Origin of the sequence: Thioflexithrix psekupsensis (assembly GCF_002149925.1) — a bacterium.
Classification (GTDB): Bacteria; Pseudomonadota; Gammaproteobacteria; order Beggiatoales; family Beggiatoaceae; genus Thioflexithrix; species Thioflexithrix psekupsensis.
The window spans coordinates 1-897,816 of sequence record NZ_MSLT01000023.1; the positions used below are offsets into that span (position 1 = coordinate 1).

General features: G+C 41.9%; 746 protein-coding genes, 14 tRNA genes, 3 rRNA genes, 1 other RNA gene, 12 pseudogenes and 1 CRISPR repeat array. Of the genes and pseudogenes, 415 read left to right on the forward strand and 361 right to left on the reverse strand.

Translation table 11 applies throughout. The features are described 5' to 3' along the window. The 5 genes from TPSD3_RS12655 to rrf all read left to right on the forward strand — a co-directional run. Window positions 1-430: ribosomal RNA gene (locus TPSD3_RS12655) — 16S ribosomal RNA — on the forward strand; the annotation flags it as partial. Window positions 431-496: 66 nt separating this feature from the next. Then, a tRNA-Ile gene (locus tag TPSD3_RS12660) sits at window positions 497-573 on the forward strand. A 7-nt stretch (window positions 574-580) separates the two neighbouring features. After that, window positions 581-656: transfer RNA gene (locus TPSD3_RS12665), tRNA-Ala, on the forward strand. A 144-nt stretch (window positions 657-800) separates the two neighbouring features. Continuing rightward, window positions 801-3,685: ribosomal RNA gene (locus TPSD3_RS12670) — 23S ribosomal RNA — on the forward strand. 127 nt (window positions 3,686-3,812) lie between these two features. Next, window positions 3,813-3,928 (forward strand): 5S ribosomal RNA (gene rrf, locus TPSD3_RS12675). Between the two features lie 472 nt (window positions 3,929-4,400). Here rrf and TPSD3_RS12680 read toward each other — a convergent pair. After that, window positions 4,401-5,291, reverse strand: coding sequence for a M23 family metallopeptidase (locus TPSD3_RS12680; protein WP_086488895.1), 891 nt, complete (start codon window positions 5,289-5,291; stop codon window positions 4,401-4,403). A gap of 278 nt (window positions 5,292-5,569) precedes the next feature. On the opposite strand from TPSD3_RS12680, the gene TPSD3_RS12685 reads away from it, so the two are divergent. Beyond that, window positions 5,570-6,736 (forward strand): hypothetical protein, encoded by a 1,167-nt coding sequence (locus tag TPSD3_RS12685; protein WP_086488896.1) that lies wholly within the window; start codon window positions 5,570-5,572, stop codon window positions 6,734-6,736. Window positions 6,737-6,958: 222 nt separating this feature from the next. On the opposite strand, the gene TPSD3_RS12690 is transcribed toward TPSD3_RS12685, so the two are convergent. Next, entirely contained in the window at window positions 6,959-7,360 is a 402-nt protein-coding gene (locus TPSD3_RS12690; protein WP_086488897.1) for a helix-turn-helix domain-containing protein, read from the reverse strand. Window positions 7,361-7,666: 306 nt separating this feature from the next. Between TPSD3_RS12690 and TPSD3_RS12695 the strand changes: the two genes are divergently transcribed. The 5 genes from TPSD3_RS12695 to TPSD3_RS12715 all read left to right on the forward strand — a co-directional run bounded on the left by TPSD3_RS12695 (window position 7,667) and on the right by TPSD3_RS12715 (window position 12,231). Next, complete coding sequence (locus TPSD3_RS12695) at window positions 7,667-8,422, forward strand: type III pantothenate kinase (RefSeq protein ID WP_140048559.1); 756 nt, start codon at window positions 7,667-7,669, stop codon at window positions 8,420-8,422. Then, entirely contained in the window at window positions 8,419-9,621 is a 1,203-nt protein-coding gene (locus TPSD3_RS12700; protein ID WP_086488899.1) for a hypothetical protein, read from the forward strand. Before TPSD3_RS12695 ends, TPSD3_RS12700 begins: the two co-directional genes overlap by 4 nt. 75 nt (window positions 9,622-9,696) lie before the next feature. After that, window positions 9,697-10,110: a response regulator gene (locus tag TPSD3_RS12705; RefSeq protein ID WP_086488900.1), complete on the forward strand. Its 414-nt coding sequence runs from the start codon at window positions 9,697-9,699 to the stop codon at window positions 10,108-10,110. After that, window positions 10,107-11,039: an MBL fold metallo-hydrolase gene (locus TPSD3_RS12710; RefSeq protein WP_086488901.1), complete on the forward strand. Its 933-nt coding sequence runs from the start codon at window positions 10,107-10,109 to the stop codon at window positions 11,037-11,039. Before TPSD3_RS12705 ends, TPSD3_RS12710 begins: the two co-directional genes overlap by 4 nt. Next, the gene (locus tag TPSD3_RS12715) at window positions 11,029-12,231 is read left to right on the forward strand and encodes a type II secretion system F family protein (protein ID WP_086488902.1); all 1,203 of its coding nucleotides are present in this window, start codon (window positions 11,029-11,031) and stop codon (window positions 12,229-12,231) included. Before TPSD3_RS12710 ends, TPSD3_RS12715 begins: the two co-directional genes overlap by 11 nt. A gap of 18 nt (window positions 12,232-12,249) precedes the next feature. On the opposite strand, the gene TPSD3_RS12720 is transcribed toward TPSD3_RS12715, so the two are convergent. Then, window positions 12,250-13,674, reverse strand: a complete 1,425-nt coding sequence (locus TPSD3_RS12720; RefSeq protein ID WP_176329868.1) for a sensor histidine kinase — start codon at window positions 13,672-13,674, stop codon at window positions 12,250-12,252. Window positions 13,675-13,798: 124 nt separating this feature from the next. Here TPSD3_RS12720 and TPSD3_RS12725 point away from each other — a divergent pair, with 124 nt between their 5' ends. After that, window positions 13,799-15,160, forward strand: coding sequence for a DegQ family serine endoprotease (locus tag TPSD3_RS12725; RefSeq protein ID WP_086488904.1), 1,362 nt, complete (start codon window positions 13,799-13,801; stop codon window positions 15,158-15,160). A 25-nt stretch (window positions 15,161-15,185) separates the two neighbouring features. Here TPSD3_RS12725 and TPSD3_RS12730 read toward each other — a convergent pair whose 3' ends face one another. Beyond that, on the reverse strand, window positions 15,186-15,695 hold the full coding sequence (locus tag TPSD3_RS12730; protein ID WP_176329869.1) for an ATP-binding protein: 510 nt from the start codon (window positions 15,693-15,695) through the stop codon (window positions 15,186-15,188). A 269-nt stretch (window positions 15,696-15,964) separates the two neighbouring features. Here TPSD3_RS12730 and TPSD3_RS17305 point away from each other — a divergent pair, with 269 nt between their 5' ends. Continuing rightward, complete coding sequence (locus TPSD3_RS17305; RefSeq protein WP_140048560.1) at window positions 15,965-16,129, forward strand: IS1 family transposase; 165 nt, start codon at window positions 15,965-15,967, stop codon at window positions 16,127-16,129. A gap of 203 nt (window positions 16,130-16,332) precedes the next feature. On the opposite strand, the gene TPSD3_RS12735 is transcribed toward TPSD3_RS17305, so the two are convergent. The 30 genes from TPSD3_RS12735 to TPSD3_RS12885 form a co-directional block, all read right to left on the reverse strand. Next, the gene (locus TPSD3_RS12735; protein WP_086488906.1) at window positions 16,333-19,008 is read right to left on the reverse strand and encodes a calcium-translocating P-type ATPase, PMCA-type; all 2,676 of its coding nucleotides are present in this window, start codon (window positions 19,006-19,008) and stop codon (window positions 16,333-16,335) included. A gap of 244 nt (window positions 19,009-19,252) precedes the next feature. After that, window positions 19,253-19,325: transfer RNA gene (locus TPSD3_RS12740), tRNA-Arg, on the reverse strand. Between the two features lie 27 nt (window positions 19,326-19,352). Continuing rightward, window positions 19,353-21,110, reverse strand: coding sequence for a thiosulfohydrolase SoxB (gene soxB / locus TPSD3_RS12745; protein WP_086488907.1), 1,758 nt, complete (start codon window positions 21,108-21,110; stop codon window positions 19,353-19,355). Window positions 21,111-21,288: 178 nt separating this feature from the next. Next, a complete protein-coding gene (gene rplA / locus TPSD3_RS12750) occupies window positions 21,289-21,978 on the reverse strand; it encodes a 50S ribosomal protein L1 (protein ID WP_086488908.1) in 690 nt (229 codons plus the stop codon). Window positions 21,979-21,980: 2 nt separating this feature from the next. Beyond that, a complete protein-coding gene (gene rplK / locus TPSD3_RS12755) occupies window positions 21,981-22,412 on the reverse strand; it encodes a 50S ribosomal protein L11 (protein WP_086488909.1) in 432 nt (143 codons plus the stop codon). A 218-nt stretch (window positions 22,413-22,630) separates the two neighbouring features. After that, window positions 22,631-23,158: a transcription termination/antitermination protein NusG gene (gene nusG / locus TPSD3_RS12760; RefSeq protein ID WP_086488910.1), complete on the reverse strand. Its 528-nt coding sequence runs from the start codon at window positions 23,156-23,158 to the stop codon at window positions 22,631-22,633. Between the two features lie 18 nt (window positions 23,159-23,176). After that, a complete protein-coding gene (secE, locus tag TPSD3_RS12765; RefSeq protein WP_086488911.1) occupies window positions 23,177-23,554 on the reverse strand; it encodes a preprotein translocase subunit SecE in 378 nt (125 codons plus the stop codon). 34 nt (window positions 23,555-23,588) lie between these two features. Next, window positions 23,589-23,664 (reverse strand) — tRNA-Trp (locus TPSD3_RS12770). Window positions 23,665-23,740: 76 nt separating this feature from the next. Continuing rightward, window positions 23,741-24,880 (reverse strand): elongation factor Tu, encoded by a 1,140-nt coding sequence (gene tuf, locus TPSD3_RS12775; protein ID WP_245391630.1) that lies wholly within the window; start codon window positions 24,878-24,880, stop codon window positions 23,741-23,743. 117 nt (window positions 24,881-24,997) lie between these two features. Further along, window positions 24,998-25,073: transfer RNA gene (locus TPSD3_RS12780), tRNA-Thr, on the reverse strand. Between the two features lie 12 nt (window positions 25,074-25,085). Then, window positions 25,086-25,159: transfer RNA gene (locus TPSD3_RS12785), tRNA-Gly, on the reverse strand. A 50-nt stretch (window positions 25,160-25,209) separates the two neighbouring features. Beyond that, a tRNA-Tyr gene (locus TPSD3_RS12790) sits at window positions 25,210-25,294 on the reverse strand. A 166-nt stretch (window positions 25,295-25,460) separates the two neighbouring features. Beyond that, entirely contained in the window at window positions 25,461-26,195 is a 735-nt protein-coding gene (locus TPSD3_RS12795; protein WP_086488913.1) for an arginyltransferase, read from the reverse strand. Then, entirely contained in the window at window positions 26,192-26,920 is a 729-nt protein-coding gene (aat, locus tag TPSD3_RS12800) for a leucyl/phenylalanyl-tRNA--protein transferase (protein WP_086488914.1), read from the reverse strand. The genes TPSD3_RS12795 and aat overlap by 4 nt, the downstream gene beginning before the upstream one ends. Window positions 26,921-27,022: 102 nt before the next feature. Further along, window positions 27,023-27,820, reverse strand: a complete 798-nt coding sequence (rsmA, locus tag TPSD3_RS12805; RefSeq protein ID WP_086488915.1) for a 16S rRNA (adenine(1518)-N(6)/adenine(1519)-N(6))-dimethyltransferase RsmA — start codon at window positions 27,818-27,820, stop codon at window positions 27,023-27,025. 4 nt (window positions 27,821-27,824) lie between these two features. Beyond that, window positions 27,825-31,487, reverse strand: coding sequence for an ADP-ribosylation factor-like protein (locus TPSD3_RS12810; protein WP_086488916.1), 3,663 nt, complete (start codon window positions 31,485-31,487; stop codon window positions 27,825-27,827). Between the two features lie 151 nt (window positions 31,488-31,638). Next, window positions 31,639-32,559 carry a 16S rRNA (cytosine(1402)-N(4))-methyltransferase RsmH gene (rsmH, locus tag TPSD3_RS12815; RefSeq protein WP_086488917.1) on the reverse strand — a complete coding sequence of 307 codons (921 nt, stop codon included), beginning with the start codon at window positions 32,557-32,559 and terminating at the stop codon, window positions 31,639-31,641. A gap of 25 nt (window positions 32,560-32,584) precedes the next feature. Further along, the gene (panC, locus tag TPSD3_RS12820) at window positions 32,585-33,436 is read right to left on the reverse strand and encodes a pantoate--beta-alanine ligase (protein WP_086489608.1); all 852 of its coding nucleotides are present in this window, start codon (window positions 33,434-33,436) and stop codon (window positions 32,585-32,587) included. A gap of 28 nt (window positions 33,437-33,464) precedes the next feature. Then, on the reverse strand, window positions 33,465-33,860 hold the full coding sequence (locus TPSD3_RS12825) for a PilZ domain-containing protein (protein WP_086488918.1): 396 nt from the start codon (window positions 33,858-33,860) through the stop codon (window positions 33,465-33,467). A 3-nt stretch (window positions 33,861-33,863) separates the two neighbouring features. Further along, a complete protein-coding gene (locus TPSD3_RS12830) occupies window positions 33,864-34,514 on the reverse strand; it encodes a slr1658 family protein (RefSeq protein ID WP_245391603.1) in 651 nt (216 codons plus the stop codon). A gap of 90 nt (window positions 34,515-34,604) precedes the next feature. Continuing rightward, on the reverse strand, window positions 34,605-34,901 hold the full coding sequence (locus TPSD3_RS12835) for a hypothetical protein (protein WP_086488919.1): 297 nt from the start codon (window positions 34,899-34,901) through the stop codon (window positions 34,605-34,607). An 80-nt stretch (window positions 34,902-34,981) separates the two neighbouring features. Then, entirely contained in the window at window positions 34,982-35,308 is a 327-nt protein-coding gene (locus TPSD3_RS12840) for a cupin domain-containing protein (protein WP_086489610.1), read from the reverse strand. A gap of 182 nt (window positions 35,309-35,490) precedes the next feature. Beyond that, entirely contained in the window at window positions 35,491-36,561 is a 1,071-nt protein-coding gene (locus tag TPSD3_RS12845; RefSeq protein WP_086488920.1) for a class III poly(R)-hydroxyalkanoic acid synthase subunit PhaC, read from the reverse strand. A gap of 75 nt (window positions 36,562-36,636) precedes the next feature. Beyond that, a complete protein-coding gene (phaE, locus tag TPSD3_RS12850; RefSeq protein WP_176329870.1) occupies window positions 36,637-37,764 on the reverse strand; it encodes a class III poly(R)-hydroxyalkanoic acid synthase subunit PhaE in 1,128 nt (375 codons plus the stop codon). A 166-nt stretch (window positions 37,765-37,930) separates the two neighbouring features. Then, on the reverse strand, window positions 37,931-38,476 hold the full coding sequence (locus TPSD3_RS12855; RefSeq protein WP_086488922.1) for a hemerythrin domain-containing protein: 546 nt from the start codon (window positions 38,474-38,476) through the stop codon (window positions 37,931-37,933). 261 nt (window positions 38,477-38,737) lie between these two features. Further along, window positions 38,738-40,156, reverse strand: coding sequence for a 3-isopropylmalate dehydratase large subunit (leuC, locus tag TPSD3_RS12860; protein ID WP_086488923.1), 1,419 nt, complete (start codon window positions 40,154-40,156; stop codon window positions 38,738-38,740). Window positions 40,157-40,817: 661 nt separating this feature from the next. Then, on the reverse strand, window positions 40,818-41,480 hold the full coding sequence (locus tag TPSD3_RS12870; protein WP_086488925.1) for a restriction endonuclease subunit S: 663 nt from the start codon (window positions 41,478-41,480) through the stop codon (window positions 40,818-40,820). A gap of 85 nt (window positions 41,481-41,565) precedes the next feature. Next, on the reverse strand, window positions 41,566-42,141 hold the full coding sequence (locus TPSD3_RS12875; protein WP_217884463.1) for a restriction endonuclease subunit S: 576 nt from the start codon (window positions 42,139-42,141) through the stop codon (window positions 41,566-41,568). A gap of 20 nt (window positions 42,142-42,161) precedes the next feature. Continuing rightward, window positions 42,162-44,186 carry an HsdM family class I SAM-dependent methyltransferase gene (locus tag TPSD3_RS12880; RefSeq protein ID WP_086488927.1) on the reverse strand — a complete coding sequence of 675 codons (2,025 nt, stop codon included), beginning with the start codon at window positions 44,184-44,186 and terminating at the stop codon, window positions 42,162-42,164. A 70-nt stretch (window positions 44,187-44,256) separates the two neighbouring features. Further along, window positions 44,257-45,864 (reverse strand): tetratricopeptide repeat protein, encoded by a 1,608-nt coding sequence (locus tag TPSD3_RS12885; protein WP_086488928.1) that lies wholly within the window; start codon window positions 45,862-45,864, stop codon window positions 44,257-44,259. A 403-nt stretch (window positions 45,865-46,267) separates the two neighbouring features. Between TPSD3_RS12885 and TPSD3_RS12890 the strand changes: the two genes are divergently transcribed. From TPSD3_RS12890 to ssrS, 4 genes are all read left to right on the forward strand, one after another. Beyond that, window positions 46,268-47,035, forward strand: coding sequence for an MlaA family lipoprotein (locus TPSD3_RS12890; RefSeq protein WP_086488929.1), 768 nt, complete (start codon window positions 46,268-46,270; stop codon window positions 47,033-47,035). A 53-nt stretch (window positions 47,036-47,088) separates the two neighbouring features. After that, window positions 47,089-47,295, forward strand: a complete 207-nt coding sequence (locus tag TPSD3_RS12895; RefSeq protein ID WP_086488930.1) for a TIGR02449 family protein — start codon at window positions 47,089-47,091, stop codon at window positions 47,293-47,295. Continuing rightward, window positions 47,292-47,615: a cell division protein ZapA gene (locus tag TPSD3_RS12900; protein ID WP_086488931.1), complete on the forward strand. Its 324-nt coding sequence runs from the start codon at window positions 47,292-47,294 to the stop codon at window positions 47,613-47,615. Before TPSD3_RS12895 ends, TPSD3_RS12900 begins: the two co-directional genes overlap by 4 nt. A gap of 29 nt (window positions 47,616-47,644) precedes the next feature. Further along, a non-coding RNA gene (gene ssrS / locus TPSD3_RS12905) (6S RNA) lies at window positions 47,645-47,826 on the forward strand. Window positions 47,827-47,951: 125 nt separating this feature from the next. Here ssrS and TPSD3_RS12910 read toward each other — a convergent pair. The 5 genes from TPSD3_RS12910 to TPSD3_RS12930 all read right to left on the reverse strand — a co-directional run bounded on the left by TPSD3_RS12910 (window position 47,952) and on the right by TPSD3_RS12930 (window position 52,503). Further along, on the reverse strand, window positions 47,952-49,472 hold the full coding sequence (locus TPSD3_RS12910) for a FimV/HubP family polar landmark protein (protein ID WP_086488932.1): 1,521 nt from the start codon (window positions 49,470-49,472) through the stop codon (window positions 47,952-47,954). A gap of 312 nt (window positions 49,473-49,784) precedes the next feature. After that, the gene (locus tag TPSD3_RS12915) at window positions 49,785-50,093 is read right to left on the reverse strand and encodes a non-heme iron oxygenase ferredoxin subunit (RefSeq protein ID WP_086488933.1); all 309 of its coding nucleotides are present in this window, start codon (window positions 50,091-50,093) and stop codon (window positions 49,785-49,787) included. After that, window positions 50,090-51,217 (reverse strand): anthranilate phosphoribosyltransferase, encoded by a 1,128-nt coding sequence (locus tag TPSD3_RS12920; RefSeq protein WP_086488934.1) that lies wholly within the window; start codon window positions 51,215-51,217, stop codon window positions 50,090-50,092. Before TPSD3_RS12920 ends, TPSD3_RS12915 begins: the two co-directional genes overlap by 4 nt. 19 nt (window positions 51,218-51,236) lie before the next feature. Beyond that, on the reverse strand, window positions 51,237-51,572 hold the full coding sequence (locus TPSD3_RS12925; RefSeq protein WP_086488935.1) for a rhodanese-like domain-containing protein: 336 nt from the start codon (window positions 51,570-51,572) through the stop codon (window positions 51,237-51,239). A gap of 103 nt (window positions 51,573-51,675) precedes the next feature. Next, window positions 51,676-52,503, reverse strand: coding sequence for a 3'-5' exonuclease (locus tag TPSD3_RS12930; protein ID WP_245391604.1), 828 nt, complete (start codon window positions 52,501-52,503; stop codon window positions 51,676-51,678). Between the two features lie 136 nt (window positions 52,504-52,639). Here TPSD3_RS12930 and TPSD3_RS12935 point away from each other — a divergent pair, with 136 nt between their 5' ends. Next, complete coding sequence (locus TPSD3_RS12935) at window positions 52,640-53,800, forward strand: 4-phosphoerythronate dehydrogenase (RefSeq protein ID WP_176329871.1); 1,161 nt, start codon at window positions 52,640-52,642, stop codon at window positions 53,798-53,800. A 240-nt stretch (window positions 53,801-54,040) separates the two neighbouring features. Here TPSD3_RS12935 and ruvB read toward each other — a convergent pair whose 3' ends face one another. Continuing rightward, complete coding sequence (gene ruvB, locus TPSD3_RS12940) at window positions 54,041-55,057, reverse strand: Holliday junction branch migration DNA helicase RuvB (RefSeq protein ID WP_245391631.1); 1,017 nt, start codon at window positions 55,055-55,057, stop codon at window positions 54,041-54,043. A 109-nt stretch (window positions 55,058-55,166) separates the two neighbouring features. Between ruvB and TPSD3_RS12945 the strand changes: the two genes are divergently transcribed. The 9 genes from TPSD3_RS12945 to lpxC all read left to right on the forward strand — a co-directional run bounded on the left by TPSD3_RS12945 (window position 55,167) and on the right by lpxC (window position 66,745). Beyond that, window positions 55,167-55,946, forward strand: a complete 780-nt coding sequence (locus TPSD3_RS12945) for a general secretion pathway protein GspB (RefSeq protein ID WP_086488938.1) — start codon at window positions 55,167-55,169, stop codon at window positions 55,944-55,946. A gap of 162 nt (window positions 55,947-56,108) precedes the next feature. Beyond that, window positions 56,109-57,899: an ATP-binding response regulator gene (locus TPSD3_RS12950; protein ID WP_086488939.1), complete on the forward strand. Its 1,791-nt coding sequence runs from the start codon at window positions 56,109-56,111 to the stop codon at window positions 57,897-57,899. Between the two features lie 57 nt (window positions 57,900-57,956). Continuing rightward, window positions 57,957-58,985: a hypothetical protein gene (locus TPSD3_RS12955; protein ID WP_086488940.1), complete on the forward strand. Its 1,029-nt coding sequence runs from the start codon at window positions 57,957-57,959 to the stop codon at window positions 58,983-58,985. 153 nt (window positions 58,986-59,138) lie between these two features. Next, complete coding sequence (locus tag TPSD3_RS12960) at window positions 59,139-61,244, forward strand: hypothetical protein (protein WP_086488941.1); 2,106 nt, start codon at window positions 59,139-59,141, stop codon at window positions 61,242-61,244. A gap of 158 nt (window positions 61,245-61,402) precedes the next feature. Then, window positions 61,403-61,669 carry a glutaredoxin 3 gene (grxC, locus tag TPSD3_RS12965; RefSeq protein WP_086488942.1) on the forward strand — a complete coding sequence of 89 codons (267 nt, stop codon included), beginning with the start codon at window positions 61,403-61,405 and terminating at the stop codon, window positions 61,667-61,669. 451 nt (window positions 61,670-62,120) lie between these two features. Continuing rightward, window positions 62,121-62,942 carry an OmpA family protein gene (locus TPSD3_RS12970; protein ID WP_280938423.1) on the forward strand — a complete coding sequence of 274 codons (822 nt, stop codon included), beginning with the start codon at window positions 62,121-62,123 and terminating at the stop codon, window positions 62,940-62,942. Between the two features lie 98 nt (window positions 62,943-63,040). Continuing rightward, window positions 63,041-63,874: an urease accessory protein UreD gene (locus tag TPSD3_RS12975; RefSeq protein ID WP_086488944.1), complete on the forward strand. Its 834-nt coding sequence runs from the start codon at window positions 63,041-63,043 to the stop codon at window positions 63,872-63,874. 445 nt (window positions 63,875-64,319) lie between these two features. Next, window positions 64,320-65,531 carry a cell division protein FtsZ gene (ftsZ, locus tag TPSD3_RS12980; RefSeq protein ID WP_086488945.1) on the forward strand — a complete coding sequence of 404 codons (1,212 nt, stop codon included), beginning with the start codon at window positions 64,320-64,322 and terminating at the stop codon, window positions 65,529-65,531. 299 nt (window positions 65,532-65,830) lie between these two features. Then, window positions 65,831-66,745 carry a UDP-3-O-acyl-N-acetylglucosamine deacetylase gene (gene lpxC, locus TPSD3_RS12985; RefSeq protein WP_086488946.1) on the forward strand — a complete coding sequence of 305 codons (915 nt, stop codon included), beginning with the start codon at window positions 65,831-65,833 and terminating at the stop codon, window positions 66,743-66,745. Here the strand turns inward: lpxC and TPSD3_RS12990 are convergent. Beyond that, complete coding sequence (locus tag TPSD3_RS12990) at window positions 66,718-67,203, reverse strand: DUF721 domain-containing protein (RefSeq protein WP_086488947.1); 486 nt, start codon at window positions 67,201-67,203, stop codon at window positions 66,718-66,720. The genes lpxC and TPSD3_RS12990 overlap by 28 nt on opposite strands. Before the next feature lie 567 nt (window positions 67,204-67,770). Between TPSD3_RS12990 and TPSD3_RS12995 the strand changes: the two genes are divergently transcribed. The 3 genes from TPSD3_RS12995 (at window position 67,771) to TPSD3_RS13005 (ending at window position 69,730) form a co-directional block, all read left to right on the forward strand. Further along, complete coding sequence (locus TPSD3_RS12995; RefSeq protein WP_086486662.1) at window positions 67,771-68,802, forward strand: IS630 family transposase; 1,032 nt, start codon at window positions 67,771-67,773, stop codon at window positions 68,800-68,802. A 280-nt stretch (window positions 68,803-69,082) separates the two neighbouring features. After that, entirely contained in the window at window positions 69,083-69,454 is a 372-nt protein-coding gene (locus tag TPSD3_RS17615; RefSeq protein ID WP_086488948.1) for a hypothetical protein, read from the forward strand. 69 nt (window positions 69,455-69,523) lie between these two features. Next, the gene (locus TPSD3_RS13005) at window positions 69,524-69,730 is read left to right on the forward strand and encodes a hypothetical protein (RefSeq protein ID WP_086488949.1); all 207 of its coding nucleotides are present in this window, start codon (window positions 69,524-69,526) and stop codon (window positions 69,728-69,730) included. Between the two features lie 243 nt (window positions 69,731-69,973). Here the strand turns inward: TPSD3_RS13005 and TPSD3_RS13010 are convergent, their stop codons facing one another. From TPSD3_RS13010 to TPSD3_RS13015, 3 genes are all read right to left on the reverse strand, one after another. Then, window positions 69,974-71,062 carry a phage tail tape measure protein gene (locus TPSD3_RS13010; RefSeq protein WP_086488950.1) on the reverse strand — a complete coding sequence of 363 codons (1,089 nt, stop codon included), beginning with the start codon at window positions 71,060-71,062 and terminating at the stop codon, window positions 69,974-69,976. A gap of 118 nt (window positions 71,063-71,180) precedes the next feature. Next, on the reverse strand, window positions 71,181-71,303 hold the full coding sequence (locus TPSD3_RS18155) for a hypothetical protein (protein WP_280938424.1): 123 nt from the start codon (window positions 71,301-71,303) through the stop codon (window positions 71,181-71,183). Between the two features lie 8 nt (window positions 71,304-71,311). Beyond that, entirely contained in the window at window positions 71,312-74,392 is a 3,081-nt protein-coding gene (locus TPSD3_RS13015) for a beta-propeller domain-containing protein (RefSeq protein WP_176329872.1), read from the reverse strand. Window positions 74,393-74,557: 165 nt separating this feature from the next. Between TPSD3_RS13015 and TPSD3_RS13020 the strand changes: the two genes are divergently transcribed. The 15 genes from TPSD3_RS13020 (at window position 74,558) to TPSD3_RS13090 (ending at window position 93,399) form a co-directional block, all read left to right on the forward strand. Further along, window positions 74,558-77,347, forward strand: coding sequence for a bifunctional acetate--CoA ligase family protein/GNAT family N-acetyltransferase (locus tag TPSD3_RS13020; protein WP_086488952.1), 2,790 nt, complete (start codon window positions 74,558-74,560; stop codon window positions 77,345-77,347). Between the two features lie 30 nt (window positions 77,348-77,377). Continuing rightward, on the forward strand, window positions 77,378-78,322 hold the full coding sequence (locus tag TPSD3_RS13025; RefSeq protein ID WP_086488953.1) for a substrate-binding domain-containing protein: 945 nt from the start codon (window positions 77,378-77,380) through the stop codon (window positions 78,320-78,322). A gap of 10 nt (window positions 78,323-78,332) precedes the next feature. Then, window positions 78,333-79,757: a leucine-rich repeat domain-containing protein gene (locus TPSD3_RS13030; protein WP_086488954.1), complete on the forward strand. Its 1,425-nt coding sequence runs from the start codon at window positions 78,333-78,335 to the stop codon at window positions 79,755-79,757. Window positions 79,758-79,891: 134 nt separating this feature from the next. Next, window positions 79,892-80,551 carry a dienelactone hydrolase family protein gene (locus TPSD3_RS13035; protein WP_086488955.1) on the forward strand — a complete coding sequence of 220 codons (660 nt, stop codon included), beginning with the start codon at window positions 79,892-79,894 and terminating at the stop codon, window positions 80,549-80,551. A 44-nt stretch (window positions 80,552-80,595) separates the two neighbouring features. Continuing rightward, the gene (gene ffh, locus TPSD3_RS13040; RefSeq protein WP_086488956.1) at window positions 80,596-81,960 is read left to right on the forward strand and encodes a signal recognition particle protein; all 1,365 of its coding nucleotides are present in this window, start codon (window positions 80,596-80,598) and stop codon (window positions 81,958-81,960) included. Window positions 81,961-82,037: 77 nt separating this feature from the next. Beyond that, complete coding sequence (locus TPSD3_RS13045) at window positions 82,038-83,093, forward strand: agmatine deiminase family protein (protein ID WP_245391605.1); 1,056 nt, start codon at window positions 82,038-82,040, stop codon at window positions 83,091-83,093. Window position 83,094: 1 nt separating this feature from the next. Further along, complete coding sequence (gene aguB, locus TPSD3_RS13050) at window positions 83,095-83,964, forward strand: N-carbamoylputrescine amidase (protein ID WP_086488958.1); 870 nt, start codon at window positions 83,095-83,097, stop codon at window positions 83,962-83,964. An 83-nt stretch (window positions 83,965-84,047) separates the two neighbouring features. Beyond that, window positions 84,048-84,755, forward strand: a complete 708-nt coding sequence (locus TPSD3_RS13055) for a Crp/Fnr family transcriptional regulator (protein WP_086488959.1) — start codon at window positions 84,048-84,050, stop codon at window positions 84,753-84,755. A gap of 106 nt (window positions 84,756-84,861) precedes the next feature. Then, on the forward strand, window positions 84,862-86,544 hold the full coding sequence (gene ilvD, locus TPSD3_RS13060; RefSeq protein ID WP_086488960.1) for a dihydroxy-acid dehydratase: 1,683 nt from the start codon (window positions 84,862-84,864) through the stop codon (window positions 86,542-86,544). An 88-nt stretch (window positions 86,545-86,632) separates the two neighbouring features. Further along, window positions 86,633-87,805 carry an FAD-dependent oxidoreductase gene (locus TPSD3_RS13065; protein WP_086488961.1) on the forward strand — a complete coding sequence of 391 codons (1,173 nt, stop codon included), beginning with the start codon at window positions 86,633-86,635 and terminating at the stop codon, window positions 87,803-87,805. 4 nt (window positions 87,806-87,809) lie between these two features. After that, window positions 87,810-88,730, forward strand: a complete 921-nt coding sequence (gene nikB / locus TPSD3_RS13070) for a nickel ABC transporter permease (RefSeq protein ID WP_086488962.1) — start codon at window positions 87,810-87,812, stop codon at window positions 88,728-88,730. Beyond that, entirely contained in the window at window positions 88,723-89,535 is an 813-nt protein-coding gene (locus TPSD3_RS13075) for an ABC transporter permease (protein WP_086488963.1), read from the forward strand. The genes nikB and TPSD3_RS13075 overlap by 8 nt, the downstream gene beginning before the upstream one ends. Window positions 89,536-89,600: 65 nt before the next feature. Continuing rightward, entirely contained in the window at window positions 89,601-90,500 is a 900-nt protein-coding gene (locus TPSD3_RS13080) for a fructosamine kinase family protein (protein WP_176329873.1), read from the forward strand. 68 nt (window positions 90,501-90,568) lie between these two features. Then, window positions 90,569-91,369, forward strand: coding sequence for a guanitoxin biosynthesis pre-guanitoxin forming N-methyltransferase GntF (gene gntF, locus TPSD3_RS13085; RefSeq protein WP_086488965.1), 801 nt, complete (start codon window positions 90,569-90,571; stop codon window positions 91,367-91,369). Between the two features lie 26 nt (window positions 91,370-91,395). Beyond that, on the forward strand, window positions 91,396-93,399 hold the full coding sequence (locus tag TPSD3_RS13090) for a heavy metal translocating P-type ATPase (RefSeq protein ID WP_086488966.1): 2,004 nt from the start codon (window positions 91,396-91,398) through the stop codon (window positions 93,397-93,399). Between the two features lie 73 nt (window positions 93,400-93,472). On the opposite strand, the gene TPSD3_RS13095 is transcribed toward TPSD3_RS13090, so the two are convergent. Further along, on the reverse strand, window positions 93,473-94,402 hold the full coding sequence (locus tag TPSD3_RS13095; protein WP_086488967.1) for a radical SAM/SPASM domain-containing protein: 930 nt from the start codon (window positions 94,400-94,402) through the stop codon (window positions 93,473-93,475). 575 nt (window positions 94,403-94,977) lie between these two features. Here TPSD3_RS13095 and TPSD3_RS13100 point away from each other — a divergent pair. The 6 genes from TPSD3_RS13100 to TPSD3_RS13125 all read left to right on the forward strand — a co-directional run bounded on the left by TPSD3_RS13100 (window position 94,978) and on the right by TPSD3_RS13125 (window position 102,625). After that, a complete protein-coding gene (locus TPSD3_RS13100) occupies window positions 94,978-97,950 on the forward strand; it encodes a molybdopterin oxidoreductase family protein (protein ID WP_086488968.1) in 2,973 nt (990 codons plus the stop codon). A gap of 65 nt (window positions 97,951-98,015) precedes the next feature. After that, window positions 98,016-98,711 carry a 4Fe-4S dicluster domain-containing protein gene (locus TPSD3_RS13105; protein ID WP_086488969.1) on the forward strand — a complete coding sequence of 232 codons (696 nt, stop codon included), beginning with the start codon at window positions 98,016-98,018 and terminating at the stop codon, window positions 98,709-98,711. Between the two features lie 12 nt (window positions 98,712-98,723). After that, window positions 98,724-99,650, forward strand: coding sequence for a dimethyl sulfoxide reductase anchor subunit family protein (locus tag TPSD3_RS13110; protein ID WP_086488970.1), 927 nt, complete (start codon window positions 98,724-98,726; stop codon window positions 99,648-99,650). Window positions 99,651-100,135: 485 nt separating this feature from the next. Beyond that, on the forward strand, window positions 100,136-101,239 hold the full coding sequence (locus TPSD3_RS13115) for an AAA family ATPase (RefSeq protein WP_280938425.1): 1,104 nt from the start codon (window positions 100,136-100,138) through the stop codon (window positions 101,237-101,239). After that, on the forward strand, window positions 101,236-101,745 hold the full coding sequence (locus TPSD3_RS13120; protein ID WP_086488972.1) for a hypothetical protein: 510 nt from the start codon (window positions 101,236-101,238) through the stop codon (window positions 101,743-101,745). Before TPSD3_RS13115 ends, TPSD3_RS13120 begins: the two co-directional genes overlap by 4 nt. A gap of 52 nt (window positions 101,746-101,797) precedes the next feature. Further along, window positions 101,798-102,625 carry a CheR family methyltransferase gene (locus TPSD3_RS13125; RefSeq protein ID WP_086488973.1) on the forward strand — a complete coding sequence of 276 codons (828 nt, stop codon included), beginning with the start codon at window positions 101,798-101,800 and terminating at the stop codon, window positions 102,623-102,625. Between the two features lie 8 nt (window positions 102,626-102,633). On the opposite strand, the gene TPSD3_RS13130 is transcribed toward TPSD3_RS13125, so the two are convergent. From TPSD3_RS13130 to TPSD3_RS13155, 6 genes are all read right to left on the reverse strand, one after another. After that, on the reverse strand, window positions 102,634-103,389 hold the full coding sequence (locus tag TPSD3_RS13130) for a transglycosylase SLT domain-containing protein (RefSeq protein ID WP_086488974.1): 756 nt from the start codon (window positions 103,387-103,389) through the stop codon (window positions 102,634-102,636). 61 nt (window positions 103,390-103,450) lie between these two features. Next, window positions 103,451-104,341, reverse strand: coding sequence for a 50S ribosomal protein L11 methyltransferase (gene prmA / locus TPSD3_RS13135; protein ID WP_086488975.1), 891 nt, complete (start codon window positions 104,339-104,341; stop codon window positions 103,451-103,453). After that, a complete protein-coding gene (hisS, locus tag TPSD3_RS13140) occupies window positions 104,304-105,602 on the reverse strand; it encodes a histidine--tRNA ligase (protein WP_086488976.1) in 1,299 nt (432 codons plus the stop codon). The genes prmA and hisS overlap by 38 nt, the downstream gene beginning before the upstream one ends. A 45-nt stretch (window positions 105,603-105,647) precedes the next feature. Then, window positions 105,648-106,040 (reverse strand): hypothetical protein, encoded by a 393-nt coding sequence (locus tag TPSD3_RS13145; RefSeq protein WP_086488977.1) that lies wholly within the window; start codon window positions 106,038-106,040, stop codon window positions 105,648-105,650. A 17-nt stretch (window positions 106,041-106,057) separates the two neighbouring features. Beyond that, the gene (locus TPSD3_RS13150) at window positions 106,058-107,188 is read right to left on the reverse strand and encodes an anhydro-N-acetylmuramic acid kinase (RefSeq protein WP_086488978.1); all 1,131 of its coding nucleotides are present in this window, start codon (window positions 107,186-107,188) and stop codon (window positions 106,058-106,060) included. A gap of 6 nt (window positions 107,189-107,194) precedes the next feature. Next, window positions 107,195-108,295, reverse strand: coding sequence for an AI-2E family transporter (locus tag TPSD3_RS13155; RefSeq protein ID WP_086488979.1), 1,101 nt, complete (start codon window positions 108,293-108,295; stop codon window positions 107,195-107,197). A gap of 261 nt (window positions 108,296-108,556) precedes the next feature. Here TPSD3_RS13155 and TPSD3_RS13160 point away from each other — a divergent pair, with 261 nt between their 5' ends. Next, window positions 108,557-108,901, forward strand: coding sequence for an H-NS histone family protein (locus TPSD3_RS13160; protein ID WP_086488980.1), 345 nt, complete (start codon window positions 108,557-108,559; stop codon window positions 108,899-108,901). Window positions 108,902-108,909: 8 nt separating this feature from the next. Here the strand turns inward: TPSD3_RS13160 and TPSD3_RS17320 are convergent, their stop codons facing one another. Then, a complete protein-coding gene (locus tag TPSD3_RS17320; protein WP_140048562.1) occupies window positions 108,910-109,149 on the reverse strand; it encodes a hypothetical protein in 240 nt (79 codons plus the stop codon). Between the two features lie 229 nt (window positions 109,150-109,378). Between TPSD3_RS17320 and pckA the strand changes: the two genes are divergently transcribed. The 7 genes from pckA (at window position 109,379) to TPSD3_RS18160 (ending at window position 120,256) form a co-directional block, all read left to right on the forward strand. Next, complete coding sequence (gene pckA / locus TPSD3_RS13165) at window positions 109,379-110,932, forward strand: phosphoenolpyruvate carboxykinase (ATP) (protein WP_086488981.1); 1,554 nt, start codon at window positions 109,379-109,381, stop codon at window positions 110,930-110,932. A 196-nt stretch (window positions 110,933-111,128) separates the two neighbouring features. Further along, entirely contained in the window at window positions 111,129-115,427 is a 4,299-nt protein-coding gene (locus TPSD3_RS13170; RefSeq protein WP_086488982.1) for an AAA and adenylate/guanylate cyclase domain-containing protein, read from the forward strand. Between the two features lie 96 nt (window positions 115,428-115,523). Continuing rightward, on the forward strand, window positions 115,524-118,601 hold the full coding sequence (locus TPSD3_RS13175) for an nSTAND1 domain-containing NTPase (protein WP_086488983.1): 3,078 nt from the start codon (window positions 115,524-115,526) through the stop codon (window positions 118,599-118,601). Further along, window positions 118,541-119,449, forward strand: coding sequence for a WD40 repeat domain-containing protein (locus TPSD3_RS17325; RefSeq protein ID WP_140048563.1), 909 nt, complete (start codon window positions 118,541-118,543; stop codon window positions 119,447-119,449). Before TPSD3_RS13175 ends, TPSD3_RS17325 begins: the two co-directional genes overlap by 61 nt. A 37-nt stretch (window positions 119,450-119,486) precedes the next feature. Beyond that, entirely contained in the window at window positions 119,487-119,963 is a 477-nt protein-coding gene (locus tag TPSD3_RS13195; protein WP_086488984.1) for a type II toxin-antitoxin system VapC family toxin, read from the forward strand. Further along, window positions 119,960-120,121 carry a hypothetical protein gene (locus TPSD3_RS17620; RefSeq protein ID WP_176329874.1) on the forward strand — a complete coding sequence of 54 codons (162 nt, stop codon included), beginning with the start codon at window positions 119,960-119,962 and terminating at the stop codon, window positions 120,119-120,121. Before TPSD3_RS13195 ends, TPSD3_RS17620 begins: the two co-directional genes overlap by 4 nt. Then, window positions 120,122-120,256, forward strand: a complete 135-nt coding sequence (locus tag TPSD3_RS18160) for a hypothetical protein (protein WP_280938426.1) — start codon at window positions 120,122-120,124, stop codon at window positions 120,254-120,256. 165 nt (window positions 120,257-120,421) lie between these two features. On the opposite strand, the gene TPSD3_RS13200 is transcribed toward TPSD3_RS18160, so the two are convergent. From TPSD3_RS13200 to TPSD3_RS13210, 3 genes are read right to left on the reverse strand one after another with little or no spacing between them, the layout of a single operon-like run. Then, window positions 120,422-121,231, reverse strand: a complete 810-nt coding sequence (locus TPSD3_RS13200; protein WP_086488985.1) for an ABC transporter ATP-binding protein — start codon at window positions 121,229-121,231, stop codon at window positions 120,422-120,424. Continuing rightward, complete coding sequence (gene livM / locus TPSD3_RS13205; RefSeq protein ID WP_245391606.1) at window positions 121,228-122,559, reverse strand: high-affinity branched-chain amino acid ABC transporter permease LivM; 1,332 nt, start codon at window positions 122,557-122,559, stop codon at window positions 121,228-121,230. The genes TPSD3_RS13200 and livM overlap by 4 nt, the downstream gene beginning before the upstream one ends. Continuing rightward, entirely contained in the window at window positions 122,559-123,479 is a 921-nt protein-coding gene (locus TPSD3_RS13210) for an ABC transporter permease subunit (protein ID WP_280938427.1), read from the reverse strand. The genes livM and TPSD3_RS13210 overlap by 1 nt, the downstream gene beginning before the upstream one ends. A gap of 199 nt (window positions 123,480-123,678) precedes the next feature. On the opposite strand from TPSD3_RS13210, the gene TPSD3_RS13215 reads away from it, so the two are divergent. After that, window positions 123,679-124,173, forward strand: a complete 495-nt coding sequence (locus tag TPSD3_RS13215) for a GNAT family N-acetyltransferase (RefSeq protein WP_086488987.1) — start codon at window positions 123,679-123,681, stop codon at window positions 124,171-124,173. A 25-nt stretch (window positions 124,174-124,198) separates the two neighbouring features. Here the strand turns inward: TPSD3_RS13215 and rnhA are convergent, their stop codons facing one another. The 4 genes from rnhA to TPSD3_RS13235 are packed head-to-tail and all read right to left on the reverse strand — an operon-like array spanning window position 124,199 to window position 127,081. Continuing rightward, window positions 124,199-124,666: a ribonuclease HI gene (gene rnhA / locus TPSD3_RS13220; RefSeq protein ID WP_086488988.1), complete on the reverse strand. Its 468-nt coding sequence runs from the start codon at window positions 124,664-124,666 to the stop codon at window positions 124,199-124,201. Further along, complete coding sequence (locus TPSD3_RS13225) at window positions 124,667-125,395, reverse strand: class I SAM-dependent methyltransferase (protein WP_086488989.1); 729 nt, start codon at window positions 125,393-125,395, stop codon at window positions 124,667-124,669. 17 nt (window positions 125,396-125,412) lie between these two features. After that, a complete protein-coding gene (locus TPSD3_RS13230; protein ID WP_086488990.1) occupies window positions 125,413-125,736 on the reverse strand; it encodes a YbaB/EbfC family nucleoid-associated protein in 324 nt (107 codons plus the stop codon). Between the two features lie 46 nt (window positions 125,737-125,782). Continuing rightward, window positions 125,783-127,081 (reverse strand): coiled-coil domain-containing protein, encoded by a 1,299-nt coding sequence (locus tag TPSD3_RS13235; RefSeq protein WP_086488991.1) that lies wholly within the window; start codon window positions 127,079-127,081, stop codon window positions 125,783-125,785. 134 nt (window positions 127,082-127,215) lie between these two features. Between TPSD3_RS13235 and TPSD3_RS13240 the strand changes: the two genes are divergently transcribed. The 5 genes from TPSD3_RS13240 (at window position 127,216) to TPSD3_RS13260 (ending at window position 131,250) form a co-directional block, all read left to right on the forward strand. Further along, on the forward strand, window positions 127,216-128,259 hold the full coding sequence (locus tag TPSD3_RS13240) for an ABC transporter ATP-binding protein (RefSeq protein ID WP_086488992.1): 1,044 nt from the start codon (window positions 127,216-127,218) through the stop codon (window positions 128,257-128,259). Window positions 128,260-128,268: 9 nt separating this feature from the next. Beyond that, complete coding sequence (gene surE, locus TPSD3_RS13245) at window positions 128,269-129,021, forward strand: 5'/3'-nucleotidase SurE (RefSeq protein ID WP_086489614.1); 753 nt, start codon at window positions 128,269-128,271, stop codon at window positions 129,019-129,021. 239 nt (window positions 129,022-129,260) lie between these two features. After that, a complete protein-coding gene (locus tag TPSD3_RS13250; protein WP_086488993.1) occupies window positions 129,261-130,022 on the forward strand; it encodes a quinoprotein dehydrogenase-associated SoxYZ-like carrier in 762 nt (253 codons plus the stop codon). Then, window positions 130,019-130,966, forward strand: coding sequence for a quinoprotein relay system zinc metallohydrolase 1 (locus tag TPSD3_RS13255; RefSeq protein ID WP_086488994.1), 948 nt, complete (start codon window positions 130,019-130,021; stop codon window positions 130,964-130,966). Before TPSD3_RS13250 ends, TPSD3_RS13255 begins: the two co-directional genes overlap by 4 nt. A gap of 56 nt (window positions 130,967-131,022) precedes the next feature. Next, the gene (locus tag TPSD3_RS13260) at window positions 131,023-131,250 is read left to right on the forward strand and encodes a hypothetical protein (protein ID WP_086488995.1); all 228 of its coding nucleotides are present in this window, start codon (window positions 131,023-131,025) and stop codon (window positions 131,248-131,250) included. Between the two features lie 53 nt (window positions 131,251-131,303). On the opposite strand, the gene TPSD3_RS13265 is transcribed toward TPSD3_RS13260, so the two are convergent. The 5 genes from TPSD3_RS13265 to TPSD3_RS13285 all read right to left on the reverse strand — a co-directional run bounded on the left by TPSD3_RS13265 (window position 131,304) and on the right by TPSD3_RS13285 (window position 135,703). Further along, window positions 131,304-132,110 (reverse strand): CbbQ/NirQ/NorQ/GpvN family protein, encoded by an 807-nt coding sequence (locus TPSD3_RS13265; RefSeq protein ID WP_086488996.1) that lies wholly within the window; start codon window positions 132,108-132,110, stop codon window positions 131,304-131,306. Window positions 132,111-132,187: 77 nt separating this feature from the next. After that, window positions 132,188-132,544, reverse strand: coding sequence for a ribulose bisphosphate carboxylase small subunit (locus TPSD3_RS13270; RefSeq protein WP_086488997.1), 357 nt, complete (start codon window positions 132,542-132,544; stop codon window positions 132,188-132,190). A 32-nt stretch (window positions 132,545-132,576) separates the two neighbouring features. Further along, window positions 132,577-133,998 carry a form I ribulose bisphosphate carboxylase large subunit gene (locus TPSD3_RS13275; protein WP_086488998.1) on the reverse strand — a complete coding sequence of 474 codons (1,422 nt, stop codon included), beginning with the start codon at window positions 133,996-133,998 and terminating at the stop codon, window positions 132,577-132,579. Between the two features lie 453 nt (window positions 133,999-134,451). Beyond that, complete coding sequence (locus TPSD3_RS13280) at window positions 134,452-135,483, reverse strand: IS630 family transposase (RefSeq protein ID WP_086486662.1); 1,032 nt, start codon at window positions 135,481-135,483, stop codon at window positions 134,452-134,454. Window positions 135,484-135,496: 13 nt separating this feature from the next. Then, the gene (locus TPSD3_RS13285) at window positions 135,497-135,703 is read right to left on the reverse strand and encodes a helix-turn-helix domain-containing protein (RefSeq protein ID WP_086488999.1); all 207 of its coding nucleotides are present in this window, start codon (window positions 135,701-135,703) and stop codon (window positions 135,497-135,499) included. An 844-nt stretch (window positions 135,704-136,547) separates the two neighbouring features. On the opposite strand from TPSD3_RS13285, the gene TPSD3_RS13290 reads away from it, so the two are divergent. The 6 genes from TPSD3_RS13290 (at window position 136,548) to TPSD3_RS17805 (ending at window position 140,068) form a co-directional block, all read left to right on the forward strand. Then, window positions 136,548-138,533, forward strand: a complete 1,986-nt coding sequence (locus TPSD3_RS13290) for a TonB-dependent receptor plug domain-containing protein (RefSeq protein WP_086489000.1) — start codon at window positions 136,548-136,550, stop codon at window positions 138,531-138,533. A 98-nt stretch (window positions 138,534-138,631) separates the two neighbouring features. Further along, on the forward strand, window positions 138,632-138,895 hold the full coding sequence (locus TPSD3_RS13295) for a DUF2281 domain-containing protein (protein WP_086489001.1): 264 nt from the start codon (window positions 138,632-138,634) through the stop codon (window positions 138,893-138,895). Beyond that, on the forward strand, window positions 138,882-139,283 hold the full coding sequence (locus TPSD3_RS13300; protein ID WP_086489002.1) for a type II toxin-antitoxin system VapC family toxin: 402 nt from the start codon (window positions 138,882-138,884) through the stop codon (window positions 139,281-139,283). The genes TPSD3_RS13295 and TPSD3_RS13300 overlap by 14 nt, the downstream gene beginning before the upstream one ends. A 130-nt stretch (window positions 139,284-139,413) precedes the next feature. Beyond that, window positions 139,414-139,659 (forward strand): hypothetical protein, encoded by a 246-nt coding sequence (locus tag TPSD3_RS13305; RefSeq protein WP_086489003.1) that lies wholly within the window; start codon window positions 139,414-139,416, stop codon window positions 139,657-139,659. After that, window positions 139,656-139,802, forward strand: a complete 147-nt coding sequence (locus TPSD3_RS17800) for a PIN domain-containing protein (protein WP_217884465.1) — start codon at window positions 139,656-139,658, stop codon at window positions 139,800-139,802. The genes TPSD3_RS13305 and TPSD3_RS17800 overlap by 4 nt, the downstream gene beginning before the upstream one ends. A 20-nt stretch (window positions 139,803-139,822) precedes the next feature. Next, a complete protein-coding gene (locus TPSD3_RS17805) occupies window positions 139,823-140,068 on the forward strand; it encodes a PIN domain-containing protein (RefSeq protein ID WP_217884466.1) in 246 nt (81 codons plus the stop codon). Between the two features lie 80 nt (window positions 140,069-140,148). On the opposite strand, the gene lolD is transcribed toward TPSD3_RS17805, so the two are convergent. The 11 genes from lolD to TPSD3_RS13365 all read right to left on the reverse strand — a co-directional run bounded on the left by lolD (window position 140,149) and on the right by TPSD3_RS13365 (window position 149,756). Continuing rightward, the gene (gene lolD, locus TPSD3_RS13315) at window positions 140,149-140,838 is read right to left on the reverse strand and encodes a lipoprotein-releasing ABC transporter ATP-binding protein LolD (RefSeq protein ID WP_086489004.1); all 690 of its coding nucleotides are present in this window, start codon (window positions 140,836-140,838) and stop codon (window positions 140,149-140,151) included. Continuing rightward, window positions 140,831-142,084, reverse strand: coding sequence for a lipoprotein-releasing ABC transporter permease subunit (locus TPSD3_RS13320; RefSeq protein WP_086489005.1), 1,254 nt, complete (start codon window positions 142,082-142,084; stop codon window positions 140,831-140,833). The genes lolD and TPSD3_RS13320 overlap by 8 nt, the downstream gene beginning before the upstream one ends. Before the next feature lie 124 nt (window positions 142,085-142,208). Beyond that, window positions 142,209-142,907: an acetyltransferase domain-containing protein gene (locus TPSD3_RS13325; RefSeq protein WP_086489006.1), complete on the reverse strand. Its 699-nt coding sequence runs from the start codon at window positions 142,905-142,907 to the stop codon at window positions 142,209-142,211. A 30-nt stretch (window positions 142,908-142,937) separates the two neighbouring features. Further along, window positions 142,938-144,206: a glucose-1-phosphate adenylyltransferase gene (glgC, locus tag TPSD3_RS13330; protein WP_086489007.1), complete on the reverse strand. Its 1,269-nt coding sequence runs from the start codon at window positions 144,204-144,206 to the stop codon at window positions 142,938-142,940. Between the two features lie 365 nt (window positions 144,207-144,571). Further along, window positions 144,572-145,006, reverse strand: coding sequence for a hypothetical protein (locus TPSD3_RS13335; protein ID WP_086489008.1), 435 nt, complete (start codon window positions 145,004-145,006; stop codon window positions 144,572-144,574). A 369-nt stretch (window positions 145,007-145,375) separates the two neighbouring features. Then, window positions 145,376-146,914, reverse strand: a complete 1,539-nt coding sequence (locus TPSD3_RS13340; protein WP_245391608.1) for a type I restriction-modification system subunit M — start codon at window positions 146,912-146,914, stop codon at window positions 145,376-145,378. Window positions 146,915-146,965: 51 nt separating this feature from the next. Then, window positions 146,966-147,238 (reverse strand): virulence RhuM family protein, encoded by a 273-nt coding sequence (locus TPSD3_RS18005; protein ID WP_245391609.1) that lies wholly within the window; start codon window positions 147,236-147,238, stop codon window positions 146,966-146,968. A gap of 298 nt (window positions 147,239-147,536) precedes the next feature. Beyond that, window positions 147,537-147,740, reverse strand: coding sequence for a hypothetical protein (locus tag TPSD3_RS13350; RefSeq protein WP_086489009.1), 204 nt, complete (start codon window positions 147,738-147,740; stop codon window positions 147,537-147,539). Then, window positions 147,737-148,171: a PIN domain-containing protein gene (locus TPSD3_RS13355; protein ID WP_086489010.1), complete on the reverse strand. Its 435-nt coding sequence runs from the start codon at window positions 148,169-148,171 to the stop codon at window positions 147,737-147,739. The genes TPSD3_RS13350 and TPSD3_RS13355 overlap by 4 nt, the downstream gene beginning before the upstream one ends. A gap of 3 nt (window positions 148,172-148,174) precedes the next feature. Continuing rightward, entirely contained in the window at window positions 148,175-149,461 is a 1,287-nt protein-coding gene (locus TPSD3_RS13360) for a restriction endonuclease subunit S (protein ID WP_086489011.1), read from the reverse strand. Further along, on the reverse strand, window positions 149,451-149,756 hold the full coding sequence (locus TPSD3_RS13365; RefSeq protein ID WP_086489012.1) for a hypothetical protein: 306 nt from the start codon (window positions 149,754-149,756) through the stop codon (window positions 149,451-149,453). Before TPSD3_RS13365 ends, TPSD3_RS13360 begins: the two co-directional genes overlap by 11 nt. Window positions 149,757-150,105: 349 nt before the next feature. On the opposite strand from TPSD3_RS13365, the gene TPSD3_RS13370 reads away from it, so the two are divergent. From TPSD3_RS13370 to TPSD3_RS17625, 5 genes are all read left to right on the forward strand, one after another. Further along, entirely contained in the window at window positions 150,106-153,078 is a 2,973-nt protein-coding gene (locus TPSD3_RS13370; protein ID WP_086489013.1) for a type I restriction endonuclease subunit R, read from the forward strand. 345 nt (window positions 153,079-153,423) lie between these two features. After that, window positions 153,424-154,020 carry a hypothetical protein gene (locus tag TPSD3_RS13375; protein WP_086489014.1) on the forward strand — a complete coding sequence of 199 codons (597 nt, stop codon included), beginning with the start codon at window positions 153,424-153,426 and terminating at the stop codon, window positions 154,018-154,020. Window positions 154,021-154,053: 33 nt separating this feature from the next. Continuing rightward, window positions 154,054-155,040, forward strand: coding sequence for a caspase family protein (locus TPSD3_RS13380; protein WP_086489015.1), 987 nt, complete (start codon window positions 154,054-154,056; stop codon window positions 155,038-155,040). Between the two features lie 21 nt (window positions 155,041-155,061). Further along, window positions 155,062-156,291, forward strand: a complete 1,230-nt coding sequence (locus tag TPSD3_RS13385) for a caspase family protein (RefSeq protein ID WP_086489016.1) — start codon at window positions 155,062-155,064, stop codon at window positions 156,289-156,291. A gap of 43 nt (window positions 156,292-156,334) precedes the next feature. After that, entirely contained in the window at window positions 156,335-157,465 is a 1,131-nt protein-coding gene (locus TPSD3_RS17625; RefSeq protein ID WP_176329875.1) for a hypothetical protein, read from the forward strand. 227 nt (window positions 157,466-157,692) lie between these two features. Here TPSD3_RS17625 and TPSD3_RS13395 read toward each other — a convergent pair whose 3' ends face one another. Further along, window positions 157,693-158,724, reverse strand: coding sequence for an IS630 family transposase (locus tag TPSD3_RS13395; RefSeq protein WP_086486662.1), 1,032 nt, complete (start codon window positions 158,722-158,724; stop codon window positions 157,693-157,695). Between the two features lie 68 nt (window positions 158,725-158,792). Here TPSD3_RS13395 and TPSD3_RS13400 point away from each other — a divergent pair, with 68 nt between their 5' ends. Continuing rightward, window positions 158,793-159,572 (forward strand): WD40 repeat domain-containing protein, encoded by a 780-nt coding sequence (locus TPSD3_RS13400; RefSeq protein WP_140048564.1) that lies wholly within the window; start codon window positions 158,793-158,795, stop codon window positions 159,570-159,572. Between the two features lie 194 nt (window positions 159,573-159,766). Here TPSD3_RS13400 and TPSD3_RS13405 read toward each other — a convergent pair whose 3' ends face one another. From TPSD3_RS13405 to TPSD3_RS13415, 3 genes are all read right to left on the reverse strand, one after another. After that, window positions 159,767-160,903, reverse strand: a complete 1,137-nt coding sequence (locus TPSD3_RS13405) for an MFS transporter (RefSeq protein WP_086489018.1) — start codon at window positions 160,901-160,903, stop codon at window positions 159,767-159,769. A gap of 7 nt (window positions 160,904-160,910) precedes the next feature. Then, window positions 160,911-162,029, reverse strand: a complete 1,119-nt coding sequence (aroC, locus tag TPSD3_RS13410) for a chorismate synthase (RefSeq protein WP_086489019.1) — start codon at window positions 162,027-162,029, stop codon at window positions 160,911-160,913. Window positions 162,030-162,098: 69 nt separating this feature from the next. Then, window positions 162,099-164,585 carry a serine/threonine-protein kinase gene (locus TPSD3_RS13415; RefSeq protein ID WP_086489020.1) on the reverse strand — a complete coding sequence of 829 codons (2,487 nt, stop codon included), beginning with the start codon at window positions 164,583-164,585 and terminating at the stop codon, window positions 162,099-162,101. Between the two features lie 145 nt (window positions 164,586-164,730). On the opposite strand from TPSD3_RS13415, the gene aroQ reads away from it, so the two are divergent. The 4 genes from aroQ (at window position 164,731) to bioC (ending at window position 168,043) form a co-directional block, all read left to right on the forward strand. Then, window positions 164,731-165,180: a type II 3-dehydroquinate dehydratase gene (gene aroQ, locus TPSD3_RS13420; protein WP_086489021.1), complete on the forward strand. Its 450-nt coding sequence runs from the start codon at window positions 164,731-164,733 to the stop codon at window positions 165,178-165,180. A gap of 6 nt (window positions 165,181-165,186) precedes the next feature. Then, window positions 165,187-165,657, forward strand: a complete 471-nt coding sequence (gene accB / locus TPSD3_RS13425; RefSeq protein ID WP_086489022.1) for an acetyl-CoA carboxylase biotin carboxyl carrier protein — start codon at window positions 165,187-165,189, stop codon at window positions 165,655-165,657. A gap of 18 nt (window positions 165,658-165,675) precedes the next feature. Next, window positions 165,676-167,025, forward strand: a complete 1,350-nt coding sequence (gene accC / locus TPSD3_RS13430; RefSeq protein WP_086489023.1) for an acetyl-CoA carboxylase biotin carboxylase subunit — start codon at window positions 165,676-165,678, stop codon at window positions 167,023-167,025. Between the two features lie 100 nt (window positions 167,026-167,125). Then, window positions 167,126-168,043 (forward strand): malonyl-ACP O-methyltransferase BioC, encoded by a 918-nt coding sequence (bioC, locus tag TPSD3_RS13435; protein WP_217884467.1) that lies wholly within the window; start codon window positions 167,126-167,128, stop codon window positions 168,041-168,043. A gap of 11 nt (window positions 168,044-168,054) precedes the next feature. Here bioC and TPSD3_RS13440 read toward each other — a convergent pair whose 3' ends face one another. Beyond that, on the reverse strand, window positions 168,055-172,227 hold the full coding sequence (locus tag TPSD3_RS13440) for a diguanylate cyclase domain-containing protein (protein WP_086489024.1): 4,173 nt from the start codon (window positions 172,225-172,227) through the stop codon (window positions 168,055-168,057). 363 nt (window positions 172,228-172,590) lie between these two features. On the opposite strand from TPSD3_RS13440, the pseudogene TPSD3_RS18390 reads away from it, so the two are divergent. The 3 genes and pseudogenes from TPSD3_RS18390 to TPSD3_RS18400 form a co-directional block, all read left to right on the forward strand. Beyond that, window positions 172,591-173,511: pseudogene (locus TPSD3_RS18390) on the forward strand (DUF3683 domain-containing protein); the annotation flags it as partial. A 384-nt stretch (window positions 173,512-173,895) separates the two neighbouring features. After that, a pseudogene (locus TPSD3_RS18395) lies at window positions 173,896-174,231 on the forward strand (FAD-linked oxidase C-terminal domain-containing protein); the annotation flags it as partial. A gap of 189 nt (window positions 174,232-174,420) precedes the next feature. After that, a complete protein-coding gene (locus tag TPSD3_RS18400; protein WP_425353096.1) occupies window positions 174,421-176,445 on the forward strand; it encodes a DUF3400 domain-containing protein in 2,025 nt (674 codons plus the stop codon). Between the two features lie 73 nt (window positions 176,446-176,518). Here the strand turns inward: TPSD3_RS18400 and TPSD3_RS13450 are convergent, their stop codons facing one another. Then, on the reverse strand, window positions 176,519-178,669 hold the full coding sequence (locus TPSD3_RS13450; RefSeq protein WP_086489026.1) for a response regulator: 2,151 nt from the start codon (window positions 178,667-178,669) through the stop codon (window positions 176,519-176,521). A 354-nt stretch (window positions 178,670-179,023) separates the two neighbouring features. Here TPSD3_RS13450 and fmt point away from each other — a divergent pair, with 354 nt between their 5' ends. The 8 genes from fmt to TPSD3_RS13490 all read left to right on the forward strand — a co-directional run bounded on the left by fmt (window position 179,024) and on the right by TPSD3_RS13490 (window position 189,370). After that, window positions 179,024-179,962, forward strand: a complete 939-nt coding sequence (fmt, locus tag TPSD3_RS13455; protein ID WP_086489027.1) for a methionyl-tRNA formyltransferase — start codon at window positions 179,024-179,026, stop codon at window positions 179,960-179,962. 71 nt (window positions 179,963-180,033) lie between these two features. Then, window positions 180,034-180,849 carry a hypothetical protein gene (locus TPSD3_RS13460; protein WP_176329876.1) on the forward strand — a complete coding sequence of 272 codons (816 nt, stop codon included), beginning with the start codon at window positions 180,034-180,036 and terminating at the stop codon, window positions 180,847-180,849. A gap of 32 nt (window positions 180,850-180,881) precedes the next feature. Then, complete coding sequence (gene rsmB / locus TPSD3_RS13465; RefSeq protein ID WP_086489028.1) at window positions 180,882-182,195, forward strand: 16S rRNA (cytosine(967)-C(5))-methyltransferase RsmB; 1,314 nt, start codon at window positions 180,882-180,884, stop codon at window positions 182,193-182,195. Beyond that, window positions 182,170-182,778: a DUF4390 domain-containing protein gene (locus TPSD3_RS13470; protein WP_176329877.1), complete on the forward strand. Its 609-nt coding sequence runs from the start codon at window positions 182,170-182,172 to the stop codon at window positions 182,776-182,778. The genes rsmB and TPSD3_RS13470 overlap by 26 nt, the downstream gene beginning before the upstream one ends. Beyond that, window positions 182,721-185,063 (forward strand): ATP-binding protein, encoded by a 2,343-nt coding sequence (locus TPSD3_RS13475; RefSeq protein ID WP_086489030.1) that lies wholly within the window; start codon window positions 182,721-182,723, stop codon window positions 185,061-185,063. The genes TPSD3_RS13470 and TPSD3_RS13475 overlap by 58 nt, the downstream gene beginning before the upstream one ends. Then, entirely contained in the window at window positions 185,060-186,415 is a 1,356-nt protein-coding gene (locus TPSD3_RS13480; RefSeq protein ID WP_086489031.1) for a sigma-54-dependent transcriptional regulator, read from the forward strand. The genes TPSD3_RS13475 and TPSD3_RS13480 overlap by 4 nt, the downstream gene beginning before the upstream one ends. 187 nt (window positions 186,416-186,602) lie before the next feature. After that, a complete protein-coding gene (gene hcp / locus TPSD3_RS13485; RefSeq protein WP_086489032.1) occupies window positions 186,603-188,267 on the forward strand; it encodes a hydroxylamine reductase in 1,665 nt (554 codons plus the stop codon). An 83-nt stretch (window positions 188,268-188,350) separates the two neighbouring features. Beyond that, window positions 188,351-189,370: a 2Fe-2S iron-sulfur cluster-binding protein gene (locus TPSD3_RS13490; protein ID WP_086489033.1), complete on the forward strand. Its 1,020-nt coding sequence runs from the start codon at window positions 188,351-188,353 to the stop codon at window positions 189,368-189,370. Between the two features lie 3 nt (window positions 189,371-189,373). On the opposite strand, the gene TPSD3_RS13495 is transcribed toward TPSD3_RS13490, so the two are convergent. Further along, entirely contained in the window at window positions 189,374-191,368 is a 1,995-nt protein-coding gene (locus TPSD3_RS13495; RefSeq protein WP_086489034.1) for a TonB-dependent receptor plug domain-containing protein, read from the reverse strand. A gap of 431 nt (window positions 191,369-191,799) precedes the next feature. On the opposite strand from TPSD3_RS13495, the gene TPSD3_RS13500 reads away from it, so the two are divergent. Then, complete coding sequence (locus tag TPSD3_RS13500) at window positions 191,800-195,153, forward strand: ATP-binding protein (protein ID WP_086489035.1); 3,354 nt, start codon at window positions 191,800-191,802, stop codon at window positions 195,151-195,153. 153 nt (window positions 195,154-195,306) lie between these two features. Continuing rightward, window positions 195,307-195,888 (forward strand): superoxide dismutase, encoded by a 582-nt coding sequence (locus TPSD3_RS13505; protein ID WP_086489036.1) that lies wholly within the window; start codon window positions 195,307-195,309, stop codon window positions 195,886-195,888. 105 nt (window positions 195,889-195,993) lie between these two features. Here the strand turns inward: TPSD3_RS13505 and TPSD3_RS13510 are convergent, their stop codons facing one another. The 4 genes from TPSD3_RS13510 to TPSD3_RS13525 form a co-directional block, all read right to left on the reverse strand. After that, window positions 195,994-196,557, reverse strand: coding sequence for a TetR/AcrR family transcriptional regulator (locus tag TPSD3_RS13510; RefSeq protein WP_086489037.1), 564 nt, complete (start codon window positions 196,555-196,557; stop codon window positions 195,994-195,996). A 245-nt stretch (window positions 196,558-196,802) separates the two neighbouring features. Next, window positions 196,803-197,486, reverse strand: a complete 684-nt coding sequence (locus TPSD3_RS13515; RefSeq protein WP_086489038.1) for a hypothetical protein — start codon at window positions 197,484-197,486, stop codon at window positions 196,803-196,805. 1 nt (window position 197,487) lies between these two features. Further along, entirely contained in the window at window positions 197,488-200,703 is a 3,216-nt protein-coding gene (locus TPSD3_RS13520) for an AAA family ATPase (protein ID WP_086489039.1), read from the reverse strand. A 157-nt stretch (window positions 200,704-200,860) separates the two neighbouring features. Next, the gene (locus TPSD3_RS13525; protein ID WP_086489040.1) at window positions 200,861-203,542 is read right to left on the reverse strand and encodes a bifunctional acetate--CoA ligase family protein/GNAT family N-acetyltransferase; all 2,682 of its coding nucleotides are present in this window, start codon (window positions 203,540-203,542) and stop codon (window positions 200,861-200,863) included. A gap of 177 nt (window positions 203,543-203,719) precedes the next feature. On the opposite strand from TPSD3_RS13525, the gene mlaD reads away from it, so the two are divergent. From mlaD to erpA, 4 genes are all read left to right on the forward strand, one after another. Next, a complete protein-coding gene (gene mlaD / locus TPSD3_RS13530) occupies window positions 203,720-204,196 on the forward strand; it encodes an outer membrane lipid asymmetry maintenance protein MlaD (RefSeq protein WP_086489041.1) in 477 nt (158 codons plus the stop codon). 91 nt (window positions 204,197-204,287) lie between these two features. Then, entirely contained in the window at window positions 204,288-204,941 is a 654-nt protein-coding gene (locus tag TPSD3_RS13535) for an MlaC/ttg2D family ABC transporter substrate-binding protein (RefSeq protein ID WP_086489042.1), read from the forward strand. Window positions 204,942-205,026: 85 nt separating this feature from the next. Beyond that, entirely contained in the window at window positions 205,027-205,320 is a 294-nt protein-coding gene (locus TPSD3_RS13540) for an STAS domain-containing protein (protein WP_086489043.1), read from the forward strand. A gap of 191 nt (window positions 205,321-205,511) precedes the next feature. After that, window positions 205,512-205,877, forward strand: coding sequence for an iron-sulfur cluster insertion protein ErpA (gene erpA / locus TPSD3_RS13545; protein ID WP_086489044.1), 366 nt, complete (start codon window positions 205,512-205,514; stop codon window positions 205,875-205,877). A gap of 68 nt (window positions 205,878-205,945) precedes the next feature. On the opposite strand, the gene TPSD3_RS13550 is transcribed toward erpA, so the two are convergent. The 14 genes from TPSD3_RS13550 to TPSD3_RS13620 all read right to left on the reverse strand — a co-directional run bounded on the left by TPSD3_RS13550 (window position 205,946) and on the right by TPSD3_RS13620 (window position 220,571). Then, a complete protein-coding gene (locus TPSD3_RS13550) occupies window positions 205,946-206,404 on the reverse strand; it encodes a c-type cytochrome (RefSeq protein ID WP_140048565.1) in 459 nt (152 codons plus the stop codon). A gap of 235 nt (window positions 206,405-206,639) precedes the next feature. Continuing rightward, window positions 206,640-207,476, reverse strand: coding sequence for a substrate-binding periplasmic protein (locus tag TPSD3_RS13555; RefSeq protein WP_086489046.1), 837 nt, complete (start codon window positions 207,474-207,476; stop codon window positions 206,640-206,642). Window positions 207,477-207,499: 23 nt separating this feature from the next. Next, entirely contained in the window at window positions 207,500-208,063 is a 564-nt protein-coding gene (gene pedF / locus TPSD3_RS13560) for a cytochrome c-550 PedF (protein ID WP_086489047.1), read from the reverse strand. 71 nt (window positions 208,064-208,134) lie between these two features. Continuing rightward, a complete protein-coding gene (locus tag TPSD3_RS13565; protein WP_280938429.1) occupies window positions 208,135-209,934 on the reverse strand; it encodes a methanol/ethanol family PQQ-dependent dehydrogenase in 1,800 nt (599 codons plus the stop codon). 360 nt (window positions 209,935-210,294) lie between these two features. After that, complete coding sequence (gene pqqA, locus TPSD3_RS18165; RefSeq protein ID WP_086489618.1) at window positions 210,295-210,366, reverse strand: pyrroloquinoline quinone precursor peptide PqqA; 72 nt, start codon at window positions 210,364-210,366, stop codon at window positions 210,295-210,297. Between the two features lie 304 nt (window positions 210,367-210,670). Beyond that, window positions 210,671-211,582: a hypothetical protein gene (locus tag TPSD3_RS13580; RefSeq protein ID WP_086489049.1), complete on the reverse strand. Its 912-nt coding sequence runs from the start codon at window positions 211,580-211,582 to the stop codon at window positions 210,671-210,673. Between the two features lie 175 nt (window positions 211,583-211,757). Beyond that, window positions 211,758-212,366: a Holliday junction branch migration protein RuvA gene (ruvA, locus tag TPSD3_RS13585; protein ID WP_086489050.1), complete on the reverse strand. Its 609-nt coding sequence runs from the start codon at window positions 212,364-212,366 to the stop codon at window positions 211,758-211,760. A gap of 7 nt (window positions 212,367-212,373) precedes the next feature. After that, window positions 212,374-213,372 (reverse strand): diguanylate cyclase domain-containing protein, encoded by a 999-nt coding sequence (locus TPSD3_RS13590; protein ID WP_086489051.1) that lies wholly within the window; start codon window positions 213,370-213,372, stop codon window positions 212,374-212,376. Window positions 213,373-213,594: 222 nt separating this feature from the next. Further along, complete coding sequence (locus tag TPSD3_RS18170) at window positions 213,595-213,996, reverse strand: pilin (RefSeq protein WP_086489052.1); 402 nt, start codon at window positions 213,994-213,996, stop codon at window positions 213,595-213,597. Between the two features lie 1,213 nt (window positions 213,997-215,209). After that, window positions 215,210-217,561, reverse strand: coding sequence for a type IV pilus secretin PilQ (locus TPSD3_RS13600; RefSeq protein WP_086489053.1), 2,352 nt, complete (start codon window positions 217,559-217,561; stop codon window positions 215,210-215,212). A gap of 96 nt (window positions 217,562-217,657) precedes the next feature. Continuing rightward, entirely contained in the window at window positions 217,658-218,143 is a 486-nt protein-coding gene (locus TPSD3_RS13605; protein WP_176329878.1) for a pilus assembly protein PilP, read from the reverse strand. A 113-nt stretch (window positions 218,144-218,256) separates the two neighbouring features. Further along, window positions 218,257-218,871, reverse strand: a complete 615-nt coding sequence (locus tag TPSD3_RS13610) for a type IV pilus inner membrane component PilO (RefSeq protein ID WP_086489055.1) — start codon at window positions 218,869-218,871, stop codon at window positions 218,257-218,259. A gap of 8 nt (window positions 218,872-218,879) precedes the next feature. Beyond that, window positions 218,880-219,467, reverse strand: a complete 588-nt coding sequence (locus TPSD3_RS13615) for a PilN domain-containing protein (protein ID WP_086489056.1) — start codon at window positions 219,465-219,467, stop codon at window positions 218,880-218,882. An 18-nt stretch (window positions 219,468-219,485) separates the two neighbouring features. After that, entirely contained in the window at window positions 219,486-220,571 is a 1,086-nt protein-coding gene (locus TPSD3_RS13620) for a pilus assembly protein PilM (protein WP_280938430.1), read from the reverse strand. Between the two features lie 303 nt (window positions 220,572-220,874). Between TPSD3_RS13620 and TPSD3_RS13625 the strand changes: the two genes are divergently transcribed. From TPSD3_RS13625 to gspE, 3 genes are read left to right on the forward strand one after another with little or no spacing between them, the layout of a single operon-like run. Beyond that, window positions 220,875-222,773: a response regulator gene (locus tag TPSD3_RS13625; RefSeq protein ID WP_140048566.1), complete on the forward strand. Its 1,899-nt coding sequence runs from the start codon at window positions 220,875-220,877 to the stop codon at window positions 222,771-222,773. Beyond that, complete coding sequence (locus TPSD3_RS13630) at window positions 222,766-224,889, forward strand: GGDEF domain-containing response regulator (protein WP_086489059.1); 2,124 nt, start codon at window positions 222,766-222,768, stop codon at window positions 224,887-224,889. Before TPSD3_RS13625 ends, TPSD3_RS13630 begins: the two co-directional genes overlap by 8 nt. A gap of 15 nt (window positions 224,890-224,904) precedes the next feature. Beyond that, on the forward strand, window positions 224,905-226,374 hold the full coding sequence (gene gspE / locus TPSD3_RS13635) for a type II secretion system ATPase GspE (protein WP_086489060.1): 1,470 nt from the start codon (window positions 224,905-224,907) through the stop codon (window positions 226,372-226,374). Between the two features lie 22 nt (window positions 226,375-226,396). Here gspE and TPSD3_RS13640 read toward each other — a convergent pair whose 3' ends face one another. Next, window positions 226,397-227,293, reverse strand: a complete 897-nt coding sequence (locus TPSD3_RS13640; protein WP_086489061.1) for a class I SAM-dependent methyltransferase — start codon at window positions 227,291-227,293, stop codon at window positions 226,397-226,399. Between the two features lie 175 nt (window positions 227,294-227,468). Here TPSD3_RS13640 and TPSD3_RS13645 point away from each other — a divergent pair, with 175 nt between their 5' ends. Beyond that, the gene (locus tag TPSD3_RS13645; RefSeq protein WP_086489062.1) at window positions 227,469-228,743 is read left to right on the forward strand and encodes a sulfotransferase domain-containing protein; all 1,275 of its coding nucleotides are present in this window, start codon (window positions 227,469-227,471) and stop codon (window positions 228,741-228,743) included. An 83-nt stretch (window positions 228,744-228,826) separates the two neighbouring features. On the opposite strand, the gene TPSD3_RS13650 is transcribed toward TPSD3_RS13645, so the two are convergent. The 7 genes from TPSD3_RS13650 to TPSD3_RS13680 form a co-directional block, all read right to left on the reverse strand. Then, window positions 228,827-229,612 (reverse strand): enoyl-ACP reductase FabI, encoded by a 786-nt coding sequence (locus tag TPSD3_RS13650; protein ID WP_086489063.1) that lies wholly within the window; start codon window positions 229,610-229,612, stop codon window positions 228,827-228,829. 57 nt (window positions 229,613-229,669) lie between these two features. After that, window positions 229,670-230,029: a carboxymuconolactone decarboxylase family protein gene (locus tag TPSD3_RS13655; RefSeq protein ID WP_086489064.1), complete on the reverse strand. Its 360-nt coding sequence runs from the start codon at window positions 230,027-230,029 to the stop codon at window positions 229,670-229,672. Window positions 230,030-230,074: 45 nt separating this feature from the next. After that, window positions 230,075-230,839 (reverse strand): NUDIX hydrolase, encoded by a 765-nt coding sequence (locus TPSD3_RS13660; RefSeq protein WP_176329879.1) that lies wholly within the window; start codon window positions 230,837-230,839, stop codon window positions 230,075-230,077. A gap of 59 nt (window positions 230,840-230,898) precedes the next feature. After that, window positions 230,899-231,933, reverse strand: coding sequence for a DNA polymerase III subunit delta (gene holA, locus TPSD3_RS13665; RefSeq protein WP_086489065.1), 1,035 nt, complete (start codon window positions 231,931-231,933; stop codon window positions 230,899-230,901). Between the two features lie 28 nt (window positions 231,934-231,961). Beyond that, on the reverse strand, window positions 231,962-233,113 hold the full coding sequence (locus tag TPSD3_RS13670; RefSeq protein ID WP_086489066.1) for an RNA-binding domain-containing protein: 1,152 nt from the start codon (window positions 233,111-233,113) through the stop codon (window positions 231,962-231,964). Then, window positions 233,101-234,144: an AAA family ATPase gene (locus TPSD3_RS13675; RefSeq protein WP_086489067.1), complete on the reverse strand. Its 1,044-nt coding sequence runs from the start codon at window positions 234,142-234,144 to the stop codon at window positions 233,101-233,103. Before TPSD3_RS13675 ends, TPSD3_RS13670 begins: the two co-directional genes overlap by 13 nt. A gap of 148 nt (window positions 234,145-234,292) precedes the next feature. Continuing rightward, window positions 234,293-235,903: a hypothetical protein gene (locus TPSD3_RS13680; RefSeq protein ID WP_086489068.1), complete on the reverse strand. Its 1,611-nt coding sequence runs from the start codon at window positions 235,901-235,903 to the stop codon at window positions 234,293-234,295. Between the two features lie 266 nt (window positions 235,904-236,169). On the opposite strand from TPSD3_RS13680, the gene dxs reads away from it, so the two are divergent. Next, entirely contained in the window at window positions 236,170-238,062 is a 1,893-nt protein-coding gene (gene dxs, locus TPSD3_RS13685) for a 1-deoxy-D-xylulose-5-phosphate synthase (protein ID WP_086489069.1), read from the forward strand. A 132-nt stretch (window positions 238,063-238,194) separates the two neighbouring features. On the opposite strand, the gene TPSD3_RS13690 is transcribed toward dxs, so the two are convergent. From TPSD3_RS13690 to nudC, 6 genes are all read right to left on the reverse strand, one after another. Then, window positions 238,195-239,601 (reverse strand): glycosyltransferase family 2 protein, encoded by a 1,407-nt coding sequence (locus TPSD3_RS13690; RefSeq protein ID WP_086489070.1) that lies wholly within the window; start codon window positions 239,599-239,601, stop codon window positions 238,195-238,197. Further along, window positions 239,598-240,524 carry a glycosyltransferase family 2 protein gene (locus tag TPSD3_RS13695; protein WP_245391610.1) on the reverse strand — a complete coding sequence of 309 codons (927 nt, stop codon included), beginning with the start codon at window positions 240,522-240,524 and terminating at the stop codon, window positions 239,598-239,600. The genes TPSD3_RS13690 and TPSD3_RS13695 overlap by 4 nt, the downstream gene beginning before the upstream one ends. Next, window positions 240,511-241,737: a glycolate oxidase subunit GlcF gene (glcF, locus tag TPSD3_RS13700; protein WP_086489071.1), complete on the reverse strand. Its 1,227-nt coding sequence runs from the start codon at window positions 241,735-241,737 to the stop codon at window positions 240,511-240,513. Before glcF ends, TPSD3_RS13695 begins: the two co-directional genes overlap by 14 nt. Before the next feature lie 164 nt (window positions 241,738-241,901). Beyond that, the gene (gene hemF / locus TPSD3_RS13705) at window positions 241,902-242,798 is read right to left on the reverse strand and encodes an oxygen-dependent coproporphyrinogen oxidase (protein WP_086489072.1); all 897 of its coding nucleotides are present in this window, start codon (window positions 242,796-242,798) and stop codon (window positions 241,902-241,904) included. Between the two features lie 72 nt (window positions 242,799-242,870). Further along, window positions 242,871-243,626 (reverse strand): hypothetical protein, encoded by a 756-nt coding sequence (locus tag TPSD3_RS13710; RefSeq protein ID WP_086489073.1) that lies wholly within the window; start codon window positions 243,624-243,626, stop codon window positions 242,871-242,873. Between the two features lie 17 nt (window positions 243,627-243,643). Next, window positions 243,644-244,468, reverse strand: coding sequence for an NAD(+) diphosphatase (nudC, locus tag TPSD3_RS13715; RefSeq protein ID WP_086489074.1), 825 nt, complete (start codon window positions 244,466-244,468; stop codon window positions 243,644-243,646). A 254-nt stretch (window positions 244,469-244,722) separates the two neighbouring features. Between nudC and folE the strand changes: the two genes are divergently transcribed. Then, the gene (gene folE, locus TPSD3_RS13720) at window positions 244,723-245,391 is read left to right on the forward strand and encodes a GTP cyclohydrolase I FolE (RefSeq protein ID WP_086489075.1); all 669 of its coding nucleotides are present in this window, start codon (window positions 244,723-244,725) and stop codon (window positions 245,389-245,391) included. A gap of 204 nt (window positions 245,392-245,595) precedes the next feature. Here folE and TPSD3_RS13725 read toward each other — a convergent pair whose 3' ends face one another. From TPSD3_RS13725 to TPSD3_RS13740, 4 genes are all read right to left on the reverse strand, one after another. Then, complete coding sequence (locus TPSD3_RS13725; protein WP_086489076.1) at window positions 245,596-245,943, reverse strand: HVO_A0114 family putative DNA-binding protein; 348 nt, start codon at window positions 245,941-245,943, stop codon at window positions 245,596-245,598. Window positions 245,944-246,074: 131 nt separating this feature from the next. After that, the gene (locus TPSD3_RS13730) at window positions 246,075-246,764 is read right to left on the reverse strand and encodes a DUF3800 domain-containing protein (RefSeq protein ID WP_086489621.1); all 690 of its coding nucleotides are present in this window, start codon (window positions 246,762-246,764) and stop codon (window positions 246,075-246,077) included. Between the two features lie 260 nt (window positions 246,765-247,024). Continuing rightward, window positions 247,025-247,246 carry a hypothetical protein gene (locus TPSD3_RS13735; RefSeq protein WP_086489077.1) on the reverse strand — a complete coding sequence of 74 codons (222 nt, stop codon included), beginning with the start codon at window positions 247,244-247,246 and terminating at the stop codon, window positions 247,025-247,027. Beyond that, window positions 247,230-248,543, reverse strand: a complete 1,314-nt coding sequence (locus TPSD3_RS13740; RefSeq protein WP_176329880.1) for a DNA-methyltransferase — start codon at window positions 248,541-248,543, stop codon at window positions 247,230-247,232. The genes TPSD3_RS13735 and TPSD3_RS13740 overlap by 17 nt, the downstream gene beginning before the upstream one ends. Window positions 248,544-248,639: 96 nt before the next feature. Between TPSD3_RS13740 and TPSD3_RS13745 the strand changes: the two genes are divergently transcribed. After that, a complete protein-coding gene (locus TPSD3_RS13745) occupies window positions 248,640-249,131 on the forward strand; it encodes a hypothetical protein (protein ID WP_086489079.1) in 492 nt (163 codons plus the stop codon). Between the two features lie 2 nt (window positions 249,132-249,133). Then, entirely contained in the window at window positions 249,134-249,544 is a 411-nt protein-coding gene (locus tag TPSD3_RS13750) for a transposase family protein (protein WP_086489080.1), read from the forward strand. A gap of 88 nt (window positions 249,545-249,632) precedes the next feature. On the opposite strand, the gene TPSD3_RS13755 is transcribed toward TPSD3_RS13750, so the two are convergent. The 11 genes and pseudogenes from TPSD3_RS13755 to ndk form a co-directional block, all read right to left on the reverse strand. Continuing rightward, entirely contained in the window at window positions 249,633-249,875 is a 243-nt protein-coding gene (locus TPSD3_RS13755) for a hypothetical protein (protein ID WP_086489081.1), read from the reverse strand. A 206-nt stretch (window positions 249,876-250,081) separates the two neighbouring features. Further along, window positions 250,082-250,339 carry a UPF0175 family protein gene (locus TPSD3_RS13760; RefSeq protein WP_176329881.1) on the reverse strand — a complete coding sequence of 86 codons (258 nt, stop codon included), beginning with the start codon at window positions 250,337-250,339 and terminating at the stop codon, window positions 250,082-250,084. A 117-nt stretch (window positions 250,340-250,456) separates the two neighbouring features. Continuing rightward, a pseudogene (locus TPSD3_RS18020) lies at window positions 250,457-250,852 on the reverse strand (PIN domain-containing protein). Window positions 250,853-250,854: 2 nt separating this feature from the next. Continuing rightward, a complete protein-coding gene (locus tag TPSD3_RS13775) occupies window positions 250,855-251,097 on the reverse strand; it encodes a hypothetical protein (RefSeq protein WP_086489085.1) in 243 nt (80 codons plus the stop codon). Then, window positions 251,091-251,216 (reverse strand): hypothetical protein, encoded by a 126-nt coding sequence (locus TPSD3_RS18175; RefSeq protein ID WP_280938431.1) that lies wholly within the window; start codon window positions 251,214-251,216, stop codon window positions 251,091-251,093. Before TPSD3_RS18175 ends, TPSD3_RS13775 begins: the two co-directional genes overlap by 7 nt. An 84-nt stretch (window positions 251,217-251,300) precedes the next feature. Beyond that, a complete protein-coding gene (gene glyS, locus TPSD3_RS13780) occupies window positions 251,301-253,385 on the reverse strand; it encodes a glycine--tRNA ligase subunit beta (RefSeq protein WP_086489086.1) in 2,085 nt (694 codons plus the stop codon). Window positions 253,386-253,388: 3 nt separating this feature from the next. Further along, a complete protein-coding gene (glyQ, locus tag TPSD3_RS13785; protein WP_086489087.1) occupies window positions 253,389-254,300 on the reverse strand; it encodes a glycine--tRNA ligase subunit alpha in 912 nt (303 codons plus the stop codon). A 132-nt stretch (window positions 254,301-254,432) separates the two neighbouring features. Beyond that, window positions 254,433-255,704, reverse strand: a complete 1,272-nt coding sequence (locus TPSD3_RS13790; protein WP_086489088.1) for a RodZ domain-containing protein — start codon at window positions 255,702-255,704, stop codon at window positions 254,433-254,435. Further along, entirely contained in the window at window positions 255,701-256,471 is a 771-nt protein-coding gene (gene pilW, locus TPSD3_RS13795) for a type IV pilus biogenesis/stability protein PilW (RefSeq protein ID WP_086489089.1), read from the reverse strand. The genes TPSD3_RS13790 and pilW overlap by 4 nt, the downstream gene beginning before the upstream one ends. Before the next feature lie 5 nt (window positions 256,472-256,476). Then, the gene (gene rlmN / locus TPSD3_RS13800) at window positions 256,477-257,580 is read right to left on the reverse strand and encodes a dual-specificity RNA methyltransferase RlmN (protein WP_086489090.1); all 1,104 of its coding nucleotides are present in this window, start codon (window positions 257,578-257,580) and stop codon (window positions 256,477-256,479) included. Between the two features lie 104 nt (window positions 257,581-257,684). Beyond that, complete coding sequence (ndk, locus tag TPSD3_RS13805) at window positions 257,685-258,116, reverse strand: nucleoside-diphosphate kinase (protein WP_086489091.1); 432 nt, start codon at window positions 258,114-258,116, stop codon at window positions 257,685-257,687. Between the two features lie 573 nt (window positions 258,117-258,689). Between ndk and alr the strand changes: the two genes are divergently transcribed. From alr to TPSD3_RS13845, 8 genes are all read left to right on the forward strand, one after another. Then, on the forward strand, window positions 258,690-259,775 hold the full coding sequence (alr, locus tag TPSD3_RS13810) for an alanine racemase (protein WP_086489092.1): 1,086 nt from the start codon (window positions 258,690-258,692) through the stop codon (window positions 259,773-259,775). Between the two features lie 88 nt (window positions 259,776-259,863). Then, window positions 259,864-260,559: a BamJ family beta-barrel-assembly machinery protein gene (bamJ, locus tag TPSD3_RS13815; protein WP_086489093.1), complete on the forward strand. Its 696-nt coding sequence runs from the start codon at window positions 259,864-259,866 to the stop codon at window positions 260,557-260,559. Between the two features lie 108 nt (window positions 260,560-260,667). Then, on the forward strand, window positions 260,668-261,504 hold the full coding sequence (locus TPSD3_RS13820) for a 23S rRNA (adenine(2030)-N(6))-methyltransferase RlmJ (protein WP_086489094.1): 837 nt from the start codon (window positions 260,668-260,670) through the stop codon (window positions 261,502-261,504). Further along, window positions 261,497-262,339, forward strand: a complete 843-nt coding sequence (locus tag TPSD3_RS13825) for a uracil-DNA glycosylase (RefSeq protein WP_086489095.1) — start codon at window positions 261,497-261,499, stop codon at window positions 262,337-262,339. Before TPSD3_RS13820 ends, TPSD3_RS13825 begins: the two co-directional genes overlap by 8 nt. Then, complete coding sequence (gene rimI, locus TPSD3_RS13830) at window positions 262,336-262,815, forward strand: ribosomal protein S18-alanine N-acetyltransferase (protein ID WP_217884468.1); 480 nt, start codon at window positions 262,336-262,338, stop codon at window positions 262,813-262,815. Before TPSD3_RS13825 ends, rimI begins: the two co-directional genes overlap by 4 nt. A gap of 104 nt (window positions 262,816-262,919) precedes the next feature. Then, window positions 262,920-263,420 carry a Rab family GTPase gene (locus TPSD3_RS13835; RefSeq protein WP_086489098.1) on the forward strand — a complete coding sequence of 167 codons (501 nt, stop codon included), beginning with the start codon at window positions 262,920-262,922 and terminating at the stop codon, window positions 263,418-263,420. Between the two features lie 24 nt (window positions 263,421-263,444). Beyond that, on the forward strand, window positions 263,445-265,034 hold the full coding sequence (locus TPSD3_RS13840; protein WP_086489099.1) for a hybrid sensor histidine kinase/response regulator: 1,590 nt from the start codon (window positions 263,445-263,447) through the stop codon (window positions 265,032-265,034). Between the two features lie 12 nt (window positions 265,035-265,046). Then, entirely contained in the window at window positions 265,047-266,978 is a 1,932-nt protein-coding gene (locus TPSD3_RS13845; protein ID WP_086489100.1) for a hypothetical protein, read from the forward strand. Window positions 266,979-266,988: 10 nt separating this feature from the next. Here TPSD3_RS13845 and TPSD3_RS13850 read toward each other — a convergent pair whose 3' ends face one another. Beyond that, window positions 266,989-269,619, reverse strand: coding sequence for an AAA family ATPase (locus TPSD3_RS13850; RefSeq protein WP_086489101.1), 2,631 nt, complete (start codon window positions 269,617-269,619; stop codon window positions 266,989-266,991). Between the two features lie 14 nt (window positions 269,620-269,633). On the opposite strand from TPSD3_RS13850, the gene TPSD3_RS13855 reads away from it, so the two are divergent. The 11 genes from TPSD3_RS13855 to TPSD3_RS13905 all read left to right on the forward strand — a co-directional run bounded on the left by TPSD3_RS13855 (window position 269,634) and on the right by TPSD3_RS13905 (window position 278,844). Further along, on the forward strand, window positions 269,634-270,248 hold the full coding sequence (locus tag TPSD3_RS13855; protein ID WP_140048568.1) for a hypothetical protein: 615 nt from the start codon (window positions 269,634-269,636) through the stop codon (window positions 270,246-270,248). Further along, complete coding sequence (locus tag TPSD3_RS13860; protein WP_086489103.1) at window positions 270,241-271,353, forward strand: BLUF domain-containing protein; 1,113 nt, start codon at window positions 270,241-270,243, stop codon at window positions 271,351-271,353. The genes TPSD3_RS13855 and TPSD3_RS13860 overlap by 8 nt, the downstream gene beginning before the upstream one ends. Window positions 271,354-271,433: 80 nt before the next feature. Further along, window positions 271,434-271,928, forward strand: a complete 495-nt coding sequence (locus TPSD3_RS13865) for a tetratricopeptide repeat protein (protein ID WP_140048569.1) — start codon at window positions 271,434-271,436, stop codon at window positions 271,926-271,928. 12 nt (window positions 271,929-271,940) lie between these two features. Next, window positions 271,941-272,804, forward strand: coding sequence for a prephenate dehydrogenase (locus TPSD3_RS13870; protein WP_086489105.1), 864 nt, complete (start codon window positions 271,941-271,943; stop codon window positions 272,802-272,804). 67 nt (window positions 272,805-272,871) lie between these two features. Next, window positions 272,872-274,185, forward strand: a complete 1,314-nt coding sequence (aroA, locus tag TPSD3_RS13875; RefSeq protein WP_086489106.1) for a 3-phosphoshikimate 1-carboxyvinyltransferase — start codon at window positions 272,872-272,874, stop codon at window positions 274,183-274,185. 109 nt (window positions 274,186-274,294) lie between these two features. Continuing rightward, entirely contained in the window at window positions 274,295-274,753 is a 459-nt protein-coding gene (locus tag TPSD3_RS13880) for a protein tyrosine phosphatase family protein (protein WP_086489108.1), read from the forward strand. A gap of 70 nt (window positions 274,754-274,823) precedes the next feature. Beyond that, window positions 274,824-277,259, forward strand: coding sequence for a leucine--tRNA ligase (leuS, locus tag TPSD3_RS13885; protein WP_086489109.1), 2,436 nt, complete (start codon window positions 274,824-274,826; stop codon window positions 277,257-277,259). Beyond that, window positions 277,256-277,759: an LPS-assembly lipoprotein LptE gene (locus tag TPSD3_RS13890; protein ID WP_086489111.1), complete on the forward strand. Its 504-nt coding sequence runs from the start codon at window positions 277,256-277,258 to the stop codon at window positions 277,757-277,759. Before leuS ends, TPSD3_RS13890 begins: the two co-directional genes overlap by 4 nt. 43 nt (window positions 277,760-277,802) lie before the next feature. Then, window positions 277,803-278,009 (forward strand): hypothetical protein, encoded by a 207-nt coding sequence (locus TPSD3_RS13895; RefSeq protein WP_086489112.1) that lies wholly within the window; start codon window positions 277,803-277,805, stop codon window positions 278,007-278,009. Then, window positions 278,006-278,272 carry a type II toxin-antitoxin system RelE family toxin gene (locus TPSD3_RS13900; protein ID WP_086489114.1) on the forward strand — a complete coding sequence of 89 codons (267 nt, stop codon included), beginning with the start codon at window positions 278,006-278,008 and terminating at the stop codon, window positions 278,270-278,272. The genes TPSD3_RS13895 and TPSD3_RS13900 overlap by 4 nt, the downstream gene beginning before the upstream one ends. A gap of 41 nt (window positions 278,273-278,313) precedes the next feature. Then, window positions 278,314-278,844 (forward strand): hypothetical protein, encoded by a 531-nt coding sequence (locus tag TPSD3_RS13905; protein ID WP_140048570.1) that lies wholly within the window; start codon window positions 278,314-278,316, stop codon window positions 278,842-278,844. 313 nt (window positions 278,845-279,157) lie between these two features. On the opposite strand, the gene TPSD3_RS17635 is transcribed toward TPSD3_RS13905, so the two are convergent. Next, window positions 279,158-279,310 carry a hypothetical protein gene (locus tag TPSD3_RS17635; protein WP_176329882.1) on the reverse strand — a complete coding sequence of 51 codons (153 nt, stop codon included), beginning with the start codon at window positions 279,308-279,310 and terminating at the stop codon, window positions 279,158-279,160. A 298-nt stretch (window positions 279,311-279,608) separates the two neighbouring features. On the opposite strand from TPSD3_RS17635, the gene apbC reads away from it, so the two are divergent. Then, window positions 279,609-280,703 (forward strand): iron-sulfur cluster carrier protein ApbC, encoded by a 1,095-nt coding sequence (apbC, locus tag TPSD3_RS13915; protein WP_086489117.1) that lies wholly within the window; start codon window positions 279,609-279,611, stop codon window positions 280,701-280,703. 125 nt (window positions 280,704-280,828) lie between these two features. Here apbC and TPSD3_RS13920 read toward each other — a convergent pair whose 3' ends face one another. The 5 genes from TPSD3_RS13920 to TPSD3_RS13940 form a co-directional block, all read right to left on the reverse strand. Next, complete coding sequence (locus TPSD3_RS13920) at window positions 280,829-281,272, reverse strand: hypothetical protein (protein WP_086489119.1); 444 nt, start codon at window positions 281,270-281,272, stop codon at window positions 280,829-280,831. A 224-nt stretch (window positions 281,273-281,496) separates the two neighbouring features. Beyond that, window positions 281,497-282,276 carry a ParA family protein gene (locus TPSD3_RS13925; RefSeq protein ID WP_086489120.1) on the reverse strand — a complete coding sequence of 260 codons (780 nt, stop codon included), beginning with the start codon at window positions 282,274-282,276 and terminating at the stop codon, window positions 281,497-281,499. A gap of 31 nt (window positions 282,277-282,307) precedes the next feature. After that, the gene (locus TPSD3_RS13930; RefSeq protein ID WP_086489122.1) at window positions 282,308-282,760 is read right to left on the reverse strand and encodes a molybdenum cofactor biosynthesis protein MoaE; all 453 of its coding nucleotides are present in this window, start codon (window positions 282,758-282,760) and stop codon (window positions 282,308-282,310) included. A gap of 1 nt (window position 282,761) precedes the next feature. Next, on the reverse strand, window positions 282,762-282,995 hold the full coding sequence (moaD, locus tag TPSD3_RS13935; protein ID WP_086489124.1) for a molybdopterin converting factor subunit 1: 234 nt from the start codon (window positions 282,993-282,995) through the stop codon (window positions 282,762-282,764). A 152-nt stretch (window positions 282,996-283,147) separates the two neighbouring features. Continuing rightward, on the reverse strand, window positions 283,148-284,728 hold the full coding sequence (locus tag TPSD3_RS13940; protein WP_176329883.1) for a DUF945 family protein: 1,581 nt from the start codon (window positions 284,726-284,728) through the stop codon (window positions 283,148-283,150). A gap of 320 nt (window positions 284,729-285,048) precedes the next feature. Between TPSD3_RS13940 and TPSD3_RS13945 the strand changes: the two genes are divergently transcribed. From TPSD3_RS13945 to TPSD3_RS13955, 3 genes are all read left to right on the forward strand, one after another. Further along, on the forward strand, window positions 285,049-287,385 hold the full coding sequence (locus TPSD3_RS13945) for a phytase (RefSeq protein ID WP_176329884.1): 2,337 nt from the start codon (window positions 285,049-285,051) through the stop codon (window positions 287,383-287,385). Window positions 287,386-287,426: 41 nt separating this feature from the next. After that, window positions 287,427-288,522 (forward strand): peptide chain release factor 2 gene (gene prfB, locus TPSD3_RS13950; protein WP_140048571.1). Its coding sequence is split into 2 segments (ribosomal slippage): window positions 287,427-287,498 and window positions 287,500-288,522, totalling 1,095 coding nucleotides; the frame shifts between segments, so codons are not numbered across the junction. 33 nt (window positions 288,523-288,555) lie between these two features. After that, a complete protein-coding gene (locus tag TPSD3_RS13955) occupies window positions 288,556-289,974 on the forward strand; it encodes a mannose-1-phosphate guanylyltransferase/mannose-6-phosphate isomerase (protein WP_086489128.1) in 1,419 nt (472 codons plus the stop codon). A 3-nt stretch (window positions 289,975-289,977) separates the two neighbouring features. On the opposite strand, the gene TPSD3_RS13960 is transcribed toward TPSD3_RS13955, so the two are convergent. From TPSD3_RS13960 to TPSD3_RS13970, 3 genes are read right to left on the reverse strand one after another with little or no spacing between them, the layout of a single operon-like run. Further along, window positions 289,978-291,681 carry a potassium channel family protein gene (locus TPSD3_RS13960; protein ID WP_086489130.1) on the reverse strand — a complete coding sequence of 568 codons (1,704 nt, stop codon included), beginning with the start codon at window positions 291,679-291,681 and terminating at the stop codon, window positions 289,978-289,980. A 2-nt stretch (window positions 291,682-291,683) separates the two neighbouring features. Then, window positions 291,684-292,067 (reverse strand): DUF6394 family protein, encoded by a 384-nt coding sequence (locus TPSD3_RS13965; RefSeq protein ID WP_086489131.1) that lies wholly within the window; start codon window positions 292,065-292,067, stop codon window positions 291,684-291,686. Between the two features lie 21 nt (window positions 292,068-292,088). Beyond that, a complete protein-coding gene (locus tag TPSD3_RS13970) occupies window positions 292,089-293,564 on the reverse strand; it encodes an ABC transporter substrate-binding protein (RefSeq protein WP_086489132.1) in 1,476 nt (491 codons plus the stop codon). 93 nt (window positions 293,565-293,657) lie between these two features. On the opposite strand from TPSD3_RS13970, the gene rsmD reads away from it, so the two are divergent. The 9 genes from rsmD (at window position 293,658) to TPSD3_RS14015 (ending at window position 304,390) form a co-directional block, all read left to right on the forward strand. Next, complete coding sequence (gene rsmD / locus TPSD3_RS13975) at window positions 293,658-294,212, forward strand: 16S rRNA (guanine(966)-N(2))-methyltransferase RsmD (protein WP_086489133.1); 555 nt, start codon at window positions 293,658-293,660, stop codon at window positions 294,210-294,212. Window positions 294,213-294,368: 156 nt separating this feature from the next. Then, on the forward strand, window positions 294,369-296,477 hold the full coding sequence (locus TPSD3_RS13980; protein ID WP_086489135.1) for a tetratricopeptide repeat protein: 2,109 nt from the start codon (window positions 294,369-294,371) through the stop codon (window positions 296,475-296,477). 15 nt (window positions 296,478-296,492) lie between these two features. Next, entirely contained in the window at window positions 296,493-297,818 is a 1,326-nt protein-coding gene (locus TPSD3_RS13985; RefSeq protein WP_140048572.1) for a hypothetical protein, read from the forward strand. Between the two features lie 759 nt (window positions 297,819-298,577). Continuing rightward, complete coding sequence (locus tag TPSD3_RS13990) at window positions 298,578-300,638, forward strand: Rne/Rng family ribonuclease (protein WP_086489139.1); 2,061 nt, start codon at window positions 298,578-298,580, stop codon at window positions 300,636-300,638. 79 nt (window positions 300,639-300,717) lie between these two features. Continuing rightward, a complete protein-coding gene (locus tag TPSD3_RS13995) occupies window positions 300,718-301,404 on the forward strand; it encodes a cytochrome b/b6 domain-containing protein (protein WP_086489141.1) in 687 nt (228 codons plus the stop codon). A 20-nt stretch (window positions 301,405-301,424) separates the two neighbouring features. Next, complete coding sequence (locus tag TPSD3_RS14000; RefSeq protein ID WP_086489143.1) at window positions 301,425-302,027, forward strand: OmpA family protein; 603 nt, start codon at window positions 301,425-301,427, stop codon at window positions 302,025-302,027. Window positions 302,028-302,071: 44 nt separating this feature from the next. Next, window positions 302,072-303,010: a 4-hydroxy-3-methylbut-2-enyl diphosphate reductase gene (gene ispH, locus TPSD3_RS14005; RefSeq protein ID WP_086489144.1), complete on the forward strand. Its 939-nt coding sequence runs from the start codon at window positions 302,072-302,074 to the stop codon at window positions 303,008-303,010. 108 nt (window positions 303,011-303,118) lie between these two features. Continuing rightward, entirely contained in the window at window positions 303,119-304,156 is a 1,038-nt protein-coding gene (locus TPSD3_RS14010; RefSeq protein WP_086489145.1) for a ComEC/Rec2 family competence protein, read from the forward strand. A 6-nt stretch (window positions 304,157-304,162) separates the two neighbouring features. Continuing rightward, entirely contained in the window at window positions 304,163-304,390 is a 228-nt protein-coding gene (locus tag TPSD3_RS14015) for a hypothetical protein (RefSeq protein ID WP_086489147.1), read from the forward strand. On the opposite strand, the gene TPSD3_RS14020 is transcribed toward TPSD3_RS14015, so the two are convergent. Both TPSD3_RS14020 and TPSD3_RS17640 read right to left on the reverse strand, forming a co-directional pair. Further along, window positions 304,391-305,260, reverse strand: coding sequence for an IS630 family transposase (locus TPSD3_RS14020; RefSeq protein WP_140048573.1), 870 nt, complete (start codon window positions 305,258-305,260; stop codon window positions 304,391-304,393). A 6-nt stretch (window positions 305,261-305,266) separates the two neighbouring features. Then, window positions 305,267-305,422 carry a hypothetical protein gene (locus tag TPSD3_RS17640; RefSeq protein WP_176329685.1) on the reverse strand — a complete coding sequence of 52 codons (156 nt, stop codon included), beginning with the start codon at window positions 305,420-305,422 and terminating at the stop codon, window positions 305,267-305,269. 148 nt (window positions 305,423-305,570) lie between these two features. Here TPSD3_RS17640 and TPSD3_RS14025 point away from each other — a divergent pair, with 148 nt between their 5' ends. Next, window positions 305,571-306,395 carry a tetratricopeptide repeat protein gene (locus TPSD3_RS14025; protein ID WP_140048574.1) on the forward strand — a complete coding sequence of 275 codons (825 nt, stop codon included), beginning with the start codon at window positions 305,571-305,573 and terminating at the stop codon, window positions 306,393-306,395. Window positions 306,396-306,495: 100 nt separating this feature from the next. Here TPSD3_RS14025 and TPSD3_RS14030 read toward each other — a convergent pair whose 3' ends face one another. From TPSD3_RS14030 to TPSD3_RS14040, 3 genes are read right to left on the reverse strand one after another with little or no spacing between them, the layout of a single operon-like run. Continuing rightward, window positions 306,496-308,022, reverse strand: a complete 1,527-nt coding sequence (locus TPSD3_RS14030; protein WP_086489151.1) for a fumarate hydratase — start codon at window positions 308,020-308,022, stop codon at window positions 306,496-306,498. A 50-nt stretch (window positions 308,023-308,072) separates the two neighbouring features. Continuing rightward, window positions 308,073-308,945, reverse strand: a complete 873-nt coding sequence (gene ubiA, locus TPSD3_RS14035) for a 4-hydroxybenzoate octaprenyltransferase (RefSeq protein ID WP_086489152.1) — start codon at window positions 308,943-308,945, stop codon at window positions 308,073-308,075. Continuing rightward, entirely contained in the window at window positions 308,939-309,505 is a 567-nt protein-coding gene (locus tag TPSD3_RS14040; RefSeq protein WP_086489153.1) for a chorismate--pyruvate lyase family protein, read from the reverse strand. Before TPSD3_RS14040 ends, ubiA begins: the two co-directional genes overlap by 7 nt. Before the next feature lie 168 nt (window positions 309,506-309,673). On the opposite strand from TPSD3_RS14040, the gene TPSD3_RS14045 reads away from it, so the two are divergent. From TPSD3_RS14045 to nth, 3 genes are read left to right on the forward strand one after another with little or no spacing between them, the layout of a single operon-like run. Next, window positions 309,674-311,896 (forward strand): methyl-accepting chemotaxis protein, encoded by a 2,223-nt coding sequence (locus TPSD3_RS14045; RefSeq protein WP_086489155.1) that lies wholly within the window; start codon window positions 309,674-309,676, stop codon window positions 311,894-311,896. 4 nt (window positions 311,897-311,900) lie between these two features. Further along, window positions 311,901-312,605 carry an electron transport complex subunit E gene (locus TPSD3_RS14050; RefSeq protein ID WP_086489156.1) on the forward strand — a complete coding sequence of 235 codons (705 nt, stop codon included), beginning with the start codon at window positions 311,901-311,903 and terminating at the stop codon, window positions 312,603-312,605. A gap of 26 nt (window positions 312,606-312,631) precedes the next feature. After that, entirely contained in the window at window positions 312,632-313,264 is a 633-nt protein-coding gene (gene nth, locus TPSD3_RS14055) for an endonuclease III (RefSeq protein ID WP_086489158.1), read from the forward strand. A 13-nt stretch (window positions 313,265-313,277) separates the two neighbouring features. On the opposite strand, the gene TPSD3_RS14060 is transcribed toward nth, so the two are convergent. Continuing rightward, window positions 313,278-314,036, reverse strand: coding sequence for an SGNH/GDSL hydrolase family protein (locus tag TPSD3_RS14060; RefSeq protein WP_086489159.1), 759 nt, complete (start codon window positions 314,034-314,036; stop codon window positions 313,278-313,280). A 57-nt stretch (window positions 314,037-314,093) separates the two neighbouring features. Here TPSD3_RS14060 and TPSD3_RS14065 point away from each other — a divergent pair, with 57 nt between their 5' ends. The 14 genes from TPSD3_RS14065 (at window position 314,094) to gatB (ending at window position 328,698) form a co-directional block, all read left to right on the forward strand. After that, window positions 314,094-315,857: a BatD family protein gene (locus TPSD3_RS14065; RefSeq protein WP_176329885.1), complete on the forward strand. Its 1,764-nt coding sequence runs from the start codon at window positions 314,094-314,096 to the stop codon at window positions 315,855-315,857. A gap of 361 nt (window positions 315,858-316,218) precedes the next feature. Continuing rightward, a complete protein-coding gene (locus TPSD3_RS14070) occupies window positions 316,219-316,608 on the forward strand; it encodes an ATP synthase subunit I (RefSeq protein WP_086489162.1) in 390 nt (129 codons plus the stop codon). A 90-nt stretch (window positions 316,609-316,698) separates the two neighbouring features. Further along, entirely contained in the window at window positions 316,699-317,505 is an 807-nt protein-coding gene (gene atpB, locus TPSD3_RS14075; RefSeq protein WP_086489164.1) for a F0F1 ATP synthase subunit A, read from the forward strand. 56 nt (window positions 317,506-317,561) lie between these two features. After that, on the forward strand, window positions 317,562-317,855 hold the full coding sequence (atpE, locus tag TPSD3_RS14080; protein ID WP_086489165.1) for a F0F1 ATP synthase subunit C: 294 nt from the start codon (window positions 317,562-317,564) through the stop codon (window positions 317,853-317,855). Between the two features lie 33 nt (window positions 317,856-317,888). Next, window positions 317,889-318,359: a F0F1 ATP synthase subunit B gene (locus TPSD3_RS14085; RefSeq protein ID WP_086489167.1), complete on the forward strand. Its 471-nt coding sequence runs from the start codon at window positions 317,889-317,891 to the stop codon at window positions 318,357-318,359. A gap of 9 nt (window positions 318,360-318,368) precedes the next feature. Continuing rightward, the gene (locus TPSD3_RS14090) at window positions 318,369-318,905 is read left to right on the forward strand and encodes a F0F1 ATP synthase subunit delta (protein ID WP_086489169.1); all 537 of its coding nucleotides are present in this window, start codon (window positions 318,369-318,371) and stop codon (window positions 318,903-318,905) included. Between the two features lie 16 nt (window positions 318,906-318,921). Beyond that, entirely contained in the window at window positions 318,922-320,463 is a 1,542-nt protein-coding gene (gene atpA / locus TPSD3_RS14095; RefSeq protein WP_086489171.1) for a F0F1 ATP synthase subunit alpha, read from the forward strand. 84 nt (window positions 320,464-320,547) lie between these two features. After that, a complete protein-coding gene (gene atpG, locus TPSD3_RS14100; RefSeq protein ID WP_086489173.1) occupies window positions 320,548-321,420 on the forward strand; it encodes a F0F1 ATP synthase subunit gamma in 873 nt (290 codons plus the stop codon). Window positions 321,421-321,472: 52 nt separating this feature from the next. After that, window positions 321,473-322,849, forward strand: coding sequence for a F0F1 ATP synthase subunit beta (atpD, locus tag TPSD3_RS14105; RefSeq protein WP_086489175.1), 1,377 nt, complete (start codon window positions 321,473-321,475; stop codon window positions 322,847-322,849). A 176-nt stretch (window positions 322,850-323,025) separates the two neighbouring features. Continuing rightward, window positions 323,026-323,454: a F0F1 ATP synthase subunit epsilon gene (locus tag TPSD3_RS14110; protein ID WP_086489177.1), complete on the forward strand. Its 429-nt coding sequence runs from the start codon at window positions 323,026-323,028 to the stop codon at window positions 323,452-323,454. A 138-nt stretch (window positions 323,455-323,592) separates the two neighbouring features. Next, window positions 323,593-324,966 (forward strand): bifunctional UDP-N-acetylglucosamine diphosphorylase/glucosamine-1-phosphate N-acetyltransferase GlmU, encoded by a 1,374-nt coding sequence (gene glmU, locus TPSD3_RS14115; protein WP_176329886.1) that lies wholly within the window; start codon window positions 323,593-323,595, stop codon window positions 324,964-324,966. 142 nt (window positions 324,967-325,108) lie between these two features. Next, window positions 325,109-326,728 carry an ABC transporter ATP-binding protein gene (locus TPSD3_RS14120; RefSeq protein ID WP_245391611.1) on the forward strand — a complete coding sequence of 540 codons (1,620 nt, stop codon included), beginning with the start codon at window positions 325,109-325,111 and terminating at the stop codon, window positions 326,726-326,728. A gap of 19 nt (window positions 326,729-326,747) precedes the next feature. Beyond that, window positions 326,748-327,227: an SsrA-binding protein SmpB gene (gene smpB / locus TPSD3_RS14125; protein WP_086489181.1), complete on the forward strand. Its 480-nt coding sequence runs from the start codon at window positions 326,748-326,750 to the stop codon at window positions 327,225-327,227. A gap of 25 nt (window positions 327,228-327,252) precedes the next feature. Then, a complete protein-coding gene (gatB, locus tag TPSD3_RS14130; protein ID WP_086489183.1) occupies window positions 327,253-328,698 on the forward strand; it encodes an Asp-tRNA(Asn)/Glu-tRNA(Gln) amidotransferase subunit GatB in 1,446 nt (481 codons plus the stop codon). Between the two features lie 80 nt (window positions 328,699-328,778). Here the strand turns inward: gatB and TPSD3_RS14135 are convergent, their stop codons facing one another. The 5 genes from TPSD3_RS14135 to rpsP form a co-directional block, all read right to left on the reverse strand. Continuing rightward, entirely contained in the window at window positions 328,779-332,324 is a 3,546-nt protein-coding gene (locus TPSD3_RS14135; RefSeq protein WP_086489185.1) for an ATP-binding protein, read from the reverse strand. A gap of 217 nt (window positions 332,325-332,541) precedes the next feature. Beyond that, complete coding sequence (gene rplS, locus TPSD3_RS14140; protein ID WP_425353097.1) at window positions 332,542-332,907, reverse strand: 50S ribosomal protein L19; 366 nt, start codon at window positions 332,905-332,907, stop codon at window positions 332,542-332,544. Continuing rightward, window positions 332,907-333,659 carry a tRNA (guanosine(37)-N1)-methyltransferase TrmD gene (gene trmD, locus TPSD3_RS14145; protein WP_086489189.1) on the reverse strand — a complete coding sequence of 251 codons (753 nt, stop codon included), beginning with the start codon at window positions 333,657-333,659 and terminating at the stop codon, window positions 332,907-332,909. The genes rplS and trmD overlap by 1 nt, the downstream gene beginning before the upstream one ends. 4 nt (window positions 333,660-333,663) lie before the next feature. Next, window positions 333,664-334,176: a ribosome maturation factor RimM gene (rimM, locus tag TPSD3_RS14150; RefSeq protein ID WP_086489190.1), complete on the reverse strand. Its 513-nt coding sequence runs from the start codon at window positions 334,174-334,176 to the stop codon at window positions 333,664-333,666. A gap of 6 nt (window positions 334,177-334,182) precedes the next feature. Next, the gene (gene rpsP / locus TPSD3_RS14155; protein ID WP_086489192.1) at window positions 334,183-334,452 is read right to left on the reverse strand and encodes a 30S ribosomal protein S16; all 270 of its coding nucleotides are present in this window, start codon (window positions 334,450-334,452) and stop codon (window positions 334,183-334,185) included. Window positions 334,453-334,709: 257 nt separating this feature from the next. Between rpsP and TPSD3_RS14160 the strand changes: the two genes are divergently transcribed. From TPSD3_RS14160 to TPSD3_RS14185, 6 genes are all read left to right on the forward strand, one after another. After that, on the forward strand, window positions 334,710-335,045 hold the full coding sequence (locus tag TPSD3_RS14160) for a (2Fe-2S) ferredoxin domain-containing protein (RefSeq protein ID WP_245391612.1): 336 nt from the start codon (window positions 334,710-334,712) through the stop codon (window positions 335,043-335,045). Window positions 335,046-335,344: 299 nt separating this feature from the next. Continuing rightward, entirely contained in the window at window positions 335,345-335,938 is a 594-nt protein-coding gene (gene petA, locus TPSD3_RS14165) for a ubiquinol-cytochrome c reductase iron-sulfur subunit (protein WP_086489196.1), read from the forward strand. Further along, window positions 335,938-337,152 (forward strand): cytochrome b, encoded by a 1,215-nt coding sequence (locus TPSD3_RS14170; protein ID WP_086489197.1) that lies wholly within the window; start codon window positions 335,938-335,940, stop codon window positions 337,150-337,152. The genes petA and TPSD3_RS14170 overlap by 1 nt, the downstream gene beginning before the upstream one ends. Beyond that, window positions 337,149-337,889 carry a cytochrome c1 gene (locus tag TPSD3_RS14175; protein ID WP_086489198.1) on the forward strand — a complete coding sequence of 247 codons (741 nt, stop codon included), beginning with the start codon at window positions 337,149-337,151 and terminating at the stop codon, window positions 337,887-337,889. The genes TPSD3_RS14170 and TPSD3_RS14175 overlap by 4 nt, the downstream gene beginning before the upstream one ends. 218 nt (window positions 337,890-338,107) lie before the next feature. Beyond that, a complete protein-coding gene (locus TPSD3_RS14180) occupies window positions 338,108-338,536 on the forward strand; it encodes a ClpXP protease specificity-enhancing factor (RefSeq protein WP_086489199.1) in 429 nt (142 codons plus the stop codon). Window positions 338,537-338,719: 183 nt separating this feature from the next. After that, complete coding sequence (locus TPSD3_RS14185) at window positions 338,720-339,718, forward strand: SPFH domain-containing protein (protein WP_086489200.1); 999 nt, start codon at window positions 338,720-338,722, stop codon at window positions 339,716-339,718. A 130-nt stretch (window positions 339,719-339,848) separates the two neighbouring features. Here the strand turns inward: TPSD3_RS14185 and TPSD3_RS14190 are convergent, their stop codons facing one another. Further along, on the reverse strand, window positions 339,849-345,569 hold the full coding sequence (locus TPSD3_RS14190; RefSeq protein ID WP_086489201.1) for a PilC/PilY family type IV pilus protein: 5,721 nt from the start codon (window positions 345,567-345,569) through the stop codon (window positions 339,849-339,851). A gap of 65 nt (window positions 345,570-345,634) precedes the next feature. Continuing rightward, window positions 345,635-346,279: a PilX N-terminal domain-containing pilus assembly protein gene (locus TPSD3_RS14195; RefSeq protein WP_086489202.1), complete on the reverse strand. Its 645-nt coding sequence runs from the start codon at window positions 346,277-346,279 to the stop codon at window positions 345,635-345,637. A 336-nt stretch (window positions 346,280-346,615) separates the two neighbouring features. On the opposite strand from TPSD3_RS14195, the gene TPSD3_RS14200 reads away from it, so the two are divergent. Then, a complete protein-coding gene (locus TPSD3_RS14200) occupies window positions 346,616-347,908 on the forward strand; it encodes an OmpP1/FadL family transporter (RefSeq protein WP_245391613.1) in 1,293 nt (430 codons plus the stop codon). A gap of 156 nt (window positions 347,909-348,064) precedes the next feature. Here the strand turns inward: TPSD3_RS14200 and TPSD3_RS14205 are convergent, their stop codons facing one another. Beyond that, the gene (locus TPSD3_RS14205; protein ID WP_086489203.1) at window positions 348,065-348,355 is read right to left on the reverse strand and encodes a hypothetical protein; all 291 of its coding nucleotides are present in this window, start codon (window positions 348,353-348,355) and stop codon (window positions 348,065-348,067) included. A gap of 478 nt (window positions 348,356-348,833) precedes the next feature. Here TPSD3_RS14205 and TPSD3_RS14210 point away from each other — a divergent pair, with 478 nt between their 5' ends. The 3 genes and pseudogenes from TPSD3_RS14210 to TPSD3_RS18185 all read left to right on the forward strand — a co-directional run bounded on the left by TPSD3_RS14210 (window position 348,834) and on the right by TPSD3_RS18185 (window position 354,134). Beyond that, the gene (locus TPSD3_RS14210) at window positions 348,834-353,360 is read left to right on the forward strand and encodes an ATP-binding protein (RefSeq protein WP_086489204.1); all 4,527 of its coding nucleotides are present in this window, start codon (window positions 348,834-348,836) and stop codon (window positions 353,358-353,360) included. 51 nt (window positions 353,361-353,411) lie between these two features. Next, window positions 353,412-353,591, forward strand: a pseudogene (locus TPSD3_RS18180) (sensor histidine kinase); the annotation flags it as partial. Window positions 353,592-353,609: 18 nt separating this feature from the next. Beyond that, window positions 353,610-354,134, forward strand: a complete 525-nt coding sequence (locus TPSD3_RS18185; RefSeq protein WP_342587082.1) for an ATP-binding protein — start codon at window positions 353,610-353,612, stop codon at window positions 354,132-354,134. A 2-nt stretch (window positions 354,135-354,136) separates the two neighbouring features. On the opposite strand, the gene TPSD3_RS14220 is transcribed toward TPSD3_RS18185, so the two are convergent. Then, window positions 354,137-354,592 carry a YiiD C-terminal domain-containing protein gene (locus TPSD3_RS14220; RefSeq protein ID WP_176329887.1) on the reverse strand — a complete coding sequence of 152 codons (456 nt, stop codon included), beginning with the start codon at window positions 354,590-354,592 and terminating at the stop codon, window positions 354,137-354,139. A 27-nt stretch (window positions 354,593-354,619) separates the two neighbouring features. Between TPSD3_RS14220 and queA the strand changes: the two genes are divergently transcribed. The 3 genes from queA to TPSD3_RS14235 all read left to right on the forward strand — a co-directional run bounded on the left by queA (window position 354,620) and on the right by TPSD3_RS14235 (window position 358,874). Next, on the forward strand, window positions 354,620-355,660 hold the full coding sequence (gene queA, locus TPSD3_RS14225) for a tRNA preQ1(34) S-adenosylmethionine ribosyltransferase-isomerase QueA (protein ID WP_342587079.1): 1,041 nt from the start codon (window positions 354,620-354,622) through the stop codon (window positions 355,658-355,660). A gap of 17 nt (window positions 355,661-355,677) precedes the next feature. Then, window positions 355,678-358,692, forward strand: coding sequence for an NACHT domain-containing protein (locus TPSD3_RS14230; protein ID WP_086489207.1), 3,015 nt, complete (start codon window positions 355,678-355,680; stop codon window positions 358,690-358,692). A gap of 105 nt (window positions 358,693-358,797) precedes the next feature. Beyond that, window positions 358,798-358,874: transfer RNA gene (locus TPSD3_RS14235), tRNA-Ile, on the forward strand. Window positions 358,875-358,903: 29 nt separating this feature from the next. On the opposite strand, the gene TPSD3_RS14240 is transcribed toward TPSD3_RS14235, so the two are convergent. Beyond that, window positions 358,904-359,686: a tyrosine-type recombinase/integrase gene (locus TPSD3_RS14240; protein ID WP_217884469.1), complete on the reverse strand. Its 783-nt coding sequence runs from the start codon at window positions 359,684-359,686 to the stop codon at window positions 358,904-358,906. Window positions 359,687-359,855: 169 nt separating this feature from the next. On the opposite strand from TPSD3_RS14240, the pseudogene TPSD3_RS18405 reads away from it, so the two are divergent. Next, window positions 359,856-360,035, forward strand: a pseudogene (locus TPSD3_RS18405) (transposase); the annotation flags it as partial. After that, window positions 359,999-360,376: a hypothetical protein gene (locus TPSD3_RS14250; RefSeq protein WP_342587083.1), complete on the forward strand. Its 378-nt coding sequence runs from the start codon at window positions 359,999-360,001 to the stop codon at window positions 360,374-360,376. The pseudogene TPSD3_RS18405 and the gene TPSD3_RS14250, both read left to right, overlap by 37 nt. Before the next feature lie 159 nt (window positions 360,377-360,535). Here the strand turns inward: TPSD3_RS14250 and TPSD3_RS14255 are convergent, their stop codons facing one another. Then, window positions 360,536-361,039 carry an OmpA family protein gene (locus TPSD3_RS14255; RefSeq protein WP_086489211.1) on the reverse strand — a complete coding sequence of 168 codons (504 nt, stop codon included), beginning with the start codon at window positions 361,037-361,039 and terminating at the stop codon, window positions 360,536-360,538. Window positions 361,040-361,130: 91 nt separating this feature from the next. Beyond that, a complete protein-coding gene (locus TPSD3_RS14260) occupies window positions 361,131-362,432 on the reverse strand; it encodes a PQQ-dependent sugar dehydrogenase (protein ID WP_086489212.1) in 1,302 nt (433 codons plus the stop codon). A 290-nt stretch (window positions 362,433-362,722) separates the two neighbouring features. Here TPSD3_RS14260 and TPSD3_RS14265 point away from each other — a divergent pair, with 290 nt between their 5' ends. Both TPSD3_RS14265 and TPSD3_RS14270 read left to right on the forward strand, forming a co-directional pair. Further along, window positions 362,723-363,022 (forward strand): hypothetical protein, encoded by a 300-nt coding sequence (locus tag TPSD3_RS14265; protein ID WP_086489213.1) that lies wholly within the window; start codon window positions 362,723-362,725, stop codon window positions 363,020-363,022. A gap of 170 nt (window positions 363,023-363,192) precedes the next feature. After that, window positions 363,193-363,615 (forward strand): rhodanese-like domain-containing protein, encoded by a 423-nt coding sequence (locus tag TPSD3_RS14270; RefSeq protein ID WP_086489214.1) that lies wholly within the window; start codon window positions 363,193-363,195, stop codon window positions 363,613-363,615. Between the two features lie 68 nt (window positions 363,616-363,683). Here TPSD3_RS14270 and TPSD3_RS14275 read toward each other — a convergent pair whose 3' ends face one another. The 9 genes from TPSD3_RS14275 to trxB form a co-directional block, all read right to left on the reverse strand. Beyond that, entirely contained in the window at window positions 363,684-367,247 is a 3,564-nt protein-coding gene (locus tag TPSD3_RS14275; RefSeq protein WP_086489215.1) for a CHAT domain-containing tetratricopeptide repeat protein, read from the reverse strand. Window positions 367,248-367,430: 183 nt separating this feature from the next. Further along, window positions 367,431-368,345, reverse strand: coding sequence for a pyrroloquinoline quinone biosynthesis protein PqqB (gene pqqB / locus TPSD3_RS14280; protein ID WP_086489216.1), 915 nt, complete (start codon window positions 368,343-368,345; stop codon window positions 367,431-367,433). Between the two features lie 6 nt (window positions 368,346-368,351). After that, on the reverse strand, window positions 368,352-368,582 hold the full coding sequence (locus TPSD3_RS14285) for a hypothetical protein (protein ID WP_086489217.1): 231 nt from the start codon (window positions 368,580-368,582) through the stop codon (window positions 368,352-368,354). A 119-nt stretch (window positions 368,583-368,701) separates the two neighbouring features. Continuing rightward, a complete protein-coding gene (locus TPSD3_RS14290; RefSeq protein WP_086489218.1) occupies window positions 368,702-369,274 on the reverse strand; it encodes a DUF3226 domain-containing protein in 573 nt (190 codons plus the stop codon). Beyond that, window positions 369,271-370,248: an AAA family ATPase gene (locus tag TPSD3_RS14295; protein ID WP_086489219.1), complete on the reverse strand. Its 978-nt coding sequence runs from the start codon at window positions 370,246-370,248 to the stop codon at window positions 369,271-369,273. Before TPSD3_RS14295 ends, TPSD3_RS14290 begins: the two co-directional genes overlap by 4 nt. Before the next feature lie 106 nt (window positions 370,249-370,354). After that, window positions 370,355-373,774: a transglutaminase family protein gene (locus TPSD3_RS14300; protein ID WP_086489220.1), complete on the reverse strand. Its 3,420-nt coding sequence runs from the start codon at window positions 373,772-373,774 to the stop codon at window positions 370,355-370,357. A 58-nt stretch (window positions 373,775-373,832) separates the two neighbouring features. Then, the gene (gene ubiB, locus TPSD3_RS14305; protein ID WP_086489221.1) at window positions 373,833-375,485 is read right to left on the reverse strand and encodes a ubiquinone biosynthesis regulatory protein kinase UbiB; all 1,653 of its coding nucleotides are present in this window, start codon (window positions 375,483-375,485) and stop codon (window positions 373,833-373,835) included. Window positions 375,486-375,490: 5 nt separating this feature from the next. Continuing rightward, window positions 375,491-376,111, reverse strand: a complete 621-nt coding sequence (locus TPSD3_RS14310; protein ID WP_176329888.1) for a ubiquinone biosynthesis accessory factor UbiJ — start codon at window positions 376,109-376,111, stop codon at window positions 375,491-375,493. A 106-nt stretch (window positions 376,112-376,217) separates the two neighbouring features. Continuing rightward, the gene (gene trxB / locus TPSD3_RS14315) at window positions 376,218-377,177 is read right to left on the reverse strand and encodes a thioredoxin-disulfide reductase (protein WP_086489223.1); all 960 of its coding nucleotides are present in this window, start codon (window positions 377,175-377,177) and stop codon (window positions 376,218-376,220) included. Between the two features lie 255 nt (window positions 377,178-377,432). On the opposite strand from trxB, the gene TPSD3_RS14320 reads away from it, so the two are divergent. After that, on the forward strand, window positions 377,433-378,221 hold the full coding sequence (locus tag TPSD3_RS14320; RefSeq protein WP_086489224.1) for an alpha/beta hydrolase: 789 nt from the start codon (window positions 377,433-377,435) through the stop codon (window positions 378,219-378,221). A 66-nt stretch (window positions 378,222-378,287) separates the two neighbouring features. Here TPSD3_RS14320 and icd read toward each other — a convergent pair whose 3' ends face one another. Continuing rightward, the gene (gene icd / locus TPSD3_RS14325; protein WP_086489225.1) at window positions 378,288-380,054 is read right to left on the reverse strand and encodes an isocitrate dehydrogenase (NADP(+)); all 1,767 of its coding nucleotides are present in this window, start codon (window positions 380,052-380,054) and stop codon (window positions 378,288-378,290) included. A gap of 429 nt (window positions 380,055-380,483) precedes the next feature. Between icd and glmS the strand changes: the two genes are divergently transcribed. From glmS to TPSD3_RS14365, 8 genes are all read left to right on the forward strand, one after another. After that, entirely contained in the window at window positions 380,484-382,328 is a 1,845-nt protein-coding gene (gene glmS, locus TPSD3_RS14330; protein ID WP_086489226.1) for a glutamine--fructose-6-phosphate transaminase (isomerizing), read from the forward strand. Between the two features lie 335 nt (window positions 382,329-382,663). Then, window positions 382,664-383,161, forward strand: coding sequence for a hypothetical protein (locus tag TPSD3_RS14335; protein WP_086489227.1), 498 nt, complete (start codon window positions 382,664-382,666; stop codon window positions 383,159-383,161). Between the two features lie 13 nt (window positions 383,162-383,174). After that, a complete protein-coding gene (locus TPSD3_RS14340; RefSeq protein WP_086486662.1) occupies window positions 383,175-384,206 on the forward strand; it encodes an IS630 family transposase in 1,032 nt (343 codons plus the stop codon). Between the two features lie 103 nt (window positions 384,207-384,309). After that, window positions 384,310-384,552 (forward strand): hypothetical protein, encoded by a 243-nt coding sequence (locus tag TPSD3_RS14345; protein WP_176329889.1) that lies wholly within the window; start codon window positions 384,310-384,312, stop codon window positions 384,550-384,552. Between the two features lie 122 nt (window positions 384,553-384,674). Then, window positions 384,675-385,853: an FAD-dependent oxidoreductase gene (locus TPSD3_RS14350; protein WP_086489229.1), complete on the forward strand. Its 1,179-nt coding sequence runs from the start codon at window positions 384,675-384,677 to the stop codon at window positions 385,851-385,853. After that, complete coding sequence (locus tag TPSD3_RS14355) at window positions 385,844-387,319, forward strand: class I adenylate-forming enzyme family protein (protein WP_086489230.1); 1,476 nt, start codon at window positions 385,844-385,846, stop codon at window positions 387,317-387,319. Before TPSD3_RS14350 ends, TPSD3_RS14355 begins: the two co-directional genes overlap by 10 nt. Window positions 387,320-387,321: 2 nt before the next feature. After that, window positions 387,322-387,561: an acyl carrier protein gene (locus TPSD3_RS14360; RefSeq protein ID WP_086489231.1), complete on the forward strand. Its 240-nt coding sequence runs from the start codon at window positions 387,322-387,324 to the stop codon at window positions 387,559-387,561. Between the two features lie 31 nt (window positions 387,562-387,592). Continuing rightward, a complete protein-coding gene (locus TPSD3_RS14365; RefSeq protein WP_086489232.1) occupies window positions 387,593-388,234 on the forward strand; it encodes a hypothetical protein in 642 nt (213 codons plus the stop codon). A gap of 25 nt (window positions 388,235-388,259) precedes the next feature. On the opposite strand, the gene TPSD3_RS14370 is transcribed toward TPSD3_RS14365, so the two are convergent. Then, complete coding sequence (locus TPSD3_RS14370) at window positions 388,260-389,291, reverse strand: IS630 family transposase (protein ID WP_086488002.1); 1,032 nt, start codon at window positions 389,289-389,291, stop codon at window positions 388,260-388,262. Window positions 389,292-389,409: 118 nt separating this feature from the next. On the opposite strand from TPSD3_RS14370, the gene TPSD3_RS14375 reads away from it, so the two are divergent. The 6 genes from TPSD3_RS14375 to TPSD3_RS14400 all read left to right on the forward strand — a co-directional run bounded on the left by TPSD3_RS14375 (window position 389,410) and on the right by TPSD3_RS14400 (window position 395,811). Next, entirely contained in the window at window positions 389,410-389,661 is a 252-nt protein-coding gene (locus TPSD3_RS14375) for a cupin domain-containing protein (RefSeq protein ID WP_140048576.1), read from the forward strand. Window positions 389,662-389,790: 129 nt separating this feature from the next. Further along, on the forward strand, window positions 389,791-390,525 hold the full coding sequence (locus TPSD3_RS14380) for an alanine--tRNA ligase-related protein (RefSeq protein ID WP_086489234.1): 735 nt from the start codon (window positions 389,791-389,793) through the stop codon (window positions 390,523-390,525). A 113-nt stretch (window positions 390,526-390,638) separates the two neighbouring features. Next, window positions 390,639-391,394 carry a sulfotransferase-like domain-containing protein gene (locus TPSD3_RS14385; RefSeq protein ID WP_086489235.1) on the forward strand — a complete coding sequence of 252 codons (756 nt, stop codon included), beginning with the start codon at window positions 390,639-390,641 and terminating at the stop codon, window positions 391,392-391,394. A gap of 20 nt (window positions 391,395-391,414) precedes the next feature. Further along, on the forward strand, window positions 391,415-392,497 hold the full coding sequence (locus TPSD3_RS14390) for a PLP-dependent cysteine synthase family protein (RefSeq protein ID WP_086489236.1): 1,083 nt from the start codon (window positions 391,415-391,417) through the stop codon (window positions 392,495-392,497). A 2-nt stretch (window positions 392,498-392,499) separates the two neighbouring features. Continuing rightward, window positions 392,500-393,330 (forward strand): GNAT family N-acetyltransferase, encoded by an 831-nt coding sequence (locus tag TPSD3_RS14395; RefSeq protein ID WP_086489237.1) that lies wholly within the window; start codon window positions 392,500-392,502, stop codon window positions 393,328-393,330. A 399-nt stretch (window positions 393,331-393,729) separates the two neighbouring features. Next, a complete protein-coding gene (locus TPSD3_RS14400) occupies window positions 393,730-395,811 on the forward strand; it encodes a heavy metal translocating P-type ATPase (protein WP_086489238.1) in 2,082 nt (693 codons plus the stop codon). Between the two features lie 12 nt (window positions 395,812-395,823). Here the strand turns inward: TPSD3_RS14400 and TPSD3_RS14405 are convergent, their stop codons facing one another. From TPSD3_RS14405 to TPSD3_RS14425, 5 genes are all read right to left on the reverse strand, one after another. After that, a complete protein-coding gene (locus TPSD3_RS14405; protein WP_086489239.1) occupies window positions 395,824-396,537 on the reverse strand; it encodes an ABC transporter ATP-binding protein in 714 nt (237 codons plus the stop codon). Between the two features lie 74 nt (window positions 396,538-396,611). Next, window positions 396,612-396,944 carry a type 1 pili tip component gene (locus TPSD3_RS14410; RefSeq protein ID WP_086489240.1) on the reverse strand — a complete coding sequence of 111 codons (333 nt, stop codon included), beginning with the start codon at window positions 396,942-396,944 and terminating at the stop codon, window positions 396,612-396,614. A gap of 60 nt (window positions 396,945-397,004) precedes the next feature. Further along, the gene (locus TPSD3_RS14415) at window positions 397,005-397,946 is read right to left on the reverse strand and encodes a carbohydrate kinase family protein (RefSeq protein WP_086489241.1); all 942 of its coding nucleotides are present in this window, start codon (window positions 397,944-397,946) and stop codon (window positions 397,005-397,007) included. Between the two features lie 50 nt (window positions 397,947-397,996). Next, window positions 397,997-398,662 (reverse strand): N-acetylmuramate alpha-1-phosphate uridylyltransferase MurU, encoded by a 666-nt coding sequence (murU, locus tag TPSD3_RS14420; RefSeq protein WP_217884491.1) that lies wholly within the window; start codon window positions 398,660-398,662, stop codon window positions 397,997-397,999. Next, window positions 398,659-399,678 carry an aminoglycoside phosphotransferase family protein gene (locus TPSD3_RS14425; RefSeq protein ID WP_086489243.1) on the reverse strand — a complete coding sequence of 340 codons (1,020 nt, stop codon included), beginning with the start codon at window positions 399,676-399,678 and terminating at the stop codon, window positions 398,659-398,661. Before TPSD3_RS14425 ends, murU begins: the two co-directional genes overlap by 4 nt. Before the next feature lie 139 nt (window positions 399,679-399,817). Here TPSD3_RS14425 and TPSD3_RS14430 point away from each other — a divergent pair, with 139 nt between their 5' ends. The 14 genes from TPSD3_RS14430 (at window position 399,818) to TPSD3_RS14495 (ending at window position 422,045) form a co-directional block, all read left to right on the forward strand. After that, window positions 399,818-401,593: an AAA family ATPase gene (locus tag TPSD3_RS14430; protein WP_086489244.1), complete on the forward strand. Its 1,776-nt coding sequence runs from the start codon at window positions 399,818-399,820 to the stop codon at window positions 401,591-401,593. A gap of 396 nt (window positions 401,594-401,989) precedes the next feature. Then, a complete protein-coding gene (locus TPSD3_RS14435; protein WP_086489245.1) occupies window positions 401,990-409,150 on the forward strand; it encodes an MBG domain-containing protein in 7,161 nt (2,386 codons plus the stop codon). Between the two features lie 153 nt (window positions 409,151-409,303). Further along, a complete protein-coding gene (locus TPSD3_RS14440; RefSeq protein WP_086489246.1) occupies window positions 409,304-411,079 on the forward strand; it encodes an AAA family ATPase in 1,776 nt (591 codons plus the stop codon). A 54-nt stretch (window positions 411,080-411,133) separates the two neighbouring features. Next, window positions 411,134-411,766 (forward strand): response regulator transcription factor, encoded by a 633-nt coding sequence (locus tag TPSD3_RS14445; protein WP_086489247.1) that lies wholly within the window; start codon window positions 411,134-411,136, stop codon window positions 411,764-411,766. A 176-nt stretch (window positions 411,767-411,942) separates the two neighbouring features. Further along, complete coding sequence (locus tag TPSD3_RS14450; protein WP_086489248.1) at window positions 411,943-413,517, forward strand: hybrid sensor histidine kinase/response regulator; 1,575 nt, start codon at window positions 411,943-411,945, stop codon at window positions 413,515-413,517. 54 nt (window positions 413,518-413,571) lie between these two features. Continuing rightward, on the forward strand, window positions 413,572-415,353 hold the full coding sequence (locus TPSD3_RS14455) for an AAA family ATPase (protein WP_086489249.1): 1,782 nt from the start codon (window positions 413,572-413,574) through the stop codon (window positions 415,351-415,353). Window positions 415,354-415,581: 228 nt separating this feature from the next. Next, on the forward strand, window positions 415,582-416,436 hold the full coding sequence (locus TPSD3_RS14460) for an Rpn family recombination-promoting nuclease/putative transposase (RefSeq protein WP_086489250.1): 855 nt from the start codon (window positions 415,582-415,584) through the stop codon (window positions 416,434-416,436). A gap of 25 nt (window positions 416,437-416,461) precedes the next feature. Next, window positions 416,462-417,352 carry an Rpn family recombination-promoting nuclease/putative transposase gene (locus tag TPSD3_RS14465; RefSeq protein WP_086489251.1) on the forward strand — a complete coding sequence of 297 codons (891 nt, stop codon included), beginning with the start codon at window positions 416,462-416,464 and terminating at the stop codon, window positions 417,350-417,352. A 25-nt stretch (window positions 417,353-417,377) separates the two neighbouring features. Further along, window positions 417,378-418,244, forward strand: coding sequence for an Rpn family recombination-promoting nuclease/putative transposase (locus tag TPSD3_RS14470; RefSeq protein WP_086489252.1), 867 nt, complete (start codon window positions 417,378-417,380; stop codon window positions 418,242-418,244). 128 nt (window positions 418,245-418,372) lie between these two features. Further along, complete coding sequence (locus TPSD3_RS14475; protein ID WP_086489253.1) at window positions 418,373-418,627, forward strand: type II toxin-antitoxin system Phd/YefM family antitoxin; 255 nt, start codon at window positions 418,373-418,375, stop codon at window positions 418,625-418,627. After that, on the forward strand, window positions 418,620-418,883 hold the full coding sequence (locus TPSD3_RS14480; RefSeq protein ID WP_086489254.1) for a Txe/YoeB family addiction module toxin: 264 nt from the start codon (window positions 418,620-418,622) through the stop codon (window positions 418,881-418,883). Before TPSD3_RS14475 ends, TPSD3_RS14480 begins: the two co-directional genes overlap by 8 nt. 218 nt (window positions 418,884-419,101) lie before the next feature. After that, a complete protein-coding gene (locus TPSD3_RS14485) occupies window positions 419,102-420,244 on the forward strand; it encodes a Re/Si-specific NAD(P)(+) transhydrogenase subunit alpha (protein WP_086489255.1) in 1,143 nt (380 codons plus the stop codon). After that, on the forward strand, window positions 420,241-420,534 hold the full coding sequence (locus TPSD3_RS14490; RefSeq protein WP_086489256.1) for an NAD(P) transhydrogenase subunit alpha part 2: 294 nt from the start codon (window positions 420,241-420,243) through the stop codon (window positions 420,532-420,534). The genes TPSD3_RS14485 and TPSD3_RS14490 overlap by 4 nt, the downstream gene beginning before the upstream one ends. Then, window positions 420,531-422,045 (forward strand): NAD(P)(+) transhydrogenase (Re/Si-specific) subunit beta, encoded by a 1,515-nt coding sequence (locus tag TPSD3_RS14495; RefSeq protein ID WP_245391614.1) that lies wholly within the window; start codon window positions 420,531-420,533, stop codon window positions 422,043-422,045. Before TPSD3_RS14490 ends, TPSD3_RS14495 begins: the two co-directional genes overlap by 4 nt. A gap of 99 nt (window positions 422,046-422,144) precedes the next feature. Here TPSD3_RS14495 and TPSD3_RS14500 read toward each other — a convergent pair whose 3' ends face one another. The 6 genes from TPSD3_RS14500 to TPSD3_RS14525 all read right to left on the reverse strand — a co-directional run bounded on the left by TPSD3_RS14500 (window position 422,145) and on the right by TPSD3_RS14525 (window position 429,877). Further along, window positions 422,145-423,005, reverse strand: coding sequence for an Rpn family recombination-promoting nuclease/putative transposase (locus TPSD3_RS14500; protein WP_086489626.1), 861 nt, complete (start codon window positions 423,003-423,005; stop codon window positions 422,145-422,147). A 31-nt stretch (window positions 423,006-423,036) separates the two neighbouring features. Beyond that, the gene (locus TPSD3_RS14505) at window positions 423,037-423,885 is read right to left on the reverse strand and encodes an Rpn family recombination-promoting nuclease/putative transposase (RefSeq protein ID WP_086489257.1); all 849 of its coding nucleotides are present in this window, start codon (window positions 423,883-423,885) and stop codon (window positions 423,037-423,039) included. 198 nt (window positions 423,886-424,083) lie between these two features. Next, window positions 424,084-424,458 (reverse strand): endonuclease domain-containing protein, encoded by a 375-nt coding sequence (locus TPSD3_RS14510; RefSeq protein ID WP_086489258.1) that lies wholly within the window; start codon window positions 424,456-424,458, stop codon window positions 424,084-424,086. 233 nt (window positions 424,459-424,691) lie between these two features. Beyond that, complete coding sequence (locus TPSD3_RS14515; protein ID WP_086489259.1) at window positions 424,692-427,082, reverse strand: AAA-like domain-containing protein; 2,391 nt, start codon at window positions 427,080-427,082, stop codon at window positions 424,692-424,694. A gap of 202 nt (window positions 427,083-427,284) precedes the next feature. Next, complete coding sequence (locus tag TPSD3_RS14520) at window positions 427,285-428,757, reverse strand: AAA-like domain-containing protein (RefSeq protein ID WP_086489260.1); 1,473 nt, start codon at window positions 428,755-428,757, stop codon at window positions 427,285-427,287. Between the two features lie 88 nt (window positions 428,758-428,845). Beyond that, complete coding sequence (locus tag TPSD3_RS14525; protein WP_086486662.1) at window positions 428,846-429,877, reverse strand: IS630 family transposase; 1,032 nt, start codon at window positions 429,875-429,877, stop codon at window positions 428,846-428,848. Window positions 429,878-430,230: 353 nt separating this feature from the next. Here TPSD3_RS14525 and nifJ point away from each other — a divergent pair, with 353 nt between their 5' ends. Both nifJ and TPSD3_RS14535 read left to right on the forward strand, forming a co-directional pair. Next, window positions 430,231-433,833 (forward strand): pyruvate:ferredoxin (flavodoxin) oxidoreductase, encoded by a 3,603-nt coding sequence (gene nifJ, locus TPSD3_RS14530; protein WP_086489261.1) that lies wholly within the window; start codon window positions 430,231-430,233, stop codon window positions 433,831-433,833. A 16-nt stretch (window positions 433,834-433,849) separates the two neighbouring features. Beyond that, window positions 433,850-434,842: a dihydroorotate dehydrogenase-like protein gene (locus TPSD3_RS14535; RefSeq protein ID WP_086489262.1), complete on the forward strand. Its 993-nt coding sequence runs from the start codon at window positions 433,850-433,852 to the stop codon at window positions 434,840-434,842. 59 nt (window positions 434,843-434,901) lie between these two features. On the opposite strand, the gene TPSD3_RS14540 is transcribed toward TPSD3_RS14535, so the two are convergent. The 9 genes from TPSD3_RS14540 to TPSD3_RS14580 form a co-directional block, all read right to left on the reverse strand. Next, window positions 434,902-435,846: an Rpn family recombination-promoting nuclease/putative transposase gene (locus tag TPSD3_RS14540; protein ID WP_086489263.1), complete on the reverse strand. Its 945-nt coding sequence runs from the start codon at window positions 435,844-435,846 to the stop codon at window positions 434,902-434,904. 48 nt (window positions 435,847-435,894) lie between these two features. Further along, window positions 435,895-436,767 carry an Rpn family recombination-promoting nuclease/putative transposase gene (locus TPSD3_RS14545; protein ID WP_086489264.1) on the reverse strand — a complete coding sequence of 291 codons (873 nt, stop codon included), beginning with the start codon at window positions 436,765-436,767 and terminating at the stop codon, window positions 435,895-435,897. Between the two features lie 48 nt (window positions 436,768-436,815). After that, entirely contained in the window at window positions 436,816-437,748 is a 933-nt protein-coding gene (locus TPSD3_RS14550) for an Rpn family recombination-promoting nuclease/putative transposase (protein ID WP_086489265.1), read from the reverse strand. A 49-nt stretch (window positions 437,749-437,797) separates the two neighbouring features. Next, window positions 437,798-438,742 (reverse strand): Rpn family recombination-promoting nuclease/putative transposase, encoded by a 945-nt coding sequence (locus TPSD3_RS14555; protein ID WP_086489266.1) that lies wholly within the window; start codon window positions 438,740-438,742, stop codon window positions 437,798-437,800. A 227-nt stretch (window positions 438,743-438,969) separates the two neighbouring features. Next, window positions 438,970-439,047, reverse strand: a tRNA-Arg gene (locus TPSD3_RS14560). A 40-nt stretch (window positions 439,048-439,087) separates the two neighbouring features. Continuing rightward, a tRNA-Arg gene (locus TPSD3_RS14565) sits at window positions 439,088-439,165 on the reverse strand. Window positions 439,166-439,240: 75 nt separating this feature from the next. Beyond that, a tRNA-Ser gene (locus tag TPSD3_RS14570) sits at window positions 439,241-439,332 on the reverse strand. An 87-nt stretch (window positions 439,333-439,419) separates the two neighbouring features. Then, the gene (trxA, locus tag TPSD3_RS14575) at window positions 439,420-439,746 is read right to left on the reverse strand and encodes a thioredoxin TrxA (RefSeq protein ID WP_086489267.1); all 327 of its coding nucleotides are present in this window, start codon (window positions 439,744-439,746) and stop codon (window positions 439,420-439,422) included. Between the two features lie 297 nt (window positions 439,747-440,043). Then, a complete protein-coding gene (locus TPSD3_RS14580) occupies window positions 440,044-441,513 on the reverse strand; it encodes a M48 family metalloprotease (protein ID WP_086489268.1) in 1,470 nt (489 codons plus the stop codon). 75 nt (window positions 441,514-441,588) lie between these two features. On the opposite strand from TPSD3_RS14580, the gene TPSD3_RS14585 reads away from it, so the two are divergent. From TPSD3_RS14585 to TPSD3_RS14630, 10 genes are all read left to right on the forward strand, one after another. Continuing rightward, window positions 441,589-442,017, forward strand: coding sequence for a MaoC family dehydratase (locus tag TPSD3_RS14585; protein WP_086489269.1), 429 nt, complete (start codon window positions 441,589-441,591; stop codon window positions 442,015-442,017). 188 nt (window positions 442,018-442,205) lie between these two features. Further along, window positions 442,206-443,522 carry a histidinol dehydrogenase gene (gene hisD / locus TPSD3_RS14590; protein ID WP_086489270.1) on the forward strand — a complete coding sequence of 439 codons (1,317 nt, stop codon included), beginning with the start codon at window positions 442,206-442,208 and terminating at the stop codon, window positions 443,520-443,522. Window positions 443,523-443,743: 221 nt separating this feature from the next. Further along, window positions 443,744-444,559, forward strand: coding sequence for a hypothetical protein (locus tag TPSD3_RS14595; protein WP_086489271.1), 816 nt, complete (start codon window positions 443,744-443,746; stop codon window positions 444,557-444,559). Between the two features lie 280 nt (window positions 444,560-444,839). Next, a complete protein-coding gene (locus TPSD3_RS14600; RefSeq protein WP_086489272.1) occupies window positions 444,840-446,720 on the forward strand; it encodes an ATP-binding cassette domain-containing protein in 1,881 nt (626 codons plus the stop codon). Between the two features lie 100 nt (window positions 446,721-446,820). Beyond that, window positions 446,821-447,288, forward strand: coding sequence for a DUF2939 domain-containing protein (locus TPSD3_RS14605; protein WP_086489273.1), 468 nt, complete (start codon window positions 446,821-446,823; stop codon window positions 447,286-447,288). A 106-nt stretch (window positions 447,289-447,394) separates the two neighbouring features. Beyond that, on the forward strand, window positions 447,395-448,795 hold the full coding sequence (gltX, locus tag TPSD3_RS14610; protein ID WP_086489274.1) for a glutamate--tRNA ligase: 1,401 nt from the start codon (window positions 447,395-447,397) through the stop codon (window positions 448,793-448,795). A 51-nt stretch (window positions 448,796-448,846) separates the two neighbouring features. Then, the gene (locus TPSD3_RS14615) at window positions 448,847-449,119 is read left to right on the forward strand and encodes a DUF6812 domain-containing protein (RefSeq protein ID WP_086489275.1); all 273 of its coding nucleotides are present in this window, start codon (window positions 448,847-448,849) and stop codon (window positions 449,117-449,119) included. A 220-nt stretch (window positions 449,120-449,339) separates the two neighbouring features. Continuing rightward, entirely contained in the window at window positions 449,340-449,915 is a 576-nt protein-coding gene (locus TPSD3_RS14620; protein ID WP_086489276.1) for a hypothetical protein, read from the forward strand. Then, the gene (locus TPSD3_RS14625; protein WP_086489277.1) at window positions 449,912-450,478 is read left to right on the forward strand and encodes a FlgO family outer membrane protein; all 567 of its coding nucleotides are present in this window, start codon (window positions 449,912-449,914) and stop codon (window positions 450,476-450,478) included. The genes TPSD3_RS14620 and TPSD3_RS14625 overlap by 4 nt, the downstream gene beginning before the upstream one ends. Window positions 450,479-450,743: 265 nt before the next feature. Beyond that, window positions 450,744-451,442, forward strand: a complete 699-nt coding sequence (locus TPSD3_RS14630) for a phospholipase D family protein (RefSeq protein ID WP_086489278.1) — start codon at window positions 450,744-450,746, stop codon at window positions 451,440-451,442. 138 nt (window positions 451,443-451,580) lie between these two features. On the opposite strand, the gene TPSD3_RS14635 is transcribed toward TPSD3_RS14630, so the two are convergent. From TPSD3_RS14635 to urtC, 14 genes are all read right to left on the reverse strand, one after another. Then, on the reverse strand, window positions 451,581-451,925 hold the full coding sequence (locus TPSD3_RS14635) for a hypothetical protein (protein ID WP_086489279.1): 345 nt from the start codon (window positions 451,923-451,925) through the stop codon (window positions 451,581-451,583). A gap of 51 nt (window positions 451,926-451,976) precedes the next feature. After that, entirely contained in the window at window positions 451,977-452,552 is a 576-nt protein-coding gene (locus TPSD3_RS14640; protein ID WP_086489280.1) for a GTP-binding protein, read from the reverse strand. A 5-nt stretch (window positions 452,553-452,557) separates the two neighbouring features. Further along, entirely contained in the window at window positions 452,558-453,676 is a 1,119-nt protein-coding gene (locus TPSD3_RS14645) for a hypothetical protein (protein ID WP_086489281.1), read from the reverse strand. A 133-nt stretch (window positions 453,677-453,809) separates the two neighbouring features. After that, window positions 453,810-454,169 (reverse strand): CZB domain-containing protein, encoded by a 360-nt coding sequence (locus tag TPSD3_RS14650; protein WP_086489282.1) that lies wholly within the window; start codon window positions 454,167-454,169, stop codon window positions 453,810-453,812. 58 nt (window positions 454,170-454,227) lie between these two features. Further along, window positions 454,228-454,590 carry a roadblock/LC7 domain-containing protein gene (locus TPSD3_RS14655; RefSeq protein ID WP_086489283.1) on the reverse strand — a complete coding sequence of 121 codons (363 nt, stop codon included), beginning with the start codon at window positions 454,588-454,590 and terminating at the stop codon, window positions 454,228-454,230. 482 nt (window positions 454,591-455,072) lie between these two features. After that, window positions 455,073-459,737 (reverse strand): DUF4011 domain-containing protein, encoded by a 4,665-nt coding sequence (locus TPSD3_RS14660; RefSeq protein ID WP_086489284.1) that lies wholly within the window; start codon window positions 459,735-459,737, stop codon window positions 455,073-455,075. 26 nt (window positions 459,738-459,763) lie between these two features. Next, the gene (gene smc / locus TPSD3_RS14665; protein ID WP_086489285.1) at window positions 459,764-463,396 is read right to left on the reverse strand and encodes a chromosome segregation protein SMC; all 3,633 of its coding nucleotides are present in this window, start codon (window positions 463,394-463,396) and stop codon (window positions 459,764-459,766) included. 69 nt (window positions 463,397-463,465) lie between these two features. Further along, the gene (locus tag TPSD3_RS14670) at window positions 463,466-463,966 is read right to left on the reverse strand and encodes a hypothetical protein (RefSeq protein WP_086489286.1); all 501 of its coding nucleotides are present in this window, start codon (window positions 463,964-463,966) and stop codon (window positions 463,466-463,468) included. A 64-nt stretch (window positions 463,967-464,030) separates the two neighbouring features. Then, on the reverse strand, window positions 464,031-464,558 hold the full coding sequence (locus TPSD3_RS14675) for a transposase (RefSeq protein WP_176329890.1): 528 nt from the start codon (window positions 464,556-464,558) through the stop codon (window positions 464,031-464,033). A 55-nt stretch (window positions 464,559-464,613) separates the two neighbouring features. Next, complete coding sequence (locus TPSD3_RS14680; RefSeq protein ID WP_086489288.1) at window positions 464,614-465,063, reverse strand: helix-turn-helix domain-containing protein; 450 nt, start codon at window positions 465,061-465,063, stop codon at window positions 464,614-464,616. Continuing rightward, complete coding sequence (locus TPSD3_RS14685) at window positions 465,047-465,757, reverse strand: hypothetical protein (protein WP_086489289.1); 711 nt, start codon at window positions 465,755-465,757, stop codon at window positions 465,047-465,049. Before TPSD3_RS14685 ends, TPSD3_RS14680 begins: the two co-directional genes overlap by 17 nt. Next, complete coding sequence (locus TPSD3_RS14690; RefSeq protein WP_086489290.1) at window positions 465,754-466,764, reverse strand: DNA-methyltransferase; 1,011 nt, start codon at window positions 466,762-466,764, stop codon at window positions 465,754-465,756. The genes TPSD3_RS14685 and TPSD3_RS14690 overlap by 4 nt, the downstream gene beginning before the upstream one ends. Before the next feature lie 48 nt (window positions 466,765-466,812). Then, window positions 466,813-467,418, reverse strand: a complete 606-nt coding sequence (locus TPSD3_RS14695; protein WP_086489291.1) for a Uma2 family endonuclease — start codon at window positions 467,416-467,418, stop codon at window positions 466,813-466,815. Between the two features lie 22 nt (window positions 467,419-467,440). After that, window positions 467,441-468,547 (reverse strand): urea ABC transporter permease subunit UrtC, encoded by a 1,107-nt coding sequence (urtC, locus tag TPSD3_RS14700; protein ID WP_086489292.1) that lies wholly within the window; start codon window positions 468,545-468,547, stop codon window positions 467,441-467,443. Window positions 468,548-468,753: 206 nt separating this feature from the next. Between urtC and TPSD3_RS14705 the strand changes: the two genes are divergently transcribed. The 3 genes from TPSD3_RS14705 to TPSD3_RS14715 are packed head-to-tail and all read left to right on the forward strand — an operon-like array spanning window position 468,754 to window position 474,654. Continuing rightward, window positions 468,754-472,743 carry a PAS domain S-box protein gene (locus TPSD3_RS14705; RefSeq protein ID WP_086489293.1) on the forward strand — a complete coding sequence of 1,330 codons (3,990 nt, stop codon included), beginning with the start codon at window positions 468,754-468,756 and terminating at the stop codon, window positions 472,741-472,743. Further along, on the forward strand, window positions 472,743-473,855 hold the full coding sequence (locus TPSD3_RS14710) for an ATP-binding response regulator (protein WP_086489294.1): 1,113 nt from the start codon (window positions 472,743-472,745) through the stop codon (window positions 473,853-473,855). Before TPSD3_RS14705 ends, TPSD3_RS14710 begins: the two co-directional genes overlap by 1 nt. 58 nt (window positions 473,856-473,913) lie before the next feature. Continuing rightward, on the forward strand, window positions 473,914-474,654 hold the full coding sequence (locus tag TPSD3_RS14715) for a hypothetical protein (protein ID WP_086489295.1): 741 nt from the start codon (window positions 473,914-473,916) through the stop codon (window positions 474,652-474,654). On the opposite strand, the gene TPSD3_RS14720 is transcribed toward TPSD3_RS14715, so the two are convergent. The 5 genes from TPSD3_RS14720 to TPSD3_RS14740 form a co-directional block, all read right to left on the reverse strand. Next, a complete protein-coding gene (locus tag TPSD3_RS14720; protein ID WP_086489296.1) occupies window positions 474,651-475,343 on the reverse strand; it encodes a TIGR04283 family arsenosugar biosynthesis glycosyltransferase in 693 nt (230 codons plus the stop codon). The genes TPSD3_RS14715 and TPSD3_RS14720 overlap by 4 nt on opposite strands. A gap of 53 nt (window positions 475,344-475,396) precedes the next feature. After that, a complete protein-coding gene (gene hypF, locus TPSD3_RS14725; protein ID WP_086489297.1) occupies window positions 475,397-477,670 on the reverse strand; it encodes a carbamoyltransferase HypF in 2,274 nt (757 codons plus the stop codon). Between the two features lie 27 nt (window positions 477,671-477,697). Further along, window positions 477,698-479,863 carry a TonB-dependent receptor plug domain-containing protein gene (locus TPSD3_RS14730; RefSeq protein ID WP_086489298.1) on the reverse strand — a complete coding sequence of 722 codons (2,166 nt, stop codon included), beginning with the start codon at window positions 479,861-479,863 and terminating at the stop codon, window positions 477,698-477,700. Between the two features lie 18 nt (window positions 479,864-479,881). Continuing rightward, entirely contained in the window at window positions 479,882-480,442 is a 561-nt protein-coding gene (locus TPSD3_RS14735; RefSeq protein ID WP_086489299.1) for a TOL_0243 family YfiR-like periplasmic protein, read from the reverse strand. Between the two features lie 94 nt (window positions 480,443-480,536). Next, window positions 480,537-482,633, reverse strand: coding sequence for an ATP-binding protein (locus TPSD3_RS14740; RefSeq protein ID WP_086489300.1), 2,097 nt, complete (start codon window positions 482,631-482,633; stop codon window positions 480,537-480,539). A gap of 343 nt (window positions 482,634-482,976) precedes the next feature. Here TPSD3_RS14740 and TPSD3_RS14745 point away from each other — a divergent pair, with 343 nt between their 5' ends. The 5 genes from TPSD3_RS14745 (at window position 482,977) to TPSD3_RS14765 (ending at window position 489,562) form a co-directional block, all read left to right on the forward strand. After that, complete coding sequence (locus tag TPSD3_RS14745; protein ID WP_086489301.1) at window positions 482,977-484,449, forward strand: ATP-binding response regulator; 1,473 nt, start codon at window positions 482,977-482,979, stop codon at window positions 484,447-484,449. A gap of 142 nt (window positions 484,450-484,591) precedes the next feature. Continuing rightward, the gene (locus tag TPSD3_RS14750) at window positions 484,592-485,095 is read left to right on the forward strand and encodes a tellurite resistance TerB family protein (protein WP_086489302.1); all 504 of its coding nucleotides are present in this window, start codon (window positions 484,592-484,594) and stop codon (window positions 485,093-485,095) included. Between the two features lie 75 nt (window positions 485,096-485,170). After that, complete coding sequence (locus tag TPSD3_RS14755) at window positions 485,171-485,710, forward strand: TIGR00645 family protein (RefSeq protein ID WP_086489303.1); 540 nt, start codon at window positions 485,171-485,173, stop codon at window positions 485,708-485,710. Between the two features lie 79 nt (window positions 485,711-485,789). Beyond that, entirely contained in the window at window positions 485,790-488,759 is a 2,970-nt protein-coding gene (locus TPSD3_RS14760; RefSeq protein ID WP_086489304.1) for a tetratricopeptide repeat protein, read from the forward strand. After that, complete coding sequence (locus TPSD3_RS14765; RefSeq protein ID WP_086489305.1) at window positions 488,756-489,562, forward strand: HNH endonuclease family protein; 807 nt, start codon at window positions 488,756-488,758, stop codon at window positions 489,560-489,562. The genes TPSD3_RS14760 and TPSD3_RS14765 overlap by 4 nt, the downstream gene beginning before the upstream one ends. Before the next feature lie 104 nt (window positions 489,563-489,666). On the opposite strand, the gene uvrA is transcribed toward TPSD3_RS14765, so the two are convergent. Further along, a complete protein-coding gene (gene uvrA / locus TPSD3_RS14770; RefSeq protein ID WP_086489306.1) occupies window positions 489,667-492,504 on the reverse strand; it encodes an excinuclease ABC subunit UvrA in 2,838 nt (945 codons plus the stop codon). A 194-nt stretch (window positions 492,505-492,698) separates the two neighbouring features. Between uvrA and TPSD3_RS14775 the strand changes: the two genes are divergently transcribed. Next, window positions 492,699-493,487 carry an S-methyl-5'-thioinosine phosphorylase gene (locus tag TPSD3_RS14775; protein WP_086489307.1) on the forward strand — a complete coding sequence of 263 codons (789 nt, stop codon included), beginning with the start codon at window positions 492,699-492,701 and terminating at the stop codon, window positions 493,485-493,487. Window positions 493,488-493,512: 25 nt separating this feature from the next. Here TPSD3_RS14775 and TPSD3_RS14780 read toward each other — a convergent pair whose 3' ends face one another. Beyond that, window positions 493,513-494,898, reverse strand: a complete 1,386-nt coding sequence (locus tag TPSD3_RS14780) for a M23 family metallopeptidase (RefSeq protein WP_086489308.1) — start codon at window positions 494,896-494,898, stop codon at window positions 493,513-493,515. A 151-nt stretch (window positions 494,899-495,049) separates the two neighbouring features. Further along, entirely contained in the window at window positions 495,050-496,438 is a 1,389-nt protein-coding gene (gene purB / locus TPSD3_RS14785; protein ID WP_086489309.1) for an adenylosuccinate lyase, read from the reverse strand. A 172-nt stretch (window positions 496,439-496,610) separates the two neighbouring features. Here purB and TPSD3_RS14790 point away from each other — a divergent pair, with 172 nt between their 5' ends. After that, entirely contained in the window at window positions 496,611-497,060 is a 450-nt protein-coding gene (locus TPSD3_RS14790) for an arsenate reductase ArsC (RefSeq protein WP_086489310.1), read from the forward strand. Between the two features lie 65 nt (window positions 497,061-497,125). Here the strand turns inward: TPSD3_RS14790 and TPSD3_RS14795 are convergent, their stop codons facing one another. Both TPSD3_RS14795 and TPSD3_RS14800 read right to left on the reverse strand, forming a co-directional pair. Continuing rightward, a complete protein-coding gene (locus TPSD3_RS14795) occupies window positions 497,126-499,969 on the reverse strand; it encodes a ribonucleoside-diphosphate reductase subunit alpha (protein ID WP_086489311.1) in 2,844 nt (947 codons plus the stop codon). Window positions 499,970-500,076: 107 nt separating this feature from the next. Further along, window positions 500,077-503,523: a PAS domain-containing hybrid sensor histidine kinase/response regulator gene (locus tag TPSD3_RS14800; RefSeq protein ID WP_086489312.1), complete on the reverse strand. Its 3,447-nt coding sequence runs from the start codon at window positions 503,521-503,523 to the stop codon at window positions 500,077-500,079. Window positions 503,524-503,699: 176 nt separating this feature from the next. On the opposite strand from TPSD3_RS14800, the gene TPSD3_RS14805 reads away from it, so the two are divergent. The 3 genes from TPSD3_RS14805 to TPSD3_RS14815 all read left to right on the forward strand — a co-directional run bounded on the left by TPSD3_RS14805 (window position 503,700) and on the right by TPSD3_RS14815 (window position 505,499). Next, window positions 503,700-504,374, forward strand: a complete 675-nt coding sequence (locus TPSD3_RS14805) for a DoxX family protein (protein WP_086489313.1) — start codon at window positions 503,700-503,702, stop codon at window positions 504,372-504,374. A 76-nt stretch (window positions 504,375-504,450) separates the two neighbouring features. Beyond that, window positions 504,451-505,077, forward strand: coding sequence for a MotA/TolQ/ExbB proton channel family protein (locus TPSD3_RS14810; protein WP_086489314.1), 627 nt, complete (start codon window positions 504,451-504,453; stop codon window positions 505,075-505,077). Beyond that, window positions 505,074-505,499 carry an ExbD/TolR family protein gene (locus TPSD3_RS14815; protein ID WP_086489315.1) on the forward strand — a complete coding sequence of 142 codons (426 nt, stop codon included), beginning with the start codon at window positions 505,074-505,076 and terminating at the stop codon, window positions 505,497-505,499. Before TPSD3_RS14810 ends, TPSD3_RS14815 begins: the two co-directional genes overlap by 4 nt. Window positions 505,500-505,614: 115 nt before the next feature. Here the strand turns inward: TPSD3_RS14815 and TPSD3_RS14820 are convergent, their stop codons facing one another. Continuing rightward, the gene (locus tag TPSD3_RS14820) at window positions 505,615-506,226 is read right to left on the reverse strand and encodes a 3'-5' exonuclease family protein (protein ID WP_217884470.1); all 612 of its coding nucleotides are present in this window, start codon (window positions 506,224-506,226) and stop codon (window positions 505,615-505,617) included. Window positions 506,227-506,643: 417 nt separating this feature from the next. Between TPSD3_RS14820 and TPSD3_RS14825 the strand changes: the two genes are divergently transcribed. Beyond that, complete coding sequence (locus TPSD3_RS14825) at window positions 506,644-507,642, forward strand: VWA domain-containing protein (RefSeq protein ID WP_086489316.1); 999 nt, start codon at window positions 506,644-506,646, stop codon at window positions 507,640-507,642. A 9-nt stretch (window positions 507,643-507,651) separates the two neighbouring features. On the opposite strand, the gene hemH is transcribed toward TPSD3_RS14825, so the two are convergent. Continuing rightward, window positions 507,652-508,752, reverse strand: a complete 1,101-nt coding sequence (gene hemH, locus TPSD3_RS14830) for a ferrochelatase (RefSeq protein ID WP_086489317.1) — start codon at window positions 508,750-508,752, stop codon at window positions 507,652-507,654. Window positions 508,753-508,801: 49 nt separating this feature from the next. Further along, on the reverse strand, window positions 508,802-510,145 hold the full coding sequence (rimO, locus tag TPSD3_RS14835; RefSeq protein ID WP_086489318.1) for a 30S ribosomal protein S12 methylthiotransferase RimO: 1,344 nt from the start codon (window positions 510,143-510,145) through the stop codon (window positions 508,802-508,804). Window positions 510,146-510,330: 185 nt separating this feature from the next. Here rimO and TPSD3_RS14840 point away from each other — a divergent pair, with 185 nt between their 5' ends. The 3 genes from TPSD3_RS14840 (at window position 510,331) to TPSD3_RS14850 (ending at window position 512,305) form a co-directional block, all read left to right on the forward strand. Further along, window positions 510,331-510,861: a phasin family protein gene (locus tag TPSD3_RS14840; RefSeq protein WP_086489319.1), complete on the forward strand. Its 531-nt coding sequence runs from the start codon at window positions 510,331-510,333 to the stop codon at window positions 510,859-510,861. 84 nt (window positions 510,862-510,945) lie between these two features. Beyond that, complete coding sequence (locus tag TPSD3_RS14845) at window positions 510,946-511,605, forward strand: 4'-phosphopantetheinyl transferase family protein (protein WP_086489320.1); 660 nt, start codon at window positions 510,946-510,948, stop codon at window positions 511,603-511,605. A 277-nt stretch (window positions 511,606-511,882) separates the two neighbouring features. Next, the gene (locus TPSD3_RS14850) at window positions 511,883-512,305 is read left to right on the forward strand and encodes a pilin (RefSeq protein WP_086489321.1); all 423 of its coding nucleotides are present in this window, start codon (window positions 511,883-511,885) and stop codon (window positions 512,303-512,305) included. 87 nt (window positions 512,306-512,392) lie between these two features. Here TPSD3_RS14850 and TPSD3_RS14855 read toward each other — a convergent pair whose 3' ends face one another. From TPSD3_RS14855 to ppsR, 13 genes are all read right to left on the reverse strand, one after another. Beyond that, window positions 512,393-513,145 carry a class I SAM-dependent methyltransferase gene (locus TPSD3_RS14855; RefSeq protein ID WP_086489322.1) on the reverse strand — a complete coding sequence of 251 codons (753 nt, stop codon included), beginning with the start codon at window positions 513,143-513,145 and terminating at the stop codon, window positions 512,393-512,395. After that, window positions 513,142-514,221, reverse strand: a complete 1,080-nt coding sequence (locus TPSD3_RS14860) for a glycosyltransferase (protein WP_086489323.1) — start codon at window positions 514,219-514,221, stop codon at window positions 513,142-513,144. The genes TPSD3_RS14855 and TPSD3_RS14860 overlap by 4 nt, the downstream gene beginning before the upstream one ends. A 90-nt stretch (window positions 514,222-514,311) precedes the next feature. After that, complete coding sequence (locus TPSD3_RS14865; RefSeq protein WP_086489324.1) at window positions 514,312-514,917, reverse strand: peroxiredoxin; 606 nt, start codon at window positions 514,915-514,917, stop codon at window positions 514,312-514,314. A 158-nt stretch (window positions 514,918-515,075) separates the two neighbouring features. After that, the gene (locus TPSD3_RS14870) at window positions 515,076-516,221 is read right to left on the reverse strand and encodes an SPFH domain-containing protein (RefSeq protein WP_086489325.1); all 1,146 of its coding nucleotides are present in this window, start codon (window positions 516,219-516,221) and stop codon (window positions 515,076-515,078) included. 94 nt (window positions 516,222-516,315) lie between these two features. Continuing rightward, window positions 516,316-517,113 carry an enoyl-CoA hydratase gene (locus TPSD3_RS14875; RefSeq protein WP_086489326.1) on the reverse strand — a complete coding sequence of 266 codons (798 nt, stop codon included), beginning with the start codon at window positions 517,111-517,113 and terminating at the stop codon, window positions 516,316-516,318. A gap of 12 nt (window positions 517,114-517,125) precedes the next feature. After that, a complete protein-coding gene (locus TPSD3_RS14880; protein ID WP_086489327.1) occupies window positions 517,126-518,754 on the reverse strand; it encodes an acyl-CoA synthetase in 1,629 nt (542 codons plus the stop codon). 73 nt (window positions 518,755-518,827) lie between these two features. After that, window positions 518,828-519,517: a 7-cyano-7-deazaguanine synthase QueC gene (queC, locus tag TPSD3_RS14885; protein WP_217884471.1), complete on the reverse strand. Its 690-nt coding sequence runs from the start codon at window positions 519,515-519,517 to the stop codon at window positions 518,828-518,830. Then, the gene (locus TPSD3_RS14890) at window positions 519,510-520,301 is read right to left on the reverse strand and encodes a PP-loop family protein (RefSeq protein ID WP_086489328.1); all 792 of its coding nucleotides are present in this window, start codon (window positions 520,299-520,301) and stop codon (window positions 519,510-519,512) included. The genes queC and TPSD3_RS14890 overlap by 8 nt, the downstream gene beginning before the upstream one ends. A 4-nt stretch (window positions 520,302-520,305) precedes the next feature. Next, window positions 520,306-520,644 (reverse strand): tetratricopeptide repeat protein, encoded by a 339-nt coding sequence (locus TPSD3_RS14895; protein WP_086489329.1) that lies wholly within the window; start codon window positions 520,642-520,644, stop codon window positions 520,306-520,308. Then, on the reverse strand, window positions 520,641-521,120 hold the full coding sequence (locus TPSD3_RS14900; protein WP_086489330.1) for a L,D-transpeptidase: 480 nt from the start codon (window positions 521,118-521,120) through the stop codon (window positions 520,641-520,643). Before TPSD3_RS14900 ends, TPSD3_RS14895 begins: the two co-directional genes overlap by 4 nt. Before the next feature lie 6 nt (window positions 521,121-521,126). After that, entirely contained in the window at window positions 521,127-521,558 is a 432-nt protein-coding gene (locus TPSD3_RS14905) for a globin domain-containing protein (protein WP_086489331.1), read from the reverse strand. Between the two features lie 64 nt (window positions 521,559-521,622). Continuing rightward, the gene (locus TPSD3_RS14910) at window positions 521,623-522,654 is read right to left on the reverse strand and encodes an IS630 family transposase (RefSeq protein WP_086486662.1); all 1,032 of its coding nucleotides are present in this window, start codon (window positions 522,652-522,654) and stop codon (window positions 521,623-521,625) included. 63 nt (window positions 522,655-522,717) lie between these two features. Then, entirely contained in the window at window positions 522,718-523,545 is an 828-nt protein-coding gene (gene ppsR / locus TPSD3_RS14915; RefSeq protein WP_086489332.1) for a posphoenolpyruvate synthetase regulatory kinase/phosphorylase PpsR, read from the reverse strand. Between the two features lie 131 nt (window positions 523,546-523,676). On the opposite strand from ppsR, the gene TPSD3_RS14920 reads away from it, so the two are divergent. After that, window positions 523,677-525,740 carry a CHAT domain-containing protein gene (locus TPSD3_RS14920; RefSeq protein ID WP_176329891.1) on the forward strand — a complete coding sequence of 688 codons (2,064 nt, stop codon included), beginning with the start codon at window positions 523,677-523,679 and terminating at the stop codon, window positions 525,738-525,740. 43 nt (window positions 525,741-525,783) lie between these two features. Then, a complete protein-coding gene (locus tag TPSD3_RS14925; protein WP_176329892.1) occupies window positions 525,784-526,590 on the forward strand; it encodes a cytochrome C assembly family protein in 807 nt (268 codons plus the stop codon). 1 nt (window position 526,591) lies between these two features. Here TPSD3_RS14925 and TPSD3_RS14930 read toward each other — a convergent pair whose 3' ends face one another. From TPSD3_RS14930 to TPSD3_RS14970, 9 genes are all read right to left on the reverse strand, one after another. After that, on the reverse strand, window positions 526,592-527,467 hold the full coding sequence (locus TPSD3_RS14930) for a PIG-L deacetylase family protein (RefSeq protein WP_086489335.1): 876 nt from the start codon (window positions 527,465-527,467) through the stop codon (window positions 526,592-526,594). A gap of 42 nt (window positions 527,468-527,509) precedes the next feature. Beyond that, window positions 527,510-528,655 carry a UDP-galactopyranose mutase gene (gene glf / locus TPSD3_RS14935; RefSeq protein ID WP_086489336.1) on the reverse strand — a complete coding sequence of 382 codons (1,146 nt, stop codon included), beginning with the start codon at window positions 528,653-528,655 and terminating at the stop codon, window positions 527,510-527,512. A gap of 50 nt (window positions 528,656-528,705) precedes the next feature. Continuing rightward, on the reverse strand, window positions 528,706-529,197 hold the full coding sequence (locus tag TPSD3_RS14940) for a hypothetical protein (protein ID WP_086489337.1): 492 nt from the start codon (window positions 529,195-529,197) through the stop codon (window positions 528,706-528,708). A gap of 39 nt (window positions 529,198-529,236) precedes the next feature. Further along, complete coding sequence (locus tag TPSD3_RS14945) at window positions 529,237-530,748, reverse strand: DegT/DnrJ/EryC1/StrS family aminotransferase (protein ID WP_086489338.1); 1,512 nt, start codon at window positions 530,746-530,748, stop codon at window positions 529,237-529,239. 27 nt (window positions 530,749-530,775) lie between these two features. Then, window positions 530,776-532,851, reverse strand: coding sequence for a thioredoxin domain-containing protein (locus TPSD3_RS14950; RefSeq protein ID WP_086489339.1), 2,076 nt, complete (start codon window positions 532,849-532,851; stop codon window positions 530,776-530,778). A 37-nt stretch (window positions 532,852-532,888) separates the two neighbouring features. Further along, window positions 532,889-534,091 carry a succinyldiaminopimelate transaminase gene (gene dapC, locus TPSD3_RS14955; protein WP_086489340.1) on the reverse strand — a complete coding sequence of 401 codons (1,203 nt, stop codon included), beginning with the start codon at window positions 534,089-534,091 and terminating at the stop codon, window positions 532,889-532,891. Between the two features lie 41 nt (window positions 534,092-534,132). After that, window positions 534,133-535,236 carry an ATP-binding response regulator gene (locus TPSD3_RS14960; RefSeq protein WP_086489341.1) on the reverse strand — a complete coding sequence of 368 codons (1,104 nt, stop codon included), beginning with the start codon at window positions 535,234-535,236 and terminating at the stop codon, window positions 534,133-534,135. Then, entirely contained in the window at window positions 535,233-540,116 is a 4,884-nt protein-coding gene (locus tag TPSD3_RS14965) for a PAS domain S-box protein (protein ID WP_086489342.1), read from the reverse strand. The genes TPSD3_RS14960 and TPSD3_RS14965 overlap by 4 nt, the downstream gene beginning before the upstream one ends. 81 nt (window positions 540,117-540,197) lie before the next feature. Beyond that, window positions 540,198-540,899 carry a M48 family metallopeptidase gene (locus TPSD3_RS14970; protein WP_086489343.1) on the reverse strand — a complete coding sequence of 234 codons (702 nt, stop codon included), beginning with the start codon at window positions 540,897-540,899 and terminating at the stop codon, window positions 540,198-540,200. Window positions 540,900-541,102: 203 nt separating this feature from the next. Between TPSD3_RS14970 and trpD the strand changes: the two genes are divergently transcribed. Next, window positions 541,103-542,119 carry an anthranilate phosphoribosyltransferase gene (trpD, locus tag TPSD3_RS14975; RefSeq protein ID WP_086489344.1) on the forward strand — a complete coding sequence of 339 codons (1,017 nt, stop codon included), beginning with the start codon at window positions 541,103-541,105 and terminating at the stop codon, window positions 542,117-542,119. Between the two features lie 115 nt (window positions 542,120-542,234). Then, window positions 542,235-545,708: a DNA polymerase III subunit alpha gene (gene dnaE / locus TPSD3_RS14980; RefSeq protein WP_217884472.1), complete on the forward strand. Its 3,474-nt coding sequence runs from the start codon at window positions 542,235-542,237 to the stop codon at window positions 545,706-545,708. Between the two features lie 8 nt (window positions 545,709-545,716). Here the strand turns inward: dnaE and TPSD3_RS14985 are convergent, their stop codons facing one another. Then, entirely contained in the window at window positions 545,717-546,649 is a 933-nt protein-coding gene (locus TPSD3_RS14985) for a response regulator (RefSeq protein WP_086489346.1), read from the reverse strand. Between the two features lie 21 nt (window positions 546,650-546,670). Beyond that, the gene (locus TPSD3_RS14990) at window positions 546,671-548,851 is read right to left on the reverse strand and encodes an ATP-binding protein (RefSeq protein WP_086489347.1); all 2,181 of its coding nucleotides are present in this window, start codon (window positions 548,849-548,851) and stop codon (window positions 546,671-546,673) included. A 184-nt stretch (window positions 548,852-549,035) separates the two neighbouring features. Here TPSD3_RS14990 and TPSD3_RS14995 point away from each other — a divergent pair, with 184 nt between their 5' ends. After that, entirely contained in the window at window positions 549,036-549,449 is a 414-nt protein-coding gene (locus tag TPSD3_RS14995) for a hypothetical protein (protein ID WP_086489348.1), read from the forward strand. 141 nt (window positions 549,450-549,590) lie between these two features. Here TPSD3_RS14995 and TPSD3_RS15000 read toward each other — a convergent pair whose 3' ends face one another. The 3 genes and pseudogenes from TPSD3_RS15000 to TPSD3_RS15010 all read right to left on the reverse strand — a co-directional run. Continuing rightward, window positions 549,591-549,983: a hypothetical protein gene (locus TPSD3_RS15000; RefSeq protein WP_086489349.1), complete on the reverse strand. Its 393-nt coding sequence runs from the start codon at window positions 549,981-549,983 to the stop codon at window positions 549,591-549,593. A gap of 33 nt (window positions 549,984-550,016) precedes the next feature. Continuing rightward, window positions 550,017-550,682 carry a hypothetical protein gene (locus TPSD3_RS15005; RefSeq protein ID WP_086489350.1) on the reverse strand — a complete coding sequence of 222 codons (666 nt, stop codon included), beginning with the start codon at window positions 550,680-550,682 and terminating at the stop codon, window positions 550,017-550,019. A 169-nt stretch (window positions 550,683-550,851) separates the two neighbouring features. Then, window positions 550,852-551,028: pseudogene (locus TPSD3_RS15010) on the reverse strand (IS5/IS1182 family transposase); the annotation flags it as partial. On the opposite strand from TPSD3_RS15010, the gene TPSD3_RS18410 reads away from it, so the two are divergent. Continuing rightward, window positions 550,972-551,271 (forward strand): IS630 transposase-related protein, encoded by a 300-nt coding sequence (locus tag TPSD3_RS18410; protein WP_425353098.1) that lies wholly within the window; start codon window positions 550,972-550,974, stop codon window positions 551,269-551,271. The pseudogene TPSD3_RS15010 and the gene TPSD3_RS18410 sit on opposite strands and share 57 nt — an antisense overlap. A gap of 197 nt (window positions 551,272-551,468) precedes the next feature. Here TPSD3_RS18410 and TPSD3_RS15020 read toward each other — a convergent pair whose 3' ends face one another. After that, the gene (locus TPSD3_RS15020) at window positions 551,469-552,500 is read right to left on the reverse strand and encodes an IS630 family transposase (protein WP_086486662.1); all 1,032 of its coding nucleotides are present in this window, start codon (window positions 552,498-552,500) and stop codon (window positions 551,469-551,471) included. A gap of 112 nt (window positions 552,501-552,612) precedes the next feature. On the opposite strand from TPSD3_RS15020, the gene TPSD3_RS15025 reads away from it, so the two are divergent. The 16 genes from TPSD3_RS15025 to TPSD3_RS15100 all read left to right on the forward strand — a co-directional run bounded on the left by TPSD3_RS15025 (window position 552,613) and on the right by TPSD3_RS15100 (window position 570,510). Then, window positions 552,613-553,608: an extracellular solute-binding protein gene (locus tag TPSD3_RS15025; RefSeq protein ID WP_245391615.1), complete on the forward strand. Its 996-nt coding sequence runs from the start codon at window positions 552,613-552,615 to the stop codon at window positions 553,606-553,608. 90 nt (window positions 553,609-553,698) lie between these two features. After that, the gene (locus TPSD3_RS15030; RefSeq protein WP_086489352.1) at window positions 553,699-554,280 is read left to right on the forward strand and encodes a hypothetical protein; all 582 of its coding nucleotides are present in this window, start codon (window positions 553,699-553,701) and stop codon (window positions 554,278-554,280) included. A gap of 47 nt (window positions 554,281-554,327) precedes the next feature. Continuing rightward, on the forward strand, window positions 554,328-555,320 hold the full coding sequence (locus TPSD3_RS15035) for a KpsF/GutQ family sugar-phosphate isomerase (RefSeq protein WP_086489353.1): 993 nt from the start codon (window positions 554,328-554,330) through the stop codon (window positions 555,318-555,320). Between the two features lies 1 nt (window position 555,321). Next, window positions 555,322-555,858, forward strand: a complete 537-nt coding sequence (locus tag TPSD3_RS15040; protein ID WP_086489354.1) for a KdsC family phosphatase — start codon at window positions 555,322-555,324, stop codon at window positions 555,856-555,858. A 37-nt stretch (window positions 555,859-555,895) separates the two neighbouring features. Next, window positions 555,896-556,438 (forward strand): LPS export ABC transporter periplasmic protein LptC, encoded by a 543-nt coding sequence (lptC, locus tag TPSD3_RS15045; RefSeq protein WP_086489355.1) that lies wholly within the window; start codon window positions 555,896-555,898, stop codon window positions 556,436-556,438. Next, a complete protein-coding gene (lptA, locus tag TPSD3_RS15050; protein WP_086489356.1) occupies window positions 556,425-556,940 on the forward strand; it encodes a lipopolysaccharide transport periplasmic protein LptA in 516 nt (171 codons plus the stop codon). The genes lptC and lptA overlap by 14 nt, the downstream gene beginning before the upstream one ends. 279 nt (window positions 556,941-557,219) lie before the next feature. After that, window positions 557,220-557,930, forward strand: a complete 711-nt coding sequence (locus tag TPSD3_RS15055) for a DUF8196 domain-containing protein (protein ID WP_086489357.1) — start codon at window positions 557,220-557,222, stop codon at window positions 557,928-557,930. 56 nt (window positions 557,931-557,986) lie between these two features. Continuing rightward, entirely contained in the window at window positions 557,987-558,712 is a 726-nt protein-coding gene (gene lptB / locus TPSD3_RS15060) for an LPS export ABC transporter ATP-binding protein (protein WP_086489358.1), read from the forward strand. An 88-nt stretch (window positions 558,713-558,800) separates the two neighbouring features. Continuing rightward, a complete protein-coding gene (locus TPSD3_RS15065) occupies window positions 558,801-560,390 on the forward strand; it encodes an RNA polymerase factor sigma-54 (RefSeq protein WP_086489359.1) in 1,590 nt (529 codons plus the stop codon). A 42-nt stretch (window positions 560,391-560,432) separates the two neighbouring features. Then, complete coding sequence (hpf, locus tag TPSD3_RS15070) at window positions 560,433-560,762, forward strand: ribosome hibernation-promoting factor, HPF/YfiA family (protein WP_086489360.1); 330 nt, start codon at window positions 560,433-560,435, stop codon at window positions 560,760-560,762. Between the two features lie 151 nt (window positions 560,763-560,913). After that, window positions 560,914-561,405 carry a PTS IIA-like nitrogen regulatory protein PtsN gene (ptsN, locus tag TPSD3_RS15075; protein WP_086489361.1) on the forward strand — a complete coding sequence of 164 codons (492 nt, stop codon included), beginning with the start codon at window positions 560,914-560,916 and terminating at the stop codon, window positions 561,403-561,405. A gap of 6 nt (window positions 561,406-561,411) precedes the next feature. Then, complete coding sequence (gene hprK, locus TPSD3_RS15080; RefSeq protein ID WP_086489362.1) at window positions 561,412-562,368, forward strand: HPr(Ser) kinase/phosphatase; 957 nt, start codon at window positions 561,412-561,414, stop codon at window positions 562,366-562,368. A 107-nt stretch (window positions 562,369-562,475) separates the two neighbouring features. Then, complete coding sequence (gene prfA / locus TPSD3_RS15085; RefSeq protein WP_086489363.1) at window positions 562,476-563,558, forward strand: peptide chain release factor 1; 1,083 nt, start codon at window positions 562,476-562,478, stop codon at window positions 563,556-563,558. A gap of 68 nt (window positions 563,559-563,626) precedes the next feature. Beyond that, the gene (gene purL / locus TPSD3_RS15090) at window positions 563,627-567,487 is read left to right on the forward strand and encodes a phosphoribosylformylglycinamidine synthase (RefSeq protein ID WP_086489364.1); all 3,861 of its coding nucleotides are present in this window, start codon (window positions 563,627-563,629) and stop codon (window positions 567,485-567,487) included. Window positions 567,488-567,768: 281 nt separating this feature from the next. Continuing rightward, on the forward strand, window positions 567,769-569,889 hold the full coding sequence (locus TPSD3_RS15095) for a helicase HerA domain-containing protein (RefSeq protein WP_086489365.1): 2,121 nt from the start codon (window positions 567,769-567,771) through the stop codon (window positions 569,887-569,889). Window positions 569,890-569,892: 3 nt separating this feature from the next. After that, window positions 569,893-570,510: a DNA double-strand break repair nuclease NurA gene (locus TPSD3_RS15100; protein ID WP_086489366.1), complete on the forward strand. Its 618-nt coding sequence runs from the start codon at window positions 569,893-569,895 to the stop codon at window positions 570,508-570,510. On the opposite strand, the gene TPSD3_RS15105 is transcribed toward TPSD3_RS15100, so the two are convergent. Then, window positions 570,454-571,485, reverse strand: a complete 1,032-nt coding sequence (locus TPSD3_RS15105; protein WP_086486662.1) for an IS630 family transposase — start codon at window positions 571,483-571,485, stop codon at window positions 570,454-570,456. The two genes, TPSD3_RS15100 and TPSD3_RS15105, sit on opposite strands and share 57 nt — an antisense overlap. 68 nt (window positions 571,486-571,553) lie before the next feature. Between TPSD3_RS15105 and TPSD3_RS15110 the strand changes: the two genes are divergently transcribed. The 10 genes from TPSD3_RS15110 (at window position 571,554) to TPSD3_RS15155 (ending at window position 582,130) form a co-directional block, all read left to right on the forward strand. Further along, on the forward strand, window positions 571,554-572,432 hold the full coding sequence (locus tag TPSD3_RS15110) for a DNA double-strand break repair nuclease NurA (protein ID WP_217884473.1): 879 nt from the start codon (window positions 571,554-571,556) through the stop codon (window positions 572,430-572,432). 4 nt (window positions 572,433-572,436) lie between these two features. Further along, entirely contained in the window at window positions 572,437-573,564 is a 1,128-nt protein-coding gene (locus TPSD3_RS15115) for a DNA methyltransferase (RefSeq protein WP_086489629.1), read from the forward strand. 148 nt (window positions 573,565-573,712) lie between these two features. Next, window positions 573,713-573,934 (forward strand): ribbon-helix-helix domain-containing protein, encoded by a 222-nt coding sequence (locus tag TPSD3_RS15120; RefSeq protein ID WP_086489368.1) that lies wholly within the window; start codon window positions 573,713-573,715, stop codon window positions 573,932-573,934. 272 nt (window positions 573,935-574,206) lie between these two features. After that, on the forward strand, window positions 574,207-576,966 hold the full coding sequence (locus TPSD3_RS15125; protein WP_086489369.1) for a leucine-rich repeat domain-containing protein: 2,760 nt from the start codon (window positions 574,207-574,209) through the stop codon (window positions 576,964-576,966). Between the two features lie 63 nt (window positions 576,967-577,029). Further along, window positions 577,030-577,974 carry a tRNA (adenosine(37)-N6)-dimethylallyltransferase MiaA gene (miaA, locus tag TPSD3_RS15130; RefSeq protein WP_086489370.1) on the forward strand — a complete coding sequence of 315 codons (945 nt, stop codon included), beginning with the start codon at window positions 577,030-577,032 and terminating at the stop codon, window positions 577,972-577,974. A gap of 109 nt (window positions 577,975-578,083) precedes the next feature. Then, the gene (gene hfq, locus TPSD3_RS15135) at window positions 578,084-578,323 is read left to right on the forward strand and encodes an RNA chaperone Hfq (RefSeq protein WP_086489371.1); all 240 of its coding nucleotides are present in this window, start codon (window positions 578,084-578,086) and stop codon (window positions 578,321-578,323) included. 411 nt (window positions 578,324-578,734) lie between these two features. Continuing rightward, window positions 578,735-579,133 (forward strand): succinate dehydrogenase, cytochrome b556 subunit, encoded by a 399-nt coding sequence (gene sdhC, locus TPSD3_RS15140; protein WP_086489372.1) that lies wholly within the window; start codon window positions 578,735-578,737, stop codon window positions 579,131-579,133. Next, window positions 579,133-579,525: a succinate dehydrogenase, hydrophobic membrane anchor protein gene (gene sdhD, locus TPSD3_RS15145; RefSeq protein ID WP_086489373.1), complete on the forward strand. Its 393-nt coding sequence runs from the start codon at window positions 579,133-579,135 to the stop codon at window positions 579,523-579,525. The genes sdhC and sdhD overlap by 1 nt, the downstream gene beginning before the upstream one ends. 3 nt (window positions 579,526-579,528) lie before the next feature. Next, entirely contained in the window at window positions 579,529-581,316 is a 1,788-nt protein-coding gene (gene sdhA, locus TPSD3_RS15150) for a succinate dehydrogenase flavoprotein subunit (RefSeq protein ID WP_086489374.1), read from the forward strand. Between the two features lie 34 nt (window positions 581,317-581,350). Next, window positions 581,351-582,130, forward strand: coding sequence for a succinate dehydrogenase iron-sulfur subunit (locus TPSD3_RS15155; RefSeq protein ID WP_086489375.1), 780 nt, complete (start codon window positions 581,351-581,353; stop codon window positions 582,128-582,130). A 213-nt stretch (window positions 582,131-582,343) separates the two neighbouring features. On the opposite strand, the gene TPSD3_RS15160 is transcribed toward TPSD3_RS15155, so the two are convergent. Continuing rightward, entirely contained in the window at window positions 582,344-583,357 is a 1,014-nt protein-coding gene (locus TPSD3_RS15160; RefSeq protein WP_086489376.1) for a ComEA family DNA-binding protein, read from the reverse strand. A 295-nt stretch (window positions 583,358-583,652) separates the two neighbouring features. Between TPSD3_RS15160 and TPSD3_RS15165 the strand changes: the two genes are divergently transcribed. Further along, the gene (locus TPSD3_RS15165; protein ID WP_086489377.1) at window positions 583,653-584,423 is read left to right on the forward strand and encodes an SIR2 family NAD-dependent protein deacylase; all 771 of its coding nucleotides are present in this window, start codon (window positions 583,653-583,655) and stop codon (window positions 584,421-584,423) included. A 15-nt stretch (window positions 584,424-584,438) separates the two neighbouring features. Here TPSD3_RS15165 and TPSD3_RS15170 read toward each other — a convergent pair whose 3' ends face one another. From TPSD3_RS15170 to TPSD3_RS15200, 7 genes are all read right to left on the reverse strand, one after another. Then, window positions 584,439-585,350, reverse strand: a complete 912-nt coding sequence (locus TPSD3_RS15170) for a glycosyltransferase family 2 protein (protein ID WP_086489378.1) — start codon at window positions 585,348-585,350, stop codon at window positions 584,439-584,441. A gap of 15 nt (window positions 585,351-585,365) precedes the next feature. Then, entirely contained in the window at window positions 585,366-586,622 is a 1,257-nt protein-coding gene (rho, locus tag TPSD3_RS15175) for a transcription termination factor Rho (protein ID WP_086489379.1), read from the reverse strand. Between the two features lie 618 nt (window positions 586,623-587,240). Then, a complete protein-coding gene (gene ilvC / locus TPSD3_RS15180) occupies window positions 587,241-588,260 on the reverse strand; it encodes a ketol-acid reductoisomerase (protein ID WP_086489380.1) in 1,020 nt (339 codons plus the stop codon). A gap of 79 nt (window positions 588,261-588,339) precedes the next feature. Next, on the reverse strand, window positions 588,340-588,840 hold the full coding sequence (gene ilvN, locus TPSD3_RS15185) for an acetolactate synthase small subunit (protein WP_086489381.1): 501 nt from the start codon (window positions 588,838-588,840) through the stop codon (window positions 588,340-588,342). Continuing rightward, window positions 588,840-590,579 carry an acetolactate synthase 3 large subunit gene (locus TPSD3_RS15190; protein WP_086489382.1) on the reverse strand — a complete coding sequence of 580 codons (1,740 nt, stop codon included), beginning with the start codon at window positions 590,577-590,579 and terminating at the stop codon, window positions 588,840-588,842. The genes ilvN and TPSD3_RS15190 overlap by 1 nt, the downstream gene beginning before the upstream one ends. A 158-nt stretch (window positions 590,580-590,737) precedes the next feature. Beyond that, a complete protein-coding gene (locus tag TPSD3_RS15195; protein ID WP_086489383.1) occupies window positions 590,738-593,911 on the reverse strand; it encodes a type ISP restriction/modification enzyme in 3,174 nt (1,057 codons plus the stop codon). Window positions 593,912-593,930: 19 nt separating this feature from the next. Continuing rightward, on the reverse strand, window positions 593,931-597,107 hold the full coding sequence (locus tag TPSD3_RS15200; protein WP_086489384.1) for a type ISP restriction/modification enzyme: 3,177 nt from the start codon (window positions 597,105-597,107) through the stop codon (window positions 593,931-593,933). A gap of 254 nt (window positions 597,108-597,361) precedes the next feature. Here TPSD3_RS15200 and purD point away from each other — a divergent pair, with 254 nt between their 5' ends. Both purD and TPSD3_RS15215 read left to right on the forward strand, forming a co-directional pair. Then, window positions 597,362-598,657 carry a phosphoribosylamine--glycine ligase gene (gene purD / locus TPSD3_RS15210; protein ID WP_086489386.1) on the forward strand — a complete coding sequence of 432 codons (1,296 nt, stop codon included), beginning with the start codon at window positions 597,362-597,364 and terminating at the stop codon, window positions 598,655-598,657. A 229-nt stretch (window positions 598,658-598,886) separates the two neighbouring features. Then, window positions 598,887-599,279, forward strand: coding sequence for a diacylglycerol kinase (locus TPSD3_RS15215; protein WP_086489387.1), 393 nt, complete (start codon window positions 598,887-598,889; stop codon window positions 599,277-599,279). A 93-nt stretch (window positions 599,280-599,372) separates the two neighbouring features. Here the strand turns inward: TPSD3_RS15215 and TPSD3_RS15220 are convergent, their stop codons facing one another. The 8 genes from TPSD3_RS15220 to TPSD3_RS15255 all read right to left on the reverse strand — a co-directional run bounded on the left by TPSD3_RS15220 (window position 599,373) and on the right by TPSD3_RS15255 (window position 611,620). After that, entirely contained in the window at window positions 599,373-600,704 is a 1,332-nt protein-coding gene (locus tag TPSD3_RS15220; RefSeq protein ID WP_086489388.1) for a M16 family metallopeptidase, read from the reverse strand. A gap of 3 nt (window positions 600,705-600,707) precedes the next feature. Continuing rightward, on the reverse strand, window positions 600,708-602,075 hold the full coding sequence (locus TPSD3_RS15225; RefSeq protein WP_217884474.1) for a M16 family metallopeptidase: 1,368 nt from the start codon (window positions 602,073-602,075) through the stop codon (window positions 600,708-600,710). Window positions 602,076-602,104: 29 nt separating this feature from the next. Next, window positions 602,105-602,713, reverse strand: coding sequence for a class I SAM-dependent methyltransferase (locus tag TPSD3_RS15230; RefSeq protein ID WP_086489389.1), 609 nt, complete (start codon window positions 602,711-602,713; stop codon window positions 602,105-602,107). 107 nt (window positions 602,714-602,820) lie between these two features. Beyond that, window positions 602,821-604,590 (reverse strand): exodeoxyribonuclease V subunit alpha, encoded by a 1,770-nt coding sequence (gene recD, locus TPSD3_RS15235; RefSeq protein WP_176329893.1) that lies wholly within the window; start codon window positions 604,588-604,590, stop codon window positions 602,821-602,823. A 121-nt stretch (window positions 604,591-604,711) separates the two neighbouring features. Further along, on the reverse strand, window positions 604,712-606,085 hold the full coding sequence (locus tag TPSD3_RS15240) for a TolC family outer membrane protein (RefSeq protein WP_176329894.1): 1,374 nt from the start codon (window positions 606,083-606,085) through the stop codon (window positions 604,712-604,714). A 46-nt stretch (window positions 606,086-606,131) separates the two neighbouring features. Then, on the reverse strand, window positions 606,132-606,449 hold the full coding sequence (locus tag TPSD3_RS15245; RefSeq protein ID WP_086489392.1) for a rhodanese-like domain-containing protein: 318 nt from the start codon (window positions 606,447-606,449) through the stop codon (window positions 606,132-606,134). A gap of 9 nt (window positions 606,450-606,458) precedes the next feature. Beyond that, complete coding sequence (locus TPSD3_RS15250) at window positions 606,459-607,121, reverse strand: protein-L-isoaspartate O-methyltransferase family protein (protein ID WP_086489393.1); 663 nt, start codon at window positions 607,119-607,121, stop codon at window positions 606,459-606,461. A 140-nt stretch (window positions 607,122-607,261) separates the two neighbouring features. Next, complete coding sequence (locus TPSD3_RS15255) at window positions 607,262-611,620, reverse strand: response regulator (protein ID WP_086489394.1); 4,359 nt, start codon at window positions 611,618-611,620, stop codon at window positions 607,262-607,264. 300 nt (window positions 611,621-611,920) lie between these two features. Between TPSD3_RS15255 and TPSD3_RS15260 the strand changes: the two genes are divergently transcribed. The 7 genes from TPSD3_RS15260 to acpS all read left to right on the forward strand — a co-directional run bounded on the left by TPSD3_RS15260 (window position 611,921) and on the right by acpS (window position 622,346). Beyond that, the gene (locus TPSD3_RS15260; protein WP_086489395.1) at window positions 611,921-614,308 is read left to right on the forward strand and encodes a Tex family protein; all 2,388 of its coding nucleotides are present in this window, start codon (window positions 611,921-611,923) and stop codon (window positions 614,306-614,308) included. Window positions 614,309-614,384: 76 nt separating this feature from the next. Next, window positions 614,385-615,911 carry an FAD-linked oxidase C-terminal domain-containing protein gene (locus tag TPSD3_RS15265; protein ID WP_086489396.1) on the forward strand — a complete coding sequence of 509 codons (1,527 nt, stop codon included), beginning with the start codon at window positions 614,385-614,387 and terminating at the stop codon, window positions 615,909-615,911. A gap of 3 nt (window positions 615,912-615,914) precedes the next feature. Further along, the gene (gene glcE, locus TPSD3_RS15270) at window positions 615,915-616,970 is read left to right on the forward strand and encodes a glycolate oxidase subunit GlcE (protein ID WP_086489397.1); all 1,056 of its coding nucleotides are present in this window, start codon (window positions 615,915-615,917) and stop codon (window positions 616,968-616,970) included. A 55-nt stretch (window positions 616,971-617,025) separates the two neighbouring features. Beyond that, entirely contained in the window at window positions 617,026-620,301 is a 3,276-nt protein-coding gene (gene recC, locus TPSD3_RS15275; RefSeq protein ID WP_086489398.1) for an exodeoxyribonuclease V subunit gamma, read from the forward strand. Window positions 620,302-620,562: 261 nt separating this feature from the next. Beyond that, window positions 620,563-621,237 carry a ribulose-phosphate 3-epimerase gene (gene rpe, locus TPSD3_RS15280; protein ID WP_086489399.1) on the forward strand — a complete coding sequence of 225 codons (675 nt, stop codon included), beginning with the start codon at window positions 620,563-620,565 and terminating at the stop codon, window positions 621,235-621,237. Window positions 621,238-621,303: 66 nt separating this feature from the next. Then, complete coding sequence (locus TPSD3_RS15285) at window positions 621,304-621,972, forward strand: phosphoglycolate phosphatase (RefSeq protein ID WP_086489400.1); 669 nt, start codon at window positions 621,304-621,306, stop codon at window positions 621,970-621,972. After that, entirely contained in the window at window positions 621,969-622,346 is a 378-nt protein-coding gene (gene acpS, locus TPSD3_RS15290; protein ID WP_086489401.1) for a holo-ACP synthase, read from the forward strand. Before TPSD3_RS15285 ends, acpS begins: the two co-directional genes overlap by 4 nt. 21 nt (window positions 622,347-622,367) lie before the next feature. Here acpS and TPSD3_RS15295 read toward each other — a convergent pair whose 3' ends face one another. After that, entirely contained in the window at window positions 622,368-626,834 is a 4,467-nt protein-coding gene (locus TPSD3_RS15295; protein WP_086489402.1) for an OmpA family protein, read from the reverse strand. A gap of 161 nt (window positions 626,835-626,995) precedes the next feature. On the opposite strand from TPSD3_RS15295, the gene TPSD3_RS17645 reads away from it, so the two are divergent. Together TPSD3_RS17645 and TPSD3_RS15300 are read left to right on the forward strand one after the other, a co-directional pair. Continuing rightward, window positions 626,996-627,166, forward strand: a complete 171-nt coding sequence (locus tag TPSD3_RS17645) for a hypothetical protein (protein ID WP_176329895.1) — start codon at window positions 626,996-626,998, stop codon at window positions 627,164-627,166. A 125-nt stretch (window positions 627,167-627,291) separates the two neighbouring features. After that, window positions 627,292-627,930 (forward strand): peptidylprolyl isomerase, encoded by a 639-nt coding sequence (locus TPSD3_RS15300; RefSeq protein WP_425353093.1) that lies wholly within the window; start codon window positions 627,292-627,294, stop codon window positions 627,928-627,930. 233 nt (window positions 627,931-628,163) lie between these two features. Here the strand turns inward: TPSD3_RS15300 and TPSD3_RS15305 are convergent, their stop codons facing one another. Further along, a complete protein-coding gene (locus TPSD3_RS15305) occupies window positions 628,164-629,858 on the reverse strand; it encodes an XDD3 family exosortase-dependent surface protein (protein ID WP_086489404.1) in 1,695 nt (564 codons plus the stop codon). Between the two features lie 777 nt (window positions 629,859-630,635). Between TPSD3_RS15305 and TPSD3_RS15310 the strand changes: the two genes are divergently transcribed. After that, the gene (locus TPSD3_RS15310) at window positions 630,636-632,405 is read left to right on the forward strand and encodes an N-acetylglutaminylglutamine amidotransferase (protein WP_086489405.1); all 1,770 of its coding nucleotides are present in this window, start codon (window positions 630,636-630,638) and stop codon (window positions 632,403-632,405) included. Window positions 632,406-632,414: 9 nt separating this feature from the next. Continuing rightward, window positions 632,415-633,266: an archaetidylserine decarboxylase gene (gene asd, locus TPSD3_RS15315; RefSeq protein ID WP_086489406.1), complete on the forward strand. Its 852-nt coding sequence runs from the start codon at window positions 632,415-632,417 to the stop codon at window positions 633,264-633,266. 4 nt (window positions 633,267-633,270) lie between these two features. Here asd and TPSD3_RS15320 read toward each other — a convergent pair whose 3' ends face one another. Beyond that, on the reverse strand, window positions 633,271-634,176 hold the full coding sequence (locus TPSD3_RS15320; RefSeq protein ID WP_086489407.1) for a sulfotransferase family protein: 906 nt from the start codon (window positions 634,174-634,176) through the stop codon (window positions 633,271-633,273). A gap of 39 nt (window positions 634,177-634,215) precedes the next feature. Here TPSD3_RS15320 and TPSD3_RS15325 point away from each other — a divergent pair, with 39 nt between their 5' ends. The 7 genes from TPSD3_RS15325 (at window position 634,216) to TPSD3_RS15355 (ending at window position 644,131) form a co-directional block, all read left to right on the forward strand. Further along, the gene (locus TPSD3_RS15325; protein WP_217884475.1) at window positions 634,216-637,734 is read left to right on the forward strand and encodes a pyridine nucleotide-disulfide oxidoreductase; all 3,519 of its coding nucleotides are present in this window, start codon (window positions 634,216-634,218) and stop codon (window positions 637,732-637,734) included. Window positions 637,735-637,847: 113 nt separating this feature from the next. Next, window positions 637,848-640,316: a serine/threonine-protein kinase gene (locus tag TPSD3_RS15330; protein ID WP_086489408.1), complete on the forward strand. Its 2,469-nt coding sequence runs from the start codon at window positions 637,848-637,850 to the stop codon at window positions 640,314-640,316. Further along, entirely contained in the window at window positions 640,307-641,167 is an 861-nt protein-coding gene (locus TPSD3_RS15335) for a Stp1/IreP family PP2C-type Ser/Thr phosphatase (protein WP_086489409.1), read from the forward strand. The genes TPSD3_RS15330 and TPSD3_RS15335 overlap by 10 nt, the downstream gene beginning before the upstream one ends. A 25-nt stretch (window positions 641,168-641,192) precedes the next feature. Next, complete coding sequence (gene def / locus TPSD3_RS15340; protein WP_086489410.1) at window positions 641,193-641,690, forward strand: peptide deformylase; 498 nt, start codon at window positions 641,193-641,195, stop codon at window positions 641,688-641,690. 317 nt (window positions 641,691-642,007) lie between these two features. Further along, entirely contained in the window at window positions 642,008-642,340 is a 333-nt protein-coding gene (locus TPSD3_RS15345; protein ID WP_140048579.1) for a hypothetical protein, read from the forward strand. Beyond that, window positions 642,289-642,978 (forward strand): flagellar biosynthesis protein FlhF, encoded by a 690-nt coding sequence (locus TPSD3_RS15350; protein ID WP_176329896.1) that lies wholly within the window; start codon window positions 642,289-642,291, stop codon window positions 642,976-642,978. The genes TPSD3_RS15345 and TPSD3_RS15350 overlap by 52 nt, the downstream gene beginning before the upstream one ends. Before the next feature lie 451 nt (window positions 642,979-643,429). Further along, complete coding sequence (locus TPSD3_RS15355) at window positions 643,430-644,131, forward strand: hypothetical protein (protein ID WP_086489413.1); 702 nt, start codon at window positions 643,430-643,432, stop codon at window positions 644,129-644,131. 126 nt (window positions 644,132-644,257) lie between these two features. Here the strand turns inward: TPSD3_RS15355 and mnmA are convergent, their stop codons facing one another. Further along, window positions 644,258-645,364, reverse strand: a complete 1,107-nt coding sequence (gene mnmA / locus TPSD3_RS15360; protein ID WP_280938432.1) for a tRNA 2-thiouridine(34) synthase MnmA — start codon at window positions 645,362-645,364, stop codon at window positions 644,258-644,260. Between the two features lie 15 nt (window positions 645,365-645,379). After that, complete coding sequence (locus tag TPSD3_RS15365; RefSeq protein ID WP_086489633.1) at window positions 645,380-645,832, reverse strand: NUDIX hydrolase; 453 nt, start codon at window positions 645,830-645,832, stop codon at window positions 645,380-645,382. A gap of 258 nt (window positions 645,833-646,090) precedes the next feature. Between TPSD3_RS15365 and TPSD3_RS15370 the strand changes: the two genes are divergently transcribed. After that, window positions 646,091-646,492 carry a hypothetical protein gene (locus TPSD3_RS15370; RefSeq protein WP_086489414.1) on the forward strand — a complete coding sequence of 134 codons (402 nt, stop codon included), beginning with the start codon at window positions 646,091-646,093 and terminating at the stop codon, window positions 646,490-646,492. Between the two features lie 123 nt (window positions 646,493-646,615). Then, the gene (gene galE, locus TPSD3_RS15375) at window positions 646,616-647,587 is read left to right on the forward strand and encodes a UDP-glucose 4-epimerase GalE (RefSeq protein ID WP_086489415.1); all 972 of its coding nucleotides are present in this window, start codon (window positions 646,616-646,618) and stop codon (window positions 647,585-647,587) included. Window positions 647,588-647,925: 338 nt separating this feature from the next. On the opposite strand, the gene TPSD3_RS15380 is transcribed toward galE, so the two are convergent. Both TPSD3_RS15380 and pilB read right to left on the reverse strand, forming a co-directional pair. Next, window positions 647,926-649,203, reverse strand: a complete 1,278-nt coding sequence (locus TPSD3_RS15380) for a type II secretion system F family protein (RefSeq protein WP_176329897.1) — start codon at window positions 649,201-649,203, stop codon at window positions 647,926-647,928. Between the two features lie 115 nt (window positions 649,204-649,318). Next, window positions 649,319-651,019, reverse strand: a complete 1,701-nt coding sequence (gene pilB, locus TPSD3_RS15385; protein ID WP_425353094.1) for a type IV-A pilus assembly ATPase PilB — start codon at window positions 651,017-651,019, stop codon at window positions 649,319-649,321. A 478-nt stretch (window positions 651,020-651,497) separates the two neighbouring features. Between pilB and aroK the strand changes: the two genes are divergently transcribed. The 3 genes from aroK to TPSD3_RS15400 are packed head-to-tail and all read left to right on the forward strand — an operon-like array spanning window position 651,498 to window position 654,321. Beyond that, the gene (gene aroK / locus TPSD3_RS15390; RefSeq protein WP_245391616.1) at window positions 651,498-652,046 is read left to right on the forward strand and encodes a shikimate kinase AroK; all 549 of its coding nucleotides are present in this window, start codon (window positions 651,498-651,500) and stop codon (window positions 652,044-652,046) included. Window positions 652,047-652,063: 17 nt separating this feature from the next. Then, a complete protein-coding gene (aroB, locus tag TPSD3_RS15395; protein WP_086489417.1) occupies window positions 652,064-653,158 on the forward strand; it encodes a 3-dehydroquinate synthase in 1,095 nt (364 codons plus the stop codon). Next, window positions 653,155-654,321 (forward strand): deoxyguanosinetriphosphate triphosphohydrolase, encoded by a 1,167-nt coding sequence (locus TPSD3_RS15400; RefSeq protein ID WP_086489418.1) that lies wholly within the window; start codon window positions 653,155-653,157, stop codon window positions 654,319-654,321. The genes aroB and TPSD3_RS15400 overlap by 4 nt, the downstream gene beginning before the upstream one ends. Window positions 654,322-654,425: 104 nt before the next feature. Here TPSD3_RS15400 and TPSD3_RS15405 read toward each other — a convergent pair whose 3' ends face one another. Continuing rightward, complete coding sequence (locus TPSD3_RS15405; RefSeq protein WP_086489419.1) at window positions 654,426-656,489, reverse strand: TonB-dependent receptor plug domain-containing protein; 2,064 nt, start codon at window positions 656,487-656,489, stop codon at window positions 654,426-654,428. Then, window positions 656,489-657,109: a Maf family protein gene (locus TPSD3_RS15410; RefSeq protein ID WP_245391617.1), complete on the reverse strand. Its 621-nt coding sequence runs from the start codon at window positions 657,107-657,109 to the stop codon at window positions 656,489-656,491. The genes TPSD3_RS15405 and TPSD3_RS15410 overlap by 1 nt, the downstream gene beginning before the upstream one ends. Window positions 657,110-657,164: 55 nt before the next feature. On the opposite strand from TPSD3_RS15410, the gene TPSD3_RS15415 reads away from it, so the two are divergent. From TPSD3_RS15415 to mltG, 10 genes are all read left to right on the forward strand, one after another. Beyond that, on the forward strand, window positions 657,165-657,692 hold the full coding sequence (locus TPSD3_RS15415; protein ID WP_086489421.1) for a YceD family protein: 528 nt from the start codon (window positions 657,165-657,167) through the stop codon (window positions 657,690-657,692). Window positions 657,693-657,720: 28 nt separating this feature from the next. Continuing rightward, window positions 657,721-657,900 carry a 50S ribosomal protein L32 gene (rpmF, locus tag TPSD3_RS15420; protein WP_086489422.1) on the forward strand — a complete coding sequence of 60 codons (180 nt, stop codon included), beginning with the start codon at window positions 657,721-657,723 and terminating at the stop codon, window positions 657,898-657,900. After that, window positions 657,901-658,932, forward strand: a complete 1,032-nt coding sequence (gene plsX / locus TPSD3_RS15425) for a phosphate acyltransferase PlsX (protein WP_217884476.1) — start codon at window positions 657,901-657,903, stop codon at window positions 658,930-658,932. Continuing rightward, window positions 658,929-659,891: a beta-ketoacyl-ACP synthase III gene (locus TPSD3_RS15430; protein ID WP_086489423.1), complete on the forward strand. Its 963-nt coding sequence runs from the start codon at window positions 658,929-658,931 to the stop codon at window positions 659,889-659,891. Before plsX ends, TPSD3_RS15430 begins: the two co-directional genes overlap by 4 nt. A 20-nt stretch (window positions 659,892-659,911) precedes the next feature. Beyond that, window positions 659,912-660,859, forward strand: a complete 948-nt coding sequence (gene fabD / locus TPSD3_RS15435) for an ACP S-malonyltransferase (RefSeq protein WP_086489424.1) — start codon at window positions 659,912-659,914, stop codon at window positions 660,857-660,859. Between the two features lie 66 nt (window positions 660,860-660,925). Then, complete coding sequence (gene fabG, locus TPSD3_RS15440) at window positions 660,926-661,669, forward strand: 3-oxoacyl-ACP reductase FabG (RefSeq protein ID WP_086489425.1); 744 nt, start codon at window positions 660,926-660,928, stop codon at window positions 661,667-661,669. Window positions 661,670-661,762: 93 nt separating this feature from the next. Continuing rightward, window positions 661,763-662,002: an acyl carrier protein gene (gene acpP / locus TPSD3_RS15445; RefSeq protein ID WP_086489426.1), complete on the forward strand. Its 240-nt coding sequence runs from the start codon at window positions 661,763-661,765 to the stop codon at window positions 662,000-662,002. A 196-nt stretch (window positions 662,003-662,198) separates the two neighbouring features. Beyond that, entirely contained in the window at window positions 662,199-663,443 is a 1,245-nt protein-coding gene (fabF, locus tag TPSD3_RS15450) for a beta-ketoacyl-ACP synthase II (RefSeq protein ID WP_086489427.1), read from the forward strand. Window positions 663,444-663,449: 6 nt separating this feature from the next. After that, window positions 663,450-664,289 carry an aminodeoxychorismate lyase gene (pabC, locus tag TPSD3_RS15455; protein ID WP_086489428.1) on the forward strand — a complete coding sequence of 280 codons (840 nt, stop codon included), beginning with the start codon at window positions 663,450-663,452 and terminating at the stop codon, window positions 664,287-664,289. Further along, window positions 664,282-665,370: an endolytic transglycosylase MltG gene (mltG, locus tag TPSD3_RS15460; protein WP_086489429.1), complete on the forward strand. Its 1,089-nt coding sequence runs from the start codon at window positions 664,282-664,284 to the stop codon at window positions 665,368-665,370. Before pabC ends, mltG begins: the two co-directional genes overlap by 8 nt. Before the next feature lie 242 nt (window positions 665,371-665,612). On the opposite strand, the gene TPSD3_RS15465 is transcribed toward mltG, so the two are convergent. The 3 genes from TPSD3_RS15465 to TPSD3_RS15475 all read right to left on the reverse strand — a co-directional run bounded on the left by TPSD3_RS15465 (window position 665,613) and on the right by TPSD3_RS15475 (window position 667,096). Then, window positions 665,613-666,050, reverse strand: a complete 438-nt coding sequence (locus TPSD3_RS15465) for a type II toxin-antitoxin system VapC family toxin (RefSeq protein WP_086489430.1) — start codon at window positions 666,048-666,050, stop codon at window positions 665,613-665,615. Then, on the reverse strand, window positions 666,022-666,255 hold the full coding sequence (locus TPSD3_RS15470) for a FitA-like ribbon-helix-helix domain-containing protein (protein ID WP_086489431.1): 234 nt from the start codon (window positions 666,253-666,255) through the stop codon (window positions 666,022-666,024). Before TPSD3_RS15470 ends, TPSD3_RS15465 begins: the two co-directional genes overlap by 29 nt. Before the next feature lie 442 nt (window positions 666,256-666,697). Next, entirely contained in the window at window positions 666,698-667,096 is a 399-nt protein-coding gene (locus tag TPSD3_RS15475; RefSeq protein ID WP_086489432.1) for a helix-turn-helix domain-containing protein, read from the reverse strand. Between the two features lie 410 nt (window positions 667,097-667,506). Between TPSD3_RS15475 and TPSD3_RS15480 the strand changes: the two genes are divergently transcribed. Continuing rightward, a complete protein-coding gene (locus TPSD3_RS15480) occupies window positions 667,507-667,812 on the forward strand; it encodes a hypothetical protein (protein ID WP_086489433.1) in 306 nt (101 codons plus the stop codon). A gap of 172 nt (window positions 667,813-667,984) precedes the next feature. On the opposite strand, the gene TPSD3_RS15485 is transcribed toward TPSD3_RS15480, so the two are convergent. Both TPSD3_RS15485 and TPSD3_RS15490 read right to left on the reverse strand, forming a co-directional pair. Then, complete coding sequence (locus TPSD3_RS15485) at window positions 667,985-669,193, reverse strand: hypothetical protein (protein WP_086489434.1); 1,209 nt, start codon at window positions 669,191-669,193, stop codon at window positions 667,985-667,987. Window positions 669,194-669,545: 352 nt separating this feature from the next. After that, a CRISPR array of direct repeats spans window positions 669,546-670,676; the repeat unit is 29 nt; unit sequence CTTTCTACCCCGAACGGGAAATTGAAAAC. Window positions 670,677-671,181: 505 nt separating this feature from the next. Then, window positions 671,182-671,258: transfer RNA gene (locus TPSD3_RS15490), tRNA-Pro, on the reverse strand. 238 nt (window positions 671,259-671,496) lie between these two features. Between TPSD3_RS15490 and TPSD3_RS15495 the strand changes: the two genes are divergently transcribed. Continuing rightward, window positions 671,497-672,252 (forward strand): V4R domain-containing protein, encoded by a 756-nt coding sequence (locus TPSD3_RS15495; protein ID WP_086489435.1) that lies wholly within the window; start codon window positions 671,497-671,499, stop codon window positions 672,250-672,252. Between the two features lie 18 nt (window positions 672,253-672,270). Here the strand turns inward: TPSD3_RS15495 and TPSD3_RS15500 are convergent, their stop codons facing one another. Both TPSD3_RS15500 and TPSD3_RS18415 read right to left on the reverse strand, forming a co-directional pair. Beyond that, window positions 672,271-672,855, reverse strand: coding sequence for a hypothetical protein (locus TPSD3_RS15500; RefSeq protein WP_086489436.1), 585 nt, complete (start codon window positions 672,853-672,855; stop codon window positions 672,271-672,273). A 138-nt stretch (window positions 672,856-672,993) separates the two neighbouring features. Then, a pseudogene (locus TPSD3_RS18415) lies at window positions 672,994-673,122 on the reverse strand (zinc ribbon domain-containing protein); the annotation flags it as partial. Window positions 673,123-673,441: 319 nt separating this feature from the next. Between TPSD3_RS18415 and TPSD3_RS15510 the strand changes: the two are divergent. Beyond that, a tRNA-Thr gene (locus TPSD3_RS15510) sits at window positions 673,442-673,517 on the forward strand. 7 nt (window positions 673,518-673,524) lie between these two features. Here the strand turns inward: TPSD3_RS15510 and cas6 are convergent. From cas6 to TPSD3_RS15530, 4 genes are read right to left on the reverse strand one after another with little or no spacing between them, the layout of a single operon-like run. Then, window positions 673,525-674,217, reverse strand: a complete 693-nt coding sequence (cas6, locus tag TPSD3_RS15515) for a type I-MYXAN CRISPR-associated protein Cas6/Cmx6 (RefSeq protein WP_086489437.1) — start codon at window positions 674,215-674,217, stop codon at window positions 673,525-673,527. Window positions 674,218-674,231: 14 nt separating this feature from the next. Next, complete coding sequence (locus TPSD3_RS15520; RefSeq protein WP_086489438.1) at window positions 674,232-674,414, reverse strand: sulfur relay protein DsrC; 183 nt, start codon at window positions 674,412-674,414, stop codon at window positions 674,232-674,234. Window positions 674,415-674,467: 53 nt separating this feature from the next. Beyond that, window positions 674,468-675,307: a DNA-methyltransferase gene (locus tag TPSD3_RS15525; RefSeq protein ID WP_217884477.1), complete on the reverse strand. Its 840-nt coding sequence runs from the start codon at window positions 675,305-675,307 to the stop codon at window positions 674,468-674,470. Between the two features lie 36 nt (window positions 675,308-675,343). After that, a complete protein-coding gene (locus TPSD3_RS15530) occupies window positions 675,344-675,778 on the reverse strand; it encodes a hypothetical protein (RefSeq protein ID WP_086489439.1) in 435 nt (144 codons plus the stop codon). A 318-nt stretch (window positions 675,779-676,096) separates the two neighbouring features. Between TPSD3_RS15530 and TPSD3_RS15535 the strand changes: the two genes are divergently transcribed. Beyond that, entirely contained in the window at window positions 676,097-676,726 is a 630-nt protein-coding gene (locus TPSD3_RS15535; RefSeq protein ID WP_086489440.1) for a hypothetical protein, read from the forward strand. Between the two features lie 166 nt (window positions 676,727-676,892). Then, on the forward strand, window positions 676,893-678,227 hold the full coding sequence (locus TPSD3_RS15540) for a UDP-glucose dehydrogenase family protein (protein ID WP_086489441.1): 1,335 nt from the start codon (window positions 676,893-676,895) through the stop codon (window positions 678,225-678,227). Between the two features lie 32 nt (window positions 678,228-678,259). Here the strand turns inward: TPSD3_RS15540 and TPSD3_RS15545 are convergent, their stop codons facing one another. Continuing rightward, complete coding sequence (locus TPSD3_RS15545; protein WP_176329898.1) at window positions 678,260-678,610, reverse strand: PilZ domain-containing protein; 351 nt, start codon at window positions 678,608-678,610, stop codon at window positions 678,260-678,262. Between the two features lie 23 nt (window positions 678,611-678,633). Further along, on the reverse strand, window positions 678,634-679,731 hold the full coding sequence (locus TPSD3_RS15550) for a PilT/PilU family type 4a pilus ATPase (protein ID WP_086489443.1): 1,098 nt from the start codon (window positions 679,729-679,731) through the stop codon (window positions 678,634-678,636). A gap of 114 nt (window positions 679,732-679,845) precedes the next feature. Here TPSD3_RS15550 and TPSD3_RS15555 point away from each other — a divergent pair, with 114 nt between their 5' ends. The 4 genes from TPSD3_RS15555 to TPSD3_RS15570 all read left to right on the forward strand — a co-directional run bounded on the left by TPSD3_RS15555 (window position 679,846) and on the right by TPSD3_RS15570 (window position 686,172). Beyond that, window positions 679,846-681,510, forward strand: coding sequence for an ABC transporter permease (locus TPSD3_RS15555; protein WP_245391618.1), 1,665 nt, complete (start codon window positions 679,846-679,848; stop codon window positions 681,508-681,510). A gap of 238 nt (window positions 681,511-681,748) precedes the next feature. Beyond that, window positions 681,749-684,100, forward strand: coding sequence for a response regulator (locus TPSD3_RS15560; RefSeq protein ID WP_176329899.1), 2,352 nt, complete (start codon window positions 681,749-681,751; stop codon window positions 684,098-684,100). Window positions 684,101-684,103: 3 nt separating this feature from the next. After that, window positions 684,104-685,207: a sensor histidine kinase gene (locus tag TPSD3_RS15565; RefSeq protein ID WP_086489446.1), complete on the forward strand. Its 1,104-nt coding sequence runs from the start codon at window positions 684,104-684,106 to the stop codon at window positions 685,205-685,207. Window positions 685,208-685,236: 29 nt separating this feature from the next. Further along, the gene (locus TPSD3_RS15570) at window positions 685,237-686,172 is read left to right on the forward strand and encodes an Rpn family recombination-promoting nuclease/putative transposase (protein ID WP_086489447.1); all 936 of its coding nucleotides are present in this window, start codon (window positions 685,237-685,239) and stop codon (window positions 686,170-686,172) included. A 75-nt stretch (window positions 686,173-686,247) separates the two neighbouring features. On the opposite strand, the gene TPSD3_RS15575 is transcribed toward TPSD3_RS15570, so the two are convergent. Then, a complete protein-coding gene (locus TPSD3_RS15575) occupies window positions 686,248-686,616 on the reverse strand; it encodes an HdeA/HdeB family chaperone (RefSeq protein ID WP_086489448.1) in 369 nt (122 codons plus the stop codon). Window positions 686,617-686,963: 347 nt separating this feature from the next. Between TPSD3_RS15575 and TPSD3_RS15585 the strand changes: the two genes are divergently transcribed. Continuing rightward, a complete protein-coding gene (locus TPSD3_RS15585; RefSeq protein WP_086489450.1) occupies window positions 686,964-688,775 on the forward strand; it encodes a DUF4440 domain-containing protein in 1,812 nt (603 codons plus the stop codon). 52 nt (window positions 688,776-688,827) lie between these two features. On the opposite strand, the gene TPSD3_RS15590 is transcribed toward TPSD3_RS15585, so the two are convergent. The 5 genes from TPSD3_RS15590 to TPSD3_RS15610 all read right to left on the reverse strand — a co-directional run bounded on the left by TPSD3_RS15590 (window position 688,828) and on the right by TPSD3_RS15610 (window position 693,029). Continuing rightward, window positions 688,828-690,135, reverse strand: a complete 1,308-nt coding sequence (locus tag TPSD3_RS15590) for a vWA domain-containing protein (RefSeq protein WP_086489451.1) — start codon at window positions 690,133-690,135, stop codon at window positions 688,828-688,830. A gap of 24 nt (window positions 690,136-690,159) precedes the next feature. Beyond that, on the reverse strand, window positions 690,160-690,753 hold the full coding sequence (gene wrbA / locus TPSD3_RS15595) for an NAD(P)H:quinone oxidoreductase (protein ID WP_086489452.1): 594 nt from the start codon (window positions 690,751-690,753) through the stop codon (window positions 690,160-690,162). Window positions 690,754-690,799: 46 nt separating this feature from the next. Further along, window positions 690,800-691,525, reverse strand: a complete 726-nt coding sequence (locus TPSD3_RS15600) for a lysophospholipid acyltransferase family protein (protein ID WP_086489453.1) — start codon at window positions 691,523-691,525, stop codon at window positions 690,800-690,802. Between the two features lie 3 nt (window positions 691,526-691,528). After that, entirely contained in the window at window positions 691,529-692,077 is a 549-nt protein-coding gene (gmhB, locus tag TPSD3_RS15605; protein WP_245391619.1) for a D-glycero-beta-D-manno-heptose 1,7-bisphosphate 7-phosphatase, read from the reverse strand. Window positions 692,078-692,210: 133 nt separating this feature from the next. Beyond that, on the reverse strand, window positions 692,211-693,029 hold the full coding sequence (locus TPSD3_RS15610; protein ID WP_086489455.1) for an endonuclease: 819 nt from the start codon (window positions 693,027-693,029) through the stop codon (window positions 692,211-692,213). Between the two features lie 333 nt (window positions 693,030-693,362). On the opposite strand from TPSD3_RS15610, the gene TPSD3_RS15615 reads away from it, so the two are divergent. Together TPSD3_RS15615 and mtnA are read left to right on the forward strand one after the other, a co-directional pair. After that, a complete protein-coding gene (locus tag TPSD3_RS15615) occupies window positions 693,363-694,049 on the forward strand; it encodes a PilZ domain-containing protein (RefSeq protein WP_176329900.1) in 687 nt (228 codons plus the stop codon). A 61-nt stretch (window positions 694,050-694,110) separates the two neighbouring features. Then, a complete protein-coding gene (mtnA, locus tag TPSD3_RS15620; protein WP_086489639.1) occupies window positions 694,111-695,166 on the forward strand; it encodes an S-methyl-5-thioribose-1-phosphate isomerase in 1,056 nt (351 codons plus the stop codon). A gap of 142 nt (window positions 695,167-695,308) precedes the next feature. On the opposite strand, the gene TPSD3_RS15625 is transcribed toward mtnA, so the two are convergent. Together TPSD3_RS15625 and TPSD3_RS18040 are read right to left on the reverse strand one after the other, a co-directional pair. Further along, window positions 695,309-696,907, reverse strand: coding sequence for a response regulator (locus tag TPSD3_RS15625; protein ID WP_086489457.1), 1,599 nt, complete (start codon window positions 696,905-696,907; stop codon window positions 695,309-695,311). Between the two features lie 383 nt (window positions 696,908-697,290). Next, the gene (locus TPSD3_RS18040) at window positions 697,291-697,503 is read right to left on the reverse strand and encodes a DUF2788 domain-containing protein (RefSeq protein WP_245391620.1); all 213 of its coding nucleotides are present in this window, start codon (window positions 697,501-697,503) and stop codon (window positions 697,291-697,293) included. A gap of 282 nt (window positions 697,504-697,785) precedes the next feature. Here TPSD3_RS18040 and TPSD3_RS15635 point away from each other — a divergent pair, with 282 nt between their 5' ends. The 9 genes from TPSD3_RS15635 (at window position 697,786) to cbiQ (ending at window position 707,503) form a co-directional block, all read left to right on the forward strand. Continuing rightward, complete coding sequence (locus TPSD3_RS15635) at window positions 697,786-699,891, forward strand: putative bifunctional diguanylate cyclase/phosphodiesterase (protein WP_086489458.1); 2,106 nt, start codon at window positions 697,786-697,788, stop codon at window positions 699,889-699,891. Between the two features lie 297 nt (window positions 699,892-700,188). Then, window positions 700,189-700,545 (forward strand): type II toxin-antitoxin system RelE/ParE family toxin, encoded by a 357-nt coding sequence (locus TPSD3_RS15640; RefSeq protein WP_086489459.1) that lies wholly within the window; start codon window positions 700,189-700,191, stop codon window positions 700,543-700,545. A gap of 57 nt (window positions 700,546-700,602) precedes the next feature. Then, the gene (locus tag TPSD3_RS15645; RefSeq protein ID WP_086489460.1) at window positions 700,603-700,908 is read left to right on the forward strand and encodes a helix-turn-helix domain-containing protein; all 306 of its coding nucleotides are present in this window, start codon (window positions 700,603-700,605) and stop codon (window positions 700,906-700,908) included. 122 nt (window positions 700,909-701,030) lie between these two features. After that, on the forward strand, window positions 701,031-701,246 hold the full coding sequence (locus tag TPSD3_RS15650) for a YgaP family membrane protein (protein ID WP_086489461.1): 216 nt from the start codon (window positions 701,031-701,033) through the stop codon (window positions 701,244-701,246). A 169-nt stretch (window positions 701,247-701,415) separates the two neighbouring features. Continuing rightward, window positions 701,416-702,312, forward strand: a complete 897-nt coding sequence (locus TPSD3_RS15655; RefSeq protein ID WP_140048582.1) for a hypothetical protein — start codon at window positions 701,416-701,418, stop codon at window positions 702,310-702,312. 50 nt (window positions 702,313-702,362) lie between these two features. Next, window positions 702,363-705,425 (forward strand): ATP-binding protein, encoded by a 3,063-nt coding sequence (locus TPSD3_RS15660; protein ID WP_086489463.1) that lies wholly within the window; start codon window positions 702,363-702,365, stop codon window positions 705,423-705,425. 34 nt (window positions 705,426-705,459) lie between these two features. Next, complete coding sequence (locus tag TPSD3_RS15665) at window positions 705,460-706,314, forward strand: hypothetical protein (RefSeq protein WP_086489464.1); 855 nt, start codon at window positions 705,460-705,462, stop codon at window positions 706,312-706,314. Window positions 706,315-706,331: 17 nt separating this feature from the next. Continuing rightward, window positions 706,332-706,700 carry a hypothetical protein gene (locus TPSD3_RS15670; protein ID WP_086489465.1) on the forward strand — a complete coding sequence of 123 codons (369 nt, stop codon included), beginning with the start codon at window positions 706,332-706,334 and terminating at the stop codon, window positions 706,698-706,700. A gap of 44 nt (window positions 706,701-706,744) precedes the next feature. Then, entirely contained in the window at window positions 706,745-707,503 is a 759-nt protein-coding gene (cbiQ, locus tag TPSD3_RS15675; protein ID WP_086489466.1) for a cobalt ECF transporter T component CbiQ, read from the forward strand. A gap of 40 nt (window positions 707,504-707,543) precedes the next feature. On the opposite strand, the gene yihA is transcribed toward cbiQ, so the two are convergent. The 4 genes from yihA to TPSD3_RS15695 all read right to left on the reverse strand — a co-directional run bounded on the left by yihA (window position 707,544) and on the right by TPSD3_RS15695 (window position 711,498). Continuing rightward, window positions 707,544-708,197 carry a ribosome biogenesis GTP-binding protein YihA/YsxC gene (gene yihA, locus TPSD3_RS15680; protein ID WP_086489467.1) on the reverse strand — a complete coding sequence of 218 codons (654 nt, stop codon included), beginning with the start codon at window positions 708,195-708,197 and terminating at the stop codon, window positions 707,544-707,546. 109 nt (window positions 708,198-708,306) lie between these two features. Then, entirely contained in the window at window positions 708,307-710,580 is a 2,274-nt protein-coding gene (gene clpA, locus TPSD3_RS15685) for an ATP-dependent Clp protease ATP-binding subunit ClpA (protein WP_086489468.1), read from the reverse strand. Window positions 710,581-710,624: 44 nt separating this feature from the next. Beyond that, window positions 710,625-710,945 (reverse strand): ATP-dependent Clp protease adapter ClpS, encoded by a 321-nt coding sequence (gene clpS, locus TPSD3_RS15690; RefSeq protein ID WP_086489469.1) that lies wholly within the window; start codon window positions 710,943-710,945, stop codon window positions 710,625-710,627. 136 nt (window positions 710,946-711,081) lie between these two features. Beyond that, window positions 711,082-711,498 (reverse strand): hypothetical protein, encoded by a 417-nt coding sequence (locus tag TPSD3_RS15695; protein ID WP_086489470.1) that lies wholly within the window; start codon window positions 711,496-711,498, stop codon window positions 711,082-711,084. 280 nt (window positions 711,499-711,778) lie between these two features. On the opposite strand from TPSD3_RS15695, the pseudogene TPSD3_RS18045 reads away from it, so the two are divergent. Beyond that, window positions 711,779-713,395: pseudogene (locus TPSD3_RS18045) on the forward strand (ABC transporter substrate-binding protein). Window positions 713,396-713,408: 13 nt separating this feature from the next. Further along, on the forward strand, window positions 713,409-715,754 hold the full coding sequence (locus TPSD3_RS15710) for a methyl-accepting chemotaxis protein (protein ID WP_086489473.1): 2,346 nt from the start codon (window positions 713,409-713,411) through the stop codon (window positions 715,752-715,754). 607 nt (window positions 715,755-716,361) lie between these two features. Here the strand turns inward: TPSD3_RS15710 and TPSD3_RS15715 are convergent. Next, complete coding sequence (locus TPSD3_RS15715) at window positions 716,362-717,417, reverse strand: diguanylate cyclase domain-containing protein (protein WP_086489641.1); 1,056 nt, start codon at window positions 717,415-717,417, stop codon at window positions 716,362-716,364. Window positions 717,418-717,532: 115 nt separating this feature from the next. On the opposite strand from TPSD3_RS15715, the gene nagZ reads away from it, so the two are divergent. Beyond that, window positions 717,533-718,570 carry a beta-N-acetylhexosaminidase gene (nagZ, locus tag TPSD3_RS15720; RefSeq protein ID WP_086489474.1) on the forward strand — a complete coding sequence of 346 codons (1,038 nt, stop codon included), beginning with the start codon at window positions 717,533-717,535 and terminating at the stop codon, window positions 718,568-718,570. A 12-nt stretch (window positions 718,571-718,582) separates the two neighbouring features. Here nagZ and TPSD3_RS15725 read toward each other — a convergent pair whose 3' ends face one another. The 4 genes and pseudogenes from TPSD3_RS15725 to TPSD3_RS15735 all read right to left on the reverse strand — a co-directional run bounded on the left by TPSD3_RS15725 (window position 718,583) and on the right by TPSD3_RS15735 (window position 721,600). Then, window positions 718,583-719,755 (reverse strand): CAP domain-containing protein, encoded by a 1,173-nt coding sequence (locus tag TPSD3_RS15725; protein WP_086489475.1) that lies wholly within the window; start codon window positions 719,753-719,755, stop codon window positions 718,583-718,585. A gap of 97 nt (window positions 719,756-719,852) precedes the next feature. Continuing rightward, window positions 719,853-720,101 (reverse strand): annotated as a pseudogene (locus TPSD3_RS15730) (CAP domain-containing protein); the annotation flags it as partial. A gap of 12 nt (window positions 720,102-720,113) precedes the next feature. Further along, window positions 720,114-720,287, reverse strand: a complete 174-nt coding sequence (locus TPSD3_RS17650) for a CAP domain-containing protein (RefSeq protein WP_176329901.1) — start codon at window positions 720,285-720,287, stop codon at window positions 720,114-720,116. 134 nt (window positions 720,288-720,421) lie between these two features. Beyond that, window positions 720,422-721,600 (reverse strand): cation diffusion facilitator family transporter, encoded by a 1,179-nt coding sequence (locus TPSD3_RS15735; protein ID WP_086489477.1) that lies wholly within the window; start codon window positions 721,598-721,600, stop codon window positions 720,422-720,424. A gap of 211 nt (window positions 721,601-721,811) precedes the next feature. Here TPSD3_RS15735 and TPSD3_RS15740 point away from each other — a divergent pair, with 211 nt between their 5' ends. The 4 genes from TPSD3_RS15740 to TPSD3_RS15755 all read left to right on the forward strand — a co-directional run bounded on the left by TPSD3_RS15740 (window position 721,812) and on the right by TPSD3_RS15755 (window position 729,547). Then, window positions 721,812-722,489, forward strand: coding sequence for a lytic transglycosylase domain-containing protein (locus TPSD3_RS15740; protein ID WP_086489478.1), 678 nt, complete (start codon window positions 721,812-721,814; stop codon window positions 722,487-722,489). Between the two features lie 196 nt (window positions 722,490-722,685). Further along, complete coding sequence (locus TPSD3_RS15745) at window positions 722,686-724,194, forward strand: YifB family Mg chelatase-like AAA ATPase (protein ID WP_086489479.1); 1,509 nt, start codon at window positions 722,686-722,688, stop codon at window positions 724,192-724,194. Between the two features lie 70 nt (window positions 724,195-724,264). After that, the gene (locus tag TPSD3_RS15750; RefSeq protein WP_086489480.1) at window positions 724,265-727,525 is read left to right on the forward strand and encodes a bifunctional diguanylate cyclase/phosphodiesterase; all 3,261 of its coding nucleotides are present in this window, start codon (window positions 724,265-724,267) and stop codon (window positions 727,523-727,525) included. Window positions 727,526-727,546: 21 nt separating this feature from the next. Then, window positions 727,547-729,547 (forward strand): DUF4231 domain-containing protein, encoded by a 2,001-nt coding sequence (locus tag TPSD3_RS15755; protein WP_086489481.1) that lies wholly within the window; start codon window positions 727,547-727,549, stop codon window positions 729,545-729,547. A gap of 8 nt (window positions 729,548-729,555) precedes the next feature. Here the strand turns inward: TPSD3_RS15755 and TPSD3_RS15760 are convergent, their stop codons facing one another. Both TPSD3_RS15760 and rluD read right to left on the reverse strand, forming a co-directional pair. Continuing rightward, on the reverse strand, window positions 729,556-729,999 hold the full coding sequence (locus TPSD3_RS15760) for a GtrA family protein (protein WP_086489482.1): 444 nt from the start codon (window positions 729,997-729,999) through the stop codon (window positions 729,556-729,558). 17 nt (window positions 730,000-730,016) lie between these two features. Beyond that, on the reverse strand, window positions 730,017-730,979 hold the full coding sequence (gene rluD, locus TPSD3_RS15765) for a 23S rRNA pseudouridine(1911/1915/1917) synthase RluD (protein WP_086489642.1): 963 nt from the start codon (window positions 730,977-730,979) through the stop codon (window positions 730,017-730,019). A gap of 181 nt (window positions 730,980-731,160) precedes the next feature. Here rluD and TPSD3_RS15770 point away from each other — a divergent pair, with 181 nt between their 5' ends. The 4 genes from TPSD3_RS15770 to TPSD3_RS15785 are packed head-to-tail and all read left to right on the forward strand — an operon-like array spanning window position 731,161 to window position 737,004. Then, the gene (locus tag TPSD3_RS15770; RefSeq protein WP_086489483.1) at window positions 731,161-731,934 is read left to right on the forward strand and encodes an outer membrane protein assembly factor BamD; all 774 of its coding nucleotides are present in this window, start codon (window positions 731,161-731,163) and stop codon (window positions 731,932-731,934) included. A 40-nt stretch (window positions 731,935-731,974) separates the two neighbouring features. Beyond that, window positions 731,975-733,336 (forward strand): phosphomannomutase/phosphoglucomutase, encoded by a 1,362-nt coding sequence (locus TPSD3_RS15775; RefSeq protein ID WP_086489484.1) that lies wholly within the window; start codon window positions 731,975-731,977, stop codon window positions 733,334-733,336. Window positions 733,337-733,359: 23 nt separating this feature from the next. After that, window positions 733,360-735,168, forward strand: a complete 1,809-nt coding sequence (locus TPSD3_RS15780; protein WP_086489485.1) for an extracellular solute-binding protein — start codon at window positions 733,360-733,362, stop codon at window positions 735,166-735,168. Between the two features lie 21 nt (window positions 735,169-735,189). Beyond that, window positions 735,190-737,004 (forward strand): hypothetical protein, encoded by a 1,815-nt coding sequence (locus TPSD3_RS15785; RefSeq protein WP_086489486.1) that lies wholly within the window; start codon window positions 735,190-735,192, stop codon window positions 737,002-737,004. Window positions 737,005-737,056: 52 nt separating this feature from the next. Here the strand turns inward: TPSD3_RS15785 and TPSD3_RS15790 are convergent, their stop codons facing one another. Next, window positions 737,057-738,151: an acyltransferase family protein gene (locus TPSD3_RS15790; RefSeq protein WP_086489487.1), complete on the reverse strand. Its 1,095-nt coding sequence runs from the start codon at window positions 738,149-738,151 to the stop codon at window positions 737,057-737,059. Window positions 738,152-738,396: 245 nt separating this feature from the next. On the opposite strand from TPSD3_RS15790, the gene TPSD3_RS15795 reads away from it, so the two are divergent. From TPSD3_RS15795 to bfr, 4 genes are all read left to right on the forward strand, one after another. Further along, the gene (locus TPSD3_RS15795; protein ID WP_176329902.1) at window positions 738,397-739,422 is read left to right on the forward strand and encodes an efflux RND transporter periplasmic adaptor subunit; all 1,026 of its coding nucleotides are present in this window, start codon (window positions 738,397-738,399) and stop codon (window positions 739,420-739,422) included. Window positions 739,423-739,427: 5 nt separating this feature from the next. After that, a complete protein-coding gene (locus tag TPSD3_RS15800; protein WP_086489489.1) occupies window positions 739,428-742,469 on the forward strand; it encodes an efflux RND transporter permease subunit in 3,042 nt (1,013 codons plus the stop codon). 153 nt (window positions 742,470-742,622) lie between these two features. Next, entirely contained in the window at window positions 742,623-742,934 is a 312-nt protein-coding gene (locus tag TPSD3_RS15805) for a hypothetical protein (RefSeq protein ID WP_086489490.1), read from the forward strand. 210 nt (window positions 742,935-743,144) lie between these two features. Further along, window positions 743,145-743,627, forward strand: coding sequence for a bacterioferritin (gene bfr, locus TPSD3_RS15810; protein WP_086489491.1), 483 nt, complete (start codon window positions 743,145-743,147; stop codon window positions 743,625-743,627). On the opposite strand, the gene TPSD3_RS15815 is transcribed toward bfr, so the two are convergent. Then, the gene (locus tag TPSD3_RS15815; RefSeq protein WP_176329903.1) at window positions 743,600-744,946 is read right to left on the reverse strand and encodes a virulence factor BrkB family protein; all 1,347 of its coding nucleotides are present in this window, start codon (window positions 744,944-744,946) and stop codon (window positions 743,600-743,602) included. The genes bfr and TPSD3_RS15815 overlap by 28 nt on opposite strands. A gap of 41 nt (window positions 744,947-744,987) precedes the next feature. On the opposite strand from TPSD3_RS15815, the gene TPSD3_RS15820 reads away from it, so the two are divergent. The 8 genes from TPSD3_RS15820 (at window position 744,988) to TPSD3_RS15855 (ending at window position 755,738) form a co-directional block, all read left to right on the forward strand. Beyond that, entirely contained in the window at window positions 744,988-745,656 is a 669-nt protein-coding gene (locus tag TPSD3_RS15820; protein ID WP_086489493.1) for a DUF4178 domain-containing protein, read from the forward strand. Continuing rightward, window positions 745,649-746,458 carry a DUF4178 domain-containing protein gene (locus tag TPSD3_RS15825; RefSeq protein ID WP_086489494.1) on the forward strand — a complete coding sequence of 270 codons (810 nt, stop codon included), beginning with the start codon at window positions 745,649-745,651 and terminating at the stop codon, window positions 746,456-746,458. The genes TPSD3_RS15820 and TPSD3_RS15825 overlap by 8 nt, the downstream gene beginning before the upstream one ends. Window positions 746,459-746,476: 18 nt before the next feature. Then, window positions 746,477-746,704, forward strand: a complete 228-nt coding sequence (locus TPSD3_RS15830) for a DUF350 domain-containing protein (RefSeq protein ID WP_086489495.1) — start codon at window positions 746,477-746,479, stop codon at window positions 746,702-746,704. Next, window positions 746,704-748,266, forward strand: coding sequence for a polyamine aminopropyltransferase (locus TPSD3_RS15835; RefSeq protein WP_086489496.1), 1,563 nt, complete (start codon window positions 746,704-746,706; stop codon window positions 748,264-748,266). The genes TPSD3_RS15830 and TPSD3_RS15835 overlap by 1 nt, the downstream gene beginning before the upstream one ends. Window positions 748,267-748,376: 110 nt before the next feature. Then, complete coding sequence (locus TPSD3_RS15840; RefSeq protein WP_086489497.1) at window positions 748,377-752,705, forward strand: hypothetical protein; 4,329 nt, start codon at window positions 748,377-748,379, stop codon at window positions 752,703-752,705. Next, window positions 752,702-753,172: a 2Fe-2S iron-sulfur cluster-binding protein gene (locus tag TPSD3_RS15845; RefSeq protein ID WP_086489498.1), complete on the forward strand. Its 471-nt coding sequence runs from the start codon at window positions 752,702-752,704 to the stop codon at window positions 753,170-753,172. The genes TPSD3_RS15840 and TPSD3_RS15845 overlap by 4 nt, the downstream gene beginning before the upstream one ends. A 38-nt stretch (window positions 753,173-753,210) precedes the next feature. Beyond that, window positions 753,211-754,560, forward strand: coding sequence for a DUF4139 domain-containing protein (locus TPSD3_RS15850; RefSeq protein ID WP_086489499.1), 1,350 nt, complete (start codon window positions 753,211-753,213; stop codon window positions 754,558-754,560). A 50-nt stretch (window positions 754,561-754,610) separates the two neighbouring features. After that, a complete protein-coding gene (locus tag TPSD3_RS15855; protein ID WP_086489500.1) occupies window positions 754,611-755,738 on the forward strand; it encodes a hypothetical protein in 1,128 nt (375 codons plus the stop codon). Window positions 755,739-755,783: 45 nt separating this feature from the next. Here TPSD3_RS15855 and TPSD3_RS15860 read toward each other — a convergent pair whose 3' ends face one another. Further along, complete coding sequence (locus TPSD3_RS15860) at window positions 755,784-756,473, reverse strand: hypothetical protein (RefSeq protein ID WP_086489501.1); 690 nt, start codon at window positions 756,471-756,473, stop codon at window positions 755,784-755,786. A 65-nt stretch (window positions 756,474-756,538) separates the two neighbouring features. Next, window positions 756,539-757,981 (reverse strand): magnesium transporter, encoded by a 1,443-nt coding sequence (mgtE, locus tag TPSD3_RS15865; protein WP_086489502.1) that lies wholly within the window; start codon window positions 757,979-757,981, stop codon window positions 756,539-756,541. Window positions 757,982-758,258: 277 nt separating this feature from the next. Between mgtE and TPSD3_RS17655 the strand changes: the two genes are divergently transcribed. Continuing rightward, window positions 758,259-758,405, forward strand: a complete 147-nt coding sequence (locus TPSD3_RS17655; RefSeq protein WP_176329904.1) for a hypothetical protein — start codon at window positions 758,259-758,261, stop codon at window positions 758,403-758,405. 16 nt (window positions 758,406-758,421) lie between these two features. Here the strand turns inward: TPSD3_RS17655 and TPSD3_RS15870 are convergent, their stop codons facing one another. Both TPSD3_RS15870 and TPSD3_RS15875 read right to left on the reverse strand, forming a co-directional pair. Then, the gene (locus tag TPSD3_RS15870) at window positions 758,422-760,560 is read right to left on the reverse strand and encodes an EAL domain-containing protein (protein WP_140048584.1); all 2,139 of its coding nucleotides are present in this window, start codon (window positions 760,558-760,560) and stop codon (window positions 758,422-758,424) included. A 58-nt stretch (window positions 760,561-760,618) separates the two neighbouring features. Beyond that, window positions 760,619-761,095: a YfiR family protein gene (locus TPSD3_RS15875; protein ID WP_176329905.1), complete on the reverse strand. Its 477-nt coding sequence runs from the start codon at window positions 761,093-761,095 to the stop codon at window positions 760,619-760,621. Window positions 761,096-761,727: 632 nt separating this feature from the next. On the opposite strand from TPSD3_RS15875, the gene moaA reads away from it, so the two are divergent. From moaA to TPSD3_RS15890, 3 genes are read left to right on the forward strand one after another with little or no spacing between them, the layout of a single operon-like run. Then, entirely contained in the window at window positions 761,728-762,723 is a 996-nt protein-coding gene (gene moaA / locus TPSD3_RS15880; RefSeq protein WP_086489505.1) for a GTP 3',8-cyclase MoaA, read from the forward strand. Window positions 762,724-762,725: 2 nt separating this feature from the next. After that, complete coding sequence (locus tag TPSD3_RS15885; RefSeq protein ID WP_245391621.1) at window positions 762,726-763,574, forward strand: formate dehydrogenase accessory sulfurtransferase FdhD; 849 nt, start codon at window positions 762,726-762,728, stop codon at window positions 763,572-763,574. 42 nt (window positions 763,575-763,616) lie between these two features. Then, window positions 763,617-764,528: a helix-turn-helix transcriptional regulator gene (locus tag TPSD3_RS15890; RefSeq protein WP_245391622.1), complete on the forward strand. Its 912-nt coding sequence runs from the start codon at window positions 763,617-763,619 to the stop codon at window positions 764,526-764,528. Window positions 764,529-764,535: 7 nt separating this feature from the next. On the opposite strand, the gene TPSD3_RS15895 is transcribed toward TPSD3_RS15890, so the two are convergent. Next, window positions 764,536-766,434 carry a hypothetical protein gene (locus TPSD3_RS15895; protein WP_140048585.1) on the reverse strand — a complete coding sequence of 633 codons (1,899 nt, stop codon included), beginning with the start codon at window positions 766,432-766,434 and terminating at the stop codon, window positions 764,536-764,538. A 339-nt stretch (window positions 766,435-766,773) separates the two neighbouring features. Here TPSD3_RS15895 and TPSD3_RS15900 point away from each other — a divergent pair, with 339 nt between their 5' ends. After that, window positions 766,774-767,046, forward strand: a complete 273-nt coding sequence (locus tag TPSD3_RS15900) for a (2Fe-2S)-binding protein (protein ID WP_086489507.1) — start codon at window positions 766,774-766,776, stop codon at window positions 767,044-767,046. Window positions 767,047-767,121: 75 nt separating this feature from the next. Here TPSD3_RS15900 and TPSD3_RS15905 read toward each other — a convergent pair whose 3' ends face one another. Then, window positions 767,122-767,550, reverse strand: a complete 429-nt coding sequence (locus TPSD3_RS15905) for a helix-turn-helix domain-containing protein (protein ID WP_176329906.1) — start codon at window positions 767,548-767,550, stop codon at window positions 767,122-767,124. Window positions 767,551-767,655: 105 nt separating this feature from the next. Then, window positions 767,656-768,666: a class 1 fructose-bisphosphatase gene (locus TPSD3_RS15910; RefSeq protein ID WP_086489509.1), complete on the reverse strand. Its 1,011-nt coding sequence runs from the start codon at window positions 768,664-768,666 to the stop codon at window positions 767,656-767,658. 168 nt (window positions 768,667-768,834) lie between these two features. Between TPSD3_RS15910 and TPSD3_RS15915 the strand changes: the two genes are divergently transcribed. From TPSD3_RS15915 to moeA, 7 genes are all read left to right on the forward strand, one after another. Then, a complete protein-coding gene (locus tag TPSD3_RS15915) occupies window positions 768,835-770,838 on the forward strand; it encodes an adenylate/guanylate cyclase domain-containing protein (RefSeq protein WP_176329907.1) in 2,004 nt (667 codons plus the stop codon). 119 nt (window positions 770,839-770,957) lie between these two features. After that, on the forward strand, window positions 770,958-771,203 hold the full coding sequence (locus TPSD3_RS15920) for an HP1242/YdcH family protein (protein WP_086489511.1): 246 nt from the start codon (window positions 770,958-770,960) through the stop codon (window positions 771,201-771,203). Between the two features lie 158 nt (window positions 771,204-771,361). Next, entirely contained in the window at window positions 771,362-771,811 is a 450-nt protein-coding gene (locus TPSD3_RS15925; RefSeq protein ID WP_086489512.1) for an Hsp20/alpha crystallin family protein, read from the forward strand. A 91-nt stretch (window positions 771,812-771,902) separates the two neighbouring features. Continuing rightward, window positions 771,903-773,018, forward strand: coding sequence for a DUF262 domain-containing protein (locus TPSD3_RS15930; RefSeq protein WP_086489513.1), 1,116 nt, complete (start codon window positions 771,903-771,905; stop codon window positions 773,016-773,018). Further along, window positions 773,018-774,136 carry an AAA family ATPase gene (locus tag TPSD3_RS15935; RefSeq protein WP_086489514.1) on the forward strand — a complete coding sequence of 373 codons (1,119 nt, stop codon included), beginning with the start codon at window positions 773,018-773,020 and terminating at the stop codon, window positions 774,134-774,136. The genes TPSD3_RS15930 and TPSD3_RS15935 overlap by 1 nt, the downstream gene beginning before the upstream one ends. Before the next feature lie 4 nt (window positions 774,137-774,140). After that, a complete protein-coding gene (locus TPSD3_RS15940) occupies window positions 774,141-775,082 on the forward strand; it encodes a hypothetical protein (protein WP_086489515.1) in 942 nt (313 codons plus the stop codon). Between the two features lie 54 nt (window positions 775,083-775,136). Continuing rightward, entirely contained in the window at window positions 775,137-776,360 is a 1,224-nt protein-coding gene (gene moeA / locus TPSD3_RS15945; protein ID WP_086489516.1) for a molybdopterin molybdotransferase MoeA, read from the forward strand. 50 nt (window positions 776,361-776,410) lie between these two features. On the opposite strand, the gene TPSD3_RS15950 is transcribed toward moeA, so the two are convergent. The 6 genes from TPSD3_RS15950 to TPSD3_RS15970 form a co-directional block, all read right to left on the reverse strand. Further along, window positions 776,411-777,280: an IS630 family transposase gene (locus tag TPSD3_RS15950; RefSeq protein WP_140048587.1), complete on the reverse strand. Its 870-nt coding sequence runs from the start codon at window positions 777,278-777,280 to the stop codon at window positions 776,411-776,413. A 6-nt stretch (window positions 777,281-777,286) separates the two neighbouring features. Continuing rightward, window positions 777,287-777,442: a hypothetical protein gene (locus tag TPSD3_RS17660; RefSeq protein ID WP_176329685.1), complete on the reverse strand. Its 156-nt coding sequence runs from the start codon at window positions 777,440-777,442 to the stop codon at window positions 777,287-777,289. Window positions 777,443-777,567: 125 nt separating this feature from the next. Further along, window positions 777,568-778,989, reverse strand: a complete 1,422-nt coding sequence (hemA, locus tag TPSD3_RS15955; protein ID WP_342587080.1) for a glutamyl-tRNA reductase — start codon at window positions 778,987-778,989, stop codon at window positions 777,568-777,570. A gap of 102 nt (window positions 778,990-779,091) precedes the next feature. Continuing rightward, the gene (locus TPSD3_RS15960; protein WP_086489518.1) at window positions 779,092-779,964 is read right to left on the reverse strand and encodes an RpnC/YadD family protein; all 873 of its coding nucleotides are present in this window, start codon (window positions 779,962-779,964) and stop codon (window positions 779,092-779,094) included. Between the two features lies 1 nt (window position 779,965). After that, window positions 779,966-780,814: an RpnC/YadD family protein gene (locus TPSD3_RS15965; protein WP_086489519.1), complete on the reverse strand. Its 849-nt coding sequence runs from the start codon at window positions 780,812-780,814 to the stop codon at window positions 779,966-779,968. Between the two features lie 78 nt (window positions 780,815-780,892). Further along, entirely contained in the window at window positions 780,893-783,121 is a 2,229-nt protein-coding gene (locus TPSD3_RS15970; protein WP_086489520.1) for a TonB-dependent receptor plug domain-containing protein, read from the reverse strand. Window positions 783,122-783,424: 303 nt separating this feature from the next. Here TPSD3_RS15970 and TPSD3_RS17820 point away from each other — a divergent pair, with 303 nt between their 5' ends. The 7 genes from TPSD3_RS17820 to TPSD3_RS16005 all read left to right on the forward strand — a co-directional run bounded on the left by TPSD3_RS17820 (window position 783,425) and on the right by TPSD3_RS16005 (window position 791,677). After that, window positions 783,425-786,811, forward strand: coding sequence for a response regulator (locus TPSD3_RS17820; RefSeq protein WP_086489521.1), 3,387 nt, complete (start codon window positions 783,425-783,427; stop codon window positions 786,809-786,811). Window positions 786,812-786,837: 26 nt separating this feature from the next. Further along, window positions 786,838-788,484, forward strand: coding sequence for a ShlB/FhaC/HecB family hemolysin secretion/activation protein (locus TPSD3_RS15980; RefSeq protein WP_176329908.1), 1,647 nt, complete (start codon window positions 786,838-786,840; stop codon window positions 788,482-788,484). A 13-nt stretch (window positions 788,485-788,497) separates the two neighbouring features. Beyond that, entirely contained in the window at window positions 788,498-789,184 is a 687-nt protein-coding gene (locus tag TPSD3_RS15985) for a DUF484 family protein (protein ID WP_086489523.1), read from the forward strand. A 51-nt stretch (window positions 789,185-789,235) separates the two neighbouring features. Next, entirely contained in the window at window positions 789,236-789,982 is a 747-nt protein-coding gene (locus tag TPSD3_RS15990) for a ParA family protein (RefSeq protein WP_086489524.1), read from the forward strand. Continuing rightward, on the forward strand, window positions 789,983-790,480 hold the full coding sequence (locus TPSD3_RS15995; RefSeq protein WP_086489525.1) for an STAS domain-containing protein: 498 nt from the start codon (window positions 789,983-789,985) through the stop codon (window positions 790,478-790,480). A 9-nt stretch (window positions 790,481-790,489) separates the two neighbouring features. Further along, the gene (locus TPSD3_RS16000; RefSeq protein WP_086489526.1) at window positions 790,490-791,020 is read left to right on the forward strand and encodes a hypothetical protein; all 531 of its coding nucleotides are present in this window, start codon (window positions 790,490-790,492) and stop codon (window positions 791,018-791,020) included. A 387-nt stretch (window positions 791,021-791,407) separates the two neighbouring features. Further along, on the forward strand, window positions 791,408-791,677 hold the full coding sequence (locus TPSD3_RS16005; protein WP_140048588.1) for a hypothetical protein: 270 nt from the start codon (window positions 791,408-791,410) through the stop codon (window positions 791,675-791,677). Between the two features lie 128 nt (window positions 791,678-791,805). On the opposite strand, the gene TPSD3_RS16010 is transcribed toward TPSD3_RS16005, so the two are convergent. Continuing rightward, on the reverse strand, window positions 791,806-793,515 hold the full coding sequence (locus tag TPSD3_RS16010; protein WP_086489528.1) for a M61 family metallopeptidase: 1,710 nt from the start codon (window positions 793,513-793,515) through the stop codon (window positions 791,806-791,808). Between the two features lie 50 nt (window positions 793,516-793,565). After that, entirely contained in the window at window positions 793,566-795,200 is a 1,635-nt protein-coding gene (locus TPSD3_RS16015; protein ID WP_086489529.1) for a 4Fe-4S binding protein, read from the reverse strand. A 188-nt stretch (window positions 795,201-795,388) separates the two neighbouring features. On the opposite strand from TPSD3_RS16015, the gene TPSD3_RS16020 reads away from it, so the two are divergent. Together TPSD3_RS16020 and TPSD3_RS16025 are read left to right on the forward strand one after the other, a co-directional pair. Further along, window positions 795,389-797,668 carry a response regulator gene (locus TPSD3_RS16020; protein WP_086489530.1) on the forward strand — a complete coding sequence of 760 codons (2,280 nt, stop codon included), beginning with the start codon at window positions 795,389-795,391 and terminating at the stop codon, window positions 797,666-797,668. Window positions 797,669-797,709: 41 nt separating this feature from the next. Next, window positions 797,710-800,742: a response regulator gene (locus TPSD3_RS16025; protein ID WP_086489531.1), complete on the forward strand. Its 3,033-nt coding sequence runs from the start codon at window positions 797,710-797,712 to the stop codon at window positions 800,740-800,742. A 73-nt stretch (window positions 800,743-800,815) separates the two neighbouring features. Here TPSD3_RS16025 and argB read toward each other — a convergent pair whose 3' ends face one another. Continuing rightward, complete coding sequence (gene argB, locus TPSD3_RS16030) at window positions 800,816-801,706, reverse strand: acetylglutamate kinase (protein WP_086489532.1); 891 nt, start codon at window positions 801,704-801,706, stop codon at window positions 800,816-800,818. Window positions 801,707-801,806: 100 nt separating this feature from the next. After that, a complete protein-coding gene (locus TPSD3_RS16035) occupies window positions 801,807-802,286 on the reverse strand; it encodes a DsrE family protein (protein WP_217884478.1) in 480 nt (159 codons plus the stop codon). 52 nt (window positions 802,287-802,338) lie between these two features. Between TPSD3_RS16035 and mltB the strand changes: the two genes are divergently transcribed. The 7 genes from mltB (at window position 802,339) to bamC (ending at window position 807,657) form a co-directional block, all read left to right on the forward strand. Continuing rightward, window positions 802,339-803,328, forward strand: coding sequence for a lytic murein transglycosylase B (gene mltB, locus TPSD3_RS16040; protein ID WP_086489533.1), 990 nt, complete (start codon window positions 802,339-802,341; stop codon window positions 803,326-803,328). 2 nt (window positions 803,329-803,330) lie between these two features. Next, entirely contained in the window at window positions 803,331-803,897 is a 567-nt protein-coding gene (locus TPSD3_RS16045; protein WP_086489534.1) for a hypothetical protein, read from the forward strand. 36 nt (window positions 803,898-803,933) lie between these two features. Beyond that, window positions 803,934-805,082 carry a D-alanyl-D-alanine carboxypeptidase family protein gene (locus TPSD3_RS16050; RefSeq protein ID WP_086489535.1) on the forward strand — a complete coding sequence of 383 codons (1,149 nt, stop codon included), beginning with the start codon at window positions 803,934-803,936 and terminating at the stop codon, window positions 805,080-805,082. Between the two features lie 61 nt (window positions 805,083-805,143). Then, entirely contained in the window at window positions 805,144-805,932 is a 789-nt protein-coding gene (locus TPSD3_RS16055; RefSeq protein WP_086489536.1) for a response regulator, read from the forward strand. Between the two features lie 6 nt (window positions 805,933-805,938). After that, the gene (locus tag TPSD3_RS17680; protein ID WP_176329909.1) at window positions 805,939-806,094 is read left to right on the forward strand and encodes a hypothetical protein; all 156 of its coding nucleotides are present in this window, start codon (window positions 805,939-805,941) and stop codon (window positions 806,092-806,094) included. A 143-nt stretch (window positions 806,095-806,237) separates the two neighbouring features. Next, window positions 806,238-806,441 carry a hypothetical protein gene (locus tag TPSD3_RS17330; RefSeq protein WP_140048589.1) on the forward strand — a complete coding sequence of 68 codons (204 nt, stop codon included), beginning with the start codon at window positions 806,238-806,240 and terminating at the stop codon, window positions 806,439-806,441. A gap of 55 nt (window positions 806,442-806,496) precedes the next feature. After that, window positions 806,497-807,657, forward strand: coding sequence for an outer membrane protein assembly factor BamC (gene bamC, locus TPSD3_RS16060; RefSeq protein ID WP_086489537.1), 1,161 nt, complete (start codon window positions 806,497-806,499; stop codon window positions 807,655-807,657). Window positions 807,658-807,664: 7 nt separating this feature from the next. Here bamC and TPSD3_RS16065 read toward each other — a convergent pair whose 3' ends face one another. Then, entirely contained in the window at window positions 807,665-808,558 is an 894-nt protein-coding gene (locus tag TPSD3_RS16065; RefSeq protein ID WP_086489538.1) for an SDR family oxidoreductase, read from the reverse strand. A 163-nt stretch (window positions 808,559-808,721) separates the two neighbouring features. On the opposite strand from TPSD3_RS16065, the gene TPSD3_RS16070 reads away from it, so the two are divergent. The 4 genes from TPSD3_RS16070 (at window position 808,722) to TPSD3_RS16085 (ending at window position 813,892) form a co-directional block, all read left to right on the forward strand. Next, complete coding sequence (locus tag TPSD3_RS16070; RefSeq protein ID WP_086489539.1) at window positions 808,722-810,761, forward strand: hypothetical protein; 2,040 nt, start codon at window positions 808,722-808,724, stop codon at window positions 810,759-810,761. 119 nt (window positions 810,762-810,880) lie between these two features. After that, on the forward strand, window positions 810,881-811,096 hold the full coding sequence (locus TPSD3_RS16075) for a hypothetical protein (RefSeq protein WP_086489540.1): 216 nt from the start codon (window positions 810,881-810,883) through the stop codon (window positions 811,094-811,096). A 390-nt stretch (window positions 811,097-811,486) separates the two neighbouring features. Further along, complete coding sequence (gene rpmE, locus TPSD3_RS16080; protein ID WP_086489541.1) at window positions 811,487-811,687, forward strand: 50S ribosomal protein L31; 201 nt, start codon at window positions 811,487-811,489, stop codon at window positions 811,685-811,687. 24 nt (window positions 811,688-811,711) lie between these two features. After that, window positions 811,712-813,892, forward strand: coding sequence for a type I secretion system permease/ATPase (locus TPSD3_RS16085; protein ID WP_245391623.1), 2,181 nt, complete (start codon window positions 811,712-811,714; stop codon window positions 813,890-813,892). Window positions 813,893-813,980: 88 nt separating this feature from the next. Here the strand turns inward: TPSD3_RS16085 and ureC are convergent, their stop codons facing one another. The 8 genes from ureC to TPSD3_RS16125 all read right to left on the reverse strand — a co-directional run bounded on the left by ureC (window position 813,981) and on the right by TPSD3_RS16125 (window position 823,319). Then, window positions 813,981-815,684 carry an urease subunit alpha gene (gene ureC / locus TPSD3_RS16090; protein WP_086489542.1) on the reverse strand — a complete coding sequence of 568 codons (1,704 nt, stop codon included), beginning with the start codon at window positions 815,682-815,684 and terminating at the stop codon, window positions 813,981-813,983. After that, window positions 815,677-815,991, reverse strand: a complete 315-nt coding sequence (locus TPSD3_RS16095) for an urease subunit beta (protein WP_086489543.1) — start codon at window positions 815,989-815,991, stop codon at window positions 815,677-815,679. The genes ureC and TPSD3_RS16095 overlap by 8 nt, the downstream gene beginning before the upstream one ends. Before the next feature lie 48 nt (window positions 815,992-816,039). Next, the gene (locus tag TPSD3_RS16100) at window positions 816,040-817,278 is read right to left on the reverse strand and encodes a glycosyltransferase family 4 protein (protein WP_086489544.1); all 1,239 of its coding nucleotides are present in this window, start codon (window positions 817,276-817,278) and stop codon (window positions 816,040-816,042) included. Between the two features lie 2 nt (window positions 817,279-817,280). After that, the gene (gene uvrD / locus TPSD3_RS16105; protein WP_086489545.1) at window positions 817,281-819,419 is read right to left on the reverse strand and encodes a DNA helicase II; all 2,139 of its coding nucleotides are present in this window, start codon (window positions 819,417-819,419) and stop codon (window positions 817,281-817,283) included. 4 nt (window positions 819,420-819,423) lie between these two features. After that, window positions 819,424-819,849: a DUF1841 family protein gene (locus TPSD3_RS16110; protein WP_086489546.1), complete on the reverse strand. Its 426-nt coding sequence runs from the start codon at window positions 819,847-819,849 to the stop codon at window positions 819,424-819,426. 55 nt (window positions 819,850-819,904) lie between these two features. Beyond that, the gene (gene msrB, locus TPSD3_RS16115) at window positions 819,905-820,306 is read right to left on the reverse strand and encodes a peptide-methionine (R)-S-oxide reductase MsrB (RefSeq protein WP_086489547.1); all 402 of its coding nucleotides are present in this window, start codon (window positions 820,304-820,306) and stop codon (window positions 819,905-819,907) included. Between the two features lie 148 nt (window positions 820,307-820,454). Next, on the reverse strand, window positions 820,455-821,846 hold the full coding sequence (hemN, locus tag TPSD3_RS16120) for an oxygen-independent coproporphyrinogen III oxidase (protein ID WP_086489548.1): 1,392 nt from the start codon (window positions 821,844-821,846) through the stop codon (window positions 820,455-820,457). Between the two features lie 78 nt (window positions 821,847-821,924). After that, window positions 821,925-823,319, reverse strand: a complete 1,395-nt coding sequence (locus TPSD3_RS16125; RefSeq protein WP_086489549.1) for a hypothetical protein — start codon at window positions 823,317-823,319, stop codon at window positions 821,925-821,927. Between the two features lie 357 nt (window positions 823,320-823,676). Here TPSD3_RS16125 and recJ point away from each other — a divergent pair, with 357 nt between their 5' ends. From recJ to TPSD3_RS16155, 6 genes are all read left to right on the forward strand, one after another. Beyond that, window positions 823,677-825,425 (forward strand): single-stranded-DNA-specific exonuclease RecJ, encoded by a 1,749-nt coding sequence (gene recJ / locus TPSD3_RS16130; protein ID WP_086489550.1) that lies wholly within the window; start codon window positions 823,677-823,679, stop codon window positions 825,423-825,425. 2 nt (window positions 825,426-825,427) lie between these two features. After that, the gene (waaA, locus tag TPSD3_RS16135; protein ID WP_245391624.1) at window positions 825,428-826,753 is read left to right on the forward strand and encodes a lipid IV(A) 3-deoxy-D-manno-octulosonic acid transferase; all 1,326 of its coding nucleotides are present in this window, start codon (window positions 825,428-825,430) and stop codon (window positions 826,751-826,753) included. Window positions 826,754-826,905: 152 nt separating this feature from the next. After that, a complete protein-coding gene (locus tag TPSD3_RS16140; protein WP_086489551.1) occupies window positions 826,906-828,084 on the forward strand; it encodes an acetyl-CoA C-acetyltransferase in 1,179 nt (392 codons plus the stop codon). Window positions 828,085-828,183: 99 nt separating this feature from the next. Then, window positions 828,184-828,687 carry a polyhydroxyalkanoate synthesis repressor PhaR gene (phaR, locus tag TPSD3_RS16145; protein WP_086489552.1) on the forward strand — a complete coding sequence of 168 codons (504 nt, stop codon included), beginning with the start codon at window positions 828,184-828,186 and terminating at the stop codon, window positions 828,685-828,687. Between the two features lie 189 nt (window positions 828,688-828,876). Further along, window positions 828,877-829,620, forward strand: coding sequence for an acetoacetyl-CoA reductase (gene phbB, locus TPSD3_RS16150; RefSeq protein ID WP_086489553.1), 744 nt, complete (start codon window positions 828,877-828,879; stop codon window positions 829,618-829,620). Between the two features lie 183 nt (window positions 829,621-829,803). Next, window positions 829,804-830,133: a phasin family protein gene (locus TPSD3_RS16155; RefSeq protein WP_245391625.1), complete on the forward strand. Its 330-nt coding sequence runs from the start codon at window positions 829,804-829,806 to the stop codon at window positions 830,131-830,133. A 105-nt stretch (window positions 830,134-830,238) separates the two neighbouring features. Here the strand turns inward: TPSD3_RS16155 and eno are convergent, their stop codons facing one another. From eno to TPSD3_RS16210, 11 genes are all read right to left on the reverse strand, one after another. Beyond that, window positions 830,239-831,525 carry a phosphopyruvate hydratase gene (gene eno, locus TPSD3_RS16160; RefSeq protein ID WP_086489555.1) on the reverse strand — a complete coding sequence of 429 codons (1,287 nt, stop codon included), beginning with the start codon at window positions 831,523-831,525 and terminating at the stop codon, window positions 830,239-830,241. Between the two features lie 170 nt (window positions 831,526-831,695). Further along, window positions 831,696-832,238, reverse strand: coding sequence for a DUF302 domain-containing protein (locus TPSD3_RS16165; protein ID WP_245391626.1), 543 nt, complete (start codon window positions 832,236-832,238; stop codon window positions 831,696-831,698). A 114-nt stretch (window positions 832,239-832,352) separates the two neighbouring features. Continuing rightward, window positions 832,353-832,970: an urease accessory protein UreG gene (gene ureG, locus TPSD3_RS16170; protein WP_425353095.1), complete on the reverse strand. Its 618-nt coding sequence runs from the start codon at window positions 832,968-832,970 to the stop codon at window positions 832,353-832,355. 147 nt (window positions 832,971-833,117) lie between these two features. Next, a complete protein-coding gene (locus TPSD3_RS16175) occupies window positions 833,118-833,471 on the reverse strand; it encodes a MerR family transcriptional regulator (RefSeq protein WP_086489557.1) in 354 nt (117 codons plus the stop codon). A gap of 75 nt (window positions 833,472-833,546) precedes the next feature. Next, window positions 833,547-833,873, reverse strand: a complete 327-nt coding sequence (gene ihfA, locus TPSD3_RS16180; RefSeq protein WP_086489558.1) for an integration host factor subunit alpha — start codon at window positions 833,871-833,873, stop codon at window positions 833,547-833,549. A 6-nt stretch (window positions 833,874-833,879) separates the two neighbouring features. Then, window positions 833,880-836,249 carry a phenylalanine--tRNA ligase subunit beta gene (pheT, locus tag TPSD3_RS16185; RefSeq protein ID WP_086489559.1) on the reverse strand — a complete coding sequence of 790 codons (2,370 nt, stop codon included), beginning with the start codon at window positions 836,247-836,249 and terminating at the stop codon, window positions 833,880-833,882. 88 nt (window positions 836,250-836,337) lie between these two features. Beyond that, window positions 836,338-836,544, reverse strand: a complete 207-nt coding sequence (locus TPSD3_RS16190) for a DUF465 domain-containing protein (protein WP_086489560.1) — start codon at window positions 836,542-836,544, stop codon at window positions 836,338-836,340. Between the two features lie 25 nt (window positions 836,545-836,569). After that, window positions 836,570-837,649: an ATP-binding response regulator gene (locus TPSD3_RS16195; protein ID WP_086489561.1), complete on the reverse strand. Its 1,080-nt coding sequence runs from the start codon at window positions 837,647-837,649 to the stop codon at window positions 836,570-836,572. A 53-nt stretch (window positions 837,650-837,702) separates the two neighbouring features. After that, window positions 837,703-840,594: a phosphoenolpyruvate carboxylase gene (gene ppc, locus TPSD3_RS16200; protein WP_342587081.1), complete on the reverse strand. Its 2,892-nt coding sequence runs from the start codon at window positions 840,592-840,594 to the stop codon at window positions 837,703-837,705. 205 nt (window positions 840,595-840,799) lie between these two features. Then, window positions 840,800-841,588 (reverse strand): sulfite exporter TauE/SafE family protein, encoded by a 789-nt coding sequence (locus TPSD3_RS16205; RefSeq protein WP_086489563.1) that lies wholly within the window; start codon window positions 841,586-841,588, stop codon window positions 840,800-840,802. Between the two features lie 8 nt (window positions 841,589-841,596). After that, window positions 841,597-842,541, reverse strand: coding sequence for a lysylphosphatidylglycerol synthase domain-containing protein (locus TPSD3_RS16210; protein ID WP_086489564.1), 945 nt, complete (start codon window positions 842,539-842,541; stop codon window positions 841,597-841,599). A gap of 286 nt (window positions 842,542-842,827) precedes the next feature. Between TPSD3_RS16210 and TPSD3_RS16215 the strand changes: the two genes are divergently transcribed. The 7 genes from TPSD3_RS16215 (at window position 842,828) to TPSD3_RS16245 (ending at window position 850,575) form a co-directional block, all read left to right on the forward strand. Next, window positions 842,828-843,655: a carbon-nitrogen hydrolase family protein gene (locus tag TPSD3_RS16215; RefSeq protein WP_086489565.1), complete on the forward strand. Its 828-nt coding sequence runs from the start codon at window positions 842,828-842,830 to the stop codon at window positions 843,653-843,655. Beyond that, window positions 843,640-845,094 (forward strand): metalloprotease TldD, encoded by a 1,455-nt coding sequence (gene tldD, locus TPSD3_RS16220; RefSeq protein ID WP_086489566.1) that lies wholly within the window; start codon window positions 843,640-843,642, stop codon window positions 845,092-845,094. The genes TPSD3_RS16215 and tldD overlap by 16 nt, the downstream gene beginning before the upstream one ends. A gap of 142 nt (window positions 845,095-845,236) precedes the next feature. After that, window positions 845,237-846,841 carry a formylglycine-generating enzyme family protein gene (locus tag TPSD3_RS16225; protein ID WP_086489567.1) on the forward strand — a complete coding sequence of 535 codons (1,605 nt, stop codon included), beginning with the start codon at window positions 845,237-845,239 and terminating at the stop codon, window positions 846,839-846,841. A gap of 125 nt (window positions 846,842-846,966) precedes the next feature. Next, window positions 846,967-847,905: a carbohydrate kinase family protein gene (locus TPSD3_RS16230; RefSeq protein ID WP_086489568.1), complete on the forward strand. Its 939-nt coding sequence runs from the start codon at window positions 846,967-846,969 to the stop codon at window positions 847,903-847,905. Window positions 847,906-847,911: 6 nt separating this feature from the next. Then, window positions 847,912-848,820: a hypothetical protein gene (locus tag TPSD3_RS16235; protein WP_140048590.1), complete on the forward strand. Its 909-nt coding sequence runs from the start codon at window positions 847,912-847,914 to the stop codon at window positions 848,818-848,820. 36 nt (window positions 848,821-848,856) lie between these two features. Beyond that, window positions 848,857-849,684 carry a hypothetical protein gene (locus TPSD3_RS16240; RefSeq protein WP_086489570.1) on the forward strand — a complete coding sequence of 276 codons (828 nt, stop codon included), beginning with the start codon at window positions 848,857-848,859 and terminating at the stop codon, window positions 849,682-849,684. A gap of 36 nt (window positions 849,685-849,720) precedes the next feature. Then, the gene (locus TPSD3_RS16245) at window positions 849,721-850,575 is read left to right on the forward strand and encodes a hypothetical protein (protein ID WP_086489571.1); all 855 of its coding nucleotides are present in this window, start codon (window positions 849,721-849,723) and stop codon (window positions 850,573-850,575) included. Window positions 850,576-850,649: 74 nt separating this feature from the next. Here the strand turns inward: TPSD3_RS16245 and TPSD3_RS16250 are convergent. The 3 genes and pseudogenes from TPSD3_RS16250 to TPSD3_RS16260 form a co-directional block, all read right to left on the reverse strand. Continuing rightward, window positions 850,650-851,365, reverse strand: a pseudogene (locus tag TPSD3_RS16250) (IS1 family transposase). Window positions 851,366-851,681: 316 nt separating this feature from the next. Beyond that, a complete protein-coding gene (locus TPSD3_RS16255) occupies window positions 851,682-852,866 on the reverse strand; it encodes an ATP-binding response regulator (RefSeq protein WP_086489572.1) in 1,185 nt (394 codons plus the stop codon). Continuing rightward, the gene (locus TPSD3_RS16260) at window positions 852,863-856,210 is read right to left on the reverse strand and encodes a PAS domain S-box protein (RefSeq protein WP_086489573.1); all 3,348 of its coding nucleotides are present in this window, start codon (window positions 856,208-856,210) and stop codon (window positions 852,863-852,865) included. The genes TPSD3_RS16255 and TPSD3_RS16260 overlap by 4 nt, the downstream gene beginning before the upstream one ends. 200 nt (window positions 856,211-856,410) lie before the next feature. Between TPSD3_RS16260 and TPSD3_RS16265 the strand changes: the two genes are divergently transcribed. The 3 genes from TPSD3_RS16265 to TPSD3_RS16275 are packed head-to-tail and all read left to right on the forward strand — an operon-like array spanning window position 856,411 to window position 859,377. Then, window positions 856,411-857,172, forward strand: a complete 762-nt coding sequence (locus TPSD3_RS16265) for a hypothetical protein (protein WP_140048591.1) — start codon at window positions 856,411-856,413, stop codon at window positions 857,170-857,172. Window positions 857,173-857,210: 38 nt separating this feature from the next. After that, window positions 857,211-859,016: a two-partner secretion domain-containing protein gene (locus TPSD3_RS16270; protein WP_176329910.1), complete on the forward strand. Its 1,806-nt coding sequence runs from the start codon at window positions 857,211-857,213 to the stop codon at window positions 859,014-859,016. A 46-nt stretch (window positions 859,017-859,062) separates the two neighbouring features. After that, window positions 859,063-859,377: an STIV orfB116 family protein gene (locus tag TPSD3_RS16275; RefSeq protein ID WP_086489576.1), complete on the forward strand. Its 315-nt coding sequence runs from the start codon at window positions 859,063-859,065 to the stop codon at window positions 859,375-859,377. On the opposite strand, the gene TPSD3_RS18050 is transcribed toward TPSD3_RS16275, so the two are convergent. The 6 genes from TPSD3_RS18050 to modA form a co-directional block, all read right to left on the reverse strand. Further along, on the reverse strand, window positions 859,374-859,484 hold the full coding sequence (locus TPSD3_RS18050) for a hypothetical protein (protein ID WP_342587087.1): 111 nt from the start codon (window positions 859,482-859,484) through the stop codon (window positions 859,374-859,376). The genes TPSD3_RS16275 and TPSD3_RS18050 overlap by 4 nt on opposite strands. A gap of 95 nt (window positions 859,485-859,579) precedes the next feature. Then, window positions 859,580-860,689 (reverse strand): restriction endonuclease, encoded by a 1,110-nt coding sequence (locus TPSD3_RS16280; protein ID WP_086489577.1) that lies wholly within the window; start codon window positions 860,687-860,689, stop codon window positions 859,580-859,582. Continuing rightward, window positions 860,679-861,554, reverse strand: coding sequence for an adenine-specific DNA-methyltransferase (gene yhdJ, locus TPSD3_RS16285; protein WP_086489650.1), 876 nt, complete (start codon window positions 861,552-861,554; stop codon window positions 860,679-860,681). The genes TPSD3_RS16280 and yhdJ overlap by 11 nt, the downstream gene beginning before the upstream one ends. Before the next feature lie 81 nt (window positions 861,555-861,635). Continuing rightward, a complete protein-coding gene (modC, locus tag TPSD3_RS16290) occupies window positions 861,636-862,703 on the reverse strand; it encodes a molybdenum ABC transporter ATP-binding protein (RefSeq protein ID WP_086489578.1) in 1,068 nt (355 codons plus the stop codon). Between the two features lie 4 nt (window positions 862,704-862,707). After that, a complete protein-coding gene (gene modB, locus TPSD3_RS16295; protein WP_086489579.1) occupies window positions 862,708-863,403 on the reverse strand; it encodes a molybdate ABC transporter permease subunit in 696 nt (231 codons plus the stop codon). 3 nt (window positions 863,404-863,406) lie between these two features. Next, window positions 863,407-864,186 (reverse strand): molybdate ABC transporter substrate-binding protein, encoded by a 780-nt coding sequence (modA, locus tag TPSD3_RS16300; protein ID WP_086489580.1) that lies wholly within the window; start codon window positions 864,184-864,186, stop codon window positions 863,407-863,409. Between the two features lie 309 nt (window positions 864,187-864,495). Here modA and nifN point away from each other — a divergent pair, with 309 nt between their 5' ends. From nifN to TPSD3_RS16330, 6 genes are all read left to right on the forward strand, one after another. Next, window positions 864,496-865,938 carry a nitrogenase iron-molybdenum cofactor biosynthesis protein NifN gene (nifN, locus tag TPSD3_RS16305; protein ID WP_086489581.1) on the forward strand — a complete coding sequence of 481 codons (1,443 nt, stop codon included), beginning with the start codon at window positions 864,496-864,498 and terminating at the stop codon, window positions 865,936-865,938. Beyond that, entirely contained in the window at window positions 865,892-866,380 is a 489-nt protein-coding gene (gene nifX / locus TPSD3_RS16310; RefSeq protein ID WP_217884479.1) for a nitrogen fixation protein NifX, read from the forward strand. Before nifN ends, nifX begins: the two co-directional genes overlap by 47 nt. A 61-nt stretch (window positions 866,381-866,441) precedes the next feature. Beyond that, a complete protein-coding gene (locus TPSD3_RS16315; protein ID WP_086489583.1) occupies window positions 866,442-866,915 on the forward strand; it encodes a NifX-associated nitrogen fixation protein in 474 nt (157 codons plus the stop codon). Window positions 866,916-866,981: 66 nt separating this feature from the next. Beyond that, window positions 866,982-867,197 (forward strand): CCE_0567 family metalloprotein, encoded by a 216-nt coding sequence (locus TPSD3_RS16320; RefSeq protein ID WP_086489584.1) that lies wholly within the window; start codon window positions 866,982-866,984, stop codon window positions 867,195-867,197. A gap of 115 nt (window positions 867,198-867,312) precedes the next feature. Continuing rightward, window positions 867,313-867,615, forward strand: coding sequence for a ferredoxin III, nif-specific (fdxB, locus tag TPSD3_RS16325; protein ID WP_086489585.1), 303 nt, complete (start codon window positions 867,313-867,315; stop codon window positions 867,613-867,615). A 152-nt stretch (window positions 867,616-867,767) separates the two neighbouring features. Beyond that, window positions 867,768-868,157: a hypothetical protein gene (locus TPSD3_RS16330; protein ID WP_086489586.1), complete on the forward strand. Its 390-nt coding sequence runs from the start codon at window positions 867,768-867,770 to the stop codon at window positions 868,155-868,157. Between the two features lie 183 nt (window positions 868,158-868,340). Here the strand turns inward: TPSD3_RS16330 and TPSD3_RS17685 are convergent. Continuing rightward, a pseudogene (locus TPSD3_RS17685) lies at window positions 868,341-868,464 on the reverse strand (IS5/IS1182 family transposase); the annotation flags it as partial. Between the two features lie 188 nt (window positions 868,465-868,652). On the opposite strand from TPSD3_RS17685, the gene TPSD3_RS16340 reads away from it, so the two are divergent. After that, window positions 868,653-871,124 (forward strand): sensor domain-containing protein, encoded by a 2,472-nt coding sequence (locus tag TPSD3_RS16340; protein WP_176329912.1) that lies wholly within the window; start codon window positions 868,653-868,655, stop codon window positions 871,122-871,124. Here the strand turns inward: TPSD3_RS16340 and TPSD3_RS16345 are convergent, their stop codons facing one another. After that, a complete protein-coding gene (locus TPSD3_RS16345; RefSeq protein ID WP_086489589.1) occupies window positions 871,125-873,575 on the reverse strand; it encodes a heavy metal translocating P-type ATPase in 2,451 nt (816 codons plus the stop codon). A 162-nt stretch (window positions 873,576-873,737) separates the two neighbouring features. Between TPSD3_RS16345 and TPSD3_RS16350 the strand changes: the two genes are divergently transcribed. After that, window positions 873,738-874,430 (forward strand): sugar transferase, encoded by a 693-nt coding sequence (locus tag TPSD3_RS16350; protein ID WP_086489590.1) that lies wholly within the window; start codon window positions 873,738-873,740, stop codon window positions 874,428-874,430. A 3-nt stretch (window positions 874,431-874,433) separates the two neighbouring features. Here the strand turns inward: TPSD3_RS16350 and TPSD3_RS16355 are convergent, their stop codons facing one another. Continuing rightward, complete coding sequence (locus TPSD3_RS16355) at window positions 874,434-874,745, reverse strand: S24 family peptidase (protein WP_086489591.1); 312 nt, start codon at window positions 874,743-874,745, stop codon at window positions 874,434-874,436. Between the two features lie 151 nt (window positions 874,746-874,896). Here TPSD3_RS16355 and TPSD3_RS16360 point away from each other — a divergent pair, with 151 nt between their 5' ends. Then, on the forward strand, window positions 874,897-875,175 hold the full coding sequence (locus tag TPSD3_RS16360) for a 4Fe-4S dicluster domain-containing protein (protein ID WP_086489592.1): 279 nt from the start codon (window positions 874,897-874,899) through the stop codon (window positions 875,173-875,175). A gap of 72 nt (window positions 875,176-875,247) precedes the next feature. Here TPSD3_RS16360 and TPSD3_RS16365 read toward each other — a convergent pair whose 3' ends face one another. Further along, window positions 875,248-877,131: an nSTAND1 domain-containing NTPase gene (locus TPSD3_RS16365; protein ID WP_086489593.1), complete on the reverse strand. Its 1,884-nt coding sequence runs from the start codon at window positions 877,129-877,131 to the stop codon at window positions 875,248-875,250. Between the two features lie 139 nt (window positions 877,132-877,270). On the opposite strand from TPSD3_RS16365, the gene TPSD3_RS16370 reads away from it, so the two are divergent. Together TPSD3_RS16370 and TPSD3_RS16375 are read left to right on the forward strand one after the other, a co-directional pair. Continuing rightward, the gene (locus tag TPSD3_RS16370) at window positions 877,271-878,071 is read left to right on the forward strand and encodes a glycosyltransferase family 2 protein (RefSeq protein ID WP_086489594.1); all 801 of its coding nucleotides are present in this window, start codon (window positions 877,271-877,273) and stop codon (window positions 878,069-878,071) included. Further along, window positions 878,061-878,903 carry a glycosyltransferase gene (locus TPSD3_RS16375; protein WP_217884480.1) on the forward strand — a complete coding sequence of 281 codons (843 nt, stop codon included), beginning with the start codon at window positions 878,061-878,063 and terminating at the stop codon, window positions 878,901-878,903. The genes TPSD3_RS16370 and TPSD3_RS16375 overlap by 11 nt, the downstream gene beginning before the upstream one ends. Before the next feature lie 9 nt (window positions 878,904-878,912). Here TPSD3_RS16375 and TPSD3_RS16380 read toward each other — a convergent pair whose 3' ends face one another. Next, window positions 878,913-879,605, reverse strand: a complete 693-nt coding sequence (locus tag TPSD3_RS16380; protein ID WP_086489595.1) for a hypothetical protein — start codon at window positions 879,603-879,605, stop codon at window positions 878,913-878,915. Next, window positions 879,592-880,491 (reverse strand): ABC transporter substrate-binding protein, encoded by a 900-nt coding sequence (locus TPSD3_RS16385; protein WP_176329913.1) that lies wholly within the window; start codon window positions 880,489-880,491, stop codon window positions 879,592-879,594. The genes TPSD3_RS16380 and TPSD3_RS16385 overlap by 14 nt, the downstream gene beginning before the upstream one ends. A 103-nt stretch (window positions 880,492-880,594) precedes the next feature. Between TPSD3_RS16385 and TPSD3_RS16390 the strand changes: the two genes are divergently transcribed. From TPSD3_RS16390 to TPSD3_RS16400, 3 genes are read left to right on the forward strand one after another with little or no spacing between them, the layout of a single operon-like run. After that, window positions 880,595-881,932, forward strand: coding sequence for a DUF58 domain-containing protein (locus TPSD3_RS16390; protein ID WP_176329914.1), 1,338 nt, complete (start codon window positions 880,595-880,597; stop codon window positions 881,930-881,932). Next, window positions 881,929-883,986, forward strand: a complete 2,058-nt coding sequence (locus TPSD3_RS16395; protein ID WP_086489598.1) for a transglutaminase-like domain-containing protein — start codon at window positions 881,929-881,931, stop codon at window positions 883,984-883,986. The genes TPSD3_RS16390 and TPSD3_RS16395 overlap by 4 nt, the downstream gene beginning before the upstream one ends. A gap of 24 nt (window positions 883,987-884,010) precedes the next feature. Continuing rightward, the gene (locus tag TPSD3_RS16400) at window positions 884,011-885,306 is read left to right on the forward strand and encodes a DUF3422 family protein (RefSeq protein ID WP_217884481.1); all 1,296 of its coding nucleotides are present in this window, start codon (window positions 884,011-884,013) and stop codon (window positions 885,304-885,306) included. Between the two features lie 44 nt (window positions 885,307-885,350). On the opposite strand, the gene TPSD3_RS16405 is transcribed toward TPSD3_RS16400, so the two are convergent. Together TPSD3_RS16405 and TPSD3_RS16410 are read right to left on the reverse strand one after the other, a co-directional pair. Continuing rightward, window positions 885,351-885,441, reverse strand: a tRNA-Ser gene (locus tag TPSD3_RS16405). Window positions 885,442-885,539: 98 nt separating this feature from the next. Then, entirely contained in the window at window positions 885,540-885,986 is a 447-nt protein-coding gene (locus TPSD3_RS16410) for a CBS domain-containing protein (protein ID WP_086489600.1), read from the reverse strand. A 209-nt stretch (window positions 885,987-886,195) separates the two neighbouring features. Here TPSD3_RS16410 and rpiA point away from each other — a divergent pair, with 209 nt between their 5' ends. After that, window positions 886,196-886,870, forward strand: a complete 675-nt coding sequence (rpiA, locus tag TPSD3_RS16415) for a ribose-5-phosphate isomerase RpiA (RefSeq protein WP_086489601.1) — start codon at window positions 886,196-886,198, stop codon at window positions 886,868-886,870. Window positions 886,871-887,047: 177 nt separating this feature from the next. Here rpiA and TPSD3_RS16420 read toward each other — a convergent pair whose 3' ends face one another. Next, entirely contained in the window at window positions 887,048-888,196 is a 1,149-nt protein-coding gene (locus TPSD3_RS16420; RefSeq protein ID WP_217884482.1) for an ABC transporter permease, read from the reverse strand. Between the two features lie 1,567 nt (window positions 888,197-889,763). Further along, window positions 889,764-891,641: a ribonuclease catalytic domain-containing protein gene (locus TPSD3_RS16425; RefSeq protein WP_086489602.1), complete on the reverse strand. Its 1,878-nt coding sequence runs from the start codon at window positions 891,639-891,641 to the stop codon at window positions 889,764-889,766. A gap of 645 nt (window positions 891,642-892,286) precedes the next feature. Here TPSD3_RS16425 and TPSD3_RS18420 point away from each other — a divergent pair. Continuing rightward, window positions 892,287-892,726, forward strand: a pseudogene (locus TPSD3_RS18420) (PIN domain-containing protein). 300 nt (window positions 892,727-893,026) lie between these two features. Here the strand turns inward: TPSD3_RS18420 and TPSD3_RS16435 are convergent. Together TPSD3_RS16435 and TPSD3_RS16440 are read right to left on the reverse strand one after the other, a co-directional pair. Next, window positions 893,027-893,323 carry a transposase gene (locus tag TPSD3_RS16435; protein ID WP_176329915.1) on the reverse strand — a complete coding sequence of 99 codons (297 nt, stop codon included), beginning with the start codon at window positions 893,321-893,323 and terminating at the stop codon, window positions 893,027-893,029. Between the two features lie 223 nt (window positions 893,324-893,546). Continuing rightward, window positions 893,547-893,792, reverse strand: coding sequence for a helix-turn-helix domain-containing protein (locus TPSD3_RS16440; RefSeq protein WP_140048593.1), 246 nt, complete (start codon window positions 893,790-893,792; stop codon window positions 893,547-893,549). 244 nt (window positions 893,793-894,036) lie between these two features. Here TPSD3_RS16440 and TPSD3_RS18190 point away from each other — a divergent pair, with 244 nt between their 5' ends. From TPSD3_RS18190 to TPSD3_RS16465, 8 genes are all read left to right on the forward strand, one after another. After that, window positions 894,037-894,375 (forward strand): DNA cytosine methyltransferase, encoded by a 339-nt coding sequence (locus TPSD3_RS18190; RefSeq protein ID WP_217884483.1) that lies wholly within the window; start codon window positions 894,037-894,039, stop codon window positions 894,373-894,375. Further along, the gene (locus tag TPSD3_RS17835) at window positions 894,372-894,863 is read left to right on the forward strand and encodes a DNA cytosine methyltransferase (protein WP_217884484.1); all 492 of its coding nucleotides are present in this window, start codon (window positions 894,372-894,374) and stop codon (window positions 894,861-894,863) included. Before TPSD3_RS18190 ends, TPSD3_RS17835 begins: the two co-directional genes overlap by 4 nt. A 47-nt stretch (window positions 894,864-894,910) precedes the next feature. After that, window positions 894,911-895,186, forward strand: a complete 276-nt coding sequence (locus TPSD3_RS17840) for a DNA cytosine methyltransferase (protein WP_280938435.1) — start codon at window positions 894,911-894,913, stop codon at window positions 895,184-895,186. A 102-nt stretch (window positions 895,187-895,288) separates the two neighbouring features. Beyond that, window positions 895,289-895,537 (forward strand): hypothetical protein, encoded by a 249-nt coding sequence (locus TPSD3_RS16450; RefSeq protein WP_140048438.1) that lies wholly within the window; start codon window positions 895,289-895,291, stop codon window positions 895,535-895,537. A 23-nt stretch (window positions 895,538-895,560) separates the two neighbouring features. After that, window positions 895,561-895,833 (forward strand): hypothetical protein, encoded by a 273-nt coding sequence (locus TPSD3_RS16455; protein ID WP_140048439.1) that lies wholly within the window; start codon window positions 895,561-895,563, stop codon window positions 895,831-895,833. Between the two features lie 222 nt (window positions 895,834-896,055). Then, on the forward strand, window positions 896,056-896,217 hold the full coding sequence (locus TPSD3_RS17355; RefSeq protein ID WP_140048440.1) for a heme exporter protein CcmD: 162 nt from the start codon (window positions 896,056-896,058) through the stop codon (window positions 896,215-896,217). A gap of 443 nt (window positions 896,218-896,660) precedes the next feature. Next, entirely contained in the window at window positions 896,661-897,194 is a 534-nt protein-coding gene (locus TPSD3_RS16460) for a rod shape-determining protein (protein WP_086489606.1), read from the forward strand. After that, complete coding sequence (locus TPSD3_RS16465; protein ID WP_086489607.1) at window positions 897,152-897,493, forward strand: hypothetical protein; 342 nt, start codon at window positions 897,152-897,154, stop codon at window positions 897,491-897,493. The genes TPSD3_RS16460 and TPSD3_RS16465 overlap by 43 nt, the downstream gene beginning before the upstream one ends. The last annotated feature ends 323 nt before the right edge of the window (window positions 897,494-897,816 follow it).

An 897,816-nucleotide genomic window follows, 5' to 3' on the forward strand; every position in this document is an offset into this window, starting at 1 on the left:
CCCTATCCTTAGTTGCCAGCGAGTCAAGTCGGGAACTCTAGGGAGACTGCCGGTGACAAACCGGAGGAAGGTGGGGATGACGTCAAGTCATCATGGCCCTTATGGCTAGGGCTACACACGTGCTACAATGGCAAGTACAAAGGGCAGCAAGACCGCGAGGTGGAGCAAATCTCAGAAAACTTGTCGTAGTCCGGATTGCAGTCTGCAACTCGACTGCATGAAGTCGGAATCGCTAGTAATCGCAAATCAGCATGTTGCGGTGAATACGTTCCCGGGCCTTGTACACACCGCCCGTCACACCATGGGAGTGGGTTGCAAAAGAAGTCAATAGCTTAACCGCAAGGAGGGCGTTGACCACTTTGTGATTCATGACTGGGTGAAGTCGTAACAAGGTAGCCGTAGGGGAACCTGCGGCTGGATCACCTCCTTTAAAGAGAAAAGTCGGTCAGACTAAACTTCCACACACATGACTTGAATCGGAATGCAGACACAACACGGGTCTGTAGCTCAGTTGGTTAGAGCGCACCCCTGATAAGGGTGAGGTCGGTGGTTCAACTCCACCCAGACCCACCAAGAGAATGGGGCCATAGCTCAGCTGGGAGAGCGCCTGCCTTGCACGCAGGAGGTCGGCGGTTCGATCCCGCCTGGCTCCACCAGTCAAGCCGTATAAAACCAACGTGTTGTGTATCAATTATCACCTTTGGGATTTACACAAATTCCAAAGCTGATAACGCTCTTTAACAATCAAATCAATCCTCAAAGAAAGCGAAACTCAAACCAACAAACCCTTGGGGTTATATGGTCAAGTAGAAAAGCGCACACGGTGGATGCCTTGGCGATAACAGGCGATGAAGGACGTGATAGCCTGCGAAAAGCTGCGGCGAGTTGGCAAATAAACATTGACCCGCAGATGTCCGAATGGGGAAACCCACTCCTTTGGAGTATTCTTATCTGAATCTATAGGGTAAGAAAGCAAACCTAGGGAACTGAAACATCTAAGTACCTAGAGGAAAAGAAATCAACCGAGATTCCGTCAGTAGTGGCGAGCGAAAGCGGAACAGCCCGTATGATATAGTCGTATTATGAGCAGAATGGTCTGGAAAGTCCAGCGACACAGGGTGATAGCCCCGTAGGCAAACATAAAACGATAGAACTAAGCATACATAGAGTAAGGCGGGACACGAGAAATCCTGTCTGAACATGGGGGGCCCATCCTCCAAGGCTAAATACTCGTTATCGACCGATAGTGAACCAGTACCGTGAGGGAAAGGTGAAAAGAACCCCAGCGAGGGGAGTGAAATAGACCCTGAAACCGTGTGCGTACAAGCAGTGGGAGCATTTGAAGAAATGTGACTGCGTACCTTTTGTATAATGGGTCAGCGACTTACTGGCAGTGGCAAGCTTAACCATCAGGTAGGCCTAGCGAAAGCGAGTCTGAATAGGGCGTTAAGTCGCTGTCAGTAGACCCGAAACCGGGCGATCTAGCCATGAGCAGGATGAAAGTCGGGTAACACCAACTGGAGGTCCGAACCCACGTCTGTTGAAAAAGACGGGGATGACTTGTGGCTAGGAGTGAAAGGCTAATCAAGCTCGGAGATAGCTGGTTCTCCTCGAAAGCTATTTAGGTAGCGCCTTGCGTTTTACTCTCGGGGGTAGAGCACTGTTTGGGCTAGGGGGGCATCTCGCTTTACCAACCCCATGCAAACTTCGAATACCGAGAAGTACCATCGCAGGAGACACACGGCGGGTGCTAACGTCCGTCGTGAAAAGGGAAACAACCCAGACCGCCAGCTAAGGTCCCCAAATGAACGCTCAGTGGGAAACGATGTGGAAAGTCACAGACAGCCAGGAGGTTGGCTTAGAAGCAGCCACCCTTTAAAGAAAGCGTAATAGCTCACTGGTCGAGTCGGTCTGCGCGAAAGATATAACGGGGCTCAAGCGTTCTACCGAAGCTGCGGATGCCGTAAGGCATGGTAGGGGAGCGTTCTGTAAGCCTGTGAAGGTCTGCTGTGAGGCAGACTGGAGGTATCAGAAGTGCGAATGCTGACATAAGTAGCGATCATGCGGGTGAAAAACCCGCACGCCGAAAGTCCAAGGTTTCCTGCGCCACGTTAATCGACGCAGGGTGAGTCGGTCCCTAAGGCGAGGCAGATATGCGTAGCCGATGGAAAACGGGTTAATATTCCCGTACTTTACTGCACTGCGATGAGGGGACGAAGAAGGCTAAGTCAGCACGCGATTGGTTGTGCGTGTTTAAGGTGGTAGGCAGAATCAGTAGGCAAATCCGCTGATTTAATGCCGAGAACTGACGACGAGTCTCGTTTCAGAGACGAAGTGACTGATGCCCTGCTTCCAAGAAAAGCCTCTAAGCTTCAGGTGTAGTAGAACCGTACCCCAAACCGACACAGGTGGACAGGGTGAGAATCCCAAGGTGTTTGAGAGAACTCGGGTGAAGGAACTAGGCAAAATAGCACCGTAACTTCGGGAGAAGGTGTACCTTCTGGATGAACCCTGCACAGGGGAAGTCTAAGAAGGTCGCAGTGACCAGGTGGCTGCGACTGTTTATTAAAAACACAGCACTCTGCTAACACGAAAGTGGACGTATAGGGTGTGACGCCTGCCCGGTGCTGGAAGGTTAATTGATGGGGTTAGCGAAAGCGAAGCTCTTGATCGAAGCCCCAGTAAACGGCGGCCGTAACTATAACGGTCCTAAGGTAGCGAAATTCCTTGTCGGGTAAGTTCCGACCTGCACGAATGGCGTAACGATGGCCACACTGTCTCCACCCGAGACTCAGCGAAATTGAATTTGCGGTGAAGATGCCGTATACCCGCGACTAGACGGAAAGACCCCATGAACCTTTACTATAGCTTTACACTGGACTTTGAACCGACTTGTGTAGGATAGGTGGGAGGCTGTGAAACACTCACGCCAGTGCGTGCGGAGCCAACCTTGAAATACCACCCTGGTCTGTTCGGGGTTCTAACTTGATACTGTTACCCAGTATAAGGACCGTGTATGGTGGGTAGTTTGACTGGGGCGGTCTCCTCCCAAAGAGTAACGGAGGAGTGCGAAGGTACCCTCAGCGCGGTCGGAAATCGCGCATTGAGTGCAAAGGCATAAGGGTGCTTGACTGCGAGACTGACAAGTCGAGCAGGTACGAAAGTAGGTCTTAGTGATCCGGTGGTACTTCATGGAAGGGCCATCGCTCAACGGATAAAAGGTACTCTGGGGATAACAGGCTGATTCCTCCCAAGAGTTCACATCGACGGGGGAGTTTGGCACCTCGATGTCGGCTCATCACATCCTGGGGCTGTAGTCGGTCCCAAGGGTATGGCTGTTCGCCATTTAAAGTGGTACGCGAGCTGGGTTTAGAACGTCGTGAGACAGTTCGGTCCCTATCTGTCGTGGGCGTAGGAAATTTGAGAGGAGTTGCTCCTAGTACGAGAGGACCGGAGTGAACGTACCGCTGGTGTACCAGTTGTCATGCCAATGGCACTGCTGGGTAGCTATGTACGGACGGGATAACCGCTGAAAGCATCTAAGCGGGAAGCCTCCCTCAAGATGAGATTTCCCAGACGAAAGTCTCTAAAGGTTCGTTGAAGACGACGACGTAGATAGGCAGGGTGTGGACATGCAGTAATGTATGAAGCTAACCTGTACTAATCAACCGTGCGGCTTGACCATATAACACCCAAGGGTTTGTAGGGTGAGTTTCGCCTAAGTAGTAGGATTGATTTGATAAACCGATTTGCCGTTGCTCAACGAAAACGAAAATAAAAATAAAAAAGCAAGTCGTGTAAAAACCAGTTTTCTTGGCAGTCATAGCCTGTGTGAACCACCCGACCCCATCCCGAACTCGGAAGTGAAACCACAACGCGCCGATGATAGTGTGAGGCCTCCTCATGCGAAAGTAGGTTACCGCCAAGAATTTAAATATATAAGCCCTAGCTAATTAGCTAGGGCTTTTTCTTTGTCTATTATTTTCTTTTATTGTTTTGTATCATTTAAGGCTGTAAAAACTATAGTTGAGGCACTATAAAAAGATAATCTGAACCTGTCAAATTTGTAGGAAACTTCACAGGTTTGAATATTCTTTTTACGTTGCGGTAGCTATATGTGAGAGATAGTTTTCTATCTAGGTGTTTTGAAAGTCACCACGCTACTCCACGGGCTTGCTGGTGCTTTATCACTTCCCGCCCGCACTCTTACGTAGTAAGTCCAATTAGCAAGATTTCCTGTATGACTATAGCTTCTGGTAGAAGTAGTTGTCGTATAGCAAGTTGCACCACAGGTACTATTACCTGCGTTGTCTTTGAAATCTCTAAAGTCTGAGTATTGGCTAACAACAACACGGTAAGTCGTTGCTCCTGATACAGCAGGCCAAGTTGCCACTGCCGTTTTACTTCATACGGATGGAAACAATCGGTGCTGCAAGCGCATTCAGAATCTTGACCGTTGCAGAACCCTGCATTGTCTTACCATTCTCGCTATAGCTTCCAGTGATCGTCGCATTCGTATCAGCATTCACATTTGTGGTAGAAAGAGTACCGTTAGTGCTGACAGATAACGCGGTGCTATTATCACTCCATGAAGATGGCGTGACTGTTTTGCTGCTGTTATCTGTGTAGTATGCTGTAGCTTTACAAACTCCACCGTTGCTGCTGTTCTCGTTGACTGAGAGGGGACAATTAACAACAACTCTACTCAACTGTGAGTTTCGGTAATTTTTGGACAAATATGATTTCCCAGATTTGGGCTTCCCTATGTCATCAAAAACCACATCTACAGAGGAGTCTCGTTTCATGTTCGGTTGCTTGGACAACTGGAAATGCAGATGCGCGGCCGTAGAGCAACCAGTATTTCCGGAAACTCCTATTTTTTGCCCACGCTCAACTCTCTGATTTACAGTTACATCAGTCTTGCTTAGGTGAAAATAGTAGCTGTATAGACCGTCAGGATGTTTAATGCGTATGTATGTTGCTGGACCATTCCAATATCTGGGATTATCCAGACAGAACTTTGGTTTAGTGCTATCTTGCCCTACCATTTCAACAACTCCTTCTTTCGGAGCATGGACATCAAATACACCGGCAAAATCTATGGCGTATGCCCATCCAGCCCCATAATGGGAGGCTGTTCCATTACCGTCTTGAGAAACTCTTTGCTCTGTCCCTCCTGCATAAGGAGCATAATATCCAGATATAGATTGAGCTTGTACTGTATACCAACTCATCATTACCCCCACCACCGCAAGCTGCGCCGCCTTTCTCAATCCCATTCGGATATTCATAACCGTTACCCTCAATAATAAACCAAAACACACTGTAACAAACTTCAAATTAACCCTATAACAAGCTAATCTGGTGTAAATAATAGATTATCTCCCACAAGAAAAGAATGGATTTTCCTGTTCTTGACACAATAAATATCTTACAAAAAAATGAAATTTAACCGTTTGAATATTAAATATATTTCAAATGAAACACTAATTTATTTACAAAGAACCACAATTTCTTTATACTCTGATTACTAACTTTCTAGTAAACACTTTACAAAAAGGTACTCCACATGAATGCGTTAGACCATATTGTTTCTGATAACCTATTGAAATATCTGGATAAATGGAAAGAAAAATCAAAAACCAATACCCAGAGAAAATTTGCTGAGATACTCAAAATATACCAAACTTCGTTGTCTCAGTGGATCAGCAAAACTGATCCAAGACCCATCCCCAGTGATAAGTACGAACTCATTGCCCAAACATTGGGAATCACTGTAGATACGCTGTGTCAACCGCTGGAAAGCCCCGTTTTAGAAACTGCTTATGTGCTGATTTCTTATCGAGGACGGGAGGCGGGGCGTTCAATAGACTTACTCAAATATGCCTATGATTTAGATACAGAAAAAATTGTCAAAGAGGCAGCCACAGTTTATGGCAGTAAAGGGGGGTTACTGAAATTACAGGCACCGACACAGCATGAAATTGGTGAGTTTCTGCGTAAAATTGGGCCTTATTGTGACACTACAACCACAATGTTTGTCATGTCTGGTTATCAGTGGCAACGCAAGCAAGACGAAAATGTGCAGATATTAGAGAAACTTACCCATGAGCGGCATCCATTGGGCGATTTTATAGAAAAAATAGAAGAAGTTCGACGCTGGATAATGGACTCTTCCAAAGAAGATGCTTTGGTAGATTACTTCTACGATTTTTTTACCTCTCCCGAGCTAAAAAGTGCCTTAGATGGCAAATTGCTTATCCAAGACCCAGAAAAATTGTTGAATTATCCCATCTTACTGGCACGCGGAGTTAAAAGCAGCCTGCGTGGGCTGGTGGTTTGGGATAATCGCACGATACGAGAAAAGGAGAGATACGAAAAATATTTCGACGAACAGGTAAAGCTGTTGAAAGCCAACCCGGATATTCAGATACAGCGGGTATTTGTAACCAATGTGCTTCCGCTATCAGATGATTTACTCCGAGAAATGTACCGTCAACAACGTGCAGGAATCGAGGTTAAATATCTGCTCCCTGAGAAATGGCAAAAAACCCGTGCAAATATCAAAAAACCATTGGACTTTGGTTTATTTGATGAAACTCACTTATGGATTCATGATGACTTGGTAGATACAAATGAGTTACGTACTGCCACCCTATACACACTGCGCAAAAGTGATGAAACCATCACAAGATACAAACGATTGAGGCAAACCATGCCCAAAGTACAGCACTAGGGGAAACTGAAATTAAACGAGCAGAATGGCTTGGTGCAAAATAACCTATACCAAAATTTAAGCCATTCATAAAAATTTTTAGTAGTCCTAACCAAGTTGTGTAGGGAGCAAGCAATAGCGTCATGCCACAAAAACTTGATGGGAGAGAGGTTGGACGGAATGGTGGCAGGTTTCAGTTTATTGGTGATTTGTATTGACCTTAAAAAAAACCGCATTCAAAACTCAAATAAACGCATCTACTGGCAGGCCAAATCGTTCACTTAATGCTTTGATTTGTCTCAGATTTAGTTGACGTTTTCCGTTTAAAATTTCAGACACGACACCTTGACTGCCAATTTCTGGTAAATCGCTTTGTTTTATATCGTGTGCCGACATTAGAAAATTTAATAGTTCTGCTGGCGTTGCATCGGGAACGGGATGATGTTTATTTTCATAAGACTCAATTAACGTAGCCAATGTATCCACCAATTTAGATAATGGATGTTGTTCATCATCGCCTACGATCATCAATAGCTCTTCTAGCCACACTATTTTCTGTTGATATTCGTCTTCTGTGTGTGGTGGTGAAAATACAGGATTCAGATTTTCCCATTGTTCAATGGTTAAAATTAATGCGTGATTCATTGTGATAACCGCCTTATTTCTTTGTTTTTAAAACAATCACATCAAGGTAAAGTTTGATGTGATTGCGTTTATTGCTCTGTCTGTTGAATTACAACTATATCTCATAATGAGATAAAATCAAGTTTTTTCTCGTTCGTTGCTAATCGCCAAAAAATAACAGGATATATCTGTAGTGCTAACCAATGAGTAATATTAAATATTCCCCCATCGCTCCCCGCCCCAAAATTCCACCTCCCACTTGATTTTTCCACAATAACTGCCTGATAATCGCGTTAATTGATTCAATTAGAACAAATTAACGGTGACATGAAACTTCTTATTGACATTGGCAATACTTGTCTAAAATGGGCGAGCGCACAGCAGGGACAATTAAGTCCACAACAACGTATCACTCATCACGGACGCGATGTGATGCCGAGTCTGGCCGAACACTGGCACGCGCTGCCAATACCCGAACAAGGCGTATTTATTAGCAGTGTCGCCCATCCGCTTTATGTGCAGCAAATTCGTGATTTTTGCCAACAACAATGGCAGTGTGAACCCGTCTTAATTCGCAGTACGGCACAATTCGGACAAATTCGTAGCGCGTATCCACAGCCAGAGCGTCTAGGCGTAGATCGTTGGTTGGCGTTAATTGGGGCGTGGTTTGTGTTGGAAGGGCGCAGTTGTTGTGTGGTGGATTGTGGTACGGCGATTACTTTGGATGTGTTGACTTCGGATGGACAACATCAAGGCGGTTTAATTCTACCGGGCATCGGCAAAATGCACCAGATTTTGGCACAAGATACCCATGCTTTAGGGCAATATCACCGCGATCCGCCCCCTTTATCGCCCGACAGTCCTTTGCTGGCAAATCACAGCCAACACGCGATACAATTGGGCATCTATTATGCCGTGATCGGTCTGATTGAACATGTGACTGCCGCTTATTCTGCCGATCCGCTACAATTAATCCTTACCGGTGGCGCGGCGACTTTGCTACGCTCTGCCCTGCCGACCCATTGTCATTATTGGCCTGATTTGGTGTTACAAGGGCTGTTAAAAGCGAGTGAATTGCAATGAAAATTTTAGCGTTGTTACTGTTATTGGCGAATATTATTTTTTTCGCGTGGCAACAACACCATTTACCGTGGATTCCGATTCAACCCGAAGATTTTATCGAAAAACAACAAATTGTTACGGCTGAACCCGCAGACCCACGTTTACTGCCGTTACTGTTATTATCAGAATATAAACCGACTCCAGAAGAACTGGCTGCCATTGAGACTGCGCCGCGTCGTTTACGTGAAGCGCATCCGCCTGCACCCACTGCGGTTGCTGTCGCAGAAACAGAAAGTTCTGGGCTTGATCTGGGGTTGGGGAAAATTTTTGATCGCATCGCCGAACGCGCCACAGAAACTCAAGCCATTATTATTCCTACAGAAGAAACGCAAAATGATGCTGAAGTGTCTACTGTAACCACCGATGATTTAATTGCCAGTGAGGAAGATTTTACGCCCGTAGAGCCTGTAGTTTCTGCGGAAGCAGAAAAGGTGACTGTGCATTCTGAAGATGAAGTGGCAGCAGAAGATACTGCCACAAATGTGGATGTGGAATCGGATTCAGTTCCTTTACGAGTCGCCAGCGCGGATAACGCCGGGCAAGCTTTGGCGTTGCCTGAATCGGCTGCCGCACCTGAGCCTGAATTACCAGAAACCACCGCTGTCACGCCAACACCTGTCGCCACAACCGCACCCAAAAAAGCAGAATCCCCCCCAAACCCAGCACCAACGCCCGCAAAAACCACCAATCCCCCCAGTTCCACTGGCGGATCAATTTGTTATAAAATTGGCCCTTACGTACAATCTGCCTCAGTCAATACCGCCGCACAATGGTTTAATCAGCGTCAAACCGGCAGTGCTAAGGTGAATCGGCGTGACACGCCTATTTTGGAAAAAACACGGGTTTATTTACCTCCCTTTGCCCATCGTCAAGAGGCGGTTCAAGCCCAACAACGTTTAGAACAACAAGGCATTCAAGATTATTACATTAACAAGGATCACTCGATTTCTTTAGGTGTTTTTCGTGATCTCGTGAATGTACAAAACCGCTTGGCTGAATTAAACCGTAAAGGTTTTAATAACGTAAAAACGCAAGCCAGTCACCGCTCAGAAACACGTTACTGGCTTGATGTCAAATTGCCGCGCAGCCAGCAAAATCTGATCACGCAATTTGATCGCACCATGAATAACCCAGAGGTACAAACCACCTCATGTCCTTAATTCAAGCAATTGCCTTACGCATAGAAATTGCCTACAATGCCCAGTCACTTCCCCGCACGATAACGAGCCTAGTTCATGAGCGAAACGGATAACCTGCCAACGATCATCGTCGTGGACGACAGTGCCACGTCAATTTCCCTCTACCAGTTCAGTGTAGAGCCTTTGCCCGTGCGTTTTATTGGCTTTAAATCGCCCGCCGAGGCATTGCCTTTTTTACAAGAACATACGCCTGCGCTAATTTTTCTCGACATTATTATGCCGGGAATGGATGGCTTGACTTTCCTGCGTCACTTGCGCACGTTGCCGCATCAAAAAGAAACGCCCGTGATCATGGTGACTTCAAAAGATTACGCGCAAGATCGCTATATTGCCAGACAATTAGGGGCTTTAGATTTTGTCATTAAGCCGCTGCGTTTTAAAGAGATACGAGATTTAGTCTGTCATTACACGGATATTCCTTCCATTGATGAACCCAGTAAACCACAATGAGTCAAAGCACTTCTGATTTAAATTATCTTCGCTTTTGGGGCGTGCGCGGTTCTTATCCTGCGCCGTTTGGCAGTCATTTGCGGGTGGGTGGCAATACCTCTTGTGTGGAGTTGTGTGCGGATGGACACGTGCTGATTTGTGATGCGGGATCGGGCATTATTCCTTTGGGGAATCAGCTCATGGGACAAAGTCAAATCCGTGAAGTATTAGTGGTTCTCACGCATTATCATTGGGATCATATTTCGGGTTTACCTTTTTTTGTCCCTGCTTTTGTGCCGGGGTGGCGCGTTAATTTGTTCGGCCCTGGTAACAGTGCGGAGGAAATTGAAAAACGCATTTCTGGGCAAATGTTAGACCCTTATTTTCCCGTAGAAGTAGAAACCTGGATGGCGGATATTCGCTATTTAGAAATGGAAAATAATCAATTGCGTTATGGCCCATTTACGATTGAAAGTTTTAACGTGCATCATCCGGGCAGCACTTTTGGTTATCGCATTCAAGTGCGCGGAAAGACCATTATTTATGCGTCGGACAACGAGTTGTCATTTATTGATAAAAATATCGAAAATCGACGCGCTGAATTAGATAATTATGAATTGCAATTGATCAACGCCATGCAGGAAGAAGAGCGTATTAAGGCGTTGGAAGTGATTCAAGATGCGCATGTTTTTATTCACGATGCGCAATATACGCCCGAAGATTATAATAAAAAACGCGGTTGGGGTCATTCTTGTTATATTGAAACGGTCAATTTTGCGGCCGATGCCAATATTAAGCAATTATATTTATTCCATGTCGATCCGAATTATAATGATTCTAAAATTGAATTATTACATCGAGATTCTATAAAAATTTTGCATGATCGCCAATCGTCTATGCAATGCCACATTGCACGCGAAGGGCTAACCTTAGATTTAGATGCGCTATAAGTACCAAGCCACCGACGAACAAAGTCAAACCATTACCGGTATTTTAACCGCTGACAGTGAACGCGCTGCGATGCGGCAATTGCAAAAACGCGGTTTAACCGTGGTGACTATCGCGCCGCTGACGGCCGACACGCTCGATCAACGTCGCGCCCAACAACGCCCGCCTTCGCGTGATATTCTTGTTGTTTTACATGAATTAACCACGTTGCTAGAATCCGATGTGTCTTTGATCGAAGCCATTGAATCACTGGCACATTCTTCTCACCATCCTTTTTTGACCCAAGCCTTTGCTCAGATGGCGCAGCGATTGCGTCAAGGCGCGGCTTTTTCCGTGATTCTCAAGGAAAGCCCGCTGAATCTACCGTGGTACATGCACCAGTTGATCGAAGCGGGAGAATTAACCGGTAAGGTTGCCAATGCCTTACGCGATGGTGTGGCGCAAATGGAATATGAGGAAAAAGTGCGAAATGAATTGCGTAATGCCATGATTTATCCTGTGATTTTGATTCTTTCTGGAATAACGGCGGTGATTCTAATTTTCACCTTAGTGGTGCCTCGTTTTGCCAATATTCTACAAAATCGCGGTGATGAGATTCCACTGCTGGCACAATGGGTTTTGGGGACGGGGATGTTTTTAAATCACCACGCTGACAGTCTCATGATAGGCTTGGTGGTGGTGGCGATTGTGGGCGCGTATTTGCTCAATCAAGCGCAGGTAAGGGTGCGTTTACACAATGGGTTAGCCAATTTACCCGTATTAGGCAGTTGGTTGTTGGAATCGGAAACGGCACGTTGGGCGGCGATGATGGGGACTTTATTGGAAAATAAAGTGTCTTTATTGCGGGCTTTAGAATTGGCATCGCACGGGGTAAAATTACCCAGTTTATTGGCGCGCTTGCAACAGGTGACGCGGGCAGTGCGCGCGGGAACCAGTTTGTCCCAAGCCTTGCAGGATAATGACGCGCTCACGCCAACCGGTCATAATTTAATTCGCGCCGGAGAAAAAGCTGGCGAATTGCCGCGTATGTTGCGTTCATTGGCGCGTTTATTAGAAGAAAGCGGCCGCGTGCGAATGAAACGTTTTTTATTATTAATTGAACCGATTGCAATTTTACTGATTGGTGGTGTAATTGGGGTAATTATTACGGGAGTTATTTTGGCGATTACTAGCGTGAATGACATTGCGTTTTAAGATGATAAAAGAATCGCATTAACTCAATGGCAAACTAATTTGAAACGTCGTGCCATGTTCCGTATCTAAAATTTCAATCGTGCCTTGATGGGCATGAACATAATACTGCACAATCGCCAATCCTAAACCACTGCCTTTAATCGCACCTTGTGCGGGCAAATTGACCTGATAAAACGGATCAAAAATATGTGATCGATGGGCTTTAGGAATGCCCACGCCATCATCATGAATCGTAAGAAAAAATTGTTTATCATCCTGCCAAGAACGCATACTGATCACGCTGTGCGACGGGGCATATTTTAAAGCATTCGATAACAAATTATCGATAATCGTATAAAACTTTTCTTTATCAACCGATAAGGTGATCGCCATTAAATCTAATTTTAAATCTAATTGCCGTGATCGTAAAGTTAAACAATGTTGTCCACACACCTGCTCAATTAAAAAATCAATACGCTGCAACGTTAATTCCAAACGAATCGCTTGCGTATAAGCATTTTGAAAATTTAATAAATCTTCAATCAGTTTTTGCAGTTTCAAACTATTACGCTCTGCAATTTCAACCAATTCCTGCTGATCTGGATTCAATAATTGAAAACCAGAAGCACGTATTAAGTTAATACTTTCTTTAACGGCTGTTAATGGTGTTTTTAAATCATGAGACACATGCTGAATAAAGCGAATTTTACTGGCTTCTAAATCATTTAACCGCTGTCTTAACCACTCCAATTGCTGCCCTAATCGCGCCACGTCGCTGCTGCCTTTAATTTGGATAGGATTATCTAATTGGCCTGCGCCTAAATTATTAATTGCCTGTTCCATTTTTTTAAATGCTTGATTAATGATATAAATTAACCAAGAACTGACCAGCACCGTAAAAAAGAATAATAAAAGCACTTTATAAGTTAGAGAATAAATAATATGAGTACCTTTATGTGCAATTTCTTGATTCGTTTTATTCATCATGGCATCACTAATCAGCATTTTTGACGTAATGGCTTCTAACACTTCCATTTTTTCTGCTAATTTTTCTCTGTCGTGTTTTACTGTTTTATCAGTGAGATATTGATAAATATTTTCTTCTTCTTCCAAATACTGCAAAATTAACCCTTCAAATTCATTATATTGTTTGGTCGTCTGTAATAATTCATGAGCGATATTTCTCACAATTTTACTGCGCAATCGATAAATTTCTAAATAAATTTCTGGCACAACAATAGATTGTTGTGCTTTACGATTTAACTCATTTGTTTCTGCGTGAATAGCAGCGATTGACAAGGTAATTTCACTATAATTTTGAACTGCTTTTTGGGAAAAATAAACCAATTCTTTAATTTGATCAGATGCAATAGATAACGCATAAATTAATGGTAAAAAAACCCATCCTATCCCAATAATAATTCGTACCCGTAATGTATTAAAACTGCGAATAAATTTTTTCATGATAACGTAAGCTCCCATGCGTGAACAGATGAAACTCGACTAGAAATTGAGGCTTAAAATCCCCATAACGCCTGCTTTATTGACACGGTTTATTTTTTTTGTAAAACAAAAAGAGGGTATCACTATGCTGATTCGTGAGCAACTGATGCGTTTTTCATTAATACTGGCATTAAGTTTTGGATTATTGCTGGCGTTTGCGTTTAAAAACAATAGCATGGCGCAATTGCCTGTGAGTGTAGATGAGCAGCCGTTGCCTAGCCTTGCGCCGATGCTGGAGCGAATTACGCCTGCGGTGGTGAATATTGCCACGCGCACTCAGGTTCGGTTGCAAGAAAATCCGTTACTTAACGATCCGTTTTTTCGCTATTTTTTTAATTTACCCTCGCGCCCTCGCGCCCGTGAAGAGCAAAGTCTGGGGTCTGGAGTCATTATTGACGCAAAAGAGGGCTATGTTATCACAAATCATCATGTGATTAATAAAGCCGATGAAATCATTGTCACCTTGCGCGATGGACGGCAATTAAAAGCAAAATTAATTGGTTCTGATCCAGATACTGATGTGGCTTTAATTCAAGTTCCTGCGGAAGATTTAGTATCAATTCCTTTGGCTGATTCGGATAAATTGCGTGTGGGTGATTTTGTGGTGGCCATTGGCAATCCTTTTGGCTTGGGACAAACGGTAACTTCGGGTATTATTAGCGCATTGGGACGCACGGGATTAAGCATTCATGGTTATGAAGATTTTATTCAAACCGATGCTTCTATTAACCCTGGCAATTCGGGCGGAGCATTAGTCAATTTACGCGGAGAATTAATTGGTATTAATACTGCTATTTTAGCACCAAGCGGTGGAAATGTAGGAATTGGTTTTGCGATTCCTGCTCATATGGTGCAACAAGTGGTGCGCCAATTGCGAGAATTTGGCGAAGTGCAACGCGGACAATTAGGGGTGGTGATTCAAGATATTGATCCCAATTTAGCCCAAGCCTTTGGTTTGCAACAAAAACAAGGCGCAGTTATCATTGAAATTCAAGCCAATTCCGCCGCAGCCAACGCAGGTTTACAAATTGGCGATGTCGTCATATCCATCAATCAACGCCCAATTCATAATGCCTCTGATTTACGCAATCAAATTGGATTATTACGCATTGGAGAAAAGGCTACATTAACCATTATTCGAGATGGAAAACAACAGACAATAGATGTCGTGGTCAGTGGACAACCTTATGTCTCAGGTAAAGACATTCATTCGCTGTTAGAGGGCGCAACATTAAGCGATGAGAAAGAAGGTGTAATGATTGTTGAATTAGTCCATAATAGCACCGCAGAACGCGCTGGTTTTCGCAAAGGCGATATTATTATGGGGTTAAATCGTCGAGCCGTTCGCAATACTGATGAATTAGGGCGTTGGCTTAATTCGCAATGGGGTGCGTTTTCTGTGCAAGTGAATCGAAATGATGTCATTGTTACTTTAGCATTCCGCTAAAAAAACGGGCATTTTATTTTCCTATTTATACCGCCAACCCTTCTTGTTGGCGGTTAGACTTTCCCAAATGAATCTCGCTATTGTCTTTGGAATTTAATATTTTAAAATTTTTTTCCAAATGCAAAATATGACGTTGATTTTCATTACGGTAGCTAATTCTATCCATCGTCATTTTTAACAGGAAAAAACGAAACGCTTGATCAGGTAATGTTTGATCCATATATAATGGGTCTAAAATAGTGGAACTTTGCAAAATAACTTGCAATAAATTTTCATTAAATCCTCGCCCTTGATCTTCAATATCAACCACCAATTTATCGCTTTCCAACATCAAAGTAACGCTAATGGATTGCGTATGGGGTGCATATTGATTGTCGTTAATGATTTGCTGCACAATTTCTAATATGCACAATTGAATATCTTCAATTAATCCTTGTTCAAAAGGCGTATGTTGACGACATAATGTCTCTAAACATTGCCCCAATAAAGTGGCTTGATGTGCGTCACTATGAATACTAAAACGGATGCTGTGCATGATGCCCCCCTGTGACCTATCGTAAAACATAAAAATAACCTTGTTACACAGCGGAGCGCAATTACAATGCCATTTGTGCTAAACAGGAAAATGAGCCTAAAAACGCATTAAAATTCATTTTTTAGTGTTATTTTTTTGACATTTTCGCTATTTCTGACAACCCTCAGCAAAAGCAAGCAGACCAGCATCATCAAACGTATTGGTAGTCCCCTCTAGGTGGTGATAAATGGTATAATACCCATTTTTATAGAGATAAAGAGGAAAAGCGAATGAAATGTCCCCGTTACCAATCTCAAGCGATTGTAAAGAATGGAAGTATTAATAGTGGAAAGCAAAAATATGCCTGTAAAGATCGCGGTCGTCAGTTTGTGGAAAATCCGCAGAACACCAATCAGCCTATTCCTCAAATGATGGTAGAACTGATTGATAATTAGATATAGAAACCCGTGAAATTGTAGGAGCTTATTGGGTATCTCCTTAATAAACCCGCGATCTCAATTTAAAATCAAACAGTAAAATTGCCACATCACAGATTCGGGATAATTTTATTCATCTCACTACTGAGACAGAACCACAAAAAAATAACGCCCCAAACATGGAGCGTTATTAATTTCCGACTTAAAGCGTACGTTCTTAGTTATTGCTGCACGGGATTACCAAATAGCATATTGCGAATCAGTTTGCGTGCCAAATCGACAGGAACTAGCACCAAAGCCATCGCCAACACATATAACCACTCTTCAACACTTAATCCCACTGTGCGTAAAATCTCGCCGCCATAGGTAATGAAAATAACCTGTATCAACATAATCGAAGGCATAATGATAGAAAACAGGCGATTCTCAAAGAAATGCGCAAAAAGATTTAACCCTTCTGTGCGCGCATTAAAAGTATTAAAGATATGAACAAACACAAAAAACGCAAAAAACGCTGTTAAGAATTTCGCCTGTGCTTCAGGACTGCCCACCTCATATCCACCAGAGAACCAGTGTTGCGTAAAATCGCTGGTCAAAAACAAAATACTCACCGCCGCCACCACAAAGCCATTGAGCAAAATCGATGACCACATGTCCTTACTGATCAAAGGCTCGTCACGAGGAATGGGGTTTTCTTTCAAATAACGTTGTAACGCAGCTTCTCCCGCAAACGCAAGACCCGCAAACGTATCCATAATAATATTTAACCACAATAATTGCGTCATGGTTAATGGTAAATCGAAACCAAAAAATGGCCCCAAAAACGCCACGGTAATGGCAGAAATATTCACGGTTAATTGGAAAATTAAGAATTTCCGAATCGATTTAAACAAGGTTCTACCGTACAACACCGATTTGATCAACGATGAGAAATTATCATCTAAAATCACAATGTCACTGGCTTCTTTGGTCATTTCCGTGCCGCTGCCCATCGCAAAACCCACGTCCGCATTTTTCACCGCAGGCGCGTCATTCACCCCGTCGCCCGTCATTCCAACCACCAATCCCAAGGACTTGGCTAAACGCACCAAACGGCTTTTATCGGTAGGAAATGCCCGCGCCACCACGTATAAATGCGGTAAAATCGCCTTCACTTGCTCATCACTGAGTTCAGCCAATTCAGACGAAGTCAAAATAGTGGCTTTACTGTCATCCTCCAACAAGCCCACATCTCGCGCAATCGCTTGTGCGGTGGCTTTGGCATCGCCTGTGATCATAATCACGTGAATGCCTGCTTCCTTGGCGGATTTAACAGATTGATAAGACGTTGTGCGTAATTCATCACGCATCGCAAAAATACCCAACAAGGTCAAACGCTCAGGCAAATGTTGATCTTCATTGATGGGCGTTTCTGTCACCGCAATCGCCAATAAACGCATGGCGCGATTAGACAAGCCTTCCATAGCGGTTTGCAAGTGGGCTTGATCGGTTAAGGCTTGAGTGTTGCCTTCGGCATCCAAATAATGCGTACAATTTTTCAATACCACTTCAGGCGCGCCTTTCACCAAAGTCAAAGCCGATGCTCCCGTGACTTGCGTGGCCGAGAATTTACGCGCACTGCTAAATTGGATCATATCCACCACTTTAATGCCATCATCTTGCGCCAAATAAGGCGTGACAAAACGCAATAAAGCCTGTTCTGTCCGATCTGCGCCGACGAATTTGGGGTGCTTGGGATCGCTGGTATCAATCACGGCACTGGTGTTATTGCGCAGGGCAAATGCCACCATACTTCTAACTTTTTCAGGAATATCATTAAGTTGTTCAAAAGGCTGGCCAGAACCTGCCACAAATTGGCTGACTGACAAACTGCCTTGCGTTAAAGTTCCCGTTTTATCGGTGAATAAAATATTTAAACTGCCTGCGGTTTCAATCCCTAATAATTTTCGCACTAACACTTTTTCGCGTAACAATTTTTTCATATTCAAGGCCAACACCATTGCAATCATCATGGGCAGGCCTTCTGGCACAGCCACCACAATCACAATAATCGCCAAAATCGCTGCGGTGACAAAATCAGAGATGATGACACCCACACTTTGCGCAAAATAAACATTCATGTCACTTTGCAACGCAATTTTATTGAAAATAAACGCTAAAAAGATGAAAGTTGCGCCAAAATAGCCAAATTTTGCAATTTGCTGTCCCAATACAGATAACTTAACTTGTAATGGAGACAAACGATCTTCAGCCGAAACAATGGCTTTCATGGTTTGGCCGTATTGGGTTTTTTCCCCTACGGCGGTGGTGTGCATGACAATTTCACCATCAGTCACCAAACTGGCGCGGTAGACTTTATGGTGTTCATCGGCTTGTTCTGGGGGGGTATTTTCGGGGAGGGCTTTACGTTTTACGGGTTCAGATTCGCCGGTTAAAGCGGCTTCGTCAAATTCAGCATGACCTGCTACGACAATACCATCGACAGGCACGGTGTCACCGGGTTGCAGTAAAATATAATCACCAACAACCAATTCATCAATTAAAATCTCAACTAACTGTCCTTCACGAAACACTTTAACGCGAATTTGCGAGGCTTCGGCCAGTAAACGTTGAAAAGACTGTTCATTACTGTATTCAGACCATGCTGCCACCCAAGTCGCCAGCACAACCGCCAAACCAATTCCCACACTTTCGTACCATTCCGCATAACCAAAAACCCACAACACCACGGTAATAAGCAAAGCCACCAACAAAATAATAATGATGGGGTCTTTCAAATTTTCCATGAGCTTATCCATAAAGCTCTCGGTATCATGAGCGGCAATACCATTACTGCCGTGGATTTCTCGACTGCTTTGCACCTGCGAAGGAGTTAGCCCTTCAAAGCTAAATTTCATAAAAGAACCTCTTGAATAAAAATGGAAAACACAATATAGCAGAAACTACCTCGCACACAGTGATGGCTAAAAAAAATTTTTCAATAAGGATTTTGTAGCTGATCATTTATCTGAATCAATTCGAGTAAAGAAATGTTTAGATTAAGAAAATAAAATGAGGAAGCACCTTACGCTCTGGATACAAAGCAGTTTAGTGAACGATTGGTAGGATTAACATTTGTGGTATTTTTAGTTTCAACCGATATGCCCTGAATAGGATTTGAACCTATGGCCTTTCCCTTAGGAGGGGAACGCTCTCTCCACTGAGCTATCAGGGCGAAGATCATTAAAACAAGGCGTTGGTTTTAATAATCAGCAATACCGGGATTATTATCGACATTGATCAATTTGGGCGCGTTGTAGCGGTCAATTTTGACACTTTTCACATCACGCAAATGATTGGCGACCACCTCCCAAATTGGCGCACCGGGTGCCTGACTGCCCACGGTTGCCCAGCCTGCGACCTTGTACATTTTCTTTAAATCTAAGGCTTTCCCATCGTCTAAAGCCAATTCTAAAATACGCTGTCCCATACGCGCTGTGGGATCACAGACATAATTCAAACCACCAACCCGAACCATATCGCCTCCTTGTTGCAAATAGGGATCGGTATTAAATAAATTATCGCACACGTCTTCTAAAATAGTCTTAATCTCCTCACCACTCATTTCCCGCACATAGGTTTCAGGATAAGTGATACATGTTTGATCTAACACATTTTCCATCGTAATGGTTTGACCCGGTAAAATCGACGTTCCCCAACGAAAACCCGGTGATAAGGCAATTTGCGCATCTAATTGAATGCGTAACGCATCGCAGATCACTTGATCAAAGGTGCCGTTAAAATTACCGCGCCGATACAATAATTGTTCAGCCACGGCCAATTCTTCGGTTAATTGCGTTAAATAAGGCGTACGCACTTGTTCAATATAGGCCTGCATTTCTGGATCGGCCGCTAACAAATTAGAAAAAACAGGCAATAAATGATAGCGATATTCCACCACTTTACCCTCTTTAACCGCAAAATCTAACACACCCACGAATTTTCCATTAGAGCCTGCATTACACACCAAAGTATTGCCTTGGGCATTTTTCACCACACTGGGTTGTGGTACGCCGTCATGGGTGTGTCCACCTAAAATCACATCAATGCCGGTGACATCGGCGGCCATTTTCAAATCAACGTCCATGCCGTTGTGAGAAATGACCACGACAACATCGGGTTGTTCTTTGGCGCGGACTTCGTTGACCAACTCCTGCATCTCCGCTACGCGAATACCAAAAGTCCAATCCGGAATAAAACGCGACGGATTGGCAATAGGCGTATAAGGGAACGCTTGGCCGATAATGGCCACATTCACACCACCTAAGGCTTTCACCGTATAAGGTTTAAACGCATGGCCGCTGTGTTCATCGTAGGCGGGTGCGCCTTCAAATAAGGCTTCTTCTTTAACCCGTACATTTTGCGCCACAAAATCACCTTTAAAAGCGGCAATATTCGCCAAAACCTCTTCAGCCAAATACGTAAATTCCCAATGGCCGGTCATCACATCCACACCCAGCAGATTACAGGCTTCAACCATATCTTGGCCACGTGTCCAATAGGCCGTGCCTGAGCCTTGCCATGTATCACCACCGTCCAATAATAAAGTTTTTTCAGTGCCGTATTGACCACGTAATTGTTTGATTAACGTGGCTAAATGAGCAAATCCACCGACTTTACCATATTCTTCGGCACGCTTGGCAAAATCCAAGTAAGTCAAAGCATGACGAGCGTGGACATTATCAGAGGGGATATTAAAATGTTTCAGTAAGGCTTCCCCTACCAAATGCGGCGGGTGTCCCAACATACTGCCAATGCCTAAATTCACGTGCGGTTCGCGGAAATAAACGGGCAGCAATTGGGCGTGAGTATCAGTAATATGCAATAAGCGAATATCACCAAAATTAGGAATGTCATAAAGACGTTCAAAAACAGATTCAGCACGACCACGCTGAGGCAGTAACCCGGCCATGCTGGCAATAGCCATCAGTTGAAGGAATTGACGACGATTTAAAGACATTAAAAATACTCCCTTGGCTTGCTGTTAATACACCCAAGTATTTTACACGTCAGGCACTATTTTTAAAATCTCAATGAAGTGGAAATGAACCAAAAGAAAAAAGACAACCGCTTATGTAAAGAATAAACGGTCGTCTTTATCAAATAATTGACGCGACTAATAGCAAAATTAAATCGGGTTATAACGAGCTTTGATCAATAGCCAAGCCTGGTCCCATCGTGGTAGAAATGGTCACGCGGCGCATATAAACCCCTTTTGACGTGCTGGGTTTGGCCTTATTCAGGTCAGCCAATAAGGCTTGTAAATTGCCTTTTAACGCTTCGCCGTCAAAATTCAACTTACCGATGGTGCAGTGAATAATCCCTGCTTTATCCGTCCGATAACGTACTTGACCGGCTTTGGCGTTGCGTACGGCACCGGCCACATCAGCGGCGACTGTGCCTACTTTAGGGTTAGGCATTAAACCGCGGGGGCCTAAAATTTGCCCTAATTGTCCCACAACACGCATGGCATCGGGAGACGCAATCACCACGTCAAAATCCATCATGCCGCCTTTAATTTGCGCCGCTAAATCTTCAAAACCCACAATGTCCGCACCCGCAGCCAATGCCGCATCCGCATTTGAACCTTGCGCAAATACGGCCACCCGTACACTTTTACCCGTACCATTGGGTAAAACGGTCGAGCCGCGCACCACTTGATCGGATTTACGGGGATCAACGCCTAAATTGACACTGACATCAACGGATTCTAAAAATTTAGCAGGCGGCAATGATTTTAACAATTCCACCGCTTCATCAAAGCCGTAAGCACGGCCGGGTTGCAATTTTTCGCGGATAGCTTTAGCGCGTTTAGATAATTTAGCCATGATTACAAGCCCTCCACTTCGATGCCCATACTACGCGCACTGCCGGCAATGGTACGCACAGCAGCGTCCATACTGGCTGCGGTCAAATCGGGCATTTTAGTTTTAGCGATTTCTTCGAGTTGTGTGCGGGTCACTTTGCCGACTTTATCGGTATGGGGACGCTTGCTGCCACTCTTGATACCCGCTGCTTTTTTCAATAAGAAAGAGGCCGGCGGTGTTTTTAACACAAAAGTGAAACTACGGTCGCTATAAGCGGTAATAATCACAGGAATCGGCATTCCCAATTCAAAACCTTGCGTTTGGGCGTTGAATTGTTTGCAAAATTCCATAATGTTTAACCCTTGTTGACCCAAAGCAGGGCCAATAGGTGGGCTGGGATTGGCTTGACCTGCTTTCACTTGCAGTTTGACATAGGCTTGGACTTTTTTAGCCACGAAATAACTCCATAATGGGTACGAGTGCCGCGAGGCTCCCCAGTGTAGATGGTGTGAAGTGAGGAGTCACTTATTCTAATATTCTAAGAAACAACCACTTTCACGCTAATGCGTTTTTTTAAAGAACGCTAAAAACAATAAAGGCACAAAAAATATCTTTCTTGGTCAATCTAAGAAAGCCTACTTTTGCACCTGTCATCAATCGCAACCGTTAAAAACTACTCTTTTTCGACTTGGCCGAATTCCAATTCTACGGGAGTAGAACGCCCAAAAATGGACACAGCAACCCGCAAGCGATTTTTTTCGTAATTAACGTCTTCAACACTGCCTTTAAAATCGTTGAAAGGGCCATCAGTGACTCTGACCACTTCGCCGACTTCAAATAAAACTTTAGGACGGGGTTTTTCCGTGCCTTCCTGCATTCGCTGCAAAATGGCATCGGCTTCTTTTTCGGAGATTGGGGCGGGTTTTTCTTGTGTGCCGCCGATGAAACCAATGACTTTGGGCGTGTCTTTAATCAAATGCCACGAGTCACCGTTCATTTCCATTTGCACCAGCACATAGCCGGGGTACAATTTGCGTTCACTTTTGCGCTTTTGTCCGTCGCGCATTTCGACCACTTCTTCTGTGGGAACGAGAATTTCGCCAAACAAATGCTCCAAACCGCTGCGCTTAACCCGATCCAATAATGAGCGCATGACTGATTTTTCAAATCCAGAGTACGCATGTACCACATACCAACGCATTGCCCTTACTCCAGAGTGTTAGCCTGTGATCAGCCGAACCAGCCACAACAACAGACTGTCAAGCAACCAAACAAATATCGCCACCACAAACACCATTAACAAAACAATACCCGTGGTTTGCAACGTTTCTTGACGACTCGGCCACACCACCTTGCGCACTTCCAGATGGGTTTCGTGTAAAAAATCTCGTACATTGCGACCTTTTTCAGTTTTCAGCGCAATAAACACTGAAACACCGATCACGCTCAACAAAAATACGACACGCAACAACAGGGAATGTTCGGCAAAGTAGTAAAAACTCACCACGCCCACCGCTATCAAAGCAGCGACAGCGATCCATTTTGGTATATCTTGCTGTTGCCGTTCGGAGCTTGGCGCGTCCATCTTGGTATTCATTAACTGTTTTACTCGCACTGAGCCGCAAAAAAAATGGCAGGCTAGGAGGGAATCGAACCCCCAACCTGCGGTTTTGGAGACCGCCGCTCTGCCAATTGAGCTACTAGCCTAGAAATCGGTAGGGTGCAGCAAAAATGCTGCACACCAGATACTTTAGAAAAATACTGAGAAGTCGATTATTCGAGATTACTCTTTAATCTTAGCCACAACACCCGCGCCGACAGTACGACCGCCTTCACGAATCGCAAAGCGCAAGCCTTCTTCCATCGCAATGGGGTTAATCAGTTTTACAGTGACTTTAACGTTGTCACCGGGCATGACCATCTCAATGCCTTCTGGTAAATCAACCGCACCGGTGACATCAGTGGTACGGAAGTAGAACTGTGGACGGTAGCCATTGAAGAATGGAGTATGACGACCACCTTCTTCTTTGCTTAATACGTACACTTCGGCTTCAAACATTGTGTGTGGTTTGATAGAACCGGGTTTAGCCAATACTTGACCACGCTCTACGTCATCACGCTTTGTACCACGTAATAAAATACCAACGTTGTCCCCTGCTACCCCTTCGTCTAACAGTTTACGGAACATTTCCACCCCAGTACAGGTGGTTTTAACCGTGTTTTTGATGCCCACGATTTCAATTTCTTCGCCGACTTTAATACGTCCGCGTTCTACGCGTCCAGTTACTACTGTTCCGCGACCTGAAATAGAAAATACGTCTTCAATCGGCATCAAGAAAGCTTGATCCACGTGACGCACGGGGTCTGGGATATAGCTGTCTAAGGCATCAACCAATTTATAGATAGCAGGCACGCCGATGTCACTTTGGTCGCCTTCTAAGGCTTTCAGTGCAGACCCCACGATAACGGGAGTGTCATCGCCGGGGAATTGATAGCTGTCTAACAATTCGCGCACTTCCATTTCCACCAATTCTAACAATTCGGCATCGTCCACCATGTCAGCTTTGTTCATGAACACCACGATGAATGGCACACCGACTTGGCGCGCCAACAGGATATGCTCACGAGTTTGCGGCATTGGACCATCGGCAGCGGACACCACGAGAATCGCACCGTCCATCTGCGCCGCACCGGTAATCATGTTCTTCACATAGTCAGCGTGACCGGGGCAGTCAACGTGCGCGTAGTGGCGATTTTCAGATTCGTATTCGACGTGCGCGGTGGCGATAGTGATACCACGTGCGCGCTCTTCGGGGGCGTTATCGATTTGATCGTACGCCTTAAATTCACCACCATACTTTTCTGCCATACACTTGGTCAGTGCAGCAGTTAAAGTGGTTTTGCCGTGGTCAACGTGGCCGATGGTGCCGACGTTGACATGCGGTTTGTTGCGTTCAAATTTTGCCTTGGACATGTTAGAGATTATTCCTTAATTGCGCATGACACGGAGATGACGGGGCTACCTGCCAGCTATCGATTTTGGAGCCCATAACCGGACTTGAACCGGTGACCTCTTCCTTACCAAGGAAGTGCTCTACCGACTGAGCTATATGGGCGTAAAACATTAATGGAGCGGGTGATGGGAATCGAACCCACGCTATCAGCTTGGAAGGCTGAAGTTCTACCATTGAACTACACCCGCTAAAAAGCGGTCAGATTATGGTTCTTGATTAAAAACAAAGAGTAAAACGTTGGTGGAGGGGGTAGGATTCGAACCTACGAAGGCTGAGCCGTCAGATTTACAGTCTGATCCCGTTGACCGCTTGGGTACCCCTCCGAGAGTAGCCGCCCATTATAGACGAGCTTTCTTACGGATGTCAATAAATATGGTCTTTGTTTTATCAGTGATGAGCGCGCCGAGCGAACTCGTATGGACTTTTCAATGAATGACCGTTTTGAAGCGACGCATTCTAGCGAAAATAATCAGGGAGAGCAAGTGTTTTTTAGATTTTATTTATATTTTCTAACTGTCCTTCATCGCGTTGCCAGCGGCCGAGTCGATAATATTCTAGGGGTTGATATTGAATTTTATAGCTCATTTTTCGACAGCCCTCAATCCAATAGCCCAAATAGAGCCAGTCTAAATGGGAAGATGTGGCGTGTGCGATTTCCCACAAAACCACGTAAACGCCTAAACTGCGCTTGCTGTGTTGCGGGTCGAAAAAAGTATACACCGCGGAAAGTCCGTCATTCAGCACATCAACCACTCCCACCGCCAGCAACTGCTCATGTAAACGAAATTCGTAAAAAACCGTATTTGCCCAATCACTCATTAGGAATTGCCGACAACTGGCCACACTGGGATTATCCATACCGCCGCCTTTGTGGCGCGCATCGAGATAGTGACAATATAAATCGAAATGTTCTTGTTTTAATTCGCCCGTGTGTGCCGTAATATTTAAATCTTGGTTGGCACGCCAAACTCGTTTTTGGGTGCGATTAGGGGAAAATCGGCGCACGGGAACACGCACAGGAATACATAATTCGCACGTCTGACAATGCGGACGATACAAATGCTCGCCACTGCGTCGAAAACCATGCCGCGACAGAGTGGTATACAACGTTTTATCCCGCGGAAAATCCGGATCAACAAAGATAGTCGTCGCTTCGCGTTCAGGAAAATAACTACAATGATGCGGTGGTGTAGCATAAAGGGTAAATTGAGTGTGTTGGTTCATGGTGCGCCATGCTCCAATAGGTCGGGATCAAATTGCCAAACGCCCGTGTAACTTTTTATGTCACACAAATAATCCAGTAAACGACAATAATCAGCCCGAGGAACCAAAGACGCGCCCAGACTTTCCAAATGTTTCGTATGCACTTGACAATCAATCAGTTCATAACCCCAACGCCACAATTGCCACACCAAATGCACATAAGCCACTTTGGACGCATCCGTCACTCGACTAAACATCGATTCGCCAAAAAACACCTTTCCAAGTGCCACGCCATACAAGCCGCCCACCAGTCGCCCATCTTGCCACGCTTCAACGGAGTGGGCAAAATCGTATTCGTTTAAGCGACAATAGGCCTCTAACATTTCAGGCGTAATCCATGTTCCAGAATGATCCTCACCCCGCGGAGCCGCACATTCGCTCATTACTTGACGGAAATTCTGATCAATGGTCAGTTGAAACGCTTGCTTGCGGATAGTTTTACGTAAACTACGCGACACCTGCAATTCTTCGGGAAACATGACCATACGCTGACTGGGAGCCCACCACAAAATGGGTTGATCATCGCTGTACCAAGGGAAAATTCCCCGTCGATAAGCGACCATTAAGCGACTTATTGACAGATCACCCCCCACGGCCAACAGACCATCTGGATAATCAAGAGCCGTTTCTACTTTCGGGAAATCATAAGGCCCCGCATTGTGCGGTATCCAATAAGGGCGGCGCATGTTCAGCTTCCAAATAATAAATATTTTATTTAAAAAAAGTTGAGAGAAAAGCTAGAAAATAATATTAATATTCTACATCTGTTATAACTATAGGCAATATAATTATGCTTGACCAGTCAGTGTTAATTGGTTGGCTAATTGAACAAATTGAGAAAGGCTCAAGGTTTCGGCGCGACTTTGCGGGTCAATGCCTAATGCTTCGATGTGTTCGCTGGATAATAATGTTTTTAAAGTATTGCGCAACGTTTTGCGCCGTTGAGAAAAACTAGCGGCGACTATTTTATGTAACGCATTCATATCTTGAACGTGAATAGGAAATTCTTGATAAGGATAGAGTTGCACAATGCTGGACTCCACTTTGGGCGGAGGATGAAACGCGCCCGCACCGACATCAAAACGTTTTTCTACCCGACAATAATATTGGGTCATAACGGATAATCTTCCATAATCAGATTCACCAGAAGATGCGGCCATGCGATCCACGACTTCTTTTTGCAACATGAATGTCATCGATTCAATTTGTGGGACAAAACGAAGTAAATGAAACAATAAAGGAGTAGAAATATTATACGGTAAATTTCCAATAATGTGCAGCGGTTTTTCTACAGGAAAAATACTAAAATCAAATTGTAAAGCATCCGCAGCATGAAGTGTCAATTGTGTAGGTATAAAAGAGTTAAGCAATTGGCTAAGATAATCTATTAAATCTCTATCTAATTCAATGGCATGCAGACATACTCCGCGTTGAAGTAAGGGCAAAGTCAAGGCACCACGTCCGGGGCCAATTTCGATAAGAGTCGAATGGGAATCGACATTCAATAATTGAATAATACGTTGAATAACCGTGGGATCGTGTAGAAAATGTTGCCCAAAACGTTTGCGAGGGAAATGCGTTTTCATTAAATTAAGCCGCCGAAATTAATATATCAGCTAAAGTTTCTTGCACCAACAATTCATCATCAAAAGCGTGCATATTTTCCAATGTATCTAGTAATTGTTGGATATTAAAACTATTTTTATTTAAAGTCGTTATTAACGGATCAGTTAATGCGGCTTGTAAAGCATGGCGTAAAGCCGAAGAAGGCAGCGAGGTGGAATGGTTTCTATTTTGGCGACAATCTTGGCTGTCTAATGCACCTAAATAAACCACTCGATACGTATATTCATCCACAGCCAATTCACTTAAACTGGGCAGAGCCTGATCTAAATATTGATTGCAACGTTGACAGCCATCAAGATAATGCACTGCGCAGCGAAATAATTCTTGAATTAAATATTCTGGATTGGATAAAGAAAGAGCTTGTTTTAAATCATCAGCTAAAGTATGTTTAGTTTGAATAATTTGCCAGAGGCGATATTGTCCATCACGTTGTTCAGCAATGGCCAGATAATGTTTGTCCGATAATAAGTCAATAAATTGTAAATGAATGGCACTTTGCATTCGCAAAATATGGCGCGCTTGTTCTAAATCATTAAATAGCCAATGGCTGCGAGAAAAACACTGCCATTCTGGGCTATTTAAGTGCCATGTATCATTATCGATTAATTGGGGTCTTAGGGAGTGTTGATTAAGTTGTTGCAACACTTCTCGTCCAGAAATTGGCGGCCAAATCCACTGATAACCGGTTGTTTCATCGGGAAAAGCAGGCAGGCGTTTGTAGGTTTTTTCTGGTATTTTTTCAGGAATAGCGGCAATTTGTTCTAGCTGTTGCAATTCGCTAGAAATTTCAGATAATTCTTGAGTTAAGCTAGACAATTCTTTAACTAAAGGTTCTTCCGTAAACTCAGGTTCTTCTAATAAATCCGATTCTAAATCAATTGATTCAGGATAGTCTTCATCATTCAAATCATCATTTTCATCGCCAATCAATTCTTCTGACAATTGCGATAATTCTTCAACCAATTCAACAGGTAAATCTTCACCAATTTCCTCATCTAATTCAGACGGTAATTCTGCTAATTCTTCTGGTAAGTCTTCAGTAATGTCATCATCTAAATCAACAGGTAAAGTTTCATCATCAGACGGCAATTCTGCTAATTCATCTGGTAAATCTTCAGTAATGTTATCATCTAAATCAACAGGTAAAGTTTCATCATCAGACGGTAATTCTGCTAATTCTTCTGGTAAATCTTCAATAATGTCATCATCTAAATCAACAGGTAAAGTTTCATCATCAGACGGCAATTCTGCTAATTCTTCTTCTAATTCTGCGGGTAAATCCTCAGTAATGTCATCATCTAAATCAACAGGTAAAAGTTCATCATTAGACGGTAATTCTGCTAATTCTTCTGGTAAATCTTCAATAATGTCATCATCTAAATCGACAGGTAAAGTTTCATCATCATCAGACGGCAATTCTGCTAATTCATCTGGTAAATCTTCAGTAATGTCATCATCTAAATCGACAGGTAAAGTTTCATCGTCAGACGGTAATTCTGCTAATTCTTCTGGTAAATCTTCGTTAATGTCATCACCTAAATCAACAGGTAAAGTTTCATCATCATCAGATGGTAATTCTGCTAATTCTTCTGGTAAATCTTCAATAATGTCATCTTCTAAATCAACAGGTAAAAGTTCATTATCAGACGGTAATTCTGCTAATTCTTCTGGTAAATCTTCAATAATGTCATCATCTAAATCGACAGGTAAAAGTTCATCATCAGACGGTAATTCTGCTAATTCTTCTGGTAAATCTTCAGTAATGTCATCTTCTAAATCGACAGGTAAAAGTTCATCATCAGACGGTAATTCTGCTAATTCTTCTGGTAAATCTTCAGTAATGTCATCATCTAAATCGACAGGTAAAGTTTCATCATCAGATGGCAATTCTGCTAATTCTTCTGGTAAATCTTCAGTAATGTCATCATCTAAATCAACAGGTAAAGTTTCATCATCAGACGGTAATTCTGCTAATTCTTCTGGTAAATCTTCAATAATGTCATCATCTAAATCGACAGGTAAAAGTTCATCATCAGATGGCAATTCTGCTAATTCTTCTGGTAAATCTTCGTTAATGTCATCATCTAAATGAACAGGTAAAGTTTCATCATCAGATGGTAATTCTGCTAATTCTTCTGGTAAATCTTCAATAATGTCATCATCTAAATCGACAGGTAAAAGTTCATCATCAGACGGCAATTCTGCTAATTCTTCTGGTAAATCTTCGTTAATGTCATCATCTAAATCGACAGGTAAAGTTTCATCGTCAGACGACAATTCTGCTAATTCTTCTGGTAAATCTTCAATAATGTCATCTTCTAAATCAACAGGTAAAGTTTCATCATCAGACGGCAATTCTGCTAATTCTTCTGGTAAATCTTCAGTAATGTCATTATCTAAATCGACAGGTAAAGTTTCATCATCAGATGGCAATTCTGCTAATTCTTCTGGTAAATCTTCGTTAATGTCATCATCTAAATGAACAGGTAAAGTTTCATCATCAGATGGTAATTCTGCTAATTCTTCTGGTAAATCTTCGTTAATGTCATCATCTAAATCGACAGGTAAAGTTTCATCGTCATCAGATGGTAATTCTGCTAATTCATCTGGTGAATCTTCAGTAATGTCATCATCTAAATCAACGGGTAAAGTTTCATCATCAGACGGTAATTCTGCTAATTCTTCTGGTAAATCTTCAGTAATGTCATCATCTAAATCGACAGGTAAAGTTTCATCGTCAGACGGTAATTCTACTAATTCATCTTCTAAATCAGCAGGCAAATCTTCACTCATTTCCTCATCTAAATCAGACGGCAATTCTGCCAATTCATCTTCCAATTCAGGTAAATCTACTAACTCCTCAGAACCATCTAATAATAAAGGAGATTCAGCTTGTTGTAATAAATGAATTTCGCCAAAAACTCCAGAGACTCGTAAAGCTTCTATTTCCGCCTGAGATAATTTTTCAGTTTCTCCATCCGCATCTAATGAACGCAATAAAGCCTCTCCTGAATCAATTTCAGGCTTACCATATTGCATTTTTCCCGATTCCATTAACTTTCCTGCTCGCTCCACCGCTAGACGCACAGCGACCACAAAAGATTCCCGCACACCTTTACCCAAAGTTGCACTTGATTCCACAATCATTAACGAAGGAAACGACTCAGTAAATAACTCTGACAATTCCGATGCAGATAACGCGCCTTCAACATCTTGTTTATTCGCTTGAATCATGAACGGAATATTTTTTTCAGAATTTTGTAATAACGTCGCCATTTCTTGAAAACGCAACATCGCCTCGTCTAATTCAGGATTGCTCGCATCCAAGACGAATACCACCACATCCGCGCTGTCTAACAACAAATGCCGACGTTCCCGCAATGGCAATTGCGCAGGTACACTGACCAATTGACATGAAATACCGTAACCACGAAAAAAACCACCAACGTATTCCATCCAATCAAAATATAAAGTGCGTCCCATCGTTTCTTTAGGTGAAAAAACCTGCGTGGCTTTACCCAAAATATTGCCTAGTGCTTGAATTGTCGTGGTTTTTCCAGAAAAAGGCAGACCATCATACACAATACGCAACACCACAACATTTTTATCGGTATCAATAATAGCCATGCCTTGTCACTCTCTTTTTACTGATTATTTACTGATTTGCATTACCATAAATCGGTAACAATAAGGACGTAAAACTATAGCAGAATGGTACAAAATATAATAGAAGCAAAGAAAACAATACTGTCTTCACTTAAACCATCATTTGTCCCAATCACTTTCGCTCTGCCACTCGCAAAATAGCACTGCGCGAGCGAGGATTTTGAGCAATTTCTTCTGCACTGGGACGAATAGATTTACCAATTGGAATTAATGCAGGATTTAATTGCGCAATAGTCACCGGCACAGATGCAGGATAATCGTCTCCTTTCGCCGCCGAACGAATAAAACGTTTCACCAAACGATCTTCTAAAGAATGAAAACTAATAATGGCTAAACGCCCATTCGGAGCTAATGCAGAAATTAATTGAGATAAAACAGCCGCTAATTGTTCTAATTCTTGATTAATAAAAATGCGTAAGGCTTGAAAAGTTTGGGTGGCGGGATGTTTATCTTTTGGCCAAGCGGGATGTGCGGCGGCGACCACTTCGGCCAATTGTCGAGTGTGAGTGATGGGCGCGGTATCGCGGGCGGCGACAATGGCTTTAGCGATGCGTTTAGCGTGTTTTTCTTCGCCATATTCGGCTAAAACATGAGCAATATCACTTAATTTTGCCCGTGCCAACCAAGCAGCGACTCCCTCGCCATGTTGCGTATCCATGCGCATATCAAGTAATCCATCACGCAAAAAACTAAAACCCCGTTCAGGATCATCAAGTTGCGGTGAAGAAACACCTAAATCCAATAAAATTCCATCCACCTGTCCCACGCGATTTAAAGCCTGCAATCGCTCGCATAATTCAGCAAAACAGGCATGTTCGATGGAAAAACGCCCATCTTCAGCCGCCAATTGCTGTCCTGCGCTAATTGCGCTCCAATCGCGGTCAAAAGCCTGTAAACGCCCTGAGGCATTCAATTGGCTTAAAATAGCGCGGCTGTGTCCGCCGCGGCCGAAAGTACCATCAATGTAATAGCCATCGGGTTTAATACGTAAAGCGGCCAATACTTCATGGAGTAAAACAGGTTGGTGCTGCATAAAATTTCTTTAAAAAAACAAGCAATTATCGCGTCAATGCCACATTATCAATTAATCGAGTTCGACCCAATTTCGCAGCGGCCAATATTCTCACGGAAGTATCTATTTGCAAATTTGCCTCCACCAAAGTCATAGGATGACAAATACGCACATAATCGGGTTCAAAATTCGCTTGTTTTAACCGTTCTTTAGCCATTTGTTCTAACAACAAATTATTATTTTCCCCCTGTTCAATTCGCGCCACCGTTTCTAACAAAGTTTGGTACAAAACAGGGGCATATTGTCGTTGTTCGGGAGTTAAATATTGATTGCGAGAACTTAATGCTAAACCATCCGATTCGCGCACAATAGGCGCGGAAATAATCGAAACAGGTAAATAAAGATCAGTCACCATTTGTTTAATAATGGTTAATTGCTGATAATCTTTTTCACCAAAAATCGCATAATCTGGCCGAATTAAATTAAATAATTTACACACAATAGTGGTTACGCCCTGAAAATGCTGTGGCCGACTCATGCCACACAATAATTCTCCTAAATGCGGCACCATCACTCGCGTGCTATTATTTTCACCTTGGGGATATAAATCAGTTACACTGGGCGCGAAAACAAAAGACACGCCCAATGCAGCTAATTTTTCACAATCTGCGGCTAATGTACGGGGGTATTGTTGATAATCTTCGCCCACTCCAAATTGCAAGGGATTGACGAAAATACTGACCATCACTTCTTGCGCGGTGGCTTGTGCTAAACGAACCAGTTGCAAATGGCCTTCATGTAAATTACCCATTGTCGGCACTAATGCCAATGGCGCGTCATTCTTACGCCATGACATGAATTGATCAGTTAATTCATTGACCGAATGGATTATTTTCATGATGACAATGGCAACCTCAATTAAAAAGTTAATGATCCGAAGAAGCAGTAAAAATTTCAAACTGAACTTCTGCTAATTGTTGATATAATTCTTCGATTAATGCCGTCATATCGACCGCCTCACTGTCAGGACGTATAAATTCCACCCCGACTTCGTACAGTGTGCCTTCTTGCGTTTCTCGGTGCGGACGACACCACACCACTTTCCCTTGTAACTCCTGAATATCTAAGGAAAAATCCAAAGGAATCGGCCACAAAATGCGCAATTTTGTACCCAGCGGCCACGCCGCCTCCGATTCAAATGCAAGCCCTCCTTCTCCGATATTGAGCAAACATTGCAAACGCTGAGGCTCATTACCCGCATGTATCCGCACAGGAATACTGCTGGAATGACGCAGAAAACGACGTTTTTCCAGATCAACCATTCACTAAACACTCCTTAAAAAAAATACGGTTTCATTTTGTTTCGCCTGGATTTCCCACAAAAAAAGTGCCACTCTGGTCGTCACCCAGTGCATTTGTGGACAGTCGCTTTCAAATTTCCAGCCTAAACGTGCTGGATAATCGCATAAAATACTCAAAAAACCCAACCCAGAATGATGTCCTGCATGGGCTGCATTGATTTCCATTTGTTGAAAATAAAGATCATGTGGATTGGCATTTAGCAATTTGGTGATATATTCCTTAAATACCGCCACTCGATTTTCATCAATATTATTTCTCACATAAAAGACCACTTGATCTTCCAATAAATGAAAGCGAATTGTCACAGAACTGTTTTTACATTCGCTGTGAAATTTCATGGCATTTTCTAACAGTTCATTAGCAATATATTTCACAGCAACAAAACGATTTTTACTGATCGCTTTAGGCTCATTATCGACCACAAAAAAATTAAGCATGTAACCTGCAATAAAATCAGCCGATAATCCGTTATTACGCCAACGTTGTTGAATAGGAATATTGGTGGGCGAAAAACTAATCATTAAATATTCAGTTTCTTTTGGGTCAATATCCACGTAATGACCAAAATACTGCACATTCTCATCGCCTATCATAAAACATGTTTGTATTGTCATTACCAAATACCTTTATGAACAAAACAACCGCCTCACCTTGCTGTGTGTAAGCGGCATATTGACAAACGGAATAACGACATTATTTTATTTTTAATGTTGTTCTTGCACTTCTTTAATCCAATCAGAGGGAGACAGCTCATCAAGTACAATTGCATAGGTATTGTAATTGTACGGATTACGAGATAAATCATTCAAAGTCACTTGCGACTCGTCCAATTCGGGGACGGGAATAAAAGGCAACATCGGGCGCACGCCACACAAGTGCATCTGCACCCGATCCGCAAAATATTTGCAAATCGACCAGCGAGAAAGGCGATATAAATTCAGCCATAATTCTCTTTTTAAACATAATTCTTCATATTTCTCAGGCGACATTAAGGTGTGCATGATCTGAGTTCCTCCTTCTTATTTTGATTTTTATTGGCCGTTTTCTTTAAAACAGAATCATAACTAATTAATGCTACGAATTAATCACACGGGGATGATTCTGCGAAATGCACGGCAAGCCAGAGGGTATTTTCTGCTGTCCACGCGATGCGGTGCCGTTGTCGCGGGGCGATGCGGCAATAGTCGCCCGAATTGAGCAGGATGGTTTCCGTGTTTGTGTTATCTGTGAATTCTAAGGCCGCTTGCCCCCGGAGTAACACCACCCATTCGCTTTGAGGAGAATCGTACCAAAAATCAGGCGGAGACGCATAATGATGCGAAATAATCCGTTCGATCTGGCCACCCGATTCCTGAAGCAAAACTTCAAAATGTTCACTGGCCGATGGGATAGACGGTGTGTCAAACAAGTTGCCTTTAACTAACAACATAGTGCAATTTAGTGATTTGAGCAAATGTAACGAAATTTAAAAAGCATTTTAATGGAGTTACCGCACCACCGCAATGCAAAAATGGGAAAGCGGTCATGTGGAAATTTTCTTTTCTTTTTAGCCACCATTTTGAAGAATCATTAACGACGATGGGTCATGGTTCAATTTTTACTACGCGCATCCAACCACTCCCCAATCTGGGCTGGCAATTCTTTTTGCGCCCGTTGGCTGACGTAAATACCAATATGACCGCCTTTAAAGGCAATTTCCTTATAATCATCCGTACCAATGTGGTGGCGCAAGGCAACAGAAGCCGACGGAGGAACTAAATGATCTTCTGTCGCGTAAATATTTAAAATGGGCATGGTTAAATTTTTTAAATGCACGCGGCTCTCTCCAATAAAAACCTGCCCTTTAATCAAACGATTTTTTTGAAAAAAATGACGAATAAATTGCCGAAAAGCCTCACCGGCTTGATCAGGACTGTCAAAAATCCATTTTTCCATTCTTAAAAAATTCTTAGCCGATTCTTCGTCCGCTAAACTATCGACCATATCCAGATATTTTTGCCCTGTTAAACGGAATGGTTTCATGGATAAAAAAGTCCAGTTTAATAATTCACCGGGAATATTGCCTAAAGTATCCACCAATAAATCCACATCTAACTCTTGCACCCATTGGCTGAGTAAATTATCACTGGTTTTAAAATCAACGGGGGTCACCATGGTGATTAAATTGCAAATTTTATAAGGATAAAGCGCAGCATAACAAAGGCTAAATGTGCCGCCTTGACAGACACCTAATACATTAATTTTCTCCACCCCATGCCGTTTGCACACGGTACTCACGCAACGGTGCAAATAACCGCTAATATAATCTTCTAAAGTCAGATAACGATCCGCGCCATCAGGATAACCCCAGTCGATTAAATACACATCTTGTCCCGCTTCTAATAAGCCGCGAATGGTGGAACGATTGGCTTGTAAATCCAGCATATAAGGGCGATTCACCAGCGCGTACACAATCAGCAACGGCACCGGATTGGGATGTGCGACAATTGGAGTGTAACGGTATAACACTAATTTATCTTCTTGATAAACCGCTTCCCGCGCCAAACTGCCTACGGTGACTTCTTTGATCGTGGTCAACGTTTTCAGACCATCGCCCAATTTCTTGTTGAATTCCAACATGTCTTGTACGGCTTGATCAGGACGAATTTGAAACGGATTCATGGAGTCATGTCTCCTTTGTTGTCGGGCGATTCGGTGGAAGTGGGAGGGACGGCAGGATCGCGGGTGCGAGGGGTTTTACTGGCGGGGCGGCTGGGTTTTTTTTTCGGTTTCAGTTTCAGTTTTTGCTTTTTTGCGTTCACTGAGCAGATGGTTGCGCAATTCGCCCACTTCGGCACGTAAACTATTGACTTCCTGAATTAAACTGACCACATGCGCGCAATTGGGATCGTTTTGTAACAATTTATTTTCACGGCGCAATTGATGAATACGCATATTCATGGTATCTAATTCTTTACGGGTTGGCATGTGGAAACTATTTAATGCCATATCAATCATTTTTTGTTGATGTCGTTTCCACGCCATTAAGCTGTTAATTAAGCGGGCGTGAATCGTAATAAATTGCGGCGTAGTAACCTGTTCGGCATAAGCCGCTTCTCCACAATCAATCCAAATATTATATAAAGTCCGCAAATCGCCAATACTCTGCTGCGATTTCTGCATAGACAAAATGCGTTCGCGTAATAAATCTAAAGTCCGTAAACCGATTTTTTGAAATTGTCCGCTATAATCTTGTTGTGCGCTTTGGTAAGCTAAACTTAAACGCATTCCCTGTTGCAATTGTTCTTGCCATTCACGGGTATAACCTAAACCCGGTACGGATAGAATCTGTTGCCATTTCTGATTCAAGCGTTGACGTTCATTACTGATAATATCATCTTTTAATAAACTAAATAAATCATTTGGCAATATGGATAAAGAAGCCAAAGTACGTTGCCAACTGTCAAAAGGCATTTCCCAAAAACCAACCGTTTCTGATTGCTCATTTCTCGCCGCAATAAAACTGGCTTTTAACTCTTCAAATCCCTGATCCCATAAACTCTGCCATTCGGGAGAATCGGGATTGGCTTGTTGTAATTGATCAAATGTTTTTAAAAATTCGCTGTTTAAACGAAAATAACTTTTTCCCTGATCAATAAAACGACGAAATACCGCATAATTGTCCGGAGTCAAGGACGTAGCAACCGCCTGCCACCATAATTCTAAAGATTCAGACCAATGTGCAGAAGCGTTGCTTGAGGTGGTGTGTTCTTTCGCGCCCTGTTGGAGCAGAGCCAAACACGCCGCCCAATAATCTTGGGGAGAGATGTTTTCTTGCGTCTCTGCATTGGGATCGGTGTCGGTATCGGAAGATCGAGTGGTCATGCTTGCCTCTGTTGATTGGCATCCATTCATTGCGTCGTTGTTTTGTCGTAACTGTCTGATTTCATAGTAGCATGGTCAATGCTGCATCGCAACAGAATATGGACTATGCCATCACCATTACGAATACTGTCGTGACACTGATCCGTAATGGCATGGGTTTAAGGGCTTATTGTGCGGTTAAATAATGGTATAAAGCGGCGTAATCTTCTTTAACCGTACTGCCAAACAAAGGATCATCCAATTCTTTAATCCCTTGATGTACTTGTTGCCAATCGGCTTCGCTAAAGGTTTGGGCGGCGCGTGGCATCACTTTGCCTTCTTCTTTGTCGATATGACCGCGCAATAAAGCAATATATTCATTGGCTTGGGTTTCCAAAGTGGCGCGGGAAAACATGGCCGTGTCGTCCATTGCCAATTGCAGGGTGTTAAAAAAAGCGCGTCCTTTTTCAATTAACAATTCATGTTGTTGCAATAACTCTTCAATTTCCCCTTGTAAGCTGGGATCGCGTTGTTTTAAATGGGAAAATAACACATCTTCGCTGGGATGATGATACATGTCTGGGTAATGCACCATGTAGTGCATAATGTCAGACATGATTTGGTAATCGGGTGTGTCGCCCGCGTGGAAAGTAGCCATTTGGGTATCCAACAAGTCCAATAATTTGGCGATGCCAATATGTTCTTGATGGAGTTTATTGATAATAGCTGACATAGGTTATCCCCTTGTTTTGATTGACAAATAAGACAAGCAAACGGAACGGGGAAGTTCTGAATTTTGCGCATAGATAGGGTTCAACGCAAAAAATCGGCACTTCATCCATGATTCAATAAATAAGGCTTCATGATTCATAAAACACTTATCCGTTTTTTTTGATTTAAGATTTATACGGGTATTGATTAAACCTGAATTTAAGCACGGACGCAATCGTTTCTCGACAAGAATCGTGATGATCCGTGCATCACCGTGATGCGATTAAAGCAAATCGCGCACGTCAACAAAATGTCCTGCAATCGCCGCTGCCGCGGCCATGCTTGGCCCTACTAAATGGGTGCGGCCGTCTTTGCCTTGTCGTCCTTCAAAATTACGGTTAGACGTAGAAGCACAGCGTTCGCCCGGTGACAATTGATCCGCATTCATGCCCAAGCACATCGAACAGCCCGGCTCGCGCCATTCAAAGCCTGCATCACGGAATACCTGATCTAAGCCTTCGGCTTCTGCTTGTTGTTTAATTAAACCAGACCCCGGCACAACCAAAGCCAGTTTAATCGTATCAGCCACCCGCCGTCCACGCACCACATCGGCAGCAGCGCGTAAATCTTCTAAACGGGAATTCGTACAAGAGCCAATAAAAACTTTATCCACCATAATATCAGTTATCGCCATATCGGGCGTTAATCCCATGTACGTCAAGGCACGTTGAATGGATGCGGCGGCGATGGGATCGGCAATGGTGGCGGGATTGGGTACGCGCCCATTGATTCCTGTGACCATTTCTGGCGACGTTCCCCACGTCACTTGTGGTACAAGAGATTGGGCATCGAAACGCACCACTTGATCGAAATGCGCGCCCGGATCGCTGTGTAATTCTTTCCATGCGCTAAGGGCTTGTTGCCATTGTTGTCCTTTGGGGGCGTAAGGGCGATCTTTGACATACGCCAATGTGACATCATCAACCGCAACCATACCCGCCCGTGCGCCTGCTTCAATGGCCATATTGCAGAGTGTCATGCGCCCTTCCATACTCAAGCCACTAATGGCTTTTCCTGCAAATTCAAGCGCATATCCTGTTCCACCTGCGGTACCAATTTGGCCGATAATGGCTAAAATTAAGTCTTTGGCGGTGACTCCTGCGGATAATTCTCCGTCCACTTGAATACACATATTGCCTGATTTTTTTTGTACAAGGCATTGGGTGGCCAGCACATGTTCTACTTCTGATGTGCCGATGCCGAAGGCTAACGCGCCGAATGCGCCATGGGTCGAGGTGTGCGAATCGCCACATACCACGGTCATGCCGGGCAAAGTCGCGCCTTGTTCGGGTCCAATGACATGTACAATGCCTTGACGAATGTCATTCATGGCAAACAAGGGGATATTGTACGAGGTGCAGTTATTCACCAACGTTTGTACTTGTAAACGCGAAACAGGATCGACAATGGCATCGATTCCCGCCGTGCGGTCGGGTGTGGTGGGGACATTGTGATCTGGCACGGCTAAATTAGCCGATAATCGCCATGGTTGACGTTGTGCCAGTCTAAGCCCATCAAAAGCCTGCGGAGAGGTGACTTCGTGCAGTAAATGGCGATCAATATAAAGTAAAGCCGCGCCATTTTCATCGGTGCGCACCACGTGGGCATCCCATAATTTATCGTATAAAGTTCTGGCAGACATCGTTTGATTCCCTAATTTTTCTGGATTTTGCTGGGTCTGAAAACGCCCATTTTAACCTGAATGGGAGGGAGACAGGGTTTTTTTTGGAGGGGATGAGGGGGGATTTTTTGGTCAATGTCTTTTTACCGTTGACAAGTGATAGGCAGAGTGATAGCGTTTCGTTTTACGAAACAGGACGAGTTTAAACTGTAAAAAAGATGAATTACCGAGGTATTCGATGGCAAGACGGAGACGACAACCTATTTTTGAATTGACGCGATTGGTTATGGTGTTTGTTGTAGGGACTTTTTTTATTTGGTTGTTATTGACCATCAATAAAACATCCATACGGGAAGCAGAAAAAATACGAAGAACGTACTCTAACCCCAGCATCTCGTCTGGAAAACCTCATGCAGCTAAAAATACAGATTCTGCAAACGTAGCGCAGGTGTATAAGTGCATAAATCTTGATGGAAGTGTAATATTCAGTGACAGAGTTTGTAGAGCCAATGAAATCCAAGAACAGTTTCAATATGCTAACCCCAAACTTTTAAGTATTCCACAACATTCTCGCTTACTGGATAATACGGAAAAATAACCGCAGGCAATAAAAAAAGCGGTTATACCCCCTATTAGGTGTCTTTGCGGTGTAGAATACCCTGCAATATGCCTATCTATGAAACTATGCTTTTTTTACGATGGTTTTTGTCGCTGCTATTTTTCTGTCAGCATATAAAACGACCTCTTTTATAACTAACTTTTGAATAGCAGAAATAAAAGTTTCCATTATTGCGTAATTGGGTTGTGCGTTTTGTGTTGGGAGTGAAACCTTGTCCGTTTGAATTTTTCTATTGCTAATACTATCGCCCCAAGAATATTTATGCCCCAAACTTTTATTAATACATGTTGCTAAATATAATTGGTTTAATTTGCTTTTGTATTTTTCATCTTTTAAATACAAAACCAAATTATGGCTATCGTTTGAATAAAAGTCTTTTTCTTGATAGGTGACAACAAAAGTTTTACCTCCAATAAAAACACAATTCCCTTTGTCTAACTGTTTTTGATCATAAGAAATATAAGAACTCACCGCATTATTTTCTGCACTTGCGCACAAATAAGGAGTTGTTCCGCTGTTTTCAACAATATCTTTTGATAAAATGTTTCTAGTATTTTTTACATCAAAAACATCAATGACATTAAACTTTTCAAATTTCAAATTTTCAAAATCCTCTAAAGCCTGTTGTTCTTCGGCTGTTAAGGTGTAATCTTTTAATCCAGTCGCTAATAAATACGCTTCCAGCTCCGCTAGTCGCTCCGCTTCCAGTTCCGCTATACGTTCCATTTCCAGCTCTGCTATACCAAAATTAAGTCATTCATAAAATTTTTCTGTCAGAATCAGAATTTACAGAATTTTAGGATTTTCAGAATTAAAAAATAAAAAATCTGTTTAAAATAAACGATTTGCAAGAATAAATTTTGAAAATTCTTGTGTCTGTAAATTCTGATTCTGACAAAATAAGGATTCTACGAACCCTATCTTTTTGGTATATAAAACTTTCCATAAAATCAAAATCTATTTTGTTGTTTTTTGTGGGGAGGTGGATTTTTTGGCTTTCAATTATTTTTACATCAAAACTTGAAGTTCCCCAAGAAAAAGAACTAAATGCTTTTGACATTGCTAAAACAAAAAATTGAGCATTTTTTTTGTTAAACCTTTTGTCTTTTGATTTCAAGATTTTTATTTTATCACCCGTGAAATAGGGCTTTTCTTGATAGAACATTGTAGCCGTATCTTGCCCAAATGAAATCGTATTTCCTTCGTTCAGAAAATTCTCATCTTCGTTTATAAAACCTTTTTGACCATTATTTGACCCTATTCTAACAACATAGGGAAATTTTCCGTTATCTAAAATTTCAACTTTGTTCGCATCAAATCTTTTTTTGTAAGAATGGACCTCAAACAAATCACCAATTTTAAACTCCCCCCACTCAACATTTTTCAATTTCTCGTTAAGTGGGGAATCTATTTTCCCAAACTATCATTTCCTTTTAATAAATTAGAAACTTCCCACGCTAAATAATCACTGACCGTTTTCTTAAAATCTTGCAAAGTCGGTTTTGTGTCAATTGGGGCGGTTTGATTCCAATCTGCGCCATTTTTTGGATCAATTGTGTTTTCATAATATTCTTTTTCAGTAAAAATACTCAGTTTGTTTTTACCAAAACGCACTAAATTAACTAATTCTTCATAACGTTCTTTAGCTTGGTCAGTGTCTTTTAAGTTATTGCTGGCTTTTTTACGATTCGTGCGCGTATAACCATCATTTGAGAAATCAATAAACCTCACGATTTCGTCTTTTTCATGTTTTTCACCCACTTTAAATACATAAATATTGGTTTGTACGCTCGATTTACCAATAAAAATATCGATTGGCATTTTAATACTGGCTAACAGTGTATGTTTTTCTAAAATCCGCTTATTATAATCTTTGGCTCTTCCTGAACCTGCCGAATTTTGAATAATAATCGCCGCATAGCCTTTATTCATCATGTTTAAGGCGGTTTCCACAAAATTCATGCCGTTACCACTCGCAGAATAAGGCGGATTTAACACAAAGGCAGTCGCGGGGAATTGGTTATCTGTTTTTCCAAAACCATACTTTCCGTCAAAATCTTTGATTGAATCTTTATTTAAAATATTAGAGCTACCATCACCCATCAAAATCATATTGAGAATTGCCAACATATACACACTGGACAGCAACTCCAAACCCAGTAATTGTTCTGCTTTTATTTTTAATTCTTTTTGTCGCAATTCATCAGGTGAATGAATGCTGTTTTTCGCATCAATTAACATTTCATTCATTGCGGCAACTAATAAGCCCGCTGAACCTGCGGCAAAATCCCAAACATAAGAATCTTTATTCACTCGCGCCAATTTGACTAACAGTGTCGCAATATAAGACGGGGTAAGCACCACATCATTTAATTTGTCTTGTGAAAAACCCAGCCAGCTATACATTTCATTAAACAGCTTGCCAGTAAAATCCGTTGTTAAGCCAATCTTATAATAAATGCCCAAATCATCGACAATTTTTGTAAAAACTCGTTTAAGCTGGCTTTCACCGTTTTCAACTTTGTTGATATTTCCAGTTAATAAGGTGTTAGATAAGGTTCTAATAATTAAATCTTTCTTTTCTTGCGGCAAATCTTTTTCGGCTAAAAAAGCACTTATTTTTCTGACAATGATTTCCCCATCAGTATTGCCTTTTTCAGTCGAAGACTTTAAATCTGACTTTTCAAGCGGTGATACTTTGCCAGGAATCCCAATGGTGGCAATAATTGCAGCGGCAACCAGATAAACGCGATCATTTTCACCTAAACCTTTTTCGTTTTGGTAAATATCGTTATTGAGTTTAACTAAACTCGCATCAATTTCTTTTTCGCGTTGTTCTTTGAGTTTATCAATTTCTTCTTGTGATAAATTCAAATCTTCTACTTGCTTAACAAACGCATCAAAATTTTCTTTTTTTAGAAAAGAAAAATCGGAAAATTCCCCAACTTTTTGCCCAACGCCAAAATTGCTTTTTGAAACATAATACACACCAATTTCATGCTGAATTTTTCCCGATTCATCTTTATAACCCGTCATTCCAATCGCAATAATATCGGTGTAGCTGGTATGATGAAGCAAGGCATTTGCATAATGCACCGCACCGTTGACTGCAAAAGAATTAATGTTTTTAAAATGAGGTTCGTTTTTCGCCGTTTTATTTTCAACCTGACCGTTATTATCAAGTTTTACCAGTTTGTCTTTATACCCTTTGTATTCAATCAGAATCGGGTAATAGTTTAAATGCTTATCTTGCAACAACAGTTTTGCATCAGGACGATTGCCACCAACACCACCACTTTTAGAGAAATAATCATCAAGTGCTTTATCAATTTCAGCATTTAACGGTTCTTGCTCTAATTTATAATTGAGCTTGTAAGATTTAAGCCAGCCATTTGCTAATTCTGTAATGTTTGGTTCTATTGATTGTGCCATATTTATTCCTATTTTTAACAAAGTCTAAGGCAGACCCCAAAGCCTGCCCCGACTAACACGACAAACTCCCTCACTCCGACGGCACAGAGTACGCTAACATTCTAGCCAAAGCCTGTTGAGCCTTCTCCCGAAACGAAGCATCAGATAACACTTCTTCAATCACTTTTTTAGATGAAGCAATCGCCTCTTTTAAATCGGCTACTTCTCCTAAATGCAAATAACGCTGTTCTAAAGCCGCACTCAAATTATTATGGCAAAATCCTAAGTTATTCTCATAATGAAGAGAATCAGGTGATATTCTTTCAATCACATCTCTTTGTAAATGAATGGCTTCTTCCAAATGAGCCAAATTTTTCGACAGCAAATAACTCGCTTTTAATCCATAAGAAAGATGGCTAATAAACATATCTAGTCCTGGAAAATCCTCTGGACACTCATAAATGGCTTGTTTAAGAGTGCCTATTGCCTTTTCTAAATCCGCCGCATCGGAGAAATTCTCATAACGGGTAATATAACCTAAACCCAGTTTCTCAAGAAAATGATAGCGCGCATCATCGTCCGTACTTTGTTCAACGGCCTGTTGACAATAAGAAATACACTGTTCCAGATCATCTGGATTTTTTGAATGCAAAAACCGTATTCTCAATAACTCGCCTAGCAAATATAACGCTTCGGGTAATTTATCAGGACCAGCTTTTTCTAGCACTGTGTCATAAAGTGAAATAGCCTTATTTAAATCCGCTATTTTCTTCGTGTGAACATAAGAATCTCCCCATGACAACGCTAAGTTCTCCATCACTTCTCTTATTGCAGACGAATTGGGCGCGATTCTTTCGAATATCTCAATTGACCGCTCATAAGCCTTAATAGCCGCTTTCAAATCAGAAATTTTTCGGAGATTAACAAAACGAACCTTATATATATCGCCCAAATAATCGAAATAGACCGCCAAATCAGGATCATCAGGTTCAGATTTCTGAATCACTTTTTGATAGCACTTAATTATCTCGTCTAAATCAGACAATTCTCCCGAATAGTGAAAATGCTCAAACAGAATTTTAGCCAAACTGGCGTATAAACCGGGAATCTGGTCAGGATAACGACGAGTTGCCTTTTTAATCGCTTGTCGGCACAACGCAATTGCTTTCTCTAAATCACTCTCATCATCTGAATGATGAAAGCGTTCTAAATATCCAAACGCCAAATGCCCTAAACCCGCAGGCAATTCTGGAGAATTATCAGGGATTCTTTGGAAAAAAGCAGAAGCGGTTTTTAAAGAAAATTCTAAGTCTTCAATCTCGTTGGTTAATTCGTAAAGTTCAATGGAAAGTCCCATTGTTCTGCCGAAAGAGTTTAATTGGAATAACTCACTTTGCTTGGGAAAATCACGATGTTCCAGAATTGTCCGCCATAATTCAACGGCTTGAGTCAGCGTGGCTTCACTCTCATCATCCGCATAGGCATTAGAAGTACTTTCTGCTTTTAAGGCGAGAAAAAAGAGAAAATTCTCATCATTTTCATCGATATTGCCGTAATTTTCCAACGTTACATTTTGCATAGCAGCCAATAACTTTGGAGAGCTTTCAAAAATAGCCTGTACTTGGTCATAATCATCGTCTTTTATCGCCTGCATCAGTGATTCTACTGTCGCTTCAGCGCGTTTTTTTCTACCTGCCATTGCTTATTCCTTGTGAAAAATAAAAAAGTGCTGTTACAGCAAAAAACCTTCTGAAAAAATTAGCACAACCCACACTCCTTACAACCAATTGCGAGTTAAGCCTACTAATCACATACGCTTACTCTTTTCAATGTGTTTCAAAAATAACGGATCGCCGCGCAAGAGGTTTTTAAAAAAATTGACCTCATTTTACAAGGTACAACTCCGAAATCAAGATTGGTGAATGATAAAGCCACTTGCTGTTTAAAAGCAACTGGTTGATTTCAATCGAGGCTACCCCTCTGTTTTTTAAATTGCACTCACCACTGCACATATCGCAAATGATTCTGTTATTATTACGCTTAGGTGCATAGCGACTCTGTGAGGTCTGTCTATGCGATTGTAAAAATACGCTCTAATGCTCATGTCAAAAATGTTTATTCTCGCTCGTATTAAAATTATTTTTCCCTTATTAATCCTGTTACCCTTACAAGGTTCATTGTCGGGTTGTGCGTCCTTGTCCACCAGTCCAGACCCTTTAGAACCCTTGAATCGCCGAATTTTTGGCTTCAATCAAGCTGTTGATGAAGTCATTTTGAAACCTTTGGCTGTGACTTATCAAGAATTAACTCCTGAACCCGTTAATCAGGGAATTACCAATTTCTTTAGCAATTTAAGTGAATTATCAGTGATTGCTAATGATTTGTTACAATTTAAGCTTAAACAAGCGGCTTCTGATTCGGGGCGTTTTGTGATTAATACCACTTTGGGTTTACTTGGTTTTTTAGATTTAGCCACGCACTTTGGTTATCCTAAAAATTATGAAGATTTTGGACAAACTTTAGGTTATTGGGGAGTGGGCAGTGGGCCTTATTTGGTATTGCCTCTTTTAGGACCTAGTTCGATACGCGATACGGCTGGACGTGGGGTGGATGGTTTTTTTGATCCGCGCAGTTATGTTGCTGGTAACGATGATGTTGTGTTGCGTTGGCATGTGATTACCAATGGAATCTACGCGGTGGATCAGCGAGCAAGTTTGTTAGAAATTGAAAAAGTCATGAAAACCGCCGCATTAGACCCTTATACGTATATGCGCGATGCGTATTTGCAGCGTCGTGAATATTTGGTCAAAGACGGCAATGTCCCCACGCAAGAAGATGAATTTGATGAATTATTCAGTGATTTGGAATAATATCTGTCTTGTTTTTTTAAGAAACTTTCGCTCAAGTGATTGATATTATCAATATGGTCGATTTTCAAAGACTTGAACACCGCATTGAAGAATTGGTGAATCTTTGCACCCAATTGGCCGATGAAAATCAAGCGTTGCGGGTGCAACAAGCGCAGTGGTTATCGGAGCGGGCATCGCTTTTGGAGAAAAATGCGCTGGCGCGCAGCCGTATTGAAGCGATGATCACGCGCTTAAAAACGATGGAAGACAATGGGGTATGAGCAGCAGTCGCATGGATAAAAGTACAATAAAACCCGTTAATTTGCGTATTTTGGATAAAGATTATGTGATTGCCTGCCCAGAAAACGAATGTGAGACGTTATCGGCTTCGGCGCGCTATTTGACGCAGAAAATTCAAGAAGTCAAAGAAGGCGGTAAAATTGTCAGCATCGAGCGTTTGGTGGTGGTGAGTGCTTTAAATATTATTCATGAATATATGCAATATAAACAACAACGTGAACAAGATATTCACGCTTTAGAACAGCATATCGCGCAGTTGGAAGCAAAAATAGAACTTGCATTAACGCGCATAAAGCAGTAAGGTTATAGGTAACGAAGCCGATTTCTGGCATCCCCCTTGGTGTCGTGCGACGCAGAATCGCTTGAACCTATAAGTAACAATACGGGGACGGGGTTAGGGTGTTGTTGTGCAAGCCTGTTTTGAGCAGGAAGCCTGATATGCTCTTAGACGTTCCCACCTGAACCTTCGGTTCAGCAAACTGGTTGTACGATGCTGTTGTTCTGGGGGGTGCTTTTTCTGTTTAAACGGGGCGATAACCCGTGTTTTGTAGTAAATCAAAGTTGATGATGATATGCCGAGAAGGCAAAAAGAAAGGACAAGGTAAAAAATACCTTGTCCTTTTTTCGTGCTTGTCTGTTAATGTTCTGGGATTGGATGGGGTTCTTTTTTACGGCGCATCCGACGTTGGGAAATAAAATTCACCAATAAGCGATAAAGCAACAACACAGTAAAAACAATCCCCAATCCCATTAAGAATTCTAGTATGGGTTCTTGTGGTTTTTCATTGGCTGTGCTGGGTTCGGTTGTTTGGTTTGTTTCCTCTGTTTTGACCGTTGCAGGCGTTTCTTGCGTTTCAATTACCGCAGGCGTTTCAATAGTCGTTTCCGTCGTTTCTTCAACCACAACGGGCGTTTCTTCTGTCTCAATTACCGCAGGCGTTTCAACAGTCGTTTCCGTCGTTTCTTCAACCACAACGGGCGTTTCTTCTGTCTCAATTACCGCAGGCGTTTCAACAGTCGTTTCGGTCGTTTTTTCAACCACAACAGGCGTTTCTTCTGTCTCAATTACCGCGGGCGTTTCAACAGTTGTTTCCGTCGTTTCTTCAAACACAACAGGCGTTTCTTCTGTCTCAATTACCGCAGGCGTTTCAACAGTCGTTTCACTCGCTTCTTCAACCACAACAGGCGTTTCTTCTGTCTCAATTACCGCAGGCGTTTCAACAATCGCTTCAGTTTTTTCTTCAACCACAACAGGCGTTTCTTCTGTCTCAATTACCGCAGGCGTTTCAACAATCGCTTCAGTTTTTTCTTCAACCACAACAGGTTTTTCTTCTGTCTCAATTACCGCGGGCGTTTCAACGGTCGTTTCACTCGTTGCTTCAACCACAACAGGCGTTTCTTGCGTTTCAATTACCGCAGGCGTTTCAACAGTCGTTTCAGGCGTTTCTTCAACCACAACAGGCGTTTCTTCTGTCTCAACTACAGCAGGCGTTTCAACAGTCGTTTCACTCGTTTCTTCAACCACAACAGGCGTTTCTTGCGTTTCAATTACCGCAGGCGTTTCAACAGTCGCTTCCGTAGTTGTTTCCGTCGTTTCTTCAACCACAACAGGCGTTTCTTCTGTCTCAATTACCGCGGGAGTTTCAACGGTCGTTTCAGTCGTTTCTTCAACCACAGCAACGCGCTTATCTGCTTCGCTAGACAACTGCTCAACAACCGCAGGGGCAATAGCAACATCAGGAGATTCTGGTGAAGATTCCATTTCTGTTTCGGTGGGAGTTTCAACGGGATTTTCTTCGGGGCAAGTGATCAATTTTTGACCTGATTGATGTTGCTTCCACTCCTCTGTTTGCAAGGCAAATTGACGTTCAGCCTCTCTCACGGTAATTAAATCAGATACCGTCTCTTTATTAGGAATCTGTAAAATAGAGCCTCTTTTTAAAGGCGAATTGGCATTACAAGAAATATTAAAGGCTTGGGAATTGGTGTGAAAAATTGCCATCATCATTTGAATTCGAGAAATCGAACGATCTGGCCGCGTTTTTGATGCAATCGTCCACAACACATCTCCATCCTTAATAGGCCCATATGTTTCTTGGGCGTGTGTCAGTGGCGTGAGCAAAAGAGAAAATAGTAAAAATATCAAAAAGTTTCGCATAATCTTTACCCGTTACTAAAAAAAGTGGCTAGAAAAGAACACAAATACGGTTAAAACAGGTAGGCAGGTGGTTTAAACATCCACTGGTAAGGACGATTTTGGTGTAAGTCGCTGTCGATTATACCTGAAAATCAATTTTACGGGGCAGATTTGGATAGATCGCCAATTCAAAAGATCATTTTTACTTTTTCTCGCATCTCAATTTTATTGCGCTTTGTCTGAATCAGAATTGACCAAAATTAAAGAAAAAATAGCAAAAAAAATTCAGTCGTAGAGACACTCACGTGTCTCTACTAAAACCTTAAAAACCTATTACAATAAAACCTGAATCTCCTCTCCCACCACGCGCACGGTATAAGTTTTTAAAGCCACGGTAGCGGGTTCTTCTAAGGCTGCGCCAGTGACCACATCAAAACGGCCACCGTGTAATGAACATTTGACCACATGACCGTGTAAACAGCCTTTGCTCAATGGCGCGTCTTCATGGCTGCATCTTTCATCAACCGCGTAAATCACGCCGTCCACATTTGCCAGTAAAACACGGGCTTTTCCGATTTTAACGCCTAACAACTCACCGGGACGGCAGTTTGCCAATGCAGCCACCGTGACGAATTCGCTCATAACCGCGCTCCTGCGGCCACTAAACGCGCCAAAGCCGCCCCACTGTCTAACACTTGGCGCACTTGCGTCGCAGCCGCATTCAGCGAATCACAACGGCGCAAATGCCACAAACACACCGCACCCGAATAAACTAAAGCGTCATAAGTCGCGCCCGGTTGCCCTTTTAACGCGGCAACCCCGTGTTCTGCGGCTAAACGAGCGATTGCCGCGCTATCTAGCACCGTATTAGAATCTTCTGGGCTTAATTCTTCGGGAACGGGAACAGCGCGTAATTCTTGTTGAATGCCCAAATCCACGGGATCAATATCAATGGATTCCTCCGCGCCACCATTATGATAATAAAAGAATTTACCTGCTTGACGTAAAGAAGGAATCACCCCGCCTTCAATGCCACGCACAATCAATGCAGAATCAAACCCCGAATGACGCGCCAATAAGGCATAAATACGGGGGTAAGGTTTATGGACATAACCTGTAACCAAATGGGTTTTTTCGCGTCCGCGTAAAGGCGCAGTCAACACTTCCACCGTGGTAATGGCCGAACGTTTCACCATTTTGCTGCGTAATTCGGTGAGATCATGCAGCGCAGGACAAAATTGAGATTGATCCACATAAGTCCAACCCAATTCAGGCTCTGCCAAACGTTTGGCGGCTTCGGCCACTGAAAGTTCTACGGGAATGTCTAAACTACGCAAAATCTGCTTATGGGTGACACCGAATTTAGGGCTAACCGTTTCCATGCCATGACACACTGCCGGCACCCCACAAGCCGCTAATACGGCAGGTAAAAATGGAGTCGGCGGCAAAGTGCGATTGTAACCATCATAAGGATCAGCCAAATCAATCACTTCTGGTACATCGGCCGTAACCGTTTCTGTCACATCTCGAATACCTGATAAAATACCGCAATTCTCATCGTCCGTTTCTCGCTTCATGCGCAGCGCAATCAGGAAAATACCGATTTGAATAGGTTCAATGTGTCCTTGCAAAATCGCCCGCATGCCTAAACGCGCTTCTTCTTGCGAAATATTTTTGCTTAACTCAGGCCCCGTAGCGATTCGTTGAATAATAGAACGCATCACTTGTCTGGAATGCGCGATCTCTGAAGCATCACTTATGGTCATTAAAAATCTCCTAATCTCATTAAGACGCTCTGGCAACCAAAGGCACAACTGGATAACCATGTTGTACCCAACTGATAATCCCACCCCGTAAGTTATACAAACGTTTATAACCATGTTGACGCATGAACATACACGCCTGTCCCGAACGCGCCCCACTACGGCAATAAAACACCACATCTCGATCTTTCGGCACGTCTTGAGTGCGCAAAGGTAACACAGTTAAAGGCATCGGCACAGCCCCATCAATCGAAGCTTGTGCCATTTCCTCCGGAGTGCGCACATCAATCAAATACGGCGGATTTTCCCCAGAAAGCCAATTAAACAACTGCTTTGCATCAATATCTTCGTACAACATTTAAACACTAATCTCCATCAACTAAAGAAAAACAAAAACACCATAATCTGCTAAAATGCACAAAATTTTACATCATCCGCATCCACACGCCCAACAGTAAAACTTAACTGGGTTTAATCGTGTGTTGCCGTTGTGTCCAGAGTTGTAAAAATTCATTCAGATGGGGTTTATTTTCTGCCTGTAAAGCAGTTTTAACCCGTTGACATTCTTGGGCATAAGTCTCTGGCGTTAAATGCCCGCGAATTAACTCAAAACGCAAATAAATTAAATAAGTATTTAACACATCTGTTTCACAATAATGTCGAATTTCTTCAATCCCTTGCAGGCCTTTTTCTAAATACGTGTCCCAGACTTTATGTCCGCTCATGCCCATTTTTCCGGGCAAACCCAATAAAATCGCCATTTGTTCCAAAGACACATACGCTCGCGCCTGATAATTCGCCAACATATCCATTAAATCAATATGTCGCTCATGATAACGATTCAAATAATTATTCCAACGAAAATGGCCATCACTGGTATTTTCCGTCGTCCAATACAAAGGTGCAGACACACCATGCAACAATGATCGATAGTGTAACACTGGAAGATCAAACGCCGTCCCGTTCCATGAGACTAAGGTGGGTTTATATTTTTGCAGACCTTCAAAAAAACGGTGAATTAACTCTGGCTCGCTCGATTCGGCCTCGCCCAACGACCACACCTTAAACTGATCGCCACTGCGCAGTACGATAGAAATAGCCACCACCCGTTGTAAATGTAACCGTAAAAATTCACTTTGTCCTTCAGTTTCTTGATAACGGTAATGTGACATGACGCGTGCCACGTCTTCGTCGCTTAATTGTGCCATTTCTAAGGGATCACCGTAGAGTTGTCGGCCGCTGGCCACATCAGGAACGGTTTCTATGTCAAATACAAGTACATTCATCATGTCGTTATTCACCTGAATTTAAGTTAATTTTGCGATGGATGCTGCTATTGTGCAGACTTAATGGAAAAGGCGCAATTCATTAAAACCATTAAAAATCTTTTTTTTACTTCTACTTTAACTTATGACAAATCTTGCCATGCAAATTGTTGCTGATGAAAACATTCCTTATGTGCGCGAAGCCTTTGCGGATTTGGGAGACGTGCGCACGGTGTCGGGGCGGGAACTACACGCCGAACAAGTGATAGATGCGGATGTTTTACTGGTGCGTTCGGTGACGGCGGTGAATCGGGAATTGCTGTCGGGGAGTCGGGTGCGTTTTGTGGGGACAGCCACGATTGGTACGGATCATATTGATGTGGACTGGTTGCGTGCTAATCAGATTGCGTTTGCCAGTGCGCCGGGGTGCAATGCGGTGTCGGCCGCGGAATATGTGATCAGTAGTTTATTGGTCTTGGCACAACAGGATAATTTTCGTTTGACGGATAAAACTGTGGGCATTATCGGTTGTGGTAACGTGGGATCGCGGGTGTATCAACGTTTACAGACATTAGGTGTGACCTGTTTGTGTCACGATCCGCCTCTGGCCGCGCAAAATCCCAAAGATACTCACCGCGTTTGGGTGGATCGCGCCACTGTTTTACAAGCCGATATTCTCACCGTACACGTACCACTGACTTTGAGCGGAGAATATGCCACGGCGCAATTGATTAATACCGATTTTTTAAAAAAAGTTTCTGATCGGGTGATTTTATTCAACACGTCTCGCGGGCGTGTGTTGGACGAAGTCGCTTTGCAACAAGCATGGTTACAGCAAAAACAGCGCGTTGCCGTTTTAGACGTATGGCGCGGTGAACCGCATTTAAATCCGCAAACGGTAGCCTTAGCCCGTTTAGCCACACCACACATTGCGGGTTATAGTTTTGATGGTAAAGTGCGGGGAACGCGCTTATTGGCGGAGGCGATTTATGGGTATTTTGGGCAGTCGTTGCGTTGGCAGGTGAGTTTGCCTGAACCAGCGATTACAGAATTACATTTCTCCGATCACATCAGTGATGAGCAGGCACTCTATTACGCGGCCACGGCTTGTTACGACCCGCGTCGTGATGATGCGGCCTTGCGTCACAGTATAACGCGAGAGGATGCGGGATTGGCTTTTGATCAATTGCGAAAATATTACCCATTGCGCCGCGAGTTTGCCAGTTTACATCTCACCATTCCCACCCATCGACACGCCTTAATTGAACAATTGCGGGGTTTAGGTTTTCGGGTGAATGGGTGGGGGGAAGTGTTGGTATAAAGGGTTTCTTCAAATTTTTCTGTCAGAATCAGAATTTACAGAATTTTAGGATTTTCAGAATTAAAGAATAAAAAACCGATTGAAAATAAACGACTTGCAAGAGTCAATTTTGAAAATTCTTGTGTCTGTAAATTCTGATTCTGACAAATTAAGGATTCTATGAACCCTATCTTTTGGGTATAGCAGGAGGGGAATAACAGGCGGATAGTCCAGATTATTTTCGTTTAGATACTTATTTCACTACTTACCATCAGACAAAACAACCCCAGAACCCACAGGAGGCGTAAGACCAAAATGATTCCAAGCCAAACGGGTGCTGACTCGTCCGCGTGGAGTGCGCATCAAAAAACCCTGTTGCAACAAATAAGGTTCAATCACATCCTCAATCGTTCCCCGCTCATCACCAATCGCCGCAGCCAAACTTTCAATGCCCACAGGGCCACCGTCGAATTTCTGCATCACCGCCAACAACAACTTACGATCCATCAAATCCAAACCATAAGCATCCACATTAAGCAAATCCAACGCCGCTTGTGCAACATTTGCCGTAATTACACCTTGAGCCTTGATTTGGGCATAATCCCGCACCCGTCGCAACAAACGATTAGCAATACGCGGTGTCCCACGAGAGCGTTTAGCCAATTCCATCGCTCCACATTCGTCCATTTCCACATTTAAAATACGTGCCGAACGTGTGACAATACGCGCCAAATCTTCGCTAGAATAAAACTCTAATCGTTGCGTAATGCCAAACCGATCCCGTAAAGGAGAAGTCAATAAACCCGCTCGCGTCGTCGCTCCCACCAAAGTAAAAGGCGGCAAATCTAACTTAATTGACCGCGCTGCCGGGCCTTCTCCGATCAGAATATCCAGTTGATAATCTTCCATAGCTGGATACAAAATTTCCTCAATGACAGGACTTAATCGATGAATTTCGTCAATAAACAGCACATCTCCGCGTTCCAAATTGGTCAACAACGCCGCTAAATCGCCAGCCTTTTCCAACACAGGCCCCGATGTTTGATGTAAATTGGCACCCATTTCTTGTGCGATAATGTGCGCCAACGTGGTTTTACCCAACCCCGGCGGGCCAAAAATCAACACATGGTCTAAGGCCTCATGACGTTGTCGCGCCGCAGGAATAAAAATTTCCATCTGTTCGCGCACTCGCGGCTGCCCTTCATACTCGACAAGAGACTTAGGACGGATTGCCCGATCAAATAGCGGATCGTCACGTTGTGCCTCTGCACTAATCATTCGCTCAGTTTCTACCCCCACAGCCATTTGACTCCTTGCCTATTTTTCACTCAACTCAGGTTATAATAACACCAAATCCCAACCAGTGACGCGATGTCTTACTTGCCTTATGTCCTATATTTTAGAAGCCCTCAAAAAAGCCGAACAAGAACGCAATCTGGGACAAGTTCCCCCTTTAACCCAGTCACAGACTCCTTTGTTCAGTGCGGCTGCCGACACGTTGCCTTTACAACGGGCGACGGCGTGGTTACTTGGCAGTGCGTTACTGATTGCGGTGGGTGCGGGTGCGTTGGGACACTGGTTTGCGCAACAACAACCCACCTCGTCTAAATCCACTCACGCCAATAAAACAGCAACCCAACAAGAACGCCCCGCACCCAATGAAGAAAAAACCACCGCATTAACCCCAACAAAAGCCCTTCCGTCCATTATTATTCCCAGCGAATCGCCCCCAACAAACACCAACCCCTTGGCAAATGTGGCCAGTGTGCGCGACCCCCAAACACCAAAAGAAAAACCAAATATTCCACAAGCCCCCCCCACCGCTCCCCCCGTTGCCAAACCTGCGCCTCCGCCGCAGCCTGTGGCACGAGTGGTGAAACCGACGGAAACGGAAAATGTGCCTGTTGTGGCGACTGCTGCGCTGCCTGAGATACAAAATATACCGTTGTTTCAAGAATTGCCCGCACAAACACAACAACGCTTATCTCCCTTAGTGATCAATATTCACGTTTACGCCGAACAGGCACAACAACGTTTTGTCTTGATTAACGGGCGACGTTTTCGGGAAGGAATGACTTTACAAGCGAATTTAACGCTGTTGCACATTCGCCCCACAGATATTATATTGCGTTATCAAGACCAGCTATTCCGTTTAAATCCTTTGTAAATTCAGAGTGCAGGCATTAAACTGTAATGGCTTATTTGCTTATTTTCCTTAATAGGAATGCAAAGTAACACTTTTTAAAAGCAGAAGTCTCTCCAACCCACAACGGAGTTATCCTGCTTTTTTAAGACCATAATACCCCACATTTCACCTTATCAGGAAAAAATGCCTATGCATTCTTTACTGGAACGCCAATTGCGCCGTGCAGGCTTTAGTGACGATAAACTTCCCAGCGACCTTGTCGCATGGCAGGCGTTTCTTTCAAGAATTGAACGCTCTTATTTAAATGCCGATCAAGAACGCTCATCTTCAGACAATCGCATTGAGAACGACACCCGCGACAGCCCAGAAAATAATCTATTACCGACCACCCAATGGGAGATTATTTTAAATTCATTAAGTGATGGTTTATGCGCTTTTGACGGGCAGGGCAGAACCTTGTTTGTCAACCTAGCGGCTAAGAAAATGTTACCGTCTTACAATGACTTAACGGCTGTGGTGAGCCATCTACAATTGCACGAAACCCAAAATCCAGATGTATTGCTTTCGGCCAAACATCTGTCCCAACGTTTGCAACAAGGACAAGCCTTTCACGACAACCGTGCTTGCTTACAATTGGGTGCGGATTTGCGCTTACCGATGTCTTGTTCTTTTAATCCGATTTTAGCAAAAGGGGTTTATCACGGTTCTGTGTTATTATTCTCCGATATAGGCGAATTAAAACGCATTGAAACGCAATTGTTAGACGCAAAAGAAAAAGCCGAACGCGCCAGCCAAGCCAAATCCCAATTTTTATCCAGCATGAGTCACGAATTGCGTACACCCATGAATGCTATACTGGGTTATGGGGAATTGTTAAAAGAAGATTTATCTACGCCAACGGAAGAATTTGATATTGATTTTGTTGGAGATATGCAACAATATGTCGCTAATATTCTCAGCGCGGGTTGGCATTTGCTAGAATTGATCAATAAAGTACTGGATTTAACCCGAATTGAAGCGGGTAAATTAGAAGTTAATATTGAAAAAGTTGAATTGATCGAACTGATTAAAGAATGTGAAAGTTTGGTGTCGCCATTAGCCGAAAAACGCGCCATCACCATCCACAATGAAACCATCTCTTCTAAACCAGAATATGCCCTCATTGATCGCGGTCGATTAAAACAGGTATTAATTAACCTATTATCCAATGCGGTTAAATATAATCATGAAAAAGGTGAAATTATTATTCGTTTAGAAAGACCGAATCGATCCAGTGTTCATTTATCGGTGATTGATACGGGAATTGGCTTAACCGCAGAACAAAAAGCTCTTGTTTTTGAACCTTTTACCCGTTTAAGCGGTCTGAATTTGGTCGAAGGAACAGGGATTGGTTTGACCATTACCAAACGCTTATTAGAAATGATGGAAGCGCGCATTGATGTGGAGAGTGTTCCCGGAGAAGGCAGCCGATTTTGGGTGGAACTGCCCACGGGCGAAATGGATGAATCAGATCAGCCCATTTTGTCTGACGAAATGCGCAAATATATCTTACTATATGTAGAAGATAGTCGTACAAATGTCAGCTTAGTGGCGCAAATTTTAAAAGCACGTCCGGATATTGCACTGATGTCGGCACAAACGGGCGAAATGGGACTAGAACTTGCGCAGATGCACTGCCCTGATGTCATCTTGTTAGACATCAATTTACCGGGCATGGACGGTTTTGAAGTGTTAGAACAACTGCGCACCCACGAAAAAACCAAGCCAATTCCAGTCTTGGCATTGAGTGCGGTGGATACTGCGCAAAATTTACAACGCGGAAAAGAAGTTGGGTTTTTAAGCTATATTGTCAAGCCGCTGGATATTAAGAAATTCTTACAAGCAATTGATAATGCCATCACCCAATCTCCCAAATATCTGCAAATGGGTCAAACCACTTCTTTAGCGCATCACTCAAAAAAAAATGACTCTTAATTATTCGTAATGACTCGCTTGAACAAAGTGAGGCTACTGTCAGGAATGTAAGCTAAAATGTCCGCGCAAATGTTCACGATTGCTCATGTCGAATTAACTCCGACAGATTTATCTGTCCTCAAAGTGGCTGTAGGTCTTGTCAACGGACGCAGTGACGTAAAAGCGCAGGTATTAGAACCTGCTGCCCCTGCTTTTGCTTCGGCGAATGTTTTTCTTGTCGATATGGATTTTGAAGCGGGACGGGCATTTTATCAACAATTTCAATATGGGCGACAACGGGTCATGTTATTATTATCCACTGAAACGGTTAATGATCAACGCAATCCCACGTTAAAAAAAACCATTCGTGTACAAACATTAAAAGATGTTTTAGTGGATTTGTACGAAGAAATGTTTGTGAAGAATCAAGTGGGTGCATTCAAGAAATCAGATGCCAATGATTCGGCCTCCGTTCCTACCAATCCGCCTCCAGTACGCAAAACCTCGGAGATGTTATTTTTTCTGTTGTGGGAATTGAAACAAAAGCGGCAAGTGGCACAGATTTTCTGTCCACCGCATTCGCCTTTGTTCGTCAACGCCCAACAGGAAATTATTGCTTCTTCGGCTTCTCGTGACACCTTGCGTAAAATGACTCACGGCGAATCAGGAGCTGTTCGCAGTACGGCGATTTCTGATTCTGATTTTAATGTATTGGCGCGAGGACAATTGATTATTCCCTTATCGCAGGTGTTGTGGAGTGCTGCTTTATATGGCTCGGCAGGGATTTTGTTGCCGGGACATCAGTTAGACACGCCCGTGCAAATGACGGCGTGGCCGAATTTGTCGCGTTTAGAATTCAATGCCGAACACATGTGCTTGGCTTCACTCATGACCAGTCAAGCCTTAACGCTGCGCCAAGTACAAGCCAAATCAGGTTTTAGTTTAGAAACCGTGATTGGTTTTTACAATGCTTGTGCGGCCAGCGGACTTATTGCCGTAAAACCCACCCATTTACCCGTTCCCGCCTTACAAGTTAAAGCCCCTATCAAACAAAATTTACTCAGTAAGATTGCGCAACGCTTAAAGTTAAGCGTGCCATCGAATTAAAGAAATATTTACATCAGATTTCTTTGTGCTAAACTTAGCGACATGCGACGTGAATGCGAAAATTATTATCTGTCTTTTCGTCTGTAAGAGGGAAAGTGATTTTCGTCATAACGCAGTACATTGTTCTAACGTTTACATTTAGGAAATCGAGTCATGACACGATCTAGCCTTATTTTGGCGGCTTTATTGCTGACCACGCCTGTGGTGTGGGCGCAATCGGAGTTGCCTCCTCCCTGTCCACCTGACGATCCTCGTTGTCAGCCAGGTGAACTTCCACCGCCTCCACCTCCTGAAGACGGTGAAAAATTACCGCCTCCACCTCCTGAAGATGGCGGGGAATTACCGCCTCCACCTCCTGAAGACGGTGAGGAATTACCTCCTCCACCCCCTGAAGACGGCGGGGAATTGCCTCCTCCACCCCCTGAAGATGGCGGGGAATTGCCTCCTCCACCCCCTGAAGATGGTGAAAAATTACCGCCTCCACCCCCTGAAGACGGTGAAAAATTACCGCCTCCACCCCCTGAAGACGGCGGAGAATTGCCTCCTCCTCCACCTGAAGATGGTGAAAAATTACCGCCTCCACCCCCTGAAGACGGTGAAAAATTACCGCCTCCACCCCCTGAAGATGGTGAAAAATTACCGCCTCCACCCCCTGAAGACGGTGAAAAATTACCGCCTCCACCCCCTGAAGATGGTGAAAAATTACCGCCTCCACCCCCTGAAGATGGTGGGGAATTGCCTCCTGTACCCATAAATGGCGAATTAGAATGTCCACCTGAACTCGGCGACTGCATGGGCTTGGATGGTTTACCTGAATTGGATGAGGAACTTTCGGAGCTGTTAGACGAATATTGGGAAGAGGGTGATTGGGAATGGATGGAGTCCAACTGGTTTGATGAAAACTTCAACTTCGATACAATCGATGAATCACAAATTGCTCAATTGGGTTGCGATTTAATTCAAGAATTGCGGCCTGAACAATTCGAGTTATTTACGTCCGCTGTTTTCGATGCGTTTCAGGAAGAACAAATCAGTTGTATGCCCGCTGAAGTCTTTACGGAGTTGGAAGATGATCGCGTTTCAATGATGGCTGCGCCGATGTTTGGGCAAATGAAGGCCGATCAGTTAAAACATATTCCACCCACTGCCATTCAGAAAATGCAGGCTGATCAGTTAAAACAAATCCCCATGGATGAGTTTTGTGACATGGAGTTGGAAGATGCCTTAGAATTCCTGCTCAATGCCAATGATGATGTGGGAGAAGATGTGTTAGCGGAATTTGTGGCACGTTGTGAGGGGTTGGCTATGGATGGACAAGGGCAGTTGCAAATTCCTCCCGAAACCCGCATTCCCGCACGACAACTGGACGGACAAAAAGACTTGCGCGCTCAAAATGTCATCATGGAAGACCCTATTGACATGACCAGCGGCTTAATGCTGGGTGGCAAAGCCGGGCAAGAAGATAGCCTGTTGGCAAGTGTGCAACAACTGATTGATGAATATGGCATTTCTGTCACACAAAATCAGTATGGCGTATTAGAACTGGAGTTGGAAGGACGTTTGTTCACCGTGCGTCCTGATCCAAACTCATTACGCAAAGCTCCCACCGGCGCAAAGCCGGGAGTCGAAGCAACAGAAGACGGTTCTTTTATTCTGACAACAGAAGATTTAGTAGAGATTCGTTTGGTGTCTTCTCTGCGCAATCCAATGCTGGTGAAGCAAGCCTTTGCAGCCAGTCAGAAGGCTGAAGACGTTGAAGTTCGAGTGTCAGCGACGGGACAAGGTTTATTACGTGACTTGTCTAGCCGCAGTACACGGGCAGGGCGTTCTTTGGTTATTGATTGGAGTCCGGAGGTTTTTCCTTCACCGGGACGTTCGGGGCGTGATGTGCGTTCTGATGACAACTTATTGCAAAAGACCTTATTCAACTATGCTGATGGGACTTCGCAATGGGTCAATGCCAGTGTTTTACAACCTGATACGTTGATCAAGTTGTTGCTTGAACTGCCTGGGGTGAAAACGGCAACGCGACAAAGCAACGGCACTTTCAAAGTGTTGTTTACAGACCTTCAACGGCAAGAGTATGACGTGACGTTATACCCGCAATTGGATGTCCATGTGTTGGAACTGCGCCCCAATCAGAAACTAGAACCGAAACTTAAACCCGGTTTGCGCGGCGAAATCGTTTATCAAGTCCAACTGGATCAATTAGCCATTAGCTCCCGTTTGGTGATATACGCTACATTGATGACCCCGTAGTAAGCTATTTCTGCGTCCTGCGCAGAACCATACAAAGAGATAACGTGGCTTTGGCTGCGTTGTCTCTTTTTTTCTGATGAAATCTAAAAAAATGTTAAACTTACTGCGATGATGTGAAAATCACCTTTTTAATCATAATAACCATGGAGTTATTCTTAATGACCACCGTACTGATGTACAGTACCCGTATTTGTCCTTATTGCACCCGTGCGGAGTTTTTTTTACACAAAAAAGGAGTTCGTGTGGAAAAAATTCTCGTTGACCAAAATCCCGAACAATTACGCCTCATGATAAAACGCAGCGGTCGCCGCACTGTCCCACAAATTTTTATCGGAGAACGTCACATTGGTGGCTACGATGACTTGGTGGAATTGGATTTAGAAGGCGAGTTAGACCCGCTTTTACAAAACCTTCCCAAGGAATAATCACAACAATCGATCACCTGTCGCATTTTTTTGATACCATTGTGGTGTTTAAACCTATCGTTGCGCAAAATACCCGCTTAAAAACTAGACGCAATCAAAACTTGTTGTTAGAATTCCACACGTTGTATTATACAAAAATCGCGCTCATCTCGCAGGTTAGCGCATTGATGAACCAACAAGGGTAAAAAAATAACGTTTTTTGTCGTTTAAAGTACCCAAGTTGTGGTTAATTTGCTACACTGTAGCGATTGCGGTATAGTATGTCTCCGACGTACAGCGGTGTGGCTTGCTGACGATTTGGTTGATGGATTAAAATCCAGTGGTATTTCGGCGGTCTCGTTAAATTTTTTAAAGGCTTTTTTCATCAATTTTGTCATTGACTCATAGCATAAGGAAACTCTCCATGTTTGAACAATCTGGTCGTAATATACTCCTTGGTGTCTTAGGTGGTGTGTTACTTTCTTCCGTTTCACTGGCGGCGGTCGCCCAAGACGAAAGAAAAACCTATCACTTATTAGATTCTAAAGGTGAGCCGGTATTAGACGGTAAAAAAGAGTGTGTGGATACCCCAACACCTAATACACCCGCTAAACTTTTTGAAAAATGCGGTGATATTTTAGACAGCGACGGGGACGGCGTACCCGACGATAGAGACAAATGTCCCGGTACACCCAAAGGGGTTAAAGTCGATGCAGACGGCTGTCCGATTGATACCGACGGGGACGGCGTGCCAGATTACCGTGATAAATGCCCCAATAACAGCCCATTAGAAATTTCTAAAGGGGTAGATGCAGATGGTTGTCCGTTGGACAGCGACGGTGACGGCGTGCCAGATTACCGCGATAAATGCCCCGGTACTCCTAAGGGCGTGAAAGTTGACGCGGATGGCTGCGGTGTGGTTGATCGCGTGGTACAAGAAATTCTGGGCAGTGACATTACTTTCGGTTTCAATCGTGCTGACTTGACCCCGCAAGGTAACGCCACCTTAGATCGCATTGCCTCTGAGATTTTAGGGCAGATCGATTTTGTTAAAGACGTTAAGGTCGTCGGTCATACTGACAGCGTTGGTTCTGACAAGTACAACCAAACCCTGTCAGAGCGTCGTGCAGCCTCTGTTGCTAACTACTTGATTAGCAAAGGCGTACCCGCCGACAAGATTCTCCGTGAAGGCCGAGGCGAACGCGAGCCAATCGCCACCAATGCGACAGCGGCTGGTCGTGCGCAAAACCGTCGTGTTGAAATTAACATCAGCATGTACGGCGCGGCCAATTAATCTAACCAGTTAAAAACCACTGGCTTTTAGCGGTGTGTTAGTGCGTACTAACACACCGCATTTTTTTTGGGCGTTTTTAATTTTTTAGGAAAAAGACCATGGCCGCTTGGCGCGCACAATTAAATTTGCTCTTCGCACAACAACACTCCCGTACCGTTTTACGCCATCGACAGCACTGTGGCCCTTTGCAAATACAGCGGCCTTTTTATCCTGAAGCGGATGGGACGGTGCATTTATATTTATTACATCCACCGGGGGGAGTGGCGGGTGGCGACGAATTACATATTAATCTGATTTTACAAGAAAACAGCCGTGTGCTGCTAACCACCCCCGCCGCCACCAAATTGTATCGCCATCCCCACCTGTCCTCACAACAACGTTTACAAGCCAATCTCAGTGACCACGCCATCTTAGAATGGTTGCCGCAAGAAACCATTGCCTTTAACCATTGTCGCACGCTCAATCAATTACAATTTAACTTGGGAAAAAATAGTGTATTAATTGCTTGGGATAATTTATGTTTAGCGCGTCCTGCGATTAACGAGCGTTTTACCGAAGGTCGCATTGAACAACGTCTTTGTGTCAATCACTTGGGACAACCGTTGTGGTTGGAACGCGGTTATTTACAGGGACAAAACCAAGATGCCGTCTTGCAATCTCATTGGGGCTGGCAAGGACAACCGGTACTGAGCAGTTTTTTTTGCGGAATCGTAGAACAATCACTGCTGCCCGCCGCACGAGAACAGATCGCCACCTTACCGAAACACGACCAAGAACAAATCGCAGTGACTTGGTTTGATGGTTTATTGGTTGCCCGTTACTTGGGGGCAGACCCACGACGAGCGCAAACCTATTGGCTGCGGATTTGGTCATTGGTTCGTGAGCGTTTATGGGGAAAAACAGCCTGTTTGCCGCGTATTTGGGCGACTTAATGTGTTATACTTCGTTTAAACGAAATAAAAACCCTTAGGGAGAGAATGATGGTAACTCGTATTGAGCGAGGAAAATCGTTAAAGAATCACAGCGGATATTTTCCCTATTTTTTTGTAGATATGATCAAATATCCATATCTGCGTTTTTCCCGATAGAGCCACGTGTAAAAAGATGCAAAATGGGCTATTTTCCATTATCCTAATGTGATTGAAGATAATGTGTGCTTAACCGGTTTATTAGGCTCTTTTTTTTCATTCAATCTCCCTTATCCAGCCTATACGGTGACGTTTAGCGTGGTAAAGCATACGCATAAGATTATTAAAACAAGTCAAGCCAATGGCTGGCATAGCCTGTGCTGACATGATGATGGTGTTTTATTATTTATTCTTTTTTCTAGCATAAAATTCCCAGCAATGGCCTATTTCGCATTAGGAGGTTTTAATCGTGTTTGAACTCATGGAAACTTACAGCCAAAACGCTGTTATTAAAGTCATTGGCGTGGGAGGGGGCGGTGGTAATGCCGTCGAACACATGTTGACAGGTACTATTGAAGGCGTTGAATTTATCTGTGCCAATACCGACGCGCAAGCCTTACGCAACTCTTCCGCACGTACCATTTTACAACTGGGAACAGATGTCACCAAAGGTTTGGGCGCAGGCGCAAACCCCGAAGTCGGACAACAAGCCGCATTGGAAGATCGAGAACGTATTATGGCTGTGTTAGAAGGTACAGATATGGTCTTTATCACCGCCGGTATGGGCGGGGGAACAGGAACTGGAGCTGCTCCGGTGGTGGCGCAAGTGGCCAAAGAATTGGGTGTGTTGACTGTAGCGGTGGTCACTCGTCCTTTTCCCTTTGAAGGGCGTAAGCGGGCTTTAATCGCTGAACAGGGTGTTAAAGAGTTGTCGCAATATGTGGATTCGCTGATTGTTATTCCCAATGAAAAATTATTAAGTGTATTAGGGCGAGATGTGTCGTTGTTAGACGCATTCAAAGCCGCTAATAATGTGTTGTATAGCGCAGTACAAGGCATTTCTGAATTGATCACGCGCCCTGGTTTAATTAACGTCGATTTTGCCGATGTCACCACGGTGATGCAGGAAATGGGTATGGCCATGATGGGAGCTGGCCGCGCCAAAGGAGAAGGCCGCGCCCGTAAAGCGGCTATGGATGCGATTTCCAGCCCGTTGTTAGAAGATGTGGATTTGTCTGGAGCGCGTGGCATTCTGGTCAATATGACCGCGGGCTTAGACTTAACTATTGGTGAGTTTGAAGAGATGGGCGATGTGATCGAAGAATTCGCCTCAGAAAATGCGACCGTCGTTGTCGGCACAGTGCTTGATCCCGAAATGAAAGACGAATTGCGTGTCACGGTGATCGCCACCGGCGTAGGCACGGCTTCCCCCCGCCAAGTCGAACGAGAACGCCCCCCCATCAAAGCCGTCCCTAAACCCGAAAAAATGACCACCGCCCCCGAAGCCACTAAACGCTTACACGGCAACGCGGCTGATTATAAAGAGTATGAAAAACCCGCCGTGACTCGTTTACCCCATGCCAATAGTAACACTGGACACTTGGCCAATGGAGAAAGTAGCGACACACACGCCGATAATTACTTAGATATTCCTGCTTTTTTGCGTCGTCAAGCGGATTAACAGGACTCCAAACGTGGGTAATTGTAAAACAGCTAAATCGACATTTGCCGGCTTTTGGGTTTGGCATTATTCTTGTTGTAAAAAAACAATAGCTGTCGATACTTGACAACAGTCTGCAATCTAATTACAACAGTTGTTTGAACTTGACAACAGGTGAGCAACTGTTTTATTGTGCAATGCAATATAATTGATCAAACAGTCGTTTTGTCCTGCTGTCAGACTTATCGACACTATCGACAGGTTGGTGTGCTGTGCGCCCTGCCGATTTAGCTGCCTACAATTTGGAGAGATAGACAATAATGGTAAAACAACGTACTTTAAAAAATGTCATTCGTGCGACAGGCGTAGGTTTGCACACGGGCGAGAAGGTTTTATTGACTTTACGTCCTGCGCCCCCCGAAACGGGTGTGGTGTTTCGGCGGGTTGATTTGTCCCCGCCGGTAGAAATTTTAGCCCGTGCCGAGCAGGTGGGTGATACTCGTTTGTCCACTACGCTGGTTAAAGGGGATGTCAAGATTTCAACGGTGGAACATTTGCTGTCTGCTTTGGCAGGTTTGGGCATTGACAATGTTTATGTGGATGTCAGTGCGGCTGAAGTGCCGATTATGGATGGCAGTGCGGGGCCTTTCGTGTTTCTTATTCAGTCGGCCGGTATTGAAGAACAGAGTGTGCCTAAACGTTATCTTCGTATTAAACAAAGTATTACCGTACAACAAGATGATAAGTGGGCGCGTTTTGATCCGTTTGAAGGGTTTAAGGTGAGTTTTCGTATTGATTTCGATCATTCCGTATTTCGTCGGGGTCGGCAATCGGTGGAAATTGATTTTGCTAAGACTTCCTTTATTAAGGAGGTGAGTCGAGCGCGGACGTTTGGTTTTATGCACGAGATTGAGTGGTTACGCGAGAAGCGATTGGCTTTGGGTGGCAGTTTGGACAATGCGATTGTGGTGGATGATTATCGCGTATTGAATGAAGATGGTTTGCGTTACGAAGATGAGTTTGTTAAGCATAAAGTGTTAGACGCGATTGGTGATTTGTATTTGCTGGGTTATCCGTTAATTGGCGCGTTTAGTGGTTACAAATCGGGACATGAGTTGAATAATTTGTTGTTGCGCGCTTTATTGGCACAACCGCAGGCTTGGGAGTTGGTGAGTTTTGAAGAACCTGTTGCCGCTTCTTTATTGAATTATTTACAACCAGTTTCTGTCTCTTGACTGGGATCAGCAGCCAGTCGGTGTAACGCAGATCGCAGCGATGTATCGGCCATGGAATCGGCCACGCTGCGCAATAGTACACTGGTTTCCGCCGATAACGCCCGCTGAGGCATGGAAGATGGGTCTGTTGGATGGGCTGGATTGTGCTGGAATTGCGACGGACGCACCCGAATATCCAAGCGTGTGATGGTTTGGCCAGTGATTTGTCGCGTGTGATTAAGCAGGGTGTCGTGCCAATAACGCAGTTGGGTTGCCCAAACCGCGGAGTCAGTGAGAAGAATCAAACATTCCCCCGTCACGTTCGCCACACAGCAATGCGCTCGCAGTGTTTCGGGTAAATGCACCTTGAGCCGTTGATCAAGCTGTTGCAGGGCTTGTCCGCGTTGTATCAGTGTGTGCAGCGAGGTGGTGCGGGTCAATAGTTCATTGACAGGGGTCATGGTGTTGTCTTTAGGCATGTTCTGGCTCTCTTGTGTTCAATGACACATGGTGGATACGCCATTGTTTTTTTCAAGTCTGGTTTTCTCTCCTCTTTAAACTCTTCAGCGTTTCTTCCAATTGGAAGCTGAGAAGATTTTTATAAAAATTCCCTTCACCTCAATTTAATCTTTTTATAGTGCGGATGATATAATACAGCAAAGCAATATGAATGATTTAATTTTTTTCGCTCGTAAGCCTGAGTAAAGTGGATAAGACAGGGTTTTTTTCGCCTTAATCCACAGAGATAACGGAATTTTTAAATGTCGCATGGTGCTATTGTATTTTTTATTTTTAAACACAACTACCATTTGACTAAGAGTGTATTTTAATTATATTATGTATCTTGTAGTATATGCTATATTTCAGAATGATGGATGACGGTGCAAAACGACGCGCTTTATCTGTCATAACTGGTTTGGATTTTTAAAGCAGAGATGACATTGTCGATTTTTTTCAGTTCATTATTAGTGAGGAATACTCAATGAAACATTATATACCAATTTTTTCAGAGTCGTATAATAATACTTTTCAAATAGGAGAGAATAATGAACAAGAGATATGAAGATTTAGAAGAGTTAATGTCAACAGGTGAAGCGAGAGAAGTGAAGCGAGCGATGGCAGTAAGAATGTCTTTGCTTGGTTTTGTGCGTGCGGAAGCGGCTTTAGCGTGTTGTGTCAGTGTGCAATTTGTGGATAAATGGAAAGCCATTTATTTAGCGTCAGGGGTGGAAGGATTGAAGTTAGCGTATAAAGGCTCGCCAGGGTATTTAAAGCCGCGTGAACGAGAAGATGTGATTAATTGGATACAAGAAAAGAAGACAATAACAATAGAGGAACTAAAGAGATACTTAAAAGAGGAGTATGATGTTTTCTATTCTTCAAATACTTCTTATACTAAATTATTAGAAGAAGCGAATTTAAGTTATAAGAAGACACACAAAGAGAATTCGGCAAAAGATGAGGTAAAAGTAGAAGCTAAAAAAAAAGAGATTAAGGATTTAATAGATAAGGAGCGTGAACAGATAGAAAGTGGAGAGGTAATGTACTGGATGCAAGACGAAAGCCATCAGTTGTGGGGAGATATTTGTGGTTATGTTTGGTCGAAAAAAGGAGAAAGAACGTCAATAAAGATGAGTAATTATCGCACTTCTCAAACGTGGTATGGAGCGGTGAATATTTATACGGGAGAATTTATTTTAGATAGGGCAAAGAAAGCTGATACAAAATATACGATAGACTTTATTAACTGGCTCATTTACAGATATAAAGAAGCCCGTCATGTGATTATTTGGGATGGTGCAAGTTATCATCGTTCTGAAGGTTTAAGAACTTATTTAGAGAAATTAAATGGGGGACTTCCAGAATCAGAATGGAAAGTTCGTTTATTAAGATTTGCGCCCAATGCCCCAGAGCAAAATCCAGTCGAGGATATTTGGCTTCAAGGTAAGAATTGGGTCAGAAAGAATTTTCATCGTCTATCAAGCTTTAAAGAAGTCACTAGTATGTTTGAGACCTTTTTGTCAGGTAAAGTGTTTAAGTTTAATAAAATTAAACAGTATCTTATACCTAATATCTAGCTAGATATTAAAACTTAATTTGTTTTTATATCTCACATAATTTTGGTATATTTTGCTTGGTTTATTATTAGGACTATCATCCAACATACACGCGCACGCCGGCAGAACTGACTCAAGCGGTTGTCACAATAGCTCTTCTGGATACCATTGTCACAACTCCGGTTCCACAACAACGCCTACAACAACACCTACAACACAGCCCACAACAACACCCACTGTAAATACATCTTACAGTCAAGCAGATGTAGATGCTGCTTATCAACAGGGTGTTCAAAAATGCGTGAATAATCCAAGTGATTGTGGCATTTCGGTTCCAGACAAAACTTTAACTTTTACTCAAGCTGACTTGGATTCGTCACATCAACAGGGTGTTCAAAAATGCGTGGATAATCCAAGTGATTGTGGCATTCCAGTTCCAGACAAAACTTTAACTTTTACTCAAGCTGACTTGGATTCATCTTATCAACGAGGTGAGCAATCCTGTAAGATAGCAGGAGCTGTTAAAATCGGGACGGATTTAGGTTTTACCGTGCCAAACATGCTATTGCCTATGGCGGACGGTAGCATAATGGATATATGGGCTAAGTTTACGTTTATGGATAATGGTTCAGAAAATATTCTGTTTATGTTGACGGATATTGGCTCGAACTAAACAACGCTGGTTTTAGTTTAGCCCGTGTTTTGAGTTTTTATGCGACATTCAGTGTATTAGGAAATTGACATGAACAATCAGACTACCGAAGAATACTCAGCGTATGCGCTAGATAAGGCAGATAAGCTGCTAAAAGAAATTATCCAATCTGGGAATTTTGCAATAAATAAAACGACTGCAAACCGCATTTCTGGGGAGGATCAGGCGGCTTATTTTAACGCGCTACATAAAGGGCTTTTGGAATATTACTCTAATTTAGGGTCAAAAGTGAAATAACCGTTCCTTTTATCTTACAAACAAGATGGGCTGACACGAGAAAGCCCATCTTAATTTTTACTACTAAATACATTAAGCCCGTGTAGAATGGATAAAACGAATCTTTTTGCGCCTTAATCCACAGAATAGCTGTAGCTTTTACCAATTGCACGCCTTCTGTAGTGGTTCTATTACTTGTTCAAGACCACTAACATCAAACGTAACCTCCGCTGGGTTTTTCCCGTATGGCGTTACTCGTATCAATCATTTATTAGCACCAAATAGTGACTTTATAAACGGAATAGATTGCCCACCTGAAAAATAACCTAACGCCTTATGATCTGTGCTTATAGAAAAAGATTTTTTATTCTGTTTCTGCGAATCTACTCTGTAAATCATTGGAGTTTCTCGAATATTTATATATACGTCCCAGTCTATAAAAATAGACGTGGTATTTTCAGAGCATCGTATCCATAATTTAGGGCGAACAGGTTGATTTAATGTTCCCTGAATAGTATTGCTAGCGGCTACGTGCATATAAACATTTACAGAATCATCTAAACTTGATTTATCAGTGGCAAAATTCCATTTGTTTTTCAATGCCCGCAAAGCTCTGGCTTTTTGCTCTTCAGCCTCATATTTTTGACGTTCAGCTTCGATAACTTTTTGAAAATGATCTAATTTTTGTTGGTAACTTGTGTTATCAGGTGACAACTGAAGAAGTTGTTTATAGCGGGTAAGATGCCCTTGTGTATCAGTCTTAGGCAAAGCATCAAGCTCTGACAGGAGTTTTTGACTTTGTGCCTCTTTCTCTGCTGCCTCGCGCTCCAGTCGCTCTGATTCCGCACGTTCTGCCAAAATTCCTTGTGCTTTATTAACCAACAAAGCAACTTCCTCGTCAAGATCACTGTATATAGAGCCTTTGTCTATGATTGCCTGATAGTTTTCAATCTCAAGAAGGCTATTTAATTCACTCACAATGACATCACGTTGTTCTATAAACTGCGCTCTTTTTAGTTCAAGTTCAGCTTTTGCTTGCAATTCTGCTTGACGAACTTTTTCCGCACGTTCCGCAGTTTCTTGGGCTAATTGAGCTTCATCGCGTTTAGCAGGGCCTTCATGCGTCGTTGATACAGCCACGACGAAACCACTAACCAGTAAGACTGGAAATAACCACTTACGTTTAGGTAGTTTTACTAATTTTTCAGCTACAGGCGGCATTAAAGCAGCGGACGATAGCAATATTAAAAATCCGCCCATTGAAGAACTAATAAGTAATAATAACCCAAATAATGCAACAATAATTGACACAACCCATTGAAATATTGCAAGTAATTTCTTTCCAATATCCATATTTTTAAGCCTATTTTTTGAAGTGATTGTCTGATTTTTTGTCTAACAAACAAGTAAACTATTTGTGCATAATACCCCAACAAATCCCCTCAATCAATATCAAAAAGCCAAAAACAGGCTACACTCCATCATATTTCATCTCGCCCCCACAACCCCCATAGAAACGCCGTCGCAACGTGCCACGTCGAGTTTCAGCAAGAATCATCGTGTGAATTCTCAACGCGGCGCATCTGGACGGCATTCCCTCCCCTACCACTTCACCGCTTCAATCCCTGCAAAACCTTGTGCGGTTAATAAACCGTCTGAAGTCACCACACTGGCATTCGGATCGGGACAGTAATCTAGGGTTTTCACCAAATGTTTACTGTTTTCCCCTACGACCTGCCACACCTCACAACCGCCCCACATGGGTGGGAAACCCCGCACCGCTGCGTCTTCCATCAACATCGCCGGTTTTGCCATCGGATAATACCCATAACCCCCGCGATGTAAAAAAACCATGTCTCCAGACACTTGGCTTAACTGACTCGCGGTAAATGTCCATTCCCCTGAAGCCGTTAAACGCCCTTGTTGTAAGGTGAAACGAGACAAACGGGCTGATTCTTCATTTTCACTTGGGGGTTGAATGTAATAACGTGGCTCACCACTGCAATGCACCCATAAAGCCTCATTATTCCATTGCACCTGAGTTTGGTAAAAATCACAATTTATCGCCAAAGAATCGCGTAAACTCGCCGCAGAAGCCGTTAATTGCAACACATTCACCTGCATTTGACCCTGAGCCGTCATCTCTTGGGTTAATAAAGCCCCCGAAGCCGTAAAAGCCACAGGCTCGCCCGGTATTGAGCGGGTCACTTGCGAATCGCCTGATAATGTCCAGCTATGCAACACCCATTGTTCAGGGAGCATCGTTTGCGGTTCAGCCACCACGTCTAACACGGGTAAAATACAAATTTCAGCCCCTTTACACGGCACACCGCCGCGATCCACTTCTCCCGTCATTTGTGCGACGTGAAACGCCCCGCCCGCCACAAATCCCGCACTCCGTTGCCACCAATAGGGATAGGCATAAATTTCTTTTTCGGTTTCTAATACACGCGGCGCAGACACCGCGCCCGTTGCCATATTCACCGTTTGAATCGCCAAAGGATGGCGATTGTAAAATACCGCTTGTCCCTCAGCTAACAATAAAGATTCGTAGCCTTTCCCGACCGTAAAAGACTGCACGGGACGATTTAAATCACTTTCCGCATAACGCGACACCCGATACAAACCCTGATCACCATAGGCCGCTGCCCATAATTCGCCGTTGTGACGTTTTAACCACGTCAATTGCGCGGCTAACTCCAATTCAGCCAGCGTTTTCGCCTGTCCTTGTCCCCATTGCACGGTTAATAAGGCCTGATTGCCCAAACCGACCAACGTAGAATCATTCAACGCCAAACTGCGTTGTAAATTAATCGGAGTACTGACTTGTCCTGCATCGCGTAACTGTCCGTCGTTGAACGACACCACTTGTAAATAATGACTGCCTGTTTCCCACGACTGAATCGGCAATGCGGCATATTCCTGCGTCCAATCCAGTAATAAAGCGCGTTCATCTTCTAATGCGGGAGAATAATTCCACTTCATTTGCCCTTCCAACGGCACCACGCGATTAATCAAGGTGGGATTCGTGGGATTTGACACGTCGAACAAACTCATGGCCACACGTCGTACTGAAATATCGCCTTCTTCGGGCAATGGCACATCATGAATCCCGACGGCAAACAGACGATCTTGATGAAAAAACAATTTTTCTGACCAGCCTGGCACATGCAATTCCCCGACGATTTTCGGCGCGCTCGGCACACTTAAATCAATCACCCACAAGGGATCAGTGCGTTCATAAGTCACGACATACGCCTTATCATCGACAAATCTTGTCGCAAACAAATCTTCACCGGGGGCGATTTTATCGACTTGGCCGAGTAGGGTAATATTTTGATTGGTGATTTTAAACACAGCCAAACTGCTGCCGTCGTTGCGATCTGAGGGGCCGTAAACCACGCGCAATAAATCCTCTTTCACACTGACATGAAATTCCGATGGCACGCGTCCTGGCACCTGAATCAGCGGCAAACGCACTAAGGGTTCTGCTTGACGCAAGTCAAATAATTGAATTTGTTGGGTACGCCAATCGTTGGGATTATCGGTGATTAACACCAAATAATCGGTAAAAATCGCCAATTTTGCGCCATAACCGTTTAATGTGACTTGGGCTTGTTGTGTTAAGCGGCCATCTTGTCCCACCGCCAAGGCAGTCACAACTAAATTTTGCGCCACACCACATCCCAGACAGGGCATGATGGCGGGTTCTACCGTTTCTCCCTCGGTGGTCACGACATCAGTAGCGGGTTCAGGATTTTCAGTAAAGGAATTCATCACCACATAAAGCATGTGATCGCGTCGGCGAGATTCTACAAAATGGCCGGGCAGGGTCATTTCCTGTAAAGTTTGCATCGTGCCGTTGGCGTTCGGTTGTAAAACAACTAAGCGCGTGCCGTTGCGATTATCACGGTAATCATTTTGTAATAGAATGACGCGGTCTGCCAAAACGTATAACTCTTGTGGCATTCCTTGTAAACGGGTTTCGCTGTGTAAACGTGGCGCACGGGGATCACTGACATCAATAATTTGGAATTTTTGCGCCTGACTGTTGGCATAGTACAAACGTTGGCCGACTAAGCGAAAAATATCAGGTTTTTCGGTTTCTGCTTGACTGCCTTCGCTGCTGTCGGCGGAAGGGGGCGCGGCTTCAGCGGTAGGCACAGCGGTAGGCTCACTCAAACCTGCTTTTTCTTCCTCCCGATACAGAAAATCGGCCGAGTTTGCGCCTGCGGACAAGAAAAATTGTTGACTGGGCAAGCGGGCTTGACTGGCGCGTTGTGTCAAGGGGAAAACCGTACTCGCTTGCCAATGTTCCGTATTCAACACATCGCCTTCTGGTGAAATGGCGACCAAAGCCAAAAAGCATTGTGCTTGCGTTTGACAGGTTTCAGGCACTTGCGCCACTGCCTCTGCCACAAACGGTTGAACATCGGTAAATGTTTGATTTGCAATAGGAATTAAATCTTTTTGCCAACCTTTATCCATCGTCCATGATTGGACACTTTCCGTATCCAGATTAAACCAGACCAGATAAACTTTAACATTTTGTAAAGTTTCTTGATTCAGCACACTGATTTGTGCGGGGGCATTGGTTTGGGGTTCTACGGTCAACTGCCACGCGGCCGAATACTGACTCAACGACCACAACAGTCCCGCACCCACTATTAAAGAAATACGCATGATAACTTCCTCTTTAAACGCCATGACAAAAAAACTAGGTGATGCCCAACACAGACGAGGGGAGGTGGATAATTTGTCGGTGTGAAAAAAATAGGTAAAGCCACAATAAACGCTATAATCACTCCCACTTCACATCCGATTAAAGCACAAAAAGCATAAGACATTATGAGTACACGTTATCTGCATTACTTTTTCCAACCCAACTCCATTGCCGTCTTTGGCGCGTCCGAACGTCAGATGAGCATGGGCGGAATGGTCATTAAAAATTTATTGGCTTCTGGATTTGAAGGGCAATTAATGGCGGTGAATTTAAAACCTTATCATAGCGTTTATGGGGTGCGTTGTTATCGCCATTTAAAAACGTTACCCAAACGCCCTGAATTAGCCATTTTATGCACGCCGCCTCATACGATTCCGCATTTGGTTAAAGAATTGGGTATTTATGGGATTAAAGCGGTATTGGTATTGACGGGAGGAATGTCGCGGGCGCAAAGTAAAAGTAATAAAATCTTTGAAGAATTCCAAAATTTTTTTAATGATTTATTAGGTTTTGAATTAAGTAAAAAACCGCCGCGCTTATTAAAAAATTTAATTCAAGAAGTGGCAAATCGTTATGATATACGCTTAATGGGACCCAATTGTATTGGTGTATTGGCGGCGAAATCGCGTTTAAATGCCAGTTACGCGCACAGTGCGATTCAGGAGGGGGCGATTGCTTTTATTGGTCAATCCGGTATTTTGAGTATGGCCATGTTAGATTGGGCGAATGGGCGGGATATTGGATTTTCTTATTTTACTTCATTGGGTGACAGTGTCGATGTGGAATTTTCGGATTTAATTGATTATTTAGTAGACGATGAAAATACTAAAGTAATTTTATTGCATATTGAAACCTTATGTCATGCGCGTCGTTTTATTTCTTCGGTGCGGGCGGCGGCGAGAAAAAAATTAGTGGTGGTATTAAAAAGCGGACGTTTCTCAGCCTCCCAAGAAACGCCTGAACCGGTGCCGTTGGGTTTGCGTCATGGGGATTGTGTGTATCGGGCGATGTTGCGTCGTGCGGGGGTGTTGCGTTTAGAAAGCAGTGATGAGTTATTAGATACGCTAAGTGTTTTAACGCGAATGAAACCGTTAAATGGCGAACGTTTGGCCATTATGAGTAATGGCATGGGGCCTAATTTATTAGCGGTGGATGCGTTATTAAGACAGGGGGGAGAATTAGCCCGTTTAAGTGATGCCACATTGACCGCATTAGTTCCGATATTGCCTGCCTTTTGGTCGCGGCAACATCCCATTGATGTCAATGCCGATGCCCAAGCAGAACGTTATGCCACCACATTACGTTTAATGGCGCAAGATGCCAATGTGGATGCGGTATTAGTAATTTACGGTCCCAGTGTGCAAAGTGATGCGTTAATAGTGGCTGAAAAGATTATTCAAACCAGTCAAGAATTGCCTTGTAATGTTTTAACCTGTTGGATGGGAATGGGCAAGGTAGAATCTGCACGCCAAGCCTTTGATAAAGCAAAAATTCCCAGTTTCGTCACGCCCGAAGAAGCGATTGATGCGTTTATGCAAATGGTGAAACATCGTCGCAATCAAGTCTCTGCTGTGCAAACGCCGCCGTTATTTTTAAATGAAAATGTGAGAAATCGCCAACAGGCTTGGTATTGGATTAATCACGCTTTAGATCATCAACGAGATTGGTTGACCACAGAAGAAGCGAAAGAAGTATTAGCAGCTTATCATATTTTCTTAAAACCACAGATAGAAAGTGAACAAATCAGTAGCTTAATGGCTCAGATTTTGGAATGGAATCCGCCTTATCGTTTACAATTATTACACACGGCATTGTTTAAACCTTTTCATAGTGCCAGTGATGTTCCCAATCAGGATTTAAGCCTTGAAATTCTGCATAAAGGAGAATTAGAAAATGCGGCGAATCAGTTGCGTAATGAACTCAATCGACATTTTCCCCAAAGTTTATTTTTAGGGTATCAATTACAACGAATGCAACGGGATGAGTCAATGATGCGTTTACGAGTGGGCGTGACGCGGCATATTGTGGGGGGGCCTGTAATTTTTATTGACACGGGATTGCATTCGCTGCTTAATATTCTCACGCAAGAAGTGGAATTATTGCCGATTAACCTTAAATTGGCACGGGATTTAATCGGCTATAATAAAATTAATCAGTGGTTAGAACTTTATACGCTTGAACCCGATAAACAAATTCAAAAATTAAGCGAAATATTGGTACAATTGTCGCAAATTGTTGTCGATGTGCCGATCATTAAAACGGTGGAGTTAATCTTATTACTTTCGCATCGAGAAGGTTTAATCGAGCATCAAGTGGCGATGGCTTTAGGCGAAAATGCGGAATTGGCGATTCAACCTTATCCCGAAGAGTTACAAAGTGAAACCGTATTAAGTACGGGAGAAACGGTGTTATTGCGCCCGATTCGCGGGGAAGATGAACCTGCGCATTTACATTTTTTAGAACAGTTAAGTCCGCGTGCTATTCGCTATCGTTTTTTTAACCATCGGTATAAAATTAGCCATTCCGAATTGGCACGTTTAACCCAAATTGATTATGCCAGAGAAATGGCATTTATTGCCGTGTCGCAACAAGGCAATAATCCGGTGACGATTGGCGCGGTAAGAGCTTATACGGATGCAGATAATATTCAGGCTGAATTTGCGATTGTGATTAGCGATAAATACAGTCGTTGTGGCTTGGGAACGGCGTTGATTTGTAAATTAATTGATTATTGCCAAAAACGCGGCACTTTACAAATGATCGGCACGGTTTTGCCTGACAATGAAGCCATGTTAAAATTGGTAAAAAAATTAGGCTTTCATGTGTTTTATGATAAAACCGAAGAAATTATGAAAGTGAGCCTGCATTTAAATCCTGCTAATTTTGAGTGGCAACGAACGCGGTTATGGCCGTGATAGATTAAAATCTAAACGAGGGTTATTTTTATGCAAAAATGGCTGTGTTTTTCTTTGCTGATTGGTTGTGGTTTTGTGGTCAATGTCAGTGCGCAAAATGCGCCCTATCGTATCGGCTTTTCTCAAGCCACCACGACAGAACCTTGGCGGTTATTGTTTAATCAACAATTACGCGATGAAGCCGCTAAATATCCTGAAATTCACTTGCTGGTGACAGATGGTTTGGATCGAGCAGAGAAACAAATTAGTGATGTCGAGAATTTATTGCAAAATAAAATCGATGCGTTATTGATTTCTCCTAAAGTGGCCGATGCCTTAACGCCCATTGTAAATCAGGTGTATCAACAAGGCATTCCTGTGTTTGTTTTGGATCGCAATATTAGTAATGATGATTACACCCAATTTATTGGCGGTGATAATTTATTAATTGGTCGCACTGCAGGCGAATATGTGGTGCAATTGTTAGGTGGTAAAGGTCAGGCGAAAGGGCGCATTGTAGAAATTTGGGGCATTCCCGAATCCACGCCCGCACAAGAGCGACACCGCGGCTTTCAAGAGGTGATCGCGCAAGAAACAGGAATTGTGAATTTAACCCATGCCGAAAACGCCAATGGACAATATAAGCAAGATATGGCTTATGAATTAATGGCTCATTTTTTAGATCAATACTCTGATATTGATCTGGTTTATGCGCATAATGATCCGATGGCTTATGGGGCTTATTTAGCGGCTAAAGATTTGGGACGAGAAAAAAATATTTATTTTCTCGGTATTGATGGCATTCCCAGCGAAGGAATGCGTTGGGTGAATGAAGGGATTTTAACCGCTACGTTTGTTTATCAAACACCGGGGGCGGTTGCGATTCAACAAGCTTTAAAAGTTTTGCAAGGAGAATCGGTTGAGAAACGAATTATTTTACCCACTCAAGTGGTCGATAAAAACAACGTGGCTGAAATGCTGACACAACCTCAATAGGATATGAGTTATGAATGAGTTAATGCGCGTGATTAAAACGGGAACGCTATTTTTATTTGGTGCGGGAATGGTTTTAGCGGCTGTTGCTGAAGAAACAGCCCCTCCAGTGGAAATGAAAGCTGTTTCTAATGTGGAACAGATCACTGAATCGGCTGCTATTTTATCCACTGCAAAAACGGTATTTACTGTGGGTGAACCCATTACCATTACTTATCAAGGTTTACCGGGCAATGCGCAAGATTGGATTAGTGTGGTACAAGTGGGTTCAGCCGATGATGTGTATTCAAGAAATTGGACATATACCCAAAGTGCCACTGAAGGTGAATACACTGTTAAAGAACCCTTAGTCCCCGGCGAATATGAAGCCCGCTTGTATTTTGACTACCCCAAAGGTGGGATGGTCGTACAAAAGCGTCATGTTTTCCGCGTTGCAGAAGCCGCACCCAGTGAACCCGTTGTAGACGCTCAAGCCGAAGCCCTCGCAACACAGCGGGCGCAACGTATGTTAGAGATACGGGCGCAATTTATTTGCAATACTATTGGGGAAATTTCCAAAGCAGAATGTCTTAATTTATTCAGTTTTTACAACGCCACGCAAGGCGACCAATGGCGACACAATGAGGGCTGGAATCGCACCAATCGCCCTTGTCAGTGGTATGGGGTACAATGCGAGGCGGGACATGTTGTTGCCTTAAATTTGCCAAATAACGGTTTAACAGGCACTTTGCCCGATTTAAGCGCGTTTACACAATTAAAGGTATTGTGGTTGTCGAATAATAAACTAAGCGGCGAATTACCCGCCGTAGAAAAATTGACAAACCTACAAAAATTGTACTTAAATGGCAACGAATTTTCAGGCACTGTGCCTGCTTTAAACGCATTACAACAACTGCGGGCTTTGCATCTTTATGAAAACAATTTTTCTGGGGCAATTCCTGAATTATCTGCTTTAAGCCAACTGGAGACTTTTTATGGTTATAATAACCAATTTAGTGGGTTAATGCCTTCGTTAATGAATTTAACGGCTTTGCAGGAATTGGATTTGTCAATTAATCAATTAACAGGGGAATTGCCTGATTTGAGTGTTGCGCCTAATTTGCAATATCTGGGGGTAGAATTTAATCAATTATCAGGTCATTTTCCTGATTTAACCCAATCATTGGGGTTAGAATTTTTATATTTGGGAAATAATCAATTTTGTGGCGAAATTCCTAAGACACTCCCTGCCACGCATCCTTTTCTTCTTCTTAATTTAAATGCCAATGGGTTTTATAGCGATGATCCAGCGGTGATTGATTTTCTTAATGAAATAGACCCCGAATGGACAGCCACACAAGTGGCTTGTGGAGAGGAGGAAAAGGTTGAGGAGATTGTGGAAGAAGAAGCTGATGTTGAACCCAATGATGACGAGGATTCAGCAGAAACACAGGAATAATTTTTTCTTTAAGGAAATGACGTAATAATGAGGATTTAAAAGCGGTCACTTCCTATTCTTCTCATTTTTTATTTTCTGCCTTAATCGATAATTAGAAAAACTAACGATGTCAGGCTTATTGTAAGGAGTTGTGAATGGAGTTAAGCACCGAGAGAGCTGAGGTGTTTAGCACCCATCTATTTGGACAATCACATCAAGAAAAAGGTCTTTTATTGATCCATGATGGATGGGGCGTGTTGGAATATAATATGGCTTGGGCAGAGCGATTTGCACAAGCCAATTATCGGGTTGTTTTAGTGGATTTATATGATGGGCAACATCCCAATGATGTGCGAACGGTTAATTTATTAACCCGTGAATTAACGGCACAGCAAGAAACGGTGCAAAAAAAATTAGCAACTCATCTAATGGCACTAAAAAAAGAAGTGCGTAAAGTGGCTGTATTGGGTTGGGCATTTGGTGGTGTGCAGGCACAACGATTGGCGTTAAATTATCCTACCCTAATAGATGCTTTAGCGGTGTTTTATTGTCGTTTATTAATCACCAAACAACGAGTACAAGAATTGCAAGCTCCTATGTTGGCCGTTTTTGCTGAAAATGAACCCACTTGGCCAGATAAACAAGCCGATTTAGAACAGATTATGTATGAAGCGGATAAAACTTTAGTGTGTCACAGTTATCCTGCGGATGCGGGTTTTATTAATTCCAGTAGCGAAGCCTATGATAATCAAGCCTGTGAACGCGCTTGGCAGGATACACGGGCGTTTTTAGATCGTTATTTGAACCGCTTATGATTCTCTTATTTTTTCTCTTTTAAATCTGTTAAGGAATCAATCTCATGTTTGAGAATTTAACCGAACGTTTGACTAAAACATTTCGTGATTTGCGCGGATTAGGCCGCTTAACGGAAGATAATATTAAAGACGCATTGCGGGAAGTGCGCATGGCGTTATTAGAAGCGGATGTGGCCTTGCCTGTGGTGAAAGTTTTTGTCGAGCAAGTGCGGCAACGCGCCATTGGTCAAGAAGTGATTGGTACATTGACTCCGGGACAGGCATTGATTCGGGTTTTGCGCGACGAATTGACGGCTTTAATGGGAGAGCAAAATGATGGGCTTAATTTGAATGCACGGCCGCCGGTGGTCGTGTTAATGGCGGGCTTGCAAGGTTCGGGAAAAACAACCACCGTCGGTAAATTAGCCCGCTTTTTAATTGAACGGCAAAAGAAAAGCGTTTTAGTGGTGAGTTGTGACGTGTATCGGCCAGCCGCCATTCAGCAATTAGAAACGTTGGCTAACGAAGTATCGGCCACCTTTTTTCCCAGCGAGGTGCAACAACGCCCTGTCGATATTGCCACTGCGGCCATCGATCATGCACGTAAACGCTTTATTGATGTGGTTTTAGTTGATACGGCGGGTCGTTTACATATTGACGAAGAAATGATGCAAGAAATCAAGCAGTTGCATCAGGCTATTGATCCAACAGAGACTTTGTTTGTCGTCGATAGTATGACGGGACAAGATGCCGCGAATACTGCAAAAGCCTTTAATGACGCTTTGCCTTTAACGGGCGTTGTACTGACAAAAACGGATGGGGATGCGCGGGGCGGTGCAGCTTTATCCGTACGTTATATTACGGGAAAACCCATTAAATTTCTTGGGGTTGGCGAGAAAACCACCGCGTTAGAACCCTTTTATCCCGACCGTTTGGCTTCGCGGATTATCGGGCAGGGCGATGTGTTGAGCTTGATCGAGGAAGTAGAACAAAAAATTGACCGCGAAAAAGCCGATAAATTAGTCCAAAAATTAAAAAAAGGGAAAGGCTTTGATTTAGAAGATTTCCGCGAGCAATTGGTGCAAATGCGCAGTATGGGGGGATTGACCAGTTTAATGGACAAATTACCCGGTATGAATGAGATTCCGCAAGCGGTGCGTTCTCAAGTTAATGATAAAGAAATGGTGCGCATGGAAGCTATTATTAATTCTATGACTCCTCATGAACGGCAATTTCCTGATGTCATTAACGGCTCGCGTAAACGACGAATTGCCACGGGATCGGGAACGAAAATTCAGGACATTAATCGTTTGTTAAAACAATTTTCGCAAATGCAGAAAATGATGAAGCAAATGAATAAGAAAAAAGGTGGCTTAATGGGAATGATGCAAGGCATGAAAGGCCGTTTGCCGCCGGGGATGAAATTTTAATGGCAATGCGATAATTTGTCACATCAGGGTGTTATAAACGCCTCTTTTTTACCTTATTTTTTCCACATTTTAGAGACATGATGACAACACCTAAACAACGTGGTTTTTTCATGCCCGCCGAGTGGCATCCGCACAGCCATTGCCGAATGGCATGGCCGACACGAATGGCGGTTTGGTATTCAGAAGCAGGATTAAAAGCGGCTTGTCGCGCTTATGCCACCGTGGCTAAGGCTATTGCGCGTTTTGAACCCGTCACGATGCTGGTCAACGCTGATCAACAGTTGGATGCCACCGCTTTATGTGGGCCGACGGTGAAAATTTTGCTCGCCCCCCACGACGATTCTTGGCATCGAGACAGTGGCCCTACTTTTGTGATTTCTAAACAAGGCGAATTGGCCGGAGTGAATTGGCAGTTTAATAATTATGGCAATAAACCACAATTATTAGAAGAAGAATATGCCCGTGATAAAGCCTTAGCTAAATATTTATTAGAGACTTTAAATATTCCCTGTTTTGATGCGCCTTTTGTGTTAGAAGGGGGGTCTTTTCATGTCGATGGTCAAGGCACGGCTTTAGTCACAGAACAATGTTTGTTAAATCCCAATCGCAATCCTCAATTAAGCCGCGCTGAAATAGAAGCAGGATTAATGGCTTATTTAGGGGTAGAGAAAGTGATTTGGTTGGGCGAAGGCTTATTGAATGATGACACGGATGGTCATGTGGATACGATTGCTTGTTTTGTGGCACCGGGGAAGGTATTGGCCGCGATCACCGATGATCCCAATGATGTGAATTATGCCCCCTTACAAGATAATTTAGCCCGCTTAAAAGCCGCTACCGATGCGCGAGGCCGCGCTTTTGAAATTCATACGGTGTCTATTCCTCCCGCCCATTATTTGGGAGAGATGAGAATGGCGTTATCTTACGTTAATTTTTATATCGCCAATGGGGGAATTGTGATGTGCAGTTTTAATGATCCCGATTATGATCAAGCGGCTAAAAATACGATTTCCGCGTTATTTCCCGACCGCGAAGTGGTGCAAATTCCTGCCTTAGATATTTACACGGGGGGCGGTGGCGTTCACTGCATTACTCAACAACAACCTTTACCCATCGCTGATGAGGATGATTAATATGCGTGTTGTCACTGTGGCGGCTACCCAAATGGCTTGCACTTGGGATCGAGAAGAGAATATTGCTAAAGCAGAAATGTTAATTCGTTCTGCGGCTCAACAAGGCGCAAATATTATTTTAATTCAAGAGTTATTTGAAACGCCTTATTTTTGTAAAGATGTGAAAGCGGATTATTTTGATTTAGCGACTTCATTTGAAGAAAATCCTGCGGTATTGCGTTTAGGAAAATTAGCGGCGGAATTAGGTGTGGTATTGCCTGTGAGTTTTTTTGAACGTTGTCATCAGGCTTTTTATAACTCAGTGGCGATGTTCGATGCCACGGGCGAATGTTTAGGCCTTTATCGTAAAACACATATCCCAGATGGTTTGGGTTATCAAGAAAAATATTATTTTTCGCCAGGCGATACGGGCTTTAAAGTGTGGCCAACCCGTTTTGGTACGGTGGGGGTGGGGATTTGTTGGGATCAATGGTTTCCCGAAACAGCGCGGGCAATGGCGTTAATGGGCGCGGAATTGTTATTGTATCCTACGGCCATTGGTTCTGAGCCGCACGATGCCACGATTGATTCTTGTGGGCATTGGCAACGCGCCATGCAGGGACATTCGGCTTCTAATTGCATTCCAGTTATTGCTTCCAATCGCATCGGCACGGAACAAGGGGAAACCTGTGAATTGACGTTTTATGGTTCTTCTTTTATCACCGATGGCAGCGGCGCATTAGTGCAAGTGGCTGATCGAATTAATGAAACGATTTTAATGCAACAATTCGATTTAGATTTGTTACAGAAAAATCGCGCCGCATGGGGATTATTTAGAGATCGCCGCCCTGAACATTATCAGGCTATTTTGACCTTAGATGGGAAAATATAGCCCTATCCTATTCACTTTTCTCTTGTCTCCTATTTTCCCCGTCTATTCGGCGGGGAAAAACGATCTAGCCCTTGCATTTTCTCATGAAAGCATCCCATGACGTTGAAGAATTATTACACGCTTTACATCAAACGGCTTTATTTGATAGTTTGTCGCCTGATGAATTAATGCCTTTTGTTCAAACGTCGTTTAAAAAAGATTATACGGCAAAACAAATGATTTTTTATGAAGGCGATAAAGCGAATTATTTTTTTATTATTTTGTCGGGCATGGTGCGTTTATATCGCTTGACAGAAGAGGGGAAAGAAAAAGTGATTGAGTTTATTCGACCTCACGATTCTTTTGCAGAAGCCGTGGTTTTCTTAAAAGGCACTTATCCCGTGTGTGCTGAAGCCGTTGAAAACAGTGAATTATTGGCCATTTCCGCAGATACTATTTTACAAGAATTAACCCAATCTCCCACATTAGCGTTAAAATTATTGGCTAATTTAAGTCGTCGTTTGCATGTTTTTATTAAAGATATACACACCTTGAGTTTAGAAAATGCCCAGCAGCGCGTGGCAGGTTTCTTACTGGCGATGGCCGATGAAAAAACGTGTCATTTGCCTTTTAGTAAAGCCATGATTGCTTCGCGTTTGGGTTTATCGCCTGAATCTTTTTCACGGGTTTTAACGCGCTTGAAAAATGAACAGATTGTGCTGGAAAAAGCCCAGAGTTTAGAAATTATTGATTTGGAACGGCTGCGCTGTTTACAAAAAAAGGCTTTAAAAATTCCCCTTGATTCCCATTGACAAGCGGCCGGTGCAGTGCAAACTTAGACCACTCGCAGCGTGTCAGTGCGCTGTTGTATCGATTGACTTTACTGTTTTGACTTTTTTTGACTCTCAAGGAGGGGACATGTCTAAAATTATTAATCGCATCAGTTCTAATATTACTCAACCAAAATCACAAGGCGCGTCTCAAGCCATGTTGTACGCTACGGGATTGACCGAAACCGATATGAGTAAAGCCCAAGTCGGTATTTCTAGCGTGTGGTATGATGGCAATAGTTGTAATATGCACTTGATGGATTTGGCCAATCACGTTAAGGAAGGTGTGCTTGCCGCAGGAATGGTCGGAATGCGTTTTAACACCATCGGCGTAAGCGACGGCATGTCAATGGGAACATCAGGCATGAGTTATTCTCTGCAATCTCGTGATTTAATTGCAGATTCTATTGAAACGGTGATGTCGGCACAATGGTATGATGCCAATATTTCTTTACCCGGTTGCGATAAGAATATGCCCGGTTGTTTGATCGCCATGGGACGCTTAAACCGCCCTTCATTGATGATCTACGGGGGAACAATTAAGCCCGGTTATGATAAATCGAAAAAGCCTTTAGATATTGTGTCGGCTTTTCAGTCTTACGGTCAATATTTGACGGGTACGATCTCGGAAGAAGAGCGTCAAGATATTGTTCGTCATGCCTGTCCGGGTGCGGGCGCGTGTGGTGGCATGTACACGGCTAATACGATGGCTTCGATTATCGAAGCTATGGGCATGAGTTTGCCTTACAGTTCATCGATTCCCGCCACCGATCCAGAAAAAATTGCAGAATGTCATCGCGCTGGTGCCGCCATTCGTTACTTGTTAGAACATGATATTAAGCCCCGCGATATTATGACGCGCCAAGCCTTTGAAAATGCAATGGTGGTGTTAATGGCAACGGGCGGATCAACCAACGCAGTATTGCATTTGATTGCGATGGCGCGATCCGTCGGAATTCAATTGACGCTGGACGATTTTCAACAGGTCAGTGATCGCGTGCCATTTTTAGCCGATTTAAAACCCAGTGGCCGCTATGTGATGGAAGATTTGCATCGCGTGGGAGGTACGCCCGCAGTCATTCGTTACTTGTTAGAAAACGATTTGATGCACGGAGATTGTTTAACCGTGACCGGCAAAACCTTGGCTGAAAATGTGGCCGATTTGCCCGGATTCGCCCCCGGACAAGAAGTGTTTATGCCCTTATCTAAACCCATTAAATCCAGCGGACATATTCAGATTTTAAAGGGCAATCTCGCGCCCGGCGGTTCTGTGGCTAAAATTACCGGTAAAGAAGGTTTACGTTTTTCAGGCCCCGCTAAAGTTTATGATTGTGAAGAAGATATGTTACACGCCTTAGAACGACAAGACATTAAAAAAGGTGATGTAGTCGTTATCCGTTACGAAGGGCCAAAAGGCGGCCCCGGTATGCCAGAAATGTTGACTCCTACCTCAGCGATTATGGGCGCGGGTTTGGGTAATGATGTGGCGTTATTAACGGATGGTCGTTTTTCTGGGGGATCGCATGGTTTTATCGTGGGTCACATTGTGCCAGAAGCCCAAGAAGGGGGACCTATTGCGTTGATTCGTAACGGAGATGTGATCACAATTGATGTGGAAACGCACAGTTTAAGCGTGGCCTTGAGTGATGAAGAATTCGCAGCCCGCCGCGCCGCATGGCAAATGCCCCCTTATAAAGCCACACAAGGAACATTGTACCGTTATATTAAAACGGTAAAAGATGCCTCTGTCGGCTGTGTCACTGATGAATAAGTCTCTTTTTTAAATTCAAATAGTGGGGGAGGAAATATCAACTTCCTCCCCACTCCTTAACGCTTCTAAATAGAATCAGGTTGTTGTCATGACAGATGCGCCAATAACGATCATCGGTACGGGATTAGCGGGTTACACTTTAGCGCGTGAATGGCGTAAATTGAATGCCGACGCGCCGTTGCGTTTATTCACGACAGATGCGGGACATTTTTATTCCAAGCCCGTGTTATCCAATGCCTTTGCCCAGAATAAAATCCCCGAACAATTAGTGATTTCCGATGTGGCCGTCATGGCAAAACAATTGAACGCAGAAATTATTCCCCACACCGAAATCACGCGCATTGATCCAGAATCGCACCATTGTTATGCGGGGGAAGTGGCTTATGCCTACTCTCAACTGGTTTTTGCCTGCGGTGCGACGCAACGTGTTATTCCCATTGCAGGCGATGCGTCGGCCGTCATGCGCGTAAATGACTTAGACAGTTATCAGGCGTTTCGAGCGCGTTTAACGTCTTGTTCCGCGAAACGGGTGACGATTTTGGGCGCGGGTTTAATCGGTTGTGAATTTGCCAATGATTTGGCTTTAGCGGGTTATGCGGTGAGTGTGTTGGATGTGGCTCCGTATCCTCTGAGTCGGTTAATGCCCGTCGAAGCCGGTCAATTGATGCAACGCGCTTTGCAAACGCTCCCGATGACATGGCACTTGCAAACCCACGCACAACAGATTACTGCATTAGAACACGGCGCGTATTGTGTCACATTGGCCAATGGGGAAGTATTAGACACGGATGTGATTTTGTCTGCTGTCGGTTTGCAAGCCAATACCCAAGTGGCTGCTGCGGCGGGTTTAACTGTGAATCAAGGCATTATGACAGATGCTTATTTGCGTACGTCAGCGGCTGATATTTATGCGTTAGGTGATTGTGCGGCGGTGCAAGGGGTGGTTTTGCCTTATGTCATGCCGTTGATGCAAGGGGCTAGAGCGTTGGCGAAAACCTTACACGGTCAAGCCACCGCAGTACATTATCCCGCTATGCCTATCGCGGTAAAAACGCCTGCGTGTCCTACCGTAATCGCGCCTGTTCCCCCGTCACAAGCCCAATCAGGTACGTGGCAGATCACACACGATGCGCCTGAATCTACGACGCTCAAGGCCTTATTTCATCATCAAGATGGGTCTTTGTTGGGTTTTGTTCTCATGGGCAAAGCGGTGACGGAAAAACAAGCCTTAGTCGCTCAATTGTCTAGCGGATTGTCATAAGTTTATGATTTCATTGTGGTCACGGTTTTTTAGTACCTTACTGGTGTTATTCGGTGTGTCTACGCTGGTGTTTTTTCTGATTCACTTGGTGCCGGGAGACCCGGTACAAGCGATGTTAGGCGAGAATGCCGCGGCCGCGGATCAACAAGCCTTATTTATTGCGTTGGGTTTGGATCAGCCGTTGTGGACGCAATGGTGGCGTTTTTTTTCTAATACTTTGCAAGGTGATCTCGGCACTTCTTTATATTCAAAAGAACCCGTGACGCAGTTAATTTTAGCGCGTTTGCCAACTACTGCGCTGTTAGCGGTGGCGGGTTTAACGGTGGCGATTGTATTGGCTGTGCCGTTGGGCAGTTTAGCCGCATTACATCAAAATCGCGCATGGGACGATGTGGCCATGACGTTTGCAATGTTAGGCGTGTCGATTCCTAATTTTCTCATGGGGCCGTTGTTAATTTTAATTTTTGCGTTATGGTTGGCGTGGTTGCCGGTGAGTGGTTATGAGTCGTTGTGGTCGTTGGTTTTACCGGCTTTAACGTTGGGGACGGCATTAGCGGCGATTCTGTCGCGGATGATTCGGGCAACATTGTTAGAAGTGTTACATGAGGATTATATTCGCACCGCTTATGCCAAAGGATTAAATGCCAGACAGGTGATTTTGCGCCATGCTTTGCCGAATGCGGCCTTGCCTGTGATTACAATTTTAGGTTTGCAATTGGGGACGTTATTGGCTGGCGCGGTGATTACGGAAATGGTTTTTTCTTGGCCGGGATTGGGACAGTTGACCATTGAGGCCATTCAACGACGGGACTATCCTGTTGTACAAGGGTGTGTGTTGTTGATCAGTGCCGTTTATGTGGTGGTTAATAGTATGACAGATATGCTGTACCATTGGTTAGACCCTAGGGTGCGTTATCATGACTAATGGGCGTGGTGTTCAGTGGCGGGTGGTGTTGCCTAGTTTTATATTATTGCTCTGGGCTTTTGCGGCGATTAGCGCGCCGTGGTGGCCGCTACAGGCCACACAAATCGAGTTATCTGCGATTTTACAACCTCCGTCATGGCAGGCTTGGTTAGGGTATGATGATTTAGGTCGTCCTTTGTTGGATCGTTTGCTGATCGGTTCTCGTACTTCGTTGTTTGTTGCGCTTACCGTGATGAGTATTTCGGCCGTGATCGGTACGGCTATTGGTTTAATCAGTGCGTGGTTTGGGGGTTGGGTGGATGGGGTGGTGGTGCGTTGTATTGATATATTTTTGGCTTTTCCCGGTTTGCTGTTAGCGATTGCTTTGGCGGGGTTGCTTGGGCCGGGGATTGAAAATGTGGTGATTGCGTTATCGGTTGTGGGTTGGGTGGGTTTTGCGCGTTTGGCGCGGGCGCAAACCTTATCGTTAAAACAGCGGGATCATGTGTTGGCAGCACGGGCTTTGGGGGCGAGTTCATGGCGTATTTTACGCTGGCATATTTTGCCGTTATTGGTCAGTCCGTTGTTGGTCGAAGTGACTTTTGGTATTGCGGGTGTGGTGATTGCTGAGGCGGGTTTATCTTTTCTGGGTTTGGGGGTGCAGCCGCCTGCTGCGTCGTGGGGCAGTATGATCCGGGATGGGACGGGTTATTTATTGGTTGCGCCGCATACGGTTTTAGTTCCCGGTGTGAGTTTATTATTGGTGGTATTATCAGTGAATATGTTAGGGGATCGATTACGGGATTATTTGGACGTGCGGCAATGATAAATTATGGTTAAATTTCGATTCATTTCATTTCAATTCGCTCTCACCTTTGGGAACTCCTCATTATGCACAGAAGTGTCAATTGGCAACCGATTGAACAACATCTTAGTCGAGTGATCGGCTATTCTTTTCAACTTCAAGCCTGTTATCCAGTGGCGGGTGGTTGTATTAATAGTGCTTATCGTATTGAAAGCAATGGTCATATTTTTTTTATTAAATTAAATGAAGGGCGTTTTTTTGAGATGTTTGCCGCGGAGGCGGCGGGTTTAGCCGAATTGGCACAGCCCGGTGTGATTAAAGTGCCTATGCCGTTGTGTTGGGGAACGACTCCACAACATGCGTATTTGATTATGGATGCGTTGACCTTGCGCAGTGATAATGTGCAATCTAGCGTGCAATTAGGCCATCAATTGGCGGTTTTGCATCAAGTCACGCAAACCCAATTCGGTTGGTATCGAGATAATTATATTGGCTCTACGTTACAGATTAATACCTTAGAAAAGGATTGGATCACTTTTTGGCAAAAGCATCGTTTAGGTTATCAATTACGGTTAGCGGCAACAAATGGTTATCAAGGTTCAATTTTGCAGGGAAATGGAGAGGAATTGTTAGCGAATTTGGCGCAATTTTTTACAACTTATTCTCCGGTGCCATCGTTATTACATGGGGATTTGTGGTCGGGTAACAGTGCCACCGATACGCAGGGTTTACCGGTGATTTTTGATCCTGCGGTTTATTATGGAGACCGAGAAACTGATTTGGCCATGACGGAATTATTTAGTGGTTATTCGCCTGATTTTTATGCGGCTTATCAAGCGCGTTATCCTTTGGATGCGGGTTATTCGGTGCGTAAGCATTTATATAATCTGTATCATGTCTTAAATCATTTGAATATTTTTGGCGGAGCGTATTTGGCACAAGCGGAGCGAATGTTGTCTTTATTACTGAGTGAATTGCGTGGTTAAATTTTCTTTTATTTTTTAAAATTTTTTCTACTGATTTTATAAATAACCCATTAAGGAGCAGTGATTTTATGTCCACAACAGCGACTCAATACGAGACGGATTATAAGGCTAAATTTGGTCCGAGAGCTTATTTAAATGAGTATTTTCAGGAAGTGGATCAAACCAATCATAATGTGATGCAATTTATTGTTGAAACCACAGAAATGTATCCCGCAAAATTAGCGAATGCAACATTGTTAAATTTTGGCTGTGGCCCTGCGATTGATACCATGATCAGTTTTGCGCCGCAGTGTGCAGAAATTCACATGAGCGATTATTTAGCGGGTAATTTGGCTGAGGTGCAGCAGTGGGTTCGTCACGCGCCAGATGCGTTTCATTGGGAGATTTTTTTACGGCGAGCCTTGTCTTTGGAGAGTCATGGCACGATTCCTGACGCTGAAGTGACTCAAGCTGATCTGGAGGCGCGGGAGGCGTTAATTCGGCAGAAAATGACGCAGTTTTTAGTGGGCGATGCCGCACAAATGCACCCATTGGGAGATGCGGCTACGGCGAGTTATGATGTGGTGAGTTTATTTTTCTGTTTGGAGGCGGCGGCAACGACCATTGAGCAGTGGCGAGAAATGGTTAAAAATGTGTTTAGTTTATTAAAACCCAATGGGTTATTGGTTTGGGTGATGACGGCAAAGCAATCTAAAGCCTATTATGTGGGTGATGAATTGTTTAATATTGTTCCGCTTAAACAAAGTGATATTGAAGCCGCTTTGGAAGGGATTATTGCAGCGGATAGTTTAAAAATTCAATACTTTGATGTGGTGGAACATGAACACGTCGAAGGGGCTTATATGGTGACGGCTTTAAAAGCGGGTTAATTTTACTCTTTATAGGATGCTCAATTATGTTACATTTGGTTGTTTTAGGTGGTGGAATGTTGGGTGCCACGTTATTACATGCGGGGAGAAAACTCTATACGCAGCATCGTGAGAAAAAATCCGCCATGAAAACGGTCGATGCACCGCTTCCCTTCTCGAAAACAACCATTGAAACAGCACCGATCAGTCCTGAGAAAAAAGAAGCGGATCATTATTTTAAGATTTCGGCATTAGGGACGGGATTGGCGTTTATTGGTGAGTTTATTTACGCGCCTTTATTGATTCCTGCGGTTTCTATTGTGATGTACAGTTGTGTTCCTGTTTTTCGCAATGCTTATGAGTCGATTAAAAATAAGAAATTAAAAGCCAGTGTGGTTGATTCTATTGCGATTATTGGCACATTGTCTACTCGTTATTATTTTGCCAGTGCGTTAGCGGGATTTGTTTATTTTTCGGCGCAAAAATTATTGCTGGAAACGGAAGATCAATCTAAAAAGCAATTGTCTAATATTTTTGGAGAACAACCGCGTTTTGTCTGGTTAGTTAAAAATGGGGTAGAAATTGAAACGCCTTTTGTGGAATTAAAAGTGGGTGATGTGATTGCGATTCATGCGGGTGAACTGATTCCGATTGATGGGGTGATTATTCGAGGAAATGCTTCAGTTGATCAGCATGTTATGACGGGAGAAGCCCAGCCTGTAGAGAAAAAAGTTGGAGATTCGGTGTTGGCAGGGACTTTAGCGGTGGCTGGAGAAGTCTTTATTCAAGTGGAAAAATGTGGGGAAGAAACGGTTGCTGCTAAGATTGGTGAAATTTTGCAAAATACTGCTGATTTTCGCTTTTCTGTTGAGGCAAAAAGTGTGCAATTATCCGATAAAATGGTTATGCCAACGTTAGCCATTAGTGGCGTGGGATTATTGGCTTTAGGGCCGATTAGCAGTGTGGCTTTGGTTTCTTGTAATTTTTCTGAGGTGATTCGCGTGGTCGCGCCTATTGGCGTATTGAATTTTATTAAATTAGCCACTGAACAAGGCATGTTAATTAAAGACGGGCGTTCTTTAGAATTATTAAATGATGTGGATACGGTTGTTTTTGATAAAACAGGGACGCTCACTATTGAGCAACCCCATGTTGAAACTTTACATGTGTGGGGAATGTTCAGCGAATCAGAATTGCTATTATTCGCCGCCGCCGCAGAGTATAAACAAACCCATCCTATCGCTAAAGCGATTTTAAAAGCCGCACAAGAACGGGAGTTAATTTTACCCCGAATTGAAAACGCTAAATATGAAGTGGGTTATGGTATTAAAGTCGAGTTAGAAGATAAAACCATTCATGTGGGCAGTTATCGCTTTATGACGATGGAAATGATTGATTGTCCGATTGAAGCTGAAAATCTGCAAAGTTACAGTCATGAAAATGGTTTTTCGGTGATTTATGTGGCGGTCAATCAAGTGTTAATCGGCGCGATAGAATTGCATGCTACCGTACGTCCCGAAGCCAAAGCTGTGATTGAACAATTACAACAACGCGGTTTGGAATTGTACATTATTTCAGGTGATCACGAAAAACCCACACGATACTTGGCGCATTCGCTTGGCATTACGCATTATTTTGCAGAAACATTACCCGAAAATAAAGCCGCATTAATCGAACAATTACAAGCCAAAGGTAAATCCATTTGTTTTATTGGAGATGGCATTAATGACGCGATTGCTTTGAAAAAAGCCAATGTGTCCATTTCGTTGCAGGGGGCTTCAACCGCAGCGACGGATACGGCGGGAATTATTTTAATGGATAAAAATTTGACGCAATTGCCTTATTTATTTGAATTGGCGCATGGTTTAAATAAGAACGTTAAAAATAGTTTTGCCTCTGCGCTGGTTCCGGGGGCAATTGGTGTGGGGGGAGTGTTTTTATTACACTTTGGTATTTATAGCAGTTTAGTGCTGTATATAGCCAGTCTGGCCGCTGGAACAACCAATGCCATGTTGCCTTTGGTAACGTATCGGCAGAAAAAAGAGAAGTAAAAGCAGAAAGCAGTCACACCCTGACAAGGGATTTGTCAGGGTGTGACTTTTCGGTGGGAATGGGACAAGTTTGCTAGTTATATGCAATACATTTTTCGCACACAGAACCCACGACATTTTGATCTAAATTTGCCTGACGTAACACTTGAAATGGCTGGGATTGCCATGCGTCAAGAAATGAAACGCGATGCAAATCGCCCATGTTAAAACGGCCATCATGATCAAAACAGCATGCCGCTAAATGCCCATCGTAAGTAATATGACCTTCCGTAAATAAAGCCCAACACGGTAACGGTGGACGTAATGCGCCAACGCGGCCTTGATTCCCTGCGGTGGGGCGTGTGCCTTTTGCCCCTGAAGTCAAACCCGCTTGACCGTACAACGGCAACCAGTAATGTTCGTCCACATAAGGCAAAATCTGTGCGACAGTTTCTTGCATTCTTTCTTGCTGTTCACCGTCGTATTGAATGGACGATGCGTACACCCCACAGGAATAACCGCCGTTTTCTCTCACTTGATAGGCCGCTTTGAGATTATCAATGACTGTATAGAATTCACGGGCTTTTACGCCAGTTACTTCTTGAAATTGCTCTGGAGTGGCGTTGTTGATGGAAAATTTTAGCGAGTCTAAACCTGCCTTCATACAAGCTTCTACCCGATCAGGCGTGGCCATACGTCCGTTTGTGGTAAGAAAAACATAAGGATAGCCGATGTCCTTAGCGTATTGGATGGCTTCTGGCAGCCGTTCGTAGAGAAAAGATTCGCCTAAGTAAAACATACCCAATTCTTCCACCCCTGCCTCGCGCATTTCTTTAGCGATTCTGGTATAAAAATCCCAGTCAATGTCTTTCTTTTCGCGCAATCTAAAACTACTGGCACAGAAAAAACACTGAAAATCACAGCGCGCTGTGAGTTCAATCTTGACTGATTTAGGGACAGGTGGCACCACTTTGCGGTAGTCTTCAGGAATGAAGGTGATGCGATCAATTCTGCTGGTAATCATGACAATAAACTCTCAAATAAATAACAGATACCCTATAGAGTATACCAAAAAGATATGATTCATAGAATCCTTAATTTGTCAGAATCAGAATTTACAGACACAAAAATTTTCAAAATTTATTCTTGTAAGTCGTTTATTTTAAACAGATTTTTTATTCTTTAATTCTGAAAATCTTAAAATTCTGTAAATTCTGATTCTGACAGAAAAATTTTATGAATGACTTAATTTTGGTATAGCATCATTTTTCATCATCACCATGACATTAAGGAGGTATTGACATTCATTAAAACCGATAAACAGCAGCACTCGCCAAAATTTACCGGGTTTATGACGACAATAAAAACGACTCCCCCATCTCTCCTCCCAAGCCTCCTGATTATCTTTATCAATGCCTCCCCTAATTTTTGTTATTTGTTTCTATCAGAATCTCATAATATGCTGTTTTGCCAAAATTTCCCTATCGCAAGCCGCTAGTCCCCATCACGTTGACCACCACCAGATGAGAAAACGGCATCTTTTTTTTACAAATAAAACAGCCACTTAAAAAACGCTGCTTTCAGTGAGGCATTGATAATATGGCAACTATTTCAGCACATCCCTTGTGTGATGAGCATCATCCCGATTGGCAGGCGGGCGATGAAAGTATCCCGCTGCCCAGCTCGCCCCTTCCTCAGTTTGAAAATCACGATCAACAACGGATTGAATTCACGACTTGTTACATGTGTGCGTGTCGTTGCGGGATTAAGGTGACGCTTGAACAGGATAAAGTGAGATTTATTCAAGGAAATCCTGATCATCCGGTGAATAAAGGCGTGTTGTGCGCGAAAGGCAACGCGGGCATTATGAAACAAAATTCGCCCGCAAAATTGCAAACACCTCTGTTACGCAAACGACACGCCGAACGCGGAGAAGCTGAATTTGAAGCGATTTCTTGGGATGCCGCTTTGGATATTCTCACCACGCGCTTGCAAAAAATTCGTGACACCGATCCCAATAAACTCGCTTATTTCACCGGCCGCGATCAAATGCAAGCCTTAACCGGCTTTTGGGCTTCGCAATTCGGCACGCTCAATTGGGCAGCACATGGTGGCTTTTGCTCGGTCAATATGGCTGCGGGCGGATTATATACAATGGGTCATGCCTTTTGGGAATTTGGCGATCCCGATTGGGACAATACAAAATATTTCATGATGTGGGGCGTGGCCGAAGATCATGCGTCCAATCCCATTAAAATTGGTTTGGAAAAATTAAAACGACGCGGCGCGAAATTCGTCGGAGTCAATCCCGTGCGCACCGGTTATCAAGCGATTGCCGATGAATGGATAGCCATTCGTCCCGGTACGGATACGCTGCTGGCTTTGTCGATGATTCATGTTTTATTGAAAAATCAACAGTTTGATTGGGAATTTTTATTGCGTTATACAAATGCGGCCTATTGCGTAGTGAATACACCTAATCAAGTCGGTGATGGTTTAATTTTGCGCAATGAAGCGGGCGATCCGTTGGTATTCGATCAAACCCAGCAAACCTTTGTTAGTGGTAAACAAGTGGGCTTACAACCCGCCTTATTTGGCGAATTTACCGCACCCGACGGCCGCCCCGTGCGCACCGTAATGACGATTCTGGCCGAGAAATATTTAGATGAACAATACGCGCCAGAAAATGCCGCAAAAGGCTGTGGTGTGGCAGCGAGTACGATTGAACGCCTCGCTTTAGAAATGGCACACGTGGCATTTAAAGAAAGTATCGAATTAGAGATTGAATGGACAGATTGGGCAGGACGTAAACACGATAAATTTATCGGCCGTCCCGTTTCCATGCACGCCATGCGCGGAATTTCAGCGCATTCTAATGGGTTTCAAGCCTGTCGTGCGATTCACTTTTTACAAATTCTGTTGGGTTCTATCGACTGTCCCGGCGGTCATTTGGCAAAACCGCCTTATCCTAAGCATATTCCGCCCGCGATTAAGCCGGCCAAATCCAGTAAACCGAATACACCATTATCTGCGCCGCCGCTGGGTTTTCCCACGTCGCCTGAAGATTTAGTCATTGATGCGCAAGGCAATCCGTTGCGGATTGATAAAGCGTATTCATGGGATGCGCCGATGTCCAGCCATGGACTGATGCACATGGTGATTACCAATGCGGTCAATGGCGATCCGTATCCGATTGACACTTTAATGATGTTTATGGCGAATATGGCATGGAATTCGTCTATGAATACGGCAAATGTCATGGACATGTTACGCGCCAAACACGACAACGGAGAGTATAAAATTCCGTTTATTGTCGTTTCAGATGCGTTTCATTCGGAAATGGTGAATTATGCGGATTTGGTCTTGCCTGATACCACGTATTTAGAGCGATTTGATACGATTTCGATGTTAGATCGCCCGATTTCTGAGCCACATTCTGCGTGTGATTCGATTCGTCAGAAAATTATTGAGCCGAATCGTGAAGTCCGCTCTTGGCAAGAAGTGATGTTGGAAGTGGGGAAACGTTTAAAATTCCCCGCGCTGACTAAAGAAGACGGCACGCCTAAGTATCAGGATTATAAAGATTTTATTATTAATTATCAAAAATCGCCGGGGATTGGTTTTTTAGCGGGCTGGCGCGGTGCGAATGGCGATCAAGCCTTGTGGGGCGATCCGAATCCCAAACAATGGGAAAAATACGTCGAAAACAAGTGTTTTTTTGAATATCACTTGCCGCCTGCGATGCGTTATTACCGTTTTGCCAATCGAGATTATTTGGAATTGGCGAAAAAAGCGGCGTGGGTGGGTTCAACAGAACCAATTGTGATTGAATTGTATTCGGAGATTTTGCAAAAATTCCGTTTAGCGGGTTTAGGCTTATACGATGGCCCCATGCCGACTCGTCCCGAACACAAAGAACGTTTGGTGCGTTATTTCGATCCGCTGCCTTTCTTCTACATTCCCATTGAACAGCAACGGCAAAGTGCGGAAGAGTTCCCATTTTTTGCGATTAATCAACGCCCTATGTTTATGTATCACTCTTGGGATTCACAAAATGCGTGGCTGCGGCAAATTATGGCGCAGAACTTTTTGTATTTGAATCGGCAGCAAGGGGAAAAATTGGGAATTGCTGATTTATCATGGGTTTGGGTAGAATCGCGCACGGGTAAAATTCGCGTTCAAGTGAAATTAATGGAAGGCGTGCAAATGGATACGGTGTGGACGTGGAACGCGATTGGTAAACAAGCGGGCGCGTGGGGATTATCCAATGATGCCAATGAAGCACAAAATGGCTTTTTAATGAATCATTTAATTTCTGAATTACTGCCCACGCCCGCGGGAGAATTAGAAATTACCAATTCCGATCCAATCACGGGACAAGCCGCTTGGTATGATTTACGGGTAAAAATTTATCCTGCTTCTCCCGAAGAATCAGGTAGTTATCCGCAGTTTTCTCCGTTAAAACCATTACCAAATATGGCGACTGCGCCTGCTGTTGGCCGTTATCAAGCGCATCCTGCGGTGCATTTAAATCGTTCGTTGGGTGATATTTTGTCACGTGGCGAAAAATGATTGGTTATGACGCGATGTCAATGGACATCGTGTTGTCCTTATTTTTTGGATAGGCGTTTATCATTATGAAACTCGGTTTAGTCATTGATTTAGATGTTTGCGTGGGCTGCCATGGGTGTGCGGTGGCGTGCAAACAATGGAATACATCAGGCATGATTGGCCCCTTAACTGATTACAACCCGTATGGGCGTGATCCCAGTGGCGTGTGGTTTAATCGCATTCGACATTATGAAGTGGGCGATTTTCCCCATAATAAAACGATTAATTTCCCCATGTCGTGTATGCACTGTGAGGATGCGGATTGTGTGACAGTTTGTCCCACAGGCGCATCGTACAAGCGCAAAGAAGACGGCATTGTGTTGGTGGATCAAGATAAGTGTATGGGCTGTAATTATTGTTCATGGGCGTGTCCTTATGGCGCACGCGAGTTGGATCGGGTCGATGGCACAATGAAAAAATGTACCTTGTGTATTGATCGCATTTACGATGCGCGTTTACCCGAATCAGAGCGTAAACCTGCGTGTGTGATGACATGTCCTGCTCATGCGCGTTATTTCGGAGATTTCGACAATCCGAATTCGGAAGTGAGTCGTTTAGTGCGTGAGCGCGGCGGCCAAGGGTTAATGCCTGATTTGGGTTATCAACCCACTAATAAATATTTGCCGCCGCGTCCCACTCGGCCGATTGCGACGGATGATGTCAGAAAACCCAGTTTAGCCGCGAAGGTGAAAGATTGGGTGAATAAGATGATTACGACTTAGGAGTAAACGATTGTGCATCCTGCTTTTTCTGTGATTGTATTTACGGTGTCTGCTGGTGCGGGCTACGGTTTAATGATGTTTTTGGTGTTAGCGCATTTGTCGGGTTTCGCGGGTGCGCTGGACATTAATCGTATTTTATTATTGGGTGGTTTGGCGTTGGTGCTAATTACCATTGGTTTGATTTCTTCTACATTTCATTTGGCGAACCCTAAAAATGCGTGGCGGGCGTTTAGTCGTTTTCGCACGTCGTGGCTGTCGCGTGAAGGGGTGTTTGCAGTGTTGACGTATCCATCGATTTTGGCGTATTTGTTTTGTGTTTGGTATCACGATGGCGCGTTGACGGGTTTGGTGATAGCGACTGGTGTGGCGGCTGCCGTATTCAGTTTGATCACCGTTTTTACCACGGGCATGATTTACGCTTGTTTAAAAACGATTCGGCAATGGAATACTGCTTTAACACCAGCGAATTACATTTTATTGGGTTTAATGTTAGGTACGCTGATTTTTACGGCGATTCAAGGCGAAACGGTGTTGATGGGAGTGGCTTTGGGTGTGATTGGGATTGCGGCGTTAATGAAGGCGATTTACTTTTTTTGGATCGGCAAACCCACAGGGCCAAGTATCAACACGGCGACGGGTTTTACTCGCGGTAAAGTGCGTTTGTTGGATGTCGGCCATACAGCAGGGACATTTTTAACGGATGAATTCGGTTATCGGGTGCAATCGGCGCGTTTGGTGCAGTTGCGTTATCTGGTGTTTTTATTGGGTTTTATCGTGCCTGCGGCCTTGTTAGGATTTATTTTATGGGGACAAGGTTCTGTGTTGTTGGCTTACGTGGCGATGCTGGTATCTTTCAGCGGCGTTGTAGTAGAACGCTGGCTGTTCTTCGCCGAAGCCCGACATGTGGTTAATCTGTATTATGGGATGCAGCGGACTTAGTTAAGGATGGTTTTTTGATTTTTTTTTGGGGACACGTCTCTTTGGGGGGCGTGTCTCTAAATTTTTGGTGAGAAATGTAGTGAAAATACAGATAGGCATCTACTACATTATTTGACCACTACACAGTCTCCAAAAATGAGGTTGCCGTCGAGTATCATGCCGCTTTTACAAAAATTGATAATTGTGCAATCAAATTTATCTGAAGTGTTCACCAAGAGATTCTCATGTTCCACGAAATTTTCTACCCACATCTCGAAAAAATTCTATATTTGCCGAAAATAAAAGAATTGCAAGAATAAATTTTGAAAATTAAAAAACTCTGTCAATTCTAATTCAAACAAAAAATTTTATGAATAACTTAACGTTACTACATGCTAAGAAATGGCGAAAGGAGATTAACTTTAAAATAATAATATGGATTGATGTTTATCAGTCAAAATGATAGCATACCCGTGTAGCTTTATTGGTAATATGTAAAAAGAGGAATGAGCATTGTGATTCAGGAATTGTATGTGCATCATTTTAAATGTTTGCAGAATTTTCGCTTGGTATTAAAAGAAAAGTCGTTTTCTCTGTTACTGGGTAAAAATGGCGTAGGTAAAACAACAGTTGCCAGTGCTTTGGAAATTTTCCAAAAAATTGGCAGAGGAGTTAATCGCATAAGTCAGCTTATTTATCCAAGTGATTTTACCCATCATAATACTACTCTTCCAATGCGTTTCACATTAGAGATTTTATTAGGAGAAAAATATTATAAATATAATATTGCTTTTGAGCTTCCCGATGGATTTTCAGAGGCACGCATTTTAGAAGAAGAATTATGGTTAAATGAGAACGTTCTTTATCTTCGCAAAAATGCTGAAGTTACTCTTTATCGTGGCAATAAAGAAGCCAATTTTTTAGTCGATTGGCATTTGGTGGCTTTGCCGATTATTCAAAGTGAATTTTCACAGCAATTTCAATCATGGCTCGCTTCTATTTTAATTTTGTCACCGATTCCACCTTTAATGACAGGCAATGTAAGTAAGTCCACATTGTATCCAAATCGCCACGTGGATAATTTTGGTGAATGGCTGACAGGATTATTAATACATTATCCTGCTTCTTACACCTTAATTGATCGCTACATTAAACAAGTTATTCCTGATTTTTATGATTTACAAAATGAGCAAATCGGTAAAAATGCCAGAAATATTAATATCCAGTTTGGTCATGATAAAAGCGATTTTTCTATCGATTTTGATCAGTTATCTGATGGTGAAAAATGCTTTTTTCTCTGTGCAGCCGTCCTAGCCATGAATAAAAATATGGAATCTTTATTTTGTTTTTGGGATGAGCCAGATAATTATTTATCTATTTCAGAAATTCAACATTTCATTATAGAATTGCAGCGCAATTTTAAAGCAAAAGGACAGTTATTAATTGCTTCTCATCATACACAAACGATTGAAACTTTTCCACAAGAACATATTATTTTATTAGATAGAAAAAGTCATTTAGAACCGACATTATGGAAATGGCTTAATGAGGTTTCTGATAAACCAAAAGATTTAATTTCAGCGTTAATTCTGAATGAACTTGAATTATGAGTGTCAATAACTATCAACCTCATATTATTGTTGTTGCTGAAGATGATGCAAATCGAGACATTGCTTATGGTTTTATTGGCTCTTCTTCTATTCCTTCTTTTAATCATAGAAAAATTGCTGTTTTATCATTGAGTGATGTAGGAAAGCAAGGTTGGAAAAAGATTATTGATTGGTTTTTTGAGAAAAAATTAGAAGAAATGAGAAAGTTTCAAAAACGGATTATCATATTTTTAATTGACTTTGATAAAAAAACACAAGGAACTGAAAACCGTCTTACTTATTTTAAAAAACAAATACCAAAAGATTTACAGGAAAGAATGTTTTTACTTGGTTCTTTAAAAGAAGCTGAGGATTTAAAAAGAGAACTGGGTACAGATATTGGAGAAAATTTAGCAAAAGATTGCAAAGAAAAAACCAAAATTTATTGGGAACATTATTTATTAAAACATAATTTATCCGAACTAGAACGAATGCAACCTTTTGTTTACCCTATTCTTTTTGAATAATTTCCTAGAAATTTAAATTAATTATCCACTCCTCTCATCATGGAATCCCACCGTGTCACAACGTGAATTTCACTATACCCGTGAAGATTTTGAATTGCTTAGAAAATTGGTGAATGAACACACGGGAATTAGCCTTTCTGACCATAAGCAAGAAATGCTTTACAGTCGGTTATCGCGTCGTTTACGGGCGTTGAAACTGGACAGTTTCGCCAGTTATTATCGTTTATTACAAGGCGATTGTGGCGATGAATTAATGCAATTCATTAATGCCATGACCACCAATTTAACCGCGTTTTTCCGCGAGCCGCACCATTTTGACTATTTAAAAAATGAATTATTGCCGCGTTTAAAAACACAACACGCCATTACCCGCAAATTGCGCATTTGGTCAGCGGGCTGTGCGTCGGGAGAAGAGCCGTATTCGATTGCAATGGTGATCAAAGAAGTGATTCCGCCAGATTGGGATGTGAAAATTTTGGCGACGGATTTAGATTCTGCGGTGCTGGAAAAAGCCAAAATGGGCATTTATCTCGAAGAAAAAATAAACAATGTTCCTAAAACTTATTTAAGCCAATTTTTTAAACGCGGTACCGGCGCACAAAAAGGCAAAGTCCATATTGATCCAGAATTACAAAAAATGGTCACATTTAGACCCCTTAATTTAATCCATACGTGGCCAATGCGCGGACAATTCGACATTATTTTTTGTCGTAATGTTATTATTTATTTCGATAAAGATACCCAGACTCATTTATTTGAACGTTTCGCTAACATTCTCGTTCCCAATGGCTATTTATTCGTGGGACATTCGGAGAATTTATTTAAGCTCACAACCCGCTTTCGTTTGCTTAAACAAACCATCTATATTAAATCAGAATAAATCTAGTTTTAATATACTGAACGATACACGTCATAAAGCGACAATACCCGATTCACATAATGTCGCGTTTCTCGATAAGGTGGGATGGCATAACCGTGGCGAATCACTGCATTTTCCCCTGCATTATACCCCGCTAAAGCCAGACGTTTATCGTTTTGAAACAGCACCAATAAATCCCGTAAATAACGCGCTCCACCTTCAATATTATCTTTGGGATCGGTGCGATCTTTAACGCCATAACGCTGTGCAGTGCCTGCCATTAATTGCATTAAACCGGTCGCGCCTTTAGGTGAAACCGCATAAGGATTATAAGCCGATTCGGTGTGAATCACCGCGTGCAATAACGCCGCATCTAATTGAAAACGATTCGCCGCCTCTTGAATTAAATCCCGATATTCCGCATGACGACGGTGCAAACCTAAGCCCCGTGTCCGCGCCGTTTCTCCATCAAATAAACTGCCTTCATAAACCAAACGAAACCGATTATCATGAGGCGAATCAGAAAAGTGAATCACCCCACTATTATCCACAAATTTATAAATCCGAACCGCACTTAAATTTGACTGGCGAGAAGCGGTTAATGGCCGACTCGATTTAGTGGGAGGAATATCCGTAAAATGCACTTGTCCTTGCGCATCCACATAACGGTAAATTTCCGCGGCCATTAGAGGCAGTCCAGATAAAAATAACAGTGCGATCAATAAAATTGATATTAGATTTAATTTTAAATAATCATTACCTGTACTTTGCCAACACGAAATCATGGAAAATCCTCCTTGCCGTTATAAAAATGCCGATGTTCATATTGGATTAGTGTAAATTAATTTACGCCAATTTGCGAATGCCATCAATTCGCACCCAATCGCCCTGCACGATTGGCGGGTGCATTGTAAAATAAGGCGAATAAGCAGAAATCACTGCATCTGCTTGATCAATAAGGATTCCTGACAACACAATAAAACCACCTGCATTAATTTTACTTGCAAATGAAGCCGCTAATGCAATTAATGGCGTGGCTAAAATATTTGCCACAATGCCATCCACTTGAAGCGCAGGCAATTGCTCAGGAAAAACCGTTTCAATCGCATCGCTCACTTGGTTTTTTTCGGCATTATCCCGCGTAGCGAGAAGGGCTTGGGGATCATTATCCACTGCCCACACCTTGGCCGCGCCCAATTTAACCGCGCCAATCGCCAAAATTCCTGACCCTGAACCGTAATCAATCAGCGTTTTCCCTGCCAATTCCGGCCACGTCGCCAACCATGTCAGACAAAGAGCCGTCGTGGGATGCGTTCCCGTCCCAAAAGCAAGGCCGGGATCAAGCAACAAATAAATCGTTTCAGAATCAGTCACTTCCTGCCAACTGGGATATATCCACAACCGCTCACCAAAACACATCGGCTTAAAATCCGCCATCCAAACCCGCGTCCATTCCTGATCTTCCAACACACTAAACTCATAACGCGGCAATGGCAACGGAGCTAATTGCGCCGCTAATTGCGTCGGTAATTCATCTTGATCCACATCATCCTGCACAAATAAACCTGTCACACGAGTTTCGCGCCATAAAGGGGTAGTATTCAACGCAGGTTCATACACAGGATCATCGCCATCATCCGCACAAGTTACTGATAATGCACCAATTTCTGTTAATGCGTCAGAAATGGACTCCACCTGATCAGGATGGCTGTGTAAAGTCATTTGTAGCCAAGTCATCTTGTTTTAACACCTGAATTAAATCATGTTGCGGTAAAGTGAGTTGTGGTTTTTCTTCACGTAAAAATTTAAGCGTCACCGTGTTTTCTTGCACTTCTTGTTCACCGAGAATTAACGCCCATTTTGCGCCGCTTTTATCGGCTTTTTTAAATTGGCTTTTAAAATTCCCGCCGCCACAATGCAATAATAAACGCAATTCTGGCAGTTGTCGGCGCAATTCTTCGGCCAATAAAAAACCCGGTAATTGCGCTGAATCGCCTGCGCGAATCAAATAAATATGAGGACGAGTATCCGCGACCGTATTTTGTGAAACACGAAGTAATTCAACTAAGCGTTCTATACCCATCGCAAAACCCACCCCAGGCGTATTTTGTCCACCCAAATGAGCCACTAAACCATCATAACGCCCACCCGCACACACCGTGCCTTGCGCGCCTAACTGGTCTGTCACCCATTCAAACACCGTGCGATTGTAATAATCCAAACCGCGGACTAAACGCGGATTAACCGTAAAAACAAGGCCTGCGGCCGTTAAATAATCCTGTAATTGTGCAAAATGATCCCGTGATTCTGCGTCTAAATGATCAGCCAATTGTGGAGCCTGTGCGATTAAGGATTGCAAGGCGGGATTTTTACTGTCTAAAATCCGTAATGGATTGCTATTTAAACGGCGTTGACTGTCTTCATCTAATTGATCGTAATGATCCGATAAATAATTGACTAATTGCTCCCGATATTGCGCCCGCGCTGCATTAGAACCGAGAGAATTTAATTGTAAATGCACCTGTTCCAATCCCAACGCCTGCCAAAAACGCGCCGTCATCACAATCATTTCCGCATCAATATCAGGGCCAGCCAATCCGAAAACTTCGGCACCGATTTGATGAAATTGGCGATAACGCCCTTTTTGCGGACGTTCATGACGAAACATCGCGCCTTGATACCATAATCGCTGCGTTTGATTGTACAGCAAACCGTTTTCAATCCCCGCTCGCACACAACCGGCCGTACCTTCAGGACGCAAAGTCAAACTTTCGCCGTTACGGTCAGTAAAAGTGTACATTTCTTTTTCTACAATATCCGTCACTTCGCCAATAGAACGGGCAAATAATTCCGTTTTTTCCACAATCGGCAAACGAATTTCTTCATAACCATAACGGGTTAAAATCGTGCGCACTTCCCGTTCTAAAAACTGCCAAAAATGAATCTGTTCGGGTAATAAATCGTTCATTCCGCGAACGGCTTGAATGGTCTTAGCCAAAGATAACTCCTTATTATTCTTAAATATTCTGATTTCAGAAAAATATCAAATTAATTTACGCCATTTTGCGGCTAAAAAGGGTGCAATAGAAACAGCAACTAATGCAAGAATCATCAGATTCCCTTGCATCACATTAAAAATGCCTAACCATTCTTCAAAAGGAATCCCCATAATGATCACACCCAATAAAAATTCAAACCCCAATGTTAAAACAAACCATAACTCTCCCATTAAAAAATAATCTAACGCCCGTTTAGAACGCATAAATGGCACAACTAAAATGGCGTAAATAATAATCAAAAATGTCAAAATAAGGCCACTGATGGGCAAAGATATATCTCCCAACCAAGGCAATAACATTTTTTCCCGCAATCCCGCATTTAAAATAGCCAAACCCAATAAACCAAACCAAAACACAAAGGCTTTTACAAAAAACATAATAATATTCCTTTTAATTACGGTTTAAAAACACCACCTAAAATAGCGGAGCGTTTCGCGCCTGTGAATGGCGTTAAATCAATGGGCAAATCAGCCCAACGTTGCCACGCGAACCACGCAAAACACATCGCCTCCACCCATTGTGACGGCAAACCGTATTCAGTTGTGGATTCCAAAACAATCCCTTCAGGTAATGCGTTTTGCAATTGTCGCCACAAATTTGTATTTAAAACGCCGCCGCCACAACCCAATACCCGCGCACAATCAGGAATTTTTGAAATTTCCTGCGCAATCGATACCGCCGTTAATTCGCTCAAAGTTGCTTGTATATCAAAAGGTTGGAACGCAGACAAGGGTTTAGACAACATCATGGCGCGTTGTGCCAGCCAGTTTAAATTAAAGTAATCGCGTCCGGTGGTTTTTGGCGGCGGGTCTTGAAAATAAGGATCAGCCAACAAAATCGCCAATAAATCAGTTTGCACCGTGCCTTGAGCCGCCCACGCGCCATTTTCATCATAAGGCATACGTCGCTGCTGCCATGACCACGCATCCAACAACGCATTGGCTGGCCCCGTATCAAATCCTGACAGCGGCTGTTTACGATCTGCGGGCAAAACAGTAATATTCGCAATGCCGCCCAAATTTAACACCACTCGATTTTCCTGCGTACTTCGCAAATACGCCGCGTGCAAAGCGGGCGCAAGCGGCGCACCTTGCCCACCTGTCGCCATATCACTTTGGCGAAATTGCGCCACCACGGGAATTCCTGTGGCGTGGGCTAAACGCGCCGGGTTGCCAATTTGGCACGTATACGGCGGACGGGCTAAAGGTTGATGACAGACCGTTTGGCCGGGGTGTCCAATCGCCACCACTTGATCCGCCGCACAACAAGCATGTTGTAATAATTGTAAAACCGCATCCGCAAAACCATCCGCCGCCAATCCATCCAAGCGCGCAATTTCTGCCACATTAAGCTGATTGGGCGCGTATTGACTGACCGTTAATATCTCTTCTCGAATATTTTCCGGCCACGGACAACCTTTAGCCGCAATTAAACGCAATTGCCCCGCTTGAACCTCCACCAATACCGCATCAATACCATCGACACTTGTCCCCGACATTAGACCAATATATAAACCTGAATTCATGCCACATTAACCTTTTGCTGAAAAATCAATAGGAACAGACCATTGCTCCCGTTCACATTGACGATGGGCTAACCAATGTTGATAAAAATAACGCACAAAAACACTCACCACCGCCATCACAGGTAAAGCCAATAAAATTCCCACAATACCCCCCAATGCCCCTCCCAGATAAATCGCAAAATAAACAAAAATTTCATGTACTTTTACACTGCGGCCAATAATGCGGGGCGTTAATAATTTATGATCTACCGTTGTTCCCAAAGTAATAACCGCAATAATCGCAGGATAAATCCACAAAACATCCAATTGATGCGTCATTAAACCCAACACACAGACCAAAATCCCACCCAACGGCACGCCAATATAAGGCAATAAATTTAAATACCCCGTGACAATTCCTAATAATAACCACGGACTCCATAATGACCCCGTTTGCGCGGCTAATTGGCCAATCAAATGAAAACTTAAACCATAATAAATCGCCAATAACGTACTGACTTCAATTTGTCCACGAATTAAGCGCGAAATTGCATCACCCATTTGATTTAATAACAAATCAATTTCTTTATTCCAACTGTCTGGCGTAACATCATGTAATAATTGCCGAATCGCCATCACCGTCTGTTGCCAATCACGCAACAGAATAAACACAATCACCACAAACAGCAAGGCATATAAAATTAACTCAAACAAATTACTAAACCATTGCAAACCAAAAGAACCCAAAGAATAATGACTCAATTGCGCCGATAACCACGCCCAATCTAACGATAAATCCGTATAATCTTTTAATAATGGCGCAATTTTCTGATCATATTGCGCAGGAAAATGTTGAATTAATGTATCCAGTTGATCCGAGACTTGAGGTAATATGGTAATCAACCATTCTAACAGAATAAACGGAATCACAAAGATAAGAATAAATGACGACAAAGAACGCCCACAATGCCAACGCTCCCCCCACGCCACAATCGGACTTAGAATATAAGCCAACAAAATCGCACCCAATAATAACACCATAAACGTAGGCATTATCCACAAAGTGAATAATAACGGAATTAAAATGGCTAAAGAAAACACTACACCATATTTCAACAAAGGAGTCATTTTTTTTACTCAAAAATAAGTGATGAAAAACAGCCTGCTCAGAATCAATCCAACGAATTACAAATTTACAAAAGTACCGGTTTGTATCCATTGTTCAGATTTAAATTAGAGCTTTTTTATTAAAAACTTAAAATAAATATTTTCTTTTTTTTGCGTTTGATCTATAATTCGCATTAGGTTGCAACAAGCAACCTTTGCAGTAAAACTATATTAGCTCTAGTTATCCGTCGCCTCTCCACATCGCATAAAGGATATTAAACAATGCAAAACCAAATCGAAGCCAAACTCTCTACCCTGTCATTAACCGAATTATTAGAGGTGCAACAACGCATTAAAGGCTTAATTCATTTACGCCGCCGCTCACAACAAAAAGTCCTAGAATCGCAAATGCGAGAAATGGCACGCGCACAAGGTCTGGAATTAGAAGATGTTGTTTTACGCGACAAAGAAGGCGCACGCCGCAGCCGCAAAACCGCCAGCGCACAATATCGCAATCCCAACAATCCCTTAGAAACATGGACAGGCTTAGGCAAACGCCCCAATTGGTTAAAAGCCTACCTTGCCAACGGCGGCAGTTTGGAAACTTTGAAAATTGTGAACGCCTAATTCCTCTTTTATCCCACAAAGTTACAGGTCTCAAAATCTCTCGTCCCCAAGTGCCATTGGGGACAAGACCGCACTCCCCACAGCAGAAACCGCTCCTGCCATTGCGCTATTAAAAACAAACTCCGCTCCGTTTGCAAATCCTTCGCCTCTTCCCTCGCCTGATAAAACTCCAACGTATCTTGTTCATGGCTAATCGCTTGCAAACGCCTTTTGCTGCGATTTCCCGTGTTATGGCAAAAAAAATTCACTTTACCCCAAAAATCTCACTGAGGTACTCGCATATTTTATTAGAAAAAATTATAATTAGGTTTTACTCTTGTTAATACTTAACTGGCTTGCCCACAGGTCGTTTGCCATTGCGTGTGTCTTAATAAAAACCATGAGTGACATGACCTTACCTCCTTATTTTCACATACTGAGGTGACAGAAAGGTCAGGCTGACATGTCCATATTGATGTACCTAAGAGGGAAAACCCAATGATTCATAAAAATCTTACTGCCACTCAATTAATCGAAAAGTCATTGAGACACCATGAAACCCATTTGTCTGCCGATGGGGCGTTAATCGCCATCTCTGGCAAATTCACCGGCCGAGCCGCTAAAGACAAATATATCGTGCGTGACCCCAGCACTGAACAATTGGTCGATTGGGGTGCTGTCAATCAACCCATCACCGAAAAACAATTTCAACAACTTAAAAGCAAAGTATTGAATGTATTAGACAGCGACGAAAGTTTTTACTTAGATTTGTCTGTCGGTGCAGACCCGCGCTATGCCATGCCCCTGAGTGTGCGCACTGAACATGCTTATCAGGCGTTATTCGCATGGATCATGTTCCGCGAGCCGCTGTCCGATTATGGTCATCATGAATTACTTAAACCGTTTACCGTCTACGCAGCCCCATCGGCTCATGCGGATCCGGATGAAGATGGCACGCGCTCCGAGACCTTTATCGCCATCAATTTTGCGGCGCGAGAAGTGGTCATTGGTGGAACAAAATATTGTGGTGAAATCAAAAAATCGATTTTTACCGTGATGAATTACTACTTGCCACAAATGGGCATTATGACCATGCACGCCTCTGCCAACAGCGGCGACAATGAAGAGTCGGCAGTATTTTTCGGCTTATCCGGCACGGGTAAAACCACTTTATCTGCTGATGCCAGCCGTCATTTAATTGGGGATGATGAACACGGTTGGAGCGACAATGGCGTATTCAACTTTGAAGGCGGTTGTTATGCCAAAGCGATCAAATTATCGCCCACCGCAGAGCCTGAAATTTGGCAAGCCTGTCACACATTTGGTACATTATTGGAAAACGTAGTCACCGATGAAAACAGCCGCGTAGTCGATTTTGACTCGGATAAAATCACCGAAAACACCCGCGCCGCATACAAAATCAACAAAATCCCTAACCACCATCCCGATGGCACCGGCGGCCATCCGAAAGCGATTGTCATGTTAGCGTGCGATGCGTTTGGTGTGTTACCTCCTGTGGCCAAACTGACTCCAGAACAAGCCATGTTTTACTTTTTAAGCGGTTATACAGCCAAAGTCGCTGGCACAGAAGCCGGTGTCACTGAACCACAAACCACGTTTAGTGCCTGTTTTGGCGCGCCATTTATGGCCTTGCATCCCACTCGTTATGCGGAATTATTGGCAGAACGTATTAAAAAATACAATGCGTCCTGCTACTTAGTGAATACAGGTTGGTGGCGCGGTCCCTACGGAGTCGGTGAGCGGATGCCGATTTCGGTATCACGTCGCATTGTCAATGCCGCGATTTCAGGCGAATTGGCACAAGTTGAATTTGAAATCGATCCCATTTTCGGCTTCCAAATTCCTAAAGCCTTACCGGGTATTGACAGCAGCGTGTTAAAAATGCGCAATACTTGGCAAGATAAAGCCGCTTACGATGCCCAAGAACGTAAATTAGCTGGTATGTTCCTAGAGAACTTTAAAAAATATGCCGACAAAGTCAGCGAAGCCGTGCGCTCCGCAGGGCCTAATGTGCAGGATAAAGTGGCTTAATTTATTCTTCTGAAGATTAAGCGATTAGAGAAAATCTGACCCTTCTCATTTGGTGAGAGGGTCAGATTTTTTTTGGGATTTGTTTTCCGCACAACCCTCGCCATCAAACCCCGCAATGATCATGACTCACTGCGCAAATTCTTGCTATGATTAGCCATCAGAAACGCGATTACGCTGTACTTCTCTTGGTGAAACCATGACAACCTCTCTTGAAACCCTCATCAGCTACACGCCAACTTTGGTGCGCCGACATCTTGCGGATCAACCCGACAGCCAACCCATGCCCTCAGTAGAGCGACATTATGCGGCTCTCTTGTACACGGAAATTGCGGGGTTTGCGCGACTCACGCAAGCCATTCCCCACACCCAACCGCATCAACTCCATGAATTAGGTCAAACCCTAGATGATTATTTTGGACAATTGATCGATCACATTCACGCCCATGGCGGCGAAATTATCAAAGTCTCTGGACAGACCTTATTGGTACTGTGGCCAGTGGGAATCACGGGGCCGGATTTAAATACCGTCACTCGTCGTGCGGCGGCGTGTGCGCTGGCGTTGCACGAATGGCATGAACAACATGTTCCTGTTTTTTCGCCTTATCCGACGGAAACGCCGTTGGTTTTGCGCAGTGTGGTTGATGCGGGCAGTGTGTGGGCGGCGACGGTGGGGGGGGTACAAGGTCATTGGGAGTTTCTTGTGGCTGGCACGGCGTTGACGCATCTCCGCGCCATTCAAACCCAAGCCCGTCCCCATCAAGTCCTAATTGCACCTCATGCGTGGGAATTGATTCGTGCGTATTGTCGTGGGGAAGTGTTGGGGCATTACGTACGCTTGCAACACATTTTGCACCCGCTCACACCGCGTAGTATTCCACCCATTGAATTGTGTCCGGAAACGGAACATGCTTTACGCGGTTACATTTCTCCTATTGTATTGGCACAATTGGACACAGGTTATACGCAATGGACGGCCGAATTGCGCACGGTTAGCGTATTATTTTTAAATATCCCTGCTTTGTTTGAAACATCCACCCGCCCGCATTTGTCACAACATGCCCATGATTTGGCGATGCGAGAATGGTTGACGCAAACGCAAGATGTGTTATATGAATTACAACAGACGTTATTCCATTTTGCGGGCAATATTGTCCAATTCATGGTCAATGACAAAGGATTAGTATTAATTGCGGCGTGGGGCGTGCCGTTACACACCCATGATGACGATGCGTTACGTGCGATACGAGCTGCATTACATTTGCAAAATATTCTGCATGATCATGAATTAGAAAGCAATATTGGTGTTGCCAGCGGTCAGGTATTGTGTGGACATCGCGGTAATGCGCATCGTCGTCATTTTGACATGATGGGCGATGTGATTGATTTAGCGGCTTATTTGATGCAATTGGCTGATGATGACGTAATTTGTGATGCGGCGACTTACACCCAAACGCAGGCCTACGTGGAATTTGATACCTTGCCGCCGTTGGAATGGCGCGATCACAGTTTTGGTAGCACGCTATATCGGCCTTTGCCCAGTATTATTCCCGGTGATTTTTCGCCCGGTGATTTGATCGGACGACGACAAGCCCGCGGGCAATTAATGAGCTATCTCAAGCCGTTATTAGAAGAAAATAAAGGCAGTACGATTATTCTTGAAGGAGAAATGGGCATTGGTAAATCTCGCTTTTTGCACGATTTTGCGTTACAAGCGAGTGGTGAGGATGCTTTTTGTTTTACTGCTTACGCCCAACCGGTGAATCGTCGCACGCCTTATCATGTGTGGCGGTCGTTATTTCGGCAAATGATCCGTTTTGTTTGGCACAGCGTTGATCCCGGTGATATTGCCTTTCGTTTATTGGAATGTTTTAAATCTTCCTCATCGGCCGTGTTGCATTTTCCTTTATTAAATTCACTGTTGGCTTTTCCATTTCCTGAAAATGATTTAAGCAAACAATTACAAGGCCAATTGCGGGCTGATAATTTAAATCAATTGGTTGTGACGATTATGAGAAAAATGTTGTCACAAACCAAGCATCGTTGTGTGTTTATTATCGACGATGCGCAAGATTTAGATTCCGCATCTTGGGGATTATTTCATTCGTTACATCAAGAAAAGTTACCGTGTTTATTTATTCTCAGTTTCCGCACGCAACACACCGTTAATTTAGCATTAAGTGAAGGACAACCTTCTTATCCGGGGTTAAAAAGTTTATTCGCCCAATCGCACACCCATTATTTACATTTAAGTGCCTTATCGCAGGGAGAAATGATTGCGTTAATCTGTCAACGCTTGCATGTGCCGCATATTCCGCCGGTATTGGCGCATTTGTTTCAGGAAAAAGCCAAAGGCAATCCTTTAATCGCTGAACAATTAAGCGATATGTTGTGTGAACAAGGTGTTATTCGGGTGTTAGATGGACAGTGTTTAATGGCTTCGGGTATGGCGTATATAGACCCTGATGATTTCCCTCATGATGTCGCGTCAATTATTGCGCAACGATTAAGATCATTAACGCCTTATCATCGTTTAATTCTGCACTTGACCAGTGCGATGAATGTGCCGTTTCATGCGGAGTTATTATATATTATTTTTGTGACTTTTTTACCCGATTCAGATCGAGAAAAAGCACTGGTTCAGATGAACGAATGTTTAGTGACTTTGGAACGTTGGCATTTTTTTCAAACGGTAGAAACAGAAAGCCAAGTGTTATATCGTTTTAAACATCCTCTGATTAAAGAAATGGTGTATCAACAATTAAACGAAGTCAAAACAGAAGCCCTGCATTTGGCTTTAGCCACGTGGTACGACCGTTTGCCGGATAATGCTTTGAATGCGTTAGACGATACTTTTGCATTACGTGCATGGCATTGGGAGCAGGCGCGGTCGGTATCGCGGGCAGTTCCCTTGTTGGCGCGCTTGGCACATTACGCATTACAATGGGCGGCTTATCAAGAAACGCTGCATTTTTACCATCGTATCAATGAGTTACTCAACGATGATCCGTTGATGATTTTTCCCGCCAAACAACGCGCCCAATGGGCAAGTCAGCAAAGTGAAGCCCATGCGTTTTTGGGACAGTTAGGACAAAGTCGAGCCGCATTAGAACAGGCTTTAACGCTGCTTAAACAGCCGTTGCCGCGCACTCGTTTGGGCTTGTGGAGCAAAATGATACAACTCTCGGTTAAACAATGGTGGCGAGCGCGTCAAGGTTCTCGTTTGCCGGTGCCGGTGATGTCGGCGGAAATGCGCGATATTCATTTTCAATTGGCTGCGATTTATGAACAATTAGGGCGTTTATTATTGCAACCGAGATTGACTCATTTTAGTCTTTATTTCGATTATGATTGGCTGACGGGATGTTATGCGCGATTGCAAGTTTTACCTCACGCCGAAGCAGTTTCTGATCATGCGCATATTGCGGCTTTATTAGCGCGTAATTATGCGGGATTATGTTTGACTGCTGATACTTTGGCTTTACCTAAAATGGCGCATTTTTATCAGCAGCAAGCTTTGCGCGTGATTGATCAAAATGTACCGTTGGCGAGTATGAGTTGGGTATTTTGGTGGATTGGGGTGCATGAATTGGGACAGGGACAGTGGCGTATTAGTCAACAACGTTTTGCGCGTGCCATTGAATTATCGACGCAAATTGGTGATTTTCGTCGCCAATTAGAAAATTTAAATTTGCTCAGTTGTGCTAATTATCATCAGGGTTTATTTAAACAAAATATTCAACAATCTCAAGCGGTTTATGCGTTAGCGCGTCAGCAGGGAGATTTGCAAGCGCAAGTGTGGGGATTATGTGGGCAGGCTTTGGGTTTTTTACGCTTGGGCGAATTAGACACGGCGGTGCAATGTTTAAAAACAGTACAAGAATTACCCAGTGAAGATATTCAATTATTAGAAGCGATTCGGATTTGCGGTTTATTAACGTTAGTTTATGCCCATCAAGGGTTGCCAAAACAAGCGATTCAAATGGCCACAAAAACGGCACATTTATTAGAAAAAACGCCGCCAATGGCGATTGATTTATTAGAGAGTTATGCGAGTGTGGCGCAAATTTATTTAATGCGTTGGGAGGCGCACGATCAGCCTTATGCGGACGAGCGGGCGGCTGCGCCGTTATCGGCAAAAGAGCGTTATGCGTTTGCGCGGTTATCGCGTCGGGCGTGTGGGGTGTTGTTGCGTTATGCGCGGGTATTTCCTATTGCCAAGCCGCGGGCGTTATTGTGGCAGGGTTTACATTATTGGTTGCTGGGTCGTCATCAGCGGGCGCATACGTTGTGGAAATCTTGCATTACTCAAGCCGCACAATTGGGAATGGTCTATGAAGAAGGTTTAGCCCATTACGAATTGGCACGCCACGGGGTGGCAGGCGATTTGACCACCCGCTTACACCTTCGCCAAGCCCAACGTATTTTTACCCACCTAAACGCCCGCGATGATCTGGCACGGGTTGAACGCTTGTTGCGGTTGCAGCCGATGATTTGAGCGATTCATTAAAAGCGTTCAGAATTTTTACTTTTCTACCGCCCCCTACCCCTCGGGGGAAAGAGAGATGAGATTATTTTGGTTTAGGTACTTATCATGAATCTTGAGCAACATGTTTTTTTTATTAAACAGCATTTACTGGATCGCGGTGGTTATACGGTTGCGGCTAAAGAGTGTATTGAAATTATTGAACACGCTTTTCGTCAATTGTTGCTGCGTCATTTTGGGAGTTTAGACGAAAATACGCAGAAAAAAATCCGTGATTTGGAAAAGCAAACCGCAAAAGGCGGCCGCGGTAAAAGTATCCAGGATTTTACGCTAGGGCAATTGCTGGGCATTATTCGGGACAGTGATTTTATTAATGCGTGGGGTAAGGCGAAAAATAAGGATTTTCTCAGCATTCGTTTGTTAAATTTTGATGAATTGACCAAGTTACGCAATCCGCTTATTCATGAGGGAAAACAAGCCACACCCGAACAAGCACAGTTTTTATATTATAGCTTGCAATTGTTAATTGAAAGTTTTGGCATTAAAAATTTAGAAAAAGGCAGTGAATTAAATATAGAAACTTTGCCTCATTTGGTAAAATTAGATAATCCTTACAGAGGGTTAGAATCTTTTCGTCAAGCCCATGCTCAACAATTTTTCGGGCGAGATAAAGAAATTGAAGCCTTAAAAGCATGGGTAATGCAGCGTTCATTTGTGGCGGTGATTGGCAATAGTGGCAGTGGTAAATCTTCTTTGGTTTTTGCGGGATTGATTCCCAAATTAAACGATTGGCTTATTGTGGAATGTCGTCCCCAAGATCGGGCTGTTTATCAATTGGCTGCGGCGTTAATAGACGGCTTGTATCAAACAGAAATAAATCAAGTGGCGCGTTTCAGTGAAATTAGAACGCTGACGACAGAATTGGCTAAGGATGCCACGCTAATACAAGATGTGCTTGTTCGTATTCGCACACAACACGCGCAAAGCAAGCGTTTTTTGGTGGCGATAGACCAATTTGAAGAATTGTACACGCTCAATTCTCCCACTGAACAACATCAGTTTATCGCGTTGTTGTTGCAAATGGTGCAGTCTTCACAGCCGCTTTGTGTGTTGATTACGTTGCGGGCAGATTTTTTGACTGCGGTGCTGAATCACAATGAATTTGCCAAGTTATTTGATACAGACCGTCATAAGTTATTGGGGAATTTGGGCAATGATGAATTGTTAGCAGCCATCACGCAACCTCTGACGGCACAAGGTTTACGTTTTGAAGAGGAGTTGCCACAACGGATTATGCGCGAATTGGGGGGTACGTCGGGACAATTGCCGCTGTTGCAATTCACATTGCAGCAATTGTGGGAACAGCGCACGGGTGAGCTGTTGTCTCATTTGAGTTATGAAAACCTTGGCGGGGTAAGTCTCGCATTAGCGCGTCATGCCGATGCGATTTATCAAGGCTTTAGTGAGGAAGGGCAGTTAGAAATACGTTGTTTGTTTATCCAATTGGTGCAACCGGGGGAAGGCACGGAAGACACGCGCAAAGTGGCCGAGTTAAGCCAGTTTGATAAAGCGGCTCAACAAGCGGTTATTCGCCGTTTAGCGGATGCGCGGCTGTTGGTCACCAGTGAACACAATGTGGAAGTGACGCATGAGGCGTTGATTCGTTACTGGAAACCCGTGCGCGATTGGATGCAGGAAGATCGCCCGTTTCGTGTCTGGCAGGAAGGTTTACAACGCTATTTGCAGGACAATACGCTGTTATCAGGCGCAGCCTTAGCCACCGCACAAGAGTGGTTAGAAAAACGCCCCGAAGAAATCCGCAGCGATGAGCGGGCGTTGATTGAGCGTAGTGTGGAGAAGATTGCGCAGGATCAAGCGGAGAAAGAACGTCAAACACGCTTGCTCAAAGAGCATTTGGATAAGGCTTTAATTACCCAATCGCTGTTTTTAGCTGATTTAGCGCGGCAGGCGATGGAAAACGATAAACCTGCTACTGCGATGCGTTTAGCTTTAGAAGCCTTGTCTGAATATTCAGAGACTTATCCAAATCGTCCCTTTGTTGCACATGCGTATAATTGGCTGTCACGCGGCATCAATCGGCAATTTCAAGGGACTTTTGAGCATGAAACTAGTGTAAGTCATGCTGTTTTCAGTCCTGATGGGACGCGACTTTTGACCACATCAGGTATGCAGGCTTTCGTATGGGATATGAAAACGGGTCAGCTATTACTCACCTTGCAAGGGCATTCAGATAGTGTGAACTCAGCCGCCTACAGTCCCGATGGCACGCGGATTGTCACTGCTTCTCGGGATGCTACTGCCCGCGTGTGGGATGCACTGACGGGGAGGGAAATATGCACTTTGCAAGGGCATGAAAGTTATGTGAAATCAGCCATCTACAGCCCCGATGGCACGCGGATTGTCACCACTGCAAGCTATGATAAAACCGCCCACGTATGGGATGCGCTAACAGGGCAGGAAATACTGACTTTGCAAGGGCATGAAGGTTGGGTTGATTCAGCCGTCTATAGTCCCAATGGCACGCGGATTGTTACCGTCTCTTTAGATTACACTGCCCACGTGTGGGATGCGCTAACAGGACAGGAAATACTGACTTTGCGAGGGCATGAAAGAGCAGTGACCTCAGCTGCCTACAGTCCTGATGGCACGCGGATTGTCACCGCCTCTATGGATAAAACCGCCCGCGTGTGGGATGCGCTAACAGGGCAGGAAATACTGATTTTGCGAGGGCATGAAGGTTGGGTTAATTCAGCCACCTACAGTCCCGATGGCAGGCAGATTGTCACTGCTTCAGGTGGCTGGAAGGATGGTGAAGACGGTGGCTGGGAGGATAGTAAAGACAATACTAGCCGCGTGTGGGATGCACAAACGGGGCAGGAAATACTGACTTTGCAAGGGCATGAAGGTTATGTATACTCAGCCGTCTACAGTCCGGATGGCACGCGGATTGTCACCGCGTCTCAGGATGCTACTGCCCGCGTGTGGGATGCGCAAACGGGGCAGGAGATACGCACCTTGCGAGGGCATGAAGGTTGTGTATACTCTGCCGTCTATAGTCCCGATGGCACGCGGATTGTCACTGCGTCAAGTGATAAACCGCCCGCGTGTGGGATGTGCAGACGGGACAGGCGATTCTCACCTTGCAAGGGCATTCAGATGATGTGAACTCAGCCGCTTACAGTCCCGATGGCACGCGGATTGTCACCGCTTCGGATGATAAAACCGCCCGCGTGTGGGATGCGCAGACGGGGCAGGCGATTCGCACCTTGCAAGGGCATTCAGAAAGTGTGAACTCAGCCGCCTACAGTCCCGATGGCACACGGATTGTCACCGCTTCTTGGGATAACACCGCCCGCGTGTGGGATGCGCAGACGGGGCAGGCGATTCGCACCTTGCAAGGGCATACAGATGGTGTGAACTCAGCCGACTACAGTCCCGATGGCACACGGATTGTCACCGCTTCTTGGGATAAAACCGCCCGCGTGTGGGATGCGCTGACAGGGCAGGAGATGCGCACCTTGCAAGGGCATTCAGATGGTGTGAACTCAGCCGCCTACAGTCCCGATGGCACGCGGATTGTCACCGCTTCTTGGGATAAAACCGCCCGCGTGTGGGATGCGCTGACAGGGCAGGAGATGCGCACCTTGCAAGGGCATTCAGATGGTGTGAACTCAGCCGCCTACAGTCCCGATGGCACGCGGATTGTCACCGCCCGCGTGTGGGATGCGCAGACGGGGGAGCAGTTAGCGATTTTGCCGCATGAAGATGAGCTACGTTCAGCCCGCTTCAGCCCTGATGGCTTGCAGATTGTCACCGCGTCAGATGATAAAACCGCCCGCATTTGGCTTTCTTTCCCTTCTGCGTCTGCAATGGCCGAACATGCGAAAAAAATCCTCCCGCCACGCATTTCAGATGACCCCCGCGACGCAAACATCCCCAATTGGCGACTAACCTGTGCGGAACGGGAGCGGTATTTTTTGGAGGAGGTGGAGAGATGCAAGAAGCAGGATTGATAGAATTTAAGAATTTTCAGCATGAAGTGAACACAGCATGAAACCCATTGTTTATCTTGAATCCTCCGTTATCAGCTACCTGACCGCTAGACCGAGTCGTGATGTGGTGATTGCCGGGCGGCAAGCGATTACGTTGGATTGGTGGGAAAACCAGCGGCAGCGTTTCGAGTTGCGAGTTTCCGTGCTGGTGGAAGAAGAAATCAGTCAGGGCAATGCTGAAGCCGCGCAACGCCGTTTAGAGTTAATTCAGGACATCCCCAATCTGATGATTTCCGACGCAGCGACAGAACTGGCTGAATTGCTGATACAACAAGGCGCGGTTCCCGAAGGCAGCGAAGAAGATGCTTTGCACATTGCCATTGCTGCCGCGCAAGGCGTGGATTATTTGCTCACTTGGAATTTCAAGCACATTAACAACGCGACAACCCGCACCCTCATCGCCAAAACCGTTGAATCTTATGGCTTCGCCTGCCCGTTGCTGTGTTCCCCCGAAGAATTAGGAGCTTTGACATGATAACCGACCCCATCGTAGAAGAAATAAGGCATTTCCGCACACTACATACGGAAAAATACCGTCACGACCTCAAACGCATTGTCAGTGCCTTGCGTGAAAAGGAACGATCATCAAAACGCCCTTTGCTCAATCCAGGGCCGAAGGCGATTACAAATTAAATGACTTTCCGCTATGTAGGCTATTTTGTTGAATGGGAGTGTGGTGCGGATTTGTCAGCAGATACCATTGAAGCACACTGGCAGTTATTAACACATACAAACGATTTTTGTGAACATACCCAATTGACTAACTGACTTGTGCGGAACGGGCGCGGTATTTTTTGGAGGAGGTGGCGCGGTGTAAAGAATAGCGGGGTATGATTGATAAAATTCTAAATACCTTTACTCCCTTTTAAAGCAGAGAAATAAGCACACAAATGAATTGTTAAATGCCATCTCTGCCGTAATGGTTTTCTTTACCTATATTTCCTCTCCCAAATAAGCCGCAATAACCGCAGGATTTTCTCGGATAGATTGCGGGTTTCCTTCCGCGATTTTACGCCCATAATCTAACACCACAATATGATCCGAAATATCCATCACAACCCGCATATCATGTTCAATTAATAAAATGCCCACTTCATGTTCTTTTTTAATAAACAATAACAACTGACTTAATGCCGCTGATTCGGCAGGATTTAACCCCGCGGCAGGTTCATCTAAACACAATAACGCAGGTTGAGTACACATGGCGCGAGCAATTTCCAATTTACGCTGTGCGCCATAAGGCAAATTACCCGCCGCCACATCGGCATAAGACAATAAATCAATTTGCGTCAACCAATAACGCGCCAATTCCACCGCATTATGCTCGGCTTGACGAAAGGCTTTTAAACCCAATAAGCCAAAAAGACTATAACCCGAAGCGCGCATTAAACGATGATGTTGCGCCACCATTAAATTTTCTAACACAGACATACCGGGAAATAAACGAATATTTTGAAATGTCCGCGCCACCGCTGCTTTTTGCGCAATTTGAAAGCCGCGCATTCGTTCTAATAAAAATGTTTTTTCCGAATGCAATAAAGACAAACGCCCAGAAGTCGGCACATAAAAACCCGTTAAACAATTAAACACCGTTGTTTTTCCCGCGCCATTGGGGCCAATAATGGCCGTAATGGCTTTTTTACGCGCCACAAAAGACACATCATCTACGGCAATTAAACCGCTAAAAGCCATTGTCAAATGCTCTACTTTTAATAAAACATGCTCTTGAATTTCGCTCATCATTTCGTCTCCGATAACGGCGTGATTTGATGATGATGTGGATAAAGTCGAATGGTTGGTTCTCGATGTGCCAATAAGCCGCGAGGTCGCCAAACCATAATAGCCACCATTCCCGCGCCAAAAGCCACCATTCGATATTCAGCTAAACCGCGGAATAACTCCGTTGCACCAATTAACAATACCGCTGCAATCACCACTCCCATTTGCCGCCCCATTCCACCTAAAACCACAATGGCTAAAATAATGGCCGATTCAATAAAAGTAAAACTTTCTGGACTCACAAAACCTTGTCGCGTGGCAAAAAAAGCCCCAGCAAAGCCCCCAAACATCGCCCCAATACCAAACGCCGTTAATTTAGTATTGACAGGATTAATGCCCAAAGATCGACACGCAATTTCATCTTCTCGCAACGCCTCCCAAGCGCGACCAATCGGTAATTTACGAATGCGCAAGGTAAAAAAATTGGTCATTAAAGCAAGAATTAAAATCACATAATAAAGAAAAATAAGACGGTGCATCACGTCAAAATCTAAACCAAAAAAACTATGAAAAGTATGCCCACCATCAGAAGCAGTACGGCTAAATTCTAAACCAAAAAAAGTAGGGCGTGGAATATTAGAAATGCCATTTGGCCCTCCGGTGAAAGTGTACCAATTGAGCAAAATAATGCGAATAATTTCCCCTAATCCTAACGTCACAATCGCCAAATAATCCCCCCGCAAGCGCAACACCGGATAACCCAATAAAACCCCCAAACTCGCCCCCAATAAACCCGCAATTGGTAAGGCCATCCAAAACGTCCAATCAAAGTGCATCGCTAATAACGCAAAAGAATAAGCCCCCATCGCATAAAAAGCCACATAACCTAAATCCAATAATCCCGCTAAACCCACCACAATATTTAAACCCCAACCCAACATAATATACGTTAAAACTAAAACTGCAATATCTAAGTAATAGCGGCTGGCCAAAGGCGATAATGGAAAGAGTAACGCCACAATAATTAACACCAGACCTAATATAAAATGGGTACGATGCCAAAATTGCGGCGTAAGGGACAAGCGAGGAAAATAAGAATGTTCAGGGGAAGAAAGGGGATGTTGCAAACGTTGCCACTGCCAATAGGTGGCGAGTAAAAAGCGACCTAAAAACACAATTACCATCGCGGTAATAACCCATTGCCAGCGCAATTCAAAACTTAATCCACCCATTTGTTGTGCGGTGCGCACACCAAAAATTAAAAAGGTTAAACCTAGCGTTAATAAAGCCGCTAAAAAGGCTTGTTTTAATGATTCAAAATAATCAATTTGTTTTAATACCATCCCGATCATTAGACTTTCTCCACTTCGGGCTTGCCCAATAAACCTGTTGGACGGAAAATTAAGACTAATACCAGAATAGAAAATGCCGCCACATCTTTATATTCTACCGTAAAATAAGCCGACCAAAATACTTCTATTAATCCAATCAATAATCCCCCTAACATCGCCCCCGGTAAAGAACCAATCCCACCCAATACCGCCGCCGTAAATGCCTTAATTCCCGCTAAGAAACCAATAAAGAAATCAATCACACCATAGTAAAGTAAAAACATCATTCCCGCCACCGAAGCCAACGCCGCCCCCATAACAAAAGTGAGTGAGATAGTTTTATCGACATTAATGCCTAATAACGCGGCCATTTTTCTATCTTGCTCACAAGCACGCTGTTCTCGTCCCAATTTAGTTTTACTGATTAATAAAGAAAACGCGGTCATTAATACAATAGTTAAAACCACAATTAAAATTTGTAAATAACTTAATACCACAGTATAATCTTGCTTCTGCATTAAGATAAATCCACCTTCAATCACAGGCGGTAAAGGTTTCACTTGTGCGCCTTGTAATAACTGCACATAATTTTGTAAAAAAATAGACATGCCAATCGCTGAAATTAAAGGCGCAAGCCGAAATGAACCCCGTAACGGTCGATAAGCCAAACGCTCCACCGTCCAACCATAAGTCGCCGTTAATAACATGCCAACAATTAACACAATGAATAACGCCAAAGGAATCCAAGTCATTCCCAATGCACCTAAAATTAAAAAAACAATCAGCGCGTGAAATGCACCCATCATAAAAATTTCACCATGCGCAAAATTAATCATACCAATAATGCCATAAACCATTGAATAACCAATGGCAATTAATCCATAAATCGCCCCTAGCGTAATGCCATTAATCAATTGTTGAATAAAGTATTCCATAGTCATTTATCACCGATGGTTTATGCAGCCAGCAAAATTAAAACAAGATTAAAGACACTGGCTGGGTTAATAAATTGTTATCTCGCAGATTCAAATCGCTGTTAAGCATAAAAAATAACGAGACAAAAGGCAAATAAAAATCATCACCCGATGACCGCTTATTGTTTTACACTGATTATTCTCAAGCGAAAATAGGAAAAATAAAATGGAAATTAGACATTATCAAGAATCCGATTGGCCGCAAATGTGGGCAATGATGCAACCTGTGTTTGCCGCGGGAGAAACTTATGCTTATCCGCAAAATATCACCGAGCAGGAATTGCGGCATTTATGGCTGGAATTGGCACAAGCCACTTATGTCGCGTGTAATGAGCAAGGAGAGGTGATTGGCACTTATTATTTAAAAGCCAATCAAATTGGTTTGGGCGCGCACGTGGCAAATTCTGGCTATGTCGTGGCAGAAAAAGCGCGAGGACAAGGCGTAGCAAACGCATTGTGTCAGCATTCGCAACAAATGGCTCTGGCCGCCGGATTTAAAGCCATGCAATATAATTTTGTGGTATCTACCAATAAAATTGCCGTGGGGATTTGGCAAAAGAATGGTTTTAAAATTGCGGGTGTTTTGGATAGGGCATTTAAATTGAGAAACGAGACTTATGTGGATATTTATGTGATGTATAAATGGCTGGCGAATGATTGACCTTAATGACAAGGTTCATTGGTGTTTAATGCTGAGTGGATGACTGTAAAAATTCATCCATCGCTTGATTGGCGAGTGCGTCGGCGATGTCATTTTCTCGATGTCCCTGATGTCCGCGCACCCAGCACCATTCGACGTGATGCCGTTGCGCAGCCGCATGTAAACGTTGCCACAAATCGACATTCATGATCGGCCGACTTTTACGCAGCCAATTGACTCGAATCCAATCGTGTATCCATTCGGTGATGCCTTGTTGTACATATTTGGAGTCTGTGGTGAGGCGCACGGTGCAAGGTCGTGTTAATTTTTCTAAGGCCATAATGGCAGCCATTAATTCCATACGATTATTGGTGGTGTGCGCTTCTGCACCGTAAAACCGTTTTTCCACCGCGCCATAACGAAGTAGCACACCCCAACCGCCCACACCGGGATTACCACGGCAACCGCCATCGGTAAAGGCTTCGACGATTTTTGGTTGATTTTCTTGGCTCATCTACGATTCTCGATTCATGCCGACCATGCCCGAAGTCACCAACACGGGTTGCTGTTGCCAACGGGGACGAATCAGGGTTAAAGGTAACACTCTTTTGCACGCCACTAACACGTAAATTGCGCCCATTGTGGGCAGCCAACGCTCTCCCCATTGATCCAGTTGCTGCGCCGTACGAATAAAATGTTGTCGTTGCAACGGCAAAGAGAAAAAAAAGGTACGCTGCGTCACCACATCCAGTCCTAATAAAGCTAACCAGTCCTTAATACGCAAAATCGGCAAAAAACGCCCACACCACGGGGCAACTTCTCTTTTTAACAAAAACCAATGCCACAATCCCCATAAACTCAATGGGTTAAAACCTAAAATAATCACGTGTCCTTCAGGAATCAATACCCGCTGCACTTCGCGTAACACTTCATGCGGATGATCTTCAAAATCCAAAATATGCGGCAATACCACCACATCCACGCTGTCATTGGCAAACGGCAAAGCCGTCGCATGCGCGTAAACACAAGGCGACGGCGTGTCTAAAGATCGGCTCAATATCCACTTGTGGCGAATACGGCTACTTTCTAATAATTGCCCCTGTCCAATGCTGCCAATTTGTACTAAATGAAAACCAAATAATTGCGGTAATAACGTGGATAAATTCTGCGTTTCCACCCGCAATATTCGTTGTCCTAATGGGGTTTCAAACCACGCATCAAGTTGGGCGGTACGGGTTGCCACAAGTGGTTAAGTCCTTGTTAAAAAGGCATTTTAAAGCCGCTGGGTAAATCAAGTCCTCCCGTCAAACCGGACAGCTTCTCTTGATTGGCTTTTTCAATTTTACGCACGGCATCATTGACCGCAGCGGCCATCAAATCTTCTAACATTTCTTTGTCATCGCCCATCAGAGACGCATCTATCGCAACACGTCGCACATCATGCCGCCCCGTCATCACGACTTGCACCAAACCGCCACCCGCTTCGCCAGTGACTTCCATGTTGGCTAATTCTTCCTGCATTTTCTGCATATTTTCTTGCATTTTTTGCGCTTGTTTCATCAAGCCAGATAAGCCACCTTTCATCTGTAGATTTTCCTTAAAGTTGAGATGTTGAGAATTAAAAATTAAATTAACGGGTTAGTTTTTCGGTCAACAAGGCAAATTCTTGTTTCATTTGCGTGTTATCAAATACCAGTAATTCAGGCACTTCAATGGTCAATAGCAAGCCAAACGCATCTTGACTGGTGCGCAACAAATTCACCAATTCACCGCTGAGGGTGACTGTTTGTAGTGTGTTTTGTGCCACAGCGAGATCAGCTTGTGTTTTGGCATAAGCGTGCTGCATTTTAGCATGTTGTTCTTGTAAATGTTGACGATACAAACCAGAGGCTTTTAACGTCAACTCTTGCGCATTGAGATTTGCGCTTAAATGCGGATGTCGTTGCGGGTCAGCGGTGCGTAGTAGTTGTTCGGTTTCTTTGCGCACGGCTTGCACGTCGCTGGCAATTCGCTCAATGGCGGGTAAATAATCTTGTTCTACTTTGGTCATGAATTGCTGCTGCATGTGCAGTAGCACTTTGAGTAAAACAGTGTACATGGCGTAGTAACGACGGGTAATGTCTAAATTTTCACCGCTTTCTTCGGTCAAAATCATGAGTTGTTCACTCATTTGTCGCACATTAGCATAGACGATACTGCTTTGAATAATATCATCTCCCACCACGCTGGACATGAGTAAATCCAATTGTTCTTGGGTTAAACGCACGCCAATGCGTTCTAAGCTCTGGATAAATAAGGTTTTTAGTTGATCAATCTCCTGTTGATAACGGCGAATATCGGCTTCTAAGGCTTGGATTTTCTGATCAAAACCTTCTACCGTCGTTTTCCACTTGGATTGCGTGGGCGCGCTGATTTTTTCTTGGCGATACTGTGCAATTTGGCTGTTGGCTTTGGCGATGGCTTCGTTGAGCGCGTGGATTTTGGTGCGAATCTGGTTGGTTTCAGAAATGCCTAAAATCTCCACCGCCTCGTCTAACAACGCATTAATTGATTGTTGTTGCTGGGCTTGATCGCGGCTAAACCATGATTTTTCTGGTAAAAGGGTTTGTTCTGCTTGTAATTTGTCAATTTCGCTGAGGGTGGGTGTGATTTTTTTCCATACTTCGGCAAATTCAGGGTTATCTTGTTGTTCGCTAAGTGTACCAAGCAGTTGGCGTGAGCTGTCCCACCATTGGCCGGTGACTTCTTTGGATTGTTGCCACCATTGTCCGACTTGTTGTAGGGTTGTGGTATCGTTGTTGGCTGCGGGGGCGGGGTCTTGTGGGTTTTGTGTTTCTTGTGCCATTACGCCAGAGGCCGGCCAGCCCAATACAACACATAAGGCGTAGCGCAGTAATCGGGTAGAATGTGCTTGAAATTTCTGTGTCATGTCAATTCTCCAGTTCATCAAGAGGCTAACGAGGTGAAAAGGGCTTGGTTCGTATTTAGGGCTAAATTTAGGGCTGACAACGGTTTTTATTGCGATTATGATGAGAATTTTACTGTGCCTATTATGAATACACAATGACTTTACTCAGCCTCGCCCATGTCACGTGCCAATACGCACAACATGTTGTTTTTGAAAACCTTAGCTTTGACATTGCTGCCGGTGAATTAATTTGTCTGCTTGGCCCCAGCGGTTGTGGCAAAACCACGGCATTACGGGCTATTGCGGGTTTTGAACCGATTACGCAAGGCATTATCCGTTTACAAGATCGCATTCTTTCTAAACCCCAGCAGATGTTAGCTCCAGAACAGCGTCAGATTGGGATGGTGTTTCAAGATTATGCCTTATTTCCTCATTTAACGGTATTGGATAATGTGCGTTTTGGATTACGCACGCTTCCGCGAGCGGAGCGGTTAGCGCGAGCGCGGCATTTTCTAGCTGTGGTGGGTTTATCCGATTATGCCCAACGTTATCCCCATGAATTATCAGGCGGCCAGCAGCAACGGGTGGCTTTGGCGCGGGCTTTAGCTCCACAGCCGGCGATGTTATTGTTAGATGAGCCTTTTTCTAATTTGGATGTTGATCTGCGGGAGCGTTTAAGTGTAGAAGTGCGCGATATTTTGAAAAATCAAGGCATTACTGCATTATTAGTCACCCATGATCAACACGAAGCCTTTGCGTTAAGCGATAAAATTGGCGTGATGTCGGCCGGGCAAATTGTGCAATGGGATACGGCATTTACCATTTATCATCATCCAGCTAATCGTTTTGTGGCTAATTTTATTGGGCAAAGTGCTTTGATTCGCGGGCAACGTTTACCCAATGGTCGGGTCATGACGGAATTGGGTGAAATTACGGTGGCCGCCGTAGAAAATACGTGTAACGGTCAATGGTTGGATGTGTTAATTCGCCCGGATGATGTGGTGATTGATCCGCACGGTTCGCTGCACGCTTCCATTGAACAACGGGCTTTTAAAGGTGCAGATACGCTTTATACGCTGCGTTTGCCCAGTGGAGATCGGGTTTATTGTTTATTACCGAGCCAGCCGCATTATGCGTTAAATGAGGTGCTAACGCTTCGTTTGGTTGATCGTGAATGGGTGGCTTTTGCTGTGGATTAAATGGATATGATGAAAATATTAGTGAGTAATGATGATGGTTATTTGTCACCGGGGCTGCATTGTTTAGTCACCATGCTGAAAAAACGCGCTGAGGTGACGGTAGTCGCGCCTGACCGCAATCGCAGTGGTGCCAGTAATTCTTTAACTTTGGAATCTCCGTTGCGGGCTTCTACGGCGGACAATGGTTTTATTTACGTGGATGGCACGCCGACGGATTGTGTGCATTTGGCGTTGACGGGATTGTTACGCGAATTACCAGACATGGTGATTTCGGGTATCAATATGGGTGCGAATATGGGCGATGATGTGTTGTATTCGGGAACGGTGGCCGCGGCAATGGAAGGGCGATCTTTGGGGTTGCCGGCGATTGCGGTTTCTTTAGCGGGTTATCCGGGGGAACATTTTGATACGGCTGCACAAGCGATTGATATGATTTTGGATCGGTTGACGATGCGGCAGTTGGTGTTGCCTGTTAATACGATTTTAAATGTCAATGTTCCCGATTGTCCTTGGGATAAGGTGGCGGGGTTTCAGGTGACTCGTTTGGGGTCTCGCCATCGTGCCGAAGCGGTGATCAAAGCCAAAGACCCTCGTGGCCGCGATATTTATTGGGTCGGCGCACCCGGCGGAGAACAAGACGCAGGAACAGGCACTGATTTTTATGCGTTGCGTCATGGTTATATTTCAATGACTCCGTTGCACGTGGATTTAACCAGTTATCAGGCGATGGAATTGGTTAATACGTGGTTAAACGCGGAGTAGTTCTGTCTATTTTCTCCGATTCAAGGCGTAAATCTCTTTACTTTACCCCTTATTTTTCTTATAGTTCTATAAAACCAAAGTTCACTGTCCTATTACCTTTGTTTTGTTATTCAATGCAATGGTAATAGGAGTCGTTGCTTAATATTCCATATTTATCTTTCTATTTAAGTCATTCATTACGCTGAGTAGTGCGGTGTGGGTTTGTTTTTAATTTTTGTTTGTTATTGGTCGGGGGGGTTATGGAGTCTATAAAAAAATACGTTTTGTTGCTGCTGTTGTGGGGATATGGTACGGGGACGTGGGCTATTGTGGCTGATCCGCTTGATTCTGTGCAATGGCCAACCATGTATCGGGCATTTTTAAGCGGTCATCCCGTGCAGTTTGATGATCGCATTCAGGTTTTTTCCCCAGAAAGTGCGGAAAATTCTCTGCGTGTACCCATTGCCATACGCATGACGGGCATAGAAAAAATTGAAAAAATATTGGTTTTAGCGGATTTTAACCCTTTACCCAAGGTTTTAGAATTTTTCCCACAGCAGGCCTTACCGTTTCTGGCTTTTGATATTAAATTGCAACAAGCCAGTCCCATACGTGTTGCGGTGTTGAGTGAAGGCACTTGGTATGTTGGCGGACGTTGGATTGACGCGGCTGGCGGTGGTTGTACTTTACCCAGTGCGGGACGAGTACAAGGCAATTGGGAAGAGCATTTGGGTCAAGTTTATGCTCGATTTTGGGAAAAAACACCAGAATTACAGCGTTTAAAAATTCGGATGATGCACCCGATGGATACGGGCTTGGTGTCTGGGATTCCTGCTTTTTACTTAGAACAAATGACCTTGACCACGGCAGACGGTACGCCTATTTTAACGCTACAGCCTTATGAACCCGTCAGTGAAAATCCTTTATTTACTTTTGAATTACCAAAAACATTATCTTTCCCCTTACAGCTATACAGTAAAGATAATAATGGCAATACATTTAAGGCGGAATTAATGCCATGAAAATGATTTTTTTCTCTTTTCTTTCTGGAATTGTTTGCCTATTTTCCGCGTCACTGTTCGCCAATGAATTGGATTACCAATTAAAGCCGCGTCGAATTGCCGAAAATACTTATGTATTAATAGGTGTTAATGAAGATTTTAGCGTGAAAAATGGCGGTAATATTATTAATACGGCTTTTATTGTGACGCAGGAAGGCGTGGTGGTTATCGATACGGGGCCATCTAAACAGTACGGGAAACAATTGCGAGCGGCCATTCACGCCTTGACGGATCAGCCGATTATTAAGGTGTTACATACCAACAGCCACCCGGATCGGTTTTTGGGCAATCAGGCGTTTCTTGATGTCCCGCGGTTTGCCTTGGCGAAAACCATTGAGGTGATGCGAGAAGAAGCCGATATGTTGACCGATAATTTATATCGTATGGTGGGGCGTTGGATGCAAGGGACGGAGCCTGTTTTACCTGACAGCGTGATTGAGGAAAAACAAATGGTTATCGGTCAACATCGCTTAGAATTCATTGCCTTACAAGGACATACCGATGCCGATTTGGTGATTTTAGACCATCATACAGGTGTATTATTTGCGGGCGGTTTGGTGTTTTTCGAGCGCGTCCCCACCACCCCTCATGCCCATTTACGCCAGTGGATGCACGCATTAGAACAACTGAAAACGTTAAAATTTACCCTGATGGTGCCGTCTCATGGCGAGGTGGTGACTGATTTAAGCGCGGTGGAGCAAACGATGCGTTATTTATCGTGGCTAGAAAAAACCTTGATGGATTCCGTAGAACAAGGGGAATCGATGGCAGAAGTCATGCGGGTGGCTTTGCCTGAACCTTTCGCCACTTGGGGAGTCGGACAGCGAGAATTTGAGCGTTCTGTCACCCATTTGTATCCCGCGTTGGAAAACGACACCTTAACGGCCGTGTCTGTCGTGCGTTAGCGCGGCGTGTTGAGAAGATTGCATTTAGGAGAGAAAACGGAGGAGTGGACGTGTTTATGTTACCTGAAAAGACAGATACCCGCTGGAATCGTCTGGTGACGGGGCAGCAAAATTATCGCTTGCAAACGGTGCCGGCCAGTATGTTGTTGTCTCGAATTGTTCGTTCGGTGCAAGCGGATAATTCTCCTGAAAATATCCAACGTTGTATCGAAGAAGCCCACAGTTTTTTTATGCGTTATGAGGCGATTTTAGATCGAGATATTAAAACGATTTTCGGTGCTTAAAAAATGCAACAGCCCACTCGATAATATAATGAGTTAAGCTGTTGCATTAAACATTAGAAATAAGTATTAATGGCCGCATCCAAAGTATCACGCATATCGGGATCATCCGTCAAAGGACGCACCAAAGCCATACGGCAAGCCGCTTGGGCATCGATTCCTTTGGCCACCAATTGACCCGCATAGACCAGTAAACGAGTCGAAATTCCCTCGTCTAAACCATGCCCTTTTAAATTGCGCGAACGTTGTGCGATTTGCGCCAATTTATCGGCCAAATCTTTGCCAATTCCTGATTCATGCGCAATAATTTCTGCTTCAATTTCAGGCTTGGGATAATCAAAATCTAATGCACCAAAACGTTGTTTAGTCGATTGTTTTAAATCTTTCATTAGGCTTTGATAACCGGGATTATAAGAAATCACGATTTGAAAATCAGGATGTGCGCTGACCAATTCGCCTTTTTTCTCTAAAGGTAAAACGCGACGGTGATCGGTCAAAGGATGGATCACAACCGTCGTGTCTTGACGCGCTTCCACCACTTCGTCTAAGTAACAAATCGCGCCAATACGCGCCGCAACCGTCAAAGGGCCATCTTGCCAGCGTGTGCCGTTGGCATCGAGCAGAAAACGACCCACTAAATCAGAAGCCGTCATGTCTTCGTTACACGCCACGGTAATCAGTGGCTTTTGTAACTTCCATGCCATGTATTCGACAAAACGGGTTTTACCGCAACCGGTTGGCCCTTTTAACATCACCGGCATCCGCACAGAATACGCCGCTTCGTATAAAGTGACTTCGTCATGCACCGCACGGTAATAAGGTTGGCTTGGGATAAGATATTGATCGCGCAGAGAATCGCTCATAAGGACACTCCAAACGGAAATGAAAGGATGAATGACAGGTGAATACACCCCGTCGTAAAACGGGGTGTGATTGGTTTTTACACGGGATTGCCGCGATAAATGACCATTTCTACGCCTTTAGATTGGGCATAGTTGTCATAACCAATCAAACGCACGTGATTGTCAGGATGGGCTTTGTGACAGGCTTCGGCTTCAGCCAAAATCTTATCCACATCCGTTTCACCAAACATCGGCAACTTCCACATGTACCAATAATGGTCATAGGCATTTTCAGGTTCAGTGTGTTCAACGGCAGGATTCCAGCCTTTAGACACAATATATTGAACTTGTTGGCGAATTTGCGCCGCAGTCATTTCTGGTAAATAAGAGAAAGTCTCAAATTTACGGCTGCTGGGATCGGAAAGGCTTGAATTGTAGTCTTGAATATCGCTCATGGGATCACTCCTTTGCGGGTCAGAAACTGGGATTACTTGTGGGCTACGTCTAATTTATCGACGGTGTCGAACTCGAATTTAATTTCCTTCCATGTTTCCATGGCGGCTTTCAATTCGGGACTGTGTTGTGCGGCATCGGTCAGGACTTGTTTGCCTTCTTTTTCGATGGCTACGCCACGATTACGCGCTTCTACGCAGGCTTCTAAAGCCACGCGGTTGGCAGCGGCACCGGCAGCATTGCCCCAAGGATGGCCTAATGTACCACCACCAAATTGCAATACAGCATCATCACCGAAAATAGTCACCAACGCCGGCATGTGCCACACGTGAATGCCACCTGATGCCACAGGCATGACACCCGGCATAGCACCCCAGTCTTGATCAAACATGATTCCGCGACTGCGATCTTCTTTAATAAAGGAATCGCGCATCAAATCCACCCAACCTAAAGTCGCGTGGCGGTCGCCTTCCAATTTGCCCACAACCGTACCAGAGTGTAAGTGATCGCCACCCGATAAACGCAGAGCCTTCGCCAATACGCGGAAATGAATCCCATGACGTGGATTACGGTCTAACACGGCGTGCATGGCGCGGTGAATGTGCAGCAACATGCCGTTATTGCGACACCATTGCGCTAAACCGGTGTTGGCACAGAAACCACCTGTTAAATAGTCGTGCATAATAATACGTGAGCCAAGTTCTTTGGCATATTCGGCACGGCGATACATTTCTTCGGGAGTGGGTGCGGTGACGTTTAAGTAGTGGCCTTTGCGTTCGCCGGTTTCTTGTTCGGCTTTATCAACGGCTTCCATCACGAAATCAAAACGTTGCCGCCAGCGCATGAAAGGTTGTGAGTTGACGTTTTCATCGTCTTTGGTGAAATCCAAACCACCGCGCAAGCATTCATAAACGGCGCGTCCGTAGTTTTTCGCGGACAAGCCCAATTTAGGCTTAATCGTACATCCCAATAAAGGACGGCCATATTTGTTCAGAATATCGCGCTCTACTTGGATACCATGGGGCGGCCCGTTACAGGTCATCACGTAAGCGATAGGAAAGCGCACATCTTCTAAACGTAAAGAGCGCACGGCTTTGAAACCAAACACGTTACCCACCAGTGAGGTAAACACGTTGACTACAGAACCTTCTTCAAATAGATCAATGGGATAAGCAATAAATGCGTAGAATGCTTCGTCATCGCCGGGGACATCTTCAATGGCGTAAGCACGACCTTTGTAGTGGTCTAAATCGGTGAGCAAGTCAGTCCAAACGGTCGTCCATGTTCCCGTAGAGCTTTCAGCAGCAACAGCGGCAGCGGCTTCTTCACGGGGAACGCCTGCTTGTGGCACAACTTTGAAACACGCTAAAATATCGGTGTCTTTGATGGTGTAATGGGGTTCCCAGTAAGTTTCTCGGTATTCTTTAACGCCAGCATTATAAGTTTTAACAGCCATTATTGAGTTTCTCCTCATTCCTGTTTTATTTGAATGGACTAGAATCTGAGTCGGAAGATTGAAATTCAAGCCAGTCAGTCAGATTGTTTAAGATGTAATCATGATACTGAACTTAACGATATGGATACTCGCTTATCTGTATTGGCATGACGCAACAGCCCCTCGTTGCTGTTTTGCTTTTGCGGCGCGATGCCTATAGAAGAGTCATTTTTTTGGGTTGAACTCAATCTGAAAAGCAGTGTAACGGGATTCTTCGATAAATAAAAGTTAATTGTTATTATTTTAATGATAAAGAATGATATATGATTTTTTTTCACATCGTTTAATAGCGTTAAACAAAAACACTCAGTCATTAAAATGGTTCAGAACTTTCACATTTCTACTGCTTCCTATTCCCTCCTGCTATACCAAAATTATGTGAGATATAAAAACAAATTAAGTTCTAATATCTAGCTAGATATTAGGTATAAGATACTGTTTAATTTTATTAAACTTAAACACTTTACCTGACAAAAAGGTCTCAAACATACTAGTGACTTCTTTAAAGCTTGATAGACGATGAAAATTCTTTCTGACCCAATTCTTACCTTGAAGCCAAATATCCTCGACTGGATTTTGCTCTGGGGCATTGGGCGCAAATCTTAATAAACGAACTTTCCATTCTGATTCTGGAAGTCCCCCATTTAATTTCTCTAAATAAGTTCTTAAACCTTCAGAACGATGATAACTTGCACCATCCCAAATAATCACATGACGGGCTTCTTTATATCTGTAAATGAGCCAGTTAATAAAGTCTATCGTATATTTTGTATCAGCTTTCTTTGCCCTATCTAAAATAAATTCTCCCGTATAAATATTCACCGCTCCATACCACGTTTGAGAAGTGCGATAATTACTCATCTTTATTGACGTTCTTTCTCCTTTTTTCGACCAAACATAACCACAAATATCTCCCCACAACTGATGGCTTTCGTCTTGCATCCAGTACATTACCTCTCCACTTTCTATCTGTTCACGCTCCTTATCTATTAAATCCTTAATCTCTTTTTTTTTAGCTTCTACTTTTACCTCATCTTTTGCCGAATTCTCTTTGTGTGTCTTCTTATAACTTAAATTCGCTTCTTCTAATAATTTAGTATAAGAAGTATTTGAAGAATAGAAAACATCATACTCCTCTTTTAAGTATCTCTTTAGTTCCTCTATTGTTATTGTCTTCTTTTCTTGTATCCAATTAATCACATCTTCTCGTTCACGCGGCTTTAAATACCCTGGCGAGCCTTTATACGCTAACTTTAATCCTTCCACCCCTGACGCTAAATAAATGGCTTTCCATTTATCCACAAATTGCACACTGACACAACACGCTAAAGCCGCTTCCGCACGCACAAAACCAAGCAAAGACATTCTTACTGCCATCGCTCGCTTCACTTCTCTCGCTTCACCTGTTGACATTAACTCTTCTAAATCTTCATATCTCTTGTTCATTATTCTCTCCTATTTAAAAAGTATTATTATACGACTCTGAAAAAATTGGTATATATTGAGTTGGTTTGGGTAAATCTGGATTTTCCTTGTGCGCTTGATATTGTTTTTTCCATTGCTCTAATGCCCAGTTATAGGAAAAGCGGGCTACTCCGCAGGCTTTAGCAAAGTAAGTGCGTTGCTTATTATTCGCTTTAAGTTCTATTTTGTGGGCAAGTATCATTTTATTCCTCAGCTTTCAGATTGCATTTTAGCATATTCGTCCAAAGTATAACGCTTACCTTGCGCATTGAGTCTTTCTTCAGCAATAGCCGCATCTTCCACATCTTCCAAATAAGCAATAATTGCCTGTTGAATAAAATCATTTTGCGTTATGCCTATACCAAAAAGATAGGGTTCGTAGAATCCTTATTTTGTCAGAATCAGAATTTACAGACACAAGAATTTTCAAAATTTATTCTTGCAAGTCATTTATTTTAAACATGTTTTTTATTATTTAATTCTGAAAATCCTAAAATTCTGTAAATTCTGATTCTGACAGAAAAATTTTATGAATGACTTAATTTTGGTATAGTCGTTGGGCTTCGGTATTTAAACGAGTTTCTAATTCTTTGGGGAATTCTAAAATAATCATTGCGTTACTCCAGTAAAAATTTCTCATCTGAGTCAGATTACGATTTAGCACGATTTTAGCACATCTGATTGACTTTTTTCAGCTTCAGCAATAGCCAATTTTTTCAAATTTGTCTGAATCAGGATTTTCAGAATTAAGAAATAAAGAATTTGCTGAAAATAAACCACGGGCAAGAATTAATTTTGAAAAGTCTTGTGTCTGTCAATTCTGATTCTGACAAATAAGCATTTTTGATATATTACCGACGCGCTAAAAGTATAATGTGCTAAAATTCTGTTAATTCTGATTCAGACAATAAGGAAAACACCCCATGAGCGATTTAGATACTGTCCAACTTGATGAGAAACTTCATTTGTGCCGCGTCGGAATGATGCCCAGACGCGCCAGCGTCACGTTAGCGTTCAACTAGAAAGCGTTATAAATCGGTATCAATATGCCAAATTCTCACTCTAAAAGCCGTTTTGCGTTGTTTGCTTTATTCTTGGGCATGGGCAGCGATAGCATGGCGGATGACATCAAGGAATTACTTAACCTAAGTTTAATTGAATTGATGGAAATCACGATCACATCCAACGTCGCCAAACCGGTACGCGAACAATCGGGCGTGGTCAGCGTGATTGAGGCGCAGGAAATTGCCCGTTCAGGGGCGCGCAATCTGCTCGAAATTCTCAAAACCGTGCCTGGTGTATGGGTCGGAACTGACATTGGCGGTTTGTTATCAACGACTTTTCGCGGTATTTGGGGCTTTGAGGCGAAAATACTTTTGCTCATTGACGATATTCCCCAAAATGAACAGTCTTTCGGTACTCTGCTGTTGGGTAATCGTTACCCCGCCGAGATGATTAAGCGCATTGAGATTATTCGCGGTCCGGGTTCGGTGAATTTCGGCGGTCAAGCCGAGTTGATGGTGATCAAAATCACCACTAAGGGCGCGGAACAACAGGGCGGTACGCTGTCGGTCAGTGCTGACATCAGCGAAGACAATATTCACCAGAATAACTATGTTATAACCGCAGGCGGTGATTTGAATGATACTTGGAAATACGCTGTGACCGGTTTCGCTGCACAAGGTGACTATACCAGCGCACGCTACAACGCGCCCAGCGGAGCTTCCGCCGAATTGAAAAGTAAATCCGATGTCCGTCCGTTGCACTTCAATCTTGGTTTGAATAACGATGCTTGGGACATGCGCGTCATGTATGACAAATTCCGTCAGGAAGACCTCATCGGCACTGGTGCGCTCGGACTCTTTAGCAGCAACGGCTTCACGCCGTTTTCTGACCCCAGCCAAAGATCGTTTACCAGCCTTGCCACACGCCTAGCTTACCGTTGGCAGGCAGGGGAACACCTACGCATCACCCCGTCTCTCATTTACAGCGACCAAAGCAACTGGCAAATCGAATATCCCGGTCGTTATTCGTATTATGATTTACAACGCTGGCATTTTGATGTCAACGGTGTTTACAAATTATCCGACGAGTCGAATATCCTCGCGGGAATAACGGCTTATCGTGAAAAACACCGCCAAGTATCGAGATACAAGCCGCCGAGCCTTTTCAACGGTGGCGAGCATACGGTGCAAGATTATGCCGTATATTTCCAATATGAAGTCGATACCGCTTGGGTGGATGTGACTGTGGGCGGACGTTTTGAGCATAATGACTTGGTGGGGAGCGCGTTCGTGCCACGCATTGCCCTGACTAAAGTTTGGAAACGTTTGCATACTAAACTGATGTACAACGAGGCGTTCAAAATTCCCCAGTCCATTACCGTCGCTGTCGCCGAGGCTGTCGGACGACCGTTGGCGGGTGCTGAAGATACGCACACCGTAGAATGGGAGTTGGGGTATCGCCTGAACGATGCGTGGTATCTCCAAGGCAATTTATACTGGTCAAAAATTCAGGATTACATTGCCTACGATCCTTTTGCCGTCACCACCGTGACCGCTGGTGACATCAGCACCTACGGCGGCGAATTCCAACTGCAACTGCGGCAAAACCGCTGGAGTGCCGATTTGGGTTATTCCTTGTTCATGTTGAATGACAGCAATATCGATACTTTGAGTGTGGCTGCCGACAACCATGCGGTGCTGGGCATTCCCAACCACAAGTTGAGCCTAAATCTCGGCTACAAACTGGATGACAGTGCCAGCCTGAATCTCACCGCCATCCTAGTAGGCGGGCGTTATGCCTGCGTTAGTGACCCTGAAAAATGGCTGTGCGGCGAACCACAAAAACTGGATATGGAAACCGATTTGACGGTGTTCTACCGCCGAGAGCATAAACATTGGCACTACGGCATCGGTATCGCCAACCTACTCGACACCGACGTGCGCTACGCCCAACCCTATCGTGGTGGCAGCGCACCGATACCGGGACTGGGACGACGTTTGATGGTGAATGTAGGGTATCGGTTCTGATTTCTTGCGACACCGTCTCCGTGTTGCTTGGCAATCCGACGCATAACTCGTTTAGCCATTATTCTGTCAATTCTGATTCTGACAAAAAGGAAAAAACCATGAGCGATTTAGACCTCATTGCCCAGATTGATAAGAAAATACAGCAATTGCCTTCAAATGCTTTACCAGAAGTTGAAAATTATGTCTGTTTTCTTTTAGAGAAATATCAGCGCATTACGTCGAGAACAGTTAGAAAAAGCGCAGAAGAAATCACGGAAGCCGATATTGACGCGGTGTGTGGTATCTATCGGGCGGAGCGTTCTGTCACTTTGGAACAAATGGAAGCGGCGATTGTACAAGGAGCATGGCGTGGTTGCGATTGATACGAATGTATTAGTGCGAGTGTTAGTTGAAGATAAAAACGCACTTGAACAAACTCAACTTGCAAGGCAATTTCTTAAACGAGTCAAACAAGTTTATGTGCCGCAGATAGTGCAGGTCGAATGTGTATGGGTTTTAGAACGGGCTTATTCATTGTCTAAAGGAGAGTTATTAAAGTTATTAATTTCTTTGTATGAAAGTCCCGTGTTTGTGCTGCAATCGGAAGGTATTTTTTTGCAGGCTTTAACTTTATTTCGTGAGACTCAGGTTGGTTTTGCCGATTGTTTGATTCTTTCAGAAAGCGGTTTAGAGGAATTAGAACTGGTGACATTTGATAAAAAATTAAGTCAGATGCAACATTGTCAACTTTTAGTGACTGAATTGCAATAATTTTACAAATAAATCAGAATTCACAGGATTTAAGAATATCCAGAATGAATCCTAAAACATTGTGCTAAAATTCTACAGACCATTAGCCGTTATTCTGTCAATTCTGATTCTGACAAAAAGGAAAAAAACCATGAGCGATTTAGACCTCATTGCCCAGATTGATAAGAAAATACAGCAATTGCCTTCAGAAGCAGCAATTCAAGTAAATGAATATGTTGATTCTTTATTGCAAACTTATCTGAAACAGTCTGAAATGCAATTAGACTCGCTAGACGAATGGACGAAAAGTTTAGTTGGATTGATTCCAGAAAATACGCAGACAGAAGAGTTGCTAAGACAGGAACATCAAGATGGCTTGTTGCGAAAATATCAATGATAACAGTGCTATATGATACAAATATTGTCCTTGATGTTTTAATGCAGCGGCAAGCATTTTATGTCAATTCGGCGTTAGCTTTGTCGTTAGCAGGACGCGATATTGTGCAAGGTTACGTGGCAGGACATGCACTGCAACAATAGATTATATTTTTCAAAAACAAGTGGGTTATCTCAAGAGTCGGCGCGCCATTTCTCGGTTATTGGAAAAATTACGGGTTGCACCGATTACAGAATGGGTTATCCGTCAGGGGTTAAATAGCAATTATCGAGATTTTGAAGATGCGATCACTTATTTTGCGGCTCAAGCCATTGATGCACAAATTATTGTAACTCGAAATATTAGAGATTTTTCTCTTGACGGAAAGATAAATATTTTACCACCTGAACAGCTTTTGACATTCAAGTAAATTTTCTGAATCGGAATGTCCAGAATGAATCCTAAAACATTGGGCTAAAATTCTACTAAAAACACGGCGTTGTACGAAATTTAATGTAAATTTAACTCCCCATCAGATAAATACAAGGTTCTGTCCATTCGTGCGGCCAAATTGGGATCATGTGTTACCAAAACTAAACTTGTGCCAACCGTTTGATTTAACTGCAAAATTCGCTCATAAACTTGTTCAGCGGTACGGCGATCCAAATTGCCAGTGGGTTCATCAGCCAACACACATTTAGGCTCAGTCACCAATGCCCGCGCAATCGCTGCCCGCTGGCGTTCTCCGCCCGACAATTCACCGGGCTTGTGTTGTAAACGCTGTGCCAATCCCACATCCGTCAACCATTGTCGCGCTTTTTCCTGCGCTATTTTCACCGACAATCCCCGAATTAATAAGGGTATCGCCACATTTTCTAATGCCGTAAATTCGGGCAGTAAATGATGAAATTGATAAATAAATCCTAATGTTTCATTACGCCACAAACCGCGTGCCGCAGGCGACAATTGATGAATATTACGCCCTGCCACTTGCACCTCGCCTTGTGTGGGTTCATCCAAACCACCTAACACGTGCAACAAGGTACTTTTTCCCGATCCCGACGCGCCCACAATAGCGACTTGCTCCCCCGCTTGTATCGATAAGTTAATGTTTTTTAACACAGAAACCGATAGTTCCCCTTGCTCAAAACGCTTGTGTAAATTTTGGCAGGCCAGCACCGTTGCTTTTATATTACTCATAACGCAAAGCCTCCGCAGGTTGAGTCCGTGAAGCACGATAAGCGGGATATAAAGTGGCTAATAGACTGATTAAAAAGGCATTTATCGTTATCCAATACACATCAGCCATGCGCAAATCAGAAGGAATGTCACTGATATAATACACATCAGCCGATAAAAATTTCATATTAAAAAAGTTTTCAATCGCAGGCACTAAAGTCTCCACATTTAACGCCAAACTCACTCCACCAATCACGCCCAATAACGTACCAAATAAACCAATAATAACGCCTTGCACCACAAAAATAGCCATGATCGTTAAAGGCGTTGCACCTAATGTTCTTAAAATCGCAATATCGGCTTGTTTATCGGTGACTAACATAACTAATGTAGAAATAATATTAAATGCGGCCACGGCAATAATTAACGTTAAAATAATAAACATCACTCGTTTTTCCATTTGAATGGCGCGGAAAAAATTAGCGTGGCGATACGTCCAATCCGCCACCTGATAACCTGCGGGTAATTCTTGACGCAATTGATCGGCGAATTGCGGCGCGGCAAACATGTCTGTAATTTTAATATTTAGCCCCTGTGCGCTGCCTTCGGGTAAACGTAATAATTTCGCCGCATCGGACATGTGCATAAGAATCAAGGAGCTATCAAATTCGTGCATGCCAATACGAAATACTCCTTGCACCGTCATGCGTTTCATTCGTGGGACTAAACCGACGGGAGTGACCGTTGCTTGTGGCACAACGACAGTCACTTGTTCGCCAATTCTCACACCTAAAGATCGCTGCAATTCTTCGCCAATTAAAATATGAAAACTATCCGGTAGTAATGCTTCTACGCTGCCCAATAACATTTTATCTTGCACCACAGAAATGCTTTTTTCTAATTCGGGATCAATGCCTTGAATTAAAGTACCATAAACGGCTTGATTGCGCGTAATCATGGCTTGACCTTGAATAAAAGGCGCGACTCCTGTGATGTTAGGATAATCTTTTAAATGGGTCATTAATGCAGGCCAATCGTTCAAATGATTGTCAAAATAAGGCATAATAAACACATGCGGCGACATGCCTAACATGCGCACACGCAATTCTTTTTCAAAGCCATTCATCACCGATAAAATCGTGATCATCGCCGTCACTCCCACGGCAATACTCAGCATGGAAATAAGCGAAATAAAAGAAATAAAATGATTACGGCGTTTGGCGCGAGTGTAGCGCATGCCGATATACAATGCGAGCGGTTTAAACATGCCAATCCATTTGTTGATTGTTATCTGAATTAAAATTTATATCATTGATCATGATTTAATTTACTGATTCAGGAAAAATAAAAGTTTTAATCACATCACTCTGCGATGCAGGCATAAGCTCTTTTTAAAGAAGCCATTGTAACAATCCAAATAAGGCGAATAAAATAGGTTGATGCAATAAATAAATCCATAAACTATATTGTCCTAATTGACTGAGCGATTGGGTCAACTTATTTTTAGGAATAAAGCAACAGGTTGGATGAAGTTGTAAATAACGCCCCGCAAACATCCCCACCAACATCACCCCAAACCACGGCAAAAATGGCACATAATCTTCCGTCGCAGGTTTATGCGTCATCAACCCAACCCATTGCCACTGCGCTTGATTAAAAAATTCATGCTGCACCGTCATCCCGATCAGCCACAAACTGATGCCTAAAATCAAATTAAACCCATAAGCGCGTCGAAATAACACCGCGATGATGCTGGCTAATGCAATAAAATGAAGAATGCCAAAAAAAATAAAACGCAATCCAAATAAACCATAACTGACCACACTAATCGCCACCGCCGCACCACCGATGATGCCCACACGTTTTACTAAACTGCGCCAATTGTAAGCGGGTGATAACATGACACTCACGCCTACAATCGCCACAAAACATCCCACAATCACCGCTCGCCATCCCAACCAAAACGGGTGTTGATTCAAAGCAAATTGCGCCCAGCCAAATAAGGTGAGATCGTAACAAATGTGGTAAGCGATCATCATCACCACCGCACCACCACGCAAAACGTCCACTGTAAAATAACGAGTGTGCATTGAAAAATCAGGATTTCGTAGAATAATCCGCTAATAATGGTAATGCAAATGCTGCCCAAACATATCGGGAGTCACCAACACCACCCCCTGCGGACTGACATCAAAACGCTGCGCATCGCGCACCAAATCAATACCAATTTCCGTATGATCAGGAATCACACACCCTTTATCAATCACCGCTTTACGAATACGACAATGCTGCCCAATCTGCACATCAGGCAACACCACGCTGTCTTCTAACTGACTGTAGGCATTCACTTTTACATTAGAAAAGAGCAAAGAATGCACAATTTTCGCCCCCGACACCACACAGCCCCCCGACACCATCGAATCCAAAGCCATCCCCATGCGATCTTCATCTTCAAACACAAATTTTGCAGGCGGTAATTGTTCTTGATACGTCCAAATCGGCCATTGTTTATCATATAAATCTAATTCGGGCGCAACTGAAATTAACTCCATATTCGCCTCCCAAAACGCATCTACCGTTCCCACATCGCGCCAATACGCTTGTTGTCCACTGTGCGCGTCCCGAAAAGGATAAGTAAACACACGACAAGATTGAATTAATTTAGGAATAATATCTTTACCAAAATCATGCGAAGATTGAAGATTTTCCGCGTCACTGGACAATTGTTCATATAAAAATTGGGTATTAAACACATAAATCCCCATCGAAGCCAACGCCACATCGGGATTATTTGGCAGAGATTGTGGATGTGCGGGTTTTTCATTAAATTGCAACACGCGCCCCTCCGCGTCCACGCTCATCACGCCAAAGGCTTTGGCCATGTTTAACGACACCTCCAAACACCCCACCGTCATATCCGCTTCACGCGCCACATGGGCAGCGATCATCGCGCCATAATCCATTTTATAAATGTGATCGCCCGCGAGAATTAACACATAATCGGGTTCATGACTGCGAATAATATCCAAATTTTGATATACCGCATCTGCTGTGCCTGCATACCACGCTTCTTGCAAACGTTGTTGGGCGGGAATTAGCTCAATAAATTCACTAAATTCTCCCCGTAAAAATCCCCAACCTTTCTGCACATGACGAATTAAAGAATGGGATTTATATTGTGTCAAAATCGCCACTCGACGAATGCCCGAATTAATGCAATTCGATAACGGAAAATCAATAATCCGAAATTTACCCCCAAAAGGCACCGCAGGTTTCGCCCGCCAATCCGTCAAATGACTCAAGCGCGCTCCCCGCCCCCCCGCTAAAATAATGGCCAAAGTATGACGGGTCAAACGGCTGACAAAACGAGGGTCTGATTCAAACTGCATGGTCACAAAATCTCCGCAAGAAGCAATATTAGGCATAAGTACCTAACGGAAAATAATCTGGCATATCAATATTTCTACCGCCCCCCAGCCCCCTCCTGCTAGGAGGGGGAGAAAGAGGTTATTTTTATGGTTAAAATTTAACAAGATAACCTCATCTCTTCTTTCCCCCCTCCTAGCAGGAGGGGGGTAGGGGGGCGGTAGAAATGTGAAAATTCTGAACGTTTTTAATACCTGAATACTTTTTTAACTACTTATTTTAAAACGGGTAAAAATAAAAACGCGCTAAAATAGGGGTAACGCGAAAACCACAACGTTACCCCTATCTTTAGAAAAACATTCACACATCAAATAAACAACGCATTCGCTCAATGTGTGTTTTTAAAATAACGGTGCAATAAGCGACAAGTCGAATCAAAAGAATCTCGCTCACTGTCACTGCGCAATTCTCGACACAAGGGGCCACCTTCTTCATCGACATATTCCGCAATTAATTCTCCCACTGCGCGTTGACGCAAATGTGGATTAATATGACTGGCGCGCACCATTTCCGAACCCAATAATCTTAAATTCGCAAAATGCTGCTGTAATTGCATTTCCGCCACGCCATTATAAATAAGCGATAACATAAACGGTTTTAATTCCGCCAAAATCTGTTGACCATAATGATCATCGTCATGAGTGACTTCCCAACACGCTGGCCAATCCGAAAGATCAGCACAATAACTGTGTAAAACACTTTCTTCAGGCGATGAAAATTGCGATCTGGCCGCGCGGGAAATCGCGGTGGATACTGGGGTCATGATTGACTCCTCCTTATGGGTGATGATGCGTAGTCTTTAAATAGCTTAATTGAAATTAAAATCAATTTAATCCAATTAACCTGTCGCGGTGTCTTTCCATGACGATTAAGGTTAAGAATCCATTATGGTTTTAAAATCATATATTTTTCGTCATGAACGCTACGTACATACGTCGAAATTATTATTGTTATTGGTTGCGAGTTATTTTTCTATTCGCTTCAACTCATTATATTATATCGCCTAGAATCCCTATTGTCTTGTAAGAAAAGCCTACTTTTTCCCAAATGCACGACATTTTTATCACGACGCGCTACCTCTGGACAACATTCCCACAGGCATGTGGGAACGAGAAAAACGAGAAAAAAATGCTTAGAATAACGGTTGCAAACCCAATTCTTTTAAATACTCATTATGCTGATTTCTCGCCGTGGTGATGTTGTTTTCTATGGCGGTTAATTCGTCATAGACTTGATCTAAATCAATAACTTCCTCAGCCGTGGCGGTGCTGATGTAGCGGGAAATGTTGAGATTGTAGCCGTTTTCTTCGATTTCTGACATCGACACTCGACGCGAATAACGCGCTTCTTCTTTGCGATGTTGATAAGTGTCAATTATCTTGTCAATATGCTCTGGCAATAGTCTGTTTTGGCGTTTGCCTTTTTCAAAATAATCGCTGGCGTTGATAAATAAAATATCGTCTGGCTTTTTGCACTTTTTTAATACCAAAATACACACGGGAATGCCTGTGGAATAAAATAAATTCGCAGGTAAACCAATGACTGTATCAATATTGCCGTCTTTGAGTAATTTGGTGCGTATGCGCTCCTCCGCGCCACCACGAAATAACACGCCATGCGGGAGAATAATCGCCATCACGCCATCTTCTTTCAAATAATGAAAACCATGCAGCAAAAACGCAAAATCCGCCGCCGATTTGGGCGCAAGACCGTAATCTTTAAAACGCATGTCATGACTGAGGGACTCTGTCGGCTCCCAACGATAACTAAATGGGGGATTCGCTACGACGGCATCAAAACGGAGTTTTTTCGCAGGATTCGCTTCTTGTAATTTGTCCCAATCGTTTAATAAAGTATCACCGTGATAAATTTCAAATTCGGAATCTTTGACCCCATGCAGTAACATGTTCATGCGGGCAAGGTTGTACGTGGTGATGTTCTTTTCTTGGCCGTAAATGCTGCCAATGTTGTTTTTTCCCATGCGGTGGCGAATGTTTAATAGCAATGAACCCGAACCACAGGCAAAATCCAGTATGTGGCCAAGTCGGGCTTTTTTGCCTGTCGCTGGCTCTTGGCAGTCTAGGGTGACAATGCCGGATAAAATGCTGGAAATCGGTTGGGGGGTGTAGAATTCGCCCGCTTTTTTGCCTGATCCCGCTGCAAATTGACCAATTAAAAACTCGTAAGCATCGCCTAAGCTGTCGCTGTCGGTGGAAAATTGCGCCAAGCCTTCGTTAAGTTTGCTGATGATGGTACAGAGTTTGTCATTGCGCGTTTTTGTCGTTTTGCCTAGCTTTTCTGAACTCAGGTTAATTTCTGAAAATAAGCCGTTGAATGTGCTGGCAAAAGATTCGTTTTCGATGTATTTAAATCCATCGTGTAAGGTTTCTAATAGTCCGTCTTTTTGTTGGCGCGCCATTTCTGCGATTGAATTCCATAAGTAGCGCGGATCAATCACGTAGTGCATTCTGCGGCGCATGGTTTTCTCAAATTCTTCTATGTCGGCGGCATTGTTTTCGTACCACACAGCAAGGGGCGGACGTTTGTCGTCTTCGCTCAGTTGTGGGTAATCTTTGCCCAGTTCTTTTTTAGCGGCCTCTTCGTAATTGCTTGATAAATATCTTAAAAAGAGAAAAGATAACATGTAATCACGAAAATCATCCGCATTCATCGCGCCACGTAATTGGTCGGCAATCGCCCATAATGTACTGCCTAATTGTTTTTATTCTGGATCGGTCATGGTGCTTGTTTCTTTGGTTGTGTTTGTTTGTGTTTGTTTTTTCTGGGTTTGAACTACCGAGGATTCCTCGCTAGTTGCCTCTCGTTGTAATTCATCATCATCATAGATATTTTTCAAATGTAGTGCAATGTTATCTTGCGATACATTAAATAATTCTGCCATTTGTTTCTGATTAAGCCAAACCGTGCCGCGATCAGTGCGCAGTTGCACTTGAGCCTGACCATCTTCGCTGGTGTAGAGGATAAATTGTGTCATATTTCAACTGTTCTTTTGTGATATACAAAAAAGATATAATTCTTAGAATCCTTATTTGTCAGAATCAGAATTTACAGAATTAAAGAATTTTCAAAATTGACGCTTGCAAGTCGTTTATTTTCAGAAAATTTTTTATTTTTTAATTCTGAAAATCCTAAAATTCTGTGAATTCTGATTCTGACAGAAAAATTTTATGAACGACTTAATTTTGGTATAGGTAAATTTAACATAAGATTTTCTCCTTATTCATCAATCGCCACAGGAAACAATCGCTGCATTAGCCCTTTTTTATGTTTTTTTAGCGCGATATTTTTTCCCGTAAATTCATTGCTTGCTTACTAATTTCTTCGATGCTTTGATCCATATCAATATTTTGTCGCCATTGGGTATAATCAAAAGGTTCTCGTTGAATCAGGGCGATAAATCTTTCCATTTCAATATCGCCTAAATATTCGGCAAGGATTTGAACGCCTTTTACACGTATTTCCGTATCAGTCATCATGTTAGTGTTTCTCTAATAAAGTTAATTGGGTCTTTCACGCGAACATCTCTAATAAATTCAGTTTTTTTGAGAATGCCATTATCTGTAGTTAAAAAATAGTCTGCTCCAGCAACCACTGCACAAGCAATATGCAAAGCATCAAATCTCTTTAGATTCAGTTCATTAAGTGAATGAGCAAGATGCAAAATACGATCTGTTGCCTCTATGTCAAAGTTAGCATATTTTTTCCATTTTCTAATCTGCTCTCGCCGCTCTCGGAATGGATTTTTTTCATTCTCATAATCTAAGATATATGACCAAACCAGTTCATATACACCCATGCGAATCTTTTCTTGTATATTTAGTTTTGCCTCAGATTCCAGCAATATTTTGATATTAGATTGGTCATCAAATGGACGGTTAAACATACAATTATCAAGATAGAGTTTCACAATCTATTCCTCTTCCACCACAGGAAACAATCGCTGCATTAGCCCTTTTTTATGTTTTTTTAGCGCGTCGAGTTTTTGACTTTGCGCGGTTATTAAGTCATCTAATGAAGAAAGGCAGGCGGCGATTTTTTGTTGTTCGGGGAGGGAGGGGAAGTAAATTTTAAACTTCTTAATTTCTGCCACCGTTAGCTGTTGTTGAGCATTTCCAAAAGCAGTATTTTCTATACAAACACCTAAAACTTCAGACTTAGAAAAAATATACAAGTAATTAGGTTTAATTTTTTCCGTTTTTACTCTTAAAATAACCATGCCAGAATTAATGCGAATGTTGTCATAAGGTATATTTTGGGAAAAATATGCAAACTGACCAACAGAGCCTCTTGTTGTTAAAATAATATCTTCACGTTGCAATTTTCCCTTTCTTAAAATTGCATCTTTTTCTTTTTTAATAAATTGATTTTCTTCAAATTTAAATCCATTTTTTGTCACATTCTTTGCGTTTAAAAAAAGACAATATTCAGATTTATAAAATTCATCTATTTTAGGATAATTTTTTCCTCTATCTCCATCAATCACTTCTACTAACTCCCCCAAACTTTTCTCCACCCACTCCCCCGCCTCCCGAAACTCAGGAAAGCGCAAACTAGGCACAGTTTGACCTTCTGCGGGGAAAAGCTGTTGCATTAGCCCTTTTTTATGTTTTTTTAGCGCGTCGAGTTTTTGGCTGTGCGCGGTAATTAATTCATCTAATGAAGAAAGGCAGGCGGCGATTTTTTGTTGTTCTTCTATTTTTGGGAGCAAAACCGTTAATTGAAGAAAATCTTTTTTATTCATTACTCTATTACGACCCGCACCTCCAGGTGATATTAGTCCTAATTTATATATAAATACTCTATCTATTATCACATACCGAAAGAAACTTGACGTTGAAACCTTTTCTTTAAAAATATAAGTTGGGAATCTATGCGAAACATAGGATAAATGATCTTGTTTACCTACAATTGCAATTGCCCTTTCCCAAGCAAATGTGATATTTACAATTAAATCATCTTGATGAACTAAATAGAGTTTATCCATTGAGTTTTTTTCAGGTGCTTGATCTGGCTTATGAAAAGTACCTTTCCCATGGCTGCGAATCCCTAGAGCCAAATAACTTGACTCAGGCTTTGTAACTTGGCGGATACTTGGTGTAACAATATCAACTAATTTTTTCTCCACCCATTCCCCCGCCTCCCAAAACTCAGGAAAGCGCAAACTAGGCACAAGGGGAGAGGATTTTTTATTTTTCATGGGGTTGTTCTTCCAATGGGTTATGAAGGGATAAATTCAGAAAACAACGATCTTGACGCTGTTCACGCTGCCACGCCACAGGGTCGGCAATATCCCCAAACGGATTAAGTTTTGCAGCCTCTTCTAAAGCTTCAGCAAGGCGTTTGCGTCGCTGCTCATCAGATACTTCTGGCGCAATATCGCGCTCGCTACGCGCTTTTTGCTCCAAATAAATCGCATAATTGAGCAATTCAGCCTGCAAAGCCAAAGGCAATGACGCAGCATGTTGTTGAACTTGTTGTAAAATAGTATTCATAATAAGTAGTTAAATAAAAGTATTCAGGTATTAAAAACGTTCAGAATTTTCACATTTCTACCGCCCCCCTACCCCCCTCCTGCTAGGAGGGGGGAAAGAAGAAAAGAAGAGATGAGGTTATCTTGTTAAATTTTAACAATAAAAACAACCTCTTTCTCCCCCTCCTAGCAGGAGGGGGCAGGGGGGCGGTAGAAATATTGATATGCCAGATTATTTTCCGTTAGGTACTTAAACCCGAATAATGCCATCCATATCGATTCCAGACACAAAAAACGTTTTACGCCTCACCACACCCCTGCTATAATTCCAAGCACAAAAAAATTCAATTGTCTATTCTCGCCATAAGAAAATGAACGAACAACAAATTGAACAACTTCTTATCGAAAAACTACAACAACTCAAATACACCTATCGCCCCGACATCCGCGATAATTCTACATTAGAAAAAAATTTTCGCCAGCACTTCCAAAATTTACACCAAGTGCAATTAAGTGACAACGAATTTAAACACTTATTAGAACAAATTATTCTCCCAGATGTATTTGCTAATTCCTGTCTAATGCGCGAAAGAAAAGAGATAAAACGCGATGACGACACGATCTTATTTTATACCCTAATCAACACTGAAGACTGGTGCAAAAACACCTTTGAAGTGATCAATCAATTGCGCATTAACACCCGCGATAGTCATCATCGTTATGACGTGATTTTACTGATTAATGGCGTGCCGATGGTACAAATCGAATTAAAAAATTTAGTCATTAGCCCGCGCCGCGCCATGCAACAAATTGTTGACTACAAAAATGATCCTGACAATGGCTATACTAAAACACTATTATGTTTCATGCAATTATTTATTGTCAGCAACCATAACAATACCTATTATTTTACCAATAACAACCTAAAACATTTTAGCTTTAATGCAGAAGAGCGTTTTTTACCCATTTACCAATTCGCCGACAAAGAAAATAACAAAATAACAGCACTTCATGATTTTGCCGACAGCTTTTTAAGTAAATGCACATTAAGCAAAATGATTGCGCATTATATGGTGCTATTAGTGGGCGAACAAAAACTGCTCATGATGCGCCCCTACCAAATCTATGCGGTTGAAGCAATTACAGATTGCATCAAAGAACATCGCGGCAATGGCTACATTTGGCACACCACAGGCAGCGGCAAAACATTAACCTCATTCAAAACCGCAACTTTGCTTAAAAATAACAAAAATATTTATAAATGCTTATTTGTGGTAGATCGCAAAGACTTAGACCAACAAACCCGCAAAGAATTTAATAAATTCCAAGAGAAATGCGTAGAAGAAAACGCCAACACAGAAACTTTAGTTACGCGCTTATTATCAGAAGAGGGTCAAGATAAAATTATCGTCACCACCATTCAAAAATTAGGCTGGGCATTGAATGGAAAAACCAAAAAAGATTATAAACAACGTTTAAAATCTTTACGCGATAAAAACATCGTTTTCATCTTTGACGAATGCCACCGTTCACAATTTGGCGAAAACCACGAAGCCATTAAAAAGTTTTTCCCAAAAGCGCAATTATTTGGTTTTACGGGAACGCCTATTTTTGAAGAAAATGCCACCTCTCAATACATCGAAGATCAGCAAGCGTCCTACTTAACCACCGCGTCTATTTTCCAAAAACAACTACACAGCTACACCATCACCCATGCCATTGAAGACAAAAACGTTTTACCTTTTCACATTGACCACTACCGTTTAGAAGGCAACACCGCAGAAAAAAACGACATTTTGACCAAAATGGCCGTCATAAAAGCAATTTTAGCCAAACACAATGCGGCGACCAATCAAAGAAAATTTAACGCCATATTTGCCACGGCATCCATTAACAATGCCATTGAATACTATAAATTATTTAAAACAATTCAGGAAGAAAAACGCAGAGAAAATTCTCAATATTGTCCTTTAAATATTGCTTGTGTTTTTTCTCCACCGCCTCACGTTTCTGACAATCCTGACAGCAATCGAGAGAATCAACAAATTCAAGAAGATTTGCTGCAAGAAAAAATCGACAACCAAGAAGAACCAGAGCAAAAAAAAGCAGCATTAATAAGCATTATTAACGACTATAATCAACTTTACGGCACAAATCAAAGCATTAACGAATTTGATCGCTATTATCAGGACGTGCAAAAGCGCATTAAAGATCAAGAATATTCTGCTATTTCTCCAGAGGAAAAAGCGAAAAAAATTGATATTGTCATTGTGGTTGACATGTTATTAACGGGATTTGATTCCAAATATTTAAACACGCTTTATGTCGATAAAAATTTAAAACATCACGGCTTAATTCAAGCCTTTTCCCGCACCAATCGCGTATTAAACGACACCAAACCCGATGGCAACATTATCGATTTTCGCCAACAACAAGCGGAAGTGGATGCGGCTGTTGCCCTTTTTTCAGGGAAAGACATAGACGAAGCCAGAAAAATCTGGCTCACCGATCCTGCGCCCGTGGTGATTGAAAAACTAGACGCGGCCATGACAGAATTGCGCGAATTCATGCAATTACAAGGTGTAGAATGCGAACCCAGCGCAGCGTACAACTTAAAAGGCGACACCGCTCGCGCCCAATTTGTGCGCTTATTTAAGCAAGTACAACGCATAAAAACCCAATTAGATCAATACACCGATTTAACCGACACCGATAAAAATAAGATTGAAGCCCTTTTACCCGAAGAACAATTGCAAGGCTTTAAAGGGGCTTATTTAGAAACAGCCAAAGCATTAAGAAAACGGCAAATCGATGAAGAAAGCCCGCCAGAAATTCAAGAATTAGATTTTGAATTTGTGTTATTTGCTTCAACAATAATAGATTACGATTATATCATGACCTTAACCAGTCATTATTCAAGCGGCAGTGAAGAAATGACCCGCGAACAATTAACCGCCTTAATTCGTTCCGAAGCCAAATTTATTGACGGCGGCGAAGAAATTATTAACTACATCAACACATTAAAAGTTGGGGAAGGTTTAACGAAACAAGAAATTTTCGACGGTTTTACCCGTTTTAAAGAAGAATATTATGTGCGCGAATTAAATACCATCGCAGCAGCCCATCAATTAGAATTCACCGCGTTACAATCTTTCGTAAATCATACAATAACCCGTTTTATATTGGATAGCGATATTCTGCGCGATTTATTTACCCCATTAGATTTAAGCTGGAAAGAAAAAAGCAAAGCAGAACAAGCATTAATGAAAGACTTAACGCCTTTACTTCAAAAAATCACACAAGGGAAAGAAATTACAGGATTAAAAGTTTATGAGAATTTATAATTTTTGGTAAAAGGATAAATAAACCATGATTCACCTATACCAAAATTAAGTCATTCATAAAATTTTTCTGTCAGAATCAGAATTTTAGGATTTTTAGATCACTTCAATTTGTTAAAAAAAACTTAACTTGACAAGTGTAATAATTTTTTAGTAAAGGTATTTACAACACAAAAAAAGGGGAATAGCATTAAGGAGATAGTATTCTTGTATGCAAAATTTTTTTGAACACACACCTGATGAATACAAATAAGCACGGTATATACCGTTAGTGATTAGGGATTCAGCAGGACAAATTGTTTTTGTATGCTGTATTTTTTAATAACCCAAAGTGTTGGATACCACAATATGAAATTTTTTATTCAGAAATTAGCCACGATTTTTGTAATCACAAGCAGTAGTGCGTTGACTACAGCATGTGCTGAAGGAGGCGATGAATATGCGCATTTGCTTGAGGATAAAAAACAAGAGCAAGCCGTAGATGCTACCTCATTAAACCAACCACCTACCTTTAGCCTTGATAAGAATATTGTTGAGTTGCTGGGGGTAGAAACAACTGGTGTGTTATCTTCTCCAGATTCTGTTCAAGCCTACCAACTTGAATTTGAACCAAAAACTGAAACACCCCCAGTTGAAACTTTCTCTGGCTTTCCAGTTGTTGGGGAAAATGTTGCTTTAAATAAAGCACAAATTGAGCAGTTACAATCAATCATTTTCAACTACGCCAACTACAATTTTGAATACGCAGAAAAGTGTGGTTTTTATCCACAACTCGGTTTTTCATTTCACCAAGCAAAAGAGCAAGTTGATCTGCTTTTAGATGTGAATTGTAAAAAATGGCAATTTTCTCACCAAGCGAAATTGGTGAGTGGTAGCTATTATGAGGAAACAATGCCTGTACTTATTGGCTTGTTTAAAGAGCTTTTTAATAAAAGTTCCGAATAAGGCAGATTTTTATTTAAATTTGGAGTTATTTTAATGTCGAACTCACGCTTAATTTATTTGCTGTTTTTTACGTTTATGCTCTGTTGTTTTGGGCAAATCTCCACTACCCATGCTGCCAATTTGTATTCTTTTATCATGCTTGATACAGATGACAGAGACATTGGTGCAGATAGAGACCTCATCTCCATTGATACGTGGCTGACAAAAATCTCAAGAAATACAGGATTAATTGAAAAACGTCATATCCTGAAAATTGAAGGGGATATGGTGTCAGAACAAAAAGGTCTTGAACAAGCCAAAGCATTGTTAGAAAACTCTGGTCACGGGCCAGGCGATGTAGTTATTTTTTACTACTCAGGACACGGATTAAGCAGTGAAACAAGCGAAAAATGGCCGCGCTTGGCTATGGGGGGGAAAACTACTAAGTCCCAAAATTTTTTAGAAGTTGAATATGTCAGGGAGGTTTTATCCAAGAAAAACCCACAATTGCTGCTGATTTTGGTGGATGCCTGCAATAATTCGGCACTTCCCATTTTTCCTTCGCTAACTAAAGACCTTCTTTCTAATCCTGAACTACCAGAAAGTTACAAAAAATTATTTCTGGGTTATGAGGGGATTTTAATCGCCAGTAGTTCAAAAAAAGGGGAGGTCTCCTATGGAACTCAAGTCAGTGGCGGGGTGTTTACCAGAGCGTTTGCTGATCAATTGAGAAAGCAATTAATTTCAACCTCTCCCAGTTGGGAAGCCATTGCTACAGCACTAGACGGTAAACCATTAACACCAGGAGGGGCGTTTACTGACACTAAGCAACACCCGCAGTTTGATATAAGCAAACTGAAAGCAAAAAACGGTGTACTTATTCACTCTCCCGCTCAACCTGTTGTTTCTCCTCTGCCTTCTGTTGTTTCCCCTCCACCTTCTCGGTTGTTGTGTAAGGATGGGCCTAAAGCCTACTTCAAAAAAGAAGGGCGTAAATGTTGTTTTATTTCTCATAGTAATGAGGAAATCATGTGTTATTAACCAATTTTTTGGGATTTCAATATGAACAAAAAAATGTACGCATTATTGTTGGTTGTTACTTGTTATTTACCCGTCTCTGTTTTTGGGGCATCTGTTCATGGAATTGTTCTGGGAAACACCAGCGATAGAGAAACAGCCCGATTTGTCGAAAAAGACTTTTTCAAAGTTGTTGATTTTTTGCAGAACGTGACGAAAGACAGCGGTCTCCCGTTGGAATTGCATAAGATGATGAGCGGGGAATTGACAACAGCCAATTTAGATAATAAAATCAAAGAGTTAAGATTGTCAAGAGACGATGTCGTTTTTTTCTACTATCTGGGCGCGGGCTTTTCCCGTGTTAATTCGGAAACACCTCTACCGCAATTGCAGCTCTCTGATAAGGAGGTTAGCTTTAGCGAAGTTGTAGAGTTTATCAAAGCTAAAAATCCCCGCTTATTGATTGCGGCGGCTGATGCGGGTAATTTGATCGTTTCTGAAGAGGTTAAGGAAAGATCAATGGGGGCGGGTAAACGTAAGGACATCGGGGCAACGATTGTTATGGATTCGCATTTGGGTTATCGAGATTTTCTCTTGAATGCCAAAGGGACTATTGTTGTTGCCAGTGCGATGCCTGATCAATCTCCGCTCGGTACGGATGAGGGAAGCTATTTTACTAAGAATTTCTTAGAGCTTTTAAACCGTCAGTTGTCTTCTGGAAATTTTAGTTTGGTGCGTTTTATAGGTGAAGTGGCTGCTTTGGAATTTGAAAGCGATGGTAAAAAACAACATCCTTTTGTTGACGACAAAACCAGCGCAATTGATTTCACACCAAGCTCTGTTCAATCAGCAGACAATGATTACTTTTCAGTCACCATAGAAAGCAGCACAAAAACCCTGAGTAATGGTGATGCTTTGCAAACAGGTGACGGAATCAGAATTCGTCTGACTCCCAGTGATTCGTGTCAGAAGCGGGGGTGTTATCTGGAAATCTTTTCTGAAAATGTAGGGACTCAAAAAATAATTCCTTTGTTTCCCAGAAAAGGAATACAGAATGAAAATCCCATTTACAGTAATTTAGCCTTGCCTTCAGAACGAGGATTTTATTCAGTAGATGGGGATAAGGGAGAAGATGTCATTTACTTTTTCGCCTCCTATAGTGATATTTCTCAGCGGAGTACAGCGAAAACCATAGGGGAATATATTGTCCCTGACCACATCGAATGTACGGAGGATTCAAATTGCATTCATAAAATTTCTTTTCAACACCAATAATCAACCAATTGTTTAGGTTTTATTCAACTTTGGAGTATTTTAAATGCTTAATTTTTTAACTCATTTTTTGAGATGGCCGCCGTTGGTCTTCTATCTGCTTATGCTGACAACGGGGGGGGTTAGTGCGCAAATAAGTGGTGGTGTCCAGTTTTGCCAAGAGAATCCCCGTGCATGTGGTTTATATTCTCAAGCTGAGTTTGATAGTGCGAGAGAAGCAGGAAAACAAGAGTGCCGAAACGACCCCTCATGTAGCACCACCGTGATTCAAGACACCAACGGCTCCACTCAGGAGGGAATTAATCAGTGCATAAACAATCCCGATACGTGTGGCCTAGTTTCTCAAAGTGAGATCAATAGTGCGAGAGAAGCAGGAAAACAAGAGTGCCGAAACGACCCCTCATGTAGCACCACCGTGATTCAAGACACCAACGGCTCCACTCAGGAGGGAATTAATCAGTGCATAAACAATCCCGATACGTGTGGCCTAGTTTCTCAGAAGGCTTTTAATGACGTTCAGAAGGCTTTTGATGACGTTGAAGTGATAAAAAAAGCTTTTGAGGGTGAACTTAGCGGTTTTAAGTTGGAATTTGATCGCATCCATAGTGAGTATAAAAAAATTGCTGAATGGCAGCCGTTAAAAGCTAAGGAAGAACTTCCAGCATGTGAAGACGGGAAAGTGGTTATTGATGACAAGAATGTGCATGGAGTTGTTCTGAGTATACCAACCAGTTTATTGCCAGGTTATTTTCCCGAAACTCCCAACAATTGTTATCATGTAGTTGCTGGCATATCATCTGTTCTCTCGTCGGAATGGAATATTTTCCCCCTTTTTATAGCGAATAGCGGAGAAAACGTAAATCAAAAACCAGCAGGGACAGCCAATGGAGAACCAGCAGGGACAGCCAATGGAGAACCAGTGGGAACAGCCAATGGAGAACCAGCAGGGACAGCCAATGGAGAACCAGTGGGAACAGCCAATGGAGAACCAGCGGGGACAGCCAATGGAGAACCAGCGGGGACAGCCAATGGAGAACCAGTGGGAACAACCAATGGAGAACCAGTGGGAACAGCCAATGGAGAACCAGCAGGAACAGCCGACGGAGAACCAGCAGGAACAGCCAATGGAGAACCAGCAGGAACAGCCAATGGAGAACCAGCGGGGTCAACTGAATAGTTCTCTGAAACTTTAAGCAATAGCGAGGAAAATGTGTTCCTACAATTTCCTCGCCTTGCTTGGCCGAATCCACAGGATTTAAGACTCGGTGTTATTGCAGTCTCAACAGTAATTCTCTAATACATGAAGGGATGAACTTAATGAAACAGATTGAAAAAGCAAGATTGCTTTTCCTACTATACCAAAATTATGTGAGATATAAAAACAAATTAAGTTCTAATATCTAGCTAGATATTAGGTATAAGATACTGTTTAATTTTATTAAACTTAAACACTTTACCTGACAAAAAGGTCTCAAACATACTAGTGACTTCTTTAAAGCTTGATAGACGATGAAAATTCTTTCTGACCCAATTCTTACCTTGAAGCCAAATATCCTCGACTGGATTTTGCTCTGGGGCATTGGGCGCAAATCTTAATAAACGAACTTTCCATTCTGATTCTGGAAGTCCCCCATTTAATTTCTCTAAATAAGTTCTTAAACCTTCAGAACGATGATAACTTGCACCATCCCAAATAATCACATGACGGGCTTCTTTATATCTGTAAATGAGCCAGTTAATAAAGTCTATCGTATATTTTGTATCAGCTTTCTTTGCCCTATCTAAAATAAATTCTCCCGTATAAATATTCACCGCTCCATACCACGTTTGAGAAGTGCGATAATTACTCATCTTTATTGACGTTCTTTCTCCTTTTTTCGACCAAACATAACCACAAATATCTCCCCACAACTGATGGCTTTCGTCTTGCATCCAGTACATTACCTCTCCACTTTCTATCTGTTCACGCTCCTTATCTATTAAATCCTTAATCTCTTTTTTTTTAGCTTCTACTTTTACCTCATCTTTTGCCGAATTCTCTTTGTGTGTCTTCTTATAACTTAAATTCGCTTCTTCTAATAATTTAGTATAAGAAGTATTTGAAGAATAGAAAACATCATACTCCTCTTTTAAGTATCTCTTTAGTTCCTCTATTGTTATTGTCTTCTTTTCTTGTATCCAATTAATCACATCTTCTCGTTCACGCGGCTTTAAATACCCTGGCGAGCCTTTATACGCTAACTTTAATCCTTCCACCCCTGACGCTAAATAAATGGCTTTCCATTTATCCACAAATTGCACACTGACACAACACGCTAAAGCCGCTTCCGCACGCACAAAACCAAGCAAAGACATTCTTACTGCCATCGCTCGCTTCACTTCTCTCGCTTCACCTGTTGACATTAACTCTTCTAAATCTTCATATCTCTTGTTCATTATTCTCTCCTATTTAAAAAGTATTATTATACGACTCTGAAAAAATTGGTATAGTGCATTCAAAGGGTGTGACCTCAGCCGCCTACAGTCCCGATGGCACGCGGATTGTCACCTCTTCTGGGGGGATATTTAGAGAACATAACTCTGCCCGCATTTGGGACGCGCAGACGGGGCGGATGATAAACACCTTGATAGGTCATAAGGGTTGGGTGAGGTCAGCCGCCTACAGTCCCGATGGCACGCGGATTGTCACCGCTTCGGATGATAACACCGCCCGCGTGTGGGATGCACAAATGGGGCAGGAGATAGAAACAACCGCTAGGTACTATATGAAAGGGACTGAAGCCGCCTACAGTCCTGATGGCACACGGATTGTTACTAATAATACTGATGCTGCCTACGTGTGGAATACTGAAACATGGCAGTTACTGCATACACTGGATGGTTCGGGTCATGTGGGTGATGTAAACTCAGCCCACTACAGCCCAGATGGCAAGCGAATCATAACTGCTTCGGGTGAGTCGCTTCTTTATGATGATATGATTCGCATATGGGATGCGCAGACGGGGCAGATAATACTTACCTTGAGTGGACACTCAAATTGGGTGAGTTCAGCCAAGTATAGTCCCGATGGCACACGGATTGTCAGTGCTTCTGCGGATGATACCACCCGCGTGTGGGATGCGCAGACGGGGCAGGCGATTCTCACCTTGCAAGGGCATTCAGATTGGGTGTACTCAGCCGCTTACAGTCCCGATGGCACGCGGATTGTCACCGCGTCAAGAGATAAAACCGCCCGCGTGTGGGATGCGCAGACGGGGGAGATGATCAGTGTGGATGGGGAGTGAGTTTGTTTGAATTTTCGTGCGCGATGGACAGCAAGCGTAGGGTGTATAAACGCAGTGCCATACCCCTTTTTTCAATACGACTACCAACTTGGTGGATGACGCTATCGCTTATCCACCCTACTTTATCGCTTTATCGCAAAAAGGATGATTGTTGGCAGGGTTTTCCTCATGCAACCGCTTTTGCCCCCTCAACCTCAACGCACATACCGCCAAGCCACCCAAACAGCAACCGCACACATGAGCGCGGCTAATCCATAAGTGGCTGTTGCCCCAATCCGCTCCCATAAATGGCCGCTTAAATACGCGCCCACACCGCCACCCGCGCCAAAACTAATGCTGCTGTACAAGGCTTGTCCGCGTCCTTGTAAACGTCCTGTAAAGTAATGATGCACGTATTGAATTGCGGTGGCATGGTAAAGACCAAAACTGGCCGCATGTAATAATTGCGCGGCCATAAGCAACATCAGTGAATCCACATAATGCCCAATAAATAACCATCTGATTGCCGCTAATCCAATACTTAATATAAATAAATGCCGCAGTTCAAAACGCACTTGCAAACGGTGCATCATGACGAAAATTAACACTTCCGCAATCACACCCAATGCCCACAATTTTCCAATCAGTTCTAAACTATAACCTGCATCTTGTAAATAAATAGAATAAAAGGTGTAATAAACGCCATGACTGACTTGGTTAATAAAACAAACGGTTAATAACGCAATAACGGGCTTTTGTTTTAACACATTCCATAAAGATAATTTAACTTCTGCATGTTCCCATTTGGGGACATCAACAATGACTAAAGTGCTGCCCCATAATCCTAATAATAATAACCAAATAATCCACGGCAGCCAATCAATCACATAATGTTGAAAAAAATAACCCGCACACACCACACTAATAATAAACCCAATTGATCCCCACACCCGCAATTGACTATAACGGTGATTGTCTTTCCCTAAATGAGAAAAAGTCATGGCTTCTAATAGCGGTAAAATGGCATTCCAAAAAAAACCAAACAGCAGCATCACCCCCATAAGCCACCAATAGCCGCTGTTGATAAACACGCCCGTAAAAGCCAAAACGGTAAAGCCACCCCCTAATTGGATTAAACTTAAACGTTTCGCGCCATGATCCGCTAACCAGCCCCAAATATTGGGGCCAATTAATTTGGTCAACATTAACAAGGCCATTAAACTGCCAATTGCTTGCGGAGTTAGACCTAAAGATTGCAGATATAATGACCAAAACGGCAGCAATGCCCCTAATGCACTAAAATAGAAAAAATAAAGCCCCGATAATCGCCAATACGGTAAAGAATGAGCCATGCTATTTTTAATCGTCAAGAGAAACGGGCGAAGCGGGAATAATCGGCGTGTCGCAGCGCACACCCGCATTTTGACCGCGATGGCGCAACGCATGATCCATTAACACCAAAGCCAACATGGCTTCAGCAATGGGTGTGGCACGAATGCCTACACAGGGATCATGCCGTCCCGTTGTCACCACCTCGGCCGAATTGCCGTGTACATCAATTGTGCGCCCCGGTAAGCGTAAACTTGACGTGGGTTTTAAGGCTAAATGCGCGATCACGTCTTGTCCAGAGGAAATGCCGCCCAAAATACCGCCCGCATGATTGCTGAGAAAACCCGCAGGTGTCATCTCATCGCGGTGTACCGTGCCTTTTTGTTCTACGCAAGCAAAACCATCCCCAATTTCCACGCCTTTAACCGCATTAATTCCCATTAAAGCGTGCGCAATATCCGCATCTAAACGGTCAAAAATAGGCTCTCCCCAACCGGGCAACATGCCACTGGCTATTACGGTGATTTTTGCCCCAATCGAATTGCCTTCTTTACGCAAATTATCCATATATTCTTCTAATGTTGGAATTAAATTAATATCAGGACAGAAAAAAGGATTTTGATTCACCACATTCCAATCAAAATTTTCATTGACCGTTTTAATTGGCCCTAATTGCGATAAATAACCGCGAATCATCACGCCGTAATGTTGGTGTAAATATTTTTTAGCAATGCCACCGGCCGCGACGCGAATGGCCGTTTCTCGTGCCGAAGCCCGGCCACCACCGCGATAATCTCGAAAACCATATTTTTGTTGATAGGTGTAATCGGCATGGGCAGGACGAAATAAATCTTTAATATTCCCATAATCTTTAGAGCGTTGATCTTCATTTTCGATCGATAACGCAATAGGACAGCCGGTGGTGTGTCCTTCAAAAACACCCGATAAAATTTTAACCTGATCCGGTTCGCGGCGTTGTGTGGTGTGACGCGATTGGCCGGGTCGTCGTCGGTCTAAATCGGCTTGTAAATCCGCTTCACACAAGGGCAAACCCGGCGGACAACCATCCACAATGCCACCAATCGCCACACCATGACTTTCACCAAATGAAGTCAGGGTAAATAATTTTCCTATAGTATTACCAGACATAATGAACCATTTTATTCCATCTAAAAAAACGCGCAGTTTAACATAGCGCAGGAAAAGTGAAAAAAGAACTTAAAAAGTCGGAGTAAAAATAACACTTTTTGGCGGAGGATCATTCGGTTTTAAACCCGCTTCTAATTCCACCCGCAACGTCAATAAACCAGTATGATTGGGTTGGATTGATAAACCTTTATGAATCCAATTTAAGCCTTCTTGCCAACGACGTTGTTCTTTGGCTAATTCGGCTTGTTGTTGATAATATTGAACAATACGGGTTAATTTACGACTTACCGCAGGTTGTTGTGGGTCTAGGCGGAGAATCTGTTGATAACGTTCTGTGGCGATGTCGTATTGCCCTAAAGCGAAGGCTTGATTGCCTTGTTGTATTAATTCTTGTATCCATTGTTGTTGTGGCGTTAATTGCGGCGCGGGCGGTTTTTCAATGTCTACTACAGCGGGCGCAGGCGGTGGTGTTTCTACCGGTGCAGTGACCGCTGGCGGCGGTGGATTTTGTGGTGGTGGCGGTGGCGCGGACAATTGTTGTTGTAACTGTTGTAAACCCATGTGATTTGGCACTAAAGCCAGACCTTTGTCGATTAATGTGCGACGACGTGCGATACGATTTTCTTGCCGCGCCAATTGTTCATAGTGATCCGCAAGGCGTTGAATACCCGTCAATGCTTCAGTATGACGCGGTTGCAGTTGTAAAATTCTTTGGTATAACTCATACGCATTGTTGCCTACAGGTTCTGTTAAACGATGGGCTTGGCGATGTTGTTCGGCTTGTTTTAATAATAAATCAATCTGTTGTTGGGTTTCTTGCTGCTGTTGTTGCTGTTGCTGTAAAGCCAGTAAACCCACATGGTGCGGAAACCAACGCAACCCTTCTTCGAGAAAAAACAATTGTGCGGCCGGATCAAGCGCATGTTCTCGCACCAGTGTCTCGTAGCGCGTGGCAATTTCTTGTAATCCTTCAGTCGCTGCCACGTGTTCTGGATAAGCGGTGAGCAGTTGTTGGTACAGTTGCACCGCTTCGCTTAGTTGCGATAAGGCCACGGCTTGGCGCGCCTGTTGTAACATTTGGGATAATTGTACATCGCGGTCATGTTGTTTTTGGGCTTCGGTTACTTGTTGATCGCGCTGTTGTTGCCATTGGTTTTGCCAGTGTAATAAAATTTCATCATTGGGTGATACAATAAGTTCCTGTTGAATCGCTTGAGCGACTTGTTCCCATTGTTGTTTATTGTAGGCCTGTTCGGCTTGGTGTTGATAATAGCGTAACAGTTGCTTTACACCTGATAAGGCTGCGGGATGTTCGGGATCGCGTTGTAATATTTTTTGATAGCGCGCATAGGCATTTTCTCCTTCGGGAGAAAGTAAACGCCCTTGTTGCCAATCGAATTCGGCTTGTTGTAACCACTGTGCCAATTGCTGCTCTCGCTCATAACGGGCGTATAAGAAAAGACCCGCACTCGATACCAAACCCAAAACAATCATGGCTAAAATAGGCCAACGAATCGAGGTTTGTTTGACGACAGGTACGGGCAATTCTTCGGGAATCGGCTGTCCTTGCAACGCGGCTTTAAATTGGCGCACGGTTTGAAAACGTTGCGTATGTTGCAAAGCTAACGCTCGCGTGATCGCATCCAGCACTCCCGCAGGTATATTCGCATCGGGAACTAATTGCGATAACGGCAATAAATGATCTCCCGCCAAGCGATCCGTTGCTGCGGGGGGTAAACGTCCTGTGAGCAGCAGATACAATAATGCTCCACAGGCATAAATATCAGTCCACGCGCCAATTTTCCCCCGCCCTGAATACTGCTCAATGGGCGAATAACCGTGTTTTAACACTAAATCTAAAGTTTGACTGTTTTCGCCCACCACGTGCCGCGCTGCACCAAAATCAATTAGAATAGGTGTGCCATCTTTCAAAATGCGAATGTTTTGTAATGAAATATCGCGGTGATAGAGCTGTTGATGGTGAACGGTGTCTAACGCATCCAAAATCGGTAAAATAATCTGTAACGCATGAGCGATGGGTAAACGATGTTTATCTTGTTTCAGTAAAACATCGGTTAAATTCTCGCCATCTAAGTATTCCATCACCATATAGCCCGTTTGTTGGGCTTCAAAAAAGTGAATCACGCGCACAATATGTGGATGATCAAAACGCGCCAAATGACGGGCTTCTTCAATAAAAAGGCGTAAACCTTGTTGAAAAGCGGTTTCTTGTTTTTTGATCGGAATGACCGTTGCAGTGACCATATCGCGGGTGGCCAACGTCGCGGGTAAATATTCTTTAATGGCGACTTTTTTTTGTAGCCAGCCATCAAATGCAGTGTAAGTGATGCCAAACCCCCCTTGTCCTAAGCATTTGCCGATTAAATATTGGTTTTTTAACAGGGTACGGGGTTTAAGGTATAATGGATGGTTTTTATGTTGACGTTCGTCATAGCCACAATACGGACAACACGGTGCAGTCCCCTTGTCTTGCATACAGTTAAGACAACGCGATTCAGGAGTCAATTGACGAATGACTTGTTGTACGACATTCATGGTATATAACGAGACAGTGCGCAGTATTAGGTTTTTAAAAGACAGAATTTATGACAACCCGTTTTTTCGTCATGGGTCGGTTTGTTGGCTTAAAGCAAGACCCTGACTCCCACGATTTTTCAGTTTTAGGATAACACAACCCACAATGACGGCCACCATTTTAGTCCTGCACGGGCCCAACTTAAATCGGCTAGGCAGCAGAGAACCCGAAAAATACGGACACACGCGGTTAGACACCATTAATGAACAGTTATCCCAGTTGGCTACACAACAAGGTTACACGCTGGTGAGTCTGCAAAGCAATTCTGAAGCACAACTCATCGAGCGCATTCATTCCGCCGCCGACGAATCAATAGCCTTTATTATTTTTAACCCAGCCGCATTTACCCATACCAGTGTTGCCTTACGCGATGCGTTATTGGCTGCGGCCATTCCTTTTATTGAGGTGCATTTGTCCAATGTTCATGCCCGCGAGCCATTTCGTCATCATTCTTATTTTTCTGACATTGCGGTGGGGGTTATCACTGGGCTGGGAGCAAAAGGTTATTTGCTGGCTTTAGACGCGGCACTTTCTATTCTTTCAAATACGGAATAAAACCCTATGGATATTCGTAAAGTCAAGAAATTGATTGAGATGTTAGAAGCCTCCGATGTGATGGAAATTGAGATTCGAGAAGGCGAAGAATCGGTGCGAATTAGTCGTTATCAAGCCGCTCATCCGGTGATGCCGTCCCATGCGCCTGTGGTTTATGGGCATTCCTCCCCGACAACAACGGTAAGCCATGAGAACAGCCCCCCGCCACCAGATAATACAACTACTCCAGCCAACCCCCATTCAGAACACGTGATCACCTCTCCGATGGTGGGAACGTTTTACCGTTCAGCGTCTCCGACCACTAAGCCTTTTGTTGAAGAAGGCACGCAGGTGAATGAAGGGGATACAATATGTATCATCGAAGCGATGAAAATTCTGAATCAAATTACCGCAGAACGCACGGGTGTCATTAAAAAAGTATTGGTGGAAAATGGCGCGCCTGTCGAATACGGTCAGCCTTTGTTTGTCATGCTGTAGTATCAAGGAGTGCTATTTGTGGAATTTTCTAAAATTGTCATTGCCAATCGCGGAGAAATCGCTTTGCGTATTCTGCGTGCTTGTCGAGAAATGGGCATTCGCACGGTCGCCGTGCATTCCTCGGCGGATCGGGATTTAAAACATGTGCGTTTAGCGGATGAATCGGTGTGTATTGGGCCGCCGTCGTCTTTGGAAAGTTATTTAAATATTCCGGCGGTGATTAGTGCGGCTGAAGTCACTGATGCGGTGGCGATTCATCCCGGTTATGGTTTTTTGGCAGAAAATGCGGATTTTGCTGAACGGGTGGAAAAAAGTGGCTTTATTTTTATTGGCCCGCGTCCAGAAACCATTCGCTTAATGGGCGATAAAATTTCAGCCATCCGCGCTATGAAACAAGCAGGCGTACCGTGTGTACCGGGATCGGATGGGCCGTTGCCGGATGACGAAGATGAATGTTTACGTTTAGGGCGTGAAGTGGGTTATCCGGTGATTATTAAAGCCACTGGCGGCGGCGGCGGGCGTGGAATGCGCGTGGTGCGTCAAGAGTCGGAGTTGTTAGAATCGATTGCCCTCACACGCAACGAAGCCGCCAACGCTTTTGGCAACAGCCAAGTGTACATGGAAAAATTCTTAGAAAATCCACGTCATATCGAATTCCAAGTGTTAGCGGATGAACACGGCCAAGCGATTCATTTGGGTGAACGGGATTGTTCTATGCAGCGTCGGCATCAGAAAGTCATCGAAGAAGCACCGGCACCGGGATTAAGTCACGAATTGCGAATGCAAATTGGCGCACGTTGCGCCCAAGCCTGTCGAGACATTGCTTATCGCGGAGCGGGAACATTTGAATTCTTATACCAAGACGGGCAGTTTTACTTTATCGAGATGAATACACGTATTCAAGTGGAACATCCCGTGACCGAACAGGTTACTGGGGTGGATTTGGTGCGGGAACAGTTGCGTATTGCGATGGGAGAACCGTTGAGTTTTCGCCAAGAAGATATTGTCATTCGTGGTCATGCGATTGAATGCCGTATTAATGCCGAAGACCCGCAAACGTTTATGCCCTCACCGGGAACGATTACCCGCTATCATGCGCCGGGTGGGCCGGGTGTGCGGGTGGATACGCATATTTATAGTGGCTATCGCGTCCCGCCTTATTACGATTCGATGGTGGGAAAAGTGATTACTTTTAGTGATACTAGAGCATCGGCATTAGCCAGAATGTGCGTGGCTTTGGATGAAATGATTGTTGAGGGAATTAAGACCAATATTCCTTTACACCAATCTTTACTACGCGATCCCAATTTCCAACACGGTGAGTTAAATATTCACTATTTGGAAAAGAAATTAAAAGGTTTAATTTGATGGCTGGTCTGAAATCAGAATAGTTTTAGTCTAATCACCCAATTTTGATTTCAGACCTTTAGCCATTAAAATAAAAATATTATTATTGAGGACAGTCACCTTGTCGTTAGTTTCACCTGATTTTTTAGCCCGTGATAAAGTGGCGCAATCTTTTGGACGCATGGCCGCCCAATATGAGCAGCACGCCCAATTACAACAGTTTATTGGTGATTTTTTATTAGAACGATTACACGATATAAAAATAAACCCACAACGTATTGTTGATTTAGGTTCAGGCAGTGGTTGGTTAAGTCGAAAATTAACGGCACGTTATCCGAAAGCGACTTGTTACAGCCTTGATGTGGCCTTACCGATGTTGCAACAAGCCCAGCAAAAGCGTCCGGTGTCTTTTTGGCCATTTTCTCGTCCGCGTCAATTTTTGATTTGTGCCGATGCCATGCAATTGCCTTTAGCGGATCACAGTATTGATTTATTAGTGTCTAATTTAATGTTGCAATGGTGTAATGATTTCGCGCCTATTTTTCAAGAAATAGCCAGAGTATTAAAACCAGATGGGATTTTATTATTTACCAGTTTTGGCCCTGATACGTTACGCGAATTAAGACAAAGTTGGGCAACGGTTGATAATTATAGTCATGTCAATCGTTTTATTGACATGCACGATTTAGGCGATGCGTTATTACGCTCAGGATTCACCCATCCTGTTATGGATACGGATTGGCTTTATTACCATTATCCCGATGTAAAAAGTATTTTGCGCAGTTTAAAAAACATTGGCGCGCACAATATCATGCAAGGTCGTTTAAAAACCTTGACGGGAAAAAATCGTTTTCAACAAATGATTCAAGCCTACGAAACGTTACGGCAACAACAGGGATTACCGGTGACGTATGAAGTGATTTATGGTCATGCTGTGGGACAAAGCGTCAAACATTCGGCGAAACCGTCTCAAAATGAATCTTCTCCGCACCTTGTCAACGTGCCGATTTCTGCGATTGGGCGCATCAAAAAGGCATAGGGATTTTTGCCTTAACCACAGCGTTTTAACTGCGCTTCAAAAGCCGAAGCCGTCACGGGGCGACTGTATAAAAAGCCTTGTGCTTCGTGACAGCCTTGTTGTTGTAAAAATACCTCCTGCCATTCCTGTTCTACCCCTTCGCTGATTACGCGCAAATTTAAGCCGCGTCCTAAAGCAATCATGGCTGCGGCTAATTGCGTTTGTTGTTTTTCTTCTGTTTGCGGTAAAAAAGAACCGTCTAATTTTAATTTATTCACGGGTAATTTTTTTAATTCATGAATGGAAGAATAACCCATGCCAAAATCATCAATGGCCAAACTAACTCCCAAATCGCGCAATTCACTTAATACTCGACTGCTGCCATTAATTTCTTGCGCTAAAGATAATTCAGTCATTTCCAATTCTACATCGGAAGGTAACAATTCTACATCCATTAAAATTTCTTTAATTAAACCAACAATATCACCTTGCTTTAATTGTGAAGAAGATAAATTAATGGCAATATGATGTAATAAACCCTGCATTTTCCACAAGTGCATTTGTTGGCAAGCCGTGCGCAATATCCATTCTCCTAAAGGAAAAATTAAGCCTGTTTCTTCGGCTAAAGAGAGAAACTCAAGTGGGTTAATAATCCCCTTATTCACATGTTGCCAACGCACAAAAACCTCTGCACCAATAATTTTTTTACTTTCTAAATCAATTTGCGGTTGATAAAGCAAAAATAACTGATTATTCGCCTGAATACTATGAATGGCTTCGCGCAAATCCGCTTCCAAATTAAGACGCAATTGAGCCGCTTGTGTTAATTTCTGGCCATAAAATTGATAATTGCCGCCGCCCCTTTGTTTCACATTCAACATGGCTTGATTGGCTTTATCCAATAAATGGGTCATTTCTTTACCATCTTGTGGATATAAGGCAATACCAATACTTAAACTCACATAAATTTCATGATGTTCTAAATAAAAAGGTTGTTTAAACTGTTCTAATAATTGCTGCACAAAATGAACAAGTGTTTGCAAAGATTCAAAAGGCTCTTGCAATAAAGCAAATTCATCGCCGCCCACGCGAGCTAAAATCAATTCATTTTTTATGCCCTGATTTAATAATAACAAGCGATTAGCCATTGCTTCTAATAACTGATTAGCGACATGAAAACCGAATTCATCATTAATTTTTTTAAAGCCATCGACATCAATTAATAATAAGGCCATTTCATGCTTTTTTAATTCTAATAAGCATTTAAAGCACTGATTTAATAGTGATTGGTTAGGTAAATTGGTTAAAGGATCGCGATCACTTAAATAATGAATTTTTTCCTTTGGCAATGGGCTACGATTCACATCAGAAAAAACACAAATATAATGCGACACTTCGCCATTGTGTGCCAGCACTTTATTAATTCTCTCCCAACAAATAATCAATTGATTATGCTTACCTACTTTTCGATCTATCCCCTGCCAATAACCAAATCGATTTAAATATCCCCACAGAAAATCAGAATAATCAATGACCGATTCTTTATTTAAAAAGAAAAAATTTTTACCCAATACCTCATTTTTATCATAACCAGTTAAATCTGAAAACGCCTGATTCGCAGCAACAATACAGCGATCCGCATTGGCAATAAGCATGGCATCCACTGAATATTCAAATAAAGTCGCAATTTGATTTAAATACTGCTCTTTTCTTTTCTGTTCACTCACATCATGCAACACCGCTAATAAATGTGCTTGATTCTGATAATGAATTAAACTGCGATATAATTCTACGGCTATTGCTTTTCCTTGCTTATTCATCACTTCTATTGTGATATGTGAAAAATCAGTATCGATATTTAAAAAATGATGGAATAAAGAATGATATTTTGGGCTAAAAAGAGATTTTCCATATACGCCTATTAATTCATGTTCAGCATAACCAAATAAACAACAGGCGGTTGCATTGGTTTCAATTATTTTACCTTCGCTATTAAAAATAAATAAAGGGGTAAATAAGGCATCAAAAATACCACGATATAAATCTTGTTGTTGTTCTGCATTGCGCAATTGTTGTCGGGTTTCAAATAGGCGACTATTTTCTAAACTTCTATTAATTAATAAGGGTAATAAATCGGCTAAATTTTCATCTTTTCTGACATAATCAACAACTCCCCGTTTAATCATATTTATCGTTAATGTGACGTGAGTATCCAGTAATAACACAATAGGAATTGTGTGATCAATTTTCTTAATATGATCGATAAGTTGAAGATAATCTATATCCACAATGGTTTGGCTCATTAATAATAATTCATACTGGTTTTGTTGTAACGTGGCTAAAAACGCTTGTCCACTGTCTTCAATCCGCACATCGTAACCAGATTTGCCCAAAATTGTTCTGAGTAATGAAGCCATCTCTGGATCATTTTCTACGCACAAAAGACGAGCCGATAAGGTAGAGATTTCAGAAATGGTAAAGCCAAGCGCGGATTCTTCTGTGGAAATCATTCCCTTTTCTTGCAAATAATGAGGAGGCATTTGATAAAATGTATTTTTACCCATAAATTTAGCATGAAACATCGCCTGATCAGCCAATCTTAATAACGTCATTTCATCTTCTCCATTATCAGGAAAAATAGAAATGCCTACACTGGCAGAAACCCATAAAATAATATTTCCTTCTTCCACTTTTAACGATAGTTTTTCTAAAATTCTCCGCGCCACCACTTGCACATGTTCAACCTGTTCTAATTGCGATAAAATTACCGCAAATTCATCGCCGCCCAAACGTGACACCGTATCTTCAGCGCGAACAATTTGATTTAATTGATTAGCCACTCGAATTAAAACTTTATCGCCTGCTTCATGCCCTAATTTATCATTGACACTTTTAAAGCCATCTAAATCAATATATAATATCGCTAATTTTTTGTTACATTCCTGTACATTTTGCAAAGCCAATTGCACCCGTTCATTAAACATCATGCGATTGGGTAAACCGGTTAAATTATCATAATTGGCTTGATGTTGTAATAATTCTTCGGCGCGTTTTCTCTCCGTAATGTCAGTAAAAATAGCCACATAATTAGAAATTGCCTGATTGGGTCTTCTCACCACTTTTATCTTTAACCACGCTGGATAAACCATACCATTTTTACGCCGATTCCATACCTCTCCTTGCCACTGATCTTTAGTCAATAAAACAGTCCACATTTGACGATAAAATAAATGATCATGACGGCCTGCACTTAATATATTTGGATTTTTTCCCAATACTTCCATTTCCTGATAACCTGTCACCTCAGTAAAAGCAGGATTGGTTTTTAAAATTTGATTATTGGGATCGGTAATTAAAATCGCATCACTCATGGTTTCAAAAACATTACTGGCTAAACGCGCTTCATCTTCTATTTTCTTGCGTTCCGTAACGTCTTCTAAACTCCAAATTGAGCCTTGTGTTAAATCAAATCGCTTTAATAAATTACCGCGCAAATGACACCAAAATAAAGAACCATCTTTGCGTTTCATTAAACGCTCTGTGTTATAAATTTCACCTTTTTTTAATAACGCATAAGCCTCCTTACCTAAATTTTCATAATCCTGTTCTGTTGCATAAAGTTTCTTAGTGGTTTGATGAATTAATTCTGATTTTTTATAACCAAATAAATCAGCCGCTTTTTGATTCATTTCCAATAAAATACGATCTGAACTCAGAAAAACAATCCCTAATGGCGTATTGTCTAAAATCGCTGATTGACGAATTAATGTTTTTTCTAATTCTTGATTGCGTTCGGCGACTTGTTTTTTTAAACGATATAATTGCAAATGGGTATTAATGCGCGCTAATAATTCTGATTCTTGCACAGGTTTTGTGATATAATCCACCGCACCTAAGGCAAAACCTTTAATTTTTTCTGACAATTCTGTCATTGCTGTCATAAAAATAAGAGGAATTTCATTGGTTCTAGGATTGGCTTTTAAACGTTGACACAATTCAAATCCATCCATTTCTGGCATTAATACATCCACTAAAATTAAATCCACTAAATTTTTTTTATCCAGAAAATCCAAAGCATTCACTCCTGAATTAACTGTATAAACCGCAAAATGATGATGAGTTAATAAGTCTTTTAAAAACTCAGCATTATTAACGTTATCTTCAACAATCAAAACTTTTTCAATTAAAAAATTATTGGGTGTCATTTTTATATCTCGTTATGTTGTAGAATTTATTTCGTAATCAATTTTCCTAGTATTTTACTATAAAATACTGGATTATTACTATTTTGAATTACCATAATCACTTTTTTATTAACATCATAATGCAGAGTATCCCTGAGTTCAATTGCAAAGGCACGCATTTTTTAAACCAACTTTTCTACAAAAATTGAATTAAGCCCGTGCTTAGTTTTTCAAAATACAATTGTTGCCATTTTGTTTAATAGGCTTATTTTTTGTGCTTTAATTTCAATTAATTGCAATCTGAGTAAAAATACTTTATATTGCAGTGCAGTACAGCTAAATCTTCACCTCTCTTTATTTACTCCTGCGGGTTAATGTAACGCAATGTCTAGTACACGTATTCGAGAAATTCCCTATAATTACACCTCATTTTCTGATCGAGAAATCATTATTCGCTTGCTGGGCGAATCGGCTTGGGACATTTTGAACCAATTGCGCGCCCAACGTCGCACGGGGCGATCAGCGCGTATGCTGTTTGAAGTGCTGGGCGATATATGGGTAGTAGAACGTAACCCTTTCATTCAAGAAGATTTATTTCAACAACCGCATCGTCGGCGTTTGCTTTTGGGCGCGTTGCGACATCGTTTACAACAAATTGTACAACGTGCCGACGGCAACCCATTGGCTCTTGATCTGGCACAGACCACCCAACAGGCTGTAGATCGCTTTGAAACGTGGTTAAATCAACAACTTAGCCTGCGGCAACGGGTGGAAAAACGACTGGCTCAAGTGACGCGACGCGACAATATTTGTTTCGATGGCTTTGCGCGAGTGTCGCATGTCACCGATACCACCGATTGGCGTGTTGAATTACCTTTTGTGGTGATTTATCCCGATAACGAGGCCGAAGTTGCGCCTTTGGTGCAAGCGTGTATTGAGTTAGAATTAACAATTGTACCACGCGGTGGCGGAACAGGTTATACGGGCGGAGCGATTCCGTTAGACGCTTACAGTGCCGTGATCAACACGGAAAAATTGGATCACGTGGGTTCGGTAGAGTTTCACGTGTTGCCGGGTTTGGTTGAGCCAGTGGCTACGATTCGCGCGGGCGCGGGCGCGGTGACGGCACGGGTGTCCGAACGTGCGGCGGCCGCACAACATATTTTTGCCGTCGATCCCACGTCACAAGAGGCTTCAACCATCGGTGGCAATATCGCCATGAATGCAGGCGGCAAAAAAGCCGTGCTGTGGGGAACGACGCTGGATAATCTCGCCTCGTGGAAAATGGTCACGCCAGAGGGTTTATGGTTGACGGTAGAGCGTGTAGGACACCACTTGGGCAAAATTCATGAAGTGCCTGAAGCAGTTTTTAATGTCACACGTTATGCTGTTGATGGTAAAACAAAAATAGGAGAAGTCGAAGTTTTACGCATTCCCGGTGCGCAATTGCGTAAGCCCGGTTTGGGTAAAGATGTGACTGATAAATTTTTGGGTGGTTTGCCGGGCGTGCAGAAAGAAGGCTGTGATGGCTTAATTACCTCAGCCGTTTTTGTGGTGCATCGTCAGCCTCAATTTATTCGCACAGTTTGTTTAGAATTCTTTGGTGCGGATTTGAGAAAAGCCGTTCCTGCTATTGTAGAAACTAAGAATTATTTAGATCATCTTAATCCCAATGATGTTTTATTAATGGGAATGGAACATTTAGATGAACGTTATGTGCGAGCGGTTAAATATAGCACTAAAGCTCCGCGTCAAGAATTGCCAAAGATGGTGTTATTAATCGATATTGGTGGTGATAATGAAACCGCAGTGGCGCAAGCCGCTTCGCACGTGGTGCGTTTGGCGAATTTGCGCGAGGCTGAAGGCTTTATTGCCGTCACCGCAGAGGCGCGTCAACAATTCTGGCAAGATCGCAAGCGCACCGCTGCCATCGCCGCACATACGAATGCGTTTAAAGTCAATGAAGATGTGGTCATTCCCTTAGATCGTTTGTCTGAATATAACGACGAAATTGAACGCATTAATATTGAACAATCGACCGCGAATAAATTAAAAACGATTGATGCCTTATTGTCTTTTTTAAGTGAAAATTTCTCGGTTTTGAGCCATGCGGGAAATCAGAATTATTCCGCTGAACATGAAGTGATCATTGCGTCGAAAAAAGAAGCGGCGCAACATCTGTTATTAGAAACGAAAAAATATTGGTCATTATTAATGACCCATTTAGACAGTTCTGTGGATACGTTACGTGATCATTTACCTGAAACGGTAAAAGCGTTAATTCAACCCGAAGATACGATTTTTAAATTATTGCAACGGCGTGATTTAAGAATTTCTTATCGTCAGGCGATAGAACAGCCATTACAAGAGATATTTAGTGGACAAATATTCACTGCTATTCGGATACGAATAGAAGAGATTCATGAACAGTGTTTGCGCAGTCGTTTATTTGTTGCCACGCACATGCACGCGGGAGATGGTAATGTTCACACGAATATTCCCGTTAATTCCAACGATTATGAGATGATGCACGAAGCCGAACGTATGGTGGCACGCATTATGGAAATTGCCACCCGTTTGGGTGGGGTTATTTCGGGAGAACATGGCATTGGCATTACTAAAATGCAGTTTTTATCGCCCGAATTGGTCGAATCTTTTGCGCAATATAAACAACAAGTTGACCCAAAAGGTTATTTTAATCGCGGTAAATTATTACCGAATTCAGGCTTGCAAAAGGCTTATACGCCGTCATTGCGTTTATTAGAACAAGAAGCGTTGATTTTAGAAGCCAGCGAATTGGGACAATTAAATGCGTTAATTAAAGATTGTTTGCGTTGTGGTAAATGTAAGCCGGTATGCAACACCCATGTGCCGCGTGCGAATTTGCTTTATTCGCCGCGTAATAAAATTTTAGCATCGGGCATGTTAATTGAAGCGTTTTTATACGAAGAACAAACCCGCCGCGGTGTGTCTATTCAGCATTTTGCCGCGATGAATGATGTCGCGGATCATTGTACGGTTTGTCACAAATGCGTTACGCCTTGTCCGGTGAATATTGATTTTGGTGATGTCACTATTAAGATTCGGGCGATTTTAAAGAAATATGGCCAGCGTAAAACTAATTTAACGACTTGGTTAGCGATGGCGTTTTTAAATATTACCGATCCGACGACCATTAAAATCATGCGTAAGACCATGATTGAATGGGGTTATGCGGGGCAGCGGTTGGGTTATACGTTGGCGAAGCGATTGGGTTTGTTACACAGCAAAAATCCACCCGCCGCCACCACAGGAAAGGCAAAAATTCCCGCTCAAGTCATTAATTTTGTTAAAAAACCATTGCCCAGTAAAGTGACAACGCAACCATTTCGCAGTCTCTTGCAATTGGAAGATCAGACGATGGTGCCGATTTTGCGTAATCCGCTAAAAGTCAATGAGGACAGTGATGCGGTGTTTTATTTTCCGGGCTGTGGGTCAGAGCGGTTATTCAGTCAAGTGGGCTTGGCGACGCTGGCAATGCTTTATGACGTGGGTGCGGAGACGGTGTTGCCGCCGGGTTATTTGTGTTGTGGTTATCCACAAACTTCCGCAGGCGATATGGAAAAAGGCCAGCAAATTACTACGGGCAATCAGGTGTTATTTCACCGCGTGGCGAATACTTTAAATTATCTGGATATTAAAACGGTTATTGTGTCTTGTGGCACGTGTATGGATCAATTGTTAAAATATCAATTTCAACAGATTTTCCCTAATTGCCGATTATTAGATATTCATGAATATTTAATGGAGAAAGGTTTGTCATTGGATAATATGAATTATGGCGTGAAATATCTTTATCATGATCCTTGTCATTCTCCGATGAAAACTTACGCGCCCAAACAAGTGACTAGCCGTTTAATGGGTCAATCCGTGCCGATTTCAGATCGCTGTTGTGGAGAGGCCGGAACGTTTGCGGTGGCGCGTCCAGACATTGCTACGCAAGTGCGCTTTCGTAAGCAAGAAGAATTGCACAAGGGCATTGCGCAATTAACGGGATTTGAAATGGCCGAAAAAGGACAGGTGAAATTATTAACCACTTGCCCGGCTTGTTTGCAAGGCTTATCGCGTTATCGAGATGATGTTAATGTTGAGACCGATTATGTCGTGGTGGAATTGGCGAATCGTTTATTAGGTTCTGACTGGCAAAATCGCTTTATTCACGAGGTGAAACAAGGCGGAATTGAGCGAGTCTTGTTGTAGGAAATTATAGAATATGCGCTTTTTTACCGTCCTTTCATTGCCCTCTTAATAGGAGGGTAAGGACGGTAGATAATTACACATTATTATAAAAAGGCTGGCGAATCGGATGATGAGCAGGAATTTCACAGAAAGTTCGTTGTTTATTTCCCGCAATCATATCGTGAATATGCGCCACTACCGTTTCATAAGGCATGGCTTCTTTAGCAACAATACTGTCAACGGCATTGTTATTTAAACGCGCATATTCTTCCACGCTCAAATGGCGAGCCGTCAAGACCAAAACAGGAATATCTCGAAACCGTTGATCTTGTCGTAATTGGGTTAAAAATTCAAAACCATTCATCACCGGCATATTTAAATCTAATAAAATTAAATCAGGTAATTCTTCGGGTTTTTTTTGCAGCCATTGTAAGGCTTGTTGACCGTCGTGGGCTTCAATCACTTCGCACTGTTCTGATTCTAATAATAAGCTCATGCTATGGCGTATGATATATTCATCATCAACCAACATAATTCGCTTCATTTGTCCCGCAGGTTGATTAATTTTTAATTTACTCAATACCATTGCCAATTGTTCTCGGCGAATGGGTTTAATTAAGCACTCGGCTGCGCCCAAAGCAATACCTTCTTTTGCCTGTTCTTCTAACGATACCATAATGACAGGAATATGAGACAATAGAGGATTATCCCGTAAATTGGCTAATAAATGCCAACTTTTCATTTCTGGCATATTGACATCTAAAATAATACTGTCAGGATGCAGTTTTTGACTTAAACGCAAACCTTCTTCTTCATTGCGCGCAATCGCCACCGCATAACCCAATTCGGTTAAATCTTGTTGTAATTTTTGCCGAGCGTGGTCTTCGCTGGCCACAATAAGCAACACATGATCATTGCCCGGCGAGGGATTGATGGTGGTAATGGTTGATTCGGGTGCGGTTTTTTCTCGAATGGCGGGTTTTTTTGACAATAATGCTTGTCCATCCATTGGGAGTGCGAGGGTAAACGTGCTACCTTCCCCGAATTGGCTGTCTAATTCGATTGTTCCGCCCATCATTTCCGCAAATTGCTTGCTGATGGTCAATCCTAACCCCGTGCCACCGTAGCGGCGTGTGGTCGAAGAATCGGCTTGGGTAAACGGTTGAAACAGCTTTTTTTGCTGTTCTTTGGTCATGCCAATGCCGTTGTCTTTAATTTTAAAACACACCCATTCTTGATCTTCCCATTGCATTTGCGTCACAGTAAATTCAATGACTCCATCTTCGGTAAATTTTGCCGCATTACTGAGCAAATTTAGTAAAATTTGATTTAATTTCACCCGATCCGAATTCATTTCTCCCAAATCGCCATGCCAATCAATCGCCAAATGATTTGATTTCTTTTGTACTAAAGGATGAATCGTATCTGAGACTTCGTTTAATAATTCTGATAAATTAAATTTTTCAAAACAAACTTCCATTCGTCCTGCTTCAATTTTTGATAAATCTAAAATATCGTTAATTAAACTTAATAAATGCCGTCCTGCTGAAGAAATTTTTTTCAAATCTTCTAAATATTCTTCATGGCCAGAATCCTCTGCTTCTTCTTTTAACATTTCACTGTAACCAATAATGGCATTAAGCGGCGTTCGCAATTCATGACTCATATTGGCTAGAAATTGACTTTTTGCTAAATTAGCTGCTTCAGCGGATTCTTTAGCCCATTGCAGGGCTTTTTCTACGCGATTGCGTTCGCTGATCTCGGCTTGTAAAGATTGATTCGCGGTGACTAATTCAACCGTACGTTCTTGCACTTTTTGTTCTAACATTCGATTATATTCGCGCTCTTGTTGAATAAAGCGCAAATAAACTTTAATACGACTAATCAGTTGTGGCGCATCAATTGGTTTTGTAAGATAATCGGCCGCACCTAAAGAAAACCCTTTTTTCTGGAATTCTTCGGATTTATAAGCCGCTGTTAAAAATACAATAGGAATATGACGACTTTTTTTACGCGCCCTAATCATTTCCGCGGTCTCAAAACCATCCATGTCTGGCATTTGTACATCTAAAATAATTAAATCAACCGCATTTTTTGCTAGAATATTTAAAGCCAAAAGCCCAGACTCGGCCTCTAAAATAGTGACGCTAAGAATATATTCTTCAATTAAATTGCGTAATGTGAATAAATTATTTTTATTATCATCCACAATTAAAATCGTTAGGGGACTCGTATTGTTATCCATAAAAACATCTCGATAACGGCGAAATAAAGTGCCAAATTAATTTTTAATCCATCCACGGCCGTCCAAACCAGAACAACCCAGCAGCAGTAAGTCACGATAAACATCACTCACCTCCCTGTAAAATTTACCACAAACTGGGTTAATATGCGTAAGCTAACTCAAGAAAATAGAGTGACCCAGCCAATAGGCAAAAATGGGCAACTCAAGTGACTTCAAAATCAACTGAATTTATCGCCCATGACATATCAGCTAACAAAAACGTAAACATTTAGAAAGATGCCAAAAAAACCACGCTGTGGCATACTCCACACTTAACGCATCAGAATCTTACCGTCGCCCATGTCACATCACCTTATGAACCAAAAACGTATTGTCTTTGCGGGAACACCAGAATTTGCCGTGCCTTGTTTGCAGGCTTTGTTGCACAGTCATCATTTGCTGTGTGGCGTTTACACCCAGCCCGACCGCCCCGCAGGACGCGGACGACATCCCCAAGCCAGTGCTGTAAAACAATTCGCCCAAACGCATCACCTGCCCGTTTATCAGCCGTTTACTTTGAAAGATGAAACCGCTTATCAAACTTTAGTTGAACTGCGGCCGGATTTATTAGTGGTGGTGGCCTATGGTCTGTTGTTACCACAACGCATATTGGACATACCGACGTTGGGGTGTGTCAATGTTCATGCGTCTTTGCTGCCGCGGTGGCGTGGGGCTGCGCCGATTCAGCGTGCCATTTTAGCCGGAGACAGTGAGACAGGTATCACATTAATGCGTATGGATGTGGGTTTGGATACGGGAGACCTGTTGGCAAAAGTCACCTGTCCCATTTTACCTACAGATACCAGCCAATCGTTGCATGATCGTTTAGCGGCATTAGGTGCGGACTTATTGGCGCGTCACATTGATGAATTAGAACATCTTGCAGCGACTCCCCAAGATCACTATGGTGCGTGTTATGCCGCGAAATTGGAGAAAAACGAAGCCCAATTGAATTGGCAAGACAGCGCAATACAGCTAGATCGACAAATTCGGGCATTCAACCCCTGGCCAGTGGCAACCGCTAATGTGTTTGGGCAAATGTTACGTATTTGGGCAGCGACTCCGTTGGCAGAAACCCATCAATCCCCGCCCGGCCAATGTTTACGCGCCCAAGCTGAAGGACTGGACATTGCAACGGGAGAAGGGGTGTTGCGACTGTTGACGGTGCAAAAAGCGGGCGGTCGGCCTCTGGCCGTGCGTGATTTTTTAAATGCGCATCCTGAGTTACGATCTCACCTTAAACCCCCAACCTAATTTGTGGTCAATAAAGCTATTCGGTTTATAACGGGTTTATTCTTGGCAATAAAATAAAGAGGATAAATAGCATGAACATTCACGATACTCCCGCACCAACATTAGAAGAGATTTGGCGTTTATTTAAGGAAACAGCCCGTCAATTTGAGGAAATCGCACTCGAATCTAAAGAAATCGCTTGTCGATTTAAGGAAACCGACCTTCAATTTAAGGAAATCGCACTCGAATCTAAGGAAACAGCCCGTCGATTTGAGGAAATCGCACTTGAATCTAAGGAAACAGCCCGTCGATTTGAGGAAATCGCACTTGAATCTAAGGAAACAGCCCGTCGATTTGAGGAAATCGCACTTGAATCTAAGGAAACCGACCGTCTATTTAAAGAAATCGCACTCGAGTCTAAGGAAACCGACCGTCGATTTAAGGAAACGGATCGTAAATTCAAAGAAACCGATAAAAAAATCGGGGAATTAGGCAATCGCTTGGGTGAGTTTGTCGAGGGTTTAATCAAGCCTTCGGTGGTGCGTTTGTTTCAAGAGCGCGGAATTTTGGTGCATAAAACCTTCAGTGATGTCAGTGCAGATAATCCAGAATTAGATTTAGCCACACAAATTGGTTTGCTGCTCATTAATGGCGAAATCTGCGTTTTGATTGAAGTAAAAAGTAAACTCAGTATTGATGACATCAATGAACATATTGAGCGCATGAATAAATTTAAACCGTTATTTCCTGAATATGCGGATAAAAATGTTTATGGCGCAGTCGCAGCGATGGTGATACCAGATGAGGTCAGCAAATATGCCTACAGAAAAGGTTTTTTCGTCATTGCGCAAAAAGGGGAAATCACCGCCATTTTGAATGATGATAAATTTAAACCCGCTACGTGGTAACTCACAAAACAGCAGAAAAACATAACGAGACAATGACACGACTGACTCATCCCCGACTTATCGCACTGCAAAATTTACTCGCTGTTTTACAACAGCGGCGTTCCCTCAGTGATTGTTTACCTTCCAGCATGACGGCATTAACAGACCCGCGAGATCGGGCGTTGGTGCAAGCCCTGTGTTATGGGGTGTTGCGCTACTTGCCTTATTTGCAGGCTTTAATTCGTCCGTTGTTGCGTAAGCCATTGAAAGAACGGGATCAAGACATCGAACTTATTTTACTGTTGGGCGTGTACCAGTTGTGTTATATGCGCATTCCTGTTCATGCGGCTTTAGCGGAAACGGTAGAATTAACCCGTTTGATCAAGAAAAATTGGGCGACAGCCTTAGTCAATGGCACATTGCGCAGTTTTCAACGTCAAGCCGATGAATTAATGGCCACGGTTCAACAGCAGCAACCCGAAGCACAACTGGCGCATCCCGCATGGTGGTTGGAAGCCTTGCGTGCCGATTGGGGAGAACAAGCCCCCGCCATCGCACAAGCGAATAATACCGCACCTCCCATGACCTTGCGGGTGAATGCGCAAAAAATGACCCGTGAAGCCTACCAAGCTGAATTGGCCGCACAAGGACTTACCGCAACCCCCACGCCCCATACCACCCACGGCTTGACTTTAGATCACCCCGTTGATATACAGCAATTACCGGGGTTTGCGCAGGGTTGGGTGTCGGTACAAGATGGCGCAGCCCAATTGGCGGCCGCTTTGCTGCAAACACCAGAAAATGCCCGTGTACTCGATGCCTGCGCCGCACCAGGCGGAAAAACCGCACATTTGTTAGAATGCAATCCGACAATTCGACTCACTGCCGTCGATTGTCAGGCGGAACGTACCGAAAAAATAGTGGGGACTTTACAACGGTTATACTTTTCCGCCACAATCTGTTGTGCAGATGCCAGTCGGCCGGCAGACTGGTGGGACGGAGAACGGTTTGATCGTATTTTACTCGACGCACCTTGCTCCGCCAGCGGCGTTATTCGTCGCCATCCTGACATCAAATACCTACGTCAAGCCACAGACATCGCGCCATTAGTCCAACAGCAAGCCCAATTGCTGACGGCATTGTGGCCGCTGTTACAACGGGGTGGGCGGCTTTTGTATGTCACTTGTTCGGTGTTCGCGGCTGAAAACCAACACCAGATACAACGTTTTCTTCAGCAACAACCCGACGCACACGCCATAACGCTTGACGTTCATTGGGGACACGCCCTGCCGATAGGTCGGCAGATTTTGCCCGGCGAAGATAATCTCGATGGTTTTTATTATGCCTGTCTGGTTAAAACAGTTTAGTCGTCTCACGCTTGCCACCGGATTATTATTGCTGCTTTCTTATTCCGACGGTTGGGCTGAATTTTCTATTCACTACGCCAACACCCGTTTAAGTGATAAAGTTTATCTTCTCGATGCCCAGTTAAACTACCATTTGACCGACGCACCCAAAGAAGCTTTGCATAATGGAGTGGCTTTAACTCTGGTACTGACCATACTCGTACAACGAGAACGATGGTATTTTCTCAATGAAACCGTCGCCACCCTCAGACAACAGTATCAATTAGGCTATAATTCTCTGGCTGAACAATACTCCGTCACCTATCTCAATACGGGAATTGAAGAAACTTTTCCCACCTTAGAAGCAGCGTTATTGAAATTAGGTACGTTAAAAAATTTCCCGCTGCTTGACAGTCATCTGATTGCGCCCGATCAAACCTATTGGGTGCATTTACAAAGCCGCTTAGACATTGAAGCTTTACCCGCCCCTTTGCGTCCGGTGGCTTATTTTTCTGCACAATGGCGATTGGTTAGCGATTGGTATTTATGTCCCTTGCAAGCTCCCTCTTCCCCCGCCGACTCCGCCGATGGCAAGGTGGGTTAATACTCGGTTTTGCCATTCTACTGTTTGGCACACTGCTGGCCACTTTATTGATGATCTCTGATGCGCTACAAAGTTCAGCGCGGTTTGAGAGTTTATACACGTGGTTGTTGGTGGTGAATATTTTAGCCTTGCTGGCTTTGTTCATGCTCATCGCACTGAATTTGCGTCAATTGATTTCGCAAGTGCGTCATGGACGGGCAGGTTCTCGTTTAACGTTACGCATTGTCAGTCTTTTGGTGCTGTTGTCGAGTGTGCCGGTGACGGTTGTGTATTATTTTGCCTTAGAATTTATCAATCAGCGGTTAGACAGTTGGTTTGATGTCGAAATTGAGCAGGGCATGTCTGCGGCTTTAGAACTGAGTAAAGTCTCTATCGCGGCGTTAGTGCGCGAATCCATGCGTCAAATGGATGCCGCTACCCAAGAATTAATGGTTTTAGAAGAAGAGATCACCGCGTTACATTTGGATGAATGGCGCGAACGCATGGGCGCGTATGAACTTAATTTACTAACCCCCACGGGTAAAGTGATTATTGCCAGCATTGCTGACACCGATCAACTGCTCCCCAGTCGTCCTAACGATAATATTTTGTTTTATTTACGTGGTAAGCCCTATTACGCGGGTTTTGAAAGTTTCGATCAACCCCCCACCCCCCCTCCCAATGACACTCCAGCCACTGATGCCGCCACGGATTCTGCTGTGGAAAATAACAGTCAACAATTCCGGGTGCGGGTGATCACACGGGTATTGCGTCCGAGTTTGGATCGGGCTGAACAAGATTATTTACTGCACGGGGTTTTTACCTTTAGCGGTCGCATGAATGAATTGGGACAGACACTCACTCGTGTGTTTGAAACGTATCGAGAACGGGCTTTTTTGCATGAACCGTTGAAACTCAGCTTTACTTTAGTCTTATCGCTGGTGTTATTGCTCAGTATTTTTAGTGCGATTTGGTTGGCGTTTTTTTCGGCGCGGCGACTGGTTGCGCCGTTGAGTGCGTTGGCAGAGGGAACGCGAGCGGTGGCCGACGGCCATTATGATAAACAATTACCGGTGCGCCATTTTGATGAATTGGGTTTTTTGGTGCAATCGTTTAACGACATGACTCGCCACATTGCCAAAGCCCACGACGACGTGTGGCGCAACCAGCGCGTCGCAGACAGTCAGCGGTTATACTTAGAAACGGTATTGACGCGCTTATCATCGGGGGTGATTTCTTTAGACACGCAATATTGTTTACTCACAGCCAATCCGGCCGCGTGTCAAATTTTAGGCTTTCCCTTAGAACAAGCCTTAGGGCAACAATGGGCGTTATTGGCACAACGTTATCCCGAATTGCAACCTTTAGAACAATTATTAATTAATCGCTGTCAACCGCAAGGAGAAGATTGGCGAGAAGAAATAAAATTATTTGGCCACAGTGGTCATAAAGTTTTAATGTGTCGCGGCACTCGTTTGCAAGGCAACAGCGAATTAGAACGCTTAAAAAATAACTCTGAAAATTGGTTAATGGGCGGTTATGTGATCGTTTTTGATGACATTACCACCCTCATCCAAGCCCAACGTGATGCGGCATGGAGTGAAGTGGCGCGACGCATGGCGCATGAAATTAAAAATCCACTGACTCCGATTCAATTATCCGCCGAGCGTTTACGTCATAAATATTTGAATAAACTATCGCCAGATGATGCCAGTTCTTTTGAACGTCTGACACGCACCATTATCCAACAAGTCGAATCGATGAAAGAGATGACCAATGCTTTTTCTGATTATGCGAAAACGGCAAAAATTGAACGCAAAGCCATCCGACTCAATCAATTGGTGGAAGAAGTGCTAGAGTTATATCGAGATAAACACTTGCGAATTGAATTTGAAACCGAAGACGATTTACCGATTATTGCGGCCGATCCGAATCATTTACGTCAGATTTTACACAACTTAATTAAAAACGCCTTAGAAGCCTCTGCCGAAGCGGGACACGACAGCACCCAATTGCACCTGCAATTAAAACACCTCACGCAAGGCAACTTTGAATGTGTAGAATTGCGCGTGCAAGATCGCGGGCCTGGCATTCCTCCCGAATGGTTGGCCAAATTATTTGAACCTTATGTCACCAGTAAACCCAAAGGCACAGGATTGGGACTGGCGATTGTGAAAAAATTGGTCGAAGAACACAGTGGCACCATCTGGTTAGAAAATCTAAGCGAAGGCGGAGCCTGTGCGGTTATCCGCTTTCCAACCGCTCCTTTATCATTCACTTTAGCGAATCCAATTGAATTACCATGAGTAACGCCCACATTCTCGTTGTTGATGATGAACCCGACATTCGTGCCATCATGCAGGAAATTTTGGAAGACGAGGGCTATCAAGTCAGCGTGGCTGAACATGCCGAAGCCGCTCGCCAAATTCGCCGAGAAAAACGCCCTGACGTGATTTTACTCGACATCTGGATGCCCGATACGGATGGGATCAGTTTATTAAAAGAATGGTGTGATAATGGGTTAATCAACGACTGCTCGGTGATCATGATGTCAGGTCACGGCACGGTGGAAACCGCCGTCGAAGCCACTAAACTGGGGGCTTACGACTTTATTGAAAAACCTGTCACCACGTCTAAGTTATTAATTACTTTAAAACGTGCCTTAGAAATGGCCTCGTTACAACGCGAGAATCAAGGCTTAAAAAAGCGATCACCGATTGTTGAACCGTTGGGACACAGCGAGGTGATTCAACAGTTGCGCGAACAAGTCAAACGCTTGACCCAACACAAAATGTCCGTTTTAATCAATGGCGAATCGGGCAGCGGTCGCACTTTATTTGCGCGTTACATTCACCAGCAGAGCTTGCGACGCGATGGCCCTTTTGTCAATGTGCGCGTGGCGGGCATGAGTCCAGAAAATCAAGTGTTAGAATTATTTGGCGTGGAAGGCAGTCCTGCGCCAGCGCGTTTAGAACAGGCCAATCGCGGCACTTTGTATATTAAAGACATTGCGGATATGGACGATGCAGTGCAATCGCGTTTGCTCAACAGTTTAGAAAGCCAATCATTTACCCGTAATGGCGGTTCTGAAGCGATTCCCATTGATGTACGTATTATTGCGGCAACGGCTTATCCGATTGATAAAGCGGTGAATAATGGACGTTTACGCGAAGACCTCTATTATTATCTCAATATTATTCCCATTCACATTCCTCCTTTGCGCGATCATTGCGAAGATGTGCCTGAATTATTAGATTTTTACGTGAATGTTTTTGTGAATCAAGAAAATTTACCGTATCGTAAATTCAGTGTCGCCGCACAAAATCGCTTGCGTAATTACACGTGGCCGGGGAATGTGCGCGAGTTAAGAAATTTAGTGCAACGTTTATTAATTTTAGGCAATGGCTTATCGATTGAAGCCGATGAAGTCGAGCCGATTTTGAATATTCAAAGAAATAATAATCAACGTGCCACTTCTATTTATGATTTGCCATTACGCGAAGCCAGAGAACAATTTGAACGGGATTATTTAGAACATCAATTACAAGAAGTGGATGGCAATGTCAGTAAAGTGGCCAATCGAGTGGGTTTAGAACGGACTCATTTGTACCGCAAATTGCGCGCTTTGGACATCGATCCCAAACAAACTAAAAAATAAGCGCATCTCAGGACAAACCGATGTATCTAGTTGTTGTCAAGGTGATCAAATCGTCAGTTTGTTCCTGTATTCGTTTTTATTTCGTGCTTTCCTGCTAAAAATATCGCCCACTTGATCCCGATCAAGGCATGGCTTAAATCAGCCTGTTATGGTGAACGTCCTTTATCTTATTGTTTTAGGAGTCACCATGTTTTGCTACCAATGCGAACAAACCAAAAGAAACCATACTGCGGATGGTATTTTTATGGGCTGTGCCGATACAAAAGGCAGTTGTGGCAAAGATGCCACGACCGCTGATTTACAAGATTTGCTGGTTTATTTGATTCAGGGAATTGCTTATTATCAATATCAATTCGCTCCCACGCAAGGGATTGATAAAAAAGCGGCTGAATTTATTTTATACGGTCTTTTTACCACATTGACTAATGTCAATTTTAATGCCACTCGTTTTAGTTCTCTCATCCAAAACGCCAAAGAATTACGCGATCAATTGGCAGAAAAATCGGGTGGCGTTAAACCCTCCGATGCCCCGAATACCCCATTGACTTTAGTGCCACAATCTGATGTAGAAGGCTTATTAGCACAAGCCAAAATCGCCCGTGTCAACGCCCAACAAGACACTGTGGGTGCAGATGTTATTGGCTTACGTACTTTAATTTTATACGGTTTAAAAGGCGTGGCTGCTTATGCCTATCATGCTTTTATGTTAGGCTATCAAAAGGATGAAATTCATCTGGAAATGGCGCGCTTATTAAGCGAGTTAATGAGTGAATCTGTTGATTTAAATGGACTGTTAAAAGAAGCCTTAGCAGTTGGTGAATTAAATCTTCAAGTCATGGCGTTATTAGAACAAGCCAATACGGAACAATTCGGCACACAACAAGTTACCCCTGTCCGTACCACGCCTGTGGCGGGTAAAGCCATTTTAATGAGCGGTCATGATTTGCATGATTTAAAATTATTATTAGAACAAACGCAGGGTAAAAATATAAATGTTTATACACATGGCGAAATGTTACCCGCTCATGCTTATCCGCAATTAAAAGCCTATCCTCATTTGGTGGGTAATTACGGCAGCGCGTGGCAAAATCAACAACAGGAATTTGCAGCGTTTCCGGGGCCTATTGTCATGACTTCCAATTGCATTATTGAGCCGCAAGCCAGTTATCGTCAACGTTTATTTACTTCTGGGCCAGTGGGTTGGGCGGGGATTCGGCATGTGGCGGATGGTGATTTTTCTGCGGCCATTCAAATTGCCCAAGCCATGCCTGGTTTCAAAACCAGCGAAGTTGAGAAAACTATCACCGTTGGCTTTGGCAAACACACCGTGTTAGGCGTGGCCGACGCGGTCATTAACGCGGTGCAACAAGGGGCAATTAAACATTTCTTTTTAATTGGTGGTTGTGATGGCGCAGTACCGGGTCGCAATTATTACACCGAATTAGCCGAAAAAACGCCTCATGATACCGTTATTCTGACCTTAGGTTGTGGTAAATACCGGTTTAATCAATTGGATTTCGGGAGCATTGGTGGTATCCCGCGGTTATTAGATGTTGGACAATGTAATGATGCTTATGCGGCGATTGAAATTGCTAAAGCATTGGCAGGTGCTTTTCATTGTGGCGTGAATGATTTGCCTTTATCGTTCATGGTATCTTGGTTTGAACAAAAAGCCACTGCGGTTTTATTATCGCTACTCGCTTTGAATGTGCAGAATATTCATTTAGGCCCAAGTTTACCTGCTTATTTAACACCTAATCTCATTGCTATTTTACAAGAAAAGTTTTCATTGAAAGCCAATGGCAATGCAGAAGATGATTTAGCAATGGCTTTATCACCTAAAGCGGCTTAATGATTAACCAAAAAATGCCATTATAAATTGCTTATAGTGGCATTTTTTATTTTCTTATAAAAACTCTAAAGTAGCGATTCATCATGTCTGAATATCTCATTACCTTACAAACGAATGATGCCCAAAAAGTACAGTTTAATTGCGCGGATCAAGAGAATGTGATCAGTGCGGCTGAACGACAAGGCATTCGTTTACCGCAACAATGTCGCAATGGCGTGTGTGGATTTTGTACTGCGGCGCGTTTATCGGGCGAATACGAACTGCACGATTATCATGAAGCCGCATTGACCGCCGACCAGCGAGAACAAGGGGAAGTGTTGCTGTGTCGGACTTATCCGCGAGGGGATTTGCATTTAACCACTGATTATCCCTATTCTTCGATTGAATTTGGTCTTTATTCTCAAGTGACGGTACAAATTTTACAAAAAGAATGGGTGACAGATCAGGTGATTCATTTCATCGTGCAGCAATTGGATCATTTAGATGATTTATTAAGTGCAAAAATTAATGCAGGGCAATATGTTTATTTAAGCTCAATGGATAAAAAAATAGAACGGGCTTATTCCATTGCCAATTCCAGCAATTGGACGGGTACATTAAGTTTTTTTATTCAATTATGGCCAAAGGGTCAATTTTCCCAACATTTGCAACAATTAGCCATTAACGATACCCTGTTGGCAAAAGGAACTTATGGCGAATTTTTATTACAAGAAACAGGATTAAAACCGCGTTGGTTTATTGCGGGGGGAACGGGTTTATCCCCAATTTTAGCCATGTTGCAACAAATGGCCGAATGCGGAGAACCGCACCCTGTGCGTTTATTTTTTGGGGTGCGTCACGAATCAGAATTATTTGCGCAAGCACAATTCGCAGAATTAGCGCAGCAATTACCCGATTTTCAATATCAATATTGCGTTTCTCGTCCTTCAGCGGATGGGGCTTATCCTGCGCGTTCAGTGGTGCAAGCGGTTGATGCGGCATTGCGAGAGGCGAATGTTAAACCTGACTTGTATATTTGTGGTTCTAATCGTTTGGTGGAAGGCATCCATTTTGTCGCACAACAACATGATATTGCTCATGTGTTTTTTGAGCGGTTTGGTTAATATTTATTCAAATTGCCACTGAATCTGCCCATAAAAACTGCGTTCATTGGCGCGATATAATGGATTAAAACGAACCGTACTTAATTCATCTTGATATTTTGACAATAAATTTTGCCCAACCAATGATAAAGTGATATTTTTATCCCACGCATAAGCCAAACGACTGTCCAATTGCCAATAATCTGCCACAGGATTTTGATTAAAAACAACATTGTCCACATAACGCAACCCTAAATCCCACTGCCAATTTTCTCCCATATCCAATATAGAACGCAATGCCCATTGATGGCGAGGATTATTCATTTCTGCATCAATAGTATTGGCTTCTGCGATTTTTAATGTGGCATTTAAATCAGACTCTAAAAAACTATAAGCGGTTTGCCATCGCCAGTGTGCATTGAACTGTCCATCAGCGGTGATTTCTACGCCATAAACCACGCCTTCGGTGGCATTCGTCACTTGATTAAACAAAATAACCCGCCCTTTCTCTAATTCAGGCACAAAATAACCCACCGAATTCACCATATTGCTGTAATCTTGTCGAAATGCAGACAGGCTTAAATTTAACTGAGAAAAATTAGCCCGAACTCCCAATTCATAAGCCAATAAACTCTCTGGTTGAAACGTATTTCCTTCATTTTTAAAAATGAAATCTAAAGGATAAAATGGATTAGATTCATCAGCAATTTTTCTTTCTATGACAAAAAATCGATTAACTAAAGATTGTGTGCGAATAGCGCGAGAAATTGCGCCCCACATATTATAATGTGGCGACCATTGCCATGAGAAACGAACACTGGGTTGATATTGTAAATGATTTAATTCGTTAAATTCAATTTTTGTTCCCAAAGTAAAAGTTAATTCTTCAGGTAATAACGACCAATCATGTTGTATAAAAAGGCTAAATAAATGCTCATTATGCTTATTCGGCACAAAACCATTATGAGGAATCAGTGAATAAGCCTCTAAATGATTAAAATAATAAGAGGCACCCCAGTTAATTTCATGATTTTTATTAAAACGATGTAAATGCTCAAAACCAATTTTAAAAGAAGTTAATTGTGTGCCGACATCGGCCGCGTTTCTTTTTTCCCATTCTAAAGAGCTTTGCAGGGTTAAAGTAGAATCTTCTGCAAGAGGATAATAAACATCAGAATTAAGCCGCATAGCGGCATTATTTTCTGAGCTTAATGGCATCGTGCTTAATAAAGGCGTTTCCCACAAACGTTGTTGATAAATATCAGATTGTACACGCCATTGCGTGTTATTTTCCGTTTGTCCATCAAGGCGAAATCCTGCTTGGGTCATTTGCCACGCATCAGAAGGCTCTTGTGCGCGTGCCAATGCGTCGTAACTGCGTTTTTTTGCATAGATTCTAAACTGCCCTTTATTATCCATTAATTCTCCACCATAACGCCATTCAGTGAGATATTTTAATTCATTTCCTGCGGCTAATTTAAGCAAAGTGCCTTGTGTCTCTTGTGCGTTTTTAGTAATAATATTAATTACGCCATTCATGGCATTTGCCCCCCACAATGTGCCGCCGGGGCCACGAATAATTTCAATGCGTTCAATATTATTGATTAAAGTATCTACCGTATCCCAATACACGCCTGCAAAAATAGGATTATAAATACTATGTCCATCAATTAGCACCAATAATTTATCGCTAAAAAAATTATTAAAACCGCGAATGCTAATTGCCCAACCATGCGAATTATAACGCGCCACTTGCACCCCCGGTGCCAAACGCAATGCGTCAGCAATAGTCGTCACACCAGCACGTTCAATATCCTCTTGCGTAATGACAAATATCGCCGCCGCTGCATGGTTTACATTCTGTTCTTTTTTCCCCACAGAGGTGACAATTTGTACATTCATTAAATCATTTAGAGAAAGTTTTAATAAATTTTGTAAATCTGCATTTTGCGCATGAGCAAAAGAACAAGCCAGAATAGATATTAAAAAAATTCCCCATTTTTTTGCTAAATTAATCATAATTAACTCTTGAAAGCAAAACGATATATGGTCAATTTTAACATGGAATATTAACGGTATTGTGTTAATTTTCCATGTCACAATAATAGCAAAAAAGATTGACGCATATTCTATATTTTGAGAATATAACCCTATCTAATCTGCACAAAATAAATAAAGCCATCCATCTCCTAAGATAAAGTAATATATCTTGCATTGATAATAGCAAAGTGTACTGGATTAATGTCATTAGGGGGAGAAAATTCTGGAGATGGCTTGTATAAAGTGATTTTTTGCGTGACATCAATCTATTTTTTTATTTTTTAAGTGTTGAAAAGCCAATTTTACAACACCAGTCATTCTCTTAATTTTCATGATTTTTAATAAAAATAAGCCTGAAAATTGCATGTTTTCACCCGCAATATCATCCCAATTTTTCTCACCAACACCAAATGAAGCCTATTATGGACAGCGAATATCCACTTAAAAAAACACGCCACACCCAGCTTAAATACCAGATTATGGGATATATTTTAATGCTGGTATTGCCTGTGCTAAGTCTGCTTGCATTAACCAATTATTTAGACACCAGAGATGCTTTAATAGAAAGCTATGATCTCTTGCAAAGACAAACAGAAGATAATATCGCTAATGCCCTTAAATTGGTTGATAGTGCTTATAAAATGTTTGAACACCCATTGGATTTACGATTAAAGCAAGCCTTTACCCCTTTCGTCAAGGCATACGAACAAGCGCAAGGACAAGTTTCTGAGATTAATTTGGTGGGTTTAAAACATGAATTAGAAGCAGATACTGGTTTAGAAATGGATCTGTATATTATTAACCATCATGGTGTGGTTGAATATACGACTTATAAAACAGATTTAAATTTAGATTTTAAACAAAAATTCCCTGATTATTATCAGAAATTAGACGGCATCCGTAAACGCGGTACTTTTTTTGCCGATAGAATTACCGCAGAGGCATTAACAGGAGAATTGCGTAAATTTGTTTATATGCCTACTCCTGATAAACATTATTTATTAGAATTGGGCGTGCGGGTTAAAAACTTCCCTAATTTTTTGGATGAACTAGACCCCGTTAAAATTGCTAAACGGTTAAAAGAATTTAATCCGATGTTATCGGATATTCGCTTATTTAATCGCTCTGGTTTATATGTGTTAGGTAGTCCTAATGATAAAATTGATAAAGAGACTAAAGATATTATCAGTAAATTAGAAAATAATGATAATAACTTTTATGAAATTAGTTACCCTAAAGATAAACGCTTAGTTCGTTATATTCTTGTGAATTTACACAGTAAATCTAATGGCGTTGTTACCCATCGAGATTTATCGAAAGAAATTCCCCCTACATTAAGTGAAGAATTTGCTGAAGACATGCACACGGATTCTTCTTTCACGTCGCTTAAACCCTTGAGCATTTCTAATGAGGTGGTGGAATTAACTTATAACACGACAAGAATTGAAAGAATTTTATTACATCAGATTATGTCCAATATTGCTGTGGGGATTATTGCGGTGATTTTAACGGTGATTTTAGCCTTTTTTGTTGCTGCGAGAATTAGCCAACCCATTTTGCAAGTGATTCGCGCCGCGAGTTTATTGGCCGGGGGACAATGGCATCAAAATGTTCCCGTGCATCGTTCGGATGAATTGGGTAAATTGGCATTGGCTTTTAACAGTATGGCGCAGCAATTGGAAGATTCTTTTGCGACTTTAGAAGCAAAAAATGCCGATTTAAAACGTTTGGACAAATTAAAAGATGAATTTTTAACCAATACTTCGCATGAATTGCGCACGCCTTTAAATGGTATTATTAGTATTGCCGAATCGTTATTAGATGGCGCAACGGGACAATTACCCGAACGCACCCGTTATAATTTAACCATGATTATTTCTAGCGGGCGACGTTTGGCGAATTTGGTGAATGATATTTTAGATTTTTCCAAATTACGTCACCGTGATTTAAATCTTAATATTCGCCCCGTGGATATGCACGCGGTCGCAGAATTAGTGCAGGCTTTAACGCAACCTTTAATTTTGCAAAAAGATTTGGTATTGAGAAATGAAATTAGCCCTGATTTTCCCAAAGCGGCTGCGGATGAAAATCGAGTGCAGCAAATTTTATATAATCTAGTGGGAAATGCGATTAAATTCACCGACCGCGGGCAAATTACAATAGAATCAGAAGTGAAAGTTCCTCCATTACTGCCCGAAAACAGCACGGAGGGGACGCTATCGGGACAACGCCATTTGGTGATTCGGGTGCGAGACACGGGGATTGGTATCCCAGCGGGTCGTTTAAACCATATTTTTGAGTCGTTTGAACAGGTTGATGGTTCTTCAGCGCGACGTTATGGTGGGACAGGCTTGGGTTTGGCGGTGACGAAGCAGTTGGTTGAATTACACGGAGGGCATATTTTTGTTGAATCGGTAGAAGGCGAAGGGTCTTGTTTTACATTCACATTACCTGTGGCGCATAATTTGTCAGAATTCCCCGAAGATCAATTGCGGGCTTTAAGTCATGAATCCATGATCAATAGTTTAAGAACGATAGAAGAAACGCGCCAAGCGGTTGAATTGCCTGTGTTATTACCTGTTGATGACCTTGAAAATGAGGGTGAACGTCGTTTTCGCATTTTAGTGGTCGATGATGAACCCATTAATCACCAAGTTTTAGTCAATAATTTGGTGTTAAAAAAATATATGATTATGCAAGCCTCTTCAGGATTGGAAGCTTTGCAATTATTAGAACAAGGATTGCAACCTGATCTAATTTTATTAGACATTATGATGCCCAGAATGACGGGCTATGAAGTGACACAACGCATTCGAGAAACGTGGAGTGTGAATGAATTGCCGATTTTATTATTAACGGCTAAAAATCAGATTTCTGATTTAGTGATTGGCTTAGAAGCGGGCGCAAATGATTACATTACTAAACCCATTTCTAAAGAAGAATTGTTGGCGCGAATAAAAACCCATTTGAGCTTAAAATATATTAGCGATGAAAATCGCCGTTTAACCTTAATGGCCGATGAAGCCAGACATGCCGCAGAATCAGCCAGTCGTGCCAAGAGTGCTTTTTTAGCCAATATGAGTCACGAATTAAGAACGCCATTAAATGCCATTCTTGGTTATGCGGGTTTGCTGTATGAACAGGCTGAAGATCATGCTTATGAAGACTTATTACCCGAATTAGATAAAATTCAAATTGCGGGTAAGAATTTACTGGCTATTATTAGCGATGTTCTTGATATTACTCGAATTGAAGCGGAGCGGTTAGATTTACATATTCGTGAATTTAAAGTGAGAGATTTGGTAGATGAAATTGTCACGATTATTCGCCCGCAATTGGAAGGCAATCGTTTGGAAATTCGTTATGGTTCTGCCATCAATGCCATGCACAGCGATCCCACAAAGATTCAGCAAATTTTGCAAAATTTATTGAGCAATGCGGCCAAATTTACGCACAATGGATTAATTATATTGTCTATTGAACGGATGGAAACTTTAATTAGTTTTCGGGTGATTGATAATGGAATTGGCATTCCTGCTGAACATTTAGAAGCGATTTTTGAACCTTTTAATCAAGTCGATAATTCTAGCACGCGCATTTATGGCGGAACAGGATTAGGCTTAACGATTTGTCGCCAATTGTGCTTATTATTAGGGGGGAGAATTTTGGTGGAAAGTGAAGTGAATAAAGGCAGCACTTTTACCATACAATTGCCCACATTTTTGGATAAGAATCGAGCCGAGAATCAAACACGTGATCGCTGAATCCCTCCATTTTTTTGCGGGTAAAAACGCGGCAAATTCAAATTTTAGTTGAAATAGCCCCATTCAGACCAATATAATCTGATTCATACGGTGAGTGGACAACCGTATGTTTCTTTTTTATTCACATCATTTTGTCACTTAGAGATTGTACTTATGGCACATCAATTACCTGCTCTTCCTTATGCAATGGACGCATTGGCACCGCACATTTCTAAAGAAACTTTAGAATTTCATTACGGTAAACATCACCAAACCTATGTGGATAAATTAAACGCGCTGATTCCCAACACCGAATTTACGGATTTGTCTTTAGAAGAGATTGTGAAAAAATCGTCGGGAGGCATTTTTAATAATGCTGCTCAAGTGTGGAATCATACTTTTTATTGGAACTGTTTAAGTCCCAATGGCGGCGGCGCACCTACGGGCGCAATTGCTGAAGCGATTAACGCTAAATTCGGTTCTTTTGACAAGTTTAAAGAAGAATTTACCGCCACCGCCATTAACACCTTTGGTTCGGGCTGGGGATGGTTGGTGAAAAATCCTGACGGCAGTTTGGCTTTGATGAGTACCAGCAACGCCGGCACACCCATGACTGAAGGGAAAACGGCTTTATTGACTTGCGACGTGTGGGAACACGCTTATTACGTCGATTACCGCAATGCCAGACCCAAATATGTTGAAGCCTTTTGGAATTTGGTCAATTGGGATTTTGTGAATGCGAATTTAGCAGCTTAATTTTTTAATTTTTAATGGTTCTTTGTAAGAAAAATTAACGGCTCTTAAACCGGCAAGTGAAATGTAAAATTTCACTTGCCTATTGCTGTTAATAAACCAGAAAAATTACAGACTTTCTAACCACGCCTTTAAACGGCTCACTTGAATGGCGATGACTTTGGCATCATTGAGGGCATTTCCCATGAGGATTCCGCCTTGAACGCCTGTCATGAGTTGCACGCCGTATTCTTCAACGGCTTCGTTGGAAAACCCCATCAGATGAAATTGCTCACACACCCATTCGAGTTGAATCTTGAGGATGTGATTGGCTTTTTCGGCTAACGGAGAAGGGGTTTTATCCAGTTCTTGACACAAACTCCCCACAGGGCAGCCATGCACAATCAATTCTTGACTTTCTGCAACCACATGCTCCAAGAAAGCCACTAATCGCTTGCGTGGGTTTGAAATCTGCTCCCATTGCCAAACATGTTTTAGCCAATCTTCCGTACGTTCCTGAATCACAGCAGAAGCAATGTCCTCTTTGGTTTTGAAGTAGTAGTAGACATTCCCCAGTGGCACCTTAGACTCTCTGGCAATATCCGCCAGAGTCGTTTGGTAAAAGCCTTGTTGGTGAATCAAGGCTTTGGCTGCGGCTAACAAACGTTCTCGTTTATCACTGACTCTGGGCATGTTGTTGATCCTTTTTTTATCAAAATCGCTAAACGTAGTAATTATATATAGTGCGACAACTAAATGTCACACTTAATTCTAGGTGTTTTTTGGCTTGTGTCAAGTCGATTGTTTATTTTTCTTAACTTCCAGGGATGACAGAAGATTTCATGGTTAATGGTCATCTGACTTTCTTGGAATGGATGAAATGGAACGACTTATCGAGTCAATTCTGATCCAAACAAAAGGGAGGTGTTATGAGTGATTCAATCTTGGGGCATGAGGATTTGATACAAAGAGTTAAGAAATAATTCTAAGCTGTGATTATATTTTGCGCATTTTTCTAATTCTTTTTTCTGCCGCAAAATTTTAGATATTTTATCATAATAAATTGTATCTTCTTTATAATCTTTTAGTAACCTTTTTAATTTTTCTTTTGGTTTTGCGGAGTGAGCTGTGTTTTTATTTTCATTTTCATAAAGTGGCAAAATCCATGCTTCTGTTTCTTCGATACAAATCGCGTAGAAAAGTTGGAACTTATATTGTTCCCATTTAGTATCAGGATACCATGTTGTTTCAATATTTCCAATAATTTTTTCTCGACATATTTTACAATATTCTTGAATATTATCTTTACTTTTAAAAGGGCGTTTCCATTGCAGGCTGTCTTCAGCCGTGTCTAAGTGAATAATTAAAATTTTTTGTGCTTCTGGATAGTTAGAATATACGCCCTCGAAAAAAATTTGAATATCCTCCCATTCTTCGCATTCTCTTTTAACAGATTCCCAACCACCATGAGTGCGGGCTTTTTCTGTTGCGTCAGGATCAGGTCGAATTGCTAAAAAATCTGTTTCATCTTTACCAAAAAGACCCTTTAATATGTTTTTTAAAACGGCTTGATCTGTCGTTCCTTCTGCAATTAATCCAAATTGCCACTTGATTAATGACATATTAAAATCCTTCTGGAATTGCACCAATATAACCCTTCATCCATAGTTCTGATAATTTAACAGATTTACGTTCATTGTCGGCATTGGGTTTGGCATATAGACGATTAATTTTAGTTTCGCCTGTGTCATCATCACGCTTTACGATAAAAAGCCGCACGTCGTTATCGGTTAAATTTAAGCCGTCTAAAATAGCAGGATTATGGGTAGTAATTAATACTTGTTTATCGTGTTTTTTGGCTAAATTGCTTAGGATTTCGATTAGATGACGACAAAGGTGTGGATTTAAGCTGGTTTCAATATTATCGATAGCAAAAAAACGCGGCGTTTTATGGCTGATAAAAAGGGCTAAATAAAAGAAAACATGCAGCACACCTTCGTTAGAGTTTTCTGCTGAAAAGATTTGGTTTTCTTTGTGCATAAAACGGTCTTTAAAATAGAGTTTTGAACGGCTTCTACCCAATTTATAACCGTCATATTTATAATTATCCGCGTCATCTAATTCTATTTTTTCTAACCATTCAATAAGATAATAATACTCTTCCAGTTCTGCTTTTTCATCAGGTGTGAGATTAAAAAGAAGGGTATCTAAACCTTCGCCATAAATTCCTAATGGTTGTTTTTTGCTGTCATTACGCAAGCCGCGCAGGGCGTGAATGTCTAAATTATAAATTAGATAATCACGCAAAGGGAGATAAGCCTCTGGCTCTATTAAACCTATTGATTTTTTTTGCCATGTTTGAATATCGGCGGTTATGAATTGGCGAATTTGGTTGCTTGAATCTAAGGTAATCGCCAACTCCATCGTTTGTTTTGTTGATGGATTTTGGGTAGCAAATGCGCTCATGGTTAATGTGGGTTTTGCAATGCGAATGCCTTTATCATATAGCGTATCTGTATCTAGGCGATTTTCATAAGCCGCACTGAGAAAAGCAAGGGCTTCTAATACGTTAGATTTACCTGCCCCATTTGCCCCAATAAAAACGTTAATTCGTCCTAGTTCTAATTGGGTTGCAATAATAGATTTAAATTGCTTAATTTCCAGATGAGTCACCGATTGAACGGAAACAGGCAAGCGAAGCAATTGTGATTCTATTTTTTTCCGATCATTGACTGCGGCTAATTTTAAGCTATTCCACAATAGTTTTTCAGCTTCTAAATACTGTTCTAGTTTCTCTATTTGTGTTTTGCTCAAATTCCAATCATGACCAAGATTGCAATGGGTGCGCATTAGTTCTTTTAATGATTCGGCTAATGATTTCCATTCTTCTTTTGTACTTCCTATTGCGGGGATTCTCTCTTGTAGGTTTTTAAGTTCTTCTGTTAATGTTTCTTTATTTTTAGAAGTATTTTTTTCAATTAATTTACCAAACGATTCGTGAAAAATATTTATAGAATCATTTGAAATTTGAGTTAGTGGCATGGAAGCATAAACCAAGAATTTTTGGACCAAATAAAAAGTAAATTCAGGATGAATGTTTGAAGTAGTAAAAGAATGAAGGATTGTTGCAAAATTAAAGGAAGAATTGTCTACTAAAGGAGAACTGATTTCGTGGTCAAAACCAATGATAAAAAATACAGCAATGTTGTCGGCATGGGCAACAGCAAAAACGAGGTCAAAAATTGAGTAAGAAATCCCATTTAAACTAAGATAATAATAAAAACTTCTTTTAGTTGGTAGCGAATAAGACATATCAGATTCCAACGCCTTATTATTTACCCATTTCGCCAAATTCACCAAAGTTTCATCATCAGCAATTAAACTATCAATATAATCTTGTAATTTAGCAAAAAATTCATCTGAACCATCTAATAAACTAACGGTTAATAAAAACACCTCTCGCCAACGAACATCAGTCACATGAGGAATTAATTGATCAAGACAAGGAATTTGATTATTGGCGATATAATGCGCAGTAAAATACTCTTGAAAAGACAAGTGAGCAAAAGAATAAATATCTTTGGCACGTTCTATAAAAATCCCATGTTGGGCTGAAATCTCTTTTAACACCGCTTCGCCATTAATTTCTTGCGAATCAACTTTAGGTAATTTCTGCAAAAATAATTCGATGGCTTCGGCTAATTTTGCTTTGGGAAAAAATTGTTGATTTTGCTCAAAACAGTTGTAGGCAAAGTGGGCAAAAAATTGGATTTTATGTCGCTTTGATAATCCCTTATAAATCTCATCCCGTTTGATACTGCGATCTCGCGTATCCCATTTTTCCAAAAGGACTTGCATGGCTTCTTCATAAATGTCAGCACGCCGCTCAGGAAATCCCAATTTTTCTTGATAAATCAAACACAACAAAGTCAATAGAATTGGAACATTTCCTAATTCTTGCAATCCCTTATGCTCACTTTGAAAAAAATCAGTTAAAAACTGCTCGCCCCGTTTTTCATCCTGAGAAAACCATTTTTTTACAAAATTACGGACTTGTTCTTGTGTGAAATCAGCGACTTCTAAATAGGTAAAATTCTGTAACGAATAATCCGCGGCCGCAACGCGACAAGTCAATAATAAATCACATTTGCGATATTCTCGGCTGATCGCTTGCAAAGCTGACATCATGTTTCGCCGTTCATCATCGGCTTGGTTGACCTCATCTACCCCATCCAACAGCAACAAAGCCTGCCCTTCCTCCAGCAAATGCCGAATAAACGGTTCTGCATCAGGAAATTGGCAAATTTTAAATTGTTCAACTAAAAACGCCATTAAATCAAAATCTTTTAATCCTTTTTTTCGTACAAAATCCGCCCATTCGTGTAAAGTCACAAACATAGGCACTTTAGCAATTTTTCCTTCAACCGCTTGCAAGGTGATATATTTTAAAAAAGTGGTTTTACCCGCGCCTGGTTTGCCTAAAATAAACCAACGCTTTACCGTATTTTCTTTTTGCAATAAAGCAAAACCATCGTATCGCTGACGATTTTCTAAAATTTGAAAATTTTCTTGTAACTCATTGAGATTAAAACGTTGTTCGGCTGAAATTTTACTATGAACATAAACATCAGTAAAAAGCCCTGTTAAAGGGACAGATTCGGATTTACCCAATAATTTAATGTGGCCATAATCTTTTTTTAAAGCGCGGCGATAGGCTTCTTTGGCTTTATTCCATTGGAATTTTTCCCATTGATTACGAGCAGAATCACCTAATTTTTCAACTATTTTCTCCCCAAACTTTTCCCAAACCCATACTGTAGCCGATAATGGATCAATCATTGTATTTTACTCCTTAATTATGTTTATAAAATTGTGAAACTTTTGAAATGATCCTATCCCAGTATAATGACGCGGTCAATATTAAAAGGTTTATTATCACGCCAACCCCAGGGGCGAACCCACTGGTTCGCCCCAATTCATTTTGAACAAAACACGCTTACAACGGACGTTGCACCAAAGTAATGCTGCGATCTTCGTCATCAATGGATGTGCTAAAACCCAGTTTATTCATCAATTTTAACATGCCATAATTATTGGTTAAAACCTCGCCTTCAATGGTTTTTAAACCGCGGGATCGGGCTGCCGACATTAAGCAATTCATCAACTTATGTCCCAAACCTTTACCCTGCATTTCATCAGAAACCACTAAAGCAAATTCACAGGTTTCTCCATCAGGATTAATCGAATAACGCGCCACACCCACTTGCTTATCTTCGCCCTGATCATCGCGTATCACTGCAATTAAAGCCATTTCCCGATCATAATCAATTTGCGTAAAGCGCATTAACATCACCGGCGTTAATTCTTGCAATGTCTGCATAAAACGAAAATAACGCGATTCATCCGATAAATTACGCACAAAAACCTTTTCCATTTCGGCATCTTCAGGACGAATCGGACGGATAATTAAATCCGTACCATCAGGCAATTGCCATTGAGTCACCAAATGCGTGGGATAAGGATGAATCGCCATGTGCGCATAACGATCTGGCCCTGGCATATAATGCTGCACCACAATGCGCGCATCCACCGCAATCGCACCTTGTTCATCGACAATTAACGGATTAATATCCATTTCCTTAATCCACGGCAATTCGCACACCATCTCAGAAACCCGCAATAACACCTTTTCTAAAGATTCCCGATCCGCCGGCGGAAAATGACGAAATTGATCCAGTAATTTCGAGGCTTTGGTGTTCTCAATTAAAGTCCGCGCTAAATAACGATTTAAAGGCGGTAAACTAAAATTAACATCGCCTAATGCCTCCACCAACGTTCCCCCAATACCAAAACTAATCACAGGGCCGAATAGCGGATCGCGTACCACACCGACCATCATTTCTCGTCCATGGACACGATTTTCCATGCGTTCAATGGTGACACCGTCTAAATGCGCTTCGGGGCGTTTTTCTAGTACGGATTGCATAATGCTTTTATACGCATCGCGTACTTCTCGCGCACTGGTTAAATTTAACCGTACGCCACCGACATCGGTTTTATGCGAAATATCGTGAGAATTAATTTTAACCGCAACAGGAAAGCCAATGGATTCCGCCATGACTAAGGCTTCATTGACGCTGCGGGCAATGGTGGTACTGACCACGGGAATTCTAAACGCGCCTAACAACGCCTTAGATTCCATTTCGGTCAACACCTTACGCCGCTCTGCCAATACGCTTTCAATGATCATCCGTGCGCCTTCAACATCAGGCGGATCGACGCGTCCCAGCGACGCGGGCGTTTGTAATAATAATTGTTGATTGCGATGATAAGCCGATAGGTAAAAAAACGCTTCTACAGCGGCTTCGGGCGTGCGAAAATCGGGAATATGCGCTTGTACGAACCAATGACGGCTTTCTGTGGTCTGTTCTCCACCCATCCAACACGCTAAAACGGGTTTAGTGACTTTTTTCGCCAATTCAGCAATGGCTTTTGCGGTTTCTAAGGGTTCACTGACCACATGCGGCGTAAGAATCACCAAAACGGCATCCACGCCCTTATCTTCCAAACAAATCGACAAAGCTTGGGCGTAAACATCGGCTTTGGCATCGGTACAGACATCAATGGGATTGGCACGCGACCAAGCGGTCGGTAAACAAGCACTTAATTTGTCTAAACTGACTTGTGATAAATTCGCCAAAGGAATGCCCAAATCCGCAGCGCGATCCGTCGCCATCACGCCGGGACCGCCCCCATTGGTAATAATCACCAATTGATTGCCTTTGGCTTTGTAGCGAGAAGCCAGCGTTTTTGCCGCCGCAAACAATTGTCCAAAAGTGTAAACGCGAACAACACCTGCTCGTTTCAACGCGGCATCAAAGGCATCATCCCGGCCAATCAATGCGCCACTGTGCGACATGGCAGCGCGGGAAGTCGCCTCATGTCGTCCGCCTTTAATCACAATCACCGGTTTAACCCGCGCCGCCGCACGTAATCCACTCATAAAACTACGCGCCTGATGAATCCCTTCCACGTATAATAAAATGCCATGCGTTTGCGGATCAGACACCAGATAATCTAAAATTTCGCCAAAATCCAAATCCGCCGATGTTCCCAAAGACACCACGCTAGAAAATCCCACGCCATTAGGCACAGCCCAATCTAAAATCGCGGTGCATAACGCACCCGATTGCGACACTAAAGCCAAATTACCTGCTTTGGGCATTGACTTGACAAAAGTGTTGTTTAACCCAATCGAAGGTCGAATTAGCCCCAGACAATTCGGGCCGAGAAAGCGCAGCCCATAACGCTTGGCCGCATTGAGCAGATTTTTCTCTAACTTAACGCCCGCAGGCCCCGTTTCCCGAAAACCCACCGACACAATCACGGCCGTTTTCACCCCATATTGACCGCAGGATTCAATAATGGAAGGCACAACTTTCGCGGGGGTAATAATCACAGCTAAATCAATGGGTTCACTGATTTCTTGTAGATTTTTATAAACCTTTTGCCCTGTAATTTCTTCGTATTTGGGATTAATCGCGTAAATTTTCCCTTTGTAATCGCTCTGGAGCAGGTTTTGAAACACGATAGAACCCACCGATTCTGGATTGGCACTGGCACCAAATACCACGATAGAACGCGGTGTAAATAAGGGATGTAAATAATGTTTACTCATAAGATCATTCACCAACAATACGTAAAAATGAATTTAAAATGCTAGTATAACCAAAAATTCGCTTCTGGTGCGATGCAACATAAAAAGACTGGCTTATAATAGCGGTTTTGATGTGAAACACCTCATCTCACCGATTTTATTTTAAAATAAACTACATCTAGTCACGACGGAGCAATCATGCAAACAAAATGGATAGAAATTTGGGTCGGCGTATTTGTCGTGCTTGGCTTTGCGGCCTTGCTGATGCTGGCGATGCGTGTCAGCAATTTGGGGGAGGCATGGAATCGGGATCAAGGTTATCAAGTCACGGCGCGTTTTGAAAATATTGGCGGCCTCAAGGTGAAGTCCCCCGTGCGGATGTCGGGAGTTCGGGTGGGACGAGTGACGGATATTCGGTACGATGATACGTTATATCAGGCTGTTGTCACGATGACCATTGAGCCGCAATATCGCCGTATTCCTTTGGACACCTCAGCCGCTATTTACACCTCTGGCTTGTTGGGCGAGCAGTATATTGGGTTAGACCCGGGGGCCGATATTCATTACCTCAGCGACGCACCAAACAGTGAATTGATGATCGCCCAGTCTGCCATTATTCTTGAGCAGCTAATCAGTCGTTTTTTGTACAGCATGGCAGCGGGTGAAAATAAATAAATAAGGGGGACTTGTATTTTTTTGCATAAATGGGTATCCTTATAAGGTATTACCCAAACTTTTGTTTTTTATTATTTGTTAAGGAGTCACTATGAAACAACTGCAACGAGTGGTCTGTGGGCTGTTGCTGGCGTGCTTTGCCGTGGGGTCTGTGGTGTTTGCGCAGAGTGGGGATGCGGCACGCGATGTGGTGAAAAATACCACCGATCAGATGTTGACCGCTTTAAAAGCTGAACGAGAAAATTTGGAAAAAGACCCAGCGGGTGTGTACCGTTTGGTGGATCAGATTGTGCTGCCCAATTTTGATTTTGAGCGTATGTCCATGTTGGTGTTGGGGAAAAATTGGCAGCGGACTTCGGATACCCAAAAACAAGAATTTGTGCAGGTTTTTCGTGATCTGTTGGTACGAACCTACGCGGTGGCCATTGCCAAAGCGGTGTTAAAACCCGGTAGTGATGTTGAAATTGAATACTTACCGGTTTATGCCGATACTGCTTCTCGTTGGGTGACGGTCAAAACGCTGGTGAAACACGAAGGGAACACTTTTGCGATTGATTATAACGTGTATCCCACCGATCAACGCGAATGGAAGGTGTTCAATGTGGTGGTTGAAGGCATCAGTTTGGTCACCAATTACCGCACAGAGTTTAACAACGACATCAGTAATATTGGGATGGAACGGTTGATTGAGAAAATCAAAGCCCGCAACGAAGCAGAAATGAATCGCGCCATCGAAACCCAATAAAAAAACGGCTCCGATGAATCACGGATATTGCTGTTTTAGCAATATCCGTTTTGTTTTGTGATAGTAAACCCGTAGAGAGGACAATATGACAACAGCAGCCATCTCTGGAGATCAAGCCATTTGGCAATTACAAGGAGAATTGACTTTTGCCACCGTGTCGGATGTTTTGGCGATGGTAAAACAACGTCAACAACAATCAGGCTTCCCACAAACGATTGATTTAAGCCAAGTTAAACACACAGACAGCGCGGGTGTGGCCTTGTTATTAGAGATTTTGCGCTTATGTCAAGAGAAACCACCCGTGTTTCAACATATCCCAGAACAGATGCGTAAAATTGCGCAAGTCAGTGGGGTGGATGGATTTTTGAGTGGCGTTTGATTTTTCACAAGGTAAAATAGTTTCAATAAGTTAGCTTTTAATTCCACTTAAAAATGTAGGCTTTTTAAATACTTAGACCTTGACATTAACCATCTTACACTCTAACTTGTCAGAGATGAACCTGCAATCGCTAGACGATTGTGTGGGGATAGGGTGAGCCGATGGTGATTTAATTTTTTTGGAGAAATCTAATGAGTGTTGTTGCAAGTGCTATTGCAGAAGAAATCCCTCCAGCCTTGTTATTTACTGACAGTGCTGCGCTTAAAGTGAAGCAGTTGATCGAAGAAGAACAGAATGATGAATTGATGTTGCGTATTTTTGTGCAAGGGGGAGGCTGTTCTGGATTTCAATACGGTTTTACGTTTGATGATCGGGTACAAGACGGCGATACGGTGATTGAAAATCAAGGGGTTAAGTTATTGGTTGATCCCATGAGTGTGCAGTATTTGACGGGAGCGGAGATTGATTATACAGAAAGCCTAGAAGGCTCTCAATTTGTGATTCGCAATCCCAACGCGACCACGACCTGTGGTTGTGGTTCTTCGTTTTCTGCGTAGTCATTGATTTTTCGATTTTTCAAAAGGACAATCCCGCGTTGGATTGTCCTTTTTTATTGGATTATAAATTACTTGGGTTGAGCATTGACTGCGGCTTGTGCGGCTTGCGCACTGGCTTCGTCTAGCTTCAAAATCCACGTCAACATGGTTCTGACATGCTCTTCACTGACTGTCACCATGGGCGGCATGGCAATGCCAGCAGCCTCTTCTTTCCAATGCTTGCCGTAGGGATTACTGCCATGCAGTACGGTGTATACCAGTTCTTCAAACGCCGCCTCATTACCCGCATAACGTTGGGCAACCAGAAGGTAAGGAGGGCCAAAAGGTAAACTGGCCGCGCTATCCCCTTGCTTTGACTTCTCTTGTACACTGATGTCATGACAGTTCAAACACGCATTGTTTTTTAGCAGGGTCAACATCTCCACATCTACTGTGGTTTCGGGTGATTCCACGGCTTCTGTTGCCCACGCAGCCCCGTTGAACAGCAACCCTGCTGCACACGCGGCAATTAATGACATCTTTTTCATGGCTTCCTTCTTTCGTCTCATCGGACAATACAAAATGAATAAATAGAAATAAAAAATATAGGGATGTGGTTTTTATCCAGAATTCGCTGTTCTAAAGCTGATTAATTAGACACGATAAAACACGACTTCCACCTGAGTTATTTTAGCAATAGATGCGTGTTAATTAAAGATTCACGCCCTGCATAAAATGGTTCTATGATTTTATGCAAGGCGACAAGCCAACGTGACCACAGGGCTAGTTGACGGCGGAAGGTTCAGTGTAGGTTAAACCATATTCGCTAAACCATTGCTTTAGCTGTCCATTTTTTCGCAGGTCGGCGACAATCTCGCTCAACTGTTGTGCCAATTCAGTGTGATCTGCTTTGACGGCAACCCCAATATCCCATTGACTGTTAAATCCGCGCATCTCCAAGGCTTGCAACGTCCAATTTTCGGCCAAAGTTCCTAACTGACCTTCCAACTGTCCCCGCATCCCCACCAAAGCCGCAATTTGACCCGATTTGAAGGCATTCACGCCTTCAATAAAATCAAGATAATGCAACAAACTGGGGGTTAATTCCCCTTCAAAAATGCTGCTTAAATAAATCGATCCTAAACTGTCAATTTCCGCACCGACTTTATGATTTTTTAAAATGCGCAGTTGATGCACAGCGGGAATTTGGGTGCGGTCAAACACAATCATCATTTGTTCATGGGCATAAGGCGCGGCAAAGCGCACACGCGGTTGTTTTTCGGCATAAACCAGATCGTAGGGAACACGCAACATGACATCAGCCGTTCCCCCACCCAAGTAATGTCCGCGCCACACCGCATTACGCAAATCGTCAGACATACTTTCGTCTGCTGTAATCCACATATAATCCACATTAACGCCCAATCCCTGCGCCAATGCCCGTCCCAACTCTACATCAATCCCCTTTGATTTGCCTTGATCGGTGTAAGAATAGGGCGGGAAATCTTTGTAAATGGCAACGCGCAACGCGCCTTTTTCTCGAATGTCTTGCAATTCTGTGGCGAAAACATGGGAACTAAAGCACACAATTAATACAGCAAAAGCAGTGATCCATTTCACGCCGTAACCTCCTCAAGTTTCGCTTATTTTTGGTACAAGTGTACCAGATGGGATTTGACTTTTAACTTGGTGTCGCCAACCTCAGCACATTCATCGTTATCCGCATCCACCTGATCTGGACTGCACAGCGTGGAAACAAAAGCCCAAATTGACCATAAGGCCTCTTGGCTGATTTTATCCGCCATGGCTGGCATGTACACCGCACCATTTCGTACAACACCATTGACCACGCGAGAAGCAAATAACTCATCCCCATCAGGAATTTCATATTTGCCTTCAGGTTCATCAGGATTTTCGACCAAATCCGCAAAAGTTGCCCGCAAATCAGGCGCAATCCCGCCAGAAACCGCTCCCATTCCATGACACATGGCACAGTTCTGCGCGTAAGCTCCCTCACCGATCTGCACTGCTTTTGCATTACCGTAATAAGGATTTTGTTCTACCCATTGATCGCCTAACAGGGGTTCTAACCCCGTAATGTCCACTTTCTGTGGGGTGACGTTGCCGTGCGCCCACAGCGCACCCGTCAAAACAGTAAACATCAAGCCGGTGGCCACAGCCATTTTTTTTACGTATCGATTCATCATAAATTGTATCACTCAAAACAGTATAAAATTCACAGCAGACTGAAATGGGTTTCAGTCTGCTCTATTTTCAGTTATTGCGATAAGGCAGAGCGGTGTAATTTGAACACCCAAACAGAACCGCCTTGATTTAACTCACGAATCCGTTTGGCGACTTCTCCCCCCCACAAAGGCACAGCTCCACCCCAACCGGATAAGACGGCAATGTATTGTTGTCCGTCCATTTCCCAAGTGGCAGGCACACCAATCACACCTGAACCCGTTTGGAACTTCCACAACTCCGCACCCGTCTCTGCATCAAAGGCTTTAAAATAACCCTCTGGCGTACCCGTGAAGACCAAACCACCCGCCGTCGTCATGATACCGCCCCACAACGGTGCTTCATTCTTATATTCCCACTTCCACTCACCGGTGACGGGGTCAATGGCGCGTAAAACACCAATGTAATCTTCATACAGCAATTTCACCGTAAAACCCGCACCTAAATAAGCCGCCCCTTTTTTATAGGTAATTGGCTCATTCCACAAATCCATTCCCCACTCATTCAATGGTACATAGAAAAGTTTGGTTTGTGGGTTATAAGCCATAGGCATCCAGTTTTTCGCTCCTAAGAACGAAGGCGAGGCAAATACAGATTCACCTTTTTTGCCGTCTTTGGAAGCAGCAGGATTACCCGGACGCAATCCGGTTTCCACTGGGCGACCCGTTTCTAAATCAATACGTTCTGCCCAACCCACTTGAGTGACTGTTTTGAAGGCATTTAGCAATTTACCGTTTTCACGATTGATGACATAGAAGAAACCATTACGGTCAGCTTTACCGCCGGCTTTAATCACTTGGCCGTCTTTTTCATAATCAAACGGAATAAACTCATTCACCCCGTCATAATCCCAACCGTCATTAGGCGTGGTTTGGTAATGCCACTTAATCACACCTGTGTCTGGATCAATCGCTAAGGTTGATGTAGCAAATAAATTGTCACCGGGACGAGTATGAGAGTTCCAAGGCGAAGGATTCCCCGTCCCTATGAAAATAAGATTGGTCTCTGCATCATAAGTTCCACCCAACCAAGGCGCACCGCCTCCGGTTTGCCACATGTCTCCCGGCCAAGACATAGGCAGGTCAGCTCCTGTAATTCCGTTGTCTTTTCCGTCCAAAGTTCCCATGTGACCTTGAATCACAGGGCGACTCCACACCAATTTACCCGTCAACGCGTCGCGGGCTTCCACCTTACCCACAACACCAAATTCACCACCAGAAACGCCAGTGATAACCTTGCCTTTGACGATCATGGGAGCAGCGGTGTAAGAATAGCCCGCTTTATAATCGCCCAAACGCTCGCGCCACACGACTTTGCCCGTAGACTGTTTTAACGCCACCAATTGGGCATCTAAAGTGCCGAAAATAACCAAATCACCATAGACTACCGCACCCCGATTAATCACGTCACAGCAGGGCATAATTCCATCGGGCAGACGATGATTGTATTCCCATAATTCTGTCCCGGTGCGCACGTCAATGGCAAATAAACGAGAATAAGATGCGGTGACAAACATGCGTCCGTCATGAACAATCGGTTGGGCTTGTTGACCGCGTTGTTTTTCTCCCCCAAAAGAAAACGACCACACAGGGACTAAATCCGCTACGTTTTCTTTATTAATTTGGGTCATTGGACTGAAACGTTGTCCTTGTAAACCTAAACCATAGGTTAAGACGTTCTCAGGGGTATTGTGGTCATTGAGAATGTCCTCGTCGGTCACTGGCACAACGGCAGGCTCTTCAGCCCACGTCGATGTCCCCGTGAAACCAAGTGCGCCTACCATTAATGCAGCGGCAATGCGGCGGGTGATCAGAGAACGTTTTGTTAAATTCATGCGTCATCTCCTTTAGCGGGAATGGATGGGTTATTGTTGTGAGTAAAAAACAGTTTAGCTTGGGCGCAAGAACAATGCCAATACAAAATATTATGACTAATACACTGTTTTTAATAGAAATTTTTTGGAAAAAATCAACGAAAATTCGCCAAATCCACTGTGCCATAATTGGGACACTGTAAAAATCAACGGGGCAAATTGTTTCAGAGTTGCAACAGGGAATCTGTTTGTTTTAGCAGAGGGGATTTTTACAATTTTGTGCAGAATGGCGCAAATGAAACTAAGGCCAATTTTTGGATAAAATAAACCCTTGTCAGCCGCTAAAATCGCTTTAGAATCAACTAACAAGGGAAATTTTTTTTAACGATTGCTGATGTACATTGTGACTTCAAAGCCAAAACGCATTTCGGTGTAAGCAGGTTTAATCCACATTGAGTTTTCCTCCTAAGAAGGTGTTGGTTAGGGAGAGAGGTCAAACGCAGTCTCTAGCGATTTGCGGCTTTTTTATGCGATCCGCGTGACTATTCTGGAGCCTGCTTAATCAAGTGTAATGGTTCAATCTGGAGATTGCAAACTCAGTTGAGATGAACTGGGATGGGAATTATTTTATTTTTTGCAAAAAAAAGGTGTTTTCCAGAATTTTTAGGAAAACACCATGAAAAAATCAAATTTTTACGTTATTTTGTAAAAACAGGGGATTAAACCATTCAATGGCAAATTTCCCCTGATGATGACATTAAGCAGCTTCTGCTTCCTCGTCTTCCTCTGTTTCAGAACCTTCTTCTGCTGAAGTTTCAGCAGGTTCTTCGCTGGCTGGCTCTTCGGCAGCGGGTTCTTCGCTGGCTGGCTCTTCAGCAGCAGGTTCTTCACTGGCTGGTTCTTCGGCAGCAGGTTCTTCAGTGGGTTCTTCGGATTCACCGGTGTCGCCTTCGGCTTCTTCCTCATCATCAAACAAATAATCCCACTCGCTGGTGTCTTCACCGTCAACCACTTCGTCAACGAAACCATCTCCACCCATATCCCCATCAACCATGCCATCTCCGTCAGCATCTTCTACGTCCGCGGCGGCTTCAGCACTGATTTTAATACGAGTAACACTGACTAACGCACCAAATCCTTCATACCAATCGCCAATTTTAGCCGCATCGCCACCGGGTTTTACCAGTACTAACGCCAGTTGGTAAACGCCCGCAGGAATCGCTGAAGTGTCAATAACACTTTCAACTAAGCGGCCTTCTCCCAACATTTTCACAGGAAAAGCCACCGCACTGCCACCCGGTACGTACATCAATACTTGGGCTTCGGCTTGTTTGTTTAACAAGGGTTTTAAACTGGCTGGTAATGCCAATTCGATGGTCATGGTGTCACCGGCATAAAATACTTGTTTGTTGGCTTTGATTAAGCCGGGGCGAGAACCGGGTTTACCCAGCACTTTGTTTAAAATCGCGCTGGCTTTTTTCGCCTTTTCTGCGGGGGCAAGCAACATGGGCTTGTCGCCGGGTTTTTCAGGTTTAGCGGGTTTGTCTGGAGCAGATAATGGTGGTTTTCCTGCATCTTCTGGCTTGCCTTGCGCGAATACTGCGCCGCCGGCAAAAGGTAAAGCCAATGCAACGGCCAATGTCAGGGTTTTGATAGTAAAACTTTTCATGAAGAATAACCTCTTAAAATTGAGTTTGGATTGGGGCTATTATAGGTGACTTTAGTGAAAAACACCATGAGGTTTTTACCCAAAACGAATTAAGATTTATCCTGATACCATTTATCGGAATATTTGCACATTTTCTTAAAAACTAAACTTTTCTTTTTTAAGAATGCCTAACTTTTCACAAAGCCGCTTTTAACGCCCGACGAATTAAATCCTCACTGGTGGCTGTGGGATCGTAAATGGCATTGACCCAATGGGTCGCATCTTGGGGTTTGTAACCCAATGCAATTAAAGCACTAATGGCATCATCTTGAGGGCGGGTCACGCCTTTATTTATCGGCGCAGAGGAAAAATCAGCGATACGTTGGGGATCGCTCGAAAGGCTTGTGTCCAAACGGTCGCGCATTTCTACAATTAAACGTTCAGCGGTTTTTTTACCGACTCCGGGAATGCGTATTAATCCTGTACTGTCGTTTTGCTGCACGCAACGTAAAAATTCTTGCGCATCCATTGCCGATAAAATACTTAACGCCAATTTTGGCCCCACACCATTCACGCGAATTAAGCTACGAAATAAGTGTCGTTCGCCTAATGTCATAAAGCCGTATAATATGTGGGCATCTTCACGAATACTTAAATGAGTATATAGAATAATTTCCTGTTGCAATTCGGGTAATAAATAAAACGTAGATAGCGGAGCTTGCAATTCATAGCCAACGCCTTGTACGTCGATCATAAGATCAGGGGGGTGTTTTGCGATAAGAAGACCGCGTAATTGTCCTATCATTCTTGTTTTACTCGACAGTTTTAGTGACGATTTGATTTCGGCCTTGTGCTTTGGCCAAATAAACGGCGTGATCGGCGTGACTTAATAATTGTTCTGGGGAATTGTGGCCGTTAGGTAGAATGCTGCTTACACCAATGCTCATGGTCACTTGTTGTGACACTTCTGAGGTTTCATGTGCCAGTTTTAATGCAGCCACATTGTCCTGCACCCGTTGCGCCACATGAATTGCGCCGACTGTCGGCGTGTCAGGCAGGATAAAAATGAATTCTTCCCCTCCATAACGCGCCACCAAATCGCTGGGACGATACACCGCTTTCGACAAAGCAATAGCCACTTGTTTTAAACACTCATCTCCAGCAACATGCCCGTAATCGTCGTTATAACGTTTAAAAAAATCAATGTCGCAAAACAGCAAGGAAAGCGGTTTGTGGTCACGTAACATTTGTCGCCAACTTTGTTGCAAATATTCGTCGAAACGCCGCCGATTGGCCAGTAACGTTAAACCATCTAAAGTTGCCAATTGTTGTAACGTGCGATTGGCTTCACGCAGTGCCAATTCAGCTTCTTTGCGGGCTTCAATTTCTTCTAATAGGCGGGCGTTTTCTTGTTCTAACTGTTGTTGTAGGAAGCGTAGTGTCAGGTGAGTGTGAATACGTGCAAGCACTTCTTCTTGTTGAAAAGGTTTGGTAATGTAATCGACCGCGCCTAAGCTGAAACCATGTATTTTATCTTCAATATCACTGAGCGCGGTCATGAAAATAATGGGGGTACGTTGGCAGATTTGCTGATGTTTCAATCGATCACAGGTCTCAAAACCATCAATTCCATTGGGCATCATGATGTCTAATAAAATCAGATCAGGGTGTTCAGACAACGCGATTTCAATGGCGGATTCGCCCGTTTGTGCGACTAAAATTTCATAAGATTCCTTACTAAGTAATTCAAACAACACGCCTATATTTTCTGGCATATCATCCACAATGAGTATTTTGGCTACACATTTCATTGCCTTATTTCCCGTCGGTAAAGCGATTTTTCAGGGGGGTAGGGCATGATTTTAACACCACTGGCGTGGCTTCTCACTTTCTTTCACACGAAAAAAAACGCCCCTAAGTTTTTTGCTTAGAGGCGCATTCTACTTTTGAGAGAGTTTAACATCTCTCATCTCCTAACGCCTTATTTGCTTTGTTAAAAGTCGAAAAACTAAGGCGATTTGGATAGTTAAGAATTATTTACAGTTAGAGGGCAACATGCCTACTTCCATACCTGCATGAGTACAAGTCCAAGTTTTCTTGGTTAAGTCATATTTCAGTTGTAACTGACCAACAACTTTAGGATCGGCGAAAGTTGCACCGTAGGTCAAAGCGTCCACTTTGGTGACGGCGTTCACATATTTACCTGCGGTTTTACCACCGATTGAACCGATTGCAGGCAGTTCTGCTGTTCCTTTAGAAGCCATAAATTCTTCGGCTGGAGTCTTCAAACCACCGAGTAATTGTACGCCTTCAGATACTTTAGCGCGTAACAGATAATCTGTATAAGCAGGAATAGCAACGGCAGCCAAAATACCAATAATAGCCACAACGATCATCAATTCGATCAATGTGAAGCCTTTTTGCATCGTTTTCATGAGTTTTCTCCGTGAGAAGTGAGGTGAGTAAAGAGTCTGAACATTTAAGCCGTGAGCGGCTACTTTACCGTTTTGATCCCATCTAATCCGACGGGGATCAACAGAGCATTGTGCCACTTCTTGGAATCAAATTCAAGTCCGTAAAGTCTCAAGCAAGTCCCATACGGGGTTCAACCACTAAGACAAAAACTCCAGACCACTCACCGTAAGATGGGGATCGAAGCAGGACATTTCTATCCTTGCATTAAAAGCATTTAGTCCATTAAGTATCCCCCGTACTTGATTCTTTATTATGCAGTAATTATACCAAAAGTTTTTTTTATTTAAAAAACAAATAGTTATGTTTAAAGCGATTAAGTAGTTAAACAAAAATATTCAGCCACTAAAACCGTTCAGGATTTTGACTTTTCTACCGCCCCCTACCCCCTCCTGCTAGGAGGGGGGAAAGAGATGAGGTTATTTTAATAATAAAAACAACCTCTTACTCCCCCTCCTAGCAGGGGGGGGCTGGGGGCGGTAGAAATATTGATATGCCAGATTATTTTCCTTTAGGTACTTATATACTGTTGTTTTTGACCATTTTGCGCAAAAACTGTTGTTTTTGACCAGAGAATTTCTTATTAAAAACAATAAATTATAGCGTAAAACAAGCAAAAACTGTTGTTTTTGACTAGAAAATTTCTTATTAAGAACAATAAGTTATAGCGTAAAAAAACTGTTGTTTTTGACCAGAGAATTTCTTATTAAAAACAATAAGCTATAGCGTAAAACAAGAAAAAACTGTTGTTTTTGACCATTTTGCGTAAAAACTGTTGTTTTTGACCAGAGAATTTCTTATTAAAAACAATAAGCTATGGCGTAAAACAAGCAAAAACTGTTGTTTTTGACCATTTTGCGCAAAAACTGTTGTTTTTGACCAGAGAATTTCTTATTAAAAACAATAAATTATAGCGTAAAACAAGCAAAAACTGTTGTTTTTGACCATTTTGCGCAAAAACTGTTGTTTTTGACCAGAGAATTTCTTATTAAAAACAATAAATTATAGCGTAAAACAAGCAAAAACTGTTGTTTTTGACCATTTTGCGCAAAAACTGTTTCTCTTGCTCCTGTGTTGGCACGTGCGCGGGAGAGATTTTTAATCAATTAAAAAAGGGGAATAACTGTTTGTTATTCCCCTTTTATGCCTTAATTAAAATCGATTAAAATCGCTAAGTTAAGACCGTTCCCGTATGATTTTGGGCGTGACGAAAATGAGTAATTCGCGTCGGCTGGTCTCTTTCTGGGTTCGTTTGAACAAGTTACCGACTAAAGGTAAATCACTAAAAAATGGTACACGAGTGACGCTGTTATTGCGGTTTTGTTGGTAAACGCCACCTAACACCACTGTTTCTCCATTGTCCACTAAGACTTGTGTGGCGATTTCACGCTTGTTAATGGCACGCTCACCAGTGGTCAGTATTTGCTGTCCCATTTCGTCAGAAGTCACGAGCAAGTCCATAATAATGCGATCATCCGGAGTGATTTGCGGCGTAACTTCTAATTGTAAAACAGCATTTTCAAACTGAGTTTGCGCCCCTTGATCAGAGACAGTACGATAAGGAATACGTTGTCCTTGTATAATCGAGGCTTTATGCTGATTGGCTGTGATCACCTTTGGTGTGGCTAAAACTTCCGCTGTCCCATCGGTTTGCGAAGCTGCTAATTCCAATTGTAATAAATAACTGCCCACCTTTCCGATGGCTAAACCCAAAGCTCCCGCCGGATCCCCCACGGGTAAGCGCACAATAAAGTTTTCTTGCGAGTTGGAATTGAGATAGTCACCAGAAAAAGTATTGCCACCTGAGGTAAATGCCGTTCCTTCTGAATACACCGTGTCCCCTTCCAACTTCCCGCCCATGACAATACCATGACCATGACCTAAGTCTTGATTCAAACTATGCCCAAATTTTACCCCCAACTCTTTAGCAAACGTGTCCTCCGCAATCACCACTCGTGATTCAATCAACACTTGCCGCGAGGGAGTATCAATGGCTTCGATCAATTGACGAATGTCTGTCAAATAAGATTCCGTATCTTGAACGATTAAAGTGTTAGTCCGCTCATCAAACGAGACGCTTCCCCGATCCGAAACAAAACGTTGCGCCTGATCCGCTGTCCCCCCTGAATATAACAAGTTAGCTAAATCTTCGGCTTTAGCATAATTAATTTGAATGTATTGAGTGCGTATGGGTTCAAGTTCTTTAATTTCTTTTTGTGCTTGTAATTCTTCTTTATCGCGGGCATCCAGACTTCTTTTCGTATCAATAATAATGACGTTTTGCCCGAATTTACGTTTAGCCAAGCTTTTCGCTTCTAAAATAATATCCAAAGCCTGATCCCATGGCACATTTTGCAAGCGTAAAGATAACTTATCGCCTTGATTCACATTATCCGTGATCACCACATTAAACACTTCCCCAGAAACCTCTGGACTTAATAATAAATTTAAAGCAGAACGAATTTGAATATCTTGGAAATTAAAATTCACATTACGTCCCGTATAAACAGGGTCTTTACTGCGTAAACCGCGTGATTCTTCTTCAGGTTCAACGGGACGTTCATTAATTTTAATAATATATTGTCGCCCAGTTTGATTTGCAAAATAATCGTAGCGCACTCCTTCACGCATCGTCACCAACATTCGCGCATCTTTACCTTGGGGATAAGCATCAACCGAATTCACCGGCGTAGCAAAATCAGTCACATCCAAACGGCGATCTAAATGAGATGGTAACACGGCATTTTGAAACACCACTTCAATATCTCGATCTCGACGACCGCGATTAATGCTGACAATTTGATTGGGATTGGTCACTTCTACAATAATCCAACCTGCCCCATCATCGTTACGCCGAAAATCAACCTGCGTAATCGCAGGCCCCGTAGGCAGAGGTTCTGCCAAAGGTTCTGCGGCTGTTGAAGCCTCAAACACAGGCGCAAGCTCTGCGGGAGGAATGTAAGCGGCAACGGTTTGCGTGGCGGGCGGTGGCATTGTGGGACGATGTGCGGCAGCGGCTTGTTGAGTCACCATGCTGACGGGATCATTTCTGTCACCGGCCGCCGTAGAACTCCCCCCCATCGCTGTCCCGTCAATCGCCACAAAAATCTTATTACCCACTTGTTGAATGTCAAAAGGAGACATGCGCAATAAATTAATCACTACTCGCACTCGATCTTCTGTCTCCACTGCCCGCACTTGCTGCACTGCTCCTGCACTGATATTTACGTTGCGTTCGGTGGTGTTTAGACTGGTATTAGGAAAATCAAGCACAATACGAGCAGGATTATCCGTGGAAAAATGAGGTGGAGCGGCGTTTAAAGGGCTGGCCAATTCAAGCACTACTTGTATTTTATTACCGGGTAAACTGGAATGACCCAACCGCTCCAGACGGTTATAGCTTTGTGCCTGACTGGTTTGATTCAACAAAAGCAGCAGCAGAGTGCTTAGGAACAAGTTAAACAACAAGCGTCTCGGCGGTTTATTCCAATCCCAACTCACGCCCGTGAAATAATCGAGGGTTTTCATGTTAATGCGTTCCACTGTATGAATGATGAATGGTGAGTGACGAATGATGAGTTATTTTAACTGCCAAAAATAATTCATCATTCAGAAAGGCTAGTTTCAACGTCCGGGTTCAGGCAGGACAATCTGGGCGGGCTGTTCACGCCAGCAACCCCGGTCGTCTTGTCGTAATTCAGTAATTTCAACTTTGGCTTGGGTAATATACTCAACCCGGCCGTAATGCTGCCCAACAAAGTCCCCCACTTTAACCACGTGGGTCAATCCCTCCGTATCTTCAAGTACTACTTGTAAATCACCCGATCCGCCCGCCAGCGTGCCAACCATCGTCAAAGAATCCAATGGCATTTTTTCTAAACCATAGCGATTACGGTAAATAATATCTGGCGGAGTACCACAAGCAGGGTCTAGGACAATTTGCGCCGTGGTATTCTGATTTTCCTCGTTACCGCTGATTGGGCGGAATGGATCACGCAGATGATTCTGGTTATACACCACAGGTGGCACGAGGGTAATGGCAGGAATGGGATCAACTTGAGGGTTTTCGCGTTGATTAATACGGTTAATGTATTCCTTCAGATCGGACATATCCGGCTCACCACAACCGACAAGCACAACGGTTAACCCCATGAGCAACCCATATCGTAGTCTTAGCGAAGGAAAGGAGGAAAAATAGGATGTGATATAACTGGGCATGTTGACTAAACTCCCTTATCCTCTTCTTCTTCCTCACGGATATAATAAATTTTAGCCACCATTTCCATGGTGATGTTTTGAGCGACTCCTGCGGCCACATTGCGTGGCGCACTGATACTGATTTCTTCTTGCGTCACAATACGCGGCATCGCCGCGACGTTGCTGACAAAACGCCCAAACGCATGATAATCCCCACTCAAACGCAAGGTGATAGGCTGTGTCACATAAATTTCTCCAGTGACTTCGGGACGCGGTTCAAACAATTGCACTCGCAAACCACTGCCAATTGCCGCTTGGGAAATATTTTGAATCAAATCGCCCACATCCGCTTTACTGGGTAAACTGCGTTGTAAATCGGCTAAAGAAGCTTCAATTTCAGCTAATTGGGCTTTTAATTGTGGTAAACGTGCTGCACTGAGTTGTTTTTCTTCAAAAGTGCGGCGTAATGTGTTTTCCTTATCTTTTACTTGCTGTAATTGTGCGATTTGGTTTTGGGTATCGAAGTAATAACCCGCAAATAAAGCCCCACCAAATAAAACAGCCACCACTATTGTTTTTGCTAAAATCGGCCAATTACCGATATTGGCAGGGTCTAGGTTATTTAATTCGTCTAAATTCATGACGACCTCTACTCTTCTTCTGTGGGTTTACGGGGGCTTTCCAGTTTGACGGACAAGGCGAAAAATTTCGATTCGCGGCCACCGCCCCGATCACCGGGACTGCGGCGGCGTTCTTCTTCCCGAATAATCTTGGGCGCGGGTTGCGCCAACCACTCCGAAGCGTCTAAATCCCGCATCAGAGAAGCCACCCGCGCATCCGATTGCGCAAAACCTTCTAAAATCAATTGTTCTCGCTCTTGTTTAAGCAAAATAAAATGTACCCCTTCAGGTACGCGCTCAACAATTTCGCTTAACAGATGCACGGGACGATTACGGCTGGCCTCTAAGGCTTGGATGGCTTCCATGCGCTGTACCATGCGTTTTCGTTTTTGTTGTAAGGTTTTGATTTCTTCGATTTGCTTTTCTAGGCGAGCAATTTCTTGTTCTAACATTCGGTTGCGGGCTTCTTGGTAGTTGATCAGGCTTTGCATGTAGGTGTGAACCCCCAACACAATCAGCCCCGCTATCGCTAAACTCACGCCGACAATGATACCAAAACGAATTTCACGTTCTCGCTTTAAAGTATCACGCCAAGGTAACAGGTTAATATGCGCCATGACTGAGAATCCTAAAAGTTAGCGTCTTGCGTCAAAAGTACGCAAAGCAAGGCCACAAGCAATCATCAGAGCCGGTGCATCCGTCATCAAGGCTTTTTTACTCACCCGTGAAGCCACTGACATGGCTGCAAAAGGGTTAGCGATGTTGATATGTCCGCCCACTCGACTGTTGATGTGTTCAATAATGCCGGGAATGGAAGCACACCCGCCTGCCACTAAAATGTGCGATAATTTGCCATAAGTAGAAGTTGAGTAATAAACTTGGATCATTCGGGCAATCTGTTGTGCCATTTCCATTTTGAAAGGTTCTAACAGTTCCGTTTCGTAATCGTCGGGCAAGCCTCCATTGCGCTTGGCTAGGTTCGCTTCTTCGTGGCTTAGACCATAACGGTGGTGAATTTCCTCGGTTAAGCGATGGCCGCCGAACATTTCTTCACGAGTAAATACGATCTTGCCGCCACCCAAGACATTCATGGTTGAGGAGGTTGCGCCGATTTCGATTAACGCCACGGTTTCTTCGGGGCCGATTTCGGGGTCGTTTTCTACCACCAATTGTAATGCGTTTTCTAAGGCATAACGTTCAATATCAACCACTTTGGCTTTTAAGCCGGCAATTTCCAAAGCGGCAATGCGACTGTCTACATTTTCCTGACGACAAGCGGCCAGCAGAACATCTACCCGATCAGGCTCTTTTTCGTTGGGACCGAGAACTTCAAAGTCGAGATTGACTTCATCCAAGGGATAAGGAATATGTTGTTCGGCATCCACTTGAATCGCGGCCAACATTTCATCATCGGTCAAACCACCGGGCATACTGATGGTTTTGGTCATCACCGCAGGGCCTGCCACCGCCACCGCCGCAAATTGGGCGTGAGGTTTGGCACGACGGACAGCCCGTTGAATGGCATCACCGACGACTTCTACTCCTTCTTCGGTGATGTTTTTATCCTCGACCACTTTTTCGGGCAGAGGTTCCATGGCGTAGCTTTCGACACGATAACTGGCAGCACCTTTGCCTGTGCGACTCAGTTCTAACAGCTTAACCGCCGTGGAACTGATGTCAATTCCCATGATAGGGTCTGGTTTAAGACTGAAGATTCCCACGTTTTTTCCTTTTAAAACGTTTAAGTTATCTAGGATTTATGCGATTATACATTAACCTTTGCGTCTAAGTATAGTCAATACCTAGTAAAAACCAAATTTATTGATTTGTACATTTTACCAAGTCGGCGCGGAAATAATCACAAAATACTAAAATCTGGATGTGATTTGTGTTTCGGGAAATGAGATAAATGATTTAGAAAATGAAGAGAATAATGTACATTTGCGGTTCAAACTCATTGACAGGATGTTAAATTGGCTTTGTGTTACCTATTCTTGTTTCTGCTGGGCCTGATCCCTTTGGGGGTGTGGTATAAGCGTCGGATGCGGCGGGCGATTAACTCGCTCACCGTAGCCGTGCAACAGACTTTGCCTCAGGGAAAAGGGTATCGCTCACCCGAACTTCCCCACGAATGGTCATCTTTGCAACAGGCCTTACAGGAATGCTTTCAACAGGTTTATCACACCGAACAACAACAGCGTCAACATCATGTGTGGTTACAACACGCCATCGACAGCACCAGCAGTGTGCTGTGGCGGTGGGATGGGCAAGAGGATTTGGTATTTCTTCCCTCAGAATATATGATGCCTCCCTGTTTTTCTCTGTGGCTTCAGCGGATTCATTCCGAGGATCGGCCGCGAGTGGCGGAGGGGTTGCGTCGCCAATGGACAGAGCCGCCGGTGCCGTTTCAATTCACCTATCGTATTCAAAATCTAAAAGGCGAATGGCGTTGGCATCAGTTATCTGGTTTAGCACAACGCAACTCCGCGGGCGAAACCCAATGTTTTATCGGTTTGTATCGAGACACTACAGATGAACAGTCGCTGGATCGGGCTGTGCGCACGCTCGCCCAAACCTTGCCATTAAAAATAACCGATTATGCCCAAACCTTATTGTACGCTCTATGTGAGTTACATCATGCGTCGCAAGGGATCATTATTTTATTTTCCTCGTCAAGCAGTGAGCAGGCGGTGGCGTGGGTGGTTTGGCGCGATGGTCAGTTACAATCAGATTCCAATTTTTCTCCCGCTACGTTTACTTTGGAACAATCTCCGTATGCGCAAACCTTAAAACAAGGTTCATTGTTGATCAATCAGCATTTATTAGGTCATTATCCGCGGGTGCCGCCATTTGACAATGTGCCTTTACACAGCTATTTGGGCAGTTTGTTAATTGCGCCACAAAATGATCGACTGTTGGGTATTATTGCCGTGTTGGGAGTGCATCCGTTGCACGTGGAAAAGTCGGCACGTCATCTTTTTAGTCGTTATGCGCGGCGATTGGCGTTTGAATTGGCGCGTCTTTCTGCTGATCAGTTTGATGGACTGCTTGGGGTTGAGCGGAACAATGTTAGACTGCCTCCTTCCCGCTTGCCTGCTGAAACCCCATCGAATCCTCCCCGAAAAATGGGAGATGTTCTGGTGGTGGATGACAGTCCGATCAATCAGGATATGGTTGCCAGTATGTTAAAACGCTTACATTATCATTGCGATACGGCGAATAATGGATTAAATGCTTTACAATTTTTACAACAACACCATTATGATGTCGTATTAATGGATTGTGAAATGCCAGAAATGGATGGTTACACCGCCACGCGCCAATGGCGCGCTTATGAACAAGCGCATCAATTGGCACGTACCCCCATTATCGCGCTCACCGCTAACGCCTTAGCCGAACATCGACAAGTTTGTGTGGATGCGGGAATGGATGGTTTTTTGACCAAACCGCTGCGGTTTAAAGTGTTGCGTGATACTTTAGCACATTGGACGGAATCTTCTATGAGCGACTCTCCTCTTTCTCCAGACTGCCTTTCTGAATCTCGTCCAGCGGAGGAAGCCACGCCGTGTAAACAATTACCCGTTTTAGAGCATAGTGTGTTGCAAAATCTGCAAAAGATCATGGGGGTGGATTTGTACCCTTTATTGCAACAATTTATTTATACTTTGCCTGCGCAGGTGGTGGAATTAAATGATTTATTTGCTCATGCGCAATGGGAAATGTTGGCACGCAAAGCCCACCGTTTAAGAGGAGAAAGTCTACAAATTGGGGCGATGCGTATTGGTCAATTGTGCCAATTTATTGAATTAGAAGCTAAATCTAGTTCAATATCCCCTGAATCTTTATCCATTTTATTACCGCAATTAAGCACCGAATTAACCGCATTTACCACTGCGATTTCGGAGGTTCTTCCCCATGACTAATTCAATTCGTCCTTTAATTTTAGTGGTGGATGACGCGCCACTGATGCGGGGAATTTTGGAAAGCGTATTGCGTAAGTACGGCTATGAAGTAGAAACCGCACAAAATGGACTGCAAGCGATTGATTTTGTTTTAGAATTTAGTCCTGATCTGATTTTAATGGATGCTGATATGCCGGTATTGGGGGGGGTGGAGGCTTGCGCGCAAATTCGATCTTTACCCAATGCGGAAAATTTGCCGATTGTCATTGTCACCAGTTTTACTGAAAGTGAATGGATAGATCGAGCGTATGCAGCGGGCGCGACTGATTATATTACAAAACCTGTCAATTGGGCAGTATTGCGTAATCGTATCAGTTATATTTTAAAAGCCAAACGTGCCGAAGAAGCCTTGTTGGATGAAAAAGAAAAAGCCGAGGTCACATTGGCATCGATTGGCGACGGGGTGATTACCACAGACGCATTGGGGCATATTGAATACATGAATCCCGTTGCCTGTCGCCTTACTGGATGGGAATTGGAACACGTGAAAGGGCAACCTTTAAACGATGTTTTTTTCATCTTAGATGAACTGTCGCAACAACAAGTTTTTCTTCCCATTGAGCAATGTTTAACCCAAGGTAAAGTGGTTGAATTAGAAGGCAATACTGTTTTAGTGCGTCGTGAAGATAATGTTTATTTTGCCATTGAAGATTCGGCTGCTCCCATTCGGGATCGTAATGGTCAAATTATTGGTGTGGTTTTAGTGTTTCATGATGTCACTGAAAATCGCAAGATGACTTTAGAATTAGCTTACCAAGCTCGACATGATGGTTTAACGGGACTTTATAATTTATTAGAATTTAATGAGCGTTTATTTGCCATTTTAAATCAAGAAAAAAAAACAGATCAGATTCAACATCATGTTTTAGTGTATTTAGATTTAGATCGTTTCAAAATTGTCAATGATACGTGTGGTCATGAAGCGGGCGATCAATTGTTGCGTAATGTGGCTGTGTTATTAAAAGAATGTTTGGAACGAAATAAGGGAACAATGAATGCCACATTAGCGCGTTTGGGGGGCGATGAATTTGGATTATTATTAGAAAATTGTGAGTTAGAAGCGGCTTTAGTGATTGCGCATCAATTACGTCAAGAGATAGAACAATTTCGTTTTTTTTGGGGTAAAAATGGTGATGTGCCGAGTTTATTTACCATTGGGGTGAGTTTGGGGGTGTTGCCGATTCGTTCGGATGCGGTGAATTTACAAGGGGTATTGGCAATGGCTGATGCGGCTTGTTATGCGGCGAAGAATTTGGGGCGCAATCAAGTGCATGTGTATCAAGACAATGATCACACTTTATTTGAACGCCATCAAGATATTCAATGGTTGGCTTTAATCAATGACAGTTTAAAACGTCCTGATGGTTTTATTCTTTTTTATCAAGAAATAAAGCCGCTTAATATGCCAGAATCGGGTTTGCACATTGAATTATTATTACGAATGCAAGAAACCGCAGGGCGTTTGTGTTTGCCGGGGGCATTTTTATCGGCAGCGGCGCGTTATGGTCTAATGCCGACGTTGGATCATTGGGTGATTCAACACGCCATGCGACAATTATCTGAAAACCCTAATTTATTAAATGCTATTAAGTTTATTAATATTAATATTTCAAGCTATTTATTAAATGATAATGAAATATGTGCTTCATTATTTAATCGGCTGATTGAATTCCCGCATATTGCAAAAAAAATATGTTTTGAATTGCCAGAAACGACGGTTATTACTGATTTGTCTCGTGCCAGTCAATTTATGCGACGAATTAAAGAATTAGGTGGTGCGATTGCGATTGATGATTTTGGTTCGGGATTGGCATCATTTTCTCGTTTGCGTCATTTGCCGATTGATTTTTTAAAAATAGATGGTGATTTAATTCACAATATGACTGAAGATAAGTTAAACGATGAAATGGTGCATTCTATTCACCGCTTGGCACAATTATCGGGAATAAAAACCATTGCGGAAAGTGTAGAAAATGATGATATTTTAACAAGTTTAGCCCAAATTAAAGTAGATTATATTCAAGGTTATCAAGTGGGACATCCTGTGCCATTAAAAGTGCTAATCGCAAAGCTTTAACGAGAATTTATTGTCATGACTGCGCCTATTTTATTACCGTTTGCTTATGCTCGTCGTCATGGTGTTATTGTGACGGGATTAACGCCACAACATGCCCATATTGCTTATCGCCAACCGTTAAGTCGTGTGACTTTGAGTGAATTGCGACGTTTTCTGGCTTGTCCTTTACAACTTGATCCGGTTTCAGAAGAACAATTCGAGCGTTTATTAACAGCCCATTATCAATATCAAGCCAATCAGTCCATGCAAATGATGGAGGGTTTAGGTGAAGAATTAGATTTATTTCAAGTGGCACAACAATTGTCGAATGAACCTGAAGATTTATTAGAAAGTGATGATGATGCGCCGATTATTCGTTTAATTAATGCGTTATTATCCGAAGCGATTAAAGAAAATGCGTCAGATATTCATATTGAACCTTTTGAAAGTCGTTTGGTGGTGCGTTTTCGTATTGATGGCGTGCTGCGCGAAGTGTTACAGCCGCGGCGGGTGCTTGCGCCTTTGTTGTGTTCACGTATTAAGGTCATGGCGAAATTGGACATTGCCGAAAAACGTTTGCCCCAAGATGGCAGAATTTCGTTAAAAATCGCAGGTCGTGCCGTAGATGTGCGGGTGTCTACGATTCCTTGTGGGCATGGGGAGCGGGTGGTTTTGCGTTTGTTAGACAAGCAAGCGGGGCGTTTAGATTTATCCCAAATCGGAATGCCTGACATGATGCAGCGGCGTTTACGCGAAGATTTACATAAACCCCATGGTATTTTTCTGGTCACAGGGCCTACGGGATCGGGTAAAACGACAACATTGTATGCGATGTTGAATTACCTTAATGACCGAAAACGCAATATTATGACCGTAGAAGACCCTATTGAATATTACTTAGATGGTGTAGGACAAACGCAGGTCAACAGCAAAGTGGGAATGAGTTTTGCGAAAGGGTTGCGGGCGATTTTGCGCCAAGACCCTGATGTGGTGATGGTTGGCGAAATTCGAGACGTAGAAACCGCACAAATCGCCGTCCAAGCCAGTTTAACAGGACACTTAGTGTTATCGACGTTGCACACCAACAGTGCGTTAGGCGCAGTGACCCGTTTACGCGACATGGGGGTTGAACCCTTTTTATTGTCATCCAGTTTATTGGGAGTCATGTCACAACGTTTGGTGCGGTTACTGTGTCCTGAATGTAAACAAGTAGAAATCCCCTCCGAATTAGAACGACAACGCTTTGGCTTGGCGAAAGATGTTGTATTATATCAAGCTGTAGGCTGTGAAGCGTGCAATGACATGGGTTATCGTGGTCGCACAGGAATTTATGAGCTAATTCAAGTGGATAGCAAACTACAACAAATGATTTACGAAGGAGCCAGCCAACACGCCTTAGAAGAATATGCCCAAAAAGACACCCTCAGCCTCACCCAAAGCGGCTGGCAACGCATTATTTCAGGTGATACATCAGTGGCGGAGGTGTTGCGGGTGACGAGGGAGTAGGGTTTGGGAGACCACGAAAAAACTACTTACGCCACACCGAAAAATATTCAAAGTAATTCCCCTCATTGGCTTTATGCGAAAAAATACAAGTGGCTTCAATGCGTAACAACGCTAAACTGGCTTGCATAAACGCTTCAAAACTCTGCGAATCCCACACATGCGCATGTTCACGGCGGTCTCGTATTTGTTGTAAATGAATGGCCAATATATCAGGCGATGTGCCAGCCCGTTCGGGATGCACCGCTTGTAAAAAATCTAAATAATGTTCATCGGTCACTTCAGTTACATTTTGCCGATATTCTTCTAATAAATGAGCAAAAGGCGTTAAATTTCTTCTTTTATCAAAAGTAAAATCTTTATCCGGTGCAGAAATGACCACGCATCCACCGGGCTTAATGACACGAAATAATTCTTCAATCACTCGAATAGGATTGGCAACATGTTCAATGACATGATTAATAATAATAAAATCATAATGATTGGCAGGAAAAATGCTTAATGCTTCCTTATCCAAATCGCACACATGATGGATTTCAACCAAATCAGTCACTTTCAATTCGGGAAAATAAGTAATTAAAACTTCTCGCGGCGCAACATCACAGTACTCAACTGTACATGTTTTAGGTAATTGAGCAGGCTGATGCAATGCGCCAATTTCTAAACCTTGTCCGTTCAGCAAATGATAACCTTGTTGACGGTGCGCTAGGGAGGGCGTTGTGGCTGTAGGATTAACCACTTTATCCAAAGCACAGGCTTGTCGTCCCTCAGATTTTCCGTATTGTACCCAATGTAACCAACCTCCATTCGGCACGCCTTGGTAGGCTGGATGTTGGGCAACATCGGGATAACGCAGAAAATAATCCACATTATCAAAATTAGCTTCAGTTAAAATAGGTTTATTCGATGTTGATTTAGACATAACTTAAATCTCATTTAAGACAGTTAAAGGAATTTTTTAGATAATGTAACGCGATTATTTTTAATCAATTTTAATGCACTTGCGTGTGAATTTATTTACTTACCCCGTGATAATATTTTATTCTATCACAGTCATATCGTCATGTTGAATGGTTAAGAAAATAGGAGATTAACATTTGAACAGACCCGATCATTTTTCTGAAGAAAAACCCCATTTATTCAATCGAGATCAATTAAAAATTTTGATTGTAGCAACCCCAAAAACGGGAAATACGTGGTTAAAGTTGTTATTGTCCCATATTTATGATTTGCCTGTTTTTGAATTATCTGTCGATACGACTCAATTTGAACAGAACATTTCAGCATTAGGTGAGCGTTGGATTGTACATCAACATTATCCCATTCCTGAACCTGACTTTTTAGACTGTTTAGCTCGCCACCAAATTGTCTTATTAAGTACCGTGCGCCATCCCGGAGATGTTTTGGTTTCATTATTTCATTTTGTCAGGTGGTCTTGGCCACATTTAGTGGCAGAAGATCGCCTGCTCATTCTTAAAGAAGATGAAGGAGTCATGGGAAAACATACCTTAGCTTATATTCAGGATAATACCTTTGCAGAATTCTTGTCTGTTTCGCTGCGTTGGTTGCCTTATACGCATCAGATTCGTTATGAAGAATTATTAGCGCACCCCATCGAAACTTTAAGCACTTTAACTAAAAAAATTTGCCCTGTTTCTAAGGAAAAAATAATCAGAGGCATTTTATCCTGTGATTTAAATATATTAAGAGAAAATAAAATTGGTTATGACAAGCGACATTTCAGAAGTGGTGTCGCGGGAGAATGGAAAAAAACCATTCCTAACGATGTGCTAGACACTCTGCGTCATCAATCGCCTTATCCTGAACTGCTGGCGGCTCTTGGTTATTCCTTTGATTTGCAAGAACAAGCCACAGCAATCACTGGCTTTGATTATGCCACTATCAATCCATTTCGCCAAGAAACCCATTTCAATGGCAATATAGAAATTACTCCATTTTTATCTTTGATTTATTTCTCTATAGAAGGCGCACTAACTCGTTGGCCAGAGCCTGCAAAAATAGACCATTCGGATTGTTTTTTTAACTGGTTAAATTCTCCTGTTATTGCAGAGAATAATCCAACGGATATTAACACCTTGCCCATAATTACACAATTGGCTTATTTTATTTATCAAAGCCGTCCTGATCTCCAAAGAACATTCCCTGATATTTTCGCTGAACATCGAGAATTATTTTGTCGCTGGTTTGTGCAACATGCGCCATCTGAATATAAAATAGATAACTATTTTTTTCTAGTGGTTTCTCAATCGCTGGATCGGGCAGTAGAAGCCCGTGCTTCTAACACCGTTCATTCAGATGAAATAAGTCGCAGATTAGGAGAAAAAATTAAAGGCTGGCTAAAACGCAGATAATCTTTTCTTTATTGAGTGTCTCAAAAAAAACTTGAGACACTCATTCATACTACAGCCAATGACGGATTTAATTCTTCATATCATTACGCATAACCGCCCATTGCAGTAATATTAAATCCAGCATCGACATAAGTGATTTCCCCAGTAATGCCCAATGCTAAATCGGAGCATAGGAATGCGGCTGTATTTCCTACATCTTCAATAGTCACATTACGACGCAGCGGGGCATTTTGTTCTACATAAGTCAACATACTACGAAAATCAGAAATTCCCGCAGCGGCTAAAGTCCGAATAGGCCCTGCTGAAATTCCATTCACTCGTATGCCTTTTGGACCTAAACTGTACGCCAAATAACGCACATTTGCCTCCAAACTGGCTTTAGCCAACCCCATGACATTGTAATTCGGTAGAACACGAACCGAACCCAAATACGACAAGGTGACGATTGAAGACTGCCGTCCCGACATCATCGGCAACGCCGCTTTAGCCAAAGCGGACAGGCTGTAAACGCTAATTTCATGCGCCGTTAAAAATCCATCTCGCGTGCCATTTTCTAAATATTCTCCTTTTAACTCCTCAGCAGGCGCGTAAGCCACTGAATGTACAAGAATATCTAAACCATTCCATTGTTTTTGTAATTGCTCAAAAACAGTGGCGATCTGCTCGTCATACTTCACATCACAAGGTAAAACAATCGATGATCCACACTGCTTGGCCATGTCTTCCACACGGCTTTGTAGTTTTTCGTTTTGATAAGTAAACGCCAATTCCGCGCCTTCGCGGTGCATAGCTTGGGCAATGCCCCAAGCAATCGAACGAGTACTTGCTAAACCGACAATTAAGGCTTTTTTCCCAGCCAAAAATCCCATTATATCACTCCTAAAAAACTTCAAAATAAAGTATCATTAACCCCATTCACTCGGTCATTATCGACCTTTAAATTCTTGAAAAGCCATATAGGCTTCAGCCGCTGTCATTAACGAAGGGCCACCGCCCATATAAATGGCAACACCTAACATTTCTATAAATTCTTGATCCGTCACATCCAAATTCACCAAAGCCTTAGCATGATAACCCAAACACCCCTGACAGCGGGCTGTCACGGCAACCGCCATCGCAATTAACTCTTTGGTTTTCTTGTCTAAAACGCCATCTTTATTCGCCGCTTCAGACATCTGGCGAAACCCTCTTAATACCTCAGGCATATCCTGCCCCATCGCCACAATGGCTTTAGAAATATCCTCTGTGACTTCTTGATAACTTTTAGAAGGGAATTGTTCTGACATAACGGCTCCATAATGAGAAAAATTAAAGAAAATTTAACAGTTATATTAACGCTTACGTTCCTGCGCCCACGCAATGCTGCGCGGAAAAAACATTCTGTCTCCATGATGACGCACAAAACGATATAATTGGGCAGGACGATTTGAACCCGTGCGCATCTTTCCTTTAATCGGACGCACAATACCTGCGCGATCAACCCGTAAACGAAAAGAGCTTTTATTCAACTTTTCCTGCATAATGATTTCGTAAACTTTTTGTAATTCACTTAATGTAAACGCTTGTGGCAACAGATGTACCGCGATGTCTGTGTAATCCAACTTAGAACGCAAACGTGTGACCGCATCTTGTAAAATTTGCGCATGATCAAACGCCAGCGTTAAATCGACTTTATCGCCTGAAATACTCCACCAACGCGCCTCTTCCGCGTCCGTTCCCGCTTGCAAATGTACTTCATCAACCGACACCAGCGCGAAATAAGCCACCGACACCGTCCACCCTCGCGGATCGCGGTCTATGCCGCCATACGTTGACAATTGTTCCAAATAAGGGCGCGATTCATCGCCTTCAGCAGGTTGTACCCCCGTTTCCTCACGCAACTCGCGCAACGCAGCGGCTTCCAACGAATTATCTTGTGACAGGCGCAACGCGCCACCCGGTAACGCCCAATAACCCTTATAAGGCGTTAATCCGCGCTTAATTAACAACACTTTTAACGTGTCATTTTCTATGGTAAAAATCGCCACATCAACCATCACGGTTGGTTTTTCATAATCGGTCAAAGGCGCATTAATTAAAATCTCTCTCTCGGTCATTTTAGTCCTGCAAATTAGCGTGTTATTATCTATTTTATTTATTGTTAGCCATCACAAGATCAATGCGTTTTTTTAGCAGTAGCAAATACGCGAACACCCGATACAAATAAACTTAAACGTTTTAATTCATCCCACGGATCACCAATTTCTACGCCTTTAACTATTTTATCAATTTTAATACTTTGTTTCAAAAATCGTTGCCATGCGATGGTAGGATAACGTTTTAATGCCTGTTTAATTAGCGTTTGCCGATGCGACCAAATTCTAAATTGTTTAAATAACATATCCATTGATTCTCCCTGCTGAATGGCAAAGCTAATTTGGGCTAAATTGCGCAATTCTTGCTGCAATGCCCAACAAATAAAAAACGCATCTTGTCCTTCGCTGCGCAAATTCTCCAATTGCCGCACACTGCGCGGCGCATCGCCCTTTAACACCGATTCGACCCAACCAAAGACCTCAAAGCGCGCACTGTCAGCAACGGCTTCTAAAACCTGTGGCGTATCAATCGATTGATTGGGATATAATAAAGCCAGTTTCTCAATTTCCTGCGCACAAGCCAATAAATGTCCTTCAGAGCGTTCTGCTAATAATTCAATGGCTTCAGGCGTGGCTTGCAATTTAGCCTGTTGCATACGCTGGGCAATCCATTGTGGTAATTGCGCAATTTCAATGGCACTGACCAATACAATGGTGGCTATTTTTTCTAGTTCAATAAACCATTTTGTTTTCTGTTTTTGCCCATCTAATTTATCAACAGTGATTAATAATAAAGTTTCTGCGGGGGGATGCGCACAATAGGCTTGCAATATTTTACCTGCGCCTTCATTTGGCGTGCGCGAACCAAAATCTAATTCTAATATTCTCCGTTGTGCAAATAAAGATAAACTATTGGCTTCGGCATCAAATTGATTCCAATCAAATCCCGTATCGACATAAAAAACCACACGTTCTTGATAACCTTGCTGACGTGCCACACTGCGAATTAAATCAGTCGATTCGCGCAATTGCAAAGGTTCTTCACCTAAAATTAGATAAATAGGCGTGAATGGTTTTTTTAATTGGGCGGCTAATTGAGCAGCTTTTATTCTCATAAGTGTAATAATATTTAGCGTAAAAAATCTATTGAATTCGTTTTAGAATGGCTTTGAATAAATTAGCGTCTCGGTCGTCAATAAATTCAGTATTTGGATGTTCTTTCAAAGCGCGCAAAATTCCCGAACCTATGCCGCGATAAGGCAAAATTTGAGTCGCAAATGAAGTCAATATCGGATTTCTAGCATTAGAATTACCCGCTTTAATATTGGCAATTGTTAAATTATTAGGTAAATGACCAGGACTAATTATTTCCACGCGATCATTAAACACAAATACTCGAATGGGGGCAGAAATAAAATAATCTCGATGAATTAACGCATTAACCAGCAATTCTTCTAAGGCGATACGAGGAATTTCTGGAATTCCTAAACTATTAACAAATTGTTCCTCCTGTTTATGTTTAAGATTGGCTTGAATAAAACTCAATGTTTGCTGAAAAATATCCGCCATTTTACCTTGAATATCACGGCTGTCTTGATAATTTTCTACTGCAATTGTGTCTCCCGGAAAACAAACTGCTTTCACAATAAAAACAGGTAAATATGCCGATGGATTGCGCGCAAACAATAAGGCTGCTGTGAGGTTCAATATTCCATTTTTACCCAAATTCATATTAGAAATAGTTTGTTCTAATGGCAAGGTTTGCGCCTCTAAAGATTCATTATAGCGGCGTTGAAAAAAGGCGCGAAAATAATCCATATCCAAATCGGCAAGTGTTAAACCATTGACGGGTGATTGATCGGCGTGCAATAAGCCTGACATTTGAAATAAACGTTGGATTTCTTCTCTTGCCGTGGCTTTACGTTTATCCGCCCTATTTTTGACCCAAAACACGCCATTTTTATCCTGATAAGGTTTATTCATACCAACAGGAATATGAATAATTAAAACTAAACCATTTTCAGTTAATAAATTTTGAGTATAAGGGTTAATTGCAGGTTTCACATTTTGGCTGGCTACATTGGAAATCAATTGATTTAAACGCGACACATCTTCTTTTGTTAAACCCGTAATTGAACCATCATCAGAAACACCAACTATAATTTTTCCACCATTGGCATTGCTAAATGCCACCATTTCTGAGGCTAATGAATCTTCATTATGAATTATTTTCTTAAATTGATGCGCGCTGTCTTCGCCTTGTGCAAGAATGGTCATTAATTCTAAGATTTCCATTTTTGATAGATTTCCTTGCGACGATTAAAGGCTTCGTTGCCTCCTTCCATAATTTTCACGATATTTTCTTGCTGTGCAGATTCATCAATACCTCCACTTTCAATCGAAATGCAAGCCTCCGTAAAAGCACAGGCATGTATTTGTTCCGCATCACCTAATACGGGAATATTTGGATTATGCGTGGCAAAAATAAATTGTACATTCGGTTTCATTTGGCGCAATAATTTAATCACATCTTCATAAAGTGTTTGATTGTCCAAATCATCTTCTGGTTGATCAATAATTATCACATCATTTTTTTGTTGAGATAAAGTAAATAAAATCAGTGCAGAAGCCCGTTGTCCTATCGAATGTTGTTGAAGTACTTTACCATGATAAGTAATTATAAATCTATTTGGCGTTTGATAAGTTAAAAGCGAGATTAAATTTTTTTTAAAATACTCTACAAACACCTGAGAGTTATTACCGATTAATGCCTCAGCATTTGCAAGGTGGGTGTGAATTGCTATAAAGTCTGAGTACCGATCAACTAACTTTTGAAAATTAGTTTCACGGATATTGCTACCCTTAAAATTTTCTTTCATAAATTTAAGAAAGTCAGCTTTATCCGCTTTATATTCCGCATCAATCATGAAAGAAGAGGATTCACTTTTTATTTTATCGAGTTCTGTTTTAATCAAAGTAAATTCTTCATGATAAAGCTGATCTAATGTATCAAGTTCCCTTAGTAATAAATTAGTGGCTGAATTTCGGCGTTCATTTTCTCTTTCAAGGTTGCCTAAAGTTTGCGCGGTTTTTGCTAGTTTTTGTTTAAGGCGTAAAAACTCATCTGAACTAATAGGTTGTTCTGTCTTTGCTTTAAGTTCAGAGGCTAGTTTTCTTTCAACTTCAGCGAATTCATCACTTAATCCTTCACGAATTGCCATAAGCTGGTGATATTCTTTAGACAGCTTATCTTTATTAATTTCTATTTGGGCAATCTCAGTTTTTAAATGTTCAAATCCATTTATCACTGCGGCATAATTAAGCATAAAAGCGGATATGCAGTCAGCATTATATTTAGCTTGATATACCAAAAAGATAGGGTTCGTAGAATCCTTATTTTGTCAGAATCAAAATTTGCAGACACAATAATTTTCAAAATTTATTCTTACAAGTCGTTTATTTTAAACAGATTTTTTATTCTTTAATTCTGAAAATCCTAAAATTCTGTAAATTCTGATTCTGACAGAAAAATTTTATGAATGACTTAATTTTGGTATAGTCAGAAAAATCACGCAAATCATCTTCATAATTCGCCAATACTTCTTTCATACGCAAAACAAATTCTTCCACTCGCATTGTTGCATGATTTAAAGCACGAATATCAGCATCAAAATTAAGGCGTTTTTGCAATTTTTCCTCTATTCCATACTGGGCATAGAGGGTTAAACGATGTTCTGTATCTTGTTTAATTTTTCTTTGTTCTTCAATTTGCTCAGGCAAATTATTTAATTTTTGCAGTCGTTCTATTGCAGCAATGACTTTACTTTTTTGTTCACGAATGCGGCGATGAATATCATTTAATTTTTGACCTAATAACTTATTAACCAAGTCTTTTTCAAAACCGTCACTGGTATTAGAAAGGTCTTTTTGTCCAAAGTAAATAGGATGGTGTAAAACGGTTTCTTGAATCGAGACACCGGGTTGCAGCACATCGTCAATATAGACCTTAGAAAATTCGCCAGAAATGCGTCGAATTTCATAGGCTTGTCCATAATGATTTACTGCTTGAATAACGACTTTTCCGCCACTGCCCATGACACAATGTGCTAAATTTTCTTTATATTCTTGATCACTCGCTTTTTCACCAAGAGGAATATCTAACACTTTGCGCAACACTTCCAATATGGAAGATTTACCACTGCCACGAATGCCAATTAATGTATTTAATTCAGGGGAGAAATAAATAGTTTTACCTGATAATAACCCGCCTTCAAAAGAAATGCTTTTAATGTAAGAGTGCTTGTATTTAGGTTTTTCTTTCGCCAATCGATGCGCATGATCAGCCAGTGCAAATTTCACGGCTGCAAATGAAAACGCACTGAGTTTTAAATAACAGACTTTACCCCTGCCAATCTCCTCAATATTTTTAGGATCAGAGCCTTCAACTTCGGCAGGATAAGCCTCTTTTAGCCAATTTTGAGCTTTTGCACGGCGGTCATGGCTTCTCACCTTTTGAAAACCTAAAGCATGGCGGCAAAAATATGGATTTTCTCCCAACTCTCCTAACCGTCCACCATCCAACTCCTCCCACAAACCGCTTCTATTTTCTACGTGAGCAAAGATTAGAAAAAAATCTTTATGATTTCCTTCGAGTTTTTTAATGGTTTCGATTAAGTTGAGCGAACTTCTACCGTTTTCATTTTCATATTGTGCGGGTCTTTTTCCCTCAAATACAATAGTAAGAAATGGATTAATATAATCATCATTATTTTGCCACCATTCCTCACTAAATACCACCAAAGTATGAATGCCATTTGCACCGTCGTTTACTGATAATTCTACGCCTGCTAATAATAAAATTCCTTTGTTCTTAGCTGTTTTATATAAGGCATTAAATTCTTCTTTATCAAATTTATTGTGATTGGTAATGACTCCAATTTGAATGCTTGCCTTTTCTAAAGCAGCGACATAATTACTGTAATAATAATTGTCTTCGCCAGAATATTTAAATTCACGATCAGCTTTGGTATGTAAATGAAAATCAGCACGCAACCAAGCAGCACCGTTTTGAAATGGAGAACCCATTTAAAAAAAACCTCTTTATCAAAATATAAAATAAATCAAAACAAGATAAAATTATCTACCAAAATTCTCAACTTCACAACCACATCCATTACATGTAATTCCCAACAACAAACCTTCTTGATTGTACCATTGCTAAAATTTTTATTCCACCTATTTAAATTCGTTTATGTTAGAATAATCGATCACCCGCCAGAAATAGAATGAAGCGCGAAAACGCATAAATGGTGTGGATATTTTTTTGGCCTAGCTGTGTGGATAAATGCGACATGACTCAATCATTTCCCCTTTTAGAATCCATTGATTCTCCCCAAGATTTACGGCGTTTAAATGACTCTCAATTGCCCGAATTAGCTAAAGAATTACGCCATTTTTTAATTGATACATTAAGCCGTACAGGTGGCCATTTAGCCTCCAATTTAGGCACGGTGGAATTAACCATTGCTTTGCATTATTTATTTAATACTCCTGAAGATCGCTTGGTGTGGGATGTGGGACATCAAAGTTATCCCCATAAGATTTTAACGGGACGACGGGCAGCCATGAGCGGTTTACGACAAAAAAACGGCATTGCTGGCTTTCCACGCCGTGAAGAAAGCGAATATGATACCTTTGGCGTGGGTCATTCTAGCACGTCAATTAGTGCCGCATTAGGCATGGCCATTGCCGCAAGACGACAAAATTCTTTACGCAAAGTAGTGGCGATTATTGGCGATGGCGCAATGACCGCAGGAATGGCATTTGAAGCCATGAATCATGCGGCTGAAGTCAATGCCAATTTACTGGTTATTTTAAACGACAATGACATGTCTATTTCTCCCAATGTGGGTGGATTGTCGCAGTATTTAGCCAAAATTTTATCCAGCCAATTTTACACGGCAATGCGGGAAGGCAGTAAGCATATTTTAAGTCGAATTCCTCCCGTTCATGAATTTGCTCGCCGCACAGAAGAACATGTTAAGGGTATGATTGTGCCGGGGACATTATTTGAAGAATTAGGTTTTAATTATATTGGCCCCATTGATGGCCATGATTTGCCTACTTTACTAAATACTTTAAGTAATGTGAAACATCTCGAAGGGCCACAAATGTTGCATGTCATCACGCAAAAAGGCAAAGGCTATGCGGTGGCAGAACAGAATCCTTGTGATTATCACGGTGTCACTGCATTTGACCCAAAAACAGGGCAAATGTTCAAAAAGCCTGCCCCCGCACCCACCTATACCCAAGTATTTGGGCAATGGCTATGTGACATGGCATCGGCGGATGATCAATTAATCGGCATTACGCCTGCAATGTGTGAAGGATCGGGATTGGTGGAGTTTTCTAAACGTTTTCCTCAGCGTTATTTTGACGTGGGCATTGCTGAACAACATTGCGTCACATTTGCCGCAGGAATAGCTTGTGAAGGATTAAAACCTGTGGTGGCGATTTATTCCACTTTTTTACAACGCGCTTATGATCAGCTCATTCACGATGTCGCTTTGCAAAAATTACCGATTTTATTTGCCATTGATAGAGCGGGAATTGTGGGTGCAGATGGCGCGACACATGGGGGATTTTTTGATTTAAGTTATTTGCGCTGCATTCCCCATTTAATTATCATGACTCCCAGTGATGAAAATGAATGTCGTCAATTATTAAGCACAGGATTTTATTATCGCCAAGGCCCTAGTGCGGTGCGTTATCCACGGGGTTATGGTTTGGGAATTAAAATTGATTCTGAATTAAAAACGCTGCCGATTGGTAAAAGCCAATTGCGTCGTCAAGGACAGCGCATTGCATTATTGGTTTTTGGTACGTTATTATCAGCCGCATTAACGGCGGCGGATGCGCTTAATGCAACGGTGATTGATATGCGTTTTGTTAAGCCATTAGATGTTGAACAAATCCAACATGTGGCCAATACGCACGAGCTAATTGTCACGCTAGAAGAAAACGTGATTCAAGGTGGCGCAGGCAGTGCAGTGAATGAATGTTTATTGGCTTTGGGTTATTCTATTTCTGTGTTAAATTTAGGTTTACCCGATCATTTTATTGAACACGGCACACAAGCAGAATTATTGCGCGAATGTGATTTAGATAGCGAAGGCATTATTCGTTCTATTACTCGTCATTTGCGTTTAATTAAACCAGATGATTATTTAGTGGAATCGGCTTGATTCAGGTTTTCCTGTTGTTGATCATCTAATTTGTCAGAATCAATTTTGAATCTTCAGAAATTCTGTAAATTCTGATTCTGACAAAATAAGAGCTTTATAGATCACATCATTTTTATATCCATAGCAACACCATTACCCTACTCCCAATCGGTTTCTTAACCACCGCCAACCCGCATTCCAAACCGCATTTATATTAGGTTTAGGACGGCGACAAAAACCCTCATCATTAATAAACACAATTTCTTTTGCTAACCACGACAATAACGGCAAAGTGGCATAATCCGATTGCACCACCAGATCATAACGCCCACGCATTTGCCAATAGTGCCACAAACGTCGCCCGCGTGAAGCGGCAATTGTGATAAATTGCGCATTTGGCAATTGATAAGGTAATGGCTTTCCTTGCACCGCTAAATAATATACCGTTAAATCTCGGCGTTGCAACAAAGCCCGCGCAAAAGATTCTTGCACTTTTGTCGCTTGCAAATCGACCGTGAAAGAAATCAATATTGTTTTAATAGAGTTGTCCATTAAAACCTCTATTAATTTTTGATTCGGCTGATAGGCATAATCCAGAGAAATCGCTTTTTTACCCAAACGATTTTGTTCAAAATCGCTAATAGCCGCATCGTGTAATTGTGCCAAATCGCTTTTACCAATTAAATGATAATAAACCGATTTTTTTAAAATATACGTCTTAATTCGGTGCAAATCTCTGGCAGTTGCGCCATGTGTTTTTAATAAATCCAAGATGTTACGATTATCATAATAAAGCACCCACGTTGGCACTTTAGCGGCTGCCGATAAGTGCCAAATTAAAGACCGCGCTGACACCACCACACGCCCACCTTGCGCCCGAATTCGCAAGCACCATTCCACGTCATCAAAATGAATAAAATAATCGCGCCATAAGCCCGCCTCACGCGCTACTTCGCTGCGAATGAGCAAAGAAGCCGCCGCGACATAATCCACATCCATATACGGTTGACAGTGCATTAATTGCTGACTTAAATCCGCGGGCATTGATAATAATTCCACCACATTAATACCCCGCCATAAAGGAATTTCTTGCAAATGGCGATTTAATACCAATTGACCCAAACCGCGATCTAAATAAGCCCCCATTTCATTAATGCGCCAAGGATAATCTAATTGCATCATGGTTGATCCTGCAATAGCAATATCCGATTGACTTTCTAATAACGCCACTAATTCATTTAAAGCCGCACGATGCACCAACACATCATTATCCAATAACCACAAATAACGATAGCGGTCTAATGGCTGTTGAAATGCCCACGCTAATCCCGTATTAAATCCACCTGTGCCGCCTAAATTTTCGGCATTGCATAAAAGATGAATCGCGGGATAATGTTTTTTAATTGCTTCGGCGGTGCCATCTTGGCTGGAATTATCCACCACCACCACATCTAATGCCTCGCGGGGATAATCTAATTTATCCAGCGAATGCAATAAATCCAATACATAATCTTTCTTATTCCAAGTCACAATAATAATTAAAATAGAAGGAGAATTCATAAGCGTCCAATCAGTTGATGCCAAATACTATTTTGTCGCCAAAAAGGCGTTAATTGTTCACGTAATTCTTTGGGTAAAGGTTGCGCAGCAATAGGCGTAAATAAACCTTCTTTTACTGCTCGATAATACCAACCAAATTCAAACGCTTGAACCGCACGAATGAATCCTAGAAATAACCGAGAAACAATTAAATAATAAGCCATAGGAAAAGGGAAATAATGACGAATTAACCACAAAGTATTGCGGGTAGGATAATAAACCCGTCGCCAATGGCTGCGTCCCACTGGTGAAGCACGATGAATCACACGACAAGTGGGATCATAATAAATCGTGTAACCTGCTTTTAACACCTCAATCGCTACCCACATTTCATTTTGATAGAGAAAAAATGACGCAGGATACCAACCAATTTGCGCAAATAGCTCTCGTCGAATGGCAAAACCACAACCCACAAAAGCCATTGATTTTCCTGCATAATCTTCTTTAGGCAAATGCCACGTGCGCACAATGTGCTGCTGGGCATCTTCGATACGACAGGCAATCACACCAATATCTGCTTGTTGATCAAAGCGTTGAATGAAACGATCCAACGTTTCACCATCAACAGGATGTGAATCATCGTCTAATACCAGAATATAATCGCCGCGAGCGCGCTTAAATCCTTCGTTATAACCCGCAATTCCTGTATTTTCGCTCATTTCCAGCACAATCACGCGCTCACTCTCTTGTGTACGCAAAAAACTCGCCGTGCCATCGCTGGAAGCATTATCAATCGCAATAATTTCAATATCATGGCGATGCGCCACCAAATGCTGTAAATGCGATAAAGTGTAGCGGGTATCGGCTAAACGATTGTAATTAAGAAAAACAATACTTAATCGAAAAGGAGAATTAAGCATAATATCACTTTTATTGGCCGCCATTTTGTGGCAATAATAATTCAATCCAATGTTTCACCGGCAAATGCGACGCACTGGCTAAATGATGCCAACAACCAATATTAGCCGTGACAATGCAACTGGGATGATTCGCTTCTAATGCCGCAATTCTATTTGCTAATAATTGTTGCGATAATTCAGGTTGTAAAATAGAATAAGTTCCCGCCGAACCACAACATAAATAACTGTCTGTTACAGGCACTAATTGAAAGCCTAATTGTTTTAAAATACTTTCCACTTGACCGTATAAACGTTGTCCATGTTGTAAGGTGCAAGGTGGATGAAAAGCGACAGGAGAATGTCCGCGCCCCATTTCTCCTAATTTTTTCGCATCGTTGAGCGTAATGATTTCGCTTAAATCTTTGGTTAATGCGCTAATTTTCGCGGCTTTTTCGGCATAAAGGGGATCGTCGCGTAAAACATAATGGTATTCTTTCACCATCGCGCCGCACCCGCTAGCCGTCATCACAATCGCTTCAACGCCTTGTTCTACCTGCGGCCACCACGCATCAATCGTCTGGCGAATGGTGGCTTTTGCCTCTTCTTCGGCGTTCAAATGGTAGCTCACTGCACCACAACAGCGCGCTTGTTTTACGCTAACCGTGGTGATACCCAAACGGGCTAAAACCGCAGTCGTGGCTTGATTAAAATGCGGAGCTAAACCCGATTGTACACAACCATCCAGCAACAATACCGTACGAGTTCGCTGCATCATCAAGGGGGTGGCGTAATGAATACGCGCTGGAATTTGTTTTTTCAGACGAGAAGGCAGCAACGGCCGCGCCACGCGTCCCAATCCCAGTAGCGTGTTGAAACGACGCGGATACGGCAACACCCAGCGCAACATCGCCCTTTGTATTTTATCCCAAAATGGCCGCGCCACTTTTTGTTCTACTAAATGTCGTCCAATATCCAGCAAACGCGCATATTGTACGCCAGAAGGACATGTATTTTCACAAGTGCGACACGTGAGGCAACGATCCAGATGTAATTGGGTTTTGCGGGTGATGGGTTCACCTTCAAGCATTTGTTTAATCAGATAAATTCGCCCGCGAGGACTGTCCAATTCATCTCCCAGCAAGCGATAAGTAGGGCAAGTCGCCGTACAAAAACCACAGTGTACACAACGCCGCAAAATCGAATCAGCTTCTATCCCTTTAGGCGTATTTTTAATAAAATCAGCGAGTTGTGTTTGCATAATTATTAGTCGTCAAAATAAAAAACGTTAAAAAAAACAGGCAAGGCATTCAGTGTAAAGGTTAAGCCTTGTGCTTGACAATGGGGTTGCGGTTATTTAAGGACGTTTTAACGCTATACGATAATTCGTTTCTTAATTGAATCAGCAGTTTAATATTTAAACAATTAAACCCATTCTTTAACCTGCAAAAATAATTTATATAATCGAGATTCTGGCGTGTTTTCTTCAGGCTGCCAATTATAACGCCATGACACGAGTGGCGGTAAAGACATTAAAATGGATTCGGTGCGACCACCCGATTGCAAGCCAAATAACGTGCCGCGATCGTAAAGCAAATTAAATTCAACATAACGCCCGCGACGGTATAATTGAAATTCCCGTTCTCGCTGGCCATAACTCATGTGGCGGCGTTTTTCTACAATGGGTAAATAAGCCAGTAAATAATGATCGCCCACGCTGCGCATAAAAGCAAAAGATGACTCAAATCCCCACTCGTTTAAATCATCAAAAAATAATCCCCCCACTCCGCGAGGTTCTTGACGATGTTTTAAGAAAAAATAATCGTCGCATTGGCGTTTAAAACGTGCATAGATTTCTTTTCCAAAAGGATCACAAGCGGCTTTTGCGGTGCGATGCCAGTGAACGACATCTTCTTCAAAACCGTAATATGGTGTTAAATCGAAACCGCCCCCAAACCACCACACAGGCGCGTGGCCGGGCTTTTGGGCGCGGAAAAAGCGCACATTGGCATGAGAGGTGGGGACGTAGGGATTTTGCGGGTGAATGACGAGAGACACGCCAATGGCTTCAAAACTACAGCCTGCCAATTCGGGACGCTGGGCAGTGGCAGAAGCCGGAAGTTGTTGCCCGTATACATGAGAAAAATTAATACCTGCTTGCTCGAATACAGCCCCTTGCGTCAGTAAACGAGAGCGACCGCCGCCGCCTTCGGCACGTTGCCATTCGTCTTCCTGAAAGACAGTTTTACCGTCTATTTCGATCAAACTTTGGCAAATTTGATGCTGTAATGCAAGTAAATATTCTTTAATCGGTTCAATCATGATACTCTTGAATTTTCAGTGAAAAATTAAGCCAATAAACAGGAAATAATAACAAAATAATGTGACAAATTATCACTGATTAAGATAAGGACAGCGCACATAAGCAAAATGGCTGGGCTGTTGGCAAATAAAACGAATAATTTGCTCAAAATTACTCTGTAAAATATGAATTTGAGAAGGCGTTAGTGCAAAATAAAAGCATTGTTCATATTGTTTATGATTCGCGTATAAACGCAAGCATAATTGATATGTTCCCGCTTGCCAACCCACATCACGTAAAAAACGTTGTTGCAACGCTCTTAATTCAGGTTGCATTAAGAAATTATCTATTTCTATCGGCTGTTGTTTTTGCCAGAGATAACGAATGTGTTGTGCTTCTTCGCTATAGCGCATTAAAAACGCATCATCAACAAACAGTAATTGATATTTAAAAGTAGCTTTAGTACTGAGAATAAAAGGCGCAACGGGTTCTAAGGGGGGTTCAATGCTGGAATTGTGATAAATTAGCTCGGTTAAATAAGGCTTAAAAGCACGCCATTCAAATGTTCTAGGGCTGGGCGGATATTGGTCTTGATGCGTCACTATCGCGTCAATATGGGTCACTAAAACATCCTCACCACGCCCATAGAAACTGCCTGATAATGTTACAGTGGCACCGTGTTGATTAAATGTTAAATCAACGCTAGATGTAGGATAAACAGTGATGCGGGTACGTTTTAATAAACGCCCTAATATACTGATTAATAGCTGGGATAATGCCACTAAAACAAAAACCAATGGCACTAAGGGTAATAAATTTTTTTGAGCATAAATTACAAACTCTTCCATTTTTTCACCTATTGCAATTAAAATTGATGTATGAAATTGTCAATTAAACGATATGCGATGCTTAATTTTGGTGGTAAATGTTCGGGTAATTGTTTGGCATCAAACCATGCCGCAGTTTCTAATTCGTTGTGATTAATATTTAATTCACCACTGGCATATTCTGCGGTAAAAGCAATCATTAAAGAATTGGGAAATGGCCACGATTGGCTGCCGAAATAACGAACATTTTTCACCCGCAATCCCACTTCTTCTTGAATTTCTCGATGCAATGCCTGTTCTAACGATTCGCCCGCCTCGACAAATCCCGCCTGCACAGTCATCATGCCTTTGGTGTGATGTGGAGAACGAGAAAGTAAGAGGTGTCGATCCCGATAAATTAACATAATCACCGCTGGAGAAATACGTGGATAACAACGATGTTGACAGGCAGGACAGAATTTAACCCGTTCATTTTCAAGCTCTTGCATTGGCGTGCCACAACGCCCACAGAAGCGATGCTGCTGATTCCATAAAATAATTTGATAAGCACGCCCCGCCATTTCAAGCTGTTCCGAAGTTAAAACAGGCAATAAAGCCCGCAAATGTACCCAATCCATTCCTGCGGTGACTTCTTTTTGTTCAATCGATTCAAGGGCATAAAAGGTTTGTTGCTGATCATCTCCCAAGCACCAATAGCGAGATGGAAATAATTCCTGTTGTAAAACATCTGACCATGTGGGCAGATAGTAACCCGTTTCGTTTTTACCGATCAATAAATTTTGTTTATGAAATAAACAGCAAGTCGCCGTTTTTAACACCGGAAAAAAAGGAGAAAAAACAGCAGATTCAGGGGGATTAGACATATTAAAATCACATTAATTAGCAGTAGTATTAACAGCTTAAAGCGTTTTAAGACAAACGTTATGCAGTGATGTGGAGTGTATCCAATTCATTTTTAAATGTACAGTGAAATAAAGTCTTTTTATTTGTGTAGAACATCTCAATCTATTAGACTAAAGCGTGGCGAGTCAATCTGATAAATTATTTTTCTCAGGTTTATTCGATTTTAAAAACATTTTTTCATCCCAAGTTGATGGGGATAAATGAGGATTAGACAATGGCTAAAGTTGATATTGAATTAGGCAAGCAAGTGCATGAATATCTTGTGAGTAAGGGGGTTGAAACGCCTGTGATTGAAGAGAAATTGCGCGTATCAGATGAGGTTAAAATTGCGGCAATTAAAACCCATATCACGGCAATTATGGAAACCTTGGGGATGGATTTAGCAGATGATTCTCTGATTGAAACACCGACTCGTATTGCCAAGATGTATGTCAACGAGATTTTTCGCGGCTTAGATTACAGCTTCTTCCCAAAATGTACCACTGTAGAGAACAAAATGCACTACGATGAGATGGTATTGGAAAAAGACATCGCGGCGATTTCCAGTTGTGAGCATCATTTTGTGACGATTGATCAGCGGGTTTCTATCGGTTATATTCCGAAAAAGCGGGTGTTGGGTTTAAGCAAGCTGAATCGTATTGCTAAATTTTTTGCCCAACGCCCACAAATTCAGGAGCGTTATGCTGAACAATTGTTTTACGCGCTAGAGTGTATTTTACAAACCAGTGACATTGCTATTTTTGTACGCGGTAAACATTATTGTGTCGCACAACGTGGCGTGGAAGACACCAGTTCTTACACCATCACCAGTAAATTGGGCGGAACATTTAAAACCAATGCGGCGTTAAGAAACGAGTTTATGAATTTGATTAATAGTCATTAACGCAAAATTTAAGCCTGAAACAAAATGATTTATTAAGAAAATTTTGTTTCAGGCTTTATTTTTATTAACACATTCATGCTAAAACAATCCCGTCTGCCCTTCCACTTTTAATTTCCACCCATCGCCAATAGGGAAAGCAATTTGTTCTAACACATTTCTAAATCTTCATATCTTCTATTTATTATTCTCTCCTTATTTAAGGAGTTACGCCACTTTAAGAAAGAATTCCACTTTCACAGCCTCAAATGGAAATTCAACGCCACCTGTTTCTGTTCTATTTACGATTCCTGCCAACATGAGTGCCGTCAAATCGGTATGAACTCCTTTCACATCTCTATTTACTCGGCGTGCCGCTTCTCTGATAGAAATAGGCCCAGCACCGCACAGTGCTTTTAATAGTTCCCATCTTTTTGCGGTTAATACTTTCCACAAAATTTCAGGAGAAGCAAAGCTAATTTTTGTTGTTTCTTCTTTTTCCCCTGTTTTCCAGACCTGCAATAAATCATTCATTGCATCTTGTGGCGTGATAACTTCAAGTGTTACTGTTTTCATGATTCCACCTCGCAATGTCTTGCTGAAAATCTGAAATTAAGGCTTCTGGGCCGCTAAAATTATACGTGAAGGAAATGATTTGGATAAAGCGGGGGATTTTAGGGGAGAAAGGCACATTTTTTTGCGCCAGTTTATACATCGACGTGCAAGCCATGCTGTACTCCATTGAAGAAATCAAATTTTCTTTCTATGATTTCGTAAAATTGAGAGTCATTTTCTTCATATTTTCTAAATATAGCATAAGCAACTAAATCAGCTAATTGGATCAATCTGGTGGCACGGGAATCAACAAAAACAGGCACGTCTGCCATATTCCGAAGCGTTCCCCATTCATGACCATCAAACTTAAATTCTGTTGCTAGGGCTTGAATTGGTGCTTCTTTGGGGCTTTTATCAAATATGACCAGTCCTCTTTGTGGATCGCCATAGTATTTATATTGTCGAGCCAGATAATGGTCAAATCGAGTAATGAGTTGTTGAAAAGTAACACTAACAGGGTCTTCAGGGGAAATGGCCGCTTTTCTTACAACAGATGCGATAATTCTCTGGTGTTGACCATCAATTAAACGTAAAGCGTCTTTGATTGCATCAATACGTTTATTTTTTGGTACGTTTCTCCAAAATTTTTTGCCCGTGAGCATCGGAGAACCGTGTAACTCAACGGAGTGTGGGGCTTGAGAATCGAATTGAGCCGCTATTTTGTCTAGTTTTAATGAGAGCCAGTGTGCTTCACGCTCGAAAACTGTAACCCCTGCAAGAACAAAATGCTCTTGGTCAGATCCGCCAGAACTTCCAGACTCATCTGCGTAAAGTAAATACATCAGTTTAAGAGGGTTTATTGAAAATAGAAGGGATATAGAACAAAAAGGCGGGGGAAAGAGCAACTGCTCCGCGAACCGCAATAAGGCAGCCCGCCAACCGTAAGATTGTTTCCAACCGCAAGGATCATTCTAGGAAAAATAAACTTATATGGCAAGAAGAATTTGATTTCAACGGGTTGGTGATTTTCATTGCTGAGTGGCAAAATTTTATAAATAGCTTAATTTTTTTATACTTGCCTTTAAAATTAGAATTAAACAAATTACCCCGTCACTTTTCCATTCACTTTCAAATAAACCACTTCCAAACTTTCCAAGCCGTCATTGTCCACGACTTTAACGGCGATTTGAAAAGAACCTGTTTTAAATTTATGGCTTTGTTTGCCGTCTTTATCGATCATAATTGTCGCTTTAAAACCCTGTTCAGCGTCATAATTAAAATCCCACGCATAAAATTCAATACCTGCATCATTCGCCCGCGGCAATAAATTCGATTTCGCGTAATTCTTTATTATCCAATCCTAAATCGTTAAAAGTAACCGTTAATTTTGGTTTTTTCGCAATAGGAATAATTTGCTCAACGGTGATTAATTCGATAATTAAATTATCTTGGTTTTTTAATCGCGCCACTTCTTGAATTGCGCCTTTACCAAAACTGAACGCAATAATAATTCCAATCAGATTTTTAGCGGCTTTATTTTCGTTAAATTTACCGCTATCGAATCGCTCACAAGCCGATTTAAAATTATCAATTACATTACGCCCAATATTATCCGAACGTTTCACTTGAATAGGCACGCCGTCGCGGGTTTTGCCATCAATGCCTAAATCGCTGCGTTGTTTAATATTAGAAACACCGCCGTATTGTTGAATTATCCAGCTTTCAAATTCAAAGGCATTAGAATAACGCAAGGTATCATAATCGTATTTATGTAATTGTACCGTGAAAGGTTTTGAGAATAAATCTTGTTGTTTTTGCAAGCGCAATTCGGAAACTTTAATCGCTTGAACGGATTGATCAATGCCTATCCATTGGCGTTTTAATTTATCGGCCACCGCCACGGTTGTTCCCCCGCCGACAAAGGGGTCTAATATCACGTCATTTTCGTTAGAGGCACATAAAATAATGCGTTCTAATAAGGCTTCGGGTTTTTGCGTGGGGTAGCCGATGCGTTCTTTTGCTTGAGAATTAATCACTGCAATATCCCAAACGTCATCCATCAATCTTCCTGAAGAATCATCATCTGTCATTTTTGTAACTAATCTTTTCCCTTCCTGAAATTCCACAAGGCTTTTTTTACCTTTCCATCTTTTTTTAGTTCCTTCAGAAAGTTCATCATAAAGAAGATTGAAAGTAATCTGTCCTGCACTTTTGGTATAAAAAAGAATATTGTCGTGCATTCTTTGGAAATTTTTTTGTTTAGCTGGCCATCGCTTATAACGCCAAATAATCTCATTTCTAAAATTATTCTCACCAAAAATTTTATCCAAAATAAACACCCGAATATAAGCATCTGCGTGCCAATCGCAATGCAGAAAAATAGAACCCGTTGATTTTAAAATGCGGTGCATTTCTTCAACCCGTTCTTTTAACCACGCAATATAATGATCAATTCCACCCGACCAACGATCTTCAAAACTGCGAATTTCTCCTTTATCACCCCAAATCACCTCATAATTACGATTCGAGAAAAAAGGCGGGTCTAAGTAAATTAAATCCACCAATTCAGATTCTAAGTTTTTTAAAATCTGGAGATTATCACCTAATAAAAGTTTGTTCATGGCGTTTATGAAAATGGATTTAATAGTGGAACATTGCATTAGACTTGTGGTATCAAAAAAACCTGGTATTAACCGATTCCAAAAAGGAGTATCAAAATGAATTTCAATCTGACAAATAAAAACACAACCAGACAATGGAGAGCCTTAATCGCTCTGGATGCAAAGCAGTTTGATATGTTGCTGGAAGTTTTTAAACAATCTTATCTCACTTTACAAGGTTCAACACTCAAATCAAGATTGATGAATGATAAAGCCACTTACTGCATTAATAACGAGAGAGAATTATTGTTATTTACACTAACCCGTTTAAAGCAAAGTTTAACTTATGATGCTTTAGGTGTGATGGCAGGTATGGATGGTTCTCACGCCAAGAAAACGCAGAGATTAGGCTTGCGTATTTTAACTCATGCCTTGTGTGTTTTAAAGCATATGCCTGCCAGAGACATAGACAATATCGATGATTTTAAAGCTTATTTTTCCGATATAGAGGAGTTAATTATTGATGTGACAGATCAAGATATACAACGTCCATCGGATAAAGAAATCCAAAAGGAATTTTATTCGGGTAAAAAAAAACTCACACAGTAAAGATGTTATTGATTGTTAATGAACTTAAAGAAATTTTGTATATAAGCCATCCTGTAAATGGTAAATGCCATGATTTTAACGTGTTAAAGAAAATGCTTTCTCCAGATAAAAAATATTTTATTGAGTCTAATATTTTAGTTGATTTAGGTTTTTTAGGTATGGATAAACAATATGATTGTAAATCGGTGTGTCTTCCTCACAAGAAATCCAAAAATAAGCCGCTTACTCGAGAACAAAAAGAGGAGAATAGAATTCTATCTTCAAAGCGTATTGTTGTGGAAAATGCAATTTGCGGAGTAAAGGTATTTAGAATTTTATCAGACCGATTGAGAATCCACTGCCTTGATTTTTATGATAAAATTTTGTCCTGCTGTGCAGGACTACATAACTTCCGATTAAACACAACTGCTTGATTTTAATTGAGACCACAACTCTAATCTCTAAAATCACGAATGTTACGAGTAACGACGGTCAATTTCGTATCGCACAAATAATTCATAATCAAAATTCTAAAGGTCTATTTTGACGATTAGGAATTACCCATTCATAATTTTCTTCGATACATAACGTCCTCAATTTCTCAAAAGCAATTTGCAAAGTCTCAGGCTTACATGTTGTCAAAGTGGATTGTAAAAGCGGCTCATCTTCTAAAAAAGTAACAATAACTGCCACAGGTTGTTCATAATTAACCATTTGATCCAATTGAATTTGACCATTTTGGTAAATGCCTTTTAATGCTAACATAAAATACTCCCTGTAAAAATGCCTAAATCGCTGCGTTGTTTGATATTAGAAACACCGCCGTATTCAGATTCTAAGTTTTTTAAAATCTGGAGATTAACGGTCAATATAAGACATTACCGAATCAATAAGTTTTTCATGTTTAGCCAACAAAAGATCGCAGATAGCTAATGCGACTAAAGCAGAACTGTCAGCAACAATGAGCATGGTTATGTGCGATGATTTTTTAATTGTTCAAATTCTATGGCTAGTTCTGCGGCATCATAATCAATCACATCAATACGATGCTGTTTGCAGGCAGCCAAAAACGTATAACGATCAACGCCCGCAAACTCACAGGCAGCACCCGCTGATAATTTGCCCGATTGAAACATAAGCAGTGCGGTATATAATTTGAAGCGTTCAACCCATTCATCCCTACTTGTTTCAAGTAAGTATCGTTCAGGTATATCAACTAATAATTGCATGATATTCTCCGAGATTAGAACTATTCGTTTTTAAGGGAACAACATTGGCTTTTGATTCAGATTCTAAGTTTTTTAAAATCTGGAGATTATCGCCTAATAAAAGTTTATTCATGGTGTTTATGAAAATGGATTTAATAATGGAACATTACAATCTCTAAAATCACGAATGTTGCGAGTAACGACGGTCAATTGGTGAATGTATGCCGTTGCCGCAATAAATAGGTCTGCTTGGGTACGAATTTGCCCAATACGTTCAAACTTTCCACGCCATTGACCTGCACATTGAGCAATTTCCGGAGTAATAGGCAGAATTTTTGAGTGTTGATGTAAAATCATCTCTAAAACTGCCTGAATTTTAGGTTTAGGTTAGCGCGTTAAACCAAAATAAAGCTCTTCAACGGTAATGACACTCATAAATAAAATATCTATCTTATCAAACCATTGAATAACACCACGATTTGGCTGTTGTCGCACTAACTCGCTGATTATATTCGTATCGCACAAATAATTCATAATCAAAACTCTAAAGGTCTATTTTGACGATTAGGAATTACCCATTCATAATTTTCTTCGATACATAACGCCCTCAATTTCTCAAAAGCAATTTGCAAAGTCTCAGGCTTAGATGTTGTCAAAGTGGGTTGTAAAAGCGGCTCATCTTCTAAAAAAGTAACAATAACTGCCACAGGTTGTTCATAATTAACCATTTGATCCAATTGAATTTGACCATTTTGGTAAATGCCTTTTAATGCTAACATAAAATACTCCCTGTAAAAATGCCTAAATCGCTGCGTTGTTTGATATTAGAAACACCGCCGTATTCAGATTCTAAGTTTTTTAAAATCTGGAGATTATCGCCTAATAAAAGTTTGTTCATCTTTAAGCACGCTTTAATCAAAACACAAGCGGTAGAACAATCACTTGAAATCGATCAAGTTTTTGTTCTACCGTATAAACCACTTTACGACAACTGCAATTTAGAAATATCCGCAATCCGCAAAAATTGTGCGCTAATGCCGTGCAATAATGCTAGGCGATTGTTGCGAATGGCGACATCATCGGCCATGACCATGACTTGTTCAAAAAACGCATCCACAGGCTCTTTTAAAATCGCTAAATGTTGCAAGGCCGCGGGATAATCTCCCGCATTAATTAAAGCCACAACTTTAGGCTGAGATTGTTGCCATTGATCATATAATGCTTGTTCGGCTTTTTCCTGAAATAGCGCAGGATTAATTGCCGTAAAAACAGCATTATCTGTTTTCTTTAACAAGTTAAAAATGCGCTTATTCGCAGCCGCTAAACTCACCGCTTCAGGTAAAGCACGGAATTGATCCACCGCTAACATACGTTGATACGCATCAAAGGGTTGTGTGGGTTGATTACAAATAACCGCTTCCACACTGTCTTGATGAATACCACGATCCACACAATAACCGCGCAACCGTTCTGAAATGAAATCAAAAGCCTGATGAGCCGTTTCTTCCAATAATAATTCATTAGGATAATGGCTAATGGCTGCTTTTAATAAATCCATCATATCCAGCGGTAATGCTTTCTCAATGAGAATTCTTAAAATTCCCAATGCCGCACGACGTAAAGCAAATGGGTCTTTATCTCCTGTAGGCGGTTGTCCGATGCCGAAAATACCGCATAAAGTATCAATCTTTTCTGCCAAAGATAACGCCTGTCCCAATGCCGTTTCGGGCAATTGATCGCCCCAAAAACGCGGCAAATACTGCTCACGCAAGGCCACCGCGACGGCTTCCGCTTCGCCATCATGACGGGCGTAATATTCGCCCATAATCCCTTGTAATTCTGGGAATTCTCCCACCATAGCCGTGATCAAATCACATTTACCTAATTCACCCGCTCGCTGACCTAACGCACCATCCGCTCCCAAAGATTGCGCGATGACGGCCGTTAATTGTCCCACACGTTGCGATTTTTCGTATAATGTCCCTAGCTTATTTTGAAACACAACTTGTTTTAATGACTCGCGGCGCGTATTTAGCGAAGTCGCTTTGTCTTGCGTCCAGAAAAAAGCGGCATCGCTTAAACGCGGACGAATTACGCGCTCATTGCCTAAACGGACGGCTTCAGGATTTTTACTGGCTAAGTTACTGATTGCAATGAAATAAGGCAACAATTTACCGTGTTCATCGACCAAGTGGAAACACTTTTGATTGCCTTTCATCGTGGCGATCAAGGCTTCGGCAGGGACTTGCAAAAATTGGGGATCAAAATGACCCAATACAGGAACTGGCCACTCCACCAAACTGGCGACTTCTTTCAACAAATCAGGATCGATAATAGGAAAACCACCCGCGGTTTCTGCGGTTTGTTTCACCAAATTTTCAATATTTTTCTGCCGCACAGAAAACAATGGAATCACATAACCTTCTGTTTCCAAACGAGACGCATATTCTTTAGGCGAATTTAACACAATCGGCTGCGGCGCATGAAAACGATGCCCATGCGTGATGCGATCACTGCGCACGCCCATGATTTCAGCGTGAATCACTTCCGTGCCAAACAATAATACAATCCAGCGTACAGGCCGCACAAATTCGTAATCAAAATCAGCCCAGCGCATTCGTTTTGGAATTGGCAAGGCGGCCAAGGCTTGTTGCACAAAATCGGGAATTAAATCCCGTGTTGGCGCGCCTTCTCGTGTCGCACGATAGACCAACCAACTGCCTTTATCCGTTTCTAAACGTGCTAAATCAGAGACTTCCACCCCACAACTGCGGGCAAAACCGACAGCAGCGGGCGTGGGTTGCCCTTGCGCGTTGTAAGCGGCTTGTAGCGCGGGGCCACGTTTTTCAATCACTTGAGACGGCGATTGTTCAGGCACGCCGTGAATTAAAACCGCTAAACGGCGCGGAGTCGCATAAGGCGTGGCAATAGTGTAACTCAATTGTTGTTGTGTCAAGGCTTCACAAATCGCCGACGCAAAGGCTTCTGACAAGCGTTCTAAGGCTTTAGGTGGCAATTCTTCCGTGCCGATTTCTATTAATAAATCATGAGTGACTGGATGAGACATGGCTTAAACTCCTGCACGGGCTGCATTTTGACAAATGGGAAATCCCAAACTTTCACGACGGTCGTAATAACCTTGTGCCGCGCCGCGAGCCAGCGCACGCACCCGTAAAATAAACCGTTGTCGTTCAGTGACCGAAATCGCACGACGCGCATCGAGTAAATTGAAGGTATGCGAGGCTTTCAACGCCATTTCGTAAGCGGGCAAAGGCAATTTTGCCGCGAGTAAGGCCAAACTTTCCCGTTCATAAACATCGAAAGCATGGAATAAATCGGCTACAGGTGCATATTCAAAGTTATACGTTGACATTTCCACTTCGTTCTGATGAAACACGTCGCCATACGTGACCCGTCCCAAAGGGCCATCCGTCCATACCAAATCAAATACGCTTTCCACATTTTGCAAATACATCGCAATCCGTTCTAAACCATAGGTAATTTCACCCGTAACAGGTTTACATTCTAAGCCGCCGACTTGTTGAAAATAGGTAAATTGTGTGACTTCCATCCCATTCAACCACACTTCCCAACCCAGTCCCCACGCGCCCAACGTGGGCGATTCCCAGTTGTCTTCGACAAAACGAATGTCATGAATTTGCGGATCAATGCCCAATTGTTGCAGCGATTCCAAGTAAAGTTCTTGCAAATTGCGCGGTGAAGGCTTAATCACGACTTGATATTGATAATAATGTTGTAATCTGTTTGGATTCTCGCCATAACGCCCATCTGTAGGACGGCGCGACGGTTGAACGTAAGCCGCACTCCACGGCTCCGGCCCAACGGCACGCAAAAAAGTGGCGGGGTGAAAAGTTCCTGCGCCCACTTCCATATCGTAGGGTTGTTGAATGACACATCCTTGTTTTGCCCAAAAATTTTGCAACTGCAAAAGCAGGTCTTGAAAAGTGAGAGATGAAGACACGGATCGCTTCCTTTAAGGTGATTAATTGGGTTGGCAACACTTCTTGTTGAGGATTTTTTAAAATTTAAGTGTTGTCCCCCTCCCCAAAAAAGAGGAAGGGAAACAAAAAATGACGATTTGATGCAGAATATCTTACGGACTGGCTTGTTGACTGGCTTGACCTACGACATACACACGACGACCGCCTTCACCACGCGGATAAGCCGATAAAGGTTGACTGGTGCCTTGATAGTCCACACTGACACCGTCCAAGTTGCCCACGCGGATTTGATAAGGAGGCGTTCCTTCTAAGGTCAATGTACGGCCGGCAGCGGCAGTGCCTAAAAATAATTGTTTGCCATCTTTATCATTAATTTGCATCCAAGCCTCTCGTGTCACTTTGACCGTTAAACTATTGCTGGGTGGAGTTTGAACGGGTGGCTCGGCTTGTGCGGGAGTGGTGGTGGCGGCTGGGGTTGCCGTTTCACTGACCGCAGTGGCTTGTTCAGGCGCATCATTTCCTTCTTCTTCACCGGGTGGTGTGTAAACCAATACGCTTGATTCTGGGTTGGCATTGGTGCTGAGGGGAATGGGTTGCATCCCAGTCAACGGCTGCGCAATCCCCAAATCTTCGCCCGGTAAGCGGCGATCCAACGGTGCAGAGCTTGATGGAACGGGAGTCACTGCTTCAGGTTGGGTGGGTTGAAAATCGGGATAAAACTTCCACAGGGTCATCAACACCATAATACTCAGGAATAAAATCAACGTTCCCACTTTAAACCAAGGATCAGCACTGCTGGCTTGTGAGGTGGGTTTGTTGTGATGTAGGGTCAAAGGGGGCGGAGTCAGGTCTTGGTTTTGCTGCGCATACAAGGCCAATATCGGCTCAACTGAAGTGTCCAATAAGTCGGCATAAGCCCGAAAATAACCCCGCACAAACACCGGCGGCGGCAACACTTCATAATTATCCGCTTCTAAAGCAAGAATAACGCCCTGATGTAAACAAAGTTTATCCGCAATATGTTCAATGGATAAACGTTTTTGCTCGCGGTGTTGTTTTAAATAAGCCCCTGGTGTTTTGGGAACGGCGGGCGTAGCAGACACCATAGGAACAGTCGTCACCACGGTTTCGGAGTGGGTTAAAACGTCGGAATCGGAAACGGGGGGCGATGCCGCATTATCTACAGGATGATCTACCGTTTCTCCGGTCATGGCCACGATGTGGTATTGGGTGTCATTTTTTTCCAAGCTCATGGGATTTGCAGGGGTTTCTGGCATATCGTCTTTAGGGGATTCTACAGGGGTATCGTCTGACAGCGAAGCCAACACAGAGCCATCAGACTCCATAGGCGACAACGGCGTGGCGGGGTCGCGGCGATAACGGTCAGAATGGTATAAGGTATAAGGAGAACTTGAGTGCGTCATTGTCTTTCCAATTGATTCAATAATCGGGTTTCGGAGGAGTCGGGATATTGCGAACGCAATTGAGCCGCATATTGGCTGGCTTGTTCAGGATCATTCAAAGCCCGCGCCAAACGTACACCCAACCATAATGTCTCTGCGCTTTGCGATCCTAAACGCAGGTAACGACGGAAGTAATTTTGTGCATCAGTGTATTGTCCTTGTTCATATCGGATGAGACTCATTTGGTACAAGGCGATCAGTGATTCGGGGTTTTTTTGTAAAACTTGCGTTAAATAACTGTCGGCGCGAGAATAATTTTTTGCCCGTACTGCACACAATGCGGCATTGGTCAGAGGAATTTCAGGGGTGCGATATAGGGGATTTTCCAACGCACGGCTAAAATGTTGCTGTGCTTGTTCCCATTGACCGCGTTTACATAAAAATTGTCCATAATTATTATGAATATCAGACCCTGATGGATTCAGTTGCAAGGCTTGCTGAAAATGCTGTTGGGCTTGTGCGGTTTGTCCCAGTTGTTCGTATAAAACCGCCATGGCATTGTGACCGTCGGCATAATTGGGATCGATCTCTAGGGCTTTTTCCAAACGATTAAGGGCAATATCATATTGCTGTCGTCGCATGTATTCAATCCCCAATTGCATATTGATTTCTGCGGCTTTTTCGGGTTGTTGGCGATTGTGTTGTGCGGCTTGTTGGAAGCCGCCTTTACTGCCACAACCCAATAAACCCATTATCCCCCACCCTAATATCAGCCATGATAATTTCATTGGTGTCACTCCTGATGTATCACAATGAGCAGTGATTTGAAACGACGTTGGGTTTTATCGTGGACTTGTCCGGCCAATTGTCCGCAGGCGGCATCAATGTCATCACCACGGGTTTTGCGCGTGACGGTGACCAGTCCGGCTTGCCAGAGCATATCACGGAATTGGTCAATGGTCTCTTGAGAAGAGCGGCGATAGATGGTGTTAGGAAAAGGGTTAAAGGGGATTAAATTCACTTTTGCGGGAATAGGACGCAATAGTTTAATTAATGCCCGCGCATGTTCGGGTTGGTCGTTGATGCCGTCAAGCATGACGTATTCAAAAGTGATGCGACGACGGCGGTCGTCGCTGACGTAATCACGACAAGCGGCCAATAATTCTGCGATGGGGTATTTGCGATTGATCGGCACCAGTTCGTTACGCAAGGCATCAAAAGGCGCGTGTAAAGAAACGGCTAAACTGACATTGCATTCTGTTTTTAAGCGACGAATCGCCGGGACAATGCCCGCGGTGCTGACGGTGACTCTACGCCAGGAGAGGCCATAACTAAAATCGTTCATGATCAAGCGCATGGCTTTGACGACGGTGTTAAAATTGGCCAACGGTTCTCCCATACCCATCATGACGACGTTAGACACGGCGCGTTGAGTGAGTTCGCACACTTGAACGCCTTCGCGGCGCAGGGTGTGTTCGGCTAACCAGACTTGGCCGATGATTTCGCTGAGGGTTAAATTGCGGTTAAAGCCTTGTTGAGCGGTGGCGCAAAAGCGGCAATCCAACGCACAGCCCACTTGGGAAGAAATGCACAACGTTCCCCGATCCGCTTCGGGAATAAAGACCATTTCAATGGCATTGCCGTCTTGTAACCCCAAAAGCCATTTGCGCGTGCCGTCATGGGCATGTTGGGTGGTGAGAATTTGGGGAAATTGGAGGGTGGTTTCTTGTTGCAGACGCTGCCGTAGGGATTTGCTGAGGTTGGTCATGGCGGCGTAGTCGATAAGACCGCGTTGATGAATCCATTGCAAGACTTGGGTGGCGCGAAATGGTTTTTCACCCGATTGGGCAAAGAAAGCGGTTAATTCGTCTTGATCAAGGTCGAGTAAGTTAATCATGGTGATGGCGCAGAGCGGTCAGTAGTGAGTGGTGAACCGGCCATGACCGACGAGGAAGCGATGGTCGTGGGGGTTCACTCACTAAGACATTTATGTTTTAAAACCTAGCGGGTGCGCGGACAAATTTCTGCCGCACTGAAGAAGAAATCAATTTCCGCTTTAGCGGTTTCAGGGGCATCAGAGCCATGAACCGCATTTTCATCAATACTGCTGGCAAAATCGGCGCGAATAGTACCGGGAGCGGCTTTTTTGGGATCGGTTGCGCCCATGAGGTCACGATGTAAAGCGACGGCATTTTCGCCTTCTAGGACTTGCACCATGACAGGGCCGGAGATCATGAAATCGACCAATTCGCCAAAAAAAGGACGCTCGCGGTGAACTCCATAAAAGGCTTCAGCTTGTTCGCGGCTGACGTGCAGCATTTTAGCGGCGATAATTTTCAAACCGGCTTGTTCAAAGCGGCTGTAAATTTGACCGATCACATTTTTAGCGACGGCATCCGGTTTGATAATAGACAGGGTACGTTCAATGGCCATGCAGCGGTTACTCTCGTGTGTAAGTGAGGACAGGGGAAAAGTTAGAGTTTATCATTGGTGTTGCATTGTTCACAGACAATGCAAATTTAAAAAGGCATTATACTCGTATTGGCAAGCACTTGTGAATGGTTTCAGGACACAGCAAATCTTTCTCCATTTAATACGACTTAATACGACACAAGGGTCATTTTTTATTTGAGTATTATTTTGCTCATGGTCAGTGGTTAGGAGGGATTGAAACAAGTTGCAGAAGGTTCATCTCTTTGAAATAATTGTTCAGAACAAATGTTAGAAATTTGATTTTTGGCGAAGGGTAAGATTTTTAAGAAAAACTCCCAAAAATATCCGTAGTGTTTTATTCTTTCAAAGAAAATCACCCTGAATAAATGGGAAAACTATTTGAAATTAAAGGAAATCAAAAAAACAAATCATATTCAATTTTTTCAATGTGTTATTGAATGCTGCCAGCCAATATAAGCCAAAATAACGCCGTCAATAAAAATAATATGAATCCATTTTCTGTAGTAGAAAATCATCCTGATAGCTGCTTATTATAAGTTTTAAGATTTCTCCATGAATAAAAACGTATTCCGTCCGACTATAGCCACAATTCATCTTGATGCTATTCTACACAATTATCAGCTCATTCAATCTCTTGCCCCGAATAGCCGCATTGTGGCTGTCGTCAAAGCCAATGCCTATGGACATGGTGCGTGGCCGGTGGCTCGGCATTTGGCTGCACAGGCTGAAGCCTTTGCGGTGGCTTGTTTGGAGGAGGCTTTGCAATTAAGACAGACGGGGATTTCGCAACCGATTGTTTTATTAGAAGGTTTTTTTTCAGCGCGGGAATTGCCGCTGATCGCCCATCACCATTTTATTCCAGTATTTCATCATCACGCGCAAATTGAACAATTGTATTCATCTAATGTGTCGCAACCGATGGATGCGTGGATAAAAATGGATTCGGGAATGCACCGTTTGGGTTTTGCGCCTGAAAAATACGCGGCGGCTTGTCAGCGAGTCCACGATCATCCTTGTATTCGTTCGTTGGTGGCCATGACTCACTTGGCTTGTGCGGATAACCCGGATCATGATTTTACCACGCAGCAACTGGCTGTTTTTACCCGTTATAACCCATTGAAAATAAAATCAATTAGTAATTCCGCAGGCATTTTTACTGGAGCAGAAAGTCATCAAGAATGGGTGCGGCCGGGGATTGCTTTGTATGGGGGGTTGCCACTGCTTGCGCCGAATGAAAAGACGGAAAAATTACGCCCTGCCATGTGTTTATCTTCAAAAATCATTGCCATTCAAGAGGTTAAAGCAGGGGATCGCATAGGTTATGGCGGTGATTTTCTCTGCCAAAGAAATACAAAAGCAGGGGTTGTGGCGATAGGTTATGCCGATGGATATCCGCGTCATGCGCCGACAGGCACACCGGTTTGGGTGGCGGGGCGGCGTGTTCCGCTTATTGGGCGAGTTTCAATGGACATGATCAGCGTTGATCTCACCGATCACCCGTCTGCCATACTTGGTGATGAGGTGGAGTTGTGGGGGCAGCATTTGTCTGTGAATGAAGTGGCGGCTTGTTGTAAAACAATAAGTTACGACTTACTCACGGGCGTGACGGGGCGAGTGGTGTTTCATTATTCATCGTGATAATTCGGCACGGAAACACCATGATTTAGTGTATCATTACAGGTTTTCCATTTCTGACTTTTTACTGTTTTTAGGAGTATTGCATTTTATGAAGAAGTACGTTTCTCTGTTATCTGTTCCTGTATTGCTTTGTTCTTCGTTGGCTTTTGCGGATTTGGCGAAGCCTGAAAGTGATGTGGATAAACTGAGCTACAGTTTTGGGCAAAATGTAGGCAAAAGTCTGCAACACCAAGAGACTGAATTGAATATGGATTATATTTTCCAAGGCATTCGTGATGCGTTGGGAAATCAAGCGGGTTTATTATCAGATGAGGAAATTCAACAAGTTTTGTTGAGTTATCAACAAGATAAAATCGCAAAACAAGAAGAAGCTCACCGGAAACAAGCAGAGGAAAACAAGGCAAAAGGAGATGCCTTTTTAGCCGAAAACGCCAAAAAAGAAGGCGTGGTGACTTTACCCAGCGGATTACAATACAAAGAAGTGACCGCCGGCACCGGCAAAACCCCCAGCAAAGATGACCAAGTCACCGTCCATTATCGCGGCACTTTGATCAACGGAGAAGAATTTGACAGTTCCCACAAACGCGGCGAACCCATTACTTTTCCAGTGAGCGGTGTCATTGCAGGTTGGACAGAAGCCTTACAATTGATGAAAGAAGGCGCGAAATGGCAATTATTTATTCCCTCCGAATTGGCTTATGGTTCACGTGGAACGGGTGGTGTCATTGGGCCGGATGAAACATTGATTTTTGATGTAGAATTAATTTCGGTTGCTAAACCCTAATCGATTCGTTAAATCAGTCAAAGACCGCAAGATAATGGAATTGATATTGTCTTGCGGGTCTTTTTGGTGTTGTAGAAAAATTCAAACTTAAATGTTTGTGGTTATGTCATGAATTATCAACATATTTTTCATAGCGGTAATTTTGCAGATATTTGCAAACATTTCAGTTTATCGTTATTGCTTTCTTTTATGCAAAAAAAACCGCAAGGTTTTTGTTATTTAGACACTCATGCGGGCTTTGGTTGTTATGATTTAAAAAGTCCGTTCGCGCAGCGCAGTCAAGAATATAAAAATGGTATTGGGCGTTTGTGGTCAAATGGGCGTGTACCCGAATTATTTGCGGAATATTGCGCACCAGTGATGGCGTTAAATCCAGAGTCATCATTGCGTTGGTATGCGGGGTCTCCGGAATGGGTGCATTATCATTTACGTGACCAAGATCGCATGATTCTTATTGACAGCGAATCAGAGGCGATTCAATCGCTTAAAACTCGTTTTGTTTCGGATCAACGGGTGATTGTGCAGCAAGGCGATGGTTATCATGGAATTAAATCATTTATTGCTCAATTACAAAAACGCAGCTTAATTTTAATTGATCCGCCTTATGAACAAGTCAATGAACACGTTAAAATTATTGACAGTTTGCGTTATTTATCGCGTCATTGTCGTCAGGCGGTTGTTGCCATTTGGTATCCGTTAAAACAACATCGTGAAACCTCGCGGTTTTATCATAAATTAAAAGAATTAGAAGTGCCTAAAATATTGGCTTCAGAATTATGTATTTATCCTGATGATAATGAATTAGGTTTAAATGGTTCTGGTTTTATTGTTCTCAATCCGCCGTGGCAATTTGCTGAAGCGTTGACGCAGTTATTAAATCAATTATTGCCTTATTTATCTGATCACCCAAAACGCCGTTGTGAGACGATGTGGTTGAGTGAATGAATTGATGAGTGTGGAGACACAGGAATACATTGATCGACTCGCCCATTGTTTAGAGGTGATGGGCGTACAACGTTGGGTAAGACGTTCAATAGGTGTCGAGTCGCCGCATCAGGAGCAAGAAAAAGCGTCATTGTCTCCCGTTGCGCCTACGGCATCTGTGGCAGCCAGCGCGTTGCCAAGCGCGGCAGTGGCATTGCCTCATGTCGTTACGCCTGAGCCTGCCCGCGAGATCAATGACTCGTTGACGGCGTTGACCGTGCCGGCTGCGTGGCCAGAATTACAACAGCAATTGCGCACGTGTCAAGCCTGTCCCTTGTGCCAAGATCGTCAGCAAGTGCTTGTGGGTGAAGGAGATTTGCAGTCTACGTGGTTGTTTATCACTGATTATCCGGATGCAGATGAGGATGCGCAGGGGCAAATTTTCCCTGTGCCGCCGTTGCGGGCGTTGTTTGAGGCGATTTTGCACAGTATGGGTTTAAAGCGAACGACTATTTATTTAACAATGGCGGTGAAATGTCACCCATTAAAATCTCGTTCGCCAAGCGTAAAAGAACAACAAATTTGTCGTGCTTATTTGGCACGAGAAATTGAGTTAATTCAACCGAAAATGATTATTGCATTAGGCAGTGTCGCTACGCAACAAGTGCTTAATACGCAGCAGGAATTGAAAACATTACGCGGACAACTTCATTTTTACGAAAAACAAAATATTCCCATCATGCCAACTTTTCATCCCCATTATTTATTGCATCGTCCGATAGAAAAACGTAAAGTTTGGCAAGATTTACAACAGGCTTATCGTTATTATCAACAGTCAAAAAATGGAAATGAATGATGTCGGCTGTGTCGTTGGAATCTGTACCGTTGACCCGTTTGCGTCCAATGCAACCAACTGATTTACCAGAAGTTTTTACCATAGAGCAACAGGCTTATGTGTTTCCCTGGACATTGAGAATCTTGCAAGATTGTTTAAAAGCAGGTTATCGTGCTTGGGTATTAGAAGAAGGAACGCATTTGGTGGGTTATGCTTTTTTAAGCGTGGCTGCGGGAGAGGCGCATTTATTAAATTTATGTGTTGATCCCAGCTATCATAATCGAGGTTATGGCCGTCGTTTATTAAACCATATTTTGCAATTAGCGCGTCAATATCAAGTGGATATGATTTTTTTAGAAGTGCGCCCTTCTAATATTCCTGCCTTGCATTTATATACCAGTGCAGGTTTTAATCAAATTGGCGTGCGCAAAAATTATTATCCCCATCAAAATGGACGAGAAGATGCGCTTATTTTTGGAATGGATTTGACTGGGTAAAAGAAAAGATATTGATTTTTGCCTGTCGTTTCTTTTGCGTAGATTTTTTATATTTTAATTATAGATTTGAATCAGTTTGGAATAACGAAAAGGGAAACATAACAGTGTCTACTGTACAAAAGAAAATCTGTATGATTGGTGATTTTTCAGTGGGTAAAACCAGTCTAGTGTCTCGTTTTGTGAAACAGACCTTTTCTGACAAATATTTAACCACCGTCGGAGTCAAAATTGACACGAAAATGGTGGCTATAAATGCAGAAAAGAATGTCAAATTAATTCTTTGGGATATTGCAGGTAATGATGGTTTAACCACGACCACAACGTCTTATTTACGCGGTGCAGCAGGTTATTTATTGGTGGTGGATGGGACGCGCCGTCCGACGTGGAATAGTGCTTTAAATTTGCAACAAGCCGTCGCCGCAGAAATTGGAGAAAAACCTTTTATTATGCTGCTCAATAAAGCTGATTTGATCAACGAATGGGAATTAGACACAGCCTTAATAGAAGCCCAACGCGCCAAGGGCTGGACTATTTTAATGACCAGTGCAAAAACAGGCGATCATGTAGAAGAATCTTTTCTGCATTTAGCAATGGCTGTCCTTTAATTTTTTTTGATAAAGGAAAATAAAGTGTCTATAAAATCACATAAAAATCCGCCGCGTAAAAGTAACAAAATGTCCGCGATTCCTTTAAGTATTGTTAAATATATTCGTTCTTTATGGATGTCGGAAATGATTTTAACTTATTTCCACATTGATCAAGAAGGTTTATTGGTTCGTTGGGGAGGGCATCCACGCCATTATGGTTTATCTTATCTCAATACCCAACAACCCGCGAATGAACAAATTGCTTTTTTAGAAGGTTTATTACCTGTCACCCATACGCAAATTTTAGAATTTGTGGGAATTGGACGCGGTAAAGTGGCGCATGTGCATTTAATTCCGTTTCAAGAAGGAACATGGGTATTGATGTTTGATGCCACAGTGGAACATGAACGGCAACAACAAATGCAACAACGGGCTAATGAACTGAGTTTATTAACCTATCGTCAAGCCCGATTATTAGAAGAATTAGAACAAACCCGCGCTGCTTTATTTGCAGAAAAACAACGCCTAGAGGAAATCACTCAACAAAAAAGTCAATTAATTGCCAGTTTATCTCACGAATTGCGCAGTCCATTAACCTCATTAATTGGCTATACTGAACTATTAACCCAAGTTAAAAATGCTGATCAGGAAGAACAGCATTATTTGACAGGGGTGCGCGGCAATATTAACCACTTATTAAATTTGGTGGATAATGTATTAAATCAAGCCACTTTGGAAAATAACAAACTGCAATTAAATCCGATTAATTCGGATATTAAGTCATTTATTGGAGAGTTAAGCAAGTTATTTTTACCGATGGTGAAACAGAAAAATTTAACCTTATCGGTTCATCTTGATGAAAAGATGCCTGCGCGTTTATGGATTGATGAATTGCGCTTGCGACAAATATTTATTAATCTTCTAAGTAATGCGTTAAAATTTACGGAACAAGGGCGTATTGAATTGTCTTTAATGTGGCAAAATGATCAATTGCATTTTGCGGTCATTGACAGTGGTGCGGGCGTGAAAACAGAAGCCCGTGAAAAAATCTTTCAAGCCTTCCACCGAGAAAGCGAAAACACACAAACCACAGGAACAGGATTGGGTTTGGCCATTACGCGCCAATTGATTGAGTTAATGCAAGGGCATATTGCTGTCACCGATTCTCCTTATGGCACGGGCGCGAAATTTTACGGTTATGTGGAGGCTAAAACGGCTCATATTCAAGCCGCAATGCCTAGCCAAGAAAAAAGTCGTTTTAAAATTTTAATTGCTGAAGATTGCGCCATGATTCATACCTTATTAGAATTATATTTAACTGAAGCAGGTTATTTCGTTCTCAGTGCGAATGATGGTGAGGAGGCTTTGGCTTTAGCAGCGTTACAACCTGATTTAATTCTCATCGATATGCACATGCCGAAATATGATGGAGATGTGGTGGTGAGAAATTTGCGTGAGAAAAAATTTAATAAACCCATTATTGCGATTTCCGCTTCTGATTTTGAAACGGATCGTTTGTACGCATTAAGATGTGGTTGTGATGCTTATTTAACTAAACCCGTAGAATCGTCGTTATTATTAGAAACGGTGGCACGTTATTTATCCGCTTCTCCTGCTCATGTTTCACTGTAATGAGAGACCTTAATGCCGCATAAAACATTTTGGATCTATTTCACTGCATTCATTGCCATTTTGATCATTACCGCGGGAATCTATGGGCAAGGGGTGCCGAACGGGCGATTTATTTTTGATGATCACGCTAATTTAAGCGATTTAAGCATTTTAAATGAAGATAATAAAGACTCAGAAACAACGGCACAAAATCGTTGGTCAAAATTTATTTTAGAAGGTTTCTCAGGGCCATCAGGGCGGCCGATTTCTTTATTTTCTTTTGCGTTGCAAGCTGAACATTGGCCAGATAATCCTGCTGCATTTAAAACGGTTAATATTATTTTACATTTGTTTAATGGGCTGTTGTTATTTATTCTATTATGGCAATTAACGGGATTTGTTCAATATACTGAAAAATGGCGATTAGGTATTGCCTTATTCACTGCTGCGATTTGGTTATTACATCCGTTGCATGTGTCCACTGTTTTATACGTGGTGCAACGCATGACGCAATTGTCCACTTTATTTATTTTATTAGCTTTAATTGGCTACTTAATTGGGCGACAATTATTATTACAGCAACGGATAAAATCAGCTTTTATTTGGATGTCATTGTCTTTAACGCTAGGTGGCTTATTGGCGGTATTGAGTAAAGAGAATGGCATTTTATTAATTTTGTATGTTTTAGTGTTAGAATTTACTTTATTGGCACATTTAATTCGTGGTAAATTATGGCATGTTTGGGCAAGTTTTTTTCTTTATTTACCGTTAATGATTTTAGTGGTTTATTTTGCCAGCAAATTTCCTGTTTATTTAGAGATGTATGATGCGCGTCCTTTTAGCTTGCAAGAGCGATTATTGACGCAACCGCGGGTGTTATTGGATTATCTCAGTAAATTATTGTTATTGCAGCCGACTCAATTTGGTTTATTTCAAGATGATTTTATCTTGTCAAAAACGCTTTTAAATCCTATTTCTACATTGCCAGCGATTATGTTATGGTTGGGTTTATTTTTAACAGCGTTATTGACTCGGAAACGTTGGCCGATTATTGCATTTGCATTATTGTGGTTTTTAGCGGGGCATGTTTTAGAATCTAGTTTTCTTCCCCTGTTAATGTATTTTGAACATCGCAATTATTTACCCAGTGTAGGAATTTTATTAGGATTAGTTTATATCGCGGTGCAATTAGCGCGTTATTTAAGTCCGCGTCCTATTGTGAAAATAGCTTATGTGTTTATGTTAATATGGTGCTTAACTGTTCCGTTATTAAGCTATCAAGAAAGTCGTTTATGGGGAATGCCATTGGCACAAGCAAAAATTTGGGCAGATACTCGTCCTTATTCGCGTTTGGCGTTGCTTCATGCCGCAGCAGCATTTGCCGCGGAGGGCGATTTTAAAACCATGCAACATTATCATCAACAATTAGCGCGCCATTTTCCCGATGAAGTCAGTCCTATTTTAACGATTTTAGCCACCGTTTGCCGCAGCGAATCAGTGGTTTTACCTGAGAAAGATCATTTATTTGCCTTATTAATTCGCGGCCAAGTGGATGCGCAAACGCCTGCCGCGGTGGATTTTTTTACTAAAAATGCGTTAATTGGACATTGTCCGCGTTTGAGTTTTGATGATATTGAACAGATTATTTTAGTGTTATTAAAAAATCCTCATATTGAGCCTTATGCGGTCGATTTATATTCAATTTATGCCGATTTTTTGGGTCGAACTCAACGCCCTCTTGATGCGGTTAATGCCGCAGATGAAGCCTTAAAACGTTTTCATTCTATTCCGTTGCAATTTAATAAAGTGCATTGGTTATTGCGAGCGCAACATTATCAACAAGCACAACATTATTTATTAGAAATTCGCCAACAATGGAATTATTGGCAATGGCGCAGTTATCAGCAAGAATGGCAAGAATTAAATGATATGATTGTTGATATGATCGACCGAGAAAATCATTAAATAAAAATTATTATCCACGGTTTAATCCTATCCCCAACAAATCCGCCCGCGTCAATCGTGCCAAACCCACTGGATCAGTAATATTTTCTGCAATTAAACGATCATTTTGCTGGTTCATCATTTCTTCTAATAGCTGTCGCAATTCGTGGGCATTTCCCAAATGATTTTGTTCTAATTGCCATTGTTCAAATAAGTGCAATAAACTGCTTTTTACATCGTCATCTAATTGTAATTTTTTAGCTTGCACCATTTGTTCAAAAATAGCCAATAATTCGTTGGCTTGATAATTCTCAAATAAAAAAGTGACATTAAAACGTGAATTCAAAGCAGGATATAATTGCAATAAACGTTGAATTCCCGTTGCGGTATCGGCTAAAATCACGCTCATTTTACTGCTGTGTTTATCTAATTCTTGCAATAACGTTTTAATCATATCGCGGCCGATTTCGTCTTGAGGGTGTTGCATTAATTGCTGGGCGGAATCGATGAATAACACGCCATTTAATGCCTTATAAACCGCTTCGCGCACCGATCCCAATAAATCAGATCGTTCCACTTCCACCACCTGTCCGCGTTCCAATAATCCTAATGCGTAAAAAATGCGTCCCATCAATTCAGCCACGCGGCTTTTTCCCGTGCCATAATGTCCCGTGAATAAATAACAGCCGGGGGTAAAAGCAGAATCAGGATCGCGTAATTTCTGTACTTTAATGCCATTAATTAAGCTGCGCATTTTTTGTTTAACTTGCTGTAAACCCACCAATTGTTCTAATTCTATTAATAAACTCTCTAATGCCACAACAGGACGCGGTTTTAAATAAAAATTTAATCGCTCTGGAATATCAGCAATCGTTAATTCATAACGCATTTCAGCCGTGATCATTTCTTTTTGCACACGAATAATGCGATGTTCATCCATTTCTTGATATAAATTGAGAACTTCACCTGCATTTCCAAAAGTGCGAATGTCTCGATTTAAATGCCATTGATAAAAAAAATCAGCTAAACGCTCGGCCAATTCTGGCGCAATGAAACGCTTTTCTTTTTCTACCGTTTGTAAAAAAATACTGTGTAACGTTTCAGGATCATAATCGGGAATATCTAGCGTGTTATTCGCACTAAAACGCCGCCGCAAACCGGGATTAATTTCTAAAAAACGCTCAATTTCTTCAGGATAACCTGCAATAATTACCGCAAATTCTCCCAAATGATTAGACATGGCTTCCATAATCGTTTCAATGGCTTCCTGTCCAAAATCGTGGTCATTGCCTTCACTTAATCGATAGGCTTCATCAATAAACAATACGCCACCTAATGCGTCAGAAATTTTCTGTGCCGTTTGGATCGCCGTTTGCCCGACATAACCCGCGACTAAATCCTCCCGCGATACACGAATTAAATGCCCTAAATTCAGTAAACCCGCATCACGAAACACTTCTGCAATTAATTGCGCCACGGTGGTTTTTCCCGTACCGGGATTGCCTTTTAATACCATGTGTAAATTAAAGCGAAATTGATCCGCTAATTGATGGGGTATTAAACGAGAAACAGTATTATTTATTTCTATTTTTTCTTGGCTATTTGTGCTATGTTGTTCTTGGTGGCGGGCTATTAATCGCTCTATTTTTTCAATCACCACTTCTAAACCACGCATTTGTCGCAAACGTTCCAAAGCGGGTAAGGAAGACGTTTGTCCACTTAATGCAATTAAACATTCTCGTTCTAATGTTTTATAATGCTGCAATTGATAGCTTAATGATTTTAATGATTCTCCTTCTGAACCCAAACGACGCGCCAATTGTTCACAACTTTGATTAAAAATAGACCAATCTGTCATTAACTGATGTTTTAATCGCCAATAATGCAATAAATAAGCAATTTCATCTTGACGCGGAGAACCAATAAAAATCACGCGATGCGTTGGTGTATAATCTTGTTGAAAAAATTGATTCAATAAAAAATGCCATTCGTGGCGTTCTAATAAACGTCGAATATTTTGCAATTCGGTATGCGGTAAAATAAACAAATAAATATTATGATTACTAGACGGCAATTGCCCACTGCGCGTTAAAACAGCCGACATATCGCGTTGCGCGGGCGCATCAAAATGGGTAATAAAATCTAAACCATCCGTAAAAATAATCGCCGTTTTTAAATGTTCATCTTCCACACAACGCGCCATAAATCCAACCACTTCAGAATCGCTCATTTGCCCTAATTGTAAAGAACTTTCTAATATATCGACGGATAAATGGGGATCAGTGTGTTGCAATTGCTGGGTGTGCGCCTCATTTAACAGGGACATGCCGTCCAAAGGCCCCCCCACCGGCAAGCGACTGGGCGCGGCAGGCGGCGCACTGGGGACGGGCGGATTCGCCTGACGCAAAGATAAATCCTCAGTGTAAGCCTGCGCCCTGACATCAGGACGACTCACTTGACGCGAATAACTGTCATGAAAATAAATTTTTTGCCGACCATTATAAAAAACAATTCGCTCATAACCGAGTTGTCGCAAATGGCGATATAATATTTCTTCTAAGGTCAAAATACCTAAACTCGGCGGACAAAATTCATCGTCAGTATGGCCGTGTAAAAAAAAGAAACGCTGATAAGCCTGATTAAAGTAACTTTTGATTGACATAACGCCTCATGATTATGAACAATAACAAATCTAATTTAACGTCACAATGGCGACAACATATTGCCCAAACTTGTGCGCGCATTATGGTCGAACAGCAAATTAGCGATTTTCAAACCGCGAAACAAAAAGCATTCACGCAATTAGGGCTGTCCAACACCCTTGATTTACCCAGTAATCAGGAAATTGAAGCCGAATTACTGCAATATCAACGCTTATTTAAACACCAACGCCATCAGACTCATTTGCGCCATTTGCGTCAAACTGCCGTGCAAGCCATGCGTTTGTTGGCACAATTTTCACCGCGTCTTGTTGGCCCCGCTTTGTATGGCACGGCAACGGAAAATACGGGCGTGACGCTGCATTTATTCGCGCATACCCCTGAAGAAGTGGCTTTTTTTCTCATGGAGCAGGACATTCCCTATCAATTGTCTGAAAGAAGTTACCGCACCACTCGCCTTGTCACCTATCCCACGTATGAATTTGTGGCTGGAGACACGGAAATCGTGTTAGTGGTATTTGATATTGATGACATTCGCTGGTCGCCACCCAGCAAATTAGACGGTAAACCCATGCGCCGCGCCACCTTATCTGCGGTAGAAACTTTATTGGCAGAAATGCCAAATGATTAAGCATTCATTAAAATTAACACAGCGTGATGACATCATGAAACGAGTCACTTATATTAGTCAAGCTACCGCACACGTTAATATTGACACATTAGGCGAAATTACTCGCGTTTCTCAAGCGAATAATAAAGAAAAAAACATCACAGGTGTTTTGCTGTTTTTTAAAAATATTTTCTTTCAAGTGATAGAAGGAGAAGCGGCGATCATTGATGCGTTATATCAAAAAATTCTCTGTGATTCTCGTCACGATCATATCACCTGTTTAAAAACAGAATTAAACATTGAACAACGTTTATTCAGTGATTGGAATATGAAAGTGATTGATTTAGACGCAGAACAGGGCATTGTTTTAGAACCGGTTAAGCAATTATTACATGCCGTCACGGAATCGCATCGCGTATTAGAACATTACACCCAACCCAGTGTGGTGCGGATCATTAATGAAGGACGTAATCCTTTAGAATGTCCAGCGCGCATTGTGCCTAAAGTGATTTTTTTTGCTGACATTGTTTCTTTCTCTGTTTTTGCAGAAAAATTACCTGTACATTTAGTGATGGAGGTGGTGAATTATTATTTAGATATTTGCACGCGCCATATCACGAATTGCGGCGGAGAAGTGATGAAATTTATTGGCGATTGTGTCATGGCTTCTTTTCCTCAAAATAAAGCTGATCAAGCGATTCAAGCGGGTATTTTCATATTGGAAGAATTAGCGCATTTACGTGCCAGTTCTGATCCTGATGCGCGTTTATTGCAGCAATTATATACAGGTATTGGTATTTCCGCAGGAGATGTGATTGAAGGCAATATTGGATCGGCTCAAAAAATGGAATATACCTTATTAGGCGACGCGGTTAATGTGGCTTCACGTTTACAAGAATTAAGCCGCGAAATTCCACACGCCTTACTTTTTACCCGAGAAGTCATGAACCTATCGACTCATGGCCAATGGCCATTTCTCTCCTTAGGCAGCCATAGCATTAAAGGTAAAGCTAAAAAATTGGATATTTTTTCTATTAATCACCCGATTGTGTTTAAATCGGAACAGGGTAAAAAAGAAGCCGATAAGATCAAAATGGCTTTAGATCAATTAAAAAATATGGTTTAATTCATGCTTCAATTTGGCCACTCCAAAGGAATTTTTAATAATGGCATTACTGCGTTTTTTTTTTCTATTACGGGCTACTGGTGGGACTGTTGACGGCTTGCGCCAGTTCGGACAGCGATTTGATTGCACAATTACGACAAAAAGCCGACAATGGCGATGTAACAGCACAATATCAAATGGGTTTATTATTCTATAATGGACGCGGAGTCACGTTGGATTTAAGCCAAGCGGCTCAATGGTTTACCCAAGCCGCAGAGCAAAATCACGGCGAAGCTCAATTTAATCTTGGTGTGTTATACGAATATGGACAAGGTGTAGAAGCCGATCCCACACAAGCCTTGTATTGGTACATGTTGGCCGCACAACAATCCGTAGAACAATCAGCCGAAGCCCTGAATGCGCTGTTGCCTACTTTGGATTTAGAACAACAATCGCAAGCCCTAGAGAAAGTGGCACAATTTAACGCCAAACACAACTTATCCGTATCCATTCAACAAGAAATAACCGAGCCACCCCCCAATCCCCATTCTCCCACAGAACCCACAGAACCCATTCAAAACCAACAAAATCATTAAGGCCATTGACGTATGTTTATCGAACGACTCACGATTATTGGTGTAGGACTTATCGGCGGCTCGCTGGCATGTGCGCTACGAAAACAAGGCGTGTGCGGTGAAGTGGTCGGCTGTGGGCGTAATATAGAAAATTTACAACGCGGAGTCGATTTAGGGGTTATTGACCGCTATGACACTGATCCGGCGCGTGCGGTGACAGGGGCGGATGTGGTGGTGATTGCGGTGCCGTTGGGTGGTTTTGCGGGCGTGTTTCAAGCGATACGAGACGCGGTTAATCCTTCTGTGATTCTGACCGATGTGGGCAGCGCGAAAGGAAGCGTAGTCAACGATGCCAAGCAGCACTTATCACCCGCACTGTATTCACGTTTCGTTCCTGCACATCCCATTGCTGGCACGGAAAAAAGTGGCGTGGCGGCCGCTTTTGCAGAATTATTCGTAAAACGAAAAATAATCCTCACACCTCACGAACAAACCGACGCAGACGCTTGCGATTACATTTCTACACTATGGCAATACACAGGTGCGGAGGTGGTGACATTATCTGTAGAACATCATGATCGCGTTCTCGCCGCGACCAGCCATTTACCTCACGTTTTGGCGTATAATTTAGTCAATACCTTAGCCCAAATGGACGAGCAAGCTGATGTGTTTCAATTTGCGGCGGGGGGATTTCGAGACTTCACTCGAATTGCCTCCAGCGATCCCACCATGTGGCACGACATCTGTTTAGCCAATCGGGAAGCGATTTTAGCCATATTGGCGCGGTATCAACAGCATTTAAATGAATTAAGTCACGCCATTAAAACGGGACAGAGTGAAACCATTTTGACCGCTTTTAAACAAGCAAAAAATACCAGAGATGCGTTTTTTGGTTAATAAAATTGTATAAATGCTTTAATATTTTCTTATTCTATTGGCTTATTGATTCGGATAAATTTTTTCAATGACACACGATACTATTCTCGAATTCAACGTGCAACCCGGTGGGCGTTTACAAGGCACGGCACGGGTGCCGGGCGACAAATCGATTTCGCACCGCTCGATTATGCTGGGTGCCTTGGCCGAAGGGACAACGCATGTCACGGGATTTTTAGAAGGCGAAGACACGCTGGCGACTTTAGCGGCTTTCCAAGCGATGGGCGTAAACATTACCCGTCCGAGCGCACAAACCGTTATTATTCAAGGCGTTGGCTTGCATGGATTACATGCGCCGCAGGGTGTTTTGGACTTGGGTAATTCAGGGACTTCAATGCGTTTATTGTCGGGATTGTTGGCTGGACAAGGTTTTACCGCGACGTTGACGGGGGACAAATCCTTATCGCGGCGGCCGATGCGCCGTGTCACAGACCCCTTATCGCAAATGGGCGCGGTCATTGCCAGCACGGAAACGGGAACGCCGCCGTTAGTGATTACAGGGCAAAATACATTGCGTGGTATTCACTACACCATGCCCATTGCCAGCGCACAAGTGAAATCCTGTTTACTGTTAGCGGGGTTATACGCTTCGGGCGAAACTTGTGTGACAGAACCCGCGCCCACCCGCGATCACACAGAACGAATGCTCACCAGTTTTGGTTACGATGTAAAACGAGAAGGCAATACGGTTTGTGTTCGCGGAGGGGGACAATTGCGTGCCGCACCTATTGATGTGCCTGCGGATATTTCTTCAGCGGCTTTTTTCATGGTGGGAGCCAGCATTGCGGCGGATTCGGATGTCACTTTGCAACACGTGGGCATGAATCCCACGCGAATCGGCGTATTAAATATCTTACGAGAAATGGGTGCAGATTTAACGTTGCTCAATGAGCGTTGGGTCGGTGGCGAACCCGTCGCCGATATTCGTATTCGTTCCAGTCAATTGCGTGGTATTCGTATCCCTGAAGATCAAGTGCCTTTGGCGATTGATGAATTTCCTGTATTATTTATTGCGGCCGCGTGTGCGACGGGAGAAACCGTTTTAACCGGTGCCGAAGAATTGCGCGTCAAAGAAAGTGATCGCATTCAAGTGATGGCTGATGGATTACAAACGCTCGGCATTTCCGCTACGCCAACCCCCGATGGTATTATCATTCAAGGCGGCCAGATCGGTGGTGGTACAGTGGACAGTCATGGCGATCATCGTATTGCGATGTCATTTACCATAGCGGCCTTGCGTGCCAATGCGCCCATTCGTATACTAGACTGTGCCAATGTGGCGACTTCATTTCCTAATTTCGTCTCATTAGCGCAAACATTAGGGATTGATTTACAAGGATAAGTACATGACTGAATCAGAATTTTTTTAGACAAAATAATTCTGATTCAATCCCCATTGTTAAAAACAAAAAACCACACAACCGACCCACTTTTAAGGATTTCCTCAACTTATGTCATTGGCAGAAATTGATCATCTATTGGTTTTATCAGACCGAATTACCACCGCAGGACAACCCAATGAAATGCAATTGATCGATGTGGCTGAAGCGGGATTTCAAGTGGTGATGAACTTAGCACTGAATACTTCTACGCATGCGATTGTAGAGGAAGCCGAGTTAGTCGAATCTTTGGGCATGACTTATGTGCAGATTCCCGTGTTGTTTGATCAACCTGAATTGAGCGATTTTCAAATTTTCTTAGCCATGATGTCTGAATATGAAAAAGAACGAATTTTTTTACATTGTGCCGCGAATAAACGAGTCTCTGTTTTTATGTATTTATATCGTTTAATTCAAGAAAAAATGAGCCATGAATCAGCAATGAAAGATTTACAGCAAATTTGGCAGCCTAATGCCATTTGGCAGCATTATATTGATCACGTTTTAGCCCATTATCAAAAATCATTATAAAAGATTATTGCTAAACCCATTAAACCCATTATTTTTCATTAAGAAACCAGCAGCGAGCCAGATATTTCAGATGGAAATCACTTATAACCCACAACAAATTGAGCTTAATGTACAACAACGTTGGGAAGAAGCACAGGCTTTTAAAGTCACAGAAGACCCTCAACGGGAAAAGTTTTATTGTCTTTCCATGTTTCCTTATCCCAGCGGCCGCTTGCACATGGGACATGTCCGCAATTACACCATTGGCGATGTGATTTCACGTTATCAACGGATGCAGGGTAAAAATGTATTGCAACCGATGGGTTGGGATGCGTTTGGTTTGCCGGCGGAAAATGCCGCCATACAACACAATGTCCCCCCCGCACAATGGACACGCGATAATATCGCTTATATGAAAAGTCAGTTAAAACGTCTGGGTTTCGGCTACGATTGGAGTCGAGAAGTCACGACGTGTTTACCTGATTATTATCGCTGGGAACAATGGTTTTTTACGCGACTTTATGAAAAAGGTTTGGTGTATAAGAAAACTGCGCCCGTGAATTGGGACCCGGTGGATCAAACCGTACTCGCCAATGAACAAGTGATTGACGGACGCGGCTGGCGTTCGGGCGCGTTGGTAGAACGGCGAGAAATTCCACAGTGGTTTGTGAAAATTACCGCGTATGCCCAAGAATTGTTAGACGGTTTAGACTTGTTAGACGGTTGGCCAGAAGCCGTTAAAATCATGCAACGCAATTGGATCGGGCGTTCGGAAGGGTTAGAAATTTATTTTCGCGTGGAAAATGCGGCAAACGACATTTTACCCGTATTCACGACGCGCCCCGATACGCTCATGGGCGTGACTTACGTGGCGATTGCGGCGGAACATCCGCTGGCCACGCAAGCCGCTGATAATAATCCAGAATTAGCGCGTTTTATCGCCGATTGTCAGCAAACGGGAGTCGCCGAAGCCACCTTGGAAACGATGGAAAAACGCGGCATGGCTACGGGATTGACCGCGATTCATCCGATTACAGGGGAATCTGTACCCGTGTGGGTGGCGAATTTTGTGTTAATGGGCTACGGCAGTGGCGCGGTCATGTCCGTTCCCGCGCATGATCAACGGGATTTTGAATTTGCACAAAAATACAATTTACCCATTAAAATTGTCATTCAAAATGACGCAAATACGCCACTGACTACACCACTCGACGCAGCCATGACGGAAAAAGGCGTGTTAGTGAATTCGGAGCGGTTTACGGGTTTGACTTCGGAACAGGCTTTTTCTGCCTTAGCGGAAGAATTAGAAGGGCGTAATTTGGGAGCGCGGTTGGTGCATTTTCGTTTACGCGACTGGGGTGTATCACGCCAACGGTATTGGGGCTGTCCCATTCCCATGTTGGAAACGCCCGACGGAACTACAGCCGTTCCCCGTGAGGAATTGCCCGTGATTCTGCCCGAAAATGTCACTTTGACGGGCTCAGGTTCTCCCCTGAAAAAAGACCCGAATTTTTATCAAGTTACTGATTCTATTACACGAGAAACGGACACGTTTGATACGTTTATGGAGTCGTCTTGGTATTATGCGCGTTATGCCTGTCCCGACAGTCAGGCAATGTTAGACGAGCGGGTGAATTACTGGTTGCCGGTGGATCAGTATATCGGCGGCATTGAACATGCGATTTTGCACTTATTGTATGCGCGTTTTTTCCATCGTTTACTACGTGATGAAGGCTTGGTGAAAGGCGATGAGCCGTTTACACGCTTATTGACGCAAGGCATGGTGTTGAAAGACGGATCGAAAATGTCGAAATCAAAAGGCAATACGGTCGATCCGCAAACCTTAATTGAGCAATACGGCGCGGATACGGTGCGTTTATTTATCATGTTTGCCGCGCCGCCAGAGCATTCGTTAGAGTGGTCAGATGCAGGTGTGGAAGGCGCGTCACGTTTCTTAAAACGCTTGTGGCGACAAGTGCATCAATTGGTCGCAGACGGCGCAATTCCCGCGTTAAATAAAGCTGAATTAACCGCGAGTGAGCGCGATTTGCGTCGCCAAGTGCATGAAACTTTACAGAAAGTGAATGATGACATCGGCCGTCGTTACACCTTTAATACGGCGATTGCGGCGTGTATGGAATTGTTAAATAGTTTGAGTAAAGCCGACAATACGCCACAATCTCGTGCGGTCATGAAAGAAGGTTTAACGGCTTTAGTGCAGATGCTGTCTCCCGTCGTGCCGCATATTACACAAGAATTGTGGCACGTTTTAGGACACGATGAATTACTGATGAATGTGACGTGGCCGGCCGTTGATACCAGCGCATTGCAGCGTGATACTGTAGAATTAGTGGTACAAGTGAATGGTAAATTGCGCGCTCGTATTGCTGTGGCGATTGATGCGTCAAATCATGAGATTGAGCAAGCGGCTTTAGCCGATGAAAATGTGCAACGATTTATTGAACATAAAGTGATTAAGAAAATCGTTGTGGTCGCGGGCAAATTGGTGAATGTGGTGGTGGGATGAGTACTTTTTTCCGTGCTTTTGTGCTGATGGTGATCGTGCTGCAAAGCGTGCAGTTATCGGGTTGTGGTTTTCGGCTGCGCGGATCGGCCGATTATCCCATGAAACAGGTTTTTATTGAGTCTGTTTCTGCGCCGCGAATGGCTTATGTCTTAACTCGTGAATTGCAAAACGCGAATTTAACCATTGCCGAATCTAAAAATAATGCTGAAGTGATCGTGATATTAAGCCATGAAATTTTAGATCGGCGCACTTTATCCGTGTCCAGTTTTACGGGTAAATTGGAAGAAGTCGAGTTAAATTATCGCATTCATTTATCGGCTAAAAAAGCAACGGGAGAAGTATTAATTGAGCCGCAATTAATCAGTTTATTACGCGATTATCAATTTGAAGAAACCGCCGTATTAGCCAAAGCCGATGAAGAAATTATGCTAGGTGAAGAATTATTCCGCGAGGCATTAGTGCAGATTATGCGGCGGTTGCAGATGTTGAGGGTGGGGTGATGGGGTTTCTTTTACTTAATAAGCCGTTTTTTTGGAGCTAAAAATGCACCTTAATATTGATGATCAACAACTTAAAGAATTGCTTAAACAAGCATTTTTTGAATTAATGCAAGAACGTCAAAACGACATCGTTGATTTAATGTGGGAGGTTATGGAAGATAAAGCATTAGGGCAAGCAATTATTGAAGGACGGGAGGGGGATTTTGTTGATGAGGAGGAGATTTTTTCTGTTTTGCGTGAACAGATATGAAGGTACATTTTGAGCGTCGATTTTTGCGAGATATTCACAAGATTAAAGACAGATTATTGCGAGTTCAAATTGAAGAAATAATTGATCAGGTTAAGCAAGCTGAATCATTAAACGATATTAATAACTTAAAAAAACTTCAAGGTTATGATACTTTTTATAGAATTCGCTGGCGGGATTATCGTATAGGAATCCAGCATATAAATGATGAAATTATTTTCGTCAGAGTGCTGCATCGTCGAGATGTATATTATTATTTCCCATGATTTTTTCTTGTTTTCAAGTGACACTTAGGAGCGAGAAAAAGGTGGATTTATTTTTATTAATGCGGGAGATCACAATGACAAACCCTCTACCTATGTATCGCAAAATTTTTAACCAAGCCAAATATTATTCAGAAGCCGCAGAACTTCTGTATAAAACAGGTTCTAACGAAGGAAATGCCAGTTATATACCAGGATATATCCTTTGTAGCTCTTTCTGTATTGAGTTGCTGCTTAAATGTCTTATTCTTATACGGAATGACGATATTTTTACCAAGGATGATGTTAAAGCAAAAGGCATTAAAATAGATGATCATGTTTACTCCGAGCTCTTTGACAAAATTGATCAAACTTTTCAAGATCGAATTGTTCAGACATACAATGATCTTTTCAACGAAACAATTACGAAAGATCAATATATCAATCTGTTGTCGTTAGGTAACAAACATTTTATTGAATGGCGTTACATATATGAACACAATGATGAAAAGAATGTGGATATTGAAATTCAAGTGAAGATCACCAATTCTCTCGGAAAATGTATTGAGGACATCTTGAAAGAGCATGGACTGTAATATTTTTCTTTCTCATTCCCAAGTGCCAAGCCTGTAAAATAACCTCCAAAAATGCCATTTTTCGATAGAATTATTAGAATACAATAATGAGTGAAGAATCTACCTTATCTCGTATTTACAAAACTCGTCAAGAGATTTCAAAAAAATACGAGCATGATCCCTACAGATTAGTGGAACACTACATAGAATTTCAAAAACAGTTTGTCTGAATCAGAATTTTCAGAATTAAAAAACAAAAAACTAATAAAGTTAATTCCCAGCAAGTATCCATTTTGAAAATCCTGAAATTCTGAAACTCATTAAGTTTTTATATCTACTTAGATATTAGGTATAAGATACTGCTTAATTTTATTAAACTAAACACTTTACCTGACAAAAAGGTCTCAAACATACTGGTGACTTCCGTATATTTTGTATCAGCTTTCTTTGCCCTATCTAAAATAAATTCTCCCGTATAAATATTCACCGTTCCATACCACGTTTCTGAAAAAATTGGTATAGTAAAAACAACCTCACTCCACCTCCTAGCAGGAGGGAGCTGGGGGCGGTAGAAATGCTGATATTCCAGATTATTTTCGTTTAGGTTTATGCTGAAAAACCTCATTTAGCGTAAGGTGTAAATTGAGAATGGCTAGAATCACTATTTTTAATTTGACGCGCTTGGTCTAAGCAGTGTATTTTAACCGATTCTAATAAACCAAACGGCTCAATGAACCACTTAAAAATAAAGCCTATTTTGTACAATGGCTTCTTGGAGTATTAACATGGCGGATATTGAACAACAGCACATTGAAGCAGCACTAAAACAATACATTGACCCTTTTTTACAAGGGGATTTGGTGTCAAATCGGTGTGTGAAAAAAATCGACATCAACGGCGGACAAGTGAGCGTTGAGGTGGTTTTAGGCTTCCCGGCGGAGGGATACAAAGCCACTTTAGCCGATGCGCTGCACGCCTTGATAAAGGCAGTTGCGGGTGTCACCGAGGTGCAGTTGAACATCAGCAGCCGCATCGCCACACATGCCGTACAAAAAGGCGTTAAACCCTTGAAAGGCGTAAAAAACGTCATTGCTGTTGCTTCTGGTAAAGGGGGCGTGGGCAAATCAACCACAGCCGTCAATTTAGCATTAGCCTTGCAAGCCGAAGGTGCAACGGTCGCGCTACTCGACGCGGACATTTACGGCCCCAGCCAACCGCGTATGCTGGGTGTACCGGGGCATAAACCTGAATCATTAGATGGCATGTCTTTGGAGCCGGTGATGAGCTATGGTTTACAAAGCATGTCCATGGGTTACATGGTGGAAGAAGATACGCCGATGATTTGGCGTGGCCCGATGGTGACGCAGGCTTTAGAACAACTGCTGCGTGACACAAATTGGCGCGAAGTGGATTACATGATCATTGATTTGCCGCCCGGCACAGGTGATACGCAACTGACTTTAGCGCAAAAGATTCCGGTCAGTGGTGCGGTGATTGTCACTACGCCACAAGACATTGCCTTATTAGATGCGCGTAAAGGGTTGAAAATGTTTGAAAAAGTCAATGTTCCCGTGCTGGGAGTCATTGAGAACATGAGCATTCACATTTGCAGCCAATGCGGTCATGAAGAGCCGATTTTTGGTCAAGGCGGCGGCGCGAGAATGGCTGAAGAGTATAAAGTAACGCTGTTGGGCGCATTACCTTTGGACATGGCTATCCGCGAACACGGTGATGCCGGCCATCCCACAGTGATTGCCGCGCCAGAGAGTCGAATTACGGAAATTTACCGCGACATCGCTCGCCGAGTCGCTGCCCAGTTATCGACGCAATCCAAAGATTACAGCTATCGTTTCCCGACCATTATGGTAGAGAATACTTAATAGGTTTTGGCGTGAATCCGTGGGCGAATACATTAGTTCGCCCACGGGACTGTCTTGGGTAAATGAGGGATTTCATGTGACATACACCCGTTTAGTGGGCGATGCCTCCTACTTTAATCTGTCTCTTATCCCACAAATTCTGACAACAATTGATATTGTGCTTCGTTTTCGCCGCTTTCTGAGCTTTCGTCACGCGCAATATTTGTACAAGTACGCGCCATACGACAATACATCGCCACATCCCACGCCAGGTTTTCTTTTGCTCCCGGCGCGACGCAAGTGGCCGCCGCTTTAGCAACAAAATGCCCCGCTTGATCACGCCAGTCTCCATCCGCACCACAGCGGGTATAACTCTCTACACTGGCCGCTTTAGCCATTTTGTGCGCCATTTGTAGCTCATCTTCCGCGGTTGCGGGATTCTCTGCCAGTTTAACAGCCCGTTTGATACGGTCATCCTCGTATAAGGATAAGACGTTTTCAACAAACAAAGCTGCCACTGCACGTTGCTGAGAAACGCTTAACTTATTCAATTCAATACGAAATTCATTGTCATTGCTGATTGTAATCATTAATAAATCTCCCTTAATAATGTTTTACCAAATGACTCGGTTAAAGCATACCTCGGCATTGTCTTGTGTAGTGTATTTTTCATACCTTCTTTTAGTTCATTTTTTCGTCCCGGACTCGCTTATATTATAATGCTTCTCCCGACATTATCGCTAAAAATACGAGTTTAATGGCAAGAAAAGCAAGATAACAGAAACAATCTAAACTTTCTTTATCCCTGCTATTGTCAGTTTTCTTTCTCCAATTCCCCGTACAATTCCAAAAACCGCTGGGTAATTTTATGCGAGCGGTCGTGATAAATTAAGGGAGTAGAGGCTTGATGAGATTCGCGTACTTTGACCGAATGTTCTAAACGGGTTTTAAAGACAGGTAAACCTTCATCAATTAATTCTTGTACCAATTGCTTAGGTAAGCGGGCATTGCTTTGAAATTGATTCACCACAATCCCTTCGATTTTTAATTTATCATTATGATCGCGTTGAATCTCAGCCACACTGTCATATAACGCATATAATGCCTGACGCGAAAAATCATCACAATCAAACGGAATTAAACAACTATCCGCCGCCACCAATGCCGATAAGGTAAAGAAATTTAATGCCGGTGGAGTGTCTAAATAAATGGCATCAAATTGGGAATCTAATTGATTTAAGGCTTCGCGTAATTTAAACAATTTATAACGAGATTCTAACTTACTGTGCAAACTATCCAGCGAAGTGGCTGAAGGTAAAAGATGAAGGCGCGCAAAAGGAGTGTCATGAATAAATGCCGTAATAGGCTTATTATGATAAAAAGAAAAATTTAAAGTTTGCTCAAAAAAATCCGCCAAATGCGGCCGAATAGTTGCCGCCGTTTCCACTCCTAATAAATATTGACTTGAATTGCATTGTGGGTCTAAATCAATTAACAGGGTACGCCGACCTTTCATGGCACTGATCGCCGCCAAATTACACGCGATGGTGGATTTGCCCACACCCCCTTTTTTATTAAAAATCACTCGACGCATATTTAATTTCCTTATGGTTAATTGTTGTTATTTATTCGCTTTGAGCATGATAGGGACGATTGAATTGAACCCAGCGAATTTCACCATTCTTTAACTCTTCTTTTTTCCAAAATGGCGCGTTATATTTAAGCTCTTCAATTAAATATTGACACGCATCCAAAGCCGCGTCTCGATGCGCCGACCATGCCGCCGTTAACACAATGGTTTCACTCGGCCGAATTAAGCCCACCCGATGCACAATTAATACGTCTCCTAATGTCCAACGTGTTTTGGTTTGTTCAGCCAGATGCTGCAAATAATGTTGGGTCATGGCGGGATAATGTTCCAACCAGAGCGTTTTAACGGCATCCCCTTCGTTGTGGTCGCGCATGGTGCCGACGAAAACAGCCGACGCGCCCAAATGTTCCCGTCCTGTCATTTGACGTTCTTGTGCGGCCAGAATTTCCCACGCGTTAAAAGGAGACTCGGTAATTTGTACGTGCATCTTAACCCCCCGTCACCGGCGGAAAAAAAGCCACTTCATCCCCATCTTTTACCACCGTTTCGGCAGTGACATAGCTTAAATTAACGGCCATTAAAATATTTATCGGTAAGGGTAAATCGCCACAAATTTGCCGCCATAACGCGGAAACCGTAGTCGGCACAGTCAGTTCTAACTTTACTTCACTTTGTTGCAACTGCTCGCGCAAACTGGCAAAAAATTTTACCGTCACAGCCATGATATTCTCCTTATTTTACTGATTGAGTGATGAATTGTATCGCGCCAATTTTCAATCTTCAAACATTTTATTCACCCAAAAACAAAAAGGGATAACCCGCTATTGATTCGGATTATCCCTTTATTTAGCAAAACAATCGTTTTTGCTTGCACTTAAAAAGGCAGCGGCATTTCAACGCCATTTAACAAAAATTTACCCTGACTTAAAACTAACTTTGTTGTATAACGTCCATCAGATTCAGCCAGATATTTAGCCACAACAAATTGCGCAATTTGTCCATCCACCATTTGCGCAATTTCATCTTCAGACGGTTCAGCATCTTCCGGTAAATCTGAAATCACACTCAGTGTCAGTATTTTCTTTAACAAAGCGGCATCTAAAGCAGCATCAACTTCCACGGTAATAGCCTGCATTAAGGCATTCGTATCATCTAAATTTAACGGCTGCTTACCATCAACACTGGCTTTGGCATTTACGTCTAACTGCCCTTGTTGCGTTTTCAATTGTAAGGATTTCACCATTAATTCCGGAGAATCCGCCCATAAGCCCGGTAATTCTTGCATAAATGTGCCGATCATCACCATGCCCATTAAATCTTCGGATAAATGGCCATTTTGGCGTTGTTGCTGCACTTCACGCACTTGTTTTTGAATGCGTGCCATTGCGGCGGCATTAACCTGATTCAACGACCACTGATCACGATAACTCATTTCCAGCGTTTCTTCGTCGATGCCTTCGAGTAATAACTTGCTGATTTGGTTAGATAATTGATAGCTCACGGTGCTTCCATCCACCTGACCATCAGCCATCAATTCAAACCCTTCTAACAACAAACGAAATGCCTCTTCCCCTGTATCTTGCAGATCAATTTTGGCCACTTTCATCGTGCCTTTACTCAGATCAACCTGCAAACCATCGGCATTTTCCTTTAAGGGAATACTGTCCGTCTTTGAGTCTAACTTTAACTCATTCAAAAGAAAATTTACCGTATCCACTTTTGCGGTTAAATCAGGTAAATGGAGATTCAACTGCACAGGAAACATATCCACGTCAAATTGGCCACTTAACGTCGATTTTGCCCAATCCAATGTAAAAGTAGATTGCTCACCTTTTTCAAGAATCTTTAACTCCCCGAAGGTCATCTCAATACGGGGTTGTTCAAAAGTTTCATTATAATTCATTTTCCCCGTTAAGCCGTCCCATTTTAGCGAAATATCGCCTGAGGATTCATCGGCGGGTAATTCTCGCGCCCAAGGGTCAACATTCAACACACTGCTGCCTGCGCCTTCCTTATCAATGTCGGTTTTCACCACCAACACGGGCAACCCCCCCAAACCTTCTTCTATTTCGGCATCGACCACGGCTCTAATTTCCGTCAAGATCGTCAAGGGCTTACCATGTGCTTCCACTTGGGCTTGAATATCTTGTTTAAGGCGGGTTAATAACACCAATGGATCGGCTTCGACTTCAACGGCATCTAAAGGCTGGTCTTTCACCGTATGTTTTACAGAAAAGGCTTTCAGATCATCGGGTTCGCTGGCTTCCTCGGTCATGAGGGATTCATCTGATGACTCTTCAGATGTCCCTTCAGAGGACTCTTCAACGGAGGGTTCTTCGACTTGAGTGACTTCTTCCTCTTCTGTTACTGGGGCGGTTTGTGCGTAGATCGGCATAGGTAACAGCAATTGGGCTGTTAAAAATCCCGCTAAGGTGGTATATAAAACAGGTTTCATTGTCATAGAATTCCGTAAAGTTAGGGTGAAAAAAGTATGACGTAAAGTACAGCTCCGTGCCAACACAATACCGTGTTTTGCCGCTTTTTTAAACCATGTTATACTAAAATAATTCTCTTATTTAGTACACGTTTTCATTGCGTTTAAATAATTGGCTTTTTTAACGATTTCCTGTTAAAAACCTTATCATAGTGGAGACATAAACGATTAACACAAGGGACAGTGGGATTAAGCCACTTATTATTTCCTTTATTCTTAACCTGAAGTGGCGTTGTCTCTAATGCGCTTATTAATGACTTGTTTTGTGGGGGGAGATGGTTATGTTGTTTTATCGAGTGGGTTTGTGGGTTTTATTACAAGGTGTGCTGGTGCATGACATTTGGGCAAGTACATTTTCTCCGCGTGCTAATGTATTCGTAGCAGAAAGCCAACGTTTATACTTGCCAGCCATTGCCGCTTATCCCAGCGCAAATGCCATCACTTATCAAGCGGAATTACAGTGGTCAGAGGCACAATGGCGAGTAACACATTTGGCAGAAAACACAGCGACATTGAGCGCGTCAAGTTTGTATGATGTCAGCACCGGCCAATTGCTCATCCCCACCGTAGCCACGACACAAGGACAATTTGCAGTACGTTTAGGGGTTAATGCCACGCATGATGCGTTGAACCTGTTAGACATCAAACCTCATCCTCGCCCGCAACAGGTTCTCGCCCAAGGTTTAAATGTGCAAGGGGTGCAATTGTGGCTGCCGGCGCGTTCCCAACAAGCCCGCGTCCTAGTGAGTACAACAACAGGCGTTTATCCATTTGATTTAGATGGAAATCGTTTAGGCGATGTGCTGTATGCGCATCACAGTGGTGCAATGGACATTCGCTATCGCATATCTTTTGCGGGACAATGGGTGTCATTGCTGGCAATTGCCGACGAAGCGCAACAGCAAGTGGCTTTATTGCGTCTCGATCCAAATACGCAAGAATCGCCATTATGGGCAAATTTACCGTTAAACAAAAAACCTGAAGCCATTTGTTTATACCGCAGCCGTAAAACAAATGAACATTATTTGTTTACTATCACGTCGCAGGATATGACCCAATGGCAATTAAATTTTCGCGGAGAATCATTAGATATTACACCATTAATCACCCGTCCTTTGACCCTTGCGGCGACAGCGTGCGTGGCTGACGACGATTACGGACAGGTGTATGTGGGCAGCGATCAAGGTATTTCTGCTTATCCCGCTGAACCCGAAGCCTTCGCCTCACAAATGGCTACTGTAGTCACTTCGCACGCCAGTGTGGATTTAAGTTTTTATTATACAAATTACGGCGCAGGCTACCTATTAAGTCTGACTACCGACGGAGAAGTGATTGCGGTGCGACGTGATGATGGAGTGGTTTTAAACGGCTTTGGCGTAATGGAAGATGAAACGCCTGATTTTACTAGAAAAAATCAATGGGCGGGATTGGCCGTAATGCCGCGTGGCGTGGCGGCTGCGCGCAATGAATTTGCGCAAGGGGTCATCGCTTTGTGGGATCGCCAAGCCGATGCCATACAATTACTGTCTTGGGGTGACGTGGCCGAGGCCATGTATTGGTTAGTTGAACCCACCACAGACCCAAATTCGTGGAACATGTCGAACTCACAGGCCGTATTGGTGCGCCCAACCTTGCAAACACAGCCGGTTAATACCTCTGGGGATGCTGCGGATGATCCCGCGATCTGGTTACATCCCACCCATGCGGAATTAAGCACCCTATTGGGAACGCAAAAACAAGGCGGCTTATTTGTTTACGATTCGTCAGGAAATGTAATTCAGTTTTTAGCGGATGGTCGTTTGAACAATATTGACTTACGCTATGGTTTTCTTTTGGGGGAACAACGTGTTGACATTGTGGCCGCGACCAATCGCACGGATAACAGCATTAGTTTATACCGCATTGATCCAAATAACCGACAATTAGAATCCACAGCAGCCGAGCGCGTTTCAGTGATGCTCAATGAAGAAGTCTATGGCGTTTGTATGTATCATGATAAAACCGCAGATAAATATTACGTTTTTGTCAACGAATTTGGTGGCTTAGTGCAGCAATGGCTATTGTCAGACAATGGACACGGCGCGATTGATACGACATTGGTACGCACTTTTGACGTGGGATCACAGACAGAAGGGTGTGTGGTCGATGACTATTTAGGTTATTTGTATATTGGCGAAGAAGATGTGGCGATTTGGCGTTATTCGGCACAACCCGACGCAGGCACAGAACGAATCGCTATTGATCAAGCCGACGGCGGATTTTTCAGTGCCGATGTGGAAGGTTTAGCCTTATATTATCTCAATGAAACAGAAGGTTATCTGATTGCCTCCAGTCAAGGCAATAACACTTATACCGTCTATGAACGCGGTGGCGAGCATCGCTATTTAGGCGCGTTTCGCATTGTCAACGAAGAACGTTTGGGGATTGACGGCGTTACCGGCACAGACGGCATTGATGTCACCAACAGACCCCTCGGTGATGCGTTTCCTCTGGGCGCATTTATCGCGCAAGACGATGTCAATACTTTGCCCAGAGCTTTTCAAAATTTTAAAGTGGTGCCGTGGGAACACATTGCGACACGCTTAAATTTGCAAATGAATCCTGCATTTAAACCTTAAATTTAACGATAATTCAACCTTATTTCACGAGACCATAACGCATGGAATTAACAGGCTTATATGAGACATTAAAAAATGTCAGCTATCGGGTAGAAACGCTTAGGGGGTATCTTTGACTATGACCATAAAGCAGAGCGTTTAATTGAAGTTAAACGAGAATTAGAACAACCCGATGTGTGGAATCAACCCGAACGCGCCCAAACTTTAGGACGAGAACGGGTACAATTAGAACAAGTGGTTGATTTATTAACTACTTTGAGCCAATCCGTGATCGACACCAGAGAATTATTAGAAATTGCCGATCACGAACAAGATGGGGAAATGTTACACGCGGTTGAAACCGATTTATTGCATTTAGAAAAACAATTAGCCGACTTAGAATTTACCCGTATGTTTTCGGGAGAAATGGACGCAAATAACGCCTTTTTAGACGTGCAAGCAGGATCGGGCGGAACGGAAGCCCAAGATTGGGCAGATATGCTATTGCGTATGTATTTGCGTTGGGCTGAAAGTCACGATTTTAAAACCGAAATTATCGAATTATCACCGGGCGATGTGGCTGGCATTAAAAGTGCGACGGTCAGCGTACAAGGGCAATACGCTTATGGCTGGCTGCGCACAGAAACGGGCGTACACCGTTTGGTGCGCAAATCGCCTTTTGATTCAGGTAATCGTCGTCACACTTCGTTTGCGGCTATTTTCGTTTCGCCTGAAATTGACGACACGGTGGAAGTGGATATTAATCCCGCAGATTTAAGAATTGACGTATATCGTGCCAGCGGCGCGGGCGGTCAACACGTGAATCGCACTGAATCCGCGGTGAGAATTACCCATTTACCCACTAATATTGTGGTGCAATGTCAAAATGACCGTTCTCAACATAAAAATAAAGCCACAGCCATGAAACAATTGCAGGCGAAATTGTACGAATTAGAAATGCAAAAACGCAACGCCAATCAGCAAGTGATTGAAGACAATAAATCAGATATTGGTTGGGGTCATCAAATTCGTTCTTACGTGCTGGATCAATCGCGGATTAAAGATTTACGTACTGGGATAGAAATTAGCAACACGCAAGCGGTGTTAAATGGTGATTTAGATGCGTTTATTGAAGCCAGTTTAAAAAGTGGTTTATAACTTGATTTTAACTATTTTAAAGAGAAGCTAATAATGAAGCTAATTCCAGTCATTTTATCAGGTGGTGTAGGAAGCCGTTTATGGCCGTTATCGCGGGAACATTATCCCAAGCAATTGCTGGCCTTAGCGGGCGAAAAAACCATGTTACAAGACACCGTAACGCGCTTAAATGGTTTAGCTGATTTAACAGGGCCAATTGTGGTGTGTAATGAAGTGCATCGCTTTTTAATTGCCGAACAATTACGGGCTTTAAATATCACGCCATTACATCTTATTTTAGAACCCGTTGGCAGAAATACTGCGCCTGCGGTGGCGATTGCGGCCTTGACCGCACAAGCAGAAGAAGCCGACGCGCTGATTCTGGTTTTACCGGCGGATCATTTGATTCAAAACCCTGAAGCCTTTCGTGACGCGGTGACAGCAGGAAAAAGCGCGGCCGCACAAGGTCATTTAGTCACTTTTGGTGTGGTGCCGACGCGTCCTGAAACGGGTTATGGTTATATTAAAACGGGAGAATCTTTAACGCCTGATAATGCCGTTTTTAAAGTCGCGCAATTCGTCGAAAAACCCGATTTAAATACTGCAACCAATTATTTAAAAAGTGGTGATTATTATTGGAATAGTGGGATGTTTCTTTTTCGGGCAGATGTTTATTTAGCCGAATTGGCGCGTTATTCTCCTGACATGCTTATTGCCTGTCAACAGGCTTATGAAAAAGCCAAACAAGATGCCGATTTTTTGCGTATAGACAGCGAAAGTTTTACCCAATGTCCTGCGAATTCTGTCGATTATGCCGTGATGGAAAAAACTGAAATGGGCGCGTTAATTCCTTTATCCGCACAATGGAGTGATGTGGGCGCGTGGTCGGCATTATGGGAAGTGAGTCCGCGTGATGAAAATGAGAATGTGCTATTAGGTGATGTGCTAACGCATGAGGTAAAAAACTGTTATTTACGCGCTGAACATCGCTTAATTGCGGGGATTGGTTTAGATAATTTAATCGTCATTGAAACAGCCGACGCGGTGTTAATTGCACCGATAGAACAAGCGCAAACGGTGAAAAAAATTGTTGAGCAGTTAAAAGCGGGTAATCGCCACGAAGCCAATTTACATCGCCGCGTGCATCGCCCGTGGGGAACGTATGAAAATATTGATGTGGAAGAGCGATTTCAGGTTAAACGTATTATGGTAAAGCCCGGTGCCAGCTTATCGCTGCAAATGCACTACAATCGTTCCGAACATTGGATTGTCGTTAAAGGCACGGCCGAGATTACGCGAGGGGAGGAGATTTTTTTACTCAGCGAAAATCAATCGACTTATATTCCGCTGGGCATTAAACACCGTCTCGCTAATCCCGGTAAAGTTCCTTTAGAAATCATTGAGATTCAATCAGGTTCTTATTTGGGCGAAGATGATATTGTGCGGTTTGAAGACGTATATGGACGACAATAAAAACTACGAACTCAACCATCGCCAGAGATAACTACGCGGAATCGTCTCTCCCGTTGACACATAATGTAAAACAAGCGCATCGTTTAAACTCGATTTCATCAGCGATGCGCCCATCGGCGTACCACACCACAACAAACGATCCCCACTGCGTAAACTTTCCGTTTCATCTGGCATTAACAAGCATTCTTGCGCCCGCACCAACAACAAGGGAATCGCGCATAATTTCTCACTGCGCTCCCGCGGATCGGCTAATAAACATTCTAAATTAACCGCTTTTTTTTGCTTAAATAATTCAAAAATGGCAGGCGTATCTTTTTTGTTAATATTAACCTCCCAAATGTAAGGATTATCGATTTGTAATTGGTTAATTTTAGCAATTAAATGTTGTGACCATTGCTCACCGCGTTGACGCGCTAAAGTCATAAATTCATTTAACAAAGGAATGCCTAATAAAACCCGAATATGATCCGCAATAATTTGACTGGCTTGCATCACCACATTGGCATGAACAGCCTCAAAAATAATGCGATTTTCGGAGCGATTTTCCCGAATCACCACAAATAAATTGGGATTTAATTCGCGTGCGGTCATGACAATCGATAAATTATCAATATCATCATTTGTCCCCGCCACCAAACCGACCGCCTCTTCAATGTGCGCTTGACGCAACGTCACCGCTTCCGTACCCCGCCCGACAATACATTGTCCGCGAGGATAACCCATTTTTTCTGGGGCTAAATCGACAATCACCAAATGAATATCTTGTTCTTTGCGTAATTGTTCATACACCGATTTACCAAAACGCCCATAACCACACAAGACCCAAATCCCTTGCCGCGGTGGATTTAAATCACGTAATGTCACCCTATCGCGTCGCCCAATAAACCATTCTAATAAAACATGCAAACTGGGAGAATGCAACATGGTTTTTAACTGCTCGGCAAAAATCTCAAAAGGATTATAAATATAATTCGTGCCGAACGAAGCCATATTGGCCGCCACTTCATGAGAATCAACACGCCCAATAGCACGTACTTGGGGATTTAATAATTTAGTGGTAATGCTAATGTGCAAATTGGCTAAATTATTATTCGTAATGGCCACCACTCCCGCACAATAAGGACTTTTTAATCCTGCTTGTAATAACACTTGAGGACGGCTGGCATCATCACATAAATTAGGGATATAAACAGGGTGATTATCTAAAATTAAATTATCAATGCGCGTTTGATCAATTTCTACCACCACCGTGCGAATATCATGTTGATCTAAGGCATGAACTAAAGATTCTCCCGTGTCGCCATAACCGCAAATTAAATAAAAAGGTTCTTTAATGCGCTGTACTGAACCGATAAAATGACGCACGGTAAATACTTTTTTCAGCGTGTCGTTTTGAATTAAAGTTAAAATCGTTCCAATCGCATATAACCAACCAATGACGGTTAAATAAATCGAGATAGAAACCCATAACCGCTGCGCCCCAGAAAAACTATAAGGAATTTCTCCAAAACCAATGGTGGTTGCGGTGTAAGAAATGAAGTAAAACGCATGGAAAAAATCCATGTAATAAACTTTACCATCCACCTCAATACCAGGGATTAATGTCATGCCGACAATAGAAATCGTGTAAACGCTTAATAGCACCAGTAATGGGATGCGCATTCGTCGCATCACTAAAAAAATAATAGAACTGCTGCGATCTTTCATAATCAACGCCGTAACATGACTGTTTCAATCACCAATAATAAAACCGAAACCAAATTAGCCACCAATGCCCCGCCCGATAAAGACACAATACTGGCCATCACGCTGGGAGTCATGGGCGATTGTTCTACGTATAACACAAATCCCCACACAATCGCCGCCGCGATCAATTGTAAGTCTGCGACTAAACTGGTGGCCAATAATACCGCGCCCACTTGAGAACGGTCGCCAAATTTTAAAATGGTCGCGGCAAAATTGACAAAAATCGCCGCCGCTAATTCATAAACATGATGGTGATCAGGATTGTCAATGTCGCCAAGAAAAAAACCAAAATTTAACGTCATTGCCAAAACAATAAAAAAACCAAAAACAACTTTTTCTGGATTCATGTGTTTATCTCGATTTAAAAATTAATGTGAAGGCGTGATCAATGTGGCTGTTTTTAAGCCATCATAATTACCATCTGCCGCTAATGAATAGCCGTGCAAACGTTTATTATAAACTAAAATATGGTCTTCATACCATAAGGGAATATAAGGCAATTGTTCATGTAAGTAAGTTTGTAATTGACGGTATAAATTGGCTTGGGTTTCTAATTCTTGGGCTTGTTCGGCTTGTTCGATGAATTGATCCACGATGGGATCAACAAAACGTCCGCGATTAGCCCCATTGGGTGGTTGGGCTTCGCTGTGAAAAGCATAACGAAAAATATCGGGCGTTTTTATTCCAATCCACGCTAAACTAAACATTTGAAAACGCCCTTGTTTAATATCACCATAAAACGTTCCCCAATCATAAGTCTGTAAAGAAACGGTTAAGCCTACTGCTTCTAATTGTTGTTGAATCACACTGGCTAAACGCACCCGAAATGGATTATTAGAGGTTTTATAACTCAGCATTAAAGGCATTGATTTATCGATAGAAGCCAATAATTGACGCGCTAATTCAGGATTATATTCATAATGATTTACCGTTTGCCCCGCCCAATGGTGCGGCGGTAATAAACCGTGGGCTAAATCGGCCGCATTTCCCATGACATATTTTATAATGGCTTCTCGATCTATCGCGTGAGCAATCGCACGGCGCACGGTTAATTGTTGTGTTAATGGGTCTTGTAAATTAAAACCTAAATAAGCAAAATTGCTGCCTGTTCTGGTTTCGACTTTAACTGATTTCTGTTGAGATAACCACGTGACTAATTCAGGCGATAAATCATTTTGAATTAAATCTAATTCGGCATGAATTAATTTAAGCGAACGCACCACAGGGTCTTTTACTTCATAAAAAGTCACTAATTGCCCATCATGGCGACGACGTAATGTTAAACGATTGTCTTCTTGCCATTGGATAAATTCAAATTCGCCATTGCCAATAGGATGACGAGTGAAACGGTGATCATGTAAATCATGGGGAACAATCCCCACCGTTAAGCGCGTGGGAAAGAGTAAATCGGCTTTATTGAGTTTAAAAATTAACGTGTTATTATCGACAATTTCAATTTCACGAATAATTTGCAAATTACCGCGTAAAGGTGAGGCATTTTCCGCGTGCAAAATCCAGTCATAAGTCGCTTTAACATCGTGCGCGGTTAAAGGGCGTTGATGGTGAAAATCAGGACGATCAGGACGCAAAGTCAGTTCATATTCCAATTCAAGCGCATCCCGCACGCGCCAATCGGCTAAATCAGGCACAGGACGCAACGCGGCATCAAAATCGACCAATCCCCGATATAACAGGCGATTAATGCGCGAGGACGCGGCATCGGTGGCTTGGCGCGGGTCTAAATTCACGGGCGCGGCGGCCAAACCAAAACGAATCGCGGCATTGTCAGGCGCGCCACAAGCGGTTAATAATAGCAAGCTGGCGAGAAAAATAATGTAGTGCATTTTAAGCTCGTTGGGCAAATCACAAACGGCCAATTTAATCGTATTTTTAGTCGTTTGGCAATCTGAAAAAGAAAGGTTGATAAAATAAATAAAATGGGCAAAATTAGAATTATCGGTGGAGAATGGCGCGGACGAACTTTAACGGTTTTAGATAAACCCCATTTAAGACCCACTCCCAATCGCATTCGTGAAACATTATTTAATTGGTTAAACTGGTCAATTCCGAGTAGTCATTGTTTAGATTTATTTGCGGGTACGGGTGCATTGGGTTTAGAAGCGGCTTCGCGGGGAGCGAAAAGTGTTTATTTAGTCGAACACGATGCGCAATTAGCCACACAATTACGTCAGTTATTAACGCAATTAAATGCCACACAAATTAAAGTGATTCAACAAAATGCGTTTCATTTTTTAAATAGTCCGCCTGAGAAACCGTTTAATATTGTTTTTTTAGACCCGCCTTTTGGTCATGATTATTTGGTGACTTGTTGTCAGGCCTTGAGTCAAGCGGGTTGGTTATCTTCTGGTGCGTTGATTTATTTGGAAGCGGAGCAGAATTTAAGCGAATTACCGTTGCCCGCACAATGGCAGTGGATAAAAAAACAGCGCGCAGGACAGGTTAATTATTTTTTGGCGAGAAATGGGGAGTAGGGATTGGTTGTTGTTTATAAAAAATAAACGACTAAAAGGACTCCTCCTTCTTTGTAAAATGCGGTAAAGCATTTTGTCCCCAACTTGCTCAAATTCAGTGCAGTGATTATACTGTTGATCTGTACTGAATTTTTTAAATCTTGATAAGGTGATGTGATGACAAAGTTATCGTTAGAAAAACAAGAAGAATTAAAAAAATTGGATGAATCTATTCATCATGATCCAGAGAATGCACAGGGGTACAATGAACGTGCTATTCTTTACGCGGAAAATGGAAAATATGATGAGGCGTTTGCTGATTTTAATCAAGCGATAGAATTAGAACCTAAAAAAGCAGATTATTATAATAATCGTGGTTTTTTCTATCTAAAACAAAAACAGTATGAAAAAGCATTAGCTGATTATAATCAAGCTATAGCCTTGAGTCCTAAAAAAGCGCGTTATTATAATGATCGTGGCAATGTTTATTTAGAGCAAAAACAGTATGAAAAAGCATTAGCTGATTTTAATCAAGCTATAGCTTTAAATCCTAAAGAGATAGGTTATTATCATAATCGTGGCCTTGTTCATGCGAAGCAAAAACAGTATGAGGAAGCATTAGCTGATTATAATCAAGCTATAGCTTTAAATCCTAAAGAGGCAGGTTTTTATTTTAATCGCGGCAATATTTACTCTGAGCAAAAACAGTATGAGAAAGCATTAGCTGATTTTAATCAAGCTATAACTTTAAACCCTAAAGAGGCAGTTTTTTATCTTGAGCGTGGCACTGTTCATTCAAAGCAAGGGCAGTATGAGAAAGCATTAAGCGATTATGATAAAGCCATAGCATTAAATTCTAAACAAGCTGCTTTTTATAATAATCGTGGAAATATTTATGCAGAACAAAAACAGTATAAGGAAGCATTAACTGATTTTGATCAAGCCATAAGATTAAATCCTAATGATGCGCGGGCTTATTATAACCGTAGTAGTATTTTTTTTGAGCAAAAAGAATATGAGAAAGCATTAGCTGATTATAATCAAGCTATAATATTAAATCCTAAAGAGGCGGGTTTTTATCATAATCGTGGCATTGTTTATTTTGAACAAGAAAAATATGAGAAAGCATTAACTGATTATAATCAAGCCATAGAATTAAATCCTGATGAATGGACTTTTTATTTAGCAAGAGCTGCTTGCCATGCTCACCAAAAAAACCTCAATATGGCCGCCCAAGATTTTGAGAAAGCAGGCGAATTAAATCCCGATCAAAAACATTTTTACTTTCAAGTTTTAGAAAATTTTAAACTGACTGACCAGTTAGAACAAACTAATATCGAATTAGAACGACTTAATTCCGAATTAGAAAAAGCCAACACAAAGCAACGAGAATTCACTCGTGAATATAACCATTGGTTGGGTAATCATCTTTTTCCGCACCGTTTGCAAAAAATTGCAGAGGAATTAAAAAATTATCCTGAATTAAAACAACAACATTTAGTTTTATTAAACAGTGCGCAGCAAGAGGAATTAACAAGAATTAATGCCCAATTATTGCGTACTCGGCATTTATATGCAGGTGATGACAAGCAAAGTAAGCAAGAGTTTCAACGCCTTATCTTAGGTGATCGTGATCCTTCTCCTGACGAAGCCCGCACTTTTCCAGAAATTTTAAACGAATGTTTAAAACTGAGAATTTCTGATTTATTCCAATATCATCCACTAAAAAAACAATGGGAAACCTTCTTAGTCAAAAACGAAAAAAATGCAGCGCAATTACAACAAGATTATCAAGATCAGGTTTTACTGGGAACGATGCCTGTTATTGATTGGATTAAGGCTAATTTAATGCCTGAATTTGAAGTGACATTAAATGATGATTGGCAAGAAATGCGGGTTAAAAAACTTAATTACGCCGAAGCCATTTTACGCAACATTTTATCCGAATTATTGCTTAATCTATTAAGATATAGCGATTTAAGCCATATAAAACTGCATTTCACCACCCAAACCCATCAAGAATTGGAATATTTAACGCTTGACTTTTATAATACTTATCAAGAAAATAAGAGCGTAGGTTCTGAAGTCGGCTTAAACGCTTTACGGGAAACGCTAAAGCAAATCAATGATGATGTGGATACTTTAAAAATTGAAGATGATAAAGTGTCTAAATTTTTTCATTTAACATTTGGTTTGCGGAAAACTATTTTTATCCGTTCAGAAATTTCAAAACAACGTACTAAACGCTTGGCTAAAATGTTAGAAGCATACATAAGTGGGGATTAGAAGGAAATGCGCATATTGTGGGTTGAAGATGAAATCGGGAATGAAAAAACTAACTTTTTTGCACAATATGCCGATAATGTAGATTGCAAAGAAGATTTTATGGATTCTCGGCGTGAACTGACTAACAACTTGCACCATTATGATTTTTTGGTGTTGGATATTGATTTGCGCCATGTTTCATCACACGCCGACATTAAAAGTTATCTTGATAAAAATAAGAGCTGGGATTTAGACGAAGAAAGGCTTTTACATGAAGCAGGCTTTCATCTTTTTTTAGCTGTTTTTCAACAGCGTTTTCCAACTGAGCGGATTTGTTTTTTTACGGGCAATATTAACCCAGATAAGCGTGCTATTGCTTTCAACACAATGTTGGAAAAAATCAAGCTTACGGGGCAAAAGAAGATAAAAGACAGTATGGAGCAAGTTATTTCTGACTTCAAGAAAGACGCTTCTTTAACTGAAGAACAAGAAGAACATTTCGATTCCGTTTCAGAGCAAATTATTACTAAAGGTGGTTATGCCAAAGGTGATTATAAGGCATTGTGTGAAGCATTGAAAGAGTGGTATAAGGAAACTTTTAAGTACCCACCCCCTGACGACACCGCCAATATTTTCATTGAATGCTTTAAAAACGCCCGCATTCCTGAGCCTCAAGTATTTGATAAGAAAAAACCAGAAGATAAAGAAAAGCTGATGGCTTGGTTAGATCACCATTTTAATTCTCAACATCCTGATTTTCCTTATTTAACCTTGCGACGGGGCTTATTGGATTCTTTAAAAGAAATAAGTAAAAATTCTTATCAATTAAAGGACAAATATAACGAAATTCTTGATAAAGACACCTTTATCGAAGGCATTGAATGGTTATTAAAACCATTACATGATTATTCCCCTAAAGACGGAGATGATGAACTGTATTTAATCTTATGTGATTATTTATCAAAGCCGTTTGATAAAAGCGCATCTGTAGAATTTTCTCCATTGGCAACCATGCGCAATCGAACAGCACATGGAAATATTCGCCGCAGTTCAAAAAGTGTTGTTAAACCTGAAACAGTAGCGTTTTTATTTCTACTGGTTTTAGAAGAATTGTTACAAGAAAAGATGCTTATAAATCATCAATTAGAACTTCTTTTTAAGGGAAGATTAATCAGCACAGCGCAAAATAAAGCTGATCCATTAGATCGCAAAAATTTCATAAAAAAATGTCCTGAAGATGTTACCCCAGAAAAAGATGAAAGTATCAATTATATTGAATGCTTTTACCACAATTGCTTACGCAAATTACCACAAAATCACCCTCTCTATTCCTATCTTCATATCGCCTATCAACAAGAATAGACACTTGATGCTCCCGACAAGTTAAAACCATCAGCACGTAGCAACGTGCTTCAGGCTTAAAATAAAGAATCACAGGAAATTCATCACTCCCAATTTGATACTGTAAGTGAACGTGCTATAGTTGATCCGCTATTTTGAGCGGGCAACCTTGCGGGCGGTAATCATACCATTGACGCAGGGACACCCTATCCGTTTAGACGCACGAAACAGTGAGGCTTGCCAAAACACACCTACCCTTGTTTCTCTCGCAAAATCACTTTGCAGACCCGCGCCGTCTCAACACGTCATCTTAACGCCTTGTGTTCAAAATAGCGTCTCGCCAAAAACGACATCAAGAGAATACTTCAGCATCAAAGGCTGACACTCCCGTTTTTAGGCGCACAGGCTAAGTACGACATTGTAAAATATCACTGCGATCATTCGATTTATACGCTTTTCTGCTTATTGTGCCAGATGGGCTTAAAACAGCCTTGCACCCAAAAAAGCGTCACCGCTCGCAACGACACCAAATCGTCTCGTACTGTTACAACATTAAACACGACATTGCGCTCCCATAACTAACCGTTAACCCCTCATTTTTAGAGATTTTTGGACATTCAGGGCTAAAAATACCACTTAATACCACCCTTTAACATCCAAAATGCACCGCCTAGAGACTCCTATTGTGGTGTCCCTGTTTTGCTGTGGCAAACACGAAAGCAATAAAATGCGTGTTAGCGGAAAAAATTGGTCGAGCGCGTTTTATCTAAGGATATGACCATGAAGAGAATTTTGATCAACGCCACCCAACGCGAGGAAGTCCGTGTGGCTGTGGTGGATGGACAAAGATTGTATAACTTTGACGTAGAAACCGCCAACCATCAACAAATCAAAGCCAATATTTACAAAGCACGCATTACCCGAATCGAACCCGGCCTAGATGCCGTTTTTGTGGATTATGGGGGAGATCGCCATGGTTTTTTACCGCTTAAAGACGTGGCGGTGGAGAATTTTCAAGGCGACACCCACAACGGACGCGGCCGCTGTGATCAATTGCGCGAAGGGCAAGAATTACTGGTGCAAGTGGATAAAGAAGGACAAGGCAACAAAGGCGCGGCCTTAACCACTTACATCAGTCTGGCGGGACGTTATCTGGTCTTAATGCCAAACAATCCCCGCGCAGGCGGCGTATCCCGACGCATTGAAGGCGCAGATCGCAGCGAAGCCCGCGAAGCCATGAATACGCTGGTTTTACCCGAAGGCATGGGCATTATTTTACGCACCGCGGGCGTTGGCAAAACCGCAGAAGAACTCAAGTGGGATTTAGACTATTTGCTGCAATTGTGGTATGCGATTGTCGAAGCGGCTGGAAGCCGTTCTGGCCCTTTCTTAGTCTATCAAGAAAGCAATGTGATTATTCGTGCCATTCGGGACTATTTACGCGAAGAAATCGGGGAAATTTGGGTGGATGAACCCGAAATTTACAACGAAGCAGTGGGTTTTATGCGCCAAGTGATGCCCACTTTTGTCAATAAAGTCAAATACTACGACGAGAAAATTCCCTTATTTACCCGTTTTCAACTCGAAACGCAAATTGAATCGGCTTTTCAACGAGAAATCAAACTGCCATCGGGGGGAACTATCGTCTTAGATCACACCGAGGCGTTGCTGGCGATTGACATCAATTCGGCGCGTGCCACTCGCGGCGCGGACATCGAAGAAACTGCGTTAAATACGAATTTAGAAGCGGTGGATGAAATTGCGCGCCAACTGCGTTTGCGGGACATTGGTGGTTTAATTGTGATTGATTTCATCGACATGCTGAGTCATCGTCATCAACGTTCTGTTGAAAGTCGCATGAAAGAATTGTTAAAAATGGATCGCGCTCGCGTGCAAGTTGGTCGTATTTCTCGTTTTGGTCTACTGGAAATGTCGCGGCAACGTTTACGTTCTCCGTTGGGCAAAGTGATGCAAATGCGTTGTCCACGTTGTCAGGGACAGGGTACAGTTCGTAGCACTGAATCATTTGCTTTGGCCATGTTGCGCTTGTTGGAAGAAGAAGCAATGAAAACGCAAACCCAAGCCTTACTGGCACAATTGCCCTTAGAAGTAGCCACGTTTTTATTAAACGAAAAACGTCATGTGTTAGACGAAATTGAAGCGCGGCAAAATATCAAACTGGTCTTGATCCCCAATCCCAATTGGCACACGCCAAAATACGAAGTGCAGCGCATCAAAACAGAGGATAAAAAAGACCTGCCTGCCAGTTATCACATGTTGAATACTCCAGACGATTCACAACGTTACGCGCTGCCCACCCGTCAACAGCCCACAACCAGCAGCGAAGAACCTGCGGTAAAAACGTTGAATTATACAGCAACACCAACCGCCTCTCCGCGTCGGGTGACTCCACCACCACCTCCCCTACAACCGACTGGTTTCTTGCAACGTTTGTGGGAAAGTTTATTTGGGGATTCGCCCAAAAAAGCGGCTCATTCGCCTACGGACGCATCTTTTGCCCCGCAAGAGGTAGAACACATTGTGCCAGAGGAGATGACCGACGATCCCAGCACAGAACAAAACGCCCAACCCACCGCCAATCGAGAACGTTCACAAATTCGACGCGGCCGCCGCGGAACTCGACGCAAACGAGATAACACAGACAACAGAAGCACAACGGACAAATACGCTGAAACCAATGACAGCGATTCGTCGTATGTCGCTCCTTACGCGCCATCTGATGACAACCGTGACGAATCTGAAGCCGATTCAGTGACTACAGTGGCACGTCCCCGCAGCACAGAGCCAAAACTTGAGAATAAATCGGAAGATAACCATTAAACGAATATCTTTTTAGTTTTTGACAAAGGGAATAATTTTTTTATTCCCTTCTTCATTCTCAAAAATAGAGGAGTAATTTATGAATCAATTATTGCCTGTGAAGGTGTGGGATTTACCGACTCGTTTATTTCATTGGAGTTTAGTGTTATTAATTATTTTCCAATGGGCGACGGCCAGCGAGTCGGTTTATTACAACATGACTTGGCACAGTTATGGTGGCTATGCCATTTTGTGTTTATTGGCATTTCGTTTATTATGGGGATTTTTTGGTAATCAATATGCTCGTTTTTGGCAATTTACTTACAGCCCTATCACCAGTTTGCATTATTTACTTGGTTTATTTAAATCCGAACAAAAAGTTTATTTAGGACATAATCCTTTGGGGGCTTATTCGGTTTTTGCTTTGTTATTACTCATCTTAATTCAAGCCGTAACTGGCTTATTTGCAGATGATGATATTTTTACCACGGGGCCTTTTGCGCATTGGGTTTCTGGGGATACGCGGCAAGGAATGACTTCGATACATTATTGGAATTTTAATGTGTTATTGGCGTTTATTGCGCTGCATTTATCGGCTATTCTGTTCTATTTATTGGTGAAACGAGATAATCTTGTCCGTCCCATGATCACGGGGAAAAAATGGGTGACTCCAGAGACCACGCCACATTCTGTTTCTCAAACGCCATTATGGTTAGCATTATTACTATTTGGAATAGCGACGGGGTTAGTTTTATTTATCGTTTTATATGTGCCTTCATGGCGTTAAAATAATAGGAGATTTACACCATGCCATTCAAATCATTCTCTTCTTTATTACCTTTTTATTTCACTACAATAACAGGCTTATTATTCACCAGTGGGTGTGCCATGCAGGCCACGCCTTACGAAAAAACCACTCCCCCCATTGCGGTACCCGTATTGGCCGCGGGCGCGCCCACTTATCAACCCACGCCCTTGTCGTTAATGTCAGCAGGAACAGAAACAGATCGCGGCGTTTTATTCACTTTAGATGCGATTTTATTTGACGTGAATAAAGCCAGCTTGCGCAGCGAAGCCCGTCAACGTTTAGACGAGATCGCCCAACAACTCAACAGTTACGGAGAAAGCCGTCTCATCGCCATCGAAGGCCATACAGACAGCACCGGTTCTGCCAAATATAATCAAAAATTATCCGAATCCCGTGCTGCCAGTGTGAAAAAAGCTTTGGTTTCTCGCGGTATTTCAGCCGACCGTATCAGCACCAAAGGCTTTGGGCAAACCCGTCCTACCGCCTCCAACACTGACGCATCAGGGCGGCAATTGAATCGCCGAGTGGAAATTATTTTACTCAACGACCCCCATTCTTCCACGGTCACCACCACGTATAATCCCAGTTTGGAATTGCGTTAAATATTCATAAATTTCAATTATTTCAAGGCAATAGGGTGTAAAACATGGAGATTATTTTGGCGCAACCGCGTGGTTTTTGTGCGGGCGTAGAGCGGGCGATTGAAATTGTGGAGCGGTGTTTAGAATTATACAAGCCGCCGATTTATGTTTTACATGAAATTGTGCATAATCGCCATGTGGTAGAACAATTGCGGGAACGGGGTGCGGTTTTTGTGGAGTCTTTGGAAGCGGTGCCGGCGGGGTGTGTGTGTATTTTCAGTGCGCATGGCGTGGCGACTGCAATTGTAGAACAGGCACAAGCTCGACAATTGAACGTGGTTGATGCCACCTGTCCATTGGTTACCAAAGTGCATTTACAAGCCCAACGTTATGCGCGTCAAGGCTATGAAATTATTATCATTGGTCACCCCGGTCATCCCGAAGTCGAAGGCACACGCGGGCGAATTGAGGGGAAAGTTTACGTTTTATCCACCGAAGCCGAAGTGGCGCAATTGCAGGTTTCCGATCCTGATAAATTGGCCTACGTGACACAAACCACCTTGAGCATTGATGATACGAAAGCGGTTATTGATGCGTTACTACAACGTTATCCCCAGATTCAGGGGCCTGCCTTAAATGACATTTGTTATGCCACGCAAAATCGTCAAAATGCGGTGCGGGAGTTGTTGCAATCGATTGATTTATTGTTAGTAGTTGGCGCGCACAACAGTTCTAATTCCAATCGTTTGCGAGAAGTTGGGGCGCAAAACGGGGTTATTTCGTATTTAATTGAGGATGCCAATGATATTCGAGTGGAATGGTTTGCTCATTCGCCGCGAGTGGGAATTACGGCGGGTGCGTCTGCGCCAGAAATTCTAGTGACAGGCGTATTGGCGCGTTTAAATGAATTAGGCGTTGCCAATCAAGTCCGAACAATGGCAGGCATTGAAGAAAATACCTCTTTTCGTTTGCCCGTGAATTTGCTGCGCCGCAGTGAGGGGTAATGGTTGGTTTGGTCTGAATTGGAATTAATGGGATTTATTTTTGGGTGCTTATTGGTTCTAATTCAGACGATTAAATTCTATAAATAACACTATTATTTTGGTGAAACAATGTCTATTACATTTAATTTTTTACCCGCAGGTTATGGTGATGCCATTTTAATTTCTTTTGATGGAAAGAATATTTTTGTTGATGGTGGAACAAAAAAGAATTACTTACATAAAAGCATTCAAAAAATAAAATCTAATAAGCAATTAATAGATTTAATGGTTTTAACTCATATTGATAGCGATCATATTGGAGGTTTTATTGGTATTCTTAAAAATGAAGAAGATGGACGCTTAGTTCAAAAAGTTTGGTTTAATTCGCTTGATAAAGCTAATTTTATTCCTTCATTTACTGACTCTAACGAAACAAGTGCAAGACAAGGAGTAACGTTTCAGGATCGTGTTAAAGAACTGGCTAAAGAAAATAAACTTACTTATGATGATCAAATTTTCATTGAAGCAAAGCCAGAGAAATTTGAAATTTTTCCTCATTTAGAGGTAAATATACTTTCTCCGACTAAAGAAAAATTAGATATTTTGGCATCAAGTATTTTAGAATCAGTGTCTGAAACTAGAGAAACGGCTACAAAAACTCGTATCAATTTTTGTACAATTGAACAGTTAGCGCAATATGAATTTAAGAAAGACTCTAGTCCGACTAATGCGGCCAGTATTGTTTTATTATTAACGTATAAAGAAGAATATAAGTTTTTGTTACTTGCGGATGCGGATATAGAGTTAGTTACAAACTCTTTAATAAATTTAGGTTATTCTAAAAAGAATAAGTTAAAAATTAATTTTGTTAAATTGTCGCATCACGGGAGTAAAAATAATTTAAATCAAGCGTTTTTAGAACTCATTGATACAGATACCTTTGTCATTTTAACAAATGCGGGAAAACATGGTCATCCTGACACGGAAACGCTTTGTAAAATTATTATGAATCCAGAAAGAAATTTAGGTAAAAAAATAAATTTTTTTCTTAATTATGACTCTGTGTATAATTCTTTAAAAGATAACCCTGTATTTGAACCTGAGCAAAGAAAAAAATATAATTTTTCTTTTTTCTCAAAGGAAAATGAACCATTAATTTTTGGGTAGTAAAAAATGTTACATCATTATGATGATATAAAAGATTATGCTGTAAAAATAACTGTTCAAGGAACAAAATCGGGTAGTGGGGTTATTGTAAAACCCACAGAGAATGCTTCGTGTTTTTATATTTTAACCGCCAGACATACTTTTAAAAAAGATAAATCCGATGAATTGCTGGACAGAGAAATTATATACCAAAATTATGTGAGATATAAAAACAAATTAAGTTCTAATATCTAGCTAGATATTAGGTATAAGATACTGTTTAATTTTATTAAACTTAAACACTTTACCTGACAAAAAGGTCTCAAACATACTAGTGACTTCTTTAAAGCTTGATAGACGATGAAAATTCTTTCTGACCCAATTCTTACCTTGAAGCCAAATATCCTCGACTGGATTTTGCTCTGGGGCATTGGGCGCAAATCTTAATAAACGAACTTTCCATTCTGATTCTGGAAGTCCCCCATTTAATTTCTCTAAATAAGTTCTTAAACCTTCAGAACGATGATAACTTGCACCATCCCAAATAATCACATGACGGGCTTCTTTATATCTGTAAATGAGCCAGTTAATAAAGTCTATCGTATATTTTGTATCAGCTTTCTTTGCCCTATCTAAAATAAATTCTCCCGTATAAATATTCACCGCTCCATACCACGTTTGAGAAGTGCGATAATTACTCATCTTTATTGACGTTCTTTCTCCTTTTTTCGACCAAACATAAGCACAAATATCTCCCCACAACTGATGGCTTTCGTCTTGCATCCAGTACATTACCTCTCCACTTTCTATCTGTTCACGCTCCTTATCTATTAAATCCTTAATCTCTTTTTTTTTAGCTTCTACTTTTACCTCATCTTTTGCCGAATTCTCTTTGTGTGTCTTCTTATAACTTAAATTCGCTTCTTCTAATAATTTAGTATAAGAAGTATTTGAAGAATAGAAAACATCATACTCCTCTTTTAAGTATCTCTTTAGTTCCTCTATTGTTATTGTCTTCTTTTCTTGTATCCAATTAATCACATCTTCTCGTTCACGCGGCTTTAAATACCCTGGCGAGCCTTTATACGCTAACTTTAATCCTTCCACCCCTGACGCTAAATAAATGGCTTTCTATTTATCCACAAATTGCACACTGACACAACACGCTAAAGCCGCTTCCGCACGCACAAAACCAAGCAAAGACATTCTTACTGCCATCGCTCGCTTCACTTCTCTCGCTTCACCTGTTGACATTAACTCTTCTAAATCTTCATATCTCTTGTTCATTATTCTCTCCTATTTAAAAAGTATTATTATACGACTCTGAAAAAATTGGTATATTATTGACTTATACCTCAAAGGAAAATTTTTTGAAGATTTAGACCGTTTTTTGAATATTGTTTTTGAAAATGACACCTATCCCGAAAGAGAAATAGTGATAGAACGTGTTTTTTCAAATTTACTAAACTTTTTTGAGAGAAATAACGACTCATCTAATGATGAGAAAATTATTTCAATATTAAAGAAAATTATAAATCACTATGCAAAAAATGAAAGTTTCGAGCAAGTATTTAATGGTGTGAAATATTTAGCGGGTATTTTCTTAAAGAAAAAAGATTATTCTAATTTTGAATCAATTTTATTGGAAAATGTAACTTGGTTTAAAAAAGCAAGAGATGAAATTAAAATTTACTTATTGCTTGCTAATTCATTTTTTAGAGTTGAAAAGTATGAAGAAGCAAGAAACTATTATCAAGATATTCTTGATAAGTTAAAGCGTTTTAAAAAAGATAAAACTTTAGCCTTAAAAATCTATATTCGGCTTATTAATATTGCTCAAAAACTCAATGAAACCCCAGAAAAAATAAAAAAGGCTTATCAAAAAGCCAAGCATTTTTTAGATGGTCATCAAAATAGCATAGAAAATGCTCAAGAATATATTGATAAATTAGAAAAAATTTGGTTGGAAATTGAAGGCTACACAATCAATAATCATATTGCAGCAAATCGTGAGCTAAAACAAGATATTGCTAATATTAAAAATACAATTGAACCCTTAACAAAGCAATATCAAATTATTGATGAAAAAATTAATAGATTTGAATGGAAAATGCAACAAGAAATAACTGTTTTTAACTCTCGCTTTGAAGAAATTAAAAAATTAATTCAAGAGAATCTAAAAAAACCACTTGAACCTTCTAAAAATTTCTTTCAAAAAATTATAGACAGCGTCATTGCAAGATTTATGACTAAAAAATAAAAGCATCGAATTTGGTAATGATTGTGATTCTTTCAACAAATTAATTTTTGCCCAAACCCTTAGCCCTACATGAAAAAGTAGGGCTAATGTAGGCTTTAATTTACGATGATTTTACCGCAATTTTACCGATTTTCTCACGCCAAATCGCGGGGCCTGTTTTATGTACGGATTCCCCGGTCACATCCACCGCGACAGTGACAGGCATGTCTGCCACTTCAAACTCATGAATGGCTTCCATGCCCAAATCGGCAAACGCCACCACTCGCGCCGAGCGAATCGCTTTTGAGACCAAATACGCCGCGCCACCCACTGCCATCAAATAAACCGCTTGATATTTCTTAATGGCTTCAATGGCTTGGTCGCCGCGTTCAGCTTTGCCGACCATGCCAATTAAGCCTGTTTTTTCCAACATCATCTCGGTGAATTTATCCATGCGGGTGGCTGTCGTTGGGCCGGCGGGGCCGACGACTTCATCGCCGACGGGATCGACGGGTCCGACGTAGTAAATAAAGCGATTTTTAAAATCAATTTCGGGTGGCAACGATTCGCCGCGTGCCATCATGTCTGCAATACGTTTGTGTGCGGCATCGCGGCCAGTCAACAATTTTCCGCTGAGTAACAAGCGATCACCGGGCTGCCAGTTTTGTAATTCTTCTCGTGTTACCGTATCCAGATTAACACGACGAGTTTGTGTACTCGCTGCCCAAGTCACCGCCGGCCAATCGGATAAATGGGGGGGATGCAATACCGCGGGTCCGCTGCCGTCCAGCGTAAAATGTGTGTGCCGCGTGGCCGCGCAATTGGGGATCATCGCCACAGGCAAAGAAGCCGCATGAGTGGGGAAATCTTTGATTTTTACGTCTAAAACTGTGGTTAACCCCCCTAAACCTTGTGCGCCGATGCCTAAGGCATTGACTTTAGTATATAACTCTATGCGTAATTCTTCAATTTTATTGCTGGGACCGCGAGCAATTAATTCTTGAATATCAATGTGATCCATTAAAGACTCTTTAGCCAATAACATGGCTTTTTCTGCCGTTCCCCCAATACCAATGCCTAAAATGCCCGGTGGACACCAGCCTGCCCCCATTAGCGGGACTGTTTTCAACACCCACTCGACAATGCTGTCGCTGGGATTGAGCATGACAAATTTAGATTTGTTTTCCGAACCGCCGCCTTTTGCCGCTAATTGTACTTCAACAGTATCACCCGGCACCAGTTCAACATGTAACACTGCTGGTGTATTATCTTTGCTGTTTTTACGTGATCCAGCAGGGTCAAGTAACACGGATGCACGTAGTTTATTGTCAGGATTGTTGTAAGCCAAACGCACGCCTTCATCGACCAATTCTTGTAAACTGCGTGTCGTATCGAAACGGACATTCATACCAATTTTGAGAAAAACCACCGCAATTCCTGTATCTTGACAAATCGGCCGATGTCCCTCCGCACACATACGCGAATTGACCAGAATTTGTGCCATCGCATCACGTGCCGCATCGGATTGTTCTAATTCATAGGCTTTACCGAGGGCTTGAATGTAATCAACAGGATGATAATAAGAAATAAATTGAAATCCGTCCGCAATACTTTGAATAAAATCTTGCTCTTTAATTAACGTCGTCATAAACACCTCACATAATGGCTCAGGGAAAATCGCAGTTTAATTCTGCGTTATTAACTCGATAGCGTAAAAAGATAATGTAATAAAAATCCGAGAAAAATAAGCGCGCCTGTCCAATGATTATTTAAAAAGGCTTGAAAACAAAACGCAGGTTCACGCGCTCGAATTAAATACTGTTGATAAATAAAAGTCAGTGTGGCAAAAAATAAAGCCGTGTAATAAACCCAATGCGCGGCAATCATTTGTCCTAAAATAAGCAGTAAAATAATCACCGTAATTTGCAGTAACGCAATAATCCAACGATCCGCATTGGCAAATAAAATGGCCGTGGATTTAATGCCTATTTTTAAATCATCTTCTCTATCCGTCATGGCGTAAAGCGTATCATAAGCCAATGTCCATAATAAATTAATGATTAATAACCACCACGCCAGTAAAGAAACACTGCCCGTTTGCGCTGCAAAAGCCATAGGAATCGCCCAACTAAAGGCTAAACCTAAAAATAATTGGGGCCAATAAGTATAGCGTTTAGTAAAAGGGTAAATCGCCGCTAAAATAACCGCTACAAAAGAGAGTAAAATCGTGAACCAATTCAGCAATAATACTAATGCAAAAGCCAATGCACATAATAACAGAAATAATGTCAAGACTTCCCGCGCTGATATTCGCCCCGCAGTCAAGGGACGATCTTGGGTGCGTTTGACATGGCGATCAAAATCTCGATCCGCATAATCATTAATCACGCAACCCGCTGAACGCATTAAGATAACGCCAGCAACGAAAACAAACAACACTAACATGTCAGGTATGCCCTGCGCCGCAACCCATAATCCCCACAAGGTCGGCCACAATAATAAATAAATCCCAATCGGCCGATGCCAACGCATTAATAATAAATATTCTTTCCAATGATTTGATTTTAACATAAGCCAATATCAGATTTTAAAGAAGGTAAAAAAACTTCTAAAATAAGTAACGGTTTTTTTTCCAAATAAAATAAGGAACGCCTAGCCCAAAAAAAGGGATTATTTTTTGCTTGAAATGGACTAAAATCAGTCCTTATATTTTTTAATAAAGGATGTAAAATAGGAATTTGGGTAATTTGTAATTGTTGTCGCATTAAAGTGGGATGAGAAAATAAAATATCGCCTAATGGTTTCTCTCCCCAATGCTTTAGATAAGCATATTTTCCTGTTAATAATGATTCAGGCAAAACTGTCCGCGCAAAAACCCAATATTGCTGACCATTTCCCAAATAAACTTCGCGCAATCTGGCATAATGTCGTGGGGCTAAGTGTAATAGTTGTCTTTCATCATTTGCGGGATAGTCCCAATATTGACACAATACTTTAACCTGCACAGGAGCGGCACTGATTTGTTGTAAACGTTGCGTCAACGATCCGCGATCCAACAACCACGTTGCCCACGTTGACGACAGCCCTACATGTCGCCACGCCCGCGCCTCGTGCCAACGTACCCTGTCCATTTCGTCACTCCTATCAAGAAAAAACAAACGTCACAGTATAGCAGCGAAAATCTGGTCATGATACCCACTTTAATTGTGAAATCACACCATGTTCATTACGCGCTAATAATGATATACTTTTGACACTGGTTCAACCTTTCACATTTAAAATTTAACTACAGGTGAAATATGAAATTAAGCGATTTAAAGGTAAAATACCGAATTTTATTAGGCTTTTTATTACTTATTTTATTTATCTTAATATCAGGTATTTTGGCAATTATCAATACAAGCCGAATTGCCAATTACACCGAACGTTTATATCACCATCCATTTACGGTATCTAATGCCGTGCGCGATATTAATCTTAATGTGGTTAAAATTCATCGTAACATTAAAGAAATTGCGATTACTCGTGACCCGGCTGTGGTTGAGGAAATGCTCAAAGCCATTGCACTTGAAGAGCGATTATTTTATGAAGAAGTTGATCTAATAAAGGCGCGTTTTTTAGACGATAAAAAGAATATTGATACGCTAACAAAAACATTTGCCGAATGGAAACCCATCCGAGAACAAGTGGTTCAATCTTGGTATGAAGGTCAGTATGAACAAACTGCCAAAATAACACAAGAAAAAGGCAATCCCCAAGTGATGCAATTGGAAACAGATTTGAAACAAATTACCACTTTTGCTGAACAAAAAGCAGAAGAATTTATGGAGGAAGCTCGTGGTAGTGCGCAGAAAGTTTTTCTTTATTCTATCTTGGTTTTTTCCTTGCTGATAGCGGCTTCTATTATCATTGCATTGATAACGGCAAAATCAATTACCACCCCATTGGCAATTTTAAACCAAGTGGCCAGCAATATTGCTGATGGTAATTTGGACACTGTGATTCATGTGAATCGCAATGATGAACTAGGGCATTTAATGGAATCCTTTGCCGAAACTCAATCACGATTAAAAGAACGGATTGAATCCGACAAGCGAATTGCCAGTGAAGCATTGCGTATTAATGAAGCCTTAAATAATGTGATGACAGGTGTTTTAATCGCTGATAATGATTTTAATGTGATTTACACTAACCAAGCGGTGAGAGAGTTTTTTAGTAAATACGAAACAAAGATTAGAAAAGATTTACCGAATTTTAGTCAAGATAGAATTGTCGGTTTTTCTATCGATCAATTTCACCACCAACCGCATCATCAACGGGCAGTATTAAGTCGCATGAGTGGCAGTCATTCCACCACAATTCTTATTGGCGGGCGCACGGTGACTTTAAATATCAGTACCGTGATTGATCAATCTGGCGAACGTTTGGGCTGGATTGTGGAATGGCGCGACCGCACGGATGAAGTGAAAATTGAGAATGAAATTAAATCGGTGGTTTCTGCCGCTTCTAAAGGTGATTTTAATCAGCGATTAAGTTTAGATCAGAAAACAGGCTTTTTTAAAGCCTTGAGTGAAAATCTAAATTCTGTTTTAGATTATAATCAGCAAATGATTAATGAATTAATGTCTTTATTTTCTAGTGTTTCTAAAGGCGATTTAACACAGTCAATTATTCGTGATTATTCAGGTTCATTGCAACAGCTTAAAGATGACGTGAATGGAACGATTGACAAATTGACTGAAGTCATGTCTGAAATTAAGACTTCCGTTGAAACCATTAAGCAAGCCACAGATGAAATCTCCAGAGGTAATGTTGATTTAAGTCAACGCACAGAAGAACATGCGGCTTCATTGGAAGAAACGTCAGCCAGTATGGAAGAAATGACCAGTACGGTGCAGCAAAATGCCAGCAATGCGCAAAAAGCCAAACAATTAGCCAGTGGCGCACGCGATTCTGCTAAAAAAGGCGGTGAAGTGGTGAATAATGCCATTAACGCCATGAGTGTCATTAACGAAAGCAGTAATAAAATCACAGATATTATTAGCGTGATTAATGAAATTGCTTTTCAAACGAATTTATTGGCCTTAAATGCGGCTGTGGAAGCGGCTCGCGCAGGAGAGCAAGGACGTGGTTTTGCGGTGGTCGCAGCCGAAGTGCGCAGTCTCGCCCAACGCAGTGCGGCTGCGGCTAAAGAAATCGGTTCGTTGATTAAGGACAGCGTTGAAAAAGTGCAAGAAGGCACTCGTTTGGTGAATCAATCGGGACAAACGCTAGAAGAAATTAACTTAGCGGTGCGTCAAGTCAGCGATATTATTGCAGAGATTTCTATTTCTAGCCAAGAACAAGCCTCTGGTATTAATCAAGTCAATAAAGCCATTTCGCAAATGGACGAAATGACGCAGCAAAATGCAGCCTTAGTAGAGCAATCTTCTGTGGCCAGTGAAGCGATGCGAGAACAGACTTTAAAATTATTAGAACAAGTGGCTTTTTTCAAAACAAGAAATGAGCGAAAGAGAGCGTAAAATCATGATAGCGCGTTATTCTGACATTATCCGTAATGGGCTGTGGACTAATAACCCCGGTTTAGTGCAATTATTAGGTTTATGTCCATTGTTGGCGGTTACAGGAACGGCCGTAAATGGCTTGGGATTGGGGATTGCTACCACCTTGATTTTGATGACTTCTAATGCCACTGTGTCCCTAGTGCGTCACGTGGTGCCAAATGAAGTGCGTTTGCCTGTATTTGTGCTGATTATTGCCTCTTTTGTTACCACGATTGAAATGTTGATGAAAGCTTTTTATTTCGATCTTTATTTGGTTTTGGGTATTTTTATTCCTTTAATTGTCACGAATTGTTCCGTCATTGGACGCGCAGAAGCTTTTGCATCGAAAGAACCCATTGATCGGGCAATTATCGATGGTTTAATGATGGGCTTAGGATTTACGATGGCTTTGGTTTTATTAGGGGGAATGCGGGAATTATTAGGACAAGGCACTTTATTTGCCCAAGCAGAGTTAATGTTTGGCCAATATGCCCAATCATTCACTATTGTGGTATTTGAAGAATATCGTGGCTTTTTATTGGCAATTTTACCGCCGGGGGCATTTATTGGATTGGGATTATTAATTGCGTTAAAAAATACTATTGATAAATACAGCGCAAAACGTCCTATAACCCAGCCTATTGTTTGGACTAAAACAACGGAAGAAACCGCTAAACCATTGGCTTAATGGATTCAGTATGTTAGGTATTAAATTTGGATATTAATACACGTCAAGAATTATTCGCTCGCTTACAAGCGCACAATCCCCATCCTACCACTGAATTATGTTATGAAAACACATTTCAATTATTAATTGCGGTGATTTTATCCGCTCAAGCCACTGATATTAGTGTGAATAAGGCCACGCTGCCATTATTTGAATTTATAAAAACACCGCAGCAATTATTGGCTTTAGGAGAAGAATCGTTAAAAACTTATATTAAAACGATTGGTTTATACAACAGTAAAGCGCGTCACATTATGGCGACTTGTGCGCGATTAGTGACTGATTATCAAGGGGATGTTCCCCATGATCGCGCTGCGTTGGAGAGTTTACCCGGTGTGGGGCGAAAAACGGCAAATGTGATTCTCAATACTGCGTTTGGCCAGCCCACGGTGGCAGTAGATACGCATATTTTTCGCGTCGCCAATCGTACGGGATTGGCGACGGGTAAAACGGTGTTGGCGGTGGAGCAGGGCTTGTTAAAAAATATTCCACCTGAGTATTTACGCCATGCGCATCATTGGTTGATTTTGCATGGGCGTTATGTGTGTGTGGCGCGGAAACCTAAGTGTTCACAGTGTGTTATTGCAGATTTATGCGAATTTTCTGAAAAAACACCATAAACTCCTAATAAATTCACTTTAATCGCCCCAAGCGTGCCAAAATTTGCCGCGCAATGTGTTCTCCCCACAATGTGTATCCCGCAGCCGATGGATGTATGCCGTCTTCTGCCCAATAATCCATCGATTGAGGTGAGTGCGTAAAATCAATATAAGCACATTTGGCTTGTCTTATTACTGATTGTTCTAAATGATAATTTAATAGCATTCGACGAATATTGAGTAAAAAACGCAGAGGTTGCGGTGCATATTTTTTTTGAGAAAAAGGGGGGGATAAGGTGAAGAAAATCCCTTGTTTTACATTATCTTTAGCACTATGAATCACGCGATATAATTCTTCTCGCCAGCGCGACAATGAGGTCAATTGCCACGTGTCATTGAGACCTAAAACAATCACTAAAATATCAGGTTTTAACGGTTCCACTTGGGGAATCAACCAATGATGCGTTTTTTGCACATTAATCTCTCTTCCCCCCAAGCATTGCCAGTGAATGGCTTGTTTAGTATAACCATTTAAATGGGCAGCGATTTGTGCGGCTAAACCTTGTGCATGGGTGGCGATTCCTATGCCCACTGCGGTCGATTCGCCCAATACCACCAGCGTATGTATCGGATACGTGCCTTTAAACACGCCCTGAGTCGCGCCCGCAGGATAGGGTAAAATGCGATTTAACGGTTGAATGCGGCGTTTTTGCCAATACCATAGAGGAAATAGCAAAATAAACCCCATCCACCATATCAGGTGTAATAACCATAAGGGTAATTTTTCTAACATTTTTCTGTTTATCCACCTTGTTTTTAGTATGAAATGAGATAAGAAATGGTGATTGTCATGATGATAGTGATAAGAACGTTATATAAATTGTACTTTAGTCTACTCTTATTTGTCTTGTTTAGCACCGAATTATTGGCCGCGCCCACGCTTACAGCCCATTTAGATAGCCCGCAAATTACGCAAGATCAAGTGGCTTTTTTAACGTTGACTTTAGATGATCCTCAACAATTGGCAAACAGTCGTTCATCCGAGCCAGATTTAACGCCTTTACGTGAATTATTTGAAGTTTCTGGCCAGCAAGTGATGGAGTCAACTAATGTGATTAATAATCGCATTAGCCGACAATTAACGTGGTCTTATCAACTTGCACCTAAACAATCAGGGCAATTAACAATTCCTGCATTGAGTTTAAAAATAGGCGATACAGAAATAAAATCTGAGCCTTTATTATTGCAAGTATTGCCCGCGGATAAAACGCAAGCGCAAAGTTTGCGTTTAGAGGTGACGGTGTCTAATGATTCTCCTTATTTATTTGAGCCAATTCATTACACCATGCGTTTTTATCATCATGGTGAATTAAGAGAAATGCAGGCTGTTCCTCCCGGTGATAATGTTCTTATTAAACCGTTAACCCATACCAATAAAGCCTATCAGCAAGTGATTAATGGGGAAAATGTAACGGTAAGTGAATTGGTTTATTTAGTTACACCCTTAAAAAGTGGTGAATGGGAATTATCTCCTGCACAAATTATAGGGCAAAAAATAGACCAACGAAGTGGATCATTTGGTGGAGGGGGATTTTTTAGTTTTAATACGCCGCGTCCGGTGACTATTCGCAGTGATTCTGTGTCATTAAAGGTTAAATCTCCCGCCCATCAACCCTGGTTACCTGCAACGAAAGTGGAATTAACGCAGGAATGGGAAACGCCTATTGATGGGGAATTATCTGTGGGTTTGCCAATTATTCGGACTTTAGTATTAACCGCAAAAGGCAGTGGAGAGCAGGCATTGCCACCTTTGGATAAGCTGATGTCAGAACAAGCAAATTTATTGCGGGTACGCGCTCCTAATGCCGAGCAGAATTGGTCTATTCCACGCGGTGAGAATCATGGCGTGGCTACTTTAAAACAACGTTTTAGTTTAACGCCATTGCAAGCCGGAACAATTATTTTACCTGAAATAAAAGTACCCTGGTGGAATGTCACTACGGATCAATTAGAATGGGCGATTATTCCAGAGCAAACCTTAACGGTTATTGAAAATCCTGCGTTTGTGTTATCTCCAGCACCAGAAACGGTTAATCATGCCGCTCCTGTTACTGTTCAATATGTACAGCAAGTTGCTTTTAATTTGTGGCAATATGGATTTTTAAGTACGGCATTATTGGCATTATTTATTGCGTTAGTATTATCTCGTTTGTCATTAAAACCAAAACCAGTAAAAATAGCAATGTCATCAACGGCTGTTTCTCGCTTAGATACGAAATGGTTATGGCAACAGTTTGCCGCGACCAATGATTTATCCCAATTACGACGTTTATTACAGCGATATATTTGTTATCATTGGCGATTGCCTTTAACTCATTCTTTAAGTCATTTAACGCAGATTATTGGGCAAGACACTGAAGCACAACGCAACGTGGTGCATTTGATACAGGTTTTGGATGTGGCTTTGTATGGCAAAGAACGGGAAAATTTAGATGTGGCACAGTGGAAACATGAGTTACTGTCGGCATTGGCACATTTACCTGTTCCTCGTCCGACCGCTGGTGATCAGGCAGGGTCTCCCGCAGAAGTGTTGCTGCTCAATCCCGCGGTGTAGAGATTTTTAGGTCGCTATCGCAAGAACTGGCGGCAGGCCACAGGTCTGCCCCACAATAGTGCGGTGAGAAACTGTAAAATTTTGTGGTAAAAACAATTGCTATATAGCATCTTTTTGTTTAATATTGTATTTTTCAAAAAAAGGGGCATATTGAACATTTTGTTCAATGGCTGGAGTGTTTTTTTTATGTTGACCCTCCCCATAGGCGGCATTATACTTGCGGCTTTATTTGGCCAACTGGACTAAAGCGTCTAACATCCGCGCCGCTTGTTTAGAAGATAGGCAAGTCGCTGGAAGTTGTAGATGTCGCAAATCATGGTGGCTTTAACCGTAGGTTACAATCGTTTGAGACTCCCTTTTGATGAATTTTGAATCATCTGATTTTGATGCCAAGAGAATATTTCGCGTGCAGGCCTTTGCGGTGTCGGGTTTGGCGTTGCTGTTTTATATTTTCGATGGGCAGTCAGCCGCACAAGGGGCTTTTTACGGTGGGGCGATTGTGCTTTTTAATACATGGGTGACGCATCGCCGTTTAAAATCTGCACAGGAACTGGCAAAAATCGCGCCGGGTAGGGAAGTGACTGCATTGTATTTAGCAGCGATACAGCGTTTTGTGTTTACGCTGGTTTTTTTCGCCGTGGGCATGGGGTGGTTGCAACTTGATCCCGTCCCTATGCTGGTTGGTTTTGGAGTGGTACAATTGAGTTATTTTGTAAGCGGTTTCTTAATCAGTCATAAATCGATAAAATAATATTAAAAAAGCGTACGAAGTGTGTTTTCTAGTATTCAAAATTGACAGTTATTATAATCTTTAAATCTATCGCATGTTAGGAGTAGGCAAGTGAGTGCAGAAAGTAGTGGCGGCCAAACACCCGTTGAGTATATTCAACATCACTTAACCAATTTGAGTGTCGGTGAGGGATTTTGGTCACTGAACATTGATACTTTATTTTTTAGTATTGGCTTGGCGGTATTATTCGGCTGGATTGCCAAGAAAGTGGGGGACAGCTTAGACCCCGATAACCCCAAGGGAATGCAAAATGTATTGGAAGTTATTGTAGAATTCGTCGATTCTCAGGTCAAAGACTCATTTCAAGGGCGTAATCCCTTAATTGGGCCGTTGGCATTGACCATATTTGTTTGGATCATTTTGATGAATGCGATGGACTTGATTCCGGTCGATTTGCTGCCTTGGTTGGCTTCTCTGATCGGTATTCATTACCTTAAAGTCGTTCCCACCACCGATTTATCAGCCACCTTCGGGATGTCCTTCAGTATCTTTGCCTTGATTATGTTTTACAACTTTAAGGTCAAAGGTCCCGCGGGTTTCGCCAAGATGTTCTTATTCCATCCGTTCTCAGCCAACAACGTCGTGGTCAAAATCATTCTGATGCCGTTTAATATCCTCATGACCACCATTGAGGAAATCGCCAAACCAGTCAGTATGGGTTTGCGGTTATTCGGTAACATGTTTGCTGGCGAATTGATCTTTATCTTGATCGCAATCTTACCGTTTTGGATTCAATGGATTCCGGGTGGAATTTGGGCAATTTTCCACGTGGTGGTAATTACCCTGCAAGCCTTTATTTTCATGTTGTTGACTATTGTGTATCTCAGTATTGCACACCAGTCACAAGATGATCACTAATTTTTATCTTAACCTTTCATTTTCATTGTACTTTACTTTTTAGGAGAAACTTCACTATGAGTCCTGACGTTATCAATCAAATGGGTGCCGTTTACGCTAACACCGTATTAGTTGTTGGTTTGATTCTGGCGTTTGCCGCAGCGGCCTCAGCGATTGGCTGGGCGATTATTTGTTCACAATACTTGTCAGGTATTGCCCGTCAACCCGAAATGCGTTCACAATTGATGGGACAAATGTTATTTACGGGTGGTTTGATGGAAGCGTTCCCGATGATCGCTTTAGGGATTGCCATGTTCTTTACTTTCGCTAACCCGTTTGCAGGGTCTTTCTTAGCAGCCGTTGGCGGTTAATCACTCCATTCACGTAACCAAACAGGTGTCGAGATGAATTTAACAGCCACTCTCTTCGGACAAATGGGTACATTTGCTGTACTCGTTTGGTTCGTCGGCCGCTATCTCTGGGGGCCAATGACGACCATGTTGGCTGACCGCAATAAACGGATCGCCGATGGTTTGGCGGCCGCGGATCGCGGTAAGCATGAGTTGGAGCTGGCCAGTCAACGCGCCGCCGATGTTTTGCGTAAAGCAAAACAAGAAGCCGCTGACATCGTCAGTGCTGCCAATAAGCAAGCCAGTCAATTGGTCGAGCAAGCTCGCACAGATGCGCGTGCAGAAGGTCAACGTCAGTTGGAAGCCGCGCAAGCTGAAATCGAACAAGAGAAAAAGCGGGCGCAAGAACAACTGCATGAACAAGCCGTCGGTCTCGCTATTCTCTGTGCTGAAAAAGTGCTAGAGCGCGAAATTAACGCGGCGAATCATGCCGTCTTCATTCAGCAGATGATCAAGAAAATATAGGCATAACGTATGTCAGAACTTGCAACCTTGGCGCGCCCTTATGCAGAAGCCATCGCTGATCTGGCCAAGGCCGACAACCAGTTCGATCAATGGTCTGATGATCTTGCTTTTCTTACGACCGTCGTCGAATCCTCCGAGTTAAGCACCTGGGTGCGTACACCCAGTGTCGGAGGAAATGCGCTTGTCAGCCTTATTCTGGACGTTTGTGCCAATCAAGTCAGCCCTGCGGCGCAAAATTTAGTGCGGGTTTTGGTGGATTATCAACGCCTTGCGTTACTGCCGCATGTTGCCGTTCAGTACGAAGCCTTAAAGGCGCAGCATAAAGGCTATGCTAAGGTAGAAATCGTTTCTGCCTACACGCTTACGCCTGAACAGCAGCAAGACCTTGAAGCCCGCTTGCAGAAAAGTCTGGGTAAAACCATTGACATCCGCATGACCACCGATACGTCTTTGATCGGCGGTTGCTTGATTCGGGCGGGTGATCAGGTCACAGACCTTTCCGTTAAAGGACGACTTCAACAATTGGCCGCTGAACTGCGCCATTAAAGCGAGAATATAATCCATGCAGCTTAATCCCTCTGAAATCAGTGAACTGATTAAACAAAAAATCCAGCAGTACGACTTGCCCAATCAAGCGCGTAGTGAAGGTACCATCGTGAGTGTCACCGATGGCATTATTCGTATTCATGGTCTGGCCGATGCGCAACAAGGTGAAATGCTAGAGTTGCCCGGTAATGCTTATGGTTTGGTCTTAAACTTAGAGCGGGACTCTGTGGGTGCGGTGGTTTTGGGTTCTTACGAACACTTAGCCGAAGGCGACACTGTCAAATGCACCAGACGTATTATGGAAGTTCCCGTCGGTGAAGCCCTGTTAGGGCGCGTGGTCAATCCACTGGGGATTGCCATTGACGGTAAAGGTCCCGTTGCTACCACCGAAACCTTACCTTTAGAGCGTATCGCACCGGGTGTGATTAGTCGCCAATCTGTAAGCCAACCCGTACAAACGGGCTTAAAATCAGTGGATGCGATGGTGCCTATCGGACGCGGACAACGGGAATTGATCATCGGCGACCGTCAAACCGGTAAAACTGCCGTTGCTGTTGATGCCATTATCAATCAAAAAGGCACGGGCATTAAGTGTATTTACGTGGCGATTGGGCAAAAAGCCTCTTCTATCGCTAACGTAGTGCGCAAATTAGAAGAACACGGCGCAATGGAACACACTATCATTGTTGCTGCGTCTGCTTCTGAATCAGCCGCATTACAATTTATTGCGCCTTATGCGGGTTGTGCGATGGGCGAGTATTTCCGTGATCGCGGTGAAGATGCCCTGATTATTTATGATGATTTGACCAAACAAGCCTGGGCTTATCGCCAAGTGTCTTTGTTACTGCGTCGTCCACCGGGTCGAGAAGCCTATCCGGGTGATGTATTCTACTTGCATTCTCGCTTGTTAGAGCGTGCTGCGCGGGTTAATCCTGATTATGTAGAAAAAATGACCGGCGGCAAAGTCAAAGGCAAAACGGGATCATTAACCGCACTGCCCATCATTGAAACCCAAGCCGGTGACGTGTCTGCTTTCGTACCCACCAACGTTATCTCTATTACTGACGGTCAAATTTACTTAGAAACCGACCTGTTTAACTCAGGGATTCGTCCTGCGATCAACGCGGGCTTATCCGTATCACGGGTAGGTGGCGCGGCACAAACCAAGATCATTAAGAAATTGGGTGGTGGTGTGCGTTTAAGTTTGGCGCAGTATCGGGAATTGGCTGCCTTTGCTCAGTTTGCTTCGGACTTAGATGAAAGTACCCGTAAGCAAATCGAACGCGGTCAACGTGTCACTGAACTGATGAAGCAAAAGCAATACTCTCCTTTGAGCGTTGCAGAAATGGCCGTTTCTCTGTTTGCCGTCAATGAGGGCTATCTGGACGACGTGCCTGTGAAAAAAGTGGTTGAATTTGAGCATGGTTTGCATGTTTATATGCGAAATAATCATGCCAGTTTGTTGCAAGAAATCAATGCCAGCGGCGATTACAATGCTGACATCGAGGCGCGTTTTAAGAAAGCCCTCCAAGATTTCAAAGCCAATCACACATGGTAAATGGGACGGATTAGAGGTGAAAGGGGGCTGAACCAATGACCTATTGGTCTCGCCCTTTTCCCTTGTTGCTTTAAGGATAACACAATGGCCAGCGGCAAAGAAATTCGCACCAAAATTTCGAGTATTAAAAATACCCAAAAAATCACCCGTGCGATGGAAATGGTGGCAGCCAGTAAGATGCGTAAAGCACAGGATCGGATGCAAAAATCCCGTCCTTATGCTGAAAAGATCAATCAGGCTATCGGCCACTTAGCGCAGTCACATCCCGAATATAAACACCCATTTATGCAAAGCCGTGAGGTGCGTAATATTGGGGTGATTGTGATCAGTTCAGATCGTGGATTGTGCGGCGGCTTGAATACTAATATGTTTAAAACCTTATTGGTTTCAATGAAACAATGGCAACAGCGCGTCGGGAGCAATCAAAAGATTCAAATTTGCAGCATTGGCAATAAAGCGGCTGGTTTTTTCCGTCGCTATGGTGGCAATGTGGTGGCACAAAGAACCCATTTGGGTGATACCCCCACCTTAGAAGATTTGATCGGTCTGATTAAAGTCATGCTAGATGCTTACAGCCAAGGTGAAATTGACGAGTTGTATTTGGTGTCTAACCAATTTGTCAATACCATGACCCAGCGGGCTGAAGTGAAACAGTTATTGCCGATCCAACCCTCGTCCGACAGTTCACAGCAGAGCCATCATTGGGATTATCTGTATGAACCCTCTGCCCCGGAAGTGTTGGAAATGTTGCTGATGCGCTACATCGAGTCTTTGGTGTATCAAGGCTTGGTTGAGAACATCGCCTGTGAGCAGGCGGCACGGATGGTTGCCATGAAGTCGGCTTCGGATAATGCCGGTAACTTAATCGGAGAATTGCAGTTGGCTTACAACAAAGCCCGACAAGCTGCGATTACTCAGGAAATCTCCGAAATCGTCGGCGGCGCGGCAGCGGTTTAATCCGTCGTTATCACGGTTTTCCACATCTTATTTTTTAGAGGAATCTTGTCAGATGAGTTCAGGCAAAATTGTACAGATTATCGGTGCGGTGGTTGACGTGGAATTTCCACGCGACGCATTGCCGAAAGTCTATGATGCCTTGTTTGTTGAAACCCTAGATTTAACCCTAGAGGTACAACAGCAATTAGGCGACGGCGTAGTGCGTACCATTGCGATGGGTAGCACTGAAGGAATGCAACGCGGTGTTGATGTAAAAAATACTGGACAGCCCGTCGCCGTTCCCGTCGGTCAAAAAACCTTAGGGCGTATCATGGACGTATTGGGTCGCCCCATTGATGAAAAAGGCCCTATTGGTGAAGATGTCCGTTGGAGTATTCACCGTAAAGCCCCAACCTATGAAGAATTAGCCGCTAACAATGAATTGTTAGAAACGGGCATTAAAGTGATCGACTTGATTTGTCCCTTTGCCAAAGGCGGTAAAGTGGGCTTATTCGGTGGCGCAGGGGTGGGTAAGACGGTAAATATGATGGAGCTGATCCGTAACATTGCTATCGAACACAGTGGTTATTCTGTATTTGCTGGGGTGGGCGAGCGGACACGGGAAGGCAACGACTTCTATCATGAAATGAAAGAAGGTAATGTATTAGACAAAGTGTCTTTGGTTTACGGACAAATGAACGAGCCACCCGGCAACCGTTTACGTGTGGCACTTTCTGGGTTGACTATGGCGGAATATTTCCGTGATGAAGGGCGCGATGTGTTGTTATTTATCGACAATATTTATCGTTATACCTTAGCAGGAACGGAAGTATCCGCGCTGTTAGGACGGATGCCCTCTGCGGTAGGTTATCAGCCGACGTTGGCAGAAGAAATGGGTGTGTTGCAAGAACGTATCACCTCTACCAAAACGGGTTCTATTACCTCCATCCAAGCCGTTTACGTTCCCGCCGACGACTTGACTGACCCTTCACCCGCAACAACCTTCGCTCACTTGGATGCTACTGTTGTATTGTCACGTCAAGTGGCTGAATTGGGTATTTATCCTGCGGTGGATCCATTGGATTCAACCAGTCGTCAGTTAGACCCCTTGGTCGTGGGCCAAGAACATTATGATGTTGCCCGTTCCGTACAAGGCACGTTGCAACGTTATAAAGAGTTGAAAGACATTATTGCGATTTTGGGTATGGACGAGTTGTCAGAAGAAGATAAACTTGTTGTACAAAGAGCGCGTAAAATTCAACGTTTCTTGTCTCAACCGTTCTTCGTGGCTGAAGTCTTTACCGGCAGCCCCGGTAAATACGTGTCATTAAAAGATACGATTCGTGGTTTTAAAGCGATTGTTGCTGGCGAATACGATCACCTGCCCGAACAAGCCTTTTATATGGTCGGCGGTATCGAAGAAGCCATAGAGAAAGCCAAAAAATTATAAACAACCTACTATTTTGGGTTGTCTATGGATGCCGATATTCGTATCGGCATCACCGTGGGGATTTTAATGGAACTGCGGTAAAAAATTTTTAATCGGTGTCTGAATCAAAATTTATAAAAATTGAGCATATTGTTATTGTTTAAGACATTTTCAAAGAGATAAACGGGATATTTGTTATGACCATGACCATTCATGTTGATATTGTGAGTGCGGAAGCGCAGATTTTTTCTGGATTGGCTGAGGCTGTGTTTGCACCCGCGCTTGAGGGCGAAGTGGGTGTTTTGCCGCGTCACACGCCTTTTCTGTCACCATTAAAACCGGGTGAAGTGCGTGTGTTGATTGCACCGGGACAAGAAGAATCATTTTTTATTTCTGGTGGTATTATTGAAGTGCAGCCGCACCTTGTGACAGTATTAGCCGACACGGCCTTGCGCGCCAAAGACATTGACGAAGCGGCAGCCTTAGAAGCCAAACAACGTGCCGAAAAAATGTTGTCCGATCAGAAAGCCGATATTGATTACTCGCGTGCTTCTGCTGAATTGGCCGAAGCGATGGCACAGTTACAAGCCTTAGATCGCTTGCGTAAAATTAAACAAGTGCGCTAGTGAGATAGCCCTTGTTTTGCTGCTTTTCCCCTGTTGTGAATGAATGCGGGCGAAGAGCGGCAAACGAGTGGTGTGAGATGTAACGTATTTTTTTGATTCCTACCTGATTGGGTATTGACCCGCTTTGCGTGTGCGACCTTGAAACTGACCACCGTTATTCTTGCTGCGGGGCGTGGTGCGCGTATGCGTTCTGCCCTACCTAAAGTTTTACATCCCCTTGCTGGACGGCCTTTATTGGCACATGTACTGACGGCGGCGCGTGCCTTACCCAACAATGATGTTTACATTGTTTATGGTCATGGTGGCGCACAAGTACAGTCTGCGTTTGCCCATGAATCCGAAATTCATTGGGTTCATCAGACCGAACAACTCGGCACCGGACATGCTGTTGCCCAAGTGTTGCCTCATTTGGTCGATCCGGCTTTAGTGTTGGTGTTGTACGGAGATGTGCCGTTGATTTCAACGGACACGCTGCGTCTTCTGATTCAAGCGGCCAATCATCACACTCTTGCTTTATTGACCGTCGCTTTAGACAATCCCACGGGATATGGGAGAATTGTACGCGATGTGAATGGTTCTGTTTTACGAATTGTAGAAGAAAAAGAAGCGAATGATGTCATTCGACAAATCAACGAAGTTAATACAGGCATCATTGCCGTGTCCGCCGCACATTTACGCCGCTGGTTGACGCAAGTTCAGAATAATAACGCCCAAGGCGAGTATTATTTAACGGATATTATTGCCTTAGCGGTTAATGAACAGATCACCATAAAAACCTTCACCACGCAAAAAACACAAGAAGTATTAGGGATTAATGACCGCGTACAATTAGCGACTTTGGAGCGTTATTATCAACAACAGCAGGTGGAACAACTGATGTTGCAAGGGGTCACGGTGTTAGACCCTGCGCGTTTAGACATTCGTGGTCACGTGGAATTGATGGGAGAAGATGTTTTAATTGATGTTAATGTGATTTTGAGTGGACATAATCGTATTGGATCAAGAGTACAAATTGGAGCAAATTGTATTTTACACAATGTCACATTAGCCGATGATGTGGAAATTTTGCCGCATTCTGTATTAGAAAATACGGTTGTGGGACAAGGTTGTGTCATAGGGCCGTTTGCGCGCTTGCGGCCGGGTACGGTGTTGGCCGATCAGGTGAAAATTGGTAATTTTGTTGAAACTAAAAAGATTACTGTGGGTTATGGCTCAAAAATCAATCATTTAAGTTACATTGGCGACAGCGATATAGGGCAAAAAGTCAATATTGGCGCGGGGACTATCACCTGTAATTATGATGGCGTGAATAAACATAAAACGGTAATTGGTGATGGTGCGTTCATTGGTTCGGATACGCAACTGGTTGCTCCTGTCACCGTCGGCGCGGGTGCAACCATCGGCGCGGGTTCGACCATCACTAAAGACGCGCCCGCAGAGCAGTTGACTTTAAGTCGATCATCTCAGGTGTCTTTTGCGCGATGGCAGCGTCCGGAGAAAAAGTCATCTTGAGATAACTTGCTGAAAACCAAGCCTGATCATCCTCAGCTTCTCTCCGCCACGTCAACCGCTCCAATCCAGTTGCCACTACCGCTGTAGTTTGCAGATATAATATTCTCCTCATAACGTTCAAATAACTGCCCTGCACAACGACATGATGTCTCCTTTGCTGCACTTAGACCGTTTTTCCCTTAGTTTTGCGCCTGCCCATCGTGCGGTGGTGCAGGATTTATCGTTGACGCTTGAGGCGGGCGAACGGTTTGCCTTAGTGGGGGAGTCGGGATCGGGCAAATCAGTCACCGCATTGGCAATTTTGGGCTTGCATTCACCGCAACAGGTGCGTTATCAAGGGGCCATTTATTTTCAAGGAAAAAATTTACTGTCTTTTTCGCAAAACCAATGGCAAAAAATTCGCACACGACAGATTGCCATTATTTTTCAAGAACCCATGACGGCATTAAATCCTTTAAAAACGATTGGACAACAAATTGTAGAGCCTTTATTGTTACACCAATCTTTGACTTTTTCTCAAGCGAAAAAACAAGCGATTGCGTTATTAAATCAAACGGGTATTGATCACCCCGAACAGCGTTTTAATACTTATCCCCATCGGCTATCGGGTGGACAGCGACAACGGGTGATGATTGCGATGGCGTTGACGTGTCGGCCGCAATTGCTTATTGCTGATGAACCGACCACGGCATTAGATGTGACGATTCAATTGCAAATTATTGAATTATTATTAAAGTTACAAGCTGAATATGGAATGGCAATTTTATTTATTAGCCATAATTTGAATTTAGTGCGGCGATTCAGTGATCGTATTGGCGTGATGCAACAGGGACAATTACTTGAATTAGCTCCGACTCCCTTATTGTTTCAACAGCCTAAACATCCTTATACCCAACAATTATTAAATAGTCAGCCCAGTGGTTTTCCTCCGCCTTTTTTGCGTGAAGAAAATCCTACTTCTTTACTTTCAGCACAACAGTTAGATTGTAAGTTTCAATTAGACAGCGCGGCGACACTTTTCTTCAAACATTTATTAAAAAAATCGGTCTCTACTTATCACGCTGTGAGAGAAATAGATATTGATATTTATCCCAGCGAAACCGTGGCCATTGTGGGCGAATCGGGATCGGGAAAAACAACTTTAGGATTGTGTTTATTAAAATTGCAATCTTGTCGCGGCACGATTTCTTTTCAAGAACAATTCATTCAAGATTTATCGGCGCGGGAAATGAAACCGCTGAGAAAATCATTACAAATCGTGTTTCAAGACCCTTATTCTTCTTTATCGCCGCGTTTAACCATTGAGCAAATTGTGGGTGAAGGTTTGTTGATTCATGAACCCGAATTAACTGCTGCACAACGTCAAGCGCGGGTATTGGCGATGTTGGAAGAAGTGGGCTTGTCGGCGGATTTTTTAACGCGCTATCCTCACCAATGCTCAGGTGGACAGCGACAACGCATTGCGATTGCGCGAGCGGTGATTATTCGGCCGCGTTTGATTTTATTAGATGAGCCAACCAGTGCCTTAGATGTCTCAATTCAAAAACAAGTCTTATTGCTGTTAAAAAACTTGCAATTGCGCTATAAAATAAGCTATTTATTTATTACGCACGATTTAGCCGTAGTGCGCACAATGGCACATCGGGTATTGGTGATGCAACAGGGACGTTGTGTTGAACAAGGAGAAACCACGCAAATTTTCTCACAAGCACAACACCCGTATACGCAAATGTTATTACGCGCTTCTTTACTCGATACATAACACGATTTAATAGGCAATTATGAGCAAGAAAAATAAAGACGATAAAAAATCAGGCACTGGCACAATTTGCCTGAATAAAAAGGCAAGTCACGATTATCATTTAGAACAACGTTATGAAGCGGGCATTGCGTTGGAAGGGTGGGAAGTGAAAAGTTTGCGTTCAGGAAAAGCGCAAATTCGAGATGCCTATGTGTTATTAAAAAATGGTGAAGCCTTTTTATTCGGCGCATTAATTACGCCATTAGCCACCGCATCTACCCATATTCAACCTGAATCGCAACGGACACGTAAATTATTATTACGCCGTTCTGAATTAAGTAAATTAGTGGGCGCGGTAGAGCGTCAAGGTTATACTTTAATTCCAACCGCAATGTATTGGAAAAAACGCTTGGCTAAATTAGAAATTGCTTTAGCCAAAGGCAAAAAAGATTATGATAAACGCGAAACCGAAAAACAACGCGATTGGCAACGAGAAAAAGAGCGTTTATTTAAGCGTTAATTTTTTATCTTAGAGGATTAAGAGAATGACAAAATGGGAAGTCGTCATCGGTTTAGAAGTTCACGCGCAATTGGCGACGCGCAGTAAAATTTTTTCAGGCGCGTCAACTGCTTATGGTGCTGCGCCTAATACGCAGGCGTGTGCGGTGGATTTGGGCTTGCCGGGGACTTTGCCTGTGTTAAATGCAGAAGCGGTGCGTATGGCGGCTAAATTTGGTTTAGCCGTGGATGCGACGGTGGCTCCGCGTTCGGTGTTTGCGCGTAAAAATTATTTCTATCCTGATTTACCCAAAGGTTATCAAATTAGTCAATATGAATTGCCTGTGGTGCAACAGGGGCAATTAGCGATTGAATTAGAGGATGGCACGGAGAAAATAATTGGCATTACGCGAGCGCATTTAGAAGAAGATGCAGGCAAATCATTACATGAAGATTTTCAAGGTTGCAGTGGAATTGATTTAAATCGCGCAGGTACGCCATTATTAGAAATTGTTTCTGAGCCTGATATGCGTTCGGCTAAAGAAGCAGTGGCGTATATGAAAAAGCTGCATGCTTTGGTGCAGTATTTAGAGATTTGTGATGGCAATATGCAAGAGGGATCGTTTCGTTGTGATGCCAATGTTTCCGTGCGTCCAGAGGGACAAGCGGCATTTGGTACGCGAGCGGAAATTAAAAATCTCAATTCGTTTCGTTTTGTCGAGCGCGCTATTAATTATGAAATTGAACGGCAAATTGAGTTGTTAGAAAATGGCGGGAAAGTGGTGCAAGAAACCCGTTTATATGATGCCGATAAAAACGAAACCCGCGCCATGCGCAGTAAGGAAGAAGCCAACGATTATCGTTATTTTCCTGATCCTGATTTATTACCGTTGATGATTGAGCCTGAATTTTTGCAGGAGATACGGGTCGCTTTACCAGAATTACCCGATGCGAAAAAGCAGCGTTTTGTTTCGCATTATGGTTTGTCAAAATATGATGCGTCGGTATTAACGGCAAGTCGAGATTTAGCGGATTATTTTGAAGAAACGGTGCAAAATGCAGAATGTGAGGCGAAATTATGCGCGAATTGGGTGATGGGCGATTTGGCTGCGGCGTTAAATAAGTCTAATTTAGACATTACCCAATCTCCAGTCAGTGCGGCACATTTGGCGAAGTTATTGCGGCGCATTCAAGACAACACAATTTCGGGCAAAATAGCGAAGGATATTTTCGAGTTATTGTGGCAACAAGGTGAACAGGGTGATGTGGATGCGATTATTGAAGAACGTGGACTTAAACAAGTCACAGATACAAGCGCAATTGCGCAGTTAATTGACGACGTGATTGCGGCGCACCCGCAGCAATTGGCTGATTATCGCGGCGGTAAGGATAAATTATTTGGTTTCTTTGTTGGACAGGTGATGAAAGTGTCTAAAGGCAAAGCCAACCCAGAGCAGGTCAATGCGCTATTGAAAGAGAAATTGGCGGGGTAGGAAAGCGGTTAATGATACAGTAATTCCCACGCAATATTGAGTGAATGGCGTGGGAATGATTGACGGGGCTTTGTCGGAATTTATTCTTTTTGACATGTCTGTAAAAACAACTGTATTTTTGCAATATTAAATGATCGAGAATGAGTTAAAATAACTTCCGTAAAAGGTTGCAATTCTGGCTGTTGATTTTGTAAATCTCTTACATATTGAGTAATTTGACTAATGCGCCCAGCACGGCAAAAATGCGCCAATTGTTCGATATGTGTGGAGAGATCAAAATCTCTTAATAATGCGTCGATTTTTTGCTGTTGTTCTAAAGGATGGGGGGTGATTTTCTTTTCTGCATTTTTTTCTGCTTCGGACGATGGGGCATAATCCCATTCTAATTGTAAAGTTTGTTGCAGACCATCTAACAATTGCTGATGTTCCACAGGTTTAGTTAAAAATAAATTACAGCCTGCCTCTAAACTGTTTTCTCGATTATATTCAAATAAATCAGCCGTTAAAGCAATAATAATGGTATCTTGAAAACGAGGATGTTTGCGCAAACGGCGGGTGATATTTAAGCCGTCAATTTTTGGTAATTTTAAATCCATTAAAATAGCATCAGGCCGCCAATTTTTAGCTATTAATAACGTTTCAAAACCGTTTTTTGCTTCTTTTAATTCAAATCCTAATGGTTTTAATAAATTAACCAGTAATAATCTATTTTCAGAAATATCATCTACAATTAGAATTCGGTAGGTTTTGGGATGATGATTAGAGGTCATTAAAGGATGATAGCCTTTAATGGTTAATAATTCGGTCGTTGGCGGCGTTTTAACCGTATAGCTTAACGCAGCCAGTTGCACTTCAAACCAGAAAATGCTGCCCACGCCAATCATGCTATTGACGTGCAATTCTCCCCCCATCGCTTCAACCAAACGTCGCGTAATGGATAAGCCTAATCCTGTGCCTTCAACGTAATTTTGTGAGCCGATTTGTTGGAAGGGTAAAAAGATTTTTTCTAATTGATCGGTGGGAATGCCACAGCCCGTATCTTCGATGTCAAAACGCAGATGATTGTCTCGGTAAATGATCTTTAAAGAAACATGTCCTTTTTCGGTAAATTTAACAGCATTACTGAGTAAATTTAATAAAATTTGGCGCAAACGTTTCTCATCGGCATGCACAATAATAGGAAAACCTTTATTTCCTTCTAATTGGTGATGGGTTGGAATTTGTTCATAACCGAACGTTAAGCCCTTTTGTGTGGCACGCAAACGGAATAAATCAACAATTTCTTTTAAAAATTCAGGTAAGTAAAAATCACTCGGAAATAATTCTAATTTTCCTGCTTCTATTTTAGAAATATCTAAGACATCATTAATAAGTGTTAATAAATGCGCTCCACTGCGCATAATAATGCGTAAGGATTCTTTTTGATGTTCATTTAATTGATTGGCTTGAATTAATAATTGGGCATAACCTAAAATGCTGTTTAATGGTGTGCGCAATTCGTGGCTCATATTGGCTAAAAATGCGCTTTTGGCGTGATTGGCTTGTTCGGCTTCTTTGCGGGCTTGTTCGGCTTGGGCGTGGGCGCGTTGCAGCACTTGTTCGGCTTGACGACGTTCCGTAATGTCAAGGGCAACGCCAATCATACTGGTGGTTTGACCTTCTTCATTATGAACGGGGAATTGTTGCACTTCAAAAACTACTTCATTCAGTGCTAATTCATAGCGCACAAAATCGCCTTTTAAACTTTTTTCTAAATTTCTTAAAATTTCAGGATTATCTTTATAAATCGCAACAATAGATTGTCCAACAATATCACTAGGATTCATATCTAAAATATTTAAACCACGCCCTTCCAGCAGGGTAAAAATGCCATTACTATCGACGTGATATAAAATGAGTGGTAAATGGTTAATAATCGACTGCAAACGTTGACGATTTTCATTTAAAGCCTGTAACATGCGCTTACGATCATTCACATCTAATAAAACGGCCATAAAAGTGAGTTCATTGACTCCATTTAGTACAATTCTAGCCACCCATATTTCTAGCCAAAATAATTCTCCTGATTTTCTATTAAAACGTTGTTCTGAGCGGTAATTATCTGTTTTATTATTGAGTAAATTAGCAAGTTTTTGTTGATGATATCCTCTGTCAATCGTTGGCATTAAATGGAATAAATTAACTTGATTCATTTCATCGCTTTGATAACCAAATAATTCACAGCCTAAATCATTCATTTGCCGAATTTGCCCCGCCAGATTAAATAGCATAATACCACAAGCGGCATTGTTATAAACGGCTTGAACCGTGTCAAAAGAATGCTGTAATTTTTTTGCCATTTCATTAAAAGAATGGGCAAGATCATCCACTTCTTCCATTTTACTATTAAAAAAAGCAGGCGTTTTTAATTGAATAGGAAGCGTACTTTTCTCCCAATCTAAAGCCATTAACCAATGAACCCGCTGTTGTAATTGACGCAAAGGACGACTAATCCAACGCGCCATTAACCATGCGCTGATCATGGCAATAAAAGTGGCTACTAATGAAAGCATAATTGTATCGCGGGTACTTTCGTAAATAGGCGACATAAAGGCTTTTTTGGGCAACACCACGACAATTAACCAATTAATTTTTTTCTCTAATTGAAAAGGCGTGACTTGCAATAAATATTCTTGTTGTCCAAATTCAAAAGTACTATTCCAAAATTGTGCTAATGCGCCATTTTTTTTAATTTGATTTTGTAGATGATGACCGCTGATTTGAATTAATTTATGTTCGCTTTGTTCGGTGTGGCGACGCAGGCTAGAAACGCCATCATGGGCTATTCTATAAATAGGTTCTCGAATGGAATTGGCGACTAATTTGTGGGTATCTTCTATGATATAAACCAGACCGCCTTCTGGCATATCTAACGTTTCTAAAAATTCGCTTAATGCCGATAAACGAAAGCTGGTAGTTAATACACCTTGTAAAGTATGATGGGAGTCGTAAATAGGACGTGTGGCACTGAGAACTAAATTGGGATCGTCGGTGCGTTGAAAAATATCACTCCACGTGGGTTTTCCCGCTTCTACGGCGGCTTTATACCAAGGCCGAGTGCGCGGATCAAAGTGGGTATTGACAGAGACTAAGTCCGTTAAACGACCATTCTTATCGGTACGATAGCGATATAAATCATATTCACCATTTAATCGGCTGATATTAACTCCTGTAATGGCGTTGCCTTTTTCGTCTTTTGCGCCTACGGAAATAAAATCACCGCGTTCATTACCAAAAACGGTAAAACTAATGCTGTCATGATACTTAATTTGTTTCCATAAAAAATCTCGCCATATTTTTAATTCATAAGGGTTTAATAACTGGCTTTCGATGGCATTGGAATGGATTTGATTGAGCGCGACGGGAATATTTAAATAGGTTTGTAGGTTTTGTGTGACTCTTGCAGTAATTTCTTCGCGTAAACGTTCAGTAACAGAAAGAACCGCTTGTTGACCGTAACGAAAGGAAAGAATATTGACCAAACTTAATATAACAAGTAATTGCAGAATAAATGCAATTATCAAAACTTTACGTAATGAAATTTTAAAAAAATACTTATGTGTCCATAAATGGGCGTGTTTTTTCATGTTGTTTAGCAGAATTAAATCATTCGTCAATGGATTGCCTGAATCCGAATGAACAGAATTTTAAGATTTTTAAATCTGGAGTCAATCAATCGTACACGAACAAAAAAGGCGCATAAATATGCACCTTTTCATGTTATCAATGGTGAATAAACGCCAATGCCCTGTCTTTGCACAGGCGAGAATGATACGTTTATGCACCTTACCCTTGCCGCCACGATTAAGCGGTTTTCTTGGACACGATCTTTTCTTTAATTCGCGCTGCTTTACCGCTTAAATTACGCATGTAATAAAGTTTTGCCCGACGCACTTCGCCACGGCGTTTCACTTGGATTTCTTGAATCAAAGGGCTGTAGGTTTGAAACACGCGCTCTACGCCTTCGCCATGAGAAATTTTACGCACGGTAAATGCCGAATTTAGCCCGCGATTGCGTTTGGCAATCACCAATCCTTCAAACGCCTGCAAACGCTCCCGATTGCCTTCTTTCACCTTGACTTGCACCACGACAGTGTCGCCCGGCGCAAACTCAGGAATGGCTTTATTGGCCATCTGTTCTTGTTCTAATTGTTCAATGATATTCATAATTAATTTGTATTCCTCTGTTGAAATTCGCCGATAAACTCAGCTAATAAAGTCTGTTGTGTAGGGGTTAAAACGTGTTTTGCCAGTAAATCGGCGCGACGCAGCCATGTGCGTCCTAATGCTTGTTTTAATCGCCAGCGGGCGATTTCGGCATGGTGTCCGTTAAGCAGAACATCGGGAACGGCCTGATTGTCAATACACGCTGGGCGAGAGTAATGCGGATAATCCAGTAATCCTTGACAAAACGAATCTTCTTGTGCCGACTGCGCATCACCCAAAGCCCCCGGCAATTGGCGCGTTACCGCATCAATCAACACCATTGCCGCCAGTTCCCCCCCACTCAATACGTAGTCACCAATAGACCATTCTTCATCCACATCATGCTGTATAACGCGTTCATCAATGCCTTCGTATCGCCCCGCTAACAAAATTAAACGCGAATCGCGGGCTAACAAAGTGATTCCCGCTTGGTTCAAACGTCGTCCTTGGGGCGACAGATAGATCACTCGCGCATCCGCACCATAAAACGCACGCGCCGCTTGAATCGCTGCACGAACGGGCTGTACTTGCATCACCATCCCCGGGCCGCCGCCATAGGGACGATCGTCAACGCGACGGTGTTTGTCGTGAGAAAAATCACGCGGATTCCAAAAATGCAGTTGTACTAAACCGCATTCAATTGCCCTAGCGGTCACACCGCCATGGGTTAATGCGGTAAACATTTCAGGAAATAAGCTAACAATCCCGAATTGCATAGGGCTAAAAATCACTGTCCCAAGCGACACGAATCAATTTGGCTTCAAGGTCAACCTGCAAAATCACATGCTCAAACACAAAAGGAATTAAACGCTCTCGTTCTCCCTGAACAACCAAGACATCATTTGCGCCTGTTTCAATGAGAGACTCTACCTGTCCTAAAATCTGTTGTGCTTGGTTGATGACCTGTAGTCCAATCAAATCTGACCAATAATAGCCTTCTTCGGGATTACTGGGGGGGAGTTGGTGGCGAAACACGCCAATCTCCGCTCCCAACCAACGCGCCGCACTGTCTCGATCATCACACCCCTCAATCAGCGCGATTAACCCTTTACCGTGTTCAGCAGCTTGTTGTACAGCGATGGAATGCCACGTGTGATCTTGCTTTAATTGCCAAGGGCGGTATTGCAGCAAATTGGTCATTGGGCGGGTGTAGGAATAAACTTTGACCCAGCCTTTTACGCCAAATAAGCCATTGATTCGTCCGACAATTAAGAGGCTATCCGCATCAGACACTCGTGTTTATTCCGCAGCAGTGGCAACAGGAGCTTGTTTTTGGTATTGTTTTACCAACTGTTTGACCACGTCAGAAGGCTGCGCACCACATTGCACCCAGTAATTAATCCGGGCTAAATCCATACGTAACGCAGACTCTTGTCCCACCGCAATAGGGTTAAATAAACCCAAACGCTCAATGTAACGGCCATCACGGCGATTACGCGAATCGGTGGCCACAATGTGATAGAAAGGGCGTTTTTTTGATCCGCCACGAGAGAGTCGAATGCTAACCATTTGTATTGTCCTAGTCGCTCAAAAAAGAGTAAAGTGACTGCCTTCTTCAAGGTGTGTCGGCGTAAAAAGAAAATCGGTTTTTGTACACGCTATTGCGGTAAAAACTGCCGATTATAAGGCATTGATGGAATAAAATAAACTGTTTTTTTGTTAGACAGAAATGCAGATTTCTCGCTTTTGAAAGGTTAGCCCATTGTCAAGCTGTCACACTCTAACGTACCATGTTGTCTTTTGTTCACTGAAGTGTGGGATGATTGATGATGAGTAGCGTTCCTTCTTTTTTTCGTTACCACGTTTTTTTCTGTACCAATCAACGGGCGCAGGGAGAAACGTGTTGTCAAAATCACCGCGCCAAAGACATGCAACTTTATATGAAGCAGCGCATTAAATCTTTAGGTTTGAATGGTGAAGGGCAAGTGCGTGTCAATTCAGCGGGTTGTATGGGGCGTTGTGATGCTGGGCCTGTGGTGGTGGTGTACCCTGATGCAGTATGGTATACCTTTGTCGATCAAGAAGATATTGATGAAATCATCACCACACATTTACAACAAGGGCAAATCGTGCAACGATTGCGCTTGGAGGTACAACCATGACAGCCCATTTTCGATCTTGATCGAACCTTGGCTTAAATGGATAATGATGTCTTTTAAATATTGTATAACTTAAATGGACGCGCAAACAAAATTTAACTTATATTAAGAAAATTACAATTAATTATCTATTTTCCGCCGTGGGCTTGAGTGTCAATCGAGTTGCTTTATGATGCGATGGAGGCGGGATTGTCTGGTGATTAATCTGGTTTTTTCAACGGTAAAAGAGATATAATGCGTGTTCAACTTTTTTGATTTAAGTTTGCTCAATAAACACCTAAGAAGTCACTGGAGAACCTGACATGAGTACAGAAGCGGTAAATACAGGTCGCCGTCGTTTTTTAACAGCGGCGACATCTGTGGTCGGCGGTGTTGGCGTTGCTTTTACGGCCTTTCCTTTTTTGGCCTATTGGCAGCCCAGCGCACGGGCGCAAGCCGCTGGCGCACCCGTAGAAGTTGATATTAGTAAATTGGAGCCGGGACAACGTATTATTGTAGAATGGCGTGGTAAGCCCGTTTGGATCGTGAGACGCACCCCAGAGATGTTGAAAGTATTGCCAGAACTCAATGCAAAACTGCGTGATCCTGATTCTAACGAAAGCATCCAACCCGATTATGCAAAAAATCCCACCCGCGCCATTAAAGAAGAATATTTGGTTGTTGTGGGTATTTGTACCCATTTGGGTTGCTCGCCCAGTTATGTCAAAATTGACGATGCACACAATCTAGGTGGAAGTTGGAAAGGTGGATTTTTCTGTCCTTGTCACGGTTCTTCGTTTGACTTGGCCGGTCGAGTGTTTCAGGGCGTGCCAGCCCCCACCAATTTGACCATTCCACCTTACATGTATGTCAATGACACCTACCTGTTAGTCGGTGAAGATAAGGGAGCTGCCTAATGAATAGTTTAATCAATTGGATTGATGACCGCTTTCCACTGATGAAAATGTGGAATGAACACATGGGGCAGTACTATGCACCCAAAAATTTTAACATTTGGTATTATTTTGGGGTGTTCTCGTTGGTGGTTCTCGTGATTCAGATTGTCACGGGCATTTTCTTGACTATGAATTACAAGCCTGATGCGCAAACCGCATTTGCTTCTGTAGAGTACATCATGCGCGATGTGGACTACGGTTGGTTAATGCGCTACATGCACTCGACGGGGGCTTCGTTCTTTTTCATTGTGGTGTATATCCACATGTTTCGGGCGTTAATGTACGGCTCGTATCGTAAACCACGGGAATTGGTGTGGTTAATTGGGATGTTTATTTATGTTGCGCTGATGGCTGAAGCCTTTATGGGTTACTTATTGCCTTGGGGACAGATGTCGTATTGGGGTGCGCAAGTGATTATTTCCTTATTTGGCGCGATTCCTTTTATTGGTGAAGATTTATCTTTATGGATTCGTGGCGATTATGTCATTGCAGACGCGACATTAAACCGTTTCTTTGCGTTGCACGTGGTGGCTTTACCGATTATTATTCTGGGTTTAGTGGTGGTGCATATTATTGCTTTACATGAAGTCGGCTCTAATAATCCTGATGGTATAGAAATTAAGAAAAAGAAAGATGCCAATGGCATTCCTTTAGATGGCATTCCTTTCCATCCTTATTATACGGTTAAAGATACTGCGGGTGTGATTGCCTTTTTAATTGTGTTTTCTGCGGTGTTATTTTACATGCCAGAAATGGGCGGTTATTTCTTAGAACATGCTAACTTTATTCCTGCCAATCCGATGGTGACTCCTGAGCATATTGCACCTGTTTGGTATTTCACACCATTCTATGCGATTTTGCGGGCTGTTCCCGATAAATTACTGGGCGTTGTGGCGATGGGCGCGGCGATTGTGGTGTTATTCTTACTGCCTTGGTTAGACCGCAGTCCGGTTAAATCCATTCGTTACAAAGGCATGTTATCTAAGATTGCTTTGTTCTTATTCGTGATCAGTTTTATCGTATTGGGCGTATTGGGCTTATTGCCTGCGACTCCAGAATTGACGATGGCTGCTCGTGTGGCAACCGTGATTTACTTTGCCTACTTTATCTTGATGCCCATTTACACCAGCATTGAATCTACTAAACCCGAACCCGAAAGAGTGACCATGAAATGAAAAAAGCCATTCTCTTTTTCCTGTTAATGCTACCAACTTTTGCATTTGCGGCGGGTCCTAGTGTTCCGTTGATGAAGGCCAATGTGGATGTCAATGACAAAGCCTCATTGCAAAGTGGAGCTAAAACGTTTGTCAACTATTGTATGGGATGTCACTCCCTAGAATTCGTGCGTTACCAACGTTTGGCGACGGATTTAGAAATTCCTGAAGATATTGTGAAAGCCACGTTAATCAACGGAGATAAGAAAATTGGGGATACCATGACCATTCCCATGCAGAAAAAAGAATCTGCGGTGTGGTTTGGGGTTGCTCCTCCTGATTTGACTTTAACGGCTCGCTCACGCGGTGCGGATTGGCTCTACACTTACTTGATGACCTTCTATGTGGACAATTCGCGGGTTGTTGGGGTGAATAATTTAGTGTTTAAAGATGTGGGGATGCCGCACATATTATGGGAATTACAAGGCTGGCAAACGCCTGTTTATAAAACAGTCACCGACAGCGACGGCAAAACGCATCAAGTGATTGAACGTTTACAAGCCGATCCCAACGTCAGCGAAGCACAACAAGCCGAATATCGTCGCACTGTGCGCGATTTGGTGAATTTCATGGCTTACGCTGCCGAACCCGCTCGTTTACAACGGGAATCTTTGGGATGGAAAGTGATGTTATTCTTAGCGTTATTCTTTGTCGTTGCTTATGCACTGAAAAAAGAATATTGGCGCGATGTGCATTAATCATGAAAACGTGATTGGCGAATAGACGTTTATTGGTTTATTAGCCACTTACTGTATGTGAATAACCTAGCAGAAAAAATGATGATTTTTCTGCTGGGTTTTGTCTTTTTTATTCGCTTGAATTTGTCTGAATCAGAATGTCCAAAAAAAGCAGTGATGATGATTCGGACACATGTTGTGTTCATTGCAGTTTAAACAACGTATTGAGGAAAAAATAAATGTCTCCTGTCCGGCCTTATTTATTACGCGCCATGTATCAATGGATTGTTGATAATGGTTACACACCTTATATTTTAGTCAATGCGGAAGATGAAGCGGTCGAAGTACCCACAGCTTATGTGAAAGACGGTAAAATTGTATTAAACATTGCGCCCATGGCCGTGCAAGAGTTGCTAATGGATAATGAATGGTTAAGTTTTAATGCCCGTTTTTCGGGCAAAGCGATGTCGGTGATGTTGCCGATGCGGGCGATTTTGGCGATTTTTGCGCATGAGGCGGGCGATAAGGGTATGGTGTTTCAACCTGAAGATTTTGGTGTCTCGCCTAAACCCACGCCCACAGACCCTTCTCCCCCCACGCCTTCAACACCACCCACTGGCGGCGGTTCTTCAGAGCGTAAAAAGCCCGTATTGAAGGTGATTAAATAAAATACATGTCCAAAATAATTGCCTGCTCACCGCGTACTTAACGGGTGGTTTTTCTCCTTTGCCCTTGTGAATTGATAACAGACATCATAATGTGGCAAAGTCACTGCGCTCACACTGTGATTCACCATAGCGATATTTGTGTGTAGACGGATTTATTTTTTTACCATTCAGAGGGTGTGCATTATGTCAGACGTTTGGATTTTTATTCTTATTGTATTAGTATTATCAATGGGTTTGGTCGTCATGACCGTTAAAGTCGTGGAACAAGGGTATCAATACACTGTAGAACGCTTCGGGCGTTACACCCGCACCTTAACACCAGGGATAAATTTTATAGTTCCCTTTTTCGATTTTGTCACCCATCGCGTCAACATGAAAGAACAAGTCATGGACATCCCATCACAAGAAGTGATTACGCGAGATAATGCCATGGTGCGTGTCGATGGAGTCGTATTTTATCAAATTGTCAGCGCGCCAGAGGCGATGTATCAAGTGGATAAATTAGACGATGCGATTTTAAATTTAACCATGACCAATACACGAACCGTGATGGGTTCAATGGATTTAGACGAATTGTTGTCAAAACGCGACGAGATTAATCACCGTTTATTGCGTGTGGTGGATGAAGCCACCAATCCTTGGGGGGTCAAGATTTTACGTATAGAAATCAAAGATATTGCGCCTCCTAAAGAACTGGTTGATGCCATGGCCAAACAAATGAAAGCCGAACGGGAAAAACGCGCCTCCATTTTAGAAGCACAAGGCAGTCGAGAAGCCGCTATTCTAAAAGCAGAAGGAGAAAAACAAGCCACCATTTTAGAAGCCGAAGGACGCAAAGAAGCGGCTTTCCGCGATGCCGAAGCCCGCGAACGCGAAGCCGAAGCCGAAGCCAAAGCCACCATGATGCTGTCGCAAGCGATCAGTCGCGGTAATATTCATGCGATTAATTATTTCCTAGGGCAACGTTATGTGGCGGCCTTAGAAAAGATAGGCAGTGCGGAAAATCAAAAGCTCATTATGATGCCTTTAGAGGCTTCAAGCGTGATTGGTTCTCTGGCAGGCATTGGCGAGTTGGCTAAAGAGGCATTGGGTAAGAGAGGCGATGGCAATTTTTCCAGCAATCTCCCCAATTCCACCCAACCCCCCCGCGATACGGGTGGGAATCCATCGGCGTTTGTCTAATTTGTCTAAATAGATTCCTGCCAATGAAGCATGTATTTTAATTAACCCTATAAAAAATCTACCCCATTATTAAAGGCATCGTGCATCTAAAAAGACACACGATGCCTTTCTTTTTACTCACAGAACACGACTATTCTTGCATCCAAAACGTCGGATGAACACGAATGGTGGCGAAACTGTCCTGACCTAAGATACTCAAGTCCGTACTAAGTATGCGCACTTCGCCGCTACTGGTATAAATCGGGACGAGATCAGAGACAATCCCTTCCCGTAGCATTTGCGAACGATCAGAACTGTCAACCGTACCATCTTTGTTCAGATCAAATGCCGCCGATGCCGTTAAAATATCCAACACATACAAGCGACTATTGCCGTCATTGCTCACTGAACAGGCTTGATTGGCTTCTGCTTTAGGCGGCGCATAAGTGGCGAAAAACACTTTACCTTCTAACACAATTGGACTGGCTAAACCTTTTTCACCGGGTTCTGCCACCAGATTGATGTACCAACCTTTGCTGTCTCGCATTTGATCCACAACCGCAGTACGGGCTGAACCTGTCGCCGTTTGTAAAATATTACTGGTCAAATCCACCATTTCGCTCAATTTTGCCGTTGAGAACGTGGTTGGATTACCTGCTTTATCTTTGTCATCGGCTTTGCCGTCTCCGTTGTAATCAGGTAAACCTGTAATCGAAAAATCACGCAAGGCATAAAATTGATCCTGAATAGCTGTCCCTAGAGGATTCGGACGAGTCCCACTGGTCAACAACACCAAATCGTACACATCTTCACTGGAATAAATAGTGTCTGTCACCCGCACAATTTCAGGTGGATAGAAGAAACGACGGTGCATTGTCGGATCGCCATTGGTACCAAAGCGTCCTAAAACACCGCCTATGCCTTGTGTTCCTGTGCCACCGATATTGCGCAAATCAATACGCCAAATTTGCCCGCCAACATCCCCAAAATAAACGCGATCCATTGCACCATCCCCATCGCTGTCAATGAAAGCCAAGTCAGAAGGAATAGAATACTTCATATCGGGCAGATTCAGACTGGCTCCAGAGTCACTGGCTGACCACAATACGCGTCCATCTTTGGGATGAACCATGTAGATCGCATTGCCCATGCTTGAGGGTTCATAAGGCGCAGGATTGCCGACGGGATCGTGATTCGGATCGTAGCCGCCGCCAAACATTAATACCAGACGTTTTTGTCCGCCGTAATTGACCAATATTGGTCGAGCGGCTGACCAGGTTTGTCCTAATTTACTGAATCCTGAAGTGACTCCCCCTTTTATCGTCCAATCTAACTTAGGCAAAGCAGGATTAGTGACATCTAAGGCGTATATATTACGCCCACCTCGACGCATTCCGAAATAAACTTTTACAGTATCCCCACCATCTACAGTGCCATTGCCATTAATGTCATGGAACCACACTGTCGGACTGGCATCTACACCGTAAATTCGTGATCCCGGTTCATTGAGACGCAATTGTTTTTGAATACTTAACAATTCTGGCGGTAAAAATGCCCATTGTTCAGCCCCTGTACGCCCGTCAATGGCACGAATTAAGCCATCGTTAGAACCAACAAATAAGCGGGTATCCGGGTTGTTGTCCGTTCCACCATAAGTCACCACCGCAGGACTGCTGTGCAACGGATCGGCGTACAGCCAGCGCATTTCACTGGTAACTCCATCTTGATCTTCATCATCTACGTCTTTACCGCGTATCCAATCGATCAAAGTGGCACGTTCTGACTCACTGACTCCTAATGCCGTGGCGGTAATTCCTGTGTTACTGCTAACCAGCGCATTGTCCGTACCGGTCAAGGAAGAACTGCCGCCCAAATAAGTGAACATTTGGCGAGCATTATCCGCACTGGATTCCCAAGACAAATCGGATTGAGCGCGTTCGCCGGCTCCACCTGCTTGTATGCGTTCGCCATCTTTGTCCGAACTCCAAAAACTGCGTGCTTCTGGATTAATATAACGCCCAAGTACCGCAGAATTGCCATCCGCATCCATGATGTCACCCGGCGTACATCCACTCTGAGAACCATCGCAAATTAAGAATTTCTTCACATTGCCGTGCCAGCGTTGTTTAAAATCGGGCTTAAACAAGGAAAAATACACTTCATTACGATGGAATAAGCGGTTAAACGCACTCACAGACACACTGGGTGCCGCATAAGAAGTACTGGTCGTCATGGCTTTGGCAATAATTGCTTTAAACGCATCCAATAATTCTGTCGCCGTCGAAGCGGGATAGAAGTCTCCGCCACCCATGCCTGCGATATAATTCATATAACGTACGGTTTGGGCATTTTGTGCAGTAATATCTGGGTCTAATTGCGGATTGCCATTAGCGTCCAGCACCAGACTGCCTTTGCTGCCGGTGTCTGTGGTCAACCACGCATTACCCAATTGGAAACCTACGGTATGCGTCATCACATTTTGAAACTCTGGCAACTCACTCATGTCCGTAGCAAACATGTATTTTGCCAATTCAGGTGCGCACACATGGTCGTTATTGGTACTGCCATCTTTTGTATTTCTATCAAGATAGAGCGTGCCATCCGGATAGCCCTTACCACAAGCAGTAAGACTATTAATCCGTCCAACAACGGTATTCTGTGTGGGCTGACCATCTGTGAGTAACACAATATGGTTGGCCTGACAAGCAGACGCAATGGGACTGATGTAATTGGCTTTGGCTTCGGCGATTTTTTCTTTCGCACAAGGATCGCTGTAAGGGTCTAGCAAAATATTGCAACCTTGAGGAATAGCATTTGTTCCCGTGTGCGAGGTCGGATGGCTTACTCTGTAGTGCATATTATTTAGGCGATTAGCCCCGCCTGTGACTTCTCCCCCAAGATAGTACAAATAGGCTTCGTACAACGCATCAACGATGGCAGTCATACTGTAATTGGGAACAAACATGTCTCGGACTGCTTTTTTCAAATGCGACCGCACTGTATTACTTACGGTGCCATCGCCCAAAGACCCTTCAATAACAAGACGCAATACAGGAGCTTCGCCCGGTGACGCATCGAATGACTTGGCTTCTCGCAAGCCCTTATCTCCACTAATAAACAAGGCAATGTCATTGTAGGTTTTCCAATCGCTTTGGTTGATAACTTCGTTAATCACTGGGCTAATATCAACCGTTTGGAAAGTTTGCCCCTTCACCCACGCATTGTCCGCATCTAACACCCATTTGACTGAAGTGCTGGTTTTGGAACGTTTGCTTAGTTCGTTGTTTTCTCCGATGAAACGTTTAGCATCGGGTACTTTTTCAGCGCGAATCGTCAATTCGCCGGGATTACTGGTGTTAGCATCGGCCACAAATTCCAAAATGGCTTTGCTAACTGTTGTGCCTTTGGGAATAGGAATGTCTTGGAAACGTAAACCTACGATCCGTTGAGTTTCTTTACCGCCACTACCACTGACCGTCAATTCTAATGTTTTACTGTCGATAAACAATGTACCATCGGTACTGCCATCACGAATGACCGTTTCTTCTACATCATCATCTGTCCCAACGATCCGACCACTGAAAGTTGAGGTGGTGCAACCTGTCCCTTTAATGTCTTTAGAATCGTAAACAAAACGCAATTGCGCCGCACCAGAGCGACTGTATTCAAAGGCTTGGGCATTACGCAATGGTTGGCCGGACTTGGCTGTGATCAGGAAGGTGATGCCTTCTTTACCACCGCACCAACTGCTACTGCTGACCACTTCTTGTACAACAGCAGTGAGATCGGGTGAGCTATACGTTTCATTTTCTGCCCAAGGATCAAGTGTCCAATCCACTTTAGCCGTGGTGCGGGGACGTTTGGATAAATTACCCGGTGCGCTGGTAAACTCAACGGAACTGCCTCTTTCGGCTTGAATTTGAATGTCACTGGGTGCGCTGGCATCAAAAGCACTGGTAAAAATCAAACGGGCTTCTTTGATGGTCGCTCCTTGCGGAATTTCGACATTTTGGAAACGTAAACCTACCATTTGGGCTTCAGGAGCGGTGGCTTCTCCGCTGGCTTCCCATTTCAGAAAAAGGCGAGCGGCTTTGGTTTCGTCATTTGCCGTTATATCTCCTGGTATTCCCGTGTAATGGATAGCACGTTGTCCAGCCATGCTGTTCCATGGCACGGTTAAATCCCGTTCTAATAAGAACACCATCGCGTTATTGGTACGATCCCAATCAGATTTATTGATGAGACTTTGTACCAATGAGGTGATGCTAGGAGAAGACACCACCAGATTTTCTGCTTGATTGGGTAAATTTGCCCATTGGACACTGCTACTGGAGCGGGTTCGTGCGGACAAATTGTGATTAACCAACATGGTTCTGTTGACTGAAGAGCCTATACCTAATACAAAAGGCTCAGGATTAACGCTGTCTTCAACGAAAATATTTAAACTCAAGGGTTGTGTGCCGAGGTTTTCCTTCGATGTACGGTAGGTAAAATCTAAACGGGCTTCCTTGAGGTTTACGCCTTTGGGAATTGGCACGTTTGGAAAACGTACACCCATTAAGGACTCGCCACGACAAGAGTTTTTCTTTGGTTCAGTGCTTGTCGAAGTACAGAAAGAAGTGCCTAGGCGAATTTGATCCGTCCAAGTTGTCCCTTCTTCCGTAGCACTTTCAGTTTTGCTGGTATAAGCAATAAACGCATTAGATGGCGTTGGCGTTCTAAACTCAAAACCATCTCCGTCTGCCCCAGTCACCCGCTGTTCATGCACCATGTCGAATTCTAAACCCGGCGGAATTTCATAGATAATTCGCAGTTCAGGGGCTTGTACAGGGTCTTCGTCAAAAGTCGTAAAGCGTCGCCATGCCGCTTTATCGTCATGCGGATTTTTTTCAAACAAAAACGCTAAACCATTCCCCACTTTCCAATCTGGTTGAGCCAAAATTTCTTCCACAATCGTGGCTAATTCCACAGAACTGTAAGTCAAACCCACATACCAAGGGTCTTCAATTAACCAGTCAATGTTAGCCGTGGTTTTGGGTAAAGTGGATAAGGTGTTGTTACTGACAGCAAAACTGTCCATATTGGCTTGATTTACGCCGTGAATTTTTATCAAGGGTTTGGTTTTATTGGCACTTATATCCGTCACTGCCGCGGCAAATACAATTTTTGCACTCTTGATAATCGCGCCTCTGGGTAAATAAATATTACCAAAACGCAAACCAGTAATATGCTTATCTCCCGTCGTATCGCCCAGCACCAAAGAATCAAACTTAGAACCTGATGGGTCGCCGTTTTTCGCGCCTATCGCTCCAGTACTAAGAAATTCCCGCACGTCATCTCGACTGGCTGAAATTTGAGAACGAACAATACTGACCGATTCTAAGGTGGTTAATTCTAACGTTTCATCATTGAGAACCATTTGGCCGGTGCTGATTGTTTCTTCAGCATCGTCTGCCCCTTGAACAATCGATGCCGTGTTGTAAACATAGCCGTCTACTTCATCATCTGTATTTTTTACAGTGCCGTCAATGTAAGCAACTGGATAGAGAATAGGTGTATTCACATCCCCCTTGCGGGCAGCGAACTGTCCTAAACCCACATTAACGTTGTTGACCTGATCCAACATATCGACCAAGGCTTCTTTCAACACATCAATGCGTTTTTTCCCCATATCCGCCCCCGTGGTTTCGTCACGCAGGGGCCACAACATACTGCCGGATGCGTCTAACATAAACAAAATGTTAGGGCGCACATCTTCAGTGATTTCTTGGACTTGACGGGTATAAAGCTCCGTGTCATCCGCTGACGCTACAACAGGTAATCCTGCAAGCAGGGTTAAAAATGTCGCAGCGAATACATGTAACCATTTCATACGCTTGACTCCTAATCCAGAACAACAATGTGCCTATCACATTGGTTTTTTATTTAAACAAGAGACTACTCTGAAGACTCACCCGGTGTGGGTGGCGCATCTCCACCAGAATCGCCAGAATCAACAGCAGGAGGCGGACTGCTAGAATCACCCGTATCCCAATCTGTCCCGAATTGATCTCCGATTGTTTGGGTAATATTTCGGCTGACCGGAGTGGGAATCGTGGCACCAGATTTCAGCACCACTTGGGGAGAGTCGGCTTCTTGGGTGCTATTTCCCGTACTGGTGGTGATAAAATGCACCATCTCACCCGAACTCACCATGCCATAACGTCCACTGGTGTCAGGAAATCCCCCCGGCACCCGTGTGGTGTTAAATACAACACGATAAGATTCCCCATTACCGCGATCAATAGACAACGTTCCATTTTCAGGCACGCCAGAGGCAATGCTCTTAAAACGTGTTAACGAGGCTTGAATGGCTTCTTTTGAGTTGTCATTCAAACCCGCACGAGACAAACCGACTCCCACTTCCGCAGAGCCAAACGCATGGAGATACTCCTGTAGATTGAACGCCATGCGCGTCTCAATCGTGGTGGTTTGGGTCGCACTGATTCCCAACATGGTCAGAACCACCAGTAGCATTAAAGCCACCAGTAGCACTGCACCGCGTTGTGGGCGACGCAATATGGAATAACGGTTATAATACATGACGCATTCCCCATTTGTCGGTATAATTCCACTGTGCAGGTCAGCAGAATTGACAAATTGTTTCGATGTTAAGAACACACTATTTTGCACTTATTTTCTTAATAAATTGCCGAATGTGCTTTTTTTACAATTCTTTCATTTCAAAAAGTAGCTACAAAGAATGCTTTGTTTCTACGAATTGGTGATCTGATTATGTCAGAGACACTGCGCCTCATCAAAGAATAAGCCTTAAAAAGGCTAAAAATAAGGGATAAACGGAAAAACACCGGATCATCGACACCGTTGGTCACAGAAAAAAACCACGTTTATCTTTTACCACCTAAGGAGAAATCAATCTTGAGAATTTTTTTACATTCTGCCCTATATTCGCTGTTATTGGGGGCTGCATCTACGGCTTGGGCAACCAATGGCTATTCCCCACATGGATTTGGCACGCGCAGCAAAGGCATGGCCGGTGTGGGCGTGGCGTTGCCGCAAGAAGTTCTCAGTTCTGCGACCAATCCCGCGTTAATGCCAATGGTGGGCAATCGTTTGGAATTGGGATTGAGTTTGTTTTCACCGCGCCGTAGTTATACAGCAGACGACAATGGTTTTCCTATCGGCCCCCCCATGGGACCAGCCACGATTCTGCCGGGAACTTACGACAGTGACAAAACGGTCTTTTTCGTGCCTCACATCGGTTACAATCGCCTGTTAGATGAAAGACAATCGCTGGGCTTGGCATTAAGCGGCAATGGCGGTATGAATACGGAATATCCTTACGCAGTATTCGCACCGTTCAACAATCCGATGGGGACAGCCAGCCAACCGACGGGCGTTAATTTAGGTCAAGTCTTTTTAGGTATTCCCTACGGTATTCGCCTCACACCCGAACACAGCATAGGAGTGATGCCGATTGTGGCGGTGCAATGGTTTGAAAGTTATGGCTTAGAACCGTTTAAACCGTTTTCCAACGCACCCGATCACTTGACCAATCACGGCCATGATTTTTCCTATGGGGGTGGGGTGCGCGTGGGTTGGTTGGGACAGTTTAATGAAAAATGGTCATTGGGTGCTTCTTACCAATCGCAGTTATATATGAGCGAATTCGACGATTATCGCGGATTGTTTGCGCAAAATGGCGATTTTGACGTGCCGCCGACGTGGACAATTGGCGCGGCATTTCATGCCACTCCCGATCTCACTTTTGCCCTAGATGTACAACAAATTTACTACAGCAAAGTGGACGCAATTGCGAATCGTTCTGACGTGCCATTTATGCCGGGGTCTGTGTTACTTGGGACGGAACAAGGTTTGGGGTTTGGTTGGGACGATATGACGATTGTAAAAATGGGCGTGGAATGGCGGTATCGACCTGAATTACAATTTCGTGCAGGCTATGCGCGGGCAAATCAAGCCATTCCCGGTTCACAAGCATTATTCAACATTCTCGCGCCCGCCACTTTACAACACCATTATACGTTGGGTTTAACCTATGCGTTTCCAGAGTGGAACAGCGATGTGAATATTGCCGTCATGTATTCGCCCACGCAACAGGTGAAAGGACAAAACCCCAACACCGGCCCCCAAACAGGCAGTATCCAAATGCGTCAATTTGAAATCGAAGTGAACTGGGGTTGGAATTTTTAAGAAGGGTAACTTTTTGATGATAAAGGGTAAATTAAGGTTAAGAATAAGTTAATTTTATTTTTAATTTTTACAATTCACTCACAACAACACACCCCACTTCTAGCGAATGGAGAAGTGGGGTGTGGTGATCTGGAGTCGTGGTGAAGAAGAATGAAATTAGCGGTTTTGTTGCGCCTTGAACTGCTCGGTCAAACGGGACACTTCAAGCGCACAAGATTCGCTGTAGGTTTTAAACACATTCCAACCCAACAGCACGTGTAAATTATTCCAAAGTTGTTGTTTTAACTTGGTTTCTTCCAAAATATCCCGCACATTTTCCAGAGATGTGTTGTATTCACGACGGGGGGTGGCTTTCACTTCTTCCGTAATATATGGCTGAAAAAATTCGCGCACTTGTTCAGAAAAGCGTACGGAAAACGGTTTTAATGTCGCAGTGGAGGCTTGCATGATGAGTTTCCTAAAATTGTTAAATTGTTGTTAAGTTTAAATTGGCTAAATTTTATGCAACTATTACGCCCTAACACTTGAAATAGTTTCCGAATATCGCCAATTTTATGCCTATTATCGTATTGTTTTAAAAATTCCAAACGGCTCTAAAATTTCGCAGGGCTATATAGTTAAAATAGTCGTTTATTGACAAAATTGTGTCAAAATTTAGAAAAATTAAACAACGCATTGCGCTTGTTTCAAAAAAGAGACTGATGCCTTTAGGCTTTCAAGCGGAATGTGCAGAGAGGAGTAAAATTAAATTTTTAATAACAAAGCGTTAGTATCGAAGGTCTATTTATTCTTCCCTAATATGCGATCTGTCACACTGCTTGCAAAGGGCAGAGCGATAAATAAAAATATCACAGTATAACAAAGTCTTGCGTAAAATAAACCGCAAACCACCCCAAATAAAAAAAACAACACCCTAAGGAATGCCATGATCGCACTACAAGGTTACACCATCACCGAAGAAATTTACAGCGATGCCAAAAGTAGCATTTATCGCGGCCATCGGGATTGGGATGGATTGGAAGTCATTATTAAAACATTACGCTCTGATTATCCTACACCAAAAGAATTGGCGCAAATTCGCCATGAATTTGAATTAACCAGAGAATTAAGTTTAAAAGGTTCTGTGCGCCCTTATGAATTGGTGAAATGTCATAATGGTTTAGCCTTAATTTTGGAAGATGTGGGCGGAGAATCATTAAAAAATTTAATTGCACGGCGTAAATTAAGTCTAGTTGCTTTTCTCAAAATAGCCATTCAATTAACCAATGCGGTGGGAGAATTGCACCATCATCATATTATTCACAAAGACATTAAACCTTCTAATGTGATTGTGAATATGGAAACCAATCAGGTAAAAATTACGGATTTTAGCATTTCGACCCGCTTGGCAGTAGAAAATCAACATTTAAGCACTTTAGACAAATTAGAAGGCACGATTGCTTACATGTCACCTGAGCAAACAGGGCGCATGAATCGCGTCATTGATTACCGCAGTGATTTTTATTCTTTAGGCGTAACTTTTTATGAATTATTAGTGGGTTGGTTGCCGTTTCAAAGTAATGATCCCATTGAATTAATTCATTGTCATATTGCGCGAATTCCGCCTGAACCTTATATTTTACATTCAGATATTCCGCGTCCTGTTTCGGACATTATTATGAAATTAATGTCAAAAAATGCCGAAGAGCGTTATCAAAGTGCGGAAGGTTTGCGTTTTGATTTGCAAATTTGTTTGCGCGCTTATAAAAAACACGGAACAATTGAGCCATTTCGTTTGGCGCGACAAGATATTGTGGATAAGTTTCGTTTGCCGCAAAAACTCTACGGTCGCACTGCGGAATTAACGACCTTATTAGACACTTTTGATTATGTGTGTCAGGGCAGTAAATCAGCGTTATTAGTCTGTGGTGATTCGGGTTTGGGTAAAACCACATTAGTGCAGCAATTACAAAAACCCGTGATGCAGAAAAATGGTTTTTTTGTGGTGGGGCGTTTTGAAAGTACGGAACAACCGCATCCTTACAGCGCATTAGTTCATGCGTTGCGCGAAATTGTTAATTGCATTTTAACCGAATCCGCCAGTCAAATTGCCCAATGGCGTAAAAAATTATTAGCTATTTTAAATCACGACATTCATTTATTATCGCCTGTTATTCCTGAATTAGAAATGATTGTCGGTCGTCATGTTAAAACAGATAAAAGTGCGTTACTTATAGAAGAAAGTGACAGTTCTTTTAAATTGGCTTTTGAAAAGTGCATTCAAGTTTTTTCCACGCCCGATCATCCTTTGGTGATGTTTATTGATGATATTCAGTGGGCAGATGTAGCCAGTTTAAATTTATTGCAAACCATGCTAACCGATGCCAATGTGCAATCATTTTTGCTGATTCTCGGCTATCGTGACCCCAGTCCATTAAGCGAAAAACATCCGCTTTATCCCATGTTGCAAACGTTAAATCATCATTTAATTTCAATGGAACAATTGATTTTAAAACCGATGAAATTAGAACATGTGAATCAACTCATTACTGAAACACTCCATTGTTCTCTGAGTTATGCGCGTCCTTTAGCCGAATTGGTGATGACAAAAACAGAAGGGCATCCTTTTTTTGTCAATGCGTTTTTAAAAAAGGTGTATCGTTCGGGTTATTTAAAATTTAATCGTACCAGCAAACGTTGGGAATGGAACACCCAAAGAATTATTGAAATGGACATGACCGATAATGTGGTGTCTATCATTAGCGAACGCTTGCAACGTTTATCAGATAATTGTCAAGAAGTATTAAAATTAGCGGCTTGTATTGGAGTCACTTTTGATATTAAAACCTTATCCACGCTTTACGAACAAACTGAACCTGTCACCACAGGCGCATTATGGGAAGCCGTAGAGGAAAATTTAATTGCACCATTAAGCGACAGTTACCAATTACTTTATAATGCGGTGGAAGGAAAAGACAGCACTGATTTTGTCAGCAATAATGCGTCTTATCGCTTTTTACATGATCGTATTCAACAAGCGGCTTATTCGTTATTATTAGAAGAAGAAAAACAAGTTATTCACTACCAATTAGGGCGATTATTACGCGAAAAAACCTCACCCAATCAGCTCGATGAAATGCTGTTTGATATTGTGCGCCATTTAAATCAAGGCATTCAACAAATGCACAGCGATGTGGATTTATATGATTTAGCGCGTTTAAATTTGGCGGTGGCGAAAAAATCGAGAACCACAGGAGCGTATCAAACCGCTTTAATTTATCTCAATACGGGCTTAAATATTTTGCCTGCGGATGCGTGGGAGAAACAATATCATTTAACCATGTCATTGCACACCCAAGCGATGGAAATGGAATATGCCAATGGACATGTGGAACGTGCCGATAAATTATTTTCTATTGTGCTGGAAAATGCCGAAAGTTTATTAGATCAAGCACGTATTTATGAAATTAGAATTTTATTTTTTATTGCGCAAAACCAATTGCAAAAATCATTAGACATGGGCTTGCAAGTGCTGCACATGTTAAATATGCCTGTGCCGCGTGAAGACAGCGATTTAAGCGGATTATTTTCCGAATTGCAACCTTTATTGGGCGAGCGACAAATTGAAGAATTAATTGATTTGCCCAGTATGCGCGATGAACATAAATTATCAGCATTGCGCATTTTAGTCAGCATTGCATTGCCGTCTTATTTTGTCGCGCCTAAATTATACCCTATTTTGGAATTTATGCAGGTGCGTTTGTGCATTCAAAATGGCAATTCTCCGATGGCGGCCAGTGCTTATGCCTCCTATGGTTTGGTGTTATGCGGGACATTAAATGATTTAGATGCGGGCTATCGTTATGGACAATTAGCCTTAAAAGTTTTAGAAAAATATCCCAGTAAAGAATATCATGCGCGTGTTTTAACTTTAGTGAATGCGTTCTCACGCCATTGGAAAGATTCGGCGAAAGAATCCGCCGCCGCATTATTGCAAACCAGTGAATGGTCATTGAATAATGGCAATATTGAATATGCCTGTTATTCAGGAATGTATTGTGCGATTAATACTTTTTTAAGTACAGAATCTTTAGCCCGTGCTAATGATACCTTTCAATTTGTCATGGACATTATGATTCGCTTTAAGGCCAGCGAACAGATTTATTACACCCAAATTACCCAAATGTGGTATCAATTATCCGAGAATTTACAAAGCGAAAGTCGCCATATATGCCAATTAAAAGGCGCACGTTGCAATGAGGAAACATTACTGCCGCAATTACAAGCACAATCGAATAAACATGCGCTATTTTGTTATTACTTTATTAAAGGTTTATTATGCTATTGGTTAGATGATGCCCATAAAGCCTTACCTTATTTAGAACAAGCCGCTAACGTTGCACACAGCGCGCCTGCCAGTTTTCATCATAGTTTTTATGTTTTTTATCATGCGCTGGTTTTATATGTGACATGGAATCATTTATCGCCAGAACAAAAAACAGCGAAAATGTCACAATTAACCCAATTAGAAACAACATTAGAAAAATGGTCATGGCATTCTCCCATTAATTTTAAAGCGCAATATTTATTAATCCAAGCCGAACATGCCCGCTTAGAGCAACAAACTGAAATTGCTTTACGCTATTATGAAAAAGCCATTAATCACGCCCATGAAAATGGACAAATTCAAATTGAAGCCATTATTAATGAACGTGCCGCTTCTTTTTATCAACAATTAGGTTCTGAAAAATCAGCTCGTTTATATTTAGCTGATGCGCATTATGCGTATATTGCGTGGGGGGCGACGGCTAAAGCGAAATTATTAGAAACAGCACATCCTTTTTTAAATTACCGTCATGCGCGTAAAGAATGGCAAAATAGCATGACCCAAACTACGGTGAATGAACCCGCCAGTTCTACTACTAATACTATTGCGCAATATGGCAGTAATTTTGATTTAATTACCGTGATTAAAATTTCTCAAGCCATTGCGACAGAATTGGTTTTGCCTGAATTGGTAAAAAAATTATTACACGTGGTGATGGAAAATTTAGGCGCGCAACAAGGTTTATTGGTTTTAATTCGAGAGGGGCAGTTATATATTGAAGCCGAAATTCGCACTGAGAAAAGCGAAGCGGTGTTATTTCAATCCATGCCATTAGAAAGCCTCACTTCAGCCCAACAAAGTCACTATCCTATTGGTTTAATTCATTACGTGGTGCGCACCCAAACGGGCTTAATGCTACACGATGCCGCACAAGAAGGATTATTTGTCAATGACAGCTATATCACGGCGAATAAACCGTTATCAATTCTTTGCAATCCGTTGTTTTATCAAGATGAATTAATTGGCATTTTATATTTAGAAAATAATCTCATTGCCAATGCGTTTACTTCTAATCGCACCCACATGTTGCAATTATTATCGAATCAAATTGCCATTGCCATTGCGAATGCCATGTTTTATGAATAATTAGAACAAGCCCGAACGCTTGCAGAATCAGCCAGTCGGGCTAAGAGTGCTTTTTTAATGAATATGAGTCATGAATTGCGCACGCCGATGAATGCCATTTTAGGCTATGCCGATTTGGTGCGAGAAGATGCCGCAGAAAGCGGTTATGAAGACATTTTACCTGACTTAGAAAAAATTCAAATGGCCAGCCAACAATTGTTGGAAATTATCAGCAATATTTTAGATATTTCTAAGATTGAAGCGGATAAAATGGGATTGAATTTAGTCCAATTGGATGTGGATAAATTGGTGCAAGATGTGGTCACTGTGATTGAGCCATTATTGGGCGATAATGAATTATTAGTGAATTGTGCGGGGGGAATGGGACATATTTTTGCGGATCAAATTAAATTGCGACAAATCTTAATGAATTTACTCAGTAATGCCGCCAAATTTACCCAACAAGGCAGCATTACTTTTACCATTACTCGCCAACATGCCGATCCCGCACAAGGCAATCACAATAATGATTGGTTAATGTTTGAAATTGCCGATACCGGTATTGGAATGCCGCAAGAACATTTGCAACATATTTTTGAAGCCTTTTACCAATTAGATAGCTCCACCACGCGGCAATATGGTGGCACTGGATTAGGGCTAACTATTAGCGAACGTTTTGCCCGCATGATGGGCGGAAGAATTACTGTCACCAGTGAAGTGGGACGTGGCTCAACATTTGTGGTTTATTTACCCGCTTATGTTGCAGAAAATGCCGCCATCGGTCATAAAAAATAAGCTCAAGTGATTAACTCTGGAATTAACACAGAAATATAAACCCCAGAATAATCAACCGCTAACTCTTGATTGCATTCAGCGCGGGCTTGAATTTCCCAGCGGGCTTTACCGCGCTGCATTAAGTCTTGTTTAAAGCGATAAATATCATGATCGGAGGGCATATTGCTAATGATCATAATTTCGCTGTCAATCGGTTTAATATAATCCACTTTACTGCGCCGAACCACGGTAGTGGCATGTAATTGCAAACGAGACAATACCGTGTGCGTAATTGCCCAACCCGCTAAGGTTAAAATAGACACCACACTGCCGCCAAAAGCCGTGTTTTTATCATTGCGATTAATCGCTAAGGGTGCGGTTAAAATTAATACCCGTTGATTGCACAATTGCACCTTAACTCTCATATCACGAGTAATGGGAATTCGGGTGTCGAAATAGTCCTGTAGCATTTCTTTCATTCTCATCTTATCCTTTTGTTATTTTTTATGATGCAGCGTTCTGATTTTAACTTTACTTTACCCGATGAATTAATTGCACAATATCCAACAGAACAACGTACGGCCAGCCGTTTGCTCTATGTACCGTCACCATCGGGAATTGCGCTTATCGATTTACAGTTTAGCGAATTGCCAGACTATTTAACAAGCGGGGATTTATTAATTTTCAATAATACACAAGTCATTCCTGCACGTTTATTTGCCCGTAAAAAAACAACGGGAGGTCAAGTTGAATTATTAATTGAACGTTTACTAGAAAATCAGCACGCGTTGGTTCAATTAAAAGCCAGTAAAACACCTGCAATAAACAGTGAATTGGTATTAGAAAATGGTCTTATTGTACGCATTAAAGCCCGTCAAGAACAATTTTTTAAGGTTCAATTTGAAACACAAGAATCGCTGTTAGACCTGCTGCAAAGCATAGGCCATATTCCTTTGCCGCCCTACATTCGGCGCGATGACACGCGGGTTGACAGCGAACGTTATCAGACGGTGTATGCGTCGCGTCCGGGCGCGGTGGCTGCGCCGACCGCAGGGTTACACTTCGATCAGCCCTTGTTGCAGCGTTTACAGGCGCAGGGGGTGGCTTTTGGCTATGTGACGCTGCATGTGGGCGCGGGGACGTTTACGCCGTTGCGGGTAAATGATTTGTCCCAACACCAGATGCACAGCGAATGGTTACAAGTCACAGAAGAAGTTTGTCAACAAATTCAATCGACTAAAGCCAACGGCGGCCGCGTCATCGCCGTGGGAACAACCTCTGTACGTGCTTTGGAAACGGCAGCCGCGACGGGAAAAATACAGCCTTATGAGGGAGAAACACGGCTTTTTATTACGCCCGGTTATCGTTTTAAGAGTGTGGATGGTTTAATTACTAATTTTCACTTGCCTGAATCAACATTATTCATGTTAGTTTGTGCATTCGGTGGTTATGACAGAATATTGTCTGCTTATCACCATGCGGTAGAGAAAAGATACCGTTTTTTTAGTTATGGCGATGCGATGTTTATTGCGGCTAAACATGAGTAATCACGAGAGGATTTGCTTTGTTTTCTTGGTTTTCTTCTTTTAAAAAACGCTATTATCAATCGGTCATTTATGAGCATCGCATTTTTAATGTTCGCGGTTTGCGGACAATGGGGACATTTACCTTAGAATTAGAAAAAGTATTTGTGGAGTTGCGCATTGCGCCTTCTTCTAATCCCCAACAAATTAATTTTAATCCTTTATCGAATCGGGAATTATTGGGCAGTCGGCCGATTTGGGATTTTCTCAAAAACACCACGCCGCACCAATCGGCCGTGTTTGCCATTATTGGCGCACCGGGGTCGGGAAAAACCACATTATTGCAACATTTGGCTTTAACGTTAGCCGCTAAAAAAGAAAAAAGTTACGGTTTACACCAGCATTATTTACCGATTTTATTATTTCTCCGCAATCACACTAAATATATTGTTGACTATCATCTTTCTTTAGCGGAATTAATTCAACAACATTTTGCCGATGCCAAACGTTATCCGCATTTAAATCCTCCGCGGGATTGGTTTGTGCGTCAATTAAAAAAACAATCTTGTTTAATTTTATTAGATGGTTTAGACGAAATTGCGGATTTAAGGGACAGGCAATTTGTGTCTAATTGGATAGAGCAACAAGTATTTAATTACCCGCATTGTCAATTTATCATTACTGCACGGCCACAAGGTTATTTAAGTGCGCCATTACATCGGGCGCATGTGTTAGAAATTCAAGCATTCACTTTAGAACAAGTTAGACATTTTATTCATGCGTGGTATTTAGCCAATGAAGTGGTGAGTTTTGGACATAAAATAGATGAAGGCATTCGTTTGCGCGCTAGACAAGGCGCGGAAGATTTATTGTCGCGTTTAAATACGATGCAAACATTGAGTGCTTTGACGGTGAATCCATTGTTATTAACTATGATTGCAATGGTGCATCGTTATCGCGGTCAATTACCGGGGCGCAGAGTGGAATTGTACGGGGAAATTTGTGACGTATTGTTAGGGCATTGGCGACAAGCCATTGGCATTAAAGACAGCTTAACTGCCGCACAAAAAAGAGTGGTGTTGCAACCTTTAGCTGCGCAAATGATGTTATCAAAAATTAGAGATATTTCTACTGCCGCAGCGATAGCCATTATTGCTGACCCCATGGAATCCGTAGGATTAGATAATAAAACTGCGCTTGATTTTTTAATGGAAGTGCAAGCCAGCAGTGGTTTATTATTAGAACGAGAGCCGAATGTATGGAGTTTTGCCCATTTAACTTTTCAAGAATATTTAACCGCTTCTCATTTATTAGAACAGAAAACAACATTATATTGGTCAGCCTTAGTCAATGACAGTTGGTGGCATGAAACTTTGTTATTATATGCCGCACAAAGTGATGCCACACTTTTAGTTAAATCTTGCTTGCAATTTAACACCATTTTGGCTTTAACTTTAGCGGCTGATTGTTTAGAAGAAGCCCGTGAATTAGATCGCCACATTCGCATTGAAGTACATCAACGATTAACCGAAGCACTTATTTCTGAAGATCGAGAAAAACGACGTTTAGCCGCAGAGGTACGCTTAAATCAACGTTTAAAAAGTTTGCATCGTCTGGATGAAATGCGCGATATGGATTTAAGCTATTTAACTTGGGCTGAATATCAATTATTTTTAGATGATAATTATGCCCAAGGTTATTATTGCCAGCCTGATCATTGGCAGCAATATTGTTTTAGGCCGGAAATGGCTTTATTACCCGTTTCTGGCATTCGTGCTGAAGATGCAACTGCTTTTTGTGCGTGGTTAAATGCGCGTGAAGGTGGAAAAGTTCGTTATCGTTTGCCTACCTCTGAAGAAGCCTTATTGATCACGCCTCCGCCTTCTTTTTTTGAGGGAGAATATCATTTAGCCACTTGGTGTCAAAATAATGAAACTTATCAATTAATATTTTCCGATTGTTCCAGTTATGAGAAAGTGTTAAAAAATATTAAAGATTATTCTTTTATTTCTGCCAGTTCTTTGGATAAACCAGAAACATTAATTGATTATTTACGCACTTGGCAGTTTAGCGATTTAGACGATAAATTAGCACGGCAACAACGACATCAATTACGCATTCAAGCCTTGAGTGTGATATTGGCTTTTGATTTTGACAGTGAATTGGCTTACGCATTTAATTTTCATCAAGATATTGATTTAATTTTAGGGCATGATCGAACTTTTGAATGGACTCATGCTTATGTTCCAGAAAAAACAAGTGCAAATTCTCCCAATGCGCATATTTTTATTCGTGATTTAGCCCGCGACATGGTGATTGCTTTAGATTTGGCAAAAGACAGTATTAGTGCTTTGGAATTGGCGCGAGATATTGCGTTGGCACAACCGATTGATAATCGCGCATTAGCACGATCTTTAGTGCGTGCCAGAGATTTGTCGCATCATTTAGAACAATTAAGTCAACATTATCAGCTTCATGATATGAAACAAGCGCGAGATATGGCTAAAATGATTGTGCATGATTTATCTGCCGATTTGGCGCGTGCCAGAGGACGAAATTCAGCATTAGCCAGAGTGCAAGATTTAACGCAAGCCCGTGCCAAAGCCTTAGATCGGGCGAGAACATTAGCATTTGCTTTAACGCGGGCATTGGTATTTATCAGTGAATTTGAACCGATTTATCAGCAAATTGAACAGCATATTAATGAAGCTAAAAAGCGGGTAGAAATGATGTTGCATTCGGATGATGTGCATTTAAAACGCTTGGCGCAATTGGTACAGATTTTATTGGATTATATGGACGCACCAAAAACAGAGAAAAAACAGGCATGGCAAATTTATTTATTGCATTTAGTGGCTTGTTTATTAGAAGGCTATCGCATGCAAGCGCAAATGCCTGCAAAAAAATGGTTTCATCCGTCTAATGATTTAATGAATGCCGATAAAGCCTTGTTAGTTGATCTCTACTGGTGGTTACAAATGACGATTGCTAGGCAAAAGGGGGAGTTGGTGTGTTGGGAAGGAATACGAATTGTGCGGCAAGGGATGTTTTTATGATGATTACAAAAAATATCCCCACCACCTCTTGATTTTTGGCATAAAAATATTTATTCTAGCGTGCTGTTTTGTAGCAATAACCCGCCGTTTTACCCTTCCCAAAAGGGGCCTATAGCTCAATCGGTCAGAGCAGAGGACTCATAATCCTTTGGTTGTAGGTTCGAGTCCTACTAGGCCCACCATCATATTGTCATATCTTGCACTGTCTAAATTAACGGGTTGACTTACGAATGAGGATTGTTAGTAGTGTGGACTCATGGGCGGGGTTCGTGGCTCGTTCGGAGGCTTCTATCAGGTTCTTGATGTTGGCATCGCAATAGTGTGTCGTAATGCTTCGCCCTGATCGGTGTCCTAGCAACTCCTTGCGCGTCTCTTCGTCAACGCCTGCGCTTCTTAGGCGTGTCCCGTAGGTGTGTTTTAGGTCATGCACCCTTACCTTTAAGCCCGCCGCGGCTCTGGCTACTTTCCACCCTGTATTGTTCATACGGTTTAACGGCTTTCCCCTAAAGCTAAACACGTGACTGGGATGCTTTCCCCGCTGTTCATCAATCACTTGTTTTGCAACAGAATTCAACACAATCACCCGGTCATAGCCATTCTTGACAAGCTGCGATGGGATGAGGAACACGCTGTTGTTAAGCGGTTCTATCGGTATCTCCATAGACCATTGCAGGTTACACACTTCACTGTCTCGCGTTCCCGTGTTGACCATGAATAACGACATCTGTCGCAAGTGGTCAGGCAAGTGGTTAAACAAGCGTCGTTGTTCGTCGAACGTCAGCGGGTATTTTTGGCGTTGATCATGCTGCGGTAATAAGCGGATTTTCACTTCCTTAATGGAGTAATTGCCCAAAATTAATAACGCTAATTTGGCACGTTCGGGCGTTATCGATTTTTCAAAGTCACTTAAATGTGTCCATTTGCCCTCATCAAAGGATAAGTTTAAGGGTTTATCTTCTTCTATGTCTCGACCAATAACATGCAATTGCGCCACGTTACTATTGCGCCCACGTTCCAACACAAATAAATTATCGATGCCACCCGTTAATCCTAATGAACCGCATGCGGTTCTTCATGCGGCTGTCGTTGTCTTCCAAACTCAGATAAAACACATCGCCCTGTTGGGTCTTCTTGCCTAAGAAGTCGCCACCACTGGCCACAGACAACGCCATAGAGGGATCAATACAAAGGTACACCTCGTTGTAGACGCACATGGGATGCCACTTAAAGTCATCATCACTAAGGGAACGACAGGAGATTGTACTCAGGCAGAGGCTTTCTTGGAGGATTTAGAGGGTGATGCGTACTGGCTGACCGTGCTTATGATACCAATAAAATCATAGAATTAGCAGCTTCTAAAGAAATGAAAGTGGTTATTCCCCCCAAGAAAAATCGTAAAGAGCCGCGTCCGTTTGACAAATTTAATTCTGCTAAAGCCGAACTCAGAGACCAAGTCGAAGCTGAGGTCAGAAATGAGCTTAAAAACAAGATCAAAGATGAACTCAAAGCTGAAGTCAAAGCCGAGGTTAAGGCCGAGATTAGAGATCAAGTCAAAGCTGAAGGCATACAAGAGCAAATCGCCACGCTTTATTCACTACATCAAGAGGGAATACTACCCCAAGCAAAACTCAACGAGCGGTTAGCACCGTTAATTAAGCAGCTTAATGAATTGAAGAAACATTGATGTTTTTCTGTCTGAATCAGAATTTTCAAAATTGGTTCTTGCAAATTGTTTGTTTTCGGTAGATTTTCTATTCTTTAATTCTGAAAATCCTGAAATTCTGATTCTGACAGAAAAGTTTTATAAATCGCCTAATTTTACTCCATTTTAGCTTAAAAAAGATTATTTATTGGGAATATCGATGGGTTTTAAAATGAGAATTTCTACGCGGCGATTACGTTGCCGTCCTTCGGCCGTGCGATTGTCGGCAATGGGATTGCTGGCACCAAAACCTTGCGCAGTTAAACGCTCGGCTAACACACCATGCGCCACTAAAGCCGATTTTACGCTTTCAGCGCGAGCAGTGGATAAGCGTAAATTGTAAGCGGTACTGCCGCGATCATCGGTGTAACCGTCAATGGCGACATGACTGTTGGGATATTCGCCAATAATATCGACAATTTGCCCAATAACCGATAATGCAGAATCGTTTAATTGTGCCGAATTAAAGGAAAAATAAACCGATTCTAATATTAATAATAAACCGCGATCCGTTAATACGCTTTTAATGGAATGATGGGGTGATTGACTCACCGTTTTTTGTCCACATCCTAACAATAATAAACCACACAATACCATTATTCCCATTGCCAAATAAGGCTTATCATTTCGTGTGTTGCCTTTCATAAGATTTGCCTTGTTAAAAAGTTAATCATCAATTTTGTTAAAGGGATTTGCGTTAAGTATAGGGGAGAATAAGGACGAAATGATAAAAACTTTATTCTGCACCTTTAAAAGCAATACGCCAAATTGTTCCCTGACGTGAATCAGCGACATACAACGCGCCATCCGGGGAAACGGCTAAACCTGTCGGACGATAACGCGCTTGGCCGGGCTTTTTGGGCGGCACATCGCCCGCAAAACCATCCGCAAATGTCCACCAATTTGCGCCCACTTCCCCTTGCACAAAAGGAACAAAGGCCACGTTAAAACCCGCTTGAAAATACGGCGCACGATTCCATGAACCATGAAAAGCCACAAAAGCTCCGTTTCGATAGGCTTCAGGGAATTGTTGCGCGTGATAAAATACAATAGCATTGGGAGCTAAATGCGCAGGAAAAGCCACCAACGGGGAAAAATAATGGTTTTCTTCTGGGAGTTTGCGCCCGTCGCCGCCGTACTCTGGAGCCAAGACTCGCACCATTTGCAAGGGATCGTAATAGGTGTAAGGCCAACCGTAATCACCACCAGCCACAATACGATGTAATTCTTCTGCGGGCAGATCGGCGTTGGCTTTGGCATCAAAATGGGCTGGCCATAGGCTGTCTAATTGATCGCGTCCATGAATGGCCGCATACAAGTGTTGACTGGCTGAATCCCATGCGACAGCAACCGCATTTCTAATTCCCGTGGCGAAATGTTCGCCATCTTCTGGAAAACGTTGTTTAGTTTTTAACGCAGAAAATTGCCAAATTCCACCGCCAGTGACTAATTGTGGACACGGGCGTTGTCCGGGAGAACCGGGGGTGCGGGTGCGTACTTGGCAGGCGTTAGAAGGTGCGCCCACATTAACATACAAATTTCCTGCTTCATCAATGGCGAAAGATTTAGCAGCATGACTGTTTTGTACGGGAAAACCACTGACTACAGTTTCACGTGCCGCCGTGGGAACTAATTCGTCTGGTTTCAAGGCAAAACGGTAAATGGCGGTGTCTGAAGCGACATACAAGTAATTTTGAAAAAGACCAATCCCTGTACCACTGCTAGAACCAAAATACGCAATTTTATCCGCGACATAATCCCCGTTTACATCGCGTAACGCCACGATTCCGCCGCCTTTGGCACTTAAACTTTGCAAATTCACATAAATATCGCCATTATCCCGCACCACCAAATGCCGTGCATGTCCCAATTGCGTAGCCACTTGGGTGGCCGTAAATCCTTGTGGCACGCGAATCTCAGCCATTTCTACCGATAAGGCAGGAGATGGCTCGGTTAAAACGGTTGGCTTATCCGTAGCCGCGACCGTTGATGTTCCAAACAGCGTTAAAATGAAAGACAGTAAAAAATAACAGCGCATGAGTCAATATCCTTTCCATAGTGTCTAATTTGTCATCAATGGGTCACAGAAATTGTGTCAAATGGTCGGCTTTTAAAGCCACAAGCCCATGAATCAACAAGCAATCAATCCATAAATGGCATGGCTTATGAATAAATTAAGGGCTTGAAATCATTTTACTTTACCCCCACTGTGGCGAATTATGAGTGCTACAGTGTTGATTTGGGATCAGGGTAAATGGGCTTGAACCCTTAAATGGATTTAATTTCAACACAATGCGTTAATTTTAAAAATTTTTAGGTAAAAAACAGATGAGTAACCAAACCTTAGCTTCTTTTGTCAACAAAGTCGCAGCCATCGTTAGCCGCGATGACAAACAACGTTATGTCGTGCGTGTTGATGGTGCGCCTCAAGATGAACCTGTAAAACAACTGATGCCACACAATGGCTTTCGGGCGCGATTACAGAAAATGACGGAACATGGATTAGAAAATGTGCGAGAAGTAAAGCCATTTTACTATATCTCCACGTTGTCTGGTCATGATTGGCGTGCTAAACGAGATTATTTAATTCAAACCTTACAATCTAAGGGCGTTCTGATTGGCGCGTAGTTTGGGTTGAATAACGGTTTTTTTTCTGTTCTCCTTGATGTCTTGCCATGTTCGATCTATCAAATGTGCTTGATAGGTAAGCGTAAATTGACTAATATTAGCGTTTACTTATTTCGCAATCCCTCTAGCCTTCCGTAAACACTTCAAAAAAACATCAAGGAGAATCCATTATGACTCGTATTTTAATGGCAGTGAGTGCTTTCGCGCTGCTGTTTTCTGCGCATTTGCAAGCAGAAGTGATTCATATCAATAATGCCCAACTACAAGAATTGTTGGATCAAAACATCCCTCTGATTGACGTACGTACGCCTCCCGAATGGAAACAAACGGGTGTGGTGGAAGGCAGCCATTTGATGATGTTTTTCGACGAGAAGGGGCAAGCGGATGTTGGCGGATGGTTAGATCAATTCTCGGCAATTGTGGTGGATAAAGAACAACCTGTGGTCTTAATTTGTCGTTCTGGAAACCGCACCGCTCGTATTGCGCATTTTTTGAGTGAGCAACTGGGTTATGACAAAATTTATAATGTGCAGTTAGGGATTCGGGATTGGATTCGAGAAGGGTTGCCCACTGTTGCGCCCAGTGAGCAGTGATGGGCTTTTTCTCGCTCCCGCGCTGGAATGTGGGAGCGAGAGAATGCCTTCATTCTAATTAAAATCATTTATAACCCATAAAACGCAAATCCCGCCCAAAAATAAGGTGAAGTAAAAGGTTTTAATTCGGGATGATTGCGATAGCGGCGTAAATGTTGTAATAGTTGACTATCACTGTGTCCAGATTGGCGACAAACAGATTCCATATAACGGACTAATTCCAATTCCGTCACCGTGGCATTGCGTAGCCATTGCTGCGCTTGATGTAACGCAACAGCGGGCGGTAATTGTTCGCTGCAATGTAACTGGTAAAAGCGTTTTATTAACAAGGCGGTAGAAATATCATTCGCCGCCCATAAACTCACTAAAACCCCCGCCACGCCCCCTAATAATAAACCATCTGCCACCGTCTTTAATTCACGCCCTAATTCTGCAAATTGATGACTGCTATTTTGACAAGAAGAAAGTACAAATAAACGCTTATTGGCTAATAAATCATCGTTTAATAATTCATGTAAAGTAATGGCCGTATCAGCCGCTAAATAAAGGCGAGTAGATAAAATGTCATCTAATGGAGCTTGGGCATAACAAGCAAAATGTAAATAATTGGCATTAGGGATTGCTTTGCGAATCATGGCACGATTGGCTAATGCGTGGGCTAAAACTTGCTGTTGTTCTGCGGCAAATAAAGGACGAATTTGTTCTAATTCTAATGTGGTAAAATGAAGCAAATGCCGCAAAGGTAATGGTTCAGCCACACCTAATAATTTGGCAGGTGCATTTTCTTCTTGAATTTTTGCTTTTAATAAATTTGGTAACAAGCCAGAATAGGGTAAACGACTGATTACTAAATCTGTTAATGCCGTGCTTAATGACAACAGAGAAAACACCCCACTGCTGACCACTAAAGCTTGATGATAATTCAGCCGTTGCAACGCTGCATTCATAGGCTCTAACGCATTGATTTTTATTAATGGTAATAATTGATTTAAAGACTTTTCCAATAAAGCAGGATGATTTAATATTAAACCATGTAAATAATGCCGCACTTCATCTTGATCTTCAACCCATTTTAACAGCTCTGATTCTAATAAATGCGGCAACCAACATACACTCAACGTTTCATCTGGCAATACCATTAATGCCAATCCGCCGCGATAAGTCACTGTTAAATAAACAATAGGTTGTTGAATTAAACGACTTAAACATTTAATATCAAGGCTATTTAAATGAAAAGGTAAAAATTCAGGCAAACGTTTCTTAATTTCCGTCATTAATTCAGACAATTGCTGTCGAGCGGTATTGAGCGAATAATCTAAACGTTGAAAACTGTGATTATTCGTGCGATCTAAACGGCGTGATTCTTGTTCTAATAAAGCAATGCGATTGCGTAACGCATTTAATGCCTGTTGATCGGTTTGATTTAATTCTGCTAATTGACGTTGTTGAGATTGTAAAGATTGATTAAATAAACGTTGTTCTGACTGCTCTAAAATCTCCAATGCCGTATCCAATTCTCCCATTTGCGCTAAGGCATAAGCCGCGCCCGCAGCAGGACGCATATTGGCCGCTAATAAAAAAGGCAATCCAGTCGGATTTAACGCGCTTTGTTCTAATTGTAAAGTCGCCATTAATCCTGCTTGATAGGCTAACCAAGCAGATGTCCATGCGTTTTGACAAAAATAAATATAAGCTAAATTATTTTGACTGATTTGATATTCAAAAGGTGTTCGCGTTAATGAATAAATCTCAAGAGCTTGTTTTAAACACTGCTCTGCTTTTTCTAATAAGCCAGAATTATCCGTTTGATAATGGCTTAATTCGGCATAAGCTAAACCTAAATTATTTAAAGTATCAGCGCAATTAATAGGCGTATCTTCGGGGTTAGAAAGGGAGAGAATTTGTTGAAAATAATTAATCGCTGCCATTAAATTAGCATCACATTGTCCTTCTTTACGCCGCATATAAGCTGTGCCTAAACGATAGCGTAATAAACACCAATCTTGTGGATGATTTTCATATTGAAAAATGGTTAATGCCCCCTGATAACAACGAATGGCCTGCTCCATATTATCCACCGCACGCCCACGCAAACGCATGAAATAAGCATCGCCTAAATGAGACATGGTTTCTGCCCACATTTCTGGCACTGAATTGCGATTGCGCACGGTTAATACTTGTTGATACAAACTAATCGCTTGTTCAATATTCGAGGTGCGCGATAATTTAACGCGCCATAAATAAGCCGTGGCTAAATTATCTAATGTTTCCGCCCATGCTTGGGGACTGCGCAAACGTGGCCGCACGTGTAATGATTTTTGTAATGATTGAATGGCCAATTCCACATAATATTCAGGATTGCAGGCTTGTTGTTGCAGATAAGTTAAGCCTAAATCATTCATCACTTGTCCCCATAATGTAGGGGAATTTTGTGGATTAACCAGCGTTAAAACTTGTTGATACGCATCAATGGCTTGCACTAAATTAGCTTGACGATCACCGACAATGCGCTGCGTCCATACTTTGGCTAAATTCATCATGCTAATCGCCCAATCCCAAGGCTGTAATTCTCGCGTGCGAACCGTTAAAGCCTGCTCTAATGCTAATTTCGCTTGTTCTAAATTCTCGCTGCGATCTCCTGTTTCTCGCTGCAATAAAACTAAACCTAAATCCGATTGCACACTGCCCCAACGAATCGTGTCTGTAATGGGATTAATATGGGTTAAGGCGCGTTGATATAATTTTATCGATTGTTCTAAATTCTCGCTGCGTTTTCCTGCTAAACGAAAAAAGAATGCTCCACCTAAACTGGCCGCCACCGTCGCAGCAATGCTGGGCGTTTCTTTTAAGGTATCTTGTAATAAATAGTTTAAACAACTCTTTAAAATATCGTCGAACTGTTCATAATCGGTTTCAATAATTGCCCGTTGATCCAATTGTTTTAACAAATGATAGGCATTGGCTAAATCGCTTAATGTGGTGGCATGTTCAATGGGAAAACGGTCTAAAGATTGGTAATGTAAGGCTTGTAAATAATAGTGAATGGCCGCTTGTAAATTTTGTCGCCGCTCGCCTTGAATGCGCTCGACATAAACATGGGCTAAATTACTAGAAACAGAAGCATATTCCACCATCATATCCTGCGTTAATAACACAGGTAAAATATCTTGATATAAATGAATCGCTTGTTCTTGTGATTGATCGCGCTGACTGGACGTATCGACACTCACCGCATTGGCAGAGTACATTTGCAACACCGCCCAAATGCGCGGACTATTGGCTTGATTCACCATCGATAAACCGCGTTGCGCTAAAGCCAATTTTTCCGTGCGATCTAAGGGCGTTAATGAATGGGTTAATGTGCTGAGAATGGCATTTAATTCTGGCGGTAAATTAGGCTGGGCAAATGCCGCTTCTACACCCTCTTGACGACAACGTTGTAATAATCGTTGGGCTTCTCGGAAACGTTGCAATCTGACCGAATCATTTTGTCGTTGCACCAATAATGTTGTCATTAATTCTTCCACACTTTCATCTAAAAGTTGTGGATATTGTTCAATTAATTCCCGTGCCTCGCTCCATGTGTCGGCATGAATTAATTGTTCAATGAGATGACTTAAAGAAAGATTCATAATTTTTTATCAAAAACAACTCAGGCAATTTTTTAATCATAGGAGAAATGGACAAAGACGATGTCGATTGGCGATTACGATCATACCATATCGCGCCTCTGATTGGGTTTATGATACGGTATGACTACTGGTGAATCAATCTCAATTAAATTGAATCAAAAACATATCCCCATACGGTAGCAATTATAATTCAATCGCCATGCCATCAAAAGCAACTTCAATTCCTTGTTGGGTTAATTCGGCGCGTTCGGGGGAATTTTCATTTAAAATCGGATTGGTATTATTGATATGAATCAAAATTTTACGCGGCTTTGTTAATGTGTTTAAAAAGGCGATCATGCCGTCTGCTCCTGATTGCGGCAGATGGCCTAATGCACGAGCGGGTTTATCGCTCACGCCCACTTGCTGCATTTCGTCTTCGCTCCAAAACGTGCCATCGACCAGTAAGCAGTCCGTTTGCGCCATAATCGGTGGTAAATGGGCTTCAATTTCGCCTAAACCAGGGGCATAAAAGGCACTTTTGCCCGTGTGAATATCTTGGATCAGCAGACCGATATTGTCGCCGGGGTGCGGCTGTTCTCGGTGGGGAGAATAGGGTGGGGCTTTGCTGCGCAAGGGAAAAGCTGTTAATGTTATACCATTTATTTCTTTGATAGTAAAAGGTTTTTGGTCTAAAGCAATCGTGTGATATTGTAAACCTCCATTCCAATGGCGCAATAAGGTAAATAATGGAAATCCGCTGGACAGGTCTTGATGCACCATTTCTGTGCAGTAAACAGGCAGCGGACAGCCTTCGCGTAGCATGAGCAAACCTGTTGTATGATCAATTTGGCTGTCAATAAGTAAAACAGCACGAATTGCCGTGTCGCGTACATTTTGCGCTGGTTGTAGCGCGGAAAATGCGGCTAATTGGCTTAATAAATCAGGTGAAGCATTGATCAGTAACCAATCCACGCCATCGCCACTGATGGCGATAGAGGATTGGGTGCGTCGAGTGGCTTGAATCGTGCCTTGACGCAAGCCATGACAATTGGCGCAATTACAATTCCATTGCGGAAAACCACCACCCGCCGATGAACCTAAAATATGAATATACATAATGTATTATTTTCCTGTGTGTGGCAACATGACTTGCGTGGCCTGATACACGTCTAACATACGACGAATTTCTATTTTTTTCTCATGGGGCATGGGTTCAAATTTATTCATCATACGCAAACGCATATCGCCCGATGCTTTATGTAATAGGTGATCTAAAGCGGCGATCCATACGAAATGGTCGTCAGGTGGATTTTGTAGAATTATTAAGGCTTCGGTGTCGGTTTTGAATTCCATTGTCTCTCCTCCTCCTGATAAAAAAAGCGTGCTTGTTAATTATCGCGCCATAAGGGGGGAATGGCAATGATCAAGAATGATGTTGGAGGATTTGATGGGAAGGTTGTTTTATGGGGATTTTAGGGGGTAAATAGCCAGATTAATTTTTGTTTTAAATCATCAAAATAATGATGAGCGAAATGATAAGGAGCTTGAGGATAAGCAATTTTATAGATGCTGTGTAAGATGGCTTTGTGATTTTCTTTTGATTCAAAATGGGAACATTTTAAAAAATCTTCTATGCAGCATTTGCGATCATCGGGTATTGTGGCGAGAATGAGAGATTCTAAATAGCCTTCTTTAGTTTCTGGGTCGCACATGATATAAATCTGACTTAAATTTTCTATAGCCAGTTGCTGAATGATTGCTCTTATTGTTTTTAAAGTATTATCATAACCTCCATATATTGCATCGTTTTTATTGGAATCTGCATCAAGAATAAAAAGCACTTTTTCTACAAGACCAATTTCTATGCTTTCTTTGAAAGAGCGATATTCAGGGCAATTTACCTTATAGAAGTTGCTTTTACTTCTCATCCCGTAGAAATTTACTTTTTTTTCATCAAATCCCAAATGTTGAATTAACATCACTATTAATTCATTATCATGTGTTTTTTTCTCATTACCTTCGTGAAGAATAGCAAGTTTATTCATAAGCGAATCTCATGTTCTTGCTTGATACTAAAAGCAAGCATTTCATTATCTAATGTAAATGCTTTTAATTGTTTATTTTTATCTCTTACTAAGGAAATATAATTAATTTCCTGCTCTTGCATTTCTAAAGCAACACGATTAAAAGACTCTACTATTTCTTTAGAATGTGTGGTTATAAAAACTTGACAATTTACCTGTTTTGATAAGGTAAAAATAATATGCCATAAACGATCATGGTGAGAATAATGAATACCGTTTTCTATTTCGTCAAGAAATAAGTAACTATTTTCAGCCGCGTATAAATAGCAAATGATACCAAGATAAGACAATAAACCATCTCCAACGTCTTCAATATCTTGATAACTGCCATTTACCTTGCAACGTAATTTATCTCCAATCACTTTAAAAACTTCTATTGAATTATCAAACTCATGAATAAAGCGATTTAATTCATCTTCTTTGTCTTTTTCTTGCAGTTTATAAAAGGCTTCCAGCAAATTTTGTTTGTCGTAAAATCCCATTTTGATAAATTTGATAGGGTTATTATAAATAAGCGATGCTGATCCAGCTAAATTGAGAAAAAGTTCTTCTTTAACAATTTGTGGTAAAGATTCTTTTTGTTGTTTACCCATTAATTTGAATTGATAGCTTCTATCAATTAAACCTGTTCCTGCAAAAGATAAATCAAAATTTATCTCTTTGAGATTAGAAGATAAATGAAACGGGACAATTTTGTTTAAAATATTCGTGCTTATTGATAAGTTTCTTTTATGCAAAACAGAAAAAATGGCTGCTGCAAATTGTTGTATGCCACCAAAAGAACTCACATGAAGATAACAGGCTTCCAAAAAAGCGGTTTTGCCAATATTATTTTTACCGCTGATTAAATTAACTCGTTTTAAGTGATTGGCTTCAAAATTTTCAAAGCATTTAAACGCTTTTATTTGAATTTCTGTTAAAAAATGTTCAGTCATGATTCTCTTTGTGATCCACTCTTAACGAACTCTTAAATCTATAGCATAAAAAACCTGACAAATTTTTAAATATGTCAGGTTTTATTTTGGGTTAAATCAAGACGAATTAATCCCGTTCCCGTCGCAAATCTAAGGTATAAGGGTATTCTCGATTAGGCTCTTCGGGGGGTAAATCCATCGGGCCGATGCCGTGACCTTGTGGATAAAAGCCTGATAAACCTTGAAACCAAGCCGGAGCTTTGACCGGTCCCGGTGTGTGGCCAAAGGCTTGAAAACGGGTAATGCGTCGAGATTCCGCAGCGTAGGCATTGACGGGAAAATCATCATAACTGCGTCCGCCGGGGTGTGAAACGTGATAAGTACACCCCCCAATGGCGCGCCCTGTCCATGAATCGATAATGTCGAAGACTAAAGGAACATGCACGGGAATCGTAGGATGTAATGCAGATGGTGGCTGCCACGCTCGATAACGTACGCCACAAATGTATTCATCTTTGCGACCAGTATTATGCAAAGGAATCCGTCGCCCGTTGCACGCGATGACATAACGGCTGTCGGTTAAACCCGTCACTTTGACCTGTAAACGTTCTACAGAAGAATCCACATAACGTGCCGTGCCGCCGCCCGTCGCTTCCTCTCCTAAAACATGCCACGGTTCAATTGCCATACGCAATTCTAAATTGATATTACCCACCTGCACACTGCCGTAATGCGGAAAACGGAATTCAAAAAATGGGTCTAACCAATCCAATTGGAATTCGTAACCTTCGCGCTGCAAATCGCTAATGACATCTTTAATGTCTTCGCGCACGTAATGCGGCAACATAAAGCGATCATGTAGCTCAGTTCCCCAACGCACCAAAGGCAAGGCATACGGTTTTTTCCAAAACCGCATCAATAAGGTGCGCAATAACAGCATTTGCATCAAGCTCATACGCGCATGAGGTGGCATTTCAAACGCCCGCATTTCTAACAAACCCAAGCGACCTGTGGCACTGTCTGGAGAATACAATTTATCGATACAGAACTCCGCACGATGTGTATTTCCCGTCAAATCCACCAACAAATGCCGTAACAGCCGATCCACCAACCACGGCGCAGCCACTTCACCGCTAGGCATCCGTTGAAAAGCAATTTCTAATTCGTACAAACTTTCATTACGCGCCTCATCGACCCGTGGAGCTTGACTGGTTGGGCCAATAAACAAGCCAGAGAACAAGTAAGACAAGCTAGGGTGATGCTGCCAATAAGTAATCATACTACGCAACAGATCGGGGCGGCGTAACATAGGACTTTCGGCCGGTGTTGCTCCGCCCAAAGTGACATGATTACCGCCGCCTGTTCCGGTATGTCGTCCGTCCTGCATAAACTTTTCTGTTCCCAAACGGCTGTAATGCGCTTCTTCGTATAAAGTAAACGTATTATTCACCAATTCGTCCCAACTGTGCGCGGGGTGAATGTTGACTTCAATCACACCGGGATCAGGAGTCACTAACAAACGTTGCATTCGCGGATCAATCGGTGGCTCGTAACCTTCTAAAAATAAAGGCATTTTTAAATCAGCGGCCGTTGCTTCAATACTCGATACCAAATCTAAATAATGTTCTAAATGCGTCAACGGGGGCAAAAAGACGTGTAAAAAACCCTCTCGCGCTTGTACACATAAGGCCGTGTGCGGCACATCGGTGTAAAAAGTTTCTTCTCGCGTGATTTTCTCCGTTTTAATAAAACGATCATCGTCAGCCATTTCGGTCTGTTCATGAATACTATGCGCGGTGGGAGGCGATTCGTAATATTGTGCAAAACGTTGTGCGACTTCTCCGTGAATATCTTGCAACGGTTGTAATTCTTCAAATAAACTGCGCTCAACTTGAATTTCCCGTTTATCCACATCGACCCAAGGCAATGATTCTAAAGGTAAACGTAAACCCATAGGCGAATCGCCCGGTACTAGATACAACTGTTCACGTCGTAATCGCCACGGCGCACTGTGCCATTGGCCGCCGCCTGTCATGTTATACTGCCAACGTAGCGGTAACACATAGCCTACGGGATTGTCTAAACCATAACTGAGTACTCGTGCCAAACGTTTACGCTCTAAATCGTCTTTCAAATTAGCGCGTTTGGGATCGAGATTGACGGGCGTTTGCCCTTCTTTCCACAAATAATACAGATTATCTTCGTAAGCAGGAATGCAGTAATCGCCTTTTAAACCCAAACGTTGCGCCAAGCGAGTCACAAACCGCTGGGCATCCGTGGCATCAAATTGCGTAGGACGGCTGTCGTCGGCGAGCCAGCGATCATCACGCCACACCGCTACCCCATCTTTACGCCAAAAACAACCCAACGCCCAACGCGGAATCGGTTCACCGGGATACCATTTGCCTTGTCCATAATGTAACGAAGCCCCTGGCCCAAAACGTTTTCGCAATCTTTTCAATAAATTAGCGGCAAGCGTGCGTTTAGTCGGCCCCAGTGCTGCGGTATTCCATTCTGCGCCGTCCATATTGTCAATCGACACAAAAGTGGGTTCACCGCCCATGGTTAAACGCACCCCGTTGGCGATCAATTCGGCATCGACTTTATGGCCTAAGGCATTGATAGCCTGCCATTGTTCTTCAGAATAAGGCTTGGTGACGCGAGGGTCTTCGTGAATACGCGTAACTTCATTGTGAAAATAAAATTCTGTTTTACACTCATCAATCGCGCCCGTAATCGGAGCCGCACTAGACGGATTTGGCGTACAAGCCAATGGAATATGTCCTTCGCCCGCAAATAAGCCCGATGTGGGGTCTAAACCGATCCAGCCCGCACCGGGAACGTACACTTCAGTCCAAGCGTGTAAATCAGTAAAATCTTGTTCCGGCCCCGAAGGACCGTCTAATGACTTCACATCCGCAGTCAATTGCACCAAATAACCCGACACAAACCGCGCCGCTAAACCCAAATGCCGTAAAATTTGCACCAATAACCACGCCGAATCCCGACAAGAACCTTTTGCCCGCGTCAACGTTTCCTCACCCGTTTGCACGCCCGGCTCCATACGAATACCATAAGCAATATCTTGTTGTAAACGTTGGTTAATCGCCACTAAAAAATCAACCGTGCGCTGTTTTTTCCGATCCACGCCGGCCACCCAAGCCATTAAACGCTCGCCTCGTTCAGTGATTTCTAAATAAGGCGTTAATTCTTTGGCTAATGTTTCCTCATAAGTAAAAGGATAATTTTCCGCATAATCTTCTAAAAAGAAATCAAAAGGATTAATCACCACCATATCGGCAATTAAATCGACTTCAACAGAAAATTCTTTGGTTTTTTCAGGGAAAACAATGCGGGCAAGAAAATTACCGAAAGGGTCTTGAAACCAATTAATAAAATGTTTTTCAGGCTTAATTTTTAAAGAATAAGCCAAAATAGGCGTGCGACTATGCACAGCAGGCCGCAATCGAACCACGTGAGGTGACATGGAAATTAAACGGTCATAAGAATAGCGGGTGTAATGATTCAGTGCAACTTTAATGGCCATAGCAAAGTCAATCCGTTGAGTGAAAGAATGAAGTGGGATAATGAGGCATTGAATTAAGCTAACTTAACCATGCAATCACCAACAAAATAGCCCCAATGAGACCCAATAAAGTTCCCAATGCGGGTAAATTCCAAACTAAGCGCGTTTCTAAGGCTAAAATAATGCTGGCACAGATTAATAACGCACTGCCAATGGTGGCTAAAGTAGCGCGTTCATGTTGTTGTTTTAAATCGCGGCGTAAATGCTGCATTTCTTGTCGTAATTGTTTTAATTGATGCTGTTGTTGCTGACGTTCGGATAAAGCCTCATGGACTAACATCGGTAATTCGGGTAATTTCTCTGCCCAAATCGGCAATTGCTGCTCTATATTGCGCATAAAGGCACGCAGCCCGATCCGTTCATCCATCCAACGCTCTAAATAAGGTTTAGCGGTCTGCCACAAATCTAAATCAGGATATAATTGCCGTCCTAAGCCTTCGATATTCAACAAAGTTTTTTGTAATAAGACCAATTGCGGTTGAATTTCCATATTAAAACGGCGTGCCGTTTGAAATAAACGCAACAAGACTAAACCGAAAGAAATTTCTTTTAATGGCCGATCAAACATCGGCTCACACACACTGCGAATGGCCGCTTCAAATTCTTCTACTCGCGTCCCTGCGGGGACCCATTCGGAGCGTAAATGTAACTCTGCCACTCGTCGATAATCGCGTTGGAAAAAAGCCAGAAAATTAGCCGCTAAATAATGCTGATCTTCATCACTTAATGTTCCCATAATGCCAAAGTCAACCGCAATATAAGAAGGATAATTCGGATCACGAATATCGACGAAAATATTGCCGGGGTGCATATCCGCATGGAAAAAATTATCACGAAACACTTGGGTAAAGAAAATTTCCACGCCAATTTCTGCTAAATATTTAAAATTAACACCCGCTTCACGCATGGTTTTAAAATCACTGATTGGAATGCCATAAATTCGCTCCATCATTAAGACATGCGCTTGGGTATAATGCCATTCAATTTCAGGAATATAAAGCTGCTTAGAATGTTGAAAATTACGACGCAATAAAGTGCAGTTAGACGCTTCGCGCAGTAAATCCAATTCATCCATTAAATTCTTTTCAAATTCGCGCACCACTTCTAAAGTACGCAAACGTTTACCGTCTGACCAATAGCGATTAATTAATTCAGCAATTAAATAAAGCAATTCAATATCGCGTTTAATTTGTCGCGCAATATTCGGGCGCAATACTTTAATCACCACCGCACGCCCATCGTGCAACCGCGCCGCATGAACCTGCGCAATCGATGCCGAAGCAATAGGATTTGTGTCAAATTCGGCAAATAATTCGTTTAAATCTTTGCCGTAGGCTTGTTCGACGATTTGCCGCGCTTCTTGCCCACAAAACGGCTTAACATGATCCTGTAATTTAGCCAATTCTAAAGCAATATCATCCGGCAATAAATCGCGGCGCGTCGATAAAATTTGGCCGAATTTAATAAAAATCGGCCCCAAATCTTCCAAACTTAAACGCAATCTCGCTCCGCGGGATAAATGCGGATCACGCAGCCAATAACCGGGAGTGAGATAAAGCAATAATTTAACCGCACGCAGTCGTTCGCTGCTTAACAATAATTCGTCTAAACCATAACGAATCACAACACGATAAATGGTTAATAATCGCCACAATCGACGGAACAATAACATAAACTTTATTTTTTCATTAAGGTATAAGATAAATGATGAATTCGCCGTTCTAAACGAGCGACATCATCACGCAATAAATCGACATCTTCAAAAAAAGCCAACATTTCCGCATCAGCGGGCAGAGTTTTTGTTTCTTCTTGTAACAGATCGGCAATGGCACGTTCGCCCTCTTGCCAACGTGCTTGCTGGTAACGGGCGAGTTCACGCCACAAATAACCCAGTCTCCGCGCTACAGTATCACCAAACCACTGCGCACAGAATTCTTCCCCATCAAAATCTAATTGTTTGAAAATTAACATTAATTTTTGTAAAGCCGCGACATTTCCTTCTATATATAAATCGGTTTCTCGACCAATGGGAATGTCTTTTTGCTGGGCATAGTGTAATAGCGTAAAAGGCGCGGAGCGCAATTTTGTATCCACTTCCCGTTCACAATGTAAACTTAGTTGTAACTCGTTATTGTCTACCGACAAATAAAGGGTTTGAAATAAGCCCGTCAATTCAATGGCAAAAACGTGTCCATTTAAGGCCGCCAGCGTATTTTTTTTGGCCGAATGCGCGGCAATGGCGCGGTTTAATTGCTGTTCTATGGGTTTTAACAATAAGGTGAGCGGAATGGATAACACGATGAATCCTATAGAATTCTGGTTTTTCTACCGCGCTTATCACCGATAAGAAGCGGTAGAATGTAACAAGTTGAGGTCTAATAAACTGAGATCAGGTCACAGGGTATTATGCCAATCCCAAACGCTCTAAATATTTTTCGGCATCCAACGCCGCCATACAACCTGTTCCCGCCGAAGTCACCGCTTGACGATACACTTGATCCGCCACATCGCCTGCGGCAAAAACGCCTTCGATACTGGTGGCAGTGGCGTTACTTTGTATGCCACTTTTCACGGTAATGTAACCATTAGTCATCTCTAATTGATCGACAAATAAGTCTGTATTCGGTTTGTGACCAATGGCGATAAACACCCCGTGAACACTGATTTCTTGCGTGGCTTCACTGTTGACATGGCGTAAACGTAAACCCGTCACGCCGCTTTTATCGCCTAAAACTTCATCTAACACATGATCCCAAACAATAGTCACTTTGCCTTCGGCTTGTTTTTCCAACAACTGATTGGCCAGAATTTTCTCACAACGGAATTTATCCCGACGATGCACGACCGTGACATGCGCGGCAATATTACTTAAATATAAGGCTTCCTCTACTGCTGTATTTCCACCGCCGATAACCGCAACTTTTTGATTGCGATAGAAAAAGCCGTCGCAAGTGGCACAAGCGGATACGCCTTTGCCTTTAAATGCCGTCTCTGAAGGCAGTCCTAAATAACGCGCCGTCGCCCCCGTAGCAATGATCAAGGCATCACAGGTGTAAGTGCCTGTGTCCCCGGTCAGTTGAAAAGGACGTTGTTGCAAATTGACCTTATTAATGTGATCAAGCACAATTTTAGTCTCGAATCGTTCGGCATGTTGGCGAAAACGTTCCATTAATTCAGGCCCTTGCACGCCTGCATGATCCGCTGGCCAATTATCGACTTCGGTGGTGGTGGTCAATTGGCCGCCTTGTTCTAAACCCGTAATTAATACAGGATTTAAATTGGCACGCGCCGCATAAATCGCCGCAGTATAACCCGCAGGCCCCGATCCTAAAATGAGCAGACGACAATGTTGATTTTCAGCCATTCAATAAACTCCCTAATGATTTCAGTTCTACACTTTTTTTGCCCTTCATATTAACATTTTTCCACGTTTTCTGCCTCTTGAAAAAGCACAGAACGCAATAAAATTGAATTACTTTTAGTTCGCATTGACACCGCAGTGATGCCCCGTTAATTTTAGCTTAATCACATTTTATAAATGACTTTATTTTGCTATATTACACCCATAAAACCATTAGATAAACTGTTCTTAAAAAGAAGCTAAAAAGAGAATAATAACATGACGATAAAATTAGAATTACTGCGCCATTTACCCAAAACGAATAAAAAAAATAATCCTCCCTTGTTATTTATTCATGGGGCATTTTCTGGGGCGTGGTGTTGGGAAGAGTATTTTTTGCCTTATTGTGCTGCACAGGGTTATCCGGCTTATGCGGTGAGTTTACGCGGGCATGGCCGCAGTGAAGGCACGTTGTGGTCGGCGAGTTTAGCGGATTATGTCGAAGATGTTGTTTCTACCATCGCACAATTGGGACAATTACCTGTTTTAATTGGGCATTCTATGGGCGGAATGGTGGTACAGAAATATTTACAACAATATCCCGCATTAGCCGCTGTATTAATGAATTCAGTACCACCAACCGGATTAAGTTGTTCTCTGTTTTATATGGCAGGGCGAGAGCCGTTGTTATTGCAGCAATTAGCCTTGATGCAATGGGTCAGTCCTTTATTCGCCACACAGGATACGATGCGACGGGCTTTATTTTCTGAGGATATGCCGCGTGAAAAATTAGATCATTATTTTTCCCATTTACAAGGTGAATCAGTGCGCATTCAATGGGATTTAATGGGTTTAGATTTGCCGATGCGTTGGCCGCGGCCGCGGTTAAATATGCTGGTTTTAGGCGCGGAGAAAGATGCTTTTTTTCCGCCGTCGGTGATGCGTTTTATTGCCCGCACTTATCATGCGGATTGTCACATTTTCGATAATATGGCTCATGCCATGATGTTAGAAAATCGTTGGCAAGTGGCCGCAGATGCACTTTTGGCGTGGTTGGAGAAAAAATGAAAATAGAGACACACGCGCTGTGTGTCTCTATTTTTTTAGGTTATATCAGATTAGATAAAACCGCGCTTATTCGCCCGTTGACCAGCCGAATTTTTCCACTGTGCGGAAAATGTCTGTGTCACTGACAATACCAATAGGCACGCCGTCTTTTTCTACCACTAAACGACGAATATTCCGCTCTTTCATCACGGTGACGCATTCGTGTAAGGATAAATCTACGGGAACTGTGGCCAATGGCTTGCTGGCGATTTGATTGACTTTGACGCTAGATGGCGAACGGTTGGCGTGAATGAGTTTAATCAACACGTCTTTTTGCGTCATGATTGACCAATCGCCTTTTTCGTCGGGTTGCACCAATACGCTACTGATGCGGTTGTTGCGCATGACGTGCATGGCTTGTTCTACGGTGACATCGGGACGAACCGTGACTAAACTTAATGCCATGATTTCGCCTACGGTGTGTGGCGTGCGACCGGTTTCAATCATCTGCTCTACAGGACTTTGTACGCGTAAGGCTTCGCGTTCGCGGCGTTCGGTTTCGATGGCTTTTTCGCGTTCGCGGCGGATGGCTTCGGCATCATCTAAGCCTTCGATTTGTTTGATCAAGGCATCGGCAAAACCGCTGGTGGATACTTCTGTTGCACCCTCCATTTGGCGCGCAAAATCGTAAGTGACCACTTTACGTTGTACCACTTTGGGATAAGCCGCGCTGATCAAATCGGCCGCTTCTTTCCACCCAATGTACTCAAGCATATTGACACCGCTGAACAGTAACGATCCCGGATTCACTTTATCTTGATTGGCGTATTTGGGTGCGGTGCCGTGGGTGGCTTCAAATACGGCGACGTGATCGCCAATATTCGCGCCGGGGGCAATGCCGACTCCGCCGACTTCTGCCGCAATCGCATCTGACAAATAGTCACCATTCAAGTTCATGGTGGCTAATACGTCAAATTCGTTGGGACGCAACAGCATGAGTTGGAAAATAATGTCGGCAATACGGTCTTTAATGACAATTTTACCTTCGGGTTGTTTGCCGCCGTATTTGCTGTACAATTCTTCTTCGGTGATGGTGTAGTCACCGAACTCTTCCCGCGCCACTTCATAGCCCCAATTACGAAATGCCCCTTCGGTGAATTTCATAATGTTGCCTTTGTGAACTAAGGTGACACTTTCGCGTTTATTATCAATGGCGAATTGGATCGCTTTGCGCACCAATCGTTTGGTGCAAAACGGGCTAATGGGTTTAACGCCTAAGCCGCTGTCATCAAAGAAACGGGCTTTTAATTCTTCGCGCAAAAATTTTTCTAATTTGCGCATTTCTGGAGAACCCGATTGGTATTCAATACCGGCATAAACGTCTTCGGTATTTTCACGGAAAATGACCACGTCAATTAAATGCGGTTCGCGTAAGGGAGAAGGTACGCCTTCGTAGTAACGCACAGGACGCACGCAAGCATACAAGTCTAATTCTTGACGTAAGGCCACGTTAAGCGAGCGAAAGCCACCGCCGACGGGGGTGGTTAAGGGGCCTTTGATCGACACTAAAACGTCTTTCATGGCTTCGAGGGTTTCGCTGGGGAAATAGTTGCCGTCGTATTTTTCGGCGGCTTTTTCTCCCATAAACAATTCTACCCAATGGATTTTGCGTTTGCCGCCGTAGGCTTGTTTGACGGCGGCATCCCACACGCGCAAACAAGCGCGAGTAATGTCAGGCCCAATGCCGTCTCCTTCGACATAACCTAAGATGGGATCGTCAGGGACGATCATTTGGCCGTCTTTGACGGTGATTTTTTGGCCAGTGGTGGGATATTTGATGTGCGAATCTGGCATAAATCCTCCAGTGAGAGTTGAACGGGTTTTTGTTTGAATTCCGTTGAGTTACAATAAGTTAATCTATTGAACAGGCTCAGGGTTAAACGGATGTGGTTATCCGGTTGCCGTTTTTCTAGTCTGTGCGGCTGTCTATTGTACTGTGAAATGCCGATGTCGTGCAGATCAGTAGGGTAAATTTTATGAGCGGTTTTTAATAATCACTTGTTTTTTAAAGAAAATTAAATTTATTATTAGAATAACTTTAATTTATCCCCGTCATCCACAGCACTCTATCCCGCCCCTTGACCAAAGAAAATTAAACCAGTCGCACTTGCTTTTACGATAAGCTATAGAGAAAATAGATCGCTCAAGGTTTTTATGTGGTTAATTTGGGTTTAAATTGAATCGTTTAATACCTTACTTTTAAGGAAAAAATAGGAAAAAATTATGTGTGGAATTATTGGTGCAGTGGCTGAACGAGATGTGGTGCCGATTTTATTAGAAGGTTTAAAGCGTTTGGAATATCGGGGTTATGATTCTGTGGGCGTGGCAATTATTGATCAAGCTTTACAAGGATTACGACGCGAACGAGTGGCGGGTAAAGTGCGGCAATTAGAACAAGTGTTAAAGCAACATTCCATGTATTCACCTATTGGCATTGCGCATACTCGTTGGTCCACGCATGGTAAACCCTCAGAAGTTAATGCCCATCCCCATTTTGCTAAAGATAAAGTCGCTGTGGTGCATAACGGAATTATTGAAAATCACCAGATATTGCGTCAAGCATTACAGCAAAAAGGGCATATTTTTCAATCTGAAACCGATACGGAAGTGATTGCACATTTAATTCATGATAATTGGTTAGAAATGGGCGATTTAACAGCCGCGATTCATCATAGTTTAAAAATGTTACAAGGCAGTTATTCCGTAGCGATTTTAAGCCCATTGATACCGGGAACTTTATTTGCGGCGCGGCGTGGCAGTCCTTTGGTAATTGGGGTGGGCGTGGGGGAACATTTTATTGCCTCTGATGTGGCCGCTTTAGTGTCGGTGACGCAACAAGTGATTTTCTTAGAAGAAGGCGACATTGCGCATATTCAACGCGATAGTTTTATTATTTACGATTTTCGCGGACAAAAAGTAGAACGTGAATTGCATTTAAGCCATGTCCAAGCCGACGCGGTGGAACGCGGACATTTTCGCCATTACATGCAAAAAGAAATTTTTGAACAAGCCCATGCCTTGCGAGAAACTTTGGCCGGACGGGTTTATAACGGACGAGTATTAGAAGGGATATTTGGAGCTTCGGAAGCGCGATTATTTGCCGAAATTTACGCGGTGCAAATTATTGCCTGTGGCACCAGTTATCATGCGGGATTAATTGCGTCACATTGGATTGAAACTTTGGCCAAATTACCGTGTTCGGTTGAAGTAGCCAGTGAATTTCGTTATCGTCAACCTTTAGCCAATCCTAATGCGTTAGTGGTCGCTATTTCTCAATCGGGAGAAACCGCAGATACTTTAGCCGCATTGCAAGAAGCCAAACGTTTGGGATTTGGCCCGAGTTTAGCGATTTGTAATGTGCCAGAAAGCTCTTTAGTACGCACTGCGGATATGTGTTTTATGACCAGAGCGGGTATTGAAATTGGCGTGGCCTCGACTAAAGCCTTTACCACACAATTACTTGCATTATTATTATTAACCGTGGTTTTAGGCAAACATAATGGCACTATTTCAGAATCCGATATGGAAGGCGATATTGTCCACAGTTTAGAACAATTGCCCCATGCAGTGGATATGCTATTGAGAAAAGTGCAGCAGCCAATTAAAAACTTAGCAGAACGGTTTGCGGATAAATATCACGCGCTGTTTTTAGGGCGTGGCATTCACTACCCGGTGGCGAAAGAAGGCGCGTTAAAATTAAAAGAAATTTCTTACATTCATGCCGAAGCCTACCCCGCAGGGGAATTAAAACATGGCCCTTTGGCCTTAGTTGATGCCAATATGCCTGTGATTGCGGTTGCGCCTAATGATGCATTGCAAGAAAAGTTAAAGTCTAATTTAGAAGAAGTTCATGCGCGAGGCGGACAATTATTTATTTTTGCCAATCACCGCGCCATTATGCAGGCTTCGGATTATATTACCGTAGTGGAATTAGGAGAAATTGATGAATTAATTTCTCCCATTTTATACACCATTCCATTGCAATTACTGGCTTATCATGTGGCTTTAATTAAAGGCACGGATGTGGATCAACCGCGTAATTTGGCCAAATCGGTGACGGTGGAGTAAGAACAGTAATCAACAGGCAATAATGGCTCATGTCGATTGAATGGCTGATAAAAAATAGGGCTACAAAAATGGTGGGATTATTTTGTTGCCCGATTAATAATGATTGTGATAAAGTCCGCTGGTTGGTATAGAGAAAGTTGTATAACTTTACACTGTCTAGGCTTTGTTGACATTTCATTTTAAGTGCAAACTTAACTTGATTTAAATAGCACGGTATCAATTATGCGTATAATTCATAACTTGCTGAAAATAAAACTTATCTGTAGATAGTGTCAACAAAGCCTAGTACGACTGTGGAAAACAAACCACCCACTAGAGACTAAAGGAGCTTAGTAATGCAGTCAGCAAATGTTGAAAATACAGCCAATATGGAAGTCGCTGCGCTTATTGATATAAATAATCAAGTCTTTATTGATGCCAATAAGGCACGTTTGGCTGATCTCAGCCAATATTCCACTGAAGCCTTAGAATGGTTAATGATGGAACATTATCAATTTTCGTTCGCTAATGTCCAGTTTCTGACTGATGCAGCAAAAAAAGCGGCTGGCTTTGATACCGACGCAGTCAACAAGGAGTTACTGCGTAATTGTGCTGAAGAAAGTGGTCATGCGGTCATGTATCGCGCCGCGCTGAAAAAAGTCGGATGTGATGTGGGACAGCGTGTAGAATTTGTGCCGACGACAAAATTCTTAGCGACCATTGATGAACTGTCGAATGGTGAGCCTTCTTCTGTGTTGGGTGCGATGTTTGCGACCGAAACAGCGGCTATTTTTGAACATGAAGTGTTTCGTGATATACCAATTTTTTCAGAGTCGTATAATAATACTTTTTAAATAGGAGAGAATAATGAACAAGAGATATGAAGATTTAGAAGAGTTAATGTCAACAGGTGAGGCGAGAGAAGTGAAGCGAGCGATGGCAGTAAGAATGTCTTTGCTTGGTTTTGTGCGTGCGGAAGCGGCTTTAGCGTGTTGTGTCAGTGTGCAATTTGTGGATAAATGGAAAGCCATTTATTTAGCGTCAGGGGTGGAAGGATTAAAGTTAGCGTATAAAGGCTCACCAGGGTATTTAAAGCCGCGTGAACGAGAAGATGTGATTAATTGGATACAAGAAAAGAAGACAATAACAATAGAGGAACTAAAGAGATACTTAAAAGAGGAGTATGATGTTTTCTATTCTTCAAATACTTCTTATACTAAATTATTAGAAGAAGCGAATTTAAGTTATAAGAAGACACACAAAGAGAATTCGGCAAAAGATGAGGTAAAAGTAGAAGCTAAAAAAAAAGAGATTAAGGATTTAATAGATAAGGAGCGTGAACAGATAGAAAGTGGAGAGGTAATGTACTGGATGCAAGACGAAAGCCATCAGTTGTGGGGAGATATTTGTGGTTATGTTTGGTCGAAAAAAGGAGAAAGAACGTCAATAAAGATGAGTAATTATCGCACTTCTCAAACGTGGTATGGAGCGGTGAATATTTATACGGGAGAATTTATTTTAGATAGGGCAAAGAAAGCTGATACAAAATATACGATAGACTTTATTAACTGGCTCATTTACAGATATAAAGAAGCCCGTCATGTGATTATTTGGGATGGTGCAAGTTATCATCGTTCTGAAGGTTTAAGAACTTATTTAGAGAAATTAAATGGGGGACTTCCAGAATCAGAATGGAAAGTTCGTTTATTAAGATTTGCGCCCAATGCCCCAGAGCAAAATCCAGTCGAGGATATTTGGCTTCAAGGTAAGAATTGGGTCAGAAAGAATTTTCATCGTCTATCAAGCTTTAAAGAAGTCACTAGTATGTTTGAGACCTTTTTGTCAGGTAAAGTGTTTAAGTTTAATAAAATTAAACAGTATCTTATACCTAATATCTAGGTAGATATTAAAACTTAATTTGTTTTTATATCTCACATAATTTTGGTATATTTCTAAAGAAGTTATCAAACGCCGTGGGTGGGATGCGGCTGCCGGTAAAGATTTGGTTTGGTTTCATGATATGCACTTGAGTGGTGTGGAGCAGAGTCACCGCGAAGAGCTAGGTGTCTTTTTACGTGGCATTACACCCGCACAAGGGATTGCTGCTAAAGAAGGCAACCGTCCCAGTATTGATACACACAAAGCATTAGCCGCTGCTGACAAAGCGATTGAAACCATGAAAACATGGTGGAATCAATTATTAGATAAAGCCATTGCAGATAGCGAAACCCGCATTGTAGCCTAAGACTTGATTCAGTCCTTGAGAGTCATAAAAAAATATCGTACCCCCTCATTCCCTTATTTTCAGTGGTAGGTAACTGACGATGACAGCAGTGAATATTCTGCAATGTGTTTTACACTTTTTTCATGTACGCTAAGTCGTTGAGCGCGTCTCAATCATGTGCGCCGCTTGTTGTTGTTGGCGCGGGAGCCGCTGGTATAAGCTGTGCGTTAGCAGCGGCTTTGCGTGGTGTAGAAGTGTATTTGCTTGAAAAAACCGCTGCAATAGGTGGTACGGTAACACAAACATTGATACATACCCTGGGTGGCTTGTTTGACAGTGAAGGTGAGTTACTCCACCAAGGGCTACCGGCACAGTTGCTTGAGCGACTATTGCAAGCAAGCCCGCATACGAAAAAGCGACGCATTGGCAAAACGTGGGTATTAGATGTTGATCCTGCGCGATATGCGCAAGTGGTGACGGATTGGATGGCCGCAATAAGTCATATTAAAATACTGTGCCAAACCACGATCAGCAGTATTAATATTGAAAATCAAACAATTACCCAGCTTGTGATTCATAGCGAAGGGCAAACATTGACGTTGCAGCCCTCTGTCCTAATTGATACCAGCGGTAATGCTGAAGTTGTCCGTTTGATAAATCCTGACCTAGTGCATGACGGCATGGCTTTAGGGGGTTATATTGTGCAACTGCGTGGCATCGCCGCGGGTACTTTGGTGTTTCCCAAAGGGGTGGCTTTGTTGCATGAGCTTCGCCGTGCTGTGACACAACATGCGCTACCGCCAGAATGTGCAAGCGTTTGGTTAGACAATGGCGTTTATCCTGATGAAATTTATGTCAAATTTAATATAGTCGTCTCCAACTATCAGCAAACACACATGCAGGCGGTGGCAATGAAACTGTTGGATTATTTGCGTCATATAGATGGGTTTAGTGATGCGAGGATTCAAACGCATGGTGAATTAGGTGTGCGTGATGGCGGCCGCATTCAGGGAGAATATTGTCTTACGGAAGCCGATGTGATCGCGGGACGACAATTCGAGGATGCGGCCTGTCTGGCGTGTTGGCCGATAGAACACTGGCACCCAGAAAAAGGCATTACGCTACAATATTTGCCATCAGGACAAGCTTATACGATTCCTTTGCGCAGTTTAAAAGTGGCCGGGTTTACCAATCTGTGGGCGGTCGGTAAATGTCTGTCGGCTGAACCTCGCGCACAAGCTTCAGCACGTGTTGTGGGGACTTGTTGGGCGATGGGGGAGGCGGTTGGTCAACATTTGGCGGAGCGTTTGACATGGCACTGAATCTGGCGGAGCAATTCTTTTATAAAGCGGCAACACAACCCGATCATCCGTTGATTTTGGGACAAAACAGCGAAAATAAAACCAGTTATCAAGCGTTTCAAAATCAAATCAACACCTTAGCGCAGCAATTACAAGCCTATGGAGTCCAGGCCGGTGATAATATCGGCTTACAATATCCCAGTGGCGCGTCTTATATTGCTTATGTTTATGCGATCTGGGCTTGTGGTGCTTGTGTTACTCCTTTGCCTTTTGAACTGACGGCAGCGGAGAAACAACAAATATTTGAACATGTACACATCGCGGCGGTGATTTCTCATCCCCAAGCGTTACCCCACATCAGCGCGTATCTTGAAGGCGAAACACTGCCGCTAGAAGCTAAAACAGTGTTTGCTCAAGTCAAATCGGTTTGCCAAGCCCCGCCGGAACTGGCTGCGATTAATGCGGCGTTTATTCGTTTTACTTCAGGCACGACGGGCGACGCAAAAGGGGTTGTGTTGTCACATGAGACGATTTATACACGTATTCATGCCGCCAATACGGTGCTAAACCTTAATGCCCAAGATCGCATTTTGTGGTTGTTGTCGATGGACTACCATTTTGCAGTTTCCATTGTGGCTTATCTGACCTTTGGTGCCAGTATCATTTTGCCGCAAAATAGTTTTGGCGTGACTTTGCTAACCGCAGCGACCAATCATAAAGCAACCTGTATTTATGGTGCGCCCACCCATTATATGTTGATGGTACAAGATGACACCGGTGCTGGATTACCAGCCGAGTTACGTCTAGCGATTGTCACTACCACAGCTTTACGCGCCGAAGCCGCCGAGGCTTTTTATCAACGCTTTGGCCGAGTATTAAACGAAACCTACGGCATTATTGAATTAGGTTTGCCTGCGATTAATGTGAGTCAGTCACGAGACAAGCAAGGCTCGGTGGGTCAAGTGACACCGGGTTATGCCTTGCGTTTGGATAGGCAAGAAGAGCTTGGTTACGGGGAAATTTTGCTGAAAAGCGACAGCATGTTGGATGCGTATTATTTTCCTTGGCGTTCACGCGCCACGATTCTGGCGCAACAAGATGGTTGGTTTCGCACCGGCGATTTAGGCCGATTCGATGCGGATGGCTTCTTGTATATCGTAGGACGTAGCAAGGAGATGATCAGTGTTGGCGGGATGAAGTTTTTCCCTGAAGAAGTGGAAGCGGTCTTGGAAGCGCACCCTGCCATTGCTCAAGCCTGTGTGTTTGATGTCAAAGAACGTCAATGGGGCGAGCCAGCAGGAGCGCAATTGGTCTTAGTCGCGGGCGCAACAAAGCCCACTCATGATGAATTACGGGCGCATTGTCGTGCGGCATTAGCCAGCTATAAAATACCCGGTCAGTTTCATTACGTCACTGAATTGGCTTATACCGCGAGTGGTAAAAAAATTCGTAATCCAAATAAGTTGAAAAATCCCCCACGAGAGTAAACATGGAAATACAAGATGCACTGCGTGATTATATTATTAGAGAAAAATTTGCAGGTCAGCCACCGGCCGAGTTTGATGATGATTTTGATTTGATTGCCTCAGGCACTCTTGATTCGCTGTTTATGATGAATTTAGTCACTTATTTAGAGCAGCAACATCAAGTGCGTTTTGGCATGAATGACATGGTGCCTAAACATTTTAAATCAGTGAATGCCTTGTCAGCTTTTGCGCGTAACCAATGAAGTCTAGCAATGAATTTTACTGAGGTGACACATGGATTTCATATCTGATCAAAGCCGTAAAGAATATCCACCACGCACAGTGGTGCTGCCTACCGGTCAAGCCTTAGCATTAAATCATGATCCTCATTTTAAGGCGGTTGTCACCGAAGGTTTACGACCAGAATTAGTCGCTGATCTGGCCCGAGGTCGAATTGTCGCACTACATGCAAAAAATGCCTTTGATCCGGACTGGTGTGACCTTGTCGCTGAACGTTTTACACAGCATCCTGCGACAAAAAAAGAAGGGGTGATTCCGCCTATTTATTCATTGGGATCGCACTTATATTCTTACCCTAAAGAAGCGGGCGCAGCGGCGTATTTTAGTAACATAGAACATACCAATCAAGCGATTTCAGATGTGCTACCCAATGGTCATGACCCTATTGTGTCTTTTTTGCAAGCGGCCTGTGAATGGCATGACGCTGAATTTGAATATTTATCTTTGAACGGTACCAGTGTGCGACACGGCTCTTTTCGACTTTGGGGAGAAGGCACACCACTCAGCGAGGAAGATGCACAATGTTACTTTGCCGCGCCGCATGAAGATTATGCAGAAACCAACGCGAATAACTCCTCTCTGCCTCAAATTTATCAATCGAATAATGTGTATATACCAAAATTATGTGAGATATAAAAACAAATTAAGTTTTAATATCTACCTAGATATTAAGTATAAGATACTGTTTAATTTTATTAAACTTAAACACTTTACCTGACAAAAAGGTCTCAAACATACTAGTGACTTCTTTAAAGCTTGATAGGCGATGAAAATTCTTTCTGACCCAATTCTTACCTTGAAGCCAAATATCCTCGACTGGATTTTGCTCTGGGGCATTAGGTGCAAATCTTAATAAACGAACTTTCCATTCTGATTCTGGAAGTCCCCCATTTAATTTCTCTAAATAAGTTCTTAAACCTTCAGAACGATGATAACTTGCACCATCCCAAATAATCACATGACGGGCTTCTTTATATCTGTAAATGAGCCAGTTAATAAAGTCTATCGTATATTTTGTATCAGCTTTCTTTGCCCTATCTAAAATAAATTCTCCCGTATAAATATTCACCGCTCCATACCACGTTTGAGAAGTGCGATAATTACTCATCTTTATTGACGTTCTTTCTCCTTTTTTCGACCAAACATAACCACAAATATCTCCCCACAACTGATGGCTTTCGTCTTGCATCCAGTACATTACCTCTCCACTTTCTATCTGTTCACGCTCCTTATCTATTAAATCCTTAATCTCTTTTTTTTTAGCTTCCACTTTTACCTCATCTTTTGCCGAATTCTCTTTGTGTGTCTTCTTATAACTTAAATTCGCTTCTTCTAATAATTTAGTATAAGAAGTATTTGAAGAATAGAAAACATCATACTCCTCTTTTAAGTATCTCTTTAGTTCCTCTATTGTTATTGTCTTCTTTTCTTGTATCCAATTAATCACATCTTCTCGTTCACGCGGCTTTAAATACCCTGGTGAGCCTTTATACGCTAACTTTAATCCTTCAACCCCTGACGCTAAATAAATGGCTTTCCATTTATCCACAAATTGCACACTGACACAACACGCTAAAGCCGCTTCCGCACGCACAAAACCAAGCAAAGACATTCTTACTGCCATCGCTCGCTTCACTTCTCTCGCTTCACCTGTTGACATTAATTCTTCTAAATCTTCATATCTTTTGTTCATTATTCTCTCCTATTTGAAAAGTATTATTATACGACTCTGAAAAAATTGGTATAGCATTATTTTATGTATTGATGCGGTGCAAGGAAAAGAACCTGAAACCATTGTTTGGAATCGGCGCATGACCCTCGAAGAAATTTGTGATCCCAATAATCGGCATCCGCTTTCTTCTTATGGTTTCTCGGAGTCATTGACCAAAGACTGTGAAGCCATGTCGATTCGATTAAAAAAAGGCGATGTGGCGATTATTCCTGCGCATAATATACATGCCGTGATTGGTTTTTCTGGATTTCGGAGATGTAGTTACATGGCCTTTTTCCATTTTATAAAAGATGGCTCCAATGGCTTTTCAAAGATGATCTTCCGCACTTAAATGCTTTTTATTATAAAAACTGAACAACAACGCTCAGTCGCCGAGGCGTGCCAAGGTTCGCTATTATGCGCGTTGGCACTTGTTGGTGTCCTATTTCCTGTTTTAAATATGATGATGGAACAACACTGAATGATGACGAATACGCAATTAAAGTATTTAGAAGATACTTATGCCGATACCGACAAAGCAACGGTGTTGCGCGTGGGGCAAGATGAGCGTGGAGCATACATGGTATTAGATCAAACCATTTTTTATCCACAAGGCGGCGGCCAACCCACCGACACTGGCCACATTGAAATAGAACAAGCGGTGATAGCGGTTTCATTTGTAGGCTTTAATCAAGGCGAAGTGCTGCATTACATTAGCGAAGTGCCAAGCCATTTTGAGGCTTTAGTGGGACAATCGTGTGAATTGCGAGTAGATAAAGCACAGCGATTAAAATATGCAAAATTACACACAGCAGGACATTTAATCGCGGCCATTGTTGATGGACAACGCGGCCCTTTGCGCGCCATGAAAGGCTTTCATTTTGATGACGGCCCTTATGTTGAATTTGAAGGCAAACCAGACGGCGACGCGGAATCATTGCTGGCAACAGTACAAACAGAAGCCAATACCTTAATTCAGCAAAATTTGCCTGTCGTCGCTGAGATGGTCACTTATGACGAATTAAAACAACGTTGTTGGCAAATTCCCAGTTATTTACCAGAAGACAAACCATTACGTGTGGTCGCCATAGGCGCGCTAGATGCGGTGCCTTGTGGGGGAACGCATGTATCCAGTTTAGCTGAGTTGGGTAGCTTGTCCCTGATAAAAATAAAAAGTAAAAAGGGCAATACCAAGATCAGCTATCAAATAGGCTGATATGAAGCTGAAAAAGCCGAAAATTCGTAAATCCGTTGTCGGATGAGCTGACGTAAAGAAGCTCATCCGAATAACCCTGTTCTTTAGATACCCACCAACGCAATGAGACCCCTATGTTAGACAAGATTCTTGCCGTATGGGGAACGCCACGCACCCGTTCCACTACGTTTTTATGGATGATGAAACAACGCGGCGATTTCCACACCTTTCATGAACCTTTCGGCAAATCCTTTTACCTCAGTGAAGATCGCAAAAGCAATCGCGCCGCGGATCAAGCACCACAAGCTGAGTTTAACTATCAAGCGGTCTTAGACATGCTTGAATCACATATCGGCCAAGACGGGCGTTCCGTGTTCATCAAAGACCTGACCTACCATCTGGAAGGCGTTTATGATGAAGCGTTTTTATCCCATTTTCATAATGTATTTCTTATCCGCGATCCGGCGAAAACGCTGCCTTCCTTATATTCTTTGTTACCTGATTTTACCAGTGAAGAAGTCGGATACCATACGCAATATCAAATGTATGAACTGTTACGGGCAGCAAATCCAAATAGCCCGCCGGTGATTATCGATGCCGACGAATTGGCAACCCATACCGAAGCCGTAGTGCGTAGTTTCTGTGAACAAGTGGGCATCCCCTTTATCGCCGAGTCTTTGCAATGGGAGACGATTCCGACGGAAACCAAATTGACCTGGTGGATTGGTGGCGACAGTCACCACGATAACTTAAAACAAAGCACCGGCTTTCAAACCAAACGCTTTAAAGACTACCTCCATGTGTCTGAAGTGCCAAAACTGGCCAAAGCCTATGAAGAATATCTGCCTTATTACGAAAAACTTTACGCCAACCGCTTAATCGTTCGTTAAATGCTTTGAGAGACCTTTTTATGCACCATTTTGATGTCCAATCCACCTTAGATCATCTCTGTAAACCCTCATTGGTTCAATTGCAATCCAATTTATTCGCGGCAAAATTCGATCTCATGAAGATCGTGCCTGCGCGTTATATTGTCGAGCAAGCCTTAAAAAGTGGCGAATTAAAACCCGATGGTTTAGTGGTAGAAAGCAGCTCTGGCACTTTTGCGCTGGGTTTAGCCCAAACTTGTGCCACTTTAGGGCTAAAACTCACGCTAAAAACGGGCTATTTAGAACCGATTGTAGAATGGCGTTTGCGCCATTTGGGGGCGCATATTGATACGGTTACCAATGCCGCGGGGAATCTGCGAGAGATTCAAGAACAACGCTTTGCGCTGGTGCGAAAAACGTTAGAAGAAGTCCCTGGCTCTTTTTGGACTCGACAACATGATAACCCACAACATCCCGCCGCCTATGAACCCATTTCGCGCAGCATCGGTGAATCCTTAGGCAAGGTCGATATTTTAGTAGCCACTGTCGGCAGTGGGGGTTCTCTATGTGGATTTGCTAAACCGTTACGAGAAGCAAACCCTGAATTAAAAGTGATTGCCGTGGATCACAATATGTCTGCGATTTTCGGCTTAACCACGGGACGGGCTTACCCTTTATGCGAAGAAAATTGGTTGTCCATGTTGGGTATGGGATCAGATATTGTGTTTCCTAATGTCTGTCATCAGGCTTGTGATGAGGTGCATTGGGTGCCGATTGCACAAATGATCAATACCGTACACGATTTACACCGCACAACGGGCTTATTTGTCGGGCCAACGTCGGGAGCAGCCTTGTCTGTCGCAAATTGGATGGCGCGTCAGTATCCAGCGTGTCGCGTTTTAGCGGTTCTCCCAGATCATGGTATCCGTTATATGGATACGATTTTTAACCCGAATTGGTTAAACAAAAATACAGAAGAATTACAGCGAACTTGGTCTGAACCTGAATTATGTCAATCTCCCACTGAAGTCGCTGGCGAATGGACTTATTTTCCTTGGCAACGTCGCAGTTATGAAGAAGTGTTTGGACATGCCATCACCCATCGAGAACGGCGAGGCAAATAAGTATGACTAAAGCAACAAGTCGTTATCTATTGACTTCTGCGCTAAGTGTACCACGAGAATTAGAAATCGTATTGAACGGGCCTATCGGGCCGCAGCGAGTACGAGACGATACCCACATCATCAATCAAAACGGTTGGTATCGCACGATCACACCATCAGCCAAATTTTCTACGCTGAATGACATCTTGTTCTCAAATCTTGAACCGACAAACCCAGATGCGCAAATCGACGCAATCATTGACGAATACCATCAACAAGGTCTCCCTTTTACTTGGAGTGTTTACCCTTGGAGCCAACCACAGGATTTAGGGGAACGCTTGTTAGCACGCGGGGCAACGGGCATAACCGTGCAGGCCTATTTAGCACCGACTTCGTTGGCACTCGATAGGGTTGATGGGGTTGAGGTGGAATGCGTCGCGCCGGCTTCGACTGCCGGCATTGATGCCTATCTCGAAATTTTATCTGCGGGTTATCAGCTTTCCCCTGATGAAGAAACATTTAGGCGTAATCGCTATCATCAACTGTGTTCAGAACCTCCCAGTATGCGCTTGTTGATTGCGCGCTGTGACGGTGTGCTTGCGGGTTGTTTAGGCATGGTCTTAAAAACCGATTCTGCTCATTTAACCAGTGCCAGCGTATTGCCACAATTTCAAGCGCGTGGTGTGTTTCAATCGTTAATTGCCGCTTCTCTAGCGACACTGCGCGACATGAATATCCCGTTTGCAAGTGGTCACTCAAATGCACAATCCGCCTTTTGGGTAGCGCGTTTTGGCTTTAAATCAATTTATACCTACACTTTGTATGAGTTAGTCCCGACGATACCCAAAAGATGATGTAGTTCATAGAGTCCTTTATTGGTCAGAATCAGAATTTACAGAATTAAAAGATTTTCAAAATTGATTTTTGCACGTCGTTTATTTCTATACCAAAAAGATAGGATTTATAGAATCCTTATTTTGTCTGAATCAGAATTTAAAGAATTAAAAAATTTTCAAAATTTACTCTTGCAACTCGTTTATTTTAAACAGATTTTTTATTCTTTAATTCTGAAAATCCTAAAATTCTGTAAATTCTGATTCTGACAGAAAAATTTTATGAATGACTTAATTTTGGTATAGCAGATTTTTTATTATTTAATTCTGTAACTTCTGATTCTGACAAAAAATTTTTTGCGGCGTAAACTCTACCACTCTGATTATCAAGAAATCACGCGACATGCCCAAGGATCCCACATGTTGATCGAACTGTTTTTGCTTGGCGGTGGTGCTACATTGTGGCACAAGTTAAAACATAAAAAAAACAATAAAACAGATACGCAAGCAAGTACTTTTAACAGTAAACAATTGTTTTTAGATTTGAAAAGTGCCTTAGTGGGTACTGAACGACAAGAACAACAAAAAAGTATCGATCCCGAAAATCCCAACTTACAAGGTATTGACAAAGCACAACAGCAACGCAGTGGTAACAATATGTTGTTATCCGTTGGCGCGGTTGGTTTGGCCGCGCTAGGTATGGTCTCACCTGCATTTTATTTATTAGGCAGTGCAGCGGTCATTTACTTAGGGCGACATGTGTATCAACTGGTTTGGCAAGATATTAAGCGCGGTCATATCATCAGTGTTTATTTAGTATCCAGCTTATTGGTGCTGGGCATGATTGCGACGGGACAGTTATTGTATTCGGCAATAGCCGCCGTGTTGAGTGGCTTCATGGTGCGGCTGATCAAAAACGCAGAAAATAATTCGCAACAACGATTAATCAATGTTTTTTCTGAGCATCCCACCCAAGTCTGGATAGAAAAAGAAGGGATAGAAATAGAAATAGAGTTTGCCGACATTCAGCTAGGCGATATTGTGATTGTACAAGCCGGCGAGATCATCCCGGTGGATGGTGAAATTCGACATGGCTTTGCCAGCATTGATCAACATATTCTTACTGGCGAAAGTCAACCCGTAGAACGTGGCATCGGAGAAAAAGTCCTTGCCGCAACACTCGTGTTAGCAGGACGTATTCATATTGTAGTAGAAACCGCCGGGGAAGAAACCGTCGCCGCCAATATCGGCAAAATGCTGAATAATACCAAAAGCTATAAAAATGAAGTGATGTTGCGCGGCAAAAAAATTGCCGACAGCATGTTACCCTTAGAATTAGGCGGCAGTCTGGTGACTTGGGCTTTACTGGGGCCATTACCTGCACTGGGCGTACTGTGGTCGGGTTTGGGCTATCGTATGATCATGTTTGGCCCTATTAGCGTACTGAATTATCTACAAGTTCTTTCGCGGCGTGGCATCTTGATCAAAGATGGACGAGTCTTTGAATCTCTGCGCCAAGTGGATACCATCGTGTTTGATAAGACTGGCACTTTAACCGAAGAACAACCTACCATTGGTGTTATTCATGTACTGGCAGATTATGATGAAAACCAAGTGTTACAGTTTGCTGCCAGTGCCGAACACCGCCAACCTCATCCGCTGGCACGCGCGATTATTCACAAGGCAAAAACGCAAGGTTTAACTTTAGAAGTGTCGGAACAGGCGAGTTATGAAGTGGGTTACGGCATTAAAGTACAATTGCAACAACATACTGTGCGCGTTGGCAGCGCACGTTTTATGCAACGCGAAGGTTTACCATTACCTTTAGAAATCAATAAATTACAGCAACAAGCAGAAGAACAAGGCCACTCATTAGTTTATGTTGCCGTTGACGAAGAAGTCGCTGGCGTACTCGAAATACAACCCAGTATCCGCCCCGAAGCCTTAGAATTAATGCAATACTTGAAACAACGCGGCATAACTACTTACATCATTTCTGGTGATCATGAACAACCAACCCGCAATATTGCGCAAAAACTCGGCGTAGATCACTACTTCGCTGAAACCTTGCCAGAAAACAAAGCCCAACGGGTTAAACAATTATGCGATGCGGGCAAATTCGTCTGTTTTATCGGCGATGGTATTAACGATGCGATTGCCTTGAAATCGGCACAAGTGTCTATTTCGCTCAAGGGTGCTTCTAGCGCAGCCACGGATACCGCACAAATCATTTTTATGGATGGCACGTTAGTACTGCTAAAACGTTTATTTGAGTTTAGTGATGAGTTTGAGGAGACCATGCAACGCAATGTTGCGATTAGTTTTGCGCCGGGCATCGTCAACATTGCCGGTATTTACCTATTACATTTTGGCCTCACAACCAGCATGATATTATTTTACGGCGGAACTGTAGTCGGTTTGGCTAACAGCTTGTTGCCATTAGCCAAACATCAAGATAATACAACACAAAACTTAAAACAATTACCGCCTTATCAAACATGATGGCAGAATATTTTACGTAAAACTCAAAAAAGCGGCTTCTAAATCCGCCGCGCCCGTTTGTTGTCGCAGATCATCGGGTGTGGCTTGTGCCAATAACTGCCCTTTATGTAAGACTAAAACCCGCTGTGCCATCGTGGCCTCATCGACCAAATGCGTTGCCCATAATACAGCAAGCCCACGTTGGGCGCACAATTCATGCACGCCGCGTAACAATTGTTGACGCGAAGCCGGGTCTAAACCAACCGTTGGCTCGTCCATCAGTAATAATGCGGGTTGATGCAGCAACGCTCTGGCTAATTCTACCCGTCGGCGATTCCCGCCGCTGAGTTCTTGAGTACGACGATGAGCCTCAGCCGATAATTGTAATGCGGATAATTCTTGTTCAATACGAGACTGACTTTCGCGCCCCATGCCGTGTAAGCGGGCATGAAAACGCAAATTCGCCACAACCGTCATACTTAAATCCAAAGTCGGTTGTTGAAACACCACCCCAATGCGCGCTAAAGCTGCCGTTGGCTGTTTATCCAAACGGTGTCCAACAATTTCAATCTGTCCCGCATCAGCGACAAATAAGCCTGTTAATAATTGAAATAACGTCGATTTTCCCGCGCCATTTAAACCCAATAAAACCACAAATTCTCCCGCATTTATCGTAAAACTCACTTGTTTTAATGCCTTAATATTGCCGTAATTTTTGCTTAATTGGGTCACTTGTAAAATAGACATGGGGAATGTTCCAATTCAATGTAAAATAAGCCTGAATTAGAATTCATATTAACCCCAATTCAGGCTGTAAAAATTTAACGCTTATTCGTCTCCATTTGCTCCAAATAATGATGCGTTAAAGCCAGAAAACGCGGAGTTGGCCCAACATCTTCATAAATGGGGTCGCCACATTCATCTTCGCCTATTACTTTTGTCCCTTGCACATAAGGCAACGCCTCGCTTAATTCGTTTAAGGCCACGTGTAACAATTCCGTGATCAACTGCGTGGGCGTGCGTCCGGGGTAAATATCGGCCAATGCCGCAATACGCGCCGCATCGTAAACCGATAAACGAATGCAATACTCTTGGGCGGCTAAAGGGTCTGCGGCTTGTTCTTGCCACCGCTTAATTAAATCTTGTACTTTCATAAATGCCTTCTTTTTTTATTGTTGGTTTGGGGGTAAAATCCGCAATAAAGATTCAGAGAATTAGACAATTAACGCATAACCAAAATTCTTTTTAAAACGCGCCTTAAACGCTTCTAAAGTAAAGCGATGCGTTTGAGAGCCGTGATGTTCGGCTTTAATTGCGCCCATTAATGCCGCAATTCGTCCCGTGGTTTCCCAATCAATATCTTTGGATAAACCGTATAAAATCCCCGCACAAAACGCATCGCCACACGTTGAAGTATCATTGACCGCTTGCGCTTTGGCCGCAGGAATTTGATATTTTGCGCCCTCAGCATAAATCACCGCGCCTTTCTCACCTTGTGTAATAATCAAGGCTTGCACCCGCGAAGCCACATCTTCTGCGGTTAAATTCGTGGTTTTCGACATATACGCCCATTGTTGCGCATTGAGTAGAACCCAACGGGTTTGTTCTACAAAACTAAGCAGATCATTACTATCAAATTCGGTGATCGCATGTCCGGGGTCGAATAAAAATGGCACGCCCGCTTCACTCAGTTGCAAGGCATGAACTTTCATTGCTTCTGAATTATCCAACGAAATCGTGGCCAATGCCACTTTATGGGTTTTTCCCGCAATGGGATTAAAATTAGAAAACGCCATCGCACCGGCATAAAATGCCGTTATACGATTATCTTCCATATCAATGGTGACAAAATTTTGCGCCGTGTAACTGTGCGCAATGGGATGAATGCACGTGCGGGAAATCCCTTGACTGTCTAACCACTCGGCATATTGTCCAAAATCCATTCCAATCGTTGCCATTGGCAAGGGATCGCCGCCTAACATTTTTAAGTTATAAGCGATATTACCCGCACACCCCCCAAATTGTCGCCGTAAATCCGGAATCACGTAGAAAAAATCCCCCGAAGAAGATTCAATCGACGCATTTAAAAATTTAAACTTATCATTTAACACCATGACCGTGTCATAAGTAAATGAACCACAAATTAATACCGACATAATCACTTTCCATTCTAAAAAACAAACTAATAAACCACATCATAGGGAACTTAATCCACAGGTAAAGTCACTTTTCTTTCTCGCAACGCCTGCAAACGAGCGACTGTCCCAATATCATCCCATTCTCCCTGATAATGCTCTCCACTCACTTGTCCGGCCGTGATCGCTTTGTGCAACAAGGGAACAACTGAAAAACGTGATACCGTTAATCCTGCAAATAATTTAGGTTGATAAATCGCCAAGCCACTGAATGTTAAACGAGATTGTTCTGATAATTGTACTATTCCTTGTTGCAAAGCAAAATCACCCTGTGGATGATGTGCCGGGTTATCGACCAGAACCAAATGCGCTAAACCGTCTATTTTCTTGTGCCGTAGATGCGTAAAAGGATAATCCGTCCACACATCGCCATTGACCACCAAAAAAGGCCCCGTTCCCAACAGCGGCAAGGCGTTCACGATACCGCCGCCTGTTTCTAAGGCTTCCCCTTCGGGCGAATAACGAATGTGCAGCCCATACCGTTGACCATCGCCCAAAGCCGTTTCAATCTGCGCCCCCAACCACGCATGATTAATCACCACATGATTAAAGCCCGCCGCCGCTAAACGCAACAAATGGTATTCTATTAAACAATATGCGCCAATTTTCAGCAAAGGTTTGGGCAGCGTATCGGTTAAAGGGCGCATTCTTTCCCCGCGTCCTGCGGCCAAAATCATGGCATACACGTGAATTCTCCTTGCAACACCGGTAAAACTCGTCGCGTCACAAAATGTCCCAACGGTTGCAATTCTGGGTAGTTGGCACAAACGGTGACAATATAGTCTAAAGTGCGCGGAATATCGGCTAAATAACCGATTTTGCCATCTCGATGATATAAGCGGGCAAAAATTCCACTGGCTTTTAAATGTCGTTGTACGCCCATCCAATCAAACCAACGTAAAAAAGTCGCGTGATCCACTTCTGCCATTAAACCTGCTTGTTGCAATTTTTCCTGATAATTCCGCACCCACGCGATAACCCGATCTTCTGGCCACGCGATATAACAATCGCGCAACAATGACACCAGATCATAAGTGATTGCGCCGCGTACTGCATCTTGAAAATCTAAAACGCCCGGTGTGGTGGGGTGTTCTGGAGAGAACATTAGATTACGCGAATGATAATCTCGATGTACAAACACTTGGGGTTGGCACAACGCGGATTCGGTCAACAAAGCGAATTGTTGCGCTAACATCGCTCGATCCGCATCAGATAAAATAAGGCGCAAATGTTGTAAAAGCAGCCAATCGACAAATAAAGCCATTTCCCGCTGCAATAAAGTGGCATCGTAAAGGGGTAATTGATGGGGATCGGCGTGCTGAATGTGCAATAACATGTTCAAAGCCGCTTCATACAATACGTCAACGCGCTCAGAATTCAACACATCCAGATAAACGGTGTCACCAAAATCAGTTAATAATAAAAAGCCCCGTGTCACATCACAGGCGAAAATCGTTGGCACGCGCACGCCCGCCGCCAGCAATTGCTGCGCGACAGCCACAAAAGGCCGACAATCTTCCTGTGGTGGCGGCGCATCCATGACGATATAGCTGCCCTGTGCCGTGTGCCAGCGAAAGTACCGACGGAAACTGGCATCACTAGAGGCCAAGGTTAATGTAGGCGTATCGGTAGGCGTATCCAGTGTAATTTCATACTGCAACCAATGGTGTAAAGCGTCTAAACGTTCGCTCATGTTTTTCCTGTTTTATTTTGTCTTATGGAGGGTTGTTAAGGAGCAGTGGCTAAACCTATTAGCCTATTTTGTCAGAATTTTTTGAACGATAAACTTCGTACAAAGTATAATTTATTTTTCCCAAACAGGAGTGCAAAAAATGAAATTTCCTTATGGCATGAGCAATTTTAATAAATTGATTAAAGAAGGCTATTTTTATGTGGATCGGACAGATCGAATTCCGTTATTAGAGGAAGCGGGACAACAATTATTATTTTTACGTCCGCGCCGTTTTGGTAAAAGTTTATTGCTGAATATGTTATCGAATTATTACGATGTGGCTAATGCAGACGAATTTGAAACTTTATTTGGCCATTTAGCCATTGGCAAAAATCCTACTGAGAAACATAATCAATATTTGGTAATGACTTGGGATTTTTCCAAAGTAGATGCGCGAGGGACAATCGAAGAGATACGACGACGGCTTTATGGTCATGTTAATAACCGCATTAGAGATTTTGCTCAAGCCTATCAATTGGATATTGAAATTAATGATGAGGATGCGGTGTCATCATTTGATGCCCTATTGCGAGCTACACGCGAGCAAAAACGGTTGCTCTATCTTTTTATAGACGAATACGATAATTTTGCCAACGAAGTCATGGCTTCAAAAGTCCATAATAATGATCGTTATGCGGATTTAGTTTATGGCGAAGGCATTTTGAAATCATTATTTAAAAATGTAAAAGCGGCGGCTGCAGGTAATGGACTAGATCGGGTTTTTATTACGGGCGTTTCGCCTGTGATTATGGCGGATATTAGCAGTGGTTATAATGTGGCTGATAATATTTATCGCAATCCAGAATTTAATGATTTATGTGGGTTTACTGAAATTGAAATTCAGAAAATCTTAAATCAAGTGAATCAGGAATGTCAGCAACGCGGAGAATTAGTAGATATTGAAACGGCAATGAAAACCATGCGGCAATTTTATAATGGTTATTGTTTTAATCAGCATGATTTTACGTCGGTTTATAATCCTACCCTTGCGCTTTATTTTTTGAAAAGTTTAGCCCAATATTGCCGCTATCCTGATGAGTTATTAGACCATAATTTAGGCATGGATCGAGACCGTATTAATTATATCGCGCAATTGCCGAATGGCCCTGCATTAATTCAGCGAATTTGTGATGACAGTCAACAGGTTATCGTGCCGAAATTGCATGATCGGTTTGGGGTCAAAGATATGCTGGAGCAAGAGCAAGAAGAAGAAGCACTGGCTTCGTTGTTATATTATCTGGGCGTTTTAACACAAGATAAAGTTGTCGTGCTTGGCAAGCTCCAATTACGCATTCCTAATTTAGTGATTCGCAGTTTATATGTGGAGAAATTACGCAAATTATTATTACCCGATGTACAACTCAGTGACTTTAGTCAAGCAAAAGAACAATTCTTTATTACAGGCGATTTACAACCCTTATGTAATTTTATTCAAGAACGACTGAATATTTTTAGTAATCGTGATTATCGTTGGGTCAATGAATTTGCGATTAAAACGGCGTTTATGATGTTATTGTTTGATGATCGTTTATATATTGTCGATTCAGAACCTGAATTAAAACGGCAATATGCCGATTTTACTTTAATTGCACGGCCTGATATGCGTAAATATGAGATGCTAGATCATTTAATGGAGTTTAAATTTGTGAAATTAAGTGATGTGAATTTAAGCGGGAAAGAAGTGCAACATTTATCGGAGAAAACATTGCAAGAATTACCCCAAGTACAAGCTGCATTTACCGCCGCATTTGCGCAATTAGAAACGTATAAACCCATTTTATTTGAGCGTTATGGAGAGGATATATTGCGCTTGCAAACGACGGCCGTGGTAGCGGTTGGGTTTGAGCGGTTGGTGTGGCGGAAAGCGGAGGAATAAATATTTTTGTTTGGGTAAATAAAAAAGCGGCTTTCATGAGCCGCTTTTTTTTTGTTTAATTCTGTAAATTGTAATTTATAAATCACTTTCATTCCCCCCTTCATTTGATACCTGTCTTTTAATATATTTTAATATATTGTTATCATAACAACGTTTAATAGAAAAATAATTTAAATTAAATCAATGATTTATCTTTATACACATAATTTTTTTGTGTGTTCTTACAACTTTCGTGCTATTTACGGATCGTTGCGTTTGAGTTAGGCTGATTTTAATTACTTTTAGTAATATTTAACAAGTTTCTTAATTTATTTTTACGCATAACAACAATAAAACTACAGTTTAGTATCCTCAACCATTTTCTTAATCACGTTTTAATTTAAGAAGTACAATCTTATGACATCTCACTTAAAAAATAGCACAGCCCGGTTTACCCGCTGGCTGTCATCGGGAAGCGGACGGCATTTTGTCCCGTTACGTTCACAACAACGCGCAAACTGGCTTGGTTTGACCGCGGTTTTATGGCTGTCTCTCTGGACAAGTCAGGCTTACGCTTTATCATGCAGTGCGGGCGGGACTAAAGAAGGATCGCTGCCTGGTGGCGGTTCGGTTTGCTATTGCGATCTCAATTTTCAGGGTAAAGACTACACGCAAGCCGTGTCGCCCGTCGGCATGGGCATACCAGAGAGCAGTGAAGCCGCCGAAATTGGCGGCGAATTAGCCGGCATCGCTTTGGATGAGGGATTAGGCGGCGGCTCTGCTTTTCTCAGTTACGGCACAATGGTTTACGGCGGCTCAAAATCTGGCGGCAGCATCAAATACAGAGATGCAGTCAATACCAAAATTTGTAGCGATGCCAGTTGCAACAGTTACATCACGCCCAGTCAATACAAGAGCGGAGTACGCTACTATTTTCAGAACACCTCAGCAGGCGGCGGCAAACAGGTGTTTAGCTGCGAATGGTATGGCAGTGCATGGCTGGGCCAATATTATTTCAAGAATGCACGGATGGACGTACCGGGTGTGGTTGATATCATGTCGCCAAGTATTCAATACCGCTATTACGCGCGATATACGGCGCAAAATGCCAGTGGTGCGATAGTGCCTAACCAAGTCACAGCCACGGATGCTATAGACGCAAATCCCGTGGTGACGTGTACTCCAGCTCTCACCAGCTATTTGCCTGTGGGTAAAAATACCATTAGTTGTACTGCAAAAGATGCCAGTAATAATGTCTCGGGGACAGTTTCTTTTGTCACGGAAGTCTTAAAAGCGAATCAATGGGTGACGTTTTATCCCATTAACAATATTGAACTCGGTGAATCCGCGCCTGCATTGAATGTGTCCCTCAGTTCCAGCTTGACACCGGTTTATTCCGCCAGCGGGCCTTGCAGCGTCAACAGCAGTGGCGTGGTCAGCGTTAGCGGCACGGGGAATTGCGCGATTACCGCTACCCATCCGGGCAATGGCTATTTTAATGAGGCATCGGATGGCACACAGCGTTTTGACATCAATCCGGCGCGGACTGTCCAGACGATTACGTTTGATACTGTGCCTGAAAAGACTGCGGACGATCCGTCTTTCACTTTAGGCGTTACCGGCGGCGGTTCGGGGAATCCTGTGAAATTAACCACGCGCTTGTCTCCTAACGTGTGTTTTGTCGCTCTTCCAAATACGCTTTATGTGTTTGGGGCGGGAACTTGTAAAGTGGAAGCGTTTCAAGATGGCAATGCGAGTTTTAAACCCGCATCGGCCATGTTAGAGTTTGAAGTTAAAAAAGCCGTTGTGTCATTAAGTCTTGCCGAAGTCGGCGAAAAAGCCTATGGTAATCCAGCATTTCGCGTGCGTGCGACCAGTTCTGTTCCGCCTTATTTGTTGAATTACTCCACGACGGGCGTTTGTTCTAACAGTGGTAATCTCATCACGCTAACGGGCGTGGGAACATGTACGGTTACGGTTGCCGTTGCGGCCACGTCAGCTTATGACGCAACCAGTGCTACGTTAGATATTTCTGTGCTTAAAGGCAATCAACTGATTAATTTTCCCGCACTTGACCGCGCCAGTGTGAGTAACGCGCAGTTGACCCTAGCCTCTACCGGCGGAACTTCGGGCGAGCCGATTGTTTACAGTGCGACAGGAACATGTAGCGTGAGTGGCGATGTGGTGACTTTTACCGAAGGATTGTGTGAAGTCACAGCCAATCAGGCAGGCAATACCAATTACAACGCGGCGGCTCCAGTCAGTCGTTCACTGGTGTTTGCCAAAGCCAATCAAACGATTAACTTCCCAGCTATTAGCAGTTCCAGCATTTCTGGCGGTCAATTCCCCGTGAGTGCGACGGGTGGCGCGTCGGGCAATCCGGTGACGTATAGCGCAGCGGGCTGTAGCATCAGCGGCACCACCGTTACCATCACCCCCGGCACACTTTGCAACGTCACTGCTTCGCAAGCGGGTAATGTGGACTACAATGCAGCAGCGGATGTCACTCAATCAATACAAATCAGTGCGTCTGGGGCGATAGTCACTAACTGTAATAGTACTGCGGTTACTGGCGTACCCGTAGGCGACTGCCAAGCCTTGTTGGCACTGTACAACAGTACCGGCGGTGCTAATTGGACGACTAAGACTAATTGGAACACCAATAGCGCGGTGAGTACATGGTACACCGTGCAGGTATACAATGGGCGAGTGAGTTCCTTGTATCTGAATTCTAATAATTTATCTGGCACACTCCCTTCTGAACTAGGCAACCTCACAGGACTAATTCAGTTGGGTTTAATGGATAATAACCTGACTGGGACAATTCCACCAGAGCTAGGGCAGCTTCCTAGCTTGGGCTATGTTTATTTAAGAGGTAACAAATTATCAGGTGAAATTCCATCACAACTAGGTAATTTGTCTGCATTAAGTGACTTGTCTTTGGATGGCAACCAACTGTCTGGTCAGATTCCAGTGGCATTAGCTAATCTCAGCCAATTGAGAACTTTATCTCTTGCCAACAACAAACTAAATGGAGCAATCCCCAGCCAATTAGGTAATGCGCCTTTGCTTAGTAGTCTAAATTTAAGCAATAACCAATTAAGCGGTGCTATTCCAGTAGAACTTAGCCAGCTTAATCTTAGCGAGTTATTGCTGAGCAATAACCGTCTTACTGGCACTATTCCTGATTTGTCAAAAATACCTTTACCTTATTTCCCTGGCATGCCGCCGAACTTGTCTCTAGGGTATAACGCCCTGACCGACGAAACCAGCGGCACCGCGACTGCCAGACAAGCGGATTGGCGCGACACCCAAACCGCGCCGCCGACTGGCATCACCGCGAATGTGTTGTCTGCAACCAGCATTGCGCTGAGTTGGACTCCGATGCTGTATCAAAGCGATAGCGGCTATTATCAAGTTCAATATGCCACAACCGCTGGTGGCCCTTATGATCTGGCTGGCGTGACTGCGGATAAAACCGCTACGGGTTATACCGTGAATGGCCTAAAACCCGGCACGACCTACTACTTTGTTGTCACTGGCTATACTGGCGACACGATTGATGTGACAAGCGATCCCAGCGCGGAAATCTCCGCCACCACTACGGCATTAAATCATACCCAAACCCTCACCTTCCCCACTTTAGGGAATCTCACCCCCAACGACACGCAAATTCTAAACGCCAGTGCGTCTTCGGGTTTAGCAGTGAGTTATAGCGTGAGTGGCCCTTGTAGTGTTACTGGAAATGAAGTCACTGCCACGGGCGTAGGTACTTGTACTGTCACTGCATCACAAGCGGGAAATGGTCAATACAGCGCGGCAACTTCGGCAGAACGCAGCTTTGAGATTGCTAAATTGGCACAAGCCATTGATTTCCCCTTCTTACAAGAAACCGCACCGGGTAGCAGTCAGACTTTAACGGCAACAGCCTCTTCAGGTTTGACCGTCAACTACAGTGCCAGTGGAAACTGTACTGTCAGCGGCGACCAAGTCACTGCCAACGATGCAGGCATGTGTACTGTCACCGCGTCGCAAGCAGGGGATGCGCAGTATAACGCGGCAAGCGATGTCGTGCGTAGTTTTGACATGAGTAAAATCGCACAAAGCATTACTTTTGCCGCATTGCCTGACATCAGCTATGGTCAACCCGCACCTACACTGAGCGCAACCGTGACACCCGCAACGTTGAGTGTCGAATACAGTGCCAGTGGCGTGTGTAGTGTGACTGGTGGCGTATTAAGCGTAAATAGTGCAGGAACTTGTACGGTGACCGCTTCGCAACCGGGCGACACGCTTCATGCGGCCGCCACTCCGGTCAGCCATAGCTTTACCGTAACGCCGAGTGAAGGCGCGTTGGCTTTTGAACCCATTGACAGCCCGTCTTATGCCAATCTTAACTTTACTGTCACTGCCAAGCGCGATGGGGCCACGGGTGCGATCACTTACACCAGCATTACGCCAGAGACCTGTAGCGTCAGTGGCAATACAGTAAACATCTTACAAGCAGGACTTTGCCAATTGACGGCTGAACAAGCGGCCGATGTCAACACACCCGTTGCACAAGCCAGCGTAGAAGTGGTGATTAATCCTGTTGCGTTAAGCGTGTGGGTAGCCGATGCCAGTATTCAAGAAGGCAGTCCGTTGCCTGCGTTCGGTGCTACCAGCTATGAGGGTTTTGTGCGCAGTGAAACTGAAACTGTATTATCTGGTACATTGGCTTTCACTACCACTGCGCCGACTCCAGTGATTGCGGGTTCTTATGACATCAATGCCAGTGGCTTAACCAGTCCCAATTACACCATCAGCTATTTACCGGGTAAACTCACAGTAGGCGGCATAGGATTGATGGTCACAGAAATGGAAGACCCGGTAGTTGAAGGCCAAAGCGGTGTGATTAGTGTGAAATTGACCGGTCAACCCGGCGGAATCGCCACAGTCACCTTAACCCCAGATAATTTTGTCAGTTTGGGTGCAAGTGCTGCCGGCCAGCCAATCACTTTGAGCTTTGATGCCAACAATTGGGACACCGTTCAGAATGTCACTGTCGCTCCAGTAGATGACACAATTCCGCACGGCACTAAGTGGAGTTTTATCAAAGCCACGTTGAATGGCAGTTATAGCGGTGTGACGGAAATGACTGTCAGAACCATTATTTACGATAACGATCCGGGGGTGGTTATCCAACCGTACAGCGAGACCCTTAACCTGATCGAAGGTGGCACGGCAGGGCAATACACCTTGCGTTTAAGCAGTATTCCGATCCAAGCCGTGACCATGACATTGACTCCAGACACTCGCCTGCAAACTGATGTCACAACGGTAACTTTTGCGGCTGATGAAACTGCGTTACAAATGAAATATATCCAAGTGACCGCAATCGATGACAGTGTATTCAGTAACGTACCTGCTCTTATTACGCACAGCATCACAACAGGGGACGGCGTAGGTTATACGAATGCACTGGCAATTGCGCCAGTCACGGTCAACATTACCGACAACGATCCGGGCGTGGTGATCAAACCGAGCAGTATTTCTGCGGTTGAAGGAGGTGCAACGGGGAGTTATAGCATCTCTCTTAACAGCGCACCGGTCAGTCCTGTAACGGTGTTATTGAGCTATGACAGCAAACAATTGGCAGTCAGTCAAAGTCAATTGATTTTTGCGGCTGATGCCACTGCTTCCACAGCACAAACCATTACCGTCACGGCAATAGATGACAGTATTGTGGAAGGCGCGCACTCCAGCAGCATTCACCACAGTATTAAAATAGGGGATGGCGCGTCTTATCTCGAAAGCAATACCTTAGAATCCGTGAGTGTGGCGATTGGGGACAAAGCCGTTGCGCCGCCTTTACCGCCGCCGCCGTCGCCTCCGCCGGTGGTTGAAGTGCCTGCGCCGTCTAATTTGCAGATCAGTTCTACAGTTGAAGGTAATGTATTGGTGTGGAATGCGGCAAAAGACAGTCATGGTTACTACATTTATCGCAGTGACAAAAAAGACCAAGTTTTTGCCAGCACTGCGGCACTGACATGGACAGACACGGTGCGGGTTGGCATTACAGAATGTGACCGTGCTTATACTTACAGCGTGCGCAATATGGCTGGTGGAGTCAGAAGCAATGAAGTGACAGGAACGATTCCGTGTGTGTTAGAAGAGCCTAAAGAGGACATCACCGATCCTGACAATCCTACTGAAGATAGTGGTGGTGTTATTATTCCCGTCCAACCCGATGTGACAGACCCAAATACAGACGCGACGGACAACACAGATACGACACTTCCAAATACAGACGCGACAGACAACACGGATACCCCGCCTCCAAATACAGACGCGACGGACAACACGGATACCCCGCCTCCAAATACGGACGCGACGGACAACACGGATACCCCGCCTCCAAATACGGACGGTACAGACAATACAGACAATACAGACAACATGGATAATACAGAAAATCCAAACGATGCCACAGACCCAGAAGAAACGCCTGACAATCCCCATTCGGGCGACAGTGAAACTGAGCTTGATCTGAGTGCATTAATTCGGATGATTCCTGGCTTTGAAAACTTATCTGTGGAACAACTGGCCGATGGAGAATTGCTGTTTACGGCACCGGATAAATCAGTGATGGCTGCATTTGTTATTCTGTCTAACGAGCGTCCGACAAACAGCCAAACACCGAGTTTTAAACTCAGTGCAGATGGCAGTTTAGTGTTGTCTTTAAGCAATGGCGTGATACTTAGAACAGTTCCTGGTCTAATGCCTAAAGCCCCTTGGGAATCTGTATTAGCGGCTTTGGGTATCAAAATGACCGGAATGCAATCGGGTGGAAATTGGTTATTTGAAGGTCATGGCATAGGCGCGAGCATGTGGCCAGAGTGGAATATTCAGCGAGTCGCCGACGAGACACCACTGGGATTGAGCTACACCCCAATGCCATGTGACAGTGGCGCGGTCAGTCTGACGTTTGAACACGACGGCATGAAATACCAACAAAATCTTCATCCTGCGTTAGCGGACATGGCGATGGTACAAACCTATTTACAACAGAACGCAGGTGTGCAGTTAGAACCCCGCGGACAAGGTGAATTAGGTGTTGAAGGTACAGCCATCATGCTTTATCCGCATTGGTCTCTTGTTCCGAATGCGGGATCGGGGAGTTTTAATATTAGCAAAGACAGTGATAAGGACTTTAGCCTGTCCTATCCCAATGGAATGCAGCAAAGCACTTGCATCACTTCTCCGCTCGAATCTTCTAACGCAGAAAGCACGTCGCGCAAAAAAGCGCAATCTGCTCCCGCTGTCGAAGAGTCGAAAGAAGAACCCAAAGCGGATTATGAACGGGTGATGAATTGGGCAGAGGCTTATTTTTCTGAAATACTTCCTGCGCCTGCCGAAGCCACACAATGGCTTGATCCTTATCAAGCTCGATACTATCCTGCGAACGGGACTTACTTAGGGTATCACACAACAGACGGTCATTTTTACCTGTATCAACCTGAGTTATACGGTGAAAATCCTTACTTAGTGGGTAAATTGAGTGAGTTGTTATTCTTAGCACAAGAAGCAGGGTTTTAATTACTAAACAAAAACACCACCCTGACAGTTTAATGTCGGGGTGGTGTTTTTTTTAAGTAAAAGGGCAAATCATGACATGATTTCTATATTCAATACGTAATGCGATTTATGCTACACTTAAACGCAAATTTTCCCAAACTGGAGCGCAAAAAAATGAAATTCCCTTATGGCATTAGTGATTTTAAAGCAATTATTACCGAAAACTATTTCTATATTGATCGCACGGATCGTATCCCTTTAATTGAATCCGCAGGCAAACAACTTTTATTTTTGCGCCCGCGCCGTTTTGGTAAAAGTTTATTGCTGAATATGTTATCGAATTATTACGATATGGCTAATGCAGACGAATTTGAAACCTTATTTGGTCATTTAGCCATTGGGAAAAATCCCACTGAAAAACATAATCAATATTTGGTGATGACTTGGGATTTTTCCAAAGTGGATGCGCGAGGGACGATTGAAGAGATACAGGGTCGTTTATATGATCATGTGAATAACAGTATTAAGGCATCTGCTGAAAAATATCAACTTGATGTCGTTATTAATAGAGGCAATGCCGTATCGTCTTTTGATGATTTTCTCCGAGCAAGCTGCGCTAAAAATCACAAACTTTATCTTTTTATAGACGAATACGATAATTTTGCCAACGAAGTCATGGCTTCAAAAGTCCATAATAATGATCGTTATGCGGATTTAGTGTATGGCGAAGGCATTTTAAAATCATTATTTAAAAATGTAAAAGCGGCGGCTGCAGGTAATGGACTAGATCGGGTTTTTATTACGGGCGTTTCGCCTGTGATTATGGCCGATATTAGCAGCGGTTATAATGTGGCTGATAATATTTATCGCAATCCAGAATTTAATGATTTATGTGGGTTTACTGAAATTGAAATTCAGAAAATCTTAAATCAAGTGAATCAGGAATGTCAGCAACGCGGAGAATTAGTAGATATTGAAACGGCAATGAAAACCATGCGGCAATTTTATAATGGTTATTGTTTTAATCAGCATGATTTTACGTCGGTTTATAATCCTACCCTTGCGCTTTATTTTTTGAAAAGTTTAGCCCAATATTGCCGCTATCCTGATGACTTATTAGACCATAATTTAGGCATGGATCGAGACCGTATTAATTATATCGCGCAATTGCCGAATGGCCCTGCATTAATTCAGCGAATTTGTGATGACAGTCAACAGGTTATCGTGCCGAAATTGCATGATCGGTTTGGGGTCAAAGATATGCTTGAGCAAGAGCAAACTCAAAATGAATTGGCTTCTTTACTCTATTATTTGGGTGTATTAACACAGGATAAAGTGGTGGATTTAGGTGAGTTGCAATTGCGTGTGCCTAATTTAGTGATTCGCAGTTTATATGTGGAGAAATTACGCAAATTATTATTGCCCGATGTGCAATTAGATGATTATCGTCAAGCAAAAAATAATTTTTTTAAAACAGGCGATTTACAACCCTTATGCAATTTTATTCAAGAGCGGTTAAATATTTTTAGTAATCGTGATTATCGTTGGGTGAATGAATTTGCGATTAAAACGGCGTTTATGATGTTATTGTTTGATGATCGTTTATATATTGTCGATTCAGAACCCGAATTAAAACGGCAATATGCGGATTTTACTTTAATTGCACGGCCTGATATGCGTAAATATGAGATGCTGGATCATTTAATGGAGTTTAAATTTGTGAAATTAAGTGATGTAAATTTAAGCGGGAAAGAAGTGCAACATTTATCGGAGAAAGTATTGCAAGAATTACCCCAAGTACAAACTGCATTTACCGCCGCATTTGCGCAATTAGAAACGTATAAGCCGATTTTATTTGAGCGTTATGGAGAAGAGGTATTGCACTTGCAAACGACGGCCGTAGTGGCGGTTGGGTTTGAGCGGTTGGTGTGGCGGAAAGCAGGAGAATAAAAACAATTTTATTAATCGGTTATAAACACCTTTAATTAACATAAGGAAAATAGAGTGAAATTACTTATTGCTGACGATCATTCTTTATTTAGAGAAGGTTTATCTTTATTGGTAACTCATCTTTTACCACATTGCACTATTTATCAAGCAGAGAACTGGGAAAAAGTACATGAGGCTTTAGCGCAATATTATTTTGATGTAATGTTATTGGACATTTTTATGCCAAGACAACAAACATGGGAAGAAGAGTTAATCAAGGTGATTAAAAAAGAAACTCAAACCATAATTTGCGTTATTTCAGCATCGTCAGAAAAGGAACTTTTGCAAACCTTATTTCGTGTGGGCGTAAAAGGTTATATTTGCAAAACGGCAAGCAGTGCAGAAATTATAAATGCTTTATTGCAAATCATAGAAGGCAATAGGTATTTTCCAGCACAATTATTACAAGAAGAAACAGGAGAAAATAACAGTGAATCTATTCATTTATTAACGTTACGTCAAAAAGCCATTTTAAAGTTAATGATTGAAGGAAAAAGCAATAAAACTATTGCAGAAGAACTTCATTTAACTGAAAACACAGTAAAACGACATATTTATAATATTTGTAAAATATTAAATGTCAATAGTCGTGTAGAAGCGGTTAGTTTAATACTTAAAAAAGAATTATTGAATTATATTGCATTATAATTGAGCAATTTTATGCCACAAATTAGTCAAGCGATATTATTAAAAGAACAAATGCGTATGGCGATTGAAGGCTATATTCCTTCTGCACTTTCTACTTTTGCGACAAGTTTATTGCTTTATTTTTTTTAAGTGATGCCTTAGAAACCTCTAAGTTTTACATTAATATATGGTTATTAATGCAAAGCCTACTTTGTGTTATTTGGTTCATTTTATACATTCGCTATCATCATAATTATGCGTCTATTGCTGAGAAATGGTTATGGATTGAAATTTTACTTAATGCCTTATCGGGTTTGGGATGGGGCTTATGTTGGGTATTGTTTATTAACCCTGACAGTTTAGGTTCTGTCATTTTGCTTAATGCGATGATTTCAGGAGTATTAACGGCTTATGCCATTGCCACACCCCTGCACAAATTGGCGACAGCAACTTGCATGTCTTTTTGCATATTTCCTATTGTTATTAAATCGTTATTTTTTATGACTAACCCTGTTTTTTATTGGTTAGGTATGGCTTCTTTATTACTGCTTATTTTTGCTTATATGTTTAGCCTTAAATTGCATGATTTATATTTAAAAATGTTATTACAGGTAGAAGAAAATATTGGATTGGTTAATGAATTGCAAAAAGAAAAACAACAGCTTGAACAATTAAATATAGAAAAAACCCGTTTTCTTGCGGCTGCGAGTCATGATTTACGTCAACCGATTCAAGCCATGAAATTATTTATTGATATTTTAGCTTCATTATTAACCCAAACTCCGCAAAAAGAAATTTTAAGCAAAATTGAAGAATCCAGTCAAAGTTTATCGGGTTTGCTTGAACCATTGCTTGATATTTCTCGCCTTGATTCTGGCACGATTAAACCGCAACCACAATGGATTTATATTGATGATTTGTTTTATCATATTGAGCAACAATACAATGGTTTTGCGGCTAAAAATCAAATTACTTTACGTTGTGTAAGTACATCGCAACAGGCTTTTATTGATTCGGCGCAGTTAGAACGAATTTTAAGTAATTTGGTGGACAATGCAATTAAGCACATGAAACGAAAGGGAAAAATTGTATTGGGTTTGCGCAAACAAAAACACGGTTTTAGGATTGAAGTTTGGGATAATGGGCAAGGTGTTCCTGAAGCGGAACACGAAAAAATTTTTTATGAATTTTATCAAGTGGATAATCCTGAGCGTAATCGTAATAAAGGAATTGGCTTGGGTTTGTCAATTGTCAAGCGTTTAACTAAATTAATGGGAGGTCAATTGACTTTTCGTTCTGTTTTAGGAAAAGGATGTTATTTTAGTTTATATTTTCCTTTAATAGAAGGGGAAAAGACGATTGTGCAAGAGACCAAAATTATTCCTTTATTAGATGAAACAATAGCATTACCACAAGCAAATGTTTTAATTATTGAAGATGATAATCATGTCATTGAAGCACTCATAAGATTATTGGAACATTGGGGATTAAATACTCGTCATGCTTATAATGCAGAAACCGCTTTATCTACTTTAGATACATTTTCACCTGATTTAATTTTAACGGATTATCAATTACAACAAGGAGAAACAGGATTAGCTATTATTAAATTAGTGGAACACCATTTAAATCGCCCAATTCCTAGTTTAATTATTACAGGCAATACCTCAGAAGATACCGTTAAATTTTTGCAAACATTACCCATTCCCGTTTTTTATAAACCCATTGCCGCAGGGAAGTTAAAACTGGCATTATATCAATTATTGAAATAATAGATTAGTTCTTTATGATTTTACCCATTTCTACATTTAATAGAGCGCAAAAAAATGAAATTTCCTTATGGTATTAGTGATTTTAAAAAAATCATTGAGCAAAATCTTTTTTACGTTGATCGCACAGATCGCATTCCGTTATTAGAAGAAGCGGGTTATCAACTGCTCTTTCTCCGCCCACGCCGTTTTGGTAAAAGTTTATTGCTGAATATGTTATCGAATTATTACGATGTGGCTAATGCAGACGAATTTGAAACTTTATTTGGCCATTTAGCGATTGGGAAAAATCCTACTGAGAAACATAATCAATATTTGGTAATGACTTGGGATTTTTCCAAAGTGGATGCGCGAGGGACAATTGAAGAGATACAGGGTCGTTTGTATGATCATGTAAATAACAGTATTAAGGCATCTGCTGAAAAATATCAACTTGATGTCGTTATTAATAGGGGCAATGCCGTATCGTCTTTTGATGATTTTCTCCGAGCAAGCTGCGCTAAAAATCACAAACTTTATCTTTTTATAGACGAATACGATAATTTCGCCAATGAAGTCATGGCTTCAAAAGTCCACAATAATGATCGTTATGCGGATTTAGTTTATGGCGAAGGCATTTTAAAATCATTATTTAAAAATGTAAAAGCCGCGGCGGCAGGTAATGGATTAGATCGGGTTTTTATTACGGGCGTTTCGCCTGTGATTATGGCGGATATTAGCAGTGGTTATAATGTTGCTACTAATATTTATCGTTATCCGCGTTTTAATGATTTGTGTGGTTTTAATGAAGCTGAAATTAAACAAGCATTACATCAAGTGGCTAATGAATGTCAGCAGAATGGAGAATTAGTGGATATTGAGGCCGCGATGAAAACCATGCGCCAATTTTATAATGGTTATTGCTTTAATCAGCATGATTTGACCTCAGTTTATAATCCTACTTTAGCCCTTTATTTTTTGAAAAGTCTTCAGGAAGAATACCGCTATCCTGACGATTTATTAGACCATAATTTAGGCATGGATCGAGACCGTATTAATTATATCGCGCAATTGCCGAATGGCCCTGCATTAATTCAGCGAATTTGTGATGACAGTCAACAGGTTATTGTGCCGAAATTGCATGATCGCTTTGGGGTCAAAGATATGCTTGAGCAAGAGCAAGAAGAAGAAGCACTGGCTTCATTGTTATATTATCTTGGCGTTTTAACACAAGATAAAGTTGTCGCGCTTGGCAAGCTCCAATTACGCATTCCTAATTTAGTGATTCGCAGTTTATATGTGGAGAAATTACGCAAATTATTATTACCCGATGTGCAACTCAGTGATTTTAGTCAAGCAAAAGAACAATTCTTTATTACAGGCGATTTACAACCCTTATGCGAGTTTATTCAAGAACGACTGAATATTTTTAGTAATCGGGATTATCGCTGGGTGAATGAATTTGCGATTAAAACGGCGTTTATGATGTTATTGTTTGATGATCGTCTTTACATTGTCGATTCTGAACCCGAATTAAAACGACAATATGCGGATTTTACTTTAATTGCACGGCCTGATATGCGTAAATATGAGATGCTAGATCATTTAATGGAGTTTAAATTTGTGAAATTAAGTGATGTGAATTTGAGCGGGAAAGAAGTGCAACATTTATCGGAGAAAGCATTGCAAGAATTACCGCAAGTGCAAGCCGCATTCACCGCCGCATTTGCGCAATTAGAAACCTATCAACCGATTTTATTTGATCGTTATGGAGAAGATATATTGCGCTTGCAAACCACGGCGGTGGTGGCGGTTGAATTTGAGCGGTTGGTGTGGTGGAAAGAAAAATGGCAAAATTAATTCTACAGGTCTAAAAATAATAACCCACTAAGTTAGACAGTGTCGTCACAAGATTTGTAACCAAATCAAGCCAGTATGTATGAATCGACTGTCGAATAGAAGGAGCATTATCCATCGCAAAAAACATGAAGAAAATGGGGTTGCCTGTGCAACTTATTGTCGAAGCCACTAACTTGTCTGCGGCTGAAATAGAGACTTTATAATCACTTATTACACGGAAAAATCACGATGACACGCAAACTCATCAGCTTTGACTGGGCAATTAAAAAAATTCTGCGCAGCAAGGCTAATTTTGGGATTTTGGAAGGGTTTTTATCTGAATTATTATTTACTGATATTCAGATTCTTGAAATATTGGAAAGTGAGGCCAATCAAGACACGGAAGATAATAAATTTAATCGCGTTGATATTAAAGTCAAAGACCGCGATGAGAAAATTTATATCGTAGAAGTGCAATTTTCGCGTGAATTAGATTATTTGCAGCGAATTCTTTATGCCAGTTCTAAAGTAATCACTGAGCATTTGCCTAAAGGTGCGCCTTATTCTGAAGTGAGTAAAGTCATTTCGGTGAATATTTTGCATTTTGATTTAGGTAAAGGCGATGATTATATTTATCATGGCACGACGCGCTTTATTGGTTTGCATAATCAAACCGAATTAGAATTGAGTGCAGAACAACAGCAGTTATATTCTGCGCAAAAAATTGCGGATTTATATCCTGAATATTATTTAATTGAACTGCGTAATTTTAATAATGTGGCAAAAGATACTTTAGATGAGTGGATTTATTTTCTTAAAAATGAGCAGATTGAAGATAATTTTACCGCTAAAGGTTTAAAAGAAGCGAAAGAAACTTTAGACGTGTTAAAAATGAATCCACAAGAACGCTTGGCTTATGAACGTCATCAGGAAGCCCTGCATTATCAAGCCAGTATGTATGAATCGACTTATGTATTGGGGAAATTAGAAGGTCGAATGGAAGAGGCATTATCCATCGCAAAAAACATGAAGAAAATGGGATTGCCTGTGCAGCTTATTGTCGAAGCCACTAACTTGTCTGCGGCTGAAATAGAGACTTTATAATCACTTATTACACGGAAAAATCACGATGACACGCAAACTCATCAGCTTTGACTGGGCAATTAAAAAAATTCTGCGCAGCAAGGCTAATTTTGGGATTTTGGAAGGGTTTTTATCCGAATTATTATTTACTGATATTCAGATTCTTGAAGTGTTAGAAAGTGAGGCCAATCAAGACACAGAAGATAATAAATTTAATCGCGTCGATATTAAGGTCAAAGACCGCGATGAGAAAATTTATATTGTAGAAGTGCAATTTTCGCGTGAATTAAATTATTTGCAGCGAATTCTTTATGCCAGTTCTAAAGTAATCATTGAGCATTTGCCTAAAGGTGTGCCTTATTCTGAGGTGAGTAAAGTCATTTCGGTGAATATTTTGCATTTTGATTTAGGTAAAGGCGATGATTATATTTATCATGGCACGACGCGCTTTATTGGTTTGCATAATCAAACTGAATTAGAATTGAGTGCCGAACAACAGCAATTATATTCTGCGCAAAAAATTGCGGATTTATATCCTGAATATTATTTAATTGAACTGCGTAATTTTAATAATGTGGCAAAAGATACTTTAGATGAATGGATTTATTTTCTTAAAAATGAGCAGATTGAAGATAATTTTACCGCTAAAGGTTTAAAAGAAGCTAAAGAAACTTTAGACGTGTTAAAAATGAATCCACAAGAACGCTTGGCTTATGAACGTCATCAGGAAGCCTTGCATTATCAAGCCAGTATGTATGAATCGACTTATGTATTGGGGAAATTAGAAGGTCGTGTGGAAGGTTTAGTGGAGGGACGGGCAGAAGGTCGAATAGAAGGAGCATTATCCATCGCAAAAAACATGAAGAAAATGGGATTGCCTGTGCAACTTATTGTCGAAGCCACTAACTTGTCTGCGGCTGAAATAGAGACTTTATAATCACTTATTACACGGAAAAATCACGATGACACGCAAACTCATCAGCTTTGACTGGGCAATTAAAAAAATTCTGCGCAGCAAGGCTAATTTTGGGATTTTGGAAGGGTTTTTATCTGAATTATTATTTACTGATATTCAGATTCTTGAAGTGTTAGAAAGTGAGGCCAATCAAGACACAGAAGATAATAAATTTAATCGCGTCGATATTAAGGTCAAAGACCGCGATGAGAAAATTTATATTGTAGAAGTGCAATTTTCGCGTGAATTAGATTATTTGCAGCGAATTCTTTATGCCAGTTCTAAAGTAATCACTGAGCATTTGCCTAAAGGTGCGCCTTATTCTGAGGTGAGTAAAGTCATTTCGGTGAATATTTTGCATTTTGATTTAGGTAAAGGCGATGATTATATTTATCATGGCACGACGCGCTTTATTGGTTTGCATAATCAAACTGAGTTAGAATTGAGTGCCGAACAACAGCAGTTATATTCTGCGCAAAAAATTGCGGATTTATATCCTGAATATTATTTAATTGAACTGCGTAATTTTAATAATGTGGCAAAAGATACTTTAGATGAATGGATTTATTTTCTTAAAAATGAGCAGATTGAAGATAATTTTACTGCTAAAGGTTTAAAAGAAGCTAAAGAAACTTTAGACGTGTTAAAAATGAATCCTCAAGAACGCTTGGCTTATGAACGCCATCAAGAAGCCTTGCATTATCAAGCCAGTATGTATGAATCGACTTATGTATTGGGGAAATTAGAAGGACGGGCAGAAGGTCGAATGGAAGAGGCATTATCCATCGCAAAAAACATGAAGAAAATGGGGTTGGCTGTGCAACTTATTGTCGAAGCCACTAACTTGTCTGCGGCTGAAATAGACGCTTTGTAATCACTTACACAGAAAAACCAACAAATTCAGACAACAACTTGAGAATGACTGACTCCCTGTTCCATTTGCTGTACAAGTTAAAATTTCAACGATATACTTGTCCTGTTAATGGTACATCTGGAGGTTTTATGAGAATTGTATCTTTTACAGAAGCAAGAAATAGCTTAAAAGCCGTATTAGACGCAGCCGTTAATGATGCAGATACCGTAGTTATCACGCGCCGCGATGCTGAAGATGCCGTTGTGATGTCGTTGGATTACTATAACAGCTTAATGGAAACGGTGCATTTGCTGCGTTCGCCCGCCAATGCAGATCATTTGAACCGTTCCATAGCCCAGTTTAAAGCCGGTAAAGTCAGCCAAAGAGATTTAATGGATGAGTAGTCGCTTACTCTCATGGACAGATGAGTCATGGAACGATTACTTGTATTGGCAGACACAAGACAGGAAAACGCTTAACCGTATCAATAAATTGATCCAGGATGTTAAGCGTTCTCCTTTTGAAGGCATCGGCAAACCGGAGGCATTAAAAGAAAATTTAGCCGGTTTTTGGTCGCGTCGCATTGATGACACAAACCGATTGGTGTATGCGGTCGAAGATAAGGCCATCACGATCATTTCATGTCGTTATCACTATTAAATCAAGCACTTATCGCATACCCAGCGGACAACGCATTCACGCATTTAAACGTGACTTGGAATGTGTGTTATTTTTGCCTTCCCAAGCGATCACACCTTTTCTATTGTATTTTAAGAGCGCATTTATGCGTGCATTTTGTATCATCTATGCCACTGTTCGCCAATATCTGCTACATTTCTCACTCAACCTAATAAACCAAAACGAGGGACAGTATCACTATGCCTATTTGTGTGGGGGTGACTAAAGAGCGTCTGCCGCAAGAACGCCGTGTGGCGTTGGTGCCGGAGATCGCTAAACGACTCAAATCATTCGGAGTCACTATCGTCATGGAAACCGGTGCCGGCCAAACGGCAGGTTTCCTCGATCAACACTATCAAGAACAGTCCGTTAAAATTGTTGAAACCGCATCTGCTGTGTATCAGCAGGCAAATTTGATTTTAACGGTCAATGCACCGTCTTCTGAACAAATCAATTTGATGACATCAGACACCGTGTTAATCGGTTTTATGTCGCCGCACCGTGATCCTGATCGGATTCGCCTATTGCAAACCCGTTCGATCACCAGTTTTGCGATGGAACTGATTCCGCGGATTTCGCGGGCGCAATCGATGGATGCCTTGTCGTCGCAAGCGGCTGTGGCGGGTTATAAAGCGGTGATTATGGCCGCTGATTTGGCGATGGTGTTTTTCCCGATGTTGACCACTGCGGCCGGAACAATTCGCCCAGCGAAAGCTCTGATTATCGGGGCAGGCGTAGCGGGATTACAAGCAATCGCTACGGCGCGGCGTTTGGGCGCAATGGTAGAAGGCTACGACGTGCGCGCCGCGACTAAGGAACAAGTCGAATCGCTAGGCGCGAAATTTATCGACATGCCTATCCGTGCCGAAGGCCAAGGCGGCTACGCCAGAGAATTAACCGCCGAAGAACGACAACAACAACAGGAAATTCTGGCTAAACACGTGGCCGCCGCGAATGTGGTGATCACGACGGCCGCCATTCCCGGCCGCCCTTCTCCCAAAATTATTACGCAAAACATGGTCGAACGCATGGCCAGCGGTTCAGTGATTGTGGATTTGGCGGCCGAAGGCGGCGGGAATTGTGAATTGAGTCAAGCAGGAAATACGATTCAACACCGCGGAGTCGTTATTCACGCGCCTTTAAATGTGCCAAGTCAAACGCCTTTGCACGCCAGTGAAATGTATTCGCGTAATTTGTTCAATTTGCTGTCTTTAATGCTGAATAAAACCGGTGAATTAACGCTGGATTGGTCAGATGAAGTGATCAACAGCAGTTGTCTTACCACGGCGGGGGAAATTAAGCACGCACCCACGCGCACTATGGTTGAAGGAGCGAAATCATGATTGAGGGATTTACCGCACTGTATATTTTTATGTTAGCGGCTTTTACAGGTTACGAAGTGATTGCCAGAGTGCCTGTGATTTTACATACGCCACTGATGTCGGGTTCTAATTTCGTACACGGCATTGTCTTGGTGGGCGCGATGGTCGCACTCGGACATGCCCAAACAGGATTGGAACAAACTATTGGTTTTATCGCCGTTGTTTTTGCTGCGGGTAACGCTGTCGGCGGTTACGTGGTGACCGAGCGCATGTTGGAAATGTTCAAAAGCAGTCAAGGAGGTACGAAGTGAGCAATCGAGAAGACTTAGAAAACGCATTAAGCCAACATCGAGAGTCTCTGGCACACTTAGAACATGTGATCAATGATTACGTGCAAACGGCTTCTACCACTACAACACCTCCAGTAGAAACAGTAAAAACATCGGTTGGATATATGCCTTTGATTGAAATCACTTATTTTGTGGCAGCGGTGTTATTTATTCTGGGTTTGAAAAAAATGAGTTCCCCAGTGACCGCGCGCAATGGGATTGTGTGGGCGGGAGTGGGGATGGTGATCGCCACGCTGGCGACTTTTTTCTATCCTGATTTACACAATTATATTTTGATGATCATTGCCATTGCGATTGGATCGGCTGCGGCGTGGTGGACGGCAAAACGAGTCGCCATGACCGATATGCCACAGATGATCGCCATGTATAACGGTCTCGGTGGGGGCGCAGCAGCGGCAATCGCAGCGGTTGAATTACTCAAAGGGACAGAACATCCATTGAGTGTGCAAGTGTTAGCGGTATTGGGTGCGTTAATCGGAAGTGTGGCATTTTCAGGTTCTGTCATCGCTTATGCCAAATTAGACGGCTTGTTAAACAGCACCTTCCGTTTTGCCAATCAACAATTGGTTAATTTAGCCGTATTTGTCGTGACGGTGATTTTAGGCGCGATCATTGTGTATCAAGGCGCGGAGGCTTCTGCATTCTTGATTATGATGTTCTTTATATTGGCATTGGTTTTTGGCGTATTGATGGCCTTGCCGATTGGTGGCGCGGATATGCCGGTGGTGATTTCCTTGTTCAATGCTTTGACGGGTCTGGCTGTGGGTTTTGAAGGCTTTGTTTTAGGCAATGCCGCGATGATCATTGCAGGAACGGTCGTGGGATCGGCAGGGACATTGTTGACTCAGTTAATGGCTAAAGCCATGAATCGCCCCTTAACCAATATTTTATTTAAGAATTTTGGCGGTTCTAGCAGCGGCGGTTCAACCGATGTCGAAGGCAGTATGAAAGCCATTGAACCCAGCGATGCGGCCGTGATGATGGCGTATGCGGGACAAGTGGTGATTGTGCCGGGGTACGGCATGGCTGTGGCTCAAGCCCAGCATAAAATTTGGGAATTGTCGAAAGCCTTAATTGATCGCGGTGTTCGGGTTAAATTTGCGATTCATCCCGTTGCAGGACGGATGCCCGGCCACATGAATGTGTTACTGGCTGAAGCAGGTGTGCCTTATGATTTAATTTTCGACATGGACGAAATCAATGCCGAATTTGAGCAAACCGATGTGGTTTTGGTGATCGGTGCGAATGACGTAGTCAATCCCGCCGCCCGCAAAGACCCCAGTAGTCCAATTTATGGAATGCCCATTTTAAATGTCGATAAAGCGCACAATACCATTGTGATTAAACGCGGACAAGGTAAGGGATTTTCTGGCATTGAGAATCTGTTATTTTACGCCGACAATACTCGCATGTTATATGGCGATGGACAAAAAGCAGTGGCTGAATTATTACAACAGGTTAAAGAGTTTTAAGACCTGTTTTATTTAAAAAAGTCGCGTTTTTTTCTTAATAAAAACACCCCATAGCTAATGAATTGGTATGGGGTGTTTTTTCAGAATTTATAATATTACTTATAATTCATCAATTTGTGCAGAAGATAAGCCTGCCATTCGTGTAATAATTTGGGTCTCCATACCTGCGGCTTTCATATTTTTCGCTATGTTTAATGCGCCCACAGTTTTACCCTCTTCTATGCCCTCTGCCTTTCCCTCCGCTCTCCCCTCTTCTTTAGCCGTCACCATTGCGGCGCGAACGCCTAGATAATCCAGTAGGTTTTTTTCATACGCAGAATATTGTTCTTGGCTGAGATTGGCTAATTCTGCGGTTTTGAAGGCTTTTTGGAAAATCGGCTCATTGAGAATAGCAGGGATATGTTCAAAAGTTTCTAGGTTTTTTAGAAAATAAATCCATTTGTCAAAGTGAGTTTCTAATTCATCCGCTTGCTTGTTGAATAACGGCATTTGTAGGAATTTAAAATGGAGTTTGTCAAAAAATAATTGTCCTTCTTCATCGCGTAACGCAACATCACGACGAAATTTGGCCATTTCCTTCGTTTCATCATAGACAAAATCGAGAATAGCCACAAAATAAACGGGGTCGAGTTTAAATAACCAATCGCCTTTTTTCGCTTGGTCTCGGATGGGGAAAGTGACATAAAAAACGGAGCGGTCTTTAAAAAACTGCAATTTGGCTTTTTGCATTTCAACAATAAAATGTTGTCCTGTGGTGCTAATGCAGCTAATATCAAAAATGGCTTTGCGCTCTAAAGGAATATCAGGGAGTTGCTCCGTATTTTTAAAGTTCAATTCTGCAATTTGATGTTGTTCTGGCAAAAGTTGGTTGAGAAAATCAATTAATAAATCTTTATTGGCTTCTTCACCAAATAGTTTTTTAAAACCAAAATCAGTGTAAGGGTTTAGGTATTTGTTCATGGTCATGTTCTCTCTTGTCTCAGCTACACACTTATAATTCATCAATTTGTGCAGAAGATAAGCCTGTCATTTGCGCAATAATTTGGGTCTCCATACCTGCGGTTTTCATATTTTTCGCTATGTTTAATGCGCCCACAGTTTTACCCACTTCTATGCCCTCCGCTCTCCCCTCTTCTTTAGCCGTCACCATTGCGGCGCGAACGCCTAGATAATCCAGTAGATTTTTTTCATACGCAGAATATTGTTCTTGGCTGAGATTGGCTAATTCTGCGGTTTTGAAGGCTTTTTGGAAAATCGGCTCATTGAGAATAGCAGGGATATGTTCAAAAGTTTCTAGGTTTTTTAGAAAATAAATCCATTTGTCAAAGTGAGTTTCTAATTCATCCGCTTGCTTATTGAATAACGGCATTTGTAGGAATTTAAAATGGAGTTTGTCAAAAAATAATTGGCCTTCTTCATCGCGTAACGCAACATCACGACGAAATTTGGCCATTTCCTTCGTTTCATCATAGACAAAATCGAGAATAGCCACAAAATAAACGGGGTCGAGTTTAAATAACCAATCGCCTTTTTTCGCTTGGTCTCGAATAGGGAAAGTGACATAAAAAACGGAGCGGTCTTTAAAAAACTGCAATTTGGCTTTTTGCATTTCAACAATAAAATGTTGTCCTGTGGTGCTAATGCAGCTAATATCAAAGATGGCTTTGCGCTCTAAAGGAATATCAGGGAGCTGTTCAGTATTTTTAAAGTTCAATTCTGCAATTTGATGTTGTTCTGGCAAAAGTTGATTGAGAAAATCAATTAATAAATCCTTATTGGCTTCTTCACCAAATAGTTTTTTAAAACCAAAATCGGTGTAAGGGTTTAGGTATTTGTTCATGGTTGTGTAGTTAAATAAAAATATTCAGGTATTAAAAGCGTTCAGAGTTTTTACATTTCTAGTGCTAGGAGGGGGGAGTTAGAATAAAAATAAAAACAAGCACTTGACAAATTTCCTCTTTCCTCTTTCTCCCCCTCCTAGCAGGAGGGGGCAGGGGGGGCAGGGGGGGCGGTAGAAATGTTTAAATTCACCACTCTTTTAAGATTCAAGTCCACACTCGCTTGCAATCTTTCTTAAAACGTCATCTATGTGCTTATTAATTTCTATATTAGTAAATCGTAAAAGTTTGATATTCCTTTCTTTTAGCCACTGAGTCCGCGCAAAATCATAATTTTGTTGTTCCATTTCAAAATGATGACTACCATCAATTTCTATAGCCAACTGATGCTCGTAACAGAAAAAGTCCAGAATGAAACGATGAATAGGATGTTGGCGGCGAAATTTTAATCCATGAAACCGTTTATTACGCAAATATTCCCACAATTTACTTTCTTGAGTTGTAACAGAATGACGAAGTTCACGCGCACAAAGTAAAATATTTGGATGTACAAGTTTTATTTTTTCGGTGGACATTGTTTATTCCTTTATTGTCAGGAAGTTAAGTAGGTCGTTAAATAAAAATATTCAGGTATTAAAAGCGTTCAGAGTTTTTACATTTCTACCGCCCCCCAACCCCCCTCCTGCTAGGAGGGGGGAGTTAGAATAAAAATAAAAACAAGCACTTAACAAATTTCCTCTTTCCTCTTTCTCCCCCTCCTAGCAGGAGGGGGCAGGGGGGCGGTAGAAATTTCAATATTCTGTAGATACTAAGGATTTTTCAAGCGTTCTTGAACATCAGCAATTTCAGACTTCAAAGCCTCCAATTCAGTTTGCACTTGAACATCTCCTGAACTTTGTGCCACCAGCTTTTCGGTAATGCTTAAAGCCTGTTGATAACGGGCAAGTGCTTCTTTCCAATCTTCATTTGCCACATAAATTTGTGCCAGTTTGTAGTGGCTAATCATCAAATCGCGTTGTGCTTGGGCATCCGTGGGGTCGGACGCGGCGAGTCGTTTTAAAATATCATACATCTGTTGGTAAGCGCGCAGCGCGTCGTTGGCATTGCCTAAGCGTAACTGCACGTTGCCTATTTTCTCATAGCTGACCGACAAATCGCGTTGTGCTTGGGCATCCGTGGGGTCGGACGCGGCGAGTCGTTCACGAATCTCAAGACTCTGTTGGTAAGCGCGCAGCGCGTCGTTGGCATTGCCTAAGCGTAACTGCACGTCGCCTATTCTTTCGTGACTAATAGACAAATCGCGTTGTGCTTGGGCATCCGTGGGGTCGGACGCGGCGAGTCGTTCAGCAACTTCTAAACCTTGTTGGTAAGCGCGCAGCGCGTCGTTGGCATTGCCTAAGCGTAACTGCACGTCGCCTATCTTGTTATAACTAATCGACAAATCGCGTTGTGCTTGGGCATCCGTGGGGTCTAACTCGGCGAGTCGTTCACGAATCTCAAGACTCTGTTGGTAAGCGCGCAGCGCGTCGTTGGCATTGCCTAAGCGTAACTGCACGTCGCCTATCTTGTCATAACCAACAGACAAATCGCGTTGTGCTTTGGCATCCGTGGGGTTGGATGCGGCGAGTCGTTCACGAATCTCAAAACTTTCTTGATGTGCAGCAAGTGCCTTGTCAATCTTGCCAAATTTTAACCACATATCTCCTGTTCTGTCCAAGTTTATAGCCTTTTCCCGCAAAGCTTTAGGCGTGTTTGGATCAAGGGCATAAATACGCTCTAATAACGCCACATTGCCCTGTAGGGTTTTTTCCACAATTGGCTGGGTGCGGGGGATGTTTTCTAAACCATCCACCAATTGATAAGTGAGTGTGTTAATCGCTTTTAAAGCAATTTCTTTTTGCTCTAAAGCAATATTACGTTGTTCCTCTGCTAATTGTTCATTTTTTACCGCCACTTCACGCGCCGCTACAGCCAATTCTTTTTGCTTCACCGCCTCCTGCTCTGCCGTCCAGCCCCAAATCGCCAAACCGCCCACCACACTCAGTATCACCGCTGCAATCCCCGCCGCTTGCAAAAAACCACGCCGTTGTGCGGCTTTTTGTCGCTGTTTCTCCGCATCAGGTAAATTGGCAATAATCCACTTCTTATCAAACACCCGAAAATAAATCCGATTGCGCACCCATAAATAATTTTCCAATACCCGCACCAAACCCGCTAAACGCAACACGCTAATAATTGGATTGGTGTCATCATCTTTGAGCCGTTTACGCCGCCACACTTGGCGATATAAATCTAAAATTGCCGCATGATCCTGTTCTTTCGCCAATAATTGCGTACGCACATGCTGCAAATTGGTTTCGCTATCGCGGGAACGACTGGAAAAAAACAGCTCCTCACATAAACGATCAATTCCTTTCGCATTCACAATGGTTTTATCATCAGCCACCGCTTGACACAGTTTCTGCGTTAAATAAGGTTGACCATTAGTCCAATAAGCGATTCTTTGCAATAATTTTTGCGCCAATATTGGCTCGCGTTCTAAACCTTGCATTAAAGGCTGCATTTCTTCTAAAGAAAAATCCTGCAAATCAATTCGCTTGCCGATATTAAACGGAGTCATGCGCGTATCGCGGATGAGTTCTGAAGGAGTCACCACACCGATCAAACAAAAGGTTAAGCGTTGTAAATCCGTATCTTGCACACGGTCATTAAAACAAGAGCGAATCGCGGCAAAAAATTCATCCATAGAAAAAGGCAAAGTGCGCACGCTGTCGATTTCATCAAAACCAATCACAAAATAATCATCACTGGCTTTGACCACCGTTTGCACCGCCAACATCCAACGATAAAGCGGATCGAAATCAGGATTATTTTTCCAACATTCAACCAATTCAGCGCGTTTGCCTAAGGACTTGCCTAACACATCCAATAAACTGCGATACCACTTTTCAGCCGAAGTATTGCTTGAGCCTAATTTAGTCAATTCTATAACAGCGACTTGAATATTTTCCTCACGCAGACGTTGTGCCACCCGTACAATTAAAGAACTTTTGCCCATTTGCCGACTATTTAACACATAACAATATTCGGCATTTTTCAAGGCTTGAAATAAATCCGTGTCCGCTTGTCGCTCGATATACGAAGGATTATCAGCAGCTAACGTGCCGCCTGACGCGGAATAATGAAACGTTTCAGTCATTTAGGTTTCTCCTGTTCAGAATATTTGCTTTTCTACCGCCCCCAACCCCCTCCTGCTAGGAGGGGGAGAAAGAGGAAATGAGGTAACTGTTTGTTTTTACTTTAACTCCCCCCTCCTAGCAGGAGGGGGGTTGGGGGGCGGTAGAAATGCCGATATTGTAGATTATTTCTATTTGGGGACTGGGTTAAATTTTAACAAAAAATTACCCCATCAAATGCCGCTGCAAATAACGTTGATACACTTGACAGCGAAATTCAGCCGTTTCTCTGTTTTCTCCCGTCAAAATACCTGCGCTGCGTAAGCGATAAAAATCGTCGTAATTAGGAATTCTTTTCTGAAATAAACTACGCACCACATCAGACAATTCTTTATCCCGCTGCAACAGCATAATAATGCGTCGCAAATGATCACCAAAAACCCCCTCTTCTTGCAAACATTGGGCTTCAAATTCGGCAATAGATAAAGATTTTTTAACCATCTCATTTAAACCCGCTCGCGTTAAATAAGGATGCCCTCCCGTTAAAATAAAAAATGCCGTGATTTCCGCCTGATTTTTTAGCGGATTATTATAACGACGGTTTAAATTAGCCACTTCTTTAAGACAAAAATCTCTCAACACCAATTTAGTCCCGACATTAAAAGGGGATTGATTTTGGTCTTTAATAAACAAATAACTTTCAGTGGCATAAGCAATGGCAATGCTTAATCGATGACAAGGATTATCAGGATTTAAAGCCCGTTCATTATGCCAACTGCGCAATAAAGCAAATACATCGCTGCTAAACTCATGATGAAACAAAAAATCAGCCTCATCAATCGCCCATAAAACCGTTTGTTTGGTTGAGCCGAGAATATGCTCCATAAAATAATTTTCAAAATTAGTCGTTGCCAAACAATCCTCATCCCATACCGATTTGGGCGACACGCTCAATTTCAATTGTTTCCCCAACGCCGTACCAATGCCCAATAAAAAATCATCTAAAGTTTTCATTTGCGACATGGGTAATTTTTGACAATCTGTCCAAATCACACAAATATTGCGTTCACGGGCATCCTGAATTCCACGCGCCAATAACGATGTTTTTCCCACCTGACGCGCTCCTTTAAGCAATATCACACTATCACGCTGCTTTAAAGCCTGCATAAACTCCGCATCAACAGGACGATGGATATAAAAATTAGAATGCAACGGCACTGCGCCGCCAACCATTTCTAATTCATAATGATTTGATTCTACAGCGATTTCTGGCTCAGGTTGTTTTTCCTGCTTTACGCCTTGAATAAATGACCAATGGGCTTGTTGCAATTGCGTCTGTACATACCAGTTCATTAACACATCAGCCGCACTTAAAGCCGATTGAATATAAGCCAATGTAATTGGCTCTTCATTATGCTGATCATGGCTTGCAAAATTACCCAATTTTTGGATCGTTTCTAATTGGGGATAAATATAAGCCAATGGCAATTTTTTATTCTTAAAAAATTCCATGTAATTATCCAAAGTCATGGGCTTATCGGGTTGCTTGCCCATTTCCTGCGTATATAAACCCCGACAAATGGCCTCTGCAAATTTGCGGCTATCCATCAAACGATGTTCAGGTTCAGTCTGATGATTAAAAACAGCTTGATAACGTTTTTCCAAACGAGCGAAATCGTTGGCTTGATCTTCAGTCATAATAAAAACTCCTTTTGTGGGATAAAAGTAAAATATTATATACCAAAATTATGTGAGATATAAAAACAAATTAAGTTTTAATATCTACCTAGATATTAGGTATAAGATACTGTTTAATTTTATTAAACTTAAACACTTTACCTGACAAAAAGGTCTCAAACATACTAGTGACTTCTTTAAAGCTTGATAGGCGATGAAAATTCTTTCTGACCCAATTCTTACCTTGAAGCCAAATATCCTCGACTGGATTTTGCTCTGGGGCATTAGGTGCAAATCTTAATAAACGAACTTTCCATTCTGATTCTGGAAGTCCCCCATTTAATTTCTCTAAATAAGTTCTTAAACCTTCAGAACGATGATAACTTGCACCATCCCAAATAATCACATGACGGGCTTCTTTATATCTGTAAATGAGCCAGTTAATAAAGTCTATCGTATATTTTGTATCAGCTTTCTTTGCCCTATCTAAAATAAATTCTCCCGTATAAATATTCACCGCTCCATACCACGTTTGAGAAGTGCGATAATTACTCATCTTTATTGACGTTCTTTCTCCTTTTTTCGACCAAACATAACCACAAATATCTCCCCACAACTGATGGCTTTCGTCTTGCATCCAGTACATTACCTCTCCACTTTCTATCTGTTCACGCTCCTTATCTATTAAATCCTTAATCTCTTTTTTTTTAGCTTCCACTTTTACCTCATCTTTTGCCGAATTCTCTTTGTGTGTCTTCTTATAACTTAAATTCGCTTCTTCTAATAATTTAGTATAAGAAGTATTTGAAGAATAGAAAACATCATACTCCTCTTTTAAGTATCTCTTTAGTTCCTCTATTGTTATTGTCTTCTTTTCTTGTATCCAATTAATCACATCTTCTCGTTCACGCGGCTTTAAATACCCTGGTGAGCCTTTATACGCTAACTTTAATCCTTCAACCCCTGACGCTAAATAAATGGCTTTCCATTTATCCACAAATTGCACACTGACACAACACGCTAAAGCCGCTTCCGCACGCACAAAACCAAGCAAAGACATTCTTACTGCCATCGCTCGCTTCACTTCTCTCGCTTCACCTGTTGACATTAATTCTTCTAAATCTTCATATCTTTTGTTCATTATTCTCTCCTATTTGAAAAGTATTATTATACGACTCTGAAAAAATTGGTATACATCAAGTTTTTCGCCTGAATTCAGAATGGACAGAATTTCAAAATTTTCAGACAAGCATCACTATTGCCACCAAAATTAAGCCATCCCATTTAACTGGCGAAATGATACAATAGCGCATAATGATATGATTTATAGAGCCGTTCAAAACATGAGCATTTAAGCCCATCAATTACATTAATCGCATTCCCAACTGCCATTGGGAAATGCAAACAATAGGAATATTGAATTTGAGATAATGTTATTCATATTATTACTTGGGTAGGCAACCTAAGAATTTATTACATCAAAGGAGAAATGAGATGTCTGAATACGTTACCTTAGACGGTAATGAAGCCGCCGCGTATGTCGCTTATCGCGTCAATGAAGTGTGCGCGATTTATCCGATTACACCCTCATCACCTATGGCTGAATTTGCCGATCAATGGGCAGCCGAAGGGCAAACTAATTTATGGGGAAATATCCCGTTAATCATTGAAATGCAAAGCGAAGCAGGTGCCGCAGGCACGGTGCATGGTGCGCTGCAAACGGGCGCGCTGACCACCACGTTTACGGCATCGCAGGGCTTAATGTTGATGATTCCCAACTTGTACAAAATCGCGGGGGAGTTGACTTCAGCGGTTTTTCAAGTGGCGGCGCGTTCGTTGGCCGCACAAGGCTTGTCGATTTTTGGCGATCATTCCGATGTCATGGCGGTTAAAAATACAGGATTTGCGCTGTTGGCTTCGGCTTCGGTGCAGGAAGCGCATGATTTGGCTTTGATTGCGCAGGCGACGACATTGGAAGCGCGTATTCCTTTTCTTCACTTTTTCGATGGCTTTCGTACTTCGCATGAAGTGAATAAAATTGAATTAATAGACGATCAAGTGTTGCGTGCCATGATCGATGATGAACTGGTTTACGCGCATCGGGCGCGAGGTTTGAACCCTGATCGTCCTGTCATGCGCGGGACGGCACAAAATCCTGATATTTATTTTCAAGCCCGCGAAACGGTTAATCCGTTTTACACAGCAGTGCCTAAAATACTACAAAAAGCAATGGATCAATTCGCCGAATTGACAGGCCGCCAGTATCACTTATTTGAATACGAAGGCGATCTCCAAGCGGAGCGGATTGTCATTATCATGGGATCGGGCGCGAGTACAGTAAAACAAACGGTGCGCTGGTTACAACAACGCGGTGAGAAAGTGGGCGTGATTCAAGTGCGCCTTTATTTGCCGTTTGATAGCGAATCATTTTTAGCGTTATTACCCGAAACGGTGACGCATATTGCAGTATTAGATCGCTGCAAAACACCGGGTGCCACAGGCGAGCCATTATATCAAGACATTGTGGTCACATTAAGCAGTGCATTTAGCACGGGAAAACGCGCTTCATTACCCAAAATTTGCGGTGGCCGTTATGGTCTTTCTTCTAAAGAATTTACGCCTGCTATGGTAAAAGCAATTTTTGATGAATTAACGCAAGTTTCTCCCAAAAATCCTTTTACCATTGGCATTGAAGATGATATTGGACATACCAGTTTATCTTTTGATCCTGATTTTAATATTGAGCCTGACAATGTGATTCGGGCGATGTTTTTTGGTTTAGGTGCAGATGGCACGGTCGGGGCGAATAAAAATTCAATTAAGATTATTGGTGAAGACCCTGCTTTTTATGCGCAAGGTTATTTTGTTTATGACTCGAAAAAATCGGGATCACAAACGGTTTCTCATTTGCGTTTTGGCCCAGAGCCAATTGATATGCCTTATTTAATTCAATCGGCTAATTTTATTGCCTGCCACCAATTTAATTTTATTTTAAAACAAAATGTATTGGAACGGGCGGCGAAAAATGCAATTGTCTTGTTAAATAGCCCTTATTCTGCCAGCGAAGTATGGGCGCAATTGCCGCAAACCATTCAACGCATTATTGTGCAGCGTGCGCTTAAATTATATGTGATTGATGCCTCTAAAGTAGCGCGTTCTATTGGCATGGGAAATCGCACCAATACGATTATGCAAACCTGTTTTTTTGCCTTATCGGGAGTGATGCCGCGAGAACAAGCCATTGAGAAAATTAAACATGCCATTGAGAAAAGTTACGGTAAAAAAGGCGATGAAGTGGTGAAAAGTAATTTTGCCGCGGTCGATGAAACTTTGGTTAATTTACATGAAGTTTCTATTCCAGAATCGCTTAATAGTGGCTTTGATTTGCCGTCTATTGTGCCTGATTTCGCGCCTGAATTTGTGCGGACAGTGACAGCGAAAATGATGGCAGGAAAAGGCGATGAATTGCCTGTCAGTCTTTTGCCTATTGACGGCACTTATCCTACGGGAACAACGCAATGGGAAAAACGCAATATTTCTCCTTATGTGCCGCAATGGGAAGCGGATATTTGCATTCAATGTGGCAATTGCAGTTTTGTGTGTCCACACAGTGTTATTCGGGCGAAATTTTATAATGAAACGCACTTGGATCATGCGCCTAATGATTTCCGTTCCGCGCCCATTAGCGCACGCGGTTTTCCCGCGACTCGTTACACTTTGCAGATTTATGTCGAAGATTGCACGGGATGCGGTTTATGTGTGGATGCTTGCCCCGCGCAGAGTTTAAAACGCAGCGGCATGAAAGCGATTAATATGCGCGAAAAAGAACCCATTTTGCAACGGGAAAAAGAAAACATTCGTTTCTTTGAATCGATTCCTATTAATGATCGCTCACAAGTTAATTTTTCTTCAGTGCGCGGGACGCAATTTTTACAGCCTTTATTTGAATTTTCTGGCGCATGTGCAGGCTGTGGAGAAACGCCTTATGTTCGTTTATTGTCGCAGTTATTTGGAGACCGTTTATTGGTCGCTAATGCCACGGGATGTTCTTCTATTTATGGTGGTAATTTACCGACAACACCTTGGACTAAAAATGAAGAAGGTCGAGGCCCTGCCTGGTCAAATTCTTTATTTGAAGACAATGCAGAATTCGGTTTAGGTTTTCGTTTAGCCGCAGATAAACATTTAGAAGTGGCACAAGGCTTATTAGAACAGCTTAAACCTGCTTTAAATGCGGCTTTAGTGGAAGATTTATTGTCCGCGCAGCAAATCACGGAATTCGAGATTCGGCAACAACGGCAACGAGTCGAGGTATTAAAACAGGAATTAAACCGCTTAAAAACGCCCTTATCCGCAGCGTTATTGTCGGTGGTGGATCATTTGGTCAGACGCAGCGTGTGGCTGGTTGGCGGCGACGGCTGGGCTTATGACATCGGATCGGGCGGCTTGGATCACGTGTTGGCGAGTGGGCGCGATGTGAATATTTTGGTGTTAGACACTGAAGTGTATTCCAACACGGGCGGACAAATGTCCAAATCCACGCCATTAGGCGCGGTGGCGAAGTTTGCCGCAGCAGGAAAAACGGTAGGAAAGAAAGACTTAGCTTTACAAGCGATTTCTTACGGTAATGTTTATGTCGCACGTATTGCAATGGGCGCAAATCCGCAGCAGACTTTATTGGCTTTGCGTGAAGCAGAGGCTTATTCGGGGCCGTCATTAATTCTTTCTTATAGCCATTGCATTGCGCATGGCATTAATATGCAGCATGGTTTGAGACAACAGCAATTAGCGGTCGCTTCAGGTTATTGGCCATTAATGCGTTATAATCCCCAATTACGCGCTACTGATCATAATCCTTTCGTGTTAGATTCGCCCAGACCTAGAATTGATTTTAAAGATTATGCTTATAACGAATTGCGTTATAAAATGTTGGTTCGTTCTAATCCTGTTGAAGCGGCACGTTTATTGTCTTTAGCCCAAGCGGTGGTGAAACAGAAATGGGCTATTTATGAGGAAATGGCAACGCGAGACGGCAGCCATTTTCACCCCGATGCGCGCCGTGTAGATGCGCAAACGATTGATGCAATAAAGGCTTAACATTAAGGAGACAATCATGGTTGATTTAACGACTTCTTATATGGGTTTGCGTTTAAAAAATCCATTGGTGGCTTCAGCCTCGCCTTTATCGCATACTTTAGCGGGAATTAAGGACTTAGAAAAAGGAGGCGCGGGGGCAATTGTTTTATTTTCTTTATTTGAAGAGCAAATTCATCACGAATCGGCTTTATTTGAACATTTATTGACTTCGGGAACGCAAAGTTTTGCCGAGTCATTAGATTATTTTCCCAGTGTGAATGAATATGAAACGTTGCCTGAGCAGTATTTGGCTTTAATTGCACAGGCTAAAGCGTCGGTTAATGTGCCGATTATTGGCAGTTTAAATGGCATGACGCATAGCGGTTGGATTCAATACGCTAAGAAAATTGAACAAGCAGGCGCGGATGCGTTGGAATTGAACATTTTTTATATTCCCGATGTCACGCATTCCAGTGCGGAAATTGAGCAGCGTTATGTGGACATTGTGAAAACGGTTAAATCGGTGGTTTCTATTCCGGTGGCGTTAAAATTAAGTCCATTTTTTAGCTCTACGGGAAATTTGATGCAATCTTTGGATAATGCAGGCGCGGATGGTTTGGTGTTATTTAATCGTTTTTATCAGCCCGATTTTGATATTCAGACTTTAACGGTAAACTCTACGTTACATTTGAGTTCTAATGAAGAAATTCGTTTGCCGTTGTTGTGGATTGCGATGTTACATGGTAAGGTAAAGGCTTCATTAGCGGCGACTCGCGGCGTAGAAACGTCAGTTGAAGTAATTAAGTATTTATTGGCCGGGGCGAATGTGGTCATGACCACATCGGCTTTATTAAGACATGGTGCGGATTATTTAAGCGTTTTATTGTCAGGATTGGAAGAGTGGATGTTGACGCGAGGTTATGCTTCAGTTGACGAAATGCGCGGCGTAATGAGCCAGCAAAACGTGGCTAATCCAGAAGCATTTGAACGTGCTAATTATATTCGGATTTTGGAGGGATTTAAGGAGTAATGATTGGAGTTAATTAAGGGGAAAAGCGCGCTTTTTTGGGCGCGCTTTGATTGGATTATTTATTTTTTGTCTGAATCAGAATTTACAGATGAACACAAGCGATTCACCTCACTTTCATCTACACCAAATAATTTGGCGATTTGTTCCACAGAAAAACCTTGTTGCAAAGCCAATTGAATACGCTCTAATTTCTCTTGCCCCTTACCTTTCTCAACTCCAATTTCAATGCCTTTCTCAACCCCACGCTGTTCAGCTTTTACTGTAGCTTCTTGTACCGCTTCTTGAACAGCGGTATCAATGACGTTTTTTAAGTCACGATAATATTTAAGCGAGTTTTCGTAATCCTCAAATTGTTGATGACTGAAGCGTGCGATTTCAGCAACCGTAAAGGCTTGTTCAAATATCTCTTCTCTTAGATCAGCGGGAATATCATCAAAGTTCTCTAAGTGCTTGATAAAGTACAACCATTTGTCAAAATGCGTTTGTAGCTCCTCAAGCTTTTTCTTAAAGCGCGGCATTTCAATGAAAATGAAAGTCAATTTATCGTAAAATATTTCACAAACGTCATTACGCAACTGAATATTTTGCAAATAATGCTCCCCATTTTTATGATCATCAAACACGAAATCTAATAATGCAATGCAATACACTGGTTGTAATTGGTAATTCCATTCGCCACGTTCGGCCTGTTCTCTAATAGGAAAAGTCGCATAGAAAACGCTACGATCTTTGAAAAAGTTCTGTTTGGCTTTTTGCAACTCAACAATGAATTTATGACCGTCTTGGCTTTCACAATACAAATCAAAAATCGCTTTACGGTCTAATTCACCAGAACCCAATTGCTCGCTCTTTTTATAAAACAAATCCTGTATTTGATGTTTCGCGGGTAAAAGCTGATTCAGAAAATCAATTAACAAATGTTTATTCGCTTCTTCACCAAATAGTTTCTTAAACCCAAAATCAGTGAATGGATTGATATATTTTGCTTTGCGGTGATTTTGCATCAGCGATGACTCTCTTATTAATGCCAAGAAATAAAATAGGGTTTTTCTTTATCTACTTTTCAAGCGATTCACCTCACTTTCATCGACACCAAATAATTTGGCGATTTGCTCCACAGAAAAACCTTGTTGTAAAGCTAATTGAATACGTTCCAATTTCTCTAATTCCCTACCACGCTGTTCTGCTTCTAGTGTGGCTTCTTGAACAGCGGTATCAATGACATTCTTTAAGTCACGATAGTATTTAAGCGAGTTTTCATAATCTTCAAGTTGTTGCGGATTAAAGCGTGCAATTTCAGCAACCGTAAAGGCTTGTTCAAATATCTCTTCTCTTAAATCAGTGGGAATATCATTAAGGTTTTCTAAGTGTTTGATAAAGTACAACCATTTATCAAAATGCGTTTGTAGCTCATCGAGCTTTTTCTTAAAGCGGGGCATTTCAATGAAAATGAAAGTCAATTTATCGTAAAATATTTCACAAACGTCATTACGCAACTGAATATTTTGTAAATAATGCTCCCCATTTTTATGGTCATCAAACACGAAATCTAATAATGCAATGCAATATACAGGCTGTAATTGGTAATCCCATTCGCCCCGTTCGGCCTGTTCTCTAATGGGAAAGGTCGCGTAGAAAACGCTACGATCTTTGAAAAAGTTCTGTTTGGCCTTTTGCAACTCAACAATGAATTTATGACCGTCTTGGCTTTCACAATACAAATCAAAAATCGCTTTACGGTCTAATTCACCAGAACCCAATTGCTCACCCTTTTTATAAAACAAATCCTGTATTTGATGTTTCGCGGGTAACAGCTGATTCAGAAAATCAATTAACAAATGTTTATTCGCTTCTTCACCAAATAGTTTCTTAAACCCAAAATCAGTGAATGGATTGATATATTTTGCTTTGCGGTGATTTTGCATTAGCGATGACTCTCTTATTAATGCCAAAAAATAAAACAGGGTTTTTCTTTATTCATTTTTCAAGCGACTCACCTCACTTTCATCGACACCAAATAATTTGGCGATTTGCTCCACAGAAAAACCTTGCTGAATAGCTAATTGAAGACGTTTTAGTTTCTCTTGTTCTTCACCTATTTCAATGCCTTTCTCAACCCCAATTTCAATACCTTTTTCAACCCCACGCTGCTCTGCTTCTAACGTGGCTTCTTGTACCGCTTCTTGAACAGCGGTATCAATGACATTCTTTAAGTCACGATAGTATTTAAGCGAGTTTTCATAATCTTCAAGTTGTTGCGGATTAAAGCGTGCAATTTCAGCAACCGTAAAGGCTTGTTCAAATATCTCTTCTCTTAAATCAGTGGGAATATCATTAAGGTTTTCTAAGTGTTTGATAAAGTACAACCATTTATCAAAATGCGTTTGTAGCTCATCGAGCTTTTTCTTAAAGCGGGGCATTTCAATGAAAATGAAAGTCAATTTATCGTAAAATATTTCACAAACGTCATTACGCAACTGAATATTTTGTAAATAATGCTCCCCATTTTTATGGTCATCAAACACGAAATCTAATAATGCAATGCAATATACAGGCTGTAATTGGTAATCCCATTCGCCCCGTTCGGCCTGTTCTCTAATGGGAAAGGTCGCGTAGAAAACGCTACGATCTTTGAAAAAGTTCTGTTTGGCCTTTTGCAACTCAACAATGAATTTATGACCGTCTTGGCTCTCACAATACAAATCAAAAATCGCTTTACGGTCTAATTCACCAGAACCCAGTTGCTCACCCTTTTTATAAAACAAATCCTGTATTTGATGTTTCGCGGGTAAAAGCTGATTCAGAAAATCAATTAACAAATGTTTATTCGCTTCTTCACCAAATAGTTTCTTAAACCCAAAATCAGTGAATGGATTGATATATTTTGCTTTGCGGTGGTTTTGCATTAGCGATGACTCTCTTATTAATGCCAAGAAATAAAACTAGGGTTTTTCTTTATTCATTTTTCAAGCGATTCACCTCACTTTCATCTACACCAAATAATTTGGCGATTTGTTCCACAGAAAAACCTTGTTGCAAAGCCAATTGAATACGCTCTAATTTCTCTTGCTCTTTACCTTTTTCAACTCCAATTTCAATGCCTTTCTCAACCCCAATTTCAATACCTTTCTCAACCCCACGCTGTTCAGCTTTTACTGTAGCTTCTTGTACCGCTTCTTGAACAGCGGTATCAATGACGTTTTTTAAGTCACGATAATATTTAAGCGAGTTTTCGTAATCCTCAAATTGTTGATGATTGAACCGTGCGATTTCAGCCACCCTAAATGCTTGTTCAAAGACCTCTTCTCTTAAATCAGTGGGAATATCATCAAAGTCTTCTAAGTGTTTGATAAAGTACAACCATTTGTCAAAATGTGTTTGTAATTCCTCAAGCTTTTTCTTAAAGCGGGGCATTTCAATGAAAATGAAAGTCAATTTATCGTAAAATATTTCACAAACGTCATTACGCAACTGAATATTTTGCAAATAATGCTCTCCATTTTTATGATCATCAAACACGAAATCTAATAATGCAATGCAATATACAGGCTGTAATTGGTAATCCCATTCGCCACGTTCGGCCTGTTCTCTAATGGGAAAGGTGGCGTAGAAAACGCTACGATCTTTGAAAAAGTTCTGTTTGGCTTTTTGCAACTCAACAATGAATTTATGACCGTCTTGGCTCTCACAATACAAATCAAAAATCGCTTTACGGTCTAATTCGCCAGAACCCAGTTGCTCACCTTTTTTATAAAACAAATCCTGTATTTGATGTTTCGCGGGTAAAAGCTGATTCAGAAAATCAATTAATAAATGTTTATTCGCCTCTTCACCAAATAGTTTCTTAAACCCAAAATCGGTGAATGGATTGATATATTTTGCTTTGCGGTGGTTTTGCATTAGCGATGACCCTGATACAAAGAAATAAAACCAATGATAGACCAAAATTATGTGAGATATAAAAACAAATTAAGTTTTAATATCTAGTTTAAAAAGTATTATTATACGACCAAAAAAATATGAAAGAACCTCTACAATTTTTAGCTATAAATAGAGTTCTTGTATAGGCTCTGAGATTCTGGAAATTCTGATCCGGAACGATATTGACTAGGGAAAGAAAGAAGAAATGGCGCGCCCGGAGAGGTTCGAACTCCCGACCGCCTGGTTCGTAGCCAGGTACTCTAATCCAGCTGAGCTACGGGCGCGTGTGTCAAGAAATGAATTGTACTAAACTGACGAGAAAAATGGCGCGCCCGGAGAGGTTCGAACTCCCGACCGCCTGGTTCGTAGCCAGGTACTCTAATCCAGCTGAGCTACGGGCGCGTTAATTTGTAGACTGTTCTGAAATCCCGTATTAAGGCAGGGGGGATCATTTCTTAATAGAATTCTCAGAATCAATGGCGGAGAAGGAGGGATTCGAACCCTCGGTACCCGTATTTAGGTACGGCTCCTTAGCAGGGAGCTGGTTTCAGCCACTCACCCACTTCTCCAAGCGAGACGCGCATTATATCCACAATCGGACAACATGACAAGTGTTATTTTTTCACGACTGTGGACATTTAACACCATGCTGTCATTTACAGATTGGTGTCGATAAAAGCGGCCAATTGCGATTTGCCCAAAGAACCGACTTTGGTGGCCACCACACTGCCGCCTTTGAATAACATTAAGGTTGGAATACCACGAATGCCGTAGCGAGTCGGGGTGTCTTGGTTGTCATCGATATTCACTTTAGCCACTTTCAACTTACCATCGTAATCTGCGGCAATCTCCTCCAGAATAGGCGCAATGCTTTTGCACGGCCCACACCACTCTGCCCAATAATCAACCAGTACCGGCACACCCGCCTGAATCACTTCTGATTCAAAAGTCGCATCAGTGACTTCGACGATCAGTTCACTCATGAAAATAGTCTCCGAATCCTAAATAAAGCAACCATATCCCCATTTGATCATGATGACAAACAGGTGAATAGACAATAGATTAACACATTATTGTTTATCATATTTAAAATCAATGCGGTGCTGGTTTGTTGCGTATTTTTAATGAATCATCATATTGTATTTTAACGCACAACGCGGTCACAACAACCCAGTGGCCAGCATTTTAGCAGTTACGCCCAGATTAGCAACTCACTGTCGCAAAATAATGGCTCAATCCCCTTTCAATCTCTTGTAAAAAAACAGTGATCACAAGGGAGATTAAAAATTTTTATTATCTTCTTTAATCTGTTTTAACTCCAATTCCAGTTGTTGTAAACGGGCATCCACTCGCGTACTGAGGTAGTAATCTTCACTGGTGGTTAATCGTTGGGCTTCTTTGAGTTGAATAATTGCCGTTTCTAAATCACCATTTAAATAATAAAATTCGGTAAGATTTAAACGAGAACTCACTGGCTGATTTAAACGGCTATGAATTTCTGCTAATAAACGATAATAATCTGAATTTTTATCACGTCCTCTGAATTGATACAATATTTGTCTGGCTTCCTGCGCCTCATCAACAGACATTAATAAACGCGCATAAGTCAAGGTTAATAACTGATCATTCGGATGAAGACGTAAAGCAGATTGTGCTTGGGCTAAAGCGGTTTTCATATCTCCTAATTCACGGTGAATTTCAATAGACAATAATTGATAAGCCACCCGATCCATATCATGTTTTTGCAACCATTCAAGATGGATTTGTGCGGCTTTGGCTTGATGCAAATGCAGTAACGTTAAAGCCAAAGCATAATGTACGGCTGCTTCGGTGCGATAATTTTTGGTGTCTAAGGCTTCTTTTAACTGGCTTAATAATAACGATTTATTTGCAGTGGTCAGCACTAATAATCTGGCACGCATTAAATGAAATAATAAATTGTCTTCACGCGGCGCACTGGGCGGATATTGATCGGCTCTGGCGTAACCTTCGGCAATTCGTTCTACAGTAACAGGATGCGTGCGCAGAAAATCAGGAATTTCTCCCGCTTGATAGCGGTAAGCACTTTGTAAGGCTTCAAAAAACCGCGGCATTCCACGCGGATCAAAACCCGCATCCCCTAAAATTTGCATTCCAATACTGTCCGCTTCTTTTTCGTGCAAGCGGGTGTAATTGATAAAATTTTGTATGTCTAATGCCTGACTGACCACCGCACTGGCGTTGGCCACATCCGAATTCGCGGTAGAAGCAGCCAATCCTGCCAACAACATCGCCACGATACGTGGCACCGCCATTTTGCTTTGTGCCTCGTGGGTGCGCACCGTGTGACGCTGCACCACGTGAGCAATTTCATGCGCAAATACACTGGCTAATTCCGATTCGGTTTGGGTTTTTAAAATAAGTCCCGCATTCATGCCAATATAACCGCCTAAATGCGCAAACGCATTAATGTTCTGATCATTGACGGTAAAAAAATAAAAACGCGATTGTTGATCTTTGCTAAACGACACTAAATATTGTCCCAAAGAATTTAAATAATCGTCTATTAATACATCTTGTAATAATAAACGTTGTTTGCGCAATTCGCGTAAAAAATATTCTCCCATTTCTCGCCCATCTTGTGGAGATAAAATGGCATCAGCCGATAAACCAATATCGGGTAGATCAATCGCTTGCGATGTAATCAAAGGAGAATAAAATAAGAGAGCGAGAAAAAATAACAAATTTTTTAAGTTTTTTAACCGGGACATCGAATTGACCTCGTATGTTCATCAGGTTGCGTTATAATGAAAATCCACCTTTTTATCAGATAGAGTCCATTGAATATGAGTGAATTACACGGCTATTATTTAGAAGATTTATCCGTTGGTTTATCCGAACGTTATGCCAAAACCATCACCGATGCGGACATTGTTTTATTCGCGGGCGTTTCTGGTGATACTAATCCCGTGCATATTAATCAAGAATTCGCTGAACAAACCTTATTTAAAGGGCGAATTGCTCACGGTATGTTGACGGCCAGTTTAATTTCTACCGTATTGGGTACAAAATTACCCGGTCCGGGTGCGATTTATGTCAGCCAACAATTAAAATTTAAAGCCCCCGTGCGTATCGGTGATACCGTAGTCGCTATTGCCACGGTGAAAGACATTATCGCGGAAAAACGGCGCGTCGTCTTGGAAACCGTGTGTAAAGTCGGCAGCACCACCGTTTTAGAAGGCGAAGCCGTGTTAATGGTGGATGTACGCCGCTAATTTCTTGTTTTCAATGGGAATAGGCTAATTAACCTGTTCCCAACTCATCACCAATGGCTTTTCATTTGTGCTACTTTTTAATAAAAAAATGGGATCAGTATCGTGAATGCGTTATGATGAATGCACTGTAATAGGGCAGTACATCGCATCGCTCTTTTTCTAGCACTCATGAAACGAGGTTTAGCGTAATGATTGAAATAAGAAGACTTAACGCATTAGATAATGATTTTTGGATTCAACTCAACACCTTATTGGCTTGGGATAGTGTAGCAGATGAACAAGTCATGCTGTCTGTGCGCGACATTATTCGCACGGTACGCCAGCAAGGTGATGGGGCATTGGTTGATTATACCAAGCGTTTTGATCGGCGCGAGGTGTCAGACATTCAAGAGTTAATCATTCCCACAGAACGATTACAACAAGCCTTATCAAGCTTAGACAAGAATCAACGCCGCGCCTTAGAACAAGCCGCCGAACGTATTCGAGATTACCATTTACGCCAAAAACAAGAATCATGGCAATACACTGAAGCGGACGGCACTGTTTTAGGGCAGCAAGTGACTGCTTTAGATCGGGCAGGTTTGTATGTACCTGGCGGAAAAGCCGCTTATCCCTCTTCTGTGTTGATGAATGCGATTCCCGCTAAAGTCGCTGGGGTGGCTGAAATTATTATGGTGGTGCCTGCGCCTGATGGTTTGTTAAATAATATGGTGTTGGCTGCGGCCATGTTGGCTGGCGTGGATAAAGTTTTTAGTATTGGTGGTGCGCAGGCGGTGGCGGCGTTGGCTTATGGTACGGCAACTGTGCCTAAAGTGGATAAAATTGTCGGTCCTGGCAATATTTATGTGGCCACGGCTAAAAGTATGGTGTTTGGTGCGGTGGGGATTGATATGATCGCGGGGCCTTCGGAGATTTTAATTATTTGTGATGGCGAAACGGATCCCGATTGGATTGCGATGGATTTATTTTCTCAAGCAGAACACGATGAACAAGCGCAATCGATTCTGGTGAGTCCCGATGCGGCTTTTTTAGATGCCGTACAGCAAAGTATGACTCAATTGTTGTCACAAATGCCCAGAGCGGAAATTATTAAAACTTCGATTGCGCAACGCGGGGCGTTGATTCATGTCGAAAGTTTAGAACAAGCGATAGAAGTGTCGAATTTTATTGCACCAGAGCATTTAGAACTGTCGGTGAATGAACCTAAAACGTGGTTAGGAAAAATTCGTCATGCTGGGGCGATTTTCATGGGACGTTATACCGCAGAGGCTTTAGGAGATTATTGTGCGGGGGCGAATCATGTGTTACCTACATCGCGCACGGCTCGTTTTTCTTCTCCATTAGGTGTTTACGATTTTCAAAAACGTTCCTCGATCATTTACTGTTCTGAAGACGGCGCGAACCGATTGGGAAAAATTGCCTCCACACTGGCACATGCTGAGGGTCTCACCGCTCACGCCCGTTCGGCCGAATATCGTATTGTGCAGAATTTGTTGGAATCTTAGAAAAGTGCTTGTGTCCAATTTTTAAGATTTTTTCAACCGACTGATGTTTATGGGGAGTGGATAAAAAAGCAGTTAGTGTAAAAAGTGCTATAGATAGAATGCTATACTTTTCAATGGGCTAACTGCTACAATCTAAAGTAACGAAGCAATCATTTTAGAACGGGTTTATTCTTGGTAAAAAGAACGACTTGGATGATCAATGAGAAAAGAGGATAAATAGCATGAACATTCACGATACTCCCGCGCCAACATTAGAAGATATTTGGCGTTTATTTCAGGAAACGGATCGTCAATTTAAGGAGACTGACCGTAAATTTCAGGAAACGGATCGTCAATTTAAGGAAACCGACCGTAAATTTCAGGAAACGGATCGTCAATTTAAGGAAACCGACCGTAAATTTCAGGAAACGGATCGTCAATTTAAGGAAACTGACCGTAAATTTCAGGAAACGGATCGTCAATTTAAGGAGACTGACCGTAAATTTCAGGAAACGGATCGTCAATTTAAGGAAACTGACCGTAAATTTCAGGAAACGGATCGTCAATTTAAGGAGACCGACCGTAAATTTCAGGAAACTGACCGTAAATTCAGAGAAACCGATAAAAAAATTGGGGAGTTGGGCAATCGTTTGGGTGAGTTTGTCGAGGGTTTAATCAAGCCTTCGGTGGCTCGCTTGTTTCAAGAACGCGGCATTTTGGTGCATAAAACCTTCAGCGATGTCAGTGCGAATAATCCAGAATTAGATTTAGCCACACAGATTGATTTGCTGCTCATTAATGGCGAAGTGTGTGCCTTGATTGAAGTAAAAAGTAAACTGGATATTGACGATGTCAATGAACATATTGAACGCATGAATAAATTCAAGCCGTTATTCCCTGAATATGCAGACAAAAAAGCCTATGGCGCAGTCGCCGCGATGGTGATACCAGAGGATGTGGCAAAATATGCGTACAGAAAAGGTTTTTTTGTCATTGCCCAGAAAGGTGAAATCGCTGTCATTTTAAATGATGATAAATTTAAACCCGCCACATGGTAATTTTAAAGTAGCAGAAACTAATAAAAATAAAGCCGTGTTTGTACTAAAATCAAAAGCAAAAAGTGTATCATTACCTTTTGATGTTCAAGATATACTTGATGTGGTCAAAATTAGCAGAACGGGCGAGTAAATTAGAACGACTTTTAAAGTGCCTTGCAACAGTCCCTCGATCCGAATTTTATTTTCGCAATCCTACGCCAATCCCCACGCTTCTCCACAACACAACAACAAAAATTGCTCGGTAGTGGCGAAGATATTGTTAAAAAAAAGAGAAATAAGCATGATCAAATTGCGCCAAATTAGCCTACAACGTGGACAGCGGGTGTTACTAGATGCGGTTGATTTAACCGTTTTTGCCGGGCAAAAAGTAGGATTTATTGGCGCGAATGGGTGTGGTAAATCCAGTTTATTCGCCTTGTTACGCGGAGAATTACATGTAGAACAAGGGGAATTAGAACTGCCCAGTCAATACACCATCGCTCATGTGGCCCAAGAAACACCTGCTTTATCCATTCCTGCGTTAGATTACGTGTTGCAAGGCGATCAGGAATTACACCAATTAGAACAAGCCCTAAAACAAGCCGAACATGATCACGACGGCATGAAAGTCGCGGAATTACATGCCCGTTATGACAGCATCGGCGGTTATACGGCGACGGCGCGGGCGGCGCAATTGTTACACGGTTTAGGGTTTACCGTCGGCAGCGAATGGCAGCCGGTGGATACTTTTTCTGGTGGTTGGCGAATGCGGTTAAATTTGGCACAAGCCTTAATGTGTCGCTCGGATTTGTTATTGTTAGATGAACCGACTAACCATTTAGATTTAGATGCGGTGTTGTGGTTTGAACAATGGTTGGCGTGTTATACAGGAACTTTGTTATTAATTTCGCATGATCGGGACTTTTTAGACAATGTGGTAAGCCACATCGCCCACATTGAACAACAAAAAATTATTTTATACACAGGTAATTACGCCAGTTTTGAACGACAACGCGCTGAAAAACTCGCCCTACAACAAGCCAGTTATGAAAAACAACAACGCGAAATGGCACATATTCAGCATTTTGTGGATCGTTTTCGTTATAAAGCCTCAAAAGCCAAACAAGCCCAAAGTCGTTTAAAAGCCTTAGAACGCATGGAATTAATTTCTGCGGCACATGTGGATTCTCCTTTTCATTTTGATTTTTTTCCGCCAGAGAAAAGCTCACCTTTATTAATTGCTTTAAATCATAGTGATGTCGGTTATGGTCAGACCACTATTTTACGAAAAATTAATTTCCGCATTCATCCCGGAGATCGAATGGGTTTACTTGGGCCGAATGGTGCGGGAAAATCAACTTTTATTCGTTTATTAGCGCGTGAATTAACGCCACAAACGGGAGAACAAATTTGTGGCGAACATTTAAAAATCGGTTATTTTGCCCAACATCAGTTGGAACAATTAGACGCGCAAGCCTCACCAGCCTTGCATGTGCAACGTTTATCGCCTCATGCGACAGAACAGAGCATACGTCAATTTTTAGGGGGCTTTGGTTTTATTGGGGATCAAGCCTTATCTCCCGTGGCTCCTTTTTCTGGTGGTGAGAAAGCGCGTTTAGTTTTAGCGTTATTGGTGTGGCAAAAGCCGAATTTATTATTATTAGATGAACCGACCAACCATTTAGATTTAGAAATGCGTCACGCTTTAACGCTGGCATTGCAAAATTTTCAAGGGGCTTTGGTGGTGGTTTCTCATGATCGGCATTTACTGCGCACCACAACGGATCAATTGTGGTTAATTGCACAAAATGCAGTGAAACCTTTTGAGGGTGATTTAGAAGATTACAAACAATGGTTGTTGGCGCACCGTGCCGCTGAACGCGCCGAAAAAAGCCAAAATAGCCCCGTTGTCACCAAAGAAGAAAAAAAACAGCTTAATACACAAAGACAACAACGTAAACCCCTACAAAATCGCTTAAAACAATTAGAAAAACAATTGGATCGATTAAGTGAAGAAAAACAGAAGATTGAAACGGCATTGGCCGATCCTGCTGTTTATACGATTCCAGAGAAATCAGCGAGTTATGTCCGTCAACAAATGGAAATTAGTCAACAATTAGAAAGTTTGGAAACGGAATGGCTTGATGTGACTGAAATGTTGGAAGAATTAGAAGAGACTTAGAACGCAACGATAGGCTAAAAAGGCTTATCTTTTTGGAAGCAATCACTGCAATTGAGTTAGGGTATTTTTTTATTTTTATTTCATTTTTTAGGAGTCTACGATGAGAATTATTAGTTCTTTAATTGGGTTTGCTTTACTATTTTTTTTGGCTTGGCCTTACATTAACGTTTATCGTCTAAGCGGTGCAGCGGCTGCGCCTCAATCTCCAGCTTTAGAAAGTATGTTGGATATGGAGTCTATTCGCAAAACTTATCAAGCCCAATTGGAAAAAAATATCCAAACCACGGTAAATAGTACCGGTGTTCAAGCCAATGGTATTTTGGGCAATGTGCTGCAAAATATCGGTAATCTGGGCGGAATGGCAGTAGAACAATATGTGGATGTCAATTGGGTGCGGCAACAATTACAAGGCACTGCCACAGACCCAACTTTGTGGGGATCAATGGATTATGCTTTTTTTGAATCGCCCACTCGTTTTGTGGTGCGTAAAGGCAAATTGGGCGAAAATCCAACTTTTGTTGAACTCACATTACAAGATTGGTCTTGGCGTGTGACTGCAATTTATTAGGGCATTTTCTTCCCTTTTTTGCAATTGTTTTTAACCATCTGAATTGTCTGAATCGAAATGTGTAGATTCAGACAATTTTCATTTACTCAACAACAATGGAATTGGCATGACAGTCCGAACTCGCTTTGCCCCCAGTCCAACCGGTTATTTACATATTGGTGGCGTGCGCACCGCTTTATTTTCATGGTTATATGCCAGACAACAGCACGGGCAATTTATCCTCCGCATTGAAGACACTGATCAAGAACGCTCCAGTGAAGCCGCAGTTCAAGCCATTTTAGAAGGCATGACTTGGTGTGGTTTATATCACGATGAAGGGCCTTTTTTTCAAATGCAACGCATGGCGCGTTATCAAGAAGTGATTCAACAATTATTAGCGGAAAATAAAGCCTATTATTGCTATCGTTCTAAAGAAGAATTAGAACAATTGCGTCATGAACAAATGACTAAAGGGGAAAAACCCCGTTACGATGGTTATTGGCGAGATCGTCAAGATTCTCCGCCCGCGGACAGTCAACCTGTGGTGCGCTTTAAAAATCCATTGGTCGGTGACGTGGTGTTTCACGATTTAATTAAGGGAACAATTCGCGTCAGTAATGAAGAATTAGACGATCTCATTATCGCTCGCGCCGATGGTACACCGACTTATAATTTTACCGTTGTGGTTGATGATTGGGACATGGGGATAACGCATGTGATTCGTGGCGATGATCATGTCAATAATACTCCACGGCAAATCAATATCTTACAAGCACTGGGCGCGCCTGTTCCGCAATATGCTCATTTACCCATGATCTTAGGTCACGATGGCCAGCGGTTATCCAAACGGCATGGTGCGGTCAGTGTAATGAATTATCGAGATGAAGGCTATTTACCCGAAGCTTTGTTGAATTATTTAGCGCGTTTGGGCTGGTCGCATGGGGATCAAGAAATTTTTTCTTTAGAAGAATTAATTGCTTTATTTGATTTAAAACAAGTCAATGTTGCCCCTTCTAAATTTAATCCTGAAAAATTACTGTGGTTAAATCAACATTACTTGAAAACCTTACCGCCAGAAAAGATTATTCCTCACTTGCAATGGCATTTTGATCAACTCAACATTGACACTGCACAAGGGCCTGCTTTAGCCGAACTCATTAAAGCACAAGCCGAACGCGCCAAAACGTTAAAAGAAATGGCAGAAAATAGCCGCTATTTTTATCAAGAAGTTCGCCACGATTCGCAGTCTGTGGAAAAACATTTGAAAGCGGAGATTAAGCCAGTGTTGCAAGCCTTACACGATGCGTTGGCCAGTTTAACTGAGGCTGAATGGCAAGTGACAACCCTTCATCAACGCATTGAGCGCGTGGCCGCTGAACAAGGTTTAAAAATGGGCAAAGTGGCGCAACCACTGCGCGTGGCCATCACGGGAGGGACGGTGTCGCCGTCGATTGACTTAACCGCTTGGTTAATTGGCAAGGCACGGTGTTTGCAGCGACTGGTCACCGCTATTCAGATGATAAACTGACATAGCCCACAATAAGATGACATCGCTTGCATTCGCTCTGAGGCAACAACCATGACACTCACCCGTAAAAAAGTTCACGTGTCCATTCAAATCAGTAATGGCGCGCATTTACAAGGCACAATGATTATTGAACGAGACACCCGTTTGTCTGATGTTTTTAATAATCTGAAAAAAGATTTTATCGTCGTCACCGACAATGGCCGTCAACCCCATATCGTGAATAAACGGCATATCATTCAAATCATGGAATTACCTGAAGAAGGTGATTCTGAAAACGAACACGAAGACGATGATCAAGATTATTTAGAACTGCCCGGAAATTGATTTTTTCCCATTGTGGCGGGATTCCTGCCGGTTCTTGGGTGTCGGGCGCGGCTTTGACACCCTCATGTCATGATAAAACACATTAAATTAACACTGTTAGTCCTTGCAAAATATAAAAAAAACTCGCATCCTTGCCAGAAATGTGGTTGAATAAACAAGAGACCTTTCCGCTTTACCGTGACGACTCCATCAAAAAACAATTGGTCTGAGGACTTTGGTTATGAAACCCTACGCATTGATGCTACTCATTGCTTTATTTGCCGTGTCGGGCTGTCGTTCGTTTCCTGCGCCGACCCATCACGCTTACACCACTCAGCAAGAATTACTCTCGGCTTATCACTGGGATGTTTTGGCTGAACACATCGCGGTACAACTGCGGCAAACCCTTGATTTGACGTTTGTTGATGGCGCAATTCGTCCTGCCGTTTTTTTACGCCATACCGTAGATTCGGAAAAAATTCCTTTTCTCAATGGGCTACACTCGCAATTACGTACTCGTTTATTACAACAAGGCATTAATGTGGTGACAGACACACAATATGCCGATACATTAATTATGGACGTAAAAGCCCAAGTGGTTGAACATGCCTCACCTTACAGCGAAGTCAGACGTGGGGGACGGGTTTGTTTTAATTGCGCACCCAGTCGTGTGCCTTATGGCGAGGTGATTGTATCAACGGCAGTCACGATGGGGCCGCAATATATTTTCAGCAGTGAAGATGTTTTTTATACCCGCGCCATTGATTTTGATTTTTATGAGCAACCCGGCAAAGTCTATCAGGTGGTTAATCAATGAATAAGTGGACACGGTGGTTAATTCTTCCCAGTTTACTGGTGTTAAGTGGTTGTGGTCTGGTTTCTAATAAGAAGGAAATCCGCGATGCGGACTTAGTGAAAGCCAGTTATCAAGCCGCGGATGCGTTAGTCAAAAACGCGCCTCAATTGCAGTTATACCAAAGTCGTCCTATTTTGGTGGCGAGTTTTGTGGACATTGATGATGTACAACGTTCTTCGACTTTTGGGAGAATGGTAGCCGAGCAAGTGGGATCGCGTCTGGCACAACATGGTTACAAAGTGATCGAGGTCAAAGTGCGCACCGACACTATTTTTACCAAAGGCAACGCTTATTCCAGCGAAGGCGAATATTTGTTGTCGCGTGAGTTGCAAGACATCAGTCGCCACCATGATGCGTACGCTTTAGTGGCTGGCACTTATGGGGCGAGTAAAGAAGTAGTGTATGTCACCACTAAACTGATCCGAGCGCAAGACAACATTATTATGTCTTCTTACGATTACAGTTTGCCAGTGGGTGACAATACACGTAATTTGTTGCGTGCGGCAACGGCCTCGCGTCGGTAGGCAGGAAACTTAAATCGTATCTAATGGATGACATTCACCTTACCATTGGTGGTGAATTGAGTATGAAACAACAAGCAGCGCGGTAATGTTCTTCTAACAGCAAGGCATACCGCGCTCTTTTTGTGTTGCAATAATTGCAGTTGACCACCTTATCTTGTCTGTTACAATAGGGGGGTGTTTTGTATTTTTTGTGTTTTGCTGAATTATCTAACACATCTCTGAATCCATAAACCACTTAAATTACCCCATTCGGAATGAATAAACTATGGCTAAATTTCTCAATACCAGCGCAACCAATTATTTTCTTGAAGAACTGATTAAAAACGCAAAAGATCGGCTGATTCTAATTAGCCCTTTTTTGCGGCTGAACGATAAAATTAAGGAGTTACTCGAAGATAAGAATCGTCTTAAAATAGATGTGCGCGTGGTTTATGGTAAAAACGAATTGCAGCCCGAAGAAATTAAGTGGTTAAAAGATTTAACTTATCTGCGCACCAGCTTTTGTAAAAACCTTCATGCCAAATGTTATCTTAATGAAGAAACCTGCATTATTACCAGTCTGAATTTATACGAATTCAGCCAAGTGAATAATAATGAAATGGGCGTTCTTGTCCAACGTTCAGAAGACACGCAATTGTACAATGAAACTTATGAAGAAGCCCAACGCATTATTAGAATTAGCGACGAAATTCGCATTTCTGTAGAAACGGTAGAAAAAGAAGTAGAGATTTCTCCCCAAAACAGCGATGAATCCAGCCCCAATAAATTAACCACGTCTAAATTGGCGCAAAAACTGGGTTTAAAAACACCAGAATTGTTAGAAAAATTAATCCAAGCAGGCTATCTTGAACCCCGCGACGGGCTGAATTTTATTACCCAAAAAAGCAAACAAGCCGGTGGCGAATTCCGCAAAAGCCCAAAATATGGCAGCTACCTTCTCTGGCCAGAAGATTTACACCCCTAGGCTGTGTCATTACAAGGTTGTTTGCCACTTTAGTTTTACAACTATCAGGCAAATTTTCAGACATTTCTACGATTCGATGAATCAAGCTGTCAAAAAAATAGTGCCGCTTATCTTGAAAAGATACTGAGAAATTCCGAATTAACGCCCTATTTCCAAAGCCTCTTGAATTTGATCAATAATAGGTTCATCTTCTGGCGCAATGTCCACCAATAAACATCCCGTACAATGCCATTTTGGATCGGCATCTGGACTGTCCCATTGCGTTTCTACGCGGACTTCTAATCCTGCTTCGGTAAATTCTTCTAAATCGGGCAGGCGAATATTTAAATCAATGACTTGATCTAATGGCAAAGCATGATCGCTTAATATCACAATTTGTTCCGCAGAAATATCGCCTAAATAACCTAATAATTCGCCACTGTGTTGGTTATAAATTTCTAAATAAAATGGCAGGTTTTTGCGGGTGAATGGGACTTGTTCCATTGTCGTCTCCTGTCTTTTTTGCTTATTTCAATGGTCATTATATGCCATTTTTCAGGAGCTACGATCAGCCGATCCGAGTTCGGCTTGATGTAAACAGGGATCAAGAGTATACAGCAGGGCTTGCAACAACAAACTAACATCTTCCCGCCGCCGCGCATCCACCTCAAACAAGGGCGGATTGAGTCCATGTGCTTGCAATGCCAAGTGATATTCTTCTAAATTGGGTTTGGGATTGATGTCCATGCGCGTCACACCAATGGCCACTTTAGTTTTATGAATAAAATCACGAAATGCTTCTAAGAAAAAATTTAAATCAGCTATCGGTTGATCGCGGGCATTATCAATTAATAAAATTAATCCCAATCCCCCCTCAGTCAGCAATTCCCACATAAAATTAAAACGCTCTTGCCCCGGTGTTCCGTACAAATGAATTTTATCTTTACTGGGTAATTTAATCACCCCATAATCCAATGCCACAGTAATGGTGGTTTTATATTTATTGCGATTGCGCTCTGGATCGGTATCTTTAGCTTCTGTGGTGACCACAGGAATATCACTTAATGCCGCAATCGCCGTTGATTTCCCCGCACCTGATGGCCCTGTGAAAATTAATTTATAATTATTCATGACAATTATCCCGTAATGTGGGCTAATAAACGTCTTAATAAACCCCGTTTTTGATGTTGAGCAGGTTGATTATTGTGACGATTATTATAATGATTATTACCATTTTCAGCAGAGGCTAAACCAATACTGTGTGCGGCACTGTAAAAAGAGAAAACATAACGTTGATAAATTTGCAACAATTCCCCCGTCGCCAATAAAGACAATGGTTTTTCCATCCATAATGCCGCAATTTGTAACGCATAAGGTGTTACTACGAGTCGGGTAAAATTCGGCCAACGTGTTAAAACAATCGGACTATTCAAATCGGTATCTTGTGGTAAACGTCCACGAGCCGTCCATAAACTCATTTTCCACAATAATAATTCCAAAGAACTTTCAATTAAACGATGTTGTTTTAAATAAAGCTCTGTTTGCGTTTGTCCGAAATGCTCAATACGCGATGGATGGCACTGCATGGGCAATGAAGCCATTGTATGCAATTTACTGTCATTAAAACCTGCGCCATAACACACTTTATTTAACTTCGGTAATAAAATTAACGGTTCAGATAAATTAGTAAATAAAATACCATTAATATCCGTTTTCTTTTTTGCCAATAATAACTGTTGTTGTAAACAACCTTGTAAATATTTTTCAGGTTGATAAAATAAACGGTGGTTTTCTACCGAATTATCAGGACTAATATCAGGCGCATGACCGCAGAATTCATGAAAGGCTTCTTCTCGCGTTTCTACGGCAATATCGGTTGCCAAGCGCACTTTATTTTTTTCCGCGGCGACTGTAGAAATAGAAGTGGTCGTGGGCATTTGTTCTGCTTTTTTTAACGCATTTAATAAATTAGCCACACTCAATGGTTTTTGCACCACAATATCATGGCTTTCTAGGGGCGTTAAAGAAAAAATAATCGTCGGCAAATGGGGGTGTTGTTCTCGATAGTGTTGCCACAGCTTATCTGCCTGCCAATGATCGCGATCAAAAATCACCATATCGGCCTTTTCAACGGCATCAATTAATTGATAATGACCTTTTGCTGGTCCTGAAAAAACCATCATTAATAATTGGCGACCTTGCTGATCCATGCCCACTGCGGCAACAGAGATAACTTTTTTATTTTCGGTACTCATAATGTGGAAATAAACCCAGTGGGAAATACTGTCTAATGGGCAAAAAACAGTCCATATTTACGAAATCAACTCACAGTGAGCTTGATCAAAAAAATACACTCCAATCAAGCTCACAACCAATTGAAATAAATGATTATTTCATTTTATCTAATTCAAGCAATTTATTGGCTAGGGTGTTAGACAAAGTATGTAGTTCCGTCAACGCGGCTTGCGCACCTGTCTCATCTCCCGCGGCTTTTTTGGCCAAGGCTTCTTGACCCACTGTGTGAAAACGCTCGTGGGGTTCAAATAAACTATCAAATACCACTTTGGCACGGGGGTCTGTGAGGGATTCTACTTCACTAACTCCTTCATTATAAAGCCATTTTCCTAATTTACAGGAACAATGATCCATACCCACAAAGTTATCTTTACCTTTCAAGGTGGCATCCATTTTTTTTAAATACTGAACGTGATCGTTCAAACGCATCATGAAAAATGCCTTAGCAACCATGATGTAACTCCTAAAGTAGCGGCAGCAATAAAAGCAGAGTAAATTATAATTGATTGTTTTAAATCAATTTTTCAATTTCCTCGGCTGCTCGTTTTAGATCAAGAAAGATCAAACCTAACTTAGCGGTTGACTTCGCCACCACACTGACTACAGTATCGGGGCCAGCATGGGTCATGACGACATAGCCGTTGCGTCCTTTGATTAACACTTGTTCTAATTCACCACGCCCCAATTCGTCTGAAGTGCGCTCGCCCAACGACAACATCGCCGCCGCCATTGCCCCCACCCGATCTTCGTCCATCGAACTGGGCAACAAGGCCGCCATAATCAGACCATCCGTTGAAATCACCGCTGAGGCTTCGATTTCAGCCGAAGTGCCGTTGAGTTTGCTGAGGGTGGCTTTAAGCATTTCTTCGCGCATGAGATTACTCCTATTTGAATGACACGCAAGGGATGCGTGAGGTGATAAGGCTCTGAGATTCAATTGGATTGCCATCATTAATCCACAGAGTTTTTCTGGCAATCAATTGATTTTTATATTAAAAAAAATAAGTTCCGACACTTTCAAAAAAAATGGTGACGATATTTCGACTGTTTGACATTCGCATGGACAGGAAAGTATCTATAATTTCGACTGATGGTGATCGAAGTGAATAGTTTAACACCACGCCGTCTATTGCCATACTATGACAATCGAATTTTCAGTGGTGTTATTACAATAATAGTGGTTATTGGAAAAAGTCGGTAGGGAATAAGTGGATTTATTAAAATAAGCGTTTAATCATGCCTGAAAAAACAGAGACAATTTTGAAAAAATAAGGTGTGAATTTGTATTTTAAAAAATTGACAAAATTTATTTGTTCTGAAAAAGAAAAAATCAGAAAACCACTCATTAATTCTGATTCAAGCCGATATTTCCACCGCTAATTTAACGGCATTTAATAATTCATCAATGGCTTGTTGTCGCGCTTTAAACCACAGTAAAGAATGTATTGTATGAAGTCGCCAGCCTTTAGCAATTAACACCTGTTCACGCAGACGCTCCCGTTCTGATACGCTGGGCAATTGGTGATAATGTGAACCATCATACAAAATACCTAGAACATAATGCGCATTGTCTTTAGTATCACATACCGCAACAGGCACACGAAATTGTCCCACGCCCACATGCGTTTCAACTAAATAACCTTGTTTAATCAATAAATTAGAAATTGCATCAACAAAGGCTTGATCCCTTCCCACGTCACTGGTCATGTCGGCAGTGAGAACCGATGGCGAGACTTCAATCGAATGCAGCCACGCCGACAAAGCCCTTAACCCACGCCGCGATTGCTCCGTTAAGCGAATATCAGACGATTTTAAGGAAGTAAACACTTGAAATTGCATTCTGGCACGGGTAATCACCACATTTAACCGTCGCCAACCTATTTCCGTCGCCAAAGGGCCAAAATAAGGCTGACATTTCCCCTCTTCATTCTTGCCATAAACAGTAGATAAATAAATCACATCGCGTTCATCTCCTTGACTGTTTTCTAAGTTTTTAATAAAGAAAGATTCGGGAGAAATATCTTGTATCTTTAACCAATCGGCTAAAACTTGATCTTCGGCAACGGCTTGATCTAATAAATCAGTTATTAAATAAGATTGAGGTAAATTAAAAGTAATCACCGCTAAAGAACGGCGTGGATGTTCTCGACAATGTTGTTGAATGGCAGCGACAATGGCGCGGGCTTCGACTTCGTTTTGTCCTTTGCGATAAAGGGCTTGAGAAAAATAATGACGTTGCACACCATAATCCACATGTCGCGCAAAAGGCGCAGGAATAATTAACAAGCGATTATCATAAAATTCTGCATTTGCAAAAGCAATTAAACTTTCATGCGCCGAGCGATAATGCCACATTAATTGTTCGCTGGAATAAATTTGTTTTGCGGCATCTAAAATAGATTCTTGTGTATTAAAAATTTGCGCGTCTTCTTTCTCTATATTTAATTCTGATTCTAATTCAGAAGTTAAAGTTTGATTATCAGAATGATCTAATTCCGTTAATCGCTCAAAAAAACGAGTCGGCGGCAATTGGCGAGAATCCCCCACAATCACATGCTGTTTTGCGCGTAATAACGCGCCTAATGCCTCATACGGCCGCACTTGTGAAGCCTCATCAATAATCAACACATCAAATTCTAAAGCCTGAACGGGTAAATGTTGCGCTACTGATAAAGGACTCATTAAAAAACACGGCTGTAAGGCCTGTAAAGCCTGTCCTGCGCGTTGAATTAATTGCCGCAACGGTAAATGACGTTGTTTTTTATTTAATTCATGCGCAATTAAAAACAATTCTGTAAATTCAGACACCCGCCCAGAACCGTGTCCTTGTGGAATGGTTTTTTGCAATAAAAATTGTCGTAATTGCCGTTGAGAATGCACATATTTTAAAGTATCTTGTGCAGTAAAAGTATCTCTTAAATGGGTAAATTCATGAACACTTAATGTTCCCAACCAAGGATGTTCCCGCAAATGTTCCCGCAAAGCATAATAACGCAATTCATATCGCCAATGTAAAATCGCTTGCGCTGGGCTAATGCGTTGCTGAATGACTGCGGCAATAATATCATTTAATCCTGCTTTTTTCAGATGCTGTTTAAATTGCGATAAATTTAAATAATGCGACCAATCGGATAAGCTATTTAAACGCCGTTCTAAACACAATAATAATTGATGCAAATCGACCGACAAAGGCAGCCAAATTGGCCATTCTAAATCACCTAATTGTTGCAATTCATTTTGTATAATAGGTAATTGCTGGGCAAAAGATTCTCGCTGAAAATGCAAACGAGATAAAAGCCCACTATGCAATTCAGGATCATGCAATAACCATTGATAAATCTCGGGGGATAATAACGGACGAATTTGCGCTAACCATTTGCCATAAAATACCATTAATTCAGGCTGTTGCGTGACTTGATCGGCGGCTTCTGCAAAATGCGCGGCCAACCAAGTTTGATTTAATAAATTGCAATAAGCGGCTTGTTCTCTCTGTTGCAACGCCATTAATAAAGTGCGTAATGGATAATAACGCAGCCGTTGAGAATATTGAGAAAATTTCTGCGTGGTTTGGGTAAATAATAAACGATAATTCTGCCATTTCTGCGGCAATTCTGATAAGGCTTCACGGCTGGGTTTTTCAGGTAAAAGCCGCAATGATGTAGCCAAATGTAATAATTGCCACCATAAGCCTTGATGAAAACTTAAATCAGTTTGAATGGCTTGAATGGGATTTGTTTGCGCTAAATACTGTTTAGCGGCATTATCGCCTACAATATGTCGTAATTGCTGACTCCACTCAATTAAGGCCAATAATCCCGCCCAATCAGTATTGTGATGGCGAAAATAATCACCAAAAAAAACTTTATAATCAAGTGCATTATCGCTTAAATCAGAACCCGTTTTATTTTTCCACTTTTGCCAATAATAACGATATTTTTTAACCTGTTTTAACCAGCGTTTAGCGGTTTTAATGGGCGCGTAAAAATAATCATATTCTGCTTTCGCTTTTTGCCATAATAGCAAGGCATTGGCATCGCTATGCTCAGGATGATGATAAACGGTTAAATGATCAGGGGCTTGAGTGAGTAAAAACAACAATTGATAAGTCTGCCATCCTTTTTCAAATTCAGCTTTTTCCAATTGATTTAAAATAGGCGTATAAAACCCTAATAATTCATTTAATTTTTGCAAATAAACAGGCGAATAATCCCCTAAATCCAGCGCAATTAACGACGCACAAATATCTTGTAAATCATGGCTGGCAATATCATCCGTTCCCAACAATTGATTAGCCTGCGTTTGCCATTGCTGGGCTTGCTGATGCTGCATTAAAGCCTGTTCTAATTGCGCCAATACATTCGATTCAGATAAACCTCGCGCTAATGTTGCCGTTAAGCCCGCAGGACATTGTGATAATAATTCTAAGGCTTCAACGGTTAAAATAGGCAATTGATCAAATTGCAAAGGTAAATCCCATTGATGATTCACCTGCAATGCTTCTAAAGAATGAAGTAACGGCTTGAGCGCATCAATTAAATGGGTTAATATTTCTTTTAATAAAACAGTTTCATTGTGTTTAGGAATAAACCCCACCCAATCATGTAATAATTGCGGCGATAAACTTTGATAATGCACAATAAAAGCCTGCAATTGCTGCTCTAATTCAGGCAATTGCGCACAGGTTAAATCGCGCAAATCCACATGCGATAAATATAACGCGGGTTTAATTAAACGTTGTTGTAATTGCTCTAATTCCCAAATCACCTGATAACACGGCTGATCACATAAACCAATCGGCTGCGCCAATAATCGCCCATAATCTAATAATTTCTTTTGTTGATTTAGCACCGAAATAGAAGTGATTTTAAAATTTTCTTCGGGCGTTTGTTTTAAACGTTGTGCTAAAGATTGATAAATAGGAATTTTTTGCGTATCAGAATGATGCAATGCCAGACAAAAATCAGCCAATCCCAATTGTTGCAAACGGGCTTGCACCACATTTAATGCCGCTTGTTTCTCAGCCACAAATAAAACCGTTTTATCCATCGCTAATGCAGTCGCAATTAAATTGGCAATGGTGTGCGATTTTCCCGTGCCGGGCGGCCCTTCAATGACCAAAGAATGCCCTTGTCGCAATACTCGTTCAATCACGGTATATTGCGAATGATCTGCACTTAATACTAAAGGCAATTCTTCTGTAAATGATTTAAGCTGAAAATGAGAAGAAGAAATGTTAGATTCTTTAGAATCCGTGTTTTCTATTTTTAATAATCGGGCTAATATCTCATGATGAATAGTTGACCAATGACTGGGATTTAAATCATGATACATTGACCAGCGCGCAAAATTAAATAAATCTAATGTCGCACTTAATTCAATTGTCCAATGTGTTTGAGAAACCAGCAAAGATTTAAGACGAGAAAACCAATCTAGCAGGGATTCATTTTCATCCCAGATTGGCAAAGCAATATTAAAATCACGAATTAATTTTTCTTGTAAAGAACGGTTTAATTCAACTGCCGATCCTTCATAAAATAATTCATAATATTCTCCCTGCGCATGAGATTGACGCTGTAATAAAACAGGAATTAATAATAACGGAGCTTGCAAATAAGGCGCATCTTTTTCAAGCGAATAATTTAAAAAACCCAAAGCTAAATATAAACAATGTGTCCCCGTTTCTTCCAATAAAGCACGGGTTTGTCGTCGCAATTGCACCGTGCGATAATGCAAGGTTGAAATGTCTAAATCAACCGTTAAACACGGTATAGAATCAACATTTAATGTCACATCTCGACTGCATAATGCAACACGCTGTTCTTTCGCCACTAAATAGTCCATTAACCATTCAAAATCAAACGGATTAATGCTTAATGTTCTAGCCCGTTTGCGATAATGAATTAACGGATTGCGTTGTGATAAATCAAGTAATTGTTGACGAATTAAATCAAAAATAACCGCGGCGTTTTTTTCTGACGCTTGAAACGAATTTAATAATTCTAACGATGTGGGGGGATTCATTTTTTTAATAAAAACAAAAGAGTCAATTAAGCCACCATATCCACTGCGGTCGCAATATCAACAGAAACAGGGCGAGAAACACCTAATTCTTGTTGCGTCACGCCAATTAATTGATCGGCAATTTCCATCGTAATTTTATTGTGGGTAATAAAAATAAATTGCAATCGCTCAGACATAGAAGAAACCAAGGCACAAAACCGCCCCACATTCGTATCATCTAAAGGCGCATCCACTTCATCTAACATGCAAAACGGCGCAGGATTTAATTCAAAAATGCCAAAAACTAAGGCAATTGCCGTTAATGCTTTTTCTCCCCCAGACAATAAATGAATCGTGCTATTACGCTTACCCGGTGGGCGTGCCATAATCGTTACGCCCGCTTTTAATAAATCATCGCCCACCAATTCCAAACGCGCCTCGCCCCCGCCAAATAAACGCGGAAACATTAATTGCATATTTTGATTTACCGTTTCTAAAGTGGCTTTAAAACGCTGGCGAGTTTCTCGATCAATTTTATTAATGGCATTGGTCAACATGTCTAATGCGGACTCTAAATCAGCCGATTGCGTATCTAAATAGTGTTTGCGTGCTTCTTGTTCAGAAAATTCATTTAATGCGGCTAAATTAACCGAGCCAATGCGATCTAATTTCCGCGCCACCGCATCAATTTGCGCCTGCCAACTTTCTTCATCGGCATGTTCAGGTAATTGTGACAATAAAACAATCGCGCTGGGCGTGTAAAATTGTTCTTTAGGTTCAACAGAAATATTTTCTAATATTTCCCCTAATTCAGTTGTTAATTCTGGCGATTGAGGTTCAGTATTTTTTGCTAAATCTGTTGTTTCTTCGGTTAAAGGCAAGCGGATTTCTGCCAATTGTTCAGCAAAGGTTTGTCGGCGCACTTCACTGCTTTGCGCTTCCATTTTCGCTTGCTCTAATTGATTGCGCAATTCTAGGGTATTAGCAGACAATTGACGGCGTTTTATTTCATATTCTTCAATGTGCTGATCTAAATGCGTAATGGTTTGGCGAGCTTGGGTTAATTGTTCTTCTAATTGGGCGTGTTGTTCTTGATAATTCTCTAATTCTTGCGTCAACGTTCCCAAGGGATCAACTTGACGACGTAAAGTGTGCTGTAAATCGTGTAATTGATCGGTTAATTCTTCAATCCGCGTTTCTAAGCGAGAAATGGCTTGATCCACGCGAATTTGTTCCGTTTTAAAGGTTTGCAATTGGACATCAATCTGATGACATTCGCCTTTAATTTGCTGATGCTGTTGGCGGGCTTGCAACACCGCTTCTTGCAATTGTTGACGTTGTTGCGTCAATTGATCGCGTTCATCGGCAAATTGCTCCATTTCCGCCAGCGCAAGGTGCAAAGTATCGCGGGTGTGCATCAATTCCTCGCCTTCTTCGGCGATATATTGCAATAATTCTTCTTTTTCTTCGTGTAAACGCTGAGATTGGGCGTGTAAATGCTCTAAACGGGCTTGTCTTCCACCGTGTTGGGAGCGGATTTGGGATAACTGCTGTTGTAACTCATTAACTTGTCTTTGTGTTTCGTCTCGTAGTGCTTCATTATCCCGAAGTTGGCCGCGTTGTTGTTCTAATGCTTGAGTTTGGGTTAAAACTTGTTGATCTAATTGGGTTAATTGCTGGGCTAATTGATTAATTTCCCGTTCCCGTGCCAAAATACTGGCTTTAGGATCAACGACTTGGCGACTGTGCAACCAATTACGACCCAACCAAATCCCCTGCGCTGTCACGATGGATTCGTGCGCGGCCAATTGTGAACGATACCGCTGTGCCTCTGCCAAATCCGCCGCCGTCCACACCCCAGCCAACACATCCGTCAATTCCACAGGCGATTTAATTTTGTCAGACAATGGTGTAAGCGGTAATGTCGCACTATTGGGCAATAAAGCAGGATTATTTTGCGCAGAAAGTAACACTAAATCCCCTTGTGGCGGAGTATTAAGTGCATTTTGCCACTCTTCTAGCGTTTGCACACATAACGCTTGTAAACGATCACCTAACACCAGCTCAACAGCGCGTTCCCAGCCTGTGGCGACTTGTAAACGTTGTGTTAAACGCGGTGCATTATCCAAACGATTCACACTTAACCAAGCCGATAAGTCACTGTTTTGGCGGTCTAAAGCCGCATTTTGTAGGGCTTCCAATGAAGACAATAAGCCCGTTAAACGTTGTACTTGAGTATTGTCATGATGGTGTTTAGCGGACTGCGTTTGGATATTTTCACGTAAAACATTAACCTCATTTTGGTAATTCAATAAAGCCTGTTCAGCGGCGTGTTGGGCGTGTTGAATTTCACCAATTTCAGCTTCTAAAGCCGCGAGCGCAGTTTGGACTCCTGCGGTATCAATTTGTTGTCTTTCGGCTTCAACCTTTTGTAAACGTTGACGATGTTGTTCTAAACGTTGTTCTAAATGCTGTAAATGGGTGCGTTGTACTTCAGCGCGTCGAGTCGGTTCTTGAGCGCGTTCGTTAAACGCATCCCATTGTTGCTGCCAAATTTGCCAAGCGGTTTCAGCTTGTTGCAATACAGATTCAGCTTGTTCTTCTGCGGCTTGATATTGGCTTAATTGTCGGCTGCTATTCTCAATTTTTTTAATTAAATCATCAACTTGTTCTTCATCTTGTTGTAATTCTTGTTGAGTTTTTGCCCGCGTTTCTTCGGCTTGTTCAATGTCCCAACGCAACTGTTCATGTCGTTCATTGCCATGTTCAATGGCTTGTTCGAGGCGACTGATTTCGCGTTGCAAGTGGTGATATTTTTCTTGTACCACTTCTAAATGTTGTTGGGCTTGTTGCCGACGTTCGCGCTGTTGTTGATGTTCGTCTTCCAATTGATCCAAAGCCAGCAGATCATCTTGTAATTTTTCTGCATATTGTTGGATAAAATGTTGTTTTTCTTGAACAATAGTGTCCTGTGCCAACCATTTCATGGCCAGTAATTCGGCTTTTAATCGTTGTTCAGTGACTTTGAGTTGTTGAAAACGTTCGGCTTCTTTGGCTTGTTTTTGTAATTTATCCAGTTGCTTTTGTAGCTCTTGTTGTAACTCGTTTAACCGTGCTAAATTATCACGGGTTTGTTGCATTTTTTGTTCAGTTTCTTTGCGGCGTTCTTTATATTTTGCAATGCCAGCGGCTTCTTCTAAAAACAGGCGCAATTCTTCAGGTTTTGCCTCGATCATTCGGGAAATCATTCCCTGTTCAATAATGGCATAACTTTTTGGCCCTAATCCCGTTCCTAAAAATAAATCCATAATGTCTTTACGACGACATTTAATTCCATTTAAATAATAAGTGGATTGGGCATTGCGATTAATTTCCCGTTTCACAGAAATTTCTGATAAATCGGGAAATTGGGGCAAATTGGCGTGGCTAAAAATCAATTCTACAGCGGCTTCATCTGCGGGTTTGCGGGTGCCAGAGCCGTTAAAAATCACGTCGATCATTGCGCCGCCGCGCAGATTTTTCGCAGAAATTTCGCCCATCACCCAACGAACCGCGTCAATTACGTTAGATTTGCCGCAGCCATTTGGGCCAACCACGCCCACTCGATTGCTAGGAAAATGTAATGTCGTAGGCTCTACAAATGATTTAAAGCCATTTAATTTTATTTTACTCAGTCGCATGTTTCAGGATTTTATTATGATATTGTGAGGTCGAGGAAAGGGAATGGGGTGATCATTATCTACAGGAGTTTATTTTTTAATTCCATATTTTTGTAAAATTTTTTGCCAATCATCTATGTGAAATGCTTTAACTTCGGTAGAACTTTCAGCATCAATAATTAAATTTTCAGTATAAATGCGTATAAATTCATCATAATTATCAATAAAACGCAAATAGTATTTAAGAGAACTAATAATACCATTAACAATAATATCCAAACCTAATGCTTGTTTAATCTTTGTGAGATAATCAACAACTTCTTTTTCTACTTGCTCTGTTTCAAAATTACTAAGATTTTTTACAAAAGTTGTTAAAATATAATAACGATTTACAGGAATATTTTGTGTCTTTTTGACAATGTCAAAAACCAAATATTTATCAATCGCTACATTATGTTTAATTTCTATGATTTCAAATGGCTGATTATCGGGTGTATAAATTTCAATATCACCAAAACCATGTTTATCTGGAGAAGTATGTACTTGCAAAGGAAGCAATTTTTTATCTTCGTATCTTTCAAATTTAGTCATTAATATTTGATAAATATACCAAAATTATGTGAGATATAAAAACAAATTAAGTTTTTATATCTACCTAGACATTAGGTATAAGATACTGTTTAATTTTATTAAACTTAAACACTTTACCTGACAAAAAGGTCTCAAACATACTAGTGACTTCTTTAAAGCTTGATAGACGATGAAAATTCTTTCTGACCCAATTCTTACCTTGAAGCCAAATATCCTCGACTGGATTTTGCTCTGGTGCATTGGGCGCAAATCTTAATAAACGAACTTTCCATTCTGATTCTGGAAATCCCCCATTTAATTTCTCTAAATAAGTTCTTAAACCTTCAGAACGATGATAACTTGCACCATCCCAAATAATCACATGACGGGCTTCTTTATGTCTGTAAATGAGCCAGTTAATAAAGTCTATCGTATATTTTGTATCGGCTTTCTTTGCTCTATCTAAAATAAATTCTCCCGTATAAATATTCACCGCTCCATACCACGTTTGAGAAGTGCGATAATTACTCATCTTTATTGACGTTCTTTCTCCTTTTTTCGACCAAACATAACCACAAATATCTCCCCACAACTGATGGCTTTCGTCTTGCATCCAGTACATTACCTCTCCACTTTCTATCTGTTCACGCTCCTTATCTATTAAATCCTTAATCTCTTTTTTTTTTAGCTTCTACTTTTACCTCATCTTTTGCCGAATTCTCTTTGTGTGTCTTCTTATAACTTAAATTCGCTTCTTCTAATAATTTAGTATAAGAAGTATTTGAAGAATAGAAAACATCATACTCCTCTTTTAAGTATCTCTTTAGTTCCTCTATTGTTATTGTCTTCTTTTCTTGTATCCAATTAATCACATCTTCTCGTTCACGCGGCTTTAAATACCCTGGCGAGCCTTTATACGCTAACTTTAATCCTTCCACCCCTGACGCTAAATAAATGGCTTTCCATTTATCCACAAATTGCACACTGACACAACACGCTAAAGCCGCTTCCGCACGCACAAAACCAAGCAAAGACATTCTTACTGCCATCGCTCGCTTCACTTCTCTCGCTTCGCCTGTTGACATTAACTCTTCTAAATCTTCATATCTTTTGTTCATTATTCTCTCCTATTTGAAAAGTATTATTATACGACTCTGAAAAAATTGGTATAGAATAAATAGCAATTACAGGCAAGCGAGAACTTTGCTTGCTCTCAAAATGCTTTTGTAGCATTTCAACAATCAAATAAATATTTAAATAGTTTGCACGATTTGCTTGAATTTGGACGGTATGAAAAACGTCATATTCTGCTTGAGACAAAGCAATTAACTTGGCAAAAATATACTGTAAATAATCCGTTGGATTGGCATTATTTTCTTCAACTTGTTCAAAAATATTTAAAAAACTTTCTTTAAGTTGTTTGTTTCTAATTTTAAGATGCTGTCCTTCTTTTTTATTCCACTTGATTTCTGCTCTTAATGAAAGCGTTAAAAATGAACTTTCTTTATTGGCATATCTGGGAAAATAATTTTTAAAAAATGGCATGGTATATTTTGTGTCTAATGTTCTGGCTGAATAACCTCCAATAAAACCACTGCCATCATTTTTCTCTGTTCTATGTAAACGAATATCTTGTTGAGGTTCAAGTATTTTTTTCATAAGGCTTGTTACTAAAGCCGAAATTAAAGATTTATTACTGCTAATTTTATCCATTAACACATCAATATCACGTTTCACGACTGGTGAAATTTGATTAAAATCTAATGTCTTTGCATTTTGATAAGCCGTTTCTAAAATTTCTTCTTCTCTCATAAAAATAATTCTTGCATAAAATCAACTTGTTTTAATCGTTGATTAGCCAATTCAACATATTCAGGTTTAATTTCTATGCCCAAATAATGACGGTTTAAATTTTTAGCGGCCAAACACGTTGTGCCACTTCCACAAAAAGGATCAAGAATAATATCGTTTTCTTTGCTCAATAATTTTATCAATTCTTGAACAATATATAACGGATAAACCGCAGGATGGGCATTATCTTTTGTTATTTCAACAGGACTTTCTATAATATCTTTCTTCAGCTTATTCCCTAAAATTTTAATGATAGTAAAACCATGATTGCGAATTTGATTATTTCTTCCCCCTTCCATACCACCATAAGCTTCTTTGTGAAGACCTTTAATTTTCATTCTAAAACTGTCAATTTCTCCCTTATGAACGGCTAAAATCGCTTCTTGCAGCGATTTTCGAGCATTTTCTTTCTGTGCTTCATTCAAGTCAGATTTTTCGATTAAATCAAAATATTGTTTGCCCAATTTTTCACTGGGTTTACCTTTATTTGCTTTATTCAGATCATCTAAATGCTTTAAATAATTACTGAGATCAAAATAATAATCTTTTGATTTAGCAAAAATAAAAAAAGGTTCTGTGGCTTGTATTAATTTGCGTTTATCCTGTCTAGGTGTAGGATTTAATTTTGCCCATGTGATTTGGTTAATCAAAAATAATTGTGAACTTTCCAATGCTTTAATAGCAAATTTATAAGGAAGTAAAGACAGACCTCCATTAATATATTTATCTCCCAAATTAAAAACAATACAACCCGTTGGTTTCGCCACCCGCACACATTCAAAAAAAACAGCCAATACATTTTCTAAATATTTTTCTTCACTGTTTTCTCCTCCAATACCTAAATGACCATTACCATAATCTCGTTGTTGAAAATAAGGAGGCGAAGTCAAGATTAAATCAATACTTTCATCTTTCAATGTTTTTAAAATAGTTAAACTATCACCTGTTAAAATATTATTTATTTCCATTTTCTTTACCAAAAAATTTATGATTTAATACTCATTATATTTCACCGCTTAATCCACAAACACCTTCCCCAAATCAATCTTTAATTCAGGAAATAAAACAGGAGTGACCATATCTTCACTTGAATACATAGCAATCAATTGATATTGTCTGGATTCTTCATTTAAGAAAAACTGTTGCACCACCTGCTCGTAAGGATAAACTAACCAATATTCTAACACACCGCTTTCTTGATAAAGTTGATATTTAATGTGCATTTCTTTTTTAGAATTGCCTTTAGAAAGAATCTCAATAATCCAATCCGGCGCACCATGACATCCTTGTTCCGTTAATCGCTTTGGATCGCAAATGACGCACAAATCAGGTTGCACTACCGTATAAATTTCCTGATCAGATAAAATGGATTTTTTATGATCGTACAATTTAACATCGAAAGGCGCGTGAAAAATTTGGCACTTTTTTTCTTCTAAATAAACACCAATTTTTAGTAAAAAATTCCGAGATAAAATCTGATGTTTCACATTAGGCGCGGGCGACATGGGCATAATTTTGCCTTTAATTAATTCAACCGCATCATCAAATCGCCACGTTAAATAATCGGCATAATTATAAGTGCCTTGCAAATCTAATTGAGATAATTGCGTAATCAAAGCCATGTGCATTTCTCCAAAACTTAACTCACGATGAACGTTGTTTAAACCATCTCATAAAGAAAAGATTATCTTTATGCCAAATGCCACGCGGTAAAAATAGCGTGACAAAAATAAAAAGTCCACCTAAGAAATATAACCAAAGATCAGGATAAGCCACGGTAAACCAGCTTTTAGCACCATTTACCACGCCTGCACCAATCAAGCCGCCCACCAAAGTTCCACGCCCCCCAACAGCCACCCAAATCGCCATTTCAATCGAATTCGCAGGCATCATTTCACCGGGATTAATAATCCCTACTTGCGGCACATATAACGCCCCCGCTAAACCACACAATACCGCAGAAAATGTCCAAACAAATAACTTATAATGCAAAGGATTATAACCACAAAACATCACTCGACTTTCCGCATCTCGAATCGCCATCAATACCCGACCCAATTTACTGGTCACTAACCAACGACATAATAAATAACTAAGAAATAAAACAATCGCTGTCACCATATACAGAGCAATGCGCGTGTGGTGATCTTGTAAAGAATAGCCTAAAATAAATTTGAAATCGGTTAAACCATTATTACCACCGAAACCTGTTTCATTGCGAAAAAATAATAACATTAAAGCAAATGTCATGGCTTGAGTAATAATCGAAAAATAAACGCCCTTAATACGCGAACGAAACGCTAAAAAACCAAAAATATAAGCCAATACGCCCGGCACTAATAAAGCCATTAATAGGGTAAAACCAAAATGATCAAATCCATACCAAAACCAAGGCAATTCTTTCCAATCAAGAAACACCATAAAATCAGGCAATTCACTGCGATACACGCCTAAACCCGACATGCTACGCATCAAATACATCCCCATCGCATAGCCACCCAACGCAAAAAATACCCCATGCCCCAGACTTAATATACCCGCATAACCCCAAATTAAATCCATCGCTAATGCAACAAGCGCGTAACAAAGAAATTTACCCAATAAAGGAATCACATAATCAGGTAAATGAAAAGATGAATTTGCTTCCACCGTCAAATTAAGTAATGGAACACCCACAATAGCAATTAGGGCTATTGTAAGGACTAAAAACCAAGCCAATGGGCTGTGCATTTGCTGCAATCGTGTCATCATGAATTTTCCATTTATTAAATCATTATTTATTAAGTATTGTCTTTATTTCAGAACAAAGAGATAATTCTATCTTTTAAACGATATTGTCCCATGTTTCTCATAAGAAAGCTACATTTACGCTCTCCCGCTTGCACCATTGAATTTAATCGCGATCACAAGCACATTGTTCAAAATAACTCACTTTTAACCCACGTTTTCTTGTACAATTGAATACATCAATACCCTCTCCATTACCGCGATTGACGGCGGATACTGTATTATCGACAGCTTATTTTCTCACGAGCGAGTCCCATTTTCCTGATTTTTTGTACAGGTTGGCTCGTTTTGGTTGTGAAAGCTGTTGTAGTTCTCGCTGCGTTGTTTTACATAAATCGCCTCATGGTTGGCAAGTGGTCATTGATTCTCGTGAATGTTATACGCACACTCCGATTCATCCGCTACATTGGCAGACTTATGAATTGCCACACACCATTTTAAACCATGCTTTTGAGAAAAATAAACTCTGTCTTTATCAAAATAGTCCCGAATTATGGGAATCTAATGCGCAATGGCACATTACCGATTCTCCTAAAGCCAATGAAAGCCATCTTTGCCTGCCCATTATCTTACCCAATACCACCCAACCTCAAGCATGGCTTTATTTACTGCGTCGCGCTTTATTTAAGCCCGAAGAGTGGAATTTATTGCATCAATTAGCTCCGCATATTGGCGTGGGATTGAGACATGCAATAGTGCAACAACAAATTGATAATAAAGAATTAATTTGGCATCAAGTATTAAATGCTTTACCTGAAGCAATTAGCATTTATAATTCACAAGGCGAGTCTATTTTTAATAATGCGTTAATGCAAGATTTATTGACCGATCAATTAAATGATTGGGTGTCAAAATCCTATTTTGTACAAACCCATGCCCAAACACAACAAATATTGCCTAAATTAGTCACGGCACATCCTGATCAATATACGCGATTTTGTTTTGAATTAGAATTAAAACATCCTAAATTGGGACAATTGCCTTTACAAGCCACTGTGATTCGGCTTTTTGATGATACGGGAAATGTGGCATTAATGATTCATGTTTTTCGTGATGTCAGTATGCAAAAAAAACATGAAATGCAATTAGAAGAACATCAAAATGAATTAGAAATTCAAAATCAAGAATTGCAAATATCTCAACGGCGTTTAGAGCAGGCTTATTATGATTATCAGCAATTATATGAATTTGCACCGATTGCTTACATTACCTGTGATGAAAATAGCGTTATTTTAGAATTAAATTTAAAAGCGGCTGAGTTATTAGGCTATGATCGTTGGTTGTTAAAACGTAAAAATTTACAGCAATTTATGCGTGGAGAATATTTAAACGATTATCGCGCTTATGTTCAACACATGATCCAAGAGAAAAGCAGCGTTGAATGTGAATTGCAATTTTTACGTCCTGATGGGCGATTAATTAGCGTGCAGTTACAAATGGTTTGCTTAGATCAAGAGGAGGAATATAACGATAATTTGCGCATTCAAATTGGCATGATTGACATTACCCATCATAAACGAATTGAATCTGAATTAAAACAATACCGAGACCATTTAGAAGAATTAGTACGCCATCGCATGAGTGAATTGCAAACCGCTAATGATCAATTACAACATGAAATCATGGAACGGCGAATGACGGAGCAGCGATTGCGCTTAATGGAGTCGGTCGTGGTGCATTCTAATGATGCGGTAATGATTACTGAAGCAGAACCATTAACCAATACCACACCACGCATTATTTATATTAATTATGCTTTTACCGAATTAATAGGATATAGTTTAGATCAAATTTTAGATAAAGCTCCCCCACATTTACAACGCACCATTTCGGCTAATTTGCGCTCATTACAACAATTAAATCAAGCCATGTTGAATTGGCAACCGATTCAAATTGAATTGCAAGTGCAAAAAGAGACTAACCAATTGATTTGGTTGGAAGTACGTACTTTTCCGCTCACTGATTGGCATGGAGATTATAGTCATTGGGTATTTATGCACCGTGATATTACTGAGAGAAAACGGGAAGAAGAAATGTTGCGTTTGGCTAAATTTTCTTTAGATCAAGCTGCTGAAGGTGTGCAATGGATTGATCCTAATGGGCGTTTATTATATGTGAATCATACTTTATGTGAACAGTTTAAATATGAAGAAAAAGAACTATTAAAATTACGGGTCAGTGATATTGATAATAATATCCCACAACCATTATGGGATGTGATGTGGTTTGAAATTAAACAAGCCGTTTCTTTTACTTATGAAAGCACAGGAACGCGGCGCACAGGCGGACAATTTCCCATTGAAGTCACCGTTAATTATTTGGCATTTAAAGGCAAAGAATTTGTGTGTGCTTTTGTACGGGATATTACTGAAAGAAAATTAGCTGAAGCCGCTTTAAAAAATAGTGAACAACGCTTTAAAGCAATTTTTAATAATGCGGCGGTAGGCATTGCCTTAACAAATCAATATGGTAATCATATTCAAGTCAATAGTCGTTGGCTGGAAATGATCGGTTATTCTGAAACGGAATTTATTTATAAAAATTGGCGAGAAATTACTTTTCCTGCTGATATTGAAATCAGTCAACAATGCCGCCAATCATTGATGAATCGAGAGATTGAAACCTATCAATTAGAAAAACGCTTTATTCGTAAAGATGGTTCTTTATTTTGGGGAAGTATTTGGGCGGCACCTTTATGGGATAATGAACAGAAATTAGCCGCAATTGTTTCAATTATTACCGATGTCACCGAACGGAAAAAAACAGAGAAAGCATTAAAACAAAATGAGGAACGATTGCGTCGTTATTTTGAACAACCTTTAATTGGAATGCAGACCCGTTCGATTAATTATGGTTTAATCGAAGTTAATGATCGATTTTGCGAAATTATTGGTTATAGTCGCGTTGAATTATTGCAAATGAAATGGACGGATTATACTCATCCTGAGGACGTGCGCGAAGATATTATGCAATTTCAACGCATAGTCAGTAAAGAAATAGACAGTTATTCTTTAGAAAAACGTTATATTCGCCGTGATGGTCAATGTATTTATACCAGCATTGCGGTTTATTGCGTGCGCGATCCAGAAGGAGAAGCCGATCATTTTATTACTTTTGTTGAAGACATTACCAAAAGAAAACAAGCCGAATTTAGGTTGCAACAAGCCAAAGAAGCCGCTGAAATTGCCAATCAAGCTAAAAGTCAATTTTTAGCCAATATGAGTCATGAATTGCGCACACCATTAAATGCTATTTTGGGTTATACTCAAATTTTACATAATGACAGCACATTAAATAATAGGCAAAAAGAAGAAATTAATATTATTCACCGCAATGGTGAATATTTACTGACTTTAATTAATGATATATTAGATTTAGCAAAAATAGAAGCGGGAAAAATCGAATTAGTTTTTAATGAATTTTTACTGGTACGCTTTTTACAAGATTTAACGGATTTATTTCGTCTGCGCTCACAACAAAAAGGGATTGATTTTATTTGTGAATTGGCTGATGATTTACCCAGTCGAATTTATGCGGATGAGAAACGGCTACGGCAGGTGTTAATTAACTTGTTGAGCAATGCGGTTAAATTTACCCATCGTGGTGCGGTGACGCTGCACATTTCGCGGGTGCAAGGGACTGAACAATTGCATTTTGCGGTCATCGATACGGGGGTTGGTATCGCAGAAGCGGATCAAACGCTTATTTTTCAACCTTTTCAACAAGTTGGAGAACAACAGTACCGCGCAGAAGGCACAGGTTTGGGTTTGTCTATTACGCAACAATTAATTGAAAAAATGGGCGGAAAATTGCACCTAAAAAGCGAATTAAATCAAGGTTCTTGTTTTTCTTTTTCTCTTCCCTTATCACCGATTGCCGATGATTCTACTTTATGGTTAGATAAAATTGAAAATACCCTATTATCTAATTTTACTATTGAAAATATTGAGAATAAAACAATAGAGATTCAATTATCTTCTGAACAAGCTGCCATTTTATATGATTTAACATTGCGGGGAGATATTGAAGGGATTCGTGATTTTTTAAATCATTTAGAAAAAGATTTCCCCGAACAAAAAGCAGCGATTGCGCCACTTTATTTACTGCTCAATCCGCTACAGAAAAAACAACTTCGTCACATTGCTGAACGTTATTTGTAATGGATACTGCACATTTTTCTAAGCCACAAGCGACTATTTTAATTATCGATGATGTTCCCGATAATATTAATGTATTGCATCGTTTTTTATGTCAAGCGGGTTTTCGGGTTTTAGTGGCTTACGATGGCGAAGATGGCATTGCCACCGCAGAATATGCCTTACCGGATTTAATTTTATTGGATGTGATGATGCCCGGTCGAGATGGTTTTAGTGTGTGCCATCATTTAAAACAGCAAACCATTACCGCAGAGATTCCGATTATTTTTATGACGGCTTTAACCGATATAGAGCATAAAGTAAAAGGCTTTCATTCGGGCGCAGTCGATTATATCACTAAGCCTTTTCAACAAGAGGAAGTATTGGCTCGTTTAACCACACAATTATCTTTACGCCAAGCCCAGCAGCAATTAATGCAACGCAATCGAGAATTAGATGCTTATGCACACACGGTTTCTCACGATTTAAAAAATCCTTTGAGTGCTATTATTAGCCTATCGGATTTATTGTTAGAATCGTTGTCACCGAATAAAACTCCTTCAGAACGACAATTAAGGGAATTAAGTTTTATTCGTCAAGCGGGACAACAAGCGGTTAATATTATTGATGCACTGTTATTATTAGCAGGAGTTTCTCGACAAAAAACAGTGCAGCTTATTGAATTAGATATGTTGTCTATTATGCACACGGTGATTGAGCAGCGTTTAGATTTATTTATTAAACGTTATCATGGTGTGATTGAATTGCCTGCTTATTGTCCAAATGCGTTGGGTTATGCGCCGTGGGTAGAGGAAATTTGGGTGAATTATATTAGTAATGGTTTAAAATATGGAGGATCGCCGCCTAAATTGCGTTTAGGTGCGACTCCAGAAGAAAATGGACATGTTCGCTATTGGGTGCGCGATAATGGGCCTGGCTTATCTAAGGAAGAAACCGCTACATTATTTAAACCATTTAATCGTTTAGAACAAACAAAAAAAGTGGATGGTCACGGTTTAGGTTTATCGATTGTGCAGCAAATTGTGGAGCGTTTAGGCGGCCAAGTCGGAGTAAATAGTCAACTTGGACATGGCAGTGAATTTTATTTTATTTTGCCGGGTTGTCATCGGCATTAATTTGTTTATTTGAGACAGATTATTATTTTTTTCTACCAAAAGGAGACCCAAAAAAAACATGCGTTTATTACTCATCATTTCGCTGTTATTCTCTGCTTTAAATAGCTATGCGCAAAGTGCGGCTATTGATACTTTGGAAGTGAAAAATTATCGCTTTCCCGTGATTGAATTAGAAGATGCCGCAGTGGCTGAAAAAATTAACCAATCTTTGGTAAAAGAAGTGTTATTACCGATTTTGGAAAATGCACCTGCGGAAAACGCTACGGCAGCCTCTTTATTGCAAACTATTTTTGATGAGGCTTTATTAACCAGCAATCCTGAATTAGCTGAATATAGCGGCATTGATTATCACCTGACTTATCATGACAATGGCCTGTTGTCATTAATGCTGACCGTAGAATATATGGGAGCATATCCTAGCCAACACATTGAATATCTTAATTTTGATTTAAGCGACGGTCGTTTATTGACCAAAGAAGATTTTTTAGCCGCTAATCAAATTAAACCATTTCAAAAAGAATTAGGGAAGTTTGTGACGCGCCGCATTAAAGAACGGGCGAAAGAAGTCGCCAGCGATTTTGGCGATACGCCTAAAGCCTTTATTAGCACTGTAAATGAAGCAATCGATCCTGATTATTTAAAGCGTTTTCAAATCACCACAAAAGGCGTTATTTTCTACGTCGATTATGGTTTACCACACGCCTTGAAAGCGTTAGAACCTGAAAATGATTATTTGTTTCTTTATAAGAATTTAAAGCCGTTTTTAGATAGCGAAGGTGTATTAAAATTCGTATTTTAACGATACCATTGGCGTAAATAGTCGGGTGATACACCTAGCGCGTAGGCAAGGCGCAACGTCCACATAAGCAGAATTGTCTTACTGATACCCTGCCGTTCCCACCGCCGCGACGAAGTCAAAACCCGCATAGGCAGGCAATGTGGCGGCTGTTGTCGCTTTAAAGCCGCGCAAATCGCCACATCTTCCATCAGCGCAATTTCAGGAAAACCACCCACCGCCGCAAAGGCTTGTTGTGTCACCAGCAAGCCTTGATCCCCCGTGCCAATCCCCGTCCAACACGCCCGCTGGTTCATCATGTATTCGACTACACGCAATCGCCAATTATCCCCCGATAAACGCACAGAAAAATAGCCCCACGCCCTCTGTTGTGCTTCAAATTCAGGCAAAATCTGTTGCAACAAAATAGGCGCGGACAACACCGTGTCGGCATGTAAAAACAGGAAATAATCACAATTTTTCGCCGCAGCCGCGCCTGCATTCAATTGTCGCGCTCGCTGGGGTGGCGTACAAATCACCATCTCATCCACCCACGGCCGCGCATAACTGAGCGTGGCATCAGAACTGCCACCATCCACCAATATAATACAATGCCCCTGTTCTCGGCATTCTTGCAACGCGATTAAAGTAAAAATAATAAATTCGCTTTCGTTTAACGTGGGAATAATAATGGCTAATTTGCGGTTTATCATTGTGGTAAAACCCATGTGACATTTAAAATTGGTTTAGTGCGGTCGGATCAGTTTTACATTAAAGCATTTTCACTGTAATGCAAAATTTGCCCCGTCGCAATACCTGCATCATTACTCGGCAAACGTTCGGCTATCGCCACCGTAAAGCCCAGCAATTGCAACAAAGATACACATAAATCTGTTAATACCCGATTTTGAAACACACCACCACACAAACCAATGCGTGTACATCCCGTGATTTTTGCCAAAGATCGCGCTTGTTCGGCTAATGCTCTGGCTAAACTCTGATGAAAACCGTGGGATCGTTCGGCCATACTTAAACTATTGTCTTGCAAAAAAGGAATCAGCACCGACCAATCGAATACACAAGTTCCTGCCTGATCCCAAGAAATGGGCAAAATAGGGCCAGGAGCATCGCTGTCAGAAGCCAAAGATTCGAGTAACATCGCCCCTTGTGCTTCATAATTGGACACGTACACTAAACCCAACAGCGCGGCCGCCGCATCAAATAAACGTCCTACTGAAGTACTTTCTGCGCAATTCAAGCGACGAGTCCACGCCTCATAAACCCAGTCACTTTTAGCCAATGGTGGCAACCAATGATCCCCCACCTCCCAACACAATGCTGCTGCACTGCGCCATGGCTCTCGTCCAACCTTATCTCCGCCGGGTAAAGTGAAAGGGCGGCAATGGCCGACCCGCCGCCATTGACCGACGTGACCGTGAAATACTTCTCCGCCCCACAACTGCCGTTTCTCCCCATAACCCACCCCATCCCAAACAAACATCAGCCACGTTTGATCCGGCGCATATTCTCCGGCTAGTGCCGAAGCATGGGCATGATGATGTAAAACAGAATAACTGGGAAAACCACTTTGTTTGGCCCAACGGGTACTTTGATAATCGGGATGAGCATCGTGAATAACCGCTTGAATATCCACCTGATAAAGACGTTGTAAGGTGTCTATGGTTTGCGTAAACGTATCCACACTGCGCGGAGAATCCAACACCCCAATGTGAGGAGAAACAACAAGCCGTTTATCCCACGCGATGGCGATGGTATTTTTCAAATGGCCGCCGACGGCGAGTGTGGGTTGAGCGATGGGATAACGTAACTGTAATTCTAAGGGAGTGTGGCCGCGTCCCAAACGTACGGGACGCATTCGCCGCTGAATTTGCCGAAAAACACTGTCATCCGCAGGACGTAAAATCGGGCGATTGTGGTGCAAATACGCATCCACCCAAGGCAAACGTTGCTGCACACTCTCCGCTTCGATCAACACCGGTTCACCACTGACATTGGCCGACGTGGCCACTAAGGGCGCACCAAATTCATCTAATAACCAATGATGTAACGGACTGTAGGGAAGCATTGCGCCCACTTCGTTTAATCCCGGCGCAATCAACGGCGACAATCGTTTTTTCCCCCCGCGCTCACGCAATAATACAATAGGACGCGATGGATCGCGTAACCAAGCCGCCTCCACATCATCACAGTGCAAATAAGTATGAATCTGCGTTAAACCGTCTTCTCCTTGTTCGGGAAATAAAACGGCTAAGGGTTTAGCCAAGCGGGGTTTACGCCGTCGTAAACGTTGAATGGCCACATGTTGTTGCGCATCGCACAACAAATGATAGCCACCAATGCCTTTTACCGCGACGATCAGGCCTTGTTTCAACGCATCGACGGCGGCACAAAGGGCGAAGTCATGGTTTTGCTGTGATGCAACAATTTTATGGGGAGAAACAAAACTTAACTGTGGCCCGCACACCGGACAAGCCAACGGTTGGGCATGAAAACGGCGATCTAAAGGATTGTTATACTCTTTTTCGCATTCGGGACACAAGGGAAAACGCGCCATACTGGTGTTAGGACGGTCGTAAGGCAAGCGTTCAATGAGCGTATAGCGGGGGCCACATTGTGTACAATTAATAAACGGATAACGATAACGACGATCCTGCGGATCACGCATTTCACGTAAACAATCAGGACACACAAAATAATCCGGTGGCACATGAATCTCTGCGTGAGTTTGTTTTTGACTGACACGAATGTCAAATTGCGCACAAGACTCAAGTGCCGCCGGTTCACACGAGGCAATGCGCGCTTGCGATAAAGGGGGCGCATGGCGCAATAAATCATCTGCAAAACATTGTAATTGTTCAGGATTTCCCTGTGCGTGAATTTCAACTGTCCCTGCGAGATTACGCACCCACCCCGTTAAATGATACTGCCGCGCCAAACGGTAAACGTAAGGACGAAAACCAACACCCTGCACCCGCCCAGTCAGCAACCACCGCCGAGCCAAAAAAAGAGCTGAGGTCATGACACCACCGAAACATAAAAATAACCATTAAAACCGATAGCGAAATTCCCCAAACCAATGTCGTCCCGGTAAAGGCAAATCATTGTCAATTCCAGAATCCATATCAGAAGGTTCTCGTGCGTTGCTATCAAACACATTACGCACTCCAAAAACCACATTCCAATGTCCTTGTTGTAATAATTTACGGCGAACATTTAAATCAAACAACCAATAATCTTTCAAGCGCGGACGTAAATCTCCGAATTGTCGATGCCGTCCCCCAACCCACCGCGCCGTAGTATCTAAATACCAATTCGGCATAAACAACCAATCTCCCCGCACAAATAAAGAACGCCCAGCCGCTTGGGGAATGCGATAGCCTACACTGTCTTCAGCATGTTGCCACGCATAATTGACCAATAAACTGGTCGTTGCCGTAGTTTTCCAACGAATTTCTGCCTCCATCCCATAACCACGTTGAGAGTCTGAATTGGTGGGCATAATGGCATCGGGAAGATAATTAATTTTGCGTAATGTTTTATAACGAAAAATATTCAGTGATAAATAGGCTTTTTGGCTTAAAATATAATCAAATGCCAATTCAGAAGAAGCAATTTCTTCAGGCTGTAATGCGGGATTACCGCGGGTTAATAAACTTTCTTTCAGGTGCAATTCAACAAAAGAAGGCGCACGAAAGGCTTGGGCATACAGTAATTTTGTGGTCAAACGCGGCGTAGCTTCCCACACCAGCGCAAAACGAGGATTAATCGTACTGGCAAAATCCGTATATTCATCATAACGAATGCCACCGGTCAACACCCAATCTGGAGCTAAACTCCAACTGTCCTGCACATAAGCATACCAATGACCGCGTTGATTTAAATCAAAAGGTTGCTCATCAGCGGACAAAGCGCGAGCATAAGGTAACACAACGGGCAATTCTTCATTACTATTTGGCGATAAAAAATTTTGAAAACTACTAATGCGAGTTAATTCCGCTTGATCGTAACCAAGACCAAAACGAAATAAATGCGCCTCAATGCCACGATAAAAACTGGATAATTGAATATAATGTTGCCGCTCTGTTAAATGCGAATAAGAAACCAAGCCATCAGGAAATAATCCCCCAAAAGCCCCCGGCGGAAGTAATTGCAAATTATTGGGTTTAACATGAAAATAAGTCGTACCGATTTCTGCTTCAACGTCCAAATCAGGATTAATACGCTCGCGGCGATAACCGAGACTGGCATGAATACGCTCACTGTCACTTGTTCCCACGGGGTCTAAGGCGTATCCGTAGCCCAAATGCGTGCCGACTTCATCTTGTCGGGTGTAACTCAGTTGAGCGCGCACATACCGATATCCTGCATCCAAGCGGGTTTCTAAAGCCTCATGTTGAGCATTGACGGGACCCGGCGCACGAGAGGCCTGCGTACCAAACGCCTCATCCAGCGCGGTTTGGGCATCGCGTTCAATCACTTTTTTCATGCCCTCCGTTTCACTCCATTCCAGCGTTGCGGCCAAACTGAGATCACCATATTGTTTTCCATGCACAGCCCACAACGCATGGCTGCCAAAACTGCCCAATTGCACCCCCACCTCAGAGCCATTAATATCTTGTCCCTTGCGGGTAATCACGTTAATGACTCCAGCAAATGCGTCCGCACCATACAAGGCCGAACCAGGGCCACGAATAACTTCAATACGTTCAATACTTTGTACCGACATGCCTTGCCATAATACACCACGATTGCCTGTCACCACAGATTTCACGGGAACATGGTTGATCATGAGCAGGACTTCTGGGTTGGTAGACGTGTAAATGCCCCGAATGGAATAAAGAGAAGTGTTATTAACACCATGATGACTGACATGTAAACCCGGCACCATTTCCAATACATCATCAATATTACGTGCGCCCATCGCTTCAATATCTTGTCGAGTGATCACCGTGGTCACCGCCGGTGCCTGCTGCCGACTCTGACTAAATCCCGTCGCCACCGAAACTTTCTCGGCTTTCACCAAACCATCAAACACATCAAAGACATCATCTAATGACACCTCAATGTCTAACATTTCTTCTAATTCAAATTGCTTTAAATAATCCACCCATTGTTCATTGGTTCTGGCATGAAGTGTTGAACTAAAACAACAGTAAGAAAAAAGACTTAAAAATACCAATCTATGGGATAAAAATTGCGCCCGTGACAACATGTGGAATCCCCTTGCGTTTTATTGTTGAACCACATCACCAACCCGTAATAAATTCGCACTGACGGTTAATTGCATATCTCGAATGGTTTGTGGATCAATCATGAAACGGACTCGATTGTCGCGCAAATAAAATTCGATCATCCCACCGACCCGAATAAAATCCGTCACATTACCCACCGTTAAAATCGGTAAATTTGCTGTTTGACGAATGATAGCATCAATCCGAGGTGCTTCAGAGGGACTAATGAACAAAATATGACAACTCTTAACCGTATCAGGTCGATTTAGATAAGAGACCTTAATGGTTCTGCCATTATATTTTTCATCTTGAACGGCTAAATCTAACACATCTTCAAACGGATTTTGTCCTAAAATACAGATAATAAAATCACTGTCTTTTGCGGCAAAAGCACTGTCCGGCCAGGTGACAAATAAACTAAAACGAAATAAAAAAATAGCTTGCAATTGCGATTCTTTTGGCATGGCTGAATTAGCAAAACCCATCGGAGACAAAGAAAGCATAAACAACAAACTAATAAGTCCATAAAAAAATCGATAAGAAATCACGGATGACAGCATGATAAATGACCTAAAGGGTAGAAGATTAAAGACAATTTAATTCAGTTGTTTCTTTGGCATGTTCGCCTACGTCAATAAATAGGGGTGAGAGATGTTATTCAGGCAGCGGAGCAACCGTCTTTGGCAGCGTAATGATAAACACAGTCCCTTGACCATAACTGCTTTCAACCGTCACTTCTCCTCCCATTAAACGGCAAAATTGACGAGTAATCACCAAACCCAAACCCGTCCCCCCAAATTTGCTACTGATGGCTGATGTGGCTTGGCTAAAGACCTTAAACATCCGTTCTAACTGCTCTGGAGTCATTCCCATGCCCGTGTCTCTGACCCGAAAAGCCAACCAATCCTCCCCTTCTTGTTTGAATGCGCTGACTTCTAAAGTAATCTGTCCCGCTTCGGTGAATTTGCACGCATTACTCAATAAATTCAATAGGCATTGTTTTAATTTTGTAAAGTCAGCATACATTCTTTCAATCTCAGGTTCAATCTGTATCTGAAAATGATTGCCATTTTTTCGTAATAAAGGCTCAATAAAAACCGTAATCTCTGACAGTAATTCCTCGATCTCAAATTCCGTCAAGTTCAAATCCATTTTACCCGCTTCGACTTTGGAAAAATCCAACACCTGATTAATCAATGTCAGTAAATGTTGTCCTGAACTTCTTATTTTTTCCAAATCTTCAACCGCTTCACCGATGAGTTTATCTGGTTCATCTTCTTTTAACATTTCGCTGTAGCCAATAATGGCATTTAATGGCGTACGTAACTCATGTGCCATGTGCGCGATAAATTCATTCTTAATGCGATTTTTTTCTTCGGCTAATTTTTGCGCTTTTTGGGCTTGACTGCTGTTTTCTTCTAAAATCGAAAAAGATAAACGTAAGTGCATGGCCATTTGATTAAAACTACTGGCTAATAAACCAATTTCATCTTCTCGTTCCACAGGGACTTGTTGATTCCAATCGCCTTGTGCCAATTGGGTTGCTGCATGGGTTAATTGGCTAATCGGTTTTAACAAATAACTGGCCAATAAACTGGTAAATAACGCAATTAAAACCGTCGCTAAAATCGCCACTCCAATCGCCACACTCCAAAATAAGCGTTCTTTTTCCAACACTTCGCTTTTGCCTTGCAAAGCAAACACCCGCCAACCATTGGATAATAAAATACTATAGGTGAGCCATTCCGTACCATCTTCATCCGTAAAGTCATAAAATTGCTGCATTTCACGCGAACTCAACACCTCTTTAACCGGAGATTCTTGGCTAAAATCGGTTAAATGCTCCCCTTTGACATAAATCTCATTAGGATGCGCCAATACTTCGCCCTTTTCACTGACCAAAAACACATAACCCGTTTTGCCCAAGCGCGTCGCTCCAATTAACGCTCCTAAATCAGAAAGAAAAGTCGCCACAAAAGCCACGCCAATAATATTTTTATCCGTTTCTATTGCCATCCATTCTTCAGACGCATTATGATTGATCAAATCAAACGTTAATGGGTCTGCTTCGCCCGTCGGCGTTAAACCATAATAATCTTTTTGATAAGCCAATACAGCTTGATAGGTCAATTCGTCATAATAGCCTGTTGATTCACCCTGATAATATTCCATTTCCCGCAAGCCGTCCTGCAACCACGCCACCCGCTGATCTTTCTGCCCTAAAGTCAGAGCCGCTTGCGCATAAATGGGAACGGCAAAAATCACCGCAGGTTGCGCAAAAGTGCTAGAAATCAGTGGCTCGCGCACCAAAGTTTTACCTTCTTCCATAATGGCTTTAAAGTAATGACGATTACTGAGATTGGTGCGGGTATTGGCTTGTTCGGGGGTGATTTTTCCCCAACCGCTGGCGACCACATTGCCTTGCGTATCTAAAGTGGCCGCGCTGTAAATTTCACTGTAAACTCGATAAGTCGCCGATAACGCAGGTAACTGTTGATGGTCTTGCATAGAGAGAAACTGACGATTTTCCGCTAACGTACGCAAAGCCCATACATTCATATCATCCCAACGAGACACATTACGCGCCAACGCATCAGCCCGCAATTGCATATTGGCGCGGGCTTCCTGTTGAATGATCTGCGCCCCATGCCAACTGGCAAAAAACATCGCCACTAGCATTAACGGCACAATTCCCAGTAGCACCAGTGCAATCAAGCGGTAACGAATCGTTTTGAAAATAAAGACACTCATCACATCAGATCATCCGTGTGGAAAAAAAGAAAGGATTGGCCGGCACATTATGCCAGTTTATCGCCAGAAAGTTAGCAGTGAATTCACCGTCTGGTGTCGATCTGGAATAATCAGGAATATCAGCGAGTTTTAACGTCAATTTAACATAAAAAAGATTAACTTTTTATTCCCCAGACAAAAAATGCGCTGATTCTACACCAACTTATTGTCTTTTTATCAAGAAAACTGTAATGTATTCGATTTAATTCCAAGCCATTCGTGATAAGATTTCGATAAAAATTTAAACCGATCATAACATCAAATAAACCGTGCAACCTCTACTATTGTTTTACGCGGAGTTATCGTGACATTACCCAGCCATATTCTCATCGTGGATGATGATGAAGCCGGACAATTGGCTTTGGAAGGCTTATTGTCCTTAGAAGGTTATCAACTAAGTGTCGCCAGCAGCGGCCAAGAAGCCATTCAACAAGCAAGGCATATCTTACCTGATTTGATTTTACTGGATGTCATGATGCCGGGCATGGATGGCTTTGAGGTGTGTCAATATTTGCGACAGGACAGTGTGTTGGCCGAAGTTCCTGTGATTTTGGTCACCACTTTAGACAGCCAAGAGTCGCGTGTGCGCGGAATTGAAGCGGGCGCGGATGATTTTATTTCCAAACCCTTTGATCGGGTCGAATTGCGGGCGCGAGTGAAAACCGTCACCCGTTTAAATCGTTATCGTCGCTTGTTGGCAGAACGGCAAAAATTTGAATGGGTGGTAGAAGCGGCTGACGAAGGTTATGTGTTACTTGATGCGGCGGGCATGGTCTGTTATGCCAATACGCAAGCACGTCTGTATTTGGAATTGGCTGAGGCGAAAATAGCGGCTGATTGTTTGCCGCCGTGCCATTTTCTGCAACGAGTACAACAGTTTTACCAGTGCCAACCCACAGAAGCTTGGGAAAATTGGCCAGAATTACCCGTGCAAAGTGATATGCCTCGCTATTTGGTGCGGGCTGAAACCCATGACGCGCCTATTTTCTGGCTACAAGTTGACGTGTTTCGTTTGCACACGCATCGAGAAAATTGGTTAATTCGTTTGCGCGATATTAACGAGAAAGTGTTAGAACAGCAGCGAATGTGGACTTTTGAACGTCTCGTGTCTCACAAACTGCGCACGCCGTTGACCGGATTAACCGCCTTGCAATTGGTTCGTTTACGTTTATCTAAAATGAACGCCGATCCAGAATTAATTGAGTTAATTGAAGCGGCTGAAGAAAGTTTTGAACGCTTAAAACATCAAACCAGTGATATTTTGGCTTATTTAGACGCGCCTTTATTATTAAAATCACAAGAAGGCTGTTGGCTCAATGAGTTATCGGATTTGTTTACTGAAACAGCAGAAACATTAGCCCTCAGCGCGCAATGCCAATGGGAAGATGATTCAGAAAAGAATGTTTTATTAGGACAATTGTTGTTATCTAAACAAGCGATACGGGCTATTTTTCAAGAATTGTTAGAAAATGCGCGTAAATTTCATCCCCATCAATCGCCAGAAGTCATTTTACAAATAGCTCCCTGGTCAAACCAACGAGTACGTTTGATGATTTTAGACAACGGACGACGTTTGTCACCTGTGGAATTGGCGCGGGTATGGACTCCTTATTACCAAAGTGAGAAGAATTTTACGGGAGAAGTGTCTGGTATGGGTTTGGGGTTGCCGACGGTGGCTTCTTTGGTGTGGAGTGCGGGGGGGAGTTGTCGTATGTTAAATCGGAGCGATGTGCTTGGTGTGGGGGTAGAACTGGTTTTGCCTGTGAATCTGACATAAACTGTCAAAAATATTTGCAATCGGCTTGAAATTGGGACAGATACCTATTATATCCGTCATGGCTCGTATTTTTTACGCAGCCAGAGACAACAATAACCGATTTTAGGACTGACGATTTCAACGCAATACAGGAGATTTTTTCATGGGTTTGTTTGACATGTTTAAGGGTGATTCTGGTTTGGAAATGACCCCGCACTTGGCTTTTGCCACTTCTTTGTTGTACATTATTGCCGCCGATGGCGAAATCAGCAATGAGGAAGTAGGACAATTGTTGTCGGTGTTGGGCGGAGAAGAAAGCGGCGGCACGATTGGCGTGGGCGCAAATAACCGTAAATTGTTAGAAAATGCACAACGTTACGTTCGTGGCCACAGTATTAGTGAGTTTTTGGCCGAAGCCACGCCATTGTTGAGTGATGGTCAGAAAATGTGTATTTTACTGAATTTAGCGGATTCTCTGTTGTCAGACGGCACGGCTGCCCCTGAAGAACAGAAGATGTTTGGGCAGGTTATGCAGGGATTTGGTATTTCTGAAGAGCGTTTCCAACCGTTTTTTGAAGTGATCGTGTTGAAGAATGATCGCACGGTGTTCATTAAACCTGAGCATCCAAACAACGCCCCAGGTTACGTCGTTAAACTTTCTAAATAAAATCAGCCGCTTCATTAAGCTGTATTAAACAGTTTTTTGAAGCGGTTTTTTTATCTTTTTATTCGTGAGGTAGTTATGGCAATAGAAAATTTAATAGAAAAAGTGGTGTTTCGCAGCCGTTGGATTTTAGCCCCTTTTTATTTGGGTTTGGTGGCGGTGTTGGTGATTTTGCTGATTAAATTTTGGATAAAGCTTGTAGATACGCTGTTGAATATTTGGACATTAGAGGGGACACAAGCGGTTTTGCCTATTTTGAGCCTAATTGATTTTGTGCTGATTTCCAATTTACTGCTGATTATTATTTTTAGTGGTTATGAGAATTTTGTCTCAAAAATTGGTGAGGCAGAGGGACATGAAGATCGTCCTGATTGGATGGGGCATGTGGATTATGGTGGGTTAAAGATTAAGGTCATTGGTTCTATCGTGGCGATTTCTTCTATTGATTTATTGAAGGCGTTTTTCAATGTTTCTAACATGGATCATCAAGACTTAATGTGGTTGGTGATTTTGCATTTAACGTTTGTGACTTCGGGAGTTTTATTTGCGTTTATGGAGCGCATTTCTCACAGCGTTCCTATACACGGTCGGCATAAAACAGAACACCAAAAGCAGTAAGTTAGTTTGTACTTAGCCCCTCTTTAATAGGAGGGGTAAAAATGTCAATATTCGGTATGAAAATTTTAGGAATTAACCAATGAATTTTAATAAACGTTTGAGATTAGCAAAAGAAAATTTTGACGCGGGATTAATGGCGTTAGATTCTGCCGATTATCAAAAAGCGGTTGATTGTTTTTTAGAATCTGCAAAACTGTATAAAGGAATAAAAGAAAAAGAGGAAGTTTATGCTGCATCTTTAGTCAATGCAGCCAATGCTTTAGGTGAATTAGGAGAATATGAAAGAGCAAAATCACTTTTAAATAAAGCTATTTTAACTCAAAAGAAAATACTTGGTGTAGAGCATCCTGATGTGGCTGCAAGTCTTAATAATCTAGGTGAAATTTATCGAAAACAAGGTGAGTATAGTAAAGCCAAAGAATTTTATAAAAAATCCTTAGATATTTGGGAAAAAAATTTTGGAAATCAACATCCTGATGTGGCTACAAGTCTTAATAATTTAGCCAATATTTATAGAGAACAAGGAGATTATGATAAAGCCAAAGAATTTTATGAAAAATCCTTAGTCATTCGGGAAAAATATTTTGGAGAGCAACATCCTGATGTGGCTGCAAGCTTTAATAATCTAGGTGGAATTTATCGAGAACAAGGTGATTATAGTAAAGCCAAAGAATTTTATGAAAAATCCTTAGTCATTCGGGAAAAATATTTTGGAGAGCAACATCCTGATGTAGCTACAAGCCTTAATAATTTAGCTATTATTTATGCAGATCAAGGCGATTATGATAAAACCAAAGAATTTCATGAAAAATCTTTAGCCATTCGGGAAAAATATTTTGGACACCAACATCCTGATGTTGCTAAAAGCATTAATAATTTAGCTACTATTTATCGAGAACAAGGTGATTATGATAAAGCCAAAGAATTTTATGAAAAATCTTTAGCTATTCTGGAAAAAAATTTTGGAACACAACATCCTGATCTAGCTCTAGTTATTCATAATTTAGCCAATATTTATCAACAGGAAGGCGATCATAGTAAAGCAAAGGAACTTCAAGAAAAAGCACTAGCTATTCGTGAGGAAAAACTCGGAATTCACCACCCTAAAACAGTGCAAAGTTTAAACGCTCTCGCCAATACAATCATTGAAAATCCAAACACCGCAAAAGACATTACTGAAATGGCTGTTTTGCACGAGATGGTTTTGCAATTTTTCATAGAAAAACTTGAAAAAATTCCTTTTTATTTTACCCTTCGCACTCCGCGTAATGATGAGCAAGGGCGATTGTCTAAAGGTTATTGGTTTTTAGGCGAAGAAGAATTTTTATATTTCTCTTTTTGGAAAGGTATTGATAACAGCAATCAAATGCCGACAATTACCCTTCTGCTTGATATGCAACAACAATTAACTGTTATTTTTAACGGAAAAGATTCGCCTAAAAAAGCCGAATTTTTACAAGATTTAACCCAATTATTTAACAATTTTATTCAAGTCACGGGAGAAAATCGTTGGAAAAAAACCTATTCTCTACCTTGGCAAGATGCTTTAGACAGTTTTTTAATAGATAAAGCGCAAATTGATGATTATTTAACCTTAAAAGGCGGAAAAATTGAAGATTTTAGCTTTATTCCAGAAACAGAATTTTTACAATCTTTGCGATTTGTCCAATTACTCAGCCATAAATTAAAAAGCCATGAAATAAAACATTTAACTGAAGTCGGCAAGCCTTTAAAATTGCATTCTTTGCAATTAAACAATATCGGACATTTTGAAAATCTAGGCATTGATTTAAGCCGACAAGTGACTATTTTCATTGGCGAAAATGGCAGCGGTAAATCGACTGTTTTAAAAGCCATTGCCTTAGCTTTATCAGGTAAAGCAAAAACTTTAGATGTCGAATTAATTCAAGATTATTTACGCATTATCGAAACAGACGAAGATGGCACAAAACATTTTTGTGAAAAAGGCTCTATTCATTTAAATTTACAAATCAATACCGTACAAAGCCAAATTATTGAATTTAATCATACTGAATTAGGTGGCGTAGGAATAGAAACATTTGTGGACAATGATGATGAATGGTTATTAGCCAGTGATAATCGTTTTATTGATTTAATTTTAGGTTTTCCACAAGGTAAAAAACGCGATGCAAAAGCCATCGGCAAAATTGTTGAGCCTAATTTAAATGATGTTCTTGATTTAATAGAAGAGCGCGACATTAGCAAATGGAAAGCGGATTTAGTTGAATGGATAGTTGCGCTTTATCGTGAACCTGATGCGTCAATTCGTGAGAAAAATTTAGTACAAATTCAATGGATTTTTACTATTTTCTCTAAAATTATTTCTGATACGCAAGCCAATGCGATTCGTTTAAAAAGTGCCGTTCATGACCCCGCCACAGGGGAAAAAGACATTATTATTTGCACGCCCGATATGCCCGACGGCATTTCTTTAAACTTACTCAGTCAAGGTTACACCAACATTTTTATCTGGGTGGGTCGCCTCGTCATGCGTTTATATGCCGCCTTATCCGCGCACCAAGCCGCCCAGAAAGCCGAAAAACACCCCTTTCTACGCCACCCCAACACCCGCGGCAAACGTTACGACGCAAACACCATTGAAGAATTGCATGGAATTGTATTAATTGACGAGGTTGATACTTATTTGCATCCGCAAGTACAATATCGAATTTTATTAGTATTAATGCAACAATTCCCAAATTTTCAATTTATAGTTACCACCCATTCTGCTGTTATGCTGACTTATTTGGAAGATAAAAATAATAAAATATCTACTTATAGATTATCCCCAAATACGCAGCCAGAACTTTTCCAACATTCGTATGGAGGGACAACAGGAGAAACGCTATATAATTATTTTGATATTTCAGAAAGACCTAAAGAAATAGATCAATTGATACAACGTATTTATATGTACGCGGAGCAGGATAATATTGTTAAGGCTAAAGAACTTTTTACCACTTTAAAAAATATCAGGGGAGAAGATGACCCTATTACTATTGAATTAAGTGCTTATTTTGAATCATGAGAAAAATAGACAAAAACCGTGAACCCATTTGCTTAACGCATTATAAAAAGCAAAATAAAACCCATAATTACGCAGAATTTAGTGGGAATAACCGTGATTGTTTTGATGAATTGCGGCTTGCTCTTTTACAGGAAAGCGGCTTTCTTTGTTGCTATTGTATGCAACGAATTGTCATTAATGAAGGCAATGAAACAGATGTTAAAAAAAATTTGTCTCAAATGATAGTAGAACACTTTAAACCTAAAAGTGTTTATGATGGAACAAATGGCAAAAAAAATTTACATTTGGACTATAATAATTTAATTGCAACTTGTAATGGCAATCAAAGCAGTAAAGGTAATGAAAAAAAACATTGCGGTGCATTAAAAGATAATGGTGAATTCGTATATTTACCAAATCCTGCCAGTGATGAATTTGCTCATTTTCAAACAAAAATCAAATATAAAGAAAGGGGCAGTGAAATTAAATATTTAGAAAATCCAGTTGATCGTAAAGTATTAATAGTTGCGCCAACAAATCCAGATGATATTGAAAATGATGAATTGGTCGGCACTCGTTTGGGAAAATTAAACCTTAACGAATCTAACCTCGCTAAAAAAAGATATGCAGTCTGGAATAAAGTAAAGCGACAATTAGAACAAGAAAATTGGGAAAGAAGCAAAATTGAAGAGAAAATTAAGGAATATTCAACTTTATATGAAAAAACATCAATGGGGACAATATATCATGTGTATCATGAATTTTGCGCAATGGTTGTTTTTTTCTTAGAGGGAAAGTTATTAACAATTAAAAACGAGCAATAAACAACGTCAATTCTGATTCAGACAAAAGTATACCTTCTGCGGGTTATTTTGACTACATTGCCACAAGGCTTGTGGAAACGAGATGAACCCTATCTTTTTGTATATCATTTTTCTCCCCCCAAAACCCGCCCCAAAAACTGCCCCGTATAAGAATGCGCCAATTCCGCCACCTGTTCGGGTGTGCCTGATGCGATGATATTGCCGCCGTTTTCGCCGCCTTCGGGGCCTAAATCAATAATCCAATCCGCGGTTTTAATCACATCCAAATGATGTTCAATAATCACCACCGTATTGCCGTGATCGCGTAGGCGATGCAAAACTTTTAATAATTGCACCACATCATGAAAATGTAATCCTGTAGTCGGCTCGTCTAAAATATATAACGTTTTTCCTGTATCTCGTTTTGACAACTCCCGCGCCAATTTCACTCGCTGCGCCTCGCCACCCGACAATGTCACTGCATTTTGACCCAACTTTAAATAAGACAATCCCACATCAATTAAGGTTTGCAATTTGCGCGCAATAGAAGGAATCGCTTCAAAAAAATGCAAGGCATCTTCTACCGTCATTTGCAACACATCATCAATCGTTTTTCCTTTATATAAAATATCTAACGTTTCTCGATGATAACGTTTTCCTTGACACACATCACACACCACATACACATCAGGTAAAAAGTGCATTTCCACTTTAATCACGCCATCCCCTTGACACGCCTCACAACGCCCCCCTTTCACATTAAAAGAAAAACGCCCCGCCGCATAACCCCGTGAACGCGCCTCCGCAGTGCCTGCAAATAAGTCTCGAATGGGCGTAAATAAACCCGTATAAGTCGCAGGATTAGAACGCGGCGTGCGACCAATCGGGCTTTGATCAATATCCACGACTTTATCCAATAAATTCAAGCCTTCAATTCGCTCATAATTAGCACATGACAAACGCGCTCCATTTAATTCATTCGCGGCTAAAGGATATAATGTGTCATTAATTAATGTCGATTTGCCCGAACCTGAAACACCAGTAATGCAGACCAATAAACCCAGCGGTAATTCTAAAGTAATGTTTTTTAAATTATGACCTGTTGCGCCGATTAAACGCAACATTTTATCGGCTTGAATCGGGACACGGTGTTGTGGAATTTCGATCCGTTTTTTTCTGGATAAATATTGTCCTGTCAATGACTTAGGCTCTGCCATCACTTCGGCGGGAGTGCCTTGTGCGACAATGTAACCACCGTGAACGCCCGCACCAGGGCCAATGTCCACTAAATGATCCGCGGCTAATATCGCTTCTTCATCATGTTCTACTACAATTACTGTATTTCCTAAATCGCGCAAATGCAATAAAGTTTCCAATAAACGTTGATTGTCGCGTTGATGTAATCCAATTGACGGCTCATCCAACACATACATCACACCCACCAATCCTGCACCAATTTGACTGGCCAAGCGAATCCGTTGCGCCTCGCCCCCTGACAAGGTATCCGCACCGCGATCTAAACTGAGATAATCTAAACCCACATTGATTAAAAATTGTAAACGTTGTTGAATTTCCTTTAAAATTTTCTCAGCAATCGCTTGTTTTTGTCCTGTGAATTGTAATTGTTGTAAAAATTGATGAGCGCGATGAATCGACAAACGAGCGATGTCAGGCAGGCTGTGTTTTTCCAGTAAAACATGACGCGCCGACTCGTTTAAGCGCGTGCCGTGACACGTGGGACAGGGGTGTTGACTGAGATAGTGTGACAAATCCTCGCGCACTTGTTGCGAATCAGTATCACGATAGCGGCGTTCCATGTTGTTAATAATCCCTTCAAAGGGACGTTTACGCGAAAAAACGCTGCCCGTTTCACTTTGATAAGTAAAACTAATTAATTCTTCTCCACTGCCGTATAAAATTAATTGCTGTAATGAATCGGTTAATTGATTGAAAGGCGTGTTTAAATTAAATTGATAATGTTGTTGTAAAGATTCTAGTAATTGGAAATAATAAGGCGTGCGCCGATCCCAACCCCGAATCGCACCCTCAGCCAGACTTTTTTCTGGATGTGTGACGATACGTTGCGGATCGAAAAATTGTTTTACACCCAAACCGTCGCACGTCGGACACGCGCCCGCCGGATTATTAAAAGAAAAAGATCGCGGCTCTAATTCACTGACACTATAACCGCATTCTGGACACGCAAAATGTGCGGAATAAATTAACGGATGTTTTTCTGATTCTTCGTCTATTCCCACCACCATCGCCAGACCATTTCCCAAACGCAATGCCATCTCAAAAGATTCGCTTAAACGCAGGCGTAAATCAGGATTAATTTTAAAGCGATCAATCACCACTTCAATAGTATGTTTTTTGTGTAAATCCAATGTCGGAGGTTCATCTAAATCAATGAGTTGCCCATCTACGCGAGCGCGAATAAAGCCTTGTGTTTGTAATTGTTTAAATAATTCAACATATTCCCCTTTACGATCTCGCACGATTGGCGCAAGTAACATAAACCGTTTTTCTGCGGGTAAACTTAAAACATGATCCACCATTTGGCTAACGGTTTGCGCATGTAATGGCAGGTGATGTACGGGACAATGCGGCGTGCCAATGCGCGCAAATAATAAACGCAAATAATCATAAATTTCTGTCACCGTTCCTACTGTAGAACGCGGATTGTGTGAAGTGGATTTTTGTTCAATCGCAATCGCAGGCGATAAGCCTTCAATATGATCCACATCGGGTTTTTCCATCACCGATAAAAATTGCCGCGCATAAGCCGATAACGATTCCACATAACGCCGCTGCCCTTCCGCATATAAGGTGTCAAAAGCCAACGACGATTTGCCCGAACCCGATAAACCCGTAATGACCACAAAACGATTTCTCGGTAAAATAAGATCAATGTTTTTTAAATTATGCGTGCGCACACCGCGTAATTGGATAATATCTGTCATGTTTTAAATCGAAAAAATAGAGTTAAATGCAAAATGTTTTGTGTCTTTATTGCAGCAAGCTGAATATCTTTATTTAACGACTCATGTCAATAACGCTCACAATTGAGCTAAAATAATCAGCAGATCGTCGATCTGATGTAACAACCCCTATTCTAAACGATTCCACGAATCTCACTTAAAATTTCACCTCAAAAATGACAAGCACACAAACTCAATTAGCCATTATTGGTGGCACAGGATTAACACAACTTGACGGTTTAGAAATCACCCATCGACAGGTGTTAGATACGCCTTATGGCGCGATTTCCGCGCCTATTTTGCATGGACATTATCATGGCTGTGCGGTGGCGTTTTTAGCGCGACATGGCGCAGGACATACCATCCCACCTCATAAAATTAATTACCGTGCTAATCTTTGGGCTTTAAAAAGTTTAGGCATTAACACGATCATTGCGGCTGCGGCTGTTGGTGGCATTCATCCCCAAATGCAAGTGGGTGATTTGGTTATTCCGCATCAATTAATTGATTATACTTGGTCAAGAGAACATACTTTTTTTAGTGATTTTAATAGCCCCACAGAACAAATGAATCACTTAAAACATATCGATTTTTCTTCACCTTATTGTGAGCGATTACGCCGCTATTTATTAGACGCTGCAAAATCACTTCCTTTCACTGTACATGCCCAAGGCGTTTATGGCGCAACGCAAGGCCCGCGTTTAGAAACCATTGCAGAAATTAATCGCATGGAGCGAGATGGTTGCGATTTGGTGGGAATGACGGGAATGCCCGAAGCTGCATTAGCCCGCGAATTAGAATTATGTTATGCCACTTGTGCCGTCGTGGCTAATCCCGCTGCAGGACGCGGTAATAACAGTGAAATTAGCATGAGCGATATTGAAATGGCGTTAGAATTGGGTATGAGTCGATTACGGGCGTTATTTACCGCAGTTTTAACCGCGGGATTTTTAGATTTTAAATAAGCACCTAAACGAAAATAATAATGTCCTAATTTTGGTATATTTGTGCGGATAATGGTTTATTGTAACGCACGGGACTTTGATGGCTTGCTAGACGGTTAGATGTGGGGTCAAGTTGGGCAAGATAGGGTTGAATTTGTTGGAAAAAATGCGCCTGTTGCGACTCAGGTAAGGGAAGCGTATGAGGAAGTTTGACCGTCAATGGGTCATGATGTACTCCATCCACATGAAATTCGTAATGCAAATGTGATCCCGTTGCCAGCCCACTTCTCCCCACATAACCAATCACTTGTCCTTGTTGTACGCTATCGCCCACGCGCAAACTGCTCGCAAATTTGGACAAGTGCGCGTACAACGTTTGGTAGCCGCCCACGTGACTGAGAACGATCACCCGCCCGTAACCTCGTTGTCTTTCTAACGTTTTCACCGTCCCCTCTCCAGTCGCCATCACTGGAGTCCCAGTGGGCGCGGCGTAATCAACCCCGTTGTGTTGTCTGAAACGATTTAAAATTGGGTGGCGGCGTTGTCCAAAAGTCGAACTTAAACGGGCATATTCTACGGGATTACGCAAAAAAGCTTTGCGTAATCCTTGACCTTCGGGAGTATAATATGAAATATGTCCCGTCGGATCAATGTAACGCACTGCACGGTAAGATTGCCCGCGATTGATAAACTCAACGGCTAACAAAGGGCCAGCTTGCTGCTGTTGGCTGTCATTTTCGCGCTGTTCGTAAACCACACGCAATACATCACCCGCTTGCACCGAGCGCGCAAAATCCACATCCCAGCGAAAAATATCCAACATTTCTGTGATAAAATTAGTAGGAATACGGTGTTTTTTGGCAGTTTCGTACAGAGAATGAGTTACGATTGCTTCGGTACGAATCAGACGTGTTTTGACAGGACGCGCGCGAATTTGACTACTGAACCCCGTCATTTCACGACTAACGTATAACTCTTCATCAAAATTCAGTTCCAACATTAACTCATTAATATGACCTTCTTGATCCGTATGCACGGTGAGATAATGTCCGGCCGGTAGGGATTGAAAATGGGAGCGGTGCGCAGAGGATAAAATGGATTGTAAATGATCGCGATTCAGTTGATATTCTTGAAATAAACCGTCCAGCGTATCCCCTGCTTTAATGGTAATTTCTAACCAATCGGGAACGTCAATGGTCGGTACTGGCGTTAAATGTGCCGCTAAACGAGAACTTGAAACCACCGTCACCTGCGCTTCTGGAGAAGCAACAGGGGGAATTTTTTCTTGATTATCAGGCTCATAGAGAGAAGCGTTGGAAGTCGTCAGCCACCACACCAACATCAGTGCCACACCGGGCAAAATCATCCAGAAGTAAGGGCGACGATGTCGAGGGTGAATAAAAGTGACTTGACGAGGTCTGCGCATAAACATGACACGAGCGAAAACGGTTAAAGTGTGGTGGATGAAAGGTTAAAAATAACAGACCATTGGACTTTAAACGATTTCTCCCCCTTTTGGCAAGCAATTTTTATGGCTCACTTTCGCATTTACTTTAATTGTTTGCTCAGATATGAGAAAAATTTTAAATCTGCTGCAAAAAATCGGTTAAAGCCTGCGTTTGTTCCACCGCATTACCCAGATAAGTTTCTGGCAATAAAGCCAATAAACGATTCTTTTCCGTTTCTGACAAAGGCAATTCTAAAATAAATGCCTGCAAACGGGCTTGATCAATTCCTCGTCCGCGGGTTAATTCCTTTAATTTTTCATACGCATTCGGCACGCCATCCCGACGCATCACCGTTTGAATCGGTTCTGCCAACACTTCCCAAGCGGTTTTAATATCGGCTTCAATAGCAGCTACATTCACTTCTAATTTACCAATTCCTTTTAAACAAGATTCATAAGCAATTAAAGTATGCGCCACACCTACGCCTAAATTGCGCAACACGGTAGAATCGGTTAAATCGCGTTGCCAGCGAGAAATCGGCAATTTGGCCGCTAAATGTTCAAATAACGCATTGGCAATGCCTAAATTACCTTCTGCATTTTCAAAATCAATAGGATTTACTTTATGCGGCATGGTTGATGATCCAATTTCACCTTGAACCACCCGTTGTTTAAAATAACCTAAAGAAATATAACTCCAAATATCTCGACAAAAATCAATTAAAATCGTATTAAATCGCGCCATCGCATCAAATAATTCTGCAATATAATCATGAGGTTCAATTTGCGTGGTGTAAGGATTCCATGTTAAGCCTAATTGCTGCACGAATGTTTGACTTAATAATTGCCAATTCACATCAGGATAAGCCGAGAAATGCGCATTGTAATTACCCACGGCACCATTGAATTTACCCAATAAATCCACCGCTGCCACTTGACGATATTGGCGTTGTAAACGATAAGCCACATTAGCCATTTCTTTGCCCAAAGTTGTGGGAGAAGCGGGCTGGCCATGCGTGCGCGATAACATGGGAATTTCTGCGTAACGTTGAGCTAATTCGCTTAATGCCGCAATGACCGCTTGCATTTGCGGCAAAATAATCGTTTTTCTCGATTCTTGCAACATCAAGGCATAAGCCAAATTATTAATATCTTCTGAGGTGCAAGCGAAATGTAAAAACTCGCCAATAGCCGCTAATTCTGCGTGTTCACTAATGGATTCGCGTAAAAAATATTCGACTGCTTTTACATCATGATTCGTGGTGCATTCAATCATTTTTACCCGCTGGGCTTGCTCAGGAGTCACATTATCCGCTAATTGATTTAATAAATTCTGTGCAGAATCAGATAAGGCAGGCACTTGAGGAATTTCATGTTGTGCGGCTAAAAATTGCAACCAACGAATCTCTACTAAAATCCGATAACGAATTAAACCATATTCACTAAAAATAGCGCGTAATGAAGCGGTTTTATTGGCATAACGGCCATCAATAGGAGAAATCGCTGTCAAAGGAGAAAATAACATAAAATAATCCTAAGAAATAATTAAAAGAAATCCGTTATTATAACGATTAAAGCAGGGATAAAAAAACGCCTGTCACAAAATGATCACACACTTGTGACAAAATCAAGAATATGGCAAGATTATATCTGAATATCCATATATATAAATATCACAACCCGTAGGAGACACTCGTATGCGTAAAAAAGGCGTTTTATTTGTTTGTATTCACAACAGCGCACGCAGCCAAATGGCAGAAGCATGGTTTAACCATTTTTGCAGTGAAGAATTTTTTGCCGAAAGCGCAGGCATCGAACCCGGCACGCTTAACCCGCTGGCCGTCGCCGCCATGCAAGAAGTGGGCATTGACATTTCCCAGAAAAAAACCCAAAGCGTATTCGAGTTGTTCAAAGCCAGCCGTATTTATGCTTACGTGGTGACAGTGTGTGACGAAACCAGCGCGGAACGCTGCCCCATTTTCCCCGGTGTCACCACGCGCATTAATTGGAGTTTTCCCGATCCTTCCCAATTTCAAGGCACAGAAGAAGAACGTTTAGAACAAGCCCGCGCCGTCTCTCTTTTAATTAAAGCCAGAGTGAAAAATTGGTGTAGAGAAATCGGCGCATTAAATCCTAATTTTGCCTAAGATATTGGCTTAATTAATCGCAGATGCGGTTTTAAATAACCGCATCTCATTACGGTAATAATCACTTATTGACAGGCTTCACATTCGCCGCCATCTAAATTACACGAATTCGGTGACATCAATGTTTCCATTGGCTGTTGATAATTGGGTAAATTCACCGTACTTTTTTCCACGTGAGTCGCGCCTAAAGTGCGTAAGTAATAAGTCGTTTTTAAACCGCGAATCCACGCCAATTTATATAAACTGTCTAATTTACGTCCCGCAGGTTGCGCCATATATAAATTTAAGGATTGCGCTTGATCTAACCATTTTTGTCGTCGCGCTGCCGCTTCGATTAAATAGCTAGATTCTATTTCAAAAGCGGTCTGATAAAGCCGTTTCATGTCATCAGGAATGCGCGCAATGGACGCTAAATGTCCATCAAAATACTTGAGATCATTCACCATCACGTCATCCCAAATCCCTAATTTTTTCAAATCAGCAACTAACCATGAATTAATCACCGTAAATTCGCCCGACAAATTCGATTTAACAAATAAATTTTGAAAAGCAGGTTCTATAGATTGCGACACACCGCAAATATTAGAAATAGTGGCGGTGGGTGCAATTGCCATGCAATTAGAATTGCGCATTCCCACTGTTTTTACGCGCTCCCGCAAACCATTCCAATCTAATCTTTGCGCCAAAGAAAGCGATAAATAATGACCACGAGATTGCGCCAATAATTGCAAACTATCAATAGGTAAAATACCTTGACTCCATAAAGAACCTTTAAAGGTAGAATAACAACCCCGTTCCTCTGCCAATAAGGTTGACGTATAAATGGCTTGATAACTGATAAATTCCATTGAATAATCCGCAAATTCAATGGCCGCTTCACTGGCATAAGGTAAGCGCAAACGATATAGCGCATCTTGAAAACCCATGAGACCCAAACCCACAGGACGATGGCGTAAATTAGCCGTTTGCGCCGTGCTGACCGAATAATAATTAATATCGATCACATTATCCAACATTCGCATGGCAATTTGCACCGTGCGTGCTAATTTTTCCTCGTCTAATTGACCCTGTTCATTAATATGCGCGACCAAATTAATAGAGCCTAAATTACACACCGCAATTTCTTCATTGGCTTTGGTATTTAAAGTAATTTCTGTACAAAGATTAGAACTATGCACCACGCCAACATGCTGTTGTGGATTGCGAATATTGCACGGGTCTTTAAAAGTGATCCAAGGGTGTCCTGTTTCAAATAACATGGTCAACATTTTACGCCACAAACCCACCGCAGATACCTTTTTAGAAAGGCGAATTTTACCCTCAGCTGCCATTTGTTCATATTGCGTATAAGCAATTTTAAAATCATCGCCATAACGCTCATGCAAATCAGGCACTTCATGGGGAGAAAACAGCGTCCATTCTTGATCTAAATGCACCCGCTCCATAAATAAATCAGGAATCCAATTTGCGGTGTTCATATCGTGCGTGCGGCGACGTTCATCACCTGTGTTTTTACGCAGTTCTAAAAACTCTTCAATATCAATATGCCACGTTTCCAAATAAGCACAGCCACTGCCTTTTCTTTTACCGCCTTGATTCACCGCAATTAAGGTATCATTAGCCACTTTCATAAATGGCACAATACCCTGAGATTGTCCATTCGTGCCTTTAATTAACGATCCCATTCCGCGCACAGGAGTCCAATCATTGCCCAAACCACCTGCCCATTTTTGCAATAACGCATTGTCTCTAATGGCACCGAAAATACCTTCTAAATCATCAGGAATCGTGGTTAAAAAACAACTGGACAATTGCGGGCGTAATGTGCCTGAATTAAACAAAGTGGGCGTACTGCTCATAAAATCAAAATGAGACAGCAAATCATAAAATTCTAAGGTGCGTTGTTCTCGCTGCGATTCATTCAAAGCCAAACCCATCGCCACGCGCATAAAAAAGGCTTGTGGCAATTCAAAACGAACCTGATCCCAATGTAAAAAATAACGATCATATAAGGTTTGCAATCCCAAATAAGTAAATTGCAAATCCCGCTCAGGTTTAATGCAAGCCGCTAATTGGGTTAAATCATATTCCGCTAAACGTGGGTCTAATAATTCCCGTTCTATTCCGTAATGAATATAAGCCTGAAAATAATCGACATAATATTCATTCATCATATCAGCCGTGATTTCTTCAGCGATACCGATATGAATTTGAGTAAACGTTTCTCGGCGTAAATCGTCTAATAATAAACGCGCTGCCACATAAGAATAATTCGGCTCACTTTCAATTAAAGTACGAGCCGCCATAATTAACACTTGATTAATATCTTCTTCTGCAATGCCATCATATAAGTTTCTAAAACTGGCCTGCATAATTACATCCACATCCACATCGCTTAAATCACGACAGGCTTGAGCCACGCGCTGCGCAATTTTTGGCTCATCTAAGGGCAAAATCTCACCGCGTGCATTTTTGACGTGAATAAGGGGCTTTTGTGCCGTTGCAGCGCGGATTTTTGCGTGCTGTTCTCGATACAACACATAGGCGCGTGCCACCTTATGTTCTCCTGCTGCCATTAAGGCCAATTCCACTTGATCTTGAATCGTTTCAATATGAATTTTTTGATGCGTAGAAACCTGTGCCATTAATTTTTGCACCACTTGTTCAGTCAAGGATTTAACCGTGTGTTTAATTCGAGTAGAGCGAGTGGCTGAATAACCTTCTACTTCTAAAAAGGCTTTAGTCATTGCCATTGCAATTTTATTGGCATCGAATGCAGTTAATTGTCCATTACGGCGAATCACAGCATAATGACTTAATGCAGTGTTGTCTAATGTCTCCACATCATCGTCATCGTGGCTGTGATCAAAATGTGGCGCATCAAGAGGCGTAATTAAATCCGATGACATATTGCAAATTCCCGATATTAAAGCATGAAATAAATTAAAAGCAACAACACCGCAATGATTGCGGTGTTTTTCGATTACATTTAGTTAATAAATAAGCTATTTTAACATTATTTTGCCCAAGAGAGAATCACTGTTTTTAAGTCTTCAGATTTCACAGGTTTACTCAAATAATCATCCATGCCTGCATCTTTACAGCGTGTGGCATCTCCGGCCATTGCATTGGCTGTGAGTGCAATAATAGGAATAGGGGGGAGTTGTTTTAATTGTTCATAATTTCGAATCGCTTTTGTGGCTTCAAATCCATCCATTTCTGGCATTTGACAATCCATAAAAACTAAATCGAATAAATCATGCTTTTCTTTCAATAAATTTAAGGCTCTAATCCCATTATTCGCAATGGTAATCTCGCAATTTAATTTGCTTAACATCAATTGCGCCACTTTTTGATTGGTTAGATTATCTTCTACCAATAATACTCTCATTTTTTTATGGTGTTGATACACTGAGGGTTGAGTGATTTTATCGGGATGAGAAGCAACAATAATTTCTGATTTAATCCGTGTTTTTTCTTCCAAATTTAACAATTGCTCATGCAGTTTTTGAAAGTTAATGGGTTTGGTAATGTATCCTTGTAAACGGCTGAGAGATTCTTGATTCAGCGGTTGAGTAATTCGCGTCAACATTAAAAGTTTTAAGGAATTAAAACGACTGTCTGCACGAATAATGCGCGCTAACGCATCACCGTCCATAAAGGGCATTTGTTTTTCTAATAAAACAATCGTGAATGGCTGTTCAGTTTGAATAGCTGCCCGCAATAAACGCAAAGCACTGGGACTGTCTTCAACGGTGGTATTGGCAATTCCCCATTCATTGAATTGCTCGGTAAATAATTCCCGTAATTTAACGTTATTATCAACCACTAAAATGCGATGTTTCTTTAATGTTTCATGCACTAATTCTGGTAATTGTTTGCGAGTCAGCATTAACGGTAAAGTAAACCAAAAATGGCTGCCTTCATTCACCACGCTAGAAAAACCCATTTCTCCTTCCATGAGTTCCACCAAACGCTGCACAATCACCAAACCTAATCCCGTACCACCATAACGGCGGCTGGTGGAATTATCCGCTTGAGAAAAAGGTTGAAATAAACGTGATTTTTCTTCTTCGGCAATGCCTATGCCTGTATCGCTAATTTCAAATTTTAAATAAATTAAATGTCGGCTACGCGCTTGTTCACTAATGCGCAAAGAAACTGCACCCTGTTCTGTGAATTTAAGCGCATTGCCTAATAAATTCATTAAAATTTGCCGTAATCGACTGGGATCGCCACCTAATAAACACGTTAATGACGGTACTTTATACCATAATTCAATGCCTTTACGATCCGCCGAAGGTGCGAATAAATGAATCACTTCCTCAATCAACATATTTAAGTTAAAAGGTAGATTTTCTAAAACTAATTTTCCTGCTTCGATTTTAGAAAAATCTAAAATATCATTAATAATCGTTAATAAACTTTCACCAGAACTGCGCAAAGTCTGCACATAATCTAATTGTTGTGGCGTTAATTCGGTCGATAGTAATAAATCAGTCATGCCAATAACGCCATTCATGGGCGTGCGAATTTCGTGGCTCATGGTGGCTAAAAATTGGCTTTTTGATTGATTTGCGGTTTCAGCGGCTTCTTTGGCTTGTTTTAATTCTTGCGTGGCTTTTCTACGTTGAGAAATATCATGAGTGACGCTAAATAACATCCCTTCTTGTTCGCTGAATGGCACATAAGTAATGCTTATTTCTACATCGACCAAATGCTCTTGACAATGTTTTAATTGCGTTTCATAACGATCCGAACCTAATTTTTTAATATTTTCAATATGAGCTGCGACTTTATCAGAAGAATGATGTGCTTCTAAATCGGCTAATGATAAGCGTAAAATATCGCTTTCTTCATAACCTAGCATTTGACAATAAGCACGATTGACTTGTTGCAAATGGCCTTGGGCATCAAAAATAGCAATACCATCCATAGAGGTACTAAAAAATAATTGATTGCGTTGCAATTCTTTTTGCAAATCGGCTTCTTTTTGTTTTAATTCGCTAATGTCAACAATACCACCAACAATATAAGCATTATTTTGCTGATCAATATAGCGGGTTTCAGTGCTTAATGCGATGCGTTTACCGTGCTGCGTTTCATATTCAATTTGTTCTGTGTTGCTGTATCCCATTTGCAACACTTTCTTATCTCGCTCCCAATTATATTGGGCTTTTTCTTGAGAAAAAATTAAAGAATCGGTTTGGTTGATTAAATAATCATAAGAATAACCAAAAAAATTGCAAAAGGCTTGGTTAATTAAAATCCAACGATGTTGTTCATCTTTTACAAAAACAGGAATAGGAATAGTATTGACAATTCGATCTAAGAATTCACGGGCTTTTTGTTCGGCTTGTTCGGCTTCTTTTTGTGCGGTCATATCCGTGTGCGTGCCGACCATGCGAATATACTGCCCATCTTCGCCATAAACGCCCGTTCCCCGCGATAATATCCAGCGATAACCCCCGTGCTTATGGCGCAATCTAAAGCTGACCTCATAACGATCATTTTCATCTTCTAAATAATTCTCAATATTTTTTCTCACATGATCTCTATCTTCGGGATGCAATAATTCGTAAAAAGTCGTAATGGTTAGATTTAATTCTCCTTGTCCATAACCTAACATTTGCAGCCAACGTAAAGAAGCCCAAACTTTTCCCGATGGAATATGCCAATCCCATACGCCATCATTAGAAGCGCGCACCGCTAAATTAAAACGCTCTTCACGCTCTCGTAGCGTGTGTTCAATGCGTTTACGCTCGCTAATGTCTTGAAACATAGACAGACATTGAAAATCACCATCGCGCATAGAAATCCGCGTGACCGCCACTTGACACCAAATCACTTGACCATTTCGATGTAAATAACGTTTTTCAATTTCGTAATGTTCGACTAATTGCAGCGTTAATTTTTCAAAATAACGCAGGCTAAATTCTACATCTTCAGGATGCGTTAATGCCGTAAAAGGCATTTTACAAAATTCTGCCTCAGTATAGCCTAATAAATGCTCTAAATAAGGATTTACCGAAACAGGAAAACCATCCCGATTAGCAATTAAAATACCAATATGACTGTTCTCGAATAATTTGCGATAACGATCCGCATCGCGCAACACCGTATTATCGGTAAATGATTCATGAATAGACTGCGCGGCAAAATGCCACTGTTGATTGATACACGCCACCTCCCAATCAATCCACAGATAGCCCGCCTCACAACGACAGCGACAGGCTAACTCCATCCGTCCTCCATGTGATAATTCATTGAAAACACGCTGAATTAAGGCTTGATCTTGCGGGTGAATCAGGGCAAAAAAATCTTGCACAGGTGACACTTGTTGCACCGCAAAATGATGGATAAATCCTGTGGTATATTGTTGAATCTGTCCTGCTTTATCCGTAACACATAAAATAACGGACGACAAAGGAAGCAATTCGATAGAATGAGCCAGTCTGTTCATACTAAAAAAATCCAGTATTTAAGTATAATATCAGCGTGTTAAGGGCTAAAAGTAGTGTGGTGAATGAAACCCTCTCCATTATAAAGTATTTTTAGCAAAAATAGATGCTTTGCAGTTTAACGTCCAATTCTCTAAAATAACCGTTTTTATTACCCTCATCAAGGAGATGAAAGCAGATGTTCACTTCCACGCCACAAGGGGCTTATTTTTCGCGTCTTAATATGATTTCTGCCTATTTAATTCCGTTATTGGATTTATTTTTGCGGTTATGGATAGGTTATATTTTCTTTAATTCAGGTTTGATTAAAGTGCAAAGTTGGGAGACCACATTAGGCTTGTTTGAACGAGAATATCAAGTGCCTTTTTTATCACCTTTTTTTGCGGCACTTTTAGCCACAGCAATTGAATTAATTTTACCGCTATTATTGGTTTTAGGTTTAAGCACTCGATTAGCGGCATTGATTCTTTTTGTTTTTAATGCGATGGCGATTTATGCACATCAGGCTTATTTATATGATGTGGGTTATGCCAATTTGGTGGCGCATTTTTATTGGGGATTATTATTATTGATTATTTTAATACAGGGTGCAAATAAGTTATCATTAGATTATATGCTTAATACTCACACGGGTTGGTGTCCTTTAGATTGTGAACGTCCTGTTGAAAATTTATTATTAGGTGTTTTGGGGATGTTATTGTCGCTGCTTTTCTTGACGAACTTTCCTTCACTGTGGGGCAGTTTAATCATTTGGGAAGCGTTGCAGTGGCAAAATAATTGGGATACAGGATTAATGGGTTATTTAGGCATTTTAGTCAGTACGGGATTTATTGTATATCGCTTGTCGCGTTAATTATTTTTTGATGATGTTTATTTTTATCAATAGGCATCATCTTTTAGTATTTTGTTTTTTTAAGGATTAAAGGGTTATGTTAGAAATCATTCGAAGCGGTGGCTGGGTGATGTGGCCGATTTTATTATGTTCGGTGTTATCGCTGGCGATTATTGTGGAGCGGTTTTGGAGTTTGCGGCGACGTGCCGTAATTCCACCAAATCTCACCGCACAAGTGTGGCAATGGGTGAAAAGTAACAGCGATAAACGCTTAGATGAGAAGCACTTAGAATTGTTGCGTAAAAATTCTCCGATGGGACAAATTCTGGCCGCAGGTCTGGCCAATATGCACCATGACCGCGAAATGATGAAAGCAGGGATTGAGGAAATTGGCAATCAAGTGGTGCATCAATTAGAGCGTTATTTAAACACGCTGGGAACGATTGCTGAAATTGCACCATTACTGGGTTTATTAGGCACGGTGACAGGGATTATTAGCATGTTGGCGGCGGTGGGGGAAGGCGGCTTGGGAAATCCTACGGTATTGTCTAGCGGATTAGCAGAAGCATTAATCACCACCGCAGCAGGTTTAACCGTAGCTATTCCCACTTTTGTTTTCTATCGTTATTTTCGCGGATTAGTGGATTCTTTAGTGGTCGCAATGGAGCAAGAAGCGTTAAAATTAATTGATGTGTTGCATGGGGATCGTGAGGCGAATTCATGAAACTGCGTCGTTTATCTCGTCGAGAAAGTTTGCGTATGAATTTAACACCATTAATTGACATGGTATTTTTATTATTGGTGTTTTTTTTAATGACCACAACTTTTAATCGCCAATCGCAATTAGAAATTAATTTACCCGAAGCCACCACAGAACAGAAAGCCACATCGAATGCACTCATTCGCATTATGGTGGATCGACAAGGTCAATATGCGGTTAATGATAGCCCGCCATTAATCGACAATCGTTTGACCACTTTGGTACAGGTTTTAACACAAATGAAAGCACAACAAAGCGCGGAAGCAACGGTCATGATTAGTGCAGACGGCGATGCGCCACATCAAGCGGTGATTCGGGCGATGGAAGCGGCGCAAGAGGTGGGTTTGTTTAAATTGACTTTTGAGGCACAAAACAGCGCACCTTAATCACAGAATAGCTGTTTTTTTAATCAGAATCAGAATGTACAGAATTTTTGAATTTACAACATTAATTTATTCCTCAATTCTATAAATTCTGATTCAGACAAAATGGGATATATCCCTACCAAAAACTCCGCAAAAATGTTTTTTGCAAAATCACCGCATCGGTATCAGCACGATGGCGGTGAAGATTGGATTCTTGAATGACTTGTTGCTTGGTTTCTTCCCAAATATCAAATTGTTTTTCTTTCATAATTTGGTTAAGCGATTCCAAACGGAAAGCGCGATTCATGCCCGCATGTTCGTAAAGCAGCGACAACCACGAGGAATCAACCCCCCACGCATCGGTATAAACCACTTCCCCTTTTAACAACTCATTCAAAGCCTGCGCCACGTAACGCACGGGCAAACCTTCACGCTCTAATTGCTCGCGCCGAATACCATGCGTGGCTTCACCTTCAGGACTCCAGTGTAACCATTCAGGCTCTGGACGAATCAAATAGCTGACACTACGCCCCGAACGCAATACCGCACCTATTTCTATCGGATAAGACCCCGCACCAAAGCCCGAAGCCTCAATGTCCAGCACAATAGGAATGATAGTGGGCGAATGACGCAAAAACAGATAAGATGGACGAGTCGATGGCTCGTGACGCGCCGCCGTCTTTTTGGACGCGGGAAAAGACCCCATCGGGGCAGGTGTAGGGTTAATCGGGTAGGCAAGTGCGTTCATGATGGCTCCTCAATACGCGAAATCGCCTTTCTACAGCATTTGAAAGCTAAACGTAGGCGACTTTGGTGATTTCTTGTCGTTTTTTTTGAAAAGATGACGTTATTTGCGTACTTTGCCTTATTTTGCCCGCGGTGAGCGAATAAGGGTTTTTTTATTTCGTTCATCTTGTCATTTTTGCCATCTTTTCAAAATCAGTATGAAACATCGTTAAACACACAAAAGACGGCAGTTTCTCACTCAAAATTAACAGATAAATCCAGATTTGCCTATCAGGATAAATCCCTATAAATCGGTTTTTCTCCTTGTTTTAGAACATTATTTTTGTGCAAACGCACATTTTGTGGGGATTTGGCAAAGTTAAGACATTGATTGACTCTATCTCAATTTGATCTCACAAAAAAAGGAGTTTTGTTTAAAATGGATGAGTTTCATTTTGCGCAACCTTTATGGTTATTACTAGGATTAATTCCTTTATTTATCATTGTGTTAAATTATCGTCACGCGACTCATTTCAAGCGAATAGAACATTTTGCGGCTGCACACTTATTGCCCTATCTTTTGGTAAAAAAACCCCGCAGCGCACAAACGCATTCTTGGTTATGGTATTGGACGGGTTTATGGTTCTTGGGGGTGTTGGCTTTGGCGGGGCCGCGTTGGGATTACGCAATGCAGGATGTGTTTCGACAACGTGCCAGCCTATTGATTCTCTTAGATTTATCCGAATCGATGCGGGTGCGCGATTTACCGGGCGACGAGTCTCGATTTGAGCGGGCATTGCAAGAAATTGAGGATATTTTGGGCGAACCCAGTGAGTTAGAAATTGGTTTGGTGGTGTTTGCGGGTTTAGCCCATTTGGTCTCTCCCCTCACGGATGATTATAATACGATTCGCCATCTTTTGTATAATATTGACATTGGGGCCTTGCCTGTGCAGGGCAGTCGAGTGGGTTTGGCATTGGAGCAAGCCAGCGCGTGGTTGTCGGGTGAAGCACAATACCAGCATGTGCTGTTAATTTCCGATGGTGATTTTAGTGAACTGGATTTTGCCAACGGCTTGGTGGAAGTAAAAAAAGTGCCTGCTCAAGTGCATACCTTAGGCATCGGCACGACGGAAGGCGATTTAGTCCCATCCCCTCGCGGACAAAATGGCCGATTACAAAATGAAAAAGGCGAGCCTGTTTCATCGGCATTAAATGAATTTAATTTAAAACAATTAGCCAGCGCAGGCGGAGGCATTTATCAATTATCGACTTTTCACCCACAAGAAAGTAGTGCGTTATTAGATCGCGTCCGCGCCAACACCGCACCCGATGCCCAACGCCAAGAACAACAGAAATTATGGCATGAACGTTTTTATATTTTAGTCGTTATTATGATGGTATTATTACTGCCATGGTATCGACGCACAGCACATTAAAATTAGAAATTAATCACGATCTTTTAATTGCTGCATTTGCGCCATTCTCGCATCGGCTTCTGTGCTGAGAATGGACGCTCCTTTGGTCATTAATCCTTGCAGATGATTTAACACAATATCCGTCAAGGCTTCAATATGTAAAGGCGTGTTATTTAAAGCAGGAATATAATGAAAATAACGCCCGCCATTTTCCAGAAAATAAGCGCGATTTTCTTCATTAATTTCTGCTAAAGTTTCCAAACAATCCGCTGAAAACCCCGGACACACCACATCAATGCGCGGCACCCCTTCTTTAGCGAGCGTTTTAACCCGTTCATCGGTATAAGGTGTTAACCATTCTTCTCGTCCAAAACGCGACTGAAAACACACTTCCCATTGTTCGGGCAATAATTGTAATGCTTCTGCGACCAGCCGCGAGGTTTTATGGCATTCACAGTGGTAGGGATCGCCCGCGAGAAAAAAGCGTTTTGGAATACCGTGATAAGAAAAAAGTAAACGATCACCTTGACCATGACGTTGCCAATAACTTTTAATTTCCTGCGCTAAGGCATTGATATAAGACGGATGATCGTGATAATGACTGATAAAACGCAAATCAGGAATCCAACGCCAGCGGGTTAAAACCTGTGCCACTGCGTCAAATGTCGATCCCGTAGTCGGTGATGCGTATTGCGGATAAAGCGGTAAAATCACTATTTGCTGCGCCTGATTTTCGCGTAATTCTTCTAAAGCGTCAGCAATAGACGGCTTTCCGTAGCGCATTCCCAAAGCCACATGAACGGGCGCAGGATAACGTGCGCGCAATGCCGTTTGTACATCACGCGCCTGCGCTCGACTGATACACAATAACGGCGACCCCTCTGCCGTCCACACCCGTTGATAGGCTTTTGCAGAATGCGCCGGCCGTTTGCGCAAAATAATCCCATGCAGAATTAACCACCATAACGCCCGCGGCGTTTCGGTTACGCGATAATCCCATAAAAATTCACCTAAATAACGCCGTAATTCCTTAGTGGTTGCGGCTTGTGGTGTGCCTAAATTGACCAATAAAATGCCAATTTTAGGAATGTGATGATGATCGTAAGAAAAACCTTGTAAATGAGAAGTCATGATAGTTTAAAATCGAATAATTAGCGGGTAAATGAACGTGAAATCTAATTTATGCTTCATCTCCCCAAATGATTTCACCAAATAAATCATGTTCATCACTATGCGTCAATTTTATTTCGATAAAATCACCCACAGTAACGCCTTCAATGCCATCTTCTAATGGCACAACAATCACACCATCAATTTCAGGAGCTTCTCCATAACTGCGCGCAATTAAATGATCGTCATTGATCTCATCAATTAAAACCGGTAATTGCTGCCCAACTCGTCGCGCCAATCGATCCGCACTAATATCACTTTGCACTGCCATAAAAGCAGCTAAACGTTCCTGTTTCACCGCTTCGGAAACAGCACCCGGCAAGGCGTTGGCCGCTGCACCTGAAACGGGAGAATAAGCAAATGCACCTACCCGATCCAATTGCGCCCGCTCTAAAAAGTGTAATAATTCGTTAAATTCCACTTCGGTTTCACCGGGAAAACCCACAATAAAAGTGCTACGAATAATTAAATCGGGACAAATTGATCGCCATTTTGTAATTCTTTCTAACATATTTTCACTGTCGGCAGGACGACGCATGGCTTTTAAAATAGCACGATTGGCATGTTGCAACGGCACGTCCAGATAAGGCAAAATGACACCTTCGGCCATTAATTCCACCAATTGATCCACGTGGGGATAAGGATAAATATAATGTAAACGAGTCCACGCAGGCAATGTTCCCAAATGTGTGGCTAACTCTTTTATTCTGGTTTTCAACGGCTTACCTTGCCAAAAATCCAAACGATAGCGCGTATCCACCCCATAAGCCGCCGTATCTTGTGCGACAATCAACAATTCGCGCACGCCCGCACTCACTAACTGCTCTGCTTCGTTCAGCACCTCACCAATCCCACGACTACGTAATTCACCACGCATCTGAGGAATAATGCAAAAGCTGCATTTTTGATTACATCCTTCTGCAATTTTAATATACGCATAATGGCGCGGAGTTAATTTTAATCCCCCCGGCGGCAGCAAATCGACAAACGGATCAGGACGCGGTGGCGCAACTTCATGTATTGCTGCGATGACTTCGGACAAGGCATCCGGCCCCGTCACCGCCAACACTTGGGGATGGGTATTTTTCACCAATTCGCCTTGTGCGCCCAAACAACCCGTGACGATAACCCGCCCATTTTCGCGCAAAGCCTCGCCAATTGTGGTCAGCGATTCTTCAATGGCCGCATCAATAAAACCACATGTATTCACAACCACCACATCGGCCGACTGGTAATCTGCCCCCAATTCATACCCCTGTGCGCGCAATTGCGTCAAAATACGCTCAGAATCCACCGTGGCTTTAGGACAGCCCAAAGAAATAAAACCAATTTTAGCAGCCGGATAAGTGGTCATAGTGCAGATGAAATCACAATTAAAAAATAAGGTAAAAAATTCAGCACAGTAGTCAAATTTTCTTTATAATAAACACACTGCTTTTGTTAAGAATAAGCAGTGAATGTCTGACGGGCATTATAAAGGTTTTTTTTAAAATCGTCATGTCGGATGGTGAGCCGCATTAATTAGGAGAGCCAATAGAGATGCAAAATGATGTGATCAAGCAGTGGACGGAAATGAGTAAAGTCGCCGTCGATGCCCTGCAACAAATGACCAGCGCAAATGCAGAAGCAATGAGCCAACTGATCCACAACCAATTCAACAGCAAGAATTTGGGTGATGTGATTAAAGCCGCAGTGGAATCTGCTAAAGAATTCCGCGAAATCAATACCCAAGCCTTCAATACCTTGTTGCAAAAACAACTGGGCATGGTCAACTTGAATAGTTCTGCCGATTCTGTAAAAGAACTGGGCGAAATTGGCAATAATGCCATGACCAAATTCGTTGAGCAACAAACGGCGTTATTAAATACCTATGTGGAAACCAACCGCATTTATTTAGATGCCATCAAAGACGCGAAAAATCCCCAAGATTTAGTCGCTGCACAAACCAAAATGTTCACCGAATTGCAAGCGCAAATGAAGTCCCACACCATGCAAACACTGACCACATTAGAAGCCTTAAAATCGGCTATTTCTACTTGGTCAAGCACAATGCAAAACAACGCCAAATAATTCTCTACTTTGCCGTCTATTGATCACTCCAGTGAATCCATTTTATGAAATTTATTGGAGTGATTTTTTTTCTAAGACAATACAATGAAAATTGATATATTCTATTGTCATTATCCCCAGATTTTATTATCTAACAATTGGGCGCGTTTAATTCAACAAATCCCCGAATTTTTACATGCGCCTATATTGCGTTATGTCAATTGGTCGGATCGGCAAAATAGTCTATTGAGTCGATTATTATTAAAACAAGCATTAATACAAAATGGTTTCTCTCCCGACTTATTAATGCAATATCCAACAAAACCGCATCAACGCCCACAATTATCACCTTTATTCGACATTAATTTATCTCACAGCCAACATGCGGCTATTTGTGCGATTAGTTTATCGGGAAAAATAGGTATTGATATAGAATATCATCGTGCTTTAGAAGTTGAATCATTTCAACGTATTTTTACCGCGCAACAATGGCACAGTTTACAGCAAAAAAAAACCAATAATTTACCCTTGTTTTATCAATTTTGGACACTAAAAGAGAGTGTAGCCAAAGCCGATGGACGCGGCTTAGGCATTGATTTAGCCCGTATTGAAGAAAATCCAGCGGGACAAGTAGAGATTGATCGTCACATTTGGTTTGTGCAATCATTGGCCTTAAAACTTCCTTATTATTCTTGTTATTTAGCCAGTGATCATCAAGCAGAAATAGTCATTAAAGAATATTCAATAACTGACTTTTTATCTTGATGCGAATGTTTGGGGAAATCTTTAATTTAAAGACATAAAAATGGACTAGCCCCCTTGCATTTTCCCTAAAAATCAGCCAGAATTCGATAGAATACTAAATAGGGTATTGATTGTGGCACATGATGCGGTTGTCTGAAAAAAATGACAATTAATGGATTTAAGATTTGAAAAACTAACCTTATTCGCTTATACTGTTATACATTGAAATGGCTTAATCAGTCCCGTTACGCAGTTAAGCGGTGATTAATTTGGAATCACTTAATTTCAGGAGGTGTTTATGAAAAAGCAATTGGGGATGTCTATTATCGAATTAATGCTGGTGGTATTGACGATTAGTGTATTGGCTAGTATTGCCATTCCGTTGTATACCGACTACCAACGCCGTTCCAAAGTGGCAGAGGCGATGAATTTGATGGCGGGCTTAAAACTGCCCATGATGGATTACTACACCACGTGGGGAACGTGGCCAACAGTAGAACAAGTTGGCGGCAAAACACAAGGCTTGTATGTAGAAAGTGTTGTATCTGGGGGGACACCGGGCAATTATTATGTAGAAGCCACGATGGGCGGTGCTGATCCTGATTTGGGTGGGCATTCGCTGCGGATGTATTATGAGCAAAATACCGGATCGTGGTTGTGTACTCCTGATGGTGCTACTAATCCCATTCCAGTCCATTTATTGCCTTCCTCTTGCAAATAATCGACGTAATCGGCTGTCTGCGCCCCGCGAGCATCAATTCATATCGTTTATTTTAATGCGTATTAAACGGTTTGATTGATGCTTTCTTTATGGCTTTTTTTCTACCTGCGCAATGATCAAATACCCTTCTGATAAATCAGAATGATTAAATAATTGCGCTATCCAATTTAAGGGTAAAAAAGTATAAGGATTAACGAACAATCCCAAAATATTCCAAGAGCTTGGCACATGATGAATGCCACTGTGCTGCGTTTGTTGTTCTGCTGTCCATTGTTGTTTAATGACCGCTTGTTTTTTCGCATATAAAGCGCGTAAAAAGTGCAAACCATTCACAAACGGATAACCATAAGCCATTATTTTTACCGACTCAAACCCAACTCGCTGCATTAATTGTATCAATTCTGCTTTTTCATAGCGTCGCAAATGCCCAACAATATCATCATGAATTGTCCAAAATTTCATCCGCGCAGGTACAGATAAAATCAATTGACCTTGTGGCGTTAATAACGATTTTAAAATATGTAAAAATTGCACATCATCTTCGACATGTTCCATCACTTCACATGCAATAATGCAACCATATTTTTTATCTGGCGATAATTGATAAATATCACCATATTGAAACGTTAATTTTTCTCGAATTTTATCAGGTAATTGTCGATAAATCTCCGCAATGTCTGGAGAAAAATCAATGGCATGACCTTGTTTAAAATAACGGGTTAATTCACTCGATAAAGCCAATCCGCCCGCACCCACTTCTAAAAAAGATTCAGCAGGGCGAATATGGCGCAAAATTTCATAACGACGAAATAAATAACGAGGCGGAAAATAAGGAATCATTTTTTAACCAATAAAGGCGTTAATTGTCGCGCAATGCACACGGTAGAAAATCGAGCTTGATATAAATTAAAACCCGCTCGCCCCACGTCTTTTAAGGCTTCTGGATGTTGATACGCCCAAAGAATCGCTGACACCAGCGATTCTACTTCTCCCTGCTTGACCAAAAGGCAATTGTGCTTATCAATAAATCCTGAATATTCAGCGATTTGTCCAATCACTGTTGGTTTAGCCGCCGCCAGAAATTGCAAAGATTTACCCGTAATGACCCGCTGGGCTTGCGGCGTGTTGCCAAAAGGGCCACCTAAACCTAAATCCGTATTAGCCACGTAATGGCGCAATAAAGCAGGAAAATCCACCCATTGAATATGAGTTATATTCGGCAAAGACAATTGTTGTAAATAATCAACTTCCTTTTTACCCCCACCAATAAAAGTAAATTGAATTGGAAATGGTTTTAAAATAGCAGCCGCTTGTAAAATAATAGGCACACCATGTAATGGCAAAAAAGAACCATAGAATAATACTTGAAATGGACTATGAAATTGGGCTTCTTTTTTCTTTTCACTGATAATCGGTAAAGTTTCATCTGCGCCGACTGAAATAGCGTGTATTTTTTCTTTCGGTAATTTAAAACGTTGGCTAAAAAATTCTACATGTAATGAGGTATCGGTTAAAATAATATCGGCTTGGTGTAAAATGGCTTTTTCTACTCCCGATAATAATTTACCAAATAAAACTCCCATTTCACCTTGTTTTTTCTCATCAATTAAGGCTGCCGAAGGCGACATTAAGCTGTCAAATAGTAACGGTTTGCCGGCGGTTATTAAACGCACCAACCAAAAAATATCATGCCCCCTAAATCCCAATAAATAATAATCTGGATTATATTTCCAACGAATTTTAATTAATTGCCATAGCGTATCGACATAACGCCACATTCCCGTGTAACGATTAATCGCAGTGATTAAACGAATATGAGGAATTTGTTGCAAGCCTTTTAATAGCGTCATGGTTCTAATATAATTCGGCTGGCGATAAGCCAAAATATAGCAGACAATTAATCGCTCAGTGGACATGAGAAAATCCCCATAAATAAACCCCACATTATTCGATAATTTAATTCGCCTAATGTGGGGTATTTTTGCTAAATAAACCGTTAAATAAAATTACAATTCAGAGGCATGTTGTGCCAAATAGCTGGCCACACCTTCGGGCGAATCTTTCATGCCGGGCGCGCCTTTTTTCCAACCTGCGGGGCAAACTTCGCCATTTTCTTCAAAGAACTGCAACGCATCAACCACACGCAACATCTCGTCAATATCGCGCCCTAAAGGCAAATCATTCACCACTTGGTGGCGCACGACACCCGCTTTATCAATTAAAAATGAAGCGCGATAAGCCACCGCACCATCTGGCGTTTCAATGCCATAAGATTTGGCGATATTGTGCGTTAAATCCGCAGCTAAAGTATAACCCACGGGGCCAATGCCACCCTTATCGACAGGAGTATTGCGCCACGCATTATGCGTGTAATGAGAGTCAATAGAAACACCAATGACTTCAACATTACGCGCTTTAAAAGCCGCTAAACGTTTATCAAAAGCAATTAATTCTGAAGGACAAACAAAAGTGAAATCTAAAGGATAAAAGAAAACCACACCATATTTCCCTTTAATCGCTTCGGAGAGCGTAAATTCATTCACAATCTCGCCCGTTCCTAATACCGCAGGAACAGTAAAATCAGGTGCTGCACGTCCGACTAATACGCCCATAGTAGATTTCTTAAAAAGTGCTGTAAATAAAGATAAATCACTTGGATAATATCGATGTCGATACTCCATTATTGATTGATTTTAATAACCGTCTGATTAAGACGGCGATTAAAATCAAATTCGGCTTTGATTTTAAAGAAAGCAATCTAAAAAATCAACTAAAAAGCGCGGGGTGGAATCGGTGGTGGCATTGTGCCGCCAAATAAGCTGCTTAATTCGGAAACTTGAGCCGCAGCTTGCCATTGTGCCATTCCTTGTTTCCACACCAAAGTTTCACAGTTAATTTGTCCCGATTGCACATATTGCCGTAATGTTTCTAAAGGATAAGGCCCATGGGTTTGCCCATTCAAAGCCACGTGAAACTGCGCTTGTCCGGGCAACGGCGGCGGTGCGGACGAGGCAGCCGGCGGCGCATTAAGGCTGTTATTTAATTGATTCCCCATTGCCACTCCCATCGCCATTTCTACACCTGTATGAGCTAGACTATTTCCACCTGAATTCTCAGCCATTTTACCCATGGCTTCAGCCGCTTGATATTGCGCATATTGATTTAAATTACCTAAAATACCCATACTACTGCGTTTATCTAAGGCTTTCTCAACTTCAGGCGGCAAAGTAATGCTGCTAATTAATAACTGCGTTAATTCCAAACCATATTCAAGGAAATTAGCCTGAATGCGCTGCATCACAAATTGCCCTAATTCAGAATAATTGGCCGCTAAATCTAACACAGGAATGCGACTTTCTCCCAACACATCGGTAAATCGACTGACAATCATATTGCGCAATTCATCAGAAATATTTTGAGTCGTAAAATGGGCATGTGTCCCCACCACTTCCCGCAAAAATTTGATAGCATCCTTAATGCGTAAAGTATAATGACCAAAAGCCCGCAAACGCACGGGGCCAAATTCTGGATCGCGCAACATAATGGGGTTAGGTGTTCCCCATTTCTGATTGGTTAAACGAGTGGTATTAAAAAAATAAACTTCGGCTTTAAAAGGACTTTCAAAACCATATTTCCAGCCTTGTAATTTAGATAAAACCGGCAAATTTTTGGTTTCTAAAGTATAAGTACCGGGTTCAAACACATCCGCAGGCTCAAAAATTTCCATATCAATGTGACGATGAGCGCGCCCTTCATTCACAAAAACAGCGACTTGCCCTTCACGCACCACCAATTTAGCCCCATGTTTAATTTCGTTATCACTGCGCGGATAACGATACACCATGACATCTTGTTCATTACTCGTCCATTCAATGATGTCAATAAATTCATTTTTTATCGCATTCCAAAAAGGCATGATCATTTCCTCAAACGTTGCGCCATGTTGCCTGCCAATGTGGTGATGTGTTAGCGCAATTCCAATGGGGAGACGTTAAAACAAATTTTCAGTGCTAATGCCCACACCACACGGGCGCACGTTTCTCCGCAAATGCCGTTAATCCTTCTTTTGCATCCGCCGTGAGCATATTATTGGCCATGACCGTGCTGGCTTGTTGATAAGCTGCGGTTAAAGGCATTTCTAATTGCTGATAAAATAATTGCTTACCCATTTTAATTGCAATTGCTGATTTAACGAGAATAGATTGAACAAAATACTGTGTGGCTTCATCTAATTGTTCGGCAGAAACCACGCGATTTAACAAACCATAATCCAAAGCCGTTTGCGCATCAATAAAATCTCCTGTTAAAAGCAATTCCATGGCTTGTTTCCGTCCTAAATTGCGACTTATTGGCACCGCAGGCGTGGCGCAAAATAACCCCACATTAATCCCAGAAGTGGCAAATTTAGCCGTATCCACCGCCACCGCCAAATCACACGCCGCCACCAATTGGCAACCAGCCGCAGTGGCTAATCCTTGCACTTTAGCAATCACCGGCTGTGGCAATTGGTTAATCATGAGCATCACTTGCGAACAATGATTAAATAAATTTTGGCAAAAATCTAACGTGGCATTTTGCCGCATTTCTTTTAAATCATGCCCCGCACAAAACGCCTTTCCTTTCGCCGCTAATACCACCACACGAATAGATTCATCAGTCGCAATTCGCGCCAATTCCGTTTCTAACGCGCTCAACATGGCATCCGATAAGGCATTATATTGTTGCGGCCGATTCAGCGTTAACAGTGCAACGCCTTCGCTTTGTTCACATAACACATAAGGCGTGTTATTGTCACTTATTTCTGTCATAAAATACTCCTTTTATTCGGCTTTTTTCGCCTGTTCTCTTAACAAGAATTTTTGAATTTTTCCAGTTGATGTTTTGGGCAAATGGCTAAAAACAATATGGCGTGGAATTTTAAAATGCGCCATTTGTTGGCGACAAAAATCAATTAACTCTTCCTCAGTCACTGATTGACCTTCTTTTAACGTCACAAAAGCGCAGGGTGTTTCTCCCCATTTCTCATCAGGTTTAGCCACCACAGCCGCTTCTAATACCGCAGGATGACGGTATAAAACATCTTCTACTTCAATGGTAGAAATATTTTCTCCACCTGAAATAATAATGTCTTTAGAACGGTCTTTAATTTCCACATAACCATCCTCGTGCATGACCGCTAAATCACCGCTATGAAACCAACCTCCCATAAAGGCTTGTTCCGTCGCTCTGGGATTTTTCAAATAACCCATCATGACATTATTTCCTCGCATAAAAATTTCACCCATCATTTGCCCGTCGGGATTTACAGGTTCTAAAGTATGCGGATCGGCTACCATTAAGCCTTCCAATACATGATTTCTCACGCCTTGACGAGCATTTAAACGCGAGCGCGTGGTGGAATCCAATGTGTCCCATTCTCGATGCCAATCGCAAATCACACTGGGGCCATAAGTCTCTGTTAAACCATAAACATGCGTGATTTTAAAACCATTGCGCTCCATCGCTTCTAAAATAGCCGCAGGTGGCGCAGCTCCTGCAATAAAACCGTGAACCATATGCGTTTTTTTAGCCCGCACGGATTCGGGTGCATTTAACAATAAATTATGCACAATTGGCGCGCCACAAAAATGCGTTACTTTCTCTTGTACAATAATGTCATAAATCAAAATGGGATCAATTTTTCTTAAACAAACATTAGTCCCCACTGCCGCGGCCATTGTCCAAGGAAAACACCAACCATTACAATGAAACATAGGCAATGTCCATAAATAAACCGTATGTTTTGGTAATTCCCAATCCATCATATTGCTAATGGCATTTAAATATGCACCGCGATGATGATAAACCACGCCTTTAGGATTTCCCGTGGTGCCAGAAGTATAATTTAACGTCATCGCCTGCCATTCATCTTCAGGCAATTGCCATGCGAAATCAGGATCACCTTCTTCTAAGAAAGCCTCATAATTAATTTCGCCTAAAATATCATTTTGATAAGACGCTTGTTCATCGATAATATCAATCACTAAAATAGGACGCGATAACAGTTTTAATGCACTTTCAATAATGGGAAAAAATTCAGTATCCGTGATTAATACTTTTGCCTCACTGTGATCTAACATAAAAGCGATCATTTTTGCATCTAAACGGGTATTTAACGAATTCAATACCGCACCGATCATTGGAATGGCAAAATGCGCTTCATACATCGCAGGAATATTAGGCGACATAATCGCCACCGTATCTCCCTTGCCAATACCACGCCGTTGTAAAGCAGAAGCAAAACGTTTAATACGACGATAAGTATCTTGCCAAGAATAGCGTAATTGGCCATAAATTAACGCCCATTCTTGGGGATAAATATAAGCCGCTCGTTCTAAGAAAGATAAGGGAGAAAGTGGGACATAATTGGCATTATTTTTATCCAGTCCTGTTAAATAAGGGTTGGACATTATGGACTCCTTTGGTTGTGATGTATACTGTATTATTTTTTACATTTCAATGGCTATCAAGATGCGCTATACGCTACACATACCTTGTCGGATCAACCACTTGCGCTTGCGCAAAACCATCGCGGCGCAAACGACAAGCATCGCATTGACCGCAAGCCTCGCCTTGTTCATTGGCTTGATAACAAGACACCGTTAAAGCGTAATTAACGCCTAATTGCACACCATGGCGAATAATTTCATGTTTATGCCAATGCAATAATGGCGCGTGAATATGAAAAGATTCGCCCATGACACCTGCTTTTGTGGCCACATTCGCCAATTGCTCGAATTGGCGAATAAAAGCCGGCCGACAATCGGGATAACCCGAATAATCCATCGCATTGACACCGATAAAAATATCCCGCGCCCCCAAGACCTCCGCCCAACCCAAAGCCAAGGCTAAAAAAACCGTGTTGCGTGCAGGCACGTAAGTGACTGGAATCTCTGAAGTTAAGCCCGTTATCGGCACGGCAATACCCGCATCCGTCAAGGCAGAACCACCAATGCAGTCTAAATTTAAGTGAATCACCTTATGATCGCAAACCGCAAAATGTTCAGCAATTCGCTGCGCTGCCGCAATTTCCGCACAATGACGCTGTCCATAATTAAAACTCAACGTATAGCAATCATAATCTTGCTGCTGCGCCATCGCCAAAATCGTCGCTGAATCCAAACCGCCAGAAAGCAAAATCACCGCTTTTTTGCGCAAAATAGAACTATTCATGAGCTTCCTCTTGTTGCCGCACCGCTTTCCCGAAAGGTTTAGCGGGAATAATTGACTTTTCATCCATTAAAGGGCGTAAAGTGTGCAATAAATTGCGAAATAAATGCGGATAAAGCCTTTCTTGCTGTGCCAATAAGGTTTTCATCTGAGCGCGTCCGGTGGGTTTAGTAAAACAAGCAGGACAATTGTCTGGAACAACCGGCAATTGCGCCGCTTTGGCAAATTCTGCCGTTTGTCGTTCGCGCACGTAAACCAACGGACGAATCACGTGTAAATCTCCCGTATCAATCTGATAACAGGCTTTCATTGTATTCAAACGCCCCCCGTGAAAAGCAGACATCAGAAAACTTTCTGCTAAATCATCAAGATGTTGCGCTAAAACCAAGGTATTGTAACCATTTTGGCGCGCTGTGGTGTACATAATCCCGCGTTTCATGCGCGCACAATACGCACAAAAAGAATCACCTTTTAAATGCTGTTGTGCCTCATCCATAATCGGTTGCGTGCGATAAAAATAAGGTATATTTAAATCGGCTAAATAAGGTTTTAATACCGAAGGATCAAAGCCCGGTATTAATGGATCAACAGTAATTGCCGCAATATCAAAATGAATAGGCGCGTGTTGTTGCAAATGAATTAAAATTTGCAATAAAGCCAGCGAATCTTTACCGCCCGATAAACCCAATAATAAGCGATCATGGGCTTTAATCATTTGATAATCGGCAATCGCCCGGCCAACGGATCGTAAAAGAGATTTAGGCGGTTTCGCAGGGGAATAAGTCATAGTGTTATACTGAATGGCTGGGATCGTTTTTTTGTAAGCGTTTTAAAAACACCCGCATTTCTTTTTCGGCTTGCTTATCGCCTTTTTGCTGTGCGACAAGAAGACCTTGTTCATACGCGGCAATCGCTTGATCGGTGAGTTGTTGTGCCGCTAAAGCCTTAGCGTAATGCTTCCAAGCGGCTGAATATAAAGGGTCTAAAGCCACACAACGCGCTAAATGCAGCGCGGCATTGGCGTAATCTTCTTGTTGTAAATAAGCCGTGCCGAGACTAAAACGTAATAACGCATTGTCTTGTCCGCGAGCCAGCATATTTTCTAAGTTATTGATTAAATTTGGGTTCATTCAATCCAGACTCGTGTACCGATAGAAACTTGAGCAAACAGGGCGATCAACGGCGTATTGTGCAATCGAATACATCCATGTGAACGCGCAATGCCCATTGGCTCGCTGTCGGGCGTGCCGTGTAGATAAATATAGCGGCGTAACGTATCCACCTCGCCATAACGGTTATAACCGGGCTGCAAACCGCCCAGCCAAAGAATTCGCGTCAAAATCCAATCGCGCTGAGGATATTGTGCGGCTAATTCGGGGGTGTAAATTTCTCCCGTAAAGCGTCGCCCAATAAAAACACTATTCAGCGGACAATCGCGGCCAATCTTCGCCTTAATCACATGCCAACCGCGAGGTGTGCAACCGCTGCCTTTTTTCTCACCTGCGCCATTTAATCCACTGGAGATTAAACTGTGAAATAACACTTGATGATTATCGATTAAGTGCAATTGTTGCGTTGCTAATTCAATATGCAAATAAGCCGTCATTGGTTTTTATTGTGCTGAGATTTTTAAAACCCGTTCTTTTTCGATTAAAATATCCGCTAAATAAAAATAGGCTTCTTTCCACGCATTGACTAATTCATCATTCGCTTCTGCACCTAATACTTCTTTTACCGCTTGCAATAATGAATGCCCCAACATGGGATAATGTCCGGGATGAACATCCGCAGCCGCGTGACGTTGTGCGATGTCGTCTAAGGCTTGATGCAACACTTCCAATTGATCAATATTATCGCAATAACGAATAATCACCCCTGCCAAACGTTGGGCTTGTTCGGGAACGGTGCGAGAAAATAAGGGTTGAGTTTGCGGATATTTCTCAAATAAAATCGCATAAGTCCGTTGTGCAATCTCGTGACCGTGGGCTTGTAATAATGGTACGCTATTTTTAACAATTCGCTGCGTGTTTTCCGATAATGGCATGAGGGATTCCTTGATATACCAAAATTATGTGAGATATAAAAACAAATTAAGTTTTAATATCTACCTAGATATTAGGTATAAGATACTGTTTAATTTTATTAAACTTAAACACTTTACCTGACAAAAAGGTCTCAAACATACTAGTGACTTCTTTAAAGCTTGATAGGCGATGAAAATTCTTTCTGACCCAATTCTTACCTTGAAGCCAAATATCCTCGACTGGATTTTGCTCTGGGGCATTAGGTGCAAATCTTAATAAACGAACTTTCCATTCTGATTCTGGAAGTCCCCCATTTAATTTCTCTAAATAAGTTCTTAAACCTTCAGAACGATGATAACTTGCACCATCCCAAATAATCACATGACGGGCTTCTTTATATCTGTAAATGAGCCAGTTAATAAAGTCTATCGTATATTTTGTATCAGCTTTCTTTGCCCTATCTAAAATAAATTCTCCCGTATAAATATTCACCGCTCCATACCACGTTTGAGAAGTGCGATAATTACTCATCTTTATTGACGTTCTTTCTCCTTTTTTCGACCAAACATAACCACAAATATCTCCCCACAACTGATGGCTTTCGTCTTGCATCCAGTACATTACCTCTCCACTTTCTATCTGTTCACGCTCCTTATCTATTAAATCCTTAATCTCTTTTTTTTTAGCTTCTACTTTTACCTCATCTTTTGCCGAATTCTCTTTGTGTGTCTTCTTATAACTTAAATTCGCTTCTTCTAATAATTTAGTATAAGAAGTATTTGAAGAATAGAAAACATCATACTCCTCTTTTAAGTATCTCTTTAGTTCCTCTATTGTTATTGTCTTCTTTTCTTGTATCCAATTAATCACATCTTCTCGTTCACGCGGCTTTAAATACCCTGGTGAGCCTTTATACGCTAACTTTAATCCTTCAACCCCTGACGCTAAATAAATGGCTTTCCATTTATCCACAAATTGCACACTGACACAACACGCTAAAGCCGCTTCCGCACGCACAAAACCAAGCAAAGACATTCTTACTGCCATCGCTCGCTTCACTTCTCTCGCTTCACCTGTTGACATTAATTCTTCTAAATCTTCATATCTTTTGTTCATTATTCTCTCCTATTTGAAAAGTATTATTATACGACTCTGAAAAAATTGGTATAATAAAACAGATTAAAAAGCACGTATGTTTTTAGGTTTCAATGTCTGTAAAATAAAAGTCGCAATTTCCTCTACAGACATCGCCGTGGTATTGACATAAGGCAAATGGGCTTGACGATAAATCGCTTCAATGCGCTGCACTTCAAATTGACATTGTTGTATCGACGCATAACGGCTGTCAGGACGGCGTTTTTGTCGAATTTCTTGCAATCGCTCGGCTTGAATCGTTAAACCAAACAATTTACTTTTAAAAGGCTTTAGAATAGCGGGCAAATCTAAAGTTTCTAAATCATCTTCTGTGAGCGGATAATTAGCCGCCGCCATGCCAAAGTGCATGGCTAAATAAACACAGGTTGGTGTTTTCCCAGAACGTGACGCACCGACAAGAATAATATCGGCTTTTTCATAATGTTTAATATTCACACCATCGTCATGTTCTAAAGCGAAATTCATCGCTTCAATACGTTGATTATAAGGCGTGCCGACTCCGTGGGCTTTACCTTTGGCATGAGAGGATTTGGTTTGCAATTCCAATTCTAAAGGTTCAATAAATTTTCCAAATAAATCTAAAAATAAACTATTACTGGTAGATAATAAATGGCGCATTCGATTTTCTGTTAGCGTAGCAAACACGATGGGACGTTGGCCATAATGTTGTGCGGTTTCATTGATTTGCCGCACAACGGCCTGCACTTTTTCTTCGGTATCAATACGCGATAATAGAATTTGTTCAAAATGCAACGTATCGAATTGGGTTAATAAACTTTGGCCAAAAGTATTAGCGGTAATTCCCGTGCCATCGGAGACGAAAAAAACTACTCTGGATTGTTGTTTTTCCATTCTAAAATTTCCTCAAAATTTGATTTAAAATGTTGAAAAATTGGCGCAATATTTACTTTATTTTATCTCCGTTTTTAGCAGAGAGAAGGGCAATCTGTTTTTATGCACTTGGCCTTTTACTGTTACATAATGTGTCGCTATTGGCAAGTGAAATCGACGTGGATCAGGTGATTGAACAGGCGCAGGCTTTGCGTCAACAAGGACAATTTCACCTGCCCGTATCGTTGCTACAAGCGGCATTGGCGCGTCCAAACTTGTCTCCCGCACAACATGCAGGGCTGTGGTGCGAATTGAGCGAATTATATCGATTGCGTGGCGAATTAGACGCGGCTTTAACGGCGGTGCAAAAAGGATTGATCTGGGCAGAACGCAATGAAAATTCATTTTATAATGCTCAATTATTGCTGCAATGGGGCAATTTATTCAATCAGCAATTTGAGCCTGAATTGGCTTTAGAAAAATATCAACAGGCTTTAACCTTGGCACAAGAGAATAAACAAAATGGGTTAATTATTACTGTTTTATTGAATATTTTACGCACTGAAAACGAATTGGCTTTAACGCCCAGTGTGCAATTAGACACGATTCGATTTTATCTTGAAAAATTAACACAAGACAGTGAGAAATTATTACCGTTAATTCATTTGTCACAATATACTTTTTTAACGCAAAAACAGCGTTATTTATTACTGATCGAAGCCAAAGAATGGGCAGAAAAAACGCAAGAATGGCGTTTATACAGTTTTATTTTGGGACATTTAGGGGCTTTATATCAGGAAAATCAACAATGGACAGAAGCCAAGCAATTGACTCAACAAGCAATTTTCCACGCCCAAATGTGGCCAGACAGTTTATTCCGTTGGCAGGGGCAGTTTGCTTATTTGGCGCAAAAACAAGGCGATAAATTATCGGCCATTGCTCATTATCGATTGGCATTAACCACATTAAGTCGCATTCGTCATTTATTATACCCTAGTTTAACCGCAAAGGCATTTGATGCTGAAATTAAACCGTTATATTTTAACTTATTAGATTTATTATTTGAACAGGCTAAGGATGAATCCAATCCAGAGAAAAAACAACAGTTATTACAAGAGATTCAAACTATTTTAGAAAATTATCGCGCTATCGAATTAGAAAATTATTATCAAGATGATTGTGTCACCATTCAAGAACAGATAACTAACACGCATCATTTCGATCTGGATACGGCTATTATTTATCCTATTTTATTAACGGATCGCACTGAATTTTTAATTAAAATAGGCAGCCAATTATATCAAATGACCCAAGATCAATCAGCGCGAGATATAGAAGCCTTAATTCATCGTTTTTTAACTCGTCGATTAGCCGCGGTTCAGGCTCATTTATTATATCAACATCTTATCTTACCCATAGAACCATTATTACGCCAGCAGGCGATTAAAACTTTAGTAATAATTCCTTATGGAACTTTGTTAAAATTACCGTTTGCTGCTTTAAAAGATGATCAAGGTGCTTATTTAATTGAACATTATGCGCTGGCGATTATTCCCAGTTTAAATTTAACTCATGCGGCGACTTCTGATGTTTCATTAATAGATGTCTTAGCAGGGGGGTTATCAACAGCCATGTTATCATTTCCTGCTTTGCCTGCGGTATCATTAGAATTAGCGACATTACATCAATTATTTGGTGGACAATTGCCTTTGCATAATGAAACTTTTACTTATTCTCAATTGGCACATGATTTAAATAATAAATATTATCCATTAATTCATTTCGCCACCCATAGCGAATTTCACAGTGATGCCAAGCGCAGTTTTTTATTAATGTATCAAGAAAAATTAACGTTAAATCAATTAGAACAATTAGTGAGAACTCACCGCTGGCAACAGCAACCCGTAGAATTATTAACCCTAAGTGCTTGTGAAACGGCAGTGGATTCACGAGAAGAAACAGCAGAATGGCGTGGCGCATTGGGATTGGCAGGGGTCGCGGTGAAAGCAGGCGCACGGCGCGTATTGGCCAGCTTGTGGCGAGTGGATGACCGAGCCACGCAACAATTTATGGCACAATTTTATCAACAATTACGCGATCATCCACAGCAATCCCACGCCGTTTTATTACAACAAACTCAATTGGCGTTGTTAAAAACGGAGTTTAATCATCCTTGGTATTGGTCAGCTTTTATTTTAATTGGCAATTGGTTATAGTGGTTTATTTTTCTCATTCTATTACTGTAAAAAAGGTTTTTTTATGAATGTTCAGTTTATGTTTGGTTTATTGGCGATTATGTTTTATTTAGGCGCGGCAGGCGCGCAATATTATTTGCCACGCACGGGATTGTTAAAAGAAAAAAAATCAGTGTTTATTTTAGGGTTTGTGGCTATTCTTTTACATGCCGTGGTGTTGTATTTTGATATTTTTGCGGTGGATAAGGAAATTAATTTAGGCATTTTTAATGCGGCTTCATTGGTCGCAGGTGTCATTGCTTTTATGCTGTTATTAACTTTGCTGCATAAGCCTGTAGAAAGTTTAATTTTAATGGCTTTTCCTTTGGCGGCATTAACCATTGCGTTAGAATTTATTTTTGAAACGCATCGCGTGGTTAAATCGGATTTGGGAATGGGCGTGACGCTGCATATTTTTATTTCTATTCTTGCTTATAGTTTTTTAACCATTTCGGCTTTTCAAGCGATTTTTTTAGCGTATCAAGAGCGTCAATTACGTCATAAGCGTTTAGGTTGGATATTGCGCCAATTACCACCATTACAAGTGATGGAAAATTTATTGTTTCAAATGGTTTTTTTAGGATTTATTTTACTGAGTTTAAGTTTATTGACAGGATTTATATTTTTTAATGATTTATTTGGGCAGCATTTGGTACATAAAACTTTTTTCTCTCTTATTGCATGGTTAGTTTTTGCCTTATTATTATGGGGAAGATGGCGTTATGGTTGGCGTGGACAGACGGCTATTCGTTGGAATTTGGGGGGCTTTTTTCTGTTATTACTGGCTTATTTTGGCAGTAAATTTGTGTTAGAAGTGATTTTGAAACGTTAAGTTATTTTTTACGGTAAAGTTTTTGTTTTAACCAGCGTAAAGGTTCGGTAATTTGCCAAGAATAACTTTGGTAAAGTTGATTTAATTCGCTTTGTTTCTGAGTTAATTGCTGTTCTAAAATGGCAATTTTTTGTTGGGCTTGTTCTAAAGCGAAAGTGACAGGAGATTGGCCGAATTCTTGGGCGGGATGATGGCGCAATTGTTCCCCATTAATCACATAATAAGCCTCAGCCGCTCGCACTGTCGCTGGTAAAGTATAAGCACGGTATTGATTTAAACCCAAAATAAAGGCGCAATAATCATGCAATTTTAATTGCGAATGGAAGGCATACATGGCATGTTGTTTCTGCCCTAAATAAGCGGTAATGTCTAATAAACGATTCGGACGTAATGGCATTCCAATTTCATACATACATAAAGTGACCGATTCGCCACAACGTTTCACCGCTTCCACCGCAATATGTGCAGCGGCAATGTGGTCGGGATGAATTTCTAATGTCGAAGGCGCATAAACTTGGTTAATGCGATGGCGAATGAGGTATTGATATAAACGCTCAATTAACCATTCTTCTTGCGGCAATTCGCGGTCAGTAAATTCCCAAAATTCAGGCTGCCCATAACCGAGAATTTGCGCCGCGTGATTGCTTTCCTGTTGACGCAATGCCACGTAAAGCAAGCGGCTGTCTTCATCGGGATGTGCCACAGCCGCCGAGCCATCGGTGAGAATTAAAACCTGTACCTTTTCTTGCTGATGTAAATATTGCAAAATCGCACCCGCACAACCGAATATTTCATCATCGGGATGTGGCGCAATAATTAACACATTGCCAGAAGGTAATGTTTCCGTTGCCGTATAGGGAATGTACCAGTGTTCCATTGGATTTATTTCAGGGGAAATAATGGCGTAATGAACAGCAATTTAAACCGTTTCGCCCGCACATATATTTTTCTTAAAAATCGTTAAAGCCCGAGCCACCGCTTGATCCATATTATAATATTGATAATCGGCTAATCGTCCTGCAAAAATAACTTGAGGATTGCACTTTTTCGCTTCTTCTAAATAACGGTGATATTGTTCACGGTAATCATCGCGTGGAATGGGATAATAAGGAATATTTTCGCCCCGACGATAGGCTTGCGGATATTCAGCGACACACGTGCTGCCTGCAATGCGTTGTCCCGTTAAATGTTTAAATTCGGTGATGCGGGTATATTGATATTCATTGGGATAATTCACCGTGCCAACGGCTTGTTGAACATCTTCCGGATGATGCGTGAATTTAAACGCTAAACTGCGATAAGGCAATTCGCCATGAACATGATCAAAGAAATCATCAATTGCACCTGTATAAATCAGGCGATTGTGAGGAATTAATGCTGCGATTTCTCGATAATCTGCATTTAATAACACTTTGATATTGGGATGGGCTAATAAACGCTTAAATAACGCAGTATATCCTTGTGCGGGCATTCCTTGATAACTGTCTTGAAAATACCGATCATCTCGACTGACATAAATCGGTACTCTAGCCGTTACTGAAGGACTTAATTGTTCGGGCGTTAAATCCCATTGTTTCAACGTGTAATTGTGGAAAACATTGCGATAAATATAATCGGCTAAAAACTTTAAATCGGCTTGTCCTGATTTCTCTGCTTCTTCTTTAATTTTTAAAATTGGCACTTTGACATTAAAACCATATTGCTGAATTAATTGTTCAGCTAATTTATCCGCATAACGCGGCGGAAATAAAGCGTAAAGCGAATTTAAATTAAAAGGAATTGGCACTGTTTGCCCATCAATCACACCCAAAACACGGTGATAATAAGGTCGCCATGTGGTAAATTGTGACAAATAATCCCAAATATAACGCGCATTCGTATGAAAAATATGCGGGCCATAATGATGAATTAATACCCCATGTTCATCATAATCATCATAAGCATTGCCTGCAATATGATTGCGCTGTTCCACAATTAATACTTTCTGTCCCAATTGGCTGGCAATTCGCTCTGCCAATACAGCACCCGTAAAGCCTGCACCAACAATCATCCAATCAAATTTCATTATTTTTTCCTAAAGAGTAAAAAGGGTCTTTTCTTAAAAAAGAGAAACATTTATTCTCGTTTTTCCTGCAAAGGTGGAAATGTGGGTTGAATGGGAAAATCATATTCTTCTGAATGCGGCTGCCGACTTTGACGGTACTCTTCTTCTCGGTCGATTTCCTCGCGCACCCAACGGCGAATGCGCCGCTCTTCGTCATCTGTCAAGCGTTCCACGCCCAACATGGCGCGATACGTCGCAGAAAAAGGCAGCATGGGCAAACACAAAATCACTCCCACCATAATAATAAAAAAAGCAACGACGGCAATTGATCCCGTATCTGGCGTGGTTGATAAATTCAGAGATAAATATTTTGATATGCCTGATTCAATCAATAATTCTCGATATTCTTTATAAAAATTAAAGCCTTCAATACCATAAGCTGCAACCCCACATAATAAAGCCACTGTGACTAAATACATATCCGCAAAAACACGAATTAAAAAAAAGACTAAATAAACTGCAACAAATACGGCAAAACCAAGTAAAAAAGGTTGATAATCCATACCGTCATAATCCCCTATTAAAAAGAAATAATTTAATGTCTATTTAACCGCATTTTTAACGGCATCAATAATCTCTTGTTGCATTTCTGGAGTTAAATACGCATCCATAGGCAAACTCAATACGCGCTTACTGGCCGCTTCAGCGATAGGTAAACTGCCTTTATCCTGTATTAAATAACTTAATGCAGGTTGTAAATGCAGCGGTAATGGATAATTAACGGCAGTGGGAATGCCGCGTTTTGCCAATTTATCCCGCACCAAATCCCGCTCATCCACTTCAATCGTATATTGACTATAACAACTTTGATTATAAGATTGAATCACAGGCGTTTTAACCTTGTTTTGTAAAGATTCTGTGTAGCGATTGCCCACTTCCATTCTCGCCGTAATTTCTTTAGGAAAAATCTTTAATTTCGCCAATAATACATTGGCTTGAATCGTGTCTAAACGGCTATTAATGCCAATTAATTCATGATGGTAACGTTCTTTTTGTCCATGCACCCGCAAACGCCGTAATTTATCAGCCAACAAGTCATCATTCGTAAAACATGCGCCCGCGTCTCCATAGGCCCCTAAAGGCTTAGACGGGGTAAACCCTGTACAACTCATTTGGGTTAAGCTGCCTGACCAACGATTTTTATAACGTGCGCCAAAACTTTGCGTGGCATCTTCAATGACCATTAAACGATACGTTTGTGCAATGGCATTAATAGAATCATAATCCGCACATTGTCCGTATAAATTCGCAGGAATAATGGCACGAGTTTGCGGGGTAATGGCGGCTTCTAATAAATTAACATCTAAATTATAAGTTTCTGGATCAATATCGACAAAAACAGGTTTTGCGCCAATAAAAGCAATCATTTGCGCTGCGGCAATAAAATTAAAAGGCGATGTAATAACCTCATCTAATGCGCTAACATCTGCGGCTAATAAAGACAATAATAAAGCATCCGTGCCACTGCCCACACTAATGCAATGTTTCACACCAATAAAACGCGCTAATTGCTTTTCTAATTCAAAAACTTCTGTGCCTAAAATATACTGCCCATGTCGCAAATTATTAAATAAACCATATTCCAATTCAGTGCGAATATTTAATTGTTGATCCACTAAATTATTTAATTGAACGGTATCAGTATATTCTGACTCTGCTAATACGCCATATAAAAATTCATGATCTCCCCATTCTACCCGTTCTTCAGCGGTTTCAAAATGCTCTTGATTTGTCCAAATAATCGTTTTACCCGGTAATAATGCTGCATCTAAACTGATTAATCCTTGTAGGCGATTGCGATGCCGCGTGGGTAATAATGACCAATTCGCCGCTAAAGAACTTAATAATTGTACATCTTCATTATTTAATAATTGCGATAACGGCACATGATGCGCCAAATTAATTTGTGTCTCTAATAAAGACAGTAAACAAGAAGGTATCCAAAAACGAATGTTCACTTTACGAATGCGATTAAAACAGTGTTGAGTGTCATTAATAGAACGCGACAATAAATCTAAAATGATACTATTATCTAAAACAATATTTAAACTCATAATAACTCCTCCTTTTTTGCTATTATCTCACGCCACAATTCGCGTAAATTCTGCCCAATCGCGCACGGGAGGCAAGCAGTGAAAACCTTGACAAATGTATGCCACCACGTCGCCTTGCACCGTAAATTCCGCCAAATGGCCGGGCAAATCCTGCGCACTGTCGGGAATCGCTAGACATAAACGGTGGGGATGAAATCCTGTCTGACAATGTTGTTGCCACACTTGGATTGACTCAATTTTTCCTCTTAAAACAATAAGTTGCGGTGGAATGGCATCTTCTTCTAAAGCCAGTAACAAAGAGCCATGTGCTGAGGCAAACTGATTAATCGACAGCCACGCGGCTTTAATCGTACGCTCCGCTGCCTGCAAATAACGTGTTTCGCCCAACAAATGCCCCAAACGCGCTAAAGCGTAAGCGGCAACGCCATTGCCCGACGGCGTGGCTTCGTCGGTAAAAGGACGGGGGCGCGTAATTAAGGCTTCATGATCATGGGCAGTAAAGAAAAAACCACCGCGTTTCTTATCTTCAAATTGCGCCAACAATACCTCTGCCAATTCAATCGCAAATTGCATCTCTTCACTGCGCCAGCGGGCTTGTAATAAAGTTAAAATGGCATCCAGTAAAAACGCATAATCATCTAAATAAGCATTTAAATGCGCTTTACCGTCTTTATAAGTGGCTAATAATCTCCCATTATGCCATAACGTTTGGCGAATAAAATCCAAAGCGTTTTGCGCTGACAATAACCATTCTTTTTGCGCAAATGTTTGTCCTGCTAAAGCCATGCCTTTTATCATTAAACCATTCCACGCCGTTAAAATTTTCTCATCACGGCCGGGGAAAATGCGTTGTTGTCGCTTTTCAAAAGCTAATTTTTTAGCATGATTTAAACGAGTGCTAACAGTATCTCCATCTAACTTATATTTTTCCGTTAAAAATTCGGCTTCAAGCACAATATGTAAATGCCAATGTTCCTCAAAATTAGGTATTTTTCCAATACCAAAATGAGTGGCGAATAAAGGAAAATGATCTTTATCTAATAAATTTTGTAATTCTTGCCGATCCCAGACGTAAAATTTACCTTCAACGCCTTCAGAATCCGCATCTAAAGTGGAATAATAACCGCCTTCAGGCGATTGCATTTCACGCATCACCCATTGTGCGGTCTCAGAAACAATGCGTTGAAATAAGGCATCTGCTTGAATTTGCCACGCTTCGGTATAAACACATAAAAAAGGGCCATTATCATAAAGCATTTTTTCAAAATGAGGAATTAACCATTCTTCATCCACCGAATAACGAAAAAATCCCCCACCTAATTGATCATATAATCCACCAAAAGCCATTTTCCGTAAAGTAAATAAAGCCATCGATAAAGCCGTTTCATCATAACTGTCTGGTTTTTTCGTGGCGTAATAATGGCGAAATAATCGTTCAATATGCGTCAAATGAGGAAATTTTGGCGCAGGGGTAAAACCACCGTGTGTGGCATCAAAATTTTGCCCAATTTGCTGGCGGGCTTCATTCAGCGGTTCAGTGGATAAATTCACGCCTTCATGCGAGCCACTATTGCGATCTAAACGGCGATACGCATCGGCAACTAAATAATTTTGTTCTTTAATTTGATCTCGATGTTGTTGATAAAAATCAACGATTTTTAATAATAAATCATTAAATGCAGGCAAGCCATGTCGCGGCTTTGGCGGAAAATAAGTTCCCGCAAAAAATGGATATAAATCAATTGGGTCTAAAAATACCGTTAATGGCCAACCGCCGGGACGTTGGGTCAACATTTGGTGGCCTAATTGGTAAATTTTATCCAAATCAGGGCGTTCTTCTCTATCCACTTTAATATTGATAAAATGCGCGTTCATTAACGCCGCTATTTCTGGATCATCAAAACATTCATGTGCCATGACATGACACCAATGACAAGCCGAATAACCAATCGATAATAAAATAGGTTTATCTTCTGCTTTAGCGCGTGCCAATACCGATTCTTGCCAAGGAAACCAATCAACAGGTTGATAAGCATGTTGTTGTAAATAAGGACTGGTTTCATGAATTAGCGCATTGGCTGAATGGCGATGAGATTGTGCCATTTATTTTCACCTCTATTCGGTTTTATTTGACGCTCAATTAAAGATAATGATGCAACATGACTTCATGAATTCGTTGCGCGGCCATTTCACATTCCGCTAAAGAAGCCACTAATGCCAAACGAATATGGCGTTGACCGGGATTTACCCCGTCTTCTGTGGTACGAGACAGAAAAGAACCGGGCAAAACGGTAATATTTTGTGTTTCAAATAATTTTCTAGCAAATTCAGTATCATCTACGGGAACTTGCGGCCAAAGATAAAAGCCCGCTGGTGGTTTCGACATTGATAATACGGGCTGTAAAATCGCCAGCATCGCGTCAAATTTCGCCTGATAAGCCGCTCGATTGGCTTGTACATGGGTTTCATCAGCCCAAGCCACTGCGCTGGCTGCCTGCACCGTAGGCGACATGGCGCAGCCGTGATAAGTGCGATACAACAAAAAATCGCGCATTATCGCCGCATCTCCCGCGACAAATCCAGAGCGCAATCCGGGCGCATTAGAGCGTTTTGATAAGCTGTGAAACACTAGGCAACGTTTAAAATCCAATCGCCCTAATTGCGCACATACTTGCAATAAACCAAGCGGTGGTTCATTATCATATAATTCCGAATAACATTCGTCAGAAGCAATAATAAAATCATATTCATCTGCTAATTGAATTAAATAAGCAAATGTTTCTGCATCCAATACCGTGCCACTGGGGTTAGCAGGGCTGCACAAATAAAGCAATTGACATTGCGCCCAAATTGCTTCGGGTACGGCTTTAAAATCGGGTTGGAAATGGGATGATGATAAGGCATTTAAATAATAAGGCTTTGCCCCTGCCAATAACGCTGCACCTTCGTAAATTTGATAAAAGGGATTTGGCATTAACACCAAAGGGTTTTTAACTTCAGTATTAATAACCGTTTGCGCAATCGCAAAAAGAGCTTCTCGCGTGCCATTAACCGGTAAAATATGCACATTGGGATCAATACTTTCTGCGGGTAATTGAAAGCGTTGCATTAACCAATCGGCAATATTTTTTCTTAAACTATCACTGCCTTTAGTCACAGGATATTTTCCTAAACCTGCTAATGCCTGCGTTAATGCGTGAGTTATAAAATCAGGCGTTGGATGTTGTGGTTCACCAATAGATAAATTAATAGGCGATAAAGATGATGGCGGAATTAAATCTGATTTTAAACGATTTAATTTTTCAAAAGGATAAGGGTGCAGAAATTTTAAATGTGGGTTCATTCTATATGAGAAAAATTAAAGAATAAATGAGAAAAAATGAGTTATTCAGGTTCAGCTTTGGGCAAAGTAAAATAAAATAAACAGCCTTGTCCTATTTCACTTTCAACTCCCGCAGCTCCTTGTAAACGTTCAGCAATGCGCTGCACAATCGACAGCCCTAAACCATGCCCTTCTTGACGATGATTTTTTAAACGGGTAAAGGGAGTGAACAATGACTTTTGCTGTTCTTTAGACAAACCATCACCCTGATCCCGAATCCAAAAGCGAATAAAACCATCCTCTTGCATTGTCGCACCTAAAGTTAAATGCGGCGGCGTACCTCCATATTTTAAACCATTACTTAAATAATTACTCCAAATTTCTTCAATCCACGCGGGATTACCCAGTGCATTTGGCCATTTTTCTGGAACAATAATGGTGGCTTTACTGCGATCAATTAATAAAGCCAATCGTTCTTGTACCCGAATAATAATATCGGTCATATTAACTGTTTGTAATGGCACTTGTTGTTGCCTAGATACGCCCGCTAATAATAACAACGCATCAACAATAGAAAAAGTGCGATTTACCGATTGCATGGCTAATTCTAAGTGCTTAATCGCCCGTGGTGAGGGAATTTGATCGGCTTGGCATTCCAAACTTAACAACTCCAATAATCCCGCCAAACCACTTAATGGTGTTTTTAAATCATGAGCCACCGTGTGCGCAAAAGCATCTAATTCTAAATTATTTTGTTGTAATTGCTGCTGTAATTTATAGATTTTTAAATGCGCAGTAATCCGTGCTAATACTTCCTCATGTTGAAAAGGTTTAGTGATATAATCCGCCGCGCCTAATTCAAAACCGTGCACTTTATCTACCGTATCGGTTAAAGCGGTCATAAAAATAATAGGAATATCCTGCGTTTCTGGATTTGATTTCAATTGTTCGCACACCGCAAAGCCATCCATATTCGGCATCATAACATCTAATAAAATCATATCTGGATGTCCATAATTCACCGTTTCAATACTGCTTTTTCCATCTTGTGCAATTAGCACTCTAAAACCCGCTTGGGTTAAAAATCGATGCAGCAATAACATATTGTCGGGAGTATCATCGACAATTAAAATGGTATCTTTACCTTTGGCATTAGGTTTAATCATGGTTTATTCTCCTGATAATAACGCGCAATATCGCGTATTTTATTAATATCATAACCTTCTGCTAAAGCAACAATTCGATTGGCTAAAGGAATAAATTGGGTATCTATTTGCTTTAAATTAGCGGCATATTCTAAAATTCCGTCAATATCACCACTCATGGCTAAATCATATAAATTTTCAATCTGTTTTGGTAAAAGACGTAAAGTTAAATGTTGTGTTTCTTTCAGGTAAGAATCCGCATCTGTTAATTCTTCAATCGCAGTATTTTGATATAGCCATTGTAATTTTAAATGATGTGCTAATAAACTTAATAAATTTTCTGTGCGAAATGGTTTAGCTAAAAAATCATCGCCGCCCGCCATTTTGCTACGAATTTTATCTTGTTCAAATGCGCTGGCAGAAACTACAATAATAACAGAGCGAATGATGCCTTGTCCATTTGTTATATTTTCAGCTTCAAAATGGCGTAATTGCTGGATAGTTTCTACGCCATCCATGCCCGGCATAATTAAATCCATTAAAATCGCGTGAGGCAGCCATAATTTGGCTTTTTGCAAGGCTTCTTGCCCGCTATCAGCTTCGGAAATTTGAAAGCCTAATGGCGTGAGCATATTGGCTAAAACGGAGCGATTTTCCCAGCGATCATCAACAATTAAAATGCGCTGCCGTTCCCCCTCATAACCAATGATAACGGGATGGGGAGAATGCAAACGTTGAGGTTGTAAATTAATTTTAGCGGGTAATTTTAAACTTAATGTAAATAAACTGCCTTTTTTCAGCTCACTTTTTACTTTTAATTCACCGCTCATCATTTTCACTAATTTTTCCGTAATGGCTAGGCCTAATCCTGTGCCTTCGGAGCGGTAATGTTCATTACCTGCTTGTTGGAAAGGGAGAAAAATGCGATTTAAATCAGCCGCCGACATGCCAATTCCCGTATCTTCCACTTCGCATAATAAGCAGCCTTCATTTAATTGATAATGCACTCTAAAAATAACATTACCTTTTTCAGTAAATTTAACCGCATTGCTAAGTAAATTAATTAAAATCTGCCGCAATCTTTTCTCATCCGCATGAAGTAAACTGGGCAAAGGAAAGCACGGTTCATAAATAAAAGTAATGCCTTTTTGTTTCGCCCGTAATTGAAAAAGATCAATAATGCTTTTTAGAAAATCTTCAAAATAAAAATCTTCAGGATTTAATTCTAAACGATTGGCTTCTATTTTGGAAATATCTAAAATATCACTAATTAATGTGAGTAAATATTCACCACTGCGTTGAATCACATTGAGACCTTCTTTTAATTGGGGCGATGAGTTTTTTTCTCGTTGCAACAATTGAGAATAGCCTAAAATGCCGTTTAATGGCGTTCTTAATTCGTGACTCATATTGGCTAAAAATACGCTTTTAGCGCGATTGGCGACTTCGGCGGCTTCTTTGGCTTGTCTTAAACTAATTTCGGCTTGTTTTCTATCTAAAATATCTTCGACACTGCTCCAAATATAATAATCCCCATCTTTCTCAATCAATAACCCCGATAAACGCACAGGCACTAAATAACCTTGACGGTGAATATATTCTTTTTCATAAGGGCCATAACGCCCTGTTTTTTGCAATTGCATTAACACTTGATAATCAGTTTGATAATAGCATGGTGGGGTGATCATATAAGTGTTGCGTTTCTGTACTAATTCCTCGCTAGAATAACCGATAATATCGCTAAAAGCAGAATTAATTTCTATAAAACAACCATCCATTCGCGTTAAGCATAAACCAATCACCGCTTCATCAATTAATAAACGACGATATTCTTCACTTTTTCTCAAGGCTGCTTCAGCTTCTCGACGCGCAGTAATATCAGAAAAAGAAATCACTGCACCATAATGTTTATGATCATTAGCGCGTAATAAAGGTTGGGTATTAACAGAAATCCATGTTAAACGCGAACAAGTTGATTTTTTAATGCCAATAATTACATTAGATTGCGGCATTCGACTGACCAATAAATTATCAATAGAATGCGGTTCAGAAAACACAGAACCATCATTTTTAATTAAACTAAACTCTTTGGAAGAAAAACCATTTTCTTTTAACTCATCTGCAGAAATATTTAATAAACGTTCTGCACTGGGATTTACGGTATTAATGCGACCTTTTTCATCACATAAAATAATGCCTTCTTGCATCGCAGTAATGACTAAACGATAATGTTCTTCACTGTCACGCAAGGCATGTTCCATTCGTTTGCGATCTGATAAATCTGTGACAAAACTTAAAATGGCTTCTACTTCTTTATCTACACTGTAAATTGCAGAAATCCATAAGCTGGCAAAAAAATAACTGCCATCTTTACGAAAATAATTTTTCTCAATTTGATAGGATTCAATTTCACCATTCACTAATTGGCTAAATTTCTGTTTTGCTTCGGGTGAATCATCAGGTAAAAATAGCGGATTATAATCAACTTCTTTTAAATCAACTTCGAGATAACCCGTCATTTCTTGCCATTTTTGATTTACTTCTAAATAATTTCCGTGGCAATCCGTTAAACTAATACCAACAGCCGCATTATTAAAAATGGTACGAAAACGATTCTCACTGCTACGCAGGGCTTCTTCTGCCAAATGGCGGTCGGTAATGTCTAAACCCGTGGCGACCACAAATTTAGTTTTCCCATCAGGCTGTAAAATAATGGTGTTATTCCACTCAAATAAACGCCGTGTACCGTCGCGCATTATCCAGTAAGTTTGAGAATTTGAGGAAATACCGTCTTCAATTAAATTATGGAATAAATTAATGACCATATTTAAGTCTTCTTCAGGAATAAATAAATCCCAAAAAAAACGTAAACGGATTTCTTTAAATTCATAACCTGTTATCGTTTCTGCATAACGATTAAATCGCTCAATTCTTCCCCAATTATCCAATACTAAAACCAACATCCCTGCAATATTTAAAACCGTATTAATAAAATCACGTTCTTCTCTCAGTTTCTCTTCAATTTTTAGATGCGCACTAATGTCTAATAAACTCACTGGAATGCGTTTAAATCCTTCATCTGTTCTTGGAATAGGCATGGATAAAATAACAGGGACATGATTGCCTGTTAAACTGCGTTGTAACGTTTCTGTTTGGACAAATTGCTTTCCTTCCCAAATCGCACAAAGTACGTCAATAAATCCTTCTTCAGCCGCGGGTAAGAAAAAGCGATCATTAGGCAGCATTAATTCGCCCCGTACTTTATTTAATTCTATTAATTGTTCTAATTGCAAGCCTTCGGCTAAATAATTATCTAAATAGTGATAAATATTTTGTAAACTATTGGGTATACCTAATAGTTTAATGGCCGTTTTATTAATGTCGCTTGTTTTTACCAATGAAAATAATTCTTTTACTATTTCTGAGTGTTTACTCAGATGATGTCGTAAGTTTTTTAAACCGCTGTCGCGCAGTTCTTTTAGCTTTTGATGAATGATAGAAAAATCTTGTTCAAGAATAGCCACACTCACGCTATTAAAAATGGCTTCATAACGTTGTTTGCTGTCTAATAAGGCAATTTCAAAACGATGGCGTTCCGTAATGTCTCTGGCAATGCCAAATACGGCTTCTAACCCGTTCCAACGGCCTTTTTTCACTTTTAATTCGATGGGAATTTGCTGTGGCTTTTGTTTTTGTTTTAACAATAAATGGCTGACTTGAATTTGCCCTTCTAACATGCTTAGAATTTCAACTTCTGCTTTTAATTTATCTGTCTCTATAAATAATTCAATCAGATTTTTATTCATTAATTCATCTAAAGCATATCCTAAATTTTCTGTCATAGAAGGATTGGCATAGAGAATAGTGCCTTGCAAGTCGGTAATGAAAATGAAATCTTCTAAAGTATTAAATAATGTTTGCAGATTTTCTTGGCTAATTCTCACCGCTTCCTCAGCTTTTTTCTGCTCGGTAATGTCATGGCCGACGGCTTGAATTTCTAATAACTGATTATTGTCATCTAAAATGGGTTGTTCTGACCAACGAAACCACCGCCATTGACTTTGTGCCGATAACCAACGCTCCTCGTGAAGCATTGTTTGAGCGTGTCGCCGCATGGTTTCTAAACGACGTTGGAAATTAATGCGATTTTCTTTGGCAATAAAGCGCGTCAAATGACTGCCTTCTAATTGCTGGCGTAATTGTCCAAAAAAATGAATGCAGGCTTGATTCACAAACGTTAAAATACCATTGGCATCATAACGGTAAATAAGTTCACTTTGTTGATTGACAATGGCTTGATAACGTTCTTGTGCGCGATGGGCTAATTCTTCAGCAAATTTTCGGCGAGAAATATCAATAATAATCACTCGCCATTCTTTTAATTCGCTTTCATCGTGCGAATCATGTACGGGACTGCTTTGCAATTCGGCATAAAAGAAATCGGCATAACGGCGTTTTATTTGCAATTCGCAATGATCACTGGGCGTTTTGTTTTCTAATAAACGATGGTGGTAATTTTGAAAATAATTATAGGCATGACGATGAATGAATTGATAAAACGAACTTTTTAGTAAATTCGTGCGGCTATCGCCTAATAATTCTGCGCCTGTTAAATTAATTTGGGTGATATTAAATTGAGGGTCTAAAGTTAAATAACCCACAGGCGCAAAATCGTATAAATCAGAATAACGCTGATAGGCTTCTTCTAAAGCACGTTGGGTGCGTAATAACTCTTCATTCTGCATTTCTAATTCAATTTGATGCACCTGCAATTCATGGATCAAATGATCCTTATCCGCTTCCATCGTTGGAGCGGTTAATTCGGTGTCATAATGTTGTTCTAATTTCGCTTCAGCATGTTGGCGTAAGCGAGATAATTTGGCATCAGCAGGCGTATCCATGCGCAGATTTTCCAAATGAATAAAATGTAGAATGGCTAGAGAGTATCGATTGGGTTAAATAGTATAAATTAAACGCGCAATTTATTCATCTAATGCACCCAATTGATTCAGTTGTTTTTTGTGTAATGGCCAGTCTGGCATCACTCGATTTAATAGATCGTAAAAAGCAGGACTGTGATTAAACTCAATTAAATGACAAAGCTCGTGCATAATGACATAGTCAATACAAGCAATTGGCGTTTTAATTAATGCTGCATTTAATAGAATTTTTCCTTTTTGTGAACAACTGCCCCATCGCCGTTTCATCCAACGCACTGACATGTCGGGTAATGGCACGGCTAAAATCGCAGCTTGTTGATGGCAAATGGCAAGGCGTTGGGAAAAATAAAATTGTGCTTGTTCTTTATACCATTGTTTTAATTGCTTTTTGATGCGTGTACTGTCGTATAAACCGCGATAATAAAGCCGTAATTGGTTATTTTCCATCATCACTTGTTCGCGCTTGCTTTGTTCTAAAGTAATGGGGTATTGTTGCCCTAAAAACAGGTGCATTTCTCCGCTAATGTATTGAGGTTGATGTAACATACGAGATCGTTGCGCAAAACCGTCTTGCTTGCGTTTAATCCATTCGGCTTTTTGTTGTACAATATCAGCGATCACCCCTTTAGAAAGACCTAATGGGGCTTTAACTAAAACAGTTAAATCAGGATAAACACTAATTGCTAACGTTTTTCGATTTGAGTATTTAACTTGATAGTGCAATGCGTGATGATGGTGCGACATAGGAATCGGTCAGTATTAAAATCAATAGGAACGTTAAAATATCTTAATTTCCATATTATCAGTCTGTGTTTTTAAGCGTTTTTTAATGGGTGCGCTTAAAAGTGGGTTGAATCATGAGCCAGTTCAAGCCCAATTTTAATAACAAATTGGCTGCAATAGCCCGCATTTTTTTCATTTTTTAAGAAAATAGAGGAGGTGTCAATATGGAAATGAAACAAGCCTTGCAACGGGTGGTCAATCGAGCGCATTTAACTCGTCATGAAATGAGCGAAATCATGCGCTTAATGATGACAGGAGAAGCCACTTCCGCGCAAATTGCAGGCATGTTGATTGCGTTGCGTATGAAAGGGGAAACGGTAGAGGAAATAACGGGCGCGGCAATGGTGATGCGAGAATTGGCCACGCCTGTGGTTGTTTCTACAACTGATTTAGTTGATATAGTGGGGACGGGGGGTGATGAGATGAATACCTTCAATGTCTCCACCACCAGTGCCTTAGTCGCGGCCGCGGCGGGGGCAAAAGTGGCTAAACATGGCAATCGTTCTGTATCCAGTCGCAGTGGCAGTGCGGATGTGTTGGAGGCGTTGGGGGTGAAATTGTCTTTGTCGCCTGCCCAAGTGGCGGCTTGTGTGGAAACGGTGGGCATTGGTTTTATGTTTGCGCCTCAACATCATAGCGCAATGAAGTACGCCATGCCAGCGCGTAAAGAGATGGGGGTAAGAACTTTATTTAATCTACTGGGTCCGTTGACGAATCCCGCAGGTGCAACGCATCAATTGTTGGGAGTGTTCAGTGCGACGTGGTTATCGGCGATGGCTGAGGTGTTGCGTGAGCTGGGTAGTGTGCATGTTTTAGTGGTACATTCTGATGAGGGTTTGGATGAAATCAGCATTTGTTCGGATACAAAAGTCGCTGAATTATCGCAAGGAACGGTACGCAATTATTGCATAACTCCTGAAGATTTTGGCTTAAAACGCGCTCAATTGTCTGAAATCCAAGTGAATTCTGTAGAGGAAAGTGTGGCAATGGTACATCAGGTATTAGCCAATACGGATGGTGCGGCACGTGATATTGTTTTACTTAACGCGGGAGCAGCCATATACGCGGCTGATCTCGCTGATTCTTTGGCACAAGGGATTGATTTAGCAAGAAATACTTTAGCCAGCGGCGCAGCCAAAGCAACCTTGGATCGTTTGGTGAATTTTACACAAACCATTTAGGATCGGTAAAATTTGTCAATCAGCTTGTTTGGGTTTGAATAGGTGGAAAATAGGAAAAATGCTTATTTTTTCTCTTTTCAAATTCAAACAATTATTATTTTATTAGGAATTTATTATGCCTCGTTTTATTCATCTTCATTGTCACAGTGAATATTCTTTAATTGACAGTTTAATTCCAGTTAAATCATTAGTAAAAACGGTGAAAGCGCAAGGAATGCCAGCTTGTGCCATTACGGATCATCATAATTTATTTGGTTTAGTTAAATTTTATCAAGCGGCTTATGCGGCGGGAATTAAACCGATTATTGGGGTGGATATGTGGCTGTGGCAACAAGATGCGCCCCCGACGCAATTAATTTTATTATGTCAAAATGAAATAGGCTATCGTCATTTGACGCGATTGGTGTCATTAAGTTATATGCAAGGACAGCATAAAGGACGGCCTTATTTATATCGAGAATGGTTAGAAGCATCTACAGAAGGATTAATTGTTTTAATTGCAGGTCGAAATAGCGATTTAGGTATGGCGTTATTGCGTGATAATAGAGAGCAAGCCGAGCAATATTGGCGTGAATATCAGCGTTTATTTCCGCAGCGGGCGTATTTATGTTTAACGCGCACGGGGCGAATGGATGAGGAGGTGTATATTCACGCTGCGGTGGCGTTTGCGGGGCTTTATGGCGTGCCTGTGGTGGCGACCAATGAGGTGTGTTTTTTAACCCCAGACGATGTTGACGCGCATGAAGTGCGGGTGTGCATTCATGGGGGGTATGTGTTGGCCGATCCCAATCGCCCGCGTCTTTACAGTGAACAGCAATATTTGCGCACGCCCGAAGAAATGGCCGAATTATTCGCCGATATTCCCGAAGCTTTAGAAAATACTTGGCATATTGCACAGCGTTGTAATTTAACCCTGACATTAGGGAAAAATTATCTGCCTAATTTCCCTATTCCTCATGGAAAAAGTGCTGATGATTATTTCCGTGAACAATGCCGTGTGGGATTAGAAGAGCGTTTGCTTGTTTTATCCCATACGCAACAAGCTGACTTTACGCCACAACGACGCATTTATGAAGACCGTTTAGAATTAGAAATGAATGTGATTATTCAAATGGGCTTTGCGGGTTACTTTTTAATTGTGGCGGATTTTATTCAATGGGCAAAAGATCATCAAATTCCTGTCGGGCCAGGACGGGGTTCGGGTGCGGGATCATTGGTGGCTTATGCGTTAAAAATTACGGATTTAGACCCGATTCCTTATGATTTACTCTTTGAACGTTTCTTAAATCCAGAGCGGGTCTCCATGCCTGACTTTGACGTGGATTTTTGTATGGAACGCCGCGACGAAGTGATTGATTATGTGGCAGAACGTTATGGGCGTGATAAGGTTTCACAAATTATTACTTATGGCTCAATGGCCGCTAAAGCGGTGATTCGAGATGTTGGCCGCGTGCTAGATCATCCTTATGGTTTTGTGGATAAATTAGCCAAATTAATTCCTATGGAATTAGGCATTACTTTAGAAAAAGCATTAGACAGTGAAGAAGCCCTGCGTTCGCGTTATGAACAAGAGGAAGAAGTGCGCGAATTAATCGACATGGCGCGAAAATTAGAAGGCTTAACCCGTAATGTCGGCAAACATGCGGGAGGTGTGGTCATTGCGCCTTCGGTTTTAACGGATTTTAGCCCACTTTATTGCGAAGAAGATGGCAGTAATTTGGTCACGCAATTCGATAAAGGTGATGTGGAAAGTGTGGGTTTAGTTAAATTTGACTTTTTAGGTTTACGCACCCTGACCATTATTCGCTGGGCATTAGACAGTATTAATCATTTTCTGGAGCAGCCATTAGATATTAATTTATTGCCACTGGATGATCCTGCGACTTATGATTTATTTCAAAAAGCGCAAACTACGGCCGTTTTCCAATTAGAATCACGCGGCATGAAAGAGCTATTAAAAAAGCTAAAGCCGACTTGTTTTGAAGATATTATTGCCTTATTGGCTTTGTACCGTCCAGGGCCGATTGAATCAGGTATGGTGGATGATTTTATTAACCGTAAAAATGATCCCAATGTACAGTTTGATTATTTGCATCCTGAATTAAATAGCAATCGGGATTTGGTCGCGGTATTAAAACCGACTTATGGTGTGATTGCTTATCAAGAACAAGTGATGCAAATTGCGCAGGTTTTAGCGGGTTATAGTTTGGGTGGTGCGGATTTATTGCGGCGGGCAATGGGCAAGAAAAAACCCGAAGAAATGGCTAAACAACGCTCTGGTTTTGTCGATGGCGCGGTGAGTCGGGGAGTCAGAGCAGAAGTTGCTGCTTATGTCTTTGATTTGGTGGAAAAATTTGCGGGTTATGGCTTTAATAAATCGCACTCTGCGGCTTATGCCTTAGTGTCGTACCAAACAGCGTGGTTAAAAGCCCATTATCCTGCTGCTTTTATGGCGGCGGTATTGTCTTCTGATATGGACAATACGGATAAAGTGGTGAATTTAATTGATGAATGTCGCCAAATGAATTTAAAAGTTTTACCACCTGATGTGAACACCAGTCATTATCGTTTTACGGTAAGCGATGATTTAAATAGCAGCATTCGCTACGGTTTAGGCGCGATTAAAGGCGCGGGCGAAGCGGCTATTATGGGCATTATTAGTGAGCGAGAAAATAACGGCATTTATACGGATTTATTTGAATTTTGTCGCCGCATTGATTTACGCCGTGCTAATCGACGAGTATTAGAAGGTTTAATTAAAGCGGGCGCATTGGATCAATTAGGCCCTGAACGGGGCGTGATGATGGCTTCTTTAGAAACGGCCATTAAATTGGCGGAAAAGCACAGTTTAGATCGAGATGCAGGGCAAAATAATTTATTCGGTGGATTAAGCGCGCCTATAGAAGCAGTGCAAGAAGATAAAACGCCCTTTATTGTCGGTGGTAAATGGAGCGAAAAAGAACGCTTAAATGGCGAAAAAGAAAGTTTAGGATTATATTTAACGGGACATCCTATTAATCAGTATTTAGGCGAGTTAGAAAAACTTGCGCCGATTCGTTTAAAAAATCTCCGTCCCACTGAGCGATTTAAAACGACAAAAGTCGCAGGGTTGGTGTTAAATGTGCGCTTATTAAACAGCCGCCGCGGACGCATGGCTTCGGTAATGTTAGATGACAATACGGCGCGTTTAGAAGTCATGGTTTATTCGGATAAATTTGAAGAATGTCGAGATTTATTGGTGAAAGATAATTTATTAATTATCGAGGGAGAAGTGCGTGAAGATGAATTTAATGATGGCGGTTATGGCATGACGGCCACGCAAATTTCTAGCCTAGCCATGGCGCGGGAGCGTTATGCGCGGCAAATTACCATTAAAATCGATGCCCCACGTCCGAATTGGTTAGATGATTTTCAGCACATTTTAACCGCTTACCGGCCGGGCGGATGTCCCGTAGTGCTGCATTATCGACGTGAGGATGCGTTGGTCGAATTGATGTTAGGGCAGGAATGGCGCGTTAAGCCCGAAGATGCGTTGTTGGCACAATTGAATTTATTGGTTGGTTTCGGACGAATTGATGTGCGTTATTAGGGTTAAAATTAGCCCTGAATTTTACTGCGAATTTTGCGAATATAACCTAAAATCGTTTCCGAGATTTTTAACGGTTCTTTTTGTGGTTTCTCAACCACATAACGTTGTGCTAATTGCGGTGTTTCTCGCATGGCATGGTAATGGCGAATAGAGGCTTGAATGCTTTTTTCTAACATGCCTTTTAAAACAGGTTTGGGTAAAAAGCGATAAATTTGCCCTTGGTTAATTAATTCGATTAAGGCGCGGGTGTCTTGGAATGAAGTTAATACCATCGTTAAAATATTGGGATGATATTGTTTCAAGGTTTTTAAGGGCGCGGTAATGTCTTCATTGGCAATTCTCACTTCAGAAATCACGACGGCAATGTTTTCTTCACTTAAAATGGTAAATGCGTCATTTAGCGTCGTTCCCCAACGGACTAGATATTTTTCGCCAATAATTTCTCTGACAATTTCATACGTGCTGGGGTCTTCATCAATCACCAATAATCCCAATTGTTCACGGGAAGTATCGGCTTTTTTAATCGCCGCTTGCGTATTGGCAGATTTATCTAAACTGGCTAATTGCAAGCCAATCTCGGCGGCATTGCGTAGCGTTAATTGAATTTCATCCGTGTCCCATGGTTTATTAATATAACGGAAAATTTCCCCTTCATTCACAGAACCCACAATGGCCGTTAAATCCGAATAACCCGTTAATAATAAACGCATGGTATTGGGAGAAATATCGCGGGCTTGGCGTAATAATTCCACACCCGTCATAATCGGCATTCGCTGATCGCTGACTAATACATGCACGGTTTCTCGTTTTAAAATCTCTAATGCTTCATTGCCGTCTGTGGTGACGTGAACTTTATAATCAAAGCGAAAGAGCATTTTTAAAGAACGCAAAATGCGCTCTTCATCATCAACAAATAACAGGGTGGCTTTTTGTTCTGTCATTGTCTTGTCCTTATTTTAAATTTAAGCGGGATTGGCAGCGGTAGAAGTAGCGGGTATTTTTGGGCGTTGGCGCGGTAATGATACGGTAAAGCGCGTTCCTTTTCCTTGCTGTGAAGCGACTTTAATTTTACCCCCATGTTGATGCACAATTTGATGGCTAATTGATAAACCTAATCCTGTGCCTTCGCCAACGGGTTTGGTGGTAAAGAAAGGGTCGAAAATTTTGTTTAAAATCTCTTTAGGAATGCCACAGCCGTTGTCTTGAATGCTGACATAAACATGGTCATTATCTGCGCTGGTTTTAATGATCACTTTACCATTGCCGGGTGTGACCGCTTGCGAGGCATTGGTAATGAGATTTAAAAACACTTGATTTAATTGCGATGGTGAGCAAGAAACCGGCGGCAATTCGCCATATTCTTTAATCACTTCTACGCGGTGTTTTAACATATTATGCGCAATGGTCAACACGCTATCTAAATTTTCGTTCATATTCACATCCGCAATGCGGGCTTGATCTAAGCGGCTAAAATTGCGCAAATTAACGACTAATTCAGAAATTTGCTCAATGCCATAAAGGGTATCTTTAAGCAATTGATCGGTTTCGGCAAACGTGTCTTCTTCAAAGAATTCATTGGCTAATTCTAATACTTCAGCTATTTTGGCTTGTAAAGTATTTTCATCGGTTTCTCCCGACAACAATAATTCTACCAATTCGCGGTATTGTTGCAATAAATTTTCCGCTTGTTTTAATAAACGTTGCGTCATAGATACGTTGTTTTTGACGTAACCTAAAGGCGTGTTAATTTCATGCGCCACGCCCGCCACCATTTGTCCTAAAGAAGCCATTTTTTCCGATTGGACTAATTGGGTTTGGGAGGATTTTAGGCGTTTGTAAGCGGTGGCCAATTCGCGGGTGCGCTCGGCCACGCGCTGCTCCAGCGTGGCAAAATGGGCGCGTAATTGTTCGCCCATCGTGTTGAAAGTACGCGCCAAATCGCCAATTTCATCCGTACGTGCTGTGGGTAAATGTTGATCCCATTCGCCTTTGGCAATGCGATCCGCAGCGGCATTTAAATCGCGCAAAGGTTTTGTCACCCAACGCGAACTTAAAACCCCCACCATAACCGCCACAGAAAGGAAAATTAACATCAAAATTAAAGTATTAATCATATTGGCATGGATTTGTTCCATAAATTCAGCTTTAGGCAACACCACCGCAATTAACCAATCTAAACCTGAATCCGTCTCCCAAGGCGTAATTTGTAAATAATAGGTTTCTTGGTCGTGTGTAAATTCAAATTGGGTACTGTGATCGACGTGTTGAAAGGCTTTGGTATGAATCATTAAAAATTCAGCCGCTGCTTGAATCATTGTATCGTTTAATGCCGTCGCTAATATGGGATTATTATCCGCATCATAGGGCGGAGAATCGGAAGAACTCGCCACCAATAATCCACCGCGTTCCATAACAAACGTTTTGCCGCTTTTTCCTGCTTTTAATTGCCGTAAAAAATCACTGATGTTGCTTAACGTCACATCCACGCCTAAAACACCTTGCAACTCATCCCCTCGATAAATGGGATGTGCCGCGGTGATCATCAATGCTTTGGTAGAAAAATCAGCGTAAATCTCTGACCATGTGGGTTTTTTTCGTGCTTTTGCCACTTGATACCAGGGCCGCTCACGAGGATCGTAATGAGGGCGCGTGCTTAATTCTTCGCTTTCAAATCCGTCTTCATCGGCTTTGAATTTATACATGGTGCGGTTATCTTCGGGCGTGGCTCTGGTGATTTGTAAGGGTAAATTGGGATATTGATTAGCCCCATGAAATTGTCCGTTTTCTTCATGCCCATAATAAGAAGAATAAACCGCAGGAAAAGCCTGAATATATTGCCAAAAATGACGCTCTAATAACGTGCTATCTTCTAATCCAATTTCGTTTAATTGTAAAGCGTAAGCATGATTTTGATTAAGCCATTGTGGTTCAGCAATAAAACTTTGCAAACGATCTGCAATTCGAGCTGTTATTTCAGCGCGTAATTGACTGGCTAATTGATTTACTGCTTGCTCGCCATGACGTAGGGATAAAAAACCCGTTAATGTCACCGCAATAAAAATAATCACCAAAAACGGCGCGATAAGCGTCACACGCAATGAAAAACGAGAGGGAATACGAGATAACACATTGAGCGGCTGCATAATATGTTTTACCTAATGGAGAAATGGGTGCAGCCAGTATAAGGCATTTATGTGACAAAATAAAATTGTCTTTTTTTACTGAATATTGCGTAATATTTTATGGATTGCCTTTAAAAACTAAATGCAACCCGTCACATTAGAGAAAGGAAACACAAGATTTTTATTTTTTTAAGGAGTGCGGGTCATGTTTTTAATCAATTTGTTAAGTATTATTTTATTATTACTATTAGGATTGATGGCGGCTTCGGTTTATTTGCAGGCGCAATCACCTCCGCTACGCCCGGTGTTAGAAAAATTAACGCAGTTTCAAGGAATGTTGGGAGTATCGGGTTTAATTTTTGGTGTCATTTGGTTAATTATTTTGTTAATTAAAGCGGGCTATGTGGTGTTGATGGCGTTATTTGGGCTGGCGTGTATTTTTGTGTTATTGAGTTTGGGGGTTTTGATGGGGAGTCAATGGGTTGAACGTTGGTTGCAGGGATCAGAACAACAGCAGTATTTGCGCGATTGGCGAGCGCGTTTGTTACCCTATCAAACGCAATTGGGGTTAGCGGCTTTGGTGTTAAGTGGTTTGCAATTGTTGTGGTTAATTTTTTAGTACCTAAACAGAAATAATCTGGGTAGTCCTAGTCAAGTAGTGATATGAATAAAATTATCCCAAATCTAATGATTCGTTATCATGGCGAATAAAGTGCCAAATTGCTCCGCAATGGCGGATGGCGGAGCAAAAAAAAACGCGCTAGTCTGATCGGGACATCCATGCCTCACCGCCGGCTATCATGTCAGCGATCCACTGTTTGACAGAGGTACCACCAATGACCGAATCAAATCTGCGAATAAGATACGTGTGATCATCACCATTGGAGATGAGACTGTTAAAGCGATCCGGGTGAGTTCCTTTGAGTTCGGCAACCGCCTCGATCAATTCAGCTCCTAGGGTTGGTCCACCACCCGGCAAATTTGCAGCAATAGTCGCGTCCTGCTTGGAACTGATGTACGCCAACCGAATGTCCGGGTCTTGATTGAGCTGATAATTGTGATAGCCGGTCAGGTTTCCATCTTCACCAATACAGTCATCGCAACTGGCAGGGAAGAAAGGAGCTGCGTTCCAATAATCAATGAGGGTGTCCATTCCACGCGGTTAAAATCTACGAAAACCATACCGTTAAAAAATCTTCACCGCGTCAAATGTACCGGTCACAACGGGAGGACGGACGCTGGTATCTATATATTCACCTTTGGCGGTGGTGAAGTTAAGCTTCACGAGTGCCTTTGGGTTGTCTAACCGGACACCGCTGTACTGTCCACTTAAAATCAACCCGGTGTAAATTTTCACTTTCTCGCTGCTCTCCGGTGACAAACGCAAGTCCAGCATCACTCCCATGCTGGCACTCTCGATTTTAACCGATAAGTACACTACATAGGCATCCGCGCTTGCGCTACTTTGCCAAATGCCGTCATACTCACTGCCTTCGTGTGCAAATGTCAGTGTTGCATTTAACGGCACAGACTCCCCGCCGCGAGTTTGGTTGCCGTTCAACACAGTACCGTTAGTAATTGTGGCATTTACCGTAACGTCGTCTTGCGGCGTTAAACCTTTTAAGTCCAACGCGCCGGTATCCCAATTGTAACTACCGATCATAACGGTCAGGCTTTGCAAATCGGTTTCTAGGAAGACGACATCGGTGTTGTCCGGTTGGACTAACAGGATATAATACTTACCATCGCCGCTCCAAATGCCACTAGGATTGGGTGTTTGTGCCAATGCCGCACTGGATAGGAAGAGATTGAAGTAAACAATTGCCAAGACAACATTAACTAGCTGTTTCATAACACGCTCCTCAGAATTAAGTTCAGTATGATTAACGCATCGCGCCCGCTCATTGCAACAGGCAAGTGATTGAGTTTAGTCGAAGAAAGTGTTCCAAGCCAGTAATTCCCGCTTCTTCCGCTGTTGTCAACAAATTCGCTTTGGGTGTGCTTTTTATGCTTTGGGAGTCTCACAATTGCACTAGACAGTGTCGTCTTTGTACAGCGGCGAGAAAGGAGGCGGTATTTTTGGCATACCGAGTGGCGATACCCCGCCATTGTTTAAGGTGAAGAAATGCGTTCTCAACCAGATGACGCAATTTGTAAAGTTCTTTGTCAAACGGACGCGGCTCTTTACGATTTTTCTTGGGGGAATAACCACTTCCATAGACTTTCGAGAACGTGTATTAAAAACTAGACAAGAAGAGAATCTGACCCTTGCAGAGGTAGCAGAACGCTTTAAGGTGGCGATAGCCAGCGTAGTAAGGTGGGGTAAAGTCTTAGAACCCAAACGGACGCGCAATAAACCCACTAAAATAGACATGGAAGCATTAAAACGTGATGTTGAGCTTCACCCTGATGCGTATCATTACTTACTTAATTCTATTTAATCTTTTTATAGTGCGGATGCTATAGCTTTCCATTTCTATGTTCCTCTCTGTTAGTTAATTTACTCAAATTATACCTTTTATCCCTTCGTGACGACAGCCCTAGAGGAGACTACCAAAGTATTTTTACTTGAAATAATAAATAGTAACTATACCAAAATTATGTGAGATATAAAAACAAATTAAGTTTTAATATCTACCTAGATATTAGGTATAAGATACTGTTTAATTTTATTAAACTTAAACACTTTACCTGACAAAAAGGTCTCAAACATACTAGTGACTTCTTTAAAGCTTGATAGACGATGAAAATTCTTTCTGACCCAATTCTTACCTTGAAGCCAAATATCCTCGACTGGATTTTGCTCTGGGGCATTGGGCGCAAATCTTAATAAACGAACTTTCCATTCTGATTCTGGAAGTCCCCCATTTAATTTCTCTAAATAAGTTCTTAAACCTTCAGAACGATGATAACTTGCACCATCCCAAATAATCACATGACGGGCTTCTTTATATCTGTAAATGAGCCAGTTAATAAAGTCTATCGTATATTTTGTATCAGCTTTCTTTGCCCTATCTAAAATAAATTCTCCCGTATAAATATTCACCGCTCCATACCACGTTTGAGAAGTGCGATAATTACTCATCTTTATTGACGTTCTTTCTCCTTTTTTCGACCAAACATAACCACAAATATCTCCCCACAACTGATGGCTTTCGTCTTGCATCCAGTACATTACCTCTCCACTTTCTATCTGTTCACGCTCCTTATCTATTAAATCCTTAATCTCTTTTTTTTTAGCTTCTACTTTTACCTCATCTTTTGCCGAATTCTCTTTGTGTGTCTTCTTATAACTTAAATTCGCTTCTTCTAATAATTTAGTATAAGAAGTATTTGAAGAATAGAAAACATCATACTCCTCTTTTAAGTATCTCTTTAGTTCCTCTATTGTTATTGTCTTCTTTTCTTGTATCCAATTAATCACATCTTCTCGTTCACGCGGCTTTAAATACCCTGGTGAGCCTTTATACGCTAACTTTAATCCTTCCACCCCTGACGCTAAATAAATGGCTTTCCATTTATCCACAAATTGCACACTGACACAACACGCTAAAGCCGCTTCCGCACGCACAAAACCAAGCAAAGACATTCTTACTGCCATCGCTCGCTTCACTTCTCTCGCCTCACCTGTTGACATTAACTCTTCTAAATCTTCATATCTCTTGTTCATTATTCTCTCCTATTTAAAAAGTATTATTATACGACTCTGAAAAAATTGGTATATTATCATTTGCACTCCTCATTCTATCAAAAACAGGTGACAACACATCATGCTAAAAAAAATGTTTTTTATCAGTAGTTTAGTAGTAAGCAGCCTCATCACTCCCACTTTACAAGCCGACACTGTTGTGGTTTACACTGCCCGCAAGGATCATCTGATCAAGCCCCTCTTTGACGCGTACACAAAAAATACAGGGGTGAACATCCAATTTACCACGGCTCAGGAAGCCGCGTTGCTAGAGCGATTGGTGGCTGAGGGCGAAAATACGCCAGCCGACATGCTGATGACCGTTGATGCCGGTAATTTATGGCAAGCCACTGAACGTGACATTTTACAAGCCATTGATTCTCCTACATTAACTCAAAACATTCCTGCCCATTTACGCGATCCCGATCAGAAATGGTTTGGTTTATCGGTGCGGGCGCGGCCGATTGTGTACAGTACGCAACGGGTTGATCCTAAAGAACTTAGCACTTACGAAGACTTAGGCGATCCCAAATGGAAAAATCGCTTGTGTTTACGCACGTCGAAAAAAGTTTATAACCAGTCATTGACTGCCATGATGATGCAGCGTTTAGGTGCGCAAACCACTGAAAATATTATTAAATCATGGCTAAACAATTTAGCAACAGATGTATTTGCCAGTGATTCGCAACTGATCGAAGCCATCGAAGCCGGACAATGCGATTTGGGAATTGTCAACACGTATTATTTCGGCCGCTTACAAGAAGAAAACCCCAGCATCCCCGTCGCCATCTTCTGGCCAAATCAAGCCGATTCAGCCGGCGGCGTACACATTAATATTTCAGGCGCAGGCATCACCAAGCATGCAAAAAATCCACAAGCCGCGATTAAACTGTTAGAATGGCTGTCTACCCCTGAAGCGCAAGCCATGTTTGCGAGTTTAAACCACGAATATCCCGCCAATCCTGCCGTACCTTCTAGCGAATTAGTGCGTTCTTGGGGCGATTTTAAACCCGATACCACCAATCTGATTGAAGCCGGACGTTTGCAAGTGGAAGCGGTGAAATTAATGGATCGCGCTGGTTATAAATAAGCGTTTTATTCACACTGAATTCAGTGATAGGGGATAACCGTATTTAAGGTTATCCCTTATTTTTTTCTACGGCAAATTAAAGAGGCAATCATGTTACGCATTAAAAACCGTTGGCACAAAAATGCTAAAAATCGCAGCTTACCCGATATTGCACAAACATTAGGTTTTAATTGCTGGCGCATTGCCGCTAACGCCGTAGTAGAATTGGAAAAAGAATTTAAAACAGAAACTTATACTGATCGTTTAAATATCATCGGTGAATATTTGGCTTTTTTATTACAAGCCACCGACCGCTTAACTTATGCACAATTTAGTGAAGAAGAACGACATATTTTTATTTCTGCTTTAGCCAATGATGTCGCCGAACGTTTTGCTGATAATCAACGGGATTTATTGGGAGAAGGGGAACATAAAAAAGCCTTTATTGATCTGTTAAATCAACAGGCTATTGAATATGGTGATATTGAATTTCTTGGACAAGAAGGGGGCTTTGCATTCTGCAATTATTTTGGTCAAAGAATGCAGCGCGCCATGCACGATCAACCTTGGGTGGTTGAATATATGGTGGATATTGCCGCCCCCGAAGCCATTAAACAATTGCGTTTAAATATCAAAGGATTGTTGAGTTTTCAGGCGGATAAAGCCGAAGATGAAGAACGCCAGAAAAACTGAGAATTTTCCCAGTCATTCAATCCACATTCAACCCCTTATCTCATCTTATGTCCACAACACCCGAACACACGCTGTTTTCTTCACTGCAACAACTGGCGTTAGCCGTGATTGACACCGAATTAGCCGCTGTGGCCGCCTTAAAAACGCGCATTGATGCCCATTTTGTCACCGCCTGTCAACGCATGTTAGCCTGCGAAGGGCGAGTGGTCGTATTGGGAATGGGGAAATCCGGACATATTGGTGGTAAAATCGCTGCCACTCTCGCCAGCACCGGCACCCCCGCTTTTTTTGTACATCCCGGTGAAGCCAGTCACGGCGATTTGGGGATGATTACGTCTAAAGATGTGGTGTTGGCCTTGTCTAATTCGGGCGAAACGGAAGAAATTTTAACCATTTTGCCGTTAATTCGTCGTTTACACGTGCCACTGATCGCCATGACCGGCAATCCCCACTCTACTTTAGCCCAACAAGCTGAAGTACATTTGGATGTGAGTGTAGCGCGGGAAGCCTGTCCGTTAGGTTTAGCCCCAACGGCCAGCACCACCACGGCCTTAGTCATGGGCGATGCGTTGGCGATTGCTTTGTTAGAACAGCGAGGCTTTAGTGCCGAAGATTTTGCGCGTTCGCATCCCGGTGGGCGTTTGGGTAAACGTTTATTACTACGAGTACAAGATTTAATGCACCGCGATCCCCATGTCCCCAAAGTCAGCCATCACGTGACCTTAGCCCAAGCATTAACGGAAATGTCAGCCAAAGGTCTGGGTATGACGGCTATTGTTGACGCAGAACAACACGTTTTAGGCGTATTTACTGATGGGGATTTACGACGGGCTTTGGATAAACCGCTGGATATTCATGCGGTGCGCGTGACTGAAGTCATGACCTGTCCTTGTAAAACAATAGCGGCCGATGCGTTAGCCGTGGATGCCCTCAGTGTAATGGAACGCCACAAAATCAATGGATTATTAGTCACTGAACCCAACAACCGACTTATCGGAGCTTTAAATATGCACGATTTACTTCGCGCAGGTGTGGTGTAATATGACAATTCCTGCTGATATTTTACAAAAAGCCGCACAAGTGCGCTTAATGATTTTCGATGTCGATGGCGTGTTGACAGACGGCCGTTTATATCTTGGTGCGCAAGGTGAGGAATATAAAGCCTTTTATGCCCGCGATGGTTTGGGCATGAAACTGTTGCAAGCCTCCGGCGTAGAATTAGCGATTATTACTGGCCGCAGTTCTCCCGTAGTCTTGCATCGCATGGAAAGTTTAGATATTCGCTATGTGTATCAGGGACAATTGCAAAAATTGCCTGCATTATTAGACCTTTGCGCCCAACTGCAACTCAGCCCAACCCAAGTGGCCTATTTGGGAGATGACATTAACGATGTGCCGGTGCTGCGCAAAGTGGGATTACCCTTAGCGGTGGGAGATGCGGCGGCGGCGATTCTGCCTTACGTGGCGTGGCAGGTACAAGCCCACGGCGGCCGTGGTGCCGCCCGCGAAGTCTGCGAGCTAATTATGACGGCACAAGGCACGTTAAACGAGCAATTAGCCCGTTATGATATTCGCTAATGATGCCCATAAAAACGCTTAAACCGCGAGTTATCCTATGAAAAATCGCTTAATCGGCTTGTTATTAGTGATATTAGCGGGGGGAAGCACGTGGTTACTGCGTAGTTTAGATCAAGACAGTCATCGTACACCATCCGTATCGCGTTATGTTGACTACACCTTGCACGATTTTGAAGCCCATCGTCTTGACCACCACGGGCAACCCGCACAATCTCTCAAAGCACAACAATTAATCCATTATAATAGCGGTGAAAGCGAATTGATTGCGCCCCATTTAACAATATATCAAGATCAAACTGCGCAATGGGATGTGCGCTCACAACGCGGCGAAGTCTCAGCAGATGGCAATGAAATTTGGTTATTGGGCGCGGTACATTGGCGTAAATTGCCACGAATGGAAACAGAAATTTTTACCCATGATGTGCGCGTCGATCACGCGCAGCAACTCGCAGAAACCCAAGCCCCCAGTCGCATCATACACCCCAATGGGACAACGGAGAGTATAGGATTGCGTGTTTTTTTCGCAACACAACAAGTTGCATTATTGTCTACCGTGCGAGGCCGCTATGAACGCCCTTAAAAAATTATTTCTCGTGACGATTGTAAGTTATACAATAAATCCTATAGCGGTTTACGCCTTATCGACTGACCGTGATCAACCCATTTTGATCGAAGCGGATCAAGGTCAGATTGACGATGCCCGCGGTATCGCCACTTACGAGGGACGAGTGATTATTACGCAAGGCAGCATTCAAATTAATGCCGATAAAGTCACGCTTAATTACAGCGAAAAACAAGACATTGAAAAAGTCACCGCGATTGGCAAACCCGCACAATTTCGCCAACAGCCTGATAATTCAGAAGAATTTTTACACGCCAATGCCGCACAAATGGAATATTTTGCCGATCAAAATCTGCTAGAATTAACACAAGGAGCTAAAGTGTGGCAAGGTAAAGATGTGGTGACTGGAGAAAAAATCACTTACGATACCCACGGTGGAATTATCCGTGCGTTCAAGGGTGATACGGAAAAAAGTCGCGTCACGGTGACCTTACAACCACGCCGCCAAAAAAATCAGTGATGAACTCACCTTACGTACTCAGGCTAATTTGTGATAAATAAATCTGCTCAATTCAACTTCCATACACAAAAAGAAGGTAAATATACCAAAAAGATATGATTCATAGAATCCTTATTTTGTCAGAATCAGAATTTACAGAATTAAAGAATTTTCAAAATTGACTCTTGCAAGTCGTTTATTTTTAATCGATTTTTAATTCTTTAATTCTGAAAATCCGAAAATTCTGTAAATTCTGATTCTGACAGAAAAATTTTATGAATGACTTAATTTTGGTATAGCATGGATACTCATGATAGCCCCGCACCAACACTAGAAGAGATTTGGCGTTTATTTAAGGAAACCGACCGTCAATTTAAGGAAACTGACCGTCAATTTAAGGAAATTGCACTCCAATTTAAGGAAACTGACCGTCAATTCAAGGAAACCGACCTTCGATTTAAAGAAACTGACCGTCAATTCAAGGAAACCGACCGTCAATTCAAGGAAACCGACCGCCGATTCAAGGAAACCGACCGTCAATTTAAGGAAACCGACCGCCGATTCAGAGAAACTGATAAAAAAATTGGAGAGTTAGGCAATCGCTTGGGTGAGTTTGTAGAAGGTTTTGTCAAACCCTCGGTGACGCGCTTGTTTCAAGAGCGCGGTATTTTGGTACATAAAACTTACAGCGATGTCAGTGCGAGTAATCCAGAATTAGATTTAGCCACACAGATTGATTTGCTGCTTATTAATGGCGACGTTTGTGTTTTGATTGAAGTCAAAAGCAAACTGGATATTGACGATGTCAATGAACATATTGAGCGCATGAATAAATTCAAGCGATTATTTCCTGAATATGCAGATAAAAAAACCTATGGCGCAGTTACAGCAATGGTGATACCAGATGAGGTAGGCAAATATGCGTATAGAAAAGGTTTTTTTGTCATTGCGCAAAAAGGGGAAATGACCGTCATTTTGAATGACAATAAATTTAGACCCGCCACATGGTGATAAAAAAAATAATAAAGTACGTAAGGTAAGTTATGAATGTAAAAACAAGCTCAGGCATGAGCCTACTGACCGCACGACAACTCGCCAAATGTTACCGTTCTCGCCAAGTGGTGCGCGATGTCAGTTTACACGTGCAAAGCGGGGAAATTGTGGGTTTGCTGGGGCCGAATGGCGCCGGAAAAACCACCAGTTTTTACATGATTGTGGGTTTAATTCCCTGTGATGCCGGCCAAGTGCAGTTAGACAATGATGATTTAACCCGCTATCCCATGCACCGTCGAGCGCAATTGGGCGTAGGGTATCTGCCCCAAGAACCCTCCGTTTTTCGTAAATTGAGCGTCGCCGACAACATCATGGCTATCCTACAGCGACAAACCCAACTCAGCCCCCAGCAACGTCAGCAACGCTTGACCGAATTGCTAGAAGAATTGCATATTACTCATCTGCACGATAATCTAGGCATGAGTCTCTCTGGCGGTGAGCGTCGTCGCTTAGAAATTGCGCGGGCATTGGCGGCGCATCCGCGTTTTATGCTGCTTGACGAGCCTTTTGCGGGGGTTGATCCCCTGTCGGTGTTGGATATACAACGGATTATTGCTCAACTGTGTCGTCTTGACATCGGCATTTTAATCACAGACCACAATGTGCGCGAGACGCTACATATTTGTGATCGTGCCTATATCGTCAATGAAGGGACTATCATTGCAGAAGGAACACCCCGTGAAATCTTAGCCAACCAACAAGTGCGCGAAGTCTATTTGGGGCAGGATTTCCGATTATGAGCGGGTAAAAAAAGCGGTGCGAATGATCCATGCCCATTTTACCCATGCACGACACATTAAAGAATTTCGTTTTTACCTCTGAACGCTTATGAAACAAAGTCTGCAACTGCGCTTAGGTCAGCAAATCACCATGACCCCTCAGTTACAACAGGCCATTCGCCTGTTGCAACTCTCAACGTTAGACCTGCAATTAGAAGTGCAACAAGCCTTAGAATCCAACATCATGTTAGAAATCGAAGAACTTGAACAGCAGGATACGGAAGAAGAGGACACGGTCGATTTATCCACATTGTCAGAAGATGACTATCGAGAGCGTGTTTCTGATGAATTGGACGGACAAAGCACAGATACCCCTCTCCCCGACGATCTAAGCCGCCCAGAAATCAGCAACACTGATCGAGACGATCCCTTTAACGAGTACAACGCGGCTGACTCGGCAGAAGTCAATTTTCAAGAAAACGAAACCATCCCCACAGAATTAGCCGTGGACTCACAATGGGAAGATATTTATGAGGGAACATTGGGACAGTACGATTATCCCAGTGGCGATAACAGCGATTTTGCCGACCGCGATCCGTTTAACCAACACACCACCGAAGAAACCCTACAAGAACACTTACTCTGGCAATTACAACTGACTCCATTCAGCGATACTGACCGCACCATCGCCCACATTATCATTGACAGCATTGATGGTGACGGCTATCTACGCACCAGCTTAGAGGACATTGCCGACACCTTGGGCGAGGAAGTTGACCTTAGCGAAATAGAAGCTGTTTTACATCGAATTCAGCATTTCGATCCGATTGGTGTGGCTGCCCGCGATTTGGGCGAATGTCTGGTGTTGCAATTGTCGGCGTTGCCCCCCAGCACCCCCTGGCGCAACGAAGCCTTAACCCTCGCCAAAACCCATTTAGATGTGCTGGCCGCTCGTGACTATGCCCAGTTGACTAAACGCATGAAATTAGGGCGCGAAGAGCTGCGCGAGGTGGTGGAATTGATCCAATCTCTGCGGCCGCGCCCCGGTTCTCACATTGAAGCACATAATGCCACTTACGTCGTGCCAGATGTGTTTGTGCGCAAGGTCAAAGGACAGTGGAAAGTAGAGTTAAATGCCGAAATTGCCCCGCGTTTGCGCGTCAATCAACACTATGCCGATCTCATCTCCCGCGCGAACAAAGAAACCGATGTGGCCAGCTTGAAAAATCATCTGCAAGAAGCCCGTTGGTTTATCAAAAGCCTAAAAAGTCGCCATGAAACGCTGTTGAAAGTGGCGCGTTGCATTGTCAAACGACAAACTGCTTTCTTAGATTATGGTGAAGAAGCCATGAAACCGCTGGTTTTATACGATATTGCCAGCGAACTGGAAATGCACGAATCGACCATTTCTCGTGTCACGACCCAGAAATATATCCATACCCCGCGTGGCATTTTTGAGTTAAAGTACTTCTTTTCTAGCCACGTCAGCACGAATAGCGGCGGAGAATGTTCTTCGACGGCGATTCGTGCCTTGATTAAAAAGCTCATTGCCTCTGAAAGTGCCGCCAAACCATTAAGCGACAGCAAAATTGCGCGGCTGCTGTCAGAAAGAGGGATTAACGTCGCCCGTCGCACCGTCGCCAAATACCGGGAAGCGATGGTCATACCCCCCTCAAATGAACGAAAACGGTTAACCTAATACCGTTCCTCTCCCCAACAACGATAACACTAGGAGCATACCATGCAACTGAATCTCAGTGGACATCACGTCGAAGTGACTCCCGCCTTACGCAGTTACGTCATCAGCAAATTAGAAAAACTGGAGCGTCACTTTGACCATGTCACCAACGTGCATGTGATTCTCAGCATCGAGAAACTCAGACAAAAAGCAGAAGCCACCATTCATGTCAGCGGTGCCAACTTATTCGCCAACGCCGAACATGAAGACATGTACGCCGCCATTGATGCCCTGACGGATAAGTTGGATCGGCAAATCAAAAAGCATAAGGAGAAACTCAAAGATCACCACCAAGCTGATGGCCGGGTTAAAACTCAAATTATTGAATCTTAAAAAATTATTTCTAGTTTCATCGATTCAATAACGCCGGCGAGATGGGGAGTGTGCGGAGTAGACGGACTGACTCCGCCCTCCTTTTTTTGTATGGATTTTTTCGCGTATTAGCTTATCCCATATAGACTTAGATTTATCCCCCATTTATCTTATGCAAATCAAAGACATATTGACTCCAGATCGCATGTTGTGCCACGTGCAGGCCAGCAGTAAAAAGCGCGTTTTTGAGTATTTCAGCAAACTGCTCGCCACCGAAACCTCCAAACTAGGCAATCGAGAAATTCTCAATTCCCTACTGGCACGAGAACGTTTGGGTAGCACTGGGTTAGGACGCGGCGTGGCCATTCCACACGCCAGAGTCAGCCATTGTGATGTGACACTTGCCGCATTTTTGCAGTTGGATCAAGGTATTGATTACGATGCGATTGATCGTCAACCGGTGGATTTACTGTTTGCCTTAGTCGTACCCGAACATTGTACGGATGAACATTTACAAATTCTCGCGCATTTAGCAGAAATGTTCAGTGATGCCACATTCCGCGAACAACTGCGTAATGGACGGGATTGTGGTGAAAAATACAAATTATTTGCCGAATGGCAACCCAGTCAATCCCCCATGACGATACAACATGACGACGAGTAAGCGTTTATGCAACTTATCAGCGTGGTTGAATTATACGAAAGCTGTGCCGACAGCCTAACCCTACATTGGGTGGCCGGCCGGACGGGCAGTAAACGTAATATTTTATTGCGGGTTGATGAAAAACTCGCCCACGTCGGCTATCTCAATCTCATTCACCCCCACCAAATCCAAGTGATCAGCTTATATGAACTGGCTTATTTGGACGCACTCACGCGCCCTGTGTATCAGGAGACGTTAAAACAACTGTTTGAAAATGACAATCTAGCCTCGGTGATTGTGGTGGATAGCCATGCGACAGACGACTTAAAAGAGTATGCAGAAAAATATCAAGTTCCCCTTTTTGTCTCCCAATTACCGGGCGAACACGTTATTAATTATTTACATACCACTTTTGCAGGTCTGTTGGCACAACGCACGACATTACACGGCGTATTTATGGATGTCTTGGGTATGGGCGTGTTGATTATGGGACGCAGCGGCACGGGAAAAAGCGAATTGGCTTTAGAATTGGTCAGTCGCGGCCATCGCTTAATTGCGGATGATGCACCCGAATTCTGCCGCGTCTCGCCCAATGTTATCAATGGCGCGTGTGCGATGGCGGGCATGAATCCCTTTTTAGAAGTGCGCGGCTTGGGGATTCTAAATGTACAGGCTTTGTTCGGTAACAGTTCTATTAAAACAGAAAACCAATTGCGGTTAATCGTGATGTTAGAACAGATGAGCGAAGAGCGGTTAAAATCAATTGACCGCTTACAAGGCGATTACCGTGTGCGGCGTGTTTTGGGCGTAGATATTCCAGAGATCAGTTTACCTGTGGCCGCGGGGCGCAATTTAGCGGTGCTGTTAGAATCCGCTGTGCGCAATCACAGCTTAAAAGAACAAGGCTACAATGCCGCTGACGATTTTTGCGAACGACAACAACAAGCCATGCAAGATAACAGCACCCGCTTTAACACATTCTGACCGATTGACCCGCAACAACACATCATCACCCCCAAAATTCCACCGCCGCAACCGCCGCCGCTCAGGTTTACTCTTTAAACTAACCAAATGATTTTAAAAGATTTTATATGAAGCCATCCATTCGTCAAAAATTAGAAACCCTACATGATCGCATTGAAGAACTCAGTGCGCTATTAGCCGATCCATCGACCATTGCCGATCAAAATAAATTCCGTCAATTCTCGCAAGAATATGCCGAATTAAAACCCATTACGGATTGTTTTAAACGTTATTTAACTGCGCTGACGGATGTGGATTCAGCCACCTCAATGCTGAACGATCCCGAATTGAAAGAAATGGCCATAGAAGAAATTGATCAGGCCAAAGCTCGCGCCGAAGCCCTCACGGAAGAATTGCAATTATTATTATTGCCCAAAGACCCTGATGATCGACGTAATATTTTCTTAGAAGTGCGCGCTGGCACGGGCGGCGACGAAGCGGCTTTATTCGCGGGCGATTTGATGAGAATGTATTGCCGTTATGCCGAACAACAACGCTGGACAACCGAAATTATCAGCGAAAGTGCCGGCGAACACGGCGGCTATAAAGAAGTCATTTTGCGCATTAGCGGCCAAGAAGTTTACTCGCGTTTAAAATTTGAATCCGGCGGCCATCGGGTGCAACGTGTTCCAGAAACCGAAGCACAAGGACGTATTCATACGTCGGCTTGTACCGTGGCCGTGATGCCCGAAGTGGAAGAAATTGACGCAATTGACATCAATCCCAATGACTTAAAAGTCGATACCTATCGCGCATCGGGTGCGGGCGGCCAGCATGTGAATAAGACGGACTCCGCTATTCGTATAACGCATATTCCCTCTGGGATTGTGGTCGAATGTCAAGACGAACGCTCACAACACAAAAATCGCGCCCGCGCCATGTCCCTGTTACAAGCGAGACTACTCGACGGCGAACGCGAAAAACAACGCAGCGAACAAGCCGCTACCCGACGTAGTTTAGTTGGCAGCGGAGATCGCTCAGAACGGATTCGCACTTATAATTATCCCCAAGGCCGCGTGACAGAACATCGCATTAATTTAACTTTGCATAAATTAGATGAAATCATGAACGGTCAATTAGACCAAGTTATTAATCCATTAATTCATGAACATCAAATGGATTTATTAGCCAGTATCAGTGGATTAAATTAAATTTTTCCTTTTTTAAAAATACTGCTTTTTTCTCAACCGTTTTTCTAACCTTATTCCACGAGGACATTATGCACTACCTTGGTGGCTCGGCACTGTCGCAATTTCGCAAAATTAAAAAACTTAAAGACGCGCAATCTATTCTTTCTACTTTACAAGATATTGAAGCCACATTTCTCTATCTGATTCACAGCGAAAATCCGTTGACTTCGGAACAACAAGCCCGTTTACACGCCTTGTTGCCGGAATTATCACTGCGTCCTGTGCGGCTTGAGCAGGGTTTTGTCACATTGCCTCGCGCCGGCACGGTGTCGCCGTGGTCGAGTAAGGCCACTGATATTGTGCAGCAATGTGGTTTATCCGATGTTTTACGGGTCGAACGCGCCATTGTGTGGCAACTCCACGCGCTATCCCCATTATTTCCCGTACAATTACAACAATTAGCCCCGTTATTTTATGATCGCATGACCGAAACGGTCGCGTTTCAATTAGACACATTAAGCGATCTCTTTATTCCCGCAAAAACAGAAACAATAGTGCATATTCCTTTGTTGGAACAAGGAAGACAGGCTTTAGTCGAAGCCAATCAAAAAGAAGGGCTTGCATTATCCGATATTGAAATGGATTATTTATGTGAACAATTCACGCGCCTAAAACGCAATCCTACCGATGTCGAATTAATGATGTTTGCCCAAGCCAATTCTGAGCATTGTCGTCATAAGATTTTTAATGCCGATTGGATTATTGATAACGAAGCCAAGCCGCATCGTTTATTTGACATGATTCGTCATACTCATGCTGTGAATCCCGGCCGGGTTTTATCGGCTTACCATGACAATGCGGCGGTGATGACAGGTTGGCCGACTCAACAATTTTATCCCGACAATAAGCATATTTATCAATGGCATTCGGAAACGCCCGCGATTTTGATGAAAGTGGAAACGCATAATCATCCCACAGCCATTTCTCCTTATCCGGGCGCGGCGACAGGATCGGGCGGAGAAATTCGAGACGAAGGCGCAACCGGCCGCGGTGCCAAACCCAAAGCCGGTTTAACCGGCTATTCTGTTTCTCATTTGCATTTACCCGATTGTCCGCGCCCGTGGGAACAGGAATACGGTAAACCAGAACATGTCGCCTCTGCTTGCCAAATCATGTTGGATGCGCCGATTGGTGCGAGTCGTTTTAATAATGAATTCGGCCGGCCAGCAATTCTCGGTTACTTACGCAGTTTTGAACAAACCATTGACGGACAACGCCGCGGTTATCACAAACCCATTATGATCGCGGGGGGCATTGGTAATATTCGCCCGCAACACGTGGAAAAACAACAAGCCACCGCCGGACAATTATTAATTGTGCTGGGGGGGCCGTCGATGTTAATTGGTTTGGGTGGGGGCGCGGCTTCTTCCGTCGCCGCAGGACAGAGCAGTGAACAATTGGATTTTGCTTCTGTACAACGCGACAATGCCGAAATGCAACGCCGTTGTCAGGAAGTGATCGATGCCTGTTGGCAGTTGGGCGCGAATAATCCCATTGTCACTGTACACGATGTGGGCGCGGGCGGTTTGTCTAACGCGATCCCTGAAATAATTCACGACAGCCATTGTGGGGGAACGTTCGATTTATCCCGCATTCCCACTGCCGATCCCAGTTTGTCGCCTAAAGCCTTGTGGTGCAACGAATCACAAGAACGTTATGTTTTAGTGATTGATCCCAAAAATTTATCGGTTTTTGATCAATTGTGTGAGCGGGAACGTTGTCCGTATTCGGTTGTGGGGACATTGGATAATACACAACATTTGCGTTTACACGACAGCCAAACCGGTCTCACGGCGATTGATTTGCCGTTATCTGTATTATTCGGTCAATTGCCGCGGATGCAACGTCAAGTCTCCAGTCATACAGTGGCGCGTACCGGAATTGATTTGGAACGAATTGATTTACATGAGGCTTTGATGCGGGTGTTAAGACATCCCAGTGTCGGCAGTAAAAGTTTTTTAATCACCATCGGGGATCGCAGTGTCGGCGGTTTGGTGGTGCGCGATCAAATGGTCGGCCCTTGGCAAGTGCCAGTTGCAGATTGTGCGGTGACGGCGATGGGTTTTACAGGAATACACGGTGAGGCGATGTCAATGGGAGAACGCACGCCTTTAGCGGTCTTAAATGCGCCCGCTGCCGGTCGCCTCGCCATCGGAGAAGCCTTGACTAATCTGGCGGCCGCTTGTATTGATGAGTTAAGTGATGTTGTATTATCCGCCAATTGGATGGCCGCTTGTGGTCAGCCCGGTGAAGATGCGGCTTTATACGAAACCGTTAAAGCGGTCGGTTTAGAACTGTGTCCTGCGCTGGGCGTGGCAATTCCAGTGGGGAAGGATTCTTTATCCATGCGCACGGTGTGGACAGATAAAGCTGTAATCTCTCCTGTATCACTTATTGTTTCCGCTTTTGCGCGTGTCAGTGATATGACAAAAAGTCTTACGCCGCAATTGGTCGGTGGGGATACGGTTTTATTATTGGTCGATTTGGGGGCGGGGCGTTGTCGTTTAGGGCTGTCGATTTTGGCACAAGTTTATAATCAAGTCGGCAATGAAGTGCCTGATGTCGATGATCCAGCAGCATTAAAAGCCTTTTTCTTAACCCTACAAGCCTTAAATCGCGCCGGAGATATTTTGGCGTATCATGATCGTTCCGACGGTGGATTGTGGACGACTTTGTGTGAAATGGCTTTTGCCGCGCATGTGGGTTTGGATGTTCAACTCGACGGTTTGGATGCTTTGCCTTTGGCGACGTTGCTCAATGAAGAATTGGGCGCGGTGTTGGAAGTGCGCGAATGTGATGCAGACCGTATTCAGGCACGTTTTGCCGAAGCGGGTTTAGTCTCGCATCGAATTGGCCATGTGAATCAAACGGATACGATTAATTTATATTTTCAAGATACGCTGTTATTCAGCTTGCCACGAGTGAATTTACAACGCGCTTGGAGTGAAACCAGTTATCAATTGCAGCGATTACGCGACAATCCCCAATGCGCCCAAGAAGAATACGACACCATTTTAAATCGAGATGATCCCGGTTTGTCCGTTCAATTGACTTACACATTAACCGATGTCAACAGTAAGCCAGCGAGTGGTTTTCATATCGCTTTGCCGCCGAAAATGGCGATTTTACGTGAACAAGGTGTAAATGGTCATGTCGAAATGGCTGCGGCCTTTACCCAAGCGGGATTTGAATGTGTGGATGTGCATTTGTCAGACATTATTGCCGGGCGAGTCAGTTTAAAATCGTTTCGTGGTTTTGCGGCCTGTGGTGGTTTTTCCTATGGTGATGTGTTGGGCGCGGGCGGCGGTTGGGCGAAATCGATTTTATTGCATACGCGAGCGCGAGAAGAATTTGCGGCATTTTTTCAACGTGCGGATACGTTTGCTTTGGGCGTGTGTAATGGTTGTCAGATGATGGCGCAATTACATGAATTGATACCGGGGGCAGGTGTGTGGCCGCATTTTGTACGTAATCATTCAGAACAATTTGAAGCGCGTTTGGTGATGGTAGAAATTCCTGATTCAGTGTCGGTGTTGTTGCGTAATATGTCTGGTTCACGTTTACCTGTAGTTGTGTCACACGGCGAAGGACGAGCGGCCTTTATGAATGTAGAAGGGGCGCGTCGTTTGTTGGATCAGCGTTTGGTGGCGTTGCGTTACGTGGACAATTTCGGACAAGTCACAGAACAATACCCCTTCAATCCCAACGGTTCTCCTTTCGGAATTACCGGCGTGACTTCGAGCGACGGCCGTTTTACCCTAATGATGCCCCACCCCGAACGCACTTTTTTACAACAACAATTCTCTTGGTTCCCCGACAGTTGGACATTACGTCATAGCCCATGGTTGGAATTGTTCCGTAATGCGTATCGGTTTGCGCGGGGGGAGTGAGGGGTTTGGGGAGAGAGGCGTGGGGGAGCGTCTCTGTTATCTATTCAATCAGAATTTACTAAGCGTCCCCAAAAAACAAATAAACTTGAAAATGTACTCAACACAATTTACTATTGACAGCGCGTATTTTATCTCCCAGAATCGTTGATGGATATTAAACTTGTGGTGCGCTTTAGATAACTATATGTTTTACATAAATGTCCTTACATAAGGAAAAATTAATCTATCACACCACAAATCTATTGAACAGCTAGACTAAAATTCAAAATCGGTGTAGTAGCATGTCTATACAACAAGGTATAAACCAACACAACGAAAACAAGCACGATAGCCAAGCCAAAAACTGGTTTCAGAAACTTGTACAAGAACAGCAATACATAGGCGAGCTTTATTCCATAAACTATGAGACCGCACGAGTTATCATTCATGACTACCAAAAAAATAAAGTCGGTGGTGTTCCAAGTCTTAGTTTTTTGATAGCAACAAGGGTAAATCCTTACATTGATGAAAACGTTGACTTTCAGCGTGAGGATACTTCTGTTATTTTGTTGCGAGTCATGGATGCCGCCCAACTTCCACAAGAAAAGGAAAATGAAAGAATTAGAACGGAAGTAGCTCAAAGAGTCAGCGGAGAGTCTGATAAACACTGGGATACAGATGGCGTGATGGATGCAAAAACTCGAAACTTATTAAGTTTCGCAGCCGTTGAATGCCGAATTATCGGGACTTTTTATTTGGATTTGCAACATCAAGATCAAACTGATAGCGATTTGATATTGAGATTTGGCTGTGACATTTCAAACTATTACCCAAACAAAGGTTTGAAAGTCTATAAACCCAATGCGAAAGCACTAGAGACTATTGTAAATTACACGGATTTTTCTAATCAAAGTGATTTGCGGAGCAAGGCAAGAGTGCAGTTAGGAAATGTACGTTATGCCTCTACTAATCGTAGATTTCAACAAATTGATAATGTAAAAGTAAGCATTTATCCCTCTGATTTACTTTCCCAAAAATCGGCTGTTTTTGGTATGACCAGAACGGGTAAATCCAATACGACAAAAATTATTGCCAAATCAATTTATGAACTTCGTTATCCACAAAATGGAGAAGACAGCCCTTTAAAAATAGGGCAAATTATCTTTGATCCTAATGGTGAATATGCCAACGAAAATGCACAAGATACAGACGGAAAAGGTAATGTAAACGCCTTGAAAAATGTCTATCAAGTTCGTAAAGGAGTCGAGAAAAAAGACGAAGTCGTTACTTATGGCATTACCGCGCATCCAAACGACCCTGATAGAAAATTGATGTTGTTGAATTTTTATTTAGAGGATAACCTACAAATAGGGAAAGAGATTATCAACTCCCTTTTTTCAGAGGACAACACAAACTACATTAAGAATTTTTTACAAGTGAGTTTTGAAAAACCTGATGCTAATGACAGGAGTGCTTTAACCCGGTACAACCGTAGAGTTGTGGCTTATCGTGCTGTTTTGAATAGAGCTGGTTTTCAAGCACCCACCAACATAAGTCCTTACATAAAAGGACTTTTTAACAAGGAATTGATAGGGGCTTTGCGAGATTCACAAAGCGACAACGCAGCCGATTATCAATCAGCAGCACAAATTTTGGAAAACCAAAATCCTAATTGGTCGCAAGTGGCTAATGCTTTTGAAATTCTCGACAAATTTATACGAGACGGTAAAAGTGGTTATCAACAATTTGAAAGCAATTACGTCAATCGTAAAGATGGTTCAGGAGAAAGATGGGCTGATGAGGATTTTAAGAAAATCATAGGGATTTTTCAGTACGCAAATGGTGTGCGCAAAATAGGCAAAGCCATTCCACAACACACACATACAACAAGTTCCGACTATGCCGAAGATATTTACAAAGATTTAGTAAGTGGAAAGTTGGTGATTATTGACCAATCAAGTGGCGAGCCTGAAATTAACAAGTCCTCTGCCGAGCGGATAATGTGGGTAATTTTCAGAAAAAACCAAGCCCTTTTCCGAGAAGGAAAAACTGATATACCCGACATCATGGTTTATATTGAGGAAGCACATAATCTTTTGCCTAGTGGGAGTGATTTGGATACCTCTAATGTTTGGGTACGGACTGCCAAAGAAGGGGCAAAATACTGTATTGGCATGGCCTACTCTACTCAAGAAGTGAGTAGTATTCAGAAAAACATTTTAAAAAATACAGCAAACTGGTTCATTGGACACTTGAATAATACAGATGAAACCAAAGAGCTTTGCAAGTATTATGATTTTGCCGACTTTGAGCAATCTATTTGTCGAACGCAAGATAAGGGTTTTTTGCGTGTTAAAACATTGAGTAATTATTTTGTTATCCCCGTTCAAGTGAAAAAATTTGACGTTACGGACAAAGGATAAAATATGCCATATCAGGATAATAATGGTTTTGAGTTAGCAAGTTACAAACCTCTACAACGTATTTTAGACAGCGAAAAAGTCAAAAACCTTGAAAGCCGTTTGAAAGTACGCAAACCAAGCGAAGATGAGGAGCAGGAAAAACTTGAACCTACTGACAAAGATAGTTTGGAACCAAGTGCGTGGCAACCCATAGCGGCAATTGCTATTGACGGAAGTTATCAGTCCGTGCCTGTAAAAAATGGTTTTCCGAGTGCCGAATATGGTTATGTTACGGTAGCGGCTGTTTGGATTTGGCTCTCTGAAATCCGAAAACTAGCCAAACAAGAATTTATAGACCCTGTTAAGTTTCGCCAAACGGAAGACGCTGCTGCTACTCAAAGTGTTTATGCAGGGGCAAATATCCTAATTGATGAAGAAGAAAGTGTCAAATCATCAATGCGTAAAATGCTATTTGAGGAATTTTTGAACGAAGCCCCTTTTTATAATAAAGACGAGCCTAACAAAGAAACTTTACTTTACCAAAATTATGTGAGATATAAAAACAAATTAAGTTTTAATATCTACCTAGATATTAGGTATAAGATACTGTTTAATTTTATTAAACTTAAACACTTTACCTGACAAAAAGGTCTCAAACATACTAGTGACTTCTTTAAAGCTTGATAGACGGTGAAAATTCTTTCTGACCCAATTCTTACCTTGAAGCCAAATATCCTCGACTGGATTTTGCTCTGGGGCATTGGGCGCAAATCTTAATAAACGAACTTTCCATTCTGATTCTGGAAGTCCCCCATTTAATTTCTCTAAATAAGTTCTTAAACCTTCAGAACGATGATAACTTGCACCATCCCAAATAATCACATGACGGGCTTCTTTATATCTGTAAATGAGCCAGTTAATAAAGTCTATCGTATATTTTGTATCAGCTTTCTTTGCCCTATCTAAAATAAATTCTCCCGTATAAATATTCACCGCTCCATACCACGTTTGAGAAGTGCGATAATTACTCATCTTTATTGACGTTCTTTCTCCTTTTTTCGACCAAACATAACCACAAATATCTCCCCACAACTGATGGCTTTCGTCTTGCATCCAGTACATTACCTCTCCACTTTCTATCTGTTCACGCTCCTTATCTATTAAATCCTTAATCTCTTTTTTTTTAGCTTCTACTTTTACCTCATCTTTTGCCGAATTCTCTTTGTGTGTCTTCTTATAACTTAAATTCGCTTCTTCTAATAATTTAGTATAAGAAGTATTTGAAGAATAGAAAACATCATACTCCTCTTTTAAGTATCTCTTTAGTTCCTCTATTGTTATTGTCTTCTTTTCTTGTATCCAATTAATCACATCTTCTCGTTCACGCGGCTTTAAATACCCTGGTGAGCCTTTATACGCTAACTTTAATCCTTCAACCCCTGACGCTAAATAAATGGCTTTCCATTTATCCACAAATTGCACACTGACACAACACGCTAAAGCCGCTTCCGCACGCACAAAACCAAGCAAAGACATTCTTACTGCCATCGCTCGCTTCACTTCTCTCGCCTCACCTGTTGACATTAACTCTTCTAAATCTTCATATCTTTTGTTCATTATTCTCTCCTATTTGAAAAGTATTATTATACGACTCTGAAAAAATTGGTATTGAAACCTACGAATATTTGCTAAAACTTAAAATTACCAAAAGTGGTGAAAGCAAAGCCCCCGAATGCCCTTATGATAACTGTGGTCTTAATGAACCTAATAACAAACTAAGTTATGGTTTTGGCAAATATGAATGTAAGTGCCAATTAAAAAAAGTGCTTTATTCTACTGATGCCTTGCGTTTGCACGAATTACATAACCCTTCGGGAAGTTGTGGCGAAATGTATGGACAAATTATGTTCACTTTGGAAAGATTATTTTTAATCAATATTCTTCGTGGGTTTGAGAAAATAAATTCCTTACAAGATATAGCCAAAATAGCCTTCATTTTAGACGGTTCGTTGGCTGTTTATAGTACTTCATCTTGGCTTACTAAATCCATACAAGACGAATTGTATAGACTAAACGAAGTTCAAAAGAAAATCACAGGACAAGACTTGATTATTATAGGCATTGAAAAATCAGGTACTTTTGTCAATCATTTTGAAATGTTAGATACAGACCAAGAAGGCATTAGCGGAAAATTCCCCAAACAAAATGCCTTACTTTTAACAGACGAATACATCAAGAAAAATATCATTTTGTCCGAAAGCCCTAAACCTTACGGACAAGATACCTATTTTGGTAGAAAATTTTTCTACAAAACAAGCAACGGTTACAGAGTTGTTTGTAATTTGGCAACTTTTAACAATTACCAAAGAAAAACAGAAACAGCTTACCCCAATCAATTTCCACGTTTAGCAGATGTGATGAGTTTATTAGACCAAATTGTTTCTAGCCGTTTTCAAAATTCAGTTTCTCCTTTGATTTCTGCCCACGCAGAAGCAGCAATACCTTTGAATTTAGGAAAACGTATATTTCAGGACATTGCAAGAGAAATTAGAAATCGCACCTAACAACATGAAAACATTAGAAGACATAGGAAATATTAATGGAAATAGTACAGCCGAAACCCGTTGGGCAAAATTCGGTCCCTACTATGCTATGTTTCCTATTGATTTTGCTTTCAAAGTTATCAATGAATATTCAAAAATAGACGATTATATTCTTGATCCATTTGCTGGCCGTTTTTCAAGTGTGTATGCGGGTGGCGTATTAGGCAGAAACAGCGTAGGGATAGAAATAAGCCCCATTGGTTGGCTTTATGGCAATACAAAATTAAATCCTGCGCCAAAAGAGAATGTAAAAAATAGGTTATTAGATATTTACAATCAAAGAAATGAATTTGCAGAACAAGCAGAACAAATGAATGAATTTTTTCAGTTGTGCTATTGCAATGAAGTTTTAAGATTTTTACTTTCAGCAAGAGAAAATCTAAATTGGCGAAATGACCAAACAGATGCAACCTTAATGGCTATTATTTTGGTGCATCTGCACGGAAAGATAGGCGAAGGTCTATCTAATCAAATGCGACAAACCAAAGCAATGGGTTATGGATATTCTATAAATTGGTGGAAAAATAATGGCTTTACCACACCACCGCAATACAACCCATTAGAATTTCTTATAAAAAAAATTGAGTGGCGTTATGCAAAAAACATCCCAAAGATAGAAACTGATTGCCAAGCTATTCTTGGGGATAGTACGCTTGAATTGCAAAAAATTGGGAAAACATCAAAAGAAAACAACGCCAAATACTCTTTGCTATTTACTTCCCCACCTTATTGTTCAGTTGTCGATTATCACGTTGACCAATGGTTGAGACTTTGGTTGCTCAAGGAGGGAATGGATAAACCACAAACCAGTCAAGAGAAATATAAAGGTCGTTTTACTTCAAAAAACGAATACAGAGAATTATTGGATAAAGTTTTTGGTGCTTGCGCCAAAATCATGCACGAAAAAAGCACGATATATGTTAGAACGGACATAAGGGAGTTTACTCAAAACTTGACAATTGAGATTTTAAAGAGCCATTTTTCTAATCACAAAATGAAAATAATAGAAAGTGAAGTTCTAACACGCAACCAAACCGAAATTTTCGGTAACAAATCCAGAAAAAAGGAAATTGATTTGTTATTGACAAACTAATTCGCAGGTTCTTTGGAAAATAGGTTTACTTCTGAATTTCCCCTCAATTCCCCGCCCTACATTGTATAATGTGGGGCTTTTGGTTTGTGCTATAACCTCTCTTCTGAGTCAAACAAAAATTTATTAGCAAATTCATAAAGAAGAAAATATGGTCAATTGGTCAATTTCGGATAACTTAGATGAAACAGTGCGTGATTACCTCAGCCAAATTGGGCAAGAAAATAATATTTCTACCTTTATTGAGAAAATTGTGCGAGAAAAATTGTTTGAATTGCAAATTGAACAAATTAAGCAACGTAATCAACTCGTTGAGCCAACAGAAATTTTAACGGCTATTGATGCTGCTCTCGCGCATGAAAATCGTACTTGACACAGGTATAGCACCCGCACCACAAAAGGAGTATAAAAAATGACCTATTCAAGAGACTTTCGAGAACATGTATTAAAAACTAGGCAAGAAGAGAATCTGACCCTTCTCTCATTCCTACATGCCATGTAGAAATGCAGTCCAGACGCGCCGCGTCACGAATCAGCCCCCTAATTTTTGATATACTCGACGTGGCACGTCGTGACTGCATTCCCACAAGCTTGTGGGAACGAGATAAAAAACCGATTCTTTCTTAAAAAGGAACATTTTCAACCATGCCAAATAAACCTAAAGTAATTTTGCAATTAGAGAAGGATTTGGGGTTTGAGCTTGAGCAGGTGGAGCTGGGGGAGATTTGGAAATATGACATTGAGGAACGAACTAACTTTGCCTTGAATGAGCAAGGGGAAGTGGTGGGTTTGCGCCTGAGTAAGTGCGAAATAGAAGACCTAAGCCCGTTACAGGGCTTGACCGCTTTGACTGGGTTGAGTTTAGAAAATAATCAAATCAACGACCTAAGCCCGTTACAAGGCTTGACCGCTTTGACTTGGTTGGGTTTATATGAGAATCAAATCAGCGACCTAAGCCCGTTACAAGGCTTGACCGCTTTGACTGGGTTGGATTTATGGGATAATCAAATCAGTGACCTAAGCCCGTTACAAGGCTTGACCGCTTTGACTGGGTTGTATTTAAATGGTAATCAAATCAACGACCTAAGCCCGTTACAAGGCTTGACCGCTTTGACTGGGTTGCGTTTAGGTGGGAATCAAATCAGAGACCTAAGTCCGTTACAAGGCTTGACCGCTTTGACTCGGTTGGATTTAGGAAGTAATCAAATCAGTGACCTAAGCCCGTTACAAGGCTTGACCGCTTTGACTGGGTTGGATTTAGAACACAATCAAATCAGTGACCTAAGCCCGTTACAAGGCTTGACCGCTTTGACTGGGTTGGATTTAGAACACAATCAAATCAGTGACCTAAGCCCGTTACAAGGCTTGACCGCTTTGACTGGGTTGTATTTATGGAATAATCAAATTCAAGAAATCACTTTAGATTTTCTAAATCACTTTCCTCAATTAGAAACACTTTTTCTTTCTGAAAATCCCATTAAAAATATACCAGAAGAAATTTTTACATTTGGTAATGTTTCGGCAATGCGCCACTATCTCGAAGACCTCGAAAAACAACAAATCCAAACTTATCAAGCCAAAGTGATTTTAATTGGCAATGGGCGTGTGGGTAAAACCTGTTTGCTCAAGCGGTGGCTGGATAAGACTTTTGACGAAAAAGAACCTTCTACCCATGCGATTCAATTGCGGCATTATCCCTTAAAAAAACTCGCTAAAGAAAAGCAATTTAAAACAATTCAACTGCATATTTGGGATTTTGGTGGACAAGACATTTATCACGCCACCCATCGCTTATTTATGCAAACCAAAGCGATTTTTGTTTTAGTATGGGATGCTCAAACAGAAAAAGAACCTGAGCAAAGAGAGGGTGATCATCCTTATCGTAATTATCCCTTAAATTATTGGTTGGATTATGCGAAAAATTTAGGCAAAAATAGCCCTATTTTAATCGTGCAAACTAAAAAACAGCGCGATGGGGAGCAAATCCCCAAAGATTTAGCAGAATTACATAAAAACTACAATATTATTGCGGCTATTGCTGTGGAATCTTCGCAAGATAAACACAATGGCTTTACTTTTTTTGAACAGCATTTAATGGAACAAGTTGAAAAATTACTTGAAACAACCTGCATCGATTTGCCTGAATCATGGTGGCAAGTGCAAACTCAAGTACAAAAGTGGCAAACTTCTAAAAAAACCCTTTCTTTAACTGAATTTAATAAACTGTGTCAAAAATTTGGATTGGATAATGAACATGCGTCAAGTGTACTGCTTTATTTGCACAATTCAGGTACGGTATTTTATCAAGAAAATCTATTTCAAAACCAAATCATTTTAGACCAAAAATGGGCGATTGATGCGGTTTATACTTTATTTGATCGTAAAAGTAAGTTTTATCGCTCTAAAAAAGAAAATGGGAACTTTAGCGGAGAAGACTTACAGGATATTTGGCAACACTTTAATGAAGCGGAGCAAAAACTGTTTTTAAATTTCATGAAATCTTGTGAGATTTGTTTTGAACTAGATTATGATGATGAAAAACCTTTTTCCGAACGTTGTTTTATTGCGCCTGCTTTATTGCCAGAGAAAAAACCAAAGCCATCAAATTTGTGGTTAAATGCTCAAAAATGGTTTGTGCGTTATCAATATCGGTTTTTACATTACGGCAATTTGCAAAGTTTTATCGTGCGCACGCATCAATGGGCAGAGCGAGCCAGTTTGTGGAAAAATGGTTGTGAATTAGATGATGATCAGGGAAATTCAACCCTCATCGAAGGTTTTTTTAACGCAGAAAAACCTTATTTACAAATCATGGTGGCAGGTAATAATCCACAAAATCTATTGGATAAAGTGCGGAATGAATTTGACGAGATTCAACAAGATGATCAAGTAGAGGAATTGTGGTCATTAGATGGGGTGGAATTTGTGCGTAAAGCGGATATTGAGAAAATATCTACAAATAACCCGCAATTTAATCCTTTTATTCGCAGAAATGAAAACACCGTTTTTGTTATCTGGGAATCTGAGTTAATTGCATTAAAATCGCATTATCAAAAAATAGTCGAAAAAGATGAATGTAGAGAATTAAGCCTAGAATTAGAAAATATTTTTGCTTCCGATATTCCCAAAGGCATTCTTAATTATGCCAGAAATGTATTAGAAGTCATTGTTACAAAAATATGTAAGGACAAATTAAAGCGAGAACGCGGCACTGAACCGTTAAAAGGAATTCTGGATAAATTTAAAAAAGAAGAAACCATTCCAGAAAATATTGTTTCTGCTATGTTTAACGTGAATGAATTAGGAACTTATGGCACTCATCCCAAATCATTTGATAAAAAACAAGTGCGCAGTTGTTTATTTGATTTAGAAATTGTTTTAGATTGGTTTTTGCAACAAAAATAATAACCCCATTGAAATTACAACCGTTGGTTTTTGAATTGGTTTTTTTGCGGGAGTGAGGTTTTAATGAACGACACATTTTGTATTTTTCTCATGGGGCCTACCGCAGCAGGTAAAACAGATTTAGCGATTGCTTTAACGGAATATTTACCGTGTCGTATTATTAGTGTTGACTCGGCAATGGTGTATCGCGGGCTGGATATTGGCACGGCCAAACCCAGCGCGGAATTATTGGCACAAGTTCCCCATGCGTTGATTGATATTTGTGATCCGAGTGAGGCTTATTCTGCGGCACGATTTCGACATGATGCCTTACAAATTATTGAAGAATGTCATCAACAAGAACGTATTCCCTTACTGGTCGGTGGCACAGGTTTATACTTTCGTGCCTTGCAACAAGGTTTGTCTGAACTACCCTCAGCTAATCCTGAATTACGTAATCAGTTACACCAGCAATTACAAAATCAAGGCAGTTTAGTCTTACATCAAAAATTGGCTGAAATTGACCCCGAAGCCGCACAACGGATTCATCCGCACGACCCTCAACGGATTCAACGGGCATTAGAGGTTTATTATTTGACGGGACAACCCATTTCAGACTGGTATCGACAACAAACCCAATCTTCTCCTCTTAAATCAGTGAAAAAACTGGTGATTGCACCTCAACAACGGACTTTATTACATGATAAAATAGCCGTCCGTTTTCGACAGATGTTACAAAATGGATTAATTGACGAGGTGCAAGGTTTGTATCAACGCGGCGACTTACATGCGGGATTACCTGCCTTGCGGGCGGTGGGTTATCGACAAGTGTGGCAGTATTTGGCGGGAGAATTGTCTTATGCCGAATTACCCGAAAAGGCAATTGTGGCAACGCGCCAATTGGCTAAACGACAATTAACTTGGCTGCGCTCTGAAACAGACAGTGATTGGTTAGACAGCACGTTACCGTTTACTGTTTTATTAGAAAACACATTGAAATTTGTCGAAACACGCCCAAACACCTGTTAGACTGCTGATTGCTTTAAATTAAATTCGCGCTGCTCTGGCTGTTCTCAATCTAAAGACAATGCGCGCACAATAACGAACAGAATAAGTACAGTTTTAGGAGAATAATATAATGAGTAAAGGGCAGTCGTTGCAAGACCCATTTTTAAATATCTTGCGTAAAGATCGTGTCCCTGTTTCGATTTATTTGGTCAATGGAATAAAATTACAGGGACAAGTCGAATCCTTTGACCAGTTCGTGGTTTTACTAAAAAATGTGACCACCAGTCAATTGGTTTATAAGCATGCCATTTCAACCATCGTTCCCAGTAAATCTATCAAATTACCACAAGATGATAGTTTACCAGAATAAGATTTGATTGGCTTTTTTTACCTCAAAATATAACGGCGATTTTTTTCAAATTTTATTTTATAAATTTGGGAAAGAATCGCCGTTATTTTTATCTGAATGAGAATATTTAGATTGCTTTTTTAAGCACTTCTCTCTGACCGCCCGCCACTTTAGCCGTTCTAAACTCAAGTGTAGATAAGCATAAGGATGTTTACGATAACTGCGGTTTGCCCCCTTTAAATAATACGAAAATCACCTGCAAAAACCAAGCGTGAAGTGTTAGACTGTGCATTTTTTTAATGCACAACCATTTATTAAGATTTATGAAAACAATAAGACTTGCATAATCTTCACAAAATGGTTATTTTATTGCGTTGCACCATTGCACTCTTTCAACAATATCAAAATCAAATCATCTTGTGAGGTGAAACTATGGCAGTACGCAAGCGACCGTTATCGCCCCATCTGCAAATCTATAAGATGCCTCTCACCGCAGGTCTTATGTCGATCACCCATCGTATCACTGGTGTTGCGCTTGCAGCAGGAACACTGGTGTTGACCTATTGGCTGTTGTCCATCGGCTTGGGCGAAGAAACCTACCAAGAAGCACAAGCGGCTTTAGGGTCAATTTTCGGCTTAATCGTGCTGTTTGGTTGGACATTGGCTCTGTTTTACCATTTATTCAATGGCATTCGCCACTTATTTTGGGATGCGGCGAAGGGCATTGACCTGAAATCAGCCCATTTATCTGGATTACTGGTATTAGCCAGTGCCAGTATTGTCAGCGTATTGGTTTGGATAGCGGCTTGGGTCGCCAGAGGAGGTGCTTAATGCAACCCAATGATTTACGTGCGCCTTTGGCGCGAGTTCGTGGTCTGGGTTCAGCGCGAGAAGGCACTGAACACTATATTGCTCAACGTTTTACTGCGGTGGCTTTAGTGCCATTGGCGGTGTGGTTTGTGTTCTCTTTGGTGACGATTGCGGGCGCAGATTATAATACGGTAGTCGCTTGGGTCAAAACGCCCATCAATGCGATTTTATTGATCGCTTTGCTCATGGCCATGTTTCACCACGCCCAATTGGGAATGCGTGTGGTCATTGAAGATTATGTCAGTAATGAGTTTTACAAGGTGGTCTTGGTGACATTAGCCAAATCATTATCGTATATTTTTGGCATTGCCACCGTGTTGGCGGTTGTTCGTGTTTTCGTGTTGGGAGGTTAAAAAGTGTCATCAAGCTATCCAATTATTGACCATACCTATGATGTTGTGGTTGTCGGTGCGGGTGGTGCGGGGTTACGCGCCACATTCGGTATGGCCGAGAAAAAATTAAAAACGGCCTGTTTAACCAAAGTTTTCCCCACACGCAGTCATACCGTAGCCGCACAAGGCGGAATGAGTGCTTCACTGGCTAACATGGGACCCGATAACTGGCGTTGGCACATGTATGATACGGTGAAAGGATCGGACTGGTTAGGCGATCAAGATGCGATTGAATACATGTGTCGGGAAGCCGTACCGGCGGTGATCGAATTAGAACATTATGGCGTTCCCTTTTCGCGTACCGAAGAAGGCAAAATTTATCAACGCCCTTTCGGTGGGATGACAACAAATTATGGTGAAGGCACCGCACAACGCACTTGTGCCGCCGCCGACCGCACCGGTCATGCCATTTTACATACTTTGTATCAGCAATCTTTAAAGCATCAAGCTGAATTTTTTATCGAATATTTTGCCTTAGATTTAATCATGGAAAACGGCGCGTGCCGCGGAGTCATGGCTTTAAACATGGCAGAGGGAACAATTCACCGTTTCCGTGCCAAAATGGTCGTACTGGCAACAGGCGGTTATGGCCGGGCTTATTTCTCTGCCACCTCCGCGCATACTTGTACCGGCGATGGCAACGCGATGGTATTGCGTGCGGGCTTACCTTTGCAGGATATGGAATTTGTGCAATTCCACCCGACAGGCATTTACGGTTCAGGCTGTTTGATTACCGAAGGCGTGCGCGGCGAAGGTGGATTTTTAACCAATGCCAAAGGCGAACGTTTTATGGAGCGTTACGCGCCCAATGCGAAAGATTTAGCTTCGCGTGACGTGGTCAGTCGTGCGATGACGATGGAAATTCGTGAAGGTCGTGGCGTGGGCAAACAAGCCGATCACATTCATCTGCATTTAGAACACTTGGGATCAGAAGTGATTCATGAGCGTTTGCCGGGTATTGCTGAAACGGCGCGTATTTTCGCAGGCGTTGATGTGACCAAAGAGCCTATTCCAGTGTTGCCTACCGTGCATTACAATATGGGAGGTATTCCAACCAATTATCACGGTGAAGTGGTGACATTGAAAGACGGTAATCCAGACAGCGTGGTGCCGGGATTAATGGCCATTGGCGAAGCGGCGTGTGTTTCAGTACACGGTGCAAATCGTTTGGGATCGAATTCTTTACTCGACATCGTGGTGTTTGGACGTGCGGCCGCGTTGCGTTGTGCGGAGTTGATTTCCTCAGGAGAACGCCACAAACCGTTGCCTGCCAATGCCGGTGATGAAGCTTTAGCCCGTTTGGATCGCTTACGTCATGCCAAAGGCAGCCGTCGCACCGCAGACATTCGTTTAGACATGCAACGCACCATGCAGAATGATGCTGCCGTATTCCGTACTGAAAGCAGTATGCAGCATGGCGTGGATGAAATGGCGAAAATTTATGATTCATTTGCCGATGTTCAAGTGTCGGATCGGTCATTGATTTGGAATTCAGATTTAATCGAAACCTTAGAATTAGACAATTTACGCGGACAAGCGGTGGTCACGATTAATTCGGCTTTAAATCGGAAAGAAAGCCGTGGCGGTCATGCCCGTGAAGATTACCCGGATCGAGACGATGATAATTGGATGAAGCACACTTTGGCGTGGATGGATGACAAGGGGCAAATCACCATTGACTACCGTCCCGTTCACATGAACACCTTAACGGACGAAGTAGAGCCATTCCCACCGAAAAAACGGGTTTACTAAGTCGATTCTGAATTGATGCTGAGGTTAAGAGATTATGGCTGATTTCAAATTACCCGCGAATTCTGTGGTTCGCGGAGGCAAAGTGTTCAAAAGTGACAGCGGCGCGAAAAACATCAAACAATTTAAGATTTACCGCTGGGACCCCGATACAGGAGAAAATCCACGACTCGACACCTACGAAGTCGATATGGATACGTGTGGGCCGATGGTGTTAGACGCGCTGATTAAGATTAAAAACGAAATCGATCCGACGTTGACCTTTAGACGCTCTTGTCGGGAAGGGATTTGTGGATCGTGTGCGATGAACATTGACGGTACAAATACGTTGGCGTGTACCAAAGCGATTGACACGGTCAAAGGCGATGTCGCGGTTTATCCGTTGCCGCACATGCACGTGGTAAAGGACTTAGTACCTGATTTAACGCACTTTTATGCCCAATATGCGTCGATCAAACCCTGGATGCAAACCCAAACCACGCCCCCACCTGATCGGGAAATGTTGCAATCTAAAGCGGATCGCAGTGAGTTAGATGGTTTGTACGAATGTATTTTGTGTGCGTGCTGTTCAACCAGTTGTCCGAGTTACTGGTGGAATGGGGATCGTTACTTAGGCCCTGCGATTTTATTGCAGGCTTACCGCTGGATTGCCGACAGTCGAGATGAGGCGACGGGTGAGCGTTTAGACGATTTAGAAGACCCATTTCGTCTTTACCGCTGCCATACCATTATGAATTGTACCAATACTTGCCCCAAAGGATTAAATCCTGCGGAAGCCATTGCGAAGATTAAAAAGTTAATGGTTGAGCGGCGTTAAGTTGTCGCGGTAATTGCGTTAATTGTCCCTCGTCTTTTTTGGAATAAAAGGAAGGCGGGGGATTTTTATTCATACTCCAAGATGAATAAATTTTTTTCACGCCAATTTGGCATTAGAAAAAAAACCCCTGCTCTATTTTCTAGCAGGGGTTTTGCTTATCCGAATCAAACAGTAATCTGTTGCGTTTTGCGTTTCATATTCAGATTCGCTCGTCTACTTGGATTCATACTTACCCATGGTTATCAGGTGGCGATTTCTATTTAGCCATGATTCAGAGATTCCCGGAACTCGGTATAGATCACCAACTGATTTAAAGAAACCATCACGCATGCGAGATCGCACAATTCTACCCGCTTTTTCGTTGTCGGTATCGTTCAATCTTGCGTCCAACGTTTCCGCATCAGCAGTATTAATGTTTACTAATTCAATTGTAGGTGTAGGCACAGATGTAGGTTTCACAGGTTTAAACTTTCTCGGATAATCGCGTACATACTCACCCACGGTGATCAGATGACGATTTCTGTTTAGCCATGATTTATGAATTCCCAAAACTTGGTATAGATCATCAACTGATTCAAAACGTCCATTCTTCATGCGATATCGCACAATCTCATCAGCTTGTTTGTTGGCGATAGCCAATTTTCTGACCAACGTTGGCACATCAGCAGTATTAATATTGACTAATCCATGTGTAGGCATTACACCCACATCTACGAACCCCACGGTGATCAGGTGACGATTTCTGTTTAGCCATGATTTATGAATTCCCAAAACTTGGTATAGATCATCAACTGATTCAAAACGTCCATTCTCCATGCGATATTGCACAATTCTATCAGCTTGTCTATCGTCGATAGCCAATCCTCTGACCAACGTTTCTGCATCAGCAGTATTAATATTTACTAATCCAGGTTCACTCACATATTCAGGCTCATCCACATATTCAGGTTCACTCACGTATTCTGTCTCACCCACAGTCATCAGATGGCGATTTTCATCTATCCACGTTTGACAAATGCCGAAAAGACGCAGATCATCAACTGATCTAAAAGGACGAGATCGCACAATTCTGTCAGCTTGTCTCTTGTCGATACCAGCCAATCTTTCGACCAACGTTTCCGCATCAGCGGTATTAATATTTACTGTCTCATCAGCAAATACATTCCACTGAATTCCCCAAAGTCCCAATACCAAAAATAATATCAACTCGCGTTTCAACATCATCATTATCCTTAGCAATAAAATAGGTATACGTTACTATACGCCACAAATACTTGATCATCGTTTAGACCTTTTTCCTATTTTAAGTCCTCTACGTGTGATCTACTTTATTGCTACAACTGTAGAAAAACGAATGGGCTTATGCAAGTTAATTTAGTTAATAGTCTGGAAAAATCCATCAAATTGCCTTATTCGCAACAGACAAAAGCGTAATTTTTGTATTTTTCAAAAAATAGAGGATAATAGAGAAACGCATAACATTTTATATGTGAAATCTGACAAGCGAAATTCGAGGCATTCAATGAATACAGCGACGTTGCACAAAGTAGCACAACACATGGCGCAAGCTGAACGTGTGCTATTTATCACTGGGGCGGGTATGTCGGCAGATTCGGGATTGCCCACATATCGAGGTATTGGCGGCTTGTATAATGGGCGTTTGACGGCACATCACATTCCCATTGAAGTGGCTTTATCAGGGCAAATGCTTCTTACTTCGCCTGAAGTCACTTGGCAATATTTGTACGAAATTGAACAGGCCTGCCGCGGAGCTTCTTACAACCGCGGACACGAAATTATTAAAGAAATTCAAGAATATATCCCTGATACATGGATTTTAACCCAAAATATTGACGGTTTTCATCGCCAAGTGGGTTGCGAAAAATTGATCGAAATTCATGGACGATTGTACGATTTATTTTGCACTTATTGCGATTATAAAGTGACCGTAGAAAATTATCTTCATCTACACATTCCCCCAAAATGCCCAAAATGTGGTCATTTAGTGCGGCCGGACGTGGTTTTGTTTGGTGAAATGCTGCCCAGTTCTGCTTTATCGGTGCTGACCAAACAATTAACAAAAGGGTTTGATATGGTATTTAGTATTGGCACTACCAGTGTATTTCCTTACATTTCAGCCCCCGTACAAATGGCACGGCAACAAAAACGAATCACCGTTGAAATCAATCCAAGTACCACTGAAGTCAGTCATTTGGTCGATTATCGTCTTGTCGGCGGCGCAACCGACATGTTGACGCAATTGTGGCAACAGATGAACGACAACGGATTGTAAAAACACTGAATTCGCCTACAAAACAAGCGCGTTAAACCAGCGACGCACACTCAGCGGAACAGCCAGCAAACCAAAACGCAACCACACCGCTGTGGCCACTCCCCAGTATAAAACCAATGGGTAACGCTGCCGAAAGAATTTTTTATAAAAACGAATCATGCCGCGATGTTTATACCACAATACCCGCAGCGGTTCGCGCTGACTGCACGCGCCTTTGATATGCACAATATTGATGTGGGGAATAAATAAAATCGGCCAACCCGCCTCGCCAAAACGCATAAACCAGTCTAAATCTTCACAGTGTAGAAAATACTGTTCATCCATCAATCCCACCTGCAACACCGCTTCCTGTCGTACGACCATGCACGCGCCAGAAATGCCTTCAATGGCGACGGGTTGGCTGGGGAGCGGATGTTCAGTGAGAACAAAATTGTCAAAACGCGACTGCTGGGGAAACCAACGGTTTAAATGCAGCACTCTCACCAAAGCGCGCCAAGGGCTAGGAATGGCACGGCGACAGCCGGCTTGTTCTGTGCCGTCGGGATTGCGCACCAAACCACCGGCCATGCCATAGGTACGGTATTGTTCTTGGTCTAACACCGCACAAAATTGTTGCAAAGTATCCGCTTGCAACAAACAATCAGGATTTAACACCACAGAATAATCCGTCTCCACCTGCGATAACACCTGATTCACCGCGGCGGCAAAGCCGCGATTTTCACTGTTTTGTATCACTGTTATGGGTGCGTCGGGCGGCAACTGCTGGGTTAATATGGAAATACTCTGATCCACAGAAGCATTGTCAACCACGTAAATCCAAATGGGTATCGTCGATAATAATACGCTTTGCACACATTCGGTCAACAAAGCCCCACCATTGTAATTGACAATAATCACCGACACGCGCACGGGAGAAGTACAACTCATGGCATTTAACCGATTTTAGCGTTTCATTGAATCGAAAAATTCATTGTTGGTTTTGGTGATTTTCAAGCGATCCAATAAAAACTCCATCGCGGCCACTTCTTCCATTGGATTAAGAATTTTGCGCAGAATCCACATTTTTTGTAATTCTTCGGGGGTAGTGAGCAGTTCTTCGCGGCGGGTGCCGGAGCGGTTGATGTGGATGGCGGGGTAAATTCGTTTTTCGCTGATTTTGCGGTCTAAATGAATTTCGTTGTTGCCGGTGCCTTTGAACTCTTCGTAGATTACATCGTCCATCCGCGATCCCGTGTCAATCAAGGCCGTGGCAATAATGGTTAAACTGCCGCCTTCTTCGATATTACGCGCTGCGCCAAAAAAGCGTTTGGGACGGTGTAATGCGTTGGCATCCACGCCCCCCGTCAACACTTTACCCGATGAGGGAACAACGGTATTGTAAGCGCGTGCCAAACGGGTAATAGAATCTAATAAAATCACCACATCTCGCTTATGTTCGACCAAACGCTTGGCTTTTTCGATCACCATTTCAGCCACTTGTACGTGACGAGTGGCGGGTTCATCAAAGGTACTAGAAATCACCTCTCCGCGTACGGAACGCGCCATTTCAGTCACTTCTTCTGGACGCTCATCAATTAATAATACAATAAGATAGCATTCTGGATGATTCACGGCGATGGAGTGAGCGATGTTTTGTAACATCATGGTTTTACCCGATTTGGGCGGCGACACAATCAGCCCCCGTTGTCCTTTGCCTAAAGGCGCGGAAAGATCGATGACGCGGGGAGTCAAATCTTCTGTACTGCCGTTGCCTAATTCTAATTGAAAGCGTTCTGTGGGGAAGAGAGGCGTGAGATTTTCAAAAAGGACTTTATTGCGGGCTTGTTCGGGCGATTCAAAATTAATTTCGCTGACTTTGAGCAGAGCAAAATAACGTTCTCCTTCTTTGGGAGGGCGAATTTTGCCTGAAATGGTGTCACCTGTGCGTAAGTTAAAACGTCGAATTTGACTGGGCGAGACGTAAATGTCGTCGGGGCCTGCCAAATAAGAACTGTCGGCAGAGCGCAGAAAGCCAAAGCCATCTTGTAAAATTTCTAATACGCCATCGCCAAAAATATCTTCACCTTTTTTGGCGTGGGCTTTGAGTAGGGCGAAGATAACATCTTGTTTACGGGCGCGGGCAGTGCCTTCTAATCCCATTTCTTGGGCTAAATCGATAATTTCGGCGGCAGATTGTTTTTTCAGTTCAGTTAGATTCATGGCGTTTACGATAGGATTGAATAGCGTAGAGTGGTGAGGTCATAGGAGATAAGCCGCAAGTGGGTACGTAAGTCTATCTCGACCATAGGTCGGACAGCACATTGGAGAAGGCGACCACTTGGGTTTGGAAAACACACAGTCAACATGGATTTTATGCGATAAATCAAAGGGTTTTAACGGTCAATGGGTCAGTCGCGTCTGATAGCAGAGTCGGGCGAGGTTGAGAACTCGTCGGGATGTCTATTGGCGGTGATGGCTATTGAAGCGGTCGGGTTTCGGTTAGGCAAGAAGCGCGGCCGAAATGATCAGGTTTTATTTAACGGGTTTAAGGAGTCGTTGGACGCGATTTTGAGATTTTGACGTTATGTGGTTTGAAACTGATGGGGTTTGACGGCGGTTTGTTACGGTCATCAACGACAAGTCATTCACAGCCTAGCATAGATGAGCGGGGATGTCTAGTGTTTGCGGGGAAATCAGCTCTCTCAATTTAAACCCTACCCAATGACTCAAGAATTAGATCAAGAGTGCGTTTTAGACATAAAATAGGGTATTTTTAGAAACAGGTTCGCAAGCAATCACTGCTTACGAACCCATTTTCACCCAAAAAACTAAAACAATTTAGTTTTTCTCACGATCCACTAATTTATTGGCTTTAATCCACGGCATCATGCTGCGCAAACGTTCACCGACCACTTCGATCTGATGTTCACGGGCAATGCGACGCTTGGCTTTTAAAGTCGCAGTGCCAGCTTGGTTTTCTAAAATAAATTCACGGGCAAATTCGCCTGTTTGAATTTCTTTTAAAATCTTACGCATTTCCGCTTTAGTTTCATCGTTAATAATGCGCGGGCCGCGAGTAATGTCGCCATATTCGGCCGTGTTAGAAATCGAATAACGCATATTGGCAATGCCGCCTTCATACATTAAATCGACAATTAACTTTAATTCATGCAAACATTCAAAATAAGCCATTTCAGGCGCATAACCCGCTTCGACTAAGGTTTCAAATCCCGCTTGTACTAAAGCCGTTGCTCCACCGCATAACACCGCTTGTTCACCGAATAAATCCGTTTCTGTTTCTTCTCTGAAACTGGTTTCAATTACGCCTGCGCGGCCGCCGCCATTGGCACTGGCATAAGACAATGCAAGATCAAACGCCTTACCCGACGCATTTTGATAAATCGCAATTAAACTCGGCACGCCGCCGCCATTCACATACGTCGAACGCACCAAATGCCCCGGTCCTTTAGGCGCGATCATGATCACGTCTAAATCTTCATGCGGTTGAATTTGCTCAAAATGAATGTTAAAACCATGCGCAAACGCCACCGCAGCACCCGGACGAATATGCGGCGCAATGCTGTCGTTGTACAAACGCGCTTGATGCTCGTCTGGAGCTAAAATCATCACCACATCCGCCCAAGCAGCGGCTTCTTCGACGGTTTTCACGGTTAAACCCGCTTTTTGCGCCTTGTGCGCCGAACCTGAACCCGCACGCAAGCCGACCACCACTTCTACGCCCGAATCTTTCAAATTATTCGCATGGGCGTGTCCTTGAGAACCGTAGCCAATAATCGCTACTTTCTTGCTTCTAATCAGCGATAAATCCGCATCTTTATCGTAATAAACATTTAACAAAGTTTTATCTCCCAATAAGGTGTCTGTTTAATGGGCGCAATCAATAACTATTGCACCCTTTTTTTTCGCCGCATTAAGGTTAGGCTTGCAGGCTCTTATTGCCGCGTCCAATCCCCGATACGCCCGTGCGTACCACTTCGATAATTAAAGACTCTTCCAATGCTTTAATAAACGCATCGATTTTGTCCCGTGGCCCTGTTAATTCGATGGTGTAATTATTGTCGGCCACATCGATAATTCGGCCGCGAAAAATGTCCGCTAATCGCTTCACTTCTTCGCGTTGATGATTAGAACCCGCTTTGACCTTGATCAGCATCAATTCGCGTTCAATATGTTGACCTTCGGTTAAATCGATCAACTTGATCACATCAACTAACTTGTTGAGTTGCTTCGTGATTTGCTCAATAATCCCATCAGAACCGCTAGTAACTAAAGTCATACGCGACATCGACGGGTCTTCCGTGGGCGCGACGGTCAACGATTCAATATTGTAACCGCGAGCGGAAAATAAACCCGCAACCCGCGATAAAGCACCCGCTTCATTTTCCAATAAAATTGAGATTGTGTGACGACGCACCATTATGCTAACTCCCGATCTGGCCCTAAAAACATCTCATGTTGACCCTTGCCCGCAGCCACCATAGGATAAACGTTTTCGGTTTGGTCTGTAATAAAGTCTAAGAATACCAAGCGATCGGTAATGGCAAAGGCTTCGCGTAATGCAGATTCTACATCATCGCGGTTTTCAATGCGCATTCCAATGTGGCCGTAACTCTCCGCTAATTTGACAAAATCGGGCAGTGCGTCCATATACGAGTGAGAATAGCGTTTATTATAAAACATCTCTTGCCACTGCCGCACCATACCCATATAGCGGTTGTTCAAATTGACAATTTTAATGGGCAGGTCGTATTGTTTGCAGGTGGATAATTCCTGAATACACATCTGAATACTGGCTTCACCAGTGATACATGCTACTGTGGCTTCAGGATACGCCAAACGCACGCCCATCGCCGACGGTAAACCAAAGCCCATCGTGCCTAATCCACCCGAATTGATCCAACGACGCGGTTTGTCGAATTTGTAAAATTGCGCCGCCCACATCTGATGTTGTCCTACATCAGAAGTAATAAAGGCATCGCCTTGTGTGATTTCGTATAGTTTTTCAATCACATATTGCGGTTTAATCAAGGCACTGTTGCGATCATAGGACAGGCAATTTTTGGCACGCCAGACATTAATCTGATCCCACCAGGTTTTTAAGGCGTGTTCATCAGGTTTGCGTCCACTTTCTTCCAATAAACCAATGAGTTCCCGCAACACATTATTCACATTCCCAACAATGGGAATTTGTACGGGGACATTTTTGGAAATCGAAGACGGATCAATGTCAATATGCACAATTTTGGCGTAAGGACAGAATTTTTCCAAATCGCCCGTGACTCGATCATCAAAACGCGCCCCAATAGCAATTAATACATCGCATTCGTGCATGGCCATGTTGGCTTCGTAAGTGCCGTGCATTCCTAACATGCCCACATATTGCGGATCGGTGGCAGGATACGCACCTAAACCCATTAACGTTAATGTAATCGGATAGCCCAGAAAACGAGTAAATTGGGTCAAACTCTCCGCGGCATTGCCCAAAACCGCACCGCCGCCCGTGTAAATCATAGGACGCTTGGCCGATAGAATTAAATCAGCCGCTTTACGAATTTGTCCCAAATGTCCTACACTAACAGGTTTATAAGAGCGCATTTCTACCGTGTCGGGGTAGTGAAATGCGGTGCTGTGTGCGGTGATGTCTTTGGGAATGTCAACCACAACAGGCCCCGGACGGCCAGTGGTGGCTACGTAAAATGCTTGTTTCAAAGTTACCGCTAAGTCTTTGACATCTTTAACTAAAAAGTTGTGTTTGACACAAGGGCGCGTGATGCCGACAGAGTCCACTTCTTGGAATGCGTCATTGCCAATTAAGTGGGTGGGAACTTGGCCGGTGATGACTACCATAGGAATTGAATCCATGTAGGCTGTGGCGATACCTGTCACGGCGTTGGTGGCACCGGGACCTGAAGTCACCAATACCACGCCCGGTTTTCCCGTCGCACGAGCGTAGCCGTCGGCGGCATGAGTTGCGCCTTGTTCGTGCCGTACAAGAATGTGTTGCACGCCAGAGGGTTGTTTAAATAGGGCATCATAGATGTGGAGGACGGAGCCGCCGGGATAGCCGAAGACGAATTCCACGCCTTCTGCGGCCAGACATCGGACTACTATTTCTGCACCTGTTAAGATTTCTGTTTCTGTATTGGCCATATTCATTGCGTGTCGGCCCCCCTCACTGAGACGATAATGGGTAAAAAAATACGGGATATGCTTACAAGCGGCATGTACCCGCAGTAAAGCAAACTTACTAAGCTATCAATTGATATAAAGTTCGTCAAGTAGAATTTTGGGATTCCAGCCACTTATATAAAAAATTACTCCACAGGAAAACTCAATATTGCATCAATCTCCGCCATTAATGCAATCGTGCGTTTAATGGCAGCGAGAATGTAAAGATAATGGTTAATCTCATCAAAATTTAAGCGGTGTCCTTTGCAGTCTTTTAACCATTTTTGACACACTTGATAACCACCAATATAAAAATGCCATACGTCTTCACTGATGCCATCAAAATATTGCTTGGCATTAATAAAAACTTGACCGTCTTTATAGACGATTTTATCCACCATATTATCGCCATCAATAGGATAACCATTATCACCATCTAATGCCGCTTGCATTAAATGAATTTGTGCTAATTCATTTCCCAATTGCACCAATTGGCTAAACAATTCTCGATTGCTGGTTAAAGGCAAACGGGGGAAATCAATTTTTAAGAAACCCGCGTAACGTTCTCGATAAGTGGGGCTGTGAAAAACCGCGTACATATAAAAAAACACATCTTCAGCACTGACCGTTTTATTTAAATCACCACGCCCTTCGTCGATAAATTCAAGTTTTAAATTGCGTTCAATGTGAGTGATAAAATCAGGGTTAAAATTTGGTTTGCGTTGGCTATCAGATTCCGTTTTAAAAGCAGGAAATAAACCTTTTTCTTTGGTGGAATAAAGGTATAGAGGAAATAAGTAATTAATATCCAAAGAAGAAATAGCTGTTGAACCAGAAACTAACAAATCAGTCACAAAAAATGTACAATAAGAATCAGAACTTCGAGATCGTCTGATTGTAATTAAACCTAAATTATCTCCTATTAACATATGACGCATGACTTCAGAGCGTGGGCGACAAATAAAACCACGGCTATTACCTGTATAATAAGTGTATCTTTTATCAAAAGGACGATATAAAATAGGTTGCACCAATTCTCTATTTAGCCCGCTGTCGATAATATCTTTTTGAGCCGTATTAACCTTCCAATCTCTGGCATCTTTACCCAAGTCAAATCGTTGTCTGGCTTTCTCCGTTTCTAATGTCGCAAATTCACGAATAATTTGCATCATTGCGTCAGGAGTATTTTGAACCGCTAATTTATCCCGTGCAGTGACAATACCTACCGAATTAATCGGCATCATTTCAGTAATTTTCCAGCCTGCTTCATACTCTTGTTTTAAATCGATATTTTGCGGCACAAACATATAAAACGGCGCAGTCGGTTTAAGTTCCGTCCATTGCGTGCTGCTAATATCATGCGCATTCAAATAAGTATCTTTTGCCGCTCTATTTCCCCATAAATCGGCATGAAACACTTTAGCAGGACGTTGATATTCCTTTTTATGCTTAATAAAAATACCAATGCTCACGCCTTGCTGAATATCAAACACATTAACGTCTGGATTGCCTTCTGGCGTGCGTTCTCTTTTCTTACTATTACCGTGTAAATCTAATAAATAGATTTCGTTAAAATCCTGCATTAATGCTTGACGCATTCCACGAAAAGTGGGATTGTCTAAATAACCATGATTAGTAATAAATCCTAAAACACCATAACCCGTTCTCACAATGCGCCAATGTGCAAAACGAATAAATTTGACATAATCATCATTTAACCATTTTGGATTTCTTTCGCCTAATGGTTTGCCATCCACTTGAAAATAATTAGCCACCGCTGTTTCTTGAGAAAAACCTGTTAAAACGCCTTTTAATAATTGCGTTATCCATTCACCAAAATTAGCCGAATGTCCAGAATAAGGTGGATTGCCTAAAATCACCATCACAGGCGCATCTTGCTTAATTGCATTAGCCGCCGCCGCTTCATTGGCAAGCCATTGCGCCATTAAAGTTTTTTGATCGCCGTGTGGTTCATCTAGGGTATTGGTCAGAAATAATCGCAGACGTTCGTTGCTTTGAAAATCATAACCATATTCTTTTAATAACAGACCTAATTTCATGTGCGCCACGGTATAAGGTGCCATTAATAATTCAAACCCATATACCCGCGGTAATAAATGCTCAGACACATAACTAGACCATGCGCCTTTGACTTTAGCAAAACGCTCAAAGATTTTCATAATAACCGCATATAAAAAAGTGCCTGTTCCCGTCGCAGGATCAAGGATTTGCACTTTATGCACACCCGAATCTAAACGAGTATTGTCCGCTAAACCCTCTTTTAATTGGAATTGTTTTTTCAATATCAAATCCAATGAGCGCACAATATAATTCACTACTGATTCAGGTGTGTAATAAACTCCTCTCACTTCTCTTAATGCAGGATTATATTCCCGTAAAAAAGTTTCATAAAAATGCACAATCGGATCATTGCGTCCTGTGCGTTTGCTGAAATCTTCTAAAATCGCAGTAATATCAATGCGATTTAATACCGCAATTAAATGCTCCACTGCCCAAACCAATCGATCATCTAATTCAGAACCTGCAATTTGATTAAATAAATTGCGTAAAAAAGGATTGGTTTTTGGAACAAAAAAACCTGCGGTCATGCGATTAAAAGTTTGCGTTGATTCAGTACTGCATTTAGCCGCAAATAAACCATAACAAATCGTTTGCGCGTACATATCGGCAAATTCAGAAGCGGTTAAATTATCTAATAAAACTTCTCGAAAAGTCTCAAGTTGGGCTTGTAATAAGCCTTTATTCTTTTCTCTCAATTCATGTTGATAAGATTCTTCAATCACATGACAAATTAACCGCGCAATTCTAGCCATTTTCTTAGCTAATTGCTCCGAATCCCGCAAAGTAGCAACACGAGAAGTACGGAATAATTCCATAAGCGGAGTTAAATCCGCATTTTCGATGGGAATTAAGCGATTATTATTTTTATCGAAATTTGCCAATTTAACCGTTAATTCCGTGCGCAATTCGCCTTCAGTAAACCAGCGGAATTCTAAATAATCGGTTAAAATTAAATTTGACAGCGAATCACGATAACGTTTTAATTGCTCTGATTCGGCTAATTTAACCAAATCTTCGCCTATATCTTTGGCTTCAATATGTCCAATCGGTTCTTCACCTTTGATAATTTCAAAATCAGGCGCACCACACGCAATGCGCGTGGCTTCGTGAACCACTTGGCAATCGAATAATAACGTCTCTAATAAATGCTGCAATGCCATGCGATGGGTTAATTCTTTGGCTTTGCCAGTGGTTAAATTGGCTTGTAATTTGGCGAGATAGGTTTCAATTAGGGTCATGGGATTTATCCTTAAAAAATTACTCCACAGGAAAACTCAATATTGCATCAATCTCCGCCATTAATGCAATCGTGCGTTTAATGGCAGCGAGAATGTAAAGATAATGGTTAATCTCATCAAAATTTAAGCGGTGTCCTTTGCGGTCTTTTAACCATTTTTGACACACTTGATAACCACCAATATAAAAATGCCATACGTCTTCACTGATGCCATCAAAATATTGCTTGGCATTAATAAAAACTTGACCGTCTTTATAGACGATTTTATCCACCATATTATCGCCATCAATAGGATAACCATTATCACCATCTAATGCCGCTTGCATTAAATGAATTTGTGCTAATTCATTTCCCAATTGCACCAATTGGCTAAACAATTCTCGATTGCTGGTTAAAGGCAAACGGGGGAAATCAATTTTTAAGAAACCCGCGTAACGTTCTCGATAAGTGGGGCTGTTGAGAATAGCGTAGATATAATTAAAAATATCTAATGCGCCCATTGTTTCAATTAAATCGCCTTGATCTTCAGCGATAAAGAGCAGTTTTAATTGAGACTCTAATTGTTTTATTAATTGTGGAGAGAAATTAGCCGTTTTAGGTATAGTTTTAGATTCTCCATTGTAGTGTCCATTAATAAATTTATCTTTCTTAGAAGGATATAAATAAAGAGGGAAAACATAACTTCCACCCTTATTGCTTAAAGTGGTTCTAAAATCGACTAAAATATCGGACAGCAAAGCATGAGTAAAAATGCCTTCTGCTACTTGGCGAACAGAAATTAAACCGATGTTGTTTTCTCTCACAACATGTTCCATCACTCCACGGCGCGGTCTGCAAATAAAACCACAGTCATTACCTGTATAATAAGTGTATCTTTTATCAAAAGGACGATATAAAATAGGTTGCACCAATTCTCTATTTAGCCCGCTGTCGATAATATCTTTTTGAGCCGTATTAACCTTCCAATCTCTGGCATCTTTACCCAAGTCAAATCGTTGTCTGGCTTTCTCCGTTTCTAATGTCGCAAATTCACGAATAATTTGCATCATTGCGTCAGGAGTATTTTGAACCGCTAATTTATCCCGTGCAGTGACAATACCTACCGAATTAATCGGCATCATTTCAGTAATTTTCCAGCCTGCTTCATACTCTTGTTTTAAATCGATATTTTGCGGCACAAACATATAAAACGGCGCAGTCGGTTTAAGTTCCGTCCATTGCGTGCTGCTAATATCATGCGCATTCAAATAAGTATCTTTTGCCGCTCTATTTCCCCATAAATCGGCATGAAACACTTTAGCAGGACGTTGATATTCCTTTTTATGCTTAATAAAAATACCAATGCTCACGCCTTGCTGAATATCAAACACATTAACGTCTGGATTGCCTTCTGGCGTGCGTTCTCTTTTCTTACTATTACCGTGTAAATCTAATAAATAGATTTCGTTAAAATCCTGCATTAATGCTTGACGCATTCCACGAAAAGTGGGATTGTCTAAATAACCATGATTAGTAATAAATCCTAAAACACCATAACCCGTTCTCACAATGCGCCAATGTGCAAAACGAATAAATTTGACATAATCATCATTTAACCATTTTGGATTTCTTTCGCCTAATGGTTTGCCATCCACTTGAAAATAATTAGCCACCGCTGTTTCTTGAGAAAAACCTGTTAAAACGCCTTTTAATAATTGCGTTATCCATTCACCAAAATTAGCCGAATGTCCAGAATAAGGTGGATTGCCTAAAATCACCATCACAGGCGCATCTTGCTTAATTGCATTAGCCGCCGCCGCTTCATTGGCAAGCCATTGCGCCATTAAAGTTTTTTGATCGCCGTGTGGTTCATCTAGGGTATTGGTCAGAAATAATCGCAGACGTTCGTTGCTTTGAAAATCATAACCATATTCTTTTAATAACAGACCTAATTTCATGTGCGCCACGGTATAAGGTGCCATTAATAATTCAAACCCATATACCCGCGGTAATAAATGCTCAGACACATAACTAGACCACGCGCCTTTGACTTTAGCAAAACGCTCAAAGATTTTCATAATAACCGCATATAAAAAAGTGCCTGTTCCCGTCGCAGGATCAAGGATTTGCACTTTATGCACACCCGAATCTAAACGAGTATTGTCCGCTAAACCCTCTTTTAATTGGAATTGTTTTTTCAATATCAAATCCAATGAGCGCACAATATAATTCACTACTGATTCAGGTGTGTAATAAACTCCTCTCACTTCTCTTAATGCAGGATTATATTCCCGTAAAAAAGTTTCATAAAAATGCACAATCGGATCATTGCGTCCTGTGCGTTTGCTGAAATCTTCTAAAATCGCAGTAATATCAATGCGATTTAATACCGCAATTAAATGCTCCACTGCCCAAACCAATCGATCATCTAATTCAGAACCTGCAATTTGATTAAATAAATTGCGTAAAAAAGGATTGGTTTTTGGAACAAAAAAACCTGCGGTCATGCGATTAAAAGTTTGCGTTGATTCAGTACTGCATTTAGCCGCAAATAAACCATAACAAATCGTTTGCGCGTACATATCGGCAAATTCAGAAGCGGTTAAATTATCTAATAAAACTTCTCGAAAAGTCTCAAGTTGGGCTTGTAATAAGCCTTTATTCTTTTCTCTCAATTCATGTTGATAAGATTCTTCAATCACATGACAAATTAACCGCGCAATTCTAGCCATTTTCTTAGCTAATTGCTCCGAATCCCGCAAAGTAGCAACACGAGAAGTACGGAATAATTCCATAAGCGGAGTTAAATCCGCATTTTCGATGGGAATTAAGCGATTATTATTTTTATCGAAATTTGCCAATTTAACCGTTAATTCCGTGCGCAATTCGCCTTCAGTAAACCAGCGGAATTCTAAATAATCGGTTAAAATTAAATTTGACAGCGAATCACGATAACGTTTTAATTGCTCTGATTCGGCTAATTTAACCAAATCTTCGCCTATATCTTTGGCTTCAATATGTCCAATCGGTTCTTCACCTTTGATAATTTCAAAATCAGGCGCACCACACGCAATGCGCGTGGCTTCGTGAACCACTTGGCAATCGAATAATAACGTCTCTAATAAATGCTGCAATGCCATGCGATGGGTTAATTCTTTGGCTTTGCCAGTGGTTAAATTGGCTTGTAACTTTTCTAAATAAATTTCAATAGGAGTCATGGTGGAATTTGGGCTTCATGAAAAAAGGAAAAAGATAAATTATACAGGCAAAAAACAACATATCCATACGACTGATGTATTTTTTTATTCTCACTTGAGAAACAAGAAAAAATTATTTTTATCGCTTTTTAATTTCTTTTTTTATGCCTCTTTACCCTGCCGTTATCAACCGTTAAAATTCAAGCTCAATAAGCCATTTCATTGGCAAACAAAAGATACTATTTTATTTCTCACCTATGGAGTGCTTAATCAATATGAAAATACTCATTATTGGCGGAGGTGGCCGTGAACACGCACTGGCTTGGAAAATGGCGCAATCCCCTAAAGTACAACATGTTTACGTTGCGCCCGGCAACGCAGGAACGGCAATGGAGGAGCGTGTCAGCAATGTCGCCATTACCGCAAATCAGTTGGAAGCCTTACGTGATTTTGCTCAACAGCAAGCGATTGATTTAACAGTGGTTGGGCCGGAAGTACCGCTGGTTGCGGGAATTGTAGACTTATTTCAAGCATCTGGATTACGCTGTTTCGGCCCAAGTCGGGCTGCGGCGCAATTGGAAGGATCAAAAGCGTTTACAAAAGATTTTTTAGCGCGTCACGGTATTCCTACTGCGGCTTACCAAACGTTTACCGATGTGGATTTAGCGGTGGCGTGGATTCAACAGCACGGCGCGCCGCTGGTGGTAAAAGCCGATGGTTTGGCGGCGGGCAAAGGCGTAATCATTGCGCATACGGAACAGGAAGCCATCAGTGCAGTACAAGACATGTTAGCGGGTAATGTGTTTGGTGATGCGGGGCATCGCGTTGTATTAGAAGCGTTTTTAATGGGGGAAGAAGCCAGTTTTATTTGCATGGTTGATGGTGAACACATTTTGCCCATGGCCACCTCGCAAGATCACAAAGCCCGTGATGACGGTGATCAAGGGCCTAATACAGGTGGTATGGGGGCGTATTCGCCTGCGCCTGTGGTTACGCCAGAAATTCATGAACGTATTTTAAAAGAGGTCATTGAACCGACAGTGCGCGGTATGGCGGCGGAAGGTAATCGTTATACTGGATTTTTGTATGCGGGAGTGATGATCGATGCGACGGGAACACCTTATGTTTTAGAGTACAATTGTCGTTTTGGCGATCCTGAAACGCAACCAATCATGTTACGTTTAAATGCTGATTTGGTTGAATTGTGTTTCGCGGCATTGGAGGGGAAACTGGATCAAGTGCAAGCCGTTTGGGATACGCGAGCGGCATTAGGTGTGGTCATGGCAGCGGGCGGTTATCCCAATCAATACGCCAGTGGCGCACCCATCGAGGGATTGACCGAAGGTGATACACCAGATTGTAAAGTATTTCATGCAGGAACGGCGATTACGCCCATAGGAGATGTGGTGACAGCGGGAGGTCGTGTATTATGTGTGTGCGCCTTAGGAGAATCGGTGGCCGCAGCACAACAGCGCGCTTATGCGCGAATTCAACAGATTCATTGGACTGATGCGTATTATCGCAAAGACATTGGCTATCGTGCTGTAGCGCGTGAACGCGCTTCAAAATAAAAAATAGTTGAATCAACAAGATAGCTAAATTAACGGTGCGCCAGCGTGCAACCGTCACCTGACGCACCTACCGTGTTCAGATTGGGTAGGAACAACCTGATCACACGGTTAATTCAGCTATCGCAAAAATGATACCAAAAATCATTAGAATGTACCATTGGCTTTTTTCTGTCAGCATTTTTTTGCTGACTGTTAAAAAAACTCACCACCACTTTTGAGATTGTTAATTATGCAAAATAAATTTTTAGGAACAGGGCAGGCGGGATTTCATCCTTTACGCAAAATTAAAGTGATTATTTCTGGGTTATATTTCGCGGTTATTACTGATTTTAGTGTGGCTTATAAGTTGGTGCTGTCTATTTTGTTTTTAATCGCGGCATTTTATTTACGGCGATGGGTTGATTTTGAGATTTTATTATTAGCCACTGCATTGGTATTGATGGCAGAAATGTTTAATACGACTGTGGAGGCTTTGTGTGATTTTGTCGAGACGCAACACAATGAAAAAATAAGAATTATCAAGGACATTGCGGCTGCGGCAACGGGAGTTGCCATATTGGTTTGGTTTGTTGTGTTGTCGATAGAATTGCTGCGTTTATGGCGTTTTTTTATCGATTCGTAATAGTTTAAATCTGAATCTGAATTTTTAAAAATTCATCTGAAAATTTAAAGTCAGATAGATTCAGATTCAGAGTGACATTAGATAAATAGTTTTCTATTCTTTTATCTTTTCATTGGGATTATTTTTCCCGCCCACCGTCACCACCACCCAATTTTCAGGCGTTAAACGCGACCGCATGGCTTCGTACACTTGTTCAGGTGTCACTGCGTCAACCCGCGCATTAAAATGTTGTAAATGATCTAAGCCAATTCCTTCATAAAAACCAATTACGGTTAAATAATTGATAATCTTAGCATTACTGTTAATGCGCGAAGGAAATCCACCTGTAATATTTCGTTTAATGGCCGCCAAACGCTCGGCATCTGGAGCGTGTGCAACAAAATCTCTTATGGTTTGTTGCATAATGGCTAAGGTGGTTTCGGCTTGGTCGTTGCGGGTTTGGGCGGTTGCTGCGAATAAACCTTTTTCCCGTAAAGCTGAAATACTGCTATACGTACTGTATGCCAAACCACGCTGTTCCCGCACCGCTTGCATCAACAGCGAGCGAAAACTGCTGCCGCCCAGCAGATGATTGCCCACAAATAAGGGAAAATAATACTCGTCAGATCGAGTCATACCCGGTTGACCGATAAAAATATGCGTCTGTTGACTGGGAAAATCGATATGAATACGTTGTGGAGTCGTCAAAGCTGGCACGGGAGGCAAAGCGGCTGCCTTTTCACCTTTGGGGAAAGATTGCGTGATTTTATTTGCTAAATCAATCGCTTGGCTTTTCGACATCGCACCGACAATGGCCACTTGGGCATTCTCAACGACGTAATATCGCTTGTAAAATGTCTTAATTATTTCAGGTGTCAGTTGATTGACAGTGTCCAACGTGCCTGTAGTCGGATTGGCGTAAGGGTGATCACCAAACACTGAATAATACAAAGCACGTTCGCCCAAATAACTGGGATTTTGCTGCTCATAAGTCAATTCGCTGATCAATTGTTGCCGTAAACGTTGCCCATCACTGTCTGCAAAACGAGGCTGAGTCAATATCTCAGCAAACAAATTTGTTGAGGCTGACAACAGTTTGTCTTCTGTCAAGCTGCGCAAATGAAACACAGCCATGTCTTGATCGATACTGTTACTGTAGTTCGATCCCCAATCGGCAAATTGTTCTGCGATGGCATCTGCATCATGTTTCGTCGTACCTTCACCCAGCCAATTGGAAGTTAAGTAAGCCGTGCCAGAAATGTCATCGCGTGCGCTGCCTGCGTCAAACGCCACTTGAATATCCACCATTGGAATTTCAGGTGCCACCGCAAAATACACCGCTACGCCATTATCTGTACGCCAATGCTCAATCGTGGGTAAAGCCAACCCGCTGCTAGAATAAAGCAATGTCATTAAAAACGCATTGATAATCAAATAAATACGCATATTTTACTCTCCTACCGTCGAGGTGGTTGAAGCCATCGCTTGGGGTTCTAAATAGCCCACGGTTAAAAGATCGTCTTGCAAATAACGCAAAGCTACCGACTGAATTTGCTCTGGCGTAATTTCCGCAATGCGTGCCAAATAAGTATCCAATAACTGCCAATTTAAACCCGCATTATGAATCATTCCCAAGCGCATGGCTTGGTAAAATAACGAATCTTGACTATAAATTTCTTGGGCGCGTAATTGTGTTTTCACACGATTTAATTCTTCTGTACTGACCAATTCATTATGTAGGCGATTAATTTCTTGAGCAATGGCTTTTTCTAAATCAAATACCGAATATTTTTCAGTGGGGGCGGCGGAAATATTAAACAAAGTATGATAGCGATTTAAAGGATCATAATTAACACTGACATAAGTCGCTATTTCTTGTCCGCGCACTAATGATTTAGGCAAGCGAGAACTGTCATTTCCATCTAAAATATTCGCCAGTAAAATTAAAGCATAAATTTCCCAATCTTTGCTTTCTTCTATAACGACCAATGAAGGCACTTGATAAAGCAAACTTAACACAGGCATTTTAGCAGGTAATTTAACCGTCATTTGTTTTTTGCCACGCTGTGACAATTCGTCACGTTTTTTCAGTGTTAAGGGCGTGTCATTGGTGGCGGGAATATCGCCGAAATAACGCACCGCTAATTCATGCACTTCCTCTGGCTGCACATCGCCCACCACGACTAATGTGGCGTGATTAGGCGCGTACCAATGTTGATACCATAATAATAAATCTGCCCGTTGATACTGCTCAATATCGCTGCGCCAACCAATAATTGGATCACGATAAGGACTGGTCATTAATGCGGTGGCTTTTAATCGTTCACTAAATGCGGCCGTTGGGTTATCATCCACGCGCTGACTGCGTTCTTCTAATATCACTTGACGCTCTTTCATTAATTCTTCTTCAAGCAATAATAAATTCTGCATTCGATCTGCTTCTAATTCAAAATGCAAAGCCAAACGCGAGTTTTCTAATTCGGCATAATAAGCCGTATAATCATAACTGGTAAACGCATTTTCTGTTGCGCCATTTTCTGATAATAAGCGGGAATATTCGCCAGGTCCATAACGGGTTGTGCCTTTGAACATTAAATGTTCTAACATGTGGGATAATCCCGTTTGTCCTGTGAGTTCATCACTGGCTCCCACTCGATACCATATTTGGCTGACCACCATAGGGCTGCGGCGATCTACTTTAACCAATACTTGCAAACCATTTTCAAGGGTATAATGATGCACGGCATTTTCTGCATTAACCGAAAAAGCAAAGCCAACATTAAGCAAAAAAATAGCAATCATGAATAGAATTTTCATGCCCAATTCCTCAAAGTGATAAAGCAAAATTATTGCGCTTTCCAAGTCAGCACATAAGCAGGCGGAATATTATTAAACATCACCTGACTGCGATGATGCGTAAAAAATAATTCGTCCATAGCATGACGAAAACGCACCGCCGAAGGCAAAGCATAAGCATGAACATATTGGAATGTTCTAAACACGCTACCCGAAGCCATTAATTGAGCCACATTATTAATAATATTATCTTGCGTTTGACGGCGAAAACTGGCGAAAGGTAAGCCTGAAATAATGACACTGGGTAATTTTAATTCAGTGTGTTGATATAATTGCACAGCTTGTTCGGCATTACCTTCAATAAAATGCAAATCAGGAAATTCTCTTTTTAATAAAAGAACAAAACGCGGCTCTAATTCAATCCCTAAATAATGCTGCGGATTGGGCAATGCCGAGCGAATAAACGACGTAAAAGCCCCGGTACCAGGGCCTAATTCCAGCACCGTATCCTCATCGCGCAAGGTCAAATTGTGCAGCATGGCCTTGGCTAAATTGGGCGAGCTAGGCGCAATAGCCCCCACGGTGAGCGGATTGCAAACAAATTCTCGTAAAAAACTTAATGTACCGCGATGTTTTTTGTTGATAAAATGATTTATCATTCTTATTACCCAACTACTTATAATAGATATTATGATGTGCATGTATTAAAAATTAGCACTGTTTTTTTAAAGTGAAATGACAGTTTAAAAACACTGTTATTTCCAAATCAATAAGCGGTTTTTTTTAACGTTTCAAATTGCATGATTAAACCCGAATTGCGTTTAATGCGACGAGACATGGCTTCAATAATGACTTCACGATTTCCCATTAAATATAAATGCTGTTTAGCGCGGGTCATTCCTGTATATAATAATTCACGGGTTAATAAATTTGAAATTTGATCAGGAATCAGCAATAACACTTCGTCAAATTCCGACCCCTGACTTTTATGAATCGTCATGGCATAAACCGTTTCATGTTCAGGCAAACGATTAGGCCACACTTGACGCAACCCATTGGGTGATTCTGGATCAAAGAAAAAGGCTTGTGCTTCTGGCATATCGGGTAATTGTAAAATCAATCCCGTATCACCGTTAAATAACCGTAAATGGTAGTCATTGCGTGTCACCATAATGGGGCGACCATGATACCAGCGCGTATTGGGTTTAATGTCAAAATGAATGCTTAAAATCGTTTCAATTAAACGATTAATCGCCAACACGCCAAATATCCCATGACGCATGGCACACAAAACCCGAAATTGATTAAATAATTTTAAGGCTAAAAATGGATCACGAGCCTGTAAATAAGAGGTAAAGTTTTTAAGAATAATGGGAGTTAATTTTTTTTGTAATTGTTCTTGATTTTCAATAGGTTGCCATTCGATAGATTCTTGGCTAGATTGCAATAGACGTGTTAATGTTTCCGTTTCGCCGTAACGAATGGCATGCGCCAGTTGTCCAATACCATGATCCGCTCTAAAGCGATAGCTTTTTTCTAATAAAACCAAATGATTTCTTAAAAAAGACTGTTTCTTTTCTGCTAATTCACACAAATCACCTAAAATTGTTCCTGCTTCTACAGAAGCTAATTGATCCCGATCTCCCAATAAAATTAAACGCGCATTCGGCAATAAAGCAGAGACTAATTTAGTCATTAATGCCAAATCAATCATTGATGCTTCATCCACCACAATCACATCGTATAATAATGGATTTTGGGCGTTATGATAAAAATAAGGAGAGCCTTTTTTACTGCCTAATAGACGATGTAATGTACTGGCTTTGCTGGGAATATTATTTTTTAATTCAGGATCAATATTAAGCTGTGGAATAGCGGCTTGAATCGCCTCTTCTAAGCGCGCCGCCGCTTTACCCGTAGGCGCAGCCAACGCCACGCGCAAATCCGCTTGTTGCGCCAATAATAGGGCTAAAATGCGTACAACGGTAGAGGTTTTGCCCGTCCCCGGCCCACCAGAAATAATACAAAATCGCCGCGTCAATGCGCACAATACCGCTTTACGCTGTTTCACATCACGCGGTTTGGCAGGGAAAAGACGGGATAAATGATCTTTTAATAAGGTTCTGGAAAAAAGAAGAGGCAAAGGCTGTAAACGCAAATAAATCTGTTGCGCAAACAGCCGTTCATAATGCCAATAACGGTATAAATAAAGCCGATCTTGTTCTAAAATAAGTGGCTTATAATCACCCACCATTCCCACTACTTTAGTGGCACTTAATTCATTTCGCCATTGCGTTAAAGAGGGGCATTGTAATTGTGGCAAATTTTGGGAAGAGGGAGAAGTGGGAAAAGATGTATTGGCTAAATCAGATAAAGACAAACAAATATGTCCTTGCGCATTAAAATAACTCACCAAAACCGCACTTAATAAAACAACCTCATGACCACCGCCATCCAATCGATATAAAAAATGAGCAAATTGTACATCTAATGGTGAAAAAACGCCCAGTTCACACAATTGTTCCAGCGTAGTCATGGTGCTGTTTAACGACACAATAAAACCCCATAAACAAAAACATTCAACAAGAGATATTAAAAAACATTCCCCTGTTATTTGTTAAAAAATGCCGTTTCTTAATAAAAGATTTTAAAGCCCATTATTCCGCATTAATTTCAGGATTATCCATGACGGGACTGGTATGTGCTTCAGATGCGTCAGTTAGCCAAGTATTAATGGTTTGCAAATCTTTCACATTTAAAATGCCTGCGGCTTGTTTTAATTGCAAGGTGGCGAGAACATAATTATAACGCGCTTGGGAATAATCCCGTAACGCGCCTAATAAACGACGTTGCGATTCCAAAACATCAACCGAAGTGCGCGTTCCCACATCAAAGCCCGTTTGTGTGGCTTCTAACGCGGTTTCTTGAGAACGAACGGCTTGTTCTAATGCCTGAACTTGGCTGATATTAGACAACACATTAAGGTAACTATTATGCACTTGTCTTTCTATATTACGCCGTACTTGTTCTAAATTATCAATGGCTTTAGCATGTTGTTGTTGAGCAATGCTAATTTGCGCTCGCGTTGCGCCGCCGGTGTAAAGATTATAACTGACATTAACACCAATTTGATTGCGAGTATTGCCATCGCTCATATTGGGATTAGTATCGCCGCGCAAAACATGTTCATAACCATGACTCGCCCCCAAACCCACTAAAGGCAATTCCGCAGTGCGCGCCCGCTCAATAGCTTGTCGCGCTATTTCTACGGCTAATTGACTGGCAATAATCGCAGGATTTTGTTCTAAAGCAGTATCCACCCATTTTTTAATATCATTAGGGTCTGGATTTAATAAAGTAACATCTGTTTTTAAAGTCGATAAATTTTGATAATAACGCCCTGTAATTTCGCGTAAAACTTGATACGCATTATCTAGAAAATTCTTAGTCCGAATCACCTCAGCAATCGCCGCATCATAACCCGCTTGCGATTCTTGCACATCAGTAATCGCAATTAAACCGACTTCAAAACGTTGTTTCGTCTGCTCTAATTGCCGCGCTAAAGCAAGGCGAGTGGATTCAGTAAAGCGCACATCATCTTGCCGCGCTAACACGTTAAAATAAGCATCAGAAACCCTTAACATTAAATTTTGCCGCGCACTTTCAAAATTAGCGAGAGCTTGTTGAATGCTCACATCAACTTGATCAATCGCCAATTGTTTATCAGGATCATAAAGCGGCATGGATAAAGATACGGTGTAACCTAAACTGGTATTTTCATTGCTGTCATTACCGAAAAAATCCGCCGTGTTATAATTCTCATTTAATGCCCCCTGCAATCTCACCACAGGTAATAATCCCGCTTGAGCCAATGGGCGATTTTGCTCTGCAATTAAACGGTCAGATTCTGCAATTTTAAGCTGTGGATCATTGCTTTCTGCTTGTTGAAAAATTTGCAGCAATGATTCCGCTTGTAATGGAGACACTACGATTGTCCCTAATAAGACCCATAAAGCGATAGAATAACGCATTGATTTAATCCCTTGTTTTAACAAAAAAGGTTTTAATTTAAACCGATTAATAAGTAGACATTTGTGGATCAACCGTTTTAGCCCACGCATCAATTCCACCTTGTAAATTAATCAGCGAATGGAATCCGTAATGTTCTAACCATAATGCCACTTGGCGACTGCGAATGCCGTGATGACAAATAACCACTATTTCTGCATTCGGATCAAGCTCAGAAAATCGTTGAGAAATTTGTCCCATCGGCAATAAAATAGAATTAGGCAAATGACAAATTTCATATTCCCATAATTCTCTGACATCTAGCAATAAAGGCGTTGCGCCACTTTCAAGATAACGCTTTAATTCTGAGGGTTGAAAATGACGCATTATGATCTCTTAAAAAACGAAACCATTGGCTTTCGGTGCGCCAATTAATGCAGGCACAAATAATTCACATAAGCTGTCTTCAATCCATTCTATTTCAGAAATGCGTTGAATTAAACAGGCTTCCATAATGGGCGCATGGCCTACAATCGCTAATAAACGCCCACCAATTTCTAATTGATTTTGGAAATGAGCAGGAATAGACGGCACAGACCCCGTCAATACAATCGCATCGTAACGTTGATCAGAATGATAGCCGTGCAAACCATTGCCAACATCTTGATTTACATTGCGAATATTTTGCGCTTTTAAACAAGCGGTGGCTTTTTCGGCTAATTCAGCATGATATTCAACAGTATCCACATGATTAACCGAATGGGCTAATAGCGCAGTTAAATAACCACTGCCTGTACCGATTTCTAATACTCGATCTGTGTCTTGTAAAGCGAGTGCTTGTAACAAGCGTCCTTCTTGTTTTGGCGACATCATCACTTGCCCACAGCCCAAAGGAATTTGAATATCTGCAAAAGCCAAATGTCGATAGCTTTCTGGCACAAAAGCCTCGCGGGGAATTGTCATCATTAAATCTAAAACATCTTGATTTAATACTTCCCACGTGCGCACTTGTTGTTCGACCATATTAAAGCGGGCTTGTTCAAAATTAAGTTCAGCCATTGGTGTGTTCCTACTTTTCAAAAATAAAAAACTGTATTCTTTTAACGGATTTATTGAGTGGGTCACTTCTTCGTTTATTATGCCACAATTTCACATTTATTTTAACACCCAAAAAATTTTCAGGCGAGAAAACAAACCGCTTAACGATATAACCAAACGCGCATTAATGAAATTAAACGATCCGTATCTACAGGCTTAGTTAAATAATCGCTAGCACCCGCCTCAATACATTTGCTGCGATCACCTTTCATTGCCTTCGCGGTTAAGGCAATAATAGGCAAATCTCTAAAGCGCAATTGACTGCGAATTTCACGAGTGGCTTGATAGCCGTCCATTTCTGGCATCATAATATCCATTAACACAATAGCAATGTCAGGATTTTCTTCTAATAAGGATAAACCTTTGCGTCCATTTTCAGCAACCAATACTTCCATTTCTCGCTCTTCTAAAAAAGTGGTTAGCGCAAAAGTATTGCGTACATCATCATCAACAATTAACACTTTCTTACGTGCTAATAAGGCTTCACGGTCGTGGGCTGAACGTAAAATACGTTGTGTTTCAATAGGTAAAGACACTTCTGCTTGATGTAAAAACAACATCACTTGATCCAACAATTGCTCCATAGAAGAAACTGATTTGACCAATAATTTTTTAACCGATACCAATGATTTATCCGTGTAAATAATAATAGGAAGATGCACAAATTGTTCTGTTTCTTGTAACAGCGATAATAAGTCTGATTGGGCTTGTTGTTCCACATCGATAATGAGGCAATCAATCGTGTGTTCATTCAGTGTCGCATAACAATCTTCTAAGCGAGTGCTGGTAAACCATTGCACTGCTTTAATAGACAGCATATTTAATAAAGTATTTTGTCGCTCTGGATAATGGCTGAATAATAAAATACTTTTAGTTGAGCGCGCAATAAATTCTTCTATGGTTTGTAAAGCCAATTCTAATTTTTGATGGGTAGCAGGTTTTAATAAAAAGCCAATTGCGCCTAATTGATGGGCTAATTGCGGTTTATCTGTGCCTGAAACGAAATAAACGGGAATATGTCGCGTATTGGCCGCATCTTTTAAACTTTCCATGACACCCCAGCCATTCACTCGCGGAATATTCACGTCGAGAATAATCGCCGAAGGACGATATTCTTCTGCCAACAATAAGCCTGTCATGCCATCTTCGGCTAATAAACATTTAAAGCCACGTTCATTGGCTAATTCTTTTAGTAATTTAAGAAAAACATGATCATCATCAATCAGTAACAATACTCGATCATTTTTTTGTAAAATATTTCTGTCATCGGGAATTGTAGCGGGCGGAGATTGAAACATTAAAAAAGGCACAGGTGCAGGCGCAAAACGCGGTTTTTCTTTCACGGATTCACTGATTTCTATTTCTACAGATTCTAATAATTCTACGGTATTAAGTATGGTGTTTTCTATTACTGAATCTGATTTGGTTTTTACGGCTTCTATTTTCTCGACTTGTGCGGAGATATTTTTTTCCCCTGAAAGTAAATAAATATTAGGAATGCGCAAAGGCAAAACCAAAGAAAACACACTGCCTTGATGCAGTACACTTTTAAGCCACAATTCCCCGCCTAATAATTGCGCCAATTGGCGAGAAATGGATAAACCCAATCCCGTCCCTCCATAACGACGGCTAATGGTGCCATCTAATTGTTTAAAGGCTTCAAAAATGACCGCTTGCTTATCTTCAGGAATGCCAATACCAGTGTCTTTAACGTGAAAAGCCAACCATTGTCCTGCCGCTAATTGCGGTGGATTATTTAATAATTCCACTTCTAAACACACCTCACCAGATGCCGTAAATTTAAAAGCATTCGATAATAAATTCTTTAACACTTGTTGCAAGCGTTGTTCATCAGTGTAAATAGAGGTGGGAATGTTTTCTCCATACAATTGACGAAAAGCTAAAGATCGGCTTTCGGCTATCGGTTGAAATTTGCGCTTTAAACTGGCAAATAAAGCATCAATTGGAATATCATCTGGCGTTAATTCCATGCGTCCTGATTCAATCTTAGATAAGTCTAAAATCTCATCGATTAAGGTTAATAAATCTTTGCCAGAACTATAAATTGTTTTGGCTTGTTCCACTTGTTTTTCAGATAAATTTTGACTGCGATTTTCTGACAATAATCCTGCTAAAATTAGCAGACTATTTAACGGCGTACGCAATTCATGGGAAACATTGGCTAAAAACTCGGATTTATATTGACTGACTTTAGTCAATTCTTCGGCTTTAATTTCTATTTCTTTGCGATGTTGTTGCAGGATTTTATTTTGGCGATTAATTTCTGCTTTTTGCTGTTCTAATTCACGGGTTTTGCTTTCTAATACATCATTGGTTTTACGCAATTCATCCTGTTGAGATTGCAATTCTTCTTGCTGGGCTTGTAACTCTTCATTTTGCGCTTGCATTTCTTCATTTTGCGTTTGCAATTGGGCTTGACGCACACGCAATTCTTCTTCCGCATGTTTGCGTTCCGTGATGTTGCGAATAATGCCCGTGAATAAACGCCGTTCTCCCAAATACATCTCACTCACTGCTAAATCAATGGGGAATTTTTCTCCATCTTTACGTTGTGCCATTAACTCACGCGGATTGCCAATAATATGGGCTTGGCCCGTCGCTAAATAACGTTGTAAATAGCCTCCATGTTCGCTGCGATAAGGCTCTGGCATTAGCCATTCAATCGGCTGATTAATCACTTCTTCACTGTGATAGCCAAATAATTTTTCAGCGGCTTTATTAAATGACTCAATTCGCCCTTTTTCATCAATGGTAATAATGGCATCAACCACCGTATTGAGAATAGCACGAATGCGGGTTTCTTGGCTGATGATTTCGCTTTGTTGATTTTGCAATTCTTCGGTTAATTTTTGCGATTCTTCTAATAACGCCCGCATTTCTAATTGCGATAAAGAAGATTTTAAACCAATAGCAATATTATCCACCACGCGATTTAATAATTCTATATCACTGGGCATAAACGCATAGCGACTGCCCCAAGTTAAAACACCTAAAACTTCTTGTTCATAAACCAAAGGCAACACACAAATGGCATTCGGTATTGCCGCACCTAATCCCGTTTGAATGGTTAAATCAGTGGATTTTTCATCCAGTTGATTAAATACAATTAATTTCTTTTCTAAAGCCGCTTGACCAATTAATCCTTCGCCTAATTTAAATTGATGTTCATCATTATTTCTATGATGATAAGCATAACTGCATATTAAAGAAAATGCACGGTTTGATTTACCCAAATAAAACGCACCTACTTGCGCTTTTAAATAAGTGGCGAGAAAATCCAGCACATTTTGCATTAATTGCATAGGGTCTTGTTCGCCGCGCATTCGTTCATTTAATTCGGTTTGTCCCGTTTTTAACCAATCAGAACGTTGACTTTCTTCTGTAACTTGCTGCATTTGTAACAGCATTTGATTAATGCTTTGGGCTAATTGATCTTGTTCACTTTGCACCGTTAAATGTTGGCTATAATCACCACGTGCCACCGCTTGTGATAATTCTTTAATTGCCAGTAAACGTTGAGAAATTTGAGCCAGTTTATAATGCAAACCGTTTGGCTCCATATTGTCCATATTAATTAAAGCTAAATCGCCTTGATTTAAACGTTTTAAATTCTGACACAATAAACCCAAACGACGATGTAAATGAGAAAGTTGCTCATGTAAAGTGCGTTGAATCGGCAAACGAGATTCCGTTTCGTCATATTGCAAAATTTTCTGCATGATCTGCTGCAATACTTCTAACTCCCCCCCCAGTTGACGACGCAAATAACGATAAAGCAAGGCAATAAATCCAATAATAAAAAATGAAGCCAACACAAATAAACTCAGTGAACTTTGATAAAATAATTCACTCAAGTTTTTTTGCCGTATTAATTTTTGCGCGCTGGATTTTTCTAAACTAAGACGCACCCCATCACTTAATGTTTTTAAAGCCTGAAATTGCGGTTGTAATTGGGTGTAATGTTGTTGTATGGTTTGCGGGTTGGTTTCTGTTCGGCTGAATAATTCTAACCATTCTAAAATAGTGTGTTCATAACGGCGTTGTTGTTCTTTTAATAAGGCGACTTCCTTACGTAAATGCTCAATATATTCTTGTCGTTCAATGTTTGCACTGGTGCGTAGGGCGATCTTTAAAATGGTTTCTAACTGCGTTAAATCCATCGATTGGCGCAATTGCTGTTGTTCTACATAAAAACGGGTGGGCAAAGAATCATGATGATTCATAAATTGCATCAGCCATAAATGCAATTCACTTTGATTTTGTTGAAAATCAATCAATTGGTTTAATAACGGTAATTCTAATTCGGATAAATCTCGTGACAACTGATTTAATTGTTGTAAATACCAAAGACTCATCCCAATGCCCGCACTGAGAAGAATTAATAAAACAAAAGCCAGTGTAATTAGACGATTTTTTAATGTAAAAACAGGATTATACATTGAAATTTACCTGTGTAAAATTTTAACAAGATTTTGAGAAAAAATAATGGCTCATTATCGCATGATCACGCATTTATTTCTTATTTATCGATTCCCATTTCAAAAAAAAACGTGACTTGTCTTTATGATCTGTTATCATAGCTTGACGATTTGTTGGACTTGAATGCAGGCTCTTTTTCAGAGCTAAAACCAGTCAATTCCAGTGTCTGCACCTCTGCCTGATCAGAGTTTACCCTTAGTTTTGCCCCGTTTTGCGACGGTGGCCTTGTCTTTAAAAAATATCGGATTGTCGATTAACCCATGAATACCATTGCTCAACGGATTGCCGAACAACTTTCGGTGCAGGATTGGCAGATTACCGCTGCGATTCGTCTGCTGGATGAGGGCGCAACCGTGCCTTTTGTGTCACGCTATCGTAAAGAAGCGACTGGCGGCTTAGATGATACGCAATTGCGCACCTTAGAAGAACGCCTGCGTTATCTGCGCGAATTGGAAGAACGCCGCGAGACCATTTTACGCAGTATTGAGGAGCAAGGTAAATTAACGCCCGAATTAGCCCAAGACATCCACGCCGCAGACACGAAAAATCGCTTAGAAGATTTGTATCTGCCTTATAAACCCAAACGGCGCACTAAAGCCCAAATCGCCCGCGAAGCCGGCTTAGAACCCCTCGCTCTCGCGCTGTTGCAAGACCCTACTGTAGACCCCGACGTGCTGGCCACGCAATATTTTAATCCTGATCACGCTTTAACGGAAATTAAACCCGTTTTGGATGGCGCACGGCAAATTTTAATGGAACAGTTCGCTGAAAATGCCGAGTTATTAGGGCGTTTGCGCGAGTTCCTCTGGGATAATGCGTTATTGGTGTCTTCTTTGGTCGAAGGAAAGGCAGAGAGTGGGGCGAAATTTTCTGATTATTTCGAGTATAACGAAGCGTTAAAAAATATTCCGTCTCACCGTGCCTTGGCTTTGTTTCGCGGTCGCAATGAAGAAGTGTTGCGTTTGAATATTCAGTTAAAACTGGACGAAGACAGCAGTGACACGCATTCGTGCGAAGTGCAGATCGCGCAGTTTTTTCATATTGAAAATCAAGGGCGTAAAGCCGATGCGTGGTTGTCAGAAACGGTACGTCATGCGTGGCGGTTTAAAATTCGTTTACATTTAGAATCTGAATTATTATTGCGTTTACGCGAGGCCGCTGAATCGGAAGCGATCAAGGTTTTCGCCAGCAATTTACACGATTTACTGTTGGCCGCACCTGCCGGCCGACGCACCACTTTAGGCTTAGACCCCGGCATTCGCACGGGCGTGAAATATGCCGCGGTGGATGGCACGGGAAAATTGGTCGCCCACGGCACCATTTACCCCCACGCCCCTAAAAATCAATGGAATGAGTCTATCCAAGTGTTAGCCGCGGTGTGTGCGGCGCACCAAGTAGAATTGGTCAGCGTCGGCAACGGCACCGCTTCACGAGAAACGGATCGCTTAGTCGCTGATTTAATGCGTCAACATCCTGAATTAAAATTAAGTAAAGTCATGGTGTCTGAAGCGGGCGCGTCGGTTTATTCGGCTTCAGAATTGGCAGCGCAGGAATTTCCTGATTTGGATGTATCACTGCGTGGTGCGGTTTCGATTGCTCGACGTTTACAAGACCCGCTGGCCGAATTGGTCAAAATTGACCCTAAATCTATCGGAGTCGGCCAATATCAACACGATGTCAATCAAACACAATTAGCCCATTCGCTAGATGCGGTGGTAGAGGACTGCGTTAATGCCGTTGGCGTGGATGTGAATACTGCTTCGGTATCTTTACTCAGTCGTATTTCTGGATTAAGTCCCAGTTTAGCCCGCAATATTGTCAGTTTCCGCGATGAAAATGGCCCCTTCAAAAATCGCCAATTATTACTCAAAGTTCCCCGTTTGGGTGAGAAAACATTTGAATTAGCCGCAGGATTTTTGCGCATTGCCGACGGCGATAATCCCTTAGACGCATCGGCTGTGCATCCCGAAGCCTATCCTATCGTGGAACGTATTTTGGCACAGTGTCAAAAACCCATTAAAGTCGTGTTAGGTGATACGTCATTTTTACGCAGTTTATCGCCGGCCGATTTCGTCGATGAGCGTTTTGGTTTGCCAACGGTCACCGATATTTTAAAAGAATTGGAAAAACCCGGCCGCGACCCCCGTCCCGAATTTAAAACCGCTGCATTTCGTGATGATGTGGCGCAATTAGACGATTTGCAACCGGGTATGATTTTGGAAGGCGTAGTCACCAATGTGACGAATTTTGGCGCATTTGTGGACATTGGCGTGCATCAAGACGGTTTAGTACATATTTCTGCCTTAGCCAACAGCTTTGTCAAAGACCCGCGAGATGTGGTCAAAGCGGGAGATGTGGTTAAAGTCAAAGTGTTAGAAGTGGATTTGAAACGCAAACGGGTGGCTTTAACCATGCGTTTACAAGAGGCCAGCGAATCTCACGAGTCCCGCGCTGGAAGAACAGAGTCCTCTTCTGCCCCTAAACGACATACAGATGCCCATTCATCTCCAGCCGGTAAAGGGAAAAAACCCGCCGTGGCCGCATCGAAAACCCACAAGTCCCCAAAATCCCAACCCGCACAAGCACAACCCATGACCGCTTTTGGTTCTGCGCTGGCCGAAGCACTGGCCAATGCGCGTAAGCGTTAGTACGAGAACTTTGAATCAGAATATTTTTATTATATTCTGATTCTACAATTCGGCCATCACTGCAAGACAACGCATCATGACCTATTCCCCAGAAAATACAACGCCTCGCGGCACGGATTACCACGATCCCGGCTTGCATCATACGCCCTGTGATAAACGGGAACTCCTTTCCCAATTCCTCACTTTTCTCCCCAAAAACGCCGTTTTATCTGAACCCGAAGATTTGCATCCTTATGAATGTGATGGACTTTCGGCTTTTCGCCATTTACCCATGATGGTCGTATTGCCTGAATCGGTGGCGCAGGTGCAACAGATTATGCGCGTATGTTACGAACGACGGGTGCCGGTGATCGCTCGCGGTGCGGGAACGGGATTGTCGGGCAGTGCGTTGCCGGACGATCATAGTGTGTTACTCAGTCTTAGTAAATTAAATCGTATTTTAGAATTAGACCCGCTCAGTCGTACTGCTCGTATTGAACCGGGCGTGCGTAATTTAGCGATTACGGAAGCGGCGAGTCAATATGGACTTTATTACGCGCCCGATCCGTCTTCCCAAATTGCTTGTTCTATTGGGGGCAATGTGGCGGAAAATTCGGGGGGCGTGCATTGTTTAAAATATGGTTTAACCGTTCACAATGTGTTGGCGTTAAAAGTGGTGATGGTGACAGGCGAATTACTCCATATTGGTAGTGGTGCATTGGACAGTCCCGGTTATCATTTGCTGGCTTTAATGCACGGCTCGGAGGGCATGTTAGGGATTGTGGTAGAAGTGTTGGTTAAACTCGTTCCCAAACCTAATGATATACAAGTGTTGTTGATCACCTTCGATGATGTCGCACAAGCAGGGCGTGCAGTCAATACGATTATTGAATCAGGTATTCTCCCCTCGGGCTTGGAAATGATGGATCAATTGGCGATTCGTGCGGCGGAAGATTTTTGTCATGCGGGCTATCCTACGGATGTTGCAGCGATTTTATTGTGCGAATTGGACGGAACGACAGAAGAAGTAGACGAACACGTGAAAAAAGTCGAACAACTCATGCAGAATTGTGGTGCATTAGCGGTGCGCGTGGCGAAAACAGAAGCTGAACGGATTTTATTTTGGAAAGGGCGTAAATCGGCTTTTCCGGCGGTGGGGCGTTTATCTCCTGATTATTACTGTATGGACGGGACTATTCCGCGTCGTCATTTAGCGGCGGTATTAACGCGTTTAAACGAATTATCACAAGAATACAATTTACCCATTGCCAATGTTTTTCATGCGGGCGATGGCAATTTGCACCCTTTAATTATGTACGATGCCAATATTCCCGGCGAATTGGCGCGCACCGAAGAATTAGGCGGCAAAATTCTCACCTTATGCGTAGAAATGGGCGGCACCATCACCGGAGAACACGGTGTGGGTGTGGAAAAAATTAACCAAATGTGTGACCAATTTGCCTCTGCCGAATTACAACAATTTCACGCCATCAAAGAAGCCTTTGATCCATTGCGCCTGCTCAATCCCGGTAAAGCCGTGCCAACCTTACATCGCTGTGCCGAATTGGGCGCGATGCACGTTCATCATAACCAATTGCCTCATTCTGATTTGCCGAGATTTTGAACCATGCGCGATTTAACTGGTGTTTTACAAAATAAAGTTCGTACTGCAATTCAAGACGAAACGCCCTTAGAACTGATCGGCGGTGGTAGCAAGCGTTTTTATGGACGAGAACCTGTTGGCGAGCCGTTGTATTTATCTGAACACGCGGGAATTATGAATTACGAACCCAGCGAATTGGTGATTACAGCACGCGCAGGTACGCGACTACAAGAAATTGAAACGACTTTAGCCGAATCCGGACAATGTTTGGGTTTTGAACCGCCGCATTTTGGGGAAAATGCCACACTCGGCGGCACTATCGCGTGTGGTTTTTCGGGGATGACGCGCCCTTATTGGGGATCGGCGGCGGATTTTGTATTGGGTACGCGGTTATTGACGGGCAAAGCTGAGGTGTTACGTTTTGGTGGTGAGGTGATGAAAAATGTCGCGGGTTACGATGTCTCACGATTGATGGTGGGCGCGTTGGGAACGTTGGGAATTCTTTTGGACGTGTCCCTTAAAGTGCTACCAAAACCCGTTCATCACGTGACTTTAACGCGAGAATGTGATGCAGCCACCAGTTTACGTTTAATGAATCAATGGGCAGGGCAGCCTTTACCGTTGTCGGCAACGGCATTTTTACAAGGTCAATTTTATTACCGTTTATCAGGCAGCGTGCGCGGAGTGGACGCAGCAGTTAAACAATTGGGGGGTGATGTTTTACCGCAAGCGGATACGTTTTGGCGTGATTTGCGCGAACACCGCTTACCTTTTTTTCAAAATGAAACACAAAATTTGTGGCGGCTTTCGCTGCCTTCCACCGTTCCTGTATTGCCTTTGTTGGGAGAAAGTATTATAGAATGGGGTGGCGCGCAGCGGTGGTTGCGCAGTGATACAGATGCAATGACCTTGCGTAATCAGGTTTCTGCGGCGGGGGGTTATGCGACGTTATTCCGTTTTGGCGCACGCCATTCGTGTTTTCAACCGCTTTCAGAGCCGCTTTTGGGCTTACATCAGCAATTAAAAATCGCTTTCGATCCTAAAAATATTTTTAATCGTGGCCGTTTGTATGAAATATAGTCAACTGTTTTAATAGTTCTGACTTTATTTTGTCGCCTTATTGATCACCTCCATTATGTTTCACATTTACCACAGCAATCGTTTAGAACAATTAGCCGAACAATTAAGTTCTTTAATAAAAACACCTTTAGCGCATCCTTTTCTCGCAGAATGTATTGTGGTGCAAAGTAAAGGGATGGAACGTTGGTTGTCTATGCAATTGGCTGAACGATTGGGCATTGCGGCAAATATTGAATTTCCTTTTCCCAATACGATTATTTGGCGATTATTTCGTTCTTTATTCCGTCAATTAAGCGAATTCTCTGTTTTTGATCGAGAAGTAATGTTGTGGCAATTTATGGAATTATTGCCGCATTATTTTGATCATCCTGAGTTTGCCGAATTAAAAAATTATCTGCATGATGATCCGAACGGCGTTAAATTATTCCAATTGTCTTTACGCATTGCAGATACTTTTGATCAATATGGTTTATATCGTCCTGATTTATTATTTTCATGGGAAAATAAAAAGCAGCGCGATGGTTGGCAATCGATATTGTGGAATGAATTAATTCATTTATATCAAACCGATGATCATCGCGCTAAAATTTGGCAAAAATTCATGCAGGCTGATTTAACGCCTTGTTTAACGCAATTACCGCCGCGAATTTCTATTTTTGGCATTTCTAATTTACCACCTGTTTATTTAGAAACATTTGCTTATTTAGGTCAGTTTTTAGAAGTGCATTTATTTTTATTTAATCCCTGTCAAGCGCATTGGGGATATATTGTCTCTGATGTAGAAATGGCGCGATTAGCCCGCAAGCAAAAAGACAATATTATTTCTCCCGAAGAACAATATTATGAAAAAGGCAATCCGTTATTGGCTTCGATGGGAAAAATGGCGCGAGATTTTTTTGATTTAATTCAAGATTATTCGCATCAATCTTATGATTTATTTATAGAAGCGGAGCAAGATTCATTATTGCATTTAGTGCAGAATGATATTTTAAATTTACAAAATCGTCCTATTGATCAAGAAATAGGATTGATTAACCCCCGTGATCAATCTTTACAAATTCACATTTGCCACAGTCCGATGCGCGAAGTGGAAGTGTTATATGATCAATTGCTGAATTTATTTGAAATGAATTCGCAATTATTGCCGCGTGATATTGTGATAATGGTGCCGAAAATTGAAGATTATGCGCCATTTATTGAAGCGGTTTTTGGCGTGGAACGTCAAGGAAAAATGCAATTGCCTTTTAGCATTGCGGATCGGGATTTACGCCATGAAAGCAGTTTGGTTAATACTTTTATTGCCATTTTAGAATTAGAACGGGGGCGTTTTCCTGTTTTAGAGGTATTAAATTTATTAGAAATGGACGCGGTGCAGCGGCGTTTTGCTTTATCTGATGACGATTTAATATTAATTAAACATTGGATTCAAAAAACCGCGATTTGTTGGGGAATGGATGCGGCGAATCGGGCGCAATTAAAACTGCCTGCTTTGCCAGAAAATACTTGGCGTGCGGGTTTAGAACGGTTGTTATTAGGATTTGCTTTAATTGATCAACAGGTTTTATTTGAAGATATTTTGCCTTTTGATGAAATAGAAGGACAAGAAACTTTAATTTTAGGCAAATTAGCAGGATTTATTGAACAGCTTTTTACTACGGTCAATTTATTGTCTCAATCCCATTCTCCCATCGAATGGGCAAATTTATTACTGCGTTTATTAGGGCAGTTTTTCCAACCCAGCGAAACGCAAGAAATTGAAGCGCAACATATTCGTAAAGTGATTCAACAATTAGCCACCACGACGCAAATTAAAGGTTTTGAATTTGAGCAACCGTTGGGAATTGCCGCTATTATTGCCTATTTACGTAATTATTTAAATGAAATTAATCAACCCGTGCATTTTTTGACGGGACAAATTACTTTCTGCACGTTATTGCCGATGCGTAGCATTCCTTTTAAAGTGGTTTGTTTATTGGGCATGAATGATCACAGTTATCCGCGGGTGCAACGTCCATTAAGTTTTGATTTAATGGCACAATATCCGAAAAAAGGGGATCGTTCTTTACGCCATAATGATCGTTATTTATTTTTAGAAGCCTTATTGTCGGCGCGGAATCATTTTTATTTAAGTTACGTCGGACACAGCGTACAAGATAATAGCGAATTGCCGCCTTCGGTATTAGTGAGCGAATTAAAAGATTATCTCATGGCAGGTTTTAAAGGCATTCATGGCGAGAAAATTTTAGAATTAATTCAATGCCATCATCCGTTACAGCCATTTAGTCCTCATTATTTTATGACCCCGCCTTTAAAAACGCAATTATTCAGTTATTCTAAAGAATATTGCCAAGCCAGCTCTGTGCTATTAAAAAAACGCGAAGCAATAAAAGCCGATTTTCTCACCCAAGCATTACCATATCCTGATAGTCATTGGACAACAGTTGATGTATTGGATTTATTGCGATTTTTTAAAAATCCAACACAATATTTATTAAAAGAGCGTTTAGATATTAATTTAAGTTATGAAGAACAATTATTAGAAGAAAATGAGCCGTTTAATTTAGTAGGTTTAAACGCCTATCAATTTACCCAAGAATTAATAGAAGCCGCATTAGCAGGTGAAGCATTAACGCCGCATTTTAATGTGGCCAAAGCCAAAGGTTTATTGCCGCATGGTGTGGTGGGGAAAGTCATTTATGATCGCATTGAAAGCGATATTAAACCGTTTATTCATCAAGTTAAAACAGAGATAATTCACACCCGTTTAACGCCCCAAGCCATTCATTTGACTTTAGGAGCATTCCAACTGTCGGCTTATTTAGATCATTTGTGGAATAAACAACAATTTTTTTACCGTTATGCCGATATGAAAGGCGATGATGTGATTAAATTGTGGTTATATCATTTGCTATTAAATAGCCAGAATAAAGAAGATTCTCTTTTGCCCAATACGTCTATTTTTCTCGCTAAAGACAGTCAAATTTTATTGCGTCCTATTCCGTCTCAAGAAGCCTGTGTTATTTTACAAAATTTACTTGATTTTTACTGGCAAGGTTGTTGTGAATTAATGCCTTTCTTTCCTAAAACCGCATGGAGTTATGCCATCAATTATTATTTTCATACGGAAATGGATCGGGAAAAATCTTTAATAGAAGCTCGAAAAACATGGCGTAATGACAGTTATCAAGAATATGGGGAGTTTTATCAAAGTCCTTATTATGAATTGGCTTTTCAACATGATACGGATCAATTAATTGGCCAGCGTTTTATCACTTTAACCGAACGCTTTTTTCAACCTTTTTTTGCTCATGCGGAAATTTCTTATCACTGATTTTTTGTCAGAATCAGAATTTACAGAATTAATTCTTGCACGTTGTTTATTTTCGGTAAATTTTTTATTCTTTAATTCTGAAAATCCTAAAATTCTGTAAATTCTGATTCAGACAAAATGATTTTTATTTTGCTATATATTATCGCTTATCATCACCATTAATTAAAAAGATAGTTTAATTAGATAAAATTTGTTTATAATAATCCTGTTCTTTTAGAAGAACCGAGACCCATAAAAATTGATATTTAGGAATAATGAAAGATGTTTGATTATTACATTGCACCGTCTATTTTATCGGCTGATTTTGCGCGATTAGGAGAGGAAGTTAGCACGGTATTGGCTGCAGGCGCGGATATTGTTCATTTTGATGTCATGGACAATCATTACGTGCCGAATTTAACCATTGGCCCCTTAGTATGCGAAGCCCTGCGTAAGCATGGAATTAGCGCAGAAATTGATGTGCATTTAATGGTAAAACCTGTGGATCGCATTATTCCCGATTTTGCCAAAGCAGGCGCGACTTATATCACTTTTCATCCAGAAGCCTCTGAGCATGTTGATCGCACTTTGCAATTGATTCGAGATTGCGGTTGTAAAAGTGGTTTAGTTTTTAATCCTGCTACGCCTTTACATTATCTTGATTATGTGATGGATAAAATCGATATGATTTTATTAATGTCGGTTAATCCTGGATTTGGTGGGCAAAGTTTTATTCCTGCGACGTTAGATAAATTAAAATTGGCACGGGAACGCATTAAGCAAAGTGGCCGTCCTATTCGCTTGGAAGTTGACGGCGGCGTTAAAGTGGATAATATCCGCCAAATTGCCGAAGCAGGCGCAGATACTTTTGTCGCAGGATCGGCTATTTTTAACACGCCCAATTATCAAGAAACCATTGCCAAAATGCGTGCTGAATTAGCCAAAGTGACGCGCTAAGTTGCTGCAAAAAAATAAACGCGCTATAATGGCTTATTTTTAGAATTTCTTAATAACGAGGTCGGTGTGTTTAAACCTGAATTAATTTTGAGCGATTTGGATGGCACGTTGGTGGATAGCGTTCCTGATTTGGCGTATGCGGCGGATCAAATGATGCAACAGCTTGATTTGCCAGCGCGTGGGGTGGATTCGGTGCGTTTATGGGTGGGTAATGGTGTAGAACGCTTGGTGAAGCGAACCTTGACAGGGGAAATGTACGGCGAGCCGCCCAGTGACTTGTTAGCAAAGGCTTTTCCTTTGTTTATGGATTGCTACGGGGATACGAATGGGCAACGCAGTCAGCTTTATCCCGGTGTGCGCGAGGGCTTGGTGTGGTTACATGAACATTATCGCAATTTGGGCTGCATTACCAATAAATCTAAACGCTTTACACGCCCGTTATTAGAACAATTAGGCATTGCTGATTATTTCGGCATTATTGTCGCGGGAGATAGTTTACCTGCAAAGAAACCCGATCCCTTGCCTTTAACCCATTGTATGGATTTCTTTTCTAAAAAACCTGAGCAAACATTAATGATCGGCGATTCAACCAATGATGTGCAAGCGGCGAGAAACGCGGGTTGTCCGATTATTTGTGTTGATTATGGTTATAATCATGGGGAAGATATTCGTTTGTCTGGTGCAGATGCGGTCATTAGTCATTTTGCAGAATTGCAGCGTTTATTACCATTATGATTATTGGCGTGGGTATTGACATTGTTGATCAACAGCGAATTGAACAGAGTATTGCGCGTTTTAAAGAACGTTTTTTAACGCGCATTTTTACCGCACAAGAAGCCAGTCGCTGCAACGATTGTCGCCATCCTGTGGAGCGTTTTGCGGGGCGTTTTGCAGCAAAAGAAGCCTTTATGAAAGCCATTGGACGCAGTGCATTGCGTCCGGTGACTTTTGTGGAAATAGAGGTGTTAAATCGCGCTTCAGGCGCGCCTTATATCGTGACGCACGGCACGGCAAAAATGTTGTGTGAACAATTGGGTGTGCAGCACATTCATTTAAGCCTAACTCACAGTGCAGGAATTGCCGCAGCCGTGGTGATTTTAGAAGTTTAATCAATAAGTTATCCAGATTGTCTAATAAACCAAACGGAAATGAACCCGCCGATTTTGGAAATTAGCGACTTCATCACCAAAACACACTTTATGCGTAGACATGGGATGTAGCCATTTTCCTGCAATTCCTTGTGCCATTAACCACTCTTTCATGCGTTGAGCGCGGGCGGTGCCGAGTTGTAAATTATGGGCGCGTGTTCCTAAACCATCCGTTTCGCCAATAATCTCAATTCGCATTTGATAATCTAAAATTTCACTGAGTTTAATTAACTCGCGTAATGTCTCTGTCAATTCGCGTAAAATCTTATTTTGTTGGGCTTGAAATTCAGTGGATTCATTAAATAAAACATTAATGGCCATTAACCGCGCCATTGCCGCTTGCCAATTCTGTTGATCAATATTAATTAATTGACCGCTATCAATACGCAAAGGCAAACCCAACGGCTGCGCTAAGGTCTTAATCCACGCCGCCGAAGCCTCACCTTCCACGTGTAAAACTTGATCGCGCACCGTTAAATTAACCTTAGGCGGCGGCTGTAAACGTTGTTGGGCGTGTTTTAACAAAAACTCAGGTGATACATCTTGATAACTGTGCCAGTACATTTCCAAGGCACCGTCTAACAAAAATTGCCGCGCTATCTCTTGCGGGTCTGCGGCGAGTGGATCGCGTAAACCTTGTACCAACCAGCCTCCTTCGACACGCGGTTGGGTGTAAGTCACCACGATGCCCGGTGTATCGCCTAAGGTCGCTAAAAATTCTTCAAATAATTCAGTGGCTTGCTCTTGCCATTCAGTCATATTAATCGCAGCATGAGTGTCTACAGCTTTCACACCCGCTTCTTGTTGAATCTGCGAAGCGGCGCGGCGAATTTGCTCTCCCGTCGCTTCTCCCGTTAATTGCACCACGCCTTGATTATCAATGCTCAATTGCAAAACGTCTAATTGATCTTGTTTCAACTGTTGTTGTAAACGCGCCTGCACAAAAGCGGGCGATAAATCTTGATAAAATTGCCATTCTTGCTGAAGTGTCGGCAAATTCGCATGGATCACCGCTTGTTCGGGAAAATCAGCTTGTGGATCGCGTAAACCATGAATCATCCATTCTCCTGACGCATTTTTTCCACTATCGACCACAATAATGCCCGGTACACGATTTAATTCCGCCACCAATTGCTGTAAACGCACTTGTTCAGCCTGCCACACTGCATCTTGATTGCTTAATTGTTGCGTGTCGATTTCTCGAATCCCCGTTAAATAACCGCTTTGGGTTTGTATTTGACTGATCCATGTGTGATCGGCTGCGCCACGGATTTGTAAAATACGATCATCGGTTAAATGTAATTCCACACCCGGCGGCGGTTGCAAGGCCAAATGGGCGCGTTTTAATACAAAAACAGGCGACAAATCGTGATACGGTTGCCAGTGCATTTTTAAACGCAGATCAGGATAACGCCCTGCCAATTCTTGCGGATCGACCGCTAAAGGATCACGTAATCCGCGAATAAGCCAATGTTCTCCTTGTCGGCCGGCATGAATCACCGTTAAACCGTCCGTATCGCGCAATACAGTAACCAACGCCTGAAAAATCGCTTCACTTTCAACCCAATACGCATCATTCAGCGTCACCGCTTCCGTATTAACACTGTCAATGCCGGCGATTTTGCCCACGCTGTCGTTTAATTTATCTAACCACGCCTTATCCGTATTTCCACGCACGGTCAATACAGTGTCATTCAGAGATAATTCAATCGTATGAGGGGGTTGCAGCCACGCCCGCGCCCGTCTTAACACAAAAGCAGGCGATAATTCTTGATAATGCTGCCAGCGCATGGTAATGTCAGACAAGCCCGCTTGTTGGGCTAAATGCTGTGGATCAGGGGCGAGCGGATCGCGTAATCCGTGAATATAAAAGTGTCCATCACGGCGGCCGCTGTCTGTCACCACTAGGCCGGGCGTGGTGTTTAGCGTAGTCAGCAGGCGTTGCACAGACACTTCCATCGCTTGCCAGGCTTGATCGGTATTGGTTAAATTTTCAGTATTCAGGGCGTTAATGCCCGCAATTTTTCCAATATTATGATAAGCGTGTTTTATCCATTCCGCGCTGGCTTGTCCCGTCGCAAAAAGAACATGGTCTTGCACCGCTAATTCCACCGACGGCGGCGGTTGTAACCAATGCCGCGCCCGTTGTAAAACAAAAGCAGGCGATAATGTGTGTAACATTTGCCAGTGCATTGTCAGACGTTCTAAGCCCATTTTGTCTGCGATTTCCTGCGGATCGGGCGCAAGCGGATCGCGTAATCCACGCACATAACGCTGTTCTTGACCTCGTCCGCTGTCGGTGACGATGATACCTTGTGTACTATTGAGCGTGGCGATAAAGGCTTGGAATTGCGCTTCTGTATTCAGCCAATAGGCATCACTAGGGCGCGCTTGCTCCAGATTAACCGTGCGAATCCCCGCAATACTCAACGCACGTTGTTGCGCTTGGGTCAACCACAGTTGATCGGCTTCGCCTGTAAAATGTAAAATAGCATCATCGCCTAAATGCAGTTGAATCGACGTGGGAGGTTGCAAGGCCAGACGCGCCCGCTGTAAAACAAACTCAGGAGTCAGATCGTGGTGCGCTTGCCAGTGCATTTGTACATCATGTAGTCCAATTTCTTCAGCCCAACGATTCGGATCAGCCGCTAAGGGATCGCGTAAACCACGAATAACCCGATGTCCCGCTTCGCGTTGATGCGAGATGATGACCAGACCGGGCGTGTTGCGTAAACGTTGTAACAGATTCTGAAATAAGGCATCCGTCTGCTGCCAATAGGCATCGTTGTCGATCAATTGATCGCCCACTACTTGCCGAATTCCCGTAATATGACTGGCTTGTTGCTGCACGTGTTCAATCCAAGCGCGGTCGGCACGCCCAGAAATATGTAAAACATCACCTTTTAATTGTAGCTCAACACTGTCGGGTGGCGCGAGTTGTAACTTGGCTCTTTGCTCTACAAAAACAGGCGTTAAATCTTGATATGGAGTCCAACTGGCCGTAATATCATTAGGGGATACTTGTGCAGTCAGCGCAATTTGCAGGGGATCAGCGGCTAATGGATCGCGCAATCCGTGTAAAATTAAATGGCGATCTTCATAATTCGCTTGCACCGGAACAATACCGGGAGTTTGGCGTAATGTTTCGACATAAGCCATGAGTTGTTCACGGTGTTGTTGAATACGATATTGTTCATAAGCAAACCACGCTAATAAAGCCACCGCTAACGCACTTATTCCCGCAAAAGCAGCCACTACCGCAGGTGGAAAATAATGCCCTTGTTTATCCCGAATTTCTGAGCCTAATGTTTTTTGTAAAATTGTTAAAATCGGCGTTAAAGTGCTATTATCACCATCAAATTTTTCTAATAAAAAACCATAACGAGCGTGCATAGTTTCTAAAGCATCGTGCATAATGTCTTTATAACTATAAGGCACATTACCACGAATCACTGAGGCTAAAATCGCATCTGGCCCACGTTCTAACCAGACGGTAAATTCACCAATTTCTACACGCTCTAATTGCGCATCGTCTGTGCCTGAAAAAGAATCATGAATAAAATCTTGAATCGCCGTGAGCATTGCTGACACCGCATCACTGTCATTAATTTCAATATCATTTTGGTGTAAATGGTGAATTAATAGCCCGCTATCTCGGTGAATTAAAAACACCTGTTCTACTCGATAAACTAGGGTATCGCGTAAAATAATTTCTTGTAATGGCGTAGAAGTGCGCCACGCCTCCCAACGCCAAACTAACCCCTTGGGAGAAAAAGGACTTTGTTGTAAACGGGTATTAATTTCTTGTAATAAGTCTTTAAACGTTTCATTAATCGATTTACGAATAGCAGGCCCCATGACAGGAAATAAAGTGTCCGCTAAAACTTGCGTATCTTCACTGATCGATTGTCGCAAACAACGCTGTACAGGTTCTTTTAAAGATTCGGTTAAACGGCTTTGTAAAGTATGTTCTAATTCTTCGCTAATGCTGGCTTTATTAATGGCTTCGGGGAGAAAATTGGCCATGTCACTGACCCGTTTCTCGGTATCATCTAATTGGGCAACTAATTGTTCAAACCGCGGTAATAAGGTTTCTAATTGAGTTAAACGTTGAATAACAGGATTAATTTGTTGTTGTTCTAATTCGGTTAAGCGGGCTTGTATGGGTTTTTGAATGGGCGTGCTTAATGCGGTGAGTAATGGACGCGCAAAAGTTTGCGGCGTTTCACACATAGATTCGATAATGCAGGTTTGTACGGGCTTTTTTAACGCACTGGCGAGTTGATTTAAATCAGGCGCGCGTTCTATGGCTTGCGCCAAAATAGCGGCTATTTCTTGACTACGCAATTGAGGATCGTTAAGTCGTTTTTCTAATTCATCTAATCGATCTTGTTCAATTTGTAATAATAATTGTCGTAATTGGGCATATTCATCGTGGGGAGCGTTCATATTATTGTGTCGCTAATTGGTACAAGAGAAAAAACATTAGAGTTTATATTAATCCTGTGATGATTCCTAAAAAAATCAGGGTAAATAATGCGGCTTTCCATATCCAATTGTCAAGTCATGGCGTTTGTGATTAAAGCGTTTCTTTGAAGTAAACGAGATAAATGGTGTTAATTATTCGATTAACGGTTAATGTGGTGTCACAAAAGCGGTTGACCGATGAAGACATTGTCAACAGTTTGGAATGGTTGGGAGAGTTTGAAGCGGCTCATCCTTTTGCCATACAAGTGGCGCAGTTGAGTTTGTTCCTCATCTTTACTTTCAATCAGTTATAAAAATATTATTTTTTGTAATGGTTTAAATTGAGAATTGCTGATCTTTAACAGATCACTTGATCTGTCAAATTGTTTATGATAGAAATAGATTGCACTGTTTCTTAATGATCAATAAGGAGTTTTTTGTGATATTTTGGCGTGTTTTATTCGTTGTTTATTTATCGCTATCATTTAGCTTGAGTTATGCTGATAATCCAAAGGTGGTCATGCAAACTTCTATGGGTGATATTGTATTGGCATTAGATGCAGAAAAATCGCCCAAAACGGTGGAGAATTTTTTACGTTATGTGGATGAAGGTTTTTATGCAGGGACTATTTTTCATCGCGTGATCGATGGCTTTATGATTCAGGGCGGCGGTTATGGAGAAGATTTCGCCGAAAAAGAAACGCACGATCCAGTAATGAACGAAGCCGATAATGGGTTGAAAAATCTACGCGGCACGATTGCGATGGCGCGCACCCCAGACCCCCATTCCGCCACCGCACAATTTTTTATTAACGTCAAAGACAACACCTTTTTAGACCATCAAGCTAAAACAGCCCAAGGTTGGGGGTATACGGTGTTTGGTCAGGTGATTGAAGGCATGGAAGTGGTGGATGCCATCAAAACCACCCCCACAGGTTCTGGTGGTCCTTTCCGCACTGATGTCCCTGAAACCACTGTCGTTATTCACCGCGTTCAACGGGTGGAAGCCGCAGATAAAGCAGAAACCGCTACCGCACCTGCTTCTAAATCTACAGCCGCACCCGAAACGCAACAGTAAGGAGTTTAAGCACTTAAACGAATTAGTTTTAACAATAAAACAACTTCTTATTCTTCCCTAGCAGGAGGCGGTAGAAAAGTGAAAGTTCTAAACCATTTTAACTGGCTGGATATTTTTATTTAACTACCTACTATTTAATCCTAATTTCCCAATCGTAAAAAACCGAGCCACACTTTATTAACGGTGTGACTCGGTTTTGTTTTATCCGATTAAAACGCAATCAATGAATCGTTTTAATCATTCGGACAATCGTCAAAAGAGCCTTGCATTAAAATACCATCATTCAAGCACTCTGTGAATAAATAAGCAAAGAAATTGCCTGTCATGCCGGGGTCACGTTTAAAGCTAAAAGAGATAATAGCCGATTGACCGTCTTTACTCACATTATAATGGCTGCTTGGCTCAACGAAAGCATCGGCAGCACCTTCAAAATTCAAATCTTGCAGATTGAATTCTAAGGGGCTAACCAAATCACTCAACAACGTTCCCGCACCCAGAGAAGTGGGAGTTTGATTGGTGCCGCTCCAGCTTGAATTGAAATAATGCGAAGTATCGTAAACCACTTTGTTCATACTATCACGTATCAGATTACCCGCACTATCACGCATTTCTGGAGTCATCGGATAGCCGCCCAATGACGGGATTCCGTTCGATCTAAACACGTGGTTGCTGCCAGCCAGCAAGTTCGCAAAACCCGCATTTGGAATGGTAACATTCTTCAACTGGCTGACTCTATACAAGCCTTTCTCAGCCGTTGCAGAGTCATTCGGTGTGGCAAAACGCACCGCATAAATCTTGTCAGATGCGGCTTTGCTGCCGACTCGCGCCCCTTTGCGGCTACCGCTAAAGTCTAAAATCAAATCGCCCCAACCAATGTGATTGGCCACGCCGTCTTTAGTCCACGTGCCGCCGTTCAAAGGCAAATTAGCATGAATCGCCACGGTGATCATATCGCCTTGTTGTTTAAAGGCGACTCCATGAATTTCAAAAGACGTTCCGCCCACTTTATTACCCGCAGAGGTTGTTTCTACGCCGTCTTTAAACGAATCCAGCGTATACTGCCATGCACCGGGCGGGCATAATTTACACGTATCTGGAACAGCCAAACCTTCCATGTCATAGTAACCGGCCGGAATCGCAGCCGTATTCATAATTTGGCAAGAACCTGCTTCCATGTTAAATTGGTATAATCTTGTATCACTTATTTTGTGCAAAGCATACAACAACGACCCATCAGGCAACACTTCAATGGCTTCTGCTTCGGAAGGCAACTTATCGCAGTATTCTAAAGCAGCCGTATTTTTTGTCAAATTATACGCATATAAATTATCCCCAGACACGCCGTAAATAATTTCGTCGCCGTCAGCATTGACTCCCATCGCAATGTCTTCTACCACCGCATCGCTTGCCCACATCATGGTATGCGCGCCAGTGGATTGATCGATGGTGATCAAACCTTGACCATCCACCCAACCCCATAACACACTTCCGTCTTTGCTAAACACGATGGCCGATACTTCACCCTCAATAATTTTACCGATGGGCTGCAAACGACCGTCATCTTTGTCAATGGTGTAAAGCATACCGATTTTATCGGGGTCAATGGCATCGTCGCCAGAGGACACAAACAATTGGCCAGTAATTGGATGAATCGCTAAACCTTCCAGATCATAGTCTACATACTCAGGCCCGACATTGTAGGAGGTTGTTTGTAGCGTAGCGGGATCGATAATGGTTTTAAACAATTGGCTGTCGGCCAAATTATTATCTTGTATTCCATACACTGGGCAAACTTTGGCGGTGTCAGGCTCATCCGCTTGAACAGTGGCTAAACCCATACCCAGCAATAAACCAGTGGAAACACCCGCATAAAACAAACCACGCACGGCTTTTCTTAGCACGTGATTCAGAGGTTGTGTTGTGTTCATGATAAAATCCTCAAAATGACTTAAAAAACTTTACGTTTCAACCTAGACCGTTCGATTCCTGTGATAACACGCTGCGTCACCACCGAACGGAAACCTTTTAAAAACGAATTCAGTAAACGCAGTAGGATTAGTGTTAGAATATAATTATGTGTAATCGCTCAAAAACGCAGCCACTTTTCCAATTTCTAAAAGCCCTGAGAAATGACGGAAAATCGCCGAGGGGTCTGAGCCGAATCTTGTTGTTCTGTGGAGAGACTTCGTCTAGCTGACAATTGAATGTCATCTTAACCCTGATATATAGTTTTGTATAACGATACCCGTTTCTGCAATACTCTTATAGACAAATGCGAATATTATTTAGATAAACGGTGCAATTGACTCCAACTCCGTTATTAATAAACGGTCATTATTAGTCCGTCTGGAGACATCAACTTGTCATAAATGGGTATTGATGCCATCATCGCCAGCACGTCTAAATCCATCGCCAGACACTTGCGGCTGCACCTAAACTATAGAACTTGAAACCGAATTATTCAACCGCTTATCTTATAAAAAAAATCGGCTGTCCCATTTATCCTAGACGCAGCAGCATTAAGAAATATGAATAAAACTCATTGCGCCAATGGTATTATTTTAAGGAAAACATTTATCTTTTTTAAGAAAAAATTCTCGCTGTGTTTCTATCAGATAAAACGCAGCCATTAGTTTAAACAATAGAACGATACGTTAAAAATTTCAGATCATAATAACTCAGTGTTGTAAGGAATAGACGAGATTATGTGTGGTATTTGTGGTGAATTGCGTTTTGATGGACAAGCGGTGTCTCCCGACACATTACAAGCCATGATGGCTGTTTTAACGCCCCGCGGCCCCGATCATGGCGCGCAATGGATTAACAATACAGTGGGATTGGGACATCGACGTTTGGCGATTATTGATTTGTCTCCACAAGGACAACAACCCATGCAAGAACAGGGGATTAGCCTTGTTTTTAACGGCACGATTTATAATTATCGTGCATTGCAACAAGAGTTGATTCAATCGGGACATTCTTTTCGCAGTCAAAGTGACACGGAAGTGATTTTAAAAGCCTATTTACAATGGGGACTCGATTGTGTCGCGCATTTACAAGGGATGTTTGCTTTTGTATTATGGGATGAATCGCGTCAACAGTTGTTATTGGCGCGGGATCGATTGGGCATAAAACCGCTTTATTATGCCAAAACAGATCGTTTTATTCGCTTTGCGTCCACACTTCCCGCACTTTTGGCGACTAAAGAGATTAATACTGACTTTGATCCGGTCGGTTTACATCACCAATTTACATTACATGCCGTGATTCCCGCGCCATACACGCTGTTTACGGGAATTAAAAAGCTAGAACCTGCCAGTTTACATTTAATAACCCCTCGTGGCACACATCAGCAATACACTTATTGGCAGTTACACGCCACACGCCCAGAGCGATTTTATCGCGTAGAAGAATGGTTAGAATTAACGCATAACGCCCTTAAAGCCGCAGTCAGCAGCCACCGTACCGCTGCGGATGTGCCTGTTGGCGTATTATTATCGGGGGGGTTGGATTCCAGCTTACTGGTTGGATTACTGGCACAACAACAGCCTGTCGAAGAATTATTAACCTTTTCCGTTGGTTTTGAAGACGCGCCCGAAGAAAAAGGCAGCGAATTTGAATATTCCGATCAAGTGATTGCGCGTTATCCCACGCGCCACCACCGCTACCACATTCCCAATGCGCAGTTATTGGATCGTTTACCTGAAGCCATTCGCGCCATGTCCGAACCGATGTTTGGACAAGATGCGGTTGCGTTTTATCTGCTGTCAGAACAAGTGTCAAAAGTGGTCAAAGTGGTACAAAGTGGACAGGGCGCAGATGAAGTGTTTGCGGGTTATTTTTGGTATCCGCTGATGCAAGCGGCACAAGGGAGTTATTTAAATCGTTTTAGTTCCCATTATTTCGACCGTTCGCATGAAGAATATTTAACCCTTATTGATCCTGCTTTTCAAGGCGAAAATTACACCGCACAAACCGTTGAGAAACTGTTACAAGAAAAACATGCCGATACTTTTTTAGATCAAGTATTGCGTATGGATGTAACAATGTTAATTGTCGATGATCCCGTAAAGCGGGTGGACAATATGACGATGGCTTGGGGATTAGAAGCCCGCGTGCCTTTTTTAGATCAACATTTGGTCGAATTAGCCGCGATGATGCCACCGCAATTAAAATTGCAAGAAAAGGGTAAATATCCTTTAAAAGCCATTGCCAGACAGTATTTACCCTCTAGTGTGATTGATCGTCCTAAAGGCTATTTTCCTGTGCCTGCATTAAAATATGTGCGGGGAACTTTTTTAGAATGGATGCGAGATACTTTAGAATCAACAACTTGTCGGCAACGCGGTTTATATCAACGCGCTTATGTGGATCAACTTTTAGCCGATCCCACCGCTTATATGACGGCCTTAAAAGGCAGTAAATTGTGGCACTTGGCCTTGTTAGAAAACTGGTTACAAATTCATTTAAAATAGGCATTTCGCATGAGCATAAAAAACGCACCATTAAGAGATAAATTAGCCACATTTCCGCAATATATTATTCCGCAACATCGTTTATCTCAAATGATGCACTGGTTGACTCGTCGAGAATGGGGCGGAATAACGCATGGATTAATACGGCAATTTATTCGACAATTCAACGTTGATATGAACGAAGCCTTATTGCCTAATGCCAGCGATTATGCCAGCTTTAATGCGTTTTTTACTCGTGCTTTAAAATCGGAAGCCAGACCTTTAGCCGATAGCGTTTTTATTTCGCCTGTTGACGGCGAAATTAGCCAAAGCGGCCGCATTGACGCGGGACAATTATTACAAGTCAAAGGTCATACTTTTGATGCGGTGCATCTTTTGGGGGGCGATCAGGCTTTAGCGGCGCAATTTCATCACGGTCATTTTTGCACGATTTACTTATCACCACGGGATTATCACCGTATTCACAGCCCGATTACAGGACAGGTGCGGCGTATGATGTACGTACCGGGGCGTTTGTTCAGCGTCAACCAGAGAACCACGCGCACCGTGCCACATTTATTTGCTCGTAATGAACGTTTAATTTGCGTGTTAGAAACCGCGATAGGAACGGTGATTATTATTCTTGTCGGTGCGATTTTTGTGGGCAGTATGGAAACGGTATGGGAAGGACAAATTACTCCCCCTTATCGCCAACAGCGCGATTTTTGGAATTATGACCCGCCGATTGCTTTATCACAAGGGCAAGAATTAGGACGATTTAATATGGGATCAACCGTGATTCTACTCACCGAAGAAAACAGCCAATTACCCTTTAAAACTGACGGGAAAATTAAAATGGGGGAGAGTTTGGTTGTTTCTTAATTGATTAAATAGAATAACCCAATTCTTGCACCATTGTTAATTGCTCTGCGGTGAATAAAGACAAATTTTCTGCTTGATAACGTTGATAACTGCTGGGCATTTTGGGCAATTGACACAGTTGTAATAATTGTGTTTCTGTGATTTGATCTGCGCCAATAAAATCTAATAAACGCTGAATTTCAACTTTTGGCTGTTGACACAATTGCTCAAAATAAATCAGCAAAAACCGATCTTTTAAATGGCGTTGCCCTGTTTCAATCGCGGCTTGATTGGCTTTTAACCAATATTCTAATGCGCCATAAGGGCGTTGTTCAGGGTTTTTAATCCATTCCACCCCGAATAATGACGCGCCCCAATTGAAATATTGTTGTTGATTATTACTGTATGCCATATCTAATCCATGTCGAATTAAATGCACATAACGAATATGGGGAAAATAATCACTTAATGCTTGCACATATAAATGACTATTCGGTTCTTTCCACCCCCAACCGAATTGCTGAGTTAAATCCACCGCATAATGTTTTACCACACTTTGCACAAACATTTCTGGTTTATCTAAGGGAACGGTGATATTAAATTCCGCATGATAATTTTTTTGCCATTGTAGATAATCTTTAGCAGCTTTTGACAACGTGAATAAAACCTGTGGCGATTCTTTAAACTGCCCGGTCATGATCTGTTCAAATAAGGCCATTGTTTCTTGTAAAGTCTGACGATTTTCATGTGCAAATGAATACCATAAAGGGCGTTTAAATAAAAAAGTAAACCACAAATTATCATTGGCGTGATTAAGAAAATTGCCGATATAAAAACCTGCCTGTCTGACAATATCAGCAACCACCCGCGTTCCACTGCCGCCCATTCCGCCGATGACGACAGGCGAGCGATCATTCATTGTTTGCATCATTAAAAATTCCACCGTTATAAATAATACAGAGAACACCCCATGTCCGATCCCACCTCAATACCAGTATTCCAACGCCATCCCCTATCCCACTGGTATCAAGCGGATGTTTTAGCCCAGCTTGATCAGGATTTTTTACAACAACTGGCGCAGCAACGCCCTGATTTGGCTGAACAAACGCATTGTATGCGCCAATCGTCTGCTGCTTTTTCTGCCATAGAAATTAGTCAATGGCTGCTGGATTGCGCGCCGTATTTAGAACAGTTTATTGCGCAATTTTTTGGGATTGCATCGGAATTACAAAAACAACAACATCATATTACCGAACAACAACCGATAGCCGCGTTTAAAAAAACTTTTGTTTTACGTCGGGCGCGTCGTCGCTTACATCAAAAAAATGAATTAATCGATTTTAACACGTTAAATCAATGGCTTAATCAAGAATTAGCGCAAAGTGCATGGGCAGAATTAGCCGTCAATGATCGAGAACTGGCAGTTGCCTGTTTATCGCAACATTATTTGACGCAGGCCGAAACTCACGCGCATTCCATTGAACAATTGACCCAATGGTGTATTCACGGCTTAAAAACGCCCGAAGCCCAACAACAAGTACAAGATTGGGCGAGTTTTCACCTGCCACAAGCGGTTGATCCGCACGCCCGCATCGCCACGGATACGGTTATACATCATCAAGTTCCTTGTCGAATCACGCCTGCGTCGCACATTCGCCAACGTCAAGGTTTTGCCCTGACCGATCCGCGTGCCAGTTTACGCCAAGTGTTGGAACAAATTCACTATTGCGTGTATTGCCACAGCCACGACGGCGACTATTGTGCCAAAGGTTTTCCCGCCACCAAAGAACAAAAAGAACAAAACGATACCGCTGATTTTAAACGAGATGTGTCAGGAAATCTGCTCACAGGCTGCCCATTAGAAGAAAAAATTTCCGAAATGCACTGTTTAAAGCGCGATGGCTATCCGATTGCGGCGTTAGCGGTGGTGATGATCGACAATCCGATGTGTGCGGCTACGGGACATCGAATTTGTAACGATTGCATGAAAGCCTGCATTTATCAAAAACAAGACCCTGTGAATATTCCACAAATAGAAACCCGTGTTTTAACCGATGTATTAGCCTTACCATTTGGTGTTGAGATTTACGATTTATTAATGCGTTGGAATCCATTGCGCAGCGCACAACCTTACCCAAAACCTTATCACGGCATTAAAGTATTAATTGCAGGCCAAGGCCCCGCAGGCTTTACCTTAGCGCATAGTTTACTGATGGAAGGCTTTGCGGTGGTCGGTGTGGATGGTTTGAAAATAGAACCGTTGCCGTCGCACTATTTACAACAACCGATCCGTGATTATCAAACGCTGGTCGAGCCATTGGATCAACGCTTGATGGCAGGATTTGGTGGCGTGGCTGAATATGGCATTACGGTGCGTTGGGATAAAAATTTTTTACGACTGATTTATTTAGCCTTGAGTCGTCGTCCTTATTATCAAGTTTTTGGTAGCGTGCGTTTTGGGGGAACAGTGACTCTTGAGAGCGCGTGGGCATTGGGGTTTGATCATGTGGCGATTGCGGTGGGTGCGGGCTTGCCGCAAGTGCTTCCTGTTCCTAACAGTATGGCCATTGGAATGCGCCAAGCCAATGATTTTCTGATGGCTTTACAACTGACAGGTGCGGCAAAAATGGACAGTTTAGCCAATTTACAAGTGCGCCTGCCTGCGATGGTTATCGGCGGCGGATTGACCGCGATTGATACGGCCACCGAAGTGCAAGCCTATTATTTAGTGCAAATTGAAAAGTTATTAACCCGCTATGAACAATTAGTTGCAAGATATGGAAAAGATAAAGTCGAATCCGAATTAGACCCCGCCAGTCTCGCTATTTTACAAGAACAATTGCACCACGCCCACGAATACCGTACCGAACAAACCCAAGCAAAATTACAACAACGTCCTGTCAATGTCCAAAAATTGTTACACGCTTGGGGCGGAGTCACTGTCGCTTATCGTCGTCGTTTAGAAGAATCGCCCGCTTATGCACGCAATCATGAAGAAGTCGCCAAAGCCTTAGAAGAAGGTATTTTTTATTTAGAACAAGTGGACATTGAATCTGTTTTATTAGACGAATTTAAACATGTTAATGGCGTTATTTTTAAAAGCACAATAGACTCTCAATTACCCAAAACATTTAAATATCCTGCGCGTGCCATTTTAGTGGCAACAGGCGCGAAAATGAATGTGGCTTATGCTTTTGAACACCGCGATCAATTACAGCGTTGCGATACTTTTCAATACCAAACTTACGCGAACCAACAGGGTGAATTGCGTCCCGTGCCTATTGCGGATCATTGTAAATCGCCTGATTTTGGTGCGTTTACCTCGTATCAACATCAAGATCGGCGTGTGTCTTTCTTAGGAGATACTCACCCTGTGTTTCATGGCAGTGTGGTGAAAGCCATTGCTTCTGGATTACGTACCGCACCACAAATTACCCGATTATTTGCCGACCGCGTGCAACAGCAAGGCGATAAAAAAGAATACCAAAGTTTTCGAGAAAAATTACAAAATGAGTTCACCGCCCGCATTATCAAAGTCGAACGCCAAACGCCAAACGTGGTTGAATTAACGGTGCGTGCGCCTGCGGCGGTGCGGCCGTTTCGCACAGGGCAGTTTTTTCGCGTGCAGAATTTTGAACAATTCGCTCCGATGGTGAATCATCATCGTTTACACACCGAAGCCATCGCCATGATTCCCGCCGCGATTCAACCAGAAAAAGGTGAATTATCGCTAATTGCTATCGAAAAAGGCGCGAGTTCTCGCCTATTGGCGCAATTGCCCGTGGGAATGCCATTGTCTCTCATGGGGCCGACGGGCGCACGAATTCCGTTACCCGATACGCCAGAAACGATTTTAGTGATCGGCGGCCGCTTGGCCGCGGCACAAATGCGTGTCATTGGAAAAGAGTTACGAAAAGCAGGGCATCGCATTCTCTATGTCGCACAATTTGACCGCGCCGACGAGTTATTTCGCCGTGAAGAATTGGAAGCGGCTGCAAATAGTATTCTCTGGGTGACCACGCAATCCCCTACAATTCCACCACAACGTGAAACAGATTTCAGTCTTCAAGGACAATGGGATACGGCTTTGGAAAAATACAACGCAGGCGAATTAGGACAAATTCCTGTCCCTTTGTCAGAGATTGATCGCGTATGGGTTTTGGGGGCGGGCGTATGGTTGGCGCAGGTGGAAAAAGTCAGACGCGAACGTTTAAGCCACTTGTTGACGCGACAACCGCCGTTTTTCGGTTCAGTTTACAGCCCCATGCAATGTATGCTCAAAGGAATTTGCGCCCAATGCTTACAGTGGCAACGCGATCCGAATACGGGAGAACGCACCAAAGCCGTTTTTGCCTGCTCTTGGCAAATGCAGGCGATGGATCACGTCGATGTCGATAACTTAACCCAACGCTTACAACAAAACCGCTTACAAGAAGTCATCAGCGATCAGTGGTTGACCTTTTTATTGGAACAGGCAAAAGATTTGTAAAACATCTATGTTCAGCCCATCAATGCCATAACGCATGATTTATGCTTACGTTAAAGTCTATCGCGTCCTGCGTACGGGTGTGTTATTTTTTGATGATCTGAATTGTAAAAATAATGAATGGGTTACGATTATTATTGCCTTTGCGGGCTTATGAAAGTGCGTTTTTAGCCATCGTATTTACTGTGGGTTTATTGACACTGTCTTTGGATTGGTCACGTGCCGCCCAACAGGCATTGTACCACGCTGTCATGCGCGCTGATCCGCGCTTGCCCCATGAGTCACTGGTGCTTGTCACCATTGATGATGCCAGTTTGCAACAATTGGGTGATTTACCGTGGTCTCGACACCATTATGCTGAACTGATTCAACAACTTGCACCCCACGCCCAGCATATCGCCCTGTTGCCCCCCTTGACGCAAACGCAGTTATTGCCCGGCCGCGCCGAAGCCCACGCCTTGCTGACATTTTATCAACACAATGACGCATTAAAACCCCAAACGGATTTAGATCAGAATTTATTAACGTTACATGATTTACTATTAGATTTGCGGCATCAATTAGACGGCGATGATCATTTATTACAAGTGATAACACACTATTCACCAAAAATAACGCTGGCTATTCCTGCTTATTTATCGCCTCATCCTGTTGCACAGTCTAATTTAGATAAAGAGTTATTGACCCCGCTTTTAACCCAAATGGCCGTTGAAACGAAACATAACAAAGTGACTGCATTATCTCCTGCCATTCGTTATCTTTTTTTACCTTTTCCGCGTTTAGCGGACAGTGCGCCATTAGCGGTAATGCCGCTTAATGCGGTTGCACCCGACCGCATTCCCTTATTGGTCAATGATCAACAACGGGAATTGCCGACATTACCGTTGGTGTTATTGCAACGCATTAAAGCCCATTCCAATATTCCTATCAAAAATCAGCCGCCCTTTATTCAAGTGGCTGATTGGATCATTCCCACCGATTCGCAAGCGCAATTATACAGCCGTTTTTATCCTGAATCGGCTTTTAATACGGTGTCATTTATTGATGTATTAAATGGCACGGTGGCAGCAGAAGCATTTCAAAATAAAATCGTGTTGATTGGCATCACGGCTTTGCCTTATTCTATCTGGCAAAATACACCATTCGGAGAACAATCCAGTTTGCATTGGATTGCCTCTGGCGTGTCGAGTGTGCTGGAAAATGATTTTTTTTATGCTCCACCGTGGGCTGTACTCGTTTATTATATGGTGGCGGGTTTATTGGGGGGTTACTTGGTGTTTCTCTTGCCGCGTTTGCCGTGGTGGGGAGCGTTAAGCGCAACGGGATTATTATGCAGTGCAGGGATTGTCTTAAATGCGTTATTATTAAAACAAAACATGCTGGTGTCTTTACTGGGTTTATGTGGGATATTGGTTTTTTCTCACTTACTCCTGATGCTACAGCGGGCATTGACGGCTTATCGGGCGGCCATGCAAACTTTACCCGATGCGTTTACCAGTCATCGCTTATTGGGTTTGGCATTTCAGGGACAAGGACAATTGGATTTGGCATGGCGTGCTTTTCGTCGCTGTCCGTGGGGAGAAACCGTCAAAGGAGAATTGTATAATCTGGCTTTGGATTATGAACAGCAACGGCAACAAGAACGCGCCATTGAAGTCTATCGCCATTTGATACAACATGACCCGCATTATCGAGACGTAGAGCGTCAGTTAGCGCGTTTATTACACCCCCAAGCGACTCCCGACGATAAGCCCCGTTTAGGACGTTATCAATTGGAACGCTGTTTAGGTCAGGGCGCAATGGGGACGGTTTATGTCGCCCGCGATCCCAAATTTGACCGCTTAGTCGCTATTAAAACCTTGGCCTTAGCCCGCGAATTTTCCACCCCACAATGGCAAGAAGCCTTGATTCGTTTTTTTCGAGAAGCGGCCGCGGTGGGGCGTTTGCGCCATCCTCACATTATTCAGACATATGATGCGGGGGAAGAGGAAGATTTAGCTTATTTGAGTATGGAATTTTTTAAGGGCAGCACCCTAGTGCCTTACACCCATGCCGATAATCTCTTACCCAAAAAGACCTTGTTAGAATTGATGATCAGGATAGCACAAGCCCTAGATTATGCGCATCAACAAGGCATCATTCACCGCGATATAAAACCCAGTAATATTATGTACAATCCCGCTCATGGACAAATAAAAATCACAGATTTTGGTATTGCACGCATCACCGATATGCAACGCACCCGCACAGGTCTGATATTAGGCACGCCTGCTTATATGTCACCCGAACAGTTGAGTGGCGCATCATTGGATGGACGCAGCGATTTATTTTCGTGTGGCGTGATGTGGTATCAACTGTTGAGTGGTCATCTACCGTTTCGCGCCGATAACATGACCACCTTGATGTACAGTATTATTCATGAGCCGCCCGTGCCATTGTCTCGTTATCGTACGGATTTATCGGATGAGTGGTTGGAATTGGTGGATCGGTTATTGGCAAAACGTCCTGAAGATCGCTTGTCCAACGGTGAGGCATTGGCGCAAGCTCTGCGTATTTGCTTACAAAAGGAGTGGCCATGTCAATAGAAATCGTGATGTCATTAGAATGTGCTGCGCTCACGGATGTGGGACGAGTTCGGGAACAAAATGAAGATGCCTTGTGTTTTGACGAGGCATTGGGCGTGGTGGTGTTAGCAGACGGCATGGGCGGACACAAAGCAGGTGAGGTGGCCAGTCATTTGGCGGTGGAAACGGTGATGGCTTATTTAAGAAAATATGTGCTTTATTTTTCCACCCAAGCCATTCATTTTTCTATTCCAGAGTTGTTGCAAGAAGCCATTTTGCAGGCGAATGAAGCCATTTTTAAGCAATCCCATCGAGATCAAGCCTGTCAAGGCATGGGAACAACGCTGGTGGCGGCTTGGTTTTTTCCCCGTGTGATGTACATTGCGAATGTGGGGGATTCGCGGTTATATCGTTTTCGCCACGCGACATTGGAACGAATGACCCGAGATGATACCGTGTTGCAAGATTTGATTGATAAGGGATTATTGACCGATAAGGAAATTGAAGAATTTAGGCAAAAAAATTTGCTCACCCGTGCCTTAGGCGTAGATGGCGAGTTAAAGGTGTCGATTGGAGAGGCGGGGTGGAAAGAAGGGGATTTGTACTTATTATGTTCGGATGGCTTAACCGATATGTTGCGAGAAACAGAAATTGGTGGCATTTTGACTGAAAACGGTGATGTGGCCTTGACCGAAATGGCAAGACGCTTGGTGGCGGCCGCGAATGAAAAAGGCGGCCGTGATAATATTTCGGTGTTATTGGCGCGCCCGATGGGTGAGGGTGAGGGTGAGAACGGCGCAGAGAAAAGAGAAGAAGAAACCATGACAGGATGGTGGCGTTCTTTGTTAAATTGGAAAGGGTTTACATCGTAAGGTAAAAATAAAAGGTGGGTCAGAAATGGCGTTATTAACCATATTGCATTACCCTGATGCGCGTTTGCGCGTGGAGGCGCGTCCTGTGGTGAAGGTGGACGGGGCGATTCGAGACTTGGTGACGGATATGTTGGAAACGATGTACGCGGCACGGGGGATTGGATTGGCGGCCACGCAAGTGAATGTGCCGCAGCAGGTGGTGGTGATCGATGTCTCGGAAGATCGAGATGAGCCGCAGGTCTTTATTAATCCGCGCCTTGTTGCACAAGGGGGGGTGGAGACGATGGAAGAGGGATGTTTATCCGTGCCAAGCATTTATGGCGAAGTGGAGCGGGCAGAATGGGTGGAAGTAGAAGCCCTGAATCAGAACGGTGATGTGTTTAGAATCAAAGCGGATGGACTATTGGCGGTGTGCCTGCAACATGAGATGGATCATTTAAAGGGAAAGTTATTTGTGGATTATTTGTCACCGTTAAAGCGGCAGCGGATTCGTAAGAAACTCGAAAAACAAAAAGCGGATTAATCTGTCAGAATCAGAATTTTATCTCGCTCCCACATAAGTACCTAACGGAAAATAATCTGGCATATCAATATTTCTACCGCCCCCTGCCCCTCCTGCAAAGGTATCTACACAAGTGAAAATAGAGTATAAATCATCGGTATGAATTTAACTTACCTAATCTTGAAAGTCGGCTTCAGGGACGCTATTGGCGTTTGGTGATGGAGCATCTTCACGTGAGCGAGAAACTGGCTGCGGGTTTACGTTCTCTTCCTGATGCCAAGAGCAGTTTTGCCAGTACCCAGGCGGCGTGGAGATTTTACCGAAACGAGCGAACCTGTGTGGCGACCCTAGCGCAACCCTTATTGATGGAGGCGCATAAAGGGGTAGCAGAACGTTGCGACAAGTACGCATTATGTGTGCATGATTGGTCGATGGTGAATTTTGGCAAGCACCAAAGTAAGCTCGACCGTAAGCAGCGCACGCATAAAAACGACATCGGTTACGAATTGCAAACGGCCTTGTTGCTGAATGACCGTAACGGGGAGCCGTTTGCGCCGATTGTGCAGAATGTGGTGACGGATGCGGGTGTTTTGTGCTGCGTGATAAAGTGGGTTCTAAAGTGGAGTTTAACGGTCGAGAAGTTAAGCTGGGGGAGGTTGCGGACAGTCTGACTTTTCAAATAACCCACGAAGTTGAAATTAAAGGCAAAAAAGTGATGCAATATGTTGGCGAGGCTGAGGTTACGATGACTCGTCCAGCCAAGCCAAAGCGATGTGATGCCGACGGTAAGCGGGTCAAACCGATAAAAGGGAAGCCGCTCAGAGTACGCCTGGTAGTCAGTCGAATTCTCGATAATGAAGGTCATGTACTGACAGAATGGGTATTGTTGAGTAATGTTTGGGATGTTGACGCGAAAACGACGGCGTTATGGTATTACTGGCGTTGGCGTATTGAATCGTTTTTCAAGTTGCTCAAGCAAGCAGGGCATCAACTAGAGAGTTGGCAACAAGAAAGTGGTCTGGCCTTAACCAAACGTCTGTTAATTGCGAGTATGGCCTGTGTTGTTGTTTGGCAAGTGGCACACTCGGAATTGCCCGCTGCCAAAGAGATTCAGACCTTTTTAATCAAGCTCAGTGGGCGACAGATGAAACGGAGCAAGCCTGTCACCTGGTCTGCGTTGCTGGCAGGTTTTTGGAGCTTGCTCTCCATGTTGGAAGTCATTGAAAATTACAGCGTTGACGAGTTGCATCAATTCCGCAACCTACTCCGAAAAATCTCCTCCGCATTCGCTAAATTAGTACCTGAATAGACTTGTGTAGATACCTTTGCCTAGCAGGAGGGGGCAGGGGGGCGGTAGAAATGTTGATATGCCAGATTATTTTCCTTTAGGTACTTATGCTTCATTTCTGTTTGACCCGTTGTTATTAACGGCACGCTCGCTTCATCTCAACGGTGATTTTTATCTAAAGTCACTGCCCTAATCTCTTACAAAATGCGTTGTTTTTCTGGCAGAGATTATTTTGCAATGGGTCTTTTTTTGTGATCAATGGATACCAATTATGGTAACATTGAGGTGTCCTTATTCCTGCCCTGATTGTTTCCTCTTTCCTCACGCCATGCCACGATGCGTTCGCTTGCTGAAAAACGAGACGTGACGTGTTGATTCGCCTATTCTTTTTATGTGATCGGGAGAAATAAGGCATTTTTTATTTATTAGGGTTATACTTCACTATTTACACGAACAAAAAGGAGTTACCAAAATGAAAAATTTGGTCACCAATCCCGAATTATTTGGGGCTGAAGATGTCAGTGATTTAACGGTTTCTAAAGAATTGCAAGCACAAAAATTAGCCGAATTGCAAGCGAAATTGACGCATCATCCTCGCGGACAAACTCGTGGTAATTTATTGATTGAATATGGCTACGTGTGTTTGTCTTTGGAACAAGATGAAGAGGCGTGGCAAGCGGCGCGTGAGGCTTTTGATATTCATGTCGCTTATAGTGAATGGGAAAATGCGGTTCATGCCTGCAATATTATGTTTCAAGCCAATCAAGCCGATTCATTGGTGGCTTTAGGAAATGGCGTATGGTTAGCCGTTACTTTTCCCATAGACACCGAATTATCGGTTTTAATGTTAGAGAATATTGTCAATGAAACGCCTGATAATTCTGATGGTGCGGCGGTGGCGGCGGCAACGGCGCATTATTTGGTTGATTTGCGTACCGAAGGGCGACAACGCGACGATTTACATTTCTTTACTAATCAATTATTAGCGCGGGTGGCGCGTCGTCATAGCGGGATTGAAACCAATGTGGGTTTTCAAATGTGGATGCAGCGTTTAGGTTTAGACGATCCCGATGCGTTTTTAAATCGTTTAGCCCAAGTATTAAATATCATTACCCAAAATGAATGGTGGGTTGACCGCGATCATATTCGGGAAACTTTACCCAGCTTACATTAATTTATGAGACGTGTTATTTTAAATGAAATCAGAATTGACCATTATTTCTCTTTAATAAAGAAAAATCATTGAATAGCAATAGGACAAGGTAATAATGATTAAATTCTGATTTCAATTTTTCAGTCGTTATTCCACAATAATCCCCCCACCAAGACATTGATCGTTTTGGTAGAAAACGATGGATTGTCCCGGTGTAATGGCGCGTTGTGCTTGTTCAAATTGTACCTGTACGCCTGCTTCTGTGGGCATCACCAGACAGGTTTGATCGGTTTGGCGATAGCGGGTTTTTGCGCGACAGGACAGCGGCCAAACGGGGGGATGTCCACTGATCCAATGCACCTCTTTGGCTTGCAAGGTTTGACGAAACAAGGCGGGATGCTCGCTGCCTTGCACGACAATTAAACGGTTAGGTTCGACATCTTTCGCCGCCACATACCATGCTTCGCCACTGCCCTGAGCGCGTCCGCCGATATGTAGTCCTTGTCGCTGTCCGATAGTATAATACATTACGCCCTGATGTTCCCCAATACACAAGCCTTCTTGTGTCACAATTTCACCGGGTTGTGCGGGAAGAAAACGCGCCAAAAATGTCCGAAACGGCCGCTCGCCAATAAAACACAATCCTGTGCTGTCTTTTTTATCCTGTGTGGCTAAACCGAGGTCGTGAGCAATTTGCCGTACTTGGGTTTTATTTAATTCTCCCAAAGGAAAATGACTTTTAGCCAATTGATTTTGGGTTAAAAGATGTAAAAAATAACTTTGATCTTTATTCGGGTCGCAACCTTTTAATAATAAATAATGACCTTCTGCATTTTTTTGCACCCGCGCATAATGTCCCGTCGCAATCAATTCTCCGCCCAAACGCAAGGCATGTTCTAAGAAAACTTTAAACTTTATTTCACGGTTACATAACACATCGGGATTTGGTGTTCTTCCGGCCTGATATTCGGCTAAAAAATGAGTAAATACCTGATCCCAATATTCGCTAGAAAAATTGACCGTATGTAAAGGAATCGCTAATTGCGCACAAATGGCTTGTGCATCTTTTAAATCCACTGCGGCACTGCAAAATTCTGTCGTATCATCTTCTTCCCAATTCTTCATAAATAAGCCCGACACCGCATAACCTTGTTGCTGCAATAAATAAGCGGCAACGGAAGAATCAACTCCGCCCGACATTCCCAGCACAATAGGCGTTTTATTGACAGGATGATTAAAAGAAGAATGAGACAAAATAATTCGCCTTAATTACTGTGTTTGTAAATGGGTTAATAAAGACAAGGGATAACGAATTCCCGCCAAATAATCGTCAATACAACGCAAGACCATCGGACTGCGCAAATGTTCACATTGCTGTACTTGCTCGCGTGTCCACCACAGCGTGCGCACAATGACGCGATCTAAGGGGCGATGGGGGTCAAATTCCGTGTGACGACCGCAAAAACACACGCGAATGTAAGTGGTATGGCTGCCGGGACTGGTGTATTGATAAATCCCCACCAACTGCTCTGGTACAAAATGCCAGCCCGTTTCTTCCAAGGTTTCACGAGTCACGGCGTGAATTAAATCCTCTCCTTCGTCCAAATGGCCAGCGGGCTGATTGTAGACCGACACCTCCGTGATTTTTTCTTCAACCAGTAAAAAACGCTGCTGTTCTTCAATCACCGCAGCAACAGTAATATGTGGGAGCCAAAGTGTCATTGTTTTGATCTTTTGATTGTTAATTAAAAAAATCATTAATCCAAAAAGATTAACGCCCTGTGTTTAGAAAATAACGCCTTGTTATTTTACAAAATTTAGCGATATTTGAAAATGTGACTGCATCTGCTTACAACAATACACAAAAATGATAAAATGTTGCCGTTTTGCAATAATCTCTGCTTTCATATAATTAAAAAATAATGCAATTCAACCAGCGAATTAACGTGATTATTTAACTATTTTTTAGGAGTTTTCTTTATGGTTTTTTCCGAAGATTTGCACGAACGTTTGTATCAATTAGAATTGGAACAAGAACGACAATTGCGCGAAATTGAATCATTGCAAAAACTGCCGCTTTTTAATGTCCATACTTTGGATAATAAATCCACGCGGTCAATGGCTGTGCTGCCGAATCATTTACCTCAATTGCCTAAAATGCCACCTCGTTTAAAAGAGGTTTCTAAAAGTCAGGCCGGTTATAAAATTTGTTTAGACTTTGGTAATGGCTGCCCTTCCAGCGAATGGTCAGAAGAAACAAAAGGTTGGCGCAGTAAAGGTCAAGGCAGTTGCTATCCTACGGTGCAAGTTGCCAACGAAAAGTTACGCGAATTAAAAAGCCGCTGGCCAAATTATCCTTTAATCATGTTTTCGGTGGATTAATGGCTTGATTTTGATTAAAATTGCAACTAGAAACATACGGCAAAATTCTAATCATTAATAATGCCACAACCGGTATGTTTTTATTCCTATTTTTTGCACTCATTATTACAGGATTGTTTAGAAATGAATACCATTTTAATTATTGGTGGTGCGGGTTATATTGGTTCGCACTTGGTAAAGTATTTATCTAAAAAAAATTACCGTTTATTAATTGTAGACAATCTTTCTTCGGGTTATGTGGATGCGGTATTAGCGGGTGAATTTTTTATTGGGGATTTAGCAGAAAAACAGGCATTAACGCAATTATTAAGCCATTATCCAATTGATGCCGTGATGCACTTTGCCGCCCATATTGAAGTGGCTGAATCTAAAGTACGTCCTGATAAATATTATGATAATAATGTGGTGCGCACTTTGAATTTATTAGATGCAATGGTTGCGGCTAATGTTAAGCGATTTATTTTTTCTTCTACGGCGGCTATTTTTGGCGAACCGCAGTATGTTCCCATTGATGAGAAACACCCGCAATATCCCATTAATCCTTATGGTCGCAGTAAATTAATGGTAGAGCAGATTTTGCGCGATTATGATGAAGCATTTGGGTTAAAGTCGGTTTGTTTGCGTTATTTTAATGCGGCGGGCGCAGACCCCGAAGGGGAATTGGGCGAACGCCATGTGCCAGAAACGCATTTAATTCCTTTAGTTTTACAAACCGCCGCGGGACGGCGTGAGTTTATTACAATTTTTGGCGAAGATTACGACACGCCCGACGGCACGTGTATCAGAGATTATATACATATCAATGACTTATGTCAAGCCCATGAATTGGCTTTGCAGCGTTTGCTGTCGAATCAACCCAGTGCCGTTTACAATTTAGGCAATGGTGAGGGCTTTTCTGTACGCCAAGTGATTGATACGGCGCGCCAAGTGACAGGTAAAACAATCCCCGTGCAAATCGGAACACGTCGTGCGGGCGATCCAGCGCGTTTAGTGGCGGATTCTCGTTTGGCGCGGCAGGAACTCGGCTGGCAACCACAATATCCTGATTTAAAAAGCATTATTGCCGATGCGTGGCGATGGGAACAGCGGTTGTGATGGGGGGATTTTGATTTGGAAAATACACTAAAATTGGTAATGTTGTTTAAACTGGAATGTACTTAAATTTTTTTAAATCAATTAGTTCTTGTTCAAAACGCATCACAAGATTTTGATATACCAAAATTAAGTCATTCATAAAATTTTTCTGTCAGAATCAGAATTTACAGAATTTTAGGATTTTCAGAATTAAAGAATAAAAAAGTAGATTTTACATGTTTTGGATGCGAAAAGGATTAACGATATTTCTCAAAACTGACCTCACCGAAATCAGAATTTCCAGCACAAATTTTTTTAATTCTGGAAATTCTGATTCAGACAAAAAATGTTATGAATGGCTAAATTACCTGCCCCATTTTGAAGATAGGCAAGTACATCGCCACCACTAAACCCCCAATGACCACACCCAAAAACGCCATGATCATCGGCTCCATTAAGCTACTCAAGGCATCAATTAAGCCATCGACTTCTTCTTCATAAAAATCGGCGACTTTACCGAGCATTTTATCAATCGCACCCGATTCTTCCCCGATTTGTACCATTTGAATAACCATATTTGGCCACACGCCCGTGTCGCGCATACTGCTGGCTAACGCACTCCCAGTGGCAATTTGATCGCGTACTTTCAGTACCGCTTCAGAATAAACAATGTGTCCCGTCGCACCTGCTACGGATTCCATTGCCTCCACCAAAGGCGTTCCCGCTGCGAACATGGTAGAGAGCGTCCGCGCAAATCGCGCCACCGATGATTTAGATAAAATGTCACCCACCACAGGAATTTTTAAAGAAAATCTCTGCATGGCATGGTTAAAAGCTATCGATCGTTTATTGGCTTCCTTAAAGGCAAAAACAAACGCAATCACACTGCCAAAGATAATATACCAATACCCCACAAATAAATTCGACACCGCCACCACAAATTTAGTCGGACCCGGTAAATCAGCTCCAAAACCCGTAAATAAGTCAGCAAACACCGGCACCACGAAAATCATCAAAATCGCCGTGATCACAAACGCCACCACTAAAACCGCGATGGGATAAGTCAAGGCTTTTTTGATTTTCTTTTTCATACTTTCAGTTTTTTCCTTGTAAGTTGCCACCTTATTTAACAAGGATTCCAAAATACCGGCTTGTTCCCCGGCTTCTACTAGGTTACAAAACAGCGTATCAAAATATTGCGGATGACGACGCAACGCATCCGCAAACGTCCCTCCGGCTTCAATATCGGATTTAATTTCCAAAATCAGTTTTTGCATACTGGGATTGTCATGCCCTTGTCCCACGATTTCAAATGACTGAATCAAAGGCACACCCGATTCCATCATTGTCGTCATTTGGCGCGCAAAAGTAGAAATATCGGTAGCAGTAATCGGTTTTCCCCCCGCACCACCGAGTAAGGGCTTGGATTTCTTGCGGACTTTACTGGGAATAACGCCTTGTCGTCTCAGGGCGGCTTTGACCAACGCCTCGCTTGTACCGGTCAATTCTCCCTTTACTTTTTTGCCTTGCTTATCCTTCCCCTCCCAAACAAACATATCCGTTTTGGGTTTGTTGTCCTTGGCGGGGGCCGCAGCGGCTGCTCCTTTTTTCAGAGCGGGTTTGGTTATCGTAGCCATAATCAATTCCAAAGTAGCCCGTTAAAGTTCCCATCTTGTTCTAAAAAAAACACCATCATCTGGCTTATTTCCCCATAACAGCACCAATTGAACGTGTTTTTTTAGAATAACGTGATTAATCGTCACCTTTTACTACGCGATTAATTTCCTCAAGTGAGGTATCTCCTTTTTTTGCCTTGAGTAAGCCGGACTGTCGTAAATCGGCAATGCCTTCTTTGCGGGCTTGGTCGGCCAAATCCACAGCGTTTTTTCCCTCCATGATCATGCGTCGCATGGCATCGGAAATGGGCATCACTTGGTAAATGCCCACCCGCCCTTTGTAACCCAAACCACCACATTTCTCACAGCCGCCTACTCGTGGGCCATAGAGTTTAAAATCAGGACTATTCACTTCCTCTTCAGTAAAACCTTCCACCAATAAACTTTGTTTTGGCACTTCCACTTGTACTTTACAACTGCAAAGCCGACGACATAAACGTTGTGCCATTACCAAATTGACCGAAGTGGCAATGGCAAACGGAGGAATTCCCATGTCAATCATCCGGGTCAAGGTTTGTGGCGCATCGTTGGTGTGCAGAGTGGACATCACCATATGACCCGTAGAAGCCGCTTTAATCGCAATACTTCCCGTTTCCAAATCTCGAATTTCCCCAACGAGAATAATATCTGGGTCTTGACGCAAAAAGGCTTTTAAGGCTTTGGCGAAAGTCATTCCGGTGCGTTCATCCACTTGCACCTGATTGACACCGGGCAAATTGATTTCTACGGGGTCTTCAGCGGTGGAAATATTCACATCTTCTTGGTTGAGAATATTCACGCCGGTGTATAAAGACACGGTTTTGCCGCTTCCTGTCGGCCCCGTCACCAACACCATGCCGTAAGGATTGCTGAGGGCTTTTAAATAGCGTTCTTTTTGGACAGGTTCAAAACCCAACATATCGATATTTAACTTAGCCGCCGAAGAATCTAAAATCCGCATCACCACTTTTTCCCCAAACAAAGTGGGACAGGTGCTGATCCGAAAATCCATAGACTTGTTGGCACTGAGTTTCAACTTAATCCGTCCATCTTGTGGCACGCGCCGCTCAGACACGTCCAAACGCGACATGACCTTAATCCGCGCTGCCAATTTACGCGACAAACTGACAGGCGGTTTAGCCATCGTGCGCAAAATGCCGTCGATACGAAAACGCACGCGATAAAATTTTTCGTAAGGTTCAAAATGTAAATCAGAAGCCCCCATTTTAATGGCATCAAACAGCATTTTATTGACGAATTTAACAACAGGCGCGTCTTCAACATCATTTTTATCGTCTTCTTTTTTATCCGCGGCTTCGTCGTCTTCCAACTCGACATCGCCCAAACCGTCGCCGTCCAATCCAGTCATACTGGTATCGAATACTTCTAAAGCGCGTTCGATCACCCGTTCGAGTTTATCGTGTTCAGCGACGACGGTTTCGATATTGAGTTTGGTGCGGAAACCCAGATCATCGATGGCGTGAAAGTTAGTTGGGTCTGATAAGGCGACGAATAAGCGTTTACCGCGTTTATAAAGGGGAAGAGCTTGGTGTTTTTTTAACAGTTTTTCATCGATTAATTTAATTAAATCCGTATTTAATTCGACGCTGTCAATATCAACCAATGGCACGGAGAGGTCTTCGGATGCGGCATAAGCGACTTCTCGTGCGGGAGCAAGTCCATTAGATACCACATAATGGACAAAAGTTTGTCCTTTTTCTCTTGCCGTTTCAAAGGCTTTTGCGGCTTTTTCTTCGTCGAGTAAGCCATAATCGACCAGTCTGCGGGGTAAACCCACAAGTACAATTTTTGAGTTTGATGCGGCCATAGTGACGTGAAAATCATAAAAATGACGAATGTTTTAAAAAAAAGGTTAATTTTTTAACCCGGAGAACTGCCAATTGTGTATTTTCAAACCGCAGAAAGTCAAGCACAAATTAAGCATTTACCGATAAAGTATAGCCCAGTTTATCGCAATTAAAGTGGGGATAACAGAAATTTAAAGGGCTTTTAAATCACTTTTTTTATCGACAGAATCGAAACATTAACAATGGACACAATTGATTTCTATGCGAATTAGAATTTACACTATTTTAAAATTAACAAAACAAATTATAAAATATGATTAAGCCAACACTGAATAGAGAAAACAGGAAAAATACCCCCTTCTTTTATGTTACAAAGACACAGCGACAAAAATCACCAAATAAAAGTAAAATGGCCAATATCATGACAATATCCTAAACGCCCAACCCAACAAGAAGGTGACAAACCCCGTGAAGACCACAGCACATCCCCTTTCCCGTAACTTATTTCTTATCGGTCCCATGGGCGTGGGCAAATCCACCATTGGCAAACGACTCGCGCTACGCCTTCACTGGACTTTCAAAGACAGCGATCAAGAAATCCAACAACGCACCGGCGCAACCATTCCGCTTATCTTCGATTTGGAAGGCGAGGAGGGCTTTCGCAAACGCGAAAAAAATGTCATTGCCGAATTGGTACAACAACCGCGCCTCGTCTTGGCCACCGGCGGCGGAGCAATTTTACTCCCAGAAAACCGCGAACAATTAAAACAACACGGCACCATTATCTATCTTCGTGCATCCATTGACGAACTGCTCAAACGCACCGCCAACAGTCGCAATCGCCCCTTGCTAGAAACCCCCGATCCCCGCGCCCGCTTAGAACAACTTATGCGCGAACGGGCGCACCTTTACGAATCTCTGGCCGACTACATCGTAGAAACAGGACAACGCAACATTTCCCAAGTCCTAAAAACCATCCTTGACCACCTTACCGAAGAAAGCCTTAACGATCATTAACTGGAGATGTCCCAACCATGAAAACCCTCACCGTCGAACTCGGTCAACGCAGCTACCCCATCGCCATTGCCCCACACCTTCTACAGCAACGCGCATGGGTAACGCCCTATGTACGAGCGCAACAAGTTTGTATCGTCACCAATGACACCGTTGCTCCCCTTTACTTGGCACAAACGCGGGCTTTATTTGCGCAATTCAACTGTTCTGAAGTGATTTTGCCTGATGGGGAGGCGTATAAGACGCTGGAAACTTTGAATTTAATTTTTGATCACCTGTTACAACAGCGTTGTGATCGGCAAGTGACTTTAGTGGCTTTGGGGGGTGGCGTGATTGGTGACACCACAGGATTTGCCGCAGCCTGCTATCAACGAGGCGTGCCATTTATCCAAATTCCCACCACATTATTATCCCAAGTGGATTCTTCCGTCGGCGGTAAAACAGGCGTAAACCACGCCTTAGGCAAAAACATGATCGGCGCGTTTTACCAACCACAATGTGTATTAATCGACATTAACACGCTTAACACTTTACCCGATCAAGAACTCAGCGCAGGCTTTGCCGAAGTGGTAAAATATGGATTAATCAATGATTTAGCTTTTTTTGAATGGTTAGAACAACACGCGGAAGCATTGATAAAACGCGACCCCGACCGATTAATCGAAGCCATTGCCCATTGTTGCCAAAACAAAGCCGACATTGTCGCCGCAGATGAACAGGAATCAGGTTTACGCGCCTTACTAAATCTTGGCCACACTTTTGGTCATGCGATAGAAACGGGCGTAGGTTATGGCGTTTGCTTACACGGCGAAGCGGTGGCGATTGGCATGGTGTTAGCGGCGAAATTATCGGCTCGGCATGGCTGGCTATCTGCCGATGACGTACAGCGAATTATTCGATTATTAAAACGCTTTCACTTACCAGTGACATTACCCAAAACATTAACCGCTCAACAGATTTACGAATTAATGCAAGTGGATAAAAAAGTAAAAGCAGGTCAATTGCGACTGGTTTTATTATCTGCATTAGGTCAAGCGATCATCACTAAAGATTATGATCCCCACTACTTACAATTAACCTTAGAAGAAGGTTGTGCGGAGGCAATGTCAGCATGACGGAATTAGCGATTTATGCGGCCAGTGTGGAATTATCGCGGGGCCGTCAAGTGAGTGAACCACCCGCCGCACCTTATCGCAACGAATATCAGCGTGATAAAGATCGCATTATTCACTCTTCAGCCTTTCGACGTTTAGAATATAAAACGCAAGTTTTTGTCAATCACGAAGGGGATTTATTTCGCACCCGATTAACCCATTCTTTAGAAGTGGCGCAAATCAGTCGCACGGTGGCGCGTTATCTGCGATTAAACGAAGATTTAACAGAGGCGATTGCGTTGACACACGATTTAGGACACGCGCCATTTGGACACGCGGGTCAAGACGCATTAGCCGCAGTGATGGGTAAATTTGGTGGTTTTGAACATAATTGGCAAGCCTTGCGCATTGTGGATGAATTAGAAGAACGTTACCCTTCTTTTCGTGGTTTAAATTTAATGTTTGAAACCCGCGAGGGTATTTTAAAACAATGCAATCCCAAATTAGCTAAACAATTAGGCAGTGTTGCCCTTCGTTTCTTAACTGGCGGCCATCCCACAGCCCCCAGTTTAGAAGCCCAAATCGTGAATATTTGCGATGCCATTGCTTATAACAGCCATGATATTGATGATGGTTTGCGGGCGCGTTTAATTAGCATTCGGCAATTGCGCGAATATCGTTTATTTGACGAACATTACAGCGCGGTATTAAAACAATGGCCAAACTTATCACAACGGCGTGTGATTCACGAGACCATTCGCCGCATGATTGACGAACAAGTCGTGAATTTAATAGAAACCAGCACCGCCACATTAGAAGCCTTACAACCCAGCAATATTGAAACAGTGCGCGCCACAGAAGAAATGTTGATTAATTTGAGCGCATTAATGTATGAAAAACATTTAGAATTAAAGTCTTTCTTACAACAACAAATGTATCAACATTACCGTGTGCGTCGTATGGGTTATAAAGCACGGCAAATTATTCATCGATTATTTGAAGCCTTTATTAACGATCCTTATTTATTACCCTTAGAAGCGCAAATGGAAGTGCAACGCTTACAAGCGCAATTAGGCAGCGAATTAGGGCGAGCGCGTGCTGTGTGCGATTATTTAGCAGGCATGACTGATCGCTACGCCATTTTAGAATATGAACGCTTATTTAATCCCAATCAATTACCCTAGTCATTATTGCGTTCAATTAGAATTTTCAGCTATCGCCCACCTTACATTTAGGTGAGCGATACCCGCGTACAGCACGCTGCGCGCAAGGCGAACGGGCAAAAACCTCAAAACTGTCCCCGCACCTGCCACATTAAATGCCGTTCTGGCTGTACATGTTGCAAAATATTGGCATCACGCGGTTCAGGGTGAAAATAACGGGTGTCAAAAACATTTTTTAATATCCATTCCATTTCCAAAGTTTGACCTAACACATTCAGGTCAGCAATATGCCACGTGGCATCCCACACCCAATATGGATCAATGCGATATTTATCGCCTTGATAATCCGTATTTATCGCGCTGTGATATGTTCCCACAATCCCAAAACTATGCTGTGAATTCATATCATAAATGAATGCCACATTTGCCTTATGGCGTGGAATATCATAAACAGTTTCTTTAATGCCTTGATTCTCTATTGTGACCTCGTCCATATAGGTATAATTTAAAAAGCCTGTTAAGGCTTGATATTTAAAACTTAAACGATTTTCTAAGCCTTGCGAATTAAAACTGCCTTCATTTGCAAAAGCCAAAACATCAGACGCAGTAATTCTATTTTTCGCTTGATTATAAAAAATAACCGTTTCATTTTTAACATATTCTCCCCAATATTGATGCCACGCCAATTCATAGGTGTCCATTTCCATTGGGCGAATTGCGGTATTGTCGTTAATTTCAAATACGGTTGGCTCACGAAATGATTTACCGTATAAAGCCTTAAAAGTCGTTTTTTCTAAAGGTTTATAAACCACGCCATAACGCGGTAATAATTTACGCCCATAACGCTCATGTTGCACCAAACGCGCCCCCAAAGTTAAGCTGATTTTATCGTTAAACCAATCGCTTTGATCTTGTAAATAAATACTCCATTGATGATTTTTAAAAGCAGGCTGATAATTACCCTCACTTAATGCGGGATGTTTGCCTTCTGTTCTTGACCATGCCGCGCTGACAATATCGCTTAACACATAATCTAATCCCCAAGAACTATAATGGGTGTCATTCCAGCGATAATTGCCACTTAATAAGCCCCAATGTTTGCGCGAACCACGGCTATTATGATTGCTGTAATAACCGCGAAAACGATGCACATCTTCTAGTGTCACATTATCACGTAATAATTCGCCTGTGATAGGATTTTCAATGGTACTTGTTGATTCGGTATGATTTCCCCAAAATTGCTCCCAATAATAACGATATTCTAATTCTATGTTTAATTTATCATCCAATAAATTTAACCAACGATAACCCAAATAAGGCATGGCCAATTCTCGATAATCTTGCGATGAATGATAATCCCATTGAATCGAAGCCGTTCCCCGCCCCGAATCATTGCGATAATATTCCAATCCCGCATAATAGCCTTGATATTCAAGCGATAAATGAATAGGCAAAGCCGAAGAAGGATTAGAATAACCATATTTATTTGGCAAATGGCGGTAGGCATTATTTTCTGCTTTGGGAGAGACTAAAGCCGTATTAGATAAAAATTCGCTAAAATCCGCTCCCTGTGATTGGTAATAAGCCACAGAACCACTTAATTTTAAATCCCCCCACGTTTGACCAAATAATAAGCTCACTTCTCGCGTATCAAAAGCCCCATAATTGGCTTGGATTTCAAGCCCATCCATATCATCGGCTGTTTTAGTAATAATATTGATCAATCCGCCCACCGCATTCGCACCATATAAAGCAGAAGCAGGGCCTGCAATGACTTCAACTTGCTTGACATTATGGGTTCTAAATTGATTAGAGATAAAGGTTTCTCCTGCGATTAAATTATTCATTTCTCTGCCGTTAATCAAAATTAACGATTGCGCAAAAGAACCAATAAAACCCCGTTGACCGCCTTGTAAGAAAAAATCGTTATTAGAAATATCTACCCCCGGTATCAAGGCCAACACTTCTTTTAAATCCCGCAAACCCAGTTTTTTAATCTGTTCTTCTGTCACCACATAAATAGTCGCAGGAGCTTGTTCAGCCACTTCATTGCGTTTACTGGCACTGATAACTTTTACATTTAATAAATCCTCTAAAGACAGTTGTAATAAGCTCGATGTTTCCGTTGCAAAAACTGGCGCGATTAATCCCACCTTTACCCAAAAAATAACCCATTTTATCTTAGTCATTATGTACTCACTGTTAAAACATCAAAACCCAAATTATTCAACAGTTTCACCAGTGTAATTAAAGGCAATCCCATTAAAGCCGTCGGATCATCACAACGAATGGCCTCAGTCAACGCAATTCCCAAACCTTCCGAACGAAAACTGCCCGCACACGCCAACGCCGATTCCTTACGCAAATAAGCTTCAATTTGCGCCACAGTTAAAGCCCGAAATTGGACTTCCACTTCGACAATTGTTGTTTCAGCTTGTCTTGTGGCCGTGTTTAACACACACAATCCTGTTAAAAATTGCACCGTCTGCCCACTCATCCACTGCAACTGCTCAACCGCTGCGGCAAAATGTCCCGGTTTCCCCAACACCTTCCCGCGACAATACGCCACCTGATCCGAACCTATCACCAGCGCGGCCGGATAAGTCTCACACGCCGCAGCCGCTTTTAAACGAGATAAACGAGTCACCAAATCATACACCGCTTCTCCTGCTAAAGGCGTTTCATCCACATTCGGCGCAAAACACGTAAAAGGAATGCCCAAACGTGATAATAATTCGTGACGAAAAGTCGAAGTGGACGCTAAAATAAGCGGTAAATGTGCTGAATTGTTGCTTGAATGTGTTATCACCTGTTGTCTCCATAAAATTGACATGACTTGTTGAAAATGATAGGATTGATCGCTTATGTTGACTCAATTACCCAAGACCATCGACCCGCTGCGTCTAGCAAAACAGGCTGAGACCTTAACGGGACGTTATGAAATTCACCAATTGCCGCGCCTTCATGACCGCTTGTGCGAACTGCGCGGACATGCAGAGTTTAACTGGTCTTTTTCTCTCAATGAAGAGCAACAGATTTTAATTCAGGGCTGGATACGGGCGTTATTGCCGATGATCTGCGAACGCTGTTTGCAGCCGGTGGATTATGTGTTGACGGCATCGACTGCCCTGATGGTCTTGCGTCCCGGTCAATCCGAAGACCAAGTTCCAGACGAATTTGAAGCGTTGCTTTTAACGCAAATGCCTGTATCATTACTTTCCCTTGTGGAAGATGAACTGGTTTTGGCTTTACCTATTATCCCTAAACATGACCAGTGTCCCAATAATCTCAACGTGATTGCCGACGAAACTGTCCACGTCGATCCGGCGGATGAACCCGTTGCGATCAAACCCAATCCGTTTGCCGTTTTGGCCACACTGAAAAAACATTAAACCCTGACACAGGAATTTTCACGACACCATGGCTGTACAACAAACCCGCAAAACCTCCTCCAAAAGAGGAATGCGCCGCTCACACGATGCCCTAAAAAAACCGGCAATTTCTCACGATAGCATTACTGGCTTGGCACATCGTCCGCATCACATTGGTTCTGATGGCTATTACCGCGGACGCAAGATTCTGCCCGGTAAGGATGAATAATTGATCACTCGCATTGCTTTAGATGCGATGAGTGGTGACTTTGGCCCGACGGTGACTGTACCGGCGGCTCTTCATGTTCTCAGCGAAAACGATCAGGTCCACTTGATCCTAGTCGGAGACGAAGCCGCATTAACCGAACACCTCAGCCAAGCGTCTGCTGCCATTAAGCCACGTTTGTCCATTCGCCACACCTCACAAGTGGTGGCAATGGACGAACTGCCTTCGCACGCGCTGCGTAACAAAAAAGATTCTTCCATGCGCGTGGCGATCAATCTGGTCAAAGAAAAAGAAGCCGATGCCTGCGTCAGTGCGGGCAATACCGGTGCGTTAATGGCCACAGCCCGTTATGTGTTAAAAACATTACCGGGGATTGACCGTCCGGCGATCATTACCGCGTTACCCAACATGCGCAACAGTTACACCTATATGCTTGATTTAGGTGCGAATGTAGAAGTCAGTCCGGAACATTTGTTTCAATTTGCCGTGATGGGCGGCGTGCTGGCCAGCGCAGTAAAAAATGTGTCCACACCGCGAGTGGGCTTGTTAAATGTTGGGGAAGAAGAAATTAAGGGAAATGATTGTGTGCGCGATGCGGCTCGTTTACTGACTGCGGCCGACTCTATCAATTACATTGGTTTTGTCGAAGGCGACGATATTTATAAGGGAACAGTGGATGTGGTGGTATGCGATGGTTTTGTGGGCAATGTCGCCTTAAAAACCTCCGAAGGTGTGGCAAAAATGATCAGCCACTATGTCAAAGAAAGTTTTACCCAAAATATATTAACCCGTATAGTGGCATTTATTGCCCTACCGATTTTAAACCATTTACGTCGTCGAATTGACCCACGGCGTTATAATGGAGCGAGTTTATTAGGATTGCGTGGCATCGTGATTAAGAGTCATGGCGGTGCCGATCAATTGGCTTTTGCCAATGCCATTAAAGAAGCCATTCGAGAAGTTGAACAAAATGTTCCTGCCCGAATTGCGGATCAACTCGACACATTTCTTAACGAAAAAAGGCAAGTAGGGTGAACTACGCAAGGATCGCCGGCACCGGCAGTTATTTACCAAAACGCATTGTTTCCAATACAGAATTGATGCAATGGGTGGATACCAGCGATGAATGGATTGTAGAACGCACAGGTATCCGGCAACGTCACCTTGCCGCTCCCGACGAAACCACGTGTGACTTGGCTGAACACGCTGCGCGTCACGCGCTGGCCGCTGCTGGCTGTACTGCTGAGGAGTTGGATTTAATCATTCTCGGCACCACCACGCCCGACCGCATTTACCCCAGCACCGCTTGTTTATTACAAGCCCGTCTAGGCAACCACGGCGCACCCGCATTTGATGTACAAGCGGTGTGTAGTGGTTTCGTCTATGCACTGAGCATTGCCAATCAATTTATTCGTGCCGGCAGTGCGAAAAAAGCCTTAGTCGTCGGTGCGGAAATTTATTCTCGCATTTTGAACTGGAATGATCGCAATACTTGCGTATTATTCGGTGATGGCGCGGGCGCGGTAGTCTTAGAAGCCAGCGATCAACCCGGTATTTTATCCACCCATTTACATGCTGACGGCAGTTATCACGATATGCTGACCACGCCCGGCACGGTGGCACAAGGCCGTTTGATCAACGGATCGGGTTTTACCGAAATGCAAGGCGGTGATGTGTTCAAATTCGCCGTGAATGCCCTCAGCCAAGTGGTCGATGAAGCCTTACAAGCCAATCAATTATCTCCTGAATCTATCGACTGGCTCGTTCCCCATCAAGCCAATATTCGCATTATTAAAGCGACCGCGAAAAAGTTAAAATTACCCTTAGAACAAGTGATTATTACCGTCCCAGAACACGGCAATACCTCTGCGGCCTCCGTACCTCTGGCGTTAGACATCGGCATCCGTGATGGACGCATTCAACGCGGACAAACGGTGTTATTAGAAGCGATTGGCGGCGGATTTACTTGGGGTTCTGTGTTATTAACCTATTAATTTAATTAAAAAATTAATTTATGAGTTCATCATTTGCATTTGTTTTTCCCGGACAAGGCGCGCAATCGCTGGGCATGTTGGCTGAATTGGCGGCCGTTTATCCGTTGGTGCAAGACACTTTTGCTGAGGCTTCTGCACAATTAGGTTATGATTTGTGGCAGTTGACCCAAGAAGGCCCCGAAGAATTATTGAATCGCACCGACAAAACCCAACCCGCTTTGTTAGCTGCGGAAATTGCGATTTGGCGGATTTGGCGATCTTTGGGCGGAGGAATGCCGTCTGTGGTGGCCGGTCATAGTTTTGGCGAATACACCGCTTTAACCGTCGCTGAAGCCTTAGAATATGCCGAAGCGGTGCGTTTAGTCGCTGCCCGTGGACAATTTATGTATGAAGCCGTGCCATTGGGTGTGGGTGCGGTGGCGGCTGTGTTGGGATTGGACGATGCCGAGATTACCGCTGTTTGCGTCCAAGCGGCCGAAGGCGAGGTGGTGTCTCCCGTTAATTTTAATGCACCCGGTCAAGTGGTGATTGCCGGTCATGCCAGTGCAGTAGAACGCGCCATGTCGGCGGCAAAAACCGCAGGCGCGAAAAAAATTGTTAAATTAGCGGTCAGTGCGCCGGTGCATTGTGCCTTAATGACAGAAGCGGCGAATCGGATGGCGGTTTGTTTGGACAGTGCGGCGTTGTCTGTGCCTAAAATTCCCGTGATTCACAACGTTGATGTCACTGCAAAAAGTGATGTGGCTGCAATTCGCGCTGCATTAGTCGCCCAGATTGATCACCCGGTGCGTTGGTCGGAAACGGTGCTGTCTATGGTCAATTCAGGTACGATAACGTTAATCGAATGTGGGCCGGGTAAAGTGTTGTCGGGTTTAAATAAACGCATTGATCGTCGCATTAAATCCTTGCCCATTTTTGATCCGAGTAGTTTAGAAACCACCTTAGCCGATGTGATGGCCGTGGGATAATGTTTTACATTCTGGAACTGATCTTTTATCCCTTATTTTAAAATAAAGAAGAGACCCAACTGCGATATGAATTTTGATCTCAGCACAGAAACCGCTTTAGTCACTGGCGCAACTCGTGGCATTGGTCGAGCGATTGCGGTAGCATTGGCGCAGGCCGGCGCGATGGTTTACGGCACCGCCACCACCGAAGCCGGCGCACAACAAATCACCGAAGCCTTACAAAACGCTCCCCGTCCCGGACAAGGTCAAATGCTCAATGTGGCGAGGGCTGAAGACATTCACGCTTTTATGGAACAATTCGGTAAAAATACACCAAGTATTCTGGTCAACAATGCCGCGGTGACTCGTGATAACTTGTTGTTGCGCATGAGCGACGACGAATGGCAAAGTGTGTTTGATACCAATTTAACCTCGGTTTTTCATTTCTCCAAAGCCTGCCTGCGCGGTATGACCAAAGCCCGACACGGACGAATTATTAATATAACTTCGGTCGTGGGCTTGACAGGTAATCCGGGACAGGCAAACTATGCAGCAGCAAAAGCAGGCCTTATCGCTTTTAGCAAATCCCTTGCACGGGAAATCGGCTCGCGTCAAATCACAGTGAACAATGTCGCGCCCGGCTTTATTGACACGGATATGACGCGACAACTGCCTGAAGCGGACAGAAATCAGTTACTACACGCTATCCCACTGAACCGTGCAGGAACGCCCGACGATGTTGCGGCCGCGGTGTTATTCTTAGCCTCACCGGCCGCTGCTTATATCACCGGCGAAACCTTACACGTCAATGGTGGTATGTACATGCCCTAACTGGCGACAATTTTTAGATTGTTGCTTTTTGAATCATTCGCAAACCAGCCGTATTGTGCGGTTACTTTATACTATCCCGGAGGATAATTTGTCATGAGTAAAGACGTTGAAGAACGTGTCAAGAAAATCGTCGTTGAACAATTAGGCGTACAAGAAGGGGAAGTACAAAACGACTCTTCTTTTGTCGATGATTTGGGTGCAGACTCGCTCGATACGGTAGAATTGGTCATGGCGTTGGAAGAGGAATTTGGTTGTGATATTCCCGACGAAGAAGCGGAAAAAATCACCACTGTACAACAAGCCATTAACTACATTTTGGCGCATCAATCGTAGTTTTTTCTGCGACGCATTGCCATCAAGCCGTATAGATTGAACCTAACACCGCTTTAATCTTTTAGCCTCTCACCAGAGAGAATCACGTAAGCGGTGTTAATGGGTCAATTCGAGCTTCACGATGGTGAGTACTGAGTCGTTTTGTCGAGTCGTGTACTAAATACTGTCCATCAGCAAAGTAAAACAGGGTGTGAACGTGGCTAGAAGACGTATCGTCGTCACGGGATTGGGGATGATCTCACCCGTGGGTTTGACCGTAAAAAGCAGTTGGGAAGCCGTGCTGGCCGGTAAAAGTGGCATTAAACCCATTACCCATTTTGATGTCAGTGAGTTTTCCTGTCGCATCGCTGGGACAATTGAGGGGTTCGATGTCACCCACATTATGCCGGCAAAAGAAGCACGGAAAATGGACCCTTTCATTCATTATGGGATTGCAGCGAGTATTGAAGCCTTAGCCGATTCGGGATTGGTCATTACTCCAGAAAATGCAGATCGCATTGGCGTTGCCGTGGGGTCTGGCATCGGCGGCTTGCCCGGTATCGAAAAAGGACACGAAGCCTATCTTAAAGGTGGCCCCCGCAAAATTTCTCCCTTCTTTGTTCCCAGCAATATTACAAATATGATTGCGGGCAATTTATCCATTCGTTACGGCATTAAAGGCCCTAACTATGCGATTGTCACCGCGTGTTCTACAGGAACGCATAATATTGGCATTGCCGCTCGACAAATCATTTACGGAGATGCCGATGTGATGTTGGCGGGTGGTGCGGAAATGTCCTGTTCTCCGATGGGGATAGGGGGCTTTGCTGCGGCACGCGCTTTGTCTACCCGCAATGATTCGCCCACAACCGCCAGTCGGCCGTGGGATAAAGATCGGGATGGTTTTCTGTTAAGTGACGGTGCGGGCGTGGTGGTGTTAGAAGAATATGAACACGCTAAACGGCGCAATGCTCAAATTTATGCTGAGTTGGTGGGTTTTGGTATGAGTGGCGATGCCTATCACATGACTGCCCCTTCAGAAGATGGTCTGGGCGCGTCGCAATGTATGCGTAATGCTTTACGCGATGCCCAGTTGAATCCAGAACAAATTGATTACGTCAATGCCCACGGCACTTCGACTCCCGCCGGTGATAAAATCGAAACATTGGCGATTAAACGCACTTTTGGCGATCACATTTCACGTCTCGCAGTCAGTTCAACCAAATCGATGACGGGACATTTATTGGGTGCAGCGGGTGGGGTGGAGGCGATTTTTGCCATTCTCAGCATCCGCGATCAAGTCGCACCGCCGACCATGAATTTAGATCACGTTGATCCTGAGTGTGCGGGTTTGGACTATGTGCCGAATCAGGCGCGAGCGCAAAAAATCGAGGTGAGTTTGTCTAATTCTTTCGGTTTTGGTGGGACGAATGGCACATTGATTTTTAAACGTTTGACTTAATGTGTCGTGTGTCCTGTTTCTGAGTGTGTTATTTTTGATGGACAGTCGCCCTTATCTGCTTTGGATCGTGGGCTGCATTATGGTGATGGTTTATTTGAGACCATTGCGGTTGCTGAGGGTTGTCCGCTGGCGTGGACAGCCCATTGGCAGCGTTTGCAGCAGGGAGCGGCGCGTTTATCCTTACCTTTGCCGTCGTTTGCCCAACTGGATCGGGACATTCAAGCCCGCAGTCAGTCCCTTTCTCGTGGTGTCATCAAATTAATCGTGACGCGAGGCAGTGCGGGGCGTGGTTATGCGCCACCTTCTGACCCTACGCCCACCTGTTTTCTTCTTTCTTATCCTCTTCCTGATTATCCATTAAGTCACTGGCAACGCGGTGTGATTGCGCGTGTCGGGCGTTTGCGCGTGGCACGACAACCCACTTTGGCGGGCATAAAACATTTAAATCGTTTAGAACAAGTGTTAGCGCGTCAAGAATGGCAAAATCCGTTGATCAGTGAATCAATTTTATTAGATTCGTTGGATTATTTATGTGAAGGGGTAATGACGAATTTATTTTGGGTTAAAGATAAAACGTTATTCACGCCTAATTTAGATCAGTGCGGTGTGAATGGAATTATTCGCCAGCGCATTATTGATCAAGCCAATGTTTGGGGTTATTCTGTGGTGATAGGATATTATCCTTTGTCGGCATTGGCGGAGGCAGAGGAGATATTTTTAACCAATAGTATCATTGGGTTATGGCCAGTGCGACAATTGGGTGCGTGGCGATATGCCTTAGCCGACACAGCGCGAACCATTCAACGGCAATTACAACAAGACGGTTGGAGTATTCATTATGCTTAAACGAATAATAAAAGGAATCGCGGGATTATTTTTATTGGGCATAATGATTGCCGCGGCGGGAATTGCTTATGCGTATTGGTTGTATGAAAATGAGTTATTAAAACCCCTACCTGTGGATAAACCTTTTGTTTATCAATTACCTGCGGGAACGCCTTTGATTCAAGTGGCGCAAGATTTAAAAGAAAAACAATTACTCACTCCATTGGGCAGTTATGTGTGGTTATTTCTGGCGCGTTGGGAGCAGCAATCAAAAACCATTAAGAGTGGTGAATATCCTATTCCTGTTGGCACGACTCCCCAAGATTTATTAGCGATTTTTATTAGCGGGCAAACGGTGCAATATAGTTTGACTATTCCTGAAGGTTTAAATTTTCGGGAAATGTTGGCCTTAATTCATCGACACGATAAATTAATTCACACTTTAAAAGATTTGAATGCCGCGGCGATAATGGAAAAATTAGGTTATCCCGATCAACATCCTGAAGGGCGTTTTTATCCAGACACTTATTATTTCCCTGCTAACACGACTGATCTGGCGTTTTTACAACGCGCCCACCGCAAAATGAGGCAGGAGTTGGCCGCGGCGTGGGATCAGCGATCCGCACAAGATTTGCCGTTGCGTAATGCGGATGAGGCGTTAATTTTGGCTTCTTTGATCGAAAAAGAAACCGCAGACCCCAGTGAACGACATCATATTGCGGGTGTTTTTGTGCGACGTTTACAGCGCGGTATGTTGTTGCAAACCGATCCGACGGTGATTTATGTGTTGGGAGAGGCGTTTGATGGTAATATTCGTCAGACGGATTTGCGGGTAGATAATCCTTATAATACTTATCGTTATGCGGGTTTACCGCCCACACCGATTGCTTTACCGGGACGTGCGTCGCTGTTGGCTGCTGTACGACCTCAAGCGGGAGAAACGTTATTTTTTGTCGCCAAAGGCAACGGCAGCCACTATTTTTCCCGCACGTTGGCCGAGCATGAATGTGCGGTCATTCAGTATCAAATTAAGGATAAAAATTCTAGCCGCTTCCGTACTCGCTGCCGTCAATATCCGCAATGTGAAGCGTGTCGGTCGTGAGTTTTTTAAAATCCCAGCAATTCTCACTAAGCCCTACTAAATATTTCAAGAATTACACCTAGAGAGTGTTTCAAGCATAAAACCCGTTAAATGCTGGCACATCGAATACTAAAAGTGAGATGGCGAACAACATCAATTAAAGACAAACAAAACGTTTTTATTGTTTTGTCTACCATCATGTTGCGCAAAATGGTGTGCATGGTGTGTAACGAAAAGATATTGCACACCCTACAAAGGCTTAGCTACTTGGCTTGAAATGGATTCAGCAGCATGACACCGGTTGCTGCAAAATCGTTTGTATTGCGGGTAATTAGCGTCAAATCATGTGTCAGTGCTGTTGCGGCAATTTGTTTGTCCAGGGCATTTTCATAATGCGGCACACGCAAGCGTCCCCAGACTTGCGCCTCGGCTTCAGTCAATTCAAGAATGTTTTCAGCGTAGTCATCAATGACTGTTTGCAACCAAGTTTCAAGCACATCCGCCTGTTGATGATCACCACGATGCCGAATTATTTCAACGCCTCGCCTAAGCTCGCCTATGGTGATAACGCTGACAAACAAGTCTGCATTTTGTTGTTCTGTTTGAATAAAAAACTGTTTAACCCCTGCATCTGCTTTGTCACCTTTTCTCAGTTCGCTAATGACATTCGTATCAATCAAATACCGATTTGTCACGTTCATCTTGTTTTCGCTCGAAATCAGAATCTAAGCCAACTTGGGGTATTTGCATCAATACAGCGGCGAATCTTGGTTTAGCTGCTTTTTTCAGGGCAGTTTCCAAAATTTTCCGATGTTCAGCTTCCATACTGACACCATGCCGATGCGCCCGTATTTTCAGCGCGTTGACAATGCTTTCATCAAGGTTGTGAAGCGTTAAACTGGACATGTTTGTATCCTCTCGGTTGCTCTCGTTTTCCACATAAGGCGTACCGATATGGTGCGCTACGGCGCAAAAGGACGCGCCTAACGCACCCTACAAGGCTGTCACGGCACGGCGAGGTTGGTGTGATGGGTTTCGGCGCGATGGAGTGTGTGTCGGCAAATACCCGGCGCACGGGCGCGCCTCTACCCATCCTACGCGCTAAAATGGTAAAGTCAAATTGGTCAATAAACCAGGTAAAATTAATGATGTAGGTTTGTTATCATTTTTTAATTACTGGCAGAGTGCTTAGTTGGTTGGGTACGCAATAATAACGCGCTTCTTCGCACTTGTTAAAAATGGAGACCAGCGTCCTTGTATTGGTTGACGCTAGTGCGTCAGAGAAAACGCTCTACGCAGTGCGTAGAATGAGAATTAACACACGTTATTTATTTTTTCTGTTAATAATTTATTTATCTCTAAGGTCATTTATTTGCTGTTTTAGATATTCTATTTCTTTGATCTGATTTTCTACAATCAAATTTATCTTTTGCAAATCATATTCTAAATTTGCCTGATTAGCATGTGGTACTAAGTTACCAAAATTTGCAAATTGAGGATTACTATTATTTTGAAATTCATTTACATTAAAAATGTTATTTTCATTCATTCCTAACAAATCCAATAAACCAATTCCAAAAACTTGGGCTATTTGTTCAAGTCTTGATAACTGCACATCAGTGTGTCCTAGCTCGATGTTAGCATAACCTTTTACTGACATGTCCAATTTCTCAGCCATCTGTTCTTGTGACCATTGTTTTAATTGACGAATAAACTTAATTTTTTTGAAACTTCCATAAATAAGCATTCCTACTGGCAATAAATAGTATTAACAGTGGGTGGATATATCCCAGACTACTTTGTAAACTTTACACTACTTTTCTTATTTATGCAAACTGTAATTGAGTTTAATTGGTCTTCATGTTAGGCTTTTATTCTGTTGCCATAGAAGCTTAACTAACATTTGAGACTGTAAAAGAACTCCCAAAAATGCCTGTTTTGGTACTGACCGCAACGCGGTCAAGACTGCATTCTCAAGTGGCACTTGGGAACAAGAGGTTTTTTTGTTAGTAAGTTATTGATTTTTCGTTGTCGAATACTGAAAGAATGAAATTCTTTTACAGCTTCGGCACTGGGAACGAGATAAAAAATGGTGTTTTCGGGAGTTCCTTTACAGGCTCATTTACTAGGCAACATTTTTCAGTAAGGAGAGTTTTTATGACTAAAACTTATCGTAATTTTGGGATACTAATAGCATTTGTTATGGCTATGTCAGCTCTTTCTATGAACGTATTTGCAGATAGTCGTTATGCGTTTACAGTAACCTATTTGTGGTATGGACCTGACATTAATGTCGAAAGTATTGGTTCAGGCAACGTATATAGAGTTGGATACAACAGTTCTATTGAGACTGTAGCTGGTGATACGGTTACAATTATCATTGATGATGACAATAACTGGAAAACCATCATCAACGAAAGAAATGGTAAAAGTGCTACTATTAATAGCGTTCGGCGACAATAATTGAAGAGCTTTCAACGTCAATAGCACTGGTGGGTCTAACCCAGCCCGCGTAGGTCGCATAAGCGATAGCGTTATGCGACATTTGGGAATTCCATCGTAGCAGATGACGGCGCACACTTCAACAGGCTCAGTGCCAGCACAGCAATTCTCAATTTAAGTCCTACCAAGCAACTCAAGAATTACGCCTAGAGAGGGCTTCAAGCATAAAATCGGTCAAATGCTGCCAACTATCGAATACTAAATATTGCATCAGGGTGCGTAACTGCTCAAAAAATGTGCGTCTTGATGGACACAAAAGACGTACTTTTTCATAGGTCTCATCCAAGTATTCTAGCATCGTATGCGTTAAATAAGCCAATAAAATCAACGTAGCCAGTAAGTTAGATAAGTGTTGCTTACCATGACCAAAGTTATGCTCAAAATGATAGCCGTTATTCTTTAGAATATTGTTGTTTTCATTTTCTATTTTCCAACGCGCTCTCGCTGCATCTGTCAGTTCTGCAAGGTTTTTTTCTGTTATTTTATGGGTGGTTATCCAGCTATTTTTGTATTTTTGCTTCCCTTGTCCATCAATTTCTACCAACTCGAACCAATTAACCATTAACGCATCGTTACCATCACGCAAAGGAACTTGATTCATGTAACGATAATGTCGGGTTGTTCGTTGTTTTCCGTGTTTATGATGGGTTTGTAGCGACTGTATTTTGTTCATTTGCTCAAATTCAGACAGCCACTCATGAGTTGTTTGATGAGAGTTTGGCTTGCAAGAAGTAATAATATCAAAGCCTTGCGCAATGGCTTTTTCAAAAAAAGGCTGATGCGCAAACAAATCATCCCCTAACAAAGTGGCTTGCCACAAGCTGTAATATTTACCCCAGTTGTCCAACCAACGTTTTGCCGCATTAATTTCGCAATCTTGTTTTTCTGCGCCATCTTGTGCCTGAATAAATTCAGGCGGCAGCGGTATCACGCAGGACTGTCCATGTGCAACGATAACGGGAGTTAATGCACTATGTCGATATAAAACTTTACCGTTAACCAAATCTTTTTTTAAACAACATGGACAAGAAATCTTTTGAGAACTGAAAAAATCAGTGCCATCCAAAGCAATAAATAATCCATTGTTTTTACTCATGAAGTTTTGTAAAAAACCATTATCATAGAGAAATTGATTAAGTTCATAAAATAGCGGATAAATCTCAGTTTCAGGAACGGTATCCAGTAAATTACGAATTTGATTCATACTGGGGATTTTATGTATGCCAAAAATACTTTGGGCGTTATTTTTCCCGTGTGCTTTTTCCATTCGAGTTTGATAATCGAGAAAAGAAGAGCTTTGTGTGAAAAAAACAGAAAAAGCACTCAAAAAAGCATCACTCATGCTATAGTTGAGGCACTATAAAAAGATAATCTGAACCTGTCAAATTTGTAGGAAACTTCACAGGTTTGAATATTCTTTTTACGTTGCGGTAGCTATATATTTAAGGTTGTTCGCTGTTTTAGTCTTACGACTATCAGGCAAATTTTCAGACATTTCTATTATTCGACCAATCAGGTAGTCAAAAAAATATTGCTGATTTTTTTGGAAAAATGCTTCGAGTTTGTTCATCATCTTTACTTTCAATCAGTTATAAAAACATTGTTGGTTGTAAGGGTTTAAATTGAGAATTGCTGACCCCGAACGGGAAATTGAAACCATCCGTGATGCCAATAGCGCAGAGATAATCACATATCTTTCTACCCCGAACGGGAAATTGAAACAACAGAAGGGAAAATTGCCAGCGGTGAGTTTTTTAACTTTCTACCCCGAACGGGAAATTGAAACTTAGGTATTGTAAAAGCGCGGACAAACACTTTTGCACTTTCTACCCCGAACGGGAAATTGAAACTTTTCACCACCCGTCGTTATTAAATTCTCTTGAATTCTTTCTACCCCGAACGGGAAATTGAAACCAGCCGCGCCGCAATTTTTCGCACGGAACTCACTGGCTTTCTACCCCGAACGGGAAATTGAAACGCGGAATTTATTGCGCCCAAGCAACGCCATATTGATGCTTTCTACCCCGAACGGGAAATTGAAACTTTAGATGAATTTAAGGGTGAAATTCGTGAGGATTTCCTTTCTACCCCGAACGGGAAATTGAAAACCTCTCCGAACTATTCACTCCTCTTCGTTCGGATATGCCTTTCTACCCCGAACGGGAAATTGAAAACACCGGGAAAGCCACCTTGTCAAATTACTGGGGAGGACTTTCTACCCCGAACGGGAAATTGAAAACCCGCCTGCAATAATATTGCCCAGAGCCATAATCATCTCTTTCTACCCCGAACGGGAAATTGAAAACCAGCGCGGTTTGTGCATTCACCACACGATCCGATTGCTTTCTACCCCGAACGGGAAATTGAAAACCGGGCTATACGCATAAAGGTGTACTCTAATTAGGAACTTTCTACCCCGAACGGGAAATTGAAAACGAGTTGCGTTTACGCAGTCGTTTTTTAGTTCAAAATGCTTTCTACCCCGAACGGGAAATTGAAAACTACAGAAATGTACGCAGATTATTCAGCCGTGTCAAACTTTCTACCCCGAACGGGAAATTGAAAACCAAAGAAAATTAGCGACATTACTCAATTGAACAGAACTTTCTACCCCGAACGGGAAATTGAAAACAAGTTGACCAAAGCTGCTTTGGATAAGATGAGTGAACTTTCTACCCCGAACGGGAAATTGAAAACATCTTACTAAAAGTAAATCTAAACCTAAAGCCTCACTTTCTACCCCGAACGGGAAATTGAAAACATCTTACTAAAAGTAAATCTAAACCTAAAGCCTCACTTTCTACCCCGAACGGGAAATTGAAAACCCTCCGAATTATGCGGTTTGGCGGCGTTACGACTAAGTCGTGTAGCACTGAAACACAACGTAAGTTGTTGATTTTTCATAGACCGTATAACTCTTCTCAACTTCGACCTCCTAGGGTTTTGGCGTAAACGGAGGTCGAAGTTGAAGCTATTCTTCCATACGCCTCTTAAAAAGTCAAGAAAACGAATTTAATTCAAAAAACAATTAAATATCACACCAAAAAATATTACAGCTATCTCACAGAATTTTACCCAACGAGCAAAATTTTGGCAAATAACTAACAATAAGACTCAAAACAAACATAAAATATTTTCACAAAACACCATAACAGCCCACAAACCGAATTCACACCAAACAAACACCACTTAATTGGCCTTTTCCAAACACAAACAACGGCTACTAACTTTTGAACTGAATTGAACTGAACCGCATCGAACGTGCTTTTTTTCAAGATGTCGGGAGGAATTGAAAGACAAGGATAACTTTTTGATTAGAAAAAAAATAACTGGTCGGGGTGAGAGGATTTGAACCTCCGACCACTTGAACCCCATTCAAGTGCGCTACCAGGCTGCGCTACACCCCGTGACAATGTAGAAGCTGCGCATTATAAACCACTAAAAACCATTTGTCACTATTTTTTTACAGCCCAACGAAAAAAACACCCGACTTTTGAATTGTTGCATAAGAATTAACAAAGAACCACTGATTATTAAAAAAATCTTGCCGTAAAGATAACATCTCGTTATATAATTAATCCGCCTCATATCCCCACAAAAAAAAACACCTAAAAACCCCCTCATCTTACCGCGCTTAAACTCATCATGCACACCCATCACATTGATATTATTTTAAAAGTTGAACAAATTTCTGGCGTTTTAGGCCCTGCTGCCGCAGTCGTGATGCAATATGGCTTAAAATACCAAAAACACACCGTGCATCAAGACCCTAACACAGGTTTCTCCCAATTAATTTTAGAAACAGAAGGCGGACACGTCGATCCTGCACCGCTGATTCAACAACTACAGGGTTTACTGGGCGTAAAAGAAGTGTTAGACGTAGTGATTCAACCCAAAGAAGAATCACTGGTTGTCGATCTCAACCTAGACCAAGAAGGGCGACGTTTACTAGAATTAATCGCCCAAACATGGCCTAACAAACTGGTTGAAGTCACCCAAAAATACGAAGACAGCTTTCACCGTAGCGAACAGGAAGCCAAAGTGACCTTATTAGGAGAAGCGGTGGGGCGGCGTTTAGCCTTGCGACACGCACAACTGCGCGAAGTGAAAAACATCAAAGAAGGGCTACAAAAAATGGTGATTCCCCTACTCAACAACGTTGCCCAATGCCAAATCAAAGACACCGATTTAGAAATTACCGTGTCCCTATTCAGCCGTCGCTTTAGCAATACAATGGACTTAGTTTTTGGCAGTGAAGTGCCTAAATGCTTTTTCCTGACAGGCTTTATTCAAGGTGTGCTGAACCAAGCCCCCTTCATCCCCAACGTCACCGTGACCGAACCGCAATGTCGAGCGGTTGGCGATAAAGTATGTTTGTTTAAAGTGAACGTGGCGGCTTAAAAAACAGAATTGCTATGGTTAAGGCAAAAAACCATTAACCATCCGAAACGGCATCATCATATTATTGGCGTTTTGTTCCATACCATAAATACTGTGACGCATTCGCAGGGTATCGTGCTGCATACGGTGCATAATTAACCCCATGGCTTCCACGTTGCTCTGCATATCAGGCATCACAGCCATATTGGCATTCATTGCCTCAAGCTGCACATTGATGCGGGTCATATCCTGATTCAAATCCAAAAAATTCTTATTCATCGACTGCACACTATCCGTCAATGACAACATACTGTTGGTCATCTCTTGAGTGTTTTTTGCCATGTACAGCATCGCGGGCATCGTCTCTCGAATTTGCACCATTTCTCGGCTAATTTCGCGCATATTACCCTCTACACTCATAATCATCTTCAGCATCAGCGCACTGATCATCAAGGCCACCAAACCAATCATGATTAAACCATAACCAAAACGTCGCGTGGTTTTTTCAAAAATCTCCTGATGACGGCTGTAATGTTCGTCTAATATCTCTGACAACTCAGTCAAAGATCGGCACACATCGCCCATATCACTGGGTGGTGTTACACGTCTGGGTGGATTCGACATGAAGCAAGCTCGCAAAGGTAAAAGTGTGATGTCGTCGGAAAGTCTCTAGTAAATTATAATAGACTAATAGTTACGATTCACATAGAAAAGAATTTTCTATGCTCCTCTAAACGCTTCAACGCAGATTGCTTTGGCGGCTTACGCCGCTAAAGTCTGACATCCGCTCGGCGTTCGTATAGCATTGATAACTCTCAATGCTTCGTTTAACACGTTTTTGCTTGCGTTTGAATCTCTATCGATTTCAAATCCGCACGCCTTGCAAGTAAAGGTTCTATACCCAAAAGATGTGGTTCATAGAACCTTTATTTTGTCAGAATCAGAATTTACAGACACAAGAATTTTCAAAATTTATTCTTGCAAGTCATTTATTTTAAACAGATTTTTTATTCTTTAATTCTGAAAATCCTAAAATTCTGTAAATTCTGATTCTGACAGAAAAAATTTTATGAATGACTTAATTTTGGTATATATTATACTGATAACAACGAGAGCCTATTATGAATTAGAATAAAATACTTACAGAGAAGTTGATCTGATAGACTGAAAAAGTTACAATGCACCTTTGTGCAATGTCCCAATCCTAAGGGCCGACATAGCTCAGTCGGTAGAGCAACTGATTCGTAATCAGTAGGTCGGTGGTTCGATTCCACTTGTCGGCACCATTTCATGTTACATCTCTTCAGCGTTACTTTTACTGACTGCTTGAATGTCCTTGTGGGGAACAAACACCCCAAATCCCAAATGTTGAGCGATACCTAAGCCATGTTGCTGTAAGCGCAAAGAATCCTCTCGATTCAAATCAGCCACCATCAAACTGCGCGTGAGCAAAGGATATTCAGGGCTTTGCCACTGGTGCTGTTTACCGCACAATACCTTACGGCAATGAATATGCAAGTGTCGCAATTGTGCCACCGATTCGGCGATAAAATCAGATTCATCCTGATCAACAGGGGCCAGCACATGATGGGCAATCAAAACGGGGAAAGGTTTTAACGGCCGCACCTGTCCCTGCCCAATGCTTAAACTGTACTCCCCAATCTCTAAACGCTGCCCTGTCAAAGCATGCGCCGCAGCCAAATGTTCCGTAGGAACGCGCAACATTAAGCGAGTTCGCCGCGAAAGATAAAAAACCCCTTCATTTTCCGTCGGTTTTTGCCAACCATTGGCTTCAGCGACGCGGATCAAATGCAAAGCAGCCCCCGCAGTACGGGCAAACCAAGGCAAATGCCCCTGAATCGCTTGGGAGAGTAAATAAGCATGATCCCAAGGCAAAACCTGCCCCTTCACAATTTCAAAAGCCACATCCACTTGCTGTGCGGCTGTCGTATCGTTCACATGGTCATCTTCTTCTTGCCAAAACATCGCTATTTTCTCCCCTAGTAAAAAGCCGCTTCTAACCGATCTTCCCAATTTTCGGGCGTATCGGGAAACGAAGGTTTTACATCAATGCGAAAGAAACGTTCACGAGTGGCTTTGGCATGGGTGGAAACCAATTGTTCTAATTCGGAAAAGTTATTTAATTCGGGATGTTGAATTAATAATTCACTTAAATGCAACATAATTGCTCCTCGTTGAAGAAAAAAATATTTTCTCATTTATTTTTATAATAAAATCAATCGCTTGGCGTAACCGTCTCCGCCGCCAAACGACGACAAGCCAATTGACAATATTCGCCGTCGATTTCCACACCAATCCCTTGCCGACCTTGCGCGAAGGCTTCCAATAACGTGGTGCCGCTGCCCGCAAACGGATCAAACACCACATCCCCCACGTAACTAAACAACTTAATCGCTCGATAAGGCAATGCCCGCGGAAAAGGCGCAGGGTGTCCGATTCGCTTTTTACTTTCTCCGTTAAACGTCCACAAGCCGTTCGTCCACGCCATAAATTCTTCGCGGCTGATGTCAGAAATTTTAGAACCGCGGGTTTTTTTCCAGCGTTCCTTATACAGCACCACAATCAACTCCACAGGCGCAATCACATAGGGCGCAGAAGCCGACAGCCACGATCCCCAAGCAGTACGACGAGAAATATTACTTTCATTCCACACAATCGTACTGTGATAACGCCAGCCCACTTGCTGCGCCAACGTGGTCAAATCCGCGCCCACACTGTGCTGGCCGCCTTTATTTTTATCCAAAGGGATGTTAAGCAAAAAACGCGCTTCAGGTAAACTCCAATCATAACAATTGGTCAACCATTGCCGACTAAATGCCAAATAATCCGCATAACCTAATGTATCATCATTAGACTGATAATCAATACCAACATTATACGGTGGAGAGGTCACCATTAAATCAATAAACGGTTCTTCAAATAAGCCCGTTTTTAAACAATTTCCTTGAAACAACGCCACCTCATTGCGTTGGCAAAAAGGTTTGCCTGCGCTTTTAGCGAGACGTTCAATCAAAGAAGGCGAAGTCAATCCCATAGTAGCCGCGGGTTTATTCATTATTTTTCAATTTCAATCAGAGCGAATCAGAAGGGATTAATGCCGTTGTATAGAGTCCATTTCTTCAATTAATTCGGGTTCTTCGGCCTCTTGCTCTACCCATGACAACAATTCTTCAGCGACTTCACTTAACATTTGCACTTCATCGGGAAATTCATCTTCTTCCCAAATCGAAGCCGCTTCAGACACCAGCCATAATAACTGCAATTCTGTCAGCGTCAATTGTTGTTCTACAGTATCCTCACAAACGCCAGCCACCACTTCACCGTATATTTCATACATATCCTCGTCTTCATCGTCATCTCGGTTGATTCCGAATTGAGCGGCGAATGCTTCCCATACAGTGGTATGACGCGGCTCTATACTGTCCAGCACCGCATTGACGGGCATTTCTCTTAACTTGGCGACCACAATAGCCACCAATTCAATATATTTTTCTTCAATAATTAAACGTGTTCTTTCTTCAAACATAACGGACTCCAATGAATGGGTGCGGAGGTATCAATGGTCTGATTTTGTGGCATTTGCAACAAAATTGCACCGTAGATGCCACAAGATTGCGCTTTTATTTTGTGTTGTTTTCCCAAACACCTCTTACACGCAACGGGGATAGATTTGGGTATTTATGGATTAAAAAACTGATTTAGCGGGATTTTTTTAAGAAAAATAAGCGATGACTGCACCTTAATCTCGTGCATTATACCGATTATGCGCTTAGATTTTCAAAATGGATCAATAAATGCTACACCTAATACTAATAATGGTGATGATCGGTAGAGGAGTTTTATCATGGAAACTTTGGTGCTTAATCCTTCAGCAACTGCCCAATGGCACGCCTTGATCAACGAGGCAGAGCAGTTGTGTGCGGCTCATTTAGACGAGGAGTTGCAGAGTTACTTGGTGTTTTTATTGATGCGCCACAGTAATACTACAGAGATGGCGCACAGTGTCATGGCGTTGGAATACCTTGATTCCCTAGATGCCCACGGACAATTACGTGAAACCCAATTACGGGATGTGGGCGATAAATGTTTGTTATTTTCTGGGCTTTTTCCCGAACGCGCCCAAAAGCGGCGGGTGCGCGTGAGTTATTACGTGAATTTGGGCGTGAGTGCTTATGCGATGGTATCAGCGTCGCTGGCGGGAGTGCGCGCTCGGCTGTTTGCTGAATTATCACGCCATTTTGTGGGATTAATGGATATTTTACAAGCAACCCGTGAAGTCAATTCTGCGCAAGCCCTATTATCTCCTTTGCAAGCCCTAGAATTGTGGCAAGACACCGGCAGTCGCCACGCCTTACAAACCCTCAGCCTTTACACCAAAGGCACTCCCGTTGCTCAATCTCCCAACGAAACAGATGGACAAGAAGCCTTAGTGTGGTCTCGTTTCGCAACAGGGAATCGTTCTTGTTGTCACTGATGGTTGCAAAAGGAGGTAACGGATAACGCCGTTTACCGCATTTCTACCCACCCACTCCTATCCTCTGGGGGGAGTGGGCTTGCCTTTGTCATTTATCATTCACATTACTCTGTCACAGTAAAACTATTTTACCCCTCTTTATCAACCTAAAAAGCGAGGAATAACCATGCGGGTGAGTGTTTTTGGTGCGGGTTATGTGGGTTTGGTCACAGCGGCTTGTTTTGCGGATGTGGGCAATCATGTGGTATGCGTTGATGTGGATAGCGAGAAAATTACCCTGTTAAATCAAGGTATTGTCCCTATGCACGAGCCGGGTATGGAAAATCTGTTAGTCACCAATCTTAATACAGGAAGATTACAGTTTACCACTGATCCCGCCGTAGCGGTGCAACATGGCGAAGTGCTATTTATTGCAGTGGGAACGCCGCCCGATGAGGACGGATCGGCTGATTTACAGTATGTTTTGCAAGTCGCGCACGTGATCGGACAGTTAATGACTGAAACCAAATGCGTAGTGAATAAATCCACCGTCCCCGTGGGAACAGCCACAGCAGTAAAAAATACAATTCTGCGCGCCCTCAATGAGCGTGGCTTGGATTATCCCGTTGATGTTGTCTCTAATCCTGAGTTCTTGAAAGAAGGGGCTGCTATTGCCGATTTTATGCGTCCTGACCGTATTGTGCTAGGCACGGATTCGCCAGAAGCCATTGAGGTGATGCGTGAGCTATACGCGCCCTTTAACCGTAATCGAGATCGCTTGATCGTCATGAGCGTGGCCTCGGCGGAATTAACCAAATATGCTGCAAATGCCATATTGGCGACAAAAATCAGTTTTATGAACGAAATGGCTAATTTAGCCGACAGTGTAGGCGCGGATATTGAACAAGTGCGACTGGGTATTGGATCAGACCCGCGGATTGGTTTTGATTTTTTATATGCGGGCTGTGGCTATGGTGGCTCTTGTTTTCCCAAAGATGTCAAAGCCTTACGTCACACTTTTCAGGCTTTTGGCGGTGAAGCCAAAATTCTTCAAGCGGTAGAAAACGTCAACCAACAGCAACATCACCGTTTATTCGATAAAATTAAAAAATTCTACGGAGAAGACCTGACAGGGCGTTGTTTTGCGCTTTGGGGTTTAGCTTTTAAGCCTAATACTGACGATATGCGAGAAGCTCCAAGTCGTACATTATTATCGCTGTTATGGGCGGCGGGGGCGCGAGTGCAGGCTTACGATCCCAAAGCCATGTCGGAAGCGCGACGGATTTACGGGCAGCGGGCTGATTTTAAGCTGTGCGACTCGCCTCATGCGGCGTTAGACAAGGCGGACGCTTTGATTATCATGACAGAATGGAAAGTTTTCCGTAGTCCTGATTTTAGCGCAATAAAAAATCAATTAAAACAAGCGGTTATTTTCGATGGCCGCAACCTTTACGACCCCAAACGCATGAAAGCGCGAGGATTTCGTTATTTTGGGATTGGGAGAGGAGAATCGTTGGTTTAATGATTCCGTGCCAAGTCAATACTTGGCACTTTTTATTCGCTGTTCAATACACGGGCTAATTTGCGTAAATCATGGGCTTCAATATCAATAAATTCTAAACCCACATCATAATGTGCCATTTCTGTTTCATTTAAAGGTTTTATCCACACCACTTTAACCGTACACGTCAATGTGGTATTATCGGCAAAAAACAATTCTATTTCCAAACGCTCTCCCATGTGTAACGGTTCATCGCTGTACACGCGAAGACCACCTAACCCAATGTTTAACAAGGGTTTAGCAGAATATTCTGCTCGTAAACGTGCGGGACGATAATAAACAGGCAATGTCACTCGTGGGTAACGTCGTCTTTCTGCGTTGGATAATTCTTTTGCGCCACTCACAATGAATGAAACTCCTTTATTGTTTAGCCAAAATTAATTTTAGCTTCCAAATTCGTCCGTGAATCCGCATGACTTAATGCTTCTTCTAAAGTAATTCTGCCACTGTGATAAAGGCTAAATAAAGCCATATCAAAAGATTGCATTCCCTCCACAGAACTGTCTAACATGGCTTCTTTTAATTCATCTATTCGCCCTTGTAAAATTAAATCTGCAATATGTGGCGTATTAATCATCACTTCGACGGCGGCGGCTCGTTTTTCATCCACACTGGGAATTAAACGTTGCGAAATAATCGCCACTAAATTAAGAGAAACATCCATAAATAATTGTCGATGTTGATCAAAAGGATACATACTGACAATTCGCTGCATCGCTTGATACGCATTATTGGCGTGTAAAGTAGAAATCGCTAAATGTCCCGTGTTGCATAATTCAATGCAAGCCGACATGGTTTCTTGATCTCGAATTTCTCCAATTAAAATCACATCGGGCGATTCTCGCATACAACTGCGCAAGGCTTTAACATAAGAATGCGTGTCTAAACCTAATTCACGTTGATTGACTAAAGATTTCTTATGCGGGTGGATAAATTCAATTGGGTCTTCAATTGTGATAATATGACCGGGATGATTGGCATTGCGATGATTGAGCATAGCGGCTAAAGTGGTTGATTTTCCTGAATTGGTTGCGCCTGCCATCAGTAATAACCCCCGTTTACGCATAATTAAATCTTTTAACACGGGGGGTAGAAATAATTGATCAATTTCTGGAACATGACTGCGAATATGGCGCATAACAATGGAAATTTCACCTTTTTGCCGAAACGCATTAACCCGAAAACGAATGTTTTCTTCTACTAGACTATAGGCAAAATCTAATTCCAAACTTTTCTCAAAAACAATGCGTTGCGTATCATTCATAATATGACGAGTGATTGCCTGCATCATATTGGGTGTTAATTCTAATTTACCCACAGTGACTAAACGCCCTTGAATTTTTAAACGCACAGGCGAACCCACTGTGAAAAAAATATCAGACGCTTCTTTTTCTACCATTAATTTTAAATAAAGGCTAATATCTAAGATTTCCTTATTTTTTTGACTATTTGGATTATTGACCATGATATAACTTTCTCATGAATAAAAGAGGAATAAATTCTGATGGCATTTTAGCCGAATACTACTATTTTTTTAACCTGATTCAGTTTTGATTTATTCTAGCTTATGATCTCACCTGTGACAATAAAATTATCCGATAATTTAGGAAAAAATTTTTCTTACTTATTTAAAGTGAATGGCTGGCAATGGAGTAGTATTTTACTGGCTTTTTTGGTGGTGATGCCGTTATTGGTTATTTTTTTATCTTGGCTGGAATTTGATAGGCAAATTTGGCAGCATTTAGCGGATACTTTATTAATAGATTTATTGCGCAATACTTTAGTATTGTTATTGGGAGTGGGTTTAGGCGTTTTATTGCTGGGCGTGAGTTTGGCGTGGTTGACGACGCTGTGCGAGTTTCCCGGACGGCGATGGCTCTCATGGGCGTTAATGTTGCCGTTGGCGATGCCTGCTTACGTGTTAGCCTTTGTTATTATTGGATTATTTGATTTTAGTGGCCCAATACAAAGTTTATTACGCGAATGGTTTGGGCGCGGCAATTATTGGATACCCCCCATTCGCTCTGAGGGCGGCGTTATTTTGGTGATGGTGCTTGCCCTATACCCTTATGTGTATATGTTGGCTAGAGTGGCGTTTTTAGGGCAGGGACAGCGGTTAATGGAGGCAGCGCAATCCTTAGGATTAAGTCCAACGGCGGCTTTTTTTCAAGTGGCTTTGCCAATGGCGCGCCCTGCAATTGCCGCAGGAATGGCTTTGGCATTAATGGAAACTTTAGCTGATTTTGGCACTGTTGCCGTTTTTAATTACGATACCTTTACCACGGCTATTTATAAATCTTGGTATAGTTTATTTAATTTAGCCGCAGCAGCTCAATTGGCTTCATTATTATTACTTTTTGTGTTGTTAGCCTTATTTTTAGAGCGTCGCCAACGTCATCAAGCCCGCTATCATGCGGAAAATCGTTGTGGCCGTCGTTATGTGTTAAAAGGTTGGAGAGCATGGGCAGCGACTTTATTTGCATTAACGATTTTATTCGTTGCTTTTTTTATTCCTATTATGCAGCTTTTATATTGGGTATGGCATTATTTTAGTCGAGATTTAGATGCGCGTTATTTTAATTTACTCTCTAACACCTTATTACTTGGTTTTTTTGCAGCGACTTTAACGGTGATAGCGGGTTTATTATTGGGTTTTAGTCAGCGTTTAATGCGCAATGCAGTGACTCGTTTCTCAGTATCTATTGCGACCTTAGGTTATGCGTTACCGGGATCGGTTTTAGCGGTGGGCATTATGTTAAGTTTTGTTTGGTTTGAACATTATTTACAACTGGGATTGGCATTTTTTAATATAGATATAGGTTTTGTATTAAGTGGGGGTTTATTAGGATTATTATTGGCTTACGTGGTGCGTTTTATGGCGGTGGCTTATAATCCCATCGAGAGCGGATTGCAACGCATTCGTCCTTCATTACACGAAGCAGCCCGCGGATTAGGCGCAGCACCACGAGAATTATTATGGCGATTATATTTACCTTTATTACGTCCTGGATTAATGGCAGGTTTTCTATTGGTTTTTGTTGATGTCATGAAAGAAATGCCAGCGACTTTATTATTGCGTCCTTTCGGTTGGGATACTTTGGCGGTGCGCATTTATGAAATGACTTCGGAAGGCGAATGGCAACGCGCTGCTTTGCCTGCATTAACTTTGATTATTATTGGATTATTGCCGGTTATTTTCTTAGTAAAACGTCAACAATTGGGACATCAGGTGAATTCGGTGTGAATTCGACGGGGCCGAATTTTAAAAAAACAGCCATATTAATAAGTAATATACTCTTGTGTTTGGTAAAAGTAGGACATATCTTGCAGAAAATAGGGCTTAATTTTTCATTTTTGGGTATGGGGTTTAAGAATGATTCTCAATGGGGTAAGAAATTGTAGTCATCATTTGGTCATCAAATCACTCTATAGTATGCGCGGCTAGGAATTATGCTGGTGAACCGTTTATTTAAATGGAGTTAATGATGAACACCTGCGCGCAATGGATAGAAACAACCTGCCCTAAAATTTTAGCGGTTGATGACACGGCTTTTCACTTAGAAATATTAGAACAAATTTTGGCAACCAATCATTATCATGTAAAATTCTTACATGACAGCACAGAGGCATTAGCTGAGGCATTGGCTTTTAATCCTGATCTTATTTTATTAGATGTGTTAATGCCTGTTCATGATGGTTACGAGATTTGTTTGCAATTAAAATCTAATCCTATCACTAAAAATATTCCCATTATTTTTGTCAGTGCGTTACATGAAACTTTAGATAAAATTAAAGCCTTTGAAATGGGCGCGGTGGATTATATCACTAAACCTTATCAACCTTCAGAGGTATTAGCGCGGATAGAAACTCATTTGCAATTGCGTCAATTACAAAAGCAATTAACGCAACAAAATCAATTGTTACAACAACAAGTTCATACCTTAAAAACCACTCAAGTTAATCTAAAACAAGCTAATCAACGTTTACATTTATATACTGAACAAACGCCATTGGCTTATATCGAGTGGGATTTTTCTTTTAAAATTCAGCAATGGAATAAAGCGGCTGAGGAATTGTTTATTTATTCCGAAAAAGCGGCTAAACAACAATTGTTATCAAACCTTATTTTTCCTGCTGAATCGACATCTGCTTTACAAGAATTATTAACGCAATTATTAGCAGAAAAAACACCGAATCCTGATATTAGGATCAATTACACGGCGACGGGAGAGCCATTATATTGTGAATGGTATCATGCGCTATTGCGCGACGCGAATGGCAAGCCAATTGCGGTGGCTTCTTTGATTCAAAATGTCACGGAACGGGTGCGCACGGAAATGGAATTGCGCCATACTAATGCTGCATTAGCCTGCGAACGTAATGCCGCAGAAGCAGCAAATCGCACTAAATCCGCTTTTTTAGCTAATATTAGCCATGAATTGCGCACGCCATTAAATTCTATTTTAGGCTATGCGCAAATTATTGAACGCGATAATGCAATTTCAGAAAGGCATCAAGAACATGTAAAAAATTTAAAAAACAGTGCTGAACATTTATTAACTTTAATCAATGAGTTATTGGATTTCTCCAAGATAGAAGCCAATAAACTAATGTTAGAAGAAACGGCCGTTCATTTGCCTTCTTTGTTAAAAGAAGTGGCTGATTCTTTTAAAATGCAAGCAGAGAAAAACGGCATTCAGTTAATTTATGAAACGGTTTTTTCTACTAAATCTTTAACGGGAAAAAATCCTTTAGAATATGCGATGGTTGATCGCCGCCGCTTGCGCCAAATTTTATTAAATTTAATCAGCAATGCGATTAAATTCACACCACGCGGACAAGTGGTTTTTAAAGTGATTTATACGGGTCACTATGTCCGTTTTGACATAGAAGATACGGGTATTGGTATTGCGCCAGATCAATTAGACGCTATTTTTGAACCTTTTAAGCAATTAAATCAAGATTTATTTACCACAGAAGGCACAGGTTTAGGCCTTACCATTACTCGTCATTTAATAGAAATGATGGGCGGAAAATTAAATGTACAGAGTATGCCAGGGGTAGGTAGTTTATTTTGGTTTGAATTAGAATTAGAACCTGTTAAATTAAGTCATGAAAGTAAAACTTCTTTAAAAAATGATGCGCAATATATTATTGGTTATCATCGTCCCCATCACACCACCCCTTTAAAAATTTTAGTAGCCGATGATAAATGGGACAGTCGCATTATTTTAAGTAATTTATTAACGCCATTAGGTTTTCTGGTTTTTACGGCCAATGATGGACAACAGGCTTTATCGATTGCTCAACATGAAAAGCCAGATATTTTTATTCTTGATTTAAAAATGCCAATTATGGATGGTTTAACTTGTTTAACGCATATTCGACAACATCCTGAGTTAAAAGATAAAATTGCTATTGTGCTGTCTGCCAGTGCTTATCCTGATGATAAAACGCAAAGTTTAAAAGCAGGCGCAAATGATTTTATGACTAAACCAATTCGTTTTGATGAATTAACTAATTTATTAAAACAACATTGCCAATTAAGCTGGATTTATGAAGAAAATCATTTGAGCGGCGGTAAAAATGAATTGGATACTTTAAATAAATTACGTTCGCAAGTTGAATCAGCACAAAATCCCCCTAGTAGTGATTTAAAACGCTTGTTAAAATTGGCTGAACGCGGCGATGTCAAGCGATTATTAAAAGAATCAATGGCATTAGCAGAACAACATCCCAAATATGCTGCGTTTATTTATCAAGCCGTGAGTCAAATTAAAGCCTTTAAATTAAAACAATTGCAGCATTTTTTAAAAAACGCAATAGGAGAATAAATTATGCTGGCTGAACAAAGTCAAGGAAATTTGTTAATCGTTGATGATAATGTAGCGAATATTAGCGTGTTATTTGATTTTTTAACGCTGTATGGTTTTGACATCAAAGTGGCAGAAGATGGTGTTGAAGCCTTGAGAATTATGGAAGATACTGAATTAGCGGTTGAGCAGAAGCCTGAATTAATTTTATTAGATATTCTCATGAATAATATGAACGGTTTTGAAACTTGTCGCCGTTTAAAAATGAATCCTGAAACCAAGGATATTCCTGTTATTTTCATGACTTCATTAGCGGACACGGATTCTAAAATTAAAGGTTTTGAATTGGGTGCGGTGGATTATGTCACTAAACCCTTTTCTCAAGATGAAGTATTGGCGCGCATTCGCACGCATTTAACCCTAAGGAGATTGCGTAAAAAACTGGAGCGGCAAAATGAGGAATTAGACGCTTTTTCCCGCACAGTGGCGCATGATTTAAAAAACCCATTGGGAGCTTTAACTGGTTTAACCGATGATTTATTAGAAAATGATCCCAGTAATCTTAATGAAAGGCAGTTGAAAAATATCGATTATATTAGACAATCGACTAAAAAGATGTCTGATATTGTCAGTGCGTTGTTATTATTAGCAGGGGTTTCTAAAACTAAAGTCACTTTAACGCCTTTGGCAATGGGAGAAATTGTAGAGCAGGTAAAAGAACGTTTAAAATTGAACATTGAAAAAACACAAGCCGAATTATTTTTACCTGAAATTTGGCCAGTGGCTTATGGTTATGCGCCGTGGGTAGAGGAGGTGTGGACAAATTATTTAAGCAATGCGATTAAATATGGCGGAATGCCACCTAAATTATATTTAGGCGCAAAATTAGAAACACATTACGTGCGTTTTTGGGTACGCGACAATGGCGAAGGTTTATCAGAAGCGTCTAAATCGCGCTTATTTACGCCCTTTACTCGCTTAAATCGCAGCATAGAACGCAAACAAGAAGGGACGGGATTGGGTTTATCGATTGTGCGCGCTATTGTGGAGAAATTAGGTGGTCAAGTCGGGGTTGAGAGTGAAGAAGGTCAAGGATCATTATTTTACTTTACGTTGCCTGTGCCATAGTTTTTTTTGGTATTTAGAAGGGGCGAATAATGCCAAACTCATCGAGAAAATTAATTAGTTTTGATTGGGCGATTAAAAAAATCCTGCGTAGCAAGGCTAATTTTGGGATTTTGGAGGGGTTTTTATCTGAATTATTATTTACCAATATTCAGATTTTGGAAATTTTAGAAAGTGAAAGTAATCAAGAAAAGCAAGATGATAAATTTAATCGTGTCGATATTAAGGTCAAAGACAGTGAGCAGAAAATTTATATTATTGAGGTGCAATTTTCACGAGAATTAGATTATTTGCAACGCATTCTTTATTCTTGCTCTAAGGTAATTACTGAGCATTTGCCTAAAGGTGTATCTTATTCTGAAGTGAGCAAAGTAATTTCTGTAAATATTTTGCATTTTGATTTAGGTAAAGGAGATGATTATATTTATCATGGTACAACGCGATTTATTGGTTTACATAATCAAACGGAATTGGAATTAAGCGCAGAACAAAAAAATCTCTATGCAGCAAAAAAAATTGCTGATTTATATCCTGAATATTATCTAATTGAATTGCGCAATTTTAATAACGTATCAAAAGATACTTTAGATGAGTGGATTTATTTTCTAAAAAATGAAAAAATTGAAGAAAATTTTACCGCCAAAGGTTTAAAAGAAGCTAAAGAAACCTTAGACATATTAAAAATGACTCCTCAAGAACGTTTAGCTTATGAACGCCACCAAGAAGATTTGCATTATCAAGCGAGTATGTATGAATCTACTTATGTGTTGGGGAAATTGGAAGGCAAAGAAGAAGGTCGAGAAGAGGGTCGAGAAGAAGGAATAGAAATAGGTATTGCAATTGGTGAAGAACGTGGCTTGAAAAGAGCTTTATTGCAAACCGCTAAAAAAATGCAACGCGCTGGAATGAATAGTAACGATATTGCAGAACTAACTGGCTTGACGATTGAAGAAATAGAGCAGAGTTAATCATGCGTATACGTTCTTTTTCGACGAATAGCCCCCAAACATCGGGAGCTATCTTACTACAGACTTACTACAAAATTACTCTTCAGAAGCAATTTGATGCGCTACACGAGAGAAGGTTTCGCCAGAAGCCTCTGTGCAGTACTCAGCCACTTCTTGAGCAATCGCAGATACTGCCGCTTCGTTCAATGCCCCGATAGCATCCGTACCGTGCGCCGCGCTTTGATAACCGTGCATCCAAATCAAAGCCACGCCCATCAATTCTGAGCCTTCTTTTTCCAAATCACCCATGAAATGACCACAAGTGTAAGTTTGTGGATCAAATTCACCTGCGGATTGTTTGGCTGTTTTCGCTGCTTGCTCTGCTTCAGCGGACGGTTCTTCTGCAAAAGCAGCCATAGATAGACCAGCCGACAACATAAAAGCCACAAGGGTACGCATTGTCATGACGAAAAACTCCAATTTTGCTTTAAAAAGGTAAAATTCATCTCGTGTTTGTCTATACCTCAAAATATCCAATTTGTCCGATTTCTGAGGCGACGCTTATATCATAATCCTTGTCTAAAACCACGTCTATAGGTTTCATGACAATAAATGGTAATATAATACCTCATTAATGAAATATGCAATTAAACCTCATGGCACTAAAAAATAACCCAATGAATAAATTAAAATTTACCACTTGATAAATGGTAATGAGATATTGAATAATAGCCAAAAAATGCGGAATTCTTCTATTATCAACGTAAACAATAAAGGTAAAACAAATCGTGAACTGCTTTTCTAACAATATCATGATGAAAATCATGATGTTATTCTGTGTTATAGTTGTTGGATTTTTTGTTATACTTTCAAATATAGCACAAGCCAGTGAACAGGAAAAAATACAGCTATCCAAAGATGACTGGCATTTAAGCGGTCATCAAGATAAAGCGAAAACTAAAGCCTTACAAAAAGCCATTGTGGCTTGGCAGGAGGCATGGGTACGACGTGATATTGAAGCCTGTCAACGCTTATTAACCGAAAATGTGTTGATGGTGTCACAAAATCAAGCCCGCATTTTATCGGGACGTGACGAGGTCATTGCCGCTTTACCGCGAGAATGGGAATATTACGAAACGGATGATCAGGGCGCATCCGCTTTGCAAGGTACGCTGCGTCATGTGTACGTTGAAACACGAGACAACACCGCTTTAGTGCGCTATTACCTTGATGTCACAGGCGGCAATCGCTGGTCATTTGATGATACGGCTGCATTGACGCAAATTTTTATCCATGATGAAAAACAAGATAAATGGCAATTGGCTTTTAGTGCCGATGTGTGGAATTTAGACTACGACACCGACAGTGAACAACCCGGCCAAGCTGTTTTTGCTTACGATTACGCCATGCCAGTACAGAATTTGGCGCGTGCGGTCAAATTTTATCAACCACTGCTGGGTGCGCCTGAAGCCTCGACTAAAAATGTGGCTGTTTTTGAAATGAAAGGCTCACGCTTGTATTTGGTGACAACGGACACGGTGGAATTGGCACGGCCACGTAAGGGATTGCCGAATGGTTGGCCAATTTTGACTCCGCCACATTTTAACTCCGCAAAAAATAATGCAGAAAAACAAGGCGTTGAATTTTTAGCTAAAGAGCGGGATTTTGCAGGAATGACGGTGTTATATGGTTATGAGCCTTCTGGAAATTTGGTGGCTTTGGCGCGATTTTCATCGGGATCGGCGACGGCTCAAGAACCTGTTTTACGTATAACTGGCACATTATCTGGCGACAAACTGCCCTCCGCCATTGCCACGGCGGACAAGCAAGTGTGGACGGCTTGGACAAAAGGAAAAGTAAATGACATTGTAGAATATTCCGCGTCCAACATCGCGCTGCTCGACACCACCCACACCCGTACACAAGGATGGGCTGTGGGCGAGAAAAAAGTGCGTCAACGTTTATCCCGTACTTTTGGCCGCAGCACAGATGAGCAAAACACAACCAACTGGCAAACCCGTTATCCTTTTGTAGAATGGGATTTAAGCGAGGGAAATATGAGACAAATAGGCGCGTGGGTGGTGGTGACGCGGCGAATTTCGGCAACAGGCGCGCCACCGTGGCAACGTCGCTTAGAAGCTTTAGACACACGAGTGTTTGCTGCGAATTCGGCGACATTAGCCGTATCGCTCACCGTCAACGCAGGGCGGCCGCGGGGTTTGGCTATTGAATTTGATTATGCAGGAATACCCGTAACCCCATCGACTTGGGCGGCCACGGATAAGGCTTTACGGGCTTTAACGGGAGGAGCGGACAATTATAAGGACGAGTATTGGAAAGGATTTTGGGGAGAACGCGCTGTTTTGGGCATGTTTGAAACCGAGCCAGAAACCGACAAAATACCCCGTGATCAAGAGGCTTCGACTTATTTAAGTTTGTTAGTCAGCAATGTGGAAACCGCCATGACACACCTTAAAGCCGCAGGCGCAAAATTCCCTGTTATTCCCGCGATTAACAGCAAGTCAGGAATCAGTAAACACCCAGGTTATCATCAAGTGTTATTCACCGACAGCGAAGGCAATGCCGTGGTGCTGACTCAATATACAGGGCGCAGTACAAGATAATATTGTCATTATTCAATGGGATTTAGGGGATTTTTTGGGGAGATTTCTTCCCTCACACAATCCCCTCTGCTTTAGCTGCTTTTAACCACTGAGGAAACTTGCTTAATAAACGCTCATAAAGTTGTTCATCAGTGATTTGTTTTAAATCGTCGACTTGAAAAAAGCCCGAATTATCCACCGTTCGCCCTGTCATATTATCGAGGTCTTGCAACACACCATAATTCGATCCCGCTAATCCAATAAATTGCCAGAAAATAGGATAATCAGAAGCTTCTATTAACACTTTTTTAATCGGTTTAGTTTTGCAAATTCCACCATCCGTAATAAAAATCACTAAAACAGGTAAATCCGATTTTCTATAAGTGTCCAATACCTCTTGCATCACAGGAGGTTCATTATTTATCCCGCCCAGACCTTTGACAATTTCTCCCCAAGAGATTTTATTGACGTGTTTCGATAAATAATCAGAAACATTATCAACAGAAATGTCTGGAAATCGCTGGTGTTTTAAAGCATAAAACCATGTTTCCAATTGACCATCGTCGTCTAAATATGCAGCAGTCAATACCATTCTTTCTAAAGTCGCTTGCACCGTTCCATCTCGATAAGCCGCGAACATTGAGCCAGACGCATCAAGCACTAAAGCCACTTTTGCAATAACATGAATTAATTGATTCTTTTCTAATACAACAGCTAATGTATGAGCAACTTCTAACAAATGAGGAGCCTGTTGATTTAACTGTTTTTCTAAAGAAGCAACTTTAGCCATTTTAACAGGAGAAGGCGTGACTTTTTTCTCAATAATGGGTTGAGATTCTTGAAGAGATTCTGCGGGCGTTTCTTGACCACCGAAATGGCTTAATAATTGACTTAATCCCCCATTAAATCCCTGTCCCACCGCTGAAAAACGCCACACCTCTTTCAGATAAATTTCAGCCACAATAATGGCTTTCTCTTGCGCAAAATCAGAACCGATAAAACGAAATCGCGCTTGTTCAATTTCCTGAGATAATAACCTTAAATAACCGTTTTTTATTTGCGACATGACTCCGTCGCCATCAACAGTCACCACAAAAACCAATTTGTGAATAAAAGACGGTAATCGCGCCAAATCAATTGCAAATTGCATTTGATCGCCACCCACTGCGCCCAAACTCACCAACGAACCGCAAGGAGATTGCAATTGATTGTAAAAAATAAAATAACGATCATCCGACAATTGATGATTCACATCCACCGCAAAACAAGAAATATCTAAAACCATCGCATTAGCCGTGTTAATACTGATACCAATGCGCAATTGTTGTGCGTCGGTTATTTCAGATAATTTTAATTTTTGACCGCGGATGAATTCTCTCATTTTATTTTCCCCTTATTCCCCCAATTATCCGCGCAATTGTTTAGCCAATTGAGCGAGGCGTTCACCTTGGGCGCGACAAAGACGTTGTTCTGCTTCGGTGAGGGGGAGTTGGCTGTCGCTGCCTGCCACGTGCGTAGCACCGTAGGGCGTGCCACCACTGGTGGTCGTAATCAAATCAACTTCGCTGTAGGGTAAACCCATTAAAATCATCCCGTGATGCCACAACGGCAACATCATGGATAACAACGTCGATTCTTGCCCCCCGTGTAAACTGGATGTTGATGTAAATACAGTTGCAGGCTTACCAATCAATTGTCCGTTAAGCCATAAACTGCTGGTTTGATCTAAAAAATACTTCATCGGTGCAGCCATATTACCAAAACGAGTAGGACTGCCCAACGCTAAGGCATCGGCTGCCGCCAATTCTTCCAACGTCACAAAAGGTGCGCCTTCAGCAGGAATACTGGGTTCAGTTGCTTCGCACACCGCAGACACCGCTGGCACTGTGCGCAATACCGCTTGACAATCAGGAACACGCTCGATTCCGCGAGCAATAAAACGCGCCATTTGTGCAACATTACCATAACGACTGTAGTATAAAACCAGAATGTTTAACATGATGGTAGAATCCTCATGGTGAGTAAAATTTTTCTCTGCTCAAAATTTACAGCATTTCTGATGGTTTACTCGGTAAGTGTTTTACGGTTTCTTCCACCCACGTTTCAACTTCTGACATAATCTCTTGTACAGTTTTGCCTTGTACTTGAATGGGTTGGCCGATAACCACCTGAATGGTGCCGGGATATTTGATAAATCCATTACGTCTCCAGAAAATGCCCGCATTATGTGCGACTGGAACAAGCGGCACATTCGCCGCAATCGCCAAATTCGCCGCCCCTAAACCATAACGTTTACGCTCACCGGGCGCAACTCGCGTGCCTTCGGGAAAAATAATCACAGAATGTCCCGCTCTTAACCGCTCCGTGCCTTGTGCCAACACTTGTTGCATCGCCTGACGGCGTTGGCTGCGATCAATGGCAATCGGGCGAATTGAACGTAACCCCCAACCAAAAAACGGAATCCATAACAATTCCCGTTTTAATACCCACGTGGGTTTACAAAAAATTTCTTGAAAAGCTAACGTTTCCCAAGCCGATTGATGTTTGCTAGCAATGACCACCGGATAATCGGGTAAATTCTCCGTTCCTTGCACGTGATAATCCAAACGACAAATAACCGTTAATCCCCAAGTCATTAATCTCGGCCATTGAGTAATAATACGATAACGCATCTCAAAAGGCATGATCAGTAAAAATCCAGCCAATAGCGCGTAAAAGATCAGTGTGATCACTAAAAAAACATAAAAGACAAAAGCACGCACCATTAACATGAATTAATTATCCTCTGTGGTTAATAAGGCATCAACAAATGCCGCTAAATCGTCATAAATTAATACGTCTTTAAAACCTTCTAAATCGGCGAGTGTTTTGCGTCCTTTACCCGTCAATACCAAGACAGGACGCGCCCCAGCCACAATGGCTGCTTGTAAATCGCGTAAGGCATCACCCACCAAATATACGCCCGATAAAGACAAACCCAAACGATTGGCAATATCATGCAATAAACCGGGTTTTGGTTTGCGACATTGACATTGTTCTGTGTCGGCATGAGGACAGAAAAAAATCGCTTCTATGTGTCCACCAACGGCTGCTAATTCGCGGTGCATTTTTAGATGAATTTCAGTTAAATCATCGGGAGTAAATAAACCACGAGATAACCCCGATTGATTGGTTGCAATCACAATACGATAACCCGCTTGATTAAGACGAGCAATGGCTTCCAAACTACCGGGGATGGCGTGCCATTCTTCGGCGGATTTAATATAGTTAGCCGAGTCGTAATTAACGACACCGTCGCGGTCTAAAATTACCAATTTTGTCATAGTGTCAGCTACAGTGTCATTAATCGGATTAAAGGATGTAGTGGGGTGAAAAGAACCCCTATTATCAGTGAATAACCCAATACAAAGCGAATTACACAGATAATAGGTGTGTATGATGTTTTTCAGACAATCACTATTCTTTTGGCACGGAGTCGGCATTCACAATAAAAGGGTTTTCATTGCCCTGAATTCGCGCAATACGACGATTACGTTCCCGTTCCCAATCATCGGGTGGGTCTTGTCGATGCCACGCCGTGAATAACTGCACATCTTGACGCGATAAATTAAAGCCATAAGTCGCCGCCATATAGAAATAAACCCGCGCAATATCCCCACGCACATTTGCAGGCGGTTCAGCGCGGCGAATGCTGGAATCAATTTTTATTTCACATCGTCCATATTCGCTTTTAACTCCGCTTAACATCCCCCAATTATAATTAGAACGATCTCCGTTAATTTCACCCACCGCGGGGAACAAATTATGCAGATCATTATGTGCCGTGCGAAACACTTCGTCAGTTTCTAAACAACATTCACGCCCTTTAAATGGCTGACCTTTGCTATCTGTACACAAAGGCTCACGCCAACAGGCGCGAAAATGACCGAATTGATGTGCAGGAAAAACATGTTCTGCTTCTACGCGGCTGGCACGCTGGAGATTTTTACGCGGAGTGACACCGCAAGCCTCCAAATCAACGCCCTCGCGGCGATCAAAAGGACAACCACAGTAAAAAGTGTAGGAATGCCCCGCGTAAACTTGATTATACAGCGCATTTTTTGCAGCGGTAAATGACGACGGCGCAGCGAGTGGCATAGGCAAGCGACCGATTGATTTTTCTTGTGAATCATTTGCTTGACTGGATTGGTTGGGCGTTTCTGTCTTTTCACCGCAGCCACTTAGCCACAGCGCAATTAAACTTAATCCCAAAAAATAAAATAAACGTAAGGTCATTGTTTTCTCCAAGTGATAGCGGGTTCATTGTTCATTATAAAGTTTTTTGTCCCAATTTTTCGCGTTAGTTTTGGATAAAATGGAAATGATCTCACCCGTTAAATTACATGACAGCCATCAAAAATTAAGGCATATTATGCGCTTAACAAAAAAATAATCACAGCAGCCTCTTCGGCACGCCCACACATCTAGCCGTTACCGAACGCTGTATTTTTTCATGGCAACAACAGATAGCGCGACAAAAATGGAGGAAGCGAGAAAGGCGGCATGATATGCCTACGCTATCCCAACCCCAATCAATCAATAAGATACGGGGTTTCTCGCACAGCAATAATGAAAAAATTCGAGCCAGAAAATTGGCAAAAACGACTGTCTGACTTACATGATTGGTTAGGCAGCGATGAGGCGATTATTCGCGCCTTACAACAACATGTCGATTTACCGTCACATCATATTACTTTATTGCCTTTATTGCGCGAGGGACGAGGACAAATTCGGGATGTTTACGATGCGGTGGGGCGTGCGATTCGCCATTTACATCTGCTTGAGTCAGAAAAAGAACGGCACGGAGAACTTGATAAACGCCGTTTTATTCGCCACCCTGTCACGATTCCGCTAAAAGTGTCCCATACGTCAAGCTCGGAGCTGTTTTCCGTCAAGCAATCGCAACAAGCCTTAAATAACATCAGTTTAGGTGGCCTTGCTTTTCATTCACAACAGGCTTTTGAGTTGGGGATTCCTTTAAAAATTAATATTGATTTGGTGAATCCTCCTTTTGAGGCCTTGTGTAGTGTGGCGTGGTGTCAGCCTAAAAATGGGGGGTATGATATTGGAGTACGTTTCATTGATCAAGACGATGCCGAAGAAGCCCGCATGGTAGAACAAATTTGTCATATTGAAGACTATCGCAAAAAATTAGAACGACAAGGCCGTTACCTAGACATGGAAGCAGCAGCGGTAGAATGGCTCACCGAATATGGCGAAAATTTTCCTTTAGAAGAGGATGCCATTCACAGCTAATTGGCTTTTTCTTTTTTATTTTTTAGTCAAAAATTTAACCGTTATTATTCACTTTTTTCTCATGAAACAAACCCATGACAATTTACGTCCCATTCGTTGGGAAAATGACCAACTTTATTTATTGGATCAACGAAAACTGCCTTTTAGCCGCGAGGAATTAGTCCTGCATCATGCGCATGAAGTGGCCGCAGCTATTCGAGACATGGTGGTGCGCGGCGCACCTGCGATTGGTATTGCAGCGGCGTATGGTGCGGTGTTGGCTGTACGTCAAGCCTATACGACGCAAGGACAGCATTGGCGAGAACACATTGAAACTGATTTCGCGCAATTATCCGCTTCGCGCCCAACCGCAGTCAATCTCAATTGGGCCTTGGCACGAATGCGGGAAGCCCTCGCCACCATTCCCCCTAATACCGATCCAGTACCTACCGTTTTACAATTAGCCGATCAGATTCATCATAGAGACATTACAGATAATTATGCGATGGGAGAATTTGGTGCGGATATTTTAGGCGAGGGCGCATGTATTTTAACTCATTGCAATACTGGTTCATTGGCAACAGGCGGTTATGGTACGGCATTGGGTGTGATTCGTACGGCGTATCGGCGCGGGCAAGTCTCTGTTATTTTTGCCGATGAGACGCGCCCTTGGTTACAAGGTTCGCGCCTCACCGCGTGGGAGTTACAGCAAGATGGTATTCCAGTAACCCTATTGCCCGACAGTGCCGCAGGCAGTTTGATGCAACAAAAAAAGATTAATTGGGTCATTGTTGGCGCAGATCGCATTACAGCTAATGGCGATGTGGCGAATAAAATTGGCACTTATTCGTTGGCGGTGTTAGCCAAGTATCACGGTGTGCGTTTTATGGTCGTCGCGCCCAGTTCTACCATTGATTGGCAACGAGATTCAGGCGCAGACATTCCCATTGAACAACGCGCCGCTGAAGAAGTCACCACTTTGGCCGGCCAAACGATTGCGCCAGCGGGAATTGGGGCATGGAATCCTGTTTTTGATGTCACTCCTGTAAACCTGATTGATGCGATTGTGACGGAACGTGGTGCAGTTTTAGAACCCTGTCGCGGTGGATTACGGCAATTATTTCCCCATCAAAATTAAGTGGTTAAATAAAATATTCCGCCACTAAAACCGTTCAGAATTTTTACTCTTCTACCGTCCTCTCCTACAGAAAGGGTAGGGGGCGGTAGAAAAGCTGATGTTCCAGATTATTTTCGTTTAGGTACTGACTTAAAAATAATTTTTAATCTTCCGCTGTTAAAGGATGAAGCGGAAAATGGACAAAAAAGATAGTGCCTTCTCCTTCAGTGGATTTTACGGTCATTGAGCCGCCATGAGCCACCATAATATCGTAACAAAAGGGTAAACCAAACCCTGTCCCTTGTTCACCGGCCGTACCTGTGGTGGAGGTTTTTTCTTCAATGCGAAATAAACGCGGCAATTTTTCTTCCGCAATGCCTATTCCATTATCTTCCACCGCCAAAGCATAAGGCTCTCGATGCGCCAAATAAAACCGCACCCAATTCCCACGATGACAAAATTTAATGGCATTAGATGCTAAATTTTGAATCACCTCACCTAATAAAGATGGATCGGCATAAATTAACACATCTTCTGGCACTTCATTAAGCAATAAAATCCCTTTTTGTTGAGCTAAGAAGTTGAGTTTATGGATATTTTTATCAATTTTTTGCCGTAAATCTAACCAATCACATTCTGGTTTTAATTTACCCGTTTTAATGCGACTGATATTTAATACATCCTCAATCAGATGTACTGAAGATTTACCAATGGTAATTAATCGTTCAACAATATCTTGATGTTCCGTATTTAATGGCGTTTCTTCATCGCTGGCCATATATTCTAAAGCGGAAATCATACCCGATAAAGGCGAGCGTAAATCATGAGCCACTAAAGAAATAAATTTATCTTTTAATGAATTGGCTTTTTCGGCTTGTTCTTTGGCTTCTTGTAAGCGGGAATTTGTCACCGTTAATTCTAAGGTTCTTTTTTCCACTAATTCTTCTAAATGATTGCGGTATTGTTTTAATTCATTTTCGACTTGTTTGCGTTCGGTAATATCTTGTAATGTACCATTAATTTGCACAATACGTTGTAAATCATCGCGGATGGCTTCGCCTTGTTGATGCACAATGCGTTCTCGCCCTAAAGGTTGTATAATGCGGTGATCAATGCTGTAAGGGCGACCGTATTGAACGGCATTATTCCACACTTGTGTGACGGATAATAAATCATGAGGATGAATGGCACGCAAAAAATCTTGCCGATCAAATTCGGTTTCCTCCAATGACAAGCCTAAAATACGAAAAATTTCGCTGGAACATAAAAAACGATCCCGCACCAAATCCCACTCCCAATTGCCAACGCGAGCAAGAGCTTGAGCGTGAGCGAGGCGCGTTTGACTTTTGTTTAAATCCCGCATTGCCCGACTGGCACGTAAAACATAACGAATTCTATGCCCCAATAACGGATAAGTAATTGGTTTTGTGATAAAATCGGTGGCACCTGCTTGGTAGGCTTCATCAATCGAAGCCACGTCATCTAAGCCTGTCACCATGAAAATGGGCGTATGTTCAGCACCGGGAGTATGGCGCATGGTATGACAAACAGTATAACCATCCATGTTCGGCATTAGCACATCAAGCAATACAACATCAGGACGTTGGGCTTGAAACAACGCCAAAGCCGCATCCCCATGACTGGCCTCAATGACTTCAAAGCCCGCTTTGCGCAGCGCGTGACGAATAAGAATCCGCATGATCGCGTCGTCGTCCACAACCAATACCAAAGGCGTTTGCGCTCGTGACGAATTACCATTCATGGTCTTGACTTCATGCGTTAGAAAATGAAAACTAAAAACCTGTCAGATTTGGCAACAAGCTGGTGTTATTCCGACATTTAATAGGGTTATAAACCAAAAAGATTAGGATTCACAAAACCCTTATTTTTTCAAAATTAGAATTAACAGAATATTTGAATTATCAAAATGGATTCTTGCAACTTGTTTATTTTCCGTATATTTTTTATTCTTTCCATTTTGGAAACTCTGAAATTCAGTCAATTCTGATTCGGACAAAAAATGTAAAGTAAAAGTATTAAATGTATGGAATCAATCGAAGGCGATTAGTCAGAAAAAAAGCAGGCAAACTGCGCAAATGCAATAAATAAACCGTCTAATCGCCAGCAAGTTAAAATGAAGAAAAATTAAAGCTCAAGCAGCTCAACAATGACTGTTTTTGCAATAAAGCCAAACATGCCCAAACCTAACGCTAAAAATAACACAAAATAGCCCCATTTTCCTGCTTTTGATTCTTGTCCTAATTTAAAAATAATAAACATCATATAGGCAATTAAGCAAAAAAGACCAATGGTTAAAAAGTACTGTTCATAAACAGCCCAAGTTTTTAAGTCAATCAAGCGAATATCCTCAATAAATGTTGATGTTAAGCCATTATTTTGTCATAAAACAAACCGCGACTTATTCTAATTGAAAATTCGTGCAGATAAAAGAGCAAGGAAAGTCACTTTTATAAAAATAAGCCTTCAAAAACGTATAATAATAAGCCGATGTCACGCAATTTAGCGCAAGCTGTGCAATAATGGACACAAGCCGCATTTTATATGGTCTTTAATCTGGGGAAGATCAGACCATATTGATCGTTTCCTACTGATCGTGTCAAGTAACTACAGTGATTCACCATGACAAAAGAGACTCGCCCTTTACTTACAACTTCTCATTCGTTACTGCCCCGTTATCGACTCACGACGGAATTGAAAAAATTGGCCAGTAAATTAGAAGAATTTGAGCAGGAACGATTAGATTTAGAAGCCGTTTTATTAACCACCACTGAACATGGCGATTTAATTGAAACCGCATTATTTAATGAATTGCGCCAATTCCGTTTACGATTAGAACAATTAGAACAGGAGCATAAAGGTTTAGAACGAGAAAAAACAGATTTAGAAATTGCTTTAGAAACCGTGACAGAAACCACAGATTTATTTCAAAAAGATTTATTAAAAACCCGCCATATTTTAGAACAAGAAGTCAATAAACGCACAGAAGAATTAGCCTTGCAAAATCAACGTTTGCAAGCCGAAATTCAAGAGCGAAAACGCATTGAAGCCGATTTACAATTAGCCGCGAGCGTATTCAGAACCAGTCGGGAAGGCATTGTGATCATGGATGCCGAGCGGCGCGTGATCAGTGTCAACCCTGCGTTTACGGATTTAACAGGCTATGTAGAAGCAGAAATGTTAGGCACAGATTTAAGCCGACTACAATCAGGACAACACAGCCAAACTTTTTTCCACAATTTATGGGAAGCGGTGCATTTTGTAGGCTATTGGAGCGGTGAAGTGTGGCACCGTCGTAAAACAGAAGAAGCATTTCCCACATGGTTCAGTCTTACAGTAATTCATGACGATCAGGGTAATATTGTCAATTACATTGGCATTTTAACCGACAATACCTATCAAAAACGCTCCGAAGAACGGGCTTATTATTTCGCGCATTATGATGCCTTGACCAATTTACCCAATCGCAATTTATTTCAAGATCGTTTAGAGCAAGCGATTAAACGCGCCATTCGAGAAAATCATCACTTGTCTTTATTGGTGATTGACTTGGATAGTTTTAAAGATATTAACGAAGTTTTTGGGCATCAAGTGGGTGATCAATTATTAAAAGAAATTGGTCAACGTTTAGTCAAATGTTTGCAGGAAAAAGATGAATTAATTGCACGTTTAGGCAGTGATGAATTCGTGATTGTTTTCGACGAATTACCCGCAGACGAACGTTTAGTACAAATCACATTAGATAAAGCCGATAATGTACTAATGGCAATTCAACGTCCGTTACAATTATTAGATCAAGAATTATCAGTGAGTGCTTGTGGTGGGCTTGCTTTTTATCCCAGAGATGGGCAAAATTTAGTAGAATTATTAAGGCGTGCCAATGCAAATTTATATGAGGCCAAGCGGCAAGGTTATAATAATTATCATTACTTTGCAGGCCCAATGAATGCGCAAACGAAAAAACGTTTAACATTACAACATCATTTACGTTATGCTTTAGAGCGAGAAGAATTATTTTTACTATATCAACCCCAAGTCGATATTCACAGTCGAAAAATTGCGGGAGTTGAGGCCTTATTGCGTTGGCAACATCCTGAATTTGGATTAATTTCTCCCAGCGAATTTATTCCGATTGTGGAGGATATTGGCTTAATCGTTCCTGTGGGCGAATGGGTGTTGTCTTCAGCCACTCGCCAAGCGCAACGTTGGCTGGCACAAGGGTTGTCGCCCGTGCGCATGGCGGTGAATTTATCGATGCGACAATTTAACGATCCTTTATTATTACAGCGAGTGCATCGGGCTTTGCTAGAAGCGCAATTAGCTCCTCATTATTTAGAATTAGAAATTACCGAAAGTTTAGCCATGCAAGATGCAGAAAAAACGGTCACAACATTACGCCAATTAAAACAATTAGGAGTCTTTTTAGCATTAGATGATTTTGGCACGGGTTATTCTTCACTGAGTTATCTCAGCCAATTCCCTTTAGATGTGTTAAAAATAGACGCGGCTTTTATTGGCAAAATTCAAACGCCTAACGGAGCTAATTTAGTTTCTGCCATTACCACTTTAGCCCGCAGTTTGCGCATGGATGTTATTGCTGAAGGTGTGGAAACCAAAGCGCAATTAAATTGTCTGCAACGTTATGCCTGCGATTATGTTCAAGGATTTTATTTTTATAAACCGATGCCTGCCCATGAATTAACGGTTTTATTGCAGCAGCAGTGTTGAGGGTGAGTTAATGACTAAGGAACTTTGATTTAAGTTCTAACTTGAAAAAGTGTATCAAAAATGATACACTATATACCTATAGCTTTAGCGAATATAGCAAGATGATGTGATTTATAAAACCTTTATTTTGTCAGAATCAGAATTTACAGAATTAAAAAATTTTCAAAATTTATTCTTGCAAGTCGTTTATTTTAAACAGATTTTTTATTCTTTAATTCTGAAAATCCTAAAATTCTGTAAATTCTGATTCTGACAGAAAAATTTTATGAATGACTTAATTTTGGTATAGGAAGTTTTGTGAATCACGAAAAAGTGTTGTATGCCGTTTTTGCTTGCTCACAAACCAATAACGAACCCGTCAAAGATTGGCTTAAAGAACTTTCTCTCAATGAAAGAAAAATCATTGGTTTCAAAATAAAAGAAGTTGAATATGGATGGCCAGTGGGAATGCCTCTCACTAAATCGCTAGGAAATGGACTTTGGGAAGTGAGAGTTAATTTAGGAGAGACAGAAAAAATTGCTAGAATCATTTTCGGAATTGATGGAAATCGAATGGTGCTGCTGCATGGCTTTATTAAGAAAACACAGAAAACGCCTAAAGAGGATTTAAATATTGCGAGCAAACGCTGGAAATCTTATAAAAGCGTTTCATGAGACGGGAGCTAAAATAATTTAGCGATTACTACCCCAAACGGGAAATTGAAACATATTATGACTACAGATAATGAGTTTTATACCGCAGGTTCTCGCTTTGATGATTTTCTTTTAGAGGAAGGCATTCTACATGAAGCAGAGACCTTTGCTATGAAAAAAGTTATTGCTTTTCAAATAGAGAAAGCAATGAAAGAACGAAACCTGTCAAAAACAGAAATGGCGAAGCGAATGCGCACCAGCAGAGCTGCTGTGGATCGCCTTATCGATCCAACGTCAACTTCTGTGACTTTTGCTACTATTGCTAAAGCTGCCACCGCGCTTGGAATGCACTTTACTTTCACATTAACTCCGTCCTCTCATTAACATGTTTTTCTCACTTTAAAAGTGCTGGCTAAATTTTTTCCCTAAAGTTCAATAACGGATGAAGGAGCTTTCATTTAATCAATCTGTTTGCGGACAGATTTTATTTTTATTAGGAGTATACAATGACTGTTGAACGTATTGTGTTTATCGTAGCGGGATTTATGGTGTTATTTTCATTGACCATGAGTCAGTTACACCATCCTTACTGGTTGGGATTAACGGCATTTGTGGGTTTTAATCTGTTTCAAACGGGTTTTACCCAATGGTGTCCATTAGCGGTGATTTTGAAAAAATTAGGCGTTCCCACCGAATCTTCTTGCGCGCCCAGCACAAAGTAACTCAATACAGCCAATAATAAAACCCCCAAGCCTTTGCTTGGGGGTTTTTATTTGCAAATCCCCGCTTTTTTAAAGCATGAATGATGGCAAAATGATCCCATTCAGTATATGCTTTGATTAAGTTGAATGCTTTTATTGATTCTTATTTTAAAGCCCTGTTTTAATCCCAATGATGCAACGATTAATGACTTTTTTATTTTGGTTTAGTTTACTATTGGCTTTTTTATTTGGTGGTATTAAGGCCATTTTAGATCGAGGAACAGATTATTTTTTACGCGATATACAACAACAATTGCAAAATCAACAAATTCATTTACAAGTAGAAAAATTAGGCTTTTCCTTACCTTCTTATTTTACTTTAAAACAAGTACAATTAGAAAATAATTATCATTGGCCATTGTCGATTGAACAGATCAACATTGGTTCTTTGCTTGAAATTTTTAATATAAAAAAACTACCACAGAACTTAAATATTAATTTACAAAATAGCCGCTTAAAAATTCCCGAACAACACGTCACTGCACCTTTTATTATAAAGGCATTAGGTTATGACGCATATTTTATTTCTCCAGCCGAATTAAAACAATTCACTGCCACATCCCATATCCAAGGCGATCTGCATTTACAATTAAAGGCAAAAGAACAACAATTAACTCTCACCGCGCAATTTAACAGTCAAGATTGGGGACAATGGCAATTACACATAAAATTAGAGCAAGTGGCTGATTTACCAAATTGGTCTAAAGAGACTTTGATGCAGGCGCAATTGGCTTATTTGCAAATGGATTATCAAGATAATGGATGGGTCAATCGCTGGTTAAGTTTTGTGGCGCATCGACAAGGGATATTATTGTCTGAATTAAAATCCCAATTCATACAACAATTGCAAAATGATTTGACGCGCAGTGCAGCACCTGCTTTTATTTTTAATGCGTTACAAGATTTTATTCAGCAAACCGATCAATTAACGATAAAATTACAGCCACCCATTCCACTGTCATTACAACAAATTTCTCAAATCGATCCCAATGTTATGGCACAACAATTGGGATTTTCTATACAGTAATTTATCTGTAATAATAACGAAGATAAAAACCGCCAAATGAGGATAAATCTATGAATTGGTCTATTAAAAATCATTTAATTGCCATGGGCATACTTATTATTTTAGTATTAACAAGCCTATTCATTACCTCATTATTAACCAGTCGTGAAGTCAATCGTGCAGCGGCCGCACAAGATCATGTTTTTCATCTGAATCAACAGCGTGATGAACAATTGCGTTTAACCGAAATTTTACAGGTCAGTCACGCCCAATATGTGCGTTTAATACAAGAAATTTTAACCAGTGAAAATGCCGATATTATGAATAGCCAATATTGGCGAGAAATGGAATTTGAATTAAAAAATCAACAAAACACATTAAAGCAACTCAATGCACTTATTTTTGAGCCTCAAAGCAAAAATCTATTTCAGACGCTTCATACTCTGCAAACCCAATTGACCGTGTTAAGTCAACAAGAATTGGCGCACTTGGCACATACCCGTCCTCATTATCAAACAGAAACTGCTCGTTTATTTGAATTATTGGATCGAAAAATAATAGGGGAAGTGAATTATATTGGCACTGTACTGTCCCAATTAGAAGCTGAATTATTAAAGCGAAAACGCCTTTCTATACAACATGAAACCGATCCCAAAAATAAATTACATGCCAGCGAGGAATTATTGCAAGATTTTCGTCGTTTATATGTGCAATTTACCTTCATTAATACCACAGTTCTATTAGCTGCTTCGCAAAATCAAATTCATCAGGAACAATTAGAACAATTATTATTGGATATGCGCGATTTACAAATGTGGTTAATATTATTGCCCACTTTACAATTAATGGACAGTGAATTAAATAAATTTCGCCTGTTATTAAAGCACACAGAAACATTATCACAATTGATGGAAGAACAATTACCCGATTTGAAAATAAAAGCTGATCACACCAGAAAAGAATTAATTGAACAAACCCAAAATTTAGGGCAAAAATTTCATCAATTAAATAACCAATTTACGGTAAAATTGGGAAATTTTTCTCAGTTTATTCATTCCGCCGCCACAGAGTCAGAACAGGCCTTAAATCTTTCTCGTAACGCATTAAAAGAAAGTATGCAAGAGTCTTTATTTTTTAATCTATTAATTTCCTTATTGGGTGCGCTTTTAACAGTTACTTTTTTTGTTTTACTTAGCCGATCATTAATACAACGTTTATCAATAACTTTAGACTGCGTCAATGCCGTAGAAGCAGGTAATTTTCAAGTTCAATTACGCAATATAAAACAAGATGAAATTGGTTTATTACAACAAGGCATTAACTTGATGGCCAGCAGCTTAAAACGACGCGAAGAACAATTGCGAGAAAGTGAAGCCCGTTTGCAAATCATTTTAGATAATGCACCTTTAATTATTTTCTTAAAAGAATTACAAGGCAGATATTGTTTTATTAACAAGACGTATGAAACTGTTTTTAACCTCAATCGCAAAATCGATTTAGGAAAAACTGATTTTGAATTATTTCCTCATGAAGACGCAATTGTTCGTCGTCAATACGATTTAAAAGCGATTCGAGAACAAAAAGCCATTGAATTTGAAGAAACCATTGAAATTAAGGCGCAAAAAAACTATTATTTGTCCTTACGCTTTCCGCTTTATGACACATTGGGATTACCTTATGCCATTTGCGGCATTTCAACGGATATTACCACCCGTAAACAAAGCGAATTCGCCTTGCAAGAAGCCAAAGAAGCCGCCGAATTAGCCAACCGCGCTAAAAGCACTTTTTTAGCCAATATGAGCCATGAATTAAGAACACCTTTAAATGGCATTTTAGGTTACGCACAAATTCTCATGCGAGATCGCAATTTATCACCCGCACAGCGCGAAGGAATTGGGGTGATTATGCGCAGTGGCGATTATTTATTAAATTTGATTAATGATATTTTAGATTTATCAAAAATTGAAGCAGAACGAATTGAGCTTTATATTAAGCCTTTTCATCTTCATGCTTTTATGAATAGTATTTGTGAACTTTTTACCATTCGGGCGGAACAAAAAGGTATTAAATTTCAATTTATCCCTTTATCTCCTCTGCCCAGTGGTGTTATGGGGGATGAAAAACGGTTACGACAAATTCTTATTAATTTGCTCAGTAATGCGGTTAAATTTACTCAAGTGGGTTATGTTTATTTTAGCGTGGATTATCGAGATTCTTTATTTCACTTTGAAATTAAAGATACAGGAATTGGCATTGCCGAAACAGAATTAGAGACTATCTTTCAACCATTCCAACAAGTTGGCGATCAACAATACCGCAGTGAAGGTACAGGATTAGGTTTGGCTATTACCAAACGTTTAATTGAATTAATGGATGGTCAATTACGTGTAAACAGCGAGCTGCATAAAGGCACTTTATTCTCTGCCACATTAAGTTTACCTGTCATTGGGTTATTAGAAGAACCTTTAGTGCAAAATGCGCAACAAGATATTATTGGTTATCAAGGGGAAAGAAAGAGAGTATTAATTGTTGATGATCAACGCGAAAATCGCATGATTTTACAAGATTTATTAACGCCTTTAGGCTTTGAAGTGTATCAAGCCAGCGACGGTCAACAAGGGGTTGATGTGGCATTAGAAAAATGCCCTGATTTAATTTTAACCGATTTGGTGATGCCTAAAAAACATGGTTTAACATTAGTGCGTGATTTGCGCGCCACAAAAGAATTGGCAAACACACCGATTATTGCCATTTCTGCTAATGTATTTGAACATCACCAAGCCCAAAGTTTGCAAGCAGGTTGCAATGCGTTTTTAGCCAAACCTATTCAATTAGAAACGTTGTTTAATTTGCTACAAGATTTACTGCAATTAGAATGGATTTATGATAAAACTTTAACTGATATAGAGCGTGATAATGTTAAAGACTTTACAGGTCCTACCCTCAAACAAGCACAATCTTTATTCGAGCTGTGTATGTGTGGTGATATTGGCGGATTATTAGAGGTTTCAGAACAGTTTTTAGCTGAAAATCCTGCATTATTTCTTTTTAATAAAAGATTGAGCCAATTGGCGCATCAATTCGCTGAAGATGAAATAATTGCATTGTTAGAAAAATATTTAGATCACCATTAAACGCAGTTGTGATATTAAAACGGGAATATTATTTATGGTAAAAATACTTTTTATTGCAGTCGTAATGACCTTGTTATCTGCTTGCACCGCACCGACTAAAAGTCTGCGTCCTATTGCAGAGCAAAATCAAGAAAATTTGGTGGCATTATCCACAAATGTGCGCACCGTATTGGCTTTATATGAACCTTTATTGCAAGCCACCACAGAATCTATTTTATATCAGCATATTGGTAAAATAGAACAGGAAATGATTGCTGTAGTGGGACCTGCTATTTTACCAGTATCTGAAGAGGCAACGTGGGAGGTTTTATTCGATCAAGCCGCAATGAGTCCATTGGCGCATCGAGATAAATATTTAGAACGCTATCGTTTGGCAAAATCTGCTTATGAACGTGGTTTAGAAGCCGATGATTTGGAGCGTTTAAAACGCCAAGAAGGCTGGATTTATAGCGCGGCTACTCGTCCCGATTTTACGCCTGTTACTGCGCATAACTTATTGAAACAACTGCAAGAATTGCGACAACAAGCTGGACAAGACAGCGCACTGTTCTTTAAACAAGCCTATCATCTCTTGGCTTTATACGATCCTAAAATTGCGGTCTATCAAGAAATTAGTGATTCTGCGCATCAATTATTAGATGGTTTAAAACAAGAATTGCAAGATCAATTAAATACAGCTCATTTGCACGCTCAATCAATTGGTCATTTTGCCAATAGTGAAGCGGATATTCAGCAAGTTATTAAAGCCACCGCGGGTGGTATGGACAGCACCCAATTAATGCAGGTATTGGATGCGTTAAGTCAGAAATATCTTAATCAACCCACAATGCGCGATGCGGCTGTGGAATTTTTAACGGATAATTTGAAAAAATATCTCAAGAAACCTTAAATCAAGAGAATCTTCCCATGGCTATTACCGATACACAAATTAGACGTTTTGAAGAAGCAATGAAAAAACATGGGCCTGAGTGGGACCCTGACTGGGCAATTACGCGGCAATTGCTGCAATTGGTCGCCACCGAAGCCAAAGAATTGCTGAGTTTACAAGCCCAATTGGATGCAATGACCTACGCCCACACGGCCAGCACTGCGAATTTGGTAGGCACGATACAGCGCAGTTTGGGGGCTGGCGTGACCCGCAGCCGTTATTCTGCCGCTGACACGCAAACCGCCATTGCCAACCTTGAAGCCGCGGTTAAAGCCGCCGCCAGCGGCCAGCAGGTTGCCAGTTATGCGGGTAATGTGTTGAAATTTGCCGCTAAATTAATTCTTTAAATCGGTAGAGGTATGAATAGTACAGCAGTTGCACAAAAGCCATCATGTCTATTCATTCACTTCCTCTCCGCGGCGATTCTTTGGTTCATGCCCTAGACCCTAGGATTCGTTTTATTCTGACTTTAGCGTTTGCATTATGGTTAGTTTTGCAGCAACAAGGGTTAGCGTTATTAACGGGTTTATTATTGGGAATGGGCTTTGTTGCTTTAGCACAATTACCTTATTATTGGATATTAATTCGGTTATTGCCCATTAATTTATTCATGGTGTTATTATTCCTTATTTTACCTGTTACTTTATCAGGAAATACGGTTATAACATTAGGGCATTTAACCTTATCTGATACTGGATTTATTTACGCCAGCCATATTTTTCTCCGTGCCAATGCCATGATGTTGACCATGGTGGCATTAATTGGCACGTTGGATTTAATTACTTTAGGCCATGCTTTAGCCCATTTAAAAGTACCCACTAAACTGATTCATTTGCTGTTATTTACCGTGCGCTATTTATCGGTGCTATATGCCACGTGGCAACAATTGGCTTTAGCCATGAAAGTGCGCGGCTTTATTCCCCGCGCCAATTGGCACACGTATCGCAGTATGGGCTATTTATTAGGCATGTTATTGGTGCGCAGCTTTTTGCGGGCGCAACGAGTAGAATGGGCGATGAAATGTCGCGGCTATCACGGACAATTTTATTTATTAAGCCATTTTTATTTAAAATTATCGGATGCCGTTTTTTTGCTTATTTTTTCTGTGATTTTGCTGACATTGTCTGTTTATTTTGCATGGCTACAATAGAAATCCATTAGGATTTTTTTAGACAAATATCACCTATTTTTCAATGTTCACCATCTGTTGAAGGTTTCTCTTCTGTTAATGGCATTTCAATGATGGGATGCGCAGCAAACCATTCATCTAATTGCGCTCGCGCTTCATCAATTCCCATTCGTTTTAATGCCGAAAATAATTGTACGGATAAATGCGGCGATAAGGTATTTAAATAAGCCCGCACTTTATGCAAAGTGGCACTGGCTTGATTATGACTTAATTTATCCGATTTAGTCAGTAGAATATGCACAGGCATTGCACATTGTTGACTCCATATTAACATCTGGCGATCAAATTCCATTAAAGGATGGCGAATGTCCATCATTAACATTAAGCCTTTTAAACTTTGGCGATTATTTAAATAGCGTTGTAACGTATTTTGCCAATGTTTCTTAATGTCTAAAGGCACTTTAGCATAACCATAACCGGGCAAATCAACCAAATATTGCCGCTCGGCAATTTTAAAAAACACAATTTGTTGCGTGCGGCCGGGCGTTTTGCTGGTGCGCGCCAAACGACTTTGATCCACAATCGCATTAATCGCACTGGATTTGCCCGCATTAGAACGCCCAGCAAATGCCACTTCAACGCCTATATCATCAGGCAATTGTTTTAAGGTATGCGCGCTGCATATAAATTCAGCTTTTCGATAACGGTGATTCATTAGAACTTAATTAGAACCCAATAAAAAAATGCAATAAAAAAAATTCCCCACTGTTTTATTAGAAAATAAAAAACAGCAGGGGATAAAATAACTTAACGTCATTTAAAAATTAAGCCATTGAATCAGCAACCGGTTGGGGCGCGCTTTCATATTCTAAAACCAAATCGTTATTTTCTTCGCGCACATAAACCCGACCGCCTTTTTCCAATTTACCGAATAATACTTCTTCGGCTAATGGTTTCTTAATTTTCTCTTGAATTAAACGTGCCATGGGACGTGCGCCCATTAGGGGATCATAACCGTGCCGTGCCAACCATGCGCGTGCGCCTTCATTCACTTCTAAATTAACTTGTTTCTCTTCCAATTGGGTTTCCAATTCGATAATGAATTTATCCACCACGTGAGAAATGGTTTCAGCAGATAGGGCGCGGAATTGAACTACCGCATCCAGACGATTGCGAAATTCAGGGCTAAACACCCGTTTCACGGCTTCCATGCCGTCGCTGCTGTGATCTTGGGGGCTAAAACCGATTGAAGTACGGCTTAACTGTTCTGCGCCGGCGTTCGTCGTCATCACGATGATCACATTGCGAAAATCGGTCTTACGTCCGTTCGTATCCGTCAACGTGCCGTGATCCATGACTTGTAACAATAAGTTGTAAACGTCGGGATGGGCTTTTTCAATTTCGTCTAAAAGTAACACGGCATGAGGCTGTTTATTGATCGCTTCGGTCAACAACCCCCCCTGATCAAACCCCACATAACCGGGCGGCGCACCGATCAAACGTGATACTGTGTGCCGTTCCATGTATTCTGACATGTCAAAACGGATGAGTTCAATCCCTAAAATCCGCGCCAATTGTCGCGTGACTTCAGTTTTACCGACTCCCGTCGGCCCAGCAAACAAGAATGAGCCAATCGGTTTTTCCACATTGCCCAAACCAGAACGCGACATTTTGATGGCCGCAGACAACACTTCAATCGCGGGGTCTTGACCATAGACCACCATTTTTAAATCGCGTTCCAAATTGCGCAATGTGTCTTTATCAGACATACTGACGTTTTTTGGAGGGATACGGGCGATTTTTGCAACAATGGCTTCTATATCACTGACTGCAATCACTTTTTTACGTTTAGAAGGAATTTGTAAGCGTTGATATGCGCCGGCTTCATCGATCACATCAATGGCTTTGTCGGGTAAATGGCGATCATTGATGTATCGCCCTGCCAATTCAGCCGCAGCGCGTAAGGCTTGGCGGGCATATTTCACATCGTGATGTTCTTCAAAACGGGATTTTAAGCCGTATAAAATTTGGATGGTGTCTTCAACCGAAGGTTCACTGACATCGATTTTTTGGAAACGTCGAGACAAAGCGCGATCTTTTTCAAAAATCCCGCGATACTCTTGATAAGTGGTTGAACCAATACATTTTAATTCGCCCGAAGCCAATACGGGTTTAATTAAATTCGACGCATCCATTGCGCCACCCGAAGCCGCGCCCGCGCCGATAATCGTGTGAATTTCGTCGATAAATAAAATCGCACCGGGTTCTTTACGCAATTGGCTTAGAATAGATTTTAGGCGTTTCTCAAAATCGCCACGATATTTTGTTCCTGCCAATAACGCGCCCATATCGAGAGAATAAATGGTGCTTTCAGCTAAAGGTTCGGGGACTTTTTTATCCACAATTAACTTGGCCAATCCCTCTGCAATAGCCGTTTTTCCAACGCCGGCTTCCCCAACAAATAAGGGATTATTTTTACGGCGACGGCAGAGGATTTGCAATGTGCGTTCAATCTCATTTTGACGGCCAATTAAGGGGTCAATTTTGCCCATCATGGCTTGTTCATTGAGATTAATCGTATAGGCCTCTAGGGGATTTTTACTATTTGTGGGTTCCGTGTTTTGTTCTTCGTCGGTGGGCATGGATAAATCGGGCGTGTCATTATCCACTTTAGAAATGCCGTGAGAAATATAATTAACCACATCTAAACGCGCTACATTTTGCCGATCTAAATAAAATACGGCTTGTGATTCACGCTCGCCAAAAATCGCCACCAATACGTTGGCACCAGTGACTTCTTTTTTACCCGATGACTGCACGTGAAAGACGGCACGTTGCAGTACACGCTGAAAACCCAATGTAGGCTGTGTATCTCGATCATCGCGTTTACCGAGTTTAGGCGTACTCTCTTCGAGAAAATGGGTTAATTCTCTACGCAATACGTTAATGTCTACGCCGCACGCCCGCAAAACCTGCAAGGCCGACGCATTGTCAAGCAAGGCCAATAAGAGGTGTTCTACGGTCATAAATTCATGCCGTTTTTGTCTGGCACTTTGGAAGGCGGCATTGAGCGTGATTTCGAGTTCTTTACTGAGCATACATTAAAACCTCTTGATTGAATGCTTGAATCATTGTCGGTGGTTTAGGCTTTTTCCATTGTACACAACAGAGGATGTTGGTTTTCTCGTGCATAATTATTAACTTGTGCCACTTTGGTTTCTGCGATTTCACGGGTGTAAGTGCCGCAAACGCCCTTGCCTTCAACATGGACTTGCAACATGACCCGCACCGCCATTGCCTTCTCCATGCCAAAAAAACGCTGCAAAACATGCGTTACAAAATCCATCGGCGTGTAGTCATCATTCAAGAGGATAACTTTGTACAACGGCGGTCGTTCTAATTTGGGTTTTGATTCTTGTACCACTGCACCGGTCTGGTGATCAGCGTCTGGTAAATGTGCCATAAAGTTTATGTGTTTTAAGAAAAGTCGATAATGTCAAAAGAGAACTAAGGCATTAAAAGCATGTCAGTTGATAGCAGATTAGCTTGATTTTAAGCACTTGGCAATGTTGTTTTGAGCGGGTGTGAAAATTTTTAAATCAAGACCATCGCGGCCACCACCGTTGCCATTTGCTGGGGGTGGTTGTGGGTAATTCCAAGCGTTCTGGCGGTAATTGGGTAAATATCCATTGTGGCAATATTTTTTCGCCGCTGCTGCCGCAAGAAGCCCCTAAATGATTGGGATGAAACACTTTAACTAGGCTTGGAAGTTGTACTGAATTAGCATAGACAATACCACAATAATCATAAGGGTGATTTTTTCGTAAAAATTCATTTAACTCTGTGAGTATTTGTTGCAATTCATTTGGTGTTAATGGGGTTTGTGGTAAGGGCTGATAAGGTTGATAAAGATACCAGGCTTGAGATTGAATCTGCATGGTTTGCCACAATTCATCTAATTGCGACCAGTTCAATATGCCTTGAAATGATCCCCAAAATTGTTCAGTAAAAGTCATGTGGCTGCTCCTTTGTGATCTTGATTAAAAAAGCGTTTTTCATAAAAATTTTTTTGAAAAATAAGCTATTTTTTTCTCTAAGTCAATGGAAAAAGGAACAGAATAAAGCAAGTCTGTCATTGAGACTGATTTTAGCGTGAAAAAATAAACTTGATCTAAAATTAGAATCGCTTATGCTTATGATCACGTCGTTTTATTTCCATCAAATGTTGTATTGTGGAGTGTTGATTTTATGATAGCTCGTTTGGCCTATTTGTTGTTTTTTTTGACTCCGTGGGGGATGGCTGGTGAAATTCAGCCTTTATCCTTCCGTCCTGACGACAGTGAGCAGCGTGCGGCACCGGCGTTGGTTCCGGGATCGCATTTAAAAATCTACCTGCCCAGTCTCCCTTATCTTTACGTTTCTCACGCCATTAATGGCGCATTTTTTCGTCCCGCAAATAATGAGCGCGGTTGGACGCATGATTTAGCGGTTTCTCATGAGAAAATAAGCGATACAATTTACGAATTCAAGTTAAGAGAAAAGGTGCAGTTTCAAGATGGCACGCCGTTTAATGCAGATGTGGTGTTGCTGAATATGGATTATTTTAAAAAAGACCCTTTTATTTACAGTAAAATGCACGAAATTTTTGATTATGCCGAAAAAATAGATGATTATACGGTGCGGTTTCATTTAAAACAAAAATATGGTGTTTTTTTAAATGATTTAGTATGGGTGCAATTTTATACGCCTGCTTATTTACAAAAATATGGTTGGAATGGTAAAGCCACTTGTCCTAATTTAGCCGAGCCGGGGCCGTATGGAATTGGCCCTTATATTTTGACAGAAGGTTATATTGAAGGCGACCGCAAAACGGCTAAAGCGGAATTAGTGGCTAATCGCCATTATTGGGATAAAAATTATCCTAAAATAGAACGCATCACGGTTTATACAGAATTAAACTCAGAAGACGCTTTGAATAAAGTATTGTATTAAGAGAATGAATTGGATTTGACTCCCATTGCTTTTGAGCAAAAAACGCAGACTTTATTATCGCCTCATGCCAAATTAATTATTTCTCCTTCCACAGACAGTTATGCGATTCATATTAATATGCGCACGGGAAATCCTAAATTATTGGATAAAAAAGTGCGATTGGCTTTAAATCAAGCCTTACATCAGGAAAATTTATTGCATTTTGTTTATGAAGGTGAAGGTAATTTAGCGTCTACTGCGGTATCTCCGCGCTTTCCCGGTGTTGCCGCCGTGCAAAAAGATTTGCCGCCTTATTCCACAATTGCTGATCCTTATGAACCGCAAAAAGAAGCTGAATTAAAAGCGATTTTAGATGGTTTAACTTTAAATGTTTTAACGCAAGAGCGTTTTTTATTTCTGTGGCGGGGCATTGAGTATCAATTGCAAAAAGTGGGGGTGACTTTGAATTTAAATGTCACGACCAATGAAACCACCATTTTTACTCAATTGTTATCGACGAATTCCTTACAAAATACTATTCCTTGGGATTTATTAATTTGGGGAAATGATGATTGGTTTTTCTTTCATCCGTGGACAGGTATTTTTGTTTATCGCACGCATAATGTGTGGAGTACCGCAGAACCCGATCCAATAATGGATAATTATATCGAAGAATTATTTACGGTATCTGTTGATGAAACGGCTTATCATGAAGTGTTAAAGAAAATTATGACGCGGGCTTATGAACAGGCTTATATGTTAGCCGTGCCGACAACCAATAAAGTTTTTGCGGTTAATAAAGAAGTTATTTTTACACCCTACCAAATGGCTTCAATTCCGCTGTGGGAAATGGCTTTAACGCCTGAACATCCATCTATCCGAAAGGGAGCTTATCCAGAACGGTTAATGCAACCTGTCGATATTATTTATAAAAACTTCTAAAGTGAGCTTAACAATGAGAAATAGCCGCGTTGCGTATAGATTTTTATATTTATCCTTAGCTTCTATTTTAGCTTTGGTGATATTGGGCTTATATGGTTTGCATAATGTACAATCCACATTTGTTTGGGTGGGAGAGGCTTATGTGACGGCGCAAAAAATGGAGCAAGTCTCTGATCAAATCGGTGAGCCTTTACAAGAATTGCGACAATTATCTTTGCTATTAGTCACCACTCCTGATGCCAAAGGACGAGAAACGGTGTCCCAGTCTATTCAAGAGCGCGTAAAAAATTTAGATCAGGCATTAAAAGATTTTGGAATGGGACGCGAACAAGATGAGTTTTATCAACAACTTTATGCCTTGTGGTTAAATTATAAACAGTTGGTTAATTACACCCATGATCGAGTGCTTGCGGGTTATCGAGAAGCGGCTTTTATCAACGTCAGTGGCGCAGAACAAGCGCAATTTGAACGCTTATCTAAACAATTTGCCCAATGGCGAGCATTAAATGTAAAAAATGCTGAATTGGTTTATCAATCTGCCCATGCTAATTATCAAAATACTTTAGCCACTGCATTGGGATTTATTTTGTTGGTGGCTGTTGGTTTAAGTCTTTTTGCTTTGTATATTGCAAAGCCATTGGTTAATTCGTTAAATTTTATTGTGAATTTAGCCAATCAAATCGCTAATGGTAATTTAAAAAATACCATTCCCACCGATCAAAGTCACAGCGAAGTCAATTTATTACTCACTGCATTTTCTAGCATGCAAACGCAATTGCGCCAACGCATTGAAAATGATAAACGCATTTCTGAAGAAGCCTTACGTATTAACAGCGCATTGGATAATGTGAGTACTGCGGTTATTATTGCCGATAATCAGTCTAATTTAATTTATGTGAATCGCGCCGCACAGTTGTTATTTTCAGAAGAAGAAGCGCGGATTCATCAAGACCCTTATTTTCAAAAATTTAGCGGTCGCAATATGTTAGGAAAAACGATTGATATTTTCTATAAAGACCCCGCTAAACAACGCGAATTAGAAGAGAAACTCACCAAGAGTCATCGCTTTAATTTGACGATGGGAACTTTGGTATTAGATGCCACTATTACGCCTGTAGTGAATGCACAAAGTGAGCGTTTAGGCACAGTTGGCGAATTTAAAAATATCACTGAGCAAGTGGGCATTGAACACGAAATTAATAGCGTGGTGCATTCAGCCTCACAAGGTGATTTTGTGCAGCGAATTGCGTTGAATAATAAAGATGATTTTTTCCGCACGGTGAGCGAAGGATTAAATCAAATTATTGAGTTTAATCAAAATGCGGTTAAAGATACGATGCGCATGTTTTCGGCATTATCTCAGGGTGATTTAACACAGCAAATTACAGGCGAATATCGCGGCGCATTTGAGCAGTTAAAAAATGATGCAAATAATACGGTTTTGCGCTTAACCGAGGCGATGGATTCCATTCGACAAGGCGCGCACGCGGTGAATCAAATTGCCGAGCAAATTGCCTCTAGCAGCGTCAGCCTAAGTCAGCGCACCGAACAGCAAGCCGCTGCGTTGGAAGAAACCGCAGCCAGTATGGAGCAAATGACCAGCACCGTGCAGCAAAATTCGGATAATACCCGTCAAGCTACGCAATTGGCTCTCAAAGCCCGTGAACACGCTGAACAAGGCGGTGAAGTGGTCAATAATGCCGTTCATGCCATGAATGCGATTAGTGAAAGCAGTCGGCAAATTACGGATATTATTAGTGTTATTGATGAAATTGCTTTTCAAACCAATTTGTTGGCTTTAAATGCCGCGGTAGAAGCGGCTCGCGCTGGAGAACAAGGACGCGGTTTTGCGGTCGTTGCCAGTGAAGTACGCAATTTAGCCCAACGTAGTGCGGCCGCAGCTAAGGAAATCAAGCAGTTAATTCGCAATAGTGTGGAAAAAGTCGGCGATGGCACGCGCTTAGTCAATCAATCGGGCGATATGTTGACCCAAATCATGTTGTCAGTGAAAAAAGTCAGTGACATTATTGCCGATATTTCTTCTGCTGGACAAGAACAATCCAGCGGCATTCATCAAGTCAATAAAGCCATTTCACAAATGGACGAAATGACGCAACAAAATGCCGCTTTAGTACAGGCTTTAACTGCATTAAGCGAATCCATGAATCACCAAGCTAAAATGCTCGGTGAACAAGTGGCTTTTTTCAAATTAATGAACACGGTTAAAGGACATTCTGATAAAGCTGAAAATAAATCGGTTATTATCCCCTCTAAATCTCCATCGACTATCAAGAAATCTTCTCCGAAAAAAGAAATAGTAAAGCCACAAGATGATGATAGCGATTGGCAAGATTTTTAAATGCTTTTTTGTTTGAATCAGAATAGACTGAAAATAAATCATTAATTTTGTCAATTCTGATTCTGACAAACTGCCGTCTGTAAATGAGAAAAAATTAAGCTAAAACCTACAAAAAATGACCGAAAAAAAAAGGCGGATACACAAGGTATCCACCTAAAATGGTAGTTCGCTGGAAAATCCAGCCTATCAACTACCCCCACATGATCGGTTTTATCGGTTCGCGTTGTCGTCTGCTGTCATCGGACAACCGCCGCTTTACTCGGCTGTCTTACACTCGTCATATTGTTCTATTTTTTGAACGGTGTCTTTATTGAGTACTGCATTAGCCTGTTGATGTTTATTATAAAGCAATTGACGTGCCATGTTGAAAAGTGACAACAAATTTGATTTTTCTACTTATTATTCAATAGGTTATATAAAAACATAAAAACGCCAGTGATGTCCCACAATTGTCTGTAAACACAGACGGCAACCACAGTAGTAAGACAAAAATCTGAGGTAATCGCTTGATATAACAGGGTAAAATTGATAGTGTCGCTAAAAAAAACGCAATGTCGCTAAACACAGACGCTTCAAATAAAAACCGCAAACAACAGATCACGCACTATCATGATGATGCAGAAAAAAGCGATTCAAGAGAAGTATCATAAACCACCACACGATTACGCCCTTGTTTTTTAGCCGCATACAAAGCCCTGTCCGCAGGACGCAAGAGAGAAGCCGCATCGGTGTGCGATGTGGGAATGACGGTGTGAACGCCCATACTCACCGTCACATAAGGCGCAACTTTGGAAGAAGAATGAGGCACTTGCAACGCTTGAATGGCTTGGCGAATGTTCTCCGCCACGTGTAAAACGCCTTGCAAATCGGTATGGGGAAGTAAAACAATAAACTCCTCGCCCCCATAACGCGCCACTAAATCCGCCGGACGATGCACCACCCATTCTATGGTTTTCGCCACCTGTTTTAAGCATTCATCGCCCTCAATATGTCCATGCGTATCATTGTATAATTTGAAATAATCAATATCACACAAAATAGCCGATAAATAACCCTTTTCTTTTGCCAAATGTGGCCATTCTTTCTCTAAATAACGATCCAAACGTCGCCGATTGGCCACTTGCGTTAAGCCGTCTAAATGCACCAAACGTTCTAACTCTCGATTCGCTTCTTCTAGGGCTTCGGAGCGTTCAATGAGCTTATTTTTTAATACTTTGGTGGTTTCTAATTGATGTTGTAATTGTCGATTACTTTTGGCTAATTCTTGTTGTAAACGGTGGAGCTTTAAATGCACCGAAATCCGCGCCAACACTTCACGCGGTTCTAAAGGTTTGGTAATGTAATCAGACGCTCCCGCATCAAATCCCCGAATTTTACTGTTCATGTCAGACAACGCCGTCATGAAAATAATGGGAATTTGCGCTGTTTTAGGATTCGATTTGAGTCGTTTCGACACCTCAAAACCATCCACCCCCGGCAACATAATGTCCAAAAGAATTAAATCCGGCGGCGCATAGTCAACCGTCTGTAAGCAATCTTCGCCATCCTGCGCCACTTGCACATTAAAACCTTCTCCACTGAGAAAATGATGTAAAAATTTAATGTTGCTGGCAACGTCATCGACGACCAATACGGTAAATTCGCGGTGTTTTAATGCAGTCATGGCCATTGTTTGTGGAATGAAACTCGTTAAAATAGGACGGAAAACGGCAACGTTTTTTTGAGTCGTTTCTTGCTTCTCTTCTTACATATTTTAAGCGAATAAACAGGAAAAAATAATGGCATTGGGATATTTAATGGTCGATATTGCCGGGACATCGCTCACTTCCGAAGATAAAGAAGTGTTACTACATCCTTTAGTCGGTGGTGTAATCCTGTTTAGTCGTAATTATGATCAGCCTAAACAATTGCAACAATTAGTGCAATCGTTACACGCATTAAGACAGCCTCCGTTGTTAGTTGCCGTGGATCATGAGGGTGGAAGAGTACAACGATTTCGTCAACATTTCACCTTGTTACCTGCGGCGGCTCAATTGGGCTACTGTTACCAAACCCAACCTAAATTCGCCTTGCAAGCCGCGCAGCAAGTCGGTTGGTTATTGGCAGCGGAATTGCGCGCTGTGGGAATTGATTTTAGTTTTGCGCCGGTGTTGGATTTGGATCAACAGTGTAGCGCAGTGATCGGGAATCGCGCCTTGCATCAACGCGGTGAAATTGTCGCGCAATTGGCACAGTCTCTTGTCAATGGCATGAAACAGGCCGGAATGATGGCTGTGGGTAAGCATTTCCCCGGACATGGTTCTGTGGTGGGCGATTCTCACGATATGTTACCTGTTGATCCGCGTCGTTTGGTGGATTTGCAATTTGCGGATTTAATTCCTTTTGAGCGTTTAATTCGTTTGGGTTTGCCGGCGATGATGCCGGCACATGTACTTTATCCGGCGGTGGATGATAAACCGCCCGGATTTTCCAGTTATTGGTTACAAAATGTGTTGCGAAAACAATTACGTTTTCAAGGTGTGATTTTTAGTGATGATTTGTCTATGTCGGGGGCAACGATCATGGGAGATGTGGCGGAGCGTGCCAATGCGGCGTTGGTGGCGGGTTGTGATATGTTATTGGTGTGTAATGATCGTCCGGCAGTGTTGGCCTTGCTGGGACAGTTGAAAACCGCGCCCACTCCCACGATGCAAGTGCGTTTGATGCGGATGCACGGCCGACCGGCATTGTTAGATTGGGACAGTTTAGCCCATTCGCCACAATGGCAAGTCGCCCGCGCAACGTGTGAACAGTTAAATCAGTTACGTCTTGATTAAACGGCTATTAAATTAAGGACTGACCGAAGACCAAACAGGTACTAAATTGCCATCACCGGGATTGCGTAAAATTTCCAAATTTGGTTGTCCAGAACCAATTGTGCTGTAGTTCTGTCCGAATAACAAGGCAAAATCAACCGTAATCGGTTTGGTGACCGGAAAGCCAATAAAACCCAAGCCAGAAGTCGGATCAATCATGCCCCCAATATCGACACTGCTTTGAATATTCGGCCCATAAATGCCAATGCCAAAATAACCGCGGGCTGCGCCTTCTGGACTTTTCACGGCGGCCACGTAGTAGCCTGCGTCGAGTGTGGGGATTGAAGTGAGTGTTCCCACATTTAGAGTGGTTGGGCCAAACACGGCATCTTGATTGTTTTTCTTGATTTGCACCGATAATTGTTGCATTTTGCCACTGTACTCTTGTACTTCTAACTGTATCGCAGTGGGTTGTGTCAAGTAGAAACTGGTAAAACCAAAGGCTTCTCCATTCTCGCGTAAAACCGAACCAGAACTGAATCCACCATCACTCAAGCCACTGGAGTTGTTAATAGACAAGCCCCATTGTCCCTCACGCTGTTCCTGCGGCAAACTCACCCGCGCCACGTAAAAACCCGGTGTGCTGATATTCAGAGAATAACGGCAGGCATCGTCGAGGCAGGAGGTGGGGGTGGTTGGGGTTGTGGGAGTGGTCGGCGTTGCTGATGAACTACACGTTGCCGCGCCCATTGGCGTACCGAAAACTTGTGTCCAATAATGCTTAAACTGCGCGTTACTATTGAGGGCGTAACCTACGCCCAACTCGGTAAATTCAGGTGTAAGAATATTGGCGCGATGCCCTTCACTGTTCATCCAAGAATTCATGACTTCCGCAGGAGACGTTTGTCCGGCGGCCACATTTTCTCCCGCTCTGCTGTATTGATAGCCTGTTTGCTCGATTCGATCAGAAAATTTCGATCCATTCGATCCCGTATGGCTCATAAAATTATTCGTGGCCATATCATCCGAATGGAGTTGAGCGGCTTGGGTGAGTTGGGTGGATAAACACAATGGGTTTAAACTTACTTTGGCGCGCTCTGCATTAACTAATTTCAGTACTTCCGCGACATATTCTGTAGTAGAAGGTGTATTTGGAGTGGTTGGGGTTGTCGGCGTTGTTGATGAACTACACGTTGCCGCGCCCATTGGCGTACCGAAAACTTGCGTCCAATAATGCTTAAACTGCGCGTTATTATTGAGGGCGTAACCACATTAAAAACAGTATCATCAATGGCAATTTGCGTCACTGCGCGTTATTATTGAGGGCGTAACCTACGCCCAACTCGGTAAATTCAGGTGTAAGAATATTGGCGCGATGCCCTTCACTGTTCATCCAAGAATTCATGACTTCCGCAGGAGACGTTTGTCCGGCGGCCACATTTTCTCCCGCTCTGCTGTATTGATAGCCTGTTTGCTCGATTCGATCAGAAAATTTCGATCCATTCGATCCCGTATGGCTCATAAAATTATTCGTGGCCATGTCATCCGAATGGAGTTGAGCGGCTTAGGTGAGTTGGGTGGATAAACACAACGGGTTTAAACCCACTTTAGCACGCTCCACATTAACCAATCTCAACACTTCAGCCACATACTCCGCAGAAGCATAACTGGACGTACTCGCCAGCAACAGCCAGCTACTTAGCACAAAAAAAGTGAACAAACGTTTTACGGTTATCATCAAAATTCCTCCATTGATGGTTATGGTCGATGACTATTGAGTATTCCTAAAAATAGGAAGCCAAAGTGTACCCTAAAACGTATGGCAATTGTGTTAAGAATGGGCTTTTTTTCAGAAATGCTAAACATTCGCTTTTAAGAAAAAAATACGCGTACTTCTCTCACTTCAGTCACTTGTTGAGTCGCCAATTTAAACGCTACACTAAGCTGTTGTACAGTTTGTAAATCATCTGCCACAGACAAAGGTAAGTAAATATCGACATTTAAACGTCCACTTAAATAATGCAAACTAATATGTTCAATCGCCGCTGCCACCCCAATATGCAGCCAACATTGTTGTAATTGGCCGATTAATTCGTGTCGAGACGGCAAAGCCAACGAAGCCTCATGGTGTTGATCATCTTCAGGATCGACGTGTACAGTTACATCGACAATTTCAGGCATTTGTTGCAATAATTTAGCACGTACCCGATCTCCAATGTGATGCCCCTCTGAAACGCTAATACGTGGATTCACCAGAATATGCACGTCAACCAAAGCATTTTCCCCCATGTGGCGCGTGCGCAAAGCGTGCAATGTGCGTACACCTTCGACATGACGAATCAGAGTCTTAATTTTTTCCACCTGATGACGCGCCAAACCGGTATCCACCAATTGCCGCAGCCCTTCCCCGCCCAACGACCAGCCAATGTGTGCAATCATGATTGCCACCACCATTGCCGCCGCCGCATCCAGCCAAGCCGCGCCCGCCATACTTCCCGCCACCCCAATCAATACCACCACAGAAGACACCGCATCACTGCGATGATGCCAAGCGTTCGCCCGCAACATTTGAGAACGCACCCGATCTGCAACGTAAACGGTGTAATGGTAAAGGGCTTCTTTTAATAAAATCGACACCACAGCAATCGCTAAAGTAATCTCTGTGGGTTGTAACAAGCTATCTGGATTTAGCACCCGCATCGTTGAATCCCATAACATACCCATCGCCACCGCAATCAAAATCAATCCCACTAAAACGGTCGCCACCGTTTCAAAACGCCCATGACCATAAGGGTGTTCGGCATCAGCATCTTGTGAACTAAATCGCGCCGCCACCAATACCACCCCATCACTGACTAAATCTGACAGCGAATGTAGCCCATCCGCAATCAAAGCCTGCGACTGTCCTATCCAACCAAAAATAATTTTAACCACCGATAAAATCACATTACTGATTACCCCCACCAAGGTCACATTACGAATCGCCACATAACGACTTTCCTGCGGAGAAATGGCAACCGATGAATCGGGTATATTAGGTAAATTTTGCATATTTTTTCTAACCAAGTTTGGGAAATTGATAGACAGTTTACACTGAAATTTTCACAATGAATTTTTTCTGAATTTTAAAGATTATTTTTTATTTTTAAAGAATCTCACGAGTGGCTGGAGTCAATCGTGCTTCAAAGGCTAGACATTTATTCTTGTCTGACTCAAAATTATCCGAATTGAGATTAGATTTAACAAGGAATACTTTTTTATTATGCGCGTTATTTTACTGTTTGCGGTTTTACTGCTTTCTACTTTTCACCATCATTTAAACGCCAGTACTACTACTGTGTATAAATACATCGATGCCAATGGTGTGCTTCATCTCACCAATCGCCCGCCGCCCGAAGAACAACCTTTACTTTACACCCGCAGTTACACCGTGCGCCGCTATGCGCCGCCTCCGTCTGCGCCTTTGTTACCAGACTCATTTAGTCCATCGCAATTTTTAGCTTTGCAGGGATTAAACACTTTTGCGTTGCCTGCGGTTGGTAAAAATACGGAAAAAACTCGTCCTTACGACGACACTATCCAACATATTGCCGCTCAATACCAATTGCCGGCTGAATTATTACATGCCGTCATTAAAGTAGAATCCAATTACAATCCCAATGCCGTTTCTCCCAAAGGTGCGACAGGGTTAATGCAATTAATGCCCGGTACAGCAGCGCGTTATGGGGTCACGGATCGCACCGATCCACTGGATAATATGACGGGTGGCGCGAAATATTTACGGGATTTATTGCATTTATTTGACAATGACTTAACCCTTGCTTTAGCCGCTTATAACGCCGGTGAAAATGCGGTTATTAAACACAATCGCCAAATTCCACCCTATAGAGAAACACAAAATTATGTCAAAAAGGTGTTGGCATTGTACCAGAATAGGTAATATTTTCAGCCATTCTCCATTTTAATACAACTAAAAAAAGCCTCGTTGAGAATGGCGTATCGAAAATAGATTTACGCCCAAGAAAAACTAGATTGACGTAGAATATCATGCTAGGCTTTCTTACCATTTATGCGTTTTATTTGATCCCATTCAGCTTTTAGTTATTTTTAGAAACAATTAGTTAAGGAGAACGATTCTGTCTCTTGCCGTTGTTTACAGCCGCGCCCAAGTCGGCATTGAAGCCATTCCTGTCACGATTGAAGTGCATTTAACGGGGGGTTTACCGAGTTTATCGATTGTTGGACTGCCTGAAACCGCGGTGAAAGAAAGTAAAGATCGCGTGCGCAGTGCTTTGTTAAATTCAGATTATTACTTTCCGGTTAAAAGAATTACCATTAATCTCGCGCCGGCCGATTTACCCAAAGAAGGGGGGCGTTTCGATTTAGCGATTGCGATTGGTATTCTTGCAGCTTCAGGACAATTGCCGCGAGAATCGTTACATCATTATGAATTTGTGGGTGAATTGGCGTTGGGAGGGGAATTGCGGCCGATTCGTGGCGTGTTACCTGTAGCGTTGGCCGTGCGCAATGTAGAACGGGCGTTGGTAGTGCCAATGGATAACGCCGATGAAGCCAGTATTGTTCATCATTTAGATATTTTTCCTTGTCGCACTTTATTCGATATTTGCCAGCATTTACAAGAAGTTAAGCTGATTTCTCCGCGCCGTACTCACGCTCTTCCGACCATTAATCCTTCGCGTTTTGCGCCTGACTTAAATGAAGTACGCGGTCAACATCAGGCACGACGAGCTTTAGAAGTGGCAGCGGCGGGTGGACATAATTTACTGATGTTAGGGCCGCCGGGGACGGGAAAAACCATGTTGGCCAGTCGTTTACCCAGTATTTTGCCGCCGATGACCGAACAAGAGGCTTTGGAAACTGCGGTATTGCAATCTGTGGGGTCTAGTGCGGGTTTTCAAGTGGAATCATGGGGGGAGCGGCCTTTTCGTACGCCACATCATACCGCTTCTGGCGTAGCCTTGGTGGGGGGTGGCAGTCACCCGCGGCCGGGGGAAATTTCTTTAGCGCATAATGGCGTGCTATTTTTAGACGAACTGCCCGAATTTGACAAAAAAGTGTTAGAAGTGCTGCGTCAACCTTTGGAATCACGACAAATTTTAATTTCTCGTGCGGCACGCCAAGCCCAATTTCCTGCGAATTTTCAATTAGTTGCAGCGATGAATCCATGTCCTTGTGGTTATTTGGGCGATCCCAGCGGGCGTTGCCAATGTTCCACAGAACAAGTGAAACGTTATCGCAGTCGCTTATCTGGCCCTTTGCTGGATCGCATTGATTTACATGTAGAAGTGCCTCATTTGCCGCGTCAAGACATGCGATTAGAAGCGCGCAGTGAGACCAGTGCGGTGGTGCGCGAGCGGGTATTATCGGCGCGTGAACGTCAGTTGCAACGTTGTCATAAACCCAATAGTCATCTGAATCATCAAGAAATAGAGGCTTTTTGTCGTTTAAATGAGCCAGATGAGCGATTATTGGATACCGCGATTGAACGCTTGGGGCTGTCGGCGCGGGCGTGGCATCGAATTTTGCGGGTGGCGCGTACTATTGCCGATTTAAGTTGCAGTGATTCGATTAAAACCCAACACTTAACAGAAGCCATTACTTATCGTCGTTTAGAACGGTATTAGGCAATTATTAACACCTTAATGTGTGATTAACAATTAGGGATAAATTAGGTTAAAAAAATACGGCTATACCATGTTAAATCAACAGTTTAAAAAAACCAATTTTTCTTTGATATGGGTAGTTGTTGTGGGTTTATTTTTAACTTTTTTATCCGCTTATCAAATCAGACAATGGGAATTGCAACAAGCCATTCATGCCAAGCAAATGGAGGTCGATAAATATATTCGTGCGTTGCGTCAAAGTCATGATAATTTACGTGATTTATTTCGCTCTATTAAAAGTATGCAGGAAATTGAGCATAAAGCCAATATTGACACGAATAAAAAATGGGAATTAGATCAAAATAGTTTTCACCATTTTGTCAAGCGTCATTTAGAACAAGAACGCAAGCAAAGTTTAGACGCATTGGCTTGGGTGCCTGTGGTGACTCACGACAAAATGCTTGATTTTGAACAAAGAATGAATCGAGAAAAAGCCTTTCAAGAATTCCAAATCTGGGAACATTGCAGCGGACAAGCCTCTTGTAAAGTATTGCCACGCGATATTTATTATCCGATTCAATTTATTGAGAACATTAAAGAACATCAAAGTAAATTAGGTTTTAATTTATCCTCTAACATTCAATTAGATCAAGCCTTATCAAAAGCCAGAGATGAAGCCAATTTAATGGTTACGGTATTAAAAGAGCCAAAAGATTTTGCGTATCTTTACATGTTTTATCCGCTTTATGATTATGACACTGATCCGCCAACTGCGGTGACTCGTCAAATGAGTTTGCGGGGTTTTATTGTGGGTTTTTTTAATATAGAAAATTATTTAGAAGAAACCTTGCGCCCTTCTCGTTATAATCCCAATAATTTTTTACAAATTTTTGATACCACGGACAGTCAAAATCCAGTTTTATTATACCGTCCGCAATGGTTAGCAAAAAAAGCGCAACACGCACAAGATATTCAAGAAATTTTGCCGCAAGTGCCTGTGAGTTTAGAATTTGGCGGGCGACAATGGTCAATTAAACTCTATCGCATTCCGAGTATTTTTGATTTTCAATACTGGTATTCGGTGGGGGCATTTTGTGTGGGATTATTTTTAACATTTGGTTTTTGGCGTTATTTATTATTAGCCTTAAATCGTGCGGTTTGGGCAGAAACATTGGTGGAACAACGCACCCAAAGTTTGCAAACGGCGAATCTTGCTTTACAGCAAGAAATGGAAATGACCCGACGCATCACCGAACAATTAGATGCCAGTCGTCGTCAATTTCGCGCTATTTTTGACGAGGCGGGAATTGGAATTGTGCAGACTAATTTAGAGCATATTATTTTAGAAAATAATAAGGCCGTGCATCATATTCTCGGTTATGGCAGTTCTGAATTGCAAGGGCGAGCTTTACATGATTTTGTGCATCCTGCCGATTTAGACAGCGATAAGCAATTATTAAATGGTTTATTAATGGGCGATTATGATTCTTATCGTATTAGTAAGCGTTATTTAAGACGTAATGGAGAAACGGTCTGGACGCATTTAAATTGTTCTATTGTGCGCGATCCGTTAAAGCCTTTTTTAATTAGTATGGTTGAAGATGTGACTGAGCGGCATTTTGCTGAATTGGCACGCTTAGAAGCGGAGAAAAAATTTCGGAAGATTTTTGAAAATGCCATCGAAGGTATTTTTCAATGTACATTCTCAGGACATTTTATTAGTGTGAACCCTGCTTTTTTAAAAATATTTGGTTGTGACAATGCGGATATTCTCTATCAAAAAAATATTAATTTAAAACGCCAATTACATGAACATCCTGCTTGTTATGAAGATTTTATGCGGCGTTTAACCAGCAATCGAGAAATAAAGAATTTTGAATATCAAGCCCGTTGTTTTGATGGTCGCATCATTTGGGTGGCTGAAACGGTGCGAATTGCCCATGATGAACAAGGTCAAAATAGTTTTTATGAAGGTTTTATTGAAGACATTACGCATCGTAAAGCGGTGGAAGAAAAACTGCGTTATGATGCCACGCATGATCAATTAACAGGCTTATTAAATCGCAGTGCATTTACTCATCATTTAGAACGTGGATTGGCGCGTTTAAAAGAAAAGGAAAAAGAACAAGAAGTGCAGATGGAGAAAATGTTGCCTTTTGCGGTGTTATTTGTTGATTTAGACCGCTTTAAAATGATTAATGACAGTATGGGACATTTGGTAGGCGATCAATTGTTAGAAGAAATTGCCCATCGTTTGCGTCGAGAAACTCGCGGCTGTGATGTGGTGGCGCGTTTTGGGGGAGATGAATTTGCATTAATGTTAGAAAATATGAGTTCAATTAAAGCATTGGAAGATTTTATTGAACGCTTAAATCGGTGCTTAGGGGAATCTTATACGCTTCAAAATGAAGTGTTTAATACCACAGCCAGTATTGGCATTGCACTGGCGAATGTGAATTATAATTCAGCCGATGAATTATTGCGCGACGCGGATATTGCAATGTATGAAGCCAAAAGACAAGGACGCGGTAAAGCCGTGTTTTTCCAATCGGGAATGCACGTGCAAGTATTAAACATTATGCGCATGGAATCGGATTTGAGAAAAGCCTTTGAACGGGGCGAATTTTGTTTATTTTATCAACCCATTATTTCCTTAGAAAATCGCCATACGGTCAGTTTAGAAGCCTTATTGCGTTGGAATCATCCCGAAAAAGGTTTAATTTCTCCTGATAAATTTATTCCTTTAGCTGAAGACACAGGCTTAATTCGAGAATTAGGATTGTGGGTATTTGAACAGGCTTGTTATCAATTAAAATATTGGCAAGTGCGTTTTCCTCACCATCATAATTTAGGCGTTAATATCAATGTCTCTGCGATTCAATTAAAACAACCACGTTTGGTTAGAGAAATTGAAACAATTATTCATCGTTCGGGTTTAAAACCAGATACTTGTCGCATGGAAATTACTGAAAGTGCCATGATGAATGATCCTGATTTAATGTTGAATGTTTTAAAAGATTTAAAAGGTTTAGAAGTTCAACTTTATATTGACGATTTTGGTACGGGTTATTCTTCGCTCAGTTATTTACAAAAATTTCCGATTGATGCTTTAAAGATCGATAAAAGTTTTATTCAAAATATTGACGCATCGGATAAATCGATGCAAATTGCTCAAGCGATTATTGCACTAGGAAATGCGTTTGATTTGCGGGTGGTGGCTGAAGGGGTAGAAACGGATACCCAACTAAATATTTTAGAAGCCTCGCATTGTCATCATGTACAAGGCTATTATTTCTCGCGTCCCATCGATAAAGAAAAAACGGAAAATTATCTTAGTATCATCGTACATTAACAGGCAAATGAGGAAAAAATAATGACTGCACATTATTCTGAATCTCAACAAGAATTAAAGTTAGAAACACTGACTTTTGCTCAAGGAAAAAAAGCCGCGGCATTGCAAGTGCCGTTGCATTATGATCGGCCTGAAAATTTATTATCGATGTTAAATATAAAATCACCCAAAGCAGGCATTATTTTGTCGGGTGGTGCAGAGAAATTAGAAGCGGAATTAGCGATACATTTAAGCCAATTATTCTCACGCGGCATTGCCAAAGCCGCTGCTAATATGGAGGCTTTATTTATTACGGGTGGCACGGATTCAGGCATTATGCGTTTATTAGGGCGCAGCGTGGATGATCATGGTTATAAAACGCCATTATTGGGCATTACTCCGCGGGGCTGTTGTGACGTTTTGACTCCTGCAAATGAAGAAAAAAATAAATCAGAAAAAATTCAATTAGAACCGCATCATTCTCACTTTATTTTAGTGGACAGTGAAACGTGGGGCGCGGAAACAGAAACCATGTTTCAATTAGCTGATCATTTGTTCACACATGAGCGTGTTCCTTTGGTGACTTTATTAATTAATGGGGGAGAATTATCAAAATTAGAAATTTTGCGCAGTGTGCGTTTGGGAATTCCTGTCATTATTGTCGAAGGCAGTGGCCGTTTAGCCGATCAATTAGCGGATTTAATTCAAACACCACCTCATTTTATTCAAGATGCTATTTTAGCAGAAATTATTGCGGATGGAGAATTGCATGTTTTTTCAGTCACGCGATCTGTAGAGGAATTAGAACGCTTAATTTATCGCCAATTACGTGGGGACAGCACGTTAAAATCAGCATGGCAACAATTTGCAATTTATGATGCGAATGCGGAGCGACATCAATCTATTTTTAGACGTTTGCAATGGGTGATTATTTTGCTTGGTGTTTTGGGAACGTTTCTGGCTTTATTTCAATCGACATTAAGAAGCGAATTAAGCGTGTTAAAAACAGAGCAAGGCATTCCCATGACTGAAACGGCTATCAATTATTTATTACGTCAAGAAAAATCGGATAATCGCACTCAAGAAAAAATATCATTGCAATTATCAGATTATTTTGTTTGTGCGCGTCATTCGGTTTGCTTAATGGAAATGACGGTAAAAACGTTGAGCTTATTTATTTTACTCATTCCGATTTTAATTTCTTTATTATTAGCCGCAGTGACTCGCTTTAATTCGGGGCATAAATGGTTGACTTTACGCGCCAGTGCCGAAGCCGTGAAACGCGAAATTTATACTTACCGCGCCACCGCAGGCTATTACAGCGACGATCAATTAGAAACCGATCAATCACGAGAAACAATTTTAGCCAAACGTCTGCAACTCATTGGCCACCAATTAATGCAAACGGAAGTGAATAATTCGGCTTTAAAAAATTATCAAGGAGAATTACCACCGCTTAATACGCTGTCTAACCGAGATAATGGCATGTCTTTTTTAACGCCCGAACTTTATTTAATTTATCGCTTGGAAGATCAGCTTGATTATTACCTGAATAAAACCAATCAACTTGCTAAACGCACGCAAATGTTGCATTGGGCAGGATTATCAATTGGGGCTATTGGTACATTATTGGCTGCGTTATCTATGGAGTTATGGATTGCTTTAACAACGGCATTAATTGCAGCCATTACTTCTTACATGGAACAGCATCAAATGGAGACTTCTTTGCGCAAATATAATCAAGCCGCTGCGGATTTAATTGGCTTGCGTCATTGGTGGATGGCATTGTCGGCTCGAGAGCAAGCCGATCAGATGAATATTGATAATTTAGTGCTGGAATGCGAGCGCGTGTTGCAAGCCGAATTTAGCGGCTGGATGGAAGAAATGAAAGATACCCTCGGTAAATTAAAAGCCGAACAAGAAAAACGCATGGAAGAAATCCGCGAAAAACGCCGCCAAGAACAAGAACTAAAAAGCGAAGAAGCTAAAAACCGTTTGCAAGCCTTAAAAGAAGCTGGACGCGCTGCTGAAATGGAGAAATAAAAATGGCTTTATAATTTACCATAAGTCCATAAGCGATTGGCGGTAAAATTCCAAAATAAAGTCAGACCAATTGCGGTTGCTTTTGCCACTTGTGTGCCGACCACTTCGGTAAATAATCCACTGTATAAATGGGAATAACTGAAATGAAAAATTAAAGTATTAATGAAAAGACCAATCATACTGACTGTGACAAATTTCATTAATTGTATCCGTTGATCTCTCACTTTTGATTCTGGAAAAGTCCAATAGCGATGTAAAGTAAAATTAAATAAAATCGCTAAACTCACCGAACACATATTAGCCCCAATTCGCTCCCATTCGCCATTCCAGCCCGCACCAAAAATCAGTAAATTTAACACACCGACATCAATTAATGCACCCATTCCACCTACGGTGCTAAATTTGAGAAAACGGGTTAATTCTTTTTTAGAAAGATGAGAAAAAATAGACATTGGATAACACCCTATTATTAATTTTTTAAACGCATATCATCAGCTAATGCGGTCAGTAATTGCTGCATATCTTCGGGTAGCGGCACAACCCATTCCATATAGTCTCCCGTGCGCGGATGTTGAAAACCTAAACGCTCGGCATGTAGGGCTTGGCGTTGAAAATCATGCAATACTTTTTGAAAGACTTCACTGCTGTCAGGCGGATAGCGCAAACGTCCACCGTATAACGGATCGCCCAGTAAAGGATAACGTTCGTGTGACAAATGGACACGAATTTGATGCGTGCGTCCCGTTTCTAACCGAGCGCGAATATGGGTATGGGCGCGGTAACGTTGGATGACGCGATAATGTGTCACCGCAGGTTTACCGCTGCGCACGACGGCCATACGCACGCGCTGCGTGGGATGCCGCGCAATCGGTAAATTCACCGTTCCCCCAGATACCAAGACACCACATACCACCGCTTGATATTCTCGTACAATCGTATGTGCTTGTAATTGCGCCACTAAATGCGTATGGCCTAACAGCGAACGCGCCACCGCTAAGACACCACTGGTGTCTTTATCAATACGGTGGATAATACCCGCACGCGGCAATTGTGCCAGTTCTGGCGCGTAGTGCAGTAACGCATTGACCAACGTTTGATCGGGATTTCCCGCGCCGGGGTGTACCACCAAGCCTGCGGGTTTGTTGACGATGATCACGTCTTCATCTTCATATAATACAGATAAAGGCAGAGATTGTCCCGTCCAATCGACTTGATCTTCAGTCTGGGCTAATAATACAACATCTTCTCCCCCGCGCACCCGGTCACGCCCGCGTAAAACTTCCGCATTCACTTGAACGTGTCCATCTCGAATCCACTGTTGTAAACGCGCCCGTGAATACTCTGGCAACAATTCGGCTAAGGCTTTGTCTAGGCGATAACCTGCCATCTCTGGTGGAATTTTCGTGGTAACATGTGAGGTCGTTGTGGTCATGGTCAAATCAGTCCGCAAATAAGATGTTGTTGTGGGCGTATTTTGCGCCCAATGATTGAGACAACAACGCAAAAATGGCACACTTTAAACGCTCGTTGCCTACGAGACAAGTGCTGTGAAGAAAAAAGGCAATTGCCCATTTTAATATTCCAATGTTCTCATTTTAACCGTGAATTTTGCTATGAATAAAAATTTTTTTCTCTTGTTATTCTCACTTTTTTTACTCACGGCTTGCGCCACCGATCCCAAAGAACATACCGCAGGTTGGGACGCGGATCAATTGTATGAAGAGGCGAAAAAAGCCTTAAAAGACGATGATTATCGCACAGCCATTCGCTATTATGAATTATTAGAAGCGCGGCATCCTTTCGGCCCTTATGCGCAACAAGCCTTGTTAGAAAGCATTTACGCTTATTACAAACACAATGAGCCTGAATCAGCGATTGTAACGGCGGATCGTTTTATTCAACAATATCCACGCCATCCTAATATTGATTATGTTTATTATATGAAGGGATTGGTTAATTTTGAAATGAATCAGGGTTTATTTGATCGTTTTTTACCGCTGGATAAAAGTCAACGCGATCAAACGGTGGCGATGAATTCATTTCGAGATTTTGCCGAATTATTGCAACGTTTTCCGCAAAGTCGTTATGCTGAAGATGCGGAAAAGCGCATGTTATATTTACGTAATAGCGCGGCACAATATGAACTTAATGTGGCTGAATTTTATATGGTGCGTGGGGCTTATTTAGCGGCTGCAAATCGAGCTAAAAATGTGATAGAAGGTTTTCAACGCACGCCCGCTGTGCCTGACGCATTGGCTTTAATGGTCAAAGCCTATCGCATTTTGCAATTAGATGATTTGGCGAATCAATCTTTACAAGTGTTGCAATTAAACTATCCCAATCACCCTAAGTTAAGCGAATTAAATGCGCTGCATATTGAAGGCTAATTGCATTTTTTATTAACGTTAATTATAGAGGATTTAGTACATGTCTATTTTTCGTGCCTACGATATTCGAGGGATTGTGGGAGAGACGTTGACACCAGAATTGGTGTGCCAAATCGGTCAGGCGATTGGCAGCGAAGCGGCGAAACAGCAGCAAGCCGAGGTAGTGATTGCGCGCGACGGGCGGCTTTCTGGAGCGGCGTTGTCGCAAGCCTTGAGTGAAGGATTACAAGCGGCAGGGCGTAAAGTGATTGACATTGGTATGGTGCCAACGCCTGTTTTGTACTTTGCAACGTATCACTTAAATACGGGCAGCGGAGTGATGTTGACGGGCAGTCATAATCCACCGAATTACAATGGCATGAAAATGATGATCGGCGGAGATACGTTATTTGATCAAGCCATTCAACAATTAAAACAACGCATTGATAATGGCGATTTAATGCAAGGTTTTGGTGATTATCAAACACTGGATTTAAAACAGGCTTATATTGAGCGTATTTGTGGCGATGTGAAATTAAAACGGCCGTTTAAATTGGTGATTGATTGTGGCAGTGGTGTGGCGGGTGCTATTGCGCCGCAATTGTTTCGACAATTGGGTTGTGAAGTGATTGAATTATATTGCGAGGTGGATGGTCATTTTCCACACCACCATCCCGACCCCAGTAAACCTGAGAATTTACACGATTTAATCGCCGCGGTAAAAACGCATCGTGCGGATTTAGGTTTTGCTTTTGATGGGGATGGGGATCGTTTGGGCGTGGTGGATGCGACGGGGCAAATTATTTGGCCTGATCGGCAAATGATTTTATACGCCCGCGATGTGTTAAGTCGCAATCCCAATGCGGCAATTATTTACGATGTCAAATGCAGCCAACATTTAACCGATGCCATTATTGCCGCCGGCGGTCAAGCCATTATGTGGAAAACAGGGCATTCTTTTATTAAAACCAAAATTAAAACCAGTGGCGCGGCATTGGGTGGCGAAATGAGCGGTCATATCTTCTTTAAAGAGCGTTGGTATGGTTTTGATGATGCGCTTTATACGGGGGCGAGATTATTAGAAATTTTATCTCAAGATTCCCGTTCACCCACTGCGGTTTTTAAAGAATTACCTGATGCGGTTAATACGCCTGAATTAAATTTAAATACGGCTGAAGGTGAGAATTTTATTTTAATGGATAAAATTCGCGCTCATTTTACATTTGATCAAGCGGAGATTGTCACGATTGACGGATTACGGGCGAATTTTGCGACAGGTTGGGGTTTGGTTCGGGCATCGAATACCACACCATGTTTAGTGTTACGTTTTGAAGCGGATACGGCCGAAGATTTGGCCGCAATTCAAGAACAATTCCGCGCTCAATTTAAACAAATAGATGCCCATTTAGCATTGCCTTTTTAAAAAGAAAAGGGAAGGGAACATTAATGATGTCTAAGTTTTATTTTATTACTTTGCTGGCGTGGATTGGGGGGTTAGCTTTACCCAGTTACGCCGAAGAAAACGTATCTATTCATCGCAGTCATGGTTTAGCGATGTATGAAGATTTAAAATACCCCGCTGATTTTAAACATTTTGATTATGTCAATCCTAATGCGCCTAAAGGTGGTTTACTTCGTTTGTCGGCTACGGGAACATTTGACTCATTAAATCCTTTTATTATTAAAGGATTATCTGCGTCTGGTTTAAGCGGTTGGTTTTTTGAAACATTAACCAGTTCTTCTAAAGATGAACCTTTTTCAGAATATGGTTTAATTGCAGAAACCATTGAAACACCAGAAGATCGCTCATGGGTGGCTTATATTTTACGCGATAAAGCACGTTTTCACGATGGTTCACCCATTACGGTAGAAGATGTGATATTTTCTTTTGAGATTTTAAAGACCAAAGGGCATCCTTTTTACCGCTCTTATTATAACCATGTGACTGAAGTTATTAAGGTCAATGATAACACGGTTAAATTTGTTTTTAATACCAATAAAAATCGTGAATTGCCTTTAATTATGGGACAATTGCCTATTTTATCTAAGGCTTATTGGGAACAACGTGATTTTGATAAAACCACATTAGATATTCCTATCAGCAGCGGGCCTTATAAAATTGCAGCCATTGACCCCGGCCGTTCTATCACCTATCAACGCAATCCAGAATATTGGGGAAAAGATTTACCCGTCAATCTTGGCCAATATAATTTCGATCAAATTCGCATCGATTATTATCGAGATGAAACGGTAGAATTGCAGGCTTTTAAAGCGGGTGAATATGATTTTCGTGCCGAAAATTCGGCAAAAAATTGGGCAACGGCTTATGATTTTCCTGCCTTAACTCAAGGGCGTGTCATTAAAGAAGACATTGAACATCAAATTCCCACAGGAATGCAGGGTTTTGTTTTTAATACCCGCCGCGACGTGTTTAAAGACCCCAAAGTGCGAGAAGCCATTAGTTATTTATTCGATTTTGAATGGGCGAATAAAAATTTATTTAATGGCGCATATACTCGTACACACAGCTATTTTTCTAATTCTGATTTAGCCTCGCCCTCAGAATTACCTCATGAAGCTGAATTAGCCATTTTAGAACCATTACGGGCGCATTTGCCGGAGCGTGTTTTTACCGAAATCTACCAACCCCCACAAACCGATGGCACAGGCAATATTCGGGAACAATTACGCCTTGCCATTCGTTTATTAAAAGAAGCGGGCTGGGAGTTGAAAAACGGTAAATTATTAAACGAAAAAGGACAACTTTTACAATTTGAAATTCTATTAGTCAGTCCTTTATTTGAACGGATTGTTTTGCCCTTTAAACGCAACCTCGCACGCGTAGGCATTGAGGTCAGTGTGCGCACGGTAGATACCACGCAATATCAAAATCGAGTCGATAATTTTGATTTTGACATGATTGTGCATGTGTTTAGTCAATCATTATCGCCCGGTAATGAACAACACAGTTATTGGCATTCGGAAAATGCTAATGTGGTTGGCAGTCGTAATTTAGCAGGCATTCAAAACCCTGCTATTGATCAATTGGTTGATTTGGTCATTGGTGCGCCAAATCGTGACGAATTAATGGTGCGCACCCACGCTTTAGATCGCGTGCTATTGTGGGGACATTATGTGTTGCCACATTGGCATGTGCGCACGTTTCGGGTGGCGTATTGGAAACCTTTAACTCGCCCTGAAATGATTCCTCCTTATGATTTGGCTTTTGATGCGTGGTGGATGGCGGATAAATAAGGTATTATTGAGGTTATTTTTATGTTTAAATTATCGCTTTTATTCAGTGTTTCTTTTCTATTGTTAATTGCCTATTTTTCTCAAGCCCAGATAGTTCATGCAGAATCGATTAAATTTGTGCAATGGTGGGATGAGTATTTGCCACAACGACAAGATAATAATGTGGAAGTGGTTTATTCGCGTCGTCGGCAAGTGCAGCATTTTCTGGATTTAGACGGAGATGAAATTGCCAATGATTCTCAAGTTTGCGTGCCTTTTGACATGCAGACTTTGTTAAATCCGGTCACCATGTGCCAAGACGGTCAACCCACAGCCAGTTGGCGTGGTTATCGGGGATTGCGTCCCAGTGCGCTTTTTTACGGCGGGATGGTGGCGAATTATGTCAATATGTCTGATGTCAACATTGTCAATACCAGAGGCAATGAAGTGCCGGTGATCAGTCGTTTTCCACAAGCGACCGTGCAGCAAGATGGAGCTTCTTTTGGTTTGGGTTATCAAGTGGGACATCCTGATTATATTCGACGCGGTATTAATCAATATTACCGCATTTATTGGTCAGATATGACATTTTTTGCGGTAGATGGGGAAATTAAAGACAAAGAATTAGTGGGATGGGTAGAGCCGTCAATTAGTTTTCATAAAGTTCCAGAGGCAAAAGTCAATTTTGCGACGGTTTTTATGTGGAAAAAGAAGAACTTTGTCAACGGCGGTGCCAGTGCCGAGCGGGTTATTCTTGATCCAACCAGTAAATTTTTTGTCTCACGAGTACGGCACGCATGGAATACTGATGATGGGCGATTTGTCATTAAAGATGGCAAAGAGTTGTACATCAGCGAGTACAAAATTGACACCGACACCGGCGGATTCAAAGGGATTAATGTCGCCATGTCTCCTCTTGAAAGCCGCTGGGCAAAGTATACGCCAGATGGTTGTAACATGTGGTTTGACCTTTCAACCGCTGAATTTACCGAACATACTTTTACTGATATTCAGGCAGTGGGCGTTTATTTTGCGATGAACGAGTATCGTAAAGATCGCGCTGCCATCACTTTTGACAATTTCATGTTTTATGGCACTACGCCTGAAATGTATTCAGAAACGCCAATGCCTTCATTGCCTGTCGAAGACGGCCAGCGTTTTCCCGCGATTGCTTTTGATCGCATTGGGCAGCCGTTGAGCAGTGAAGCGCGGTTTTTTCCGGGCATCACGCCACACAACCAGTTAGTCACTATTAAACCCAGCGATCAAATCGATGTGCGCGGACGGATTGCCGTCGATCCCGCCCATATCGGCAAAGCAGCAGATTTATTAGTCGTGGCTGAGGTAATTATTGATTCGTGTGAAACGGGGGAGAATTGCCAATTCTTTTATCGTTTTAATACCGATGCCAGCGTTTCTGAAATTATTTTCAGTGAAACAACCACGACAGAAGATTTAGGCAGTGTGCGGGAAGTGACTTTATTTCCTGAACAATTAATGCAAATTTTCCCCGTGAATTTAGAAAATTTCCGCACCACTGAATCAGGAATGAAAGATATTTTAATCAGTTGTAACAGTCGCCCAATTACTTATACGGGTGTTTTTGGTGCGGGCAGTGGGTTATTACGGTTTTATTACGGCTACCGTTTAAAAGAAGACGGAACAGCCGTGATTACGTCCAGTCCCATTCAAGTCCGCTTGCAAGACTCAGAAACGACTACGGAAACGGAAACTGATCCAGAAGATGTAGAATATACGGAACATTCGGAAACGCCAGAAATTCCCACCGATCCCATAGAAATCCCAACGGATGACACGGAAGAAACAGCAGAAACAGAAACCACATCACTCCCTTAATACGCTTCACTTGAATCAGAATTTAATTTCTGATTCAAGTTTTTTAATTCGGCTATATTTTTAAACGCGGAGAAATAAGCACCACATTTTTTAATTGCAACGCGCTATGTTCAATCAAATGCCACGATAACACGGCAAAGAATAACACCACCGGTAAACTAACAAACGCATTAAGCAAAGGATGCCATGTGGCACCCGACAAATAAACTAAAGTTTGCTGCACAGGAAAAGCATAAATGTAAAGACCATAAGAAAAATCCCCATAATGCGCAAAATGATGACAACGAATGTAAGGCGTAAAAGCAATATAAATAATCAAATAACTACCCGCAATAATAAACCACGCCTCCAATCCGCCCATCACACTCGCAACGCCCAAAATGATCATCGCCAGCAAGGCCAAATAATGATGTAAAATTACTTTTTCCCGATATAAATAAATGACCGTTCCCGCTAGGAAATAATTGACTAATTCGATTAATTGGGAAAAACCAATACCACGAAACCAAAAGTTCCATTTTTTTTCTAAAACAAACAGTTCTTCAAACCAAAATAAACGAAACACGAATAACCCCAGTAAAATCACCAGCAGTAACCCACGCCAACGCATCAAACCCAATACCCCCAAAAACGCCACCATCACATAACACAACATCTCATAAGAAATTGTCCATAACGAACCATTAACCGCTTTGGGATAAGGATTATTTTCAAAAACCCCCGGTAAGTGATAATGCACAGGGAATAAAAAAATCCCTGTCAAATAACGATAAGTTTTACTAGAAGTAAAATATTCCATAAAACTCAATTGTGTCATCACCGGACCAAATAAAAAAACAGTGAGCAATAAAACCACAATTAAAGCAGGAAAAATACGTAAAATTCTTGCTTTAATATAAATCCAAATATTAGCCGACCGTTCATAACTTTGTGAAATTAAAAAACCACTAATGACAAAAAAAATAGCCACGCCTAATGTACCAAATGTCATTTGATGTTGAGTGATTTGATGTAATAATTCTTGTTCATCGTTGCCATGAGTAAGCACATAGGCGTGCGCAAAAATAACCATGGTGGCTGCTACAAAACGAATCAAATCAAAATTATTCTGACGAGCAGCTAATGATTCGGCTAAAGTTAGACTCATTTATTAAATATCCTGCATAATGGCTTCAGTAGTTATTTAAACTGATTGTGGGGATGCTAAAACAGCAGAATTTTTCAATTCTGCGGCCTATTCTAACAGGAGTCTAAAGAATAGTTACAGTGCTAAGGTCATAGAAACGGCTTGAAAGACATCTTTGCATGACGTTTCTGGTTTTTATCGCCGCATTTGGGCTATACTGTGTCCAACAATCAGACAATTACTTTTTTACTATAGGATACAATACAATGCGTTTATTGTGCTTAATCGTGATGTGTGGGGGGGTGTTGTGCAGTGCGCTGGTGGCCGCACAACCGCCCGCTGTTCCCGTTGAGACGATACTTGTCGTGCCTGATCAGGTGGACATCGACATCACCGCCGTGGGAGATTTGCGAGCGGATGAACAGGTTACGATTCGCGCCGAAATTCCCGGACGAATCGCTCAACTCAACTTCTCCGAAGGACAAGCGGTAAAAGAAAAACAGTTGCTCGTCAAACTGGATGACGCGGAATATGTCGCCCGCTTGGAAGAAAGTAACGCCGCTGTAAAACTGAGCGAACACAGTTTTAGCCGAACTCAAGATTTATACAATAAAAAACTCAGCAGCCGTCAAGCCTACGATGAAGCTGTCGCGTTATTAGAACAAGATCGCGCTCGACAATCATTAGAACGGGTTTTATTGGCAAAAACCCGCATTGAAGCCCCTTTTTCGGGCATTATCGGCTTGCGATATTTGAGTCAAGGTGCGTATGTCCGGGCGGGAGATGATATTGTTGAGGTGGTCAAAGTGGATACGCTTAAACTGGATTTTCAAATTCCTGAGCGTTTTTTGCCACAAATTCAAGTTGGCCAAGCGGTTTCTTTACAAGTCGATGCTTATCCGGCCACTTCTTTTCCGGGAAAAGTGTATGCCATTAATCCCCATTTGAACGAAACCACACGCACCGCGTCACTGCGGGCGCGGGTAGAAAATCCTGAAAGACAATTGTTACCGGGCATGTTTGCGCGGGTGGCTCTCACGTTAAAACAACGCGATCAAGCCATCGTCGTTCCAGAACAAGCCATTGTTCCACAAGGTAATCAAGTGTATGTCTTTGTTGTTTCCGAAGGCAAAGCCAAGCGTGTTCCAGTGACTTTGGGCGTGCGCTTGACGGGACGAGTGGAAGTGTTAAGCGGTTTATCGATAGGAGATGAATTGGTGGTGTCGGGACAATTGAAGTTACGCGACGGCGCACAAGTCTTACAATTACCCAAACCCAGCCCGCAGGAATAATCATTATGATGTTATCTGAACTGTCGATACGTCGTCCGGTGTTGGCGACGGTGATGAGTTTACTCATTATTTTGGTGGGATTTATCAGTTTTGAGCGGTTATCGGTGCGCGAATACCCGAATATTGACACGCCAGTGGTCTCCGTGCGCACGGTTTACACGGGAGCCAGTGCAGAAGTGATTGAAAGTCAAATTACTCAGCCTTTGGAAGAATCATTGGCCGGCATTGAAGGCATTAAAACCATTAAGTCAGTCAGCCGGGAAGAAGTGAGTGAGATTACGATTGAATTTGCCATTGAGCGTAATGTGGATAATGCCGCAAATGATGTGCGGGATCGTGTAGCGCGAGTACGGGCGAGTTTACCCCAAGAAGCCAACGATCCCGTGGTGGCAAAAATCCAAGCCGATGCGCAAGCCATTATTTGGCTGGCTTTTTTTAGTAATCGCCATTCTCCGCTAGAAATTACGGATTATGCGGATCGGTTTGTGGTGCCACGTTTACAAGTGTTGGAAGGCGTGGCCAGTGTGATTATTGGGGGGGAGCGGCGTTATGCGATGCGGATTTGGTTGGATCGGGATCGCTTGGCAGCGTATAACTTAACGGTGCAAGATGTAGAAGCCGCATTGCGTACGCAAAACGTAGAAATTCCCTCTGGACGTATTGAGAGTTTATTGCGCGAATTCACGGTATTAACCGCGACTGATTTGCGCAGTGCTGAACAATTTAATGATTTAATTATTCGCCAAGTCGATGGTTATCCCATTCGTTTACGCGACATTGGTCACGCACAAGTCGGCGCGCAAGATGAACGAAAAATTTTACGGGTCAATCGAGAAGAAGCGGTCGGTTTGGGCGTAGTCAAACAATCCACTGCCAATACTTTAGCCGTTGCTCAAGCGGTGCGCCAAGAAATTCCATTTATTGATTTACCTGAAGGGATGGAATTGCGCGTGGTATTTGATACCTCTATTTTTATCGAAGCCTCGATTAAAGCAGTTTATAAAACAATGGCTGAGGCTTTTTTATTGGTGGTATTAATGATTTTCTTGTTTTTGCGTTCGGTGCGCGTGACATTTATTCCTTTTGTGACGATTCCGATTTCTTTAATTGGGGCGTTTATTTTTCTTTACGCGCTGGATTTTTCGATTAATATTTTAACGTTATTAGGTTTAGTGTTAGCGATTGGAATTGTGGTGGATGATGCCATTGTCATGTTGGAAAATATTCATCGTTATATTGAAAAGGGAGAAACACCGATTCAAGCCGCATTAAAAGGCAGTCGAGAAATTGGTTTTGCGGTGATTGCCATGACCATTACATTGGCCACCGTTTTTGTGCCTTTAACCTTTATGACCGGCAGCACAGGACGATTATTTGGTGAATTTGCTTTAACGGTATCGGCTGCGGTGGTTGTGTCGGGATTTGTGGCTTTAACCTTAACCCCAATGATGTGTTCTATCATTTTTAAAGAACATGAAGCGCACGGGCGTTTTTTTAATGTCACAGAAGCCTTTTTTCAAGGCATGAATAACGCTTATCGGGCTTCTTTACGCGGTATTTTAAAAGTGCGTTGGTTGGTGGTTTTAATTTTTATTGGATCAGGATATGGCGCGGTTTATTTATATCCTTTAATTCAACAAGAATTAGCCCCCAGTGAAGATCGTGGAATTTTTATTGGTTTTATGATGGCACCAGAAGGCTCGACTTTGCAATATACGGATGCTTATGCGCGTCAAGTGGAAGATATTTATGCCAAAGTTCCAGAAATTAATACGTCTTTTGTGATTGTCGCGCCGGGCTTGCAAACGCCTAATCCTGTGAACACGGCTTTGTCTTTTGTCAGTTTAAAGCCTTGGGAAGAACGCGAGCGCAGTCAACAACAAATTTCAGGTTCTATTATGCCAGAAATGTTGGGGTTACCGGGCGTATTGGCTTTTGCCATTAATCCGCCGTCTTTAGGGCAGAGTTTTCGCAATCCTCCTATACAATTCGTGGTGCAAGGGAATTCTTATGAGGAATTGCAACGCATGACAGATAAATTAATGGGCGAATTGCGCAATTATCCCGGTTTGGTTAATTTAGATTCTGATTTAAAGTTAAATAAACCGCAATTATTGGTGCGAATTGATCGGGATAAAGCGGCAGCTTTAGGAGTTGATATTGCGACGGTAGGAAGAACCTTAGAAACCTTATTAGGTGGCCGCCAAGTGACTCGTTTTAAACACGAAGGACAGCAATATGATGTGATTGTGCAATTGCAGCCTTTAGAACGGACGCGACCCGATGATTTAACCGCGATTTTTGTGCGCAATCAACAAGGGGAACAAATTCAATTGTCTAATTTGGTAACTTTTGAAGAAACAGTTGCACCTAAAGAATTAAATCGTTTTAATCGCCTGCGTTCGGTATTAATCAGTGCGAATTTAGGACAAGGCTATAGCTTGGGCGAAGTGTTGCAACATATTCAAACGGTGGCTGATCAGGTATTGGATGATACCGCAAAAACTGCATTAGACGGACAATCTCGTGAATTTGTGGAATCGGGAGAAACGTTAATGGTGACGTTTATTTTGGCTTTGGTATTTATTTATTTGGTCTTAGCGGCGCAATTTGAAAGTTTTGTGAGTCCTTTTACCATTATGTTAACCGTGCCATTAGCCATGACAGGCGCATTATGGGCGTTATATTTGACGCAAGGCACGTTAAATGTGTACAGTCAAATTGGTTTAGTCATGCTTATTGGTTTAATTACCCGACATGGGATTTTAATTGTTGAATTTGCCAATCAATTGCAATTAAAAGGGGAAGAGATTTATGCCGCGGTCATAGAGGCTTCTGTGTTGCGTTTGCGGCCGATTTTAATGACTTCTTTATCGATGATTTTAGGCACAATTCCGCTGGCATTAGCCACGGGAGCAGGATCGGAAAGTCGTCAACAAATTGGTTGGGTCATTATTGGTGGATTGGGTTTGGGGACATTATTGACTTTGTTTATTATTCCTGTGGCTTATACCTTATTAACGCCCAGATTAAAAGCGCGCTTGTAACAAGATTAAAGAACCCATTTGAAATTTTAAAGAAAAAAATCAATTGGGTTCTATTCCCCGCTTTCCCTATTCCAAAAAAATACAGAAAAGACTTGCATTCACAAATGAGAACCATTATTATTTGATAGCTATTCTCATTTGGAGTCTCTTATCATGTATTTGATCGATGCCCGTTTAGAGCAAACCCCGCCTGTTTTACGTATTCTTAACCGAGAAACCAATGCCATTGTCGCTGCTTTTGAAGGTGATGTGTTGCAACAATTGATTGATGAGGCTTATCTCTATCCGCCTGATTTTCTTCAGGTTGATGATGCGGGATACTGTGTAAAAAATTTATTTTTGCTTGCTTGCAGTCAAACTTTGCATCTGGATGTGGTTTCTTCTGATTTGTGTTTGGGTTGTCGTGCGTGTCGAGAGGAAGAAAGTTTTGAATGGCGCGATTATTTGACGACTGCTGTGGTTTGATTGTTTCCCTCTTTTCTTTAGCCTGCTATTGTATTTTTTCTTTCCAAGCGTTCCTACATTGAACTGGTGGGGACGTTTGGCGAATATTCCTGTTTTCTTTCTTGCCACATTTCCCTTTAATTTAGCCCCAATACACCTTACAATGTCAGCTTGGTATCAACAGATTACCAAGTTTAACACCTGTTTTTATATAGTGGGAGTCTCTAACCAATGAAAGGTGATAAGAAAGTCATCGAGTACTTGAATAAAGTGCTGACTAACGAACTGACCGCCATTAACCAATATTTTTTACATGCCCGCATGTATAAAAATTGGGGTTTACACGCGCTAAATGAGCATGAATATCACGAGTCGATTGACGAAATGAAACATGCTGATATGTTGATTGAACGGATTTTATTTTTAGAAGGTTTACCGAATTTGCAAGATTTGGGTAAATTGAGAATTGGCGAAACGCCCAAAGAAATGTTAGCCTGCGATTTAAAACTGGAATTGGAAGCCATTCCTGATTTAAGAGAAGCGATTGCTTATTGCGAATCTTGCCAAGATTATGTTTCACGTGAATTATTTGAAGATATTTTAGAAAGCGAAGAAGAACATGTCGATTGGTTAGAAACGCAATTAGACTTAATTGCGCGGGTGGGTTTAGAAAATTACCTGCAATCTCAAATGGGCAAATCGGATTTGTCATAATCGTTTTTGCTGGGTGAGGTGTCGTTTCGCGCCGCATCTTTTGTGGCGCGATTAAATTGGGCATTTGATCCTAATAAATCGGCAATATAAACTGTCATTTTTTGCTTTAATTGTTGATGACTGTGTGTCAAAATAGAAGAAAATTGTTGTTGCCATTGATCATTTCTGTCGTCGTTTAATGTGTCCTTTGGTAAAACAAATTCTCCCATTGAAAATAATTGATATAAAGTAAAGCGTGATAAATCTTGAGCCAATACCCAATGTTGATGTACTGTTAAATGAATCACATGAATATCGTTTAGTTTTTTTAGTAAATATTCGATATATTCACGATTTAAATGCGGTTCTTGTTTTTCTAATTGTTCTATGTTTAATCCGTGACCGGCACTTTGTGCTATCCATAAATGCCCTAATAAACGGAAACAGTCATAAAATTGTTCTGTATCTTTATTTTTTATTTTTTCTGTTTTAGAATCAGAATCAGAATAACTTAATAAGCAATGTGTTAATTCTGCCCCCAATAACACAATAATCCAACACACATATATCCATACTAAAAAAATCGGTAAAATGGCCAATGCACCATAAATGGCTTGGTAAGTGGGGAATTGGGTAATGTAAAAAGCAAATATTTTTTTTGCTAATTCAAAAAAAGCCGCGGCGACTAATCCGCCTGCAATCGCAGGTTGTAAAGGCACTCGTTGATTGGGGACAATCATGTACAATAAAGCAAAAGCAATAGCAGACATAATAAAAGGGGTCACACGCAGTAAATGTGGACTGCGAGCCGTTTCAGATAAAAACGGTAAAGAAAAAATATAAGAACTCACCGCCAAACTAATGCCAATTAATAAAGGACTTAACGTTAAAACAGCCCAATACACTAAAAATTTAATCACCGCAGGACGAGGCGTTTCTATTCGCCAAATGGCATTTAACGCATTATCAATTGAAGCCATTAATAACACTGAAGTGAGAATTAATCCACCAATGCCCACGGCCGTTAAATGCGAGGCTTTTTGCACAAATTCTAACAGGTAAGTTTTTAATAATTCGGCGGATGTAGGGACAAAATTTTGAAATAGAAAATCTTGAAATCCCTCCCTTAAATTGGCAAAAACAGGAAAAGCCGTAAAAATAGAAAAAGTCACTGCCATTAATGGAACTAAAGACAGTAACGTGGTATAAGCCAATGCCGAAGCATGTTGCAAACAGCGATCTTCAATAAAACGCTGCCCTAAAAAAGTTAAAAATTGCAACGGATGAGCAACTGTTTTTTGGGTGAGGCGAATTTTAAAATAAAATAATTGCGATTTCAAATGTACGACTTCCAATAGCGTTGATGAGGAATCATTAAATCATGGCAAATTTTACGACATTTCAACATCAATGTCCTGCTTGTGGTGCGCCGATTGAGTGGCATTCTAAAGAGATTAAAGTGGTCACTTGTTCTCATTGTAATAATGGCTTATTTTTAGAAGATGAACAGGTTAAAAATTTAGGAATTCAATCGACATTAGTGCAATATCCTTCTTTGTTAAAATTATTTCATTTATTTCATTATCAATCTGATGCCATGATGCCTATTGGACAGGTTCGTTTTGATTATGGACGCGGGTTTTGGGATGAATGGTGGGTGGTGAATCAAAAAACGAAAAAATCCTATTGGCTCAGTGTGGATGAAGGCGATTATGCTTTAGAACAGCCCTTGAATGTCGCCGCATTTCCTCCTGCGAAAAAAGGTGTAGCCGCGGTGCGCCACGCTTTGCATTTAAATAGAAAATTGCAATTGCAACATGATAATGGACAAGAAGAAACCGTGCAAGTCAGTGAAATGGGTGAGGGGGTTTGTATTGGTTTTGTGGGCGAATTGCCTGAGTTAATCCATTTGGGTGATCGTTTTCAATATGCCCATTTAAGTGGCTCGGAACAAAGGCTTTATACCATTGAAATCAGCAATGATGTGATTCGTTTATTTCAGGGCATTTGGATTGATCCTTTTTTGATAAAAGTACAGCATCATGATTGAGCCACAACTAAAACAAATTAATTGTACCCAATGTGGTGCGCCTTTGACTTTATTGGGCGGGCATCAAGTGCATAGCCGCGTTTGTGAATATTGCGGCGCGGTATTGGACACGCAAGAAAATTATGCGGTGGTTGCGCAATATCAAGAAATGCAAGAAAAAATGCCTAATTTGCCGTTAAAAATCGGTATGAAAGGTTTATTGCGTGGGGTAGAATTTACTATTATTGGTTTTATCGAATATGCGTATCGAGAACGCAATGAACCTGAAGAATATTGGGTCAGTTATCAGCTTTATTCTCCCACGCATGGTTACGTGTGGCTGACGTGGGAATATAAACGCCCCAAACGTTATGAATTTAGCCGACGAGTGCGCTCTTGGAATCCTAATTATGAGCGAATTAAAGAAGAATATACCGCAGAAGTGACTTTTATTGCCGGCGAATTAACGTGGATTGCAAAATTAGGCGATACCAGCACATTGGGACAAACTTATGACCCCAATATCAGCATGGAACGCAATCAAGATGAAGTCGAATATTATCATAATCATTTCTTTAATGCCGACACGATTCACCGCGCTTTTGGTGTCGATGTTAAAGCCTTTGAAGCTCGTGATATTAAAACGGCATACGAAATAGATAATGAGCAAGAAATAAGTCCGGGCTGCTTAACCTTATTGGTTTTTATTATTGTGATTTTAATTGTTGTTTTTGCCATTTTGGATGATGAATACGGTGATGGTTCTTCTTCTGGCACGGGTGTGCGTAGCAGTTATGGCAGTTCTTCTACTTTTGGTAAATGATAAATTAATTAGGAGAGAATGATGGAATTATTAGCAGGCATTAAATTAGCATCGGTCATTGCCACGCTTTTTTATTCTTTTTTAGGCTTAGTTTTATTGATATTGTCTTATGTTATTGTGGATCGATTAACGCATTTTTCTCTACATGAGGAAGTGGCAGAAAAACAAAATATTGCTGTGGCAATTGTTATTGGTGCTTTGCTGATTGCATTGGCGATTATTATTGCTGCGGTGATTACCAGTTAATGAATGCCATCGTCACTCCCGTTCCGAATCGCGCCGAGCCATTGATTTTATTATCAGCCACTTTTATTATTTCCATTTGTGGTTTAATTTATGAATTATTAGCGGGTACTTTATCCAGCTATTTATTAGGCGATTCGGTTTATCAATTTTCAATTGTTATTGGTTTATTTGTCAGCTCAATGGGGGTTGGTTCATTTCTTTCCCGTTATATGCCTGAGCCGTTGGAACAATCTTTTACGGTTGCACAAACATTAACGGGTATTTTAGGTGGAAGTAGTGCGCCTTTATTGTTTTTTGCTTTCACTTGGTTGGATCATTATAATTTCTATTTATTTTTTATTTGCATTTCTTTAGGAGGCTTAGTTGGTTTAGAAGTTCCTTTAGTGACGCGCATTTTAGAGCGACATCATACTTTAAAAGTTAATATTTCTAACGTATTGACCATTGATTATATTGGTGCATTAGCGGCTGCTTTATTATTTCCTTTACTGCTCATGCCACTTTTGGGCTTAATGGGAACGAGTTTATTGTTTGGTTTGTTGAATGTTAGCATTGCCATTATTATGATATGGCTGTTTAAAGACAGGGTTAATGTTAAATTATTATCTATTATTGCGGGAACTGGATTTATTTTTCTCAGTACCCTATTATTTCACAGCGAAAAAATACTTAATTTAATGGAAAGGCGTTTGTATCAAGCTCCCATTATTTTTGCCGAAACTACGCCTTATCAACGTTTAGTGTTGACTCGACAACAGGATCGTTTTCGTTTGTATATTAACGGTGGCTTGCAGTTTGATAGTTTTGATGAATACCGTTATCACGAAGCCTTGGTGCATCCTGTGATGAATTTAGCGGTGCGCCCTGAGCGGATATTAATTTTAGGCGGTGGCGACGGAATGGCCGCACGAGAAGTCTTGAAATATTCCCAAGTACAGCACATTACTTTAGTGGATTTGGATGAGCGAGTGACGCAATTATTTAGCGAAAACCCATTGTTGACTCCATTAAATAGTTTTGCTTTAAAAAATGCTAAAGTTTCTATTATTAATAAGGATGCGTGGGATTTTCTCGATGACAGTAATGATTATTACGATGTGGTGATTATTGATTTACCCGATCCACAAAATAGTAATTTAAGTAAACTTTACACTAAAGAATTTTATTCACGCATTTCTAGCCGTTTAACGCAAGGTGGATTGGTGGTGACGCAAGCGACCTCGCCTTTTTTTGCGCGGTCTGCTTTTTGGTGTATTAACAATACCTTAGATGCGACTCCTAGCCCATTGCGGGAGGGAGCAACACTGTATACGCAACCTTATCACAGCTACGTGCCTAGTTTTGGTTTGTGGGGGTTTGTGATTGCGGGACATCATCAAGTGGATTGGTCTACTTTTACCTTGCCAAATGCTGTGGAGTTAAATTATCTTTATCCAGAAGTATTAGAATCATTAATTCACTTTTCTGCGGATACCGCATTTGTTAATACGGCAATTAACACCTTGCAAGCCCATCCATTATTGGATTATTATCAAATCGATTCTAAACGTTGGTTTCCTTAAAAAATAATCAATGATTGCTGTTAGGGTGATGCCATTTTTCTTGTTTTTGTCGGCATAAAACTAGGGAATAAAAAGCGTTTAGTTACGCCGTTTTTAAAAAGGATCAAGTTATGTCAGATTTCATGCTCCAACAGTGTTTCACCCGCTTTTGCCCTGTTTTGCAATCGGATGGTTTTGTGGCAACGCGATTGCAACAATTGGCTGCGCAATTGCAAGAACATCACACGGCAATTTTGCAATTTACCTATCAGCAATTAACGGATGTTAATCCCAGTCTAATTAACCGTTATCACGAATGGTTTAAAAGTTGGATTATTCATGATCATGCGCAATCCCATCGCCAATCATTTTCTGAGTTGCATCAGGAATTAGGTTATCACCATTTTCTGGCTTTAATTGAAAGTTATAATCAATCATTAGCGCATTTCTTAGATGAATCTTTTCTAATTTGGTGTGACCAGCACAGTCATGATTTGCAATTGCGTTTAACCGCGCATTGGCAGCAGCAACAATTGCGGGTTAATATTGATGCCATTGTGGAACAAGTCATTGCGGAATTGCGCAGTTTGCCTTCTTTGCAACCAGAATGGGACGATCAGCCATCCACGCAAACCAGTGGCATTGTGTGGGCTGATGAAGAGGATGATGCCGCGCAAGTGAAGCCGTCTGCTTCGGCTAATTCTCCCGCTCCAGAAATGGTAAAATTAAATGCGGCGCAATTAAAACAACAATTAAAAACTGTATTGACACAATGGTGTGAATTGCCTTTAAATTCTCAAGTGGAATTAGAAAATTTATTTCTCCGCGATTTCGCTTGTCATTTAATTGCCCCTTTATCGGCTTCTCAACGTTTTTGGAAGGCTTTATTAGTCAAATTAGATCGGCATTTAAGCCATGCTTTACATGGCAGTTTGCGCACTTATATTTTAACCAATGCGTTAGAAGTCTTAATTGCGGCCGTACCGCGTTATCCTTTTATTGCCAGCGTCGTTAATACTTTATTGCCTTTATACGAGGAATTAAATGCACCTATTGGGGAATTATTATTGCTGAATATTATGCGCAATAGTTTGCCTGATGGGGATTTAGCGATTCGTTATATGCAGCAATTAGATTTGCAAGCAATTGTGGCGCAATTAGATGAACAATTAGCGTTATTACCCGCAGGCAATCAAGAAGCCATTCAGCTATTGCGCCCTTATTGGGAGCGGGCGGAATTAGACTGGTTGGCTGAAGCCATTGAGCAATTAGAACGACAATTACAACACACTCAATTAACGCCGTTATTTCTCCTTTCTAATAATGAATGGCGCAAACGTTTTAGCAGTTTATTAACGGAAGGATTAACCAATCAACGCGGTACAGAAACCACGTGTCAATTATTAGAAGAAGTGATGGCGCAAGCCATTCGCGCCCATGCGCTCAGTCCGCGCCCGCAATTGGCACGGGATTTATTTCGCCGTGCGGTCACGTTATGCTGCACACCCGATAAGCAATGGATAGTGTGGAAAAAACACCGCCAAATGGCCTTGGCTTTACAGAATTTAGAAGCGGATCATTTCGACGATTCTGCGGTGTGGATTATCGCCAAACCTATCTTAATTTCTGCCCGTCCTATTTTTGCTGCTTTTGATCATATTGTTGCGGATAATATTGAATTTTCTTTACACTGGTATAAAGCACTTAATTTACCCACCTCATTTAATCGTCAATCAAGTCTGGGTTGTCGCTTAAATGAATTGCAACAAAATCTTTATTATTTAGCTCTTTATTTGCGTTTATACAATCCTTATTCGGCTATTTTGCATTTAAAACGCCGTTATGCTGAACATTTAACCCAACACAGTTATCAACAAGGTTTATTGTCTTTAGACAGCCGCGCTATTCTCGATGCGTTTCGAGAATTGCAAGCGCACGTGCAAGCGACATCGGGAATTTCTGCGGATTTATTGCAAGGATTGCAGCAATTTGTGAGTTTATTACCGACAATGACGGCCAGTTTGCAACTTTATCGTCAAACCAGTGTTTTTACTTTATTTGCGAATATCTTTTTCTTAAAAACTTATCCGAATTATATTCAGTGCGTGGGTGAACGTGGCATTCAATTGGGCATTCGGGATAATGAATTGACTTTGCAACGGGTGGCACAAGTATTAATTAGCGTGGCGAATAATCCCAGTGAGCATTTACAATTATGGTTTAATTGTTTTGCTTCTGATATGGCGAATATAGAAAAGCGCACCTTAGAAGCCAATTTAGCCGCTTTAAATCACGTGTTGCAAACGCATTTATTAGCCGATGAAGCCGAGCCTGTTTATGCGTTAATTAATGATGTTTACGTTAAATCATTAGGAATTACTTACAATCCTGCCACCGCAGGACAACAGCAGCAATTGCAATTTTTTGAATTAATTTTAACAGGGTCACGTTGGCAACAATTATTTAATAAAAACGCTAAAGTTCCGCGTTATCTTAGCGTTTTTCTTGAGCAGTTACCGTTATTATTAAAAGAAACACAATTAAATGCAGAATTAGCCAATTTTTTACAAGAACAATTACAGCTTTTTACGCAAGCCCTCATTCAACACGGCGAAGAGGAATCGGCATGGCAGTACGTTTTGCCTGCTTTTGATTGCGCATTGCAACGTCATCGCACGCGGGAATTAGAAATGGCATGGCGCAGTTTATTAGCTGTTTTGCCTGCGAATTGTCGTCTTTTTTGGCAGCCTGCATTATTGCGTGGCATTCGTTGTTTGCGTCAAGTGGGATTGGGGCGGGCAATCAGTCGCCATTCGCGTTTATTAGCGCAACAAATGACGCAACAATTACTGATTATTTCTCCGCCTTCGCCTGAAAAATATGCCGCTTTTGAAATAAAAGGTTATCGAGATTTAGGAAAATTCTTAGACCATACCGCGCATGTGTTGCGTAACCAATGCCCGACTTTAGCCGCGTTGAATTTGGGACGCTATTTGGTGGAATGTATTGTGCCTTTTGTGGATTATCCGGGGCGTTTTTGGCAAATGGCGTGGTTGCAATTAACCGATACTTTATTGTTGGAATTAGATGATTGTGAGCAGTTGGCTTTAATTGATTGGACGCGCCAATTAGCGGCTATTTCTCACTCTTTACCTGATACAAAAGCATTAGGGCAATTCGTTTTTCATAATATCGATTTTCTCTTTGCAGAAACCCGCCAAATGGAGCAACATTGGCGGGATTTTATTGGTGGCTTATTGGTTGCTACCATGACCGAAGATAACGCGCCTATTAGTGGTTCTGTTTTGGCACAACGCTTATTATTAAGCAGTCCTATTTTCCAAAATGAAACGGCCGCTTCTTGGGAAGAAAGAGCCAGTACTTTAATTGAAGCCCTAAATGAATATTTAACTGAACCCTTAATTCAGCGATTAAATCAACGCCAAATGGTTCTCACGCGCAATTTAATTGCTTGTGAGAAACTGTCAGAATTGCGCAAAGGGGGACAAGGTATTGGTGCGGGCGCGTTATTATTATCGGCTTCGCCGGACAGCCGCACTGTGTGGTACAGCGATTTGGCCATGCGTGTGGCTTATGAACAGCAGGACAGTTTGTCGCCCACTGACGCATTGGTGTTGCAACTCAGTCAATGGAATACTCCAGATTTCAAGCAGATACGGCAACAGGCTAATTTAATACAAACTGTGTCTGACATTCCTTTGTCCTCAGAAGAAACGCCCGCTAACAGCCGATGGCTGACGTGGTTGCGGGGTAAATCGGGGGTTTCTTACCGTTTAACACTTTCTCAACAGCACGCTTTTACGCTGTTATTGCAGCAATTGGTATTAGAACCGATTCTAACGCAAGAAAATACGCCAAATTTATTATTTGAAGTGCTATTATTAACCTTTAGTCATCAGGATTTTCCGGTGCTAATGCGTTTTAACGAGCGGGTGCAACGGGCGTTAAATGAGCAATTTCCTGATTCGCATTTTTTACCCAAACGGTGGCAGTTATTAAATGCAGAATTGCCGCGCTTTACGTTGGCACAACGTTTGTGGTTATGGCACGATCAATGGGCGCAATATTTAGTGAAACAATTAAAACCTTTTGAGCAATTAGATGATATGGATTTGCGCCGTTTGCAATGGCAACGAACGCAACGTGATTTAGGGTTTTTATTACGGCGTTTGTCTTTGCAATTAATTATTAACGATCCGCCTGAATCATTTGCGCAGTGGTTTTGGGAACATATTGGCAGTTTCTTACAGCCAACGACTCGCGCCGAAGCCTTGCGCATTTTTCCCCATTGCACCGAAAAATTACAGCTTTATTTAAACCCATTAGAACAAAAAATATTGGAAAGTTATATGCGGGCATTAACTGATTTATCTGCCGATCCGCATTGGCAAATGCCAGCCCAACGCGCTATTCACCATTCGATCACGGAAGCCGCATGAAATCCGTTAGATTCCGCTCCACGAAGGATGCCATAGACATCCAAACCGAATTAAGCGTATTAGACGCGCTTTTAGCCAAACGCATTGGGGTAAAAATGCTGTGCAAGGGGCGTGGATTATGCGCCACCTGCCACGTTTACGTGACGCAAAACCCGCATTGTTTAACGCCACAAACCGACCGAGAAAAATTAACATTAAGCCTATTAACGGGCGCACAACCTAATAGCCGTTTAGCCTGCCAATCGCAAGTCATTGGCGAAGGGGTAGAAATTGCTTTACCCGAAGGATTATATGTTGAATCGTTCTCCGATTTAGAGTCTCTCATTGGTAAGCGCACTGCCGTACCTATTTTACACCCTGTTGATGGGCGTGTTTTAATTCAGCCGAATAAAATTATTACCCGTTCGGCGATTATGGAATTAAAACAAGTTGATTTCAATGTGCAAGAAGTTCAAATTAAAGAATAGTCTGTTTTTTTAATCACAAAATAACAGAAGGATATTGTATGTTAAAACGAATTTTTTTAGCGGTTACATTATGCGTTCCATTTTTGGTTTATGGTAAAATTGATTTAGTGACATTACCGATGCGCGATCAAGTGCAATTAACCATTTATAATCCCGCCGATTTAACCTTAGTCACAGAACAACGCAGTTTAACTTTAAAGCCCGGTATTAATCATTTAGAATTCAGTTGGGAAAATACGCTCATTGATCCCACTTCGGTGCAATTATCCGCACCCCAACATGCCGATCAAGTTCGCTTATTAGAAGTGGCTTATCCACCCAATACGCAAAATAGTGCGATTTGGCGTATTGAATCGCAAGTGGGTGGGGAAATTCCCGTAGAAATTAGTTTTTTTACTTCGGGCATTTCTTGGCAATCGCATTATTTGGCTTTATTGTCTTCTGATGAGCAGTTTTTACAGTTGCAACATTTTGTGCGGGTAGATAATCGCAGTGGAGAAGATTATGAAAATGCGCAAACTCGTTTGTTATTAGGTCAAGTGCAATTGATTGATGAAATTGCGACTTTAGCGCGCCGTTCGCCACCTTATGGTAAACCGATAATTGAAACGCCCAGACGAGAGCAAATGGCACGCATAATGGCAGCACCCGCGCCACAAGCAGAATCATTTGAAATGGATGATGAATTAGAAGCCAGTGCAGGGGCTTTTTTAGATTTAAAGCAAGTGTTTAAAGAGCAATTATCAGAATATACTATTTACACCATTGAAGGTACGGAAACGATTTTAAATCAATGGGGCAAACGTTTGCAGGCTTTTGAGAAGGAAAAAATTCCTGTTGAGGCGTTATATCGTCATGATGAACAGCGTTATGGCACGGAAACACGGCGTTTTTTAAGTTTTATTAATAATGCAGAGCATCAATTAGGGCTTAATCCTTTACCCGAAGGGACAGTGAATTTATTTAGAAAAAATGCCGATTCGCATTTAACTTTTATTGCCGATACCACCATGCGTTATATTCCTGTGGAGCAGAAAGTAGAATGGGATTTAGGTGTTGCCCGCGAGGTGTTAATTGAACCCGTATTGTTACATTATGCCACTGAGAATTATCTATTTGATAATCGTGGTAACGTGGATGGATTTGATAGGGTTGAAAAATGGCAATTAACCGTGCGCAATATGCAATCTTTGCCCATTGTGGTGGAAATAATGCGCCACGCGCCGCATGCTTATTGGCAAGTGCAATATACGGAAATGGCACACGCAATTTATGAACGATTAGACAGTACCCGTTTTCAATATCGTCTGCGTTTAAACCCGCACAGTGAGGCAGTCCTTAATTATACGCTCACTTTACGCGAAGGTTCTCGACAATCAGATCGTTAATATTTCTATTATTTTACCTATTTCGTAAATTGAGAAAGTGGGAGAGAAAAGTGCGTGGCTTAAATTTATTATTATGTCTAAGTTTCTTGGTATTGCACGCGATAAATCCTGTCGAAGCACGGATTAAATTGGTGGCATTGCCCGAACGACAAGCCACTCAAGTGCAGTTAGAAAATGAACAGCACACCTTATTGTCTGAAGAACGCGAATTAAATTTGCAGGCAGGCAGCACAGAAATTGATTTTTCTTGGCAAAATGTGCAGATTCTGCCTGATTCTATTCATTTAATGGTGTTGGAACAACAGGCTCCTGTGCGTTTATTAAGTGTCAGTTATCCTCCAAATGCGCAGGCTTTAGTCTGGACGATTTCGAGTCCAAATGCACAAACCATTCGAGTGCGTATTAATTATTTATTGCGTCATTTAGATCGGCTCATTACTTATGAAGCAAAAGCCAATGCGAAAGAAACGCAATTGGAGTTAATGGGATCGCTGGTGTTGCGTAATTTTTCTGGTGAAGATTTATTTAATACTCAATTCCAATTGGCAGCGGATCAATTTGTAAAAACAGATTTGCGCAATCAAGAAACTAAGCGGTTACAATTTTTATTAAAAACCGCAATTCCAATGCAAAAACGATTTGTTTTTGATGCACGAGTTTTACCGTGGGAGCCGGAATTGCAGGAGAAAAATGTAGGCATTCCTGTGTTTTATGAATTGAAAAATACCGCAGAATCGCAATTGGGACAAATGGCGTTGTGGGCAGGAAAAACGCGGCTTTATGGCACGGACAGTCAGGGGGGGAAGGTGTTTTTAGGCGAGGATCGAGCGGCATTTACGCCGGTGGGCGATACGCTGTCGCTGCAAATTGGAGAAAGTCGGGATGTGGTGGTGACACAGCGGGTATTGTCTGAAAAACGCTTAAATGAACGCCGCAATCATAAAAATCAAGTGGTGTTATATGATGTGGAAGAAACGATGCAAGTGACTTTAGAAAATTTCCGCGATGAAAGTGTATTGATGACTTTAAAACAAGGCATGGATAGCGAATGGGAAATGATGAAAACATCGCACCCTTTTGTGCAGAAATCTTTTGATTTAATTGAATTTGAACTTAACCTTCCTGCCCGTGAAAAAGTAGTGGTCGATTACACTTATCAACGTCGCCATCAAAATTAGTTTTTAAACGTGTCTGAATGCGTTAATTCTAAATTCAGACACGCTTTATTCTTCAGAGTTATCCTGCATTTTTGCAAAGCTCATTTCACCACTTAAACGCGATACCATTCGACCAAATAATTTAGCTAAATCATCTCGATTTACTTTCTCTTCTTGCAAGCGTTGTAATTCTCGTGTCATTTCCGTTTTTAATTCGGCATATTGTTGATTTTGTCGCCGTAATAATTCTTGAAAAAATGTTTTTAATTGCTGCTTAATTTGTTGTAACGATTGGGTCATGTCTTGGCGCAATTGTTCAATATCTGCGCGCAGTTCTATTTGCACCCGTTGATTTTCGGCTTGAGCCATACCCAGAGGCGTTTTTGGGGTGTCGCTTTTTGGGTTTTTTCCTTGTTCACGCTGTAATTGTTCTTGTAAATCAAGTAAATGCGTTTCAAACTGCATTTCTAATTGCTGTAAACGCTGTTCAGCCGCATTTGCCCGCTGCGATAAGGTTTGGGTGGTTTGGTGGTCGGCTGCGTGTAATTCTTGACTTAATACGGCTAAACGACTTTCTAATAATTGCAAACGGTTTTGCCATTCCTGTTGTAATTGTTCTGTTTCTCGTTGCAATTCATTGGATAATTGCGCGATTTGTTTTTGCAATTCATGTTCTGTTGCACCAAATAATAAACCACGAATTTGCGACATTGCCGCATTTTGATTTAATTCTTGATAGGAGAGAGAAACAGACATTATTTTTTCCTTTGAATTTTTTGTCAGAAATGGAAAATAAACGACCCATTCTGATGCTGACAAATTCACAATAAAACCACCACCGCTAATCCTAAGAAAATAAAAAATCCCATGCTATCTGTCATAAAAGTAAGCATCACACTGCTTCCAATAGCCGGATCACGATTTAAACGATGTAATGTTAGCGGAACTAATGTACCAGTTAAAGCAGCGATAATCAAATTTAATATCATTGCCGAAGTCATGACTAAAGATAATGTCATATCTTGATACAAAACAAAGGTAAATAAACCCATGACACTGCCCCATAATGTGCCGTTTAATAGAGAAATGCTTAATTCTTTAGCAAATAAATAACGCACATTACTGCGATTAATTTGTTTTAATGCTAAACCGCGAATCACTAATGCAACGGTTTGATTTCCTGTATTTCCTCCCACGCTGGCAACAATCGGCATTAATGTCGCCAAAGCCACTAATTGTACAATCGCATCTTCAAAAACGCTGATCACCCGCGAGGCAAAAAATGCCGTCATTAAATTAACCCCTAACCATAACCAACGATTACGCGCACTGTGCCATACGGGCGCAAATAAATCTTCCTCTTCCGTTAAACCCACTTGCCCTAAACGCTCCTTTTTAGCCCGCTCCTCTACAAAATCCATAACCAAATCAATACCAATTCGCCCCACCACTTGATTATGTGAATTTAATACGGGCGCGGAAATTAAATCATAACGCTCAAAAGCTCCTGTGGCTTCCCCCGCATCATCATGGGTATAAAAGAAAACCACATCGGGATTCATTAATTCTGACACTAAACTGTCTGGAGAACTAATTAATAATTTATTTAGTTTTAATCCACCTTTTAATAATCCCTCACGATCCACCACAAATAATTGATCCAAATCATTAGGAATTTCCCCGCGTCGACGCAAATAACGCAGCACCACATCGATAGAAATATCCTCCCGCACCATCACCACGTCAAACTCCATTAAAGCCCCCACAGAGCCTTCTGGGAAGGTCATGACGGATTGCACCTGTTCACGGTCTGATTGATCCAGCGATTTCATGACCGCAATCACCATGTCACTGGGTAAATCAGGCATTAAATCCGCAATTTCATCAGATTCTAAATGTTCAACGGCATGAATTAATTCTTTATGTTCTAAATCGTCAATCAAAGAAGCCCGCACCGCATCGCTCACTTCTAACAATACCGCGCCATAACGTTTCACATCAATTAAATCCCATACCATAATGCGTTGTGGTAAAGGCAATTGTTCTAAAACATAAGCAATATCCGCAGGATGCAAAGATTCTAATTTTTGACGCAATTCAGCCAATTGTTGTTTAGCCACTAAAGTCTGAATTAATTCCTGACGAGGCGAATCTTGTTTTTTTACTAAATGACTCACTAATTGTTGTTTATTCAGTAAATAAATAATTTGTTTTAAAGTATCTTCTAAATTGCGTTGGTGCAAAATGGGAGGATGTTCTGTCATGGGAGATCAACCTTAGATAAAGAGGATAGAAAAATGGTGGAGAAGTGGAGAGAATTGATTTTTTATTTTTTTGTGAAATGGCTAAGACGGATCATAAGTCCTTTTATCTGTTGATTCAATCCCTTTATCCTTAAATCTCCTGAATCTTATTCATAAACACACTATGACGATATTAAATCAGGGAGGAAAAATAATTTTTTTATCATGGTTTATTGCTTGACAAAGGAGTGGTATCAATAACCTTAATGATCATGTTATTTTTAAAGGAGAATGGACAATGAATACTATTATGTTATTGGTATTGTTCACTTTATTGGGCTTGATACTGGCTGCGGTTGTGGGCTGGTTTCTGTTTGCCGAACACGGCGCGCATCCTACGGTCAATGCAGTGAAAACAGATGATGATCAGCATTTATTTATTTAATTATTTTGCGGTTATTTTAAGTTTCCGCGCTGAGGGGATAACAGTAACTATAACCAAACTGCTCACTGAGATTAAGCGGATTTTTGAGCAATTGATGAAAATCTGCTGCGGGCATGGGTTTACCGAATAAATAACCCTGCACATAATCGCAATCATAATTGCGTAGAAAGTGCAGTTGTTCAATGGTTTCTACCCCTTCAGCGACGACCGCTAATTTTAAGTTATGTGCCATCGCAATAATGGCAGTCACTAATGCACAATCATCTTCATCTTCAGGAATATCACGCACAAAAGATTGATCAATCTTTAACGTATCAATGGGAAAACGCTTTAAATAACTCAGCGAAGAATAACCTGTGCCAAAATCATCGACAGAAATTTGCATTCCTAATTTTTTTAATGCTTTTAATGTTTCAATAGTATCTTCTGCATTAGGCATAATTAGGCTTTCGGTTAATTCTAATTCTAAGCGGCTTGGATTCATAGATAAATCGGCGATCATTTTCTCAATACTATTCAACAAATCTTCTTGTACAAATTGCCGTGCGGATAAATTGACAGAAACGTTTAGAGAATGAGGATAAATCGACTGCCATTTCATATTTTCTTGACACGCGGTACGCAACACCCATTCCCCAATGGGAATAATTAAACCCGTGTCCTCTGCTAAAGGAATAAATTGCGCGGGAGGCACTAAATTAAAATCAGGACTGCGCCAACGCACCAATGCCTCCGCGCCCACAATTTGCCCCGTGCGAATGTCGAAACGTGGTTGATACCATACTTCAAATTGTTCAAATTCAAGAGCTTGGCGCAATTTATGTTCCATATTTAAACGCGCTGCCGAAGCGGCATTGGCACTGGAAGTATAAAAGCGATAATTATTTCTTCCTTGATTTTTTGCCATGTACATTCCCGCATCAGCATTTTTCATTAAGCTGCCGACATCACGTCCATCTTTAGGATAAATACTAATGCCAATACTGGGCGTAACATATAATTCTTGTTCATGAAAACTAAATGGTAAAGTTAAGGCTTTAATAATATGTTCTGCAACAATGCCAGCATTAGCAGGTTCTCTCACGTTACGCAATAATAACGTAAATTCATCTCCTCCCAAACGTGCCACCGTATCTTCAGGCTGATTTGTACAAGTTAATAAACGTTGTGCCACTTCTTGCAATAGGCGATCTCCGGCGGCATGTCCTAAAGTATCATTAATGTATTTAAAACGATCTAAATCAATGAACAATACCGCTAATAATTCATTATTTTCATCTGCGTGATGAATCGCCTGTTCCACGCGTTTAATAAATAAAGCACGATTAGGTAAATTAGTCAGGGCATCATGATAGGCTTGATAAGTTAATTTTAGATTTAATTTTTTTAATTCAGCCGTTCGATTGGCCACGGTTTGTTCTAAATGTTCGCGGTGTTTCTCTAATTCTTCATCTCGTTGCTCTACCACTTGTAACATTTCATTAAAACCATTGACCAAAATGCCAATTTCATCGTGATGATCAATCGTTGCACGCAAGGCATAATTTTTTTCATGGGAAACGCGATGTGTTAAATCAACCAATGATAAAATAGGACGAGTAATCACGCCCTGCAATGCGGTTGATAATAAAAAGGCAATTAATACCGAAACCAGCACAATTCCAAAAGCAATACTCACGTAAGTGCGAATGCGTTGATATAATAAATTACGGTCTAATAATAAAACAATATCGCCTTGATGTTCATTTTCTGGACTTTGCATGGGCATTGAAAATTGCAAATAGGCGTGAGAATAATAGAATTGATGCGCTTTTATATCGCCTAATAAAGCAGGTTTAGCCGTTTCTTTACGCACATAAGTGGCAAAAGGTTCTGATTGGCGATTAGAAAAAATCTGCGCCATGACGATAGAGTGGTCAGCTTCTAAGGCTTTTAAGGCGTAAGTGGCGGTTTCTGCGTCGTGAAAATGCAGTGCGGATGCGGCACTGCTGGCGGTGATGCGGGTTTTGGTGCGCAGATCGCTGTCCATTGTGGCTTGCAAAGTGAGCAACTCATTGACCATAAACGCCGTGCTGGATAACAATAGCACCACGCTGCTGATTAGCAGCATAATTAAGGTTAATTTATAGCGAATGGATAAATCTTTAAAACGCACCACTTATAATCCTCTGCATGAGATTTATTTTTTTCATTATATCTGGCTTTCTGAATCTTTAATAGACCGTTTTTGCAATTTTTAAAATATTGGCGGTGAAGCGGATATTGGCTTTATCTGCTGATGTTCTATTAATATTAAATTGATTGCCATCGGCATTTAAAAACTCAACCATTCCTCCGTTTTTAGCAAAGTTTTTAGTGCTGCTTACGGTTAAAATACCAGAACCCGCTTGTTCAATCGCGGAATATAATATGGCACAATCATGACTTTGGGGATTGCCGCTAATGGCTTTTGCTTCTAATGCACGTCCTTGAATTTTCTTACCCGCAATCACTTGTTCTAAACGGCTGAGATTCACTTCTTTGCCGATGAGGCAAAACACCAAAGGTTGCTCTGTTTGTGGCCAACGCACATATTGTGCCACTGCGTATAGGGAATCGGCTTTATTGGCCTCTTGCTCGCCATTGACCAGTACCAGCCCCATAATGACCAGTAAAAACAAAGTCCTAAGCCAAAACGTCAGTAAGTTCATGTTAGTCATTATTCTAAAAAATTGATGTTTTCAAAAGAGAGACCGCAGCTTGAAAAACCACTTCCTCTGAATGATTTAAACCGATGCTTAAAATAGATTAAGCAATGATCGGCAAAATTTATTTTACACAGCCTCAACACCAACAACAGTTTTAATCCATCTTAATTTTATACTTAATTGATGGAAAAATGGAGAGGGTTAATTTATTTTTTAAATGTGGGCAATGGCATTTCACTGACTCCACTGTTTTTTATTCAGCGATGATCAAATGTTTCTATTCTTGATCTCTTTGCCACTAAGTAAAATGTGACAATAAGAGTTTCTAGCACTTTAAACGTCTCAACCTCCTCTGTTCTCATTTTTGAAACAAGTAAAGGGGTTTATTGTTACAAAAATGAGACAGTTATTCCATGTATAGGATTATTGACTTATCGTTATTTCTTTGTTTATTGCGCTGTTTTATTGCAGATGCGGTTAAAATTCTCTCCTGTTTCTTTTTAAATACAAAGGCTTGACAAAACACACGGCAACATCTAAAAATAATCCACAAACTCTGCTTTGGCTTGGGTATATTTCTTGCGGATTACTGTGTCACCACCATTTCCTTAAAAAAATTATTGGAATTATCACTCATGACTTCTCCTCTCATTGATAAGTTTAATCGTCAAATCACTTATGTGCGCCTTTCTGTGACGGATCGTTGTGATTTTCGCTGTGTTTATTGCATGAGTGAAAAAATGACGTTTATGCCACGGGCGCAATTATTAACGTTGGAAGAATTAGCCTTAATTGGACGCGCTTTTGTGGAGTTGGGAGTGGGGAAAATTCGCATTACGGGCGGAGAGCCGTTGGTGCGCAATAATGTGTTGCAATTATTTGAATCTTTGGGGCAATTGTCGGGTTTAAAAGAATTGGTTTTAACCACCAATGGTTCTCAATTGCCGCGGTTAGCAAAACCATTGCGCGATGCGGGAGTGAAACGGATTAATATTAGCTTAGACAGTTTGCGTCCTGAGCGATTTCAGCGCATTACTCGCGTCGGGCGTTTAGAACAGGTTTTAAAAGGAATTACTGCTGCAAAAGCCGCAGGATTTGAAAATATTAAATTGAATGCGGTTATTCTTAAACATCGCAATGAAGATGAAATTATTGATCTGGTTAATTTTGCGATTGATCAGGAATTAGACATTACTTTTATTGAGGAAATGCCACTTGGTGCCATCGGTGATCATGATCGGGCAGAAGTGTATTATTCCAGTGATATGATTTATCGGGATTTGTCTAACGTATTCACTTTATTACCGACGGTAGAAAATACGGGCGGCCCGTCGAAATATTTTCGTATTCCTCATGTTAAAACCCGTATTGGGTTTATTTCTCCCCACAGTCACAATTTTTGTGAAAGTTGTAATCGGGTGCGTGTGACGACGGAAGGACGTTTATTACTGTGCTTGGGACAGGAGCATTCGGTGGATTTAAAACGAGTGATTCGCGCTCACCCCAGTGAAATTGAGCCGTTAAAACAAGCGATTATCGATGCAATGGCGATTAAACCCAAAGGACATGATTTTGATTTAAATCGTATTCAGCCCGTGATTTTGCGCCACATGAATGTGACAGGTGGTTGAAGATGACACCCGCGATGTTGAACAATCCCCCCGCCGCTTTTCTCCCCAAAATGACCCAAGCTGGCTTAAAACCCACTTATGCCGTGACCGCGTATGATGAGCGTGGATTGGCGCGTGAGGTGAATATTGCGGGCGAAACACCATTGACTTTATTTGTTGATGGGCGCGAATTGGTCACGTTGATGACGCTGGGAACGTTCCCTGAAGCCTTAGCGATTGGTTATTTGCGCAATCAGCGTTTTATTGAGCGTATTGATGAGTTGGTGGAAGTATGCGTGGATTGGACGCGAGAGCGGGTGGATGTGAAAACGGCACGCGGCATCGAAAATTGGGAGGCACGTTTACAACATCGCACCGTGACAACAGGGTGCGGACAAGGGACAGTCTTCAGTTGTAGTATTAATAAAACCTATGAAATTCATTTGCCTGCGCTGACCTTGACGCAATCTTATTTGTATCATTTACTGGCCTTGTTGGCAGAGTATAACGAAGTGTATCGTCAAGCGGGCGCGGTACATGGTTGTGCCTTGTGTCGAGCGGGGGAAATTTTGGCATTTGTAGAAGATGTTGGACGACACAATGCGGCTGATGCCATCGCAGGCTTAATGTGGTTACATCAGTGGTCAGGACAAGATATGGTGTTTTACACAACAGGGCGTTTAACCTCTGAAATTGTCATGAAAACCGCTTATATGGGCATTCCTGTTTTATTGTCGCGCTCTGGTGTGACGCAAATGGGTTTAGAATTAGCCACCGAAATTGGCGTGACCATGATTGCCCGTGCAAAAGGTCAGCATTTTTTAATTTATAACGGAGTAAAAAATATTATTTTTGATGCCTCTCCTGTTTAAAATGTTTAGCTTATTGCTTTTTAATGTGTGGATGATTGAATAATGAACAGTATGCTTGATTCTTTACCGCCTTTTTTGAACGTCAAGCAAGTTGCAGATTATTTACAACTGCATGAAAAAAAGGTTTATTCTTTATTAAACGAAGGGCAAATTCCTGCGACAAAAGTGACAGGAAAATGGTTATTTCCACGTGAATTAATTGATCAATGGTTATTAGATAATAGTTATGCGGGGGTTTTTGCGGATCGTTTATTAATTGCGGGGGCGGATGATCCCTTGTTGTATCGAATGGTGGCGTTATTAAGTGCAGAATGGCAAGAACAAGCCTTAATGGCACATCATCCCACCCCTGTGCAATGGGGATTGTCGTTATTGGCGCAACGGCGAGTGGATGCGGCCGTGATTCATTGGGGGCCGAGTGTAGAAAGTCATTTACGTCATGCTGCATTAATTCAACAATATCCGCAGCATTCGCAATGGTTAATTATTCGCTTATTTGAACGGGAACAAGGTTTATTATTTTCGCCTAAAATAGCGCATTATGCGCAATTACCGATTGAGCAATTATTGCAAAAATCTTTGCATTGGGTGACACGTCAAGAAGGCTCTGGTACACAATGGTTTTTATTAGAATTATTGGCGCGCTATCACGTAAAATGGGCTGAATTAACGCGCGTCACAGAAGCTCGCTCAGTGCGCGAAGTCGGCGGCTTATTGATCACACAACAAGCCGATATTGCGGTGGGCAGTCGGGCGATGGCGCATGAATTAGGTTTAACTTTTATGGCGTTGGATTGGGAAGCGATAGATGTGGCGTTAAATCGAGGGGTTTATTTTCGGCATTTATTTCAACAATTCTTAGCTTTTTTACAAACGCCCGCCACGCAAGCCCTGAGTCAATCTTTGCGCGGTTATCGTTTAGATCGCTCAGGGAAAATGATTTGGTCGGGATAATAGGGGCTTAATTGGTTTTTGTCATCAATTTTTGCCCGCGCTCAAATGCCGTCAATTTGACACCTAATTTTGGAGAAAATAACCGTTGTATCCACGCAGGTTGAATGATTAAGCGTAGTTCATTAACTGAAGTCAGTGTTTCGCCAGTGTACCACTGATTAATATCCTGTTGAGACAGAATTAATGGATTATATAAAAAACCTGTTTCAGCCATTCGAGGAATAAGACGATGTCTCAATATCTTTTCCTCAGAAGTCTTAGTCTCTAAATACACCTCTGGTAAACGATAGAACGTGGTGTAAATCTTTCCTAGCAAAGATTTATCAATGTCCAATGTTAATAAAAACGGTTGATCCGTCCATTGTTCCACATTAAGCCATTCCCCTTCCTTGATGTCTTGTTCTAATAAAATGGGCGAGGAAAAAGTGCTTTGTTGCTTTGCGATATATTGCAATAATAAATACCCTTTTTCTTCTATAACAGGCTTATAATTTTGCAATAAAATCTTGTAGGACTCTGCGTCATTTAAAAGTGGAAATTGATGGTCTATAGTCTGTAGTTTAAAAATAATAAATTCAGGAGGATTGTTTAAGAAAAATTGTTGGTTAATGTCCATTAATTTTTTCGTATAAACCGTGTAACTTTGAAAAACGGGACGTGGATGCCAATTAAAGTTATTCAGAAAAATAATCATCTGATCCCAAGAAAAAATATCTACCGTAGAATTGGCAATAATTTTACGCATTTCTGGCAATTCATATTGGCTTTTCAAATTATTCCAACTCGATTGATAATGTTGGGTTAATTTAGGTAAGTCTGCTAGTGTGTTTATATTGGTTATGACTCGTCTATTCCACAAACCCAGAAAATTCTCAGCATGGTGGGGAATTCCAAACCCACCAGAAATCAAAACCCCGTACAAAGAAAAAACCACCACGGCATAACGCAACACTCGTTGTATTAAATAAACAATCTTAGAAACATTTGAATAGTCATTCATCAAGAAAACAAGCGTCAGCGCAGTGGGGAAAAATATTAGAACATGAAGACCTTGACGAACAAATCCTGCCTTGAACGCTAAAAATAAACTCAGTAATAGCACTGTTCCAGTCACTAAGGCCGCCATTTTATTGGATTGCGTTGCTATATTCAGCACCACCAATCCCAAAAAGCATAAAAAAATGGCTAACGCATAGAATAATTGAGTCGGTAAATAACCCAAAGACATAGCCTCGCTATAACCCTTTGTGATTTCTATGGAATTAATGATAAAAATTGGGATATTGGCAAGGGATTGTCCTAATATCAGCCATACCAGACTGAATAAAAAAATAAAACTGAGCAGAATCACTAAAGCAATTTTCCAAGAATGCTGCCACCAAGCCATAAAGATAATGCCGGTCACAGCAATTCCAGTCCATACAAAAAAAGTGAATTTCCCCATCCCAATGATAATCAGAGCCAAAAAGGCTAACAATAAACCAAAATAATTTATCCACGTAAAATCATAACGAGTAAGCAAGTGAATGGAAAAAATAAAGATTATATGTAAAGCAAGAAAATATTTAGGCTCTAAATGCCAGCCGAGAGAAACTGTGATCAATAAAACAAAATAAAGTATCTTGTCTAAATCACTTTTAATGAAACGCAAAGCGTATAAAAATAAAATTGACAGACTAAGAGAAATGACGATTTGAAATATTAAAAAACTCTTAAAAAGCTCTGGTAAATAAGCCGAATGAAAATGTTGATGATACCCCAATGGTGCAAAAGTAAATATATAATCCACTCCCGCCTGCCAATGATGAGTAAACGCATACCCCAACGCAGCAGTCCATGATGGATCAAGATTGACATTGGCGGGCTGCCCAAAACCAATCAAAGATAAAAAAATTAGGGTTATCACCCCAAGTGATATGAAATTTTTTTCATTTATCACTTGATTAAGCCACCGCTTATCAAATTGGAACTGATTTGGATGCACAGTGTTATCACTCCGAGCCATTAAAAATGATTTTATTGGAAATCTGTCATCACCCATTCGGACAATGATTAAAATATTCCCACAATGTCAAGGCGGAGTATACCTGATGACCTGATTTGTGGCCAACTCTTTCCGAAATTGACCCTTCAAACCAGATAAAAAAGTAATTGACAATCATTCTTATTTACAACTATACTTGAGTCCAGTGTTGAACTTGAGTCTTGATTCTGGCGGTTTGATTTTCTTTAAGGGGATTGGTCAATGTATATCTGTTTATGTCAGCCTGTCACGGATGGGCAAATTCGAGAAGCAGTCTGTAGTGGTGTGGCGTGTAATGTGCGGCAACTGCAAAACCATTTGGGCATCGCTAAACAGTGTAAAAGATGCGCCAGAGCCGCAAAAGAAGTGGTTAATGAGACCCTACTGAGTCTGGAACGAAATCACCCGCCCACGCACTCTATTCATGCCGTGGCCATGCAGGCTCATCTGGAAAAGATACCCACAACCCAATCCGCCGCAGGATTTTCGTTGTGAAGCATCGTCAAACAAAAACAGGTGAATTTTAGAAAAAACACAAATCAGCTTTAATATTTCAATAACGTGTTTATTTTACATTTTATGCCACAGCCGTTGTGGGTTGAGTTTTTGACTTTTTTCATAACAAAACCCAGCTTGCTCTAACAACTGCACATAAGAGGTTTCTGAACAATAAACCACATCCCATTCTTTTTCTAAATATTCTTTTAACGATCTAACCGCAATCGTGTCAAACGCATTCAACCATTGCAACACGTGTTCTCGTTGTTGATCCGATAAATAGCCTTCAGACCCCTTATAAGCTAATTTCAGTCCGCTTATGCCTGATTTGGCATAAGCGGCTTTCCATTTATCAATAAACTGCACACTACAACCACACACTTCAGCCACCGCCGGGCGAGAATAACCCAATAGGGACATTCTCACCGCTAAAGCCCGTTTCATTTCTCGTCGGTCGCCGGTTTCTTGTAATTCTAAAAGTTCAGGATATTGATTTGCCATTTTTAAATCCATCAAAGTAGAGGTGACAACGTGGAATGTAGCAGCCTTATTTTGTGTTGTCGATAGATTTAAATGGACTTGCAAAAAAACGAGGTAAACTACAATTTAAGTCGCTTGATGATAATCGATTAAGCGTTGCACTTCATGGCGCGATCCAAGAATGACAGGAACACGTTGATGTAAATCTGTTGGCACAATCTCCAAAATGGGTTGACGGCCAGTGGTGCTTAAACCGCCAGCTTGTTCGACAATAAACGACATCGGACTGGCTTCGTAGAGTAAACGTAAACGGCCACCTTTTTCCTTATTTTTAGAATCTAAAGGATATAAAAAGACTCCGCCACGCATTAAAATGCGGTGAATTTCCGCCACCATAGAAGCAATCCAACGCATATTAAAATCTTTATCTCGTGTGCCGGTTTTTCCGGCCAGACATTCGCTGACATAACGTTTAACGGGTTCTTCCCAAAAGCGTTGATTAGAGCTGTTGATGGCAAATTCTTGGGTATCTTCAGGAATTTTGATATTAGGATGGGTTAAAATAAATTCGCCCACATTTTGATCCAAAGTAAAGCCATTTACCCCGTTACCCGTGGTTAAAACCATCATGGTGGCAGGCCCGTAAACGGCATAACCGGCGCAGATTTGTTGCGTGCCGGGTTGCAAGAAGTCTTTGACGGTGGGCTGTTCTACATGATCAGGACAGCGCAAAATAGAGAAAATAGTCCCAATCGACACATTCACATCAATATTTGATGAACCGTCTAAGGGATCAAAAACCAGTAAATATTTACCGCGGGGATACTGTGCGGGAATTTGATAGACATCGTCCATTTCTTCAGAGGCCATTGCGGCCAAATGTCCGCCCCATTCATTCGCCTTTAAAAAGAGCGTATTGGCAATAATATCTAACTTCTTTTGGGTTTCGCCCTGCACATTTTCCTGTTGAGTACTACCCAATACATTGACCAATGCGCCGTTTTTCGTGAGATGGGAAATAGTCTTACAGGCTAACACCACATCGGTAAGCAAGCCGGTAAAATCTCCGGTGGCACCTTGAATACTGCGTTGTTCTTCAATAATAAATTGCGTAATCGTGGTATGATTGGGAAGCATAGGGTCTCCTTATGTGGAATGGCGAATTTATTGCTGTGTTGAAGTGGGCTGTGCTGCCCCGAACGTAGATTAGTAAATCAATAACTTCTAATATTATACTCGCGGCAGGGTATTTTTTTGAATTATAAATATTTATCGTAACGATAAATAATAACTAAGGATATGATTTTGAATTTATTAACGTTATTAAAGTGGTTAAAAATAACTATGATATGGAAATCAATATTAATTGGTTTACTCTATTCTGGAATAATGTCTGCCTCTGCCAACACAGAAGTATCTGAAGATGTTTTATTTTCGATTCAACAATTAATGAGCCAAGCCCAACAAGCCCAAATCAGAGAAGATAATCAAACGGCATTAACTTTACAAAGACAAGCCTCTGAATTATTACAATTGCATTTGCCTGATAGTGCGTTGTTTATGGAAAATAGTTATTTTTTAGCCAAGTTACATTATGATTTAGGCTCTTATGTACAAGCATTAGCCAGTTATGAAAAGGTGAGTGTATTGGCAGGAAAATTAGGAGATAAAGAAAAATTTGCAGCGGCTTTATTAGGGATGAGCATGACGCTGTGGCGACAGGACAATTACCAAGCGGCATTAGAACACGGTTTAAATGCTTTGCGTGCCTATCAAGAATTGGATCATCGTGCGGGAATTGCCGACGCATTGCATAATATAGGAACGATTAATGACATACTGAAAAATTATGATAAAGCCTTAGAATATCATCAACAGGCTTTAGTTTTACGCGAACAATTACAAGATCGCAAAGCAATTGCTGAATCTTTAAATGCGATGGGAATTGTTTATTATTTTTCAAAAAACTATGAAAAAGCGGCCGAGTTTTACGAAAAAACATTGGCCATTCTCATGCAATTAGAAGATGATAAAGGCGTTGCTAAATTGCTTAATAACTTGGGTTTGGTGTATAAAGAGCAAGGTGATTATGACAAAGCGATAAATTACTTTTTTCAAACCCTTGATTATGCAAATAAACTAGGGAACAAATATGAAATTGTCAATGTATCCAATAATATTGGTAAATTATTTATTTTGAAAGCGGATTATGATCAAGCTGAATTATTTTTGCATCGTGCTTTAAAAATTGCAGAAGAGATTGAGGCTAAAGATTTAATCAGAGAAAGCAGTGAATACTATTCTGATTTATTTGTTGCCAATAATGATTATGAAAAGGCGTTATTTTACTTTAAAAAGGCGGCTCAAATACGAAGAGAATTGTTAGATGAAAATCGTGGCAAAGCGATTGCCGATCTACAAACCAAATATGAAACAGAGCAAAAAGCGCAAGAAATTGCTTTATTGCAACGCGAAAATAATATTAAACAGTTAGAATTAGAACGCCAAACTTTATTGCGTAATGGTTTCTTGATTGGTTTTGGTTTTGTTTTACTCATGGCAATGGTGGCGTTTTACTTATATATTGTGAAAAAGAAAGCGCATCATCAGTTGTCGGAATTATACAGTTTAATTTCGCAAGAAAAAGCCAAATCAGATCAATTATTACTGAATATTTTACCCAGTCGTGTTGCCAATGATTTAAAAGAATTTGGCAAAACTGAACCTGAATTATTTGAAAATGTTACCGTGTTTTTTTCTGATATTGTGTCTTTTACCAAAACCTCAGAAAAATTGGATGTAAAAGTATTAATTGAGGAGTTAAATGATATTTTTACTGCCTTTGATAATATTGTGGAACGCAATCATTGTGAGCGAATTAAAACCATTGGTGATGCTTATTTGTGCGTTTGTGGAATGCCTGAGGAAAATCCTCAACATGCTTATAATATTGTGCGGGCAGCGGTGGAAATTATTCAATACATGCAGCAACGCAACGCCCAACGATCTATCTCTTGGCAAATTCGCGTAGGCATTCATACTGGGCCTGTGGTGGGTGGCGTAGTGGGCGTGAAAAAATATATTTATGATGTATTTGGCGACACCATTAATACCACTTCTCGTATGGAAGCTAATTCCGAACCCATGAAAATTAATATTTCTTCCGTCACTTACGCCGCTATTCAAGGACAATTCAAAACCCAAGACCGCGGCGAAATTGATGCAAAAGGTAAAGGAAAAATGCGTATGTATTTTGTAGAAACGGATTCTAATACTGCCCTTCTCAATGTGATGCAACACAACCAGTAATTCTTTTTATCAGAGTTATGAATTTTTTAACGACAACACACGGCAAAAACTGTTAAACTAACCCGTCCGATTATTCTAAATTCAACAACACAACAACCCATTTTTTAAAGGAGCGACCTATGTTTGGCGAACATCATGAAATCGTCAAAGAGTTCCCACAATATCGGGATTCTATTAAGAACTTATGCGAAACAGATCAACATTTTCAACAGATGTATCAAGAATATCATGAGCTTGATGAAGAAATCTTGAAAATTGAACAGAATGTAGAACCTGTCTCCGATGTTTACGCTGAAACACTCAAGAAAAAACGGGTACATCTGAAGGATCAGATTTACCACAAATTGGTGCATCATTCAGCTTAATGGGTTTATTAGTGTAAACGATCTGATAACGGCGACGAGAATGAATGCTTGTCGCCGTTTTTTTTGCCTCTTTTCCGTCTTGAAACGGCACACTTCACGCTTATATACCCGTCAGTTGTCGCTTATTTTGATCATCATTTATACAGGGGGTATTGCAAATGAACGCATCTCGTTTTCGTCACAATCCTTGGACTTTGTTGGATCAGTTATACAAAAACTTAGATCAAAGTTATTCTCATTACCCTGCCGAAGCGGACGAAGAGACTACCGTGGCAACCAGTGCATGGGTGCCTGCGGTGGATATTAAGGAAGAAGAAGACCGTTTTGTGATTCAAGCCGACATACCGGGCGTGGCACCGTCTGACATTGAAGTGACGATGGAAAAAGGCATGTTGACGATTCGCGGCGAACGCAGCATACACACCGCAGAAGAACGTAAACTTTATAAGCGCGTAGAACGCACACGTGGCACATTTTATCGTCGTTTTGGTTTACCCGACACTGCGGATGCGGACAGAATCTCCGCTTCAGGTAAACACGGTGTATTAGAAATCATCATTCCCAAACGACAAGCCGCCCAAACACGCAAGATTGATGTGCGCTCCTGAGTGAGTTTTGTTAAAGTTGTTGTGTAGAAAAAACAGGCCTGGTGGGGATCAGGCCTGTTGTTGTGAGCGAAATTTTTAAGGACAAAATAGCATGATTGATAATGAAGATGTAGAAGACACCAGAGATGATACCGATGATGAAGAAGATTTTCTTTCAGATAGTAATGAACCTGCTTTTGATCCCAGAAAAATCAATATTGCAACGGAACAGAACAGCCTAGCCACTATTGTCATGATGATTAAGGATGGCATTATTGATTTAGCCCCTGAATTTCAACGCAATCCGGGAATATGGACTCCAATTAAGAAAAGTCTTTTAATTGAATCTGTTTTATTGGGAATTCCTATCCCTGCTTTTTATTTTGATACTTCTGAAAGCGGCCATGAATCTGAAAACAGCTATGAAGAAAAGTGGTTAGTGGTAGATGGTTTACAACGTTTATCGGCATTTAAAGAATTTATCATAGATCAAACTTTAGAATTGACGGGATTAGTTTTATTAACGGATTTAAAAGGGCTAAAATATCATCAATTAGAGAAATTTTTACAATTAAAATTAAATCGTTATCAAGTCACCACTTTCTTGATAAGACCCAATACGCCTAAAGAAATTAGATATGACCTTTTTAGAAGAATTAATACGGGAGGATTAGTATTAAATGCTCAAGAGATACGAAACACCTTAAATAGAGGTAAACCCGCCCAGTTTTTAAAAAAATTGGCAGAAGATGCGCGTTTTTCTGCTTTATTTCCAATCAAAAATGACCGCATGGCAGATCGAGAACTTATTTTACGTTATATTGCTTTTTATAATAAACCTTATACAGAATATGAAGCCCCTTTTGCTAAATTTCTTGATAAGGCGATGGAGCATATTTCTATATTAAAACAATCTGAATTAGAGAATATAGAAAATGCTTTTTGGCAAGCATTGCAATTTATAAAAGATGCTGATCTTGATATAAATAAAAAACGACCTAATAAAGCATTGTTTGAGGTGCTTTGTGTTTTGCTGGGAAAATTAAATACAGAAGCATTGTCTAAGCTGAAAAAGAATAAAGAAAACTTTATTAAAGCGTTTAATGACATCAAATCAGACAAAAACAGTGAATTTTATAAATCCACTTATGAAGGAACAGCGAGTAAACCTTCAGTATTGACTCGCTTTAGCACCATTGAAGCATTAATTGAGAAGTATAAAAAATAATGATCCGTTATATTTATCTTAAAAATTTTAAAGCGTTTCAAGAGGCAGAAATTTATCCTGCTGCCCTTAATATTTTCTCTGGCTTAAATGGCATGGGGAAATCTACGTTTTTACAATCTTTGCTTTTATTAAGACAATCTTTTTTACAAAAAACATTGCAAGATAAAGGCCTTTTGTTAAATGGCAATTATTTGAGTTTGGGGAAAGGGAAAGATGTGTTTTCTATGTATCCAATTGAGGATAGTCATATCCTAAAATTTGAAATTGAATGGATAGAAAATCATTTATTAGTCACCGAATTTAAAGCAGATGATGACTCTGATTTGCTGCCTAATGTAAAGATAACGGGGTTATCTGATATAGTATTGCAACAGTCTTTATTTTCTAAGCGATTTCAATATCTTAGTGCAGAGCGAATCAGCCCAAAAAGTTATTTTCCTTCTTCTGCTTATGATGTAAAAGAATTAGGCTCATTGGGAAATCATGGAGAATTTACAGTATATTTTATCGCTGAAAATGAGAGAAAGCCTATTTTTTTAAATGGCTTGGCACATCCTGAAGAAAAATCTTTAGTGCTTTTGGATCAACTTGATGCGTGGCTAAAACATATTATTCCCAGTATCAAACTTAATCCATCTAAATATCGGGAGTTTGAACTTTCTCGTCTTTCCTATATATTTGAAGCAAGTAAGTATGTCACAGGAGAAATGAGACCGACTAATGTAGGATTTGGTGCAACTTATGTTTTACCCATTATTACGGCTATTCTTTCGGCTCAAAAAGGTGATTTATTGATTATTGAAAATCCAGAATCTCATCTACATCCACAAGGGCAAGCTATTTTAGGTAAATTATTTGCCATAGCCGCTAATCAAGGTGTACAGCTTTTTATAGAAACTCACAGCGATCACGTTTTAAACGGGGTACGGGTGGCGACTAAACAGAAAATTATTGATCCTGATGATGTGGGCATTTTTTTCTTTCAAAGAAAAGCAGATTCTGAAGAACATTGCACACAAATTATTCGCCCTTATCTCGATCAAGATGGCCGCCTTGATGAAAGACCTGATGGTTTTTTTGATGAATGGGGTAAACAATTAGATGAGTTGTTGAAATAATTTTATGAGTTTGGATTATTGTATCTTAAACGAATTATCCTATCCTTTTGTCGATCAATATGATGCAAAAAAAGGGCTGGAAACTTTTGTGCGCACTTATCAAAAGATTGGAGAAATTGGATTAAAAACTTTACGTTTGCCTGCTGAAATTAATAGTATTCATTATTTGCCACTTGCGCCTAATTATCTGCTTTTAAATTATCTAAATGATAGTGATGTTAATATTGATATTAAAGATAGAATAAGGGAGATTTTAACAGATGCTCCATTTATTCATGATGATGAATTTGATATAAAAGAAAAAAGTGAAAATTCTGAATTTCGTTTTCAGTTAAATGGAGAATCCGTTATTGCTCAAGGTTTGGGAGTGGCTTATTTATTAGATACTTTATGTTTGAGCTTTAATTCTCAAGAAATATGGGATTGTGATTTTATTTCACTTCTTCGTATTGACTATGAAAAAACAGAACAGGTTAAAGTTAAACATTCGTCTAAACCTGAGCATTTTACCGCTCATAAATCTTACTTTGAACAGAAAAAAAGAGACTCCCTTAAAGAAAGCAAAGAATTATGGCAAAGAAGAGCAGAATTTTTTCCACATCTTGAGTTTCTTAAACAAGTGGAACAACAATTAGAACTTTGTGGTTTATCAAAACATTTTTTTCAGATCATTGAGCGTTTAAAAAAACTGAATAATTATGCAGAAAAATGGAAACAAGAAGGCGGAGCTTATAACAATAAAGTCATAGAAGGATTAGATGTCACTGGTGAATCCGTACCTACATTAAATAAATATGCTGATGAAAGAACATTTAGATTGCCTAATGGTGAAAAAAAAATTTTTGAACAACATATTAAAACAGGTGATTTAAGAATCCATTTTTATCCAGATAATCAAACCCGTAAAATTTACGTGGGTTATATTGGCAAACATCTACGCATCTAGCGAAGATTAATCTTAACCTATTCTTACGTTTCCCCAACAGGACTCAACCCCACCATGCTCACCATTGAACAAGCCATTGCGCACATCACCTCGACCGTACAGCCCGTGCAAGGACAACAACAATTAGCTATACGTGAGGCGTTGGGACGGGTACTGGCAATGGATGTTTACGCACCTATTGATGTGCCTGCGGCGCGGTGTTCGGCAATGGATGGCTATGCGTTTGCGCGTGACTCGCTCCCCGATCAAGGCAGAGCGCATTTACAGGTGGTGGGACAGTCTTTGGCAGGGCATCCCTACACCGAAAAAGTAAAACAAGGACAATGTACCCGTATTTTTACAGGCGGTGTTTTACCCGATGACACAGATACAGTGCTGATGCAAGAAGTCGTACAAAAAGAGGGGGACAAAATTCAATTTGACCTCTCTAATGTGACATTAGGGCAATTTGTCAATGCCGCGGGGAGTGATGTACAAATGGGCAGCTTAATTGTCGCACAAGGTAAACGTTTGACTCCGGCCGATATTGGATTACTTGCGTCGTTGGGTGTACCAGAAGTCCGAGTCACACGACGGTTGCGGGTGGCTTTTTTTTCTACGGGGGATGAATTGTGTGCGTTGGGACAAAAACCGCGCCCCGGCCAAATTTATGACAGCAATCGTTATACGCTTGGTGCGATGTTGCGACGCTTAGGAGGGGAAGTGAGTGATCTGGGTGTCATTCGGGATGTGCCACATGATATTGAACATTGCTTATTGTCCGCAGCAACGCATTATGATGTTATCGTGAGTTCGGGTGGGGTCTCCGTGGGAGAGGCCGATTATGTGACAGAAACACTGCGGCGAATCGGAGAAGTTGCCTTTTGGAAAATCGCCATGAAACCAGGCAAACCGTTGAGCTTTGGGAAAATTAAGGAGGCGATTTTTTTTGGTTTACCGGGCAATCCCGTCGCCGTGATGGGAACGTTTTACCAATGCGTGCGTCCTGCATTACGGCGCATGATGGGTGAAATTGTCTCTCCTCCCGTTCGTTTTCAAGTGCGCTGCGACAGTGTGTTGACCAAAGAGGCAGGGCGCGTGGAATTTCAACGCGGTATTCTCAGTCACGATGACAGCGGCATGTTGCTGGTACGCTCTACTGGACGACAAAATTCTAATTTATTGAGTTCCATGAGTGTTGCCAATTGTTTTATTGTTTTACCTGAAAACTGTACTCGTGTAGAAAAAGGGGAATGGGTTTTAGTAGAACCTTTTGAAGGTTTAGACAGCAGCTATTAATATACCAAAATTATGTGAGATATAAAAACAAATTAAGTTTTAATATCTAGCTAGATATTAGGTATAAGATACTGTTTAATTTTATTAAACTTAAACACTTTACCTGACAAAAAGGTCTCAAACATACTAGTGACTTCTTTAAAGCTTGATAGACGATGAAAATTCTTTCTGACCCAATTCTTACCTTGAAGCCAAATATCCTCGACTGGATTTTGCTCTGGTGCATTGGGCGCAAATCTTAATAAACGAACTTTCCATTCTGATTCTGGAAGTCCCCCATTTAATTTCTCTAAATAAGTTCTTAAACCTTCAGAACGATGATAACTTGCACCATCCCAAATAATCACATGACGGGCTTCTTTATATCTGTAAATGAGCCAGTTAATAAAGTCTATCGTATATTTTGTATCAGCTTTCTTTGCCCTATCTAAAATAAATTCTCCCGTATAAATATTCACCGCTCCATACCACGTTTGAGACGTGCGATAATTACTCATCTTTATTGACGTTCTTTCTCCTTTTTTCGACCAAACATAAGCACAAATATCTCCCCACAACTGATGGCTTTCGTCTTGCATCCAGTACATTACCTCTCCACTTTCTATCTGTTCACGCTCCTTATCTATTAAATCCTTAATCTCTTTTTTTTTAGCTTCTACTTTTACCTCATCTTTTGCCGAATTCTCTTTGTGTGTCTTCTTATAACTTAAATTCGCTTCTTCTAATAATTTAGTATAAGGAGTATTTGAAGAATAGAAAACATCATACTCCTCTTTTAAGTATCTCTTTAGTTCCTCTATTGTTATTGTCTTCTTTTCTTGTATCCAATTAATCACATCTTCTCGTTCACGCGGCTTTAAATACCCTGGCGAGCCTTTATACGCTAACTTTAATCCTTCCACCCCTGACGCTAAATAAATGGCTTTCTATTTATCCACAAATTGCACACTGACACAACACGCTAAAGCCGCTTCCGCACGCACAAAACCAAGCAAAGACATTCTTACTGCCATCGCTCGCTTCACTTCTCTCGCTTCACCTGTTGACATTAACTCTTCTAAATCTTCATATCTCTTGTTCATTATTCTCTCCTATTTGAAAAGTATTATTATACGACTCTGAAAAAATTGGTATAGCAACGTGAAGTGATTCATAACATCCTAACTGCCCGATAATGCGACCATTATCGGGCGAAATCTCAGCGGTACTAATCGTTTTCAGGCAAACGAAACAAGTGGCGCGCAGAAAGCACTAAATCATCTCGTTTATCCGATCCCGCTTGACGCAATTGTACACAAGGCGCGTGTAACAAAGTATTGGTTAATTGATGGGCGAGGTGTTCGATGACTTCATGGGCAGGTTTGCCGTTGTTCAACATTCGTTTGGCTTTGTTGACCAGATCGTTGCGAATGTCGGTGGCGTGATCGCGTAAACGACATATTGTATCCACCGCACTGAGCGAATGCCACCAATCCATAAAATGTACCACTTGAGTGTCAATAATTTCTTCAGCTTGTAATGCGGCTTGGGCGCGAGAGCGGAGATTTTCTTGAATCACTTCGTTCAGATCATCCACTGTATACAAATACACGTCTTTAAGCTCGCCCACCCGTCCTTCCACATCCCGCGGCACTGCAATGTCAACAATAAATATTGGCCGACGTTTACGCGCTTTAAGGGCATTTTGCACTTGTTCAAACAGTAAAACAGGTTCAGGACTGGCTGTAGACGCAATGACAATATCCGCTTCAGCAAGATGATCGGGAATCTCTTCTAAAGTAATGGCGTAGCCCGCGAATTCTTTCGCCAGCAATCGCGCCCGTTCTAAAGTGCGATTGGCGACGACCATGCGTTTTAAGCCATTTTCGCGCAGATGACGAGCGGCCAATTCAATCGTTTCTCCTGCGCCGATCAAGAGTGCGGTACTGGTGTCGAATTGTCCAAAAATCTGTTGTGCCAAGCGTACTGCGGCAAAAGCCACAGAAACAGGGCTTGATCCGATAGCGGTATCGGTGCGCACTTGTTTAGCCACAGCAAAACCGTGTTCAAATAATTTACTCAGGAGTTTACCTGTCGTTTGATGTTCTTTGGCGAGGGCGTAAGCGGATTTCAGTTGTCCCAAAATTTGCGGTTCGCCCAACACCATCGAATCCAAGCCACTGGCCACTCGCAGTAAATGTCGTACCACTTGTTGTTGACTATAGTGATAAAGATAGTCGTTAAGCGTAGTCGGATCGAGTTGATGGTAACGCCCTAGCCATGCCACAAGAGATAAATCATTTTCGGCTTCACTCACCACATACAATTCTGTGCGATTGCAAGTAGAGACAATCACCGCCTCTTCGGCCAAACCTTCTTGAATAAGCTGTTGACAGGCGTTGATTTGCATGGCGGTGGTAAAATTAACCTGTTCTCGGATGGCGACAGGTGCAGTATTATGATTTAATCCGAGAGCGAGTAAGCGCGAATTACGATGTGACATGATGGAATGCGGGTGATTAACACAAGGATCATCAGTAGCGAGTGGCGGAGAAATCGCGGTCAACGCTGAGATTTCGCGGGCGCGGGGCGGCAGGGACTGATTTTTTTTTTCAGTTAAAAAAAATGGCAATGTTTGTTCATACGTCACACAAAATCCTCCCCTTGTTGTGATGATATAGCGATATTAGTATTCATAAAATTATTTTTATTTGCGTTTTTGAGAACAATCTGAACACTAGCAAAAAGCAAATTATAGTTTAAACACATCTTCTAAAGATTGCGCTTCAAACAATTGCAATCCCCACATTTCTAATTCATTATCGCTGGCGTGTTCCAGTTTTGTTTCTACCCAATCAGGTAAAGGATAAAAACGTTTTTCTAATAAACGTCGCAGCATGGCCGATTTACCCAAAACAATGCCGCGTCCTTCTCCAATTTGTATCCCGCGCTCCTCTCCAATTTGTATCCCGCGCTTTTCCCCCACCGAGGTATAACGCTCGAAGATTTCAGCAAAAATCGGATTTTCTTCTAAATCGACGGTGATAGGCATGGTTTTCTCCTTTTTTAACAGGTCAGGTAATTCTTTTGGACGCAAACCCACTAAAATTGCCAACTTTGCTAAAGTATCCGCTCGTTTTTTAGAGGGTAAATAAGCTATTTTACGTAAAACACGTTGTATCGCAGCCTGTTTGTCCTGCAATTGACCCAATAGAGACAACATATTGTCGCTGAGAGAATCACTTTCTAACAAAAGGGTACAATCCAACTCTCTAATATCAATCACTTGATAGCTGTATTTTAAGCAAGGCGTGTCTATTTGTGTTTCAAATAAAGCAGGATTTTTTCCAATGTACAATACAATTTGAGTAGGAATCATTTTGTAGGCTTTACCAATCAAGCCACAATATTCCAACTCTCGCCACAACATCTCCTCATCATTGCCACTTTGTAATTCTAAATGCAACAAAGTACCATCAGCCAAATAAGCCAACAAATCCGCTCGACGCTGCTTAATGCTTGAAAACTCAGCAGATTCTATACGCACCACCTCACTGCCTGCCAACAGTTTAAACAACACATTAACGTCAGGAAATAATTCTTTAAAGGTGACATCATATTTCATTTTATAGTTTGAACACATCTTCTAAAGATTGCGCTTCAAACAATTGCAATCCCCACATTTCTAATTCATTATCGCTGGCGTGTTCCAGTTTTGTTTCTACCCAATCAGGTAAAGGATAAAAACGTTTTTCTAATAAACGTCGCAGCATAGCAGATTTACCTAAAACAATGCCGCGTCCTTCTCCAATTTGTATCCCGCGCTTTTCCCCCACCGAGGTATAACGCTCGAAGATTTCAGCAAAAATCGGATTTTCTTCTAAATCGACGGTGATAGGCATGGTTTTCTCCTTTTTTAACAGGTCAGGTAATTCTTTTGGACGCAAACCCACTAAAATTGCCAACTTTGCTAAAGTATCCGCTCGTTTTTTAGAGGGTAAATAAGCTATTTTACGTAAAACACGTTGTATCGCAGCCTGTTTGTCCTGCAATTGACCCAATAGAGACAACATATTGTCGCTGAGGGAATCACTTTCTAACAAAAGGGTACAATCCAACTCTCTAATATCAATCACTTGATAGCTGTATTTTAAACAAGGCGTGTCTATTTGTGTTTCAAATAAAGCAGGATTTTTTCCAATGTACAATACAATTTGAGTAGGAATCATTTTGTAGGCTTTACCAATCAAGCCACAATATTCCAACTCTCGCCACAACATCTCCTCATCATTGCCACTTTGTAATTCTAAATGCAACAAAGTGCCATCAGCCAAATAAGCCAACAAATCCGCTCGACGTTGCTTAATACTTGAAAACTCAGCAGATTCTATACGCACCACCTCACTGCCTGCCAACAGTTTAAACAGCACATTAACGTCAGGAAATAATTCTTTAAAGGTGACATCATATTTCATTTTAGCTGCACTTTAACGTGACTTGTTACATTTTAAAGACAAACAACTCACGTGCAGCATAGCAGAAAAAGAGATAAATTAATAATCATAACGTAAGCTAAACAACCACGTCCGCGGAGCTTGGGGAGTCCCGATAAACGTTGTGCTACTTTCGCCGCCCGCATGGGTATAGCGTCGATCAAATACATTGTAAATATCTATATTGAATGACAATTGTTCAGCAACCCGCACAATACCAAAATGCACATCCATCACCACATAACCCTCTGATTGTAAATGACGAGTACGGTCATTAGGGTCTAATTTATTGGTATTGGTGTCACCAATCCAATAAATCTTTGGTGTTATAAAATAACGATCTTGATAGCTAAAAGTCGTGCCTAACTTTAACTTATGCTGCGCCACAAAGGGTAAATTACTGGCAATCCCATTAGTACAACAACTTTCACCGTCTAAATAACTGTAACTGCCCCAAAAATCTGCCGCAAATCCACTGCTAAATTTCCGTTGATAATTTAACAGTAAATCAAAACCATATTGCTGTTTTGTGCCTAAATTATCGCGGATAGTCGTGCGTAAAATATGTCCGCCGGGAATAAATTGAATGGGATAATCCGAATTGCGCACTTGAATTAAATTATCAACTTCAGTGTAATAAGCCGCTAATCCCAGTCGTAAATTCTTCTGCAATCCATACGATACACTTAACTCATAATGTCGAGATTTTTCTGGTGCTAAATCAGGATTAGGCGCACGGAAAAAATCACTGATATATTCCCCTTGCGCATTACGTTCCCCAGAGAAACTCCCAAAAGTGGCTAAAGTTTCAAACACCGAAGGCGCACGAAATGCCTTTCCATACAAGGCTTTAAACCATAAATCCTCAGTAGGTTGATACACGACACCCAAGCGCGGATTAATCGTATTGCCATAACGAGAATTTCGATCAAAACGCACCCCGACATTAGATGACCATTGCTCATTCCAACGCGCTTTCCAATCGGCATAAACAGCATAATTACGATATTCATCATCCAAAATAACAATAGGCAATTCATCATTGGTATTAGGATAATATAAATGTTGCTGATCAACACCGACGCGAGGATTATAAGCAGAAGGTAAATCTGCTGTGCGCGGCAAAGAATAAAATTCTTCAAAACTGAATCCGCTCACCAAACGATGATCGTCGTTAATTAAATAGTTGAATTGCTGTTCAATACTGCGTTTATCGCCTTCCGAATACTTATAGCCCGAATCAAAATGAGTAAAAATATTATTAAAACGAGATTGCGGCGAGGCTTTAAATGACGCATATTCTAATCGAGTTTGACTGCTTAAATGATCATTAAGCGTTTTATTATAATTTAAATAGACCGATTTTAAATCAGTATTCCATTGCGCATCATGAGAAAATAAAGTCGTCTCTGGCCGCACGCCAACACTGGTTAAACTACGAAAAAATGAACCCTGATAACCTAATGTTAAAGATTTCGCCAAGACTAATTTGGCAAATAAACTTTGACTGTCAATATCGGCTAAAAAAGGCTCTCGCTGCGTTGCTGGCGTAATGATTTCACCATCAAATGTTTTGACATCTTTTGCTGCATAATCTTCTGGATAATAACGCGGTAAATCAGCGGTGTCACTGTGGTGCTTATGTGCGCCGACCACCAATTCCACATTTTCGTGTAATTTCTTTCCCGCGTGAACCGTTAAATGGCGATAATTGTCTGCGCCAAATGTGCTAATTAAACTGACTCCATCTTTTTGATTAGCTGTTTGAGTAATAATATTAATAACACCACCAAATGCGTCCGCCCCATAAACCGCTGCCGCAGGGCCATATAAAATCTCAACTTGTTGCGCATGGTATAAAGGAAAATTTTCCGCCACCGCAATCAATTCTCCCGTTGGAGAATCAATACGCACGCCATCTTGCAAAATTAAAAAACGATTATTTCCCTGATGTCCCCGAATTGAAATATTATGATAACGTACATCCTCTACCCCGCGCTGCACATCAACGCTCGGTAAATCTTGTAATAAATCAATTAAATTCACATAACGTCGATTTAAAATTTGCTGACGAGTAACCACAATCACTGTGGTGGGTGTATCAGTAATTTTTTCCCCAATACGCGACGCAGTGACAATAGGAACATTCAATAATTCATCCAATGATAATCCCAATAAATGACCAATTTGTTGTTCCGATTGCGCCAACGCGAGCAAAGGATAAAAATAAAGCCACTGACTAAAGAAAAAAATAACCGTAAAATAACGAAAGTGAATTGTTCCGTTCATGTTATTTTGTAACCTCTATTATTTAAATTTTTACGATAAAACCAGTATAGACAATTTTTAATTCATTTAAAACTGAAAACGCGCTTATTCTATCGCTAGAATATGTCGATTTAAAGTAAACTTATTGAGTAATACTTTATTAAAGGGCGACCATCTAAAATCTTTCAATAATATTTTTGTAAAACAAAACCACAAAACAACCTGAATTTGGTAAAATAACGTAATATTAAAATAAACCCGTGATAGATGTTAATTTTGTAACGCAATAAGCGATGACCTCGTTTTCATGACCCGCATTAAGCAATGAGCGCAAACACTCCTAAACAACAGCCCAACTTACGTACTAGAATGACCTATATACCGTTAAAATATACGCTAATGGGATCATTCTTGCTGCTCATTATTCCCATTTTAATTGCTATGTCCGTTTCGGATTATTTAAATGCTAAAAATGACTTAAAAAATGCTTATCATATTCTACAAAAACAAACTGAAAATAATATTATTAATGCGATTAAATTAGTCGATGCGGGAACAAAGGTATTAATTCGCTTTTTAGATAAAGAAATGGAAGAGGCATTTAAACCTTTTCGAGCGGCCTATATGGCGGCGGGTAATGATCCCGAAAAAGTTGATTTAGAAGCCTTGAGAGAAAACATGGCCAAACAAATGCGTTTTGATTTGGGCGATGGAATGGATTTATATATTATAGACCCTCAAGGTATCGTACGTTACACCACGTATAAAAAAGATTTAGGCTTAGATTTTAGACAATGGCCAGAGTTATATGAAGGGTTGCAAAGAGCGTTAATGGGCGGGGGAGAAACTTTTGTCAGTGGTGGTCTTTCTACCGAAGCCAATACAGGTATTTTGCGCACTTACGCTTATATGGCCAGTCCTGATAGTCGTTATGTTTTAGAATTGGGCTTAAAATCTAGTGATTTTGCCAATCTGATTGGAGAATTAGATTTAATTAAAATTTCAGACCGTTTAAAAACCTTAGACCCTTCATTAAATCAAGTGCGTATTTTTAGCCGTCATGGTCACGTATTGGGCGACACTACCGCAGAAATTGATGATCACACGAAGGGAATTATTCATCAGGTTTATGAAACCCGAATGCCAGTAGAAATAATCAGTGAGGAACGGCGACGCATTACTAATTATATTTTTGTTAATTTACGCGATGAAAATTTAGATTTAGCCTCCGATCCTAGCAAGGTGATTGAACTCACTTATAACACCAAATTAATTGATGAAAGTTTGCAGCGTGTGGCTAGTTTTCATTTTGTGTTAAGTGTAATTGCAATGGCATTAAGCATTATTTTTACTTTTTTCATTTCAGCGTGGATTACTCACCCGATTCAAAAATTAGTGGATGGGGTTAATATTATTGCTAATGGTAATTTAGAGCATCCTATCGAAGTAAAGACTAATAACGAACTAAAGTTATTAAAGCACAGTATTGCGATTATGGTCGATAATATGTCGGCTTATATTCATCAAATTCGTCAACAAAACTTAGATTTAAAAGAACTAGATAAATTAAAAGATGATTTTTTATCCAATACTTCTCATGAATTGCGCACGCCAATTAATGGGATTATTGGCATTGCGGATTCTATGATTGACGGTGCTGCGGGCAAATTACCATCTGCAGCGATTGAAAATTTATCGATGATTGTATTAAGTGGTCGGCGTTTATCCAATTTAGTGAATGATATTTTAGACTTTTCTAAATTAAAACACAAAAATATAGAATTGCAAATTAAACCCATTGACATCAAAATTGTTATTGACGTGGTGGTGACTTTATCGCAACCTTTAATTGGTCATAAAGAATTGAAATTAATCAATCATATTAAAGATGTACCGCCTGTTAAAGCCGATGAAAATCGTTTGCAGCAAATTTTGCATAATTTAATTGGTAATGCTATTAAATTTACTGAAATTGGTACGGTTGAAATTGATGCAAAAATTCAAGGGGATTTTTTGCTCATTACCATTAGAGATACGGGCGTGGGCATTCCCAGTGAACGTTTGGATCGGGTTTTTACGCCTTTTGAACAAGCGGATGGCTCTATTTCACGGCAATTTAGCGGCACGGGCTTGGGTTTATCCATTACGAAACAATTGGTGGAATTGCATGGCGGAGAAATTCAAATTCAATCCACTTTAGGGATTGGTACGCGGGTTAATTTTACGTTGCCTTTATCTAAAGGCGTATTGGTGGATCGCTCTTCAATGACGCTATTGCAGCGTATAAAAGACACTGAAACTCAAATGCAAGCCCCATTGGTAGAAACCACAGAAAATCATAAAGAATTTTCTAAAGAAACATCAGGAATTCATTCAACGATTGAATCTGCTTTTACTCATGAACAAGATGTGTTATTGGTGGATGAAACAGAAGATATGGCTTTATTATCTCGTCAATCCCAACGAGAAACTTTTAATGTCTTAATTGTCGATGATGATCCCATCAATTTACAAGTCTTAGAAAATCAATTAAAACTGGAAAATTATGCCGTCACTCGTGCTTCTGATGGAGCGAGTGCTTTGGAAGAGGTTAGATCAGGTAAATCATTTGCGATTATTTTACTTGATATTATGATGCCTAAAATGTCTGGGTTTGAAGTGTGTAAAATTATTCGAGAAACACATCCTGCCACGCAATTACCAATTATTATGCTCACGGCTAAAAATCAAGTTTCTGATTTGGTAGAAGGCTTGCAATCAGGCGCGAATGATTATTTAACGAAACCTTTTTCTAAAGGTGAATTAATTACCCGAATTAAAACCCATGTCCATTTATCACGAGTTAATATTGCTTACAGTAATTTTGTGCCTTTAGAATTTTTAAAGTTATTAGAAAAAGAAAGCATTATTGATGTGCGTTTGGGCGATCATGTGCAGAAACACATGGCGATTTTATTTGCAGATATTCGCTCTTTCACTACCTTATCTGAAAGCATGACTCCTAAAGAAAATTTTGATTTTATTAATGCTTATTTAGGGCGAGTTAGTCCCGTGATTCGGGATCATCATGGCTTTATTGATAAATATATTGGTGATGCGGTGATGGCTTTATTTCCAGAAAAAGCCGATGATGCGGTGCAAGCGGCTATTGAAATTCATAGGCAATTAGATCGCTTTAATACTTATCGTATTGAACGCGGTTTGCCTTTGGTTAAAGTGGGTATTGGCGTGCATATTGGTACGTTAATGTTGGGGACAATTGGCGAAGAGAAACGCATGGAAGGTACGGTGATTTCTGACGCGGTTAATTTAGCGTCTCGTTTGGAAGGATTAACTAAACTATATGGAGCAGCTATTATTATTAGCGGCGATATTATTGCAGAGTTAGAAGACCCCTCTTTGCATTATTATCGTTTCTTAGGCAAAGTATTGGTGAAAGGCAAGCAAGAACCCGTGCATATTTTTGAAATTGTCAATGCTGATCCCGAAGAAGTCATCGCGAAAAAAATGGAATTAGAGCAAGAATTTGGTCATGCCATTGAACTTTATTATGAACAACGTTTTCGTGCCGCAGCGCGTCAATTTCAACAGATTGTGGCGCAATCACCGCAAGATCGAGCAGCGGTGTTTTATTTAGAACGTTGTCAATATTATTTAGAACACGGCACCCCCAGCAATTGGGCGGGGGTGGAAATTTTATTGGAAAAATAAACCAATCACGGTTAATGAGGTCATTTGTGAAACGCCACTTTTATTTTATTTTGTTTTTTTTAAACTGGATATTTATAAATCATAGTTTTGCGGATAATTCTAATGTATCTTCAGAAGAATTATTACCTGTTTTACCTGAATTAAAAACAGATAAAACGCGCTTATCTGCTTTAGCAACTGTTTATGTCAATCGCTTTATTATTGAAGGCAATCAAGTTTTTACTGAAGAAGAATTGCAAACTTTATTGCAACCTTATCAAGGTCGCTCTATCAGTGCTGAACAGTTACAAGAAGCCAGAACGTTATTAACGCATCATTATATTAATGCAGGTTATATTAATTCAGGCGCAATTATTCCCGATCAAAAAGTGGAAAATAGCGACGTGGTATTAAAAATCATAGAAGGGCGTTTATCCGAATTAACGATTTCAGGTCATGAGCGTTTAAATTCTGCTTATATTCACAGCCGTTTAGCTTTGGCTGAAAATGAAGTGCTAAACATTAATAAATTACAGGAAAAACTACAGTTATTACAACAAAATCCTTTATTACAACGGATTAATGCGGAGTTAGGACCTGGGGTCTCTTTAGGTGAAGGGGTTTTAAATGTAAATGTGAAAGAAAATCTCCCTTATCAATTCACCATGAGATTTAATAATCATCGCTCGCCAAATATTGGTTCTTATCGGGGTGAATTAGAAGGCATTCATCGCAATGTAACTGGCTGGGGAGATCGTTTATATGCCCGCTATGGTTTAACTCAAGGCTTAAATGATTATGCCATAGAATATGCGATTCCCCTCAATGCACATGAAACCACATTAGGCTTTTATTTAGAACGCAGCGATTCGCGTGTTATTGATGAACCTTTTAGCCAATTAAAAGTAGAAAGTCGTGCTGATACTTACGCCCTTAATTTACAGCATCCTTTTTACCGCACGCCTAATCGTACTTTAAACTTGGGATTAAAATTAGAACGTCGAGAAAGTCAAACCTTTTTATTAGACCGTCCTTATCCTTTTTCTCCGGGAGTGGGTTATGATGGTAAAAGTGAAATTGCGGTGGTGCGATTTTGGCAGGATTGGTTAGATCGCAGCCGCACTCAAGTGATTGCAGCGCGCTCTAGCTTTAATTTTGGCGTGGACGCATTTGGCGCAACCATTAATCACGATAACAGCCCAGACAGCCGATTTTTTACGTGGTTAGGGCAGTTTCAATGGGTGCGCCGTTTGGATTTATTAGAAAGCCAGATTTTATTTCGCACCGATTTACAATGTGCGAATGAAGATTTATTGCCATTAGAGAAATTCTCTGTCGGTGGTGCATCCAGTGTGCGTGGTTATCGAGAAAATGAATTAACCCGCGATAATGGTTTAATTATGTCATTAGAATGGCGTGTGCCTTTAACGCGCTGGCGTGTGCCTTATTTAAGCCAAGAAAGCGATGATGGTTTATTGCAATTGGCTCCTTTTTTCGATTATGGTCGCGCTTGGAATTCTGACAACGATACGCCTTTTCCTAAAGATATTAGCAGTGTGGGTTTAGGTTTGCGTTGGAGTCCCAGTCAAAAAGTGTGGGGCGAAGTGTATTGGGGGAAACCTTTACGCCATTTACCGGGTTCAGGAGATTGGCAAGATAAGGGTTGGCATTTTGAACTTAATTTTCAACTTTAATCACCGAGGATTTATGAGTAATCAACATTTATTGCAAATTGACGAATTATCGGAAAAATCAGTGGTGGATTATTTGCGGGTTCATCCTGAATTTTTTATGAATCACAGCGAATTATTAACCAAAATGGTGATTCCACATCAACGTGGCTCTGCCGTTTCTTTAGTAGAAAAGCAATTGATGGTGTTGCGGGAAGAGAATCAACAATTACAACGCCGCTTAGAAAATCTCATCGTGGTTGCTAAACAAAATGAGCAATTGAATAAGCGAATTCAACGCTTATTGGTCTTTTTAACGGGCGTAAATAGTATTGATGAATTTTTTGATACTTTATATGATTCGTTGCGTAATGAATTCAATACGGATGCGGTAGTGGTGAGAATGTTTGAAATGGCGAATCCCATTCTTGCAGGACGTGCAGAATATGTGGAATATGATGCGCAAGTTTTTACTTTATTTGAAAATTTACTGAGTACGAATCGCCCCGAATGTGGTCGTTTATCCGCTGGGCAAATGGAATATTTATTTCCCAATCAAGGCATTACTTCAGCCGTCATGATTCCCTTAGGTATTCCAAAACCGCAAGGTGTGCTGGCAATGGGCAGCCGCGAGGTGTCGAGATTCCACGCAGGAATGGCGACGGATTTATTAAAATATATGGGAGAATTAGTCAGTCAATTACTGCGTTCATGGTCAAAATAAAATGATCTTAATGCGTCCTTTTTCTCAAGTGACAATACGGATGATATTATCATGTTGACAATAGCGGTTATTAATCAAAAAGGAGGCGTAGGAAAAACCACCACTGCGCTGAATTTAGCCCATGCTTTAGCCCTAATGGGGCATTCTATTGCGGCGATTGATTTAGACCCGCAAGGGCATTTGTCGGCGGCTTTGGGCGTGCATGATACGACGTTGGCGGGCATTGACGTGGCGTTGTTGGAGGAAACGCCTTTGGTGGTGCAGCCTGCGCGCCCTCACCTGCAATTGGCGGTGGCAGGCGCACGCTTGGCTGAAGTTGAGCAGCGGGCTTTGCCACGAGATCGCTTGCAAAAAGTCATTCATCATGCTTTTTCAGGCGATGCAGAGCCGACAGCGGTATTTATCGATTCGCCGCCTTCTTCTGGTTTTTTAGTGGTGAGTGCATTAGCGGCAGCGGATACTATTTTAATTCCTGTTTCGGGCGATTATTTAGCCTTGCATGGGCTGTCTTCATTAATGGCGACATTGCAGAATTTTGAAGTGACATTAAATAAAAAGATTCCTTTTTGGATTGTGCTTACTCGTTATCAACAACGACGGCGTTTAGCCCGCGAAGTGCAAGCGCAATTAGCGGCTTATTTCCCCGGCCGAGTATTGGCTACACCGATTCGAGAAAGTGTTGCATTAGCAGAATCTCCCAGTTTTGGAAAAACTATTTTTGAATATCGCAAACAAAGTTTAGGCGCAAAAGATTATCGTCGTTTGGCTGAAGATTTATTACAACGGAGAACATGTTAAATGGCTAGAAAAAAACAATCCCCCCCAATGGGACATAATCCACTGGCTTGGTTGGCTGAAAATGAAACTCATGCAACAACCGCTAATCATCAAGAAATAACAACAGAGAATAGTCCGTTAGAAAATATGCTAGAATCTCCTGTAGAATCTGCGATTGATGCTGCTAATGCAACGGAAAATCAGCCCACAACGCCTTCTCCCATTTCCATAGAAACTGTGGAGAATAAAGGCTGGACAACCATTACATTACCTGCGGTATTAACTTTATCAGAATTAAGCGCATTTCACGCGCAATTAACCGCTTTAATTGGGCGACGCATTCGTTTATCAGGTAAAGAAGTGACGCGCATTGATACCGCCAGTTTACAAGTGTTATTAATTTTAATGCGAGATGCAGAAACAACGGTGGGTTGGTTAGATGCTTCGCCTTATTTATGTCAAGCGGCGCATATTTTGGGATTAACTCACGAATTAAATTTAAGCGAATTTAACAGCTAATTAGCCATTATGAAAACCATTAGAGAGCAAATTATTGAACGGGTCATGACGCAATTAGAAAGCATTCACGTAGACAACGGCTACCATAATATCATTGGCAGCGGTCGCGTGTTTCGTCATGAGCCGATGGTGGCGCGTTTTCAAGCTCCCTCTGCGGTCGTGTGGGAATTAGCCGAACAACGCCATCGTAATCGCTTTGGTGGTACAGTGCGCACGCTCACCATCAAAGTAGAAGCCATTGTAGAAGTGTTGGATCAAGAACATCCCGTTGCCGTAAGTAATATGTTACTAGGTGATTTAGAGCGGGTGTTAATCATTGCCGACACATCGCTAGATGAATTAATTGATGATATTCAAGATGTTGCTGCTTATATCGATCAAACCCCTTTGCAACGCCACCTCTCCCTTCTTAATACAGATGCTTCACATAATGCGCCTTCGGATGTGATTCAATTTCCTCAACAACGCGCTTTTGCTATTGCTGCGATTGATTTTGAAATCACTTATACCACCGAATGGGGTAATCCGTATTTAAAATAAAACCGTCCAATCGTAAAAAATACCCGCTCATTTTTGCCGTCCTCGCCAAAGGTGTCAAAAAAACCATCAGACCGCTTTTGGGGTAAAATCCCACTATTTTACTATGGTTTAAAAAATCCAATTCTTAAAAAAACTTTTAAATTCAAAATATTAGAAGTAAAAATTTCAGGTCATAAGCGCACCGAATTTTGCGTATTTTCAGTCAATAGCCTGATGAAGATTCGACACCTCCCCCCCCCAAGAAGACGGTAGAACAATATCAGGGGGAATCGTTGCACAATGCGTTCACGTGATTTGTACACTCAAAACTTGATTTTTATTTATTTATGAGTTATTCCATTAATGGAAAAGTTAATCGGTAGGGGAAAAATGATGAAAAGTTTATTTATGTTGATTGCATATAGCTTATTGGGATGTAGTTTTTCCATTGCCCAACTGCCCATGACGGGACAAGAAAGTCAACCCGTGCAAGTGCTTGAAATGTTAAAGCAATTAGAATTATCCCAGTTGGTAGAAGTGAAAGTAAAAACCCAGCGTCACCCTTCAAACCTCGATGCCTGTCAACAGGAGGCAGGGGAGTCGCCGTCTACGGAGTCAGAAACAGTGACGTGTCAGCTTCCTATTGAATCGGCATTTAAGCACAGTTCTATGCGTTAAATCATGCTAATCATGAAAAATAATTAACACTGTGCTTATCTGTTTATTAAAGAAAAATAGAGCAAATAATGTCTGTCTACGGCAGGGATCATTATGGCTTTTTTTTCCTGCCGTATTAATGGGTTGTTTTATGAAAGTAAAGCGCGTGTTTTCTCTTGATTTGAACTGACCAATTGAGTCAATCGTTTTTCCTTATCAGGAGTGAGCAATTTTAATTCCAAAACCTTACCCAATCGCGCCATTAAAAATAAATATTCCGTCTGAGGAGCTAAAAAGCTCATCCATTTTTCCGCCTCTTCAGGATAAATGCGAATTCCATTGATCGCTAATAATTCGTCTCCCGCATTTAAGCCACTGTTCCACGCCCACGCATTGCGCTGCACCGTTTTAAGCATTAATCGCCCATTGACCGCTTCTATTTTACAGCCTAAATCCAGTTCTTTGGCTTCTTCCCATTGTGCCGCAATAGCCATGATTTGGTAAAAGCTGAGAAAATCAATATCGTCTGTACCATAAATCCAATTCGTGATTTTTTGACGCATATTCGCATCGGTTAAATCTTCAATAATGGCTAATACTTCCTCACTGTCCATTCCCTGTTCAGGATTATCACAATAACGTTGCCATAAACGCAAAATAAAATCATCAATACGATGCCCATAAGTCAATAAAACACAATGCAATGCACTAAACAATAAGCCCCCTTTTAAATAATAACTTACCGTAATATTTGCAGTATTTTCCTCAGGGCGATAAAATTTAATCCACGCATCATAAGAACTTTCTGCTAATGACTGCACATTGCGCCCATAAGTCGCATAATAACGCTGTAAATTGTCTTTTTGTATCTCCAAATATTCCTCTATACTACACAACCCCGAACGCAGCACAAATAAATCATCCATAAAGCTGGTTAAACCTTCGGCTAACCATAACATATCGGTATAATTTTCTTGTTGATAATCAAAAGGGCCTAATGCGCGAGGACGAATTCTTTTCACATTCCACGTATGAAAATATTCATGTGCCACTAAACCTAACCAACGCACATATTCTTTTCTGTTTAATAAAGTGCGACCATCAAATTGCAACACTGTAGATTGCGCATGTTCTAAACCACCAAATAAAGCAGGTACAAAATGCACAATAAAAACATAGTGAGAATAAGGCGGATCAGACATTAACGCCAATTCCGTTTTCACTAAGGTTTCTATATCTGCAATTAAGGTGTTAATGGGTAAAAAAGATTTACCATAAATAGCCACTTCATGGGTTTTATCTTTTACCTTAAACGTTTCACAAAAATGATTGCCTAATTCTAAGGGAGAATCAAGCAATTCATCATAATCTTTTGCGCTAAAACACCATTGATTATTTTCTTTATATTTCAGCGTTAAAGCAGTAGATATTGTTTTCCAATGTTCGGGACAATCAAGGTGTAAATGAATAGAGCTAACCGATTGATTTAACACACCAATCCATAATGTTGGCCCATGTAAAAACGCATGTTCGCTGTCCACATGAGAAGTTCTCACGGTTAATTCATGACAATACACTTCATAAGATAACTGAATCGATTGAACATTTCCCCACTCCCAATGCACGCGCCATTGGGATTTATTGGTTTTCTCTACCATTAAAGCATTACGATCTTGATCATAGCCTTTCATCACCGCAATATGCCGACTATATTCCCGCACTAAATAAGACCCCGGTGACCAGACAGGCAAAAAAATATCAAGATAATTCTGTTTCTCCTCAAAATCGGAAAGAAAAACATCAACAGTGACTAAATGCGTGTGCGGTTGTTTTAACTGCGCGAAATAATTTATTTGCATGAGATAATAAGCCACTCAATAGAAGATAAATCAAGAAAAAAGAAATCTTTTTAAGCCTGTTCATTAAACATGACTTTAACACGACAATTTTCACACATTTGCAATTTTCTAATCCCATCGCCTTGAAACATCCAATGATCTTTCAATTTACTCTGCATTCGATTGATCATTAATTGGGTGGCGAACGGTTTACCGCAGTCAATGCAGTGAAACGGTTGAGTTTCATTTATGATACGTGGAGTCATACGCAATTCGGAGGAAAACAGGTAACGCGCCGATAGCGTAATCGCTTCTTCGGGACAACTGGCTTGACACAATCCACACTGCACACAAGCCGATTCGTTAAACTTTAACAGCGGCACTTCCCCCCCGTCTGACAACGCCGCACAAGGACACTGTGACACGCAAGCCATGCACAAAGTACAACGCAGCACATCCACTTGAATTTCACCAAAAGGCGCGCCCTGCGGTAATGCCACTTCAGACGGATGCTGTTTTGCCTGTTGATATAAATGGGTAATGGCGAGACGTAATAAAGTACGTTTTTCATTTAAACCCGCATAGGTCACTCGCTTAATGTTAGGCAAAATAACAGGCTCTTGTAAATGGGTAGATAATTGCATTAAATCATTTTGCCATAGTTGTAATTTTACCATGGCGACAGGATAACCCATTGCTGTTAATAAAGGTTGAATATAACTGCATTGTTTATTTAAAACATCAATAACCATCGGTGTGGTTTGATCATCACTCAGTAAAATAATTTGCTGCGCCCCATAAGCTAAAGTAGACAGCATTAAATCAATGCCCACCGAGCCAATTTCAGCCACCGCAAAAGGTAAAAAATAAGGCGGTAATAAATTAGTTAATTCTGCCATTGATTCGGCTTTATCTCGGCTGTAAAAAATAACACGGGCTTGTTCTCCACCGTGTTCAAAAAAAGTGCTTAATAATTGACGTAACTGATTTAATGTATCGGCTAAAGAAGGGTAATTATAAGTTAATGCGCCTGTGGGACATACGCTGGTACAACTGCCAGCACCTTGACATAAATGCGGATTCACCGCAATGTGTTCACCTTGCGATTGAATCGCCTCCGTTGGGCAAGCCGTTAAACACAAGGTACAGCCCACTTGACCGCTGCGGCCGTGGGCGCAAATATTGGGATCGTAATTGAAAAATTTGGGTTTATCGAATTGTCCCATCATATCGGGCAATTCTTGCAATAAAGCAGCAACAATCGCCTCATTGCCATTAGGCGCGTAATAACCCACGGGGAAAATTTCTTGTTTTAAATGAGGAGGCTCTGTTAAGTCTAAAATAAGATCAATAAATTCATGATGTCCGTTAAATAAAATGGCAGGATTATAGGCTTGATTATTTACCATGAGTTCAACATAATAATGACCTAAATAACCAGAAATTTTCTGTACTTTTCCACGAGTCATAGGAATCGCAGACATTTGCACATAATCATTAGGAGAATGCTCAGGTAAAATGATAGCGCATTCCAAATAAAGACTAAGCTGTTTTGCCAATGGAATCGCTTGATCGACTGTACCAATAATCAGTAATTTACCACTCGATTGATACGAAACCAATGAGGTAGCCGTAGGAATAAAGGCCTGACTGGCTTTTAAAGCGGCCGTACGCGCCTGTGATAAAGTAGAAGAATCAATCGTCATGGTTTAAATTTACTCCTTTTATTGGTGGCAATGGAACGGCTATTGTAGCCATTAAATTCACGTAAAATCAATCCTAAAAAATAGGTGGAAATTTGTCATTCAAACTAAAAATATCTGAGTAAACCCCTTTACTCATTCGTAAAAAGTTTACATAATAAATCTTCTTCATTAAGCCACTTGATTAAAAAATGAACACAAAAAATCATTCGATTAAAAACAAAATTCTGATTGTCGATGATCAACAAGTTAACTTACGGGTGCTGAGTTCCCTATTAACATCGCAAAATTACCACGTTATTACAGCCTGTTCTGGGCGCGATGCGATGACTTTGTTACATCAACAATCGGTTGATTTAATTTTATTAGATGTCATTATGCCAGAAATGGATGGTTATGACATTTGTCGCTATTTAAAAAGCAGTTTAAAAACTAAAAATATTCCGATTTTATTTTTAAGCGGATTAAGTGATGCCGATGATAAAATAAAAGCCTTTTCTTTAGGGGCTGTTGATTTTATTACCAAACCCTTTCAAGCTGAAGAAGTATTAAGTCGTATTGAATTGCATTTACGAATCAATCAATTACAACACCAATTAGCCGATCAAAATCAACAATTACAACAAGAAATCTTTAAACAACAACAAGTCACCGCGGCTTTAGAAGAAAGTCAACGTGCCATGAAAACCTTATTGTCCAATTTACCGGGCATTGCTTATCGCTGCCAAAACAATTCTCGCTGGACAATGGAATATGTCAGTGAAGGTTGTTTAGAAATGACAGGTTATCCGCCAGAGGCTTTTATACGAGATAAAGAATTGTCATTTTCTCAAATTATTCATCCTGATGATTTGCAAATAAGATGGGAAATTACTCAAGAAAAATTAGCCACAAAACAAGCCTTTCAATTAACTTATCGCGTTTTAACCAAAGAAGGACAAGAAAAATGGTTGTGGGAACAAGGGCGAGGCGTTTACGATAAAGAGCAGCAATTGGTGGCATTAGAAGGATTTATTCAAGACATCACAGAACGCCGCCAGGCGGATTTAGCGTTGCAAGCTGCTAAATTGCAAGCCGAAGCGGCAAATCACGCCAAGAGTGCGTTTTTAGCCAATATGAGTCATGAATTTCGCACGCCTTTGAACGGCATTTTAGGCTATACGCAAATTCTTGCTCATGACGACAATTTAACTACGGAACAAAAACAAGGGATTGAAATTATCGAGAAAAGCGGACAACATTTGTTGACATTAATTAATGATATTCTCGATATTTCTCGTTTAGAAACGGGAAGAATTACTTTAAATCCCAAAGAATGTCGTTTAATTGATTTATTGCGTGAATTAGCAGATTTATTTAATTTGCAAGCCACAGAAAAAAATATTGCTTTTATTTATCAAAAATCGCCAGATATTGCTTTTCCTTCCGAAGTGATGGCTGATGCTAAACGATTGCGCCAAATTTTGTTAAATTTATTGGGAAATGCCATTAAATTTACTAAAAAAGGAACGATAAAATTCACAGTTTATTATTATGCTCAACATTATTTTACTTTTCAAATTCAAGATACGGGTTGTGGTATTGCCAGTGATCAATTAGAACATTTATTTACTCCTTTCCAACAAGATACGCAGCAAGGTGGCACGGGTTTAGGTTTAGCCATTAGTCAGCGTTTAGTGAAAATGATGGGGGGAGAATTGCAAGTTAAAAGTGAATTAAATCAAGGCAGTGAATTTTGGTTTACCATTCGTTTGCCTGTGCTTAAATTGGATCATTCTTTTTCACCTAAAAATCAATTTATACCTCAAGTGACTCACTATGTTTTCTTAGAAAAAAATCGGCAACAACCTTTTAAATTATTGATTATTGATCATCATGCTGATCTTCATCAACAAATTACTGTTTTACTCAGTGCATTAGGTTTTAAATTAAATCTGGCTAATAACTTACAATTAGCAATTTATCGCCTTGCTGTTTGGCAGCCTGATCTTATTTTTCTCGACCAGCCATTGTTAAATGATGCTCAATTTGATTCGTTCAAACAATATTTAGTACAGCACCCTGTCCCCTTGCTCTTAATGCAAGTGAGAGAAAAAATGGAGCCTCTTTCTACTGAATTAACTATCGCAGGAATTTTAGAAAAACCTTTAGATAAGGCTGGTTTAATAGAGTTATTGCCAAACTTACTTCCTTTAACTTGGCAATATGAATCAGGGGAAAATTCGACGATTTCTAAGGCTACTTTATTATCTCCTGATTTTGATCAATTAAAGCGTTTACACCAATTAGCGGTCATGGGAAATATTCGCGCTTTATTAAACGCAACAGAAAAATTAAAACAAGATCATTCTGATTATGTGGCTTTTTGTAACCAAGTACAGCAATTAGCCAGTTCTTTTGACATGGAACGCTTGCAAGAATTTTTAGAAAACTTATTAAAATTAACTCCCGTAGATTCGACTAAAAATTAGAAACATATTCCGTTTTTTTTGCCAAATTAAAGGGGTGCATAATGATGTCTTCTGCGACGAAAACAGTGAAAGCCCATATTCTGGTGATTGACGATAAACCGGCTAATTTAGAATTGTTGCAGCGGGTATTAGAACGGCGCGGCTTTGGAGTCACGGTGGCAAATGGACATCAAACCGCGTTTGCTTTATTAGAAAGCTGGTATCCTGATTTAATTTTATTGGATATTATGATGCCTGATTTGGATGGTTATCAGGTGTGTGAATGGTTAAAAAATAATCCCAATACGGCTGACATTCCTGTTATTTTTTTAAGTGCATTAACGGATATGTTAGATAAAATTAAAGGTTTTTCCGCAGGGGGTGTGGATTATATCACTAAGCCGTTTCAAATCGCCGAAGTAATGGCGCGGGTAGAAACACATTTAAAAATTGCTCAATTACAGCAAAGTTTGCGCGTTCATAATCAACGCTTAGAATCTGAAATTATTCAACGAGAAAAAACAGAGCAAGCATTAGCCAAAAATCAACGTTATTTAAGCACTTTAATTAGCAATTTACCCGGCGTGGTTTATCAGCGGTATAATGATAAACAATGGACAATGGAATTTATTAGTGAAGGCTGTTTGGCATTAACGGGTTATTCGGCTGATGAATTTATGTCCAATTCTGAGTTTTCATTAAGCCAACTAATTCCCTCTACTTATCATGAATCATTATGGCAAACAATACAACTTGCTTTATTAGAACATCGTCCTTTTCAATTAATGTATCCTTTACAGCACAAAGACGGTAGCCAACGCTGGTTATGGGAACAAGGACAAGGTATTTTTCATCACAATGGTCAATTAGAAACATTAGAGGGCTTTATTCAAGACATTACTCATCAAAAACAAGCGAAAGATGCGCTCGCTCAAACGCAACAACATTTAATGATTGCTTTAGAAACTATTCCAGATGGATTTGTTTATTATGACAGTGAGGATAAATTATTTTTTTGTAATGATCATTTTAGACGGCTTTATAAAAAAATAGAACAGCATTTGCAATCAGGAGTGAGTTTTAGCACGTTTTTACAAGCGGGATTAAATGGCAATCTTTACGAATTGGGAAATGTACCAAGCGCATTGTGGCTGCAACGTCGCTTAAATCGCCATCAACAAGGCGGCTGTTATGAACAATTGCTGTGTAGCGGACGTTGGTTAGAAATCACCGAACGGCGCACGCAAGACGGTGGATATGTTGGCTTACACAGTGACATGACTGAACGTAAAATAAATGAAAGTTATTTAAAACAATTAAATCAAAAATTATTGTTTTTTATTCATCAAACGCCATTAGCTTATATTGAATGGAATACGGAGTTATTTATTACCCATTGGAATGCTGCGGCGGAACGCATTTTTGGTTATCGCGCTGAGGAAGTGTTAAATAAACCATTATCGAATTTTATTGTGTCATTACCTGAAAATAATTATCAAGAATCTTGTTTAATGATGAACAGTAATTGCCTTATTGTGAATCAAACGAAAGATAATTATGAAATTATTTGTGAATGGTACAATACGCCGTTAATTGGTGAAAAAGGAGAGGTGGTTGGTTTTGCGGCTTTAGCTCAAGATGTAACTGAACGACAACAGACCGAAAAAGCGTTAAAACAAGCAAAAGAACAAGCCGAAGTGGCTAATCGTGCTAAAACGGCTTTTTTAGCCAATATGAGTCATGAATTGCGCACGCCATTAAATGGTGTTTTGGGTTGCGCTCAAATTTTATTACGCGATCAAACGCTCAGTGATAAACAACGTCAATCCATTGGCATTATACATCGCAGTGGCGAACATTTATTAATGCTCATTAATGATTTATTAGATTTTTCTCGCATTGAATCGGGTCGATTGCAATTAAATATTGCTTCGCTTCGTTTGGATCAATTATTACAGGATATTGCCGACTTTTTTATCTTACGTTGTCGAGAAAAGCAGTTACAATTTCAATATAACGCAAATGCCATATTAAAACGGGAATTAGTGGTAGAAGCAGATGCTAGGCGATTGCGGCAAATTTTAATAAATTTATTAAGTAATGCGGTCAAATTTACAGAAAAAGGTCAAATTGGGTTAAATGTAAATTATCACGAGGGCTTATTTCATTTTAATATTGCTGATACGGGATGCGGAATGGAGGCTGAATTTTTGCGGCGCATTTTTTCTTCTTTTCAACGCGGACAGCATCATTTGGAAGGGGCTGGTTTAGGTTTGGCTATTTCCCATCGTTTAGTTGATTTAATGGGCGGAGAATTGCGGGTAGAAACGCAAGTGGAACAGGGAACGAGATTTCATTTTGCGCTGGCTTTACCTATTATTCAAAGTGGATTTAATAGCAGTGCTAAGATTATAGGTTATGTTCACCCCCATGAAAAACCAATTCATATATTAATTATTACCGATAATGTGGATATTCACAAACAATTATATAATTTATTGCGCCCTTTAGGGTTTAAATTAGAACAAGCCAACAGTGGGCGAGAAGGTTTAATTAAAGCTGAACAATTTTTACCTGATGTTATTTTAATGAACAGCCATTTACCTGAAATTAGTGGTTTTCATTGCGTTCGTTATTTACGTAAAAATCCTTCTTTTTCTCAGACCGTCATTATGATGTTTTCTACGGTAAGTTTAGAGGAAAATGAAGAGATGGCTTCAAAAGCCTTAGCCGAAGGATGCACTTGTTTTTTAAAAGAAATTACTGGAGAAGGTATCTTACTGGATGCGTTAGCGGAGTATTGTGATTTAACGTGGCAATTTTTTGAACCTTCACCCCTTTCATTCGCACAACAAGAATCGTCAGATGGTGAATTAACTTGTTTTTTACCCGTCGCAGTGTTGCAAAAATTGTTGGAGCAAGCACTTATCGGTAATATTAAAGCCATTTCTTTACAATTAGAAACGCTATTTCCTCTTTATCCTGAATCTAATGTTTTCTTAAAACGAGTAGAAGAATTAACGCAAAATCTTCAAGTCACAAAATTAAAAAATCTATTACAAAATGTTTTGGCACGAGTGGAAAAAGAAAGTTGAGATACTCCCCCACAAACGCCCGTGTTATCCAACAGCAGGCGTTTGCCATTTACCACAAAATAAGCCACCACAATTAGGCTTTAATCAGTGTACCAATACCGCTATTTGTAAAGATTTCTAATAACACGGCATGTTCAATACGACCATCAATAATATGCACCGCATTGACTCCCGCACTCACCGCATCCAACGCACAACCAATCTTTGGTAACATTCCGCCGTGAATCGTACCATCAGCAATCAATTCTTGTACCTTTTCTCTATTTAAGCCCGTCAGCACATTATTTTCTTTGTCTAATACGCCTGCGGCATTGGTTAATAACATTAATTTCTCTGCGGTTAATACCTCTGCTAATTTGCCTGCCACTAAATCCGCATTAATATTATAAGACTGTCCATCCTCGCCCACGCCAATAGGCGCAATCACAGGAATAAAATCACCTTGTAATAAGGTATTTAATATCCGAATATCGATCTGAGACACTTCGCCCACATGACCTATATCAATAATCTCTGGCACGTTTAATTCTGGAGAATTGCGGGTAAACGTTAATTTTTTCGCCCGAATAAAACGCGCATCTTTTCCCGTTAAACCCACCGCATTGCCGCCATGACGATTAATCAACGTCACAATGTCTTTATTCACCAATCCACCCAATACCATCTGCACAATATCCATCGTCTCAGAATCAGTAACCCGCATTCCTTGAAAGAATTCGCTTTGCTTGCCTAAGCGTTTTAATAAATCGCCAATTTGCGGGCCGCCCCCATGAACCACAATCGGATTAATGCCTACCCGTTTCATGAGAATAATATCGCGGGCAAAACTGTTTTTTAAATCTTCAGCCACCATCGCATTGCCACCGTATTTAATCACAATGGTTTTGCCCACAAAACGATTAATATACGGTAACGCTTCCACTAAAACATGCGCCACATTTTTAGCTTCTTCAAGAGAAAACATAAATCATATTCCTGTATGAATAATAAGGAGTCAATAAGAAAAAGGCTCAACTTTTCTTTTCAAGTTGAACCTTTTTTTCTTAATCGTTTAAGCCTATTTTTTAAGGCTTAATATAGGCGTATCCTTGCTGTTGCAAATAAGCCAATTCAGCCACACCGCTGGTGACGATGTCTTCGGGTTGTACATCGAATAAATCAGTCCCATAGTCAAGTTGACGCAGTGTCAGAGTATTATTGCACAGTTTAAAAGCCACGTTTTGACTTTTCAATTGTACCACTTGGGCTTGAATATCCAAGTTATCTTTTGCCTGTTGCAACAAATTAATGCCCGCACCGTGCATAATAACCTTGATTTCAATATTGTCTTGACCCACGGCATTAATGTGGTTTTGAATATTGCGCATCGCAATGTTTAATTGCTTTGGATCGTCAAAGTTAATGTGATATAACACTTTTTGCTTGTCGTAAGTACGAGTTGCCGTGTTGGTTTCGGGGTTTGCGGTAGAATCGGCCAAACTTGGCATGTGGAATGCCATTACACTTAGCGTTAAAGCCAAATAGGCCAAATGTTTTACTTTCACCTTGTGTCTCCTTTGGTGGGCGCAAATTAAAATACGTTTAGGATGTGTCGTGATGCGATTGAGTTACAGTATAGTGTTAATAATGGGTTTGTTGTTTTCTCCTTGGACGGTGGCCGCAGAAATGACGGTAGAACAGTTTATTCAACAAATGGTGCGACAACACCATTGGTCAGAATCATGGCTGCGCTCTGTATTGTCTCAGGCAAAAAAGCACGATGCCATTATCAAGTTAATGACTCCCCCGAAAACCGGTAAAGCACGCCCTTGGTATGAATATAGAAATACATTTTTAACCCAAGAACGCATTGACGGTGGCGTTCAATTTTGGCAAAGCCATGCCGATGCCTTACGCCGCGCTGAACAGCACTATGGTGTACCCGCTGAGTACCTTGTGTCAATCATTGGCGTGGAAACTTATTACGGGCGCATCATGGGCAATTACCGCGTGTTGGATGCGTTGTACACTTTAGCCTTCTATTATCCCCGTCGTGCTGAATTTTTTCGAGGGGAATTAGAACATTTTTTATTTATGATTCAAGAAGAAGGCTTTGATCCTTTGTCAATGACGGGGTCTTATGCGGGGGCAATGGGTTTAGGGCAGTTTATTCCCAGCAGTTACCGTCGTTATGCGGTTGATTTTACTGGGGATGGTAAGCGTAACATTTGGTCAGATGAAACGGATGCCATCGGCAGCATTGCCAATTATTTTCGCCAACACGGCTGGCAACCCAATCAGCCCGTTATTGAAGCCACCCAAGTGCGTCCAGAATCTGCCTCTCGTCTGCTGGCCTTAGAATTTAAGCCGATCCATTCGTTAGGTCAATTGAAAAAAATGGGCTTGTTATATCAAGGAAAACAGCCAGATAACGAAGTTGGTTTACTGATCGATTTGGAAATTGCTCCCAAAAAAATGGGGTATTGGGTGGGTTTTAATAATTTTTACGTGATTACCCGTTATAATCGCAGCAATCGTTATGCGATGGCGGTGCATCAATTGGCACAAGAAATTGCTCACGCTTATGCCGCGGCGCAGGGGAATTAATCATGATTTGTTTAAAGAAAAATACCATGGGGGTGGGATTGGGTTTAGTGCTATTGAGTGTGTCAGCTTGTACAACAAAAATAGCTCCACCACCTCCATCGCCTATCACCCAACCCAAACCGCCCGCGACGATGTCATCAACGCCACCCGCATCCGTCACGCGGCCGCAACCAATGGTATCTTCTCCTGCCGCTACGCCTTCTCCGGTAAAACCACCCGAATCGCTGGCGACAGTGGCGATTCCTGCACCAGTAAAGATGTCTTCTTCTCCTGACGTGCGAATGTATCGGGAAACGGGCGTGGCCAGCAGTTATCCCATCAGCGCACATGGTCAAATCACCGCCAGCGGCATTCCACACGATGCTCAAAGTTTAACCGCAGCTCATGCGACATTACCTTTACTCTCAAAAGTTTGGGTGCAGCATGGACAACGTCGCAAATTGGTAACAATTACTGAGCGTTTAATCGGTGATAATGTACTTATTCGACTGTCTTACCAAGTGGCGCGAGATTTGGGAATTGATGCCACGCGAGGCAGTGTCGTGTCTTTACAAGGTATTGCGCCTTAATGGGTCAATGGATTTATTCAAATAGAAGAATGACTTATGATCAAGCAGATTTGTAACTTACTGTTTTTAGCCGTGATAATTTATGGCAATACCGCAGCGTATGCCAACACAGTGACGCTTGTCCCCACGCCACCGCCCATTGATGGCACAGCTTACTTGCTGATGGATTTCAACAGCGAACAGTTGTTAATGGAAAAAAACGGCGACCAACGGGTTGATCCCGCCAGCTTAACCAAACTCATGACCGCTTATCTGGTTTTTGATAAATTAAAAAAAGGCGAGCTTAAACTCACCGATACCGTGCGCATCAGCGAAACAGCACGGCGTATGATCGGATCGCGTATGTATGTCGAAGTCGATACGGAAGTGGCCGTAGAAGCCTTAATTCAAGGCATGATCGTCCAATCGGGTAACGATGCCAGCGTGGCTTTAGCGGAACATATTGCCGGTAGCGAAGCCAATTTTGCTGCCCTAATGAATGACATGGCGGAAAAACTCGGCTTAACCCAAACCCGTTATCAAAACAGCACTGGTTTGCCGCACCCTGAACATTACAGCACTGCACGAGATCAGGCCGTAATGGCACAATCTTTGATTAAAAATTTTCCTGATTATTACCGCTGGTATTCGCAAAAAGAATATACTTACAATAACATCACGCAACAAAATAGAAATACTCTATTATGGCGCGACGAATCGGTGGATGGGATGAAAACAGGCTATACCGACGCGGCGGGTTATTGCCTCATTGCCTCGGCCAAACGCGGTCAAATGCGCCTGATTTCGGTGGTGCTTGGCACGAAAAGCAAAGCGGCGCGTATCAGTGAAACCCAGAAAATGATCGATTACGGTTTTCGTTTTTTTGAGACCTACCAAATTTACCGCGGCAACGAACCCTTACAAACCGCGAAAGTCTGGAGCGGTAATCACAATGAAATTCAACTGGGTTTATTAGAACCGCTCTACGTCACCATTCCCCGCGGACAATATTCACAACTCAATGCCGCCTTACAATTACCCGCCCAACTCACTGCACCCATTGCACAACACACGGTGCAAGGACAATTAAAAATTCTATTGGGAAACGAAACGCTGCGCGAAGTGCCTATTGTCGCTTTACATGCCGTAGAAGTTGGGAGTTGGATGCAGCGGGCTTTGGACTATGTGCGGATGAAATTCCGTTGATACCATAAGTGATATATTTCAAAATAGGCCACTCAGCAATTTTTAGGATAGGTTAGGTGAAATGAAAGTGCTACTTGCAGAAGATGATTTTATTAATCAAGAGGTTGAGCGTAGTTTATTAGAACGCTTGGGCTGCGAAGTCACCACAGCGGAAACGGGCATCGAAGTGTTGGATATGCTGAAAACGCAGCAATTCGACATTATTTTCATGGATTGTAACATGCCAGAAATGGACGGTTACACGGCCACCGCGGCGATCCGTGAACAAGAACAAGACGGGCAGCATGTGCCAATTATCGCGCTAACCGCAAATGCAGGTTATGGAGACAGCGAACGGTGTTTAGCGGCGGGAATGGATGCTTATTTAAGTAAACCTTTGAAAATGAACCTATTACAAGAAACCCTAAGCACATGGCAACACAAATCTCAACCCCCCATTGCCACAGAGAATAACCCCGAAACGCTCCCTTCTGCATCCACGCCGCATCCAGAAAAAACAGAAGGCACAACGTTATTGGTCTTGGATCAGAAGATTATCGCCCGTTTAAGACGCGAAATGCCCTCACAAGGGATTATGTGGTTAGTGGATTTATATTTGAAAGAATTGCCTAATTATCTAAATCAATTAGAGGGGGCTTTATTGTGTCAAGATGCGGATGCCTTATATCTTGCGGCACACAAGTTAAAAGGCAGTAGCCATTCTCTGGGCGCGGCACAAATGGTTAAAGATTGCGAAACGCTAGAAAATTTCGCCAAACAAAACGATTTTAACCATGCCCAAGTGCATTTTGAACAGTTAAAACAAAGCATGGCCAGAGCCAAACAAGCCCTAAGCGCATTGTCTGACTGATGGGATATGCCCATTGCGCGTTTTCATCCCAACCCATTTCGTTGGGATGGCGCGGAATGTTTCTTGTCTCAATTTCTCCCGTCTCATTCGCCTTTTCAAGGCACAGCCAAATCAGCCCACGCCAAAAAAAATTTTCAACAAATCATCGACATCACAATTTAAGACTGTTAAATTCACTCCTGCGTTCATTGCACGGGCAAAAACTTCTCGCTTAAATGGCGTAAATTTCTTACTATATTTAGCTTAAACAATGGCTTAAACCAGATTTACCCAACTTTAGATTCACCACAATCAATTGAAATGAAATGATGCGTTACCCTACTCGATTCCTGTTATTATTCAGTGTGATGTTGATGGGATGTAGTTCAACAATAGAAATGTTGGACGCGCCATTGCGCAGCCACCGCCAAACCTACTCTGCGCCAACGCCCTTACCGCCCTTTGCTATTCCGCCGGAATTGGCAGACAGCGAGGCGGCCACACATTCCCCACTTCAATCCATTAAATAACACTTAATTACCGCAAAATTGCTTTATTCGCAGACTTTTTAGGAACTGTGCGCTCATGTTGAAAATAAAATCCTTAATCGGTGTGTCCCTGTCAATGTTATTACTCAATGGTTGTGGGGTGTTTGATCGAATTGACCGAATGTTGCCAGACAATCGCGCCAATTACAAAGCCAGCGAAGATATTGAACCTTTAGAATTACCACCGGGCTTTCATTCCAACCAAATTCGGGAACAAATGTTAATCCCACGCCCCTCCCAAACCGGTGTCACCACGCTATCAGAATACACTGTGCAACCCAGTGTGACCCCAACTCCAACTGCGCCTGCACCTGCGCCGCGTGTGCTATTGCCGGCTGGAACGGGCGTGGAACAAAAACGCGCAGGACAACAACGCTGGTTGGTCATTAACGCTCCCGTAGAGCAAGTGTGGGAAAGCGTGCGGTACTTCTGGCGCGAACAGGGTATTGCAGTCCTAACTCGTGACGAAACCACCGGCATGATGGAAACCGAATGGCGTGCCAATCCCCAACACCGTGGTCAAGATCGCTACCGCGTTCGTTTAGAAGCCGGAGAAACACGCCAACAAAGCCGTTTATTTTTAACCCACCAAGCCAGAGAACCGCTTAACGCCACAGCCGCCCCGCTTTCCGTTGCCAATGCTGACGAGTTAAGCGGTGGTTTAGTGAGTCATGAAGCGGTGATTCCCCGCGAAAATTGGCAATTACTGCCATCGGACAGTGAGTTAGAAGCAGCCATGCTACAACGTTTACTGGCTTTTATTGGCGTAGATCGCCCCAGAGCCGAAGCGTTATTAACAGAACGTGCTGCCGAAGGTGTCCCCGTGGCTCGTTTAGAACAACAAGCAGGCGAATGGGTATTATTGGTCAATCAAGATTTAGAAAATACTTGGCGACGGGTTGGTATTGCATTAGACCGTGTGGGTTTTACCGTCGAAGAACGAGACAGAAACACAGCCACTTATGTGGTACGCTATGCCGATCCAGACGCGCCCACTCCCAATGCGCCTGAGAAAAAAGGATTTTGGCAAAGCATCCGCGGTGACGGTGACAGCCCCAATTTATTACAAACTTATCAATTGGGACTGTCTGAATTACATCATGGTCTAACGCGAGTGCAAGTACTCACGTGGGAAGGACAGACGGTAAAAACGTCCGCTTCGGAACGTATTTTGTCTTTAATACAAGAGCAGTTGTAAGTAAGGGTTATTCATTCTCTTCCTCTGACTCCTCTCGACACTGCGCCAAACCATCGGCCAAATGAGGATAATAAGGAGAATAGCCTAATGTTTCGGAAATAAGCTGAATATTTAACCGTTTGGATTCAGCCAGATAGGACAACATTTCTGCACTTAACTGTTGTTGCGCCTCAGCACGGGAAATCGCCGGCGGACGCGGATAGCCAAACACATCCGCCACTTGATAAAAATAATCCGTCATGGTCGTGGGGTGGCCATCGCTGACATGAAAAAGACCACTGTCCGGCGAATTTCCCGCCAACAAGCAAGCCATCACTAAATCATCCACATGAATACGATTACTATAAGGAGACTCCGCTTCTAATAACACCGGCAAACCCTGTTCCAAACGCGCCACCGGCAAACGCCCAGGGCCATAAATCCCCGGAACACGTATAATTGAGATGGGAATGTGTGTTTTTTCGTGCCACGCCAATAAACGAGTTTCTGCATTAATACGGCGACGCGCTCGGTCAGTTTGTGGATTAAGGGGATGTTGTTCCGTGATCCATGCCCCCGCACAATCCCCATAAACGCTGGTGGTGCTGATTAACACGATTTTATCCGGATACTGTTTTGTTTTGAGTGCTTCTAAAAAATGACCCAAACGCGCATCCTCAATTCCTGTGCTGGGAGGAGGCGCGAAATAATAAACAATCGTTTGATCTGTCGGTAATTCGCTTAACCAATGACGATTATCCAAATCACCCGGTACACTGATGATGCCCATTTGTTGTATTTGTTCATGGGACTGCGCGGATCGCGCCAACGCCATGACTTCTACTTCATCATCTTGTGCGAAAACATGTTGAGCCAAACGCTGCCCTACATAGCCGCAACCCACAATAAAAATATCCTGCATAATCGCCTCGTTTGGGTAAGTAGATTTGTAAAATTGTGATAAATTACCGAAAGTTTAAACACGATGTTAAAGTAGTTTGAAAACCTATGCGATAGGTTTTATAAGTAGTCACTGGATTGATTGAATGCAAATGGCATTGTTCACCAAAACGAGGAACAAATAAATGACTAAAGGACGTTTTTGTATTGGATTAACTGTATTAGCACTGGGTTTATGGACTCCGTTAAGTGGTGCGCAAGACGTGGTGATCAGGACTGTGGTGTGGCCAAATGGCGACCGTTATGAGGGGGAATATGAAGGGGATAAGCGCACCGGACAAGGTATTTATTTTTGGGCGAATGGGGATCGTTACGAAGGGGAATTTGTTGAAGGTCAAATGGACGGTGCAGGGATTTACATTTGGGCGAATGGGGATCGTTACGAAGGGGAATATGTAGAAAATCGACGCGATGGCGAAGGGATTTACATTTGGGCAGATGGCAGTCGTTTTCAGGGAGAATTTATTGAAGGTCGTCGAGATCAGGGCGAGTTATCTTTAGCGACTTCTGTACCCGAACAAACGCCCGCCCCAACAGAAACAAACCCCGTTGAGTCTGTTGAAACACTCAATGATGCTGCAACCGGCACTGCATTAACGGCTGATGATCCAAATACAGATGATGACATCAATTATGACGAGTTAGCAGCTGATCTGCTCGGTGAAGATGAGGTTGATCCGTCTGAAGAAGATTCTACGGCGTTAGGTTTAGACGATGAGACGGAATCGGCTGAAATTGAAGAAGATTCTGCGGCCTTAGATGATGAGACAGAATCGGCTGAAATTGAGGAAGATTCTGCGACCTTAGACGATGAGACGGAATCGGCTGAAATTGAGGAAGATTCTGCGGCCTTAGATGATGAGACGGAATTGGCTGAAATTGAGGAAGATTCTGCGGCCTTAGATGATGAGACAGAATCGGCTGAAATTGAGGAAGATTCCGCGGCCTTAGATGATGAGACAGAATTGGCTGAAATTGAGGAAGATTCTGCGGCCTTAGATGATGAGACGGAATTGGCTGAAATTGAGGAAGATTCCGCGGCCTTAGATGATGAGACAGAATTGGCTGAAATTGAGGAAGATTCTGCGGCCTCGGATGATGAGACAGAATTGGCTGAAATTGAGGAAGATTCTGCGGCCTTAGATGATGAGACAGAATTGGCTGAAATTGAGGAAGATTCCGCAGCCTTAGACGATGAGACAGAATTGGCTGAAATTGAGGAAGATTCTGAAGATTCTGCGGCCTTAGATGATGAGACAGAATCGGCTGGGGAAGACCCCATGGCATCAGATGACGACGATGACATCGCTACCACAGAGGATGGCGAGGATGAAATTGATTACGCCCAGTTAGAAGCTGAATTATTAGGCGAAGAAGCAGACGATGAAAAAGATGAGACTTTAGTTGAACTGCTTGACGAATCTGATTCTACGGCAACAACAGATGACACAGATGACACGGTTGCGCCGGAACAAGTTGCTTTAGCTCCAGAAAATGCAGAGGACATGGCTGAAGACAATGTTGATGAAGCGGATACGAAAGACGACATGGCTGATAACAGCGATGAAACAATGGCTGACGATGAATCCACAGATGAATCGATTCCTGCCACGACTGAGACCACCACAACTGAGACCGCGGCCGCGCCTGTTTCTGCTGTCGTATCGCAATTCAGTTGGCCAAATGGAGATCGTTACGAAGGACAAGCCGTAAAAGATCAACCGATTGGTACAGGGCTGTATATTTGGGCGAGTGGCGAACGTTATGAAGGCGAATTTGCCGCCGGCTTGCCTCATGGACGCGGTAAATACACGTGGCCAAACGGTGACGTTTACGAAGGCGAATTTATCAACGGACGACGCGACGGCAAAGGCACCTATGTGTGGGCGAATGGTGACCGTTACGAAGGTGAATTTGTCAACAACACCCGCACCGGACGCGGTAAACTTACCTGGGCTGAAGGCGACGTTTACGAAGGCGAATTTATTCACGGCGCACGCTACGGCACCGGCGTTTACTTAACCGCCGGCGGAGATCGTTACGAAGGACAATTTATTGACGGTAAACGTACTGGTAAAGGTTTACTCACCACCGCCAGCGGCGAACGTTTTGAAGTCGAATTTACCGACGGCCAATTGAGAAGTATCTACCGCATTGAGCCATAAATTAACGACATTATAAAACCAACTTTTGCCCTTTAATTCCTTTTCTAAAGAGGAAGGAATTAAAGGGAGATCACGACACCAAATGCAATTTATATTTAATCCATTTTAAGGAGAAAACCATGAAAGCCACTTCCCTGATCTTGACTGTTTTTTTCACTGTTGGCTTATTGGGATGCAGCGGTAAGTCCAGCAATTTGTTAGAACCAGAAAAGCAACCCCGTCGCGTCGCACCATTAAGCGAATCCTCAGAAACTGTCCAACCTTGTGATAAACACACCTTAGGCGAAAAATGCCCAGAATTAGACGCAGACACGGCCGAAAAATCCAGTCAATGAGAAGCCTCTGAATCAGAATATCCCCACAATTCTGATTCAGATCAACACACAGCCATTTTAAATTTAAATCCATCCTATAAACAGGGTTAATTTTAATATTTCAAATAAAAACAAAGAGTTACTTTAATGTTGACAGTAACAAACACTTGTATAGCGACAAAATTCTTGATGGTTACACAGTTAAATTTTTTAAATTATCATTGTTTTCAACAGCTTAGTAAAAAACCATTTTTAAGAGGGTTTAAATTTAAAATTGCAGAATATTAACCGCCTACCTTGTTGCCTAAAGAAATATACGCTATAATTCCAAAGATCATTAGGTCACGTATTAGAGACAACAAGATAAATCACGGCAAGATTTTGGTTTAAACTGTTCATAGAGGCGTAATCATGAAACCTGACATCCACCCCAACTACACCGAGATTACAGTAACGTGTAGTTGCGGTAACGTTTTTAAAACCCGTTCTACATCGGGTAAAGATATGCACATCGACGTATGCTCTGCCTGCCATCCTTTCTACACCGGTCAACAAAAGATTGTAGATACTGCTGGACGTGTTGATAAATTCCGTCGCAAATACGCAAAATAAACTCGCTTATTGCCTTGCGTTGGCATGGCAAGACAGCCCCTGCCTGTGCAAGCAGGCAGCCCCATTTCCATGACCACTATTCCCGTTTCAGATTCAGACAACGCCGATCCGTTATTGGCGTGTTTGGTGGCGTTAAGTCATTGGTATCAACGTCCGCAATCGGCGGCGGCGTTGTTAGCGGGCTTGCCTTTGTCGCAGCCCCATTTGACTCCAGAATTATTTATTCGAGCGGCTGAACGTTTACAGTTAAAAGTGCGCATCGTGCGCCGTTCGCTGTCGCAATTGCGCAATTGGCAATTGCCTGCGGTGTTACTTTTAGCGGACGATCAGGCCTGCGTGCTGTTGAAACACAAAGACAGCAAAACCCTCTCTTTACTCCTCCCAAATACAGAACTCACTCCGCATGAATGCCCCCGTGCTGACATAGAAAGCGATTACACAGGCTATGCCTTACTGATTCAAGCTGATTACAATTTTGATCAGCGCGTGCCTACAGAAAATCGGCGGCATTGGTTTTGGCAGTCTATTCGTAGTGCATGGGGATTGTATGCGGAAGTGATCTTGGCTTCTTTTTTAATCAATCTATTCGCCTTGGCAATGCCGTTATTTATTATGAACGTTTATGATCGCGTGGTGCCTAATCAAGCGATTGAAACGTTATGGGTATTAGCCAGTGGATTAGGGATTGTTTTATTATTTGAATTTATTATTCGGTTATTACGCAGTTATTTTATTGATTTAGCGGGAAAACGGATTGATTTATTACTGTCTTCTCGTTTATTTGAACAAATCATTAATACTCCCCGCGCCAAGCAGCCGCAATCAGTGGGGGCGATGGCGAATCAATTACATGAATTTGAAAGTTTACGGGAATTTTTAACTTCAGCCACATTAACGACGTTAATTGATTTACCTTTTGCTTTATTATTTATTTTCATTATTCGTTTAATTCATCCTCAATTAGCACAAGTTCCTTTATTGGCGATTCCGCTTATTTTATTAATCGGTGTGTTAGTGCAGATTCCTTTGCGCCGTGCGGTTTATGCGCAATTTCGCGCTGGCACGCAAAAACAAGCCTTATTGGTCGAAGCCTTAGCGGGTTTGGAAACGCTAAAATTACAACAAGCCGAAGGCACGTGGCAAAAACGGTGGGAAATGTTGTTAGAAACAACCAGCCAATACAGTTTAACGGTGCGTTTTTTATCCAATATGACGCTGCATGTTGCCTTATTTATTCAACAATTGGCAACGGTATTTATTATTATCATTGGCGTTTATTTAATCGTTGCCAATGAATTAACGGTGGGGGCGTTAATTGCCACGACATTATTAACGGGACGCGCCCTCGTTCCTTTAACCCAAATTGCCAGTTTATTAACACGCTATCATCAGTCTCGATCCGCTTATCAATTAATTGCGCAATTCATGCAGCATTCGCAGGAACGTGGTAATAATACTTTTTTACATCAAAATATCTTGCAAGGCAATATAGATTGTCAACATCTCGATTTTCGTTATCCCCATCAAGATTATTTGGTATTAAATGATTTATCTTTGCACATTAAAGCAGGAGAGAAAGTAGGGATTTTAGGACGCAGCGGTTGTGGTAAAAGTACATTAGCCAAATTGTTATTAAAACTTTATTCTCCTGATCGCGGACAAATTTTATTCGATGGCATTCATGCCGCGCAAATTGATCCCGCGCATTTAAGACAATATATTGCTTATATGCCACAAGAAGGACAGCTTTTTTATGGCAGTATTCGAGACAATATCACCCTAGCCAATCCGCGCATTTCTGAAACGCAAATGAAACAAGCCGCCGAATTAGCAGGCGTAACTGAATTTGTGAATAGCCATCCACAAGGATTTGATGGCTTATTGGGCGAGCGGGGCGAGGGCTTATCGGGTGGGCAAAGACAGGCGATTTTATTGGCACGTGCTTTGATTTGGCAGCCGCCGATAGTCCTATTAGACGAACCCACAGCAGCTATGGATAACGGCACTGAAGAACGCTTAAAACAACGCCTGCATGAATTCTTAAAATCCCGTACTTTAATTTTAATGACGCATCGTCCCAGTTTATTAAGTCTGGTTGATTATTTAATTGTATTGGATGCCGGGCGCGTGGTGGCCAGCGGGCCTAAAAATCAGGTGATTGAAGCCTTAGCCAACGGACAAGTTAAAACAGTTCAAAATGGCTAATTATCTCGTTATTGTAACGTGGTTTTGTGTGATAATCTCCTTCCCAAAGACATTTGGGAAGGAGATTAAAGTGAGTTTTGAAATGGTTCTAAAATAAAAAATAACGCTGTGCCAATGGCAACACAATGGCAGGTTCACAAGTCAAGAGTTGACCGTCTGCACGAACTTCGTAAGTTTGCGGATCAACTTCCATCACGGGTTGATAATGATTGTGTACCATGTGGGCTTTTTTCACTTCTCGACACCCTTTTACAGCCACAATGCGCCGACGTAAGTTTAATAAATCAGGCACTCCCGCCCGAATCGCCGCTTGCGACATGAAAGTGACATTGGTGGCCGCACGCGCTCCCCCATACGCGCCAAACATCGGGCGATAATGTACCGGTTGTGGCGTGGGAATAGACGCATTCGGATCGCCCATCGGCGCGGCGGCAATCATGCCCCCTTTAATGATCATCGCCGGTTTGACTCCAAAAAACGCCGGTTTCCACAGCACAATATCCGCTAATTTGCCCACTTCTATCGATCCCACTTCATGCGCAATGCCATGCGTTAAAGCAGGATTAATGGTGTATTTGGCAATGTAGCGTTTTAGGCGAAAATTATCATGGTTTGCGTCATCTTCGGGTAAACTGCCGCGTTGTACTTTCATTTTGTGCGCGGTTTGCCACGTGCGCGTAATCACTTCGCCCACGCGCCCCATCGCCTGCGAATCCGAAGCGATCATGGAAAATGCCCCCAAATCATGCAAAATATCTTCAGCCGCAATCGTTTCTCGGCGAATTCTTGACTCAGCAAACGCCACATCTTCGGCAATTGCGGGGTCTAAATGGTGACACACCATGAGCATGTCTAAATGTTCATCAATGGTATTCACCGTGTACGGGCGAGTGGGATTGGTGGAAGAAGGTAACACATTGGCACTGCCGCAGGCTTTGATAATATCCGGTGCATGGCCGCCGCCCGCGCCTTCGGTGTGGTAAGCATGAATGGTGCGATCTTTAAATGCCGCTAACGTGTGTTCTAAAAAACCAGATTCATTTAACGTATCTGTATGAATGGCAACTTGTATGTCGTAATCTTCGGCAACGCTTAAACAGTTGTCAATCGCGGCTGGAGTCGTTCCCCAATCTTCATGTAGTTTTAATCCAATGACTCCGCTGGCTATTTGTTCTACTAATGGTTCGGGTAAACTGGCGTTGCCTTTGCCTAAAAAGCCTAAATTCATCGGAAACGCTTCCGCAGCTTGTAACATACGGTGAATATGCCAGGTGCCGGGAGTACAGGTGGTGGCATTAGTGCCGGCTGCGGGGCCTGTTCCGCCGCCGATCATCGTCGTGATACCCGACATCAGTGCATCTTCGATCTGCTGAGGACAAATAAAATGAATGTGGGCATCAATTCCACCTGCGGTTGCAATGAGTCCTTCGCCCGCAATTACCTCCGTTCCCGCACCCAAAATAATATTAACACCGGGTTGAATATCAGGATTACCCGCCTTACCAATCGCAACAATACGCCCTTCTTTTAAGCCAATATCCGCTTTAACAATTCCCCAGTAATCCAAAATAATCGCATTCGTAATCACTGTATCTACAACATGTTGACACGTGGCTTGACTTTGTCCCATGCCATCGCGGATTACTTTACCGCCGCCAAATTTGACCTCTTCGCCGGGTAAACTGTAATCATGTTCAATGGTCAAAAACAATTCGGTGTCGGCTAAACGTACTCGGTCTCCCACCGTAGGGCCATACATATCCGCATAGGCTTGACGAGAAATACTAACCATTGTCTAACACTCCCATGATTTTTCCATTGAAACCGTAAACACGACGGTGTCCACTGTAAGCCACTAATTCAACTTCTCGCGTTTGGCCGGGTTCAAAACGCACCGCCGTCCCCGCGGCAATATTCAATCGAGAGCCGCGAGTTAATTCGCGTTCAAAACGTAAAGCGGGATTAGTTTCATAAAAATGGTAATGTGATCCCACTTGGATGGGACGGTCGCCCGTGTTGGCAACGGCAAGGCGTAAGGTTGGGCGATTGGGATTTAACTGAATTTCTCCCGCTTGGACTTGAATTTCACCGGGGATCATGGGGGACTCCTATTGAATTAAATATTCAGGCAAATTAATGTTTTACATTTATACTGCCGTCCGCGTTTGTTCTTCTGCATTTTGCAATTGCGCCAACCAGCGTTCAATCACTGCCGACCATTGCAACTGTTCCAACACAAATTGACGGCCATTTTTTCCAAGCTCTTGTATTTTATCAGGATTTTGCAATAAATTTTCCATTGCCTCTGCCAATGCAGGCGCATCTTCGGGTGGGACAATGACACCGGCGTTAGCGCGTCGTACCAAATCTGCACCTTCACCTTGTCCGCTGTACACAACAGGTTTACCGCAGGCCATACACGCCAAGATTTTCACAGGGCGCACGCTGTCAAACAAAGGCGCGGCGCGCAGTGTAGAAACGCCTAATGTGGCTAAACTGTACCACGCGGCAATGGTTTCAGGCGGTCGCGGTTCAAAAAATAACACATTAGACAATTGCAATTGTGCGGCTTTTTGCTGCAACGCGATTTTTTCCGATCCGCCGCCAATAAGTACAAACAAATAAGGTTTATTTCGCAGTAAATGAGCCGCTTCCAATAACACGTCCATTCCATGCGCATAACCGTGTGTTCCCGCATAGAGAATTAATTGTTCATAATCGGGTAAACTTAATTCCCGTTTTAATTTTTCATCTGGAGCGCGAGGATAAAACGTTTCCGTATCTACGCCATTGGGTAAAAATAATAATTTATTGGCGGGTAATTGTTTCTTTGATTGCAACACTTGATAAGTGCCATCGGTAACGGCATTAACAAAGTGGGCTTTTTGATATAATTTTTTTTCTAAAAAAAATGCAAAGCGCAGTAAAATGCCATCATTCATCAAACCCAATGCTTGCACCGAATCTGGCCATAAATCAGCCACATTAAAAATAAAAGGCACACGCCAATATTTAGCATATAAAAAAGCGGTGATTCCCAGAAATAAAGGGGGCGATTCAACAAAGATATAATCAGGTTTTTTAACCCGACGAATGCCAAATAAAGCCGACAGCATAAATGAGGCATAATTCCACAATCGTTTTAATCCCGCACCCGTTGCTGCGTAACACCAATAACGATGAACGGTCATGCCTTCCCACGTGTCGTGCCGCTGCCATTTGCCGCGATAGTGAGGAAAAATGCGCCCGTGCGGGTAATTTGGCAATGCCGTGACAATTTCTACTTCATGTCCCAACTGTTGCAATGTACGTGCAAATGCCGCTAAACGCACTTGCGCCGCGCCAATTTCAGGATAAAAATATTGTGAGAGAATTAAAAAACGCACCGTTATAACAACTCTATGTCAGAATAAGCCAATATAATCCATTTGCAATCATTTTCGCTAAAATCAACTTGAATTCGCGTAAATTCCCCCTGTCCCTCTTTATCTACAATAATTCCGCGCCCAAATTTGTGATGCAGCACGGGAGTGCCGATGGCAAATTTTTCGTTTTTATTTTTAACATTGGCTTGATAATTGGGTGCATTATTAAAGCGAATGTGATCAATTAATTCAGCAGGAATTTCTCGAATAAAACGTGAGGCTCTGGAATAAGATCGCTCTCCATAATAATAGCGCGTTTCGGCATGGCTTAAATACAATTGTTCCCGCGCCCGCGTAATGCCAACATAACACAAACGACGTTCTTCTTCTACATTGCCCTCATCAAGGCTATTTTGATGCGGAAATAAGCCCTCTTCTAAGCCACATAAAAACACCCGTTTAAATTCTAATCCTTTGGCCAAATGCAAAGTCATTAACTGCACATGATTAGTTTCATTAGCATTATCATTATTGGCATCTAAAGTGGCATGCGCAAGAAAAGTTAAAATTGGTTTTTCTTCATCTCGATTAAAGATTTCAAATTGACGCGCCGCTGAAATTAACTCAGCTAAATTTTCAATGCGTCGCTGCCCTTCTTCTTTATTATCTTTTAAATAAAAATCAGGCAATCCGCAGGTCTCAATAATTTTCTTAATTAAATCGCTTAATAAAAGCGTATGAGTCTGCTCAATCAGCGACTCAATATAATGCAGAAATTCGGTAATCGTTTTGGCTGCGCGCCCTTTAAAACCATTATCCGCGAGTAATAAGCGACTGGCACGCCACAGAGAAATCCCTTGTTGTCTGGCTAACGCACGAATTGGTTCAATGGTGCGCTCACCAATACCGCGTTTAGGCGTGTTAATTATCCGTTCAAAAGCCGCGTCATCATCGCTATAAACCGCTAAACGCAAATAAGCCAATACATCTTTAATTTCCGCTCGCTCATAAAAACGCATTCCCCCATAAATACGATAAGGAATCTGTTGATCAATTAATGCTTCTTCTAATACCCGCGATTGCGAAGAAGTGCGGTATAAAATGGCATTATTATGGTAATCTTTGCCGAGCAGTTTAATTTTATGAACAATAAATTCTGCTTCATTTATTTCATTATGGGCTTTATATAAGAAAAGCGGATCGCCTTCTGTGCCATTTGTCCATAATTCTTTACCCAAGCGATTTTTATTATTTCTAATGACCGCATTGGCGGCGGTTAAAATCATCTTGGTCGAGCGATAATTCTGTTCTAAGCGAATAAGTAAAGTTTCTTTAAATTCAACAGGTAACAATTGAATATTCTCAATACGCGCCCCACGCCAACTGTAAATCGACTGATCATCATCGCCGACAATAAATAATTTTGCCGCTGGCCCTGCGATTAATTTTAACCATTCATATTGTAAATAATTGGTGTCTTGAAACTCATCCACCAAAATATGTTTAAAGCGAGTTTGATAATGTTTTCTCAACGATTCATCGTCACGCAATAACTCATAGGTTTTTAATAATAATTCAGTAAAATCTACCAAACCCGATTGTTGACACGTTTGCTCATAAAATTGATACACGGTTAATGCTGCTTGGGTTTCTCGATCCGTGGACATTAACACGACAGATTGAGCGCGTTGGGCTTTTTCTTTACACGCGTTAATAAACTGTTGAATTTTCTTGGGTGAAAATACTTTATCATCAATTTTTGCTTCTTTTATAATCCGTTTAATTAAACGCAATTGTTCATCACTGTCTAAAATCTGGAATGTTTCAGGCAATTGTGCCAATTGCCAATGTTGCCGCAATAAATAATAAGCAATTCCATGAAATGTTCCCGTTAATAAACCCGAAGGATTATAGCCTAATAATTTCTGAATGCGATCCCGCATTTCATTAGCCGCACGATTGGTAAATGTCACCGCTAAAATATGATTGGCACGCGCTAATTGGCACTGTAATAACCATGCGATGCGATGCACCAATACCCGCGTTTTTCCACTGCCCGCACCCGCTAAAACCAACACATGCGTTTCTGGAGCTGCCACTGCTTCGCGTTGCGCAGTATTTAAATCATTTAATAGCAAAGACGCATCATCACAAATATTCATTTTATTAACGCCGTAATAATTGACGCAGACAATTTAAATAATCAATGTCACTGGGTGCGCTATTTTTTTGTTGCGCATTCCATAATGATTCCACCAAACAATTTAAAATGCGATGTTCTAAATCGTGCGTATCTTGGAATTTAAAACGCAATTGATGGTACAAATCACGAATGCCCACAGGGCGATCTGTACTCATTTGCTCTTGCAAAGCCAAATGCAAACTTAAATGTAAAAATGGGTTTGTTTCCCCCAATTCGGGGAGAAAATCGCGGTCTATATTATCTTCTGTTAAAAGATGATGATATTCAGGATGTTGCAATAGAACCTCTACAATAATTTCTTCTAAAGGTTCTAAAGGCTGTTGTTGTTGATATTTTTGCCATACCGCGATAAAAAATTGCCGACTTTCGGAACGATTTTGTACAAACACAGAATATGTCCAATCATGTGAATTAAGGTGGCTTATTATATCATTGTTAAAATGATTATGCTTTTTCGGTTTCTAATGCTAAAGCGACCGAATTAATGCAATAGCGTAATCCCGTTGGTTTGGGGCCGTCATCAAATACGTGTCCCAAATGGGCTTCACACCGTCCACAAGTCACTTCAACGCGCTGCATTCCGTAGCTCGAATCGCTGTGGGTGTGTACGCTGTCGTCAGACACGCACTGCCAAAAACTCGGCCAACCGCTGCCTGAATCATATTTGTGTTCGGAGTGAAATAACGCATTGCCACAGCATACACAGCGGTATAAGCCCGGTGTTTTTTCGTCGTAATAAACACCCGTAAATGCAGGCTCAGTGCCTTTTTGCCGACAGACGCGAAATTGTTCTGGAGTCAATTCTTGTTGCCATTCTTCGGCTGATTTTTCAATCCATTCGCTCATGATTTTGGTGTTCCTTTTGTCAGAATCAGAATTTACAGAATTTCTAAATTTTCAAAATTAATTCTTGCAAATCGTTTATTTTTAGTGAATTTTTTAAATTCTGGAAATCCTGAAATTCTGTAAATTCTGATTCTGACAAATTAAAAAATTAAATAACTTTAGAAAAGCGTTGTTTTTCCGCTAAATGTTGCGGTAAATACGCATCGAAAACCATGCACACATGGCGCACCAATAAACGTCCAGCGGGCAGCACGGTGATTTTTTCTGGAGTCACATCCACCAAGCCATCGGCTTGTAAACTCGCTAAGGCGTGCCATTCTTGTGCGAAATGGGTTTGAAAATCAATGTTAAATGATTGCTCAATTTTTCGCACCTCTAATTCAAAATGACAAATTAATTGCGTAATAACCTCGCGGCGCAACACATCTTCATTCGTCAAACCAATACCGCGAAAAATCGCCAATTGTCCCGCATCAATTGCCGCATAATATTCTTCTAATGTTTTATAATTTTGGCTGTAACTGTGGCCAACTTTACCAATCGACGTAATGCCCAATCCAATTAAATCACAATCAGCATGAGTGGCATAGCCTTGAAAATTGCGATAAAGCGTGCCATTACGCTGCGCAATCGCCAATTCATCATCGGGTTTAGCAAAATGATCCATACCAATATAAACATAACCTGCGGCGGTTAATAATTCGATAGTATTTTGCAAAATAAGCAATTTCTGACTGGCACTGGGTAAGTCATTTTCATTAATGCGACGTTGCGGTTTAAATAAATGCGGCAAATGCGCGTAATTAAAGACCGAAATGCGATCAGGATTTGCCGTTAAAATTCGTTTCACCGTATCAGAAAAGCTATCAACCGTTTGTAGCGGTAAACCGTAAATTAAATCAATACTAATGGATTTAAATCCTTGTTCTCTTGCGGCGTTCAATACATCAAAAGTTTGCTTTTCTGTTTGCAAACGATTCACGGCTTTTTGCACATCAGGATTAAAATCTTGCACACCCAAACTTAATCGATTAAATCCCAATGCTCTTAATAAGCGAATGGTATTTAAATCGGCTTCTCTGGGATCAATTTCAATTGAATATTCTCCCGTGTCATCATTCAGCAAACGAAAATGACGAGCCGTCACATTCATTAAGGTTTCCATTTCCTGATGACTCATAAAAGTGGGCGTGCCGCCGCCCCAATGTAATTGCGTCACCATTCTTTGGGCATCAAATAATTCACTTTGCAATTCTAATTCACGCGATAAATGGCTTAAATAAGGCGCGACTTTACTGCGATCTTTGGTTGCAATTTTATTACAAGCACAATAAAAACATAAAGTATCGCAAAAAGGAATGTGAAAATAAAGCGATAAAGGCGGAGTTAATTGATTGCTATTTTTGGCATAATGGCGATACGTTTCTGCCGTGAAATCAGAATGGAATTGTACCGCGGTGGGATAAGAAGTGTAGCGTGGCCCCGCAGTGTCATAACGACGAATTAAATCAGAATTAAAAATAAGTTGTTGTTGTGCCATTATGAATCTCTCATGATGAATAAATAACCCGTGCATTAGATTTTATTTTATCTGATACACGGGATAATGAAAACCACTTTATCGCAACGGGAATTCTTCTAAGAAATTAGAATCATATACCGATAATAATTGCGTTAATATCGCTGCAAAATCAGGCGCAGTGCCATCAATCATACGACGCAACCAAAAAGTCACCGCACTGGCCACTTCAAAATCACTGCGGGCATGAGTTTGCAATTCAGGATATTGCTGGGCAAAATTGAGATAATTATAAGTGGTATGAAACTCGGATAATGTTTGCTCTTTCATTTCTTTAAGATAAAGCAATTGTTTTTGCTTAGTTTTAGCCGCTTCTCGCTGCAAAATGCGATAAACTAAATGATAAGTCCGCGCCAAAGGTTGAACGTAAGCATTGTAAGCAGGATAAGTATTTTCCACAAATTCCGCGCTTAATGTTTCAGGTAAAAAATGCTGTTTTAACCATTGCACAAATTCAGGATTATAATGCCCAAATTCAAAACGCGCATCTAGGTTTAAAACACCATCATTGTGCGGCCCTGATAAGAAAATAGGAACGCCTGCTAATCCTTGTAATTGAGCGGTATTTAATGCTTTTTTAACATGACAATAAAAGCCACGCATTCCCACTTCAGGCATCCATGTTTTTTCTGCTTCACAATTAACATTATCTGAAAACAGTAATTCTAAATAACCCCAAACATCTTGTAATTGGTTGATTTCAAATGTATTGTTAATAGTTTGACCATGGACAGATAAAGCCGCTTCAAAAAAGAGAGGATCATAAAGGCGTAATAACTTATTTAAACCTTCATAAAACAAATCAGCAGTGCCATCCAAATGTCGGCGAATCCAAAAACCAACCGCACCTTTAACCACATTGCCATCATAACCTTGTTCAAATAATTGCGCAAAGTCATAATATTTTTCATGATAATAAAGCGGTAAAGTTTGCGTGGTCAGTTGTGAGAAATAATTCTGCACTTCTTGTTCAAAAAACGCAGTTTCACGGTTCATTAATTCTAAATAAGTGACAAAATAAACCTGTGCCAATGACTGCATATATTGGTTATAAACGCTTTGGGTACTTTCAATAAATGCCTTATCCTCTTCATTCGGTAACGCATTATTAATTAACCAGCGCACAAATTCGGGATTATAATGCCCAAATTGATCCTCAATTTTAGAGTTAATCTGATTATCAAGATGCGGCCCACTGAGAAAAATCGGCATTTTTGCCATTTCTCCCAGCGTTGCGGCATCTAAAAAAGTTTTGATATGGCAGTAAAAAATTAATAAGCCACCGTTGGGATAATAATCGAAAATATCAGCACATTGGTTTTGTGTACGATCCAATTTTGTCCATACTTCCTTCACTTCTCTGATCTCACTGGCATGAACCAAAGAAAAACTACACCACAAACCAAGCATAAATGCTAATCGTTTCAAAAACATAACGACTCCTTTCTAAGAAAAAATAAAAACAGAAACACATCAATCTCAGATTAACTGCATTTCTGTCTTGATTGTAACCCAATAATAGGCAGGGTTAAAACAAATTATTTAAGGTATCTTATGCCTACCTTCACAAAAATCCTCCGCGCATTCATGTCCATTATCTTGCAAATTACGCTACAATAACCCACACGATGCCGTTCTTGCACTTGTCTTTGCTGACTCTGCATACGAGTTGTAAAACTTTACACGGTAGATACATTGTAATCGGAGTTCATTGGCACTCATGTTTTGGCAGTAAAAATGTTAATGTTCTGAAATTAATAATAAATGTAAAATATTTTTTCACTATTCATTATGCCTAAAATAATCCATCGGCGAGCGGTGCAATATGATGCGCATTATTTGCCTGAATTGCACCCTGTTTTGCGCCGAATTTTAGCCGCTCGCTCAATTCAATCCTTAGATGAATTAACGGCAAAATTAGATGATTTATTACCTTTATCTGATTTTAAAAACTTAGATACTGCTGTTGAATTATTAACCACTGCATTAATGGAACAACAGCGTATCATGATTGTGGCCGATTATGATGCGGATGGTGCGACCAGTTGCGTGGTGGCTTATCGGGCATTGCAGGCATTTGGCGCGCTGCATCTCAGTTACGTGGTGCCAAATCGAGAAAAACAAGGTTATGGCTTAACGCCTGCGATTGTGGCGCAAATTCGCCCGTGGCAGCCTGATTTATTAATCACAGTGGATAATGGCATTGCCAGTTTTTCGGGCGTGATTGCGGCGAAAAAAGCGGGTATTAAAGTCTTAATTACCGATCACCATTTACCCGCCGCACAATTACCCCAAGCCGATGCCATTATCAATCCCAATGTGGCTGATAATTTATTTCCCAGTAAGCATTTAGCGGGCGTGGGCGTTATTTTTTATTTAATGCTGGCTTTACGTCGTCATTTACGCACTATCAATTGGTTTCAAGATCAGGCTATTCGTGAACCTAATTTAGCTGAATTATTAGATATTGTGGCTTTAGGGACGGTGGCGGATATGGTCACTTTAGACCACAATAATCGCATTTTAGTCGAACAAGGGTTGCGGCGCATTCGTGCCAATCAATGTTGTGCGGGGATTCGGGCTTTAATTAAAGTCTCTCACCGCTCACAAGAAGAAATGATGACTCGTGATTTAGGTTTTTCTTTAGCTCCCAAATTAAATGCCGCAGGGCGCATGGATGATATGAGTCATGGGATTCAATGTTTATTGTGTGATGAAGAAAATAACGCATTAGAATATGCCACGCGCTTAGATCAATTTAATCAAGAACGACAATTTATTGAAGCCGAAATGTTACAACAGGCATTAGCCCAATTAAATGCCTTGTCATTAAATGCCGAAAGTTGTACCCAATTAGGCGTGTGCTTACTCGATACGGATTGGCATCCCGGTGTCATTGGCTTACTCGCTTCACGCATTAAAGAGCGTTTACATCGTCCCGTCATTGTGTTTACTCAGGCTGAACAAGAAGGATTCTTAAAAGGATCAGGCCGCTCTATTCAACGGGTACATATTCGAGATATATTGGTGAGTATTGAGGCCAATTATCCTGAGTTAATTTGTTATTTTGGGGGTCATGCGATGGCGGCGGGTTTAACCATTCCAGAAGCCGCTTTTCCTCAATTTCAACAAGTTTTTGATCAGAAAGTGCGGGAATTAATTAATTTTCATCAATTAGACAATATGATTTATTCTGATGGCGAATTGAGTGATGATGATTTTACTTTAGAATTAGCCGAGGCTTTACGCGCCATTCCTTGGGGACAAGGATTTGAAGAACCTATTTTTGATGGCGCGTTTGAATTAATTCATTATCAAGTATTAAAAGAAAAACATTTAAAATTACAATTGCGTCCTCTAAACGGCCAGAAAACCTTAACCGCTTTAGCCTTTAATAATCGCATTGATACCGTATGGCCAAGTGGCACAAAACAACTTTATTTGGCTTATCGTTTAGCCGTCAATTCTTTTAGAAATAAAACTGAATTGCAACTCATGATTGAGTCTATTTCCGTGTTGCCTAATCGGGTTGAATCGTGATCATGTGGCATTTTTTGATGATTTTCTTTCGTGGATTTTATACTTTATTACTGCATTTATTATTGCCGTGGATTCTTTTGCGCTTATTGTGGCGTAGCCGTCTTGATCCCGAACAGCGACAGCGTTGGCAAGAACGTTTTGGCCTTGCGCCTGCGTATCCGTGCGACGGCGCGCCCACGCTGTGGATACATGCCGTCTCTGTGGGCGAAGTGCAAGCGGCTTTACCTTTAATCACTGCATTAATGCAACATTACCCCTCTCATTCCCTGTTAATAACCACCACCACATTAAGCGGTTCTAAACAATTGCATCGCGTGTTAAAAAACACGGTGCGGCATGTTTATTTACCCTATGATTTACCATGGAGTATGCGTTTATTTTTACAGCGACAACACCCTAGTTTATTGCTATTAATTGAAACAGAATTGTGGCCCAATTTACTCTACCAATGCCACGCGCATCACATTCCTTGTTTTCTGCTCAGTGCGCGTTTATCGGCACGGTCGGCGCGGCGTTACGGTTATTTCGGCGGATTGACGCGGGAATTATTACAGCAATTAACCCATATTGCCGCACAATCTCAAGCCGATGCCCAGCGTTTTCTCGCTTTGGGCGCGCGGCAGGTCACGGTGACGGGTAACTTAAAATTTGACATGTCCATACCCGAACACCTGCCAGAACAGGCGCGTTTACTGCGGGCGCAATGGGGATCGCGTCCTATTTGGATTGCGGCCAGTACGCATGAGGGGGAGGAAACCTTGTTATTAACCGTACATGCCCAATTACTACAGCAGTTTCCACAGCTCTTGCTTATCCTTGTTCCGCGGCACCCAGAGCGTTTTGATCGCGTCGCGCAATTGTGTCAACAAAAAAATTTCGCCTATTGTCGCCGCTCACAAACGCAGTCATCACCTTGTCACAGCGATGTATCAGTCTATTTGGCTGATACGATGGGTGAATTACTTTTGCTTTATCACATGGCTGATATTGCCGTGATCGGGGGAAGTTTCATTGAACACGGCGGACACAATCCTTTAGAACCCGCTTTGGCACAAGTGGCCATTATCAGTGGTTGTTCCGTGTTTAATTTTGCGGCGATTTATAACGAATTACAACAAGCGCAGGCCGTTATTTTTACAAAAAATACAAGCGAACTTTTGTCTAATGTAATATTATTATTATCCAATGCTGCATTGCGACAGCAATATGCCCAGCGGGCTTATGCTTACGTTCTCAGTCAACAAGGGGCATTGGCGCGAACTCTGAACGTGATCCAAGCCGCGCCTGTCGCCACAGACACAACGGCAAAAAATGCGCGATATTTTTGAATTGCAGGTGATTTAAGCGGTTGTAATGGATATAATGCACCGCGCAAATTAAAAAAATTACGGTCTAACCATCGTTCCTTAATCACACACGAATAACGATCAAACTGTCTTTAGGCTCATTTTAACCCAGCCCACACAAAACGAGGTAATTCATGGAAAACGTTGTCATTGTCGCGGCTCTTCGCACGGCGGTTGGTACATTTAACGGCTCTTTGGCTGGCATTCCGGCCAGCACTTTGGGTGCAAAAGTGCTTGCGGCTTTATTAGCAAAGACCGGCGTATCTGCCGATCAAGTTGACGAAGTGATTTTAGGCCAAGTCTTAACCGCAGGTACGGGACAAAACCCCGCCCGTCAAGCGGTTATTGAAGCGGGTTTTCCCGTCACCACTCCAGCCATGACGATTAACAAAGTGTGTGGCAGTGGTTTAAAAGCGGTACATTTAGCGGCACAAGCCATTAAATGCGGCGATGCACAAATTGTGATTGCCGGCGGACAAGAAAACATGAGCATGTCTCCCCATTTGCTGCCCAAATCACGTCAAGGCGTAAAAATGGGACCTTGGGAGTTACAAGACAGCATGATCATTGATGGTTTATGGGATGCGTTCAACCAGTATCACATGGGACAAACCGCTGAAAATATCGCCACCGATTTCAACATTGACCGCACCGAACAAGACGCTTTTGCCGCCGCGTCGCAACAAAAAGCCTCTGCCGCACAAAAAGCGGGACTTTTTGCCGACCAAATCGTGCCTATCGAAATCCCCCAACGCAAAGGCGATCCAATTTTATTTAAAGATGATGAATTTATTCGTCACGATGCCAGTGCGGAAGGCATGGGCAAATTACGCCCCGCCTTTAACAAAAATGGCACTGTCACCGCCGGTAATGCTTCTGGTTTGAACGATGGCGCAGCGGCTGTGATGGTCATGAGCGAAAGCAAAGCCAAAGAATTGGGATTAACCCCGATGGCGCGTATTGTTTCCTACGCCAGTGCGGGCGTTGAGCCGCGCATTATGGGAACAGGTCCCATTCCCGCTTCCCGTCAATGTTTAGACAAAGCCGGTTGGCAGCCCAACGATTTAGACTTGATCGAAGCCAACGAAGCCTTTGCCGCACAAGCCATTTGTGTCAATCGTGACCTCGGCTGGGATTTAAGCAAAGTCAATGTCAATGGCGGAGCGATTGCCATTGGCCATCCCATTGGGGCATCGGGCGCACGGGTATTGGTCGGCTTGCTACACGAAATGGTGCGCCGCGACGTGAAAAAAGGACTGGCCACCTTATGTATTGGTGGTGGTTTAGGGGTCGCGCTTACTGTAGAACGCTAATTCCTATCTGTAATCATGGCGTGCCGTTTTCCGACACGCCATGTTGGTGTTTATTTCGACGACAGCCCTTTTCAAAGTTAGAAGTTAGAAATTAATAGCATGAGCGAATCCAGAATCATCAAGAAATACCCTAATCGCCGTTTGTATGATACTGCCATTAGTAGTTACATTACATTGGAAGACATCAGAACCCTGGTGATGGAACACGTGCCGTTTCGCATTCAGGATGCCAAAAGCGGTCAGGATATTACACGTAGTATTTTGTTGCAGATTATTCTGGAGCAGGAAGAAGAAGGGGAACCCATTTTTAGCAGTGAAGTATTGGCACAACTGATTCGTTTTTACGGCGATACCTTACAAGGTATTGTGGCGAATTATTTTGAGCGCAGTTTAGGGCTTTTTGCCAAGCAACAAGATGATGTCCGCGCTAAAATGTACAATCCGATTTCTTTTATGACCGAAATTGCTGAACAAAATATTAATTTGTGGAAGGACATGCAAGAAAATTTTTTCAAAGCGGCAATCACCGGCCGCCAAGATGAGTCAAAAGAACAACAAAAAACAACCGCACAAACCCGCGGTGATGATAAGTTGAAAAAATAAACACCAAAAAGGATCGGAGGAATGCAGACAGGAAGTCGCCCCTTCACAAGAGATAATAAAAAGGATTTTCTCAACATTTCAAAGAAGCGTTTTCTTTAAATGGGATGGCAGTCGCAACAGACTCCATCAATAAACCCAACCGAAGAGTGTTTACGCTCGCTTAACACAACAATTATCGGAGATTTAAGGATGACAGCAAGAATTGTATTAGTGACGGGTGGTACAGGTGGAATTGGTACGGCCATTTGCCAAGGTTTGGCCAAGTCGGGTTATCGCGTGGCGGCTTCGTGGTTAGAAGGGATTGATGACGGTCCCGGTTGGCAGGCGAAAATGAAAGCCGAAGGCTTTGATATTGAAATCGCTGCGGGTGATGTGGGTGATTTTGATTCTGCGGCCAAAATGGTCAAAGAAGTAGAAGCCAAATTAGGCCCCGTAGATGTTCTGGTCAACGGCGCAGGAATTACCCGTGACAAAATGTTCCGCAAAATGGACAAAAGCATGTGGGATGCCGTGATTAAAACCAACTTAGACAGCGTGTTTAACGTGACGAAACAAGTGATTGATGGCATGGTTGACCGCGGCTGGGGACGAGTGATCAACATTTCTTCAGTCAATGGTCAAAAAGGCCAAGCCGGTCAAACCAACTATTCTGCGGCCAAAGCAGGAATGCACGGTTTCACCATGGCCTTAGCCCAAGAAGTCGCCAGTAAAGGCGTAACCGTCAACACCATTTCTCCCGGCTACATCGGCACCAGCATGGTGATGGCGATTAAAGAAGAAATTCGTAAAGCCATTATTGCCACCATTCCTGTTGGCCGCTTGGGAACACCAGAAGAAATCGCATGGGCGGTTGAATTTTTAGCCGATAATCGTTCAGGTTTCATCACCGGCGCAAATATTGCCATGAACGGTGGCTTACACATGGGGCCATAACTCGCTTCGACGGTGTCACTTAGAAAAAACTTGACACCCGAAACGATTTAGCATATTGTGCATTGCAGCGTTGTTGCAATGCACAATTTTTTAGCCGCGCTTTTTTTTGTAAAACACAACCATCATGCTTTTTTGGAGAACGTCGAAATGGACAACAACGAGTTACTGAAAAAATGGACCGAAATGAATAAATCAGCCATGGATGCCATTAAGGAACTGGGCGAAATCAACACCACCGCAATGACCCGCTTAACCCAACGTCAAATGGACATGATCAGTCTGTACATGGAAAGCGGCGCAAAGCAGTTGGAAATGTTGAGCCAAGCCAAGAATGTGCAGGACTTAGCAACGGCACAATCTAAGTTGTTCACGGAAATGAACGAAAAATTGCTGGATAACGCCCGCCAAACCGTCGAAGTATTGGTGGATGTGAAAGCCGAATTGTCCGCTTGGGTAGAAAAAGGGATGCAAAACGTCTCTGAAGTCGTACCAATGCCCAAAATGAAGAAGTAGAACCTTCACCAGCGTGAGCGTTTTCATGCTTCCTAACGAGGAGTCAGACTCTTTATGTGTTGTAGTCTGACTCCTCGTCTTCTTTTCCCCACGAAAAATTGGGAATTATTTCAAATTATAAAAGGCAGCACGCCCCGGATAAACCGCCGTATCGCCTAATATTTCTTCAATACGGATCAATTGGTTATACTTGGCAATGCGATCTGAACGCGACATTGACCCCGTCTTGATTTGTCCCACGCCCGTACCTACGGCTAAATCCGCAATTAAACTGTCTTCCGTTTCGCCAGAGCGGTGGGAAATGATCGCGGTGTAGTTGGCTTGGCGTGCCATTCGGATGGCGGCCAGCGTTTCGGTCACGGTGCCGATTTGATTTAATTTAATTAAAATCGAATTGGCAATGCCCTTGTCAATCCCTTCTTGCAAAATACGGGTATTAGTAACAAATAAATCATCACCGACTAATTGCACTTTGTCTTTCAAACGCGCACTTAAATGCGCCCAACCCGCCCAGTCATTTTCAGCCATGGCATCTTCAATGCTCAAAATCGGATATTGATCGACCCATTTGGCCAAATATTCCGTAAACTCTTCAGAAGACAACACTTTATTTTCCGAAGTCAGGTGATAACGCCCTTCTTTGTAAAACTCAGAACTGGCCACATCCAAACCCAACCAAATGTCCCCACCGGCTTTAAAACCCGCTTTATCAATCGCGGTTAAAATCACTTCAATCGCGGCTTCGTTAGAAGACAAATCAGGCGCAAAGCCGCCTTCATCTCCCACAGCAGTATTTAAGCCTTTGTTTTTTAAGACACTTTTCAAGGCATGAAACACTTCCGCACCGTAACGCAAGGCTTCGCGCAAACTGGGCGCACCGGTGGGAAGAATCATAAATTCTTGTAAATCCACATTATTATCCGCGTGTGCGCCGCCGTTAATAATATTCATCATGGGAACAGGCAGTTGCATGGGATAATCAGGACTGGCCAACGATTGAAACAAGGGCAATCCCCGATCCGCCGCCGCCGCTCGTGCTACCGCCATGGACACCGCTAACAAGGCATTCGCGCCTAAACGTTCTTTATTTTCCGTGCCATCCAAATCGATTAAGCGTTGATCTAATTCAGCTTGTTGTGTCACTTCCAAACCGATCAAATGATCACTGATTTCGCCGTTGATGTGTTCCACCGCATTTAATACGCCTTTTCCGCCGTAACGTTTGGCATCACCATCGCGTAATTCTAAGGCTTCTCGTGAGCCGGTGGATGCGCCAGAGGGGACGGCCGCCCGGCCAACATGACCCACTGCCGTGTAAACATCCGCTTCTACCGTAGGATTACCACGAGAGTCGATAATTTCACGGGCGCGAATTTTAGTAATATCTGACATTAGATTTTTCCTTAATGCTGGGTTGAAATAGAAAATAAGATTTTTTTATTTGGAATTGGCGTTGAGTTTATATAAAAATGGAGGCCGCCCAATACAGCAAGATGAGTCACGCATTTATTCTGTGAAACTCATCTTTCTGCGTTTTTGACAAAGCGGAGAATTGGCGTTAATTACAATTCGCCTTCGGCACCCGCTTGGATAATTTCCATTAAATCATCGCGGACTTTTTTCGCCAGAGCCGCTAATTCATCAGGCATATTAGACAAAGATAATAATAAATCTAAATTCATCATCACCAAAAATGGCTTGCCTTCATTGTCTTCAATAGCGGCAATTCGGCAAGGCATAAATGCCACAAAATCAATGTTAAAATTCAACATTTCATGAGCCGCGGCAATATTGCAAAATTGGAAAATTTCCACCCGTCGAATTTTCTCAAAACCTTGGGCTTCAAATTCGCGCCACATGGGTTGATGCGCGACTTGTTTCATATTGAGCGCATTAGCGCGCAGCAACATGGATTCAATCGCTGCATCCAAAGTCACGCCCTCTGCCACAGGCAATCTCACCACCATTTGTGACAAAGACATGGACATCGCTGCCGCTTCAGCAGGCGCGGTTTCGGGTGCTGCTTCAGACTCAGGTGACGTTGCCTGCACGCCGCCCATTGAAAACGCCAAAATTCCCGCACAGAATAAATGAGATAATTTCATGGTTGTCTCCCTTTTTTTGTTGGTTTGAGAAATTTGAATTTAAAAAAGTAGTTATTATGAAGGATTTTTATTATTAATCAGTGATAAAAATAAACGATGAGTAAGCATTCATTTTTAACCTGTTAACCCCCCTTTCTCCTCAATAAAGCGAACAATCTCCGGCAAGCCCTGCCCTGTTTTCAAATTAGAAAATAAAAAGGGTCGTTCGCCGCGCATTAAGCGGGCATCGCGTTCCATGACTTCTAAAGATGCGCCGACATAAGGGGCTAAATCAATTTTATTAATAATTAACAAATCAGCGCGAGTAATGCCGGGTCCGCCTTTACGGGGAATTTTATCGCCCGCAGCCACATCAATCACATAAAGCGTTAAATCGGATAATTCAGGGCTAAATGTTGCGCTTAAATTATCGCCGCCGCTTTCGATAAAAACCAATTGCACTTGGGGGAATTGTTGACACAATTGTTCCACCGCTAATAAATTCATAGACGCATCTTCACGGATTGCCGTGTGTGGGCAACCGCCTGTTTCCACCCCGACAATGCGCTCAGGGGGCAAGGCTTGGCTGCGGGTCAAAAATTCGGCATCTTCTCGCGTATAAATATCATTCGTGACCACCGCTAATTCATAACGTTGCCGCATTTGCTTACACAACGCATCCACCAACGCGGTTTTACCCGAACCCACAGGGCCACCCACACCCACCCGCAAACTAGACCATTCAGACATCATCTTCACCACAGTTTTTAAATTAGATTAAATTAAAAACAAAAACCACGCCACCCACACTGCATTAAAACAATGCGGCAAATGGCGCAGTTTCTGAGAAAAGTAACGAGCGAATAAAATCGTTAAAATTCCTTTTTCAACAATATTTATTCAGGGGGTTAGAATTGCCAAAACTTCTTCTAATTCAAAACGCAATTGCCGTATTAATTGCACATTATTGGGATGTTCTGTTGAGGGCGTATCAGAAAGACGCTGTTTCGCCCCCCCGATAGTAAAACCATGCTCATATAATAAACTGCGAATTTGACGAATTAACATCACGTCTTGTCGCTGATAATAACGACGATTACCACGCCGTTTAATGGGTTTTAACTGTGAAAATTCCTGCTCCCAATAACGAAGAACATGCGGTTTCACAGCACACAAATCGCTCACTTCACCGATGGTAAAATAACGTTTGCTTGGAATGGCGGGCAATTCGTTGTTATTGCTGGGTTCTAGCATAAGCGTTTTCTCGCTGTTTGCAGGGATAAATAGAGAAAAAAATCAGCGACATTCGCGTCATTATTAGATAGTTTTTCATTCGGATTCGTGATAACCCGTATCCGATTCAACTTGCCCATCAAAGGCTTCTACGCGAGTACGCAACTTTTGCCCTGGACGAAAAGTCACCACCCGACGCGCACTAATTGGAATCTCTTCGCCTGTTTTGGGATTGCGGCCGGGGCGTTGATTTTTACGGCGCAAATCAAAATTACCAAAGCCCGATAATTTAACTTGTTCACCTTTTGCCAGAGCGGTGCGAATTTCTTCAAAAAATAAATCCACCATCTCTTTTGCTTCGCGTTTATTCAAGCCCATTTCATCGAACAATCTCTCGGCCATTGCTGCTTTAGTCAGTGCCATTCTTATTTACTTCCTTAAATATGCGCCAAACTGTTGTTGTAAAGAAGCGAGTATTCCATCAATGGAACTATCTACTTCAGACTCGGTAAGATTGCGCGATTTCGCTTGAAAAATCAAGCCTATAGCAACACTTTTTTTACCCGCTTCTATTCCTTTACCTTGATAAACGTCAAATAAAAGGCAATCTTGCAGCGTTTCTCTTGCGCCATTTTCCCGTACAAATTGAATGAGCATATCAACTGCAATACTTTGATCCAGCACTAAAGCCACATCTCGTCGTACTGATGGATATTTGGATACTTCACTAAAGCGAGCTAAAGGCGCATCAAGTAATTCAGATAAAGCCAATTCAAACAGATAAACAGGCGCGATCAAATCTAATTCCTGCAATTTTTGTGGGTGTAAAGCACCTACTAATCCCACCAAATGTTGATCACGGTAAATGGCTGCTGTTTGGCCGGGGTGCAATGCAGGGTGAGTTGCCGCTTTAAATTTGTATTTTGAATCAGCGCGTAACAGGGCTTCGACATCGGCTTTAACATGATAAAAATCGATGGGATCGTGAGGAAGTCCCCATTGTTCTGGCCATGCGCTGCCTGTTGCCACGCCCGCTAACATGGGTTCTTGCTGTAAAACACCAGATTCAGTCACAAAACGCAATCCTGTTTCAAATAAGCGAACTCTGGGTTGTTGTCGTTTTTGGTTATACTGCACCGCTTGTAATAAGCCTGCCCACAACGTAGTACGCATTGCTGACATGTCGCTGGCGATAGGATTCGCCAATTGCAATGGCACGGATTCGGGATTGATCAATTGCAACAATTTGGGATCGACAAAGCTATAGGTGATCGCTTCTTGATACCCGCGTTGTATTAAAATTTGTTGCACGTCTTGTACGCGCCGCGCAGGCACAGCGGACATATTAAGATGACTGTATAAAGGCCGCGTCGGCAAATGATTGTAACCATAAACCCGCGCCAATTCTTCGATTAAATCCACTTCGCTATTTAAATCAAAACGATTTGAAGGCGGAATCACCTGCCATTCCTGCGCAGTAACACTGATCAGGGTTAAATGCAGACGTTTTAAATAATCCGTCACCGTTTCCGCCGGCAAGGCCATGCCCAATAAGCGCGTAATTCGTTCAGCCCGCAGACAAATCACTTGTTTTTGCGGTAAATAATCGGCAAAACGGCACTCAATCAGCTCTCCCGCTTGTCCGCCCGCGATGTCTAACAACAGCGCGGTGGCGCGTTCAGCCGCACGTCGTTGCAAATTGGGATCAACACCGCGTTCAAAACGATAGGAAGAATCCGTGTGTAATCCATAACGCCGCGCCGTACCCGCCAATTGTTCGGGCGCAAAAAAAGCACTTTCTAAGAAAATATCTTGTGTTTCCGTCGCCACCGCAGAATCCAAACCACCCATGACACCAGCTAACGCCAGTATTCGCTGTTGATCGGCGATGACTAAACTTTGGGCATCTAAAGTCAATGTTTGTTGATTTAACAGGGTTAATGTTTCCCCTTCGCCTGCCATACGCACCACAACACTGCCTTGTAATTGTTTTAAATCAAAGGCATGGAGCGGCTGCCCTAATTCGAGCAACACATAATTCGTCACATCCACAATCGGGCTAATACTACGTAAACCACACCGACGTAAACGTTCTTGTAACCATAAAGGCGTTTGCGCTTGGGGATTAAGACCGCGAATCACTCGCCCCACGTAATGCGGACAGGCCTGTGGCGCATCAATTTGTACGGGAAAAGTGTCTGGAATCGACACAGTAACTTCTTTATAATCAATGGCTTGAATATTGGTTTGTGTTAATAAACCCACTTCGCGGGCTAAACCTTCTATGCCCAAGCAATCGCTGCGATTAGGGGTCACATTTAACTCAATGGTGACATCATCTAAGCCCAGATATTCTCTAACATTTTTTCCCACAGGCGCATCGCTGGGCAGCGGCCAAATTCCCTCAGAACTCTCTGCCAATCCCAATTCAGAAATAGAACAAATCATGCCTTCTGAGGCGACTCCGCGTAATTTACTTTTTTTAATCGAAAAATCACCGGGTAATTTTGCCCCAATTTGCGCCACCGGTACTTTCAAACCTGCCGCGATATTCGCCGCGCCACAAACGATATTTAACGGCGTTTCTTGGCCGACATTCACCTGACACACCCGCAATTTATCGGCATTAGGGTGGGGTTCAACCTGCAACACTTCCCCCACACACACGCCAGTAAACGCAGGAGCCACCGGTTCAATGCCTTCCACTTCCAAGCCGGCCATTGTTAATTTTTCGGCCAACGCGGCGGTATTAATATCTGGATTAACCCAATCTCTTAACCAATTTTCACTAAATTTCATAAAATAATGTGCGAATTTTCTTAAAAAAAGTAAATCGTAAAATTCGCAACCTCCGTGTGTTGTGTTGTGCTGTTTTTAAAAGACGACTTTACGCATCCAAATCAGGAATCAATAAACTTTCCAAACGGGAGATCATATCTTTTACTAATAATTTTCTTTTTTTCAAGCGTTTTAATTGCAATTCATCGATACATTTATCTTGAGACAAGCGATTAATCACATCGTCTAAATCTCGATGTTCTAAATATAATCCTTGTAAACGTTGATTTATTAGGGTGCTTTCTTCTAATAACATGGACTTTTTCCTTAAAAAAATAAAATTATGCCGCGGGTAACGTGAAATAAAATAAACTGCCTTCGCCGAGTTGGCTTTTTACGCCCACTTCACCGCCTAATTTTTTAATAATTTGCCCCACAATCGATAACCCTAAACCATGACCTTCAACGGCATCCGTATGTAAACGCATAAAAGGTGTAAACAATTGTCGTTGTTCCTCGACGGTCAAACCGCGTCCATTATCCCGCACCCAAAAACGCACCCGCTGGCCACGACAGGTTTCCGCGCCCACTTGTAAACGCGGAGGCGTACCGCCGTATTTTAGCCCATTGTGCAAATAGTTAAACCACACTTCCTCAATCCACGGCGCGTAACCCAAAGCCGCTGGCCATTCACCACAATAACTGATTTCGGCTTGATATTTTTCCAACATGGTTTGTAAACGCTGGGTTAAGACGCTTGCAACAATCTCTTGCATATTTAATACGTGATACTCAACTGTTTTCTGCTGACTTACGCCCGCAAGCAGTAACAGCGCGTCAATAATATTAATCGTTTGTCGCCCGGCCTGCCCAATTAACTGTAATCTTTCCCGCATTCGCGCATCGACTACCGTGCCTTCGGGCGATTTTAAAAATAAAGTCTCCGCCAAACACGTCATGGCACTGATCGGGTCTTTCAAATCGTGAGCGACCGTATGCGCGAATGCGTCCAATTCCATATTACGTTCATACAGTCGCTGTTGCAATTTATGCGCGTTCAAATGCGCCCGAATGCGCGCCAACACTTCCTCGTGTTGCAACGGCTTAGTGATGTAATCCGACGCACCCACTTGAAATCCTTTGACTTTATCCGTGGTGTCAGTCAGCGCAGTCATAAAAATAACCGGAATGTCTGCTGTGGCTGGATTACTTTTCAAACGTTGACACACCTGAAAACCGTCCATATCGGGCATCATGATGTCTAACAAAATCATGTCAGGATTGGCATATTCTGCGGTCTGAATGCCCTCTTCGCCCTCTCTCGCCACCAAAACATCAAAACCCGCTTTACTCAACATATTGAGCAAAACAGTCACATTTTCAGGAGTGTCATCAACCACCAGCAGAGTATCAAGTATCATAGCGGATTTAATATAAAAAGAATGCGCTGAAAAAATAAGCCATTTTGAGAAAATTATCCCGTGTTTCTCATGCCCGCAGCAATGGCATTAATAGAACGCAATAAAGGATTTAACCAACGTTCGGCTTCTGCTTCATTGCCTTCATTAATATAACGGCGATATTGTCGCAATAAATGCACTTGAATCACGTTTAACGGATCAATATAAGGTTGACGACGTTTTAAAGAAATTTGCAAGGCAGGATTATGCGATAATAATTCATTCGATTGCGTCACTAATAATAATTGCTCAAGGGTGCGGCGATATTCTTGTTCAATATGCGCAAAAATCAACTCTCCATGCTCTTGATCTTGGCACAAGCTGGCGTAATTGCGCATAATCTCTAAATCCGCTTTAAATAATGCCATTTCAATATTGCTCAGTAAAGAACGGAAAAATGGCCAATCTTGATACATGGCTTGCAATTTCTTTAATCGCGCCGAATCTCCTTGGCAATAAGCCGCCAATGCCCAGCCTAAACCATACCACGCGGGCAAAGTATGCCGAGATTGCGACCAACCGAAAACCCAAGGAATGGCGCGAATAGAGTATTTAGAAGGATTATCCGCCCGCCGCCGCGCAGGACGTGAGCCAATGTTCATTAAAGCAATTTCTGATACGGGCGTGGCCTCATAAAAATAAGTCATTAAGCCTTCCGTATGGTCGGTTAATTGGCGATAATGCTGTTCTCCTAAAGCCGACAATTCGCGCATAATTTCCAAAAATTCGGGCGGATCATTCGCAACATCATGCCCTCCCAATAAACTGTTGGCGGTGGCACGCATTAAGCCTGAAGCTCCTGCATTTAATTCATAAATAGCGGTTTCAGGATTACTGTATTTATACGATAATACTTCACCTTGTTCTGTGAATTTAATTTGTCCGCGTACCGTTCCCACCGGTTGAGACACAATAGCCTCATAAGTCGGGCCACCACCACGTCCCACAGACCCCCCACGCCCATGAAATAAACGGCAAGTAATGCCATAACGATCCGCTAATGCGGTAATTTTACGTTGCGCTTCGTATAAATTCCAAGAAGACGATAAAATGCCCCCATCTTTACAAGAATCCGAATAACCTAACATCACTTCTTGCAACGCGCCTTTAGGCTGAATTAACGCAGGATCAATGCGATGGGTTAAAGGAATTGAGGCATAACTTTCTTCTTCGTAAAAACGCAACAATTCCCGATACAAAGGAATGTCTAATAAAGTACTTAATACCTGATCAATATGGGTTAAATCTTCAATCGTTTCAAATAAAGGCGCAACGGTCACATGACAAAATACTTTGCCATCCGGATATTGACCGACTAAACCATGTTGCTGTGCCAACACCAATACTTCTAATACATGGCTGGCTGTATGCGTCATAGAAATCACATAACTGCCGAAAATTTGCGGACTGATCGCCAAACGCATTTCAGCCATCACACAAAACACATCTAACGTTTGTTGTGTATTTTCAGTGAGTTGGCCGTTATTTGCAAATTGCCAATTCTGCGTTAATAATTCGACCAAATGCTGCAAACGTTGCGATTCATCAAGCGTTAAATAATCGACATTCTTTTGCAAACTTAATTCAGCAATCGCTTCACTGTGGCGTGTTGATTCTTGACGAATATCCAAACGCATTAAATAAAAACCAAAAGTTTCTACCAAACGCAATAAATCTTTTAATCCGCGTTCAGCCACTTGAATATCACCGTGACTGATTAATGAATCTCGAATCACTAATAAATCCCGATAAAATTCAATTTCACTGGGATAAGCATAAGCTCGCAATTCTGTGGCCTGCATTCCCGTCAAATTATTTTGCAAACGCAACTGCACTAAGGTCAAATTACAGCGTAACCGATCTCGCATTAATAAGCATTTGCGTCGATAAATTTCTTGAATATGCTCAGAATGCGGATCACGCTGGCAACGTTCGGCCAATTGTACATCCTCCATCAACTGCGCCATAAACGCCTCTGAAGGCTGACACAAACGGGTCGAATGGGTCAAGGTATCCGTCAATTCTTGTACACACTGTACGTATTCTTGTAGAATTTCTTGGGCTTGCAACAATACCGCAGTCGCTGTGGTTTCGGGCGTGACAAAAGGATTACCGTCCCGATCTCCACCGATCCACGACCCAAAACGCAGAAAACTTGGCACCCGCACCGGCTGTTGCAAGCTGTAAATACGGCGCACACTGCGTTCTACCGCACGATAAGTGTGGGGAACAGCCACAAATAAGCATTCACGAAAATAATGCAAACCATTGGTGATTTCATCCACCACTTCTAATTTTTTCGTGCGAACTTCATCCGTTTTCCATAATAAATGCAAATAAGATTCTAAAACTTCTTGTTGATCTTGAATTTCAACTTGACTTAATTTACGCGGATTAAAATGTTTCACACGGGTAAAAATTCGCCGCAAAGCCACTTGAATCGTGCGCCGCCGTGCTTCGGTAGGATGCGCGGTAAAAACAGGAATATAAGTCAAACTATTTAACAACAATTGAATCTGTTCTGGCGTAATTTCATTGGCGATCAATTGGCGTAAGGTTTGATCAAAAGATTCCTCCCAAAGTGGGCCGCCGCGATGAATTAAACGTTGCCGTCTTTGATCGCGGAATAATTCCTCTGCAATATTCAATAAACTAAAGTAAATATTAAAGGCCCGCACCACATCCGTTAATATCTCAGGCGATAAGGCTTGAATTAATCGTTCTAATTGGCGACGTTTATTCGGGTTGGGGGTTTCATGCAGACTGATATAACCCTTGCGTAAGGTTTCCACCGCCGCGTAAACTTGACCGTCGGCGCGGGCTAACAGCGTTTTACCTAACAATTTGCCCAATAATTTGACTCGTCGGCGCAATGCTTTGTCCTTAACCTTGACAGATTCCATCATAAACAGCCCTAATGTGCAGTGGAAAGATGAGGTGAAATGTTCTTTAAGAATACAAAATAAATCGCCTTATGGCAGGATCACCCGTGTTGAATATTGGCCTAATCATAACCGATTTTTGCCCTACTTATGCAAAAAAATTGAGTTGATCCGAGTCGTGAACAGAAAATAGTTTAATGATCGACTTAATCATTGAGACTTACACCCATTATCCCCACAACATTTTTAAAGCAATAATCGCTAGAAAAATCCCAAACAATTTTTTTAATAATGTAGTGGGTAAAGTATGGGTTAATTTCGCACCTAAAGGGGCAGTAAAAACACTAATCGCTGCCACTAAAATAAAAGCAGGTAAATACACATAACCCAAACTATAATTGGGCAAATGAGACACAGACCATCCAGTGACAATAAAACCCATCGCCCCCGCAAGCGCAATCGGAAAACCACAAGCGGCTGAAGTGGCTATGGCGTGCCGTAATGTCACATTGCAAAAAGTCAAAAAAGGCACCGTCAACGATCCACCCCCAATACCCACCAAAGCCGACAATATCCCAATAAAAACAGCAATCATTCCAGTGAGATAGCGATTAGGCAATTGTCGATGTGCAGCGGGTTTTTTACCCCAAATCATTTCTATGGACAATAATAACAGGAAAATGCCAAAAATAATGCGTAAAAAATCACTGGATAAATAATGTGCAATCCACGCGCCGAGAAACGCACCCAATGCCACCCCCGGTGCCAATTGCCACACGATTGACCATTGTACCGCGCCATGACGATGATGCGCCCAAATTGACGCAATAGAAGTGGCGACAATTGTCGCTAAAGAAGTCCCAATCGCAATGTGCATTAAATGCACACTAGGCACGGATTGACCATAATGAAAAATCCACACCAATGCAGGCACAATCACAGCCCCGCCACCAATCCCTAATAATCCTGCTAAAATACCCGCAATAAACCCTAAAATAAGTAAAAAAATAATTTCCATAACACTGATCACTGTTCTAATGATGTTGTTGTTGTTTTTTCTTCTGAGACCATCAGCAACAGAATGCCTGCCAATAATTCTGTACAGACCGTCCAAAAACGAAATAATAAACTGGCCATAATCGCCTGTTCTAATGGCATGAATTGAATTAAAAATAAAGTACTCACCGATTCTCTAACGCCAATTCCCCCCGGTGCAAATAAAGCAAAAAATCCCACCGTCATGCCCACCACATTGGCTAGCGTAATCCATAAAATTAATTCGACATTAAATAACGCATTGACAAAAGCAAAATAAACGCCGCTATAAACCAAACCCAGCATTGACCAAGCCGTGACAAATCCTATAATAAGATAAAAATAAGCGGTTATATCTAATAACGGTAAATCAGTTAAACCTTCTATTTCTTTTTTAATAAACCAACGACTGATGACATTATAAAAACGAAAAGACAGCGATAATAAAACCCTTCCCAAACCAATACTGAGCCACGCTAACACCGCAATGCACACCCATAATAATTCCTGCGTCAACACAGCCCACAACGTGGCCGCAAGAATAGCACCCGAATGCACTAAGGCAAACTGCTCTTGTAAAGTTAAACTAATAATTTCTGTCCAAGATAACCCTTTGTTTTTTAACTGAGTTCCCCGCGCAAACATCCCCCACACTTTACCGGGCAAATACTTACCTATCATCAGCAAAATAATTTGCATTAAGGCACTTTTAAATTTAATTTTAAGTGGTGTCAACTGCAAAATATTATATCGCCAAAGATAGGCCGTGAGCAGTAAAAATAGGATTTGCAGTACGACAGCAATCCAGAGATAATGAGGATTTAACGTTAAATGATTTTCCAGCTTGTCTTTTTCTATCCACAGATAATGACCAATAAACAACAAAGCAAACAAGATAAAAAAACTTAACCAAAATCGCTTTAGCCAAACTAACATGAATGGTGTAACCTTAAAGTATTCTTGACTTCAATTCACCCATTTTATAACATTCCAAGCCATTATGCAGAGGATTACCATCCTGTTTTTCAGCAGAAAAATATTTTTGACAAAACAGACAAAATAGCTTAAACCCAAATGCAAGATTAAAAACAGAAAAAATATATTATTCTTTACGTCTACAGCATAAAGTAACTACAATAAATTCTTAAAAACGCACAACAATCATCACCCGATAAAGTGAAATTCGTGCCTTAAAAATAAAACGAATGTGGTGGAGTTTATCATGACGGTTCATCGTATTGCGGCTGTACAAATGGCCTCAGGCGCACAAGTCGCCGCTAACTTACAAGAAGCCCAACGACTCATCCAAGAAGCGGTAGAAAATGGCGCGGAATGTGTTGTTTTACCCGAAAATTTTGCCTTTATGGGCGCGAATGATCACGCAAAATTAGCCATTCAAGAACCGTTTGGAGAAGGAATGATCCAACAATTTTTAGCCCAAACCGCCAAACAACAAGGCATTTGGTTAATTGGTGGTACGATTCCCTTAGCCAGCGGCGATCCCCATCGAGTACGAGCGGCTTGTTTAGCGTACAATCCGGAAGGGATTTGTGTGGCGCGTTACGACAAAATACACTTGTTTGATGTCGATGTGGGCAGCCACGAACGTTATGAAGAATCCCAAACCACCGACCCCGGACAGGAAATCACGGTATTTGACACCCCTTTTGGCCGCATTGGCTTGGCAATCTGTTATGATCTTCGTTTTCCTGAATTATTCCGGTGTTTATTAGAACAAGGCGCAGAAATTATTTGTGTTCCATCAGCGTTTACTGACATCACTGGCCGCGCCCATTGGGAACTGCTCACCCGAACCCGCGCTGTAGAAAATTTGTCATACTTAATAGCAGCCGATCAAGGCGGATACCATGTCAATGGACGCAAAACTTACGGTGATAGCCTCATTGTTGACCCCTGGGGACATGTATTAAACCGCTTATTTCAAGGCCTAGGTGTCGTCACCGCCGACATAGACACCGAACATCAAGCCCAATTGCGACAACGTTTTCCGACCATTCATCATCGAAAAATCTTATGTCAAGCCCGCTAACCCCACTGCAACTGGCAACGGAATCCTTACTGATTCCCAGCGAATTAGATCAAGAATCCCTCACGCATCTGCTCGACGATTTGAAGCGTGGCCGGGTGGATTATGCCGATCTTTATTTTCAACACAGCCAACAAGAATCTTGGGGCTTAGAAGAAGGACTCATAAAAACCTGTCACACAAGCTGGGATCGGGGAGTCGGCGTACGCGCCAATATAGGCGATAAAACCGGTTTTGCTTACAGCGATGATTTACAATTTTCTACTTTGCGACAAGCCGCACGAGCCGCACAGTCTATTGCCTACCACGGACAATCCTTATCACCAGCGGTATCTGGGCGAATTTTGCCCGTAACCGCCTATTATTATCCAGATAATCCTTTGACCGGCTTTAGTTCAACAGAAAAAGTGGCGTGGTTGACCCGTTTGGATCAGTTGGCACGCGACAGCGATCCGCGTATTAAACAAGTGTCTATCAATCTTCACGGCAGTTATAAAATAATTCTGATCATGGCGACGGATGGCACCTTGCAAGCAGATGTACAACCGCTAGTGCGGCTCAATGTCAGTGTCATTGCAGAATCAAAAGGTCGGCGCGAACAAGGCGGAAGCGGCGGCGGCGCACGAACAGATTACGGCTATTTTTTCGATCAACAACGCGCCGAAACTTACGTTCAAGAGGCTGTAAAACGTGCTTTAACCCATTTAGAAGCCATTGATGCGCCCGCCGGAGAATGGCCGGTGGTATTGGGTGCGGGTTGGCCGGGGGTTTTGCTGCACGAAGCGGTGGGACATGGCTTAGAAGCGGACGGTAATCGTAAGGGAACATCGGCTTTTGCGGGGCGTTTAGGGCAAAAAGTGGCTTCTCCGCTGTGTACAGTGGTGGATAACGGCACATTAACCCAACGGCGTGGCAGTCTCAACATCGACGACGAAGGCACGCCCACGCAATGCACTACCTTGATTGAAAACGGCATTTTAACCGCCTATATGCAAGATAAGTTGAACGCCCGCTTAATGGGAACAATCAGCACAGGAAATGGTCGCCGTCAATCTTACGCCCATCCGCCCTTACCCCGCATGACTAATACGTATTTATTAGCCGGCCAAACACCGCCCGAAGACATTATTGCTTCGGTCAACAAAGGCTTATACGCGGTCAATTTTGGTGGAGGACAAGTGGACACGGTATCGGGAAAATTTGTATTTTCTGCCACCGAAGCATATTTGATTGAAAATGGACGCATCACCGCCCCCGTAAAAGGAGCAACACTGATCGGTAACGGTTTAGAAACCCTAAACCGAATCAGTATGGTTGGCAATGATCTTGCGTTGGACGGTGGCGTTGGCACATGTGGCAAGGAAGGACAACAAATTCCCGTCGGGGTCGGTCAACCGACTTTGCGCATCGATCAATTGACAATAGGGGGAACACGCACGTGAAAAATGCCCACTCCCCCCAAAATATCATGTGAATCGTTAAAATGTAAGCCTTAAATAGACCAACCGAAGCCCTTACTTTTCATAAAGTGAATCACGTTGGTTTTACTTTGAATTTCCAGTAACCCATTGCGAGAGAACGATTGTGTCTTCGATAACTCAAGCGAAAGCTGAAGCGCAAAAGCTGATTAAACGGTACAACAAACTACAAGCCGAAGCCAAAACAGCGGATGCGGCTGAGGCTGCACGTAAAGCGGCTGAAGCAGAGAAATTAGTCTCGCAAATTAGTGCGTTGCAATCTGCCATTACCAAATTACAAGCCAAAGATCGACAACAGACCACGCCCGTACCTAATCGAGCCGCCTCCCCTGATTTGTCTGCGGTTAAAAAACCGTTAAGCCCGCCCGTCACAGGCAACACTGACGATTTATCGCCAGAAGACTTGCGTCGAGCCAGCGAAGAAAAAGCGATGTTAGAATCGCGGATTGCCCGCATTGAGTCCGCACAGCAACGCACCCGCGCCCAAATTGAACAACTCTCCAGAGCCAAACAAGAATTAGCACGCCTAAAACAAGAAGCTGAACAAAGTGCCGCTAAAGAACGTCGCGCTAACGATGAAAAATTACAGCAAGAATTGGCGAAATTAATCGAAAAGAAAGAAGCCGAACAAGAACAATTACGCAAAGAAATGGAAGCTGTCCGTAAACAGGCGGAAAAAGATGCTGAATTATTAAAATTACAACGCGATTCAGCCCGCGCCATTATGGAGAAACAAAAACAAATTGAACGCGAGAAATTGCTCAGTCAATCTCGCGCCAAAGGAAAGAAAATAGCAGTGATTTTAGCCGTTGTGGTGCTGCTGGTGGGGGGAGGTGTGAGTGCGGTTATGTTTACTCCCATTTTGCAGATTCTGTTACCCAGCGACAAGCCTGCACCCAGTACACAGAATACTAATGAATCCACCGAATCCGTGCCACAACAAGCCGCAGACCCCACTCCTCCTCCTCCTGCTCCTGTAAGGGCATTGGGCGAATTCCAAGATCGACTGCGTTCTGGCGGGACAGGCCCTACCATGGTACGTTTACCCGCAGGGACGTTTATGATGGGTATTCGGGCGGGTTTGCCGTATCCAACAGAACAGCCGCAACACCAAGTGAGTCTTAACCAATTTGCGATTAGCAAATATGAAGTGACTTTTGCGGATTATGACCGTTTTGCGCGAGCGACAGGGCGAGAATTACCCGATGATCGCAGTTGGGGGCGTAGTAATCGTCCTGTGATCAATGTCACTTGGGACGATGCCACCGAGTATGCCAAGTGGCTGTCTGAAGAAAGCGGTAAACAATACCGTTTACCCACCGAACGCGAATGGGAATATGCCGCGAAAGCCGGAACAGATAGCCTCTATTGGTGGGGATCAGAAATCGGTCAAAACAACGCCAATTGTGCCATTTGTGGCAGCCAATGGGCAGGACGCTCTACTGCTCCCGTCGGTAGTTTTCAACCCAATGCGTTTGGATTACATGACGTGATTGGTAACGTGCAAGAATGGACGTTGGACTGTTTCCGTCCGAATTACACTGGCGCGCCGCCATTCGGTGCGTGGGAAGGCGGAGATTGTTCAAAACGCATGGTACGCAGCAGTTCTTACCGCAGTTTTCAAGGCAAAAACCGCACAACCCAACGCGAAGATTTCCCCCCCAAACGTAAGTCAGATACCATCGGTTTTCGTGTGGTCAGAGTGGAATAAAACCAGCTTATATTCAGACAACATCCCCTTCTCATTCTGCAAACTTTACTTGCCGTTGTCCCGAATTTTTCGGCAACGGCAAATTTAATTTAAAATGACAATGTTTAATTTACGGAGTATATAAAGTGTCAGCATTAATTTGTGGTTCATTTGCATTTGATACAATTATGTTATTTAAAGATCAATTTAAAAGACACATTTTGCCAGAGCAAGTGCATATTTTAAATGTTTCGTTTTTGGTGCCAGAATTGCGGCGGGAATTTGGTGGATGTTCGGGGAATATTGCTTATAACTTAAAATTACTCGGCGGCAATCCACTGCCTATGGCTACGGTGGGGATTGATTTTGATCCGTATTTGCGTTGGATGAATCGCTGGGAGATTTCTACAACCCATGTGAAAGTGATCGACGACACTTACACCGCCCAAGCCTTTATCACTACGGATTTAGACGACAATCAGATCACGGCTTTTCACCCTGGAGCCATGAGTTTTGCCCATTTGAACCGCATTAGTGACACTACAGGAGTGACAATAGGGATAGTTTCTCCTGACGGGCGTGATGGTATGTTGGAACATGCTACCCAATTTGTTGATGCGAATATTCCTTTTATTTTTGATCCCGGTCAAGGTTTACCGATGTTTAATGGTGATGAATTGACGCGATTTATTGAGCAAGCCACTTGGGTCACTGTCAATGATTACGAATGGGAATTGATGTTAGATCGTACCGGATTAAGCATTGAAAAGGTCTTAGAACGCGGAGTTAAAGCCTTAATCATCACCAAAGCCGCTTCAGGCTCATTAATTTACACCGCAGAAAAAACCTATACCATTCCCCCCGCCAAAGTCACTCAATTATTAGACCCCACTGGCTGTGGTGATGCCTTTCGTGGTGGGATTTTATTTGGCTTAATGAACGGCATGGATTGGGAGACGACGGGGCGCATTGCTTCGCTTATGGGCGCAATTAAAATCGCCAGTTATGGCACACAAAATCATCATCCCAGCTTAGATGAAATCAAGGCCTTATTTAAAACCCATTTTGGCTATGATTTTACTTGATGAAAAATGAGCAGGATTAATTGGCATCGGGTGTTTGGTTTAACTTTAATTGATTTTTTTCTGGATTCAGAATATGAAGTGATTTTAGAGAAGGAACTCACGGCTAAAAAGCAATTTCTGGATATTGCGATTATCAAACGTAAAGAAGGTAAAGCCATTACAGAATTGCCAGAAGGTTTAGAAGAATTGGCCGCGCACAATCTTATTACTTATAAATCCATGCAAGAATCGCTTAATACATGGGCAATTGATGAGTTAATAGGACATTATGTCAATTATCGCAAACAAGAAAGCCAATCACTTCATCATTTGATTCCTGTTGAGAAAATTAAGTTATTTGCCATTTGTACCCGTTATCCCAAAAGTTTAGAACAGTCGGGGTTAAAGCTGGAGCAACAGCAAAATGCCGTTTTCAACCTCACCTATGGCAGTCATCAAATTAAAGTACTGGTTTTGAGCAAGATGCCCAAAGCGCAGCGCAATGCAATTTGGCAATTATTCAGTGGTACAGGTGAGGGATTTGTCTACGGTGGTCAAAACTACAATTGGCACTCCAGACAAGATAAGGCTATACTTAACCAACTCTATGAATTTTATAAACAAAAAGGAGCTGTTATGCCTTACACAATGGATGATTTTGTACGAGACTATGTCAGTGAAAATCTGCATGTCCTCTCTGCCGATGAAGTGTTGAAACGCTATTCATCTGATGAGGTGTTGGGACACTATTCACCTGATGAGGTATTAAAGCAGTATTCATCTGATGAAGTATTGAAACACTATTCGCCTGATGAGGTATTAAAGCAATATTCATCTGATGAAGTATTGAAACACTATTCACCTGATGAAGTGCTAAAGCAATATTCACCAGAGACCATCAAAGCCTTTTTAGAAAAATTGGAGAAAAAAGGATAGCCAAATTGTGTTAAGGAATTCCGCAATGGGGTGTAAATGAGCAGGATTAATTGGCATCGGGTGTTTGGTTTAACTTTAATTGATTTTTTTCTGGATTCAGAATATGAAGTGATTTTAGAGAAGGAACTCACGGCTAAAAAGCAATTTCTGGATATTGCGATTATCAAACGTAAAGAAGGTAAAGCCATTACAGAATTGCCAGAAGGTTTAGAAGAATTGGCCGCGCACAATCTTATTACTTATAAATCCATGCAAGAATCGCTTAATACATGGGCAATTGATGAGTTAATAGGACATTATGTCAATTATCGCAAACAAGAAAGCCAATCACTTCATCATTTGATTCCTGTTGAGAAAATTAAGTTATTTGCCATTTGTACCCGTTATCCCAAAAGTTTAGAACAGTCGGGGTTAAAGCTGGAGCAACAGCAAAATGCCGTTTTCAACCTCACCTATGGCAGTCATCAAATTAAGGTACTGGTTTTGAGCAAGATGCCCAAAGCGCAGCGCAATGCAATTTGGCAACTATTCAGTGGTACAGGTGAGGGATTTGTCTACGGTGGTCAAAACTACAATTGGCACTCCAGACAAGATAAGGCTATACTTAACCAACTCTATGAATTTTATAAACAAAAAGGAGCTGTTATGCCTTACACAATGGATGATTTTGTACGAGACTATGTCAGTGAAAATCTGCATGTCCTCTCTGCCGATGAAGTGCTGAAACACTATTCACCTGATGAAGTATTAAAGCAATACTCATCTGATGAAGTATTGAAACACTATTCGCCTGATGAGGTATTAAAACAGTATTCACCAGAGACCATCAAAGCCTTTTTAGAAAAACTGGAGAAAAAAGGATAGCCAAATTGTGTTAAGGAATTCCGCAATGGGGTGTAAATGAGCAGGATTAATTGGCATCGGGTGTTTGGTTTAACTTTAATTGATTTTTTTCTGGATTCAGAATATGAAGTGATTTTAGAGAAGGAACTCACGGCTAAAAAGCAATTTCTGGATATTGCGATTATCAAACGTAAAGAAGGTAAAGCCATTACAGAATTGCCAGAAGGTTTAGAAGAATTGGCCGCGCACAATCTTATTACTTATAAATCCATGCAAGAATCGCTTAATACATGGGCAATTGATGAGTTAATAGGACATTATGTCAATTATCGCAAACAAGAAAGCCAATCACTTCATCATTTGATTCCTGTTGAGAAAATTAAGTTATTTGCCATGTGTACCCGTTATCCCAAAAGTTTAGAACAGTCGGGGTTAAAGCTGGAGCAACAGCAAAATGCCGTTTTCAACCTCACCTATGGCAGTCATCAAATTAAGGTACTGGTTTTGAGCAAGATGCCCAAAGCACAGCGTAATGCAATTTGGCAATTATTCAGTGGTACAGGTGAGGGATTTGTCTACGGTGGTCAAAACTACAATTGGCACTCCAGACAAGATAAGGCTATACTTAACCAACTCTATGAATTTTATAAACAAAAAGGAGCTGTTATGCCTTACACAATGGATGATTTTGTACGAGACTATGTCAGTGAAAATCTGCATGTCCTCTCTGCCGATGAAGTGTTGAAACGCTATTCGCCTGATGAGGTGTTGGGACACTATTCGCCTGATGAGGTATTAAAGCAATATTCATCTGATGAAGTATTGAAACACTATTCGCCTGATGAAGTGCTAAAGCAATATTCACCAGAGACCATCAAAGCCTTTTTAGAAAAACTGGAGAAAAAAGGATAGCCAAATTGTGTTATTGGCATCGGGTTTGGTTTAACTTTTTTGGTAGTCCTAGCCAAGTAGTGATATGAATAAAATTATCCCAAATCTAACGATTCGTTATAATGGTGAATAAAGTGCCAAATTGCTCCGATGTGATTTTCTAATTTTTTAGAGAAAGATAGCGTTTCTCTGACCAGACGAGAAATACGCTGCCTCAGAGTGCAATTAAGACGCTCAACAAGGTTGGTTAAACCTGTTTGTTTGCCAACAGCATGATGGCGTTTACTAGGAAAAACAGATTGATAGGACTGCCAAAAATCAGTATACGAAACAGCACACTGCCGATACACTGGCGGAAGAGATTTCCACAACTTTTGCGCCGCGGCTTCATCTCGTTTACCCACATAAGCTCCTACAATTTCACGGGTTTCTATATCTAAGGCAAGCCATATCCACTGTTTATTTTTCTTGTTTTGGACAAAAGATCACATCTCATCACACTGTAGGGTAAGCCGCCGTTTAGATTTTTTTTTACATGGACTTCGCGTGGGGTTTGTTCATATTTTTTATTGACGTATCTTTGTAACCAACTGGCTGATACGCCCGTTACCCGACCAATAGCGGCTAAAGACAGCCGTTCAAGAAGCAATTTATCAATCAGTTCTACCGTCGTTTGAGGAATAGGCTGATTGGTGTTCTGCGGATTTTCCACAAACTGACGACCACAGTCTTTACAGGCATATTTTTGCTTTCCGCTATTAATACTTCCATTCTTTACAATCGCTTGGGATTGGCAACGGGGACATTTCATTCACTTTTCCTCTTTATCTCTATAAAAATGGATATTATACCATTTATCACCACCTAGAGGGGACTACCACTTTTTTTACGAAAAACCAAAACAACCCCATTCTATACCAAAATTAAGTCATTCATAAAATTTTTCTGTCAGAATCAGAATTTACAGAATTTTAGGATTTTCAGAATTAAAGAATAAAAAATCTGTTTAAAATAAACGACTTGTAAGAATAAATTTTGAAAATTCTTGTGTCTGCAAATTTTGATTCTGACAAAATAAGGATTCTACGAACCCTATCTTTTTGGTATATTTCTATTCATTCTGACCATCAAGGATGCAAATAAAGCGGCAAACGCACCGTAAAAACGCTACCCTGATGTAATTGGCTTTCTACGCTCACTTCGCCTTGTAAAATGGTGCAGTAATGCCGACAAATGGATAAACCCAAACCCGTCCCGCCATATTGCCGTGTAGAAGAACTATCGACTTGACTAAATGGCTTAAAAATCATTTCTAAATGCTCAGGCGCAATGCCAATTCCTGTATCAGAAACTGTAAAAATAATCAGCGTTTCTGTGCGTTCAACCGATAAAGTAATTTTGCCTTCACGAGTAAATTTTGCAGCGTTACTCAATAAATTTAATAAAATCTGCTGTAATTTCACAGGATCACTGTACAATTTACCGCAATTCGGATCACAATTCACTTCTAATTGATTGCTGCCTAATGTGGGTTTTATTACCGTAATCATTTCTTCCACCAAATGACCCACATCCAATTCCACTAAACGCAATTCCGTTTTTTCTGCTTCGATTTTAGCAATATCCAATACATCGCTAATTAAGGTTAATAATTGTTTGGCGGCGGTTTGGATTTTTTCTAAATCATCAACAATTTCATTCGGCTGCATTTCGGGTGCATCTTCACGCAACAAATCCGTATAACCAATAATTGCATTTAATGGCGTGCGCAATTCATGACTCATATTCGCCAGAAAAACACTTTTTGCTCGATTGGCACTTTCAGCCGCAGCGCGAGCTTGTTCATTTTCACGATTGCGTTTTTCTAATTCTTGGGCATGAGCCTGCAATTGTTGCTGCAAACGACGGAATTTTAAATGCGTATTAACTCGCGCTAAAACTTCTTCATGTTGAAAAGGTTTAGTGACATAATCTACTGCACCTAATGAAAAACCTTTAACTTTATCTAAAGTATCGGCTAATGCAGTCATAAAAATAATAGGAATTTCTCTGGTTTCTCGCTGTGATTTTAATTTTTCACAGACTTCAAAACCGTCCATTCCGGGCATCATGACATCTAATAAAATTAAATCAGGACTGGCATATTCTGCCCGCTGAATTGCACTTTTACCGTCTTTTGCCACCAATACCTTAAATCCTTCCGTATTAAGGAAATTAAACAATACGCTGACATTCGCAGGCGTATCATCGACAATTAACAGCGTCCCTTTACTGGCGATTTCGTCGCTGGGTGCAAGCGTTGCAGCATTCATGAATGTGTCCCCCTGTAAGAATCAATGCGTTCACAAATTTCGTCCATTTCAAAACCACGCGCTAATACACGTAATTCTTCAAAAAAATGGAGATGTGTGGGTGGTGCTATTTTTTTAAATTCGCCAATATTTTCTAGCAGCGCGCTAACATCTCCCATCATGGCATTTTCATATAAAATATTGGCTTGTTCGGGAGTTAATGCACTGGATTCGTCAATGGGTTTATTTTCTTCAATCGTATCTTTTAAATCAAGACGATCTTTCTCCATTAAAGTGGGAGAAATCGTCTCATAAATCCAAGTTAATTTCAGTTGTTTTTGCAATTCTTTTAACAACACATCGGCTTGAATGGGTTTAGGTAAAAACACATTACAACCCGCCTCCAAACTCTGTGCTTGATCCTGCTCAAAAACACTGGCAGAAACCGCTAAAACCGGCAAATCCACAAACGCCACAGATTGGCGCAATTGGCGCACCATTTCAAAACCATCCAACACCGGCATCACCAAATCCGTTAAAACAGCATCTGGACGTGATACTTTAATTTTAGCCAAAGCCTGCGCGCCTTGCTCGGCTGTTTCTACTTGAAACCCTAAAGGCTGTAATAAATTCACTAATACAGAGCGATTTTCAGCCCGATCATCGACGATTAATAATCGCTTAGGAGCTTCTCTAAAACCAACAATGACTTGGGGGGGAGCTTGTTTAGATTTGATCAAATGAGACACTTGAGGCGCAGGTAATGTTAAGGTAAAGCAACTGCCTTGTCCCAATTGACTGCGTAAGGTTAATTGTCCCCGCATCATCTCCACTAAACGACGAGTAATGGTTAAGCCTAATCCTGTGCCTTCCGACTTAAAAGCCGCATGACCGACTTGCTGAAAAGGTAAGAAAATGCGCTCTTGATCACTTTCAGCAATACCTTGCCCTGTATCGAAAATTTCAAACGTTAAAGAACCGTTATAATAACCCACTTTTAATGTCACGCCACCTTCGTGAGTAAATTTAACGGCATTGCCTAATAAATTCATTAAAATTTGTCGTAATCTTTTCTCATCTGCATGAACTCCCAAAGGTAAAGCCGTCACCGCCTCATAAATAAAGGCAATACCTTTTTGTTCCGCACGGATTTTAAAGACTTCAACCAGCGTACTAATAAAGTCCAATAAATCAAAATCAACACAATATAATTCAATACTATCCGCTTCGATTTTCGACAAATCTAAAATATCATTAATCAACGTCAATAAATAATCACCGCTACGCTGAATAATTTGCACGCCCTCGCGTTGTTTTTCTGACAATTGACGGTCGCGTAATAAAATTTGTGCATAACCCAAAATTCCATTTAATGGCGTGCGCAATTCATGACTCATATTGGCGAGAAATCTACTTTTAGCGCGATTGGCGGTTTCAGCGGCGATTTTTGCTTGTTCTAATGCGCTTTCAGTGCGTTTTCTTTCCGTAATGTCCTGCGCCATGCCCAATAAACCAATCACATCATCTTGGACATTATGTAGCGGCAATTTACAAATTTCGGCATAACCCATCGTGCCATCGGCACGGGCATATTCTTCGATATAATATTCTCCTTGATCAACCTGCATAATCCGTTGTTCTCGCTCGAAAAATGTAGGAGCTTGCTCTTGCCAATGCAAATCAAAATCCGTTTTTCCTAATAATTCCTCAGGGGAATTAACACCCGCTGTTTGCGCAAATATTTTATTACAACCGAGAAAACGACTCTGCCGATCTTTCCAAAAAATATAATGCGGAATATTCTCAATCACCACACTTAATAACACTTGTTGTTCTTGCAAGCGTTGATTAGCGTAATAACGTTCACTAATATCACGAGCAATGGCAATAATAATGGTACGATTGGGATTTAATTGTACCCGTTGCGCTTTAATTTCGGTGGGAAATTCGCTATTATCGGCGCGACGATTGCGCGTTTCAAAGGTCATCGATTCTTTTTCTCCCGTTAATACGGGCAGTTCAAAAACATCTCCCTGATTAGCCACGCCCACATCCACATCTTTAGGCGATTTGCCTATCAATTCTTCAGCCGAATAACCCAATTGTCGCGCTGCACCTTCATTCACATAAAGAAAAGAATAATGATTTGAATCCAATAAATAAACACCATCTTCTAATAAATCTAAACAGGTTTTAAATTGCTTTAATTCTTCAGTGGTTTGCAGCAGTATTTTGGTTTTTTCGGTTAATTCAATATTTTGCTTAATCTGCTCTTGTTCTCGCTGTTGCAACATATTAATATGCGCTTGAATAAGCTGCACCATTCCATTAAAAGTTAAAGCCAATTCAGCAATTTCATCTTTCCCCTTAATGGGAATCGATAAATGATTAAAATCTCCTGTTCCTACTTTAACCACAGCATTGCGCAAATCTCGTAATGGTTGCACTAAACGATTGGTTAAGAAAAATAACAAAATAAACCCAATAATTAACCCTAATCCTCCCGCAAAAATCACTTGATTGCGTAAATGTTGATTGGCTGCAAAAGCCTGTTCTTGCGGATATTGCATAATTAAACGCCAATCATTACCTTTAAAACTTAAATAACCTCGTTCTTGCGATAACACATAAAAATAATCTTTGCCTAAAAATTGTGGTAATTCTGACGCTTCTTTAACTGAAATTTTCCGTTTAAAATAACCCAATGCTGCCTTATTATCATATAACACCTGTCCATCACGTTCTACCAATAAAACGCGAGTTTGTGCAGAAGATTCATGCTGAGACAGCCCTTGATTTAACAAATGATACAACACTTCGATAGGTACTTTTGCCACCACCGCGCCCCAAAAATGCCCCAGAATATCATAGACAGGGGCTGCAAAAACCAGCACCGTCGTCTGTAAATGCGCGTCATAAACGATTTCACGCCCCGAACTCATCTCACCATGCTCGTAGACACTGCGTATCCACTCAGAGGGCGCGGCTTTTTCTCCTAGGCCGTTGCCAGCGGTGTCTGCTATTTTGTGCTGGCGATAATCATAAACAGAAATTGCACTATAAATTTGATAAAATTCTAAAAATTGTTGTAACTTTATGGTCAATGCTTTTGTTTTTTCTCCCCGATTCACATCGGGTAAAATTTCTGACACACTAAGTGCCATCAATTGGGTATCGGCTTGACGTTCAAATAAAATCCGATCCATCGTGTCTAATAAATAATCAGCACGTTCTTGCAAATGGGTTTGGATTTGTTCAGCCGTAATTTTTTGTCCCGTTTGATATAAATAATGTCCAATGGGTAAAACCATCACCAGAGTAAAAATAAAATAAAACCAAATAATCTTGCTGGCAAAGCGCATCATTCTCTCCTTGTTTGATTTTGCTTTAATGACATGCAAAAGTTGATCATTCCAGTGGTTCAAAGAAAATATCCTATTTTGTATTGATGAGTAAAAAAACAAATCCAATAACAACAATATAGGCAATGCCTTACGTCTATTATTTCAACGACTCATCCTGTCTTTTCCTAAAAACGGAACGAATATCAATGATGGATTTAATCATGAATACTCAATACCTATGGTTCAAGGTTTTAATCATTCTTTTTTTAAGTGGCAACGGGCTTGCGGCGGAGGATAACGTTTTACTAGAAAATGATCCGTCTTTACCGCAATCTAACTTATTGCTCGATCCAGCAGAACTTAACTCGATTCGCAATGAGCAAATTTATCCTTTTTATGTGCCTATTGAGCGGATGGTGGATATTAACTTTATCCAGCAACAATTACAAGTTAATTACACCCTACAAATGGCGAAACACATTGTACATTTACTGAATCATTATCAAAATACGGAAAATTTACCTGTGCCTGCGGATGAAATGAAAATATGGCAAGAAAATCTGCTAAAAAATGATCCATTTATTGAGCGCATTGATTACATGGAGAAACATTATTTAGTGTTTATTTTAAAAAGCACATCTCCTGTTATTGAGAATTTACAAGGTAAAGAAATTCGTTATGAATACTATGAAAATCAATGGTCGCCTAGCTGGTCATTATCAGAATTACTTGATTTAGAAGCCTCTGATCAAAAGGCAGGTATTAGCGAACCACCAGAAATTTCTCCACCTGCTTCTCCATCAGATTCTCCATCATTTTCTATTAGCTTATTTCCTGCGCCAATTGACTTTTTTTATTCTATGGGTATTATTACCGATTATTGCCGTAATCCTATGGGTTATATTTATCCTAAGGAGGGCATGGTTTCGGATCAGGCATGGTGTCCTATATGGCATTCTGCGGTTATGCCTTTGCAGGATTAAAAATGATGAGCAGAATAAAATGGATAGGGCTTGTCATAATGGGTTTATTTTGCATCACATTACAAGCCCAAATTCATGTAGAATCTAGTTCAGGCACAGAAGTTATTTTAAATGCACCCGAAATGCAATTACCTGAAACATTTGGAAAAGTAGTGGATAATACTTTATTTCATCGCTTCAATTATTTTAACCTGCATTCAGGGCAACATTTAATTTTTACAGGTTCTCCCCATTTAACCCAAGTGATTGCTCAAGTGAGCGGATCAGAACCTGCTTTTATTCATGGTACATTAAGCACTCAATTACCGAATGCTCATCTTTATTTTTTAAGTCCAAATGGTATTTTTATTGGAGAACAAGCGCGTTTTGAATGGCCAAAAGGGATTTATTTAACAACGGCTGATTATTTAATTTTTCCTACAGGTGATATAATTTCAACTCATTCCGAATTAGAAAATACTATTTTGCAGATTGCTTCTCCTGTTGAATTTGGATTTTTAAACGATAATAAAGCCAATATCACCTTACAAAATGCTCAATTAAATTTAAGTGACGCACAACATTTTACATTAATAGCCAATCAAGTGAATATCGAAGACAGTCAAATAAAAATAAATTCAGGGCAAATCACATTAAAAGCGCATTCCGTACCAGAAAATGCCCAAGGTCACATTACACTTTCTCGTTCCACTTTAAATACCAGTGGTGAAACAGGGGGATTGATTGAAATAACAGGCTCGCAATTAACGATTCATGACAGCACATTAGCCACCAGAACGCAGGGTGCAGGTGATATTTCAATGGAAACAGGTATTCGTTTATTTGCTGATGAAATGATACTGACTCATTATAGTTTATTAGACAGCAGCACTTTAGGAAAGGGCAATAGTGGAGATATTCATATTAATGCCACTCATTCGCTGCAATTAAACGAATATAGTAAAATTGCCAATACGGTAGGAGATGGTTTTTATACGGCTCAGGGAACGGGGGGAAATATTGTCATCAATACCGAAAAATTAGCCTTACAATTAGGCAGCGTGATTCAAACAGGCGCAGGAGCTTTTTTACAAGCCAATAGTGGTAATGCAGGGAATATTCAAATCAATGCCCATGATTTAACATTAACTCAACTCAGCTCATTAATTACTTCAACTCTTAGCGATGGAAAAGGTGGAGATATTGATTTGCACATAAAACAATTACGACTTGATAATGCGGCTATCATTGCCAGTAGTTTAGGCATTGGAGATACGGGAAAAGTGCAAATTGATGCTGAGGAAATAAATCTGGATAATATTAGCGTTATTTCCACTCGATCTTTAAATGCAGGAGGGGGAGATATTTCTTTATTCATTAAAAATAAATTATTACTTTTTGACAGTGCTATTACCACCACCGCTCGCGGTTCAGCAATGAGAGACAGTGCAGGAAATATTTATATTAATAAGCCCACTTTTATCGTCTTAGATAACGGTGAAATTTTCGCCAGTGCTTTAGCTGGAGATGGTGGAAATATTGATTTAAAAAGTGATTATTTTTTATCGCGCAATAGTCGCTTAGATGCTTCTTCTGCTTTAGGGATAGATGGAAACATTCACATTGATTCTCCCGTTATCGATATTGCTTCAGATTTGGCTATTTTAACGCAACACTATGCCAATCCGACTATTTGGTTAGATAAACGCTGCACGGGAAATTTAGAAGCCTATTTTAATAGCTTAGTTTACTCTCCTTATGATATATTGCCGTTATCGCCTTATGGTTTATTGCATTCTATTCGCTTGTCTTCTTTCGAGCCTGATTTTAAAATGCTGCGTAAAAGTATTGATCCTTGCGAATAACATTGGCATCATTAGAACTTAAATTTTATCTTGAGAAAAAATAACCATGCACTATTTATTAAATTCGCCTGTTTTAACCGCCTATGGGCAATATGTTTTTGAAGCCATTGCCTTAACAGAAGCCAAAGAATGGGCAAAAAATTCTTTTATTTCTGCGATTGGACACGCGGCCACCGCAGAATTATTATCGGTGTTATTAGAAGTGGAAGTGTCGGTTAATCGGGTGCGTATTGAAATGGAAATGGGAGATGAGGCTTTAGTGTTTCGCCTATTAACCAGAATGGAAGAAGGGCGAGTTTTTAGTCGAGAAGAAATTGCACAATTACCGTTTGAATTTGGGTTATTAAAAAAACAAGGTTAGAAATGTTTTTTTTGAAAAGGCAATGGATCGTTATGCTGGCTATCAAGCCATTTTACGTAGGCTTTTTTTAATTCATCTTCACTGGCATTTCTCGCAACGCCCAATATTTCGTAATAATCTCATTTCGACATAATTAAATTAACTATAAGGGTTTGGAATGGGTTAATTGGGTTATTCTAAAATGGGAAGTTTTAAAAATTGTTTAATATTCTTTGGTCTCTATATTGAATTCAATGCGGCTTTGCAAAACAATTTCTTCAATCACACCGACTCCCTTACCTGCTGCAATGACTTGCTCAAATATTTCTACAAGTCTTGGTATATTAATAATTTCCTCTATGGACTCAATGTATTTTTTTACAATGGTTTTGATTTGATAGATAGCTTCTGCCTGATGTGTTATTTTTTGCAGCAAATCACTTGTGGACTCACTTGTTTTTATAACAAATGTAATGGGATAGCGTTGTATTTTATCAATATCCAAAAAATATTTTTTTACATCAACCGTTTCTGTCACTTGGAAAAATCGGCCAAGCGGTTTCATTACAAAATCAATTCCTCCATCATTAGCATTAGTTCTGCCTGTTTTATAAAGAATAAGTGACTCTTCCACTATGTCTTCTGTTGACCATCCCCAATATATTTTTTGTTCCGCATAATACTGTTTTAGAATAGAAAAACTGACAATTTCAAAAATACGAGCGTCAATATTTGGCTGAAAAAGTTCTTTAATAAATTGAATGGCTTTTTCTGGTGATTTTTCTTGAATTGCCATTATCTCTTGACAGTAAGCCATAAATTCAGAAAATGCCTGTTGTTTTGCTGCAATATAAGCCTCAATAATTTCTTTAATAGATAATGCAAGGTTAATTTGGTCAAAGATGATTAAGTTTTCATTAATCCAATACCTGTTGCTTTCCACATCTCTAATAATGGGTAAGTATTCACAATGTGGAAAATATTTTTTAAACTCTTCATTAAGACGATGGTTTAAAGCATGGTTTTGTAGTTTGCTACCAAAAGCTAATTCACGTTGTCGGCGAAATAAATCTGTAAATTTAGCACCTTCATAGTCAGAATAATTACCATTATTATCAAAATTTTTGCTAAGATAATCTTCAATTAAAACGTATATTGCATAATGATTAGCAAATGCCGCTCTTGATTTAGAACCACGGTTTGCTGCTTTTGTTTTTTTATTAAGATATTGGATTATTTCACTTTTACTTAGAACTTCCTCACCGCGTCCTTGAGTGTTGTGATCAAGAATAGAGATAATTTTATCAGTAAAGTTATGTTTATCAATTCGCATTAAAAAGGTCTCCCGTTTGATCATTACGAATTGTAGATCGACCATTTTTTACTTCCATCTTCTTTTTCACAGCCAGTAATTCTTCTCCCAAGTGTTCCTTCATTTCAAGCACACGGCGTAAACCAATTTTTAAATACTCATCTTGTGTTTCTATACTAATACTTTTTCTACCCAAAGATTTAGCGACAGCCGCTGTGGTAAACGTTCCTGCAAAAGGATCAAGTATTGTATTTCCTTGATAACTGCTGGCACGGATAATTCTGCTCAACAAGGCTTCTGGTTTTTGAGTGGGATGATTTTCATATTCATTCATACGATAACGCACTCTTGGAAATTCCCAAACATTACCCGGAACTTTTTTCGTATTGTATGGTTTTGGGACTTTTCCTCTATAATCAATCAATTTTCGTTTTGCGCCCGTTTTTGCTTCAACCAGAATATCATCTGTATTAAAACAATATGAATTTGCATTTTTCACACAATGCAAAATAGGTTCATACATCGATCCATAATATTTTTTAGCTTGAACTCCAGAGCTATCATAAAACCAAATAATTCGACTCAGAATCGTTAGTTTTTCTCTCACATACAAATCAAAATAAGGCATAAACTGCGTACTTGCCATTAAATAGATTGTTCCTGTAGGAGCTAAAACTCTGATACATTGATCAATCCACTCATAAGCCCATTTGATATATTCAGCTTCAGAAGGCCATTTATCCTGAAAGTTAGAAAATTGCTTACCCATATTATAGGGCGGATCAATAAAGATTAAATCTATTGATTCATCCGCTATTTCACTTTGCAATATTTCTAAGGCATCACCGTGATAAATAAGATGTCCCTGTTTTTCGTATTTTTCCATGTTCTGCGATAATTTTGGGAATTGCCAAATTTTATAACATCCTTCACTGTAACACGCCACAGCCCCTACAGCCAATTGTTTTTATTCCATAATCGCCACTGCTTTAATAAGTGCATATACTGTTTGTCCTACTTTGAATTGCAAGCGATCTGCGGATCGACGAGTGACCTCAGCAAACAAATGTTGTCCGTCTTGCAACTGTAAACGTACCAATAAACGGTGATTATCTTCCTCATTAATCGAGGTGATGGTGGTTTTTAAATGATTAGTCACACTGGTGTCGTGCGGATCGGAGAGCGCAACGCTGACATCTTTGGCTAAAATAACCACGCGCAAAAGCTGTTGAGCCGCAGTATGGGCTTCGGATAACCACAATTGATCGTCCCCCAATTGCACTTGGCGTAAACCATATTCGGTTTTTTCCCCACATTTTCCCGACAACACAGAAACCACGCCTTGTTCATCAAATAACGGCGAATCCATACGCGATAAGGCTTGTTGTAAGGTTTCAATGGTTTCAATATGTCCCGATTTCATAAAAACAATTCGATCTGCCAATCGTTCCACTTCATTTGGCGCATGAGTGATATAAAACACAGGAATTTTAAAAAAATGCACCAACTCTTCAATTAACGTTAATAATTGCGCTTTAGCACGCCAATCTAATGCCGATAACGGTTCATCCATAAATAACAATTTCGGCTGCATTAATAATGCACGCGCAATGGCTACCCGTTGTTTTTCTCCCCCCGATAAAAAAGTCACTGCCCGATCTAATTTATCCGCAATTCCCACGCGCTCTACAATATCATTAAAATTCGCAGGCGCAATGTTTTTGGGTAAACGTTTAATGCCGTAAAATAGATTTTGTTTCACGTTTAAATGTGGAAATAAAGCCGCATCTTGAAAAACAAAACCAATATGTCGTTTTTGTGGGGGTAAAGCGTAGCTTCCTCGTTGCCAGATTTCATCATTCACCGATAATTCGCCCACGGTTCTTTTATCCAAGCCACTCATGGCACGCAATAAGGTACTTTTACCACTGCCCGAACGGCCGAATAATACCGTAATTCCCGACAACGGCAATTCAAATTCCCCACTGTTTAACGCAAATTGTTCAAATGCCAATTGCAAATTTCCACGCATCATTATTTTAACCCACCTTTACCCCAAAACGGCGATTGATGCCATAAACCAACATTAAAACAAATAAGGAAAAAATCAGCATAATTGCCGATAAAATATGGGCTTGTTGATATTGTAATGATTCCACATGATCAAAAATATCAATAGAAACCATGCGCGTTTCTCCCGGAATATTTCCCCCCACCATTAACACCACGCCAAACTCGCCCACCGTATGGGCAAAAGTTAATGTCATCGCCACCAAAAAACCCCGCCGCGATAAAGGAATTACCACGGTAAAAAAACGATCCATAAAACTCGCGCGTAATGTCGCCGCTGCGTCTAATAATCGGTGTGGAATGGCTTCAAAAGCGTGCATTAAAGGTTGCACGGTAAAAGGCAGGGAATAAAACACCGAACCAATAATTAAGCCTAATTGACTAAATGTTAATTGTCCCGTAAAACCAAATAAACGTAAAAAATCAGTTAATGGCCCCGTAGGATTCATAATAATAAGTAAATAAAAACCCAATACTGTCGGCGGTAAAACCAAAGGCAAAGCGACTAAGGCTTCTAATACGATTTTAAAAGAAGAACGCATTTGTGCCATTTTCCACGCTAAAGGCGTTCCAATTAATAATAAAATAATAGTCGTGATTGTGGCAATTTCTAAAGTAAGCCAAATCGGTTCTAAATTGACTGAAGTGCCAAAAATATGCAGCATGATTTAATCGCTCACAACAGATTGTGGAATGCGATAACCATACCGCTCAATAATCGCTATGGCTTTAGGCGATTTCATATAATCCATAAAGGCAGCCGCGGCTTGATTATTTTCACCGCGTTTAGTGATCACAGCGGCTTGATTAATCGGATCATATTTTTCTTGTGGAATTAAAAAATATTCCCCTTTTTCATAAGCAGGACTTTCAGGATCAACCAATTGGGATAACGCCACAAAACCTAATTCCGCATTGCGAGTGGCCACATATTGAAACGCATGGGTAATGCTTTCCCCATTCACTAATTTGCGTTCAAGTTGATCATAAAATCCCAACGCTTTTAAATAATTCTCCGCTTGCAAACCATAAGGCGCAACTCTGGGATTGGCAATGGATAAATGGCGAAATTGGGCTTGTTTTAAAATCTCTTCGGCTTGCGTCGCCACGGGCAAAGTTGGACTGTACAAGGCAAGAACCCCCTGCGCATACACAAAATAACTCGACGCAATCGCTAAATTCTCATCTAACGCGGCTTGAGGTGTCTTTTCGTCCGCAGCAAAAAATAAATCAAAAGGCGCACCGTTTTTAATTTGCGCGAATAATTTACCTGTCGGGCCAAAAGAAAAACGAATGGTATGTTCAGTGTCTTTTGTAAAAGCGTGGCCAATTTCTTCGATAGTTTTGGTGAAATTAGCTGCGACAGCGGCGGTGACTTCGGCCGCAAATAAAGTGGAATGATGGCTTAATGCCAAACTAAATAACACAGCAAAAATAATAGATTTCATTCATCATTATCCTAAGTAAAAAAAAGAGTTATTTCTAGCGGTAAAAGCCATTTTTATAAATAAAATCATCTCACGACCAACGATTATATATCAGGTCAAAAGCAATAGATTCAATATTATCTGAATAAATCGCGTACCCGCTTGTGCCATTGAGCGAGTTTACAATGTCGCATTTGTTGTATTTGCTACAACGCCACTACAAATATTTTACAATAAAAACAATAAGTTATAAAATGGCATAGCCTTTGCGTTAGATTCTGTCAATTGATAGACCTTACACACGGTCACGCTCACATTTCAGGGGTAAACATGGCAGAAATTATCAAACGTCACAAGGCCTTATCTGTTAGTCCGCTCAAGGCCAGTCAACCCGTAGGGGCTTCTTTGGCTTTTCTGGGTTTAAATCAGGCCATGCCGATGATGCACGGTTCACAAGGCTGTACTGCATTTGGTAAAGTTTTTTTTGTGCGCCATTTCCGCGAACCCATTCCCCTGCAAACCACCGCGCTGGATCAAGTCAGCACCATTATGAATCCAGATGACAGTGTAATCGAAGGCTTGCGCGTCATTTGTGAAAAATCTAAACCCGCTATCATTGGTTTAATCACCACGGGATTATCTGAAACACAAGGCACTGACATTCGTCAAGCCCTCAAAACTTTTCGTAGTCAAAACCCCCAGTTTGATGCCATTAAAATTGTCCCTGTAAATACACCTGATTTTTTAGGTTGTTTAGAATCGGGATTTGCTGCGGCCGTGTTGGCCATGATTGATTACCTCGTTCCCGATGCCCAAACCGCTGGCACACAACCCAAACAACGCGCCCGCCAAGTCAATGTGTTGGTCGGATCGGCTTTAACACCCGGTGATGTGGAATTTCTCAAGGAAGTGATTGAAAGTTTTGATTTGCGTCCTGTGATGATTCCCGATCTGGGCGATTCGTTAGACGGCCATGTGACTGACATTGAATACACACCATTAACTATTGGTGGTACAGCGGTGACAGAATTTGCCACATTAGGCTTATCCGCTGCGACGTTGGTGATTGGGCGTTCTTTGCATCGAGCGGCTGATTTGTTGAAAAAACGCACGGGCGTAGAAGATTTTCGTTTTGATACGTTAATGGGAATGGCGGCGTTTGACGATTTTCTCATGACCTTACAAGGCATTGCAGAAAGACCGGTACCTGCGCGTTATGAACGGCAACGTACTCAATTACAAGATGCGTTGTTAGACACGCATTTTATGTTGGGACAAACGCGGGTAGCCGTCGCCGCAGACCCAGATGAGTTGTATGGTTTTGTGCGTTTATTGCAGAGTGTGGGCGCGGAAGTGGTGACTGCGGTGGTGCCAACCCATGTTCATAATGGTATTTTGGAAGATTTGCCGCTGGCTGAAGTCAAAGTGGGAGATTTGGAAGATGTAGAACTCAGTGCGCAAAAAAATCACGCCCAATTGATCATCGGTAATTCGCACGCGGTGATCTCTGCCCAACGTTTACACATTCCCATTTTACGTGCCAGTTTTCCCCAATACGACCACGTCGGCGGTTATCAACGCACGTGGATCGGTTATCGAGCGACGCGACAAACTTTATTTGATCTGGCTAATTTAATTTTAACCCAACATGCCGCGCATGAAATAAAGCCTTATCACGCCCAGTACAGTCAAAAACAGGATCATTTGTTGTCCGAGGAGTTCACTCATGCCCTTGATTCAACGCCGTCTCAAGATCGTGGCTTGCGACACTAAGGAATTTACCATGACCGATAATATTCAAGTGGCTTTTGCAACCACGGATATGAAACAAGTCAATCAACATTTTGGATCGTCTAAATCATTTGCGATTTATACGGTGAATGAAGAGCAAGCGATTCTCAAAGAAGTGGCTCAATTTGAAAATTTAGCCCAAGATGGGAATGAAGATAAATTAGTTGAAAAATTAGATTTATTACAAGGTTGTGCGGCGGTGTATTGTCAAGCGGTGGGTGGATCGGCGATTCGGCAATTATTGGCGCGTGAAATTCAACCGATTAAAGTCAGTGAAAACAGCGATATTAGCGAATTATTAAGCGCGTTACAATCAGAATTGCGTAACGGCCCGACTGCGTGGCTGGCCAAAGCGGTACAGCGGCAAAAAAAGGAAGATGATTCCCGTTTTGATGATATGGCCGCCGAAGGTTGGCGAGAATAAGTTTTTTATTGTCAGGTTTAAATAACTGCGCTATTTTTACATTTAAGGAGATATGATTTCGATGAGTCAATTAACCCTAGCCATTGAAGAAAATGATCCGTTATTAGACAGCGATATTTCTAAAGAAATGTTGCGACAAATGCGGGCATTAGATGCTTATGGTATGTATGAGAAATGGACACCGGCGCGCATTTTATCGCCTTTGATTTTAACCAAAGAGCGTAAAGCGGAAATTCCTGTGATTGGTGATCCTGATGAAGTGACCATGTCGCGGGTTAAAGCTTATTATAATGCTTTGTCATTTTTAATTGAGAAACAAGTGGGATTGATGGCCATTCCGATGGTGAATTTAACCCACGAAGGTTTCGGGCGTGTGGTGATTACAGTGGGTAAATTGGTGGTGGTGGATAAAAATTTGCGTGACGTGCATCGTTTTGGTTTTAAAACTTTTGAACAGATGAACGAAGAAGCCAACAAAATCGTCAATCAAGCCGTCGCCTTAGTGAAACAATATGAAGCGGTCGCCCAATTATAATGGCTTAATATTTAAGCGCAAATATTGGCATAAATGGGTGTAATGGGCTTATTTGGAGCGTGAACCATGAGCGATAATGATGAGGTTTTAAAAACCTTAAAAAAAGAAGCCGCAAAGAAAAAACGAATTGCCAGTGAATGGGCTTCTCAACTGCATGATTTAGTAGAAGATCGTTTGCCTGCGGGCTATGAAGATTTGCCGTCTATCGCAGAACAAACTTATCAAGCCTGCAAAGAATGGGCTGAAGCAGAAGCCGCTTATCAAAGCGCGCAAAACGGGTAAAGTTACATTAATTGTCTTTAGTTATGGCAGAGTCCGTTTTATTTTTTCTCGTGAATAATTAGGCAGAGAAATAAAGCTGGATTATTTTTAAATCAGTAAGATTGAGGAGATGACGATGTCAAATATTACTGGCATGACCCGTGGTGGCGCGGTGTGGGAGCCGCAATTTGTGGTGGCTTTGAATCAGGCGACGTGTATTGGTTGTGGTCGTTGTTACAAAGTGTGTCCGCGTAATGTATTTGAATTGGTGGATCGAGCGGATTTAGATTTAGAAGAGATTGAAATGGAAGACGAAGACGACGACAACATGATGGTGATGACCATTGCCAATGCGTTGGATTGTATTGGTTGTCAGGCGTGTTCTAAGGTGTGTCCGAAAAAGTGCCACAGTCATGAAGCACAATCTTTGGCGGCGTAATCGCGTCATTTTTCTGATCTTTAGACTCAAAACGATGTTCCCGTCCCAACACTCTCCATTGGGACGAGGACATTTTGCCTGTTTAGATATTCGGTCAATTCTGATCTGATTCAAAGTCCTTTCCTATTTTTTAACGGCAATCTCTGAACCTCATGATGTCCCAACGCGTAGAAGATACTTTAGAAAAACACATCAACCAAGCCCGAATGCGCGGTGAAGCCATTTGTGCGGCGATGGAAGAGCAGTTGTTTCATCTTGGTTTTGCCCAAGCCAGTGATTTAGCCAAATCATTTTCACAAGCGCATTTTGAATTGAGTCGTGATCCTTATGATGGGCGCGACAGTTTAAAAGGCGTTTGGAGTAATGCAAAAGGACACGAAGTGGGCAGTATTCTTTTTTATCCTGATGGGGCTTTTTACGCTGAATACGATGTAGTGCTTCCCCATCCCAAGAAACGCCAATGGTTTGTTGAAGCCGTCACCGCGTGGGGACGCGGCGATCAGATTAAGACAGAAGCGCGTTTGTTGCCGGTTTTGGGGTGATTGGGGGGATTTTAGACAGTGCTGTTATTAAGATTTGTAACCAAAGAACTAAAGGCATCGAATTTGTGCAGCGGCGAGAGGTGAAGAAATGCGTTTTCAACCAGATACGCAATGGGTAAAATTCTTTGAAGAAATAACCGTTTCCATCTCTTTAGAAGCCGCTCATTAACCGCTCACAACTGACTCATTTCTCAGTTTCTCAAGCAACCTCTCCCCAATCCCTTTGTCTTGGCAACGACAAAAACGATAATGGATGTTTTTCCAATTCCCACAATTGGGACGGTAAGTCACTCCACGGCGCGGCCGTCCATTTCTGCATTCCTCCGTGTTGGTTCATTGATTTAGATTTTACCACCTCTTCCGACGAAAAGCCGCGGCTGTGTATGAACCTTGCAGGATTCATTCACCGATTATCCCTGATGTCAGCGAATTTGTTATAAAATGTCTTGTGCTGATTTTTGTGATAAGCCCTCTTTTTTTCCAAGTCAATCCCCAGTGAACCAACAACACAACGATGAGGCGAATTCTCCCCTTTTGTACAGCGAATCCACGCTGTTACAACACCTGATGAATTCTACTTCTGACTTCATTTTTTATAAAAATAATCAAGGCCGTTATGTGGCTTGTAATCGTGCGTTTGAGCAGTTTACAGGAAAAACCGCGGCTGAATTATTTTTGCGTACCGATCAAGAATTATTTACCGATGATAAAATGGAGTTGTTCAGCTATGGCGACCAGATGCTATTTCACACAGGATTAGCGCAGATTTATACCCGTTGCGTTATAGACAATAAACAGGAGATTAAATGTTTAGAAATTGTTAAAACACCCATTATTGAACACGAACAATTACAAGGTTTAATTGCCGTGGCGCGCCGTGTCACTGCCCATGATTGTACAGAAACTGCTTTGCGTTATTCGCAAATCATGTTGAGTTTAATTATGGATAATATTCCGCAGGCGATTTTTTGGCAAAGTCAAGAAGGGATTTTTTTAGGTTGCAATCGTAATTTTATCCAATTTATTGGCGTAGATTCCGCGCAAAAAATCATCGGCAAAAAAGAGAGTGAATTGCGTTTAATCTATCCGTCATTAATTCCCTTTTTAGAGGCGTTATCAAAAAACCTAATAAATACTTCGGTTCAGACACCGCGTCAAGTGATAACGGTTGTGCATCCTGTCCATCATCAAGCCTGTTGGTTAGAATTAAGTGATGTTCAACTCATCAATAAAGAAAATCAAGAATTAGTGCGGTTAATTTGTTTTGAAGATATAACGGCACGCCGTCATTCTGAAGAACGCTTGCGCCATATTTCTAAAGCCTTAGAAAATAACACCGAAGCAGTATTAATTACCGATGAGAAAACGCGAATTGTAGCCATTAATCGTGCCTTTAGCCACATTACAGGTTACACCGAAGCAGAAGCCTTAAATCGCACGCCGCGAGAATTGGTTTTTTCAGGGAAACACGAGGCGGATTTTTATCAAAATATGTGGCGTTCCATTCAGAGCGTAGGTCATTGGGAAGGGGAAATATTAAATCGTCGTAAAAATGGCGAAATTTATCCCGAATGGCTGCATATTAGTGTGATTAAAGATGAACAAGAACAAAAAGTGACGCATTATTTAGCCATTTTCTCTGACATTACGCAACGTAAAAAAGCCGAAGCCCAATTAGAATATTTAGCCCATTATGATGAATTAACAGGATTACCGAATCGTTTATTTTTTCATGAATTATTATCACAATTAATTGAACGGCATCGCCTGACACAAATGATTTTGGGGGTGATGTTGGTGGATTTAGACCGTTTTAAAGATGTCAATGACACGTGGGGACATGACACGGGCGATGTGCTATTGCAAGCGGTAACAAAACGCTTAAAAGCCTGTTTGGGAGAAGGGCAATTAATCGCACGATTGGGGGGAGATGATTTTATTATTTGTTTAGAACATATTAGCCAATTAGAAACGGTGGCCACGCAAGCCCAAATGATTTTAGATGCGATGTTACCGCCATTTTTTCTTAATGATCATGAAGTTTTTGTCACCAGTAGCATTGGAATTGCGCTATTTCCCAGCGATGGTGAAGATGCCAATACTTTATTAAAAAATGCCGATGCCGCCATGTACAGTGCCAAAGCCACAGGAAAAAATACTTATGCCTTATTTACCCAACAAATGAACACCGAAGCACGGCGTAGAGTCACTTTAGAATCGCAATTACGTCATGCTTTAGAACGGGATGAATTTAAACTTTATTATCAGCCGCAAATGCACTTAATGAGCGGCATAATGACGGGGGCAGAAGTTTTAATTCGCTGGGAGCATCCAGAGCAAGGATTAATTCTCCCGCATTTATTTATTCCTTTAGCCGAAGAAACAGGATTAGTGTCACAAATTGGTGAATGGGTGTTATTTCATGCCTGTGAACAGCATCGTCAATGGTGTCGTCAAGGTTTGCCCATTTTACGTTTAGCGGTAAATTTATCTTCGCGGCAATTCCGAGATCAAAATTTCTTAGAAAGAATTTTTACTGTGATCGAAAACACCAAAATGGATCCAACTTTATTAGAATTGGAATTGACCGAAAGCATGTTAATGCAAGATGCAGCTTATGCCAATCGTTTATTGTGTGCATTAAAAGAAAATCATATTCAAATTGCGATTGACGATTTTGGCACGGGTTATTCTTCGTTAAGTTATTTAAAACGTTTTCCGATTCATCGCTTAAAAGTGGATCAATCTTTTATTCGAGAAATTCCCAGTAATAAAGATGATATGGCCATCACTCGCGCCATTGTGGCCTTAGCGCACAGTTTGCATTTACAAGTGACCGCTGAAGGCGTAGAAACGCGGGCGCAAATGGCTTTTTTAAAGAGTTTGAAATGTGAAGAAATTCAAGGTTATTTAATCAGCCGTCCGTTGCCCGCGGATCAATTTATTGCGTTTATACAACAGGAATAATTACAATTTTTTCATTTGTCCATTTAAACGCAAACTATTCATCACCACACTAATAGAACTGAATGACATCGCTAATGCGGCCGTAATGGGATGTAAAGTTTGCAAATAACTGGGCGCATCTTGAAACAACATTAAAACGCCCATAGCGACGGGAATTAAAATGATATTGTAGGCAAAAGCCCAGAACAAATTTTGTCGAATTGTGCGCAATGTCGCCCGACTTAAACGCAACGCCCGCAACAATCCCCGCGGATCAGAACCCACTAATGTCACACTGGCGGTTTCAATCGCCACATCCGCGCCCGTTCCCATTGCCACACCCACATCCGCTTGTGCCAAGGCAGGCGCGTCGTTAATGCCATCGCCCACCATCGCTACCACCAAACCTTGTTGTTGCAATTCTTTTACTTTCAATAACTTATCTTCAGGCAACACGTCAGCATACACTTCTTCTATGCCCACTGTTTTCGCAATACGATGTGCGGTGGCGGCATTGTCTCCCGTCATAAGTAACACGCGCAACGATGCCGCTTTCAAGGCCGTCACTGCTTCGGTCGCGCCGGGGCGTAACGTGTCTGACAAAATGAAGGCCGCAACGATGTTCCCGTCTATCGCCATCCATAATACCGTATAACCTTCTTGCTGCACTTGTTCCGCTTCGGCGATAAAAGCGGTCGCATTTTGTTGTTCTATATCAATCCCTTGTTGCTGCATCAAACGGCGATTGCCCAGTAAAACGGTCTGCTGATTCACCGTAGCCCGCACGCCATGCCCGGTCAACGCGGTAAAGTGGTCGATGTCATGTAATATTAACTGTTGTTCTTGTGCTGCTTGTACTATTGCCAGCGCGAGGGGATGTTCGGAGGCGTGTTCTACCGAAGCCGCATAACACAGTAAACGGGCGGGGGTATCGTGCCAATCGGGTGCGGGAATAATACGATGTAAAGTGGGACGGCCTTGAGTCAAAGTCCCTGTTTTATCTAATAAAATGGCTTGTACTTCTCCCATGCGCATCATGGCTTGACTGTGACGGAATAAAATCCCATGTCGTGCGCCATTCCCCATGCCCACCACTAAAGCCGTCGGAGTCGCCAAACCCAGCGCACACGGACACGCAATCACTAAAACCGCCACCAAACGCAAAGTGGCATCGCTGACACTGGCACCACTCAGCCACCACACCAGAAATGTGAAAACCGCAATCGTCACCACTATGGGAACAAAAACCGCAGAAATCCGATCCACCAAAGCCTGAATATCGGCCTTCGATCCCTGCGCTTCTTCCACCATACGAATAATACGCGCCAACGCACTGTCCCGTCCCACGTGGGTTGCACGGATTCGTAAGCGACCTTGTAGATTAAGCGTAGAACCAAAAACCCGATCCCCCACCTGTTTATCAACGGGTAAGCTTTCGCCGGTGAGGAGAGATTCATTCACGGCCGACTCACCTTGTATAACTTCACCATCAACAGGAATTTGTTGTCCCGGCCGCACGTGAATCACATCACCGGGCATCACTTCTGCTAAGGATAATTCTACAATTTGGCCATTTCGTTCAACTTCAGCGGTTTTAGCTTGTAGTCCAATTAATTGTTTTAAGGCCTGATTGGTGCGGCTTTTGGCGCGTAATTCTAATAATTTTCCCACTTTAATCAAGGTGATAATCGCGGCCGCAGTTTCAAAAAAAACATGCCCCTGATGTAAACCTAAGGTGATCGCCACGGAGTAAAAATACGCCACCGACGATCCCAACACGACTAAAACATCCATATTGGCCGCGCTATTTTTCAAACTGTGCCACGCGCCAATGTAATAATCGCGTCCTGTGTAAAACTGCACGGGAGTCGCCAAGGCCCAAAATAAAAAATTAACCCACGTCGCATGACTCCATTCCCCCAAAAGATGAAAGTCTCTCCCCATGCTCAGAATAAACAATGGTAAAGTAAAAATAATACCCACAATAAGCGCGAAATAATGTTGTTTTAAATGCTGAGTTAATGGGTCTGTTTGTGTCTCTACCGCTTGATCAATAACAACGCCATACCCAGCTTGTTTTAAGTGGTGAATTAATTCATCTGGATTAAATTGTTCAGCCACATATTCAATATAAGCTATTTCGGTGGCGAAATTAACCCGTGCCGCCACCACGCCATGCTCTTGTCGCAACAGACCTTCAACCGCCGCCGCACATCCCGCGCAACTCATGCCGGTGACTTGAAATTGTTGTTGCTGAACAGAAACTTGAAAGCCTGCTTGTTCAATGTGTTGGCGTAATTTTTCCCACGTCAGTGTGGCGGTGTTATAGCGTAAGGTGAGTTGTTCATTGCCGAAATTGACACTGGCCGATTGTACGCCGTCAAGTTGTTTTACGGTATTTTCTACCGTGATCGCGCATCCCGCACAGCTCATGCCGTGTATGGGTATCATTAATTGTTGTTCAGTTGCCATTTTATTGAAATGCTCCTGTAAAAAAAACACCGTTTATCTTGTAAAAAATACCATGTCTATGATGTGAACTTGAGTTTAATGATCTGACCATTTACATTTCTGCTTAATAATAGATTGATCATTTATTTCAAAAAACAATATCTTTGCATTAGGAGATTTATCATGTCCGAATTATCAGCCGTAAAACACAATCAATATGCACGACGCATTCGCCTATTACAACAACGTTTGGCATGGATGAGAACCCGCACGTTTGGCCCCTTAGTAAAACGCTCTTTTGATGTACTTGTTTCAGGTTTATTATTGCTTATTTTACTGATACCGGGGTTATTAACGATTTTAATTATCCGTTTAGATTCGTCGGGACCTGCCTTTTTTGCGCAAAAACGAGTGGGACGACATGGGCGATTGTTTTTGATGTGGAAATTTCGCTCCATGTGTATTGATGCAGAACAACGTTTAGCTACGTTAAAACAGCAAAATGAAATCGCGGATAATGTGAATTTTAAAATGAAACGAGACCCTAGAATTACGCGAGTGGGGGGATTTATTCGTAAGTTTTCAATTGATGAAATGCCACAATTGTGGAATGTGTTTATTGGGGATATGTCTTTGGTTGGGCCGCGTCCGCCATTGCCGCGAGAAGTCGCCCAATATACGCCTTACGAGCGGCAACGTTTAGCGGTAAAGCCTGGGATTACTTGCGTTTGGCAAGTGTCGGGACGTTCGGATATTCCTTTTAAACAACAAGTAGAAATGGATTTGCATTATATCGCTAATCAGTCGTTTTTTTACGATATTATCTTGTTATTAAAAACCATTCCTGCGGTGTTGAAAGCAAAAGGAGCTTATTAAGTATTAATCATAATGCTTACGTTCGGATCGACGACGGCCTGCACGTTGAACAATGACCCCGTGAATATCAGAAAATCCACTAATTTCTAAAGTGGGATAATTTGCATTAAGCGGTTTTAAATAATAACGGTCATTTTCAATGTGCAATTGTCGAAAGATATATTCGCCATTCATCTGCGCCAAGACATAAGCCCCTGAAACAGCTCTGCCATCAGGGTCAATAATAATAATATGTCCTTCTTCAAATTCAGGCGACATACTGTCACCTAATACACGCAATGCAAACGGTTCATTGCCACAACTGCCTTCACTCATGGCTTATTCTCCTTATTATTTAGCGGGTTATTTCGATCTTGACGTGGGCTGACTTTCTGCTACATTAGCAAAGAGTAAAATGCTAATTTTACCATGATCTAATGTTACACCAAACATAACAATAACACGCTATCAAGCGGGGGAGTCTCCCATGACAATCGCCACCCATTCCTTACCACGCGCCGCTCGTCGTCGCACGGCTGAACCCCTGCGCCCACCGTGGGCAGCCGATGATTTTTTACAAAAATGCGCCCATTGTGGTGATTGTGTGCGGGCATGTCCCGAAGGCGTATTGGAAAAAGATAAGCGCGGCCGTCCTTTTCTCAATCTGGAAGCAGGAACGTGTACTTTTTGTCAAGCCTGCGTGCGCGTATGCAGTACAGGCGCATTGTTCTCCGATGCAGAACAAGAACCGCGAGTGATTTCTTGAGTTGAAAGGCACTTAAAAAATGACACACTCCCATGCTGGCGCGTGGGAGCGAGAAGGACACTGACAAAAATGCTAAGGTTTAGCGGTTTGCGACTGACGATTTATTTTACTTTCCGTCGCGCTCAACATCTCTGGTGTGCAATACGTTGCGCACTGCCGCGCCAATACTTGAGCCGATGGTTTGCGTTGGTTCAAACGCGACTCTAGTAATTCATCTAAAGTACGTTGGGCTTCTTGCTGGTCTTGCCATAATTTTTGGGTTTCATGGCGGGCTTTTTGTAATTCTTCTTGTAAGGTTTGCGTCGCCAGTTGGGCTTGAAATGCCCGTTCAAATGCAAAATCTCTGTCCTGTTTTAAAGTGTCCGAATAACGATTTAATTCACTTTGTGCCACGTATAAAGTTTCTATTTTTAAAGTTAAATGATAAATTTCTCCCACTAATCCAAACAATAAGACCCCTATGCCCGCCCACAATAGCAAACGCATTTTTTTAAAACGATGTTGTCTTATTTGTGAGGCTTCTAAAAAACTTTCTTGTGCGGCTTTGATGTGCTGGCGATACTGCTGCGGAAATTCTGCCAATAACGCCAAGCGTCCTGTTGTCCACAGATAACCCGGAGCGCGTTGACTCCGCTCCCATTGCTGCGCATCGTAGGCCACCACTTGACGCAACAGTAAACATTGTTGTTGTTGCTGTTGCCAACGACGCAGCAGCGGCCATTGATCAAAGAATATCGGCCGACTGATTTGTACACTTAATTCGGGCTGTTCACTCACCAAACGGATCAATTGCCAATCCTCTCGATGTAAACGTTGCAACAGCAGAAAAATATCCACTTGCCGATCCATTCCATAGCACAATTGGCTTAAACGTAAAACAGGATAAGTGGGCTGTCCTTGTTCATCTAAACGCATTAATTGACTGATAATCCGCCAAAAACGCGCTTGTTCTTCGGTCGTGAGCTGATCGTAGTGTTGTTGTAAGCTGCGTTCAATGATCGCTTTACTGCCACCAATATGGGTCAGCGTGAGATCATCCATCGCCTGATGGGGATTTTTTTGTCGCCGTTGCCACAGTTGACTGAGGGTAAATTGTAATTCTGCTAAGGTGCATAATCGCATTTTATATTCATTGATAAAATGCCTCACCATTACCGCTTCCCATGCAAATTCTGTATTTTTTACAGGCGCAGTGATCGCTTGATGTACGTCTTGGAGCGATAAGGGAGTCATCAATACCGCGTTTTGGATACAAGTTTGATACAATAACGCATGGTGTTGCAGCCGCGCCAAAGCCTCGCTGTCTAGTGTGATAATGACCGAAAAACGACTGTGTGCCGCACTGGCGGCATGTAATAAACTGTTGATAAATAAAGTGGTGGCCACGGGGTCTTGTTGAGAGTGATACAACTGCTCCCACTGATCCACATATAAAATCACTTGTTCGGTGTACGCATCAAGTAATTTTGGTAAATAATTAAGTAAATCATCAGCTTGTGTTATTTTTATCGGATCAAGGGGACGCGGAGTGGTGGCTTGATTCAACAGATGATTCAAAGTCGCCAGCGGTTGACTGCCCGGTTGCATGATGAGAACACGCAAATAACGCCATTGTTCAAGCGGCCGCCGCGCCAATTCTGGAATTAAACCCGCACGAATCACTGAACTTTTACCACTGCCACTCGGCCCAATCAGTGATAAAAAACGTGTGCGATTGGGGGTGTGCCATTTTTGGATTTTTTTCCACAATTGCTGGATTAACGCGGTTTGACCGAAAAAATGTAAACTATCGCGTTCGGTAAAAGGATGAAATCCCGCATAAGGACAGTGCAGCGAATTACTATTGGCGAGATTAAATTGTTCTAAGCCGTGCCGATCATTGGCGGTGATCACCAAATGACTGAGGGTGCCAGAGAGAATCGTTTGACCTCGTGAGTCAATTTTTAGGTCTAACATGTCAAGTTGCCTTGCAGAGTACGGATGTTGTGATAATTTTTGGTTGGCACGTGGAAAACGGCGAAAAACGGTCATTTTTTGATTAAGCAGAAATGATGCCGACCCTGATCCATTTTTACAATTGTTGTGGGGAGTATTGATGACGGTAAAAATATCGGCTTATTTAATTGCTTTTAATGAAGCCCGTAAAATTAAAGCAGCCATTGAAAGTGTGTTGTGGGCAGATGAAGTGGTGGTGGTGGATTCCTTCAGCACCGATAATACCGCAGACATCGCGCAACAATTGGGCGCAACCGTGGTGCAAGTGCCATTTTCAGGATTCGGTGAATTGCGCAACGCTGCCCTTGCTGCGTGTGCGGGAGAATGGATTTTTAGCCTTGATTGTGATGAACGGTGTACAGCCGAAGTGCGTGAGGAAATTTTAACGGTGATCGCCAATGATACACCGCCGCATGAATTATATTTAGTGCCTCGTCGTAATTTTTTCATGGGGCGTTGGATTCGTCATTCAGGTTGGTATCCGAATTTTCGACAACCGCAATTATTTCGACGTGGTGCGATGTCTTACTCTTTGGACGCGGTACATGAAGGTTTTGTGAGTCACAGTCAATTACCTGTGGGACAATTACAGCAAGCTATTTGGCAAATGCCTTTTGAGAATTTTCACGAGGTAATTCGTAAAGCCAATCGTTATTCCGATTTGGGCGCGGTGCGTTTACAACAACGTCAAGTGACGATGGGGATGGCCTTGCGTCATGGCTTATGGGCATTTACTAAGCATTATGTGTTTAAAGCGGGATTTTTAGACGGTTGGGCGGGATTTGTGATTGCGTTGGGGAATTTTGAAGGCACGTTTTACCGCTACGCCAAAGCCTATGAAAAACAACAACATTGGTCTTTACCCGCTTCTTCTCCCTTGAGACGTTCTGATGAATCATGATCCCCGTCCAGTCAAAATCAGTGTCATTATCACAACGTATAATCGTCCTGATGCGTTGGAGATGGTATTATTTTCCTTTGTCGGTCAAAAAAATGCGCCTGCATTTGAAGTGATTATTGCTGACGATGGTTCTACGGAAGATACGACATGGTTGATTCAACAATGGCAAGATCGAGTGTTACCGTTTAACTTATTTCACAGTTGGCAGGCGGATGAAGGTTTCCGTGCGGCGGCCAGTCGTAATCGTGCGGCGGCGCGGGCGCGGGGAGAATATTTGTTATTTGTGGATGGGGATTGTGTGGTTTTTCCTGATTTTGTGGCGCGACATTGGGCTTTGGCGCGTGGGGGTTGGTTTGTTGCGGGGAGTCGCTTGTTGTTGGATTCTGCGCCTACGCAAGCGTGTTTGACGGGAAAATTGCCTTCTCCCGTCGAATGGTCGTGGTCAATGTGGGGGGCGATTTGGCGTAAAAAAGGCGTGAATCGTTTGTTGCCTTTGCTGCGTTTACCCGATGGATTTTGGCGCAAACTGCATCCACGGCGGTGGAAAGGCGTGCGCACGTGTAATTTAGGCGTGTGGCGTGGTGATTTTCTGGCGATCAATGGTTTTGATGAAACGTTTACGGGCTGGGGTTTTGAAGATGCGGATTTAGCGGTGCGATTAATGGCCGTGGGCATCGGTCATAAAAGCGGTCGGTTTGCTGTTCCCGTTGTGCATTTGTGGCACGAAGAGCGGCCGCGTGCCGATGAACCCCGAAATTGGCAACGTTTACAACAAACTTTACGCGGGGAAATGTCGCCTTATGCGGTTAATGGCGTGGCGCAATATTTTTAAGTCATTGATTTATAAAAAATTATTTTCACAGCTATAAATAAAAGTCTGCATGTAGCGTTCAGTCCATGCTTGACCAAATATCGTATTCATAAAAGGTTTACCCGGTGAATGCTGAATATGGTGTTGTTGGTATAATTGTAATTCTTTAGCGGCTGTTATTTGACCCGTTTCGTGACAGAGAAAATGGTTTGTCCACTGTTGCCAATAGGTTTCAAATGCGGCAATTAATGCGGCTAATTCGCTGGGTTGTTTCGGTCGGCTATAGAGACAAATGGGAGAAAAATAACACGCCCAATCAGGAATCGTTTGTTCTAACGATAATTGTTGTGAATAATATTGATAACTTTCTTGTAAAGTATCTGTTAATTGCTGCACTAATCTTGCATTAGAATTAACCCATTGTAAATCAGTCACTGCAACGTAAGGCTGACCCTGAAACGCCACATATTCTACCGCTAAAACAGGAATATGTGCGGCATTTAAAGGATAAGCCATAATTAAAATCACTTCTGCTTTGCGATTAATAATATGCAAGGCACGAATTTGACAGCCAAAATGATGTTGTAATAATAACGAATTTAATACCGTGTCACTTTTACCTTTTACGCTTAATAACCAATCGGGTAAATCGACAATATGCCACTGGTTTTGTGCGGTTAAAAAATCCCACATCGGTTTAAAAAGAGAATCAGGGTTTATCATGAAAGATCATGTCATCTGTGATAGGAATAGAATAGAGGGCGGCTGCTAATTGTGCGAAACCATTTACAATATAATGAGAGACACTAGACAATTGTGAACTGGGTAAGGGATAAAAGCGATTATTTTTTATTGCCGATAAGTGAGAAAAAACAGCGTGTTGCTTGATTTGTTGTTTTAAATCATCAGGATTATCAGTCAAAGTTAATTCAATAAAAACATCAGGTTGCCACAGTAACAAGGCTTCTTCGCTGAGTGATTGATAACCAATAATACCTTGTTCACGGGCAATATTAATCGCACCTAAACGAGTTAATAAATGATCTAATAATGTGTCTCCACCAATAATATAAGATTGATCCCGAATGATCACCCGTAATGGTGAATGATGATGAGGGCGTTTTGTTTCTATCAAAGCCAAACGCTGTCTCATGGCGAGAATGAGTTGTTCTGCTGACGTTTCTACCGCTAATAATTGACCTAATAGACGAATATTATTTTCTATATCTTCTATTTGTGAGAATTGTTTAAACTGAAACACGAATGCGCCACTTTTCTGCAATAAAATCACTGTTTCGGCACGGCTGTAATGGGCGACTAGAATCAGATCGGGTTTTAAGGTTAAAATCAATTCAGGATTAGACGGAATGGCAGGCGGTAAATCACGGCGATGCGCGATATTGCTATATTTCTTATCTCGTGCCAATTCGCTCACAGCAATAATTCGTTCTAAAGCGACCAAATGCAGCAATAATTCATCGGTGGCTAGGGTTTGAGAAATAATGCGTTGTGGCGCGGCCGAAAGCGTAAATATCTGCCCACTGGCATCTTGAATCTGGCGCGGAAAATCGGCCGCAAATCCCCCCCGAAATGACAAAATAAGTATCATTAACGGTAACATCATCGGGTAAAAATAAAACTCGGCAAGGTGATTTTGTTTCATCGGTTGTTAATGTTACACTGAATATTTCTTTATCTTTGGAATGGCTCACATGCGACGGTTTTTATTTCATAATTTTAGATTAATTTTTGCCATCGATATTTGGGTGCGCCAACGTTTTACTTTAGCGGGAAAATTAGTATTAGGGGGATTGGTGGCGGCGAGTGTTTTTGGCGTGGATACGCGACAAACATTTGCTTATCAATTATTTTCCTTATTACTGGCTTTATTATTACTGGCCATATTGGGCAGTTGGTTTTCCCGATTAAAACTCACCGCACAACGAGAATTACCACGTTTTTTAACCGTCGGTGAACCATTTGATTATCGGGTATTATTAACCAATCACACTTCATCTTTACAACAAGGTTTGCTGTTATCCGAGCAAATTAAACAAAACCCGCCCACTTTCGCCCAATTTAGCCAAATTCGGGAAAAAAATCAATGGCGACAAAATTGGTTTGATAATTATGTGGGTTATCCGCGTTGGTTATGGTTAATTTCCTTAAATCGTGGGGCTAACGTTGAACCCAAATTATTGCCTCCATTACCGCCTAAAGGGACTTTAGCGGTGAGTTTGCGCATTCTTCCATTACGACGTGGTTTTATTCATTTTGATCGGCTGAAATTAGCGCGTACTGATCCTTTGGGTTTATTTAATGCTTTGCATTTTTTCTCACTGCCAGAGCGGTTGTTAGTTTTGCCTTATCGTTATCCGATTCCTCCCTTAAATTTCTCAGGCTCGCGTAAGTATCAAAAAGGGGGTGTTAATTTGGCCATGTCCGTAGGAGATGCGGAGGAATTTATGTCATTACGCGAATATCGTCCCGGTGATCCTTTACGTCATATTCATTGGCGCAGTTTTGCCCGTTTGGGTAAGCCTGTGGTTAAAGAATATCAAGATGAATTTTTTGTGCGCCATGCGCTTATTTTAGATACTTTTAATGATTATTATTATGAGCCAAGATTTGAGCAAGCGGTATCGATTGCAGCTTCTTTTGCTTGCGCGCCGAGAAGCCATGAGATTTTATTAGATTTAATGTTTGTGGGTTCGGAGGCGCATTGTTTTACTTCGGGACGCGGTCTGGCCCCTGTGTCTAAGTTATTGGAAATATTGGCTTGTGTCGAAATGTCCAAAGAACCCAATTTAGAACATCTTTATCCGTTATTAAATCAACATTTGCACTCGTTGAGTGCTTGTATTTGTGTATTGTTGAATTGGGATGAACAACGGCGTTCTTTTATTCAATGGTTGCGTGCTAAAAATATTCAATTTTTAGCGGTAATTTTAAGTCAAGACCCAGAAAGTGATGCCGATGCGCAATCCGTTGGGGTTAAAGTATTGAATAGTGAACAATTGGCTTCTGAATTAGCGGCTTTAACGGTATGAATCAAACTATTTTAATTGCACCACCTTTGGGATTATTAGGAGCAACTTTACTCTTTTGGGGATGGCAAACGGATTTATTGCCTTATGCGATTATTATGGCTATTCTGATTGAATTGCCGCGTTGGACTGAATGGCGTTGGGATTTGTCGGATAAAGATTTTAACCGTTTGATGGATTTAACGTCATTATTATGGCTAGGCACAACGATTTATTTATTTAATCGGAATTCTATTCAAGGTTTATTTATCTTGTTGAGTTGGATGCCGATTATCTTTTTTATTTTGATGATAACGCAACTTTATAGCCAACAAGGTTCAATTCGGTTAAGCAGTATTTTTTTATCTTTGCGTCATTATCAATCCGATAGCAGCGGGATAGAAAAAAATGAGCCGAATAATCCCGCCATTAAGCGCATTCATTTGGGTTATCCTTATTTTGTTTTATGCTTGTTGGCGGCCAGTGCGGGGCAAACGAATTATTTTTTTCTCGGTATTTTTTTATTAACAGCTTGGGCATTGTGGACTATTCGCCCGCGTCATTATCGTTTGGCCACTTGGTTATTAGTGTTAATTTTAGGTTTTACTTTTGGTTATTTAGGGCATGTGGGTTTATATCGTTTGCAAAATCAAATTGAAACGATGATTATTAATTGGTTTCAAGATTTATTATGGCGTTCGCGTGATCCTTATCGACAAAATACGGCAATTGGAGATATTGGGGAATTAAAACAGTCGGATAGAATTTTATTACGGGTTTATCAAGATCAACCCGGTCTTTTACGTGAAGCGACTTATAACAGTTATTATCGCGGCAGTTGGCAGGCACAAACGGCGAATTTTAAAGATTTAGTGCCTGTTTCTCAACAAGATTCTCGCTGGTTATTAACGCAAGTCAATCATGCTTCTTTAAATGCCTATCATCGCTATACAAAACGAGCGGATATTTCCATGTATTTACCACGTGGTACAGGAATGTTGGCTTTACCTTTGGGCAGTTTTATGTTGGATAATTTGTTATTGCCTGATTTAATGATTAATGATTTTGGGGCGGTAAAAGTGGCGCGTGGTCCTGGTTTAATTCATTACCAAGCCCATTATCACACGCATCAAAATTTGATCGACAGTTCACCCTCGGCGGAAGATTTTAAAGTGCCTGAAGATGAACAAGCTGTTTTTAATGAATTGGTGGCGCAATTGGCATTAAAAGAAAAATCGCCCGAAGAGATTATTAAAACGATTAATGCTTATTTTTCTAATCATTTTTATTATTCCTTATTACTTAGCGCGCCCACTTATAGCGCAAATATGACTCCGTTGCGTAATTTTTTGTTTCATAAAAAAGCGGGGCATTGTGAATATTTTGCTACGGCTACGGTGTTATTATTGCGGGCAGCGGGGTTGCCGGCGCGTTATGCCACGGGCTTTGCGGTGGAGGAATATAGCGAGTTAGAAAAGGCGTATTTAGTGCGTAAACGTCATGCTCATGCGTGGGGTTTGGTGTATGTTGATGGGCATTGGCAGGAAATTGATACCACGCCGGCGGTGTGGTTGGAAAAAGAAGCCGAGCGGGCGGCGTGGTGGCAGCCACTTTATGATGTTTGGTCGTGGTTATATCATCGTTTTTCGTTATGGCGATGGGATGATTCTAAAAAAGTCAGTGACTTATTATTGTGGCTATTAATTCCCTTAATTATCGCTTTAATGTGGCGGTTATTTATTAAGGAAAGAATTAAACAAAAACGGCTGAAGAAATCCACCATTAAAGTCAATTATTCGCATCAAGGGATTGATTCGGCTTTTTTTAAAATTGTGCATTATTTGCAGGATTTGGGTTATATTCGACAAGCGGGAGAAACTTTACCGCAATGGTTGCAACGTTTACAACAAACGGATTTAAAATTGCCACCGATTCAACCTTTATTAGAATTACATCAGCGTTATCGTTTTGATCCTGATTCTTTGAGTTTTCATGAACAACAACAATTAAGCCAAGCCGTCACACTATGGTTGACGCAATTACAACAATTACAGCACACCAGAATGTCTGAGAAATAATCCGAGAAATAAAAAGGAGTTATTGTGTTATCTCTTCCCCCCAATCATCAGCAACGGCAACGATTAAATGATGAAGTTCATGCACGTCCTTATCAGTCCATTGCTTCGCCTTCGCGGGCTTCTTATTTGGCTTTATTTGCCGATTCATATCGGGAACGTGAATATGAATTATTGGTGCAATTATGCGAGCATTATCAACAACCCTTACCCCCTAAAGACACCATTCATTGGGTGGCGAATTTAGGCGCGTTTCGCTTAAAATGGGAGCGACATTCAGAATTTACTTCTTATATGTTTATTCAGCAGGAAAATATTGAAGGACATCCTTTTGCGCATTCTGTGTTGGAACAGGTGCCGACAGAATGGTTGCAACAATTGCCCGGACAAGTGATGGTGGCTGCGCATTTGGTTTGTTTAAATTATTCTGTGGATATTCAACAGGTTTCAGCGTGGTTTGACGATTATTACTTGATTGGTGCGGATATTGGGGATGGTGCGGCCAGTGCTTTTACGGATTTTCATTTGCATGGGGATGGCTGTAGTCGTTTTCTGGTTATTGACCGCGGTTTAACCAGTCGGCAATCCGGACGCATGATGCAGCGATTATTTGAAATTGAAATTTATCGCATGATGGCTTTATTAGCGTTACCGATTGCGCGCCAATTAAGCCCGACTTTAAATAAATCTGATGAACAATTACGCCAATTAACGCAAGCGGTGGCTGAGAAAACGCAAGGCGATGAATTATTATTAGAACAATTAACGCAATTAGCCGCTCGCATTGAAGATTCTTTATCAAAAAGTACTTATCGTTTTACTGCCAGTCGGGCTTATTACGCGCTGGTAAATCGGCGTATTGAAGAATTGCGCGAAACGCGAATTCAAGGGATGCAGACTTTCCGCGAGTTTGTGGATCGGCGTTTGGCCCCCGCGATGGACACTTGCGAATCGGCGGCGCACCGTCAAGAATTGTTGTCAAAACGGGTTAATCGCACCAGTCAATTGTTGGGAACGCGGGTGGATATTCAACGACAACGCGATAATCAAGCCTTACTGGCTTCGATGGATAAACGGGCGCAATTACAATTGCGTTTACAAGAAACGGTGGAAGGCTTGTCTGTGGTGGCGATCACTTATTACAGTGTGAGTTTAATTGGTTACATCGCTAAAAGTCTGAAAACTTTAGGCTGGGCAATTGATCCCAATCTGGCGGTGGGGGTTGCGATTCCTGTGGTGGCATTGTTGGCCGCGCTGGGCGTACGTCACATTCGCGCTGCGGTGACAGGAAAACATCATGAACATCAAGGACTTGATTTGTAGTTGAGTGCGAGGAAATCAGGGAAAAAGAGGAGGGGGAGAAGATGTGGTGGAGAGGGTGGGATTCGAACCCACGGAAGGGTACTAGCCTTCAACGGTTTTCAAGACCGCCGCTTTCAGCCGCTCAGCCACCTCTCCAAACCTAAGCGCACATTCTAGGGCAAATCACAGGCAAAAGCAAGTTTTTAATCCTCTTAAAATGAAAAATACAATTTGTGTTTTGAAAAAAGTAGGGATTAGTGGTGGCTATCTGTTTCCGTATGGGTCATTTTCTCCAATAAATACACCGCTAAACGCACAAAATCACTCTCCGTCAATATCCCACATAAATGCTCCCCATCAAAAACAGGTAAACATCCATGTCCTTGTGCTAATAGAAAATGTCCCGCTGTCAGTAAATTGGTGTCCAACTCCGCCACCACCACATTGGTTTTCATGACTTCGGATAACAGAATGGTTGACTCTATTTCCGCCCGCTCCACCGCATCAATATCAGACAATGTGGAAACCGATAGCGCGAGAATATCGTGTTTGGTAATTAATCCTAAAAATTTATTGTGTATATCCACAATAGGGATGTGTCTAATTTGTTTTTCGACCATTAAACGACGTGCATCAAGGACTGTGTCGGTAGGACGCAAACTGTACACATTGTCACGCATCAATTCTTTAACAGTAATCATAATTCAATTCTCAGTTGTAGTAAGTTAAAGGCTTTGCAACAATCATAACATAAAGTTTTCTCGATCATCAGCCGTTTTCTGCTCATGACAAATTAAATTAATTCACGGCTAATCATCTTTTATAATCAAGATATTATTCTTTTTATTCCAAAGTTAAAGAGGATGTTTTATACTGTTTTTTCTAAAACTAACCATTGGAGTGAGATAAGGTGTTATTAACGCAAGATGAAAAAAAACAAGCGGTTGCCAAAGCGGCTCTGGATTATGTTGAATCGGGTATGGTGGTGGGGGTAGGGACTGGAAGTACAGCGAATTATTTTGTGGATGCGCTTGCTGGTATTAAGCACCGCATTGATGGGGCTGTTGCCAGCTCGGTGGCAACGGCGAATCGGTTGAAAGAAAGAGGCATTGCCGTATTAGATATTCATGCGGTGGATGACATTGGTGTTTACGTTGATGGCGCGGATGAGGCTACGCGCCATTTGCATTTGATTAAGGGCGGTGGTGGCGCGTTGACTCGTGAAAAAATTGTCGCAGCGGTCAGTCGTCAATTTATTTGCGTCATTGATGACAGTAAATTGGTGGATGTTTTAGGACAATTTCCTTTACCCATTGAAGTGATTCCGATGGCGCGTAGTTATGTGGCGCGAGAGTTGGTGAAATTGGGTGGCAATCCATTTTGGCGAGAAGGTTTTGTAACAGATAATGGCAATATGATTTTAGATGTGCATCATCTCAATATTCTCAATCCCTGCGAATTAGAAACGCAATTAAATCAAATCACCGGTGTGGTCACTAATGGTTTATTCGCTCATCGTCCTGCGGATGTGTTGTTAATGGGAACAGAAAATGGAGTGGAAAAATTAACTGTAAGTCGTAAATAAAAATATTCAGCTCAGAATGTTTACTTTTCTACCGCCCCCTACTCCCTCCCGCTAGGAGGGAGAAAGAGATGGGGTTGTTTTGTTAAATTTTAATGAAAAACAAGCTCACGCCCTCTTAGCAGGAGGAGTGTGAGGCGGTAGAAATGCCGATATTCCAGATTATTTTCGTTTAGGCACTTAAATCCCCACCCAGCCAAATAAAATAGCAAATACCGCATCGGAAACAATCACTAAAAAAATTGCTTGCACTACGCTTGTGGTGACTTTTTGTCCCACACTATCCGCGCTACCACTGGCTTGAAAACCGTGATAACAACCCACTAAAGCAATAATCACCGCAAATACGGGAGCTTTGCCCACTCCCACCAAATAAGTGGTGATTGTAACCGTTTGCTGTAACCGATCTAAAAATTCAGCAAATCCCACTTCCAACGTTAAAAACGCAATCACCATGCCGCCCAAAATCCCCATGACATCAGCATACGCAGTGAGTAAAGGCAGCATCACCACCAACGCCATGACCTTGGGAAAAACCAATAATTCCAAAGGCGAAATACCAATAGTGCGCAACGCATCCACTTCCTCAGTCACCACCATCGTGCCAATTTGCGCCGTATAAGCAGAACCACTTCGCCCCGCAATAATGATCGCCGTCAACAACGGAGCCAATTCCCGCAATAAAGTGATTCCCACCAAATCAGCCACTAAAATATTCGCGCCATACAATTTTAACTGTACCCCGCCTTGATAAGCGATCACCACCCCAATTAAAAATGACATTAATCCCACAATAGGCAAAGCCGTAACCCCAGAATGATACACATTGCTCATCACCTCGCGCCAACGAATTCGTGACGGTTGGATGAGAATGCGCAAGGCCACGGCCGTATTTTCGCCTAAAAAAGCGAGAAAACTCACCACTTCACGCCCCAAAGCCACTGTATGATAACCCACATCAGTACACACCCCCGTAGAAACGGAAGAAACAACAGGCGCAATGTCATAATTCTTTAAATTATCCAATAAAGTCTGCTGTGCTGCGCTAAAACCCTGCCACTGCACTTGACGGCCTCGCGCCTCTAAATCCATACGGGTGCGGTGCAGCAGCCACGCTCCCGCGCTGTCCAAGCGAATAATGCCTGAACCATCTACCGTAATTTTTTCTTGCGAAGCATGTTGACTGAAATGGCGCAGAATTTTTTCTAAAGGCGCAATCGTGTCCAAAGTCCACACGCCTTGACAAGTACACTGGTCATCATTTTGCATGTGAAAGTTAGGCAAATCAGAGGGATGTGCTAAAGTGGACAGAGAATTTTTGTGACGCATTATCGTAAGAGAGAAAATAAGCTGTTTTTACAAAAGATGAAAATATTGCGAAAATAAACATTTTATTTTACAATAAGCAGTCGAAATGAGGTGTTGTCTGGAATGTGGTACAGATAACAGTTGACGCGCAAAACGGTATTTTACTAGGATAACCGTCGTTGCCACCAGAGGAATGTAGAAAATATCTAATCTATTCAACCCATTGACGCTTAATGTGTCGGGTGTCTTCTAAATTTCTCAACTTTTTTGCAAAAAATTAAAAACAGTGCTTGACAACTGCACGTGAATGGTTTAACTTTATCTCCATGATGTTGCATTGCACAAAACGCAAACAAGCACAACAAAACCGAATTTTAAACGCTAGAGTGTATTTTTTTTCAGTCCGCATGACATGGGATTGAAACACTTAGTAAGACAGTCTCCTCCATCCTCCTTTGGTGGTTTGGCGCGGTACAAAACGCCGCGCCTTTTTAAGAACAAGCAGCAATGACCGTGTCGTTAAGGCCGTCTTTCAAAAAAAGACCTTAATGTTAAACGGTGATAAAGTCGGGCAGAACAGCTTATGTACGCGGAACGCTCCAGCGAGTAGCCAGTCAACGCCATGACGGAAAAAACGCAACAGTCTCCTCCATCCTCCTTTGGTGGTTTGGCGCGGTACAAAACGCCGCGCCTTTTTAAGAACAAGCAACAGCGACCGTACCATTTTTAATACTAAACGGTCACAAAGTCAGGCAAAAACAGCTTATGTACGCGGAACGCTCCAGCGAGTAGCCAGTCAACGCCGTGACGGAAAAAACGCAACAGTCTCCTCCATCCTCCTTTGGTGGTTTGGCGCGGTACAAAACGCCGCGCCTTTTTCGGTTACGCTGTAATGGTCTGCGTCTTCTCAGCAAGCAGACGATTACAACGAGTCTCCTCCGCCTTCCTTTGGTGGTTTGGCGCGGTGTAAAGCACCGCGCTCTTTTTGTCTTATAATGGCAATACTTAAACCACTTGAAACAACAGCAATTACGTCTCAAACGCGATTCGTTTCGCGGGGCATTACACACGACTTATCCAGCAAGCGGTTTAGTCTTCATTATCGTGTGCAACTAAATCCTTGATTGTTAGAGAATCTTCCCTGATATTCTCCATCCATCCCTCCTAGTGATTTGGCGTGGCGTACGGCTCGTGTTTGGACAGAGCCTTCGCTGAACCTTTTGACCGCCTGCATAAATGAAAGACAAACTCCGTTTATAGCCGCAAGCGGTGGCTGATTATAACACGTAAAATAATCCACTGATAGTAACGATATTGCTTTTTTATTGTTTTTCGTTTTTTTTTCGTGCTTAACGGCTGTTGTCACAATGTGGTCATTTTCATTTGAATTTATACAATTTGTGTTTCTTTACATTCACCGCATTTCCCAATGATGACAAGACAAAAAAAATGCAGAAACATAATACATTATTATGTCCCTGCACGATAAACTTCAGACTCTTCGCTTCAGCCAAAGAATAAGCGTCATTCTAAACCTAAGCCTTTTAAAAGCCAATACAAACATAAATTTTTTTGTATTTTATATTGTCTATCCCACTCTTAACCGAATTTGCCCCGTTTTCACCTTCGCTTTATCAAGTAACACTGTCACCACACTGCCCAAAGGCGGCAAAGATGCAGCATCGCTGCTGCCTAAAAAGGCCTCCACGCCCCACGGCCGCAATTCAACCTTGTAACCGCCGCGCACTGGGCTAATCAGTAAGGCTTCTAAGGGACGATTTTGCCATTCTCGGTTCAAATATTCGATAAACCAGCGTCGTTTCGCATCGGATTCTGCTTGTTTGGCTTCGCGGGCGGTGCGTTCAGCGGTGCTTAATACTTTTAGCAGTTCTTCTTGATCGTAAGGCAAGGTTTCGCCCAATAAATGCGCTAACAATTGTCGTTGCATCACCAAATCGGCAAAACGACGCAAGGGCGAACTTAATTGAGAATAAACCGATAAACCTAATCCACTGTGCTGGCCGGGATGTAAAGATAACGTCGATGGTTTTAACCATTTGATTACTTTATAAAAACCCAATGGCTCGGCTAACACTTCTGGCGTAATCGTTTCTGTCGGCGGCTCTTGTACGCGGTAAATAAACGGCACTTGACAGCGACTGGCATAACTGGCCGCAAGATGGTTGGCAAGAATCATCATTTCCGCCACCAACAATCGACTGGGAGAATCTCGATCCAATAGAGTCACTTCAATGTGATCATCGGGAGAAATACTGATTTTATATTCAGGACGCTGTAGATTAAACGCGCCCGCGGCCACCCGTTTATCTTGTAATTTTTTTGCTACATCAAACAGTTGCCGCAATGGCATCACCCAATCATGGTCTTCTGGCGTAGCGGTGTCACTCAAGTAATGATCCACATCGGTGTAATGCAAACGATAACGCACTTCAATGGCTTCACGGCTAATTTGACAATCTAACACCGTCGCATCGTCATCTAGCGTAATGCGCAAAACAATCGAAGATCGCACCACATTGGGATTAAGACTGGCTAAATCGCAGGAAATTCGCTCAGGAATCATTAAAACGGTTTGCGTGGGCAGATAAACTGTCGTACCGCGTCGCATGGCTTCCCGATCCAACACATCACCATTGTGAATTAACGTAGCAGGATCAGCGATGGCAATTTGAACCAACCAACGATCCCCGTCACGTTGAATACTGAGGGCATCATCGACTTCTCGCGTGTCCTCATCATCAATACTACATAATAACGGCGTAATCGTTTGTTGTGGCGCGGGCTGCCACAATTGAACGGTGGCGCAGGCTTCTTGTACGACTTGAGAAAATTCAGGTTTTAGCCCGGCGATGATCACATCTCGATCCGCATTGTCGGGCAAACGGCGTAATTTTTGTAAAATATCAAAAACAAATTCACGGGGAGTTTGCTTGGCTTGTTCGGCGACGGGATCGATTAATTCTTCAATGAATTTGTCATTATCACCGCGCAATAACCAAGCGTCTAAGCGGTCGGCAAAAGCATTTAATTCGCTGGGTAAAGTGAGAGATTCCGCGCGGATGGATTGTTTTAACCAATCGCGGGCTAATTCTTTTTCTTTAGCGCGCTGTTGTTCTCGTTCGCGTTGTTGTTTCAATTCATCAAGTTGCTGAACGGTGCGCGGCTCCCAAGCGCGTAATTTACGCTTAAAATAAAGCCGATCTTCTGCCAATAATAACCAAATGGCTGCCAATTGTTCCGTGCCAATTTCACCACCGAAATATAAATCGGCCAAATCATCCATTTCTGACACCGCCAATTCCAAAGCACTCTCCCATAATAGGCGAATGTCCATGGTAGAACGAATGCCCATCACCGCTTGAGAAATGCGACGAACGGCATTTGGCCACTCGCTGCTGTCTTTGACTTTCAAGGGATGTTGCCATAACAACTTGTCTTCGGACACGTTTTGTTCGCGTCCTTTGTCGGTTAATACGCGACTTTGTTTTTATTGCGTTGTAAACACAAACAAAACTCAGATCATCGTTATCGTGCATTGCCCAAATTTGGCCTTCAAAATCACTCACAGAATCAATTCCTTAAAACAAAAATGTTATTCGGTGGTTGCACCATTCCCTGAGCATAACACACAGAGTCACCATGAAATGACACGGAGACTTGGCCGTGTAATTGCCAACCTTTGGCGATTAAGTCATTGGTTGTCTTTCAAATGTGCTATGTAAATTGGCTTCAAGATGGGCAGTAGGTAAGACGGTTGTTATAAGACGGTATTTTTGATATTTCATTGATGTACACTCCACGCAAACACACAACGCGGTGTTTTTAGGGGCAGATTTAGAGACGAATTATAGCAGTTTTGTGGCAAAGGTTAATGAATTTAAAGGGGGATTTGATTGTTATTTTTAAATGAATATCGTGATCTGATGTTAAGATGAAATCTTCAAATCACCCAAATAAGTATGACTAACAAAAAATATAGACTGGTTTGAAATATCTTAGAGTGCTAAAATTGGCCAGAAGTAACGAATTGTGTCGTGCTTGAAGGGAAAAAAGTTTGAGAAATAATTACATTTTGATTGATTACGAAAATGTGCAGCCGAAAAGTTTATCTTTGCTTAATGCGCATGTATTTAAGCTGCTCGTTTTTGTCGGTGCTAATCAAACAAAAATACCGTTTGAAATGGCCGTAGAAATTCAGCAGTTAGGCAACAAAGCGGAGTATGTAAAAATAGGTGGAAGTGGCCAAATGCTTTGGATTTTCATATTGCTTTTTATCTGGGTGAATTGGTGCAAAAAGACCCTAGTGGTTATTTTCACATTGTTTCCAAAGATACAGGTTTTGATCCGCTAATAAAACATCTTAAAGAAAAAAAGATTTTTGCCCAACGTAAAGAGGAATTAAATGACATCCAAATCTTAAATGTGTCAAGTTCCACGACAATGGACGAAAAAATTAGCGCAGTAGTGCAGCGTCTTGCTTCTTGCGCAAACAAAACCACGCAAAATGCCTGCATTAATAAATACAATTAATGCCTTATTCTTAAAAAAACTATACAAAATTATGTGAGATATAAAAACAAATTAAGTTCTAATATCTAGCTAGATATTAGGTATAAGATACTGTTTAATTTTATTAAACTTAAACACTTTACCTGACAAAAAAGGTCTCAAACATACTAGTGACTTCTTTAAAGCTTGATAGACGATGAAAATTCTTTCTGACCCAATTCTTACCTTGAAGCCAAATATCCTCGACTGGATTTTGCTCTGGGGCATTGGGCGCAAATCTTAATAAACGAACTTTCCATTCTGATTCTGGAAGTCCCCCATTTAATTCTCTAAATAAGTTCTTAAACCTTCAGAACGATGATAACTTGCACCATCCCAAATAATCACATGACGGGCTTCTTTATATCTGTAAATGAGCCAGTTAATAAAGTCTATCGTATATTTTGTATCAGCTTTCTTTGCCCTATCTAAAATAAATTCTCCCGTATAAATATTCACCGCTCCATACCACGTTTGAGAAGTGCGATAATTACTCATCTTTATTGACGTTCTTTCTCCTTTTTTCGACCAAACATAACCACAAATATCTCCCCACAACTGATGGCTTTCGTCTTGCATCCAGTACATTACCTCTCCACTTTCTATCTGTTCACGCTCCTTATCTATTAAATCCTTAATCTCTTTTTTTTTAGCTTCTACTTTTACCTCATCTTTTGCCGAATTCTCTTTGTGTGTCTTCTTATAACTTAAATTCGCTTCTTCTAATAATTTAGTATAAGAAGTATTTGAAGATAGAAAACATCATACTCCTCTTTTAAGTATCTCTTTAGTTCCTCTATTGTTATGTCTTCTTTTCTTGTATCCAATTAATCACATTTTCTCGTTCACGCGGCTTTAAATACCCTGGTGAGCCTTTATACGCTAACTTTAATCCTTCCACCCCTGACGCTAAATAAATGGCTTTCCATTTATCCACAAATTGCACACTGACACAACACGCTAAAGCCGCTTCCGCACGCACAAAACCAAGCAAAGACATTCTTACTGCCATCGCTCGCTTCACTTCTCTCGCCTCACCTGTTGACATTAACTTCTTCTAAATCTTCATATCTTTTGTTCATTATTCTCTCCTATTTGAAAAGTATTATTATACGACTCTGAAAAAATTGGTATATTCCTCCTAGTTATTTTGAAGGATGGACAGAAATCACCACTAATCATGCTGAGCAACTGCGAGTTATGGTTCGAGAATATTTGAGGGATTTATAAAATGCCAATAACACAATATCAAAACAATACATCCATTTATAAAAAGGGTGATCAAAAAGTGTATGATATTACTGATGAAAAAAGAGCATGGTAATAGGAAAATATCTCATGAATCACGCCTATCTAAACTTTCTGCCGAAGAAGGACTTATTGATAGTATACATGAAATAAATAAACCACGATTTGACCCTGATTTATTAATGCCTCAATTAGAATCCAATGGTTTAACGGCAATCAGTCTGTTTAGTGGTGGCGGTGGTTTAGATTTAGGCTTTCTTAGAGCAGGCTACCAACACATAGCCTCTTATGAACTTATACTGATATGTAAAGATACATTAACTACCAATCTTGAATCTACAAATATATATTGTGGCCCAGACGAAGGTGATGTGAGAAAGTGAATTGGAATATTTACAAAGACAAAGTAGATATTGTTCATGGTGGGCCACCGTGCCAACCGTTTTCAGTAGCAGGATCACGAAAAGGTGCAGATGATGAAAGAAACATGTGGGGAGAGTTCAGTAGAGCGGTTAATGCGATGAAACCTCGCGTTTTCATAGCAGAAAATGTACTGGGAATACTTAATCCAAAGTTTAATGACTTTGTAAAAAAGTATATATTGAACGAGTTGACAGATTATTCAATAACTACATTTAAGATGCACACCGCTGATTATGGGGTTCCACAGATTAGAGAAAGAGTTTTCTTTGTTGGCTTTAGAAATAAACCACGATTGAATAAATTTACCCCTCCCTCCCCCACGCATACTTGGGATCATTTAGGAAAAAATGATTCTTACCCTAATTGTTTGTTATTTGATACGGGACTTGAAAAACAAAAGGGGTTAGGGATTGTCTGGGGCTACACAGCATCGGGTTTGATAATTTAGCCCCGACTATCAGAAGTGCCTTCACAGGAAAAAGAAATACAACATCTATTTTAAATAGCACAGCGGGTCAAAAATCTTGGGGAGATATGCAAATATGGCCTAATGGAATTCAGTCGAGTAGAGAAAAGGCATCAGCCTTTCCCGCTAAAAATAAGCACTTTAGACTGTCAGTTCAAGATGTCGGGTTAATTCAAGGATTTCCAGAGTCATGGAAATTTGCAGGGGCGGTGTATCAAGTTCTTGGTCAAATTGGCAACTCAGTTTCCCCTCCTGTTGCCTATCATGTTGCAGTAAGCGTGGCAAATGCGTTGAAAAACACATAACAAGGCACTGCACCAGACCGCAATTCCGCTGCGCTCCACTGTCGCTGGTGAGAGCTTGGTCGTTAGGGCAAAATTTCGTTAAATACCAAATAAAAATTACTCATGTCTAAGGACGAAAACCAAAGTAGAATTCAGCCTCTTACCGGAGGAGGAAATAGATCACTGACAATGACATTTACTCCAGATGAAGTCGCTGTAATTGATGAGATGGTTACAATTTTCGGTGACTCCAGGGAAGATGTTGTTATAAAAGCAGTTAGCCTACTTTATACAGTTTATAAAGAAGACGAGAATGCAAAAAATGTTTTTCTTCAAGTTGGAACAAAAAGAGTTGTTATACCATTAAAATAAGAACTAAACTTTTAGTATTGCATATGCCTAGAAAATCACAAGTAGGATTATTAACCGTCATTAGGGATGAGTCTAATGTTAGAGGGTTAATTGCTTTAATTTTTATGCTCATGTTTTCAGTTTTTGTGTTTGGCTCCGTAGTTCTAGCAACCATTAGTTTGTTTATGACATTAGAAGGAAAAGCTGCTGAAGCAAAAGAGTTAATTCTAACAATTTCAGGGGTATTTTCTGGACCACTAGGCTTAATTTTAGGGTATTATTTTCGTTCCGAAATTGAAAAGAAACACTCGCCCTAACTTATCACTCAAAGCCCGACCACCCAGTCGGGCTTTTTCAGTTTGATTTTCATCCGTACCAGCCAAATCAGGCCGAGCGGCCTATGCGGGTTTTGGGATGCGGTTTTAATCTATTACTTACTTTTTTTCTCTTCTTGTTGGGTTGTTTCCCAAGCACTCATTGCTTAGAATGCCTACTTAGAATAAACGGCGGTTATTTTCCACAGCAGAGAGGAATAAAAAATGCTTGAACCCAATTTAACCCATATCGCTGGGGCAAAGTGGTTAGGTGGCGCGTTAATGCCTGCGTCGTTGGTGGTGATTGGTGGTGTATTGGTGTGGCAATTGTGGCAATCGAAAAAAGCCATTCGCCAATTGGCACAGCAAGAACAATACCAAAATTAAGTCATTCATAAAATTTTTCTGTCAGAATCAGAATTTACAGAATTTTAGGATTTTCAGAATTAAAGAATAAAAAATCTGTTTAAAATAAATGACTTGCAAGAATAAATTTTGAAAATTATTTAATTCTGTAAATTCTGATTCTGACAAAATAAAGGTTTTATAAATCACATCATCTTGCTAAAGAAGAAAACACCCGCCTCACCACCCAACAACACGCTCTTGCACAACAAGTTGAAGCATTAAAAGAACAAGTGCAAACGTTATTAACGCCTCCTGCGGTGACGGTTGTGAGCGTCCCCCCAGCCACAACCCCCCACTCAGAGCCTTCTGTCCATTTCTCATCCGACACAAAAACTACAACCAGTCCTTCTAAATTGGCGATGTTGAAACGTTTAGTGGAAGACAATCTTAATTTGAGAAAACATTTTAATTAACAGGATAAAATGATGCCTAATACTTTTCATGTGGGTATTGATTTGGGAACGAGTCGCACATCAATTACCACTTCGACCGGTAAACGCTTTACCAGTCGGACTTGTGTGGGTTATCCCAAAGATGTAATCGCGCAAAAACGCTTTAATAAACCTTATTTACTGGGCGATGAAGCTTTAGAAAATCGCTTGGCGTTGGACTTAATTTGGCCTTTATCTCAAGGCGTAATTTCTGACAATCCCAAAGCCTTAGAAGCCACGCATTTGGTGTTAAAACATGTGATTGAAACGGTACTGCCCGAATACCGTAAAGGCGATTTAATCTATGCCGCCATCGGTGTTCCCGCACAAGCCAGTATTAACAATAAAAAAGCGATTATTGAAGCCAGTAAAAATATTGTGAATAAAGTGCTGATTGTCAGTGAACCGTTTAGCGTGGCTTATTCCATAGATCGTTTTGACGAATGTTTGATCGTCGATATTGGCGCGGGGACAACGGATTTATGCCGAATGCACGGCGCAATGCCGAAGCCGAAGATCAATTAACGTTGAATATCGGTGGCAATTTCTTAGACGACACCTTACGCCAAGCCTTGTTGGCCAAATATCCCAATGTGCAGTTAAGCGCGCAAATTCTTCGCCGTATTAAAGAAAAATACGGTTATGTGTCTGAAAAAAGCGATCCGATTGTGGTGAGTTTGACCGAACAAGGGATTCCGAAAGAATACGAAATTACGGATATTTTGCGTGAATGTTGTCTTCAACTGACCGATCCCATCAGCAAAGCCGTGCAGAATTTAGTGGTTTTGATCCTGATTTTCAAGCGCGTTTGCGCCATAACGTGATCATTGCAGGGGCGGTTCTCGTCTCAAAGGCATTGATATTGCGATTGAAAACAGTTTGAAAGCCTACGGCGGCGGCGAAGCCACTTGTGTGCAAGATGCAGAATATTGTGGCAGCATTGGGGCGTTAAAAATGTGTTTAGAAATGCCTGAAAATTATTGGCAACAGTTGTAAATGTGTGACGGATGACGCGCCTATTGACCTCGCTAATTCATGCGCTACAGAAGCGACGAATAAGCGAGGTCAATCCATTTGCAGTAAAAAAATTGATCATTAGGCAATGATAACTGATAATTGGCCGTTGTTTCCCCAAAGTAATAAGTAA

Excerpts from the sequence above, each read along its gene's own strand:
- TPSD3_RS12680 (WP_086488895.1), bottom strand. The coding sequence starts at position 5,291 with ATGAATATCCGAATGGGATTGAGAAAGGCGGCGCAGCTTGCGGTGGTG.
- TPSD3_RS12685 (WP_086488896.1), top strand. The coding sequence starts at position 5,570 with ATGAATGCGTTAGACCATATTGTTTCTGATAACCTATTGAAATATCTG.
- TPSD3_RS12690 (WP_086488897.1), bottom strand. The coding sequence starts at position 7,360 with ATGAATCACGCATTAATTTTAACCATTGAACAATGGGAAAATCTGAAT.
- TPSD3_RS12695 (WP_140048559.1), top strand. The coding sequence starts at position 7,667 with ATGAAACTTCTTATTGACATTGGCAATACTTGTCTAAAATGGGCGAGC.
- TPSD3_RS12700 (WP_086488899.1), top strand. The coding sequence starts at position 8,419 with ATGAAAATTTTAGCGTTGTTACTGTTATTGGCGAATATTATTTTTTTC.
- TPSD3_RS12705 (WP_086488900.1), top strand. The coding sequence starts at position 9,697 with ATGAGCGAAACGGATAACCTGCCAACGATCATCGTCGTGGACGACAGT.
- TPSD3_RS12710 (WP_086488901.1), top strand. The coding sequence starts at position 10,107 with ATGAGTCAAAGCACTTCTGATTTAAATTATCTTCGCTTTTGGGGCGTG.
- TPSD3_RS12715 (WP_086488902.1), top strand. The coding sequence starts at position 11,029 with ATGCGCTATAAGTACCAAGCCACCGACGAACAAAGTCAAACCATTACC.
- TPSD3_RS12720 (WP_176329868.1), bottom strand. The coding sequence starts at position 13,674 with ATGAAAAAATTTATTCGCAGTTTTAATACATTACGGGTACGAATTATT.
- TPSD3_RS12725 (WP_086488904.1), top strand. The coding sequence starts at position 13,799 with ATGCTGATTCGTGAGCAACTGATGCGTTTTTCATTAATACTGGCATTA.
- TPSD3_RS12730 (WP_176329869.1), bottom strand. The coding sequence starts at position 15,695 with ATGCACAGCATCCGTTTTAGTATTCATAGTGACGCACATCAAGCCACT.
- TPSD3_RS17305 (WP_140048560.1), top strand. The coding sequence starts at position 15,965 with ATGAAATGTCCCCGTTACCAATCTCAAGCGATTGTAAAGAATGGAAGT.
- TPSD3_RS12735 (WP_086488906.1), bottom strand. The coding sequence starts at position 19,008 with ATGAAATTTAGCTTTGAAGGGCTAACTCCTTCGCAGGTGCAAAGCAGT.
- soxB (WP_086488907.1), bottom strand. The coding sequence starts at position 21,110 with ATGTCTTTAAATCGTCGTCAATTCCTTCAACTGATGGCTATTGCCAGC.
- rplA (WP_086488908.1), bottom strand. The coding sequence starts at position 21,978 with ATGGCTAAATTATCTAAACGCGCTAAAGCTATCCGCGAAAAATTGCAA.
- nusG (WP_086488910.1), bottom strand. The coding sequence starts at position 23,158 with ATGCGTTGGTATGTGGTACATGCGTACTCTGGATTTGAAAAATCAGTC.
- secE (WP_086488911.1), bottom strand. The coding sequence starts at position 23,554 with ATGAATACCAAGATGGACGCGCCAAGCTCCGAACGGCAACAGCAAGAT.
- TPSD3_RS12795 (WP_086488913.1), bottom strand. The coding sequence starts at position 26,195 with ATGAACCAACACACTCAATTTACCCTTTATGCTACACCACCGCATCAT.
- aat (WP_086488914.1), bottom strand. The coding sequence starts at position 26,920 with ATGCGCCGCCCTTATTGGATACCGCACAATGCGGGGCCTTATGATTTC.
- rsmA (WP_086488915.1), bottom strand. The coding sequence starts at position 27,820 with ATGAAAACGCATTTCCCTCGCAAACGTTTTGGGCAACATTTTCTACAC.
- TPSD3_RS12810 (WP_086488916.1), bottom strand. The coding sequence starts at position 31,487 with ATGGCTATTATTGATACCGATAAAAATGTTGTGGTGTTGCGTATTGTG.
- rsmH (WP_086488917.1), bottom strand. The coding sequence starts at position 32,559 with ATGCAGCACCAACCTGTTTTACTCCATGAAGTATTGGCCGCTTTACGT.
- panC (WP_086489608.1), bottom strand. The coding sequence starts at position 33,436 with ATGAAAATAATCCATTCGGTCAATGAATTAACTGATCAATTCATGTCA.
- TPSD3_RS12825 (WP_086488918.1), bottom strand. The coding sequence starts at position 33,860 with ATGGTTGATCTGGAAAAACGTCGTTTTCTGCGTCATTCCAGCAGTATT.
- TPSD3_RS12830 (WP_245391603.1), bottom strand. The coding sequence starts at position 34,514 with ATGACAATACAAACATGTTTTATGATAGGCGATGAGAATGTGCAGTAT.
- TPSD3_RS12835 (WP_086488919.1), bottom strand. The coding sequence starts at position 34,901 with ATGCACACCTTAATGTCGCCTGAGAAATATGAAGAATTATGTTTAAAA.
- TPSD3_RS12845 (WP_086488920.1), bottom strand. The coding sequence starts at position 36,561 with ATGAATCCGTTTCAAATTCGTCCTGATCAAGCCGTACAAGACATGTTG.
- phaE (WP_176329870.1), bottom strand. The coding sequence starts at position 37,764 with ATGACCACTCGATCTTCCGATACCGACACCGATCCCAATGCAGAGACG.
- TPSD3_RS12855 (WP_086488922.1), bottom strand. The coding sequence starts at position 38,476 with ATGTCAGCTATTATCAATAAACTCCATCAAGAACATATTGGCATCGCC.
- leuC (WP_086488923.1), bottom strand. The coding sequence starts at position 40,156 with ATGTCTGCCAGAACTTTATACGATAAATTATGGGATGCCCACGTGGTG.
- TPSD3_RS12870 (WP_086488925.1), bottom strand. The coding sequence starts at position 41,480 with ATGGAACGTATAGCGGAACTGGAAGCGGAGCGACTAGCGGAGCTGGAA.
- TPSD3_RS12880 (WP_086488927.1), bottom strand. The coding sequence starts at position 44,186 with ATGGCACAATCAATAGAACCAAACATTACAGAATTAGCAAATGGCTGG.
- TPSD3_RS12885 (WP_086488928.1), bottom strand. The coding sequence starts at position 45,864 with ATGGCAGGTAGAAAAAAACGCGCTGAAGCGACAGTAGAATCACTGATG.
- TPSD3_RS12890 (WP_086488929.1), top strand. The coding sequence starts at position 46,268 with ATGTCAAAAATGTTTATTCTCGCTCGTATTAAAATTATTTTTCCCTTA.
- TPSD3_RS12895 (WP_086488930.1), top strand. The coding sequence starts at position 47,089 with ATGGTCGATTTTCAAAGACTTGAACACCGCATTGAAGAATTGGTGAAT.
- TPSD3_RS12900 (WP_086488931.1), top strand. The coding sequence starts at position 47,292 with ATGAGCAGCAGTCGCATGGATAAAAGTACAATAAAACCCGTTAATTTG.
- TPSD3_RS12910 (WP_086488932.1), bottom strand. The coding sequence starts at position 49,472 with ATGCGAAACTTTTTGATATTTTTACTATTTTCTCTTTTGCTCACGCCA.
- TPSD3_RS12915 (WP_086488933.1), bottom strand. The coding sequence starts at position 50,093 with ATGAGCGAATTCGTCACGGTGGCTGCATTGGCAAACTGCCGTCCCGGT.
- TPSD3_RS12920 (WP_086488934.1), bottom strand. The coding sequence starts at position 51,217 with ATGACCATAAGTGATGCTTCAGAGATCGCGCATTCCAGACAAGTGATG.
- TPSD3_RS12925 (WP_086488935.1), bottom strand. The coding sequence starts at position 51,572 with ATGTTGTACGAAGATATTGATGCAAAGCAGTTGTTTAATTGGCTTTCT.
- TPSD3_RS12930 (WP_245391604.1), bottom strand. The coding sequence starts at position 52,503 with ATGATGAATGTACTTGTATTTGACATAGAAACCGTTCCTGATGTGGCC.
- TPSD3_RS12935 (WP_176329871.1), top strand. The coding sequence starts at position 52,640 with ATGCAAATTGTTGCTGATGAAAACATTCCTTATGTGCGCGAAGCCTTT.
- ruvB (WP_245391631.1), bottom strand. The coding sequence starts at position 55,057 with ATGATTAGTGCAGAGGCACAACGTGACGATCCGCTATTTGATCGGGCA.
- TPSD3_RS12945 (WP_086488938.1), top strand. The coding sequence starts at position 55,167 with ATGTCCTATATTTTAGAAGCCCTCAAAAAAGCCGAACAAGAACGCAAT.
- TPSD3_RS12950 (WP_086488939.1), top strand. The coding sequence starts at position 56,109 with ATGCCTATGCATTCTTTACTGGAACGCCAATTGCGCCGTGCAGGCTTT.
- TPSD3_RS12955 (WP_086488940.1), top strand. The coding sequence starts at position 57,957 with ATGTCCGCGCAAATGTTCACGATTGCTCATGTCGAATTAACTCCGACA.
- TPSD3_RS12960 (WP_086488941.1), top strand. The coding sequence starts at position 59,139 with ATGACACGATCTAGCCTTATTTTGGCGGCTTTATTGCTGACCACGCCT.
- grxC (WP_086488942.1), top strand. The coding sequence starts at position 61,403 with ATGACCACCGTACTGATGTACAGTACCCGTATTTGTCCTTATTGCACC.
- TPSD3_RS12975 (WP_086488944.1), top strand. The coding sequence starts at position 63,041 with ATGGCCGCTTGGCGCGCACAATTAAATTTGCTCTTCGCACAACAACAC.
- lpxC (WP_086488946.1), top strand. The coding sequence starts at position 65,831 with ATGGTAAAACAACGTACTTTAAAAAATGTCATTCGTGCGACAGGCGTA.
- TPSD3_RS12990 (WP_086488947.1), bottom strand. The coding sequence starts at position 67,203 with ATGCCTAAAGACAACACCATGACCCCTGTCAATGAACTATTGACCCGC.
- TPSD3_RS12995 (WP_086486662.1), top strand. The coding sequence starts at position 67,771 with ATGAACAAGAGATATGAAGATTTAGAAGAGTTAATGTCAACAGGTGAA.
- TPSD3_RS13005 (WP_086488949.1), top strand. The coding sequence starts at position 69,524 with ATGAACAATCAGACTACCGAAGAATACTCAGCGTATGCGCTAGATAAG.
- TPSD3_RS13010 (WP_086488950.1), bottom strand. The coding sequence starts at position 71,062 with ATGGATATTGGAAAGAAATTACTTGCAATATTTCAATGGGTTGTGTCA.
- TPSD3_RS18155 (WP_280938424.1), bottom strand. The coding sequence starts at position 71,303 with ATGCCGTCCAGATGCGCCGCGTTGAGAATTCACACGATGATTCTTGCT.
- TPSD3_RS13015 (WP_176329872.1), bottom strand. The coding sequence starts at position 74,392 with ATGCGTATTTCTTTAATAGTGGGTGCGGGACTGTTGTGGTCGTTGAGT.
- TPSD3_RS13020 (WP_086488952.1), top strand. The coding sequence starts at position 74,558 with ATGAGTACACGTTATCTGCATTACTTTTTCCAACCCAACTCCATTGCC.
- TPSD3_RS13025 (WP_086488953.1), top strand. The coding sequence starts at position 77,378 with ATGCAAAAATGGCTGTGTTTTTCTTTGCTGATTGGTTGTGGTTTTGTG.
- TPSD3_RS13030 (WP_086488954.1), top strand. The coding sequence starts at position 78,333 with ATGAATGAGTTAATGCGCGTGATTAAAACGGGAACGCTATTTTTATTT.
- TPSD3_RS13035 (WP_086488955.1), top strand. The coding sequence starts at position 79,892 with ATGGAGTTAAGCACCGAGAGAGCTGAGGTGTTTAGCACCCATCTATTT.
- ffh (WP_086488956.1), top strand. The coding sequence starts at position 80,596 with ATGTTTGAGAATTTAACCGAACGTTTGACTAAAACATTTCGTGATTTG.
- TPSD3_RS13045 (WP_245391605.1), top strand. The coding sequence starts at position 82,038 with ATGATGACAACACCTAAACAACGTGGTTTTTTCATGCCCGCCGAGTGG.
- aguB (WP_086488958.1), top strand. The coding sequence starts at position 83,095 with ATGCGTGTTGTCACTGTGGCGGCTACCCAAATGGCTTGCACTTGGGAT.
- TPSD3_RS13055 (WP_086488959.1), top strand. The coding sequence starts at position 84,048 with ATGAAAGCATCCCATGACGTTGAAGAATTATTACACGCTTTACATCAA.
- ilvD (WP_086488960.1), top strand. The coding sequence starts at position 84,862 with ATGTCTAAAATTATTAATCGCATCAGTTCTAATATTACTCAACCAAAA.
- TPSD3_RS13065 (WP_086488961.1), top strand. The coding sequence starts at position 86,633 with ATGACAGATGCGCCAATAACGATCATCGGTACGGGATTAGCGGGTTAC.
- nikB (WP_086488962.1), top strand. The coding sequence starts at position 87,810 with ATGATTTCATTGTGGTCACGGTTTTTTAGTACCTTACTGGTGTTATTC.
- TPSD3_RS13075 (WP_086488963.1), top strand. The coding sequence starts at position 88,723 with ATGACTAATGGGCGTGGTGTTCAGTGGCGGGTGGTGTTGCCTAGTTTT.
- TPSD3_RS13080 (WP_176329873.1), top strand. The coding sequence starts at position 89,601 with ATGCACAGAAGTGTCAATTGGCAACCGATTGAACAACATCTTAGTCGA.
- gntF (WP_086488965.1), top strand. The coding sequence starts at position 90,569 with ATGTCCACAACAGCGACTCAATACGAGACGGATTATAAGGCTAAATTT.
- TPSD3_RS13090 (WP_086488966.1), top strand. The coding sequence starts at position 91,396 with ATGTTACATTTGGTTGTTTTAGGTGGTGGAATGTTGGGTGCCACGTTA.
- TPSD3_RS13095 (WP_086488967.1), bottom strand. The coding sequence starts at position 94,402 with ATGATTACCAGCAGAATTGATCGCATCACCTTCATTCCTGAAGACTAC.
- TPSD3_RS13100 (WP_086488968.1), top strand. The coding sequence starts at position 94,978 with ATGGCAACTATTTCAGCACATCCCTTGTGTGATGAGCATCATCCCGAT.
- TPSD3_RS13105 (WP_086488969.1), top strand. The coding sequence starts at position 98,016 with ATGAAACTCGGTTTAGTCATTGATTTAGATGTTTGCGTGGGCTGCCAT.
- TPSD3_RS13115 (WP_280938425.1), top strand. The coding sequence starts at position 100,136 with ATGAGCATTGTGATTCAGGAATTGTATGTGCATCATTTTAAATGTTTG.
- TPSD3_RS13120 (WP_086488972.1), top strand. The coding sequence starts at position 101,236 with ATGAGTGTCAATAACTATCAACCTCATATTATTGTTGTTGCTGAAGAT.
- TPSD3_RS13130 (WP_086488974.1), bottom strand. The coding sequence starts at position 103,389 with ATGATTTCGTGTTGGCAAAGTACAGGTAATGATTATTTAAAATTAAAT.
- prmA (WP_086488975.1), bottom strand. The coding sequence starts at position 104,341 with ATGACTTGGCTACAAATGACTTTACACAGCCATCCTGATCAGGTGGAG.
- TPSD3_RS13145 (WP_086488977.1), bottom strand. The coding sequence starts at position 106,040 with ATGTTTTTTGTAAAAGCCTTTGTGTTTTGGTTTGGTTTATTGGGTTTG.
- TPSD3_RS13150 (WP_086488978.1), bottom strand. The coding sequence starts at position 107,188 with ATGAATTCAGGTTTATATATTGGTCTAATGTCGGGGACAAGTGTCGAT.
- TPSD3_RS13155 (WP_086488979.1), bottom strand. The coding sequence starts at position 108,295 with ATGACTCCTTTGTTGAAATATGGTGTAGTGTTTTCTTTAGCCATTTTA.
- TPSD3_RS13160 (WP_086488980.1), top strand. The coding sequence starts at position 108,557 with ATGCAAAACCAAATCGAAGCCAAACTCTCTACCCTGTCATTAACCGAA.
- pckA (WP_086488981.1), top strand. The coding sequence starts at position 109,379 with ATGATTCATAAAAATCTTACTGCCACTCAATTAATCGAAAAGTCATTG.
- TPSD3_RS13170 (WP_086488982.1), top strand. The coding sequence starts at position 111,129 with ATGACAACCTCTCTTGAAACCCTCATCAGCTACACGCCAACTTTGGTG.
- TPSD3_RS13175 (WP_086488983.1), top strand. The coding sequence starts at position 115,524 with ATGAATCTTGAGCAACATGTTTTTTTTATTAAACAGCATTTACTGGAT.
- TPSD3_RS13195 (WP_086488984.1), top strand. The coding sequence starts at position 119,487 with ATGAAACCCATTGTTTATCTTGAATCCTCCGTTATCAGCTACCTGACC.
- TPSD3_RS17620 (WP_176329874.1), top strand. The coding sequence starts at position 119,960 with ATGATAACCGACCCCATCGTAGAAGAAATAAGGCATTTCCGCACACTA.
- TPSD3_RS18160 (WP_280938426.1), top strand. The coding sequence starts at position 120,122 with ATGACTTTCCGCTATGTAGGCTATTTTGTTGAATGGGAGTGTGGTGCG.
- TPSD3_RS13200 (WP_086488985.1), bottom strand. The coding sequence starts at position 121,231 with ATGATGAGCGAAATTCAAGAGCATGTTTTATTAAAAGTAGAGCATTTG.
- livM (WP_245391606.1), bottom strand. The coding sequence starts at position 122,559 with ATGATCGGGATGGTATTAAAACAAATTGATTATTTTGAATCATTAAAA.
- TPSD3_RS13210 (WP_280938427.1), bottom strand. The coding sequence starts at position 123,479 with ATGACTATGGAATACTTTATTCAACAATTGATTAATGGCATTACGCTA.
- TPSD3_RS13215 (WP_086488987.1), top strand. The coding sequence starts at position 123,679 with ATGGAAATTAGACATTATCAAGAATCCGATTGGCCGCAAATGTGGGCA.
- rnhA (WP_086488988.1), bottom strand. The coding sequence starts at position 124,666 with ATGAGCCAAGAAAATCAACCAAAAATCGTCGAAGCCTTTACCGATGGC.
- TPSD3_RS13230 (WP_086488990.1), bottom strand. The coding sequence starts at position 125,736 with ATGAAAGGTGGCTTATCTGGCTTGATGAAACAAGCGCAAAAAATGCAA.
- TPSD3_RS13235 (WP_086488991.1), bottom strand. The coding sequence starts at position 127,081 with ATGACACAGAAATTTCAAGCACATTCTACCCGATTACTGCGCTACGCC.
- TPSD3_RS13240 (WP_086488992.1), top strand. The coding sequence starts at position 127,216 with ATGACTTTACTCAGCCTCGCCCATGTCACGTGCCAATACGCACAACAT.
- surE (WP_086489614.1), top strand. The coding sequence starts at position 128,269 with ATGAAAATATTAGTGAGTAATGATGATGGTTATTTGTCACCGGGGCTG.
- TPSD3_RS13250 (WP_086488993.1), top strand. The coding sequence starts at position 129,261 with ATGGAGTCTATAAAAAAATACGTTTTGTTGCTGCTGTTGTGGGGATAT.
- TPSD3_RS13255 (WP_086488994.1), top strand. The coding sequence starts at position 130,019 with ATGAAAATGATTTTTTTCTCTTTTCTTTCTGGAATTGTTTGCCTATTT.
- TPSD3_RS13260 (WP_086488995.1), top strand. The coding sequence starts at position 131,023 with ATGTTACCTGAAAAGACAGATACCCGCTGGAATCGTCTGGTGACGGGG.
- TPSD3_RS13265 (WP_086488996.1), bottom strand. The coding sequence starts at position 132,110 with ATGAGCGATTCTCTGCGCGATCAATATCTTATCCCAAGCCAACCTTAT.
- TPSD3_RS13270 (WP_086488997.1), bottom strand. The coding sequence starts at position 132,544 with ATGAGCGATATTCAAGACTACAATTCAAGCCTTTCCGATCCCAGCAGC.
- TPSD3_RS13275 (WP_086488998.1), bottom strand. The coding sequence starts at position 133,998 with ATGGCTGTTAAAACTTATAATGCTGGCGTTAAAGAATACCGAGAAACT.
- TPSD3_RS13280 (WP_086486662.1), bottom strand. The coding sequence starts at position 135,483 with ATGAACAAGAGATATGAAGATTTAGAAGAGTTAATGTCAACAGGTGAA.
- TPSD3_RS13285 (WP_086488999.1), bottom strand. The coding sequence starts at position 135,703 with ATGATACTTGCCCACAAAATAGAACTTAAAGCGAATAATAAGCAACGC.
- TPSD3_RS13290 (WP_086489000.1), top strand. The coding sequence starts at position 136,548 with ATGCCAAATTCTCACTCTAAAAGCCGTTTTGCGTTGTTTGCTTTATTC.
- TPSD3_RS13295 (WP_086489001.1), top strand. The coding sequence starts at position 138,632 with ATGAGCGATTTAGACCTCATTGCCCAGATTGATAAGAAAATACAGCAA.
- TPSD3_RS13305 (WP_086489003.1), top strand. The coding sequence starts at position 139,414 with ATGAGCGATTTAGACCTCATTGCCCAGATTGATAAGAAAATACAGCAA.
- TPSD3_RS17800 (WP_217884465.1), top strand. The coding sequence starts at position 139,656 with ATGATAACAGTGCTATATGATACAAATATTGTCCTTGATGTTTTAATG.
- lolD (WP_086489004.1), bottom strand. The coding sequence starts at position 140,838 with ATGAGTAATATAAAAGCAACGGTGCTGGCCTGCCAAAATTTACACAAG.
- TPSD3_RS13320 (WP_086489005.1), bottom strand. The coding sequence starts at position 142,084 with ATGTTTAAACCGCTCGCATTGTATATCGGCATGCGCTACACTCGCGCC.
- TPSD3_RS13325 (WP_086489006.1), bottom strand. The coding sequence starts at position 142,907 with ATGCACACTCGTTATTTTACAGTGGACGTTTTGCGTGGTGGTGCGGTG.
- glgC (WP_086489007.1), bottom strand. The coding sequence starts at position 144,206 with ATGCAGTTTGAATCAGACCCTCGTTTTGTCAGCCGTTTGACCCGTCAT.
- TPSD3_RS13335 (WP_086489008.1), bottom strand. The coding sequence starts at position 145,006 with ATGACCCCAGTATCCACCGCGATTTCCCGCGCGGCCAGATCGCAATTT.
- TPSD3_RS13340 (WP_245391608.1), bottom strand. The coding sequence starts at position 146,914 with ATGAATGCGGATGATTTTCGTGATTACATGTTATCTTTTCTCTTTTTA.
- TPSD3_RS18005 (WP_245391609.1), bottom strand. The coding sequence starts at position 147,238 with ATGACACAATTTATCCTCTACACCAGCGAAGATGGTCAGGCTCAAGTG.
- TPSD3_RS13350 (WP_086489009.1), bottom strand. The coding sequence starts at position 147,740 with ATGATGACTGATACGGAAATACGTGTAAAAGGCGTTCAAATCCTTGCC.
- TPSD3_RS13360 (WP_086489011.1), bottom strand. The coding sequence starts at position 149,461 with ATGAAAAATAAAAAATCCTCTCCCCTTGTGCCTAGTTTGCGCTTTCCT.
- TPSD3_RS13365 (WP_086489012.1), bottom strand. The coding sequence starts at position 149,756 with ATGAATACTATTTTACAACAAGTTCAACAACATGCTGCGTCATTGCCT.
- TPSD3_RS13370 (WP_086489013.1), top strand. The coding sequence starts at position 150,106 with ATGAACGAACAACAAATTGAACAACTTCTTATCGAAAAACTACAACAA.
- TPSD3_RS13375 (WP_086489014.1), top strand. The coding sequence starts at position 153,424 with ATGAAATTTTTTATTCAGAAATTAGCCACGATTTTTGTAATCACAAGC.
- TPSD3_RS13380 (WP_086489015.1), top strand. The coding sequence starts at position 154,054 with ATGTCGAACTCACGCTTAATTTATTTGCTGTTTTTTACGTTTATGCTC.
- TPSD3_RS13385 (WP_086489016.1), top strand. The coding sequence starts at position 155,062 with ATGAACAAAAAAATGTACGCATTATTGTTGGTTGTTACTTGTTATTTA.
- TPSD3_RS17625 (WP_176329875.1), top strand. The coding sequence starts at position 156,335 with ATGCTTAATTTTTTAACTCATTTTTTGAGATGGCCGCCGTTGGTCTTC.
- TPSD3_RS13395 (WP_086486662.1), bottom strand. The coding sequence starts at position 158,724 with ATGAACAAGAGATATGAAGATTTAGAAGAGTTAATGTCAACAGGTGAA.
- TPSD3_RS13405 (WP_086489018.1), bottom strand. The coding sequence starts at position 160,903 with ATGGCTCATTCTTTACCGTATTGGCGATTATCGGGGCTTTATTTTTTC.
- aroC (WP_086489019.1), bottom strand. The coding sequence starts at position 162,029 with ATGTCTGGTAATACTATAGGAAAATTATTTACCCTGACTTCATTTGGT.
- TPSD3_RS13415 (WP_086489020.1), bottom strand. The coding sequence starts at position 164,585 with ATGAATGTCGTACAACAAGTCATTCGTCAATTGACTCCTGAATCGCGT.
- aroQ (WP_086489021.1), top strand. The coding sequence starts at position 164,731 with ATGACGGCCACCATTTTAGTCCTGCACGGGCCCAACTTAAATCGGCTA.
- accB (WP_086489022.1), top strand. The coding sequence starts at position 165,187 with ATGGATATTCGTAAAGTCAAGAAATTGATTGAGATGTTAGAAGCCTCC.
- TPSD3_RS13440 (WP_086489024.1), bottom strand. The coding sequence starts at position 172,227 with ATGACACCCAATAATTTTTTAATTGAAAAAGTTTTGATTGTTGAAGAT.
- TPSD3_RS18400 (WP_425353096.1), top strand. The coding sequence starts at position 174,421 with ATGACCCATTTAGACAGTTCTGTGGATACGTTACGTGATCATTTACCT.
- TPSD3_RS13450 (WP_086489026.1), bottom strand. The coding sequence starts at position 178,669 with ATGGATAACAATACGAGTCCCCTAACGATTTTAATTGTGGATGATAAT.
- fmt (WP_086489027.1), top strand. The coding sequence starts at position 179,024 with ATGAACCAAAAACGTATTGTCTTTGCGGGAACACCAGAATTTGCCGTG.
- TPSD3_RS13460 (WP_176329876.1), top strand. The coding sequence starts at position 180,034 with ATGAACATTCACGATACTCCCGCACCAACATTAGAAGAGATTTGGCGT.
- rsmB (WP_086489028.1), top strand. The coding sequence starts at position 180,882 with ATGACACGACTGACTCATCCCCGACTTATCGCACTGCAAAATTTACTC.
- TPSD3_RS13470 (WP_176329877.1), top strand. The coding sequence starts at position 182,170 with ATGCCTGTCTGGTTAAAACAGTTTAGTCGTCTCACGCTTGCCACCGGA.
- TPSD3_RS13475 (WP_086489030.1), top strand. The coding sequence starts at position 182,721 with ATGTCCCTTGCAAGCTCCCTCTTCCCCCGCCGACTCCGCCGATGGCAA.
- TPSD3_RS13480 (WP_086489031.1), top strand. The coding sequence starts at position 185,060 with ATGAGTAACGCCCACATTCTCGTTGTTGATGATGAACCCGACATTCGT.
- hcp (WP_086489032.1), top strand. The coding sequence starts at position 186,603 with ATGTTTTGCTACCAATGCGAACAAACCAAAAGAAACCATACTGCGGAT.
- TPSD3_RS13490 (WP_086489033.1), top strand. The coding sequence starts at position 188,351 with ATGTCTGAATATCTCATTACCTTACAAACGAATGATGCCCAAAAAGTA.
- TPSD3_RS13495 (WP_086489034.1), bottom strand. The coding sequence starts at position 191,368 with ATGATTAATTTAGCAAAAAAATGGGGAATTTTTTTAATATCTATTCTG.
- TPSD3_RS13500 (WP_086489035.1), top strand. The coding sequence starts at position 191,800 with ATGAAGCCTATTATGGACAGCGAATATCCACTTAAAAAAACACGCCAC.
- TPSD3_RS13505 (WP_086489036.1), top strand. The coding sequence starts at position 195,307 with ATGGCACATCAATTACCTGCTCTTCCTTATGCAATGGACGCATTGGCA.
- TPSD3_RS13510 (WP_086489037.1), bottom strand. The coding sequence starts at position 196,557 with ATGCCCAGAGTCAGTGATAAACGAGAACGTTTGTTAGCCGCAGCCAAA.
- TPSD3_RS13515 (WP_086489038.1), bottom strand. The coding sequence starts at position 197,486 with ATGTCATTAATCAAGTGGCAATTTGGATTAATTGCAGAAGGAACGACA.
- TPSD3_RS13520 (WP_086489039.1), bottom strand. The coding sequence starts at position 200,703 with ATGATTGATCCATTATCGGCTACAGTATGGGTTTGGGAAAAGTTTGGG.
- TPSD3_RS13525 (WP_086489040.1), bottom strand. The coding sequence starts at position 203,542 with ATGAGTAAACATTATTTACATCCCTTATTTACACCGCGTTCTATCGTG.
- mlaD (WP_086489041.1), top strand. The coding sequence starts at position 203,720 with ATGCAAACAAAATGGATAGAAATTTGGGTCGGCGTATTTGTCGTGCTT.
- TPSD3_RS13535 (WP_086489042.1), top strand. The coding sequence starts at position 204,288 with ATGAAACAACTGCAACGAGTGGTCTGTGGGCTGTTGCTGGCGTGCTTT.
- TPSD3_RS13540 (WP_086489043.1), top strand. The coding sequence starts at position 205,027 with ATGACAACAGCAGCCATCTCTGGAGATCAAGCCATTTGGCAATTACAA.
- erpA (WP_086489044.1), top strand. The coding sequence starts at position 205,512 with ATGAGTGTTGTTGCAAGTGCTATTGCAGAAGAAATCCCTCCAGCCTTG.
- TPSD3_RS13550 (WP_140048565.1), bottom strand. The coding sequence starts at position 206,404 with ATGAAAAAGATGTCATTAATTGCCGCGTGTGCAGCAGGGTTGCTGTTC.
- pedF (WP_086489047.1), bottom strand. The coding sequence starts at position 208,063 with ATGATGAATCGATACGTAAAAAAAATGGCTGTGGCCACCGGCTTGATG.
- TPSD3_RS13565 (WP_280938429.1), bottom strand. The coding sequence starts at position 209,934 with ATGAATTTAACAAAACGTTCTCTGATCACCCGCCGCATTGCCGCTGCA.
- TPSD3_RS13580 (WP_086489049.1), bottom strand. The coding sequence starts at position 211,582 with ATGAAAAGTTTTACTATCAAAACCCTGACATTGGCCGTTGCATTGGCT.
- ruvA (WP_086489050.1), bottom strand. The coding sequence starts at position 212,366 with ATGATAGGACAATTACGCGGTCTTCTTATCGCAAAACACCCCCCTGAT.
- TPSD3_RS13590 (WP_086489051.1), bottom strand. The coding sequence starts at position 213,372 with ATGAAATGTGTAGCCAAAATACTCATTGTGGATGATATGCCAGAAAAT.
- TPSD3_RS18170 (WP_086489052.1), bottom strand. The coding sequence starts at position 213,996 with ATGAAAACGATGCAAAAAGGCTTCACATTGATCGAATTGATGATCGTT.
- TPSD3_RS13600 (WP_086489053.1), bottom strand. The coding sequence starts at position 217,561 with ATGAAAACCCTCGATTATTTCACGGGCGTGAGTTGGGATTGGAATAAA.
- TPSD3_RS13605 (WP_176329878.1), bottom strand. The coding sequence starts at position 218,143 with ATGTCCGATCTGAAGGAATACATTAACCGTATTAATCAACGCGAAAAC.
- TPSD3_RS13610 (WP_086489055.1), bottom strand. The coding sequence starts at position 218,871 with ATGAATTTAGACGAATTAAATAACCTAGACCCTGCCAATATCGGTAAT.
- TPSD3_RS13615 (WP_086489056.1), bottom strand. The coding sequence starts at position 219,467 with ATGGCGCATATTAACCTGTTACCTTGGCGTGATACTTTAAAGCGAGAA.
- TPSD3_RS13630 (WP_086489059.1), top strand. The coding sequence starts at position 222,766 with ATGACTAATTCAATTCGTCCTTTAATTTTAGTGGTGGATGACGCGCCA.
- gspE (WP_086489060.1), top strand. The coding sequence starts at position 224,905 with ATGACTGCGCCTATTTTATTACCGTTTGCTTATGCTCGTCGTCATGGT.
- TPSD3_RS13640 (WP_086489061.1), bottom strand. The coding sequence starts at position 227,293 with ATGTCTAAATCAACATCGAATAAACCTATTTTAACTGAAGCTAATTTT.
- TPSD3_RS13650 (WP_086489063.1), bottom strand. The coding sequence starts at position 229,612 with ATGGGATTTTTGGCTGGGAAAAAAGCCTTAATTGTCGGTTTAGCAAGT.
- TPSD3_RS13655 (WP_086489064.1), bottom strand. The coding sequence starts at position 230,029 with ATGTCAGAACAATTCCCTTCTAAAAGTTATCAAGAAGTCACAGAGGAT.
- TPSD3_RS13660 (WP_176329879.1), bottom strand. The coding sequence starts at position 230,839 with ATGACCGAGAGAGAGATTTTAATTAATGCGCCTTTGACCGATTATGAA.
- holA (WP_086489065.1), bottom strand. The coding sequence starts at position 231,933 with ATGAGAATAAAAGCTGCTCAATTAGCCGCCCAATTAAAAAAACCATTC.
- TPSD3_RS13670 (WP_086489066.1), bottom strand. The coding sequence starts at position 233,113 with ATGGAAATCTTAGAATTAATGACCATTCTTGCACAAGGCGAAGACAGC.
- TPSD3_RS13675 (WP_086489067.1), bottom strand. The coding sequence starts at position 234,144 with ATGCTTAATTATGCCGCAGTGATAAATGGATTTGAACATTTAAAAACT.
- TPSD3_RS13680 (WP_086489068.1), bottom strand. The coding sequence starts at position 235,903 with ATGGGTTCTCCATTTCAAAACGGTGCTGCTTGGTTGCGTGCTGATTTT.
- dxs (WP_086489069.1), top strand. The coding sequence starts at position 236,170 with ATGACTCAATCATTTCCCCTTTTAGAATCCATTGATTCTCCCCAAGAT.
- TPSD3_RS13690 (WP_086489070.1), bottom strand. The coding sequence starts at position 239,601 with ATGAATTCTCCTTCTATTTTAATTATTATTGTGACTTGGAATAAGAAA.
- TPSD3_RS13695 (WP_245391610.1), bottom strand. The coding sequence starts at position 240,524 with ATGGCGGCCAATAAAAGTGATATTATGCTTAATTCTCCTTTTCGATTA.
- glcF (WP_086489071.1), bottom strand. The coding sequence starts at position 241,737 with ATGCAAACACAACTCGCTGATTTTATTAAAAATACGCCTAAAGGGATA.
- hemF (WP_086489072.1), bottom strand. The coding sequence starts at position 242,798 with ATGATTGAACCGATTAAAGAATATTTACTTGCATTACAGCATCAAATT.
- TPSD3_RS13710 (WP_086489073.1), bottom strand. The coding sequence starts at position 243,626 with ATGGAAGAGTTTGTAATTTATGCTCAAAAAAATTTATTACCCTTAGTG.
- nudC (WP_086489074.1), bottom strand. The coding sequence starts at position 244,468 with ATGTCTAATCCCCCTGAATCTGCTGTTTTTTCTCCTTTTTTTCCGGTG.
- folE (WP_086489075.1), top strand. The coding sequence starts at position 244,723 with ATGGCTAAAGTTGATATTGAATTAGGCAAGCAAGTGCATGAATATCTT.
- TPSD3_RS13725 (WP_086489076.1), bottom strand. The coding sequence starts at position 245,943 with ATGAAAACAGTAACACTTGAAGTTATCACGCCACAAGATGCAATGAAT.
- TPSD3_RS13730 (WP_086489621.1), bottom strand. The coding sequence starts at position 246,764 with ATGTATTTACTTTACGCAGATGAGTCTGGAAGTTCTGGCGGATCTGAC.
- TPSD3_RS13740 (WP_176329880.1), bottom strand. The coding sequence starts at position 248,543 with ATGAACAAACTTTTATTAGGTGATAATCTCCAGATTTTAAAAAACTTA.
- TPSD3_RS13745 (WP_086489079.1), top strand. The coding sequence starts at position 248,640 with ATGAATTTCAATCTGACAAATAAAAACACAACCAGACAATGGAGAGCC.
- TPSD3_RS13750 (WP_086489080.1), top strand. The coding sequence starts at position 249,134 with ATGTTATTGATTGTTAATGAACTTAAAGAAATTTTGTATATAAGCCAT.
- TPSD3_RS13755 (WP_086489081.1), bottom strand. The coding sequence starts at position 249,875 with ATGTTAGCATTAAAAGGCATTTACCAAAATGGTCAAATTCAATTGGAT.
- TPSD3_RS13760 (WP_176329881.1), bottom strand. The coding sequence starts at position 250,339 with ATGCAATTATTAGTTGATATACCTGAACGATACTTACTTGAAACAAGT.
- TPSD3_RS13775 (WP_086489085.1), bottom strand. The coding sequence starts at position 251,097 with ATGTTAGCATTAAAAGGCATTTACCAAAATGGTCAAATTCAATTGGAT.
- TPSD3_RS18175 (WP_280938431.1), bottom strand. The coding sequence starts at position 251,216 with ATGAACAAACTTTTATTAGGCGATAATCTCCAGATTTTAAAAAACTTA.
- glyS (WP_086489086.1), bottom strand. The coding sequence starts at position 253,385 with ATGTCTCATCCAGTCACTCATGATTTATTAATAGAAATCGGCACGGAA.
- TPSD3_RS13790 (WP_086489088.1), bottom strand. The coding sequence starts at position 255,704 with ATGACGCACTCAAGTTCTCCTTATACCTTATACCATTCTGACCGTTAT.
- pilW (WP_086489089.1), bottom strand. The coding sequence starts at position 256,471 with ATGAAATTATCATGGCTGATATTAGGGTGGGGGATAATGGGTTTATTG.
- rlmN (WP_086489090.1), bottom strand. The coding sequence starts at position 257,580 with ATGATTAACTTACTCGACCTTGATCAAGACGAATTAACCGCTTTCTTT.
- ndk (WP_086489091.1), bottom strand. The coding sequence starts at position 258,116 with ATGGCCATTGAACGTACCCTGTCTATTATCAAACCGGATGCCGTCGCT.
- alr (WP_086489092.1), top strand. The coding sequence starts at position 258,690 with ATGAATAAAAACGTATTCCGTCCGACTATAGCCACAATTCATCTTGAT.
- bamJ (WP_086489093.1), top strand. The coding sequence starts at position 259,864 with ATGAAGAAGTACGTTTCTCTGTTATCTGTTCCTGTATTGCTTTGTTCT.
- TPSD3_RS13820 (WP_086489094.1), top strand. The coding sequence starts at position 260,668 with ATGAATTATCAACATATTTTTCATAGCGGTAATTTTGCAGATATTTGC.
- rimI (WP_217884468.1), top strand. The coding sequence starts at position 262,336 with ATGATGTCGGCTGTGTCGTTGGAATCTGTACCGTTGACCCGTTTGCGT.
- TPSD3_RS13845 (WP_086489100.1), top strand. The coding sequence starts at position 265,047 with ATGCCGCATAAAACATTTTGGATCTATTTCACTGCATTCATTGCCATT.
- TPSD3_RS13850 (WP_086489101.1), bottom strand. The coding sequence starts at position 269,619 with ATGTCAATCAAAAGTTACTTTAATCAGGCTTATCAGCGTTTCTTTTTT.
- TPSD3_RS13855 (WP_140048568.1), top strand. The coding sequence starts at position 269,634 with ATGAACAATAACAAATCTAATTTAACGTCACAATGGCGACAACATATT.
- TPSD3_RS13860 (WP_086489103.1), top strand. The coding sequence starts at position 270,241 with ATGATTAAGCATTCATTAAAATTAACACAGCGTGATGACATCATGAAA.
- TPSD3_RS13870 (WP_086489105.1), top strand. The coding sequence starts at position 271,941 with ATGTTTATCGAACGACTCACGATTATTGGTGTAGGACTTATCGGCGGC.
- aroA (WP_086489106.1), top strand. The coding sequence starts at position 272,872 with ATGACACACGATACTATTCTCGAATTCAACGTGCAACCCGGTGGGCGT.
- TPSD3_RS13880 (WP_086489108.1), top strand. The coding sequence starts at position 274,295 with ATGTCATTGGCAGAAATTGATCATCTATTGGTTTTATCAGACCGAATT.
- leuS (WP_086489109.1), top strand. The coding sequence starts at position 274,824 with ATGGAAATCACTTATAACCCACAACAAATTGAGCTTAATGTACAACAA.
- TPSD3_RS13890 (WP_086489111.1), top strand. The coding sequence starts at position 277,256 with ATGAGTACTTTTTTCCGTGCTTTTGTGCTGATGGTGATCGTGCTGCAA.
- TPSD3_RS13895 (WP_086489112.1), top strand. The coding sequence starts at position 277,803 with ATGCACCTTAATATTGATGATCAACAACTTAAAGAATTGCTTAAACAA.
- TPSD3_RS13900 (WP_086489114.1), top strand. The coding sequence starts at position 278,006 with ATGAAGGTACATTTTGAGCGTCGATTTTTGCGAGATATTCACAAGATT.
- apbC (WP_086489117.1), top strand. The coding sequence starts at position 279,609 with ATGGCGGATATTGAACAACAGCACATTGAAGCAGCACTAAAACAATAC.
- TPSD3_RS13920 (WP_086489119.1), bottom strand. The coding sequence starts at position 281,272 with ATGATTACAATCAGCAATGACAATGAATTTCGTATTGAATTGAATAAG.
- TPSD3_RS13925 (WP_086489120.1), bottom strand. The coding sequence starts at position 282,276 with ATGCGTCGAGTGATTTTTAATAAAAAAGGGGGTGTGGGCAAATCCACC.
- TPSD3_RS13930 (WP_086489122.1), bottom strand. The coding sequence starts at position 282,760 with ATGCACGTACAAATTACCGAGTCTCCTTTTAACGCGTGGGAAATTCTG.
- moaD (WP_086489124.1), bottom strand. The coding sequence starts at position 282,995 with ATGGCTGTGACGGTAAAATTTTTTGCCAGTTTGCGCGAGCAGTTGCAA.
- TPSD3_RS13940 (WP_176329883.1), bottom strand. The coding sequence starts at position 284,728 with ATGAAACCTGTTTTATATACCACCTTAGCGGGATTTTTAACAGCCCAA.
- TPSD3_RS13945 (WP_176329884.1), top strand. The coding sequence starts at position 285,049 with ATGTTGTTTTATCGAGTGGGTTTGTGGGTTTTATTACAAGGTGTGCTG.
- TPSD3_RS13955 (WP_086489128.1), top strand. The coding sequence starts at position 288,556 with ATGAAGCTAATTCCAGTCATTTTATCAGGTGGTGTAGGAAGCCGTTTA.
- TPSD3_RS13960 (WP_086489130.1), bottom strand. The coding sequence starts at position 291,681 with ATGAAAGATCGCAGCAGTTCTATTATTTTTTTAGTGATGCGACGAATG.
- TPSD3_RS13965 (WP_086489131.1), bottom strand. The coding sequence starts at position 292,067 with ATGAATCCAGAAAAAGTTGTTTTTGGTTTTTTTATTGTTTTGGCAATG.
- TPSD3_RS13970 (WP_086489132.1), bottom strand. The coding sequence starts at position 293,564 with ATGCACTACATTATTTTTCTCGCCAGCTTGCTATTATTAACCGCTTGT.
- rsmD (WP_086489133.1), top strand. The coding sequence starts at position 293,658 with ATGGGCAAAATTAGAATTATCGGTGGAGAATGGCGCGGACGAACTTTA.
- TPSD3_RS13980 (WP_086489135.1), top strand. The coding sequence starts at position 294,369 with ATGACAAAGTTATCGTTAGAAAAACAAGAAGAATTAAAAAAATTGGAT.
- TPSD3_RS13990 (WP_086489139.1), top strand. The coding sequence starts at position 298,578 with ATGAAGAGAATTTTGATCAACGCCACCCAACGCGAGGAAGTCCGTGTG.
- TPSD3_RS13995 (WP_086489141.1), top strand. The coding sequence starts at position 300,718 with ATGAATCAATTATTGCCTGTGAAGGTGTGGGATTTACCGACTCGTTTA.
- TPSD3_RS14000 (WP_086489143.1), top strand. The coding sequence starts at position 301,425 with ATGCCATTCAAATCATTCTCTTCTTTATTACCTTTTTATTTCACTACA.
- ispH (WP_086489144.1), top strand. The coding sequence starts at position 302,072 with ATGGAGATTATTTTGGCGCAACCGCGTGGTTTTTGTGCGGGCGTAGAG.
- TPSD3_RS14010 (WP_086489145.1), top strand. The coding sequence starts at position 303,119 with ATGTCTATTACATTTAATTTTTTACCCGCAGGTTATGGTGATGCCATT.
- TPSD3_RS14015 (WP_086489147.1), top strand. The coding sequence starts at position 304,163 with ATGTTACATCATTATGATGATATAAAAGATTATGCTGTAAAAATAACT.
- TPSD3_RS17640 (WP_176329685.1), bottom strand. The coding sequence starts at position 305,422 with ATGAACAAGAGATATGAAGATTTAGAAGAGTTAATGTCAACAGGTGAA.
- TPSD3_RS14030 (WP_086489151.1), bottom strand. The coding sequence starts at position 308,022 with ATGACGACGTTAATTAAAGAGCAAGATTTTATTCAAAGTATTGCGGAC.
- ubiA (WP_086489152.1), bottom strand. The coding sequence starts at position 308,945 with ATGTTAAAATCAAATCATTGGAAAGAATATTTATTATTAATGCGTTGG.
- TPSD3_RS14040 (WP_086489153.1), bottom strand. The coding sequence starts at position 309,505 with ATGGACAGGGTACGTTGGCACGAGGCGCGGGCGTGGCGACATGTAGGG.
- TPSD3_RS14045 (WP_086489155.1), top strand. The coding sequence starts at position 309,674 with ATGAAATTAAGCGATTTAAAGGTAAAATACCGAATTTTATTAGGCTTT.
- TPSD3_RS14050 (WP_086489156.1), top strand. The coding sequence starts at position 311,901 with ATGATAGCGCGTTATTCTGACATTATCCGTAATGGGCTGTGGACTAAT.
- TPSD3_RS14060 (WP_086489159.1), bottom strand. The coding sequence starts at position 314,036 with ATGTTAGAAAAATTACCCTTATGGTTATTACACCTGATATGGTGGATG.
- TPSD3_RS14065 (WP_176329885.1), top strand. The coding sequence starts at position 314,094 with ATGATGATAGTGATAAGAACGTTATATAAATTGTACTTTAGTCTACTC.
- TPSD3_RS14070 (WP_086489162.1), top strand. The coding sequence starts at position 316,219 with ATGAATTTTGAATCATCTGATTTTGATGCCAAGAGAATATTTCGCGTG.
- atpE (WP_086489165.1), top strand. The coding sequence starts at position 317,562 with ATGAGTCCTGACGTTATCAATCAAATGGGTGCCGTTTACGCTAACACC.
- TPSD3_RS14085 (WP_086489167.1), top strand. The coding sequence starts at position 317,889 with ATGAATTTAACAGCCACTCTCTTCGGACAAATGGGTACATTTGCTGTA.
- TPSD3_RS14090 (WP_086489169.1), top strand. The coding sequence starts at position 318,369 with ATGTCAGAACTTGCAACCTTGGCGCGCCCTTATGCAGAAGCCATCGCT.
- atpA (WP_086489171.1), top strand. The coding sequence starts at position 318,922 with ATGCAGCTTAATCCCTCTGAAATCAGTGAACTGATTAAACAAAAAATC.
- atpG (WP_086489173.1), top strand. The coding sequence starts at position 320,548 with ATGGCCAGCGGCAAAGAAATTCGCACCAAAATTTCGAGTATTAAAAAT.
- atpD (WP_086489175.1), top strand. The coding sequence starts at position 321,473 with ATGAGTTCAGGCAAAATTGTACAGATTATCGGTGCGGTGGTTGACGTG.
- TPSD3_RS14110 (WP_086489177.1), top strand. The coding sequence starts at position 323,026 with ATGACCATGACCATTCATGTTGATATTGTGAGTGCGGAAGCGCAGATT.
- TPSD3_RS14120 (WP_245391611.1), top strand. The coding sequence starts at position 325,109 with ATGATGTCTCCTTTGCTGCACTTAGACCGTTTTTCCCTTAGTTTTGCG.
- smpB (WP_086489181.1), top strand. The coding sequence starts at position 326,748 with ATGAGCAAGAAAAATAAAGACGATAAAAAATCAGGCACTGGCACAATT.
- gatB (WP_086489183.1), top strand. The coding sequence starts at position 327,253 with ATGACAAAATGGGAAGTCGTCATCGGTTTAGAAGTTCACGCGCAATTG.
- TPSD3_RS14135 (WP_086489185.1), bottom strand. The coding sequence starts at position 332,324 with ATGAAAAAACACGCCCATTTATGGACACATAAGTATTTTTTTAAAATT.
- trmD (WP_086489189.1), bottom strand. The coding sequence starts at position 333,659 with ATGCAATTCGGGATTGTTAGCTTATTTCCTGAAATGTTTACCGCATTA.
- rpsP (WP_086489192.1), bottom strand. The coding sequence starts at position 334,452 with ATGGTTAGCATTCGACTCTCTCGTGGCGGATCAAAAAAACGCCCTTTC.
- TPSD3_RS14160 (WP_245391612.1), top strand. The coding sequence starts at position 334,710 with ATGATGAGTAGCGTTCCTTCTTTTTTTCGTTACCACGTTTTTTTCTGT.
- petA (WP_086489196.1), top strand. The coding sequence starts at position 335,345 with ATGAGTACAGAAGCGGTAAATACAGGTCGCCGTCGTTTTTTAACAGCG.
- TPSD3_RS14170 (WP_086489197.1), top strand. The coding sequence starts at position 335,938 with ATGAATAGTTTAATCAATTGGATTGATGACCGCTTTCCACTGATGAAA.
- TPSD3_RS14175 (WP_086489198.1), top strand. The coding sequence starts at position 337,149 with ATGAAAAAAGCCATTCTCTTTTTCCTGTTAATGCTACCAACTTTTGCA.
- TPSD3_RS14180 (WP_086489199.1), top strand. The coding sequence starts at position 338,108 with ATGTCTCCTGTCCGGCCTTATTTATTACGCGCCATGTATCAATGGATT.
- TPSD3_RS14185 (WP_086489200.1), top strand. The coding sequence starts at position 338,720 with ATGTCAGACGTTTGGATTTTTATTCTTATTGTATTAGTATTATCAATG.
- TPSD3_RS14190 (WP_086489201.1), bottom strand. The coding sequence starts at position 345,569 with ATGAAATGGTTACATGTATTCGCTGCGACATTTTTAACCCTGCTTGCA.
- TPSD3_RS14195 (WP_086489202.1), bottom strand. The coding sequence starts at position 346,279 with ATGTATTATAACCGTTATTCCATATTGCGTCGCCCACAACGCGGTGCA.
- TPSD3_RS14205 (WP_086489203.1), bottom strand. The coding sequence starts at position 348,355 with ATGCAAGCCTCCACTGCGACATTAAAACCGTTTTCCGTACGCTTTTCT.
- TPSD3_RS14210 (WP_086489204.1), top strand. The coding sequence starts at position 348,834 with ATGATCGCACTACAAGGTTACACCATCACCGAAGAAATTTACAGCGAT.
- TPSD3_RS18185 (WP_342587082.1), top strand. The coding sequence starts at position 353,610 with ATGGGATTGAATTTAGTCCAATTGGATGTGGATAAATTGGTGCAAGAT.
- TPSD3_RS14220 (WP_176329887.1), bottom strand. The coding sequence starts at position 354,592 with ATGAAAGAAATGCTACAGGACTATTTCGACACCCGAATTCCCATTACT.
- queA (WP_342587079.1), top strand. The coding sequence starts at position 354,620 with ATGATGCAGCGTTCTGATTTTAACTTTACTTTACCCGATGAATTAATT.
- TPSD3_RS14255 (WP_086489211.1), bottom strand. The coding sequence starts at position 361,039 with ATGAAAGGCAACACACGAAATGATAAGCCTTATTTGGCAATGGGAATA.
- TPSD3_RS14260 (WP_086489212.1), bottom strand. The coding sequence starts at position 362,432 with ATGCGCTGTTATTTTTTACTGTCTTTCATTTTAACGCTGTTTGGAACA.
- TPSD3_RS14265 (WP_086489213.1), top strand. The coding sequence starts at position 362,723 with ATGAGTAACCAAACCTTAGCTTCTTTTGTCAACAAAGTCGCAGCCATC.
- TPSD3_RS14270 (WP_086489214.1), top strand. The coding sequence starts at position 363,193 with ATGACTCGTATTTTAATGGCAGTGAGTGCTTTCGCGCTGCTGTTTTCT.
- TPSD3_RS14275 (WP_086489215.1), bottom strand. The coding sequence starts at position 367,247 with ATGAATCTTTCTTTAAGTCATCTCATTGAACAATTAATTCATGCCGAC.
- pqqB (WP_086489216.1), bottom strand. The coding sequence starts at position 368,345 with ATGTATATTCATATTTTAGGTTCATCGGCGGGTGGTGGTTTTCCGCAA.
- TPSD3_RS14285 (WP_086489217.1), bottom strand. The coding sequence starts at position 368,582 with ATGGAATTCAAAACCGACACCGAAGCCTTAATAATTCTACAAAATCCA.
- TPSD3_RS14290 (WP_086489218.1), bottom strand. The coding sequence starts at position 369,274 with ATGAATAAACTTGCTATTCTTCACGAAGGTAATGAGAAAAAAACACAT.
- TPSD3_RS14295 (WP_086489219.1), bottom strand. The coding sequence starts at position 370,248 with ATGACTGAACATTTTTTAACAGAAATTCAAATAAAAGCGTTTAAATGC.
- TPSD3_RS14300 (WP_086489220.1), bottom strand. The coding sequence starts at position 373,774 with ATGGCCATTAAAGTTGCACTGAATCATTACACCCGCTATTCTTATGAC.
- ubiB (WP_086489221.1), bottom strand. The coding sequence starts at position 375,485 with ATGTTATTGTTCCGTCGATTGTGGCGATTATTAACCATTTATCGTGTT.
- trxB (WP_086489223.1), bottom strand. The coding sequence starts at position 377,177 with ATGGCTGAAAATCAACATTGTCGTCTGCTCATTTTAGGATCGGGGCCT.
- TPSD3_RS14320 (WP_086489224.1), top strand. The coding sequence starts at position 377,433 with ATGACGATAAAATTAGAATTACTGCGCCATTTACCCAAAACGAATAAA.
- icd (WP_086489225.1), bottom strand. The coding sequence starts at position 380,054 with ATGCCAGATTCGCACATCAAATATCCCACCACTGGCCAAAAAATCACC.
- glmS (WP_086489226.1), top strand. The coding sequence starts at position 380,484 with ATGTGTGGAATTATTGGTGCAGTGGCTGAACGAGATGTGGTGCCGATT.
- TPSD3_RS14335 (WP_086489227.1), top strand. The coding sequence starts at position 382,664 with ATGCAGTCAGCAAATGTTGAAAATACAGCCAATATGGAAGTCGCTGCG.
- TPSD3_RS14340 (WP_086486662.1), top strand. The coding sequence starts at position 383,175 with ATGAACAAGAGATATGAAGATTTAGAAGAGTTAATGTCAACAGGTGAG.
- TPSD3_RS14350 (WP_086489229.1), top strand. The coding sequence starts at position 384,675 with ATGTACGCTAAGTCGTTGAGCGCGTCTCAATCATGTGCGCCGCTTGTT.
- TPSD3_RS14355 (WP_086489230.1), top strand. The coding sequence starts at position 385,844 with ATGGCACTGAATCTGGCGGAGCAATTCTTTTATAAAGCGGCAACACAA.
- TPSD3_RS14360 (WP_086489231.1), top strand. The coding sequence starts at position 387,322 with ATGGAAATACAAGATGCACTGCGTGATTATATTATTAGAGAAAAATTT.
- TPSD3_RS14365 (WP_086489232.1), top strand. The coding sequence starts at position 387,593 with ATGGATTTCATATCTGATCAAAGCCGTAAAGAATATCCACCACGCACA.
- TPSD3_RS14370 (WP_086488002.1), bottom strand. The coding sequence starts at position 389,291 with ATGAACAAAAGATATGAAGATTTAGAAGAATTAATGTCAACAGGTGAA.
- TPSD3_RS14375 (WP_140048576.1), top strand. The coding sequence starts at position 389,410 with ATGACCCTCGAAGAAATTTGTGATCCCAATAATCGGCATCCGCTTTCT.
- TPSD3_RS14380 (WP_086489234.1), top strand. The coding sequence starts at position 389,791 with ATGATGACGAATACGCAATTAAAGTATTTAGAAGATACTTATGCCGAT.
- TPSD3_RS14385 (WP_086489235.1), top strand. The coding sequence starts at position 390,639 with ATGTTAGACAAGATTCTTGCCGTATGGGGAACGCCACGCACCCGTTCC.
- TPSD3_RS14390 (WP_086489236.1), top strand. The coding sequence starts at position 391,415 with ATGCACCATTTTGATGTCCAATCCACCTTAGATCATCTCTGTAAACCC.
- TPSD3_RS14395 (WP_086489237.1), top strand. The coding sequence starts at position 392,500 with ATGACTAAAGCAACAAGTCGTTATCTATTGACTTCTGCGCTAAGTGTA.
- TPSD3_RS14400 (WP_086489238.1), top strand. The coding sequence starts at position 393,730 with ATGTTGATCGAACTGTTTTTGCTTGGCGGTGGTGCTACATTGTGGCAC.
- TPSD3_RS14405 (WP_086489239.1), bottom strand. The coding sequence starts at position 396,537 with ATGTCTATTTTACAAGTGACCCAATTAAGCAAAAATTACGGCAATATT.
- TPSD3_RS14410 (WP_086489240.1), bottom strand. The coding sequence starts at position 396,944 with ATGAAAGTACAAGATTTAATTAAGCGGTGGCAAGAACAAGCCGCAGAC.
- TPSD3_RS14415 (WP_086489241.1), bottom strand. The coding sequence starts at position 397,946 with ATGTCGGTATTAATTTGTGGTTCATTTACTTATGACACGGTCATGGTG.
- murU (WP_217884491.1), bottom strand. The coding sequence starts at position 398,662 with ATGATTTTGGCCGCAGGACGCGGGGAAAGAATGCGCCCTTTAACCGAT.
- TPSD3_RS14425 (WP_086489243.1), bottom strand. The coding sequence starts at position 399,678 with ATGAGCGAACGTTTAGACGCTTTACACCATTGGTTGCAGTATGAAATT.
- TPSD3_RS14430 (WP_086489244.1), top strand. The coding sequence starts at position 399,818 with ATGAAATTTCCTTATGGCATGAGCAATTTTAATAAATTGATTAAAGAA.
- TPSD3_RS14435 (WP_086489245.1), top strand. The coding sequence starts at position 401,990 with ATGACATCTCACTTAAAAAATAGCACAGCCCGGTTTACCCGCTGGCTG.
- TPSD3_RS14440 (WP_086489246.1), top strand. The coding sequence starts at position 409,304 with ATGAAATTCCCTTATGGCATTAGTGATTTTAAAGCAATTATTACCGAA.
- TPSD3_RS14450 (WP_086489248.1), top strand. The coding sequence starts at position 411,943 with ATGCAAAGCCTACTTTGTGTTATTTGGTTCATTTTATACATTCGCTAT.
- TPSD3_RS14455 (WP_086489249.1), top strand. The coding sequence starts at position 413,572 with ATGAAATTTCCTTATGGTATTAGTGATTTTAAAAAAATCATTGAGCAA.
- TPSD3_RS14460 (WP_086489250.1), top strand. The coding sequence starts at position 415,582 with ATGACACGCAAACTCATCAGCTTTGACTGGGCAATTAAAAAAATTCTG.
- TPSD3_RS14465 (WP_086489251.1), top strand. The coding sequence starts at position 416,462 with ATGACACGCAAACTCATCAGCTTTGACTGGGCAATTAAAAAAATTCTG.
- TPSD3_RS14470 (WP_086489252.1), top strand. The coding sequence starts at position 417,378 with ATGACACGCAAACTCATCAGCTTTGACTGGGCAATTAAAAAAATTCTG.
- TPSD3_RS14475 (WP_086489253.1), top strand. The coding sequence starts at position 418,373 with ATGAGAATTGTATCTTTTACAGAAGCAAGAAATAGCTTAAAAGCCGTA.
- TPSD3_RS14480 (WP_086489254.1), top strand. The coding sequence starts at position 418,620 with ATGAGTAGTCGCTTACTCTCATGGACAGATGAGTCATGGAACGATTAC.
- TPSD3_RS14485 (WP_086489255.1), top strand. The coding sequence starts at position 419,102 with ATGCCTATTTGTGTGGGGGTGACTAAAGAGCGTCTGCCGCAAGAACGC.
- TPSD3_RS14490 (WP_086489256.1), top strand. The coding sequence starts at position 420,241 with ATGATTGAGGGATTTACCGCACTGTATATTTTTATGTTAGCGGCTTTT.
- TPSD3_RS14500 (WP_086489626.1), bottom strand. The coding sequence starts at position 423,005 with ATGAACAAATACCTAAACCCTTACACTGATTTTGGTTTTAAAAAACTA.
- TPSD3_RS14505 (WP_086489257.1), bottom strand. The coding sequence starts at position 423,885 with ATGAACAAATACCTAAACCCTTACACCGATTTTGGTTTTAAAAAACTA.
- TPSD3_RS14510 (WP_086489258.1), bottom strand. The coding sequence starts at position 424,458 with ATGTCCACCGAAAAAATAAAACTTGTACATCCAAATATTTTACTTTGT.
- TPSD3_RS14515 (WP_086489259.1), bottom strand. The coding sequence starts at position 427,082 with ATGACTGAAACGTTTCATTATTCCGCGTCAGGCGGCACGTTAGCTGCT.
- TPSD3_RS14520 (WP_086489260.1), bottom strand. The coding sequence starts at position 428,757 with ATGACTGAAGATCAAGCCAACGATTTCGCTCGTTTGGAAAAACGTTAT.
- TPSD3_RS14525 (WP_086486662.1), bottom strand. The coding sequence starts at position 429,877 with ATGAACAAAAGATATGAAGATTTAGAAGAATTAATGTCAACAGGTGAA.
- nifJ (WP_086489261.1), top strand. The coding sequence starts at position 430,231 with ATGTCTGAATACGTTACCTTAGACGGTAATGAAGCCGCCGCGTATGTC.
- TPSD3_RS14535 (WP_086489262.1), top strand. The coding sequence starts at position 433,850 with ATGGTTGATTTAACGACTTCTTATATGGGTTTGCGTTTAAAAAATCCA.
- TPSD3_RS14540 (WP_086489263.1), bottom strand. The coding sequence starts at position 435,846 with ATGCAAAATCACCGCAAAGCAAAATATATCAATCCATTCACTGATTTT.
- TPSD3_RS14545 (WP_086489264.1), bottom strand. The coding sequence starts at position 436,767 with ATGCAAAATCACCGCAAAGCAAAATATATCAATCCATTCACTGATTTT.
- TPSD3_RS14550 (WP_086489265.1), bottom strand. The coding sequence starts at position 437,748 with ATGCAAAACCACCGCAAAGCAAAATATATCAATCCATTCACTGATTTT.
- TPSD3_RS14555 (WP_086489266.1), bottom strand. The coding sequence starts at position 438,742 with ATGCAAAACCACCGCAAAGCAAAATATATCAATCCATTCACCGATTTT.
- trxA (WP_086489267.1), bottom strand. The coding sequence starts at position 439,746 with ATGAGTGAACTGATCGTCGAAGTCACTGATGCGACTTTTGAATCAGAA.
- TPSD3_RS14580 (WP_086489268.1), bottom strand. The coding sequence starts at position 441,513 with ATGTCCCGGTTAAAAAACTTAAAAAATTTGTTATTTTTTCTCGCTCTC.
- TPSD3_RS14585 (WP_086489269.1), top strand. The coding sequence starts at position 441,589 with ATGAGTGAATTACACGGCTATTATTTAGAAGATTTATCCGTTGGTTTA.
- hisD (WP_086489270.1), top strand. The coding sequence starts at position 442,206 with ATGATTGAAATAAGAAGACTTAACGCATTAGATAATGATTTTTGGATT.
- TPSD3_RS14595 (WP_086489271.1), top strand. The coding sequence starts at position 443,744 with ATGAACATTCACGATACTCCCGCGCCAACATTAGAAGATATTTGGCGT.
- TPSD3_RS14600 (WP_086489272.1), top strand. The coding sequence starts at position 444,840 with ATGATCAAATTGCGCCAAATTAGCCTACAACGTGGACAGCGGGTGTTA.
- TPSD3_RS14605 (WP_086489273.1), top strand. The coding sequence starts at position 446,821 with ATGAGAATTATTAGTTCTTTAATTGGGTTTGCTTTACTATTTTTTTTG.
- gltX (WP_086489274.1), top strand. The coding sequence starts at position 447,395 with ATGACAGTCCGAACTCGCTTTGCCCCCAGTCCAACCGGTTATTTACAT.
- TPSD3_RS14615 (WP_086489275.1), top strand. The coding sequence starts at position 448,847 with ATGACACTCACCCGTAAAAAAGTTCACGTGTCCATTCAAATCAGTAAT.
- TPSD3_RS14620 (WP_086489276.1), top strand. The coding sequence starts at position 449,340 with ATGAAACCCTACGCATTGATGCTACTCATTGCTTTATTTGCCGTGTCG.
- TPSD3_RS14625 (WP_086489277.1), top strand. The coding sequence starts at position 449,912 with ATGAATAAGTGGACACGGTGGTTAATTCTTCCCAGTTTACTGGTGTTA.
- TPSD3_RS14630 (WP_086489278.1), top strand. The coding sequence starts at position 450,744 with ATGGCTAAATTTCTCAATACCAGCGCAACCAATTATTTTCTTGAAGAA.
- TPSD3_RS14635 (WP_086489279.1), bottom strand. The coding sequence starts at position 451,925 with ATGGAACAAGTCCCATTCACCCGCAAAAACCTGCCATTTTATTTAGAA.
- TPSD3_RS14640 (WP_086489280.1), bottom strand. The coding sequence starts at position 452,552 with ATGAATAATTATAAATTAATTTTCACAGGGCCATCAGGTGCGGGGAAA.
- TPSD3_RS14645 (WP_086489281.1), bottom strand. The coding sequence starts at position 453,676 with ATGAGTACCGAAAATAAAAAAGTTATCTCTGTTGCCGCAGTGGGCATG.
- TPSD3_RS14650 (WP_086489282.1), bottom strand. The coding sequence starts at position 454,169 with ATGGTTGCTAAGGCATTTTTCATGATGCGTTTGAACGATCACGTTCAG.
- TPSD3_RS14655 (WP_086489283.1), bottom strand. The coding sequence starts at position 454,590 with ATGCGCGAAGAAATGCTTAAAGCCACCCTCAGCAAACTCAACGGCACT.
- TPSD3_RS14660 (WP_086489284.1), bottom strand. The coding sequence starts at position 459,737 with ATGAATCCCCCCACATCGTTAGAATTATTAAATTCGTTTCAAGCGTCA.
- smc (WP_086489285.1), bottom strand. The coding sequence starts at position 463,396 with ATGCGACTGAGTAAAATAAAATTAAATGGCTTTAAATCATTTGTAGAG.
- TPSD3_RS14670 (WP_086489286.1), bottom strand. The coding sequence starts at position 463,966 with ATGACTAAATTTGAAAGATACGAAGATAAAAAATTGCTTCCTTTGCAA.
- TPSD3_RS14675 (WP_176329890.1), bottom strand. The coding sequence starts at position 464,558 with ATGCAAGACGAAAGCCATCAGTTGTGGGGAGATATTTGTGGTTATGTT.
- TPSD3_RS14680 (WP_086489288.1), bottom strand. The coding sequence starts at position 465,063 with ATGAACAAAAGATATGAAGATTTAGAAGAGTTAATGTCAACAGGCGAA.
- TPSD3_RS14685 (WP_086489289.1), bottom strand. The coding sequence starts at position 465,757 with ATGAGAGAAGAAGAAATTTTAGAAACGGCTTATCAAAATGCAAAGACA.
- TPSD3_RS14690 (WP_086489290.1), bottom strand. The coding sequence starts at position 466,764 with ATGGAAATAAATAATATTTTAACAGGTGATAGTTTAACTATTTTAAAA.
- TPSD3_RS14695 (WP_086489291.1), bottom strand. The coding sequence starts at position 467,418 with ATGGCTTTGATTACGCAATTATCTCAATTAGATTTGCAAGGCACTTAT.
- urtC (WP_086489292.1), bottom strand. The coding sequence starts at position 468,547 with ATGATGACACGATTGCAGCAAATGCACAGCCCATTGGCTTGGTTTTTA.
- TPSD3_RS14710 (WP_086489294.1), top strand. The coding sequence starts at position 472,743 with ATGGATACTGCACATTTTTCTAAGCCACAAGCGACTATTTTAATTATC.
- TPSD3_RS14715 (WP_086489295.1), top strand. The coding sequence starts at position 473,914 with ATGCGTTTATTACTCATCATTTCGCTGTTATTCTCTGCTTTAAATAGC.
- TPSD3_RS14720 (WP_086489296.1), bottom strand. The coding sequence starts at position 475,343 with ATGATAAACCGCAAATTAGCCATTATTATTCCCACGTTAAACGAAAGC.
- hypF (WP_086489297.1), bottom strand. The coding sequence starts at position 477,670 with ATGACCTCAGCTCTTTTTTTGGCTCGGCGGTGGTTGCTGACTGGGCGG.
- TPSD3_RS14730 (WP_086489298.1), bottom strand. The coding sequence starts at position 479,863 with ATGTTGTCACGGGCGCAATTTTTATCCCATAGATTGGTATTTTTAAGT.
- TPSD3_RS14735 (WP_086489299.1), bottom strand. The coding sequence starts at position 480,442 with ATGCTGTCATCCGTGATTTCTTATCGATTTTTTTATGGACTTATTAGT.
- TPSD3_RS14740 (WP_086489300.1), bottom strand. The coding sequence starts at position 482,633 with ATGAGTGTCTTTATTTTCAAAACGATTCGTTACCGCTTGATTGCACTG.
- TPSD3_RS14750 (WP_086489302.1), top strand. The coding sequence starts at position 484,592 with ATGGGTTTGTTTGACATGTTTAAGGGTGATTCTGGTTTGGAAATGACC.
- TPSD3_RS14755 (WP_086489303.1), top strand. The coding sequence starts at position 485,171 with ATGGCAATAGAAAATTTAATAGAAAAAGTGGTGTTTCGCAGCCGTTGG.
- TPSD3_RS14760 (WP_086489304.1), top strand. The coding sequence starts at position 485,790 with ATGAATTTTAATAAACGTTTGAGATTAGCAAAAGAAAATTTTGACGCG.
- TPSD3_RS14765 (WP_086489305.1), top strand. The coding sequence starts at position 488,756 with ATGAGAAAAATAGACAAAAACCGTGAACCCATTTGCTTAACGCATTAT.
- uvrA (WP_086489306.1), bottom strand. The coding sequence starts at position 492,504 with ATGACAGATATTATCCAATTACGCGGTGTGCGCACGCATAATTTAAAA.
- TPSD3_RS14775 (WP_086489307.1), top strand. The coding sequence starts at position 492,699 with ATGACAAGCACACAAACTCAATTAGCCATTATTGGTGGCACAGGATTA.
- TPSD3_RS14780 (WP_086489308.1), bottom strand. The coding sequence starts at position 494,898 with ATGTTTATGCGCAGACCTCGTCAAGTCACTTTTATTCACCCTCGACAT.
- purB (WP_086489309.1), bottom strand. The coding sequence starts at position 496,438 with ATGTTATTTTCTCCTTTGACAGCGATTTCTCCTATTGATGGCCGTTAT.
- TPSD3_RS14790 (WP_086489310.1), top strand. The coding sequence starts at position 496,611 with ATGCGTAAAAAAGGCGTTTTATTTGTTTGTATTCACAACAGCGCACGC.
- TPSD3_RS14795 (WP_086489311.1), bottom strand. The coding sequence starts at position 499,969 with ATGTCATCGGATTTAATTACGCCTCTTGATGCGCCACATTTTGATCAC.
- TPSD3_RS14800 (WP_086489312.1), bottom strand. The coding sequence starts at position 503,523 with ATGAACAGACTGGCTCATTCTATCGAATTGCTTCCTTTGTCGTCCGTT.
- TPSD3_RS14805 (WP_086489313.1), top strand. The coding sequence starts at position 503,700 with ATGTTCACTTCCACGCCACAAGGGGCTTATTTTTCGCGTCTTAATATG.
- TPSD3_RS14810 (WP_086489314.1), top strand. The coding sequence starts at position 504,451 with ATGTTAGAAATCATTCGAAGCGGTGGCTGGGTGATGTGGCCGATTTTA.
- TPSD3_RS14815 (WP_086489315.1), top strand. The coding sequence starts at position 505,074 with ATGAAACTGCGTCGTTTATCTCGTCGAGAAAGTTTGCGTATGAATTTA.
- TPSD3_RS14820 (WP_217884470.1), bottom strand. The coding sequence starts at position 506,226 with ATGAACGCACTTGCCTACCCGATTAACCCTACACCTGCCCCGATGGGG.
- TPSD3_RS14825 (WP_086489316.1), top strand. The coding sequence starts at position 506,644 with ATGGATGAGTTTCATTTTGCGCAACCTTTATGGTTATTACTAGGATTA.
- hemH (WP_086489317.1), bottom strand. The coding sequence starts at position 508,752 with ATGACTTCTCATTTACAAGGTTTTTCTTACGATCATCATCACATTCCT.
- rimO (WP_086489318.1), bottom strand. The coding sequence starts at position 510,145 with ATGACCACTTATCCGGCTGCTAAAATTGGTTTTATTTCTTTGGGCTGT.
- TPSD3_RS14840 (WP_086489319.1), top strand. The coding sequence starts at position 510,331 with ATGCAAAATGATGTGATCAAGCAGTGGACGGAAATGAGTAAAGTCGCC.
- TPSD3_RS14845 (WP_086489320.1), top strand. The coding sequence starts at position 510,946 with ATGAAAATTGATATATTCTATTGTCATTATCCCCAGATTTTATTATCT.
- TPSD3_RS14850 (WP_086489321.1), top strand. The coding sequence starts at position 511,883 with ATGAAAAAGCAATTGGGGATGTCTATTATCGAATTAATGCTGGTGGTA.
- TPSD3_RS14855 (WP_086489322.1), bottom strand. The coding sequence starts at position 513,145 with ATGATTCCTTATTTTCCGCCTCGTTATTTATTTCGTCGTTATGAAATT.
- TPSD3_RS14860 (WP_086489323.1), bottom strand. The coding sequence starts at position 514,221 with ATGTCCACTGAGCGATTAATTGTCTGCTATATTTTGGCTTATCGCCAG.
- TPSD3_RS14865 (WP_086489324.1), bottom strand. The coding sequence starts at position 514,917 with ATGGGCGTATTAGTCGGACGTGCAGCACCTGATTTTACTGTTCCTGCG.
- TPSD3_RS14870 (WP_086489325.1), bottom strand. The coding sequence starts at position 516,221 with ATGCCTTTTTGGAATGCGATAAAAAATGAATTTATTGACATCATTGAA.
- TPSD3_RS14875 (WP_086489326.1), bottom strand. The coding sequence starts at position 517,113 with ATGACAGAAATAAGTGACAATAACACGCCTTATGTGTTATGTGAACAA.
- TPSD3_RS14880 (WP_086489327.1), bottom strand. The coding sequence starts at position 518,754 with ATGTCCAACCCTTATTTAACAGGACTGGATAAAAATAATGCCAATTAT.
- queC (WP_217884471.1), bottom strand. The coding sequence starts at position 519,517 with ATGAATAGTTCTATTTTGCGCAAAAAAGCGGTGATTTTGCTTTCTGGC.
- TPSD3_RS14890 (WP_086489328.1), bottom strand. The coding sequence starts at position 520,301 with ATGACTTATTCCCCTGCGAAACCGCCTAAATCTCTTTTACGATCCGTT.
- TPSD3_RS14895 (WP_086489329.1), bottom strand. The coding sequence starts at position 520,644 with ATGAACCCAAATTTAATCAATAACTTAGAAAATATGCTGGCTCGCGGA.
- TPSD3_RS14900 (WP_086489330.1), bottom strand. The coding sequence starts at position 521,120 with ATGACGGCTTATTTGCATATTGAATTAGCAACGCAACAATTGCACTTA.
- TPSD3_RS14905 (WP_086489331.1), bottom strand. The coding sequence starts at position 521,558 with ATGCCATTATCGGAAAACACGCAGCGAATTGTTAAAAATAGCGTACCA.
- TPSD3_RS14910 (WP_086486662.1), bottom strand. The coding sequence starts at position 522,654 with ATGAACAAAAGATATGAAGATTTAGAAGAATTAATGTCAACAGGTGAA.
- ppsR (WP_086489332.1), bottom strand. The coding sequence starts at position 523,545 with ATGGAAAAACAACAATCCAGAGTAGTTTTTTTCGTCTCCGATGGCACG.
- TPSD3_RS14925 (WP_176329892.1), top strand. The coding sequence starts at position 525,784 with ATGAATGTTCAGTTTATGTTTGGTTTATTGGCGATTATGTTTTATTTA.
- TPSD3_RS14930 (WP_086489335.1), bottom strand. The coding sequence starts at position 527,467 with ATGGAACACTGGTACATTCCCTATACGGCAACGGAAACATTACCTTCT.
- glf (WP_086489336.1), bottom strand. The coding sequence starts at position 528,655 with ATGAAATTTGATTGGATGATTGTTGGTGCAGGCTTTACGGGTGCTGTA.
- TPSD3_RS14940 (WP_086489337.1), bottom strand. The coding sequence starts at position 529,197 with ATGGATTATCAACCTTTTTTACTTGGTTTTGCCGTATTTGTTGCAGTT.
- TPSD3_RS14945 (WP_086489338.1), bottom strand. The coding sequence starts at position 530,748 with ATGAGTTTAAATATTGTTTTAGATAATAGTATCATTTTAGATTTATTG.
- TPSD3_RS14950 (WP_086489339.1), bottom strand. The coding sequence starts at position 532,851 with ATGGCACAATCTCATCGCCATTCAGCCAATGCGCTAATTCATGAAACC.
- dapC (WP_086489340.1), bottom strand. The coding sequence starts at position 534,091 with ATGAACCCACATTTAAAATTTCTGCACCCTTATCCTTTTGAAAAATTA.
- TPSD3_RS14960 (WP_086489341.1), bottom strand. The coding sequence starts at position 535,236 with ATGATTAAACCTAATGCCAAAGGTAAAGATACCATTTTAATTGTCGAT.
- TPSD3_RS14965 (WP_086489342.1), bottom strand. The coding sequence starts at position 540,116 with ATGGATACGCCTGCTGATGCCAAATTATCTCGCTTACGCCAACATGCT.
- TPSD3_RS14970 (WP_086489343.1), bottom strand. The coding sequence starts at position 540,899 with ATGTCGCACCATCATCACGCATTGCACTATCAAGTTAAATACTCAAAT.
- trpD (WP_086489344.1), top strand. The coding sequence starts at position 541,103 with ATGGAAATGAAACAAGCCTTGCAACGGGTGGTCAATCGAGCGCATTTA.
- dnaE (WP_217884472.1), top strand. The coding sequence starts at position 542,235 with ATGCCTCGTTTTATTCATCTTCATTGTCACAGTGAATATTCTTTAATT.
- TPSD3_RS14985 (WP_086489346.1), bottom strand. The coding sequence starts at position 546,649 with ATGACAGAACAAAAAGCCACCCTGTTATTTGTTGATGATGAAGAGCGC.
- TPSD3_RS14990 (WP_086489347.1), bottom strand. The coding sequence starts at position 548,851 with ATGCAGCCGCTCAATGTGTTATCTCGTATTCCCTCTCGTTTTTCATTG.
- TPSD3_RS14995 (WP_086489348.1), top strand. The coding sequence starts at position 549,036 with ATGTTTTTAATCAATTTGTTAAGTATTATTTTATTATTACTATTAGGA.
- TPSD3_RS15000 (WP_086489349.1), bottom strand. The coding sequence starts at position 549,983 with ATGGACACCCTCATTGATTATTGGAACGCAGCTCCTTTCTTCCCTGCC.
- TPSD3_RS15005 (WP_086489350.1), bottom strand. The coding sequence starts at position 550,682 with ATGAAACAGCTAGTTAATGTTGTCTTGGCAATTGTTTACTTCAATCTC.
- TPSD3_RS18410 (WP_425353098.1), top strand. The coding sequence starts at position 550,972 with ATGACGCAATTTGTAAAGTTCTTTGTCAAACGGACGCGGCTCTTTACG.
- TPSD3_RS15020 (WP_086486662.1), bottom strand. The coding sequence starts at position 552,500 with ATGAACAAGAGATATGAAGATTTAGAAGAGTTAATGTCAACAGGTGAG.
- TPSD3_RS15025 (WP_245391615.1), top strand. The coding sequence starts at position 552,613 with ATGTTTTTTATCAGTAGTTTAGTAGTAAGCAGCCTCATCACTCCCACT.
- TPSD3_RS15030 (WP_086489352.1), top strand. The coding sequence starts at position 553,699 with ATGTTACGCATTAAAAACCGTTGGCACAAAAATGCTAAAAATCGCAGC.
- TPSD3_RS15035 (WP_086489353.1), top strand. The coding sequence starts at position 554,328 with ATGTCCACAACACCCGAACACACGCTGTTTTCTTCACTGCAACAACTG.
- TPSD3_RS15040 (WP_086489354.1), top strand. The coding sequence starts at position 555,322 with ATGACAATTCCTGCTGATATTTTACAAAAAGCCGCACAAGTGCGCTTA.
- lptC (WP_086489355.1), top strand. The coding sequence starts at position 555,896 with ATGAAAAATCGCTTAATCGGCTTGTTATTAGTGATATTAGCGGGGGGA.
- lptA (WP_086489356.1), top strand. The coding sequence starts at position 556,425 with ATGAACGCCCTTAAAAAATTATTTCTCGTGACGATTGTAAGTTATACA.
- TPSD3_RS15055 (WP_086489357.1), top strand. The coding sequence starts at position 557,220 with ATGGATACTCATGATAGCCCCGCACCAACACTAGAAGAGATTTGGCGT.
- lptB (WP_086489358.1), top strand. The coding sequence starts at position 557,987 with ATGAGCCTACTGACCGCACGACAACTCGCCAAATGTTACCGTTCTCGC.
- TPSD3_RS15065 (WP_086489359.1), top strand. The coding sequence starts at position 558,801 with ATGAAACAAAGTCTGCAACTGCGCTTAGGTCAGCAAATCACCATGACC.
- hpf (WP_086489360.1), top strand. The coding sequence starts at position 560,433 with ATGCAACTGAATCTCAGTGGACATCACGTCGAAGTGACTCCCGCCTTA.
- ptsN (WP_086489361.1), top strand. The coding sequence starts at position 560,914 with ATGCAAATCAAAGACATATTGACTCCAGATCGCATGTTGTGCCACGTG.
- hprK (WP_086489362.1), top strand. The coding sequence starts at position 561,412 with ATGCAACTTATCAGCGTGGTTGAATTATACGAAAGCTGTGCCGACAGC.
- prfA (WP_086489363.1), top strand. The coding sequence starts at position 562,476 with ATGAAGCCATCCATTCGTCAAAAATTAGAAACCCTACATGATCGCATT.
- purL (WP_086489364.1), top strand. The coding sequence starts at position 563,627 with ATGCACTACCTTGGTGGCTCGGCACTGTCGCAATTTCGCAAAATTAAA.
- TPSD3_RS15095 (WP_086489365.1), top strand. The coding sequence starts at position 567,769 with ATGTCTATACAACAAGGTATAAACCAACACAACGAAAACAAGCACGAT.
- TPSD3_RS15100 (WP_086489366.1), top strand. The coding sequence starts at position 569,893 with ATGCCATATCAGGATAATAATGGTTTTGAGTTAGCAAGTTACAAACCT.
- TPSD3_RS15105 (WP_086486662.1), bottom strand. The coding sequence starts at position 571,485 with ATGAACAAAAGATATGAAGATTTAGAAGAGTTAATGTCAACAGGTGAG.
- TPSD3_RS15115 (WP_086489629.1), top strand. The coding sequence starts at position 572,437 with ATGAAAACATTAGAAGACATAGGAAATATTAATGGAAATAGTACAGCC.
- TPSD3_RS15120 (WP_086489368.1), top strand. The coding sequence starts at position 573,713 with ATGGTCAATTGGTCAATTTCGGATAACTTAGATGAAACAGTGCGTGAT.
- TPSD3_RS15125 (WP_086489369.1), top strand. The coding sequence starts at position 574,207 with ATGCCAAATAAACCTAAAGTAATTTTGCAATTAGAGAAGGATTTGGGG.
- miaA (WP_086489370.1), top strand. The coding sequence starts at position 577,030 with ATGAACGACACATTTTGTATTTTTCTCATGGGGCCTACCGCAGCAGGT.
- hfq (WP_086489371.1), top strand. The coding sequence starts at position 578,084 with ATGAGTAAAGGGCAGTCGTTGCAAGACCCATTTTTAAATATCTTGCGT.
- sdhC (WP_086489372.1), top strand. The coding sequence starts at position 578,735 with ATGGCAGTACGCAAGCGACCGTTATCGCCCCATCTGCAAATCTATAAG.
- sdhD (WP_086489373.1), top strand. The coding sequence starts at position 579,133 with ATGCAACCCAATGATTTACGTGCGCCTTTGGCGCGAGTTCGTGGTCTG.
- TPSD3_RS15155 (WP_086489375.1), top strand. The coding sequence starts at position 581,351 with ATGGCTGATTTCAAATTACCCGCGAATTCTGTGGTTCGCGGAGGCAAA.
- TPSD3_RS15160 (WP_086489376.1), bottom strand. The coding sequence starts at position 583,357 with ATGATGATGTTGAAACGCGAGTTGATATTATTTTTGGTATTGGGACTT.
- TPSD3_RS15165 (WP_086489377.1), top strand. The coding sequence starts at position 583,653 with ATGAATACAGCGACGTTGCACAAAGTAGCACAACACATGGCGCAAGCT.
- TPSD3_RS15170 (WP_086489378.1), bottom strand. The coding sequence starts at position 585,350 with ATGAGTTGTACTTCTCCCGTGCGCGTGTCGGTGATTATTGTCAATTAC.
- rho (WP_086489379.1), bottom strand. The coding sequence starts at position 586,622 with ATGAATCTAACTGAACTGAAAAAACAATCTGCCGCCGAAATTATCGAT.
- ilvN (WP_086489381.1), bottom strand. The coding sequence starts at position 588,840 with ATGGTGCGTCGTCACACAATCTCAATTTTATTGGAAAATGAAGCGGGT.
- TPSD3_RS15190 (WP_086489382.1), bottom strand. The coding sequence starts at position 590,579 with ATGAATATGGCCAATACAGAAACAGAAATCTTAACAGGTGCAGAAATA.
- TPSD3_RS15195 (WP_086489383.1), bottom strand. The coding sequence starts at position 593,911 with ATGACCCTAATTGAAACCTATCTCGCCAAATTACAAGCCAATTTAACC.
- TPSD3_RS15200 (WP_086489384.1), bottom strand. The coding sequence starts at position 597,107 with ATGACTCCTATTGAAATTTATTTAGAAAAGTTACAAGCCAATTTAACC.
- purD (WP_086489386.1), top strand. The coding sequence starts at position 597,362 with ATGAAAATACTCATTATTGGCGGAGGTGGCCGTGAACACGCACTGGCT.
- TPSD3_RS15215 (WP_086489387.1), top strand. The coding sequence starts at position 598,887 with ATGCAAAATAAATTTTTAGGAACAGGGCAGGCGGGATTTCATCCTTTA.
- TPSD3_RS15220 (WP_086489388.1), bottom strand. The coding sequence starts at position 600,704 with ATGCGTATTTATTTGATTATCAATGCGTTTTTAATGACATTGCTTTAT.
- TPSD3_RS15225 (WP_217884474.1), bottom strand. The coding sequence starts at position 602,075 with ATGAAAATTCTATTCATGATTGCTATTTTTTTGCTTAATGTTGGCTTT.
- TPSD3_RS15230 (WP_086489389.1), bottom strand. The coding sequence starts at position 602,713 with ATGATAAATCATTTTATCAACAAAAAACATCGCGGTACATTAAGTTTT.
- recD (WP_176329893.1), bottom strand. The coding sequence starts at position 604,590 with ATGACTACGCTGGAACAATTGTGTGAACTGGGCGTTTTTTCACCATTA.
- TPSD3_RS15240 (WP_176329894.1), bottom strand. The coding sequence starts at position 606,085 with ATGCGTTATTCTATCGCTTTATGGGTCTTATTAGGGACAATCGTAGTG.
- TPSD3_RS15245 (WP_086489392.1), bottom strand. The coding sequence starts at position 606,449 with ATGCGTCATTTTCAACCCTCAGAATTAAAGCGTTATCTTGAAAGTGGC.
- TPSD3_RS15250 (WP_086489393.1), bottom strand. The coding sequence starts at position 607,121 with ATGGCTGAACTTAATTTTGAACAAGCCCGCTTTAATATGGTCGAACAA.
- TPSD3_RS15255 (WP_086489394.1), bottom strand. The coding sequence starts at position 611,620 with ATGTATAATCCTGTTTTTACATTAAAAAATCGTCTAATTACACTGGCT.
- TPSD3_RS15260 (WP_086489395.1), top strand. The coding sequence starts at position 611,921 with ATGAATACCATTGCTCAACGGATTGCCGAACAACTTTCGGTGCAGGAT.
- TPSD3_RS15265 (WP_086489396.1), top strand. The coding sequence starts at position 614,385 with ATGACCTATTCCCCAGAAAATACAACGCCTCGCGGCACGGATTACCAC.
- glcE (WP_086489397.1), top strand. The coding sequence starts at position 615,915 with ATGCGCGATTTAACTGGTGTTTTACAAAATAAAGTTCGTACTGCAATT.
- recC (WP_086489398.1), top strand. The coding sequence starts at position 617,026 with ATGTTTCACATTTACCACAGCAATCGTTTAGAACAATTAGCCGAACAA.
- rpe (WP_086489399.1), top strand. The coding sequence starts at position 620,563 with ATGTTTGATTATTACATTGCACCGTCTATTTTATCGGCTGATTTTGCG.
- acpS (WP_086489401.1), top strand. The coding sequence starts at position 621,969 with ATGATTATTGGCGTGGGTATTGACATTGTTGATCAACAGCGAATTGAA.
- TPSD3_RS15295 (WP_086489402.1), bottom strand. The coding sequence starts at position 626,834 with ATGAACGCTCCCCACGATGAATATGCCCAATTACGACAATTATTATTA.
- TPSD3_RS17645 (WP_176329895.1), top strand. The coding sequence starts at position 626,996 with ATGGTGTTAATTATTCGATTAACGGTTAATGTGGTGTCACAAAAGCGG.
- TPSD3_RS15305 (WP_086489404.1), bottom strand. The coding sequence starts at position 629,858 with ATGAACACAACACAACCTCTGAATCACGTGCTAAGAAAAGCCGTGCGT.
- TPSD3_RS15310 (WP_086489405.1), top strand. The coding sequence starts at position 630,636 with ATGTGTGGTATTTGTGGTGAATTGCGTTTTGATGGACAAGCGGTGTCT.
- asd (WP_086489406.1), top strand. The coding sequence starts at position 632,415 with ATGAGCATAAAAAACGCACCATTAAGAGATAAATTAGCCACATTTCCG.
- TPSD3_RS15320 (WP_086489407.1), bottom strand. The coding sequence starts at position 634,176 with ATGATGCAAACAATGAATGATCGCTCGCCTGTCGTCATCGGCGGAATG.
- TPSD3_RS15325 (WP_217884475.1), top strand. The coding sequence starts at position 634,216 with ATGTCCGATCCCACCTCAATACCAGTATTCCAACGCCATCCCCTATCC.
- TPSD3_RS15330 (WP_086489408.1), top strand. The coding sequence starts at position 637,848 with ATGAATGGGTTACGATTATTATTGCCTTTGCGGGCTTATGAAAGTGCG.
- TPSD3_RS15335 (WP_086489409.1), top strand. The coding sequence starts at position 640,307 with ATGTCAATAGAAATCGTGATGTCATTAGAATGTGCTGCGCTCACGGAT.
- def (WP_086489410.1), top strand. The coding sequence starts at position 641,193 with ATGGCGTTATTAACCATATTGCATTACCCTGATGCGCGTTTGCGCGTG.
- TPSD3_RS15355 (WP_086489413.1), top strand. The coding sequence starts at position 643,430 with ATGAAAAATTTGGTCACCAATCCCGAATTATTTGGGGCTGAAGATGTC.
- TPSD3_RS15365 (WP_086489633.1), bottom strand. The coding sequence starts at position 645,832 with ATGACACTTTGGCTCCCACATATTACTGTTGCTGCGGTGATTGAAGAA.
- TPSD3_RS15370 (WP_086489414.1), top strand. The coding sequence starts at position 646,091 with ATGGTTTTTTCCGAAGATTTGCACGAACGTTTGTATCAATTAGAATTG.
- galE (WP_086489415.1), top strand. The coding sequence starts at position 646,616 with ATGAATACCATTTTAATTATTGGTGGTGCGGGTTATATTGGTTCGCAC.
- TPSD3_RS15380 (WP_176329897.1), bottom strand. The coding sequence starts at position 649,203 with ATGGCTACGATAACCAAACCCGCTCTGAAAAAAGGAGCAGCCGCTGCG.
- aroB (WP_086489417.1), top strand. The coding sequence starts at position 652,064 with ATGAAAACCCTCACCGTCGAACTCGGTCAACGCAGCTACCCCATCGCC.
- TPSD3_RS15400 (WP_086489418.1), top strand. The coding sequence starts at position 653,155 with ATGACGGAATTAGCGATTTATGCGGCCAGTGTGGAATTATCGCGGGGC.
- TPSD3_RS15405 (WP_086489419.1), bottom strand. The coding sequence starts at position 656,489 with ATGACTAAGATAAAATGGGTTATTTTTTGGGTAAAGGTGGGATTAATC.
- TPSD3_RS15415 (WP_086489421.1), top strand. The coding sequence starts at position 657,165 with ATGTTGACTCAATTACCCAAGACCATCGACCCGCTGCGTCTAGCAAAA.
- rpmF (WP_086489422.1), top strand. The coding sequence starts at position 657,721 with ATGGCTGTACAACAAACCCGCAAAACCTCCTCCAAAAGAGGAATGCGC.
- fabD (WP_086489424.1), top strand. The coding sequence starts at position 659,912 with ATGAGTTCATCATTTGCATTTGTTTTTCCCGGACAAGGCGCGCAATCG.
- fabG (WP_086489425.1), top strand. The coding sequence starts at position 660,926 with ATGAATTTTGATCTCAGCACAGAAACCGCTTTAGTCACTGGCGCAACT.
- acpP (WP_086489426.1), top strand. The coding sequence starts at position 661,763 with ATGAGTAAAGACGTTGAAGAACGTGTCAAGAAAATCGTCGTTGAACAA.
- mltG (WP_086489429.1), top strand. The coding sequence starts at position 664,282 with ATGCTTAAACGAATAATAAAAGGAATCGCGGGATTATTTTTATTGGGC.
- TPSD3_RS15465 (WP_086489430.1), bottom strand. The coding sequence starts at position 666,050 with ATGAACGTGACAAATCGGTATTTGATTGATACGAATGTCATTAGCGAA.
- TPSD3_RS15470 (WP_086489431.1), bottom strand. The coding sequence starts at position 666,255 with ATGTCCAGTTTAACGCTTCACAACCTTGATGAAAGCATTGTCAACGCG.
- TPSD3_RS15475 (WP_086489432.1), bottom strand. The coding sequence starts at position 667,096 with ATGCTTATTTATGGAAGTTTCAAAAAAATTAAGTTTATTCGTCAATTA.
- TPSD3_RS15480 (WP_086489433.1), top strand. The coding sequence starts at position 667,507 with ATGACTAAAACTTATCGTAATTTTGGGATACTAATAGCATTTGTTATG.
- TPSD3_RS15485 (WP_086489434.1), bottom strand. The coding sequence starts at position 669,193 with ATGAGTGATGCTTTTTTGAGTGCTTTTTCTGTTTTTTTCACACAAAGC.
- TPSD3_RS15495 (WP_086489435.1), top strand. The coding sequence starts at position 671,497 with ATGCACACCCATCACATTGATATTATTTTAAAAGTTGAACAAATTTCT.
- TPSD3_RS15500 (WP_086489436.1), bottom strand. The coding sequence starts at position 672,855 with ATGTCGAATCCACCCAGACGTGTAACACCACCCAGTGATATGGGCGAT.
- cas6 (WP_086489437.1), bottom strand. The coding sequence starts at position 674,217 with ATGTTTTGGCAAGAAGAAGATGACCATGTGAACGATACGACAGCCGCA.
- TPSD3_RS15520 (WP_086489438.1), bottom strand. The coding sequence starts at position 674,414 with ATGTTGCATTTAAGTGAATTATTAATTCAACATCCCGAATTAAATAAC.
- TPSD3_RS15525 (WP_217884477.1), bottom strand. The coding sequence starts at position 675,307 with ATGAATAAACCCGCGGCTACTATGGGATTGACTTCGCCTTCTTTGATT.
- TPSD3_RS15530 (WP_086489439.1), bottom strand. The coding sequence starts at position 675,778 with ATGTTTGAAGAAAGAACACGTTTAATTATTGAAGAAAAATATATTGAA.
- TPSD3_RS15535 (WP_086489440.1), top strand. The coding sequence starts at position 676,097 with ATGGAAACTTTGGTGCTTAATCCTTCAGCAACTGCCCAATGGCACGCC.
- TPSD3_RS15540 (WP_086489441.1), top strand. The coding sequence starts at position 676,893 with ATGCGGGTGAGTGTTTTTGGTGCGGGTTATGTGGGTTTGGTCACAGCG.
- TPSD3_RS15550 (WP_086489443.1), bottom strand. The coding sequence starts at position 679,731 with ATGGTCAATAATCCAAATAGTCAAAAAAATAAGGAAATCTTAGATATT.
- TPSD3_RS15560 (WP_176329899.1), top strand. The coding sequence starts at position 681,749 with ATGATGAACACCTGCGCGCAATGGATAGAAACAACCTGCCCTAAAATT.
- TPSD3_RS15565 (WP_086489446.1), top strand. The coding sequence starts at position 684,104 with ATGCTGGCTGAACAAAGTCAAGGAAATTTGTTAATCGTTGATGATAAT.
- TPSD3_RS15570 (WP_086489447.1), top strand. The coding sequence starts at position 685,237 with ATGCCAAACTCATCGAGAAAATTAATTAGTTTTGATTGGGCGATTAAA.
- TPSD3_RS15575 (WP_086489448.1), bottom strand. The coding sequence starts at position 686,616 with ATGACAATGCGTACCCTTGTGGCTTTTATGTTGTCGGCTGGTCTATCT.
- TPSD3_RS15585 (WP_086489450.1), top strand. The coding sequence starts at position 686,964 with ATGATGAAAATCATGATGTTATTCTGTGTTATAGTTGTTGGATTTTTT.
- TPSD3_RS15590 (WP_086489451.1), bottom strand. The coding sequence starts at position 690,135 with ATGAGAGAATTCATCCGCGGTCAAAAATTAAAATTATCTGAAATAACC.
- wrbA (WP_086489452.1), bottom strand. The coding sequence starts at position 690,753 with ATGTTAAACATTCTGGTTTTATACTACAGTCGTTATGGTAATGTTGCA.
- TPSD3_RS15600 (WP_086489453.1), bottom strand. The coding sequence starts at position 691,525 with ATGTTAATGGTGCGTGCTTTTGTCTTTTATGTTTTTTTAGTGATCACA.
- gmhB (WP_245391619.1), bottom strand. The coding sequence starts at position 692,077 with ATGACAAAATTGGTAATTTTAGACCGCGACGGTGTCGTTAATTACGAC.
- TPSD3_RS15610 (WP_086489455.1), bottom strand. The coding sequence starts at position 693,029 with ATGACCTTACGTTTATTTTATTTTTTGGGATTAAGTTTAATTGCGCTG.
- TPSD3_RS15615 (WP_176329900.1), top strand. The coding sequence starts at position 693,363 with ATGAAAAAATTCGAGCCAGAAAATTGGCAAAAACGACTGTCTGACTTA.
- mtnA (WP_086489639.1), top strand. The coding sequence starts at position 694,111 with ATGAAACAAACCCATGACAATTTACGTCCCATTCGTTGGGAAAATGAC.
- TPSD3_RS15625 (WP_086489457.1), bottom strand. The coding sequence starts at position 696,907 with ATGAATGGTAATTCGTCACGAGCGCAAACGCCTTTGGTATTGGTTGTG.
- TPSD3_RS15635 (WP_086489458.1), top strand. The coding sequence starts at position 697,786 with ATGACAAAAGAGACTCGCCCTTTACTTACAACTTCTCATTCGTTACTG.
- TPSD3_RS15645 (WP_086489460.1), top strand. The coding sequence starts at position 700,603 with ATGACTACAGATAATGAGTTTTATACCGCAGGTTCTCGCTTTGATGAT.
- TPSD3_RS15650 (WP_086489461.1), top strand. The coding sequence starts at position 701,031 with ATGACTGTTGAACGTATTGTGTTTATCGTAGCGGGATTTATGGTGTTA.
- TPSD3_RS15655 (WP_140048582.1), top strand. The coding sequence starts at position 701,416 with ATGATGCAACGATTAATGACTTTTTTATTTTGGTTTAGTTTACTATTG.
- TPSD3_RS15660 (WP_086489463.1), top strand. The coding sequence starts at position 702,363 with ATGAATTGGTCTATTAAAAATCATTTAATTGCCATGGGCATACTTATT.
- TPSD3_RS15665 (WP_086489464.1), top strand. The coding sequence starts at position 705,460 with ATGGTAAAAATACTTTTTATTGCAGTCGTAATGACCTTGTTATCTGCT.
- TPSD3_RS15670 (WP_086489465.1), top strand. The coding sequence starts at position 706,332 with ATGGCTATTACCGATACACAAATTAGACGTTTTGAAGAAGCAATGAAA.
- cbiQ (WP_086489466.1), top strand. The coding sequence starts at position 706,745 with ATGTCTATTCATTCACTTCCTCTCCGCGGCGATTCTTTGGTTCATGCC.
- yihA (WP_086489467.1), bottom strand. The coding sequence starts at position 708,197 with ATGAATCACCGTTATCGAAAAGCTGAATTTATATGCAGCGCGCATACC.
- clpA (WP_086489468.1), bottom strand. The coding sequence starts at position 710,580 with ATGCTCAGTAAAGAACTCGAAATCACGCTCAATGCCGCCTTCCAAAGT.
- clpS (WP_086489469.1), bottom strand. The coding sequence starts at position 710,945 with ATGGCACATTTACCAGACGCTGATCACCAGACCGGTGCAGTGGTACAA.
- TPSD3_RS15695 (WP_086489470.1), bottom strand. The coding sequence starts at position 711,498 with ATGACTTTTACTGAACAATTTTGGGGATCATTTCAAGGCATATTGAAC.
- TPSD3_RS15710 (WP_086489473.1), top strand. The coding sequence starts at position 713,409 with ATGAGAAATAGCCGCGTTGCGTATAGATTTTTATATTTATCCTTAGCT.
- TPSD3_RS15715 (WP_086489641.1), bottom strand. The coding sequence starts at position 717,417 with ATGACTGCATTAAAACACCGCGAATTTACCGTATTGGTCGTCGATGAC.
- nagZ (WP_086489474.1), top strand. The coding sequence starts at position 717,533 with ATGGCATTGGGATATTTAATGGTCGATATTGCCGGGACATCGCTCACT.
- TPSD3_RS15725 (WP_086489475.1), bottom strand. The coding sequence starts at position 719,755 with ATGGGCGCGGCAACGTGTAGTTCATCAACAACGCCGACAACCCCAACC.
- TPSD3_RS17650 (WP_176329901.1), bottom strand. The coding sequence starts at position 720,287 with ATGATAACCGTAAAACGTTTGTTCACTTTTTTTGTGCTAAGTAGCTGG.
- TPSD3_RS15735 (WP_086489477.1), bottom strand. The coding sequence starts at position 721,600 with ATGCAAAATTTACCTAATATACCCGATTCATCGGTTGCCATTTCTCCG.
- TPSD3_RS15740 (WP_086489478.1), top strand. The coding sequence starts at position 721,812 with ATGCGCGTTATTTTACTGTTTGCGGTTTTACTGCTTTCTACTTTTCAC.
- TPSD3_RS15750 (WP_086489480.1), top strand. The coding sequence starts at position 724,265 with ATGTTAAATCAACAGTTTAAAAAAACCAATTTTTCTTTGATATGGGTA.
- TPSD3_RS15755 (WP_086489481.1), top strand. The coding sequence starts at position 727,547 with ATGACTGCACATTATTCTGAATCTCAACAAGAATTAAAGTTAGAAACA.
- TPSD3_RS15760 (WP_086489482.1), bottom strand. The coding sequence starts at position 729,999 with ATGTCTATTTTTTCTCATCTTTCTAAAAAAGAATTAACCCGTTTTCTC.
- rluD (WP_086489642.1), bottom strand. The coding sequence starts at position 730,979 with ATGACCACAACGACCTCACATGTTACCACGAAAATTCCACCAGAGATG.
- TPSD3_RS15770 (WP_086489483.1), top strand. The coding sequence starts at position 731,161 with ATGAATAAAAATTTTTTTCTCTTGTTATTCTCACTTTTTTTACTCACG.
- TPSD3_RS15775 (WP_086489484.1), top strand. The coding sequence starts at position 731,975 with ATGTCTATTTTTCGTGCCTACGATATTCGAGGGATTGTGGGAGAGACG.
- TPSD3_RS15780 (WP_086489485.1), top strand. The coding sequence starts at position 733,360 with ATGATGTCTAAGTTTTATTTTATTACTTTGCTGGCGTGGATTGGGGGG.
- TPSD3_RS15785 (WP_086489486.1), top strand. The coding sequence starts at position 735,190 with ATGTTTAAATTATCGCTTTTATTCAGTGTTTCTTTTCTATTGTTAATT.
- TPSD3_RS15790 (WP_086489487.1), bottom strand. The coding sequence starts at position 738,151 with ATGAGTCTAACTTTAGCCGAATCATTAGCTGCTCGTCAGAATAATTTT.
- TPSD3_RS15795 (WP_176329902.1), top strand. The coding sequence starts at position 738,397 with ATGCGTTTATTGTGCTTAATCGTGATGTGTGGGGGGGTGTTGTGCAGT.
- TPSD3_RS15800 (WP_086489489.1), top strand. The coding sequence starts at position 739,428 with ATGATGTTATCTGAACTGTCGATACGTCGTCCGGTGTTGGCGACGGTG.
- TPSD3_RS15805 (WP_086489490.1), top strand. The coding sequence starts at position 742,623 with ATGTATTTGATCGATGCCCGTTTAGAGCAAACCCCGCCTGTTTTACGT.
- bfr (WP_086489491.1), top strand. The coding sequence starts at position 743,145 with ATGAAAGGTGATAAGAAAGTCATCGAGTACTTGAATAAAGTGCTGACT.
- TPSD3_RS15820 (WP_086489493.1), top strand. The coding sequence starts at position 744,988 with ATGGCAAATTTTACGACATTTCAACATCAATGTCCTGCTTGTGGTGCG.
- TPSD3_RS15825 (WP_086489494.1), top strand. The coding sequence starts at position 745,649 with ATGATTGAGCCACAACTAAAACAAATTAATTGTACCCAATGTGGTGCG.
- TPSD3_RS15830 (WP_086489495.1), top strand. The coding sequence starts at position 746,477 with ATGATGGAATTATTAGCAGGCATTAAATTAGCATCGGTCATTGCCACG.
- TPSD3_RS15835 (WP_086489496.1), top strand. The coding sequence starts at position 746,704 with ATGAATGCCATCGTCACTCCCGTTCCGAATCGCGCCGAGCCATTGATT.
- TPSD3_RS15840 (WP_086489497.1), top strand. The coding sequence starts at position 748,377 with ATGTCAGATTTCATGCTCCAACAGTGTTTCACCCGCTTTTGCCCTGTT.
- TPSD3_RS15845 (WP_086489498.1), top strand. The coding sequence starts at position 752,702 with ATGAAATCCGTTAGATTCCGCTCCACGAAGGATGCCATAGACATCCAA.
- TPSD3_RS15850 (WP_086489499.1), top strand. The coding sequence starts at position 753,211 with ATGTTAAAACGAATTTTTTTAGCGGTTACATTATGCGTTCCATTTTTG.
- TPSD3_RS15860 (WP_086489501.1), bottom strand. The coding sequence starts at position 756,473 with ATGTCTGTTTCTCTCTCCTATCAAGAATTAAATCAAAATGCGGCAATG.
- mgtE (WP_086489502.1), bottom strand. The coding sequence starts at position 757,981 with ATGACAGAACATCCTCCCATTTTGCACCAACGCAATTTAGAAGATACT.
- TPSD3_RS17655 (WP_176329904.1), top strand. The coding sequence starts at position 758,259 with ATGAATACTATTATGTTATTGGTATTGTTCACTTTATTGGGCTTGATA.
- TPSD3_RS15875 (WP_176329905.1), bottom strand. The coding sequence starts at position 761,095 with ATGAACTTACTGACGTTTTGGCTTAGGACTTTGTTTTTACTGGTCATT.
- moaA (WP_086489505.1), top strand. The coding sequence starts at position 761,728 with ATGACTTCTCCTCTCATTGATAAGTTTAATCGTCAAATCACTTATGTG.
- TPSD3_RS15885 (WP_245391621.1), top strand. The coding sequence starts at position 762,726 with ATGACACCCGCGATGTTGAACAATCCCCCCGCCGCTTTTCTCCCCAAA.
- TPSD3_RS15890 (WP_245391622.1), top strand. The coding sequence starts at position 763,617 with ATGAACAGTATGCTTGATTCTTTACCGCCTTTTTTGAACGTCAAGCAA.
- TPSD3_RS15900 (WP_086489507.1), top strand. The coding sequence starts at position 766,774 with ATGTATATCTGTTTATGTCAGCCTGTCACGGATGGGCAAATTCGAGAA.
- TPSD3_RS15905 (WP_176329906.1), bottom strand. The coding sequence starts at position 767,550 with ATGGCAAATCAATATCCTGAACTTTTAGAATTACAAGAAACCGGCGAC.
- TPSD3_RS15910 (WP_086489509.1), bottom strand. The coding sequence starts at position 768,666 with ATGCTTCCCAATCATACCACGATTACGCAATTTATTATTGAAGAACAA.
- TPSD3_RS15920 (WP_086489511.1), top strand. The coding sequence starts at position 770,958 with ATGTTTGGCGAACATCATGAAATCGTCAAAGAGTTCCCACAATATCGG.
- TPSD3_RS15925 (WP_086489512.1), top strand. The coding sequence starts at position 771,362 with ATGAACGCATCTCGTTTTCGTCACAATCCTTGGACTTTGTTGGATCAG.
- TPSD3_RS15930 (WP_086489513.1), top strand. The coding sequence starts at position 771,903 with ATGATTGATAATGAAGATGTAGAAGACACCAGAGATGATACCGATGAT.
- TPSD3_RS15935 (WP_086489514.1), top strand. The coding sequence starts at position 773,018 with ATGATCCGTTATATTTATCTTAAAAATTTTAAAGCGTTTCAAGAGGCA.
- TPSD3_RS15940 (WP_086489515.1), top strand. The coding sequence starts at position 774,141 with ATGAGTTTGGATTATTGTATCTTAAACGAATTATCCTATCCTTTTGTC.
- moeA (WP_086489516.1), top strand. The coding sequence starts at position 775,137 with ATGCTCACCATTGAACAAGCCATTGCGCACATCACCTCGACCGTACAG.
- TPSD3_RS17660 (WP_176329685.1), bottom strand. The coding sequence starts at position 777,442 with ATGAACAAGAGATATGAAGATTTAGAAGAGTTAATGTCAACAGGTGAA.
- TPSD3_RS15960 (WP_086489518.1), bottom strand. The coding sequence starts at position 779,964 with ATGAAATATGATGTCACCTTTAAAGAATTATTTCCTGACGTTAATGTG.
- TPSD3_RS15965 (WP_086489519.1), bottom strand. The coding sequence starts at position 780,814 with ATGAAATATGATGTCACCTTTAAAGAATTATTTCCTGACGTTAATGTG.
- TPSD3_RS15970 (WP_086489520.1), bottom strand. The coding sequence starts at position 783,121 with ATGAACGGAACAATTCACTTTCGTTATTTTACGGTTATTTTTTTCTTT.
- TPSD3_RS17820 (WP_086489521.1), top strand. The coding sequence starts at position 783,425 with ATGAGCGCAAACACTCCTAAACAACAGCCCAACTTACGTACTAGAATG.
- TPSD3_RS15985 (WP_086489523.1), top strand. The coding sequence starts at position 788,498 with ATGAGTAATCAACATTTATTGCAAATTGACGAATTATCGGAAAAATCA.
- TPSD3_RS15990 (WP_086489524.1), top strand. The coding sequence starts at position 789,236 with ATGTTGACAATAGCGGTTATTAATCAAAAAGGAGGCGTAGGAAAAACC.
- TPSD3_RS15995 (WP_086489525.1), top strand. The coding sequence starts at position 789,983 with ATGGCTAGAAAAAAACAATCCCCCCCAATGGGACATAATCCACTGGCT.
- TPSD3_RS16000 (WP_086489526.1), top strand. The coding sequence starts at position 790,490 with ATGAAAACCATTAGAGAGCAAATTATTGAACGGGTCATGACGCAATTA.
- TPSD3_RS16005 (WP_140048588.1), top strand. The coding sequence starts at position 791,408 with ATGTTGATTGCATATAGCTTATTGGGATGTAGTTTTTCCATTGCCCAA.
- TPSD3_RS16010 (WP_086489528.1), bottom strand. The coding sequence starts at position 793,515 with ATGCAAATAAATTATTTCGCGCAGTTAAAACAACCGCACACGCATTTA.
- TPSD3_RS16015 (WP_086489529.1), bottom strand. The coding sequence starts at position 795,200 with ATGACGATTGATTCTTCTACTTTATCACAGGCGCGTACGGCCGCTTTA.
- TPSD3_RS16020 (WP_086489530.1), top strand. The coding sequence starts at position 795,389 with ATGAACACAAAAAATCATTCGATTAAAAACAAAATTCTGATTGTCGAT.
- TPSD3_RS16025 (WP_086489531.1), top strand. The coding sequence starts at position 797,710 with ATGATGTCTTCTGCGACGAAAACAGTGAAAGCCCATATTCTGGTGATT.
- argB (WP_086489532.1), bottom strand. The coding sequence starts at position 801,706 with ATGTTTTCTCTTGAAGAAGCTAAAAATGTGGCGCATGTTTTAGTGGAA.
- mltB (WP_086489533.1), top strand. The coding sequence starts at position 802,339 with ATGCGATTGAGTTACAGTATAGTGTTAATAATGGGTTTGTTGTTTTCT.
- TPSD3_RS16045 (WP_086489534.1), top strand. The coding sequence starts at position 803,331 with ATGATTTGTTTAAAGAAAAATACCATGGGGGTGGGATTGGGTTTAGTG.
- TPSD3_RS16050 (WP_086489535.1), top strand. The coding sequence starts at position 803,934 with ATGATCAAGCAGATTTGTAACTTACTGTTTTTAGCCGTGATAATTTAT.
- TPSD3_RS16055 (WP_086489536.1), top strand. The coding sequence starts at position 805,144 with ATGAAAGTGCTACTTGCAGAAGATGATTTTATTAATCAAGAGGTTGAG.
- TPSD3_RS17680 (WP_176329909.1), top strand. The coding sequence starts at position 805,939 with ATGCCCATTGCGCGTTTTCATCCCAACCCATTTCGTTGGGATGGCGCG.
- TPSD3_RS17330 (WP_140048589.1), top strand. The coding sequence starts at position 806,238 with ATGATGCGTTACCCTACTCGATTCCTGTTATTATTCAGTGTGATGTTG.
- bamC (WP_086489537.1), top strand. The coding sequence starts at position 806,497 with ATGTTGAAAATAAAATCCTTAATCGGTGTGTCCCTGTCAATGTTATTA.
- TPSD3_RS16065 (WP_086489538.1), bottom strand. The coding sequence starts at position 808,558 with ATGCAGGATATTTTTATTGTGGGTTGCGGCTATGTAGGGCAGCGTTTG.
- TPSD3_RS16070 (WP_086489539.1), top strand. The coding sequence starts at position 808,722 with ATGACTAAAGGACGTTTTTGTATTGGATTAACTGTATTAGCACTGGGT.
- TPSD3_RS16075 (WP_086489540.1), top strand. The coding sequence starts at position 810,881 with ATGAAAGCCACTTCCCTGATCTTGACTGTTTTTTTCACTGTTGGCTTA.
- rpmE (WP_086489541.1), top strand. The coding sequence starts at position 811,487 with ATGAAACCTGACATCCACCCCAACTACACCGAGATTACAGTAACGTGT.
- TPSD3_RS16085 (WP_245391623.1), top strand. The coding sequence starts at position 811,712 with ATGGCAAGACAGCCCCTGCCTGTGCAAGCAGGCAGCCCCATTTCCATG.
- ureC (WP_086489542.1), bottom strand. The coding sequence starts at position 815,684 with ATGGTTAGTATTTCTCGTCAAGCCTATGCGGATATGTATGGCCCTACG.
- TPSD3_RS16095 (WP_086489543.1), bottom strand. The coding sequence starts at position 815,991 with ATGATCCCCGGTGAAATTCAAGTCCAAGCGGGAGAAATTCAGTTAAAT.
- uvrD (WP_086489545.1), bottom strand. The coding sequence starts at position 819,419 with ATGAATATTTGTGATGATGCGTCTTTGCTATTAAATGATTTAAATACT.
- msrB (WP_086489547.1), bottom strand. The coding sequence starts at position 820,306 with ATGAGCGAATGGATTGAAAAATCAGCCGAAGAATGGCAACAAGAATTG.
- hemN (WP_086489548.1), bottom strand. The coding sequence starts at position 821,846 with ATGGCACAACAACAACTTATTTTTAATTCTGATTTAATTCGTCGTTAT.
- TPSD3_RS16125 (WP_086489549.1), bottom strand. The coding sequence starts at position 823,319 with ATGTTTTTGAAACGATTAGCATTTATGCTTGGTTTGTGGTGTAGTTTT.
- recJ (WP_086489550.1), top strand. The coding sequence starts at position 823,677 with ATGCCTAAAATAATCCATCGGCGAGCGGTGCAATATGATGCGCATTAT.
- waaA (WP_245391624.1), top strand. The coding sequence starts at position 825,428 with ATGTGGCATTTTTTGATGATTTTCTTTCGTGGATTTTATACTTTATTA.
- TPSD3_RS16140 (WP_086489551.1), top strand. The coding sequence starts at position 826,906 with ATGGAAAACGTTGTCATTGTCGCGGCTCTTCGCACGGCGGTTGGTACA.
- phaR (WP_086489552.1), top strand. The coding sequence starts at position 828,184 with ATGAGCGAATCCAGAATCATCAAGAAATACCCTAATCGCCGTTTGTAT.
- phbB (WP_086489553.1), top strand. The coding sequence starts at position 828,877 with ATGACAGCAAGAATTGTATTAGTGACGGGTGGTACAGGTGGAATTGGT.
- TPSD3_RS16155 (WP_245391625.1), top strand. The coding sequence starts at position 829,804 with ATGAATAAATCAGCCATGGATGCCATTAAGGAACTGGGCGAAATCAAC.
- eno (WP_086489555.1), bottom strand. The coding sequence starts at position 831,525 with ATGTCAGATATTACTAAAATTCGCGCCCGTGAAATTATCGACTCTCGT.
- TPSD3_RS16165 (WP_245391626.1), bottom strand. The coding sequence starts at position 832,238 with ATGAAATTATCTCATTTATTCTGTGCGGGAATTTTGGCGTTTTCAATG.
- ureG (WP_425353095.1), bottom strand. The coding sequence starts at position 832,970 with ATGATGTCTGAATGGTCTAGTTTGCGGGTGGGTGTGGGTGGCCCTGTG.
- TPSD3_RS16175 (WP_086489557.1), bottom strand. The coding sequence starts at position 833,471 with ATGCTAGAACCCAGCAATAACAACGAATTGCCCGCCATTCCAAGCAAA.
- ihfA (WP_086489558.1), bottom strand. The coding sequence starts at position 833,873 with ATGGCACTGACTAAAGCAGCAATGGCCGAGAGATTGTTCGATGAAATG.
- pheT (WP_086489559.1), bottom strand. The coding sequence starts at position 836,249 with ATGAAATTTAGTGAAAATTGGTTAAGAGATTGGGTTAATCCAGATATT.
- TPSD3_RS16190 (WP_086489560.1), bottom strand. The coding sequence starts at position 836,544 with ATGTTATTAGAAGAAAGCACCCTAATAAATCAACGTTTACAAGGATTA.
- TPSD3_RS16195 (WP_086489561.1), bottom strand. The coding sequence starts at position 837,649 with ATGATACTTGATACTCTGCTGGTGGTTGATGACACTCCTGAAAATGTG.
- ppc (WP_342587081.1), bottom strand. The coding sequence starts at position 840,594 with ATGATGGAATCTGTCAAGGTTAAGGACAAAGCATTGCGCCGACGAGTC.
- TPSD3_RS16205 (WP_086489563.1), bottom strand. The coding sequence starts at position 841,588 with ATGGAAATTATTTTTTTACTTATTTTAGGGTTTATTGCGGGTATTTTA.
- TPSD3_RS16210 (WP_086489564.1), bottom strand. The coding sequence starts at position 842,541 with ATGTTAGTTTGGCTAAAGCGATTTTGGTTAAGTTTTTTTATCTTGTTT.
- TPSD3_RS16215 (WP_086489565.1), top strand. The coding sequence starts at position 842,828 with ATGACGGTTCATCGTATTGCGGCTGTACAAATGGCCTCAGGCGCACAA.
- tldD (WP_086489566.1), top strand. The coding sequence starts at position 843,640 with ATGTCAAGCCCGCTAACCCCACTGCAACTGGCAACGGAATCCTTACTG.
- TPSD3_RS16235 (WP_140048590.1), top strand. The coding sequence starts at position 847,912 with ATGAGCAGGATTAATTGGCATCGGGTGTTTGGTTTAACTTTAATTGAT.
- TPSD3_RS16240 (WP_086489570.1), top strand. The coding sequence starts at position 848,857 with ATGAGCAGGATTAATTGGCATCGGGTGTTTGGTTTAACTTTAATTGAT.
- TPSD3_RS16245 (WP_086489571.1), top strand. The coding sequence starts at position 849,721 with ATGAGCAGGATTAATTGGCATCGGGTGTTTGGTTTAACTTTAATTGAT.
- TPSD3_RS16255 (WP_086489572.1), bottom strand. The coding sequence starts at position 852,866 with ATGAATGCTGCAACGCTTGCACCCAGCGACGAAATCGCCAGTAAAGGG.
- TPSD3_RS16260 (WP_086489573.1), bottom strand. The coding sequence starts at position 856,210 with ATGATGCGCTTTGCCAGCAAGATTATTTGGTTTTATTTTATTTTTACT.
- TPSD3_RS16265 (WP_140048591.1), top strand. The coding sequence starts at position 856,411 with ATGAATACTCAATACCTATGGTTCAAGGTTTTAATCATTCTTTTTTTA.
- TPSD3_RS16270 (WP_176329910.1), top strand. The coding sequence starts at position 857,211 with ATGGGTTTATTTTGCATCACATTACAAGCCCAAATTCATGTAGAATCT.
- TPSD3_RS16275 (WP_086489576.1), top strand. The coding sequence starts at position 859,063 with ATGCACTATTTATTAAATTCGCCTGTTTTAACCGCCTATGGGCAATAT.
- TPSD3_RS16280 (WP_086489577.1), bottom strand. The coding sequence starts at position 860,689 with ATGCGAATTGATAAACATAACTTTACTGATAAAATTATCTCTATTCTT.
- yhdJ (WP_086489650.1), bottom strand. The coding sequence starts at position 861,554 with ATGGAAAAATACGAAAAACAGGGACATCTTATTTATCACGGTGATGCC.
- modC (WP_086489578.1), bottom strand. The coding sequence starts at position 862,703 with ATGATGCGTGGAAATTTGCAATTGGCATTTGAACAATTTGCGTTAAAC.
- modB (WP_086489579.1), bottom strand. The coding sequence starts at position 863,403 with ATGCTGCATATTTTTGGCACTTCAGTCAATTTAGAACCGATTTGGCTT.
- modA (WP_086489580.1), bottom strand. The coding sequence starts at position 864,186 with ATGAAATCTATTATTTTTGCTGTGTTATTTAGTTTGGCATTAAGCCAT.
- nifN (WP_086489581.1), top strand. The coding sequence starts at position 864,496 with ATGGCAGAAATTATCAAACGTCACAAGGCCTTATCTGTTAGTCCGCTC.
- nifX (WP_217884479.1), top strand. The coding sequence starts at position 865,892 with ATGCCCTTGATTCAACGCCGTCTCAAGATCGTGGCTTGCGACACTAAG.
- TPSD3_RS16315 (WP_086489583.1), top strand. The coding sequence starts at position 866,442 with ATGAGTCAATTAACCCTAGCCATTGAAGAAAATGATCCGTTATTAGAC.
- TPSD3_RS16320 (WP_086489584.1), top strand. The coding sequence starts at position 866,982 with ATGAGCGATAATGATGAGGTTTTAAAAACCTTAAAAAAAGAAGCCGCA.
- fdxB (WP_086489585.1), top strand. The coding sequence starts at position 867,313 with ATGTCAAATATTACTGGCATGACCCGTGGTGGCGCGGTGTGGGAGCCG.
- TPSD3_RS16330 (WP_086489586.1), top strand. The coding sequence starts at position 867,768 with ATGATGTCCCAACGCGTAGAAGATACTTTAGAAAAACACATCAACCAA.
- TPSD3_RS16345 (WP_086489589.1), bottom strand. The coding sequence starts at position 873,575 with ATGGCAACTGAACAACAATTAATGATACCCATACACGGCATGAGCTGT.
- TPSD3_RS16350 (WP_086489590.1), top strand. The coding sequence starts at position 873,738 with ATGTCCGAATTATCAGCCGTAAAACACAATCAATATGCACGACGCATT.
- TPSD3_RS16355 (WP_086489591.1), bottom strand. The coding sequence starts at position 874,745 with ATGAGTGAAGGCAGTTGTGGCAATGAACCGTTTGCATTGCGTGTATTA.
- TPSD3_RS16360 (WP_086489592.1), top strand. The coding sequence starts at position 874,897 with ATGACAATCGCCACCCATTCCTTACCACGCGCCGCTCGTCGTCGCACG.
- TPSD3_RS16365 (WP_086489593.1), bottom strand. The coding sequence starts at position 877,131 with ATGTTAGACCTAAAAATTGACTCACGAGGTCAAACGATTCTCTCTGGC.
- TPSD3_RS16370 (WP_086489594.1), top strand. The coding sequence starts at position 877,271 with ATGACGGTAAAAATATCGGCTTATTTAATTGCTTTTAATGAAGCCCGT.
- TPSD3_RS16375 (WP_217884480.1), top strand. The coding sequence starts at position 878,061 with ATGAATCATGATCCCCGTCCAGTCAAAATCAGTGTCATTATCACAACG.
- TPSD3_RS16380 (WP_086489595.1), bottom strand. The coding sequence starts at position 879,605 with ATGATAAACCCTGATTCTCTTTTTAAACCGATGTGGGATTTTTTAACC.
- TPSD3_RS16385 (WP_176329913.1), bottom strand. The coding sequence starts at position 880,491 with ATGATACTTATTTTGTCATTTCGGGGGGGATTTGCGGCCGATTTTCCG.
- TPSD3_RS16390 (WP_176329914.1), top strand. The coding sequence starts at position 880,595 with ATGCGACGGTTTTTATTTCATAATTTTAGATTAATTTTTGCCATCGAT.
- TPSD3_RS16395 (WP_086489598.1), top strand. The coding sequence starts at position 881,929 with ATGAATCAAACTATTTTAATTGCACCACCTTTGGGATTATTAGGAGCA.
- TPSD3_RS16410 (WP_086489600.1), bottom strand. The coding sequence starts at position 885,986 with ATGATTACTGTTAAAGAATTGATGCGTGACAATGTGTACAGTTTGCGT.
- TPSD3_RS16420 (WP_217884482.1), bottom strand. The coding sequence starts at position 888,196 with ATGCGTCACAAAAATTCTCTGTCCACTTTAGCACATCCCTCTGATTTG.
- TPSD3_RS16435 (WP_176329915.1), bottom strand. The coding sequence starts at position 893,323 with ATGCAAGACGAAAGCCATCAGTTGTGGGGAGATATTTGTGGTTATGTT.
- TPSD3_RS16440 (WP_140048593.1), bottom strand. The coding sequence starts at position 893,792 with ATGTCAACAGGTGAGGCGAGAGAAGTGAAGCGAGCGATGGCAGTAAGA.
- TPSD3_RS18190 (WP_217884483.1), top strand. The coding sequence starts at position 894,037 with ATGATATTACTGATGAAAAAAGAGCATGGTAATAGGAAAATATCTCAT.
- TPSD3_RS16450 (WP_140048438.1), top strand. The coding sequence starts at position 895,289 with ATGTCTAAGGACGAAAACCAAAGTAGAATTCAGCCTCTTACCGGAGGA.
- TPSD3_RS16455 (WP_140048439.1), top strand. The coding sequence starts at position 895,561 with ATGCCTAGAAAATCACAAGTAGGATTATTAACCGTCATTAGGGATGAG.
- TPSD3_RS17355 (WP_140048440.1), top strand. The coding sequence starts at position 896,056 with ATGCTTGAACCCAATTTAACCCATATCGCTGGGGCAAAGTGGTTAGGT.
- TPSD3_RS16460 (WP_086489606.1), top strand. The coding sequence starts at position 896,661 with ATGATGCCTAATACTTTTCATGTGGGTATTGATTTGGGAACGAGTCGC.
- TPSD3_RS16465 (WP_086489607.1), top strand. The coding sequence starts at position 897,152 with ATGCCGAATGCACGGCGCAATGCCGAAGCCGAAGATCAATTAACGTTG.